This window comes from Mesorhizobium sp. P2_C5_2, from assembly GCF_056404535.1.
Genome location: NZ_JBFUDV010000001.1, coordinates 454510 through 1350318 on the forward strand (window position 1 = coordinate 454510; position 895809 = coordinate 1350318).

The 895809-nt window shown below is 63.3% G+C and carries 848 protein-coding genes, 8 tRNA genes, 13 pseudogenes and 1 riboswitch (2 of these 870 cut by a window edge); of the genes and pseudogenes, 491 read left to right on the top strand and 378 right to left on the bottom strand.

The genetic code is table 11. From position 1 onward, the window contains the following. The 6 genes in view from AC1D1B_RS02120 to AC1D1B_RS02145 are tightly spaced (at most 17 nt apart) and all read left to right on the top strand, a layout consistent with a single transcriptional unit that may run on beyond the window. Positions 1-502, top strand: the 3' portion of a protein-coding gene (locus AC1D1B_RS02120; RefSeq protein ID WP_477329057.1) for an FAD binding domain-containing protein. It extends 362 nt beyond the left edge of the window; the window shows 502 of its 864 coding nt (coding positions 363-864); its start codon lies beyond the left edge, outside the window; the stop codon is at positions 500-502. 17 nt (positions 503-519) lie between these two features. After that, positions 520-3324 (top strand): molybdopterin-dependent oxidoreductase, encoded by a 2805-nt coding sequence (locus AC1D1B_RS02125; RefSeq protein ID WP_477330505.1) that lies wholly within the window; start codon positions 520-522, stop codon positions 3322-3324. Further along, positions 3321-4862, top strand: a complete 1542-nt coding sequence (locus AC1D1B_RS02130; protein ID WP_477329058.1) for a 6-hydroxynicotinate reductase — start codon at positions 3321-3323, stop codon at positions 4860-4862. Before AC1D1B_RS02125 ends, AC1D1B_RS02130 begins: the two co-directional genes overlap by 4 nt. Continuing rightward, positions 4862-5746, top strand: coding sequence for a UPF0280 family protein (locus AC1D1B_RS02135; protein ID WP_477329059.1), 885 nt, complete (start codon positions 4862-4864; stop codon positions 5744-5746). Before AC1D1B_RS02130 ends, AC1D1B_RS02135 begins: the two co-directional genes overlap by 1 nt. Continuing rightward, positions 5739-6323, top strand: coding sequence for an amino acid synthesis family protein (locus tag AC1D1B_RS02140; protein ID WP_477329060.1), 585 nt, complete (start codon positions 5739-5741; stop codon positions 6321-6323). Before AC1D1B_RS02135 ends, AC1D1B_RS02140 begins: the two co-directional genes overlap by 8 nt. After that, on the top strand, positions 6320-6781 hold the full coding sequence (locus AC1D1B_RS02145) for a MarR family winged helix-turn-helix transcriptional regulator (RefSeq protein WP_477329061.1): 462 nt from the start codon (positions 6320-6322) through the stop codon (positions 6779-6781). Before AC1D1B_RS02140 ends, AC1D1B_RS02145 begins: the two co-directional genes overlap by 4 nt. A gap of 4 nt (positions 6782-6785) precedes the next feature. Here AC1D1B_RS02145 and AC1D1B_RS02150 read toward each other — a convergent pair whose 3' ends face one another. Beyond that, positions 6786-7901 carry an aminomethyl transferase family protein gene (locus AC1D1B_RS02150; RefSeq protein ID WP_477329062.1) on the bottom strand — a complete coding sequence of 372 codons (1116 nt, stop codon included), beginning with the start codon at positions 7899-7901 and terminating at the stop codon, positions 6786-6788. 71 nt (positions 7902-7972) lie between these two features. Further along, entirely contained in the window at positions 7973-8743 is a 771-nt protein-coding gene (locus AC1D1B_RS02155; protein WP_477329063.1) for an ABC transporter substrate-binding protein, read from the bottom strand. A gap of 252 nt (positions 8744-8995) precedes the next feature. On the opposite strand from AC1D1B_RS02155, the gene AC1D1B_RS02160 reads away from it, so the two are divergent. Beyond that, complete coding sequence (locus tag AC1D1B_RS02160; protein WP_477329064.1) at positions 8996-9886, top strand: SGNH/GDSL hydrolase family protein; 891 nt, start codon at positions 8996-8998, stop codon at positions 9884-9886. A gap of 39 nt (positions 9887-9925) precedes the next feature. On the opposite strand, the gene AC1D1B_RS02165 is transcribed toward AC1D1B_RS02160, so the two are convergent. Both AC1D1B_RS02165 and AC1D1B_RS02170 read right to left on the bottom strand, forming a co-directional pair. Beyond that, the gene (locus AC1D1B_RS02165; RefSeq protein WP_477329065.1) at positions 9926-11611 is read right to left on the bottom strand and encodes a hydantoinase B/oxoprolinase family protein; all 1686 of its coding nucleotides are present in this window, start codon (positions 11609-11611) and stop codon (positions 9926-9928) included. A 1-nt stretch (position 11612) separates the two neighbouring features. Beyond that, positions 11613-13697, bottom strand: a complete 2085-nt coding sequence (locus tag AC1D1B_RS02170) for a hydantoinase/oxoprolinase family protein (RefSeq protein ID WP_477329066.1) — start codon at positions 13695-13697, stop codon at positions 11613-11615. Between the two features lie 222 nt (positions 13698-13919). Here AC1D1B_RS02170 and AC1D1B_RS02175 point away from each other — a divergent pair, with 222 nt between their 5' ends. From AC1D1B_RS02175 to AC1D1B_RS02195, 5 genes are all read left to right on the top strand, one after another. Further along, a complete protein-coding gene (locus AC1D1B_RS02175; RefSeq protein WP_477329067.1) occupies positions 13920-14747 on the top strand; it encodes a ferredoxin--NADP reductase in 828 nt (275 codons plus the stop codon). Positions 14748-14967: 220 nt separating this feature from the next. Beyond that, positions 14968-16017: a deoxyribose-phosphate aldolase gene (deoC, locus tag AC1D1B_RS02180; protein ID WP_477329068.1), complete on the top strand. Its 1050-nt coding sequence runs from the start codon at positions 14968-14970 to the stop codon at positions 16015-16017. A gap of 91 nt (positions 16018-16108) precedes the next feature. Then, positions 16109-18481, top strand: a complete 2373-nt coding sequence (locus AC1D1B_RS02185) for an aldehyde dehydrogenase family protein (RefSeq protein WP_477329069.1) — start codon at positions 16109-16111, stop codon at positions 18479-18481. 286 nt (positions 18482-18767) lie between these two features. Continuing rightward, positions 18768-19499 (top strand): SDR family oxidoreductase, encoded by a 732-nt coding sequence (locus tag AC1D1B_RS02190; protein WP_477329070.1) that lies wholly within the window; start codon positions 18768-18770, stop codon positions 19497-19499. Positions 19500-19645: 146 nt separating this feature from the next. Beyond that, the gene (locus tag AC1D1B_RS02195) at positions 19646-20491 is read left to right on the top strand and encodes a fumarylacetoacetate hydrolase family protein (protein WP_477329071.1); all 846 of its coding nucleotides are present in this window, start codon (positions 19646-19648) and stop codon (positions 20489-20491) included. Positions 20492-20537: 46 nt separating this feature from the next. On the opposite strand, the gene AC1D1B_RS02200 is transcribed toward AC1D1B_RS02195, so the two are convergent. Together AC1D1B_RS02200 and AC1D1B_RS02205 are read right to left on the bottom strand one after the other, a co-directional pair. Next, positions 20538-21557, bottom strand: coding sequence for an LLM class flavin-dependent oxidoreductase (locus tag AC1D1B_RS02200; protein WP_477329072.1), 1020 nt, complete (start codon positions 21555-21557; stop codon positions 20538-20540). A gap of 80 nt (positions 21558-21637) precedes the next feature. Then, on the bottom strand, positions 21638-21901 hold the full coding sequence (locus AC1D1B_RS02205; RefSeq protein WP_477329073.1) for a hypothetical protein: 264 nt from the start codon (positions 21899-21901) through the stop codon (positions 21638-21640). Between the two features lie 58 nt (positions 21902-21959). Between AC1D1B_RS02205 and msuE the strand changes: the two genes are divergently transcribed. Genes msuE through AC1D1B_RS02230 form a run of 5 tightly spaced genes read left to right on the top strand, consistent with a single transcriptional unit; the run spans position 21960 to position 26654 of the window. Next, a complete protein-coding gene (gene msuE / locus AC1D1B_RS02210; protein ID WP_477329074.1) occupies positions 21960-22517 on the top strand; it encodes an FMN reductase in 558 nt (185 codons plus the stop codon). 52 nt (positions 22518-22569) lie between these two features. Next, entirely contained in the window at positions 22570-23946 is a 1377-nt protein-coding gene (locus tag AC1D1B_RS02215; RefSeq protein WP_477329075.1) for an LLM class flavin-dependent oxidoreductase, read from the top strand. A gap of 26 nt (positions 23947-23972) precedes the next feature. After that, complete coding sequence (locus AC1D1B_RS02220; protein ID WP_477329076.1) at positions 23973-24815, top strand: ABC transporter permease; 843 nt, start codon at positions 23973-23975, stop codon at positions 24813-24815. Between the two features lie 51 nt (positions 24816-24866). Next, positions 24867-25865 (top strand): ABC transporter substrate-binding protein, encoded by a 999-nt coding sequence (locus AC1D1B_RS02225; protein ID WP_477329077.1) that lies wholly within the window; start codon positions 24867-24869, stop codon positions 25863-25865. A gap of 24 nt (positions 25866-25889) precedes the next feature. Continuing rightward, positions 25890-26654 (top strand): ABC transporter ATP-binding protein, encoded by a 765-nt coding sequence (locus AC1D1B_RS02230; protein ID WP_477329078.1) that lies wholly within the window; start codon positions 25890-25892, stop codon positions 26652-26654. Between the two features lie 56 nt (positions 26655-26710). On the opposite strand, the gene AC1D1B_RS02235 is transcribed toward AC1D1B_RS02230, so the two are convergent. The 3 genes from AC1D1B_RS02235 to AC1D1B_RS02245 form a co-directional block, all read right to left on the bottom strand. After that, entirely contained in the window at positions 26711-27100 is a 390-nt protein-coding gene (locus AC1D1B_RS02235; RefSeq protein WP_477259505.1) for a hypothetical protein, read from the bottom strand. A gap of 102 nt (positions 27101-27202) precedes the next feature. Further along, positions 27203-27278, bottom strand: a tRNA-Ala gene (locus AC1D1B_RS02240). A 265-nt stretch (positions 27279-27543) separates the two neighbouring features. Beyond that, positions 27544-27936: a TIGR02300 family protein gene (locus AC1D1B_RS02245; RefSeq protein WP_112563694.1), complete on the bottom strand. Its 393-nt coding sequence runs from the start codon at positions 27934-27936 to the stop codon at positions 27544-27546. A 206-nt stretch (positions 27937-28142) separates the two neighbouring features. Here AC1D1B_RS02245 and aroA point away from each other — a divergent pair, with 206 nt between their 5' ends. From aroA to AC1D1B_RS02270, 5 genes are all read left to right on the top strand, one after another. Continuing rightward, a complete protein-coding gene (gene aroA / locus AC1D1B_RS02250; RefSeq protein ID WP_477329079.1) occupies positions 28143-29501 on the top strand; it encodes a 3-phosphoshikimate 1-carboxyvinyltransferase in 1359 nt (452 codons plus the stop codon). Between the two features lie 237 nt (positions 29502-29738). After that, on the top strand, positions 29739-30389 hold the full coding sequence (cmk, locus tag AC1D1B_RS02255; RefSeq protein ID WP_477330507.1) for a (d)CMP kinase: 651 nt from the start codon (positions 29739-29741) through the stop codon (positions 30387-30389). A gap of 205 nt (positions 30390-30594) precedes the next feature. Continuing rightward, complete coding sequence (gene rpsA / locus AC1D1B_RS02260) at positions 30595-32292, top strand: 30S ribosomal protein S1 (protein WP_112563700.1); 1698 nt, start codon at positions 30595-30597, stop codon at positions 32290-32292. Positions 32293-32522: 230 nt separating this feature from the next. Then, positions 32523-33344, top strand: coding sequence for an MOSC domain-containing protein (locus AC1D1B_RS02265; protein WP_477329080.1), 822 nt, complete (start codon positions 32523-32525; stop codon positions 33342-33344). Positions 33345-33438: 94 nt separating this feature from the next. Then, the gene (locus AC1D1B_RS02270) at positions 33439-33741 is read left to right on the top strand and encodes a hypothetical protein (protein ID WP_477329081.1); all 303 of its coding nucleotides are present in this window, start codon (positions 33439-33441) and stop codon (positions 33739-33741) included. Positions 33742-33765: 24 nt separating this feature from the next. Here the strand turns inward: AC1D1B_RS02270 and AC1D1B_RS02275 are convergent, their stop codons facing one another. From AC1D1B_RS02275 to AC1D1B_RS02290, 4 genes are all read right to left on the bottom strand, one after another. Continuing rightward, positions 33766-34473 (bottom strand): SDR family NAD(P)-dependent oxidoreductase, encoded by a 708-nt coding sequence (locus AC1D1B_RS02275; protein ID WP_477329082.1) that lies wholly within the window; start codon positions 34471-34473, stop codon positions 33766-33768. Positions 34474-34658: 185 nt separating this feature from the next. Continuing rightward, entirely contained in the window at positions 34659-36239 is a 1581-nt protein-coding gene (locus AC1D1B_RS02280; RefSeq protein WP_477329083.1) for a 5-guanidino-2-oxopentanoate decarboxylase, read from the bottom strand. After that, positions 36236-36904 carry a TetR family transcriptional regulator C-terminal domain-containing protein gene (locus tag AC1D1B_RS02285; protein WP_477329084.1) on the bottom strand — a complete coding sequence of 223 codons (669 nt, stop codon included), beginning with the start codon at positions 36902-36904 and terminating at the stop codon, positions 36236-36238. Before AC1D1B_RS02285 ends, AC1D1B_RS02280 begins: the two co-directional genes overlap by 4 nt. Next, on the bottom strand, positions 36874-37746 hold the full coding sequence (locus AC1D1B_RS02290) for a dimethylarginine dimethylaminohydrolase family protein (protein ID WP_477329085.1): 873 nt from the start codon (positions 37744-37746) through the stop codon (positions 36874-36876). The genes AC1D1B_RS02285 and AC1D1B_RS02290 overlap by 31 nt, the downstream gene beginning before the upstream one ends. A 214-nt stretch (positions 37747-37960) precedes the next feature. On the opposite strand from AC1D1B_RS02290, the gene AC1D1B_RS02295 reads away from it, so the two are divergent. From AC1D1B_RS02295 to AC1D1B_RS02325, 7 genes are all read left to right on the top strand, one after another. Further along, positions 37961-38776 carry an ABC transporter ATP-binding protein gene (locus AC1D1B_RS02295; protein WP_477329086.1) on the top strand — a complete coding sequence of 272 codons (816 nt, stop codon included), beginning with the start codon at positions 37961-37963 and terminating at the stop codon, positions 38774-38776. 54 nt (positions 38777-38830) lie between these two features. Continuing rightward, entirely contained in the window at positions 38831-39631 is an 801-nt protein-coding gene (locus tag AC1D1B_RS02300; protein ID WP_477329087.1) for a transporter substrate-binding domain-containing protein, read from the top strand. A gap of 157 nt (positions 39632-39788) precedes the next feature. Then, a complete protein-coding gene (locus AC1D1B_RS02305) occupies positions 39789-40502 on the top strand; it encodes an ABC transporter permease (protein WP_312887792.1) in 714 nt (237 codons plus the stop codon). After that, positions 40502-41311 (top strand): ABC transporter permease, encoded by an 810-nt coding sequence (locus AC1D1B_RS02310; protein WP_477329088.1) that lies wholly within the window; start codon positions 40502-40504, stop codon positions 41309-41311. Before AC1D1B_RS02305 ends, AC1D1B_RS02310 begins: the two co-directional genes overlap by 1 nt. A gap of 147 nt (positions 41312-41458) precedes the next feature. Then, on the top strand, positions 41459-42460 hold the full coding sequence (locus AC1D1B_RS02315; RefSeq protein WP_477329089.1) for an Ldh family oxidoreductase: 1002 nt from the start codon (positions 41459-41461) through the stop codon (positions 42458-42460). 324 nt (positions 42461-42784) lie between these two features. Next, the gene (locus AC1D1B_RS02320) at positions 42785-43237 is read left to right on the top strand and encodes a DoxX family protein (RefSeq protein WP_477329090.1); all 453 of its coding nucleotides are present in this window, start codon (positions 42785-42787) and stop codon (positions 43235-43237) included. Positions 43238-43399: 162 nt separating this feature from the next. After that, positions 43400-44383, top strand: coding sequence for a complex I NDUFA9 subunit family protein (locus tag AC1D1B_RS02325; protein ID WP_477329091.1), 984 nt, complete (start codon positions 43400-43402; stop codon positions 44381-44383). 9 nt (positions 44384-44392) lie between these two features. Here the strand turns inward: AC1D1B_RS02325 and AC1D1B_RS02330 are convergent, their stop codons facing one another. Continuing rightward, the gene (locus AC1D1B_RS02330) at positions 44393-45763 is read right to left on the bottom strand and encodes a cytochrome P450 (protein WP_477329092.1); all 1371 of its coding nucleotides are present in this window, start codon (positions 45761-45763) and stop codon (positions 44393-44395) included. Between the two features lie 208 nt (positions 45764-45971). Here AC1D1B_RS02330 and AC1D1B_RS02335 point away from each other — a divergent pair, with 208 nt between their 5' ends. From AC1D1B_RS02335 to gyrB, 5 genes are all read left to right on the top strand, one after another. Beyond that, the gene (locus AC1D1B_RS02335; protein ID WP_477329093.1) at positions 45972-46541 is read left to right on the top strand and encodes an NADPH-dependent FMN reductase; all 570 of its coding nucleotides are present in this window, start codon (positions 45972-45974) and stop codon (positions 46539-46541) included. A gap of 131 nt (positions 46542-46672) precedes the next feature. Then, the gene (locus AC1D1B_RS02340; RefSeq protein ID WP_477329094.1) at positions 46673-47818 is read left to right on the top strand and encodes a trypsin-like serine peptidase; all 1146 of its coding nucleotides are present in this window, start codon (positions 46673-46675) and stop codon (positions 47816-47818) included. A gap of 14 nt (positions 47819-47832) precedes the next feature. Beyond that, positions 47833-49941, top strand: coding sequence for a caspase family protein (locus AC1D1B_RS02345; RefSeq protein ID WP_477329095.1), 2109 nt, complete (start codon positions 47833-47835; stop codon positions 49939-49941). A gap of 180 nt (positions 49942-50121) precedes the next feature. Then, positions 50122-52752, top strand: coding sequence for a caspase family protein (locus tag AC1D1B_RS02350; RefSeq protein WP_477329096.1), 2631 nt, complete (start codon positions 50122-50124; stop codon positions 52750-52752). Positions 52753-52897: 145 nt separating this feature from the next. Further along, entirely contained in the window at positions 52898-55369 is a 2472-nt protein-coding gene (gene gyrB, locus AC1D1B_RS02355; RefSeq protein WP_477329097.1) for a DNA topoisomerase (ATP-hydrolyzing) subunit B, read from the top strand. 79 nt (positions 55370-55448) lie between these two features. Here gyrB and AC1D1B_RS02360 read toward each other — a convergent pair whose 3' ends face one another. From AC1D1B_RS02360 to AC1D1B_RS02410, 11 genes are all read right to left on the bottom strand, one after another. Continuing rightward, a complete protein-coding gene (locus AC1D1B_RS02360) occupies positions 55449-56885 on the bottom strand; it encodes a hypothetical protein (protein ID WP_477329098.1) in 1437 nt (478 codons plus the stop codon). A 131-nt stretch (positions 56886-57016) separates the two neighbouring features. After that, entirely contained in the window at positions 57017-58414 is a 1398-nt protein-coding gene (locus tag AC1D1B_RS02365) for an NAD(P)(+) transhydrogenase (Re/Si-specific) subunit beta (protein ID WP_477329099.1), read from the bottom strand. 6 nt (positions 58415-58420) lie between these two features. After that, complete coding sequence (locus AC1D1B_RS02370; protein WP_477329100.1) at positions 58421-58846, bottom strand: proton-translocating transhydrogenase family protein; 426 nt, start codon at positions 58844-58846, stop codon at positions 58421-58423. Further along, positions 58846-60123, bottom strand: a complete 1278-nt coding sequence (locus AC1D1B_RS02375) for a Re/Si-specific NAD(P)(+) transhydrogenase subunit alpha (protein ID WP_477329101.1) — start codon at positions 60121-60123, stop codon at positions 58846-58848. Before AC1D1B_RS02375 ends, AC1D1B_RS02370 begins: the two co-directional genes overlap by 1 nt. A gap of 81 nt (positions 60124-60204) precedes the next feature. Next, complete coding sequence (locus tag AC1D1B_RS02380) at positions 60205-60429, bottom strand: aa3-type cytochrome c oxidase subunit IV (protein WP_477329102.1); 225 nt, start codon at positions 60427-60429, stop codon at positions 60205-60207. 166 nt (positions 60430-60595) lie between these two features. Continuing rightward, positions 60596-60745 (bottom strand): DUF3096 domain-containing protein, encoded by a 150-nt coding sequence (locus AC1D1B_RS02385; protein ID WP_477259552.1) that lies wholly within the window; start codon positions 60743-60745, stop codon positions 60596-60598. A gap of 106 nt (positions 60746-60851) precedes the next feature. Then, positions 60852-61619: an N-acyl amino acid synthase FeeM domain-containing protein gene (locus AC1D1B_RS02390; RefSeq protein ID WP_181056656.1), complete on the bottom strand. Its 768-nt coding sequence runs from the start codon at positions 61617-61619 to the stop codon at positions 60852-60854. 171 nt (positions 61620-61790) lie between these two features. After that, on the bottom strand, positions 61791-64103 hold the full coding sequence (locus tag AC1D1B_RS02395; protein WP_477330509.1) for a putative bifunctional diguanylate cyclase/phosphodiesterase: 2313 nt from the start codon (positions 64101-64103) through the stop codon (positions 61791-61793). 136 nt (positions 64104-64239) lie between these two features. Next, positions 64240-67710, bottom strand: coding sequence for an indolepyruvate ferredoxin oxidoreductase family protein (locus AC1D1B_RS02400; RefSeq protein WP_477329103.1), 3471 nt, complete (start codon positions 67708-67710; stop codon positions 64240-64242). 219 nt (positions 67711-67929) lie between these two features. Further along, entirely contained in the window at positions 67930-68460 is a 531-nt protein-coding gene (locus AC1D1B_RS02405) for a hypothetical protein (protein WP_477329104.1), read from the bottom strand. Then, entirely contained in the window at positions 68453-69064 is a 612-nt protein-coding gene (locus AC1D1B_RS02410) for a CGNR zinc finger domain-containing protein (protein ID WP_477329105.1), read from the bottom strand. Before AC1D1B_RS02410 ends, AC1D1B_RS02405 begins: the two co-directional genes overlap by 8 nt. Positions 69065-69159: 95 nt before the next feature. Here AC1D1B_RS02410 and AC1D1B_RS02415 point away from each other — a divergent pair, with 95 nt between their 5' ends. The 4 genes from AC1D1B_RS02415 to AC1D1B_RS02430 all read left to right on the top strand — a co-directional run bounded on the left by AC1D1B_RS02415 (position 69160) and on the right by AC1D1B_RS02430 (position 73701). After that, positions 69160-70065, top strand: coding sequence for a branched-chain amino acid ABC transporter permease (locus tag AC1D1B_RS02415; RefSeq protein WP_477329106.1), 906 nt, complete (start codon positions 69160-69162; stop codon positions 70063-70065). A 198-nt stretch (positions 70066-70263) separates the two neighbouring features. Continuing rightward, on the top strand, positions 70264-70869 hold the full coding sequence (locus tag AC1D1B_RS02420; RefSeq protein ID WP_477329107.1) for a TRAP transporter small permease subunit: 606 nt from the start codon (positions 70264-70266) through the stop codon (positions 70867-70869). Next, the gene (locus AC1D1B_RS02425) at positions 70866-72647 is read left to right on the top strand and encodes a TRAP transporter large permease (protein ID WP_477329108.1); all 1782 of its coding nucleotides are present in this window, start codon (positions 70866-70868) and stop codon (positions 72645-72647) included. The genes AC1D1B_RS02420 and AC1D1B_RS02425 overlap by 4 nt, the downstream gene beginning before the upstream one ends. A gap of 25 nt (positions 72648-72672) precedes the next feature. Next, positions 72673-73701: a zinc-dependent alcohol dehydrogenase family protein gene (locus AC1D1B_RS02430; RefSeq protein WP_477329109.1), complete on the top strand. Its 1029-nt coding sequence runs from the start codon at positions 72673-72675 to the stop codon at positions 73699-73701. Positions 73702-73773: 72 nt separating this feature from the next. Here the strand turns inward: AC1D1B_RS02430 and AC1D1B_RS02435 are convergent, their stop codons facing one another. Continuing rightward, the gene (locus AC1D1B_RS02435) at positions 73774-74883 is read right to left on the bottom strand and encodes a TRAP transporter substrate-binding protein (RefSeq protein ID WP_477329110.1); all 1110 of its coding nucleotides are present in this window, start codon (positions 74881-74883) and stop codon (positions 73774-73776) included. Positions 74884-75179: 296 nt separating this feature from the next. Between AC1D1B_RS02435 and AC1D1B_RS02440 the strand changes: the two genes are divergently transcribed. Continuing rightward, entirely contained in the window at positions 75180-75953 is a 774-nt protein-coding gene (locus AC1D1B_RS02440; protein WP_477329111.1) for a gamma-glutamyl-gamma-aminobutyrate hydrolase family protein, read from the top strand. A 10-nt stretch (positions 75954-75963) separates the two neighbouring features. Here AC1D1B_RS02440 and AC1D1B_RS02445 read toward each other — a convergent pair whose 3' ends face one another. The 5 genes from AC1D1B_RS02445 to AC1D1B_RS02465 form a co-directional block, all read right to left on the bottom strand. Further along, a complete protein-coding gene (locus AC1D1B_RS02445) occupies positions 75964-76374 on the bottom strand; it encodes a hypothetical protein (protein WP_477329112.1) in 411 nt (136 codons plus the stop codon). A 91-nt stretch (positions 76375-76465) separates the two neighbouring features. Then, positions 76466-77449 (bottom strand): 2-hydroxyacid dehydrogenase, encoded by a 984-nt coding sequence (locus AC1D1B_RS02450; RefSeq protein WP_477329113.1) that lies wholly within the window; start codon positions 77447-77449, stop codon positions 76466-76468. Beyond that, positions 77446-78468 carry a LacI family DNA-binding transcriptional regulator gene (locus AC1D1B_RS02455; protein ID WP_181056868.1) on the bottom strand — a complete coding sequence of 341 codons (1023 nt, stop codon included), beginning with the start codon at positions 78466-78468 and terminating at the stop codon, positions 77446-77448. Before AC1D1B_RS02455 ends, AC1D1B_RS02450 begins: the two co-directional genes overlap by 4 nt. 65 nt (positions 78469-78533) lie before the next feature. Further along, entirely contained in the window at positions 78534-79418 is an 885-nt protein-coding gene (locus AC1D1B_RS02460; RefSeq protein WP_477329114.1) for a DMT family transporter, read from the bottom strand. Positions 79419-79603: 185 nt separating this feature from the next. Continuing rightward, a complete protein-coding gene (locus tag AC1D1B_RS02465) occupies positions 79604-80011 on the bottom strand; it encodes a DUF2000 family protein (RefSeq protein WP_477329115.1) in 408 nt (135 codons plus the stop codon). A 46-nt stretch (positions 80012-80057) separates the two neighbouring features. Here AC1D1B_RS02465 and AC1D1B_RS02470 point away from each other — a divergent pair, with 46 nt between their 5' ends. Further along, a complete protein-coding gene (locus tag AC1D1B_RS02470) occupies positions 80058-80933 on the top strand; it encodes an AraC family transcriptional regulator (RefSeq protein WP_477329116.1) in 876 nt (291 codons plus the stop codon). A gap of 15 nt (positions 80934-80948) precedes the next feature. Here AC1D1B_RS02470 and AC1D1B_RS02475 read toward each other — a convergent pair whose 3' ends face one another. Next, positions 80949-81419, bottom strand: coding sequence for a MarR family winged helix-turn-helix transcriptional regulator (locus AC1D1B_RS02475; RefSeq protein WP_477329117.1), 471 nt, complete (start codon positions 81417-81419; stop codon positions 80949-80951). A 422-nt stretch (positions 81420-81841) separates the two neighbouring features. On the opposite strand from AC1D1B_RS02475, the gene AC1D1B_RS02480 reads away from it, so the two are divergent. Both AC1D1B_RS02480 and AC1D1B_RS02485 read left to right on the top strand, forming a co-directional pair. Continuing rightward, on the top strand, positions 81842-82897 hold the full coding sequence (locus AC1D1B_RS02480) for a CobW family GTP-binding protein (protein ID WP_477329118.1): 1056 nt from the start codon (positions 81842-81844) through the stop codon (positions 82895-82897). A 250-nt stretch (positions 82898-83147) separates the two neighbouring features. Beyond that, positions 83148-84122: a WD40 repeat domain-containing protein gene (locus AC1D1B_RS02485; RefSeq protein WP_477329119.1), complete on the top strand. Its 975-nt coding sequence runs from the start codon at positions 83148-83150 to the stop codon at positions 84120-84122. A gap of 1 nt (position 84123) precedes the next feature. Here the strand turns inward: AC1D1B_RS02485 and AC1D1B_RS02490 are convergent, their stop codons facing one another. Next, complete coding sequence (locus AC1D1B_RS02490; RefSeq protein WP_477329120.1) at positions 84124-84576, bottom strand: hypothetical protein; 453 nt, start codon at positions 84574-84576, stop codon at positions 84124-84126. A 157-nt stretch (positions 84577-84733) separates the two neighbouring features. Here AC1D1B_RS02490 and AC1D1B_RS02495 point away from each other — a divergent pair, with 157 nt between their 5' ends. Continuing rightward, positions 84734-86116: an aspartate aminotransferase family protein gene (locus AC1D1B_RS02495; protein ID WP_477329121.1), complete on the top strand. Its 1383-nt coding sequence runs from the start codon at positions 84734-84736 to the stop codon at positions 86114-86116. 77 nt (positions 86117-86193) lie between these two features. Further along, the gene (locus AC1D1B_RS02500) at positions 86194-87579 is read left to right on the top strand and encodes a glutamine synthetase family protein (RefSeq protein WP_477329122.1); all 1386 of its coding nucleotides are present in this window, start codon (positions 86194-86196) and stop codon (positions 87577-87579) included. Positions 87580-87595: 16 nt separating this feature from the next. On the opposite strand, the gene AC1D1B_RS02505 is transcribed toward AC1D1B_RS02500, so the two are convergent. From AC1D1B_RS02505 to AC1D1B_RS02520, 4 genes are all read right to left on the bottom strand, one after another. Further along, positions 87596-88855 carry a glycerate kinase type-2 family protein gene (locus AC1D1B_RS02505; RefSeq protein ID WP_477329123.1) on the bottom strand — a complete coding sequence of 420 codons (1260 nt, stop codon included), beginning with the start codon at positions 88853-88855 and terminating at the stop codon, positions 87596-87598. Beyond that, the gene (locus tag AC1D1B_RS02510) at positions 88852-89355 is read right to left on the bottom strand and encodes a heme-degrading domain-containing protein (RefSeq protein WP_477329124.1); all 504 of its coding nucleotides are present in this window, start codon (positions 89353-89355) and stop codon (positions 88852-88854) included. Before AC1D1B_RS02510 ends, AC1D1B_RS02505 begins: the two co-directional genes overlap by 4 nt. Before the next feature lie 76 nt (positions 89356-89431). Beyond that, positions 89432-90745: a guanine deaminase gene (gene guaD / locus AC1D1B_RS02515; RefSeq protein WP_477329125.1), complete on the bottom strand. Its 1314-nt coding sequence runs from the start codon at positions 90743-90745 to the stop codon at positions 89432-89434. Positions 90746-90747: 2 nt separating this feature from the next. After that, a complete protein-coding gene (locus tag AC1D1B_RS02520) occupies positions 90748-91965 on the bottom strand; it encodes a urate hydroxylase PuuD (RefSeq protein ID WP_477329126.1) in 1218 nt (405 codons plus the stop codon). A 139-nt stretch (positions 91966-92104) separates the two neighbouring features. Between AC1D1B_RS02520 and AC1D1B_RS02525 the strand changes: the two genes are divergently transcribed. The 3 genes from AC1D1B_RS02525 (at position 92105) to AC1D1B_RS02535 (ending at position 95306) form a co-directional block, all read left to right on the top strand. Next, on the top strand, positions 92105-93025 hold the full coding sequence (locus tag AC1D1B_RS02525) for a LysR family transcriptional regulator (protein WP_477329127.1): 921 nt from the start codon (positions 92105-92107) through the stop codon (positions 93023-93025). A 101-nt stretch (positions 93026-93126) separates the two neighbouring features. Further along, positions 93127-94059, top strand: coding sequence for an LLM class flavin-dependent oxidoreductase (locus AC1D1B_RS02530; protein ID WP_477329128.1), 933 nt, complete (start codon positions 93127-93129; stop codon positions 94057-94059). Beyond that, entirely contained in the window at positions 94056-95306 is a 1251-nt protein-coding gene (locus AC1D1B_RS02535) for an LLM class flavin-dependent oxidoreductase (protein WP_477329129.1), read from the top strand. The genes AC1D1B_RS02530 and AC1D1B_RS02535 overlap by 4 nt, the downstream gene beginning before the upstream one ends. Before the next feature lie 12 nt (positions 95307-95318). Here AC1D1B_RS02535 and xdhC read toward each other — a convergent pair whose 3' ends face one another. The 4 genes from xdhC to uraH all read right to left on the bottom strand — a co-directional run bounded on the left by xdhC (position 95319) and on the right by uraH (position 100596). After that, positions 95319-96329 (bottom strand): xanthine dehydrogenase accessory protein XdhC, encoded by a 1011-nt coding sequence (gene xdhC, locus AC1D1B_RS02540; protein WP_477329130.1) that lies wholly within the window; start codon positions 96327-96329, stop codon positions 95319-95321. A gap of 62 nt (positions 96330-96391) precedes the next feature. Further along, positions 96392-98737: a xanthine dehydrogenase molybdopterin binding subunit gene (gene xdhB, locus AC1D1B_RS02545; RefSeq protein WP_477330511.1), complete on the bottom strand. Its 2346-nt coding sequence runs from the start codon at positions 98735-98737 to the stop codon at positions 96392-96394. After that, complete coding sequence (gene xdhA, locus AC1D1B_RS02550; protein WP_477329131.1) at positions 98737-100218, bottom strand: xanthine dehydrogenase small subunit; 1482 nt, start codon at positions 100216-100218, stop codon at positions 98737-98739. Before xdhA ends, xdhB begins: the two co-directional genes overlap by 1 nt. Positions 100219-100221: 3 nt before the next feature. Beyond that, on the bottom strand, positions 100222-100596 hold the full coding sequence (uraH, locus tag AC1D1B_RS02555; protein ID WP_477329132.1) for a hydroxyisourate hydrolase: 375 nt from the start codon (positions 100594-100596) through the stop codon (positions 100222-100224). A gap of 182 nt (positions 100597-100778) precedes the next feature. On the opposite strand from uraH, the gene puuE reads away from it, so the two are divergent. The 14 genes from puuE to AC1D1B_RS02625 all read left to right on the top strand — a co-directional run bounded on the left by puuE (position 100779) and on the right by AC1D1B_RS02625 (position 117032). Continuing rightward, entirely contained in the window at positions 100779-102197 is a 1419-nt protein-coding gene (gene puuE / locus AC1D1B_RS02560; protein WP_477329133.1) for an allantoinase PuuE, read from the top strand. Between the two features lie 27 nt (positions 102198-102224). Next, positions 102225-103082 carry a bifunctional allantoicase/(S)-ureidoglycine aminohydrolase gene (locus AC1D1B_RS02565; protein ID WP_477329134.1) on the top strand — a complete coding sequence of 286 codons (858 nt, stop codon included), beginning with the start codon at positions 102225-102227 and terminating at the stop codon, positions 103080-103082. After that, positions 103079-103582: an ureidoglycolate lyase gene (locus AC1D1B_RS02570; RefSeq protein ID WP_477329135.1), complete on the top strand. Its 504-nt coding sequence runs from the start codon at positions 103079-103081 to the stop codon at positions 103580-103582. Before AC1D1B_RS02565 ends, AC1D1B_RS02570 begins: the two co-directional genes overlap by 4 nt. Continuing rightward, positions 103582-104175: a nucleoside deaminase gene (locus AC1D1B_RS02575; RefSeq protein WP_477329136.1), complete on the top strand. Its 594-nt coding sequence runs from the start codon at positions 103582-103584 to the stop codon at positions 104173-104175. The genes AC1D1B_RS02570 and AC1D1B_RS02575 overlap by 1 nt, the downstream gene beginning before the upstream one ends. Before the next feature lie 96 nt (positions 104176-104271). After that, positions 104272-106257 (top strand): CocE/NonD family hydrolase, encoded by a 1986-nt coding sequence (locus AC1D1B_RS02580; protein ID WP_477329137.1) that lies wholly within the window; start codon positions 104272-104274, stop codon positions 106255-106257. Between the two features lie 155 nt (positions 106258-106412). After that, positions 106413-107999, top strand: a complete 1587-nt coding sequence (locus AC1D1B_RS02585) for an ABC transporter substrate-binding protein (protein ID WP_477329138.1) — start codon at positions 106413-106415, stop codon at positions 107997-107999. A gap of 16 nt (positions 108000-108015) precedes the next feature. Next, on the top strand, positions 108016-108975 hold the full coding sequence (locus tag AC1D1B_RS02590) for an ABC transporter permease (protein WP_477329139.1): 960 nt from the start codon (positions 108016-108018) through the stop codon (positions 108973-108975). A gap of 10 nt (positions 108976-108985) precedes the next feature. Then, positions 108986-109810 carry an ABC transporter permease gene (locus tag AC1D1B_RS02595; RefSeq protein ID WP_477329140.1) on the top strand — a complete coding sequence of 275 codons (825 nt, stop codon included), beginning with the start codon at positions 108986-108988 and terminating at the stop codon, positions 109808-109810. Next, positions 109810-111465: an ABC transporter ATP-binding protein gene (locus tag AC1D1B_RS02600; protein ID WP_477329141.1), complete on the top strand. Its 1656-nt coding sequence runs from the start codon at positions 109810-109812 to the stop codon at positions 111463-111465. The genes AC1D1B_RS02595 and AC1D1B_RS02600 overlap by 1 nt, the downstream gene beginning before the upstream one ends. A 114-nt stretch (positions 111466-111579) precedes the next feature. After that, positions 111580-113169: an ABC transporter substrate-binding protein gene (locus tag AC1D1B_RS02605; protein WP_477329142.1), complete on the top strand. Its 1590-nt coding sequence runs from the start codon at positions 111580-111582 to the stop codon at positions 113167-113169. Between the two features lie 94 nt (positions 113170-113263). Beyond that, the gene (locus tag AC1D1B_RS02610; RefSeq protein ID WP_477329143.1) at positions 113264-114103 is read left to right on the top strand and encodes an alkaline phosphatase family protein; all 840 of its coding nucleotides are present in this window, start codon (positions 113264-113266) and stop codon (positions 114101-114103) included. A 277-nt stretch (positions 114104-114380) separates the two neighbouring features. Next, the gene (locus AC1D1B_RS02615; RefSeq protein WP_181056698.1) at positions 114381-114947 is read left to right on the top strand and encodes a sigma-70 family RNA polymerase sigma factor; all 567 of its coding nucleotides are present in this window, start codon (positions 114381-114383) and stop codon (positions 114945-114947) included. After that, the gene (locus tag AC1D1B_RS02620) at positions 114944-115612 is read left to right on the top strand and encodes an anti-sigma factor (RefSeq protein WP_477329144.1); all 669 of its coding nucleotides are present in this window, start codon (positions 114944-114946) and stop codon (positions 115610-115612) included. Before AC1D1B_RS02615 ends, AC1D1B_RS02620 begins: the two co-directional genes overlap by 4 nt. Beyond that, positions 115602-117032 (top strand): S8 family serine peptidase, encoded by a 1431-nt coding sequence (locus AC1D1B_RS02625; protein ID WP_477329145.1) that lies wholly within the window; start codon positions 115602-115604, stop codon positions 117030-117032. Before AC1D1B_RS02620 ends, AC1D1B_RS02625 begins: the two co-directional genes overlap by 11 nt. 10 nt (positions 117033-117042) lie before the next feature. On the opposite strand, the gene AC1D1B_RS02630 is transcribed toward AC1D1B_RS02625, so the two are convergent. Together AC1D1B_RS02630 and AC1D1B_RS02635 are read right to left on the bottom strand one after the other, a co-directional pair. Then, positions 117043-117537 carry a hypothetical protein gene (locus AC1D1B_RS02630; protein WP_477329146.1) on the bottom strand — a complete coding sequence of 165 codons (495 nt, stop codon included), beginning with the start codon at positions 117535-117537 and terminating at the stop codon, positions 117043-117045. A 23-nt stretch (positions 117538-117560) separates the two neighbouring features. Next, positions 117561-118379, bottom strand: coding sequence for a class I SAM-dependent methyltransferase (locus tag AC1D1B_RS02635; RefSeq protein ID WP_477329147.1), 819 nt, complete (start codon positions 118377-118379; stop codon positions 117561-117563). Between the two features lie 106 nt (positions 118380-118485). On the opposite strand from AC1D1B_RS02635, the gene AC1D1B_RS02640 reads away from it, so the two are divergent. Both AC1D1B_RS02640 and AC1D1B_RS02645 read left to right on the top strand, forming a co-directional pair. Further along, the gene (locus tag AC1D1B_RS02640) at positions 118486-119394 is read left to right on the top strand and encodes a LysR family transcriptional regulator (RefSeq protein ID WP_477329148.1); all 909 of its coding nucleotides are present in this window, start codon (positions 118486-118488) and stop codon (positions 119392-119394) included. A 212-nt stretch (positions 119395-119606) separates the two neighbouring features. Next, positions 119607-119747 (top strand): annotated as a pseudogene (locus AC1D1B_RS02645) (S8 family serine peptidase); the annotation flags it as partial. 19 nt (positions 119748-119766) lie between these two features. On the opposite strand, the gene AC1D1B_RS02650 reads toward AC1D1B_RS02645, so the two are convergent. The 4 genes from AC1D1B_RS02650 to AC1D1B_RS02665 form a co-directional block, all read right to left on the bottom strand. Further along, on the bottom strand, positions 119767-121059 hold the full coding sequence (locus AC1D1B_RS02650; RefSeq protein ID WP_477329149.1) for an NAD(P)-binding domain-containing protein: 1293 nt from the start codon (positions 121057-121059) through the stop codon (positions 119767-119769). Then, positions 121059-121625 carry an OsmC family protein gene (locus tag AC1D1B_RS02655; protein ID WP_477237956.1) on the bottom strand — a complete coding sequence of 189 codons (567 nt, stop codon included), beginning with the start codon at positions 121623-121625 and terminating at the stop codon, positions 121059-121061. Before AC1D1B_RS02655 ends, AC1D1B_RS02650 begins: the two co-directional genes overlap by 1 nt. 108 nt (positions 121626-121733) lie before the next feature. Further along, entirely contained in the window at positions 121734-121910 is a 177-nt protein-coding gene (locus tag AC1D1B_RS02660) for a hypothetical protein (RefSeq protein ID WP_192255001.1), read from the bottom strand. Between the two features lie 344 nt (positions 121911-122254). Then, positions 122255-123601, bottom strand: a complete 1347-nt coding sequence (locus AC1D1B_RS02665; RefSeq protein ID WP_477330513.1) for an NAD(P)/FAD-dependent oxidoreductase — start codon at positions 123599-123601, stop codon at positions 122255-122257. Between the two features lie 178 nt (positions 123602-123779). Here AC1D1B_RS02665 and AC1D1B_RS02670 point away from each other — a divergent pair, with 178 nt between their 5' ends. After that, positions 123780-125207: a flavin-containing monooxygenase gene (locus tag AC1D1B_RS02670; RefSeq protein WP_477329150.1), complete on the top strand. Its 1428-nt coding sequence runs from the start codon at positions 123780-123782 to the stop codon at positions 125205-125207. Positions 125208-125290: 83 nt separating this feature from the next. On the opposite strand, the pseudogene AC1D1B_RS02675 reads toward AC1D1B_RS02670, so the two are convergent. From AC1D1B_RS02675 to AC1D1B_RS02685, 3 genes and pseudogenes are all read right to left on the bottom strand, one after another. Beyond that, positions 125291-125575: pseudogene (locus tag AC1D1B_RS02675) on the bottom strand (substrate-binding domain-containing protein); the annotation flags it as partial. 43 nt (positions 125576-125618) lie between these two features. Then, positions 125619-126644 carry a hydroxyacid dehydrogenase gene (locus AC1D1B_RS02680; protein WP_477329151.1) on the bottom strand — a complete coding sequence of 342 codons (1026 nt, stop codon included), beginning with the start codon at positions 126642-126644 and terminating at the stop codon, positions 125619-125621. Between the two features lie 485 nt (positions 126645-127129). After that, the gene (locus AC1D1B_RS02685) at positions 127130-128152 is read right to left on the bottom strand and encodes a substrate-binding domain-containing protein (protein WP_477329152.1); all 1023 of its coding nucleotides are present in this window, start codon (positions 128150-128152) and stop codon (positions 127130-127132) included. Positions 128153-128516: 364 nt separating this feature from the next. Here AC1D1B_RS02685 and AC1D1B_RS02690 point away from each other — a divergent pair, with 364 nt between their 5' ends. The 5 genes from AC1D1B_RS02690 to AC1D1B_RS02710 all read left to right on the top strand — a co-directional run bounded on the left by AC1D1B_RS02690 (position 128517) and on the right by AC1D1B_RS02710 (position 135109). Then, positions 128517-129872, top strand: coding sequence for an ABC transporter substrate-binding protein (locus tag AC1D1B_RS02690; RefSeq protein ID WP_477329153.1), 1356 nt, complete (start codon positions 128517-128519; stop codon positions 129870-129872). A 220-nt stretch (positions 129873-130092) separates the two neighbouring features. Further along, positions 130093-131106: a carbohydrate ABC transporter permease gene (locus AC1D1B_RS02695; RefSeq protein ID WP_023668891.1), complete on the top strand. Its 1014-nt coding sequence runs from the start codon at positions 130093-130095 to the stop codon at positions 131104-131106. Position 131107: 1 nt separating this feature from the next. Beyond that, positions 131108-132262 (top strand): carbohydrate ABC transporter permease, encoded by a 1155-nt coding sequence (locus tag AC1D1B_RS02700; RefSeq protein ID WP_477259662.1) that lies wholly within the window; start codon positions 131108-131110, stop codon positions 132260-132262. 5 nt (positions 132263-132267) lie between these two features. Next, positions 132268-133932 carry a beta-galactosidase BglA gene (gene bglA, locus AC1D1B_RS02705; protein WP_477329154.1) on the top strand — a complete coding sequence of 555 codons (1665 nt, stop codon included), beginning with the start codon at positions 132268-132270 and terminating at the stop codon, positions 133930-133932. A 64-nt stretch (positions 133933-133996) separates the two neighbouring features. After that, positions 133997-135109, top strand: a complete 1113-nt coding sequence (locus tag AC1D1B_RS02710; protein WP_477329155.1) for an ABC transporter ATP-binding protein — start codon at positions 133997-133999, stop codon at positions 135107-135109. 75 nt (positions 135110-135184) lie between these two features. On the opposite strand, the gene AC1D1B_RS02715 is transcribed toward AC1D1B_RS02710, so the two are convergent. Next, a complete protein-coding gene (locus AC1D1B_RS02715; protein ID WP_477328315.1) occupies positions 135185-135424 on the bottom strand; it encodes a DUF680 domain-containing protein in 240 nt (79 codons plus the stop codon). Between the two features lie 123 nt (positions 135425-135547). After that, positions 135548-135757, bottom strand: a complete 210-nt coding sequence (locus tag AC1D1B_RS02720) for a DUF680 domain-containing protein (protein ID WP_477329156.1) — start codon at positions 135755-135757, stop codon at positions 135548-135550. Between the two features lie 501 nt (positions 135758-136258). Further along, positions 136259-136460: riboswitch (cobalamin riboswitch) on the top strand. 117 nt (positions 136461-136577) lie between these two features. Here AC1D1B_RS02720 and AC1D1B_RS02725 point away from each other — a divergent pair. The 4 genes from AC1D1B_RS02725 (at position 136578) to AC1D1B_RS02740 (ending at position 140750) form a co-directional block, all read left to right on the top strand. Beyond that, positions 136578-137825 (top strand): aromatic ring-hydroxylating oxygenase subunit alpha, encoded by a 1248-nt coding sequence (locus AC1D1B_RS02725; protein WP_477329157.1) that lies wholly within the window; start codon positions 136578-136580, stop codon positions 137823-137825. 37 nt (positions 137826-137862) lie between these two features. Continuing rightward, positions 137863-138963, top strand: a complete 1101-nt coding sequence (locus AC1D1B_RS02730; RefSeq protein WP_477329158.1) for an FAD-binding oxidoreductase — start codon at positions 137863-137865, stop codon at positions 138961-138963. Positions 138964-139128: 165 nt separating this feature from the next. Beyond that, positions 139129-139281: a hypothetical protein gene (locus AC1D1B_RS02735; RefSeq protein WP_477329159.1), complete on the top strand. Its 153-nt coding sequence runs from the start codon at positions 139129-139131 to the stop codon at positions 139279-139281. Further along, a complete protein-coding gene (locus AC1D1B_RS02740; RefSeq protein WP_477329160.1) occupies positions 139281-140750 on the top strand; it encodes a nucleotidyltransferase family protein in 1470 nt (489 codons plus the stop codon). Before AC1D1B_RS02735 ends, AC1D1B_RS02740 begins: the two co-directional genes overlap by 1 nt. Before the next feature lie 90 nt (positions 140751-140840). Here the strand turns inward: AC1D1B_RS02740 and AC1D1B_RS02745 are convergent, their stop codons facing one another. The 6 genes from AC1D1B_RS02745 to AC1D1B_RS02770 form a co-directional block, all read right to left on the bottom strand. Further along, complete coding sequence (locus tag AC1D1B_RS02745; RefSeq protein WP_477329161.1) at positions 140841-141581, bottom strand: FAD-binding oxidoreductase; 741 nt, start codon at positions 141579-141581, stop codon at positions 140841-140843. Beyond that, complete coding sequence (locus tag AC1D1B_RS02750; protein ID WP_477329162.1) at positions 141578-142189, bottom strand: molybdopterin-dependent oxidoreductase; 612 nt, start codon at positions 142187-142189, stop codon at positions 141578-141580. Before AC1D1B_RS02750 ends, AC1D1B_RS02745 begins: the two co-directional genes overlap by 4 nt. A gap of 132 nt (positions 142190-142321) precedes the next feature. Beyond that, entirely contained in the window at positions 142322-143851 is a 1530-nt protein-coding gene (locus AC1D1B_RS02755) for a DegQ family serine endoprotease (RefSeq protein ID WP_477329163.1), read from the bottom strand. A 305-nt stretch (positions 143852-144156) separates the two neighbouring features. Beyond that, entirely contained in the window at positions 144157-144891 is a 735-nt protein-coding gene (locus AC1D1B_RS02760; RefSeq protein ID WP_477329164.1) for an MBL fold metallo-hydrolase, read from the bottom strand. A gap of 29 nt (positions 144892-144920) precedes the next feature. After that, positions 144921-146087 carry a diphosphate--fructose-6-phosphate 1-phosphotransferase gene (locus AC1D1B_RS02765; RefSeq protein ID WP_112565578.1) on the bottom strand — a complete coding sequence of 389 codons (1167 nt, stop codon included), beginning with the start codon at positions 146085-146087 and terminating at the stop codon, positions 144921-144923. Between the two features lie 163 nt (positions 146088-146250). Beyond that, positions 146251-147018 carry a L,D-transpeptidase gene (locus AC1D1B_RS02770; RefSeq protein ID WP_477329165.1) on the bottom strand — a complete coding sequence of 256 codons (768 nt, stop codon included), beginning with the start codon at positions 147016-147018 and terminating at the stop codon, positions 146251-146253. A gap of 228 nt (positions 147019-147246) precedes the next feature. Between AC1D1B_RS02770 and AC1D1B_RS02775 the strand changes: the two genes are divergently transcribed. Then, entirely contained in the window at positions 147247-147870 is a 624-nt protein-coding gene (locus tag AC1D1B_RS02775; RefSeq protein ID WP_477329167.1) for a LysE family translocator, read from the top strand. 33 nt (positions 147871-147903) lie between these two features. On the opposite strand, the gene AC1D1B_RS02780 is transcribed toward AC1D1B_RS02775, so the two are convergent. After that, positions 147904-150690 carry an autotransporter family protein gene (locus tag AC1D1B_RS02780; protein ID WP_477329169.1) on the bottom strand — a complete coding sequence of 929 codons (2787 nt, stop codon included), beginning with the start codon at positions 150688-150690 and terminating at the stop codon, positions 147904-147906. Between the two features lie 227 nt (positions 150691-150917). On the opposite strand from AC1D1B_RS02780, the gene AC1D1B_RS02785 reads away from it, so the two are divergent. Both AC1D1B_RS02785 and xylB read left to right on the top strand, forming a co-directional pair. Then, entirely contained in the window at positions 150918-152240 is a 1323-nt protein-coding gene (locus tag AC1D1B_RS02785; protein ID WP_477329171.1) for a tetratricopeptide repeat protein, read from the top strand. 82 nt (positions 152241-152322) lie between these two features. Then, complete coding sequence (gene xylB / locus AC1D1B_RS02790; RefSeq protein WP_477329173.1) at positions 152323-153777, top strand: xylulokinase; 1455 nt, start codon at positions 152323-152325, stop codon at positions 153775-153777. 197 nt (positions 153778-153974) lie between these two features. On the opposite strand, the gene AC1D1B_RS02795 is transcribed toward xylB, so the two are convergent. After that, entirely contained in the window at positions 153975-154337 is a 363-nt protein-coding gene (locus AC1D1B_RS02795; RefSeq protein WP_477329174.1) for a nuclear transport factor 2 family protein, read from the bottom strand. A gap of 115 nt (positions 154338-154452) precedes the next feature. Between AC1D1B_RS02795 and xylA the strand changes: the two genes are divergently transcribed. Next, on the top strand, positions 154453-155778 hold the full coding sequence (gene xylA, locus AC1D1B_RS02800) for a xylose isomerase (RefSeq protein WP_477329176.1): 1326 nt from the start codon (positions 154453-154455) through the stop codon (positions 155776-155778). A gap of 208 nt (positions 155779-155986) precedes the next feature. After that, positions 155987-156190, top strand: coding sequence for a hypothetical protein (locus AC1D1B_RS02805; protein ID WP_454587559.1), 204 nt, complete (start codon positions 155987-155989; stop codon positions 156188-156190). Between the two features lie 61 nt (positions 156191-156251). Here the strand turns inward: AC1D1B_RS02805 and AC1D1B_RS02810 are convergent, their stop codons facing one another. Next, the gene (locus tag AC1D1B_RS02810) at positions 156252-157232 is read right to left on the bottom strand and encodes a GlxA family transcriptional regulator (RefSeq protein ID WP_477329178.1); all 981 of its coding nucleotides are present in this window, start codon (positions 157230-157232) and stop codon (positions 156252-156254) included. Positions 157233-157309: 77 nt separating this feature from the next. Here AC1D1B_RS02810 and bcoG point away from each other — a divergent pair, with 77 nt between their 5' ends. The 7 genes from bcoG (at position 157310) to AC1D1B_RS02845 (ending at position 165209) form a co-directional block, all read left to right on the top strand. Continuing rightward, positions 157310-158233, top strand: coding sequence for a 3-dehydrocarnitine:acetyl-CoA trimethylamine transferase BcoG (gene bcoG, locus AC1D1B_RS02815; RefSeq protein WP_477329180.1), 924 nt, complete (start codon positions 157310-157312; stop codon positions 158231-158233). Between the two features lie 14 nt (positions 158234-158247). Beyond that, the gene (locus AC1D1B_RS02820) at positions 158248-158871 is read left to right on the top strand and encodes an HD domain-containing protein (RefSeq protein WP_477329182.1); all 624 of its coding nucleotides are present in this window, start codon (positions 158248-158250) and stop codon (positions 158869-158871) included. A gap of 2 nt (positions 158872-158873) precedes the next feature. Then, complete coding sequence (locus AC1D1B_RS02825) at positions 158874-159968, top strand: carnitine 3-dehydrogenase (RefSeq protein ID WP_477329184.1); 1095 nt, start codon at positions 158874-158876, stop codon at positions 159966-159968. Between the two features lie 4 nt (positions 159969-159972). Next, complete coding sequence (locus AC1D1B_RS02830; RefSeq protein ID WP_477329185.1) at positions 159973-161136, top strand: acyl-CoA dehydrogenase family protein; 1164 nt, start codon at positions 159973-159975, stop codon at positions 161134-161136. 66 nt (positions 161137-161202) lie between these two features. After that, positions 161203-163281: an acetate--CoA ligase family protein gene (locus AC1D1B_RS02835; protein WP_477329187.1), complete on the top strand. Its 2079-nt coding sequence runs from the start codon at positions 161203-161205 to the stop codon at positions 163279-163281. Then, positions 163274-164056 (top strand): carnitinyl-CoA dehydratase, encoded by a 783-nt coding sequence (locus AC1D1B_RS02840; protein ID WP_477329189.1) that lies wholly within the window; start codon positions 163274-163276, stop codon positions 164054-164056. Before AC1D1B_RS02835 ends, AC1D1B_RS02840 begins: the two co-directional genes overlap by 8 nt. Before the next feature lie 217 nt (positions 164057-164273). After that, a complete protein-coding gene (locus tag AC1D1B_RS02845; protein ID WP_477329190.1) occupies positions 164274-165209 on the top strand; it encodes an alpha/beta hydrolase in 936 nt (311 codons plus the stop codon). 5 nt (positions 165210-165214) lie between these two features. On the opposite strand, the gene AC1D1B_RS02850 is transcribed toward AC1D1B_RS02845, so the two are convergent. Both AC1D1B_RS02850 and AC1D1B_RS02855 read right to left on the bottom strand, forming a co-directional pair. Continuing rightward, a complete protein-coding gene (locus AC1D1B_RS02850; RefSeq protein ID WP_477329192.1) occupies positions 165215-166078 on the bottom strand; it encodes a hypothetical protein in 864 nt (287 codons plus the stop codon). A gap of 6 nt (positions 166079-166084) precedes the next feature. Further along, the gene (locus tag AC1D1B_RS02855; protein ID WP_477329194.1) at positions 166085-167677 is read right to left on the bottom strand and encodes an ABC transporter substrate-binding protein; all 1593 of its coding nucleotides are present in this window, start codon (positions 167675-167677) and stop codon (positions 166085-166087) included. Positions 167678-168185: 508 nt separating this feature from the next. On the opposite strand from AC1D1B_RS02855, the gene AC1D1B_RS02860 reads away from it, so the two are divergent. After that, the gene (locus AC1D1B_RS02860) at positions 168186-170120 is read left to right on the top strand and encodes a hypothetical protein (RefSeq protein ID WP_477329196.1); all 1935 of its coding nucleotides are present in this window, start codon (positions 168186-168188) and stop codon (positions 170118-170120) included. 10 nt (positions 170121-170130) lie between these two features. Further along, entirely contained in the window at positions 170131-173982 is a 3852-nt protein-coding gene (locus tag AC1D1B_RS02865; RefSeq protein WP_477329198.1) for a DUF7929 domain-containing protein, read from the top strand. A gap of 103 nt (positions 173983-174085) precedes the next feature. Here AC1D1B_RS02865 and AC1D1B_RS02870 read toward each other — a convergent pair whose 3' ends face one another. Then, positions 174086-174640 (bottom strand): dihydrofolate reductase family protein, encoded by a 555-nt coding sequence (locus AC1D1B_RS02870; RefSeq protein ID WP_477329200.1) that lies wholly within the window; start codon positions 174638-174640, stop codon positions 174086-174088. A 167-nt stretch (positions 174641-174807) separates the two neighbouring features. Here AC1D1B_RS02870 and AC1D1B_RS02875 point away from each other — a divergent pair, with 167 nt between their 5' ends. After that, on the top strand, positions 174808-175716 hold the full coding sequence (locus tag AC1D1B_RS02875; protein WP_477329202.1) for a DUF1003 domain-containing protein: 909 nt from the start codon (positions 174808-174810) through the stop codon (positions 175714-175716). Between the two features lie 45 nt (positions 175717-175761). Here AC1D1B_RS02875 and AC1D1B_RS02880 read toward each other — a convergent pair whose 3' ends face one another. Next, the gene (locus AC1D1B_RS02880; protein ID WP_477329204.1) at positions 175762-176295 is read right to left on the bottom strand and encodes a restriction endonuclease subunit S; all 534 of its coding nucleotides are present in this window, start codon (positions 176293-176295) and stop codon (positions 175762-175764) included. Further along, positions 176249-177412 (bottom strand): annotated as a pseudogene (gene hsdR / locus AC1D1B_RS02885) (EcoAI/FtnUII family type I restriction enzme subunit R); the annotation flags it as partial. The gene AC1D1B_RS02880 and the pseudogene hsdR, both read right to left, overlap by 47 nt. A 261-nt stretch (positions 177413-177673) precedes the next feature. On the opposite strand from hsdR, the gene AC1D1B_RS02890 reads away from it, so the two are divergent. From AC1D1B_RS02890 to AC1D1B_RS02900, 3 genes and pseudogenes are all read left to right on the top strand, one after another. Continuing rightward, positions 177674-177750: transfer RNA gene (locus AC1D1B_RS02890), tRNA-Arg, on the top strand. A 591-nt stretch (positions 177751-178341) separates the two neighbouring features. Beyond that, positions 178342-180060: an adenylate/guanylate cyclase domain-containing protein gene (locus AC1D1B_RS02895; RefSeq protein ID WP_477329206.1), complete on the top strand. Its 1719-nt coding sequence runs from the start codon at positions 178342-178344 to the stop codon at positions 180058-180060. Between the two features lie 246 nt (positions 180061-180306). Beyond that, a pseudogene (locus AC1D1B_RS02900) lies at positions 180307-180687 on the top strand (LysR substrate-binding domain-containing protein); the annotation flags it as partial. Positions 180688-180786: 99 nt separating this feature from the next. Here AC1D1B_RS02900 and AC1D1B_RS02905 read toward each other — a convergent pair. Further along, positions 180787-181995: a YcaO-like family protein gene (locus AC1D1B_RS02905; protein WP_477329208.1), complete on the bottom strand. Its 1209-nt coding sequence runs from the start codon at positions 181993-181995 to the stop codon at positions 180787-180789. A 179-nt stretch (positions 181996-182174) separates the two neighbouring features. Here AC1D1B_RS02905 and AC1D1B_RS02910 point away from each other — a divergent pair, with 179 nt between their 5' ends. Then, on the top strand, positions 182175-183908 hold the full coding sequence (locus tag AC1D1B_RS02910) for an adenylate/guanylate cyclase domain-containing protein (RefSeq protein ID WP_477329210.1): 1734 nt from the start codon (positions 182175-182177) through the stop codon (positions 183906-183908). Positions 183909-183920: 12 nt separating this feature from the next. On the opposite strand, the gene AC1D1B_RS02915 is transcribed toward AC1D1B_RS02910, so the two are convergent. Then, a complete protein-coding gene (locus AC1D1B_RS02915; RefSeq protein ID WP_477329211.1) occupies positions 183921-184499 on the bottom strand; it encodes a hypothetical protein in 579 nt (192 codons plus the stop codon). Between the two features lie 163 nt (positions 184500-184662). On the opposite strand from AC1D1B_RS02915, the gene AC1D1B_RS02920 reads away from it, so the two are divergent. Then, entirely contained in the window at positions 184663-186021 is a 1359-nt protein-coding gene (locus AC1D1B_RS02920; RefSeq protein WP_477329213.1) for a S8 family serine peptidase, read from the top strand. Then, on the top strand, positions 186009-187130 hold the full coding sequence (locus AC1D1B_RS02925; protein WP_477329215.1) for a DUF1501 domain-containing protein: 1122 nt from the start codon (positions 186009-186011) through the stop codon (positions 187128-187130). Before AC1D1B_RS02920 ends, AC1D1B_RS02925 begins: the two co-directional genes overlap by 13 nt. Positions 187131-187749: 619 nt before the next feature. On the opposite strand, the gene AC1D1B_RS02930 is transcribed toward AC1D1B_RS02925, so the two are convergent. Next, complete coding sequence (locus AC1D1B_RS02930; protein ID WP_477329217.1) at positions 187750-188862, bottom strand: LacI family DNA-binding transcriptional regulator; 1113 nt, start codon at positions 188860-188862, stop codon at positions 187750-187752. Between the two features lie 584 nt (positions 188863-189446). On the opposite strand from AC1D1B_RS02930, the gene AC1D1B_RS02935 reads away from it, so the two are divergent. The 3 genes from AC1D1B_RS02935 to AC1D1B_RS02945 all read left to right on the top strand — a co-directional run bounded on the left by AC1D1B_RS02935 (position 189447) and on the right by AC1D1B_RS02945 (position 193078). Next, positions 189447-190409 carry a sugar-binding protein gene (locus tag AC1D1B_RS02935; protein WP_477329219.1) on the top strand — a complete coding sequence of 321 codons (963 nt, stop codon included), beginning with the start codon at positions 189447-189449 and terminating at the stop codon, positions 190407-190409. A gap of 123 nt (positions 190410-190532) precedes the next feature. Further along, positions 190533-192071, top strand: a complete 1539-nt coding sequence (locus AC1D1B_RS02940; protein WP_477330515.1) for a sugar ABC transporter ATP-binding protein — start codon at positions 190533-190535, stop codon at positions 192069-192071. Between the two features lie 20 nt (positions 192072-192091). Beyond that, positions 192092-193078, top strand: a complete 987-nt coding sequence (locus AC1D1B_RS02945; protein WP_477329221.1) for an ABC transporter permease — start codon at positions 192092-192094, stop codon at positions 193076-193078. 162 nt (positions 193079-193240) lie between these two features. Here the strand turns inward: AC1D1B_RS02945 and phnN are convergent, their stop codons facing one another. From phnN to AC1D1B_RS02990, 9 genes are all read right to left on the bottom strand, one after another. After that, on the bottom strand, positions 193241-193870 hold the full coding sequence (gene phnN / locus AC1D1B_RS02950; RefSeq protein WP_477330517.1) for a phosphonate metabolism protein/1,5-bisphosphokinase (PRPP-forming) PhnN: 630 nt from the start codon (positions 193868-193870) through the stop codon (positions 193241-193243). Beyond that, positions 193867-195006, bottom strand: coding sequence for an alpha-D-ribose 1-methylphosphonate 5-triphosphate diphosphatase (locus AC1D1B_RS02955; protein ID WP_477329223.1), 1140 nt, complete (start codon positions 195004-195006; stop codon positions 193867-193869). The genes phnN and AC1D1B_RS02955 overlap by 4 nt, the downstream gene beginning before the upstream one ends. 32 nt (positions 195007-195038) lie before the next feature. Next, the gene (locus AC1D1B_RS02960; protein ID WP_477329225.1) at positions 195039-195746 is read right to left on the bottom strand and encodes a DUF1045 domain-containing protein; all 708 of its coding nucleotides are present in this window, start codon (positions 195744-195746) and stop codon (positions 195039-195041) included. A gap of 138 nt (positions 195747-195884) precedes the next feature. Next, positions 195885-196697, bottom strand: coding sequence for a 5-deoxy-glucuronate isomerase (gene iolB, locus AC1D1B_RS02965; RefSeq protein WP_477329227.1), 813 nt, complete (start codon positions 196695-196697; stop codon positions 195885-195887). A 5-nt stretch (positions 196698-196702) separates the two neighbouring features. Continuing rightward, complete coding sequence (locus AC1D1B_RS02970) at positions 196703-196936, bottom strand: DUF3329 domain-containing protein (protein WP_477329229.1); 234 nt, start codon at positions 196934-196936, stop codon at positions 196703-196705. 9 nt (positions 196937-196945) lie between these two features. Continuing rightward, positions 196946-197863: a myo-inosose-2 dehydratase gene (gene iolE / locus AC1D1B_RS02975; protein ID WP_477329231.1), complete on the bottom strand. Its 918-nt coding sequence runs from the start codon at positions 197861-197863 to the stop codon at positions 196946-196948. 115 nt (positions 197864-197978) lie between these two features. Continuing rightward, a complete protein-coding gene (gene iolD / locus AC1D1B_RS02980) occupies positions 197979-199829 on the bottom strand; it encodes a 3D-(3,5/4)-trihydroxycyclohexane-1,2-dione acylhydrolase (decyclizing) (protein WP_477329233.1) in 1851 nt (616 codons plus the stop codon). Between the two features lie 28 nt (positions 199830-199857). Beyond that, positions 199858-201792, bottom strand: a complete 1935-nt coding sequence (locus tag AC1D1B_RS02985; RefSeq protein WP_477329235.1) for a bifunctional 5-dehydro-2-deoxygluconokinase/5-dehydro-2-deoxyphosphogluconate aldolase — start codon at positions 201790-201792, stop codon at positions 199858-199860. Between the two features lie 182 nt (positions 201793-201974). Beyond that, positions 201975-202703, bottom strand: a complete 729-nt coding sequence (locus AC1D1B_RS02990) for an SDR family oxidoreductase (RefSeq protein ID WP_477329237.1) — start codon at positions 202701-202703, stop codon at positions 201975-201977. Between the two features lie 139 nt (positions 202704-202842). On the opposite strand from AC1D1B_RS02990, the gene AC1D1B_RS02995 reads away from it, so the two are divergent. Beyond that, entirely contained in the window at positions 202843-203733 is an 891-nt protein-coding gene (locus AC1D1B_RS02995; RefSeq protein ID WP_477329238.1) for an AraC family transcriptional regulator, read from the top strand. Positions 203734-203796: 63 nt separating this feature from the next. On the opposite strand, the gene AC1D1B_RS03000 is transcribed toward AC1D1B_RS02995, so the two are convergent. Then, positions 203797-204657, bottom strand: coding sequence for a MurR/RpiR family transcriptional regulator (locus AC1D1B_RS03000; protein WP_477329240.1), 861 nt, complete (start codon positions 204655-204657; stop codon positions 203797-203799). 152 nt (positions 204658-204809) lie between these two features. Here AC1D1B_RS03000 and AC1D1B_RS03005 point away from each other — a divergent pair, with 152 nt between their 5' ends. Further along, positions 204810-205919: a Gfo/Idh/MocA family protein gene (locus AC1D1B_RS03005; RefSeq protein WP_477330519.1), complete on the top strand. Its 1110-nt coding sequence runs from the start codon at positions 204810-204812 to the stop codon at positions 205917-205919. A gap of 8 nt (positions 205920-205927) precedes the next feature. Here the strand turns inward: AC1D1B_RS03005 and AC1D1B_RS03010 are convergent. Next, positions 205928-206630, bottom strand: a pseudogene (locus AC1D1B_RS03010) (helix-turn-helix transcriptional regulator). 127 nt (positions 206631-206757) lie between these two features. On the opposite strand from AC1D1B_RS03010, the gene AC1D1B_RS03015 reads away from it, so the two are divergent. Next, complete coding sequence (locus AC1D1B_RS03015) at positions 206758-207393, top strand: LysE family translocator (protein ID WP_477329242.1); 636 nt, start codon at positions 206758-206760, stop codon at positions 207391-207393. Between the two features lie 39 nt (positions 207394-207432). Here the strand turns inward: AC1D1B_RS03015 and AC1D1B_RS03020 are convergent, their stop codons facing one another. From AC1D1B_RS03020 to AC1D1B_RS03050, 7 genes are all read right to left on the bottom strand, one after another. Beyond that, positions 207433-208524, bottom strand: coding sequence for a 3-deoxy-7-phosphoheptulonate synthase (locus AC1D1B_RS03020; RefSeq protein WP_477329244.1), 1092 nt, complete (start codon positions 208522-208524; stop codon positions 207433-207435). 437 nt (positions 208525-208961) lie between these two features. Further along, positions 208962-209756, bottom strand: coding sequence for an SDR family oxidoreductase (locus AC1D1B_RS03025; RefSeq protein WP_477329246.1), 795 nt, complete (start codon positions 209754-209756; stop codon positions 208962-208964). Between the two features lie 173 nt (positions 209757-209929). Further along, complete coding sequence (gene iolG / locus AC1D1B_RS03030) at positions 209930-210922, bottom strand: inositol 2-dehydrogenase (protein ID WP_477329248.1); 993 nt, start codon at positions 210920-210922, stop codon at positions 209930-209932. Positions 210923-211050: 128 nt separating this feature from the next. Then, positions 211051-211818, bottom strand: a complete 768-nt coding sequence (locus AC1D1B_RS03035; protein ID WP_112559919.1) for an ATP-binding cassette domain-containing protein — start codon at positions 211816-211818, stop codon at positions 211051-211053. A 2-nt stretch (positions 211819-211820) separates the two neighbouring features. After that, positions 211821-212897, bottom strand: a complete 1077-nt coding sequence (locus AC1D1B_RS03040; protein ID WP_477329250.1) for an ABC transporter permease — start codon at positions 212895-212897, stop codon at positions 211821-211823. Positions 212898-213003: 106 nt separating this feature from the next. Continuing rightward, complete coding sequence (locus AC1D1B_RS03045) at positions 213004-213945, bottom strand: sugar ABC transporter substrate-binding protein (RefSeq protein WP_181056779.1); 942 nt, start codon at positions 213943-213945, stop codon at positions 213004-213006. Between the two features lie 328 nt (positions 213946-214273). After that, positions 214274-215305: a LacI family DNA-binding transcriptional regulator gene (locus AC1D1B_RS03050; RefSeq protein WP_477329252.1), complete on the bottom strand. Its 1032-nt coding sequence runs from the start codon at positions 215303-215305 to the stop codon at positions 214274-214276. 162 nt (positions 215306-215467) lie between these two features. On the opposite strand from AC1D1B_RS03050, the gene AC1D1B_RS03055 reads away from it, so the two are divergent. Genes AC1D1B_RS03055 through AC1D1B_RS03065 form a run of 3 tightly spaced genes read left to right on the top strand, consistent with a single transcriptional unit; the run spans position 215468 to position 218134 of the window. Next, positions 215468-216559: a fatty acid desaturase family protein gene (locus AC1D1B_RS03055; RefSeq protein ID WP_477329254.1), complete on the top strand. Its 1092-nt coding sequence runs from the start codon at positions 215468-215470 to the stop codon at positions 216557-216559. 25 nt (positions 216560-216584) lie between these two features. Beyond that, positions 216585-216899, top strand: a complete 315-nt coding sequence (locus AC1D1B_RS03060; RefSeq protein ID WP_023744927.1) for a MocE family 2Fe-2S type ferredoxin — start codon at positions 216585-216587, stop codon at positions 216897-216899. Next, positions 216899-218134, top strand: coding sequence for an NAD(P)/FAD-dependent oxidoreductase (locus AC1D1B_RS03065; protein ID WP_477329256.1), 1236 nt, complete (start codon positions 216899-216901; stop codon positions 218132-218134). Before AC1D1B_RS03060 ends, AC1D1B_RS03065 begins: the two co-directional genes overlap by 1 nt. A 52-nt stretch (positions 218135-218186) precedes the next feature. Here the strand turns inward: AC1D1B_RS03065 and AC1D1B_RS03070 are convergent, their stop codons facing one another. The 5 genes from AC1D1B_RS03070 to hslV form a co-directional block, all read right to left on the bottom strand. Beyond that, entirely contained in the window at positions 218187-219143 is a 957-nt protein-coding gene (locus AC1D1B_RS03070) for a DUF1402 family protein (protein ID WP_477329258.1), read from the bottom strand. 174 nt (positions 219144-219317) lie between these two features. Then, complete coding sequence (gene hslU, locus AC1D1B_RS03075) at positions 219318-220631, bottom strand: ATP-dependent protease ATPase subunit HslU (RefSeq protein ID WP_477329260.1); 1314 nt, start codon at positions 220629-220631, stop codon at positions 219318-219320. 4 nt (positions 220632-220635) lie between these two features. Further along, on the bottom strand, positions 220636-221235 hold the full coding sequence (locus AC1D1B_RS03080; protein WP_477329262.1) for a DUF2585 domain-containing protein: 600 nt from the start codon (positions 221233-221235) through the stop codon (positions 220636-220638). 4 nt (positions 221236-221239) lie between these two features. Then, positions 221240-221764: a GNAT family N-acetyltransferase gene (locus AC1D1B_RS03085; RefSeq protein WP_181056787.1), complete on the bottom strand. Its 525-nt coding sequence runs from the start codon at positions 221762-221764 to the stop codon at positions 221240-221242. Continuing rightward, positions 221754-222305 (bottom strand): ATP-dependent protease subunit HslV, encoded by a 552-nt coding sequence (hslV, locus tag AC1D1B_RS03090; RefSeq protein WP_112559910.1) that lies wholly within the window; start codon positions 222303-222305, stop codon positions 221754-221756. Before hslV ends, AC1D1B_RS03085 begins: the two co-directional genes overlap by 11 nt. 241 nt (positions 222306-222546) lie before the next feature. On the opposite strand from hslV, the gene hisB reads away from it, so the two are divergent. The 12 genes from hisB (at position 222547) to AC1D1B_RS03150 (ending at position 231424) form a co-directional block, all read left to right on the top strand. Beyond that, positions 222547-223146, top strand: a complete 600-nt coding sequence (hisB, locus tag AC1D1B_RS03095) for an imidazoleglycerol-phosphate dehydratase HisB (RefSeq protein ID WP_477329264.1) — start codon at positions 222547-222549, stop codon at positions 223144-223146. A gap of 4 nt (positions 223147-223150) precedes the next feature. Further along, the gene (locus AC1D1B_RS03100; RefSeq protein WP_477329266.1) at positions 223151-223627 is read left to right on the top strand and encodes a DUF2628 domain-containing protein; all 477 of its coding nucleotides are present in this window, start codon (positions 223151-223153) and stop codon (positions 223625-223627) included. A 1-nt stretch (position 223628) separates the two neighbouring features. Then, the gene (gene hisH, locus AC1D1B_RS03105) at positions 223629-224279 is read left to right on the top strand and encodes an imidazole glycerol phosphate synthase subunit HisH (RefSeq protein ID WP_477329268.1); all 651 of its coding nucleotides are present in this window, start codon (positions 223629-223631) and stop codon (positions 224277-224279) included. Between the two features lie 5 nt (positions 224280-224284). Further along, complete coding sequence (locus AC1D1B_RS03110; RefSeq protein WP_477329270.1) at positions 224285-224575, top strand: DUF1330 domain-containing protein; 291 nt, start codon at positions 224285-224287, stop codon at positions 224573-224575. A gap of 2 nt (positions 224576-224577) precedes the next feature. Then, positions 224578-225324: a 1-(5-phosphoribosyl)-5-[(5-phosphoribosylamino)methylideneamino]imidazole-4-carboxamide isomerase gene (gene hisA, locus AC1D1B_RS03115; RefSeq protein WP_477329271.1), complete on the top strand. Its 747-nt coding sequence runs from the start codon at positions 224578-224580 to the stop codon at positions 225322-225324. Next, complete coding sequence (locus tag AC1D1B_RS03120) at positions 225321-226157, top strand: arginase family protein (protein ID WP_477329273.1); 837 nt, start codon at positions 225321-225323, stop codon at positions 226155-226157. Before hisA ends, AC1D1B_RS03120 begins: the two co-directional genes overlap by 4 nt. Beyond that, a complete protein-coding gene (hisF, locus tag AC1D1B_RS03125) occupies positions 226154-226948 on the top strand; it encodes an imidazole glycerol phosphate synthase subunit HisF (protein WP_477330521.1) in 795 nt (264 codons plus the stop codon). Before AC1D1B_RS03120 ends, hisF begins: the two co-directional genes overlap by 4 nt. Before the next feature lie 30 nt (positions 226949-226978). Next, complete coding sequence (locus tag AC1D1B_RS03130) at positions 226979-227302, top strand: phosphoribosyl-ATP diphosphatase (RefSeq protein ID WP_477329275.1); 324 nt, start codon at positions 226979-226981, stop codon at positions 227300-227302. A gap of 23 nt (positions 227303-227325) precedes the next feature. Then, positions 227326-228285: a type I pantothenate kinase gene (coaA, locus tag AC1D1B_RS03135; RefSeq protein ID WP_142868700.1), complete on the top strand. Its 960-nt coding sequence runs from the start codon at positions 227326-227328 to the stop codon at positions 228283-228285. Between the two features lie 72 nt (positions 228286-228357). Beyond that, positions 228358-229395: a glycosyltransferase family 2 protein gene (locus tag AC1D1B_RS03140; RefSeq protein WP_477329278.1), complete on the top strand. Its 1038-nt coding sequence runs from the start codon at positions 228358-228360 to the stop codon at positions 229393-229395. A 2-nt stretch (positions 229396-229397) separates the two neighbouring features. Then, on the top strand, positions 229398-229847 hold the full coding sequence (locus AC1D1B_RS03145) for a GtrA family protein (RefSeq protein WP_477330523.1): 450 nt from the start codon (positions 229398-229400) through the stop codon (positions 229845-229847). A 38-nt stretch (positions 229848-229885) separates the two neighbouring features. Continuing rightward, positions 229886-231424, top strand: coding sequence for a hypothetical protein (locus AC1D1B_RS03150; RefSeq protein WP_477329280.1), 1539 nt, complete (start codon positions 229886-229888; stop codon positions 231422-231424). On the opposite strand, the gene AC1D1B_RS03155 is transcribed toward AC1D1B_RS03150, so the two are convergent. The 3 genes from AC1D1B_RS03155 to AC1D1B_RS03165 form a co-directional block, all read right to left on the bottom strand. After that, positions 231387-232004, bottom strand: a complete 618-nt coding sequence (locus tag AC1D1B_RS03155; RefSeq protein WP_477329282.1) for an alpha-ketoglutarate-dependent dioxygenase AlkB family protein — start codon at positions 232002-232004, stop codon at positions 231387-231389. The genes AC1D1B_RS03150 and AC1D1B_RS03155 overlap by 38 nt on opposite strands. Before the next feature lie 133 nt (positions 232005-232137). Next, positions 232138-232572 carry an alternative ribosome rescue aminoacyl-tRNA hydrolase ArfB gene (gene arfB, locus AC1D1B_RS03160; RefSeq protein ID WP_477259827.1) on the bottom strand — a complete coding sequence of 145 codons (435 nt, stop codon included), beginning with the start codon at positions 232570-232572 and terminating at the stop codon, positions 232138-232140. Positions 232573-232659: 87 nt separating this feature from the next. Next, positions 232660-234270, bottom strand: a complete 1611-nt coding sequence (locus tag AC1D1B_RS03165; RefSeq protein ID WP_477329284.1) for a phosphoenolpyruvate carboxykinase — start codon at positions 234268-234270, stop codon at positions 232660-232662. A gap of 346 nt (positions 234271-234616) precedes the next feature. Between AC1D1B_RS03165 and AC1D1B_RS03170 the strand changes: the two genes are divergently transcribed. From AC1D1B_RS03170 to AC1D1B_RS03230, 13 genes are all read left to right on the top strand, one after another. After that, positions 234617-235318 (top strand): response regulator transcription factor, encoded by a 702-nt coding sequence (locus AC1D1B_RS03170; protein WP_010912942.1) that lies wholly within the window; start codon positions 234617-234619, stop codon positions 235316-235318. Between the two features lie 84 nt (positions 235319-235402). Beyond that, entirely contained in the window at positions 235403-237187 is a 1785-nt protein-coding gene (locus tag AC1D1B_RS03175) for a stimulus-sensing domain-containing protein (RefSeq protein ID WP_477329286.1), read from the top strand. A gap of 43 nt (positions 237188-237230) precedes the next feature. Continuing rightward, on the top strand, positions 237231-237692 hold the full coding sequence (locus tag AC1D1B_RS03180; protein WP_477329288.1) for an HPr kinase/phosphorylase: 462 nt from the start codon (positions 237231-237233) through the stop codon (positions 237690-237692). Positions 237693-237856: 164 nt separating this feature from the next. Beyond that, on the top strand, positions 237857-238258 hold the full coding sequence (locus tag AC1D1B_RS03185) for a PTS sugar transporter subunit IIA (protein ID WP_142868692.1): 402 nt from the start codon (positions 237857-237859) through the stop codon (positions 238256-238258). Next, positions 238255-238545, top strand: a complete 291-nt coding sequence (locus AC1D1B_RS03190; RefSeq protein WP_181056806.1) for an HPr family phosphocarrier protein — start codon at positions 238255-238257, stop codon at positions 238543-238545. The genes AC1D1B_RS03185 and AC1D1B_RS03190 overlap by 4 nt, the downstream gene beginning before the upstream one ends. Before the next feature lie 252 nt (positions 238546-238797). Next, complete coding sequence (gene ahcY, locus AC1D1B_RS03195) at positions 238798-240198, top strand: adenosylhomocysteinase (RefSeq protein WP_477329289.1); 1401 nt, start codon at positions 238798-238800, stop codon at positions 240196-240198. Positions 240199-240385: 187 nt separating this feature from the next. Further along, the gene (locus AC1D1B_RS03200) at positions 240386-242950 is read left to right on the top strand and encodes a sensor histidine kinase (RefSeq protein WP_477329291.1); all 2565 of its coding nucleotides are present in this window, start codon (positions 240386-240388) and stop codon (positions 242948-242950) included. 8 nt (positions 242951-242958) lie between these two features. Next, positions 242959-244470: a tRNA (adenosine(37)-N6)-threonylcarbamoyltransferase complex ATPase subunit type 1 TsaE gene (gene tsaE / locus AC1D1B_RS03205; protein ID WP_477329293.1), complete on the top strand. Its 1512-nt coding sequence runs from the start codon at positions 242959-242961 to the stop codon at positions 244468-244470. Positions 244471-244484: 14 nt separating this feature from the next. Beyond that, positions 244485-245183: a nucleotidyltransferase family protein gene (locus tag AC1D1B_RS03210; RefSeq protein WP_477330525.1), complete on the top strand. Its 699-nt coding sequence runs from the start codon at positions 244485-244487 to the stop codon at positions 245181-245183. After that, positions 245180-248311 carry a double-strand break repair protein AddB gene (addB, locus tag AC1D1B_RS03215; protein WP_477329295.1) on the top strand — a complete coding sequence of 1044 codons (3132 nt, stop codon included), beginning with the start codon at positions 245180-245182 and terminating at the stop codon, positions 248309-248311. Before AC1D1B_RS03210 ends, addB begins: the two co-directional genes overlap by 4 nt. Beyond that, on the top strand, positions 248308-251826 hold the full coding sequence (addA, locus tag AC1D1B_RS03220; RefSeq protein WP_477329297.1) for a double-strand break repair helicase AddA: 3519 nt from the start codon (positions 248308-248310) through the stop codon (positions 251824-251826). Before addB ends, addA begins: the two co-directional genes overlap by 4 nt. 73 nt (positions 251827-251899) lie before the next feature. Beyond that, positions 251900-252223: a thioredoxin gene (gene trxA, locus AC1D1B_RS03225; protein WP_023672297.1), complete on the top strand. Its 324-nt coding sequence runs from the start codon at positions 251900-251902 to the stop codon at positions 252221-252223. Between the two features lie 132 nt (positions 252224-252355). Beyond that, positions 252356-252637 carry a cupin domain-containing protein gene (locus AC1D1B_RS03230; protein WP_023681396.1) on the top strand — a complete coding sequence of 94 codons (282 nt, stop codon included), beginning with the start codon at positions 252356-252358 and terminating at the stop codon, positions 252635-252637. A 10-nt stretch (positions 252638-252647) separates the two neighbouring features. On the opposite strand, the gene AC1D1B_RS03235 is transcribed toward AC1D1B_RS03230, so the two are convergent. The 6 genes from AC1D1B_RS03235 to AC1D1B_RS03260 all read right to left on the bottom strand — a co-directional run bounded on the left by AC1D1B_RS03235 (position 252648) and on the right by AC1D1B_RS03260 (position 258260). After that, positions 252648-253067, bottom strand: a complete 420-nt coding sequence (locus tag AC1D1B_RS03235) for a VOC family protein (RefSeq protein WP_477329299.1) — start codon at positions 253065-253067, stop codon at positions 252648-252650. A 26-nt stretch (positions 253068-253093) separates the two neighbouring features. Continuing rightward, the gene (locus AC1D1B_RS03240; protein WP_477329301.1) at positions 253094-254419 is read right to left on the bottom strand and encodes a bifunctional folylpolyglutamate synthase/dihydrofolate synthase; all 1326 of its coding nucleotides are present in this window, start codon (positions 254417-254419) and stop codon (positions 253094-253096) included. 118 nt (positions 254420-254537) lie between these two features. Next, positions 254538-255461 carry an acetyl-CoA carboxylase, carboxyltransferase subunit beta gene (gene accD, locus AC1D1B_RS03245; protein WP_477329303.1) on the bottom strand — a complete coding sequence of 308 codons (924 nt, stop codon included), beginning with the start codon at positions 255459-255461 and terminating at the stop codon, positions 254538-254540. Between the two features lie 48 nt (positions 255462-255509). Continuing rightward, positions 255510-256349, bottom strand: coding sequence for a tryptophan synthase subunit alpha (gene trpA, locus AC1D1B_RS03250; RefSeq protein ID WP_181056819.1), 840 nt, complete (start codon positions 256347-256349; stop codon positions 255510-255512). Between the two features lie 2 nt (positions 256350-256351). Beyond that, entirely contained in the window at positions 256352-257572 is a 1221-nt protein-coding gene (gene trpB, locus AC1D1B_RS03255; RefSeq protein ID WP_477329305.1) for a tryptophan synthase subunit beta, read from the bottom strand. A 28-nt stretch (positions 257573-257600) separates the two neighbouring features. After that, complete coding sequence (locus AC1D1B_RS03260) at positions 257601-258260, bottom strand: phosphoribosylanthranilate isomerase (RefSeq protein WP_477329307.1); 660 nt, start codon at positions 258258-258260, stop codon at positions 257601-257603. Positions 258261-258371: 111 nt separating this feature from the next. Here AC1D1B_RS03260 and AC1D1B_RS03265 point away from each other — a divergent pair, with 111 nt between their 5' ends. Further along, positions 258372-258590, top strand: coding sequence for a hypothetical protein (locus tag AC1D1B_RS03265; RefSeq protein WP_477329309.1), 219 nt, complete (start codon positions 258372-258374; stop codon positions 258588-258590). A gap of 24 nt (positions 258591-258614) precedes the next feature. On the opposite strand, the gene AC1D1B_RS03270 is transcribed toward AC1D1B_RS03265, so the two are convergent. The 4 genes from AC1D1B_RS03270 to AC1D1B_RS03285 all read right to left on the bottom strand — a co-directional run bounded on the left by AC1D1B_RS03270 (position 258615) and on the right by AC1D1B_RS03285 (position 262012). After that, positions 258615-259373, bottom strand: a complete 759-nt coding sequence (locus AC1D1B_RS03270; RefSeq protein WP_477329311.1) for a M48 family metallopeptidase — start codon at positions 259371-259373, stop codon at positions 258615-258617. 119 nt (positions 259374-259492) lie between these two features. Further along, positions 259493-259978, bottom strand: coding sequence for a DUF2852 domain-containing protein (locus tag AC1D1B_RS03275; RefSeq protein ID WP_477329313.1), 486 nt, complete (start codon positions 259976-259978; stop codon positions 259493-259495). A 117-nt stretch (positions 259979-260095) separates the two neighbouring features. Then, positions 260096-261238 carry a benzoate/H(+) symporter BenE family transporter gene (locus AC1D1B_RS03280; protein WP_477329315.1) on the bottom strand — a complete coding sequence of 381 codons (1143 nt, stop codon included), beginning with the start codon at positions 261236-261238 and terminating at the stop codon, positions 260096-260098. 3 nt (positions 261239-261241) lie between these two features. Beyond that, positions 261242-262012, bottom strand: coding sequence for an alpha/beta hydrolase (locus AC1D1B_RS03285; protein ID WP_477329317.1), 771 nt, complete (start codon positions 262010-262012; stop codon positions 261242-261244). Positions 262013-262246: 234 nt separating this feature from the next. On the opposite strand from AC1D1B_RS03285, the gene infC reads away from it, so the two are divergent. The 8 genes from infC (at position 262247) to AC1D1B_RS03325 (ending at position 269357) form a co-directional block, all read left to right on the top strand. Beyond that, on the top strand, positions 262247-262783 hold the full coding sequence (gene infC / locus AC1D1B_RS03290) for a translation initiation factor IF-3 (protein ID WP_181056876.1): 537 nt from the start codon (positions 262247-262249) through the stop codon (positions 262781-262783). A gap of 144 nt (positions 262784-262927) precedes the next feature. Continuing rightward, positions 262928-263566 (top strand): methyltransferase family protein, encoded by a 639-nt coding sequence (locus tag AC1D1B_RS03295; protein ID WP_477329319.1) that lies wholly within the window; start codon positions 262928-262930, stop codon positions 263564-263566. A 348-nt stretch (positions 263567-263914) separates the two neighbouring features. Then, positions 263915-264118 (top strand): 50S ribosomal protein L35, encoded by a 204-nt coding sequence (gene rpmI / locus AC1D1B_RS03300; protein WP_006201248.1) that lies wholly within the window; start codon positions 263915-263917, stop codon positions 264116-264118. A gap of 93 nt (positions 264119-264211) precedes the next feature. Beyond that, positions 264212-264613, top strand: a complete 402-nt coding sequence (gene rplT / locus AC1D1B_RS03305) for a 50S ribosomal protein L20 (protein WP_006201247.1) — start codon at positions 264212-264214, stop codon at positions 264611-264613. 125 nt (positions 264614-264738) lie between these two features. Next, a complete protein-coding gene (gene pheS, locus AC1D1B_RS03310; RefSeq protein WP_477329320.1) occupies positions 264739-265842 on the top strand; it encodes a phenylalanine--tRNA ligase subunit alpha in 1104 nt (367 codons plus the stop codon). Beyond that, complete coding sequence (locus AC1D1B_RS03315) at positions 265839-266273, top strand: GFA family protein (protein ID WP_477329322.1); 435 nt, start codon at positions 265839-265841, stop codon at positions 266271-266273. The genes pheS and AC1D1B_RS03315 overlap by 4 nt, the downstream gene beginning before the upstream one ends. Further along, positions 266273-268681, top strand: coding sequence for a phenylalanine--tRNA ligase subunit beta (gene pheT, locus AC1D1B_RS03320; RefSeq protein ID WP_477329324.1), 2409 nt, complete (start codon positions 266273-266275; stop codon positions 268679-268681). Before AC1D1B_RS03315 ends, pheT begins: the two co-directional genes overlap by 1 nt. 73 nt (positions 268682-268754) lie before the next feature. Then, on the top strand, positions 268755-269357 hold the full coding sequence (locus AC1D1B_RS03325; protein ID WP_477329326.1) for a nucleotidyltransferase family protein: 603 nt from the start codon (positions 268755-268757) through the stop codon (positions 269355-269357). A gap of 235 nt (positions 269358-269592) precedes the next feature. Here AC1D1B_RS03325 and AC1D1B_RS03330 read toward each other — a convergent pair whose 3' ends face one another. Further along, complete coding sequence (locus AC1D1B_RS03330) at positions 269593-270588, bottom strand: aldo/keto reductase (protein ID WP_477329328.1); 996 nt, start codon at positions 270586-270588, stop codon at positions 269593-269595. Between the two features lie 96 nt (positions 270589-270684). Between AC1D1B_RS03330 and AC1D1B_RS03335 the strand changes: the two genes are divergently transcribed. The 4 genes from AC1D1B_RS03335 to AC1D1B_RS03350 all read left to right on the top strand — a co-directional run bounded on the left by AC1D1B_RS03335 (position 270685) and on the right by AC1D1B_RS03350 (position 274168). After that, on the top strand, positions 270685-271575 hold the full coding sequence (locus tag AC1D1B_RS03335; protein ID WP_477329330.1) for a LysR family transcriptional regulator: 891 nt from the start codon (positions 270685-270687) through the stop codon (positions 271573-271575). Between the two features lie 309 nt (positions 271576-271884). Further along, positions 271885-272463 carry a cytochrome b gene (locus AC1D1B_RS03340; protein ID WP_477329332.1) on the top strand — a complete coding sequence of 193 codons (579 nt, stop codon included), beginning with the start codon at positions 271885-271887 and terminating at the stop codon, positions 272461-272463. A 67-nt stretch (positions 272464-272530) separates the two neighbouring features. After that, a complete protein-coding gene (locus AC1D1B_RS03345; protein ID WP_477329334.1) occupies positions 272531-273106 on the top strand; it encodes a YceI family protein in 576 nt (191 codons plus the stop codon). 75 nt (positions 273107-273181) lie between these two features. Further along, the gene (locus AC1D1B_RS03350) at positions 273182-274168 is read left to right on the top strand and encodes a Gfo/Idh/MocA family protein (RefSeq protein ID WP_477329336.1); all 987 of its coding nucleotides are present in this window, start codon (positions 273182-273184) and stop codon (positions 274166-274168) included. 84 nt (positions 274169-274252) lie between these two features. On the opposite strand, the gene AC1D1B_RS03355 is transcribed toward AC1D1B_RS03350, so the two are convergent. Then, on the bottom strand, positions 274253-275059 hold the full coding sequence (locus AC1D1B_RS03355; protein WP_477329338.1) for an alpha/beta fold hydrolase: 807 nt from the start codon (positions 275057-275059) through the stop codon (positions 274253-274255). A gap of 99 nt (positions 275060-275158) precedes the next feature. Further along, positions 275159-275524 carry a VOC family protein gene (locus tag AC1D1B_RS03360; protein ID WP_477329340.1) on the bottom strand — a complete coding sequence of 122 codons (366 nt, stop codon included), beginning with the start codon at positions 275522-275524 and terminating at the stop codon, positions 275159-275161. A 152-nt stretch (positions 275525-275676) separates the two neighbouring features. Here AC1D1B_RS03360 and AC1D1B_RS03365 point away from each other — a divergent pair, with 152 nt between their 5' ends. After that, entirely contained in the window at positions 275677-275991 is a 315-nt protein-coding gene (locus AC1D1B_RS03365; protein WP_477329342.1) for a hypothetical protein, read from the top strand. Positions 275992-276050: 59 nt separating this feature from the next. Beyond that, positions 276051-276941 (top strand): sigma-70 family RNA polymerase sigma factor, encoded by an 891-nt coding sequence (locus AC1D1B_RS03370; RefSeq protein ID WP_477329344.1) that lies wholly within the window; start codon positions 276051-276053, stop codon positions 276939-276941. Between the two features lie 21 nt (positions 276942-276962). On the opposite strand, the gene AC1D1B_RS03375 is transcribed toward AC1D1B_RS03370, so the two are convergent. After that, entirely contained in the window at positions 276963-277679 is a 717-nt protein-coding gene (locus AC1D1B_RS03375) for a GntR family transcriptional regulator (RefSeq protein ID WP_477329346.1), read from the bottom strand. 104 nt (positions 277680-277783) lie between these two features. On the opposite strand from AC1D1B_RS03375, the gene AC1D1B_RS03380 reads away from it, so the two are divergent. Continuing rightward, positions 277784-278335 (top strand): autotransporter, encoded by a 552-nt coding sequence (locus AC1D1B_RS03380; RefSeq protein WP_477329348.1) that lies wholly within the window; start codon positions 277784-277786, stop codon positions 278333-278335. A 39-nt stretch (positions 278336-278374) separates the two neighbouring features. Here the strand turns inward: AC1D1B_RS03380 and AC1D1B_RS03385 are convergent, their stop codons facing one another. Next, positions 278375-278884, bottom strand: a complete 510-nt coding sequence (locus tag AC1D1B_RS03385) for an alpha/beta fold hydrolase (protein WP_477329350.1) — start codon at positions 278882-278884, stop codon at positions 278375-278377. 319 nt (positions 278885-279203) lie between these two features. Continuing rightward, positions 279204-279911: a winged helix-turn-helix transcriptional regulator gene (locus AC1D1B_RS03390; protein WP_477329352.1), complete on the bottom strand. Its 708-nt coding sequence runs from the start codon at positions 279909-279911 to the stop codon at positions 279204-279206. Positions 279912-280208: 297 nt separating this feature from the next. On the opposite strand from AC1D1B_RS03390, the gene AC1D1B_RS03395 reads away from it, so the two are divergent. Continuing rightward, positions 280209-280511 (top strand): YdhR family protein, encoded by a 303-nt coding sequence (locus AC1D1B_RS03395; RefSeq protein WP_477329354.1) that lies wholly within the window; start codon positions 280209-280211, stop codon positions 280509-280511. Positions 280512-280589: 78 nt separating this feature from the next. On the opposite strand, the gene AC1D1B_RS03400 is transcribed toward AC1D1B_RS03395, so the two are convergent. The 4 genes from AC1D1B_RS03400 to AC1D1B_RS03415 all read right to left on the bottom strand — a co-directional run bounded on the left by AC1D1B_RS03400 (position 280590) and on the right by AC1D1B_RS03415 (position 283486). Next, positions 280590-280667: transfer RNA gene (locus tag AC1D1B_RS03400), tRNA-Arg, on the bottom strand. A 62-nt stretch (positions 280668-280729) separates the two neighbouring features. Then, positions 280730-281488: an SDR family NAD(P)-dependent oxidoreductase gene (locus AC1D1B_RS03405; RefSeq protein ID WP_477329356.1), complete on the bottom strand. Its 759-nt coding sequence runs from the start codon at positions 281486-281488 to the stop codon at positions 280730-280732. Positions 281489-281608: 120 nt separating this feature from the next. Next, positions 281609-281685, bottom strand: a tRNA-Arg gene (locus AC1D1B_RS03410). Between the two features lie 283 nt (positions 281686-281968). Beyond that, on the bottom strand, positions 281969-283486 hold the full coding sequence (locus tag AC1D1B_RS03415; RefSeq protein ID WP_477329358.1) for an ATP-binding protein: 1518 nt from the start codon (positions 283484-283486) through the stop codon (positions 281969-281971). A gap of 344 nt (positions 283487-283830) precedes the next feature. Between AC1D1B_RS03415 and rpmH the strand changes: the two genes are divergently transcribed. From rpmH to AC1D1B_RS03435, 4 genes are all read left to right on the top strand, one after another. After that, complete coding sequence (rpmH, locus tag AC1D1B_RS03420; RefSeq protein ID WP_008833937.1) at positions 283831-283965, top strand: 50S ribosomal protein L34; 135 nt, start codon at positions 283831-283833, stop codon at positions 283963-283965. A gap of 16 nt (positions 283966-283981) precedes the next feature. Beyond that, complete coding sequence (rnpA, locus tag AC1D1B_RS03425) at positions 283982-284335, top strand: ribonuclease P protein component (RefSeq protein WP_477329360.1); 354 nt, start codon at positions 283982-283984, stop codon at positions 284333-284335. A 14-nt stretch (positions 284336-284349) separates the two neighbouring features. After that, on the top strand, positions 284350-286179 hold the full coding sequence (gene yidC / locus AC1D1B_RS03430) for a membrane protein insertase YidC (RefSeq protein ID WP_477329362.1): 1830 nt from the start codon (positions 284350-284352) through the stop codon (positions 286177-286179). A gap of 350 nt (positions 286180-286529) precedes the next feature. Continuing rightward, a complete protein-coding gene (locus AC1D1B_RS03435; RefSeq protein WP_477329364.1) occupies positions 286530-287096 on the top strand; it encodes a fasciclin domain-containing protein in 567 nt (188 codons plus the stop codon). Between the two features lie 166 nt (positions 287097-287262). On the opposite strand, the gene AC1D1B_RS03440 is transcribed toward AC1D1B_RS03435, so the two are convergent. Genes AC1D1B_RS03440 through AC1D1B_RS03450 form a run of 3 tightly spaced genes read right to left on the bottom strand, consistent with a single transcriptional unit; the run spans position 287263 to position 290277 of the window. Then, positions 287263-288810 carry a DHA2 family efflux MFS transporter permease subunit gene (locus AC1D1B_RS03440; protein WP_477329366.1) on the bottom strand — a complete coding sequence of 516 codons (1548 nt, stop codon included), beginning with the start codon at positions 288808-288810 and terminating at the stop codon, positions 287263-287265. Beyond that, positions 288807-290096, bottom strand: a complete 1290-nt coding sequence (locus AC1D1B_RS03445; protein ID WP_477329368.1) for an HlyD family secretion protein — start codon at positions 290094-290096, stop codon at positions 288807-288809. The genes AC1D1B_RS03440 and AC1D1B_RS03445 overlap by 4 nt, the downstream gene beginning before the upstream one ends. Continuing rightward, positions 290089-290277: a hypothetical protein gene (locus AC1D1B_RS03450; RefSeq protein ID WP_477329370.1), complete on the bottom strand. Its 189-nt coding sequence runs from the start codon at positions 290275-290277 to the stop codon at positions 290089-290091. Before AC1D1B_RS03450 ends, AC1D1B_RS03445 begins: the two co-directional genes overlap by 8 nt. 259 nt (positions 290278-290536) lie before the next feature. Between AC1D1B_RS03450 and AC1D1B_RS03455 the strand changes: the two genes are divergently transcribed. The 3 genes from AC1D1B_RS03455 to yihA all read left to right on the top strand — a co-directional run bounded on the left by AC1D1B_RS03455 (position 290537) and on the right by yihA (position 292176). Beyond that, a complete protein-coding gene (locus AC1D1B_RS03455) occupies positions 290537-290758 on the top strand; it encodes a hypothetical protein (RefSeq protein ID WP_477329371.1) in 222 nt (73 codons plus the stop codon). 123 nt (positions 290759-290881) lie between these two features. Beyond that, positions 290882-291520, top strand: coding sequence for a CatB-related O-acetyltransferase (locus AC1D1B_RS03460; protein WP_477329373.1), 639 nt, complete (start codon positions 290882-290884; stop codon positions 291518-291520). Then, positions 291517-292176 carry a ribosome biogenesis GTP-binding protein YihA/YsxC gene (gene yihA / locus AC1D1B_RS03465; protein ID WP_477329375.1) on the top strand — a complete coding sequence of 220 codons (660 nt, stop codon included), beginning with the start codon at positions 291517-291519 and terminating at the stop codon, positions 292174-292176. The genes AC1D1B_RS03460 and yihA overlap by 4 nt, the downstream gene beginning before the upstream one ends. Before the next feature lie 65 nt (positions 292177-292241). On the opposite strand, the gene AC1D1B_RS03470 is transcribed toward yihA, so the two are convergent. Continuing rightward, positions 292242-292985: a TetR/AcrR family transcriptional regulator gene (locus AC1D1B_RS03470; RefSeq protein WP_477329377.1), complete on the bottom strand. Its 744-nt coding sequence runs from the start codon at positions 292983-292985 to the stop codon at positions 292242-292244. Between the two features lie 146 nt (positions 292986-293131). On the opposite strand from AC1D1B_RS03470, the gene AC1D1B_RS03475 reads away from it, so the two are divergent. After that, positions 293132-294316 (top strand): HlyD family secretion protein, encoded by a 1185-nt coding sequence (locus tag AC1D1B_RS03475; protein ID WP_181059820.1) that lies wholly within the window; start codon positions 293132-293134, stop codon positions 294314-294316. 22 nt (positions 294317-294338) lie between these two features. Continuing rightward, positions 294339-295940: a DHA2 family efflux MFS transporter permease subunit gene (locus AC1D1B_RS03480; RefSeq protein WP_477329379.1), complete on the top strand. Its 1602-nt coding sequence runs from the start codon at positions 294339-294341 to the stop codon at positions 295938-295940. A 105-nt stretch (positions 295941-296045) separates the two neighbouring features. On the opposite strand, the gene AC1D1B_RS03485 is transcribed toward AC1D1B_RS03480, so the two are convergent. From AC1D1B_RS03485 to AC1D1B_RS03505, 5 genes are all read right to left on the bottom strand, one after another. Continuing rightward, on the bottom strand, positions 296046-297581 hold the full coding sequence (locus AC1D1B_RS03485; protein ID WP_477329381.1) for an FAD-dependent monooxygenase: 1536 nt from the start codon (positions 297579-297581) through the stop codon (positions 296046-296048). 155 nt (positions 297582-297736) lie between these two features. After that, positions 297737-298231 carry a peptide-methionine (R)-S-oxide reductase MsrB gene (gene msrB / locus AC1D1B_RS03490; RefSeq protein WP_477329383.1) on the bottom strand — a complete coding sequence of 165 codons (495 nt, stop codon included), beginning with the start codon at positions 298229-298231 and terminating at the stop codon, positions 297737-297739. Positions 298232-298445: 214 nt separating this feature from the next. Beyond that, a complete protein-coding gene (locus AC1D1B_RS03495) occupies positions 298446-299003 on the bottom strand; it encodes a fasciclin domain-containing protein (RefSeq protein ID WP_477329384.1) in 558 nt (185 codons plus the stop codon). A 224-nt stretch (positions 299004-299227) separates the two neighbouring features. After that, positions 299228-299953 (bottom strand): anti-sigma factor, encoded by a 726-nt coding sequence (locus AC1D1B_RS03500; RefSeq protein ID WP_477329386.1) that lies wholly within the window; start codon positions 299951-299953, stop codon positions 299228-299230. Further along, a complete protein-coding gene (locus AC1D1B_RS03505; RefSeq protein ID WP_477329388.1) occupies positions 299950-300489 on the bottom strand; it encodes a sigma-70 family RNA polymerase sigma factor in 540 nt (179 codons plus the stop codon). The genes AC1D1B_RS03500 and AC1D1B_RS03505 overlap by 4 nt, the downstream gene beginning before the upstream one ends. Positions 300490-300635: 146 nt before the next feature. On the opposite strand from AC1D1B_RS03505, the gene AC1D1B_RS03510 reads away from it, so the two are divergent. Both AC1D1B_RS03510 and argB read left to right on the top strand, forming a co-directional pair. Continuing rightward, a complete protein-coding gene (locus tag AC1D1B_RS03510) occupies positions 300636-302132 on the top strand; it encodes an amidase (protein WP_477329389.1) in 1497 nt (498 codons plus the stop codon). A 111-nt stretch (positions 302133-302243) separates the two neighbouring features. Further along, a complete protein-coding gene (gene argB, locus AC1D1B_RS03515; protein ID WP_031209616.1) occupies positions 302244-303137 on the top strand; it encodes an acetylglutamate kinase in 894 nt (297 codons plus the stop codon). A gap of 15 nt (positions 303138-303152) precedes the next feature. On the opposite strand, the gene bchE is transcribed toward argB, so the two are convergent. Together bchE and AC1D1B_RS03525 are read right to left on the bottom strand one after the other, a co-directional pair. Further along, positions 303153-304703: a magnesium-protoporphyrin IX monomethyl ester anaerobic oxidative cyclase gene (bchE, locus tag AC1D1B_RS03520; RefSeq protein WP_477329391.1), complete on the bottom strand. Its 1551-nt coding sequence runs from the start codon at positions 304701-304703 to the stop codon at positions 303153-303155. A 112-nt stretch (positions 304704-304815) separates the two neighbouring features. Then, on the bottom strand, positions 304816-305292 hold the full coding sequence (locus AC1D1B_RS03525; RefSeq protein ID WP_477329393.1) for an Lrp/AsnC family transcriptional regulator: 477 nt from the start codon (positions 305290-305292) through the stop codon (positions 304816-304818). A 139-nt stretch (positions 305293-305431) separates the two neighbouring features. Here AC1D1B_RS03525 and phhA point away from each other — a divergent pair, with 139 nt between their 5' ends. After that, positions 305432-306268, top strand: a complete 837-nt coding sequence (phhA, locus tag AC1D1B_RS03530; protein ID WP_477329395.1) for a phenylalanine 4-monooxygenase — start codon at positions 305432-305434, stop codon at positions 306266-306268. 73 nt (positions 306269-306341) lie between these two features. On the opposite strand, the gene AC1D1B_RS03535 is transcribed toward phhA, so the two are convergent. Beyond that, entirely contained in the window at positions 306342-306746 is a 405-nt protein-coding gene (locus AC1D1B_RS03535) for a VOC family protein (protein ID WP_477329397.1), read from the bottom strand. A 102-nt stretch (positions 306747-306848) separates the two neighbouring features. Between AC1D1B_RS03535 and AC1D1B_RS03540 the strand changes: the two genes are divergently transcribed. Next, the gene (locus AC1D1B_RS03540; protein ID WP_477329398.1) at positions 306849-307481 is read left to right on the top strand and encodes a TetR/AcrR family transcriptional regulator; all 633 of its coding nucleotides are present in this window, start codon (positions 306849-306851) and stop codon (positions 307479-307481) included. A 49-nt stretch (positions 307482-307530) separates the two neighbouring features. Here AC1D1B_RS03540 and AC1D1B_RS03545 read toward each other — a convergent pair whose 3' ends face one another. Beyond that, positions 307531-308028: a MarR family winged helix-turn-helix transcriptional regulator gene (locus AC1D1B_RS03545; RefSeq protein ID WP_477329400.1), complete on the bottom strand. Its 498-nt coding sequence runs from the start codon at positions 308026-308028 to the stop codon at positions 307531-307533. 95 nt (positions 308029-308123) lie between these two features. Here AC1D1B_RS03545 and AC1D1B_RS03550 point away from each other — a divergent pair, with 95 nt between their 5' ends. After that, a complete protein-coding gene (locus tag AC1D1B_RS03550) occupies positions 308124-308291 on the top strand; it encodes a hypothetical protein (protein ID WP_181059834.1) in 168 nt (55 codons plus the stop codon). A 222-nt stretch (positions 308292-308513) separates the two neighbouring features. On the opposite strand, the gene AC1D1B_RS03555 is transcribed toward AC1D1B_RS03550, so the two are convergent. The 3 genes from AC1D1B_RS03555 to AC1D1B_RS03565 all read right to left on the bottom strand — a co-directional run bounded on the left by AC1D1B_RS03555 (position 308514) and on the right by AC1D1B_RS03565 (position 311060). Then, positions 308514-309953, bottom strand: coding sequence for a GMC oxidoreductase (locus AC1D1B_RS03555; RefSeq protein ID WP_477329402.1), 1440 nt, complete (start codon positions 309951-309953; stop codon positions 308514-308516). Further along, entirely contained in the window at positions 309950-310120 is a 171-nt protein-coding gene (locus AC1D1B_RS03560) for a hypothetical protein (protein ID WP_477329404.1), read from the bottom strand. Before AC1D1B_RS03560 ends, AC1D1B_RS03555 begins: the two co-directional genes overlap by 4 nt. 178 nt (positions 310121-310298) lie before the next feature. Further along, positions 310299-311060, bottom strand: coding sequence for a GGDEF domain-containing protein (locus tag AC1D1B_RS03565; protein ID WP_477329406.1), 762 nt, complete (start codon positions 311058-311060; stop codon positions 310299-310301). Between the two features lie 175 nt (positions 311061-311235). Between AC1D1B_RS03565 and AC1D1B_RS03570 the strand changes: the two genes are divergently transcribed. Next, positions 311236-311940: a pyrimidine 5'-nucleotidase gene (locus AC1D1B_RS03570; protein WP_477329408.1), complete on the top strand. Its 705-nt coding sequence runs from the start codon at positions 311236-311238 to the stop codon at positions 311938-311940. A 69-nt stretch (positions 311941-312009) separates the two neighbouring features. Here the strand turns inward: AC1D1B_RS03570 and AC1D1B_RS03575 are convergent, their stop codons facing one another. Next, positions 312010-312855: an LOG family protein gene (locus tag AC1D1B_RS03575; protein WP_181059839.1), complete on the bottom strand. Its 846-nt coding sequence runs from the start codon at positions 312853-312855 to the stop codon at positions 312010-312012. Between the two features lie 145 nt (positions 312856-313000). On the opposite strand from AC1D1B_RS03575, the gene dapD reads away from it, so the two are divergent. The 4 genes from dapD (at position 313001) to AC1D1B_RS03595 (ending at position 315437) form a co-directional block, all read left to right on the top strand. Beyond that, complete coding sequence (dapD, locus tag AC1D1B_RS03580) at positions 313001-313855, top strand: 2,3,4,5-tetrahydropyridine-2,6-dicarboxylate N-succinyltransferase (protein WP_477329411.1); 855 nt, start codon at positions 313001-313003, stop codon at positions 313853-313855. Between the two features lie 72 nt (positions 313856-313927). Next, positions 313928-314281 (top strand): DUF805 domain-containing protein, encoded by a 354-nt coding sequence (locus AC1D1B_RS03585; RefSeq protein ID WP_477329413.1) that lies wholly within the window; start codon positions 313928-313930, stop codon positions 314279-314281. Beyond that, positions 314259-314645, top strand: coding sequence for a DUF805 domain-containing protein (locus AC1D1B_RS03590; protein ID WP_477329415.1), 387 nt, complete (start codon positions 314259-314261; stop codon positions 314643-314645). Before AC1D1B_RS03585 ends, AC1D1B_RS03590 begins: the two co-directional genes overlap by 23 nt. Positions 314646-314666: 21 nt before the next feature. Continuing rightward, a complete protein-coding gene (locus AC1D1B_RS03595; protein ID WP_477329416.1) occupies positions 314667-315437 on the top strand; it encodes a hypothetical protein in 771 nt (256 codons plus the stop codon). 73 nt (positions 315438-315510) lie between these two features. Here the strand turns inward: AC1D1B_RS03595 and AC1D1B_RS03600 are convergent, their stop codons facing one another. Further along, positions 315511-316530, bottom strand: a complete 1020-nt coding sequence (locus AC1D1B_RS03600) for a 2-dehydropantoate 2-reductase (protein WP_477329418.1) — start codon at positions 316528-316530, stop codon at positions 315511-315513. A gap of 115 nt (positions 316531-316645) precedes the next feature. Here AC1D1B_RS03600 and dapE point away from each other — a divergent pair, with 115 nt between their 5' ends. Both dapE and AC1D1B_RS03610 read left to right on the top strand, forming a co-directional pair. Further along, entirely contained in the window at positions 316646-317839 is a 1194-nt protein-coding gene (gene dapE, locus AC1D1B_RS03605) for a succinyl-diaminopimelate desuccinylase (protein WP_477329420.1), read from the top strand. A gap of 2 nt (positions 317840-317841) precedes the next feature. Then, complete coding sequence (locus tag AC1D1B_RS03610) at positions 317842-318447, top strand: transporter (RefSeq protein ID WP_477329422.1); 606 nt, start codon at positions 317842-317844, stop codon at positions 318445-318447. On the opposite strand, the gene truA is transcribed toward AC1D1B_RS03610, so the two are convergent. From truA to def, 4 genes are all read right to left on the bottom strand, one after another. Beyond that, entirely contained in the window at positions 318444-319199 is a 756-nt protein-coding gene (truA, locus tag AC1D1B_RS03615; protein ID WP_477329424.1) for a tRNA pseudouridine(38-40) synthase TruA, read from the bottom strand. The two genes, AC1D1B_RS03610 and truA, sit on opposite strands and share 4 nt — an antisense overlap. A gap of 130 nt (positions 319200-319329) precedes the next feature. Then, on the bottom strand, positions 319330-319836 hold the full coding sequence (locus AC1D1B_RS03620) for a GNAT family N-acetyltransferase (RefSeq protein ID WP_477329426.1): 507 nt from the start codon (positions 319834-319836) through the stop codon (positions 319330-319332). Next, the gene (gene fmt / locus AC1D1B_RS03625) at positions 319833-320783 is read right to left on the bottom strand and encodes a methionyl-tRNA formyltransferase (protein WP_477329428.1); all 951 of its coding nucleotides are present in this window, start codon (positions 320781-320783) and stop codon (positions 319833-319835) included. The genes AC1D1B_RS03620 and fmt overlap by 4 nt, the downstream gene beginning before the upstream one ends. Before the next feature lie 4 nt (positions 320784-320787). After that, a complete protein-coding gene (gene def / locus AC1D1B_RS03630) occupies positions 320788-321318 on the bottom strand; it encodes a peptide deformylase (RefSeq protein ID WP_477329430.1) in 531 nt (176 codons plus the stop codon). A gap of 103 nt (positions 321319-321421) precedes the next feature. Between def and AC1D1B_RS03635 the strand changes: the two genes are divergently transcribed. Beyond that, positions 321422-322675 carry a DNA recombination protein RmuC gene (locus AC1D1B_RS03635; RefSeq protein ID WP_477329432.1) on the top strand — a complete coding sequence of 418 codons (1254 nt, stop codon included), beginning with the start codon at positions 321422-321424 and terminating at the stop codon, positions 322673-322675. On the opposite strand, the gene AC1D1B_RS03640 is transcribed toward AC1D1B_RS03635, so the two are convergent. The 4 genes from AC1D1B_RS03640 to AC1D1B_RS03655 form a co-directional block, all read right to left on the bottom strand. Continuing rightward, the gene (locus tag AC1D1B_RS03640) at positions 322672-323478 is read right to left on the bottom strand and encodes a class I SAM-dependent methyltransferase (RefSeq protein WP_477329433.1); all 807 of its coding nucleotides are present in this window, start codon (positions 323476-323478) and stop codon (positions 322672-322674) included. The two genes, AC1D1B_RS03635 and AC1D1B_RS03640, sit on opposite strands and share 4 nt — an antisense overlap. Before the next feature lie 81 nt (positions 323479-323559). Next, entirely contained in the window at positions 323560-323964 is a 405-nt protein-coding gene (locus AC1D1B_RS03645) for a GFA family protein (protein WP_477329435.1), read from the bottom strand. Positions 323965-324041: 77 nt separating this feature from the next. Further along, positions 324042-324995, bottom strand: a complete 954-nt coding sequence (locus tag AC1D1B_RS03650) for a cation diffusion facilitator family transporter (RefSeq protein ID WP_477329437.1) — start codon at positions 324993-324995, stop codon at positions 324042-324044. 224 nt (positions 324996-325219) lie between these two features. Further along, on the bottom strand, positions 325220-326029 hold the full coding sequence (locus AC1D1B_RS03655; RefSeq protein WP_477329439.1) for a transglutaminase-like domain-containing protein: 810 nt from the start codon (positions 326027-326029) through the stop codon (positions 325220-325222). 213 nt (positions 326030-326242) lie between these two features. Between AC1D1B_RS03655 and AC1D1B_RS03660 the strand changes: the two genes are divergently transcribed. Next, positions 326243-326368 (top strand): hypothetical protein, encoded by a 126-nt coding sequence (locus tag AC1D1B_RS03660; protein ID WP_477267350.1) that lies wholly within the window; start codon positions 326243-326245, stop codon positions 326366-326368. Between the two features lie 199 nt (positions 326369-326567). Continuing rightward, complete coding sequence (gene sugE, locus AC1D1B_RS03665; protein WP_477329441.1) at positions 326568-326882, top strand: quaternary ammonium compound efflux SMR transporter SugE; 315 nt, start codon at positions 326568-326570, stop codon at positions 326880-326882. Between the two features lie 86 nt (positions 326883-326968). On the opposite strand, the gene AC1D1B_RS03670 is transcribed toward sugE, so the two are convergent. Next, positions 326969-327397 carry a DUF6481 family protein gene (locus AC1D1B_RS03670; RefSeq protein WP_181059857.1) on the bottom strand — a complete coding sequence of 143 codons (429 nt, stop codon included), beginning with the start codon at positions 327395-327397 and terminating at the stop codon, positions 326969-326971. Between the two features lie 244 nt (positions 327398-327641). Here AC1D1B_RS03670 and AC1D1B_RS03675 point away from each other — a divergent pair, with 244 nt between their 5' ends. The 7 genes from AC1D1B_RS03675 (at position 327642) to AC1D1B_RS03705 (ending at position 335453) form a co-directional block, all read left to right on the top strand. Then, positions 327642-328703: an LLM class flavin-dependent oxidoreductase gene (locus tag AC1D1B_RS03675; RefSeq protein ID WP_477329443.1), complete on the top strand. Its 1062-nt coding sequence runs from the start codon at positions 327642-327644 to the stop codon at positions 328701-328703. A gap of 113 nt (positions 328704-328816) precedes the next feature. Beyond that, positions 328817-329986, top strand: coding sequence for an AI-2E family transporter (locus AC1D1B_RS03680; protein ID WP_477329445.1), 1170 nt, complete (start codon positions 328817-328819; stop codon positions 329984-329986). Between the two features lie 81 nt (positions 329987-330067). Beyond that, a complete protein-coding gene (locus AC1D1B_RS03685) occupies positions 330068-330895 on the top strand; it encodes an arylamine N-acetyltransferase family protein (protein ID WP_477329447.1) in 828 nt (275 codons plus the stop codon). A 5-nt stretch (positions 330896-330900) separates the two neighbouring features. After that, positions 330901-331899: an LLM class flavin-dependent oxidoreductase gene (locus tag AC1D1B_RS03690; RefSeq protein ID WP_477329449.1), complete on the top strand. Its 999-nt coding sequence runs from the start codon at positions 330901-330903 to the stop codon at positions 331897-331899. Between the two features lie 102 nt (positions 331900-332001). Next, entirely contained in the window at positions 332002-332820 is an 819-nt protein-coding gene (locus tag AC1D1B_RS03695) for an inositol monophosphatase family protein (RefSeq protein WP_477329451.1), read from the top strand. Between the two features lie 101 nt (positions 332821-332921). Next, positions 332922-333980 (top strand): thioesterase domain-containing protein, encoded by a 1059-nt coding sequence (locus tag AC1D1B_RS03700; protein ID WP_477329452.1) that lies wholly within the window; start codon positions 332922-332924, stop codon positions 333978-333980. Next, entirely contained in the window at positions 333981-335453 is a 1473-nt protein-coding gene (locus tag AC1D1B_RS03705; protein WP_477329454.1) for a class I adenylate-forming enzyme family protein, read from the top strand. It begins immediately after the preceding gene. A gap of 4 nt (positions 335454-335457) precedes the next feature. On the opposite strand, the gene AC1D1B_RS03710 is transcribed toward AC1D1B_RS03705, so the two are convergent. From AC1D1B_RS03710 to AC1D1B_RS03720, 3 genes are all read right to left on the bottom strand, one after another. Beyond that, positions 335458-336462: a Bug family tripartite tricarboxylate transporter substrate binding protein gene (locus AC1D1B_RS03710; protein ID WP_477329456.1), complete on the bottom strand. Its 1005-nt coding sequence runs from the start codon at positions 336460-336462 to the stop codon at positions 335458-335460. Positions 336463-336565: 103 nt separating this feature from the next. Beyond that, positions 336566-338533, bottom strand: coding sequence for a tripartite tricarboxylate transporter permease (locus AC1D1B_RS03715; protein WP_477329458.1), 1968 nt, complete (start codon positions 338531-338533; stop codon positions 336566-336568). A gap of 7 nt (positions 338534-338540) precedes the next feature. Further along, a complete protein-coding gene (locus tag AC1D1B_RS03720) occupies positions 338541-339530 on the bottom strand; it encodes a Bug family tripartite tricarboxylate transporter substrate binding protein (RefSeq protein WP_477329460.1) in 990 nt (329 codons plus the stop codon). Between the two features lie 304 nt (positions 339531-339834). Here AC1D1B_RS03720 and dnaK point away from each other — a divergent pair, with 304 nt between their 5' ends. The 6 genes from dnaK (at position 339835) to AC1D1B_RS03750 (ending at position 345544) form a co-directional block, all read left to right on the top strand. Beyond that, on the top strand, positions 339835-341751 hold the full coding sequence (gene dnaK, locus AC1D1B_RS03725) for a molecular chaperone DnaK (RefSeq protein ID WP_477267360.1): 1917 nt from the start codon (positions 339835-339837) through the stop codon (positions 341749-341751). 221 nt (positions 341752-341972) lie between these two features. Next, on the top strand, positions 341973-343103 hold the full coding sequence (gene dnaJ, locus AC1D1B_RS03730; RefSeq protein WP_477329462.1) for a molecular chaperone DnaJ: 1131 nt from the start codon (positions 341973-341975) through the stop codon (positions 343101-343103). A gap of 140 nt (positions 343104-343243) precedes the next feature. Next, positions 343244-343846 (top strand): phospholipid N-methyltransferase PmtA, encoded by a 603-nt coding sequence (pmtA, locus tag AC1D1B_RS03735; protein ID WP_477329464.1) that lies wholly within the window; start codon positions 343244-343246, stop codon positions 343844-343846. A gap of 81 nt (positions 343847-343927) precedes the next feature. Then, positions 343928-344518 (top strand): NADPH-dependent FMN reductase, encoded by a 591-nt coding sequence (locus tag AC1D1B_RS03740; protein WP_477329466.1) that lies wholly within the window; start codon positions 343928-343930, stop codon positions 344516-344518. A gap of 14 nt (positions 344519-344532) precedes the next feature. Continuing rightward, the gene (pyrF, locus tag AC1D1B_RS03745; protein WP_477330527.1) at positions 344533-345231 is read left to right on the top strand and encodes an orotidine-5'-phosphate decarboxylase; all 699 of its coding nucleotides are present in this window, start codon (positions 344533-344535) and stop codon (positions 345229-345231) included. A 25-nt stretch (positions 345232-345256) separates the two neighbouring features. After that, positions 345257-345544 (top strand): DUF1330 domain-containing protein, encoded by a 288-nt coding sequence (locus tag AC1D1B_RS03750; RefSeq protein WP_477329468.1) that lies wholly within the window; start codon positions 345257-345259, stop codon positions 345542-345544. 13 nt (positions 345545-345557) lie between these two features. On the opposite strand, the gene AC1D1B_RS03755 is transcribed toward AC1D1B_RS03750, so the two are convergent. The 8 genes from AC1D1B_RS03755 to AC1D1B_RS03790 form a co-directional block, all read right to left on the bottom strand. Beyond that, positions 345558-346802: a low temperature requirement protein A gene (locus AC1D1B_RS03755; protein ID WP_477329470.1), complete on the bottom strand. Its 1245-nt coding sequence runs from the start codon at positions 346800-346802 to the stop codon at positions 345558-345560. 83 nt (positions 346803-346885) lie between these two features. Further along, complete coding sequence (locus tag AC1D1B_RS03760; RefSeq protein ID WP_477329472.1) at positions 346886-347953, bottom strand: D-alanine--D-alanine ligase family protein; 1068 nt, start codon at positions 347951-347953, stop codon at positions 346886-346888. A 123-nt stretch (positions 347954-348076) separates the two neighbouring features. Continuing rightward, positions 348077-348952, bottom strand: coding sequence for an SMP-30/gluconolactonase/LRE family protein (locus AC1D1B_RS03765; RefSeq protein WP_477329473.1), 876 nt, complete (start codon positions 348950-348952; stop codon positions 348077-348079). Continuing rightward, entirely contained in the window at positions 348952-349593 is a 642-nt protein-coding gene (locus tag AC1D1B_RS03770) for a 2-dehydro-3-deoxy-6-phosphogalactonate aldolase (protein WP_477329476.1), read from the bottom strand. Before AC1D1B_RS03770 ends, AC1D1B_RS03765 begins: the two co-directional genes overlap by 1 nt. A gap of 46 nt (positions 349594-349639) precedes the next feature. Beyond that, entirely contained in the window at positions 349640-350587 is a 948-nt protein-coding gene (locus AC1D1B_RS03775) for a 2-dehydro-3-deoxygalactonokinase (protein WP_477329478.1), read from the bottom strand. After that, positions 350584-351351, bottom strand: coding sequence for an SDR family NAD(P)-dependent oxidoreductase (locus AC1D1B_RS03780; protein WP_477329480.1), 768 nt, complete (start codon positions 351349-351351; stop codon positions 350584-350586). Before AC1D1B_RS03780 ends, AC1D1B_RS03775 begins: the two co-directional genes overlap by 4 nt. A gap of 171 nt (positions 351352-351522) precedes the next feature. After that, on the bottom strand, positions 351523-352872 hold the full coding sequence (locus tag AC1D1B_RS03785; RefSeq protein ID WP_181059875.1) for a putative bifunctional diguanylate cyclase/phosphodiesterase: 1350 nt from the start codon (positions 352870-352872) through the stop codon (positions 351523-351525). Positions 352873-352972: 100 nt separating this feature from the next. Beyond that, complete coding sequence (locus AC1D1B_RS03790) at positions 352973-354772, bottom strand: GtrA family protein (protein WP_477329482.1); 1800 nt, start codon at positions 354770-354772, stop codon at positions 352973-352975. 124 nt (positions 354773-354896) lie between these two features. On the opposite strand from AC1D1B_RS03790, the gene AC1D1B_RS03795 reads away from it, so the two are divergent. Further along, complete coding sequence (locus AC1D1B_RS03795; RefSeq protein ID WP_477329484.1) at positions 354897-355901, top strand: glycosyltransferase; 1005 nt, start codon at positions 354897-354899, stop codon at positions 355899-355901. 4 nt (positions 355902-355905) lie between these two features. Then, on the top strand, positions 355906-356280 hold the full coding sequence (locus AC1D1B_RS03800) for a GtrA family protein (protein WP_477329486.1): 375 nt from the start codon (positions 355906-355908) through the stop codon (positions 356278-356280). A 58-nt stretch (positions 356281-356338) separates the two neighbouring features. Here the strand turns inward: AC1D1B_RS03800 and AC1D1B_RS03805 are convergent, their stop codons facing one another. After that, a complete protein-coding gene (locus AC1D1B_RS03805) occupies positions 356339-357049 on the bottom strand; it encodes a GNAT family N-acetyltransferase (RefSeq protein ID WP_477329488.1) in 711 nt (236 codons plus the stop codon). 84 nt (positions 357050-357133) lie between these two features. Further along, positions 357134-357724, bottom strand: coding sequence for an NAD(P)H-dependent oxidoreductase (locus tag AC1D1B_RS03810; RefSeq protein WP_477232258.1), 591 nt, complete (start codon positions 357722-357724; stop codon positions 357134-357136). A 256-nt stretch (positions 357725-357980) separates the two neighbouring features. Here AC1D1B_RS03810 and gshB point away from each other — a divergent pair, with 256 nt between their 5' ends. Further along, entirely contained in the window at positions 357981-358922 is a 942-nt protein-coding gene (gshB, locus tag AC1D1B_RS03815) for a glutathione synthase (RefSeq protein WP_477329490.1), read from the top strand. A gap of 125 nt (positions 358923-359047) precedes the next feature. Continuing rightward, positions 359048-359695: pseudogene (locus AC1D1B_RS03820) on the top strand (magnesium chelatase domain-containing protein); the annotation flags it as partial. Between the two features lie 172 nt (positions 359696-359867). On the opposite strand, the gene AC1D1B_RS03825 reads toward AC1D1B_RS03820, so the two are convergent. Both AC1D1B_RS03825 and AC1D1B_RS03830 read right to left on the bottom strand, forming a co-directional pair. Continuing rightward, a complete protein-coding gene (locus AC1D1B_RS03825; RefSeq protein ID WP_477329491.1) occupies positions 359868-360167 on the bottom strand; it encodes a hypothetical protein in 300 nt (99 codons plus the stop codon). Between the two features lie 166 nt (positions 360168-360333). Then, on the bottom strand, positions 360334-360897 hold the full coding sequence (locus tag AC1D1B_RS03830; RefSeq protein WP_477329493.1) for a hypothetical protein: 564 nt from the start codon (positions 360895-360897) through the stop codon (positions 360334-360336). A 175-nt stretch (positions 360898-361072) separates the two neighbouring features. Between AC1D1B_RS03830 and AC1D1B_RS03835 the strand changes: the two genes are divergently transcribed. Beyond that, positions 361073-363229, top strand: coding sequence for a hypothetical protein (locus tag AC1D1B_RS03835; protein ID WP_477329495.1), 2157 nt, complete (start codon positions 361073-361075; stop codon positions 363227-363229). An 894-nt stretch (positions 363230-364123) separates the two neighbouring features. Here AC1D1B_RS03835 and AC1D1B_RS03840 read toward each other — a convergent pair. Then, positions 364124-365434, bottom strand: a complete 1311-nt coding sequence (locus AC1D1B_RS03840; protein ID WP_477329497.1) for a hypothetical protein — start codon at positions 365432-365434, stop codon at positions 364124-364126. Between the two features lie 316 nt (positions 365435-365750). On the opposite strand from AC1D1B_RS03840, the gene AC1D1B_RS03845 reads away from it, so the two are divergent. Then, entirely contained in the window at positions 365751-366560 is an 810-nt protein-coding gene (locus tag AC1D1B_RS03845; RefSeq protein ID WP_477329499.1) for a thermonuclease family protein, read from the top strand. Positions 366561-366572: 12 nt separating this feature from the next. Here the strand turns inward: AC1D1B_RS03845 and AC1D1B_RS03850 are convergent, their stop codons facing one another. Next, the gene (locus AC1D1B_RS03850) at positions 366573-367205 is read right to left on the bottom strand and encodes a recombinase family protein (RefSeq protein ID WP_477329501.1); all 633 of its coding nucleotides are present in this window, start codon (positions 367203-367205) and stop codon (positions 366573-366575) included. A gap of 411 nt (positions 367206-367616) precedes the next feature. Between AC1D1B_RS03850 and AC1D1B_RS03855 the strand changes: the two genes are divergently transcribed. Both AC1D1B_RS03855 and AC1D1B_RS03860 read left to right on the top strand, forming a co-directional pair. After that, positions 367617-368231 (top strand): hypothetical protein, encoded by a 615-nt coding sequence (locus AC1D1B_RS03855; protein WP_477329503.1) that lies wholly within the window; start codon positions 367617-367619, stop codon positions 368229-368231. 303 nt (positions 368232-368534) lie between these two features. Continuing rightward, a complete protein-coding gene (locus tag AC1D1B_RS03860; RefSeq protein ID WP_477329505.1) occupies positions 368535-368789 on the top strand; it encodes a DUF982 domain-containing protein in 255 nt (84 codons plus the stop codon). A gap of 4 nt (positions 368790-368793) precedes the next feature. On the opposite strand, the gene AC1D1B_RS03865 is transcribed toward AC1D1B_RS03860, so the two are convergent. Then, positions 368794-369057 (bottom strand): hypothetical protein, encoded by a 264-nt coding sequence (locus AC1D1B_RS03865; protein WP_477330529.1) that lies wholly within the window; start codon positions 369055-369057, stop codon positions 368794-368796. Positions 369058-369276: 219 nt separating this feature from the next. On the opposite strand from AC1D1B_RS03865, the gene AC1D1B_RS03870 reads away from it, so the two are divergent. After that, a complete protein-coding gene (locus tag AC1D1B_RS03870; RefSeq protein WP_477329507.1) occupies positions 369277-369564 on the top strand; it encodes a hypothetical protein in 288 nt (95 codons plus the stop codon). Between the two features lie 345 nt (positions 369565-369909). On the opposite strand, the gene AC1D1B_RS03875 is transcribed toward AC1D1B_RS03870, so the two are convergent. Together AC1D1B_RS03875 and AC1D1B_RS03880 are read right to left on the bottom strand one after the other, a co-directional pair. Continuing rightward, positions 369910-370620 (bottom strand): hypothetical protein, encoded by a 711-nt coding sequence (locus AC1D1B_RS03875; protein ID WP_477329509.1) that lies wholly within the window; start codon positions 370618-370620, stop codon positions 369910-369912. An 87-nt stretch (positions 370621-370707) separates the two neighbouring features. Continuing rightward, positions 370708-372291: a recombinase family protein gene (locus AC1D1B_RS03880; RefSeq protein ID WP_477329511.1), complete on the bottom strand. Its 1584-nt coding sequence runs from the start codon at positions 372289-372291 to the stop codon at positions 370708-370710. 34 nt (positions 372292-372325) lie between these two features. Between AC1D1B_RS03880 and AC1D1B_RS03885 the strand changes: the two are divergent. After that, positions 372326-373228, top strand: a pseudogene (locus tag AC1D1B_RS03885) (YifB family Mg chelatase-like AAA ATPase); the annotation flags it as partial. Between the two features lie 200 nt (positions 373229-373428). Here the strand turns inward: AC1D1B_RS03885 and AC1D1B_RS03890 are convergent. Together AC1D1B_RS03890 and AC1D1B_RS03895 are read right to left on the bottom strand one after the other, a co-directional pair. Then, positions 373429-375594: a malate synthase G gene (locus AC1D1B_RS03890; protein WP_477329513.1), complete on the bottom strand. Its 2166-nt coding sequence runs from the start codon at positions 375592-375594 to the stop codon at positions 373429-373431. A 277-nt stretch (positions 375595-375871) separates the two neighbouring features. Continuing rightward, complete coding sequence (locus AC1D1B_RS03895) at positions 375872-377893, bottom strand: hydantoinase/oxoprolinase N-terminal domain-containing protein (protein ID WP_477329515.1); 2022 nt, start codon at positions 377891-377893, stop codon at positions 375872-375874. Positions 377894-378091: 198 nt separating this feature from the next. On the opposite strand from AC1D1B_RS03895, the gene AC1D1B_RS03900 reads away from it, so the two are divergent. From AC1D1B_RS03900 to AC1D1B_RS03910, 3 genes are read left to right on the top strand one after another with little or no spacing between them, the layout of a single operon-like run. Then, positions 378092-379069 carry a threonine/serine dehydratase gene (locus tag AC1D1B_RS03900; protein ID WP_477329517.1) on the top strand — a complete coding sequence of 326 codons (978 nt, stop codon included), beginning with the start codon at positions 378092-378094 and terminating at the stop codon, positions 379067-379069. An 8-nt stretch (positions 379070-379077) separates the two neighbouring features. Then, positions 379078-379458: a nuclear transport factor 2 family protein gene (locus AC1D1B_RS03905; RefSeq protein WP_477329519.1), complete on the top strand. Its 381-nt coding sequence runs from the start codon at positions 379078-379080 to the stop codon at positions 379456-379458. Positions 379459-379476: 18 nt separating this feature from the next. Continuing rightward, the gene (locus AC1D1B_RS03910) at positions 379477-380076 is read left to right on the top strand and encodes a DNA-3-methyladenine glycosylase (protein WP_477329521.1); all 600 of its coding nucleotides are present in this window, start codon (positions 379477-379479) and stop codon (positions 380074-380076) included. A 3-nt stretch (positions 380077-380079) separates the two neighbouring features. Here AC1D1B_RS03910 and AC1D1B_RS03915 read toward each other — a convergent pair whose 3' ends face one another. The 4 genes from AC1D1B_RS03915 to AC1D1B_RS03930 are packed head-to-tail and all read right to left on the bottom strand — an operon-like array spanning position 380080 to position 383778. Further along, positions 380080-381216 carry an ABC transporter permease gene (locus AC1D1B_RS03915; RefSeq protein ID WP_477329523.1) on the bottom strand — a complete coding sequence of 379 codons (1137 nt, stop codon included), beginning with the start codon at positions 381214-381216 and terminating at the stop codon, positions 380080-380082. Beyond that, positions 381213-382133 carry an ABC transporter ATP-binding protein gene (locus AC1D1B_RS03920; RefSeq protein WP_477329525.1) on the bottom strand — a complete coding sequence of 307 codons (921 nt, stop codon included), beginning with the start codon at positions 382131-382133 and terminating at the stop codon, positions 381213-381215. Before AC1D1B_RS03920 ends, AC1D1B_RS03915 begins: the two co-directional genes overlap by 4 nt. Continuing rightward, entirely contained in the window at positions 382130-383083 is a 954-nt protein-coding gene (locus AC1D1B_RS03925; RefSeq protein ID WP_477329527.1) for an HlyD family secretion protein, read from the bottom strand. Before AC1D1B_RS03925 ends, AC1D1B_RS03920 begins: the two co-directional genes overlap by 4 nt. Further along, complete coding sequence (locus AC1D1B_RS03930; RefSeq protein WP_477329529.1) at positions 383080-383778, bottom strand: CerR family C-terminal domain-containing protein; 699 nt, start codon at positions 383776-383778, stop codon at positions 383080-383082. The genes AC1D1B_RS03925 and AC1D1B_RS03930 overlap by 4 nt, the downstream gene beginning before the upstream one ends. Before the next feature lie 91 nt (positions 383779-383869). On the opposite strand from AC1D1B_RS03930, the gene AC1D1B_RS03935 reads away from it, so the two are divergent. The 3 genes from AC1D1B_RS03935 (at position 383870) to AC1D1B_RS03945 (ending at position 386253) form a co-directional block, all read left to right on the top strand. Further along, entirely contained in the window at positions 383870-384343 is a 474-nt protein-coding gene (locus AC1D1B_RS03935; RefSeq protein ID WP_477329530.1) for a CYTH domain-containing protein, read from the top strand. After that, positions 384340-385278, top strand: a complete 939-nt coding sequence (locus tag AC1D1B_RS03940) for a CHAD domain-containing protein (protein WP_477329532.1) — start codon at positions 384340-384342, stop codon at positions 385276-385278. The genes AC1D1B_RS03935 and AC1D1B_RS03940 overlap by 4 nt, the downstream gene beginning before the upstream one ends. A gap of 147 nt (positions 385279-385425) precedes the next feature. After that, a complete protein-coding gene (locus tag AC1D1B_RS03945; protein ID WP_477329534.1) occupies positions 385426-386253 on the top strand; it encodes a C40 family peptidase in 828 nt (275 codons plus the stop codon). Between the two features lie 30 nt (positions 386254-386283). Here AC1D1B_RS03945 and AC1D1B_RS03950 read toward each other — a convergent pair whose 3' ends face one another. Continuing rightward, a complete protein-coding gene (locus AC1D1B_RS03950; protein WP_477329536.1) occupies positions 386284-387663 on the bottom strand; it encodes an adenylate/guanylate cyclase domain-containing protein in 1380 nt (459 codons plus the stop codon). A 261-nt stretch (positions 387664-387924) separates the two neighbouring features. Continuing rightward, positions 387925-388725, bottom strand: a complete 801-nt coding sequence (locus AC1D1B_RS03955; RefSeq protein WP_477329538.1) for a helix-turn-helix domain-containing protein — start codon at positions 388723-388725, stop codon at positions 387925-387927. Between the two features lie 115 nt (positions 388726-388840). Between AC1D1B_RS03955 and AC1D1B_RS03960 the strand changes: the two genes are divergently transcribed. Further along, complete coding sequence (locus tag AC1D1B_RS03960; protein ID WP_477329540.1) at positions 388841-389701, top strand: SMP-30/gluconolactonase/LRE family protein; 861 nt, start codon at positions 388841-388843, stop codon at positions 389699-389701. A gap of 18 nt (positions 389702-389719) precedes the next feature. Here AC1D1B_RS03960 and AC1D1B_RS03965 read toward each other — a convergent pair. From AC1D1B_RS03965 to AC1D1B_RS03975, 3 genes and pseudogenes are all read right to left on the bottom strand, one after another. Further along, positions 389720-390436, bottom strand: a pseudogene (locus AC1D1B_RS03965) (SulP family inorganic anion transporter); the annotation flags it as partial. Positions 390437-390701: 265 nt separating this feature from the next. Further along, positions 390702-391418, bottom strand: coding sequence for a phosphatase PAP2 family protein (locus AC1D1B_RS03970; protein ID WP_477329542.1), 717 nt, complete (start codon positions 391416-391418; stop codon positions 390702-390704). Positions 391419-391425: 7 nt separating this feature from the next. After that, positions 391426-391767: a hypothetical protein gene (locus AC1D1B_RS03975; protein WP_181059899.1), complete on the bottom strand. Its 342-nt coding sequence runs from the start codon at positions 391765-391767 to the stop codon at positions 391426-391428. Positions 391768-392002: 235 nt separating this feature from the next. Here AC1D1B_RS03975 and AC1D1B_RS03980 point away from each other — a divergent pair, with 235 nt between their 5' ends. Then, complete coding sequence (locus AC1D1B_RS03980) at positions 392003-392227, top strand: hypothetical protein (protein WP_477329544.1); 225 nt, start codon at positions 392003-392005, stop codon at positions 392225-392227. Positions 392228-392240: 13 nt separating this feature from the next. Here the strand turns inward: AC1D1B_RS03980 and AC1D1B_RS03985 are convergent, their stop codons facing one another. The 3 genes from AC1D1B_RS03985 to AC1D1B_RS03995 all read right to left on the bottom strand — a co-directional run bounded on the left by AC1D1B_RS03985 (position 392241) and on the right by AC1D1B_RS03995 (position 394794). Further along, positions 392241-392921: a GNAT family N-acetyltransferase gene (locus AC1D1B_RS03985; RefSeq protein WP_477329546.1), complete on the bottom strand. Its 681-nt coding sequence runs from the start codon at positions 392919-392921 to the stop codon at positions 392241-392243. After that, a complete protein-coding gene (locus AC1D1B_RS03990) occupies positions 392918-393403 on the bottom strand; it encodes a MarR family winged helix-turn-helix transcriptional regulator (RefSeq protein ID WP_181059903.1) in 486 nt (161 codons plus the stop codon). Before AC1D1B_RS03990 ends, AC1D1B_RS03985 begins: the two co-directional genes overlap by 4 nt. A gap of 188 nt (positions 393404-393591) precedes the next feature. Then, positions 393592-394794 carry a flavin-containing monooxygenase gene (locus AC1D1B_RS03995; RefSeq protein WP_477329548.1) on the bottom strand — a complete coding sequence of 401 codons (1203 nt, stop codon included), beginning with the start codon at positions 394792-394794 and terminating at the stop codon, positions 393592-393594. 118 nt (positions 394795-394912) lie between these two features. On the opposite strand from AC1D1B_RS03995, the gene AC1D1B_RS04000 reads away from it, so the two are divergent. Then, on the top strand, positions 394913-395944 hold the full coding sequence (locus AC1D1B_RS04000) for a phosphatidylglycerol lysyltransferase domain-containing protein (protein ID WP_477329550.1): 1032 nt from the start codon (positions 394913-394915) through the stop codon (positions 395942-395944). A gap of 191 nt (positions 395945-396135) precedes the next feature. On the opposite strand, the gene AC1D1B_RS04005 is transcribed toward AC1D1B_RS04000, so the two are convergent. Both AC1D1B_RS04005 and AC1D1B_RS04010 read right to left on the bottom strand, forming a co-directional pair. Then, positions 396136-396897 (bottom strand): ABC transporter permease, encoded by a 762-nt coding sequence (locus AC1D1B_RS04005; RefSeq protein ID WP_477329552.1) that lies wholly within the window; start codon positions 396895-396897, stop codon positions 396136-396138. Next, entirely contained in the window at positions 396894-397820 is a 927-nt protein-coding gene (locus AC1D1B_RS04010) for an ABC transporter ATP-binding protein (protein WP_477329554.1), read from the bottom strand. The genes AC1D1B_RS04005 and AC1D1B_RS04010 overlap by 4 nt, the downstream gene beginning before the upstream one ends. 251 nt (positions 397821-398071) lie before the next feature. Here AC1D1B_RS04010 and AC1D1B_RS04015 point away from each other — a divergent pair, with 251 nt between their 5' ends. Next, positions 398072-399433, top strand: a complete 1362-nt coding sequence (locus AC1D1B_RS04015; protein ID WP_477329556.1) for a cytochrome ubiquinol oxidase subunit I — start codon at positions 398072-398074, stop codon at positions 399431-399433. Between the two features lie 4 nt (positions 399434-399437). Next, on the top strand, positions 399438-400442 hold the full coding sequence (locus tag AC1D1B_RS04020; protein ID WP_477329558.1) for a cytochrome d ubiquinol oxidase subunit II: 1005 nt from the start codon (positions 399438-399440) through the stop codon (positions 400440-400442). A 183-nt stretch (positions 400443-400625) separates the two neighbouring features. Here the strand turns inward: AC1D1B_RS04020 and msrA are convergent, their stop codons facing one another. The 3 genes from msrA to AC1D1B_RS04035 form a co-directional block, all read right to left on the bottom strand. Continuing rightward, positions 400626-401357, bottom strand: a complete 732-nt coding sequence (gene msrA / locus AC1D1B_RS04025) for a peptide-methionine (S)-S-oxide reductase MsrA (RefSeq protein WP_477329560.1) — start codon at positions 401355-401357, stop codon at positions 400626-400628. A gap of 111 nt (positions 401358-401468) precedes the next feature. Beyond that, positions 401469-401765, bottom strand: coding sequence for a hypothetical protein (locus tag AC1D1B_RS04030; RefSeq protein ID WP_477329562.1), 297 nt, complete (start codon positions 401763-401765; stop codon positions 401469-401471). Positions 401766-401846: 81 nt separating this feature from the next. Continuing rightward, positions 401847-402548 carry a DUF1223 domain-containing protein gene (locus AC1D1B_RS04035; RefSeq protein WP_477329564.1) on the bottom strand — a complete coding sequence of 234 codons (702 nt, stop codon included), beginning with the start codon at positions 402546-402548 and terminating at the stop codon, positions 401847-401849. A 362-nt stretch (positions 402549-402910) separates the two neighbouring features. On the opposite strand from AC1D1B_RS04035, the gene lepA reads away from it, so the two are divergent. Together lepA and AC1D1B_RS04045 are read left to right on the top strand one after the other, a co-directional pair. Then, positions 402911-404716: a translation elongation factor 4 gene (gene lepA / locus AC1D1B_RS04040; protein WP_477267223.1), complete on the top strand. Its 1806-nt coding sequence runs from the start codon at positions 402911-402913 to the stop codon at positions 404714-404716. Positions 404717-405398: 682 nt separating this feature from the next. Further along, positions 405399-405542 carry a hypothetical protein gene (locus AC1D1B_RS04045; RefSeq protein ID WP_477329565.1) on the top strand — a complete coding sequence of 48 codons (144 nt, stop codon included), beginning with the start codon at positions 405399-405401 and terminating at the stop codon, positions 405540-405542. A 25-nt stretch (positions 405543-405567) separates the two neighbouring features. Here AC1D1B_RS04045 and AC1D1B_RS04050 read toward each other — a convergent pair whose 3' ends face one another. The 3 genes from AC1D1B_RS04050 to AC1D1B_RS04060 all read right to left on the bottom strand — a co-directional run bounded on the left by AC1D1B_RS04050 (position 405568) and on the right by AC1D1B_RS04060 (position 407674). Further along, entirely contained in the window at positions 405568-406164 is a 597-nt protein-coding gene (locus AC1D1B_RS04050; RefSeq protein WP_477329567.1) for a hypothetical protein, read from the bottom strand. 383 nt (positions 406165-406547) lie between these two features. Next, the gene (locus AC1D1B_RS04055; protein ID WP_477329569.1) at positions 406548-406763 is read right to left on the bottom strand and encodes a hypothetical protein; all 216 of its coding nucleotides are present in this window, start codon (positions 406761-406763) and stop codon (positions 406548-406550) included. Then, positions 406760-407674 (bottom strand): IS1595 family transposase, encoded by a 915-nt coding sequence (locus AC1D1B_RS04060; protein ID WP_477329571.1) that lies wholly within the window; start codon positions 407672-407674, stop codon positions 406760-406762. Before AC1D1B_RS04060 ends, AC1D1B_RS04055 begins: the two co-directional genes overlap by 4 nt. Positions 407675-407832: 158 nt before the next feature. On the opposite strand from AC1D1B_RS04060, the gene AC1D1B_RS04065 reads away from it, so the two are divergent. The 6 genes from AC1D1B_RS04065 (at position 407833) to AC1D1B_RS04090 (ending at position 413295) form a co-directional block, all read left to right on the top strand. Then, positions 407833-409677, top strand: coding sequence for a hypothetical protein (locus tag AC1D1B_RS04065; protein ID WP_477329573.1), 1845 nt, complete (start codon positions 407833-407835; stop codon positions 409675-409677). 85 nt (positions 409678-409762) lie between these two features. Then, positions 409763-410278 (top strand): hypothetical protein, encoded by a 516-nt coding sequence (locus AC1D1B_RS04070; RefSeq protein ID WP_477329575.1) that lies wholly within the window; start codon positions 409763-409765, stop codon positions 410276-410278. A gap of 42 nt (positions 410279-410320) precedes the next feature. Beyond that, complete coding sequence (locus AC1D1B_RS04075) at positions 410321-411067, top strand: hypothetical protein (RefSeq protein WP_477329577.1); 747 nt, start codon at positions 410321-410323, stop codon at positions 411065-411067. 220 nt (positions 411068-411287) lie between these two features. Then, positions 411288-411635 carry a hypothetical protein gene (locus AC1D1B_RS04080; protein ID WP_477329578.1) on the top strand — a complete coding sequence of 116 codons (348 nt, stop codon included), beginning with the start codon at positions 411288-411290 and terminating at the stop codon, positions 411633-411635. Between the two features lie 273 nt (positions 411636-411908). Beyond that, the gene (locus AC1D1B_RS04085; RefSeq protein WP_477329580.1) at positions 411909-412538 is read left to right on the top strand and encodes a CDGSH iron-sulfur domain-containing protein; all 630 of its coding nucleotides are present in this window, start codon (positions 411909-411911) and stop codon (positions 412536-412538) included. 385 nt (positions 412539-412923) lie between these two features. Continuing rightward, positions 412924-413295, top strand: coding sequence for a hypothetical protein (locus AC1D1B_RS04090; protein ID WP_477329582.1), 372 nt, complete (start codon positions 412924-412926; stop codon positions 413293-413295). A 232-nt stretch (positions 413296-413527) separates the two neighbouring features. Here AC1D1B_RS04090 and AC1D1B_RS04095 read toward each other — a convergent pair whose 3' ends face one another. Continuing rightward, complete coding sequence (locus AC1D1B_RS04095) at positions 413528-413848, bottom strand: hypothetical protein (protein WP_477330531.1); 321 nt, start codon at positions 413846-413848, stop codon at positions 413528-413530. A 165-nt stretch (positions 413849-414013) separates the two neighbouring features. On the opposite strand from AC1D1B_RS04095, the gene mbfA reads away from it, so the two are divergent. Then, the gene (mbfA, locus tag AC1D1B_RS04100; protein ID WP_477329584.1) at positions 414014-414997 is read left to right on the top strand and encodes an iron exporter MbfA; all 984 of its coding nucleotides are present in this window, start codon (positions 414014-414016) and stop codon (positions 414995-414997) included. A gap of 231 nt (positions 414998-415228) precedes the next feature. Here mbfA and AC1D1B_RS04105 read toward each other — a convergent pair whose 3' ends face one another. The 3 genes from AC1D1B_RS04105 to AC1D1B_RS04115 all read right to left on the bottom strand — a co-directional run bounded on the left by AC1D1B_RS04105 (position 415229) and on the right by AC1D1B_RS04115 (position 416217). Further along, positions 415229-415573: an antibiotic biosynthesis monooxygenase family protein gene (locus tag AC1D1B_RS04105; RefSeq protein ID WP_477329586.1), complete on the bottom strand. Its 345-nt coding sequence runs from the start codon at positions 415571-415573 to the stop codon at positions 415229-415231. Further along, positions 415570-415926 (bottom strand): NIPSNAP family protein, encoded by a 357-nt coding sequence (locus AC1D1B_RS04110; protein ID WP_477329588.1) that lies wholly within the window; start codon positions 415924-415926, stop codon positions 415570-415572. Before AC1D1B_RS04110 ends, AC1D1B_RS04105 begins: the two co-directional genes overlap by 4 nt. 87 nt (positions 415927-416013) lie before the next feature. Then, positions 416014-416217: a DUF1127 domain-containing protein gene (locus tag AC1D1B_RS04115; protein WP_477329590.1), complete on the bottom strand. Its 204-nt coding sequence runs from the start codon at positions 416215-416217 to the stop codon at positions 416014-416016. 69 nt (positions 416218-416286) lie between these two features. Between AC1D1B_RS04115 and AC1D1B_RS04120 the strand changes: the two genes are divergently transcribed. Next, positions 416287-416961, top strand: a complete 675-nt coding sequence (locus AC1D1B_RS04120) for an ArsR/SmtB family transcription factor (RefSeq protein WP_477329592.1) — start codon at positions 416287-416289, stop codon at positions 416959-416961. A 209-nt stretch (positions 416962-417170) separates the two neighbouring features. On the opposite strand, the gene ligD is transcribed toward AC1D1B_RS04120, so the two are convergent. After that, entirely contained in the window at positions 417171-419669 is a 2499-nt protein-coding gene (ligD, locus tag AC1D1B_RS04125; RefSeq protein ID WP_477329594.1) for a DNA ligase D, read from the bottom strand. Between the two features lie 11 nt (positions 419670-419680). Further along, positions 419681-420547 (bottom strand): non-homologous end joining protein Ku, encoded by an 867-nt coding sequence (gene ku, locus AC1D1B_RS04130; protein WP_477329596.1) that lies wholly within the window; start codon positions 420545-420547, stop codon positions 419681-419683. A 355-nt stretch (positions 420548-420902) separates the two neighbouring features. Between ku and AC1D1B_RS04135 the strand changes: the two genes are divergently transcribed. The 6 genes from AC1D1B_RS04135 to AC1D1B_RS04160 all read left to right on the top strand — a co-directional run bounded on the left by AC1D1B_RS04135 (position 420903) and on the right by AC1D1B_RS04160 (position 426333). Beyond that, entirely contained in the window at positions 420903-421043 is a 141-nt protein-coding gene (locus AC1D1B_RS04135; RefSeq protein ID WP_023672040.1) for a hypothetical protein, read from the top strand. Positions 421044-421222: 179 nt separating this feature from the next. Continuing rightward, on the top strand, positions 421223-421648 hold the full coding sequence (locus AC1D1B_RS04140; protein WP_477329598.1) for a thiol-disulfide oxidoreductase DCC family protein: 426 nt from the start codon (positions 421223-421225) through the stop codon (positions 421646-421648). Positions 421649-421690: 42 nt separating this feature from the next. Then, the gene (locus AC1D1B_RS04145) at positions 421691-423427 is read left to right on the top strand and encodes a DUF4166 domain-containing protein (protein WP_477329599.1); all 1737 of its coding nucleotides are present in this window, start codon (positions 421691-421693) and stop codon (positions 423425-423427) included. A gap of 139 nt (positions 423428-423566) precedes the next feature. Continuing rightward, positions 423567-423941 (top strand): YciI family protein, encoded by a 375-nt coding sequence (locus AC1D1B_RS04150; RefSeq protein ID WP_477329601.1) that lies wholly within the window; start codon positions 423567-423569, stop codon positions 423939-423941. Then, positions 423938-425185: an RNA polymerase sigma factor gene (locus tag AC1D1B_RS04155; protein WP_477329603.1), complete on the top strand. Its 1248-nt coding sequence runs from the start codon at positions 423938-423940 to the stop codon at positions 425183-425185. Before AC1D1B_RS04150 ends, AC1D1B_RS04155 begins: the two co-directional genes overlap by 4 nt. A gap of 197 nt (positions 425186-425382) precedes the next feature. Then, positions 425383-426333, top strand: a complete 951-nt coding sequence (locus AC1D1B_RS04160; protein ID WP_477329605.1) for an NAD(P)-dependent oxidoreductase — start codon at positions 425383-425385, stop codon at positions 426331-426333. A gap of 204 nt (positions 426334-426537) precedes the next feature. Here the strand turns inward: AC1D1B_RS04160 and cysK are convergent, their stop codons facing one another. Then, entirely contained in the window at positions 426538-427518 is a 981-nt protein-coding gene (cysK, locus tag AC1D1B_RS04165) for a cysteine synthase A (RefSeq protein WP_181059933.1), read from the bottom strand. Positions 427519-427704: 186 nt separating this feature from the next. Next, the gene (locus tag AC1D1B_RS04170; RefSeq protein ID WP_477329608.1) at positions 427705-428322 is read right to left on the bottom strand and encodes a LysE family translocator; all 618 of its coding nucleotides are present in this window, start codon (positions 428320-428322) and stop codon (positions 427705-427707) included. A 222-nt stretch (positions 428323-428544) separates the two neighbouring features. Between AC1D1B_RS04170 and AC1D1B_RS04175 the strand changes: the two genes are divergently transcribed. Further along, positions 428545-429441: a hypothetical protein gene (locus AC1D1B_RS04175; protein ID WP_477329610.1), complete on the top strand. Its 897-nt coding sequence runs from the start codon at positions 428545-428547 to the stop codon at positions 429439-429441. 24 nt (positions 429442-429465) lie between these two features. Here the strand turns inward: AC1D1B_RS04175 and AC1D1B_RS04180 are convergent, their stop codons facing one another. The 3 genes from AC1D1B_RS04180 to hrcA all read right to left on the bottom strand — a co-directional run bounded on the left by AC1D1B_RS04180 (position 429466) and on the right by hrcA (position 432244). Then, positions 429466-430815: a PQQ-dependent sugar dehydrogenase gene (locus AC1D1B_RS04180; RefSeq protein ID WP_477329612.1), complete on the bottom strand. Its 1350-nt coding sequence runs from the start codon at positions 430813-430815 to the stop codon at positions 429466-429468. A gap of 106 nt (positions 430816-430921) precedes the next feature. Further along, positions 430922-431122, bottom strand: a complete 201-nt coding sequence (locus AC1D1B_RS04185) for a hypothetical protein (protein WP_477329614.1) — start codon at positions 431120-431122, stop codon at positions 430922-430924. A 36-nt stretch (positions 431123-431158) separates the two neighbouring features. Continuing rightward, positions 431159-432244, bottom strand: coding sequence for a heat-inducible transcriptional repressor HrcA (gene hrcA, locus AC1D1B_RS04190; protein WP_023681233.1), 1086 nt, complete (start codon positions 432242-432244; stop codon positions 431159-431161). Between the two features lie 191 nt (positions 432245-432435). Between hrcA and rph the strand changes: the two genes are divergently transcribed. The 5 genes from rph (at position 432436) to AC1D1B_RS04215 (ending at position 435890) form a co-directional block, all read left to right on the top strand. Then, positions 432436-433152 carry a ribonuclease PH gene (gene rph, locus AC1D1B_RS04195; protein WP_477329616.1) on the top strand — a complete coding sequence of 239 codons (717 nt, stop codon included), beginning with the start codon at positions 432436-432438 and terminating at the stop codon, positions 433150-433152. A 189-nt stretch (positions 433153-433341) separates the two neighbouring features. Next, a complete protein-coding gene (locus AC1D1B_RS04200; RefSeq protein WP_477329618.1) occupies positions 433342-433752 on the top strand; it encodes a VOC family protein in 411 nt (136 codons plus the stop codon). Beyond that, positions 433752-434399: an RdgB/HAM1 family non-canonical purine NTP pyrophosphatase gene (gene rdgB, locus AC1D1B_RS04205; RefSeq protein WP_477329620.1), complete on the top strand. Its 648-nt coding sequence runs from the start codon at positions 433752-433754 to the stop codon at positions 434397-434399. Before AC1D1B_RS04200 ends, rdgB begins: the two co-directional genes overlap by 1 nt. A 1-nt stretch (position 434400) precedes the next feature. After that, complete coding sequence (hemW, locus tag AC1D1B_RS04210) at positions 434401-435558, top strand: radical SAM family heme chaperone HemW (protein WP_477329622.1); 1158 nt, start codon at positions 434401-434403, stop codon at positions 435556-435558. 8 nt (positions 435559-435566) lie between these two features. Next, positions 435567-435890 (top strand): low molecular weight protein tyrosine phosphatase family protein, encoded by a 324-nt coding sequence (locus AC1D1B_RS04215; protein ID WP_477329624.1) that lies wholly within the window; start codon positions 435567-435569, stop codon positions 435888-435890. 229 nt (positions 435891-436119) lie between these two features. Here the strand turns inward: AC1D1B_RS04215 and AC1D1B_RS04220 are convergent, their stop codons facing one another. After that, positions 436120-436308, bottom strand: coding sequence for a hypothetical protein (locus tag AC1D1B_RS04220; RefSeq protein WP_477267196.1), 189 nt, complete (start codon positions 436306-436308; stop codon positions 436120-436122). 7 nt (positions 436309-436315) lie between these two features. Then, complete coding sequence (locus tag AC1D1B_RS04225; RefSeq protein ID WP_477329626.1) at positions 436316-436549, bottom strand: hypothetical protein; 234 nt, start codon at positions 436547-436549, stop codon at positions 436316-436318. A 159-nt stretch (positions 436550-436708) separates the two neighbouring features. On the opposite strand from AC1D1B_RS04225, the gene rsmI reads away from it, so the two are divergent. Together rsmI and AC1D1B_RS04235 are read left to right on the top strand one after the other, a co-directional pair. Then, complete coding sequence (rsmI, locus tag AC1D1B_RS04230; RefSeq protein WP_477329628.1) at positions 436709-437617, top strand: 16S rRNA (cytidine(1402)-2'-O)-methyltransferase; 909 nt, start codon at positions 436709-436711, stop codon at positions 437615-437617. Next, positions 437610-437987, top strand: a complete 378-nt coding sequence (locus AC1D1B_RS04235; RefSeq protein WP_477329630.1) for a YraN family protein — start codon at positions 437610-437612, stop codon at positions 437985-437987. The genes rsmI and AC1D1B_RS04235 overlap by 8 nt, the downstream gene beginning before the upstream one ends. A 226-nt stretch (positions 437988-438213) precedes the next feature. Here the strand turns inward: AC1D1B_RS04235 and AC1D1B_RS04240 are convergent, their stop codons facing one another. Next, positions 438214-439020: an undecaprenyl-diphosphate phosphatase gene (locus tag AC1D1B_RS04240; protein ID WP_477329632.1), complete on the bottom strand. Its 807-nt coding sequence runs from the start codon at positions 439018-439020 to the stop codon at positions 438214-438216. Between the two features lie 168 nt (positions 439021-439188). On the opposite strand from AC1D1B_RS04240, the gene AC1D1B_RS04245 reads away from it, so the two are divergent. The 9 genes from AC1D1B_RS04245 (at position 439189) to AC1D1B_RS04285 (ending at position 447902) form a co-directional block, all read left to right on the top strand. After that, on the top strand, positions 439189-439881 hold the full coding sequence (locus AC1D1B_RS04245; protein ID WP_477329634.1) for a glutathione S-transferase family protein: 693 nt from the start codon (positions 439189-439191) through the stop codon (positions 439879-439881). Further along, the gene (gene queG / locus AC1D1B_RS04250) at positions 439862-441031 is read left to right on the top strand and encodes a tRNA epoxyqueuosine(34) reductase QueG (protein WP_477329636.1); all 1170 of its coding nucleotides are present in this window, start codon (positions 439862-439864) and stop codon (positions 441029-441031) included. The genes AC1D1B_RS04245 and queG overlap by 20 nt, the downstream gene beginning before the upstream one ends. After that, complete coding sequence (locus tag AC1D1B_RS04255; protein ID WP_477329638.1) at positions 441028-441930, top strand: SDR family oxidoreductase; 903 nt, start codon at positions 441028-441030, stop codon at positions 441928-441930. The genes queG and AC1D1B_RS04255 overlap by 4 nt, the downstream gene beginning before the upstream one ends. A gap of 64 nt (positions 441931-441994) precedes the next feature. Then, positions 441995-443092 carry a penicillin-insensitive murein endopeptidase gene (gene mepA, locus AC1D1B_RS04260; RefSeq protein ID WP_477329641.1) on the top strand — a complete coding sequence of 366 codons (1098 nt, stop codon included), beginning with the start codon at positions 441995-441997 and terminating at the stop codon, positions 443090-443092. A gap of 90 nt (positions 443093-443182) precedes the next feature. Next, positions 443183-444202 carry a glucokinase gene (locus tag AC1D1B_RS04265; protein ID WP_477329643.1) on the top strand — a complete coding sequence of 340 codons (1020 nt, stop codon included), beginning with the start codon at positions 443183-443185 and terminating at the stop codon, positions 444200-444202. 157 nt (positions 444203-444359) lie between these two features. Next, positions 444360-446219, top strand: coding sequence for an ABC transporter ATP-binding protein (locus tag AC1D1B_RS04270; protein ID WP_477329645.1), 1860 nt, complete (start codon positions 444360-444362; stop codon positions 446217-446219). Beyond that, positions 446216-447037, top strand: a complete 822-nt coding sequence (dapB, locus tag AC1D1B_RS04275) for a 4-hydroxy-tetrahydrodipicolinate reductase (protein WP_477329647.1) — start codon at positions 446216-446218, stop codon at positions 447035-447037. The genes AC1D1B_RS04270 and dapB overlap by 4 nt, the downstream gene beginning before the upstream one ends. A 27-nt stretch (positions 447038-447064) precedes the next feature. Then, on the top strand, positions 447065-447685 hold the full coding sequence (locus tag AC1D1B_RS04280; protein WP_477329649.1) for a 2,3-bisphosphoglycerate-dependent phosphoglycerate mutase: 621 nt from the start codon (positions 447065-447067) through the stop codon (positions 447683-447685). A gap of 132 nt (positions 447686-447817) precedes the next feature. After that, positions 447818-447902 (top strand) — tRNA-Leu (locus AC1D1B_RS04285). 132 nt (positions 447903-448034) lie between these two features. On the opposite strand, the gene AC1D1B_RS04290 is transcribed toward AC1D1B_RS04285, so the two are convergent. Then, a complete protein-coding gene (locus AC1D1B_RS04290) occupies positions 448035-448778 on the bottom strand; it encodes a cation efflux transmembrane domain-containing protein (protein WP_477329651.1) in 744 nt (247 codons plus the stop codon). Positions 448779-448842: 64 nt separating this feature from the next. Between AC1D1B_RS04290 and AC1D1B_RS04295 the strand changes: the two genes are divergently transcribed. The 7 genes from AC1D1B_RS04295 (at position 448843) to AC1D1B_RS04325 (ending at position 453350) form a co-directional block, all read left to right on the top strand. Further along, positions 448843-449268 carry a MerR family transcriptional regulator gene (locus tag AC1D1B_RS04295; RefSeq protein WP_477329653.1) on the top strand — a complete coding sequence of 142 codons (426 nt, stop codon included), beginning with the start codon at positions 448843-448845 and terminating at the stop codon, positions 449266-449268. Between the two features lie 303 nt (positions 449269-449571). Further along, positions 449572-449904 (top strand): ArsR/SmtB family transcription factor, encoded by a 333-nt coding sequence (locus tag AC1D1B_RS04300; protein ID WP_477329655.1) that lies wholly within the window; start codon positions 449572-449574, stop codon positions 449902-449904. Between the two features lie 24 nt (positions 449905-449928). Further along, positions 449929-450438, top strand: a complete 510-nt coding sequence (locus AC1D1B_RS04305) for an arsenate reductase ArsC (RefSeq protein WP_477329657.1) — start codon at positions 449929-449931, stop codon at positions 450436-450438. Between the two features lie 4 nt (positions 450439-450442). Continuing rightward, positions 450443-451132 carry an aquaporin gene (locus AC1D1B_RS04310; protein WP_477329659.1) on the top strand — a complete coding sequence of 230 codons (690 nt, stop codon included), beginning with the start codon at positions 450443-450445 and terminating at the stop codon, positions 451130-451132. Then, complete coding sequence (gene arsC / locus AC1D1B_RS04315) at positions 451129-451551, top strand: arsenate reductase (glutaredoxin) (RefSeq protein ID WP_477329661.1); 423 nt, start codon at positions 451129-451131, stop codon at positions 451549-451551. Before AC1D1B_RS04310 ends, arsC begins: the two co-directional genes overlap by 4 nt. Positions 451552-451631: 80 nt before the next feature. Then, positions 451632-451952, top strand: coding sequence for an ArsR/SmtB family transcription factor (locus AC1D1B_RS04320; protein WP_477329662.1), 321 nt, complete (start codon positions 451632-451634; stop codon positions 451950-451952). A gap of 48 nt (positions 451953-452000) precedes the next feature. After that, a complete protein-coding gene (locus AC1D1B_RS04325) occupies positions 452001-453350 on the top strand; it encodes an NAD(P)-binding protein (RefSeq protein WP_477329664.1) in 1350 nt (449 codons plus the stop codon). Between the two features lie 86 nt (positions 453351-453436). Here AC1D1B_RS04325 and AC1D1B_RS04330 read toward each other — a convergent pair whose 3' ends face one another. Beyond that, complete coding sequence (locus AC1D1B_RS04330; protein WP_477329666.1) at positions 453437-453955, bottom strand: N-acetyltransferase family protein; 519 nt, start codon at positions 453953-453955, stop codon at positions 453437-453439. Between the two features lie 161 nt (positions 453956-454116). Here AC1D1B_RS04330 and AC1D1B_RS04335 point away from each other — a divergent pair, with 161 nt between their 5' ends. The 5 genes from AC1D1B_RS04335 (at position 454117) to AC1D1B_RS04355 (ending at position 459044) form a co-directional block, all read left to right on the top strand. Beyond that, entirely contained in the window at positions 454117-455256 is a 1140-nt protein-coding gene (locus tag AC1D1B_RS04335) for an MFS transporter (protein ID WP_477330533.1), read from the top strand. A gap of 507 nt (positions 455257-455763) precedes the next feature. Further along, the gene (locus tag AC1D1B_RS04340) at positions 455764-456024 is read left to right on the top strand and encodes a hypothetical protein (protein WP_477329668.1); all 261 of its coding nucleotides are present in this window, start codon (positions 455764-455766) and stop codon (positions 456022-456024) included. A gap of 54 nt (positions 456025-456078) precedes the next feature. Beyond that, positions 456079-456864, top strand: coding sequence for an abortive infection family protein (locus tag AC1D1B_RS04345; protein ID WP_477329670.1), 786 nt, complete (start codon positions 456079-456081; stop codon positions 456862-456864). Between the two features lie 207 nt (positions 456865-457071). Beyond that, the gene (locus AC1D1B_RS04350) at positions 457072-458739 is read left to right on the top strand and encodes an FAD-dependent oxidoreductase (protein WP_477329672.1); all 1668 of its coding nucleotides are present in this window, start codon (positions 457072-457074) and stop codon (positions 458737-458739) included. After that, complete coding sequence (locus AC1D1B_RS04355; protein WP_477329674.1) at positions 458736-459044, top strand: UBP-type zinc finger domain-containing protein; 309 nt, start codon at positions 458736-458738, stop codon at positions 459042-459044. The genes AC1D1B_RS04350 and AC1D1B_RS04355 overlap by 4 nt, the downstream gene beginning before the upstream one ends. A 31-nt stretch (positions 459045-459075) precedes the next feature. On the opposite strand, the gene AC1D1B_RS04360 is transcribed toward AC1D1B_RS04355, so the two are convergent. From AC1D1B_RS04360 to AC1D1B_RS04370, 3 genes are all read right to left on the bottom strand, one after another. After that, positions 459076-459258, bottom strand: a complete 183-nt coding sequence (locus AC1D1B_RS04360) for a hypothetical protein (RefSeq protein ID WP_477330560.1) — start codon at positions 459256-459258, stop codon at positions 459076-459078. 319 nt (positions 459259-459577) lie between these two features. Continuing rightward, complete coding sequence (locus AC1D1B_RS04365) at positions 459578-460756, bottom strand: trans-sulfuration enzyme family protein (RefSeq protein WP_477329676.1); 1179 nt, start codon at positions 460754-460756, stop codon at positions 459578-459580. Beyond that, on the bottom strand, positions 460753-462186 hold the full coding sequence (locus tag AC1D1B_RS04370) for a pyridoxal-phosphate dependent enzyme (RefSeq protein ID WP_477329678.1): 1434 nt from the start codon (positions 462184-462186) through the stop codon (positions 460753-460755). The genes AC1D1B_RS04365 and AC1D1B_RS04370 overlap by 4 nt, the downstream gene beginning before the upstream one ends. 401 nt (positions 462187-462587) lie before the next feature. Between AC1D1B_RS04370 and AC1D1B_RS04375 the strand changes: the two genes are divergently transcribed. Next, positions 462588-462920: a hypothetical protein gene (locus AC1D1B_RS04375; RefSeq protein WP_181059977.1), complete on the top strand. Its 333-nt coding sequence runs from the start codon at positions 462588-462590 to the stop codon at positions 462918-462920. Beyond that, a complete protein-coding gene (locus AC1D1B_RS04380) occupies positions 462917-463561 on the top strand; it encodes a cysteine hydrolase family protein (protein WP_477329680.1) in 645 nt (214 codons plus the stop codon). Before AC1D1B_RS04375 ends, AC1D1B_RS04380 begins: the two co-directional genes overlap by 4 nt. A 7-nt stretch (positions 463562-463568) precedes the next feature. Here AC1D1B_RS04380 and AC1D1B_RS04385 read toward each other — a convergent pair whose 3' ends face one another. After that, the gene (locus tag AC1D1B_RS04385; RefSeq protein WP_477329682.1) at positions 463569-463922 is read right to left on the bottom strand and encodes a winged helix-turn-helix transcriptional regulator; all 354 of its coding nucleotides are present in this window, start codon (positions 463920-463922) and stop codon (positions 463569-463571) included. A gap of 112 nt (positions 463923-464034) precedes the next feature. Here AC1D1B_RS04385 and AC1D1B_RS04390 point away from each other — a divergent pair, with 112 nt between their 5' ends. Further along, positions 464035-464805 carry a type 1 glutamine amidotransferase domain-containing protein gene (locus AC1D1B_RS04390; RefSeq protein ID WP_477329684.1) on the top strand — a complete coding sequence of 257 codons (771 nt, stop codon included), beginning with the start codon at positions 464035-464037 and terminating at the stop codon, positions 464803-464805. 338 nt (positions 464806-465143) lie between these two features. Here the strand turns inward: AC1D1B_RS04390 and AC1D1B_RS04395 are convergent, their stop codons facing one another. From AC1D1B_RS04395 to AC1D1B_RS04405, 3 genes are all read right to left on the bottom strand, one after another. Next, complete coding sequence (locus AC1D1B_RS04395; RefSeq protein WP_477329686.1) at positions 465144-466496, bottom strand: FAD/NAD(P)-binding protein; 1353 nt, start codon at positions 466494-466496, stop codon at positions 465144-465146. A gap of 16 nt (positions 466497-466512) precedes the next feature. After that, positions 466513-466962 carry an RrF2 family transcriptional regulator gene (locus tag AC1D1B_RS04400; RefSeq protein ID WP_477329688.1) on the bottom strand — a complete coding sequence of 150 codons (450 nt, stop codon included), beginning with the start codon at positions 466960-466962 and terminating at the stop codon, positions 466513-466515. Between the two features lie 417 nt (positions 466963-467379). Then, entirely contained in the window at positions 467380-467991 is a 612-nt protein-coding gene (locus AC1D1B_RS04405) for a histidine phosphatase family protein (protein WP_477329690.1), read from the bottom strand. Between the two features lie 332 nt (positions 467992-468323). On the opposite strand from AC1D1B_RS04405, the gene tauA reads away from it, so the two are divergent. From tauA to AC1D1B_RS04445, 8 genes are all read left to right on the top strand, one after another. Then, positions 468324-469337, top strand: a complete 1014-nt coding sequence (gene tauA / locus AC1D1B_RS04410) for a taurine ABC transporter substrate-binding protein (protein WP_477329692.1) — start codon at positions 468324-468326, stop codon at positions 469335-469337. Between the two features lie 108 nt (positions 469338-469445). Next, complete coding sequence (locus AC1D1B_RS04415) at positions 469446-470219, top strand: taurine ABC transporter ATP-binding protein (RefSeq protein ID WP_477329694.1); 774 nt, start codon at positions 469446-469448, stop codon at positions 470217-470219. After that, positions 470216-471076 (top strand): ABC transporter permease subunit, encoded by an 861-nt coding sequence (locus AC1D1B_RS04420; protein WP_477329696.1) that lies wholly within the window; start codon positions 470216-470218, stop codon positions 471074-471076. Before AC1D1B_RS04415 ends, AC1D1B_RS04420 begins: the two co-directional genes overlap by 4 nt. A gap of 59 nt (positions 471077-471135) precedes the next feature. After that, the gene (locus AC1D1B_RS04425) at positions 471136-471318 is read left to right on the top strand and encodes a hypothetical protein (RefSeq protein ID WP_477267149.1); all 183 of its coding nucleotides are present in this window, start codon (positions 471136-471138) and stop codon (positions 471316-471318) included. Positions 471319-471635: 317 nt separating this feature from the next. Continuing rightward, the gene (locus AC1D1B_RS04430) at positions 471636-472589 is read left to right on the top strand and encodes a sulfonate ABC transporter substrate-binding protein (protein ID WP_477329698.1); all 954 of its coding nucleotides are present in this window, start codon (positions 471636-471638) and stop codon (positions 472587-472589) included. Positions 472590-472656: 67 nt separating this feature from the next. Beyond that, positions 472657-473826: an FMNH2-dependent alkanesulfonate monooxygenase gene (gene ssuD, locus AC1D1B_RS04435; RefSeq protein ID WP_477329700.1), complete on the top strand. Its 1170-nt coding sequence runs from the start codon at positions 472657-472659 to the stop codon at positions 473824-473826. Then, positions 473823-474599 (top strand): ABC transporter permease subunit, encoded by a 777-nt coding sequence (locus AC1D1B_RS04440; protein ID WP_477329702.1) that lies wholly within the window; start codon positions 473823-473825, stop codon positions 474597-474599. Before ssuD ends, AC1D1B_RS04440 begins: the two co-directional genes overlap by 4 nt. A 7-nt stretch (positions 474600-474606) precedes the next feature. Then, a complete protein-coding gene (locus AC1D1B_RS04445; protein WP_477329704.1) occupies positions 474607-475416 on the top strand; it encodes an ATP-binding cassette domain-containing protein in 810 nt (269 codons plus the stop codon). Positions 475417-475448: 32 nt separating this feature from the next. Here the strand turns inward: AC1D1B_RS04445 and AC1D1B_RS04450 are convergent, their stop codons facing one another. Next, entirely contained in the window at positions 475449-475634 is a 186-nt protein-coding gene (locus AC1D1B_RS04450) for a hypothetical protein (RefSeq protein WP_477329706.1), read from the bottom strand. A 302-nt stretch (positions 475635-475936) separates the two neighbouring features. Here AC1D1B_RS04450 and AC1D1B_RS04455 point away from each other — a divergent pair, with 302 nt between their 5' ends. The 4 genes from AC1D1B_RS04455 (at position 475937) to AC1D1B_RS04470 (ending at position 479242) form a co-directional block, all read left to right on the top strand. Continuing rightward, a complete protein-coding gene (locus AC1D1B_RS04455; protein WP_477267143.1) occupies positions 475937-476296 on the top strand; it encodes a septal ring lytic transglycosylase RlpA family protein in 360 nt (119 codons plus the stop codon). Positions 476297-476547: 251 nt separating this feature from the next. Next, complete coding sequence (locus AC1D1B_RS04460) at positions 476548-477825, top strand: polyhydroxyalkanoate depolymerase (RefSeq protein WP_477329708.1); 1278 nt, start codon at positions 476548-476550, stop codon at positions 477823-477825. A gap of 192 nt (positions 477826-478017) precedes the next feature. After that, positions 478018-478635, top strand: coding sequence for a transglutaminase-like cysteine peptidase (locus AC1D1B_RS04465; protein WP_477329710.1), 618 nt, complete (start codon positions 478018-478020; stop codon positions 478633-478635). Between the two features lie 382 nt (positions 478636-479017). Then, positions 479018-479242: a hypothetical protein gene (locus tag AC1D1B_RS04470; protein WP_477265674.1), complete on the top strand. Its 225-nt coding sequence runs from the start codon at positions 479018-479020 to the stop codon at positions 479240-479242. 65 nt (positions 479243-479307) lie between these two features. On the opposite strand, the gene AC1D1B_RS04475 is transcribed toward AC1D1B_RS04470, so the two are convergent. From AC1D1B_RS04475 to AC1D1B_RS04490, 4 genes are read right to left on the bottom strand one after another with little or no spacing between them, the layout of a single operon-like run. Then, positions 479308-479676, bottom strand: coding sequence for a helix-turn-helix domain-containing protein (locus AC1D1B_RS04475; RefSeq protein WP_477329712.1), 369 nt, complete (start codon positions 479674-479676; stop codon positions 479308-479310). Continuing rightward, entirely contained in the window at positions 479676-480194 is a 519-nt protein-coding gene (locus AC1D1B_RS04480; protein WP_477329713.1) for a Smr/MutS family protein, read from the bottom strand. The genes AC1D1B_RS04475 and AC1D1B_RS04480 overlap by 1 nt, the downstream gene beginning before the upstream one ends. After that, on the bottom strand, positions 480191-481291 hold the full coding sequence (gene mltA, locus AC1D1B_RS04485; RefSeq protein ID WP_477329715.1) for a murein transglycosylase A: 1101 nt from the start codon (positions 481289-481291) through the stop codon (positions 480191-480193). The genes AC1D1B_RS04480 and mltA overlap by 4 nt, the downstream gene beginning before the upstream one ends. Before the next feature lie 24 nt (positions 481292-481315). Next, positions 481316-482020: a Tim44/TimA family putative adaptor protein gene (locus AC1D1B_RS04490; RefSeq protein WP_181060535.1), complete on the bottom strand. Its 705-nt coding sequence runs from the start codon at positions 482018-482020 to the stop codon at positions 481316-481318. Positions 482021-482218: 198 nt separating this feature from the next. Between AC1D1B_RS04490 and AC1D1B_RS04495 the strand changes: the two genes are divergently transcribed. From AC1D1B_RS04495 to AC1D1B_RS04505, 3 genes are all read left to right on the top strand, one after another. Then, positions 482219-482716: an FxsA family protein gene (locus tag AC1D1B_RS04495; protein ID WP_477330535.1), complete on the top strand. Its 498-nt coding sequence runs from the start codon at positions 482219-482221 to the stop codon at positions 482714-482716. A gap of 164 nt (positions 482717-482880) precedes the next feature. Then, positions 482881-483381: a protein-export chaperone SecB gene (gene secB, locus AC1D1B_RS04500; protein WP_477329717.1), complete on the top strand. Its 501-nt coding sequence runs from the start codon at positions 482881-482883 to the stop codon at positions 483379-483381. Positions 483382-483612: 231 nt separating this feature from the next. Beyond that, positions 483613-483900 carry a GIY-YIG nuclease family protein gene (locus tag AC1D1B_RS04505; RefSeq protein ID WP_477329719.1) on the top strand — a complete coding sequence of 96 codons (288 nt, stop codon included), beginning with the start codon at positions 483613-483615 and terminating at the stop codon, positions 483898-483900. Positions 483901-484054: 154 nt separating this feature from the next. Here the strand turns inward: AC1D1B_RS04505 and dnaQ are convergent, their stop codons facing one another. The 5 genes from dnaQ to AC1D1B_RS04530 all read right to left on the bottom strand — a co-directional run bounded on the left by dnaQ (position 484055) and on the right by AC1D1B_RS04530 (position 487983). Further along, positions 484055-484759, bottom strand: a complete 705-nt coding sequence (gene dnaQ / locus AC1D1B_RS04510; protein WP_477329721.1) for a DNA polymerase III subunit epsilon — start codon at positions 484757-484759, stop codon at positions 484055-484057. A gap of 98 nt (positions 484760-484857) precedes the next feature. Beyond that, positions 484858-485457 (bottom strand): dephospho-CoA kinase, encoded by a 600-nt coding sequence (gene coaE, locus AC1D1B_RS04515; RefSeq protein ID WP_477330537.1) that lies wholly within the window; start codon positions 485455-485457, stop codon positions 484858-484860. Positions 485458-485486: 29 nt separating this feature from the next. Beyond that, on the bottom strand, positions 485487-486314 hold the full coding sequence (locus AC1D1B_RS04520) for a shikimate dehydrogenase (protein WP_477329723.1): 828 nt from the start codon (positions 486312-486314) through the stop codon (positions 485487-485489). Next, on the bottom strand, positions 486307-486906 hold the full coding sequence (locus tag AC1D1B_RS04525) for a Maf-like protein (RefSeq protein ID WP_477329725.1): 600 nt from the start codon (positions 486904-486906) through the stop codon (positions 486307-486309). The genes AC1D1B_RS04520 and AC1D1B_RS04525 overlap by 8 nt, the downstream gene beginning before the upstream one ends. A 255-nt stretch (positions 486907-487161) precedes the next feature. After that, on the bottom strand, positions 487162-487983 hold the full coding sequence (locus AC1D1B_RS04530) for a pyruvate, water dikinase regulatory protein (protein WP_181060541.1): 822 nt from the start codon (positions 487981-487983) through the stop codon (positions 487162-487164). Positions 487984-488385: 402 nt separating this feature from the next. On the opposite strand from AC1D1B_RS04530, the gene hemE reads away from it, so the two are divergent. From hemE to yddG, 4 genes are all read left to right on the top strand, one after another. Next, the gene (gene hemE, locus AC1D1B_RS04535) at positions 488386-489417 is read left to right on the top strand and encodes a uroporphyrinogen decarboxylase (RefSeq protein ID WP_477329727.1); all 1032 of its coding nucleotides are present in this window, start codon (positions 488386-488388) and stop codon (positions 489415-489417) included. Continuing rightward, positions 489417-489965 (top strand): protoporphyrinogen oxidase HemJ, encoded by a 549-nt coding sequence (gene hemJ, locus AC1D1B_RS04540; RefSeq protein ID WP_477329728.1) that lies wholly within the window; start codon positions 489417-489419, stop codon positions 489963-489965. The genes hemE and hemJ overlap by 1 nt, the downstream gene beginning before the upstream one ends. Positions 489966-490183: 218 nt before the next feature. After that, positions 490184-491449 carry a transcription termination factor Rho gene (gene rho, locus AC1D1B_RS04545; protein ID WP_477329730.1) on the top strand — a complete coding sequence of 422 codons (1266 nt, stop codon included), beginning with the start codon at positions 490184-490186 and terminating at the stop codon, positions 491447-491449. A 167-nt stretch (positions 491450-491616) separates the two neighbouring features. Continuing rightward, a complete protein-coding gene (gene yddG / locus AC1D1B_RS04550) occupies positions 491617-492543 on the top strand; it encodes an aromatic amino acid exporter YddG (RefSeq protein WP_477329732.1) in 927 nt (308 codons plus the stop codon). A gap of 1 nt (position 492544) precedes the next feature. Here yddG and AC1D1B_RS04555 read toward each other — a convergent pair whose 3' ends face one another. After that, positions 492545-494563, bottom strand: a complete 2019-nt coding sequence (locus AC1D1B_RS04555) for a thioredoxin domain-containing protein (RefSeq protein ID WP_477329734.1) — start codon at positions 494561-494563, stop codon at positions 492545-492547. A gap of 72 nt (positions 494564-494635) precedes the next feature. On the opposite strand from AC1D1B_RS04555, the gene mnmE reads away from it, so the two are divergent. From mnmE to AC1D1B_RS04580, 5 genes are all read left to right on the top strand, one after another. Continuing rightward, a complete protein-coding gene (gene mnmE / locus AC1D1B_RS04560; protein WP_477329736.1) occupies positions 494636-495958 on the top strand; it encodes a tRNA uridine-5-carboxymethylaminomethyl(34) synthesis GTPase MnmE in 1323 nt (440 codons plus the stop codon). Between the two features lie 449 nt (positions 495959-496407). Next, positions 496408-498282 carry a tRNA uridine-5-carboxymethylaminomethyl(34) synthesis enzyme MnmG gene (gene mnmG / locus AC1D1B_RS04565; RefSeq protein ID WP_477329738.1) on the top strand — a complete coding sequence of 625 codons (1875 nt, stop codon included), beginning with the start codon at positions 496408-496410 and terminating at the stop codon, positions 498280-498282. Next, on the top strand, positions 498279-498911 hold the full coding sequence (gene rsmG, locus AC1D1B_RS04570; RefSeq protein WP_477329740.1) for a 16S rRNA (guanine(527)-N(7))-methyltransferase RsmG: 633 nt from the start codon (positions 498279-498281) through the stop codon (positions 498909-498911). Before mnmG ends, rsmG begins: the two co-directional genes overlap by 4 nt. A gap of 64 nt (positions 498912-498975) precedes the next feature. Continuing rightward, positions 498976-499773 (top strand): ParA family protein, encoded by a 798-nt coding sequence (locus AC1D1B_RS04575; protein ID WP_477329742.1) that lies wholly within the window; start codon positions 498976-498978, stop codon positions 499771-499773. Positions 499774-499837: 64 nt separating this feature from the next. Continuing rightward, positions 499838-500725, top strand: coding sequence for a ParB/RepB/Spo0J family partition protein (locus AC1D1B_RS04580; RefSeq protein ID WP_477329744.1), 888 nt, complete (start codon positions 499838-499840; stop codon positions 500723-500725). Positions 500726-500939: 214 nt separating this feature from the next. Here AC1D1B_RS04580 and holA read toward each other — a convergent pair whose 3' ends face one another. Then, entirely contained in the window at positions 500940-501983 is a 1044-nt protein-coding gene (holA, locus tag AC1D1B_RS04585; RefSeq protein ID WP_477329746.1) for a DNA polymerase III subunit delta, read from the bottom strand. 453 nt (positions 501984-502436) lie between these two features. Here holA and AC1D1B_RS04590 point away from each other — a divergent pair, with 453 nt between their 5' ends. The 5 genes from AC1D1B_RS04590 to AC1D1B_RS04610 all read left to right on the top strand — a co-directional run bounded on the left by AC1D1B_RS04590 (position 502437) and on the right by AC1D1B_RS04610 (position 508790). Continuing rightward, positions 502437-503669: a thiamine pyrophosphate-dependent enzyme gene (locus AC1D1B_RS04590; RefSeq protein ID WP_477329748.1), complete on the top strand. Its 1233-nt coding sequence runs from the start codon at positions 502437-502439 to the stop codon at positions 503667-503669. A gap of 2 nt (positions 503670-503671) precedes the next feature. Continuing rightward, positions 503672-504685 carry an alpha-ketoacid dehydrogenase subunit beta gene (locus AC1D1B_RS04595; protein ID WP_477311083.1) on the top strand — a complete coding sequence of 338 codons (1014 nt, stop codon included), beginning with the start codon at positions 503672-503674 and terminating at the stop codon, positions 504683-504685. Between the two features lies 1 nt (position 504686). Then, positions 504687-506003 (top strand): dihydrolipoamide acetyltransferase family protein, encoded by a 1317-nt coding sequence (locus AC1D1B_RS04600; RefSeq protein ID WP_477329750.1) that lies wholly within the window; start codon positions 504687-504689, stop codon positions 506001-506003. A 235-nt stretch (positions 506004-506238) separates the two neighbouring features. After that, entirely contained in the window at positions 506239-507630 is a 1392-nt protein-coding gene (gene lpdA / locus AC1D1B_RS04605) for a dihydrolipoyl dehydrogenase (RefSeq protein ID WP_477329752.1), read from the top strand. Between the two features lie 299 nt (positions 507631-507929). Continuing rightward, positions 507930-508790 carry a glycosyltransferase gene (locus AC1D1B_RS04610; RefSeq protein ID WP_477329754.1) on the top strand — a complete coding sequence of 287 codons (861 nt, stop codon included), beginning with the start codon at positions 507930-507932 and terminating at the stop codon, positions 508788-508790. A 184-nt stretch (positions 508791-508974) separates the two neighbouring features. Here AC1D1B_RS04610 and AC1D1B_RS04615 read toward each other — a convergent pair whose 3' ends face one another. Then, a complete protein-coding gene (locus AC1D1B_RS04615; RefSeq protein ID WP_477329756.1) occupies positions 508975-510078 on the bottom strand; it encodes a saccharopine dehydrogenase family protein in 1104 nt (367 codons plus the stop codon). A 148-nt stretch (positions 510079-510226) separates the two neighbouring features. Between AC1D1B_RS04615 and AC1D1B_RS04620 the strand changes: the two genes are divergently transcribed. Further along, positions 510227-510655, top strand: coding sequence for an Lrp/AsnC family transcriptional regulator (locus tag AC1D1B_RS04620; RefSeq protein ID WP_477330539.1), 429 nt, complete (start codon positions 510227-510229; stop codon positions 510653-510655). A gap of 231 nt (positions 510656-510886) precedes the next feature. Here AC1D1B_RS04620 and AC1D1B_RS04625 read toward each other — a convergent pair whose 3' ends face one another. The 6 genes and pseudogenes from AC1D1B_RS04625 to AC1D1B_RS04650 form a co-directional block, all read right to left on the bottom strand. Next, positions 510887-511960 (bottom strand): aldo/keto reductase, encoded by a 1074-nt coding sequence (locus AC1D1B_RS04625; protein WP_477330541.1) that lies wholly within the window; start codon positions 511958-511960, stop codon positions 510887-510889. A 174-nt stretch (positions 511961-512134) separates the two neighbouring features. Further along, positions 512135-512923 (bottom strand): annotated as a pseudogene (locus AC1D1B_RS04630) (Gfo/Idh/MocA family protein); the annotation flags it as partial. Between the two features lie 23 nt (positions 512924-512946). Continuing rightward, complete coding sequence (locus tag AC1D1B_RS04635) at positions 512947-514026, bottom strand: ABC transporter ATP-binding protein (RefSeq protein WP_477329758.1); 1080 nt, start codon at positions 514024-514026, stop codon at positions 512947-512949. Between the two features lie 8 nt (positions 514027-514034). Further along, positions 514035-514871, bottom strand: coding sequence for a carbohydrate ABC transporter permease (locus tag AC1D1B_RS04640; protein WP_477329760.1), 837 nt, complete (start codon positions 514869-514871; stop codon positions 514035-514037). Between the two features lie 13 nt (positions 514872-514884). After that, positions 514885-515745 (bottom strand): carbohydrate ABC transporter permease, encoded by an 861-nt coding sequence (locus tag AC1D1B_RS04645; protein WP_477329762.1) that lies wholly within the window; start codon positions 515743-515745, stop codon positions 514885-514887. A 111-nt stretch (positions 515746-515856) separates the two neighbouring features. Continuing rightward, positions 515857-517125: an extracellular solute-binding protein gene (locus AC1D1B_RS04650; protein ID WP_477329764.1), complete on the bottom strand. Its 1269-nt coding sequence runs from the start codon at positions 517123-517125 to the stop codon at positions 515857-515859. A gap of 106 nt (positions 517126-517231) precedes the next feature. Here AC1D1B_RS04650 and AC1D1B_RS04655 point away from each other — a divergent pair, with 106 nt between their 5' ends. Then, positions 517232-518104, top strand: a complete 873-nt coding sequence (locus AC1D1B_RS04655) for a helix-turn-helix domain-containing protein (RefSeq protein ID WP_477329766.1) — start codon at positions 517232-517234, stop codon at positions 518102-518104. 16 nt (positions 518105-518120) lie between these two features. On the opposite strand, the gene AC1D1B_RS04660 is transcribed toward AC1D1B_RS04655, so the two are convergent. After that, positions 518121-519023 (bottom strand): LysR family transcriptional regulator, encoded by a 903-nt coding sequence (locus tag AC1D1B_RS04660; protein WP_477329768.1) that lies wholly within the window; start codon positions 519021-519023, stop codon positions 518121-518123. Positions 519024-519196: 173 nt separating this feature from the next. On the opposite strand from AC1D1B_RS04660, the gene AC1D1B_RS04665 reads away from it, so the two are divergent. Both AC1D1B_RS04665 and AC1D1B_RS04670 read left to right on the top strand, forming a co-directional pair. Further along, the gene (locus tag AC1D1B_RS04665) at positions 519197-520477 is read left to right on the top strand and encodes a serine hydrolase domain-containing protein (protein WP_477329770.1); all 1281 of its coding nucleotides are present in this window, start codon (positions 519197-519199) and stop codon (positions 520475-520477) included. 37 nt (positions 520478-520514) lie between these two features. Then, positions 520515-521390, top strand: a complete 876-nt coding sequence (locus tag AC1D1B_RS04670) for an NmrA family NAD(P)-binding protein (protein ID WP_477329772.1) — start codon at positions 520515-520517, stop codon at positions 521388-521390. Positions 521391-521461: 71 nt separating this feature from the next. Here the strand turns inward: AC1D1B_RS04670 and AC1D1B_RS04675 are convergent, their stop codons facing one another. The 6 genes from AC1D1B_RS04675 to AC1D1B_RS04700 form a co-directional block, all read right to left on the bottom strand. Next, complete coding sequence (locus tag AC1D1B_RS04675) at positions 521462-522841, bottom strand: HAMP domain-containing sensor histidine kinase (protein WP_477329774.1); 1380 nt, start codon at positions 522839-522841, stop codon at positions 521462-521464. 118 nt (positions 522842-522959) lie between these two features. Beyond that, complete coding sequence (locus tag AC1D1B_RS04680) at positions 522960-523340, bottom strand: YkvA family protein (protein ID WP_477329776.1); 381 nt, start codon at positions 523338-523340, stop codon at positions 522960-522962. Between the two features lie 57 nt (positions 523341-523397). Beyond that, on the bottom strand, positions 523398-524075 hold the full coding sequence (locus tag AC1D1B_RS04685) for a winged helix-turn-helix domain-containing protein (RefSeq protein ID WP_477329778.1): 678 nt from the start codon (positions 524073-524075) through the stop codon (positions 523398-523400). Positions 524076-524208: 133 nt separating this feature from the next. Then, a complete protein-coding gene (locus AC1D1B_RS04690; protein WP_477329780.1) occupies positions 524209-524793 on the bottom strand; it encodes a phosphatase domain-containing protein in 585 nt (194 codons plus the stop codon). 85 nt (positions 524794-524878) lie between these two features. Further along, complete coding sequence (locus AC1D1B_RS04695; RefSeq protein WP_477329782.1) at positions 524879-525628, bottom strand: COG4705 family protein; 750 nt, start codon at positions 525626-525628, stop codon at positions 524879-524881. Positions 525629-525684: 56 nt separating this feature from the next. Continuing rightward, positions 525685-525816 (bottom strand): hypothetical protein, encoded by a 132-nt coding sequence (locus AC1D1B_RS04700; protein ID WP_477329784.1) that lies wholly within the window; start codon positions 525814-525816, stop codon positions 525685-525687. Between the two features lie 355 nt (positions 525817-526171). On the opposite strand from AC1D1B_RS04700, the gene AC1D1B_RS04705 reads away from it, so the two are divergent. Next, positions 526172-526804: a methyltransferase family protein gene (locus AC1D1B_RS04705; protein WP_477329786.1), complete on the top strand. Its 633-nt coding sequence runs from the start codon at positions 526172-526174 to the stop codon at positions 526802-526804. Here AC1D1B_RS04705 and AC1D1B_RS04710 read toward each other — a convergent pair. Further along, complete coding sequence (locus AC1D1B_RS04710; RefSeq protein ID WP_477329788.1) at positions 526798-527013, bottom strand: hypothetical protein; 216 nt, start codon at positions 527011-527013, stop codon at positions 526798-526800. The genes AC1D1B_RS04705 and AC1D1B_RS04710 overlap by 7 nt on opposite strands. Beyond that, complete coding sequence (locus AC1D1B_RS04715; RefSeq protein WP_477329789.1) at positions 527010-527765, bottom strand: COG4280 domain-containing protein; 756 nt, start codon at positions 527763-527765, stop codon at positions 527010-527012. Before AC1D1B_RS04715 ends, AC1D1B_RS04710 begins: the two co-directional genes overlap by 4 nt. Before the next feature lie 214 nt (positions 527766-527979). Between AC1D1B_RS04715 and AC1D1B_RS04720 the strand changes: the two are divergent. Both AC1D1B_RS04720 and AC1D1B_RS04725 read left to right on the top strand, forming a co-directional pair. Continuing rightward, positions 527980-528150: pseudogene (locus tag AC1D1B_RS04720) on the top strand (ABC transporter permease); the annotation flags it as partial. Between the two features lie 92 nt (positions 528151-528242). Further along, complete coding sequence (locus AC1D1B_RS04725) at positions 528243-529244, top strand: LacI family DNA-binding transcriptional regulator (RefSeq protein ID WP_477329791.1); 1002 nt, start codon at positions 528243-528245, stop codon at positions 529242-529244. A 258-nt stretch (positions 529245-529502) separates the two neighbouring features. Here the strand turns inward: AC1D1B_RS04725 and AC1D1B_RS04730 are convergent, their stop codons facing one another. Both AC1D1B_RS04730 and rocF read right to left on the bottom strand, forming a co-directional pair. After that, on the bottom strand, positions 529503-530561 hold the full coding sequence (locus AC1D1B_RS04730; RefSeq protein ID WP_477329793.1) for an ornithine cyclodeaminase: 1059 nt from the start codon (positions 530559-530561) through the stop codon (positions 529503-529505). Next, complete coding sequence (gene rocF / locus AC1D1B_RS04735) at positions 530558-531493, bottom strand: arginase (protein WP_477329795.1); 936 nt, start codon at positions 531491-531493, stop codon at positions 530558-530560. Before rocF ends, AC1D1B_RS04730 begins: the two co-directional genes overlap by 4 nt. A gap of 146 nt (positions 531494-531639) precedes the next feature. On the opposite strand from rocF, the gene AC1D1B_RS04740 reads away from it, so the two are divergent. After that, positions 531640-532080 (top strand): Lrp/AsnC family transcriptional regulator, encoded by a 441-nt coding sequence (locus AC1D1B_RS04740; protein WP_477329797.1) that lies wholly within the window; start codon positions 531640-531642, stop codon positions 532078-532080. Positions 532081-532094: 14 nt separating this feature from the next. On the opposite strand, the gene AC1D1B_RS04745 is transcribed toward AC1D1B_RS04740, so the two are convergent. Then, positions 532095-532292 (bottom strand): hypothetical protein, encoded by a 198-nt coding sequence (locus AC1D1B_RS04745; protein WP_477329799.1) that lies wholly within the window; start codon positions 532290-532292, stop codon positions 532095-532097. An 84-nt stretch (positions 532293-532376) separates the two neighbouring features. Continuing rightward, positions 532377-533663: a M15 family metallopeptidase gene (locus AC1D1B_RS04750; protein WP_477329801.1), complete on the bottom strand. Its 1287-nt coding sequence runs from the start codon at positions 533661-533663 to the stop codon at positions 532377-532379. A gap of 801 nt (positions 533664-534464) precedes the next feature. Here AC1D1B_RS04750 and AC1D1B_RS04755 point away from each other — a divergent pair. The 3 genes from AC1D1B_RS04755 to AC1D1B_RS04765 are packed head-to-tail and all read left to right on the top strand — an operon-like array spanning position 534465 to position 538073. Further along, entirely contained in the window at positions 534465-535679 is a 1215-nt protein-coding gene (locus AC1D1B_RS04755; protein WP_477329803.1) for a glycosyltransferase family protein, read from the top strand. 1 nt (position 535680) lies between these two features. After that, entirely contained in the window at positions 535681-536925 is a 1245-nt protein-coding gene (locus AC1D1B_RS04760) for a glycosyltransferase family 4 protein (protein WP_477329804.1), read from the top strand. Next, positions 536922-538073 carry a glycosyltransferase family protein gene (locus AC1D1B_RS04765; protein ID WP_477329806.1) on the top strand — a complete coding sequence of 384 codons (1152 nt, stop codon included), beginning with the start codon at positions 536922-536924 and terminating at the stop codon, positions 538071-538073. Before AC1D1B_RS04760 ends, AC1D1B_RS04765 begins: the two co-directional genes overlap by 4 nt. Before the next feature lie 40 nt (positions 538074-538113). On the opposite strand, the gene AC1D1B_RS04770 is transcribed toward AC1D1B_RS04765, so the two are convergent. After that, a complete protein-coding gene (locus tag AC1D1B_RS04770) occupies positions 538114-538800 on the bottom strand; it encodes a class I SAM-dependent methyltransferase (protein WP_477330543.1) in 687 nt (228 codons plus the stop codon). Between the two features lie 264 nt (positions 538801-539064). Here AC1D1B_RS04770 and AC1D1B_RS04775 point away from each other — a divergent pair, with 264 nt between their 5' ends. From AC1D1B_RS04775 to AC1D1B_RS04785, 3 genes are read left to right on the top strand one after another with little or no spacing between them, the layout of a single operon-like run. Next, entirely contained in the window at positions 539065-541779 is a 2715-nt protein-coding gene (locus AC1D1B_RS04775; protein WP_477329808.1) for an ABC transporter transmembrane domain-containing protein, read from the top strand. Positions 541780-541812: 33 nt separating this feature from the next. Continuing rightward, positions 541813-542259 carry a cyclic nucleotide-binding domain-containing protein gene (locus AC1D1B_RS04780; protein WP_181060586.1) on the top strand — a complete coding sequence of 149 codons (447 nt, stop codon included), beginning with the start codon at positions 541813-541815 and terminating at the stop codon, positions 542257-542259. 23 nt (positions 542260-542282) lie between these two features. After that, positions 542283-543137 carry an MBL fold metallo-hydrolase gene (locus AC1D1B_RS04785; protein WP_477329810.1) on the top strand — a complete coding sequence of 285 codons (855 nt, stop codon included), beginning with the start codon at positions 542283-542285 and terminating at the stop codon, positions 543135-543137. Between the two features lies 1 nt (position 543138). Here AC1D1B_RS04785 and AC1D1B_RS04790 read toward each other — a convergent pair whose 3' ends face one another. Beyond that, a complete protein-coding gene (locus AC1D1B_RS04790) occupies positions 543139-543897 on the bottom strand; it encodes a polysaccharide deacetylase family protein (protein WP_477329812.1) in 759 nt (252 codons plus the stop codon). After that, on the bottom strand, positions 543894-544982 hold the full coding sequence (locus AC1D1B_RS04795; protein WP_477329814.1) for a glycosyltransferase family 4 protein: 1089 nt from the start codon (positions 544980-544982) through the stop codon (positions 543894-543896). Before AC1D1B_RS04795 ends, AC1D1B_RS04790 begins: the two co-directional genes overlap by 4 nt. 74 nt (positions 544983-545056) lie before the next feature. Here AC1D1B_RS04795 and AC1D1B_RS04800 point away from each other — a divergent pair, with 74 nt between their 5' ends. The 8 genes from AC1D1B_RS04800 to AC1D1B_RS04835 all read left to right on the top strand — a co-directional run bounded on the left by AC1D1B_RS04800 (position 545057) and on the right by AC1D1B_RS04835 (position 556144). Beyond that, on the top strand, positions 545057-546238 hold the full coding sequence (locus tag AC1D1B_RS04800; RefSeq protein ID WP_477329816.1) for a DUF3095 domain-containing protein: 1182 nt from the start codon (positions 545057-545059) through the stop codon (positions 546236-546238). 112 nt (positions 546239-546350) lie between these two features. After that, complete coding sequence (locus AC1D1B_RS04805; protein WP_477329818.1) at positions 546351-547694, top strand: nucleotide sugar dehydrogenase; 1344 nt, start codon at positions 546351-546353, stop codon at positions 547692-547694. A 234-nt stretch (positions 547695-547928) separates the two neighbouring features. Further along, positions 547929-549269: an adenylate/guanylate cyclase domain-containing protein gene (locus AC1D1B_RS04810; RefSeq protein WP_477329820.1), complete on the top strand. Its 1341-nt coding sequence runs from the start codon at positions 547929-547931 to the stop codon at positions 549267-549269. A 154-nt stretch (positions 549270-549423) separates the two neighbouring features. Next, positions 549424-551319, top strand: coding sequence for an ABC transporter ATP-binding protein (locus AC1D1B_RS04815; RefSeq protein ID WP_477329822.1), 1896 nt, complete (start codon positions 549424-549426; stop codon positions 551317-551319). Between the two features lie 26 nt (positions 551320-551345). Continuing rightward, positions 551346-553214, top strand: a complete 1869-nt coding sequence (locus tag AC1D1B_RS04820; protein ID WP_477329824.1) for an ABC transporter substrate-binding protein — start codon at positions 551346-551348, stop codon at positions 553212-553214. A gap of 2 nt (positions 553215-553216) precedes the next feature. Next, positions 553217-554215 (top strand): ABC transporter permease, encoded by a 999-nt coding sequence (locus tag AC1D1B_RS04825; protein ID WP_477329826.1) that lies wholly within the window; start codon positions 553217-553219, stop codon positions 554213-554215. After that, positions 554212-555393 (top strand): ABC transporter permease, encoded by a 1182-nt coding sequence (locus tag AC1D1B_RS04830; RefSeq protein ID WP_477329828.1) that lies wholly within the window; start codon positions 554212-554214, stop codon positions 555391-555393. The genes AC1D1B_RS04825 and AC1D1B_RS04830 overlap by 4 nt, the downstream gene beginning before the upstream one ends. A 271-nt stretch (positions 555394-555664) precedes the next feature. Continuing rightward, entirely contained in the window at positions 555665-556144 is a 480-nt protein-coding gene (locus AC1D1B_RS04835) for a class I SAM-dependent methyltransferase (RefSeq protein WP_477329829.1), read from the top strand. Between the two features lie 15 nt (positions 556145-556159). On the opposite strand, the gene AC1D1B_RS04840 is transcribed toward AC1D1B_RS04835, so the two are convergent. Then, a complete protein-coding gene (locus AC1D1B_RS04840) occupies positions 556160-557575 on the bottom strand; it encodes a DUF5939 domain-containing protein (protein ID WP_477329831.1) in 1416 nt (471 codons plus the stop codon). Between AC1D1B_RS04840 and AC1D1B_RS04845 the strand changes: the two genes are divergently transcribed. From AC1D1B_RS04845 to AC1D1B_RS04855, 3 genes are all read left to right on the top strand, one after another. Beyond that, positions 557537-558604, top strand: a complete 1068-nt coding sequence (locus AC1D1B_RS04845) for a hypothetical protein (protein ID WP_477329833.1) — start codon at positions 557537-557539, stop codon at positions 558602-558604. The genes AC1D1B_RS04840 and AC1D1B_RS04845 overlap by 39 nt on opposite strands. 138 nt (positions 558605-558742) lie before the next feature. Next, entirely contained in the window at positions 558743-559261 is a 519-nt protein-coding gene (locus AC1D1B_RS04850; RefSeq protein ID WP_477329835.1) for a GNAT family N-acetyltransferase, read from the top strand. Continuing rightward, positions 559261-560640, top strand: a complete 1380-nt coding sequence (locus AC1D1B_RS04855; protein ID WP_477329837.1) for a hypothetical protein — start codon at positions 559261-559263, stop codon at positions 560638-560640. The genes AC1D1B_RS04850 and AC1D1B_RS04855 overlap by 1 nt, the downstream gene beginning before the upstream one ends. 8 nt (positions 560641-560648) lie before the next feature. On the opposite strand, the gene AC1D1B_RS04860 is transcribed toward AC1D1B_RS04855, so the two are convergent. Then, positions 560649-562418, bottom strand: a complete 1770-nt coding sequence (locus AC1D1B_RS04860) for an adenylate/guanylate cyclase domain-containing protein (RefSeq protein ID WP_477329839.1) — start codon at positions 562416-562418, stop codon at positions 560649-560651. A 288-nt stretch (positions 562419-562706) separates the two neighbouring features. Between AC1D1B_RS04860 and AC1D1B_RS04865 the strand changes: the two genes are divergently transcribed. Both AC1D1B_RS04865 and AC1D1B_RS04870 read left to right on the top strand, forming a co-directional pair. Beyond that, positions 562707-565982, top strand: a complete 3276-nt coding sequence (locus AC1D1B_RS04865; protein WP_477329841.1) for an adenylate/guanylate cyclase domain-containing protein — start codon at positions 562707-562709, stop codon at positions 565980-565982. A gap of 19 nt (positions 565983-566001) precedes the next feature. Next, entirely contained in the window at positions 566002-566682 is a 681-nt protein-coding gene (locus AC1D1B_RS04870; RefSeq protein WP_477330545.1) for a redoxin domain-containing protein, read from the top strand. A gap of 158 nt (positions 566683-566840) precedes the next feature. Here the strand turns inward: AC1D1B_RS04870 and AC1D1B_RS04875 are convergent, their stop codons facing one another. After that, a complete protein-coding gene (locus AC1D1B_RS04875) occupies positions 566841-568286 on the bottom strand; it encodes a DUF5939 domain-containing protein (RefSeq protein ID WP_477329843.1) in 1446 nt (481 codons plus the stop codon). 171 nt (positions 568287-568457) lie between these two features. Further along, on the bottom strand, positions 568458-570074 hold the full coding sequence (locus tag AC1D1B_RS04880; RefSeq protein ID WP_477329845.1) for an SAM-dependent methyltransferase: 1617 nt from the start codon (positions 570072-570074) through the stop codon (positions 568458-568460). Positions 570075-570098: 24 nt separating this feature from the next. Here AC1D1B_RS04880 and AC1D1B_RS04885 point away from each other — a divergent pair, with 24 nt between their 5' ends. Next, positions 570099-570533 carry a hypothetical protein gene (locus AC1D1B_RS04885; protein ID WP_477329847.1) on the top strand — a complete coding sequence of 145 codons (435 nt, stop codon included), beginning with the start codon at positions 570099-570101 and terminating at the stop codon, positions 570531-570533. A 227-nt stretch (positions 570534-570760) separates the two neighbouring features. Here the strand turns inward: AC1D1B_RS04885 and AC1D1B_RS04890 are convergent. Then, positions 570761-570835, bottom strand: a tRNA-Gly gene (locus tag AC1D1B_RS04890). A gap of 226 nt (positions 570836-571061) precedes the next feature. Between AC1D1B_RS04890 and AC1D1B_RS04895 the strand changes: the two genes are divergently transcribed. From AC1D1B_RS04895 to AC1D1B_RS04910, 4 genes are all read left to right on the top strand, one after another. Next, positions 571062-571559, top strand: coding sequence for a prolyl-tRNA synthetase associated domain-containing protein (locus AC1D1B_RS04895; RefSeq protein ID WP_477329849.1), 498 nt, complete (start codon positions 571062-571064; stop codon positions 571557-571559). A gap of 86 nt (positions 571560-571645) precedes the next feature. Beyond that, positions 571646-572641: a thioredoxin gene (gene trxA, locus AC1D1B_RS04900; protein WP_477329851.1), complete on the top strand. Its 996-nt coding sequence runs from the start codon at positions 571646-571648 to the stop codon at positions 572639-572641. 121 nt (positions 572642-572762) lie between these two features. Further along, on the top strand, positions 572763-573434 hold the full coding sequence (locus tag AC1D1B_RS04905) for an LON peptidase substrate-binding domain-containing protein (RefSeq protein ID WP_477329853.1): 672 nt from the start codon (positions 572763-572765) through the stop codon (positions 573432-573434). A gap of 27 nt (positions 573435-573461) precedes the next feature. Beyond that, positions 573462-573704: a Trm112 family protein gene (locus AC1D1B_RS04910; protein ID WP_477329855.1), complete on the top strand. Its 243-nt coding sequence runs from the start codon at positions 573462-573464 to the stop codon at positions 573702-573704. Between the two features lie 270 nt (positions 573705-573974). Here AC1D1B_RS04910 and AC1D1B_RS04915 read toward each other — a convergent pair whose 3' ends face one another. Genes AC1D1B_RS04915 through AC1D1B_RS04925 form a run of 3 tightly spaced genes read right to left on the bottom strand, consistent with a single transcriptional unit; the run spans position 573975 to position 579707 of the window. After that, on the bottom strand, positions 573975-577253 hold the full coding sequence (locus tag AC1D1B_RS04915; protein WP_477329857.1) for an error-prone DNA polymerase: 3279 nt from the start codon (positions 577251-577253) through the stop codon (positions 573975-573977). Further along, entirely contained in the window at positions 577250-578752 is a 1503-nt protein-coding gene (locus AC1D1B_RS04920; RefSeq protein ID WP_477329859.1) for a DUF6504 family protein, read from the bottom strand. Before AC1D1B_RS04920 ends, AC1D1B_RS04915 begins: the two co-directional genes overlap by 4 nt. Continuing rightward, positions 578670-579707, bottom strand: coding sequence for an ImuA family protein (locus AC1D1B_RS04925; protein ID WP_477329861.1), 1038 nt, complete (start codon positions 579705-579707; stop codon positions 578670-578672). Before AC1D1B_RS04925 ends, AC1D1B_RS04920 begins: the two co-directional genes overlap by 83 nt. 183 nt (positions 579708-579890) lie before the next feature. Here AC1D1B_RS04925 and AC1D1B_RS04930 point away from each other — a divergent pair, with 183 nt between their 5' ends. Continuing rightward, positions 579891-580313, top strand: coding sequence for a metallopeptidase family protein (locus AC1D1B_RS04930; protein ID WP_181060613.1), 423 nt, complete (start codon positions 579891-579893; stop codon positions 580311-580313). A gap of 226 nt (positions 580314-580539) precedes the next feature. Here the strand turns inward: AC1D1B_RS04930 and AC1D1B_RS04935 are convergent, their stop codons facing one another. Beyond that, entirely contained in the window at positions 580540-580746 is a 207-nt protein-coding gene (locus AC1D1B_RS04935; protein WP_477329863.1) for a DUF1737 domain-containing protein, read from the bottom strand. Positions 580747-580789: 43 nt separating this feature from the next. Next, positions 580790-581686 carry an HpcH/HpaI aldolase/citrate lyase family protein gene (locus AC1D1B_RS04940; protein ID WP_477329865.1) on the bottom strand — a complete coding sequence of 299 codons (897 nt, stop codon included), beginning with the start codon at positions 581684-581686 and terminating at the stop codon, positions 580790-580792. A gap of 377 nt (positions 581687-582063) precedes the next feature. Between AC1D1B_RS04940 and AC1D1B_RS04945 the strand changes: the two genes are divergently transcribed. From AC1D1B_RS04945 to AC1D1B_RS04960, 4 genes are all read left to right on the top strand, one after another. Continuing rightward, positions 582064-583611, top strand: a complete 1548-nt coding sequence (locus tag AC1D1B_RS04945; protein WP_477329867.1) for a DUF4153 domain-containing protein — start codon at positions 582064-582066, stop codon at positions 583609-583611. A gap of 4 nt (positions 583612-583615) precedes the next feature. Then, a complete protein-coding gene (locus tag AC1D1B_RS04950) occupies positions 583616-584308 on the top strand; it encodes a response regulator (RefSeq protein WP_477329869.1) in 693 nt (230 codons plus the stop codon). After that, entirely contained in the window at positions 584296-585891 is a 1596-nt protein-coding gene (locus tag AC1D1B_RS04955; protein WP_477329871.1) for a sensor histidine kinase, read from the top strand. The genes AC1D1B_RS04950 and AC1D1B_RS04955 overlap by 13 nt, the downstream gene beginning before the upstream one ends. 86 nt (positions 585892-585977) lie before the next feature. Continuing rightward, a complete protein-coding gene (locus AC1D1B_RS04960) occupies positions 585978-587144 on the top strand; it encodes an NAD(P)/FAD-dependent oxidoreductase (protein WP_477329873.1) in 1167 nt (388 codons plus the stop codon). A gap of 52 nt (positions 587145-587196) precedes the next feature. On the opposite strand, the gene AC1D1B_RS04965 is transcribed toward AC1D1B_RS04960, so the two are convergent. The 4 genes from AC1D1B_RS04965 to AC1D1B_RS04980 form a co-directional block, all read right to left on the bottom strand. After that, positions 587197-587691 (bottom strand): SRPBCC family protein, encoded by a 495-nt coding sequence (locus AC1D1B_RS04965; RefSeq protein WP_477329875.1) that lies wholly within the window; start codon positions 587689-587691, stop codon positions 587197-587199. Positions 587692-587728: 37 nt separating this feature from the next. After that, the gene (locus AC1D1B_RS04970; protein WP_477329877.1) at positions 587729-588178 is read right to left on the bottom strand and encodes an SRPBCC domain-containing protein; all 450 of its coding nucleotides are present in this window, start codon (positions 588176-588178) and stop codon (positions 587729-587731) included. Further along, complete coding sequence (locus AC1D1B_RS04975) at positions 588175-588489, bottom strand: ArsR/SmtB family transcription factor (protein ID WP_203280387.1); 315 nt, start codon at positions 588487-588489, stop codon at positions 588175-588177. Before AC1D1B_RS04975 ends, AC1D1B_RS04970 begins: the two co-directional genes overlap by 4 nt. A gap of 367 nt (positions 588490-588856) precedes the next feature. After that, the gene (locus tag AC1D1B_RS04980) at positions 588857-589282 is read right to left on the bottom strand and encodes a GNAT family N-acetyltransferase (protein ID WP_477329879.1); all 426 of its coding nucleotides are present in this window, start codon (positions 589280-589282) and stop codon (positions 588857-588859) included. Positions 589283-589451: 169 nt separating this feature from the next. Between AC1D1B_RS04980 and leuD the strand changes: the two genes are divergently transcribed. The 6 genes from leuD to AC1D1B_RS05010 all read left to right on the top strand — a co-directional run bounded on the left by leuD (position 589452) and on the right by AC1D1B_RS05010 (position 593752). Further along, positions 589452-590057 (top strand): 3-isopropylmalate dehydratase small subunit, encoded by a 606-nt coding sequence (leuD, locus tag AC1D1B_RS04985; RefSeq protein ID WP_181060621.1) that lies wholly within the window; start codon positions 589452-589454, stop codon positions 590055-590057. A gap of 70 nt (positions 590058-590127) precedes the next feature. Next, positions 590128-591048 (top strand): hypothetical protein, encoded by a 921-nt coding sequence (locus AC1D1B_RS04990; RefSeq protein WP_477329881.1) that lies wholly within the window; start codon positions 590128-590130, stop codon positions 591046-591048. A gap of 285 nt (positions 591049-591333) precedes the next feature. Next, positions 591334-591717, top strand: a complete 384-nt coding sequence (locus AC1D1B_RS04995) for a RidA family protein (protein WP_477329882.1) — start codon at positions 591334-591336, stop codon at positions 591715-591717. A 10-nt stretch (positions 591718-591727) separates the two neighbouring features. After that, positions 591728-592078, top strand: coding sequence for a VOC family protein (locus tag AC1D1B_RS05000; RefSeq protein WP_477329884.1), 351 nt, complete (start codon positions 591728-591730; stop codon positions 592076-592078). Positions 592079-592164: 86 nt separating this feature from the next. Beyond that, entirely contained in the window at positions 592165-593268 is a 1104-nt protein-coding gene (leuB, locus tag AC1D1B_RS05005; protein ID WP_477329886.1) for a 3-isopropylmalate dehydrogenase, read from the top strand. Beyond that, a complete protein-coding gene (locus AC1D1B_RS05010) occupies positions 593261-593752 on the top strand; it encodes an N-acetyltransferase family protein (protein WP_477329888.1) in 492 nt (163 codons plus the stop codon). The genes leuB and AC1D1B_RS05010 overlap by 8 nt, the downstream gene beginning before the upstream one ends. Before the next feature lie 55 nt (positions 593753-593807). Here the strand turns inward: AC1D1B_RS05010 and AC1D1B_RS05015 are convergent, their stop codons facing one another. Both AC1D1B_RS05015 and AC1D1B_RS05020 read right to left on the bottom strand, forming a co-directional pair. Then, entirely contained in the window at positions 593808-594455 is a 648-nt protein-coding gene (locus AC1D1B_RS05015) for a DUF805 domain-containing protein (RefSeq protein WP_477329890.1), read from the bottom strand. 305 nt (positions 594456-594760) lie between these two features. After that, positions 594761-596596, bottom strand: a complete 1836-nt coding sequence (locus AC1D1B_RS05020) for a DEAD/DEAH box helicase (RefSeq protein WP_477329892.1) — start codon at positions 596594-596596, stop codon at positions 594761-594763. A gap of 422 nt (positions 596597-597018) precedes the next feature. Here AC1D1B_RS05020 and AC1D1B_RS05025 point away from each other — a divergent pair, with 422 nt between their 5' ends. Both AC1D1B_RS05025 and AC1D1B_RS05030 read left to right on the top strand, forming a co-directional pair. Then, positions 597019-598053, top strand: a complete 1035-nt coding sequence (locus AC1D1B_RS05025) for an aspartate-semialdehyde dehydrogenase (protein WP_477265866.1) — start codon at positions 597019-597021, stop codon at positions 598051-598053. Positions 598054-598240: 187 nt separating this feature from the next. Further along, complete coding sequence (locus AC1D1B_RS05030; RefSeq protein ID WP_477329894.1) at positions 598241-598693, top strand: N-acetyltransferase family protein; 453 nt, start codon at positions 598241-598243, stop codon at positions 598691-598693. A gap of 3 nt (positions 598694-598696) precedes the next feature. Here the strand turns inward: AC1D1B_RS05030 and AC1D1B_RS05035 are convergent, their stop codons facing one another. After that, positions 598697-599104 carry an ACT domain-containing protein gene (locus AC1D1B_RS05035; RefSeq protein ID WP_477329896.1) on the bottom strand — a complete coding sequence of 136 codons (408 nt, stop codon included), beginning with the start codon at positions 599102-599104 and terminating at the stop codon, positions 598697-598699. Between the two features lie 169 nt (positions 599105-599273). On the opposite strand from AC1D1B_RS05035, the gene AC1D1B_RS05040 reads away from it, so the two are divergent. From AC1D1B_RS05040 to AC1D1B_RS05055, 4 genes are all read left to right on the top strand, one after another. Beyond that, on the top strand, positions 599274-600179 hold the full coding sequence (locus tag AC1D1B_RS05040) for a bestrophin family protein (RefSeq protein ID WP_477329897.1): 906 nt from the start codon (positions 599274-599276) through the stop codon (positions 600177-600179). Positions 600180-600306: 127 nt separating this feature from the next. Further along, complete coding sequence (locus AC1D1B_RS05045; RefSeq protein ID WP_477329899.1) at positions 600307-600717, top strand: DoxX family protein; 411 nt, start codon at positions 600307-600309, stop codon at positions 600715-600717. A 78-nt stretch (positions 600718-600795) separates the two neighbouring features. Beyond that, complete coding sequence (locus AC1D1B_RS05050) at positions 600796-601323, top strand: SRPBCC family protein (RefSeq protein ID WP_477329901.1); 528 nt, start codon at positions 600796-600798, stop codon at positions 601321-601323. A 155-nt stretch (positions 601324-601478) separates the two neighbouring features. Next, on the top strand, positions 601479-601742 hold the full coding sequence (locus AC1D1B_RS05055) for a YMGG-like glycine zipper-containing protein (RefSeq protein ID WP_477329903.1): 264 nt from the start codon (positions 601479-601481) through the stop codon (positions 601740-601742). A gap of 70 nt (positions 601743-601812) precedes the next feature. On the opposite strand, the gene rpsP is transcribed toward AC1D1B_RS05055, so the two are convergent. The 5 genes from rpsP to AC1D1B_RS05080 form a co-directional block, all read right to left on the bottom strand. Next, on the bottom strand, positions 601813-602214 hold the full coding sequence (gene rpsP, locus AC1D1B_RS05060) for a 30S ribosomal protein S16 (protein WP_112560130.1): 402 nt from the start codon (positions 602212-602214) through the stop codon (positions 601813-601815). A 49-nt stretch (positions 602215-602263) separates the two neighbouring features. After that, the gene (locus tag AC1D1B_RS05065) at positions 602264-602590 is read right to left on the bottom strand and encodes a chorismate mutase (protein WP_112393828.1); all 327 of its coding nucleotides are present in this window, start codon (positions 602588-602590) and stop codon (positions 602264-602266) included. A 10-nt stretch (positions 602591-602600) separates the two neighbouring features. Continuing rightward, positions 602601-604220, bottom strand: coding sequence for a signal recognition particle protein (gene ffh, locus AC1D1B_RS05070; RefSeq protein WP_477329905.1), 1620 nt, complete (start codon positions 604218-604220; stop codon positions 602601-602603). A 307-nt stretch (positions 604221-604527) separates the two neighbouring features. Further along, on the bottom strand, positions 604528-605487 hold the full coding sequence (locus tag AC1D1B_RS05075; RefSeq protein ID WP_477329907.1) for a lysostaphin resistance A-like protein: 960 nt from the start codon (positions 605485-605487) through the stop codon (positions 604528-604530). A gap of 245 nt (positions 605488-605732) precedes the next feature. Further along, on the bottom strand, positions 605733-606191 hold the full coding sequence (locus tag AC1D1B_RS05080; protein WP_477329909.1) for a hypothetical protein: 459 nt from the start codon (positions 606189-606191) through the stop codon (positions 605733-605735). Positions 606192-606445: 254 nt separating this feature from the next. Here AC1D1B_RS05080 and AC1D1B_RS05085 point away from each other — a divergent pair, with 254 nt between their 5' ends. Further along, a complete protein-coding gene (locus AC1D1B_RS05085; RefSeq protein ID WP_477329911.1) occupies positions 606446-606817 on the top strand; it encodes a hypothetical protein in 372 nt (123 codons plus the stop codon). Here the strand turns inward: AC1D1B_RS05085 and AC1D1B_RS05090 are convergent. The 9 genes from AC1D1B_RS05090 to rplS all read right to left on the bottom strand — a co-directional run bounded on the left by AC1D1B_RS05090 (position 606801) and on the right by rplS (position 615701). Further along, positions 606801-608024: a GGDEF domain-containing protein gene (locus AC1D1B_RS05090; RefSeq protein ID WP_477329913.1), complete on the bottom strand. Its 1224-nt coding sequence runs from the start codon at positions 608022-608024 to the stop codon at positions 606801-606803. The two genes, AC1D1B_RS05085 and AC1D1B_RS05090, sit on opposite strands and share 17 nt — an antisense overlap. A 65-nt stretch (positions 608025-608089) precedes the next feature. Then, positions 608090-609286, bottom strand: coding sequence for a GGDEF domain-containing protein (locus AC1D1B_RS05095; RefSeq protein WP_477329915.1), 1197 nt, complete (start codon positions 609284-609286; stop codon positions 608090-608092). Positions 609287-609450: 164 nt separating this feature from the next. Continuing rightward, positions 609451-610860, bottom strand: a complete 1410-nt coding sequence (gene leuC, locus AC1D1B_RS05100) for a 3-isopropylmalate dehydratase large subunit (RefSeq protein ID WP_477329917.1) — start codon at positions 610858-610860, stop codon at positions 609451-609453. 500 nt (positions 610861-611360) lie between these two features. Further along, complete coding sequence (locus AC1D1B_RS05105) at positions 611361-611996, bottom strand: class I SAM-dependent DNA methyltransferase (RefSeq protein WP_477329919.1); 636 nt, start codon at positions 611994-611996, stop codon at positions 611361-611363. Positions 611997-612053: 57 nt separating this feature from the next. Beyond that, on the bottom strand, positions 612054-612869 hold the full coding sequence (locus AC1D1B_RS05110; protein ID WP_477329921.1) for an amino acid ABC transporter permease: 816 nt from the start codon (positions 612867-612869) through the stop codon (positions 612054-612056). 163 nt (positions 612870-613032) lie between these two features. Further along, on the bottom strand, positions 613033-613833 hold the full coding sequence (locus AC1D1B_RS05115) for a transporter substrate-binding domain-containing protein (protein ID WP_477329923.1): 801 nt from the start codon (positions 613831-613833) through the stop codon (positions 613033-613035). Between the two features lie 237 nt (positions 613834-614070). Then, on the bottom strand, positions 614071-614568 hold the full coding sequence (locus tag AC1D1B_RS05120) for a MarR family winged helix-turn-helix transcriptional regulator (RefSeq protein WP_477329925.1): 498 nt from the start codon (positions 614566-614568) through the stop codon (positions 614071-614073). After that, complete coding sequence (locus AC1D1B_RS05125; RefSeq protein ID WP_477329927.1) at positions 614565-614993, bottom strand: organic hydroperoxide resistance protein; 429 nt, start codon at positions 614991-614993, stop codon at positions 614565-614567. The genes AC1D1B_RS05120 and AC1D1B_RS05125 overlap by 4 nt, the downstream gene beginning before the upstream one ends. Before the next feature lie 156 nt (positions 614994-615149). Continuing rightward, entirely contained in the window at positions 615150-615701 is a 552-nt protein-coding gene (gene rplS, locus AC1D1B_RS05130; RefSeq protein WP_142867183.1) for a 50S ribosomal protein L19, read from the bottom strand. Positions 615702-616042: 341 nt separating this feature from the next. Between rplS and AC1D1B_RS05135 the strand changes: the two genes are divergently transcribed. Beyond that, a complete protein-coding gene (locus AC1D1B_RS05135; protein ID WP_477330547.1) occupies positions 616043-616795 on the top strand; it encodes a sulfite exporter TauE/SafE family protein in 753 nt (250 codons plus the stop codon). Here the strand turns inward: AC1D1B_RS05135 and trmD are convergent. Further along, complete coding sequence (gene trmD / locus AC1D1B_RS05140; protein ID WP_477329929.1) at positions 616777-617475, bottom strand: tRNA (guanosine(37)-N1)-methyltransferase TrmD; 699 nt, start codon at positions 617473-617475, stop codon at positions 616777-616779. The genes AC1D1B_RS05135 and trmD overlap by 19 nt on opposite strands. Next, positions 617472-618071, bottom strand: coding sequence for a ribosome maturation factor RimM (gene rimM, locus AC1D1B_RS05145; RefSeq protein ID WP_477329932.1), 600 nt, complete (start codon positions 618069-618071; stop codon positions 617472-617474). Before rimM ends, trmD begins: the two co-directional genes overlap by 4 nt. Positions 618072-618189: 118 nt before the next feature. On the opposite strand from rimM, the gene AC1D1B_RS05150 reads away from it, so the two are divergent. Continuing rightward, positions 618190-619128 (top strand): tyrosine recombinase XerC, encoded by a 939-nt coding sequence (locus AC1D1B_RS05150; RefSeq protein ID WP_477329934.1) that lies wholly within the window; start codon positions 618190-618192, stop codon positions 619126-619128. A 61-nt stretch (positions 619129-619189) separates the two neighbouring features. Beyond that, positions 619190-620257, top strand: a complete 1068-nt coding sequence (locus AC1D1B_RS05155) for a TraB/GumN family protein (RefSeq protein WP_477329936.1) — start codon at positions 619190-619192, stop codon at positions 620255-620257. Between the two features lie 900 nt (positions 620258-621157). On the opposite strand, the gene lpdA (AC1D1B_RS05160) is transcribed toward AC1D1B_RS05155, so the two are convergent. The 14 genes from lpdA (AC1D1B_RS05160) to AC1D1B_RS05225 form a co-directional block, all read right to left on the bottom strand. Continuing rightward, a complete protein-coding gene (gene lpdA / locus AC1D1B_RS05160) occupies positions 621158-622564 on the bottom strand; it encodes a dihydrolipoyl dehydrogenase (protein ID WP_477329938.1) in 1407 nt (468 codons plus the stop codon). Positions 622565-622589: 25 nt separating this feature from the next. Continuing rightward, complete coding sequence (locus AC1D1B_RS05165) at positions 622590-623345, bottom strand: SDR family oxidoreductase (RefSeq protein ID WP_477329940.1); 756 nt, start codon at positions 623343-623345, stop codon at positions 622590-622592. Beyond that, positions 623342-623848, bottom strand: coding sequence for a hypothetical protein (locus AC1D1B_RS05170; RefSeq protein ID WP_477329942.1), 507 nt, complete (start codon positions 623846-623848; stop codon positions 623342-623344). The genes AC1D1B_RS05165 and AC1D1B_RS05170 overlap by 4 nt, the downstream gene beginning before the upstream one ends. Further along, positions 623848-624570 (bottom strand): DUF4241 domain-containing protein, encoded by a 723-nt coding sequence (locus tag AC1D1B_RS05175; RefSeq protein WP_477329944.1) that lies wholly within the window; start codon positions 624568-624570, stop codon positions 623848-623850. The genes AC1D1B_RS05170 and AC1D1B_RS05175 overlap by 1 nt, the downstream gene beginning before the upstream one ends. Before the next feature lie 16 nt (positions 624571-624586). Next, positions 624587-625873, bottom strand: a complete 1287-nt coding sequence (gene odhB / locus AC1D1B_RS05180; protein WP_477329946.1) for a 2-oxoglutarate dehydrogenase complex dihydrolipoyllysine-residue succinyltransferase — start codon at positions 625871-625873, stop codon at positions 624587-624589. A gap of 65 nt (positions 625874-625938) precedes the next feature. Next, the gene (locus AC1D1B_RS05185) at positions 625939-628926 is read right to left on the bottom strand and encodes a 2-oxoglutarate dehydrogenase E1 component (RefSeq protein WP_477329948.1); all 2988 of its coding nucleotides are present in this window, start codon (positions 628924-628926) and stop codon (positions 625939-625941) included. 128 nt (positions 628927-629054) lie between these two features. Next, entirely contained in the window at positions 629055-629960 is a 906-nt protein-coding gene (sucD, locus tag AC1D1B_RS05190; RefSeq protein WP_477329949.1) for a succinate--CoA ligase subunit alpha, read from the bottom strand. 12 nt (positions 629961-629972) lie between these two features. Continuing rightward, positions 629973-630461, bottom strand: coding sequence for a DUF1579 family protein (locus tag AC1D1B_RS05195; RefSeq protein ID WP_477329951.1), 489 nt, complete (start codon positions 630459-630461; stop codon positions 629973-629975). Between the two features lie 2 nt (positions 630462-630463). Beyond that, positions 630464-630835 (bottom strand): cupin domain-containing protein, encoded by a 372-nt coding sequence (locus AC1D1B_RS05200; protein WP_477329953.1) that lies wholly within the window; start codon positions 630833-630835, stop codon positions 630464-630466. A 4-nt stretch (positions 630836-630839) separates the two neighbouring features. Then, positions 630840-632033, bottom strand: a complete 1194-nt coding sequence (gene sucC / locus AC1D1B_RS05205; protein ID WP_477329955.1) for an ADP-forming succinate--CoA ligase subunit beta — start codon at positions 632031-632033, stop codon at positions 630840-630842. Positions 632034-632051: 18 nt separating this feature from the next. Further along, the gene (gene mdh, locus AC1D1B_RS05210) at positions 632052-633020 is read right to left on the bottom strand and encodes a malate dehydrogenase (protein WP_023670541.1); all 969 of its coding nucleotides are present in this window, start codon (positions 633018-633020) and stop codon (positions 632052-632054) included. A gap of 578 nt (positions 633021-633598) precedes the next feature. Continuing rightward, complete coding sequence (zapE, locus tag AC1D1B_RS05215) at positions 633599-634792, bottom strand: cell division protein ZapE (protein WP_477329957.1); 1194 nt, start codon at positions 634790-634792, stop codon at positions 633599-633601. 119 nt (positions 634793-634911) lie between these two features. Next, positions 634912-635451, bottom strand: coding sequence for an AprI/Inh family metalloprotease inhibitor (locus AC1D1B_RS05220; RefSeq protein WP_181062186.1), 540 nt, complete (start codon positions 635449-635451; stop codon positions 634912-634914). Between the two features lie 169 nt (positions 635452-635620). Beyond that, positions 635621-637054, bottom strand: a complete 1434-nt coding sequence (locus AC1D1B_RS05225; protein ID WP_477329959.1) for a hypothetical protein — start codon at positions 637052-637054, stop codon at positions 635621-635623. Positions 637055-637214: 160 nt separating this feature from the next. Between AC1D1B_RS05225 and AC1D1B_RS05230 the strand changes: the two genes are divergently transcribed. From AC1D1B_RS05230 to AC1D1B_RS05265, 8 genes are all read left to right on the top strand, one after another. Then, entirely contained in the window at positions 637215-638225 is a 1011-nt protein-coding gene (locus AC1D1B_RS05230; RefSeq protein WP_477329961.1) for an MBL fold metallo-hydrolase, read from the top strand. Between the two features lie 63 nt (positions 638226-638288). Further along, the gene (locus AC1D1B_RS05235) at positions 638289-638450 is read left to right on the top strand and encodes a DUF1328 family protein (RefSeq protein WP_023683859.1); all 162 of its coding nucleotides are present in this window, start codon (positions 638289-638291) and stop codon (positions 638448-638450) included. Between the two features lie 73 nt (positions 638451-638523). Then, positions 638524-639408, top strand: coding sequence for a diaminopimelate epimerase (gene dapF / locus AC1D1B_RS05240; protein WP_477329963.1), 885 nt, complete (start codon positions 638524-638526; stop codon positions 639406-639408). Then, on the top strand, positions 639408-640712 hold the full coding sequence (gene mtaB, locus AC1D1B_RS05245) for a tRNA (N(6)-L-threonylcarbamoyladenosine(37)-C(2))-methylthiotransferase MtaB (RefSeq protein ID WP_477329965.1): 1305 nt from the start codon (positions 639408-639410) through the stop codon (positions 640710-640712). Before dapF ends, mtaB begins: the two co-directional genes overlap by 1 nt. 12 nt (positions 640713-640724) lie before the next feature. Further along, a complete protein-coding gene (gene ftsY, locus AC1D1B_RS05250; protein ID WP_477329967.1) occupies positions 640725-642467 on the top strand; it encodes a signal recognition particle-docking protein FtsY in 1743 nt (580 codons plus the stop codon). 4 nt (positions 642468-642471) lie between these two features. Further along, positions 642472-643143 (top strand): septation protein A, encoded by a 672-nt coding sequence (locus AC1D1B_RS05255; protein ID WP_477329969.1) that lies wholly within the window; start codon positions 642472-642474, stop codon positions 643141-643143. Positions 643144-643233: 90 nt separating this feature from the next. Beyond that, positions 643234-643854 (top strand): pyridoxamine 5'-phosphate oxidase family protein, encoded by a 621-nt coding sequence (locus tag AC1D1B_RS05260; RefSeq protein ID WP_477329971.1) that lies wholly within the window; start codon positions 643234-643236, stop codon positions 643852-643854. A gap of 49 nt (positions 643855-643903) precedes the next feature. After that, positions 643904-644437 carry an NADPH-dependent FMN reductase gene (locus AC1D1B_RS05265; RefSeq protein ID WP_477329973.1) on the top strand — a complete coding sequence of 178 codons (534 nt, stop codon included), beginning with the start codon at positions 643904-643906 and terminating at the stop codon, positions 644435-644437. A 7-nt stretch (positions 644438-644444) separates the two neighbouring features. On the opposite strand, the gene AC1D1B_RS05270 is transcribed toward AC1D1B_RS05265, so the two are convergent. Next, positions 644445-644651 (bottom strand): tautomerase family protein, encoded by a 207-nt coding sequence (locus tag AC1D1B_RS05270; RefSeq protein WP_013892236.1) that lies wholly within the window; start codon positions 644649-644651, stop codon positions 644445-644447. A 180-nt stretch (positions 644652-644831) separates the two neighbouring features. After that, positions 644832-645752 (bottom strand): SMP-30/gluconolactonase/LRE family protein, encoded by a 921-nt coding sequence (locus AC1D1B_RS05275; RefSeq protein WP_477329975.1) that lies wholly within the window; start codon positions 645750-645752, stop codon positions 644832-644834. Between the two features lie 287 nt (positions 645753-646039). Here AC1D1B_RS05275 and AC1D1B_RS05280 point away from each other — a divergent pair, with 287 nt between their 5' ends. Then, positions 646040-646207, top strand: coding sequence for a hypothetical protein (locus AC1D1B_RS05280; protein WP_023742107.1), 168 nt, complete (start codon positions 646040-646042; stop codon positions 646205-646207). A gap of 75 nt (positions 646208-646282) precedes the next feature. Here AC1D1B_RS05280 and AC1D1B_RS05285 read toward each other — a convergent pair whose 3' ends face one another. The 4 genes from AC1D1B_RS05285 to ccmA all read right to left on the bottom strand — a co-directional run bounded on the left by AC1D1B_RS05285 (position 646283) and on the right by ccmA (position 648619). Beyond that, positions 646283-646864 (bottom strand): DsbE family thiol:disulfide interchange protein, encoded by a 582-nt coding sequence (locus AC1D1B_RS05285; protein ID WP_477329977.1) that lies wholly within the window; start codon positions 646862-646864, stop codon positions 646283-646285. Beyond that, positions 646861-647028, bottom strand: coding sequence for a heme exporter protein CcmD (ccmD, locus tag AC1D1B_RS05290; protein WP_477329979.1), 168 nt, complete (start codon positions 647026-647028; stop codon positions 646861-646863). Before ccmD ends, AC1D1B_RS05285 begins: the two co-directional genes overlap by 4 nt. 105 nt (positions 647029-647133) lie before the next feature. Further along, the gene (ccmB, locus tag AC1D1B_RS05295) at positions 647134-647799 is read right to left on the bottom strand and encodes a heme exporter protein CcmB (RefSeq protein WP_477329981.1); all 666 of its coding nucleotides are present in this window, start codon (positions 647797-647799) and stop codon (positions 647134-647136) included. A 211-nt stretch (positions 647800-648010) separates the two neighbouring features. Then, a complete protein-coding gene (gene ccmA / locus AC1D1B_RS05300) occupies positions 648011-648619 on the bottom strand; it encodes a heme ABC exporter ATP-binding protein CcmA (protein ID WP_477329983.1) in 609 nt (202 codons plus the stop codon). 285 nt (positions 648620-648904) lie between these two features. Between ccmA and acnA the strand changes: the two genes are divergently transcribed. The 3 genes from acnA to AC1D1B_RS05315 all read left to right on the top strand — a co-directional run bounded on the left by acnA (position 648905) and on the right by AC1D1B_RS05315 (position 653736). Continuing rightward, on the top strand, positions 648905-651595 hold the full coding sequence (acnA, locus tag AC1D1B_RS05305; protein WP_477329984.1) for an aconitate hydratase AcnA: 2691 nt from the start codon (positions 648905-648907) through the stop codon (positions 651593-651595). 316 nt (positions 651596-651911) lie between these two features. Then, positions 651912-652691: a DUF1223 domain-containing protein gene (locus AC1D1B_RS05310; protein ID WP_477329986.1), complete on the top strand. Its 780-nt coding sequence runs from the start codon at positions 651912-651914 to the stop codon at positions 652689-652691. Between the two features lie 655 nt (positions 652692-653346). Further along, positions 653347-653736 carry a DUF2794 domain-containing protein gene (locus AC1D1B_RS05315; protein ID WP_477329988.1) on the top strand — a complete coding sequence of 130 codons (390 nt, stop codon included), beginning with the start codon at positions 653347-653349 and terminating at the stop codon, positions 653734-653736. On the opposite strand, the gene AC1D1B_RS05320 is transcribed toward AC1D1B_RS05315, so the two are convergent. The 4 genes from AC1D1B_RS05320 to AC1D1B_RS05335 all read right to left on the bottom strand — a co-directional run bounded on the left by AC1D1B_RS05320 (position 653733) and on the right by AC1D1B_RS05335 (position 658655). Beyond that, complete coding sequence (locus AC1D1B_RS05320; protein WP_477329990.1) at positions 653733-654305, bottom strand: N-acetyltransferase family protein; 573 nt, start codon at positions 654303-654305, stop codon at positions 653733-653735. The two genes, AC1D1B_RS05315 and AC1D1B_RS05320, sit on opposite strands and share 4 nt — an antisense overlap. 118 nt (positions 654306-654423) lie before the next feature. Beyond that, positions 654424-655164, bottom strand: coding sequence for a Bax inhibitor-1/YccA family protein (locus AC1D1B_RS05325; protein ID WP_477329992.1), 741 nt, complete (start codon positions 655162-655164; stop codon positions 654424-654426). Positions 655165-655404: 240 nt separating this feature from the next. After that, positions 655405-657954 (bottom strand): ABC transporter permease, encoded by a 2550-nt coding sequence (locus AC1D1B_RS05330; RefSeq protein ID WP_477329994.1) that lies wholly within the window; start codon positions 657952-657954, stop codon positions 655405-655407. Beyond that, positions 657954-658655: an ABC transporter ATP-binding protein gene (locus AC1D1B_RS05335; protein WP_454588927.1), complete on the bottom strand. Its 702-nt coding sequence runs from the start codon at positions 658653-658655 to the stop codon at positions 657954-657956. The genes AC1D1B_RS05330 and AC1D1B_RS05335 overlap by 1 nt, the downstream gene beginning before the upstream one ends. A gap of 85 nt (positions 658656-658740) precedes the next feature. Between AC1D1B_RS05335 and AC1D1B_RS05340 the strand changes: the two genes are divergently transcribed. Next, the gene (locus AC1D1B_RS05340; protein WP_477329996.1) at positions 658741-659385 is read left to right on the top strand and encodes an arylesterase; all 645 of its coding nucleotides are present in this window, start codon (positions 658741-658743) and stop codon (positions 659383-659385) included. Positions 659386-659522: 137 nt separating this feature from the next. After that, entirely contained in the window at positions 659523-660119 is a 597-nt protein-coding gene (gene thpR, locus AC1D1B_RS05345; protein WP_477329998.1) for an RNA 2',3'-cyclic phosphodiesterase, read from the top strand. On the opposite strand, the gene AC1D1B_RS05350 is transcribed toward thpR, so the two are convergent. Further along, entirely contained in the window at positions 660023-660535 is a 513-nt protein-coding gene (locus AC1D1B_RS05350; protein WP_477330000.1) for a low molecular weight protein-tyrosine-phosphatase, read from the bottom strand. The genes thpR and AC1D1B_RS05350 overlap by 97 nt on opposite strands. A 105-nt stretch (positions 660536-660640) precedes the next feature. Here AC1D1B_RS05350 and AC1D1B_RS05355 point away from each other — a divergent pair, with 105 nt between their 5' ends. The 3 genes from AC1D1B_RS05355 to AC1D1B_RS05365 all read left to right on the top strand — a co-directional run bounded on the left by AC1D1B_RS05355 (position 660641) and on the right by AC1D1B_RS05365 (position 662250). Then, positions 660641-660937 (top strand): 4a-hydroxytetrahydrobiopterin dehydratase, encoded by a 297-nt coding sequence (locus tag AC1D1B_RS05355; RefSeq protein WP_477330002.1) that lies wholly within the window; start codon positions 660641-660643, stop codon positions 660935-660937. Positions 660938-661069: 132 nt separating this feature from the next. Beyond that, positions 661070-661432 carry a YkvA family protein gene (locus tag AC1D1B_RS05360; protein WP_477330004.1) on the top strand — a complete coding sequence of 121 codons (363 nt, stop codon included), beginning with the start codon at positions 661070-661072 and terminating at the stop codon, positions 661430-661432. A 314-nt stretch (positions 661433-661746) separates the two neighbouring features. Further along, the gene (locus tag AC1D1B_RS05365) at positions 661747-662250 is read left to right on the top strand and encodes an invasion associated locus B family protein (protein ID WP_477330006.1); all 504 of its coding nucleotides are present in this window, start codon (positions 661747-661749) and stop codon (positions 662248-662250) included. Positions 662251-662456: 206 nt separating this feature from the next. Here the strand turns inward: AC1D1B_RS05365 and AC1D1B_RS05370 are convergent, their stop codons facing one another. Then, complete coding sequence (locus tag AC1D1B_RS05370; RefSeq protein WP_477330007.1) at positions 662457-662936, bottom strand: hypothetical protein; 480 nt, start codon at positions 662934-662936, stop codon at positions 662457-662459. Between the two features lie 89 nt (positions 662937-663025). Between AC1D1B_RS05370 and rlmN the strand changes: the two genes are divergently transcribed. Together rlmN and AC1D1B_RS05380 are read left to right on the top strand one after the other, a co-directional pair. Next, entirely contained in the window at positions 663026-664261 is a 1236-nt protein-coding gene (gene rlmN, locus AC1D1B_RS05375; protein ID WP_477330009.1) for a dual-specificity RNA methyltransferase RlmN, read from the top strand. Then, on the top strand, positions 664258-664725 hold the full coding sequence (locus tag AC1D1B_RS05380) for a hypothetical protein (RefSeq protein WP_477330011.1): 468 nt from the start codon (positions 664258-664260) through the stop codon (positions 664723-664725). The genes rlmN and AC1D1B_RS05380 overlap by 4 nt, the downstream gene beginning before the upstream one ends. On the opposite strand, the gene AC1D1B_RS05385 is transcribed toward AC1D1B_RS05380, so the two are convergent. Next, positions 664697-665338, bottom strand: a complete 642-nt coding sequence (locus tag AC1D1B_RS05385; RefSeq protein ID WP_477330013.1) for a LysE family translocator — start codon at positions 665336-665338, stop codon at positions 664697-664699. The genes AC1D1B_RS05380 and AC1D1B_RS05385 overlap by 29 nt on opposite strands. Before the next feature lie 227 nt (positions 665339-665565). Here AC1D1B_RS05385 and AC1D1B_RS05390 point away from each other — a divergent pair, with 227 nt between their 5' ends. Continuing rightward, positions 665566-666789: an argininosuccinate synthase gene (locus tag AC1D1B_RS05390; protein WP_477330015.1), complete on the top strand. Its 1224-nt coding sequence runs from the start codon at positions 665566-665568 to the stop codon at positions 666787-666789. A 150-nt stretch (positions 666790-666939) separates the two neighbouring features. Then, entirely contained in the window at positions 666940-667527 is a 588-nt protein-coding gene (locus AC1D1B_RS05395) for a hypothetical protein (protein ID WP_477330017.1), read from the top strand. A 90-nt stretch (positions 667528-667617) separates the two neighbouring features. Here AC1D1B_RS05395 and AC1D1B_RS05400 read toward each other — a convergent pair whose 3' ends face one another. Next, the gene (locus AC1D1B_RS05400) at positions 667618-668415 is read right to left on the bottom strand and encodes a lytic murein transglycosylase (RefSeq protein WP_477330019.1); all 798 of its coding nucleotides are present in this window, start codon (positions 668413-668415) and stop codon (positions 667618-667620) included. Positions 668416-668718: 303 nt separating this feature from the next. Between AC1D1B_RS05400 and AC1D1B_RS05405 the strand changes: the two genes are divergently transcribed. The 8 genes from AC1D1B_RS05405 to AC1D1B_RS05440 all read left to right on the top strand — a co-directional run bounded on the left by AC1D1B_RS05405 (position 668719) and on the right by AC1D1B_RS05440 (position 675606). Next, complete coding sequence (locus AC1D1B_RS05405) at positions 668719-669816, top strand: zinc-binding metallopeptidase family protein (RefSeq protein WP_477330021.1); 1098 nt, start codon at positions 668719-668721, stop codon at positions 669814-669816. A gap of 63 nt (positions 669817-669879) precedes the next feature. After that, complete coding sequence (locus AC1D1B_RS05410; protein WP_477330023.1) at positions 669880-670479, top strand: DUF1236 domain-containing protein; 600 nt, start codon at positions 669880-669882, stop codon at positions 670477-670479. 385 nt (positions 670480-670864) lie between these two features. Continuing rightward, positions 670865-671284, top strand: coding sequence for a succinate dehydrogenase, cytochrome b556 subunit (gene sdhC, locus AC1D1B_RS05415; protein WP_477330025.1), 420 nt, complete (start codon positions 670865-670867; stop codon positions 671282-671284). Beyond that, a complete protein-coding gene (gene sdhD / locus AC1D1B_RS05420; RefSeq protein ID WP_477330027.1) occupies positions 671284-671682 on the top strand; it encodes a succinate dehydrogenase, hydrophobic membrane anchor protein in 399 nt (132 codons plus the stop codon). The genes sdhC and sdhD overlap by 1 nt, the downstream gene beginning before the upstream one ends. Before the next feature lie 2 nt (positions 671683-671684). Then, positions 671685-673517 (top strand): succinate dehydrogenase flavoprotein subunit, encoded by a 1833-nt coding sequence (sdhA, locus tag AC1D1B_RS05425; protein WP_477330029.1) that lies wholly within the window; start codon positions 671685-671687, stop codon positions 673515-673517. A 2-nt stretch (positions 673518-673519) separates the two neighbouring features. Further along, positions 673520-673957: a DUF3052 family protein gene (locus AC1D1B_RS05430; protein ID WP_477330030.1), complete on the top strand. Its 438-nt coding sequence runs from the start codon at positions 673520-673522 to the stop codon at positions 673955-673957. After that, on the top strand, positions 673957-674736 hold the full coding sequence (locus AC1D1B_RS05435) for a succinate dehydrogenase iron-sulfur subunit (protein WP_181060908.1): 780 nt from the start codon (positions 673957-673959) through the stop codon (positions 674734-674736). The genes AC1D1B_RS05430 and AC1D1B_RS05435 overlap by 1 nt, the downstream gene beginning before the upstream one ends. Before the next feature lie 237 nt (positions 674737-674973). Then, positions 674974-675606, top strand: a complete 633-nt coding sequence (locus tag AC1D1B_RS05440) for a YceH family protein (protein WP_477330032.1) — start codon at positions 674974-674976, stop codon at positions 675604-675606. Between the two features lie 258 nt (positions 675607-675864). Here the strand turns inward: AC1D1B_RS05440 and AC1D1B_RS05445 are convergent, their stop codons facing one another. Continuing rightward, positions 675865-676290: an OsmC family protein gene (locus AC1D1B_RS05445; protein ID WP_477330034.1), complete on the bottom strand. Its 426-nt coding sequence runs from the start codon at positions 676288-676290 to the stop codon at positions 675865-675867. A gap of 213 nt (positions 676291-676503) precedes the next feature. On the opposite strand from AC1D1B_RS05445, the gene AC1D1B_RS05450 reads away from it, so the two are divergent. Together AC1D1B_RS05450 and AC1D1B_RS05455 are read left to right on the top strand one after the other, a co-directional pair. Next, complete coding sequence (locus AC1D1B_RS05450) at positions 676504-676719, top strand: hypothetical protein (protein WP_477330036.1); 216 nt, start codon at positions 676504-676506, stop codon at positions 676717-676719. After that, complete coding sequence (locus tag AC1D1B_RS05455; RefSeq protein WP_477268579.1) at positions 676716-677072, top strand: YciI family protein; 357 nt, start codon at positions 676716-676718, stop codon at positions 677070-677072. The genes AC1D1B_RS05450 and AC1D1B_RS05455 overlap by 4 nt, the downstream gene beginning before the upstream one ends. A gap of 17 nt (positions 677073-677089) precedes the next feature. Here the strand turns inward: AC1D1B_RS05455 and AC1D1B_RS05460 are convergent, their stop codons facing one another. Next, on the bottom strand, positions 677090-678697 hold the full coding sequence (locus tag AC1D1B_RS05460; protein WP_477330038.1) for a GMC family oxidoreductase: 1608 nt from the start codon (positions 678695-678697) through the stop codon (positions 677090-677092). A gap of 214 nt (positions 678698-678911) precedes the next feature. On the opposite strand from AC1D1B_RS05460, the gene AC1D1B_RS05465 reads away from it, so the two are divergent. Beyond that, positions 678912-679442 (top strand): hypothetical protein, encoded by a 531-nt coding sequence (locus AC1D1B_RS05465; protein ID WP_477330040.1) that lies wholly within the window; start codon positions 678912-678914, stop codon positions 679440-679442. Between the two features lie 276 nt (positions 679443-679718). Here AC1D1B_RS05465 and AC1D1B_RS05470 read toward each other — a convergent pair whose 3' ends face one another. Beyond that, entirely contained in the window at positions 679719-680975 is a 1257-nt protein-coding gene (locus tag AC1D1B_RS05470) for a ubiquinone biosynthesis hydroxylase (protein ID WP_477330042.1), read from the bottom strand. A 113-nt stretch (positions 680976-681088) separates the two neighbouring features. Between AC1D1B_RS05470 and tesB the strand changes: the two genes are divergently transcribed. The 7 genes from tesB (at position 681089) to AC1D1B_RS05505 (ending at position 689553) form a co-directional block, all read left to right on the top strand. Continuing rightward, positions 681089-681964: an acyl-CoA thioesterase II gene (gene tesB, locus AC1D1B_RS05475; RefSeq protein WP_477330044.1), complete on the top strand. Its 876-nt coding sequence runs from the start codon at positions 681089-681091 to the stop codon at positions 681962-681964. 218 nt (positions 681965-682182) lie between these two features. Further along, positions 682183-682521, top strand: coding sequence for a P-II family nitrogen regulator (locus AC1D1B_RS05480; RefSeq protein WP_023670499.1), 339 nt, complete (start codon positions 682183-682185; stop codon positions 682519-682521). 31 nt (positions 682522-682552) lie between these two features. Then, a complete protein-coding gene (locus AC1D1B_RS05485; RefSeq protein WP_477330046.1) occupies positions 682553-683911 on the top strand; it encodes an ammonium transporter in 1359 nt (452 codons plus the stop codon). A gap of 495 nt (positions 683912-684406) precedes the next feature. Then, positions 684407-687073, top strand: a complete 2667-nt coding sequence (locus AC1D1B_RS05490; protein ID WP_477330048.1) for a DNA translocase FtsK — start codon at positions 684407-684409, stop codon at positions 687071-687073. Positions 687074-687211: 138 nt separating this feature from the next. Further along, complete coding sequence (locus tag AC1D1B_RS05495; protein ID WP_477330050.1) at positions 687212-687892, top strand: outer-membrane lipoprotein carrier protein LolA; 681 nt, start codon at positions 687212-687214, stop codon at positions 687890-687892. Between the two features lie 212 nt (positions 687893-688104). Next, a complete protein-coding gene (locus tag AC1D1B_RS05500) occupies positions 688105-688911 on the top strand; it encodes an exodeoxyribonuclease III (protein WP_477330052.1) in 807 nt (268 codons plus the stop codon). A gap of 24 nt (positions 688912-688935) precedes the next feature. Further along, complete coding sequence (locus AC1D1B_RS05505; RefSeq protein WP_477330054.1) at positions 688936-689553, top strand: GNAT family N-acetyltransferase; 618 nt, start codon at positions 688936-688938, stop codon at positions 689551-689553. Between the two features lie 2 nt (positions 689554-689555). Here AC1D1B_RS05505 and AC1D1B_RS05510 read toward each other — a convergent pair whose 3' ends face one another. Further along, positions 689556-690011: a cyclic nucleotide-binding domain-containing protein gene (locus tag AC1D1B_RS05510; RefSeq protein ID WP_454575531.1), complete on the bottom strand. Its 456-nt coding sequence runs from the start codon at positions 690009-690011 to the stop codon at positions 689556-689558. Positions 690012-690231: 220 nt separating this feature from the next. Beyond that, on the bottom strand, positions 690232-690915 hold the full coding sequence (locus AC1D1B_RS05515; RefSeq protein WP_112561232.1) for a response regulator transcription factor: 684 nt from the start codon (positions 690913-690915) through the stop codon (positions 690232-690234). 145 nt (positions 690916-691060) lie between these two features. On the opposite strand from AC1D1B_RS05515, the gene AC1D1B_RS05520 reads away from it, so the two are divergent. Beyond that, positions 691061-691597, top strand: a complete 537-nt coding sequence (locus AC1D1B_RS05520) for a L,D-transpeptidase family protein (protein ID WP_477330549.1) — start codon at positions 691061-691063, stop codon at positions 691595-691597. Positions 691598-691736: 139 nt separating this feature from the next. Here AC1D1B_RS05520 and AC1D1B_RS05525 read toward each other — a convergent pair whose 3' ends face one another. Beyond that, positions 691737-691991 (bottom strand): hypothetical protein, encoded by a 255-nt coding sequence (locus tag AC1D1B_RS05525; RefSeq protein ID WP_477330056.1) that lies wholly within the window; start codon positions 691989-691991, stop codon positions 691737-691739. 130 nt (positions 691992-692121) lie between these two features. Between AC1D1B_RS05525 and gcvA the strand changes: the two genes are divergently transcribed. Continuing rightward, positions 692122-693072, top strand: a complete 951-nt coding sequence (gene gcvA, locus AC1D1B_RS05530; RefSeq protein WP_477330058.1) for a transcriptional regulator GcvA — start codon at positions 692122-692124, stop codon at positions 693070-693072. A gap of 1 nt (position 693073) precedes the next feature. Here the strand turns inward: gcvA and AC1D1B_RS05535 are convergent, their stop codons facing one another. From AC1D1B_RS05535 to AC1D1B_RS05550, 4 genes are all read right to left on the bottom strand, one after another. Then, on the bottom strand, positions 693074-693496 hold the full coding sequence (locus AC1D1B_RS05535; RefSeq protein WP_477330060.1) for a DUF1761 domain-containing protein: 423 nt from the start codon (positions 693494-693496) through the stop codon (positions 693074-693076). A 106-nt stretch (positions 693497-693602) separates the two neighbouring features. Beyond that, positions 693603-694301, bottom strand: coding sequence for a class I SAM-dependent methyltransferase (locus tag AC1D1B_RS05540; protein ID WP_477330062.1), 699 nt, complete (start codon positions 694299-694301; stop codon positions 693603-693605). After that, positions 694256-694681 (bottom strand): EVE domain-containing protein, encoded by a 426-nt coding sequence (locus AC1D1B_RS05545; RefSeq protein ID WP_477330064.1) that lies wholly within the window; start codon positions 694679-694681, stop codon positions 694256-694258. The genes AC1D1B_RS05540 and AC1D1B_RS05545 overlap by 46 nt, the downstream gene beginning before the upstream one ends. A 29-nt stretch (positions 694682-694710) precedes the next feature. Beyond that, entirely contained in the window at positions 694711-695007 is a 297-nt protein-coding gene (locus AC1D1B_RS05550) for a YciI-like protein (RefSeq protein WP_477330066.1), read from the bottom strand. A gap of 382 nt (positions 695008-695389) precedes the next feature. Here AC1D1B_RS05550 and AC1D1B_RS05555 point away from each other — a divergent pair, with 382 nt between their 5' ends. From AC1D1B_RS05555 to AC1D1B_RS05580, 6 genes are read left to right on the top strand one after another with little or no spacing between them, the layout of a single operon-like run. Further along, a complete protein-coding gene (locus tag AC1D1B_RS05555; protein WP_477330068.1) occupies positions 695390-696625 on the top strand; it encodes a glycosyltransferase family 2 protein in 1236 nt (411 codons plus the stop codon). A gap of 60 nt (positions 696626-696685) precedes the next feature. Further along, positions 696686-697324, top strand: coding sequence for a class I SAM-dependent methyltransferase (locus tag AC1D1B_RS05560; RefSeq protein ID WP_477330070.1), 639 nt, complete (start codon positions 696686-696688; stop codon positions 697322-697324). Positions 697325-697326: 2 nt separating this feature from the next. Next, positions 697327-697713, top strand: coding sequence for a GtrA family protein (locus AC1D1B_RS05565; protein ID WP_477330072.1), 387 nt, complete (start codon positions 697327-697329; stop codon positions 697711-697713). Beyond that, entirely contained in the window at positions 697710-698378 is a 669-nt protein-coding gene (locus AC1D1B_RS05570; RefSeq protein WP_477330073.1) for a class I SAM-dependent methyltransferase, read from the top strand. The genes AC1D1B_RS05565 and AC1D1B_RS05570 overlap by 4 nt, the downstream gene beginning before the upstream one ends. Beyond that, positions 698375-699541, top strand: a complete 1167-nt coding sequence (locus AC1D1B_RS05575) for a glycosyltransferase family 4 protein (protein WP_477330075.1) — start codon at positions 698375-698377, stop codon at positions 699539-699541. The genes AC1D1B_RS05570 and AC1D1B_RS05575 overlap by 4 nt, the downstream gene beginning before the upstream one ends. Further along, positions 699534-701243, top strand: coding sequence for a DUF7056 domain-containing protein (locus AC1D1B_RS05580; protein ID WP_477330077.1), 1710 nt, complete (start codon positions 699534-699536; stop codon positions 701241-701243). Before AC1D1B_RS05575 ends, AC1D1B_RS05580 begins: the two co-directional genes overlap by 8 nt. Here AC1D1B_RS05580 and AC1D1B_RS05585 read toward each other — a convergent pair. Together AC1D1B_RS05585 and tsaD are read right to left on the bottom strand one after the other, a co-directional pair. After that, positions 701240-702256, bottom strand: a complete 1017-nt coding sequence (locus tag AC1D1B_RS05585) for an NAD(P)H-dependent glycerol-3-phosphate dehydrogenase (RefSeq protein ID WP_477330079.1) — start codon at positions 702254-702256, stop codon at positions 701240-701242. The genes AC1D1B_RS05580 and AC1D1B_RS05585 overlap by 4 nt on opposite strands. Then, positions 702253-703338 carry a tRNA (adenosine(37)-N6)-threonylcarbamoyltransferase complex transferase subunit TsaD gene (gene tsaD, locus AC1D1B_RS05590; RefSeq protein WP_477330551.1) on the bottom strand — a complete coding sequence of 362 codons (1086 nt, stop codon included), beginning with the start codon at positions 703336-703338 and terminating at the stop codon, positions 702253-702255. The genes AC1D1B_RS05585 and tsaD overlap by 4 nt, the downstream gene beginning before the upstream one ends. Positions 703339-703439: 101 nt before the next feature. On the opposite strand from tsaD, the gene hemC reads away from it, so the two are divergent. The 6 genes from hemC to AC1D1B_RS05620 all read left to right on the top strand — a co-directional run bounded on the left by hemC (position 703440) and on the right by AC1D1B_RS05620 (position 709505). Further along, positions 703440-704363, top strand: a complete 924-nt coding sequence (gene hemC / locus AC1D1B_RS05595; protein WP_477268111.1) for a hydroxymethylbilane synthase — start codon at positions 703440-703442, stop codon at positions 704361-704363. A gap of 1 nt (position 704364) precedes the next feature. Continuing rightward, positions 704365-705078: a uroporphyrinogen-III synthase gene (locus AC1D1B_RS05600; protein WP_477268113.1), complete on the top strand. Its 714-nt coding sequence runs from the start codon at positions 704365-704367 to the stop codon at positions 705076-705078. Positions 705079-705190: 112 nt separating this feature from the next. Next, complete coding sequence (locus tag AC1D1B_RS05605; RefSeq protein ID WP_477268115.1) at positions 705191-706654, top strand: COG4223 family protein; 1464 nt, start codon at positions 705191-705193, stop codon at positions 706652-706654. A 10-nt stretch (positions 706655-706664) separates the two neighbouring features. Next, positions 706665-708272 (top strand): heme biosynthesis HemY N-terminal domain-containing protein, encoded by a 1608-nt coding sequence (locus AC1D1B_RS05610; RefSeq protein ID WP_477330081.1) that lies wholly within the window; start codon positions 706665-706667, stop codon positions 708270-708272. A gap of 22 nt (positions 708273-708294) precedes the next feature. Further along, positions 708295-708774, top strand: a complete 480-nt coding sequence (locus AC1D1B_RS05615; protein ID WP_477330083.1) for a tellurite resistance TerB family protein — start codon at positions 708295-708297, stop codon at positions 708772-708774. A 14-nt stretch (positions 708775-708788) separates the two neighbouring features. Beyond that, entirely contained in the window at positions 708789-709505 is a 717-nt protein-coding gene (locus tag AC1D1B_RS05620) for a glutamine amidotransferase (RefSeq protein ID WP_477330085.1), read from the top strand. A gap of 39 nt (positions 709506-709544) precedes the next feature. On the opposite strand, the gene AC1D1B_RS05625 is transcribed toward AC1D1B_RS05620, so the two are convergent. The 9 genes from AC1D1B_RS05625 to AC1D1B_RS05665 all read right to left on the bottom strand — a co-directional run bounded on the left by AC1D1B_RS05625 (position 709545) and on the right by AC1D1B_RS05665 (position 723213). Then, positions 709545-712748, bottom strand: a complete 3204-nt coding sequence (locus tag AC1D1B_RS05625; protein ID WP_477330086.1) for an efflux RND transporter permease subunit — start codon at positions 712746-712748, stop codon at positions 709545-709547. Next, complete coding sequence (locus AC1D1B_RS05630) at positions 712745-713851, bottom strand: efflux RND transporter periplasmic adaptor subunit (RefSeq protein ID WP_477330553.1); 1107 nt, start codon at positions 713849-713851, stop codon at positions 712745-712747. Before AC1D1B_RS05630 ends, AC1D1B_RS05625 begins: the two co-directional genes overlap by 4 nt. 363 nt (positions 713852-714214) lie before the next feature. After that, complete coding sequence (locus tag AC1D1B_RS05635) at positions 714215-715456, bottom strand: MFS transporter (RefSeq protein WP_477330088.1); 1242 nt, start codon at positions 715454-715456, stop codon at positions 714215-714217. Positions 715457-715713: 257 nt separating this feature from the next. Further along, a complete protein-coding gene (locus tag AC1D1B_RS05640) occupies positions 715714-716814 on the bottom strand; it encodes an aminotransferase class I/II-fold pyridoxal phosphate-dependent enzyme (protein ID WP_477330090.1) in 1101 nt (366 codons plus the stop codon). A gap of 143 nt (positions 716815-716957) precedes the next feature. Then, positions 716958-717422, bottom strand: a complete 465-nt coding sequence (locus tag AC1D1B_RS05645) for a Ros/MucR family transcriptional regulator (RefSeq protein WP_477330092.1) — start codon at positions 717420-717422, stop codon at positions 716958-716960. Positions 717423-717636: 214 nt separating this feature from the next. Further along, the gene (locus AC1D1B_RS05650) at positions 717637-718341 is read right to left on the bottom strand and encodes an ROK family protein (RefSeq protein ID WP_477330094.1); all 705 of its coding nucleotides are present in this window, start codon (positions 718339-718341) and stop codon (positions 717637-717639) included. A gap of 14 nt (positions 718342-718355) precedes the next feature. Continuing rightward, positions 718356-719732 carry a glucose-6-phosphate dehydrogenase gene (gene zwf, locus AC1D1B_RS05655; protein WP_477330096.1) on the bottom strand — a complete coding sequence of 459 codons (1377 nt, stop codon included), beginning with the start codon at positions 719730-719732 and terminating at the stop codon, positions 718356-718358. A gap of 23 nt (positions 719733-719755) precedes the next feature. Continuing rightward, positions 719756-720769: a phosphogluconate dehydrogenase (NAD(+)-dependent, decarboxylating) gene (gene gnd / locus AC1D1B_RS05660; protein WP_477330098.1), complete on the bottom strand. Its 1014-nt coding sequence runs from the start codon at positions 720767-720769 to the stop codon at positions 719756-719758. After that, entirely contained in the window at positions 720754-723213 is a 2460-nt protein-coding gene (locus AC1D1B_RS05665; protein WP_477330100.1) for a glucan 1,4-alpha-glucosidase, read from the bottom strand. The genes gnd and AC1D1B_RS05665 overlap by 16 nt, the downstream gene beginning before the upstream one ends. Positions 723214-723417: 204 nt before the next feature. On the opposite strand from AC1D1B_RS05665, the gene AC1D1B_RS05670 reads away from it, so the two are divergent. The 8 genes from AC1D1B_RS05670 to AC1D1B_RS05705 all read left to right on the top strand — a co-directional run bounded on the left by AC1D1B_RS05670 (position 723418) and on the right by AC1D1B_RS05705 (position 732762). Beyond that, complete coding sequence (locus AC1D1B_RS05670; protein WP_477330102.1) at positions 723418-724431, top strand: substrate-binding domain-containing protein; 1014 nt, start codon at positions 723418-723420, stop codon at positions 724429-724431. A 48-nt stretch (positions 724432-724479) separates the two neighbouring features. After that, complete coding sequence (locus AC1D1B_RS05675) at positions 724480-725949, top strand: ATP-binding cassette domain-containing protein (RefSeq protein WP_477330104.1); 1470 nt, start codon at positions 724480-724482, stop codon at positions 725947-725949. Between the two features lies 1 nt (position 725950). Then, the gene (locus AC1D1B_RS05680) at positions 725951-726928 is read left to right on the top strand and encodes an ABC transporter permease (protein WP_477330106.1); all 978 of its coding nucleotides are present in this window, start codon (positions 725951-725953) and stop codon (positions 726926-726928) included. A gap of 2 nt (positions 726929-726930) precedes the next feature. Beyond that, on the top strand, positions 726931-727878 hold the full coding sequence (locus tag AC1D1B_RS05685) for an ABC transporter permease (protein ID WP_477330108.1): 948 nt from the start codon (positions 726931-726933) through the stop codon (positions 727876-727878). Positions 727879-727986: 108 nt separating this feature from the next. Then, entirely contained in the window at positions 727987-729012 is a 1026-nt protein-coding gene (locus tag AC1D1B_RS05690; protein ID WP_477330110.1) for a BMP family protein, read from the top strand. A gap of 242 nt (positions 729013-729254) precedes the next feature. Then, on the top strand, positions 729255-730766 hold the full coding sequence (locus tag AC1D1B_RS05695) for an ABC transporter ATP-binding protein (RefSeq protein WP_477330112.1): 1512 nt from the start codon (positions 729255-729257) through the stop codon (positions 730764-730766). Continuing rightward, complete coding sequence (locus AC1D1B_RS05700; RefSeq protein WP_477330114.1) at positions 730766-731821, top strand: ABC transporter permease; 1056 nt, start codon at positions 730766-730768, stop codon at positions 731819-731821. The genes AC1D1B_RS05695 and AC1D1B_RS05700 overlap by 1 nt, the downstream gene beginning before the upstream one ends. Further along, positions 731818-732762, top strand: a complete 945-nt coding sequence (locus AC1D1B_RS05705) for an ABC transporter permease (RefSeq protein ID WP_477330115.1) — start codon at positions 731818-731820, stop codon at positions 732760-732762. Before AC1D1B_RS05700 ends, AC1D1B_RS05705 begins: the two co-directional genes overlap by 4 nt. A 169-nt stretch (positions 732763-732931) precedes the next feature. Here AC1D1B_RS05705 and AC1D1B_RS05710 read toward each other — a convergent pair whose 3' ends face one another. After that, a complete protein-coding gene (locus tag AC1D1B_RS05710; RefSeq protein WP_477330117.1) occupies positions 732932-733699 on the bottom strand; it encodes an SDR family NAD(P)-dependent oxidoreductase in 768 nt (255 codons plus the stop codon). A 234-nt stretch (positions 733700-733933) separates the two neighbouring features. On the opposite strand from AC1D1B_RS05710, the gene AC1D1B_RS05715 reads away from it, so the two are divergent. Together AC1D1B_RS05715 and AC1D1B_RS05720 are read left to right on the top strand one after the other, a co-directional pair. Then, a complete protein-coding gene (locus AC1D1B_RS05715; protein ID WP_477330119.1) occupies positions 733934-734089 on the top strand; it encodes a hypothetical protein in 156 nt (51 codons plus the stop codon). 169 nt (positions 734090-734258) lie between these two features. Continuing rightward, on the top strand, positions 734259-735218 hold the full coding sequence (locus AC1D1B_RS05720) for an LLM class flavin-dependent oxidoreductase (RefSeq protein WP_477330121.1): 960 nt from the start codon (positions 734259-734261) through the stop codon (positions 735216-735218). Between the two features lie 208 nt (positions 735219-735426). On the opposite strand, the gene AC1D1B_RS05725 is transcribed toward AC1D1B_RS05720, so the two are convergent. Continuing rightward, positions 735427-736101 (bottom strand): cysteine hydrolase family protein, encoded by a 675-nt coding sequence (locus tag AC1D1B_RS05725; protein ID WP_477330122.1) that lies wholly within the window; start codon positions 736099-736101, stop codon positions 735427-735429. 341 nt (positions 736102-736442) lie between these two features. On the opposite strand from AC1D1B_RS05725, the gene exbB reads away from it, so the two are divergent. The 12 genes from exbB (at position 736443) to AC1D1B_RS05785 (ending at position 749372) form a co-directional block, all read left to right on the top strand. Beyond that, complete coding sequence (gene exbB / locus AC1D1B_RS05730; RefSeq protein ID WP_477330124.1) at positions 736443-737372, top strand: tonB-system energizer ExbB; 930 nt, start codon at positions 736443-736445, stop codon at positions 737370-737372. Between the two features lie 6 nt (positions 737373-737378). Next, complete coding sequence (gene exbD, locus AC1D1B_RS05735) at positions 737379-737837, top strand: TonB system transport protein ExbD (RefSeq protein ID WP_477330126.1); 459 nt, start codon at positions 737379-737381, stop codon at positions 737835-737837. Continuing rightward, a complete protein-coding gene (locus AC1D1B_RS05740) occupies positions 737834-738772 on the top strand; it encodes an energy transducer TonB family protein (protein ID WP_477330128.1) in 939 nt (312 codons plus the stop codon). The genes exbD and AC1D1B_RS05740 overlap by 4 nt, the downstream gene beginning before the upstream one ends. A 178-nt stretch (positions 738773-738950) precedes the next feature. Beyond that, positions 738951-740045, top strand: coding sequence for a transporter substrate-binding protein (locus AC1D1B_RS05745; protein WP_477330130.1), 1095 nt, complete (start codon positions 738951-738953; stop codon positions 740043-740045). Next, positions 740042-740659, top strand: a complete 618-nt coding sequence (locus tag AC1D1B_RS05750; protein WP_477330132.1) for an ANTAR domain-containing response regulator — start codon at positions 740042-740044, stop codon at positions 740657-740659. The genes AC1D1B_RS05745 and AC1D1B_RS05750 overlap by 4 nt, the downstream gene beginning before the upstream one ends. Next, complete coding sequence (locus AC1D1B_RS05755; RefSeq protein ID WP_477330134.1) at positions 740637-741539, top strand: ABC transporter permease; 903 nt, start codon at positions 740637-740639, stop codon at positions 741537-741539. The genes AC1D1B_RS05750 and AC1D1B_RS05755 overlap by 23 nt, the downstream gene beginning before the upstream one ends. After that, positions 741536-742456 carry an ABC transporter permease gene (locus tag AC1D1B_RS05760; protein WP_023815305.1) on the top strand — a complete coding sequence of 307 codons (921 nt, stop codon included), beginning with the start codon at positions 741536-741538 and terminating at the stop codon, positions 742454-742456. Before AC1D1B_RS05755 ends, AC1D1B_RS05760 begins: the two co-directional genes overlap by 4 nt. Positions 742457-742507: 51 nt before the next feature. Continuing rightward, positions 742508-744151 carry an ABC transporter substrate-binding protein gene (locus tag AC1D1B_RS05765; protein WP_477330136.1) on the top strand — a complete coding sequence of 548 codons (1644 nt, stop codon included), beginning with the start codon at positions 742508-742510 and terminating at the stop codon, positions 744149-744151. Further along, positions 744141-745085: an acetamidase/formamidase family protein gene (locus tag AC1D1B_RS05770; RefSeq protein ID WP_477330137.1), complete on the top strand. Its 945-nt coding sequence runs from the start codon at positions 744141-744143 to the stop codon at positions 745083-745085. Before AC1D1B_RS05765 ends, AC1D1B_RS05770 begins: the two co-directional genes overlap by 11 nt. Positions 745086-745233: 148 nt before the next feature. After that, entirely contained in the window at positions 745234-747030 is a 1797-nt protein-coding gene (locus AC1D1B_RS05775) for an ABC transporter ATP-binding protein (protein ID WP_477330139.1), read from the top strand. 134 nt (positions 747031-747164) lie between these two features. Next, a complete protein-coding gene (locus AC1D1B_RS05780) occupies positions 747165-748115 on the top strand; it encodes a hypothetical protein (protein ID WP_477330141.1) in 951 nt (316 codons plus the stop codon). Between the two features lie 45 nt (positions 748116-748160). Further along, positions 748161-749372, top strand: coding sequence for a hypothetical protein (locus AC1D1B_RS05785; RefSeq protein ID WP_477330143.1), 1212 nt, complete (start codon positions 748161-748163; stop codon positions 749370-749372). Between the two features lie 48 nt (positions 749373-749420). Here the strand turns inward: AC1D1B_RS05785 and AC1D1B_RS05790 are convergent, their stop codons facing one another. The 3 genes from AC1D1B_RS05790 to AC1D1B_RS05800 form a co-directional block, all read right to left on the bottom strand. Further along, positions 749421-752846 (bottom strand): acyl-[ACP]--phospholipid O-acyltransferase, encoded by a 3426-nt coding sequence (locus tag AC1D1B_RS05790; RefSeq protein WP_477330145.1) that lies wholly within the window; start codon positions 752844-752846, stop codon positions 749421-749423. Between the two features lie 93 nt (positions 752847-752939). Further along, entirely contained in the window at positions 752940-753227 is a 288-nt protein-coding gene (locus tag AC1D1B_RS05795; protein ID WP_477268182.1) for a YiaA/YiaB family inner membrane protein, read from the bottom strand. Between the two features lie 65 nt (positions 753228-753292). Next, positions 753293-753979: a PspA/IM30 family protein gene (locus AC1D1B_RS05800; RefSeq protein ID WP_477330147.1), complete on the bottom strand. Its 687-nt coding sequence runs from the start codon at positions 753977-753979 to the stop codon at positions 753293-753295. Positions 753980-754087: 108 nt separating this feature from the next. Between AC1D1B_RS05800 and AC1D1B_RS05805 the strand changes: the two genes are divergently transcribed. Together AC1D1B_RS05805 and AC1D1B_RS05810 are read left to right on the top strand one after the other, a co-directional pair. Next, the gene (locus AC1D1B_RS05805; protein ID WP_477330149.1) at positions 754088-754696 is read left to right on the top strand and encodes a TetR/AcrR family transcriptional regulator; all 609 of its coding nucleotides are present in this window, start codon (positions 754088-754090) and stop codon (positions 754694-754696) included. A 109-nt stretch (positions 754697-754805) separates the two neighbouring features. Further along, complete coding sequence (locus tag AC1D1B_RS05810; protein ID WP_477330151.1) at positions 754806-756767, top strand: acyltransferase family protein; 1962 nt, start codon at positions 754806-754808, stop codon at positions 756765-756767. A 49-nt stretch (positions 756768-756816) separates the two neighbouring features. On the opposite strand, the gene AC1D1B_RS05815 is transcribed toward AC1D1B_RS05810, so the two are convergent. Then, positions 756817-756892, bottom strand: a tRNA-Ala gene (locus AC1D1B_RS05815). Positions 756893-757056: 164 nt separating this feature from the next. Here AC1D1B_RS05815 and AC1D1B_RS05820 point away from each other — a divergent pair. Next, positions 757057-757347 (top strand): YggT family protein, encoded by a 291-nt coding sequence (locus tag AC1D1B_RS05820; protein ID WP_477330153.1) that lies wholly within the window; start codon positions 757057-757059, stop codon positions 757345-757347. Continuing rightward, positions 757343-757672, top strand: a complete 330-nt coding sequence (locus tag AC1D1B_RS05825) for a DUF167 family protein (protein WP_477330555.1) — start codon at positions 757343-757345, stop codon at positions 757670-757672. Before AC1D1B_RS05820 ends, AC1D1B_RS05825 begins: the two co-directional genes overlap by 5 nt. A gap of 3 nt (positions 757673-757675) precedes the next feature. On the opposite strand, the gene AC1D1B_RS05830 is transcribed toward AC1D1B_RS05825, so the two are convergent. The 3 genes from AC1D1B_RS05830 to AC1D1B_RS05840 are packed head-to-tail and all read right to left on the bottom strand — an operon-like array spanning position 757676 to position 760448. After that, on the bottom strand, positions 757676-758557 hold the full coding sequence (locus AC1D1B_RS05830) for a MurR/RpiR family transcriptional regulator (protein WP_477330154.1): 882 nt from the start codon (positions 758555-758557) through the stop codon (positions 757676-757678). Positions 758558-758607: 50 nt separating this feature from the next. Next, on the bottom strand, positions 758608-759675 hold the full coding sequence (locus AC1D1B_RS05835; protein WP_477330156.1) for an ABC transporter ATP-binding protein: 1068 nt from the start codon (positions 759673-759675) through the stop codon (positions 758608-758610). Positions 759676-759677: 2 nt separating this feature from the next. Then, positions 759678-760448 carry an SDR family NAD(P)-dependent oxidoreductase gene (locus AC1D1B_RS05840; RefSeq protein WP_477330158.1) on the bottom strand — a complete coding sequence of 257 codons (771 nt, stop codon included), beginning with the start codon at positions 760446-760448 and terminating at the stop codon, positions 759678-759680. Between the two features lie 179 nt (positions 760449-760627). On the opposite strand from AC1D1B_RS05840, the gene AC1D1B_RS05845 reads away from it, so the two are divergent. From AC1D1B_RS05845 to AC1D1B_RS05860, 4 genes are all read left to right on the top strand, one after another. Continuing rightward, positions 760628-761860, top strand: a complete 1233-nt coding sequence (locus AC1D1B_RS05845; protein ID WP_477330160.1) for an ABC transporter substrate-binding protein — start codon at positions 760628-760630, stop codon at positions 761858-761860. A gap of 91 nt (positions 761861-761951) precedes the next feature. Continuing rightward, complete coding sequence (locus tag AC1D1B_RS05850; RefSeq protein WP_477330162.1) at positions 761952-762821, top strand: carbohydrate ABC transporter permease; 870 nt, start codon at positions 761952-761954, stop codon at positions 762819-762821. Further along, positions 762818-763642, top strand: coding sequence for a carbohydrate ABC transporter permease (locus tag AC1D1B_RS05855; protein WP_023668609.1), 825 nt, complete (start codon positions 762818-762820; stop codon positions 763640-763642). Before AC1D1B_RS05850 ends, AC1D1B_RS05855 begins: the two co-directional genes overlap by 4 nt. Positions 763643-763664: 22 nt before the next feature. Then, positions 763665-765137, top strand: a complete 1473-nt coding sequence (locus AC1D1B_RS05860; RefSeq protein ID WP_477330164.1) for a M81 family metallopeptidase — start codon at positions 763665-763667, stop codon at positions 765135-765137. 163 nt (positions 765138-765300) lie between these two features. Here the strand turns inward: AC1D1B_RS05860 and AC1D1B_RS05865 are convergent, their stop codons facing one another. The 6 genes from AC1D1B_RS05865 to AC1D1B_RS05890 all read right to left on the bottom strand — a co-directional run bounded on the left by AC1D1B_RS05865 (position 765301) and on the right by AC1D1B_RS05890 (position 770702). Then, positions 765301-767355: a M3 family metallopeptidase gene (locus AC1D1B_RS05865; protein ID WP_477330166.1), complete on the bottom strand. Its 2055-nt coding sequence runs from the start codon at positions 767353-767355 to the stop codon at positions 765301-765303. A gap of 95 nt (positions 767356-767450) precedes the next feature. Continuing rightward, positions 767451-767864, bottom strand: coding sequence for a nuclear transport factor 2 family protein (locus tag AC1D1B_RS05870; protein ID WP_477330168.1), 414 nt, complete (start codon positions 767862-767864; stop codon positions 767451-767453). Positions 767865-767874: 10 nt separating this feature from the next. Continuing rightward, positions 767875-768519, bottom strand: coding sequence for a carbonic anhydrase (locus AC1D1B_RS05875; RefSeq protein WP_477330170.1), 645 nt, complete (start codon positions 768517-768519; stop codon positions 767875-767877). A 284-nt stretch (positions 768520-768803) separates the two neighbouring features. Then, on the bottom strand, positions 768804-769562 hold the full coding sequence (locus AC1D1B_RS05880) for a DUF429 domain-containing protein (RefSeq protein ID WP_477330172.1): 759 nt from the start codon (positions 769560-769562) through the stop codon (positions 768804-768806). Beyond that, positions 769559-770443 (bottom strand): pyridoxal kinase PdxY, encoded by an 885-nt coding sequence (gene pdxY / locus AC1D1B_RS05885; protein WP_477330174.1) that lies wholly within the window; start codon positions 770441-770443, stop codon positions 769559-769561. The genes AC1D1B_RS05880 and pdxY overlap by 4 nt, the downstream gene beginning before the upstream one ends. A 7-nt stretch (positions 770444-770450) precedes the next feature. Next, positions 770451-770702: a hypothetical protein gene (locus tag AC1D1B_RS05890; protein WP_477330176.1), complete on the bottom strand. Its 252-nt coding sequence runs from the start codon at positions 770700-770702 to the stop codon at positions 770451-770453. A gap of 212 nt (positions 770703-770914) precedes the next feature. Between AC1D1B_RS05890 and AC1D1B_RS05895 the strand changes: the two genes are divergently transcribed. The 7 genes and pseudogenes from AC1D1B_RS05895 (at position 770915) to ppa (ending at position 775999) form a co-directional block, all read left to right on the top strand. Then, entirely contained in the window at positions 770915-771553 is a 639-nt protein-coding gene (locus AC1D1B_RS05895; RefSeq protein ID WP_477330178.1) for a LemA family protein, read from the top strand. A gap of 201 nt (positions 771554-771754) precedes the next feature. Continuing rightward, positions 771755-772564, top strand: a complete 810-nt coding sequence (locus AC1D1B_RS05900) for a TPM domain-containing protein (protein ID WP_477330180.1) — start codon at positions 771755-771757, stop codon at positions 772562-772564. Positions 772565-772613: 49 nt separating this feature from the next. Continuing rightward, positions 772614-773081: pseudogene (locus AC1D1B_RS05905) on the top strand (TPM domain-containing protein); the annotation flags it as partial. Between the two features lie 51 nt (positions 773082-773132). Then, on the top strand, positions 773133-774023 hold the full coding sequence (locus AC1D1B_RS05910; RefSeq protein ID WP_477330182.1) for a TPM domain-containing protein: 891 nt from the start codon (positions 773133-773135) through the stop codon (positions 774021-774023). A 6-nt stretch (positions 774024-774029) separates the two neighbouring features. Next, complete coding sequence (locus tag AC1D1B_RS05915; protein WP_477330184.1) at positions 774030-774668, top strand: TPM domain-containing protein; 639 nt, start codon at positions 774030-774032, stop codon at positions 774666-774668. A gap of 167 nt (positions 774669-774835) precedes the next feature. Then, entirely contained in the window at positions 774836-775342 is a 507-nt protein-coding gene (locus AC1D1B_RS05920; protein ID WP_142869081.1) for a GNAT family N-acetyltransferase, read from the top strand. 123 nt (positions 775343-775465) lie between these two features. Then, positions 775466-775999 (top strand): inorganic diphosphatase, encoded by a 534-nt coding sequence (gene ppa, locus AC1D1B_RS05925; RefSeq protein ID WP_454577626.1) that lies wholly within the window; start codon positions 775466-775468, stop codon positions 775997-775999. Positions 776000-776003: 4 nt separating this feature from the next. Here the strand turns inward: ppa and AC1D1B_RS05930 are convergent, their stop codons facing one another. Together AC1D1B_RS05930 and AC1D1B_RS05935 are read right to left on the bottom strand one after the other, a co-directional pair. Continuing rightward, positions 776004-776600: a hypothetical protein gene (locus tag AC1D1B_RS05930; protein ID WP_477330186.1), complete on the bottom strand. Its 597-nt coding sequence runs from the start codon at positions 776598-776600 to the stop codon at positions 776004-776006. A gap of 264 nt (positions 776601-776864) precedes the next feature. Next, on the bottom strand, positions 776865-777482 hold the full coding sequence (locus AC1D1B_RS05935; RefSeq protein WP_477330188.1) for a TetR/AcrR family transcriptional regulator: 618 nt from the start codon (positions 777480-777482) through the stop codon (positions 776865-776867). A gap of 73 nt (positions 777483-777555) precedes the next feature. On the opposite strand from AC1D1B_RS05935, the gene AC1D1B_RS05940 reads away from it, so the two are divergent. Together AC1D1B_RS05940 and AC1D1B_RS05945 are read left to right on the top strand one after the other, a co-directional pair. Further along, entirely contained in the window at positions 777556-778839 is a 1284-nt protein-coding gene (locus AC1D1B_RS05940) for an MFS transporter (protein ID WP_477330190.1), read from the top strand. Between the two features lie 267 nt (positions 778840-779106). Continuing rightward, positions 779107-780681, top strand: a complete 1575-nt coding sequence (locus AC1D1B_RS05945; RefSeq protein WP_477330192.1) for an alkaline phosphatase D family protein — start codon at positions 779107-779109, stop codon at positions 780679-780681. Between the two features lie 213 nt (positions 780682-780894). On the opposite strand, the gene AC1D1B_RS05950 is transcribed toward AC1D1B_RS05945, so the two are convergent. Continuing rightward, entirely contained in the window at positions 780895-781173 is a 279-nt protein-coding gene (locus AC1D1B_RS05950; RefSeq protein WP_477330194.1) for a hypothetical protein, read from the bottom strand. A 197-nt stretch (positions 781174-781370) separates the two neighbouring features. Here AC1D1B_RS05950 and typA point away from each other — a divergent pair, with 197 nt between their 5' ends. Then, the gene (gene typA / locus AC1D1B_RS05955) at positions 781371-783200 is read left to right on the top strand and encodes a translational GTPase TypA (RefSeq protein ID WP_477330196.1); all 1830 of its coding nucleotides are present in this window, start codon (positions 781371-781373) and stop codon (positions 783198-783200) included. A gap of 57 nt (positions 783201-783257) precedes the next feature. Here the strand turns inward: typA and AC1D1B_RS05960 are convergent, their stop codons facing one another. Then, positions 783258-783884, bottom strand: coding sequence for a DUF1062 domain-containing protein (locus AC1D1B_RS05960; protein WP_477330557.1), 627 nt, complete (start codon positions 783882-783884; stop codon positions 783258-783260). Positions 783885-784220: 336 nt separating this feature from the next. Then, positions 784221-785255 (bottom strand): L-idonate 5-dehydrogenase, encoded by a 1035-nt coding sequence (locus tag AC1D1B_RS05965; RefSeq protein WP_477330198.1) that lies wholly within the window; start codon positions 785253-785255, stop codon positions 784221-784223. Positions 785256-785397: 142 nt separating this feature from the next. Here AC1D1B_RS05965 and AC1D1B_RS05970 point away from each other — a divergent pair, with 142 nt between their 5' ends. Next, positions 785398-786012, top strand: coding sequence for a LysE family translocator (locus tag AC1D1B_RS05970; protein WP_477330200.1), 615 nt, complete (start codon positions 785398-785400; stop codon positions 786010-786012). Positions 786013-786090: 78 nt separating this feature from the next. Here the strand turns inward: AC1D1B_RS05970 and AC1D1B_RS05975 are convergent, their stop codons facing one another. Beyond that, positions 786091-786414 (bottom strand): hypothetical protein, encoded by a 324-nt coding sequence (locus tag AC1D1B_RS05975; RefSeq protein ID WP_477330202.1) that lies wholly within the window; start codon positions 786412-786414, stop codon positions 786091-786093. A gap of 123 nt (positions 786415-786537) precedes the next feature. Continuing rightward, positions 786538-787101, bottom strand: coding sequence for a peroxidase-related enzyme (locus AC1D1B_RS05980; protein WP_477330204.1), 564 nt, complete (start codon positions 787099-787101; stop codon positions 786538-786540). A gap of 133 nt (positions 787102-787234) precedes the next feature. On the opposite strand from AC1D1B_RS05980, the gene AC1D1B_RS05985 reads away from it, so the two are divergent. Next, a complete protein-coding gene (locus AC1D1B_RS05985) occupies positions 787235-792025 on the top strand; it encodes an NAD-glutamate dehydrogenase (protein WP_477330206.1) in 4791 nt (1596 codons plus the stop codon). Positions 792026-792175: 150 nt separating this feature from the next. Then, positions 792176-793552, top strand: a complete 1377-nt coding sequence (locus AC1D1B_RS05990) for an MFS transporter (protein WP_477330208.1) — start codon at positions 792176-792178, stop codon at positions 793550-793552. 37 nt (positions 793553-793589) lie between these two features. On the opposite strand, the gene purH is transcribed toward AC1D1B_RS05990, so the two are convergent. From purH to AC1D1B_RS06005, 3 genes are all read right to left on the bottom strand, one after another. Beyond that, positions 793590-795206: a bifunctional phosphoribosylaminoimidazolecarboxamide formyltransferase/IMP cyclohydrolase gene (gene purH / locus AC1D1B_RS05995; RefSeq protein ID WP_477330210.1), complete on the bottom strand. Its 1617-nt coding sequence runs from the start codon at positions 795204-795206 to the stop codon at positions 793590-793592. A gap of 106 nt (positions 795207-795312) precedes the next feature. Continuing rightward, positions 795313-797037, bottom strand: a complete 1725-nt coding sequence (locus AC1D1B_RS06000; RefSeq protein ID WP_477330212.1) for a heparinase II/III family protein — start codon at positions 797035-797037, stop codon at positions 795313-795315. A 217-nt stretch (positions 797038-797254) separates the two neighbouring features. Continuing rightward, positions 797255-798091, bottom strand: a complete 837-nt coding sequence (locus tag AC1D1B_RS06005) for a helix-turn-helix transcriptional regulator (protein ID WP_477330214.1) — start codon at positions 798089-798091, stop codon at positions 797255-797257. Between the two features lie 92 nt (positions 798092-798183). On the opposite strand from AC1D1B_RS06005, the gene AC1D1B_RS06010 reads away from it, so the two are divergent. After that, a complete protein-coding gene (locus tag AC1D1B_RS06010) occupies positions 798184-799119 on the top strand; it encodes a phytanoyl-CoA dioxygenase family protein (protein ID WP_477330216.1) in 936 nt (311 codons plus the stop codon). 147 nt (positions 799120-799266) lie between these two features. Here AC1D1B_RS06010 and AC1D1B_RS06015 read toward each other — a convergent pair whose 3' ends face one another. Beyond that, positions 799267-800649 carry an RsmB/NOP family class I SAM-dependent RNA methyltransferase gene (locus AC1D1B_RS06015; RefSeq protein WP_477330219.1) on the bottom strand — a complete coding sequence of 461 codons (1383 nt, stop codon included), beginning with the start codon at positions 800647-800649 and terminating at the stop codon, positions 799267-799269. Next, positions 800640-801671: a zinc metalloprotease HtpX gene (gene htpX, locus AC1D1B_RS06020; protein ID WP_477330221.1), complete on the bottom strand. Its 1032-nt coding sequence runs from the start codon at positions 801669-801671 to the stop codon at positions 800640-800642. The genes AC1D1B_RS06015 and htpX overlap by 10 nt, the downstream gene beginning before the upstream one ends. A 104-nt stretch (positions 801672-801775) precedes the next feature. On the opposite strand from htpX, the gene AC1D1B_RS06025 reads away from it, so the two are divergent. Then, positions 801776-801997, top strand: a complete 222-nt coding sequence (locus tag AC1D1B_RS06025; protein ID WP_477330223.1) for a DUF1674 domain-containing protein — start codon at positions 801776-801778, stop codon at positions 801995-801997. A gap of 7 nt (positions 801998-802004) precedes the next feature. On the opposite strand, the gene AC1D1B_RS06030 is transcribed toward AC1D1B_RS06025, so the two are convergent. Then, positions 802005-802670 carry an HAD-IA family hydrolase gene (locus AC1D1B_RS06030; RefSeq protein ID WP_477330225.1) on the bottom strand — a complete coding sequence of 222 codons (666 nt, stop codon included), beginning with the start codon at positions 802668-802670 and terminating at the stop codon, positions 802005-802007. A gap of 171 nt (positions 802671-802841) precedes the next feature. On the opposite strand from AC1D1B_RS06030, the gene AC1D1B_RS06035 reads away from it, so the two are divergent. From AC1D1B_RS06035 to AC1D1B_RS06045, 3 genes are all read left to right on the top strand, one after another. After that, positions 802842-803711, top strand: a complete 870-nt coding sequence (locus AC1D1B_RS06035; RefSeq protein WP_477330227.1) for a transglutaminase-like domain-containing protein — start codon at positions 802842-802844, stop codon at positions 803709-803711. Between the two features lie 294 nt (positions 803712-804005). Next, a complete protein-coding gene (locus AC1D1B_RS06040) occupies positions 804006-805367 on the top strand; it encodes a pilus assembly protein TadG-related protein (protein WP_477330229.1) in 1362 nt (453 codons plus the stop codon). Between the two features lie 369 nt (positions 805368-805736). Continuing rightward, complete coding sequence (locus AC1D1B_RS06045) at positions 805737-807005, top strand: class I SAM-dependent methyltransferase (protein WP_477330231.1); 1269 nt, start codon at positions 805737-805739, stop codon at positions 807003-807005. A gap of 3 nt (positions 807006-807008) precedes the next feature. Here AC1D1B_RS06045 and AC1D1B_RS06050 read toward each other — a convergent pair whose 3' ends face one another. Together AC1D1B_RS06050 and acs are read right to left on the bottom strand one after the other, a co-directional pair. Further along, a complete protein-coding gene (locus tag AC1D1B_RS06050) occupies positions 807009-807746 on the bottom strand; it encodes an MOSC domain-containing protein (RefSeq protein WP_477330233.1) in 738 nt (245 codons plus the stop codon). A 33-nt stretch (positions 807747-807779) separates the two neighbouring features. Further along, on the bottom strand, positions 807780-809735 hold the full coding sequence (acs, locus tag AC1D1B_RS06055; protein WP_477330235.1) for an acetate--CoA ligase: 1956 nt from the start codon (positions 809733-809735) through the stop codon (positions 807780-807782). A gap of 315 nt (positions 809736-810050) precedes the next feature. Here acs and AC1D1B_RS06060 point away from each other — a divergent pair, with 315 nt between their 5' ends. Continuing rightward, the gene (locus tag AC1D1B_RS06060; RefSeq protein ID WP_477330237.1) at positions 810051-810323 is read left to right on the top strand and encodes an usg protein; all 273 of its coding nucleotides are present in this window, start codon (positions 810051-810053) and stop codon (positions 810321-810323) included. Positions 810324-810556: 233 nt separating this feature from the next. Here the strand turns inward: AC1D1B_RS06060 and AC1D1B_RS06065 are convergent. From AC1D1B_RS06065 to AC1D1B_RS06075, 3 genes and pseudogenes are all read right to left on the bottom strand, one after another. Further along, positions 810557-811592 (bottom strand): annotated as a pseudogene (locus AC1D1B_RS06065) (aldo/keto reductase). Between the two features lie 43 nt (positions 811593-811635). Then, complete coding sequence (locus AC1D1B_RS06070; RefSeq protein ID WP_477330238.1) at positions 811636-812925, bottom strand: SGNH/GDSL hydrolase family protein; 1290 nt, start codon at positions 812923-812925, stop codon at positions 811636-811638. A gap of 64 nt (positions 812926-812989) precedes the next feature. Then, positions 812990-814183, bottom strand: coding sequence for an MFS transporter (locus AC1D1B_RS06075; protein WP_477330240.1), 1194 nt, complete (start codon positions 814181-814183; stop codon positions 812990-812992). A 126-nt stretch (positions 814184-814309) separates the two neighbouring features. On the opposite strand from AC1D1B_RS06075, the gene AC1D1B_RS06080 reads away from it, so the two are divergent. After that, on the top strand, positions 814310-815218 hold the full coding sequence (locus tag AC1D1B_RS06080) for a LysR family transcriptional regulator (protein WP_477330242.1): 909 nt from the start codon (positions 814310-814312) through the stop codon (positions 815216-815218). Positions 815219-815270: 52 nt separating this feature from the next. Here the strand turns inward: AC1D1B_RS06080 and AC1D1B_RS06085 are convergent, their stop codons facing one another. Continuing rightward, on the bottom strand, positions 815271-816320 hold the full coding sequence (locus AC1D1B_RS06085) for an aldo/keto reductase (protein WP_477330244.1): 1050 nt from the start codon (positions 816318-816320) through the stop codon (positions 815271-815273). Between the two features lie 110 nt (positions 816321-816430). Further along, a complete protein-coding gene (locus tag AC1D1B_RS06090) occupies positions 816431-817093 on the bottom strand; it encodes a YggS family pyridoxal phosphate-dependent enzyme (protein ID WP_477330245.1) in 663 nt (220 codons plus the stop codon). 147 nt (positions 817094-817240) lie between these two features. Between AC1D1B_RS06090 and leuS the strand changes: the two genes are divergently transcribed. Continuing rightward, positions 817241-819883 carry a leucine--tRNA ligase gene (leuS, locus tag AC1D1B_RS06095; protein WP_477330247.1) on the top strand — a complete coding sequence of 881 codons (2643 nt, stop codon included), beginning with the start codon at positions 817241-817243 and terminating at the stop codon, positions 819881-819883. Continuing rightward, positions 819870-820445 carry an LPS assembly lipoprotein LptE gene (lptE, locus tag AC1D1B_RS06100; protein WP_477330249.1) on the top strand — a complete coding sequence of 192 codons (576 nt, stop codon included), beginning with the start codon at positions 819870-819872 and terminating at the stop codon, positions 820443-820445. Before leuS ends, lptE begins: the two co-directional genes overlap by 14 nt. Before the next feature lie 219 nt (positions 820446-820664). On the opposite strand, the gene fsa is transcribed toward lptE, so the two are convergent. Then, positions 820665-821321 (bottom strand): fructose-6-phosphate aldolase, encoded by a 657-nt coding sequence (gene fsa / locus AC1D1B_RS06105; RefSeq protein WP_477330251.1) that lies wholly within the window; start codon positions 821319-821321, stop codon positions 820665-820667. Positions 821322-821411: 90 nt separating this feature from the next. Between fsa and AC1D1B_RS06110 the strand changes: the two genes are divergently transcribed. From AC1D1B_RS06110 to AC1D1B_RS06145, 8 genes are all read left to right on the top strand, one after another. Further along, complete coding sequence (locus AC1D1B_RS06110; RefSeq protein WP_477330253.1) at positions 821412-823595, top strand: primosomal protein N'; 2184 nt, start codon at positions 821412-821414, stop codon at positions 823593-823595. 37 nt (positions 823596-823632) lie between these two features. Beyond that, positions 823633-824328, top strand: coding sequence for an aspartate/glutamate racemase family protein (locus AC1D1B_RS06115; RefSeq protein WP_477330255.1), 696 nt, complete (start codon positions 823633-823635; stop codon positions 824326-824328). A gap of 153 nt (positions 824329-824481) precedes the next feature. Continuing rightward, on the top strand, positions 824482-824877 hold the full coding sequence (locus tag AC1D1B_RS06120) for an AGROH133_08824 family phage infection protein (protein WP_454572865.1): 396 nt from the start codon (positions 824482-824484) through the stop codon (positions 824875-824877). A 235-nt stretch (positions 824878-825112) separates the two neighbouring features. Continuing rightward, positions 825113-825673, top strand: coding sequence for a F0F1 ATP synthase subunit delta (locus AC1D1B_RS06125; RefSeq protein WP_477330257.1), 561 nt, complete (start codon positions 825113-825115; stop codon positions 825671-825673). Continuing rightward, positions 825673-827202: a F0F1 ATP synthase subunit alpha gene (gene atpA / locus AC1D1B_RS06130; protein ID WP_477330259.1), complete on the top strand. Its 1530-nt coding sequence runs from the start codon at positions 825673-825675 to the stop codon at positions 827200-827202. The genes AC1D1B_RS06125 and atpA overlap by 1 nt, the downstream gene beginning before the upstream one ends. A gap of 33 nt (positions 827203-827235) precedes the next feature. Beyond that, a complete protein-coding gene (locus tag AC1D1B_RS06135) occupies positions 827236-828120 on the top strand; it encodes a F0F1 ATP synthase subunit gamma (RefSeq protein WP_181061476.1) in 885 nt (294 codons plus the stop codon). A gap of 70 nt (positions 828121-828190) precedes the next feature. Continuing rightward, positions 828191-829771, top strand: a complete 1581-nt coding sequence (atpD, locus tag AC1D1B_RS06140) for a F0F1 ATP synthase subunit beta (RefSeq protein ID WP_477330261.1) — start codon at positions 828191-828193, stop codon at positions 829769-829771. Positions 829772-829883: 112 nt separating this feature from the next. Beyond that, positions 829884-830291, top strand: a complete 408-nt coding sequence (locus tag AC1D1B_RS06145) for a F0F1 ATP synthase subunit epsilon (protein ID WP_454572870.1) — start codon at positions 829884-829886, stop codon at positions 830289-830291. Between the two features lie 109 nt (positions 830292-830400). On the opposite strand, the gene AC1D1B_RS06150 is transcribed toward AC1D1B_RS06145, so the two are convergent. After that, on the bottom strand, positions 830401-831909 hold the full coding sequence (locus AC1D1B_RS06150) for a mannitol dehydrogenase family protein (protein WP_477330263.1): 1509 nt from the start codon (positions 831907-831909) through the stop codon (positions 830401-830403). A 184-nt stretch (positions 831910-832093) separates the two neighbouring features. Between AC1D1B_RS06150 and uxaC the strand changes: the two genes are divergently transcribed. From uxaC to AC1D1B_RS06190, 8 genes are all read left to right on the top strand, one after another. Beyond that, positions 832094-833503: a glucuronate isomerase gene (uxaC, locus tag AC1D1B_RS06155; RefSeq protein ID WP_477330265.1), complete on the top strand. Its 1410-nt coding sequence runs from the start codon at positions 832094-832096 to the stop codon at positions 833501-833503. A 39-nt stretch (positions 833504-833542) separates the two neighbouring features. Next, positions 833543-834520 (top strand): TRAP transporter substrate-binding protein, encoded by a 978-nt coding sequence (locus AC1D1B_RS06160; protein WP_477330267.1) that lies wholly within the window; start codon positions 833543-833545, stop codon positions 834518-834520. Positions 834521-834585: 65 nt separating this feature from the next. Then, positions 834586-835149: a TRAP transporter small permease gene (locus AC1D1B_RS06165; protein ID WP_477330269.1), complete on the top strand. Its 564-nt coding sequence runs from the start codon at positions 834586-834588 to the stop codon at positions 835147-835149. Next, on the top strand, positions 835150-836430 hold the full coding sequence (locus tag AC1D1B_RS06170; RefSeq protein ID WP_477330271.1) for a TRAP transporter large permease: 1281 nt from the start codon (positions 835150-835152) through the stop codon (positions 836428-836430). A gap of 40 nt (positions 836431-836470) precedes the next feature. Continuing rightward, positions 836471-837247, top strand: a complete 777-nt coding sequence (locus AC1D1B_RS06175) for a FadR/GntR family transcriptional regulator (RefSeq protein WP_477330273.1) — start codon at positions 836471-836473, stop codon at positions 837245-837247. Between the two features lie 19 nt (positions 837248-837266). Then, a complete protein-coding gene (kduI, locus tag AC1D1B_RS06180; RefSeq protein WP_477330275.1) occupies positions 837267-838124 on the top strand; it encodes a 5-dehydro-4-deoxy-D-glucuronate isomerase in 858 nt (285 codons plus the stop codon). Further along, complete coding sequence (gene kduD / locus AC1D1B_RS06185) at positions 838121-838888, top strand: 2-dehydro-3-deoxy-D-gluconate 5-dehydrogenase KduD (RefSeq protein ID WP_477330277.1); 768 nt, start codon at positions 838121-838123, stop codon at positions 838886-838888. The genes kduI and kduD overlap by 4 nt, the downstream gene beginning before the upstream one ends. A 10-nt stretch (positions 838889-838898) precedes the next feature. Next, on the top strand, positions 838899-839237 hold the full coding sequence (locus AC1D1B_RS06190) for a cupin domain-containing protein (RefSeq protein ID WP_477330279.1): 339 nt from the start codon (positions 838899-838901) through the stop codon (positions 839235-839237). 231 nt (positions 839238-839468) lie between these two features. On the opposite strand, the gene AC1D1B_RS06195 is transcribed toward AC1D1B_RS06190, so the two are convergent. Next, on the bottom strand, positions 839469-840095 hold the full coding sequence (locus AC1D1B_RS06195; RefSeq protein WP_477330281.1) for a LysE family translocator: 627 nt from the start codon (positions 840093-840095) through the stop codon (positions 839469-839471). Positions 840096-840360: 265 nt separating this feature from the next. Between AC1D1B_RS06195 and recQ the strand changes: the two genes are divergently transcribed. After that, positions 840361-842199, top strand: coding sequence for a DNA helicase RecQ (gene recQ / locus AC1D1B_RS06200; RefSeq protein ID WP_477330282.1), 1839 nt, complete (start codon positions 840361-840363; stop codon positions 842197-842199). Between the two features lie 36 nt (positions 842200-842235). Here the strand turns inward: recQ and AC1D1B_RS06205 are convergent, their stop codons facing one another. From AC1D1B_RS06205 to AC1D1B_RS06215, 3 genes are all read right to left on the bottom strand, one after another. Continuing rightward, entirely contained in the window at positions 842236-843573 is a 1338-nt protein-coding gene (locus tag AC1D1B_RS06205; RefSeq protein WP_477330284.1) for an ATP-binding protein, read from the bottom strand. Between the two features lie 5 nt (positions 843574-843578). Next, positions 843579-844316, bottom strand: coding sequence for a response regulator (locus AC1D1B_RS06210; protein ID WP_477267245.1), 738 nt, complete (start codon positions 844314-844316; stop codon positions 843579-843581). 133 nt (positions 844317-844449) lie between these two features. Next, on the bottom strand, positions 844450-844863 hold the full coding sequence (locus AC1D1B_RS06215) for an organic hydroperoxide resistance protein (protein ID WP_477330286.1): 414 nt from the start codon (positions 844861-844863) through the stop codon (positions 844450-844452). A gap of 236 nt (positions 844864-845099) precedes the next feature. Between AC1D1B_RS06215 and AC1D1B_RS06220 the strand changes: the two genes are divergently transcribed. The 7 genes from AC1D1B_RS06220 (at position 845100) to AC1D1B_RS06250 (ending at position 854375) form a co-directional block, all read left to right on the top strand. Continuing rightward, positions 845100-846146 (top strand): alpha/beta fold hydrolase, encoded by a 1047-nt coding sequence (locus tag AC1D1B_RS06220; RefSeq protein WP_477330288.1) that lies wholly within the window; start codon positions 845100-845102, stop codon positions 846144-846146. A gap of 278 nt (positions 846147-846424) precedes the next feature. Next, positions 846425-847063, top strand: coding sequence for a glycoside hydrolase family 25 protein (locus AC1D1B_RS06225; RefSeq protein WP_477330290.1), 639 nt, complete (start codon positions 846425-846427; stop codon positions 847061-847063). A 55-nt stretch (positions 847064-847118) separates the two neighbouring features. Further along, complete coding sequence (locus AC1D1B_RS06230; protein ID WP_477330292.1) at positions 847119-847916, top strand: hypothetical protein; 798 nt, start codon at positions 847119-847121, stop codon at positions 847914-847916. A 24-nt stretch (positions 847917-847940) separates the two neighbouring features. Continuing rightward, positions 847941-848633, top strand: a complete 693-nt coding sequence (locus tag AC1D1B_RS06235) for a hypothetical protein (protein WP_477330294.1) — start codon at positions 847941-847943, stop codon at positions 848631-848633. Positions 848634-848639: 6 nt separating this feature from the next. Continuing rightward, on the top strand, positions 848640-851237 hold the full coding sequence (locus AC1D1B_RS06240) for a caspase family protein (RefSeq protein ID WP_477330296.1): 2598 nt from the start codon (positions 848640-848642) through the stop codon (positions 851235-851237). Between the two features lie 10 nt (positions 851238-851247). Beyond that, the gene (locus AC1D1B_RS06245) at positions 851248-852330 is read left to right on the top strand and encodes a ComEC/Rec2 family competence protein (RefSeq protein WP_477330298.1); all 1083 of its coding nucleotides are present in this window, start codon (positions 851248-851250) and stop codon (positions 852328-852330) included. A 14-nt stretch (positions 852331-852344) separates the two neighbouring features. After that, on the top strand, positions 852345-854375 hold the full coding sequence (locus AC1D1B_RS06250) for a caspase family protein (protein WP_477330300.1): 2031 nt from the start codon (positions 852345-852347) through the stop codon (positions 854373-854375). Positions 854376-854399: 24 nt separating this feature from the next. Here the strand turns inward: AC1D1B_RS06250 and AC1D1B_RS06255 are convergent, their stop codons facing one another. After that, the gene (locus AC1D1B_RS06255) at positions 854400-855338 is read right to left on the bottom strand and encodes an AraC family transcriptional regulator (RefSeq protein ID WP_477330302.1); all 939 of its coding nucleotides are present in this window, start codon (positions 855336-855338) and stop codon (positions 854400-854402) included. Positions 855339-855465: 127 nt separating this feature from the next. Between AC1D1B_RS06255 and AC1D1B_RS06260 the strand changes: the two genes are divergently transcribed. Further along, positions 855466-856359: an SDR family oxidoreductase gene (locus AC1D1B_RS06260; protein WP_477330304.1), complete on the top strand. Its 894-nt coding sequence runs from the start codon at positions 855466-855468 to the stop codon at positions 856357-856359. 6 nt (positions 856360-856365) lie between these two features. Here AC1D1B_RS06260 and AC1D1B_RS06265 read toward each other — a convergent pair whose 3' ends face one another. Then, complete coding sequence (locus AC1D1B_RS06265) at positions 856366-856740, bottom strand: hypothetical protein (protein ID WP_477330306.1); 375 nt, start codon at positions 856738-856740, stop codon at positions 856366-856368. Positions 856741-856888: 148 nt separating this feature from the next. Beyond that, positions 856889-857935, bottom strand: a complete 1047-nt coding sequence (locus AC1D1B_RS06270; RefSeq protein ID WP_477330308.1) for a class I SAM-dependent methyltransferase — start codon at positions 857933-857935, stop codon at positions 856889-856891. A gap of 266 nt (positions 857936-858201) precedes the next feature. Between AC1D1B_RS06270 and AC1D1B_RS06275 the strand changes: the two genes are divergently transcribed. Further along, positions 858202-860181, top strand: a complete 1980-nt coding sequence (locus AC1D1B_RS06275; protein ID WP_477330309.1) for a putative bifunctional diguanylate cyclase/phosphodiesterase — start codon at positions 858202-858204, stop codon at positions 860179-860181. A 178-nt stretch (positions 860182-860359) separates the two neighbouring features. Here the strand turns inward: AC1D1B_RS06275 and AC1D1B_RS06280 are convergent. Next, positions 860360-860449: transfer RNA gene (locus AC1D1B_RS06280), tRNA-Ser, on the bottom strand. Between the two features lie 347 nt (positions 860450-860796). Between AC1D1B_RS06280 and AC1D1B_RS06285 the strand changes: the two genes are divergently transcribed. The 3 genes from AC1D1B_RS06285 to AC1D1B_RS06295 all read left to right on the top strand — a co-directional run bounded on the left by AC1D1B_RS06285 (position 860797) and on the right by AC1D1B_RS06295 (position 862586). Then, the gene (locus AC1D1B_RS06285) at positions 860797-861495 is read left to right on the top strand and encodes a 50S ribosomal protein L21 (protein WP_477330311.1); all 699 of its coding nucleotides are present in this window, start codon (positions 860797-860799) and stop codon (positions 861493-861495) included. 101 nt (positions 861496-861596) lie between these two features. Then, on the top strand, positions 861597-861866 hold the full coding sequence (gene rpmA / locus AC1D1B_RS06290) for a 50S ribosomal protein L27 (RefSeq protein WP_015315190.1): 270 nt from the start codon (positions 861597-861599) through the stop codon (positions 861864-861866). A 132-nt stretch (positions 861867-861998) separates the two neighbouring features. Then, positions 861999-862586 (top strand): GNAT family N-acetyltransferase, encoded by a 588-nt coding sequence (locus tag AC1D1B_RS06295; RefSeq protein WP_181061448.1) that lies wholly within the window; start codon positions 861999-862001, stop codon positions 862584-862586. A gap of 175 nt (positions 862587-862761) precedes the next feature. Here AC1D1B_RS06295 and AC1D1B_RS06300 read toward each other — a convergent pair whose 3' ends face one another. Continuing rightward, the gene (locus AC1D1B_RS06300) at positions 862762-863625 is read right to left on the bottom strand and encodes an endonuclease/exonuclease/phosphatase family protein (RefSeq protein ID WP_477330312.1); all 864 of its coding nucleotides are present in this window, start codon (positions 863623-863625) and stop codon (positions 862762-862764) included. Positions 863626-863796: 171 nt separating this feature from the next. Between AC1D1B_RS06300 and obgE the strand changes: the two genes are divergently transcribed. Both obgE and proB read left to right on the top strand, forming a co-directional pair. Next, complete coding sequence (gene obgE, locus AC1D1B_RS06305; RefSeq protein ID WP_477330314.1) at positions 863797-864828, top strand: GTPase ObgE; 1032 nt, start codon at positions 863797-863799, stop codon at positions 864826-864828. A 2-nt stretch (positions 864829-864830) separates the two neighbouring features. Continuing rightward, on the top strand, positions 864831-865958 hold the full coding sequence (gene proB / locus AC1D1B_RS06310; protein WP_477330316.1) for a glutamate 5-kinase: 1128 nt from the start codon (positions 864831-864833) through the stop codon (positions 865956-865958). Between the two features lie 45 nt (positions 865959-866003). Here proB and AC1D1B_RS06315 read toward each other — a convergent pair whose 3' ends face one another. After that, complete coding sequence (locus AC1D1B_RS06315) at positions 866004-866468, bottom strand: hypothetical protein (protein WP_477330318.1); 465 nt, start codon at positions 866466-866468, stop codon at positions 866004-866006. Between the two features lie 77 nt (positions 866469-866545). Between AC1D1B_RS06315 and AC1D1B_RS06320 the strand changes: the two genes are divergently transcribed. From AC1D1B_RS06320 to AC1D1B_RS06330, 3 genes are all read left to right on the top strand, one after another. Continuing rightward, entirely contained in the window at positions 866546-867826 is a 1281-nt protein-coding gene (locus AC1D1B_RS06320) for a glutamate-5-semialdehyde dehydrogenase (RefSeq protein ID WP_477330320.1), read from the top strand. Positions 867827-868031: 205 nt separating this feature from the next. Then, complete coding sequence (locus AC1D1B_RS06325) at positions 868032-868664, top strand: nicotinate-nucleotide adenylyltransferase (RefSeq protein WP_477330322.1); 633 nt, start codon at positions 868032-868034, stop codon at positions 868662-868664. Between the two features lie 265 nt (positions 868665-868929). After that, positions 868930-870210: an MFS transporter gene (locus tag AC1D1B_RS06330; protein ID WP_477330324.1), complete on the top strand. Its 1281-nt coding sequence runs from the start codon at positions 868930-868932 to the stop codon at positions 870208-870210. 94 nt (positions 870211-870304) lie between these two features. Here AC1D1B_RS06330 and AC1D1B_RS06335 read toward each other — a convergent pair whose 3' ends face one another. After that, on the bottom strand, positions 870305-871159 hold the full coding sequence (locus AC1D1B_RS06335; RefSeq protein ID WP_477330326.1) for a mechanosensitive ion channel family protein: 855 nt from the start codon (positions 871157-871159) through the stop codon (positions 870305-870307). Positions 871160-871400: 241 nt separating this feature from the next. Between AC1D1B_RS06335 and rsfS the strand changes: the two genes are divergently transcribed. From rsfS to AC1D1B_RS06375, 8 genes are all read left to right on the top strand, one after another. After that, positions 871401-871778, top strand: a complete 378-nt coding sequence (gene rsfS / locus AC1D1B_RS06340; protein ID WP_477330328.1) for a ribosome silencing factor — start codon at positions 871401-871403, stop codon at positions 871776-871778. 59 nt (positions 871779-871837) lie between these two features. Next, positions 871838-872320, top strand: coding sequence for a 23S rRNA (pseudouridine(1915)-N(3))-methyltransferase RlmH (rlmH, locus tag AC1D1B_RS06345; protein ID WP_477330330.1), 483 nt, complete (start codon positions 871838-871840; stop codon positions 872318-872320). 209 nt (positions 872321-872529) lie between these two features. Further along, a complete protein-coding gene (locus AC1D1B_RS06350; protein ID WP_477330332.1) occupies positions 872530-873876 on the top strand; it encodes a murein hydrolase activator EnvC family protein in 1347 nt (448 codons plus the stop codon). Between the two features lies 1 nt (position 873877). Next, positions 873878-875203: a S41 family peptidase gene (locus AC1D1B_RS06355; protein WP_192252503.1), complete on the top strand. Its 1326-nt coding sequence runs from the start codon at positions 873878-873880 to the stop codon at positions 875201-875203. 188 nt (positions 875204-875391) lie between these two features. After that, positions 875392-876570, top strand: a complete 1179-nt coding sequence (locus AC1D1B_RS06360) for a divergent polysaccharide deacetylase family protein (RefSeq protein WP_477330334.1) — start codon at positions 875392-875394, stop codon at positions 876568-876570. A gap of 49 nt (positions 876571-876619) precedes the next feature. Next, positions 876620-877132 (top strand): RNA pyrophosphohydrolase, encoded by a 513-nt coding sequence (locus AC1D1B_RS06365; protein WP_477330336.1) that lies wholly within the window; start codon positions 876620-876622, stop codon positions 877130-877132. An 82-nt stretch (positions 877133-877214) separates the two neighbouring features. Then, complete coding sequence (gene alr, locus AC1D1B_RS06370; protein ID WP_477330338.1) at positions 877215-878360, top strand: alanine racemase; 1146 nt, start codon at positions 877215-877217, stop codon at positions 878358-878360. Between the two features lie 91 nt (positions 878361-878451). Continuing rightward, on the top strand, positions 878452-879705 hold the full coding sequence (locus AC1D1B_RS06375) for a D-amino acid dehydrogenase (protein ID WP_477330340.1): 1254 nt from the start codon (positions 878452-878454) through the stop codon (positions 879703-879705). Between the two features lie 77 nt (positions 879706-879782). On the opposite strand, the gene AC1D1B_RS06380 is transcribed toward AC1D1B_RS06375, so the two are convergent. The 3 genes from AC1D1B_RS06380 to AC1D1B_RS06390 form a co-directional block, all read right to left on the bottom strand. Further along, complete coding sequence (locus tag AC1D1B_RS06380; RefSeq protein WP_477330342.1) at positions 879783-881942, bottom strand: phospholipase D-like domain-containing protein; 2160 nt, start codon at positions 881940-881942, stop codon at positions 879783-879785. Continuing rightward, positions 881939-882379, bottom strand: a complete 441-nt coding sequence (locus tag AC1D1B_RS06385; protein ID WP_477330344.1) for a hypothetical protein — start codon at positions 882377-882379, stop codon at positions 881939-881941. The genes AC1D1B_RS06380 and AC1D1B_RS06385 overlap by 4 nt, the downstream gene beginning before the upstream one ends. A 137-nt stretch (positions 882380-882516) precedes the next feature. Further along, entirely contained in the window at positions 882517-883398 is an 882-nt protein-coding gene (locus tag AC1D1B_RS06390; protein ID WP_142869811.1) for a LysR family transcriptional regulator, read from the bottom strand. 376 nt (positions 883399-883774) lie between these two features. Between AC1D1B_RS06390 and AC1D1B_RS06395 the strand changes: the two genes are divergently transcribed. Then, a complete protein-coding gene (locus tag AC1D1B_RS06395; RefSeq protein WP_477330347.1) occupies positions 883775-885271 on the top strand; it encodes a CoA-acylating methylmalonate-semialdehyde dehydrogenase in 1497 nt (498 codons plus the stop codon). A gap of 55 nt (positions 885272-885326) precedes the next feature. Here AC1D1B_RS06395 and AC1D1B_RS06400 read toward each other — a convergent pair whose 3' ends face one another. Beyond that, positions 885327-885656 carry a nuclear transport factor 2 family protein gene (locus AC1D1B_RS06400; RefSeq protein WP_477330349.1) on the bottom strand — a complete coding sequence of 110 codons (330 nt, stop codon included), beginning with the start codon at positions 885654-885656 and terminating at the stop codon, positions 885327-885329. Between the two features lie 86 nt (positions 885657-885742). Between AC1D1B_RS06400 and AC1D1B_RS06405 the strand changes: the two genes are divergently transcribed. Both AC1D1B_RS06405 and AC1D1B_RS06410 read left to right on the top strand, forming a co-directional pair. After that, on the top strand, positions 885743-886156 hold the full coding sequence (locus AC1D1B_RS06405) for a winged helix-turn-helix transcriptional regulator (protein ID WP_477330351.1): 414 nt from the start codon (positions 885743-885745) through the stop codon (positions 886154-886156). A gap of 227 nt (positions 886157-886383) precedes the next feature. Further along, positions 886384-886701, top strand: a complete 318-nt coding sequence (locus tag AC1D1B_RS06410; RefSeq protein WP_477330352.1) for a hypothetical protein — start codon at positions 886384-886386, stop codon at positions 886699-886701. A 9-nt stretch (positions 886702-886710) separates the two neighbouring features. Here AC1D1B_RS06410 and AC1D1B_RS06415 read toward each other — a convergent pair whose 3' ends face one another. Continuing rightward, positions 886711-887403 (bottom strand): GntR family transcriptional regulator, encoded by a 693-nt coding sequence (locus AC1D1B_RS06415; protein WP_477330354.1) that lies wholly within the window; start codon positions 887401-887403, stop codon positions 886711-886713. 69 nt (positions 887404-887472) lie between these two features. Here AC1D1B_RS06415 and AC1D1B_RS06420 point away from each other — a divergent pair, with 69 nt between their 5' ends. The 4 genes from AC1D1B_RS06420 (at position 887473) to AC1D1B_RS06435 (ending at position 891079) form a co-directional block, all read left to right on the top strand. Then, positions 887473-888366, top strand: a complete 894-nt coding sequence (locus AC1D1B_RS06420) for a dihydrodipicolinate synthase family protein (RefSeq protein WP_477330356.1) — start codon at positions 887473-887475, stop codon at positions 888364-888366. A 100-nt stretch (positions 888367-888466) separates the two neighbouring features. Beyond that, positions 888467-888820 (top strand): GNAT family N-acetyltransferase, encoded by a 354-nt coding sequence (locus AC1D1B_RS06425; RefSeq protein ID WP_477330358.1) that lies wholly within the window; start codon positions 888467-888469, stop codon positions 888818-888820. Further along, positions 888817-890064 carry an NAD(P)/FAD-dependent oxidoreductase gene (locus tag AC1D1B_RS06430; protein ID WP_477330360.1) on the top strand — a complete coding sequence of 416 codons (1248 nt, stop codon included), beginning with the start codon at positions 888817-888819 and terminating at the stop codon, positions 890062-890064. Before AC1D1B_RS06425 ends, AC1D1B_RS06430 begins: the two co-directional genes overlap by 4 nt. 13 nt (positions 890065-890077) lie before the next feature. Then, the gene (locus tag AC1D1B_RS06435) at positions 890078-891079 is read left to right on the top strand and encodes a 4-hydroxyproline epimerase (RefSeq protein ID WP_477330362.1); all 1002 of its coding nucleotides are present in this window, start codon (positions 890078-890080) and stop codon (positions 891077-891079) included. Here the strand turns inward: AC1D1B_RS06435 and AC1D1B_RS06440 are convergent. Next, a complete protein-coding gene (locus AC1D1B_RS06440) occupies positions 891072-891971 on the bottom strand; it encodes a LysR substrate-binding domain-containing protein (RefSeq protein ID WP_477330364.1) in 900 nt (299 codons plus the stop codon). The two genes, AC1D1B_RS06435 and AC1D1B_RS06440, sit on opposite strands and share 8 nt — an antisense overlap. Positions 891972-892104: 133 nt before the next feature. Here AC1D1B_RS06440 and AC1D1B_RS06445 point away from each other — a divergent pair, with 133 nt between their 5' ends. From AC1D1B_RS06445 to AC1D1B_RS06460, 4 genes and pseudogenes are all read left to right on the top strand, one after another. Continuing rightward, positions 892105-892491, top strand: coding sequence for an ectoine synthase (locus AC1D1B_RS06445; RefSeq protein ID WP_477286527.1), 387 nt, complete (start codon positions 892105-892107; stop codon positions 892489-892491). A 446-nt stretch (positions 892492-892937) separates the two neighbouring features. Next, positions 892938-893840, top strand: a complete 903-nt coding sequence (locus tag AC1D1B_RS06450) for a branched-chain amino acid ABC transporter permease (RefSeq protein ID WP_181057722.1) — start codon at positions 892938-892940, stop codon at positions 893838-893840. A gap of 4 nt (positions 893841-893844) precedes the next feature. Next, a complete protein-coding gene (gene livM / locus AC1D1B_RS06455) occupies positions 893845-895440 on the top strand; it encodes a high-affinity branched-chain amino acid ABC transporter permease LivM (protein ID WP_477330366.1) in 1596 nt (531 codons plus the stop codon). Then, positions 895440-895809: pseudogene (locus tag AC1D1B_RS06460) on the top strand (ABC transporter ATP-binding protein); its annotated part runs 710 nt beyond the window's last position; the annotation flags it as partial. The gene livM and the pseudogene AC1D1B_RS06460, both read left to right, overlap by 1 nt.

The window sequence follows — 895809 nt, forward strand, 5'->3', positions numbered from 1 at the left end:
GCTGGTGCTGGACGCCGATGTCGAACTTCGCTCAGTGGCCGCGACGCGCTATCTGCCCTTGCCGGATTTCATTCTCGGCAACCGCCGCACGGCTTTGCTGCCCGGTGAGATGGTCACCGCCATCCGCGTCCCCAAGCGTGCGGCAGCCGGCACCTCGGCCTTCGTCAAGCTTGGTGCGCGGCGCTATCTCGTCATTTCCATCGCCATGGTGGCGGCGCGCCTCGTCATCGACAAGGGAATAGTCACGGAAGCGGCCGTCTCGGTCGGCTCCTGTTCGGCGGTCGCAAGGCGGCTCACCGATGTCGAAGCTGTGCTGCGCGGCAAGCCTGCCCTCCAGACACTCGCCGACGCGGTCCTGTCCGCGCCGATGGCCGAGCTGTCGCCGATCGCCGATGTGCGCGGCAGCGCCGAATACCGGCTCGATGCGGCGCGCGAGCTTGTCGCCCGCGCCGTGCTGGGAGCCTGCGGATTGACGAACGACAACAGCATGGTGGCGGCATGAGCCAGGTTCGTCCCGAGATGATTGAAGCTCTGCCCGACCTCGTGCCGGGCTACGGCCTCGAGCGCGCGGAGATCGCTTTCACGGTCAACGGCGCTGCCGTCTCGGTCAACGTGCCGCCGCTGCGCCGGCTGTCGCAGGTGTTGCGCGATGAATTGCAACTGACCGGCACCAAGGTCGGCTGCGACGCCGGCGATTGCGGCGCCTGCACGGTGCTGGTCGACGGCGACGCCGTCTGCGCCTGCCTGATGCCGACGGCCTCCGCAGCCGGGACATCGGTGACGACGGTCGAGGGCCTGGCCAATGGCCTTCTGTCGGCGCTGCAGGCGTCCTTCCTGGCGCATGGCGCGGCGCAATGCGGTATCTGCACGCCGGCGCTGCTGGTCGCGGGAACGGCCCTGCTGGAAAGCACACCGAATCCGACGGAGGTCGAGGTACAGGATGCGCTGGGCGGAATCCTCTGCCGCTGCACCGGCTACCGCAAGATCATTGCGGCGGTGATGGATGCTTCCTCGCAGGCGGCCAGCCTCGATTTCCGCATGCCGCAGTCGGGTCATGCGATCGGCTCGTCGCCGGTTCGGCTCGACGGCGTGCCAAAAGTCACCGGCGGCGAGAAGTTCGGCGGCGATTCTTTCCCCGCCGATGCGCTGGCCGTGCTGGTGGTTCGTTCGCCGCATTATCATGCCAGCTTCGCCTTCGGCGATCTCGGCGGCTGGGCGAAGAAGCACCCCGGCATCGCCGGTGTCTTCACCGCCGCCGACATTCCGGGAGAAAACTGTTTCGGCGTCATCGGTCCGTTCGCCGACCAGCCGGCGCTGGCCGAAGGCTTTGCGCGCCTGCGCGGCGAGGCCGTGGCGCTGGTCGCCGGCGAGCGTGAGGCGATGCTCGATCTCGACCTCCAGGATTTCCCGGTCCGCTGGACCGAGCTGCCGCATGTTCTGCTGCCCGGCGACGCGCAGGCCGACGGTGCGGCGCTGATCCACGCGAACCGCCCGGACAATTTGTTGACCAAGGGCTTTGTCGAGCGCGGCAACCCCGAGGCGGCTCTTGCCGGCGCTGCCTTTACCGCGACCGGTGCCATCGACACCTCCTATGTCGAGCACGCCTATATCGAGCCGGAAGCCGGCCATGCCTATATGGATGGCGACACGCTGGTCATCGTCGCCTGCACCCAGGCGCCTTACATGGACCGCGACGACACGGCCAAAGTGCTTGGCCTTGCCGTCGACAAGGTCCGCATCGTGCCGACCGCGACCGGCGGCGGCTTCGGCTCCAAGCTGGACGTTTCGCTGCAGCCTCTCATCGGCCTCGTGGCGCTGAAGACTGGCCGGCCGGCAGCGCTTGCCTACACCCGCAACGAATCCATGATGTCGACCACCAAGCGCCATCCCTCCGAGATGAAGGCGACGATTGGCGCCGATGCCGAGGGTCGCGTCACCGGCATGGTCTTCACAGGCGATTTCAACACCGGCGCCTATGCCAGCTGGGGTCCGACCGTCGCCAACCGTGTGCCTGTGCATGCGTCCGGCCCCTATGCGACGCCGAACTACCGCGCGGAAGGCCGCGCCATCCACACCCACGGGCCGATCTCCGGCGCCTTCCGCGGCTTCGGCGTGCCGCAGGCGACGATCATGCAGGAGACGCTCTATGATGAGCTCGCCGGCAAACTGGGCATGGATCGGCTCGATTTCCGCTTGAAAAACTGCCTTCGGAACGGGTCCGAAACGGTTACCGGGCAGAGGCTGGAGTCAGGCGTCGGTATTTTCGAATGCCTCGACTCCTTGCGGCCGCATTGGGCTCGCGCGACGGCTGACGCAGATACATTCAATTCTTCCAATACGAGCAAAAAGCGCGGCGTCGGCATCGCGTCCTGCTGGTATGGCTGCGGCAACACTTCGCTGCCCAATCCGTCGACCATAAGGGTCGGCATTGCGCCAGCGGGCGAGGTCATCCTGCATCAGGGCGCAGTCGATATCGGCCAGGGCTCCAACACCGTCATCACCCAGATCTGCGCCGACGCGCTTGGCCTGCCGCTGGAACGATTCCGGCTGAAGAGCGCCGACACCGCGATCAGCCCCGACGCCGGCAAAACATCGGCCTCGCGCCAGACTTTTGTGACCGGCAAGGCGGCGGAAAAGGCCGGCCGTGCCTTGCGCGAAAAGATCCTGCGCTTTGCCAATGTCTCGGAGAACGCGGCCCTGCAATTGGATGGCCCGGCGATCGTCATCCGCGAGGGGGAAGCCACCCGCCGCATCGATCTCGCCGCCCTCGACGTCGATGCGGACGGCTTTGTCTTTCGCGCCGAGGAGACCTACGATCCACCGACGCTGCCGCTCGACGCCAAGGGCCAGGGCAAGCCTTACGCCGTCTATGGCTACGGCGCGCAGATCGCCGAACTCGAAGTGGATCTCAAACTTGGCACGGTCAAACTTTTGAAAATCACCGCGGCGCACGATGTCGGCAAGGCGATCAACCCGCTGCTGGTCGAAGGGCAGATCGAAGGCGGCATCGCGCAAGGCATCGGCATGGCGCTGATGGAGGAGTACATCCCCGGCCGCACCGAGAATTTGCACGACTATCTCATCCCGACCATCGGCGACGTACCGCCGATCGAGCACATATTGATCGAGGTTCCCGATCCGGAAGGGCCGTTCGGCGCCAAGGGCCTGGGTGAGCATGTTCTGATCCCTACCGCACCCGCGATCCTCAACGCCATCCGCCACGCCACCGGCGTTCTCATCACCAAGGTTCCGGCGACGCCGACGCGCATCCGCGCTGGCATCCGCGACAAAGATGGCATCCACGACAAGGAGGCACGCGCATGAGCGAGCTTGCCGAACGCTTCGAAACTCATGATCCCGGCGAGAAGCTAGTGGCGGAGAAGATCCGCTGCGATGCCTGTCCGGTCATGTGCTACATCGCCGATGGCCGCACCGGCGCCTGCGATCGCTACGGCAATGTCGGCGGCAGCATCGTGCGCATGGACCCGCTGACCATTCTCGACCACGCGGCCGAGAGCGGCGGTGCCGTCGTGCCCTTCACCGCCGAAGGCGAGCAATGGGATGGCGAACTGGTCAACACCGGCCGCCGCTTTGTCACGGCAATAGGCGCCGGCACCACCTATCCCGACTACAAGCCGGCGCCGTTTATCGTCAGCCAGGAGGTCGAAGGCGTCGATCTGGTGACGGTGGTCACCGAGGGCATCTTCTCCTACTGCGGCGTCAAGGTGAAGATCGACACCGACCGCCATCTCGGTCCGGAGACGGCAATCGTGCGCTCGCAAGGCGAGGCGATCGGCCACGTCACCACAGGCGAATATGGCTCGCAGATGCTGTCGCTGGGCGGCGTGCATCATCTGACCGGCGGCTCCAAGGCGGAGGGGCGCGCGACTTGCGACGCGATGCTCAATCTGTGCAACCGCAAGCCGGTCGAACTCAGCATCGACGGCGGCGCCACCATCATCGTCGAAGCCGGCAAACCACCTGTCATCGACGGCAAGCAGGAATACCGCATGCGCGTCGGCTGCGGCTCGGCCACCATCGGCATGTTCGCCACGCAGTGGCGCGGCCTGGTCGACGAGGTGGTGGTGGTCGACGACCACATCACCGGCGTTGTCTCCGAGCATCAGGCCGGCAAGGTGCTGGGCTGGCAGGACACAGGCATCAAGATCATCGGCCGCCGCTCGACGCCTGGCCGCTATTTCAAGGTCTCCGAGCCCGGCCTCGGCTGGGGTGGCACGTCGATTTCCGACCCGCTGTCGATCCTCGGCGAATGGAACGCCAAGAAGGGCGCGCGGCCCGGCCTGTCGCTGCTGATGGTTTCGACCACCGGCGAACAGTTCGCCTATTATGAACTGGATGACGATCTGAAGCCGGTCGAAAAACCGTTCCCGGACAGGCTGCAAAAATCGGTCGGCCTGATCGAGGACAATTGCGAGCCGGCTTTGTGCACCGTGATGTTCATCGGCGGCGCCGGTGGGTCCCTGCGCGCCGGCGTTACCGAAAACCCGGTCAACCTCACCCGCTCGGTGCAAGGCCTGAAGACCTATGTGACCGTCGGCGGCGCGCCGGTCTATGTCTGGCCGGGCGGCGGCATCACGCTGATGGTCGACGTCACCCGCGTGCCGGAAGGCGCTTTCGGCTATGTGCCGACCCCGGCATTGGTGGCGCCAATCGAATTCACCTTGCGCCGCGACGACTATGTCAGGCTGGGCGGCTATGAGGCCGAGATACGCAGCGTCGAGGACATCGTCGCCAAGGGTGGTGAGTACCTCAATCCACGCCGAGGCTCTGGGGCTGCCTCTCAAAATCCCTGGCCGCCGCTGGCGCAGTTGCGCCGCGCCGGTTCTAACGGGGCCGCCTGATGCAAGGTCCGCAAGTAAGCTGGCTGCAGGACGGCAAGCGGCTGCATCTCAACCACGGGCCGATCGACCTGATCGTCGAGGCCTTCGGCGAGACGGATGAGTGCCGTGCCGCCTATGACCAGGCTGTCGCGCGCTTCCAGACGATTCTGATCGAGTTGGTCGAGGAGCTTCCCGAATTGCGGCTCCCGGCATTTTTCCTGGCGCCACGCAGCTTTGACGGCCCGACGGCGCGCCGTATGGAAGCGGCCGTCATGCCACTCGCGGAATGCTTCATCACACCGATGGCAGCTGTTGCAGGATCGGTAGCCGACGAAATGCTCGCCGCATTGCTTGCCGGCCGCAAGCTCGATCGTGCCTATGTCAACAATGGCGGCGACAGCGCGCTTCATATCGGCAAGGGCCAGTCGATGAACCTGGCGATCGCCGGCACCGGCAACGGCATGGCCGACCGCATCGCCATTCGCTCCGAAGACGGTGTGCGCGGCGTCGCCACCAGTGGCTGGCGCGGCCGCTCGTTTTCGCTTGGCATTGCCGACGCCGTCACCGTGCTCGCGCGCAGCGGCGCCGCGGCCGATGCGGCGGCGACGCTCATCGCCAACGCAGTCGACCTGCCCGGCAATCCCGCCATCAATCGCATTCCCGCACACGAGCTGTCGCCCGACAGCGATCTCGGCGCCCGGTTGGTGACACAAGCCGTCGGCACGCTCGCACGTGGCGAAGTCGAGCGGGCGCTGGACAATGGCCTTGCTGTCGCCGAAGATTTTCGCCGGCGCGGCCTGATTGCCGCATCGGCGCTTTTTCTTGGCGGTGAGACCCGCATCAGTGGTTCCATGGCGCTTGCCGCGCCCAACAAAAGTCCAGGGAAGGAAGTTGCCCATGCCTGAGTTTCCGATCCGCAAGATCGCGGTTCTGACCGAAGAGATCTTTCACGATGGCGGGCCGGTCGCAGCCGCGCCACGCCGCCGCGCCGCCGCCGTGGCGCTGGTGAAAAATCCATTCGCCGGCCGCTATGTGGAAGAGCTGCAGAGCGCCATGGACGATCTGAAGCCGCTCGGCCTGCTGCTTACGGACAAGCTCATTGCCGCATTGGGCGGTGACATCAAGCAGATCGACGCCTACGGCAAGGGCACCATCGTCGGCTCGTCAGGTGAGCTCGAACATGGCGCTCTGTGGCACGTGCCGGGCGGCTACGCCATGCGCGAGCGGCTCGGCGACGCCAAGGCGATCGTACCGTCGGCAACCAAGGTCGGCGCCTTCGGCTCGCGGCTCGACGTGCCGCTCGGCCACACCAACGCCGCCTATGTCCGCAGCCATTTCGACGCCATGGAGGTCGGCATCAGCGACGGGCCGCGTCCCGACGAAATCCTGTTTTGCCTCGCCATGAGCTGCGGTCCGCGCGTGCATGACCGCATGGGTGGCCTGGCCGTCGGCGACATCAAGGCCTGGGACGGCTTGCGATGAGCGGCGGCGACAATCTTCTGAAACTGATCGAGGCCGAAGAGCCTGACGATAATGATTACCGCTTGCAGGAGCAGGTCGGCTTCATCCTGCGCAAGGCGCATCAGCGCCATGTCTCGATTTTTGCGTCGCAGATCGGCGATCTGACGCCGCCGCAATTTGCAGCGCTCGCCAAGCTGCACGATGTCGGCGAAACCTCGCAGAACCAACTCGGCACGCTGATCGCCATGGATGCGGCGACGGTCAAGGGCGTCATCGATCGGCTGAAGGCACGTGGCCTGGTCGACCTGACCAAGCATGAGGTCGACAAAAGACGGCTGCTGGTCAATCTGACGCCGGAAGGCCGCGAGGCGATCGAGCGGCTGATCCCGTTGGCGCGCGCCATCACTCAGGAAACGCTGGCGCCGCTGACCGCCAAGGAGGCCGCTACGTTCATGCGGCTGCTGGCGAAGTTGGCCTGATATCTCAGGCGCGCAGCCTTGCGCCTTCTGGATCGAAGAACGGCATCGGCGCCACCACCGCGCGGGTCGGCTTGCGGTCAATGTCGATGCTCAGCTCCGTTCCGATGGCGGTGAACGGCAGCCGCAGATGCGCGGTCGCCAGCACCTTGCCGAGCGAATAGCCGTGGTCGCTGTAGGTGACGATGCCGACATCCTCGCCATCGGCGAAAACCCTGGCATCGGTCGCGGCCGGCCTGTCGCCGTCGAGGATCAGCCCGGTCCAGCGCTCGTCGAGTCCTTTGTCCCGAATTTTGAGCAGCGCTTCGCGGCCGATGAAATCGCCCTTGTCGAACTTGATCCAGCGATCGAGGCCGACATGGAACGGCGTGCGGGTCTCGTCCATGTCGATGCCATGCGCCGGATAGGCCTTTTCCAGCCCGAGCGTGAACATCGCCAGCACGCCGTATGGCTTCAGGCCGAAATCGCGGCCGGTCCGCATCAGCGCGTCCCAGACAGAGGCAGCCTCGTCGGCCGGCACGAACAGTTCGAAGCCGAGCTCGCCGGTCACCCCGGTGCGTGAGATCAGCACCTTGGTCTCGCCGACGCGCCCCGAAGTGAACGCCCAGCGCTTCAACCCATTGAGATCGGCATCCGAAACCAGCGCCTTCAGAAGCTCGCGCGAGCGCGGCCCCTGTATGGTCGGAAAGGCCACGGCCGCGGTGATGTCCGTGACGTAGGCCTTTCGCGCTTCGGCATGATGCTGCAGCCAGGGCAGCATTTTCAGCCGGTTGACCGAGCCCGTCACCAGCATGAAATGCTCTGATCCCAGCCGGAACACGGTGAGGTCGTCCACGATGCCGCCATCGTCGCGGCAGACGGTGGAATAGCGCACCTGGCCGGGCTTCATGGCGGCGGCATCGTTGACGATGACATGGTTGACCAGCGCCTCGGCTTCCGGCCCCTTGATGTCCATCTTGCCCATGGTGCTGAGATCCTGCACGCCGACATTCTTGCGCGTGTTCAGGTGCTCGTCGGCGATGCCGGAGTAGTATTTGGCCGAGACGAACTCGCCGCCGACCCGGCCCATTGTGGCGCCCAGGCCGACAATGCTGTTGTAAAAGGGGGAGCGGCGCTCAACCAAGAAAGTTCTCCGTCATTCATGAAAAACGGCAGCGCTTGGTAGCGCTGCCGAGGTCGGATCGGCGAAGGGGATTAACTCCCGTAGACGTCGAACGAGAAATATTTATCGTTGATTTCCTTGTACTTGCCGTTGGCGCGCAGTGCGTCGATCGCCGCATTGAACTTGTCGGTCAGTTCCTTGTTGCCCTTCTGCAGAGCGATGCCGACCCCAGGTCCATGAATCGCCGGGTCGGCCGTCAGCGTGCCGAGCAATTTGCAGCAGGCGCCGTCGGGCTTCTTCAACCACTCGGTCAGGATGATCGAGCCGTCCATCATTGCGTCGAGCCGGCCATTGGCCATGTCGGTGCGGGCGTCGTCGCCGGTTGGGTAGGCCTTCACGGTCGAGCCGGAGTATTTCTGCTCGGCGAAATTCTGGTGGATGGTGGCGCTCTGCACGCCGAGCACCTTGCCCTTCAGATCGTCGGGCGATGTGCCGGCAACGGTCGAATCCTTCGGCACGGCGATGGCTGGCGGCGTCTGGTAGTATTTGTGGGTGAACTCGACCTTTTCAGCCCGTTCCGGCGTGATGGTGATGTTGATGATGGCGTCGAACTTGCCGGCCTGCAGCGCGGGAATGGATCCATCGAAATCCTGCACGGAGAACTCGCACTCGGCCTTCAGCTCGGCGCACAGCGCCTTGCCGAGGTCGATGTCGAAACCGCCCAGCGTGCCGTCCGAATTGGCATAGTTGAAGGGCGGATAGGCGCCCTCGGTGCCGATCCTGAGTTTCTCGGCAGAGGCAGCACCGGTGGCAAGCAGCAGAGCGGTAGAAACGGCAAGCACGAAACGACTGAAAAGACGCATGTTCTGGTTCCCCGTTGACCAAAGCAATTCCAGGGAAAGTGTTGGCGGTTTCCCGTCCGGAATTGCGCAAAAACAAGATAGAAGTCTACGGTCTTTGCGATGCGCGGCGGAGACGGAAACGACATGCTCTGCGGCGATCACGGCGCGGCAGCCGCCTGACTGTGATCTAAATTACATATTGCTGATGTGCGCAGGCAGATGCTGACTGGAGACAGGCAGTTCAGCCCTTGTGGCGGTCATGGGAGGACCTCGATGGACCAGCAGGAATTCGTGCAGGAAGCCGCGCAACGGCGCATCGATGAGGACATCGCCAAGCGCATCCGCGTTCACCAGGCCAACATCGAGCGGCTTGAAACCGCAAGGGAAAGCGCCGGCAATCTCGAGGCGGCCGTCGCCAACCGCCCGCTGGTCATGCTGGCGCAGGGCGACTCCTGGTTCGATTATCCGCTGACCGGCAACGGATTTCCCTTCGTCGACACCGATGTGATCGCGCAGCTGCGTCGGATTGGCCCGATGCCGCCGACAATCCTCAACCTTGCCCATCATGGCGATGCGGCAACCGACGAGATGTCGCTGCCCAAGCAGCAACGGATGATTTCAGCCTTGCGCAACAAGGCGAACTGGCTGGACGGCAAGCCCGACGCCATCCTGTTCTCGGCCGGCGGCAACGACATTGCCGGCGACCAGTTCTGCATCTTCCTCGACTTCAATGACGGCCATGCCGCCGGGCTGAACAAGGACCGTTTCACCAAGGCGCTGGGTATGGTCGAGGCCTGCTATCTCGATCTGTTTGCGCTACGCGACCGCGTCGCGCCCGGCGTTCCCATCTTCGGCCATTGCTACGACTTCCCGATCCCGAACGGCGCGCATCCGTCCTGTGTCGGTCCGTGGCTGAAGCCGTCGCTCGACTTCTGCAACTGGTCGGTGGCCAAAGGCACGGTCATCGTTCACGACACGCTGGCGGCGTTCCGCGATGTGGTGAAGCGCCTGGCCGACGAGCCGCGCAACAATTTCCATCTGGTCGACACGCAAGGAACGCTGAAGGTGGCCGACTGGGCCAACGAGCTCCATCCCGATCCCGCCGGCTTCAAGAAGATCGCGCAGAAATTCGCCGATGCACTCAAGGCAAAGCTGCAGACTTGATAATTGGATGGCCTCTCGACGGCGCCAGCTCCGTCGAGCTCATTTGGCTCCGAACAGGTCCCTGGCTTGCTCTGCCGTATAATAGCCAAGCCGGACATCCTCGGCGACCAGTTTTGGATCACGCTGGGAGGGATCGCCATAGCCGCCGCCGCCCGGCGTGCCGACGCGCACGCGGTCGCCGGCCTTGAGCGCGATGTCCTGTTCCTTGGACAAATGCGGCGGCACATGTTCCTCGCCGCCGCGGAAGACGGTCACTGTGTTGGGGGCGCCGTCCTTGCCGCCGAGCGCGCCCTGCGGACCGAAGCGACCATGGTCCATGACGAAGGACGCGCGGGCTTCGCCGCGCAGGATCTCGACTTCATAGGCGAGCCCGAAACCGCCGCGCTGTTTGCCGGCGCCGCCCGATCCTTCGCGCAAGGCGTAGTGGCGGTAGAGCACCGGAAACGCCTGCTCCATGATCTCGACCGGCGGCGATTTCGAAATGCCGATGGTCGAGCAGCCATTGGTCAGCCCGTCATGGCCTGAATTGCCGCCATAACCGCCGCCGGAAATCTGATACATGACATAGTCGCGGCCGCGCGCCGGGTCGTTGCCGCCCAGCGCGAAATTGCCGCTGGAGCCGGCGGGCGCCGCCGTTACCTTGTCCGGCAGCGCCTGCACCATCGCCGCGAACACCGCCTCGGCAATGCGTTGCGAGACTTCCGCCGCGCAGCCGGAAACCGGCCGGGGGTACTTTGCATCGAGGAAAGTGCCCTCCGGCCGCTTGACGATCAGCGGCTCGAAAGCGCCGGCGCTAATCGGCACATCCGGGAAAATATGGCGCATGGCGAGATAGACCGAGGAGAGGGTCGTCGCCAGCACGCTGTTCATCGGCCCGGCGCAGGGCTTTGACGAACCTGTGAAATCGAAGGTCAGCGTGTCGCCCTGTTTCTCGACGGCGAGCGCGATGGTCAGCGGCTCGTTGACCACGCCGTCCGAGTCGACAAAGGCCTTCGAGCTATAAGTGCCGTCGGGGATGGCTGCAATGTTGGCGCGCATCTGCTCGGCGGCGCGACGGCGCAGTTCGGCGATCGCCTCGACGACAGTTTCGTCACCGTAACGATCCAGGATTCCATTGAGCCGGTCCTGGCCGATCAGCAGTGCAGCGGCCTGCGCCCGGATATCGCCGATGCGCTGATCGGCGACGCGAATGTTGGAGCAGATGATGGCGTAGATTTCCGTGTCGAGCACACCCTTCTTGAACAGCTTGACCGGCGGCAGCCGCAGGCCTTCCTGTTCGACGGCGGTGGCGGAAGCGGAGAAGCCGCCAGGCACCGAGCCACCGATGTCGGGCCAGTGGCCGGTGTTCGATAGCCAGCAAAATATCTTGCCGTCGCGATAGACCGGCATGGCGAAGCGCACATCCATCAGATGCGTGCCGCCGAGATAGGGATCGTTGACGATGTAGATGTCGCCGGGCTCCGGCGCCAGGCAGCGGCCGTCGGCGATCATCTCGATCACCGTTTTCGTCGAATACTGCATGACACCGACGAACACCGGCAGACCCTGGCTGCCTTGCGCGACCAGCGATCCGTCGACGGCGGAGTAGATGCCGTCGGAGCGGTCATTGGCCTCGGCGATGACAGGCGAGAAGGCCGCGCGCGAAAAGGTGAGGTCCATTTCGTCGCAGACTTGCTGGAGGGCAGCCTGCAGGACCGAAAGCGTGATGGCGTCGAGCTTTTGCATCTCAGGCCTCGCCGATGTCGATGATGATGTTGCCGTCGGCGTCCGAATGCGCGCGGTCGCCGGGTTCGAGCACGGTGGTGGCGTCCATCTGTTCGAGAATCGCCGGCCCTTCGATGACGGCATCGAGCGGCAGCTTTTCACGCGCATATACCGGCGTATCGTGCCAACTTCCGGCATACCAGACCGGCCTTGTCTCGCGCAGCGCCTCGTGGAGCGTCCTGGCGCGCCCGGCCGGGTCGATCAGCCGCGACAGGTCGATCGCCGGCCGCACGCCGGTCACCGAAGTGTTGAGGTTGACCAGATTGGCGCGGATCTCCGGCAGCTCGACCTTGAAGCGAGCGAAATAGGCCTTTTCGAACAGCGCCTGCAGCTCTTGCCGTGTCACGGACGAAGACGGCAGCGGCACATTGATGATGTGGGTCTGGCCGACGAACTGCATATCGGCGGAATGGGTGACGCGGATCGTCTCCGGCTTTACAGCTTCCTTGCCGATAAGCTCTTCGCCTTCGTTTCGGTGCCGTTCCAATACCGAGTGGAGTTGGGATTCATCGAGCACAGCCACCGGCTGGTTGATCGTGTTGACGAAATCATGGCGCAGATCGGCGACGACGCAGCCGAGCGCATTGGTGATGCCGGGTCGTGCCGGCACCAGCACGCGGGGCAAGCCGAGCTCACGCGCCAGTGCGGATGCGTGCAACGGCCCGGCACCGCCAAAGGCGAACAGCGCGAAATCGCGCGGATCGTGGCCACGCGACACCGAGACCATGCGGATGGCGCCGGCCATTTTCATGTTGCCGAGGCGCAGGATTGCGCCCGCAGCCTCGACGCCGGACAGACCAGTGGCCTTGCCGATCTTGTCCTCGAAAATGCCGGTGACGCGGTCGACGGTGACCGGATTTTCGACGGCCAGCAGCTTCTTCGGCGCCAACCGTCCCAGCACCAGATTGGCGTCGGTGATGGTCGGCTCCAGCCCGCCGCGGCCATAGCAGATCGGGCCGGGATTGGCGCCGGCACTTTCCGGGCCGATCTGGATCAGCCCGGCCGCATCGACGCGCGCGATCGAGCCGCCGCCGGCGCCGACCGTGTGCACCGCTACCATCGGCACGTGGATCGGCATCGCATATTCGATCTCGATCTCGTTCGAGACAGCGGGCTCCGCATTGCGGATCAGCGCCACGTCCGTCGAGGTGCCGCCCATATCGTAGGTGACGAGGTTTTCGAAGCCGGCACGCTTGCCCGTATAGGCGGCGGCAATGACCCCGGAGGCCGGACCGGACATGACGGTCTTTGCCGATTCGCGGGTGACGAAGCGGGCCGAGATCATGCCGCCATTGCCGTTCATGATCAGGAAGTCGCGGGCGTAGCCCTTCGCTGCCAGTTCCTTGCGCAGCCGTTCGACATAGCGCTCGAGGATCGGCTGCACCGAGGCGTTGACCGCGGCGGTCACCCCGCGCTCGAATTCGCGCGCTTCCGACAGCAGCGCATGGCCGGTGGTGATGTAGCTGTTCGGCCAGAGTTCGGCGGCGATCTCGGCGGCGCGCCGCTCATGTGTCGGGTTGGCGTAGGAATGCAGGAAGTGGATGACCAGCGATTCGCAACCGGCCGCGACCAGCGCCTTCACGGCATCGCGCATTTCGGCTTCGTCGAGCGGAATGCGCACCGCACCCGATGCTTCGACGCGCTCCGAGACTTCGAGCCGGAGATCGCGCGGGATGATGGGAACGAACGTACCGGTCATGCCATAGGGCTGCGGCCGCGTCCGCCGGCCAAGCTCGATCACGTCGCGAAAACCGCGTGTGGTGATCATGCCGGTTTTCGCCAGCCGGCGTTCCAGCACCGCATTGGTGGTGGTCGTCGTGCCATGCACGATGAGGTCGATGCCGTCTATGGCAAAGCCGGTGGAGCCCAGCGCTGAAACCACACCGAAAGCCTGGTTGTCGACTGTGGTCGGCGTCTTGGCGATATGCACCCTACCGCCGTCCTTGCCGTCGATCAAAATGAGGTCGGTGAAAGTTCCGCCGACATCGATGCCGGCAACGACGTTACCCAGGGATTCCGGCTGTTGCACCGAAAAATTCTCTTTCATTGTCGAAACCCGAAATGCCAGGACTACGAATATGCCGCAGTTTGGAAAGCTGTTTTAACGAGGTATCTTGACGCAAATATCGTTTGTATACTAATAAATTCCGGACACAAGAGCTTACCGCTTTGGAGTGTGTGAACGGCACGCTGGGACCTGAACGGTCCGGGCGCGCAGGAAATGGTTTGGCGCCCGCATAGTTGAGTGGGCAAGACAGAGTTGGATTTGATGAACACCACATCCGCATTCAACACAGCCGGCGCCCGTCCGCTGCAGTTCCCGATTCCGGCCAATGTCTATGCCGAAACCGTCGTGTCGGTGAAGCACTACACCGACCGCCTGTTCTCGTTCCGCATCACCCGTCCGCAGTCGCTGCGCTTCCGCTCCGGCGAGTTCGTCATGATCGGCCTGCCCAATGCCGAAAAGCCGGTCTACCGCGCCTATTCGGTAGCCAGCCCGGCCTGGGACGAAGAGCTTGAATTCTTCTCGATCAAGGTGCCGGATGGCCCGCTGACCTCCGAACTGCAGAAGATCCAGGTCGGCGACACCGTCATCATGCGCCAGAAGTCGACCGGCACACTGGTTGTCGATGCGCTGACCCCGGCAAAGCGCCTGTTCATGATCTCGACCGGCACCGGCATCGCGCCTTTCGCCAGCCTGCTGCGTGATCCCGACACCTACGAAAAGTTCGAGCAGGTCATCCTGACCCACACCTGCCGCGACAATGCCGAACTGGTCTATGGCCAGGAGCTGGTGGCGGGGCTCGAGACCGACCCGCTGATCGGCGAACTGACCGGCGGCCGCGTCACCCTCTATAACTCGACGACCCGCGAGGAATCGGCGCGCATGGGCCGCATCACCGCGCTGATCGGCTCCGGCAAGTTCTACGCCGACCTCGGCATCGAGAAGCTCAATCCGGATACGGACCGCATCATGATCTGCGGCTCGATGCACATGCTGAAGGACGTCAAGGAACTGGCCGAAAGCCTCGGCTTCCATGAGGGTTCGCTCAGCCATCCCTCGAGCTTCGTCGTCGAGCGCGCTTTCGTCGGCTGACATCAGCCGACGTTTCGGCGCCAGCGCTCTCGGATTCACGTTTTGACCATACGGTCAAAATTCAGCTGCTTTCGCCGCCTTTTTCCGCTATGACCGCTTGAAGGACTCGTGAAGCATCGATTCACGGGCTATCTTCGGTGTGTGTCGCCCAAAATCGCTATGCGGTCCGGGACCAACGACACGCACCACGACGTAAAATCGTCGAGCGAAAGGGCAGGAGATGAGCAGCACAATCCGCGAAGCCGACCTCGGCGCGTCCAAGATCACGCCGCTACCGGCGCGTGCCGCCGCCAACACGCCCGTGCCGCAAACCCATGGTATTGCCCGCAACACCGGCATGCGGCTCGATCTCGGCTTCATGGAATCGGTGCGCTCCGTCAACCGCTCGGCCCTGGAGCGCCGCGTCGCCAGCCTGACCAAAAGGCGCTCGATCAAGGCCGACAACCAGGCCGCCTGGCTGCTGCGCGCCGTCTCCTGCATGGATCTGACGACGCTGAACTCCAACGACACCGAAGAGCGCGTGCGCCGGCTCTGCGCCAAGGCGATCAACCCGTTCCGCCGCGACATCGTCGAGGGCCTTGGCATCGAAGGCGCAAAAATCCGCCCGGCGGCGGTCTGCGTCTATCATCCCTTCGTCGCCACGGCTGTTGACGCCGTGCGTGGCACCGGCATCCATGTCGCCGCCGTTTCAACCGCCTTCCCGCATGGCCTTGCGCCGCTGTCGACGCGCCTGCAGGAGATCGAGGCATCGGTGCGCGACGGCGCCGGCGAGATCGACGTCGTCATCCCGCGCGGTCTGGTCTTCGGCGCCAAATGGCAGGAGCTCTACAACGAGATCGTCTCGATGCGCGAAGCCTGCGGCGATGCGCATCTCAAGGTCATCCTCGGCACCGGCGACCTCGCGACGCTGCGCAATGTCATGCTGGCCTCGATGGTGGCCATGATGGCGGGCGCCGACTTCATCAAGACCTCGACCGGCAAGGAAAGCGTCAACGCCACGCTGCCCGTCGGCCTCGCCATGGTGCGCGCCATCAGGGCCTATTTCGAAGAAACCGGCTTTCTCATCGGCTTCAAGCCGGCCGGCGGCATTTCCACCGCCAAGGCCTCGCTCGACTGGCTGGTGCTGATGAAGGAAGAGCTCGGACGGCCATGGCTGGAACCAGACCTGTTCCGCTTCGGCGCCTCGAGCCTGCTGACCGACATCGAGCGCCAGCTTGAGCATCATCTGACCGGGCACTATTCGGCCAATCACCGCCACGCGATGGCGTGAAGGCCAATCTCCCCCCTCGTGGGGGAGATGTCCGGCAGGACAGAGGGGGGCGTGAAGGAATGCCTTCCGAGACAATTATCTGGAGCGCGTCATGAACATCCTCGAACGCTATCACGCCATGGAGTACGGGCCGGCGCCGGAAGCCCGCAACGAGGCCGATGCGTGGCTCGCCGCGCGCGACTTCGGCAAGGCGTTGTTCATCGATGGTGGCTGGAAGGCCGCTGCCAGCGGCAAGACTTTTGATACCAGCGAGCCGTCATCCGGCAAGCTGCTGGCCAAGGTATCGGATGCTGGCGCCGCCGACATCGACACCGCGGTTGCCGCAGCCACCAAGGCGCTGCCGAAATGGTCGGCATCTTCAGGCTACCAGCGGGCGAAAGTGCTCTACGCCATCGGCCGGGCCATGCAGCGCCATCAGCGCCTGTTCGCGGTGCTTGAGACAATCGACAACGGCAAGCCGATCCGCGAAAGCCGCGACATCGACGTGCCGCTCGCCATCCGCCATTTCATCCACCATGCCGGCTGGGCGCAGGCGCTGGACAAGGATTTCCCCGGCCACAAGGGCGTCGGCGTCGTCGGCCAGATCATCCCGTGGAATTTCCCGCTACTGATGCTGGCCTGGAAGATTGCTCCCGCCCTTGCCGCCGGCTGCACGGTGGTGCTGAAGCCGGCCGAGTTCACGCCGCTGACGGCCATCCTGTTCGCCGAGATCTGCGAACGTGCCGGCGTGCCCAAGGGCGTCGTCAACATCGTCCAGGGCGGACCCGAAGCGGGCGTGGCGATCGTCAACCATCCCGGCGTCCAGAAGATCGCTTTCACAGGCTCGTCCGAAGTCGGCAAGATCATCAGGAAAGCCACGGCGGGGTCAGGAAAAAAACTATCGTTGGAGCTCGGCGGCAAATCGGCCTTCATCGTCTTCGAGGACGCCGATCTCGACAGCGCGGTCGAGGGTCTGGTCGACGGCATCTGGTTCAACCAGGGCCAGGTCTGCTGCGCCGGATCGCGTCTTCTGGTGCAGGAAGGCATTGCCGAAGCCCTGATCGCCAAGGTCAAGGTCAGGATGAGCCGGCTGCGCGTCGGCAGCCCGCTCGACAAGAACACCGATATCGGCCCGCTGGTCGACGCAACACAGCTCGACCGGGTCAAAGGCCTGGTCGCCGAGGGCGCAAAGCAAGGCGCCGTCTGCTGGCAGCCGGACGCAGCGTTGCCGTCTTCCGGCTACTACCATCTGCCGACGCTCGCCACCGGAGTTTCGCCGGCTAATATATTGGCGCAGGAAGAGGTGTTCGGCCCGGTTCTGGCCACCATGACCTTCCGCAACACCGAGGAAGCGATCGAGCTCGCCAACAACACCCGCTATGGGCTGGCCGCCTCGGTGTGGAGCGAAAACATCAACCTCGCGCTGCACGTCGCGCCGCAGCTGAAGGCCGGTGTCGTCTGGGTCAACGGCACCAACATGTTCGACGCCGCCTGCGGCTTCGGCGGCTACCGCGAAAGCGGCTTCGGCCGAGAAGGCGGCCGCGAGGGCATGTTCGAATACCTCTCGGTCAAACTGCCGCTTGGCCCGGTAATCAAGCCTGCGGCGTCTTCGGCGCAACCGGTCGAGCAATCGGACGGCGGCGCCATCGACCGCACGGCAAAGCTTTTCATCGGCGGCAAGCAGGTTCGGCCCGACGGCAATTATTCGCTCGCCGTCGCCACCGCCAAGGGCAAGCTCGCCGGCGAAGTCGGCCTTGGCAGCCGCAAGGATATCCGCGACGCCGTGACGGCGGCCCGCGCCTGTAAAGCCTGGCCGGAAGCGACCGCCTACAACCGTTCCCAGGTGCTCTATTACCTCGCCGAAAATCTCTCCGGCCGCGCAAGCGAGTTCGCCGCCCGTCTTACTGAACTGACCGGCGCCAACGCCAAGGCCGCGCGGGAAGAAGTAGAACAGTCCATAGAGCGCCTCTTCCTCTATGCCGGCCTCGCCGATAAGTTCGAAGGCAGGGTGCATCAGCCACCGGCCCGCGCCGTCACGCTTGCACTGCATGAGCCGGTCGGCGTCGTCGGCATCGTCGCCCCCGACGGTGCGCCGCTACTCGGCCTGATCTCGCTGGTGGCGCCCGCTCTTGCGATGGGCAACACCGTGGTCGCCGTGCCGTCGGAAAAATACCAGCTGCTCGCCACCGATCTCTACCAGGTGATCGAATATTCCGACGTTCCCGCCGGCGCCATCAACATCGTCACCGGTCGCACGGCGGAACTTGCCGGTGTGCTGGCCAAGCATGACGATGTCGACGGGCTTTGGGTGTTCGCTGATGCCGACACGTGCGCCAAGGTGGAGGCGGATTCCATCGGCAATCTCAAGCGCGTCTGGACCGGCAACGGCCGCAGCCTCGACTGGGCGTCCGATGAAGCCGCCGGCGATGCCCTGCTGCGCCGCGCCGTCGAGGTCAAGAACGTTTGGGTGCCTTACGGCGACTGAATGTCGCTAAGGCGCTTCGTGCTTGAGCGAACCGAGGCAGCGTGACTCGTTGTCCTGTTGTCATACATGTCGTTGCATCAGAGCAAGCGATGTGCATTACATCGGCTGTCACGAAGGTGATCACGTTCGGGCTTGACGCTCGGACATGTGTTCTTTAACGAGAAAAAACATATATTATTCGTGGACTGATGGATTGTGCAGGCCGCATAGTCGCGCCTGTCTGGTACAGGACGCCTTGGTCAACCGTCAGTAAATCGGACTGAGCCAACAGGGCGAGGAGAAAAGCATGGCGGATCTGGCAGGCAAGGTCGTTGTCGTCACGGCGGCGGCGCAAGGCATCGGCAGAGCGAGCGCGCTGGCCTTCGCCAAGGCAGGTGCTGTCGTCCACGCCACCGACATCAACGAAGCGCTGCTGGCCGAACTCGCCAAGACATCCGGGATCAAGACCCGCAAGCTCGATGTTCTCAATGACGATGCGGTGACATCGGGCTTCGCCGAAATCGGCCGCGTCGACGTGCTGTTCAACTGCGCCGGCTTCGTCCATTCCGGCTCGATCATCGAGATGAAGGATGCCGATCTCGATTTCGCCTTCAACCTCAATGTCCGCGCCATGATCCGCACCATTCGCGCCGTGCTGCCCGGCATGCTCGAGCGCGGCGACGGCTCGATCATCAACATGTCCTCCGTTGCCGGCGCCGGCAAGGGCGTGCCGAACCGCTTCGCCTATGGCGTCACCAAGGCTGCGGTGATCGGTCTTACCAAGGCGGTCGCCGCCGACTATGTCGCCAAGGGCATTCGCTGCAACGCCATCTGCCCCGGCACCGTCGAAAGCCCGTCGCTGCAGGATCGCATGCATGCGCAGGGCGACTATGACGCGGCCCGCGCCGCCTTCATCGCCCGCCAGCCGATGGGCCGTCTCGGCACGCCCGAGGAAATCGCCGACCTTGCCGTCTATCTCGCCGGCGCCACCTACACGTCGGGGCAGGCCTACAATATCGACGGCGGCTGGTCGATCTGAGCAATATTCTCGATCCGGAGGTCCGGGATCGAACAGTCCTAAAGTCCGGCTTGCCCTAGGTCGGATCCGATAGCCAGAGTCCGCCCCTCGTCGCTTTGGCAGAGAGAGTTTGAAAACGGCCCTTGGGCCGCAATTTGGAGAGCAAGATGAAACTGCTGCGCTATGGCGAGATAGGGAACGAGCGCCCCGGCCTGCTCGATACGGATGGAACGATCCGCGATCTTTCAGGTCATGTCTCCGACATTGCCGGCAAGGCGCTCGATCCGGCGTCGCTTGAGGCCCTGTCGAAGCTCGATCCGAAGTCGCTGCCTGTCGTTTCCGGCAAGCCCCGTCTCGGCGCCTGCGTCGCCGGCACGGGAAAATTCATCTGCATCGGCCTGAACTATTCCGACCATGCCGCCGAAACCGGCGCCACCGTGCCGCCTGAGCCGATCATCTTCATGAAGGCTAGCTCGGCCATTGTCGGCCCGGACGACGACGTGCTGATCCCGCGCGGCTCGGAAAAGACCGACTGGGAGGTCGAGCTTGCCGTGGTCATCGGCAAGACAGCAAAGTATGTCAGCGAGGCCGGCGCGCTGGACTATGTCGCCGGCTATGCCGTCGCTCACGACGTGTCCGAGCGCGCCTTCCAGGCCGAGCGTCAGGGCCAGTGGACCAAGGGCAAGAGCTGCGACACGTTCGGCCCGACCGGCCCGTGGCTGGTCACCAAGGACGAGGTCAAGGACCCGCAGAACCTCAAAATGTGGCTGACCGTCAACGGCAAGACCATGCAGAACGGCTCCACCAAGACCATGGTCTACGGCGTTTCCTATCTCGTTTCCTATCTCAGCCAGTTCATGTCGCTGCACCCCGGCGATATCATCTCCACCGGCACCCCGCCCGGCGTCGGCCTCGGCATGAAGCCGCCGGTGTTCTTGAAGGCCGGCGACGTCGTGGAGCTCGGCATCGAGGGGCTCGGCCAGCAGAAGCAGACCTTCAAGGCGGATGTTTAGCCGCCTCTTCTCTTAGGTCTGCTTGCCCGCCGGATGACGCATCTTGTCAGCGCCAGCCGAGAGCTGGCGCGACGTGCTTCAGGATCGCCTCGATGACATGGGCGTTGTACTCGACGCCGAGCTGGTTGGGGACGGTTAGAAGCAGCGTGTCGGCCTCGGCGATCGCTTCGTCTTCTTTCAGCTGGTCGATCAGCACATCGGGCTCGGCTGCGTAGGTGCGTCCGAAGACGGCGCGCTTCTCGGGCTCGATGTAACCGAAATGGTCCTCGCTGTCGTTGCCGCCGAAATAGGCGCGGTCGCGGTCGTCGACCAGCGCGAAGATGCTGCGGCTGACAGAGACGCGCGGCTCGCGCGCGTGCCCGGCTTCCTTCCACGCCGCGCGGAAGGCGCGGATCTGTTCGGCCTGCTGGATATGCAGCGGCTGCCCGCTCTCGTCGAACTTCAGCGTCGAGCTTTGCAGGTTCATGCCGAGCTTGGCCGCCCATACGGCAGTGGCGTTGGTGGCAGCGCCCCACCAGATGCGGTCACGCAGGCCGGCCGAAAACGGCTCGAGGCGCAGCATTCCGGGCGGGTTGGGAAACATCGGCCGTGGATTGGGTTGCGCGAAACCTTCACCACGCAGCACGTTCAGGAACACCTCTGCATGGCTGCGCGCCATGTCGGCGTCGCTCTGGCCTTCCTGCGGCACGTAGCCGAAGTAGCGCCAGCCGTCGATCACCTGTTCGGGTGAGCCACGGCTGATGCCGAGCTGCAGCCGGCCGCCAGCGATCAGGTCGGCAGCACCGGCATCCTCGGCCATGTACAGCGGATTCTCGTAGCGCATATCGATGACGGCGGTGCCGATCTCGATGCGGCTGGTGCGTGCGCCGACCGCGGCCAGAAGCGGATAGGGCGAAGCAAGCTGGCGGGCAAAATGATGTACACGGAAATACGCGCCGTCCGCACCCAGCTCCTCGGCGGCGACGGCGAGGTCAATCGACTGCAAAAGCGCATCGGCGGCGGAGCGCGTTTGCGACTGCGACGAGGGCGACCAATGGCCGAAGGAAAGAAAGCCGATCTTTTTCATGCGCACGCATCCTGTTCTTTGCAGGTCCCTACTTCGTCGCCCGTGCGATTGCGTTCAATCGACTCTCACGCAACGCAGTGTCAATGGCGCCAGCCCTTGACGGTTTCGCGACGATACCCATCAGCACGCAAAGCGCCAGGATTGTTGTCTGAGCCAGTCGGCATGGAGTTGGCGACGACTTGAACACCATTCAAGCACGTCTCCGAACTGGCCGTGGCTCCACTCTTTGGAGCCCAGGCCAACATCTGCCGCGTCGCCTCTTTTGGCGCAAATGAACCAATCAAACGCGCTCTGCCGCAAACTCCATTCGCTTCATCGGCCGGTTTTGAAATCTTCTCGCTCATTTAATTCTACAAAATCGGTAGGCTTAATGCGGATAGCGTTTTCGAGAAGGAGCCTCGGATGTCAAAGAAACTGGTGGTGGGGTTGTCTGGCAACCTGACCCGTCCGTCCAAGACCAAGGCATTCGTCAGCCACATCGCCGGTGAAGTAGCGAGCCGTGCCGGCGCGGCTTTGAGCGTCTTCGACATCGAGGATCTCGGGCCGTCCTTTCCACCGGCACGGCAGCTTGCCGATCTCGATCTGACGGCCCGCGCCATTGTCGACCAGGTGCTCGGCGCCGATGTCCTGGTGGTCGGCTCGCCGACCTTCAAGGGCAGCTATACCGGGCTGTTCAAGCATTTCTTCGACCTGCTCGACCCGTCATCGCTGCGCGGCAAGCCGGTCATCCTTGCGGCAACCGGCGGCGGCGAGCGTCATTCATTGATCGTCGAGCACCAGTTGCGGCCGCTGTTCGGCTTCTTCGAGGCGCTGACCTTGCCGACCGCGATCTACGCCTCGGACAAGGATTTCGCCAATGGCGTGCTGGTGTCCGAAGCCGTCCTGGCGCGGGCCCGGCAGGCGGTCGCGGAGGCATGCCGGGTGGCCGGCGTGCCGTACCGGGTCGGCCTGGCCGCCTGAAAAGATCATCAACGCAACATCCCTTCCCGCACAGACCAGAAGGACGCCTGCAATGACCAGAGCCAGCAAATCTCAAAGCAAGCCGCGGCAGATCAAGCTCGGCGCCTTCCTGCCCGGCGGCGGACAGCATATCGCCGCCTGGCGTCATCCCGATGCGCCGGCCGACGGCGCCACCAATTTCGAGTTTCACAAGCAGCTGGCGCTGACCGCGGAGCGCGGCCTGTTCGACGCCTATTTCCTGGCCGACAATCTGACCGTTGGCCTCGGCGCCCGCGAAGGCGGCAATGCCAAGATCGCCGGCTTCGAGCCGGTGACGTTGTTTGCGGCGCTGGCACCATTGACCACACATCTCGGCTTCATCGCCACGGCTTCCACCACCTACGAAGAGCCCTATACGCTGGCGCGCAAATTCGCTTCGCTCGATCTGTTGTCGAACGGCCGCGCCGGCTGGAACGTGGTGACTTCGGCGGGCGACGAAACCGCGCGCAATTTCAACCGCGACGTCCAGCCTAACCATGCCGAACGCTATGCCAGGGCGCATGAGCATGTCGAGACAGTCAAGGCGCTGTGGGACAGCTGGGAGGATGACGCCTTCATCCGCGACAAGCAGTCGGGGCGCTTCTACGACAAGGACAAGCTGCACGACATCGACCACAAGGGGGAGCATTTCAGCGTCAAGGGCCCGCTCAACGTGCCGCGCCCGGTGCAGGGCCATCCGGTTGTCGTACAAGCCGGACAGTCCGAAGACGGACGCGGGCTTGCTGCACACTCGGCCGAGGTCATCTTCACCGCCCATCAGAAGCTGGAGACGGCGCAGGAATTCTACCGCGACATCAAGGCGCGCGTGGCGGAAGCCGGCCGCAATCCCGACCAGGTGCTGATCATGCCGGGCGTTGCGCCCTTCGTCGGCCGCACCGAGGAAGAAGCCCGCGCCAAATACCAGCAGCTCAACGACCTCATCCTGCCCGAGGACGGTGTCGCGCTGCTCAACGGGCTTGCCGGCCAGACGCTCGACATCAGGGGCTATCCGCTCGACGGCCCGCTGCCGCCGAGCAAGGAAACCGAAGGCATGAAGAGCCGCCAGGCGCTGATCCGGCAGATCGCCGACGAGCACAACTTCACCATCCGCCAGCTCTATCAATGGGTGGCGACGGCGCGTGGCCACTACACCATCGTCGGCAGCGTCACGCAGGTCGCCGACCAGCTGGAGGAATGGTTCACCAGCGAGGCGGCCGACGGCTTCAACATCCTGCCGCCGTGGCTGCCCGGCGCGCTCGACGACTTTGTCGACCTAGTCATTCCCGAACTGCAGCGGCGCGGCCTGTTCCGCACGGCTTACGAAGGCCGCACACTGCGCGAGAATCTCGGCCTCAGGCGGCCGGAAAATCCATGGACCGTCGCCCGCTCAACCGTCCTCGCCGCCGAATGATCCTCGTAGCCGAAGGGTAAAAAACGATGACATTGCAGCACATCGATCGGCAGATCACGGTTCGCCGCGGCGAAACCGGTCTCGGCGCCGACTTCCTACAGCTCGGCAGCCGAGCGGCTCTCCGCTTCCTGTCGCGTTATGGCGTGCTTATCGGCTTCCTGGCGCTCTGGCAGGTGGCGAGCAGCGTCGGATGGGTCAACGCGGCGGTGCTGCCGCCGATCGACATGATCATAGCTGCGCTGTGGAAAGGGCTTGCCGGCGGCAGCCTGCTCGGCGACATCGCCATCAGCCTGCAGCGCGCCGGCATTGCCTTTGCGGCGGCCGTCGCAGTCGCCATCCCGCTCGGCCTGTTCATGGGCCAGGTGCGACCGGTCGAAACCGCGCTCGATCCGATTCTGCAGGTGTTCCGGCAGACGTCGGCGCTAGCGCTCTACCCGGTGTTCATCCTGCTCTTGGGGCTTGGCGAAACCTCGAAGATTTTCGTCATCTTCTGGGCGACGCTGTTTCCGCTGCTGCTCAACACCACCAGCGGCGTCAAGGAAGTCGATCCCAAGCTGCTCGAAATGGCCCGCGTCTACGGAGCGAGCCGGCTCACCGTGTTTCGCCGCGTTGTGCTGCCGGGCGCCGTGCCGTCGATCTTCGTCGGCTTGCGGCTGAGCGCCACCACGGCGCTGCTGCTCCTGATCGCGTCCGAGATGATCGGCGCCAACAAGGGCATCGGCTTCCAGGTGATGAACGCGCAGTACAATTTCCAGATCCCGCTGATGTTTGCGGCAATCGTCATCCTCGCTGGCCTTGGCCTGATCGCCAACCAGGCGCTGGTCGCCCTGCAGCGGCGGCTCTGCCGCTGGAGCAATCCAACCAACTGAGCAGCCCACAACTCAACCCAGGCCTCCCTCAAACCCAGGAAAGACCGGACCATGAAAATCACCCGCCGTTCCCTGCTTGCCGGCGCACCGCTTGCCGCCGGCCTCATCGCCGCTGGCCTGCCACGCTTGGCCTTTGCCGAAACCGCACCGGTAAAATTTCGCTATCTCGCCAGCCGGGGCAGCATCTCGCCGCATGAACTGGCCGACGAGCTCGGCTATTACAAGGGGCTCGGGGTCGAACTGGAGAACGTCGGCTATGCCTCTGGCGGGCCGGAATCGCTATTTGCGCTGTCCTCCGGCAGCGTCGACATCGGCTCGGCCGCCACCGCGGCGGTGATCAACTCGATCTCGGGCGGCAACGACTTCGTCGCCGCCTATCCGAGCAACGGCATCAACAAGGATGTGAAGAGCGTCTTCTACGTGCTGGAAGACAGCCCGATCAAATCGATAGCCGACATCGCCGGCAAGACCATCTCGGTCAACACACTCGGCGCCCATCTCGACTATACGGTGCGCGAGGCCCTGCACAGCGTCGGCCTGCCGCCGACCGCCGCCAACCTCATTGTCGTGCCCGGCCCGCAGCTGGAACAGACCCTGCGCTCGCGCCAGGTCGACATTGCCGGGCTCGGCTACTGGCAGGCGACGTTTGCCGGCGCGCTGGTTGCCAATGGCGGCGTGCGCGGCGTGTTCGACGACACCCAGGTGCTCGGCGAACTCGCCGGCGGCTTCGTCGTGCTCCGGCGCGACTTCATTGCCGCCAATCCGGATGCCGCGCGCAACTTCGTCGAACAGTCGGCGCGCGCTTCAGACTGGTCGCGCCAGAACCCCGACGAAGCCCGCAAGGTGCTGGCTAATATCCTCAACAAGCGCGGCGAAAACGGCGATCTCGCCCGCTACTGGACCGGCTTCGGCTTGCGCGAAGGTGCACAAGCGAACGATCGTGACATCGATTTCTGGGTCGCCGTGCTGGAACGCGACGGCCGCCTGGCCAAGGGCAAGTTGAAAGCCGCCGACATTCTGTACCGGCCCGGCGAAACCAAGACCAACTGAGCCCTGATATAGCTGAGAGATGAGATGACCGGTTCCAATCGCGGCGGAGAGGTCTCGATCCGCGACCTCTCCAAATCCTTCAGCCTCGGCGGGCGCCGGCTTGCCGTGCTGCGGACGCTCAACCTCGACATCCGTTCGGGGGAATGCCTTGTCATCGTCGGCGCCAGCGGCTCCGGCAAGACCACGTTGCTGCGCATTCTTGCGGGACTGGAGGCTGCCGACAGCGGCGCCGTCGCCATCGACGGCCAGCCGGTGCATGGCGTCGGCGCCGAGCGCGCCGTGATTTTCCAAGAGCCGCGCCTGCTGCCTTGGCTCAGCGTGCTCGGCAATGTCGCCTTCGGCCTTGAAGTGCGCGGCGTGCCCAAGAGCCAAGCCCTGGAACGCGCCCGTTTCTACGTTGCGCTGGTCGGGCTTGCCGAATTCGCCGATGCCTTTCCGAGCCAGCTTTCCGGCGGTATGGCGCAGCGCGTCGGCATCGCCCGCGCACTCACCGTCCAGCCCGAAATTCTTCTGCTCGACGAGCCGCTGGGAGCGCTGGACGCCATGACCAAGATCGGCATGCAGGAGGAACTGGCGCGCATCTGGAGTGAGGAGAACGTCACCATGGTGATGGTCACCCACGATCTGGAAGAGGCGATCTATCTTGCCGACCGGGTGCTGATCCTGCCCAAGGAGAAAGGTGGCGCGGCAAGGCTGATCGACATCGACCTGCCACGCCCGCGCGAGCGCAGCGAAAGCCGCTTCGTGCGCTATCGTGAGGAATTGTTGCGCGAATTCGGCCTGCACTGATCGAGGCCAAGGCCTCAACCCAGCCACGGCTGACCGCCAGAGATTCGCCCTCTCGGCTATTGCTTGGTGAACGTGCCCGTATAGGTGCGGTCGGCAAGCCCATAGGTGACGGCCAGCGTTCCGTCCGCCTGCATGACCGCGCTGACGTCCCCGCCATTGGGAAGCCGCCGCAGTTTCAACGTGTTGCCAAAAATCTTGCCTTCGCCGTCGGCCACGCCCGGTTTGTTGTCGGCGATATCGCCCCAGGCGTAGGTGGCGGTGACATTGCCGCCGCGCGAAATCGTCAGCACGGCGAGCTTGCCGTCATACATCCCATCCAGCTGTCCGCCCCAAATGCCGGAAAATGCGACATATTTGGCCGGGATGCCCTCGCCTGGGGGCATGACCCTGACAGACGGATCGAGAACCGCCGCACCGTCCGGGGCAGAGATCGCGGCAGGCGCCATGGGCTGAGGTGCGGGCGCTGGCGGCGGGGATGATGGTTCAGGCGCCGACTGGCAGGCGACAAGCATGAATGCCGCGAAACCGAGCGTCGGAAAGAGACTGTTTGGTGGAGCCAATCGGAATCGAACCGACGACCTCTTGAATGCCATTCAAGCGCTCTCCCAACTGAGCTATGGCCCCACTCCGGCAGTCAGCCGGCGCCGTTACCGGCGTAGAGGTCCGGCGCGGGTTTCAACACCGCGCCGTTTAGTGCAGGCGGCTTCTAACCCCGCCTTCCCTGAATATCAAGCCTGCAAGAACCGCTTTTTCGAAACAGCGCAAGAAAGCCTGCGGGCACTAGAGCAATTCCAGGAAAAGTGTGAGCGGTTTTCCGTCCGGAATTGCGTCAAAACAATAAGATAGAGCGGTTCGCGGTTTCCGTGAAACGCTCTAGGCCCGCGGCCGATCAGACCTCGTCGTCGTCGTCACCGACGCCGATCATATCGGCGACGTCGTCGTCTTCTTCTTCTTCGTCGGCGAGGAAGGTATCGTCCTCGTCGTCGCCGAGGTCCACCTCGTCCTCGTCGTCGCCCAGATCGGGAAGGTCGTCGCCGGCCTTGACGTCTTCGTCGGCCTCTTCAAGCGAGACGACTTCAACGCCTTCTTCTTCCTCGGCGTCCACTTCCTTCTCGGCCACTTCCTCTTCCTCTTCGATGGCGGCAATCTTGCCTTCCTCGAAATAGGAACGCGGATATGTCTTGCCCGTATAGGGCGAGACGATCGGGTCCTTGTTCAGGTCGTAGAATTTTCGGCCCGTCTCAGGGTCGACACGCTTTGTGCCAAGTTCGTTTTTTGCCACGGCAAGCCTCGTCAGTAAAAGAGTGGTCCCCTTAACCACAGTTTACCGCGCTGTCAAAGCGAAAAGCCGGCGTCACAAAACCAAGTACTGAAAGGCCTCGCGCCAAGTGACAACCATGGGGATGACCATTTGTGCCCGCCGTGATACGAGACCGCCGCAACAAATGAAAAGCGCCGGTGCGCCGGCATTCCGTCCAGGGAAATTCCATGTCTCACGCCGCCGCTGCCAAGCCGGCCACCGCCCGCAAATCATCTGCCCTTTCCGGCACTGCCCGCGTGCCGGGCGACAAGTCGATCTCGCACCGTTCCATGATGTTCGGCGGCCTGGCCTCCGGCGAAACCCGCGTCACCGGCCTGCTGGAAGGCGAGGACGTGATGCGCACGGCTGCTGCCATGAAGGCGATGGGCGCGCATATAGAGAAACGCGGCGCCGAATGGGTGATCCGCGGCACCGGCAATGGCGCGCTGCTGCAGCCCGAAGGCCCGCTCGATTTCGGCAATGCCGGCACCGGCTCGCGCCTCACCATGGGCCTCGTCGGCACCTATGACATGGAAACGACCTTCATCGGCGACGCTTCGCTGTCGGGACGGCCGATGGGCCGCGTGCTCGAACCTTTGCGCCAGATGGGCGTGCAGGTGCTGAAGGCGACACCCGGCGACCGCATGCCGATCACGCTGCATGGACCGAAACACGCCGCACCCATCACCTACCGCGTGCCGATGGCCTCTGCGCAGGTGAAGTCGGCCGTGCTGCTCGCCGGGCTGAACACGCCGGGCATCACCACCGTGATCGAACCGGTGATGACGCGCGACCACACCGAAAAGATGCTCAAAGGCTTTGGAGCCAATCTGTCGGTCGAGACCGACGAGCGCGGCGTGCGCCATATCTTCATCGAAGGCCAGGGCAAGCTGACGGGACAGATCATCGCCGTGCCCGGCGACCCGTCCTCGGCCGGCTTCCCGCTGGTGGCGGCGCTGATCGTGCCGGGTTCCGACATTGTCATCGAGAACGTACTGATGAACCCGACCCGCACCGGCCTGCTTTTGACGCTGCAGGAGATGGGCGGCCAGATCGACATCTTGAACCCGCGCAATGCCGGCGGCGAGGATGTCGCCGACCTGCGCGTGCGTTATTCCGACCTCAAGGGCGTCACCGTGCCGCCCGAGCGGGCGCCGTCGATGATCGACGAATATCCGGTGCTGGCTGTTGCTGCCAGCTTCGCCGAAGGCGAGACGCTGATGCAGGGGCTGGAAGAATTGCGGGTGAAGGAATCCGACCGGCTGGCGGCGGTCGCCAACGGGTTGAAGCTGAACGGCGTCGACTGCACGGAGGGCGAGGCAAGCCTCGCCGTGCGCGGCAAGCCCGGCGGCAAGGGGCTGGGCGGCCATCCCAATGGCCAGGACACGACCGTGCAGACCCATCTCGACCACCGTATCGCCATGAGCTTTCTGGTGATGGGCCTGGCGACGGAAAAGCCTGTCACCATTGATGACGCCGCCATGATCGCGACGAGTTTTCCGGAGTTCATGGGATTGATGACGGGGCTGGGCGCGGAGATTGGGTAAAAGGTTGATGGCAAGCGCAAAGCAAGCAGAGATGTCGGCGGGACAGCGCCCCCCTCTGTCCTGCCGGACATCTCCCCCACACGGGGGGAGATCAGCTGTCACTGCGGCTTTCGCCAGCCGCCAACGTTGCAGAATTGAGCGGAGCGCCAGAACTGCCAATCTCCCCCCTTGTGGGGGAGATGTCCGGCAGGACAGAGGGGGGCGCGAAGGATCGCGGCGCCCGCTCCTTTCGTTGGCCTGCCAATGACCTTCACCATCGCCATCGACGGACCCGCCGGCGCCGGCAAGGGCACCCTCGCCCGCCGGCTCGCCGACCACTACCGCCTCAACCTGCTCGACACCGGCCTTACCTACCGAGCCGTCGCCTATGCGCTGCTCCAGCACGCGCTGCCGCTCGACAATGTCTCGGCGGCCGAAACCGCCGCCCGCCAGGTCGATCTGGCGAAGCTCGACCGGGCGGTGCTGTCGGCGCATGCGGTCGGCGAGGCGGCCTCGAAGGTTGCAGTTTACCCGACGGTACGGCGCATCCTGGTCGAGAAGCAGCGCGACTTCGCCAAAACACCGCCGGGCGCGGTGCTCGACGGGCGCGACATCGGCACGGTGGTGTGCCCCGATGCCGACATCAAACTCTATGTGACAGCAAGCGCGGAGGTACGGGCGCAGCGCCGGCTGGCCGAGATCGAGAGCATCGGCGGCACCGCCAATTTCGCCGAAATCCTCGCCGATATCGTGCGCCGCGACGAGCGCGACATGGGCCGTGCCGACTCGCCGCTGAAGCCGGCCGCCGACGCGCACTTGCTTGATACCTCCGAAATGGCTATAGAGGCCGCGTTTCTGGCGGCCAAAGCGATCATCGACGACGCCTTGGCCAAGAGAGATAAAGCCTGATTGAAGGTTTTCCCGCTGCCGCCGATTGCCGGAAGCGAAGAAAATACCCATATCGGGCACGAACCAGCCTGCCAGCATTCTTCATGCGCCGGAATTGCCGCTTAGGCGGCCCAGGGCTTTTGTAGCCCGGAACGCCGGCAGGCTAACGCAACGCTAACCCACGGCGCCCGTCCCGCAAGAGATGCGGGGCACCCCAGGAGAAAATATGTCAGCTGCAAATCCCACTCGCGACGATTTCGCGAGCCTGCTCGAAGAATCATTTACCACCGGTCACTCCGGCGAAGGCCAGGTCGTCAAGGGCACGATCCTGGCGATTGAAAAAGACATGGCCATCATCGATGTCGGCCTCAAGGTCGAAGGCCGCGTGCCGCTGAAGGAATTCGGCGTCAAGGGCAAGGACTCGACGCTCAAGGTCGGCGACACGGTCGAGGTCATGGTCGAGCGCATCGAGAACGCGCTGGGCGAAGCCGTCCTGTCGCGCGACAAGGCCCGCCGCGAAGAGAGCTGGGTCAAGCTCGAAGAGAAGTTCACCAAGGGTGAGCGCGTCGAAGGCGTCATCTTCAACCAGGTCAAGGGCGGCTTCACTGTCGACCTCGACGGCGCCGTGGCCTTCCTGCCGCGCAGCCAGGTTGATATCCGCCCGATCCGCGACGTCTCCCCGCTGATGCACAACCCGCAGCCCTTCGAGATCCTCAAGATGGATCGCCGCCGCGGCAACATCGTGGTGTCGCGCCGCACCGTGCTCGAGGAAAGCCGCGCCGAACAGCGTTCGGAAATCGTGCAGAACCTCGAAGAAGGCCAGGTTGTCGAAGGCGTCGTCAAGAACATCACCGACTACGGTGCGTTCGTCGACCTCGGCGGCATTGACGGCCTGCTGCATGTCACCGACATGGCATGGCGCCGCGTCAACCATCCGACCGAAATCCTCAACATCGGTCAGACGGTCAAGGTGCAGATCATCCGCATCAACCAGGAAACCCACCGCATCTCGCTCGGCATGAAGCAGCTCGAGAGCGATCCGTGGTCCGAGATCGGCACCAAGTTCCCGATCGGCAAGAAGATCAAGGGTACCGTGACCAACATCACCGACTACGGCGCGTTCGTCGAGCTGGAGCCGGGCATCGAAGGCCTCATCCACGTTTCGGAAATGTCGTGGACCAAGAAGAACGTGCACCCCGGCAAGATCCTGTCGACGACCCAGGAAGTCGACGTTGTGGTGCTCGAAGTCGATCCGGCCAAGCGCCGTATCTCGCTCGGCCTCAAGCAGACGCTCGAGAATCCGTGGCAGGCTTTCGCCTCCAGCCATCCGGTCGGCAGCCAGGTCGAGGGCGAGGTCAAGAACAAGACCGAGTTCGGCCTGTTCATCGGCCTCGAAGGCGACGTGGACGGCATGGTGCACCTGTCCGACCTCGACTGGACCCGTCCGGGCGAGCAGGTCATCGAAGAGTACAATCGCGGCGACATGGTCAAGGCGCAGGTGCTCGACGTCGACATCGACAAGGAGCGCATCTCGCTCGGCATCAAGCAGCTGGCCAAGGATACGGTCGGCGAAGCGGCGACTTCAGGCGAACTGCGCAAGAACGCGGTCGTCACCTGCGAAGTCATCGGCGTCAAGGATGGCGGTCTGGAAGTGCGGCTGGTCGACAGCGGCATCGAGACCTTCATCAAGCGCTCCGACCTCAGCCGTGATCGCGACGAGCAGCGCCCCGAGCGCTTCACCGTCGGCCAGAAGGTTGACGCCCGCGTCATCGCCTTCGACAAGAAGACCCGCAAGCTGCAGGTCTCGATCAAGGCGCTGGAAATCGCTGAAGAGAAGGAAGCAGTCGCACAGTACGGCTCGACCGACTCCGGCGCTTCGCTGGGCGACATCCTGGGCGCCGCGCTGAAGAAGCAGGGCAGCTAAGCCGCTTCGCGCACCGCGTAAGCCTCGGCTCCGCCGCGCCTTGCGCGCGGCCTGAACAAGAAACCCGCGGGCCGCAAGGCTCGCGGGTTTTTCATGTGCGGCCGGGTGGCACAAGACAAAGACCGTGCAACCCCTTCACCTCCGCACTTGCGGCTGTAGGGTCGGGCGTACGTCACCGTGGGCGATGACACGGGAACTTATGGCCTTCGGGCAACGGAGAAGCATTGCGCATGAAGGTCGTCGAACTCCATCGCTATCCGGTCAAGAGCCTGCGCGGCCATGCCGTGCAGAGCGCTGATGTCGAGACCATGGGCATGGCCGGGGACCGCCGCTGGATGGTCGTCGACAAGGACGGACAGTTCCTCACCATTCGCCAGATACCGGCAATGACGACGATCGACGTTGAGCATCGCGGCGCCGGCATCCTGTTGAAGCATGACAGGCATGGCTCGTACGCCGTTGACGCTCCAGGCCCAGGTGCCGCGCTGCGTCAGGTCAAGATCTGGAAGGATATGGTTGTCGCGCGGTCGGGCGATCCGGCCGCCGGCGCTTATCTGTCCACGATTCTTGGCCGGCCCGTCGATCTCGTCTATTTCGACGATCCGCGAAACCGCCCGGTCGATCCGGAATTCGGCCAGCCCGGCGACTACGTCGGCTTTGCCGACGGTTTTCCGTTGCTGGTCGCCACGACGGGTTCGCTGGACCATCTGAACAACCATCTAGCCAAGCCCATCGAGATGGCGCGGTTTCGGCCAAACATCGTCCTCGACGCGGAAGGCGCATGGCCAGAAGACAGCTGGAAGACGATCCGTATCGGCGCTGTCGAGTTGCGCATCGCAAAGCCCTGCGCGCGCTGTGTCATCACCACCCGCGATCCGCGCAGCGGTGAGCAGCCGGACCCGCGCGAGCCGTTGCAGACGCTTGGCAAACTCCACCGCTCCGCCACGGGCGGCATCATCTTCGGTCAGAATGCGATTCCGAACAACGCCGGCACGATCGCCATCGGTGACGCAGTCGAGGTCGTGGAGGCGGGCGTCTCGAACCTGACATAGTCGCGGGTTCTTCTAATGCCGTAGAGCGTCGGCGGCCGCCATGCTCGCCAGGTTGGCAAAGGCCGCTAGTGGAAGCCAGACGATCGGAGGCCCTATGACCCGCATCGGTTTTGTCGCAGCATTCCTGTTAGTCGGCACAGTGGTAGCGTCGGCGGCGTTGCCGCCCTACTGGCAGCGCAAGGCCGAGATCGACGCCATCACCGACAGCGGCGATGTTGCGCGCAGGCTGGAAGATCACGGCCCCATCGACGCGATCGAGCATGTCGGAAACGACCACTACCAGGTGCGGGCCGGCTCCTGCGCGCTCGATGTGTTTATCGTCGACGACGCGAGCGCGGAACCGATGCCAGGGCCGCGCAAGTTCAAGCTGCAGATAGGCAAGCTTGTCTGCAAATGAGTCGCCCCGCGCGGCGCCGCCTCCTCAGGCGCGGCCGTAAAGCGGCACCAGCGTTCCGCTCATTGCCAGATTGGCTGGTGATGCCAGATAGGCGATAGCTTCGGCGGCGGCTTCGAGACTGACCCATTTGGTGGCATCGGCATCCGGCATGTCGGCACGGTTGGCGGGCGTATCGAGCGTCGAGGGCGCGACCGCGTTGACCAGTATGCCTTTGTGCTTCAGCTCCTCCGCCATCGCCACAGTCATGGCTGCGACCGCGGCCTTGCTGGCGGTATAGGCGACCATGCCGGCACCGCGGCGCGGGTCGAGCCCGGCGCGCGCCGTGACATTGACGATGCGGCCCGCAGTAGCCGAGCCAAGCATGGAGCGTACCGCCGCGCGGCAGCACAGGAAGGCAGTGCGGGCGTTGGTGTCCATCATTTCGGCAAAGGATGCGGATTCGATCTTCTCCACCGGCGCTGCGGCAAAGCCGCCGGCCAGATGGATGGAGGCCCACAATTCGGGAACACTGGAGTAGAAGGCATCGACCTTGGCCGGGTCGGCGAGATCGACATTATGCGCCAGCCGGACGCGATCGTCGGTCACAAAGGGAAAATGCGAGGGGGCCGACGCGTGCGCATTGGGCACATGACAGATCGCGCCGTCTGCCAGCAGTTTGCCGACGACCGCTGCACCGAGTGCGCCAGTGCCGCCGGTCACCACGATATGCTTTCCCTGAACTGTTTCCGTCATCCTGGACGCTCCTGTCGTTTTTTATGATTATGTCTGTCGTTATGCCGCGCCCGACGCAGAGCGTCGCGCCTTTTGCACGATCACTCAACCGCCATCTCGACATGGCAGTGTTGCGTCTTTGCATCGCTCGCAGCCGCCGGCCGCCCACTTTGCCGGCGCATGGACGTACGGCGGATGGCAAAGCGTCAATCGATGGTGATTTCGATGACGTGAGGCAGCCCAGTTGCGCGTGCGCGCTTGAGCGCATCGGCGAGATCAGCAGTACCGGCAAGCCGTTCGGCGGCAATGCCGTAGGCCTCGGCCAGCTTGCAGAAATCCGGCGGCGCCGGCGACACGCCGACCGGCTCGACGCCGACATCGAGCATCGAGGTCTCGATCTCGCGATAGCCCCTGTTGTTCCAGACGACGAAGATGACCGGCGCCGGTGCATCGAGCGCCGCACCAAGTTCCGGCAGGGTGAACTGGAAACCGCCGTCGCCGGTGAGGCAGACCACAGGCACGCCGGGCATGGCGAGTGCTGCGCCGATCGCCGCCGGCGGCCCATAGCCGAGTGCGCCGAAGCCGGTGGCGGCGTTGAACCAGCCGCCCGGCCGATCATGGTCGTAATAGAGATTGGCGGCGTAGATCGGCTGCGTGGAATCACCGACGATGATGGCGCCCGGCAAGGCATCACGAATGGTTTCCACCGCATGCACCTGTGCCGCATAGGCGGGGCTAAGCTCGGCAAAGGCCGCCTTTCGCGACGCGGCGGCGCGCGCCTCGCTCTGCTCAGCTGCTACGTGGGCTGGGCCAATCGCACTGAGCAAAGCTTCGATCGCCTCCGCGCAATCGGCCTGGATGGCGACGCTCACCGGGCGGCGGGCGAGCTGGTCGGCGCCGATATCGATGCGGATCAGATTTGTCGGCAGCACAAAGCCACCGTCGCTGTAACCATCATAGTCGGTCGGGCCGAACTCGGTTCCCGCGGCAATGACCAGATCGGCGTCGGCCATCAGCGCACGCACCGCTTTCAGGCTGGGGCTGGCGGGCACGCAAAGTGGATGCGCGTGCAGCAGGCCGCGCGCATTGGCGGTCTGGACGACAGGCGCGCCGAGCCGCTCGGCCAGGCGCTGTAACGGCTCATCGGCGCGCTTGGCACCGCCGCCGGCCAGGATCAGCGGCCGACGCGCGGCGGCGATGAGCCTGGCGGCTTCGGCGATGGCCGCGCCATCCGGCGTCGGTGGCGCCGCATTGGTGAGCGAAGCAGAGATCCCATCGGCCGGCTTGACCATGACATCGGTCGGGATCTCGATATGCACGGGGCCCGGCCGCGAGGACGAGAACAGCGCGAAGGCCTGCGCCAAAGCGCCGGGCAATTCGCTGGCCTCGGTGACGCGCTGCGAAAACAGCGCCACCTTTTCCATCATGCCGCGCTGGTCCGGCAGTTCGTGCAGGAAGCCCAGCCCCTTGCCCAGCGTCGGCATCGCGTTGACGCCCGAAATCACCAGCATCGGCACGGAATCGGCGCGCGCCTGGCCCATGGCGGTGATGGTGTTGGTCAGCCCCGGCCCGGTGATGACGAAGGCGACGCCCGGCTTGCCGCTGGCGCGCGCATAGCCGTCGGCCATGAAGCCGGCGCCCTGCTCGTGGCGCGGCGTGACATGGCGTATCTTCGAGCGCGCCAGCCCGCGATAGAGCTCGACCGTATGGACGCCCGGAATGCCGAAGACGGTGTCGACGCCATGCGCTTCGAGCAGGGTGATCAGGGCTTCGCCGATGGTCTTCACTTGTCTTCTCCCTTTTCCGGCGCGAGGCCGAGCTCAGCCTCTATGGCTTTGACGCCAATCGTCGCCAATTCGCCAGGCGAGAACATCTCGCCAGCCAGGCAGCCTTCTACCCAGAGCCCGTCGAGGATCGCGTTGATCGCAATTGCATGATGGCGCAGCTCATTTGCGTCCGGCCTGCGTTGTTCGGCGCCGAGCACTTCGGCCACGACCGCTTCCACCTCGTTGCGAAAGCCGAGATAGCCTTCGCGGTGGGCGCGAGCCAGCGTCGGATCCGCGCCGGCGCGGCCGATGAAGGTTGCCCAGAGCGAAAACACCCGCGCATCGATGATCGGGGCGTTGAGGTTGGCGGTGACGAAGGCCGCAAGGCGCTGGCGCGGCGAGGCGTTTTCCATGACCAATGCCGCCTTCGCTTGCTCGGTCATGCGGCCCATCAGCGTCGCGTAGGCTTCCTGCAGCAATTCTTCCTTGCCTGGGAAATAGTGCCGGATCAGCCCGGCGGTGACGCCAGCGCGCAATGCGATGGTGCGCAGGCTGGCGCCCTCCAGGCCATGTTCGGCCACGCTGTCCAGGGTCGCGTCGATCAAATCGTGCCGCCGCCGCTCCTCGCCCTCGCGGCGGAACTTGCGGCGCTCATTCATTGGCGCAGGATGGGCCGTGTCAGGCATGTCGGCCCGCCTTCGCAGGCGATGCAGAGCGCATCCGCCTCGAAGATTTCAACCGTGCAGCCGGCTGCTTCCATTGCGGCCTTGGTCTTGGGAAAGCCTGCGACGGCAATGACCTTGTGCGGGCTGGTTGGCAGCACGTTCAGGCTGAGGCCATTTGACGCGGCAAACTCTTCGGCGTCGCCTTCCACCAGCCGGATGCCGCGCGCCTTCAGCAACTGATAGAACGCAGCCGGCAAAAGCGGCGAATAGACCAGCGCGAGGTCGTCGGCCAGCGGGCTGATCACCGACATCAGATGAAGGCACGCCTCCTCGCCGTGCCACAGCGGCAGATCGAAGCCGTAGACGGAAATGCCCAGCGGCGTCAGCAGGTTGGACACCTGCTGGATGCCTTCCTGGTTGGAGCGCACACCGCGCCCGATCACCAGCGTGCGGGCATCCAGCCATACGCAATCACCGCCTTCGACCTGGCCGGGAGCCTGGACACGGCCGAGGATAGGAATACCCAGGCGTGTGTAGGTTTCCTCATGCAGCGATGGCTCGCTGGCGCGCAATGGCTTGCCCATGGACAGGATCAGCGCGCCGCGGTCGGTCATCAGCGACGGGTCGTGGGTGAATACCGAATCCGACAGCCCGTCGGCCTTGTCATCGATCCATTCGATTTCGGCGCCGGAAGCCGTCACCAGTTCAGCGAGGGCCGCGTGCTGCGACGCCGCTTTCGCCGGGTCGAAACCTGGGCCATAGTGCCAGGTAGCCCTGTCGGCGCCACGCATGGCATTGGCCGCCGACCGCATCAGCACACGCCGCAACGGCGCCGCCATGGACTGTGATCCGAAAGCGCTCATCAGTGCCCTTTTCCAGGTGAAAAAAATGGGAAAAATTTCATCGACAGCTATTTATACACTTGCACAATAAGGCCGCAAGTGCCGTAATGAGCGGGATTGACGGGCTCGCGCTGTTGGGTCCATGCTGAAGTCTGGAGTGGGCATTACAGCGTATGTTGATTAGCCGGATAGACGTTCGACGATCTGCGGTCGACCCTGTGGTAGAGGTTGCCCGGTGAGCGCGGTGGGAGCCGCCGCAGTCCGATCCGGCGAGGCGCAGAACAGCGCCGCCGAAGCCATCCATGTCGAGAACCTGCACAAGAAATTCGGCCAGCTGCATGTGCTGAAGGGCGTTTCGCTGTCGGCGCGCGACGGCGAGGTGATCGCCATCATCGGCGGCTCGGGCTCCGGCAAATCGACGCTGCTGCGCTGCATCAACTGCCTGGAAAATCCGACCAGCGGCATCATCCGCGTCAATGGCGAAGAGATCAAACTCAAGGCCGACAGCCACGGCCACACCGTGCCCGCCGATCGCCGGCAGATCGAACGCATCCGCTCCAAGCTCGGCATGGTGTTCCAGAACTTCAACCTGTGGAGCCACATGACGCTGATCGAGAACGTCATCGAGGTTCCAGTGCATGTGCTGGGCGTCAAGCGCGACGTGGCGATCAGGGAAGCCGAAAAGCTGCTGGCACGCGTCGGTCTCGCCGAAAAGCGCGACGTCTATCCAGCCTATCTCTCAGGCGGTCAGCAGCAGCGCGCGGCAATCGCCCGCGCCTTGGCCATCAACCCGCGTGTCATGCTGTTCGACGAGCCGACATCGGCGCTCGACCCGGAACTGGTCGGCGAGGTGCTGAAGGTGATCGGCGACCTGGCGCGCGAGGGCCGCACCATGGTGCTGGTCACGCACGAAATGAAGTTCGCCCGCGAGGTCGCGACCCATGTCGTCTACCTCTACAACGGGCTGGTCGAGGAAGAGGGGCCGCCGGAGCAGATCTTCGGCGCACCGAAATCCGAAAGGCTGAAGCAGTTCATCCGCAACATCGGCTAGGAAAGCCGGGACGGAAGAAAACCGGGAACCAACAACAAACTGGGAGTCGTGAAAATGAAGACTGTTCTGAAAACATTCGCCGCAGCGCTGCTGCTCGGCGTCGCCGCCATGGGCGTGGCCAAGGCCGATCCGGTCAAGATCGGCGTTGCCGCCGAGCCCTATCCGCCCTTCACCTCGCCGGACGCTTCCGGCAAATGGGTCGGCTGGGAGATCGAGTTCATCGACGCCGTCTGCGCTGAAGAAAAGCTCGACTGCGTCATCACGCCGGTTGCCTGGGACGGCATCATCCCGGCGCTGACGACGAAGAAGATCGACCTCATCGTCTCCTCGATGTCGATCACCGCCGAACGTGAGAAAACCATCGACTTCTCGGACAAGTACTACAACACACCGACCGCCATCATCGGCCCGAAGGACCAGAAATTCGGCGCCACGCCGGACGACCTCAAGGGCAAGGTGGTCGGCGTTCAGGTCTCGACCGTACATGCCGTCTACGCCAAGAAGCATTTCGGCGCGACGGCTTCCGAGATCAAGGAATACCAGACCCAGGACGAAGCCAACAACGATCTTGCCGCCGGCCGTCTCGACGCGGTGCAGGCCGACTCCATCGCGCTTGGCGAATTCCTCAAGTCGGACCAGGGCAAGGCCTGCTGCGACCTGAAGGGCATGGTTGCTCCCGACGATGAAGTGCTCGGACCGGGCGTGGGCGCCGGCGTGCGCAAGGAAGACACCGAGCTGAAGGGCAAGATCAACGCCGGCATCAAGGCGATCCGCTCGAACGGCAAATATGACGAGATCTCGAAGAAATACTTCGATTTCGACATTTACGGCGGTGGCGGCGCGCAGTCGAACTGACGATCCTCGCATGAGCTAGGAGGCATGGCGCCAGCGCCATGCCTCCCTGCCCGACCCTTCCCAGACATGCTTGCCGCCGGCGCTGCCGTCGGCGGTTAGAGCCAGCAATCCGGGGGCGACGCTGATCGACGCACTTCTTTCGGCCTCGGCGGCCGGCATCATCGAACTTCTTTCGCCCTATCCGCCGGGCTGGGGCGGCACGCTGTTGCTTGGACTGCTCCATTCGATCGAGATCGCGCTGGGCGCCACGGTCCTCGGTCTCCTGATCGGCACCGGCGGCGCCTTTGGCAAGCTCTATGGCGGCCCGGTCGTGCGCGACCTGCTCGCCGTCTACACGACCGTGGTGCGCGCCGTACCCGAACTGGTGCTGATCCTGCTGCTCTATTATGCCGGGACGGACCTGATCAACCAGGCGCTGACCGCAATGGGCTACCAGCGCGTCGACATCAGCGGCCTTGCCGCCGGCATCGCCGTGCTTGGCTTTGTCCAGGGCGCCTATTCGACCGAGGTGATACGCGGCGCGATCCTGGCGATACCGCAGGGCCAGATCGAAGCTGCCCGCGCCTATGGCATGTCACCCGGCCTGATGCTGCGGCGCATAACGCTGCCGGCAATGCTGCCCTTCGCCATACCGGGCCTCGCCAATCTCTGGCTCATCGCCACCAAGGACACCGCCCTTCTGGCGGTCGTCGGCTTCTACGAACTGGCGCTGGCGACACGGCAGGCGGCGGGCGTCACCAAAGCCTATTTCACCTTCTTTTTCGCCGCGGGCGTGCTTTATCTCATTCTGTCGCTGGTCTCCAACCTGCTCATCGGCCGCGTCGAGGCCTGGTCGCGGCGCGGCATGCCATCGCTCAAGGATGCGCGCTGATGGCCGGTGAGGCGACCCTCATCAACGCCGCCGCGCGGACGTCGCTGTGGCTGCAGCCGCACCGCATCGTGCTGATTCTGATCGCGCTCGCGCTGGTTCTCGGTGCGGCCTTCTTCATGCGCTGGGACTGGCTGCCGCAATATTATGAAATGGGACTGCTCGGCATCTGGCGCTCGCTGTGGATCCTGGCCGTCACCTGCTTTCTCGGCTTCCTGCTCGCCGTGCCGCTCGGCCTGGCGCAGGCCGCCGGCTCGTTCTGGTTTTCCGCCCCCGCCAGGACATTCTGCACCGTCATCCGGGGCACGCCGCTGCTGATCCAGCTGTGGCTGCTCTATTACGGGCTGGGCTCGCTGTTTCCGCAATATCCGTGGATTCGCGAATCCTGGATGTGGCCATATCTGCGCCAGGCCTGGCCCTATGGCGTTCTGGCGCTGACCTTGTCCTTCGCCGGTTACGAGGGCGAAGTGATGCGCGGCGCCTTTGCCGGCGTGCCCAAGGGGCAGCTCGAGGCAGCCCGCGCTTTCGGCATGAGCCGCTGGAAGATTTTCCGCCGCATCTGGCTGCCACAGGCCATCTATCGGGCGCTGCCGACGCTGACCGGTGAAACCGTGCTGCAGCTGAAATCGACACCTTTGGTGGCGACGATCAGCGTCATCGACATCTTCGCCGTCTCGTCCAAGGTGCGGCAGGACACCTATCTCACCTACGAACCCTTGCTGCTGCTGGCGCTGATCTACATGATCATTACCGGCATACTGGTGTTCGCCTTCAGCAAGATCGAGGCGCGGATTCCGAACAAGATCGGTTAGAGGCGCCACGCTGATCGGCGGACCGTAAGCGCGGAGATATCGGCCGCTTTTCTTGCAGTTGCGGACGATTTTCAACACCAACTCCGCTGCGTGTGCTGCTAGACCATCTGACGCAAATTCAGATTCCGCAATCGCAGGACCGCTATGATGCAACTCAGTCTCGACCAGGCAACAGGGCTTTGCCGGATGGCAGCACTTGGCGCCGGCGCCAATGAAGAGGCGGCGCAGTCGCTCACCGCCTCGATCATAGCTGCCGAGGCGGAAGGGTTGTCGACCGTCGGGCTGACCCACTTCATCGATTACCTCGAAGCGCTGGAAGCCGGCCGCATCGACGGCAATGCCGACCCGGTGATCACCCGGCCGGCACTCGCCGTCTACCTCTCCGATGCGCGCGGCGGGCTGGCGCATACCGGCTTCGACCGTACCATCGACGACCTGGCCAAGGCGGCAAAGCTGTTCGGCGTCGCCATCTTCTCGCAGAAGAACGCCTATACGTGCGGCGCGCTCGGCTATTTCACCGGGCGTCTGGCGCAGCTGGGACTGGTCTCCTTCGCCGCCACCAACGGGCCGGCGGTGCTTGCCGGCTCCGGCTCGGTCAAGCCGGTCTATTGCACCAACCCGATGTCGTTTGCCGCACCCGCCGCCGATGGCGCGCCGCTGGTCATCGACCAGTCGTCGAGCGCCACCGCCTACGTCAACATCCGCAAGGCGGCCGAGGACGGCAAGAAGATCCCCGAAGGCTGGGCGCTGGACGTCAGCGGCAACCCGACCACCGATCCGGCGGCGGCCATGAAAGGCGCCATGCTGGCCTTCGGCGGCCAGCGCGGTGCCAACATCGCACTGATGGTCGAAGTGCTCGCGGCCGGCCTGTCGGGCGCCAACTGGTCGCTCGACGCGCCATGGTTCACCGGCGGACCGGACAGCCCGGGAACCGGCCTGTTCGTGCTCGCCGTCGAGCCAAAACTGCTCGATCCGGATTTCGAGCAGCGCATGAAGGATCAGCTCGACCGGCTGCGTCGGCGCTTTGGCGTGCATGTGCCAGGACGCGCCCGCGCCGAGGCAGCGGAAAAGGCGCAGGCCCGCGGCATCAACGCCCCCAAAGCGGTGGTGCAGCGCATTTCCGAATTCGCCGAGCGCTATTCGGCCTGAGCAGTTCTGCTCGAAACAGATTTTTCCGCGCCGTGGCTGAACCTTTCTGCCGATCGCAGCGACCAATAACTGCCGGGTCGGGTTTGCCCGGTCGGTGTCTTCTGTCGGATGCGTTTAGGGCCGGGCGGGCGTATGCCGTCTCAGGTCAGCCGCCTCGAGCCCTGTCTCGACCGTTGCGTCACCCGGAAAGCCCCGCTTCGGCGGGGTTTTCTGCGTTTCGTGCTCCGTGCGCTAAACATGATGGTGAAAGTTAACTTTTGTTAACTTGACTTGATGTGGACCATCGGGCGTTTGCGAGGGGTCATCACAACAACAGGAGCTACGATGTCCGTAACCACCGACGCTTCCCGCGGCAGACTGATCATCCCGGTGTTTGGCCGCCTGTATTCGTCGTTGCATGACGGCGTGGAAACCCTGCTTCGCGTCGTCGCCGGAGGGTTCCTCACCATCCACGGCTCGCAGAAGATCACCAACCCGTTCGGCGCCGCCGAGATGGTCGAGGGCCTCGGTTTCTATCCCGGCGCGTTCTGGTCGCTGCTTTTATCCTGCACCGAATTCTTCGGCGGCATTTTGATCGCCATCGGTCTGTTGACCCGGCCGGCCGCCTTCGCTGGAATGGTCGTGCTTCTGGTCACCGTCTGGTTCCACTGGATCACTGTCGGCCAGGGCTTTTCGGGTGCTGAAAAGTCCTTGCTGTGGGCGGCGATCCTGCTGTTCTTCGTCATCCGCGGCGGCAACCGCCAGTCGGTCGACGCGCGCCTCGGCAAGGCGTTCTGACAAGGCATTGTCCTGACGCAATTCCGGACGGAAAACCGCTTCACACTTTTCCTGGAATTGCTCTGAAAGGAGGGCGACAGCGACGACGCGTCGCCCTTTGCCTTTGCTCCAAAACGGACTATGAAACGGCTTCAGCCAAGCTTTCGAGCGCCGGAGCCAGCCATGACCGAAATCCTGCAAATCCCCAAGCTCGTGGTCGTCTTCGGCGGCTCTGGCTTTGTCGGCCGCCACATCGTGCGGGCGCTGGCCAAGCGCGGCTACCGCATCAGGGTGCCGGTGCGCCGGCCCGATCTCGCGGGCCATCTGCAGCCGCTCGGCAATGTCGGCCAGATCCAGCCGGTGCAGGCCAATGTGCGCGTGCGCTGGTCAGTCGACCGCGCCGTGCAGGGCGCCGACCACGTCATCAACCTGGTCGCTATCCTGCATGAGAGCGGCCGGCAGAAATTCAACACCGTGCACGAGTTCGGCGCCCGCGCCGTCGCTGAAGCCGCGCGCTCGGTCGGCGCCGGCCTCACCCATATTTCAGCGCTGGGCGCCGACCTCAACGCCGAGTCCAACTATGCCCGCACCAAGGCGCTCGGCGAAAAGGCAGTGCTGGAAACCATCCCCGACGCCGTGATCTTCCGTCCCTCAATCAACTTCGGCCCGGAGGACAGCTTCTTCAACCGCTTCGCCGACATGGCGCGCTATTCGCCGGTGCTGCCGCTGATCGGCGGCGGCCACACCAAGTTCCAGCCGGTCTATGTCGGCGATGTCGCCGAGGCGGTGGCGCGTTCGGTCGAGGGCAAGATCAAGGGCGGCCAAATCTATGAGCTCGGCGGGCCGCAGGTGCTCACCTTCAAGGAATGCATGGAAGAGCTGCTGACCGTCATCGAGCGCAAGCGGCTGCTGGTGCCGGTGCCGTGGTGGGTTGCCAATCTGCAGGCCTCGGTCCTCGGCCTGTTGCCCAATCCGCTGCTGACCAAGGACCAGGTGCTGCAGCTGCGCGAGCACAACATCGTCTCGGAGGAGGCCAACAACGCCAACCGGACGCTTGCCGGCCTCGACATCCAGCCGCAGTCGATCGGCACCATCCTGCCCAGCTATCTCTGGCGCTTCCGCGCCGCCGGTCAGTTCCAGCGCAAGCCCGCAGGTATCGCTAACTAAGGCGTCGCGTCAAACGCGCCGGGTCACCTGCATCGGCAGGCCGCCCTGCGGCTGCGTCGTCAGCTTCTGCACCGGCCACGGCTTCGTTTCCGCCGTCGCATCGAAGCGGAAGCGCGACAGCATGATGGCCAGCGCAATGATCGCTTCCTGCATGGCGAAGCTGGCGCCGATGCAGATGCGCGGACCGGCGCCGAACGGCAGATACTGGAAGCGATCAATCTTCTCGCGGTTTCCCGGATGGAAGCGCTCCGGCATGAAGGCGTCGGGCCTGTCCCACAGTTTTCTGTGGCGGTGCACGACCCAGGGCATCACCAGCACGGCTGCGCGCTTGGGGAGCACCAGATCGTTCCACGTCTCCGTCTCGATCGGCTCGCGGTTGATCGACGGCGCCGGCGGATAGAGCCGCAGCGCTTCCTCGAAGGCGGCGCGCGTGAACGGCATGGCGTCCAGCCATTTCGTCGGGTCGGGCTCGCGCGCCAGCACGGCATCGATCTCGCGCTCGACCCTTTCGCGCTCCCATGGCGCCTCGGCGAGGCAGTAGAGCGTCCAGCCGAGGGCCCGCGCCGTCGTCTCGTGGCCGGCACCGATGAAGGTGATGATGTTGTCCTCGACCTCGGCCCGCGTCAGCCCGTCCGGGCCTTCGGCCCGCAGCAGAAGCGTCAGGAAGTCCTGTGGCGCGGTGTCGGGGTCGCGCTTCAGCCGCTCTTCGCGCATCTTGACCGTGTCGGTGACGATCTTGCGGAAATACGCCATGGTCTTGCGGCCGCGGATGCGGGTCAGCCGCGGCAGCCATTCGGGCGCGCGCAAAAGATCCAGCGGGTCGACGCGGCCCATGGTCTCGAACAGGCGGTCGATCTCCTGCGCGAAACTGCCGGGCTCGCCCGAAATCTCGCCGGAAAACAGCGTTTCGGCCAGGATATCGTAGGTGAGCAGCGTCATGTCGTGGGCAATATCGGACATGCCGCCACTTTCGTAGCGGGTGACGAACTGCATCGTTCGGCGCAGCATCGGCTCGGCGAAGCCGAAGATATGGCGCGGCGTGAATACCGGCGCCATCGCCTTGCGCGAGCGCTTCCACACCTCGCCCTCGGCGGTCAGCAGACCGTCGCGCAGGATCGGTCGCAGGATCATCTGGCGCACCGTCGCCATCTTGTAGTTCTTGGCGTTGTCGATCAGCACATGGCGGATAAGGCCGGGATCGTTGGCGACGATCAGATGCCCGCCGACGCCATTCGCCGATATCCAGGGTTCGTTGTAGGTGTGCTCGCCCCACAGTTCGAGCGGATTGCGGTAGACGATCCGCATCATCTCCAGCGTCGAAGGCGGCGTCGTGCGCGGCTTGGGCGCCGGCGGCACGAAGGGGACGGGCTGCGTGTCCATGAGGTACTCCGCTGATGCCTCAATGTAGTGGCTGGCAATCGGGGCGTCCATGTGACCGAAGGGCAGACCCACACGCGGCTGCCAATGAACTGTAAGGACAGTCTGTTCATCCTATCGTGACCGCGCGTGAAAGTTTTGCGCCTTGTCCATCCGCGCAATTCTGCCGTAGTGACCAACAGATACTGCCAATCGCCCAGGAGAGCCCGCCTTGAAGCACCAGCTGAACATCATCATCGGCAGCACGCGGCCGGGCCGCGCCGGGCCGGTCTTCGCCCACTGGCTGGAGGGTTTTGCCCGTGAGCACGGCAAATTCGAGCCGGTGCTGACCGACATTGCCGCGTTCCAGCTGCCGGTTCTGGACGAACCGCACCACCCCAGGCTCGGCAATTACCAGAACGACCACACCAAAGCCTGGTCGAAGGCCATCGATGCCGCCGACGCCTTTGTGTTCGTGGCGCCTGAGTACAATTATTTCGCAGCGCCGGCGATCGTCAACGCGATCGATTACCTGTTGCGGGAATGGAAATACAAGCCCGCGGCCATCCTCAGCTATGGCGGCGTCTCCGGCGGCCTGCGCGCCGCGCAGGCGGTCAAGCCACTGCTGACCTCGGTCGGCATCATGCCGATCCCCGAAGGTGTCGCGCTGCCGCTGTATCAGAAGCTGCTGGAGAGCGACGGCTCCTTCCAGGCCAGCGAGCAGGTCCAGGGTGGAACCAAGACCATGCTGGACGAGCTGTCGCGCTGGAGCGAGGCACTAAAGCCGATGCGGGTGGCGTAAAGTGTTGGCAGGTGGCACGACATCGCAGTTCTTGAGATATTCGATAATAAACCCCAAGATCCCGTAGCACTCGTGGCTACATATTGTATTTTCCCCTCAACTCATTAAGCTCGATGTTGCTGGGGGGCAAAATGACTGGTCGGGCTGCCGAAAGGTTTCTACGTATTCTCGGTGCTGGCAACAATGCTGCCGACACATTCACCGAGCGGTCGATACGCGCACCGCAAGACCGGTCGGATGTGAAGGCACTGGACCAGGGACGCGCCGACGAGATCGCTGGACTGGCAACCGAGGCCCTTTCCATTGCCGTCGAGTCTTCCGGCATGGAAAGCCTGCCCCAGAACGAAGGCATGACCAAAGTTCTGGCCGACGGCAAAAGGGGCCTCGGCAAACTAAGACAAGACGGCGACGCAGCCATCCTGACCACGGACGAGACCGTCGGGCTGGAGGCGATCGTCATCGCCACCGGTCAACGCCCTTCGCTCGCGCTGACCGATTGCGGCCTGGATTTCGCCGACGCCCGGCTCGGTATCTGGCGTGATGCCACCACCGCCTTTGCCGGTGCGATCTCGAAAGTCTGCAGTTCCGTTGGCCGGATCAACCTTGGAGGAAACCATGTCGGAACTGGGTTCGCCATCGGCCCCGGCCTGGTGCTGACCAACCGGCATGTACTGCAGGACATCGCCGTTGCGGACGAGAACGGCAAATGGCGTCTGCAGGAACAGGCAGGCATCGACTTTGGCGGCGAGAACGCCGCGGTGCCGGTAAAACCATTCGCTCTGGCCGAGCTGGTTCTGACGACCGCAGCCACAATCGACCCTGCCAAAATCGACTTTGGAAAGATCGATCTGGCCGTTCTGCGCTGCGAGGTCGGCGACCGCGCTTTTCCAGAACGGCTCAGCCTGGAAAGCCAACAGAGCGATGTAATCGAGGGCCGCGACACCTACGCGATCGGCTTTCCGGGAAAACCGCGTCCGGGCGCGGAACCCTTCAGCCTGTTGAAAGCCATGTTCGACTTCAAGTTCGGCGTCAAACGCTATTCGCCAGGGCAAATCGAGCACGCGCATCTGGACGCCGATCCCAAACAAACGGTGTTCAGCCATGACTGCACCACGCTCGGCGGCAGCTCGGGCTCGGCCATTGTCGATCTCGGGGAAGACGGGCTGCGGGTCATCGGCCTGCATTTCGGCGGCAATCCAAAGATCGGCAATTATGCGCATTCGGTGGCGGCGATCCGCAATATACTCTCGGACGTTGCCTCATATCTGGAAAGCTGAGGAAGCGCGGACGCATGAGCCAGAGCGCAAAAGCAGACGACGCGCGCGCCAGCCGCAAAGCGCTGCTGGTCGGCAACAGTGCTTATGTCGATCCGGCCATCACGCCGCTCCTGGCTCCCAGGACTGATATCGAGAAACTTGGCGCGCTGCTGTCCAACCCCGCGATCGGCGGGTTCGATGTCGCCCCGCCGCAACTCGACATCAGCGCCGACGATTTCAGGCTGGCGATCAGCAATCTTTTCGCCGACGCCAAAAAGAACGATCTGCTGCTGCTCTATTTTGCCGGGCATGGCGTGCGGGACAATAACGGCAGGCTCTACCTGGCGGTCAGAAAGACCCAGATCAAGCGGCTGAACGCCACCGCTCTGCCGGCTCAGTTCATCCTCGATGAAATGTCCAAATCGGCGTCCCGGCGCAAAGTGCTGATCCTCGATTGCTGTCATGCCGGTGCCGTTTTCGAAGACGGAACCTTGCGCGCGCGCAGCGCTGCCTATGACGCTGGTCTGGTACGCGACAGTTTTCTGCCGGTGGGCACCGGCACCTACATACTGGCGGCGTCACAATCGGGGCAAAGCGCGTTCGAGGAGATCGATCCGGAAACCAAGGCCGCGAAGTCGATCTACACCGGCCTGATCGTCGATGCGATTTCCACGGGGAATGCAGCTCCCGACAGCAAGGACATCACGGTCTCTGACATCCACGACTACATTCGCGAACACCGAAATCGCGGCGGTGTGGAAACGACCCCTGAGCTGACCGTATTCAACCAGAGCGACACTCTGGTTCTGTGCAGCAATCCGAATGTGCGCAAGCCGCTGGATCAGCGTCTGCTCGACCAGTTGGTCAGCCAGAACCTCACCGAGCGCAACTTCGCCATCGATCAGCTGACAAAGGTTCTTTGCGGAAAGGATGCCTATCAGGCCGGACTTGTTCAGACTGCCTTCGACGGTCGTCTCAATGCGGACGACCCGCAAGGCAAGGAACGGGATTTTGAACTCAGGGAGAAATTGAAGGCTGCCCTAGACGCCGGTCAAGCGCGGAGCCAGCAGGCCGTGCCGCCGACCGAGGAGCCCAAAGCTAGCGTCGGTGACGATGCGGACGCAGCAAAGGACGCGAGCGGAGCTTCCCAGCAGGGGCGGATCACGAATGTCGGGGAGCGGGCGGGCGAGGAAACTGCCCCCAAAGCCGTGACGGAAAAAGGTGCGGTTGCGGTTGACCCGCCGCCACATCGTCCGTGGAGAAAGCGGCTCGGGGTCGTGATGCTGACGTTGGCGCTTCTCCTGTATTTAGGCCTGGTCGTTACCAACATCGCCAACCAGCGCGACGACTACGATCTGACGTTTGGAAACATAGTCCGCTTGGCCTTATTCGCCGCTCCCGAATTCAGACCGAAGAGGGTTGCACCACCGCCGCAGACGCCAGAGCCACCATACGTGGAGAGACCGAAAATAGCCGGCCCAGTTGAAGATCTTACACTCGGGAAGTGGCGAGTGTTGCTTTTTGCGGAACCCGACTGCGGCACTGCGCAGCAATATGCGAGAGACATACGCGCAATGACGGGCAGGCGGGTCGATCTAACCAGGTTTTATAAAAATGACCCGTTCAACTTGGTTTTCGATACCGGCGACGATGAGAATCTCGCTCAGGAATTGGCCCCTGGAATACGAATAGGTTTTGCTAATAATCCTATTTTGTACAACAAACTAATGAACGTTAAAGCAGCCGAGGATACTGGCGAGTTCGCCGACGGGATCTGTTTGTCAGATGACCAATCGACCGAAATTAGCCTGCAAGACCTCATATTGGATTTTGCCACCGGAAACAAAATTGATAGCAGCAATAAAATTGTTGATCTTTATGCAAAAACTTTTAGTAATTCTGCAAGAATGAAAATTTCTATGGAGCTAATAGGTACCATTGCCACAGCAAATGAGGGGAGATATGGGGGCGACAAAGTCGCTATTGCTACATATGCAGCAAGAACATTATATTTTCTAAAACCGTGTTTTGAATATACGTATACTAGAATTCCTTTTGAGCAGATTGCGCCAGACATGAGTGATGATAAACTTAGATCGTTTCTTAATTTAGCTAAGGAGAACATATGTAGTGCAAAAAAATGATATATCGGCGGAATGATATCTGATCTTTAATTCCCTATGCCGCATGAAATCGAGATTGTTTCGGCTGTCTGGATAAAATGCAGGGCGCATGCGTGCGAGAGCACCCGCTTGTACTCAGACTTGCCCTTGCCACAAACCGGTGAAATGGTCGGCAAACGATTGAGCCGGGGGCGGTTCGACTTGCGTTTTTTGGTTGCCTTGCTGCTGATGCTTGCGACGACAGCTATCGCTGCGGCGGAGCGGCGCGTGGCGTTGGTCATCGCCGAGGACGACTACCGTCTGGTGCGACCGCTCTCCAATCCGGTCAATGATGGCGAAGCGATGGAAACGGCGCTGAAGAAGCTTGGCTTCGAGGTGGTTCTCGAAACCAACAGGGATCTCAGGCGCATGCGCCGCGCGCTTGACGATTTTCGCGAGGATGCCAAGGGCGCCGATGTGGCGCTGGTGTATTTTTCTGGCCATGGCGTCGAGATCTCCGGCGACAACCGGCTGTTGCCGGTCGATGCCGACGCCTCCTCGCTCGACCAGTTGGAGAAGACCAGCCTGCCGCTGGAGGAAGTGCGCGACGCGGTTGCCGACACGGCAAAGGTCGGGCTGATCGTGCTCGACGCCTGCCGCAGCGATCCGTTCACGGGCGGCGGCGGCGAAGGACGCGGCGCGACATCGCTGATCAAGGATCTGGTGGATCAGGTCAAGCCGGGCCTCGGACGCGTCGGCAAGGCGGAAAACATTCTGTTCGCCTTTTCGGCGGCACCGGGTGAGACCGCGGCCGACGGAACCGGCGCGAATTCGCCTTTTACCGCAGCGCTGACCAAATATCTCGGCACCGACGGGCTCGAAATCCGCTCGGTGCTGACGCTGGTGCAGCAGGAGGTCTACGACCTCAGCCGTGGCAAGCAATTGCCCTATGTCGAGAACGGCTTACCGAAGCTGTTCTTCGCCTCGGCGGCCAAGGAGCAATTGCCGGAGCGCGAGCGGCTGTTGCTCGCCATGGCCGATGTGACGCCCGAGATGCGCGGCGCGGTCGAGCGGGTCGCCAGCGACGCCGACATGCCGCTGGCGCCGCTTTATGGCGCGCTGATCAGCACCGACACCAGCCACCTCTCTGGGGCAAGCCTGGACGCCAAATTGCGCGAGGCTGCTGACGCCTTCGTCAAGGTGCGCAACGATATGAAGACCTTGGCCGCCGACGATCCGGCGGTGACGGAGCTGCGCCGACAGGCCGAAGAGCAGTTGTCGCTCGGCGCCTTCGATGGCGCACGCGCGATCCTTGCCAAGGCCGCCGACATCGACAACGTCTCGCGCAACACATTGAAGTCCAAATTCGTCAGCCGCACCCTTTCCGAGGCCGCGACGCGGTTTCTGTCAGGCGGCGCGGCGCGCGCCGGGCTCGACTATGCTACCGCCATCAAGGACTATGAAACGGTGCTGTCGCTCTACGGCGAGGCCGGGCAGACCTCGTTCAGCCTGGAGCAGGCGGACCGCCAGAGCCGCACGCTGGAGGAACTCGGCATCCTCTACACGACGGTCGGAAATGTCGAAGCAGCTGGTCGCGCCTTTGCGGCACTGCTGGCCAATCTCGAGCAGCGGTCGCGTCAGGAAACCGATCCAAGCGTCAAACGCGATCTCGCCATCGGCCATATCAAGTTTGCCAACATCAAGATGGCGCAAGGCGACCTGCCGGCCTCCCTGCAAAACTATGAGGCGGCCAGGGATATGCTGCAGGATCTGACCGCAGGGGTTCCGGACAAAAAAGACTGGCTCGGCGATCTGGCCATGGCGAACGACAAGATCGGCAATGTGCTGGCGACGCAAGGCGACGTGGGTGCGGCGGCCCAAGCCTATCAGCAAAGCCTGTCGATCAAGCAGCAATTGGCCGACGCGGAGCCGAACAGCGTCTATCTCCTGCGCGACCTGACCATTACCTATGACGAAATCGGCGACCTTGCCCGCACCGCCGGCCAGCTGGATGGCGCCCAGACGGCATTCGAAGAGAGCCTGAGAATTCGGCTGGCGCTGGCGCAGAACAACCCTGATGAACCAAAGCACCAGCGCGCCGTCTCCGTCAGCTACACCAGGATCGGCGACGTTCTGCGCGAGCGTGGCGACGCTGCCGGCGCGCTCGACGCCTACAACAAGAGCCAGGAGATCGCCGAAGCGCTGGTGCACCACGACCCAAACGACACCGATTTGAAGCGCGACCTGTCGGTTGGTTACGCCAAGATCGGCAAAGCTTACAGCGACCAGAAGGATTGGCCGCCCGCGCTGGAGTCCTTCCAGCAGGCGCTGGCCACGGCGCGCGACCTTACCGCCATCGACCCCGGCAACACGGACTGGCAGCGCGACCTGTCGGTGTGTCTCGAACAGGTCGCCGAGGTGCTTAGAGAGCAGGGCGATGCCAACGCTGCTCTGCAAAACTATCACGACAGTCTTGCTATAGCCGACCGGCTGGCCAAGCTCGATCCCGCCAATTCGAACTGGCAACGCGATATGTCAATCACGCTGCAGAAGATCGGCTATCTCGAAACCGACCGGCGTCATTTTGAGGGTTCCAAGGCGGCCTTCGAGGCCAGCCTCGCCATTGCCCAGAAATTGGCCCAGTCCGATCCGGACAATGCGGTCTGGCAAATCGATCTGGCGCGCGCCTACGTCGCCTATGCCTATGTGGCGAGCGATCCGAAGGCGGCGCTGACCAAGGCGCTGAAGCTGACGCAGGACCTTGACCGTACGGGACGGCTGGCGCCCGGAGACAAATTCATGATCAAGTATCTGCGCAACCTTCTGGCTCATTCCAACGCCCGGAAAAAATAGCCGGCTGCCAGCTGGGGATTCGGTCCCGAAATCCCCGCAAACCTTGGAAAAACCGCCTTTAGCGCCTATATCTAAGCCATATTAGAGGCGCGATTCGGGGCCGATTTTTCGCGCTGTACAAACGGCATCCAGACGATAGGTTTTCATGAGCGACCAGACCGAGAACACCAACGGCGTCGAAGCCGAATACGGCGCCGATTCCATCAAGGTTTTGAAGGGGTTGGACGCTGTCCGCAAACGGCCGGGCATGTATATCGGCGACACCGATGACGGCTCGGGCCTGCATCACATGGTCTATGAGGTGGTCGACAACGCCATCGACGAGGCGCTGGCCGGCCACGCCGACCTGGTGACGGTGACGCTCAATCCCGACGGTTCAGTCACCGTTATCGACAATGGCCGCGGCATTCCGACCGATATCCACACCGGCGAAGGCATTTCAGCTGCCGAAGTGATCATGACGCAGCTGCATGCCGGCGGCAAATTCGACCAGAATTCCTACAAGGTGTCGGGCGGCCTGCACGGCGTCGGTGTGTCGGTGGTCAATGCGCTGTCGGCCTGGCTGAAGCTGAAAATCCGCCGCAACGGCCAGATTTTCGAAATGAGCTTCACGCATGGCAATTCCGATGCGCCGCTGAAAGCCACTGGCAGCTACGAGCAGGACAAGCAACCCGGCACCTATGAAGGGCGCAGCGGCTCCGAGATCACCTTCTTTCCGTCGTCCGAGACCTTCACCATGGTCGAGTTCGATTTCGGCACGCTGGAGCACCGGCTGCGCGAACTCGCCTTCCTGAATTCGGGTGTGCGCATCGTTTTGACCGATGCCCGCCATGCTGACGTCGTGCGCCACGAGTTGCACTATGATGGCGGCCTGGAGGAGTTCGTCAAATATCTCGACCGCGTCAAGAAACCGCTGATCGACAAGCCGATCGCCATCAAGGCAGAGCGCGACGGCATCACCGTCGAAGTGGCGATGTGGTGGAACGACAGCTACCACGAGAACGTGCTGGCCTTCACCAACAACATCCCGCAGCGCGATGGCGGCACCCATCTGGCCGGTTTCCGCGGCGCGCTGACGCGCCAGATCACCGGCTATGGCGAGTCGTCGGGTCTGACCAAGAAGGAAAAGGTGGCGCTGATCGGCGACGATTGCCGCGAAGGCCTGACGGCGGTGCTTTCGGTCAAGGTTCCCGACCCAAAATTCTCCTCGCAGACCAAGGACAAGCTCGTTTCCTCAGAAGTCCGACCTGTGGTCGAAGGCCTGGTCAACGAGGCGCTCGGCACCTGGCTGGAAGAACACCCTAGCGAAGGCAAGGTGGTCATCGACAAGGTGATCCAGGCGGCCGCGGCGCGCGAGGCCGCGCGCAAGGCGCGCGACATCACCCGCAAAAGCTCGCTCGGCGTCACCTCGCTGCCCGGCAAGCTGGCCGACTGCCAGGAGCGCGACCCGGCGAAATCCGAAATCTTCATCGTCGAGGGTGACTCGGCCGGCGGCTCGGCCAAGGGCGGCCGTTCGCGGCAGAACCAGGCGATCCTGCCTTTGCGCGGCAAGATCCTCAATGTCGAGCGCGCCCGCTTCGACCGCATGCTCGGCTCCGAGATGATCGGCACGCTGATCACCGCGCTCGGCACCTCGATCGGCAAGGACGAGTTCAACGCCGACAAACTGCGCTACCACAAGATCATCCTGATGACCGACGCCGACGTCGACGGCGCCCATATCAGGACCTTGCTGCTCACCTTCTTCTTCCGGCAGATGCCGGAGCTGATCGAGCGAGGCCATCTCTACATCGCCCAGCCGCCGCTCTACAAAGTGACGCGCGGAAAAAGCTCGCAGTACATCAAAGACGAAAGCGCCTTCGAGGAGTTCCTGATCGGCTCCGGACTGGAAGAGGCGTCACTGACGCTCGCGTCGGGCGAGGCGCGGGCCGGACAGGATCTGCGCGGCTCCATCGACGATGCGCTGGCGGTGCGCCAACTCATCAACGGGCTGCACACGCGCTACAACAGGGGCGTGGTCGAGCAGGCGGCGATCGCCGGCGCGCTCAACGCCGACGTGCTGAACGACCTCGGCCGCGCCAACGCCATGGCCGAACGCGTCGCCCAGCGCCTCGACATCATCGCCGAGGACACCGAGCGCGGCTGGACGGGCCGCCTGTCGACCTCCAATGAAGGTGTCGGCGGCTATGTGTTCGAGCGCACGGTGCGCAGCGTCAAGGAATTCGCGCAGATCGATGCCGGGCTGGTCAATTCGGCCGATGCGCGCCAGCTCGACCGCTATGCTCCGCGCCTCACAGAGGTCTATGGCGAGCCGCCGGTGCTGCGCCGCAAGGATGTCGCCGAAACCATTTCGGGGCCGCTGGCGCTGCTCAACGCGGTGTTTGCGACCGGCCGCAAAGGCCTGACCATGCAGCGCTACAAGGGCCTTGGCGAGATGAACGCCGAGCAGCTGTGGGAAACCACGCTCGACCCGAATGTGCGCTCGCTGCTGCAGGTCAAGGTCAACGACGCCACCGACGCGGACTCGCTGTTCTCGCGGCTGATGGGCGACGAGGTCGAACCGCGGCGCGAATTCATCCAGGACAACGCATTGTCGGTGGCCAATCTGGACATTTGAGGACGGGCGCCCATCGCTTCGTGGGTGAGGCTCCGGCCAATCTTCAGCGCCTGCGGTGAACCGTTCTCGACACCGCCGCTCAACTCGGCTCCAACTTGCGGCCGAGATCGACAGCGTCGCGCAGCACTTGCAGGTGCGAGCGCGGCGCGGTGCCCGCCGACGGGGCGACCTCGTCGCCGGTTGCCGTCAATGACCAATAGAGCGTGTGGGTGAAGACGCGGCCGAGCGCGCTGCGCAGCTCGACCTGGATGTTCTCGACGCCGGGGCCGAAATTTTCCGTCATCGGTCCCGAAATCGGATCGCCTGTCGCCCAGCCATTGCCGCGATCGAAGACGTTGGTCCAGCGCGTTGCCGCGAACACCGCGCCATGATGCACAGCGCGCTGCGCTTTGCCTGCGGGGCTGTGCCCTTCCTGATAAAGCACGGTGCCGCCGGCATCCCCGCCGTCGGCAATCGGCGGACAGGCCGAGAACAGCCGCTCGGCAAGGCCGCGCCGGAATTCGGCGAGATTGTACGTCACCAGGAATTCGCTGTGGGACAGCGGACTGCCAAGCGTGACGAAATCGCTGATCTTCCACGGCAGTGGATGGTCGGCGTCTTTGGTTCGGAGCTGCCGATAGAACTCCCACTGCCCGCGTCGAAATCCAGCAAGGTCGTTGATATTCGCTGGCCACGCTGAGCCATCGGAACCGAGCGTTGCTTTGTCGATAGCCTCGACCGCCTCCAGTTTGGCCTTGTCGCGGACCGCTTCCAGCCTTCGCGGCCGGAACTCGGCCCACAAGATCTGCAGTAGATCATAGGCGATGATTGATCCCAGGCTATGCGAGACCAGCACGATCCGGTCATAGCTGTTGTCCATCATCAGGCGCCTAAGCAGCGTCAGGCCACGGCTGCGGATCAGCGCGCGCTTCTCGACCGTAGCCGCTTCGGCGCGCACATAGGCGGCGACGTCGCCGAAATAGGGAAGGGCGAACTGGTCCACTGCCCAGATGACAAAAGAGGCGAGAGCGGTGACCACCAGGCTGGTGGTCAAGGAGGCCGACAGCGCCAGCACCAGCGCTGCGCCGAGAATGAGGATGACGATCAAAAGCGTCACAAGATAGAGCTTGCGAGCGTCGGGCGGGATGTCGGCGGGCTTGCGCCACAACAGGTTCGTCACCCAAGCAGCCAGCCGCCCGCGCGTCGTGCCTTGCGTGATGTCGGCCCAATAGAGTTCGTAGAAATCGGTGCGGCGGCCATCGACATCGTAAGGCGTGGTGATACGGCGCAGCTCATGCGACTTGGTCCGGCTGTCGGGCGTGATCCAGCTCTGGTTGATCGTAGCGCTGGGATTGTCGGGATCAGGGATCTGGGCATAAGGCGGAGCGCGGGTCGGGTCGCCGCTCCAGACCGCCTGAACAAAGCCCCGCAGCGTATCCATCGGCCGCTGCTCGCCCATGCCATGCACGACCACCACCGCCTGGCTGGGCTTGTGCGAGGCTTGTTTGGAAGCCGGCGATGCGACAGCTTTGGGCACCAACGTCTCCGTTGACGGTAATCCCGCCGACAGGACGGGAAGGCATCATCGTAACGCTGAAACCGCCGTCTGGCCAAGAAAAAGCCCGACATGGAGCCGGGCGTTTCCTGTGGGTTGCGGCGCTCGCCGGATCAGTGATCCATCGCCTTGACGATCTCTTCGGTCATCTTCTTGGCGTCGCCGAGCAGCATCATGGTGCCGTCCTTGTAGAACAGCGTGTTGTCGATGCCGGCATAGCCGGAGCCGAGCGAGCGCTTCACGAACAGGCAGGTGCGGGCCTTGTCGACGTCGAGGATCGGCATGCCGTAGATTGGCGACGACTTGTCGTCACGGGCCGAAGGGTTGGTGACGTCATTGGCGCCGATGACATAGGCGACATCGGCCTGAGCGAACTCGGAATTGATGTCCTCAAGCTCGAACACTTCGTCATAGGGCACGTTGGCCTCGGCGAGCAGCACGTTCATGTGGCCGGGCATGCGGCCGGCGACCGGGTGGATGGCGTATTTCACATCGACGCCATTGGCCTTCAGCTTGTCGGCCATTTCGCGTAGCGCATGCTGCGCCTGGGCGACCGCCATGCCGTAGCCCGGCACGATGATGACCTTCTGTGCGTTCATCATGAGGTAGGCGGCATCGTCGGCCGAGCCCTGTTTGACCGTGCGCTCGATGCCGTCATCGGCGGCTGCCGCGGTCTCGCCGCCAAAGCCGCCGAGGATGACCGAGATGAAGCTTCGGTTCATGCCCTTGCACATGATGTAGGACAGGATCGCGCCGGACGAGCCGACCAGTGCGCCGGTGATGATCAGCGCCAGATTGCCGAGCGTGAAGCCGAGCGCGGCCGCGGCCCAGCCGGAATAGGAGTTCAGCATCGAGACGACCACCGGCATGTCGGCGCCGCCGATCGGGATGATGAGCAGCACGCCGAGCAACAGCGATGCCGCGACGATCAGCCAGAACACCAGCTTGGCCTCGGTGGTGACGAGCAGCACGATCAGCACGATCAGCGCGATGCCGAGTGCGGCGTTGATGAAGTGGCGGCCGCCGATCATGATCGGCTTGCCGGACATGCGGCCGTCGAGCTTGAGGAAGGCGATGACCGAGCCGGTGAAGGTGATGGCGCCGATGGCAACGCCAAGGCTCATCTCGATCAGCGCCTGGGCGTGGATGTCGCCGTTGGTGCCGATGCCAAAACTTTCCGGCGCGTAGATAGCGGCAGCCGCCACCATCACGGCTGCGAGGCCGACCAGCGAATGGAAGGCGGCGACCAACTGCGGCATCGAAGTCATGGCAATGCGGCGCGCGGTGACGGCGCCAACGCCGCCACCAATGGCCAGGCCAAGCACGATCAGGCCGAAGCCGCCGGCCGAAGGAACGGCCAGCGCCAGCGTGGTGGCGATGGCGATACCCATGCCGATCATGCCGTAGAGATTGCCCTGGCGGCTGGTGGTCGGATGCGACAGGCCACGCAACGCCATGATGAACAGGACGCCGGAGACCAGATAAAGGAAGGACGCAAAGTTGGCGTTCATGGCGCTCTACTTGTCCTTCTTCTTGTACATCGCCAGCATGCGCTGGGTGACGAGAAAGCCGCCGAAGATGTTGACCGAAACCAGCATCAGCGCGACGAAGCCGAAGCCGGTGGCAATGCCCGAGGCCGAGATGCCGACGGCCAGCAGCGCACCGACCACGATGACCGAGGAGATGGCGTTGGTGACCGCCATCAGCGGCGTGTGAAGGGCTGGTGTCACCGACCAGACGACGTAATAGCCGACGAAGATCGCCAGGATGAAGATGGCGAAGCGGAAGACGAAGGGATCGATGGCGCCGCCGGACAGCGCATGCGCGGCATCACCCGCCGCATCGGCACCACCGGGCGCGGTCGCCATGTTGTGCACCGCGAGCCGGACGGCGGCGGAGGCCTGATCGAGTTGATCGAGGGCTTTCTGCAAGCTCTGGTCCATCACGCAGTCCCCTTCGGCTTGGCGGCGGACTTGCCGGCAGTGGCTTTGTCGGACGCCTTTTTCGGTGCAGCCTTCTTCGGCGCGGCATCAGCGACCATGGTCGTGGCCGGGATGGCCGCCGGTTCGACACGGGGCTGTTCCGCCGCCTTGGCGAAGGCCGGATGCACAATCTTGCCGCCGTCGGTCAGCATCGTCGCCTTGACCAGATCGTCGTCGCGGTTGATGGCGAGCGTCTTGGTCGTCTTGTCGACCAGTGTTTCCACGAAAGCGAACAGGTTGCGGGCGTAAAGCAGCGAGGCCGACGCAGCGACGCGGCCGGGCACATTGAGGTGTCCGACGATCTTCACATTGTTGGCCGTGGTGACCACCTGCCCTGGCACGGCACCTTCGACATTGCCGCCGCGCTCGACGGCAAGGTCGACGAGCACCGAACCCGGCTTCATCGAGGCGACCATCGCCGCCGACACCAGCTTCGGCGCCGGACGGCCGGGGATCAGCGCCGTGGTGATAACGATGTCCTGCTTGGCGATATGCTCAGCGGTGAGCGCAGCCTGCTTGGCCTGATATTCCTTCGACATTTCCTTGGCGTAGCCGCCGGCAGTCTCGGCCGCCTTGAACTCCTCGTCCTCGACGGCGAGGAACTTTGCGCCGAGCGAGGCGACCTGTTCCTTGGCGGCGGGACGAACGTCGGTAGCGGTGACGACCGCTCCGAGGCGGCGCGCGGTGGCGATCGCCTGCAGGCCGGCAACGCCGACACCCATGATAAAGATCTTGGCTGCCGGCACCGTGCCGGCGGCCGTCATCATCATCGGCAGCGCCCGGTCATATTCCGATGCGCCGTCGATCACTGCCTGGTAGCCGGCGAGATTGGCTTGCGAGGACAGAACGTCCATCGACTGGGCGCGGGTGATGCGCGGCATGAATTCCATCGAGAAGGCGGTGACGCCGGCCTTGGCAAGGGCCGCGACCGCAGCATCGTTGCCGTAGGGATCCATGATGGCGATGACCGCCGCACCCGATTTGTAGCCCTTCAGCTCGGCATCCGTCGGTCGCCGCACCTTCAGCACCACATCTGCCTTGCCGGCATCCGCAGCCTTGCCGATCGCAGCACCTGCCTTGGCAAATTCCTCGTCGGGAATGCGCGACCTGGTCCCGGCGCCGGTCTCGACGGTAACGTCGAGGCCCAACGCTGCCAGCCGCTTCACCGTATCGGGCGAAGCGGCAACGCGCGGCTCGTTGGCGTCGAGCTCACGAGGGATAAAAACCGTCTGTCCCACCGCATGATCCTTTCGGCTGGAACCTGTTCGCGCAAGTCACCGGCCGGATGTCCAGCGGCGTCGGACGAAGGGTCTGAAAGTCTATCGGAGAATGAAGGCGCCGGCGGCCAGGATCAGCACGAACAGGATGGTCGCCGAGAAGAAGCCGCCTGCAAAGAAGCCGAAAGCCATGGCCAGGAGCAGGGCGCCGCAGAACAGCGAGCCGTATTTGGCCAGTGCCAGAAAGCCGTGATAGGTGCGATCGTGCTCCGCATAGTCCATCTTCGCGCCCAGTTCGACAGGACCGGTCGGCGTGTGATCAGCCATAGGAATACCCCTTCGAAGACATCTTTGAGGCACATAGCGAAAAGCCGGGCCAAGAGCAATGGCGCTATTGCCGCACAGCCAGCGACAACAGCCTCAAAGGAATGTTGAAAGCCGGCGACCTGGGCCTGTCGCCGGCCTGTCGTCGAAGGTTGAGGATTTCGTGGTTTCAGCCGGCCAGATGCGGGAACAGTCCGAGCAGTCCGACGACGATCAGATAGAGGGCGACGATGTAGTTGAGGAGCCGCGGCATCACCAGGATCAGCACGCCGGCGATCAGCGAGATCAGCGGGGTGAGCGCAAGCGTGGAAATGTGCATGTCGGTTTCCTTTCGATGGACGCGTCAGGCGCCGCGTCATCCAGAACGCCGAAGCGGCCGGAAAGCTCCAGAACCAACGCGCTAAATTTCGTGGGGCTTGCCGGCGTTATGCTGCTTCGCGGAAATATTTGGCGGTCGGCAGGATGGTCAGCGGCGCCAGCTCGCCGGCCGGCGCCTTGGCAAACAGCATGCGCCGCTCCAGCGCCGTCGACTGGAAGAAGGGGAAGCGCTGCAGCGTCGGCGCCATGTTCTGCTCGCAGATCGATTCATAGAAGAAGATCGGCATGGTGAAAGGCGGATAGAGGCGCGGCTCGCCAACCTGCACCGAACCGAAGATGCGATGGTAGAACGCCGTGTGCTCTTCGCGGATCATCGAAATGCAGCTGGTGGCGTTGAAGAAGGTGTTGGCGATGACCGCGAGCCGCAGCGTGACATAAGGCAGGGCCCTATTGGCCGACGACATTTGCGGATCGATCGCCAGTCGGCTCGGATCGATGAAGGTTTCGCCCCGCGCCAGCCGCAGCAGCAGCCGGTCGCCGAAGACCGTCATGATCGGCGCTTCGGGGGTCTCGCGGGTCAAATGGTGGAGCCTGACGGTGCTGACCAACTCGCCATCCATGAAGACGCCGAAACAGTAGCAATTGCGCGCTTCATCAAGGTGATCGGCGAGCTTCTGTTCGACGATGGTGTCAAGCAGCCCGTGCGTGTGAAAAGCCTTGTAGCGCAGCCGGTAGACCGCTTCGAGATCCTCGCCGCTTTCGCAGCGCCGGTATTCGATGCGCTCCAGGACGTCGAGCACATTGCGGGCGAACAAGGAAATCGACTCGGATTTGACTGCCGCACCCGAAGGCAGGCCTGACTGATGCGTGTCCATTACTTCCCCTCGTACCGCCGCAGGAGAACAATACCGGACGACCGCAGGAACAAGAAGATGAAACTTAAATCGTCTGCGTTTACTGAACGTTAACCTTAACAAATGGTTAACGCCTAGACAATACAACGCCTTTTAAACGGGCTTTTCAAGCGCAAATTGATCACGGTAAAGTCAGGGTGTGGCGAGTTTTGCCACCGGCCGCAGCTCCGCGGCGAAAGGCCAGGTCACATTAGACATGGTTTCGATGCCCGAGGCGCTGAGTGCCGCGCCAAACAGGAAGCCCTGGACAAGATCCGGCTTCACCGAATGCACCAGGACCTTCAGCTGCTCGAAGGTTTCCACCCCCTCGATGGTGACGGACAGCCCGAGCACGCGGGTCAGGTCGACAATGCCTTTCAACAGGTCGAGCGAGCGCTTGTTCTGGGTCACGTCCATCAGGAACGAACGATCGATCTTGATCTTGTCGAGCGGCAGCTTGTGGAGATAGCTCAGGCTTGAATAGCCGGTGCCGAAATCGTCGAGCGCGATGCGCACGCCAAGCTGCTTCATCTCCTCGATATACTGGCGTGTCAGCGACTTGTCGTCGAGCAGGGCGGTTTCGGTGACTTCGATCTCCAGGCGGCCGGCGGCGAGCCCCGATTTAGCAAGCGCATCGGCAACCTTCTGGACGACGTCGCGGTTGCGGAAATCCTTGGCCGAAAGATTGACCGAGACGCTGGTCTGGCCGGGCCACTTGGCGCATTCGACGCAGGCCGCCTCGAGCACGAAAGTGCTGATCTCGGAAATGATGCCCATTTCCTCGGCCAGCGGAATGAAGACGCTGGGGGAAACCGGCCCGAGATCGGGATGATCCCAGCGGCACAGCGCCTCGCAGCTGGCGATGCGCATGGTGCTCATCGCCACGATCGGCTGATAGACCACCCGCAGCGCCTTGCCTTCAACGGCCGTGCGCAGGTCCGCCTTCATCAGCTGGCGGTTGCGGAACGCCGCATCCATCGCAGCCTCGAACAGCCGCCAGTTGTTCTTGCCGAGTTCCTTGGCCTTGTAGAGCGCCAGGTCGGCCTTGACGATCATTGCGTCGACATCGGTGTCCTCGACCCTGGACAGCACAGCACCGGCGCTTGCCTGGATGCGCAGGCCATGGCCGGCGACATCGACCTCGCCCTGTAGATCGGCGAAGATCTGGTCGAGCAGGCCGGTCAGATGGCTTTCATCCTCGACGCGGTCGAAGAAGATCATGAACTCGTCGCCGCCGAAGCGGCTGACATTGACACCTTGTCCGGCGACGGCCGCCAGGCGTTCGGCAACGGCGTAGATCAGCCCATCGCCGACGGGATGGCCGAGCGTGTCGTTGACGCTCTTGAAATCGTCGAGATCAATCACCGCCAGCGCGCACAGGCGGTCGCGGCTGCCCGACGCCATCGCTTCGCCGACCAGCTCATGGAAATAGGCACGGTTCGGCAGGCCGGTAAGGCTGTCATAGCGCGCCATGAAGCGGATCTTTTCTTCGGCCTCGACGCGGGCGGTGACGTCCTCGAAGGTGATGACGCCGAGGTCCTGATTGCCCTCGCGGGCCGAGAACTCGAAGTACTGGCCATTGGAGAAGGACACCAGCACCTTGCGGTCACGGCCTTCACGCAGCGCACGCGTCAGCTGCGCCTCGACATAGCGGCAGTCCTTGGGCGCCAGCATGCCGCCGGCAACGCCGCGTAGCAGCAGGGAATGGATCGACCGGCCCAGCAGCTGGTCCGGCGAACGCAGCGACATCAGATGCGCAGCTTCGGCATTGCCGACCAAGACCTTGCCGTCGGGGCCGAGCATGACCAGGCCATGCGACATGGTGTTGAGCGCGCGGTTGAAGCGCTCGGCGAGCCTGGCCGCCGTCTTGCGCTCCGAAATGGCGTCGAACAGCACCGTGCGAACGTGGCTGGCCATGCGGGTGATGATGAAGATGAACGGTACGATGTAGAGGCCGAGGATGAAATCGCCGACATGGCCCTTGAGCATCAGCCCGACGGCGATCGGCAGTACGACGGTGAAGGCCTGCACCGCAACCATGGTCTTGGAGCCGTAATTGCGGCCGACAATGGTCACCGTCGAGCCCATTATGACGGCAATGGCAGCGCTTTCCCCGAACACGTCGGGAACGAGATAGATTGAGGTAAAGCAGAAAAACCCCATGAAGAAAGCCTGGATGGTGCCGCCAACCAGGTAGTAGCGCTCCCACCTCTTGGCTTGTTCATAGGTCTCGAAACTGCCGACGCGCAGGCCCTTGCGGATGCCGTAGTAACGGTAAAGGCCGGCCGCAAGCATAAGCGCGGCCAGTGCAAGATAGGCTGGATGCCCTGAGGTAAAATAAACGAGAACACCGATGAGGCCGTGGCAAAACGCGCCAATCAGCAGGATCCCGGGATCGTTAAACAACGATCGCACGAACCCAGCATAGACGTCCTCACCTATCTCTGCGGCTTTGTTTTCTTGCATGGCCTGCGGTGTCGCACGAACCGCAGTCATGGCACATTCGCCTTAAGAAAGGTTTAGAGATGCCGTTTCGGCGTCTGTCGTCAAGTCGGCTACCCCGGCGTAAGCCGGGGAAATTCTTGTTCAGGTAAACAAGGCGTCACTCTGCGGCCTGAAGTTCAGGCCGCGCCGGCGTGTTGGTCAGCCGCTCGACAAGCCTTTTGCGCTCGCCATCGGCCTTTTCGGCGCTGGCCTGCCTGACATGGCCATAGCCGCGAATGAGCGCCGGCACCGAGGCTAGCGCGACTGCGGCCTCGATCGTGCCCGGTGCAAGTGCTGTCGCGACAAGCGCCAGATCGGCCTCATAGCGGGCCAGAAGTTGCCTCTCCATGCGCCGCTCGGCGCTATAGCCGAACAGGTCGAAAGCCGTGCCGCGCAAGCCTTTCAGCGCCGCCAGCAGGCGAAAACCCTTCATCATCCAAGGGCCGAAGCTCGATTTCCTCGGCTTGCCGTCATTGCCGCGCCTGCCCATGATGGGTGGCGCCAGATGAAATTCGAGTTTGTCGTAGCTCTGGAACTGCTTTGACAGTTCCGTTGCGAAGGAGCCGTCGGTGTAGAGCCGCGCCACCTCATATTCGTCCTTGATCGCCATCAGCTTGAACAGGTTTTTGGCAGCCGCTTCGGTGACCGCGGTCGACCCAGGCACGGCCTTTGCCTCAGCGGCACGTAAAACAGCCAGCTTTTCGGCATAGCGCTTGCCATAGGCGGCGTTCTGATAGGCGGTGAGGAAAGCGACGCGGCGGGTGATCACGTCGTCCAGCGTCTCGGCGATCGGCGCGGCCTTGCCCGGCTGCGCGATGAGGCCACGCACGAACTCCGGCTGATGCGCGGCGCGCCGGCCCCAGCGGAACGCGGCGATGTTCATCGCCACCGCTTCGCCGTTCAATTCGATAGCCTTTTCAACGGCTTCGGCCGAGAGCGGCAGCCCGCCATGCTGGAAGGCGAAGCCGAGCATGAACATGTTGGCGCCGAGTGAATTGCCGAACAACTGCGTGGCGGTTCGCGTCGCGTCGAAGAAATGCGCCTTGTCGTCGCCGGCAGCCGCACGGATCGCCTTCTTCAGCCGTTCGATCGGCAGCGAGAAATCGGCCGAGCGGGCGAATTCGCCGGGCATGATCTCGGCGGTGTTGGCGAGGAAGATGGTATGGCCTTCGCGCACCGCGCCAAGTACCTTCTTGGCGCCGGACACGACGAGGTCACAGCCCAGCACCAGGTCGGCTTTGCCCGCCGAAACGCGGATGGCATGGATGTCGTCCGGGGTGCGGGCGATGCGGACATGAGTGAACACCGAACCGCCCTTCTGGGCGAGGCCGGCCATGTCGATCATGCCGCAGCCCTTGTCCTCGAGATGGGCGGCCATGCCGAGCACCGCGCCGATGGTGACGACGCCGGTGCCGCCGACGCCATCGATGATCGCCGCCCAGCCCTCGTTGCCGAGTGGGAATTCAGCCGGAACCGGCACGCCATCGAGCGGATCGGTCCGCCCGGCAATGCCTTCAGCCTTGCGGATCTTGGCGCCGTGCACGGTGACGAAGGACGGGCAGAAGCCGTTGACGCAGGAGAAATCCTTGTTGCAGCTCGACTGGTCGATCTTGCGCTTGCGGCCGAACTCGGTCTCGACCGGCTGGATCGAGACGCAGTTTGACTGCACGCCGCAATCGCCGCAGCCCTCGCAGACCAGTTCGTTGATGAACACCCGCTTGTCGGGATCCGGGAAGGTGCCGCGCTTGCGGCGGCGGCGCTTTTCGGCCGCGCAGGTCTGGTCGTAAAGCAGCACCGAGACGCCCTTGACGTCGCGCAGCTCGCGCTGGACGAGATCGAGGTCGTCGCGATGATGGATGGTGGCACTGGCCGGAAACTCGACCTTCCCGGCATATTTGTCCGGCTCGTCGGTGACAATGGCGATGCGGTCGACGCCTTCGGCGCGCACTTGCCTGGCGATCATGTCAACCGTCAGCCCGCCCTCATGCGGCTGGCCGCCGGTCATGGCGACGGCGTCGTTGTAGAGGATCTTGTAGGTGATGTTGGCATCGGTCGACAGCGCGAAGCGGATCGCCAGCGTGCCAGAGTGATTGTAGGTGCCGTCGCCGAGATTCTGGAAAATGTGCTCGCGCTTGGAGAACGGCGCCTGGCCAACCCATTGCGCGCCTTCGCCGCCCATGGCGGTGAAGCCGACCGTGTTGCGATCCATCCACAGGGCCATGAAGTGGCAGCCGATGCCGGCGGCGGCGATCGAGCCGTCTGGCACCTTGGTCGAGGAATTGTGCGGGCAGCCGGAGCAGAAGAACGGCGTGCGCGAACCGATATCGCTGGTGTCGGCGAGCATTGCCTGGAACTGGCGCAGCTTCGCCACCTTGGCAGCGATCTCTTCCGAGGGGCCGATGGTGCGCAGAATCCGCTCGCCCAGCGCAATCGCGATCTCGTTGGGATCGAGCGCGCCCTTGGCCGGAAACAGCCAGTCGCCGCGCTCGTCCTTCTTGCCGACAATGGTCGGCTGGGTGGCAGTGCCGTAGAGGTTTTCGCGCAGTTGCACCTCGATCAGCGAGCGCTTCTCCTCGACGACGACGATGGTGTCGAGGCCACGAGCGAATTCGGCGATATGCTGCAGGTCGAGCGGCCACGGGCAGCCGACCTTGAACAGGCGGATGCCGATGCGGTTGGCGGCGGCTTCGTCGACGCCGATGTCTTCCAGCGCCTGGCGGACATCGAGATAGCTCTTGCCCAGCGTGATGATGCCGAGCTTCGGGCTGCGGCCGCCGGAATAGATGATGCGGTTCAGTCCGTTGGCGTGGATAAAGGCGGACGCGGCGGCGCGCTTGTGCTCATGCAGGCGCTCCTCCTGGCCGAGCATGTCGATCTCATGGCGGATGTTGAGGCCGCCGGGCGGCATGTCGAACTCCGGCACGACGATGTTCAGCCGCTCGAGCGCGGCATCGACGGAGGCCGTCGATTCGATGTTGTCCTTGACGCATTTGATCGCCGCCCATGTGCCGGCGAAACGCGACATGGCAAAGCCGTAGAGACCGTAGTCGATGATCTCCTGGACACCGGCCGGGTTGAGGATCGGCACCATGGTGTCGATGAACAGGAATTCGGTGGCGTGCGCGTTGGTCGAGGATTCGGCCATGTGGTCGTCGCCCATCAGTGCAAGCACGCCGCCATGCTTGGACGATCCGGCGAGGTTGGCGTGGCGGAAGACATCGCCCGAACGGTCGACGCCCGGTCCCTTGCCGTACCAGACCGAAAACACCCCATCATGCGTGCCCTCGCCCAGCAATTCCGTTTGCTGCGAGCCCCAGCAGGTGGTGGCGGCAAGCTCCTCGTTGAGGCCGGGCTGGAAGACGATGTCGGCCTGCGCCAGCTGCTTCTTCGCCCGCCATAGCTGCATGTCGAGGCCACCGAGCGGCGAGCCGCGGTAGCCGGAAACGAAGCCGGCCGTGTTGAGGCCCGCGCGGCGGTCGCGCTCGCGCTGCATCAACAGCATGCGGATGACCGCCTGCGCGCCGGACAGGAAGATGCGCTCCTTACCAAGATCGAACTTGTCGTCGAGCGCGACGTCGTGCAGCGTCATCAGGCATTTCCTCTGCGGAGGCGGCGGCGGGGGCGCAGCCAACGTAGGAGTGAGATGGCGCAGTCTTTCTCTGCTTGCAAGGCAGGTCAAACGAAATCGAAAGTGCCAGGCAAAGCGCAACGAACGATCCGTTGCGATCTCCAATCTGTCACGAATCCTATCTGCGGCGGTTGTCCGGCGACCGAAAATTTCCACGCAATCGCGCCGGGCAACGACACGTCAGCCTTTCGAACAATCCGGCTTCGGTTCACCGGGCAGCTTGCCGTCGGGATGGCCGGCGAGGTCAGGATTGGCCGTATAGAGCTGGTCGACCACCAGCGGCCGGTCGGGCAGGATCGACTGATCCTCCGTCGAGATCAGCGTGGTGTCGATCTTCTGCAGGATCGCGCCGTCAGCCCCTTTGATGTTGATGGCAATCGCATAGGGCTTGTCCTTGACGATACAGGTCAGCGCCGGGCTCTCCAGGCTGACCTTGTCGAGTTTCGGCCAGACCTTCTGCTCGACCACCAGGGGAGGACCGCCGGCAGGATTTTGAAAGCTGGCGACGGCGACCTGGCCTTCGCCCATCGGCTGCAGGGGCCGCAGCGTCACGACATAGGTCGCCCGGGCGAGACGGTAGTTGAAGACGACGACCTTGCCGGAAACCTCGAATAGCTTGCCATCGCCGCCGGTGTCGCGGCAGGCGCCGAGCGCAACGACGGCAGTGAGTGCTGCGCCGACAAGGATCGAACGGAAAAAACCCCTAGGCATTGTTGACCTCATGAGCCGCCGTGCGGCGGCGGCGATAGTGACGGCTTGCTTTCTGGCGGTTGCCGCACACCGCCATGTCGCACCAGAGGCGGCTGGAATTGCGGCTTCTGTCGACGAACAGCCAGCTGCAATTGGGACAGATTCTGAGCCTCGCGACCGTGTCGTCGCGCAACAGCGACAAGGCTGAAACCGCGAGCGCCGCCTCAAACGCGATCGGTGTCGCCGGATCGCCGAACGGCCTGCCCGGGGCGCCGATTTCGGCCGGGCTCTGATCGAGGCCGTTGGCGCAGGCTTTTAGAAAAGAGGCGAGATCGCCTCCGGCAAGCGCACCTTTCGACACCGCGCCGCGAAACAGGCGGTCGGTGGTCTCGCGTATCGACAGCACCACCGGCGCGATCCTGTCCGGCGAGCCCGCCTCCAGCCGCCTGCCGCCAAGCTCGGCACTTCGAAAACCGCTGGCGGCTTCAGCGAAGCGCGCGATCTCGGCCGGATGGGCGAAGCGGTCGAAGGTTTTTTCCGGATCGTTGCGCAGCACCACGGTGTTGGCCGTGTCGAGCGCAAGCATGCCGCCAGTGAAGCGATGCGGGGTCCAGGATACTGTCATATTGGAAATCTAACCGATAAATCGCGTTTGACAAGTTAGATTCCACGATGCAAACCTTGGTCCGGGCGCGGCCACCGCCGCCCGGAAGGCTGTCCATGCTCTATTTCTTCCAGCAGGTGCTGAACGGGCTGCATTCGGGCGCGCTCTATGCGCTGCTTGCCTTCGGCTACGTCCTGACCAACGGCATCCTGCACCGGACCAATCTCGCCTATGGCGCGCTGTTCGCCTTTTGCGGCCAGACGATGATCCTGACCGTAGCCTTCGGCTATCAGGTGTTGTGGCTGACCTTGCTGGCGGCGGTGGTGCTCGGCGTCGTCACGGCTTTCCTCTATGCCGGGCTGATCAGCCATGTGCTGTCGCGCAGCGTCTTCGAACCGTTGGCCGACCGGACGCCCAATGCGATCGTGGTGACGACGCTCGGCATCCTGCTGGTGCTGTCGGAAGCGAGCCGCATTGCCGCCGACACACATGACTGGTGGCTGCCGCCGATGCTGGCGCAGCCCATCGTTTTCGCTCAGGACGCCAGTTTCAAGGCAACGCTGACGCTGATCCAGCTCATCGACTGCGCTATTGTTCTGGCGGCAATCATCCTCGCCGCATGGGCGTTTGCCCGCTCGGGCTTCGGCCGCCGCTGGCGTGCCGTCTCCGACGATCCCCACGCGGCAGCCTTGTGCGGTGTCGATGTGCGCAAGGTGTTCCGGCATGCGGTGCTGTTCGGCGGTTTCTGCGCCGCGCTGGCCGGCGTCATGGCCGGCCTTTACTATGGCAATGTCAGCTTCGGCTCCGGCCTCGTCTACGGGCTGAAAATCCTGTTCGTGACGGCAGTGGGCGGCTATCTCTCGCCACCGCGGGCCGCGCTCGGTGCGGCCGCATTCGGCATGGCGGAGTCGTTATGGGCCGGCTATTTCCCGATCGAATGGCGCGATGGCTGGATGTATCTGTTCCTGGTCGCAGCACTTGTGCTGATCGGTCCCGGCCGCGACCAGCAGAAGATCGCCTGATCGCCGCATCCGGTGTCAGACTTTGGTTGCATGACGTAGCAGCCGGTCGGCACTTTATCGCCTGCCTCCCGTCACAACGGCGTTGATCGCGCCTATGCCATGTTGACCCGCCGAACCACGCGCGGCATACCGTTGGGCCACAGCGGCGCGACGGAAAATAAGGGGAGCCGGCGCGCCTTCGACATCAGGGAGGAATGCATGGCAGGGCTACTCGCTCTATCCAGAACGATTGACCGTATGAACGAGTTCATCGGCAGATGGATATCGTGGCTGATCCTGCTGGCAATCCTGGTCAGCGCCGCCAATGCCATCATCCGCAAGGTCTTCGACGTCTCGTCGAACGCCTGGCTGGAATTGCAGTGGTACCTGTTCGGCGCCGCCTTCATGCTCGCCGCCGCCTATACGCTGAAGCAGAACGACCATATCCGTATCGACATCGTCTACGGCATGTTCTCGCGCCGCGTGCAGCACTGGATCGACCTGCTCGGCCATCTGTTCTTCCTGATGCCGTTCGTGACACTGATGGTGATCTATTTCGTGCCTTACGTGTCGCTGTCGTTCCGTAGCGGCGAAATGTCGAACAATTCCGGCGGCCTGATCATCTGGCCCGCCAAGGCGATCCTGCTGGTCGGCTTCTTCCTGCTGGCGCTGCAAGGCATCTCCGAGATCATCAAGAAGATTGCCATCATGCGGGGCGACATGGATGATCCCAACCCGTTCATCTCGGCGCATGAACAGGCGGAGCTCGAGGCGAAAGCCCTGGCCGATGAAGCCAAGGCGCTCGCCCAGGAGGCGCGCCCATGATCGAGTTCATCGCCCAGAACATGGCGCCGATCATGTTCGCCTCGCTGATCATCTTCCTGTTGATCGGCTACCCCGTCGCCTTCTCGCTCGCCGCCAACGGCCTGATGTTCTTCTTCATTGGCGTCGTGCTGTCGCCCTATTCGGGCGGCTCGATCAATCTCGCCTGGCCGCTGCTGCACGCCCTGCCCGACAATTTCTACGGCAGCCGGGTGATGTCGAACGACACGCTGCTGGCGATCCCGTTCTTCACCTTCATGGGAATCGTGCTCGAACGATCCGGCATGGCGGAAGACCTGCTCGACACGATCGGCCAGCTGTTCGGGCCGATCCGCGGCGGTCTCGCTTATGCGGTGATCTTCGTCGGCGCGCTACTGGCCGCCACCACCGGCGTGGTGGCCGCGTCGGTCATTGCCATGGGGCTGATCTCGCTGCCGATCATGCTGCGCTATGGCTATGACCGCAGACTGGCATCGGGCGTCATCGCGGCATCCGGCACGCTGGCGCAGATCATCCCGCCCTCACTGGTGCTGATCGTGCTGGCCGACCAGCTCGGCCGCTCGGTCGGCGACATGTATGCCGGCGCCCTGATCCCCGGCCTGGTTTTGACAGGCCTCTATGCCCTCTACATCCTGATCATGTCGATCGTCCGGCCGAAGTCGATGCCGGCCTTGCCGCTGGAGGCACGCACCCTCGGCCACGGCATCCTCTCGCTGCTGGCGGCGCTGCTGGTGACAATAGCGGTCTCCTATGCCGCCTACCGCTATCTCGCACCGGCGCATGGCGACAATGCCGACATCCTCGGCGCCAGCGTCGGCGTGCTGTTCATCTACATCGTGGCGATTGCCGACAAGCGCCTGAACTTCAACATGATGTCCCGGCTGGCGCAGCAGGTGATCATTGTGCTGATCCCACCGCTGGCGCTGATCTTCCTGGTGCTTGGCACCATCTTCCTCGGCATCGCCACGCCGACCGAGGGCGGCGCCATGGGCAGCGTCGGCGCATTGGCCATGGCGGCGGCAAAGGGGCGACTGTCGCTCGACGTCATCAAGCAGGCGCTGACTTCGACGACCAGGCTGTCGTCCTTCGTGCTGTTCATCCTGATCGGCGCTCGCGTATTCTCGCTCACCTTCTACGGCGTCAACGGCCACATCTGGGTCGAGCATCTGTTGACGTCGCTGCCGGGCGGCGAGGTCGGCTTCCTGATCGGCGTCAACCTGCTGGTCTTCTTTCTTGCCTTCTTCCTCGATTTCTTCGAGCTCGCCTTCATCATCGTGCCGCTGCTGGCGCCGGCCGCCGACAAGCTTGGCATCGACCTGATCTGGTTTGGCGTGCTGTTGGGCGTCAATATGCAGACGAGCTTCATGCATCCGCCCTTCGGCTTCGCGCTGTTTTACCTGCGTTCGGTCGCGGCCCGCGTGCCCTATCTCGACCGCCTCACCGGCAAGCAGATCGCGCCGGTGACCACCGGCCAGATCTATTGGGGCGCCGTGCCCTTCGTCTGCATCCAGGTGATCATGATCGGGCTGACCATCGCCTTCCCGCAAATGGTCATGCACTACAAGGGCACGACCGTCGATCCCGGCACCATCGACTATACGGTGCCGCAGGCGCCGGGCCTGTCGCCGCTCGACACACCGCCGGCGGCCGGCACGCCACCTGCCAATAGCGGCGCAGCCCCGGGCACCGATCTGTCCCAACCGCCGAACTTCGGCGAGACGCCGCCCGCCAAGCCGGCGGTGCCGGCAACCGACCTGTCGCAGCCGCCGAACTTCAACTGATGGCTAGTACTGATGTGAGGACGTCATGAGAGCCGTGCGCCTGGAAGCCGCGGGCAGCATCGCGCTGCGGGAAGTCGACAAGCCCGTTGCGGGGCCGCAGGACGTTCTCGTGCGCATCGAAGCCTGCGGCGTTTGCGGCACCGACCGTCACCTCTTCCACGGCGAATTCCCTTCGAGCCCGCCGGTGACACTTGGCCACGAATTCTGCGGCATCGTCGAGGCTGTCGGAGACGCAGTTTCCGGTATCGCCGTGGGCGACCGCGTCACCGGCGATCCCAACATCTTCTGCGGGCGCTGCAGCCATTGCCGGGCCGGCCGCGTCAATTTGTGCAGCAATCTCAGGGCCATCGGCATCCATCGCGACGGCGGCTTCGCCGACTATGTCGTGATGCCGCAGAGCCAGGCTTTCCTTCTGCCTGCGAACCTCAAACCAACGCATGGCGCCTTCTGCGAGCCGCTGGCGTGCTGCCTGCACGCTGTCGACCTCGCCGGCATCAGGCCTGGTGCTTCCGTGGTGGTGCTCGGCGGCGGCGTCATCGGCCTGCTTACCGTGCAATTGGTCAGGCTCGCAGGAGCGGCGACAATCATCCTCTCGACGCGGCAAGCCTCCCGCCGTGCGCTCGCCGAAGAGCTCGGTGCAACGGCGACGGTCGACCCAAGTACCGCTGACCCGATCGAGGCGATCGCCGGGCCGGCCGGCCTTGTGCCCGGCGGGGTCGACGTGGTGCTTGAATGCGCTGGTGTCTCCGACACTGTCGAGCAATCGATGCGGCTGGCGAAGTCGGGCGGCACGGTCGTGATCGTCGGCGTGATGCCGCAAGGCGTGAAGGTACCCTTCGAACCGTTCGATGTGCTGTTTCGCGAACTGAAGGTCCTTGGCTCGTTCATCAACCCCTTTACCCACAGACGGGCGGCGGACCTTGTCGCGGCCGGCGCAATCGAGATTGACAAGCTCATCTCCAGACAGGTCGGCCTGGAGGAAGCCCCCACGGTGATCGCCAATCCGGCAGCGCCCGGTGAGGTCAAGGTGCTGGTGGTGCCGGGCAAGGGCTGAGACACTCGGCATCAGGCAAAGAAAAACCCCGGGTGGAGCCGCCCGGGGTTTCTTTGAATGTCGCCAGTGCGCCTACAGCTTGCCGTTGCGCTGCTGGACCATCATGAAGGTGTCGTAATTGTATTCTGCCACCTGGGCCCAGAGATAGTGCTCCTTGCGGAAACCCTTGATCGAGTCCCAGATCTTCTTGAACGGCGCGTTGGTGGCTTCCATTTCGGCGTAGACTTCGTTGGCCTTCTCGAAGCAGGCAGCCATGATGTCCTGGCTGAACGGGCGCAATTTTGCGCCGCCAGCCACCAGCCGCTTCACCGCCGCAGGATTGAGATAGTCGTATTTCTGCAGCATGTTGGCGTCGGCCGCCTGCGCGGCGGTGTGCACCAGCGACTTGTAGGCCGGCGAAAGCTCTTCGTATTTCGCCTTGTTGAACAACAGGTGGACGGTCGGACCGCCTTCCCACCAGCCGGGATAGTAGTAGTAGGGCGCAACCTTGTAGAAGCCGAGTTTCTCGTCGTCATAGGGGCCGACCCATTCGGCGGCGTCGATCGTGCCTTTTTCCAGCGCCGGATAGATGTCGCCACCGGCGATCTGCTGCGGCACGACGCCGAGCTTCGAGACAACTTTGCCGGCAAAGCCACCGATGCGCATCTTGAGGCCGGAAAGGTCGGCGACGGTGTTGATCTCCTTGCGGAACCAGCCGCCCATCTGCACGCCGGTGTTGCCGCCGGGCAGGCCGAAAAGACCCTGCGTGGAGAGAAACTCGTTGAACAGGTCGATGCCGCCGCCATGGTAGTGCCAGGCGTTCATGCCGCGTGCATTGAGCGAGAACGGCACGGCCGCACCCAGCGCCCATGTCGGGTCCTTGCCCCAATAATAGTATGACACCGTGTGGCAGGCCTCGACAGTGCCGGCAGTGGTGGCGTCGGCGGCCTGCAGGCCAGGCACGAGTTCGCCGGAGGCGAAGACCTGGACCTGGAAATTGCCATCGGTCGCCTCCGACAGCATCTTGGAGAAGACTTCCGCGCCGCCATAGATCGTATCGAGCGACTTGGGAAAGGATGACGCCAACCGCCATGTCACTTTCGGATTGGACTGGGCGATTGCCGGCGCGGCAAGCGTGGCGGCAGCCGCCGCGGCGCCCACGCCGGTAACCCCGGCCTTGCGGATGAATGAACGACGATCCATGCAGTTCCTCCCTATTGGACCAACAAACCGATATCAGGGACATCTCCTCACGCCCGGTATCGGTTTGCCCCAAACAATACACGGGCAAGGGGTCGAGTCCAGCATGGCAGCGGGATTTGACGGCGGCGCTAGTGACAAATCCGCAGGCTTGGCGCCCGGCCTGCAACTATAGTCTAACGTTTATTGCGTGGCCCATGCGAGACAACGAAACTTGCCATGGAAAAGCGCCTTCGGATCGCCTATTTTACAGGCACAATAGCTATTCGCTTCGCACCAAAAGGGAATTCGGACCCAAAATGCACCAGCCGCTCGTCGCCATATCGACCGACGTCCGTCAGTTCGACAACTACACCTGGCATGCCGCCCCGCAGCAATATATCGAGGCAGCACTTTCCGGCGCCGGCGTGTTCCCGCTGCTGGTGCCGTCCTTCGGCGACCGGCTCGATTTCGACGAACTGCTGTCGTCGGTCGACGGCGTCATGGTCACCGGCTCCAAGTCCAACGTCCATCCCTCGCTCTATGGCGGCGACGCCAGCGAGGCCAACGGCCCCTACGATCCGGCGCGCGATTCCACCACGCTGCCGCTGATCCGCAAGGCGATCGAGCGCGGCGTGCCGCTGCTTGCCATCTGCCGCGGCATCCAGGAGTTGAACGTGGCGCTGGGCGGCACGCTGGGCACCGAGATCCAGGAGCGCGAAGGCTCGCTCGACCACCGCGCAGCGGTGAGCGACAACCAGGACGAGCGCTTCGCCATTCACCAGACCATTTCGATCAAGCCCGGCAGCTGCCTCGCCGGCGTGTTCGGCCCCGGCGACATCAAGGTCAACTCGCTGCATCGCCAGGGGATCGACCGGCTCGGCTCGAAGCTGCAGGTCGAGGCCGTTGCCGGCGACGGCACGGTCGAGGCGGTTTCGGTGAAGGATGCCCGCGCCTTCGCCGTCGGCGTGCAGTGGCACCCCGAATACTGGGTCAAGTCGGACAGCAACTCGGCCAAGATTTTCGGCGCTTTCGGTGACGCGGTGCGCCTGCATGCGGCGGCGAAAGCCGGCGCGCGGGCGGCAGCCGAGTAAATCCCGACGATCAATTGCCGGCGGATTGATCTCGATCGTCGGTTGTCGCCAGCGACAGCAGCGGCGTGGCCGGCGCGTAGGATTCGTAACCGTCGCCATCGGCTACCGAGAAGGTGACGATCGGGTCGATGCCGTCGGCGCTGAAGGCGACCGTGCCGTCCTGCTCTTCACGCCAGAACTTCGCCCGCTCGATGCCGGGCAGCAGCCGGCGGCAATTCGGCGCCACCGTCAGCAGCGACAGGCCATCGTTGATCGCGGCGCCGCGGGTCACCGCGCAGTCGCCTTCATCGCCATTGGCGACCAGCCGGAAGCTGGTGGACGGCGTGACCTCGTCGGCGGCGCTTTGGCCAGCGCCACCGTGAAACAGCTGCACGCCGCCTAACAGCGCCGCGGCGGCGATCAATGCGGAAAGTGTTTTCATTCTGGTATTCATCCACGCATACGCCCCGGATGAATAATCATTTCGAAGGGTTAAGCTGACGTTAATAAATGTGGCCCGTCGTGCCCCGGCGTTAACCGGCCGCCTTCACATTCACCGTCTCGGGCACCGGGGTCAGCGGCCGGCGCTCGCTGAACCACGAGACCAGATTGTCGACGCAAAGATCCGCCATGGCGCGGCGCGTATGGTGCGAGGCCGAACCGACATGCGGCAACAGCGAGGTGTTGGGCGCTTCGAGCAACGCCTTGGGCACATTCGGTTCGTCGGCAAAGACATCGAGCCCGGCGGCGGCGATGGTGCCATTGGCAAGCGCTGCCGCGAGAGCCGGCTCATCGACCGTGCTGCCGCGGCCGATGTTTACGAACACGCCATTGGCGCCAAGCGCGGTCAGGATTTCGGCATTGACCGCCTTTTCGGTGGAAGCGCCGCCTGGCACCACGGAAATCAGCGTGTCGACCGCTTCGGCAAGGCCTTTCAGCGTCGGGTGGTATTGGTAGGCGAGGCCTTCGACTTTGCGCCGGTTGTGGTAGGCGACCGTCAGGCCGAACGCTTCCAGCCTTCTCGCAATGGCCAGGCCGATGCGGCCCATGCCGAAAATGCCGACATGACGGCCGCGCAAGGTCAGCCGGCTCAGCGGATAGTTGCCCTTCTTCACCCAGCTGCCGTCGCGCAGCCATTTCTCGGCGGTGTACAGTTCACGCACGGTGTTGAGCAAAAGGCCGATCGTGGTGTCGGCGACCTCCTCGGTCAGCACGTCAGGCGTGTTGGTGACCATGATGTTTTTCTTGGCCGCATGGACGGCATCGACGGAATCATAGCCGACACCGAACGAGGCGATGAGTTCGAGATTGGGCAGCGCATCCATCAATGCCGCGTTGACGCCGGCGAAGGAGGCGATGGCGCGCACGTCACGGCGCATTTCGTCGGTGACCAGCGCCGGATCGGCGCGTTCGATCTTGACCCTTCTGAAGGTGCGGTCGATGCGCTCGACCGCATGGTCGTTGAAATGCCCCGGCACCAGAACGGCGACGGCGTGCAACGCGTCAGGCTTGGTCATGCACGCTCCACCGGCTTGCCGGTAGACTGGCGCACATGCAGTTCCGGCTTGATCAGTTCCTGCGACGGCCGTACCGCCTGTCCGTTCAACTTGTCGAGCAGAGCGCTGGCGGCACGGCGGCCAACCTCGCGCTGGCCATTCCAGACTGTGGTGAGCGCCGGTGTTGCGATTGCCGCCTCCTCGAGATCGTCATAGCCGGTGACCGAGATGTCGGCGCCCGGCACCAGGCCGGCGCGGGCAATGCCGTTCATCAGCCCTATGGCGACGAGATCATTCCAGCAGCAGGCGGCGGTTGGCTTGTCTTTCAGCGCCAAAAACTGTCCAGCCGCCTCGAATCCGCCCTGCTTGGTGCGCGGCCCGGGAATGCGCCAGGACGGCCTGACCTCAAGCCCGGCGGCCTCCATGGCGTTGAGATAGCCCTGGTAGCGGTCGCGCCCGGTCGAAGTCTGGTCGGTGCCGCCGATCATGGCGATGCGCTTGTGGCCAAGCGAGATCAAATGATTGGTGGCAAGCGCGGTGCCATAGGCATCGTCGCCGCGAAACACCGGCACGTCGGCGCCTTCGACGGTGCGCGCGATCAGCACCGCCGGCAGACCGTTTTCCTCGGCCATGACGATGTCGGAAGCCGGCGTGCCGATGGCCGGAGACATGATGACGCCGTCGGCGCCGAGTTGCAGCAGCGTGTCGATGAAGGTGCGCTGCTTTTCCAGCTGGTCGTAGTGGTTGGACAGGATGAAGGTCTGCCGGCTGCGGTCGAGCTCGCTTTCGATCGAGCGCAGGATCTCGGCAAAGAACGGGTTCATGATGTCGTGGACAACGACGCCGACAATGCCCGAACGCGAGGTGCGCAACGAGGCGGCGCGGCGGTTGTAGATATAGCCGATGGCGCGGGCGTGTTCCTTGATGCGGTCGCGCGTGGCGCCGGCGACCAGCGGGCTGTCGCGCAAGGCAAGGGAGACCGTGGCCGTGGACACGCCAAGCGCATCCGCGATCGTCGAAAGCTTGATCTTTTGTGCCAGCCCTTCGCTCCCCGAGTTTTTTAAATTTTTTAAATGCGGCGTTATGCCATCGGATTCGGAGCAAATCAAAGTTTTTTCGCCAACGCCTCCGCCTCGACGTCGACAGTCGTTCGATTGCGCAGCCGCAAACGGTGCTCGCGATGGATGATGTAGAGGCCGCTGGCGACGATGATGGCAGCACCCACCAGCGTCCAGCGGTCGGGGAATTGGTGGAAGATGATCCAGCCGGACAGGATCATCCAGACCATTTGCGAATACGGATACGGCGCCAGCGCCGTGGTGGTCGCCAGGCGGTAGGCCTGCACCAGCAGCCAGTGGCCGCCGGCGCCGAACACGCCCAGCATCACCAGGATGAACCAGTGCCAGCCATCCTGCGGTAGCTGATGTGAGAATGGCAGCATCGGCAAAAGCAGCACGGCCGGCGCCAGCGCCGAAAACAGGATCAGGCTCTCCGAGCTTTCGCTGGCCGACATGCGCCGCGTCATGATGACGTAAAAGGAGTTCGACAGCATCGAACCGAGCGCAAAGAGATGGCCGACGCCGAAAACGCCGACGCCCGGCCTTGTGATGACCAGCACGCCGACAAAGCCCGACAGGATCGCCAGCCAGCGCCGCCAGCCGGCCCATTCGCCAAGCAGCGGACCAGCAAGGGCTGTGATCACCATCGGACCGAAGAAGTAGATCGAGGTGGTCTCGGCCAGTTGTAGCGTTTTGAGCGCCATGACGTTGCACATGGTCGAGCCGAACAGCAGTCCGCCGCGCAGGATGTGGGCCGGCAGATTGTTGGCGCGGAAGCGCGACGGCTCGCGCCAGCCACGCAGAAAGACGCCGACCAGCAGCACATGCACGATGAAGCGGGCCCAGGCGACGATCAGCGCGGAGACGCCGGCCAGCACCAGATATTTGCTCGAGGTGTCGAGAAAGGTGAAAAAGACATAGGTGGACAGCATGAACAGCATCGCCGCGGGCGGCGTTGCGCTTTCGTCTGATTTTGCGGGAACGTTCAAGGTCAGGCCGGCAGGGAGGATCGACGCTTAACCTTTGCGGTAATCGCCTGCGCCCGGCAAGCCAAAAGCGACTGGCATAACAGGCGCCGCGCACAGGCTCAGCGCACTGAAACCGAACTGCCTACGAATTAGGCATGCATGCGGGCGCCCTTGGTGATCTTGTCGACAAGTTTCTTGTCGGCACGCAGCGCGATGCCGACGATCTTAGCGTCTTCAGGCGCGAACTCGGCGAAGACGGTGCGGTTGGCCGCATCAAAGCCGGTGGCAAACATCTCCTCGACATAGGCCGATGTCGTCACCCCGCGCTCCAGCGCCCGGCGGTGGATGGCATTGAGCGTCGGTCCATCGGCCGAAAGCACGATGACCGGCTGGATCGACAGCGGATTGTAGAGGTTGCCGGCGCGGTCGCGATAGGGCTCGCCGATAATGTCGGGGAATTGCGCGACGATGCCGCTGGTCAGGAACGCGGTGACGTTCAGCTTCTGCCAGACGGGGAGATCGTCCCGCAGCACGATTGCAAATTTTGTATCGAACACCAAGATTAGGACTCCAGGAGTTGGCCCGCAAAGGGCAGGATATGCGATGGCGCACGGTCTAGACGGTGAGGCGGTACAGGGTCTTGAACGTTCGTGCGCGGATTCAGTCACTTCTGGGGACCGCATCGTGTCGGCGCCTGTTACCACTGGTATCGAGCGGATCGAGGCGCATTTCCACGGCAATGCCTTCGACCTGCACCGCCACGACACCTTTGCCATCGGCGTGACGCTGTCCGGCGTGCAACGTTTCCACTATCGAGGCGCGATCCAGCACAGCCTGCCTGGCCAGGTCATCGTGCTGCATCCCGACGAAGTGCATGATGGCGGTGCCGGCACCGAGGACGGCTTACGCTACCGGATCCTCTATCTGGAGCCATCGCTGCTGCTCGATTGCCTCGATGGCGCGCCGCTGCCTTTCGTCAGGGATGCGGTCGTCAACGATCCTGCCCTGCGCGGCACGCTGCTTTCGGCCTTGGCGCCGCTCGACGAAGAACTGGACGGGTTGTTCGTCGCCGATTTCGTTGCAGAGCTGGCGCAGCATCTCGGGCGCCATGCCGGACAAAAGGCAAAGCCGATGGGAAAGACCGCCTGGCGCGCGGCGGCGCTGGCGCGAGACTATCTCGAGGAGAATGCCGAGCGGCCAGTCCGTTCCGATGAGCTGGAGGCGATCACCGGGCTCGACCGCTATGCACTGTCACGGCATTTCCGCGCGACCTATTCCACCAGCCCGCATCGTTTCCTGCTGATGCGCCGGCTTCAAAAGGCGAGGCGGATGATCGAGGTGGGCGAGCCGCTGGCCGAGATCGCTGTTGGCGCCGGCTTTAGCGACCAGAGCCATTTCAACAGACATTTCAAGAAAACATTCGGCCTGACGCCCGGACGCTGGTCGGCGCTGGTGCGCGGACCTTCCGTGGCGGCCTAGCTCAAAACGCGCCGATCAATCGTCGATGTCGGCATCGTCGTCGACAAGCACCAGTTCTTCGTTCGACAGATTGGCTTCGATGCGGGCGAGCAGCTTGAACAGCGTCTTCTGTTCTTTCTTGTCGAGGCCCTTCAACGCCTGCTTCTCGGTCTTCTTCACCGATTTCTCGATCGCATGGATGATTTCGCGGCCGGTGTCGGTGAGGAAGATATGCGCCTGACGGGCATCCGCCGAGGAGGCGCGCTTTTCCAGAAAACCCTGCGCCTGCAGCCGGTTGATGGTCTTGGTGATGGTCGGCGGGCGCACGCCGAGGCGGCCGGCGAGATTGCCCGGCGTCTGGCCGTCCTCGCGGTCGAGCGTCAGCATGATCTGGTCCTGGCCGGCATAGAAGCCGTGCGTCAGAAGCCTTGCCGCCAGCGCGGTCCTTGCCAGCCTTGCCGCCGAATGCAGCCGGCTCATTGTTGCAGTCTTGTCCGCCTTGGCCATGGTGATCCCTCTTCGGCCGTACCGGTGCGTGCAGCATAGACGCAGCCGGCCGGTTGGCAATCGACGATCAAAAAGATTCCGGCTTTCGAAACAGCTTTGCCGGCAAGCATTTGTGGTGCCGACCGTGGTGATGCCAGATGTTTATTTCAGTTAGATGACAAACGAGTTTCCGCCAAGGCGATTGCAACGGTTTGACGCGGCACGGCTCCGCACAACTCAACGAAGAGGTGTTTCAGGCGACGCGGTGGACGGTCCGCATCCCTCGCACGGGTGATATTTCGGTCCACCCATCCGCTTGTCACGCCTGGGTCAAACGCCCAGGCGGTTTGCCTCGTGCAAAAGGCCGGCACACATCCTATATCAGGCCAACAATCCCTTCTTGCGGCCCGGAATTTCGCGGCCCAGCCATTTTGAGGCAAGACATGAGCGATGCACAGACGACGCAGATCCCCGTGACCGTTCTCACCGGCTATCTCGGCGCCGGCAAGACGACCCTGCTCAACCGCATCCTGTCGGAAAACCACGGCAAGCGTTATGCCGTCATCGTCAATGAATTCGGCGAGATCGGTATCGATAACGAACTCATCGTGGAATCCGACGAGGAAATCTACGAAATGAACAATGGCTGCGTCTGCTGCACCGTGCGCGGCGATCTGATCCGCGTCGTCGAAGGCCTGATGCGCCGCCCCGGTCGTTTCGACGCCATCGTCGTCGAGACCACGGGCCTCGCCGACCCTGTTCCGGTGGCGCAGACCTTCTTCATGGACGACGACGTCCGCTCCAAGACCAAGCTCGACGCTGTCGTGGCGCTGGTCGACGCCAAGCATCTGCCGCTCAGGCTCAAGGATTCCAGGGAAGCAGAAGACCAGATCGCCTTCGCCGATGTCGTGGTGCTGAACAAGACCGATCTCGTCACACCGGAAGAACTCGCCAAGGTCGAAGCGACCATCCGCGCCATCAACCCGGCGGCCAGGATCCACCGCACCACCCGCGCCGGCGTGGCGCTGTCGGAAGTGCTCGACCGCGGTGCCTTCGACCTGTCGCGCGCGCTGGAAAACGACCCGCATTTCCTCGAAGCGCATGATCACGACCACCATGACCACGACCATGATCACCACGATCATGATGGCCACGATCATCATCATCACCACGATCACGCGCATCCCTCCGACATCCATGATGTGACGGTGCAGTCAGTGTCGCTGCGCGGCGGCGAGATGGATTCGAAGAAATTCTTCCCCTGGATCGAAAAGATCACCCAGATGGAAGGCCCCAACATCCTGAGGCTGAAGGGCATCATCGCGCTCAAGGGTGATGACGAGCGCTATGTTATCCAGGGCGTGCACATGATCATCGAAGGCGACCACCAGCGCGCCTGGAAGGACGGCGAGAAGCATGAGAGCCGGCTGGTCTTCATCGGCCGCGAGCTCGATGCCGAACGGCTGAAGAAGAGCTTCGAGGCCTGCCAGGCGGCTTGATTTCCGGACTTTATAGCGATAGCGCTGCCCGCTCTTCCTTCTCCCCTTGTGGGAGAAGGTGGCCGAGCGAAGCTCGGTCGGATGAGGGGTGTTCCAGCTTGGCAAGGATGGCGATCCGTCCAATACCCCTCATCCGTCTCGGCGCTGCGCGCCGATCCACCTTCTCCCACAAGGGGAGAAGGTTGGCGCCATACCTGGCCGCGCTGGCGACTTTTCGGGGGTGGCGACAAATCTCATTGGAATGGTTCCCATGCCCACAGTTGCCCCCCTCGACCTCGACGGCCATTGTCTCGCCGCCGTCTTCCTCGACAACGTGCCGCATTTTGCGCTGGCTGATGGCGCTGTGCATCGGCTCGACAATGGCCACAAGACAATTCAAGCCAATGACGGCCTGCTCTCCACCTTCCATGACGCCGCCAACGACCGGCTGATCACCGGCGGCGAGGACGGCAAGATTTTTGCCGTCAACGCAGGTGGCAATGTCAGCGAGTTGGCAAGCGCCGGCAAGAAATGGATCACCAGCGTCGCCGCCGGGCCGCAGGGCGCGATTGCCTATGCCACGGGCAAGACCGCCTTCGTGCGCTTCGCCGGCGGCAAGACCAAAGAATTTACCCATCCGCGTTCGGTCGAGGGGCTGGCCTTCTCGCCCAAGGGCATGCGCTTCGGCGTCGCCCGCTACAATGGCGCGACGCTGCATTTCCCGGCCGCCGAGGGCAAGCCGGTGGAGCTCGAATGGGCCGGCGCCCATACCGGCATCACCTTCTCGCCGGACGGCGCTTTCCTGGTCACCACCATGCAGGAGAACGCGCTGCATGGCTGGAAGCTCGCTGACGGCAAGCACATGCGCATGACTGGCTATCCCGGCAAGGTCAAAAGCCTGTCGTGGAGCGTGAAGGGCAAGTGGCTGGCGAGTTCCGGCGCGCCGGCGGCGATCGTCTGGCCGTTTTCGGGCAAGGACGGCCCGATGGGCAAGGCGCCGCTGGAACTCGGCACGCGCGGCAACGCCATGGTGACTTCGGTTGCCTGCCATCCGAGCCAGGATGTCGTCGCCGTCGGCTATGATGACGGCATGATCATGGCGGTGCGCTTTGCCGATGCCAAGGAGGTGCTGCTGCGCCGCCCGGGCAAGGGCGCGATCACCGCGATGATGTGGGACAAGGAAGAGCGCCGGGTCGCCTTCGGCAGCGCTGCCGGCGATTGCGGCGTCATCGACATCTCCGCCTGACCTATTCGGCCCCGCACGACACCTTGCCGGTCGATTCCTTCGGCTTGCCGTCCTGTTCCGTATCGGCAGCATTGTCGTAGACGGCAAGCGTGTACTGGCCGTCATAGACGCCCTCGTCGCTCGTCTTGGTCAGGATCGTCAGTTCGACAGAGTTGAATTTATCTCCGAGCTGATGCTCGTGGTAGATGTTCAGCCGCAACTCCTTGTCGTCGAGCCAGTACTGGGTCAGGTCGGAATCCTCGAAGACGGTCTTGCGCAGGCTGTCGCCTTCCGGCCGGCCGAGTATCTCGAGATCGCCGCGAAAATTGAAGGTCGGGCCGCCCATGCCTCTGGTGACGCCGGCGCCGACATCGAATTTCACCATCGCATCATCGACGTCGCACCAGATACCGCCGGATGCCGAAGCCGCACCGGCCGACAAGAGTAGCGCAATAGCGCAGATGATCGTCCGCATTTTCTCCCCCCAAAACCACAAACCCGACCGCATTGGCGCCTGACTGCGCCGCAAGGTCAAGCCTGTCGAACTCGCCGCTGAGCCAATGCAGGGCATCGACCCGGCCAATTGCGGTTGCCGACGCCAATTGGCTAGTGTGCCTGCTGAGAGGGATTTCATGCACAGTACTGACAGTTCAAAGGCGTCCATCGGCGGCATCAGCGCCACCCGCATCGCCCAGTTGCGCGAGAGTGAGGCTGAAGCCTTCCGCAAGGCGCGGCCGAAATCGGCGGCCAAGGTTGGCAACGGCCTGCCCGGTTTCTTCGGCGGCGTGCCGATGCACTGGATGAACGACTGGCCGACGCCGTTCCCGATCCTGGTCGACAGCGCCAAGGGCGCCACCATCACCGACATTGACGGCAACAGGCTCGACGATTTCTGCCTTGGCGACACCGGCTCGATGTTCGGCCATTCGCCGCCACCGGTGGCGCGCGCCATCCGCCGCCAGGCCGGGCGCGGCCTGACCTACATGCTGCCTTCGGAAGATGCGTTGGTGATCGGGTCGCTTCTCGCACAGCGCTTCGGCCTGCCGTTCTGGCAGATCGCGACCACCGCCACCGACGCCAACCGCTTTGCACTGCGCGTTGCTCGGGCCGTGACGGGGCGCGAAAAAATCCTGGTCTTCAACGGCTGCTATCACGGCTCGGTCGACGAGACGATGGTGCGGCTGGTCGACGGTATCCCGGTCAACCGGCCGGGGCTGGCGGGCGAATTCCGCGACCTGACCAAGACGGCGAAGGTCATCGAGTTCAACGATATTGCCGCGCTGGAAGCGTCGCTCAAGGACAGGGACGTGGCCTGCGTCATCGCAGAGCCGGTGCTGACCAACTCCTGCATGGTGCTGCCCGATCCGGGTTTCCACGATGCCTTGCGCAAACTGACGCGCGCGGCCGGCACGCTGCTTCTCATCGACGAGACCCACACCATCTCCACCGGTCCCGGCGGCTACACTAGGAAATATGGGCTGGATCCCGACCTGTTCGTTCTGGGCAAGCCGATCGCCGGCGGCGTGCCGGCGAGCGTGTGGGGCATGAGTGATGGAGTCGCCAACCGCTACGCCGACTACAACAGAACCAAGCAACCCGGTTATTCCGGCATGGGCACGACGCTATCGGCCAACCCGCTGCAATTCGCGGCCATGCGCGCCACGCTCGAAGAGGTGATGACGCAAGAGAATTACGCCCATATGGACCGTCTGGCGCTGCGGCTCGACGCCGGGCTGACCGGGGTCATCGACCGCTACCGCCTGCCCTGGCATGTCGCCCGCGTCGGCGCCCGCATCGAGTTCATCTCCGCGCCCGGCCCGTTGCGCAATGGCGCCGAGGCGGAAGCGGCACACGCGCCGGAGCTCGAAGCCGCTGTCCATGTCGCATTGGTCAACCAGGGCGTGCTGATCGCGCCTTTCCACAACATGATGCTGATCTCGCCGGCCACCACCGGCGCCCAGGTCAACCGGCTGATCACCGCCTTCGCCACAGTTGCGGCAAGGCTGACGGCATGAGACAAGCGACTGAACGGGCGGCGACTGAACGGGCGGCTGCCGAACGGACCGCCAAGGAAACCTTGAGTACAGTAATCATGACTTCACCTTCGGGCTCGACGCCCGCCGAGGCGCAAGCCTTTCTCGACGCCCACCCTGAAATCGAAGCTTTTGACATCGTCTTGACCGACGCCAACGGCGTCGGCCGCGGCAAGATCGTGCGCCGGCATGAGCTGAAAAGCATCTATGAGGGCGGCCGCCACATGCCGATCTCGATCCTCGGCCTCGATATCACCGGCGAGGATGTGCACGAGACCGGGCTGATCTGGACGACCGGCGACGGCGACCTCAGGGCATGGCCGATCCCCGGCACGCTGGTGCCGCTCTATGGCACCAGCCCGCCGCGCGGCCAGTTGCTGATGGCGATGTACCATCTCGACGGACAGCCAATGTCGTCGGACCCCAGGCTGGCACTGGCCAGGCAGGTCGACATATTGGCGGCCAAGGGCCTCTACCCCGCCGGCGCTTTCGAGCTCGAATTTTTCCTGCTGGCCAATGAGCGCGACGCCGACGGCAAGGTGAAGCCGGCGGACGCCGTGCTCGACGGCCGCCGCTCGGCCAAGACCGAGGTCTATTCGGTCGACCATCTGCATGGCATGGAGCCGCTGTTTTCCGACATCTATGCCGCGGCCAAGGCGCAAGGCATCCCGGCCGAGACCGTGATTTCCGAGTATGCGCCCGGCCAATACGAACTGACGCTGAACTACCGCAAGGATGTGATGCGGGCGGCTGACGACCTCGTCATGCTGAAGCGGCTGGTACGGGCGCAGGCGCGCCGACATGGCGTCACCGCCTGCTTCATGGCCAAGCCGATCGAGAAATACGCCGGATCCGGCATGCATTTCCATGTTTCGCTGCAGGACAAGGCCGGCCGAAACGTGTTTGCCGAGGCCGGCGGCGAGAGCTGGTCGCTGCCGCTGCTGCAAGGGCTCGGCGGCCTGATCCAGACCATGGCCGAATCGATGCTGGTGTTTGCGCCGCACGCCAATTCCTGGCGGCGTTTCGTCTCGCAATCCTATGCGCCGGTGGCGCCGACCTGGGGCGTCAACAACCGTTCGGTGGCACTGCGCGTGCCGGCTGGCGACGCCAAGAACCGGCGCATCGAACACCGGCCGTCGGGCGTCGATGCCAACCCCTACCTGATCGCGGCAACGGTGCTGGCAGGCATCATTAAGGGACTGGACGAAGGCCTCGACCCCGGCCCGGAGACGACTGGCAATGGCTATGAAGCAGCTGTCACGCGCACGACCATGCCGGTCGACTGGCGCGCCGCGATCGAGGCGGCGCGGGCCTCGAGCTTCCTGAAAGAGGCGCTGGGCGAAGATCTGCACCGCACCTTCGTGGCGATCAAGCAGTCCGAATATTTGCGCGTCGCCCGCACCGTCAGCGAGCTGGATTACCACCTCTATTTGCACGAAGTTTGATGGCCCGCTCCGCGACTCAGCGGATCAGAATCGCCCTCAAATCATTCACATTCGTGCCTGTAGGCCCAGGCACGAACAGGTCGCCGACGGCATTGAACGCCGTCCAAGCATTGTTCCCCGCCAGCATCGCCTTGGCATCGACGCCAGATGCACGCATGCGCGCCACGGTCGAGCCGTCGGCGAAGGCGCCGGCATTGTCTTCCGAACCGTCGATGCCGTCCGTGTCGGCGGCGAGTGCATGGATATTGTCCGCGCCGCCGATGGCGATGGCGAAGGCGAGCAGGAATTCCGAGTTGCGGCCGCCCTTGCCCTTGGCACGCAAGGTCACCGTTGTTTCGCCGCCCGACAGGATCAGCACCGGCTTCTGGAACGGCCGGTTGCGCGTCGCCACTTCGCGCGCAATCGCGGCATGCACGCCGCCGACCTCGCGCGCCTCGCCCTCGATGGAATCGGAAAGGATGACGGCTTCGATGCCTTGCCGTTTTGCCTCGGCGGCTGCCGCTTCCAGCGACACGCCAGCCGAAGCGATCAGGTGCACTTCATTGCCGGCAAAGCGCGGATCATCGGGGCGCGGCGCATCGGCGGTCGGCGAATTGATATGCGCCATGACGGCGTCGGGCAGTTTCATGCCATAGGCCACTATCGAGGCCAGCGCATCGGCGCGGCTGCCGGTGTCGGGGACGGTCGGGCCGGAGGCCACCAGGGCCGGATTGTCGCCGGGAATGTCGGAGACCACCAGCGACACCACTTTGGCCGGCCAGGCGGCTGCGGCCAGCCGGCCGCCCTTGATGGTCGAGACATGCTTGCGAATGGTGTTCATGGCCGCGATCGGCGCACCGGAAGCGAGCAGCGCCTCGTTGACGGCGATCTCGTCGGCCAGCGTCAGACCGGCGGCAGGCGATGGCAACAGCGCCGAGCCGCCGCCGGAGATCAGTGCCACGACCAGATCGTCAGCCGTCAGCCCCTGCACCTTCTCGAGCAGGCGCCGCGAGGCCTCAAGCCCGGCTGCGTCCGGCACCGGATGCGCCGCTTCGATGATCTCGATGCGCTCGCATTTGGCGCCATAGCCATAGCGGGTGACGACCAGCCCTTCGATCGGGCCATCCCACGCCTTCTCGAAAGCTGCCGCCATCTGTGCCGAACCCTTTCCGGCGCCGATGACGATGGTGCGGCCCTTGGGCCTGGCCGGTAGATGATCCCTGATCGTCCGCTCCGGATCGGCGGCAGCGAGAGCGGCATTGAAGATCGAAATGAGGAAAGGCTTGGGGTCGGTCATTTTGTTTCCGGCGGCAGAGCCAGTTTGTGCGCGTCGACGCCCAGATGCTTGCAGATCGCCTCGACGACGACGCCGTGGTCGTCACGCTCCGGCAGGCCCGAGACCGTAATCGCGCCGATGACGCCGGCGCCCTTGACCGTCACCGGGAAGCCGCCGCCGGCCAACACGTAGTCCGCTATATCCAAACCCTCGCCGACCTTGAAGGTGCGGTCGGGGCGCTGCTGTTCCAGCACCAGGCGATAGGTGCTTTTGAGGTAACGCTTGACCACGTTGATCTTGCGCCGCGCCCAATCCGGATTGGAGGCGTTCGAACCGGGCATCGCGGCATAGAACAGCGGCCGATCCCACAACCTGATGTCGACGATGATGGGCATGGCTTCGGCCAGCGCCCGCTCACGGATCGCCGCGCCGATCTTGAAGGCGACGGCCTCGTCGAAGGCCGGGAAGACCAGCGTCTCTTCCTGTTTCTGGATCAGAGCGATGTCGTCCGCAGCGGTCATGTCGTTCCCCTGTCAATGTCGCCGCACGGTTTGACCGATGGCCGCCGCCGGGTCAAGCAAGGACGGCATGGGAAGCCTAGCTGGCCATGTCGCTCTTGGCCGGCCGCCCGGCGACATAGACTTCGCGCACCGCGCGGTCGTCGCCCAGCGTCTGCAGCAGGAACAGCTCTTCGGCCAGCGTCTCCACAGTTTCCATCCGTAGCCGCATCGCCGGGGTGGCGCGGGCGTCGAGCACGGTGATGTCCGCGTCGGTGCCTTCATCGAGCGTGCCGACCTTCTCCGCCACCGACAACGCCTCGGCATTGCCGCGCGTCAGCTGCCAAAAGGACTGGAACGGGTTCAGCTTCTCGCCGTTCAGCGCGATCACCTTGTAGCCTTCGTCCATGGTACGCAGCATCGAATAATTGGTGCCGCCGCCGACATCGGTAGCGGCGGCAATGCGCAGCGGCTTGTCGCGGCGGCGAAAGCGCTGGTAGTCGAACAGGCCGGAACCGAGAAACAGGTTCGAGGTCGGGCAGAACACCGCCACCGAGCCTGAGTCGGATAGCGCATCCGCTTCGCGCTCCGACAGATGGATGCAGTGGCCGAACAGGCTCTTTGGCCCCAACAACCCGTACTGCTCGTAGACGTCGGTATAGTCGCGCGCCTGCGGATAGAGCTGTTGGGTGAACGCGATTTCGGCGTGGTTTTCCGACAAATGTGTCTGCATGTGCAGGTCAGGATGCTCGCGGCAGAGCGCGCCGGCCATTTCCAGCTGCTCCGGCGAAGAGGTGATGGCGAAGCGCGGCGTGATCGCATAGTGCTGGCGCCCCTTGCCATGCCATTCCGCAATCAGCGCCTTGGTGTCGTCATAGCCGGATTGCGGCGTGTCGAGCACGCCTGCCGGCGCATTGCGATCCATCATCACCTTGCCGGCGATGTTGAGCATGTTGCGGTCATGCGACTCGGCGAAGAAGGCTTCGGCCGAGGCCTTGTGAACGGAACAATAGGCGGCGACCGTCGTCGTGCCGTGGCGCACCATTTCGTCGAGGAACAGCCGGGCGATGCGGCGGCCGTGCTGGGCATTGGCGAATTTGGTCTCTTCGGGAAAGGTGTAGGTGTTCAACCAGTCGAGCAGCTCGGCGCCATAAGAGGCGATGATCTGCATCTGCGGGAAATGCACATGCGCGTCGATGAAGCCCGGCAGCAGCAGATGCGGCCGATGGTCGATTTTCTTTACGCCCTCGCCGGCCTGTTTCTCGACTTGCGCATAGGCGCCGGCCGCTATGATCCGGCCGTCGCGGATCAGCAGGCCGCCATCCTCCTCGTAGCGCCAGGCGGCATGGTCGTCGATTGCTTCGGGCCAGCGCAAAAAGCTCAGCGTGCGGCCGCGCAGAAGTGTGGAGGTCATGCTTATTTCCCTGCGCCTTCGAACCAAGCGACCAGCAGCGCCCGCTCCTTGTCGCTGATCTGGGTGATGTTGGCCGGCGGCATGGCGTGGCTGCGCCCGGCCTGCAGGTAGATCTCGCGCGCATGCTCGGCGATGCCGGCATCGGTGTCGAGCATCACACCTTTCGGCGCATGATAGATGCCTTCATAGACCGGCTCGGCCGCGTGGCACATCGAGCAGCGGCCGAGCACGGTGTCGCGCACCGCCGGGAAATGCGAAGACGCAATGTAGACCTCGGCTGCGGCGGACGCCTTGGGTTCGCCAGTCAGTATCTTCGGCGCCGTCGACAGCCAGATGATGATAACGAACAGCACCGTAGCCGCCATCCAGGTCCAGTGCGGGTTGCCGGCACGCTTGTGCACGGTGTTGAAATAGTGCCGGATCAAGACGCCGATGATGAACACCAGCGAGGCGATGACCCAGTTGAACTCTGTGCCGAACGCCAGCGGATAGTGGTTCGACAGCATCAGGAACAGCACGGGTAGGGTCAGGTAATTGTTGTGCAGCGAGCGCTGCTTGGCGATCTTGCCGTATTTCGGATCGGGCTTGCGGCCGGCGATGAGGTCGGCAACGACGATCTTTTGGTTTGGAATGATCACCATGAAGACATTGGCCGACATGATCGTGGCGGTGATGGCGCCGAGATGCAGGAAGGCGGCGCGGCCGGTGAACAGATGCGTCAGCCCCCAGGCGATGAACACCAGCACGCCATAGAGCACCAGCATCAGCCCGGTGTCGCTTTTGCCGAGCGGCGAGCGGCACAGCAGATCATAGACCACCCAGCCGACGCCGATCGTGGCCATCGACAGCAGGATGCCGACGGGCACCGACATGGGCAGCACGTTGGGATCGATCAGGAACAGGTCGGCGCCGGCATAGTAGACCACGCACAACATGGCGAAGCCGGACAGCCAGGTGGCGTAGGATTCCCATTTGAACCAGGTCAGGTGCTCGGGCATTTCAGCCGGCGCCACCAGATATTTCTGGATGTGGTAGAAGCCACCGCCATGCACTTGCCATTCCTCGCCAAAGGCGCCGACCGGCATGCCGGGACGCTGGCGCAGGCCGAGATCGAGCGCGACGAAGTAGAAGGACGAGCCGATCCAGGCAATGCCGGTGACGACGTGCAGCCAGCGCACGGCAAAACTCAGCCAGTCCCAGAAAATCGCGAAATCCATCATTTGAAATCGTCCCTGCCGATTGGCTGACTTTACGGTGTGGCGCGCAAACGAAAAGAGGCGAGGTGTACGATGACTTTCAAAAAAAAATGGAAAATAGTAGGTTGATCCCACGCAGCCGTTTGAGAGCCACGAAAATCTTATGGCCTATCTCGACAACATCGCCGTCTTCGTCCGTGTCGTCGAGCTTGGCAATCTGTCGGCGGCGGGCCGCGACATGCGAATCTCACCTGCGGTCGCTTCCAACCGCATCAAGGAGCTGGAAAAACACCTTGGCGTGCGGCTGTTCAATCGCACGACGCGGCAATTGATGCCGACCGAACATGGCAATGTCTTTTATTCCGGCGCCAAACAGGTGCTGGAAGCGATCACCGAGGCGGAAGCCGCGGTCTCGGCGCTCTCCGGCCAGCCGCGCGGCACCATCCGGGTGACGGCGCCGCTCGGTCTCGGCCGCCGGCTGGTGGCCTCGGGTATTCCGGATTTTCACGACAAATACCCCGATATCGAGGTGCGGCTCAGGCTCTCGGACCACAACATCGATATCATGAAGGAAGGCATCGACGTCGCCTTCAAGCTCGGCATCATCGAGGATTCCAGCTTGCGAATGCGCGGCATCATGGAATGCGAGCGCGTGCTGGTCGCGGCGCCGAAATATCTGGAGGCGCGCGGCGAACCCCTGGAGCCGCAGGAGCTGATCGGCAAGAAGCATGACTGCCTGATGCTGCGCTATTCCGGCGCGCGCGAATATGTCTGGACGCTGCAAACGCCGTCCGGCCCGCAGAAATTCGAGGTGCACGGCCCCTATGACACCGACGATGGCGACGTGCTGACCGGCTGGGCGCTGTCGGGGCGCGGCATCATCAACAAGCCGCGCTTCGAGGTTGAGCCGTTCATCCGCGACCGCCGACTGCAGGTCATCCTGGCCAGCACGCCGCCGACGCCGGTGCAGTTCGCTGCCGTCTATCCGCACAAGAAGCTGCAGGATCCGAAGGTGCGGCTGCTGCTCGACTTCATGGCCGAGCGCTGCCAGCGGCTGATCAAGGATTTGCTGGCCGGCAAGTGATGGGCCGTTGGCCCAGTCGCAAGGGTTGCCTTACACGCAGGCGACCTTAGGCTTGCATGCTCCGCCTCGATGGCCCCGCGCCGACTGACAAGCAAACCACAATGCATCTCGCCGTTTCGCTCAACATTGCTTCCGGGCAGCCGCTCGCGTTCGGCGACCTCGCCGATTTTGCCAACCAGGCGGAAGCGGCCGGGCTGGACATGATTGTCCTCGACGACTCCGCGCCGGACAGCGCCGGATCGAAGAGCCCTTTCGAGGCGACGACCCTGCTGGCGGCGCTGGCAGCGGTGACGAACAGGATCGGCCTCGTTGCCTCCGCATCGACCGTCGCCCATCAGCCCTACAATCTGGCGCGCCGTTTTGCTTCGCTCGACATCATCAGCCATGGCCGCGCAGGCTGGCACGCGACCATGGCGCAGGCGCCACGCGACGCCGCCAATTTCAGTCGGCCGGATGGTTTTTCCGAAGCCGATTTCCGCCGTCGTACCGAAGAATATATCGGCATCGTTCAAGGCCTATGGCAGGGTTGGGATGCGGATGCGCTGCTGTTCGACAAGACCGGCGGCCGCTTCCACGATCCCGGCAGGATGCATCTCCTCGACCACAAGGGCGAGTTCTTCTCGGTGCGCGGTCCGCTGAACGTTGCGCGCTCGCCGCAGGATAGCCCGGTGCTGGTGCTGTCCGAGGCCGATCTGGATATTGCGGCCCGGACCGCCGATGTCATCCTGCTCGACGAGGTTAAGGACGCCAAGGCGCGCTACGACGACCTGAAGCGGCGCGTTGCAGCCTGCGGACGCGATCCGGATGCGGTCAAGTTGCTGCTGACTGTTGGTGCCGATGTCGCAGCCGACAGCCTCGAGGCGTCGTTCCGGTCGCAAAGCTGCGACGGGTTCAACATCGCGATGTCGCCCTCCGCGCTCGAGGGCTTCTTCGGCCGCGTGCTGCCGGTTCTGCAGCGGCGCGATCTGGTTCGGGCGGAATATCCCGGCACGACATTGCGCTCGCATCTCGGACTTGCCGGAGGTGCGCAATGACCCGCCAGATGAAGCTCGGCGCCTTCCTGTGGGCGACGGGGCACCACATCGCCGCCTGGCGCCATCCCAAGGCGCATGTGACAGCGGGCATCGACATTGACCATTACATCCGGCTGGCGCGCACGGCGGAAGCGGCGAAGTTCGACATGGTGTTCTGCGAGGACGCCGCCGGCCTGCGCGAAGCCAATGTCGGCATCGCCAGCCAGACCTCGCGCTCGATCGGCTTCGAGCCGATCAGCCTGTTGTCGGCGCTCGCCGTGCAGACCAGCCGCATCGGCCTCGTCTCGACGGCCTCGACCAGCTACAACGAGCCCTACGGCCTGGCGCGCACCTTCCTGTCGCTCGACCAGCTGAGCGGCGGCCGCGCCGGCTGGAATCTGGTGACATCAGCGAGCCCCATCGAAGCCGCCAATTTCGGTGCGACCGGTCTCAAGCCTCATGCCGACCGCTATGAGCGGGCGCGTGAGTTCGCCGAGGTGGTATCAGGACTTTGGCAAGGCGGCGGCTTTCACGGCCATGACGGCCAGAGCTTTTCGGTGCGCGATCCGCTCGACCTGCCGCGCTCGCCGCAGGGCGCGCCGGTGATGGTCCAGGCCGGCGCCTCGGATGTCGGCCGCGACCTTGCTGCCCGCACCGCCGATGTGGTGTTCACTGCAGCGCAGACTTTCGAGGAAGCGAAAGCCTTTTATGACGATCTCAAAGGCCGCATGGCGACCTATGGGCGCGAGCCCGACGACATCAAGATCATGCCTGGTGTGTCGCCCGTGGTGGCGGAAACCGAGGCAGAAGCGCGGGAGAAACACGAGGAATTGCAGGCGCTGATTCCCGACGATGTCGGCGTCGCGCTGCTGTCCAGCTATCTCAGCATCTCCGACCTCGGGCGCTATCCGATCGACGGGCCGATGCCGGAATTGCCGGAGACAGAGGGGATGAAGAGTCGGCAGGCGCTGGTCGTCGAACAGTCGCGCCGCGACGGCCTTTCGATCCGCGAGCTTGCCCGTCACTTCGCCGGCGCACGCGGCCATTGGCGTATCGTCGGGACAGCCGCCCAGGTCGCCGATGAGCTGCAAGCACGGTTCGAAGGCGGCGGCGCCGACGGCTTCAACGTCATGCCGTCCTGGTTCCCCGGCGAACTCGATGCCTTTTGCGACCTCGTGGTGCCGGAACTGCAGCGACGCGGGTTGTTCCGCCGGGAGTACCAGGGCAGCACCTTGCGCGAGCATCTGGGTTTGAAGCGGCCGGCCTAGCTGCGGCGAAGCTTAGCCGGCCATCGCCTTGTCCTGTGAGACCTGCTGTTCGGCATTCGAGACAGCGTTGTGAACGACCAGCGCCGTCATGACCTCGGCAGCAGCAAGCGCCGCAATGACGGGCGGGCGCTTGTCTTTGACCGCATCGCCACCGATTGGCGAGACGAGGCGGGCGAACTCTGTTTTGGAGCCATCCGCCGATTTCAGGAACCAGTGCTTGAACGTCGCCTTTTTGGTCTTCGAGCCGATCATGCCGACATAGGCCGCGTCGTCGCGCTTCAACGCTTCGGCAACGATCAGGAAATCCAGCGCGTGATCATGGGTGAGGATGGCGAAGGCGGTGCCGGCGGGGGCGTTGCGCACCTCGGCTTCGGGCATTGGTGTCAGCCGCGTTTCGACGGTTTCCGGCATGCCTTCCAGCGCCTCGGCCCGCGTCTCGATGACGACGCCGTGAACCGGCAGCAGCGCGATGGTCGAGGCCAGCGCTTGGCCGACATGGCCGCCGCCGAAGATGTAGACATGCGGCAGATGTGCTTCCTCGGCTTCCGCCGCCGTAACCAGTTCGGCTGCAAGCGCGGTATCGACGAGCCGGATCAAGACTTCGACGCGCCCACCGCAACATTGGCCGATTTCGGGGCCTAGCGGCACATCGAGCGTGGCGCAGACTTCATCGACCTCGATACGGGTTCCCCTCCCCCTCGAGGGGAGGGTGGCGGCGGAGCCGCCGGGTGGGGTCGTTGCGGCAGTGCGCGACGCCCTTGCGGTGCCCTCTGAGAGGACCCCCTCTGGCCGCTTCGCGGCCATCTCCCCCTCGAGGGGGGAGAAAAGCATCTGCCTGGCTTTGTCGATCGCCATATACTCGAGCTGGCCGCCGCCGATCGTGCCGAAAATCGCTGATGCCGAGACGAGCATAAACGCGCCCTTCTCGCGTGGCGTCGAGCCTTTGGTGCCCGCCACTTCGGCCAAAGCAAGCCGGCCGGCGCTGCCGAGAAAAGCTTTCAGGCTTTGCACTTTCGAGTTCATGTTCCAGCTTCCCGGATGGGAAATATAGCGGTTTCAAGCGTGATTTGCACGTTCTGGCTCGCTCACGCCGGGTTTCCGGCTCTCAACCGCTCGATCGCCATCAGCACGCGTTCCGGCGTCGCCGGCGCGTCGAGGCGTGGACAGACCTTGTGGTCGGCAACGCTGGCCACCGCATCGGACAGTGCATGCAGCACCGACATGCCGAGCGGGAAGGGCGGCTCGCCAACCGCCTTGGAACGGTGCACCGTCGGCTCGTTGGCCTCCGGCCAGTCGGCCAGCGTGACGTTGAAGATCTTCGGCCGGTCGGACGCGAGCGGGATTTTGTAGGTCGACGGCGCGTGGGTGCGCAGCCGGCCCTTGTCGTCCCACCATAGTTCTTCCGTGGTCAGCCAGCCCATGCCCTGGATGAAGCCGCCCTCGATCTGGCCAAGGTCGATGGCGCGGTTCAGCGAGCGGCCGGTGTCATGCAAGATGTCGGTGCGCTCGACCACATATTCGCCGGTCAGCGTGTCGACCGAGACTTCCGAGCACGAGGCGCCATAGGCGAAATAATAGAACGGACGGCCCTCGCCCTTGTCGCGGTTCCAGTGGATTTTCGGCGTCTTGTAAAAACCCGCCGCCGACAGCTGGATGCGCGCCATATAGGCCTGCTTGATCAGGTCGGCGAAAGCGATCTCCTGATTGCCGATGCGCACCCGGTTGGGAAGGAACAGCACCTGGTCGCGCGGCACCTGGTATTTTTCAGCGGCGAAATCGGTCAGCCGGTCCTTGATCTGGCGGGCGCCGTTCTGCGCTGCCATACCGTTGAGGTCGGTGCCGGACGAGGCCGCGGTGGCCGAAGTGTTCGGCACCTTGCCGGTGGTCGTCGCGGTGATCTTGACCTGGTCGAGGTCGATCTGGAACTCTTCCGCCACCACCTGCGCCACCTTGACGTAAAGGCCTTGCCCCATCTCGGTGCCGCCATGGTTCAGATGCACCGAACCGTCGGTGTAGACATGCACCAGCGCGCCGGCCTGATTGTAGTGGGTGGCGGTGAACGAGATGCCGAATTTCACCGGCGTCAGCGCCAGGCCACGCTTGATGAAGCGGCTGTTGGCGTTGAAAGCCTGGATGATGCGGCGGCGGCTTGCATAGTCGGCACTCGCCTCCAGCTCGGCGACGATGCGGTGGATGATGTTGTCCTCGACCGTCTGGTGGTAGGGCGTGACGTTGCGATCGCTGGTGCCGTAAAAGTTCTGCTTGCGGATCTCGAGCGGATCCTTGCCGACGGCAAAGGCGACCTCGTCGATGACGCGTTCGGCGCCGACCATGCCTTGCGGACCGCCGAAGCCGCGAAACGCCGTGTTCGACACGGTGTTGGTGTAGAGCGGCGCCGACTGCGCATGCACCGCAGGCCAGAAATAGGTGTTGTCGCAGTGGAACAGCGCGCGGTCGGTGACCGGGCCTGAGAGGTCCGACGAGAAGCCGCAGCGCGCTGCGAACATGAAGTCGACGCCAAGAATGTTACCGTCGTCGTCGAAGCCGACCTCGTAGTCGACGAGGAAGTCGTGGCGCTTGCCGGTGGCAATCATGTCGTCGTCACGGTCGGGCCGGATCTTTACGGCGCGATGGTGTTTCTTCGCGGCAATCGCCGCCAGGGCGGCAAACTGGTTGCCTTGCGTCTCCTTGCCGCCAAAGCCGCCGCCCATGCGGCGGATTTCCACCGTGATAGCGTTGCTCGGCACGCCCAGCGCATGGCTGACCATATGCTGCACTTCGCTCGGATGCTGGGTCGAGGAATAGATGGTGACGTCCTGGTCCTCACCGGGAATGGCCATGGCGATATGGCCTTCGAGATAAAAATGCTCCTGGCCGCCGATGCGTATCTTGCCCTTCAGCCGGCGCGGCGCCGCCTTGATCGCGGCAGCGGCATCGCCGCGCTTCAAGGTCAGCGGCGGCGTGACCAGTCTGTCCTTGCGCGGGTCGAGGTCGCCAATATCGGTGACGAACGGCAATTGACTGTATTCGACCTTGGCCAGTCGCGTGGCGCGGCGTGCCTCCTCGCGCGTCCTGGCAATGACGCAGAAGATCGGCTGGCCGTAAAACTGCACCTTGTCGTCGGCCAGCACCGGCTCGTCGTGGCGGCCGGTCGGTGAGATGTCATTCTCGCCCGGAACATCCTTGGCCGTCAGCACGTCAACGACGCCCGGCGCGGCGCGCACCGCCGACAGGTCCATTTTGGTGATCGTCGCATGCGTCGCCGTGGACAGGCCGAGGCAGCCATGCAGCATGCCTGCCGGTTCCGGCAGATCGTCGATGTAAACGGCGGTGCCGCTGACATGCTTGTGCGCGGAATCATGGCGCTGGTCGGTGGCAACGCCGCCTGAGATTTTTTGCGCCTTGAGGTTGGGGGAAGCGTGCTTGTTCATCATGCCGCCTCGTTTCGTGACACCTGGAACGGCGCCTTGCTGCCGCTGGTCTCGGCAAAGAAGCGCAGCAAAAGGTTCTTGGCCGCCAGTGCTCGGTATTCGGCCGAAGCTCGCATATCGGTCAGCGGGGTGAAATCGCCGGCATATTCGGCCATCGCCGCTTCCACCGTCGCCTCCGTCCACGGCTTGCCGAGCAGCGCCTTTTCGACGCCGAAAGCCCGCTTCGGTGTCGCTGCCATGCCGCCATAGGCGATGCATATGTCAGCCACAGTGCCATCCTTGGCCAGATCGAGGAAAAAGGCGCCGAGGGCTGCGGTGATGTCCTCGTCGCGGCGCTTGGTGATCTTGTAGACGGCAAACTTTGTGCCCTTAGTCGGCACAGGAACATGCACAGCCTCGACGAATTCGCCCGGCTGCCGGTCCTGTTTGCCATAGGCGATAAAGAAGTTCTCCAGCGGGATGGTGCGCCGCTTCTTGCCCCGGCGCATTGTCAGCTGCGCGCCGAGCGCGATCAGGGGCGGCGGCGTATCGCCGATCGGCGAGCCATTGGCGATGTTGCCGCCGATGGTGCCCATATTGCGCACCTGTTCGCCGCCGATGCGGTCGAACAACGGACCGAGCGCCGGGATACGCTTCGCCAGCGTCGCGAAGGCGTCCGTGTAGGTGACGCCGGCGCCGATGGTGATGACGTCATTGTCTTCGGAAATCGCGCACAGCCCGTCGAGATTGCCGATGAAGACCACCGGTGAAATGTCACGCATATGCTTGGTGACCCACAGGCCAACATCGGTCGAGCCGGCGACAACCGTGGCGCCGGGCTCCTTGTCCAGCACGGCGGCAAAATCGTCGACGTTGGCCGGCACGACCAGTCGCTGCTTGCCCGTGCCGATTTCGACACGCGAGCCGTCATGCATGGCCTGGAGTCTTGCCGTGATCGCCTTGCGCTCGGCCGCCAGCGGATCCTTTGCCGCCTTGCCGTAGCTGGAGATGGCGCGCGCGGCGCGTATGATCGCCTCGTAGCCGGTGCAGCGGCAGAGATTGCCTTGCAGCGCCTTTTCGATCGCTGCATTCGACGGGTCGGGCGACTTCATCCACAGGCCGTAAAGCGACATGACAAAGCCCGGCGTGCAGAAGCCGCATTGCGAACCGTGGAAATCGACCATCGCCTGCTGCACTGGATGCAACTGGTCGGGCGCGCCGCGCAGATGCTCGACGGTCACGACATGGGTGCCGTCGAGCGAGCCGAGGAAACGGATGCAGGCATTGACGCTTTCATAGACCAGCTTGCCGGCCGAGAGTTTGCCGACCAGCACGGTGCAGGCGCCGCAATCGCCCTCGGCGCAGCCTTCCTTGGTGCCGCGCAGCGAGCGGTCGAGCCGCAGCCAATCGAGCAAGGTCGCGTCTGGCGCCATTGATGGCAGCGCAACATCCCTGCCATTGAGGATGAAACGGATCTCGTTGCGGATGGTGACTTTGGCCATGCGTCAGCTCCCCCTGTAAGTCGAGTAGCCATAAGGAGAGATAAGCAATGGCACGTGATAATGCACTGTCGCAGCCATGCCGAAGCGGATTGGCACGGTATCGAGGAAGGCCGGTTTCGGCAGGTTTGTTCCCTGGCCGCGCAGATAGTCGCCGGCCGCGAAGATCAGTTCGTACTCGCCGGTGCGAAACTCCGCCCCTGCCAGCAGCGGCGCATCGCAGCGGCCGTCGGCATTTGTGACAACGGTCTTCAGATGTGTCCGCTCGTCGCCCTCAAGATGATAGAGCGCGATCGACAGGCCCGCCGCCGGCTTGCCGGTCGCGGTGTCGAGCACATGCGTCGTCAGACGTCCGCCATCGGCTTTCGACGTTTCTGCCACCCGCGCCTCCCATCTCGGTACAATCGAACAAAGCAATGAATTGTGCGCCAATTAAAGGCGATGCATAAGTCCCGGTCGAGCGGAGCGGCACAAAAACACTTTCAAAAATTTCGGGGGAATGCGCAGGCAGTCCTTTCGACTATCCTGATGACAACTTCCGGCAGCGTCCGGCAGGAGGGGCAATGCGTTACTCTAGAGACATGCGCGGCTACGGAGCCAATCCGCCGGATCCGAAATGGCCCGGCGGCGCGCATGTAGCCGTGCAATTCGTCGTCAACTACGAGGAAGGTGGCGAGAACTGCGTGCTGCACGGTGACAAGGCATCGGAAGCCTTCCTGTCGGAAATCGTCGGCGCGGCGCCCTGGATAGGCCAGCGCCACTGGAACATGGAATCGATCTACGAATATGGCGCACGCGCCGGCTTCTGGCGGCTGCTGCGCCTGTTCAGCGAGGCTGACGTGCCTGTGACCTGCTACGGCGTCGCCACCGCCCTTGCCCGCTCGCCCGACCAGGTGGCGGCGATGCAGGAGGCCGGCTGGGAGATGGCCTCGCACGGGCTGAAATGGATCGACTACCGCGATCACAGTGCCGAGGATGAGCGCCGCGACCTCGAAGCGGCGATCAAGCTGCACTATGAGGTGACCGGGCAGCGCCCGACCGGCTGGTACACCGGCCGCACGTCGGTCAACACGGTGCGGCTGGTCGCAGAAGAAGGCGGTTTCGACTATGTGTCGGACACTTATGACGACGAACTGCCCTACTGGTTCGAGCACAGTGGCGGCACGCAGCTCGTCATCCCCTACACGCTCGACGCCAACGACATGCGCTTCGCCACGCCGCAAGGGTTCAATTCGGGCGATCAGTTCTTTGCCTATTTGAAAGACAGTTTCGACACGCTTTACGCCGAAGGTAAAGCGGGCCGGCCGCGCATGATGAATATCGGCCTGCATTGCCGCCTCGTCGGACGTCCAGGCCGGGTGGCGGCACTGAAGCGCTTCGTCGATTATGTCAAATCGCACGACAAGGTCTGGCTGGCGCGGCGCATCGATATCGCCCGGCACTGGCAGGAGACCCATCCCTACAAGCCGGCGGCGCTCAAGCCGTCGAAGATGGAGTTCGAGACCTTCGTCCACACGTTCGGCGGCGTGTTCGAGCATTCGCCGTGGATTGCCGAACGCGCCTACGAACTGGAGCTTGGACCGGCGCATGACAGTGCCGGCGGCCTGCACAATGCGCTGTGCCGCGTCTTCCGTGCCGCCAGCGAGACCGAACGGCTCGGCGTGCTCAACGCCCATCCCGACCTCGCCGGCAAGCTGGCCAAGGCGAGACGCCTGACGGCGGAATCGACCCGCGAGCAGGCTTCCGCCGGCCTCGACGCCTTGACCGACAAGGAGCGCGAGCTGTTCTCCAAGCTCAACGCCGCTTACGTCACCACCTTCGGCTTCCCTTTCATCATCGCGGTGCGGGGCAAGACCAAGGAGGAAATCCTCGCCGAGTTCGAGGCGCGCATCGGCAACAGTCGTGGCGTCGAACTCGATACCGCCTGCAAACAGGTCGAGCGCATCGCGCTGCTCCGCCTGAAAGACATGCTCCCGCTCTAATGACTGAGGGGTCAGGACCCAATGGATATGATCAAGACTGACCAGAAAACCTACTATGCGCCGCATGGCGGCCATCCCGGCCAAAATGAGCTTTTGACCGGCCGCGCCGTCTTCACCGAGGCCTATGCCGTCATCCCGAAGGGGGTGATGCAGGACATCGTCACCAGCCCCCTGCCGTTCTGGGACAAGACCAGAGCCTGGATCATCGCCAGGCCGCTGTCGGGTTTCGCGGAGACATTTTCGCAATATATCGTCGAGGTTTTGCCCGGCGGCGGCAGCGAACGGCCGGAGCCGGACGCCGGCGCCGAGGGCGTGCTGTTCGTGGTCGAGGGCGCGTTGACTGTTTCGCTCGCCGGCAAGAAGCACGTGCTTCAAGCCGGCGGCTTTGCCTTCCTGCCGCCCGCCAGCGGCTGGACGGTGCACAACGAAGGTCGCGATGCAGTGCGCTTCCACTGGATCAGGAAGGCCTATGAGGTCGTCGATGGCATCGACGCGCCGGAAGCCCTGTTCAGCAGTGACCAGCAAGTGGAGCCGGCGCCCATGGCCGGCACCGAGGGCCGCTGGGCGACGACGCGCTTCGTCGATCCGGCCGACATGCGCCATGACATGCATGTCACCATCGTCACGCTCGAGCCCGGCGCCGTCATTCCGTTCGCCGAGACGCATGTGATGGAACACGGGCTCTATGTGCTGGAGGGCAAGGCGGTCTACCGCCTCAACCAGGACTGGGTCGAGGTCGAGGCCGGCGACTTCATGTGGCTTCGCGCCTTCTGCCCGCAGGCGTGCTACGCCGGCGGCCCCGGCAAATTCCGCTATCTGCTCTACAAGGACGTCAACCGACACGCCAAGCTCGGCGGGGCGGGCATTGGCGGTCGCGCGCGGTGAGCCGCATCGTTGCGCGGCCGCTGACCCGTGAAAGCTTTGCCGGCTTCGGCGACGTCATCGACATGGGCGGCGACAATCACTACCCGATCAATGGCGGCAAGACCGAGCGCTACCACGATCTTGCCACGGCTGACGCCGCAGGTCCGAATGCCCGCGTACTGATCTCGATGGCGCGCGGCATGCCTTACGAACTGCCGCTGAAACTGACCATGGTCGAGCGCCACCCGTTCGGCAGCCAGGCCTTCATTCCGCTGTCGCCGCGGCCGTTCCTGGTCGTCGTCTGCCATGACGGCAAGGATGGTCCGGGCGAGCCGCATGCGTTCATCACCGCGACCGGCCAAGGCATCAACTATCCGCGCAATCTCTGGCATGGCGTGCTGACGCCGCTCGGCGATGCCCAGGATTTCGTCATTGTCGACCGTGGCGGCGATGGCTCCAACCTCGAAGAATTCCATTTTTCGCACCCCTACGAAATCCATCTCCCCGACGAGAACCATTAATGACCGAAATATCGCTGATCGACCGCCTGCTCGATGTCATCGAGCAAGACATCGTGCCGAAGACAGAAGAAGGCGTGGCCCATGGCAACAAGCTGTTCGGCGCCGCGATCCTGCGCAAGGGCGACCATTCCCTGGTACTGGCCGAAACCAACAATGAGATGGAAAACCCGCTCTGGCATGGCGAAGTGCACTGCCTGAAGCGTTTTTATGAAATGCCCAAGGCCGAGCGTGTCGACACCAAGGATGCCATCTTCATCGCCACGCACGAGCCTTGCTCGCTCTGCCTGTCGGCGATCACCTGGACCGGCTTCGACAATTTCTACTACCTCTTCAGCCACGAGGATTCGCGCGACAGTTTCGCCATCCCGCATGATCTGAAAATCCTGAAAGAGGTCTTCACCCTCGACCCCGGCGGCTACAATGCCGAGAACGCCTATTGGAAGAGTTTTTCCATACGCAGGCTGGTGCGGGCTTTGCCCGAGGCCGAGCGCGGCCGGTTGGAGGCGCGCATCGGTAAGATCTCGGCGCGCTACGATGAACTGTCCGGCGCTTATCAGGACAGCAAGGCCGAGAACGATATCCCTCTGAACTGAGGTCGTGAGGTAGGCGCTGGCCAGGTCGCATTTTTCGCTGCTCCAGTCGCGAATGGCGATTGAAAGTCGCGGGCTGGCGGGGCGTTATGCCAGCCCATGAAAACCGTCACCGAATTTCCCCGCCAGGTCGTCGAATTCCCCGACATGGGCATCGTCATGCCGGATGGCTGCCGGCTGTCGGCGCGGGTGTGGATGCCGGAGGATGCGGGCGATGATCCGGTGCCGGCGATCCTCGAGCATCTGCCCTACCGCAAGCGCGACGGCACCATCTTTCGCGATCAGCTGACGCATCCCTATTTCGCCGGCCATGGCTACGCCTCGATCCGCGTCGACATGCGCGGCAATGGCGATTCCGAAGGGCTGATGGACGACGAATATTCCGAGCAGGAATTGCAGGATGCCTGCGATGTCATCGCCTGGGCGGCAAGCCAGCCTTGGTGCAACGGCAGCGTCGGCATGATGGGCATCTCCTGGGGCGGCTTCAACTGCCTGCAGGTGGCGGCCAAACAGCCGCCGGCGCTGAAGGCTGTCATCAGCCTGTGTTCGACCGTCGACCGCTATGCCGACGACATCCATTACAAGGGCGGCTGCCTGCTGACCGAGAATTTCGGCTGGGCTTCGACCATGCTGTCCTACTCGTCGCGGCCACCGGATCCGCTGATTGCCGGCGACAACCGCTGGCGCGATCTGTGGCTGACACGGCTGGAGAACCAGTCTTTCCTTTTGCCGCTCTGGCTCAGCCATCAGCATCGCGACGCCTACTGGAAACGCGGTTCGATCTGCGAGGATTTTTCCGCTGTCAAAGCGGCAGTGCTGTCGATCGGCGGCTGGCATGACGGCTACCGCAACACGATCTCGCACCTGGTCACCAACATCCAGGCGCCGGTGAAGGGCATTGTCGGGCCGTGGATCCACAAATACCCGCACTATGCCGGACCAAAACCCGCCATCGGCTTCCTGCAGGAAGCGCTGCGCTGGTGGGACCGCTGGCTGAAGGGCGTAGACACCGGCGTCGAGGCCGACCCGGACTACCGCGCCTATGTGATGGACAGTGTGCGGCCGTCGCGCTGGCACCCCGCGCGGCCGGGCCGCTGGGTCGCCGAACAGGAATGGCCGTCACCCAACATCAAGGTCGAGGCGATCGAACTCATCGCTGCCGGCGCCCAGCCCGCGATCGTCGCTTCGCCGCAAAGCTGCGGGCTCGCCGGCGGCGAATATTTTCCCTTCACCTTTGGTCCGGAACTGCCGGGCGACCAGCGCCCCGACGACGCACTGTCGGTCTGTTTCGACCAGCCACCGCTCGCTGAAGCCATCGACATCGTCGGCGCGCCGGAGCTTCTCATCCGGGTATCGTCGGATCGGCCACAGGCAAACATTGCGGTACGGCTGTGCGACGTGCATCCCGACGGCGCCTCGGAGCTGATCTCCTACGGCGTGCTCAACCTGACGCATCGCAACTCGCACGAATCCCCGGAAGCATTAGTGCCCGACAAGACCGTTTCGGCGCGCGTTATCCTCGACCAATGCGCCTACCGCGTTCCGGCCGGACACCGCCTGCGCATCGCAGTGTCCAACGCCTACTGGCCGATGATCTGGCCGTCGCCCGAGCCGGTGCGGCTCGACCTTTCGGCGGCGACGCTGAGGCTGCCGTTGCGCCCATTGGCAAAAGGCAGCGAGGTCTCATTCCAGGCCCCTGAAGGCGCTACGCCCTGGGCAACCGGGACTGTCCGGGCGGCGAATTCCGAGCGCCATGTCGGTCGCGACGAGAAGACCGGCATCGTCACGCTGTCGATCACGGACGATTTCGGCGCGGTGCGCGATCTCGCGCATGGGCTGGCCAATGGCAGCATCGCCCGCGAGACATGGTCGATCCATCCCGACGACCCGCTGTCGGCCTCGGGTCGCACGCACTGGACGCAGACCCTGTCGCGAAATGGATGGTCGGTGCGCACCGAGACATCGGCCGAAATGCGCTGCGATGCGCAAAACTTCATCGTCAACGCCAGAATCGAAGCCTATGACGGCGAAGCGCTGGTTTTCGAACGCGATTTCCAAGAGACGATCCCGCGCGACCTGCTCTGAGCGCAGATCCGACTGGTCCAGTTGCGACGTGCGATTTACGCCACGGCATGTCGCATTCCGTCTTGCTTACGGCTTTGCCTTCCGGTCAATATCCCTTTGGTAACAACAAACAAAAAAACGACCACAAGGTCGAACCAACAGAGTGAGGAACTCAAATGTCTAACGAACTCGAATATCTGAGCCGGCGCGTTGCATCCGGCAAGCTGAGCCGTCGTGATTTTCTCGGCCGTGCGGCCGCGCTCGGCGTCACCGCACCCTTCGCCAATATGCTGCTTTCCAGTGCGGCTCGCGCGGAAGGCCCGGTCAAGGGCGGCACGCTGAAGGCCGGCCTGGTCGGCGGTGAATCCACCAACAGCCTCGATCCGGCGCTGATGATGACGCAGGTGCCGTTCGCCTTCGGCAAGTGCTGGGGCGAAATGATCGTCGAGCTGTCGCCCGAGGGCAAGCTCGAGAACCGCATCGCCGAGGAGATCGGCTCGTCCGACGACGCCAAGGTGTGGACGCTGAAAATCCGCGACGGCGTCGAGTTCCACAACGGCAAGACCGTGACCGCCGAGGACGTCGCCGCCACGCTCGAGCGCCATTCGGACGAAAAGTCGAAGTCCGGCGCACTCGGCTACATGAAGGGCATCGAGACCATCAAGGCCAGCGGCAAGGAAGTGGTGCTGACGCTGAAGGAGGCCAACGCCGACCTTCCCTATCTGCTCAGCGACTATCACCTGATCGTCCAGCCCAACGGCGGCAAGGACAAGCCCGATGCCGGCATCTCGGCCGGCCCATACGTGGTCAAGACCAACGAACCCGGTGTGCGCCATGTCGGCGAGCGCTTCGCCAATTACTGGCAGGGCGACAAGATGGGCCATGCCGACCAGATCGAAGTCGTCGTTATCAACGATGCGACGGCGCGCACGGCGGCCCTGCAGGGCGGCCAGGTCAATATGATCAACCGCGTCGAGCCGAAGATCGTCGACCTGATCAAGCGCCTTCCGGGCGTTACCATCCGCAACCATGCCGGCCCCGGCCACTACGTCTTCATCATGCATTGCGACACGGCGCCCTTCGACAACGCCGATTTGCGCATGGCGTTGAAGCTGGCGATCGACCGCGAAGAGATGCTGGACAAGATCCTGCGCGGCTACGGCTCGCTCGGCAACGACTTCCCCATCAATGCTTCCTACCCGCTGTTCACCGAGATCGAACAGCGCAAATACGATCCAGACAAGGCCAAGTTCCACTTCAAGAAGTCGGGCCATGACGGCTCCGTGCTGCTGCGCACATCGGATGTCGCCTTCCCCGGCGCCGTCGATGCCGCACAGCTCTACCAGCAGAGCGCGGCCAAGGCCGGCATCACGCTCGAGATCAAGCGCGAGCCCGGCGACGGCTACTGGAACGAAGTCTGGAACAAGCAGCCCTTCTGCGCCTCCTACTGGGGCGGCCGCTCGACCCAGGACCAGATGTACTCGACCGCCTATCTGTCGACCGCCGACTGGAACGACACCCGTTTCAAGCGTCCGGACTTCGACAAGATGGTGCTGGCCGCGCGCGCCGAACTGGACGAGGCCAAGCGCAAGGCGATGTACCACGACATGGCTGTCATGGTCCGCGACGAAGGCGGCCTGATCCTGCCGATGTTCAACCAGTTCATCGACGCGACGGGCGCCAAGGTTGGCGGCTGGGTCGACGATCCGCATCAGGAACTGATGAACGGCTACGCGCTGGCGAAGTGCTGGCTCGAAGCCTGAGCCCGGCTTTGCGGATATGTCCTCACCCATCGTGAAACTAATTGCCCAGCGCATTGCGCTGGGCATCGTCCTCCTGCTGGCCGTTTCGGTCCTGATCTTCGCCGGTACCCAAATCCTGCCCGGCGACGTCGCACAAGCCATCCTCGGACAATCGGCGACGCCGGAGTCGCTCGCCAATCTGCGCGAGCAGCTCGGCCTCAATCAGCCGGCTTACATCAGGTATTTCCACTGGCTCGGCGGTGTGCTCACCGGCGATCTCGGCACCGCCATGTCGAGCGGCCAGGATATCGCGACCTCGATCAAAGGGCGGCTGTGGAACACGCTGTTCCTCGCCTTCTGGGCGGCGGTCGTGGCTGTGCCGCTGGCCATCATCCTCGGCCTGATCGCGGTGCGCTACCGCAATGGCTGGGTCGACAAGCTGATCTCCGGCCTGGCGCTTGCCTCGACCTCCTTCCCGGAATTCTTCATCGGCTATGTGCTCGTCTATTTCTTTGCCGTGAAGTACCAATGGTTTCCCGCCATCTCCACGGTCTATGACGGCATGCCGTTCGGCGAGCGCATGCAGGCGATCGCGCTGCCGGCGACGGCCCTGACATTGGTTGTTCTTGCCCACATGATGCGCATGACGCGCGCGGCCATCCTCAACGTCATGCAGTCGGCCTATGTCGAGACGGCGGAACTGAAAGGCCTGTCGGCCTTCAACGTCATCCGCAAGCATGCTTTCCCCAATGCCATCGCGCCGGTCATCAACGTCGTCATGCTCAACCTCGCCTACCTCATCGTCGGCGTCGTCGTGGTCGAGGTGATCTTCGTCTATCCCGGCATGGGGCAATATCTGGTCGATCACGTCACCAAGCGCGACGTGCCGGTGGTGCAGGCGGTCGGCCTGGTCTTCGCCGCCGTCTATATCAGCCTGAACATCATTGCGGACATCGGGGCGATCGTCGCCAATCCGCGCCTCAGACATCCGAAATAGGGGGGCGGGCATGCTCGATATCAAACGCATCCCCATCCCCGCGCTGATCGGCATCGTGCTGACGGCGATGTTTGTGCTGGCAGCGGTCTTCGCGCCTTTGATCGCACCGTACGGCAATGCCGAGATCGTCGGCGACGTCTGGGAACCGATGACGGCGGCACATTTGCTGGGCACCGACAATCTCGGCCGCGATCTGCTGTCGCGCATGATCTATGGCGCCCGCATTACACTGTTCATCGCGGTGCTGGCCACCGCGCTATCGTTCTCGCTCGGCGCCATACTCGGCTTTTCGGCGGCGGTGTTCGGCGGCTGGTTCGACACGCTGTTGTCGCGCCTCGTCGATCTGCTGATGTCGATCCCGACGCTGATCATGGCGCTCGTCGTGCTCTCGGTGCTGCCGACCAATCTGGTGACGCTGATCCTGGTGATGGGCGTTCTCGACTCGACCCGCGTCTACCGCCTGTCGCGCGCTGTCGCCGTCGACATCAACGTCATGGACTATGTCGAAGCCGCCAAATTGCGCGGCGAAGGCAGCGGCTGGATCATCTTCCGTGAGATTCTGCCCAACGCGTTGTCGCCGCTGGTCTCCGAACTCGGCCTGCGCTTCATCTATGCCGTGTTGTTCCTGTCGACGCTGTCCTTCCTCGGCCTTGGCGTGCAACCGCCGGATGCCGACTGGGGCGGCATGGTCAAGGAAAACAAGGACGGCATCGTCTTCGGTATCGGGGCGGCACTTATTCCCGCCGGGGCGATCGCCGCACTGGCAATCTCGGTCAACCTTGTCGCCGACTGGATCCTCAATCGCACGACAAGCCTGAAGGGAGGACGCGGGTGATGGCCGACACAAAAGCAAAACCCGGCCTGCTGCTCGATATCCGCAACCTGCGCATCGAAGCGACAGTGTTTCCGCCCGGCGAGGCGCCGAAGAACATCGTGCTGGTGCACGATGTTTCGCTGACGCTGGAAAAGGGCAAGGTGCTCGGCCTGATCGGCGAGTCCGGCGCCGGCAAGTCGACCATCGGCCTGTCGTCGATGGGTTATGGCCGCGGCGGCGTGCGCATCACCGGCGGCGAGGTGCTGCTCAACGGCCGTGACATCCTCAAGGGCGGCAAGGAAGGTTTCCGCAAATTGCGCGGCCGCGAGGTCTGCTATGTCGCGCAATCGGCGGCCGCCGCCTTCAACCCGGCGCACAAGCTGATGGATCAGGTGGTGGAAGCCACGCTGTTGCACGGCACGGCGACACGGGCTGAGGCCGAGAAACGCGCCGTGGCGCTGTTCAAGAAGCTCAGCCTGCCGAACCCCGAAACCATCGGCGAACGCTTTCCGCACCAGGTCTCCGGCGGCCAGTTGCAGCGGGTGATGACGGCGATGGCGCTGTGTTCGGAACCCGACCTGATCGTCTTCGACGAGCCGACCACGGCGCTCGACGTCACGACGCAGATCGATGTGCTGGCGGCAATCAAGGACGCCATCCGCGACACCCATGTCGCGGCGCTCTACATCACCCACGACCTAGCCGTCGTCGCCCAGGTCTCGGACGAGATCATGGTGCTGCGCCATGGCCGGCTGGTCGAATGGGGCGGCACCCGCCAGATCATCAAGGAGCCGCGCCAAGAATACACCAATGCGCTGGTCTCGGTGCATGAGATCGAGCACGCCGAGCAGAAGCCTGGCGCGACGCCGTTCCTGTCGGTGAAGAACGTCACCGCCGCCTATAGCGGCGGCAACGTCAAGGTGCTGAAGAACGTCTCGGTCGACATCTATCCGGGCCAGACGCTGGCTGTCGTCGGTGAATCCGGCTCCGGCAAGTCGACGCTGGCGCGCGCCATCACCGGGCTTCTGCCGCCCGAGGAAGGCACCGTCACCTTCGACGGCAGGCCGCTGGCCAACCGGCTTGCCGACCGGCCGAAGGAGGATCTGCGGCAATTGCAGATGATCTACCAGATGGCCGACGTGGCGATGAACCCGCGCCAGACCGTTGGCACCATCATCGGCCGGCCGCTCGAGTTCTATTTCGGCATACGCGGCCGCGAGCGCGACAAGCGCGTTGCCGAACTGCTCGACGAGATCGAGATGGGCAAAGGCTTTCTCGACCGCTACCCGGCCGAGCTGTCCGGTGGACAGAAGCAGCGCGTCTGTATCGCCCGCTCGCTTGCCGCCAAGCCGAAGCTGATCATCTGCGACGAGGTGACCTCGGCGCTCGACCCGCTGGTGGCCAACGGCATCCTCAAGCTGCTGCTCAACCTGCAGCAGCATGAGAAGGTCGCCTACCTCTTCATCACTCACGATCTGGCAACGGTGAAGTCGATCGCCGATTCGATCGCGGTGATGTATCGCGGCGAGGTGGTGCGCTATGGCGCCAAGAGCAAGGTGCTGACGCCACCCTTCGACGCCTATACCGACCTGCTCCTGTCCTCCGTCCCAGAGATGGAGATCGGCTGGCTGGAGAAGGCGATCAAGGGACGGCGCATGGCCAGCGCGGGCAACTAGCCCTGGGATAAACACTGCCGCCGTCATCCGGCTGCAATGCTGAACGGAAAAGATCGGCGCGAGCGGACACGGCTCGCGCCGAATTTGTTTTCACGGAATAAGGGGTAGGAAAAAATGAAGAACGAACTCGATCATCTCGCTGAACTCGCCGGCAAGGGCCGGATCTCTCGACGCGATTTCCTCGGCCGCGCCGCCGCGCTCGGCGTGTCGGCGGCCATGCTGCCGGCACTGGCCGGCAAGGCGTTTGCGCAGACGCCGGTCAAGGGTGGCATCATCAAGGCCGGCCTGCAGGGCGGCGAATCCACCAATAGCCTCGACCCGGCGCTGAACCTCAGCCAGGTCACCTACAATTTCGGCAAGCAATGGGGCGAATTCCTCGTGCGACTGACGCCCGAAGGCGGCGTCGAGAATTTGATCGCCGAAGAGATCGGCGCTTCGGCCGACGCCAAGACCTGGACCATCAAGGTGCGCGACGGCATCGAGTTCCATAACGGCAAGACCGTCACCGCAGAGGATATCGCGGCCACGCTCGAACGCCATGCCGACGAGAAGTCGAAATCGGGCGCGCTTGGCGTCCTGAAGAACATCAAGGCAATCAAGCCGAGCGGCAAGGAAGTGGTCGTCACCCTCGGCGACGCCGATGCCGACTTCCCCTATCTGATGGCCGACTACCACCTCGTCATCCAGCCGAATGGCGGCAAGGACAACCCGAATGCCGGCATCAGCGCCGGTCCTTACAAGGTGACCGTCAACCAGCCCGGCGTGCGCCATGGCGGTGAACGCTTCGCCAATTACTGGCAGGGCGACACGCTTGGCCATGCCGACCAGATCGAGATCGTCGTCATCAACGACGCAACGGCCAGGCTGGCCGCACTTCAGGGCGGGCAGGTGCATCTGATCAACCGCGTCGAGCCGAAAGTAGTAGACCTGGTCAAGCGCATCCCCGGCGTCACCATCGAGAACGTGTCGGGCCGTGGCTATTACCCGTTCAACATGTTCTGCGACACCGCGCCCTTCGACAACAGTGACCTCAGGATGGCGCTGAAGCTCGCCATGGACCGTGACGAATTGCTGGAGAAGATCCTGCGCGGCTATGGCTCGGTCGGCAACGATTTCCCGATCAACGAGGCCTATCCGCTGTTTTCGACCGATATCGAACAGCGCAAGTTCGATCCGGAAAAGGCGGCCGCGGCCTACAAGAAATCGGGCCATAGCGGGTCGATCCTGCTGCGCACCTCGGATGTAGCTTTCCCGGGCGCGGTCGATGCCGCCCAGCTCTACCAGCAGTCTTGCGCCAAGGCCGGCATCAAGATCGAGATCAAGCGCGAGCCGGGCGACGGCTACTGGTCGGAAGTGTGGAACAAGCAGCCCTTCTCGCTATCCTACTGGGGCGGGCGGCCGACCCAGGACCAGATGTATTCGACCGGCTATGTCTCGACCGCCGACTGGAATGACACCCGCTTCAAGCGGCCGGAATTCGACAAGATGCTGTTCACCGCCCGCGCGGAACTCGACCAGGCCAAGCGCAAGGCGATCTACCATGACATGGCGGTGCTGATGCGCGACGAAGGCGGGCTGATCGTGCCGTTCTTCAACCAGTTCATCGACGCGGCCGCCACCAGCAAGATCGCCGGCTGGGTCAAGAACCCGAACGGCGAGATGATGGACGGTTATGCGCTCGGCGCCTGCTGGCTGACGGCGTAGCCAAATCCTGCTTGTTGTTTCATAACAGAAAGCGCCGTGCGCCCCAGTGGTGCACGGCGCTTTGATGTCACGGCTTAACCCAAGCGGAACTCCCATGGCGCTCAAGACCAAGCTTCTCCTCATCGTCCTCGATGGCGTGCCCTATCGGAACTGGCGCCGGCTGATGGGCAATCTCGAGGGCTGGGTGCAGTCGGGCGAGGCGCAGGTATGGAAGATGCGCTCGGTGCTGCCGTCGACCTCGGCCTGCTGCTACGCCTCGATCCACACCGGAGTTACGCCGCAGGAGCACGGCATCCTGTCCAACGAGAACCGTTTTCTCGTCAACAAGCCGGACATTTTCTCCGAGGTCAGCAAGGCCGGCGGCAAGACCGGCGCGGTGACGCATTCCTATTGGTCGGAATTCTTCCGCTCCTATCCGTTCGACCTGGTCGAAGACATGGAGTTCGATGAGCCGGACGGGCCGATCACGCATGGCCGCTTCCACACCATGACCGGCTACAATTTGCGCAACCAGATGACACCGAGCGATGTCGACCTGTTTGCGACGCTGACCATGCTGACCAGGCGCCACGGCATCGATTACGGCATCCTGCACACCTGCACGCTGGATTCGATGGGCCACCGTTTCGGCCACGACTGCCACGAGATGGACCATGCCGTCTACGCGATGGACGGGATGCTGGCCGCCTTCCTGCCAGTCTGGCGGCAAGCCGGCTATGAGGTGATCGTTACCGCAGATCACGGCCAGACCGACCGCGGCCATCATGGCGGCCATGACGACGAAATGCAGGATTTCGCGCTGTATTATTTCGGGTCGGGCAAGGGGCCGCAAGCCGACACGCTGCTCGACCAGCTGCAGCTGGCGCCGACGGTGCTGAAGCGGCTGGGTGTGGCGGTGCCGGAGACGATGAAGGCGAAGCCGTTTCTGGGGTGATGTGAGTGCGACGCTGGCGCCCCCCTCTCCCCGTCTCTATACGGGGAGAGGGTAAGGGTGAGAGGCAGGGCTAACATCTTGATATAACAGGCAATGCCGGTTCCGCCCCTCATACGCCTGCCGGCACCTTCTCCCCGTATAGTGACGGGGAGAAGGGAGACGCTCTGGCAACACTCCTTCTCTTCGGTTAGCTTCCGGAAAATTCCTTGGCGGAAGGATGAACCTTTTTGGACCGATCGGCGACAGAGCAGACAGGAGCCAGGCGGCTCGACCGGCCATGACGGCAGCGACAGAGACTGATCGCGCGCTTGTCGACCGGGTCGCGAAGGGCGACCGTGCCGCTGTTCGGCTGCTGTTCATGCGTCACCACGCGCGGGTCTACCGCTTTGTGGTGCGCCAGACGGGATCGGAAATGATGGCCGACGATATCGCAAACGAGGTCTTTCTTGAGCTGTGGCGCCAGGCGCCCGGCTTCGAAGGGCGCTCGGAAGTCTCGACCTGGCTGCTCGGCATCGCCCGTTTCAAGGCGCTGTCGATGCTGCGCAAGAAAAAGGAAGACTGGATCGACGACGACGATGCGGCGCAGGTTCCCGACAGCGCCGACACGCCGGAAGTCGCCACCATGAAGGAAGACAAGGGCGCCGCGTTGCGCCGCTTCGTCGATGCCTTGCCGGAAGAACACCGCTCGGTGATCGACCTTGCCTATTACCACGGTCAGTCGGTGACGGAGATCGGCGAGGTGCTCAACATCCCGGTCGCCACCGTCAAGACCCGAATGTTCTACGCCCGCAAGAAACTCGGCGAAGCCTTGAAGGCCGCCGGTTACGACAGGGGGTGGCCATGAGTGCCGCTGAAAAGATGTCGCGCCGCGACGAAATGGAAACGCTGCTGCCGTTCTACCTGAACGGCTCGCTGGAAGGCTCCGACCTCGAAGCCGTCGAGGAATGGCTGGCGTCCGATCCGGCGGCAATGGCAGCGCTTGGCGAGGCCGAGGCCGAATTCTCCGGCACCACTGCCGCCAACGAGGCGATCCGGCCGCCGGCCGATGCGCTCAGCCGCTTTGCCAAGGCGCTCGACGCAGAAGCCGGGCCGGTGCGCGCGCCGGCGGGCCGTTCCTGGCTGGCGCAGGCGCTTGGCCGTTTCACGGCGATGCCGGCCACTGTTGGCTGGGCGGCAGCCGCGGTGTTGCTGGCGCTGGTGGTGGTGCAGTCCTACGTGCACACCGGTGGCAAGGGCAATGACTTCGAGATTGCCGGCGCAGAGGACGATCTGGCGAAACTGCCCTTCGCACTGGTCAAGTTCAAGCCGGACGCGAAGATGTCCGACATCGCCGTCTTCCTTGACCAGAACGGATTGAAGATCGCCGGCGGGCCGACCGCCTCGGGCGTCTTCCGCATTGCCATCCCGGCCAAGACCGGAGCAGACTACACCAAGCTCGTCGGCCTTATTGCCGCCCAGCCTTTCGCGGAGACTGTCATCGAGGGAAGGAAACCGGTTGATGGCGGCTGAAGCAGCCCTTCGATTTGCGGCATTCCTTGCGGCGGCGATGACAATCGCCGCCGCGCCCGCGTCTGCCCAGACCAACGACCCCAATACCGGCCGCACAAAAGTGGACTGCACAGACGCAGCCGGTGCGGCGGCTGCCGACTGCCCCAAGGACGACAAGGATGCAAACGGCGGAGCGGGCGGCGGCCAGGGCGCGGTTGTCCTTCCGGCCCTAATCGTCGACCTGTTTCCCAATCCGCCTGCGTCCGCAGCGCCGGTACCGACGCCACGGCCGTCAGCGCCGCCTGCCGATACGCAGGCCGGGCCTCCGGCCGGCGGTCCGATCGTTTCGCCGACCGATCTTGTCGCGACCGCACCACGCCGCGCTGTCGTCGGCGAGTTCGTGCCCGACGAGGTGCTGGTAACCGTCGATGGCGATGCCGGCGCTGTCCAGCAGATCGCCGCCTCTTTCGGCCTTGAAGTACGCTCGCAGCGCCAGTCGCGGCTGCTCGGCACCACTTTGGTGCGCTTCGGCATTCCCGACGGCCGCCCGGTCGGTACCGTGCTGGCGCAACTGGCCGCCGACGGCCGCACCCAGCGCCGTGAGCCCAACCATATCTATTCGCTGCAGCAGGCGGCCGGCATCGTCAACTATGCGTTCGAGCGCATCCAGCTCGACAACAAGCAAGCCAGCGGCGAAAACGTGCGCATCGCGGTCATCGACACCGGCATTGACGACACCAATCCGGCGCTGGCCGGCGTCATTGCCGACCAGTTCGACGCCATGCCCAACGTGCCGATCGAAAAGCGCGACCACGGCACTTCGGTCGACGGGCTGATCGCCGGCGTCGGCGCGCTCGAAGGCATGGCGCCCGGCGCCCGGATCTATCACGCCCGCGCCTTCGAGGACGGCAAGTCGACCATGGACGTCATCCTGTCTGCGCTCGACTGGGCGGCGGACCAGAATGTCAGCATCATCAATATGAGCTTTGTCGGCCCCAAGAACGATTTGCTCGCCACCGCCTGCCGCAATGCACGCGGACTGGGCATCATTCTGGTTGCGGCGGCCGGCAATAACGGGCCGAAAGCGCCCTATGGCTACCCCGCCGCCTATGACGGCGTCATCGCGGTCACCGCCACCGACGCCAAGGACGGGCTGATGCAGCAGGCCAATCGCGGCGCCTATGTCTTCATCTCCGCGCCCGGCGTCGAGATGGTGGCGCCGAGCGGCGCCGGCTCGGATGTCGTCACCGGAACCTCGTTTGCCGCCGCGATCGTCAGCGGCGCCATCGCCAACCTGATCCACGCCGCGCCCGAACGCTCGGCCGACGACATCGAGAAGGCGCTGGCCGCCACCGCGAGGGATCTCGGCCCGAAGGGGCGGGACAACGATTTCGGCTACGGCCTGCTGGATACGAAAGCGGCGGAAGCGGCGAAGGAGTAGCCGCGCTGGCTCAAGTCTCGGTTTGTCGAGGACGTACCAGAAAATAGATTGCCACGATGTGCGTGATCATCAGCAGCGGTACATAAATGACCGGGATCGCGTAGGTGCCGCCCAGCCACTCCGCGTGCGCGGGAAGGTCGACCTGTATGGCATGGTAATAGTCGACGACGATGTCGACAGTTCCCACGAGATTGAAGGCGACGACGAACAGCCAGAACAGCGAACGTATCCTCACCGTGAGCAGCGCCAGCATGGCCAGCACGCCTGTTGCGAAGTCGCCATAGGCGGCAAAGGTGGCGAAGCTGGAAGGTAGATCGGGGCTGACGACGCCCGGAAGGATGAAGACCAGCCCGAAGAAGCGGAAGCTGTGGAGGGTAGCGATGGCGCGTTGCGCCGCGCCCCCTTCCATCGCGCTTAACCACGGCCAGATATAAGCGCCAAAGCAAAGCAGCCACGCGACATAGCCTAGAACGAGATGGATTTGGAACAGGACTTCCGTCGACATTTGGCCTCCCATCAACAGTTGGTTCACACGGCCTCGAACACCGCGGTCAGGACGCCGAGCCGGCCTTGCATGAGATTTCGTCCCAGGTTGGTCGAAAGCTCAGCGAAGTCCGGTCCCATCACCACGCCGAGATTTGGTGAAGGCGGCGGCCCGAATGCGCGCAGTTGCGCGAACCAGGCCTTGGCGGTCTCGGTGTCGTCTTGCCATGCCAGCACGCGGAAGCCGGCCGATTCGATCGTCTCGCCCGTCGCTTCGGCTGTGAGGAGGAGGCTCGTCGCCGGCGTTCGCGCCCAAGGCAGCGGATAGTGCGGCTCGCCAATGACCGAGACGACGTCGAAGGTGGCAAACCTGCCGCCAGGCTTCAGCACGCGCCGGATCTCGCTGTAGAGCCGCGCCCGGTCGGAAATGTTCATCGCCACATGCTGCAGCAGCACGACGTCGAAACGGCCATCATCGAATGGTAGCTCCAGCGCGCTGGCAATCTGGAATGACAGCTGCCCGCTCTGTCCCGTCCGCTTGGTCAGATAGCGCGCGGCATCCACGAAAGGCTCGCTGAGGTCGACGCCGGTAACCAAGCAGCCATAGGTCGCGGCCAGAAAGCGCGCCGGCCCGCCGACGCCCGAGCCGACGTCCAGAACCGACATGCCGGCCGCAATCCCCGCCAATTGGGCAAGCTCGGCGGTGGCAGCAAGCCCACGGGTGTGAAACTGGTCGACGGCACCCAATTGCTGGGGCGTGAGAAGCTGATCCTCCGGGCCGAGGGCAGCCAGTACCGTCTTCAGCCGCTCGGTCAGGCCAGTCGCGCGATAATGGTCGCGCACGCCATCAAGTTCATCGGTCATGCAATATATCTCCTGGGCAAGATATCTCTGGGCAAGGTGTCTGACTTGCAGCTCTTACCTAAGCCCGCTTCCATAATTCGACCATTCGCTGTAATCAGAACAACCTATGAAGCAGAACTACACAATCCGGTACGGTGCGCTGGAGGGCGTGGAGGTGTTCCTGGCTGTCGCCAGGCACCGCAACTTCCGCCGCGCCGCCGCCGATCTCGGTGTGACGCCGTCCGCGGTGAGCCAGGCGGTGCGCATGCTGGAAGCCCGCATGGGTGCGGCGCTGTTCGCCCGCACGACGCGGAGCGTCGGTCTGACCGAGGCCGGCCAGCGCTTCCTCGACCGCGCCGGCCCTGCCTTCGAGGAGATCGTTGCGGCCGGCGAGGCCGCGCGCGACGTCGGCCAACGGCCGACGGGGCTGCTGCGCCTATCGGTGCCCCGTTCCGTCGTACCATTGATCCTGGAGCCGATGATCGCGTCGTTCTGCCGGGCCTACCCGGAGATCGAACTGGAGATTGCCGCGAGCGACGAGATGGTCGATCTGGCGACCGGCGGCTTCGATGCCGGCATTCGCTTGGGCCAGTTCATCGCGTCCGACATGGTCGCGGTGCGACTTACGCCATCGTTCTCGTTTGTAGTTGTCGGCAGCCCCGACTATCTCGACCGCCACGGCTGTCCCGAGCGTGTCGACGACTTGCGCCACCACGCCTGCCTGCGCTTGCGCCGCTCGAACGGCGCCATTGCGCCCTGGTCTTTCGCCGACGGCAACGAGGCGGTCGAGGCGATGGTCACAGGCCCGCTGATCGCGCACGACTATCCGACGTTGCTGGGGGCTGCGATGCAGGGCGTCGGGCTGGCGCAGACGCCTCGACCCGTCGCTGAAGGTCCGATCGCCCAGGGAAAACTCAAGCCGGTGCTGGAGGGTTTGGCCGCCGCGACGCCAGGCGTCTTCCTCTATCATCCCGGCAAGCGCCAAGTCCTGCCGAAACTGCGCGCTTTCATCGATCACCTCAAATCTGCGGCTTGAGGCAATGAATGGGTAGCGCGAACATGATGGTCGTTACCGAAGAAATCGTCCACGGGAATCGGCCGGTCGCGAAATGACGAGGTAGTCCCTATCCGAGCCTGCGAGGTTGAGAACCAAGCTGAACAACGCCTTCATCGATCGAGATCGTTTCGGCAACGCTCTCACCCTTATATGTGCTGCGTACCGCGCATCAGCGTTGATTCCGGGACCACCACGCCGCGCCCGAACGCTCGGCCGACGACATCGAAAAGGCACTGGTGGAGACGGCCAGGGATCTCGGCCCGAAAGGTCGCGACAATGATTTCGGCTATGGGTTGCTGGACACCAAGGCGGCGGAAGCGGCGAAGCAGTGAGTTTTGCGGCGCGGTCCCTTCAAGTGGCAACTGCGCGCAGTGGCATCTCACGCTTGATCGTCCTGTCGAGGTAGTCGGTCAGATGCGCGGTGAGTTCTCGCGCGTCGTCTTCGGCGCCGTGAATGAAGCTCGATTTCCGGCGACGTAGATATGGCAGGCCCACCACATAGACCCCGGGAACGTCAGCAACGCCCCGATCGTGCTTGAGGTCGCCCTTGCGATCGAAGATCGGCAGGTCCAGCCAGGAAAAGTCCGGCCGAAAACCGGTTGCCCACAGCACCGTGCGAATGTCTTCGCCGAGTCTAAGATTCAGTTGCGGCGCCCCGTCGATTGCAGTGGGGGCAAAGCGCTCGATGGGACCAACGCCGGACGGTGCATTCGCCTCTGCCCATTCGTCGATTGAAGCGAGCAACCGGTTCATCTTCAGGTCAGCGAGCGCGCAGACGTTGCGAAGCGTTCCGGAAAACTGGGCTGTTGCGTCGCGAATGCCCATCAGGCGTCCGACGATTTTAACGCCTTGCCCCTGCAGGACATTGAGGTCGAGCGTGGCGCGGTCTGATGCGCCCGCAAGCTGCGGCGATGGTACTCTTCGGGCGCGATCGGGGTCGTCAACGTCTTCGATGCGCTGGTCGAGCACGCCCGTCGCAAGCATCCACCATTGGATATCGCGACCTCGATAGACGCGCGGCAGCCGGACGTGTTCGCCCACCGCGAGCGTGACGGGCCGGCCACTGAGCTGGATCTCCTGCGCCAATTGCAGGCCTGTCGCCGATGCCCCAACCACCAGCACGCCGCCAGGGGCAAGTTGCCCCGGATTGCGATAGGAGCGAGCCGATAGTTGTTCGAGGGTCGCGGGCATGGCCTCGGCCAGCCGAGGTATGACCGGTTTGTTGAAGGCGCCAGTCGCGAGCACTATGGCACGGCACAGCCAGTCCCCATTTTGGGTTTCCACCCGAAAGCCGTGGCTGCTCTGCGCAACTCTGTTGACTGCGGTGCGCGTCAGAACCGGTGCTGATGTGTACGTGGCGTAATCGGAAATGAAATCGGCGACCTGCCCGACGCTCATGTAACCGTCCGGGTCATCGCCCTGGTATGGGTAGTCGGGGAGCCGCGCCATCCAATTGGGTGTGAGCAAGTGCAGTGAATCCCAGCGCTCAGTGCGCCAGCTATTCGCAACCTCGCCCCGCTCGAGAACCACGTGCCTGAGCGAGTGCTGGCCCAGCAGATAGCTCATCGCCAGGCCCGAGTGACCGGCACCGATGACGACGACGTCAACGGTGCCGGCGATCCCGCGCGATGGGCTTTCGCTCATCAGGACTTGCTCGAGGTGACCGTGACATCAGTTGGGTTGGTGATCACGTCGAAGACCGCCGAGCGCTTTTGCGACTGCGCGACAAGAGCGGCTATGTCTTCTGCGCTGGCGTCCGCGTCGATGTCGTAGTGCACCTTGATGCCGTCGAAGCCGTTGCGGACGTCCGGATCGATGCCGAGGATGCCCTGGATATTCATGCCGGCTTCGAGCGTCGCCTTGACCGAGTGGAGCTGGATGTTGCGGTTTTGTGCGACTGCCGCGATGCCCGCGGTCAGGCAGCCGGCCAGGCCGACCAGCACAAACTCGACGGGTGTCGCACCCTTATCCTCGGACGCAAAGATTTCCGGGTGATCGGACTCGAACTTGTAGGTCTGGCGATGCTGCTGTTCTGCGCCCAGGCCGAAGAATCCGTCGACTGTAGCTCGGTTGTGGGTCCCCTTGACCCATTCACTCGTGGCGCGCCACTTGAAGCGGGCGGCCTCGGGGGCATCCTTCAGCGCCTCGCGGGCGCCAAGCAAGGCGGCTACGTTGACACCATTTGTGGCAGTTTCCGTGTGTTTGGTCATATGTCGTACTCCTGTTGACAGGTGAGGTTCCGCTTGCAGCGGACGGTGCTGGCGTAACTGCGGCAAAGCCGAACTCCAGGGATCGCCGAGGTTGGGGTGGTGCCTCGTTCAGAGGATCCTGCCCCAGCTGTTGGAAGAGAGCCTTTTCTGGCGCGGTGTAACCGGCCAGCCAATGTCCTTTTGAATTTCCAACGGCAGGCTGTTCAGAACGCGTTCGGACTTTCGTGCTTCACGGGCGTTTTTGATAGCCGCCCCATAGCGCGCGACCGTTTCAAACATTGACATCTTTATCTCCTGTAGAGCTTTGGGCGCCTCGGGTTATGCTCACGCAACCGCGCAACGGTCTGTTAAATGCTCCACATTTGTATCTGCAAGGTTGCACCAAAACAGACGGTCGGTAACAAAATCCCATATGGCCGACGCAAGGGATCGTTTGCCGCAGCGAAATATTCGCGCGATTGCCAGCCTGATCCATGCCGTGCCCGAACGCTCTGCCGACAACGTCGAAGAGGCACTGGCCGCCACCGCCAGGGAGCGCGGTCCCAAGGGCCGCGACAATGATTTCGGCTATGTTTGCTGGATACGAAGGCGGCGGAAGTGGCGCTGGGCGGATTTCGCGCCCGACCGATTCAGAGTGCCGGACCTAACCGGACAGGGCTTCCATCATGGAAGCGCGACAGTCGAAAGCGGCTGAGGTCGTGCCCGGTCCCGTTTCCCTGGATCATGTCGGCAACGACGCGACCTATGCCAGGCCCGATGCCGAAGCCGTGACCACTCATTCCCGTGGCGACGAACAGACCGCCGATTGCCTCCGCCCGATCCACGACAGGGACGACGTCGGGCATGGCGTCGATCATGCCGCCCCAGCCGGCCTTCAGGCGAACGGTTTCGAACTGTGGAAAAAGGCGTTTGAAATTGCGTTCTATCGATCGCAATTTGGCGGGTTCCGGGGCCGGGTTGAGCACCCGCTTTCTCTCGAAAGGGCTCTGCGAATCCGGCGCCCAATCGCGCGGGGTCGACCAGCTATCGGGGTAGCCTGATGGCGCGAACGGCAAGTAGCGTGTTCCCAGCGGACTGTCCCTGAGGGCGGGCAGATATTTGGTGGCGTGGCGGAATGCATCAGGCCCCAGGTAAAGCAAATGGCTGCTCCCCGGGGCGAGCGTGTAGCCGCCATCCTGCCGGCGCCTGAAAGCGATGTGTTCGTCAGCCGCCGCGCCCGGATAGATCTCAGGCAAGGGCTCCGTTGCGGCTGCGGTCACCCTGACGCTGAGCTGGGGGATGGACACGCCGTGTCTTCGCAAAAGCAGGGATGACCAGGCGCCGCCCGCAACCAGTACGCTGGAGGCCTCGATATACCCCGCCTCGGTCCACACCCCTGTGACCCTGCCGGCCGAGATTTCGAGGGTTCGCGCTGCGCAATTCTCGATGATTTTGACGCCTTTTCGGACGGCAAGCCGGGCAAGCGCCGGCACCGCCAACCAAGGCTCCGCACGCATGTCGGAGGGCGTCGTCATCGCGCCCTTGAACTTGCGCGACGTGCCTTTGATGAGTTTCGCCGTTTCGTTGCCGTCCAGGAGGCGCGTGTCGAGCGCATGGATCGCTGCGATCTTCATGAATGCTTCGAAGCCGGCCATGTCCTTGTTGGAGTTCGCCAGGTAGGTCACGCCTGTCTGGGTCAGCCCGATGTCTTCGCGGCACTCTTCAGCCAGTTGCCGCCACAGGTGAATAGCCTCGATGACAATGGGCAACTCGTCGGCGTCTCGTCCCTGCTTTCGAATCCAGCCCCAGTTTCGGGATGACTGTTCGGCCGCAATGCGTCCTTTCTCCAGCAGCGTGACCGGAATGTTCCTCTGCGCCAGGAAAAGCGCCGTCGTTACGCCGATAACACCGCCGCCAACGATCACCACCTCCGAACTCTTCGGAGCCGGGCCAGGATGCTGGATTGGATCCGCTTCGGAGAACGGGAATGTAGGCAAGTGGCGCACCCTGTGGGCTGGTCGATGGCTCTGGCTTACTGGTTGCCACCCCCTAGAAGTCAAAGCAAGGACAGGGCCAGGCAGACCGTTGTCCCACGACAGCAAAGCTTTGAACCTTCATTGAGCCTATGCGGAGTTTATCGGCAGGGCCATTGCCGGTGCCGGCGAGATTTTGATCGTGGCCGACAGCGGTGTTATCTTGCTCTCGTATCTGGGGGGAGACCATGCGGGTCGTGGTGATCGGTTCAGGCGGCATCGACCGCTGTCTCGGTGGTTGGGCGCTGGCGAAGGCGTTACGTTTTTCGTGCACCGTGTCCGCCTCGAAGCGCTGCAACGGCCCTGGCACCAGGGCCTGTGGCAAATGACGAGTAACGCCAATGTCCTTGATGCGGTGGTAATCGGGGCCGGCTGGGCCGGTCTGGGCGTCAGCCATTCGCTGGCACGGCGAGGTCTGCGCCACAGCATACTGGAGAGAGGCCGCATTGGTGAGACCTGGCGGACACAGCGGTGGGATTCTTTCCAGATGAATACCCCCAACGTCCAGACCGTAATGCCAAGCGACTCCTATGATGGCGCAGATCCGTTCGGTGCCCTGCCATGCAGCGAGTTCGTCGCCCTCCTTGAGGACTTCGCCAGGCGCAACGGGCTCCCGGTCGAACCGGATACTGCGGTGACCGAGCTCGCCCGCGAGCACGAGAATGGCGCGTATCGGCTCACCACCTCGCGTGGCACAGTTTTGGCACGGAACGTGGTGATCGCAAGCGGTCACTTGAATTGTCCGGTGCGCCCGATTTGGGCCGCTTCGTTGACGCCCGGTCTCCGCCAGATCGACGCTTCCGATTATCGCAGCGCCGCCGATCTTCCTGATGGCGCTGCGCTGGTTGTCGGAAGCGGCCAGTCGGGTGCCCAGATCGCGGAGGACTTGGCAACAGCAGGCCGAACAGTCTTCCTTGCCACCGGCCGGGTCGGAAGGCTCTCACGCCGCTACCGAGGTCGCGACATCATGATGTGGCTCGTCGAAAGCGGATTTCTCGACGTGCGTCGAGAGGAAATCATCCGTCTTGCAGGACGCATTCCGCCTCGTGGTGTGCTTGGGGCAGAATACACGATAAGCCTGCAGGCGCTCAGCGCCCGAGGTATCGTGCTGCTTGGGCGGTTCGCAGGCGTCGAGGAAGGCGGCCGTCTCTCATTCGCCGACGATCTCGAAGCGCATGTTCGCTTTGCGGATGAAGCCTCCACCAACGTCAAACGTTATATCGGCGAGTATATCAGCCGCTCCGGGATCGATGCCCCCGTTTCGGAACCCGACCCAGCGGAGACTGTCGCGGCGCATCTGCCGAAACCGACTGTCCGTTCTCTCGATGTTGCCGAGTCCAGCATCACGAGTGTGGTGTGGTGCACTGGCTTCCGGGGCGATTTCAGCTGGGTGAGTCTCCCTGGTGTCATCGACTCAGGGGGACAGCCCATTCATGAGGATGGCGTGGCCGCGCTTCCGGGTATCTACTTCGCCGGGTTGGATTTTGCCTCCACGCGCAAATCGGGCACAATATTGGCGATTGCCGAGGAGGCACATCGCCTTGTCGAACACATTGTGGGGCGCTCGTGACGGGCTGGACACAGTCGATCGGGTTTTGATTGCTAGAGCGTTTTCCCGGAAACGGCGAACCGCCCTATCTCTTGGAATTGCTGTTAGCCCGGCGCGCCCGCGACCGAGCCCCTGACCACCAGGTCGACCGGCCAGACCTCGCCTCGCGCCCCTTCCTCCAGACCGGAAATGCGCGCCGCCAACCGCTCGGCGACGCGCGCGCCGGCGAGACGGATCGACGAGCGTGTCGTCGACAAGCGCACGGAAAAATTCTCCGGCTTCAGCCATGGGAAGACGTCGTCATGGGCAATCAGCGACAGGTCGCCTGGAATGGTCAGGCCGAGATCGCGCACCGCGCGCCCGACGCCGAGCGCCATGATCAGACTGGATGAGCAAGGGCATCAAGGGGCGGCTTGGTGCAGCCTTCTGAAATCACACGTCGCTGAGCGAGGCCGCAGTCCTACGCTGCTTGGCTTGCGGGTTGACGATATCGGCTTGTCCTTCGCCGCTCATCATGGCCCACAGGTTCTTGGCCGCATGCCAGCCGATGGCCTGAGTTCCTTCTGTCGTCCAGGCCGCGACATGTGGGGTGCACAAGACGTTGGGTAGCGAAAACAACGGATCGTCGGTCTTCGGCGGCTCCTGGTCGAACACGTCGAGCGCCGCACCCGCGATTTGGCCATTGGCCAGCGCTGCTCGCAGGGCTGTGTAGTCGATCAGCGATCCGCGCCCGGTGTTGACGACGATGGCTGACGGTTTCATCTTCGCGAACGCGGCGGCGTTCAGGATGTGATGGTTATCCGGGCTCGGCGTTGCGTGTAGCGTCAGGAAGTCGGATTGCGCCACCAGGGTGAAGAAGTCGACGAGTTCGATGCCTGGAGGCGCTTCCTTCAGGAAGGGATCGTAGGCAAGGATGCGGGTCTCCCAGCCCGACAGCCGTTGCGCCACGCCACGGCCGATGCGACCGAGGCCGAGGATGCCGACGGTGGCGCCGCGCAGCGTCGCGCCATGGGTCAGGCCGCGCCACCCGCCACGCCGCATGAATTCGGGCGTCCACGTGCCAAGTTGTTTGGCAACCGCCAGCATCAGGGCGACCGCGTGCTCGCTGACCGTGAAGATCTGAAAATCGTTCGGCGTACTCGAAACCAGAATGCCGTGCTCGGTGGCGGCGTCGATGTCGATGCTGTCGACGCCAATGCCATATTTTGAGATGTAGCGCAGATCCGGAAGCGCCTGCATCACGCGCCTGGTGATGCGGGTGCCGCTTGCCCCCATCAAGGCGACACAGCCATGTGCCTTGGCAATCAGCTCATCCTCGGTGAAGCGCTTGAACGGCATTTCCCAGAGCGCATTGCCGAAAATGACGTTGACCCCACGCTCGCGCAGCCAGTCCAGCGAGGCGTCAGTCGGGTCGTAGCGTTCAAATGCGAGAACGCTGGGCAAGCCTTGAGCGCTCATGATGGTGGCGATCTCCTCAAATACCTTCGAATTCTCCCGACGGAACAGTTCTTGCCGATTTCAATCCGCTTCGAAGCGCCGTCCGGGCTGGTTGGTACGTCGGTCGCGGAAGATGCGCTGGCAGGTGTTGGACAGATGCGTGCGCATTCCCCGCGTTGCCGGGCAGCGGCTTGAGTGCTCAACCGCAATCGCTGCCGGAGGGGGCGCAACGCATCTTAAGCATGCTTCTTTCCTAGGGCATATCGGACCCACGGCCTGAGCCTCTCACACGACCGTCCAAAAAAATAGCGCAGCAGAGGTCCTGCATTCATTTTCCTGGCTATAGCGGGAATATCTCCGCCTCAGTTGGCGGCGTTGGTCGAGGCGCGAACGCATGTATGTCTGCTCAACGGCTGATGTTGGGCGCGTAGGGGCCATTCGCGTCGTGGAAGACGGACGTAGGCTTTGGGTCCAGCTCGATCGCTACAGGTGATTGAGTTCTGACCCTAAACCGGCGCGCCCGCCACCGAGCCCCTGACCACCAGGTCGACCGGCCAGACCTCGCCTCGCGCCCCTTCCTCCAGGCCGGAAATGCGCGCCGCCAGCCGCTCGGCGACGCGGGCGCCGGCGAGGCGGATGGACGAGCGCGTCGTCGACAAGGGCACAGAAAAATTCTCCGGCTTCAGCCATGGGAAGACGTCGTCATGAGCAATCAGCGACAGGTCGCCGGGAATGGTCAGGCCGAGATCACGCACCGCGCGCACGACGCCGAGCGACATGATCAGGCTGGAGCAGGCGATCGCGGTTGGCGGTTCGCTCTGTTCCAGCAGGCGGCGGGCGGCGCGATAGCCGTTCTCCTCGGTCATCGTCACCGAGCAGACATGGCGCTCCCCGAGCGTCAGGCCGCTGGCGGCCAGCGCTCGGCGCATGCCGCGTTCGCGGTGGATGGCGAAGGTCTCGCGGTCGTCGCCATTGATCAGCGCGAGGCGCCGGTGGCCGAGCTGGACCAGCAGCCGGGCCGCCTCGTGGAAGGCGCCCTCATTGTCGATGTCAGTGAACGGGTAGTCGAAATCGAAGCCGTCGCTGCGGCCATGGACGATGAAGGGAATGCCCAGCGCGTTGACCAGCGCCACCCGCCGGTCGGCCGGCCGCGGCGAGGAGATGTAGACCGCGTCGACCTGTCGGTTGGCGACGATGCGGCGATAGGTGGTCTCCTGGTCGTCGGCATCTGCCGGCGACAGAACGAGGTCGAGTTCGTGCGAGCGGGCATAATCGCCCAGACCGGAGAGGAATTCGACGAAATGCGGATCGATGTCGACCGACGCGCCGGTCGGCAGGACATAGCCGATCATGCCGGTCTTGCCGGTCGCCAGCCGGCGCGCGCTCGGGTTGGGCCGGTAGCCGTGGCGCTTGGCGGCATCCACCACGCGCCGGCGGGTTTCCTCGTTGACCTCCGGATAGCCGTTGAGCGCACGGCTTACCGTTGTCTGCGACAGAGCCAGCATATGGGAGAGCTGCTTCAGGTTCACTGGGAGGCCTCCAAGCCTCAAAGCGCTTTTAATTTTGAATCCACGCGGCCGCCACGACGGGCGCCGCCGAGCCCATCGACCATACGCACTGGTCTGGCCAGTTTGAAGCATAATATGCTGCTGCACCGCCAAAAAACCATGCTGCAGTGCACTTTATCAAGTGTTGCAGCACGAACTTAAATCGATTAGCCTACTACCCTCTTGACTTCCGTTGGATTCAATGGCGAGATCAAAAGGACCAAAGCGCTTTGGAAGACTCTTTCGAAAGGTTGCGGTTCCTTTCCGAGTGAGTCACAGTCCTGCGGCGTCGGCGGACGGAATGGAGGTTCCGTCCGGGTGTATGTGACCACTGGGAGGAATACCGATGAAGAAGATGCTTCTGCTTGGCGCAGCGTTTACCACGCTGGCCTTGACCCTGCCGGCGCAAGCCGAACTGAAGTTCAAGCCGGGCGAGGACCCGCGCTTCAACTGGGCCAATTACGAAGAGCTGAAAAAGGTCGATCTCAAGGGCGAGACGCTGACCATCTTCGGGCCATGGCGCGGCGAGGACGAAGGCCTCATCCGCACGGTTCTCGAATATTTCCAGGAAGCCACCGGCGCCGAGATCAAGTACTCCTCGTCGGAGAATTACGAACAGCAGATCGTCATCGACACCCAGGCCGGCAGCCCGCCCAACATCGCCGTTCTGCCGCAGCCGGGCCTGATCCAGGACCTGGCCTCCAAGGGCCTGCTGACGCCGCTGGGCGACGACACCGCCAAATGGGTCAAGGACAATTACGGCGCCGGCCAGTCATGGGTCGACCTCGGCACCTTCAAGGACAAGGACGGCAAGCCGGGCTTCTTCGCCTTCCCCTACAAGGCCGACGTGAAATCGCTGGTCTGGTATTCGCCGGACAATTTCGAGGAAGCCGGCTACAAGGTTCCCAAGACCCAGGAAGAACTCGACGATCTCGAGAAGAAGATCATCGCCGACGGCGGCACGCCGTGGTGCATCGGCCTCGGTTCGGGCGGCGCCACCGGCTGGCCGGCGACCGACTGGGTCGAAGACATCATGCTGCGCACCCAGGCGCCTGACGTCTACGACAAGTGGGTGAAGAACGAGATTCCGTTCAACGACCCGGCGGTCGTCAACGCCATCGACATCTTCGGCAAGATCGCCACCGACGACAAGATGGTCGACGGCGGCGCCAAGGCGGTTGCCGCGACCGATTTCCGCGACAGCCCGAAGGGCCTATTCTCGGTGCCGCCGAAATGCTATTTGCACCATCAGGCCTCGTTCATCCCGACCTTCTTCCCGGAAGGCACCAAGGTGGGGCAGGACGCCGACTTCTTCTACTTCCCGCCCTATGCCTCGAAGCCCGAGCTCGGCACGCCTGTGCTTGGCGCTGGTACGCTGGCCATGATCACCAAGGACTCGAAGGGCGCGCGTGCTTTCATCGAATTCCTGAAGATGCCGCTGGCGCATGAGATCTGGATGGCCCAGGGCGGCTTCGTGACGCCGTTCAAGTCGGTCAACAAGGACGCCTATGCCAGCGACGCGCTGCGCAAGCAGGGCGATATCCTGGCCAACGCTTCGACCTTCCGCTTCGACGGCTCGGACCTGATGCCGGGCAAGATTGGCGCCGGCGCCTTCTGGACCGGCATGATCGATCTGGTCGGCGGCAAGTCGGCGCAGGATGTCGCAACCGACATCCAGAAGAGCTGGGACGCGATCAAGTAATCAGCGGCCAAGTAAATCAGCGGCAAGTCGGCAGCCGCTCAGGCTGCAGTTTTTAGGACGTCCTCCACAGACTGGATCCGGGCCTTGTTGGCCCGGATCCGACCGGCACAGTGTGCCGGACCGATTTGCGTTCGTTCGTTCCGAATAACTTAAATCGGCGCATCGCCACATCGCCAGGGCTGTTCAAGGTCCGGCCGATCATGCGCAGGGAGAGGGACCCATGGCTGCTCAGATTCTATCGGCCATTTTTGTCATCATCATCGGCGTCGGCGGCTGCGTCGCCTATTTCTGGGGCGCCAACAAGCTGGTCGACCTGATTTTCCCGTCGCGCGGCGTCGCTGGGGCTGCGGCCATCGACAATCTGCGCCGGCAAGGACTGGTGCGTCCGTGGCTGTTCGTCGGCCCGGCGATGATCATCCTCACCGTCTATCTGATCTACCCGGTGGTGGCGACGCTCTGGCTGTCCTTCCTCGATCGCGGCGGCCAGCACTTTGTCGGCTTCGCCAACTACGAATGGGCGTTCGGCGACCGCGAATTCCGCAACTCGATCCTCAACAACATCATCTGGCTGGCGGTGGTGCCGGCGGCGTGTACCTTCCTCGGGCTGATCATCGCCGTGCTCACCGACAAGATCTGGTGGGGCACAATCGCCAAGAGCCTGATTTTCCTGCCGCTGGCGATATCCTTCGTCGGCGCCAGCGTGATCTGGAAATTCATCTACGAATATCGCGGCGAGGGCCAGACGCAGATCGGCCTGCTCAACGCCATCATCCAGTATTTTGGTGGCCAGCCGCAGGTGTGGATATCGCTGCCGTTCTGGAACAATTTCTTCCTGATGATCATCCTGATCTGGATCCAGACCGGCTTTGCCATGGTCATCCTGTCTTCGGCGCTGCGCGGTATCCCTGAGGAGACACTCGAAGCCGCCGTCATCGACGGCGCCAATCCGTTCCAGATCTTCTGGAAGATCATGGTGCCGCAGATTTGGGGCACGATTGCCGTGGTGTGGACGACGATCACCATCCTGGTGCTGAAAGTGTTCGACATCGTGCTGACCATGACCAACGGCCAATGGAACAGCCAGGTGCTGGCCAATCTGATGTTTGACTGGATGTTCCGCGGCGGCGGTGATTTCGGCCGCGGCGCCACCATCGCCATCATCATCATGATCGCGGTCATCCCGATCATGGTCTGGAACATCCGCCAGGCGAACAAAGAGACGGGAGGACACTGAGATGGCCGTCGCAACCGGAAAATCCTTTGCCAGCCGTTTCGGCGTCCACATCGCCGTGCTCATCTTCGTCGCCATCTGGACCGTGCCGACACTCGGCATCCTGGTCTCGTCGCTGCGCGACAAGGACCAGATCATCGCCTCGGGCTGGTGGAACTCGTTCTCCAGCTCTACCCAGACCGAAGCCGGGCGGTTGCCGCCGGCCTCGGCGCAGGTCGAGAAGGACGGCAAGTTCGTGCTTGCCGGCAACATCTTTGGCGACGCTGCCGCCCGCAACATCAGCGCCTTCGGCGTCAAGTCGGCGGCACCGACGCAATATCCGGCCGGCACGACTGCCGATCTCGGCGACGGCGTCACCTTGCAGCTCAATGCCGACGGAACTTTCGTCATGTCGTCGCCGAAAGCCTTTGAGGGCGACCGTGGCCAGCGCGTCTATTATGCCTCGTCGGCGCCGCCGAAATTCACCACCGACAATTACAACACGGTGCTGTTTTCGGAAGGCATCGGCCGCTCGTTCATGAACTCGCTGACCGTTACCATTCCGGCGACCGTCATCCCGATCCTGATCGCGGCTTTCGCCGCCTATGCACTGGCCTGGATGCGCTTTCCCGGCCGCGCGCTGCTGATCGCCGTCATCATCGGCCTGCTGGTCGTGCCGCTGCAGATGTCACTGATCCCGTTGCTCAAACTCTACAACGGCGTCGGCACTTTCTTCGGAGTTCCGTCGAAAACCTATCTCGGCATCTGGCTGGCGCATACCGGGTTCGGCCTGCCCTTCGCCATCTATCTCTTGCGCAGCTACATTGCCGGCCTGCCGCGAGAGATCATGGAATCGGCACGCATCGACGGCGCCAGCGATTTCGAGATTTTCGTCAAGATCGTGCTGCCGCTGTCGTTCCCGGTGCTGGCCTCCTTCGCCATCTTCCAGTTCCTGTGGGTGTGGAACGATTTGTTGGTGGCGATGGTTTTCCTCGGTACCGAGGGCGATCAGATCGTGCTGACCGCCAAGCTCAATGCGCTGCTCGGCTCGCGCGGCGGCGACTGGGAGATACTGACGACATCGGCCTTTGTGACCATCATCGTGCCGCTGATCGTGTTCTTCTCGCTGCAGCGCTATTTCGTCCGCGGGCTACTGGCCGGCTCGGTCAAAGGAGGTTGAGACTTATGCAATCCGCTTTGAAGGCGACCTCGAAGCCCGATCTCGCCGTCGATCGCGACTGGTGGCGGGGCGCGGTGATCTACCAGATCTATCCGCGCTCCTACCAGGACTCCAATGGCGACGGCATAGGCGACCTCAAGGGCATCATCCGCAGGCTGCCCTACATCGCTTCGCTGGGCGTCGACGCCATCTGGATTTCGCCCTTCTTCAAGTCGCCGATGAAGGATTTCGGCTACGACGTGTCGGACTATTGCGACGTCGACCCGATGTTCGGCACGCTCGCCGATTTCGACGCGCTGGTTGCCGAGGCTCATCATCTTGGCCTCAAGGTGATGATCGATGAGGTGCTGTCGCACACCGCCGACATCCATCCATGGTTCAAGGAGAGCCGCGCCAACCGCGGCAATCCGAAGGCCGACTGGTATGTCTGGGCCGATGCCAGACCCGACGGCACGCCGCCCAACAACTGGCTGTCGATCTTCGGCGGCTCGGCCTGGCAGTGGGACACCAGCCGCCAGCAGTATTATCTGCATAATTTCCTGTCCGAACAGCCGGACCTCAACTTCCACAATCTGGAAGTCCAGGACGCGCTGCTCGACGTCACCCGCTTCTGGCTGGAGCGCGGCGTCGACGGCTTCCGCCTCGACACCATCAATTTCTACTTCCACAGCCAAGGGCTGGAGAACAATCCGCCGCTGCCGCCGGAAGAACGCAACGACCAGACGGCACCTGCGGTCAACCCCTACAACTACCAGGACCATATCTACGACAAGAGCCGGCCGGAAAACCTTGCCTTCCTCGAACGGTTCCGGGCGCTGCTCGACGAATATCCGGCGACCGCCGCCGTCGGCGAAGTCGGCGATTCGCAGCGCGGGTTGGAAGTGGTCGCCGCCTACACGGCCGGCGGCAAGCGCGTCCACATGTGCTATTCCTTCGATTTCCTGGCGCCGGAAAAGATCAGCGCCGCCAAGGTGCGCCAGGTGCTGGAAGCCTTCGGCAAGGTCGCCAGCGACGGCTGGTCATGCTGGGCCTTCTCCAATCATGACGTGATGCGTCCAGCCTCGCGTTGGGCCGCAGATGAGGCCGATCCGACCGCCTATCTCAAGGTGATCTCGGCGCTGCTGATGTCTCTGCGCGGCTCGGTCTGCCTCTATCAGGGCGAGGAGCTTGGGTTGGGCGAAGCCGAGCTTAAGTTCGAGGATCTGCAGGACCCCTACGGCATCCGCTTCTGGCCGGAATTCAAGGGTCGCGACGGCTGCCGCACGCCGATGGTGTGGGATGCAACCGCCGCCAATGCCGGCTTTTCGACGGCCAAGCCCTGGCTGCCGGTGCCCGGCAAGCATTTGTCGCAAGCGGTCAATGTTCAGCAGGGCGACGCCGCCTCGCTACTCGAGCACTATCGGCGCTTTCTCGGCTTCCGCCGCCAGCATCCGTCGCTGGCCAAAGGCGACATCGAGTTCATCGAAAGCGAGGGCGACACTGTCGCCTTCACTCGCCGCGAGGGCAACGAGCAGATCGTCTGCGTCTTCAATCTGGGCAACAAGCCGGCCACGGTCGATCTCGGCGGCCAGGCGCTGCAGCCCTTGGCCGGGCATGGTTTTTCGGGACAATCCGGCACAGGCTCCATCCGCCTCGGCGGCTACGGCGCCTGGTTCGGGCGTATCGACTGAGTTTTGACGAAACGAATTTCTTGAGGAAATCTGGGTTCTCTAGGGAAATCACTGGGAGGAAATCATGGCCGATGTCACGCTGAGACAAGTGAAGAAATCATACGGCAATCTGCACATTCTCCATGGCATCGACCTCGACATAAAGTCGGGCGAGTTCATCGTCTTCGTCGGCCCGTCGGGCTGCGGCAAGTCGACCTTGCTGCGGTCCATCGCCGGGCTTGAGGAGATCACCTCCGGCGAGCTGAAGATCGCTGGCGAGGTAGTCAACGACGTGCCGCCTTCGAAGCGCGGCATCGCCATGGTATTCCAGTCCTACGCGCTCTACCCGCACATGACCGTCTACGACAACATGGCGTTCTCGATGAAGATCGGCAAGGAAAGCAAGGCCGAGATCGACAAAAGGGTGCGGCAGGCAGCGGAGATCCTGCAGCTGACCAAATATCTCGACCGTCTGCCCAAGGCGATGTCGGGCGGCCAGCGTCAGCGCGTCGCCATCGGCCGCGCCATCGTGCGCAACCCGAAAGTGTTCCTGTTCGACGAGCCGCTGTCGAACCTTGACGCCGCGCTGCGCGTCGCCACCCGCATCGAGATCGCCAAGCTCAAGGAATCGATGCCCAACACGACGATGATCTATGTCACCCACGACCAGGTCGAGGCGATGACGCTGGCCGACCGCATCGTTGTGCTGAAGGACGGCCATATCGAGCAAGTCGGCACGCCGATGGACCTCTACAAGAAGCCCGGCAATCTGTTCGTTGCCCAGTTCATCGGCTCGCCGGCCATGAACATCCTGCCAGCGACCATCGATAAAACGGGTGACCCGACCATCGTCAGCCATGTCGGCGGCCGCAAGGCGACGGTGCCGATCGCGACGCCGGCGTCCGCCAAGGGTGCGGCGGTCAGCTTCGGCGTTCGGCCGGAGGATCTGTCGGTCGCCACCGGCGCGGAATATCTGTTCGAGGGGGTGGTGGACTATGTCGAGCAGCTCGGCGAGGTCCAGCTGGTCTATGTCGACATCGGCCGCGCCGACCTGCCTCTGGTGACCAAGCTGCCCGGCAATGTCGAGGTCAAGCGCGGGGCAAAGCTGCGGCTGACCGCGGATGCCGGCGACCTGCACATCTTCGACGCCGACGGACACTCCTTCTCGCTCAAGCCCCTGGAAGTGAAGGCGGCCTGAGAGTCGGCTCGTCGTATCGGCATGAAAAAAGAGCGGCGGGCCAGGCCCGCCGCTCTTTTTTGGAAACGTCGGCTGTTAGCGGTTGCCGAACAGATCCCGGTTGCTGCCTTGCGGGGCGGGCTTCTGCACGTCGCCCGACGAGTTCAACAGCTTGTAGACCGGCGAACCGGTGTTCGGTACCGACGACGTGCGGGTGTTGTCGACGTTGACAGTCGCCTGGTTGTCGACGGCGCTTGAGCCGACATTGTCGTTGCGGGCATAAGCACTGCCGGCGGCAATCAAAAGCGCAGCGGCAGCAAGAGCAATCTTCTTCATTTCAAGTCTCCTGAGTTTCATCATGCGGCAGAGCGGCTGGGCAATCCCGCCGCTCTGCGTCTTGTTCGATATCGGCCTGGATCGTTTTCCGAAAAACTCGGGGATCAGACGCTGAATCGCCTGTTAGCGATTGCCGAAGAGGTTACGGTCGGAACCCGGGGCCGGCGCCTGAGCAGCCGACGAATCCGACTTCACGATCGCGGCAGTATGGCCGCTGTCGGTCGACGTAACCGCAGGCTGGTTCGAACCATTGGAACTGTAATTGTCGCTACCAGCGAAGGCGCTGCCGGTGATGGCCAAAACGGCGGCGGCAGTAAGGATGATCTTTTTCATTTTTAGCACTCCAGTTTGTCTGTCCGTCTAGCGGCGTGTCCTGGGAGGATTTCGCGTCGTTCGGACAGCCCCGATGTGGGAAAGCCATAGGCTGGTTTCCAATCACGAAGTTGTTCCGTGTGGACCACGACTCTGCACCTTGAAATTGTGCCAGAGAGTTCCTTCATGGTGCTTTATTATATTGTTTTCAGGCAGTTACGTCGAACCGGGCGGTTCGCTCCGGTGTCGGCTTTCGGACCGTCGTTCACACCGTCCTGCACGCATTGTCAACAGAAACGAACCGTTCGGTTCGATTTTAGAGATCGCTAATAGTAACTTTTCGATACCTTTAACCTATTTTGCAGGCGCAGGGGGCTGGATTCGAAGCGATTCGAAACGGCGAGGATCGCTTCCCAAGACAGGATTTCAGCCGTTCAGTCGTTGGCCGAAGCGCATGCCGCGCGTGTCGCGCCGCATGGATACGATGTCGCTTTCATGCCGATGTCGCGATCGCTGCCGTGGTTAGATGATCGCATCTCAGGTGCCGCTTCGTGACGACGCAGCGGAGAATTGGGAAGCCGGTCAGAATCCGGCGCTGCCCCCGCAACGGTGGTGGAGTTCAAGTCGCAACGGGAGACCACTGGGCAACAGCCTGGGAAGGTGTCGCGATGGTCCGCAAGGACAACTCCAGAGCCCGGAAACCAGCCCGAGATGCTTGAACTCGACTGATCGCGGTGGGCGGTCAAGAGGTGGGTAGCGCATGTCCGGCGGCTTGCCGGCCTGCGGCCGATCCTTCCTCCATCACCACCAAGTTCAGTCCTTAAACCACGAGGACAGAACTATGGATGCGCGCAACGACATGCTGAGGCTCTTGAACGGCCGCAAGCAAGGCTTTTCGCTGGAACAGCCCTTCTACACCGACCCGGACTATTTCAAGCTCGACATGGAGCTGATCTGGTATCGCGACTGGCTGTTCATCGGCCATGATTGCGAGCTGCCGAAGCCCGGCAGCTATATCACCGTTCAGATCGGCGACTATCCGGTGGTTCTGGTCCGCGACCAGAAGGGCAACATCAACGCCTTTCACAATTCCTGCCGCCATCGCGGCAGCCGCGTCTGCAACACCGAGAAAGGCACGGCGGCAAAGCTCGTCTGCCCCTATCACCAGTGGACCTACGAGCTGGATGGCCGACTGCTGTTTGCCCGCCAGATGGCCGAGGGTTTCGACAAGAGCCAGTTCGGCCTGAAGCCGGTCGCCTGCGAAAGTGTGGCCGGTTACATCTTCATCTGCCTGGCGAAAGAGCCCGCCGACTTCGCACCGATGCGGGCCATGATCGAGCCCTACCTCAAGCCGCATCGGCTGAGCGAAGCCAAGATCGCTTTCGAATCGACCATCGTCGAGAAAGGCAACTGGAAGCTGGTCTGGGAAAACAACCGCGAGTGCTATCACTGCGCCGGCAACCATCCCGAGCTCTGCAAGACATTCCCTGAAGCGCCGACGGTGACCGGCGTGCAGGGCGCCGACAGCGATCCGGAGATGCTGGCGCACTGGGCGAAATGCGAGGCGGCGGGCCTGCCGAGCAAATTCCGCATCGACCCGGCCGGACAGTACCGCGCCACCCGCGCGCCGCTGCTGCGCGATGCCGTCAGTTATACGATGACGGGAAAGCGCGCCGTGACCAAGAACCTCTCCAACACTGTTGCCGCCGACCGCATCGGCACCTTGATGCACTACCACTATCCGACGACCTGGAATCACATCCTGATCGACCATGCGGTGACCTTCCGGGTGCTGCCGATCAGCGCCACCGAAACCGCGGTGACGACCAAGTGGCTGGTGCACAAGGATGCCGTCGAGGGTGTCGACTACACCATCGACGAACTCACGCATGTCTGGACCGAGACCAACGACCAGGACCGCCGCATCGTCGAGGAAAATGCCTTCGGCATCCTGTCGCCGGCCTATGAGCCGGGCCCTTACTCAGAGCTGCATGAGGGCGGCGTGATCCAGTTCGTCGAATGGTACGCAGCCTTCATCGGTCCGCGCCTCGCCGAAGGCGGCCGGCCGGCGCTGCGCAGCGTGGCGTGAGCTCAGGCAGGCGAAGAAGGACCAGAGGATGAATGCGATGACAGATCTTGGCCTCTATCGCCATCTCGACCAGATGGCGCCGTGGAACGACAGGCTTCAGGTGCTGGAAGTGATCGGCGTCAGCGACGAGGCGCCTGACGTCAAGACTTTCACCTTCCGCTCCGACAACCAGACCTGGTTCCGCTACAAGCCGGGCCAGTTCTTGACGCTGGAACTGCCGACCCCGGACGGGCCGCTGATGCGCACCTACACGCTGTCGTCGTCGCCGTCGCGACCGTTTTCGATCGCGGTGACGGTGAAAGCGCAGGCCGGCAGCATAGGCACGCGCTGGATGTTCGACCATCTGGTGCCCGGCTCGCACGTCAAGGCCTATGGGCCGGCCGGCGATTTTTCGCTGCATAGCCATCCGGCGGCCAAATATCTGTTCATTTCGGCCGGCTCCGGCGTGACGCCGATGATGTCGATGCTGCGCTGGCTGAACGACTGCGCGCCATGGACAGATGTCGGCTTCGTCAATTGCGCGCGGCGTGCGGAAGAGATCATCTTCCGCAAGGAGCTCGAACTGCTCGGCGGCCATATGCCGGGCCTGTCGCTCGGCTTCATGATCGAGGAGCGGTCGAGCCGCGAGGGCTGGTACGGCCATATGGGCCGTATCGACGCGATCCGGCTGCCGCTGCTGGCGCCGGACTTCCGCGAACGCGAGATCTTCTGCTGCGGCCCTGATCCGTTCATGCGCGCCGTGCGCGGCATGCTGGATGCCGCCGGCTTCGATATGACGAAATACCATCAGGAGAGCTTTGCCGCGCCTGCAGTGGAGGAAATCCCGGCGCCGTTTGCCTCACCCGCTGAGGACGGCATCACTTCTCCCGTCGAAGCCGTGACGCCGATCCGCTTCTCGCTTTCGGAGGTCGACGCCGGCTGCGTCGCCGGCCAGACCGTGCTGCAGACGGCGCGCAGCTCGGGCGTGCGGATACCGGCCGCCTGCGAATTCGGCCTGTGCGGCACCTGCAAGGTGAAGAAGGTCTCCGGCGCTGTCGAGATGAGCCACAATGGCGGCATCCTCGACCACGAGATCGATGACGGCTTCATCCTTGCCTGCTGCTCGAAACCGCTGTCGGCGCTCGAAATCGAGGCTTGAGCGGCGCCACATGGCGGCAACTGGTCATGCGGCGCAGGCATGGCGCTCGCGGGTCTTTGTCTTGCCAAGCAAGGGCCAACTGATCTAGACGCACCTTTGGAAGGGCCTGCCAGACCGTAAACCGGGGCGATCCCCTTCAGGGGCGTCCGCGACGGGGATAGAGCGATGCAGCAGCGGGTCTACGCGATCGTCGCTGTCGCCCGGGCGCGCGAGGCGGGCATTGTACTGACCATGCTCGACGAGGTCCTGGCCTTGCGCCGCTATCTCGACGTCGTAAGGCCGGCCATGCAAAGGCGGGCAGGGAAGAAGCCCTGGTGATGGTCAACGCTCTTCGCCGTATCGGCCGCCGGTTTCCGGATTATGGCTGGTCGTGGCCCACCGGCGGCCTCGACCAGCTTTTGAAGGCAGCGCTGCTGCCCGATGAGGAGGCGGCCGCCCGACACGCTGCGCGTTGGCTCGATGAAAACGTCATCGACGATGTCTCCTTCCGCGAACATCGGCTGCTGGCGGCGATCTCCGACAGGTTCGGCCGCAAACTCGCCGGCCACCCGGCGCATCCACGCCTTGTCGGCCTGCAAAAGATGCTTTGGACCAAATCGCGGCTGGCGATGCGCGAGGCCGAGCCTGCCCTTCAGGCTATGGTCGATGCCGGCAGCGCGGTCATGCTGATCAAGGGCGCCAGCCGTATCGCGGTGAACGCATCGGCGCAGCGCGGCAGGGTGGCGCACGACATCGACATATTGGTGCGCCCGCAAGACATGCTCGCCGCTTTCGACGTGCTGACGCAGCGCGACTGGCAGATCGCCACCGGCGTCAGCCCGCAGTTCCTGCGCACGAGGCTGGCGTCCTTGCGGTCGATGAATTTCTTCAAGGGCAATTTCGGCGATATCGACCTGCACCAGCAGGCCTATGACGGATCGCAGCAAAGCGCGGAAGATGATTTGGCGATCTGGCAGCGGGCGCGTTTTGCCGAGTTCAACGGCGTCCGCCTGCTCGTCCCATCACCTGCCGACCGCATGACGCTCGCCATCGCGCATGGCGGCCTCGATGCCCATACCCACAGCGACTGGCTGGTCGACTGCGCCGTCGCCATCCAGGGCGGCGAGGTCGACTGGGACGTATTTGCCGACATCGTCGCCAGGCGCCATTTGGCCGTTGCTGCAGCGGTGGCGCTGTCCTATCTCAGTCTGGAGATCGGCATAGCGGTGCCACTGGGCGAACTCCTGCGAACGGTGGCGAGCGCCGATCGCGCCGGCCTGTCGCGCTGGTCCTCGGTTTTGCAAGCCAAGCCACGCACCGATTTCGGTAGCCTCGTCTGGCTGTCGCGCGGCTTTGCCAAGCAACTGCGCCTGAAACGCAAGAAAGGCCGCCTGCAGCAGCCGGCAGCTACCGTCTGGCGCGGCAAGCCGGTCTTGCGCAGGGCAAAGCCGGCGCCGGCGCCCTTTGCACTTTCGCAGGCTCTGCCGCCTCCGGACAGGGCTGGGGAGATGACGCTGGACGTCACCGTCAGGATCGTCGTTCCGCCGGTGCGCCGCCGCATCGAGATGGAGATCAATGCCGGCGGCCTGCATGTCGCCCGCCTGCGCTCATTGGTGATCAGCCGTGCCGGTGGGGAAAAGGTGCTGCATTTTCGTGGTCGGGTTAGCCTGGGGGAGTCCGGCCGGGCGCTGGTGCTCGAAGCCCGGCCGTCGCGCCAGTTCCGCACCTGGGACAATGAGGCCGAAATCGCCGCCTATGGCGCATTGCCGTTCCAATTGCTGTCGGCGCGGTTTTCGCCAACCCGCTAAAGCAATTCCAGGAAAAGTGTGGGCGGTTTTCCCGGGAAAAGCGCGGAGCGCTTTCCCTTGGGAATTGCGTAAAAACAAAGACATATCTGTTCAGACGCCGTAGCGCTCGGTGCGGATGATTTCCGCTGATATGCCGGCGTCGATCAGCGCCTGGGCGGCCGCCGAGACGAAGGCGTTCGAGCCGCAGACGAAGGCGAGCGTCGGCGGTTGCGGCAGCCGCGTGAGCGCCTGCATGACCATTGCCGTGTCGATACGCCTCGAATAGTCGGACGGACGCTGTGCCGCCTCGCGCGTCAGCGTCAGCACCAGCTCGAACCCGTCGCGGTGGTCGTCGAGACCGATCAACTCGTCACGGAAGATCACCTCATCCCAGACCCGCGCCGAAAACATCAGCGCGACCGGCTCCGCCGATTTGCGCAAGGTCCGGTGACGCACCATCGCCATCAGCGGTACGACGCCGGAACCGCCGCCGACCAGAAGCAGCGGCCCGCCATCGCTGTCGGACCAGACGAAATGCCCGCCAAGCGGCCCGCGCAGCTCGATCTCGTCGCCGACCGCAGCCACCTCGTGGAAGAAGGGCGAGACCTCGCCATCGTCGAGTTTCTCGATCGCCAGCTCGATCGTGGCGCCACTCTCCGGCGCCGAGGCGATGGAATAGGAGCGGCGAGCCTGATAGCCGTCAGGCGCCGTCAGCCGGACGTCAACATGCTGTCCGGCGCGATAGGCAAAAGGTCGCGACAGCGCGAAGAAGAAACTGGTGACGCGCGGCGTGCGCTTCTCGATCCGGGTGATTTTCGCCGTCTGCCAGGGAGATTGCGGCACTTCGCTCATGGATCGCTGCTGTAGCGCTGTTCGCGCCACGGATCGCCATAGATGTGATAGCCGCGCAATTCCCAGAAGCCCGGCTCGTCACGCTCGGTGAACTGCAGCCCGTTCAGCCATTTGGCCGACTTCCAGAAATAGAGATGCGGCACCAAAAGCCGCGCCGGGCCGCCATGGTCCGGCGTGATCGGCTTGCCTTCGTAGAGCAGCGCCACCATCGCCTTGCCGGTGGTGAGATCCTTGGCCGGCACGTTGGTGGTGTAGCCATCATAGCCATGCGCCAGCAGGAAGCCGGTCGGCGCTTCGATGGCGGCATCGGCGAGAACGTCGTCGACCAGCACGCCTTGCCAGGCGGTGTCGAACTTGGTCCAGGCGGTGACGCAATGGATGTCGCGCATCATCTTGGTCAAGGGCAGCGCGTTGAACTCGGCCCAGTTCCATTTCTTGATCGGGCGCGGCCCATGCTTGAGCGTGAACGACCAATCCTCGGTGCGCACGCGCGGCGTCGGCCCCGCCGACAGCACCGGAAAACCCTGTTCCAGATATTGCCCGGGCGGAATGCGCGCGTCCGTCTCTGTCGGAGGCTTTCGACCGGAGAAAAAACCGCGAGTGGCCATCGGGACTTGTCCGTTTGCTGCGAGCCGAGCTGCCGCAGTGTTCTCGAAGATATCCCGGCGGGCAACAGGAATTTTGGCTGCGCGGTACGGCAGGCCTGCCGGTGATCCCGGCGAGCCTGCCGTATCATGTGCTCAGCCGGCGGCGAAAGGCACAGCGAAGAATATCTGCGCGTCGCCGCGGTCGACCAGAAGCAGCACCGACTTCCGGCCCGACTTGCCGGCCTCGGCGATCGCCTGGTTGGCCTGCCTTGCGTTGCGCACCGGAGACTGGTCGACGGCGACGATGACATCGCCCGGCTGCAGGCCGGCATTGGACGCCGCCTTGTCCGGATTGACCCGCTCGACCACGGCGCCGCGCTGGTTGGCCGCCAGGTTCAGCTCCTCGCGTATATCGGGCGTGAGGTCGGTCAGACCAAGGCCGAGCGAGGGCACGCGAAGCGCCTGGCCGGCCGAGGGCTTTTGATTGTCGCCCTCAGTCGAGGCGGTCTTCACATCGTCATTGTTGCGGCCGACATCAGCGGAGATCTGCACCGTCTTGCCGCCGCGCCAGACATCGAGCGTTTCCTTCGCGCCGGGCGCGACATCGGCGACGGCGCGCGACAGGTCCTTGGGATCCTTGATCGGCTCTCCGGCAAAGCTGGTGATGACGTCCCCGGTCTTGATCCCGGCCTTTGCCGCCGGCGATCCTTCGGTGACCTCGGAAACCAGCGCGCCGCCGGGATGGTCGAGGCCGACGGCGCCAGCCACATCCGGCGTCACCGGCTGGATCTGGACGCCGAGATAGCCGTACTGGATGTTGCCGCCCTTCATCAGCTTGGCGACGACCTTCTGCGCCTGGTCCGACGGGATGGCGAAGCCGACGCCGACACTGCCACCGTTGGGCGAATAGATCGCCGTGTTGATGCCGACGACATTGCCCGCGACATCGACCAGCGGACCGCCGGAATTGCCGTGGTTGATCGGCGCGTCGATCTGGATGAAGTCGTCGAAGGGACCGCTGTTGAGGTCGCGGCCGCGCGCCGAGACGATGCCGGCGGTGACAGTCGTGCCAATGCCGAACGGATTGCCGATGGCGAGTACCTGATCGCCAGGCATGAGCTTGTCGGAATCGCCCCATTTGACAGTCGGCAGCGGCTTGTCCGCCTTGATCTTGAGCACGGCAAGGTCGTTCTTGGCGTCGTGGCCGACAAGCTTCGCGGGAAGCTCGGTGCCGTCGTCCAGCGTCACCTTGATCGATGTGGCGCCGTCGACGACATGGTTGTTGGTGACGATTGTGCCGTCGGCATCGACGATGAAGCCGGAACCAAGTGCCTCGGCGCGCTGTGCCTGCTGTTGCGGCGGGGTCTTGGGCATCGGTATGCCCTGGTCGCCGAAGAACTGGCGGAAATAGTCGTCGAAGGGCGAATTGCCGCCGAAGGATTGCTCCTCGCTCATATCTTGCGGCTGCGCCTTCATGACGGTGGTGACGGTCACCACTGCCGGCTTGTCGACGGCCACGATCGGGGCGAAGGAGCCGTTGGGCGCCGTAATTCCAGCGACGGGGGTCTGAGTCGTGGCGACGGTGGTGTTTGCACTTTGCGCGAAAGACGCGATGAAAGGGCTTACGATCAGCGCAGCGCCCAGCAAGGCCGCGACGCGATGTCTGCGAAGTATGTCTGACATGGTCGTTTGTCCGGGCGAGAAATGATCCGGCACCGTGGCCTGGGGAAGGTCATCAGCGTGTCGACGGTCGCGGTTGCCCGTCTCGCCTGGCATGGCAGCCGGCCGGATCGACAGCCCTGCATCTAGGGCACGGATCGGCCCGATTTAGGGTTTTTGCCCTATCTTACGAAGATTTAATATCCGCTCACATTTTCGTTAGAGCGGCTCACCGTTTCGCGGAAACGGCGAAACGTTCTAACTTTCCTTTTTGTCTTGACGCAATTCCGGACGGAAAACCGCTTCACACTTTTCCTGGAATTGCTTTGTCAGCGGCCTTCGGTGCGTCTGAGATAGGCGGTGGCGATCTCGCGCATCCGATTGCCGTCGAAGCTCGGCCCATGGCCGCCATGGCCGAGGCGGACAGGCAGGTCGAGCAGCCTCTGCATGGTGCGGCGATAATCGGGTTTGGAGGAGTCCGGCAGGTCGTCGATCAGCATGGAATCGTAGATGGCGTCGCCAGCAAAGAACAGGCCGTCGGCCTCGTCGAACAAAGCGATCGAATCGGGAGAATGCCCCGGCAGATGCAGCACGCGGAACTGCCTGTCGCCGAGGTCGACGACGTCGCCCTCATCCAGCGTGCGCGTCAACGGCGCCGGCGGGATCTTGTAATCGGCCGCCGTCCAGCCCGGCGCCGGCAATTTCGAGACGGCGCCGTCGAGATTGTTGAACATGTAGGCGTAGGTCACCTGCTCGTTCATGGTCTCGAAATGTTCGGCACTGTGCCGCGGCCCGGCGCGCAGCGGAAACTCGTGCAGCGAGCCGACGTGGTCGAGATGGATGTGGGTGGCCACAGCGATCAGCGGCTTGCCCGCAGGCGTATCGATCTGCGGCGCCAGCGGGCAAATGCCCATGCCGGTGTCGACCAGCAGGTCGGCGTCGCGGCCTTTGAAATGCCAGATGTTGGCGCGCACGAAATCGTGCACGAACGGTTCGGTCAGCATCGTCGTCCGGTCGTCGATGATGGTCTTGCCGAACCAGTCGCCGACAACACGTTCGCCCATGAAACTGCCGCCCACCGGACAGCCGCCTTTCAGACGAAGGGCTTTCCGACCTTGTATTTTTCCGGCACCAGCCGCTTCAAATAGGCCATGCCGGCTTCTGATAGCTGGTTGACGTCGGGCTTCATGAAATCGTCGGGCATATGACGCGTCTTGCCGGCGACGTTCTTCAACGGCACCTTCTTCAGCACGGTCTTCGTGCCGTCATATTGCAGCGCCACCGAACCGCCGCCTTCTCCGGCAACGGCGACCGCGAAGGCGCCGGCATCGAAGGCCTCCTGGGCGTCGACGGCGCTGATCGCGCCGATATAGCCGCGCGGCATGTAGCCAAGCGCATCGACACGCGCGCGCTTGCCCGGCAGGCCTTCGGCCAGTGCCCGCTCGAGGGCAGCCGGCAGGTCACTGCCCGACAGCTTGACGTTGCCATGCGCGTCGCGCTCGAGCTTATCCGGCGGCACCAGGCTTTCGACCAGCGCCTTGCCGTCTGCGGTGCTGACGCCTTCCGAGACGGCGACGATGCAGCGCTTGTGGCGGTCGAGCGAGGCGCGCACGTCGTCGATGAAGCCGGCGGCCGAGAACGGTCGCTCCGGCACGTAGACCAGATGCGGGCCGCTGTCGGGATCGAGCTGCCAGGCGGCAGCAGCCGCGGTGAGGAAGCCGGCATGGCGGCCCATGACGATGCCGACATAGATGCCGGGCAGCGCGCGGAAATCGAGATCGACGGACAGGAAGGCGCCAGCAACGAATTCGGCCGCCGAGATGAAGCCCGGCGTGTGGTCGTTTTCCTCGAGATCATTGTCGATGGTTTTTGGCGCATGCACGAAAGCAATGCTGCCGCCGGCGGCGTCTGTCAGGATCTGCTGCGTGCCCGACGTGTCGTTGCCGCCGATGTAGATGAAGGCATCGGCGCCGGCCTTCTTCAGGCCGTTGAGGATGACCTCGCAATAGGCGGCGTCCGGCTTGTCGCGTGTCGAGCCAAGAGCGGCACTCGGCGTGCCGGCGATCAGCCGCAGACGATCTTCGGGGATGGCGGAGAGGTCGACATAATTGCCGTCACGGATGCCGCGCACGCCGTGGATCGAGCCCAGCACCTTGGCGCCGGGATGGCGCTTGCGGATTTCCAGCGTGGCGCCGACGACCGTCTGGTTGATGACGGCGGTCGGGCCGCCGCCCTGTGCGATGACAAACGTTCCAGCCATGCTTGATGTCTCCCGGCGCTGTGGTTTTCAAGGCACCTTGGCCTGTCTTGCCGCATCGCGCAACGGGAGGATAGGAGCATGATCCCGAAAAGTGGAAACCGGTTTTCGGATAAGATCATGCTCTAACAAGAAGATCGAGCGGCGCCAAACCGCCGCGGAAGGATCAGACGACGACGACCGGGTTCTTCTTGGAAACGCGGCTGTAGAGGTCGATGATGTCCTGGTTGATCAGGCGGACGCAGCCCGACGACATCGCCTGGCCGATGCTCGCCCATTCGGGCGAACCGTGGATGCGGTAGCCGGTGTCCTTGCCGTCTTGGTAGATGTAGAGCGCACGCGCACCGAGCGGATTGGTGAGGCCGCCGGGCTGGCCGTTTTGCCACTTCACCAGTTCCGGCTTGCGCTGGATCATTTCCGGCGGCGGCGTCCAGACCGGCCATTCCTTGCCGTACTGGATGTTGGCGCGGCCGGACCAGCGGAAACCGTCCTTGCCGATGCCGACGCCGTAGCGGATGGCGTCGCCGCCCTCCTGCACGAGATAGAGCTTACGCTCCTGCAAATGGACGACGATTGTGCCGGGCGCTTCGCCGGTCTCGTTGACGACGATCTGGCGGCGGAACTCCGGCTTGACCTTCTGATAGGGCACTGCCGGCACTTCGAAACCGCCATCGGTGAGCGCGGCGTACATGACGTCGGGGCCGGTGACGTTCTTGTCGACGCTGATCGCCGGGCGGATCGGCCGTACCGAGCCGGTGACCGTGTCATCCAGCTGCAACTGCGGCAGTTCGAGCGTCGAGGTGCTGCAGCCGGCCATACCGAGCAGCGCCATGGCGCCGGCTCCTGACAACACGAAGCGGCGGGAATAGAGATTTTCGGTTTCGATTGCGTCGCCATTTCCAGGCGGCGTCAGATTCTGCGGCAACTCACGCATGCACCCAAACCCTACACTGTCGGCGGGAAACACGGTCCGGCCGGATAGCAGGCAGTTTCGCCAAACATGGTTGAAAAAGGGTGAAGGCCTCACGATCGGTCTTAACCCTGTGCCGCCATTAGCCGCGACGGCCACGCGAAATGGCACCCCGCGCATTTTTTCAGATGGCTCTTTACATTCCCGCGGACCCGAGGATTTATCCTTTTCTTTGCGCTCAAGGAGACAAAGATGTCGTTCGAAAACTGGGCCGCCTTCGCCGCCGCCTCCACCGTCCTGCTGATCATTCCCGGCCCGACCATTCTTCTGGTCGTGTCCTATGCGCTGGGCCAGGGCTGGCGCACCGCCTTGCCGATGGCGGTCGGCGTGGCTCTGGGCGACTTCACCGCCATGACATTGTCGATGCTTGGCATCGGCGCGCTGCTGGCGGCTTCGGCAACCGTATTCACCATCTTGAAGCTGATCGGCGCCTGCTATCTGATCTATCTCGGCATTAAACTGTTTCGTGCCGGCGGCGCGCTGAAAGCCGAGCCGCGCACCGACGCCGTCTCGGCCGCCAAGATGATGGCGCATGCCTGGCTGGTCACCGCGCTCAACCCGAAAAGCATCACCTTCTTCGTCGCCTTCCTGCCGCAGTTCCTCAACCGGGAAGCCGAATTTTGGCCGCAGATGCTGATCTTCGAGACGACCTTCCTCGCGCTCGCCTTCGCCAATGCCTTCGGCTACGCGCTGATCGCGGCGCGCGCCCGCAATGTCGTGCGCAACCCCAAGGCGATCCGCATCTTCAACCGCACCGGCGGCACGCTGCTGGTCGGCGCCGGCATCGCTACAGTGGCAATACGTTCGGGGAATTGACGTCTTTGCCGATGCGGGTGAGGCCGACAGGCCTCACCACTTCACGCTAAAGCCCAGGTTGCCCTCAAGAATGCGCCGTTTGTCGCCGCCAAGATTGGTGGTGTAGTCGCCGGTGGCGAAGAGGCTGACCTTGTCGGTCACCTTGGCGACCACGCCGCCGCCGAATTCCAGCGATGTCGACTTGCCTTCGGTCGAGATGTCGGTGGCGCCGAAATTGACGTGGTCGGTGCCGCCGAAATCATGCCAGAGATTGGCCTTCAGGTAAGGCTGCAGCGCGATACCGTTCAGCACCGTCTCGCCCTGCAGCCGCAACCCCAGCCTGCCGCTCACCTGATCGTCGAGATCGAACGAGACCGACGAAAAGCGGTCCTTGGCATCGTCGAGCGACAGATGCTGCCAGACCAGCTGCGCCTGTGGCTCCAGCGTCCAACCTTGCGCCAGCGCGATGAGGTAGCCGCCCTCCAGCGAAGCCGTGATGCCGGTTCCGTCGATGTCGATGCCGATGTCGCGCGAAGAGGTTGCCGAGCCACTGAAGAAGGTGGCCATGAGCACGCCGTCGAGATACCAGCCGCCCTGGCCGATGCGCGTCCAGTAGCTGCCGATGCTGGTGCCGCCGAGATCGATGCCGCCGACGGCGAGACCGTCCTGCCCCAACGCCTGGCCGCGCACATCGCCATTCATGCTGCCATAGCCGATGAACAGGCCGGCGCGATCGACGCTGCCTGATGCGGTCTCGCGCCCGAACAGATCGAATCCCGCCTGCAGGCCGAACAGCGTGCCGTCGAAGGACGGCGACACCGTTCCCGACCAGGCCATTTTGGTGTCCTGGCCGAAAATGCGGCCCCAGACCGGCGACAGTTCGGTGTTCGACAGCAGGCTCTGTTCGCCACGCCGTTCATGGAAGGTGCCGAGCGTCGCCATCGTAAGATGCTGCGCCACTGGCGGCACGGCCGAATAGACGGGAACCTCGATGCGGTAAAGCAGGATTTCCTCACCTGCAGCCGGGATCGGCAGATCCGGTGCATCCGTTGGCACTTCCGGTGGCGGTGGCGGAGGATCCGCCTCCGCCGCAGGTGGCGGCGGTGGCGGCGGCTCGGGCTCCGGATCACCGGCCTGGACCGGCGGCGTCGGATCGACCGGCGGATTGTTGACGTCACCTTCGGTCGGCGGCGGTACTGGCGGCAGTTCCGATGGCGGCGGTGGCGGCTCGGTCTCCGGCGCTTCCGGCTCCGGCGCCGGAGTGGGTTCGAGCGCTGGCGGCGCCGCGGCCGGCGTCGTCGGTGTTATCAGCGTCGAGCGCAGATACCAGTTCTCTTCGCTGCCGGCGGTGACCCCGCCCTTGAACAGATAATATTCGAAGGCGCCGGCGGCGACCGGTGCGTCGAGCGCAAAAGCGCCGGCAGCCGTTGTCGCGCCGTTCATCGCCTGGACGACCATGATGCCGTCCGCAGTGGTCTCCGCACCGGCACCGCCGACATTGACGACCGTGATGCCGGTCGAGCCGGAGGCCGTGCCGCCGGACAGGACAAGCTTGTCGGAGTCGGAGCTATCGTCGCCGAGCTCCGTCTGGATGAGCAACAGGCCGCCGAGGCCGGTATAATTGCCTGATATCGTCAGGCGGTCGGTCACGCTCGCGCCGCCGTTGGTCAGGTCGATGCGGCCGGCATTCATCACTTCGGCCATTTGGCCGGCGGTAAAGGCCTGGATCGAGGCAATGAAGCCGCCGCCATAGAGCGTGCTTGCCTGATCTACGTTCAACGACCCGGTGCCCGAACCGCTGTCGCCGAGCACAAGATTGCCGTCCAGCGTCAATTCGGTGTCGTTGGTGGCGTTGATCGTCTCCCAGTTCTGAACCCGGCTGATCCCGTCCAGCGAGACATTGTCGAAGGTCAGCGTATCGGCGCCAGCGCCACCATTCAACGCGTCGGTGCCACCGAGATTGGCGTTGGTGAGATTGCTGAGCTTGGCGGTGTCGTTGTCGCCGCCGAGATCGAGCATGCCATAGATGATGCCACCGCCATTCCAGACGAAGCTGTCGGCGCCGAAACTCATCAGCACATCGCCGCCGACGGTACCGCCGGTAACCGTTACGCTGTCGGCGCCGCCGCTGACGCTGATGTTGCCGCCAATGGTGCCGCCTGAGAGAAGGATCGTGTCGTTGCCGAAACCGGTGACGAGGTTGCGGTCGATGGTGCCGCCGGACATGTTGAAGTAATTGTCGTCGAGCTTCATGTTGACGCGGCCGATGCGGCCTCCGGTCATCACCGCATGGTCGCCGTCGTCGAAGAAATCGACAATGCGCCCACCGCTCATGAAGAAGGTGTCGAGGGCGTCGCCCTGGTTGAGCGAACCGATCTGGCCGCCGCTCATGTTGAAATCGTCGATACCGGCGCCTTGCTGGACATTGCCGGCGACAGTGCCGCCGCCGATGGTGAAGAAATCCGTGCCGCCGCCCTGGTCGACGCCGCCGGTGATGGTGCCGGACTGCATGTCGATGCGGTCGATGCCGGTGCCGAAGGTGACGTTGCCGCTGATCTGTCCGGTGCCGGCAGTGGGGAAGGTCAGCGTGTTGTCGCCGCTGGTGTCGGTGAGGCCGCCGCCCGAATCGCCGCTGTCGCAGATGTAGGCGGTATTCCCGGCCGGTGGGACCAGCGCGCAGGCGGCGAAGGCCGTAGAATTGGGCAGCAACGCCAGTGCCGTAGTTGAGAGAACGCTAATTAACCACGGATGTGGCTGACGCAGCTTTCGCCGCGATGAAGCAACTGTTCCCTCCACATCCCGCAAACAACTGTCCGCAGGCCTGTTCTTCAGGTGCCGCATCGCGTCCCTCTCGATTCGCGATTTCAAAGTCCCCGCCCAGCGCCGCAATGAAGACACAATCCGCCAGATTTTACAAAGCCTATTCTGCACCTCATGGTTGATGAACTACGAAACTAGTTGAACTGGGCTCCGGTACTGATTGGTCCAGACTTCGCTTGGCGCGCCCGCCGCCGATGCTCTAGGATCGGCCGCGCAGCTGGAATTTTGTGATCACCGGAGGACCGGGCATGGCAATCAGGGACGCATTCGGCCTGACCTTATCAGGCGCGACGGAGGCCGGCTTCACGCCCTACAGCCAGGCTGTCCGTGAATTGCAATGCTTCATCGGCGACCCCGTCGCTTCCGTCGATCGCGCCATTGCGGCCGACCCGGGCTTCGTCATGGCGCACGTGTTCAAGGGCTATCTCTTCGGCCTTGCCACCGAACGCGAGGCAACAGCGGTGGCCAAGGCATGCCACGAAGCTGCGCTGCCGCTTGCCGCGACAGCGCGCGAGCAGGCGCATGTCGCGGCCCTTGGCGATCTCGCCGCCGGCCGCTGGCACGAGGCCTCACGCTTGCTCGAAGATATCGCCATCGACTTCCCGCTAGACGCGGTGGCGCTGCAGACCGGGCACCAGGTCGACTTCTTCACCGGCAATGCCCGCATGCTGCGCGACCGCATCGGCCGCGCCCTGCCGTCATGGCAAAAAGACATGCCTGGATACCACGCCATCCTCGGCATGCAGGCGTTCGGGCTGGAAGAGATGGGCGACTATGCACAGGCCGAGAAGTTTGGTCGCACTGCGGTCGCCATCGAGCCGCGCGACGGCTGGGGCCAACATGCCGTCGCTCACGTCATGGAAATGCAAAGCCGGCAAAGGGATGGCATCGCCTGGATGCGCGCCAATCCCGAGGCGTGGACGAAAGACAGCTTCCTGCAGGTGCACAATTGGTGGCATTTGGCGCTGTTCCACTACGATCTCGGCGAGACCGGCGAAGTGCTTGATCTCTATGACGGGCCGATCTACGGCACCCCGTCGGCGATGGCGCTCAATATGGTCGATGCCTCGGCAATCCTGTGGCGGCTTCATCTCGGCGGCGTCGATGTCGGCGACCGCTGGATAGCGCTCGCCGCCAACTGGCCCAAGGTCGGTGCCGGCAATTACGCCTTCAACGACGCCCATGCGATGATGGCCTTCGTCGGAGCAGGGCTCGAAGCGCCAGCCAAGACCTTGCTCGAGGCGCAGCAAGAGGCGATGCGCGGCAGTGACGACAACGCTGCCTTCACTAGGGATGTCGGCCATCCGTTGACGCTGGCGATCAAGGCGTTTGGCGAAGGCAATTACGCCGAGGCGGTGCGCCTGATCCGTCCCATTCGTGCCATCGCTTATCGCTTCGGCGGCAGCCATGCCCAGCGCGATGTGATCGACCTGACGCTGATCGAAGCGGCATTGCGCGCCGGCGGCACGGCGCTTGCCCGGGCCTTGACGGCCGAGCGCCAACTGGCCCGGCCGGACAGTCCGCTGTCGGCGCTGTTTTCGCGGCGCGCAGCAGATTTGTCAGAGAATTGACCCGCAACGGATCTTGTTTTAAAAACTGGCCAAGCCAGATTTTTTCGAGACCCGAAAAAATTAATGGTAATGGGAGGACTGCATGTATCTCGGCCTCGATCTCGGCACGTCGGGCGTCAAGGCGCTGTTGATCGATGCCGGGCAAACCGTCATCGGTTCCGGCCATGCTTCGCTTGACGTATCGCGGCCGCATCCCGGCTGGTCCGAGCAGAACCCCGCCGACTGGGTCCGCGCCTGCGAGACCGCGATTGCCGAGCTGAAATCAGCGCATCCGAAAGAGCTTGCCGCGGTCAAAGGCATCGGCCTGTCCGGCCATATGCATGGCGCCACCTTGCTCGATGCCGCCGACCAAGTGCTGCGCCCCTGCATATTGTGGAACGATACGCGCAGCCATGCCGAGGCGGCAGCACTCGACGCCGATCCGCGCTTCCGCAAGCTGACCGGCAACATCGTCTTCCCCGGCTTCACCGCACCGAAACTCGCCTGGGTGAAGAACAACGAGCCCGCTGTCTTCGCCAAGGTGGCGAAGGTGCTGTTGCCGAAGGATTTCCTGCGATTCTGGCTGACCGGCGAGCATATGTCGGAAATGTCCGACTCGGCCGGCACGTCCTGGCTCGATGTCGGCAAGCGGCGTTGGTCGGCGGAATTGCTAGCTGCGACATCGCTCGACGAGACGCAGATGCCGTCGCTCGTCGAAGGCACGGAAAAGGCCGGCGCCTTGCGCGCCGAACTCGCCTCCAAATGGGGCATTTCGGCTGGCATCCCGGTTGCCGGCGGCGCCGGCGACAATGCGGCTTCCGCCTGCGGCATGGGCACGGTCGGCGCCGGCCACGCTTTTGTGTCGCTGGGTACATCCGGCGTACTGTTTGCCGCCAACGCGTCCTATCTGCCCAACCCGGCCAGTGCGGTCCACACTTTCTGTCACGCGCTGCCCAACACCTGGCACCAGATGGGCGTCATCCTGTCGGCAACGGATTCGTTGAACTGGCTGTCGGAAATATCGGGGAAAAAGGCCGGCGAACTGACCGCCGAACTCGGCGAGGCGCTGAAGGCGCCGAGCGGCGTGTCGTTCCTGCCCTACCTCTCGGGCGAGCGGACGCCGCACAATGATTCCGCCATTCGCGGGTCCTTCACCGGGTTGGCGCATGAATCCAGCCGCGCAGTGCTGACGCAAGCCGTGCTTGAGGGCGTCGCCTTCGCCTTCCGCGACAGTCTCGAAGCCTTGAAGACAGCCGGCACTACCTTGACGCGGGTGACGGCGATCGGCGGCGGCTCGCGCTCTCGCTACTGGCTGAAGGCGATCGCCACCGCGCTGCAAGTGCCGGTGGATATTCCCGCAGATGGCGATTTCGGCGCCGCCTTCGGTGCGGCGCGGCTCGGGCTGATTGCTGCGACGGGGGCGGACCCGCTCAGCGTGTGCACGGCGCCGAGGACGGATGCGACGATCGAGCCGGATGCCGTGCTTGGTGGGGCGTATGCGGATGCCTATCAGCGCTACCGGGCGCTGTATCCGGCGATCAAGGCGGCAACCGCGTGAGCAAGCGCGAGGCACCCCCCTCTGCCCTGCCGGGCATCTCCCCCTCAAGGGGGGAGATTGGCAGCCTCGGCGCCCCGCTCATTCCTGCAACGCTGGAGACTGGCGAAAGCCGGCGTGATAGCCAATCTCCCCCCTTGAGGGGGAGATGGCCGGCAGGCCAGAGGGGGGTGCCTGGCGCCCACCCCGGCAGTAAAGCCTCACTGCGCTGGAACCTTGTCCAGAAACCCGGTGACGCTCTTGAGCCGCCCATTCTCGATAACGCCGATATCAGTGCCTTCTATGACGGAGGGCACACCTTCCGGTCCGAGATTCCACGAGAAGCGGATCGTGTCGGCAAAGCCGTCCGGCTTGCCCTTCAGCGAGAACCGGAAGCTGGCAAAGCGCTGCTGCACGCCATCGATGAGCGCGGCGACACCCGCATGGCCGTCGCCCTGCATCAGCGGATCGCGATAGCTGACGTCTTCGGTGAAAGTCGCTTTGAGCAGCTCTGCGCGGCGATCCGCATCGGCCTCGTTCCAGGCGGTGATGTAGTTTTGGGCGATCGTGTTGAGGTCGGTCATGGTCTGTCTCCTTCGTTGAGCGGCTTTGACACGAGCCTTTTCACCCCATGGCAAGAACGAAACCAATTACGCCTGAGGTAATCAGGGCGAACTATTCGAGAGAGGACAGAGAATCATGAGCAGCGGATTTTTCGGCGACATCCAGAAGATCAAATATGAAGGACCGGATTCGACCAATCCGCTGGCCTACCGGTTCTACAACCCGGATGAGGTCGTCGCCGGCAAGCGGCTGGAAGACCATCTGCGCTTTGCCGTCGCCTACTGGCATTCCTTCGCCTGGCCGGGCGGCGACCCCTTCGGCGGCCAGACCTTCGACCGTCCCTGGTTCCCCAAGGCTGGCGGAGTCGACACGATGGAACTGGCCAAGCTCAAGGCCGACGTCGCCTTCGAAATGTTCTCGCTGCTCGGCGCGCCCTATTTCTGCTTCCACGATGCCGATGTGCGGCCCGAGGGCAAGGATTTCTCCGAAAGTGCTGCGCGGCTCGACGAGATCGCCGACTATTTCGCCGGCAAGATGAAGAAGACCGGCGTCAAGCTGCTCTGGGGTACGGCAAACCTGTTCTCCAACCGCCGCTTCATGTCGGGCGCCGCCACCAATCCCGATCCGGATGTCTTTGCCTATGCGGCGGCAACGGTGAAAAGCTGCATCGACGTCACCAAGCGGCTGAAGGGCGAGAACTATGTGCTGTGGGGCGGGCGCGAGGGCTATGAGACGCTGCTCAACACCGACCTTGCGCGCGAGCAGGAACAGGCCGGCCGCTTCCTCAGCCTCGTCGTCGACTACAAGCACAAGATCGGCTTCAAGGGCACGATCCTGATCGAGCCGAAGCCGCAGGAGCCGACCAAGCACCAGTACGACTACGATGTCGCGACCGTCTACGGCTTCCTCAAGCGCTTCGGACTGGAAAAGGAGGTCAAGCTCAACATCGAGCAGGGCCACGCCATCCTGGCCGGCCATTCCTTCGAGCACGAACTGGCGCTGGCCAATGCGCTCGGCGTCTTCGGCTCGATCGACATGAACCGCAACGACTACCAGTCGGGCTGGGACACCGACCAGTTCCCCAACAATGTGCCGGAAATGGCGCTGGCCTATTATCAGGTCTTGCAGGCCGGTGGCTTCAAGACCGGCGGCACCAATTTCGACGCCAAGCTGCGCCGCCAGTCGCTCGATCCGCAGGATCTGCTGATCGGCCATATCGGTGGCATGGATTCCTGCGCACGCGGTCTCAAGGCGGCGGCCCGCATGGTCGAGGACAAGGCGCTGTCGGGTCCGCTGGCCGAGCGCTATGCCGGCTGGAACACCGCCGAGGCCAAAGCGATGCTGTCGGGCAAGCGCTCGCTGGAGGATATCGCCGAGCGCGTGGTGAAGAAGAAGATCGAGCCGCAACCGCGCTCCGGCCGTCAGGAACTGCTGGAAAACATCGTCAACCGCTACGTCTGAAGGCGGAAAGCCGATTCGCACTGCGTAAGGGGCGGCAGGATGAACACCCCTGCCGCCTTGGAACGCTTTGTGCGGCAGCCCTCTTCCGGCGACATGGTTTTGCCCCTCGTCGCCCCTCAATGACCTCGCTCTTGCCTTCAAACTGCCGTCACGTATCTCGTATAAGAGTGCCGTCGTGGCGGGTGAAAAGGAAGGAGGCGAACCGATAATGCAACACGAACGCGAAATCGACGCCCTACTCTCATCCGGTGAGACCGGATCGATCATCGATCGGCTGATGGCGCTGCCGCGGCCGACCGACAATGTGAAAAACGAATGGGATCGCGCTGTCAGCAGCCGTTTCGAAGTCCGACTGGCGAGGCAGATGCGCTCGCAGATGGACGCCGGCGGCGATCGACAGAACGCCGCCTGATCTCTCTTTGTCTGTGCATGTCGCTATCCCAAAACCGCGACACACTTTTGGGCGACATGCATCAACCTCGGCGGAGCCGCACCGGCGCTTCGCCGAACGCTCTTGAAAACGCTCTGGAAAATGCCGCGGCGGACGAGAACCCCGTCCGCCCGGCAATATCCGCCATGGCGATTCGCGTGTCGACAACCAGGCGGCGCGCTGCTCCCAGCCGCAACCTGAGATAGTAGGCGCCGGGCGTCTCGCCGATCGACTTGCGGAAAATGCTCTCCAATGTCCGCGCCGTCACCCCGGCGCGTTTTGCCACCGCATCGATGGTCAGCGGCTGGTCGACATGCGATTCCATCAGCCGGATGGCTTGCGCCAGGCGCGGGTCATAGCCGTCGAGCCGGCCGAGCGAGACCAGCGGCTGCGCATCGGTGGCGGCGCGGGCCTGGTCGTAGATGAAGACGCTGGCGACATCGAGCGCGACAGCCATGCCGAGGCGGGTGCGGATCAGATGCAGCATCAGGTCGAAGGTCGGCGACGCCCCGCCCGAGGTGAACACCGGCCCGTCGATGACATAGCGGTCTGGGCGGACATCGACGCCGGGAAAGGCCGAGGAGAAATCCTCCATGTCTTCCCAGTGGGTGGTGGCGCTGCGCCCTTCGAGCAGACCGGCGCGCGCCACCAGCCAGGTGCCGGCCTCGACGCCGCCGCAGGCGCGGACCGCTCGGGCCGCTCGCCGCAAGCCGGAAAGCAGCGCCGACGTCGCGTAATTCTGGGTGCCGAAGCCGGCGACGACGACAAGCACATCGGTCGCCTCGGCCGCATCGAAACGGCCGCTGACCGCCACGGGCAGGCCGCATGTGGTGACCGGAGCTTCTCCAGTGACCGAGACCAGTTTGAAATCGAACAGCGTCTCGCCGGAAATGCGGTTGGCGGCGCGCAGCGGATCGACGGCCGATGCGACGCACATGATGGACGAGCCGGAAAACACCAGCAGCGTCACCTTGAGCGGTGAGCGTTCCGAGCGAAAGATGGTCGGTTTTTCGCTTTTGATCATGGAAGCTTCGTAAAACGCAAAACAGTTTGCTGCAAGTCGGATCATTGTTAGGCTTCTGATGATGGGAGGAGATTGCAATGCCGCTCGCGATGAACCGTGAGGTCTTCATTACCTGTGCCGTCACCGGCTCCGGCGGCACGCAGGATCGGTCGCCGCATGTGCCGCGCTCGCCCAAGCAGATCGCCGATTCGGCCATCGACGCGGCCAAAGCCGGTGCTGCCATCGTCCACTGCCATGTCCGCGACCCCGAAACCGGCAAGCCCCGCCGCGATGTCCATCTCTACCGCGAAGTGACCGAGCGCATCCGCGATGCCAATGTCGATGTGGTGCTCAACCTCACCGCCGGCATGGGCGGTGACATGGTGTTCGGTTCGCCCGAAGCGCCATTGCCGCTCAATGAAAAAGGCACCGACATGGGCGGCGCCACCAACCGCATGGAACATGTGCGCCAGTGCCTGCCGGAAATCTGCACGCTGGATTGCGGCACCATGAATTTCGCCGAAGCCGATTATGTCATGACCAACACGCCCGGCATGCTGCGCGCCATGGGCGGCATGATGACGGCGCTCGGCGTCAAGCCGGAGATCGAAGCCTTCGACACCGGTCATCTCTGGTTCGCCAAGCAGCTGGTCGAGGAAAAGGTGCTGAACCCCGATGCGCTGGTGCAGCTCTGCATGGGCGTGCCGTGGGGTGCGCCGGACGACCTCAACACATTCATGGCGATGGTCAACAATGTGCCGTCGACCTGGAATTGGTCGGCCTTCGCCATCGGCCGCAACCAGATGGCCTATGCCGCCGCGGCAGTGCTTGCCGGCGGCAATGTCCGCGTCGGCCTGGAAGATAATCTGTGGCTCGACAAAGGCGTGCTGGCCACCAATGCGCAGTTGGTCGAGCGCGCCGCCAGTGTCGTCACCAATCTCGGCGCCAGGATTCTGGGGCCGGAGGAAGTGCGCAAGAAGCTGAACCTGACCAAGCGGGCGCCGATCGCAGCCGCGGCATAAAGCGGAGGCTGACCATGGCTACCGTCAAATTCACCGCGATGAAGGATGGCGACAAGGACGATTACGAGTTCCTGACCGCCCATGAAATCGACTATGCCGCCAAGACCGGCGAGCGGTTGCTCGACGCCCTGGTGCAGCTCGACGAAGGCCTGTCCGGCTACAAGATCACCCGCCTCGGCCATTCGCTGCAGGCGGCGACGCGCGCCTGGCGCGACGGCGCCGACACCGACTGGATCGCCTGCGCGCTGTTGCACGACATCGGCGACATCTACGCGCCCTACAATCACGACGAATACGCCGCGTCGATCCTGAAGCCCTTTGTGCGCGAGCAATGCACCTGGGTGGTGGAAAAGCATGGCGACTTCCAGCGGCTCTATTACGCCCACCATCTCGGCGGCAACCGCCACGCCCGCGACCGCTTCGCCGGCCATATGTATTTCGACGATTGCGACCAGTTCTGCGAGCGCTGGGACCAGTCGAGCTTCGACCCCGACTACGAGACGCTGCCGATCGAATTCTTCCGGCCCTTCGTGCTCGAAGTCTTCGCCCGCAAGGCCTACGACGCATCGGTGATCCGCGCTGGCGAGCGCGTGCCTCTCATCGACCCTCAGACAGTCAAGACAAGAACCGGAGCCTGACCATGAGCATCATCAACAAGGCGGCCGCCATTGGCGGCGGTGTCATCGGCGCCGGCTGGGTGGCGCGGCTGCTGCTCAACGGCATCGATGTGTCGATCTTCGATCCGGACCCGGAAGCGTCGCGCAAGGTCTCGGAAGTGATGAAGGGCGCCCGCCGCGCCTACAAGCAGATGGTTCCCGGCGGCCTGCCCAAGGAAGGCAAGCTGACCTTCGCCAAGACCATCGCCGAAGCGGTGGCCGATGCCGACTTCATCCAGGAGAGCGTCCCGGAACGGCTCGACCTGAAACACCGCGTGCTGGCCGAGATCGATCTCTATGCGCCGGCCAACGCCATCGTCGGTTCCTCGACCTCCGGCATCAAGCCGACCGACATGCAGGTGGCGATGAAGAAGCACCCGGAGCGGCTGGTTGTCGGACATCCCTTCAACCCGGTCTATCTCTTGCCGCTGGTCGAGATCGTCGGCGGCGAGCAGACGTTTCCCGAGGCGATCGAAGTCGCCAAGGAGATTTATACCTCGATCGGCATGAAGCCGGTGGTCATCCGCAAGGAGATCGAGGCCTTCGTCGGCGACCGCCTGCTGGAAGCCGCCTGGCGCGAGGCGCTGTGGCTGATCAAGGACGGTATCTGCACAGTCGAGGAACTCGACGACATCATGCGCTACGGCTTTGGCCTGCGCTGGGCGCAGATGGGCATGTTCCAAGTCTATCGCGTCGCCGGCGGCGAGGCCGGCATGCGCCACTTCATGGCGCAGTTCGGGCCTTGCCTCAAATGGCCGTGGACCAAGCTGATGGACGTGCCGGAGTTCAACGACGAGCTGGTCGATCTGATCGCCACCCAGTCGGACGACCAGGCGCACGGCCTGTCGATCCGCGAACTGGAAAAGATCCGCGACGACAATCTGGTCGCGATCATGGATGCTTTGTCGAAGCAGAACAAAGGCAAGGGCTGGGGCGCCGGCGCCTTGCACAAGGACTATACCAAGCAGCTGGCCAAGCTGGCGGCGAAGAAGCTGGCCGCTTCCAAGGCCGCCGAAAAGGCCAAGGCGTCGAAGCTGGTGAAGAAAGCTGAGAAGCCAAAGAAAAAGAAGAAAGGCTGAAGCCATGGATTTCGGGCTATCGGAGGAACAGAAGCTCATTGTCGAGACGACGCGTGCGTTCGTCGAGAATGAGCTTTATCCGCACGAACGCGAGGTCGAGCGCACCGGCGTGCTGCGCCGCGAGTTGATCGAAGAGATCAAGGTCAAGGCGATCGAAGCCGGGCTCTACGCCGCCAACATGCCGGCCGATGTCGGTGGCGCCGGCCTCGATACGGTGACCTGGCTGCTCTACGAAAAGGAACTCGGTCGCGCCAACTACGCGCTGCACTGGACCTGCGTGGCGCGTCCCTCCAACATCCTGCTCGCCGGCACGCCGGAGCAGCGCGAGAAATACCTGTTCCCGTGCATCCGCGGCGAGAAATGGGACTGCCTGGCGATGACCGAGCCGGGCGCCGGCTCCGATTTGCGCGGCATGAAGGCGACCGCCGTGCAGGACGGTGACGACTGGGTGCTCAACGGCACCAAGCATTTTATCAGCCACGCCGATCTCGCCGATTTCGCGATTTGTTTCATGGCTTCGGGTGAGGAAGAAACGCCGCGCGGCAAACGCAAGAAGATCACCGCCTTCTTCGTCGACAAGGGCACCAAGGGTTTCACGGTGCGCGACGGCTACCGCAACGTCTCGCATCGCGGCTACACCAACGCCATCCTCGAATTCGACGATTGCCGGCTGCCGGCGAGCCAGGTTCTGGGCGAAGTGCACAAGGGTTTCGAGGTCGCCAATTCTTGGCTCGGCGCCACCCGCCTGCAGGTCGGCGCCACTTGTCTCGGCCGCGCCGAGCGGGCGCTCGGCCATGCCATCGAATATTCAGCACAGCGCCAGCAGTTCGGCCAGCAGATCGGCAAGTTCCAGGGCGTGTCGTTCAAGCTGGCCGACATGGCGACGGAACTGAAGGCGGCGGACCTGATGGTGTTCGAGGCCGGCTGGAAGTACGATCAGGGCACCGTCACTGACCAGGACATGGCGATGGCCAAGCTGAAGGCGACCGAGATGCTGGCTTACGTTGCCGACGAGGCGATCCAGATCCATGGCGGCATGGGGCTGATGGATGACCTGCCGCTGGAGCGCATCTGGCGCGACGCCCGCGTCGAGCGCATCTGGGAAGGCACTTCGGAGATTCAGCGACATATTATTTCGCGGGCGCTGCTGCGTCCGTTCGGAGCTTAGAGCATGATGGACCCCAAACCGGGTCCGGTTTTGGGGAGAAGATCATGCTCAAACGAAAAGATGGCCATGCATAAACTCGAACGTCTCCTGCGCCCGAAGTCGATTGCCGTGTTCGGCGGGGCGCAGGCCGCTGCCGTCGTCGCGCAATCGATCAAGATGGGCTTTGCCGGCGAAATCTGGCCGGTGCATCCGACCAAGGACGAGGTGGCCGGCCGCAAGGCCTATCGTTCTGTTGCAGACCTTCCCGGCGCGCCCGACGCCGCCTTTGTCGGCGTCAACCGGCATCTGACCATCGAGGTGGTCAAGGCGCTGACCGAGCGTGGCGCCGGCGGCGCCGTCTGCTTTGCCGCAGGCTTTCTCGAGACCGAGGCCTATGACGACGACGGCGAGCGGCTGCAGGCCGAATTGGTGGCGGCTGCCGGCCAGATGCCGATCATCGGCCCGAATTGCTACGGCCTGATCAACTACGCCGACGGCGCGCTGCTGTGGCCCGACCAGCATGGCGGTATCAGGCTGCCCGAAGGCGCCAAGGGCGTCGCCATCATCACCCAGTCCTCCAACATCGCCATCAACATGACGATGCAAAAGCGCGGCCTGCCGATCGCCTTCCTGATGACGGCCGGCAATCAGGCGCAGACCGGCCTGTCAGAAATGGCGCTCGGCCTGATCGAGGATGAGCGCGTCACCTCGCTTGGTCTGCACATCGAGGCCTTCGATTCGGTAGCCGGCTTCGAGCGCTTGGCGGCGCGGGCGCGCGAATTGAAGAAACCGATCATCGCCATGAAGGTCGGCCGCTCGGAACAGGCACGGCAGGCGACCGTCTCGCACACCGCATCGCTTGCCGGCTCGGACGCGGCATCAGGCGCCTTCCTCAGGCGTCTCGGCATTGCGCGCGTCGATTCCATCCCCGCCTTCATCGAAGCGCTCAAGCTGCTGCATGTCACCGGGCCGCTGCCCGGCTATCGTCTGTCGTCGATGAGCTGTTCGGGCGGCGAAGCCTCGGTCATGGCCGACAGCGCCGAGGGGCGCTGGGTCAACTTCCCGGAGCTCACCAGCAAGCACCGCGCCCATGTCAAATCGACGCTCGGACCGCTGGTCGCGGTCGCCAACCCGTTGGACTACCACACCTTCATCTGGAACAACGAGCCGGCGATGACCGCCACCTTCACCGCCATGGTGTCGGGCGGGTTCGACCTCAACATGCTGGTGCTCGATTTTCCGCGCCCGGACCGCTGCTCGGTCACCGACTGGTGGGCGACGCTGCGCGCCTTCGAATCGGCGCTGAAGACCAACAAGGCGCATGGCGCCATCGTCTCCTCGCTGCCGGAGAACCTGCCGGAGGAATACACCGCCGAGCTGATGGCGCGCGGCATGGTGCCGTTGTTCGGCATCTCCGAGGCCATGGACGCCGCAGGCGCCGCAGCCTTCATCGGCTGGGCCTGGGCTGAGCCTCAGGCGCAGTCGATCGACACGACGGCAGCCGGTGCTGCCCGAGGCGACCATGTCACCCCAGACGAGGCCGAAGCCAAGGAGCGGCTGATCAAGGCCGGCTTGCCGGTGCCCAAGGGCGAACGCGCCGCCAATGCGGTCGAGGCGGTGATTTCGTCGATGGCGCTCGGCTTCCCGGTCGCGCTGAAAGCACTCGGCGTCACCCACAAGTCGGAAGTCGGCGCTGTCAGGCTGAGCCTCAAGGATGCCGAATCCGTCAGCACAGCGGCGCATGATCTGTTGCCGCTCGGCACCGGCCTCTATGTCGAGCGCATGGTGCGCGACGGCGTCGCCGAGCTGATCGTCGGCTTCACCCGCGACCCGATGTTCGGCGCCGTGATGACACTGGGCACCGGCGGCGTGCTGGTCGAGCTGTTGCGCGACAGCGTCACCCTGATGCTGCCGGCGACGCGCGACGATATCGAGGCGGCGTTGCGGCGCCTGAAACTGTTCCCGCTGCTCGAAGGCTACCGCGGCCGGCCCAAGTCCGATGTCGCTGCTGCCATCGAGGCCATCGCCGGCATTGCCGACTTCGTCCAGAAGAACGCCGGCGACATCGAGGAACTCGACATCAACCCGCTGATCGTCTGCGCCGAGGGCAAGGGCGCCTGGATCGCCGACGCGCTGCTGGTGCTGGGAGACAAGAAGAATGTCTGACGTCATTTCGACCCGCCGCGAGGGCACCATCCTCGAGGTCACGCTCGACCGGCCGAAGGCCAACGCCATCGACCTCAAGACCTCGCGGCTGATGGGCGAGACCTTCAAGGCGTTCCGCGACGATCCGGAGCTGCGGGTCGCCATCGTCAAGACCGCCGGCGACAAGTTCTTCTGCGCTGGCTGGGATCTGAAGGCCGCTGCCGGTGGCGATGCGGTCGATGGCGACTATGGCGTTGGCGGTTTTGCCGGCCTGCAAGAGCTGCGCGACATGAACAAGCCGGTCATCGCCTGCGTCAACGGCATGGCGGTGGGCGGCGGCTTCGAGCTGGCGCTGTCCTGCGACCTCATTTTCGCCTCCGACCACTCCTCCTTCGCGCTGCCCGAGATCCGCGCCGGCACGCTGGCTGATGCCGCGACGATCAAGCTGCCGAAGCGCATTCCCTATCATGTCGCCATGGACCTTTTGCTCACCGGCCGCTGGATGGATGTCGCCGAGGCGCATCGCTGGGGTCTGGTCAACGAAGTGCTGCCCAAGGAAAAGCTCGAGGACCGCGTCTGGGAGATCGCAAGGCTGCTGGCCAGCGGCCCGCCGCTGGTGTTTGCCGCGATCAAGGAGACGGCCCGCGTGGCCGAGGCGCTGACCTTCCAGGATGCGATGAACCGCGTGACCCGCCGCCAACTGGCGACCGTCGATGCGCTTTATGGCTCGGAAGACAATATGGAAGGGTTTCGCGCGTTTGCGGAGAAGCGCGATCCGGTGTGGAAGGGCAGGTAGCCTCGCAGACGATGGCGTTCCTTCACACCCCCCTCTGCCCTGCCGGGCATCTCCCCCGCAAGGGGGGAGATCAGATGTCACTTCCGCTTTCGCCAATCACCTGCGTTGCAAGAAAAGCGCCGCGACCGATGCTGCCAATCTCCCTCCTTGCGGGGGAGATGGCCGGCAGGCCAGAGGGGGGTGGCTGGGCTCGGCCTTTGCATCTGGCGCGGCCAGCATGACCGACTACAAAACCCTCATCGACGCCGAGACCTGGGCCTTCATCGAGCGGACGAATTCCTATTATCCGCCCGACACGATCGACTACACCATTGCCCAGCAGCGCGCGATCTATGACCGGATGTGCCGCGAGTTCTTTGCCGGCTATCCCGACGGCGTGACCGCGGAAACAAACGTCATTGCGGCGCATGACATTCCGATCCGCATCTATCGCAGCGCTACCCCGAACAAGGCGGCGATGGTGCTCTACGTCCACGGCGGCGGCTTCATCCTCGGTGGGCTCGACAGCCACGACGATGTCTGCGCCGATTTGTGCACCCGCACTGGCTACGAGGTGGTCTCGGTCGACTACCGCCTGGCGCCGGAGCATCTGCACCCGGCCGCCTTCGAGGATGCGCTGCATGCCTTCGAATGGGCAACCTCGACGTACGACCGTCCCGTTGTGCTTTGCGGCGACAGCGCCGGCGGCAATCTGTGCGCCGCCGTCGCCCACGCGACGCGCGGTCACGCCAAAAAGCCGATCGGTCAGGTGCTGATCTATGCCGGGCTTTTCGGCGACCGGTCGAAGGGCTCCTATGTGACGCATGCCGAGGCGCCGATGCTGACCGTGCGCGATATAGAGTTCTACAAAGATATCCGTACCGGCGGTGTTGATCGAACCGGCGACGTCAGTTTGTCGCCGCTGGCCGACGCCGATTTCACCGACCTGCCGCCGACAGTGCTGATCACCGCCGAGTGTGACCCGCTGTCATCCGACGGCGAGGCCTATCGCGACCGCATCCGTGCCGCAGGCGGGCATGCGACATGGTTCGAAGAGCCAGGACTGGTGCACGGCTATCTCCGGGCCAGGCACACAGTCGGCCGTGCCCGTGCCTCCTTCAGCCGCATCATCGAGGCGGTCTCGGTGCTTGGCAAGGGCGACTGGATCTGGTGAACGGCTCAGCCGCGAACAAAGGCGATCAGCGCCTCGGCCATGCGATCGTTGAACTCCTGGCGAAAGCGGTTCTTCTTCAGCCATTCCGGATTTGAGCCGACGGTCTTGTTGGCGTCGACGACAATGCCTTTGCCGTCGACGATGAAATAGTCGATGGCGCCGAAATCCAGATTGAGCCTTTGCCGCACCGCCAGCACCTCCGGCGGGACGGCGCCGCCCACCTCGTTGCTCAGTATTTTTGAGCCGGCGCACAGGACGTCGTCATAGACCTGCCGCATGTTGACCTCGGCGCCGAGCAGGAACATGTAGCGATGCTTGACGATGGGCAGGTCGAGCGTATCGAAAGCGAATTTCTCGACCATCAGGCGATCGTTGCGCCATACATCCGGCGGAACCTCCGCGATCGTCTGGTAGACTTGATAAGGTGGGCACAGGCGGTCCTTGTAGCCGGGTTCGAAGAGCTTGCGGATGGCATGAGCGCTCCGGGTCAGGCCGTTGCGATGCTGCCACCAGCGCTGCTCTGGCCGGCCCCTGGAGTTGAGGACGGTCTTGACGATAACCGGCCCATTGTGGCTGTCGCCGGCCTCCAGCTTCAGCGTCGAATAAAGGTACCTGTGGATGGACAGCGCATGGCCATTGATCGTGCGCTCGTAGCCTTGGCCGATGTCGCGGTAGGGTGGCGGGACCACGGTCAGGTCGATGTGCAGCAGGGCCGCCGGCGCCCTATTCTGGCGGGCCGGCCGGTCGAGCAGGCGGACTTTCAATCCGGCCTGTTCCAGGTAGGGCAGCAACTGCGCTATGGAGTAGCCCCGCACTAGGCGGAAATTGCGCAGGCTCTCCACATAGACATCGAGATCCGCTGCCGCCACGAGCCGCTATTCCTTGATGTCGACGCCCGAGAAATCATGGTGATCAAACGGGTCCATGACATAGCCGGTCACCCGTTCGCGCATCGGTATCGAGACCACGGAGTGGGCGATGACGATCCACGGCATCTGCTCCCTGAAGATCGTTTGCGCCTGGGCATAGAGTTTCGCACGGGCAGCGGGATCGACGATCCCGGCCGCCTGCTTGAGCAGATCGTCGAAGGCCGGGAAACACCAGTTGGCGCGATTGGTGGTGCCGACGCCGGCGCAGCCGAGCGGCACCGACAGGAAATTGTCGGGGTCGCCATTGTCGCCGGTGAAGCCGAACAGCATGGCACCGTCGCGGTCTCGTGCCTTTGAGCGGGCAAGGTATTCCGTCCACTCATAGGTGACGATGTCGACGCTGACACCGATCTTTGCCAGGTCCGACTGGATCATCTCAGCCATGCGCTGCGCATTCGGGTTGTACGGACGCTGCACCGGCATGGCCCAGATCTTCATGTGCAGGTCCTTGACGCCGGCACCGGCGAGCGCCTGCCTCGCGGCAGCGGGGTCGAAGACGTGATCGGGACTTGTCTTGTCATACGCCCAGGAGGTCGGCGGCAGCGGATTGCGTGCGACTTCCCCGGTGCCGCGGAACACGACATCGACCAGCGCCTGGGTGTCGATGGCCATGGCGATCGCCTTTCGCACCCTTGGATCGTCGAAGGGCTTCTGCAACGTGTTGAAGGCGAGGTATCCGGTGTTGAGGCCCTGCTGCCGCATGATTTTGATGCCGGGCGTCGCCTCGATAGTCCCGAGGTCGGCCGGATTTGGATAGGGCATGAGATCGCACTCGCCGGCGCGCAGTCTTTCCATGCGAATGCTGGCATCGGCGGTAATGGCAAAGACGAGATCGTCGATCTTCGGTTTGCCGCGCCAGTAGTCCGGATTGGCCTTGTAGCGGATGACCGCATCCTGCTGATAGTCGACAAGCTGGAACGGACCCGTCCCGACCGGCTTCAGCGCCAGATCGAGCAGCCGTTTCTCGGCGACGAGCTTGTCGGCATATTCCTTGGAGACGACCGAAGCAAAATCCAACGCCAGGTCGGCAAGCATCGGCGAATGCGGCGCCTTCAGCGTCAACACGACGGTGTAGTCGTCAAGCTTGTGCCAGCCGGCGACGAGACCCGGCATGCCAATGCCGTCGAAGTAGATGTACTGGCGTTTGGCATAATTGTTGAACGGGTTCTGCGCATTGCCCTGCCGGTCGAAGGTGAACAGCACATCGTCGGCGTTGAAGTCGCGGCTAGGCGTAAAGCCATCGACGCTGTGAAATTTCACGCCATGCCGCAGGTGGAATGTGTAGGTGAGGCCGTCGTCGGAAATCTCCCAGCTTTCGGCAAGGCCGGGGCGCACCTTGGTGGTGCCGGGCTCGAACTCGACGATGCGGTTGTAGAGCGCGGTGGCCGAGGCGTCGCGGGCGCCAGAGGCGAGCGCTGGATCGAACGTGTCCGGACTGACCTCGGTGCAGTAGACCAAGGTCTTGGCTACGGACTGATGAACCGGCAACGCACATAGAAAAAGCGCGGCCAGCAACAGAATGAAGTGCCTGCTTGTCATGGTACCCCCCCAGGGTTGGGAAGACGCTAGCAGAAGGCGGCACTGACGGTAAGTAAGCCGGCCGGCCTTTCGCACCAAGCTGTTTTCCAGCCTGCGTTGCCTGACACAAAGAACGAGTCGCCACTTCTGTGAAATGGCAAACAGACCCAGCCTCCGTTTTGCATGAACCTTTCCGCTCCAGCCTGCGACTGACGACTAGGCGCCGCATGGTGCGGGGCCGGAAAGGATGCCCCCAATGACCAGGACCCTAGAGGCTCCACGGTCTCCGGGACCAACGCAAGCTCAGCGCGACCACCGCCTTCGGGATGGAGTCGATGCGCTGGGCTTTCGGCTGATTCCGTTGACCCTGCGTAGGAGCAGGCGTATCGTGAGGATGAGGAAAGCAGACAATTCGATCAGGGATGAACGTGCCGGAACGCCGCGCCTTGCCCTGACTCGCGCGGCGGGACCGGATGTTCCTCCCGAAAACTTCGGGGGGAGTTTTATGTCCTGCGATCGCGGCACGTCCATGCCATCTCCAAGCGGTTTTCGCCGTTCGCTCCAACTGGCCGGCGGTTTGCTTGCCTTGGCGCTGAGCGCCACGCTCTGGTTGGGCACAGCTGCCCGGGCGCAGGAAACCCAGATCATCTATCCCGGCTCGATGGCCGTGACCGGATTTTCCGGCACTGTCATTCCCAATTTCGACGAAGGGCTGCCGCCCGGCGTCGACCCGGTCGACGAAACCTTCATCGACACGACGCGCGCCACCTTGCGCGTTTTCGACGTTTCGGCGCTGGGCGGACCGGCCTCCGGCCAGCTCGTCTACACGCCCCCGCCTTTCGAGGTGACGGCCGAACAGATCGGCCAGGTGTTCGCCATCACCTATGATGACGGCGTGCGTGATGGCGTCCCATCCGGCATCCCCAACCTCTATGCCGGCGCCACCTCGCTGCACGGCATCCGCATCGTCACCCCCGACGAAGACGCCGATGGCCGCCCCGAGCGGCAACGCCGCGGTACGGCGGGCGCCGCCTTCATGGACGGCCAGTTCGGCACCGAAAACGGTGGCGGTCCCGGCACGATCTGGAAGATCGACGGCATCACCGGCGCCGTCTCCAAATTCGCCGACATCGACACCAACAGCGGTCCCGGCGTCGGCGACGTCACGTTCGACAGCAATCACCGCGAGTTCTTCGCCAGCGACCTCGACACAGGCCTCATCCACCGCATCGACGCCAACGGCACGCTGATCGATACGTTCGACCATGGCGTTGCCGGGCGGCCGGCGCATGGGCTGGCGCCCGTTGCCGACGACGGCGCGGTGATGGACATACAGGGCGCGGCCTTCGATTCGGAAGACCCCGACACCTGGGGCTACACGCAGGACGAGCGCCGCGTCTGGGCGGTCGCCTATCATGGCGGTCGGGTTTACTATTCGGTCGGCGAAAAGGCCGAGATCTGGTCGGTGGGCATTGCCCGCGACGGCAGCTTTGCCGGCGATCCGCGCTGGGAGCTGACGGTCAAGGCCGACAAGGACTACGCCGTCACCGACATCGCCTTCGACAACCAGGGCTTCATGTACCTGGCGCAGCGTGGCCCGGTGGAAAATCGCTACGATTACAGCCAGTTCGCCGATTCCGGAAAAGGCGAGGTGATCCGCTACTGGCGCGAAAACCCCGACGATCCGGCGACGGAATCAGAGTGGGTGGAAGAGCCGCAGGAATATGCGGTCGGCTTCCCGCAAGGCAACCGGCAGTCGGCCGGCGGGCTGGACCTGCAATATGGCTATGACGCCGACGGCAATCTCGACACGGGTGTGTGCACCGACACGCTGGTCAACACCGGCGACAAGCTGCGCGACAACCCGACACTTGCCGACCAGCTCGCCGCCGGCGGACCGCTTGCCGTGCACGGCGTGCAGATCACGCCGACACCAATGGTCAAGCCGGCCAACGTGCCGCCCTTCGGCTCGTGGTTCGTCGATTTCGACGGCTATTTCGAAGATCCCGAAGTAGAAGGCCATGTCGGCGACGTCGAGGTCTGGCACCCCTGCGAAGGCCGTGCCGGTTACTATGAAGAGATCCCCGGCGGTTATCTGCCGCCCTTCTATCCGCCGGACTTCCCACCGCCCGGCGACCTGCCTCCGTGCATCGATGTCGAGGATGTTCAGTTCTACTGCACGCCTCGCGGCCTCCAGGCCGACCTCTATCTCCATGACCATGCCGGCTTCGGCGGCGATTCGATCAAGGCTCAGTCCAGGACGCCAGGCGTCGGGGTGACGTCACCCCAGTCGCATGCGCCCGGCAAGCCTTACACGGTCGACATCACCGGCCATTCTCCGGGCGACAGAGTCGATGTCGGGCTTTGCTTCTACAGGCAATCCGACAAGGACAAGGGTGGCTACTACCCTTGCTGCAAGATGACTTTGCCGCTCAGAACCCCAGCCGTCAGCTGCGAACGTTGAGGAGGGGAAGATGAACACTTCAGCACTCTCCCCGACCGCAACGCGCAACCAGAAAACCGTCATGGAGACCATCATGAGACCCCTGTCATACGCCAGGCGCGGCGCGCGCTGGCTGATGGCGGCCGGTATCGCGGTCGCCATGTACACCCCTGTGGCAAGCCACGCGGAAGACGCCGTCCCGATCACGCCGGAACTGCGGCTCGACCTCGATAATTCGAAAATCATCAATCCGAGGCCGGAACGGGTCGTGCCGTTCTTCACCAAGAAAGGCACCCAGCGGAGCTGCGACTATGTCGTCTACTCCCTGAGCTTCGGCCTGCGCGGCGATGCGCAAAGCTTTGCCGACCCGGGCATGATTGCCCTGTTGAAGAAGCTCAAGATCGAGTTCAAGGACCAGCTTCCGCACGGCCTGTCGATCGTCAGCGCGCATGTGTCGGGCGACGGCACGGACGCTGCGGGCGGCCCGTTGCCCGGCGTTTCGATCAGCACTTCGGCCGATCCGAACGATACGGCAATTGTGTCCGACTTCCGGCTGTCCGCCGCCGATCTCGACGGCGCGGGCGCTGCCAACGAACGCGTCATCAACTTCCAGATCACCGCCAAGATCGACCACGCGACGTTTCCCTCGCCGACGGTCATCGACAACCAGGGCCTGATCAAGATTACTAACGGAGCCGGCACCGGGACCATCATCCCGTCGCAGGATCCGGGCAAGCCCGACGATGGCGACTACAAGACCGGGGTGAAGACCTCGATCAAAATCGACCTCACCAACTGTGACAAGCGGCCTCCGCCTCCCGACCGGGAGTGCTTCAAGGTGGAGCGCGGCACCGTCGATTGCGTGCCCGGCGGCGGCGCCTTCATCTACCACATGCCTGTCGGCCCGGAGATGGGCGGCAAGTGGGTTCAGGTGTCGACGACCACCCCCGGCATCACCATCATCCCCGACACGCAATTGGTGCCGGCGGGCGGCGGTGTGCTCAACTGGAAGATCGTCGGCGCATCGCCTGGCGACGTTATCCACCTCATCGTCACCGGCATCGAGACCTACGCCGGCCCGAAGGAGGGTTGGGGCCTGTGCTGCACGCAGACGATCGACATCGTCATCCCGCGTGACCTCAGATGTCCGCCCAAGGATAAGGAGCCGGACCTCAAGGTCGAGAAACGCGCCGATGTGACGCGTTGCACGATGGGCGGCGGCTGCGACTTCACCATCAGGGTCACCAATGTCGGCGACGGGCCGTATCACGGCAAGATCGTGCTCGACGAGGTGACGCTGCCGGCCGGCTCGACGCTGGATTCAGGGCCCAATCCGCCCTGGGTCTGCGTGCCCGGCGTGACGCCGATGACGTGCACCTATCCGGTGACCACGCTCAATCCCGGTGCCTCCGTCAACCTCAAGCTCGGCTTCAAGCCGGCGGGCGGCTGGCAAGGCAGCGCGCTGCGCAACTGCGCCACCTACAATTATGGCGCCAGCGGCAAGCCGCTGTTCGGCAGCCAGCAGAACGATCGCGGCTGCGCCTCGATCCCGATCTGCCGGCGTGGCGACCGCGACCGCGATTGCCGGCCGCCGGTCGACAAGAAAGTCGACCTGATCCTGAAGAAGCGTGCCCGCATCCCGGTCTGCACGCCCGACGGCATCTGCTACTTCGTGATCGACATCATCAACAATGGCAGCGTCCCCTATAATGGGCCGCTGACGGTCATCGACAACTATCCAGGCGGTGCGCCGGCCTCTTCGACCTTCGGCCCGTCTCCGCCCTGGACATGCGGACCGAACGGCCCCGGCCAGTTCCGCTGCGACAATGCCGGCATCGTGCTGATGCCGGGCGCCTCGACGCCGATCGTCGTCAAGGCGGTGATGCCGGCCGGCTACCAGTCGGACTCGGTGGAAAACTGCGCGGCGCTGAAGCCTGTCCCCGGTGAGGTCGACCTCACCAACAACAAGGCCTGCGCCAAGGAACGCTTCCGTCATCCCAATGGCGGCAAGCCAACCTTGCGCATAACCAAGGTGTGCAACGGCTCGCTGGCCGGTGCAGCGGTGGTTTCTTGCCGCATCACGGTCATCAGCCTTGGCACCGCTGCCCCCACCGGTCCGGTGCGGGTCAACGATGCCGCCACGCTGATCTCGGGCGGCGCGCCGGTCCAGATCCAGACCGTCACCCCCGACGGCGCGGAATGGGCCTGCGGAGCGGTCCCGGCCAATGCGCTGTCGTGCCAGATTCCCGGCGCCGTGATGACGCCTGGAACCTCCAGGCACTTCGACGTGACGGTCTCGGCCAATGGCGCGTTCGAAAACTGCGCACGCGGCTCATATGGCCCGGCTCCGGGAGACGACATCGTCTACCCGATCGGCCAGGCCTGCGCCAAGGGCGGTGGCACGTCCACGATCAGCGTCAAGAAGACCGGCGATGCCGAGTGCCAGCCGGGACAACCCTGCTCGTTCGAGATCACCATCACCAATGACGGCCAGACCCCATTCTCGGGTCCGGTCCGCATCGGCGATGCGATCGGTGTGGACGGGCTCGGCCGGCTGGAAGGCGTCGAGATCACCTCGATCTCGCCGCCCTTCGGTTGCTCGCCGGAACCGACGACACTGCCTCTGTCCTGTATTGCCAACCTGACGCTCGGCGCTGGGGAAAGCCACGTGCACAATGTCACCGTGGTCCTTCCCGACGACGGCCGCCTGGCCAAGCTGCAGGGCAACGTCACCGGCCGGAACTGCGTCGGTGTCTTGTCTCCGGATACAAGGGTGCAAGGCGGCGACGTGCTGTCCGGCGATCAGACCAACATCCAGGGCGATCGCGGCAAGGCCTATGCGTGCCATCCCTTCACCATCAAGCGTGAGGTGAAGAAAGAGTGCTCGCCGGGCTTCGTCATGAACGATGCCGGCCGGTGCGTGTGTCCGGAAGGCACCACCTTCCGCAACGGCCAGTGCTCGCCGGACGGTGGCGTCATCATCGAGCCAAAGCCGAGGCCGTGCGTGCTGCTCAAGGGCCAGATCCGCACCGAGGATGGACGCTGTGTCTGTCCGCGTGGAACGGAGCTCGAGAACGGCGCCTGCGTCAAGACCGACAAGCCGGGCTGCACCATCCCCGGTTCGGTCCCGACGTCGGACGGCAATGGCTGCTACTGCCCCGACGGCACGCATCTCGACCGACAGGCGAATGCCTGCGTGCGAGACAAGCAGAAGCCCGAGCAGTGCACCATCCGCGGCCAGGTCCACGATGCTGACGGCGACTGCGTCTGCCCGCGTGGGACCGAGGTGCGCGATAGAGCCTGCCGGCCGATCCAGCCAAAGCCTGAACAGTGCTCGATCCGTGGTCAGGTTCATGACGCTGACGGCGATTGTGTCTGCCCGCGTGGCACCGAGGTGCGCAATGGAGCCTGCCGGCCGATCCGGCCGAAGCCCGAGCAATGCACCATCCGCGGTCAGGTTCATGACGCCAATGGCAATTGCGTCTGCCCACGGGGTACCGAGGTGCAGGGCAATGCCTGCCGCAAGAAGAGGCCTGTGCAGGAACAGTGCGACATACGCGGCCAGGTCCACAACGGTGACGGCGATTGCGTGTGCCCGCGCGGCACCAAGGTGATCGACGGCGCATGCCGCAAGCCGAGGCCGCAGGTGGAATGCGCACCGGGCTCGCAGATGGTCGGTGGCCAGTGCGTGCCGATCATCAAGCGGCGCTGCCCGGAAGGCACGGTTGGACGGTATCCGAATTGCAGGGCTATCCGGCAACAGCCGGGGCTGGATCCGAGCCTGTTGCTCAATCCGGGTATCCTTCAGCAGTTGATACCGAAGCGCACGCCGCAGCAGGACACGCAGCCGCAAAGGGATCCGGCGGCCAACTTCAAGCCGTAGGTTCTGGATGCGAGCCAAAATCAGAACCCCGCCGGAGCGATCCGGCGGGGTTCTTCTTTCAGGCCGCAGTATCGTCGATCCTCATACTGTTCCAGGCCGAATCTCAGCTGGCGGGCGCGTAGCGCAGCAGCGTCACGCCCTGGGCAAGGCTTTGCGTGCCGAGCGGCTGCAAGGTCAGCGACAGGCCGGACTGGAAGTACGGCTTGCCGCCGCCCAGCACGACCGGCTGCATGTAGAGCCGGTATTCGTCGATCAAGCCCGCTTGCGCGAAGTGAGCGGCAAGATCGGCGCCGCCGACGGAGATTTCACCCTCCGTCTGCGATTTGAGCTGGTTTGCAACGGTTTCGACATCGCCACTCACCAGCCGGGCATTGGGTCCGACGTCGCGAAGCGTCGTCGAAAACACGATCTTCGGTGTCTTCTGCCAAGCCAGGGCAAAATCCCGCTCGACTTCTCCCCCGGCCTCGCGCTCCGGACTGTCCCAGAAGCGCATCGCCTCATACATCCGGCGTCCGCAGAGCGCGATCGCGGTCCGCCGCATCTCTTCGTTGAAATGCCGGTGCAATTCTTCCTCGGGCACCGGCAAGCCGATGTCGCCCGACGGTCCCTCGATAAAGCCGTCCAGCGACGTCAGCATGGAATAGACGATCCTGGCCATCTGACCTCTCCGTTTTTGTCCACACTGAATGAGGCATAACCGCTTGCGAACTGCAAGCAGTTTGTCGCAAGAAGAATTGAAATCCGGACATGCGCGAAATGGGCCGCAACAGTGGCTATGCCGCGCCGGCTTGGCGTATCGTGGGCGCGACAGCAGGAGCCGGCATCATGAGCACCGTCCCAAAACCTTCCGAACAGGCCGCCAATGAAAATGACAGCGGCGGCGAGTATTTCGAGGCGCCGACGATTGGCGACCACGAAGCCGAGCTGGTTGCCGATGAGGCGCTCGAAGCGCCCGATGTGCCGGATTCCGAACCCGCCAGTCATGGCCGCCTGAAGCCAAAGCGGAAACCATCGGCGATATCGGGCCGCAAATTCCGCAAGCGCGATCTGGTGCGCATCGACGACCTCAGGCCGAGCCTGGCCGACCGCATCCGCTCCGACCATCCGGACCTGCCGCGCGGCGCCCGCATCAGCCGCGAGGAGCTCGGCCGCTACCGCATGCGCTACATGGAGGAGTTGCTGCAGCAGGAGCATGGCGAATTCTCCGAGCTCGACCGCCAGGTGGTCGAATCGATCGCCCGGCAGGACACGATTTCGGAGAACTCGGAAGAGGAGTTCGAGGAGCACAGGTCGTTCGCCGACCGCGTCTCCGACAATATGGCGGCCTTCGGCGGCAGCTGGTGGTTCCTGATCTCGTTCGGCAGCGTGCTTGCCGTCTGGATCGGCATCAACCTGATCGCGGGCATGAGCAGCGCCTTCGACCCCTACCCCTTCATCCTGCTCAACCTGCTGCTCTCCTGCATCGCCGCCATCCAGGCGCCGATCATCATGATGAGCCAGAGACGGACGGAGGCCAAGGACCGCCTGCGCTCCTTCAACGACTACCGGGTGAACCTGAAAGCCGAGCTGGAAGTGCGCCACCTGCACGAAAAGCTCGACTATCTGATCTCGCGCCAATGGACGCGGCTGGCCGAAATGCAGCAGATGCAGCTGGACGCGATGCACGAGCTGACGGGTGCGAAGAAGGCGAAGCGGGCGGGGGTGAGGAGGCGGGTGGCGAAGGCGGGGCCGTGAGGGTGAGGGCTTCGAAGGTGCGGATGAAGCCTTCGGTTGGGCTGCTCATTCCGCAGCCTCCATTTGCCGCGCACCTACCGGCGTCAGCGCTTCTGCGAGCAGGGCGTCGAGCAGGCGGCGACGCGTGGTGGCTGTGACGTTGAGGCTCGCCTCCAGCCGATCGCACAGCGCCATCAGCGCATCGACTTTGGCAACGATCCGGTGCTGTTCGACTAGCGGTGGGAGGGGAATGAGCATGTTCTTAAGCGCCGTGCCATTCACGTTCGCCTGCCCAGTCTGCTTCTTGATGAGCGGGAGTATCTGTGTTTCGCGAAACTCGGGCGTATTCATCGCCATGTTCAAGAACCGGGGATTGCTGGATAGAAGCGAAGGCCGAAGCCGGATTAGATACGATGCAAATGTTCTGGCGCCATCGTCGCCAAGATAAATCCCTGTCTTCCCAACAAGCTCAGCACTGTTTGTGCGATTGTAGAGCAGGTCGAATTTTCGAAGATACAGCGCGGGCAAATCCTCGGAGGATTCGGGGATTCGCTTCCACGTCGCGATCGATGTGGACCTTGATGACCTTGTAGGGCGCAAGAAAGCCGTCGCTAATGCCCTGGCGCAATGAATAGGTGAAAACCGGTTCGCCGAAGTAATCGGCGTTGGAAACGTATTCCGTTTCCTTCGGCGTGGCGGTTAGGCCGATCTGGGTCGCGGCGGAAAAGTGCGTGAGGATTTCGCGCCATGCTGAATCATCGGCGGCGCTGCCACGATGGCATTCGTCGATGACTATCAGATCGAAAAAGCCGGGCGAGAACTCCTTATAGAGTTTCTGGCGCTCTTCTGGTCCGGTAATGGCCTGATAGAGGCCGAGATAGATCTCGAAGGCCGTGTCGATCCGCCGCCTTCTGTCGAGCGCCAGTGTCAGATCAACCGTGGTGCCGTCCTGCCGTTCGATGGTCTTCGCATTGGTCGAAAGCTTTGCCATTGCCGCACCGAACGGCCGGAAATCGTTCACCATCGTTTGGTCGATCAGCACGTTCCGGTCGGCGAGGAAAAGTATGCGCTTCTTGCGGCCCGCCTTCCACAGACGCCAGATGATCTGAAACGCCGTGTAGGTTTTGCCCGTGCCGGTGGCCATGACGAGCAGCACGCGATCGCGACCCTTGGCAATGGCCTCGATTGCGGCGTTGACGGCGTTTACCTGGTAGTAGCGCGGGGCTTTGCCGCTGCCGTCGTCGAAATAGTCTTGAAGAACGATCTGTTCTGCTTCTGGATCGAGGCCTTTCCAAGCGCGGTACCGCGCCCACAGATCGGCGGGTGATGGAAAAGCATCGAGACCAAGGTTCGCTTCCTTGGTGTTGCTCAAGCCTGTGCGGTCGTGAAAGAGAAAACCGTCGCCATTCGAGGAGAACACGAAAGGGATGTCTAGCGTCGCGGCATAGTCGAGGCCCTGCTGGATGCCATCGCCGACGCTGTGATTATTGTCCTTCGCCTCTATCAGAGCGATCGGGATATTCGGTTTGTAGTAGAGTACGAAATCGGCCTTCTTCGCCTTGCCACGCGTGACCAGCTTCCCGCGTACGATGATCCGGCCTTTGGTGAAATAGACTTCCTCGCGGACCTGAAGCATCTCGTCCCATCCGGCGCTCTTGACGGCGGGCAAGATGAACTTGGTGCAGATGTCGCGTTCGGTGAGGCTTCGTTTGTCCATTGGTTGGCATTCCCCCACACACGCTCTATGGGGTAAGCTCACACTGATCAATAGTGCAGTTCAACCCACTGATACTATTGAGTCGCTTGAACTCACTTTCTGGACCAGATCCACGAGCGACTGGGATCGACCCCCTAAGACCCGATCTTCCGATTTCGCGCAACCTGCACTTGCCCGTTGAAGCCCGCGCCGGCTTCCGCTAAGAAGCCGTGACTTGCCGGTTCGCCGGCTGGTTCGTTTTTAGGAATACCGATCCTGAAAGCACCCGTAGCTCAGCTGGATAGAGCGCTGCCCTCCGAAGGCAGAGGTCACAGGTTCGAATCCTGTCGGGTGCGCCAGATTTATCCTTTGATTACAATGGCTTGAAGGGTGGTTTAGCCGGACTGCAACTCCTCGGGGCGAACTCCGCGTAAGCGGCAGATCTCGGTTTCCGTTGACACCAGTCCATGCTTTCTCGTGTGACGGGCGTGATTAACTGCCGCTGCATCGTGCGAGTCTACTAATTAGGGATTGTGCTAAAATGATACACTCCGTGCTGGCCAAAGCCGCAGGGGCGCTACATCTCATTGGAGCCGATTCACCTTCAGAGAGATTGGTCCAGCGACGGGCCTCCAGATGTAAGGACAACACCAGCTCCCTCCAGCGCTTGTCGTATGCGGGTGAGTGTGCCCGGATTCGGAATTCTGCGGCCGATCTCAAAATCGTGGATCGTTGCTTCGCTGAGATTGGACTTGGCGCCAAGCCGTACACGGGACTCTTGCCTAACAATACCAGAACGGCTCGATGCGACCCTTGTCGGACCTTCAGTCGCGCCATAGGGCTCGCATTTCGTTCTTCACAGGCACATAATGAATGCCGTCGACCACCAAGAAAGCGCGCTTAGTGAGGTCATTCTGTCTCACTGGAGGCCGGTCGCCCACAAGGTCGCAATGGCCGAAGAACGCATCCGTCGCCGGCTCGCGGCGATCATGGTCGCCGACGTCGTAGGCTATGCGCGCCTGATGGAGGCGGACGAGGCCGGCACGCTCGCGGCGCTGAAGGACCGCCGCAGGAACGTGCTCGAGCCCATCGTGCGATCTCATGGCGGACGCATCGTCAAATTCATGGGCGACGGTGCCCTGGTCGAGTTCGGCAGCGCAGTTGATGCCGTCGGCAGTGCACTCGAACTGCAGGCCAGGATGGCCGATGCCAACGACGACGTGGCCGATGAGCGCCGGATCATGCTCCGGATCGGCATCAATCTGGGCGACGTGATCGGCGAGGGCACGGATGTCTATGGAGAGGGCGTCAACATTGCCGCGCGACTCGAGTCCCTGGCCGAGCCCGGCAGCATCTGCATGTCGCAAAACGTGTACGAACAGGTGGCCAAAAAGGTGGATGGCACATTCGAGCCCCTGGGTGACCGTCAGCTCAAGAACATCGAAGCGCCTGTGCGCGCCTACCTGGTCCGTCCCGCTGTTGTCGCGCCGAGCAAGCCAGCGGTCACGTCGGACAAACCGTCAATTGCCGTGTTGCCCTTCGACAACATCAGCGGCGATCCTGCGCAGGACTATTTCTCAGACGGGATCACGGAGGACATCATCACCGAGCTGAGCCGATTCAGGGAGATCATGGTGATCGCACGGAATTCTTCCTTTGCGCTCCGAGGCAAGGCGCTCGACGCCAAGGAAGTTGGCCATAGGCTCGGCGCGGATTTCATCGTCGAGGGCAGTGCGCGCAGGGTGGGCAATCGCGTGCGGGTCACAGCCCAGTTGATCGACGTGTCCAGCGGAAAGCATCGCTGGGCCGAGCGCTATGACCGCAATGTCGAAGATATCTTTGCGGTGCAGGACGAAGTCGTATCCATGATCGTCGGCACCCTGGTCGGGAGAGTCGCCTCCACCCGTGCCGAGCAGTCAGGCCGCAAGCCACCGCAGCTTTGGGCGGCCCACGATCACTTTCTGCAAGGGCGGGAGCGTTCGATACGGTTCGATTCGGAAGCCGCGGCTCAGTTCCTGCGCCGCGCAATCGAGCTCGACCCGGCACACGCCCAAGCCCATGCGTGGCTGGCGGGTGTCGCCTATGTCCTCCATTCGGACCACGGGCGGCGCGAGGATCTGGAGGAAGGCCTTCGTGCCGCACAAACGGCGGTACGGCTCGATCCGTTGGATTCTAACGGTCACCGGCAACTCGGCCTCATCTATTCTAAGATGAGGCAGTATGAGCTGGGAGGGATACACCTCGACCGAGCGGTCGCGCTCAATCCGAACGACGTGTATGCCTCGACGTTCAGAGGGCTGTGGCTGGCCTTTACGGGACGCGGAGAGGAAGCGCTGCGCAGCCTGGAGGCAGATCTTCGCTGCGATCCCTTTCCGCCAGCTTGGTACTGGGGGTGCCGCGGAGTGGCCTTTCTGCAGTTGAGGCGCCACGCCGAGGCCCTCGAAGCGTTTCAGCATATCGACCACCTCTGGCACTGGTGGCTACCCTGCTACATTGCTTCTTGTCAGGCTCGTCTGGGCAAGATCGATCAGGCGAAACAGTCGGCCGCAGATGTGCTGCGCCTCAAGCCTGATTTTGCCATAGCGGACTTCGAACGGTCTGAATGGTGGCGAGACCCCGCCGATCTTGAACACATAACGCATGGCATGCGCATGGCGGGACTAAAGTAACCGGTCGTGGGGAGCTCCCAAGCGCGTCCAATGTGAGCGCCTGACTGATTCTGGCACGAGTTGCCCCTTCCGATCGCAGAACGTACGCAGAAAACGAACCTTTCGCGACGTTGCTACCGTGCAGCGGCAAAGTCCGCTCAGGGTCAGGTGAGGACAGAGCCTGCGCCGAGCTCAATGTCCGCTCACTTACACCTCACACTGGAAGCCGCCTGCCAGCTTGCGCCCCCGTCCGGTGAGCTCGACGCCGACCCGATGCCGCTGGCCATGTTTCCGCAAGGCTGCATCTACCGGCAAAGGGCGACGCGCGCCATCGAGGCGGCGGGGCGGATGTGGCGCATCGCCTATACCAGCCAGGGGCTGATCGGCGTGCAGGCGGCGGTGGCGTCGGGGCTGGGCATCAGCCTGCTGCCGGTGGATGCGGTGCTTCCCGAGCACCGCCTGCTGAGCGCCGCCGACGGGTTTGCCGACCAACCGCCATCCGAGCTGGCGTTGATCGCGCCCTCACAACGGCTGGACGCGCCGGCGCGCGAGCTGGCCGCGTTTCTGGTCGCAAACATCGGCAGCATTCTGCATGGTTCTGTTGTCCAGCCGAAGGAAGCACGGCGCCCGGTTGCGGCCCTGCGCTAACCGCAGCCTGTGCGGTACGGCCGCTTGATGGAAGCTGAAGCGCATGCTCCCCGGTGTTCGGTCCCAAACTAGAACTTTGCAGCAGCCTTGGTTTCGGCGCTAAAACGGGAAAGGGTCTCGGCATATGGAGCCCGCAGGCCTGAGGCCAAGAGTGCCTGGAACAGAATAGAGCCTGCCCGGACCAAACCTTGGTTTGGTCGAACGTAAGCCCGGAGCGAAAATGCGGACAAGGGACCGCTGCTCATCCTGCATCAGGATGACGGCGAATACCCCCAGGTTTCGTTCGTGGCAGAGTTTGACGCATGAGGCGTAGTCAAGTGTCGATTCATCCGTGCAGGCAGGGCCGCTATTCCCACCCTGCAAATATGGACACAGCCCAAGATCCGTCTCTTGATGCCAGCGATAAAGTTGCCGCGCCCCGGGTGTAAAGCGGGTCGTTCCCTGTTGCTGCGCCTGTTGGGAGAGCAGAGCAAGGTTCGCTTCGCATTGAGCAAGCTCGCCAAGCGCCCTTGCGGCAGCCGCTGACCACGATGCGCCTGCCGCAAACCCCATCGCCGGACACCGGCCGGAACTGTCGCTGGAGATTGCCGCAACGATTGGCACCGCCAAATCCAGCGTGAGTCGCAGAAGCCGCAATTCGCGACCTCGGTGCCGAAGCCAATCTTCATAAGAAGATACGGCGTCGCTTGCCAACGACTTCGGATCGATGCGAGGCAGAACAAGCCGATTGTACCACCAGATGGAGGTCGCATCCCGCTCTATCAGCTCGAGAAGGGCGCTCATCGCAGCGTCCTCAGGGTTGATGCCCAGCGCAAGTCCGTTCGAGTCGGCAGCCGGCAGAGATGATTCCTCGCCACCGGGATCATATCCGAGGAAACACAACCCCGCGGGCACCCAGGCTTGCTCCGTACCGAGCTTGTCGTCACTCAGGATCCAGTCTTCAGGCGCGGATCTATCCCAGCGGGCCGGAACCATATTGCGGGGCTTTCGGTTCCCGGCCTTTCGCCGGTCATATTGCTCTTCGCTGAAAAGAAGGATGCCGGGCGGCTCGACGACCCGCCCATGAATCGCATCGGCACACGACCGGAGAAGTCGCGTCTCGGGAATGATCTGGGCGAAGTAGGTCTCGTCCGCCTCATAAAGGCAGCCTTGCAGCGCCTGCTCGACCGTCGTGCCCCAACCAGACACGAAGTAAGTGCCCTCATCGCCATCCCTGGCGGCGCGAACGCGGCCGGCCGCCACGGTGAGAGGACAGCCGAGCAATGGGTCCGAGATCACCACCGGGCCATAAAGAAGACTCGACCCCACGCAGACCTCGAAGTGAGAATCTTTGGCATTGCGAGCGCTTCTGAACGGACTTCACCCTGTCGTACGTCCGAAGCTCTCGTGTGGCAGTTTACACGCTGCCATGCGCGATAGCATCATGCAAATGTGCTAAAGTACGTTCGGACTCCGACCCGAGGTATGGATTGACCCCAAAGCCTGGATTGACCGCAAACAACGGCACCCTGAAGCGGCGCCTGACTGCGATCGTGGTCGCCGACGTGGTCGGCTATTCGCAACAAATGGCGGAAGACGAGGAAGGCACGTTTACCCGCGTCCGAGCACTGATGCACGACGAGGTCCCAGGCTACGTTCATCGGCATGACGGCCGCGTTGTAAAGAACACCGGCGACGGTGTCGTCGCGGAATTCCCCAGCGCCGTCGAAGCGGTCCGGTGTAGCGTCGCTATTCAGGCCTATCTCGCAAGCCCCGAGCGATCGTCGCCCGGTCTGTTGCTTCGAATGGGCATAAATTTCGGCGATATTATCGTCGACGGCGACGGAGACGTGTTCGGCGACGGTGTGAACGTGGCTGCACGCCTTGAACAGATCGCAGCCCCCGGAGGCATTTGCCTTTCGGCAAAAGTGCATGAGGAGGTCCGCGGAGGGCTGCAATTGCCCTTCGAATATTGCGGTGAGTTTCAGCTCAAGAACATTCCCCGACCCGTGGCAGTCTACTCGCTTATTCACCGACCCGACGGCCCGGCTCCGAGGATCGGTGCCGAGACTTCGGGCTCGAACACGCCATCGATCCTGGTCCGCCCATTTGTCAGCACCGGCGGCGTGGAACCCTATTTCAGCGAAGGGTTCACAGAAGACGTCATCACCGAGCTGACACGGTTCACCCAGCTCTCCGTCGCGTCATATCATACCTCGTTGCGGCTCAAGGATGTGGAACTGCCGAAGCTGGTCTCGGATATCGGGCTCGATTTCGAGCTTTCGGGGCGAATCCGGAGGATGGGGAAGCGTATCCGCCTTTCGTGCGAACTGGTTGACGCCACGTCCGGCGGCGACGTTTGGGCCGAGCATTATGACAGCGACGATCAGGACATATTCGAAGTGCAGGACGAACTGGTCCGCAAGATCGTGGGCACAGTTATCGGGCGCCTCAAGGCAGCGGGTGCTGAGAAGGCGCGACGCAAGCCGCCGGCCAACCTGGCGGCCTATGAGTGCGTGCTGCGCGGCAATGCCCTGCCGCTGGGCGACCTCGCCTCCGAAGCGGAAGCCAGGCAATGGTATCAGCGCGCCATCGACCTCGATCCGACCTATGGGCGCGCCTATGCCAAGCTGGCTCACTACAAGCAGCTGGAATGGTTTCGCGACATGGGATATTCCGATGCCCTGCTCGACGAGGCGCATGCAATTGCCAAGAAGGCAGTGGCGCTCTCCGCCAACGATCCGGTTTGCCTCAACATTCTCGGCTGGGTGCTGCTGCACTTGCGAGACTTCGACGTCGCCGCGCAACTCTACGCACGGGCGCTCTACCTCAATCCGAACGATCCCGAGCAGGTTTCTTATCTCGGAACCCTCTACACATTTGGCGGCGAGCCGGATCGCGCCATGCAATGGTTCGAGCGGGCGCAGGTGCTCGATCCACTCTACGAACCATCCTGGTATTGGCCGTTTCGCGGCATCGCCCACTTCATTGCGGGCCGGCCCGAGTCGGCATTGGTCGCGTTGACCCGTTCGTCGACAATGCCGACATGGGTTACCGCCTACATGGCCGCTTCGAACTCGGCGCTTGGCCGGGACAGCGACGCCAAGTTGTATGCGGCTCGCGTGTTGGCGGCTACGCCCAGCTTTTCTTGCGGTCGATTTGTGGCCAAGGAGCCCTATCGCCTGGAGGAGGATCGGGCCACGCTGCTCAAAGGGCTGCTCGCCGCAGGACTGCCGAACTGAAATTGAAGTTTGCTATCGGCAGCCGAAAAGGACCGCGGACGCAAGCTCGTCATGATAGTGCCGACCCTGTGCGTTGTTGTGGTACGTCCCGAGGTAATCTATCAGGTCCTCTCGTGTGACAACGCCTTCCGGCAGGGCTGGCAGGACCACAGTCAGCTCCGTTGGGGCGTCGCACACCAGTTTCACTTTCGCGTCGACGATCTGCTCCAGCACAATCTTAAGTTCGCTACGAAGAGTCGCGTCATTCAGGTCTTTTACTTTCGACACTACGCCATTCAGTAAACTTTTGCCTTTGTAATCGATATCGAGACCACCAAGATCAACAACACGTAAGGTTTTTCCCGTAGTGCCTGTGACCTGCCCTACCTTCACACTTCGAAGTCCGCCATTTTTATCTTGAGTGCGCAGAGCTATGACGTCATTAAGCGTGAATGCGTTCGGTATGTCGACGGTTATACGCAAGGGATTGGTCGAAACTACTGCTGATACAGTCGCCGTGAACGCGGGCGGCAAAGCCTTCAGCCAAGCCCCCACGAGCGCCGCGCCAATCTCCTGAGCCTGTCGGCCCTGCTTGAGTTTCACTTTGGGCACAAGCGTTGCTCCCCCGCTTTGAGGCGTGCGAGAACAACCTAGGCTGCTTTTTCTTCGGCTGCAAGAAGAGCCTCAAACGGTTTGCCTCCAATGCTTTGCCGTGGACAGACAGCGGTATTGGGAGCATGCTGCCCGTCGGTCGACCAGCAGACGGTAGGGATCCATGAGGCTCACCTGGCTTGTGACTTTTCTTGCCACCACACTTTCCGCGGCCACGATCGTGCACGCGGACGAAGACCCGGACGGGCCGCAAGTAACGCAACACACATTCATTGCGCCACTTGCGGACAAGGACAAACTTACATCGTTTATCGCCAACCTGAACAAGATCAATGCGTCGGGGGAAGCTCTGCAGGCTGTCGACATGCCGGACCTGGGATTTAGCCTGGTCACGGGAAGCTTTACGGAGGAGGAAGCGAACCAGCTTCTGTCGGAAGGGTATCAGGAACCGGACTCGCTGGAAGTGAGCCTGTTCGCGGATGGCGGTTGCGAAGCACGCCGTCCGCTAGAGCCTGTGGCGGATGACAAGCTCGTGCCGCCGAACGTTTGCAGAGTCGTCAAGTCGCCCAGTCCCGTGACCAACGGGTCCGCGGTCTGGATCATCGATAGCGGCGTCGATGAAGACATCGTCGCAAAAGGGCTTCTCAATATTTCGGAACGGATCAACTGTACGGTCACTCCATGCAGCACGACCATGGGCGTGGCAGACGCTCAAGGTCACGGCACGATGGTCGCAGGCATCATTGGCGGAATGCGTGTGCAAGTTGCGACAACAACTGGAACTAAATACCTTGGCATCGTTGGGGTCAGCCCCGGGGTGCCGCTCAAGATTGTCAAGGCATTTGAAGGCGAGAAGTCGAAGATCGTCGGGCCGCCGCTCGTCGCCCTGCAATATGTTCATGACAATGCGTCAGCCGGCCAAATCCTGAACATCAGCTGGGGCGCGCAGTTCATGGAGACCGCGAGAAAGGGTGGCCAATTAGACCTGCTTGGTAAGATGGACAAGCTGCTGTTTGAGATCGCAAACAAGCAGGTCCGCATTGTGATCGCGGCGGGCAACGCGCGGAAAGACGACGAGGCGTCGTGGGTACAGTCCTTTTTCCCGGCCAATGCGTCGGAATATTTTTCTGCAGACCCCACGCAAGGCTTCATCCAAAGTGTCTCGGCATCCGACAGCACTTATATCACCGGCACCGGCACCGGCGCGTGCAGCACCGTGTCAGGCAATTGGTGTGATCTGCTTTGGGATGGCGGCGCTTTTGGCGCGGCCATGTCCGAGCCCGGCGTTGACGTCCCGGTGCTTTGGCGGAGTACAAACATCACCCACAAGCTAAGACAGAATATCTGTTCGGGGACGTCCCTTGCCGCTCCAGTCCTGGCGGGACTGCTGGCGCGGCCCACTCCGAATGTGCAGGAGGTTCCGATCAAAAAAGGCGTGATCCCAAACGCCGATCAGCTTGGATTTTCGACGCCCGGAACGCCGGACGTCACCGATCCGGATTATCCAAAATGCAGCAATTGACGCGCCGCACGGCCCTCCAGGGTTTGGGTCTTACCTCGCTGTTTGCGACCAGCGCAGGGTTTGCCTCGGCGGTTTTTGCCGGCGACAGCCAACCGCGGCTGCTGGTCGTTCATCTTCGGGGCGGACTTGATGCACTGGCCGCGCTGCCGCCCCATGGTGATCCGGATTTCCGGCGGGTGCGAGGCAGGGCGAGAGAACTTGGCGGCTCCGACGACGCATTCGGCGTGAAGCTTGATCCGCTGTTTGCGCTTCATCCGGCGCTGGAACCACTTGCTCGGTTCTATTCGGCCGGCGAATTGCTGATCCTGCCCGCGACGGGCATCCCGGATATCGGGAAATCGCATGGCGCCGCGCAGAGGGTCCTGTTCGACGGCGATGTCGACGGCGGCGATTTTGGCTGGCCAGGAAGAACCGCTTCGGTGCTGTCGCAGGGAAGCCAACCAATCTGGCGCGCAGCGCCGACCGACCTCTCGAATGATGTGCTTTCCGATCTCGTGTTGGCCAATCCGGGACTTGATATCGCTCGCCTTTGCCTCGGTGAGGCGTCCGGTTCAGCCGGAGACGCGGTGCAGACGTTGCTCGCACGGCGACATGCGCTGAGTGCTGCCAGCTTTGCCGCAGCGGCGACCTCCGCGGCGCAGGCGCTGTCCAGGCCCGACGGTCCGCGCGTGGCCCTGCTGCAGTTGGACGGCATCGATACCCACGTTGCTCAGGGAGAGCGTCTTTCGGCGACCCTTGGGACATTGGCGCGTGGTGTCGTCGCGTTCTCGGAAGCGGCAACCGCGATCTGGCGTCAAACCGTTGTGCTCGGCATTACGGAATTCGGGCGCTCCATCCACTTCAACGAGCAAGGCGGCACCGACCACGGCAGTGCCAGCGTAGCGTTCTTGATCGGTGGTGCGATAGCCGGTGGGCGGATCGCAGGTCACTGGCCCGGATTGGCGGCAGATCAGCTCCACGCGGGGACCGACCTGGCGGTCACCACCGATGTCCGCTCGATCGTGAGCGCGGTGTTGCAAGACCATCTTGGACTCTCAAGCCAGGCAATGGCGATGGTTGCTCCAAACGCATCGGGCCTTCAAGCAATTAAAGGGTTGTTTCAGACTTGATGCACCCTTCGCAGAACGTCTAGCAGCGCCAACGTCCGCTTGTGGGCGACCACACGCCGGGATCGACGCAATCGCGGCGCGCCTAAAACCCGAACAATTCCTTGCGCAGGGCGCCCTTGGAGTGGCCAGAAGCTGCCCCTCTGGCCTTTTGTGTCAGCCGCTCTATCTGGCTAATGTTAGCCTTATCCTCTGATGGAGGTTTTGATGGATCGGCGATCATTCTTGACAGCATTGTTCGGCGTTGCGGGGGCCGCGGCGCTTGCTACGACGGTTCGGCCTCTCGAGGCCGTGGCCGGGGTTCCCAATGTCGGTAACGGCATTCTCGATGAGCTCGACAAGCAGGATGCCAATTCTTTCGATGAGGGTGAAGGCCCGGGCGATGTCGAGCAGATCTCGCATCGGCGGAGACACTGGCGCCGCCATCACAGGCGGCGCGTCTGGAGACGGCACTGCCGTACATTCTGGCGGTATGGCCGGTGGCACCGGCGCTGCTATCGCAGGCGCTCCTTTGTCATACTGCGGTTCTAGCCGCACAGCTTGACCCGGGGTTCGGATAGTGCTGCCCTGAGGCGCAAATACTAAAAATAGACCCATCCCGATTTGCTTCGGGATGGGTCTGTCATGTTTGCCCAGCCACCGCCGCCACGGAGTCCCGCTCGACCAGCGGGCATTCCAGCTTGGTGATGGGATAGCGGCCGCGGCCGGGAGGCGGCGGCACTTCGAGCTGCTCGATCGCCCATTGGCCCATGGCCATGTGCGGCAGGATCGATGTCGTCAGCGGCGGGAACAGATGGCGAGCGATCTCCTCGTCGTCATAGCCGACGACCGAAATATCCTGCGGTATGTGCAGGCCCGCCTCCTTCAGCGCTTCGTAACAGCCGATGGCCGTGCGGTCGTTCTGGCAGAAGATGGCGGTCGGGCGGTCTTTCAGCGCCAAAAGCTTGACGGTCGCGGCATAGCCCGCACTTGCCGACCAGTCACCTTCGACCACCAGCTCCGGATCGAACGGGATGTCGGCGGTTGCGAGCGCCCTGCGGTAGCCTTTCAGCCGGTCCTGCGCCGCCTGCATCCACGGCTCGCCGGTGATGGTGGCGATGCGGCGGTGGCCGTGGCCGATCAGATGCCGGGTCGAGCTCTGGCCGCCGGCGATCTCGGAAGGCACTACCGCGGGGAAGGCATAGTCGGAGGTGTAGCAGTTAAGCAGGATGACCGGGATGTCGAGGCCGTAAAGAAAGTCCGGCGCCGTGATCTCGCGGGTGAAGATGGTCATGTAGATCAGCGCCGAGATGCCGCGCTTGGTGAGTGCCGCAATGGCGCGAGGCTCCATCACGGCGTCGCCCATGGTCTGCGCCACAAGCAACACATTGCCGGCGTTCCACGATGCCTGGCGCGCGCCCTCGATGGCGACGACGGCTTCCGGACTGGTCGCCAGCTGGTCGACGGCGAAGCCGATAACGCCATCCAGCCCCTCGAAGGCGGGAACCGGCTTGCGCAGCGCCGAGAAGGCGGGCGCGGTGTAGCCGAGCGAACGTGCGGCGTCGATCACCCGCTCGCGCGTCTGCTGCGACAGCCTGATCCCCGGTGAATTGTTGAGCACGAAGGAGACGGTCGCCTGCGAGCAGCCGGCCGCCCTGGCGATATCGGTCATGGTGACACGGCCGCCCTTGGCGGTTCTCACCGGCGCCTTGCGCCGCTTCGCCGTGTCGCTGGCCGGATCCCTCGTCTCGCTCATGGCATTCGTGTCCCCAATCCCCAGCCTGTCTAGCGGCAGCCTGTCAGGCCGACAAGATGGCGTGGCGCCGTCGACTAATGGAAGTGGTCGAAGGCGTTTATGTTTATTAGCAGTTTTGAAGTTCCTCCGCCACGCCGCTCCGCACCGGTGAAACTCAAAGGCTGCAAGGCATCCACCTGGGTGCGGCCGATCCGACACGCGTTCGGCAAACTAGCCCCAAGGCCGCCGCCGAGCCGTCGCTCGAGGCCTTTTACTAATACTGTTTACTAATACAAAGATGCGCTGTAACGTCAATCCGCCGCGCCCAGCTCGTTTGCGGCTGGCGCGGCGGAAAGTGCAGTGGACAGCCTGATGGTGAGCGGGGATTGCCTCCGCAAACTCTGTCTCGGACATGTGATATGTCAGACAAATCAGACTATTTACGAGCATGGGATGAGTCTCTAAAGTCCGTGATCGCGACTGGAACGACGCCATTCTTTCAGTGCCGGGAATCCTGAGGAGGAGGGCGTCCAAATCGCAAGCGGCAAACCAGTGAATGCAAGATCGGTTCAGTCCGACGACTGGACCAAAACGGGAGGTTGAACATGAAATCCTTGATACGACATGCATCCGTAGCCACCGCAGCCCTGCTGCTGGGCCTCACGGCGACAGCGATTGCGCGCGCCGACGACAAGCCGACGCTGGCCTTCGTCGTCAACGGCGCTTCCGATTTCTGGAAGGCCGCCGAAGCCGGCGTCAAGAAGGCGCAAGGCGAGTTGCCCGACTACAATCTCGAACTCAAATATCCCGAGCAGTCCTCGGTCGCCATCCAGCAGCGGCTGATGGACGATCTGGTGACCGCCGGCGTCAAGGGCATCATGGTCTCGGCCGTCGATCCCAAGACCTCGACCGACGGCCTGAACAAGATCGCCTCGGAAACGGCGCTGTTCACCACCGACTCTGACGCACCGCAGACCAAGCGCGTCGCCTATATCGGCTCGTCCAATATCGATGCCGGCAAGCAGGCGGCCGAGATCGCCAAGAAGGCGATGCCGGACGGCGGCAAGTGCCTCGGCTTCGTCGGCCTGCTCGGCGCCGACAATGCCAAGGAACGCATCCAGGGCATGAAGGACGGCCTCGCCGGCAGCAAGATCGAACTGGTCGACGTGCGCGGCGACGATATCGACCAGGCGCGCGCCAAGAAGAATGTTGAGGACGCGCTGGTCGCCAGCCCCGACATCACCTGCATGGTCGGCTTCTACTCCTACAACACGCCGCGCATCTATGAAGCGCTGCGCGACGCCGGCAAGCTCGGCTCGATCACCGTCGTCGGCTTCGATGACGATCCGATCACGCTGGGCGGCGTCAAGGAAGGCACCGTTGCCGCCACCGTCGTGCAGCAGCCCTTCGAATGGGCCTATCAGGGCATGAAGCTGATGGCCGCCTATCTCAAGGGCGACAAGTCCGGCATTCCGGAAGGCGGCCTGATCATCATCCCGACCAAGATCATCGGCAAGGACGATGTCGACGCCTATGCGGCCAATCTGAAGGCGATGTCCGGAAACTGAGACTGCGAGCAGTTACGCCGGCTCAGGGGTTCGCCTTGAGCCGGCGATCGTATTGACGGGCCCGGTCAGGCCCGTCAGTCTGCTGAAGGGGCTGTTTTGGCCCAGCGGCTGCTGTCAGGCTTGATGAACTATTCCGACACATCCATTGCAGCGACTACCCCGTTCCTCGGCCTCGAGAACGTGCGCAAGACCTATCCCGGCGTTGTCGCGCTGGACGGGTTTTCCATGGAGGTCCGACCGGGCGAGGTAATCGGCCTGGTCGGCGAAAACGGCGCCGGCAAATCGACCTTGATGAAGATCCTCGGCGGCGTCACCAGGCCGGACAGCGGCACCATCACCGTCGACGGCGTTGCACATGACGGGCTCACCGTCGAAGGCAGCCTGGGGTCGGGCATCGCCTTTGTCCACCAGGAACTCAACCTGTTCGAAAACCTCGACGTCGCCGCCAACATCTTCTTCGGCCGCGAGCCGTTGCGTGGCGGGCCGCTGAGACTGGTCGACCGTGCCAGGCTGCGCGAAATGGTAGCGCCATTGTTGAAACGTGTCGGTGCCAATTTCTCCGCCGATACGCCGGTCTCGGCGCTGTCGCTGGCCCAGCAGCAGATGGTCGAGATCGCCAAGGCGCTGTCGATCAAGGCGCGTCTGGTCATCCTCGACGAGCCGACATCGAGCCTGCCGATCGCCGAAACCGACAAGCTGCTCGACGTCATCAAGGGGCTGAAGGCCGACGGCATCAGTGTGATCTTCATTTCGCACCGCCTGCATGAGGTCGAGCGCGTTGCCGACCGCGTCGTGGTGCTGCGCGACGGCATGCTGGCCGGCACCTTGCCGAAGAGTTCGATCAACCACGACCAGATGGTCAAGCTGATGATCGGCCGCATGCTGAAGGAGCGCGAGAAAGCCTCTGAGGCCGCACGGGCACCGGGCGCTACGGCGCTATCGGCCAAAGCCGTTCGCACCCCCGCCTACCCTGCCCGGCCAGTCGATCTCGACGTCAGGCGCGGCGAAATCCTCGGCCTTGCCGGCCTTGTCGGCTCCGGCCGCACCGAACTGGCGCGGGTGTTCTTCGGCATCGACAGCACGCTTGGCGGCGCGCTCGAACTCGATGGCAAACCGCTTGTCCTGGGCTCGGCCGCCGATGCCGTCGCACACGGCATTTTTCTCGTCCCGGAAGATCGGAAGCTGACCGGCATCCTGCTCGATTTGTCGATCGCGCAGAACATTTCGCTGCCCAATTTGCCGGCACATGCGAAGCGCCACCTGGTGTCGGCAAGCGCGGAGACCGTCACCGCCGAGAAGCAGAAGAGCAATCTCGGCATCAAGGCGCCGTCGGTGCAGACCCGCACCGGCTCGCTGTCGGGCGGCAACCAGCAGAAGGTGGTGCTGGGCAAGTGGCTGGCCATGAACCCGAAGGTGATGATCCTCGACGAGCCGACACGCGGCATCGACATCGGCGCCAAGGCCGAGATCTATGGGCTGATGCGGGCGCTGGCCGATGCCGGCGTCGCCGTGCTGATGATTTCCAGCGACATGGAAGAGGTGATCGGCGTGTCCGACCGCATCGCCGTCATGCATGAGGGCCAGATCTCGGGCATTCTCGACAAGGACGATTTCAGCCAGGAAAACGTGCTACTGCTGGCTGTCGGCAAGAAGCCGAATTAGCGGGTATTGGGGAGACGACGATGAGCAAGAAAGATCTCGGCCTGCTGATCCTGATCCTGGTGGTGGGAACCGTCGTGGCGATCATCAACCCGCGCTTCCTGCTGCCGATCAACCTTGCCAACACCTCGAACCTGATCGGGCTGTTCGGCATTCTGTCGATCGGCCAGGCCTTCGTCATCATCACCGGCGGCATCGAATTGTCGGTCGGCTCGGTGGTTGCGCTGCTCGGTACGCTGTTCATCGACTTCATCGCCGTGCGCGGTTTGGGATGGCCGATTGCGCTGCCGCTGATCCTGGTGCTCGGCGGCATCATCGGCCTGGCGCATGGCTGGCTGATCACGCGGCTGAAATTGCAGCCCTTCGTGGTGACGCTGTGCGGGCTGCTGATCTATCGCGGCGTGGCGCGCTTCTACACCGGCGACGGCACCGCTGGCTTCGCCTTCGGCCAGAATTTTCCCGAGCTCGAATTCCTCACCGCCGGCCGTAGCTATGGCGTGCCGAACAGCTTCATCGCGCTGATCGTCATTTCCATCGTGATGTGGGTGGTGCTGCACCGCTCGGTGTTCGGCCGCTATCTCTATGCCATCGGCAAGAACGAGGAAGCCGCCAAATATTCCGGCATCCGAACGGGGCGCGTCGTCATGGCCGCCTATGTCATCTGCGGCGTGCTGACGGCGCTGTCGGCGATCTATTTCGCCATGTATACGCGCTCGATCTCGCCGGCCAGCCATGGCCAGTTCTACGAGCTTTACGCCATTGCGGCGGCCGTGCTCGGCGGTTTCTCGCTGCGCGGCGGCGAAGGCTCGCTGATCGGCGTCATCCTCGGCACGGTGCTGCTGCAGGAGCTGCAGAACCTGGTCAATCTGCTCGGCATCCCTTCCTCGCTCAACTTCGCGGTGATGGGCGGCGTGATCCTGATCGGCGTGCTGGTCGACCAGCAATGGGGCGTGTTCCGCGCAAGACGACTGATGCTGGATGCAAGCCGGAAGACTGTGGCGGCGGAGTAGTTACTTTCAAGCTCCAGCCCAGGATGGTCTGAGATTCAGGTCAGGCCGCGCCGAAAATGGCTGATATCGAGAACCGGAGCGGAGCGTACTTCAAGTACGTGAGCACCGGAAGCGCAGGTATCAGCCGTTTGCAGGCCGGCCTCACCTGAATATCAGGCCATCCTAAATCACGCCGGACATATCCGAGAACGCCATCGCCTTGCGCAGCACTTCGGCGAAGCGCTCGCCGGCGGCTTCGCGCGGGCCGCCATTGTCGATCGAGGTCACGCCGGGGCCGGACAGAGCGACGTTGGCGCTGCGGGCGAGGCGAGCCAGCACTTCGCCGCGCGACTCGCGGCCGCGCTGGGCGAGCCGCTCGGCGAGGATTTCCGGCGAAGCGGTGATCTCGACCACAGCGAGATTGGCGTAGCGCTCGCGCAGCACCGGGATGACCGCGCGCGAGACATTTGCGACGGCGACATGGCCATTGGCGATCGACCAGTCGACATCGGCCGGGATGCCATAGCGCAGGCCATGCGCCTCCCAGGAAATGGCGAAGGCGCCGTCGGCTTCGGCCTCGACAAAGGCGACGTCGGCCAGCGTGTCGTGGTCCTCGCTTGCCGCGTCGCTCGGCCTGGTGATGACCCGGCGCACGAACTCCAGCCTTGTCTCATCGGCAAACAGCGACTTGGCATAGCCGATCACCGTATCCTTGCCGGCGCCGCTTGGGCCGACGACGGCGACAAAGACGCCGTTGCGGACCGGAAAGGCCTCGGCGGTGAGTTCGCGTTCGATTGACGCCGAAACCATCAGGCGACCCGGCGGCCCTGGCGCCAGACCGTGCGCACGACCGGCACATGATCGTCGACGCGCACGCGCACCAGGTCGGCGCGGCGGCCTTGCTCGATGACGCCGCGGTCGCTGAGGCCGATGGCCTCGGCCGGGTTCTTCGACACCATGGCAACCGCCTGCGGTAGGGAAATGCCTTCTACGACATCACCGAGGAAGAAGGCCGACTGGATCAGGCTGAACGGAATGTAGTCGGACGACAAGATGTCGAGCAGACCATCGCCGGCCAGTGTGCGGGCCGAGACGTTGCCGGAGTGCGAGGCGCCGCGCATGACGTTGGGCGCGCCCATCAGCACGCCGAGCCCGGCATCCTTGGAGGCTTTGGCGGCTTCCAGCGTTGTCGGGAATTCGGCGACCCGCACGCCTTGTTCGATCGCCTCGTCGACATGGCCTGATGTGGCGTCGTCATGACTTGCCAGCACAATGCCGCGCTCGTTGCAGGCGGCTGATATCGCCACCCGGTTGGGTCCCGAATTCCGCGCCGACTCACTCATTCGCTTTTCGCAGAACAGCTTGAAGTCGCGGTCGGTCAGCTTCAGCTTGCGCTGGTAGTAATAGGCGTAGGTCTCGAGGTTGACGAACTGGCGCTGTCCCGGCGCATGGTCCATCAGCGAGGCCAGCTTGACCCGTTCGTCGCCGTCGAAATTGGCGAAGGCGGCGAGGCAATCCGGCGCCGAGACCTCGCAGCGCAGATGCAGGAAGTGATCGGCCCGTAGGCGATCCTGCTGGACACTGTCCTCTATGGCGTCGGCGAGCTTGCGGATGTCGTCGGAGGTGAGGTCGGCGTCCTCGTCCATGCCAACGCGCAAGGCATCGAGCACGGTGGTGATACCGGCGGTGGCGACCTGCGCGTCATGCGCGAGCACGGCGGCGATCGGGTTCCAGCGCACTTTCGGCCGCGGCGCGTAATGGCCTTCGAGATGGTCGGTGTGGAGTTCGACCAGGCCGGGGATGATGTAGTCGCCGCCCATGTCCTCGCCGCTTCGCCCGGTGCCGGCGTCGATGCCGGCGATAAGGCCGTCGCGCAGCAGCAGCGACCCTTCGACGATTTCGTCGGCAAGCACGATGCGGGCGTTGGTCAGAACGGTCTCGGCGGTCATCTCAGGCAGTCCTTAGGTTTCAGGCGATGTGGTCAGGCGGTTTTTCGGGCAGTGCGGCGCCCGAGCGCATGGTGCGAGAGCACCATGAACGGCGCGCCCGGCTCGGTTTCGACAAACAGCGTCAGCGCATCCACCAGCACCGGCTGCTGCAGCACCTCGGCGAACAGGCTGTCGATTGCTGCGCGCAGACGTTGGCTTTCCTGTGGCCCGGCCCGGCCGGACAGCGTCATGTGGAAACGAAATGTCTCGAAGACATAGGGGTAGCCCCACTGGCAGAGATTGCGGAACTCGGCCGGCTTCAGCGAATCCGGGCTGCGCCGCTCGATCTCGGCCTCGGTCAGCGGGGCGCGGAAACGGTCGAAGCCCAGCACGACATCATCGGCGAAACGGTTGAGCGGCGGCAGCGGCCCCTCAGGCACCAGGGCGAAGAAACCGTCGATCTGGCTGACGATCAGGCGCGGGATGGTGACAGTCGGCGTCGCTTCGGCAAAGGCGTCCAGCGCCGCGCGCAGCGAGGCTTCCGTCTCGTTGGCGGCCAGCCGGAAGGGCGCCTTCAGCGTCGCGTGAAAACCGTAGCGGCGGGCCGATGCGGTGTGGAAGGCGACTTCCGCCGCCGACAGGTCCGCCACCGCCTCGACCGGCCTTGTGGCGGCGCCGAAAGGGTCGCGGCCCAGCCAATTGGCGGCGAGCCGCGCCAGCGGTTCGTCCTGCCTCGGGGTGAAGTAGATGGCATAACGCATGAGAAATCCTCGTCAGCCCGCTGCCATAGGTGATTTCCATGACGGATTGACGAAGCTTCTGCGGGTTTTCGATGGCAAATCGACCAGACAAGTCCTTAGCCGACGATTTTTTCCAGCTGGACCAATAGCTTGCGCTGTTCAGGCCTTCATCAGCCATTCGTGCTCGGGCGCATTGTGGAATTTCCACGTCCGCTTCGGCCCGGCCATGACGTTGAGATAATAGAGATCGTAGCCATGGCAGGCGGCGCAGGGGTGGTAGCCCTTGGGCACCAGCACGACATCGCCATCCTCGATCGCCATCGCCTCGTCCAGTTCGCGGGCGCCGGTCTTGTCAGCGTCGGTGTAGACGCGCTGGAAGGCAAAACCCTGCGGCGGGTTGAGGCGGTGATAGTAGGTTTCCTCGAGATAGGATTCGGTAGGCAGATTGTCCCGGTCGTGCTTGTGTGGCGGATAGCTCGACGTGTGGCCACCAGGCGTGATGACCTCGACCACCAGCAGCGAGTCCGCCGGCTTGCCTTCGGGCAATATGTTGGTGACGTAGCGCGTGTTGGTGCCCTTGCCGCGAACCTCCTGGCCGAGATCGTTGGGCGCGATGACCCGCACCGGCAGGCCGCCGCCAAGGCCCGGTGCCGAGCAGACAGCGAGTTCGAGGTCGGTGTCGGCGGTGACCGACCAGTCCGACCCCTCAGGGATATAGACCGACCACGGCTTGCCCTCGAAGGGCGACATGCGCTCGCCGAGCAGGCCGAGTTCCTGACCGCCGGCCTTTGCTGTGCCCTTGCCGGTAACGAAGACAAGGCAGACTTCGCGGTCACCCGTCTTTCCCGAAGCGTTTTCGCCCGGCTTCAGCCGATGCAGGTCGAAGCCGACATAGGTCCAGCCTGCGCTTTCGGGCGTGACATGAGCGACGCGGCCGTGGCCCTTGTCGGCTTTGACGAGCAGTTTCGACATTGCGGTCATTCCTTCGGTTCGGCGCCAGCCTTCGGTTCATCGGGCGTTGCCGCCTTCTCGGTGACCGGCTTGTAGAGGTAAAAAAACTGCCAGACGGCGTAGGCGGCGAAGCCGAGCGCGATGACGCCCCAGAACGGTGTGCCGGAGGCAAATTCAATTCCCGCCCAGATCACGCAGACGGCGACGACGGCAACGCGCCGCCACAGCGGGCGGAAGAACGGGTGCTCGTAATCCTTCATCGGATCGCCTCAGGCATTGGGAAAGCCTTGAGTCTCGACGGTGTAGCCTGCAGCCGTCATCACCCGCATCAGTTCCTTGTGGCCGACCTGCGCCATCTTCAGCGGCGGGTTCTTCTTCGGATCCTGCTCGGCCTCGACGACGAACCAGCCTTCATAGCCATGATCGGCGAAGCGCTGCACGATGACGCCGAAATCCAGCGAGCCGTCGCCCGGCACGGTGAAGGCGCCGAGCGCCACGGCGTCGAGGAAGGACTGTTTCGTGCGGTCGAGCCCGTCGATCACGGCCATGCGCACATCCTTCACATGAACATGGCTGATGCGCTTGTGGTGGTTGTCGATGGCGCGCAGAACGTCGCCGCCGGCAAAGGCGAGATGGCCGGCATCGAGCAGCAGCGGAATGCCGTCGCCGGAATGGCGCATGAAGGCATCGAGCTCCGGCTCGGTCTCGACCACCGCCGCCATATGGTGGTGATAGGACAGCGGCATGCCTTGCTCGGCGCACCATTCGCCGAATTCGGTCAGCCGCCTTGCATAGGCCTTCATCTCGTCGCCAGACAATTTCGGCTTGGTGGCGAGCGGCTTGGAGCGGTCGCCCTGGATCGAGCGGCCGACCTCGCCATAGACGATGCAAGGCGCGTTGACCGCCTTGAACAGGTCGATCATCGGCTGGATGCGATCCTTGTTCTTGCCCATGTCCTCATCGACCAGCGTGCCGGAGAACCAGCCGCCGCACAGCGTCACGTCGGCCTTCTTCAGGATCGGCAGCATGACATTGGGATCATTGGGAAAACGGCGGCCCATTTCCATGCCGGTGAAGCCGGCCGAGCGCGACTGGCGCAGGCACTCTTCCAGCGAGACGTCGTCGCTGAGTTCGGCAAGATCGTCGTTCCACCACGCAATGGGGGACATGCCCAGTTTGGCTTTCAAGTTTTGGCTCCGGATTTGAACTGCTTATTACCTGTTGGTCGGCGCTGCCCCTCATTCGCCTGCCGGCACCTTCTCCCCGTGAAACGGGGAGAAGGGAGGAACTCCAGCACCTACATCAATCGCCGATGGTCTGCATCTGTCGCTTTTCGTCATAGGCCTTGCGCGCTGCGTTGACCTGGCTGCGCGCCGACACCTCAGGCACCGCCACATCCCACCACGTGCCGCCGGCGTCAGTCGAAACCAAGGGGTCAGTGTCGATGACGAGAACGGTGGTACGGTCGTTAGCTTTCGATTTCTGCAGCGCGTTTTCCAATCCTGCGATCGACGGCACCTTTTCTGATATCGCGCCCATGCTTGCGGCATGCGCGGCGAAGTCGATGTCTGGCAGGATTTCGTGGCGCGAGTCCTTGAGCAGGTTGTTGAAGTTGGCGCCGCCGGTGGCCATCTGCAGCCGGTTGATGCAGCCATAGCCCCTGTTGTCGAGCAGCACGATGGTGAGCTTGAGGCCGAGCATCACCGAAGTGGCGATTTCGGAATTCAGCATCAAATAGGAGCCGTCGCCGATCATGACGACGACCTCTTCGTCGGGCTTGGCCATCTTGGCGCCGAGGCCGCCGGCAATTTCGTAGCCCATGGTCGAGAAACCGTATTCGGCATGGTAAGAGCCGGGCGCACCGGCCTGCCAAAGCTTGTGCAATTCGCCCGGCAAACCGCCGGCCGCATGCAGCAAGGTCACGCCTGAACCCAAAGCGCGCTGCACGGCGCCGATCACCTGCGCATCCGAAGGGAAGGCTGTGTTGGTCGAGGCCGTCACCTTGCCGGCGTCAACCTGCCAGGCCTTCTTGCCGGTGGCGGAATTATCCGTCCAGGTGGACGGCGCTTTCCAGCCTTTCAGCGCAGCACCGAGCTCGGCCAGCCCTTCGGCCGCGTCGGCGACCAGCGGCAGCGCACGATGCTTGCCGGCGTCGAAAGGCTGGACGTTGAGCCCAATGATGGTCTTGCCGGAATTCTTGAACAGCGCCCACGAGCCGGTGGTGAAATCTTGCAGGCGCGTGCCGATGGCCAGCACCACATCTGCTTCTTCGGCCAGCCGGTTGGCCGCGGACGTGCCGGTGACGCCGACCGCCGCCATGTTGAGCGGATGATTGTCCGGCAACGAGGATTTGCCGCCCTGCGTCTCGCAGACCGGAATACCGGCGCCTTCGGCGAATTTCGCCAGTTCGTCCGAGGCCTGCGAATACAGCACGCCGCCGCCGGCAATGATCAGCGGCTTTTTTGCGCCCTTCAACGCTGCGACTGCGGCCGCCAATTCATGGCGGTCCGGACGCGGCCGGCGCTGGTGCCAGACGCGCTCGGCAAAGAAGCTCTCGGGATAGTCATAGGCTTCGGCCTGCACGTCCTGGCAGAGCGACAGCGTCACCGGGCCGCAATCGGCCGGATCGGTCAGCACCTGCATGGTGCGGGCCAGCGCCGGGATGATCTGCTCGGGCCGGGTGATGCGGTCGAAATAACGCGACACCGGACGGAAGCAGTCATTGACCGTCGCCGTACCGTCGGAAAAGTCCTCGGCCTGCTGCAGCACCGGATCAGGAATGCGGTTGGCGAAGACGTCGCCCGGCAAAAACAGGACGGGCAACCTGTTTACATGCGCAAGCGCTGCCGCCGTCACCATGTTGAGCGCACCGGGACCGATCGAAGACGTGGCGGCCATGAAGCGGCGGCGGAAATTGGCCTTGCCATAGGCGATCGCCGCATGCGCCATCGCCTGTTCGTTATGGGCGCGGAAGGTCGGCAGTTCGTCACGAACCTGGTAGAGCGCCTCGCCGATGCCGGCGACATTGCCGTGGCCGAAGATCGCCCAGACGCCGCCGAAGATCGGCACTTTTGTGCCGTCGATCTCGGTCATCTGCTTGCTCAGAAAGCGGGTCAGCGCCTGCGCCATCGTCAGGCGGATTGTCTTGCTCATGGTGTTTCCTCCGCGGCGTCGCGTCTTCTTATGCTGCTTTACGGCCACGCGCGGCAAGCCACGCTTCGGTCAACTGTTCGAAGCGCGAGGCCATGTCGGCGACGGCCTCGTCATCGGACATCTTGCCGGCCAGCCATTGTTCGGCCGCGTGGACGAAGATGGTGCGGCCAACGGCAAAGCCCTTGACGATCGGCGCCTTGGCGGTGGCGGCGAAGGCAGCCTCCAGTTCGTCCTGCGGGGCTTCGAGACCCAACAGCACGACGCCGCGGCACCACGGATCGTGCTTCAGGATGACGGCCTCGATCTTGGCCCAGGCGCCGGCCGATGCTTGCGGTTCAAGTTTCCACCAGTCCGGCTTGATGCCGAGCGCATAGAGTTCTTCCAGCGCGCGCGGGATTGTCGTGTCGTCGAGCTTGCCATGCTTGCCGGCGATGATCTCGACCAGCAATTCGCGGCCGACCTTTCGGGCCGCCTCGAACAGCGAGCGCAGCTTCTGCTGCTGCTCTTCCTTGAGTTCCGCCGGATCGTCGGGGTGATAGAAGCACAGGCATTTGATGCAGTGGTCGACCGGCCATTCCACCAGCTGCGAGCCGATGTCCTGCGAGAATTCGAAGCGCAGCGGCCGCGAACCCGGCAGTTCTACGGGGCGGCCGAGCCAGGCAAAGGGGTGGCGGGCGAATTCGAACATCGCCTCGCGGCCATGCTTCTCGTCGATCAGCATGCCATAGCCGTCGCGGCCGGCGGCGACTTTCGCCGCAGCCTTGACCGCCAACACCTTGAAATCGCGAATGCGCGCCGGATCGGCGCCGGTCTTGGCGGCGACGTCCTCAAGCTGCACACGATGGTCGCAGGCGAGCGCCATCATCGAGGGGATGTCGCGGCGGCGGGTCGTCGCCCAATGGATGTGGTTGATCGCCTCGTCCTTGCGCAAGGCCAGATGCTTGCTGCCGTTCTTGAGGAAGAACTGCAGCTCCTCGAAGGTCGGATATTCCGGCGCGCAGAGCAGCCGTGACACGGCAAAGGCGCCACAGGCATTGGCCCAGGTCGCCGCCGTCGCATGGTCTTCGCCGCCCAGCCAGCCGCGCAGGAAGCCGGACATGAAGGCATCGCCGGCGCCGAGCACATTGTAGATCTCGATCGGGAAGCCCTTGCCGACGATGCCGTCTTCGAGGTCGTCGCTGATCGGCCCGTCATAAACGATGCAGCCCATGGCGCCGCGCTTCAGTACGATGGTCGCCTTGGACAGCGCGCGGATGGTCTTCAGCGCGCTCAGGCAGTCGTCGGCGCCCGATGCGATCATGATTTCTTCCTCGGTGCCGACGATGAGATCGCAATCGGGCAGCACCGTCTTCAGCTGAGAGGAGACGCGGTCTGATTTGACGTAGCGCTCAAAGCCTTCGGCGTGGCCGGCAAGGCCCCAGAGGTTGGGGCGATAGTCGATGTCGAACACCACCTTGCCGCCCTTGGCCTTGATGATGCGGATTGCCTTGCGCTGGGCGGCATCGCTGTTGGGACGGGAAAAATGCGTGCCGGTGACGACGATGGAACGGGCCGAGGCGATGAAGGCCTCATCGATATCCTCTTCGGCCAGCGCCATGTCGGCACAGTCCGAGCGATAAAAGATCATCGGTGAAACGCCTTCGCTCTCGACCGAAAGCAGCACCAGCGCCGTCAGCCGCTCCTTGTCGGTCTTCAGCCCGTCGACATTGACACCTTCGCGCCGCAGCTGTTCGCGGATGAAACGGCCCATCTGCTCGTCACCGACGCGAGTGAGCAGCGCCGAGCGCAGGCCGAGCCTGGCCGTGCCGACCGAGATGTTGGCCGGGCAGCCGCCGACCGACTTGGCGAAAGAGGTGATGTCCTCCAGCCGCGAGCCGATCTGTTGGCCGTAAAGGTCGACGGAAGCGCGACCGATGGTGATGACATCGAGCGGAGCGTATTTCGCGTCCACGGCTTCGCTCATTGGAACCTCCCGTCGGTCTTGTTGTCTTGAGCAACGTAGTTGGGGGACACGCGCGAGCGGCAGCGTGACGCCGGGAATATGAAATAATAATTCCAATCCATAGTCAATATGGAATGAGCATTCCTTATCTTAAAAGTGGCGCCGATGATAGCTGTGGGAGGACTTTCGCGGTCCGGCTCCTTTCACCAGGGAAGCGGACCGTCATCGTTGAAATACCCGGCGTTCGGACCGTCGGCATCCAGGGTCGCCAGGTGTATGATGACCTCAGCCGCCTGCTGCACGGTACGATGGCCTTTATAGCCATTCAGGTCGGTGGCGGTATAGCCGGGCGCCGCTGCATTGATTTTGATGCCTCGCGGCGCGAACTCGCGGGCGAACGCTACAGTGACGGCGTTGAGGGCCGTCTTGGAGCTGCCATAACCCATCAGGTTGACCGCCTGGTTCGGCGTGCCGGAATCGAGCGCGCGGCCGATGGACCCGGTCGAACTGCTCACCATGACGATGCGCGCGGCCGGCGCTGCAAGCAACAGCGGCAGGAAGGCCTGGGTGACGCGGATCGGTCCAAAGACATTGACCTCATAGGTGGCCCTGATATCGGCAAGATGCTGCTCGCTCGGCGGCAGCTCATAGTTGATGGCGATGCCGGCATTGTTCACCAAAACGTCTAGACGGGGGCTTTCAGCGCCGACCGTTTTGGCGGCGGCCGCCACGCTATCGTCCTGCGTGACATCAAGCGCAAGCCATTGAACATCCAGACCTTCGGCGCGCAGGTCTCGTTCTGCTGCCGCGCCGCGTTCTGCATCCCGGGCGCCGAGCCAGACCTTGAAGCCCATCGTCGCCAGCCGTCGGGCAACTTCGCGGCCGATGCCCTTGTTTGCGCCGGTCACCACGGCGGTTTTCGTTGTCGTCATTTCGATATCTCCATCTCTCCATATTGGAGACACAGAGATGGCGCTTCACTGGCGATGCCGCGCGCCGGAACCTCTCTTCCTCTTGCCTAATCCTCTCACCCGCCTTGCGCGGTGCATCTGGATGCGCGATGCTGGCGCCATGAGCGAGGCACTGCGGGAACTGATCGATATTGCCGGCCGCCATGCGCAGGGGCGACGGGCGAGAACGGCGATCCCCCGCGTTTCGATCGGCCGCAGCGAAGCGACCACTACGCCCGTGCCGGGCGTGTGGGGTTCCGGGATCCTGTTCGTGCTGCAAGGCGCGAAGACGGTTCTGATCGGCGACCGCGCGCTTCGTTACGACCCTGCCAGCTATTTCGTCTACACCGTCGACACACCCACCATCAGCCAGATCGTCGGGGCGACTGCAACGCGTCCATATCTCGCCATCGGCTTCACCCTTGACCTGCAGGCCGTCGCCTCCCTGCTTGTCGAGCACGAACCGGCGTTCGGCGGCGACAGTTTCGCCACCTCGCCCGTCAATGACGATTTGCTCGACGCATTGCGTCGCATAATGCGGCTGCTCGACCGGCCGGCGGAGATTCCCGTGCTGGCCAGCACGCTCGAACGCGAGATGCTGTTTCGGCTGCTGCAAGGACCCCAGGGCGGGAAGCTTCGCCAGCTGGCGCGCGTCGATGGCCATCTGTCCCGCATCGGCCAGGCCATCGCCTGGATCCGGACGCATAGCCATCAGCCGATCCGGGTCAGCGACCTCGCCCAAATCGCCCATATGAGTGAAGCTGCCTTTTACCGTCACTTCAAGGCGGCGACGGCGATGAGCCCGATCCAGTATCAAAAACAGATAAGGCTGCTGGAAGCCCGCCATCTGCTGCTTGCCCAGCCAGGCAATGTTGCCAGCGTCGCTTTTGCCGTCGGCTATGAGAGCGCTTCCCAGTTCAGCCGGGAATACGCCCGACAGTTCGGAGCGCCGCCGGCGCGTGACGCAGCGCGGCTTTCCGCGGCAGGCGGGGCGGCCGTAGAGGTGATCTAGGGCTCTTTGTTTTTACGCAATTCCCAAGGGAAAGCGCTACGCGCTTTTCCCGGGAAAACCGTTTCACACTTTTCCTGGAATTGCTCTAGGCTTCTTGCCCGTACTGCGCCGCTTCTCGCCGACGCCGACGGTCAGCGCCATGGCCAGCGCCATGGTTGCCGACAGCGAGCGGAAGCCGGCGAAATCGGCCTCGGCGACTTCGAACCAGACCTTGGCGAACTGGGCGAGCGGCGAAAACGAGCTGTCGGTGATGGCGACGATCGGCACGCCCTGTTCGGCAATGGTGCGGGCTTCCTCGATGGTGGCCGGCGCATAGGGCGAGAAGCTGATGGCGATGACGGCATCCGCCGGCGTGGCGAAGGCGACCATTTCGGCGTTGAGGCCGGCGGCGGATTCGATCAGCTGGTTGCGGATCTTCAATTTGCCCAGCGCATAGGCGATGTAGCTTGCCACCGGATAGGAGCGGCGCTTGGCCAGGACATAGATGGTCTCGGCCCTGGCCAACAGCGATATCGCGTCTTCGAGATGCGCTTCGTCCAGGGTGCGCGAAATATCATTGAGCGAGGTGCTGGCGGCGGCGACGAAGCCGTCGAAGATGGCGCGGTGGCCGGCTCCGGCATCGGCCTTGGCGCGCAGCGCCTGCAGGCGTTCGTCATAGGAGGAGTTGCGCTCGCGCAGCCGCTCGCGAAACACCTGCTGCAGGCTGGTGAAACCGTCAAAGCCAAGCTGCTGGGCAAAGCGGATCAAGGTCGACGGCTGCACGCCGGCCGAAGCGGCGATGCTGGCGGCGGTGCCGAAGGCGATGTCGTCGGGATTGTCGAGCGCATAGGCGGCGATCTGGGCGATGCGCTTGGGCAAGGTTTCGCGGCGATCGAGGATCGTGGCGCGCAGCGTCTCGAAGTCGCGAGGTACCCGTTCGTCCATCGTCGGCCCGTCCAAGCTCATCGGTGAAACGCTCTCTCTGCCCCATCATAGCGAGCTTGCGCAAGAACGCCATAAAAAATGAGGCAGACATTCCATTTCAGAACAAAATGGACTAATTCATCCACCGAGGATTTCATCCAGTGGAGACGAAGATGGTCGGCGTCGGTCTTATCGGCACGGGTTTCATGGGCAAGTGCCACGCCATTGCGTGGAGCGCCGTCGGCGCCGTCTTTCCCGATGTCGCCAAGCCAAAGCTCGTCCATCTCGGCGAGGTCAATGAGGAGCTGGCCAAACGCAAGGCAGGCGAGTTCGGTTTCGCCAAGGCATCGGGCGACTGGCGCGCCGTCGTCAACGATCCGGAAGTCGATATCGTCTCACTGACCACGCCCAACCAGTTCCATCCGGAGATGGCCATAGCCATCCTCGAAGCCGGCAAGCATTTGTGGTGCGAAAAGCCGATGGCGCCGAGCTTTGCAGAAGCCGAAGCCATGGCTGCCGCGGCGAAGAAATCGGGCAAGGTAGCAGCGCTAGGCTACAACTACATTCAGAGCCCGGCCATCCGCCACATCGGCGCGCTGCTCGACGAAAAAATCATCGGCGAGGTCAACCATCTGCGCATCGAGATGGACGAGGATTTCATGGCCGATCCGGAAGCGCTGTTCTTCTGGAAGCATGAGGCCGCGTCCGGCTATGGCGCGCTCGACGATTTCGCCGTGCATCCGCTGTCGCTGGTCTCGGCGCTGTTCGGCCGCGTGGCAAAAGTCATCTGCGACATGGCCAAGCCCTATGCCGACCGCAAGGTAGCGAGCGGCGGGCGCCGCGCGGTCGAGACCTACGACATTGCCAGCGTGCTGATGCATCTGGAAAACGGCATTGCCGGCACGCTGCTGGTCAACCGCTCGGCCTGGGGCCGCAAGGGCCGCATCGCCATCCAGATCTTCGGCTCCAAGGGGTCGATCTTGTTCGACCAGGAGAGGATGAACGAAATCCAACTCTACGTCACCGCCGACCGCCCGACCGAGCAGGGCTACCGCACCATATTGGTGGCGCCGCACCACAAGCCCTACGACGCCTTCCTGCCGGCACCCGGCCACGGCCTCGGCTTCAACGATCTCAAGATCATCGAATGCCACGAATTGCTGACCCGGCTCGCCGGCAAGCCGGCGCGCGTCATCGAATTCGCCGAAGGGCTGGAGATCGAGCGCACCGTGCACGCAATGGCAAGGTCGTTCGAGGATAAGCGCTGGGTGGATGTGCGGTAATATCCGCTTCAGACGACGGCAGCCGGGGCGTTCGTCTCCCAGCCGTCGACCCGCACTTGCCGCAGGCGATCACCTTCGCCCTTGAAGCGTAGCCCGGTCGGCTGGCAATCCTCGATGCAGTCGCTGCGGAAATTGCGGATCGCTTGGCGGAGTTCGCACCAGGCCACGAGGTTGGCGGTCTCGGCGTAGTAGATCAGTGCGATGGGGCGGATCAGGCGCTCGGAGGGCGCGGCCCATTTCGTCGCGATAGGAGAGGTCGAGTTTCTCCTCGTCGCGGATGGCACGGCGCACAAGCGCCAGATCGATCGTGCCGAAAGCAGGTGCGGCAAAACCCGAGACATGCAGCGCATTGGCGTCGAAGGCCTGACGCAAGGGCGGCGGCACAGCGCCGGCGATCTTGGCGCTGACGCGCTTTGCCGCCTGCTTGAGCTCGCTGTCGCCGGTGCGCTCAAGCAGCGCCAGCGACAACACGATGGCTTCCATCTCTTCTATCGAGAACATCAGCGGCGGCAGGTCGAAGCCGGGGCGCAAGATGTAGCCGATGCCGCGCCCGCCTTCGATCGGCACGCGCATCGCCTGCAGGGCGGCGATGTCGCGATAGATCGAGCGCACCGTTACTTCCAGCTGCGCGGCAATCATGGCCGCCGTCACCGGCTGCCTTGCCAGCCGCAGGATCTGGATGATCTCGAACAGGCGCGAGGCCTTGCGCATTTCCGCTCCCGGATGAAACGCTACTGACACATCCCCGTCAGTTTGGATGATCTATTGGACTGCCTATCGGCTTGAAAATCAACAAATTACTCAACGGCGCTCCAGCAGGAAGCGACAGGCAACTGACATGAGTTATGCAGAAAATCTCTGGCTTTTCTTTATCCTGCTGTTCGGCATCATCATCGTGCCCGGTATGGATATGCTCTTCGTGCTCGCCAATGCGCTGACCGGTGGGCGTGACAGGGGCCTGGCCGCCACCGGCGGCATTATGGTCGGCGGCGTGGTGCACACGCTGAACGGCGCAATCGGCGTCGGCCTGCTGATGCATTTCGTGCCGATCCTGTTCAAGCCGCTGCTGCTTGCGGGCGCCGCCTACATGGCCTTTATCGGCATCACGTTGATGCGCAGTTCCATCACCGTCGGCCATGACGGACCCGCCGGCAGTCGCTCGGCCTGGAAGGCATTCCGCCAGGGTCTCATGACCTGCCTGATCAATCCCAAGGCCTATCTTTTCATCCTCGCCGTCTATCCGCAGTTCCTGAAGCCGGATTACGGTCCGATCTGGATGCAGGCGACAATCATGGGCCTACTGACCGTGCTGACGCAGGCCGCGATCTATGGCGGGCTCGCCATAACCGCCGGCCGCAGCCGCAATCTTCTGGTCGCCAATCCGCGGGCAACGGCTATTGCCGGCAGGGCGGCTGGGCTGCTGTTGTTTGCGGTTTCGGTGTTCACCGCGTGGGAGGGGCTGAGGGCGGCGTGATCTCTGCAAGCACCGCCCTCTCCGTATATGGCATCCGAATCAAGCAGCGCCCTGCCGATTCTCCAGCATGGCGCGGCGGGCTGAGCGGCGCCATTCGACGGCGCCGGCGAGGCCGTGCAGCACCGTCTCGGTGGTTGCCCAGTCGATGCAGCCATCGGTGATGCTCTGGCCGTAGACCAGCGGCTTGCCGGGCACCACATCCTGGCGGCCGGCGACGAGATTGCTCTCGATCATAACACCGATGATGCGCTCGTCGCCCGCCGCCACCTGGCCGGCGACATCGACCGCCACCTTGGGCTGGTTCTCCGGCTTTTTGCTCGAGTTGGCGTGGCTGACATCGATCATCAGACGCGGTGCGACGCCGATGCGGGCGAGTTCGACCGAGGCCGCCTCGACGCTCGCCGCATCGTAGTTCGGCTGAACGCCGCCGCGCAGGATGACGTGGCAGTCCTCATTGCCGGTGGTGGTCGCAATGCCGCTGCGCCCGCCCTTGGTCACCGCCATGAAATGATGCGGCTGGGCGGCGGATTTCACCGCCTCGGCGGCGATCCTGAGATTGCCGTCGGTGCCATTCTTGAAGCCGACCGGACAAGACAGGCCGGATGCCAGTTCGCGGTGGATCTGGCTCTCGGTGGTGCGCGCGCCGATAGCGCCCCAGGCGACGAGGTCGGCAATGTATTGCGGCGTGGTCATGTCGAGGAATTCGGTCGCCGCCGGAAGGCCGAGATTGTTGACGGCCGACAGCACGTTGCGCGCCATCCGCAGCCCCTTGTCGATGTTGAAGCTGCCGTCGAGGTCGGGATCGTTGATCAGGCCCTTCCAGCCGACGGTCGTGCGCGGCTTTTCGAAATAGACCCGCATGACGATCTCGAGCCGGTCGGACAGGGTCTCGCGCAGCGCCGCCAGACGGCTGGCATAGTCAACGGCCGCGACCGGATCGTGGATCGAACAGGGGCCTACGATGACCAGCAGCCGGTCGTCGGTCCCGTTCAAAATGGCATGGATGGCGTTACGCGAGGCGCTGACGGTGCGCGTTGCCGTCAGCGTGCGCGGGATCTCCCGCATCACCTGGTCCGGCGTGCTCAGTTCTCGGATTTCCATGACCCGAAGGTCGTCGGTGGTGGTCAACACGGCTTTCTGCTCCTGGTTGGGAGACCCGCCGGCTGAAACAAAAAAGCCGCCAGGTCTGGCGGCTGTTCGGACTTGTTGCTGCAATCTTCAGATCGAGCGCAATCCTCCCGCCGCCAGCGAGCTCCTAAAGTACCAATACGTGGCGGTCAGGTTGATCATGAGGCTCATATAGTCGATGCGAAGGCGCTTGTCACGTGCCGTAAATAAGTTGGCGAAATCGCTGGCGAGAGCGCCCCTCTCCCCGTCACTATACGGGGAGAGGATGCCGGCAGGCAGGTGAGGGGCAGCGCTTGCTTCGGAGGATAGGACAGCGGCGAAAAGCGCTGACTTCAATCGAGACCCTGTAACTGTCAAAGTCGGTGCTGCCCCTCATTGCCCTGCCGGGCATTTCTCCCCGTATAGTGACGGGGAGAAAGGGGCCGGCCGCGGCGCTGGCGCTACTCCGGCGAAGCCCCGGCGATGCTCTGGTCGTAGTCGACCAATGACCCGGTCATGACGCCGGATTGCGGGCTGGCCATATAGCTGATCAGCCGTGCCAACTGGTCCGGCTTTACCAGCTGGCCCATCGGCTGGCCGGCCTCGGCCTTCTCAAGCCAGTCGTCGGACGCGCCGTGCCACTTCTTCTGCACGATGTCCTCGCCTTCGGTGTCCATCCAGCCGGGCAGCACTGCGTTGCAGCGGATGCGGTTGAAGCGGTAGGCGTTGGCGACGTTCTTGGTCAGCGTCGCCAGCGCGCCCTTGCTGGAGGAATAGGACGCCAGGAAGGACTGGCCGCAATGCGCCGACATGGACAGCACATTGACGATCGAGCCGGGCGCCTTCTTCTCCAGCAGATGCGCCACGACGCCCTGCATCAGGAAGAAGGGGCCGCGCACATTGGTCTGGAAAATCTGGTCGAAAACCTCTTCCGAGGTTTCGACCAGCGAACCGCGCGCCGAGGTGGCGGCGGCGTTGACCAGCGCGTTGATGGTGCCAAAATGCGAGATGGCGGTGGCGACCGCGCGCTTGCAGTCGGCCACTTTCGAAACGTCGGCGCTGATGAAGATCGCATCGACGCCGGCCTTCTTGAAATGGGCGACCGCCTTGTCGCCCTTTTCCTGTGAGCGGCCGATGAGCGCCAGAGCGCGGCATCCTTCGTCGACCAACGCCTCGGCCACGGCAAAGCCGATGCCTTGCGCACCACCGGTGACGATGGCGCGTGTGTTCGAATTGCGATCGGCTGATGTGCTCATCGCTCTGCTCCTGTTTTCGTTTCCAAATAGCCCAAGGTGTGTTCAGATTCAGGTCAGGCCGAGCCGAAAATGATGGGTTCCGAGAACCGGAGCGGAGCGTACTTAAGTACGTGAGCACGGGAAGCGCAGGAAGCGGTCATTTACAGGCCGGCCTCACCTGAATATCAACACACCTAGTCGAGACGGACGGTCTTGCCGGTCGTTGCCGATTTCAGCGCCGCATCGGCCAGCTTCAGAGCAACGAGGCCGTCAGCGCCGCTCGGCGATGCCTTCTTGCCCGAGGTTGCGGCGGCGATGAAGGCGGCGATCTCAATGGCGTAGGCGTCGAGATAGCGGGTCATGAAGAAGTCGTGCAGCGGCGGGCGTGTATAGCCCTTCTCATTGGCGACCTCGATCGACACCGGCCGCTGGTTTTCGGCCGCGACCATGCCCTTGGAGCCATGCACCTCGATGCGCTGGTCGTAGCCATAGGTGGCGCGGCGCGAGTTGGAGATGACGGCCTGCTTGCCGGACGCGGTTTCGAGGATGACGCTGACGCTATCGAAATCGCCGGCCTCGCCGATCTTCTTGTCGACCAGCACCGAAGCATGGGCGCTGACCGCTACCACCTCTTCGCCGAGCAGGAAGCGCGCCATGTCGAAATCATGGATGGTCATGTCGCGAAAAATACCACCCGAGCGCTTGATGTAGTCGATCGGCGGGGCGCCTGGATCGCGCGAGGTGATGGTGACCATCTCGACGGTGCCGATGGCGCCATCGTCGATCGCCTTGCGCACGGCGGCGAAATGCGGGTCGAAGCGGCGGTTGAAGCCGACCATCAGCGTTGCCTTGGCCTTCTCGACCACGGCAAGGCACTTCTCGACGCGGTTGACGTTGAGGTCGATCGGCTTCTCGCAGAAGATCGCCTTGCCGGCCTTGGCGAAGCGCTCGATCAGATCGGCATGGGTGTCGGTCGGCGTGCAGATGACGACGGCGTCGATGTCCTTGGACTTTTCAATCGCGTCGATGGTGCGCACTTCGGCGCCATAGGCTGACGCCAGCTCGGTCGCTGCTTTCTCGAAGGCATCGGCGACGGCCACCAGCCTGGCCTGCGGGTTGGAGCCGACGGCGCGGGCATGGACCTTGCCGATGCGGCCGGCACCGAGGAGAGCGAAACGAACAGTCATTGGTATTTCCTCTAGGGGGATGGGTTCGAGAGAGAGTTCTGTCCGCACCTTCCCGTCTGGGACAGGTGGCAGGGGTATTTTTCCAGCGCGGCAGATCCTCCCGGAAGTCGGGTGACCACCACCCTAGCCTAGGCCGCGAGTTCCGCCTCCCCGGTCTTGGCGCCGGTGATGTAGGAGACGATATCGTTGCCGTCGGTGTTTTCCTTGCGCAGATTGGCGACGATGCGGCCGCGCCGGAACACCACGATGCGGTCGCACAGGTCGAACACCTGGCGCATATTGTGGCTGATCAGGATCAGCGGCTCGCCATTGTCCTTCAGCGTGCGGATGATGTTTTCGACCTGAGCCGTCTCCTGCACGCCGAGTGCTGCCGTCGGCTCGTCCATGATGATCAGCTTGGAGGCGAAGGTCGCGGTACGGGCGATCGCCACGCATTGGCGCTGGCCGCCCGACATGTGGCGGATGGTGTTGGAGAGGTTGGGGATCTTCACCGCCGTGCGGATCAGCGCCGCCTCGGTCGCCTTGCGCATGTATTTGCGGTCGAGGATCGAGAACGGGCCGAGGTTGAACAGCACCTTTTCGCGGCCGAGGAACAGGTTCGATGGCACGTCGAGATCGTCGGCCAGCGCCAGGTTCTGGAACACGGTCTCGATGCCCGCCGTGCGGGCCTCGATCGGCCCGGCAAAGTTCACTTCCTTGCCGTCAAACCAGATTTGGCCGCTGGTGCGTTGCTCGACGGCGGTGATCTGGCGCACGAAAGTCGACTTGCCGGCGCCGTTGTCGCCCATGATGGCGACATGTTCGCCTTTGCGCAGCTCGAAATTGGCGCCTTCCAGCGCATGTACGCCGCCATAGCGCTTGGTGAGGTTTTCGGTCTTCAGGACGATGTCTGACATGGTCAAGCCCTCAATGCCCGCATGCGTTGACGCCACTGGTCGAGAACGACCGCACCGACGATGATCACGCCCTTCACCATCTCCTGATAGTAGGCGTCGAGGCGCAGGAAGGTGAAGCCGGAAATGATGACGCCGAAGATCAGCGCGCCGATCACCGTGCCGATGATCGAGCCGCGACCGCCCGACAGCGAGACGCCGCCGATAACCGCCATGGCGATGGCGTCGAGTTCATACATCACACCCATGCCGGACTGGGCGGTCAGGTTCTTGGAGCACAGCACGACCGCGGCGAGCGAGGCAAGAATGCCGGCGATCGTGTAAACGAGGATCTTGTGATTGGGGATCTTGATGCCGGACATGCGCGCGGCATCCTCATTGGATCCGATGGCATAACAATGCTTGCCGTAGCGCGTATAGGTCAGGATCAGCTGAAACAGCACCGCCAGCGCCAGGAAGATGATGACCGGCCTCGAACCGGTGCTGATGGCGGCAAAACTGTCGGTGGGAAACGAGATCGGCTGGCCTTTGGACCACCATTTGGCGATTCCGCGCGCGGTGATCATCATGCCGAGCGTCGCGATGAAAGGCGGGATGCGCGTGTAGGCAATCAGGCTGCCGTTGATCAGGCCGGCGATCGTGCCGCAGCCGATCGCCACCAGCACCGGCACGATGACCGGCAGGTCGGTCCAGCCTTGCGCCAGGAACATCGCCTTGGGGTTGGGGTTGCCGTTGACAGTCGCCACCTGGGCAAAACTCATGGCGATCATGGCGGTGGCGCCGACGATCGAGCCCGAGGACAGGTCGATGCCGCCGCAAATGATCACCTGCGTGACGCCGATGGCGATGATGCCGACGATCGACACCTGCAGGATGATGATCTGCAGGCGGGCCTCATTGAAGATGCCGGCGACGTTGTCGCGGGTGTTGAACAGGAAGGAGTCGCCGAGAAAGATGCGGCCGATCAGTTCGAAGACGATTACGAGGATGACCAGCGCCAGGAAGACGTTGAATTCGGCCGGCCATGTGCGCCTCTTCGCGTCATAGCTGACGCCGCCGACGCCATGAGATGTCTGTGACATGTCTTGTCCTCCGTGAGGCCGCAACTGCCCTCCCGCCCGTTAAGGGCGGTGAGGGAAACAGGAGCGGCGCGGTAGCGCCGCTCCGTTGGTCGAACGGGTCGCCGGCTCAGTTCTTCTTCAGGAACTTGTCGATGTTGGCAGGTGTCACGAGCTGGAAGGGCACGTAGACCTTGTGCTCGACCTTCTCACCCTTGGCGAGCTTCAGCGCCGCATCGAGAGCGCCCGCGCCTTGACCGGCCGCGTCCTGAAACACGGTTGCGTCGAGGTCGCCGGCCTGCATGGCGGCCAGCGCGTCCTGGGTGGCGTCGACGCCGCCGACAACGACCGTCTTCATGTCGACATTGGCGGCCTTCATCGCCTGGATGGCGCCGATGGCGCTTTCGTCATTGTTGGCGATGACGCCGTCGAACGGCTTGCCGGTCGAGAGCCAGTTGGTCATCAGGTTCTGCGCTTCGTCGCGGTTCCAGTTCGACGTCTGCTTGTCGATGATCTTGATGAAGCTGCAATCCGGCGTGGCGATCACCTCTTCGATGTCCTTGGTGCGCTGCACGGCGGCCTGGTTGGAAAGCTCGCCCATGATGACATAGACATTAGCTTCCTTCTTGCCGGCTTCCGTGAACAGGCGGCAGACTTCCTTGGTCTCGAGCGTGCCGGAATCGGCCTCGTTCGAAGCGACGAAAGCCTGGTTGTCGGGCAGCGTGTCGACATTGACCGGCTCGCGGTTGACATAGACCAGCGGGATCTTGGCGGCGGCAGCGGCATCCGACATCGCCTGCGTGGCCGAGGTATCGACCGGGTTGACGATGATGGCGTCGACGCCCGACGCGGCGAAGTTCTTGATCTGGTCGAGCTGCTTGGCGACGTCGTTCTGCGCGTCTTCGACCTGCAGCTCAACGCCGCTCATGCCCTTGGCCTGCTCGATCATGCCGTTGCGCAGCACGGTCAGGAAGTTGTCGTCGAACTTGGCCATCGACACGCCGACCTTGGCGGCAAAAGCGGACGAACTCATCAGCGCCGCGAAGGCGACGCCCAAAATCAGTTTCTTCATTGTGTTTCTCCTCCACATTGGTGTCCGGCTGCACCGATCTACCCGGAATCCCCGATCGCCCGAGGAATCTCTCCCGAATGCCTTTCTTCCGGATGGCGCTTCCCCGACGATTGGAACGCCAGGCTCCCTGTTTGAAACAGATGTTCCGGAACGAAAGAACCAAAATACCTAGTTGGTGAAATATTTATTCCATTTTTCCGCGGGACGTCAAGAGACATTCCAAAAGCGGATGGAGGATTTTCGGATAATGAGCGCTATCGCCGCTCGCCAACGCCGGAAGCTGGCCGAGGCGTTGGACGCCTCGGCCGGGTCGTCGGTGTCGCCCGCCCTAAATATTCTCGGGCAGATAAATGTCGAACGGCAAAAACGTCTGGCCCGGCGCGTTGGCGGCGCCCGTCTCGATGGCATGCGCCATCAGGTCGACCAGCTCACGGCTGAGTGCCGCCAGCGGTGTCGAGATCACCATGGTCAGGATGCCGTCGGCCAAAGCTGCGCGCGACACCGCCGTGATCTCGTTGCAGATGACGGCCGGCATTTCGGCGGGCTTGGCCTGCCTCAGCGCCGCGACTGCGCCCTCCATCCCGCCGCCGGCGACATAGCAGCCGACGAGATCGGGGTGGCTGCGGAGAAGATTGACCAGCGTGTCCTGGGTGATCTCATTGGCTTCGAGATTGACCAGCGTTTCCAGCACAGTGAACTCCGGCGCCTGCTCGCGGAAGAAGGAGCGAAAGCCGATCTCGCGCAATTCGTGGCCGTGGAAGCGGTGGCTGCCGACGAACAGCGCCACCTTGCCCGGGCGCTTCGCGGCCTTCGAGATCATCCAGGCCGCGGTGCGGCCGACCTTGCGGTTGTCGAGGCCGACATAGCCCTCGCGAATGCCGGCGGCGAAGTCGGACAGCAGCGAAAACACCGGCAAGCCTTTGGCCTTCATCTCCTCGACGGCGACCGTCACTGTCGGGTGATCGGGCCCGACCAAAGCGACGGCCCGGCATTTGGAAGCCAGCTTGCGCGCGCGCTCGACGATCTCGTCGGGGGCCAATGAGTCGGCAAAGTCGACCATGGCGACGCCACGAAAGCGCGGCGATTGCGATACGGCCAGCTCAAGCTGGCGCGCGAATTCGCTGTAGAAGACGTAATTGCCCCTGAGCAGCAGGAAGCCGAGCCGATATTCCGGCAGTTCATGACGCAGGCGCTGCTTGATCAGGCCGGCGGCATGATAGCCGATCTCGGTCGCCGCCTCGTAGACGCGGCGCGCCGTTTCCTCGCGCACCGGCAGGCGGCTGTTGAGCACGCGGTCGACCGTGGCAACGCTGACGCCGGAAATGCGCGCCAGATCGGTGATGGTCGGCCGTTTCGCCATGCTCGCCTCGTCGGGTTTGTCCGAAGCATGCTACATCATCATGATAGGAAATGATAGAAACTATCTTTGTGATGTTGAGTCTATCATGGGTCGGCGTTATTTTCACGCTCGAAGCCAGGCTGGCATTCGCGAGAGCGAGCGCCGTTGCCGTGGGAGGCAATCATGACTGCTACACCGTCCCAGCGCGACTACAGCCTGATCGGCCGCGACGCCAAGCTCGCCGTCGAGACCGGCCTGTCGGCGGCCGAGTGGTATCACACAGATATTCCGCGCAAGCAGATGAAGGAGCTGATGCAGCGCTCCGACGGGCCGGCAATCCGCGATACCGCGATCTGGCTCGCCGCGCTGATCCTGAGTGCAGCCGGTGGCGCCTGGTTCTGGGGCACGTGGTGGTGCGTGCCGTTCTTCTTCGTCTATGGCGTGCTCTACGGCTCGTCGACCGATTCACGCTGGCACGAATGCGGCCACGGCACCGCCTTCCGCACGCAATGGATGAACGATGCGGTCTATCAGATCGCCTGCTTCATGATCATGCGCAATCCGGTTACCTGGCGCTGGAGCCACACCCGCCATCACACCGACACCATCATCGTTGGCCGCGACCCCGAAATCTCCGTCATGCGGCCGCCGGACCTGCTGCGTGTCGTGCTGGCGTTCGTCGGTGTGCTCGACGCGTGGCATGCGATGTCAGACATGCTGCGCAACGCCGCCGGCAACATCAGCCCGGCGGAAAAGACTTTCATCCCCGAACAGGAACAGCCCAGGGCGATCCGCATCGCCCGCATCTGGACCGCGATCTATGCCGTCACCATCGCGCTGGCACTCTATTTCGGCTCATGGCTGCCGCTGATGCTGGTCGGCCTGCCCAGGCTCTACGGCGCCTGGCATCACGTCATGGTCGGCCTGCTGCAGCATGGCGGGCTGGCCGACAATGTCGTCGACCATCGGCTGAACAGCCGCACCGTCTACATGAACCCGGTCAGCCGCTTCATCTACTGGAACATGAATTATCACGTCGAGCATCACATGTTCCCGATGGTGCCCTATCACGCGCTGCCCAGGTTGCATGAATTGATCAAGCACGATCTGCCGGCGCCGACGCCGTCGATCCTGGCCGGTTACCGCGAGATGATCCCGGCCTTCCTGCGCCAGCTGCGCAACGAGGATTATTTCCTCAAGCGCGAGCTGCCGCCGACCGCCAGGCCATACCGCGAGGAATTTCACAACGACGCCGTCGCCGCCGCCGCGGAATGACAATTCGATTTTTGGGGAGGAATACATGAGCGACTGGGTCGAGGCCTGCGCGGCCGGCGATATCGACGAAGAAGATGTCATGCGCTTCGATCATGGCGGCCGCACTTTCGCCATCTATCGCAGCCCGGACGACGATTATTTCGCCACCGATGGGCTTTGCACGCATGAGAAGGTGCATCTGGCCGACGGACTGGTGATGGATGACATCATCGAATGCCCAAAACACAATGGCCGCTTCAATTATAAAACGGGCGCCGCGCGCGGCGCGCCGGTCTGCGTCAATCTCGCGACCTATCCGGTCAAGGTCGAGGCCGGCAAAGTGCTGATCCAGATCGGATAATGGCGATGCACGCGGGGATGGTCATCATTGGCGCCGGCGAATGTGGCGGGCGGGCAGCCCTTGCGTTACGCGAGCTCGGCTATGACGGGCCAGTGACGCTGGTCGGCGACGAGCCGCATCTGCCCTATGAACGTCCGCCTCTGTCCAAGGATGCGATGATTAGCGATGCGCCTGAAATCAAGGCGATCGCCAGTGACGAGATGCTGACCGAGAAATCGATCCGGCATATCCATTCCGTCCAGGCCGTGGCGATCGATCGTGCGGCGCATACGGTGCGGCTCTCGGACGGTTCTGTCCTGCCCTACGACAAACTGCTGCTGGCGACCGGCTCGACACCGCGCAGGCTGCCAATGCCCGGGTTGGGCGTGCGCTGCGTCTACCTCCGTACCTTTGCCGACGCACTCGCCATTCGCGCCCACCTCAGCCCCGCCAACCGTATCGCCATCATTGGTGGCGGCTTTATCGGGCTGGAACTGGCGGCAGCGGCGCGCAAGCTCGGGGCCACCGTTACCGTTATCGAAGCGCAGCCGCGCATCCTGATGCGTGGTGTGCCGGCGGAGATCGCTGAAATCATCCATCAGGCGCATGAAAGCGAAGGCGTGACCGTGCTTACTGGCGTGGGGATCGCTGATATCGCCGACGATGGCGCCAAGGTCCGCATCACGCTCGCCGACGGACAGGAAATCGTCTCCGATCTCGCCATCATCGGCATCGGCGCCGTGCCTGTGACCGGGCTCGCCGCCGAAGCGGGCCTGACCATCGACAATGGCATTGCGGTCGACGCCATGCTGCGCACTGGTGACCCGGACATCTTTGCCGCCGGCGACTGCTGTTCGTTTCCGCTCGCTGTCTATGCTGGCCGCCGGGTGCGGCTGGAGGCGTGGCGCAACGCCCAGGAACAGGGCGCACTGGCCGCAAGGAATATGCTTGGCGCCGGCGAGGCGCATGCGGCGGTGCCATGGTTCTGGTCGGATCAGTATGGGCTGTCGCTGCAAATCGCCGGGCTCTCCGACGAAGGCAAAAGCACGGTGCGCCGCGACCTTGGAGACGGCGCCTTCATCCTGTTCCATCTGGCTGAGGACGGCAGACTGGTGGCGGCCAGCGGCATCGGACCCGGCAATGCGGTGGCGCGCGACGTCAGGCTGGCCGAGATGCTGATCGCCAGGCAGGCAAAGCCGTCGCCGGAGGCACTTGGATCGCAGGATGTGAAGCTGAAGTCGTTGCTGGCGGCGTGAGTGAGCTGGCCCACCCTTGTGGGGAGGTAGGCGCCCCGAGCTTCGCGCGCCCCTAAAACAGCGCCTTCAACTCGTCCAGCTTGTCGTTGACCAGCCAGCCGTAATAATTCTCTTCCGGCAGCTTTTCCGGTTCGCCCGCGGCGCGGCGCTTGTCGTTCTCGGCTTTCAGCGCATAGGCGCGCTGCTCGGGATTGCCGACATTGTAGAGCGTGGCGGTCAGCCCTGGATTGCCCGAAATGTCGAAGCCGGCAATGCTCTTATAGGCGTCTATCGATTTCTTGATCGTCGCCGCGACGTAAGGCAGCGTCAGGTCGGGATCCATGATCGTCTTGTAGACCCCATTCGGATCGCCGACATCGAGTTCCGGCAGTCCCGAAACCTTGTGGACGAGATCGCTCATCTGCAGCGCGGTCAGCGGGTTGAGCTGGCCGAGGCCAAAGGTCTGGCCAGCATAATAAGGCTGGAAGAAGGTGGCGCCGAAGCGGTCGTTGGGAAAGCTTGTCCCGCCGACGGTCTTGCCGCGGAAGGAGTGGTTCCACACCTGCTCGCGGCATTCCCACAGATCGTAACTGTCGGACATTGTGCATTTCTTGAATTCAGGCCGCTGCACGAAATCCGTGATGTCCTCGCCGTCATAGGCGAAGGACAGCTTGCTGGAGAGGTAGGAGATCGCCTTGACGTAATAGGTCTGCAGCCGGTCGTAGGCGTCGACATTGTAGGTGTGCTCGCCGACGATGGCGCCGACAATGTGCAAGGGATTGATGCCGTAAGCGGCGGCCGCCTTCTTGATCTTGGCACGCAGTTCGGCGTCGCTCTGCAGCAGCGCGTAGACCTTGCGGTATTTGGCCTGGAAGGTGGTGTTGGTGGCCTGGGTGCGACGGCTGGAGGCGCCGGGTATGTCGGGTTGCACGGCATTCCGGTTGCCCGCCGGCACCAATGTTGCCGCATCGGCGGCGAACAGCGTCGCCGCCAGCGTCAAGCCGAGAATGATCAGGATCAGTTTTTTCATGCGCCGCCGCCTAAAGAATTGCCGCGCAAACTAGGGAGTGCTCCTGGTTGAGTCGAGAGCGCCCCTGCAGCCGGCAAGACGAAAGGTGGCCCGATGATACCATCCGGCCACACATCATGCTGTTTGCCGGAAATTATTGCCTGAACCGGCGCCGGACTGATCCGGCGCCCCCGTTTAAAGGATGAATCGCGACAAATCTGTGTTTCTGGAGAGGTCGCCGACATGCTTTTCCACATAGGCGGCGTCGATGGTGACGCTGGTGCCGTTGCGGTCCGGCGCGTCATACGAGATCTCGTCCAGCACGCGCTCCATCACCGTCTGCAGGCGTCGGGCGCCGATGTTCTCGACACTGGCGTTGAGGTCGACGGCGATGCCGGCGAGCGAATCGATGGCGTCGTCGGTGAAGGTGAGGTCGACGCCTTCGGTCTTCATCAGCGCGATATACTGTTTGATCAGGCTGGCCTCGGTCTCGGTCAGGATGCGGACGAAATCGTCCTTCTCCAACGCCCGCAGCTCGACTCGTATCGGCAGGCGGCCCTGCAATTCCGGCAACAGGTCGGACGGCTTCGAGACATGGAACGCACCCGAGGCGATGAACAATATATGGTCGGTCTTCAACGGCCCGTATTTGGTCGCCACCGTCGTGCCCTCGATCAGCGGCAGCAGGTCGCGCTGCACGCCTTCGCGTGAAACGCCGGCGCCCATGCCGCCTTCGCGCGAGGCGATCTTGTCGATCTCGTCGAGGAAGACGATGCCGTCATTTTCCGTCGCATCGAGTGCCCGGCGCACGACCTCGTCCTGATCGAGCAGCTTGTCGGACTCGTCGTTGACCAGCAGCGCGTAGGACTCCTTCACCGTCGTCTTGCGCGCCTTGGTCTTCTTGCCGCCCATCGCCTTCGACAGCATGTCGTTGATGTTGAGCACGCCGATATTGGCGCCTGGCATGCCGGGAATCTCGAAGCCGGGCATGCCGCCAGTGCCGGTATCGGCGACCTCGATCTCGATTTCCCTGTCGTCGAGCTCGCCGTCGCGCAGCTTCTTGCGGAAGGAATCGCGGGTGGCCGGGCTCGCCGTCTTGCCGACCAGGGCCTCCAGCACGCGCTCCTCGGCGTTGAGGTGGGCGCGCGCCTTGACGTCCTCGCGCATCTTGTCGCGCACCAGGCCGATGGCGATCTCGACGAGGTCGCGGATGATCTGCTCGACATCGCGGCCGACATAGCCGACCTCGGTGAACTTGGTCGCTTCGACCTTGACGAAGGGCGCGCCGGCAAGCCGGGCCAGGCGGCGCGAGATCTCGGTCTTGCCGACGCCGGTCGGGCCGATCATCAGGATGTTCTTCGGCATCACCTCTTCGCGCATCTGGCCTTCCAGCTGCTGGCGGCGCCAACGGTTGCGCAAGGCGATGGCCACGGCGCGCTTGGCGTCCTTCTGGCCGATGATGAAGCGGTCGAGTTCCGAAACGATTTCGCGGGGAGAGAAGGTGGTCATATCACTACATTCCACTTTGCCACTGCTTGATGGACTCAAACGGATGCAGCAGCATGATCACGTTGAGCGTCAGATTGTCCCGGATGAGGTAGCCGACACCCAGTTCGAAGATAATGGCGAGGTCGACGACGACTGATATAGGTAGCTTTCTGGCCATCACAAATCCCAGCACCATGGCCAGTGTGTCGGACACTGAATTGATGATCGAGTCGCCGTAGTAATCCAGCGAAATGGTGCCGGCGCGGTAGCGCTCGATGATGAACGGGCTGTTCTCCAGGAGCTCCCAGCCGCCTTCGATGACGACGGCGAACGCCAGGCGCAGACCAATCGGCGAGCGCGGAAACAGGAACCAGGCCAAGGCGTAGAACAGGAAGCCGTGGATGATGTGCGAGAAAGTGTACCAGTCGGAAATGTGCTGGGAATTCTCCGAACTGTTCACCACGCCGTGCCAGAGTTTGACGTAGCCGCAGGTGCAGATCGGCGTGCGGCCCATGCCGTAGAGCGCGCCGGCCTGGAAGATGAGCAGAGCGAGCACGAGCAGAAGCCCCATCCGCCAGCTGTCTTCATAGGCCGAGTAATTCTTGTCGGCGCCCGGTGTCGTCATCACCTCATTCCCCCTCTTGCGCGTCGCCTTCGGCATCGACGGCCATCAAAACGACGTCCCCATATTCCGAATGCCTGCGATCGATAGCCCTGAAGCCCGCCTTTTCATAGGCGCGGATGGCGCGGCCATTGTCGGGATGCGGATCGATGATGACGCGCGGCGCGCCTTCCTCGAACAGTTGTTCGACGAACTGCCGCACGATCGCCGAGCCATGACCTTTGCCGACCAGGTCCGGCACGCCGATCGACAGGTCGATACCGAGCGTGCCGAACGGCTGGTCGGCATAGGGATGGCCGTCCTCCAAATGCGGATCGTAGCTCTGCAGATAGGCGATCGGCCTGCCGTCGAGTTCGACGATCAGCGGCTCGACGGAAATCGAGTCGATGTTCTCCCGAATCCCTGCAATTTCGGTCTCCGGATCGTCCCACCATTGCGCGACATGCGGCTCGCCCAGCCAGCCGGCAATCATCGGCAGGTCTCTTTCGGTCACCGGCCGAAAATCATAGAGCACCGCCGACTCAGGCGGCATCGAGCGTTTCGATGACGAAATTGTTGTTGGTGTAGACGCAGATGTCGGAGGCGATCTGCATCGCCTTGCGGGCGATTTCCTCGGCATCCTTGTCGGTGTCCATCAGCGCGCGCGCCGCGGCCAGGGCGTAATTGCCGCCGGAGCCGATGGCCATGACGCCAAATTCAGGCTCCAGCACGTCACCGGTGCCGGTCAGCGCCAGCGACACCGACTTGTCGGCGACCAGCATCATGGCTTCTAGCCGGCGCAGATAGCGGTCGGTGCGCCAGTCCTTGGCGAGCTCGACGCAGGCGCGCGTCAGCTGGTCGGGATATTGTTCGAGCTTGGCTTCCAGCCGCTCCAGCAGGGTGAAGGCGTCCGCCGTGGCACCGGCGAAACCGGCAATGACGTTGCCGCCCTTGCCGATGCGACGCACCTTTTTGGCGTTGCCTTTCATGATGGTCTGGCCAAGGCTGACCTGGCCGTCGCCGGCGATCACCACCTTGTTGCCCTTGCGCACCGTCACGATGGTCGTGGCGTGCATGGTCAGTTCATTCGACATTTGTAGCTCCGATTCGCGCGATCCCGATAAGGCGATTGGCGCGGGATTTCGATCGGCCATATGTATGCACGGGGCGGGTGATTGCAAACCGCCTCCGCTACCAGCGATAGCGATCCGCATCGCAACTGGCCATCGCCGGATCATGCTGCTAGAAGGCTTTCGTTTTCAAGCAAATGAGCGCTTGGAGGCATTGTCTTTACGTTTCGCCCCCAGTCGTATGCCCAAAGACAAGGACAAGGTCATGGCGTCCCGTTCCGCCGAAGTCAGCCGCAAGACCAAGGAAACCGACATCACTGTTTCGGTCCATGTCGACGGCACCGGTATCTCCGACATGTCGACGGGCGTCGGCTTCTTCGACCATATGCTGGACCAGCTGTCGCGGCACTCGCTGATCGACATCACGGTCAAGGCCAAGGGCGACCTGCACATTGACGACCACCACACGGTCGAGGATACCGGCATTGCCATCGGCCAGGCGCTGGCCAAGGCGCTGGGCGAACGGCGCGGCATCATGCGCTATGCCTCGATCGATCTCGCCATGGACGAGACGCTGACACGCGCGGCGATCGACGTGTCCGGCCGGCCGTTCCTGGTCTGGAACGTCGCCTTCTCGTCGCCGAAGATCGGCACGTTCGACACCGAGCTGGTGCGTGAGTTCTTCCAGGCGCTAGCGCAGAATGCCGGTATCACGCTGCATGTCACCAATCACTATGGCGCCAACAATCACCATATTGCCGAGACCTGCTTCAAGGCGGTGGCGCGTGCATTGCGTGCGGCACTGGAGCGCGACCCGCGCCAGCCGGATGCGGTTCCCTCCACCAAGGGATCTCTGAAAGGGTAGGCTGATGGCCATCTATGTCGTGATGGAACCGCCAGGCCGCACCGAGGCGGCCGACGCAACCATTTTTGTCCGCGACGGCTTTTCCTGGCTGGCTTTCCTGCTGGCGCCGCTATGGCTCGCCTGGCACCGGCTGTGGGTCGAGGCCGCGCTCGCCTTTGTCGCCATGGGCCTCATCTCGCTGCTCGGCCAAAGGCTGGGGCTGGATTGGGCGAGCTCGGCGCTGTCGCTGCTGGTCTCGCTCTATATCGGGCTGGAAGGCCAGGGGTTGCGCATCGCAGCACTTCGCCGCCGCGGCTGGCATGAATGGGGCGTCATCCAAGCCGACAATCAGGACGATGCCGATATCCGCCAGACGCTGGATGCCGAGGCGCTCGCCGATGAACCGGCGCCGATGCCGCGCATCGTGCCCGACGCCAGCCTTGCCCGGCCGGCGCAGACCGGGCTGACGCTGGGGCTGACCCACACGCCGGGAAAAGTCTGAGATGCGGGTTGCGATCATCGATTACGGGTCGGGCAATCTGCGCTCGGCCACCAAGGCTTTCGAGCGCGCCGCGCATGAGGCCGGCATCGCCGCTGCAATCGAGCTGACCGCCGATGCCGAACGGGTGCGCAGCGCCGACCGTATCGTGTTGCCCGGCGTCGGCGCCTATGCCGATTGCGCGGCGGGCCTGCGCGGCGTCGCCGGCATGTGGGAAGCGGTGGAGGAGGTTGCGATCGCCAAGGCGCGGCCATTCCTCGGCATCTGCGTCGGCATGCAGTTGATGTCGGAACGTGGCCTGGAAAAGACCGTGACCAAGGGCTTTGGCTGGATTGCCGGCGACGTCAAGGAGATCACGCCGGCCGATGCGGCGCTGAAGATCCCGCAGATCGGCTGGAACACGGTCGATCTCAACCGCAAGCATCCGCTGTTTTCTGGCATTGCGACGGGAGCCAAGGGCTTGCACGCCTACTTCGTCCATTCCTACCACCTCGATGCGACAAAGCCCGACGAGGTGCTGGCCGTCGCCGACTATGGCGGCCCAGTGACGGCCGCGGTTGCGCGCGGCAACCTCGCTGGCACGCAATTCCATCCCGAAAAAAGCCAGGCGCTCGGCCTGGCGCTGATCACCAATTTCCTGCGCTGGAGGCCCTGAGAACCATGAGCAAGAAGGGCTATTGGATGGCGATGGTCGATGTTCGCGACCCCGAGGTCTACAAGCAGTATATCGCGGCGAATGCCGTGGCTTTTGCCAAATACGGGGCGAAATTCGTGGTCCGGTCCGGGCGCTATGCCAACCCGGAGCAACCGACAGGCAATCGCCATGTGCTGGTGGAGTTCGAGTCGTACGAAACAGCACTTGCCTGCTACGAATCGCCTGAATATCAGGCGGCATCAAAATTCCGGTTTGCCGCTTCGACCGGCCATTTCGTCATTGTTGAGGGCGCCTGACCGTGATTCTGTTTCCCGCCATCGATCTCAAGGACGGCAAATGCGTGCGACTGAAGCACGGCGATATGGCGACCGCGACGATCTACAATGACGACCCGGCCGCGCAGGCCAAGGCCTTCGAGGACCAGGGCTTTGAGTGGCTGCACGTCGTCGACCTCAACGGCGCCTTCAAGGGCCAGAGCGTCAATAGCGCGGCGGTCGGAGCCATCCTCAAGGCCACGAAAAACCCGGTGCAGCTCGGCGGCGGCATTCGCACGCTGGCGCAGATCGAGGATTGGCTCGACCGCGGCCTGGCGCGCGTCATTCTCGGCACGGTAGCGGTGCGCGATCCAGAACTGGTGAAGCAAGCCTGCAAGGAATTCCCCAGCAAGATCGCCGTCGGCATCGACGCCAAGGGCGGCAAGGTGGCGGTCGAAGGCTGGGCCGAGGCGTCCAGCCTCGGCGTCATCGAACTGGCACAAAAATTCGAGGGCGCCGGCGTTGCCGCCATCATCTACACTGATATCGACCGCGACGGCGTTCTGACCGGCATCAACTGGGATGCCACGATCGACCTTGCCGACGCAGTGTCGATCCCGGTCATCGCTTCGGGCGGGCTCGCCTCGATCGCCGACATCGTGCGCATGACCATGCCCGACGCCAAAAAGCTCGAAGGCGCGATCTCCGGCCGCGCGCTTTACGACGGGCGCATCGACCCGGCCGAAGCGCTGGCGGTGCTGCAGGGCAAGGCAATGGAGACCCGATCTTGAAAATCTCCATTATCCTCGCCTCCTATGACAGCGGCCACTATCACGGCGGCATGGGCCAGGGCCCGGATGCGCTGATATCGGGCGGTCTCGTCGATGCGCTGACATTGGCCGGGCATGACGTCGTCGTTACCGATATCGGCAGGGTGGGCGAGGAGCAGGAACGTGAGATCGCGACCGGCTTTGCGGTCTGCAATGCTGTCTCCGGCGAAGTCCGCATCGCCATCGACCGCGGCCGGTTTCCCATCGTTCTGGCAGGCAATTGCCTGACATCAGCCGGCGCTGTCGCCGGCGAGGATGCCGACGCGATCATCTGGGCCGATCAGCATGGCGACCTAAACACGCCCGAGACCTCCATTTACGGGTTTCTCGACGGCATGGCGCTGGCGACGGTTCTGGGGCTGTGCTGGAAGCCGATGGCCTCGGCCATTCCCGGCTTCAAGGCGATCGACCCGTCGCGCTGCGTGCTGGTCAATGCGCGCGACCTCGACCCCGCCGAAACGGAGCTGTTGAAGACGCTGCCGGTGATCCGCACCGAATGCCCCAACTGGGCCATGGCCTGCGGCAGATTGAAGGCGCCGGACGCAAAGCGGGTGCACCTGCATCTCGATCTTGATGTGCACGACCCCGAGGCGTTGCAGGCCAACCGCTACACCACGCCGGGCGGCCCGGAGCCCAAACAGCTGCGCCAGGCGGTCTGCGGCATGGCCGGTCTGTTGCCGATTTCCGGCATCACCATCTCGGCCTACGATCCGGCCTTCGACGCGCAGGCCGAGGTTCCGCCGCTGGTCGGCGAACTGCTCAGCGAGCTGCTGGCAACGATGGAGAAGGGCTGATGCTGAAGGCCCGCGTCATTCCTTGCCTCGACGTCAAGAACGGCCGCGTCGTCAAGGGCGTCAATTTCGTCGACCTGGTCGATGCCGGTGACCCGGTCGAGGCGGCAAAAGCCTATGACGCGGCCGGCGCCGACGAGCTCTGCTTTCTCGACATCACCGCGTCGTCCGACAACCGGGAAACCATCTTCGACGTTGTCGCTCGCACCGCCGAGCAATGTTTCATGCCGCTGACCGTCGGCGGCGGCGTGCGCCAGGTCGCCGATATCCGCAAACTGCTTTTGGCCGGCGCCGACAAGGTGTCGATCAACACCGCGGCGGTGAAGAACCCGGATTTCGTGGCGGAAGCCGCCGACAAGTTCGGCAACCAGTGCATCGTCGTCGCCATCGACGCCAAGAAGGTCTCTGCTGCCAATGAGGCCAACCGTTGGGAAATCTTCACCCATGGCGGTCGCGAAAAGACCGGCATCGATGCGATCGAATTCGCGCGAAAAATGGTCGATCGCGGCGCCGGCGAGATCCTGTTGACCTCGATGGACCGTGACGGCACCAAGGCCGGTTACGACATTGCGCTGACCCGCGCGATTGCGGATGCAGTGCGCGCGCCGGTCATCGCGTCGGGCGGCGTCGGCACGCTCGATCATCTGGTCGAGGGCATTCGCGACGGCCATGCCGGAGCCGTGCTGGCGGCATCGATCTTCCATTTCGGCACGTACACGATTGCCGAAGCCAAGGCGCATATGGCCAAGGCTGGGCTGCCGATGCGGCTGGACTCATCGGTCGATCGGCCCTAGAGCGTTTCCGGCTAAGAAAGCGACCGCGCCATGGCTGAATTCTCGCTCTCCGACCTGGAGACAATCATTGGGGAACGCGCCCGGTCCGGCGATCCGGACTCGTGGACGGCGAAACTGTTTGCCAAGGGCATGGACAAGGCGGCGCAGAAGCTCGGCGAGGAAGCGGTCGAGACCGTCATTGCCGCCGTCAAAGGTGACAAGAAAGCCCTCGTTTCCGAAAGTGCCGATCTTATATATCATTGGCTCGTCGTGCTTGGCATCGCCGGCGTTCCGCTGGACGAGGTGCTGAAGGAACTTGAGCATCGCACCGGCCGTTCGGGCGTCGCCGAAAAGGCATCCCGGCCGAAGGGCTGACCGCGAGGAGGGCAGGAAACTCGATGGACCAGCTCGCTCCGACCGAGAAATATTCCCCCTATCGTTTCTTCTCGGCCGAGCAATGGTCGAACTTCCGCGCCGACACGCCTATGACGCTGAGCGAGGACGAGATCAACCGTCTGCGCTCGCTCAACGACCCGGTCGACCTCGAAGAGGTCAAGCGCATCTATCTATCGTTGTCGCGGCTGCTGTCGGCGCATGTCGAGGCCAGCCAGCTGCTGTTTCGGCAGCGCCAGGCCTTCTTCAATGCGCTTGATGTGGTCAAGACGCCGTTCATCATCGGCATTGCCGGTTCGGTGGCGGTCGGCAAGTCAACCACGGCACGCGTGCTCAAGGAGCTTCTGGCGCGCTGGCCGTCGAGCCCCAAGGTCGACCTCATCACCACCGACGGTTTTCTTCTGCCCAATGAGGTGTTGCGGCGCGATAATTTGATGGAACGCAAGGGTTTTCCCGACAGCTACGACGTCGGCGCGCTGCTGCGTTTCCTCTCTGGCATCAAGTCGGCGCAGCGCAATGTCCGCGCGCCGGTCTATTCGCATTTGACTTATGACGTCATTCCCGGCGAGTTCGTCACCATCGACCGGCCCGACATTCTGATTTTCGAAGGCATCAACGTGCTGCAGCCGGGCAAATTGCCCAAGGACGGCAAGATCGTGCCGTTCCTGTCGGATTTCTTCGACTTTGCCATCTACATCGACGCCGACGAAAAACTGATCCACCACTGGTACATCGCCCGCTTCATGCGGCTGCGCGAGACGGCCTTTCGCAATCCGGACTCCTTCTTCCACCGCTATTCGCAGCTTTCCGAAGACGCCGCGCGCGCCATCGCCGAAGGGCTGTGGGCCAACATCAACCTGAAGAACTTGCGCGAGAACATCGTGCCGACACGGGCGCGCGCCGACCTCATCCTGCGCAAGGGCGCCAATCACCTGGTCGAGGAAGTGGCGCTCAGGAAACTGTGACGACTGGATTAACGGCACCTTAGGCAATCCCGGCTAGTTTTTGGCGCAATTCCAGCGGGTCGGGAGCAAGCGGTGATCAATGCGAGCGATGCCGTGGGCCGCCAGGCCCCGGTCTATTCCCTGGTCATTCCGATCTTCAACGAGGAAGCGGTGCTGCCGTTACTGGTGCGGCGGATCGGAATGCTGATGGACGCCCTGGATGCGCGCGCCGAGGCAATTTTCGTCGACGACGGCAGCCGCGACACCAGTGTCATCTTCCTGCGCGGCATGGCTGCCGAGGACCACCGCTTCAGGCTGATCGAACTGTCGCGCAATTTCGGCCACCAGATCGCCATTACAGCCGGCATGGATGCGGCCGGCGGCGAGGCTGTCATCGTCATGGATGCCGACCTGCAGGACCCGCCGGAGGTGGTGCTCGATCTCGTCGCCAAGTGGAAAGAAGGCTACGAGATCGTCTATGCGCGGCGCATCCGGCGCGAGGGCGAAACCTGGTTCAAGCGAGTCAGCGCCAATCTGTTCTATCGTGTGCTCGAGCAGATGACGTGCGTCAGCATTCCGCGCGATGTCGGCGATTTCCGCCTTGTCGGCCGCAAGGCGCTGGAGACCTTCAAACGCATGCCCGAGCGTGATCGCTTCGTGCGCGGCATGTTCGGCTGGATGGGTTTCAAGCAGACCGCCGTGCTGTTTGAGAGACCGATGCGGGCGGCGGGCGAAACCAAATATCCGTTCTGGAAGATGGTGCGGCTGGCCGTGCACGGCATCATCAGCTTTTCCGACAAGCCGCTGCGGCTGGCGCTGTGGGCGGGTCTGGCCATTTCCGGCCTCGCCGCGCTGCTCGGCCTCTATGCGGTGTTTTCCTGGCTGTTTGTCAGCGGCGTCGTCCATGGCTGGACATCGACCGTCGTGATCATTTCCTTCCTCTCAGGCATCAATCTGCTGATGACCGGCGTTATCGGCCTTTATGTCGGCGGCATTCATGCCGAGGTGAAACGGCGACCGCTTTACGTCGTCGACCGGCTGACCGGCTTCGAGGAAGCGATCGCCGCGATGAGCAATTCCCAGGTGTCGAAAAAGACGCCGCCCGCGACGCACGAACGCCGGTTCGGTTGACCGTGCGCCAGGCCGTCAACGATCCTTTGCCCGGCTACCGGTTCTGGTCATGGGCCATGGGCCGTTCGGAGCCGGCGCGAATCCTGCGATTTGCTGCGATCGGCGGCGTATCGACCCTGATCTACGCCGTGTTGACCCTGGCACTTTCGGCCCGGCATGGCTTCGGCATGCCGGCGACAATCGCCTCGATCGCCGGCTATGGCGCCGGCGCGGTGTTCTCCTATTGCGGGCATCGCTTCGTAACGTTCATGTCGGATGGCGCGGTTGGCTTCGAGATCGTCCGCTTCGCCTGCGCCACGGCGATCGGATTTCTGCTCTCGGTCGGGCTGGCCGTGATCCTTACCGACGTGGCCGGACTGGCGCCATTGGTGCCGGTGGCAATCGCTTCCGTCCTGGTTCCGGTCCTGAACTTCATCATCCTGCGCAAATTCGTCTTCGTGGCGGCCAGATGAATACGGAGACCCGCGCTTCGCTCATCGAGAGGTCCGCCATGGCTTCGGCCCAGGGCAGCTCGCGCACGCTGCCGCGGACCCTGGTCTTCTGCCTGCTCGTGCTGGCGGCGGCCGTGCCCTGGCAGATGCGCTGGGGTGTCATACCCGACACCAGTTGGGCAATCACCATGTCTGAGAAGGTGCTTGCCGGCTCACGGCTCTATGTCGATCTCTTCGAGGTCAATCCGCCGTTCACGCCGTGGATGTTCATGCCGGCCGTGGCACTGGCGCATGCTCTCGGCATTTCGCCGGAAGTCGTCATTCATCTCTATGCCTATGCGATCTGCCTGCTGGGTCTCGGCTTTGCCGCGCGGATCGCCAGATTGGCCGGCTTTGCTGAGAACCGTGTGCTGTTCTCGATGTTGCCGCTGTTCCTGGCACTGCTGATCATTCTTCCCGGCAATGCTTTCAGCGAGCGGGAGCATCTGGGCGTTGCCCTGTTTCTGCCGTTGCTGGTGTTGATGGCCTGGCGCGCCGCGCCGACGGAGGGGCGCACGCCGAGCTTGCTTATAGCGGTACTGGCCAGCCTTTGCGGCAGCGTACTGGTGCTTGTGAAACCCTATTATGCGCTGATGGTGCTGGTTCCGGCGCTTTACGTGGCCTGGCGGCGCCGGTCGATCTGGTCGCTCTTCTGCATCGAATACTGGGTAATCGGCTTGGTCTGCGTCGCCTATCTCGTCGCCGTGCTGTACTTTTATCCAGAGTTCCTCAACACCATCTACCCGGTGCTGGCCGACACCTATATGCGGCTGCGGGTCGTGCAAGCGCTGTTGGTCAAGTACGCGCCGGCCTATCTCGTCGCACTCTACCTGTTACGCTTGCTTCGGCCGGGCCTCGCCTTGTCGCCGCTGATCACGGTGGTCGTCCTGGCGTCATTGGCCGCCACCGTGCCTCTCGTCTATCAGGCCAAGGGCTGGCCCTATCATGCATTCCCGGCGATCAGCCTGATGGCGGCGGCGTTGCTGCTCAGAGCCGTCCAGGTCGACCCCGCGAGGCAATCGCCATCAGGCACGGGCATGGGGCCGGCGCGCATGCTTTTGCTTGCCACCACCATTCTGGCCAATGCTGCCCCCTTCTGGCCTAGCCAGAAACCCGGCGCCGATTTCGTCGCCACGATAAATGCCGCGGTGGACCATCCAACGGTCGCACTCATAGGTTCGGACATTGCCGCGGGCCATCCACTGACGCGGATGGTCGGCGGGAGCTGGATCTCGATCTACTGCAGCGATTGGCTTGGGGGATTCGCCACGCATTTCGCGCAGGTCGAGGCGCAAAGCGGCAACCAGGCGGCGGCCGAACACTACAGGCAGATCACCGATCGCTACGTCGACGCCAAGCTTGCCCAACTCGAAACCAAGCGGCCATCGCTGGTGATTGTGCAGAAAGCGGACATGCTGTGGTTAGCCGAGCTTTCAGGCCGGCAGGATTTCGTCCGCTTCATGCAAGGCTATCGGCAAATCGCCGAGGACGATACGTTGAGGGTCCTTCTTCGCGACGACGCTAGCCGGCCTTCGTCACCCGCCGCAGCGTCAGATTGATCCTGCCGCCATTCTTCAGCAGCGCCGAGGTCGACGGATAAATCCGGTCGACGCCGTGGAAGCATAGCCGACCTTCGCCGCCGAGCACGACGACATCGCCGCTTTTCAGCCTGAACGATTTTGTACCGCCGTCGCGCGTCGTCTGGCCGACCCGGAACAGGCAGTCGTCGCCAAGCGATACCGAGACCACCGGCGCCGAGAAATCGGCCTCGTCGCGGTCCTGGTGCAGGCCCATCTTGGCGTCCTGCGTATAGAAATTGACCAGGCAAGCCTCCGGCGGATGCGGATAGGCGGAGACCTGCTGCCACAATTGCATCAGCACGTCCGGGATCGGCGGCCATGGCCCTCCGGTCAGCGGATGCGTCGGCTGATAGCGATAGCCCATCTCCTTGTCGGTGACCCAGCCGAGCGAGCCGCAATTGGTCATGCGCACGCTCATTTCCTTGCCGGTGCGCGGCATGGCCGGAACGAACAGCGGCGCCTGCTGCACGATGGTCCTGACCGCTTCGATCAGCGCTTCCTGCGCCGCGCGTGTGAGGTAACCAGGCATATGGCGGACGCCTTTGGGCAGAATGAGCATGGCTTGGCCATTTCCTCCGGTTGATACTCGAACCATGCCACCGCCAAACAAAAACGGCGACCCGAAAGCCGCCGTTTGTCGATCAGGACCGGTTTCGGTCAGGCGTCGGGGGCGGACTACATCCGGCCGGCGTTTAATCGTTCTCTACCCGGCCGCGCAGCTTCTTGATGGTGCCGCGCCCGGCCTTGCTTTTCAGCCGCCGCTCCACCGCACCCTTCGACGGCCGCGTCTTCTTGCGCGGCGGCGGTGGCGGTTCGGCGGCCTTGGCGACCAGCGCGGTCAGCCTTGCGCGCGCATCCGCCCGGTTCTGCTCCTGGGTGCGGAAGCGGCCGGCTTCGATGACGATGACGCCGTCCTTGGTGGCGCGCTGGCCGGCAAGCTTGATCGTGCGCGCGCGCACGCGTTCCGACAGCCCGGCCGCATTGGCCGCGTCGAAGCGCAATTGGACGGCAGTGGCCACCTTGTTGACGTTCTGGCCGCCGGGGCCGGACGAGCGGATGAAATCCTCGTGCAGGTCGCCCGGATGGATTACGGCTTCGTCGGCAATGATGATGTCGTCGATCGGCATGCCGCAGTCATGGCGCGACGAGCCGAAAAAGAAAAGGCCCGATCGAGACCGGGGCCTTTCAATGACAGGCTGAGCCGATGGCGCGATTTATTCTGCGGCTTCCTGCAGGCGGGGCGCGGCGCCGAGCACGACGGCATCGACATGGCTTTCGAATTTCTCGAAGTTGACGGCGAACATGCCGACCAGCCTTGCCGCCTGGCGGTCATAGGCAGCCTTGTCGGCCCAGGTCGAGCGCGGGTCGAGAATGGCGCTGTCGACACCAGGCACGGCCACCGGCACCTCGAAGCCGAAATTGGCGTCGGTGCGGAAGCCGGCCGCCTTCAGCGACCCGTCGAGCGCGGCGGCCAGCAAGGCGCGTGTCGCCTTGATCGGCATGCGCTTGCCGGTGCCGTAAGCGCCGCCGGTCCAGCCGGTGTTGACCAGCCAGCAATCGGCGCCATGGCGGGCGATCAACTCGCGCAGCAGATTGCCGTATTCCTTGGGGTGGCGTGGCATGAACGGGGCGCCGAAACAGGTCGAGAAGGTTGCTTCCGGCTCGGTCACGCCTTTTTCGGTGCCGGCCACCTTGGCGGTGTAGCCGGAGAGGAAGTGATACATCGCCTGTGCCGGGGTCAGCCGGGCGATCGGCGGCATGACGCCGAAGGCATCGGCGGTCAGCATGATGATGTTTTTGGGATGGCTGGCGCGTCCGGTCTTCGAGGCATTGGGGATGAAGTCGAGCGGATAGGCGCAGCGCGTGTTTTCGGTGAGCCTGCCGTCGTTGAAGTCCGGCACGCGGTCGGCATCGAGCACGACATTTTCCAGCACCGTGCCGAAACGCTGCGTGGTGGCGAAGATTTCCGGCTCGGCTTCGGCCGACAGCCTGATCGTCTTGGCGTAGCAGCCGCCTTCGAAATTGAAGATGCCGTGCGGGCCCCAGCCGTGCTCGTCGTCGCCGATGAGCGTGCGCGACGGGTCGGCCGACAGCGTCGTCTTGCCGGTGCCCGACAGGCCGAAGAAGATCGCAGCGTCGCCGGCCGGCCCTTCATTGGCCGAGCAGTGCATCGGCATGACGCCCTTTTCCGGCAGCAGATAGTTCAGCATGGTGAACACCGACTTCTTCATCTCGCCGGCATAAGAGGTGCCGCCGATCAGCACGATCTTGCGGGTCAGATCGACCGCGATCACCGTTTCGGTGCGGCTGCCGTGGCGGGCCGGATCGGCGCGGAAGGACGGCAGGTCGATGATCGTCATCTCCGGCACGAAATCCTCAAGCTCGGAGGCCTGCGGGCGGATCAAAAGGTTGCGGATGAACAGCGAGTGCCAGGCGAATTCGGTGATGACCCGCGTCGGCAGCTTCAGATCGGCATCGGCGCCGCCGATGAGGTCCTGCACATAGAGGTCCTTGTCCGCGGCGTGGACAAGGAAATCGGCCAACAGCGTTTCGAACTGGGCCGGCGAAATCGCCTTGTTGTTGTCCCACCAGACATGGGGCTCGGTGGCGCTGTCGCGGACGACAAACTTGTCCTTGGGCGAGCGGCCGGTGTGCTGGCCGGTCTCGGCAAGCAGCGCGCCACCGGCGGTCAACCTGGCCTCGCCACGGCGGATCGCATCCTCGTAAAGGGCGGCCGCACCAAAATTATAATGCACCGTGCCGGTGGTTTTCAGGCCGACACGATCGATCGCGCAGGCAGAATTGCGTTTGCCGACTTCCGACATCAAGGGTCCCTTCTTCTGGATTCGCCGCACTTTGCCGGCGCATTTCCGGCATGCCCGCGATGGGGGCTGAGACGGTCAGAACCAGAAAACCCGAATGATATCAAATCATTAATCGATTTAAAAATTTTGAAAGTTGTTTAAATCGTTTATATGTGCAAAAAATCACAGTGGTTGCCCAAAGGATTGGCACACAGTGTTCGTCCAATCCGTGTAGAGGTGCGATTGGGGCCGACGGCAAGCCGTCCGCGACAGCGGATGGAGCCTGTGCCACATTTTGTACCTAATTTGTCCTGCAAAAGCCCCTTCTCTAAGACAGAAGGGACAGCTCATGAGGGAGCCGCTTGAAATGGCAACAATCGCGCTTGTCGATGACGATCGCAACATTCTGACGTCGGTCTCGATCGCCCTCGAATCCGAGGGGTATCGCGTCGAGACCTACACGGATGGGGCGTCGGCGCTGGAAGGCCTGGCGGCGCGTCCGCCGAATCTCGCCATCCTCGACATCAAGATGCCGCGCATGGACGGCATGGAGCTGCTGCGCCGGATGCGCCAGAAGTCCGACCTGCCGGTGATCTTCCTGACCTCGAAAGACGACGAGATCGATGAGCTTTTCGGCCTCAAGATGGGCGCCGACGATTTCATCCGCAAACCGTTCTCGCAGCGCCTGCTGGTCGAGCGGGTGCGCGCCGTGCTGCGCCGTGCCAGCGCCCGCGAGGCTGCGGCAAAGGCGCCCAGCCAGCAGGCCCGTTCGCTCGAGCGCGGCCAGCTGGTCATGGACCAGGAACGCCACACCTGCACCTGGAAGGGCGAGCCGGTGACGCTGACGGTCACCGAATTTCTCATCCTGCACTCGTTGGCGCAGCGCCCCGGCGTGGTAAAAAGCCGTGATGCGCTGATGGATTCGGCCTATGATGAGCAGGTCTATGTCGACGACCGCACCATCGACAGCCACATCAAGCGGCTGCGCAAGAAGTTCAAGGCCGTCGACGATGACTTCGAAATGATCGAAACGCTTTACGGAGTCGGGTACCGGTTCCGCGAAGCTTAAGTTAGTGCATGTCGCCCAAAAGTGGTCCCGGTTTTGGGACAACGACATGCATCAAACCAAAGACTAGCCGGGAGCTGCTATTCGATGGCAGTGGACGTAGAGCGAGGCAGACGGGCGGGCGCCGGCCGGCGGCCGTCCAGGATTCTGCCCGCATTCCTGTCGAGGATCACGGTGCCGATGCGCCGCTTCCTCGGTCATCACATCTTTTCCAGCCTGACCCGGCGCATCCTTTTTCTCAACCTGGCCGGCCTCGCCGTGCTGGTCACCGGCATCCTCTATCTCAACACCTTCCGCGACGGGCTGATCGACGCCCGCGTCGAAAGCCTGATGACACAAGGCGAGATCATCGCCGGCGCGATCGCGGCGTCGGCGACGGTGGAAACCGATTCGATCAGCATCGATCCGGAAAAACTGCTCGAACTGCAGGCCGGTGAAAGCCTGGGGCCGGGCTCCGACCAGCTCGACAATCTCGATTTCCCGATCAATCCCGAGCGCGTCGCGCCGGTGCTGCGGCGGCTGATTTCGCCGACGCGCACGCGCGCCCGCATCTACGACCGCGACGCCAACCTGCTGCTCGATTCGCGCCATCTCTATTCGCGCGGCCAGATTCTGCGCTACGACCTGCCGCCGGTCGAGGACGAGCAGCCGGACATGCTGGAGCGGGTGCAGAAATTCGTCTTCGATTTCTTCCGCAACAAGGACCTGCCCGTCTACCACGAGCAGCCCGGCGGCAATGGTGCGGCCTTCCCCGAAGTGGTCAAGGCGCTGACCGGCAGCCCGTCGACGATCGTGCGGGTGAGCGAACAGGGCGAGCAGATCGTCTCGGTGGCGGTGCCGATCCAGCGCTTCCGCGCCGTGCTCGGCGTGTTGATGCTGTCGACGGAAGGTGGCGACATCGACAAGATCGTCGCCGCCGAGCGCAAGGCGATTTTGCGCGTCTTCGGCATCGCGGCACTGGTTACCGCCATCCTGTCGATGCTGCTGGCCTCCACCATCGCCAACCCGCTGCGGCGGCTGTCGGCGGCGGCGGTGCGGGTGCGGCGCGGCGTCAAGAACCGTGAGGAAATCCCCGACTTTTCCGACCGCCAGGACGAAATCGGCAATCTGTCGATCGCGGTGCGCGACATGACCAATGCGCTCTATGCCCGCATCGAGGCTATCGAAAGCTTCGCCGCCGATGTCTCGCACGAGTTGAAGAACCCGCTGACCTCGCTGCGCAGCGCGGTGGAGACGCTGCCTTTGGCGAAGAATGATAACTCACGCGCGCGTCTGATGGAGATCATCCAGCACGATGTCAGGCGGCTGGACCGGTTGATCACCGACATTTCGGATGCCTCGCGGCTCGACGCCGAGTTGGCGCGTGAGGACGCGGCGTTCGTCGATTTGAAGAAATTCATTACCGATCTCGTCGCCGTGTCGCGCGAGGCGACGCGCAACAAGAAGGCCGTCGAGATCGAGTTCAAGGCCGCCAAGTTGCCGCAAGGCGTCAAAGGCTATTTCGTCACCGGCCACGATCTGAGGATCGGCCAGGTCATCACCAATCTGATCGAGAATGCCCGCTCCTTCGTGCCGGAGGACCACGGTCATATCGCCATTTCGCTGGCGCGCGCCGGCAAGGTCAACATCGTCACCGTCGACGATAACGGCCCTGGCATCCGTGCCGACACCATCGACCGCATCTTCGAGCGCTTCTACACCGACCGCCCGGCCGGCGAGGCGTTCGGCCAGAATTCCGGCCTTGGCCTGTCGATATCCAGGCAGATCGTCGAAGCCCATGGCGGCACGCTGACCGCCGAGAACATTCCGGGCACCAAGCCCGGCGACATCAAGGGCGCGCGCTTCGTGGTGACGCTGCCGGCCGAAGGCTGAAGCATGATCCCGAAAAGTGGGAACCGGTTTTTCGGACAAGATCATGCTTGAGCCAATCCCGAAAGCGGAAAACATTCACGGAACGGCGCTGCTCATCGGCGAACGCGGTGTGCTTATCACCGGACCGTCCGGCGCCGGCAAGACGACACTGGCGCTGGTGCTCATCGACCATTGCCGGGCGCGCGGCCTGTTTTCGCGGCTGATCGGGGACGACAGGCTGCTTGCGGCCACTCACGCCGGGCGTCTGATCTGCCACGTACCCGCCACCATTGCCGGCCTCGCAGAAGTGCCAGGATTCATGCCACGGCCGCTGTCGTTCGAGCCGAGCGGGGTGATCGACCTCCATATCCGGCTGGTACCGAAGCATGCGAGGGACCGCTTTCAGGAAGATTTCAGCGAGCCGATCGCGGGCTGTCCGGTACCGCGGATCGATCTCATTGAGCGCAACGTTGCGACGGCCTTGCCGGCCGTAATGGCGCGGCTGTCGATCGCGGCTTTCGCATGATCCGGTTTCGATTTATTGCTGCAATGCGTCAAAATGGCGTAGGTCGGCGCAATTTTGGGCTTGTCAACGCGCCGCGCGTCGACAAGATAGCGCTCCCGCCGCCTGGGATGGCCGGCGAGCATAAAAAGCGCCTGTGAAGCGGCGATGACGGGAGCCACCATAGAATGATCGGACTCGTGCTTGTAACGCACGGTCAACTGGCCGCCGAGTTCCGCCATGCCGTGGAACATGTCGTGGGGCCACAAGACAATTTCGAAACCGTGGCGATCGGCGCCGATGACGATATGGAGCAGCGTAGACGCGATATCGTCGACGCCGTCGGCCGCGTCGACACCGGGACCGGCGTCATCGTTCTGACCGACATGTTCGGCGGCACGCCCTCCAACCTCGCCATTTCGGTGATGGAATCCGGCCGCACGGAGGTCATCGCCGGCATGAACCTGCCGATGCTGATCAAGCTGTCGTCGATCCGCAAGGGTGACAACATGGCGGCCGCGCTCGATGAGGCGCAGGCCGCCGGGCGCAAATACATCAACGTCGCCAGCCAGCTCCTGAGCAGCAAATGAACGCGCTGTCGCCGGTTGAGATCGTGCGCGAGTTCCCGATCGTCAACCAGCGCGGCCTGCATGCGCGCGCCTCGGCCAAGTTCGTCCAGGTCGCCAGCGGCTTCGACGCCACCGTCCATGTCGAAAAAGACGGCCTCAAGGTCGGCGGCACCTCGATCATGGGCCTGATGATGCTGGCGGCTAGTCCCGGCTATTCGATCCGCGTCACCGCCAGCGGCACGGAGGCCGTGGCGGCGATGGACGCACTGGAGCAGCTGGTCGCTTCACGCTTCGGCGAAGAGTGCTGAAGCTCTTTTTTGTTTGAGCATGATCTCCGGACAAAACGTTTCCCGTTTTGTCCGAGAAAACCGGCTTCCACTTTTCGCTGACGCGGTTCTGCGGTTCGGGATCATGCTCCGCAAACACATACGCGCATAAAGATTTCTTTATATCCCATTGTCGTCTTGGCGGCGATCTGCTAGTCAGGCCGGCATTCCGCGCCCTTCGACGCGCCGTGTGGCGCAGGCGCATCTGAAGACAAATCACACCGGAGCACTGCCATGACAGGTAGCAAGGACTATGTGGTCGCCGACATTTCGCTTGCCGGCTGGGGCCGCAAGGAACTCGACATCGCCGAAACCGAAATGCCGGGCCTGATGGCTTGCCGCGAGGAATTCGGCGACAAGAAGCCGCTGAAGGGCGCGCGCATCACCGGCTCGCTGCACATGACCATCCAGACGGCCGTGCTGATCGAGACGTTGAAGACGCTCGGCGCTGATATCCGCTGGGCTTCGTGCAACATCTTCTCGACCCAGGACCATGCCGCGGCGGCCATCGCCGAAGCCGGCATCCCGGTGTTCGCCGTCAAGGGCGAGTCGCTCGAGGAGTACTGGGACTACACCGACAAGATCTTCCAGTGGGCCGATGGCGGCCTCTCCAACATGATCCTCGACGATGGCGGCGACGCCACCATGTACATTCTGATCGGCGCCCGCGCCGAAGCCGGCGAGGACGTGCTGTCCAACCCGCAGAGCGAGGAAGAGGAATACTTCTACGCCCAGGTGAAGAAGCGCCTGAAGGCGTCGCCCGGCTTCTTCACCAAGCAGAAGGAGGCCATCCGCGGCGTCACCGAAGAGACGACGACGGGCGTCAACCGCCTCTACCAGCTGCAGAAGAAGGGCCTGCTGCCCTTCCCGGCGATCAACGTCAATGACTCGGTCACCAAGTCGAAGTTCGACAACAAGTATGGCTGCAAGGAATCGCTGGTCGACGGCATTCGCCGCGGCACCGACACCATGATGGCCGGCAAGGTCGCGGTCGTCTGTGGCTATGGCGACGTCGGCAAGGGTTCGTCGGCCTCGCTCAAGGGCGCCGGCGCCCGCGTCAAGGTCACCGAGGTCGATCCGATCTGCGCGCTGCAGGCGGCGATGGACGGCTTTGAAGTCGTCACGCTGGAAGATGCGGCTCCGACCGCCGACATCGTCATCACCACCACCGGCAACAAGGATGTCGTCACTCTCGACCACATGCGCTCGATGAAGGACATGGTGATCGTCGGCAACATCGGCCACTTCGACAATGAGATCCAGGTGGCGTCGCTGCGCAACCTGAAATGGACCAACGTCAAGCCGCAGGTCGACATGATCACCTTCCCGGACGGCAAGCGGATGATCCTGCTGTCCGAGGGCCGCCTGCTCAACCTCGGCAACGCCACCGGCCATCCGAGCTTCGTGATGTCGGCCTCGTTCACCAACCAGGTTCTGGCGCAGATCGAGCTCTACACCAAGCCGGGCCAGTACCAGAACCAGGTCTATGTGCTGCCCAAGCATCTCGACGAGAAGGTGGCACGCCTGCATCTCGACAAGCTCGGCGCCCGCCTGACCGAACTGTCCGGCGAACAGGCCGCCTATATCGGCGTGACTCCGCAGGGTCCGTTCAAGCCGGAACACTACCGCTATTAAGCATAGCGCAAGTTACCACTAGATATTGAAGCCGGGCGATTGACATTTCGCCCGGCTTCTTTTTTGCGCTGAATGATTCTTCACGCCGATTCCAGCACGCGCTATTGTGGTGATTCGCGGGCCGGGGACGAGGGCCGGCGCACGCAGCTGGGCGGTCTTGCATTCAGGCGGCGAAGAGGACCAAGACATGCCGGGGGAAAACCCGCCTCGCGCGGGATGGGCCGTTTCCGGCGGCCATGACGATTCCGAGATCACTGGCTCCGCCACGGCAGGCGGTGGCCTGAAGAGGTGCGTCGGCGCCCGCGTCGCGGGCTTTCTCGCCACGTCCGCTCTTGCCGGTCCGCTGCTTTCCTTCGCCGCGCATGCCGAGCCAGCCATTGCGCAGAACGCCGGGCTGTCGGTCAGCGCGGTCGAGGTCATCCAACTCGCCATGTTCGTCGGCGTCATGGGCGCCGCACTGGTCTCGGCCATCTTCCTGATCCGTGAAAGAGCCCGCACCTCGGCGCAGAATGTCGAGCTCAGGGCCCGCATCGCCGACGTCAACGCGGCGCTACAGCGTTCGGAAGCGCTGCTCAATCTGCGCGACCAGCGCATCATCGTCTGGGCTTCGGAAAACAAGAAGCCGGAGCTGATCGGAACCTTGCCGCTCGAAAGCGGTGCACCGGAAGACCGTGCAGCGTTCCTCGCCTTCGGCCGCTGGCTGATGCCGCGCTCGGCGGCCGCGCTCGAAAATGCCGTCGCGGGACTGCGCGAGAAAGCGAAACCGTTCGACCTCGTCATCGAATCGCAGGCCGGGGCGCCGCTCGAAGTGCACGGCCGCAAGAGTGCCGCGCATGTGCTGGTGCGCTTCGTCTCGCTTTCCGAAACGCAGCGAAGCCAGGCCAGGCTGAAGATCGAGAACCAGCGGCTGGCCGCCGATTACGACACCATGATCGGCCTGTTCGACGCCTTGCCGATGCCGGCATGGCTGCGCGCCGCCGACGGACGGCTGAAATGGGTCAACCGCGCCTATGCCGGAGCGGTCGAAGCCTCGAGCGCCGAAACCGCAGTGCGCGAAGCCAAGGAATTCCTCGGCGGCCAGGCGCGCGAACAGATCGCCGCGCAGCACAGAACGCGCCCGGTCTTCGAACAGACGCTGTCGACGGTGATAGAGGGCGACCGCCGGGTCTTTGCCGTCACCGATTTCGCCGGCGCCGACGGCTCGGCCGGCCTTGCCTCCGATACCAGCGCCACCGAAACCATCCGCGGCGAATATGAGCGCACGGTGCGCAGCCATGCCGACACGCTCGACCAGCTCAACACGGCGGTGGCGATCTTCGATACCGACGAGAAGCTGCGCTTCTTCAACCAGGCATTCCAGAAACTGTGGGGACTGGACTCCGGCTTCCTGCACAGCGCGCCCGACAATGCGCTTTTGCTCGACCGGCTGCGCAGCGAAGGCAAGATCGCCGAACAGCCGGAATGGCGGCGCTGGAAGGAAGGCCTTCTTAACGCCTACCGCGCGGTGGAATCGCAGGAGCACTGGTGGCATCTGCCTGATGGCAAGACCATCCGCGTGGTCGCCAACCCGCAGCCTAAGGGCGGCGTGACCTGGGTGTTCGAGAACCTGACCGAGAAGATGGACCTCGAAAGCCGTTACCAGACCGCGGTGCGGGTCCAGGGGGAGACGCTCGACAATCTGGCCGAAGGCGTCGCGGTGTTCGGCCCCGATGGGCGGCTGCGCCTGTCCAACCCGGCCTTTGTCGCCCTGTGGGGGCTGAGCCAGGATGTGGTCAAACCCAATGTCCATGTCCAGGCGATCCGCGATCTCAGCGACCAGCGCGCCGTCGACAGCCCGTGGGGCGGCTTCGTCGCCGCCATCACCGGTTTCGACGACGAGCGCCGCGAGCGCCACGGACAGACCGAACTGAACAACGGCACCGTGCTCAGCTACGCCGTCATCCCGCTGCCCAACGGGCAGGTGATGATGACCTTCGTCGACGTCACCGACAGCGTCAATGTCGAGCGTGCGCTGAAGGACAAGAACGAGGCGCTGCAGAAATCCGACCAGCTGAAGAACGAGTTCGTGCAGCATGTCTCCTATGAGCTGCGCTCGCCGCTGACCAACATTATCGGCTTCACCGAGTTGTTGTCGCTGCCGGCGACTGGGCCGCTCAGCCCCAAGCAGCGCGAATATGTCGAGCATGTCGGCTCGTCATCTTCGGTGCTGCTGACCATCGTCAACGACATACTCGACCTCGCCACCGTCGACGCCGGCATCATGCAGCTCGACATTTCGGAGGTGAGCGTAGAGCGCACCATCCAGGCGGCCGCAGAACTGGTCGCCGACCGGCTGGAAGAGCATGCGATCAAGCTCAAGATAGACGCCGAGGCAGCGCCGAAGAGTTTTCATGGCGACGAGACCCGGGTCCGCCAGATCCTCTACAATCTGCTCAGCAACGCCGCCAATTATGCGCCGGAGGCGAGCACGATCACGCTGGCCTGCCGCCAGCTGGAGCAAGGCGTGGAGTTCTCCGTCCATGATGACGGCCCCGGCATGCCGCCGGACCTGCTCGATTCGGTGTTCCGCCGCTTCGAGCCGCGCACCAATGGCGGACGCCGGCGTGGCGCGGGCTTAGGCCTGTCGATCGTCAAGAGCTTTGTCGAGCTGCATGGCGGCAACGTCCGCATCGAGACCGGCAAGGACCAGGGCACCACCGTTATCTGCACCTTCCCCGATGCACCGTCGGGCATCCGCGCCGCGGCCGAGTAGCGCGCTCGATGACTGTTGCTGTGCTGGAGCGTTTTCTCGCCGACGAAGCTGCTACCTCAAGGATGGGCGAAGATCTGGCCATGGCGCTGCGGCCGGGCGATGTGCTGGCGCTCAAGGGCGATCTCGGCGCCGGCAAATCGACGCTGGCGCGTGCCTTGATCAGGGCGCTGGCCGACGATGCCAGCCTCGACGTACCGAGCCCAACCTTCACTTTGGTGCAGAGCTACGACACGCGCATTCCCGCCCATCATTTCGATCTCTACCGGCTGTCCTCAGCCGGCGAGATCGACGAACTGGGTTTTGACGAAGCGCTGCTGCAGGGCGCTGCCCTGGTTGAGTGGCCGGAGCGGGCCGAAGCCGCCCTGCCCAGGACGTCGATCTGGATCGAACTCGTCCATCAAGGCGAAGGCCGCATGGCTCGGCTGTCGGGCGAAGGTGCCGCCTTCGACCGAGTCGCTCGCTCGCTGGCGATGCGCGATTTCCTTGAAACGGCCGGCTGGGGCGAGGCCGCGCGGCGCCATTTCGTCGGCGACGCTTCGGCGCGTTCCTATGAGATCGTCTCGCTCGCCAGCTTTGCGCCGCGCGTGCTGATGAACTCGCCGCGGCTGGTGCTCGGGCCGCCAGTGCGCGACGGCAAACCCTACGCGGTGATCGCCCACACCGCGCAATCGGTCACCGCCTTTGTCGCCATCGACAAGGCGCTGCTGGCGCAAGGCGTCAGCGTTCCCCTCATCCACGCCGAAGATCTCGAGCAAGGGTTTCTGCTGCTGGAGCATCTGGGCTCGGAAGGCTTTCTCGACGGCCACGGCGAACCGGTGGCCGAGCGCTGCGCGGCGGCGGCCGAATTGTTGGCGATGATGCATGGCCAGGTGTGGCCGCAACGCATGGAGGCCGTCCCGGGCGTTTTCCACGAGGTGCCGCCTTTCGATCGCGATGCGATGCTGATCGAAGCTGATCTGCTGGTCGACTGGTATGTGCCGATGGTCACGGGCGAACCGGCAAGCGAGGCTTTGCGCGCCGGCTATCACAGGGAATGGAACGCGGCTCTCGACCGGTTGGACACCAGCGCGTACACGCTGATGCTGCGCGACTTCCACTCGCCCAACATCATCTGGCGCGGCGAGCGCACCGGTCATGACCGTCTCGGTATCGTCGATGTCCAGGACGCGCTGATCGGCCCTGCCGCCTATGACGTCGCATCGCTCGCCATGGATGCCCGCGTTACCGTTTCGCCTGAGATCGAGCAGCGGACCGTCGACGCCTATGTTGCCGCGCGCCATGCCGCCGGCGGCTTCGACGAGGCGGGTTTCCGCGAGGCGTACGCAATCATGGCGGCACAGCGCAATTCGAAGATCCTCGGCATTTTCGTGCGGCTCGAAAAGCGCGACGGCAAGCCCTATTATCTGAAGCACCTGCCGCGTATCCGCGACTATCTCAGGCGGGCGCTGGCGCATCCGGCGCTGGCCGGGCTGAAGGAGTTTTACATGGTGCATGGCCTGCTGGAGGAACGCGCGCCGTGACCCTGACCACCGCGATGGTGCTGGCGGCGGGTCTCGGCAAGCGCATGCGGCCGATCACCGACACGATGCCGAAGCCGCTGGTGAAGATCGCCGGCAAGACCTTGCTCGATTGGGGGCTGGACAGCCTGGAAGCAGCCGGCGTCGAGAAAGCTGTCGTCAACGTGCATTATCTGCCGGACCAGATCGTCGCCCATGTCGCCCACAGGCAGGCGCCGAAAATCATTATTTCCGACGAGGGCGACGCGCTGCTGAACTCGGCCGGCGGCATCGTCAAGGCATTGCCGCTGCTGGGTGCCGAACCCTTCTACATCATCAATGCCGACACGTTCTGGATCGATAGCGGCCAGCCCAGCCTTGAGCGCCTTTCCCTTGCATGGGACGGCGCGAAAATGGATATTCTGCTGATGCTTACCGATCTCGACTCGGCGACCGGACACTGCGTCGGCACGGATTTCCTGATAGCGCCGGATGGCGGCCTGAGGCGCTCGAAAGGCGATCCGGTCGGGCTGATTTATGCCGGAGCGGCGATCATCAATCCCGGCATCTTTGAGGGTGCGCCGACAGGGGCACATTCGCTCAACGCCTATTTCGACCAGGCGATATTAGCGGGCCGCCTGTTCGGCATGCAGATGCGCGGCCGCTGGATCACCGTCGGCACGCCCGATGCCGTTCCGCAGGCGGAAGCGGCGGTCGCCCTCGCAAGGGCCGTATGAGCGGCTCGCGCCGCGTTCTCTCCATTCCGCCCGGAGCGCCGTTCCTGCCGACTCTGGCCGAGGCCTTGCTGGCCGGACGGCTGGCGCCGGGTTTCCGCTTCGACGGCGATCCGCTGGCGCTGGCCGACGTCACCATCTATGTGCCGACACGGCGTGCGGCCCGCGCTCTCCGTGGCGCCTTCGTCGACGCGCTTTCCGGACCTGGAGCAAGCGGCCGTTCAGCGATCCTGCCGGTCATCCGCCCGCTCGGCGAGTTCGACGAGGACGACTTTGACGCCGGCACGCCGACCGAGCTTGAAATGGCGCCGCCGATCGCAGCCATCGAACGCCTGCTGCTGCTGGCGCCACTGGTCCGCGCCTGGAAGCGCACCTTGCCGGCGCATGTGCGGGCGATGTTCAACGAGGAGATCGTCGTGCCGGCCTCCGCCGCCGATGCGATCTGGCTGGCGCGCGACCTTGCCCGGCTGATGGACGAGATCGAAACCGAAGGCACCGACTGGACCAGGCTTGCCGATCTGGTGACCGGCAATCTTGCCGGCTGGTGGCTGGTAACGCTCGATTTCCTTCGCATCGTCACCGACGCCTGGCCTAAATTGCTTGAGGAGCGCGACCGCTCCAACCCGGCCGCGCACCGCAACGCGCTGATCCGGCGTGAGGCTAAGCGGCTTGAACGCAATCCGCCGAGAGGCCCGGTGATTGCCGCCGGCTCGACGGGCTCTATTCCCGCCACGGCCGAACTGCTCGCAGCGGTCGCCGGCCTGCCCAACGGCGCCGTGGTGTTGCCCGGTCTCGATGGGATGCTGGATGAGCCGTCCTTTGCCGCGATTGCAGCGCCCGGCGCACGGCCGGCACTGCTCGGCCACCCGCAATACGGCATGGCCAAGCTGATCGGCAAGATCGGTGTGCTGCGCGGCGATGTCGAGGAGGTGGTAGCAGCAGAGCCGGCACTGGCGCTTCGTGCCGCGCTTGTCGGCGAGGCGCTGCGGCCGGCCGAGACCACAGAATTGTGGGCCGAGACACGCATCCGCTTCAATGCCGGCGACATCGCCGAGGCCTTCGCCGATGTGACGCTGGTGGAAGCCGCCAGCGAGCGTGACGAGGCGGTGGCGATCGCCATCGCGCTGAAGACTGCTGTCGAACAGCCGGGACAAAGGGCAGCGCTCGTTACCGGCGACCGCGGGCTGGCGCGGCGCGTCTCGGCCGAGCTTCTGCGCTTCGGCGTCGTCGCTGACGATTCCGGCGGCACGCCGCTCGCCAATACACCGGCGGCCAGCCTGCTGCGGCTGACGCTGCAGGCCGTGTTCCGGCCCGGCGATCCGGTTGGCCTGCTGTCGCTGCTCAAGCATCCGCTGCTCGGGCTCGGACTGGAGCGCACCGGCGTGCGCCATGCCGCCGAGCTCATCGAACTGGTGGCGCTGCGCGGCGGCACCGGACGCCCCGACATCGCCTCTTTGCCGGCGCTGTTCGACGACCGTCTTGCCGGCCTGAGTGGCGACAAGCGCCAGCCCTTCTGGTTTTCGCGCCTGACCGTGCGCGGCATCGAGGATGCTCGCGACCTGCTGAACCGGCTTGTGACGGCACTGGCGCCGCTGGCTGCCTTTCGTGGCGAAGAGAACGCCGATCTCGTCGCGCTGACCAGAGCGAGCGTTGCCGCGCTGGAAAATCTCGGCCGCACGGCCGACGGCAGTCTCGTCGAACTTTATGCCGGCGATGCCGGCGAAAAACTTGCCGAGCTGCTGCGCGGCGTGGTCGCGGCCTCGGCGTCATTCGACTTCGCCGCCGACGAATGGCCTGATGTGATGGACGCGCTGGTCGCACCGGAGACGGTCAAGCCAGGGCAAGGCACCGACCGCAACATCGCCATCTGGGGGGCGCTGGAAGCGCGGCTGCAGAATGTCGACACGCTGGTCATTGGCGGGCTGAATGAAGGTGTGTGGCCGCGCAAGCCGGAGAGCGACCGCTTCATGTCGCGGCTGATGAAGACCGGTATCGACCTCGAACCGCCCGAACGGCGCATCGGCCTTGCCGCCCACGATTTCCAGATGGCGATGGGTGCGAAGAAGGTGGTGCTGACGCGCTCCGCCCGCGCTGGCGACGCACCGGCGGTGCCGTCGCGCTGGCTGCAGCGCATCCTCACCTTCATCGGCAAGGATTCTGCGACCGCGCTGCGCGGGCGCGGCGACGAGTTGCTGGCGTGGGCGCGCGCGCTCGATGCCGGCGAGCGGCAGCATTTCGCGCCAAGGCCCCAGCCAAAACCGCCGCTTTCTGTCCGGCCGCAGCATTTCTCGGTCACAGAGATCGAGACGCTGCGCCGCGACCCCTATGCGGTCTATGCCAGGCGCATTCTCGGCCTGCTGCCGCTCGAGCCAGTGATCCGCGATCCCGGTGCCGCCGAGCGCGGCACGCTGTTTCATGACATCCTGCATCAGTTCTCGACAGAGGTGCTGGATCCGCGCGCGCCGGAAGCTCTGGAGCGCCTTATCGCCGCCGGACGGAGCTGCTTTGCCGAGGCCGCCCTTCCCGCCGATGTCGAGGCCGTGTGGTGGCCGCGCTTCGAAAAGCTCGCCGCCAACATCATCGAATGGGCGCGTGGCCGGGCTCCCGCCGTCGCCCGGCGGCATGCCGAGGAGCGCGCCGAAAAAACCGCTGTCGGCCGCACCGGCGTGACGCTGTCCGGCTATGCCGACCGTGTCGACCTGTTGGCCGGCGGCATGGCCGACATTCTGGATTACAAGACAGGCTCCTCACCCTCCAAGGCACAGGCGCACACGCTGCTGGCGCCGCAGCTGGCGCTCGAAGGCGCGCTGCTTCGGCGCGGCGCCTTCAGAACCCTTGGCGCCCGCGAACCCTCGCAGCTTGCCTTCGTGCGGCTGAAGCCGAATGGTGAAGTGTTCGAGGAATCCATCCTCGACTACAACCGCCAGCCCAGGACCGCCGAAGACCTTGCCGAAGAGGCCTGGGCGCGGCTGGAAAAGCTGCTGGTCCACTATGCCGATCCGACGACCGGCTATCTGTCGCGGGCGCTGCCGTTTCGCGAGGGTGAGAGCGATGGCGATTACGACCATCTTGCCCGCGTGCTCGAATGGTCGGCCGGCGGCGACAACGACGACGAGGCGGGGGAGGCATGAAGAAGGCCTATCCCATCCCCAGCGAAACGGCCGCCAGCCAGGCGCGCGCTTCCGACCCGAAGAACTCGGCCTGGGTGTCGGCCAATGCCGGCTCAGGCAAGACGCATGTGCTTGCCCAGCGCGTCATCCGGCTGCTGCTCAACGGCACCGATCCGTCGAAGATCCTGTGCCTCACCTATACGCGGGCAGCGGCCGCCAACATGTCGAACCGCGTGTTCTCGACGCTGTCGGAATGGACGGCGCTGGGCGACGCAGACCTGGCGGCACGCATCGCCGCGCTGGACGATCGCCGGCCCGACCGCGACACGATGCGCCGGGCGCGACGGCTGTTTGCCGAGGCGCTGGAGACGCCGGGCGGGCTGAAGATCCAGACCATCCACGCCTTCTGCGAATCGGTGCTGCACCAGTTCCCGCTGGAGGCCAACATCCCGGCGCATTTCGAATTGCTTGATCCGCAAATGGAGGCCTCGCTGTTCGCGGCCGCGCGCCGCGACATGATTTCGGGTACGTCAGCCGGGGACGCCGGACTGGCCGAGGCTTTCGCCACCGTGCTGGAACGCGGCGGCGAACACGGGCTCGATGCCCTGCTCACCGAAATCGTGCGCAAGCGCGACGGGTTGCGGGGCTTTATCGATGCGGTGAGGCGCCAGGGCGTAGGCTTTCAGGCCCTGTTCGAGGAATTCCATTTCCGCCCCGGCCAGAGCGCCGAAGACATAGCGGCATCGGTCTGGCCGCTGCCGGGCTTCCTGCCTGATTTCTTTGCCGTGTTCGCCAACGCCGCCGAGGTCGCCGACGCCCGCACCGTGCTCAACAATCTCTTGCCCTATGCCCGCTTGGCCTTTGCCGAGACCGATCCGATCCGTCGGCTGCAGATGCTGGGCAAGGCTTTCCTCAAGGCCGACGGCGACCCGTACGATCCGACAAAGGCGTTCAAGAAGGCGCTGCTCGACCGGCTGCCCGATCTTCCCGATCGCTATCTGGCGGCGGTCAAGGCGATCGTCGAGGTCTCCGACCGGCTGGCGCTGTTCAGGATGCTGGAAGGAACGGTTGCGGCGCTGACCATCGCCGACTGGCTGATCGTGCGTTACGAGCGCCTGAAGCGCGGCCGCAGCTTCCTCGACTTCAACGACCTCATCACCCGCACGGTCAATCTTCTCGCGCGGCCCGATGCCGGACCCTGGGTGCAATACAAGCTCGACCAGGGCATCGACCACATCCTGCTCGACGAGGCGCAGGACACCAGCCCGGACCAGTGGGAGGTGGTGAAGCGGCTGGCGGAAGAGTTCTTTGCCGGCCACGGCCAGCGGGGCGCCGGCAATCGTACGGTGTTTGCCGTCGGCGACGAAAAGCAGTCGATCTATTCGTTCCAGGGGGCAGCACCCGATTCCTTTGCCGACAGCCGGCTTTTGTTTGCCGGGCGCGTGCGCGACGCCGAAGCCTCGTTTGCCGACCTCAAGCTGACCTGGTCGTTCCGTTCGACCGACGACGTGCTGGCCGCTGTCGACCGCGTCTTTGCCGATCCAGTCGTGCGGCGCGGCATCAGCCATGACCCCGATCCGCTTGACCACAAGGCAATCCGCAACGACGCGCCTGGCTATGTCGAGGTCTGGCCGTCGCTCGGCGCTGACGCCGTCGAGGAGCCCGACGACTGGACGCTGCCGGTCAACCACGCCAGCGCGCCGGCGGTGCGGGTGGCCGAACATGTGGCGGCGACCATCCAGGCCTGGCTCAAGGATCGCGAGATCATCGAAGGCAAGGGCCGCAGGCTGAGGGCCGGCGACATTCTCGTGCTGGTGCGCAAGCGCGACCGCTTCGTGCATGCGCTGTCGCGAGCGCTGAAAGACCGCGATATCCCGGTCGCCGGCGCCGACCGGCTGAGCCTGCCCGGCCACATCGCTGTGAAGGACCTGATCGCGCTCGGCCATTTCCTCATCCAGCCGCAGGACGATCTGTCGCTCGCCGCCGTGCTGCGCAGCCCGATCTTCGACGTGTCGGAAGAGACGCTGTTTGCGCTTGGCGCGGGAAGGCCGGCCGCGACATCGCTGATCGCGTCGCTTCGGCATCATGCCGGCGACAATGCCACGCTGGCCGCTATCGTCACCCGGCTCGACGGCTGGGCCAATGAGGCGGCGTTCGGGCCGGTGTTCGAATTCTATGCCGGTGTGCTGGCGCGCGACGGCCTGCGCAAGAAGATGATCGCCCGGCTCGGCCCGGAGGCCGGCGACATTCTCGACGAATTCCTGAGCTTTTGCCTGGCCGAGGAACGTACCGGCCTGCCTGGGCTGGAGGCCTTCCTGGCGACGCTCGAAAACACCGGCCCGGAGATCAAGCGCGAGATGGACCAGACGCGCGACGAGGTTCGCGTCATGACCGTACACGCCGCCAAGGGCCTGGAAGCCCCTGTCGTCTTCCTGGTCGATGGCGGCTCGGCGCCGTTCAGCGACCAGCATTTGCCGCGGCTGATGCCGTTCCAAGGGTCGGGCCGCAATTTTGACGGCAAGGGCTATCTCTGGCGCTCGGCCGCCGACGTCGCCAACGGCTTTTCCAAGACGGCTTCCGCCCGGGCGCGGGAACTTGCCGATGACGAATATCGCCGGCTGCTCTATGTAGGCATGACGCGCGCCGAGGACCGGCTGATCGTCTGCGGCTATCACGGCAAACGCGCGCCCAGCACTGGCACCTGGCATTCGATCGTCAGCCGCGCGCTGACCGGCGCACCGGAAAGCACGGAGCGCCGCCACCCCGCCAGCGGCGAGCCGGTGCACCGCTTTGTCATGACCAAGCTGCCGCCAGTGGCGCAGGCGGCGGCAGACGAGACGCGACTGCCGCCGCAGGTCATGCCGCTGCCGGAAAGCCTCTACCGGGCCTTGCCGCCTTATGAGGAACTGCCGCGCCCGCTGTCGCCCTCCGGCGCCTCGGCCCTGATCGACGAGGGTAAGGAGGCTGTCGTCGATACGCGCTCGCCGGTACTCGACAGCGAGGCGGAGCCCGGTTTTGCGGTGATGCGCGGCCTGACGATGCACAAGCTGCTGCAGATGCTGCCCGGTTTCCCCGAGGGCGAACGGCAAGGCGCGGCGGGGCAGTATCTAAGCCGTGCCGGCGCCGATTGGACTGAAGCCGAACGCAGCAAGGCGCTGGCCTCGGTGATGGCGATCCTCGGGGATTCGCGTTTTGCCGAGCTGTTCTCGCCCTCGTCCCGCGCCGAAGTCGCGGTCATGGGCAGCCTCGAGGTCAAGGGCAGATTGCGCTCGATCTCCGGCAAGATCGATCGGCTGGCGGTGACGCCCGAGCGCGTTTCGATCGTCGACTACAAGACCAACCGGCCGGCGCCGGCCACACTCGCTCAGGTACCACCGGCCTATATCCTGCAGCTGGCGCTCTACCGCGCGCTGCTGAAGCCGCTTTATCCGGGCCGAGCGGTAACGGCGGCGCTGCTGTTTACCGAGGCGCCGAGGCTGATCGAGCTGCCGGCGCAGGCCATGGACGATGCCCTTGCCCGACTCACGGGAGCGTGACACAAGTTCTGCTTGAAGAACGCCGCCCTAACCACCACATTTGGTGCGAGATAAATTTCGAAAGGATTTTCGCATGGCCACCGTCAAGGTCGACAAGAGCAATTTCCAGGCCGATGTGCTCAACGCCTCGCAGCCCGTCGTCGTGGATTTCTGGGCGGAATGGTGCGGCCCATGCAAGATGATCGGTCCATCGCTGGAAGAGATCGCCAATGAGCTCGGCGACAAGATCAAGATCGCCAAGCTGAACATCGATGAGAACCCCGAGCTTGCCGCGCAGTTCGGCGTGCGCTCGATCCCGACGCTGATGATCTTCAAGGGCGGCGAAGTGGCCGACATGAAGGTCGGCGCCGCGCCGAAGACCGCGCTGTCGCACTGGATCAATGGCAGCCTCGCCTGATCTCATAGCAATTTCCGACACCGAAGCCCGGCCCTCGCGCCGGGCTTTTTCTTTGGCGTCATCGTCCGACCGCCTCTGGCCCTCGCATCGGCGCACTCCATGTCATCTGCTTGGGGATGACAGGAGAGACCTATGACCGGATCCGCCAAGGCTACCGTCTTCATCGACAATGAGCGCGTCATCGTCACCGAATACCGCTTCCAGCCGGGCGACAACACCGGCTGGCACCGGCACGGCCACGACTATGTCGTGGTGCCGCTAATGGACGGCAAGGTGAAGCTGGTGACCAAGGACGGAGAAAGCTTCGCCGAGATGAAGAAGGGTGCGCCCTATTTCCGCAAGGAGGGCGTCGAGCACGACGTCATCAGCGCCAATGACGGCGAATACGCCTTCATCGAGATCGAGCTGAAATAGGCCGACGCAATTACCAGTCGGCGATGCGGTCGCCGCCGGTGAATTGGGCGCTTTTTGCTGTGTATTCGAACAGCTCGATCTTCACGCCGTTGGGGTCGCGGATCCAGGCCTGAAACGTGTCGTCGCAGGCGTGTTTTTTGGCCGTGACATCGATGCCCTTCGCGCTGATATGGGCGATCGCCGCGTCGATATCTTCCACCTCAAGGCAGAAATGGTTGATCTGGTTCTGCTCGCTATATGCAGTGCCGCCCTTCTGGAAGACCTCGACATGGCTGCGGCCGCCACAATTGAGGTAGAAGCCGAAAATCTTGCCGTCGCGCAGGAAATTGAACTGCGTGTCGAGGCCGAGCACGTCGCGGTAGAAGCTTCGCGTCGCTTCGAGGTCATGCGCAAAAATGCAGACATGGGCGAGCTGCTTCACCTTGATCATGACGGGCTCCTCGCGAAAGTCTGGCCTCAGGTCGGCGGCGTGCCATTCTCGGCCAGCACCGCGCCGGCGAGATACAAGGAACCACCGATCAGGATGCGCGGCGCCGGCCCGTCCCAGGTGTCGCGCAGCAGCATCAGCGCGCTGGCAACTGAGCTGACCGGCTCGGCGGTGAGACCGGCTTCCGTTGCGCGGACCGCCAGCTCGTCATTCGGCACGCCGGCGTCGCTGAGGCTAACCGGCACCGTGTAGACGTGACGGACCAGACCCTTGAAAGCGTGGAAATAGCCACTCTGGTCCTTGGTGCTGATCATGCCGGAGATCAGGAACAGCGGTCGCGGGTTCTTTTCCTCCTGTTCAGCCAAAGCTTCGGCAATGACCACACCGGCGCCCGGATTGTGGCCGCCGTCGAGCCAGATGTCGGCGCCTTTGGGCGCCAGCTCCGCCAGCTTGCCCTGCGCCAACTTCTGCATGCGGCCCGGCCAGGCGACGGTGGCCATCGCCTTCTCCGTGGCGCGGTGGCTGATCTCGAAGCCGGCGGCCTTGACTGCGGCAATCGCTGCCGCGGCGTTGGCGAACTGGTGGCGTCCGGGCAGGCGCGGCGGCGGCAGGTCCATCAGCCCGTCCTCGTCCTGGTAGACCATGCGGCCGTTTTCCTCGAAGGCGAGGAAATCCTGGCCATAGACGAAAGTCGGGCAATCGAGCCGCTCGGCGGTCTCGATCAGCACCTGCAGCGCCGTCTCGCTCTCCTGCGCGCCGATGACCACCGGGCAGCCGCGCTTCATGATGCCGGCCTTTTCGGCGGCGATCAGCTCGACCCGGTCGCCGAGATAGGCTTCGTGGTCCATCGACACCGGCATGATGACCGACACCGCCGGCCTGGCGACGACATTGGTGGCGTCGAAGCGGCCGCCAAGGCCGACCTCGATGATGGCGGCAGCGGCCGGATGTTCGGAAAACAGCACGAAGGTGACGGCGGTGAGGATTTCGAAGACGGTGATCTTCTGGCCGGCATTGGCCCCGGCGACGCGGGCGATGGCCTCGGCGAAAGTCTCGTCGTCGACCAGTTTTCCGCCACCCTCGGCCGCCAGCCGGTAGCGCTCGGCCCAGTTCACCAGATGCGGCGAGGTGTGGACATGGACAAGGTGTCCGCCGGCTTCGAGCAGCGCGCGCGAAAAGGCCGCGCATGAGCCCTTGCCGTTGGTGCCGGCGATGTGGATGACCGGCGGCAGCCGGTCCTGCGGATTGCCGAGGCGTTCGAGCAGCCGTGTGATGCGGTCGAGCGAAAGGTCGAAGCCTTTCGGATGCAGCGCCATCAAGGCGTCGATTTCGCGGTCTGCGGCAAGTGTGGTCATAAGAGAATCCTAGCGCATGACCCCGAAAACCGGAATCGGTTTTCGGAAAGGATCATGCGCAACAAAATACTGCGCGAAACATCGCGCGCAATCGCTGATAGCGGCCAGGAATGTCGCGTCAGGCCTGCGGCCGGGCTTCCGAAGGGATCACCGCCGGCGGCAGGATTTCCGGCTCCAGCGGCTTCTGCTCGGGAACCTTCAGCAGCATTTTCAGGAGCCGCGCAATCGTTCCGCGCAGTTCCAGCCGCGACACCACCATGTCGACCATGCCGTGCTCCATCAGATATTCGGAGCGCTGAAAACCGTCCGGCAGCTTTTCCCGGATGGTCTGCTCGATGACGCGCGGGCCGGCAAAGCCGATCAGCGCGCCGGGTTCGGCGATGTGGACATCGCCCAGCATGGCGTAGGAGGCGGTGACGCCGCCGGTGGTCGGATTGGTCAAGACGACGATGTAGGGCAGGCCGGCTTCCTTCAGCCGGTCGAGGCCGACCGTGGTGCGCGGCAACTGCATCAGCGACAGAATGCCTTCCTGCATGCGGGCGCCACCGGAGGCGGCGAACAGGATCAGCGGCCGTTTGCGCTGCAGGGCGACCTCGAAGGCGTGCACGATGGCGTCACCCGCAGCCATGCCGAGCGAGCCGCCCATGAAGGCGAAGTCCTGCACCGTCACCACCACCGGCAGGCCTTCGACCGTGCCCAGCGCATTGACGATGGCGTCTTCCAGGCCAGTCTTGGCCTTGGCGTCCTTCAGCCGGTCGGTGTAGCGCTTCTCGTCGCGGAACTTGAGCGGGTCCTGCATGACCTTCGGGTTCTCAAGCTGCTCGTATTTGCCGTCGTCGAGGAAGAATTTCAGCCGCTCCTTGGCCGAGATCTTCATGTGATGGCCCGAGGACGGGATGACGTACTGGTTGGATTCCAGGTCCTTGTGGAACACCATCTCGCCGGTCTCGGGATCCTTGATCCAGAGATTCTCGGGCATGTCGGTGCGCCGGCCGAGCATCGAATTGATCCTCGGGCGAACGTAGTTGGTGATCCAGTTCATCGCTTCGGCTCCTGTCCTGACGAAGAGTTGGCTAAAAAGGTAAGAAGACTATTCGGCAGCAGCAAGGCGAGCCGAACGCACGCCTTGCGACAGGCCGCTGACCAAAGTGGCGACGGCTTCTGCCGGATCGGCGGTCTTTTCGCCCTTCGGCCCCAGCACATTGGCCACCGCATTGACGATGGCGGTACCGACGACGACGCCGTCGGCATTGGCGCCGATGATGCGCGCCTGCTCGGCGGTCTTGACGCCGAAGCCGACGCAGACCGGCAGGTCGGTGTGACCCTTGATGCGCTTGACCGCCGCGGCAACCTTGCCGGTGTCGGCCAAGGCCGAGCCGGTGATGCCGGTCATCGACACGTAATAGACGAAGCCCGACGTGTTCTGCAGCACCTTGGGCAGGCGCTTGTCATCGGTGGTCGGCGTCGCCAGGCGGATGAAGTTGATACCGGCCTTCAGCGCCGGAATGCAGAGTTCCTCGTCCATTTCCGGCGGCAGGTCGACGACGATCAGCCCGTCAATGCCGCTGGCGATCGCGTCCTTTAGGAAACGGTCGACGCCGTAGATGTAGATCGGGTTGTAGTAGCCCATCAGCACGATCGGCGTCTCGTTATCGCCAGCGCGGAAGTCCGCCGCCATCTGCAGCGTCTTGACCAGCGTCTGGCCGCCTTTCAACGCCCGCAGGCCGGCTGCCTGGATCGCGGGACCATCGGCCATAGGATCGGAAAACGGCATGCCCATTTCGATGATGTCGGCGCCCGCCTTTGGCAGCGCCTTCATGATCGACAAAGCGGTGTCATAATCCGGGTCGCCGCTCATGAAATAGGTAACAAGCGCCGGGCGACCCTCGGCTTTCAGTTTTGCCATGCGGCGGTCGATGCGGGTCACCATAATCAGATCTCCATGCCCAGCATCGAGGCCACTGTGTGCACGTCCTTGTCGCCACGCCCCGACAGGTTGACGATGACGATCTGGTCCTTGTCCATGGCAGGCACGATCTTCACCGCATGGGCGATGGCGTGCGCGGATTCCAGCGCCGGGATGATGCCTTCGACGCGCGTCGTCAGCTTGAAGGCTTCCAGCGCCTCGTCGTCGAGGACTGGCAGATATTCGACGCGGCCGCTATCGCGCAGCCAGGAATGTTCGGGGCCGACGCCGGGATAGTCGAGGCCGGCCGAGATCGAATGGCCGTCCATGATCTGGCCATCGGCATTTTGCAGCAGATAGGTGCGGTTGCCGTGCAGCACGCCGGGCGCACCGGCATTCATCGAGGCGCAATGCTCAATGCCGTCGAGGCCACGGCCGCCAGCTTCGATGCCGATGATGCGGACCTCCTTGTCGTCAAGGAAGGGATGAAACAGCCCGATGGCGTTCGAACCGCCGCCGACGGCGGCGATGATGGTGTCGGGCAGCCGGCCTTCCTGTTCGAGGATCTGGGCGCGCGCCTCGATGCCGATCACCGACTGGAAGTCGCGCACCAGCTCCGGATAGGGGTGCGGGCCAGCGGCGGTGCCGATCAGATAATAGGTGTCCTCGACGTTGGTCACCCAGTCGCGCAGAGCCTCGTTCATGGCGTCCTTCAGCGTGCCGTGGCCGGCGGTGACAGGCCGCACTTCGGCCCCGAGCAGCTTCATGCGGAAGACGTTGGGGCTTTGGCGGGCGACGTCGGTGGCGCCCATATAGACGACGCAGGGAAAGCCGAAGCGCGCCGCGACGGTGGCGGCGGCCACACCGTGCTGGCCGGCGCCGGTCTCGGCGATGATGCGCTTCTTGCCCATGCGCTTGGCCAAAAGGATCTGGCCGAGGCAGTTGTTGATCTTGTGCGAACCGGTGTGGTTCAGGTCCTCACGCTTGAAATAAACCTTGGCGCCGCCGAGATGTTTTGTAAGCCCTTCGGCGAAATACAGCTTTGACGGCCGCCCGGCATAGTGGGTCGACAGATTGGTCAGTTCGGCCTTGAAGTCCGGATCGTTCTTGACCTCGTTCCAGTGCCGCTCCAGGTCGAGGATCAGCGGCATCAGCGTCTCGGCGACAAAGCGGCCACCGAAGATGCCGAACATGCCCTGCTCGTCGGGTCCGGTGCGGAAGGAATTGGGTGTCGCCGGCTGGTCCATCGCCGATCTCCTGGTTCGAAAGAATTATTCAGGCGGCGCGGTCGTCGCGCGCGGCCCTGACGGCCCGGAAAAACTGCTCGATCAGCGCCGGATCCTTGACGCCCGGAGCGCTTTCCACGCCCGACGAAATGTCTATTGCGGGCGGATTGGCTGATCTCAGTGCGTCGCCGATATTGGCGGCGTTGAGCCCACCGGAAAGCATGTAATCGAGCCCGGCGTCAAGGCCGGCCAGAATCCGCCAGTCGAAGGCGACGCCATTGCCGCCCGGCAGTTGCGAGCCTTTCGGCGGCTTGGCGTCGAACATGAAACGGTCGGCAATGCCGACGTACGGCTTTATCCTGTCGAGATCGGCGGCCTCGCTGACGGAGAACACCTTCATCACCGGCAGGCCGTAGCGGGCTTTCACCGCGGCCACCCTCTCGGGCGTCTCAGTGCCGTGAAGCTGCAGCATGTCGGGGCGCATCTTTTCGACAATCTGGTCCAGGAATGCGTCATCGGCATCGACCGTCACGGCGACCGCCTTGGCCTTGCCGATCGCCGCCTGGCGCAGGCGGCCGGCTTCCGCAGGCTCGACATAGCGCGGGCTTTTGGCGAAGAAGATGAAACCGACATGGCTGGCGCCGCCGGCCAATGCCGCAGCCATTGCCTCATCGGTCTTCAACCCGCAGATCTTGATATCGAGCGCCATGGCGCGGGGATTGGCACGAAAAGCGTCGAGAGTCGAGAAAAAGCATGCTGTTTGCCGCCCGGGCGGAACGCGCTACCTTCTTATGAAGACATAGCAGGCGGGAGCATGATCATGGCAGACGAAACCGTCGCCCAACTCAGGCAGAAGATGGCGCAGGCGCGTGAAGTGATCGCCCTTCTGATGGACAAGGCCGCCTTCAACGGCGCCGAGGCGCATCGGGCGCTGGATTATTTCGGCAGCGATGAATTCGAGCAGAATTTCCTGCCCTGGCCGCGCCATGATGACGAGGGGTTGCGGCCGGACCAGCTCAACGCGGCGAACGATGACTAAGCGGAGTGGCGGCGAAGGCTCTCGCTAATCGAACACGATCGCCTGTAGAGCGCCGCCGTTGCGCTTCAGCCAGTCCTTGCAGCGGTCGGTGTCGGGGCAGAGCTGCTCGCACAATTTCCAGAATTTCGGGCCGTGGTTCATCTCCTTGAGATGCGCCACCTCATGCGCGACGAGGTAATTTATCACCGGCGTCGGCGCCATCATGATGCGCCAGGAGAAGGACAGGTTGCCGTCGGAGGTGCAGGAGCCCCAGCGGCTCGACGTGTCCTTGAAGCGGATCGCCTTGGCGCGCTTGCCGAGCGCCTCGGTGTGTCTGATGACCAGCTTCTCGATCTCCTTCTTGGCCTCGCGCTTGAGGAAATCGGCGATGCGGCGCGGCAAATGGATGCGCTCGCCATGCACGATCAGCAGCGGGCCGCGTTCGTCACGCGAGACGGTGACGGTGCCGCGCTTCGACGGTTCGTGGATAATGCGATGGGCAACGCCACGTATCGGGATTTTGATGCCGGGGCGAACCTGCGGCCGTGTCGGCACCTTGGCCAGCCGCTGCTCCAGCCAGTCCTGGTGGCGATGCAGGAACTTTTCCACCTCGCCGCGGCGCAGGCCCGGCGGCACGGTGATACGCAGGCCCTGGCCGCCGGAATCAATGCGCAGCGTCAGCCGCCGCGCCCGGCCGCTCTCGACGATCTTGAGCGGCAGCGTGCGGCCGGCAACGACATGCTCTCGCTCTTCGACGGGCGAGGGCTTGGGTTTGGTCAGGTTGCGAAAGAAGCCGAAGGACATGGCTGAACGATACGCGATTCGAGGAAAACGACCAGTGGAGCGAACGCGAAAAGAGAACAAAAAAGAAACGGCGCCGCTCGCGCGACGCCGTCTGTCATGCCGAGACCTGTCGCAGGATCTCAGTCGTCAAGCAGGTTCGGACCCTTGCGCTTCGGGGTCGCGGGCTTGGCCGTTTCAGTCGAGCCCGTCGTTGTCGGGGCGGTCGACTTGTGGCGGTTGGCCATGAAGCGGTCGAACTCGTCCTGGTCCTTGGCGCGGCGCAATTCGCGGGCGTAGTCGTCGAACTCGCTCAGCATCTCGTCGAGCTTGCGGCGCTCTTCGGCGAGGCGTTCGAGTTCCTTCTCGCGCCAGTCGTCGAAAGCGACGTTGCCGGTGCGGGCAGAACCATGGCCCCAGCGCGCGGCCTTGTCGGAGCCGCGGCGGCAGCCGGCGAAGATGCCGTCGGTGGCTCGGTTGACGTCGCGCTTGAAGCCGTCAAGCCGGTCGCCCCAGATGATGTAGGCGAGCATGGCGAAGCCAAGCGGCCAGAACACCATGAAGCCGATCACCATCAGCGCGATGGTCGCCGGCGTCCAGGCCGGGCGGATCAATGCGGATGTGTTCATTTTCTCCCATTCCTTCGGTTGGAGACAGCCAAACCCGGCTGCGTGGAATCGAAATGGGAAGACAAAAACGGCGATTCAAGACAATGCCGGCCAAAACCGGACAAGGGTCTGAAATGATTACCGCTTTTTGAGCGCTTCGAGGAAAAGCACGACCAGCCCGGCGACCAGGCCCCAGAAGGCGGCGCCGACGCCGAACAGGGTCAACCCCGAAGCGGTGACGACGAAGGTGACCGTGGCGGCCATGCGTTGGTCCTCGTCCTTGAGCGCGATCGACAGCGCGTTGGCGAGCGAGCCCATCAGCGCCAGACCCGCCACCAGTACGATCAGGCTCTGCGGCAGCACGGCAAAGATCGCCACCAGCGAGGCGCCGAAAATCGCGAAGACGAGATAGGCCAGCGCGTAGAACGGGCCGGTCTTCCAGCGCTCGGCGGGGTCGGGATGGACATCCGGGCCGGTGCAGATCGCCGCCGAGATCGCCGCCAGATTGGTGGTCGAGCCACCAAATGGCGCCGACAGCAGCGAGAACAGGCCGGTGACGCCGATCAGCGGGCCGGGTTCCGGGTGATAGCCGGCGGCGCGCAAGACGGCGAGGCCCGACAGGTTCTGCGAGGCCATGGTGACGAGGTAGAGCGGCAGCGCCAGGCCGATGATGGCGGCGGCGCTGAAATGCGGCGCAATCAGCGTCAGCGTTGACAGTTCCGGCGCAGGCAGGCCGCCGACGCGGCCGGTGAGGAAGGCGGCAATGCCGCCGCCGATCAGCACCGCCAGCACCGACAGCGCCGGGTTGAACAGGCGGATGACGAAGAAGGCGGCGATCAGCGGCAGGATCAGCCAGGGGTCGACGGGAATGGTCTTGACGGCGTTGAGCGCGAAGGTGACGACGATGCCGGCCAGCATGCCTGAGGCGACCGAGGCCGGTATCCTTGCTATCAGCTGGGTCAGCGGCTTGAACAGGCCGGTGGCGATCAACAGGATGCCGGTGACGATGAAGGCACCGACAGCATCGGCCATGGTAAAGCCGCTCGATGCCGCCATCAGCGCCAGGCCCGGGGTCGACCAGGCGGTGATGATTGGCATTTTCGTGCGCCAGGACAGCCACAGGCACTCCATCGCCATCGCCAGGCACAGCGCCGTCACCCAGCTCGCCGTCTCGGCCTGGGTGGCGCCAACCGCCTTGGCGGCGGCAATGACGACGGCCAGCGTGCCGCCAAAGCCGACGATTGCCGCGACAAAGGCGGATATCGGGATGGAAATGCGCATGTCCTACCCTGCCCGCTGCACCATCTCGCCAACTGCCCTGAGCAGCATGTCGAGGTCCTGCGGCCGCGACAGACGGTGGTCGCCGTCGGGGATGAGCGACAAAGTGACGTCGTCGGCCGGCAGCAGGGAGACCAGCTTCAGCGCATGGCTTGCCGGCACATCGGCATCGGCCAGGCCCTGCAGGATATGGACAGGGCAATGGGTGTCGATCGGTCCGGTCATGACCCGGTTGTTGCGGCCGTCCTCGATCAGCGCGCGCGTGTAGATGTAAGGTTCGGCGGAATAGTCCGACGGCTCTTCGAAGAAGCCCTTCTTCTTGAGGTCGCGCTTCTGCGCCTCGGTCAGCGTCGGCTCGACCAGCTCGGTGGTGAAATCCGGCGCCGGCGCGAGCAGCACCAGGCCGACGACATTGCTGTCGCCCGCCTTGCGCAGTTCCTGCACCATGCGCAGCGCGATCCAGGCGCCCATCGATGAGCCGACCAGGATTTGCTTGCCCTTGGTGAAACGCCGGAAGACGGCGAGGCTCTCGCCAAGCCATTTCGAGATGGTGCCGTCGGCAAAGACGCCGCCGGATTCGCCGTGGCCGGAATAGTCATGGCGCAAGAAGGCGCGGCCTTCCCGTGCCGCCCAGTCCGACAGCGTCTCGGCTTTGGTGCCCAGCATGTCGGATTTGTAGCCGCCGAGCCAGACAATGCCGGGCGTCGCGCCCGAGGAATGGCGCACCGCGATGCTGATTCCCTGGACATCCAGAAGGGTTGGGGTGGTCGCGGTCATGGCGATCTGTCAGTCCTGGTTGTAGGGGCCCGATTTTCCTCGCCGGTCTTTTGGCACAGGCAAAGGCGAGCCGGAAAGTGCCCGCTATATCCTTTGTTTGGTGCAGGCCTGCGTTCAGGGTGATTTTCCGTTAGCGCTGTGCTATTGACTCCGCCCGCGCGCTCACCACATTGGCGCGTCCTGAATATTTCTAGATTTGAACCCCTGAACGAAACGGCCAAGGAGACCACGACCATTCGCAGACCTTTCAAAGCAGCGGCGCCTACCAAGGATGGCCCGCGCTCCAACCGTGATATCCGGGTTCCCCGGGTCCAGCTCATCGACGCCGAAGGCCAGAACCGAGGCGATGTCTCCATCAACGACGCATTGCTGCTCGCCGAAGAGGCCGGGCTCGATCTGGTCGAGATATCGCCCAATGCGGTGCCGCCCGTCGTAAAAATCCTCGATCTCGGCAAGTTGAAGTACGCCAACCAGAAGAAGGCGGCCGAAGCGCGCAAGAACCAGAAGGTCATCGAGATCAAGGAGATCAAGATGCGCCCGAACATCGACAGCCATGACTATGACACCAAGATGAAGGCCGTGCGGCGCTTCTTCGAGGAAGGCGACAAGGTCAAGCTGACGCTGCGCTTCCGCGGCCGCGAGATGGCGCATATGGAACTCGGCATGCAGCTCCTGAACAAGGTGCGCGAGGAAACGGCGACCATCGCCAAGGTGGAGGCCGAGCCGAAGCTCGAAGGCCGCCAGATGATGATGGTGCTGGCCCCACGCTAGATCACGATAGGTTCAGGCGAGCCAATAGCGCTCTAAATCCGCCTGAATCCTGCTACATGGCGTCCCTGCGATCGGCGGGACGCCTGTTTTCTTGTCCAGACGCTGCGATCGCCGGCAAAGCTTTTCCACGATCGGATTCCCGACATGGCCAATGAAATCAAGCCTGCGCCCGTCAAGGAGCTGGGCGGCTACCAGCATATGCGCCGCATGGTGCTTGCGGTCCTGGTGGTGGTGCTGTTTGCCGCCCTGCTGTTCGGCCAGTCGACCTTTCCACCGGAGACCCCGGTGCACGAAACGATCGAGATGTTCGGCGTGCTGTTGATCTTCCTTGGCGTCGTCGGGCGCTTGTGGTCGACACTTTATATTGGCGGGCGCAAATCCTCCGAAGTCGTCACCGGCGGACCTTATTCGATCACCCGCAACCCGCTCTATGTGTTCTCGACAATTGCCGCCGCCGGCGTCGGGGCGCAGATCGGCTCGTTCTCCGGCGTCATCCTGTTTGCGCTTCTCTGCGCCGGCGCCTTCCACATCGTCATCCTGCGCGAAGAAAAGTATCTCAAAGGATTGCTGGGCGCGCCTTACGAAGCCTATCTGGCGCGGGTGCCGCGCTTCTTTCCCAAACTATCGCTCTACCAGGAGGGCGATACCGGCAGCTTCAAGCCGCGGCTGTTGCTGACAACCTTGCTCGACGGGCTGGTGTTCCTGGTGGCGTTGCCGGTGTTCGAGACCATCGACGGCGCCCAGCAGTCGGGGATACTGCCGGTGCTGTTCCGGCTGCCCTAGGTAGGCTGATATTCAGGTGAGGCCGGCCTGCAAACGGCTGACACCTGCGCTTCCGGTGCTCACGTACTTGAGTACGCTCCGCTCCGGTTCTCGGAACCCACCGTTTTCGGCTCGGCTTGACCTGAATCTCAACCCACCTATCCGACCCCAGCCTTGCACTGTGGATTAAGACAGAGCGTCGCAGCCCTTCGGGTGTTGCGCGCGCGCCTGCTTTGACGTATAGGACCGCCGTTCCAAGAAAACCGCCCGGCAGGGCATGCCGTGGCGGTTTCATTTGCTTTTCGGGCTTTTGGTCCGCCCGAAGCGAACAAGAAGCGCGATTGTGCGCCACCAATACGGAGTAGCAAAATGCCCAAGATGAAGACCAAGTCGGCCGCCAAGAAGCGGTTCAAGATCACAGGTACGGGTAAAGTCCTGTCGGCTGCGGCCGGCAAGCGTCACGGCATGATCAAGCGTTCCAACAAGTTCATTCGAAATGCCCGCGGCACGATGGTTCTGGCTGAACCGGATGGCAAGAAGGTCATCAAGAATTTTCTGCCGAACGGCCTCTAAGGCATTCGGTCCGGACACGCATTAGTTTTACGCAATTCCGAACGGAAAACCGCAAGGCACTTTTCCTGGAATTGCTTTTAAGGAGATCATGACATGGCACGCGTAAAAAGAGGCGTCACCTCGCACGCCAAGCACAAGAAGGTCCTGAAAGCCGCGAAAGGCTTCTACGGCCGTCGCAAGAACACCATCCGCATCGCCAAGCAGGCGGTGGAAAAGTCGCTGCAGTACGCTTACCGCGACCGCAAGAACCGCAAGCGCTCGTTCCGCGCGCTGTGGATCCAGCGCATCAATGCCGCGACCCACGAGCATGGCCTGACCTATGGCCGCTTCATCGACGGCCTCAATAAGGCCGGCATCGAGATCGATCGCAAGATCCTGTCCGACATGGCTATCCATGAGCCGCAGGCTTTCGCCGCGCTCGTGGCCAAGGCCAAGGTCGCGCTCGAATATCTGAAGAACACCACGCCGAATGCATTTGAAAGCGCTGTCGCCTAAGACCAGCGCTTCCCAAGCATTCGCAATTCTGATCTGGGGAACCCGCGCTGGCACGGCTGGCGCGGGTTTTTCTTATGGTCCGCGACGTAAGTCACTGTTTACTTATCTTTCAATTGGTATCCGCGATGAACATCACATTGAACGACCGCACTATCGACGCTCTCGAAGGAACGTTGATGGCCGATATCGCGGCCTCCGGTGACGAAGCGGCGATCGAAGCCGTTCGCGTAGCCGCGTTGGGCAAAAAGGGTTCCGTCTCTGAATTGTTGAAGTCTCTAGGAGGGATGTCGCAAGAACAGCGCCAAATTTTTGGACCGGAGATCAACGGCCTGAAGAACCGCGTCACTGAGGCGCTGTCACAGCGCAAGGCTGAGTTGAAGGACGTCGCGGTCACAGCGCGCCTCGCCGCCGAGACGGTCGACGTGACGCTGCCGGTGCGGCAGTCGCCAGCCGAGCGCGGCCGCATTCATCCGATCAGCCAGGTCATCGACGAGATCGCGGCGATCTTCGGCGATCTCGGCTTCGCCATCGCCGAAGGGCCCGATGTCGAGAGCGACTATTACAATTTCACCGCGCTGAATTTCCCCGAAGGGCATCCGGCGCGGGAGATGCATGACACCTTCTTCTTCCAGCCGGACGAGAAGGGCGAGCGCAAGCTGTTGCGCACGCACACCTCGCCCGTGCAGATCCGCACCATGGAGAAGCAGAAGCCGCCGATCCGCATCGTCATCCCCGGCAAGACATACCGGCAGGATTCGGACGCCACCCACTCGCCGATGTTCCATCAGGTCGAGGGGCTGGTGATCGACAAGACCGCCAATGTCGCCAACATGAAGTGGGTGCTGGAGGAGTTCTGCAAGGCCTTCTTCGAGGTGCCACAGGTGAAGATGCGCTTCCGGCCGTCCTTCTTCCCGTTCACCGAGCCGAGCCTCGAGGTCGACATCCAGTGCGACCGCTCGCGGCCGGGCGAAGTGCGCTTCGGCGAAGGCTCCGACTGGATGGAGATCCTCGGCTGCGGCATGGTGCATCCCAATGTGCTGCGCGCCGGCGGGCTCGATCCCGATGAATATCAGGGCTTTGCCTGGGGCATGGGCATCGACCGCATCGCCATGCTGAAATACGGCATGCCGGATTTGCGCGCCTTCTTCGACGCCGATGTGCGCTGGCTGTCGCATTACGGCTTCCGGCCGCTCGACATGCCGACACTGTTCGGAGGTCTCTCCGCATGACGGCGCCGCATGCTGGCGGCTGCCGCTGCGGCGCGGTGCGGTTCGAGGCTTCGGCCGAACCGCACCATGTCAGCTATTGCCATTGCAGCGATTGCCGGCGGGCCAGCGGCGCGCCGGTGTCGGCCTTTGTCGGCTTCCTGACCGAGCAGGTGGCTTTCACCGGCAAGGCGCTGAAAATGTACGAGAACGGGCCGGTGACGCGCTCGTTCTGCGGCATTTGCGGTTCGCCGATCGCCTATGTCGATGAGCGACTGGAAGACCACATCTACTTCATGCTCGGCGCCATGGACATGCCGGCTTATTTTCGGCCGACCCACCACGCCTATGTGCGCGAGCAACTGCCTTTCCTGCATATGCCCGACGACCTGCCGCGCCATTTGAAGACAAGCGCGCCCCGACCGGACGGGCACAGACAAAACGGAACACAGTGATGAAACTCACCCTCTCCTGGCTCAAGGATCATCTGGAGACCGACGCCACGCTCAACGAGATTGTCGAGCGGCTGACCTCGATCGGCCTCGAAGTCGAGCATGTCGACGACAAGGCCAGCCTGAAGCCGTTCGTCATCGCCAAGGTGCTGACGGCCGTGCAGCATCCCGACGCCGACCGGCTGCGGGTGCTGACTGTCGACACCGGCAATGGCGCGGCGCCCATCCAGGTGGTGTGCGGCGCGCCGAATGCACGCGCCGGCCTGATCGGTGCCTTCGCCGCGCCCGGCACCTATGTGCCCGGCATCGATGTGACGTTGACCGTCGGCAAGATCCGCGGCGTCGAAAGCCACGGCATGATGTGCTCCGAGCGCGAGCTGGAGCTGTCGGACGAGCATAGTGGCATCATCGACCTGCCGGCCGACGCGCCGGTCGGCACCAGCTTCGCCGCCTATGCGCATCTCGACGATCCGGTGATCGAGATCAATCTGACGCCGAACCGGCCGGATGCGACAAGTGTGTACGGCATCGCCCGCGATCTCGCGGCAAGCGGGCTTGGCCGCCTTGTCGGCGGCGCGATCATGCCGCATGTCGGCAACGGCTTGTGCCCGGTCAAGGTGAAGATCGAGGCGCCAGAGCTTTGCCCAGGCTTCGCGCTCCGGCTGGTCAAGGGCGTGAAGAACGGCCCGTCGCCGAAATGGCTGCAGCAGCGGCTGATCGCCATTGGGCTGAGGCCGATCAGCGCGCTGGTCGACATCACCAACTACGTCACCTTCGACCGCGGCCGGCCGCTGCATGTGTTCGACGCGACGAAGGTCGCCGGCAATCTCGTCGTGCGCCGCGCGCGCGACGGCGAGAAGGTGATGGCGCTGGATGGCCGCGAATACACGCTGACGCCTGACATGTGCGCCATCGCCGACGACAATGGCGTCGAATCGATCGCCGGCGTCATGGGCGGCGAGCATTCGGGCTGCGACGAGAACACCACCGACGTCCTGATCGAATCGGCACTTTGGGACCCGATTACCACGGCCCGCACCGGCCGCACGCTCGGCATCATCACCGATGCGCGCTACCGCTTCGAGCGCGGCGTCGATCCTGAGTTCATGGTTCCAGGGATCGAACTGGCGACCAAGCTGATGCTCGAATTCTGTGGCGGCGAGCCGACGGAAACCGAGGTGGTCGGCTATGCCGGTCACAAGCCCAAGATCGTCTCCTTCCCGCTGTCGGAAGTGAAGCGGCTGACCGGCATCGAGGTGCCGAAGGCCGAAAGCCTCGACATCCTTTCGCGCCTCGGCTTCGAGTCGCAGGGTTCGGGCGATATTGTCGACGTCAAGGTGCCATCCTGGCGTCCGGATGTCGACGGCAAGGCCGACCTTGTCGAGGAAGTCATGCGTATCCACGGCGTCGACAACATCGCGCCGCAGCCGCTCGGCGCGCATGATGCGGTCAATTCCAAGATCCTGACGACGCTGCAGGTGCGCACGCGCACCGCCAAGCGCTCGCTCGCCGTGCGGGGCATGATGGAGGCCGTCACCTGGTCATTCATCCCGGCCAAACACGCCGAACTGTTCGGCGGCGGCCAGACCGCGCTGAAGCTCGCCAACCCGATCGCCGCGGATATGTCCGACATGCGACCCTCGCTGCTGCCCGGGCTGATCGTCGCCGCGCAGCGCAATGCCGACAAGGGTATTGGCGACGTGGCGCTGTTCGAGGTGTCCGGCACCTATGAAGGCGATGGCCCCGACCAGCAGCGGCGCGTTGCCGCCGGCGTGCGGCGTGGCACCGCCAAGCTCGACGGCTCCGGTCGCAGCTGGGCCGGCAATTCCGGCCCGGTCGGCGTGTTCGACGCCAAGGCCGATGCGATTGCCGCACTCGAAGCCTGCGGCGCGCCGGTCGACCGGCTGCAGATCGAGCCCGGCGGCGCGGCCTGGTATCATCCCGGCCGCTCCGGCACGATCAAGCTCGGGCCGAAGACGGTGCTCGGCACGTTCGGCGAATTCCACCCGAAGACGCTGGAGACGCTCGACGTTTCCGGGCCGATCTGCGGCTTCGAAGTCTATATCGACGCCGTGCCGGAGCCGAAGGCCAAACCGACGAAAACCAAGCCGAAGCTGGAGCTGTCCGCCTTCCAGGCGGTGAAGCGCGATTTTGCCTTCGTCGTCGACAAGACGGTGGAAGCCGGCACGCTGGTGCGCGCGGCACTCGCCGCCGACAAGAAGCTGGTCACCGGCGTCTCGGTGTTCGACGTCTTCGAAGGTGCGTCGCTCGGTGCCGCCAAGAAGTCGATCGCCATCGAAGTCTCCATCCAGCCGGTCGAAAAGACGCTGACCGACGAGGATTTCGAGGCGCTGGCCAAGCGCATCGTCGACAATGTCGGCAAGCAGACGGGCGGCGTGCTGAGGACGTAGAGCGGCTAACGCCGCTTTACGCATTTGCCTTTTGAGGATTGCCGAGCGATGACGAATCGCCCTCCAAAGGACGATGGACCATCTGCGCTATTCCGGGCTCTCGTTCGAAGCACAACGCGATGCGTTCCTCGCCATCGTGTCGGCTGACCCGCTGGTCGGCGACGCGTTGGCGCGGGCTCGCGCGCTCAACCTGCAGGACTGGCTGGTGGTGTCCGGCGCCCTCTACAACAGCGTCTGGAACCATCTGACCGGCAAGCCGTCGGGTTACGGCATCAGGGATGTCGACCTCTTCTACTTCGATGACAGCGACCTGTCCTACGAGGCCGAGGATGCGGTGATCCGCCGGGCGGCGCGGCATTTCGAGGGGCTGGCGCTGCCGGTCGAGGTGCGCAACCAGGCGCGGGTGCATCTGTGGTATCCGAAGAAGTTCGGGCAGCCGTGCCCGCGCTATACGAGTTCCAGCGAACCCATCAGCCATTTTGCCTCGAAGACACATGCGGTCGGGGTTCGGTACGATGCTGATGGGCAGCTGGAGCTGGTGGCGCCGTTCGGGCTGGATGATATGTTTTCATTTCGCATCACGCCGAACCGGGTGACGGATAACCAGCGCACGCATGAGGCGAAGGGGGCGCGGGCGAAGGAGTGCTGGCCGGAGATTACGGTTGTGCCGTGGTGAAGAATGTCGGCGCGAGGCACCCCCTCTGCCCTGCCGGGCATCTCCCCCTCAAGGGGGGAGATTGGCAGTTGGAGCGTCGGCACTCCTCCTTGCAATGTTGGCGATAAGCGAAAGCGCCGATGCCATCTAATCTCCCCCCTTGAGGGGGAGATGTCCGGCAGGACAGAGGGGGGTGCCGCGCGCCGACATGTCAAAACAAAGGGGCGCCGAAGCGCCCCTCTCAGCATGTTGTGGCCTACCCATTCACCAGCGCCAGCAGTTCCTCCGTGTAGCGCTTGCCGACCACCTTGTCGGGCGACAGCGCGTCACCAATCGCCGCCACTTCGGCCGCGCTCAGCTCGATCCCAGCCGCCGCCGTGTTCTGCTCGAGATGGCGGATTTTTCGCGCGCCGGGGATCGGCACGATGAAGTCGCCTTGGTGCAGCACCCAGGCCAGCGCCAGCTGCGCCGAGGTGACGCCTTTTTCCACCGCCAGCTTTTCCAGCGTGGCGATGACCTTGGCATTGGCCGCCATGGCGTCGGCCTGGAAGCGCGGCAAGGTGCGGCGCCAGTCGTCGTCGCCTAGGGCATCCGGCTTGGCGATGGTGCCGGTGAGCAGGCCGCGGCCGAGCGGGCTGTAAGGGACGAAGCCGATGCCGAGTTCGCGGCAGACATCGAACACCTCGTCTTCGGGATCGCGGCTCCACAGCGAATATTCGCTCTGCACGGCAGCGATCGGATGCACGGCGTGCGCGCGGCGGATGGTGGCGGCACTGACCTCCGACAGGCCCAGCGCCCGCACCTTGCCCTCGCGCACCAGTTCGGCCATGGCGCCGACCGTGTCCTCGATCGGCACGTTGGGGTCGACGCGGTGCTGATAGTAGAGGTCGATGACATCGGTATCGAGCCGCTTCAGCGAGGCTTCCGCCACCGCCTTGACGTGCTCAGGGCGGCTGTCGACGCCGACCATGCGCTCGATGCCTGAGCCTTCCTCGGAAATCTTGAAGCCGAATTTTGTGGCGATCGTCACCTTGTCGCGCACCGGCTTCAACGCCTTGCCGAGAAGGATCTCGTTCTCAAAGGGGCCGTAGACTTCGGCCGTGTCGAAAAACGTCACGCCGATCTCGACAGCGCGGCGCAAGGTGGCAATCGCTTCGGCTTCCGGCTGGCCGCCATAGACGAAGCTCATGCCCATGCAGCCGAGGCCGACGGGGAAGACTTCGAGTTCAGTACCAAGTTTGCGGGTTTTCATGGCGCATCTCCTTGTTGCGATGAGGGAGAGATAGCGCCTTGCCTTATTTTCGATAATTGGATGTCATTCGCACGGGCTGTTCTATAAAATAGATCAATGAACCGAGCCCATCTTTCTCAACTGGCCGTACTGGCAACAGTCGCCCAATGCGGCAGTTTTCGCGGCGCGGCGCGGGAACTGGCCATCGCGCCTTCGGCGGTGAGCCACGCGGTGTCCAGCCTGGAGGCGCGGCTTGGCGTGCGGCTCCTGGCGCGCAGCACGCGCAGCGTCGCGCCGACCGAGGCAGGCGCTCAGCTGCTCGAGCGCCTGCGGCCGGCGCTGTCGGAGATCGACCTGGCGCTGGAGACGGCGGTCGAGGCGCGTGATCGGCCGGCCGGGAATCTGCGGCTGACCGTACCGCGCACCGCGGCCCACCTGGCATTGACGCCCAGGCTCGGCGCCTTTGCATCGGCCTATCCCGATATCGTGCTGGAAATCATCATCGAGGATCGCTTCACCGATGTCGTCGAAGGCGGCTTCGATGCCGGCGTGCGGCTCGGTGAGAGCCTGCAGCGCGACATGATCGCGATGCGCATAGGACCAGACCTTCGCGGCGCCGTGGTCGGCGCGCCGTCCTATTTCGCGACCATGCCTAGACCGCAGCATCCGCGCGATCTTGCCGATCACCGCTGCATCCGCTTCCGCTTTTCCAGCGGCATTCTCTACCGCTGGGAATTCGAAAAGGATGGCGAAGAGATCGAATTCGCCGCTCAAGGGCCGCTGATCCTCGACGAGGACCATTTGATCGCCCAGGCAGCGGTCGACGGCGCTGGGCTCGCCTTTGTTTTCGACGATTATGTGCGGGCGCCACTCGCCGACGGCCGGCTGATCCGCGTGCTGGAAGACTGGTGCCCGCCCTTCGACGGCTTCTTCGTCTACTATCCCAGCCGCCGCCAGATGCGCCCGGCGCTGCGGGCGTTTGTGGATTTTTTCAGGGTGGGTGGGTGAGAACGAGCAGGAGCGAAAATGGTCGCTTCGGCTTGAACTCACACAGCCGACGTCAGCGCTGCCCCTCACCTGCCTGCCGGCATCCTCTCCCCGTAAACGGGGCGAGGGACGCTCTCCTCGATGATTTCGCCAATCACCGGCGTTGCAGAAAGAGCGGTGCCGGGGCAGCTCCGCTTCTTTCTCCCCGTTTACGGGGAGAAATGCCCGGCAGGGCAATGAGGGGCAGCGCCAGCATCGGAAATTGTCTCGCCTCATAGGCGGTCGCCGCCTCACACGGAAGAAAGGCCACCTGCCATTCGTTTATTTGCCATGCAGGCATCGATCACAAACAGCTCAACCCGCTACGGCTGGGCGGCCATCATCCTTCACTGGCTGATCGGAATCATCTTCATTGGCCAGTTCGCGCTCGGCTTCGTCATGGTGCGATTGACCAGCCAGCGCACCGCGTTCGAGCTCATCCAGCTGCACAAATCCTTCGGCTTCCTGCTGCTCGGTCTCATCATCCTGCGCATTGCCTGGCGGCTCGGCAATGCGGCGCCGGCACTGCCGGCCTCGGTCGGAGGCCTGGAGCGCCGCACCGCGCCGCTGGCGCATCTGGCGCTCTATGCCTTCCAGCTCGCGCTGCCGCTGTCCGGCTGGGCACTGGTTTCGGTGTCGATGCTGGAGATCCCCAGCATGCCGTTCAACCTGTTCGTGATGCCCAATCTGCCGCTCGTCGAATCTGATGCCGCGGAAAGCTTCTGGGCAGCCGCGCACTGGTATCTCGCCTATGCCGGCATTGCGCTGGTCGCGCTGCATGCGCTGGCGGCGCTGCGCCACCATTTCTGGCTGCGCGACAGCGTGCTCACGCGTATGATCACGCCTTCGTCAGATGACGATGTGGAATAGGGCACGCCGCGTATTCGTTCATGGAGGAAAGACGCAGGACTTTGCCTGCCCCAGAAGGACAAAACCCATGTATGCGCGCATCTTCGGATTGGCGGCTGTCGCCGCTTGCCTTGCCATGCCCGTCCTGGCCGCGGTCGACCTTAACGACGCCGCCGGCAGCTACACGGTCAACCCGGCCAGCTCCAGCATCCGCTTTTCCATCGGCAAGGTCGGCGGCGGGGGCCTCGATGGCGCCTTCGGCCGCTTCAAGGGCTCGATCCGCATCGACAACAGCGATGTCGGACGCTCCCAGGTCAATTTCACCATCTATCCCGAAAGCGTCGGCACCGGCCAGGGCCGAATCGATGCCTTCCTGCGCTCGGACGCGGTGTTCGACGCCGCCAACAGTCCGGAAATCCAGTTCCGCTCGACCAGCGTCACCCGCACCAGCGACACCACGGCGCTGGTCAGCGGCCGGCTGACGGCGCGCGGCAAGACGTTTGCCGAAAAGTTTACCGCCGAACTCGGTGGTCTGAAGGGCGGTGTCATAAAATTCCACGTCACCGGCAAGGTGCTGCGCTCTCGCTATGGCATGGATGTCGGCACGCCGATCTATTCGAATATCGTCGACTTCGACATGACGCTGACGGGGAAAAAGGGCTAGCGCGCCTGTCGCTAATTGGCTTTTCCCCCAAATTCGGGCAAACCTCCTCGCCTGTAAATCGATAGGAGAAGCCTGATGTTCCGATGGGGTGTTTTGTCGACGGCCAAGATCGGCCGCGAACAATTGTTGCCGGCAATCGTCGAGGCCGAGAATGGCGTGCTGTCGGCGATCGCCAGCCGCGACCTGTCGAAGGCCAAGGCCTTGGGCGATCGTTTCGGCGCCCGCCACGCCTTCGGCTCCTATGAGGAACTGCTGGCGTCGAAAGACGTCGATGGCGTCTACATCCCGCTGCCGACCTCGCAGCATGTCGAATGGACGGCCAAGGCGATCGAAGCCGGCAAGCATGTGCTGGTGGAAAAGCCGCTGGCGCTCGACGCCAAGGATATCGCGCCGCTGATCAAGCTGCGCGATCAGAAGAAGGTGCTGGTGTGCGAAGCCTTCATGGTCATCTACCACCCGCAATGGATCAAGGTGCGCGACCTCATCGCCGACGGCGCCATCGGCCGGCTGCGCCATGTGCAGGGCGCCTTCTCCTATTACAATGTCGACCCCACCAATATGCGCAACCAACTCGACCTCGGCGGCGGCGCGCTGCCCGATATCGGCGTCTACCCGACGGTGTCGACGCGGTTTTCGACCGGCAAGGAGCCGCTGCGCGTGCAGGCGACGATTGAGCGCGACAAGAAATTCGGCACCGACATCTATTCCTCGATCCGCGCCGATTTCGGCGACTTCGAACTGTCGTTCTACCTGTCGACGCAGATGGCGGCGCGGCAGGTCATGGTGTTCCACGGCGAGAAGGGTTTCATCGAAGTGTTCTCGCCGTTCAATGCAGGGCTTTACGACCATCACCGCATCGAACTGCACAACCAGAACCACACTGAGGCACAGGTGTTCCGCTTTCCCGGCACGCAGCAATACCGGCGCGAAGTCGAGACTTTTGCGAGGGCAGCGGCGGGCGGCAAGGAACGCGTCTTCACGCTGGAGGAGTCCGTGCTCAACCAGAAGGTCATCGACGCCATCTTCCGCGCCGGCGGCAAGGAAGGCTGGGAGGCGGTCTGATCCCGTAGTAATTAGCCGGGTAAGTTAATGGAAGAAGGGCGCCCGCATCAGCATGCGGACGCCCTTTCTACTGAACTGACGATCTCACGCGCCGCTGAGCGCCAGGTGCAAGGTCTCGGCGAAGCGGTCGGGATAGGGGGCAAAACCCATATGGTCGCCGGGAAAGGCGGCGCGCTTGCTGCCGAGCCTGTCGGCCAGCGCCTTGCCCATGCCGTCGATCGGCTGGCCGATGGACTCTTCTCCGATGCCGACGACGACGGGGCGGCCGCGCAGCGCCTCGACATCGGGACGATAGAGCGATAGCGGCATGACGCCATGCGCCAGCCAGTATTCGAAATTACCGCTGACCCTGGCAAAGGTCTCGGCCTCTTCGGGTGACGGTTCGAACGAAGGCGGCCCGTCCTGTGGCTCGTGCGGTCCGGCTTCATCATGGTCCAGTCCTTCCGACAGGCCATTCTCGCTGAAGAACTTCTGCATTGCCGCCTCGACGCCGTGGCTGCGATAGGTGTCGTGCAGGTCGCGCATGCCGGCCAGAGCCGGCGCCGGGTCGTCGAGCAGCATCATGCTGGGCGGTTCGTGCGCCACCAGCGTACGCACCCGGCCGGGATGACGGGCGGCGAGGTTGAGCCCGATCTGGGCGCCGCCACTGGTGCCGAACACATAGGCCGGCCCGGCGCCCAGCGCCTCGATCAGCCGCGCGGCATCGTCGCCATGGACATCGAGGTCCTGCTCCTCAGGCGGCCCGTCAAAGATGCTGCGCGAATTGCCGCGCGGATCATAGGCGACGACCGTATAGCGGTCGGCGAGGTGGTGCGCGACATCGGCGAAGACGCCGGCGTCCTGCGGTCCGCCGGGGATGATCAGCAGCACGGGGCCGGAACCGCGCATCATAGAGGCTGGCGCCCGGTACTTTCAGCGTCGACGATTGAGGGGTCATGTCCATCTCTCCTGTTGCTGTCATGTCAAAGTTCAGCTTTGCGTCGGTCCCGCTCATTTGCTGGCGACAACCATGCGGTTGCCCTCGCTGTCGCGGAACTCGGCGATAATTCGGCCCGGCTGCCAGGGCGCTTCCTGCGGCTCGGTGATGATTTCGACGCCGCGCGCCTTCAGCGCGGCGACCATCGCCTCAACATTGTCGTCGACCAGAACCATCACGGGTTCGGCGCTCGGCGCTTCATCGGTCCGCCTGATGAAATGCAAATTGGTGACGGCGAAGGGGAACGCCAGTTCGACCCAGCGCCAGCCGCTGTTGCCCATCGGCTGATCGGCTATCACCTGGCAGGCAAGGTGATCGGTGTAGAAAGCCTTGGCGCGATCCTGGTCGATGACAGGCAATTCGGCAAACTGGATATGCATGATGGGTCTCTCCCTGCTTCTCGATTGGCTGCCGCGCAGCCGTCCACGGGGAAAGACGATCCGGACGATCAAAAAGATTCGGCCGGGGCGGAGAATCTTTTCGAGGCCGCGAAACGTCTTCTCCGTGCAGACTGGAAAAACAGGAGACGACAATGGGCTACAATCTCATCCGCTACGGCGTGAAGGATGAAAGCATCGCGCAGAACCGTATGCTGGTGGCAAAGGTGTTCGAGGCGCTCGACGAAACCAAGCCGCAATCCGTGCGCTACCTCGTCTTGGAACTGGAGAATGGCGAATTCGTCCATCTTGTCAGCCAGGACGGCGACGGCCTGACCGGGCTCGCCGCCTTCAAGGCCTTCAGCGCCGATCATGCCGGGCGACGCTCGACGCCGCTCGCCAGATCGCCGGCAAAGATCGTCGGCAATTATCGTATGCTGGCAGGTGCCGATGCGGCCGTGCCAGCCTGATTGCAACGACTGGCACGGCGTTGGCGCCGTGCCAGAGCGCCATACTGGGAACGGACAGGATGAACACAGCAAAACTCGACCGCGTGGCCCTGGAGGCGATGCTTGGCTCCTTGCGGCCGAAGCTGCACCGCTACTGCGCCCGCATGGCCGGCTCGGTGATCGATGGCGAGGACATCGTCCAGGAGACCCTGATCAAGGCGCTCCAGGCCATTGACGGCGACGCCTCTGTCGAGCGGCCCGAGCAATGGCTGTTCCGCATCGCCCACAATGCCGCGCAGGATCATCTGCGCCGGCGCCAGCGGGAGCAGGCGCGCATGAGCGAGACCGACATGACGACGATCGAAGACCCCTCCGCAAATGCCGATGCCAGGCTCGCCACCGCCGCCAGCCTGCGCAGCTTCATGCAGCTGGCGACGGCGCAGCGCAGCGCCGTGATCCTGGTCGACGTGCTTGGCCTCAGCCTGCACGAAACCTGCGAAGTGTCAGGCGCGACGCTGGCCGCAACGAAGGCGGCGCTGCATCGCGGGCGGGCGCAGCTGCGGCTGCTGGCCCTGCAGGATGAACAGGCGCCCGTCCCAAAGCTCGATGCCGACGATGAGCGGCGCCTGCGCCGCTATGTCGACCTGTTCAACGCGCGCGACTTCGACGCCGTGCGCGCGCTGATCGCCGAGGACATCCAGCTTGAAGTCGTCAACCGCACCCGCATGCGCGGCAAGGCGCAGGTTTCCAACTATTTCGGCAATTACGACCGCGTCAGCGACTGGGCGCTGTCGCTCGGCCTTGTTGATGGCAGACCGGCGATCCTGATCCGCAATCCGCAGGCTGAGGACGACGCCGTGCGCGGCTTCATGCTGGTCGACTGGCAGGACGGAAAGGTCAGCCACATCAGAGATTTCCGCTATGCACCCTATTGCCTCGCCGACGCGGAGATCCGCTTCATCGAAGAATGAGTGCAGACGGCCTTCGCCGCCTCAGGCGAAGCTTTGCAAATTGGCGTCCTGCAGTTTGGAGCCGGCGAGCAGGGCCTCGAGCACCTGCTTCTTGAGCGACAGGCATTGCGAACGGGCAAGCTTTGCCATGGCGGAGACCTCGGCCACCTCGCAGGCAAGCACCAGCTCCTTCTGCTGGCCGATGATCGTTTGCGTGAAGTCGCGCGATTTGAAGCCGAGATGGAGAACGCGCTCCGACTGGTCGAGGATCTGGTCGAGCAGCCGCGCCAGCCGCAGATTTCCCGAAAGCTCGGCCAACGCCAGGCGAAAGGCGCGATCGGCGGCGAGGAAGGCGACATGGCTGCGCAACGTCTCCGGCTTCAGCACCTTTTGTGCTGCCAGCCTGATGTCGTCGAGCCCGCGTTCCGTGAGGTTTGCCGCGGCCACCCGGAACACTTCCGGCTCGATCAGGCTGCGGACATCGAAAATCTCGTTGACGTCGCGCAGGCTGAGCGGTGCGATGACATAGCCGCGGCGCGGCTCGCTCTTGATCAGCCCTTCCTGCGTCAGCCGGGCAAGTGCCGAGCGGATCGTCGCCTTCCTGATCTGGTAGCGGTCGCCGATCTGCTTTTCGGTCAGGTTTTCGCCGGGGCGCAGCACGCAGGCGACGATGTCACTCTTCAGCTGCTCATAGGCTTCCTCGCTGCGCAATATGTCGGCGGTCGACGGGGACGCGGCTGCGGATTTCGGGGCGATCATGTCAGCTCTTCCGTTCGGGCGATCCAGTTGACGCTGGTTCCGGCATTCGCTAGCCTGAGCATCTCAGTTATAAGTATTAAGCTTCTTAAGAGGGATAACTGACAATGTCTTTGGCCGCCGACTCGCCTCTCTACGCCGTAACCGCCGATATCGTCAACGCAGCTAAAGGTCCTGATGCCTTCGATCGGGTGAAGGCAGTGTTGCGCGAGCACACTGATCGCTTCCACGCATCGGGCGTGCTCGCCCATGAAGAAGAAGACGATGAAGTGCTTCTGCATGCGAGCCCCGACTTGACGATCTATCACATCACGCTGTCGCCCGGCCTGCAGTATCCGGCGCACAATCATCTGATGGATGCGCTGATCGGCATCTACAAGGGCAGCGAGACCAACTTCATCTATCCCGTCGACGGCAGCGAGATCGATACACCGGAACGCCAGGACATCGCAGCGCCCGCCGTGGTGCACATGACGCCGGATACGGTGCATGCGGTCGCCAACACCGGCAGCGCACGCTCCGGCGCACTGCATGTCTATCTCGGCAATCTGACGGAGATCGACCGCCACATGTGGAGCCCGGACAGCACCCAGGCGGAGCCCTTCGACAATGAGCGGTATCTGGCTGGGGCAAGGCCAATTGGGCGATCCGGTTCCTAGTGCGGGAAGGGGCGACGAGGGCGCGGCGGCCTTGATGAACTACGCGGCACTACGCTCTTCGGTTGGAAACGGAATCTCGGCGTTCAGGAAACGCGTCACGTCGGCGACAAACAACGCCGGATATTGGAACAGAGAGCCGTGTGCGGAATCGGGATAGATGATCAGCTGGGCATTGGGCAGGTTCTGCTGCAGGATGTAGGAGTTGATCGTATAGATGATGACGTCGTTGCTGCCGTTGATGACCAGGGCAGGCTGTTTGATGTCCTTCAAGTAATCCCAGGCGTTTTTGCGTTTGGCGCCCCATTTGCCGATAGCGGCGCGCTGCGCCAGCACAGCCATGTCGGTTACCGGAGGATCGCGATCTTCGGTGCGAAGCTGGGAGCGCTTGAGAAGCCGGCGCCCGGCAGCCTGGCTCGCTTGCGAAGGCGTAAAGTGAACACGAAGCCAAAGGTCGTCAGGATTCTCATAGGTCGCACCGAAGATCTGGGCGCCTTCGGGCGTACCGGTATCCATGCTTTCGCCGCTTCGTGGTCCAGTGCCGACCAGCACCAGTCGGCGAACGATATCCAGGGCCGACCCTGAAGCTATTCCTGTCAAGAGTGGACGATCTGATCGCCCACGGTCGAAGAAGCTAGGTGACATCTGTCGGATCGCGCGCATCGCGCCGGTGCTGGGTTCGCTATGGACGCTGGACGCACTGGCCACCTAGCGGCTGGAGCTGACCGGGCGTCGAGCTGATCCGCACTGTTCAGGCGGGTGGCCGTTGTTGGCTATTCCTTGTCAACACGCTGCAGGATCGCGCGGTAGCGGCTGCACACGGCGGGGCCGCCCCGGACAGGTAGAATAAGCTGCAACCCCAGTATGGCTTTCAAGAAAGCTGGACGATTCCCTCGAGCGCCGCCCAGCCCGAGGTTCGCAGCCAACGGTCTATGCTGCGGGCAAGGCCGGGGTCACCGCTCAGGAAAAGGCCGCCCCTTTCTTTCTCGCGCTCAATGCTAGAGCGTCCCTCGATGATGGCCCCTAGCGAAACAACGCCGGTCTCGACGTAAAGGTCGACGTCCCGGCCTGGGTCGAGCGAGCATAGCTCCGGCAAGTCTGCGCCTGGCTCGACCACAAACCAGTAATGGGGGTACTTCGGTGGGGGATCGTCGCGGAAATGGAAGCGGATGACGGCGCGCCGCCGCGGCAGTGCAGCGAGGTCGATCTTTCGCCGCACGGCCCACATGATGGTCGAAGCATCCGCACCGCTGAGCGCGATCTCCGCCTCGATGTTGCATTGCGCCCATTCAGCCAGCGCGTTCATCGCCGGTTCGAGCTTGATCGACTTCTCGGTGCGGAAATAGTCGACGGTGCCCGCCGCCTTGTCCTCGATGCGCTCGACGAGGCCCAACGCTTTCATCTCCTTGAGCCGCCTCGACAGGATGGCGGACGAGATGTTGCCCACCCCCTTGCGAATGTCGTTGAAGCGGGTCGAGCCGTTCCAGAGCTCGGTCAGGATTTGGATCGTCCAGCGCGGTTCCAATATCTCGCAGGCGAGCGAGATCGGGCAGACCAGTCCGTAAGGCCGTCGCGTCATGGCCGACCACTCCTGCACCGCAAGTTAGCCCGCGCGGAGGTCCAAGGCCAGTTCACAATCTGAAGCGGAACACTTCCGAAGCTGCCCTAGCGCCGGCCCGCCTTCTGCCGTCATGGTGATCGTCATTCGAGCGACCCCAACCATCGGGGGTTATCATGACCATGCATACAACCAGGCCGGACCGCACTGCGCGTGTTGGGCACCTTTCTTGATCGTCCGCTCAAACGTAACAGCGGACGCATGGAGGGTCGCTTGTGGCCGTGCAAAGTTTACTACAGAGAATGAGGGACGAAAGACATGTCGGCCAAAATCCTGCAAATCAACTACAAGCTCGACGGGCCGAGGGCCGAGTACGAGAGAGAAAACCTGCCCTATGCTCAACCAATCGCGGAGATACCTGGCCTGCGCTGGAAGGTCTGGATCATAAACGAGGCCCAAAGCGAAGCTGGCGGGATCTACCTATTCGACGATGACGCCGCAGTGCAAGCCTTCTTGGACGGGCCAATTGTTGCGGAGATGAAAGGTGACCCGACGTTGACCATCAAGGCGTTTGACGTGATCGAAGAACTCACGACCATCACACGTGGCCCGGTGAAGTAGTATTCTCGGAGGTTCGGAGGCCGCATGTTCAGCCAAAATCCGGGCGGCCCCAGTGTCTAAGCCTTTGTTTCAGAAATATGGCGCGCCCCGAAGAGATTCGAACTCCTGACCCCCAGATTCGTAGTCTGGTGCTCTATGCAGCTGAGCTACTGGCGCGCAACAGGCCGTGCTTGGCATAGGCCCGCGAACCCATCGTGAACGACCCGTCGTTTTCGCATTCAGCCCTTGCGCTCCTGAAGGATGTTGCCGCCGTCGACCACCAGCAGGGCGCCGTTGACGTAGCTGGCGCCTTCCGATGCCAGGAACACGACCGCTGCGGCCACCTCGTCGGGCCGCCCGGCCCGCGCCGGCGGCGTGTGCAGGGCAGCTTGCCGCTCAATCTCGCTCGACGACCCCGTTTCGATCCAGCCGGGGGCCACGGCGTTGGCCGTGATGCCGCTTTTCGCCACTTCGAGCGCCAGCGTGCGCGTCAGGCCGACCATACCGGCCTTGGCGGCGGAATAGGCGGCGGTGCCTTCGAAGGACACCAGAGGTCCGGTGACCGACGCCACATTGACGATGCGGCCATAGCCCGCATCGACCATCGCCGGCAGAAACGCGCGGGTGACCAGAAACGCGGTCTTCAGGCTGACGTCGATCCCTTTGTCCCAGTCGGCCTCGGTCATGGCGAGAAACGCCTTGTCTGCCGAGGGCGATGCCAGCGAGCCCATGCCGGCATTGTTGACCAGGATGTCGACAGCGCCGACATCATCCCGCAGCCGCGCGACTTCGGCTGCGATGGTGAGATCGGCGACCGCGGCTTTGGCATTGATGCCTTCGGCGCAAAGCTCGGCGGCGCGATCTAGTACACGCGCGCTGGCACCGTTCAGGAAAACGGCGTGACCGGCAAGGCCGAGCTGCCGTGCAATGGCAAAGCCGATGCCGTCGGCGGCACCCGCCCCGGTGATCAGCGCACGCTTGGTGGTAGAAGAAGGCATGGTCAAATCAGACTCCGCTGGGTCCGCCGTCGCAGTCTTACCACGCACATTGGGCGACGGTGCTGCGGGGATTTGCATCGGAAGAACGGCGCGTTCCGGCACCAATGGCGTATTCTGAAATGGCGCGCCCGAAGAGATTCGAACTCCTGACCCCCAGATTCGTAGTCTGGTGCTCTATCCAGCTGAGCTACGGGCGCGCAACAGGCCATGACTTGCATAGCCCCGCGATCCGGTCCTGGCGACCGGCCGCGACGAGACGTGTTCCCTAACGACTGAATTTCCGAAAAGCAAGCCGATCCGGCAAAAGTTTTGTCGCAGGCGCTTTTGCCAGCACAGATCGAGGTGGGTTGAGATTCAGCTCAGGCCGAGTCGAAAATGGTTGATGCCGAGAACCGGAGCGGAGCGTACTTTTCGTACGTGACACCGGAAGCGTAGGTATCCGCCATTTGCAGGCCGGCCTCAGCTGAATATCGACATACCTCAGGCCGGGCGGCGCAGGCCGTTGCGGGCCTGGTCGAGGCGGACCGGCTGGTCGGGGATGGTGACGGCGAAGGTGGTGCGGCCGCCGATCGATTCGACCAGCTCCACCGTGCCGCCATGGGCCCGGATCAGTTCGTGGGCGATGGCCAGGCCAAGGCCGGTGCCGCCGCTGCGGGCCGAACCGCGAAATGCCGCGAACAGGTTTTCGCGCGCCTTGGGCGGCAGGCCGGGGCCGGTATCGGTGACGACGATGCGGCTGACGCTGCCCATGCGTTCGGCCGAGACGGCGAGCCGGCGCACCAGCGCGCTCTCGGCATCGGCCGCCATCGCCTGCACCGCGTTGCGGCACAGATTGGTGAGCACGCGAAACAACTGGTCGGAATCGGCGTCGACCTCGAAGGCGAGCTCGACGGCGTTGACGAATTCGATGCCGTCCTCGATGTCGAGCAGGCCGTGGACGTCGTCGACCAGCTGGCGCAGCCGCAAGCGGCGGCGCGAGGGCGCTGGCTCCTGGGTGCGGCCATAGGCCAGCACGCCTTCCGAATAGGACACGGCGCGGTCGAGCGCGCGCAACAGCTTCGGCGCGAAAGCCTGCACGGTCGGGTCCTTGACCAGGCGCAGGCGGTCCGACATCAGTTGCGCCGAGGCCAGGATGTTGCGCATGTCGTGGTTGATCTTGGAGACGGCGAGGCCAAGATCGGCAAGGTGCTTCTGCTCGGCCAGCATCTTTTGCAGCCGTTCCTGCATTTGCGACAGTTCGCGTTCGGCAACGCCGATCTCGTCGGCGCGGGCAGCCGGATGGATGATGCGCCCAGGGTCGTCGGGCGCCTCGGAGAAGGACAGCATCGAACGCGTCATGGTGCGGATCGGGCCGATCATGATCAGGTCGATCGCGGCATAGACCAGCATGGCGGTGAACAGCGAGATCAGCAGCGAGACGAAGGCGACGTTGCGCGAATAGCGCAGCATGGCGTTGCGCAGGGAATAATCGGGCATGATCAGCTCGAATTCCTTGTCGCTGTCGCCGACCGGGCCGAAAACCCTGAGCATGCGCTTGCCGCCGAAGAACAGCGTGTCGAGCGCCCCGGTCATGCCCTTGATCATGCCGACATTGGCGATGTCGATATGCTCGTCGACCTGCGGCGGCATTTCGGCCACCACCAGCAGCCGCGACACGCCGCCATCGCGCACGGCGATCGCCTTGGCGCCGATTGCCATCAGCACGTCGTTCTGGGCGGTGCGGGATAAAGAATTGGGCTCGCCCTGCACCAATACGATCGACACCGCGGCCGCGGTGCTCAGCCTCTCCTTCAGCCAGGCCAGGCGGTAGCTGGCGATCCAGGGCAGGAAAATGAGGACTTCGGCCAGGAGCACGAAGACGATGGTGAGCAGGAGCAGCTTGGTCGACAGGCCCCGCGCCAAGGATACCGAGCGGCTTGGAACCGGGCGAATGGTCTCCGGGCTGGCGTCGGCTTTCGCCGGGCCGGTCCCTTCATCCGCTGAGGCAAGTTCGCTCATTAAGACCTGTCTTCACAAACGCTTGATCGGTTGAGATTAGGCGATTGCGGCTTTTTTGCCAATTTCATCCTTCGTTGAACGATGGTACCAGCAATAAACCGCCTCGAACTGCTTGTTCGCACCGCGACGAACTGGCGGCTCGCACCGCGACGAACTGATAGTTCGCGCCGCGACGAACTGGTGTTCGCGCTGGATTGACTCCCAAAGACCTTCTTTCTATAAGCCCGCTCACGCTCGGGCCATTCGTCCCGGCGCGGTTTCGATCGCGCCAATGCCGGCCCGGCAAAGCTCCTGTTACACAGTGACAGAATCAAGAAGGGCCGCACCCCGCGGTATTAAAACAAATGAAGCGTACCTACCAACCGTCCAAACTCGTCCGCAAGCGCCGGCACGGTTTCCGTGCTCGCATGGCCACCAAGGGTGGTCGCGGCGTCGTCGCAGCTCGCCGCAACCGCGGCCGCAAGCGGCTCAGCGCCTGAACGGAAGACGAGATCGTTGCCCGCAACCGGTAAGCCAGTGGGACCAAACCCCAAGCGGCTGCTGAAACGTGCGGAATTCCTGGCCGTCCGCCGCGGTGAAAAGCGGCGCGGGCGGCTTTTTCTCGTTGAAGTTCTCGACCGCAATGACGGCCTGTCGCCACGCGTCGGCTTCACCGTCACCAAGAAAGTCGGCAATGCAGTCGTGCGCAACCGCATCAGGCGGCGGCTGAAAGAAGCCGTGCGCACCCATGCCGCAAGTGACATGGCGCCCGGCAATGACTATGTCATCGTCGGGCGTGAAGACGTGCTTACCATTCCGTTCGGCCAGTTGAAGGCCGAGCTCTCCCGCCGTATCAGCGGAACACGATAGGCCAAGGGCTTTCGATGGAAAACAACCGGAACTTCTACATCACCATCGTCTTGTCGGTGCTGATCCTCGGGCTGTGGCAATATTTCTACGTGCTGCCGCGCAGCGAGCGGCAAGCCGAAGCCACGCGCATCGAAGAGCAGCGGGCGGCCGAGCAGAAGAAGGCGGCCGAGGCCGCAAATCCCGGTGGCACGACGGCGCCCGCGGCGCCTGGCGCTATTCCGAACGCGCCCGGCGGCGTGGTAACGGCGGCCAGCCGCGAACAGGCCCTTGCGGCGACAGCCCGCGTCAAGATCGACACGCCGAGCCTGTCGGGCTCGATCAACCTGACCGGCGCGCGTCTCGATGACCTCAAGCTCAAGCACTATACCGAGACCGTCGACAAGGACTCGCCCGAGATCAGCCTGCTCAATCCGGCGGCCTTGCCCAACGGCTACTTTGCCGAAATCGGCTACAGCGCCGCCAATGTCGATCAGACCGGCACCGTGCCGGGAGCGGACACCGTTTGGGCCGCGACGGGCAATCCGACGCTGACACCGGCAAACCCGGTGACGCTGACCTATGTCAACGACAAGGGCCTGACCTTCGAGCGCACCTTCTCGGTCGACAATGACTACCTGTTCACCGTCTCCGATACGGTGAAGAATTCCGGGGCGGCAGCCGTTTCCCTCTACAATTATGGCCGTGTCACCCGCTTCGACAAGCCGGCCGTTGCCAGCACCTATGTGCTGCATGAGGGCCTGATCGGCTTCACCGGCACCGAGGGCCTGCAGGAACATAAATACGCGGCGATCGAGAAGGACAGGCAGGTCAAGCCAGGCAAGTCGACCGACGGTTGGCTTGGCATCACTGACAAATACTGGGCGGTGACCCTCGTCCCGACCGAAAAGCAGCCATTCCAGCCCAACTACTCCTATTTTGAATTCCCTACCGGGCCTCATGCGCACAGCTATCAGGCGGATTTCCTGTCCGATGCGATCACCGTTGCACCCGGACAATCGACGACGGTGGAGTCGGAAATCTTCGCCGGCGCCAAGGAAGTCGGCAAGATCAACGCCTATGCCGAGGATCGCCATATCAAGCGGTTCGACCTCCTGATCGACTGGGGCTGGTTCCATTTCATCACCAAGCCGATGTTCTGGCTGATCGACACGCTCTACAAATTCTTCGGCAATTTCGGCCTGGCCATCCTGGCCACCACCGTCGTGGTCAAGGCCATCTTCTTCCCGCTCGCCAACAAATCCTATTCGTCGATGGCGAATATGAAGAAGGTGCAGCCCAAGATGCTTGAGATCCGCGAGAAATACGCGGACGACAAGATGAAGCAGCAACAGGCGATGATGGAGCTGTACAAGACCGAGAAGATCAATCCGCTCGCCGGCTGTTGGCCGGTGGCGCTGCAGATCCCGGTGTTCTTCTCGCTCTACAAGGTGCTCTACATCACCATCGAGATGCGGCACGCGCCGTTCTTCGGCTGGATCCAGGATCTGGCCGCGCCCGATCCGACGTCGATCTTCAACCTGTTCGGCCTGCTGCCGTTCGCGCCGCCGGCCTTCCTGCCGCATATGGGCGCCTGGGCGGTGGTCATGGGCATCACCATGTTCCTGCAGATGCGCATGAACCCGACGCCGCCGGATCCGACGCAGGCGCAGATCTTCACCTGGATGCCGGTGATCTTCACCTTCATGATGGGCAGCTTCCCAGCCGGCCTCGTCATCTACTGGGCCTGGAACAACACGCTGTCGATCCTGCAGCAGGGCGTGATCATGAAGCGCCAGGGCGCCAAGATCGAATTGTGGGACAATCTGGCGGCACTGTTCCGCAAGAAACCATCGCCGGCGGAATAGCCGGCACCCCCATAGAATCCAAAAAGCCCCGGCTCGTCCGGGGCTTTTTGTTGCGCGCCACGCGCATCACGTTCCCGTGAAGCGCGAAACTTGCGCCGCGCAATCGGCGTGGCTGCTCCTGTACCACCGAGACGATCAAGACCGATCCCCTTCAGCCGAAGAACCCGCTTCGCTTGAAGCGATACCTCGTGACCTTGTCGCGGGGTTCTTGGTCGTGGAACACGGTGACCCGGCATAAGTATTTGTTTTGATTATATTTTTCTTTCCGGACCTCGAAACTATCCGAGGCAAAGCCGCGTAACTCTTCCCGGCAATCGAATAAACAATTGTCGCAACAGAAGGGTTCTCCAATGGCACAGTCCATCCTCAAAGCTCTCTGCATCTCGGCCGTCCTAGCGGCTTCCGGCCTTACCGCCACGACCGTCTACACATTCGCCAACCCCGCCGTCGGTGGCGCCGCGATGCTGACCTCGAAGAACATTGTCGAGAATGCTGTCAACTCGCCGGTCCACAAGACGCTGGTTGCAGCCGTCAAGGCCGCCGGCCTGGTCGATACGCTGGAAAGCGCCGGCCCATTCACCGTGTTCGCGCCGACCGATTCCGCCTTCAAGAAGCTGCCCGCCGGCACCGTCGCCACGCTGGTGAAGCCCGAGAACAAGGACAAGCTGACCAAGATCCTGACCGCGCATGTCGTCGCCGGCAAGATTTCGGCCAAGGAGATGATGACCAAGGCCAAGGCGATGGGCGGCAAGTATGAGATGAAGACCGTTTCCGGCGACACGCTGACCGCCGAGGTAAAGGGCGGCTCGCTCTACATTGTCGACGAATCCGGTGGCGCCGCCAAGGTGACGATCGCCGACGTCAACCAGTCAAACGGCGTCATCCACGTCGTCAACAAAGTGCTGTTGCCGAAGTAACGGCTTCCGGAAAAGGGGATGACGGCAAGTCCGTGACGGCTTTCTCGGCTTGCCATCCCGCCTCGTAACGAGGTGCCATGTGTTGCGGAAGCCGCCTTCGACACGACCGGGGTCCTGCCTGTCCTTCGCAGGGCCCCGGTTTCGTTTTCACTCCCCGTCTTCGTTTTCACTCCACGACGGCGCTGTGGTCGACCTTGGCCGGGGTCGCGGGCTTGCGCAGCAAGAGAACGAGCGGGATGGCGGCGAGCGACAGGATCATCATCAGCTTGAAGTCGTTCATGTAGCTGATGATCGTTGCCTGCAGCGTCACGACGCCGTCGAGCGCGGCGCGACCTGCAGCGCTGTAGGGGTTCATCGCCTGGAATATCGCCGGATTGTTGAACGCCTGGTTGTAGGGCGTGACATAGGTGGCGATGTTGGCATGGTTGATCTGCACATTCTGCGTCAACAGCGCGGTGACGACCGAGATGCCGACGCTGGAGCCGATGTTGCGCGATAGATTGTAGAGGCCGGTGCCTTCGGCGCGCCGCTCCGGCGCCAGCGTGGCGAAGGTGATGGTTGTGAGCGGCACGAACAGGAAGCCGAGACCCGCGCCCTGGATGAAGCCGGTGCTGATGATCGTCCATTGCGAGACATCGGGGGTCCAGCCGGTCATGTCGTACATCGCCCAGGCGGTGATCGCCAGGCCGATGAACAGCAGCCAGCGCGTGTCGACCTTGCCTACCAGCCTGCCGACCAGGAACATGCAGGCCATGGTGCCGAGACCGCGCGGACCCATGACGATACCGGCGGTCACCACGGGATAACCCATAAGCGTCTGCAGATAGGGCGTCATCAGCGCCAGCGAGGCGAGGTAGGTGATGCCTATGATGAAGATGAAGACCATGCCGACGGCAAAGTTGCGGTCGAGGAACAGCCTTGGGTTCACGAAGCTGTTGCGGGCGGTGAAGGTGTGGACGAGGAAGATGTAGAAGGCCGAGGCGCAGATCAGCGCCTCGACGATGATCTCGGATGAGGAGAACCAGTTGAGCTGCTCGCCGCGATCGAGGAACATCTGCAGCGCGGCAATGGTGATGCTAAGCGCCCCGAAGCCCAGCCAGTCGAGCCTGGCCTTGAGGTCCATCTTGGTTTCCATGACGAACATCGACACGCCGGCAAAGGCCAGCGCGCCGATCGGCACGTTGATGTAGAACACCCAGCGCCAGCTGACATTCTCGGTCAGCCAGCCGCCGATGACGGGGCCGAGCACCGGCCCGACCATGACCGAAACGCCGAACAGCGCCATCGCCGAGCCGCGCTCCTCGACGCTGTAGATGTCGAGCAGGATGCTTTGCGACAGCGGCACCAGAGCGGCGCCGAACAGGCCTTGCAGCAGCCGGAAGCCGACGATCTGCGGCAGCGACTGCGCGAAGCCGCACAGCACGGACGCGACGACGAAGCCGGTGATCGAGGTCAGCAGGATGCGCTTGCGGCCGAAACGGTTGGCGAGATAGCCCGAAGGCGGCGTCATGACGGCGGCAGCGACGATGTAGGAGGTCAGCACCCAGTTGATCTGGTCGGCGCTGGCCGAGACGCTGCCCTGGATGTAGGGCAGCGCTACATTGGCGATGGTGGTGTCCAGCGCCTGCATGATGACAGCCAGGATCACGCAAGCGGTGATGGCGCCGCGATTGGCGACCACCGGCGTGGCACCTGTCGCGGACGCGCTGGTCATGACTTCTGCTCGAACCGGTTGATGAGGTTGGTGACGAAGTCGGGCAGGCCGCGGGCATGGCCGGTGTCGACGTCGACGACAACGCTCATGCCGCCGCGCAGCGGCGGCTTGCCGGCGAGATCGTCGACCGTCACCCGCATCGGGATGCGCTGCACAACCTTGACCCAGTTGCCGGTGGTGTTCTGCGCCGGCAGCAGCGAGAAGCTCGACGACGAGGCCGGGCTGATCGAGGCGACCGTGCCGTGCCACACGGCGCCCGGATAGGTGTCGACGCTGATCGTCGCCGTCTGCCCCGGCCTGACATAAGTCAGTTCGGTTTCCTTCGGCTCTGCCTCGATCCACAGATCGGTCGCCGAGATCAGGCTGAAGGCCGGCTGCGACGCTGGCAAATACTTGCCGACCTGCAGCGCGTCGACATTGGTGACGATGCCGTCGAACGGCGCCTTGACGGTTGCATCGGCGAGGTTGCGCTCGGCATCGTCGACGGCCGACTGCGCCTGCAGGTAGAAGGGGTTCTTCTCCACCGGCTGGTTGGCGTCGCCGCCGAGCTGGGCAAGGGTTGCCTGCGCCGTCGCCTTGGCGACCGACACTTTCTGGCGAGCAGTGACGAGGTCGTGCTGGGCGCTGTCGAAGCTCGCCTTGGAGGCGGTCGAGGTCTTGAGCAGGTCCTGCTGGCGCTGGAAGGCGGCCTCGTAGTAGGGGATGTCGGCCTCAGCCTGATCGATCTGCGACAGCGACTGCTGGTAGCTCGCCTGCAAGGTCAGCACCTGGTTGCGCACGGTGCCGAGCTGCGCCTGGGCGGCGGCAAGCGCGGTCTCGAAAGAGGCCGGCCGCAGGCGGAAGAGCACGTCGCCCTTCTTCACCGCTTCGTTCTCGTGCACGCCGATCTCCTGCACGGTGCCGGAGACGTCGGTGGAGACGCCGAGCGACTGCGCCTGGATGTAGGCATTGTCGGTGGTCATGACCTGGCCGCCGATGACGTAATAGTAACCGCCGACGATCAGCGCGATCGGCAGCAAGGCAAACAGGACCGGCCGCGTCAGGCTGCGCTTCGGCTTGGCCGGCGCCGGCGGCGCGACAATGACCGGGGCCGGCTGCGGCAGCGGCTCCTTGGTTGGCGCCTCGAGCGCTGCCGGCTCAAGCGCAACCGGCGTTTCCAGCTCGCCATCGTCGATGACCGTGCCGGCGCGCCGCTGTTCGCGTTCGCTGTCCAGCCGGATGATCTGGTCGCGCGGCCGATCCGTGGCGTCTTCCGCCGGCTTCTTGGGTGATGTCGATTCAGCCATGGGTTTTCTCCCGGTCGACGGCTGGCTGGGTACAAGCCTCGAGCAGATTGGATGTGATCAGGGTCAGGGTTTGCAGCCGGAGCTGCCCGATATTGGCCGCGCGCGAATGCGGCTCAGGCCCCCTGCGAAACAGGCGCGCGACATCGTGCAGCACGAAGCTGATGTTGGGTGAGGAGGACATGGGAGGAGATCAGAGTCTGCGGGCAACTTTTCGTGAGCATGCTTATTATCATCATGCACATAATCCTGCTGGACGCCGTGCGCAAGATGGATTAGGCCGCCTGGAGCAAATGTCCCATCGGCGTGGCGCAACAGAAGGACCGGCACGAGCCGGTGAAACAATGACGATGAATTGGCTCCGGATCGCTGCTGTGGCTGTCCTGTCGGGATGCGCATTTCCAGCCGCCGCCAAGGACGCCGTCAGCTGTGGCGGAGCCGCCATGCTGGGCGGCGCGCAACTGAACTGCAGCCATGTCGAACCCAAGGCGCCGCCGCAATTCTGCAGCTTCAGCTGGGCTTTGCACATGGCGAGCGGTGACCAGAAGATCGTCGAAGGCAGCTTCCTGCTGCCGCCAGGCGCCGCGAATGTCCAGGTCTATCAAGGCGGTGGTTTCGACCGCGCGATGTCCGATCCGATCGTGATCTGCCGCAGCACGAAGTGATTGTCGAAGCCCTGCAGGGCTCGCTCATCGGACGATTGGTGCTATAGGGCGGATCACGCTATTTTGAACGGCGCCTGCCCGATATCGCCTGCGCCCGGCTGCCACTCTTCGACGGACCTCGCCATGGACGGACCCAACCCTGACATCAAGCACCCGATCCCGATGCACAGCCGGGTCGGCTTCCTGAAGCCGCTGGTCACCGCACCCAACATCGAGATCGGCGACTTCACCTATTATGACGATCCGGACGGACCGGACAAATTCGCCGAGCGGTGCGTGCTGCATCATTATCCGTTCATCGGCGACAAGCTCATCATCGGCAAGTTCTGCGCCATCGCCGAGGGCGCACGTTTCATCATGAACGGCGCCAACCATGCGATGTCCGGCTTCTCGACCTATCCGTTCAACATTTTCGGCCATGGCTGGGAACACGGCTTCGATCCGAAAACGTGGTCGCAGGAAGTGCGCGGCGACACGGTGGTCGGCAATGATGTATGGGTCGGCATGGATGCGGTGATCATGCCAGGCGTGTCGATCGGCCATGGCGCTATCGTGGCGGCGAAATCGGTGGTGACGCATGACGTGCCGGCCTATGCGATCGTGGCCGGCAATGCGGCAAAGGTGGTGAAGATGCGATTCGACGACAGGACGGTGCGGCGGCTGCTTTCGGTGGCGTGGTGGAATTGGCCAGTGGACAAGATCGGCCGCAACCTCAATGCCATCAGGGGCGCCGATATTTCCAGGCTGGAGGCAGCGGTTTGAACGCTTTGGGCAACACTGTTATCGGCGTCGAGCTGTTCACCAAGGGTTGGATCTTCATCCGCGGTGTGCCGGCGATGAAATTCCTGCCGCCGGAAGGGCCGCCGGAAATCGCCTTCGCCGGCCGCTCCAATGTGGGCAAGTCATCGCTGATCAATGCACTGGTCGGCCATAACGGGCTGGCACGCACCTCCAACACGCCGGGGCGCACGCAGGAGCTCAACTATTTCGTGCCGGGCGGGTTTTCCGGTGAAGGCACCGACCTGCCGCCAATGGCGCTGGTCGACATGCCGGGCTACGGCTATGCCAGCGCGCCGAAGGAAAAGGTCGACGACTGGACGAAGCTGGTCTTCGACTATCTCAAGGGCCGCGTGACGCTGAAGCGGGTCTATGTGCTGATCGATGCCCGCCACGGCATCAAGGCCAAGGACGACGAGGTACTGTCGCTGCTCGACAAGGCGGCGGTGTCCTACCAGATCGTGCTTACCAAGACCGACAAGATCAAGGCGGCGGGCGTGCCGCGGCTGATCGAAGAGACGCTGCTGAAGATCAAGAAGCGGCCGGCGGCGTTCCCGTTCGTGCTCGCCACATCGTCGGAAAAGGGCGAGGGTCTGGACGAGCTACGCGCGGCGATCGTGCTGGCCGCCAATGGCGGCTAAAAGCAACTCCAGGAAAAGTGTGAAGCGGTTTTCCGTCCGGAGTTGCGAAAAAAACCTTTGGCCGACTAGGCCTTTACCTTGGCCTTCGCCTCCAGGGCGATCATCTGGTGGCTTTCTTCCTCGGCAAGCTGATCGGTGCCGTAGTATTTCAGAAACACGTCGACGCCCGACCGCACGATGTGGTCGACTTCATCCTGGCTCGGCGCCTTGGTGCGGTAGGCGAAGATGCACTGGCGAAACAGGCCGGCCAGGCACAGTTCGGTGAACTGATAGGCGGCAAGATCGACATCGTCGATCTTGAGCAGGCCGCGGTCAACGGCGGCATTGAAGAACTGCGCCACCTTGTCGTGACCGCGCTTGGGCCCGCGCTCGTAAAAGCGCGCGCCCATGTCGGGTATCCTGTCGGAAGCGCCGATCACCGTGCGTTGTGCCTGGATGACCTTGGCCGACGTGATCTTCATCGACAGCACCTTGCCGAACTTCACCAGCGTCTGGCGCAGATCGTCGGCGCAGTCGAGCATGTCGTACATGTTCTTGAAGATGGTGCCGCGCTCTTCCTCGATCAGCGCCTCGAACAGCTCTTCCTTGTTGGCGAAGTAGACATAGATCGTGCCCTTCGAGACGCCGGCCTCGCGGGTGATGTCGTTCATCGACGCCGCTTCGAAGCCCTTGTCGATGAAGACGCGGCGGGCGCCCTCGATGATCTGGCTGCGCTTTACCGGATCCTGGCCCGCCGCCGGGCGGCCGCGACGCGCACTATCCAGCACATCGCACGGATCAGTTTCAGCGTCGGCTAACGTGTCGGCCATAAAAGTCACACCTCGCAAATAATTCGAACCGACCGGTTCGATTGCCCCTTGATATGGGCCCACTTTGACGCTATGTCAACGTCCACATCGAACCGAACGGTTCAGTATAACACGAATTCCTTATATAGCGACAGTAGCGAGATATCATGTCCTCGAACACCCCAACCACGACCGCCGAAGTTCGGCCCTTTCCCACCGCCAAGGTCTCGCCGGTCATCGAAGCTCCGGAAGCGCCTCCCAAGCCTGCCGCCGAAGTTCTGGCCGAGACGCCGGCCAAGAAGAAGCGGTCGGCGCGCTCGCTGATGCTGCCGATCATCGGCCTGGCCCTGCTCAGCGCCGGCGCCTGGTATGGCTATAACTACTGGACCGACGGCCGGTTCCTGATCTCGACCGACGATGCCTATGTCCAGGCCGACATGTCTTTCGTGTCGCCGAAGATTTCCGGCTATGTCGACCAGGTCAAGGTCTCGGAGAACCAGCAGGTCAAGGCCGGCGATCCACTGCTGACGATCGATGACGGCGACTACAAGATTGCCGTTGCCCAGGCCGAAGCGCAGATCGCCACGCTGGCCAAGACGCTCGACCGCATCGACGCGCAGACCAAGGCCGCGCAGGCCTCGTTGCAACAGGCGCAAGCACAGAAGGTTGCCGATCAGGCCGCCGCCGACAATGCGGCACGTGCCCAGCAGCGCGCCGCGCAGCTGGTCAAGACCCATGTCGGCACACAGGCGCAGCTCGACGACGCCCAGACCGCACTCGACCAGGCCAATGCGGCTCTTGTCGGCGCCGACGCGCAGATCGCCGCCGCACAGGCCAATATCGGCGTGTTCGAGGCGCAGCGCGCAGAGTCGGCCAGCACGCTGGCCTCGCTGCAGCTGAACCGCGACAAGGCCGCGCGCGATCTTTCCTTCACCGTGCTCAAGGCGCCCTATGACGGCGTCGTCGGCAACCGCTCGGTCGAGCAGGGCGATCTCGTCAGCCCCGGCCAGAAGCTCGCCGTCGTGGTGCCGATGGACAAGCTCTACATCGTCGCCAACTTCAAGGAGACACAGCTGGCCAAGCTGGTGCCCGGCGAGAAGGTCCGGGTCTCGGTCGACGCCACGGACGGCCATGATTTCGAAGGCACGGTGTCGTCGCTGGCGCCGGCGTCGGGTGCGGTGTTCTCGCTGCTGCCGCCGGAAAACGCCACCGGCAACTTCACCAAGGTGGTGCAGCGCGTCCCGGTTCGCATCGAGGTACCCGCCGATGTCTTGAAGGCAGGCAGGCTGCGTGCCGGCCTGAGCGTCATCGTCGCCGTCGACAGCCGCACGGCTCCGGCCGCGGCGAACTGAGCGGCCGCAAGGGGATAACGCCATGGCAACCGCAACCATAACAGCAGGAGCGGCGCCGGCGCCTGCCATGCCGGCGGTGCCGACCACCATCTCGACCCGCCGCCTCATCGCCTTCCTGGCGATGGTGTTCGGCATGTTCATGGCGATCCTCGACATCCAGATCGTCTCGGCCTCGCTGGCCGAGATCCAGGCCGGCTTGAGCGCCAGTTCCGATGAAATCCCGTGGGTGCAGACCGCCTATCTGATCGCCGAGGTGGTGATGATCCCGCTGTCCGGCTTCCTCAGCCGGATGCTGTCGACGCGCGTGCTGTTTGCAGGTGCCGCGGCGGGCTTCACGGCGGCAAGCGCGCTGGCCGCGACTGCCACCAACATCGACCAGATGATCGTCTACCGCGCCATCCAGGGCTTTATCGGCGGCGGCATGATCCCGAGCGTCTTCGCGGCTGCCTTCACCATCTTCCCACCGTCGCGCCGCGCCATGGTGTCGCCGATGATCGGCCTGGTGGCGACGCTGGCGCCGACCATCGGCCCGACGGTCGGTGGCTATATCAGCCACGCCCTCTCCTGGCACTGGCTGTTCCTGATCAATGTCGTGCCCGGCATTCTGGTAACGGCTGCGACTTGGTCGCTGATCGATTTCGACAAGCCCAATCTCGGCCTGTTCAGCAAGTTCGACTGGTGGGGCCTCGCCGGCATGGCGGCTTTCCTCGGCTGCATGGAATATGTGCTTGAGGAAGGCCCGAACCATGACTGGCTGCAGGAACAGGCAGTGTTCATCTGTGCGATCATCATGGTTGTCGGTGCGGTGCTGTTCTTCTGGCGCGCTTTTACCGCCGAGGAGCCGATCGTCGATCTCAGGGCCTTCACCAATGTTAATTTCGCCTTCGGTTCGCTGTTCTCCTTCGTCATCGGCATCGGCCTCTACGGCCTGACCTATCTCTATCCCGTGTTCCTCGGGCGCATCCGCGGCTACGATTCCTTGATGATCGGCGAGGCGCTGTTCGTCAGCGGCCTGGCGATGTTCGTCACCGCGCCGATTTCCGGCATCCTGTCGAGCAAGATGGATTTGCGCATCATGATGATGATCGGGCTGCTCGGCTTTGCCGCCGGCACCTGGTGGATGACGCATCTGACGGCCGACTGGGATTTCTATGAGCTGCTCATCCCGCAGATCCTGCGCGGCTGCTCGATGATGCTGTGCATGGTGCCGATCAACAACATCGCGCTCGGCACCTTGCCGCCGGACCGGCTAAAGAACGCGTCGGGCCTGTTCAACCTGACCCGCAACCTCGGCGGCGCGGTCGGCCTTGCGGTCATCAACACCGTGCTGATCGATCGCAACGCCTTCCACTATGCAAGGCTGGCCGAGCATGTCGAATGGGGCAGTGCGGCGGCGCAGCAGAAGCTGCAGAACATGACGCTCGACTTCCAGCAGACACCCGGCCTCGACGCCACCAAGGCGGCGATCTCGAAGCTGTCGGGCATGGTCCAGCAGCAGGCGTCGCTGCTGTCGTTCATGGATGTGTTCACCATGCTGACCGTGCTGTTCGCGACCATGGCTCTGTTCACCCTCGTCATCGCCAAGCCGGCGCCGCCGGCGGGCAGCGGCGGCGGAGGCCATTGAGCGCGCTAGACCCCCCGCCTGGCGCCCTCATGCATGACCCCGGAAATCACCCCCGATTTCCGGGGTCATGCTTAAGCATCAAACGCTATCAACGCTTTGAATGCGCTATGCGGCAGCCGGCGGCCCGAACCATTTGGTCAACGCGACTGTCAGCCCCGCCGATGTCGGCCCACCAACCCAGGCCACATAGCCATCAGGCCGGACCAGTACCGCGCCGGGAGCTTTGACCTCGCCCAGGACCGGAAGCTCCCATGGGCCATCGTAGCTGGCGTCGACCAACCGAACCCGGTCCGCCCATGGGCCGATATCGAAAGCGCGGGGTTTTCCAAAATTGAGCAGCAGCGGCCGGGCGTCGTGCAGCAGCGCAAAGACCCGTTGCGGGCCGTCGGCGGTGACGAGGTCGAGATCCGGCATGCGACGTCCCAGCAGCTGATGCCCCTCGCCGAGGTCGTAGTGTATGTCCAGGCCGGACATCATTCCCGCAAAACGTTTGCGCGGCTCTTCCATGGCGAGAAGCCCGGACACCATGTCTCGCAGCGCCTTTATGCGCTCGTCTTCGCGGCGCAGCACGACCGCCGACATGGTGTTTCGCAACACCTTGGCGGCAACCGGATGACGCTCTGCCTGGTAGGTATCGAGCAGGCTTTCCGGCGCCGTTTTCCTGGCCACCTGGGCGAGCTTCCATCCCAGGTTGACCGCGTCCTGCACGCCAAGCTGCATGCCCTGTCCGCCGTCTGGCGGATGCACGTGCGCGGCGTCGCCCGCCAGCAGCACCCGCCCCTTGCGGTATGACGCGGCCTGCCGGACCATATCGGTGAACCGGGAAAGCGATGCCGGATTGTGGACGCCATAATCGGTGCCGAAGACAGCAATGAGCGCGTCGCTCAGATCGCGCAGCGTGGGCGGCGCGACAGCCCCGACCTCGCATTCGGTCACCATCACCCGCACGGTCCCGTCGTCCAGCTTGCTGAGACCATGAATTCCCGTTGCATCGCGATGGATGCCCCAGTTCGGCTCCTCTGTTACCTCGACCTCGCCGATCAAATTGCTGGTCGTCGGATCCGAACCCGGGAATTCGATGCCCGATGCCTTGCGCACGAGACTTCTGCCGCCGTCGCAGCCGACGAGGTAGTCGGCACGAAGCGAGCGGCCATCGCTCAGCGCAACGTCGACGCCGCTGTCATCCTGGAGAAAGCCAGTGACTTCGCGGGTACGGTAAATCGTGACGCCAAGCTCCTCCACCCAGTCGGTAAGGATGCGCTCTATATGCTTCTGCCACAAAGCGAGCCCGTAATTGTGGCGGGTGGGAAAGTCGCTGATGTCAAGGGAAACGCCGGCAAAGCCCGCGACCTGGGCGGTGCGCCCTTGCGCCAGAAAACGGTCTGCAATGCCGCGCTGGTCGAAGATTTCGATGGTGCGTGCGTGCAAGCCGCCTGAGCGCAGCCCGTCGAGCTCTTGTCCAACGCGCCGCTCGACGATGGCGGCATCGATGCCCGCCAAGGAAAGCTCGCCGGCCAGCATCAGCCCGGTCGGCCCGCCTCCGACGATCACCACAGGATGGGAGATTTGCGACCGGTCGGCACCAGCACGACCGGTCGATTTGCGCTCGCCCTGGCGAGCCTGTTCTTGCACTCGTTGCATAGGTTCTGGCCCTCTCATTAAGGGCTGCGGAATCTACGCATAAAAAGCCGTCTGCCAATTCTTGAAATTAAGTGTTTTCGCCCCATTTCAAGAGGTAGGAGGCAGTTGTAACGCCGCCTCCCAAATTCCCGACATCGCCAAGAGACACTGGACGGTCAGGCAGTCGCCGGCTTGAAGGTCAGCGCGACGCCGTTGATGCAGTGGCGCAGGCCGGTCGGCGCCGGGCCGTCATCGAAGACATGGCCGAGATGGCCGCCGCAGCGGCGGCAATGGACCTCGGTGCGGGTCATGCCCAGCGAGCGGTCCTCGGTCTTGCCGACGGCGTTGGCAATCTCCTGCCAGAAGCTCGGCCAGCCGGTGCCGGAATCGAACTTGGTCTCGGAGGAATAGACCGGCAGGTCGCAGCCGGCGCAGGCGAAGATACCCTTGCGGTGTTCGTTGAGCAGCGGGCTGGTGCCGGGATATTCGGTGCCTTCCTTGCGCAGCACGTTGAAGCCTTCGTCGGACAGGATGGCGTGCCATTCGGCGTCGGTCTTGGTGACCTCGAAGGTTTCGGCAGCTCTGGCCGGCCCGCCCATACGCAGCGTTGCCACGGCGCCGGCGACGGCCGCAAAGGCGACGCCGCTGAGAAGTAAATCGCGACGGTTCATGACAGAATCCTCCTGCAGTTTATTTTGCCAAATTTTGCCGCCACAGCAAAATCAAAAGCCGGTGACGGTTGCCCTGCAAACGAACGCTCCACACCGGTTCCACGCTTGTCGCGGACGGGATGGAGCGCTCGGTCGTTTGCGCGGCCCACGGGGGCGCGAGCCGCGCAATCTACAGGGAGCCTTGACCAACTGTTCGTCGGCGGCAGGCGCTTTGTTACATCTTCGGCAGCAGAACCTTGTCGATGACGTGGATGACGCCATTGGACTGCTCGACATCGGCGATCGTTACATTGGCGACATTGCCGTTTTCGTCGGTGACGGTGACCTTGCCGCCATCGGCCTTGAGCGACAACTCGCAACCGCCGACCGTCTTGACCTTGTGGGTGCCTCCGTCGTCCATCGCCATCTTCATCACATCGGCCGCCATCGCCTTGGCGCCGATGACATGGCAGGTCAGGATCTTGGTGAGCTTGTCCTTGTTCTCGGGCTTGAGCAGCGTCTCAACCGTGCCGGCCGGAAGTGCGGCAAAGGCTTCATTGGTCGGTGCGAAGACGGTGAACGGGCCGGCGCCCTGCAGCGTTTCGACCAGGCCCGCAGCCTTGACGGCGGCGACCAGCGTGGTGTGATCCTTCGAATTGACGGCGTTCTCGACGATGTTCTTGTCGGCGAACATGGCGGCGCCGCCAACCATCGGATTTTCGGCATAAGCGACGCTAGCGAGTGCGGAGACGGCAATCGTACCGGCGAGCAAAAGGGTGGCGAGTTTACGCATAGTGTTCGGACTCCTCGGGTTATTGTTCCTCTTTCGGGAACATGAGGAGATACGAGATAGAGCCGCTCGAGTTTCCGCGCGTCGGGAAAAATTATTCTTTATTTGGTTGGCGCATTAAATTTTCGGAGATCGATCCAATAACTTCCATCAGCGCGGACAAAACGAAAACAGCGGAAGATAAACTTCCGCTGTTCTTCATGATCAGGTCATGACCTTGAGATCTATCAGATGCCCTTCAGATCGCCCGCGGCAACGACCGGTCCGGTCGGTTGTCCGGTCGGCGAACCGCCCGTCGGCTCGACGCTGACGGCGAGCACGGCGCCTTGCGCCAGCTTCTGCTGCACGGCCGGTGTCACGGCGATGTGCGTGGTCTGGCCGGTGGGAATGACACCCATCGAGACCGGCGCATTCTTGCCTTCGATCATCCACAACTCGAAGTCCTTGCCGGCGGCGCGTTCGCCCGAAACCAGCGAGAGGCCGACATCGCGGCGTCCGGCGTCGTAGACGACGAGGTATTTGACGTCGCTGCCATCGGCAGCCAGCGAAGCGACCAGACGCTCCTGCGGCACGACGACCGGCGGCCTGACGTAAGGCACGGCGATGTAGAGGACCAGGGCGGCGAGAGCCGCTGCGGTGAGGCCGCGCCAGAAGGCAAGGCTCGCCCATAGGCTGCCGCTCGGCGCCGCAGTAGTCGAGGCTGCGGTGGAGGAGAACAGCCGGCGATCGATAGCCGGCTTGACCGTGGCCGGCGGCTCCACTTCCGCATAAGCGGCGGCCATCGGCGAAAGGTGAACCTCCCAGGAATCGACGAGACGGGCAAAGACGGTCTCCGCGTCGATGCGTCCGGAGGCTATCTGGCGTTCGTCTGCCGGCAGGACGCCGAGAACGTATTCGGCTGCGAGCAGGTCGTCGCCTCCACGTTCCGGTCCATTTTCTTCTGCCAGGGTCATCTTTCCAGACATTCTCTAAGTTTCAATAGGCTGCGGCGCAGCCATGTTCGCATCGTGTTCAGCGGAACCTTGTGACGTTCCGCCAGGTCGGCGTAACTTTCGCCGTTCAAATAGGCACCGCGGACGGCCTGCGCCCGGTCTTGTTCCAACTCTTCGAGGCACTGGTAGATGCGCTCGGATTCACCGCCCGCAACAACCATGGCCTCAGGCCCCGGACCGGGGTCAGCCACGTCAAGCGCGACATCGATATCGGCGGCAGGCTTGCGTCGCGATCGGATGCGATCAATCGCATGATTGCGCGCTATGGCTACCAGCCAGGAGATTGGGCTGAGATCAGAAACCGCGAAACGATCCGCCTTCGTCCACACTTTGACGAAGACCTCTTGCAGCGCTTCTTCCGCATCTCCCCGGTCCCTCAATACACGAAGGCACACGCCGAAAAGTTTCGCGCTGGTCTGCCGGTAGAGCAGATCGAACGCAGCCCGATCCTTCATCGAAGTCCGGACAATCAGGGTGGAGATGTCCTGCGGCGTCATGTCGATAGGCTAGGCGATTGCGATTTATTTGCAAAGGCGGAAATGTTGATCTCCACGCAACGTCCTCCGAGCCGAATCGCCAGTAATTGTCGGTCAGTTGCCAAGGAAATCCGCTGTCGTTAGCCTCTCGCCAAAAGGGGAAAGCAATGTCGGCCGAACGGATGCTTTGGGACAACGATGCAACCGGCCTGGCGGAGCTGGTACATAGCGACGAAATCTCGCCGCAAGACCTTGTCGATGCGGCCATCGCGCGCGCCGAGGCTACCCGCCCTGAAATCAACGCCATTGCCGAGCCGCTTTATGATTTCGCCCGGACGCGGGCGAAATCCGTCGACCGCACCCTGCCGCTGGCCGGCGTGCCATTTGCGCTGAAGGATCTTGGCATCGCCATCAACGGCGTGCCGACGCATACCGGTAGCCGTATTCCGGCTTTCACCGCCGACTTCAACTCGGTGATGACCGAGCGCTATCTCGCTGCCGGGCTCATTCCGATCGCCACCAGCACCTCGCCCGAACAAGGGCTGAGGCTTATGACCGAATCGGCCGCCTTCGGCATCACCCGCAATCCGTGGAACACGGGCCATACTAGCGGCGGTTCCTCTGGCGGCGCGGCGGCTTTGGTCGCGGCCGGCGTGGTGCCGGCGGCGCATGCCTCGGATGGCGGCGGCTCGATCCGGGTGCCATCGGCCTGCACCGGTCTGGTCGGCTTGAAGCCGTCGCGCGGCCGCGTGCCGCAGACGCCGCTGATCAGCGAAGCCTGGTACGGCATGGTCGTCGATCATGCGGTCAGCCGCTCGGTCCGCGATTGCGCGCTGCTGCTCGACCTGACGCATGGGCCCGACCCGCTGGCGCCCTACGCCGCGCCGGCGCCGAAAGGGACCTTTGCCGCCGCTGCGGCGCGCGATCCGGGCAAGCTCAAACTCGCCGTCTATCGACAGTCACCACTCGGCCTGCCGATATCGGCCGAGACGCTCGCTGCGCTGGATAGTGCAGTGGCGCTGGCGCGCGATGGCGGCCACACGGTGGAGGAGATCGACCTGCCCTATATCGATCGCGATTTCATGGCCGATTTCGCCAAGACAGTGGCCTCGGCGGTGGCCGGCACGATGCGTGGGGAGGCCTTGCGCGTCGGCCGCCCGGTTCTGGGCGGCATCGAGCGCGCCACGCGCGTCATTGCGCGCTTCGGCGAGATCGTCTCGGCCGGCGAGATCTATGCCGGCCTGCAGCGGCTCAACGCCGTTTCGCGCCGGCTGATCACCGAGACCGTGCAATATGACGCCGTGTTGATGCCGATCATCGCGCATCCGCCGCTCGCCTGCGGCGCCATGGACCCGAAGGGCGCCGACGAACTCATCGAAAACCTGCTCGACAAACTGCATCTCACTCGGCTGCTGAAACTCAAGCCGCTGCTCGGGCAATTGATGGACAAGAGCCTGTGGTTCACCCATTGGCCGGCGATCCAGAACGTCAGCGGCCAGCCGTCGATCGCGCTGCCTGTCCATGTCACCGATGCCGGCCTGCCGCTCGGTATCCAGGCCGTCGGCCGCCCGGGCGACGAGGAGACGCTTCTGTCGCTGGCCGCGCAGATGGAAAAGAATTCGGGCTGGCTGACGCGGCGGGCGCCGCTGAACGTGCCGGGCTAGAGTCTCGCACCCTCTCGTGATTTTATGATTGTGACAGCAAAGCTGTTTGCGGCCTGCGCCAATTCCCGCTAAGACGCCGCCGTCCTTACCCACATCCAGGGAACCATGCCGATGACGGAGATAACCGCCACCGCCGAAATGCAGGCCGCCCTGCTTTCGCGGGCCCTGCCCTATATGCAGCGCTACGAGCACAAGACGGTGGTGGTGAAATATGGCGGCCATGCCATGGGCGATATCGAGCTCGGCAAGGCCTTCGCCCGCGACATCGCGCTCTTGAAACAATCCGGCGTCAACCCGATCGTCGTCCATGGCGGCGGCCCGCAGATCGGCGCCATGCTGGCCAAGATGGGCATCGAATCGAAGTTCGAAGGCGGCCTGCGCGTCACCGACCAGAAGACGGTCGAGATCGTCGAGATGGTGCTGGCCGGCTCGATCAACAAGGAGATCGTGGCGCTGATCAATGCCGAGGGCGAATGGGCGATCGGCCTGTGCGGCAAGGACGGCAACATGGTGTTCGCCGAAAAGGCGCGCAAGACCATGATCGATCCGGACTCCAACATCGAGCGGGTGCTCGATCTCGGCTTCGTCGGCGAACCGGTCGAGGTCGACCGCACGCTGCTCGACCTTTTGGCGCGCTCCGAAATGATCCCGGTGCTGGCTCCGGTGGCGCCCGGCCGTGACGGCCACACCTACAACATCAATGCCGACACCTTTGCCGGCGCCATCGCCGGCGCCTGCCAGGCGACGCGGCTTCTGTTCCTGACCGACGTGCCCGGCGTGCTCGACAAGAACAAGAAGCTGATCGACGAGCTGACGGTGGCCGAGGCCAGGGCGCTGATCAAGGACGGCACGGTGTCGGGCGGCATGATCCCCAAGGTCGAGACCTGCATCGAGGCGATCGAGCGCGGCGTCGAAGGCGTCGTCATCCTCAACGGCAAGACGCCGCATGCGGTGCTCTTGGAACTGTTCACCGAACACGGCGCCGGCACGCTGATCGTGCCCTGAGCCGCAGCTGACGCCTCAGCTTCGGGCGGCAGGCGTGACGATCGCCGCTTCGGCCGGCTTGCGCGGCGGGCGTATGACGACCATCGATTCTTCTTCGGCATCCTGCGGCGCGCCCCAGAATTCAGCCAGTGTCGGGCCATCCTTGAGGCGGCGGTCCCGGGCCAGAAAGCCCCAGACCTCGCGGAACCAGACACGGCGGCCCATCTGCGTGTACCAGCGCATTGAGTGGCGCTGTTCGGGATCGGGATGGAACAGAATGCGGGCCAATGCCTTCGGCCGCGACTGCACCGCCACTTCGATCAGCTTGACCGAGAAGAACAGCATCCAGGGTTTGAGCCGGGTCATCTGCAGCACCTGGTGCTTGTAGTCCCACAGCCTTGCATCCGTCTGGATCACCTTGCGGTCGCGAGCGATGCGGAAGAACGGCGTCCAGCGATGCGGGGTGACATAGAGCGCCTGGATCTGGTCGGGGTCATAGGCAAGCAGCTGGCGGAAGCCGCGCCACAAATCGCGAAAGGTCTCGTCCTCGAAACCGGCCACCCAGGTCGCCATCGACAGGATGCCGTTGAGGCGCAGCAGCCGGATTGCCTCGCGGTCGGACGAGGTGCTGCCGCCCTTGCGGATCAGCTGCAGCGTCTGCTCGTCGGTGTTTTCCATGCCGAGCAGCCAGCGGATGACGCCGGCCTTGCGGTAGAGATGCAGGATGTCGGCGTCGCGCACGATGTCGTCGGCGCGGGTCGAGCCGACGATCAGCACTGGCACGTTTTCGACGATCAAGGCGTCGAGAAAAGCGCGCCACGCTTTCTTCGACACTGTCGGGTTCTCGTCGGCGAGGTTGATCAATTCGACGCCGTGCTCGCGATGCAGCCAGGCGATCTCCTGCGCGAATTTTTTGGGATCACGGTGCCGCCAGCGGGTCCAGAAACCGCGCTGGCCGCAATAATTGCACAGATGCGGACAGCCGCGCGAAAACTGCATGACCACGGCACGCTTGCCGCCCCAATAACTGTACCGGGCATGATCGATCAGCTCCCAGCCGACGCGGTAGTCGTCGAGATTGGCAATGGTGCCGGCTGGCCGCGTCGCGAACGGACGGCCGAGACCGTCGCGATAGGTGATGCCGGCGACTTCGGCCAATGGCCGGCGGTTGTCCAGCGCCTCGATGAGTGCTGCGATGGTCGCCTCGCCCTCGCCGCGCACGATGAAGTCGAAAACATCGCTCGCCGCCAGTATGTCGCGCCAATGGTAGGTCGGGAACACACCGCCATAGATCACCAGCGTCGCCGGCTCGAGCGCCTTGACCATGCCGGCGATGGCAAGCGCCGTCGGATGCGCCGAGGTCGAGCCGGAATGGCCGATCAGGATGCAGTCGGGCTGACCGCGCAGGGCATCGCGCACCAGTGTGGCCAGCGGCATCGGTCCGAATTCGGCATCGACCAGCCGCACTTTGTGGCCGGCGTCGATGAGCGGGCCGCCGAGTGCCAGCAGACCAAGCGGCGGCAGATGGTCGTCGGGCACGCGGCTGCCTATGGCGGTGTGCGGCGGATTGATCAGCACGATGTTCATGGCGGACCCCAGAGCAGTGGTCCGCATGGCGTAGCCGGTGTTTCAGATCGGCAATTGGGCTCCGTTCAGCAGTTTGCGTGCAGCTTTTCCGTAGAAATGGCGATGCCGAGCCTTACCGCCTCAGATGGGCGAGCGGCACGTGGCCAGGGCCCTTGATGTTCTGCAGCACCAGCTGCGTGTGGACGTCGCGCACGCCGGCAAGCCGCATCAGCCGGTGCATGACGAAGGCATTGAGCTCGTCGACCGAGGGCACCATGACATGCAGCAGGAAATCGTGATCGCCGGTCATCGTCCAGCACGACGAGACCTCGTCCATGCGCTGCACGGCGGCGATGAAGCTCTCGGGCGAGCCGTCGCTGTGGCTGACCAGCCGCACCTCGATGAACACCTCGACCATCAGGCCGACGGCGCGGCGGCTGAGCACGGCGGCGAACCCCTTGATGATGCCGGCCTCCTGCAGCGCCTCGAAGCGGCGCGCGCACGGCGTCGTCGACAGGCCGATCTCCTGCGCCAGTTCGGAGACGGGCTTGCGCCCATCGCGCTGCAGCACATCCAGCATCTTGATTTCGAAATCGTCGAATTGAGGCATTTTCACTCCCCTGAGATAGTTATTGAGGGAATATTACCTCGAATGGCCGGCCTGAGCCATCATCAAAACCGATTTGCCTCGACAAACCGGGCTAGCCTTTAGGCACGTCAGCCGTTGATGATTTGCAGGGAGAAGACCCATGACGACGATGAGCGTTGCCGAGTATGCCCGCGACTGCGCGGCGCAAGGGTTGCGCGGCGACTATTCGGTCTGCCGTTCCGATTTCACCGTGGGGCAAGGCTACGACTACAGCGCCGAGGAACAGGCGGTGTGGCGCACGCTGTGCGACCGCCAGACCAAGCTGACGCAGAAGTTGGCCCACCATTCCTATCTCGATGGCGTCGCCACGCTCGGCCTGCTCGACAAGATCCCGGATTTCGGGGCGGTCAGCGACAAGTTGCGCAAGCTCACCGGCTGGGAAATCGTCGCCGTGCCCGGTCTCATTCCGGCAGCGCCCTTTTTCGACCATCTCGCCAACCGGCGCTTTCCGGTGACCAACTGGCTGCGCACCAATGAAGAACTCGACTACATCGTCGAACCCGACATGTTCCACGACTTCTTCGGCCATGTGCCCATCCTGACGCAGCCGGTGTTTGCCGATTTCATGCAGATGTATGGCGAGAAGGCCGAGAGCGTGATTGCGCTGGGCGGCGACGAGATGATTACCCGGCTCTACTGGTACACGGCCGAATACGGACTGATGCAGGAGAAGGGCCAGCCGCTGAAAGCTTTCGGCGCCGGGCTGATGTCGTCCTTCACTGAATTGCAGTTCGCCGTCGACAGCAAGGCCGCGCACCACGTGCCCTTCGACCTCGAAACGGTGATGCGCACCGGCTACGAGATCGACAAGTTCCAGCGCGCCTATTTCGTGCTGCCGTCCTTCGACGTGTTGCGCGATGCGTTCCGGACCGCTGATTTCAAGGCGATCGTCGCCCGCCGCAAGGGCCAGCCGGCGCTCGACCCGGCAACGGTCTAGTAAATCCGGCACCAGTGTTTAAGGCGCGTCGCATGTCGACGCGACGCGCTTTAGACGCTTTGATCCCGCCAGGCTATTGCATGGCAGACGGGTTCATCCACAGGAACTCCCAGACGTTTCCGTCTGGGTCTTCGATGTGACGGTTGAACATGAAACCGAGATCCTGCGCTGGATTGGGATCCGCGCGGCCGCCTGCCGCCACGCCCTTCTCGATTACGGCATTGATCTCGTCCTTGCTATCGGTGGTGAGCGCGATCAGCATCTGGCTGTCACGCTTGGGGTCGCCGATCTGCCGCGCTGTGAACTGGCTGTAATGCTGGTGCGTGAGCAACATGACTCCAATGGAGTCCGAGAACATGATCGAGCTGGCCTGGTCGCTCGAGAACTGCGGATTCAGCGTGCCCCCGATCGCGAGATAAAAGTTGGTCGCTGCCTGCAGATCGCGCACCGGCAGATTTATAAAGATCATCTTGGTCATCGTTCTAAGCCTTGCCTTCGTTGACAGGTACTAGTCAGTCCAGTACCGTTTCATGGCTACCATGCAGGAACGGTACCGTCTAGTACTTGTTGAGGAGGTGCCATGGGAAACGACGGTGAGACCAGATCAGCACGCAAGGATCGTGAAATCATCCAAGCGGCCACGGCGGCGTTCATCGGCAAAGGCTATGATGGAACCAGCATGGAAGAAATCGCTACCAGGGCGGGAGCTTCCAAGCAGACCGTCTACAAGCATTTCACCGACAAGGAGACGCTGTTCGGCGAAGTCGTTCTGTCGACCGCTACACAAGCCAACGACATCATCGAGTCCGTGACGACGCTGCTTTCCGAGGCGAAGTTCATGGAGGGTGGCCTGCAGCAGCTTGCTCGACGTTTGATAGCGGTTCTCATGGATGAAGAGTTGTTGAAGCTGCGGCGCCTAATTATCGCCAACGCGGACCGAATGCCGCAGCTTGGCCGCAGCTGGTACGAAAAGGGCTTCGAGCGCATGCTTGGCTCAATGGCGTCCTGCTTTCAAAGGCTCACCAGTCGAGGACTGATACAAACCGGTGATCCCCATCTGGCAGCCAGCCATTTTTTTGGAATGCTTCTTTGGATCCCCATGAACGAAGCCATGTTCACGGGAAGCAACCGGCGTTCCAAGGCCGAACTTGAACGACACGCGGATGCCTCGGTGGAGGCGTTTCTTGCCGCTTATGGGGTCCAGCCGAAATAGTCTCGTCCCTGCCGACATATGCAGTGACACCGCAAACACACAGGCATCCCTATCGCCCGGGGGTGTCCGTCCCCTCGGCCTTCAGCCGCGCCAGCTGGTCGCGTTGCAGGTCGAGTGCGGCGTGGACGAAGCGCGATATGGTGGCCAGTTGCGCGTCGCTGAAGGTGGCGACGACTTTCTCGCCTTCCCGCGCGATGGCGCCGTAGTAGCGCGCCGACAGCTCTCGCGTCGCCTCGGTCGCCTCGATCACCACCTTGCGCCGGTCCTCGAGACTGCGCGTGCGGGTCAGGTAGCCGCGCGCCTCCAGCCGATCGATCAGCGCGGTCACCGCCGCCGGCGTCAGGCCGGTTGCTACGGCAATGGCGCCGGCCGATTGCGGGCCGCCATAGAGCAGCCCGATGCAATGGCGTTCGGCCATGTTCAGCCCAAGCCGTACCCCAACCGCTTCGTCATAGGCCTGTGTAGCGTCCTGCCATTGCATGATGGCCAGGCCGATGGCCGTCGTCATTTCCTCGCGATTCAGGGTTGACGAATTTATTTTGATCATCTAACTATCAATCTGTCTAATATTTAGGCCATTGCATCAATATGCGGCTCTGGTTCCGACATAGCAAGAGCCTGCCGCCAGAGAAGGAGTGAAAAATGAGCTTGATTCAACAGCGTGCGCCGCTCTCCCATGAGGAAGAGTACAAATACGCCGAGATGGCGATGAAATGGTACGGCTGGGGCTCGCCCATCGGCCTCGGCATCCTGCTGGTGGCGCTGGCCGCCGCGGCTGTGCTGGTGCGCATCGCCGTCTACGGTCTTTAGAGGCTGTTCCATCCCGATGGGTTCGGGATGGCTTTGTCTTCCGCTTGAGCGTGATCCTTCTGAAACCGGTTTTCAGGGGTCACGCTTCCGGCCAGATCAGAATCCACCCAAAGGCGCGCCAGGGCGGCGGCAGCAATCCTGTCGGCGCCGTCCGCTTTTTGGCGGTCAGACGGTGATGACTTGGTCACACCGTGATGACTTGGTCACACCATGATGACTTCGTCACACCGTGATGACTTTGCTCAGATGGTCGCCAAGCCGGCAGGCCAGCGCGGTGATGGTCGTCGTCGGGTTGCATTCGCCCGAGGTGCAGAACACCGAGGAGCCGCCGACATAGAGATTGTCCATGCCGTGCACCTTGCAGTTGGCGTCGACCACGCTTTTGGTCACATCCGCGCCCATGCGGGTGCCACCCATATGATGGTGGCCGGCCAGTTCCTCATCAGTCGGATAGTCCTGGCCATTGGCAAGCCAGTCCATGATGCGGACGCGGCCGAGGTCCTTCTCGATCAGTGTCGTGCCGAACAGTTTGAGCCCCTCCAGGATGGTGCGGCGCTCCAGCGGCGACTTTTTCCAGTGCAGCTCGATGCGCGGCACGCCGGCATGGTCGACATCGGTCTTCGACAATTCGATGTGGTTCGAGGCCAGTGGCGCCTGTTCCCAGGCGACGTAGAGCTGGGCCGCGCAGCGCAGGTTCTGGCTGAGCTGATACGCCACCCATTCGGCAGCGTCGGGCGCGGTGCAAGCGAGGTCGGCAATCAGGCTCTTGACCCCGGCGTAGGGGGTCTCGATCAGGCGGATGCCGAAATTCATAATCTGCAGCCGCTCCATGGCGGCAAGCGTCGGCGAGAAGAAGGCCTCGTTGACGGCATCGACCTCGAACTCGCTGTAGTCGGCCAGGATGGCATTGCCGCCCTCGAAGGTCGGGTGCTCCATCCAGTAACCGCCAAGCGCCGTGGCGTTCGGCACCACGCCACCATTCGAGCGCTGGTTCGACCACAGAAGCAGCCGCGAATTCTCCAGCCCGCCGGTGCAGACGATGAAATAATCGGCGCTGAAGGCGCCGGCATCCTGGCCGTTCGACCACAACCTGGCGCCGGTAACCTTCTTGCCGTCGCCGGCGAGTTCGGTGGCATAGGTGTTGAGCACGAGCGCGACGGTCTTGCTCTTGTCGAGCTCGTCGGCGAATTTCTCGCCAAAGCGCACGGCCGGGCTTTTGATCAGCTGCACCCAGCGTATGTCGTCCGAAATCGGCACATCGGGCCGGAAGTCGGGAAGCTCGAGAATGTCGTGCACCTCGGGCAGAAAGGGCTCGATGTCGGCGCGGCTGATCGGCCAGCCGGTGTCCGGCGCCCAGGTCTTGGGCTCAAAGTCCTGCTTGTCGAGCACCCGGCACCAGCCGGCCCAGTGGTTCGACGACCCGCCCATGAAGCGCAGCCGGGTGATGTCGAGATCGAAATAGGGATCGCCGACCGTGGTGCCGCGGTAGAAATCCTGCGATTCGTCACTGAACTCGCGTGAGCCGGCCTCCAGCACCACTACCGGAATGCCGGCGGCGCCGAGCTTCCTGGCGATGGTGGTGCCGGCGGGCCCGGAGCCGAGGATGCAGACCTTGGGTTTGAAATCCGTGGCCCGAAACGCCTCGTAGCTGTCGAAGATCATGCCAGGTCGCTCCGCTTCAGGACCCAGCCATTGACCACGACGATCTCGTCGGGGTCGGCATCGGGGCGGTCGCTGTCAGGCAGCTTGCGAAACAGCTGTAACGCCGGCATCGCAACCAGCGCCTGCATGATGGCGCGGCGCGATATTTTCTTGATGAAGAAACTCATGAAACGTCTCTCGATGGGGGCTTCGATCCACGCATGGCGTTCCCTGAACGGCACACGTGCCCGCCAGACAGGCCATTTCCGTGCCAGTCCTAGCCGGTAAACGGCTTACAACCGGGTAAACGGCGTGGTTGCGTGAAAAACAATGTTAGCAAATCCTTAGCAAGCATAGGCGGGAGCCTCAGGCGGCTTCGGAAATGTCCCGGTCGAGGATCGACAAATTGCGGCCACGGTGCTTGGCCTCGTAAAGCCGGAGGTCGGCAGCGCGCATCAGCTCCGAAACATTGGCGTCCTCACCGCAAGTGATGCCGCCAATGCTGACGGTCAGCGGCACCGTGCGCTCGTCGACCGGGCGGAAGCGGATCAGCTCGACTTCGCGGCGGATGCGCTCGGCGACGCGCCTCGCCTCCCCGCCAGTGGCGCCGACCAAGAAGGCGCCGAACTCCTCGCCGCCGATGCGGCCGAGCACGTCGCCGCTGCGCACGCCGCGCTCGATGGCGCTGGCGATCAGCAGCAGCGCGTCATCGCCGGTCAGATGGCCAAAACTGTCGTTGATCGCCTTGAAATGGTCGGCGTCGATGATCAGCAGCGCGCCGCGATCGGATTTGCGCCGAGAGCCGTCGAGCGCGGCAAAGAAGCTCTCGCGGTTGAGCATGCCGGTCATGTCGTCGCGGCTTGCCTTCTCCGACAGACGCCGGTGCGCGGCGGCGAGCTGGGCATGCGCGCGGGCGAGGTCGCGATGCGCGCTTTTCAACCTGTCGCTCTGCCAGAAGGTGCTGGCGCAGGCGATCCAGGCGAGCGCCAGCGGGCACACAGTCGATGTCAGCCAGATGGTGCGAGTGACCGGAAAACCCATGGCGGGGACGATAATCAGCGTCAGCAAAAGCGAGACGGCTACCGAGCCGAACGCGACGGCGGCGGACTTTAAAAGTATGCGACTCATCGCTGGCTCCCACTGAACCGTCTCTGTGCCAGCAAGCCCTGAAGGCCACCTTTCGGGGATGGCTAAAATTTGAATGGAGAGGCCATTTTTACAACTCTAGATGCGTATAGGTTGTGGATAAGTCCAGCCGCAGAAAGGGGTTCGAACGGCAGATATTTCGTGCCATAAGGACGCCATGACCACGTCGCCCGATCCCGCCCGCTTTGCCCATGTCACCGACTGGGTGTTCGACCTCGACAACACGCTCTATCCGCACCATTCGAATCTGTTTTCGCAGATCGACGTCAAGATGACGGCCTATGTCGGAGAACTGCTGACGCTGCCGCGTGACGAGGCCCGCAAGCTGCAGAAGGAACTCTATCTGGAATATGGCACGACGCTGAACGGGCTGATGACGCGCCACGGCATCGACCCCGACGACTTCCTCGAAAAGGTGCACGACATCGACTATTCGTGGCTGGTGCCCGATCCGGTGCTGGGCACCGCCATCCGCCAGCTTCCCGGGCGCAAGTTCATCTTCACCAATGGCGACCGCAGGCATGCCGAGCGGACCGCGCGCCAGCTCGGCATCCTCGACCATTTCGATGACATTTTCGACATCGTCGCCGCCGGGCTGAATCCCAAGCCGGCGCGCCAGACCTATGAGAAGTTTGCCGAACTGCACGCCGTCACCGGCCACAATGCGGTGATGTTCGAGGATCTCGCCCGCAATCTGGCGGTGCCGAAATCGCTCGGCATGACCACGGTGCTGGTGGTGCCGCGCAATTTCGAGCCGACCTTTGCCGAGATTTGGGAACGCGACCCGGCCAATGAGGACGACGTCGATTTCGTCACCGACGACCTTGCGGAATTTCTGACTGGAATAGTGAGTAGGCAGTAGGGATTGGGCAGTAGGGGAAAAGGCATTGTGGGACTGCTTTCCTACTGCCTACTGCCTACTGCCTAATCCCTACTCCCCTAACTTGTAGAAGCGGCTGATGATGCCCCAGGCCTCGTCGGCGGTGTCGACGAAGTCGATGATGTCCTGGTCGCCGGGCGTGATGGTGCCTTGTTCGGCGAGGAAATCGAGATCGATCGCCCTTTTCCAGAACGCCTTGCCGAACAGGATCACCGGCACGCGCTCCATGCGCCCGGTCTGGATCAAGGTCAGCGTCTCGAAGAATTCGTCCATGGTGCCAAAGCCACCCGGAAACACCGCGACGGCCTTGGCGCGCATGACGAAATGCATCTTGCGGATGGCGAAGTAGTGGAAGTTGAAGCACAGCTCCGGCGTCACATAGGCGTTCGGCGCCTGCTCGTGCGGCAGGACGATGTTGAGGCCGATCGACGGCGCACCGACATCGTCGGCGCCACGATTGCCCGCTTCCATGACGCCTGGCCCACCACCGGTGACGACGACGAATTCACGGTAATAGGACGTGGCTGACTGCTGCGAGCAGAGGCGGGCGAATTTGCGCGCCTCCTCGTAATATTTGCTGTTGTGCTCGAGGTTCTTCTTCTGCGTCTCGTTCTTGGCCGCCCAGGCCTCGCCACCGGGTTCGGGAATACGCGCGCCGCCGAACAGGATCACCGTCGAGCGGATGCCGCGTTCGGCCAGGATCATTTCCGGCTTCAAGAGTTCAAGCTGCAAGCGCACCGCGCGCAATTCCCGACGCGTCATGAAGTCGGGATCGTTCCACGCCAGACGGTAGGTATCGGCGCGCGTCTGCGGCGTATCGGGCACGCTTTTCGAGCGCTCCAGATCCTCGTCCGAATGCGGCAGCGGCGTCCATCCCGCCTTTTCCATAGGAGTCATATGCTTTACCCGTCCCAACAGTTCACTTGCGCCGTCCCATGGCGCACGCGCGATTGACCCCCAATACGCCTTAACATAGGGTCCGCGCGATTTTCAAAACAGGTTAAGGCGATGGCCCTTAACAGCGCGGTAACGGAGCGAATTCATGTCGAAGCCTGATCTGGCGAGCCTCGAAAAGACCATCGAGAAGGCCTTCGAGGAGCGCGACACGATTTCGACCGCGACCCGCGGCGAAACGCGCGACGCAATTCAGACTTCGCTCGACCTGCTCGACCGTGGCACGGTGCGCGTCGCCGAGCGCCAGGCCGACGGCAAATGGCACGTCAACCAGTGGCTGAAGAAGGCGGTGCTGCTCTCCTTCCGGCTCTATCCGATGGAGATCATCAAGGGCGGTCCCGGCCAGGCGGTGTGGTGGGACAAGGTGGCGTCGAAATTCGACGGCTGGAGCGCGGTCGATTTCGAGAAGGCCGGCTTCCGCGCCGTGCCGTCGTCGATCGTGCGCCGCTCGGCCTATGTCGCGCCCGGCGCGGTGCTGATGCCGTCCTTCGTCAATGTCGGCGCCTATGTCGATAGCGGCACCATGGTCGACACCTGGGCCTCGGTCGGCTCCTGCGCCCAGATCGGCAAGAACGTGCACCTGTCGGGCGGCGTCGGCATTGGCGGCGTGCTGGAGCCGATGCAAGCCGGCCCGACCATCATCGAGGACAATTGCTTCATCGGCGCACGCTCGGAAGTGGTCGAGGGCTGCATCGTGCGCGAAGGTTCGGTGCTCGGCATGGGCGTGTTCATCGGCCAGTCGACCAAGATCGTCGACCGCGCCACCGGCGAGGTGTTTTATGGCGAAGTTCCGCCGAATTCCGTCGTCGTCGCCGGCTCGATGCCGGGCAAGGCTTTTCCGAACAACGAGCCCGGCCCGGGCCTCTACTGCGCCGTCATCGTCAAGCGGGTCGACGCCAAGACCCGCTCCAAGACGTCGATCAACGAATTGCTGCGCGATTGATCTTTTTTGCAAACGGACGCACCTTCCGCCGGCGCGACATTCCGTCGCGCTGATTCAGCATGGAGGGGTGACATGGACTGGAAGTATCTTCTGACGAGCTATGAAGGCCGTATTAACCGTGCCAAGTTCTGGGCTTGCGTTGGTGTGATATTCGTCGGCGCCATCATCGCCATCATCATCGACAACATCATCGGCACCAATTTCAACGGCATGCCCTACGGTTTCGTCTACCTGATCTATGTAATCGCCACGCTCTATCTGGTCTTCGCCGTCTACGCCAAGCGCTGGCATGACCGCAACAAGTCGGGGTGGTGGACCCTGATCCTGTTTGTGCCTTTTATTGGTGCGATCTGGTTCATCGTGGAATGCGGCATTCTCGAAGGCACTCGAGGCGCCAATCAATATGGACCGGACCCGCTTGCCTGAAAAAACAGACCTCATTTGGCTTTTCTTCAAAACCTCAGGCCGCGTCAGCCCCAGTGCGTATGCGCTGGCCGGCCTGCTTTTGCTGCTTGCCCAGTTTTTCCCGCTCTACCAGTTTGCCAGGCTGGAGCCCGGCACCGCAAATAGCCAAGTCTGGGCCGTTGTGGTCTGGACTGCGTTGCTGATTACGACCTGGTCGAGCTTCGCGGTTACCGCAAAGCGCTTCCATGATTTCGGCAAGCCGACTTACTACGCGTTGATCTCTCTCATCATCGGCCCGATTCTTCTTCTCATTCTAGCCTGCTTCAGAAGTGATCCCGGGCCTAATCGCTACGGCCGGCACACCAATGCTCCTGCACAACCCTGAGGGCTGACCGGATATCTCGCCATGCGCTACCGCACGCTTGATCCGAAACTGATCATCGACACGGCCGAGCGGCTGGAGGAGCGCGTCGCCGAGCGTTTTCCCGAGGCCGGCCTGCGCGGCGTCGCCGCCGAACTGGTGTCGCTGTCGCGTGACCTGGCCAAGGCGGCGCAAGCGCTCGAAACGCCGATCTGGTGGCTGCGCGGCGCCATCGTCGCCGCCGTTGCCGCCGGCGCACTGATCTTCCTGTTCGTCGGCACCATCCTGCCGCTCATCCACATCTCGCAGGCCGACGATGCGGTGCAGTCGGTGCAAGGCATCGAGGCCACGATCAACATGATCATCCTTGCCGTGCTAGGCCTGCTGGCGCTGATCCGCACCGAGGAACGCATCAAGCGCAAGCGGGTCTTTCGCCAGCTGCATGGGCTGAGGTCGCTGATCCATGTCATCGACATGCACCAGCTGACCAAGGATCCGGCCGCATTGTCTGCAAACTTCAGGCCGACCGCGCATTCGCCGGCGCGTATCACCAATGCCGCGGACCTGGCGCGCTACCTCGATTATTGCTCGGAAATGCTGTCGATCACCGGCAAGATCGCGGCGCTGTTCGCGCAGTCGGTCAATGACGATGTGGTCATCGACGGCGTCAACGACATCGAGAACCTGGCATCCAACCTGTCGCGCAAGATCTGGCAGAAGATCACGCTGATCGAAAACCATCCGGCGGCGCAGCCGCTGCCGGCGCCAGGCCCGGCGAGCAAAGCGCCGGCTCCGAGGCGGGCACCAAAGCTGTGACGCAGCGGTGCCGGCGTGCCTGCTTTTTCCGGGCTCATGTGCGGGCCAAGGCCTGACGCTCGCGGCGAATAGCCTATCTAGCGACGGCTTCCGGCGTCAGCCCGGGTGACCCGCGCTTTTCCCGCTCGGCCTGCCGCACCAGCGCGGTGACGCGCTTCAGCAAAGGCGCCGGCGTGCCAACCTTTTCAGCGAGGCTCAGCACCGCTCCCTGCAGGTCGCCGATTTCGGTTGGCCGGCCGCGCTGGAGATCGTCCCACATGGAAGAGCGCGCCTGCGGGTCGATGGCGAGCATGCGGCGCGCCACCAGCCGGAACAGCCAATCCGGCAGCCGGAGCAGTTTCGGCAGCAGGCCGGGACGCAATCCGCCGATCCGCGCCGGCGCAATGTGTGACGCCTTCATCGCCGCCAGCGCCTCATCGATCTGACCGGCAAGGATCCGCCGCCAGCGGCGGTCGGCAAGTTCGCGCGCCAGCGGCAGACCGGACAGAGCGACAAGCGCATTGTTGAGATTGATCAGCAGCTTGCCCCACTGCACCGCCTTCATGTCGGCATGGGTCTCGACGGCAAGGCCTTCGACATCGAGGAGGCCGGCAAGGCCGGCCATACCGTCTTCGATCATCACTTTGCCCTCGCTGGCGCGATGCACGTGAAGCGGCAACTTGCCTTCGGCCGACTGGACGACATTGAACGGCACCATGCCGGCGAGCACCAGTCGAGAGCCCAGCCCGGTGCGTAGCCGGTCGGCATTGCCGACACCGTTCTGCAGACTGACCACCACGACATCGCCACGAGCGTGTGTGGCAATAAGCGCCGCCATCTCTTCAGTGGCGCCGTTCTTGACTGTCACCAGCACCACGTCGGCATTGGCCAGGGCGGCGGCCGGATCGGCGGTCACGGAAAGGGCGCCCGGCTTGATGGATCGGTCGCGGCCGTCGAGGTCGGTGACGCGCAGCCCACCGCCCAGCACGGCCTCCGCGATGCGCGGCCGCGCCAGAAACACCACCTTGCGTCCTGCCAGTGCCAGGCAGCCGCCCACATAGCAGCCGATGCTGCCGGCGCCGGCGATGACGATGGTCTTATCGGCGTTGGCCATGCGATAATCTCGTGTTGGCCTGCACTATACGACATGAAAACCATAATGTCGGCGGCAGGACCGGTCATCATCTCTGACCGTGACAGGCCTTTCGCTTTCGACTATCGCTTTGCCCATGAAACTGCCGACCGATCCCGCCGCAAACCTCGCGACCCTCATACGCTGCGCCTCCGTAACGCCCGCCGAGGGCGGCGCGTTGAGCGCGCTGGAAGACATGCTGAAGCCGCTCGGCTTTTCGGTCGAACGCCCGGTGTTTTCCGAAGACGGCACGCCCGACATCGAGAACCTTTACGCGCGCCGCTCCGGCAATGGGCCGCATCTGATGTTTGCCGGCCATACCGACGTGGTGCCGGTGGGCGACGAGGCGTCGTGGACGCATCCGCCCTTTGCCGCCGAGATCGCCAAGGGCGAGATGTACGGCCGCGGCGCCGTAGACATGAAGGGCGGCATCGCCTGTTTCATCGCCGCCGTGGCGCGCCATGTCGAGACAAAGGGCGGCCCGAAGGGCTCGGTCTCGCTGCTGATCACCGGTGACGAAGAGGGCCCGGCCATCAACGGCACGACAAAACTGCTCGACTGGGCTGCGGCCAAGGGCGAGAAATGGGATGCCTCGATCGTCGGCGAGCCGACCAACCCGGACGCGCTCGGCGACATGATCAAGATCGGCCGGCGCGGCTCGATGTCCGGCAGCGTCACCGTTAACGGCAGGCAAGGCCATGTCGCCTATCCCTTGCTGGCCGACAATCCGGTGCGCGGCCTGATGAGCCTGGTCGAGGCCTTGCTCCACCCCGTTTTCGACAAGGGTACGAAGGATTTCCAGCCGACCAACCTCGAAGTGACCTCGATCGATGTCGGCAACCCGGCGACCAATGTCATTCCGGCCAGAGCGACAGCCACCTTCAACATCCGCTTCAACGACAGCTGGGCGGCCGAGACCGTGCAGGCCGAGATCCACAACCGCCTCGACCAGGCGGCCAAGCGCAAGAAATACCGAACCGGCAAGAAGACGCCGGTCGACTACGAGCTGGTCTGGCGCGACCGGCCGAGCCATGTCTTCCTGACGCGCGACGACAAGCTGATCGAAACGCTGCGCGGCTCGATTAGGGCGGCGGTCGGCAAGGAGCCGGCGCTGTCCACCTCCGGCGGCACCTCGGACGCCCGTTTCATCAAGGATTATTGCCCGGTGGTCGAGTTCGGACTGGTCGGCAAGACCATGCATATGGTCGATGAACGCGTCGCACTGGCCGACCTCGAGACGCTGACCCAGATCTATCAGCGCTTCATCGAAGACTGGTTCGAGCAGGGCTGATCATGCTTTCGGCTGACGAGACCTCTTCATCGCTTACCGGCGCCTGGCGGCTGATGCTCGGCAAGGCCGACGGCTTGCGGCTGCTCGACCTGTCGGCAGACGGCTTCTGGAATTCCTTCTTCGCCATCGTCGTCGCCGCGCCGGCGATGATCGTCGGCTGGGTCGGCACGGCCAACGAGATCGGCGACCCCAATGCGTTCGCCGGGCGGCTGGGCATGTTGATCCGCCTGGCAACCGTCGACCTCGGCTCGTGGCTGCTGCCGTTGGTTGTGCTTGCCCTGGTCGCGTCGCGCGCCGGCATCGGCGACCGCTTCGTCCACTACGTCGTCGCCAGCAACTGGGCGTCGGCAATCACCGCCTGGATGCTGCTACCATCGGCGTTGATCCGGCTTTTCCTGCCGTCCGGCAACCCAGTTGCCGAATTGGTGTGGCTGGTTCTGGTGGTGCTGTCGCTGGTACTCACCTGGCGGATGACCAACGCCGCGATCGGCAAGGGCGCGGCTGTCGGCAGCGCCGTGTTCGCAGGCATGTTGGTGGTGTCCCTGGCCGTCCTGTTCGGCCTGGTGGCGCTGCTCGGCATCACTGTGCCGACCGCCGCTCCGGCTTAGAATTTTTCCGGGTAATCGACACCGACGAGGAAAAGCCCGTCGGGCGGCGCCACCTGACCGCAGGCGGCGCGGTCTTGCGCATCGAGCGCGGCCTTGAGATCGGCAGCCGTCCAGCCGCCGTCGCCGACGCGCTTCAGCGACCCGACCATGGAGCGCACCTGGTTGTGCAGGAAGGAGCGCGCCGAGGCCCTGATATCGATCAGGTCGCCCTGGCGGCTCACATCGAGCCGCTCCAGCGTCCGCACCGGACTGTTGGCCTGGCACTGCGTCGAGCGGAAGGTGGTAAAGTCATGTCGGCCGAGCAGGACTTTCGCCGCTTCGTGCATGGCGTCCGCATCGAGCCGTTTCGGCACCCACCAGACCCGGCCCTTTTCCATCGCAGCGGGCGCGCGCCGGTTGAGGATGCGGTAGAGATAGTGCCGCCCGGTAGCCGAGAAACGGGCATCGAAATCGTCGGGGACAACCGTCGCCTGCAGGATGGCGACATGCGCGCCCGCCGCCTGCAGATGCGCGTTGATGGCGTCGCGCACCTTGTCGTTTGGCCACGCCTTGGTGAGGTCGACATGCGCCACCTGGGCGGTCGCATGCACGCCGGCGTCGGTGCGGCCAGCGGCGCGCAACCGCACCGCCTCGCCGCTGAATTTCTCGATCGCCTGCTCTATCGCCTGCTGCACCGAAGGCTGATCCGCCTGGTGTTGCCAGCCGGCGAAGAGGCTGCCGTCATATTCGATATCGAGACGAAAACGCGGCATGAGCGATCTGCACCCGCCTAGAGCCGGAAGATTTCAGGTCGTTTCGACCTGAAATCTGAATCGGGCTCTAGATCGAAGAGATAGAGCATGATGTCATCCGAAAACCGCTTCACACTTTTCGGCATCATGCTCAGGCGGCGAGTGCGGTAAAGGCCTGGGCGTAGACCAGTCTGCCTTTTTCGGGTGCGTCACCCCAGGCCAGCGCCTGCAGCGCTTCGCCCTGGTATTCGCTCTCGAAGTTTTCGGCGCGCGCATGGTTGTAGCCGAAGCGGCCGTAATAGGCAGGATCGCCCAACACAACGGCGAGCACCTCGCCGGCATCCCTGAGGCGGATATGCGCCTCGCGGATCAACGCGCCGCCAATGCCCGAGCCGTGGAAAGACGGCTCGACGGCCAACGGCGCCAGCGCCACGGCTGCAAACTGCTTGCCGCCATTCTGGACGAACAGGCGGGAAAACAGGATATGGCCGACCACCTGGCCGTCTTCTTCCGCCACCAGCTCGACAACGGAGTCGCCGCCGGTGACCAGCGCGTCGACCAGCCCGGCCTCCGCCTGCTGACCGAATGCGTGTTCCTCGACGAGGCGTATAGCCTCGCGGTCCCGCAGCGTCGCGCCGCGTATCGACATCATGCTCATGAGAATTTCATTCCTTTTTCGATTTTGGCCCCGCGCAGAAACTCCTGCGCGGCAGCGGGCCTTCCGCCCGCCCGTTGAACTTCGACCAGCCTGACCGCGCCTGCCCCGCAGGCGACCGTCAGTCGGTCATCGAGAATTCCTCCCGACTCGCCCATGCCTTCCGAAAGCGTACCTTCAGAAAGCGTCGAGCGAAGCAGTTTCAGCCGTTCTGTGCGGCCGCCAATTTCGGCCTCGCACCAGGCGCCAGGGAATGGCGACAGGCCGCGAATGTGATTGTGGACCTCGCCAGCCGGCCGCGTCCAGTCAATACGCGTCTCCGATTTGTCGATTTTTCTGGCGTAGGTCACCCCGTCAGTCGCCTGCAAGGCTGATGCCAGCGTATTTGTCTCCAATCGGGACAATGCTTCCACAATCAGCGTGGCAGCAATGTTCATCAAGCGATCGTGCAGATCGCCGGCCGTCATATCGGGTCCGATGGCGCACTTTTCAACCAGTGCCACCGGGCCGGTGTCCAGGCCCTCTTCCATGCGCATCACCATCATGCCGGTCTCGGTGTCGCCGGCCATGATGGCGCGCTGGATGGGAGCTGCACCACGCCAGCGTGGCAAAAGCGAGGCGTGGCCGTTGACACAGCCGAGCTGCGGAGCCTCCAGAATAGGCTTCGGCAACAGCAGGCCATAGGCGACAACGACGGCGATATCGGCCTGCAACGCGCGGAAAGCGGCCTGCTCCGTCTCGCCTTTCAGCGAAGTTGGCGTGCGTACAGCGATCCCCAGCCGCTCGGCTTCGCGCTGCACCGGCGACGGTGTCAGCTCCAGCCCGCGGCGGCCCGCGGCGCGCGGCGGCTGGGTGTAAACGGCTGGTATCTCGTGCCCGGCCTCAGCAATCGCGCGCAGCACCGGCACCGAAAACTCCGGCGTGCCCATGAAGATGACGCGAAGCGGCATCTTCCTATCCCACCAGCTTGCCCGGCGCCTTGTCCTTGGCGAGCTTCTTGAACTTCTTGACCACCATATCGCGCTTCAGCTTCGAGATGTGGTCGATGAACAGGACGCCGTTGAGGTGGTCGATCTCGTGCTGCAGGCAGGTCGACATCAGGCCCTCGGCCTCGATCTCCTGCAGCTTGCCGTCGCGATCGAGATATTTTACCCGCACCGAAGCCGGTCGCTCGACCTCGGCGTAATAGTCGGGGATCGACAGGCAGCCTTCCTCGTAGACCGAGCGGGCGTCGGCGCTTTCGAGGACTTCGGGATTGATGAAGACATGCGGCGCCGGCGCCTCGTCTTCCTTGGCGAGATCGATGACCAGCATGCGCAGCGGCTCGCCGATCTGGATTGCGGCGAGACCGATGCCCGGCGCGTCATACATGGTCGCCAGCATGTCGTCAGCCAGTTTGCGCACGGACGCGTCGACGCGTTCGACCGGTTTGGAAACCTGGCGCAGGATCGGATCGGGAAGGATGATGAGCGGCTTGATCGACATGGCGTCTCACCTAAAACGTCGCAGGAAAAGCGTCAACCGGTGCGGTTGGCGCCCGTTCACGTTTTGATCTGTGCCAGGGCGGCGAATCGGCTATGCTTGGGGGATGAACGATCTGAGCACCATCCTTTCCGAACCCGTCGCCCGGCTCGGGGCCACGACCATCACGCTCGGCCATGCGCTGGTGTTCGGCGCGATCGTGTTTCTCGGCCTGTTCCTGGCGCTTGTCGTCGCTCTGTGGCGGTCGGCCAAGGCGCGCACCATCGCAGCCGCTGAGGCCGCCGACCACGCCCGCGACGCCGAGGCGCGGATGGCCGGCATATTGCAAAGCCAGGCCGAGATGCAGGGCCGCATGGGCGCCATCGCCGACGTGTTCGGCGCAAGGCAGGCCGAACTCAACCAGTCGATCGGCCAGCGGCTCGACGCCATGACCGGCCGCCTCGGCCAGACCATGACCGAGCAGACCAAGTCCACGCATGAAAGCCTGGCGAAATTGCAGGAACGGCTGGCGGTCATCGATACCGCCCAAGGCAACATCCAGTCGCTGGCCGGCCAGGTCGTGCAGTTGCAGGCGATCCTGTCCAACAAGCAGACGCGCGGCGCCTTCGGCCAGTCGCGCATGGAGGCGATCGTCGCCGACGGCCTGCCGATGGGCGCTTACGAATTCCAGGCCACGCTGTCGAATGGCAGCCGGCCCGACTGCCTGGTGCGGATGCCGAACGGCGCGCCGCAGCTTGCCATCGACGCCAAATTTCCGCTGGAAGCCTGGAATGCCATCCGCGCCGCCGACGGTGCGGAACTGCAGAAGGTCGCGGCCCAGGCTTTCCGCCGCGACATCGAAATCCATGTCCGCGATATCTCGGAAAAATACCTGATCCAGGGCGAGACGCAGGACACCGCCTTCATGTTCGTGCCGTCGGAATCGGTGTTTGCCGAAATCCACGAGAATTTCGACGCTCTCATCCAGAAGGCGCACCGCGCCCGTGTCATCATCGTCTCGCCGTCGCTGTTGATGCTGTCGATCCAGGTCATCCAGGCGATCCTCAAGGACGCCCGCATGCGCGAACAGGCGCATCTGATCCAGGGCGAGGTCATCCGGCTGATGGAGGATGTCGATCGCGTCGACGAGCGGGTGCGCCGGCTGCAGACGCATTTTGGCCAGTCGGCCAAGGACATCGAGGAGATACTGGTGTCGACCTCGAAAGTGACCAGGCGCGGCAAGAAGATCGAGGCGCTGGAGTTCGGCGAAAGCGAAGCCGAAGCGCGTGGCGGCGGACCGGCCAAGGCTGAACCCGGGGTACGAGTGGCGGATTCCAAGACGGGCCAACTCAGGCTCCGTGTCGTCGAAGGTGACGATTAGACCGTAGCCACGATTACGTGTGCCTGAATTTTGGCCGCAACCTCGCCGCTGCCATGTCTGGCCGTCATCGCGGCTGCGACATGATCGGTAGCGGTTTCCAGTTTTCCTCTGGCCTCGATTTCGTTGCGAAGCGGAGTTCCCTGGCAATAAGCAACGGCCGGAAGGCGCGGCGAGGAGGCACGGCTTTGTTCGGCTTTCGTCTCGATCGCCACACGGGAGAAACCTGCATCTTCCAGTTCGCCGCGGATCAGCGCCGTGTCATGGTAGCCGTGCGGCGTGCGGGCTAGAAAGCGCGGCGGATCGTCCGGAAAAATCTCCGCAAGAGCGTTCGTCACATCATCGGCGAATACATTCTCTTCGATGCGATCCCATACGTTGAACAGGAAATGGCCTCCGGGCTTCAGGACCCGCTTTGCTTCGCGATAGCCGGCGGTGCGGTCGGGAAAGAACATTGCGCCGAACTGGCAACAAACGAGATCGAATGCCGCATCTTCGAACGGCAGCGCCAGAGCATCCGCCTGACGCCATTGGATGCGACTGTCGGGAGCTTGCCGCGAGGCCGCGTAGTCGAGCATCGGCTGGTTGAGATCGGTCACGACATAGCTTGCGCCAGGAGACAGTTTTGGCGCCAGTGCGCGGGTGACAACCCCGGTGCCCGCGGCGATCTCCAAAACGGCGCTGGGTGACAGGGACGCTGCCCGTCGTGCAATATCCGCGGCGAATGGCTCGAAAATCAACGGCACCATGTAACGGTCGTAGTTTTCCGGAACCGAGCCGGCAAACACCTTGTCCGTTTCCGACATTGCTATCCCCCGCCATCCGTTTGATGGCGACCCTAGCACATCATCGTCTGGTTTGGGCCGCGTTTAACCGGGAGGCAGGTGCTACTGCGCCTCCACGATGCTTACGCCCTCGAATTCCGGAAGCCAGTGCAGGGCTGATCGGTGCCATTTCTGTTGGGTTGGAACCAGATCCTCGCGTTGCCGCGCGGTCCCTGCCCTGATCCCATAGATCTTCGGGCCGTCGCCGGCCGACGTGGCGTAAAGATGCGAACCGCAGTCGCCGCAAAAGGCCTGGGCGCGCTTGGCGCCGCTCGATCCTGTCTTGATATAGAGCTTCGGCGTGCCTTTGGTGATCCGGTAGTGATCCTCAGGCGCGGGAACGGTGACACGAAAGGCGGTGCCGGTTAGCTGCTGGCAATCCGTGCAATGACAGATAGAGGTCTTTTCCGGGTCGACCTCTGCTTCATAAGTTATGGCGCCGCAATGACACCCACCATCGATTTTCATGGTTGCTCCTCCGAAATCCGTCGAGTGATCTTAGCGGGACAAGGCGATGGGGCCAACGGTGGACTTCTGGTCCAGGACTAGTTCGATGCCGCCTCGACCTGTTTGCGCCGGTGTTCCCAGGTTCCCGTCGTTTGCGGCTTGACGAACAGCCTGGTGATCTCAGGCACCTCCTTCTTCAGCAGCGCCTCCAGGCGCTCGACGCAGGCTTCGATCTCGGGCGCCGTCAGATGGTCCTCGAATTCGATGCTGAGGCCGGCGACGATCTGTTGTGGTCCGAGGTGGACGGTGAGGACGCCATTGGCCCGCTGCACCGCCGGATCCTGCTGGGCGATGGCCAGCACCTTGGCTTGCACCTCGGGCGAGGCCGTCTCGCCGATGAGCAAGCCCTTGCTTTCTCGTGCCAGGAAGATCGCCGTGGCGCCGAGGATGATCGCGATGCCGATCGAGGCGGCGCCGTCGAGCTCGGGCATGTCAAGGAGATCTGCCGCCAATATGCCGGCGAAGGCGACGACGAGGCCGAGAAGAGCGGCGCTGTCCTCGAACAGGATCGTGTAAACACTCGGATCCTTGCTCGATTGCACGGCCTGCAGCCAGCCCTGCTTGCCCTTTTGCTGGCGGAACTCCTTCAGCGCCACATACCAGGAGCTGCCCTCGAACAGCATTGAGAGGCCAAGCACGATGTAGTTGATTTTGGGATTGGCGACCGGCTCGGGCGCCATGATGTGGACGACGCCCTCGTAGAAGGACACGCCGGCGCCAAGCGCAAAAACCAGCAGGGCGACAATAAAGCTCCAGAAATACAGCTCTCGGCCATGGCCGAGCGGATGCGTTCGGTCCGGCGGGCGGGCGGCGCGGTGCATGCCGTAGAGCAGCAGGCCGCCATTGCCGGTGTCGACCAGCGAGTGCACACCTTCCGACAGCATGGCCGAACTGCCGGTGAAGAAGGCGGCGACGAATTTGGTCAGCGCAATGGCGAGATTGCCGGCGAGCGCCGCGTAGATGACCATCTTTGATCCGCCATGCGCAGCCATGCCGTCTTGTCCCTCCAAGCCACCCAATGTAACGGCCCTGCCGCCGAAGCTCCACAGGCATCACAACGCACCAATCGCCCGGTCGTTCAGGCCCTTGAAGGCTCGCTAGAGCGTTTCACCGTTTCACGGAAACGGCGAGCCGCTCTATCTCTTTGTTTTTGCGCAATTCCGGACGGAAAACCGCTCACACTTTTCCTGGAATTGCTCCAGCGGAAAAGGCGCCCCTATTCGATGATCTCGTCCGTCCACACCTTGAAGCCGGCCAGCGTGCCGGGCCCAAAGATATGGGTCAACGGCACGTCGGCGGCGTCGCGGCCGGAGGCGATCAGGATGCGGCCGATGCGCGGCGAATTGTTACGCGGATCGAAGACATGCCAGCGACCGCCGAGATAGACCTCCATCCAGGCTGCGAAATCCATGCTCGCCCAGGGTTTGGCCAGGCCGATGTCGCTGATGTAGCCGGTGCAGTAGCGGGTCGGGATGTTGAGCGCGCGGCAGAAGGTGACGGCGAGATGGGCAAAGTCGCGGCAGACGCCGCTTTGCTCGCGATAGGCTTCCGCCGCGGTGCGCGTCGGCCGCGCATTGCCGTAGCTGAAGACGATGTGGTTGTGGACGAAGTCGCAGACCGCTTGTACGCGGGCAATGCCGAGCGGGGTGTTGCCGAACAACCGCCAGGCTTCGCTGGCCAGGAGATCGCTCTCGCAAAAGCGGCTGGGCAACAGAAACAGCAGTGTATCTGACGGCAGGTCGCGCACCTCGTGCTGCCAGGCCATCAGGTCGCCCATCTCGAATGTGCCGGGGTCGCGGATCACCGAATCGGTGCCGAAGGTAAAGCGGCCGGGTGGGGCGACGAAGCGGTTGCACCAGTTGCCGAAACTGTCGCGGTAGCTCTGGATCGGCACCGGCGGGTTGGAGGTGAGGAAATCCGGGCGCTCGAGATCGGATGCCCTGGAGTAGTGGACGTTGAGCATCGCGATCAGCGGCGTTTCCTGCGGAAAATCGAAACTCATCTCGCTGCCGATGCGGATTCGCATTGTCGTCCTGACCGGACTGCCTGATCATCGCCGGGCGAAGGCATGGCCGATGCTGCAGTGCGAAGACAACCATGGCACGGACCGGCATGGTTTACGAGCAAATTAGAAACCGGTTGAAAGCGGCCGGCTGGCGCTGGCGACAAGCACTCGCCCTCTTGCAGTCCGGCGTTTCTCTTGTTTCACTTAGGCTCCCAGCAACTGGAGGACCGAATCATGGCTAAAGGTGCGATGAAGGCGGGCAAGGAAGCCCGTAAGCCGAAGAAGGACGCCAAAAAGCCCGCCGCGGTTCCGGCGCTCAAGGCGCCGCCCGTCAAGGCGATGAGGCTCAAGGAAAAGTAATCTCACCCGGGGACCGTTGAAGTCCGGGCAAACCGTTTCGGCGCAGATTTTGACACCGGCGGCATGAACAATGCTGCCGGTGTTTTTGTTGATCGGGAAGGCGAAGCCGCCTATGTCGAGGCGGCGAGGACGACCTCGCGCCTTCCCCGAAAAACCGGCCGGGACGACCCGCCATCCTCATGGAATGGAGCGCATCCCGATGTCGTGGATTTTTCTGTTTTTCGCCGGCCTGTTTGAGATCGGCTGGGCGATCGGCCTCAAATACACCGATGGCTTCTCCAGACCGCTGCCGACGGTGCTCACCGTCGCCTCGATGATCGTCAGCCTGGGCTTGCTCGGTCTGGCGCTGAAGACGCTGCCCGTCGGTACCGCCTATGCGGTGTGGACCGGCATCGGCACGGTCGGGACAGCGCTGCTCGGCATCTGGCTGCTGGGCGAGCCGGCAACCGCGATCCGGCTCGGCTGCATCGCGCTCATCGTCTGCGGCATTATGGGGCTGAAGCTCGCAGCCTAAGCCATAGCAAACAAGGAAATCGGCGCACAAATACGTTCAGGGCCGCTGGAGGGCGACCCTGATTCCGATCGTGTCGATCGAAGCGATTAGCGGGCGGAGAAGCCCGGAGGCGTCCTGCCGGTGCGCTGCTTGCGCGCCGCATAGCGTGCGTCGCGCTTGGCCTTGCGTTCGGCTTCGTCGGCCAGCAAACGGGCAATACGCTCGTTCTCTTCGGCTTCCTTGATCTTCGCTTCAGCCTGCGCTGCCTCTTCGGCCGCAATACGCGCCGCTTCGGCCGCTGCCTCGCGCTCGGCCTTCTCGACCGCCTCGCGTGCCAGCTTTTCCTGCTTCAGCCTGGCCTTTTCGGCCTCGCGTATTTCGCGAGCCGCCAGAATCGCCTTGCGTTCGGCCTGTTTGGCCAGAACCGCAGGATCATCAGCCGCCGGCTTTGACTTGAAGCGCTCCAGAAGCGCCTTCTTTGCCTCGTTCGCGGCATTGCGCCGCTCGAAAATGTCTTTTTCCCTGTAGATAGCCAAGTCCACTTCCCTGAAGTCAATTCGCGACGCTTACATACGCGTGAAAACCGAGAGTTCAAGCGCCAAAACGGAATGCCAGCCATGAAATTCTACGCTGTTGCAGTCAGGAGACGCGCTTTCCTGGAACGGACGCCGACAGAAGCTGGCTGAAACCGACATGCACTGTTCACCATCCGCCCCTCTGGCGGCGGGGCGGCTCGGTCGCTACCTCTAGCCGCAAAACCCAACCATTGGATGACAGATCATGGAACTCGGTCTCTACACTTTTGCCGATGTCAGCCCGGAGCCTGGCCCCGGCGCAATCGGCCCGCATGAGCGGCTGCGCAACCTGATCGAAGAGATCGAACTGGCCGACCAGGTCGGCCTCGATGTCTTTGGTCTGGGCGAACATCACCGCCCCGACTATGCCGCTTCCGCGCCGGTGGTGGCGCTTGCCGCCGCCGCCGAACGCACCAAGCGCATCAAGCTGACCAGCGCGGTCACTGTGCTGTCCTCCGACGATCCGGTGCGCGTCTTCCAGCAGTTTGCGACGCTCGACCTTCTGTCTGGCGGCCGGGCCGAGATCATGGCCGGACGTGGGTCGTTCATCGAATCCTTCCCGCTGTTCGGCTATAATCTCGAAGACTATGACGAGCTGTTCGCCGAAAAGCTCGACCTGCTCTTGGCCATCCGCGACAATGTGAAAGTCAGCTGGTCCGGCAATCTGCGGCCGCCGATCAACGACCGCGGCGTCTACCCGCGCCCGCTGCAGGACAAATTGCCGATCTGGATCGCCATAGGCGGCACGCCGCAGTCTGCCGCCCGTGCGGGCGTGCTCGGCCTGCCGCTGGCGCTGGCCATCATCGGCGGCGAGCCGGCGCGGTTCGCGCCGCTGTTCGACATTTATCGCGAGGCCGCCAAGCGGGCAGGCACCGACCCAACGGGGCTTGCCACCAGCATCAATGTGCACGGTTTCATCGCCGAAACGACGGAGCAGGCGGCCGACGATTTCTACGGCCCGCAGGCCGAAGTGATGAATCGCATCGGCCGCGAGCGCGGCTGGGGGCCGACGTCGCGGGCGCATTTCGACCAGTCGCGCGGCCCGAACGGCGCGCTGTTTGTCGGCAATCCCGAGCAGGTGGCGGAAAAGATCGTCGCCCAGCACAACATCTTCAACAACGACCGCTTCCTGCTGCAGATGGCGATCGGCACCATGCCGCACCCCAGGATCATGAAGGCGATCGAACTCTACGGCACCAAGGTGGCGCCTGTCGTGCGCACGGAAACGGCGAAGACCGCGGCGGCGGTGACGGCCCCGGCCGCCTGAGCCAACGGCAGGCACGCATCTGGCGGCCTGCCGGCTAACGGAACCTTGAAGCCGACTGGACGTTTCCGTCGACGGGCAGCGCCAATTGCGGTGCTGCCCGCGAGGGGAGCATGATGAAGGCCGAACCCGCCGCTTCGGGCGCAGGTGCCGCCGAAAGCCCGGATCCGCGCGTTGCTGCCCGCGCGGATACGCATCTGATGCGGTCGCTGCTTGTCGGCATCTTCCTGTTCATGGCAATCTACGCGCTGTATTTCGCCCGCGCTTTCTTCATGCCGGTCATCCTCGCCTTCCTGTTGACGCTGACGCTGACGCCGATCGTGCGCTTCCTGCGCAAGCACGGCGTGCCCGAAGTGGTGTCGGCGACATTGCTGGTGGTGCTGTCGGTCTGCATCTTTGCCACCGCCGGCTATCTGCTTAGCAGTCCGGTCATCGACCTCATCAACAACACTTCGGCGATCGGCCAGCAGTTGAGCGAGCGGCTGGCGCAGTTCCGCCGCCCGTTCGAGAGGATCATGCAGATCGCGCATGAGCTGGAAGGGCTGGCCGAGACCTCGCAGGAACCTGACGTCCAGAAGGTTGCGGTGGCGCAGTCCGGCATCCTGTCGTCGGCTGCCGGCAACATCCTGTCGGCCGGCACCTCGATCACGATCATCTTCGTTTTGTCGCTGTTCCTGCTGGCGTCCGGCACGATGTTTTATGAAAAGATCATCCAGTCCTTCGCCAGGCTCAGCGAAAAGAAGCGGGCGCTGCGCGTCGTCTACGACGTAGAGCGCGAAATCTCGAACTATCTGCTCACCGTCGCCGTCATCAATGCCGGCCTCGGTACGGTGATCGGCCTCGGCCTGTGGGGGCTCGGCATGCCCAACCCGCTGGTCTGGGGAACGATGGCGGCGCTACTCAATTTCCTGCCCTATGTCGGCGCGCTCATCACCATCGTGCTGGTCAGCGTCATTGCGCTGATCAGTTTCGACAGCATCTCCTACGCGCTGCTGGCGCCTGCCTTCGTTTTGTTGTGCGATGTCGTCGAGGGCCAGTTCGTGACGCCGATGGTGGTCGGCCGGCGGCTGGAGATCAATGCGGTGGCGATCTTCATCGCCATCGCCTTCTGGTCCTGGCTGTGGGGATTTGTCGGCGCGCTGATGGCGGTGCCGCTGCTGGTCGTCATCAAGGTGTTCTGCGACCATTTCGACGGCCTCAGCCATGTCGGTAACTTCCTCGCCGCCCAGCAGACGGTGGTGGTGGAAGAGGACGCTGTCGAGGAGACCGGCAAGGCCAAGGCCTAGAGGCGGGTATTTGCTTGTCGTCTCTTGTTTGTCGTCTTCCGATGGAGTGCCTATATCGAGCCGGTCAAGCCGGACCCTGCCATGAACGACGCTTCCTTCGACCTCGACGCCTATTTCGCCCGCATTGGTTATCGCGGTCCGATCGATGCGTCGCTGGCCACACTGACGACCCTGCACCGGCAGCACCCGCAGGCGATCCCGTTCGAGAACATGGATCCGTTGCTGGGCATCGCGGTGAAGCTCGATCTCGCTTCGCTGCAGGACAAGATTTTCGCGCGCCGCCGTGGCGGCTACTGCTTCGAGCACAATCTGATTTTCATGCATGCGCTGAAGGCGCTGGGCTTCGAGGTCAGCGGCCTCGCGGCGCGGGTTCTGCGGGGCTTGCCCGAAGATGCCATTACCCCGCGCAGCCATATGCTGCTGCGAATCGAGCTCGACGGCCGCACCTACATCGCCGATGTCGGGTTTGGCGGGCTGACGATGACGGCGCCGCTGTTGCTGGAGCCCGGCCCCGAACAACAGACCCCGCACGAAACATTCCGCATCATCGAAACATCAGGCAATTTCCGGGTGCAGGCCAATGTCGGCGGCGACTGGCACACGCTCTACCGCTTCGACATGCAGCCGGCCTACGAGGTCGACTATGCAGTCGCCAATTACTATTTGTCGACCAACCCGAGCTCGCACTTCCTGTCCTCCGTCGTTGCGGCACGCGCCTTGCCCGACCGGCGCTACGCGCTGCGCAACGCCAGGCTTTCGACGCACCATCTCGGCGGCCGAACCGAGCAGCGCGAGATCGAGACGGTGGCTGATCTCGCCGACGTGCTGGAAAGCCAGCTCGATATTGCCATCCCCGACCGCGCCGCCTTCGAAACCAAGGCCCGGCAGCTGAACATCGTAAAGGCTTGAGGCCCATGACCGCTCTTTCCGTACTCGACCTGTCGCCGATCGTCGAAGGCAGCGACGCCTCGCAATCGCTGGCCAATTCGCTCGACCTTGCCCGCCATGCCGAGCGTCTCGGCTACAAGCGCTACTGGCTGGCCGAGCACCACAACATGCCGGGCATCGCCAGTGCGGCGACCGCTGTCGTCATCGCCCATGTCGCCGGCGGCACCAAAACCATCCGCGTCGGCGCCGGCGGCATCATGCTGCCCAACCATGCGCCGCTGGTGATTGCCGAGCAGTTCGGCACGCTGGCCGCACTGCACCCCGGCCGCATCGATCTCGGCCTCGGCCGCGCGCCCGGTACCGACATGGGCACGGCGCGTGCGCTGCGCCGCAACCTCGAGGCGTCAGACAATTTCCCCCAGGATGTCGTCGAGCTGATGGGCTATTTCCAGCCGGCCGAGGAAGGCCAGCGCATCCGCGCCGTGCCCGGCGAAGGCCAGAAAGTGCCGGTCTGGATTCTCGGCTCCAGCCTCTACGGCGCGCAGCTCGCCGCCATGCTTGGTCTGCCCTATGCTTTTGCCTCGCATTTCGCGCCGGCCGAGCTCGACCATGCGCTGGAGATCTACCGCTCGCGCTTCCAGCCCTCGGAACAGCTCGACAAGCCCTATGTCATGCTCGGCCTCAACGTTTTCGCCGCACCGACCGACGCAGAGGCAAAACTGCTGTTCACCTCGCTGCAGCAGGCCTTCGTCAACCTGCGCACCGGGCGGCCGGGCCGCTTGCCGCCGCCGGTCGAAGGCTATGACCAGACCTTGGAGCCGATGGCCAAAACCATGCTTTCGCAGGCGCTGTCCTGCGCCGTCGTCGGTTCGCCCGAAACCGTTCGGCAAGGCATCGACGCCTTCGTGCGCCGCACCGGCGCCGACGAGCTGATGGTGACGGCGCAGATTTTCGACCACGCGGCCCGGGTGCGCTCGTTCGAGATCCTGGCCGAGGCGCATAAATCGCTGTCGCAAGCCGCGTAACGCTTTTGCCTGACATGTGCGTCTGCTAAGGGCAGGCGCCCTCCTCAGCCAAGAGTCGCCTTTCTCAGCCAAGAGTCGCCTTCCTCAGCCAAGAGCCTTGCCGTGACCCATGATCTCGACCAGCGCATGCATTTTGCCATCGATCTGGCGCGCCGCGCCGGCGAACTCGGCCTGAAATACTTTCGCGACCTCGAAAACCTGACCATCGAGAGCAAAGGCCATCAGGACCTGGTTTCGGATGGCGACCGCGAGGTGGAACTGTTCATCCGCGCGGCAATCGCCGCCGCCTATCCGCAAGACGGCATCGTCGGCGAGGAGCATGACGCGGTTGCCGGATCGACGGGCCATGTCTGGGTCATCGATCCGATCGACGGCACGGCGAATTTCGTGCGCGGCATCCCGGCCTGGTGCGTTGTCATCGCTTGCGCCAAAGACAGCGAGGCCGTCGTCGGCGTCATCCACGAGCCGTCGACCGGCGAGACCTTCCACGGCCGTCGCGGCGGCGGCGCCTTCGTCAACGGCCGGCCGATCAAGGCCAGCACCGCCGGCCTCGGGGAAGGCTCGGTCGGGACAGGGCTGTCGAACCGTGCGGAGACCAGCCATGTCGCCGTGCTCGTCGACCTGATCATGGCGGAAGGCGGTGTCTTCTTTCGCAACGCATCGGGCGCACTGATGCTGGCCTATGCGGCGTCCGGCCGGCTGCTCGGCTATGTCGAGGAACACATGAATGCGTGGGACTGCCTGGCCGGCATGCTTTTGGTGGAAGAGGCCGGCGGCACCGTCTTGAAGCCGGACCCCAAGACCGTGCTTGCCGAGGGAACACAGGTGATTGCCGGCGGTAGCCATGTCTTTCCAAAACTGCAGGCGCTGTGCGCGCAGGCCTTCGGACCCGCGCCTGCCGGTACTACTGCGCAGGGATAGGCCACTGTTCAACGCATAGGCTGTGGGTTAAAAGCGGACAGGCATTCAGGGGGATGCCCTGTTGCCGGCAGCGGCAATTCCATCGGTCCAAGGGCTTGCCGATGAACATGCATAACACCCTCCGGCCTGGCCGGATCGCGTCGGGCAGCGGGCCCGCACAGGCTATTGCCGGCATCTTTGCGCAAGAGCTGCAGCTGGCCTCGGTCGGCATCGACGACAATTTCTTCGATCTTGGCGGCGATTCGCTGGCCGCTGAAACGGTTGTCCTTGGCGTGCAGAACCGCTTCGGCGTAAAGCTGCAGACCTCGGTGCTGCTCGAAGCGCCGACGCCGCGCGAATTCGGCAGGCTGATCGCGTTGCAATTGCCGGAGCATCCGGCGCGGCGGCTGGCGGTGCAGGTTTCCGGCAGCAACGGCCAGGAGCCGATCGCCATGATCCATGGCATTTCCGGTTCGGCACTGTTTGCGAACCGCTTCGGCAAGGCTCTGAAGCAGCGCTATTCCATCATCGCCGTGCGCGGCATGGGGCTTGAGCCCGGCGAGACGCCGTATGACAGCGTCGAGGAGATCAGCGCCAATTATTTCGACGGGCTGGGTTCGGCCACCGGCCAGCATCCGCGTGTCATCGGCGGAATCTGCCTCGGCGGGCTGCTGGCGATAGAGGTCGGGCGACTGACGCATGAGGCGACCGGCGAGCGGCCGGCCTTGCTGCTGATCGATCCGCCGCCGCTGGGTTCGGCCTGGCTGAAACCGGTGGCGGACAACCGCATGACCGCGCAAAGGCGGCGTCAGATCACCCGCAAGGTCGTCTACTGGCGGCTCCTACGCGACAGCCTCGCGGCCGTCGGGCTTGGGCAGTCCAGGCTCGGGCGCCACACCAGGCAGAAAGCCTTCAAGAGCATGCTGGTGCGGGCGGCCGCGGGCTTTTCACCGTCATCCTACCCATGCGACATGCTCGTCATCGCAAGCTCGGAATGGAGCGCCGCCACGGTCGAGCAATACAAGGACTGGGCGAGCGGGAACACGCGGGTGGAAACGGTTGTCATGCCGGGCACGCACGACAAGTTCCGCGCCGCCAACATGGACGCGATCGACGCCGCCATCATCGCTTTCCTCGACGCCAGGCGCGCCGCTGCGCCGGCTGGAATGCCGGTCCGCTAGATGGGTTTTGGCCGCGACGTGCTGGCTGCCTTCGCCGGCCATGGCGACCGCGTCGCGATGGTCAGCGGTCGCGACCAGATCACCTACGCGCAGGCGCTGACTCAGATCGACCATCTCACCGCCAATTTCAACGCACTCGGTATTCGCTCCGGCGATCGCGTCGGCCTGGCCATGGTCGACAACATCGATGTCGTGCTGTCGATCCTGGCCTGCTGGAAGCTCGGCGCCACACTGTCGATCCTCGACTTTCGCGCGCCGCGCAGCCAGCGGGCGCAGTTTGCGCGCGACTTCGTCCTGAGGCTTATCGTCGAAAGCCGCAGCCCGCCCGGTGACGATGTCTATCCGGGCGTCCCTTTCCAGCAGGATTGGAAGCACACCTCGCCCGCGCCCTATTCCGGCGCCCTTGGCGACGACAGCAACCCGGCCTTCCTGATGTTCTCGTCCGGCACGACCGGCGACCCAAAAGGCTATCTGCAATCGCATGAGGCGCTTGCCGGGCGCGTGACGGGGCACCGGCGCGGACTGACCGGCACGGTCATGCGCCTGCTGACCCCGATGGTGATGTCCTATTCGGCAACGCGCCATCAGGTGTTCAGCTATTTGCGCCATGGCGGGACGATCAACTTCTTTCCACCGCTGTTCACGCCGTCCGAACTGATCGAGGGTCTGCTGTCGTTCCAGGCCAGCGGATCGGCGTTGCCGCCGCCGGTGATTACGCGGCTGGTGCGCGAAGTGGGCGAACGTTCGACCCGGCTGCTGCCGGACCTTGCGGTGCTGTTCAGCATCGGCGGGCCGGCGACGGTCGAAGACAAGCTGGCGGCCTACCGCAACCTTTCGCCGGGATATCGCATCAATTATGCGTCGAGCCTGACCGGCGGCATCACGACGCTGTCCGGCGCCGACGTGCTGGCCAAGCCCAGCACTGCCGGGCGTCCGTTTGCCGATGTGCGTGTCGAAATTCTCGATGCGGACGGGCAATTGCTCGGCAAGGGCGAGAGCGGACTGATCAAGGCGTGGACGTCGACGATGGTTTCAGCGGTGGTGTCGGCCGGCAACAAGCCTTTCGTCGATCCCAAGGTGATGGGCGACGGCTGGGGCATTCCCGGCGACATCGGCTTTGTCGACGAGGACGGCTTCCTGACCATCGTCGACCGCGAGGCCGACATGATCGTGCGCGGCGGCGTCAATGTCGCACCGCAAGAGCTGGAGAAGCTGATCCGCACCCATCCCAAGGTCAGGGATGTCGCGGTGGCCGGCTTTCCCGACGCAACGATGGGCCAGGAGATCGCCGCCTTCATCGTCTCGGAACAGGGCAGCGTGGCCGAGTTCGAAGCCTTCCTGCGCGCCAACATCTCGCCCGACCGGCGGCCACGCGAGGTCAGGCTGGTGGCGTCGCTGCCCTACAGCGACAATGGCAAATTGCTGCGCCGCCGCCTTGTCGAAACGCTGTCGCCGGCTGCCGCCAAACAATAGCGTTTTACTTCAAAAGGTTTCTGGCTGCCTCGAACACCGCCGGCTCCGCCTTGAGCTCCTGCGCTACCTGCGCGGCTATCTCCTCGCCCGGCGTGATGTCTACAGTGATGCCGCCCATTTTGGCGGCATCGGCCAGGAAATCCGGATCCTTGCTCATGTCGATATAGGCCTTGCGCAGTGCGTCGAGCGTGTGGCGCGGAATGGCCGGCGGCGCGATCAAAGGCAAATAGAAACCACGCGAGAATTCGATGAACTCAGCCGCCTGGCGCGTCAGCGGGTCCTTGATCTGCTCGGAAAAACGCGGAAGCGTCGGCACTGCTGTGACGGTGCCCGGGCCGATCGTGCCGAGGATGTTGAACTGGTCGAGCTTGTCGGCGATGCCGTAATAGGGCAGCGCACAGAGGCCGGCGACTTCACCGCGCTGGGCGGCGACGAGGACATCTGCCGATCCCTCGAAACCGGTGACGATGCCGAATTTGCCGTGCAGGCCGTTCTTCACCATGGCGGCGGCAATGTAGCTCAGGCTGTTCTTGCCCGACGCGCCGATGAGGAACTCCTGCGTCAGGAATTTTTCCACCGTGTCGATGCCGGATGCCTTGGTGGTCACGCACAGGCAAGGCTCCGACGACAGCGCGCCGATCCATTGCATGGTGAGCGGATCGTAATTGGCGTTGGCCGGATCGAATGTCGGCGCAAACGGCATGGCTTCGCTGACCGAGGCGATGACGCTGCCATCGGCGGGCTCGCTGCCCAGCATCATCTTGGTCAGCTTGAGACTGCCGCCGCCGGGCACGTTCTGGACGATGATATCGGGGTGACCAGGCAGGAAGCGGCCGAGATGCCTAGCGATAAGACGCGACGACAGATCGTAGTTACCGCCCGCGCCATAGCCGACCTTGATGGTAATCGTCTTGAACTCGGCAGCTTGCGCTGCCGTCAAGGCGGCGAGCATCCAGATAAAGCCAAGAAGAAAAACGCGCGGCAGCCGCGCAACCGTCGGACGGTTCATGTCGTACCCCCAAAAACCCGCCAATATCATAGCGGCGGCGAAAACGATGGGAAGCACCGCTGCGAAATATGGCTCGGCGCAGCGTTGCCTGCGCGCTGCCGTTTCAGAAAGCTTTGAAAAGCCCGGCCAGCCACGGCGTCGGCCAGGGCTGCGACGCCAGCAGATCAAACACGGCGTAGATGCAGAGCGTTGCGCCCGCGGCGACAGCCACCACCATTTTCAGTGATCGCGATCCCAGCATCCAGATGCCGCCGGCAACAAAGACGAAGGTGGCGGCGAGATGGCCCGCCAGCAGGATCAGAAAGGCGAGCGCCAGGCACAGGCCAAGCACGGTGAGATTGCCCTTCAGAGCCGGCCCGTCGGAAGGCTGCCATTCGCTGGCCGGCGTCATATCGGCTCCGGGGGAGACCGGCTTTCGCCAGCGCAGCACGGTCTGGACGGTCGTCAGCAGGGAAAACAGCGCCAGAAGGCCGGCTGTAATGGCCGGGAAGATGGCGGCTTCGAACGGAAAATCGAGCAGCGCCGTGATCACGGCCGCCAGGCCCAGTAGAGTCAGCGCGCTGCTGGCGGCGATATCGGGCAGCACCGGCGGCAGGGCGCCGGCATTGCCGCGCGCCTTGATCCAGGACACGGTCTGCCTGACCACGCCGGCAATGGCGAGGCCGAGCAGGATCAGAACCAAAGGCTGTTTCAGCCAGGCCCAGCCGGAAATCTGGTAGGCGAGGAAGAAATAGTTTTCGAGGCTGGGACCGAGCACGAAGCCGAGCGAAAAGGCCGAGCGCGGCCAGTTGAGCTCCTTCATTCCCATGCCGACCGCACCGACCAGCATCACCAGCAGGAAGTCGAAGGCGCTCATATTGGTCTGGTAGGCGCCGACGACGATAAAGGTGACCACCAGCGGCACCAGAATGGCTGCCGACACCTGCGCGATACGCGCCAGCTGCCTGGTCAACAACAGGCAGGTGACGGCGCCGACGATGTTGGCGACAGCGATGGAGAGCACCATTGAAATGGTGAGCGCGGCGTTCTTGCCGAGCATATCGGGGCCGGGAACAAGGCCGTGGATGACAAAGGCGCCGAGAAGAATGCTCATCGAAGCCGATCCCGGCACGCCGAAGGCGATGGTCGGGATGAGCGAGCCGCCTTCCTTGGCGTTGTTGGCGCTTTCCGGTGCAATGACGCCGCGCACATTGCCCTGGCCGAATTTCGGCCCCGGTCCCGGCCGGCGCGAAGCGTGGCCGTAGGCGATCCAGTCGAGCACGGCGATGCCGATGCCGGGTACGGCGCCGAGCAGCGAGCCGATGGCGCTGCAACGCAGCACCAGCGGCCATTCGCGCAGCGTATCCCTGATGCCTTGCCACATGCCGGCATAGGTCGGCCGCTCGGCGTTGCCCTGGATGGAACCGCGCAGCAGCAGCGAGGCGAGTTCCGGCAGGCCGAACAGACCGAGGAAGACCAGCGAGATCGGCAAGCCGTCCCAAAGGTAGATCTGGCCGAAACTCCAGCGCTCGATGCCGGCAATGCTGTCTATGCCGATGAAGGAGGCGAGCATGCCGAGCATCGCCGCCGCCAGACCCTTCAAAGGCTGGCTGCCGGCGAGGATGGCGACGATGGAAAGGCCGAAGGCGCAGATGGCGAAGAAATCCGGCGTCTTGAGATAAAGCACCAGTGGGCGCATGACGGGAATTGCCGCCGCCAGCACCAGCGCGCCGAACACGCCGCCGATCATCGAGGCCGAATAGGAAGCGCCGAAGGCGCGCGCCGCCTCGCCCTTCTTGGCCATGGCATGGCCGTCGAGCACGGTTGCCGCGGCGCCGACGGAACCGGGGACGCCGAACAGGATCGCCGGAATGGTGTCCGACGTCGTGGTGACCGAGCCCATGCCGAGCAGCAGCGCGAAGGCAGCGTAGGGGTCCATATTGTAGGTCATCGGGATCAGCAGGGCCATGGCGAACAGGCCGCCAATGCCCGGCACGACACCGACGACGAGACCCGCGAACACGCCGGTGACCAGCATGAGCATACGAAATGGCTGCGCCATCTCCGCGATGGCGGTTAGGATCAGATCCACATCAGGCCTATTTCACGAGTTCCCGGGCAGCGGCGAAGACCGCAGGTGTGGCTTTCAGCTGTTGCGCGACCAGCTGGCTGATCGCTTCGCCGGATGTCGGGTTGAGGGTGAGGTCGCCAAGCTTTGTGGCATCGGCGAGAAAATCGGCGTCCACAACCATGGCGGAATAGGCCTTGCGCAGTGCGTCGACGGTCTCTTTCGGCGTTCCCGGCGGTGCGACGAGCGGATGGTGGATGTGCAGCGCCGATTCGATGAGATCGGCCGCCTGATGTGCCGTCGGATCGGCGATGGTTGCCGAAATGCTCGGCGTCGCGCCGGAACCGCCCTGCCCGAACGTGCCGATAATGTTGATCGCGGCGCGATCGTTCCTCAGCAGCGAGCTGGAGACCCCGCACATGCCTGCAATTTCACCGCGCTGCATGGCCAGTTCGATGTCGGCGGTGCCGTCGAAGCCGGTGACGATCTTGTACCTGGCCTTCATGCCATTCTTGGCCAGGGCGGCGAAGATGTAGGTCGTGCTGTTCTTGCCCGTCGCTCCGATCAGGAAATCCGACTGCAGGAACTTTTCCATCGTGTCGATGCCGGATTGCTTGCTGGTCAGGCAATAGGCCGGGTCGTTGACCAGCGAACCGATCCACTGCAGGGCGAGCGGATCGAAATTGGCATTTTCAGGATCGAGGATCGGGGCGTAGAACATCGCCTCGCTGACCGATGCGATGACGCTGCCATCGGCCGGTTCGCTGCCCACGACCATCTTGGTGAGCTTCAGGCTGCCGCCGCCTGGCACATTCTGGACAATGATGTTGGGATTTCCGGGCAGAAACCGGCCGAGATGACGGGCAATCAGCCTGGATGTCTGATCATAGCCACCGCCTGCGCCATAACCGACCTTGATGGTGATTGTCTGGAATTCGACTGCCTGGGCCGGCAGGCACGTGACCCATGTTGGGCTGGCAACGGCAAAAAGGGCGAGCAATCGCCCAAAAATCCAACGCATTATCCAGTCCCCAAGCGATATGGCACTATAGCTGCGGCAAAAACGATGAGAAGCGGCCTTTTCGTCCATAATGCTGCCCGCTCGGCCGCTTCCACCCCGACGGAGGGTCGATTTTGGCGCCAGGAGACGCATAGTGGACGCCATGCGCAGAATGCTTGCGCCCGATGCCGCCTGTTCTTATATACGCGCCAAGCCGCTCAGTGCCGGAATGCCGGTTGCCGGAGCGGAATTTCTTGTGAACAGGGGCTTTCGTCGGAACGCCTTCACGGGTCCTGAGAGCCTGCTTAGCGGAGAGACTAGAAAAATGGCAAAAGTAATCGGTATCGATCTCGGCACCACCAACTCCTGTATCGCCATCATGGATGGCAAGGAACCCAAGGTGATCGAGAATGCGGAAGGCGCGCGCACGACGCCTTCCATCGTCGCCATCAGTGGCGACGGCGAACGTCTCGTCGGCCAGCCGGCCAAGCGCCAGGCGGTCACCAATCCTGAAAACACCATCTTCGCGGTCAAGCGCCTGATCGGCCGCCGCTATGACGATCCGGTGACGGAGAAGGACAAGAAGCTTGTCCCCTACAAGATCGTCAAGGGCGACAATGGCGATGCCTGGGTCGAGGCCGGCGGCAAGAAGCAGTCGCCCTCGCAGATCTCGGCCATGATCCTGCAGAAGATGAAGGAAACGGCGGAAGCCTATCTCGGCGAGAAGGTCGAGAAGGCGGTCATCACCGTTCCGGCCTATTTCAACGACGCCCAGCGCCAGGCAACCAAGGACGCCGGCAAGATCGCCGGCCTCGAAGTGCTGCGCATCATCAACGAGCCAACGGCTGCAGCACTTGCCTACGGCCTCGACAAGAAGGATGGCAAGACCATTGCCGTCTATGACCTTGGCGGCGGCACGTTCGACATTTCGGTGCTCGAAATTGGCGACGGCGTGTTCGAGGTGAAGTCGACCAATGGCGACACCTTCCTCGGCGGCGAGGATTTCGACATGCGCCTCGTCGAATACCTGGCGGCCGAGTTCAAGAAGGAACAGGGCATCGACCTGAAGAACGACAAGCTTGCCTTGCAGCGCCTCAAGGAGGCGGCCGAAAAGGCCAAGATCGAGCTGTCGTCGACGACGCAGACCGAAATCAACCTGCCCTTCATCACCGCCGACGCGACCGGCCCGAAGCACCTGACGCTGAAGCTGACCCGCGCCAAGTTCGAGCAGCTGGTCGACGACCTCGTTCAGCGCACCATCGAGCCGTGCAAGGCAGCGCTCAAGGATGCCGGCCTGAAGGCTGGCGAGATCGACGAAGTAGTCCTGGTCGGCGGCATGACCCGCATGCCCAAGATCCAGGAGATCGTGAAGCAGTTCTTCGGCAAGGAGCCGCACAAGGGCGTCAACCCGGATGAGGTCGTCGCGCTCGGCGCCGCCATCCAGGCCGGCGTGCTGCAGGGCGACGTCAAGGACGTGCTGCTGCTCGACGTGACCCCGCTGTCGCTCGGCATCGAGACGCTGGGTGGCGTATTCACCCGCCTGATCGAACGCAACACAACGATCCCGACCAAGAAGAGCCAGGTGTTCTCGACCGCTGAAGACAGTCAGTCGGCCGTGACCATCCGCGTCTTCCAGGGCGAGCGTGAAATGGCCGCCGACAACAAGGCGCTCGGCCAGTTCGACCTGGTCGGCATCCCGCCGGCGCCGCGCGGCGTGCCGCAGATCGAGGTCACCTTCGACATCGATGCCAACGGCATTGTCAACGTCTCGGCCAAGGACAAGGGCACAGGCAAGGAGCACCAGATCCGCATCCAGGCCTCGGGTGGTCTTTCGGACGCCGACATCGAAAAGATGGTCAAGGACGCCGAAGCCAATGCCGAGACCGACAAGCAGCGGCGTGCGCTGGTCGAGGCCCGCAACCAGGCCGAGGCGCTGGTGCATTCGTCCGAGAAGTCGCTGAAGGAATATGGCGACAAGGTTTCGGAAACCGAGCGCACGGCGATATCGGATGCGATCACGGCGCTGAAGGCCGCTGCCGAAGGCGACGACGCGGCCGACATCGAGGCCAAGTCGCAGACGCTTGCCGAAGCTTCGATGAAGCTTGGCCAGGCGATGTACGAGGCCTCGCAGAAGGAAGCCGCGGAAGCCGACGCCAAGGCGGACGCCGCCAAGGATAGCGACGTGGTCGACGCCGATTTCGAAGAAATCGACGAAGACGACGACAAGAAGAAGTCGGCCTGAACCGGTTGACGGCAAGATAAAGCTGAAAGCCCGGCGCAAAGCCGGGCTTTTTTGCAACCCTCGCTGAAAAAGTGCGGGGCCTGCCGAAAAAGTCGCCGAAAAACACGAACAAGTCCGCGCCGGCCCTAGCATCCGGGCAGCACCGCTCCTAAATCGAGACAACGTGCCGGCAAACGACGCAACATGCATCAAGATGTTGAGCATCCGGACTGCGGGAAAAGATGAAAGCTGATTTCTACGAGACGCTGGGCGTGCAAAAGGGCGCCGACGAGAAGGAGCTCAAGAGCGCTTTCCGCAAGCTCGCCATGCAGTTCCATCCCGACCGCAATCCCGGCGATCATTCCTGCGAGCACAAGTTCAAGGAAATCAACGAAGCCTACGAGACGCTGAAGGACCCGCAAAAGCGCGCGGCCTATGACCGTTTCGGCCACGCCGCCTTCGAGCAGGGGGGCATGAATGGCGGCGCGCAAGGCTTTGGCGCCGGCGGCTTCGCCGACATTTTCGAGGATATTTTCGGCGACATGATGGGCGGGCGCCAGCGCCGCTCGTCGGGCGGCCGCGAGCGCGGCGCCGATCTGCGGTACAATATGGAAATCACGCTGGAAGAGGCCTTCGCGGGCAAGACGGCGCAGATCCGCGTGCCGGCCTCGATCTCATGCACGGAATGCTCCGGGACCGGCGCCAAGCCGGGCACCCAGCCGGTGATGTGCTCGATGTGCCATGGCCATGGCAAGGTCCGCGCCACGCAAGGCTTCTTCTCGATCGAGCGCACCTGCCCGCAGTGCCAGGGCCGCGGTCAGACGATCAAGGACCCGTGCCCGAAATGCGCCGGCCAGGGCCGCGTCACCGAGGAACGCTCGCTGTCGGTCAACATCCCGGCCGGCATCGAGGACGGCACCCGCATCCGGCTTGCCAATGAGGGCGAAGCCGGATTGCGCGGTGGCCCATCGGGCGATCTCTATATTTTCCTGGCGGTGAAGCCGCACGAGTTCTTCCAGCGCGACGGCGCCGACCTCTACTGCAAGGTGCCGATCTCGATGACGACGGCTGCCCTTGGCGGCTCGTTCGAGGTGACGACACTGGATGGCAGCCAGACCAAGGTGAAGGTGACCGAAGGCACACAGAACGGCCGCCAGTTCCGCCTCAAGGGCAAGGGCATGCCGGTGCTGCGCCAGCCCAATGTCGGCGACCTCTACATCCAGACCGCGGTCGAGACACCGCAAAACCTGTCGCGCCGCCAGCGCGAGCTCTTGGAAGAGTTCGAGCAGCTGTCGTCAAAGGACAATTCGCCCCAGTCGAGCGGCTTTTTCGCCCGCATGAAGGACTTTTTCGAATCCTTCGGCGAGCGCTGATTTCCAAGCAATAGAGTTGCAGACGACTGCTGCGCCCGGCACGCTTCCCGAACGTCATCAACATCTTATGCCAGATCGCGCCTTGCCTTGTCCCACCTAGCTGCTAAGTAGCGTTCGGGGGGTGGCTGAGGAGAACTTGCATGGCACGTGGTCCCGGATTGCGGAAAGCACTGGCTGAAAAGTTCGACGACGAGTTGAAATTCTTCAAAGGCTGGATCGACAAGCCGAAGTCCGTCGGCTCGATCGTGCCGACAAGCTCCATCACCGCCCGCAAGATGGCCTCGATCGTCAATCCGAAGTCCGGCCTGCCGGTGCTCGAGGTTGGCCCAGGCACAGGCGTCATCACCCGCCAAATTCTTGCCTTGGGCGTGAAGCCCGAAAACCTCTACGCGGTCGAATATTCCACCGATTTCGTGCGCCATCTGCGCCAGCTCTATCCCGGCGTCAACGTCATCGAGGGCGACGCCTTCAATCTCAACGCCACGCTGGGCGACAAGCGTGACATGGTGTTCGATTCCGTTGTCTCCGGCGTGCCGCTGCTCAACTTCCCGGTCGCGCAGCGCATCGCCTATATCGAAAGCCTGCTCGACCGCATCCCCGTGGGACGGCCGATCGTGCAGCTGACCTACGGGCCGCTGTCGCCGATCCCGCCCGGCCGCGGCGACTACACGGTCAAGCATTTCGACTTCATCTTCCGCAACATCCCGCCGACGCAGCTGTGGATCTATCGAAGGGAGGGATAAGGGAGTAGGCAGTAGGGAATAGGCAGGAAATCGCTAATCCCCTACTGCCTACTCCCTACTGCCCATTCCCTTTGCGAAGCAATGCCAGTGATCCCGAAAATCCTCGTCTTCGCCGGCTCGATGCGCAGCGGCGCCTTCAGCGGCAGGACCGCCGATGTGGCGCAAAAGGAGCTGGCCATGCAGGGCGCCGAGGTGACGCGCATTTCGCTGGCCGACTATCCGCTGCCGATCCTGGACGAAGATCTCGAAAAGGAAAAAGGCATTCCCGACAATGCGGTGAAGCTTGGCCGGCTGATCGCCGCCCATGACGGGCTGCTGATCGCGACGCCCGAGTACAATGGCTCGATCCCGCCGCTGCTCAAGAACACGATCGACTGGGTGAGCCGGGTACGCACGGAAAACGGCCGCGCGTTCAGGCCGTTTGTTGGCAAGGTCGCCGGCCTGTGCTCGTCTTCCAACGGACATTTCGCAGGGATACGCTGCATCAACCATCTGCGCGCCGTGCTGGTGCGCTGCCGGCTGGAAGTGGTGACGCCGGAATGCTCGGTGCCCGATGGCGGCAGTGCCTTCGACGCCGACGGCAATTTCAGGGATGAGAGACTGAACAAATCGATGGAGCACCTATGCCGCACGCTGATCGAAACCTCGCATATGCTGTCGACCCGGGCATGATCCAGGCGACGACCATGCATGCCCAGACCATGAGAGACCGGCTGATCGTCGGGCTCGATGTGCCGACGGTGAAGGAGGCCGAAGAGGCGGTGCGCGCGCTCGACGGCGTCGTCTCCTTCTACAAGATCGGCTATCAGCTGGCCTTTGCCGGCGGGCTCGACTTCGCCAGGGAACTGGCCAGCGGCGGCACCAAGATCTTCCTCGACATGAAGCTGCTCGACATCGACCACACGGTGGTCAAGGGGGTTGAGAACATCGTGCGCATGGGCATGACGATGCTCACCATCCACGCCTATCCCAAGGCGATGAAGGCAGCCGTGGAAGCCGCCAAGGGCAGCGATCTCTGCCTGCTGGCGGTCAGCGTGCTGACCTCGATGGACGAGCAGGACGTGATCGACGCCGGCTATGAATACGACCCGCATACGCTGGTGCTGCGGCGCGCCGAACAGGCGCTGCATGCCGGAATGGGCGGCGTCGTCTGCTCGGCCGAAGAGGCGGAAGCGGTGCGCCGCATTGTCGGACCGGACCTGGCGGTGGTGACGCCTGGGATACGGCCCAAAGGCAGCGACCATGGCGACCAGAAGCGCGTGGTGACGCCGGCACAGGCGATCCGCAACGGCTCCAGCCATCTCGTCGTCGGCAGGCCGATCGTCGCGGCAAGCGACAGGCGTGCGGCGGCCGAAGCCATATTGGAAGAGATGCGTTCCGCCTGACATTTTTCGAACCAGGAGAAGAACAATGCCAAAGGGATACTGGATCGCACGCGTCGATGTGCGCGATGCCGAAGGCTACAAGGACTATGTCGCGGCGTCGAAGCTCGCCTTCGAGCGCTTCGACGCGAAATTCCTGGCGCGCGGCGGCGAGCACGAAAAGGCCGAAGGCCAAGGCCGCGCCCGCAACGTCATCATCGAATTCGAATCGCTGGCGGTGGCGCATGACTGCTACCACTCGCCGGAATATCAGCGCGCGGTCGCCATCCGCCAGAAAGTGGCCGACGGCGAGATCGTGCTGGTCGAGGGTATCTGAAGCCCGAAGCCCGCTAGTGTGGCGTTGCAAGCACCTCAGCCTGATGGCGGTGCCCCAGTATCTCATAACCGATTACGCTGACGGCCGGCGCCAACGTCAGGATGATGAGGCAGACCGCCATATCAACGCCGGCAAGAGCGGCGATGACGGCGAGCGCCACGACAGCAGCCGTCCCCGCCAGCAGCCAGATATGGAACGGATCGAAGCGCCGGACCAGATAATAGTAGAGCGCATAGATCGCTCCCAGGAACACGCCTAGCGGAATGGCGACCGAGAGCAGCGTTGCCACCGGGCCGATATGGGCCTTGTGCTCGATGAAATAGGCCGCGACATGCAGCCCGGCGCCGGTGGCGACAATGGCAGCGACGATCAGCATTTGGCCATAGCCCCAGACAAACGAACGATTGCGGTGTTGGTGCAGCACTGTCCCCGAAGGCAGCATGTAGTAGACCCACCACATGCCGAAGGTGAGGCCCATTCCGGCAACGCCGATCAAGGCCGCATCGAGGTTCCAGCCCTGCTCCTCGACCACGGCCGACAGCGTCGCCAGCGTGCCGACCACCCCTTCGCCGAGCGCAATGATGGCGAACAGGCTGTAGCGCTCGGCCACATGGTGCGCGTGCCAGGGCGTGCCACCATCCCGGCGTTCGGCGATCACCGGTCCGGCAAGCTCGATGAGAAGCAGGATCGCGCCGAAAGCCAGGCTTGTCTCCAGCGAGAAATCGACCAGGATCTGCACCACCCAGCCGACCTGGGCGATTGCGATGGCTATGGCGTAGGTAAGACAGGAACGCCGCCGCACGGGGTCCTGCCGCGCCGCGCGCAGCCATTGGAAGATCATGGCGACGCGCATGATGACGTAGCCCAGCACCATCACCGAATTGTTGAGGTGTTCGCCATGTTCGATGGAGGCAAACATGCGCGGCAGGCCTATCGCCAACACCAGCACGCCGATCATCTGCACCATGGTGACAAGGCGGAAAATCCAGTCGTCAGTGTCGTAGGCCGAGGAGAACCAGGAGAAGTTGATCCAGGCCCAGCAGATGGCGAAGCTGGCAAAACCGAAGCCGAGCAACGCCGCCGCATAGTGGCCCTCGGCCAGGGCATGCGCCAGTTGCGACGAGGCAAGGCTGAACGCGGTGACGAAGGTCAGGTCGAACAGCAGTTCGAGCGGGGTGGCGACGCGATGGACCTCATGCGGGTCACGCCCGGCCATGCGCCTGATGTGGTGATGGAGGGTGCTGGCTGGCGTGTTCATCGCGCGACCTTCGCTGAGGACTGTTGCGCGAGACTAAAGGTGGAGCAGAGGCCGTCAAGGCGCAGCTGATTTGCGCGACCTGTTCAGATGGACCGGCGGCTCAGCCGGTTCGCCGCCGTCTGCGCCATCGCGTCGGCAAGCGTCAGGCCCCATTGCGTGCGACAATAGGCGCGGAAATCGAAGCAGGGCAGGCCGGGGCAGACCTCGAACTCTATGAGGTGGACATGATCATCGGCCTCGACCCTGAAATCGATGGAAAACACGTCGCGCAGGCCAAGTCCGCTCACCAGCCGCTCGGCGATGCGGCGTATGGTTGCCGCGGCTGCCGGCTGAGTATCGGTCACCGCCTCCAGCACCGGCTCGCTGTAGAGCCCGGTCGCCTTGGCGGCTTCGCCAGTGTCGCCGTAAAGCGCCATCGAGTCAGCCATGGTCTGAAAATCGCCACCAGAGTCAACGAAAACGATGCCGAGCGCTTCCGCGCCGGTGTCCGGCTCAATGCCGAGAAAACTGGCGCGTACGTTGCGGCCGGCGACATAGGGCTGGACGACGACATCGTCGCGATAGGCGGCATAGACACGCCGGCTAAGTTCCAGCGCGTGCTGCAGCTCGTGGCAGCGCGAATCCGGCCAGATGCCGACCTTGGAGCCGAGCCGGTTCGGCTTGACGAACCAGCCGGCTTCCGACGGCGTCGGCTCGACCAGCCAGTGGCCATCGCGGGCGAGGCCGGCCTGCGGCACCGGCAGGCCGAGCGCGCCGAGCACGGCGCCGGAGCGGAACTTGTCCTGGCAGAGCGCAAACAGCGCATCGTCGGCGCCGACGGTTTTGAGCCCGTTCAGCCGGGCAAGCGCGGGCGCCGCCGCACCTCGGAAATAGGCAATGCCGTCGGTCAGCGTCCACACAATGGTCGTCTGCGGATCGGCTTTCGCCAGCGCTGCTGCCGCATCGTCGAGCTCAACGGGCATGAAGGTGAGCCCGCTCCGCGCGCAAGCAGCGGCAAGTTCATCGAATTCGGGGGCGAGGTCGGTCGACTGTGCCAGATAGGACGAGATTTCGAGCGCACGTTCGGCGGCAAACCCATCGGCGACCAGCCGGTCGAGACAGGCCTTTTCCGGCTCGTGGACGAGAATCAGGGTTGGGCTGTTCTGCGGCATCGAATGGACGGCTCCCGGCGATAGAAGCGGTTACCATCGCATGGCCGGCGCAATCGGCTTTCAGGAAACCGACCGGGCCGGGCGGTTGCGTGACAACCGGACAACGAAGCGCCGGCGCGCCTGTCAGGCGATCAGCACGCGCGGCTCGAAGCGGCCGTTGACCGGGATGTCGAGCAGAAAGGTCATGCCGGCCTGCGGGTCGAGCTTGCGCTGCTTGTCGTCCTTGCCTTTCCAGGCCGAAGTCACCGCCAGGCGGTCGGCCTTGGCGCCGACAAAGGCCGGACAGGAGGACTGCGCCGCCGGCATCGGGATTTCGCGCAGCAGCACGCCTTCGGGCGAATACGCCTTGACCGCCTTGCCGCCCCAGACGGCGTTCCACAGCACGCCATCACGGTCGACCACGGAGCCGTCGACGTAACCCTTGGACGAGCGGTGGTCGACGAACACTTTAGACTCGCCGACCGGTAGCCCGGTCGCCGGATCGCAGGCGACGCGCATCAGCAGGCCGGTCGCGGTGTCGGTGTAGTAGGCGATTGTCCCGTCTTCAGAAAAGCAGATCGAGTTCGATACGGTGATGCCGGTGTAAAGCGTGCGCAGCTCGCCCTTGAAAAACCAGTAGATGGCGCCGGCGCCCTTGCCCTCGTTCTTGGCCATGGTGCCAACCCAGAAGGCGCCGCAAGGGTGGACGCGCGAATCGTTGGAGCGCGTCAGCGCGTTGTCGGCCTCGATGGCCGTATGCAATGTCAGCTTGCCGGTCGAGACATCGCGGACGTGCAGGCCGGTCTCCGTGGCGATCAGCTGGCGCTTGTCGTCGATGATGGCGATGGCGCTGGCCATCTGGCCGAGTTCATGGACCTTCAGCGCACCGGAGGCGACGCCCTGCTCCAGCAGAAGCCCGTTGACGATGTCGAACCAGTAGAGCGTATCGGTGGCCGGATCGTAGCTCGGCCCCTCGCCGAGTTCGCAGACATGGTTGGAGAAAACCGAAACGTTTTCCATCATGCCTCTCCGCCGAAGGCTGCATCCCAGGCCGTCACCGCCGCCCGGGCGCGCGTGGCCACCTCGTCAACGCTCATGCCCGGCTTGAACAGGCTGGAGCCGAGACCGAAAGCGGTCACCCCAGCGGCCTTGTAGCCGGTAAAGTCTTTCTCAGAAACGCCGCCGACGGCACCGACCACGGTATCGGCCGGCAGCACGGCGCGCATCGCCGAAATGCCCGCGGCGCCGAGCACGCTTGCCGGGAAGAACTTCAGCGCCGAGGCGCCAAGCCGGATCGCCAGAAAGGCCTCGGTGGGGGTGAACACGCCGGGCATCGTCACCATGCCATGGTGCATGGCACGAGCCATCACCTCGGCATCGATGTTGGGGCTGACCAGCAGTCTGCCGCCAGCCTTGTGCAGCGCGTCGACATCGGCCGCCGTCAGCACCGTGCCGGCGCCGACCAGCGCCGTTTTGGGCAATGCTGCAACGATGCTGGCGATCGATACAAACGGCTCCGGCGAATTGAGCGGCACCTCGATGGCTTCAATGCCGGCGTCAAACAGCGCCTGGCCGATGGCGACAGCCTCGCCGGGCTTCAGCCCGCGCAGAATGGCGACAAGACCACGCTTGAGCTTCGGGAAAGGTGCGGTCTGGGTCACGCGGTCACTCCACTCTTGCCAGTCGTGTTCTCTTGGTGGGTCATGTTCATTTGGCGATCATGCCATTTTCGCGCGCCGCTTCGATCAGGCCGGCACGAACCGCCTCGTCGGCGTCAACCGTCCTGACGGCAAGTCCGGCGAGGTCGAGCGCCTGCCGATAAAGGGCCGCAAGCGAGCCGGAGGCGACCAGCACGATTGCGGTCGCGCTTTCGCCATAGCGGCGGCCTGCCGAGGCGATCTCGCCGCCGATCAGCAGGCCGGACAGGCAAGCGGCGGCATCGTCGGCCTGGAGGTCCTGCAGCAGGCCGGCGGCGCGGATCGAGAACAGCCGCGAGGTGACATCGCCACCTTCGGCCAAAGCCTTGCGGCACCAGTCCTGAAAGAACGGATTGTCCGGGGTGACCGGCTTCGGGTTCTCGCCCAGCGAATGGCGCAGGATCGAATGCTGGGCCAGAACTGAGAACAACTCGCCGGTCGGCCAGGTGCAGAAACCATCGACCGCGCCGTCTTCGACCAGAACCCATTTCGAGTGGGTGCCGGGCATGCAGACGAGGTGGCGGCCCTTAGCCGGCAAACTGGCCCCGGCAAGCTGCGTTTCCTCGCCGCGCATCACATCCGGAGCATCGGCCAGGCGCTGCGCCAGGCCAGGCACGATGCGGATATCGCGGCTCTGGCGGGGAATGCGGGCAGCGCCCGCGAGAATGGCGCCTATCGGAGCCGGCACCGTGACGTAAGGCGCCTCCAGCCAGCCCTGGCGAGAGCCGGCCATGCCACAGATAATAACGGGCAACGTCGCTGGTGCGCCGAGCGCCGCCAGATGGCCTTCGAGGATGGTCGAAAAACCCTTCTGCTGCGCGGTGATCAGCCCATCATCGCCGCGGCGTTCGGCCAGCACCCCACCCGCCTCGTCGATCAGCCAGACCCGCATGCGGGTCGTGCCCCAGTCGACGGCGGCGACGGCCGGCGCCTTGTTTGCCTGGTTTGCCGGGCTCACAGAAAACCTCCGTCGACGATGAGCATTTGCGCCGTCAGCATACGCGAGGCGTCGGAGGCCAGGAACAACACGGTACCGACGATATCGTCGGGCTGCATGACCTGCTTGATGCATTGTTTGGCGACATGGGCGGCAAGCCCCTGTTCGGTGACCCAGAGTTCTTTCTGGCGTTCGGTGATCACCCAGCCCGGGGCAATCGCGTTGACGCGGATGCCGTCGACGCCAAGCTTGCCGGCAAGGCCCTTGGTCAAGCCCAGTATGCCCGCCTTGGCGGCGGTGTAGGCCGGCATATCCGGATGGTTGATGAGATAGGAGGTCGAGGTGAAGTTGATGATCGAGCCGCCACCGGCCCGCTTCATGCCCGGCGCCACCGCCTGCGCGGTGAAGAAGTGCGGACGCAGATTGACGGCGAGGTTGTTGTCCCAGAACTCGACGCTGACGTCAGCGACTTCGTGGCGTTCGTCCCACGCGGCATTGTTGACCAGCACGGTGACGTCGCCATGCGCCTGCGCTGCCTTGGCCGCAGAGGCGCGCAGCGCCTCGACATCGCGCAAATCGGTCTTGAGGTAGAGCGGCCGCCGGCCGAGTTCCTTTTCGACGCGGTCGGCAAGCATCATGCTTGGGCCATCGGCGATGTCGATGAAGGCGACATTGGCGCCCTGGCGAACAAAACCCTCGGTCAGTGCCGCACCAATTCCCGAGCCGCCACCGGTGATCAACACCGAGGCTCCCCTGAGGTCGGCAAAATCCGCCGATGGCATCATATTTTCCTACTCCCGAACCGGTCGGCGCGCATCCTATCCAGCCAAGTTCGGGGAGCAAGGGCGAAAACGGTGATTTCTTCGGCTTATGTCAGACAAAAGGACGCAAGATGACGGGCGAGGCCCTGCCCGGCCTGAAACCGCTGACCTGCTCGGCGCACGGCAGACCGCTGGTCAGATCGCCTTGGCGTAGAGGGCACCGCGATAGGAATCGCGGAGATAGCCGAGCGTGGCGTCGGCATCGACCGGCTTGCCAAACAGATAGCCTTGCCCGCCGGCGCAGCCGAACTGGACGAGGCGGTCGGCCTGCGCCTCCTCCTCTATGCCTTCGGCGACGACATCCATGCCGAGCCCCTCGCACATGGCGAGAATGGCGCGGATGATGTGTTCCGACGGACGGTCGTCGAGGATCGAGGAGACGAAGGCGCGGTCGATCTTGAGCTTGTCGAAATGGAACTCGCGCAGGCGGCCGAGCGAGGACTGGCCGGTGCCGAAATCGTCGAGCGAGACGCGGATGCCGACGCGGCGCAGATCCTCGACGATCTTCTCCGCCGAGGCCGGATCGTTCATCAGGCCGGTTTCGGTGATCTCGATCTCCAGCCGGCGCGGATCGAAGCCGGTGCGATCGAGGATCGACAGTATGTGCAGGCCGGTGTTCTGGTCGACGAGCTGCGAGGGCGACAGGTTGAAGGACAGGAACAGGTCCTTCGGCCAGCTGCGCGCCGCCTCGGTCGCCTTGCGCAGCACCAGCTGCGACAGCGGACCAATGATGCCGCGCTCCTCGGCGATGGGAATGAACACGGTCGGCGGGACGACGCCGAGGTCGCGATCGGTCCAGCGCGCCAGCGTCTCGAAGCCGATGGTGCGGCGGGTGTTGAGATCAACGATGGGCTGGAAATGCGGTTCCACTTCGCCGGCCGAGACGGCGCGGCGCAGCGCCTGCTCGATGCGGGTGACGCGCTTGGCCGCCTCTTCCATCTCGCGTGTGTAGACGACGACGCGGCCACGGCCCGAACGCTTGGCGTGGTAGAGCGCCGTTTCGGCCTTGTTGACGAGGATTTCCGTGGTTTCGTCGCCGGAATAAAACAGCGAGCAGCCGACCGAGGCCGAAAGCCTGGCGGTGCGTTCGCCGACATCGTAAGGCGCCGACAGGATTTCGATCATCATGCGCGACTTCTCGGCCGCGGCTTCCTCCGAGAACACCATCGGGTAGAGGAAGGCGAATTCGTCGGCGCCAATGCGGCAGACGGTGGAATGGCTGTCCATCGAGGCGCGCAGCCGCATCGCCACCTGGATCAATATGTCGTCGCCGGCCTTGTGGCCGAACAGATCGTTGATCGGCTTGAAGCCGTCGAGGTCGAGAATACCGACGGTGAAGGGCGCGGGATCGTCGGCGCGGTCGCTGATCAGGCGGTCGACCTTGTCGAAAAAGCGGCGATGGTTGCCAAGCCCGGTCAGCGTATCGGTGAACGCCAGATCGGTGTTTTCCCTGCTTGCCTGCCCGGTGCCAAACGTCGTTTGCATCGGTATCCCTGTTTTTGACTTCCGAAATTTGCGCCGAGACTGGCAGCAAAGCGTTTAGGAACCGTATCGCGAAATCGATTTTTCGCTGGCGAATGATGGTTTAGCGGACGCGGTAGAGCTCGACCGGGTTTTCGTGCGTCTCGGCCACCGGTTCGAGCCAATCGGGGACGCTCCCCTGCATCAACTGGGCCAGGAAGCCTTGCGGCGCCTTGGCGGCGAGCACCTTGCTTTCGGCGCTGCCGCGGCAGAGCGCCACCAGGCCGACGTGATGATCCGCCGCGATCGCCCTCGCCTGGTCCGCCGATCCGAGGAAGGCATCGAAGGCAAGCAGGTCGCCGGCGATGTTGCGATGATAGGGGCCGGCAAAGACCCGGTGCCCGGAATAGGCCAGGATCGGCGAGCCGAGATTGGAAATGGCCAGCACCGTGGTGTCCGGCAGCCGGGCCAGCGTCGCGAAGGAGGCCTTGCGAGTACAGCTCGGATCACTTTCGGCATCCTTTGCCTCGACGGCGACCTTGTCGGCCTCAAATGCCCTCGTGGTCGCGGCGGCAGCGCCGGCCCAGACGGCATTCACGGAGACCAGCCAGACTGCCACCATGCGCAGCGACACGCTGCGCGAAGGGCTGATCCTCGCCCGCTCGCGCCAGCTTGCGACCCAGGCCGACAGCGGGATGACGGCAAAGGCGATCGAGAATGTCGAGCCGCGGACCTGCCAGGCGCTGACGATGAAGGCGACGACCAGCAAGGCGACGACGAGGCTGTCCTGGCGGCGCCATGGTCCGCGCAGGCGAAGCGCCATCAGCGCGATCGCCACCAGCGGCGTGACATAGCGCGCCGCCACCGAGGCCGGTTCGTTGACAACGATGTAGAACAGCGACTGTGCCTCATCGATGTGGTCGAGCCACAATTCCTTGAGGCGCGGATCGAGGTTTGCGTAGGGGGCAGCAAGGCATTGCGGGAACAGCGCCACGACAACGGCGCCGAGCACAAGCGCGAGCAGGCCGAGCGAGATCAGGCGGCGGCTGGCCATGCCATTGGACGCCTTCAGCGACGTCACGACGGCAAGGCCCAGTCCGGCGATTGCAGCCACCACGAATTGCACGGAAGAAAAGGCATCGCACTGGGCCTGGCCCCAGGCCGATGGCGGAATGGTGGTGACGAAGACGAGTGCCGAAACCCCGGCAAAGCCGAGACCGAAGTCCCTTGCGATCCGATGCTCGCCGGCGGGATCGACGACAAACAGCAAGGCGATGCAGGCGCCGATGGTGGCGACATAGGGCGCGGTTTCCATGCCGACGGCCAGCGTCAGCGCCGCGCACAGGCCCGAAATCAGCGCCGCCCAGCGGCGCGTGGGCGCCTCGAGCAGCAGGCTGAGGCTGGCCATGGTCAGCGTCAGCTGGACATTGTGATGATCGAGCGCACCCGGCAAGAAGATGCCGATGAAATGCAGCGCAGCCGCGCCGATGACGATTGCCGGCAGTACGGCGCCGGCACCGGCGAAGCTGCGCGCGGCGCGGGCGAGGAAGAACACCGCCAGGCAAAACAGCAGCGCCGGCCACAGCACCTGCGCGATCGCCTCGGCCGTGGCCATGCTGCCGGTCAGCGCCGAAGCGGCGAGGATGATGGCGGCGAGCGGTGCATCGACCAGCCGCGACCAGTGCATGACGAAGCCGCCTTCCGGCCCCATCCTGTACTGATGCAGGTCGAACCAGCCCTGGCCGGCCAGCATGTCGCGGACTTCGACCAGCCGCAGCAGGCTGTCATTGTCGCCGCCGGCATTGCTGAGTTCACGAAAGCCGGTGGCGGCATTGACGGCCAGGGCCACCAGCATGGCAAGCAGCGCCAGCATCATATCGGACTTCCAGGAGGAAGCACCCGCCTTGGCTGCGTTCATCATCATGGCCTTTGTCGGAAAGATGTTCAGCTTAAACCTAGCCTTAACAGCTTCAATAAATAGTAAAGTCGCCTGAGCGAGGCCGCATTTGAGCGCGGCCGGAGGCTCCGCCGGGCATCGGGAGACGGAAATGCCGCACGAAGTCCGCCACGAGCCGGCCATTGCCGTGCTCCTGCCCTGCTACAATGAGGAACTGACCATCGCCGAGGTGGTGCGGCGGTTTCGAGAGACGCTGCCGTCGGCCGCGATCTATGTCTATGACAACAATTCCAGGGATCTGACCGCGCTCAAGGCGCGCGCGGCCGGCGCCATCGTCATCCGCGAGCCGCGCCAGGGCAAGGGCAATGTCGTGCGGCGCATGTTCGCCGACATCGATGCCGATATCTATCTGATGGCCGACGGCGACGGCACCTATGCGCCGGAAGATGCGCCGCAACTGATCAATATCCTGCAGACCGAGCGCTGCGACATGGTGGTGGGCACCAGGCGCGGCGTCACCGACGATGCGGGCCGTTCCGGCCATGCCTTCGGCAACCGCATCTTCAACAGCCTCTACAAGCGGCTGTTCGGCACCGACTTCACCGACATCTTCTCCGGCTACCGCGTCTTCTCCAGGCGTTTCGTCAAGAGCTTCCCCGCCGTTTCCGGCGGCTTCGAGATCGAGACCGAAATGTCGGTGCATGCCTCGCAGCTCAAGCTGCCGGTCAACGAGATCGCGCTCGACTATGGCCGCCGCCCGGAAGGCTCGTCGTCGAAGCTGTCGACCTATCGCGACGGCGTCAGGATCCTGTGGATGTTCGCCATGCTGATGAAGGAGACGCAGCCGCTGCGCTTCTTCGGCGCCTTCGCCATTTTCTTCCTGGTATCGAGCCTTACCCTGATGACGCCGGTGCTGATCGAATTCGCCCAGACCGGCCTGGTGCCGCGCATGCCGACATGGGTGCTGTCGGTCGGCCTGCTGCTGCTTTCGATGCTTGCGATGATGACCGGACTGATCCTCGATTCGGTATCGCGCGGGCGCGCCGAGCAGAAGCGCATTTTCTATCTCTCGGTCCCGTCGGGCCGGGTCGAACGGCGCGAGCGCACGAACGAAACCCCGAAGGCCGAACCGGGCAAGACGCCCCGGGCCGCCTGAGGCCGTGGGCAGGCTCGCCCGCTTCGTCTTTGCCGGCGCCGTCGGCTTCGTCGCCGATGCCGCAGCTCTCTGGTTGCTTTTGACTGTCACGCCGCTCGGCCCCTTCGTCGCGCGCGTGCTGTCGATCGGCTTTGCGCTGTGCGTCACCTGGCAGATCAACCGGCACCTGACGTTTTCGCCGTCGAGCCGCGGCGTGACCCAGGAGGGCGCGCGCTATGGCGGCGTCGGCATCGCCACCAGCATCGTCAACTATCTCGTCTATTGCGCCATCCTGTTCACGCTGCCGGCAATGCCGCCGCTGGCGGCACTTGCCATCGCCTCGCTGGTGGCCATGGCGCTGTCCTTCCTCGGATATTCCCGGCTGGTCTTCGACCGCTGAAGCGCTGGTCCGTGAAAGGTTAACCCGAGAGGCGCATAGGCCCGCGCGCCACATGAGCCTATGCTGGCGCAAAGCCCGAAGAGGCCGCCGCTCTTACGTCCTGCAAGGATCGGATCTGACGACCATTGACGAAATTGTCCGAAGACAGCCAGGTGTCGAATGCCGCGCCGGCGACCGACCATTCGCGTGCCAGCATCGAATACATGCAGATATCGCGTGCGTGGCCTTTCAGCACCAATCCGTCGCGCAATATGCCCTCAAAGACAAAGCCTAACCTGTCGGCCGCACGCCTCGATTTCGCATTGTCCGTGGTGCACGTCCACTCCAACCGCCGATAGCCGAGGTCGTCGAAGATGTGGCGCATGATCAGGAAGAGAGATTCGCTGGCCGCGATCGTCCGCTGCAGCGCTGGCGAGAAGAGCACATAGCCCAGCTCAATCACCCTGTGCGCCGGTCTGGCCTCCATCAGACAAAGCCAGCCGACCGGCCCCGCCGCTTTGGTACGCAGCGTCAGGAATGTGCGCGATTGGTCGTTGAGCATGCCGCCGACATAAGCCCGGAAAGACTCGATCCCGTCGAATGGTCCAACCTTCATTTCAGCCCAGATCTCGTCACGTTCGCGGGCGTGGGTGAGTCGGAAGATATCGTCGGCATCTTCAAGGCAGAGTGGGGCGAGGTTGACGTGGTTTCCGGTCAGCGTTGTCGCCGAAGGCAAGGTAGCGCCGCCTGGCGAATTCGCTATTGCATTCCAACTTTCCTGCGTGGCCATCTCCCCTCCTTTTCAGAGTTGCGTCTGCCCCTGTCGAAGCACCAGAGCGGACAAGCTCGGTTACGCTGGCATGGGCTTGGTTGGTCAAAATTTCTCGAACCGCCGCTCCACCTTGCGCGCGAACACTTCCCTCTTTTCGTTGGATATGCCCTCGACGGAATATCTCGTCATGTACAGATGTTTCACGTTGCCTCCACACATGGTCTTCAGGCCGCGCAGCAGCACCTTCCTTCCAGGATTTTGCATATACATTTCCGTATACCACCAGGGCGATCCGCACGTCGTCACCACCCCCATTCGGCGGATGTTCAGAAGTGCCGGTCTGATGACGCCGCCATCCGCCGGCACGTGATAGGCGACGCCGGGTCGCCAAACGCGATCGAAATAGCCCTTCAGCATGGCGGGCATGCCTGACCACCATGTTGGAAAGCAGAACACGCACGCCTCGGCCCATTGCAAAGCGTCGATATAGACCCGCAAATCCTCCGGTGTTTTGGAAGGATCAAAGTGGCCACGCCGCTCTTCTGGTTGCATCACCGGATTGAACTTCATTTCGTAGAGGTCGAAGTCGATGACCTCGTCGCCCCTGGCTTTGAGTGTCTGCACGACACGTTTGTGAAGCGATGCCTGGTAGCTGTCGGCGAGTGGGTGTGCGTAGACGACATTGACTTTCATTCACGGCTCCCCCGGCGCAAGCATATATTAGCCAATACTCAAGCAAAGGAAATTGGCCAGGAGCCGAACGGCGCTGCCTGCCGAGTCCGAATGTCACCGACGACCTCGCCTCGATCGGCAACGCCGCCCGGGCCGCAGATGACACGCATTAAGCCTGAGCCAAGCAAGCGTGATTGGCAGACGGCGCCGAGTTCCGTATATCGCTCTCGTCGACGCATCGACCCGAACGTCGCTCCAATCGCGCCGGAGACCCGCCATGAAGCTGAAAATCGCCGTCCAGATGGACCATGTCTCCACTGTCTCGATCGCCGGCGACTCGTCGTTTGCGCTGTCGCTGGAAGCACAGCGGCGCGGCCACCAATTGTTCCATTACACGCCCGAGCGGCTGTCGATGCTGGGTGGCAAGGTGTTCGCCCGCATCGAGGAGATGAAGCTCCGCGACGAGAAGGGCAATCACTACACGCTGGGCGACAAGGTGCGCACCGACCTGTCGGAGATGGACGTGATCCTGCTGCGCCAGGACCCGCCCTTCGACATGAACTACATCACCACGACGCATATTCTGGAGCGCATCCACCCGAAGACATTGGTCGTCAACGACCCGGCCTGGGTGCGCAACAGCCCGGAAAAGATCTTCGTCACCGAATTTCCAGACCTGATGCCGGAAACGCTGATCACCAAGGATCCGCAGGAGGTCGCCGCCTTCCGCAAGGAATTCGGCGACATCATCGTCAAGCCGCTCTACGGCAATGGTGGCGCCGGTATCTTCCATCTCAAGGAGGATGACCGCAATCTCGCCTCGCTGCTCGAAATGTTCGGCCAGCTGTCGCGCGAGCCCTATATCGTCCAGCGCTATCTCAAGGACGTGCGCAAGGGCGACAAGCGTATCATCCTGATCGATGGCGAGGCGGTGGGCGCCATCAACCGTGTGCCGGCCGACCACGATTCACGTTCCAACATGCATGTCGGCGGCCGCGCCGAAAAGACAGAGTTGACGGAACGCGAGCGCGAGATCTGCGCCCGCATCGGACCATCGCTGAGGGAACGCGGCTTCATCCTGGTCGGCATCGACGTCATCGGCGACTACATGACCGAGATCAACGTGACCTCACCGACCGGCGTGCGCGAAGTGGAGCGTTTCGGCGGCGCCGACATTGCGAGCCTGTTCTGGGATGCGGTGGAGGCAAAGCGGAAGTAGGCGCGGGGCGGGATGTTCCTGTAATGTTCTTGCCTTGGCTTGAAATCTGTGGTTGTCTTGTCCTGACGTCGCTCGCGGCCTGAACCACAAGGCCGAGGCGAGCCTGTATCCGGGGGCAGAGCAAAATGGTGGCGCGGGTTCGCACGGTTGCTTTCCAGGGCATCGAGGCCGTGCCGGTCGATGTCCAGGTGATGATCGCGCCGGGCAAGGTCGGCATGCAGATCGTCGGTCTGGCCGACAAGGCGGTGACCGAGAGCCGCGAACGGGTGCAGGCCGCACTCCATGCCTCAGGCCTGTCGATGCCGTCGAAGAAGGTGACCGTCAACCTGGCGCCTGCCGACCTGCCCAAGGAAGGCAGCCATTACGACTTGCCGATCGCGCTCGGCCTGATGGCCGCACTCGGCGCCATTCCGGGCGACATGCTGGCCAGCTATGTCGTGCTCGGAGAATTGTCGCTCGACGGCACCATTGCCGCTGTCGCCGGAGCGCTGCCCGCCGCGATCGGCGCTAATTCCGAGGGAAAGGGCCTGATCTGCCCGTTCGGCTGTGGGCCGGAAGCGGCATGGGCGGGCAAGGATTTCGACATATTGGCGCCGCGCAGCCTGATTGCCATCGCCAATCATTTTCGCGGCACGCAGGTGCTGTCGCGGCCCGAGCCCGGCATTCATGTCTCGGCGCGCGACCTGCCCGACCTCGCCGACATCAAGGGCCAGGAGAGCGCCAAGCGGGCGCTGGAAGTGGCCGCGGCCGGCGGCCATAATCTGCTCATGATGTGTACGAAAGACCCCATTCTAAGGGCCTGGCTCTGCGCTTGATTAAATGGACCGCGCGAAATCGCGCTCGACGACCATGCTTGCAGGCCGCGTACGTAGCGCTCAGTTGGTTAGCCCAGCCCTCCCCCTACCTGGGAGATTATTAAGATCACAAACGAGACGGCGAGAAAGATCAAACTCCACAAGGAAACCTGACCCGAGGTCCTTTAACCTCAATGTTCAGAAGCTTGAATTGAAGGTCTCCGCTTGGAGAGCGAAATAAGAAAACAACCAGTGTTGCGACAAGTGCTGCAAAACCGGCAACGGCTATGGGGGAGAGTGCTCTTAGCTGAGTTTCCAGTTCCCCAAAACGGCCAAATGATGGGTTGTAGAAATCGTTGAGGAATGCAAGAACGAAGGCAAATAGGCAGATCGCGAACGCGAGGGCAAACCACCACTCGATGAGCTTCCTCGGCGACACGAGCTTCTCCATCCGCAAGCCTGTTAATCGATGACGGATCAAATTGGTAGGATCATCAAGTATATAATGTATCCACCAAATTCTCAATGAACCTTGACATGAGCCAGAACCTCAACCCGAACGGTCAAACGTCACGGAGGCCCGCGCGAGTTCATGATGTGGTGCGGCCTAATCCAGCCTACTTAGAAAGCACCCTTTGAACGATAAATGGCATATCGATTGAATTTGAGACACCTTGCTCGCACGTCAGAAATATCTTATTGGAATATAGATCGGGATAGTATTTTTGGTTGACGTAATCATCCGGCGATATTCTATCACTTGTGGCGTATTCCACAAATCTAATCGCAACCCTGGCGCTATCAACACCTGACCGTATCTCAATTTTATTGCTATAGCTGCCATCACTTTTCCATTTTATGTATTCCTGATTTGATAGCTTTACCTCGCAATCGGTTAGCTCAACGTCAAATTTCTTTAGTACTGTCATCTCCAGACGCATCGTTAAAAAATTGGGCTCGCTATAACTCTTCACTTGAATAGTCGCCCTTACATCATCTATATGAATGCCCGCCGCTACGCTGCCAAACCATGCCCTATAATGCAAGACTATTGCATCAATATTTCCGGTCAGCCCGGCAATGGCCGCGACTGCAGCGACTGCCACGGCCCAATATTTCTTAAGAAGACCCCGCATTGGTCCTTTGCCTGGCTTATTGGGAGTAGCTTTCTTGATCGGCATGAAGAAATGGTACTATGGCGGGCAGAAAAAGGAAAAGGTTTGATCGCTGGTTCATGCCCGGAAGGCGAGCGAAGATGTCCCGAGTGACCACCGACTTGATGCAAGGCTATAAACCCCTGGCTAATGCTCCGAAAAATAGCGTAATTGACGATCTCCATTCAATTGAGTTGCCTTTATGACTGAAGTCACCAAGCATGCCCTTAGGGTCTATTCATCAGTCTCTGCCTTGAAGGGCAAGCACGGTGACGTCCTCGATGCGGTGATCCCGTTCTTTGACCCTATCCTTCGGCTCTTAGACGGCAAGATATTCGATCCCAAGTTGATCGTGGCGGGCGTTCACAAGATGTACCATTGGCGGATGACGCGAGAGGTCGTGGAACAATTCATTCCGCGACTGCTGGCACTGAAGCTTCTTGAGAGGCACGGGGTTGGCGCCCGTATGATGTACGTAGTGACCTATCACACTTCGGCAGTGCCAGATGATAGTAGCGACATTACGCAAACCTTCGAAGCAATCATTGATGAGTTTGCCAAGTTTCCGCCGATCATCACGGACCTGTTGAATTACACACGCACGCGCGACCAACTCGCCGACATTCTCATTCGTTTTCTCGTCAGTTCCAACGTCCTGTTCCAACCAAGCGGCGCGCTGCCGAACGTCGTAACGGGCAGTCTCGGAGAACTTGACAAGCTGCCTGAAGGCGGCCGCCCGTTGCCAGAGTACGATAGGTACATGGCCGCTCGGTTTGTCCAGCATCTGCTGAAGGAACGGGCCGACCTTGTGCCCTATCTTTCGACGTTCGCGTCAATCGGCCTACTCACTGAGGTGGTCGACGACTTCGTCCGACCTACTGAGCACGCTGTGCAGACTGACCTAACTGTTGTTGTGGATGGGCCACTGGCTCTGGACTACCTGGGGCTATCCGGAAAGGACATCCAGACCGACATTCGAACCGTGCTGGATGGCCTGCGTGCCATAGGCTGCAAGATCGTTGTCTTTCCCGTTACCTGCGGTGAGATGTCCCGGAATTTGAAGGCCATGTTGGGCAACTCGCTCCCTGATCGGTACGGTTACACGCACAGCGCTATGGTCGCCGGCGAGGTGCTTTCGGACTATGTCCTGTCTGTCGCCAACAACCCTGAGGGGGCGTTGGAGATGAGTGGCATTTTGGTCAAAGATGCTAACCTTACTCACTACCCCAATTCTCACAAATACTTCACGGGTGAGATGCATGACGACTTCATGTCAAAGATCGCGTGGGGTCTGGACATACGATCTCGGGAGCATGACGCCGACTGTTTGACGCTTCTAATGCGGTTGCGCGACGGGAAACATTCGCGTGACGTATTCAATTGCAGGTATGTCTTTGTTACCCGCAACGTGGCCTTTGCCCGGCAATCTCGCGAATACTGTTTGGCTGCGAGGCAGCTCTACTCCTCCCAAGAAGGCCCCGTTGTTCACCAACGTGACCTTGCCACGATTGCGTGGCTGCGGACTGGGTTGGGTGCCACGGAAGCGATCCCACGAAATGTCCTCATCGCTCACTGCAACAGAGTTCTTCAGGTTCGTCCGGAACTGGTGCAGACCGTTAAGGACAAGCTCCGCGCGTTCTCGCCTGAGAAGCTGGAGCAATATCAAGCGTTGCTACTGGATCAGCGGAGCATTCGAAAGCTTGCTGATGCGACGCTCAACGATGAGAAGGTGGTGACGGGAGAAAACGCGGCCGAGCTTCTGGAACTGATGCGCAACGCTACAGCCGAGGAAGTGAAATCGGCGTACGAAGCGAAGCTGGCGGATGCAAAGAACAGGCATTCTCAAGCGCAGCGAGCGGCAAACGCTAAACACATCGGCGATTTGTCCGAGCGCGAGGAAGAGGTCCGATCGCTTCGTGAGAGCCTTGACCGTGTGGAACGAGAGAGATCGCAACTCGACGATCAAAGGCGCCAAGCGGTAAGCACGATGCTGGTCGCCGTAAATCGAAACAGCAGGCTTGTGCGGACTGGTGCAAACCTTTCATTGATCGCCTTGGGCGTCGCCTTTGTCGCAGACATTTTGATAGGCATTTTCCCCGCTACAAACATAGCCTGGAGTTGGGCTCTCCGGGGTATGGGTGCCGTAGGTATCTATCAAACGATAGCCGGATTATTGCACTGGCCGCAGTGGGGGCTGACAAATCTTCTGGATTGGAATGCCCGCCGCAAGCTCCGAAATGAGATCGTGGAGCGCGGTTTGAGTTGGGTGACCTCGGCCGACTTTCGCATTAAGGACGGTAACGTAGTTGATAGGCCACTCGTTATCGAGCATGATCGTAGTGAGGGCGGCGAGCATTAGGTCCAAAGCAGCTTCTAGCACCGCCGAAGCCGAGCTCAACCGGCAACCTCATTATAGGCCCACGGGTTCGCGCTCGGAAGCAAGCCGGCGGTTAATAGCTCAACCGCGCTTTCGATGTCTGCGCCAAGGTGGCGTATCATTCGCCCTCGTGGTCGTGGATAGACGTGCAGGCCCTTTCCCGTAGGCCCTTCGCCCCATCGCTTGTGCGAGCCAGAAGCCATGCGATGGACGAGCTTCGCCGCCTGCACGCTCTTATACTCTGCTTTCGTCTCCGGCTGCGGGTCGGCACGAATGGCAAGCTCGATTGTCACCCACGCTGCGATTACTCGATGGGGGTCTACCTTTGCCTTTCTCAGCCTCGCCCAAGCGGCTCGGGCGCGATCCTGAGGTGACAGACCGCGAAGCCTGAACGCCTCCACATGAGGCCCTGAGCAACGGTAGAGCGTCTCGACGCGGTCAATGGCATTGCGGACCCACTTGTCGTTTGCGTTCGCCTCCAGCCAGGCCTCTGCAGCAGCGCGATGCCTGGCTAACTGGGCGGCAGTGTATGAGGGCTTATACGGACTGCCGTGTCGTGAGTAATGATCTGAGTGTGAGCGACAGAAACGGGTGTCCAGACCGTCCTCTGTGCCCGCACGGGCAGGCTTGCCGCACCCCACGACACGGCAGTGTGTGAACATATGGCTTGGGTTTGCTGCTCGGGCTTTGACCTCATTCTTGCGCTCTCGCTTCTTCGACCAATTCGTCAATCTCGGGTCCCTCTTAGGTGTTCCTTGGGTCTCCCCTTAAGGGAACCAAACAGTGGGGTGAACGGCTACCTGAGCAGGAGCAGAGGTGGCCTTAGGATGCAGATGAAGGTTGATAGGATCTGATACAGAGACAAAGTCTCCCCCCTCAGTCTTCAACCGTGACAGTGCCTTCAACACCGGCGTGAGCCTTGAACACAGTTAGCATGGTCTCCTTGGTCACCGACACCTTGGAGGATGGAACCATCACCGCATCATGGATCGGTAGAGCGACAATGCCCTTCGCTCGAAGATCAAGGAGAACGTCGACAAGGATGCTGCTCTCAATGAACTGAGCGTCATGACCAAGACCCTTGTGGAAATGATCTTTGATTAATGGGTGCTTGGCTTCGATGGCGTCGACCACCTCGCCGATCCTGTCGGCCTTGCGGAACAGCTTGCGAGTGTCCTTGGGGAACCTGTCGAGCCGTCGCTCGGCAAATATCATGGCGCTCATCACCTTCTTGATGCCATCTCGCTCATGGTTGTACCTGGGCATCGAATAGAGGTCGCCGGCGGCTGGGAGGTGGCCTGCCATGCCGTAGAGGATGCGTGCGCCCACTTGACCGTAGTCCAGCTCCACGGCCTTCTCTGCCCCGATCTTGAGGCCCTGTCGTCGCTCGTGCTTCCGCAGTTGCTGCCAGAAGCCTCCGAACATCCTGCCGCCACTGGTGAACCTCGCTTGGGTGAATACGCGACGTAGGCGCCTGTCGTCGATGTCGAACGATGTGTGCGGCCAAGGAATACCCAAGGCATCATACCGGAGATCGGCCGACGCCAACCACTGGTTGATCGCATTAAGCTCGCGGCGGTAACGCTCTGTGATGGGGGTGTCCGCATACTGCTCCAGTCCCCCTTCATCCCAATAATCTTTAGCGTCCTTCACCCGCTTGAGAATGATGGTCTCGCCGTGAGGATGTTCGTCGAGGTCGCCAGTCTCGATGTCGCCGTCATCCATTCGCGACAGTAGGGTCGGACCCGGTCGGATAACCGTCGATTTGGAAGCGCCAGGTATCGGAGGGGCCGTGTTCTGACGCACATAACCCAGCTCGGGCTTGGCGAGGAGGTCCAAGATGCGCGGAAATACCTTGCTATAAGCTCGTGGCCTATACCGGCTCTTCGTCCCTAAGCGCCTGTTGGAGCGGGTGACGTAAATTCCCTCGGGATAGTCCACGAGGTGATGATGCATGAGGTCGGAAAGGATCGCGTCTACAGTCAGGTCGAAGGTTTCTTGGTCTGCCACCCGGCGCTTGTTCCTCGTCAGCCCTGAACGATGCTCGTAGTTCAGGAGCGACCTGATGGCTTCCGCCACGATGCCCTTAGCGTTGTCCGATGAAGCAAACCGATAGGCATTGAGAGCACGATCGCGTTCGTCATCTTCGTCATCTGATGTCGCGATAAGCGAGGCGATCTGATCCAACTGCAGCCTTCCAATTCTTCAAAATGACCACCCCGCTCCCACGGGCACACAGAGGGCCACGGGCGGTCATGAGGTCGGGTAGGGGGAAAGGGGCCTCGGCAGCGCCTCGCGGGTCTCAGCGCGCGCCTACGGCGACCTGCCACCGGTTGCCGTTGGCCAGTGGGATACCGCAAGTCAGGCGGCTTGGCCATCCGAGGGACAGAGGCAAAAGCGCACGGGCTGTGCCTCACCCCGGTGTAGTGATAGGCTGGGCTTCGACCCCATTTGCCGGACGCAACGCTGCGGGGTCTGCCTGTGAGGCCGGGGGGCATTCACAATGGAACCCGAGGACCTGAAGTCCCGTATCGAGACTGCGTTGGGTCGCGGTCATCTCAGCCATTGGCAAAGACAATTCCTGGTCGACATTCACGCCCGTCTGGCGAAGTACGGCCCCAACACGAGGCTGACTGACAAGCAGCGCGCCAAGCTCATTGAGGCTATCGGCTACGCCCCACCAGTCAGCCAGGCACCGCCGCAGCCACGCCCTATCGGCCCTCATTCGACCCGGTGGAGGCTGCGCCGCCGACGGAACCCACTTGCGCGCGAGGCTCGTTATCTGGCCGGTCGATTTGCCAGAGCCTTTGGGTTCGCAGCGGCATTGATTGTCGGGTCCCTGATCTACTCCTACGTTACAGGACACCTCCACATTCCTTCTTCAAGCGGTTGGGCCTTCGGGTCGCCAGAGGCCGACACCACCACCGCCATGCCATTGACGAGGAGCCAGTTCACGATCACGGACGGGGACACCATCAGGCTTATCGGTGCCGCGAAAGGGACCCGGCTGGTCGGCTTCAATGCGCCCGAAAGCATCGAGCCAAGGTGCGACGCTGAGGCAGACCTTGGGCGTCGAGCGAAGGCACGCCTCAAAGAGTTGGTTGCCAACGCGCAGCTGGAGCTGAAGATGGTGCCCTGTTCTTGCCCGGCAGGCACTGAGGGCACCGGCAAGTGCAACTACGGGCGAAGTTGCGGCTCACTCTTTGCCGATGGCCAAGATGTGGGCGACGTATTGGTGTCGGAGGGGCTGGCCGTCCCGTTCGCCTGCGGCTCTACAAGCTGTCCGCCAACGCCCCGCCCTTGGTGCGGATAGGACGCCTTCACCTCACCCTCCGGCGGTGTCGGCTCCTTCGAGGCGCTTCGCCAGCTTTGCGAGCGTCGAGCGCGAACAGTTGGTGGCTCGCACAACGGTGTTCCAGCTCTGGCCCTTCCGCAGCATGGCCATGATGGCCTCGTTACGCTCGGCGTCCTCGGGCCGGCCCTTCATGCGCCCTTCAGCCTTTGCCTTGGCGATCCCCTGAGCCTGCCTGCGACGTCGGTCGTCATAGTCCTTGCGGGCGATGGCGGCGAGCATGTCGAGAAGCATCCCGTTGATGGCGTCGAACATGCGCCCGGTGAAGGCGTCCTCGGTCTTCAGCATCATGTGCGAGGTCGGCAAGTCCAGCGCTACGACCTTGACCTCTCGATCCTTAATCTCGCGCTTGAGCTGGTCCCAGTCCTTGTCCGACAGGCGGCTCAGGCGGTCGACCTGTTCGGTCAGCAGGATATCGCCGGGCTTGCTGTCCCTGAGCAGCCGGAACAGCTCTGGCCTGTGCAGCGACGCCCCGCTCTCGTTCTCCTCGTAAGTGGCGGCGATGGTCAGCCCTCGGTCGCGGCAGAACGCCTCAAGGTCCTCCCGCGCACGCCCTGCGTCCTGCTCCTTGGTCGACGCCCTGAGGTAGGCTCGGATGAATGCCATGGTGTGCGCTCCAGTTCGGTTTGACTGGTTCGCTAATAGGTGGTTCGGTTTGACTGGTCAAGGGCTATTTATCGAACCACCTTCGACCCGGTTCGGAAAGGGCACACCCAATCAGACCGGGGCGGCTGGTCCCCCTACAACCCCCAAGAGGACGTTGAGCACAGTTGATTACGTTGAGAACTGGATCACCGGAGTACCGCTTGGCAGCCGTAAGCCCATGATAACTCTTCTCTATTTTTGCAAAAGTGCGCGATATGGCGCAATTCATTGCTCCTAATAGACACTCTATCCTGTATTTTCCAATCGTGTTATCTTCAATTGGCCGCATTAGATGCAGCCAGATCATGCGCCTAACCGCATGTCGCGGACAGTTGGCGGATATGGCAGGTTGAAGCATCAAAGGAGCATACGATGGCTAACGCAAAACAGGCTGCCGCGAAGAAATTGAATATGGCTGAGAGAGCCCAGCAGCAAATGGACGTGCATTTCCCTAACTACCCGCCAGCTTTGATTTGGCGCCGCAAGACCAACGACGGCTTCACCACGGTACCTCGCACGCTCCCAATTGCCATGCAGGCAATCGACATGCAGTCGAAGGGGACACCAGCCGGCCACACGCTGTTTTGTCTTTGGGCTCGCGCTCCCGATCATCCTTTCATGACGGTTGAGAACCCCGCCACGTTCGCTGCTGAGGCCGGCTTCTTCGGAGAACGAGCCGTTGACACTTGGCGCAAGCGCATGAAGCGGCTCCGAGAACTCAATTTCATTGCCACCAAATCCGGTGCATCCGGCGAGTTCCACTATGTCTTGTTGACGAACCCAAACGCTGCCGTCGAGTGGATGAGGACGCAGGGTCAGGTCCAAGACGTGATCTACTCAAGGTTCTTAGACCGGTTGAACGACGTCGGCGGGGGCAACGACATCAAGGCCTACTATGCCTATTGGCATCAAGTCCAAGCAGCGAATGCTGCCCAGCCTAAGGAAGGCGAAGGCAATGAGCCGGCAGCACAAACCCCCGTCGTCTAACATCTCCAGTTGGTTGAGATCGGGATTAGGGCGATTGTCCATCGGCACCTCGATTACACCGTTGGCGATCGTTCTAATGTTGATTGTTGCGGCGACGGCACACTACCGTCTGGAAATCACGTCGATAGGCCTCCGCTTTGAACCGCAGAGCCTCGCCGGGGAGCCGGGCAGTCGGTGACCCGACCTCATCGCCCCGCCTGAAGGAAACGAAGGGGGTACGGGGGTACGCTGCCTGAGCTACTTGTCCGATCCCCCGCTCAGAAATCTCTACCAAATATTCCGGCCCCACATTAGTAATCCCTCATGCCTCTCCATTGGTTCAATCCTCCGGTGCCTGTCAGGGGCGAACGTGCCGGCATGACCTACAACGTCAGCAACGTTGAGGCAGCCTCCGAGCATCTCCTGAAGTGGACCAAACGTGGCCCCAAATGGAACCTCGCGGTGCGCGTCTGCATGGCCGCCCTGGCTGATCAAGCGACAGCTCAGGAGGTCCGTAAGGCATTCCGAGCTGCGGCCAAGGAGGAGGGTATGTTGATGAGTGAGGCTGCGGAGCTATGACCCATCATTCCATATCGGGCACGTCGCCACCCACAAAGAGTGTGGTCGGTTCACCGTATTCTCCCAACGTCGGGTTGGCCTCGCGTGACCACGCAATGACCCCGGCATGCTTCCCTGACAAGGCCTTTGCAGTCCTTATCGCCCGGTCCTCGGTCTGCTGCTCGGCTGGCCCGTAGACGGGCTGGAGGTCGCCGCTCTCATCGCGGTCGAAGGCGGTGACGACGATCAGCTTGGATGCCTTCTGCTGAGGAAGGATGTTATCTGACATGGTGATGCTTTCCATTGGCCGTTAGTCGTTCCCGCTGCGCTTCCGTCTGTGCCACCCCCGGCTGAACCCATAGCTCACCGCAGGAGCCCATAGCGCCACCTCACGCTCCAATGTGGCATTGGCGACAAGAAGCGCCTTCACAGCCTCTCGGGCATCCCCGCCGCATGTTGCAATGACCTCATCGGCCGCAAGCTCCCAGTCCATCGCGGGAGGGTCGACTTGCTGTTGTTCGGCTGGCATTGCTCTGCCTCACAGGTATGTCTCGCCATCGCCGCGATGCTCAAAGCAGAACCAATGCGGTGCCTGCTTTGGCTTCGCGAAACCCCACCCGCCATCCTTGCCGCAGCCAGGGCGCTCGCACCAATGGTGCTGGATGCCGGGTGCCGTGATGTGCTCTGGCCTTGGGAGGCTGATTTCGTCACCCACGATTTGGTCCACGCCGGTCACTCCAAACGCTGGATGTCTTCAGTGAACAAAAAAGGAACAAAACTGTCAAGGATGAATTGACTGAGAGAGGAAAGAGTTCCTAAGTGGTGGCATGCCCGACACCGGCGGAAGACGAAAGCGCGGGGGCGCATGGAACCTCAGCAATGCCCATGAGGTCGGGCAGTTGGTGCTTGTTCGCTGTGGGCTATGCAACGTCAAACGCTGGTATCAGCCGAGTGACCTGAGGGAAATCTTCGGGAACATTGAGGCTGAGTTGGTGGGGACCAAGATGAGCTGCGAACGATGCGGCAAGAACGATTGCATGCATGCGGAGACACAAAACCCAACGGCTCGAGAACGGCAGGCCATTCGGGTTAGGCGGCTTGCCGAAATCAGGACAATGCGGCGGGTCGTTTGGAGGGACGATTAGCCCCTTGTGATACGATGCCTCACCCGAGAAGGGGGGCGAACACTTACCGAAACGCCAGATCGTATCTTAAGGGTTCGAAGCATCTCACCTAAGGCACGATCAAAAGCGGGCTCATCATCAAATGCGGTGTACGCGCCCGCCAAAATGGGAAGTCCAATGTCGGGGTCTCCCTTGCTACATTCAAGCACCGCCCCGATTTGATCGTATACCGTGTCACTTCCGATCTTGATCCTGGAGTATTTCTTCATGTTCAGGACCTCTTGGGTCGTTGACACCCCTACACCTTCCGCATCATAGACCCAAACATAAGATCCAATCTTAGATATTCTCTCCATCTTCCGACATTGCTTAATAAGATCAGCAGATCGAACAATTCTCTTGCGTCCTGGAGGAACGATTTTGGACTGAACAATGATACCTTTTGACTTCGGATGATCCTCAATAGTTTGAATGCCGATATACATATCGGAACCGTACTCTTCCTCCAGAGCGCCAGGGCCTCGATCGGACAAATCTTGTGCCGCTACACGGAGCCGGTAGCCACCAAACGTCTTTTGGTCCAAGGCGGCCTCAATCGCCGACCCAATCTTGGATGTAATTTGCGCCTCTTGTGCTATGCCCCTTCTGACTTGTTGCTGGACAGTCCGATCAACGGCTGTGCGTATAGCTTCGGCGATCGCGTTCCGCGCTACCTCATCATCTATCAACCGCCCCTCCCTTAGTTGATATGTTGAGCGTATTTATTCGGCTGTTTGTACAACTAAAGCAATGGCAGTTGGCCCTTTTGCCTCCCCTCAGCCATCGTCCTTCGGCCACGCATACATGATGCTCGACACTTCGCCAGGCGAATGCTTCCAGTGGAACAACAGGAACCCAGTCGACCAATCCACTTCGACCTTGGTGAACAACTGCCGCAGGGTGGCATTTATCGCCGCTACGTCTCGCGTGCCCTCCCCCTCAGCGGCATCCACAAGCTCACTGATCGTCACTTGCACGCGGTTTGTCAGCGTGTCCGCTATTCGCCGCTCAAGGTCAGCTTTGTTGCGCCTTATGTCTTCCCGCGCTGCCTCGTTCTGCCTCAGTCGGTCGAGTAGTGCCGGAGAATGTCCTCCCCGCTCGATGGCCTCAATCACGTTCTCGATCTCGTCGCTCACTGCCATGTCGGCAGTCGTCGCCCGATCCCATTCCGCTTGCAACGCTTCGTCGGTCGAGGGGAGAAGCTCGTACAGGATCGCCGCCTTCTCCAAGATTGCCCCCTCGACATCGTTTAGACGGACCTGCCGATACTCACAGCCAGTCCCACCAGCCCGCAGCGCCTTCGCTTTCGCCACGGTGCAGACCAGATAGGGCCGGCCTCCCTTGGGTCCGCTCCCTTTGTTAACTCGGGTCATCGTTGCCCCACACTTCGGGCACTTGGCGAGCCCTGCAAGGATGTTTGCCATCCCCGCCTTGCTGCCTCCCCTGACGGCCCTCCCGTTGGTCATGGCGTTGACCCTGTCGAACGTCTCGCGGTCGATGACGGCTGGGAAATACCCCTCGACAGTGCCCGTCGGAATGCGCCGCTTCCTGCCGTCCATCACTTCGATCCGATGCGGGGTGAACGACCCAACTACGGACGGGTCCATCAGCATCTTCGCGATGTAGGTGCGATGCCAATGGCTGCCCCGGCCAAACACCGGAACCCCTTCCCGATTGAACGTTTCGGCAATGGTGTGTTGCCCCTTCCCCGCCAACGTCATGTCAAACACGCGGCTCACCACAGCGGATCGCTCGGATATCTCGTCGAACCCCGTTCGGTCGTCCCTGAGGCGTAGCCAGCCAGGGCACAACGCCGACAGTGGTTTCGCTGCCGCGTTCTTGCGCTTGTTCCCCCATGCTTCCCGCAGTCGCCGTGCCTTTGTGGCGCTCTCCTCGTTCGCCCGCGCGAAGTACATGATCGAGGCAAACAGCATCATCGTATCTTGGTTGAGGGTTTCCTTCGTGTACGTCCTGTTGTCGGTGAGCGTTACGACGTTGATCCCCGCGTCCACGATGTCTTCCAACGTCCGCAGCGCCTTGCGGGGCGTCTCCCGAGACACGCGGTCGAGGTTCTCAACAAGAAGGTACGACCCTTGCTCTACATCCCCGGATTTGACGTACGAGAGAAACTCGCCAAGCATGCCATCTGCCATGTTGCCACCCCGGAAGGCCGACTTTCCAAGGTCGTGGAACGTGAACTTGGTGTCCATCTCCAAGCCGTGCAGCGCCGCGTATTTCTCAGCTGCGTCGGTCTGTCGTCGGAAGCTGTCGCCCTTGGCTTGCTCTGGCGTGGAGAAGCGAACATAGGAGTACGCTTTTGCCCGGTTGGTGGGCGCGGCGCGTGGGGTGTGTTTCGTCATTGGCTGGGCCTTACAAGAGTGAGGGTCTTCTGTCCATAACATGCTGATGGTCGGGCCTCCAGGTTCCGGCAAGTCGATGCTGGCGCAAAGGCTGCCGTCGATCCTGCCGCCGCTGGCGCCCAAGGAACTGCTCGAAGTCTCGATGATCGCCTCGGTGGCGGGCGAGCTCGGCGAAGGCAAGCTCACCGACCGGCGGCCGTTCCGCGCCCCGCATCATTCGGCCTCGATGGCGGCAATGGTCGGCGGCGGCTTGCGGGTGCGGCCGGGCGAGGTCTCGCTCGCCCATCACGGCGTGCTGTTCCTCGACGAGTTTCCCGAATTTTCGCCGCAGACGCTGGATGCGCTGCGCCAGCCGCTGGAGACCGGCGACTGCATGATCGCGCGCGCCAACCACCGTGTCACCTATCCGGCGCGCATCCAGCTGGTGGCGGCGATGAACCCGTGCCGCTGCGGCATGGCCGGCGAACCCGGCTATCGCTGCCTGCGCGGCGAGCGCTGTCGCACCGACTATCAGGCGCGCATTTCCGGCCCGCTGCTCGACCGTATCGATCTCAGGATCGAGGTGCCCGCCGTCTCGGCCGCCGACCTGATCCGGCCCGACCGGGCGGAAAAGAGCGCCGCTGTAGCCCAGCGGGTGGCGCGTGCCCGCACCATCCAGCGTGAACGCTTCGAGCGGCTGGGCGCTACCTTCGCCACCACCAACGCGCATTGCTCGCCTTCGATCATCGAAGACATCGCCGTGCCGGACGCCGCTGGACTGTCGTTGCTGAAAGACGCCAGCGAAAAACTCGGCTTTTCCGCACGCGCCTATCACCGCGTGCTGAAAGTCGCGCGCACGCTGGCCGATCTCGACGCCAGCGAGACCGTCGGCCGCATCCATCTGGCGGAGGCGATCTCCTACCGCATGATGTCGGAGCGGATGGCGCAGGCGGCGTAGATCCCTCCCCCTTGAGGGGAGGGTGGCCGCGAAGCGGCCGGGTGGGGTCGCCGAAGAATGCTCGACCTTATGAAACTGAGCGAGGACGAGGCTCAGCGATGATATTGCTTCGCGTGTCGTCCAAGTGGGAGTCGGCGCGCTTCACGCAGGACCCCTCCCGGCCCTTCGGGCCACCCTCCCCTCAAGGAGGAGGGGGACGCTCAGGCCTTCGCCTTCAGCTCCAGCCTCCTGGCATGCAGCACCGGCTCGGTGTAGCCATTCGGCTGTTCGCGGCCCTTGAACACCAGGTCGCAGGCGGCCTGGAAGGCGATGGAACTGTCGAAGTCGGCGGCCATTGGGCGGTAGAGTGGGTCGCCGACATTCTGCAGGTCGACGGTAGCCGCCATGCGGCGCAGCGAATCCATCACCTGAATCTGCGAGCAGACCTTGTGGTGCAGCCAGTTGGCGATGTGCTGCGAGGAAATGCGCAGCGTGGCGCGGTCTTCCATCAGGCCGACATCGTTGATGTCAGGCACTTTCGAGCAGCCGACGCCCTGGTCGATCCAGCGCACGACATAACCCAGAATGCCTTGCGAATTGTTGTCGAGCTCGCGCTGGATCTCGTCCGGCGTCCAGTTCGGCCGCACCGCGACCGGCACCGACAATATGTCGTCGAGCTTTGCCTTCGGCCGGCTCTTCAGCGCTGCCTGGACGGCGTGGACATCGACCTTGTGATAGTGGGTGGCGTGCAGCGTCGCCGCGGTCGGCGACGGCACCCAGGCGGTGTTGGCTCCGGCCTTCGGATGAGCGATCTTCTGTTCCAGCATCGCCGCCATCAAATCCGGCATTGCCCACATGCCCTTGCCGATCTGGGCATGGCCGGCCAACCCGCATTCCAAGCCCGTGTCGACATTCCACGCCTCATAGGCGGAAATCCAGGCGGCCTGCTTCATGTCACCCTTGCGGATCATCGGCCCGGCTTCCATCGAGGTGTGGATCTCGTCGCCGGTGCGGTCGAGGAAGCCGGTGTTGATGAACACCACGCGCTCCTTCGCCACGCGGATCGCCTCCTTGAGGTTGACCGTGGTGCGCCGCTCCTCGTCCATGATGCCCATCTTGATGGTGTTTGCGGTCATGCCGAGCAGCGCTTCGACGCGGTCGAAAATCTCGACGGCGAAGGCGACCTCTTCCGGTCCGTGCATCTTCGGCTTCACCACATACATCGAGCCGGCGCGGGAATTCATCCGCCGCCCGCTCGGCCCAACGTCATGCAGCGCGATCAGCGCCGTCATTGCCGCATCCATAATGCCTTCCGGCACCTCATTGCCGTCGTGGTCGAGGATGGCGGGATTGGTCATGAGGTGGCCGACGTTTCTCACCAGCATCAGCGAGCGGCCGGGCAGGCTGAGCGCGCTGCCATTGGGCGTCGTCCAGGCGCGGTCCGGGTTGAGCTTGCGGACAAAAGACTTGCCACCCTTGCTGATTTCCTCGGCCAGATCGCCCTTCATCAGGCCGAGCCAGTTGCGGTAGACCACGACCTTGTCTTCGGCATCCACCGCCGCGACCGAATCCTCGCAGTCCTGGATGGTCGTCAGCGCCGATTCCAGGATGACATCGGCAATGCCGGCCGGATCGGTGCGGCCGATCTGGTTGGCACGGTCGATTGATATTTCGATGTGCAGGCCGTTCCGGATCAGCAGGATGGCTTCAGGGTTGGCGGCGTCGCCACGATAGCCGGCAAACTGTTTCGGGTTGGCCAGCGTGGTGCCGCCGGCGCCGGCGCTGAGCCGCAACGTGCTGCCAGAAACCGTCAGCCCGTTGACGCCTGCCCATTTGCCCGAAGTGAGCGGCACGGAGTCGTCTAGAAAACTCTTCGCCCAGGCAACCACCTTGGCGCCGCGCACGGGGTTGAAGCTCTTGCCCTTTTCGGCGCCGCCGGTCTCGGCGATGGCGTCGGTGCCGTAGAGCGCGTCATAGAGTGAACCCCAGCGCGCATTGGCGGCGTTGAGCGCATAGCGCGCATTCATCACCGGCACCACCAGTTGCGGCCCGGCGACGATGGCGATTTCCGGGTCGACATTGTCGGTCGAGACAGAGAAGGCCGGGCCTTCCGGCACGAGATAGCCGATCTCACGCAAGAAGGTCTTGTAGGCCTCCATGTCGATGGGCGCGCCATTGGCGCGGTACCAGGCGTCGAGCTGCTCCTGCATGGCGTCGCGCTTGGCCAGCAGCGCCCGGTTCTTCGGCGCCAGGTCGTGGACGATGGAAGAGAAGCCGTTCCAGAAGGCGTCGGCCGCAATGCCGGTGCCCGGCAGCGCGTCGCCGGCGACAAAGTCATTGAGTTCGCGGGCAATCCGCAATCCGGCGATCTCGACGCGATCGGTCATCAGGGCTTCTCCAGATGAAAGGCTTTGCGGCCTTTGGCATGTCAGGGGTGAAGGGTCAATTCAGCTTAGGGTGAAGGTGGGGATTTTGGCGGGTTGGCGAAGGCGGTGATGGGAGCGTCCTTCTCCCCGTTTACGGGGAGAAGATGGCGGCAGCCAGATGAGGGGCGGCGCCGGTCTACGTGAGGTGGCGGTACAGTGAAGCCGCGTTCGTTGGCGCTGCCCCTCATCCGCCCTTCGGGCACCTTCTCCCCGTGAAACGGGGAGAAGGAAGAGGCGCTCAAACCGCAATCCTCGGCCTTCCCGACGCCACCGCAACCACATGCGCCTCGATGAACATGCGCTGAGCCTCCACCGTGGAAACGCGGAATTCGGTGGCGACTTCAATTTCGGCGTTGTCGGTGCCGGCATCTTTCGCGCGTTCGGCGACAATCGCCCGCACATCGGCCTCCGCCGCCGCGATCGCCTTCGCTTCGTCGGTGAAGTCGCGCACCGTTTGCCCCGAGGCGAGGCGGAACAAACCTTCCTTGGGCTGGCTTACGCGGGCTTCGGCCGAGACGCGGACCTGGCCGACGACGGCGCCGAGTGCGTTGGCGACGTCGGTATCTTCCGGCACCACGCACTCATTGCCGACCAGCTCGGCCAAGCCGGCATAGTGCAGCGGCGCCGAGGCGCCGAGGCCGATGACCGGGCGGTCGAGCGCAACGCTTAAGCGCGCGATGCCGGGATGGGCATCGACGGCGCGCTGCACCAGCGCATGCGCGACGGTGGCGGCGCCATCCAGCCCGTCCTCGGCAAAGGCGGTTTCCAGAATGTATTCGGCCGACCAGCGCGTCAGCGTCAGCAGCACGCGTTCTGAAATCACCTCGGGAGAGGCGGCGATGTTTTGGCCGCGGCCGTCGCGCTTGCGGGCGAAGAGTTCGGCGCCGAGCCGGGCGGACGCCTGATCCCAGTTGGCCTGCTTGCCCAGCACATGGGCGGCGTCCGAGGGCGTAAAGCCCGAAATATGCACCAGCCCGCGCGACACCAGCCGGTTCAGCGTGGCGTTCTGGGCGTTCGAGATCAGCAATTTGTCGATGGCGAGCGGCACGGCGCCGATCAGCTCGTAGAGTTTGGCCTCAGGCGCGGTCAGCCCGGCGGCGAGCCTGTCCGGCACGCCGGTGCGCAGCGCAAAGCGCCCATCCATCCGGCCGGGATTGGGCGCGCGCAGCTGGCGTTCGAGCTCCGATGTCACGGCAACACCATGCATCATGCCGGCCAGCGCCAGCGGCACCAGCCGGCGCGGCCCGAGCAGGATTTTTGGGTTGAGCGCGCCGTCTTCCAGCGCCACTTCGGAATCGCCGCCGAGGCCGAAAGTGCGCATGGCGACCGCCTCGACCATGGTGCGGAAGCCGCCGACGGTGGCGCCTTCGGGATCGAGCCTGGGCCGACCGCCATCGAGCACGGCGACGTCAGTGGTGGTGCCGCCAATGTCCGAGACCATGGCGTTGTCCAGGCCCGTCATGTGGCGGGCGCCGACCAGGCTGGCGGCCGGGCCGGACAGGATGGTTTCGATCGGCCGCTGGCGGGCAAAGGCGGCCGAGACCAGTGCGCCGTCGCCGCGCACCACCATCAGGGGCGCTACGATCTTGCGCGCTTCCAAAAATCCTTCGGTCGCCGCCACCAGCCGGTCGATCATCGAGATCAGCCGGGCATTGAGCAAGGTGGTGAGTGCCCGGCGCGGACCGCCGAGCTTGGCCGACAATTCGTGGCTGGCGGTGACCGGCAGGCCGGTCCTTTCGCGGATGAGGTCGCGCGCGGCGAGTTCGTGCGCGGGGTTGCGGGTGGCGAAATAGGCGCAGACGGCAAAGCCCGACACCGAGGCGCCGAGTTCGGGCAGCGCTGCCTCCAAGCCTGAGAGGTCGAGCTTGGCCGCGTTGCCGTGCACGTCATGGCCGCCAGGACAAAACACTACCGGGTCGGTGCCGAGCGCGGTCTTCAGCCCGTCGCGGGCAAGGTCGCCTTCGGAAAAGCCGATCATGATCAGTGCCACGCGGCCGCCCTGGCCCTCGACCAGCGCGTTGGTGGCTAGCGTCGTCGACATCGACACGAGTTTGATCGAAGCAGGGTCGGTGGCGGATTTTTCCAGCACCGCATCGACGGCGCCGGAAATGCCGACGGCAAGATCGTGCCGTGTGGTCAGCGCCTTGGCCTTGGCCAGCACCTTGCCTTTTGGCCCGCCTTGCTCAGACCACAGCACGGCATCGGTATAGGTGCCGCCGGTGTCGATACCGAGGAACAGGGGTTTTGGTTTGGCGGTCATTTCTGGCGGTCCGGAATTCTGCTTCCCCGCCCTTAGCCGATACGGCCCCGCGGATAAAGGCGGGAGAGGTGGGCCAGTTTGACCCGCCTCCTCGCGAGTCATGCCCGCCAAACTTTGTAACGGTCACATTTTTTCATTGGTGCGCGGCCTGCCTTTGCGTGCACCATGCCGCGATCTCATCCCTCTCAGGACTTCGCCATGACCACGCTTCCCGGCATCGCCGACATCCACGCCGCCGCCGCGCGGCTCTCCGGCCTGATCGTTGAGACGCCCTTGATCGAATCGCTGGAACTCAACAAGCGCTTCGGCGGCCGCATTCTGTTCAAGCCAGAGACGCTGCAGCGCACCGGCTCGTTCAAGTTCCGCGGCGCCTACAACAAATTGTCGACGCTGAGCGAGGAAGAGCGCGGCCGTGGCGTCGTCGCCTTCTCCTCCGGAAACCATGCGCAAGGCGTTGCCGCATCCGCCGCCATGTTCGGCATCAAGGCGGTCATCGCCATGCCGGCCGACGCGCCGGCGATGAAGATCGCCAATGTCCGCAAAATGGGCGCCGAAGTGGTGCCGTTCGACCGTTTTCGCGACGACCGCATGACTGTGGTCCGCCCCTATATCGACAAAGGCATGGTGCTGGTGCCGCCCTACGACGATCCGGCCATCATCTCAGGCCAGGGCACGATCGGGCTCGAACTGATGCGCCAGGCGAAAGCGCTCGGCGTCAGCCTCGACGCGGTGGTCATTCCGTGTGGCGGCGGCGGCCTGTCGAGCGGCATTTCGATCGCCGTCAAGGATGCCTCACCGACCACCGCAGTGTGGGCTGTCGAGCCTGAGCATTTCGACGACACCCGCCGTTCTCTGATCGAGGGAAAAAGGGTTTCCAACGAACCGGGCCACTCGTCGATCTGCGATGCGATCCTGGTTGCCGAGCCCGGAGCGATCACCTTCGAGATCAATCGCAAAAACCTCGCCGGCGCCATCGCCGTCTCCGACAAGGCGGCAGCACAAGCGATGCGCGACGCCATGGCCCACCTCAAGCTGGTGGTCGAGCCCGGCGGCTGCGTCGCGCTGGCGGCACTTTCGTCGGGCGAGATCGAGCTGTCGGGCAAATGCGTGGCCGTGGTGCTGTCGGGCGGCAATGTCGATTTCAGCACCTATGCCGAGATCATGGCCGCAGCCTGAGAACCGATATGGCAGACGCTGACATAAGAGCGGCGCTGGATCGCCATTGGGCGGCGTCCGATGCCAATGATTTCGAGGCCGAGCATCAGATCTATCGCGAGGACGCGGTGCTCGACTATCCGCAGTCGGGCGAGCGCATTCGAGGTCGGCGCAACATCCAGTCGTCGCGCGCCGCGCAGCCGAACCAAAAGCACTTTACGGTGCGGCGGATCACCGGCTCGGGCGAACTCTGGATCACCGAATATGTCCTGACCTATGACGGGATTCCGTCTTATACGGTGAGCATCATGGAGTTCGTCGATGGCAAGGTGGCCCGTGAGACCCAGTATTTCGGCGATCCTTTCGAGCCGGGCCCTTCGCGCGCGCAATGGGTCGAGCGGATACCCTGAAGCCGGGCGGTGATGGGCATGGCCGGCCACCACCCGCTCGACCGCGCGGACCTGCCGGATGATACGGCCGCTCTCGCCCGCTATCTCATCGGCAGACTGGTGGTGCGGGAACTGCCGGAAGGCATCGTCAGCGGCCGCATCGTCGAGACCGAAGCCTATGTCGTCGGCGACGCCGCCGGCCATGGCTATCGCGGGATGACGCCGCGCAATCGTTCGCTGTTTCTCGGACCCGGGCACGCCTATGTCTATCTCGCCTATGGCGTCTCCTGGATGCTCAATGTTTCGAGCGAGGGACCGGGGACCGGCACCGGCGTACTGATCCGGGCGCTCGAACCGCTCGAAGGCATTGCCATCATGCGGCTGAACCGGGGCGTCGAACGCCTGCGCGACCTGGCGCGCGGGCCGGGGCGGCTCGCCCAGGCATTGCGGATCGATCGTTCGCTCGACGGCCTCGATCTGTGCCGGCAAGGCCCGCTATGGCTGGCTGTCGACGAGCATCAAGGCGGCGACATCGGGCAAGGCATCCGGATCGGCATTACCAAGGATGCGGACCGCCCGCTGCGGTTTTATGTCCGGGGCAGCCCTTTCGTCAGTGGTCCGAGATCGCTCAACCCGTGAGAGCTAGTCGAGCGTGCGCCTGAATCGCACCAGCGCAACACCGGCAAACAGAGCCACGAACGCAACCAGCCAGGCGATCTCGCCTGCCACCGCCGGCAGCTCGGCGCCCTTCAGCATCACCGCGCGGGTGATGCGCAGGAAATGCGTCAGCGGGAAAATCTCGCCGAAGGTCTGCGCCCAGCCCGGCATGCCGCGATAGGGGAACATGAAGCCGGACAGCAGGATCGACGGCAGGAAGAAGAAGAAGGTCAGCTGCAGCGCCTGCATCTGCGTGCGGGCGATGGTCGAGATGGTGTAGCCGAGCAGCACCAGCGCCAGCACGAACACCAGCACGGCGGTAAGCAGCAGCGATATCGAGCCAGCGAAGGGGATGGCGAACAGAAGCTTCGACGCCGCCAGCACCACCACCACCTGGACGCCGCCGACCACCAGATAGGGCAGCACCTTGCCCAGCATGATCTCGAATGGGCTGGACGGCATGGCCAGCAGATTCTCCATCGTGCCGCGCTCGGTCTCGCGCGTCAGCGCGATCGAGGTCATCATCACCAGGGTCATCTGCAGGATGACGCCGAGCAGGCCGGGCACGATGTTGTATTGCGAGATGCCTTCCGGATTGTAGCGCTGGTGCACGACCACATCGAGCTGGCCCCTGGCGTTTTCGGCCGCCGCCTCTTGCATGCCTTGCGCCCGAAGCAGCGCCTGGCTGGCCACTTTGCTTAGCGTCGAGATGGCGCCGCTGGCGGCGGCCGGGTCGGTGGCGTCAGCCTCGATCAGGATTTGCGGGTTGTCGCCGCGCTCCACCCGGCGGCCGAAATCGGCCGGGATGGTGACGACGAAGGCAACATCCCCGCGCGCCATCAGGAATTCAGCTTCCTCGGCACTTTGCGCGACATGGTCGAAGCGGTAGTAGCCGGTCGTCTGCAGGGCCGCGACAATGGCGCGGGTATAGGGGTCGTTGCTGGTCGCCACGAGCGCGGCGGGCAGGCTTTTGGGATCGTTGTTGATGGCGTAGCCGAACAGCACCAGCTGTAAAAGCGGCACGCCCAGCATCATGGCGAAGGTGATGCGGTCGCGCCGCATCTGGATGAATTCCTTGATCAGCAGCGCACCGAGCCTGGCGAAGGAGAAGACGCTGTTCATGCCATATTGTCCTTCGAGCCGGACATGAACTGGATGAACACATCCTCGAGGCTGGTCTCGCCAGGTTTTACGGTCACGCCCTTGTGCTGCTTTTCGACATCGGCAAGCGCCTTCTCCAGCGCCGCCTTGTCGGAGCCGACGACATGCAGCGTCGCGCCGAACGGCGCCACCTGGTCGACGCCCGGCCGATCCTTGAGCGCGTCGGCGACCTGGTCGAGGCGCGGCCCCTGCAGCACGAAGGTGGTCAGCCCGGCATTCTTCACCACCTCGTCCACGGTGCCGGTCGCCAGCATCTTGCCATAGGAGATATAGCCGATGCGGTGGCAGCGCTCGGCCTCGTCCATGTAATGGGTGGACACCAGCACCGTCAGCCCGCCGCTGGCGAGGCGATGTATCTCGTCCCAGAACTCGCGGCGCGCCTTGGGATCGACGCCGGCGGTCGGCTCGTCGAGCAGCAGCAGCTTCGGCTTGTGCATGATGCAGGCTGCCAATGCCAGGCGCTGCTTCCAGCCGCCCGACAGCGTGCCGGCGAGCTGGTTACGGCGCGACGTCAGACCGAGCTCCTCCAGCGTCTTCGCCACATGCTCCTCGACCGGCTTCAGCCGATAGAGCCGCGCAACGAATTCAAGATTCTCGCCGATCGTCAGATCCTCGTAGAACGAGAATTTCTGCGTCATGTAGCCGACTTCGCGCTTGATGCGGAGCGACTCGGTGCGGATGTTGAAGCCCAGCACCGTGCCTTCACCCTCGTCGGGCGTCAGGAGGCCGCACATGATGCGGATGGTCGTCGTCTTGCCTGAGCCGTTGGGGCCGAGGAAGCCGACGATCTCGCCTTCGGCCACCGTCATCGTCACATGGTCGACGACGGTCTTGTCGCCGAAGCGCTTGACCAGGCCATGAACGTCGATGGCGTTCATTTTGCCGCGGCCGCCAGTTCGACATCGACGATCTGGCCCGGCTGCAGCGCGCCGGCATTGCCCTCCGGCCGTGCCTCGACGAGGTAGACCAGCTTCTGCCGGTTCTCGAGCGAATAGATCACCGGCGGGGTGAATTCCGGATCCGGCGAGACATAGCTGACGCGCGCCTTTAGGCCCTCGCCGCAGCCGTCGCAATGGACCGAAAGCAGCGTGCCAACCTTGATCGAGGAGAAGGCGCTTTCCGGGATATAGACGCTGAGTTTCACGGCGCCGTCCGGCAGCATCGAGATGACGGGCGCGGTCGGCCCGGCCGTGTCGCCGGGGTTGCGGATGACATCGTTGACGCGGCCGGGCGAAGGTGCCGCCAGCACCCGCTTCGACAGCCGCCATTGCGCCTGTTCCAGTGCCGCCTGCGCCTGTTTGACCTGGTTGTCCGCCGCCTTGATGGTTTCGGGCCGCGCCGGCAGGCCGCCGACGGCGAGATTTGCCTCCGCCTGGCCAACCTGCGCATTGGCCGTCTCCAGCGTCGCCGACGCCGTGTCGTAGTCGGCCTGCGTGCCGGTGCCGCGCTTGAACAGGTCGCTGGCGCGGTCATATCGGCGCCTGGCGTCGGTGGCTTGCGCGCGGGCCATGTCGACCTCGGCCTTCAGCACGGCGATCTCTTCCGGTCTTTTGCCGACCTGCAGATCGGCAAGCTGCGCCTGCGCCTGGGCGAGTGCGGCCTCGGCTTGGGCGACGGCGATTTTTGCGTCGGCGCTTTCCAGCGTCACCACCGGCGTGTTGGGCTCGACACGGTCACCGCGCTTGACCGTGACGGTCTCGACCTGCGCCACCTCGATCGGCGCCAGCAAGACATAGTCGCCCTCGACATAGCCGACGGCCAGCGGTGCCGCCGGCGCGCAGGCGCCGAACAGCTGGGCCGCAAGCGGCAGGGAACAGAGAAAACTCATCGCTTGCCCTCCTTGCGGGCGGCGGCCTTGCGCGCGCCCAGCATGGCCTCGAGGTTGTTGGTGGCGACCGCCACCACCTTGGCGGCTTCCGCGGCGCCGATCTCGCGCCAGCCCATCCTGCGCAGCACGGCCTCGCGGCCGATGCGGAAATAGATCACCTGGCCGATCATGGTGAAAACGGTGAGCTTGGTGGCTTCGCTCTCGGCCGGCTCGCCGGTCGCCTGTTCCCAGACCTGGCACAGCCGTCGATGCGTCGGCTCGAACACGCCGGCATAGATGCGGTCGAGCGCCGCCGTGGGATGCGATAGCTCGCGAAGTACGAATTGTACGATCTCGCCGGCTTCGGGACTCGCGACGATGAACCCCACCATGCGCTCCAGCGCCGCGAACAGCTGCGCCCTGGCAACCTCGGGCGTGGATGGAGCCGGCGCAGTTCCGATCGCTTGTCCGGCAATTGTCTGGATGGTCTCGACGATGTGGTCGGCGGCGGCCGCGCGCAGCCCTTCCTTGCCGCCGAAGTGATAGGCGATGGAACCGATATTGGCCTTGGCCTCCGCCGCGATCTCGCGCGTCGAGGTGCCGTCGAAGCCCTGCCGCCCGAACAGTTTGAGCGCGGCCAGCACCAGCGCCGCGCGCGTCTGCTCAGCGGGCGATGTCTCCTGGCGGGGCATTTTGTCTGGTGTTGGTTTGATCATGCCAGTGATTTAATCAATCGATTGATTAAAGTCAAATTGATTCTCTGTGCTGGCTTGCCATGTCGAGCCGCAGACGCTTTAGTGCGCGGCCATGGGCAAGGAAGTCGAACGCAAGTTCCTGGTCTCCAGCGCCGAGTGGCGTAATCTGGCCGAGGCGGATATCCGCATTCGCCAGTTCTACCTTGCCGCAGCTCCCGGCCGCACCGTGCGCGTGCGCATCAGCGACGGCACCGCGGCGAAACTGACGCTCAAATTCGGCAGCCGCGCCCGCGAGCGCGACGAATATGAATATCCGATCCCGCTGGCCGACGCCGAGGAGATGCTGGCCTTCGCCATCGGACATGTCATCGAGAAGACACGCCACCATGTTAGGCATCGCGGCTATCTCTACGAAGTCGATGTTTTCGGCGGGATTCTTGCTGGCCTGGTGGTGGCCGAGCTCGAGACGCCGGAGGATGTACCTGACGAAATGCTGCCTGATTGGCTCGGCCGCGAAGTGACCGGCGAGCAGAGGTTTTACAACGCGTCGCTCGCCCTCGGGGGGATTCCGGAGATCGCCGCATGAGTTTTCGCATCGACCCGCGCCTGCCGCTGACCGGCGAGGTCAGGCGCATCCTTGGCGAGGAGATCGGCAAGGCGCTTGCGCATCTGGCCGTCGCGCACGACCGGCCGGAGCAGGCATTGCACAAATGCCGCAAGCGGCTGAAGAGCGCGCGCGCCTTGCTGCGCCTCGTCCATTCCGGAAACGAAACGTTTTGCCAGACTGAAAACCAGTGCTACCGCCAGGTGGCGGCCCTGCTTGCCGGTCCGCGCGAGGCGACCGCGCTGGTCGAGACCATCGACCGGCTGGCGGCCGCCTTTCCCGAGCAGGTGGCCGGCGGCGGCCTCGACAGCGTGCGCGACCGGCTCATTTCCCGCCAGCACGAAATCCATGCCGGCGCCGGCCTCGACGCCGCCATAGGCGCGGCGACCGCCGCCTGCGAGGAAGGTCTGGTCCGGATAGAGCGGCTGCTGCTCCCCGATTTGCCCGAACATGCCGCCGATGTGCTTGCCGACGGCGCCCGCAAGACCTTGCGCCGCGCCAGGAAGGCGCTGGACAGAGCTGGATCGCGCGGCTCGCCTGAGGATTTCCACGATCTGCGCAAGGCGGCAAAGACCCACTCGATGCATCTGTCGCTGCTCGGCCGGCTGTGGCCGACGCCGATCAAGGTGCGGCGCAAGGCGGTCGACGAGCTGGGCGAAAAGCTCGGCGAACTGCACGATGTCTTCGTCATGCGCGCACTGCTTGAAGCCGACGGTGAGCCGCTCGGCGATGCGCAGGAAACAAAGCTTTTGGGCAAGCTGTTGAAGCGCTCGGAAAAGAGCCTGAAGAAGAGCTGTCTCACCGGTGCCGCCGAACTGTTCGGCGACAGCCCCAAGCGCTCGACAAAGAAACTCGCCCGCAATGTGCGCGACGACCTCGCCGGCCCAGCGGAAGACGCGAACGCGACGGTCGGCTGACGACCGCTGGCCCTCGCCCATCGGCCCGTGCTAGAGCATGATCCCGAAAAGTGGCATCCGGTTTTCGGAAAAGATCATGCTCAAACAAAAGGCTAGAGCCCCATCCCGATTCCATCGGAATGGAACAGGCTCTGGTCACACTCTACCATGACCGCGCCTCGCGACAGGCTTCTCGACCGGCTTGGCCGCTGGCTTGCCGGCCGGCTGCAGGATGAGTCTTCGGGCTATGAACCGTACACGCCATCCGACGCAGAGACGCTGCGGCGCACGCTTGAGCCCGGCGATATCCTGCTCGTCGAAGGCAACCAGAAGATCTCGGCGGTGATCAAGTACCTGACCCAGTCGACGTGGTCGCACGCCGCTTTCTATGTCGGCGATGCCTTGCCTGAACCGGCGGACGGATCGGAACGTCCCCGCCTGATCGAGGTGACGCTCGGCGAAGGCTGTGTCGCCGTGCCTTTGTCGCGCTACCGCACCTACAACACCCGCATCTGCCGGGCGAGCGGGCTGGCGCCGGAGGACCGCCACCATGTCGTCGCCTTCATGATCGGCAAGCTTGGCCTGAAATACGATCTCAAGAACATTTTCGACATGCTGCGCTTTTTCCTGCCGACGCTGCCGGTGCCGGTGCGCTGGCGCCGCCGCATGCTGGCTTTCGGCTCGGGCGATCCGACGCGCGCCATTTGCTCGACGCTGATCGCCGAGGCCTATGGCGAGATCCGCTATCCGATCCTGCCCGAGATCACCCGCGCACCCGGCCGCGCCTCGGCGCAGTCGAACTATTCGCGCCGGGAAATCCTGCACATCCGCCACCACTCGCTCTACACGCCGCGCGACTTCGACCTGTCGCCCTTCTTCCGCATCGTCAAACCGACGCTGGAATATGGTTTCGACTACCGGGCGGTGACCTGGGAGGACAAGGCAAGCACAGACGCCGCAGCCGCGAAGGCTGGAGCAATCACCTCAGGCACGTGATGGCTTTCGGCCTGGGTCAGGCGGCCTATATCACGCCGAAACCGCAACAGCGGCCTGGTTTTCGGCTCTGTGTTCGACCCAGACATGGACCGGTTCGTCCCGGCCGCGGATGCTCACCGGTCCATGATCGCGCGCATTCAGCTGTGTCGTGGGCGATTCCGCCTTCGCGGCCTCAATCAGCCGTGACCCAAAGCAAATATTCGCCTGAAGCTCACGGCAGAGCGCCTGCAAACGGCTGGCGACGTTGACGGTGTCGCCGACCACCGCGAAGGACAGATTGCGCTCGCTGCCCACCGCGCCGATGACGACTGCGCCATATTGTGCACCGATCCGAACGTCCAGCGACGGGTATCCCCTGGACACCCGCTGCACATTCCAGTCTTCGAGAGCGGCGATCATCGCTTCAGCGCACTGGATGGCCCGAGTCGCATCGTCGTGGCTGGCTTGCGGAACCCCGAATGTCGCCATGATGCAATCGCCGATATAGTTATCGACGGTGCCATGGTGGTCGAAAACGACCTGCTCCATGCGACGGTGGAACTGACGCAGAAGTTCGAACACGGCTTCGGCCGGATGATCCTCGGAATAGTGTGTGAAGCCGACGATGTCGGCGAACAGCACAGCAATATCCTGCCGGCGGACCGGGCCGAAGGGTTCGTCATCCGCGGCGAGCTGGTCGACGACATTGGGCGAAAAATGCCGGGCGAGATTGGCGCGGGCGCGCTCTGCCTTGACATAGTCATCCGACAGATGTCGGGAACGAGAGACGACCAGCGCCATGATTGCGCCGATAATCAGCACAATCAACACGTTGGTCGCCTGCGCGAATGTATCGACGAAATTGGGGTTGAGATAGAGGTTCAGTCGCTCTGTCACCGGCATCGAATAGAGGTTCGTCGCCGGAATGACGGTTCCCGGACGAAAAATGACCCATCCCACGCCGATCGTCCAGGTCAAGGCCGCGAGCGCGCCGAGATAGAGCGCCAATCGTGTCGAAAGGGTCAGCGCGCCAAGGCATACGAAAATCAGCAGGAATTTGAAGCTGCCCTCGCGCAGTTGCATCGCGGCCGGCGCGACCTCCAGGGAAAACGGGTTGGGCGTTACCAGCAGAACGGTCAACAGAATGATGTCCAGCGTGCCGACGAGGTACCCGATCCACCATCGCGCCGTGGCGCGACGCCGCGCAAAGAGAAACTGGATCAGGCCGACGAGCTGGAACAGCACAAGGCCCGCCAGCACGAAGAGCAGCGAGGCATCCCAGCGGCTGATCAATGAGAAGAAGCAGGAGATCACAGCAAGCGATGCCGTACGCGCCCAGAACTGCAATGCAGCACCTTGGCGTTCTGCGCGCTCCCGCAAATTTTTCAAGCGCGAATAGCGGCGAAGTTCAAGTGTTGGTGCGGTCGGCATAGAATCACTTCGATTTCGCGGGGACATGTCAAGCATTCGGCAAACCCGCCTCTGCTGGCAAATCAGTGCGCGAACTCTATCATGAATGCGGTTTCATGTTTGAAACGCGGCTGCAACGAGCAAAAATGTCCGGACAAAGATCATGGTGAAAACCGGAGCAGGACAGGCGGAGGCTTCCCTGTTCAGGTCACCAAAAAACCGCAGCGCCCGGCGTCACTCTCTACATGGATGCGTTCGGCCCGCGGCCGGCGCTGGGCCGTGTCAGGCCGGCAACGGACGGCGTCCCTTTGCAGGAGCGGCGGGCCGGTCGGGCGCCCCGGCATCCCTAGGATGCGGGCCGATCGGCATGATTGCGGGAAACGGCGTTGCGCCGAAGGCAAACGTCCATTTGTAGCCGGTCAGCCCGTCTTCCGGCGTCGTGTGCTGGTCATGATGGGCGAGCAGTTTGGCGCGCTCGGCCAGTTCCTCCGCCTCGCGCTTGACCATCTCCGCCGTCTCCGGCCGCATCCGCCTGGAGAAAGAGACGAAGGTCGCTTCCCGCTCCAGATGGGTGATCGCCCAGCCGATGAAATTCTTGTTGGTCATCTCGAACAATGGCCTGAGCGGCCCTTCGAAATTCCACTGGATGGGCGTGTCGACCAGCAGCCTCGCCGACAGCCCGCTGCCGAGCGCAATCAGGCCGAGCGCTTCGAGATCGCGCAGATAGAGGAACATCGAGGCTTCGCTCAGGCCTTGCGAGCGCATGACGCCTTCGGGCGTGAACTTCTCCGACAGCATGACGAAGATGAACAGCAGCGCCGGCCGTCCGGCGAGCTTGCGCTCGATCTCCGGCGCGATGCGGTTGACCGGTCCCGGTCCCCTGTTCATCGAACCCAGCACGTTTTCCAGCTCGACGCCGGCGGCGGCGCAGATTTCGACCAGCCGGTCGAGCTTGCAGTTGCGCTCATGAAAGATGCGCTTCACCGTCGGCTCGGAAACACCCATGCGCTCGGCAAGGTCGCGATAGGTGACGCCCTTGGCCTTCAGCGTCCGCTTCAGCGCCTCGAAGATCAGGCCGTTCATGGGATGCACCTCTTTTGCACTATTTGGTATCGGGTTCCGATACTAGCGGCAATCGCTCTTCCAGAAAAGTATCGAAATCTCTAGCTCTCCGCTTGTCATCACAGGAGACCTGGCCATGAAAACCTTCATCACCTCGATTTGTGTCGCCGCCTTAGGCATCGCGCTCGCATCAACGGCCCAGGCCGGCGAGACTTGGCTCGCTTCCGGCTTCCAGCAGCCGGAATCCGCGCTGTTCGACACCGCCAACAACCGCATCATCGTCTCCAACATCGTCGGCAATCCCGGCGAGGCCGACGGCAACGGTTATCTCTCGCTGCTGTCGCTGGACGGCAAGATCGTCACCCAACACTGGACCGATGGCATGGATGCACCGAAAGGCTCGGCAGTCTCCGGCGGCAAGCTCTACGTCGCCGATATCACCAAGGTACGCGTCGTCGATCTCGCCAGCGGCAAGCTCGTCTCGACCATCGATGTGCCTGGCGCCGTCTTCCTCAACGACGTGGCGTCGGACAGTTCGGGCAAAATCTATGTTACCGACATGCTGGCCGATGCGATCTACCGCATCGACGGCGACCAGCCTGAACTGTTCGTCAAGGACGCGATGCTGGCCTCACCCAATGGCGTCTTCGCCGATGGCGGCCGGCTGATCGTGGCGTCGTGGGGCAAGGGCATCAAGGCCGACTTCAGCACCGCCGAGCCCGGCGGCCTGCTGTCAGTCGATCTCGCGACGAAAACCGTGACGCCGCTGGCCGGCGCGCAAAACTTCGCCGACCTCGACGGCGTCGTCGCCATCGGCGACAGCGTCTACGCCACCGCCTACATGACCGGCACGCTCTATCGCTACAAGGTTGGCGGCACGCCGGAGGCAGTAGCGCAGTTCAAGCCAGGCAGCGCCGACATCGGCACAGACGGCAAGTCGACGATCTATGTGCCGCTGATGAACGAAGGTGAGATCGCAGCGATGAGCCTGGACTGACAGGGTGCACTTGCCGGCTCAGCCAGCGGGTGCGGCTTTAAGCTGCGCCCGCGCGTCCGGGATCGAAGCGGCAAAGGTCACCAGCGGCCGCTTGACGCCGTGGTTGATCAGCATGCGCCGCGTCTGCGGCGAAGCGCCGGCGATGATGAAGCGCACCCCTGCGCGCTTCGCCTTGTGGGCCGCGCCCCCGATGACATTGGCCGCGGTGGAATCGAAGAACGGCACCGCCGAGCAATCGAGGATGAAGTTCTTGCGCTGGTCGGCAATGCGGTCCAGCACCGTGCCGACGGTCGAGGCGGCGCCGAAGAAGAAGGCGCCGGAGATGCGATAGACGACGGTGTCGGCATCGCTCGCCTCGCTGGCATCGTAGGCGCGGCCGCTGCTGTCGGCGACATCGTCCTGCACCAGCGGCAGGTCGGCCTCCACGGCGATCGACTTGGCCATGCGGTCGATGAGCAGGATCGAGCCCAGCGCGAAGCCGACGACGATGCCTTCGGTGAGGTCACGAAAGACGACGATCAGGAATGTCGCCAACAGCACCAGCGCGTCGCCGCGCGAAGCGCGCAGCAGCGTGGCGAAGCCCTGCTTCTCGAACATGTTCCAGCACACCACCGCCAGCACCCCGGCAAGGGCGGCAAGCGGGATGTAGCTGGCCAGGGGTGCGGCCACCAGCATGAAGACCAGCAGGAACAGCGAATGCAGCATGCCGGAAACCGGTCCATGCGCGCCGGTCTGAGTCTGCGGCTTCTACGTATAATACAATCATTATAAGGTTTCAATCATCATGATGCATATATGAAACATGATCCGTCGGTGAGAACCGGATGGTGGCGAACAGGATGCCCGTGCTACGCTCCCCACCTTCTCATTGGCGGGGGATATCAGTTGAACATTTTCAAGACCTTGACGACATCGGCAGCCTTGCTGTCGGCGGTTTTTCTGCTGGCAGGCTGCGGACACGGGCTGATCAACCGGCTGATCTGATTGTCGCTACGGACCGTCAGTCTTCAAGCTCACTGTCACTATCGGCCACCGCATGCCGCCGCTGCAGCAGCCGCGCTGCCAGCCAGCACAGCATCGCCCAGGCGAAGCCCGCGCACCAGCCGGCCAGCACGTCGGAAGGCCAGTGGACGCCGAGATAGACGCGACTGACGCCGACCAGCAGCGTTGTCAGCACCGCCAGGCAGAGCACGAAGATTTTGGTCGTCCGTCCCGGCAGGAAGCGCGCCGCCAGCGAGCCGAGCGTCAGATAGGTCACCGCCGAGACCATGGCGTGGCCGCTCGGAAACGACAGCGATGTCTCGTTGACGAGGTGCGAGACGAGGTCTGGGCGCGGCCGGTCGATGCCGGCTTTGAGCAAGGTCGACAGCAGCTGTCCGCCGGCCACCGCCGCCAGGACGAACAGCGCCGTTCCCGCCTTGCGAATGAGCAGGAGGTAGACGATCACCGCCGTTACGATCAGCGTCAGCACTGCGGAACTGCCGAGGCTGGTGATGTCACGCATCGCCCCTTCCAGCCAGAGCGGGCCAATCGGGATATCGGGGTGGCCGGGCTGGCGGAAGGCGAGCAGGATCTCGGTATCGAAAGCATGCGGCGTGGTAGCGCGCGCCACTTCCATCAATTCCTCAAACCCCCAAAGCCCGGCGGCGATCACCAAACCGGCCAGCAGCACCGGAAATTCAAACCAATTGGTGAGCGTGCTCGAGGAGATCTTCATCGGGGCCCTACAGTCGCCCTTGCAGATAGGGCCCGAGCGTGATCAGCGCCACGGCAGCAATGGCCAGCACGATGCCGGTCGCCTGCAAGGCGTTGACGCGTTCGCCGAAGAACACCAGCGCCACGACATTGACCGACACCAGCTGGATTACCGCCGATAGGCTGAACGACACCGACATGCCGAACTCGCGGACCAGCCGCAGCATGATCAGATTGCCCAGCGTGTAGAGCGCCAGCGTCACTACGATCTTGCCGAGGCTCGGCGCCAGCCCCCATTGCTTGGCCGCGGTTGCCGCCAGCAGGAAGATCACCGTCGAAATAACGAGCTGCGCCAGTCCCCAGAAGCTCACTTTGTCCCTCGCTGTCGTTTGTGGCAGCTCTTGTTTCGCAAGCGCGCCAGCGCGTCAAGCAGACTGCGGCGGCACAAGCCCGACCGGTGACGAGAGGTAGCCGGGCGGCAAGATCGCGGTCTGATTGCCAACGCTCGGGCTGGATTCACCCAAACCCGGGCGGCTGCTTCACTCAAGCCTTGGGAAAGATTGGACATTTAAACGTGGCGCCCTAGGTCTTCTGGAGGAGGCTGCCATGCCAAAGTCTGTTTATGATCGTGGCCTGCTCAGGCCCGCCGACATCGCCAGGCTGCAACGTGTGTTCGACGAGGCCTGCAGCAGGCGAGACGTGCATCCCGATTCGGCCGAGGCGCGGGAGATCGCGCTGAACCTGCTGGCTTTGCACAATGCCGGGATGGTCGACGAAGATATGCTTATGGAAACCGTCGGTTTCCGCCGGTTGGAGCCGAAATCGGCGTGATTGCGGTGTTCGCCTAGCCGGCGCGCTGCACGACGGCCACGTTCATCTCCGACCTCAGCTTGAAGCCGATGGATTCGTACAAACCGATCGCGTTGGCATTGTTGGCATAGGCGTGCAGGTAGGGCACCTCGCCGCGCGCCATGATCCGGTTCGACACGAACACCGACAGCAGCCTGCCGAGGCCGCCGCCGCGAAAGTCCGGATGCGAGCACACGCCGCTGAGTTCGCTGTAGCCGGGCTGCTTCATGCGCTCGCCGGCCATAGCCGCCAGTCTGCCGCCGATCTTCACCCCCCAGAACTCGCCCAGGCTCAACGCCTTGAGCGTGAACGGACCGGGCTTGGTCAGCGACGCCAGAGCGAGCATCTCGGCCGCATCGTCCAGCGTCAGCTGCTGCACGCGCTCATCCGACATGGGAGGCAACGGCGCCTCGGAAACCATCTGAACGCCGAAGGCGGTCACGGTCGCGGTCAGTTCCGGCGGCAGGGCAATGGGGTCCGCCTGAAGCATGAACACGCTTTCACCTGCGGGAACGAGTCTTGCGAGCGCCTGCAGGCTCTCAGCGTCATCTGCGCTGGAAGCCGCAAAGGGGACGATCGAGGAGGGATAGCGCCTGGCGCGCTTGTCACCTTGCGCGAAGGCCTGCTGACGCGTGGTTAGCGCGCTCCAGACGGGACGATCGAGGACATGGCTCATCGCACGGCATCCTGTTTCACACGACGATCGAGCGGGGCCGCCTCCAGCCCGTCCTCTATTGCCGAGAGTTGTTCGAGAAGCGGCCCTGTTAGGCCTTTGCACAGGTCGGCGACGGCATTCTCGATGCGAGGCCATACGTCCCGCTTCGCCTTGTCGACCAGACGCTGACCATTCCCTGTCAGTGAGACCATTCTGCGGCGCTGATCGCCGTCCGACTGGATAACCTCGACCAGGCCCAGTTCAGCCAGCAGCGCCACGCTGCGCGTCACGCCCGGCTGGGTGATGCCGAGCGACTGCGCCAGCTCGCCGACAGGCAGTGGTCCCAGCCTGTCGAGCGCGGCGAGCAGAGGATACTGGCTCGACTGCACCGGCACCTCAAGGCCATCGAGCATGCGCTGCGTATCGGCCTGTAGCTGCTCGCCGATGCGTTTCAGCCTGCTGCCGAGCGTGAGGTAGCCGAGAGATCGAATGATGTCTTCCATGGGTGAGTCCGCTAGTTATTCATTACATGTTATATAATAAGGCAAGAAAAGAGATCAAGAGCGTGCTTTGGAGATTGGCCGCAAGCATCTCAACGTCGTCATCCTTGGGCGAAGCAGGAGCGAAGCTCCGTCGCGGAGACCCAGGGATGACGAAGGGACGGGGTTGCCTCGGCCAATCGCCAAGGCCGCTACGACCCTCTGACGATCCGCCTGGCAATCGCTTCGGCCTGCAGGCCGGCGCTGTGGAAATAGCTGGTCAGGCTCGGTCGCATGCCGATGAACCACAGGCCGGGCTGGCCGCTCGGCGTGCCGCCATTGGCCTTGGGCACACCCTTGGCGTCGAGCACGCCGAGATCGCCCAGCATGGTTTCCAACCCGGTGCGATAGCCGGTCGCCGCGATCACCACATCCGGCGAGATCACAGTGCCGTCGTTTAAGCGCACGCCGCCGCCCTCGAAGGTCGCCACCGGCGCCACCACCGAAATCCGCCCGGCCTTCAGCGCGGCGACGGCGCCGTCGTCGACGGCAATGGCGATCTGCTCGACGCCGAGCCGGCTGGCGCCGCCTTTCGGCGCCGGCGGCAGGCCGAAACGGGTGAGGTCGCCGAACACCAGCCGTTGCATCGCGGCGATCATGGCGTCGGCAACCCGCGTCGGCAGTATCGCCATGAAGCCGCCGAAGCGCGCCACGGCAACCTTGCCGATCCGTTTGGGCATCAGCGATGGACCTTGCCTGGCCGACAGCCACACGGTTTTGGTGTCGGCGCGGGCGAGATGGTTGAGCACGTCGAAGCCGGAATTCCCGGCGCCGACCACCAGCACTTTTTTGCCCGCATAGTCCTCCGCTGTGCCGAAGTCGGCGGCGTGGATCAGTTTGCCCGAAAAGGAGGCCGTGCCCGGCCAGTCCGGCGTCCATGGCAAGCGGTCGCGGCCGGTGGCAACGATGACATTGGGGGCGCTGAGCGCTCCCTTACTGGTGTGGACAATCCAGCCGTCGCCGTTGCGCTCGATCCGCTCGACGGCGGTGCCGAATTCGACCCTTATGCCGCGGGCGCGGGCAAAATCCGAGAGATAGCCGACGATGACATCCTTGTTCGGAAAGGCAGCGGTGCGCGGCGGATAGGCAAGGCCGGGCAGCGCCGACAGCGCGCGATGCGTATTGAGGGTCAGCCTCTCGTGCCGCCGCCGCCACGGTTCGGCGATCCGCTGTTCCTTCTCCAGTACGACCGCCCGCAGGCCGTGCCTGCCAAGCGCGTCGGCGGCGGCCAGCCCGGCCGCTCCGGCGCCGATGACGATCACCGTCTCGCCAGGTCCTTTCGGCCCCGAGACGATAGAAATCGTTTCGCTTGTCGTTGCCGCCATTCGGTCGAGATTCCCTTTTAGGTGCGCCATGGGGACCGTCCTATATGGCACAGCGGCGATATGATCGATAATGAGGTCGCGTCAATGCGACTGATTCGAGGCCTTGGGGGCAGGCCTCTGTTTATCATCGGCACGCGGAAGCTCGACCATGCCCTCCTTGCGTATCTATTTCGACAGACTGCTGGAGGGCGCCGCAGCCAAGGTGCCGCGCCAGGATTTGACGCATGTCGAGCGGCTGGCGCTGGTCCGCCAGCACGGCGACTTCTCGCTCGCCTATTCGACCGCTGTGCAGCAAAAACTGTCCTATTTCGGCGACGCCGACGGCTACATCGCCTTCGGCACCAAGATGAAGCACCATTTCGCGCTCGGCGACCCGGTGGCCCATCCACCCGATCGGCCCGACTATATCAGGCGCTTTGTCGAAGCCGCCGACAGCCCGTGGTTCGTACAGATCGGCGAACCCACGGCGCGCGTGTTGTCCGGGCTCGGCTACAAGGTCAACCGTCTCGGCATCGACACGCGGCTGGAGCTTCCCGCGCACGACTTTTCCGGCAAGCGCAACGAAACCGTGCGCTATTCCGAACGCTGGCTGCTGAAGAAAGGCTTCTCCTTTGGCGAGGGAGCGGTCTATCTCGACGAGGTCCAGCGGCTGTCGCAGAACTGGCGGGCCGACCGCATCGTCAAGCGCTGGGAGATGGCCTTCCTCAACCGCCCCTTTGCCGATCATCTCGGCATCGATATGCGCCGCTTCGTGCTCTACAGCCCGGAAGGCGAGCTCATCGCCTTGCTCGATTTCGATCCGCTGTTCAGGGACGGCAAGGTGATCGGCTACACCACCTCGTTCAAGCGCAAGCACATCGATGCCTCGCCGCATGCCGAAATCGGCCTGACCAAATTCGCCGTCGACCGCTTTCGCAATGAAGGCATTTCCGTCGTCACGCTCGGCCTGTCGCCGATGCTCGACGTCGGGGCCAATGAGTTTGCCGAATCGAGCTTCTGGCGTAGCGCCTTCGAGCGCGCCTATGAATCGCCCTGGGTCAACCGCAGCAAATTCAACCTCAAGGGCCAAGCGGCGTTCAAGCGCCGCTTCCATGGCGTCGAGGAGCCGACCTACATCGCCTTCCGCAAGGGCACGCTGATCGAGATGCTGGGACTGCTGCGCCTGATCAAGGCGATCTAGCAAGATCCGTGGCGGCCAACGCGGCCGATCTGCCCTCAGCAAAACTGTAGATTTTGACCGACGGCGCCAAGCGACGCCGCCGGGCCAGCTATCATCGCTGGCACCCGACGATGAAGCGTTCGCAGGTAAGAGGCAGCGGCCGCATTACGAATGTGCCGTAGCTGTCCGCGTCGAGCTTTGCCGGCTACCGTTCAGTTGCGCAGCCGGTAGCCGGTCCGGAAGATCCAGCCGACGATGCAGATGCAGATGGCGAGGAACACCAGCGTCATGCCGAGGCTGACGGCGACCGAGACGTCGGACTTGCCATAAAAGCTCCAGCGGAAGCCGCTGATGAGGTAAACGACCGGATTGAACAGCGTCACCGTGCGCCAGGCCTCGGGCAGCATGTTGATCGAATAGAAGCTACCGCCGAGGAAGGTCAGCGGCGTGATGATCAACAGCGGCACCAGCTGCAACTGCTCGAAGCTTTTTGCCCAGATGCCGATGATGAAGCCGAACAGGCTGAAGGTCACCGCCGTCAGCACCAGGAAGGCGAGCATCCAGAACGGATGCTGGATGTGCAGCGGCACGAACAGCGAGGCCGTCGCCAGGATGATCAGGCCGAGGATGATCGACTTGGTTGCCGCGCCGCCGACATAGGCGATGACGATCTCCAGATAGGACACCGGCGCCGACAGAAGCTCGTAGATCGAGCCGACGAATTTCGGGAAATAGATGGCGAAGGAGGCGTTGGAGATCGACTGCGTCAACAGCGACAGCATGATCAGGCCGGGCACGATGAAGGCGCCGTAGCTGATGCCGTCGATCTCGGTGATGCGCGAGCCGATGGCCGAGCCGAAGACGACGAAATAGAGCGATGTCGAGATCACCGGCGAGACGATGCTCTGCAGCACGGTGCGGAACGCACGCGCCATCTCGACCCGGTAGATCGCCCAGACTGCGCGCCAGTTCATGGTTCTTGCCTCAGCAGATTGACGAAGATCTCCTCGAGCGAGCTGTTTTGCGTGTCCATGTCGCGGAACTGGATGCCGGCCGCCTCGAGCTCGCGCAGCAGTGAGGCGACGCCGGGGCGTTCGCTCTGATTGTCATAGGTGTAGGTCAGCTGTCCGCCATCGGGCGACAGCTCCAGCGCATAGTGCGAGAAAGCGTCGGGAATGGCCATCAGCGGCGTGCGCAACTCCACGATCAGCCGCTTGCGGCCGAGCTTGTGCATCAGCTCGGCCTTGCCCTCGACCAGGATGATCTCACCGCGGTTGATGACGCCGACACGATCGGCCATCGCCTCGGCCTCTTCAATGTAGTGCGTGGTAAGGATGATGGTGACGCCGTCGTCGCGCAAGCGGCGCACCATCGCCCACATGTCCTGGCGCAGCTCGACATCGACGCCGGCGGTCGGCTCGTCGAGGAACAGCACGCGCGGCTCGTGCGACAGCGCCTTGGCGATCATCAGCCGGCGCTTCATGCCGCCCGACAGCGTGATCGCCTTGGCGTCCTTCTTGTCCCACAGCGAGAGGTCGCGCAGCACTTTTTCGACGAAGCCCGGGTTGGGCGGCTTGCCGAACAGGCCGCGGCTGTAATTGACGGTCGTCCAGACCGTCTCGAAAGCATCGATGGTCAGTTCCTGCGGCACCAGCCCGATCAGGCTGCGCGCGGCACGATAGTCCCGGTTGATGTCATGGCCGTCGACCGTCACCGTTCCAGACGAACGGTTGACGATGCCGCAGACGATCGAGATCAGCGTCGTCTTGCCGGCGCCGTTCGGCCCCAGCAGCGCGAAGATCTCGCCGCGTTCGATGTCGAGATTGATTTCCTTCAGCGCCTTGAAGCCGGTGGCGTAGGTCTTGGTGACGCCGGAAATCGAAATGATGGAGGGCATGGGGCGGGAAACGACTGCCTGAAAGGGATTTTTATTGCGCTGAATGTCGGTGCGCACGGCCGGAAGTCAATGCCGCTGCTGACAAATGTGGACAAACGTTCCCTTTTCGCCGTTTCGCCAGGGCGTTGCCGGGGGCGCTGACGGTTTGGCCCAATCTGCTGCGACAACGCGCCCCGCGTGGCGCCACGCCGCTTTGACCGCGCCGCGTCCGCGGCCTATTCTTCGGCCAACAACAGCAGCCGGAGCCCGCCATGGACCCGCTCATCCTGTCGCGTATGCAGTTCGGGGCGAATATATCGTTCCACATCCTGTTTCCGACGATCACGATCGCGCTTGGCTGGGTGCTGCTGTTCTTCAAGCTCCGCTACAACGCCACCAATGATTCCGCCTGGATGCGCGCCTATTTCACCTGGGTGAAGGTGTTCGCGCTGTCCTTCGCCATGGGCGTGGTGTCGGGCGTCACCATGAGCTTCCAGTTCGGCACCAACTGGCCGGGCTACATGGAAAAGGTCGGCAACATTGCCGGGCCGCTGCTCGCCTACGAGATCCTCACCGCCTTCTTCCTCGAAGCGGCCTTCCTCGGCATCATGCTGTTCGGCTTCCGCCGCGTCTCCAACCGCGTCCACACGTTGGCCACGGTGCTGGTCGCCGGCGGCACCACGCTGTCCGCCTTCTGGATCATCGCGCTCAATTCCTGGATGCAGACGCCGGCCGGCTTCGAGATAATCGACGGCAAGGCGCATCCCGTCGACTGGTGGGCGATCGTCTTCAATCCGTCCATGCCTTACCGCCTCGTGCATATGCTGCTCGCCTCGGGGCTGACGGTGTCGTTCCTGATCGCCGGCCTGTCGGCACTGCGCTATCTCACTGGCGACCGTTCGGAATCGATGTGGAAGGCGCTGCGCACCGGCGTCTTCACCGCCGCCATCCTGATCCCGATCCAGATCCTTGCCGGCGACCAGCACGGGCTGAACACGCTGGAGCACCAGCCGCAGAAGATCGCCGCCATGGAGGCCAACTGGAACACCGGGCCCAACGTGCCGCTGGTGCTGTTTGCCTGGCCGGATGAGGCGGCGAAGGAAAACAAATTCGAGATCGCCATCCCCGACGGGGCCAGCCTGGTGCTCCGACACTCGACCAGCGGCATCGTGCCGGGGCTGAACGACTATCCCGGCCTCCATCCGCCGGTCCTTCCGTTGTTCTGGGGCTTTCGCATCATGGTCGGCACCGGCATTTTGATGCTCATCGTCTCATGGTCGGCCACCTTCTTCCTCAAGCGCCGCCACAGCCTGCCGAGGCCGCTGGCCATGCTGATGGTGCCGATGTCGCTATCCGGCTGGCTGGCCACACTTGCCGGCTGGTACACCACCGAGATCGGCCGCCAGCCCTGGCTGGTCACCGGCGTGTTGAAAACCGCGGACGCCGTCGGCCCGGTCGCCGGCAGCCATGTCGCGCTGACGCTGGCGATCTATCTCATCCTCTATGTGCTGTTGCTGATCGCCTATCTCGGCGTGTTGGTGCACCTGGCGCTGAAGGCGGCCAAGGACGGCGACACCTCGCCGCTGCCAGGCGTGATGAAGACGGCCATGTCGCAACCGGCTGCTGGGGAGTGAGACAATGACATTCGACTGGCCAACCGCGCTCCCCCTCATTTTCGCCGGCCTGATGGGCCTCGCCATCCTGATCTACGTCATCCTCGACGGTTTCGATCTCGGCATCGGCATCCTGTTCTCGGTCGCCGAAGATGCCGAGCAGGACACCATGATTGCGGCCATCGGGCCGTTCTGGGACGCTAACGAGACCTGGCTGGTGCTAGCCGTCGGCCTGCTGCTCGTCGCCTTCCCGATGGCGCATGGAGTCATCCTGACCGCGCTCTATCTGCCGGTCTTCGTGCTGCTCGTCGGCCTCATCCTGCGCGGCGTCGCCTTCGATTTCCGCGCCAAGGTGCCGGCCGGCAAGAAGCACCGCTGGAACCGCATTTTCTTCCTCGGTTCCATCATCGCCTCGCTGGCGCAAGGCTATATGCTCGGCGTCTATGTGCTCGGCCTCGATGTCGGCCTTGGCGGCATAGCCTTCGGTGCGCTGGTGGCGCTTTGCCTGTCGGCGGCCTATGCCGCGATGGGCGCCGCCTGGGTGATCTACAAGACCGAAGGGGAATTGCAGAAGAAGGCGGTGGCCTGGCTGCGCACGGCACTGGTGTTGACCGCGCTCGGCATGGCCGCGGTGTCGCTGGCCACGCCCTTCGCCAGCCCGCGCATCTTCGCCAAATGGTTCGTCTGGCCCGAAATGCTCTACCTGTCGCCGCTGCCGATCCTGTCGGCGCTGCTGTTCCTGTGGCTGTGGCGGCAGACCTTCCATCTGCCCAAGCCCGACGACCGCCATGCGCTGCGGCCGTTCCTGACGCTGGCCGCCATCTTCGCGCTCGGCTTTGCCGGGCTTGCGTGGTCGTTCTACCCGTTCGTGGTGCCCGACAAGCTGACCATCTGGCAGGCGGCGTCGGCGACGGAAAGCCTCGCCATCATCCTTGCCGGCACGGTGGTCGTGCTGCCGGTGATTATTTTCTATTCGTTCTATGCGTATCGCGTGTTTGGCGGGAAGGCGACGGATTTGACGTATGATTGAGGGTGAGGGCGTCTTTCTCCCCGTTTACGGGGAGAAATGCCCGGCAGGGCAATGAGGGGCAGCGCTACCCTATCAAGCAGAAACGTGTGGCCCGACGCCTCTCGATGCCGGCGCCGCCCCTCATCCGCCTGCCGGCACCTTCTCCCCGTATAGTGACGGGGAGAAGGCCCAGAACCGCGAGGCTCAGCTCTTGCTTGCCGTCAACACCAGCACCGGCTTGTCGCTATAAAGCGCCGGGAACAGCGACTTCAAATTCGCCACCTTGGGCAGGTCGTTGTAGACGATGTAGGGGTAGGTCGGGTTCAGCGTCAGGAAGTCCTGGTGATACTCTTCGGCAGGATAGAAGGTTTTCCCCGTCTCCAGCGTGGTGACGATAGGCTTGGCAAACACCTTGGCCTGATCGAGCTGGGCGATGTAGCTCTGGGCGATCTTCTGCTGCTCGCCATTTTCGGCAAAGATCGTCGAGCGGTACTGGGTGCCTGAGTCCGGGCCCTGGTAGTTCAGCTGCGTCGGGTTGTGGGCGACCGAGAAATAGACCTGCAGCAGCTGGCCGTAGGTCACCTTGGACGGATCGTAGGTGATCTCGACCGACTCGGCGTGACCGGTGCGGCCGCTGCCCACCGTTTCGTAGACGGCGTCATCCTTGGCGCCACCGGTGTAACCGGAGACGGCCTTGGTCACGCCCTTGACGTGCTGGAAGACGCCCTGCACGCCCCAGAAGCAGCCGCCGGCGAAGATCGCCTTTTCGCTGCCGCTGGCCGCTTTCTCGTCCATTGCGGGCGGCGGGATCACCACCGCGTCCTCGGCCGAACGTGCCGGGCTCTGCCAGAAGATGGCCGCGGCGGCGGTCAGCGCCAACGCCACAAGCGCGGTCTTTGTGAAGATCGGCGATCTCATCTTTGCAATGCCGGTCATGTCTGATCTCCTTGATGGTGGCGACGACTATACGACAGATCGTCCCGTCTGGTTTCTCAAATTGCCGTGCGCTGGCCCGGCCGCCGTACGGCCAGGCCATGGGCTCAAGCCTTATTGGGCCGGCGCCATCGCGTCCGCCGGCTTCATCGCATCCGTTGCGGGTTTCATCGCATCGGCCGGCTTCATGGCGTCGGTGGCGGGCTTCATCGCAGTCGTCGCCATCGGGTCGACGGGCTTCATGGCATCGGTCGCCGGCTTCATGGCGTCCGCAGGCTTCATAGCGTCCGCCGGCTTCATCGCCTCGGTGGCCATCGGATCGGCCGGCTTCATGGCGTCTTCGGCGCGGGCGCCGGCGGCGAAGGCGGTCATCGAAAGCGCAAAGGCGAGCGCGCTCAGGGTCTTGGTCATGGTGGTATTTCCTCTTGAAGAGGGCGCGCGGATGCGAGCCCGGTTATGCCGCTGTTTGCGGCGTTGGGTGAAAAAGAAAAGTCAGTTGGCAGCCGCGGCCAAGATCGGCCCGCCGCCGGGTGACTGCACCAGCACCGCGGTGCTGAGGCCGCCGGAGGCTGCCGGCAGTGGCAGCGAGGTGGCGTCGCCGCTCCAGCTGCCGAGTTTCTCCAGCGAGTGCACGACATTGGCATGCGGCAGCGTGCGCCCGGTGTTCTCGCCGCGCGCCACCGGCACCTCGATGACGCCCTTGTTGTAGCGAACCAGCCAGACATCGGCCTTGCCGCCCGGCGCGGAACCGGCGCCGATGCTGATCTTGCCGCCATCGAGCGACAGCGACGGACCTAATGCGTGGCCGCTCGAGGAGATCAGCTGCTCGATCTCGCCGGGTGCGGCGCCGACCGCATCGGCACCGCCATTGACCACGACCTGCGGCGTGAACGGGCCGGAACGGCCGAGCGACGGCTCATAGCGCACCTGGCGCTGCGTGAATTCCTCGCGGCCGAACGTGTCCTTCCAGCCGAGATAGTCCCAGTAGGTAACGTTGAACGACAGCGCCAGAACGTTGGGCTGGTCCTTGACCTTGATCAGATTGGCATTGGCCGGCGGGCAGGACGAGCAGCCCTGGCTGGTGAACAATTCGACCACGGTCAGCGGCTGGGCGAAGGCGGTGCCGCCAAGCATCATCAGCGCCGCACCTGCGGCTGCCAGCATCGCGCTGCGTTTTGGGTTAAATCCAGTCATCGGGGGTCTCCGTTGCGGCGGCCGTCGCCGGCCATATCCCCACTTCGCCCGGCTAAGCGGCTTCGTTACAGCGCTCACCGGTTTGTGATTGAGGGAAGGCAGGCGGGACAGCGCCCCCCTCTGTCCTGCCGGACATCTCCCCCTCCAGGGGGGAGATTGGCAGTTTCCTCGACGGCGCTTTTCCTGCGGCATAGAAGATTGGCGAAAGCGACTGAGCGATTGATCTCCCCACTTGAGGGGGAGATGGCCGGCAGGCCAGAGGGGGGTGTGCAGGATCGCGGCGTATGAGTTCCACGCGACCGCGTGGCAGCGCCCACCACCCCCGCTTGCCCCTGCTTACAGCCCCTGCTAAAGCGCGCGCCATGAGCACGCCTCTCGACCACATCCGCAATTTCTCCATCGTCGCCCATATCGACCATGGCAAATCCACGCTTGCCGACCGGCTGATCCAGTCCACCGGTGGGCTGGAGCTGCGCGACATGAAGGAGCAGGTGCTGGACTCGATGGACATCGAGCGCGAGCGCGGCATCACCATCAAGGCGCAGACGGTGCGGCTGAAATACCGCGCCAACAATGGCGAGGACTATATCCTCAACCTCATCGACACGCCCGGACACGTCGACTTCGCCTATGAAGTGTCGCGTTCGCTCGCCGCCTGCGAAGGCTCGCTGCTGGTCGTCGATGCCTCGCAGGGTGTCGAGGCGCAGACGCTGGCCAATGTCTACCAGGCCATCGACAACAACCACGAGATCGTCGTGGTGCTGAACAAGGTCGACCTGCCGGCCGCCGAGCCCGAGCGCATCCGCGAGCAGGTCGAGGAGGTGATCGGCATCGACGCCTCTAACGCCGTGCTGATCTCGGCCAAGACCGGGCTTGGCATTCCCGATGTGCTGGAAGCCATCGTCCACCAATTGCCGCCGCCGCGCGAAGGCGACGCCACCGCCCCGCTCAAAGCCATGCTGGTCGACAGCTGGTACGACGCCTATCTCGGCGTCATCGTGCTGGTGCGTATCATCGACGGCGTGCTGAAAAAGGGCCAGACCATCCGCATGATGGGCACCGGCGCCAAATACCTGGTCGAGCGCACCGGTGTCTTCACGCCCGCCCGCATCAATGTCGACGAGCTCGGCCCCGGCGAGTTCGGCTTCTTCACCGGCTCGATCAAGGAAGTGGCCGACACACGCGTCGGCGACACCATCACCGAGGACAAGCGTGCCACCAAGCAGGCGCTGCCCGGCTTCAAGCCGGCGCAGCCGGTGGTGTTCTGCGGCCTGTTCCCGGTCGACGCCGCCGATTTCGAGGATCTGCGCGCCGCGGTCGGCAGGTTGCGCCTCAACGACGCCTCGTTCTCCTATGAAATGGAAAGCAGTGCCGCGCTCGGCTTCGGCTATCGCTGCGGATTCCTTGGCTTGCTTCATCTGGAAATCATCCAGGAGCGGCTGGAGCGCGAGTTCAACCTCGACCTGATCGCCACGGCGCCGAGCGTCGTCTACCGGCTGCTGCTCAACGATGGCTCGATGAAGGAACTGCACAACCCGGCCGACATGCCCGACGTGGTCAAGATCTCGGCCATCGAGGAGCCATGGATCCGCGCCACCATCCTGACCCCCGACGACTATCTCGGCGGCATTCTAAAACTCTGCCAGGACCGGCGCGGCATCCAGGCCGACCTGTCCTATGTCGGCAAGCGCGCCATGCTGACCTACGACCTGCCGCTCAACGAGGTCGTCTTCGATTTCTATGACCGGCTGAAGTCGATCTCCAAGGGCTACGCATCCTTCGACTATCATCTGACCGACTATCGCGAGGGCGACCTGGTAAAAATGTCGATCCTGGTCAACGAGGAGCCTGTCGACGCGCTATCGATGCTGGTCCACCGCACGGCGGCGGAAAAGCGCGGCCGGCAGATGGTCGAGAAGCTGAAAGAGCTGATCCCGCACCACCTGTTCAAGATCCCGGTCCAGGCCGCGATCGGCGGCAAGGTCATCGCCCGCGAAACCATCTCGGCGCTGCGCAAGGACGTGACCGCCAAGTGTTACGGCGGCGACGTCTCGCGCAAGCGCAAGCTGCTGGACAAGCAGAAAGAGGGCAAAAAGCGGATGCGGCAGTTTGGGAAGGTGGATATTCCGCAGGAGGCGTTTATCCAAGCCTTGAAGATGGGGGATTGAGAAGCGCTGCCGCGAGATGCATAGTTCCCGCGTAAGTCATTTCCAGCTTGCGTGAAGAAGCAAAATTCGACCAGCTCTCCACTAGCAAAAACGGAAAAAACGAATACGTCACAGATAAACTGGAGTGGTGGAAGGATGAGTGATGATCGGGATGCCTTGGCTGCGCTCACCGAAGGCCTATCATCTTCCTTTCCCCTCCTGTTTGTTGGTTCGGGTTTCTCAGCAAACGCGCTAGACAAAAACAAAGATCCACTGCCAACGGGACGAGCCTTGGTAAGGCTGCTTCATGAGCGGCTAAAAATGCCTATCAAGTACGAACTGGATACAATATCTAGAGAGTATATACATCAGATTGGCGAGCTAGATCTATTCGACCTTCTAAATGCGAAGTTAACTCCTGACTATATACCGGCCTATATCGAGGATATAGCGGCTTTTCGTTGGAAACGAATATACACGACAAACTACGATAGCGTAGTCGAAATTTCGAGGTTGAGACGAAAGGTAGCTTCGCACCCGATAGACTGCACCGCATCTCGATATCTGCCAGAAAAAAACAACACAACGTCGGTTGTGCATATCAACGGTATTTTGGACGGCGTAGATTTTCCCGATTTCGCTTGGGACCTATATACGTGTCTGACCCATTGACGATTTTCGGTCAGTCCGGTAGCTTCCAGACATGGGCGACAAGTTCATCAACATCGTTTTCTTTGTCGTGATGGTCGTCGGGATCGCGCTGTTCTTAGGCACGCGCCCATCTGGCCACAGTTCGCAAAGTGGCGATTGCGAATGGAATGCGCGCACCGGCACCAGCGGATGTTAGAACGACTGGGAAAGCGCAGTTGCGCCTAGATCAGGTCTTGGACTGCTTTCCGCTCCTTGTCATCATCATCGTCACGGTGGCTGTCGATAAGCATTCTCGCCAACTCAGGCTGCCGCTGCGCTGCCTCCGCAAGAGCGCCCATCAAGTGGTTCGGGTTGTAGCCTTCCGGTTCATACGGGACCTCGCATAGCCAATACCCGCCAGTCTTGAGGCGCGCAACGCGGTCCCTCATCCGCCACAACATAGTGGACAGGACCATTTCCGGGTCAGTCCCTTCGATGGTGAAACCCCGCTCAATAAGTGTCTTGAATAGGTCTGACCGGCCAACCGGAGTGCCGCGTTCGGAAATGATGCGTCGGGTTTCTTCCGCGACATCTTCCTTTTTGGAATTGCGAATCGCTTTTTTCTTTACCGGTGATGGTGCCGGTTTGTTCTGCTCAACAGGCGCGCTTTCCACAGGAATCACAGGCTCGCCCGAGGCGAACGCGTTCCACTGGTCAATGAATTGGTCGGCCATGGCTCTGCGGTCATGCCAGCCGCGCAATTCGGCTTCGAGCCGTGTAATCTCTGAAAGGGCCTTTGCTTTCAGCGCCTTAGCGTTTTCGAGTGCTGCGTCTGACATGCTAAATCTCCCGTGAGTGGCAACATTACGCCGGGGAGAAGCCCATTTCAAGCCACATTCACGGGGGCTGTACAGCCGCGAGGATTCAGATTAATGATTTCTTGCGCTACCCGGTAACGCAAACGACCCAGGTGTATCAGACCTGGGTCGCGGAGTTGCCGGCATCTCTCGGGCTTCGGATAGTGCTACCCCGAGAGCGAAGGCAATTGGTGATTGTTTTGCCAGTATTTCGTACACTGATTTGCCGGAGAGCGCAACTGGCACGCCCCAGTAAGGGAGGTCCCAATGACCTTCTTCGCGAAAGCTTGCCACTGGGTCAACGCGTATACGCGCCTCCGTTTCGGACGGCTCGAACACGTGTCTGGCCATTGGCGCTGCTGCGGCTAAGAGCCGTTTGTGGTCCCTGTCCTGCTTGACGGCGTAGCCTTCCGGCGGGTCTTGGTCGTCGGGGCGTCTTGCCCCGGCGGCTTCTTAGCCTTCGACCTCTCGACGCTCTCTGCAACCTCGCCGGGCTTGGTCCCCACGAACCGCTTAAGCGCTTCGCCGAAATCCATATCCAGTTTCAGCGGCGGTTCGAGCTTGCGCTTGTCGTCCGTCACGAAATCAATTCCTTGTAGCGAAGCCGACCCTCAACGCACGTGAACATGTCGTTCATGCGCGGGCCTACGGTCATGTCGCGGCGGTTATACCGCCATGTCATTTCATCCACGTACTTGTTCAAGTGCTTCGGCGAAACCCAGTGGTGAATGCCGACGATCTGGCGCTTCAACAGGGCCCACACCGCTTCGATGGAATTGGTATGGATGGTTTGGTGGCGGACGTATTCGCCTTGCGAGTGGTTGACAGTGTGGTGGAAGTAGGCGCCGGACAGGCCGATGAATGCCCGATCTTCGTCCGTCATGACCGCTGACCCCGGCGCGACATTTCCGCGGACTTCGCTCTGAATTACGCGCGCCGTGCTGTTCGGCACGTGCTTGGTCCGAAGCTCGCCATCGCGCTCGATGATGCCGAGCACGATTTCCTTGCCAGCGCCGCCCTGTGTGCCGCCCTTGCGGTCGGCGGCATGCTTGTTCTTCTCTTTGCCGCCCACGTAGGTGGTGTCGCTTTCGATAGTGCCTTTGAGCGGCGCGTTGAACGAATTGGTGCGCGCGGCGTGCCGCAGGCGATGAAGGACGAACCAAGCCGTTTTCTGCGTGATTTTCAGATCCTTGGCCAGCGTGGTGCTGGCAACGCCTTTCGGATGGTTGGTGATCAGCCAGATGGCCATGAACCACTTGCGCAGCGGCAGTTTCGTGTCCTCGAAGATGGTGCCGACCTTGATGGAAAACCGCTTGCGGCAGGAGCCGCACTTGAACGTCTTGCGGTCGCTGAAATGATAGATACGACCGTCGCCGCAAAGGGGGCAAAACTCGCCATCCTGCCAGCGGATCGCCTTGAGCTGTTCGATGCATGTCTGTTCGTCGGGGAACGTGGACATCAAGTCAAAGAGGCTGTCGATATGGGCGATCACGGCGCGAACTCCGGTTGCCCTTTCTATATAGGCCGCTTTTCAGTTTGGGTCAAGCACGTATATAGGTCCCTTTCGCTTCGCGCATTAAACTTACCAAGGCCAGTTATTTAACAAACACATTTATCGAATCGCCATGGTACTGGAAGTTCAAAACCGATTTGTCGATCGCCGGTTGCGCCGTAATAATAGGTTACAGCGTATACGACATTGATATTGCACGAATATTGTATTCTGATCCCGTTTTGAAATCGAGACTATTCTTTATTGAGGTCGACGACATCGACCCTGTACTGAAGCGAGAACTCGAGCAATACGGAACAGTGTTAAGTATCGGAGTTGAGCAGTTTGCCGAGATTGTCCTGCGGGCTAAGCATACGGATCGGACTGCAAAAGAATTAATTTCCTTCACATTGGAATCGATACCGACCGAATCTCGCCGGCCGACCAGTGATGACGTTCTAAAATTGCTTTTGTACGGCGGCATAGATGACATTGCTCTATTGGGGCAAGGAGTCCAGGGGACTCCCTATGTGGTGCGTCGAGAGGTTGAGGAAGCGATATTGGACCGACTCTCGAATGGTCCCTCACGGATTTTGCTTCACTCAGATTTAGGTAACGGCAAGTCAGTGCTATCAGAATCGCTCAAAATGCGACTCCTCCAGGCGGGTCGCACGGTTCTTCATGTAAACGCCTCTGATGAGACACTTGGCCAAGATTTGGCGATTGTGTCGCGTCGTTTCGTTGATCCGATTTTCTTTGTCGATGACGTTTTCCGGTTTTCCGAAACTGTCAAAGTGATCCTGTCTGAGATTCCCAACGCTTCCATTGTCGCCATGACGCGCTCATCGATATATGAGTTGAGATCATACAGAGTGGCGGAGATTCTTGGCGAGAGTTACACAGAGTATGACGTTAACAAGTTATCCAGACGTGACATATCTGCTTTTGTCAAAGTTATTGATGACAACGGTCTTTGGGCAGAGTTTTCAAACAAAAACCAAGGAGATAAGGAGAACTACGTATATAGTGAATGCAAGGCGGAAATTAGGAATTTGCTTGTTTCTCTCTTCCAGTCGCCGTCCATACGCGACAAGATCATCAGGGCGTTTAACGCGCAACCAAGTAGCGAGGCTCTCCGGATAGTTTGTATAACGCTTTTCCTGGATATTGCAGGGTTCCGCCCGGATATAATGCTCGTAGGGCAACTGTCGGGGATCGATGTTTTCACGAAAAGAGAGCTGATTAACAATCAATTTTCGATGGAGGTAATAGAGCGGCGCCATGGTAATATTAGGCTAAAGTCATCAATTTTTGGTGAGTATGTGCTGCAGCACGTGGTGGATGTCGATTATGTGGTCGATTTGATAATAGACGTTGTGAAGAAGTGTGAAACCGCCGGTAAGAATAGGCTATTTTTCGACCTTCAAAAGGAACTTATCAGATTTAGTTTTATTGATAGGATTTTTGCTCGTAGAAAAATGGGAGACAAGTATAAGGTTATATATGATCGCCTGAAAGAGCTTCCGTCGATGGCAAGAAACCCATTGTTCTGGTTGCAATTTGCTATTTCTAGACTTGAGGACGGTAACTATCCTGCCTGTGAGATTCATTTCAGAACTGCCTATAGTCACGCGAATAGGAAGGCATATTTTGACACATTTCAAATCGACAATCACTACGCCCGTTTTCTTTTGGAAAGCAGGACTAAGGATATGTCTTATCGTGACGACTTTAAGGTTTTCCTAGATGCGCACGCTCTTCTCATAAAGCAGGCGGTAAAAGAGGAGGACGCGTACTATCCATTCAGGGTCGCATCCGGGTACCTGCCATTTTACATAGCACGAGGAACCAATTATGACGCAAACCAGAAAAACGTCATAAGAAAAAGCGCTGAGGAAGTGATATCTCGGGCAAAACTTATACCACGAAGTACCAAGAAACATCATCACGTGGAACAATGTCTTGCCAATTTCGGTGAGTTGCTAAGGATGTTGGGGCAGTAAGACGGGGACGGGCCTCCTTTCGGGGTCGCTATTGAACAACGTCCCCACTGAAGTGTCCCTGTGTCGGCTTCGGGGGGAGATATCGATGCGTTCCAGTCCTTCAGACACCGCCGCCGCGATTGGCCTCGCCATCGGCGGCGCCTTCGGCCTGGCCGGCACCTTTGTTTCCAGCGCTCCACTCCGCGAAACGCTGTGGGCGATCGACGGCGTGGCGCTCGTGGTGGCCACCGCGCTGCTGACCATGAAATACCAGCGGCTGGGCAATGATAGCGTGGCCGCGGGCTTCCTCACCTTCCTCGCCGGCGAGAGCCTGCTTCTGGCCGGCAATGCGGCGGGGCTGGAGGCCAGCGTGCCCTCCTATGTCGGCGGCATCTCGCTGTGGGCGGCAGGGCTCGTCCTGATCGGCGCGGCGAACACCTTTGCGCTGTGGATGCGGCTCACCGGCCTCATCGCCGCCATCTTGTTTGTCGTGACGGTGGCCATGGTGCTGTGGGGAGCGCCCTTGCTGCCGACCTCGGCGCCGTTGCCCGCCGCCGGCTATCCGTTCCTGGTGCTGACTTTCGTCGGCTGGATCTGGACACTTGTCTGGCCCCGGCAGTAAGCAGGGGGGGCATGCAGAAATGACAGGGCGGGGGATCTCGATTTGCGCAAATATGTCTTGCCGTTCCTCAGCTTCTGCCTCGACTACGCCTGGGTGAACGCGGCGGTCGTTCTGGCCGACCGGTTGCTTCCCGATGTTGGCGAGGCCGTTCTCGGTCAGCCGATGTCATGGTCGGTCCGTCAGCTCGTTTCGCTGGCTTTGGTCGCTCTTGTGCGGCTGGCGCACGCCTCGGTAGGCGAATGGCTGCTGTCCTACCCGCTCAACGAGCAACCGGAGGGCCAGCGGCAATGGGCCAATGTGCTGCTCGGCACGCTCGGTGTGCTCTCCGGCATCTGGTATGCGCTGCACCTGACCGAAGGCGATGACGGCATGCCGTTCCTGTTCATGGTCGAGCAGACGCCGCTGAAGATTGCGGCGGTCGCGCTCTACAGCGCCGTCTGCAGCTGGTGTGGCGCCATGCTGCTGCGGTTCACGCCAAGGGCGAAGTTTTACAACGCCCTGCTGTTCATCTCGTTCATCCCATTGACGTTGATAAACCAGATGTTCTCGCATGACGCGCTGATCGCCTCGATGGTGGCCCGCGCCGCCAGGGAGGGCCGCACCTTCCCGCTGGAAAAGGCGGAGGCCTATGCCCGCCTGGGGGTCTACTACGCCGTCGTGCTGGTCGCCGTGATGCTGACGGTGCTGTATTTCTGCCGCGAGCGGCCGGCTGACGAAGGCGCGCCGGATCGCAGGTTGACGCACTCGACCTCATGCTGCGATCCGGCGGCTGGGAAGGTAGGGCACTAATCTCCCCCCTCGAGGGGGAGATGTCGCCGCAGGCGACAGAGGGGGTCGCCGCGCGTCAAGCGCTAGCCTTCATCTGCCGCAACAGGGTTGAGCCCGGTCGGACCGACCCCCTCTGGCCTGCCGGCCATCTCCCCCTCGAGGGGGGAGATTAACGCTCCGCCGCCTCGCGTCGCTTCTCCGCTCATGCTCTAGTCCCCTCTCCGATTCGGAAACCACCGCCATGCTCCGCCTCACCCTTGCCGCCCTTCTCATCGCCACCCCGGCGCATGCCGCCGATATGGCGTTCTTCGTCAAGAACCTGCGCAGCCAGGCGGTGGCGGTGGAGCTGTTCAGCCGTGACCGCAAGATGTCGTGGCCGGGCGGCGATCAGGTGTTTTTGATCGAACCCAACTCGCAGAAATCGGTGCCGATCTCGTGCTCCCTGGGTGAAAACATCTGCTATGGCGCCTGGGTGAACGGCAATGACGCGATTTCGGCCGGGGTGGGTCCGGACAATGACCAGCCTTGCGATACGTGCTGCTTCATCTGCGTGGAGAAGACGACGGAGACGATCGATCTGGTGGAGTAGCGGGGCGCCGAAGCTGCTGATCTCCCCCCTCGTGGGGGAGATGCCTGGCAAGGCAGAGGGGGGCGCTGTCCCGCCGGCTTCTCATCCTGCAGCTCAAGTCATTTCGATTTCAGGCTTTGTTGATCCGATACGCTGGCGATCCTTCGCGCCCCCCTCTGGCCTGCCGGCCATCTCCCCCACGAGGGGGGAGATCACCTCTCCMCCCTCCCTGCCAGCTTGACGCCCTTGCCGCCACCGCCCTAGCCTCTTGTCACCCACCACGAGGAGAGCTCCATGGCAGGCACGGTCGAAGGCGAGAAGATCGACGTTTCTTTCAACGGCAAGCGCTGCATCCATTCGCGCAATTGCGTGCTCGGCAACCCGCATGTCTTCGTGCCCAATGCGCCCGGCGAATGGATCCACCCCGGGGCGGCGAGCGTCGAGCAAGTGGTGACGCTGGCCGAAAACTGTCCGTCCGGCGCCATCGGCTATCTGAGGAAGGATGGCGGGCCGCAGGAGAAGCCGCCGGTGGTCAACACCGTGCGGCTGCGCGAGAACGGGCCGCTGGCTGTCCATGCCGAGATCGTGCTCGGCGGCGAGACCTTCTTTCGCGCCACGCTCTGCCGCTGCGGCGCCTCGCAGAACAAGCCGTTCTGCGACAACAGCCACATCAAGGCCGGCTTCAAAGCCACCGGCGAGCCGCCGCTGAAGGACGCGCCGGCGACGCTGGACGCGCGCAACGGCCCGCTGATCATAACGCCCACCACCAACGGGCCATTGAAGGTCGAAGGCAATGCCGAGATCGTCACCGGCACCGGCCACACGATCGACCGCACCACCCGCGCCTTTCTCTGCCGCTGCGGCCACTCCGCCAACAAGCCGTTTTGCGACGGCAGCCACAAGAGAGTGGGGTTTGTGGGGTAGACGAGTGAGGCGCCGAAGCTGCTGATCTCCCCCCTCGTGGGGGTTGAGGAGTGGTCCGCGCAGCGGACGGGAAGCCAATTGCTTGGCTTTCCGAGCGACGAACGCCTGGCAAGGCAGAGGGGGCGCTGTCCCGCCAACCCTCAATCCTGCAGCCCAAGCCTTTTCGATTTCAGGCTTTGTTGATCCGACACGCCGGCGATCCTTCGCGCCCCCCTCTGCCTTGCCGGACATCTCCCCCACGAGGGGGGAGATCAGCAGCTCCGCTGCCGGCCCACCTCCGCCAATCCCCCCAAATTCAGTCAGGCGTTACCCTTCAATGTCACCCCGCATCATGCCATGCTCGCCCTCTCGGCCGAGGGGGCCGATTCTCAATCCGGGGAACGTCATGTCTTTCACCATCACCCGCCGCATCGTCGTTGCATTCTCGCTTGCCGCGCTGTTCGCGCCATCGGCCTATGCCGCCGACATCACCTTCGCCGTCAAGAACAGTCATCCCAACGCCATGCGCCTCGAGCTCTACAGCCAGGACCGCGACTATGTCTGGCCGGGCAATGACAAGGACTTCTATCTCGACGATGGCGAGACCAAGCAGATCCCGATCTCGTGCAACGAAGGCGAGTCCATCTGCTACGGCGCCTGGGTCGACGGCGACGAAGAGACGTATTGGGGCGTCGGGCCCAACAACAAGGAAAAATGCGAAGACTGCTGCTACACCTGCGAAGGCGGCGAGACCGAGGAAATTGAACTGGTGCCGTAGGTGATGCAGCCAATCTCCCCCCGTGTGGGGGTTGAGGAGTGGTCCGCGCAGCGGACGGAAAGCCAACTGCTTGGCTTTCCGAGCGACGAACGTCCGGCAGAACAGAGGGGCTGTTCCGCCTACATCTCATAACCGCCCGGCCGGGGGCCCGTTGCCTGCGGCAACTCCCCGGCGTTCGAGCCCTTTCATCGTGCCACCGGCACGATGAATTCACCTTCGGCGAACCGGGCTCTCATCCCAGCAGCGCTCTTTGCCGCCTCGACCCACCCGCCTTGCGCCAGGAATTAAACCTGTGCGTGGCGGCGGCGAAGGAGATCTTCATCTGCTGGGCGACCGAATAGCGCGACTTGCCTTCGTCGAACATGCGGTAGCAGCACTCGACGCCCTCCTCGGTGAGCTTGCCGTCAGGGGCCTTGTTGTGCGGATTGGCGGGGTCGAATTTTTCGACCTGCTGTTCGACCAGGCCTTTCAGCCGCTGCAGGTCGGCCTCGATGCTGGCGATGAGATCGAGGACGGGTTTGGGATCGAAGTGGTCGTGCGGCTTTGCCGTCATCTTGCTCATACCTTTCGCTTTGCGTGTTGCCATTCATATAGGCGAACATTCGCTGATAATGAAGAGTGCACCGCAGCCCGGCACTTCAACACTTGTTGACCGGCGATTGACCGGCGAGCCGCCAGCGCCTAGTTTAGAACTATTCTAAACTAGGGTGAATTTATCATGCTTTCCCGCGTCTTCGGTTTCGGCCGCCGTCCCTTCGAAACGCTGTCGGAACAGGAGATCCTGGCGTTGGCAATTTCGTCGGAAGAGGATGACGGGCGCATCTACCGCGCCTATGCCGAGGGGCTGGCGGACACCTTTCCGCAATCGGCGAAAGTGTTCGAGGCGATGGCCGAGGAGGAAGACGGCCATCGCGATTCCCTGATCGAGCTCTACCGCAAGCGTTTCGGCGAGCGCATTCCGCTGCTGCGCCGCGAGCACGTGAAAGGCTATTATGAGCGAAAGCCCGATTGGCTGGTGCGGCCGCTGGGCATCGAGCATGTGCGGAGCCAAGCCGAAGCCATGGAGCAACAGGCCTATCGCTTCTATGTCGAAGCGGCCAAGCGCACCAGCGACGCCTCGACCAGAAAACTGCTCAACGACCTCGCAGCGGCGGAGCAAAGCCATGAGAATTCGGCGCATCGGCTGGAGCAGAAACTTGTGCCGGGCGAGGTGAAGGACGAAGAGGCAAGCGCCGAGCAGCGCCAGTTCATCCTGACCTATGTGCAGCCGGGGCTGGCCGGGTTGATGGACGGCTCGGTGTCGACGCTGGCGCCGATCTTTGCCGCCGCGTTCGCCACGCATGACACCTGGCAGACGCTGCTGGTCGGCCTAGCCGCCTCAATCGGTGCCGGCATCTCGATGGGCTTCACCGAAGTCGCCTCCGACGACGGCAAACTGTCGGGCCGCGGCTCGCCGATCAAGCGCGGGCTCACCGTCGGCATCATGACGACGCTCGGTGGGTTGGGCCACGCGCTGCCCTACATCATCCCGCAGTTCTGGACGGCGACGGCGGTGGCCGCCGTGGTGGTGTTCTTCGAATTGTGGGCGATCGCCTTCGTCCAGAACCGCTACATGCAGACGCCTTTCCTGCGCGCGGCGTTTCAGGTGGTGCTGGGTGGGGCGCTGGTGTTTGCGGCTGGGGTGCTGATCGGGAATGCTTAGGCAACGCAAAGTCGGCGCTGCCCCTCATCTGCCTGCCGGCATCTTCTCCCCGTGAACGGGGAGAAGGGGGCTGGCCGCAACCGCGACGCCCATTCTGCAACGCTGACAATTGGCGAAGCCATCGGCAGCAGCGTCTTTCTCCCCGTCACTATACGGGGAGAAATGTCCGGCAGGACAATGAGGGGCGGCGCGGTGGTCGACGGCTATGAATGCCGCTGAACATCGTCAGCTTCACCCATTCACCGCCCGACTATCCGCCGGCGCCTCATCCCTTTCCGTCAGCCCATAATCGCGCACCACATGTGCGATCCGCAGACGATAGCCGGCAAAGATTCCGCCGCGGCCGGCTTGCTGCGCCTGCCGGTGCTCCTCGGTGTTGCGCCAGGCCTTCACCGCTTCCTCGTCGCGCCAGAAGGACAGCGACAGGACGCGGTTCGGGTCGACCAGGCTCTGAAAACGCTCGATCGAGATGAAGCCGTCTATGCCGTCGAGCAGCGGCCTCAGTTCCGCGGCGATGCCGAGATAAGCATCGCGCTTGCCCGGCGCCGGTTGCACCTCGAAGATGACAGCGATCATGCTTCCTCCTTGACCGCGCTCTGGAACAGCTGTCGCGGTCCATGCGGTCCGGAGACCAGCTTCAGGAAGATACGGTCTTCTTTCAAGATGAACTTTTCGCGGCGGGCAAATTCGTAATTGGCCTTGCCGGCGGGATCCGCCGCAAGCCTGGCGCGGTACGCTTCGTAGGCGGCCAGGCTGTCGATGTTGTAGGCGGCATATGCGGTGGTGGCCGAGCCCTCATGCGGGGCGTAGTAGCCGATCAGATCGGCGCCGCAGCGCGGGATCGCCTGGCCCCAGGCCTTGGCATATTGCTCGAAAGCCGGCTTGCCGAACGGGTCGATCTCATAGCGGATGAAGCAGGTGATGGTCATCGTGATCTCCTTGGGTTTTCTGCGTGGATAGTTCGAGCGGCGTCGAAACGTTGTGCCGCCGGGTCTGCTAAGCAAAAGTGCTGGCGGTCAGGCCTGCCAGAAGGATTTCGCGCATTCGCGCCGCACATCCTCCCGGCTCAGGCCAAGGTCGCGCAGCAAATGGTCGTCGATCTCTGAGAGGTCGAGCCGCTGCAGATGGCGGTCATACCAGCGGGCGAGCAGCCGCCGGTGCAGCCAGGTGACGAACGGGAACGGCTGGCGGCTGGCGAGTGGGGCAGAAGCGGTTGGCATCGGCGTTCTCCTTGATCTCGCCCGACAATAATGATTATCTGACGAGAATGCTTCGATGGAGACCTAACTATGCGTGAAGGACCAGACATTGCCCGCATCGCCAGCCTGGTCGGCGATCCGGCGCGGGCAAACATGCTGAATGCGCTGATGGGCGGCACGGCTTTGACGGCCAGCGAACTGGCGCTGGAGGCCGGCGTGTCACTGCCGACCGCGTCCTCGCATCTGTCCAAATTGATGGAGGGCGGGCTGCTGACCTTGGCCAGCCAGGGCCGGCATCGCTATTACGGCCTCGCCGGGCCGCAAGTGGCCGGCATGATCGAAGCTATCACCGGGGTGGCCGAAGCCGTTGGCCCCAAGCGTGTTCGGCCGGGTCCGCGCGACGGCGCGATGCGCGTGGCGCGCGTCTGCTACGACCATCTCGCCGGCGAGCAGGCGGTGGCGATGCTGGACCGCCTCGTCGCGCGCGACATTCTTTTGCGCGACGAGAAGGAGATCCGGCTCGGCCCGTCGGCCCCATCGCATTTTTCGGCCATCGGCATCGATGTCGACGCCAAGCCACGCCGCCCGGTCTGCCGCGCCTGCCTCGACTGGAGCGTGCGCCGCTCGCACCTCGCCGGCACGCTGGGGGCGGCAATCCTCGACAAGATCCTGGCGGAGAAATGGGCACGGCGCGAGAAGGACAGCCGCGCGGTGGTGTTTTCACCGCCGGGGAAACAGGCTTTTGAGAAGGTGTTTTTGGGTTGAGGGGTTGGCGCTGATTTCGCAATGCCGGCGGGACAGCGCCCCCCTCTGTCCTGCCGGACATCTCCCCCACTTGGGGGGAGATCGGACGTCACTCGGGCTTTCGCCAATCTTCAGGGTTGCAGGAATGAGCGGGGCGCCCAAACCGCCAATCTCCCCCCTCGTGGGGGAGATGGCCGGCAGGCCAGAGGGGGGCGTGAAGGATCGCTACCCTACCCCCGCTTCAGCACCTTCGCCTGCTTGAAGAAATCCACCCACGGATCGGCCTTCGCCAACTCCTTCAGCGTCGTCTTGTCGCCGATTGGAAATGCATTCGGTGCGAGCCCCGCTTCCACCTCGGCCCACGTCACCGGCACCGACACCGTCGCTCCCTTCTTGGCGCGCGAGGAATAGGGCGCGACCGTCGTCGAGCCCCTGCCGTTGCGTAGATAGTCGACGAAGATTCTCCCAGTGCGCGCTTTTTTCGACAGCGTCGCCGTGTAGCGGTCGGGCGCAGCTTGCTCCAGCGCCTTGGCGAAATCATGGGAGAAGGTTTTGACCGCTTCCCAATCCGCCGACGGTTTCAGCGGCACCAGCACGTGGTAGCCCTTGCCGCCCGACGGCTTGACGAAGTTCGGCAGCGACAAATCGTCGAGCTTGCCTCTGATGTCGAGTGCCGCGTCGCGCACCGCCTTGACGTCGACGCCCTCGTCGGGATCGAGATCGAAGATGATCTGGTCCGGCTTTTCCAGCGCGTCGATTTTGCAGCCCCAGATGTGGACCTCGACCACGCCGTACTGGACCAGAGCGGCGAGGCCGTCGAAATCCCGGATGAACAGGATTTCCTCGCCATCGGTCGAATCCTTCATCCGGGCGATCTTGTCGCTCATGCCGGCCGAGGCATGCTTTTGGAAAAAGCGCGGGCCGCCAATGCCGTCCGGCGCCCGCACCAGGCTGAGCGGCCGGTTGACGACGAACTGCTCCATGCGCGGCCAGACCAGCGCGTAGTGCTCAAGCAAAGCCTGCTTCGATATCTTTTCGTCGGGCCACAGCAGCTTTTCGGGATGGGAGAGTTTTACGCTGGTGGTTATCGCCCCAGCTTTGGATCCGGCCTTACTGGCACTGCTTGCCGCCGGCTTGCTTGCCGCCTTCGATGGCTTTTCCTGCACGACTTCCTCCGCCGGCTTGTCCTCGCGCAGTCCCTGGAACGACGCGTGGCGTATTATACGGTCGGAGGTCCAGCTGCGGAACTCCACTTCGCCGACAAGTTCCGGCTCGACCCAGACCAGGCCCTTGCCCTTCGGCACGGCGGCTGAAAACGGCGATGATTTTGCCTTCAACGCATCGAGCTTCTTCTTCAGCTCGGTGGCGCCCTTGGCCGAGAAGCCCGTGCCGACACGGCCGGCATATTGGAGTTTGCCGCCCTCGAAGTAGCCGACCAGCAGCGAGCGCAGGCCGCGGCCGGTCTTCTCCGATGGCAGATAGCCGCCGATGACGAATTCCTGGCGCGACGTGCATTTCGACTTCACCCAGCTCGGACCGCGGCCGCTGCGGTAGGGCGCGTCGGCGCGCTTGGAGACGATACCTTCGAGCCCCATGCGGCAGGCGTGCTGCAGCATGATCTTGCCGGGTTCGGCGAAATGGTCGCTGAACCGAACGGCGGCATTTTCGGCCGTCCCGCCAAGAAGCTCCTGCAGAGCCTGCTTGCGCTCGACCAGCGGCTCGGCGCGCAAATCCTTGCCGTCGAGCCGCATCAGGTCGAAGACGTAGTAGGTAAAGCGGCTGGTGCGATTGGCCGACAGATCCTGCTGCAGCAACGCGAAGGACGAAACGCCGCTGTCGGCCAGCACGACGATCTCGCCATCGATGATGGCGTCGCTGCATTTCAGCTGGGCCAGCTCGGCAACGATCTCAGCACCGAATTTCTCCGTCCAGTCGAGACCGGTGCGGGTCAGCAGCCGCACCTCGGTGCCGGCGATTTGCGCCTGCATGCGGTAGCCATCGAATTTGACTTCGTGCAGCCAATCCTTTCCCGGCGGCGCATCGCGTTCCAGCGTCGCCAGTTGCGGCTCGATGAAATCGAGACGCTTGCCGGCCTTCGCCTTGCTGGAGGCGCTGGGCTTGTTGGAGTGCCAGACTTTCGGCTTCTTGCCGTCAACGGTCTTGCCTTCCGCAACCTGCTCGATGGTCAGGCCCGACTTCACCGATTTCGGCGCGTCCTTCAGAATGTCCTCGCCGGGACGGGCGGCGGCATCGTCGGATTTGATCAGCAGCCAGTTGTCGCGTCTTTCGCCGGCGCGGGGTTTCAGCCGCACCAGATGCCACAGGCCATTCAGCTTGCGGCCTTTGAGCTCGAAGGAGATGTGGCCCTTCTTCATCGCCTTGGCGGGGTCGATCTCGGGCGTCCACGTGCCTTCGTCCCAGACGATGACCGTGCCGCCGCCATATTCGCCCTTGGGAATGGTGCCCTCGAACGACGCATAGTCGATCGGGTGGTCCTCGACATGCACGGCCAGCCGCTTTTCGTGCGGATCGAGGCTCGGGCCGCGCGTCACTGCCCAGCTCCACAAGACGCCGTCATGCTCAAGGCGGAAATCGTAATGCAGCCTGGTCGCATCGTGTTTCTGGATGACGAAGATGCCGCCGGCCTGCTTGCCAGGCGTGACTTTGCCGGCAGGCTCGGCGGTCTTCTTGAAATCGCGCTTGGACTGGTACTGTTCGAGGCTGGCCATGGAGCTGGCCCTCAAGCCGACTTGCGCTTGGGTGCTGCGGCTTTCGCCTTGCCGCTTTTGGCCGCCGGTTTAGCCTTCTTCGCCGAAGTCTTCGCCGCGCCGCCATCCGACAGGCTCTTCTTCAGCGCGTCGAACAGATTGACGACATTGGACGGTTTGGGCGCCGCCTCTGCCTTCGGCGCCTTCTTGCCGGCCTTCTTGGCACGGATCAGTTCGAGCAGCGCATCCTCATATTTGTCCTCGAATTTTGACGGATCGAACTTGGCCTTCTTCTTGTCGATGATGAGCTCGGCCAGATCGGTCATCTCCTGGTCGGTCTTCACCGCTTTGATGTCGCCGAAGACGCTGTCCGGCTGCCGCACCGTGTTGTCGTAGCGCAAGGTGGTCAGCACCATACCCTTGCCGAGCGGCTCGATGACCACGGGCCGTTCTCTGGCGTAGAGCACGATGCGCGCCAGCCCGGCCATCTTCTTGCCGGCCATGGCATCGCGGATGACGGCAAAGGCCTCCTCCGACACCTTGTCGGCCGGCGCGACATAGTAGGGCGTGTCGAGATAGATCTGCTGGATCGAGGCTTTGTCGATGAAGCCGTCCAGCGCCATGGTATGCGAGGACTCGATCTGCACCGCCGCGATCTCGTCTTCCTCGATATGGACGAAGTCGCCGTCGTCGAGTTCGTAGCCCTTGATCTCGTTGCCTTCGTCCAGCGGCTTGCCGGTTTCGGCATCGACATAGATGCGCTTGACCGTGTTGCCGGTCTTGCGGTTCAGCACCCGGAACGAGACTTTTTCGGTGTGGGTGACGACGTTGGTCAGTTCGACGGCGCAGGTGACCAGCGACAGTTTCAGATAGCCCTTCCAGGCGGGGCGAGGTGCCATGGCGAAACTCCTGCGCGATGCGGTTCAACCGAGAACGGGTAAGGCCCGTTCCGGTTCCGGGCGCTGCCAAAGGAGCTTGCCGGCCGTGCGCACGGAAATTTCGCTGGGGCTTTCGAAATTGAAACAGAACCGCGCCCAAGCGACATCCAGACGAAACATATGTGATGCAAAAGTCACAATGCCGGAAATGGCGACGAACCACACCGAAAGACCCCGACAAAGCCGCATTCCGGCCACGAAGCATGGGGTTTTCGACCAAAGATTAACATCGTGTTCACCGACTATTCACGCCTCGACGCTATGATCCCCGCAATCGGACGGGACATCCGAAAATCGGGACAGGGACTTAAGTAAAATGAAATTCTGGGGCCACATCGCCGGCTACGCCGCCGCCATCCGCGAGTTCATCGCGCCGACCTATCGGCCGGAGCGCTATTACATGCGCGGCCCGGGCCCGGCCTGCGCCCGTCGTGGCAGCTCGCTCGGCGCGCACTGATCATGACGTTCGAAACGCGTCACGACAGCCGGATCTGCAGACCGGGCGCTGACCACCGCGCAACCACTTATCGCGCCGAGCGCCCCGCGCTGGCCGCGAGAAGCCGTGCGACAACGCCGCGGCTTTGATCCCGTAGCCGGCAGGCTTAGTGTCGCCTGACATGAGCTGCCGGATGTCCCGTGACTTCTTCTCCTGAACCCTTCGATGCCAGCCTGCCTTTGATCGTTTTCGATGGCGTCTGTGTGCTGTGCTCGGGCTTCGTGCGAACCGTGGTCAGGCTCGACCGCAAAAACCGCTTCCGCTTTGCCACTGCGCAGTCGCCCTCCGGCGAGGCGCTGTTCCACAAATACGGACTGCGCACTGACAGTTACGAGACCAATCTGGTCCTCATCGGCGGCGCTCCTTTCATGCGGCTGGACAGTTTCATTGCCGTGATGGCCGAACTCGGCTGGCCATGGCGGGCGGCGAAAGCCCTGCTGCTTTTGCCGCGCCCTTTGCGCGACTGGCTCTACGAACGCATCGCCAAAAACCGCTACGCCATCTTCGGCCGCAAGGACAGTTGCGAGATTCCGTCCGCGACGATGCGTGCGCGGATGATCGGCTAACCCCATGTCGCCCAAATGTGACCTCGGTTTTGGGGAAACGACATGCAGGGAGGCAACCGCGCCATGAAGCTTCTGGTTGTCGGCGGCTATGGCATTTTCGGCGGCCGCATCGTCCAATTGCTGGAGAGCGAGCCGCGCCTGACGCTGATCGTCGCCGGGCGTTCGCTGGCCCGGGCCGAAGCCTGGTGCAAAACCCGCACCGGCGCGGCGGCGGAGCTGGTGCCGGCTGCGTTCGATCGCGACGGCAACCTCGCGGCACAGCTCTGCGCACTCAAGCCCGATTGCGTCGTCGATGCCAGCGGCCCGTTCCAAGCCTATGGCGCGGGTCGCTACCGGCTGATCGAGGCCTGCATTGCGCAAGGCGTCAATTATCTCGACCTCGCCGATGGGTCGGACTTTGTCGCCGGCGTCGGTGATTTCGATACGGCGGCCAAGCAGGCGAGCCTATTCGTGCTGTCGGGCGTGTCGAGTTTCCCGGTACTGACCGCGGCGGTCGTGCGTCGTCTCTCCGCCGGCATGGCACGGGTCGACACGATCCGCGGCGGCATCGCGCCGTCGCCCTATGCCGGCGTCGGCGAGAACGTCATCCGCGCCATTGCCGGCTACGCCGGCCAGCCGGTCGAACTGAAGCGCGACGGCGTCAAGGTGCAGGGCCATCCGCTGACCGAGCAGATGCGCTACACCATCGCGCCGCCGGGCAAGGTGCCGCTGAAGAGCACGCTGTTTTCGCTGGTCGACGTGCCGGATTTGCGCGCGCTGGCGGAACTGTGGCCGCAAGCCAAAACCATCTGGATGGGCGCCGGGCCGGTTCCCGAAATCCTGCACCGCGCCCTGATCGGCCTTGCCTGGCTGGTGCGAATAGGACTGGGGCGGTCGCTGTTACCGCTGGCGCCGCTGATGCACTGGGCGTCGAACCGGCTGCGCTGGGGCGAACATCGCGGCGGCATGTTCGTCGCGGTGGAAGGGACCGGCAAGGCCGGCGAACCGGTCAAACGCTCCTGGCATCTGCTGGCCGAAGGCGATGACGGGCCGCTGATCCCGGCCATGGCGGTCGAGGCGCTGGTGCGCAAGACGCTGGACGGACAGGCGCCGGCTCCAGGCGCGCGGGCGGCGGTGCGCGACCTCGAACTGAGCGACTACGAGGCGCTATTTGCCAGTAAGGCGATCTATGCCGGCTTCAGGGACGACACCTCCGACGTCGAAAGGCCGCTTTATCCTGAAGTGGTCGGCGACGCCTGGCAGGACCTGCCCGAAGAAATCCGCGCCATGCATGAGCGCGCGGGAACGGCTGAGGGACGCGGCAGCGTTGAACGTGGCGCCGGTATTCTAGGCCGGCTATCCGGCTGGCTGGTCGGATTTCCTCCCGCCAGTGCCGACGTACCGGTCCATGTCCGCTTCGATACCGGCAAGGATGGTGAGACCTGGACGCGAACGTTCGGCGCGCGCACTTTCGCCAGCGACCAGTTCACCGGCCGAGGCCGGTCGCAGCGGTTGCTGTGCGAGCGCTTCGGCCCACTGAGCTTCGCCATGGCGCTGGTGGCGTCGCAGGAAAGATTGTCGCTGGTGCTGCGCCGCTGGAGCTTTCTCGGCGTCCCGTTGCCGATGTGGCTCTGCCCGCGCTCGGCATCCTATGAGCGCGTCGAGGACGGGCGCTTCCGCTTCCATGTCGAGATTTCGCACCCGCTCACCGGGCTGATCGTGCGTTATCGCGGCTGGCTCGTGCCAGCCGACTCGCAAGGCTCCAGACAACCCCAGGAGTCTGTCGCGCTGGGCAATTAACGCCATCGGCAAGCCAGCGTCCTTGCGCAATACGCCGCCAGGGACGAAGATTTTTCCAGCGCCTGTCGAAATCGGGCGAGGCCGCGCGACATACGTTCGGCCCGCAACGATGCGGCCCAGAAAAACACGGGAGATGACCATGCAGTACCTGCTTCTCATTTATGGAAACGAAGCCGTAATGGCCGCCGCACCGAAGGAGGCGGCCATCCAGATGAGCGCCGCCTATGGCGCCTATACCGAAGCGATGAAGAAGGCCGGCGTGTTCTTGGCCGGGGAGCGGTTGAAGCCGACGAAGATAGCGACCACCGTGCGGGTGGCCGGCGGCAAGACCAATGTGATTGACGGCCCCTATGCCGACACCAAGGAGCAGCTCGGTGGCTACTATTTGATCGAGGCGCCTGACATGGACTCGGCGATCTCGTGGGCGGCGCGCTGTCCCGGTGCCGGCACCGGCACGATGGAAGTGCGGCCGATCTGGCCGATGGCAGAATACATGCCAGCATACACTGCGTGACAGCCGGTAGACCAGACACTGCACGGGCGGCGGCGGAAGCTGCTGCTCGGCAGAGCTACGGCAAGCTGGTTGCCTATCTCGCCGCGCGCACGCGCGACGTGGCTGGCGCCGAAGACGCGCTGGCCGATGCCTTTGCCGCAGCCCTTGAACGCTGGCCGCAAACCGGCGTGCCCGAAAAGCCGGAAGCCTGGTTGCTGGCGGTGGCGCGGCGGCGCAGCGTCGACGCGGTCAGACGCCGGCTCACCAGCGAGGCGGGCCGCGACCACCTCAAGCTGATCGCCGAGGAGATGGAGGCGCGCATGACCGATGAAGACCTGCCTGACGAGCGGCTGCGGCTGATGTTTGCCTGCGCCCATCCGGCGATCGAGGCCGGCGTGCGGGCACCGCTGATCCTGCAAACCGTTCTGGGCTTCGACGCGGCAACGATCGCTTCTGCCTTCCTGGTGTCGCCGGCGACGATGAGCCAGCGCCTGGTGCGCGCTAAGTCGCGCATCCGCGAAACCGGCATCCCCTTCCGGGTGCCGGAACGGGCCGAACTCGGCGAGCGGCTGGACACGGTGCTGGAGGCGATCTACGCCGCCTTTGCCGAAGGCTGGTCGGACCCCGCCGGCACCGAGACGCGAGGGCGTAACCTGGCCACCGAAGGCATCTGGCTCGGCCGGCTGGTCGCCTCGCTGATGCCCGACGAACCGGAGGCGCTGGGGCTGCTGGCGCTGATGCTGTTTGCCGAAGCGCGGCGCGCGGCGCGGCGCAACGCCGCCGGGGACTATGTGCCGCTGGCCGAGCAGGATCTTGCGCTGTGGGATGATGCCCTGATCGACGAAGCAGAGGCCCTGCTCAGGCACGCCGCCTGCAAAGGCGTCATCGGCCGCTACCAGCTCGAGGCGGCCGTGCAATCAGCCCACACGACACGGCGGCTGACCGGCCGGACCGACTGGGTGGCGATCCGGGAGCTTTACGATGCATTGTCGGTGATTGCCGGTTCGCCCGTGGTGGCGATCAACCGCGCGGTGGCGATTGCCGAGGCCGAAGGTGCTGCGGCGGGCTTGGCGGCGCTTTACGTGCTGGGTGACGACAAGCGGCTTGACGACTACCAGCCCTATTGGGCGGCCCGCGCCGGTCTGCTGGCCAGGCTCGGCAACATACCGCAGGCCAGCGAGGCCTATGACCGGGCGATCGGCCTCGAGCGCGACCCGGCTGTGCGCCGCTTCCTGCAAGGAAAGCGCGCGGCGCTGAAGAATTGAGCGGCGGGAGGCGGCGCTTCGCTGTCGGCAATCCGTTCAGGCCGAGTGCGGCCTCCGCAACGAAGCCGCCACCCGGACACGTATAAACGCCATTCTGCCGGGGTCCGGTCTTGCAACTGGTACCAGTTTGCGCAAACCTCAGCATCAACAGAGCGGTCATCCGATGGATGCCTGATACCTGAATCTGGGAGGGCGAAGTGACCGGTGAGCCCATTACCGTTCTGATGGTCAATGAGTATCCTGACTACATTGATGCACGAGTATGGGCTGCTGAGCTGAAAACCCGTGTGCCGCAGCTGGAGTTCAGGCTTTGGCCAGACGCCGGGAACAAAAGTGACATAGATATTGTGCTGATCGACAAGGGCGCCAGTCCTGGCTTTTTTGACGCCATGGCGGGGCTAAGCGCCGTCGTCTATTTGGGGGCCGGTGTCGAAGGTATTGATCTTCAGAGCTTTCCCAAGGGTGTTCCGCTCATCAGGCTCGCAACGCGTGAGCAGGCTTCGGAAGTGGTGCAGTACATCGTCCTTCGCGTTCTCTGCCAGCAACGGCATGTTGCGGACTACATGAGTCTGCAAGCCCGCAAGTCCTGGACTCCTCTCGCGCCGCGGAAGATTTCCGAGACAAAGATTGTTGTGCTGGGTGCGGGCCGGATCGGTGGTTGGGCCGCAAAGCTGTTTGCGGACCTGGGTTACGACACGGCAGTCTGGTCTCGCCATCAAAAGACGCTTCCAAGCATACACAGTTACTTTGGTGGTGCCCAGCTTGCGGACGCACTCACAAGTCGGGACTACGTTATCTGTTCACTTCCCCTGACTGGTGACACTCGTGGGATACTGAACTCCAGTGCCTTTGGAAAAATGAAGCGAGGTGCCTACCTTGTGAATGTCGGCAGGGGCGCGCATGTCAACGAAGCCGACCTGATCCGCGCTCTCGACGAAGGCCAGCTTTCTGGTGCTTGTCTTGACGTGTTTGAGGGTGAACCGCTGGAGGCTTCGTCGCCGTTGTGGACTCATCCCAAGGTGACCATCACACCTCATGTCGCGAGCTTCTGGGTGGATTCTGGGATCGACCAAGCCGCCGATCTCTGCGGTCAAGTCGCAAGAGGAGAGCCTCTGTCCAACAAGATCGACCTCGAACGGGGTTATTGAATCGAACTAGGCTCCGATCTTCATGAAGCGCGGACATCAGCGCGTGCTTCCCCCGGCTAATGCATCGGGTCCGAATCTCTCGAGCCTCTGGCCGCCGAAGGTCGACGTCCCTCCACCTTCGGCAGCGTTAACGCACCGGAAGCAGCGGGCTCGCTCAAGCAGGCCACCGCCGCCACGGACGCTTTTTCAGCAGTTCAGCCGGAACTAGGCGCCAAGTCCGTCGAACAGGATGGTCGAGAGATAGCGTTCGGCGAAGGACGGGATGATCACCACCAGGTTCTTGCCCTTGTTCTCCGGCCGCGAGCCGACGACGATGGCCGCCTGCAGGGCGGCGCCCGACGAGATGCCGACCGGCACGCCTTCGAGGCGGGCGACGAGGCGGGCATTGGCGACCGAATCCTCGTTGGAGACCTTGACGATCTCGTCATAGATCGAGGTGTCGAGGATCTTTGGCGCGAAACCGGCGCCGATGCCCTGGATCTTGTGCGGGCCGGGCTGGCCGCCCGACAGCACCGGCGAGGCCTCCGGCTCGACGGCGACGACATGCACCGAAGGCTTGCGCTGCTTCAGCACCTGCCCGACGCCGGTTATGGTGCCGCCGGTACCGATGCCGGCGACGAAGATGTCGACGCCGCCATCGGTGTCGTTCCAGATCTCCTCGGCCGTGGTGCGGCGGTGGATCTCCGGATTGGCCGGGTTTTCGAACTGCTGCGGAATGACGGCGTCAGGCAAGGTGGCGGCCAGTTCGTCGGCCTTGGCGATGGCGCCCTTCATGCCTTTGGGACCTTCGGTCAGCACCAGTTCGGCGCCGAGCAGCGCCAGCATCTTGCGGCGCTCCACCGACATGGTCTCGGGCATGGTCAGGATCAGCTTGTAGCCCTTGGCGGCGGCGGCGAAGGCGAGCGCGATGCCGGTATTGCCGGAGGTCGGCTCGATCAGCGTCGTCTTGCCGGGCTTGATGCGGCCCGACGCTTCCAGCGCCTCTATCATCGAAACGCCGATGCGGTCCTTGACCGAAGCGATCGGGTTGAAGAATTCGAGCTTGGCCATCAGGTTGGCAACGACGCCTTTCTCCTTGGCGAATTTGTCGAGCCGCACCAGCGGCGTGTCGCCGATCGTCTCGGTGATCGAATTGTAGACGCGGCCGCGGCCGGGTACGCGCGGCGAAGAGACGGGCTTGTTCATTGGTTTCGCTCCCAAGTCAGGCAATTGGTCAGGCAATTGGCATCGGCGGACAGAATAGGGCTTTCGACCGCGCAAGATAGGCTGCCAGCCGAAAATATCGAGTGGGGCGCTTGCTGAAAACGGTTCTGTCCCGGAAACGCATTTCCCGGATTGCCCGATTGGCGGAATGGATTGGCTGAAACCGATCTATTGGCGAGCGGCAATCGCCGCCGCTGCCCCAACCATGAAGCCGGCGGCGGTGCGGTTCAGCGCCTTCAGCGCGCGTGGCGATTTCAGGAACCAGCGCGCCTTGGCGGCCAGCGCCAGATAGGGCACCAGCACCACAAACAGCACGATGACGGTGAGCGCGACCAGGATGCCGTAGTCGGCGAGCGTGATGGTCTTCAGGTCGACGATGGTCGGTGTGATGGCGAGGTAGAAGATCATCGTCTTCGGGTTGCCCAGCGTGACGGTGAGGCCGGCAAGGAAGCTCGATGCCAGACCACCCTTGCCTTTCCGGGCCTCGACAGTCTCGGGCGTGATGCCGGCGGTCCAGAAACGCCAGCCGAGGAAGGCGAGATAGGCGACGCCCAGCCATTTGATGGCGAGGAAGACCATGCCGAAGGTCTGCGCGACAAAGGCAAGGCCGAGCACCACGGCGGTGAGATAAATGAGGTCGCCGAGCATCAGGCCGAACGACATCGCCAGCGATGAGCGGAAGCCGGAGCCCAGCGCCCGCGCGACAAGCGCGGTGACGCCGGGGCCGGGAATGGCGGCGGCGATGCCAAGGGCGGCGCTGTAAGCGAGAAAGCCGGTGAGTGTCATGACGGTTGCACCCCGTGAACGGCCCCTGATGCCATGAAAGCCGCCGGGGGCAAAACGGATTCGATTGCGCCAGCAGTGTCCGACGGTCGTCGGGGCACGGCCGAAAACGAGAGATGGTTCACTTACGCAGCGGCGAAGAGCGGCTATCCCCCAGCCGCCCCACCGCACGTTGCAATCCCTCATGGCTGCGCGCTTGCGCGGCTACACCGGCAGGAACCAACCATGCTAGCGAAACGACTTCACATCCAGCTCATGCAATGGATGCCCAACAACTGTTCCGAAGCGCGCGGTCACGTCCACGAGCTGGAATGGTATCTGTGGTTCGAGGGGCGGCAGGCTTTCAGCCTGTTCGACAAGGGCGCCAGCGATATTGTCCCGGCGCCCGGGTACTTTACCGACAGCCGGAACCCCGGTGCCCATCCCATTCGTCCGATGATCTATCCGCTGGTCGTCAACAACCGCTTCAAGGTGCGGCTGGTCGCGTTGGAGCGCGATTCCCCGGACCCTGACGACACTGCCAAGGGCGAATTCTACATCGACCTCGACACCAAATATCCGCCGGTTTCCGACTGGCGCATCATTGCTGCCGATCCGCGCAATACCGACCTCAACGTGGAAGCGTCGTTCCAGCTGCAATGGCTGGACTATGTCGACACCAACGATATCCCCGACGACGGCCCGCCACGCATCATCGACAAGTCCAATTATCCCTATCCGTGGGGCGCCAATGTGATGGTGTTCGAGCACTGGCTCGGGCTTGGCCGCAAGGCGCCGCTCAAACTCATCGACCCGAACCGCGCATCGCGCCGCGAGTACTGGATGATCAACGGCAATGCGGCCCGGCGCATGGTGCAGGACGTCTATCGCTTCAACGTCAACCAGCTGGGCGTCGCCAACGACACGATCAGCAGTGTTTACGTGCCGAAGCTCAATGCCGGCCACGTCACGGTGACGCTTTACGAACACGATTTCAGCGACAGCCGCTTCGCGCAAGGGGCGAAGAAGTCCTTCGGCTCGGTTGGCCTCTTCAATCTCAGAGACACCGGTTTCGATGACCGCGTCTCATCGGCCGAGGTGATCCATACCTATCCCAAGGTGATACATCGAGACGTGCCTTAGAGCCGAATTGCGCTGTTCGCCGGCTCAGGACGGCCCGTCGACATGGGTGATCCGCCAGATGGTGCCGTTGGCGTCCTCGGTGAGGATCAGCGCGCCGTCTTTGGCCACCGCAACACCCACCGGCCGGCCCCAGACGGCATCGTCGGAGAGAACGAAGCCGGTGGCGAAATCCTGGTATTCACCGGTCGGCTTGCCGTCGCTGAATCTCAACCTCACCACCTTGTAGCCGGTGCGTACACCGCGATTCCAGGAGCCGTGCAGGGCGACGAAGGCATCGCCCTTGTACTCGGCGGGGAAATTGCCGCCGTCGTAGAAGGCGATGTTGAGCGGCGCCGAATGCGCCTGCATCAGCACGTCCGGCACGGTGACCGAGTCGGCGAGGTCAGGCCGCGCGCCCTTGTGGCGCGGGTCTTCGTTGGCGCCGATATAGTACCAGGGCCAGCCGTAGAAGGCGCCGTCCTTGACAGAGGTGGCATATTCGAACGGCACATTGTCACCCAGCCCATCGCGCTCGTTGACGACGCACCAGAGCGCGCCGGTTGCCGGCTGCACGGTCATGCCCGAACAATTGCGCAGGCCGGTGGCGACGATACGGCCGTTCTTGCCAGCGGGGTCGAAAGCCAGCACGTCGGCACGGCCGTCCTCCTCACCCCAGGCAGCGCCTGAAGGCATGGACTTGGCCCACGCGTCGAGGCCGCCATCCGGCTCCTTCTCCATGCCCTCGGCGACATTCGATCCGGAACCGACCGAGAGATACAGCGTCTTGCCATCGGGCGAGAAGGCGATGTCGCGGGTCCAATGGCCACCCGAGGGGATGTTGGAGACGACCGTCTCCGGTTTGCCGGAGACTTTCAGGTCGCCGTCGCGATAGGCGAAGCGGACGACGCTGTCATTGTTGGCGACATAGACCCATTGCGGCTTGTCGCCCGGCGGGTAGAAGGCGATGCCATAGGGCTGGTTGAGATCGCCGGCGAAAATGCTGTCCTCGGCGGGCTTCGCGCTGTCCTTTGCGAGTCGATAGGCGCGGATTTGGTTGGCATCGCTGTCGGCGACGAACAAATCGCCATTCGGCGCCACGCGCACGACGCGCGGATTGGCGATGCCGGAAGCGATCATTTCGGCCGAGAAGCCGGGCGGCAGGATAGGCTTGGCGCCTTCGGGCCGGTCGCCGAGGCCGGCACCGTTGGAGGCGGATTCGGTGAGATAGGGCTTTTGCAGATCATCCGGCTTGATCAGCCGGCGCACGCCCGGTTTGTCGGCCTTCCAATCGCCGAAAGCGTCCTTGCCGGTCAGAAGCGGTTGATCGGCCTGCTGGGCGAAGGCACTGGTGGCCAGAAGCAGGGCAAGGCCCGCCAAGCCGGCAATCCGGATCATGCTGTTCTCCTCGAATTCACGCCGGTCGGCGCGTCATGCCTCAAGGAGATATTGTGCGTGTGCCGCAAAAGAGAAGCGTGCAGGCACAGATTCAAGGCAGAACCGCTCAACCTTCCTCTTCGACGTCCAGGTCGTCATCGAGACGCTTTTCCAGCTTCACGAGATCGTCCGGCAGCGGCAGGCCCATGGCGCGCATTTCGCGCAGTTTTTCGCGCAGCTGCTCCTGGATTTCGTGCTCGTCCTCGGGCTGGTTGACCATTTCCTCGAGCAACATACTGATCTGGGCCTTGAACGATTCAAGCGCCATTCTGCGCCCTCCTTTGCGGTGATCCCGGCTTTGGACTTATCTCAACATCCGGGTGATCAATTGAGCAGTGTAGTCGACCATGGGCACGATGCGGGCATAATTCAGCCTGGTCGGGCCGATGACGCCGAGCGCGCCGACGACGCGGGCGTCCTTGTCGCGGTAGGGCGCCACCACCAGCGACGAGCCGGACAGCGAAAACAGCTTGTTTTCCGAGCCGATGAAAATACGCACGCCGGGGCCGTCCTCGGCGAGGTCGAGCAGCTGGATCAGCCCGTCCTGCGTCTCCAGATCCTCGAACAGATGCCGCAGCAACTCGATGTCGGCCTGGGCGGTGACGTTTTCCAAGAGATTGGCGCGGCCGCGCACGATAAGGCGCGCCGGCAGGCCGCTGTCGGCGCCCGCCCACACCGCCAGACCCTTCTCGACCAGGTCCTGCGACAGCGTGTCGAGGGCTGCCCTGGTCTCGTCCTTGATGCGGGCGATCTCGATGCGCGCCTCGGCGAGCGTCCGACCCCTGATATGGGCGTTGAGGAAGTTGGAGGCTTCGTGCAGCTGCGAGACGGTGATGCCGGCCGGCAGGTCGACGACGCGGTTTTCGACATCGCCGTTCTGCGACACCATCACGGCCAGCGCCTTGGTCGGCTCGAGCTGGATGAACTCGATGTGCTTCAGCGCCACCTCGTTCTTGGTGGCAAGCACTAGGCCGGCGCCGCGCGACATGCCCGACAGCATCTGGCTGGCCTCGGTCAGCATGTGTTCCAGCGTCGCGCCCGAGCCGGAGGCGCGCACCTGCGCCTCGATGACGCGACGTTCCTCGTCGGAGAGATCTCCGAGTTCCATGAAGGCGTCGACGAAGAAGCGCAGGCCGGTCTGCGTCGGCAGGCGCCCCGCCGAGATGTGCGGGGCATAGATCAGGCCGAGATGTTCGAGGTCGCTCATCACATTGCGGATGGTGGCCGGCGACAGTGACGAGGGCAGGATGCGCGACAGGCTGCGCGATCCGACAGGCTCGCCGTCCTTCAGATAGGACTCGACGATGCGCCGAAAGATGTCGCGCGAGCGCATGTCGAGCGACTGCAGCGCGGGCGCCAGCAGACTGGGTTCGGTGACTGCCTTGGTCATTCGAGCCAAAAACCTCCGGCTAAAGGATATAGACTTCCCTTGCCGGCGCGCAACCCGGTGTCGCTCTTACGATCGCCCGTACCGCACTTGCGGTCACGGCGCAACGGTTGCGGCCATTTTCCTTTGCGCCATGGCCTGCATGCGTCTACAAGCCGCCGACGCAACCGCAAAAAGAACAGAAAGAGGCCTCGATGCGCCCCTCCAAACGCCAAGTCGACGAAATGCGCGCCATCTCCTTCGAGCGCGGCGTGTCCAAACACGCCGAGGGGTCGTGCCTGGTGAAATTCGGCGACACGCATGTCCTGTGCACGGCGAGCCTGGAGGAAAAGGTGCCGGGCTGGATGCGCAATTCCGGCAAGGGCTGGGTGACGGCCGAATACGGCATGCTGCCGCGCTCGACCGGGGAGCGCATGCGCCGCGAAGCCTCGGCCGGCAAGCAAGGCGGCCGCACGCTGGAGATCCAGCGGCTGATCGGCCGTTCGTTGCGCGCCGTTGTCGATTTGCAGGCGCTGGGCGAACAGCAGATCACGGTCGACTGCGATGTCATCCAGGCCGATGGCGGCACCCGCACGGCCTCGATCACCGGCGGCTGGGTGGCGCTCTACGACTGCCTGCGCTGGATGGAAGCACGGCAGATGGCCAGCGTTGCCAAGGTGCTGAAAGACCATGTCGCGGCGATTTCCTGCGGCATCCATGACGGCCAGCCGGTCATCGACCTCGACTATATCGAGGATTCGTCGGCCGGCACCGACGCCAATTTCGTCATGACCGGCAAGGGCGGTATCGTCGAGATCCAGGGCACCGCCGAGGGCGAGCCGTTTTCGGAAGGGCAGTTCGCGGAGTTGATGGGCCTGGCCAAGAAGGGCATCCAGCGGCTGGTGAGTTTGCAGCAGATGGCTGTGGCCTGATTGAATTACTTCGATGACGTTGGCGATCCTTCACACCCCCCTCTGGCCTGCCGGCCATCTCCCCCGCAAGGGGGGAGATCAGAGGTCGCTACCGTTTTCGCCAACCATCAACGTTGAGACGCTGCCAGCGAAACTGCCAATCTCCCCCCTTGCGGGGGAGATGCCCGGCAGGGCAGAGGGGGGTGCCTGATGCAACCCTCTGCTATTCTTGAGTCAGCGCTCTACGTCACAGACCTCCCGACCGCCGAAGCCTTCTACCGGGACGTCCTCGGCCTCGACCTCCTCGGCAAGGTCGACGGCCGCCATCTCTTCTTCCGCTGCGGGGATGGCGTGCTGCTGATCTTCAACGCCGAGGCGACCAAAGTGCCGCCGGCGCCGGATGCGCGGTTGAAAGTGCCACCGCATGGCACGGTCGGCGAGGGCCATCTCTGCTTTGCCGCAAGCGCGGACGAACTCGCGCGCTGGAAAGCGCAGCTTGAGGCGAAAAACATCGCCATCGAAAGCGAATTCGAATGGCCGCAGGGCGGGCGTTCGATCTACATACGCGACCCCTCGGGCAATTCGATCGAATTCGCCGAGCCACGAATCTGGGGCCTTTGATGCATTCTCTCGACGGAAAGAAGATCGTCGTTGCCAGCCACAATGCGGGCAAGCTACGCGAATTCGCCGATTTGATGGGTCCGTTCGGCTTCGAGGCGAAGTCGGCCAAGGACTACGGCCTGCCGGAACCGGACGAGACCGGCACCACTTTCGAGGAAAACGCCTACATCAAGGCCTTGGCCGCGGCTGAAGCCACCGGCCTGCCGGCGCTGTCGGACGATTCCGGCCTGTGCGTCGACGCGCTTGACGGCGCGCCCGGCGTCTACACCGCCAACTGGGCCGAAACTCCGGAAGGCACTCGCGATTTCGGCATGGCCATGCAGCGCACCGAAGTGGCCCTGCAGGAGGTCGGCGCCGCCGAACCTCAGCAGCGCAAGGGCCGTTTCGTCGCCGTCATCTGCCTCGCCTTCCCCGATGGCGAGGCCGAGTATTATCGCGGCGAGGCCGAGGGAATGCTGGTCTGGCCGCCGCGCGGCGAGCTCGGCTTCGGCTACGACCCGGTGTTTTTGCCCGACGGTTTCGACAAGACTTTTGGCGAGATGAGTGCCGAGGAAAAGCACGGCTGGAAGCCCGGCCAGCCGACGGCGCTGTCGCACCGCGCCCGCGCCTTCCAGAAATTCGCCCGCGCACGGCTTGGTTCGGCCTGAGATGCCGCTGGACCGCAGCCCGGGCTTCGGCGTCTATATCCATTGGCCGTTCTGCGCGGCCAAATGCCCGTATTGCGACTTCAACAGCCATGTCCGCCACCAGCCGGTCGACCAGGAGCGCTTTGCCCGCGCCTTCGAGACCGAACTCGCGACAATGCGCGAGCGCACCGGGCCACGCGAAGTGACCAGCATCTTTCTCGGCGGCGGCACGCCGTCGCTGATGCAGCCGCAAACGGTGGCGGCGGTGCTCGACGCCGTGGCAAAGAACTGGACGGTGCCCGATGGCATCGAAGTGACGCTGGAAGCCAACCCATCCTCGGTCGAGGCCGAACGTTTTCGAGGCTACCGCGCCGCCGGCGTCAACCGCGTATCGCTCGGTGTGCAGGCGCTGAACGACAAGGATTTGCGCTTCCTCGGCCGGCTGCACAATGTCGACGAAGCGCTGCATGCGATTGGCCTAGCGCGCGAGATTTTTCCGCGCCTTTCCTTCGACCTGATCTACGCCCGTCCCGGCCAGACGCTGGACGCATGGCAGGCGGAGCTCGAACAGGCGATCGGCCATGCCGCCGACCATCTGTCGCTCTACCAACTGACAATCGAGGAAGGCACGCCGTTCTATCAGCTGCACGCGGCGCACAAATTCACCATTCCCGACAATGACCAGGCGGCCGATCTCTATGCGCTGACGCAGGAGGTCACGGCGGCGCATGGTCTGCCGGCTTACGAAATTTCCAATCACGCCAGGCCGGGCGCCGAGAGCCGGCACAATCTGACCTACTGGCGCTATGGCGAATATGTCGGCGTCGGCCCCGGCGCGCATGGCCGCTTCATCGAGAACGGCCACCGCACGGTCACCATCGCCGAGCGGATGCCGGAGACATGGGCCAATCTGGTCGAAGCCAAGGGCCATGGCGTCACCGGCGGCGAGGTTTTGACGCGCTCGGAAGAGGCCGACGAGTTTCTGCTGATGGGGCTGAGGCTGGCCGAGGGCATCGACCTCTCCCGCTACGAGGCGTTTTCCGGACGCGGCCTGTCGAGCGCCCGGCTGACCGTGCTGCAAGATGAGGGGCTGGTGGCGCCGATCGGCAATGCAAGGCTGCGCGCCACGCCGGCCGGCATGATCGTGCTCGATGCCGTGGTCGCCGACCTGGCGAGATAAGCTCAACGATGAAGAACGTGCTCTTCGTCTGCAGCCAGAATCGCTTGCGCAGCCCGACCGCCGAACAGGTGTTTTCAAAACGCTGGGATATCGAAGTCACGTCGGCCGGCACCAACCACGATGCCGATACGCCGCTGACGCATGAGCTGGTGGCCTGGGCCGACATCATCTTCGTCATGGAAAAGGCGCACCGCACCAAGCTGCAGCAGAAATTCAAGACGAGCCTGAAGAAGGCCCGTGTCATCTGCCTCGACATCCCGGATAATTATGAATTCATGGACCTGGAGCTGATTAGCCTTCTAAAGGCGCGCGTTTCGCGGTATCTCGGTTGAATAAGTGCGGGGCGTTTGCACCCGCGCCTTCGTCATCCTCGGGCTTGACCCGAGGATCCATGCCGCGAGCTTAAGGCGTTGCAACGGTTCAGAATTCTGGGCCGCCGCATCCTTCGGCAGAAGTCACGGCATGGATCCTATGGTCTGCGCCGCGTCGCTACGCTCCTTGCTTCGCCATAGGATGACGAAGTAACAATCGTCTCGACCCGACCGCAGAAGGTCTGCGAGATCAAGCGTCGTGCTTGAAGCGGCGCTTGCCGCGGTCTTTCTCGGCATGCGCCTCTCCGGTCCGGGCCGGCTTGGCATCGGCCTTGTCGCGGCGGACGCTGTGCTGGTCGTTCATCGGATTTGGCGGAGCGCCTTCGCGGGCGCTTTTGGTTTCAAGACGGGTGATGAAGATATCGAAGCGGTTGGGCATCGTCCGGTCAGTGCTCCGTCGTGCTTTCGGTGTCGATCTCGATTTCGGTGCGGGCCTCGGCGAGCACACGGCGCAGAAGCCGCTTTCCAGCTTCCCTGCGGATAGCCTCGTCCCGGGCTTCAGCGGATTGGCTTTTGTCGCGCGGCGCGGCAAAGCGCTTGCGGCCGGCATAATAGGGCTCGAAAACGTCCTGCAGTTTCAGGCTTTCCATCCTGTCCTCCTCCTCAAGAGACTCAGGCATTCAATCCGCCGGCCACGGTTTCGTTCCCTACTATGGCAAAGACATGGCGGCCAGATTACATCCGCGTGAGATTTGGGGACGTGAGGTTCGGGCCCGGACGCCAGGCGTTTTGCAACCGCGCCTGCGCCGTGCCAAACAGGGCTGAATGGAGATGCAGCGGTGACCGGCGAAAAACGCAGCTATGTGATCGGCCAGACCGAGATGCCGGCACGGCCGCTCGAGGCGGCGCTGTATCTGGTGGCGACGCCGATCGGCAATCTCTCCGACATCACGCTGCGCGCGCTGGAAACGCTGGCCGCAGCCGACATCGTCGCCTGCGAGGACACCCGCGTCTCGCGCGTACTGCTCGACCGCTACGGCATCCGCCGCCGCACCACCGCCTATCACGAACACAATGCCGGCGAGGCCGGACCGAAGCTGATCGCAGCGCTCGAGGCCGGGCAGAGTGTGGCGCTGATTTCCGACGCCGGCACGCCGCTGATTTCCGATCCCGGCTACCGGCTGGTCGGCGAGGCGCTGGAGCGCGGCCTGCGTGTCGTGCCCATCCCCGGACCATCGGCGCCGCTGGCGGCGCTGACGGCGTCGGGCCTGCCGTCCGATGCTTTCCTGTTCGCCGGGTTCCTGCCGGTGAAATCAGGGCAGCGGCTGACCAAGCTGGAGACGTTCAGGGCGGTTCCGGCGACGCTGATCTTCTTCGAATCGCCGCGTCGAATGGCCGAGACATTGGTCGCCATGGTCGAGGCGCTGGGTGGTGAGCGCAAGGCGGCGATCGGCCGTGAGTTGACCAAGACATTTGAGGAAATGCGCACCGGCACGCTGCAGGCGCTGGCTGATCACTATGCGGCGGCCGACACGCCGAAGGGCGAAATTGTCATTTGCGTCGGTCCCACTGAGGCCAAAGCCGACCAACCCGCCGACATCGACCGGCTGTTGCTGTCGCTGGCCGCTGAAATGCCGGCCTCGAAGGCAGCGGCGGAAGCGGCGAAGATGACCGGCGGGCAGAAACAGGCGCTGTACCGGCGACTGCTCGAACTCAGGGATGCCGTTGGAGAAGGCGAAGGTGGCTGAGCGCCCAAGCGCCAGCCGCCAAAAGGCCTATCGGCGCGGCCATCGCGGCGAATGGCTGGCGGCAGCGGCGCTGATGCTGAAGGGCTACCGCATTCTCGCCCGCCGTCATCGCACGCGTTTCGGCGAAATCGACCTGATCGCCAGGCGCGGTGACCTGGTGCTGTTCGTCGAGGTCAAGGCGCGGCGCACGCTGATGGAAGCGATGGAGGCGATCGGCCATGAATCGGAGCGCCGCATCGAGGGCGCCGCCGACCTCTGGCTGTCGCGGCAGCCGGATTATGGAAAGCTGTCGATGCGTTTCGACATGGTGGCGGTGCTGCCCTGGCGCTGGCCGGTGCATGTCGAGAATGCGTTTTATGGGCGGAGTTGAGGGATATCGCTGAGCGATCCCGGTGAGACGTTAGCGGGACAGCGCCCCCCTCTGGCCTGCCGGCCATCTTCCCCCACTTGGGGGGAGATCAGCCGTCGTGTCGGCTTTCGCCAATCACCGCCTTTGCAGGCACCGCCAGCGGGGCTGCTAATCTCCCCCCAAGTGGGGGAGATGTCCGGCAGGACAGAGGGGGGCGCGAAGGAACTCTACGAACCGAGTAAGGGGCTCAACCCCAGATGAACAGCGCCGCCAAACCCACAATCCCCACCACCAGGCGCCACCAACCGAACAGCGAGTAGCCGTTGCGCGAGACGTAATCGAGCAGGTAGCGCACGACGACGAGCGCAGTGACGAAGGCGGCGACGAAGCCGATGGCGATGATCGGCAGGTCGGCGCTGCTCAGCACATTGCGGTTCTTGAACAGGTCGAAGGCGAAGGCGCCGACCATGGTCGGGATGGCGAGGAAGAACGAAAATTCCGCCGCCGCCCGCTTGTCGACGCCCAGCAGCAGCGCGCCGACAATGGTCGAGCCGGAACGCGACGTCCCGGGGATCAGCGACAGGCACTGGAACAGGCCGATCTGCAGATAGAGCCGGGTCGGGAAGCGCTCGACGTCGTGGTAGACAGGCTGCAGCTTCATGCGGTCGACGACCAGCAGCACGACACCGCCGATGATCAGCATGATGCAGATCAGCCTTGGCGATTCGAACAGCACCGTCTTGATGAAATCATGCGCCAGCGCGCCGATGACGGCCGCCGGCAGGAAGGCGATCAGGATGCCGAGGACGAAATGCCGCGTCAGCCGGTCATGCGGCAGGTCGAGCAGCATCTGCCACAGCCTGCGGAAATAGACGCTGAGGATCGCCAGGATGGCGCCGAGCTGGATCAGGATCTCGAAGGCCTTGCCGGTGGAATGGAAGCCGAGAAAATGGCCTGCAAGCAGGATATGGCCGGTCGAGGAGACCGGAATGAACTCGGTCAGCCCCTCGAGCAGGCCGAGCAGCAGGGCTTCGACGATGGTGTGGCTATCCATGGCAACCTCGGCATTCAAGTGACGGAAGGAAGCGGCTTGCAAATGGCTTGCTTGTCACGGCGTGGAAGTCCCCCTATAGGTCGCAACACCGTGACGGCCGCATGACGGGCCGCCAAGACTTACCGGTGCGGACGGCGATTCGCCAGTGCGCCTTATTATCGCGGAACCATGTTGACGCTTTTCCATCACCCGATGTTCGCCACTTGCCGCTTCGTGCGCCTCGCCTTTGGCGAGTATGGCGAGGAGCTGGCGCTGATCGAGGAAAAGCCGTGGGCGCGGCGCAAGGAGTTTTTGGCGCTGAACCCGGCCGGCACCTTGCCGATCCTGCTTGCCGAAGGCGACGTGCCGATCGTTGGCGCGATGGTAATCGCCGAATATCTCGACGAGACGCGTGGTGTCCTGAAGCGCGACAAGCGGCTGTTTGCCGAAGACCCGATGCAGCGCGCCGAAATCCGCCGACTGACCGACTGGTATCTCAACAAGGCCGAAGGCGAGGTGACCCGGCATCTGGTGCGCGAACGCGTGCTGAAGCCGGTGATGCCGGAAACGGCGGGCGGCGGTTCGCCCGATTCGGCGGCGATCCGTGCCGCACGCGCCAACATCCGCCAGCATATGAAATACACCAATTGGCTGGCCGGCACCCGCCACTGGCTGGCCGGCAGCAAGGTGACCTATGCCGACTTGGCAGCGGCGGCGACGCTGTCGGTGCTGGATTATCTCGGCGAGATCGACTGGCGCGAGCATGCCGCGGCGCGCGAATGGTACACGCGGGTGAAATCGCGGCCCTCATTCCGGCCGCTGCTCTCCGACCGGGTGCGCGGCCTGTCGCCGGTGTCGCATTATGCGGACCTCGACTTCTAAAAGCCAAACCCTGCGCGCGCTGATCGACGCCGAGGCGCGGCGCGCCGGCTTCGATGCCGTCGCCGTCACCACCCCCAATGCGATCCCGCTGGCGCCAGCCAGATTGGCCGAATTCGTCGCCGACGGTTTTCACGGTTCGATGGCGTGGATTGCCGAAACGCTCGAGCGCCGCAGCGAACCTTCGACGCTGTGGCCCGACGTGCGTTCGATCATCGTGCTGGCGATGAATTACGGCCCGGACCACGATCCGCGTGCGCTGCAGGCAAGGCGCGACCGCGGCGCGATTTCGGTCTATGCGCAAAACCGCGACTATCATGAGGTGATGAAGGGAAGGCTGAAGGAGATCGCCGGCAAGATCGTGGCGCGGGCCGGCGGCGACGTGAAGGTTTTTGTCGATACGGCGCCGGTGATGGAAAAGCCGCTGGCTGAGGCTGCCGGGCTCGGCTGGCAAGGCAAGCACACCAATCTGGTCAGCCGCGAGCACGGCTCCTGGCTGTTTCTCGGCACCATCTTCACCACCGCCGAACTGGCGCCGGACAAAGCGGATGAGGACCATTGCGGCTCGTGCCGGGCCTGCCTCGATGCCTGCCCGACCGATGCCTTTCCGGCGCCCTACCGGCTCGATGCCAGACGCTGCATCTCCTACCTGACCATCGAGAACAAGGGGCCGATCCCGCACGAATTCCGCGAAAAGATCGGCAACCGCATCTATGGCTGCGACGATTGCCTCGCCGCCTGCCCGTGGAACAAGTTCGCCCGCGCCGCTTCGGAAGCCAAGCTTGCCGCCCGAGCGGATTTGCGCGAGCCGCCGCTGGCGGAGCTGTTGCGGCTGGACGATGCGGCGTTCCGGTCTTTCTTCTCGGGCTCGCCGATCAAGCGTATCGGCCGCGACCGCTTTGTCCGCAACGTGCTGACCGCTGCCGGCAATTCCGGCGATTTGTCGCTGGCTGGCCCGGTGCGCGACCTGCTTGGCGATGCCTCACCGCTGGTGCGCGGGGCGGCCGTCTGGGCGCTGGCGCGGCTGGTGCCAGACGCCGAATTCAGGGAAAAGGCGGCTAGCGGTTTGAAAGCGGAGCAGGACGAAGCCGTGCGGAATGAATGGCAGCAGGCGCTGCCACAGCAAAAAAATTCAATTGAGGCGCATGCATGACAGGCAAGAAAATTCTGATATTCGGCGCCGGCTACTCTGCCATTGCGTTCGCACGCGCCAACAGGGATCCGGCCACGAAGATCCTTGGAACCACGAGGTCTCCGGAGAAGTTCGAAAGGCTGCAGCAGGCGGGCATCAAGCCAATCGCATTCAATAGCACCGCTGACATTTGCGACGAAATAAGTCATGTGACCCACCTCATCGTCTCCATTCCACCCGACGAGACCGGTCGTGACCCAGGGCTGCACTATAGCGAGCCGATCGAGCAATGGACGGAAAAGCTCGAATGGATCGGTTATCTCTCCACCGTTGGAGTCTATGGCGACCACGGTGGTGCGTGGGTCGATGAGACAGCTGAATGCCGCCCAGTATCAAAGCGCTCTGTCATGCGCGTCGCCGCCGAAAAGGAGTGGCTTGAGCTCGGCCGGAAAGTTCATGTACCGACTGCCATCCTGCGGCTTTCCGGCATTTACGGGCCGGGCCGCAACGCGCTGGTCAATCTGGAAAACGGCACCGCAAGGCGGCTGGTCAAACCCGACCAGGTGTTCAACCGCATCCATTGCGACGACATCGCCGGTGTGCTCTGGCAACTCATTGGCGGCAATATATCAGGCATATTCAACGTCACCGATGACGAACCGGCGCCGCCGCAGGATGTCGTCACCTATGCCGCGTCGCTGATGGGAATTGAGCCGCCGCCCGAAATTCCTTTCGAGACCGCCCAACTTTCGCCCATGGCGCGGTCCTTCTATGGCGAGAACAAGCGCGTCGCCAACAAGGCGATCAAGGCGGCCGGCTACCGGTTTCGCTTTCCGGACTACCGCCAGGCATTCGACCGGATGTGGGCTGACGGCACCTGGCGCGACGGCGAACCGCGCAGCCCGATGAAGGGTGGATAATCGAAACGCGGCGCCAAGCGTGGTATGATTCGGTTGGACTAGCGACCTGTTGCAGAGGGGGCTCATGACGATTTCGGTGCGATCCTTGCCCGGCAGACGACCGTTCCTGACGGCGGCGCTGGCGATCGTGGCGCTGGCCGGGCTGGCGGCGGGCGCAATCACGGCCGAGCCGCGCGCAAAAGACCTTTTCGGCGCCAAGAAGCTGCCGGCGGTGGCGGCGGCGCAATCCTTCGGCTTCTATTCCAAGGGCTGCTTCACCGGCGGTGTCGCCCTGCCCATGGATGGCATGAACTGGGAAGTGATGCGGCCGTCGCGCAACCGCCGCTGGGGCCACCCGACGATGATCGCGCTGATCGAGAAACTGTCACGCGACTCGGCTGCTGACGGCTGGCCGGGGCTTTTGATCGGCGACATCTCGCAGCCGCGCGGCGGCCCGATGCTGACCGGGCACGCCTCGCACCAGATTGGCCTCGACGCCGACATCTGGCTGACGCCGATGCCCGACCGCAAACTCACGACCCAGGAGCGCGAGAACATCAGCGCCACGCTGATGGTCGACGACAAGACGCATCTGGTGAAGGACCGGCTGTGGAAGCCGATGCACACGCAGCTGTTGAAGCGTGCGGCGAGCTACCCGGAAGTCGAGCGCATCCTGGTCAATCCCGGCATCAAGAAGAAGCTGTGCGACACCGTCACCGGCGACCGTTCCTGGCTGCGCAAGATCCGGCCGTTCTGGGGTCATGATTATCATTTCCACATCCGCATCGGCTGCCAGCCGGGCTCGCCCAACTGCAAGGGACAGGAAATGACGCCCGACGATGACGGCTGCGGCAAGCCGCTGGCCTGGTGGTTCACCGAGGAGCCGTGGCGGCCCAACAAGAACCCGGATGCGCCAAAGGCGCGCGACCTGATGACGATGGCCAACCTGCCGAAACAATGCCGGTTCGTGCTCGATCAGCCCGATGCCGACTCGGCCGAAGCCGTCACCTATCGCGGCGGCGGCGTGCCGATCGCTGCCAGGGCGCCGGAATCCGACGCGCCTGCGCCGCCCATCACTGGCAACGCAGCAGGACTGCCAAATGCAGTCAACGCCTTCACCGCCACGCCGGAGATCGGCATTCCCCTGCCGAGGCGACGGCCGCCGGCAAACGTCGGACAGTAATGGCGAACTGACGCTTCCCCTTTCCTGGGTCATGCGCTAGTCAATCGATTGAAACGGGCGCAACGTCGCCACAAAGGGGACGACCAAGGCATGTCAGGCGACGACGACGCAGCGTTGCGGTTTCCAGTGTTGATCGGCGACATCGGCGGCACCAATGCGCGCTTTTCGATCGTGCTCGACGCGAATTCGGAAGCCGGCGAGCCGCATATCGTGCAGACGGCCAATTTCAACACCATCGACGAGGCAATCCAGGCGGCGGTGCTCGACCGCTCGTCCATCCGGCCGAATTCGGCGGTGCTGGCGATCGCCGGCCCGGTCGATGGCGACGAGATCCCGCTCACCAACTGTCCCTGGGTGGTTAAGCCGAAGCAGATGTTTTCCAATCTGGGCCTGAGCGACATCGTCGTGCTCAACGATTTCGAGGCGCAGGCGCTGGCCGTCGTGGCGCTTGGCGAAGAGCATATGGAAAAGATCGGCGGCGGCACGCCGGAGCCCAATGCCGGACGCGTCGTGCTCGGCCCCGGAACCGGGCTCGGCGTTGCCGGCCTGGTGCATGCCCTCAACCATTGGATACCGGTGCCCGGCGAAGGCGGTCATATGGATATCGGTCCGCGCACGCCGCGCGATTTCGAGGTGTTCCCGCATATCGAGAAGCTCGAAGGCCGCATTTCGGGCGAACAGATCCTGTGCGGGCGCGGCCTGGTCAATGTCTACCGGGCGGTGGCCAAAGCCGACGGCAAGCCGGCGCCGTTCACCACGCCGGCCGAGGTCACCGGGGCGGCGCTGGCCAAGACCGATGCAGTCGCCGAGGAAGCGCTGGCGCTGTTTGTCACCTGTCTCGGCCGCACCGCAGGCGATCTCGCGCTGGTGTTCATGAGCCGCGGCGGCGTGTTTTTGACCGGCGGCATCGCGCAAAAGATCGTGCCGGCGCTGAAGGAAGGCAATTTCCGCGCTGCCTTCGAGGACAAGGCGCCGCACAGCGCGCTGATGGCCTCGATGCCGGTCTACGTCATCACCCACCCGCTGGCCGCCCTTTCCGGCCTTGCCGCCTATGCCCGCAACCCGTCGCTGTTCGGCGTCCAGACCGCGGGTCGGCGCTGGCGGGCGTGATCCGCACCCGCAAAAACTGGCGATCAACTCTAAATCGTGAACCGGGCCGCGACGAAGTTTCGCCGCCTTGGCCATAGGCAAGCCACGGCCGGGGCGCTAAGAGGGGGGCCGAATTCCAGCCCGCTTACGATGCGGAAACCGACGAAGCGCAGCAGATTTGACACTTCAAAGCCCAAGCAGAGCGAAGGTGAGGCCGGCCGAGGTCACGGCCGTGCTGCGCCGCATTCTGACTGAAAACAGTCATGACTATCGCCGGTACTATGCCGTCGCCATCGCCTGCTCGCTGCTGGTTTCGGGCACGACCGCCTTCAGCGCCTGGATCATGGCGCCAATGGTCAACCAGATATTCTACGAACGGCAGGGCGGCGCCGTCTTGTGGATCTGTGCCGGCTTCATGGGCGCCTTCATGATCCGCGGCTTCGCCGGTTACGGCCAGGCGGTGGCCCTGGCCACCATCGGCAACAATCTGGTCGCCCGCTACCAGAGACGCATCTTCGATCATCTGATGAAGCTCGGCGTCGACTTCTTCAACGACACGCGTTCGGGCCGGCTGGCGGCGCAGGTCAACGAGAATGTCGGCGGCATTCGCGACCTGTTGTCGTTGACCCTGGTCTCGATCACCCGCGACGCGGTGACGCTGGTCGGCCTTGTCGGCGTCATGATCTACCAGGATCCGGTGCTGTCGCTGAGTTCGCTGCTGATCGGACCACCACTGATCTGGGCCGTCGTCTACATCACGCGCCGGGTGCGCAAGATCAACCGGGAATCGGTGCTGATCAATTCCCGGCTGATCGGGGCCGTGCAAGAGGCCACCCAAGGCATCGCCATCGTCAAGGCCTTCACCATGGAGGAGGAGCTGTCGCGCCGCATCGGCGACCTCGCCGCCAGCGCCGAACAGCGCAGCAACAAGATCGCCCGCGTCTCGGAACGGCTGTCGCCGATCTCCGACATGCTGGCCGGCCTCGCGGTGACCGCGGTCATCGGTTATTCCGGCTATCGGGCGCTGGTGCTCGGCCAGCCGCCGGGCGCGGTGTTTTCGTTCATCACCGCACTGATCCTGGCCTATGACCCGGCCCGGCGGCTGGCGCGCATGCAGGTTGGCATGGAGCGGGCGCTGGTCAATGCGCGCATGATCTACGAGTTGCTCGACCGTGAACCGAAGCAAGGCGACGCGCCAGGTGCCGCCGAGGCGCATTTCACCACCGGCGCCGTGCGGTTCAACAACGTGTCCTTCCGCTATGTCGAGGAAGTGCCGGTGCTGCAGGATCTGAGCTTTACCGCCGTCGCCGGCAAGATGACGGCCATCGTCGGTGCCTCGGGCGCCGGCAAGACGACGCTGGTGGCGCTGCTGCAGCGCTTCTACGATGTCGATGCAGGCACGATCGAAATCGACGGCCAGGACATTTCCAAGGTCACCAAACACTCGCTGCGAAGCTCGATCGCCTATGTCTCGCAGTCGCCCTATCTGTTCGAAGGCACCATCCGCGACAACATCCGCTACGGCCGGCTTTCGGCCACCGACGCCGAGATCGAACAGGCGGCGATCCAGGCCGCTGCCGACGACTTCATCCGCCAGCAGCCGCAGGGCTACGACACGCCGGTCGGCGAAAGCGGCGCGACGCTGTCGGGCGGCCAGCGCCAGCGCGTCTCGATCGCTCGCGCAATCGTGCGCAATGCGCCGATCCTGTTGCTCGACGAGGCGACCTCGGCGCTCGACAACGAGGCCGAAGCCCGGGTCCAGGAAGCGCTCACCCAAATCATGGCAGGGCGCACCACCATCGTGATCGCGCACCGTCTGTCGACCGTGGTCAATGCCGACCACATCATCGTCATGGAGCAGGGCCGGCTGGTCGAGGAAGGCACGCATGCGTCGCTGATGGCCGATCCGCACAGCGTCTATGCCCGCTTCCACCGCGTGCAGGGCAAGAAGGGGCTGGGGCTTGTCGACGACGCCAAGCCAATCCAAACTCCGCTGCCGCGTTCGCGTGGAAAGAAGGTGGTTGGGAGGACCGTATGAGCGAATCCGGCGATATGGGCCTGGTGGTGGTGGGGGCGGCCGGCCGCATGGGCCAGACGCTGATCCGCGCCATCCATTCGATCCCAGGCGCGCGCGTCGTCGGCGCGGTCGAGCGGACCGGATCGCCCTATCTCGGCAAGGATGCGGGCGAACTTGCCGGCATCGGCATCATCAATGTGACGATCGGCGACGACCCGCTGCCGGTGTTCGCCAAGGCCGACGGCGTGCTTGATTTCACCATGCCGGCTGCCACCGTCGAATTCGCCGGCTATGCCGCGCAGGCGCGCATTGCCCATATCATCGGCACCACCGGCTGCTCGGCGGAAGACAACGCCAGGATCGAAGCGGCGGCGCGCCATGCGACGATCGTCAAATCCGGCAATATGAGCCTCGGCGTCAATCTGCTGGCGGTGCTGGTGGAACAGGCGGCGCGGGCGCTCGACGCCGAGGATTTCGACATCGAGATCCTCGAAATGCACCACAAGCACAAGGTCGACGCGCCGTCGGGCACCGCACTTCTGCTCGGCGAAGCGGCGGCGGCGGGACGCGGTATTTCCCTTGCCGGCAACGATGTGCGGTCACGCGACGGCCATACCGGCGTGCGCAAGCCTGGAACGATCGGCTTTGCCTCGCTGCGCGGCGGCTCGGTGGTCGGCGACCACAGCGTGATCCTGGCCGGCACGGGCGAGCGCATCACGCTGTCCCACCACGCCGAGGACCGCGCGATCTTCGCCCGCGGCGCCGTCAAGGCCGCACTCTGGGCGCGCGGCAAGAAGCCTGGACTGTATTCGATGCGGGACGTGCTGGGCTTAGCCTGAGATATCCATAATTTTGAAGGAGCAAACATGTCGGGAACTCTCGTGCTCGTGCGCCACGGCCAGAGCGAATGGAACCTGAAGAACCTGTTCACCGGCTGGCGCGATGTCGACCTGACCGAGCAGGGCCACAAGGAAGCCAAGGAAGCCGGCCAGAAACTCAAGGCCCGGGGCCTGAAATTCGACATCGCCTTCACCTCGGCGCTGATCCGGGCGCAAAAGACCTGCCAGCACATTCTCGACGCGGTCGGCCAGAGCGACCTCAAGACGATCCGCGACCAGGCGTTGAACGAGCGCGACTATGGCGACCTCTCCGGCCTCAACAAGGATGACGCGCGCAAGAAGTGGGGCGAAGACCAGGTGCACATCTGGCGCCGCTCCTACGACGTGCCGCCGCCCGGCGGCGAAAGCCTGAAAGACACCGGCGCCCGCGTCTGGCCCTACTATCTCCACGACATGCAGTCGCATGTGCTGAAGGGCGGCACGGTGCTGGTCGCCGCGCACGGCAATTCGCTGCGCGCGCTGATCATGGCGCTGGACGGCAAGAGCGGCGAGGAGATCGTCAAGCTCGAACTCGGCACCGGTGTGCCGGTGATCTACAAACTCAACGCCGATTCCACCGTGGCGTCGAAGGACGTGCTGGAAAACTGAGCCGGCGCGTGCCGGGCGGGTGTTTCTTGATTGACATGATCTTTTCCGAAAACCGGTTCCCACTTTTCGGGATCATGGTCTGAAAAAGCGCGTTGACACCCGTCGCTTGCCCGCTTACATGAGCCCGCACCAGCCCAGATGGCGGAATTGGTAGACGCGCACGGTTCAGGTCCGTGTTCCGCAAGGAGTGGAGGTTCGAGTCCTCTTCTGGGCACCACCCTTCGCTCTTCGAGCTTCGGGTGGCAGGCCACCCGAAGTCGTTAGACGAAGGAGTGTCCTCCGAAGCCTTGGCGAAGGAGGACTGGTGATGGTTTCTCAGAAAAAAGCCCGGTTCGTCCGGGCTTTTTTGTCATTCCGCGGCAGCAAGCTGTCGGCCCTGGCTGTACTCGACCCAGGCCTGTCTCAGGATCTGAACGGAGGAGGTCAGAAATATTCCCGCCATCAGCGCGGCGACGACGAGATCCGGCCAGGCGGTGGCTGTGCCCCAAACGCCTATGGCGGCAGCCATCACCACCACATTGCCAATGGCGTCGTTGCGCGAGCAAAGCCAGACCGAGCGGACGTTCGCGTCGCCGTCCTTATAGGGGCGCAGCAGCAGCACGGAGCCGAGGTTCGCAGCCAGCGCCATAGAGCCGATGACCCCCATGACTTCCGCGCTCGGAACGCCGAGGATCAAGGTCTGGTAGATCGTCGAGCCGAACACCCACAGCGCCATGACGAACAGCGACAGCCCCTTGAACAAGGCCGCGGTCGCGCGTGTTTGCAGGGTTGCACCGATCACGGCGAGGCTCAGGCCATAGGTGACGGTGTCGGCGAGGAAGTCCAGGGCATCGGCCTTGAGGGCTTGCGATCCGGCGAGCTGTCCGGCGACCATCTCGGTAAGGAACATCGCCCCGTTGATCGCAATGACGGCCCAAAGCACCCGTTTGTAGCTGATGTCCATGCCATCGAAGACGGCCACGCCGCCAGAGCAGCACGAGGCATTCGGCGCGCCATGACTTGCCGTCTCCGCCTTGTCGATCCTGGCCGGCAGCACCAAAGGCGGCGGGCCAGCGCAAGCCGTTGTTTCGTGGGCGCAGCAATCGTCGGCCATTGAAAATCTCCATGTTTGCGATCACCTTAGTTCCTCTAGCCACTAGAGGTTCAAGAGGTTTTTCATGGATTTCTCAATCGGCGAACTTTCGCGGCGAACGGCGGTGAAAGTCCCCACCATCCGCTACTATGAGCAGATCGGGCTGCTGCCGGCGCCGCCGCGTACCGAAGGACAGCAGAGACGCTACGCGAAGGGCGCCGTTTCGAGACTGGCCTTCATCAGGCACTCCCGCGAGCTGGGCTTCGAGGTCGACGCCATCCGGGCGCTGCTGTCGCTTCAAGACAACCCGGACCAATCCTGTGCGACAGCTGATGCGATCGCCAAGGCCCGGCTGGCGGAAGTAGAGAGCAGGATCGCGAGCCTGAACGCCCTGCGACTGGAGCTGATGCGCATGGTCGATGAGTGCGCTTGCGGCAGAGTGGCGGAATGCCGGGTCATCGAGACTTTGGCGGACAGGAGCCATGAGCATGGCCGTTTGGCTCTGGGATGAGCGGTCCAACACGCTTGGCTCCGCTTCGCGGCCTGCCGTATGCTAGTCGCAGCACGGCTCTTCTGGGCACCAAATTGCCGTTTCGAGCCGCTTAGCGTGGTTGAGACGCCTGACAAAAAAACCCGGTTCGTCCGGGCTTTTTTGTTGCTTTGGTGATCCAGCTTGCAGGCGCATCTCTTGCCGTCGCAGATGTAGTCTGTCCTCGCCAAGCGCTGTCCAGCCAGCCATCGACCCGGTTTCCTGAATGTCATCTAAACGTCATACGCCTTGGCTATACGACGATAAATCTGGATTTATGGATACGTGGACAAAGAGACTGCCCTTCTCGCGCTTGCAGCGCTTGGCCAGGATACAAGGCTGGAGGTTTTCCGGCTGCTGGTTCGGGCCGGCGCTGAAGGCGTGCCCGCCGGCGAAGTCGCATCGCGCTTAAGCATCGTCCAGAACACCATGTCGGCGCATCTGAAAATACTCGGCCATGCCGGGCTGGTCCGCGCGGAGCGCGAGGGGCGCACCATTCGCTATGTCGCCGACATGACCGGATTTCGCGACTTGCTTGCTTACCTCATGGAGGATTGCTGCAACGGTGCACCGGAGGTTTGCCAGCCGGTAATCCAGGCGGTGACTTGCAAGTGTTAAGTCGGTAAATGCCAGGGGGAAGCAATGAGCGATCAGATATACAATGTGTTGTTTCTGTGTACCGGTAATTCGGCGCGGTCGATCCTCGCGGAGGCGATCCTGAACCGTGTCGGCGCCGGCAGGTTCAAGGCCTTTTCTGCCGGTTCCCATCCGAAGGGTGCGGTCCATCCCTATACGCTGCAGCTTCTAAAGACTCTCAACCACGACACCTCCTTTGCCAGTTCGAAGGACTGGGAGGAATTTGCAGTGCCGGGCGCACCTGAGATGAATTTCGTTTTCACTGTCTGCGACAACGCAGCCAATGAATCCTGTCCCGTATGGCCCGGTCAGCCGATGACGGCGCATTGGGGGGTGCCCGATCCCGCAGCCGTCGAGGGCACGGATGCTGAAAAACACCTGGCATTCGCCGATGCCTACCGCATGCTCAATAACAGGATCTCGATCTTTGTCAGCCTGCCGATAGATATGGTCGACAGGCTCGCCTTGCAGAAGCGACTGGACGAGATCGGCCGCAATCTTCCAAAGGCCGGCTAGCAGCATGGCCGCTGATCTGTCCCGACGCGTTGTCGCCGAAGCGCTCGGCACCGCCATGCTGGTTACCGCCGTTGTCGGTTCGGGCATCATGGCCGATCGATTGACCGACGACGTGGCACTTTCGCTCCTCGGCAACACGATCCCGACCGGCGCTATGCTGGTGGTGCTGATCACCATTCTTGGGCCGATTTCCGGGGCGCATTTCAATCCAGCGGTGACGCTGGTCTTTGCCTTGCGGCGGGAAATCCAGACAAATGCGGCTACTGCCTACGTCATCGCCCAAATCACGGGCGGCATCGCAGGTACTTTCCTGGCGCACGCGATGTTCGAACTGCCGATCCTGCAGGTCTCCGAAACCGTACGAACCGGAAGCGGCCAATGGATCGCAGAGTTGGTGGCCGCCTTCGGCCTGGTGTTCACCATCCTTGCCGGCTTGCGCTTTCGCAGTGACGCAATTCCCTGGCTGGTCGGGCTCTACATCACTGGCGCTTACTGGTTCACAGCCTCGACTTCGTTTGCCAATCCGGCCGTCGCCATTGCGCGCGCGTTTTCCAACACGTTCGCCGGGATCCGGCCGCTCGATGTCCCGGCCTTCATCGTCGCCGAACTGCTGGGCGCGCTGCTCGCCATGGCGCTAGCCGGCTGGCTGCTTTCCGAATCGAAACCCGTGCCAGAGATGAAAGCTGCCGAATGACCATCACCATCTATCACAACCCCGATTGCGGTACCTCGCGCAACACGCTGGCCATCATCCGCCAATCCGGCGAGGAGCCGGAGGTGATCGAGTATCTGAAGATGCCTCCGTCGCGCGAAAAGCTGATCGAACTGATCGCGGCAATGGGAATGAGGCCGCGCGACTTGTTGCGCGAAAAGGGCACGCCATATGCCGAACTTAATCTCGGCGATCCCAAATGGAGCGACGACGAGATCCTCGATTTCATGCTGGCGCATCCGATCCTGATCAACCGACCAATAGTGGTGACGCCACTCGGCGTGCTTTTGGCGCGGCCGTCGGAAGCGGTGCTCGACATCTTGCCCAATCCCGATATCGGCCCCTTCACCAAGGAAGACGGTGAAGTTGTCATCGACGCGGGCGGCAAGCGCGTTGCGTGATCAGAACTGCGGTGTCGGGTAATTCGACATTATTCGAAATAGAATTGACACCACGAAGCCTTGGGTCTAATGGTATTTCCATGAAACTCGAACAAGCAGCAAAGCAGCTCGAAGCCCTCGGCAATCCGACGCGGCTGAATCTCTATCGCACGCTGGTCCGGGCCGGCGCTGCGGGGAGGCCGGTTGGCTATCTGCAGGAAAGTCTCGGCATCGCCGCCTCGACGCTGTCGCATCATCTGCACCGGCTGATCCTGACCGGCCTGGTGACTCAGGAACGGCAGGCGACGACGCTGATCTGCCGCGCCAACTATCCTATCATGCAGGATTTGATCGGTTTCCTCGCCGACGAATGCTGTGCCGATGCCGCCTGCAATCCGGCCGAAGGCGAGGCAGCGGCATAATTTTTTGCTTGGTATTTCGATAATCCCGGAATGATGGAAGGTACGGAAATGACCACTCATAGCGATCTACCCATTGCCGTCATCGGCGCCGGTCCGGTTGGGTTGGCGGCAGCGGTCCATCTGTTGGAACAGGGCCTGCCGGTGAAGGTCTATGAGTCCGGCAGCAGCGTTGCGTCCAACCTGCGGGATTGGGGCCATGTCAGGGTGTTCACGCCCTGGCGGTATTGCATCGACCAGGCAGCGAGAAAATTGCTCGAAGCCCATGATTGGCGCATGCCGGAGCCAGAGGCATTCCCCACCGCCGGCGAGCTTGTCGAGCATTACCTGGAACCGCTTGCCAGGCTGCCGGAACTGGCGCCGGCGATCGAAACCGGCGCCCGCGTCGTTGGCATATCGCGCTGGGGCGCCGACAAGGTGCTGAGCAAGGCACGCGGGACGCGGCCCTTCATGCTGGTGGTTGAAACGGCCAATGGCACAAGGCGAGACAGCGCCCGCGCCGTCATCGATGCATCCGGCACCTGGCAGATGCCAAATCCGCTCGGCGCTGGCGGAATCGCGGCCGAGGGTGAGGCAGAGAATGCCGGCCGTGTCGCCTATGGAATCCCCGATATTCTCGGCCGTGACCGCGCTCTTTATTCCGGTCGCACGACGCTGGTTGCCGGTTCGGGCCACTCGGCCGCCAATGCCTTGCTCGACCTTGCCAGGCTGGCCGATATCGAACCGAACACGGCGTTCATCTGGGTAACGCGCGGCACCGACCTCGTGCGCATCTATGGCGGCGGCGATGCCGATGCTTTGCCGGCGCGCGGCGAGCTTGGCGCCGATATTCGCGAACTGGCGGAAAGCGGCCGCGTCTCGCTGGTGACAGGATTTGCGACCGTCGCCATCCGTGCGCAAGGAAATCGCCTGATCGTCGAAGGCGAGACCGCAGACGGCTTGCGCCAGGTCGGCCCTGTCGACCGTATCATCGCCGCAACCGGGCAGCGGCCCGACCTCTCGCTGACCAGGGAGCTTCGCCTCGACCTCGATCCGTGGCTTGAAGGCGTCAAGGCGCTGGGGCCGCTCATCGATCCCAACGAGCATTCCTGCGGTGATGTGCCGCCGCATGGCCACCGCGAGCTCAGCCATCCCGAGCCCGATTTCTATACGGTCGGCATCAAGAGCTATGGCAGGGCGCCGACCTTCCTGCTGCTAACGGGTTATGAGCAGGTCCGCTCCGTCGCCGCCGCTCTTGCCGGCGACATGGTTTCCGCCGATGCAGTGCAACTCGTGCTGCCGGAAACCGGCGTCTGTACGGTGCCGTCTTCTGCACTTGGCGCCTCCAAAGGCTGCTGCGTCGCCGATGTCGAGGCAAAAGCCGTCGGTAGGAGTGGATGCGGTTGCGGCGTTGCCGCGTGAGCTCGCTGCCCGAAGCCGTGCTGCCTCTCCTCGACCAGCCTGTTCGAGACTTCGTGAAGAAGACGGCGAGAAGGTCGCCTACCGGCCTAGAGCGACAGATGCTTCATGAAATAGACAGAGACTTTCGGCTGGCCATGCGGGTCGACAAAGTGATGCGGGACGGAGCCGACCTCATGCCAGTTGAGCCGCCTGTAGAGTCGCTCGCTGGCCCCACCCTCGACTGTATCGAGGAGGAGCAAAGACCGTTTTCTAGCCATGGCCTCACGCTCGACAGACTGCATCAGAGCGAGACCGATGCCTTGCCGCTGGAAGTCGCGATGAACGAGGAGTTTGTAGACTTCGGCCCGGTGCGGCGCGTTCGGCTCCGGCGACAGATAGAGTTGAACCGTGCCGACGACACGGCCGTCGATATCGGCGCAGATGAGGAGCCGTTCGCCTTCCCTCACCGAACGGAAAACATCCTCCCAGTGTGTCAGCGCCTGAGGCTCATCGAAAGGGAGCACGAAGCCAACGAGCGCGCCGTCCTCGACGCTCTGGGTCAGCAGCTCGGCAAGGGCTCGCACATGAAGCCTTGCCTCATTCTCATCAAACACCGCGATGCGCATCAGGTCTTTCCTTTTGAGGGATCAGAAATAGCGGGCTTTGATGGGCTCGTGAAGGCACCGACGATGACCGCCCCACTCACTTTCGGGAGCATGCCTGAGTGGAAACGCCTGTGATCCCAAGTCGAGGTGTTATCGTTTCGGCGCTCGGCCTCACACAGATCATGGCGTGGGGCTCCTCCTACTATCTGCCCGCGGTCATCGCGCCTGCGGTGTCGGCTCAGACCGGCTGGCCATTTCCCTGGGTGATCGGCAGCCTGTCGCTCGGGCTTTTGGTCGCGGGCCTGATATCGCCGCATGTCGGTGCGGCGATCGAGCGCCACGGTGGCCGCATGACGCTCGCCTTCAGCGCCGTTTGCCTCGGCATCGGCCAGGCGGTGGTGGCCGCGTCGCCGACCCTTTCCGTCTTCGTCGCCGGCTGGCTGATCATGGGCTTCGGCATGGGCGCCGGCCTTTATGATGCCGCCTTCGGCACGCTCGGACGCCTGTATGGGCGCAGCGCCCGCTCGACCATCACCAGCCTCACTTTGTTCGGCGGTTTCGCCAGCACGGTGTGTTGGCCGATTTCGGCGTTTCTGCTCGACGCGTTCGGCTGGCGTGGTGTGTGCCTGGTCTACGCGGCAATCCAGCTCCTGGTGGCATTGCCCGTCTATCTGCTTGTCCTGCCGCGCGGCGTTCCCGCCGAAGCGTCTGCCCAGACGGCTGCCGCGCCGGAAACCGGCCTGGCGCCGCGCAGCCTGCCCCTGATGGCCACGCTGGCGGCAAGCATCACGCTGTCGGCCGTCATATCGTCGACCTTGTCGGTGCATCTGCTGACCGTGCTGCAGTCGACTGGACTGGCGCTCGGCGCGGCGGTCGGCCTTGGCGCACTGGTCGGTCCTTCCCAGGTCGGCGCCCGCGCCATCGAGATGGCTATCGCGCGCTATCACCATCCGATCTGGACCAAACTCGCCTCGGTCACGTTCGTGGTCATAGGTGTGGCGACGCTCTGGACCGGCCTGCCTGTTCTGCCGGTCGCTCTGATTTTCTACGGCGCCGGCATCGGCCTGGAATCGATCGCGCGCGGCACTTTGCCTTTGGCGCTGTTTGGTGCCTCTGGCTACGCAAAACTGATGGGCCGGCTCGCCATGCCGAGCTTGATCGCCCAAGCCGCGGCGCCGTCCGTCGGCGCGCTGCTCTTGCAACATACCGGTGAGCGCGGATTGCTGACCGTACTGCTCGGGCTCGCCCTGATAAACATCGCGCTGGTCGGCGCACTGTTTGCCCTTCAGCGCGGGGCCATACGACCGGTCCGCACCAGCTAGCACTGTATGTGGCCTCCACTATATGTCCGACCGCCAACGGAATTCAGCAGGACAAGTCTCACATGTCGGCGCGCTCGCGTGTCAGCGCCAGACGACATCCGTTTAATTCACGGCAACCGTGAATCTCGGGCAAACCCAGGCATATTCCTGTTTTGTTCCAAAGCTAACGCGCGTAGTATTCGAGCGACTCGATTCTTTTAGAGGTTCGCCCGCATGAAGAAACGACATGCTGAATGGTTGAAGTTGATAGCCGGCAACGCACCTGCTCATTCACCTCCAGCGACGCTGTTAAGAGTTTTGGACTTGCCCGGATTCGAAGCGATCGAACGAAAGCTTCTGCTCTACACGTCCGTGCGTAGCGAACTGTCGCCTGCGTTGGAGTTCGACGTCAACGATCTTTCTGAAAAGACTTTTGGAATAATCCGAGACGACACCCTGTTCCCGCTACCCCGCCACTAAAATGACTTGCACGAAGCTTCTCCAGAGCGATGGGAGATCGATGACGAATTGGACGAGCACGAAGAGAACTACGAAACGGGCGAGGCCACGGACGACGAAGCCGTAGTTGTTCTGGCGCGGCTCGGTCTTGATTTCAACGATAGTCGAGGATTTCCTCTCCGGTGCACCAAGCTCTTTTGTCGCCAAGCCGAGGCCGCCGCAAAAGGGCTCATGGGTAAGATGCCAGACCGGGCCGCTGTTTATTTGGAAGCGTGGGGAAGCGCTTTGGAGCAAGCCGCGCGGCTCCACATGAACAAGAAGCGATCATGATTGATCGTCTGATGGAATGTTGGCTGCGCCGAGTCCAAGCGTCTGGAGTTGCAAATGACGATAGATGAGACCGAACTGCCTTCGATCGTGACGGAGCGAGCCGCCATGTTCGAGGGCATTTTGATCGACTGCGCTACGGGCGGGTCTTCGCAAAATGACATTTACGAACATCTGCGGCGGGAATTCGTGCAGAACGAGGAGCTCAAGCCGTTGCTGCCTCCATTCGTTCGAACTCATCGGAACCTGACGTCATTCTGGGGGTGGATAAAGCAGCAAGCCGGAACCTATGCCGAACGCCGACAGATAATCGCGACCGGGTTCACGCCGCTTATGGATTATTTGGAAGGCAAGGGGTCCGCTCCCGGCGACAAATTGGTTTCCGAGGCACTGGAAACGTTCGATGCCGAGGGAGTTCATGGCGTCTGGAACAAGGCTCTGGCCAGACGATCATCCGACCCAGAAGGTGCCATTACAGTCGCTCGCACGCTGCTGGAAACTGTCTGCAAGCGTATCCTTGATGAGTGTTCGATTTCTTATACGGACAAGGAGGATTTGCCAAAGCTTTATGCGATGGCTGCGAAGGCTCTCAACCTCGCTCCAGACCAGCATACCGAGGAGCCGATTAGAGCGATTCTAGGAGGAGCAATGAACCTTGTGAATGGCATAGGAACCCTTCGCAATCGCCTCTCGGATTCTCATGGGCGGGGTGGACGCCTACCGGTCAAACCGTCTGTGCGTCATGCGAGCCTTGCCGTTAATACGGCTGGAGCGGTGGCGACGTTTTTGGTCGAGACGTATGTCGAGAAACATATGCCCGCCAAGGCAGCGGTCGCGGCATAAGTCGGCTTGTGGCGGAACCTTGGATCCACATCCATGAGCGTGGCGGCGGTCGCGGTTCTGCTCCGTTGCATTCTTCGGCTGATGTCGCGGCATGGATCCTCGGGTCAAGCCCGAGGATGACGAAGTGGTAGGGGCCAACCTGCCCTTCCGGCCAGTCCCCCAACAAACCGCTTCAAACCCGGCGGCCGTGGCGTTACGCTCGCACCCATGGCCCCATCCGCCCAGCCGATCACCGTCACCCGCCGCGACCAGATGTTTCCCATCCTGGGCGACGCCGATATCGAGCGCATGCGCCGGTTCGGCGAGGCGAGTTCCTATGAAGCGGGCGAGCACATCGTCACCGCCGGCTCTGTGGCGCCGGGGCTGATCGTCATCCTGTCGGGCACGGTCGACATCACCCAGGATGTCGGGCCCGGCCGGCGCGAGACCATCGTCACCCATGGTCCCGGCAATTTCATCGGCGAACTGGCGCAGCTTTCGAGCCGGCCGTCGCTGGTCAATGCCGAAGCGATCGAGCCGGTCGAGGCCTTCGTCATTCCCTCGCAGCGGCTGCGCGACCTGATGGTGCAGGAGGCCAGTCTCGGCGAGCGGATCATGCGGGCGCTGATCCTGCGCCGCGTCGGGCTTCTGGAAAGCGGCAGCAGCGGGCCGATCGTCATCGGCCCGGCCGGCAATGGCGACACGCTGCGGCTGCAAGGGTTTCTCCGCCGCAGCGGCCAGCCGCACCGGGCGCTCGATTCCGACAGCGATCCGTGCGCGAAAACATTGATCGAGCATTTTCATGTCGACCCGCATCATCTGCCGATCGTACTGTGTCCCAACGGCAAGCTGATGCACAATCCCGGCGAAACCGAACTCGCCCGCTGCATCGGCCTGTTGCGGCCGATCGACAGCGAGATCGTTTATGACGTCGCCATTGTCGGCGCCGGGCCGGCGGGGCTGGCGGCGGCGGTCTATGCGGCATCGGAGGGGCTGTCGACCATCGTGCTCGATTGCCGCGCTTTCGGCGGCCAGGCCGGCGCCTCCTCGCGCATCGAAAACTATCTCGGTTTCCCCACAGGCATCACCGGCATGGCGCTGATGGCGCGCGCCTACAACCAGGCGCAGAAATTCGGCGTCGAAATGGTGATCCCCGACGAGGCAAAGCTGCTCGGCGCAGCGAGCGAGGGCTACACGCTGGCGGTCGGCGACGGCGAAAGCCTGCGCTCGCGCACGGTGGTGATCGCCAGTGGCGCCCGCTACCGCCGCCTCGACATCGCCAATCTTGCCGAATTCGAGGGCACCTCGGTGCATTATTGGGCCTCGCCGATCGAGGCGCGGCTGTGCGCGGGCCAAGAGGTGGCGCTGGTCGGCGCCGGCAATTCGGCGGGACAGGCGGCGGTCTATCTCGCCAGCCAGGTGCGCAAGGTGACGATGCTGGCGCGCCGCGGCGACCTCAGGGAAACCATGTCGCGCTATCTGGTCGAGCGCATCGAGGCGCAGCCCAACATCGAGGTGCTGGCCGAGACCGAGATCGAGGCGCTGGAAGGCGAAGGCGGCAATCTCGCCCGGTTGCGCTGGCGCAACCGCGACGGCGTCGAGACGCGGCCGATCCAGCATCTCTTCCTGTTCATCGGCGCCGACCCCAACACCGACTGGCTGGCTGAGTGCAATGTCGCGCTCGACGCCAAGGGGTTCGTGCGCACCGGCGCCGACGTCGCAGCAGGGCTGATGGAAACCAGCCGCAGCGGCGTGTTCGCCATCGGCGATGTGCGCTCCGGCTCGGTCAAACGGGTCGCCGCTGCCGTCGGCGAGGGCGCCCAGGTGGTGGCGGCCTTGCATGCCTATCTCGCGCGAACCAACGCAACGGCACCCGAACTGGCCAGGAGAGCATGATGGATGAATGCAAACACACGCGCGACATCAAAAAGGTGACGCCGAGCGCGCTCGGTTGCGAGGAGTGCCTGAAGAGCGGCTCGATGTGGGTGCATCTGAGGCTCTGCCGCACTTGCGGCCATGTCGGCTGCTGCGACGACTCGCCCAACCGTCACGCCACCAAGCATTTCCACGCCACCAAGCACCCTATCATCGAAGGCTACGACCCGCCGGAAGGCTGGGCCTGGTGCTTTGTCGACGAGGCGTTCATCGACCTCGAAGGCGATGTGACGCCGCAGAACGGCCCGATCCCGAAGTTTTTCTGAGGCAGCGCCGGCCGTCAGGCAAAGGCTGCGCCTATTTCACCGAGCCGGTGACGGTGCGGTCGATGGCATCGGGATGGCGGTCGTTGCCGGCAAGCGTGGCTATGACCAGAAGGCTGACGACGACCGGGACAAACAGGATGGCCACGCGGGCCTGCACATAAAAAATGGCGCGCCATTCGCTGCGCTTTTCCGGGCTGTTGTCCATCGCACTCACTCTGTCACGCCTCCCCGGGCGGGACATAGCGGCGAAGGGTTAAGCAAAGGCTTCCGATTGTGTTAACGCGCAGCAGTTTTGCGATCTACAATTTAATCTCGACTGTCAGCGCCGCCCCTCATTGTCCTGCCGGACATTTCTCCCCGTATAGTGACGGGGAGAAAGAAGCCGTCATCGCCGCTTTCGCCAATTGTCAGCGTTGCAGGAAGCGGGCCAGCGTCGCGGCCAGCCCCTTTCGCCCCGTTTACGGGGAGAAATGTCCGGCAGGACAATGAGGGGCAGCGCCGACGTCAGACAACGGTGCGCATCCGGTCCCGTCTCACCCCCGCAACGCCTGCTCCAGATCGGCGATCAGATCATCGCCGTCCTCGATCCCCGCCGACAGCCGCACCAGCGAATCCGATATGCCGATCTCCCCGCGCTTTTCCGCAGGAATGGAGCCGTGTGTCATCAGCGCAGGGTGCTCGATCAGGCTTTCGACGCCGCCGAGGCTTTCGGCGAGCGTGAACAGCTGGGTGCGTTCAAGGAAGCGCTTGGTGCCGGCGAGGTCACGGTCGAGGTCGACCGAGATCATGCCGCCGTACGCGTGCATCTGCTTTTTGGCGATCGCATGCTGCGGATGGCTGGGCAGGCCGGGATAGATGACGCGGCGGACATCCTTGCGTGCTTGCAGCCATGTAGCGATCTTCAGGCCGTTGGCGGAATGGCGCTCCATCCGCAGCGCCAGCGTCTTTATGCCGCGCAGGGCCAGAAAGCTGTCGAACGGGCCCGAGATAGCGCCGATGGCGTTCTGCAGGAATTTCAGCTGGGCGGCGAGATCCTTGTTGTCGCCGACAATGGCGACGCCGCCGACCATGTCGGAGTGGCCGTTGAGATATTTGGTCGTCGAATGGACGACGATGTCGATGCCGAGCTCCAGCGGCCGCTGGATGTACGGGCTGCAAAAAGTGTTATCGGCGACCGTCAAAACGCCCTTGCGTTTGGCCAGGGCTGCAACGCCTTCGAGGTCGACGATGCGCAGCAGCGGGTTGGTCGGCGTCTCGACCCAGAGCAGTTTTGTCTCCGGTCGGATCGCGGCTTCGACGGCGGCGAGATTCGTAAAATCGACGAAACTCACCTGCAGATTGGCGGAGCGCTTGCGCACCCGCTCCATCAGCCTGAACGAGCCGCCATAGATGTCGTCGGTGGCGACGATATGGGCGCCGGAATCGAGTAGTTCGAGCACCGTCGAGATCGCCGCCAGGCCGGAGGCGAAAGCAAAAGCATTGCTGCCGCTTTCGAGATCGGCCACGGCGCGCTCGAAGGCAAAGCGCGTCGGGTTTTGGCTGCGGGCATATTCAAAACCCTTGTGCACGCCGGGCGACTGCTGGCCATAGGTCGACGTCGCGTAGATCGGCACCATGACCGCGCCGGTCAGCGGGTCGTGGCTCTGGCCGCCATGGATGGTGCGGGTGGAAAAGGCCAGGCGGTTTTTGCCCGTCGGGCTGTGTGCGGTCATCGTGCGCGCCTCAAATGGTTGATCAGGTCGATACGGGTTATCAGGCCGACGAACTCGTCGCCATCGAAGATGATGGCGACCTCGTTGCGGTCGAACACCGGCAGCAGGGCGTCCAACGTCTGACTGGCCTGCAGCGTGTGCAGATTGGAGGTCATGGCGGTGCGCACCGGGCCGTTGAAACGGTCCCAGCGGCCGTCATAGGGGCCGTCGACCTTGGCCAGGATGTCGCTTTCGTCGACGATGCCGACCAGCTTGCCATCGTCCAGTACCGGCAGTTGCGAGACATCGGAGCGGCGCATGCGGCCATAGGCGTTGAGCAGGCTTTCGTCCGGGCCGACGTAGACGGTGTCGCCGGTGCGGTGCGAGCGCATGACGAGGTCGCGCAGATCGCCATGCTGCTCCTGCTCGGCGAGACCCTGTTCGGCCAGCCAGAAATCGTCGAACACTTTCGACAGGTATTTGTTGCCGCTGTCGCAAACGAAGGTGACGACGCGTTTTGCCGTCGTCTGTTCACGGCAATAGCGCAGCGCCGCCGACAGCAGCGTGCCCGAGGAGGAGCCGGCGAGAATGCCTTCCTTGGATAGCAGATCGCGCACGGCCAGCATGCTTTGCTTGTCGGGGATGGAATAGGCCTTCTTGACCAGCGACAGATCGGCATTGGGCGGCACGAAATCCTCGCCAATGCCTTCGACGGTCCAGCTGCCGGCCTCTTCCATCTTGCCGGTCTTGATCAGCGGCGCCAGCACCGAGCCCACAGGATCGGCCAACACCATCTCGGTCTTCGGCGACACTTTTGCGAAGTAGCGGCCAAGCCCGGTCAGCGTGCCGCCGGAGCCGACGCCGACGACCACGGCATCAAGATTGCCATCGAGTTGCGAAAAGATTTCCGGCCCGGTGGTGGTCTCATGCGCGAGTGGATTGGCCGGGTTGGCGAACTGGTTGGCGTAAAAGGCGCCGGGCGTTTCCGCAGCGATCTTCTCGGCCATGTCCTGATAATATTCGGGATGACCCTTGCCGACGTCGGAACGCGTCATGCGCACTTCGGCGCCGAGCGCGCGCAGATGCTGGATCTTTTCGCGCGACATCTTGTCGGGCACGACAAGGATGATGCGATAGCCCTTGGGGATGCCGACCTGGGCGAGCCCGAGACCGGTATTGCCCGCGGTCGCCTCGACAATGGTGCCGCCACGCTTCAGCTTGCCCTCTCTCTCGGCCGCCGCGATCATCGACAAAGCGATGCGGTCCTTGATCGAGCCGCCGGGGTTCTGGCTTTCAAGCTTGATGAACAGCCGGCATTTGCCGGTGTCGAACTTGGTCAGCTCGACCACGGGCGTTTGCCCAATGAGGTCGAGTACCGAGGCGTAGGGCGGACGCAGGCGCGATAACGCCCCGTCCGAACTGCCTGGCGCAGCTTTTCTGTGCTCGCTCATGTCGATGTGCTCCCTTGATCAAGCGACCGCTTCGGGGGCAGAGCGGCAGCGTAGCTTCTTTTCCAGCCGTTTGCAGGCGGAAAGAAGGTAGATCGTGCCAATCAACTGGCCATAAGGGGAATGGAATTCCAGGCGGCTGATCTCCCCCCTCGAGGGGGAGATGTCGCCGAAGGCGACAGAGGGGGTCGCCGCGCGTGAAGCGCCAACCTCCTTCTGCAGCAGGTAGGCCGAGTCCGGTCGAACCGACCCCCTTTGCCTGCCGGCCATCTCCCCCTCGAGGGGGGAGATTACGCCTCAATCGCGGCCTGGGCCTCGCTTTCAACGCACCATCTCGTTCGTTGCCGCCGCCGATTCCGGCATGCTAGCCGAACGGATGCGGGGCCAATGCAAGGACATGTTCGATGAAGATCATCGCCTATGACAATTTCAAGCCCGGCGTTACCCTGGACGATCTAAAGCCCTATCTGCGCGACGAGGTGTCGAATGTCTGGCGGCTGTGGAAGGCCGGCATCGTGCGCGAGAATTATGCCCGCGCCGATGTCGGCGGCGTCATCATCGTCTTCGAGCTCGACAGCGTCGAGGAAGCCCGCCGCTACACCGACGATTTTCCGCTGTCCAAGGCCGGGCTGCTGGAATGGGTTTTCCTGGCCTTTGACTCCGCGCCGTTGCCGCTCGAATATCTGTTTGATCCGACAGTCGACGTGACGCAACCCTGGGACCGGACGGCCGCATGATTCGCTCAAACGAAGGCATCGAGATCCCCACCAGCCTGGCGGAGTGGTGCGATCCCAGCCGCATGGCGCTGGTGGTCTACGACATGCAAGTCGGCATCTGCCGCCAGCTCGCCGGCGCGACCGACATCGTCGAGCGCACCGGCATCGTGCTTGAGGCAGCCCGCTCGGCCGGCATGCGGGTGGCATTCACCCGCCATTTGTCGCTGCCGCTGAAATGGATGGGGGCGACGCAGCTACGCACTGCCATGGCCTGGCAGCGGCGCGACAGTCCCGACGCCGTCGAGCCGTGGTTTCTACGCGATGCCGAAGCGACGCAGATCGTTCCTGAACTCGCGCCCCGGGCCGACGAGGCGGTGTTCGACAAGCTGACCATGTCGGCTTTCGATTCGACCGCGCTCGGCTTTGCGCTCAACGATTGCGGCGTGCGCGCCGTGGCGCTTGCCGGCATCGCCATGGAGATCGGCATCGAGCCGACGGTGCGCCAAGCGACCGACAATGGTTTTGCAGCTGTTGTGATCGAGGATGCCTGCGGCTTCGGCAACAAGGAAGCGCGCGACCGCTCGATGGCGACGCTGCGTTTCCTCGGCGAAGCCGTCATCACCGATGTCGCAGGCTTTTGCGGCGCGCTCGGCGGGAAATAGGCTGATGTCAGGCGGCGGCGTCAATGTCGGTGCGGAAGCGCACGCCCTCGGCGCGGCCATCCACGCTGCCCCAGTCATAGAGCGCCTGCAGGGCTCCAGCGAGATCGTGGCCGCGTCCGGTCAAGGCGTAGCGCGCCTTGCCGTCGGACGACGTCTCGAGCACGACGAAGCCGATCTCGACCAGATCGGCCAGGCGCTGCGTCAGCATCTTGTCGGACAGCGACGGGATCATCCGGCGCAGTTCGGAATAGCGCAGCGGCCCTTGCTTGATGCGCGCGATGATCACCGTTTTCCACTTACCGCCAAGCGCGTCGAGCGCGAACTCGACAGGGCAGCCATAGAGTCTTCCGCGTTGGGTCATGCGCCGATTTTAGGCAAGGCGCTGCCGAGACGGAAGCGGAAATTGCCCGGCCAGATGGCTGGGTTGCGGCCTGCCGTCTTGTCGGTAACGATTTCATGGAAGGAGCAACGAAATGAGCGTTCGTGACCCCAATCCGGTCAATGCCAAAGGCCCGAAACGCGTGGCGATCGTTATCGCCAGTCCGGCGGTGTCGACCACGACCGGCTGGCCGGTCGGCTTCTGGTGGAGCGAGCTCACCCATCCCTGGTTCGCGTTCACCGAACGCGGCTATGGCGTCGAGATCTTTTCGCCCGATGGCGGCAAATGCGAAGCCGATTCGCTGAGCGACCCGCGCGACGCTTCAGGCTATTCCGAAACCGATCTCATTTCGCTCGGTTTCATTGCCAGCCCGAAGCTCGCCGCGCTGGTCGAGACCACGCGGCCGGTGGCGGAGATCGATGTCGACAGTTTCGACGCCATCGTCGTCGCCGGCGGCCAGGCGCCGATGTTCAGCTATGACCGCGCAACGACGCTGCAGCAGATTTTCGTCGCCTTCCACGAAGCCGGCAAAGTCGCGGCAGCGCTTTGCCACGGCACCGCACTGTTGCGCTATGCCAGGCGCGCCGACGGAACGCTGCTTGCCGCCGGCAAGACGGTGACCGGCTTTGCCAATGCCGAGGAGGATTTTGCCGACGAGGCGACCTGGGCGATAGGCGCGCTCGAACGCGGCAAGCATCTGATGCCGTGGCGGGTCGAGGACGAACTCAGGGCAATCGGCGCCAATTATGTCCAGGCCGGACTGTGGCGCGGTTTCGCTATACGCGACGGCAATCTGATCACCGGCCAGCAGAATTTTTCCGGCGCCGAAACCGCGCGCCTGGTGTGCGAGGCATTGGGCGGCTGAGCGCTCTCTCTTTGGGTCCCCTGGGTAAACGCTACGCGCTTTTCCCGGGGAAGCGCTTCACACCTTTTCCCGGATTGGTGTCCAGGCGTTCCCCGACGGTAGGGACTTCAGTCCTAATTGAGCTATGGCTAATATGTATGTAACTTGGCCTGTAGCGGGGGGACGATCCCAAATCCAAGCCTAATCCCGCGATGGCCGGTGCGGTGCGCTTCCAACCCAAGCATCCCCCGCACCGGCCATTCTTTTGTCTGCCGCCGGGTAGCCATGGTGCGATCGCGGAAGGCGCTCTCGGGTCGAGCCGAATACGTCTGTCAGATTTATGGTCTTCCGGAATTGCCCTAGCCCAGCAATTGCTTGCTCAGCCGCGCGCATTGGACGCGAATATCCGGGATGGCGTCGATCTCGAAGAAGGTGCCGCGGGTCAACGGGCCGACGGCGAGGATTTTGGCCGAAGCGGTGCCGTCACCGGCGATGATCTCGCATTTGGCCGAGACATCGAGACCGAGCCGCAGCGGGTCCGGCCGCGCCAGGCCGCGGTCGACCAGCGAGCGCACGACGCTGTTCGACGTCGTCGAGATGTCCCGGGCGATGCCGGTGCAATCGTAGATGCGCGCGACCTCCAGCGTCTCCAGCGCCTGGGTGTGGCGGGACTGGATGTCGACGGCAAAGCCGTCGCCTGCCGCGATGCCGACGACGCGGCCGGCGACCGGGCGGATGCGGCCGGACTGCACCGCTTCGGTGACACGGGCATGCACCTCGGGCGCCAGGCGATGGCGGTGGATGTCCCACCAGGCCTTGGTGTGCTCGACGAAACGGCGCTTGGCCGAGGACGGCCAGTTCTGCCAGATTTTCTGGTTGAAGGGCCGCAAGCCGTCGACGACGTCGCGCCAGTCGATGCCGGCTCTCTGGTTTTCGCGGATCAGGTCGCGGAACCAGCCGACGAAATAGGACAATTGGGTGCCGAGCGGGATGTCGGCGACGTCGAGCTTGATCGGATTGCCCTTGCGGTGCGGCGAGGGCAGCAGGCCGCGCCTGGACACCGCGACGATCTCGCCCTTGTGGCCGCGCTGTTCGAGCGACAGGAAGGCGTCGACCATGCTCAGCCCGGTGCCCAGCACCAGCACGCGGACTTCGGGGTCGAGCGAGGTGTCGGCCTCGGTGCCCATGCGGATGGCGTGGCCCTGGCCGGCGCCGGGCTGTTCGTCATGGCCGGTGGCAAGCACGGCCAGATGCGCGACGACGCTGGTGCCGTTGGCCAGCACCACCTCGACGCCGGAGGAGGTCGGCGAGATCGACAGGCTTTCCTCGCGGATCAGCCTGAGACGGCCGGTCTCCTTTTCGCGGGCTTCTAGCTCGTCCAGCAGTTCCTTCAGATAGCGGGCATAGACGCTGCGTGGCGCATAAAATGGTGTCTGCGGCGTCTGCTCCTGGCCCACCATGCCGCCGGCCTGCAGCCAGCGCCAGAAATTGCCGGGATCGTCGGCATAGGCGCTCATGCCGGCAGCGCTGACATTCAGCACGTGCGCCGACAGCAGCGTCGAATAGGCGATGCCCTGGCCGAAATGCGGACGCTTTTCAATCAGCGTGACGCGCAGGTCCGGATTTGCTGACTTCAACAGATGCGCGGCAAGCACGACGCCGCTGGCGCCACCGCCGACGATGATGATCGAATTGGTGCGCGCGACACTCATGCGAGCACGCTTAGGGTCAGGCGAGGACCTTCTGCGCCGGCGCCAAATCTTCGATGGCGATGTCGCGCATCTCGGCCAGCGAGCGCTGGTCGAGCACCTCGGCGATGGCCTGCCGGACCTCGAGCATCAGATGTCGGACTTGGCATGTCGCCTCATTGCAGTCTTCACAGCGCTGATACTGGGTGCGGCTGGCGCATGGGATAGGCGCGAGCGGTCCGTCAAGCACGCGCACAACATGGCCGACCTTGATCTCGTCGGCCGCGCGCGCCAGGCGGTAGCCGCCTTCCTTGCCCTTGCGGCTCTGGACGAAACCGGCATTGCGCAATTCACCCAGAATGGCGTCGAGGAACTTTTTTGGAATGTTGTTGCCGCTGGCGATGTCGCCGACGAAGGCGAGCTGGCCGACCGGCAGTTGCGCCAGATGGACCAGCGCCTTGAGGCCGTACTTGCCTTTTTTGGTGAGCATAGAGCGAACGTTTCCCTGTCAGGCGATGGTTCAGAACCATCGGTTGCGAAACGCCTGACGTGCCTCCCCGCCGCGTGCAAGCTGCCTTGACACATAAATTCTAGTGACATGATGTACAAGCCGAGAAACCTTGATTTTGCTTCGTTTTCACGCTGCGGAGGCCACTTTAGCGAGGCTTTGTGCCGTTAAGGTCACAGCCAGCAGCAAGCGATTGTCGCGACCGTTGGCTGCTCCAGTTCCTAATGTCGATAAGATTACTATACTTACCTCTGAACACGCGGAACGCGTTTTCAAATCACCTGCCATTTGCAGTATGGATTTGCGGCATTCGGGGGTTTGCCGGGAATTTTCGGTCGCAGTCGCTGGATCAGCGGAAACGCCGGCTGCTAACGACCGGGCTCTTCGCCCTTCGGTCCACTAGCAGGGCTTCGCCTCGTCGCTTTGTAGTCCGGCGGCCTTGGCGGGTTTGGCCGCCGGCACGCCGCTCGAGCGCAACATCCAGCGGCTTCCGTCGCTGCGGAAATCGGTGAGGCTCAGCGGCTCGACATCGATCCTGCGGCAGGCCGCAAGCGGTGCGCCGAGGACGTGGACGATTGCCGCGCGGATGACGCTGGCATGCGTCACCGCGATGGTGTGGCCGCTCATCCGGATCAGGCCATCCATGAGGCGCGCGGTGCGCCGCGCCACATCGGCCAGCGACTCGCCGCCATGCGGGGCGACATCGGCATCACCGAGCCAGGCGGTGATGCCTTCGGGATCAAGCGCCTGCACTTCCTCGAAACCCTTGCCCGCCCAGCTGCCAAAGTCCTGCTCGGCCAGCAGCGGCTCGACCGACGGCTGCAATGCCATCGCGTCGGCGGTCTGGCGAGCGCGCAGCGCAGGGCTCGTCCAGACCCGGTCGGCACGGCGAAGGGCCATCGTTGCCGCAAGCGCCAAGGATCGCGGCTCTAGCGCCTCGTCAAGAGGGAACGACCCCTTGCGCATGGCGGGCGTCGCCCCGCTGCAGATCATGGTCAGGCGTACGAGCATGAAAAGGCTGCCTCTTGGCGGCCGGCCGAAACGACCGGCTTTGTGGTTTGGCCGCATCTAAACGATCGCGCGTGGAGAATCACAATGCGTTGGCGGCTGTCGGTCCGCAACATCACGCTGCGGAACGATACCGATTGGAAGCCGGTGAAAATCCGGCCTGTCCCGCCATCGCTCAACGTGGCCTGCCGACCATCAATGTCTCCCTGCCCGCATCAGCCGCTGGCTTTTTTCTAACAAGCCCGCCTTGCTTGGAAGGATTTAACTCTACAAGCCCGATAGAATTAGCTGACTATGAACAGGCATCCGGTTTTTCTCTTTTTATGGAGCCTTTCATGTCCAGCATTTCTCGACGCATTATTCTGCTGTCGTCTGCAGCCTTGGCGGGTGCGGCCTTCCTTGGCCCGGCCCAGGCGCAGGACCTCAACATCACCATCGGCTACCAGACGGTGGTCGAACCTTCAAAAGTAGCGCAAGCCGACGGCGCCTATGAAAAGGCGACCAAGGCCACGATCGACTGGCGCAAATTCGATTCCGGCGCCGATGTCATCGCCGCCGTCGCTTCAGGTTCCGTCGACATCGGCTATGTCGGCTCGAGCCCGCTGGCGGCAGCCGCCAGCCGCGAACTGCCGATCCAGACCATCTTCGTCGTCGGCCTGATTGGCGAATCCGAAGCGCTGGTTGCCCGCAACGGCTCCGGCATCGAAAAGATCGCCGACCTCGCCGGCAAGAAGGTGGCGGTGCCGTTCGTGTCGACCACGCATTACAGCCTGCTTGCCGCGCTGAAGCACGAAAACGTCGATCCGAAGTCGGTCGAGATCCTCAATCTGCGGCCGCCGGAGATCGCCGCCGCCTTCGCCCGCGGCGACATCGACGCAGCCTATGTCTGGGATCCGGCGCTCGGCCAGATCAAGACAACGGGCAAGGTGGTGCTGGACTCTTCGCAGGTCGCCGCCTGGGGCGCGCCGACCTTCGACGCCTGGATCGTGCGCACCGACTTTGCCGAGAAGAACCCGGAAGCGGTGCGCGACTTCGTCAAGGTGACGGGCGAGTCCTATGCCCAATTCCTGGCCAAGCCGGACACCTGGTCGGTGTCGTCGCCGCAGGCTGCCAAGATCGCCAAGATCACCGGCGCCAAGCTGGAGGAAGTGCCGCAGCTGCTCAAGGGCTACGTCTTCCCGACGCTGGAAGAGCAGGCCTCCGACAAATTCCTCGGCGGCGGCACGGTCAAGGCGATCGAGGCGGCTTCGGCCTTCCTCAAGGAGCAGGGCAAGATCGACGCCGTACTCCCCGACTACTCGAAATACGTGTCGTCGAAATACGTCACCGAGGCGCTGGCCTCGAACTGACCCAAACACGCGCGGTTTCTTCTTCCCTGACGCCGCGTGTGCCTGTCCCGGAATCGCCAAACGAGGAGCGGTTTCGGGGCAGGCGGATTTTCTTCCGGAGCCCATGTCATGTCCCATCTCCTCCTGAACAAGGTCTCTGTTCACTATGACGGGCAGGCCGCGCCAGCCGTCGAGAACGTTACGATCGATGTCGCCAAGGGTGATTTCGTCGTGCTGGTCGGCCGCTCCGGCTGTGGCAAGACCTCGCTGCTCAATGTCGCCGCCGGCCTAGTCGAGCCGGCGCGCGGCAGCGCTCGCATCGGCGGCACACCGATCACTGGCCCGGGCCCGGATCGCGCCGTGGTGTTCCAGAACGATGCTTTGTTTCCCTGGCTGACGGCGCGCGAGAACGTCGCCTTTGCGCTTCGGCTGCGTGGCGTGCCGCAAGCGCAGCGAGGGCGCCGCGCCGACGAATTGCTGGCGCTGGTGAAACTCGACGGCGCCGGCGACAAGCGCATCTGGGAACTGTCCGGCGGCATGCGCCAGCGCGTTGGCCTCGCCCGCGCGCTCGCAGCCGAACCGGAATTTTTGCTGCTCGACGAACCGCTCGGCGCGCTCGATGCGCTGACGCGCGAGCGTATGCAGACGACGCTGCTCGATTTGTGGACGGCAGCCCGGGTCGGCGTGCTGATGGTCACGCACGGCATCGAGGAGGCGTTGGTGCTGGCCACACGCATCGTCGTGCTGGCGCCGGGGCCGGGCCGCGTGGTGCGGACGTTCGAGACCGGCTTCAGCCGACGCTATGCCGCGGGCGAGCCGATCAGAGGCATCAAGGCCGATCCTGCCTTTGCCGCTGCCCGCGCGGACCTGACCGACGCGATCTTCGAGGGAGAGGCGGCATGAGCGTCACCTCCTACAGTGAGCGCCAGACCAACGGGACCGGTGAGACCGATGCCATCTCGGTACCGTGGTCGCGGCCGGCGCGGAAGCGGCGCGCGGTTTCATCGCGCGTGATCAGCGCCTTTACCATTCTGGTCGTGCTGGCGGCATGGGCGCTGTCCGCCCGCCTGCAGCTGGTGTCGCCGGTGTTCCTGCCGTCGCCCGCCGCCGTGTGGGCGAAGTTCATTGTCGTTGCCCGTGACGGCTTCGTCGACGCCACACTGCTTCAGCACATCATCGCCAGCCTTGGCCGTGTGTTCGCGGCGCTGCTCGCGGCCATCGTCATCGGCGTCCCGGTCGGGCTGGCCATCGGCATCTCGACGATCGGTCGCGGCATCTTCGACCCGCTGCTCGAATTCCTGCGGCCGATCCCGCCGCTCGCCTATCTGCCGCTGGTCATCATCTGGTTCGGCATCGGCGAGCCGTCAAAAATCCTGGTGATCGCCATCGCCATGCTGGCGCCGGTGGCGCTGTCGACGGCTTCGGGCGTGCGCGGCGTCTCAAAGGAGCGCATCAATGCGGCGCGCTCGCTCGGCGCGACGTGGGCGCAGCTGGTGCGCCACGTCATCCTGCCCAGCGCATTGCCGTCGATCCTGACCGGTCTGCGCATCGCGCTCGGCGCCGGCTGGTCGACGCTGGTTGCGGCCGAGCTGGTGGCGGCGACACGCGGCCTCGGCTTCATGATCCAGTCGGCGGCGCAGTTCCTGGTCACCGATGTCGTGGTGATGGGCATTCTGGTGATCGCGACAATAGCCTTCGTGCTGGAATTCATCATCCGTCGGATCGAGCGTCAGCTGGTTCCGTGGGCGGGACGCGAATGACAACTAGGCCCGCCAGTTTGACTGCCGCTTTCGCTTCGCAGGACAGAAGGAGTGATGTCATGACCCAATCCACCGCCGTGCTGTTCGCCCATCTCGGCAACTGGCTGCTTGCCTGGAGGGAGAACCCTCGGCTTGAGCCGCAGCCGAAATCACCGGCGCCAGTGCCGCTCGACGCCGAGCGCGACCGCCTGCCGCCGCGCGACGAAGGGTTTTACTGGGCCTGGCAGTACTGGTCGCAGTGAGCGCTCCTCGCCCCGTTTACGGGGAGAGGATGCCGGCAGGCAGGTGAGGGGCAGCGCTGGCCTAGGGTAATGGTTTCGCCGGAGGCGCGGATCACCAATGTCAGCGCCGCCCCTCATTGCCCTGCCGGGCATTTCTCCCCGTGAACGGGGAGAAAGAGGCTTGCACCAGCTGTCTCCGCTTAGTCGTAGAAAACAATTTCGCCTCTCTAACTCATCTCGCAAAATCGTTTCTCTACTAAATTTATAGATCTACCTAGCCTAACCCTCAATCAACCGGCCGCGCGGGTTTTCCCGGCGCCTATTCGCAGCGAGGGATCATGTTCAGCCTGACCAGACGCGCTTTCGGCCTCGGCCTTTTGGCGGCGAGCGCCACCTTGTCGTTTAGCGCCTCGGCGCAGGAGCTGAAGCAGCTCAACATCGGCTACCAGAAGACCGGCCTGCCGGTCATCGCCCGGCAGCAGCAGGTGATCGAGGAGGCGCTGAGCGACAAGGGTGTCGCGGTGAAGTGGGTCGAATTCACCGCCGGCCCGCCGCTGGTCGAAGCGCTCAATGTCGGCGCCATCGATGTCGGCTGGACCGGGGACGCGCCGCCGATCTTCGGCCAGTCGGCCGGCGCCAACATCGTCTATGCCGCCGCACTTCCGGCAAATGGTGACGGCGAAGCGATCTTCGTCAAGCCGGCATCGCCGATCCAGTCGCTCGCCGAGCTCAAGGGCAAGCGGATCGGCGTCGGCAAGGGTACCAGCGCCCACAATCTGCTGGTCGCAGCGCTCGAAAAGGCAAGCATCCCCTTCGACCAGATTACGCCGGTCTACCTCAGCCCGGCCGATGCTGCGGCAGCCTTCGCCAGCGACCAGATCGATGCCTGGGCTGTCTGGGATCCGTTCTTCGCCATCGCCGAGACGCGCTACCAGCCGCGCGTGCTGGCGCGCTCTAGCGAGGTGCTCAAGGTGAACACCTATTTCCTCGCCAACAAGGATTTTGCCAAGGCGCATCCGGAGGCCATCACCACGACGATCGCGGCGCTCGGCGTCGCGGCGAAATGGGCGGACGCGAACCGCGACAAGGTGGCCGCCGCCTTGCATGAAGTGACCGGCGTGCCGCTCGACGCGCAGACCATCGCCGCCAACCGCACCAAATTCGGCATCTTCCCGATCACCGACGAGATCATCGCCGGCCAGCAGGCGACCGCTGACCGCTTCTACAAGCTCAAGCTGATCCCGAACGCAGTCCGCATCTCCGACGCCGTGTGGACCGCACCGGGCAATTGATCTTTCTCGCGCGGCGCCGGGCGGAAACGTCCGGCGCCTTTGCCGTTTCCGCTTCAAGGATTTCGCCATGACCGCTCCAGCCAATCCGCAAGCCGGGCCACTCGATTTCTTCTGGTTCATTCCGACGCATGGCGACGGCTCCTACCTCGGTTCCGAACAGCAACAGCGGCCGCCGGAGTTCGCCTATTTCAAGGAGATCGCGCAAGCGGTCGACCGGCTCGGCTTTCCCGGCGTGCTGCTGCCGACCGGACAGAATTGCGAGGATTCCTGGATCACCGCCTCTGGCCTTGCGGCGCTGACGGAAAAGCTCAAATTCCTGGTGGCGCTGCGGCCCGGCGTGACGCTGCCGACCTTCGCGGCGCGCCAGACGGCGGCGCTCGACCGGCTGAGCAATGGCCGGCTGCTGCTCAATGTCGTGGTCGGCGGCAATCCGACCGAACTCGCCGGCGACGGCGTCTTCCTGCCGCATGACGAGCGCTATGCCCAGGCGCAGGAGTTCCTGACCATCTGGCGCGCGCTGGTGTCGGGCCAAAGCGTCAATTTCAACGGCAAATACTACCGCGTCGACAATGGCCGCCTCGACCTGTTGCCGAGCCAGGAGCGGCCGCCGCTCTATTTCGGCGGCTCGTCGGATGCAGGCCAGGAGCTCGCCGCCGACCTGGTCGACATGTATCTGACCTGGGGCGAGCCGCCGACGCAGGTGGCCGAAAAGCTCAGCGCCGCGCGCAAGAAGGCCGAACGGCGCGGCCGAAAACTGCGTTTTGGCATCAGGCTGCATTTCATTGTGCGCGAGACCGAGGAAGAGGCCTGGCGCGCTGCCGACCGGCTGATCAGCCACGTCACCGATGCGCAAATCGAAAACGCCCAGGCCCGCTTCACCAAGGAGATGGATTCGGTCGGCCAGCGGCGCATGGCCGAACTGCATGGCGGCCGCCGCGACAGGCTGGTGGTTTCGCCCAATCTGTGGGCCGGCGTCGGCCTGGTGCGCGGCGGCGCCGGCACCGCTTTGGTCGGCTCGCCGGAGCAGATCGTCGAGCGCATCCGCGAGTACCAGGCGATCGGTATCGACACCATCATCGGCTCCGGCTACCCGCATCTCGAGGAGGCCTACCGCGTCGCCGAGCTTTTGTTCCCGCGGCTTGGGCTCGGCACCAAACGGGCGCGGGCGCATGAGAACATCGCCAACGAGTTCGCGGTCGGCTTCCACGGCGCCAACCGCCTGCAGGCTTCGTCATGAGTTTTGCTGAGCGCATCCGCAAAAACGGTATCGGCTGGGTGCTGCCAGCGCTGGTGATTGTTGGCTGGGAAGCCGCCAGCCGCGTGGGCGTCATGCCGGCCAATGTGCTGCCGGCGCCGAGTGCGGTGGCCGAGGCCTTCTGGCGGCTGACGCTGTCGGGCGAGCTGATCGAAAACATCGGCGTCAGCACGCTGCGCGCGCTGGCCGGCTTTGCCGTCGGCGGCTCGATCGGCTTTGCGCTCGGCCTGGCCAACGGTTTGTCGGCGCTGAGCCGCGGCCTGACCGACACGACGCTGCAGATGATCCGCAACATCCCGCATCTGGCGCTGATCCCGCTGGTCATCCTGTGGTTCGGCATCGACGAGAAAGCCAAACTGTTCCTGGTGGCACTCGGCGTGTTCTTCCCGATCTATGTCAACACGCTACTCGGCATCCAGAGCGTCGACCCGCAGCTGGTCGAGATGGGTCGGGTCTACGGCATGGACCGGCGCGCCCTTTTCCTGCGCGTCATCCTGCCCGGCGCGTTGCCGGCGATCTTCGTCGGCCTGCGCTATGCCCTGGGCATCATGTGGTTGACGCTGATCGTGGCGGAAACCATCTCGGCCAGCTCCGGCCTTGGCTACATGGCCATGCAAGCACGCGAATTCCTGCTCATCGATGTCGTCGTGCTGTCGATCCTGATCTATGCGCTGCTCGGCAAGCTCGCCGACAGCCTCGCCCGTCTGCTCGAGCGGCTGTCGCTCGGCTGGCATCCCGCCTTCCAGAACGCCTGAGGTATCGATGCCCGCCGCCAGCCTCGCCGCCGTCCGCTCCTTCGTCACCACCCCGATACCGACACGGCCGGCGGTGTCAGTCGAAAGCCCGCGCGCCTTCGCCTTCAAGGGCGTGGAGAAGCGTTTTGGCGACAAGATCGTGCTCGACGGCATCGATCTCGACGTGCCGGTCGGACAGTTTGTCGCCGTCATCGGCAAGAGCGGCTGCGGCAAGAGCACGCTTTTGCGGCTGCTGGCCGGACTCGACCGGCCGACCGCCGGATCATTGATATTCGGGCCGGAAGCAAAGGCCGGCGCCGGGGAAGAGGGCCGCACGCGCTTCATGTTCCAGGAGCCGCGGCTCCTGCCTTGGGCCAGCGTGGTCAAAAATGTCGAGGTCGGGCTGACCGGCATCGCGGCCGGCGCGGAAGCCAGGCGGCGCGCGCTCGCTATTTTAGGGCAGGTCGGGCTTGCCGATCGCGCCGACGAATGGCCCTCGGTGCTGTCCGGCGGGCAGAAGCAGCGCGTGGCGCTGGCGCGCGCGCTGATTGGCCAACCACAGATCCTGGCGCTCGACGAGCCGCTCGGCGCGCTCGACGCGCTGACCCGGATCGAAATGCAGCAGCTTCTGGAGCGCATCTGGCTCGAGCAGAAATTCACCGCCGTGCTGGTCACGCATGATGTCGCCGAGGCGGTTGCGCTTGCCGACCGGGTGGTGGTGATCGACGAGGGTCGGATCGCGCTCGACCTCGAGGTGCCGGTGGCGCGGCCGCGCCGGCGCGGTTCCGTCGAGCTCGCCCGCCTGGAAGGCAGGATTTTGGATCAGCTGTTCGGCTAGTTCCTTGACCAGGATCGGCCGGCGGCTGCTCGTCAGCCGCGAGACCGGCTCGCCCACGCCAGGCCCAGCAGGCCGAGCAGCATGGTGACGATGCCGATATAAAGCCATTGCGACTGGCCGGTCATGAAGCTGCCGCCGACCACGCCGATGCCCTGCAGCGACCACAGCGCGCCGATGGCCAACACAATCAGGGCCAGCAGATATCTGAACAGTCTCATCGCCGAGATTCCTTTCCCAAGTCGATCGTCAACTGCGCCATGGCCGTGATGAAAGAGCGAAAGGAAGAGGTCCAGTCGCGCGTGTTTTTACTTGTATAATAACGCCTTATCTTGCTGAAGGTATCTGCAAGATCGCCGCGAAAGCCGCCCGAAATACCCCAGCGCATCGCGAAAAACCCATGACAAACTGTTTCCCAGTGACTCCAAACGTGTGCCAGTGCCACGGAACCGCCAGATACCTGCCGCATTTCCTGCCTTATTCAGCACTTACCGGCTGGGGTCTGTAAAAGGAGCCTCCCTAAATGAACAAGAAGAACCAAACTGCGCTTGTCGCGGTAACGATCGCGGCTGGCCTGATGGTCGGCGCATCCGCCTCCTCCGCCGCCGCCCAATGCGGCCGCGCCTCCTGGTACGCGCTGCACTCCCGGACCGCCAATGGCGAGCGCATGAACCCGTCGGCAATGACCGCCGCGCACCGCAGCCTGCCCTTCGGCACCAGGCTGAAGGTAACCAACCAGAACAATGGCCGCAGCGTCATCGTGCGCATCAACGACCGCGGCCCGTTCATCAAGGGACGCGTGCTCGACCTGTCGAAGGGCGCCGCCGGCCAGCTCGGCTTCATCGGCTCGGGCCATACCTCCGTGTGCATGGCGCGCGTCTAATCTGTCCAAGTCCGGCTCATTCGGGCCGGACGCATCCTGCCCGTATGTCCAACAGCCGCGCTTTCGCAGCTGCACAGTGAGCCGGCTGGCCCCGTTCAAAGCGGATTCTCAAGGCCTTGGACCAAAGAATTGCATATGTCACGCCACGTGACGTATTGCGTCGCAGCAATATCTTGTTAACCTCCGCGCGAGACATTCAAGGATCGGCGCTGCTCGTCGTCCCTTCGGTCACGGCAGCTGCGGAGTACCTGATGTTCTACCAGCTCTACGAAATGAACCATGCCGCCCTGCAGCCCGCGCGGCTTTATGCCGATGCGGTGCGCCTGTTCTACACCAATCCGCTCAACCCTTTTTCGCACACGCCCTGGGGCCGCTCGGTCGCTGCGACCGCCGAACTGTTCGAGCGCACGACGCGCCGCTACAGCAAGCCGCATTTCGACCTGACCAAGACCGTGGTCGACTGGAAGAGCGTCGAGGTCAACGAAAAGACCGTGTGGTCGAAGCCGTTCTGCAACCTCACCCGCTTCGAGCGCGGCATTCCCGCCGGCCGCAAGGCCGACCCCAAGCTTCTGATCGTGGCGCCGATGTCGGGCCACTATGCGACGCTGCTGCGCGGCACGGTCGAGGCGATGCTGCCCTATGCCGACGTGCACATCACCGACTGGGTCGATGCCCGCATGGTGCCGGTGACCGACGGCCATTTCGACCTCGACGACTATATCGACTACATCATCAGCATGCTGCATGCGCTGGGGCCGGACACCCATGTGATGGCGGTGTGCCAGCCTTCGGTGCCGGTGCTGGCGGCGGTGGCGCTGATGGAAAAGCGCGGCGATCCGTTCGTGCCCTCGACCATGACGTTGATGGGCGGGCCGATCGACACCCGCCGCAATCCGACCGCGGTCAACCTTCTGGCCAAGGAAAAGGGCATAGACTGGTTCCGCGACAACGTCATCATGAACGCGCCGTGGCCGGTGCCGGGCTTCGGCCGCGAGGTCTATCCGGGCTTCCTGCAGCTGTCGGGCTTCATGAGCATGAACCTCGACCGCCACATCATCGCCCACAAGGACTTCTTCATGCACCTGGTCAAGCATGACGGCGACAATGCCGAGAAGCACCGCGATTTCTACGACGAGTATCTGGCGGTGATGGACCTGACGGCGGAGTTCTATCTGCAGACCGTCGACACGGTGTTCGTGCGCCATGCTCTGCCCAAGGGCGAGATGATGCATCGCGGCGAGGTGGTCGACACCAAGGCGATCCGCAACGTTGCGCTGTTCACCGTCGAAGGCGAGAACGACGACATTTCCGGCCTCGGCCAGACCCAGGCCGCGCACGACCTCTGCCCCAACATCCCGGCCGACCGGCACGCCCATTACATGCAGCCGGCTGTCGGCCATTACGGCGTCTTCAATGGTTCGCGCTTCCGCTCGGAGATCGTGCCGCGCATCGTCGATTTCATCACCAGCTATGGCCGCCAGAACCGCGTTGCGGTCAAACCGAGGCTGGTTCGCTCCGCCAAGGGCTGAGGCTCGATACAGCTGTGGCGTGCATTGCCTGCAACAGCGGGGCGACTTTGCACGCCAGAGGCGTTCTGTTGCACAATAGACGCTGTTGGGCGGGCGCGGGTAACCATGCCGATAAATCTCGCTCCCCCCATAATTGACACGGACTGTAAATCCCCTTTAACCTTTCGTTAACAACAAGGGCGAACGGGGACAATGACTTCCTCAGCGATGGCACGGACGCTGCGCTTGTGTGCGGCAACAGGGCTTGCGGTTTTGGGATGCTGGGGGGCGCCGGCATCGGCGGGCGGCGCCATGGCGACCGGCGGCATGACCTCGCAGCCGATCGGCCATTATGATTTCTGCAAGTCGCATCCGGGCGAATGCTCGATCCGGCCAAGCAATCTCAACCCGGCCGAGATGACCGACGCGTTCATGCGCAAGCTGATCAACGTGACATCAAGGGTCAACGCCGCCGTCAAGCCGATGAGCGACTACGACATTTACGGCAAGGACGAAGTCTGGGCCTATCCCGACAAGGGCGTCGGCGACTGCGAAGACTATGTGCTGGAAAAGCGCCGCCAGCTCTTCCGCTCGGGCGTGTCGCTGGCTGATCTCCTGATCACCGTCGTGCGCAAGCCGGACGGCGAAGGCCATGCGGTGCTGACGGTGCGCACCGACAAGGGCGACTACGTCCTCGACAACCTGACCGACAAGGTGAAGATCTGGGACGCGACCGGCTACCGCTTCCTCAAGCGGCAGGCGATCGACAACACCGGCCGCTGGGTCTCGATCCGCGGTGGCCAACAGGTCCTGGTGGGCGCGGTCCAGTAGGTTTTAAGCACGCCCATTCAGGCATGCTGCGTTGACGCGGCTTCTTATGGTGCGCTTTAGCTGTTTTCACGTCATAGGCCAGCGCCGCCCCTCATTGCCCTGCCGGGCATTTCTCCCCGTATAGTGACGGGGAGAAAGAACGCCGTCACCGATGATTTCGCTAACGTCGCAGGAACCAGCGCGACGCGGCGACCAGTCTCCTTCTCCCCGTCACTATACGGGGAGAAGGTGCCGGCAGGCGGATGAGGGGCAGCGCTGCCCTCGATAAGGCTTGCTGCTCGCACCCGAACCGCCTCCCCAAATTTTTTGCAGTCCCCGTGAACCAAACCGTCTCCTGCGGCGACACATGGCCGTAACCAGAACCCAACCATGGAGACTTCCAATGACTTCTTTCCTGCGTACTGCATTCCTTGCCGCCGTCGCGGTGTCGTCCCTGGCCGGATCGGCCTTGGCCGATCAGACCGTCACCTGCTCCGACACCAAGACCAACGACTGGTGGGCTGGCCGTTGTTGCAGCGCCGGCGCTTCGGATTGCCTTGGTCACGAGGGCCATGGTCGCGACCATCACGACAATGGCGGCCGGGGTAGCACTGCCGGCAAGAACTGATGCAACGCCTCGCCGGCGATCGCCTCTGCAATTGAGGCGAACGCCGGCAAGCGCCTCATGCCATCCTATCCAGTGCGTCCAAGCGCGGCCCGGATCGACGCGGTGATGCGGCGAAGCTCGGCTTCGTCCAGCTTCTCGATGTTTTCGGCCAGCAGATTGGCAAGTTCGGTGGCGGCGGGACTTAGCCCGGACGTATCGAGCTTTACCCGCGGGTGCGAGGCCTCGGCCAGCCGCGCCAGCTCTTCGGCATCGTCCCAGATAACGTTGAAATAGCCGATGATTTTCTGGATGAGCGTCCAGGTCGGAGCGCCGCGGCGGCCATGTTCCAACGCCGACAGATAGGCGGCGCTGACGCCGATCGCCTCGGCCATGTCCTTCTGGCGGACACCGCGCTCGATTCTCAGCGCGCGAATCTTTTCCCCGAACGGCGTCATCAGCGTACTCGCCTGAGCCGGACGTACAGTGCGCCCGAGCCGCCATGGTTGCGGGCGGCATGGTCGTGGCTGGAAACCAGCGGCCGAAAGGCCGGCGTCGACAGCCAGGCCGGCACCGCGCGCCGCAAGACGCCATCGCCGCCTGACGACGAACCTTTTCCGGTAATGATCAGGACATAGCGGATGCCGCCGGCATGCGCCCGATGCAGGAACGAGAACAACAGCGAATAGGCCTCATCCTGCGTCATGCCGTGCAGATCGACACGACCTTCGATCGGCAACCGGCCTTTTTTCAGCTTGTCCAGCGTCGGCGCGTCGAGCGCATGCGAAACCTGCTGCGCCTTCGGCTTGGCGGCAACGACCGCGCTGACAGCGACCGGCGCCTGCACCGGCTTGGGGTCGACGACGATATCGGGAATGTCGACCGCCATCCTGCCCTTCAATGGCCGCGCCGTGCGCGCCACCAGGTTCCAAAGCACCCGGTCGTCTTCGCTGAGCTTGTCGGGGCGCCTGCTCATCGAGCCCTCCCCAAAACGAGACCACGCGGCACCAGTGCATAGAAATCGGCTTCATTGCGCACGACGCCGGCGATCTCGCCGGCGGCATCGCCCGAACCGGCGAAGAGATCGCCCCGCGCCGGTCCGGTGATGGCCGAGCCCGTATCCTGCGCGATCATCAGCCGCCGGAACGGTTTTTGCGCGAAGGCGGTCAACGACGGCGCATCGATGTAGAACGGCGTGCCGAACGTGTGCAGCAGCCGGTCGATGGCGAGCGAACGGCCCGGCGTCAGCGGCACTTTGGCGGCGGCGATCGGGCCGAGCGTGGCATCATCGACACCGGCTTCGCGAAAGAAGATGTAGGAGCGGTTCTGCCACAGGATTTCGTCGATGCGATCCGGATGTGCCCTGAACCAGGCGCGGATCGACTGCATCGTCACTTTTTCCAGCGGGATCTCGCCGAGGTCGGCGAGAATCTTGCCAGGCCCGGTGAAACGCTGGCCGGATTTGGCGGCATAGGTGACGCGGCACAGCCGGCCGTCGGTCATCTTCAGCCTTGCGGCGCCTTGCACATGGATGAAGAACGCATCGACTTTTTCTGCAAGCCAGGCGATTTCCAGGCCTTTCCCGGCCAGCGCGCCCCGCTCGATCTGGCCACGGTCGAAATATTCCACCGGCCCCTGCGGCGTGTCGCGGGCGAAGGCCAGGTAGTCATCCATGCCTTCGGGACGGTTGGCGCCGTCGATGTCGACGAGATCGGCCGGTCGCGCCAGCAGCGGCACGGTGAATTGATCCGTGCGCACCGGCGAGGCCTCGACCTCCGGCTCGTAGAAGCCGGTGACCAGACCGGCATTCTCGGCCTGAACCTGGGCCGGAACGAAATGGCGCTCGAAAAAAGCACGAGCGCCCTTCCGATTCGGTAGCGAAACGGAGCGCGCCTCGTCATAGGCGCCGGCAAAAGCCTCGAACCGCACGCCGAGCGCGCCGCTGCGATAGGGCTTCTTCAGGACATGAAAGGCCGAACGGCGGAAGGCTTCATACGCCGGCAGATGATCGTCCGCTTCCCAGCCGGGAAGCTCATCAAAGGATTTCTCGACGAAAAGGGACGATAGCGACACCGCGGCCCCGCCAATGTCCGGGATTCAGTCTTCTTCCTCGGTGGCGACCAGCTTCCAGTTCGGATCGCGCGAGCGCGTGTCGCGGGCGAAGGTCCAGACATCCTTGACCTCGGCCACCGTCTCGGGATCGCCGTCGATGACAGCACCTGCCTTGTCGCGGGTCGCCGAAATCAACTCGCTGACGATGCGCAGCGTGATGTGGGCCTCGCCACCCTTCATCTCGGCCGAGACGATGTCGGCCTTGTCGATGCCGACGAAAGAGGACTGGATCTTTTCGGCCTTCGCCTCGCGGTCGCCGATTGCGGCGACGAAACCGTCAAAAACCTCGCGCGACAACAGGTTCTTCAGCGTTTTGCGGTCGCCATCGGCATAGGCCATGACGATCATCTCATAGGCCATCTTGGCGCCGTCGACGAAACCCTTGGGCTCGAAGGACGGATCATTGTCCTTGATCGTGCGCAGGCCTTTGTTGAGGTCGGTGTCGGGCTTGGCGAAGGCGTCGATGGCTGCATAGGTTTCGGCAGCCGTTTCGCCCGGCAGGCGCTTGCGCGGCAGTGAAACCACATTTTCGGGTTTCTGGGTCGCGTCCTTCTCGGTGCGGCTGGCCGTATAGGGATCGAAAGGCGGGCGTTCGCTGCCCGTGCGGCGGCCGAGCACGTTGCGCAGCTGGAAGAAGATCACCACCGCGGCAATCAGAAAGAAAATGGTGCCGAAGTCGAAGAATCCCATATCTTTCGCCAATCAATCCCTGACCTAGCCGGGACCGCCGGCCAATCCGGGCCGCGGTCGCATAGCGTTCAACATGCAAAGCATATAGAACGCATGGCGCAATCATTCAAATCAAAGGCAGGCATACCTATCTAACGGCCTCAGTGCCAGCGGCGATTATGCGCCGCCCGGCAAAACATGGAAACGATCGGTCAAGACTTGCGCATTTCCTTCCTCCCTTTGTTCCTGCTTGCGTTGCCGCTGCTGGAAATCGCCGGTTTCGTCATTGTCGGCCGCGAGGTCGGGGCGCTGGCCACGGTCGGCCTGGTGCTGGCTTCCAGCATTGCCGGCGTGCTTTTGCTCCGGCACCAGGGTTTCGGTGTCATGACGCGGGTGCGCGCCGAGATGGCCGACGGCGGCGACCCCAGCCGCCAGCTCGCGCACGGCGCCATGATCGTGGTTGCCGCGATCCTTTTGATCATTCCCGGCTTCATCACCGACATTATCGGCCTGCTGCTGTTCCTGCCGCCGGTGCGCGACCTTGCCTGGCGCAGGCTCAAGGGCCGCATCGTCGTCGCCACCGATTTCACCGGCGGTTTTCGCGGCAGGTCGCGCGACAAGGTTATCGATCTCGACGACGGCGATTATTCGCGCGAGGATGATTTCAAACGCGGCCCCGACCACAATTCGCCGTGGCGGCGGCTAAAGGACGATTGAGACTACATTGATGGTCAGGCGATACCGGCCTGACCTGAATCTCAACCAGTCTTGGTCCCTTCCGCCTGAAGGCGGCAAACCTTGTCTTGTCATGCCGACCATGCTAGCCAACGCCCGATTTCAATTCGGTCAGCGCTGCTGCCCAGGCAAAAGGATCAAGGCTCATGGCCAGCAAAGATGACGCGCCGGTCGGCGCCGCAAACGGCAACGGCGAAACGGCGCAGCCTTCGCTCAACGTGCTCGCCCAATATGTGAAGGACCTGTCCTTCGAAAGCCCCGGCGCGCCGAACTCTCTGCGTGGCCGCGACAAGGCCCCCGGCATCGCCATCAACGTCAATGTCAACGCCAATCCGCTGTCCGACAAGCAGTTCGACGTCAATTTGTCGTTGAACGCCAAGGCGTCCTTCGACCAGGAAGTGCTGTTCAATGTCGAGCTGGTCTATGGCGGCGTCTTTTCCATCGCCGGCTTCCCGCAGGAACATATGCTGCCGATCCTGTTCATCGAATGCCCGCGGCTGCTGTTCCCGTTCGCCCGCCAGATCATCGCCGAAGCGACCCGCAATGGCGGCTTCCCGCCGCTGATGCTCGACCCGATCGATTTCGCGCAGATGTTCCAGCAGAAGCTGGCTGAGGACCAGGCCGCATCGAAGGTCAAGGTGAGCTGAGGCTTGCCACTATGGATTGAAAAGCCCGGCCTTGTGCCGGGCTTTTTTGTTTGAGGTGAGCATAAGCCCTTAAGATTTGGCGGAGACCTTCGCGACTTCGTCATCCTAGGGCGAAGCAAGGAGCGCAGCGACGCGGCGCAGACCCTAGGATCCATGCCGTGACATTGGTCGTAGAATACAACGGATCAGAATGGCACTTGTGCGCGCACCGACGCCCTCTACCCTGAACCCATGACCGGCTATGTATATATGACTGCAAGTCAGAAGCGCGGCACGATCTATATCGGCGTCACCAACGATCTCGGCCGCCGTATGCCAGAGCACAAGGCCGGACAGGGCGCAGGGTTCACCAACCGCTACGGCGTGCAGCGGCTGGTCTGGTACCAGGAGTTTTTCGACATTGCCGATGCCATCCAACGCGAGAAGTCGCTGAAGCGCTGGCCGCGGCAATGGAAGATCGAGCTGATCGAAAAGGCCAATCCCGAGTGGTTCGAGCTCTTTCGTGGGACCGGTTGGTAGGCGTTCGATTTCTTCCACCGCCGGAGCACTGCACAAGTGTCGCGGCATGGATCCTAGGGTCTGCGCTGCGTCGCTTCGCTCCTTGCTTCGCCCTAGGATGACGAATGCGCGAGGGTTTCAGCAAACCTCAAAAGTTCGAGCAGGTTCGTCAAGATCACCCCGCCGCCACCTTCAGCCACAGCGCCTTTTCGCCGAGCGTCGCGACCAGCCCGGCATGCGCCGCACGCTCGCCCTCGGTCAGCCTTGACGGCAGGGCGATCGGCCTGGCGGCGATCGAGATGTCGATGTCGGCGACGTCACCATTGCCATTGACCTGCACCGCCACCGTTTCGAGGATGAGCGCGGCCTGCTTGCCGCCGATGAGCTCGATATAGACTTCGGCCAGTAGCTCCGAATCGAGCAGCGCGCCGTGCTTGGTGCGATGGCCGTTGTCGATGCCGTAGCGGCGGCAGAGTGCATCGAGCGAATTGGGACCCATCGGGTGCTTGCGCCGCGCCAGCGCCAGCGTGTCGACGACACGCCCGGTGTCGATGACCGACTGGCCGAGCCGGCCGAATTCCGTGTTGAGGAAGCCGATATCGAAATTGGCGTTGTGGGCGACGAGTTTGGCGCCGTCGGTGAAGGACAGCCATTCCTCGGCAATTTCGGCAAAGGTCGGCTTGCCGACCAGGTCGGCGGCGCTGATGCCGTGCACGGCCTGCGCCTCGACATGGACGGCGCGCCCTTGCGGATTGATGAATTTGTGGAAGGTGCGGCCGGTCGGGAAGCGGTTGACCAGTTCGACGCCGCCAAGCTCGATGATGCGGTCGTCGCGCATGTCGAGGCCGGTGGTTTCGGTATCGAAGATGATCTCACGCATAGAATCAGCTCACTCCTGAGCAAGCAGAATCATACGAGGGAATAAAATGGCAATGGGCAATGCCGACAGCTTGGTGTCAGGAGGCTGGCTCGACGGACTTATCCCCCGCGAGTTCCCTCAGCCGTCACTTTAGCAATGATAGCATCGACCGCGGTGCGGGCTGTGTCCATGCCTTCACCGGTGTCTATGACGAAATCGGCCTGCCGGCGTTTTTCGGCGTCGGGGACCTGCTTGGCCAGGATCGCCGCCAGCTTGTCCTCACTCATGCCCGGACGCGCCAGCACGCGGGCGCGCTGGATGTCGGCCGGCGCGGTGACGACGACGACCTTGTCGACGCGGTTGCGGCCGCCGGTTTCAAACAGCAGCGGAATGTCGAGCACAACAAGCGGCGCGCCGGCGGCACGGTGTTTGGCCAGGAAGGCATCGGCGTCGGCCCGCACCAGCGGGTGGACGATTGTCTCCAATGTCTTCAGCGCGGCGGCATCGCCGAGCACCCGGGCGCCCAGTTTGGTGCGGTCGACCACGCCGGACATGGTGGTGCCGGGAAAGGCCGCTTCGACCAGAGGTGCTGCCTTGCCTGAGTAAAGCCGATGCACGGTCTCGTCGGAATCATGCACCGGCACGCCGGCCTCAGTGAACATCCTGGCCATCGTCGACTTGCCCATGCCGATCGATCCGGTGAGGCCGAGCACGATCATCATTTGGCGCCCATCATTTGGCGACCCCGTCATTTGGAAACAATGTCGGCGACGATCATGTTGCGCAACTCCGGTGTGACCTCAGGTCTCTTGCCGAACCAGCGTTCGAAACCGGGCACGGCCTGGTGCAGCAGCATGCCGAGCCCGTCGACCGTCTTCAGATTTCTCGCGCGCGCGGCGGCAAGTAGCGGCGTCTCCAGCGGTACATAGACAATGTCGGATACGATGGCATGGCCGGGCAGCCCGGTCGGATCGGCGGCGAGCGTGGCATCGCCATGCATGCCGAGCGCCGTGGTGTTGATCAGCAGGCCGGCATCGGCAAGCAAGTCGCCGACCGCGCCATGCGCAGAGACGCCGGCGCCGAAGCGGTCCGCCAGTTCCTGCGCCCGCGCCAGCGTGCGGTTGACGATGCGGATATCCCTGACGCCGCGCACTTTCAGCGCGTGGATGACCGCGCGCGAGGCGCCGCCGGCGCCGAGCACCACGGCCGGACCGTTGCTGTCCCAGCCCGGCGCATGCTCGTCTAGATTGCCGGCAAAGCCGATCCAGTCCGAATTGCCGCCCCACAGCACGCCGTCGTCCAGCCACAGCATATTGACAGCGCCGATCATCTCCGCCGCTTCGTCGCGGCGCTCGACCCGGGCAAAGGCAACCTCCTTGTGCGGGATGGTGACGTTGCCGCCCTGATAGCCATTGGCCTGCAGCGATGTGAGGAATTCGGGAAAATCGGCCGGCGCGACATCGATCGCCCGATAGCTGCCCTCGATGCCGTATGTCTTCAGCCAATAGCCATGAATCCTGGGCGAGCGCGAATGCGCGATCGGGTGGCCGGTGACAAAAGCTTTCTTCTCAACCATCGATGGCTCCGAGCGCACGCAATTCCTTCAGCACCGGCAAAAGCGGCAGGCCGACAATGGTGAAATAGTCGCCTTCGATCTTGTCGAACAGCTGGATGCCTTCGCCCTCGATCTGGTAAGCGCCGACGCTGGCCAGCGCCTTGGCGCCGACGCGGGCCAGATGACGGCCGATGAAAGCAGGGTCGAGCTTGCGCATGGTGAGGCTGGCGATGCCGACATGGCGCCACAACACCTTGCCGTCGCGGCACAGCACGGCGGCGCTGTTCAGCTGATGCGTCCTGCCCGAAAGCGCCAGCAGATGGCGGCGCGCGCCCTCCATGTCGGCCGGCTTGTGAAACACCTCGTCGCCGAGCGACAGCGTCTGGTCGCAGCCGAGCACCAGCGCGTCCGGCTTGCGCTCGCTGACCTCGGTCGCCTTGGCCTCGGCGAGTATCGAAGCGACGTCCTCCGGCGAAACGCCGCTGTCCTGCAACGGCGCCTCGAGCGCGCGCTCATCGACATCGGCCGGGACGGCTTCGATGTCGAGGCCGGCATTGACAAGCATCGCCTTGCGGAACGGGCTGCCCGAGGCAAGGATGATTTTTTCGGTCATTTTAGCACTCGGGCGCAGAGGCGGTTGGATTTCAGTCTGCAACGTCTACGCCGCCCCTCATTGTCCTGCCGGACATTTCTCCCCGTATAGAGACGGGGAGAAAGGACCGCCTTCTTGCGACGCCGGTGATTAGCGAAACCAGCGATGACAGCGCCCCTCTCCCCGTCTCTATACGGGGAGAGGATGCCGGCAGGCAGGTGAGGGGCAGCGCCTAACTTTCGCTGGGAAAGCGAGGTAAACTCCCACTTCGCTCATCTATCTATTCTTCCCCCGCAGGGCAACAATGGCCGCGGCCGTCTCCTCGATCGAGCGGCGGCTGACGTCGATCATTGGCCAGTTGTGGCGGGTGCAGATCTGGCGGGCATAGGCGAGCTCTTCGGTAATCGAGGCGCGATCGACATAATCGGTCGCTTCGTAAGTGCTGCTGTTGCCGAGAATGCGGTTCTGCCGGACATGCGAGATGCGTTCTGCGGTGGCGATCAGCCCGACGATCAGCGGCTTGCTGGCGGCGACCAGGCTTTCGGGTACCGGCACGCCGAGCACGATCGGGATGTTGGCGGTCTTGATGCCACGGTTGGCGAGATAGATGCTGGTCGGCGTCTTCGATGTCCTGGAAATGCCGATCAGCACGATGTCGGCATCGTCCATATTGAGCGGCAGCTGGCCGTCATCATGCTCCATGGTGAAGTTCAACGCATCGATGCGACGGAAATAGTCGGCGTCGAGCACATGCTGGGCGCCGACCCGGCGGCCGGCCGGCGTGCCGAGATAGGACTGGAAGACGGTGAGCACCGGCTCCAGCACCGAAACGCAAGGCAGGCCCATGGCGGCACAACGCTCATCAATGCCGCGCGCCAGCTTCTGGTCGACGACGGTATAAAGAATGATGCCTGGCTCCTCCTCGATGTCCTCGAACACTTTCGCCACCTGCTTTTCGGTGCGGATGAGCGGGTAGATGTGCTCGATGGCGCGCGCATCCTTGTATTGCGCCGACGCCGCACGGCCGGCCGCCAGCAGCGTTTCGCCGGTGGCGTCGGAAATCAGGTGCAGGTGGAAGAAGCTCTGGGGTTTGTTCACAGGGGGTGGCCTCAGGCTGTGGGCTTGTGTGGATAAACAGGGACCGGGAAAGCGGCCGGCTGGAGGCGACTGTATCAGATGGCCAGTTGTCCACAATTCGGTGCGCTGTCGGCTTCGTCGGGCGGCTGGGGACAATTTTGGGGACAGGCGATTTTGCCGGCGCTTCGTCCACAGAGGCCGTTTTTAAGGGCTGGCGTCAAGTCCTTGACTCCAGTGATGGAATCCTGGTCATCCACACTCTCCGCCAATCCCGTAAGAGAAGCGCGCGACAATATGCTGGCTGGCCTTTTCCAGGGCAAAGCGGGACAGGTGACAACCACCACAACCAACAGACTCTTAGAATCAGAAGATTCTAGAAATAGACTATTTAATTATAGAGAAGGCAGGGGAAGAGAGCGCTCAATGCCCGAGAACCGCATCATGCTGGACGTGCTGAGAGGCGAGGCAGCGTTTCCGCCGCCACTCTGGATGATGCGTCAGGCCGGGCGCTATCTGCCGGAATACCGCGAAACCAGGAAGCGCGCCGGGTCCTTTCTTGATCTCTGCTACAATCCGGACCTTGCCGTCGAAGTGACGCTGCAGCCGATTGAGCGCTTCGGCTTCGATGCCTCGATCCTGTTCTCCGACATCCTTGTCGTGCCGCATGCGCTGGGCCGCGATGTCCGCTTCGAAGAGGGTCGCGGGCCGCTGCTGACGCCGATCACCGCGGCGGAGATTTCAGCTCTCAACAGCGAAACGTTTCACGTGAATCTCGAACCGGTCTACGAGACGGTTCGCCGGCTGCGGGCAAAACTGCCTGACGAGACGACATTGATTGGCTTCTGCGGCGCGCCGTGGACGGTGGCGACCTACATGATTGCCGGCCACGGCACACCCGACCAGGCGCCGGCGAGGCTGTTTGCCTATCGCGAGCCGGCCGCGTTTCTGCAGCTTCTGAAAGTGCTAGCTGATCATTCGGCGGCCTATCTGATCCGACAGATCGAGGCCGGCGCCGATGTGGTGCAGATTTTCGATTCCTGGTCTGGCGTGCTCGACGATGCTTCTTTCGAAGCATTCTGTGTTGCGCCGGTGGCCGAGATCGTCAGGCAGGTTCGGGCCGCTCATCCTGATGCCCCAATCGTCGGCTTTCCCAAGGGAGCCGGCGCCCGCTACCAGACCTATCGCGAGAAGACCGGTGTGACGGGGCTGGGGATCGACTGGACCGTGCCCCTGGCAGCGGCGAAGGCATTGCAGGCCAGTGGCGCCGTGCAGGGCAATCTCGATCCCTTGCGGCTCGTGGCTGGCGGCAAGGCCCTGTCCGACGGCGTCGATGCGATCCTGAAGGCGTTGGGCGACGGACCGCTGATTTTCAATCTCGGTCATGGCATCACGCCGGAGACGCCGGTGGCGCATGTCGAAGCAATGGTGAAGCAGGTGCGGAGCGCGACACGCTGATGGCTCATTCAAACAACACGGGCAACGCTGCCAGCAGCACCGGTCAGGCAATGATGCGCATGACCATTGGCATTGTTGTTCTGGCGGTTCTGACCGCACTTCTGTTTTTTGTCGCCCCTGACGGTTTCTATCCCTGGGCGAAGGCGATCCATATCCTCGCCGTCATCTCCTGGATGGCGGGCATGCTCTATCTGCCGCGGCTGCTGGTCTATCACGCCGATGCCGAGAAGGGGTCGGTCCAGTCGGAGACCTTCAAGGTGATGGAGCGGCGCCTGCTGCGCGGCATCATCAATCCGGCGATGATCGTCACCTGGGTGTTCGGGTTGTGGATGGCCTGGAAGGTCTTTGGTTTTCACGGCGGCTGGCTGCACGCCAAGATCGGCTTGGTGCTTCTGTTGTCCGGTGTGCATGGGTATTTGGCGGGCGCTGTCCGCAAATTTGCCGAGGATCGCAACGAAAAACCGGCCAGGCACTGGCGGATCGTCAACGAGATCCCCACATTGCTGATGATCGCCATTGTGATCCTGGTTGTCGTCAAGCCGTTTTAGGCGCTTGTTTGACGCAATTCCGGACGGAAAACCGCCAACACTTTTCCTGGAATTGCTTTTATCGGCGCCACAAAACGCAGCTTGCTCTTTCAAACGACCGACGATACAAGACGGGTCTTCCTTCCCGTCATGCGCCGCCCATTTCGCTTTTCGGCCGCGCCCGGCATTTGTCGCATCCAGCCGATATTTCCCTCCAAAAGCCTACTCAGAGTCCGTCTATGCAAGAAATGAAACTCGCAGAGTTCAAGAACAAGAAACCGCCAGAGCTGATCGCTTATGCCGAATCGCTCGAGGTGGAAAACGCCAGCGTCATGCGCAAGCAGGAGCTGATGTTTTCCATCCTGAAGAAACTGGCCGCCCAGGAGATCGAGATCATTGGCGACGGCGTGGTCGAGGTGCTGCAGGACGGTTTCGGCTTCCTGCGCTCCGCCAATGCCAACTATCTGCCAGGTCCCGACGATATCTACATCTCGCCCTCGCAGATCCGCCGCTTTTCGCTAAAGACCGGCGATACGGTCGAAGGGCCGATCCGCAGCCCGAAAGAGGGCGAGCGCTATTTCGCCCTGCTCAAGGTCAATACGATCAATTTCGACGATCCCGAAAAGATTCGTCACAAGATCCATTTCGACAATCTGACACCGCTCTATCCGACCAAGCGGCTGAAGATGGAGATCGACAATCCGACGAGCAAGGACATCTCGTCGCGCGTCATCGACCTGGTGGCGCCAATCGGCAAGGGCCAGCGTGCGTTGATCAACGCGCAGCCGCGTACCGGTAAAACCGTGCTGATGCAGAACATCGCGCACTCGATCACCGCCAACCATCCGGAATGCTATTTGATCGTGCTTCTGATCGACGAACGGCCGGAAGAAGTGACCGACATGCAGCGCTCGGTGAAGGGCGAGGTGATCTCCTCGACCTTCGACGAGCCGGCGGTTCGCCACGTTCAGGTCGCCGAAATGGTCATCGAAAAGGCCAAGCGCCTGGTCGAACATGGCCGCGACGTCGTCATCCTGCTCGATTCGATCACCCGCCTCGGCCGCGCCTACAACACCGTCGTGCCGTCATCAGGCAAGGTGCTGACCGGCGGTGTCGACGCCAACGCGCTGCAGCGGCCGAAGCGCTTCTTCGGTGCCGCCCGCAACATCGAGGAAGGCGGCTCGCTGACCATCATCGCCACCGCGCTGATCGACACCGGCAGCCGAATGGACGAAGTCATCTTCGAAGAGTTCAAAGGCACCGGCAACTGCGAAATCCAGCTCGACCGCAAGGTGGCGGACAAGCGCATCTACCCGGCCATGGACATTCTGAAGTCCGGCACCCGTAAGGAAGACCTGCTGGTCTCCAAGCAGGACCTGCAGAAGATCTTCGTGCTGCGCCGCATTCTGGCGCCGATGGGAACCACCGACGCGATCGAGTTCCTCATCGACAAGCTGAAGCAGACCAAAACGAATGCGGACTTCTTCGATTCTATGAATACGTAAGCAGTTCACCGGATCAATCGGTCGATGCGTTGAAGCCCCATTCCGGGAAACCAGGATGGGGCTTTTTGCTGGACGGGTCGCTTTCTCGATATCGGGTGACCGTTCGCGGCAGCGCGCAGCACACCCTTTGTGCGAACACTCGGCCCTTCGAGGCTGGAACGAGCGACGTGAAGAAGACCATCCCCACTCTGATCGGCTTTTCGGCCATTTTGACCTGGTCCTTTCTGGCGCTGCTTTCGACCGCGGCCGGCCCAATCCCACCCTTCCAACTCGCGGCGATGACGTTCCTGCTCGGCGGGCTGGTCGGTGCGTCGAGTTGGCTTGTGCGCCCAGCCGCGATCCGGTCGCTGCGCCAGCCATGGCAGGTCTGGGCGCTGGGTACGGCGGGGCTGTGCATCTACCACTGCGCCTATTTCTTCGCCATCCAGTCGGCGCCGCCGGTCGAGGTCAGCCTGATCGCCTATCTCTGGCCGCTGCTGATCGTCGTCTTTGCCGCGTTACTGCCCGGAGAGAAGCTGAGGGCCCATCACATCGCCGGCGTCGTGCTTGGGCTTGTCGGCGCTATCGTGGTGATCACCAAGGGCGGCACGATCGGGCTGGCCAATGGCGTGATGAAGGGCCATGTCATCGCGCTGTTCTGCGCTTTCATCTGGGCCGGCTATTCGGTGTTGTCACGCCGCTTTGGCCAGGTGCCGACCGATGTCGTGGCCGGCTATTGCTTCATCACGGCGGCGGTTGCCCTGGTCCTGCATCTGACGCTCGAGACCACCGTCTGGCCACAGACGGCAACGCAGTGGAGCGCCATCGTCATCCTGGGCGCCATACCGCTCGGCGCCGGCTTTTACGCCTGGGATTATGGCTGCAAGCACGGGGACATCATGATTCTCGGCGCCCTCTCCTATGCCGCACCGCTGTTTTCGGTGATCGTGCTTCTGCTGGCAGGCTTTGGCGTGTTCCATTGGTCAGTCGCCGTGGCCTGCATTCTGATCACGGTCGGAGCGGTGATCGCAGCCAAGGATTTGCTGCTCAAGCCCCGCTCGACCGCCATTGACGGAACACCGCTGCCTTCAGCATTGGACGGAAAGACTGGCTGAGCTACTGGCGTCGCAGCAGCAGTTCGAGTTCTTGCGGATCGGTGACCGCTGGTAGGCACACCTGCCCGGTGCACAGCCAGGCGCCCGGTTGGTGCGTTGGCGGCAGGATGCCACCCGGCAAAGTCGGTCGATTCGCTTCCGTTCCGATCGTCACGACGATATCGATCCGGCGTGGATCAGGATTCCGATTCGTAACCGGAACGAAGCTTGGACTCTCTGGTGAATCGACCAACACCAGCTTTAATGGTTCCAGCGCCAGGGCACAGGCGTTGACGATGCCGGCCTGGCCATAGGACTGATGCCCTGCTCGCCCCATGGCATGTTCAGCAACCCGCCAGGCTTTGTCCTGCAGCCCGAGATCGCCAGTGACGGAGGCCAGTCGCACCAGCGCTTCGACAATCTGGCTGGTGGCCGAAGAGATCGCTTCGTCGACATCGCCGCGGATGCGGATCGGCACATCGGTGCTGTCCGAAGCCGTCAAATAATAGCCGGTCTGGTCGTCATCCTGATGCCAGCGATCCAGCTGGTCGACGAATTGCCTCGCCTGATCGACATAGCGCGAATCGCCTGATGCTTCGAACAGCGCGATCGCCGCATTGGTCATCGCCGCATAGTCGCTGGACAGGGCCGGAAACAGTTTCTTGGCGCCGAGCATGGAGTGCGGCAATCGGCCGTCATGGCCGGCTCCAGCAATATGAGCAAAGGCCTTTGCCGCCGCGTCGATCCAGTCGCGTCGGTTCAGCGAGCGGCCGGCCTCGGCGAGGGCCGCAATCATCAGGCCGTTCCAGTCGGTCAGTGCCTTGCCATCCCTACCCGGACGGACGCGTTGCTCCCTTGCCGCAAGAAGCTTTGCCACGAGCGGAGCCAATACCTCCCGGTCAGCCACGCTTTGGTTTTGTTGCGCATCGGTCTGATGGATGATCGGCTTGCCTTCCCAGCCATGCGGCGCGGAAAGCGTGAAGTGTTTGAAAAACAAGGTTGAATCGGCCCCGAGAACGGCCTCGATCTCGTCCTCGCTCCAGGTGTAGAAGAGCCCCTCCTCGCCGTCGCTGTCGGCATCGAGGCTGGCAGCGAAAGCGCCGCCATCGACGCGCATTTCGCGCAGCAGCCAGGCGACCGTGTCTTCGATTCGCATCCGGAACAAACCATTTCCGGTCGCGGCAAAGGCCCAGTTGCACAGCCGGATCAGCTGGGCGTTGTCGTAGAGCATCTTTTCGAAATGCGGCACCAGCCACTCGGCGTCGGTGGAATAGCGGCTGAGCCCGCCGCCGACATGGTCGTAAATGCCGCCGGCCAGCATCTTTTCAAGGCTGATGAGAACGGCATCACGGTGCGCTGGGACGCCGTCGCGCAGCCAGGAGAGCCAGAGCGTATGCATGAACGGGGCGTTGGGAAACTTCGGCGCGCCGCGCAGGCCGCCGAGATCCCGGTCGATCATGCCGTCGATGCGGCCGGCGAGATTGCTCAGCGTCTCTTTGTCGAGCGCGGCCTTGGCGTGGACGCCGGCCAGCCGCGCCTCGACATGATTGGTCAGGCCGTCGGCACTCTGGTCGAGGCTTTCGCGCTTCTCGCGCCAGGCCTTGTCGACCGCTTCCATCACCTGGATGAAGCCGGGACGGCCATAACGCGCCTCGCGTGGGAAATAGGTGCCGCCCCAGAACGGCTTGCCGTCCGGGTTGAGGAACATGGTCAGCGGCCAGCCGCCCTGCTCGCCCATCGACGACAACGCCGCCATATAGATCTGGTCGATGTCGGGCCGCTCCTCGCGATCGACCTTGATATTGACGAACAGCCGGTTCATGACGGCGGCGACCGCGTCGTTCTCGAAACTTTCATGCGCCATGACATGGCACCAGTGGCAGGCGGCGTAGCCGATCGAGAGCAGGATCGGCCGCTGCAACGTCTTGGCTTCGGCCAGTGCCGCCGGCGACCAGGCCCGCCAATGCACGGGATTGCCGCTGTGCTGCTGCAAATAGGGGCTGGCTTCTTCGGCAAGCAGGTTTTGCGCGGGCAAGGTCACGGGCGGGCAAGCTCGGTTTGGCAGTGTCGGGATTGTTGACCGGAAGCTAGGGCGGTTCGGAAGAGCGGGCAAATGATTTCAGGCGATTCGATTGTAGCGCTGTCCAGCGGCCGCCTTCCCGCAGGCATCGCCGTCATCCGTATCTCCGGGCCGCAGACTCGATTCGTTGTCGAAACGATTGCTGGAGGCATGGTTAAGGACCGGGTTGCGGCCTTGCGCAAGCTCCGGACGGCGGACGGATCGCTGATCGACCACGGCCTGGTGTTGTTTTTTCCGGGGCCGAACAGTTTTACCGGCGAAGATGTCGCCGAATTCCACGTCCATGGCGGCCGCGCCGTCGCCGGCAAGATGCTGGAGACCATTGCCGGTTTTGATGGCGTCCGCCATGCTGTATCAGGCGAATTCACGCGGCGCGCCTTTCTCAACGGCAAGCTCGATCTGGTCGAGACCGAGGCGCTGGCCGATCTGGTCAACGCCGAAACCGAGGCGCAGCGCCGCTTTGCCGTGCAGAACGCCGAGGGGACACAGAGTGCGCTCTATCTCGGTTGGCGCCGACGGCTGATCCATGCGCGGGCCATGATCGAGGCAGAAATCGACTTTGCAGACGAAGACGATGTGCCGGGCTCCGTTTCGGATACGGTCTGGTCGGATGTCAAAGTGATGATTGGTGAGATCGGCCAGCATATCGATGGATTTCGCGCCGCCGAGATCATCCGCGACGGTTTCGAGGTCGTCATCCTCGGCGCGCCGAATGCCGGCAAGTCCAGTCTGTTCAATGCACTGGCCCGGCGCGAGGCGGCGATTGTTACCGACGAGCCGGGCACGACGCGGGATTTGCTGGAGGTGGTGCTGGACCTCAATGGCGTGCGGGTCAGGGTGACTGACACGGCCGGATTGCGCGAGGCGCCCGGCAAGGTCGAGGCAATCGGCATCGAGAAGGCGCGCGCCAAGGCGCATAGCGCGGATCTTGTTCTGCTGCTGGAGGATCTGGCGGACCCAATCGCGATCGGCGACATACCAGCCGATATCCCCACTTTGAGGATCGGCACCAAGGTCGATCTACTGAAGGGCGAGCGGCCCTCCGCGGGCTATGATGCATCGATATCTACGGTCGAAGGCGCCGGGTTAGCTGAATTGCTGGCCGAGATCGGCGCGCGCGCCGCCGCCGCGATTGGTGATGCCGGCGATATCCTGCCGTCGCGGCTGCGGCATGTGGAGTTGCTGAACGAGACGAAGCGGTTTCTGGTCTCGGCGCTGTCGGGACAGGATCGCGGCCAGGAGCTGCGGGCGGAGGAGTTGCGCCTTGCCGCGGATCGGCTTGGTCGGATCGTCGGGGCTGTCGATGTCGAGGACTTGCTCGACGTGATCTTCTCTCAGTTTTGCATTGGGAAGTGACTCACGTGAAACATCTCGTGGCCGACCGTGACTCACGTGAAACATTGGGGCGGCGTCGTTGTTTCACGTGAAACGGACCGCTGCGCTAAAAGAATCTCAACTTCGTCGGAGGTCAGCGCTGCCCCTCATTGTCTTGCCGGACATTTCTCCCCGTATAGTGGCGGGGAGAAAGAAGGCCTGCGCGGAAGGGTTTCGCCAACCTCCAGCGCTGCAAGGAGTGTGCCGGCGCTGCGGACGGCCATCTTCTCCCCGTTCACGGGGAGAAGATGCCGGTAGGCAGATGAGGGGCGGCGTAGATCGGCGTGATTACACTCACCGCCCATGACTCACGTGAAACACCGCAGCCCGGCCTCGTCGACCGTTGTCAACCATAACGAATCACCCTCCATCCTTGACAGCGCCGTCTCTCGGGGACATGTGTCGGGCAATCTCTGAATCTGGAACGGAAAATGATCGATCACTATGATGTGGTTGTGGTGGGCGGCGGCCATGCCGGGTGCGAGGCGGCCAGCGCTGCCGCGCGTGCCGGCGCCAGCACGGCGCTGGTCACGCTGCGCTTCGACACGATCGGCGTCATGTCCTGCAACCCCGCGATCGGCGGGCTCGGCAAGGGCCATCTGGTGCGCGAGATCGACGCCTTGGACGGGCTGATGGGCCGCGTCGCTGATGCCGCCGGCATCCAGTTTCGCCTGCTCAACCGCCGCAAAGGCCCCGCGGTGCGCGGACCGCGGACGCAGGCGGACAGGAAGCTGTACCGGCTGGCCATGCAGGAAGCGATTCGGCAGCAGAACGATCTCGATGTCGTCGAAGGCGAAGTCCTGGACCTCGAGATCGACAATGGACGGATCGCTGCCGTGCTGCTGGCCGACGGGCGGCGGCTGGCCTGCGGCGCCGTGGTCCTAACTACCGGCACCTTCCTGCGCGGCCTCATCCATATCGGCGAGAAGAAGATAGTCGCCGGTCGCATGAACGAGCAGGCGAGCTTGGGGCTGTCGGCAACGATGAGCCGCGCCGGCTTTGCGCTCGGGCGGCTGAAGACCGGCACGCCGCCACGGCTGGACGGCCGCACCATCGACTGGGCGTCGCTGGAAAGCCAGGCGGCGGATGAACATCCCTCGCCGTTCTCGCTGATGACCGACGCTATCAAGAATCCACAGATCCATTGCGGGATCACCCGTACGACGCTGGCGACGCATGAGCTGATCCGCGCCAATCTCGGCCGTTCGGCCATGTATTCCGGCTCGATCGAAGGTGTCGGGCCGCGCTATTGTCCGTCGATCGAGGACAAGATCGTCAAGTTCGGCGATCGCGAAGGTCATCAGATTTTCCTGGAGCCGGAAGGCCTCGACGACGACACCGTCTACCCCAATGGCATTTCGACCTCCCTGCCCGAGGAAGTCCAGCTCGACATCCTGAAGACGATCCCTGGTCTGGAGCGCGCGACCATGCTGCAGCCCGGTTACGCCATCGAGTACGACCATGTCGACCCGCGCGAGCTCGAACCGACGCTGGAGACCAAGCGGATCGCTGGCCTGTTCCTTGCTGGGCAGATCAACGGCACCACCGGTTATGAAGAAGCCGGAGCACAAGGCCTGCTCGCCGGGCTGAACGCTGCGCGCAAAGCGTCGGCCGGCGACCAGATCGTACTCAGCCGCACAGAAGCTTATATCGGCGTGATGGTCGATGACCTCACCAGCCGCGGCATTGCCGAACCCTACCGCATGTTCACCTCGCGGGCGGAGTTTCGGTTGTCCTTGCGCGCCGACAATGCCGATGAGCGGTTGACGCCACTGGCTATGCGGCTTGGAATCGCGTCGCAGGAGCGGACGCAGCGGTTCAATCAAGTCACGCAGGATCTTGATGAGGCGCGCGAATTGGCGCGGGCCACGACAATGACGCCGAATGAAGCGGCCCGGCACGGGCTGGAAGTCAACAGAGACGGCGTGCGCCGGTCGGCCTATGAACTGCTGGCCTATCCCGGCGTCGATATTGCCTGGCTGACCCGTGTCGCGCCGGCATTCGGCGCCATCGACGCCAAGACCGCCGAGCGGCTCGAAACGGAAGCGAAATATTCGGTCTACCTTGATCGGCAGCAAGCCGATGTGGCGCAGATCCGGCATGAGGAAAGCCGTCTGATCCCGGCCTCGGTCGATTTCGCAGATGTCCCTGGTCTCTCCAATGAGCTGAAGCAGAAGATGCGGACGCGCCAGCCGCGGTCGATTGCCGACGCGCAGCGCATGGAGGGCATGACGCCGGCTGCGCTGGCAATCATCGTCGCGCATGTCCGCAACGCCGAGTCGGCTGCGCAAAGGGCTGTTGCGTGAGCGCTGCCTCATGGACGAGCCTGCAAGAGGCCGCGGGACCGGTTTCACGTGAAACATTCGAGCGCCTGGTGGCGTTCGAACAGCTGTTTCTAAAATGGAACCGCAGCATCAACCTGGCCGCGCCCTCAACACTCGACGATGTCTGGGGCCGGCATATTCTCGACAGCGCACAGCTAGCGCGAATCGCTCCGCAGGCAAAACGCTGGGTCGACCTCGGTTCGGGCGGCGGTTTTCCAGGTCTGGTGCTGGCTTTCCTGCTGGTCGAGCGTGGCGGGGCGTCGATCGATCTGGTCGAGAGCAACCGCAAGAAAGCGTCGTTCCTGCAGGCGGTGATCGGCCAGTTCGGTTTGCCGGCTCGGGTCGTCGCCCGGCGCATTGACGACAGCTATGCGCTTGTTTCCGCGCCGGAAATCGTCACGGCACGAGCACTGGCCGCGCTGCCGGCGCTGCTCGATCTGTCGGCGCCATGGCTGACCAAGGGGTCGCGCGCGCTGTTCCACAAAGGCCGGGATTACCGCGTGGAAGTGGAAGAAAGCACTCACCGCTGGGCCTTCGATCTGGTAGAACATCCGAGCATGACCGACGCCCATGGCGTCATCCTCGAATTGGCCGATCTGCGGACTGCGTAACCCTCCCTTCGCGACCCGCCGGCGACCCTTTGGCGACCCGCAAATGAATATTTGGCATAGACCCATGAAAACCGGACCCCGCATCATCACCGTCGCCAACCAGAAGGGCGGCGTCGGCAAGACCACCACCGCCATCAATCTGGCCACGGCGCTGGCCGCGATCGGCGAAAAGGTGCTGATCGTCGATCTCGACCCGCAAGGCAATGCCTCGACGGGCCTCGGCATCGACCGCAAGGATCGTACCGTCTCGTCCTATGACGTGTTGACCGGCGAACTCGATCTGGAAGCCGCGGCGATCCCGACCGCGGTCCCCGGCCTGTCGATCGTGCCGTCGACACTCGACCTGCTCGGCATCGAGATGGAAATCGCTTCCGCGCCCGACCGGGTTCTCAAGCTGCGCAACGCGTTGCGCGCCGCTGCTGAACGCGGTGCGCCCTTCGGCTATGTGCTGATCGACTGCCCGCCCTCGCTCAACCTTTTGACGTTGAATTCCATGGCGGCAGCCGATTCTGTTCTTGTGCCGCTGCAATGCGAATTCTTCGCTCTGGAGGGCCTGAGCCAGCTACTCGAGACGGTCGAGCAGGTACGCCGCACGATCAATCCCGACCTGATCATCCAGGGCATCGTGCTGACCATGTATGACGGCCGCAACAACCTCGCCAACCAGGTTGTGCAGGATGTGCGGGCGCATATGGGCGACAAGGTTTACGAGACCATCATTCCGCGCAATGTGCGGGTGTCCGAGGCGCCGTCCTACGGCAAGCCGGCGATCCTTTACGACCTGAAGTGCTCGGGCAGCCAGGCCTATCTGCAGCTGGCCTCCGAAGTGATCCGCCGCGAGCGTAAATTGCGCGCCGCTTGATTAGGCTCGGTTGATAAAGCAAGCCGATTCGATACCGAAACGATTCAGAAAACCTGGAATAAAGATGAGCGAAGACCTTTCAAGAAAAAGACTGGGGCGCGGACTGGCGGCGCTGATTGGCGAGATCGATCGTCCGGCAGCGGCCGAAAAGCCGGGCCTGAATGCCGACGGCAAGGTGCCGATCGAGTTCCTGAGCCCAAACCCGAAAAACCCGCGCCGGCATTTTGGCGACGCCGACCTGACCGACCTCGCCCAGTCGATCCGCGAACATGGCGTGGTGCAGCCGGTGGTGGCGCGACCGTCGCCGACCCAGGCCGGCCGCTACGAGATCATCGCCGGCGAGCGGCGCTGGCGCGCGGCGCAGCGCGCCGGGCTGACCGAAATCCCGATCATCGTGCGCGACGTCAATGACCGCACGGCACTTGAGCTGGCGATCATCGAGAACGTCCAGCGCACCGACCTCAATCCGGTCGAGGAAGCGATGGGCTACCAGCAGCTGATCGACGATCACGGCTACACGCAAGCTGACCTGGGCAATGTCATCGGCAAAAGCCGCAGCCATGTCGCCAACACGCTGCGGCTGTTGAAGCTGCCCGACGTTATCAGAGACATGCTGGTCGACGGCGCGTTGTCGGCCGGCCATGCCCGCACGCTGGTGACGGCGCAGGATCCGGCCGGGCTCGCCAAGCAGATCGTCGAGGAAGGACTTTCGGTGCGCCAGGCGGAAGCGCTGGCGCAGATGCCGGCTGGCGGCACGCCGCCCAAGGCAAAGCCGGCGCAAAATGGGTCGGACAAGGATGCCGACACGCTGGCGCTGGAAAAGCTGATGACCGACACGATCGGCATGATCGTGACCATCGAGCACAAGGGCAAGGGCGGCGCGATTCGCGTCAATTACCGCAGCCTTGAGCAACTGGATGAGCTGTGCCGGCGGTTGAAGGACGAGCGCTAGACGGTTGAGGCGCCACGGTATTTAGCCGGCAAATGAAGTTATGGCTTAAGGTTAGGTTTTCACGCTGATATATCCGTGATAAACATAAAGTCGGCACCGCCGAAGGGTGTTCCAGCGGAGTGAGGCGTTGGCGTTCCCTGGAACACCCCTCATCCGTCTCGGCGCTGGGCGCCGATCCACCTTCTCCCACAAGGGGAGAAGGAAAGAACTGCTCCTAGCGCTGCCCCAGTCTCGCACTCTCAACCGCAATGCCAAGCAGCGCCTGGCGCGCGAGCGCTTCCGACAGGTCCGGCCGTCGCCGCGTCTGCAGCACGGCCGTCTGCAGGCGGTTCAGCGCGCGGCTGAGCGCTTCGACGTTCCAGCGCTCGAGCGCTTTTTCCACCAGTTTGCGCCGCGTGAAAAAAACCGGTGGCCGGGCGCCGGCGACGGCCGAGGCGGCGTTGCGGCCGGCTGAGTCCATCTGGCCGCGCATGACCTGAAGCTGCTGCAACTGCCGCATGGCCGAAGACAGCACCAGGAAGGGATGGCCGCCGGACAGGCAGTGGCGGGTGAAAGCGGTGTCGAAGTCGCTGACTTTACCTTCCAGCACCGCATCGACAGCGTCGTCGAAGGAGGCGCCGGAGACGTCGCCCGACATCGCCCTGACGTCGTCGAGGCCGATTTCCCTTTGGCCGTGGGCGTAGAGCACCAGCTTTTCGATCTCGCCGCGCGAGGCCAGCCGGTCGCCGCCGAGATTACGGCGCAGCGCCTGGCGCGCATCGAGGGCCATCGACATGCCGGCCTTGCGCAACTCATCGTCGATGACGCTGTCGATGTCGCGGGCCTCGTCGGCATAGCAGGGCAGCGCCATGGCGGTGTCCGCCGCCTCGACGATGGCGCGCAGGCCGACGCCCTTTTTGAGGTCGCCGGCCTCGATCAGGATGATCGCGTCGCGCGCGGGCTCGGCCGTTAGCGCCTTGACGTCCTCGGCCAGTGGCTTCTGGCCGCTGGCGTTGCGCACCCATAGAAGTCGCCGGTCGGAAAACATCGGCACGGTGCGGGCTTCATCGAGCAGCCGGCCCTGGTCACGATCGACCTCTGCGCCATCGAGCCGGACCACGGAGAATGGGTCGTCGAGCGGCAGGCCGGTCTTTTCGGCAAAGGCCTTTGCGCGCTCGGCGACGAGGCCGCGGTCGGGACCGTAAAGCAGGACGATCGAGATCCGCGTGTCCGGCTTCGCCAGCCACGAATCGACCTCGTATCCCTTTTTCTGCGCCATGGTGGGTGGTTAGCATGGGGAGAGGGCGGAGTGAACGGGATAGCTCGATCTCCCCCCATGTGGGGGAGATGTCCGGCAGGACAGAGGGGGGCGCTGTCCTGCCAGCGTTTCTATCGATTGCCATTGCGCGCCGGGTGCGTTCTTGGATTGTCTCAGTTGACCAACGTAGTGTTCCTTCACGCCCCCCTCTGCCCTGCCGGGCATCTCCTCCACGAGGGGGGAGATTAGCTACTTCGGCCGCCGCGCTCGTATCTGGCGGCAATCGCCTCGCAATCTTGCGCCAAATTGCGCCCCGCGGCGAAACATCGACAAGAAATTTCGCCGACATATCTGCATCTTGCGGTCGCTTGCCGGCCGAGATGGCGGGTCGGGTGCGGGGCCTGATGAATTGGCGCTGTGCCGGGCGCGCGGATGTGCAAATATCGGCGCCAAGCAAATGGGAGGACCATGGTCATGACCGATGCTGGGATGTTGCGGTTTCATGTGCCGGAGCCGGAGGTGCGGCCGGGCGGAACGCCCGACTTCTCCAATGTGCCGATCCCCCATGCGGGCTCGGTGCCTCGCCCCGAGATCGATGTCGATCCGCGCACCATCCGCGACATGGCATTTTCGATCATCCGCGTCCTGAACCGCGACGGCGAGGCGGTCGGGCCATGGGCTGGACTGCTTTCCGATGAAGAGCTGCTCGAGGGCCTGCGCCACATGATGACGCTGCGCAGCTTCGACGCCCGCATGCAGATGGCGCAGCGCCAGGGCAAGACCTCGTTCTACATGCAGCATCTGGGCGAAGAGGCGGTGAGCTGCGCCTTCCGCAAGGCGCTCGCGCCCGGCGACATGAATTTTCCGACCTATCGGCAAGCCGGCCTGCTCATCGCCGACGGCTACCCGATGGTCACGATGATGAACCAGATCTATTCCAATGAGGCCGATCCGCTGAAGGGCCGGCAACTGCCGATCATGTATTCGTCAAAGGAGCATGGCTTCTTCTCGATCTCCGGCAATCTGGCGACGCAGTACATCCAGGCGGTCGGCTGGGCGATGGCCTCGGCAATCTCCAACGATTCGAAAATCGCGGCGGCGTGGATCGGCGACGGCTCGACCGCCGAATCCGATTTCCATTCCGCACTTGTGTTCGCCTCGACGTACAAGGCGCCGGTCATCCTCAACGTCGTCAACAACCAGTGGGCGATCTCGACCTTTCAAGGCATTGCGCGCGGCGGTTCTGGAACCTTTGCCGCGCGCGGCCTTGGCTTCGGCATTCCGGCGCTGCGCGTGGACGGCAATGACTATCTCGCCGTGCATGCTGTGGCCAAATGGGCGGCGGAGCGGGCACGCAAGAATCTCGGGCCGACGCTGATCGAATATGTCACCTACCGCGCCGGCGCGCATTCGAGCTCCGACGATCCGTCGGCCTACCGGCCGAAGACCGAATCCGATGCCTGGCCGCTCGGCGATCCGGTCATGCGGCTGAAGAACCATCTGATCCAGCGCGGCGTCTGGTCGGACGAGCGCCATGCCCAGGCGGAGGCGGAAATCCTCGAAACGGTGATCGCGGCGCAGAAGGAAGCGGAGAGCAACGGCACGCTGCATGCCGGCGGCAAGCCGTCGACGCGCGAAATGTTCGAAGGCGTGTTCGCCGAGATGCCGCCGCATCTCAGACGCCAGCGCCAGCAGGCGGGAGTCTGACCATGCCGAGACGAACCATGATCGAGGCCATCCGCGACGCCATGGACGTGGCGATGGCTCGCGACGAACGCGTCATCGTCTATGGTGAGGATGTCGGCTTTTTCGGCGGCGTTTTTCGCGTCACCCACGGCCTGCAGGCCAAATACGGCAAGAGCCGCTGCTTCGATGCGCCGATCAACGAATCCGGCATTGTCGGCTCGGCCATCGGCATGGCCGCCTATGGGCTGAAGCCATGCGTGGAAATTCAGTTTGCCGACTACATGTACCCCGCCTATGACCAGCTGACGCAGGAAGCGGCAAGGCTGCGCTACCGCTCGAATGGCGACTTCACCTGCCCGATTGTGGTGCGCATGCCGACCGGCGGCGGCATCTTTGGCGGCCAGACGCACAGCCAGAGCCCGGAAGCGCTGTTCACCCATGTGTCCGGGCTGAAGACGGTGGTGCCGTCCAATCCGCATGATGCCAAGGGGTTGCTGATCGCGGCGATCGAGGACCCGGACCCGGTGATCTTCCTCGAGCCGAAGCGGCTCTATAACGGCCCGTTCGACGGCCATCACGACCGGCCGGTGACGCCGTGGTCGAAGCATGAGCTGGGCGAGGTTGCCGATGGCCATTACACGGTGCCGCTCGGCAAGGCGGCGATACGCAGGGCGGGCTCGGCCGTCACGGTGCTGGCTTACGGCACCATGGTCTATGTCGCGCAGGCCGCGGTCGAGGAGACCGGCATCGATGCCGAGATCATCGATTTGAGAACCCTGCTGCCGCTCGACCTCGACACCATCGTCGCTTCGGTGAAGAAGACCGGGCGCTGCGTCGTCGTGCACGAGGCGACGCTGACCTCGGGCTTCGGTGCCGAGCTTTCGGCACTGGTGCAGGAGAATTGCTTCTACCACCTGGAAGCGCCGGTGGCGCGCGTCACCGGCTGGGACACGCCCTATCCGCATGCGCAGGAATGGGAATACTTCCCGGGGCCGGCCCGTGTTGGCCGCGCGCTTCTCGAAACCATGGGAGCTTAGGATGGGCGAACACATCATCAAGCTGCCCGATGTCGGCGAAGGTGTCGCCGAGGCCGAACTGGTCGAATGGCACGTCAAGGTTGGCGATCTTGTGCGCGAGGATTCGGTGCTTGCCGCGGTGATGACCGACAAGGCGACGGTGGAGATTCCGTCGCCGGTCGATGGCGAGATTCTTTGGCTGGGCGCCGAGATCGGCGACACGGTGGCGATCGGCTCGCCGATCGTGCGGCTGAAGGTTGCGGGTGAGGGCAACGTGAAGGCGGATGCCGCCGGGCAGACGGCGAAGGCCGAAGCACCGGCGAAACCGGCCGAGAAGAAGCCGGCTGAGACCAAGGCCGGGGCGCCCCCGGCAGCAAAGCCGAAGCCGGCAGAGCCGGCGGCCAAAGCCACGCCTGGGCCAGCCGCCGCGGTGAAAAGCAATTCCGGCGCGCCGCGTCCGGAGGGCGAAAAGCCGCTGGCGTCCCCCGCCATCCGGCTCAGGGCCAAAGAGGCCGGCATCGATCTGCGCCAGGTGTCCGGAACTGGCCCGGCCGGCCGAATCAGCCACGAAGACCTCAAGGCCTTCCTGGCGCGCGGGCCGCAGGTGGCGAAGACGTCGGGCCTTGCCCGCAACGACAGTGTCGAGGACATCAAGGTCATTGGTCTCAGGCGCAAGATCGCCGAAAAGATGTCACTGGCCAAATCGCGCATCCCGCACATCACCTATGTCGAGGAGATCGACGTCACCGCGCTCGAGGAGTTGCGCGCCGCGCTCAACAAGGAAAAGCGTAAGGGTGTCGAAAGGCCGAAACTGACGCTGCTGCCGTTCCTGATGCGGGCGATAGTCAAAGCGATCGCCGATCAGCCCAACATCAACGCGCTGTTCGACGACGAGGCCGGCATTATCCACCAGCATGGCGGCGTCCATATCGGCATTGCCGCGCAGACGCCGTCGGGGCTGGTGGTGCCGGTGGTCAAGCATGCCGAGGCGCGCGACCTCTGGGATTGCGCCGTCGAACTCAACCGCCTGGCCGAAGCGGCGAAGTCGGGCACGGCGAGCCGCGACGAGCTGTCGGGATCGACCATCACCATCACCTCGCTCGGCGCCATGGGCGGCGTGGCGACGACGCCGGTGATCAATCATCCGGAAGTGGCGATCGTCGGCGTCAACAAGATGATGGTGCGGCCGGTCTGGGACGGCACCCAGTTCATCCCGCGCAAGATGATGAACCTGTCGTCGAGCTTCGACCACCGCGTCGTCGACGGCTGGGACGCGGCGGTGTTCATCCAGCGGATCAAGGCGCTGCTTGAGACGCCGGCACTGATTTTTGTGGATTGAGGGGCGGAACGACCGAGATGACGGCGGGACAGCGCCCCCCTCTGCCTTACCAGGCATCTCCCCCACAAGGGGGGAGATTGGACGTCACGCCGGGTTTCGCCAACCTTCATTGGTTGAAGAGCGGGCGAAGCGACGAAACTGCTAATCTCCCCCCTCGTGGGGGAGATGTCCGGCAGGACAGAGGGGGGCGCGAAGGATCGCGACGGAACATTCCCTCGCATCGAAGGGTCACGCCATGAAAGAAATCTCCTGCAAGCTGCTCGTCATTGGCGCTGGACCCGGCGGCTATGTCTGTGCCATTCGCGCCGGACAGCTTGGCATCGACACGGTGATTGTCGAAGCCGGCAAACCGGGCGGCACCTGCCTCAATGTCGGCTGCATCCCGTCCAAGGCGATAATCCATGCGGCGGAAGAGTTCGAGGCGGTGTCGCACATGGCCGGCGGCACCAGTCCGCTCGGCATTTCGGTCGCGGCACCGGTGCTCGATCTCGGCAAGACGGTCGCCTGGAAGGACGGCATTGTTAGCCGGCTTACCAGCGGGGTCGCCGGACTGCTGAAGAAGGCCAAGGTCAAGACGGTGTATGGCTGGGCGACGTTCCGCGACGGCAAGACTGTCGCGGTCGAGACCGAGACCGGCACACAGATCATCCGCGCTGAGACAGTGGTGATCGCCACCGGCTCGGCGTCGGTCGAGCTGCCGTTCCTGCCGTTCGGCGGGCCTGTGATTTCATCCACAGAAGCGCTGGCTCTCAGCGAAGTGCCAAAGAAACTCGCCGTGGTCGGCGGCGGCTATATCGGGCTCGAGCTCGGCATGGCCTTTGCCAAGATGGGCGCCGCGGTGACCGTGGTCGAGGCGTTGCCGCGCGTTCTGGCGCAATATGACGCAGAACTAACCCGGCCGGTGGTGAAACGGCTGGGGCAACTCGGCGTCGAAGTGATGCTGGGCGCCAAGGCCAAAGGGGTCAAGGGCGACGCATTGCTGGTCGAGACCGCGGATGGCAAGAGCGCGAAAATTGCCGCTGACAAGATTCTGGTGACGGTCGGCCGCAAGCCGGTGACCGAGGGCTGGGGCCTCGACCAGATCGACCTCGACATGACCGGCAAGTTCATCAAGATCGACGACCAGTGCCGCACCTCGATGCGCGGCGTCTACGCCATCGGCGACGTCACCGGCGAGCCGATGCTGGCGCACCGGGCGATGGCGCAAGGCGAAATGGTGGCTGAGATCGTCGCCGGCCACAAGCGCAGCTGGGACAAGCGCTCTATCCCCGCTGTCTGCTTCACCGATCCGGAGCTGGTGACGGCCGGGTTGTCGCCGGAGGAGGCGAAGGCGCTTGGCGGCGAGATCAAGATCGGTCAGTTTCCGTTTGCCGCCAATGGCCGGGCGATGACGAAGCTCGGCGAGGACGGGTTCGTCCGCGTCGTGGCGCGGGCGGACAATCATCTGGTGCTGGGCATCCAGGCGGTCGGGCAAGGTGTGTCCGAACTGGCGGCGGCGTTCGGGCTGGCGCTGGAAATGGGCGCGCGGCTTGAGGACATCGCCGGCACCATCCATGCGCATCCGACGCAAGGTGAAGGGTTCCAGGAGGCGGCGCTGAAGGCGCTGGGCCACGCGCTGCATATCTGAGGGGGCTTGTTCCCCCAGGCTCCTTTCCTCTCCTTCCGGAGGGGGGAGAGGTGGCGCTGCGAAGCAGCGACGGAGTGGGGGAAGCCGGTCCTCAAATGCGCCGCCGCTGACAACTCACCACCCGGTCTCGAGGCATCGCTCAGATTTAGATAGCAACGCCGGAGCCGGGTCGCCCCCCACTCCGTCGAGCTTCGCTCGACACCTCTCCCCCGGTCGACGGGGGAGAGGAAAGGCGTGACCCAAGCGCCCGCTCCGAGCCGTCGGTGTCGCCAATTGCCGAAATGTATTAGTGCTTATCCATGGGCACTACACTGAAGAAATACATCGCGATTCGCTACAATACCGCCACTGGCTTCAACCCGAGCCAATGGAACGGACAAGGGCGGGCAAATCTCGATCCGGTCTGGCTTGTCGAGCGGTTGGGGCTGTTCGACACCTATTGCGCGGCTTCGCTTGAAAGCCAGACCCTGAAAGATTTCAGCGTGCTCATCGCCTTCGATGCCGATACGCATGAGAACTACATCCGCACCGTCTGCGATTGCGTGAAGGGCGTTGCGGTCAAGCCGGTCCTCGTTGACGCAGGCGCGAACTACAATGCTCGCTTCAACGCGTTCGTCCAGGACGATACGGATGCCGAATTCGTCGCGCTGACGCGGCTGGATAGCGACGATGCCCTGGCACCGGACTACATGGAGCGCGTCGACTTCTATGCGCGCCGGGAGATCGAAAAGGGAATGGTGGAGCCGCTGTACATCGCTTTTCCCCATGGCCAGAATTTCGACACCGCGACCAGGCGCTACACCCGGCATGAATATGCGGCGTCGGCCTTTGGTACCCTGGTCGAAAGGAGAGCGCCCGACATGAAGGGCGTTTACAGTGAAGGCCATACCAAGATCGCGACCCTCTACAACACCGTGGTGGCGGGATCAAAGAGCGCGCAATGGTGCATCGTCATCCACGACAACAATGCCGCCAATGTCCTGAGGGGCAAACCGGTCGCGGAGCCGTCTTTCACCGTCGGCCGGCCGGGCGCCGAAACCGAGGTGCCCGCGCGAAGGGAAAGCGCACCGCGACAGGCGGCGCAGGCCAGCATGGCGCCGCGAACAGCGGGCAATTTCATCCGGTTTCTGCAAGGGCGACCGATGCTGCTGCGGAAGTAGGTAGGATGTGGCGGCGAGCCGGTTGAGGGATGCCCACCCTCCCCCTTGTGGGGAGGGTCGATCCGCGAAGCGGAGCGGGGTGGGGTCCTCGCCGGCCGTCGGCGCTCACCCCCACCCCGTCTAGGCGGCTTCGCATTGCGAAGCCGCCTCGCCGACCCTCCCCACAAGGGGAGGGTGAAAAGGCTCAGCTCGCCAGCCGGCTCACCATCTCGTGCTGTGCATAGGCGCGGCCGAAGCGGTTGGCCAGGAATGCGTCGAGCGCGATGTCTTCCTGCTTGACGAAACCGGTGGCCGGCAAGGTGCCGTCGGCCAGCATGTCGAGCACGGCGCAGATGCCGGACGCGGTGGTGATCTGGATGGCGCTGCGGACCTGGTTGCCGACGCGCTGCGAATAGATCTTGTTGGCGTAGGTTTCCTGCAGCAGGCGGCCGTTGCGGCGGCCCGAGACGGTGACGAAGACGATGACCACGTCCTGCAGCGTTGACGGCAGGGCGCTCTCGAAAATGTCCTTCAGCACGTCGCGGCGATGGCGCAGACCAAGGTCGTTGAGCAGCGCCTTCATGATGGCGGCGTGGCCGGGATAGCGGATGGTGCGGTAGTTCAGTGTGCGCACCTTGCCCTTCAGTGTCTCGGCCAAAGTGCCGAGCCCGCCGGAGGTGTTGAAGGCCTCGTAGGTGACGCCGTCGAGCGAAAACTCCTCGCGTTCTTCCAGCGGAGGCACTTCGATCAGCTCGCCCTCAACGATCGCCTCGCAGGGCTCGCAATATTCGTTGATGACGCCGTCGGTGCTCCAGGTCAGATTGTAATTGAGCGCGTTGGACGGGTATTGCGGCAGCGCCCCGACGCGCATGCGCACGCTTTCCAGCGAGTCGAAACGGCTGGCGAGATCGTTGGCGACGATCGAGATGAAGCCCGGCGCCAGGCCGCATTGCGGGATGAAGGCGCTCTTGCCCGACTTGGCCAGTTCCTTGACGCGGCGGGTGGAGACGACGTCTTCGGTCAGATCGAGATAGTGGACGCCGGTGGTGGCGGCCGCTTCGGCGATGCGGGTGGTCAAATGGAAGGGGGCGGCGCTCAGCACGGCAAAGGCGCCGGCAAGGGCGGCCTCAAGCGCGCCCGGCGCTGCGATGTCGAGCTCCAGCGCCTCGACGCCGGCGGGGAGTTCGGCCGCGGCCAGCTGTGCCGCGGCGCGGTCGACGACGGTGACATGGTAGTCTCCGGTATCGGCAAGCATGCCTGCAATGGTCGAGCCGATCTTGCCGGCGCCGACGACGATGATTTTCTTCATGACCTGGTCCCTCGTGGAAGCTTTTTGTCCCGGCCGATGTGGGCGGGCGACATGGTCCCAAGAATCGCAGCTTGCCTGTCGAAAGGAAGCGTGGAATTGTTCGAAACGAACCCTCTGACTGAACGATATGCCGACAAGGTTCGTCGAAATGCTCAGCGATGCCGAACAAAGACTGCTTTCCCTGCTGCGCGCCAATGCACGGGCGTCGACCGCCGAACTGGCGCGCCAGCTCGGGGTATCACGCACCACCGTGCAGAGCCGGATCGAGCGGCTGGAACAGCGCGGCATCATTGTCGGCTATGGCGTGCGGCTGGCGCCGGACTATGAGCAGGGTCTGGTGCGGGCGCATGTGCTGCTCACGGTCACGCCGAAACTCGCCGACAAGGTGGTGCGCGCGCTGCAAGCGCTGCCGCCGGTGAGGACGCTGCATTCGGTCAGCGGCAATTTCGACATGATCGTCATCGTCGACGCGCCGTCGATCCGGGATCTGGATGCGCTGCTGGACGAGATCGGGGCGATGGACGGGGTCGAGCGGACGTCGTCGTCGATAATTTTGTCGACAAGGATTGATCGGTGATTGCACGCTCGGAGGTTGAGACGTCGGCGGGACAGCGCCCCCCTCTGCCTTGCCAGGCATCTCCCCCACGAGGGGGGAGATTGGCAGCTTCGCCGATCGCGCCTTCTTTCAACGTCGAAGATTGGCGAAAGCCGAGGTGACGTCTGATCTCCCCACAAGTGGGGGAGATGGCCGGCAGGCCAGAGGGGGGCGCGAAGGAATGAGACGTCTGTTGCCTCGCCTGATTGCTTACTAAGCCCTCCGCCTTTCCGGCCCATTATCCAGCCACGCCACATCCTCCGGCGACAGCTTGATATCCAGCGCCTTCAGACTGTCCTCCAGCTCATCCAGCGTGCGCGGACCGATCAGGGGCACGGACGGGAAGGGCTGCGCCAGCACGTAGGCGAGCGCGATGTGGATCGGGCTTTTACCCAGTCGCCCTGCCAGTTCGATGGCGCGGTCGCGGCGCCCAAAATTTTTCTCGGAGTACCAGACCCGCACCAGCTCCTCATTGTCCTGCTTGTCGCGGCCGGCGCGGTCGGTGAAGAAGCCGCGGCCCTGGCTCGACCAGGCGAAGTTGGGCATCTGCCTTTTCGTCAGCCAGGCTTTCCACTCGTCGGTGGACGAGGTGATGCAGCCGGCCCAGATCGGCTCCAGCATTTCGGCCAGCGAGAAATTGTTGGAGAGCGCGCCTGGCTTCTGCTTGCCGTTCTTTTCGGCATAGGTGATCGCCTCGTCCATGCGCGCCATCGTCCAGTTCGAGCCGCCGAACGGGCCTCTGATACGGCCAGCCTTGGCCTCGGCATCCATGGCATCGACGAACTCGCCGACCGGCACGTCGGGGTTGTCGCGGTGCATGAAATAGATGTCGACATGGTCGGTCTGCAGCCGGTCCAGCGACTGGGCAAGCTGCTTGCCGATGACATCGGGATAGCAGAGCGGCGAGTGCGCGCCCTTGGCGATGATCACCGACTGTTCGCGCACGCCACGGTTTTTCAGCCACTGGCCGAGCAGCGCCTCGGTGTAGCCGGCGCCGTAGACATAGCCGGTGTCGAACAGATTGCCGCCGGCCTCGAAGAAGGCATCGAGCAGGATCGAGCCCGAGGAGAAGGTGCGGAAATCCTCGAAACCGAGCGCCACCACGGAGGCGGGCTTCGACAGCCCCGGAATCCTTCGCTTGCCGATGGCGGTGCCGTCGGTCCGCAGCGGCCGGCCTGAGATGGTGTTGGTTCGCTTAGCCGGCTTTTCGATCTCGTATTCGAGCCCGACGGCAGCGCGCCATCGGTCCAGCACGCGCAGCGTGCCGAGACTGTCGGCCCAGGACATGCCCGGCCATGCGAACTCCTGCTTGCCGGCCAGGATCGCGTCGCCGGCGGCGTCGACCTCGAAGGAATAGAGGTGGCGGGTCTCGTTGACGCTGATGGTTTCGCGCGTGCCGTCCGAACGGATCACGTCGATCTTGCCGAGGCCCACATCGCGGTTGCCGCCGGCGAACCAGAAATCCGGCACTTCGATGCGGCCCTTGGTGCCGAGGATCGAGAGCACATTCTCCTGGTTGAGCGAGATGCTGCAGGACACGTTGGCGACGATGCCACCGGGGAAATGCAGCAGTGCCGAGGCCCATTCGTCGACGCCAGACTCGCCGAGATGGGCGGTACCGGCGACCCTGTCGGGGTCGGCGAAGGGTCTTCCGACAGCCGCCCCGGCGATCAGCCGCGCCATCGAGACGGGATAGCCGCCGACATCGAGAATACCGCCGCCGGCCAAATCGTTGGCGTAGAGCCGGTGCTCCGGCATGAAGCCCGGCATGGCAAAGCCGAAGCTCGACTTGATCATCCTGACTTCACCGATGGCGCCGGACTTGATCAGATCGACCAGCTTCAGTGTCTGCGGGTGCAGCCGGTACATGAAGGCTTCGCCGAGGAAAGTGCCGGCCTTGCGCGCGGCATGGATCATGGCGTCGGCCTCGAAAGCGGTCAGCGCCAGCGGCTTTTCGCACAGAACATGCTTGCCGGCTTCCGCCGCTTTGATCGCCCATTCGGCGTGTCCGGGATGCGGGATCGCGATGTAGACGGCGTCGATATCAGGGTCGTCGAGCAGCGCTTGATAGCCGTTAAGGATACGAGCGCCGGGAAATGTCTCGGCGAGGCCTTCCTTGCCGGGATTGCGGGCACCGAGCGCTGCCAGCGTGCCGGTGCGCGAGCCTGCCACGCCGCCGGCAAAGGCTTTGGCGATGCTGCCCGGCCCGAGGATTCCCCAGCGGATGGGCGCGGTTGAAGTCATGGTCATTCTCCTTGGGAGGCTGGAAGGGGTCAGCGCAGCCGCTGGCCGTTTTCGTCGAACAGATAGGATTTGCGGATGGACACGGTGATCTCCGAGGTGTCGGGAACCTTCGCCGCGTCGCGCTGGATCACCAGGTCTTCGCCATGGGCGGTCCTGGCATAGATGAAGCTGGTGCCGCCGAGATGCTCGACCACGTCGATGCCGACAGTGAGGTCGGCGTCGCCTTCGCCGCCATTGCCGAAATGTTCGGGCCGCACGCCGACGATGACCTTGGCTCCGGTTTCCGGTACAGGGCCGGTCAGCGGTTGCATGATGCGGGTCTTTTCCTCGCCCACCAGCTCGACGGTGACGCTCCTCGTATCGCGCGCGACGACGCGGCCCTTGATGAAGTTCATCTTCGGCGAGCCGACAAAGCCGGCGACGAACTGGTTGTCGGGATTGTCGTAGAGATCAAGCGGCCGGCCGATCTGTTCGACATGGCCACCGCGTAGCACCACGATCCGGTCGGCCAAGGTCATCGCTTCGGTCTGGTCATGAGTGACGTAGATCATCGTCGTGCCGAGTTCCTTGTGCAGGCGCGAGATTTCGACCCGCATCTGGACCCTGAGCTCGGCGTCGAGATTGCTCAGCGGCTCGTCGAACAGAAACACCGAGGGCTCGCGCACGATGGCGCGGCCGATGGCGACGCGCTGGCGCTGGCCGCCCGACAATTGTTTCGGACGCCGCGCCATCAACTCGCTGATGCGCAGGATTTCGGAGGCCCGTTTCACCCGCCGCTCGGTGTCCTCCTTGGGGTTGCCGGTCATCCTCAGGCCAAAGCTCAGATTCTGCTCCACGCTCATATGCGGGTAGAGCGCGTAGGACTGGAACACCATGGCGATGCCACGCTCGGCCGGCTCGACATCGTTCATCACCTTGCCGCCAATGGCGATCTCGCCGCCGCTGATGTCCTCCAGCCCGGCGATCATCCTGAGCAACGTCGACTTGCCGCAGCCGGAGGGGCCGACGAAGACGACGAACTCGCCGTCGGCGATGTCGATGTTGGCGCCATGGATGATCTCGTAAGAGCCGAAGCGCTTGATGACATTGGTGAGGGTGACTGCCGCCATGCTCTCCCCTATTTGACCGCGCCGGCGGCGATGCCGGCGATGAAATGACGTTGCAGCAGCACGAAGACGACGAGCATCGGCACGGTCAGCATGACGGCGCCGGCCATGATGCCGCCCCAGGACACCTTGGTCAGGCCGATCAGCGTGCCGAGCGCCACCGGTGCGGTCATCGCGCCGGGCTGGCTGTTGATCAAAAGCGGCCAGAGGTAATTGTTCCACGAGGCGAGGAACAGGATGATGGCGAGTGCCGCCAGCATCGGCCGCGCCAAAGGCAGGGCGACGAACAGGAAGATACGCCACTCCTTGACGCCCTCGACACGTGCGGCGTCGAACAGATCGGCCGGCATCATCGAAAAGGCCTGGCGCATGAACAAAACGCCGAGCGAATTGAACAAAGGCGGCACGATCAGCGCCACCCAGGTGTTGGCGAGCTGGAAGTCGCGCGCCACCATGATGAATTGCGGGATCAGCACCACCGCATAGGGCAGCGTGATGGTGCCGAGGATAATCGCCACCACCGCGCCCTTGCCGACAAACTGGTAGCGGGCGAGCGCCCAGCCGGCCATCGAGGTCAGCAGCACCGAGAAGAAAGTGTAGGTCACCGCCACCGCCACCGAGATGCCGATGGCGCCGACGAAATTGGTGTCGCGCTGCAGATTGTTGAAATTGTCGACGAAATTGCCGTGCGGCAGAAGCTCGATGCCGGGGCTGAAGATGCCGTTGTCGGGCATGGTCGAAAACACCACCATCATCCACAGCGGAAACAGCCAGATCACCGCCAGCGGCGTCAGGAACAGATGCAGCAGGACGCGGCGGCCGAGCCGGCGTTGCGAGAGCGAACTCATTTCGGCTCCCCTCTCATTTCGGTTCTCTCGTCAGCCACAGCTGCACCAGCGTGATGGCGATGGCGAGCCCCGCCATGGTGTAGGCGACGGCCGAGGCATAGCCGAAATTCAGCGAGCGGAACCCCTGGCGGTAAAGCAGCAGGCCGAGCGTCTCGGTGCCGCCGCCGGGACCGCCGCGCTCGGTGATCAGGAACGGCTCGGTGAACAATTGCATCGTGCCGATGATCGAGAGCACGGCGCAAAAGACGATGACGGGCTTGAGCAGCGGCAGGGTGATGTAGAAGAATTGCTTGACCTTGCTGACGCGGTCGAGCGTCGCCGCCTCATACACGTCCTCGGGGATCGACTGCAGGCCGGCGAGCAGGATGATGGCGTTGTAGCCGGCCCAGCGCCAGGTCACCGCGATCATGATCAGCGCCATGGCTGGAGTGACGTTGGAGAACCAGTCGATCTTGGCCAGGCCGACGCTGGCGAGGAGCTTGTTGATGATGCCAAAATCGAGATTGAACATCAGCCGGAACACCGCGGAATAGGCAACTTCGCCGACCACCACCGGAGCAAAGAAGGCAAAGCGGTAGAGGCCACGCGCCTTCAGCAGCGGCGAATTCAGCAGCACTGCCATGACGATGGCCAGCGAGATCATCACCGGCACCTGGATGACGAGGATGAGCAGCGTGTTCTTCAGCGCATTGAAGAAAGCGGGGTCGCCGATCAGCCGGCCCCAGTTGAAGGTGGGGGCCCAGCGCCACGGCACGGTGCGCGTCGCCTGGAAGGAGATCATGAACGAGGAGATGATCGGCCACACCCAGAAGACGGCGAAGATCAGCAAATAGGGCGTGAGGAAGCGATACGCCGTGGCGTTCTGGTAGCGCATGGTTCCTCCTCCCTTTGTTCTGAGCCGCTATTTGTGAAGGCTAGCGCTGCCCCTCATCCGCCTGCCGGCACCTTCTCTCCGTATAGTGACGGGGAGAAGGGAAAGCGGCGCTTACTTCACCGGCAAGCCAGTCGCCGAGGCGATCTGGCTGGCGGCGTCGTCGAGGGCGGCCTTGGCATCAGGATAACCGCCGCCGAGATATTTGGTCTGCACCGCGCGCATGATGATTTCGGCATCGCTCTGGAACTGGGTGCCGCGGCTCGGCACCACTTTGGGCAGGGTGGCGAGGATGTCCTTCCACACCGCCTGGTCGCCCCAATAGGGCAAGCCTTGCGAGACATAGGGATCGTCGAGCGCCGAGATCAGCGACGGCACCAGGCCGAAATCCTTCAGCATGGTGATCTGGCCTTCGTTGGTCTCCAGCGTGTATTTCAGATAGGCGTAGGCGGCTTCCTTGTTCTTCGAGGCCGAGGTGATGGCCAGCGACGAACCGCCGAGATTGGCGGCGCGCGGGCCGTCGGCGGTGAGCGAAGGCATCAGATAGACGCCCCATTTGCCGTTTTCGCCGGCCGATTCGGTGCGGATGGTGCCCTCATACCAGCCGCCATAGATCTGGGTGGCGACGGTACCAGCGGTGTTGTTGGTGATCTTGGTGCCCCAGTCGGCCGACGAGATGATGCCGGCGTCCTTCATGTCCTTTATCTTGGCCAGCGTATCGACGCATTTCGGCTGGTTGACGGTGATCGACTGCCCGTCCTCGGCGAAATAGCCGCAGCCCTGCTCGTTGGAGATCATGCGGAAGAATTCGGTGTCGCCGTTGAAATCGGCATTGGTCATGGTGACGCCGGGATTGGCGGCCTGGATCTTCTTGCCGGCGGCAATGAAATCATCCCAGGTCTTGATCGAGGCCGGATCGACGCCGGCCTTCTCGTAGAAGTCGCGGCGGTAGAAGGCGGCGACCGGGCCGGAATCCCACGGCATGGCATAGGCCTTGTCGCCGACTTCCAGCTCGGTGCGCTTGAAATCGGGGAATTTTTTCGCGTCGTCGGCGGTATAGCCCAACGTGTGCAGGTCGACGAAGCAGTCGGGGAACTGGGTCCAATAGTTCTCGGCCTCGCCGTTTTCGACGGAGACGATGTCCGGCAGGCCGACGCCGCCGGCGGCACAGCCGGCGATCGACTTGTCATAGGTCGGCTGGTTGCCGAGGTCTTGAACGGTGACCTTGACGTTGGGGTATTGCTTGTTGAAGCCGGCGACCGTCGCTTTCAGCGACGAAGCGGCGATGTTCCAGCTCCAGATCGTGATTTCGCCAGACTGCGCCAGGGCCGGGCCTGAGCCCAAAGCAAGCGCCAGCGCGGCACAGGTCAGTGTCGTGCGCATTGAAATCCTCCCATTTCATTTGCTCTCTCTTCGCGAGCATGGCTAGACTAGGCAGCGCGGAAGGCTTGTCCCTGACAACGGGAATAAAAGATGGGCGGAAAGTAAGATGCCTGAACGGCCGTTTTACCAGCCTGGCGCCAGCAGCGTCGAAGGCCTGCCGATGGCCTTGCAGATGTTTCACAACCATCCGCTGGTGATGCTCAAGCCGCACTGGCATGCCCAGGTCGAGGTCAATTTCATCGTCCGTGGCAGCGTGCACTACCGCATGAACGAGCATGAGATTTCGCTGACCGCCGGCGACATGTGCCTGTTCTGGGGCGGGCTGCCGCACCAGATGGACGATCTCTCCGACGATGCCATTTATGCCGGCGCGCATCTGCCGCTGGTACATTTCTTCCGCCTGCATCTGCCGACGGACATCCGCCATCGGCTGATGACGGGCGCCACGCTGGTGACATCGGCCACCGACCCGGCGGACCATCACAATTTCGAGCGTTGGAACCGCTATTTTCGCTCCGGCGATCCGGCGATAACCGAGCACGCGGTGAATGAGCTCTTGCTGCGGCTGGAGCGGGTGCGGTTCGAGCCCTACCGGCTGGTGCCGGAAACCGCCATCGGCCAGGAAACCGGCGGCCCGTTCGACCAGCAATCGCTGCGCAATGTCGGGCGCATGTGCGACTTCATCGCCGAGAATTTCCTCTACGAGATAGACTGCGTCGACATCGCCGCGGCCGCCGACATCCATCCGAAATACGCCATGAGCATCTTCAAGAAGTCGACCGGCATGACGCTCAACGAGTATATGAACCTGTTGCGGCTGAGCTATGCGCAGGCGCTGCTGATGCATGAAGACGCCAACGTGTTGCGCGTCGCCATGGATTCAGGCTTCGGCTCGCTCAGCGCCTTCAACAAATCCTTCCGCAAGCTCGCCGGTATGTCGCCTTCGGATTTTCGCCGCGGCGCGGTGGGTGTCAGGTAGCGGAACTATCCCGCAATCATGCCAGGGCTGCAATCTCCTGGATAAAATCCAGAAGCGCCCGGACCTTGGCCGGCGGCAGGTGGCGCGAGGGATGATAGGCATAAAGCGGATAGCGCTCCTCCGACCATTCCGGCAGAATCTGAACGAGCTCGCCTCGCGACAGCAAGGGCGCCAGGCCGATCGCAAGGCTCTGGAAGATGCCTTGACCGGCCAGGCAGGCGGCCATCGCCGCCGATGGGTCATCCATGACCAGGCGGCTGGCGACCTTGACTTCGCTGACCTCTGTGCCGCGCTGGAACTCCCAGGCAAACGGCAGGCCGGTCTGCGGATCCCGGAAGAGGATCGTTTCGTGGTGAACGAGGTCGTACGGCGATCGCGGTTCGCCGTGCCTTTCGAGATAGGCCGGCGCGGCAACGGTCAGGACACGAGTCTCCAGCAGCTTGCGCACGATGAGGGATGACGCGTCGGGCGGGCCGAAGCGCACCGCCACATCCATGCCAGCCATCATCTCCTCACGGTAGTTGCTGGTGGAGAAATCGACCGACAGCGAGGGGTAGCGGGCCAGGAACTGCTGCAGCTTCGGTGCCAGCACCATGCGCGCGAACCACGGGTCCACCGAGACGCGCAGCCGGCCGCGCACGACCGCCGCGGCGCCCGCGGCCTCGGCGGCCGCCTCATCCAGGCCGGCAAGAAGCGGCATCACCTGTGCGTGGAAGCGGCGTCCTTCCTCGGTGAGGCTGACCCCGCGTGGATTGCGGTCGAACAGCCGCACACCGACACGCGCCTCCAAACGCGCGACGGCCCGGCTGACCGCCGACGGCGTCAGGCCGAGCATCTCCGCGGCGCGGGCGAAATTCCCGGCCTCGGTCACCGCTGCCAGGACGCCGACGCCGGTTAGCAGCCGCGTGTCGAAAGCCATTAGATCTCCCTTCGCCCCAGCGGCTGCCCCCAGCACCTCATCCAGAGGAGCAGTGAGTTCGAGTCACTATAGCACTGACTTTAATGCGCGTGAATCACGCCTGGGTGCGGCTTACAACGCCGGCATCACCGCGGCGGCCGAGCAAGCCGCTTCGATCCGGAAAGGAGCCAGCCATGAATGACCTCACACGCAGAACCATGCTTAAGCGCGGCGGAATGCTGGGAGCCATCCTGGCTCTCGATGCGGTCAGCCCTGCCTTGGCCAAGACAATTTCAGCCGGCCCGTCGGCGCGATTCAAGGCGATCGATGCCGCCTTGCGCGAAGGCGTTGCACGAAATGACGTGGCCGGTGTCATCGCCGTCGCGGCGACGCCGAAAGGCGTGGTCTATGAAGGCGCATTCGGCAAGGCCAACGTCGCGACGGGAACGCCGATGACGCTGGACACGGTGTTCTGGCTGCTGTCGATGACCAAGGCCTTCACCGCTACGGCCTGCATGCAGCTTATCGAGCAGGGTCGCCTGCACCTGGACGACGACGCGGCGAAATACCTGCCTGAATTGGCCAGCCCACAGGTCTTCGAAGGCTTCGCCGAGGATGGAACGCCGCGTTTGCGGCCGGCCAAGCGGGCGATCAAGGTTCGCCATCTGCTGACGCACACCTCCGGCTACACCTACTCGATCTGGAGCGAGGCGCTGACCCGCTACGAGAAGGTGACGGGAATGCCCGACATCGCGACCTGCAAGAACGCCGCCTTTACGGCGCCGCTCGAGTTCGAGCCCGGCGAGCGATGGGAATACGGCATCAGCATGGACTGGGTCGGCAAGCTGGTCGAGGCGGTGTCGGACCAGTCGCTCGAGATCTATTTCCGCGAGAACATCTTCGCCCCGCTCGGCATGAAGGATTCAGGCTTTCTGATCGGCAGCGGGCAGAAGCGGCGCGTCGCCACCTTCCACAACCGCCGTGCCGATGGCGGGCTCGAGCCGGCACCTTTCGAGATGCCGCAACGGCCGGAGTTCTTCATGGGCGGTGGCGGCGCCTTCTCGACGCAGCGCGACTACATGGCCTTCCTGCAGGCGCTGCTCAACGGCGGCGCGCTGCACGGCGTCCGCATCCTGCGGCCGGAGACGGTCGCCATGATGATGCAGAACCAGATCGGCGATCTGAACGTCCAGGAGATGCACTCGGCGCAGTCCGCCTATTCCCGCAGCTTCGACCAGTTCCCGGGACAGGAGCACAAATGGGGCCTGTCCTTCGACATCAACATGCAGCCCGGACCGAACGGGCGCTCTGCCGGCAGCATCTCCTGGGCCGGCCTGCTCAACTGCTACTTCTGGCTCGACCCGGTGAGCCAAGTCACCGGCGCGCTCTTCACCCAGGTCCTGCCCTTTTACGACGAGCGGGTCGTCGCGCTCTACGGCGAATTCGAGCGCGGCCTCTATGCCGGGCTCGCCTGAGCCCAGACGACAAACACAAACCTTCTGGAGACCCATCATGTATGCAATCACCGGTATAACCGGCAAGGTCGGCGGCGTGCTTGCGCGCAGCCTGCTCGCCAAGGGATTGCCCGTCCGCGCCGTTCTGCGCGACGCGGCCAAGGCGGATGAGTGGCGAGACCGGGGCTGCGACATCGCACTCGCCGAGATGGACGATGCGGCAAGCCTGACGTCGGCCTTCAGCGGTGCCGCGGGCGTCTTCATCCTGCCGCCCTCCGAGTTCGACCCGGAGCCCGGCTTTCCCGAGGCCAGGCGTGTCATCGCGACCGTGACGGCGGCTCTGGCCAAGGCCCGCCCCGGCAAGATCGTTTGCCTGTCGACCATCGGCGCGGATGCGCCGCACGAAAACCTGCTGACCCAGCGCACGCTGCTGGAACAGTCGCTGCGGGAGATCGGACTTCCGGTCACCTTGCTGAGGCCCGCCTGGTTCATGGAGAACGCGCTCTGGGACGTTGCCTCGGCGCGCGACGAAGGCGTGTTGTACAGCTTCCTGCAGCCGGCGGACAAACCGGTCGCGATGGTGGCGACGCAGGATGTCGGGCGATTGGCGGCCACGCTTCTCCACGAGGAGTGGAGCGGGACGCGGGTCGTCGAGCTGGAGGGGCCCGCGCGCGTGTCGCCAAACGATATCGCCCGCGCCTTTGCCGCCGCGCTGGAGCGCACGGTCCGGGTCGAGACCGTGCCCCGCGAGAGCTGGGAGCAGATTTTTCGCACCCAGGGAACGCGAAATCCATTGCCCCGGATGCGCATGCTCGACGGCTTCAACGAGGGATGGATCGAGTTCAGCGAGCACGGTCGGTCGGCGGTCAAAGGGATGACGACGCTCGACGGTGTCATCGCCGAACTGGCAAGCAGGGGCAAAGCAGCCGCCTGACATGATCACGGCTGCCGTCGACGACTCTCCGCACTGCCATGGGTAAGTTCTGCCCGGTACCCAAATCGGCCTCAGGCCGGCGAAGCCTTTGCTGCAGGGAAACCGACGATGACCGCCAGGCCGGGATGGCGGTCCTCGAGCGCGATCGTTGCGCCATGCAGGTCGGCGATGGCCCGCACCAGGCTGAGGCCCAGCCCGCTGCCGGGCGTGGTGCGGCTGGAGTCGAGCCGGTAGAGCCTCTGGAACACTTTTTCGCGCTCCTGCACCGGGATGCCAGGGCCATTGTCGGCAATCTCGGCGACAATGCGGTCGCCTTGCCGGGTTACCGAGAGCTTGATGATTGTACCGCGCGGGCAATGGCGCAGCGCGTTCTCGACCAGATTGGCGAGCATCTGGGTCAGCAGGTCGCGATCGCCATGAACCAGGCATGGCGCGCTCTGGACAATCTCTGCCGACAGCGACTTGCCGTCGTCCTCGGCAACGCCGGCATAGATCTCGGCAATGGCTTCGACGACGTCGTTGAGGTCGAGATCGACGAAGCGCGCCTTGCGGGCGCCGGCCTCGATCTGGGCAATGCGCAACAGCGCATCGAAGGTCTCGTTGATCTGCAGGCTTTCCGTGCGCGCCTCCGTCAACTCGTCGGATACGGCCTCGCCCCGCGCGGTCTTGTCGGCGGCCGCCTCCAGAATCATTTGCAGCCGGTTCAGCGGCGTCTTCAGATCATGCGCGATGTCGGCGCTGACCTGGCGCATGCCGTCGACCAGCGCTGCCAGCCGTTCGAGTGCGGCGTTGACCTGCGCCGACACGCCATCAATGTCGTCGCCATTGCCAAGCAGCGGAATGCGGGCGTCGAGCCTGCCGCTGGAGACATCGTCCATGGTGGCGGCAATGCCGTCGAGGCGGCGCTGCACGCGCGCCGCCAGCAAGGCGCCGCCGGCCACTGCGAGCCCCGAGATGATCAGGGTTGCCCAGCCGAAGCTCATCAAAACGATGCTCTCCAGCTCCTCGATCTCGGACAGCGAGAAGGCGACGGTCAGGCTGTCGGCGCCGACCGAGCCGGACCAGGCACGATACATGGTGCCGGGCGGCACGCCCGGCAGGGAAACTGCAAAATCCGAAAAGCCGTCGGGCAAATCGGCGGCGGTGAAATTCCCGGCCAGATGGTTGCCGGCGGCATCGGTCAGCGAGAACAGCTGTTCCTTGCCCGGGCTGAGCGCGGCATGGCTGTCGATCGCCGAGACGAGATCCTCCTGGTCGTTCTCGGCATAGGTCACCGCGACGACCGAATAGGTTTCCCTGACCGACTGGTCCAGCTGCTCGGCAAGATCGGCGCTCATCAGCTGGTAGACGATGGCGCCTGACAGGATGAAGGCGAGCACGAACAGCAGGGCGAAGGTGAGAGCCAGCCGGAACGGCGTGCTGCGCAGCAGGCTGGCGCTTGTTTCCTTCATCGCTCTAGAGCACGATGCCGAAAAGTGTGACGCGGTTTTCGGGCGACATCATGCTCTATCCCTTTGATTTAGAGCCGGATTCAGATTTCAGGTCAATACGACCTGAAATCATCCGGCTCTAGGCGGACTTCGGCCAGAACAGCCATAGCAGCGCCAGCGTCGCCAATATCCAGACAGCAATCATGAAGACCAGTCCGGCCTTGCCAACCGGCTTGGCGCGGCGCGTGGCCGCATCACGGAATTCCTGCATGAGATCGGCTGGAACCAGCTTGACCGCAAGCATGATGCCGAGCGGGACGATGAGCAGATCATCCAGATAGCCGATGACAGGGATAAAATCAGGAATGAGGTCGATAGGGCTGAGAGCATAGGCTGCAACCGCTCCGGCAGCGGCCTTTGCATACCAAGGCACACGGGGATCGCGGGCGGCAAGCCACAATGCCACCGTGTCGCGCTTGATGCCGCGCGCCCATCGCTTTGCAGAATCCAGCATCGACATTTCACTTATATACGGACAGCCAGTCGGACGTGCGAGATGCGATCGAGCATGGTCCATTCAACTGGGCGCATGCAAGCTGTAGCCGGTGTTGCGCACGGTGTGGATCAGCGGCGTTTCGAACGGCCTGTCGATCTTGGCCCGCAGCCGGCTGATATGGGTTTCGACGACACTGGTCTTGGGGTCGAAATGGAAATCCCAGACCCGCTCCAGAAGCATGGTGCGGGTGATGACACGGCCTTCGCCGCGCATCAGCACTTCGAGCAGGCTGAATTCGCGGGGCTGCAGGTCGATGGCCTGGCCCTGTCTGGTCACTCGACGCTGGATCAGGTCCATTTCAAGATCGCCGATGCGCAGCGTCGTTTTCTGCTCCTGCGCCGCCGGTCTGCGGCCGAGCGCATTGATGCGGGCGAGCAGTTCGGAAAAGGCGAAAGGTTTTACAAGATAATCGTCGCCACCGGCCTCGAGTCCTTCGACGCGGTCGTCGACACCGCCGACCGAGGTCAAAAAGATCGCCGGCGTGCGCACGCCCGCCGCTCGCACCGCCTTGATCATCGACAGACCGTCGAGGCCAGGCAGCATGCGGTCGGCGACGATCACGTCATAGGCATCGCGGGTTGCGGCAAACAGCCCGTCGCGGCCATCGCGCAACAGGTCGCACACGTGGCCTGCCTCGCTCAGGGCCTTGACGACATAGTCGGCGGTCCGGGGGTCATCCTCGACAAGCAGAAGGCGCATCGTTGTTCCGATCGCTGGTTGACCGCCCCGGCGATCCTCTAACGCCCTGTTTTGGCGCAATTCCGGCCGAAAAGCGGTTTCACACTTTTTCCTGGAATAGTCGTTCCGCCTTGCGGTGCCAGATCGTCAGGCGTCACGAGCCGAAAAAGCCCAGCAGCGGCTCCATGGCCTCGAAGCTCCGATCCATCTCATAAGGTCCGATGACCGGAATGCCGATATGGCCGTAGCGGATCGACAGCTGCGCCTCCGACACCGGCTCGTTCGCTCCGGCCAAAGCTGCGAGGTAGAGCGCCGAGGCAAGGCCGGTCCTGTCCGATCCCTCCTTGCAATGGATCAGCACCGGCTTGGGCGCCGATTGCAGCACGGCGATCAGCGCCAGCGATTGTTGCTGCGTCAATTCGGTACGGGCGTTCATGGGAAAGTCGATATGGCGGATGCCGAGCTCGTTGGCAGCCTTCACTTCCTCGTCGTACCAGGCATGACCCGGACCCGCGCCACGCAGATTGACGATCGTGGCAATGTGATATTTGTCGCGGTAGGCGCGGATCTCATCGGCGGTCGGCTGGGCCGAGCGATAGGCCTCGCCCGCGACAATGGTGTGGAAATTGTTGTTGAGGTGGGTTGCCGCGAGTGCGCCGCCGGCGACCGCAACGACAGCGACCAGCGACGCCAGCCAGATCCGCATCGACCTGCGTCGTGGTGTGTTCAAATCCGGCATGGTCTCGCTTCCGGTCGTGCGGCTCTCAAAGCTTACTCCGATTCAATCAGGATGCGATCGTCATCGTCGCCGTTCTTCTTCAGCGTCATATAGAGGCAAGAGCGGCAATGCAGCCGAGAAAGATCAAACTGGTGAAGGTGGTGCCGAAGCCGAACCCGCCATACTCTCCCGGTTGTGACAGCAAATCGCCGAACGAAGCGCCAAGCGGCCGGGTCAGGATGTAGGCCAGCCAGAAAGCGAGGATGGCGTTAAGGCCGAAGGCGAAATAGCCGATGGCGATGAGCGCGATGACCGCGCCGAACAATAGGCCGGTGGTGAGGTAGCCCATGTCGAATGTCTCGGCGACCAGGTCGCCGGCCGCGGTGCCCAGCGAGAACGTGAACAGGATCGCCAGCCAGTAGAAGATCTCGCGTCTGGTGGTGACGATCGTATGGATCGAAAGCGTCCTTTCGCTGGCATACCAGACCGCGAATGTCGCAGAGAGCACCACCGTGAAGGCGATCGTGGCGGTTTCCAGGCGCACGCCGAAATTGTCGACCAGATTGTCGGTAACCAGCGTGCCGACGACGCTGATCAGCACCACCGCCAGCCAGTAGGCCCATGGCACATAGCGTTTCTGCGCGAACTGCAAAGCCAGCGCGACGACCAGAATGCCGGTCATGATCAGCGACGTCAGCGGCAGGCCAAGGCCGAGATTGACTGAGAGATAGTCGGCTGCCGTCTCGCCCATGGTTACCGCCAAAAGCTTGATCAGCCAGAATTCGACGGTGACATCGGGGACCCTGTTGGGTGGCGCCAAAGCGGATGCGGTGCTTCCAGCGGTTGAGGAGAGCATGATGGTATCCTTGTCGTTTCGACGGGGGATGTGCCTATCGCCCGGTATGTTTGGCCTCATTTGCCCATGATCTTCATGGCCTGGGCGAAGAAGTCGTCGGCGCGCTTGTCGTCATCGGCATTGCAGCGCTCGACGCCTTTGGCCTCGAGATCGGACACTTTGGTCTTGTCCGTGGCACTCAGCGCCACTGATGCTTCCGCCGCGCGCAGGGCCTTGAGGGCGTCTTCGCAAGGCGCAGGAGCGGCAGCGGCTGAAAAGACCGGGTTGGCGGTGCAATTGCACCGAGCGCGAAAGCGAGGGCCAGCTTTTTCATGTTGAGTTTTCCTGTATTGCGCCGGTGTCCCGGCGATAGAGAAACGATCTCCGGCATGTCGGCCGGTACAGGGACCATAGGCAGGCGACCTCGCCGCCATCTGTCCGCCCGCTTACAAATTCGTAAGAATGGCCGAAATCCCCGCCGTTCGCCTCGCAATCGCCGCACGGAACCGCTAGTGGATGGTGAGACACCGGCGCGATGGGCCCTGCCGGAGAGCAGGATCTATGATGAGCTACGCTCCCCCCAAGCCGGCGGCGAAGGTGTTCGACCAGCACAAGCGGCTGATTGTCGTTCAGGTTGCCGCGGTCCTCGCCATTGTGCCGCTGCTGTTCACCAAGCCCTTTCTCGTCGAAGGTTCGGACGGGCACGAATACATCGAAGCGCTGGGCATCGGCTTCGTGCTGGTCTGCTTCCTTGGCCGGCTGTGGAGCATTCTCTATGTCGGCGGCAGGAAGAACGCCGAACTGGTCACCATCGGCCCGTTCTCGATGACCCGGAACCCGCTCTATTTCTTTTCCACGGTCGGCGCCGCGGGCGCCGGGTTGATGTATGGCTCGGTGCTGGTGGCGGCGGCACTGGCTCTGATGAGCTACCTTGTGTTTCGGGTGACGGCGCGCAAGGAAGCCGAGTTCCTGTCTGGAAAGTTCGGCATCGCCTACAGCGCCTATGCCGAGCGCACGCCGGCTTTCTGGCCGAACCCGCTGCTGTTTCACGACCAGGCTGAACGCCAATTCTCGACAAGAACGTTGCGGCGGACATTCGTGGACGGGCTCTATTTCCTGGCGCTGTTCCCGGTCATCGAGGCGATCGAGCAGTTGCGGATCAGTGGCGTGCTACCGGTGTTTTTCACCCTCTACTGACCGGAGCGCCGTGCCGCGCGGCGCACGCTGTGCAGCAGGATGGCGAGGCAGCCGACCAGAAGCAGGAAGCCGCCGGCAAGCGGCGGCAGCGCCAGCAGCTTCACCGCCGCGGTGATCGCCACGATCAGTAGCAGCGCCAGCGTCGCCAAACTGCCGTCGTCGATGAACATGCCGACGAGTTCCTTCAGGATGAGGCGGATGACGTTCATCGGGCAGCTCCCTGTGCAGCCTTGGGGTGGCTGGCGCGCAACCAGCGCACGATGGCGAAGGACGCGACGGCAATGATGGCGAAGATCGCCAGCAGCGCCAGATCGGCGCCCGGCCAGTCGGCGCCAAGGCCTTCGCCGGTCCAGAAAATGCCGAAGCTGGTCAACATCAGGCCGACGGCGAATTTGAGCGCATTTTCCGGTACCCGCGCCAGCGGCCTGTGCACCGCAAGGCCGATAATCGTCACCACGATGAAGGCCGCCAGCGCGCCAAGACCGGCATAGAAGGTCTGCGCATGCGCGGCACCCACGGCAATGACGATGAACACCACTTCGACACCTTCGAGCAGCACCGCCTTGAAAGCGGCGAGCCCGGCGAGATAATCGGCGCGGCGGTCATTGGCCTGTTGCTGCAAGGTGGCGGTCTCCTTGGAAAAGGCGGCGTCCTCGTCATGCAGGGCGATGACGCCGACACTGCGCAAAATGGCTTTTCTCAGCCAGCGCATACCAAACAGGATCAGGAGCACGCCGACGACGAACTGCAACACCGTGATGGGAACCAGCGCCAGCAGCGGTCCGAAGGCCAGCACCAAAGCCGCCAGCAGCGCCAGCGCAAGGGCGGCGCCAGTCAGCGCCGGCCGCCAGCTGCGGGTGACGCCGACCGCCAGAACGATGGTGAAGGCCTCGACCACTTCGACGAACGAGGCGAGGAACGAGGCGGTCACGGTGGAAAGTATGGGCGTCAGATCGTACATGAGGCTATCGGGTCCGGCGGAACGGCTCGTCGTCAATAGACGCAGGCGCTGGATGCCGTCCAGTCTCCAGCTTGTTCAGGCCGCGCTCCCGACATTGCCGACATCGATATTGACACTTGGCGAAGCCGCACAATAATCTGCGGCGTAATCGGTTACGCAACCGATTACGGTAGATCACAGTAGAGGAAATCGCGAGCAAGAAAACAACGCCATTGGGGCACCGGCCGGCACGCTGGTCGGGGCCTGCATCCTGCAGGTGCTGAGCACCGGGCTGCAGCTGCTCGGCGTCGGCGACAATTTCAAGCCGATCGTGATAGGCCTTGTCATCGTGCTTGCCGTCATCCTAGACGCCTACAGGGAAAAGCTGTTGCGGGTGATCCGTTAAAGCGCGCGGTGCTTTATCTTTTTTGTTTTATGCATGTCGTTTTCCCAAAACCGCTGCACACTTTTGGGCGACATGCATCAGAGGGACAGACGATGACGACGATTGCCGATGTCGCGCGCCATGCCGGAGTGTCGGTCGCAACCGTCTCGCATGTGATGAACCGCACGCGCCATGTCGAGCCGGAGACGGCCGAGCGCGTGCATTCTGCCATCGCCGCCTTGCGCTACAGCCCGAACACGCTGGCGCGCAGCCTCAGACGCGGCGAGACCAAGACCATCGGCCTGCTGCTGCCGGACAATTCCAACCCGTTCTTCGCCAGCGTGGCGCGCCAGATCGAGGATGCCGGCTTCCTTGCCGGCTATACGGTGATCCTGTGCAATTCCGACGGCAGCGCCGAGAAGGAGGAGCGCTATCTCCAGGTGCTGATGGCCAAGCAGATCGACGGGCTGATCTTCGCCGGCTCGTCCGACCATGCGCGGGTGTTCGCCAGCGTTCTGCCCGGCGTGCCGGCGGTGCTGCTCGACCGGGAGATCCATTCGGTCAATGTCGATTCCGTGCTGGTCGATCACGATCATGGCGGCTATCTCGCCGGCCGCTATCTGGTCGGGCTCGGCCACCAGAAGATCGGCGTCATCGGCGGCCCGCGCGATTCCAGCTCCAGCCCGGCCCGTCTGCGCGGCTTCGCCAGGGCGCTGCAGGAAGCCGGCCTCGACCTGCCGGCGAACGCGGTGGTCGATTCCGACTATCACTTCGCCGGCGGCCGCACCGCGATGGAGCGGCTGATGGCGCAGGCGCCCGGCATCACGGCGCTGTTTGCCTGCAACGATCTGATGGCCATGGGAGCGCTGACGGTGCTGCGGGCGCGGGGCCTGCGGGTTCCGGACGACATGTCGATGATCGGCTTCGACGACATCCCCTATGCCGTCACCACCTGGCCGCCGCTGACGACGATCGCACAACCGGTCGAGAAGATCGGTACGCGCGCGGTGAGCCTGCTGCTCGCTCGCGTTGCCGAGCCGGCGGCGCATTCGCGCCGCGAAGTGCTCACGCCCGTGCTCGTCGAAAGGGAGAGCTGCGCGCCGCTTCGGCAGTAGAGCCAGCCTTCTAGTCTAGGCGTCTGCGCTGCCCCTCACCTGCCTGCCGGCATCCTCTCCCCGTATAGTGACGGGGAGAGGGGCGCTCTCATCGATGGTTTCGCCAATCGGCGGCGTTGCAAGACATAGTGCCGAAGGTGAGGTCAGCCACTTTCTCCCCGTCACTATACGGGGAGAAATGCCCGGCAGGGCAATGAGGGGCAGCGCTGCCATGGCAAGCAGAGTTTCGATCGGCTTTGACTACTCGAGCAAATTTCTTCACGCTGCCGGCTGCAGGGCTGCCCGGAGCAGCATGCCGAAGAGGTCGCGCGGCTCGTCGGGGTCGGCGAGCAGGTCGAGCTCTTCATAGAGGCCGGTCGCCTGGAGCTGGTCGCGGACATAGCGAAGTGCTGAAAAATCCTCGGTGGCGAAGCCGACGGAATCGAACAGCGTGATCTGTTCCGCCGTCTTGCGGCCTTCTGCCTGGCCGGTCATCACCTGCCACAGCTCAGTCACCGGATGGTCGGCGTCGAGCTGCTGGATCTCGCCCTCGATACGCGTCTGCGGCGGGAATTCGACGAAGATGTCGGAGCGCAACAGGATGTCGCGGTGCAGCTCGGTCTTGCCGGGGCAGTCGCCGCCGACCGCGTTGATGTGCACGCCGGAGCCGACCATGTTGTCAGTCAGGATGGTGGCGTACTGTTTGTCGGCGGTCACCGTGGTGATGATGTCGACGCCTTCCACCGCATCCTGTCCGGTCGTGCAGATGGTGATGTCAAAACCTTTGCCGGCGAGGTTGCGGGCGCATTTTTCCGAGGCTGAGCGGTCGATGTCATAGAGCCGCAGCCGGTCGACGCCGAGCAGCGCCTTGAAGGCGACGGCCTGGAATTCGGACTGGGCGCCATTGCCGATGATGGCCATCGAGCGCGAACCCTTGGGCGCCAGATATTTGGCCGCGACAGCGGAGGTGGCCGCGGTGCGTAGCGCCGTCAGGATCGTCATTTCGGTGAGCAGCATCGGATAGCCTGAGCCGACATCGGCGAGCACACCGAAGGCGGTGACTGTCTGGCGGCCCTCGCGCATGTTCTTCGGGTGGCCGTTGACATATTTGAAGCCGTAGAGGCGGCCGTCGCTGGTCGGCATCAACTCGATGACGCCGTCATGGCTGTGCGAGGCGATGCGCGGCGTCTTGTCGAACAGCTCCCAGCGGCGGAAATCCTCTTCGATATAGGCGGCGAGTTCGGTCAGGAACCGCTCGACGCCGATGGTCAGCACCAGCTTCATCATGCGGTCGACGCTGACGAAGGGGACGATGGCAAGGCGGGAAGGCTGGGTCATGCAATGCTTCCGGAATGGCTGCGGGTCGGGCGGTCCATGATGCGGCGGCCCATCAGGCTGGCGGCGAGGTCGACCATCAGGGTCGCGGTGCGGCCGCGCTCGTCGAGGAACGGGTTGAGCTCGACCAGGTCGAGGCTGGAGACCAGGCCGCTGTCGGACAGCATCTCCATCACCAGATGCGCCTCGCGGAAAGTGGCGCCGCCGGGCACGGTGGTGCCGACGGCCGGCGCGATGGAGGGATCGAGGAAATCGACGTCGAGGCTGACATGCAGCAGGCCGTTGGCCTCTTCGACGAGGGCCAGGAAAGCGCGCAGCAAAGGCGCGACGCCGTGCTCGTCGATGGTGCGCATGTCATGCACGGTCACGCCGGCTTCGCTCAGCGCCCGGCGCTCGGCCGGATCGACGCTGCGCAGGCCCATGACGCAGATGCGGGCGGGATCGACGGCGACGGGCAGGTCCGGGAAATAGCCGTTGAAGCCTGGCCGGCCGCTGGCATAGGCGAGCGGCACGCCGTGCAGATTGCCGCTGACGGTGGTGTCGAGCGTGTGGAAATCGGGATGCGCGTCGAGCCACAGCACGAAGAGCGGCCGGCCGCGCTCGGCCGCCCGACGGGCTATGCCCGACACCGTGCCGGCTGATATCGCGTGGTCGCCGCCAAGGAAGATCGGCATCGCGTCCTTCGAAGCCGCGTAAGCGGTTTCGGCGATCGCCGCCGTCCAGGCGGAAATCTCCGGCAGAGCCTTCAGCGCAAGGTTGCCATGGACGATGGCGCGCGCCGCAGCCGGTTGCACCGCGCCCCAGTCCTCGACCTCATGGCCGAGTTCGGAGAGAACCGAGACAAGCCCTGCCGTGCGCAAAGCGCTCGGCCCCATCTCGCATCCCATCCTGCCCGCGCCGTCCTGCACCGGCGCGCCAACGATCCTGCAGCGCATGATTCTTTTTGTCCTTGCAATTAATTGGGCGATTGATGCGTTGGAATGAACCATCTTGGCCCGGCAGTTTGAACAGGCGAAATTGGCATTTCGAAAAGATTGATTTATCATTCCGATAAGTCATCTTGATCAAAGTGGATAGATTCATGGACGCGCTCGATGAAAGGCTGGTCACGCTGCTGCGGCACGACGCCCGGCGCAGCATCTCCGATTTCGCGGTCGATCTCGGCGTCTCGCGCGCCACGGTCAGGGCGCGCATGGAGCGGCTGGAAAAGTCGGGTGAGATCATCGGCTACACCGTGGTGCTGCGCGCCGACGCCGTCGACCAGCGGATACGCGGCGTGATGATGATCGAGATCGAAGGCCATGCCGCCGACCGCGTGGTCCGGGCGCTTGGCGGTCTGGCCGAGGTTTCGACCATTCACACCACCAATGGCCGCTGGGACCTGGTGGTCGAACTCGGCACGGCGTCGCTTACCGATTTCGACGCGGTGCTGCGCCGCATCCGGCTGATCCCCGGCATAACGGGCAGCGAGACCAGCCTGCTGCTGGCGACGCCGAGAACGACAAGGGCGAGGCTGGCCTAGTCAGGCTGACGTGCTTACACAAAGCTGGGGTGCGGAACAGGCGGACGGGTCGGCTGCCTGATGAAGCTTGTATTGGCCTGTTCGGCAATCTGCTCAGCTTCGCTGCGCGTCAGCCCCATCAGCAGTCGGCCTCCTATCTCCGCCGGCAGGGCTGAAATCAAATCGTAGACAAGCCAGCGGTCACATGGGTCTTGAATGGCTGCGAATCTCATTGGCGCTCCTCTTGTCAGCGCACTTAAATTTTTGACGAGGGCGGATCGTTCCGGCTTTAATCGAAACTGCGGATGCGGCGTTGATCAGAACAGCTTTGGCTGATTGGCTGCGGCAAGCTCGAAATGCATGTAGTCCTTGGTGCCGGTGGCGCCGCCCAGCCAGCGCAGGCCGCCGCCGTCGCTGGCGGCCAATCCGGCTGCCGCCTGCGGGGCCAGGTTGAAGAAGCCGAAGCGGGCAACCGAAGCGTCGGTGCCGATGATCTTGGGGGAGCCGACCTTGGCGGCCCGGCGGGAGAGGTCGGCGGCATCGGCCAGCAGCTTCGCGGTCGACCTGGCCTTGGCCGGTGTGGCGCCGGCGCCTTGCAACAGCGTGGCGAGATCGGTCTGCTTGGCGGGAACGGCGGTTGCCAGCTGATGTGCCGTGGTGAGCTTCGCCGCCGGCAGTGTCACGCCGCTGAGCCGTTTTATGGCGTTGCCCATGGCGGCCTTGAGGCCATCGGCATTGGCGAATGCGGCAACGACAGCGGCGTTGGCCTTCGACAGCACAATAGCCGCCGGCAGCAGCGTGTCATAAGGGCCGCCGGCGCGCAGCGTGGCGCTCTCGGCGCCGTATAGGTCGACACCGGTAAAGGCGGCGATGATGGTCAGCGGCAAAATGGTCTTCTTGACGTTGGGGTTGATCGCCGGATCGATGTCCACCGCCCAGCCGAAGGAATGATTGCTGAGCTGCGTGGGCGAGTTGACATTGGGCCTTATGTTGAAGCCGCCGACACTCTTGATCGGGTCCAGTGCTGCCAGCGCCCTCTTGGCGGTAAGCAGCGCGACGGTGTTCGCCAGCCTGGCCTTGAGTACGGGATGCACCGGCGACTTGAAGCTCGCCTTGGGGAAGCCGGCCCCCAGCATCTGGTTGTAATAGGCGTTGACCCGGTCGATCGCCTTGGCCGGATCGCTGGGCGCGCCGAACTTGGCATAGAGCCGGGTGCGAATGTTCTGAAATCCGGCAAAGCCATCGCTGATGTTGTTTCTGACGAAGGCCGAGAGCTTGTTCCATTCCGCCAGTATGTCGGCAGCACTTGCGGACGAGGCGGCCTCGAGAGGGTTGATCCGGTCCAGCGCCGTCAGCAGCGCCAACCTTAGCGTGGCGGCCAGTTCGCGCCGGTTGAGCGCCTGTGGCAACGCCGTCACGGCCGGCGCCTCGAGCCCGGGAAACAATGTCGTCTGCAGATGGCCATCATAGGCCATCAGCTGCTTTTCGAGCTGCGGCCACAGCCAGATCAGCGCTTCGCGGTCCGTGATCCGCGCCGTGATCGCCGCAACGATCGCCTCGACCCCGTACTTGGCAATCTGATCGACGTTGGCATCGGCTGTCATGGCAAATCCCCCAAGATACGGCGCGACTCCGTCAGAAAGACCGCAGAATCGCGCGCCTCCTGCTTTGCCGGCCAGCGCCTGAAAAAAGACGAATCCACTGCACCCCTCGGTCAAGCAGTCGCAAACATCTGATACGATACTACCGCATCCCGGTTTTCTTTCAACGGCGACCTGATGCTTTTGTCTCAGAACTATGACTTGCTCTCAGCAGGCGTCAAAGTCACGAACAACTTGGGCTGTAAGAGGTTGCAATCTTGTGGCGATCCGCGTCACCGAAATCTGTATTGACCGATTTGGCAGATCATCCGCGGCCAACTGTTGGCCTTGGCCCAGGTGCGGCGGGCGCTATCCGGAAATCCTCCACGTGACGGAGGCTTGCTACCGGCCGTGGGTGATGGCAGGATAAAAGGCCGCAACGAGCGGCCTCTGGCGGTCGTTGCGTTCCAATGGATTATGAAGCATTTTCCCAAGGTGCGGGTTCTCCTCACAATGTGCGGCAGCCTCGTTTCGCCTTGGTCGCCCTTAACTTTTCGCAATGTGCGCTCTGCCTGCCTCAGGCCGCAGGGCATGTAATTCCACGGGGTCAAGCCTCATGACAGAGATTTGTGCTCGGGTCGTATGCCGTCGGCGAAGACAAGGCATCGCGTCACAATCAGCGCCCCCTGGCATTCGTGCCCAGGTGAAGAATGCCGTTGCGCACCTCACGCCCTCATGTCTCAAAACAGGTCGGTAGACCCGCGGATGATTTCGAAGTTTGCGGGGTTGCCCACGGTCCGGCGAGAATTCTAAAAGACATTCATAATGACACAGCACGCAAAAGACGCTCGAATTCTGATGTACAGCCACGACACGTTCGGGCTCGGCCATTTGCAGCGCTGTCGAACGATCGCGCATTCGCTGGTCGGGGATTTCCGCGGACTTCAGGTGCTTATCATTTCGGGCGCGACCATCGCCGGCGCCTTCGACTACCGCGCTCGTGTCGACTTCGTGAAGATCCCCAGCGTCATCAAGCTGCGCAACGGCGAATACACCTCGCTGGAAAAGGATATCGATCTGCATGAGACGCTAAGAATGCGGCAGTCGATCATCCGCCATACGGCCGAGAGCTTTCGGCCGGATATCTTCATCGTCGACAAGGAACCGCTCGGCCTGCGCGGTGAGATCGAGGATACGCTTTCCTACCTCAAGACGCGGGGCACCACGCTGGTGCTTGGCCTGCGCGAGGTGATGGACGCGCCGCATCTGCTCGAAGCGGAGTGGGCGCGCAGGGATGTGATGCGCAAGATCGGCCTGTTCTACGACAAGGTCTGGGTCTATGGCCCGCCGGATTTCTACGATCCGTTGACCGGCCTGGATGTGCCGCCGGCGGTCAGGGCAAAGATGAAGTTTGTCGGTTTCCTGCAACGGAGCCTGCAGCAGAACCAGTTGCCCGGTCACCGGCCCGAGGGCGACTATATTCTGGTAACCACCGGTGGCGGCGGCGACGGTGCCGAACTGATCCACAACGTCATTGATGCCTATCAGCAGGATCCGCGATTGCAGCACAGGGCGCTGATCGTGCTTGGGCCTTACATGCCGGCGCGCAAGCGCAACAAGCTGGTCAGGAAGGGGGCCAAGATCCCCTATGTGAAGATCATCGAGTTCGACAACCGCATGGAAGAGCTGATTGCCGGCGCCAAGGCGGTGGTGGCGATGGGCGGTTACAACACCTATTGCGAGATATTGTCTTTCGACAAGCCTGCGCTGATCGTGCCGCGCATCACGCCGCGCGAGGAACAACTGATCCGGGCACGGCGTGCAGCCGAACTCGGCCTCATCGATATGCTTTTGCCGGAAGAAGCCGAGGATTCCCAGCGGTTTGCCGATGCACTGGAGATGTTGCCGAACCGGCCCCGCCCATCGCAGAGCAATGCGCACATGACGCTGGAAGGACTGCCTCATATCTCCGAAATCGTCGCGGAACTGCTCGACCGCCGGGCCGGCCATTACCTTTCGGTCATTGAAGGCATGAACTGAGTTGCAAAACCGCAAGATCGTCGTGGTTCTGAAGGGCTATCCGCGGCTCTCGGAAACCTTCATTGCGCAGGAATTGCTCGGCCTGGAGCGTGCGGGCTTCGACCTGATACTCTTCGCGCTCAGGCGGCCGACCGACGCACAGCGTCACCCCGTGCATGACGAGATCAAGGCGCCCGTCCATTATCTGCCGGAATATCTGCACAGGGAGCCGTTGCGCGTGCTTCGCTCGCTGTTTACCGCTCTGCCGCGGCCGGGCTTCTGGCGCGCGCTCAAATCGCTGGCTGCCGATATCCCCCGCGACTTTACGCGCAATCGCGTGCGCCGCTTCGGGCAAGCGCTGGTGCTGGCGGCCGAGTGGCCGCAAGACGCGGGCTGGCTGCATGCCCATTTCGTGCATACTCCGGCATCGGTGACGCGCTATGCCAGCCAGCTTCGTGGCCAGCCCTGGAGCTGCTCGGCTCATGCCAAGGACATCTGGACTTCGGCGGATTGGGATCTGGCCGGCAAGCTTTCCTCGGCACGCTGGACGGTCACCTGCACGCAGACTGGCTTCGACCGTCTGAAAAAACTCGCCAATGGCAGCTCGTCCGTGCATCTGAGCTATCACGGGCTCGACCTTGATCGCTTTGGCAGTTTCGACGCGGCGCGAAAACAACATGACGGCTCGACGCAGGACGAACCGGTCCTCATCCTGAGCGTCGGGCGCGCCGTTGCAAAGAAAGGTTACGACACGTTGCTGGAGGCTCTCGCCCTCCTGCCTGGCGATCTGGCGTGGCGTTTCGAGCATATCGGCGGCGGCGAGGAACTGGAACGGCTCAAGGCGCTGGCGCGAAAGCTCGGACTGGATGGTCGCGTCACCTGGAAAGGTGCGCTGGCGCAGAAGGAAGTACTCGAGCACTACCGCAGCGCCGACATCTTCGCCCTGGCCTGCAGGATCACCGCAGATGGCGACCGGGACGGTCTGCCAAATGTTCTGGTGGAGGCGGCCAGCCAGCGGCTTGCCTGCGTGTCGACCGATATTTCCGGCGTGCCGGAGCTTCTGTCGTCGGATGAAACAGGGTTGCTGGTGCCGACGGAAAACCCGACTGCCCTGGCACAGGCGCTGGAGCGCCTGATCCGCGATCCCGTGCTGCGCGCTCGCCTCGGCGACGCCGCAGAACGGCGCGTGCGCGGCAATTTCGATCATATGGCAAGCATCGGACAGCTCAAGGACCTGTTCGAGCGGGAGTGGCGGGCCGCCGAATGAAGCGGCTGCGCGCTTTGTTCTATGTCCAGCACCTGCTCGGCATCGGCCATCTCGCGCGCGCCAGCCGCATTGCGGCGGCTCTGGCCGATGACGGGTTTGACGTAACCGTCGTGACCGGCGGAGCGCCGATCGCGGGCTTTCCGGGACCGGGCGTAAAATCTGTAACCCTGCCGCCTTTGACCTCCGGCGATGAAGGATTTTCCGGACTTGTCGACCTGCAGGGCAAACCCATCGACGATGATTTCAAGACACGGCGTTGCGAGATGCTGCTGCAGGCATTCCGCGATTGCAGGCCTGACATCGTCATTGTCGAGGCGTTTCCCTTTGGACGCCGGCAGATGCGTTTCGAACTCTTGCCGCTGATCGAGGCCATCGACGCGATGTCGCCCAGACCGCTTTTGGCGACGTCCGTGCGCGATATCCTTCAGGAGCGCGTCAAGCCGGGCCGAAACGAGGAAACGATCGATCTCGTCAACAGGCATTTCGACCTTGTCATGGTCCATGGCGATCCGGCTTTCGCAACCATCGACAAGACATTTCCACTGGCTGGCGCAATCAGGGCCGAGGTCGCCTACACAGGGCTCGTTGCCGCGCCGCCGGCGCCCACGGCCTCCGAGCGTTTCGACGTTCTGGTCTCGGTTGGCGGCGGGGCCGCCGGAAAGAGCCTTGTCAGATCCACCGTCGCAGCGGCGCGGAATGCCGACAACGCCTGGAAATGGTGTTTGATCACCGGCCCAAACCTGCCGAAGGACGAGTTCGACGCGATCTCAGGCGATGCCGTGCCGGGCCTGTCCATCTTCCGGTTCCGTGAGGATTTCGCCAGCCTGCTGAACGGCGCCCGGCTGTCAGTCTCGCAGGCGGGTTACAACACGGTCTGCGATGTCCTGCGCGCGGGGTGTCGCTCCCTGCTCGTTCCCTTTGCAGCCGGCGGGGAAACCGAACAGACGGTTCGCGCCCTGATGCTCGAAGAGCTCGGTCTTGCAACGGTGCTGACGGAAAAGGACCTGACGCCTGAAGGTCTGGCGCAAGCGATCGAACAGGCGCTTGCGGGGCCGGCGCCAGCCGCGCATCGTCTCGATCTGGACGGCGCGCGTCGCTCAGCGCAAATCCTGCGCGAGCGGTATCGAACCTGGTCCCTGAAAACCTAGCTAATGCGGTCGCATCTCGGTTGGATTCGCGCAACGCGCTTCAAACAGTTCCAATCAGCATGAAGCGCGTATATTTTTTTGTCGGCAGTTCGCCGGCGAACCTGATCTCCCGCAGCCTCGCCATTGCCTCGAAGGCTGCAAGTGAAGCCACGCAGTTGATGTGCGTCGGCTCGCTGAAATAATCGTTCGATTGCAGCAGCACATTCGTGCCTCGTGGAAGCAGGGCAAGCCAGGCGCTGAGATCGGCTATGTGTTCGCAGCTCGTGTTGACCACCAGGTCGGGCCGCCCGGCCGCATAGTCGAGTGCGTACATGTCTGCCGTCAGCGCCCGAAAGCGGTCGCCGGCTTCCCGGTTGAGGGTCCGGGCGACCGGCCCGACTTCAGGATCGATGTCGATGCTGTCGATCGCCGCGATGTCGAAACGGGCGTCGTTGAAAAGCATTGCCGGCAATACGCCGTACCATCCACCCAGAACCCATATGCGACCGAAGCGGCCGCCGCGGCTTTCAAACAGCTTGTCGAGCGCCCACATCTTGCAGGCGACCTGCTTGTGGTTGAAGGCGTTGGCGATATCCGCCTGCGGATGCTTGGCGATGACGCGCGCCAGTCCGGCCACGAGAGGGTGGTTGACATAGGCAGCAATTCCCCGTGTGAGGTCCAGGGCTTGCTCGTGCCCTTCCAGGCTGGCATTGGCCAAGCCGGCATTGCGTGGTTGCGTGACATCCATCATATTCGTCTTGTAGGGTGGGATTTCGGGCGACACAACGCAATCTTGCCCCTGCAAGGCTGTTTGATCCGCGGACATGATTATGCTGCTAGCCGCTTCGCCATTGCCCGGAGAGAACCGGTTGCATCTGTCCGGACCGTCGGCGTCCTGCATGCATTGCGGCTTCGAGTTTGTCGTTGGCGACGAAGACATTGCCGATACGCCCTTCGCCGGCAGGTGCTTTTGCATCCTGCATCCTTCCAACTGAAGGGCCCACAGTCGCATATGGAACCCAGCCTAGCCCGCTATATCTGGAAGCACACCAGGAAGCAGCAGATCTGGATATTGGCGATCGTCTTGCTTTCGATGATCACGTATTTCATGTCCTTCGACCTGCCGAAGCTGATCGTCAACGGCCCGATCCAAGGCAAGGGGTTCGAGCAACCGGGCGCGACCCTGCCATTCATGAGGCTGCACTATAACCTTCCGTTCATTGGCGAGGTCCAGTTCTTCTCCGGTTTTCAACTCGACCGCACGGCGACGCTGCTTGCCCTGAGCCTTGTGTTCCTCTTGCTGGTCGTCATCAACGGCCTGTTCAAACTCTACATCAACACCTACAAGGGCCGCCTCGGCGAACGCATGTTGCGGCGTATCCGCTTCGATCTGATCGATCGTGTGCTGCGGTTTCCGCCGATTTACTTCAAGCGGGTGAAATCGGCCGAAGTGGCGACCATGGTGAAGGACGAGGTGGAGCCGCTGGGCGGCTTCATCGGCGATGCCTTCCTGCAGCCGGTGCTGCTCGGTGGCCAGGCGCTGACAGCCATGTTGTTCATCATGGTCCAGAACGTCTGGCTCGGAACGATAGCGATGGTGATCGTGGCGATCCAGATCGTGCTTATTCCGCGAATGCGGCGGCGGCTGATCGTGCTCGGGCGCCAACGGCAATTGACGGCGCGCGCGCTTTCGGGCCGGGTTGGCGAAATCGTCGACGGCATCGGCGCGGTTCACGTCCACGACACGTCAAACTACGAGCGCGCCGACATAGCTGCCCGGCTCGGGCTCATCTTCAAGATCCGCTTCGATCTTTACCAATGGAAATTCATGGTAAAGTTCCTCAACAATTTTCTCGCGCAGCTCACGCCCTTTCTGTTCTACATGATCGGCGGGTATCTGGTCATCGGGGGTCGGCTGGACGTCGGCCAGCTCGTGGCCGTGATCGGCGCCTACAAGGACCTGCCCGGACCGATGAAGGAACTGATCGACTGGGATCAGGATCGGCAGGATGTCCAGGTCAAATATCAGCAGGTCGTTGAACAGTTCACCGTCGAGGATATCATTGCGCCGGGAATCGGAGCACTGACGATCGACGATCCTGGTCCGATGACAAACCCGCTGTCGGCGGTCGGTCTGTCCATAGCAGACGATGGCGGTGCGATGCTCCTCAACCGTATCTCCATGCAGGTCAAGCCGGCTGAGACGGTGGCGCTGGTCAGCACCCCAACAGGTGGAGCGGAGGCGCTGGCAGAAGCCTTCGCGCGGCTGAACTGGCCGGAAAGCGGAAAGGTCGCTTCGGGCGCCGATGACCTGCTTGAACTCCCCGAAGCAGTGACCGGTCGGCGCATGTCCTACGCCTCGTCGGATGTTTTCCTGTTCCAGGCAAGCCTGCGCGATAACCTGCTCTACGGGTTGAAGCATGCGCCGCTCACATCGGTGACTTATGACGGCGCCGCGGCAGACCAGCAGCGCTGGAACATCGACGAGGCGCGCCGGTCGGGCAATCCGGATTTCGATACCCACAGCGACTGGATCGACTATGCTTCCGCCGGTGCTACCGGCCCGCACGACCTCTTTGAGGCCGTGCGCCGGGTGCTCGACGCGGTTCTTCTGTCGCGCGACATTCTGGATCTTGGCTTGCGCTCTTCGGCCGACCTCACGCGTCACACGAAGCTTGCCGGGCGGATCGTCGAACTGCGTGCGGCGCTGCGAACCCGGCTGGAACAGGAAGGGCTGCGCGAGCTGGTGGTTCCTTTCGAGCCGGGCGCTTACAACACGGAAGCGACGATCGGCCAGAACCTGCTCTTCGGCGCTGCCGCCGGCCCCGAACTGGCCGACAAGGCACTGGCCGCCAATCCCTATTTTGCGTCCGTGCTGAAGCAAGCCGGCCTCGACCGCACGCTCTACGAAATGGGCATGGAGATCGCCGAACAGGCGATCGAGCTGTTTGCCGACCTGCCGCCCGATCACCAGTTCTTCCAGCAGCTCGCCTTCATGAGCGCCGAGGAGATACCTGCCTACGAGACCTTGCTGCAGCGGCTCAAGAACCGTCCTTACGAGGCGGTTTCGGAGGCCGACCGGGCTATGATCATCACCCTGAGCTTTGCCTATATCGAGCCCCGGCACCGCTTCGGTCTGCTGACCGACGAGCTGATGAGCAAGATCGTCGCCGCACGCAACCAGTTTTATGAAAACCTGCCGTCCGAGTTGCAAAACGCGATCGAACGGTATGATCCTGGCAAATACATTGCCGCGGCCACCGTCATGGACAATGTCCTGTTCGGGCGTGTGGGCAACAACCATCCCGACGCGCCGGATCGCATACGCTCCATCGTCTACGACATTCTTGACGAGCTGGGGCTTTACGCCGAGCTTCTGGATGTCGGCCTGGACTTCAACGTCGGCGCCGGCGGCAGGCGGCTGACCGGTGGACAGCGACAGAAGCTCGATGTTGCCCGGGCCCTGCTCAAGCGTCCCGATTTTCTCATTCTCAACCGGCCGCTGTCGGCGCTCGACCAGCGCGTGCAGGACAAAGTTCTGCGAAACGTGCTCGAGGAAGCCAGACGCGACGACCATGCACCGGCAATTGTGTGGGTGGTGACGAGTCCGGCAATGGCGATGATGTTCGATCGCGTTATCGTCTTTGACTCAGGCCAATTGGTGGAAGACGGTACACACGAGACACTTTTGGCAGACAACGGTATCTTCAAGGAACTTCTGTCATAGTCTGGCAGACGCGAATTAGGAAGGTTTGCGACAATGCTGCTCAAGGATGAAGTTGGAATGCTGCAACGCGTTCCCTTGTTCTCTGGCATCGAGCCGGCAAAGCTCAAGCTGCTCGCGTTCACATCCGATCGCGTGAACTACAGCGCCGGCCAGATCCTTTTCCGGCAGGGCGACGAGGCAGACGCCGCCTATGTCATCCTTTCGGGCAGGGCGGATATTCTGGTCGATTCCGACAGCGGGCCGATAAAAGTTGCCGAGCTGCTGCCAAATTCGATCGTCGGCGAGATCGCCATATTGTGCAACAGCTCCCGCACTGCCACCGTCAGAGCGGCAAGTGATCTGGAGGCCTTGAGAATCCGCAAGGATCATTTCCTGAGGCTTATGAAGGAGTTCCCGGAAATGACCATCGAGATATTGCGGGTTCTTGCCGATCGGCTAAGCCATACGACCGCGGATCTGATCGACGCACGAACCGCCTAGAGCTACGATGGGCGAAAGCTAGCATGGACGACGATTTTTTCCAGGTCAGATTTTGGGGCGTGCGCGGCAGCATTGCGGTATCCGGGCCAGAATTCGTTCGCTATGGCGGCAACACAAACTGCATCGAGATGCGATGCGGCAAGCATACGCTTCTGTTCGACGCTGGCTCCGGCCTGCGGCCTGCCGGCAGGGCGTTTCAGGCGGCGGATGTGACCGATTTCGACCTGTTTTTCACCCATTGCCACTACGATCACATCATCGGGCTGCCGGCTTTTGCGCCGATCTTTGACCCGAGCGTCAAGCTTACGGTTTGGTCCGGGCATCTTGCAGGACGCATGACGACCCGGCAGATGATCGATGAGTTCATACGGCCGCCGTGGTTTCCGGTGAAAATGGACGTCTGCAAGGCAAAGCTCGACTGCCGCGATTTCGTGTCCGGAGACGTGCTTCGGCCGCGCGAAGGGGTGGTGGTTCGGACCGGCAGTCTTACCCATCCGGGCGGCTGCATAGGCTACCGGGTCGAATGGGGCGGCCGCGTCGTGGCGGTGATCACAGACACCGAGCACGAGCCGGACAAACTCGATCAGTCGGTGCTCGGCCTGATCAAAGATGCCGACCTCGTCATTTACGATTGCACCTACACCGAGAAGGAAATGGAACGCCGCCGCGGTAACGGCCACTCGACATGGCAACAGGGCGTCAAGCTCTGTGAAGCCGCCGGTGCGCAGGGGCTCGCGCTGTTTCACCACGATCCGACACGCACCGACGAGCAACTGGACGGGATGGAGAAACTGGCCAAGGACAGGTTTGCCGGCGCTTTTGCGGCGCGGGATGGCCTTACGCTCCAATTCCCGGTCTCATTGCCCAAAAAGCGCTGAGCTATTTTCCGGCGCTGCGTTCAATCAATGTCCTGATCGGAAGCCATGCGCAGGCTTCTGCCCGTGCGGTGACCGTGAACAGCCGTTCGAGGAAAAGCCAGGCCGATTCATCATGGACGAGATGGTGGGTGAGCAGGCCGACCGGTTCGCCGCCGTCGAATGCATGCTGCAATTGCGCGACGATGGCCTGGACCAACAGGCCATGGTCGCGGCAACCGCGCGTGCCATGCCAATCCATGATGTCGACATTGCTGTTGATGACCGCCAAAGGAGCCGGCTTCGGCGGGCCAAAGACCGACAATGCCGCAAATCCTATCGATCCAAGGTCGGACACCAGGCCGGCGTCGATCCTGTTCCAGGGCGGCACCAGCATCGGAACGGCACGTGCGCCGTGCAGGCCAGTTACGCGCGACAGCCCGCGAGCCAGATCATCGAGCCCCGCCTCGCGTGGCCGATGCGCGCCGAGCTCCTGCTTCTTCTGGTCCTCGGGGGCATGATTTCGATGCGCCCAGCCATGGATGGCGACGGTGGCATGCGGCGCCTTGTCAAGCCGGACGACAAGCTTCCCGTCGGTCTGCGCCGGAATGACGGCCAGAGTGACCGGGACAGCGAATTCACCGGTGAGGTCGAGCAGCCGATCAAGTGCCGGCGTCGGATCCACGGCGTCATCGTCGCGCAGCCAGAACTCCGCCTTGCGGCCCGCCCGTTGCAGGCGCGCCAGCTCTTCCACCAAGGGCTGCCAGATCGGATCGGTTGTCATGAGACCGGGATCTTCTTGAGAAGTTCGGCCAGATGCGCCGCTGCGCCACCGAGGGAACGTTCTTCGAGGACGAAACGTCTGGCTTCTGCGGCCATGACGGTTCTTTCGTCGTTGCTGGCCAGAAGCCTTGCAATGGCGGAAGCGAACGCCGCGACATCGCCCGGCAGGGTGAGAAAGCCGGTCTGGCCATCCCGCACGACCTCCGGGACGCCGGCAATGTCGTGAGCCACCACCGGAAGGCCGGCGGCCTGTGCTTCAAGATAGGCAACGCCATAGGCCTCGCCATAACCCGGCCAGACGTAGATTCCCCCGCTGTAAAGGACATCCGGCACGGCGGCCGGCTCGATTGCGCCAAGCCATTCGATACGGTCGGCGGGCAAGCCGGCGAATTGCGCTTCGACCTCGTCGCGGGCAGGCCCGTCGCCGACCACCGACATGGTCCAGGGCAGGTGGCCGATCGAACCGAGCGCTTGCGCCAGCATGCGATAGCTCAAGACTTTGTCGCCCGGGCGCATCATGGCGACGGTAACGAGGCGCGTCGGACAACCCCGTGATGGCATTTCGCGGAATGCCGATGTGTCGATGAAGGGCGAAAGCATGCCGAAAGCGGCGTCGGGGATCGCATCTGCCAGCCCCTGGCGATCCCTTTGGGTGAGGCAGATATTCAGCACCGCCTGTTCGATGGCTCGCGCCACCAACGCCTGGCTATCGGCCCACAAGCCGGCGTTGCGCCGCCTGGAATAGGAGGCTTCCGCCGTGACATAGGGGACAGCAAAGGCCGACGCCAGCTCGGGCCCGATCAAGTCGGGCGCCTTGTAGTAGGGATGGTAGGTGAACCAGAGATCGGGCTTGCCGTCACGATGCCAAAGCTTGGTCAGCCGCGCCGCTTCGTCCGCGGCCTCGATCTTGAGCGCATCGAAACTTTTCGGCTCCGGCTGGCGTAGATAGAAGCGCAACTCGGATGCCAGTTCGACGCTATGCCCTGCGTGCTCCAGCGCCTTGACCAGCATCCGTGCCATCTGGCGGTCGCCGGAGACGACGGGATGATTGGGTGACTTCAGCGGCGCGTAGAAGGCAATTCGCATCGCGCGACCCTATCATCGGAAAGCCTGCGCAAGTCAATTTCGAAGCATGATCGACTTCACCTTCAAGAGCTGGAATGTGCTATCTAATGCTCATGGAAACAGCTGTCGCGTCCGACCCGTTCGTCGCTTCTTTGCCGGTCTTCGCAAAGTTCGAAAGCGTGGCCGATATCGACAATTATCGGTCTCTGCCCGATGGCTGGGCGCTGGCCACCGCCGACATTGTCGGCTCGACCAAGGCGATCAAGGCGGGGCGCTATAAAACCGTCAATATGGCAGGCGCCAGCGTTATTTCGGCGCTGCTCAATGCGCTGGGCCGGCAAGATCTTCCCTATGTCTTCGGCGGCGACGGCGCACTCGTGGCGTTTCCCGGCTCGGCGCTTGAGATCGCCCGCAACGCGCTGGCTTCTGTCCAGAGATGGGTGGCGGACGAACTGGACCTGACCTTGCGTGCGGCAATCGTGCCGATAAAGGACATAAGAGCGCAAGGCTTCGATGTTCGCGTGGCGAGGTTCCAGGCCTCCGAAGCGGCCTTCTATGCCATGTTCGCCGGCGGTGGCGGCAGTTGGGCGGAAGCCGAGATGAAAGCCGGGCGATACCGCATCGACCCTGCGCCGGCCGGTTCGCGGCCGGATCTGACCGGCCTCTCCTGCCGCTGGAACCCGATCGAAGCCCGGCACGGCGAAATCGTCTCGATCATAGCCATACCGGGGGCTTCGCGAGACCTGCGCGGGTTTCAGTTTCTGGCTTCCGACATCATCGCCCTTGCCGGCAGGCAGGAGCGCGATGGCCACCCGGTGCCGGTGGAGGGGCCTGGCTACAGTCTGCTGCCCGCCGGCCTCGACGTCGAGGCGCGGGCGACGGCGCCGCCAGGGCGGCGGTGGCGGGTGAAGCTGTGGGTGATGTTCCTGATGACGCTTACGGCTGTCACCGATAGATTTGGCTGGACGATCGGCCGTTTCGATCCGAAGGTCTACAAACGCGAAGTGGCCAGCAATTCGGATTTCCGGAAGTTCGACGACGGCTTGAAGATGACCATCGATGTTGACGCGGATGTCTTGCAACGGATCGAGGACCGGCTGAAACAGGCGGAAGAGGCTGGCATTTGCAGCTATGGCCTGCACCGCCAGAAGTCGGCCTTGATGACCTGCCTCGTCATCTCACCGCTGCAGCCCGATCATGTTCATTTCATCGATGGCGCCGACGGCGGCTATGCGATGGCTGCTGCAAGCCTGAAGGCGAAGGCGCCGGTCCAATGACGGCTTGCGGAAATCGATTTTCGGCAATATGCCTCGGCCATGGTTCTTTGGGACCCGGTGAGCCTCGCCATAGGCGCGGGTAGTCTGTCCGAATTGACGGGAAAGCAGATTTTTGGACGCCTCACGATCGACATATGACAGTCTGTTGAACCGGATTTCGACGCGCGCCGCGCAAGTCGGCGTGATCGGACTGGGCTATGTCGGGTTGCCGCTGTCGGTTGCGATCGCACGCGCCGGCTTTCCGGTTTCCGGATTCGACATCGAAATCCAGAAGGTCGAGAGCCTGAACAACGGCCAATCCTACATCGAGGCGGTGACGTCGACGGCCCTTGCCGGCCATGTGGCGAGCGGACGGTTTCGCGCCACCGCGGATTTTGCCGAACTGGCCGTCTGCGATGTCATCATCATCTGCGTTCCAACGCCGTTGACCAAACACCGTGAGCCGGACCTCTCCTTTGTCAGGAACACGGCAGCCACCATCGCCAGGCATCTGCGTCTCGGCCAGCTGATCGTGCTGGAATCGACTACCTACCCCGGCACCACCGACGATGTGATCAAGCCCATACTGGAAGAAACCGGCTTGCGGTCGACGACGGACTTCTTCCTCGGCTTCTCGCCCGAACGCGAGGATCCTGGCAACCGCAGCTTTGAAGTCGCGACGATCCCCAAGGTCGTGGCAGGCGACGGCATTGAAGCAGCGACGCTGGTGCAGGCTTTCTACCAAAGCGTGGTCAAGACCGTCGTTCCGGTTTCCAGCACAGCGACCGCCGAGGCGGTCAAGCTGACGGAAAACATCTTTCGCTCGGTCAACATAGCGCTCGTCAACGAGTTGAAGGTCGTGCTCGGTGCCATGGGCATCGACATCTGGGAGGTGATCGAGGCGGCAAAGAGCAAGCCCTTCGGCTACATGCCTTTCTATCCCGGCCCCGGACTTGGCGGCCACTGCGTTCCGATCGATCCCTTCTACCTGACGTGGAAGGCGCGCGAATACGAGCTGCCGACCCGCTTCATCGAGTTGGCGGCTGAGATCAACACGGCCATGCCGCGTCATGTGGTCGATGAACTGGCCAAGGCGCTGGACCGGCGCTGCGGCAAGGCGCTCAGCCGCTCGCGCATTCTCATCATCGGGCTCGCCTATAAGAAGAATGTGCCCGACATCCGCGAAAGCCCCTCATTGCGGCTCATTGAACTCATCGAGGAATGGGGCGGCAAGGCGGAATTCCACGATCCGTATGTTACCGAGATTCCGGCCACACGGGAGCATATGGCGATCAAGGGGCGTCGCTCGGTCGAACTGACCGAGGCGGCCTTGAAGGAGTTCGATGCGGTCGTCATTGCTACCGACCATGACGCGATCGACTATCAGGCGATCGCCGATCACGCTCTTTTGATCGTCGACACACGCAATGTCTTTGGCCGCCTCGGGCTGGTCCGAGAGACGGTGGTGAAGGCCTGACGGCGGCTGAGCCGGCGAATTTCTTGCCCGATGTCAGGATCGGGATTGCACTCCGCCGGCAGCCTCGCCACATAATGTTCCGCGAGTTGAATGCGGTTACGCCTGTTTGCTTCCTGCAAGGACAGTCATTCGGGACATTCTTCGCCGGCTTTTGCCCCCGAAGCCGGCTTCATTGACTTAGAGGATTTCGCAGATCAAAGGAGATGGCTCGTCTTTGACGGGTTTCGAGATAGCATGAGCACAACGCAAGCAGAAATTTCCAGCATTCTCATGGACAAGGTCGCCGATTGGCTGACCCAGTCGGCGCTGGCGGGCGACGACCTGGAGACATTGGTAAAGGGCTTTTGTGAACGGCTGGCTGCTGCCGGCCTGCCGTTGAGGCGGGTGCATTTGAGCTTTTCGATGCTTCATCCGCTTTATGACGCGCTTGGTTTCACCTGGCTTCGCGGCCAGGGCCTGGAAGTGGAAGGCTTTCGCAGTGAGAACGGCGTTCATTCCGACAGATTCCTGACCAGCCCATACTACCATCTGCTCAGCAACAAGCTCGACCATCTGCGGCGTCGGCTCGACCCGTCGGTGCGGTCGGAGTTTCCTGTTTTCGATGAACTCAGGCTTATGGGCGTCACCGATTACATGGCTTTCGTCCATCCCTTCAACGGGGATACCAGTCAGGGCATGATGGGGTCCTGGTCCACCGACGGTGCTTCAGGCTTCAGCGACAGCATGATTTCGGCGCTGCTGCGCATCCAGAACCATCTCGCTATCGCAACCAAGATGGCGGTGCTCACCAAGCTCGCCGACAACATGATGACCACTTATCTCGGCGGCGACGCCGGCAGGCGCGTGCTGGACGGCCAGATCAAGCGCGGCGAGGGCGACACAATCCGGGCTGCATTGGTCATGGGCGATATGCGCGGGTCGACAAAGCTTGCCGAAACCTCCGGCCGCGAAATCTATATCGATACGCTGAACCAGTTTTTCGATGCCATTGCTGCACCTTTCAATCGCAAAGGCGGGCAGATCATGAGCTTCCTGGGGGATGGCTTCATTGCCGTCTACCCCTGCGAAAGGCACCGCGCGCAGTCCGAGATCGCCTGCCAGGCTGCTCTTGCGGCAGCGCACAAGGCCAGCGCGCGCATGATGGAGCTCAATCTGCGCAGAAAGGAGAAGGGGTTGGACGACATAAAATTTGGCATCGGCCTGCATGTCGGCAATGTGATGTTCGGCAATGTCGGGCTTACCGACCGGCTCACATTCTCTGTCTTCGGCTCGGCTGTAAATGAGGTCCAGCGCCTCCAGACCCTGACCAAGAAATATCCGCACAGCGTTCTCGCCAGCAAGGACTTCGCCGGCTATTGCGGCGCCAACAGCTGGCTGACACTCGGCAAGGAGGAACTGGCTGGTATCAAGCAGAAGCTGACGGTCCTTTCACCCGATCTGTCGGGTGCTCTCGCACTCGATGAAGACGCTGCGCTGCAGCCGTTTCACGACCGGATATCGGATGCCGAGCAGGTCATGCTGCTTCATCGCGATGCCGCGCGGCTGTTGGCGGGCGACCGGAGGAAGCTCCAGTAGCCGCCACGATCTGACCAGAACGCCTGGGTCGGCGGCCCGGTCGCAGGGTCCGTCGGGGAACTCGTTCGAATCCAAGTTGCTCTAGGCTGCCAATACGCTAGTCTCGCTTTGTTGGGGGCGGCCGGCAGGCCGATAGAGTGGGGCTGGTGTGAGGATGAGTTCGGGCGTGGATTTGCTGCGGATCGAGGACGTTGGCATTTCTTTTGCTATTGTGGGGGGACCTTTGCATGCCGTCAGGCGCGCAAATCTTCGCGTCCTGCCCGGCAAGGTTACCGCGCTTGTGGGTGAGTCCGGTTCCGGGAAATCGGTTCTCAGCCAGGCCGTAATGGGGATTTTGCCGAACACGGCCCATGCTCGCGGCCGTATCCTGTTTTCCGATCCTGAAAAGCCCGGCACGACGCAGGATATCCTGAAGATGCCGCGTGACGGACCCGAAATCCGGGCGTTGAGAGGCAGCCGCATCGGCAAGATCTTTCAGGAGCCGATGACTTCGCTGTCGCCGCTGCACACGATCGGCAATCAGGTCAGCGAATCCCTGCAGATTCATACGCCCATGGCTCGAGCGGAGCGCAAGGCGCGGACCGAGGAAATGCTCAGCCTTGTCGGGTTTCCCAATCCCAAGCGCGCCTATGACATGTATCCGTTTGAACTTTCGGGAGGATTGCGGCAACGTGCCATGATCGCCATGGCGCTTATCTGCCGGCCCGCTCTGTTGATCGCCGACGAGCCGACGACGGCGTTGGATGTCACCATCCAGGCGCAAATCCTGCAATTGCTGCGCGGGCTTCAGACCAAGCTGAACATGGCGATGCTGCTGATCACACACGACCTCGGCGTTGTCGCCAATGTCGCCGACGAGGTGGTGGTCATGTACCATGGCGAGATCATGGAAGCGGGACCTGTGGAGGCGATATTCCGCCGGCCGGGTCACCCTTACCTGAAGGGTCTGATGGCAGCCGTTCCGCATTTCGACCTGAAGCCTGGCGAAAGGCTAAAGGCGCTCCGCGAGGTGCCGGTGAATGTCGAGAACCTGCTGGGCAAGCAGACGGCGCCGGAATCGACGGGGCCGAACGACATCCTGCTGTCGGTCAGGGATCTGAAAAAGGTCTACACCACCCGCAAGTCCGGATGGTTCGGCGGGAGCCATCAAACCTCCGTTCGCGCCGTGGACGGCGTGAGCTTCGACATCAGGCGGGGTGAGTGCCTGGGTCTGGTCGGCGAAAGCGGCTGCGGCAAAACCACCGTCAGCAAGATCCTCATGCGGGCTGTCACCCCTAGCGGCGGCTCTGTGGTTTTCAACGGCCGCGAAGGGCCGATCGACGTACTGGAAGCCGAGGGAGACGCCCTGCGCTTGCTGCGCGCGAAAATCCAGATGGTCTTCCAGGATCCGGTATCGTCGCTCTCCCCCCGCATGACGGTGGAGAACATCTTGAGCGAGCCGCTGGAAATCCATCAACGTGGCAATGCCGCCTCCCGACTCGCCACGGTCAAGAGCCTGATGCAGGCAATCGGGCTCGATCCGCGCTTCATCAAGCGCTATCCGCACAGTTTCTCCGGCGGGCAACGTCAGCGCATCGGCATCGCTCGCGCGTTGGCGCTGGGCCCTGAACTCCTGATCTGCGACGAGCCGGTTTCGGCGCTCGATGTCTCTGTCCAGGCGCAGATCCTGAACCTTCTGAAGGACCTGCAGAAGGAACTGGGCCTGACCTACCTGTTCATATCCCACAATCTGGCGGTGGTGGACTACATGGCGGACCGCATCGCGGTGATGTGCGGTGGACGTATTGTCGAGCTTGCGCCGCGCGAAATTCTGCTCAGGAAACCGATCCACCCCTATACGCGCTCACTGCTGGCCGCAGTCCCTTTCCCCGATCTCGACCGGCCGATGGATTTCAAGACGCTGAAGCTCGGCGGCGCTTCCGACACCAGCGCATGGGGACCGCAATTCCGCGACGAGGGCGAAGAGGATATGCTGTCGCCGCTCGATCTTGGCGGCGGCCACCTCGTGCTGGCCCGACGTTCGGCCGATATCAGCGAGTTACGCCATTGATCAGCCGTCGCACCGTCCTTGGATTGATGGCTTCGGCACTTCTGCCGGGCACGTCGCGCGCTGGCGACCTGGAGCCGGATTTTCTTCAGCAGCAGCTGACGGCCAAGGCGCTGCCGGCGCTCGCTGAGCGCTTGCCCAAGAGCCCGCGCGCGTTGAATCTCGCTGCGATGGGCCGGCAGCCCGGCCAATATGGCGGCACGCTGCGGACGATCATCGGCAGCCAGAAAGATATCCGGATGATGACGATCTACGGGTATTCCCGGCTGGTCGGCTATGACGAAAAGCTTAACTTGCAGGCCGACATTCTCGAAAGTTTCGACGTAGCGGATGATCGCATCTTCACGTTCAAGATACGGGAAGGACATAAATGGTCCGACGGCAGCCTGCTGACGCCGGAGGATTTTCGCTATTGCTGGGAAGATGTCTGGCTGAACGATGAGCTTTCGCAAGGCGGGCTCGCCCCGACCCTGCTGGCGGACGGCAAGCCGCCACGCTTCGAGATCGTCGATCCGCTGACGGTGCGCTACAGTTGGGATGCGCCCAATCCCGACTTCCTGCCCAAGCTCGCTGCTGCCGCGCCGCTATCGCTTGTTCTGCCAGCCGCCTATCTCAAGCAGTTCCACAAGAAATATCAGGATCCATTCCGGCTCGCCGGCCTGATGAAGGAGAACCGGGCCAAGAAATGGACGCTCCTGCATATCCGCATGTCGCGGCAGTATCGCCCGGAGAATCCGGATCTGCCGACGCTCGATCCCTGGCAGAACCGGACCAAGCCGCCGGCCGAGCAGTTCATCTTCGAGCGCAACCCGTTCTTTCATCGAATAGACGAGAATGGCCGGCAACTGCCCTATGTCGACCGGATCATCATGAATGTCAGCTCGTCGGCGATCATCTCGGCCAAGACCGGTGCGGGGGAGAGCGACTGGCAATCCATGGGAATTGACTTCAGCGATTACTCCTTCCTGAAGGACGCGGAGAAGCGCTACCCGGTGAAGATGCATCTGTGGAAACGCACACAGGGTTCGCGGCTGGCGCTGCTGCCCAATCTGAATTGTGCCGACCAGGTGTGGCGTGGCCTTTTGCGTGACGTGCGCGTGCGCCGCGCACTTTCGCTCGCGGTAGACAGGCGCGAGATCAATATGGCCGTGTTCTACGGATTGGCGCAGGAAAGTGCCGATACGGTCTTGCCGGAGAGCCCGCTCTACCGGCCGGAGTTCGCGAAAGCCTGGATCGCCCATGATCCCGACCAGGCCAATGCCCTGCTAGACGAGGTCGGGCTGCAGGCACGTGACGATGACGGCGTGCGGATGCTTCCCGACGGACGCTCCGCGAAGATCATCGTGGAAACGGCCGGCGAAAGCACGCTGGAAACCGACGCGCTCGAACTCATCACCGATCACTGGCGCCAGATCGGCATTGCTTTGTTCATCCGGACTTCGCAGCGCGACATTTTCCGCAGCCGCGCGCTTGGCGGCCAGATCATGATGTCGATGTGGTCGGGCATCGACAATGGCGTGCCGACCGCTGACATGAACCCGTACCAGCTGGCCCCCACCATCGACGACCAGCTGCAATGGCCGCTCTGGGGTGCGCACTATCTGTCCCATGGCAAGATGGGTGAGGCGCCCGATCTTCCTGAGGTGGTCGAGCTGATGGCTTTGCTCAAACGCTGGAATGGATCGACCGAAGCCACGGAGCGCGCCGAAATCTGGAATTCGATGCTGTCGATCTACACCGATCAGGTGTTTTCGATCGGCACGGTGAACGGAACGCATCAGCCGATTCTGGTATCCTCACGGCTGCGCAATCTGCCTGACAAGGCGCTCTACGGCTATGACCCGACCGCGTATTTCGGTGTCTACATGCCGGATACATTCTGGCTTGGAGGCTCCTGAGCGTGCTTCGATATCTTGTCTGGCGTATCGCCGTGATGGTTCCAACGCTGCTGGTCATATCGGCGCTGGTGTTCACCATCATCGAACTTCCACCGGGCGATTATTTCGACAGCTATGTCGCCGAGCTTCGGGCCCAAGGCGAAGCGGTGGATTCCGATCGCATCGAGATGATGCGCAAGGAATATGGTTTCGACCAGCCACCGGTCATTCGCTACTTCTACTGGGTCGGCGGAATGCTGCACGGCGATTTCGGCTATTCCTTCGAATACGAGCTGCCGGTTCGCGACGTCGTCGGAGACCGAATGTGGCTGACCGTGCTGGTTTCCTTCGTCACGATCATCTTCACCTGGCTCATCGCCTTTCCGATCGGCATGTACTCCGCCACGCATCAATACAGCTGGGGCGACTACGGCCTGACTTTCTTAGGCCTTCTTGGCCTTGCCATTCCGAATTTCATGCTGGCGCTGATCCTGATGTATTTCGCGAATATCTGGTTCGGCACGTCCATCGGCCATCTCATGGACCAGCAATATCTCGGCGAGGCGATGAGCTGGGCCAAGGCGAAGTCGATCCTCGCCCATCTCTGGATCCCGGTCTTGATCATCGGCACCGGGGGCACGGCAAGCATGATCCGGCGGCTGCGTGCCAATCTGCTCGATGAGCTGCACAAGCAATATGTCGTAACCGCGCGCGCCAAAGGCCTTCATCCGTTCAAGGCACTGGTCAAATATCCGATGCGCATGGCGCTCAATTTCTTCATTTCCGACATCGGCTCCATCCTGCCGGCCATCATCTCCGGCGCTGAAATCACGGCGATCGTGCTGTCTTTGGAAACGACCGGGCCGATGCTGATCAAGGCGCTGCAAAGCCAGGATATGTATCTGGCAGGGTCGTTCCTGATGTTCCTCGCCTTCCTGACGGTCATCGGTGTCCTGATTTCCGACCTGGCGCTGGCGCTGCTTGATCCACGAATTCGTTTGCAGGGTGGCAGCACCAAATGAAGCAGGATTCGCCGCTGCCCGCTCCGGGTGCTCCACTGCAACACTACATCTCCAGCGCGCCCTTCGACCTGCAGTCGGTCGAGGCGATGACGCCGGAGCAGTCGAAGGTCTTTCAGGCGTCGCAGTTGCGGCTGATGTGGTGGAAATTCCGCAAGCACCGGCTCGCGCTTATATCCGGCATATTCCTGGCAGTGCTTTATTTCGGGATACTGATCAGCGAGTTCCTGGCGCCCTACAATCTGCACACGCGCAACATGGACTACATCTATTCGCCGCCGCAGCAGGTGCACCTGTTCCGCAATGGCGAATTCGTCGGGCCGTTCGTCTATGGCCGCCAGATGAAGCTGGATATGGATACGCTCAAGCGGAACTACATCGAGAACCAGGACGATGTTCAGCGGCTCCGCTTCTTCTGCAAGGGCGACAGTTACCAGTTCTGGGGCCTGATCGAAGGTGACAGGCATTTTGTCTGCCCTGCCGAAAACGGCCAGCTCTTTCTGGCCGGCACCGACAGGCTGGGGCGTGACGTGCTCTCGCGCATGATCTATGGCGCACGCATTTCACTAACAATCGGCCTCGTCGGCATCAGTTTCAGCTTCCTGCTCGGCATCTTCATCGGCGGACTGGCCGGCTATCACGGCGGTATCTTCGACCTGATCGTTCAACGAATAATCGAAGTTCTGCAATCGATTCCCAGCATTCCGCTGTGGTTGGCCCTGGCGGCGATCATGCCGATAACCTGGAGTCCGATCCTGATCTATTTCGGCATCACCGTCATCCTCGGGCTGCTCGACTGGACCGGGCTGGCGCGGGCCGTGCGTTCAAAGCTTCTGGCCTTGCGCGAGGAGGATTACGTTCTGGCCGCGCAGTTGATGGGCGCCGGGAGCAGCCGCATCATCAGGCGGCATCTCATTCCCGGCTTCATGTCGCATCTGATCGCGACGGCGACGCTCTCCATACCTGGCATGATCCTGGGCGAGACGGCACTGAGCTTCCTTGGGCTCGGCCTGAGGGCGCCGATAACCAGTTGGGGCATCCTGCTCACCGAGGCGCGCAGCGTCAGCGTGATCGCGTTCTATCCATGGCTGCTTTTGCCGATGCTCCCCGTCATCCTCGTCATCATGGCGTTCAACTTCCTCGGCGACGGCTTGCGGGACGCCGCGGACCCCTACAAGTGAGATCGCTGTTCCACCGCGCGGCTTGCCGACGACTCCGCCCGGTATGACGTTTGTCGGCGGCCGGTTCGGTTGTTGCAGGGTTCGTCGTTCGCCTCTAGAGCGTTTCACCGTTTAACCGAAACGGCGAAACACTCTATCTCTTTGTTTTGACGCAATTCCCAAGGGAAAGTGCTACGCGCTTTTCCCGGGAAAACCGCTCACACTTTTCCTGGAATTGCTCTATATGCGGCAAGCCCGATCGGGGCTGCTGGTTCAGGACATACAATCGCATATGAGTCGCCTCGATAATTTCATCAGCAGGATGACCGCACAGCGCGACATTCTCAATCAAATCTGCCCCGAGGTGGCGAAGATGGAGGGGCTTGTGCTCGAGCTCGGCCTCGGCAATGGCCGGACGTTCCACCATCTGCGCGAGCGGCTGCCCGGGCGCCGGATCGTGGTATTCGACCGCGAAGTTGGCGCACACACCAGCTCAATTCCCGACGCTGAAAACCTCGTGCTCGGCGAAATACGCGAGACGGGCCGCAAGTTCATTGGCATCGAAGCCGCCCTTGTTCATGCCGACATCGGCACCGGCTATGACGATCGCGATGCAGTGACCGCTACCTGGCTTCCCGACCTGATTGCGAGCCTGCTTCGCGTCGGCGGCTTCGCGGTCAGTGGCACGCCGCTCGATCACCCACTGCTGCAACGCCTCCCGGCGCCGACATCGGAGCCCGCCGATCGTTATTTCCTCTGCAAGCGCGTGTGACCGGCCGAGAAATCCTCAGGGGATTGTATACACCGCTATCTCTCGCTCAATGCCGCGCAGCGAGACCTCGTGAGCCACGGGCGTCAGCGCGTTCCTGTGCAACAGATCGGCGGTGAGATTGTCGTCGACCACCGCACGCGTGGCGAAGATCGCCTGTGCGTTGGCAAGGTTCTGGACCCGCGAAGCAATGTTGACCGTCTGGCCGAAATAGTCCTGCCGCTCGTTCATGGACACGGCGATGCACGGGCCGGCATGGACGCCGATCTTGAGCAGAAGATCCTCGCGCCCGCTTTTTTCATTGAGCGCACGCATGGCATCGCGCATTCTGAGGGCCGCGGCAATCGCACGATCCGGCGTCGCGAAGGTCGCCATCACCGCATCACCGATCGTCTTTACCACTGCGCCCGCCTCCGCCGCGACGATCTCGTGCAGAACCTGGAAATGCTCGCGCACGAGATCGAAGGCTGAAAGGTCACCCACCCGCTCGTAAAGCTCGGTCGATCCGCGCAGGTCGGTGAACAGGAAGGTCAGGCTGGTGATCTTCAGGCGCTGGTTGATGTCGAGCGTATCCGTGCGATAGAGATCGCGGAACGTCTGGTTGGTCAGCAGGCGCTTGGCGGTCACGAAGGGCCGGCGCTTCCCGATGAAATCATGCAATACCGGGCAGGCGATAAAGACGGTCGGCAGCACGCGGGTGTCGGTCCTGTTTTCCAGCGAAATGCGCAACGGGCCGGGTTGCATCTCCAGCGTCTGGTTCTGGACATGGTCGCGGTCGAACACCAAAGAGAGGCTTCGGCGCTCTGTTGCCGGTTCGCCCTTCACGTCGATGAACTGCGCCGAATGGGTGACCGGCTCGAAGACGATGATGAATTGGGACGGAAGCTGTATGTGCAGAACCGCCTTTTCACCGGGCGCAAGCTCCATCTCCTCCAACGAGAACTCTTCCATCTGTTTCGCCAAATCCTCGTCCGGAAGATCGGCGCCGGACGCCCAATAGATCTGGCGGTAATATTCCACCAACGGCAGTTCGTGTGGATTGTGGGCGGCAATCCTGCGCACGCGGGGACTGACGGTGAATGTCACCTCGACCATCTCGTCGAGGGTCGGCGAATAGCCCTGGGAGCACAGCGCGCAGGTGTATTCGTCCTTCTGCATGGTTTTCAGCGTGGCGTTGGTGTCGAGCACGCCGCCGCAGCCGGGGCACAGAACATTCCAGGAAATGTCGAAGATGCCCACCCGCGCCGCATGGAGAAAGGCACTGATGGCGCGTTCCTCGTCGAGGCCATGCTTGCTGGCGAAGGCCAGCGCGTTGATGCGACAAAGTTCGCGGTCCTTGCCCTCGGCGATGGTTTGCCGGATCGCGTCGATTGCCTGCGGATCGACATCGGTCGATTGCCGCAGAAGCGTGAACAGATCCTGAGCTTCGGTCATCGTGCAGGCTCCGGAAAATGCGCCCCGAGGCGGGTTGGCTGGACCGGTCTTCGGCCCTGCGCTCCATCTTACGTCGAAACGAGCCGAACGGCCATTCGAATGAACAAGCCTGGTGACAGCTCAATTTCCATTCGGCGGATTTTCACCGACCACAAGCGGCACTATAGTGGGTCCATGGGGCATTCATCTTTGGGGCTTTCTCCCGTTCCGACACCCGACAACCCGCCATTTCCCGCGGCCTTGCGGCTTTTCTCGGCAGGGGTCATCATCGTCCTGATCGTCGGCGCCGGCCTGTTTTTCGCACCCGCGCTGGTCAAGCCGCGCTGGCCCTGGCCCGTCACGCCATTCAGTGCTCGCTTCCTCGGCGGCTTCTACACCGCCGAAATGGCGGTGATGGCGGCGCTCTTGTTCTGGAATCGCTGGTCACCCGGCAGGCTGGTGCTGGTCATGGCTTTCATCTTCACCGTCATCGTGTCGGCGGTTTCGTTGATCAATCTCGGCTATTTCAACTTAGAGCGAAAAGCGACCTGGCTGTGGTTCCTGGTCTATCTTGCCTCGGCTGCGGTATCCGGGCTGTTCCTGTGGCGGGCCAGGGCCCGTCCTTCAGCAAAAGGCGTGACCCTGAACCGCGCGTGGCGCGGCTACATGTTGGCGGAAACGGCGATCCTCGGGCTCTATGGCGTCGGCATGTTGCTGTTTCCCCGAATGGTCAGCAGCACCTGGCCATGGCCGGTCGATCCCTTCCACGCCCAGGTCTACAGCGCCATCTTCCTCGCCGGCGCTGGCGGCACCTATCTCGTCTGGAAAAGCGCGCCGCGCGAAGAATTGCTGGTGCTAGGCCTGGCGCAGTTTCTGGTCGGCCTGCTTTCCATCCTTGGGCTCGTTATCACCGACGCCGCGGTGCACCGGATCGACTGGACGGCCGCCGCTACATTGTGCTGGCTCGCCCTTTTCGGCTGGATCGGCATCAGCGGCGCCTTCAAACTCTACGCCGCCTCCCGGTATTTTGGTTCGCAGCCGGCATCATAGGGTGCAGAGACGGGCTGGATTTTCAGGTGACGTCCGGTGCATCGTGCCGAGCCGATTGGCTCTATCACTTTGTTCTGACGCAATTCCGGGCGGAAAACCGCTCACACTTTTCCTAGAATTGCTGTAGCCGGAAAAGCCATGACCAGTACGCCATCCTCCGAAAAGATCCAGCCGCAGCTCCGGGCCGTCCGGCCAAGCGATGCGGAGGCGCTTTGCGCTATCTTCAACATGCCGGGCTTCCGTTGGGGCACGCTCAGGATGCCTTTCGAGATGGTGGAGCAGGTGGAGCGGCGCATCGCCAAGTCCGGCCAGGAAACCACCTGGATCGTCGCCGAGTTGGACGGCAAGGTGGTCGGCCATGGCAGCCTGGTCGTGCAAAGTTCGCCGCGCCGCTCGCATATAGGCGAGATCAATATCGGCCTGGACGATGGCCTTGTCGGCAAGGGTATCGGCTCTGCCATACTTGGCGCGCTGCTTGACGTGGCCGACAATTGGCGCGCCCTGAAGCGGGTCGAATTGAGCGTCTATGCCGACAACGAACCGGCCATCCGCCTCTACACCAGCAACGGCTTCGAGGTCGAAGGCCGGCATGTGAAGGCCGGTTTTACCGACGGGCAGTATCACGACCTCCTGACCATGGCGCGGCTGCGGTTCTGATGACCGCCGTCTTTACCCCACCCCCAGCGCCTCCGGTGGACATTCTGGCTGTGCTGTCGCTGCTCTGCCCGGAAGTCGTGCGTGACATCGAGCAGCACTGGAATGCCCCGGTTTCCGATTATGCCCGCCATTTGTGGCGGCCGGTGGCAAGGCCTGCATCGGGCCCGGCGATCGCTGCTCGCTCGATCCTGCGCGACGTCCTGCATCAGCGCCTTGGTTTGATCATGCAGCCTGAAGAAATCGGCAAGGCCCTCGACGAATTCGAGCACAGACCGGTGATCCAGTCTGGCCTGCACTGCCTGCTTTTGATGGACCGTATCACCTTCGATGCTCTCCTGCTTGCCTGGCTCGGCGCGGTCGAAAACGGGCTGTCGGCCTTCTTCGGCTTCATGGGAACGACGATGACCATGGAGACTGTCGGCCGGGAGGGGCCGGGATGGCTCGATGTCGGCGACGACAAGGTCAATTTGTTTGGCATGGGGCGCCATAAACTGTGCCGCAAAAGCGCTTGCGCGGCCGGTCCCGTCACCCTCAACGCGCGCGCGCTCGAAGCGGTGGGCAATGAGACGGACGCCAGCCGTTGGCTGGGCGCACTGCTGGCCCGCCAGGACAAGGTGTTTGGGACCGCCGCCGATGCGCTGACGGAACTCAACGAGGACCTGGTCGCCGACTGGGACAGTTCCGGCATGGCCCGGCCGGTTTTCATCGATGACCGGCTCGCCGCTTCTGCCGTAGCGCGGCATCTGGACCATGACGGCAGCCTTCTTTCCAGGCTGCTCCTTGAGCCTGCAAGGCGCCAGCGTCTCGACCATGCCTTGCAAGAGGCCGCATCGGGCCCATTTGGCAGATTCCTGCCCAACGCCACCGCCTATTTCTGGGGCATTCGCGAGCAGCGCGTGCGCAAGCTCGTCCTCGAGAACGGGCATCTGATCGAGCCTGACAGGCCGCATGGTCTTTCCATCCCGTTCGAGCGGCTGCATCTCAAGCAGGCGCTGCTGGATGGCGTGCTGTTGCCGGACTTGTTCCTGGCGTTCCTCGTCCTTGCCATATTGCCGCGCGTGCGGATTGTGGGCGGGCTGAGACAGATTGGCTATGTCGCGCTTTTCCACTCTATCCTGCTGGCTGCGCTGGACGAAAACGTGCCGGAAGAGCGCGATCTGGCTGCGGAGCTGCAGGTTCGGGAAAATGCCTGGGGCATGCGGGTCATCGATGACAAGATTTCGGTCCGCGACCAGCTTGCCGGCCTGCCGGAAGGGGGGCTGTTCCCGGATTTGCTCCGGCAATATCGGTTGCGGACATTTGCCGAGACGACCGACGACCTGAAACTGGTTCGCGAAAACGCCCGATGGCGCAAGATCGGCCGCGCCTTCGGCCTCTGATCACCCGGTCACTGCACTATACCGGCCTTGCGGAGCCCGTCGACCATGGGTTCGAAATCGGCAGGGTTCTTGTAAGGCAAGACTTTGCGACGGTATTCCAGCGAATAGTCGGGATTGACGCGAAGCACCTCCTGCCATGCCGCGCGGGCCTCCTCCAAACGACCCAGATGGCCGTAGCTGGCGGCCAGAAGCGCGCGCGAGACGTCGGTGACAGCGTTGCGAGCCAGCCGTTGCAGCAAGAGGTCAACGGCCTCGTCGTACCTTCGCAGTTGAAACGACGCCAAAGCCTGGAAGTGCAGAAGCACATCCGGAAAGTATGGGTTCAAGGTCTGTCCCCGGGCGAAACTCTCGAGGGCTTCCTCGGATCTGCCCGAATAGTACAGCGCCTCGCCGAGGCTGAAGTGCCCTTCGGCGAAGTTCGGATTGAGGACTATCGCGCGCTCGGCCTCGTCGATGGCCCCGTCGTGCCGTCGTGTATACAGCTTGGCCATAGCCAGCGCCCAGTGCGCCCAGGGATCGCTGTCATCCAGAGTCACCGCTCGCGTTGCGACCTCTTCCGCTTGTGCCATCGATTCCGGCGGCGACGCACTCCACCTGTTCAGGTAATCGAGTCCGTGCGTGAGGGCGAGGAAAGCGTGGGCAGCGGCAAAGTTCGGGTCCAGTTCGATGGCACGTTGCAAGAGGTCGCGGGCCGCGACGTTCGTCTCCTTCGTCAGCCTGTGCCACAGCTCCCGGCCGCGCAGGAAACAGTCATACGCTTCCGCGTTGCGCGGGCGCTCGGGCGCCAGCCGCTGACGGTCGCCATCAGTCAGATTGAGCGCCAGCGCACCGACGATCTGCTGCGTCACGTCGTCCTGCACGGCGAATATGTCGGTCAGGTCGCGATCGAACCGCTCCGCCCAAAGATGGCCGCCCGACATTGCATCGATGAGCTGTGCGGTGATGCGCACCCTGTTGCCCGACTTGCGTACGCTGCCCTCAAGCACATGGCGTACGCCGAGCTTCGTGCCCACCTCCTGAACATTAACGTTCTGGCCCTTGAAGGTGAACGACGAATTGCGGGCGATGACGAAGAGCTGCGACAGTTTGGACAGCGCCGTGATGATGTCTTCAGAGATGCCGTCGGCGAAGTAGTCCTGTTCGGCGTCACCGCTCATATTGGCAAACGGCAGCACGGCAATCGACAGCTTCGGCGGCGCTGCCGCGGCCGGCCGGCTCGTCGCGGTTTGCGAGGTCGCGGCCGCCTTGGCCCCGGCGCCGACTTGCAGCGAATAGACCCGGATCGGCTCGGCGATGTTCTTGAGCTGTGTGCTGCCGAGATCGCTGACCGAGAGGTCGAGCCTCGCCTTGACCTGGCGATAGGCATCCTCGGACAGGCAGATGGCGCCGGGCGCCGCGACGCCCTCGAGACGCGAGGCGATGTTGACGCCGTCGCCCATCAGGTCGCCGTCGCTTTCTTCGACCACATCCCCCAGATGGATGCCGATCCTGAACTCGATGCGGCGGTCCTGCGGCACGCCGGCATTGCGCTCAACCATGCCGTTCTGGATCTCAACCGCGCAGCGCACGGCATCCACCACACTGCGGAACTCAACCAGCACCCCGTCGCCGGTGCGCTTGATCACCCGCCCGTTGTGTACTGCGATGATCGGATCGATCAGGTCGCTGCGCAGTGCCCGCAACCTCGCCAAGGTACGATCTTCGTCCGCGCTCGCGAGGCGGCTGTACCCGACGACATCTGCAGCCAGGATTGCGGCCAGCTTGCGGTTCTCACTCATGCGTCGGTCTCCTCATCTCCACGATAGCAGGAAGACGGCGGGTGGAGGCAACTTTCGCAAGCGACGGCCGCACAGCCGCCTGTCTTGGCAGCGCTCTGCCGCCGAACCCATACGGTTGCCCCATTTGCGCTGCCGCTTGCCGGTTGACGGCTATCGGTTCATCCTTGGGCATACCCTGGCCGTGAAGAGCGTGGCGAGATCACGCCATCACAGCCCCAGGTCAACGAAGTATGATGTCGTCCGAAAACCGCGTCACACGTTTCGGCATCATGCTCTGGAGAGGTGTCCATGGACTGCTCGGGCTGCGGTTTCGAGATCGAGGGCGGTTACGCCTTCTGTCCGAAGTGTGGCCGGCGCCAGCCCGTGTCATGCGCCAGTTGCGGCTACGCCTGCGCACCTGATTTCGAGTTCTGTCCGAAATGCGGGGCAAGCGTCGGTGCGTCCGCAAAAGCCGTCGAACGGCCTGCTCCGAGCCGAACCATTGTGGCGCCTTCTCGAACTCCGTCGAACATCGAAAGCGACGAAGGGTCGCCTCCCGCCTCTGACGCCGATCGACGGACGGTAACGGTCCTGTTCGCCGACCTCTGCGGCTTCACGACGCTCAGCGAGCAGCTCGACCCCGAGGTCATGCAGGCGCTGCAGAACGAACTGTTCAAGGAATTGACGGCGGCCGTGCAAAGCTTTGGTGGTTTCGTCGACAAATTCATCGGCGACGCTCTGCTTGCCTTGTTCGGTGCGCCGGTCGCGCATGAGGACGATCCGGAACGTGCGCTTCGCGCCGCTCTCGACATGATCGCCCGGACGGCGCGGCTCGGTGAAAGCGCCGCCCACTCCGGCACGCCTCTGTTGCTCCACATCGGCATAAACACGGGTCCGGTCGTTACTGGTGGATTGGGCATCGGCACCGCCAAATCCTATTCGGTAACCGGCGACACCGTGAATACGGCGCAACGCCTGCAATCGCTGGCGGTACCGGGTGAGGTGCTGGTAGGCGAGCTCACGCACAGACTGACCCGGCATGCCTTCTCCTACGAGTCGCTGGGTGATGTCGCGCTTCGCGGCAAGGCTGGCAGTGTGCTTGTCCATCGACTGAATGCACCGCTTGCGGCGCCACGGGCAGCGCGTGGGCTCGAGGCGCTCGGCCTCAGTGCGCCGATAATAGGCCGTGATGCGGAGCTCAACAGAATGTTGGCGAGCCTTGACCAGGCGTGCGGCGGCTCGGCCCAGCTTGTCCGCCTCGTCGGCGAAGCCGGTATCGGGAAATCGCGGCTGGTGAAGGAGTTCGTCGCCCGCGTCGGCGACGAGGATCGTTTTCGCAATGTCGCCGTGCGGCAGGCCACGTGTTCGCCGCTGGGCGAACAATCATTCGGCGCCCTGGGCGCAGTGGTGCGCAGCGCTGCCGGGATGATGCAAAACGACAGTGGCGACGAAATGCGGGGGAAGCTCGCAGCCTTGCTTACCGACCTCGGCCTGCAGGGCGAGGAGGCGAAGCGGCTGATGCCTTTGCTCTACCATGTGCTTGGCCTTGGCGACCCCGATGCCACCTTGCAGCATGTCGAGCCCGAGCAGCTGCGGCGGCAAATCCTCTACGCGGTCCGCACAATCATCGAGAGGCGGCTTGCGCTGTCGCCGCTGTTGATTGTCGTCGAAGACCTGCACTGGGCCGACGCCGTCTCGCTCGAGGCACTGCGTTTCGTCATGGACAGGCTTGAGCGCACGCGGTTGATGTTGCTGGTCACGCATCGTCCAGCGCCGGACAATGACCAGCTCGACTCGAGTCGGGTCAGTCATACAGCGCTCAGGCTTTCGCCGCTCAACAGCCAAGATGGGCGCAGCCTGGTGGCGGCGCTTTTCGGCGAGAGCTGGGTAAACTCCGCAGGAGGGCTTCTCGACCAGATTCTCGAGCGCGCGGGCGGCAACCCGCTTTTTATCGAGGAGATCGTTCGCGGCCTGATCGATCGCGGTGCGCTGATACGCGACGGCCAGCAATGGCGGACCGTGGCAGGCGAAGTCGCAACCGGCATTCCCGCCACCATCCAGGCAATGTTGCTTGCGCGCGTCGACCGGCTGCCGCAAGAGGTGCGGCGGTTGGCCCAGGAGGCCGCGGTGATCGGCCCGCGCTTCGATGCCACACTGCTGAAGACCGTGGCGGCCGATCCAGGCCGGCTGGAAGCCGGCTGCGAACTGCTTTGCGATGCGGAAATCATCGAGGAAGTTGCCGGATCAGGCTCGGTCTCGTCGCAAAGCTACCGCTTCACGCAAACATTGCTGCAGGACGTGATCTACCAGAATCTGCTCCTGCAACGCCGGACCGACATCCACGGTCGGGTCGGTGCCGCCCTGGAGCAACTGTGCGGCGACAAGCCGGAACGGTTCGAGGATTTGGCCGTGCTCGGTCATCATTTCGCACAGAGCGCCCAGCGGGAGAGGGGCGCGCATTACCTGCAGGCGGCGGGAGATCGCGCCCGCATGATATACGCCAATGACGACGCCCTTCGTTTCTACGAGCGAGCACTGACCGCGTTGGGCGCGACCGGGCAAACACCGCTCAAACTGGCACTTGCAGAGCGCATTGCCGATCTGAGCGGCCCGGCAGGCCGCCGCGAGATCGCGCACCGCCACTACGAGGCGGTGTTGCAGGCCTATCGCGAGTCAGCCGATCGTGTCGCGTCGGCGCGCGTTCTGCGCAAGATCGGGCGGCTGCTCTGGGACGTGGGCAAGCGGGACAACGCTGAATCCCGCTATGCTGAAGCGGCAGCGCTCCTCGATGGAGCGGATGCCCCGATCGAGCAGGCGCATCTGTGGCAAGAACGTGGCCGACAGGCGTTCCGCAGCGGAGATCACGCTCTCGCGGCAAAATGGGCGGACGCGGCGCTGGATTGCGTGCGCAGTCTGACAACGGAACATGTCTCCGATGATGCCACCCTCGTGACCGCCGAGGCACTTAATACCAAGGCTGTTGCGCTGGCTCGCCTTGGGCGAAACCATGAAGCCGTGCGTGAGGTTGAGCACAGCATCGAATTGGCCGAAGCCGCCGGCCTGCTGGGTGCAGCCTGCCGCGGCTACACCAATCTCGGCGTGCTTTACACGACCATCGATCCGGCCAAGGCGATGGAGGTCTGTCGGCGCGGTCTGGAAGTGGCGCGCCGTATCGGTGATCTGGGTTTCCAGGCGCGCCTCCTCGCCAATCTGGCGGTGGCTTGTTGTACTTTCACGGATCGCTGTCCAACGGAGGGCGTGCCTGCCGCCGAGAAGGCCATCGAGATCGACCGGGCGCTCGACCAGCGCGAGCACCTGCCGGTGCCGTTGATCGTGCTTGGGCAGATCCACCAATGCAACGGGCGTCCGGAACTGGCGGTCGGCTTGTTCCACGAAGCACTGGACGTAGCCCGCGAAACGGGTGAGCCCCAATTGCTGTTTCCGTGCTATGATGGTCTCGCAACGCTTAATCTCGACCTCGACAATCTGGCCGAGGCCGAACGCTACTTTTCCCTGGCGCAGGGTATATGCGCCCAGCACGGGCTCGACCCGGAAGGGCTTGTGGTGCTGCCGTTTCTCGACTAGCCGGGGTTGGAGGTTGGACATGTCCGTGCATAGTGACTTGTTGCCGCTTCAACCGGGCGACCGTGCGCCGAACGTGATCCTCGACGCCATTACCCAGGAAGGCAAGATCGCGCTTGACGACTTTCGCGGCCAAAAGCCGGTGCTGGTCGGCCTGTTTCGAGGTCTGCATTGTGCGTTTTGCCGGCGCCACATCGCCGCCCAGGCGCGGCTCGATCCGGAGCTGCGCGAAAGGGGCGTGGAGAGCCTGACGGTGGTCAACACGCCGATCGAACGGGCGCGCCTCTATTTCCGTTACCACCCGATGCCGAACCTGCTTGCGGCCTCAGACCCGGAACGCGCTTCACATCGTGCTTTTGGGCTGCCCAATCTCGAATTCACCGAGAACGAGACGAACTGGCCATACAAGGTCGCGATGGCAGCGGCACAGGATATGCGGGTCGACATACCTGGCGAATTGCCCGGTCCCATGGATCCTATGACGGCCGCCGCAATCCTCGACAAGAAGGACCACTACGAACTGACCGAAGCCGACGAGCAGATGATGGCAACGGGACACGGACAACTGATCGGCCAGTTCCTGCTGGACCGGCAGGGGATCGTCCGCTGGAGCTTCACGGAGGTTCCGGAGGGTGGGCGATACATGTTTGGGGCGCCAAACCCGAAGGAGCTGATGTCAGCCGTGTCCCAGGTCGCCCAATAGAGCGTTTCACGGAAACGGCGAACCGCTCTATCTCTTTGTTTTGACGCAATTCCGGACGGAAAACCGATCACACTTTTCCTGGAATTGCTCCAGACTTGCGAACGAGGCAAACAGGCGGGTCACTGGCGCCGAGGCAATGGTTGCGGCCCGCGGCCGCGCTATCCTCGCATAATGCGATAGACAGTTGCATCGCCCTCTACACCTCGAAGAGGCGCATCAAACGCGACGACGCTTCGGCCCGCGAGCAGGTCACTCACGCCGGGCGCGCAATAGAGCGCCTCGGAGATGCAGACCTGTCCGGCTTCCGCCAGCGACTGTACGCGTGCGGCGACATTCACGGTCTGGCCGAAGTAGTCGAGGTTGTCGTTGAGTGTGACGGCAATCGATGGACCGCAATGGGCACCCATCTTCAGAATAATCCCCGGCCTGACACTATCGCCGTTGAAGCGATCGATTTCTTCAAAAATGTGCAGGGCGGCCGAAATTGCATCCGATGGCCGCGAGAATACTGCCATCACCGCATCGCCGATCGTCTTCACGACAGCGCCGGAATGCTGGTGGACCGCCGCATTGAGAAGCGCGAAATGCTCGCGGACCAGTGCATAGGCGTTGAGGTCGCCAAGGCGCTCATACATGGCTGTGGACCCCTTGAGGTCCGTGAACAGGAAGGTGATCTGCCGGATGCCGAGCCCCTCCTTCTCGTCGACACGCTCGGAACGGAAGAGGTGGCGGAAGGTTTGCCGCGCAAGCAGCGCCCCGCCGGAAATATATGGGTCGAAATCGAGCGTCGGTTTGGTCGTCAACGCGACAAGCTCGGGCGGCCAGTTGATGAGAAGCAACGCGCCACGACCGGGTCCGGTGTTCGCAACCTCAATGACAACCGGACCGGGTGGAACGACCGGCAATGACGGCAAGAAACGCTTGCCGTCATAGTTGATCTTGAGAAATGTCGGCTCCAACACCGGATCCCCTGAAATGGGTACAGCGAATGCCGCCTGTGTCTGCACGTTGACGCCCGACAGGGCGCCGGGACCGAGATCAGCGCGCAGCATTGTTGTGGTGCCCGGCGGCAGGAACGTCATGCCCCGCACGAAGCCTCGCAGAACGTCCAGAAAGCGTATGTCCTGCCCGGGCAGCCGCCCGTCATTGCCGAAGCGCAGCTTCCAGTGAAAATCCTCGACAGAGAGCGTCTGGGGCTCGTGGAACGGAAGGCGCCGCAGATGGGGCGAGACAGAGAAAGAGACCTCGATAAAGTCGTCAAGGTCGGTATCGCCCGATACGTCGCACAGGCCACAGACGTAATGCGTCTGCAGCGTGCGCAGGGCGCCGAAACTGTCGAGCACCATCCCGGACTGGGGACAGAGCACGTCCCAGCTCATATCGAACAGGCCGCAGCGGGCCGCGTAAAGGAAGAGGTCGATTGCTTCAGGCTCGGCGATTGCGCGGTCGCGGGCGAAGGCCAGCGGATTGACACGATAGAGCGCCTGGTCGTCGCCGCTCCTGATGAGCGTTTCGAATTTTGAGATGACGCGCGGGCTCCATGCTCGCGCTTGCTCGATCTCGGTCATCTTGCCTTCGAGAAGGCGATCGTTGACCACCATCACGCCGAAATCCCCAATTTGCCTTGCGGCAACCTACTAGAAAATCCTGCCCGATGCGAATGGATGGAAATCCTTCGCGTGTCTCAGGATTTGGGGCGGCACGCGCTACACCGGTGCAGACGCTGTGAATGTCGACGTCGGGTGGTCATTAGCCGACTTTTGCAGGCGCTAAGTTCACCGTTGTTCGAGTACGGCCTCGACAGTGGCAACAAAGTCATCGAGCGAGCGGTCTCCGCGAATCTCGATGCGTGGCAGGTCGATGGGGTCGCAATCGAGGTCCGCCGGCCCGTGTTTGCGGCCGAAGCCTACCCGATAGCCGCACTCCCTGGCCAGTCGGCCAAGCCGTTGGTCGGTGACAGAGAAAGGTGCCGCGAACGCCGTGGTTGGCCGACCGGTCCAGCGTTCGATGAACAGACGGGAGCGCAGGAGCTCGGCGGCCAGGTCAGAGCTCGACAGACCATCGATAGCGCGATGCGTCGCCATATGGCTTCCGAAGAACGCACCTTCGGCGGAGAGGCGTCGCACCGTTCCGGCGTCCATAAGCGGCGTCGGCGGACCGATGTCGGCGTCCCATTGTGCAGTTTCACCCACCAGGTCCGTCACCAGGAACACGTCCGCGGTCAGGTCGCTGGCGCGCAAGATCGGCCAGGCATGGTCGGCGAAGTTCTGGAAGCCGTCATCGAAAGTGATGACCACCGGGCGGCCAGCGAAAGGCTGGCGGTTGGCGATCGACGCTTCCAGCTGCTCGGACCCAATGGCGTGAAAGCCATTGGCGCGCAGCCATGCCATCTGGCTGGCGAAGGCGGCGGGTGTGAGCCGAAAACGGGCGAGCGCGGCCGGACCGTCATCGGCGACGCTGTGATACATGAGGACAGGGATGCGCTGGCGTCGCTCGCTGCGCGCGACGTCGCGGCGCAAGGCCCGTGCCCCGCCCCAGACTATGTTTCGCGCCACGCCGATTTCGATGGGCGCGCGGATCGGCGCATGATCAATCCTTGGTTCCGTCGCCACCTCGCCGGGTGACAGGCGGCGGAAGCGGTCTATGCGGTAGAGCTCGGTCTGGATCGATTGCTCCAGCACGAGGCCTTCGGTCGCCGCCAGCGTCTCGGAGATCGCCTGTGCACCGAATGTATTCCAGTCGAAGCCCGTCTTTTCGACATTGTCACGCAGCACGAATGCGTGTGCGCTGATGAAACTGCCTCCGGGCGCCAACGCCTCGGCGAATTTTTTGGCGATGCGCCGCAACTCGGCGAGGTCATCGAGGTAGTAGAGCACTTCCGAACAGAAGATCAGATCCATCCCACCGGGCAGCGTGTCGGCAGCGAAATCGAGTACGCCGAACTCAATGTTCGGCTGGTCGCTGCATCGCGCACAGGCCCGTTCGACGGCTATGGCGGAGATGTCGGTTGCAGTCAGATGGCCCACACGCGGCGCCAGCTGCCGTGTGAAATGGCCCTCCGCGCAGGCCAGCTCAAGCGCCCGTCCGATGGGACCGGCAGGCAGAATTTCGAGCTGCCGCTGATATTTTTCCTGCTCATAGGACGAACCGTAATTCCACGGATCCTCGGTCGCGAAATAGCCATTCCAGAACGCCGTGCGATCCTTGTCGTGCCTGACCCGTGCGCGGCGCGGCGGCGCGACAGGCTCTGTCGGTTCGGCGCTCGAGCGAACCAGCTCCCGCGCTTGCGCGGCCAATTGCGCGAGTTTGCCGAAATGGCTGTCCGGATCGGGCTCGCGCTCCGCTGAGGTCGACAATGCCTCGGCTGCAAGGCTAAGCCGCTCGGCGGGCACGACATTCTGGATCAATTCAATCCAATGATCCCTTGTCACTGGCCCGAGGACGCCGAACTGCACGATGGCTTCGATCTGGCCATCGATCATCAGATGGGCATAAATCTGATCGATTCCTTCCGGAAGTTCGGTTGCGGTCGGATTTCGGGCGTTGATGCGAAGTCCAAGTGTCCGTGCCAGCCTGCGCGGCGCGGCAAGATCGTCGGCATCGAGAAGCATTTGCTCAAGCTGATACTGGATGCGGCGAGCCGCGCCGGGATTGTCCCAGAGCTTGCCGAGTTCGGTGATCAATTCGGTGATGGCGCCGCCGAACCTGTCCCACCGGGAAGCCAGTTGCGCCGGTGCCGACAGGCTTCCGGCCATAAGGCCCTCGACGACCACCCTGGCGATCTCATGCGCCCACTTGCGTCCCGCCGGGAGCGCCCGCAGGGGCTGCGGGTCGATCGAGCGCAAGCCTGAGCCGCAATCCGACGCGGCGTTCCGCAACGCGAGCCACGCGCGTGCTTCGGCAGCGGTGCCGCCGTTCGCCGAATTGGAAACCAAGGGATTATGCGCCACGCCGTCTTACCCGCGCCTGGTTACAAGGTAGAACGAGAGTCCCGCAACGCGCTTACATCGCCGGTTTGGAAAAAGCAAAAGGCGCCCCGAAAGGCGCCTCTTAATCGCTTGATTCCCTCTGAGGAAACTGGAGCGGGTGAAGCGATTCGAACGCTCGACCCCAACCTTGGCAAGGTTGTGCTCTACCCCTGAGCTACACCCGCTCACACGGCCGTTGGGCCGCAAGCCGGGCCTATATGGCTGAAGAGCGCGGCGATTGCAACAGGGAAATGACGGGCTTTTTGGTCGCGCCAAATCGCCGGGCCGAACCTCGTTGGCCAGGCTGGTGGTTCATTGACTTCCCGCATGACGGTCTTGTCTCGGCGGCATCATTGGCCGTAAACGGCTTTGCGCGTGGCCAGACTTGCACCAGATAGGGAAAGACCATCGATGCCGAAGACAGAAGCCGAGCTTTTCGCCTTTCTTGCCGATCTCGGCATATCAGTGTCGACCGAGCGCCATCCGCCGCTCTATACGGTGGCCGATTCGCAGTCGCTGCGCGGCGAGATACCGGGTGGGCACACGAAAAACCTGTTCCTCAAGGACAAGAAGGACAATTTCTTCCTGGTCAGTGTCAGCGAGGACGCGGTCGTCGACCTGAAGCAGATCCACACGATCATCGGCGCTGCCAGCCGGGTGTCGTTCGGCAAGCCGGAGATGCTGATGGAACTGCTCGGCGTCATTCCGGGCGCGGTCACGGTGTTTGGCCTGATCAATGACGCTGAAAGACGGGTCAAGGTGGTGCTCGACCAGGATTTGATGGCGCATGCGGTGGTCAATGCGCATCCGCTGACCAATGAGGCGACGACCTCGATCGCTTCCACCGACCTCATCAGATTCGTCAAGGCAACCGGACATGATGCTGCTATCTTGAAAGTCTCGGCTTGATCGCCACATGGATGGCGAAAACTGACCTCTAGCATGGATGTCGCGCCTGCTCCGCTGGCGAGGGGCGCGACCGGAAGGGCGACGACATGAGCGACAACAACAATCCATTTGGCGGCCAATTCGGCGGCAATTCCGGCCAGTACACCACCTCCGTGCAGTATGGCGGCGCAGAGCCGGCCAAGGCCGCAGCCGGCGCCCCGCCGGCCGGTGGCGACCTGATCAAGGACACCACGACGGCCGCCTTTGCCGCCGACGTCATCCAGGAATCGCGGAAACAGCCGGTGCTGGTCGATTTCTGGGCGCCGTGGTGCGGGCCCTGCAAGCAGCTCACGCCGCTTCTGGAAAAGGCGGTCAAGGCCGCCGGCGGCAAGGTCAAGCTGGTCAAGATGAACATCGACGACCACCCCTCGATCGCCGGCCAGCTCGGCATCCAGTCGATCCCGGCGGTCATCGCCTTCAAGGACGGCCAGCCGGTCGACGGCTTCATGGGCGCCATCCCCGAGAGCCAGATTGGCGAGTTCATCACCAAGGTCGGCGGCAAGGGCAATGGCGCGCCGCCGGTCGCCGAAGCGCTGGCTGCTGCGGCCGAGGCGCATGCGGCGGGCGATGCGCAGACCGCGGCCGATATCTATGACGCCATACTGGCGCAAGCGCCGGAGACGATCGAGGCGATTGCCGGCCTGGGCGAGCTTCTGTTCGAGGCCGGCGACGCGCAAGGCGCCGAGGCGCTGCTGGCAACGGCGCCGGAGGCCAAGAAGGATGCGCCCACGCTTGCCGCGCTGCGCGCCAAGATGACGCTGGCCGCGGAAGCCGCCGCACTCGGCAATCCGGCCGAGTTCGAGCAGCGCCTGGCCGCCAATCCCGGCGACCACCAGGCGCGTTTCGACCTCGCCATGGTCCAGAATGCGCGAGGCGATCGCCATGCGGCGGCGGATAATCTGCTGGCCATCATCAAGGCGGACCGCACCTGGAACGAGGACGGCGCCAGGGCGCAGCTGCTGAAACTGTTCGAGGCTTGGGGGATGGCCGACGAGGCGACGCTGGCGGCACGGCGCAAATTGTCGTCGCTGCTGTTTTCCTGAGCCGTTCGCCAGCGAAATTGTCGGCAGAGTGGCTGTCGGGCCTTGCGGTCGGTGGCCGCCGCGCCAGATTAGGCCGATACTATCGTCGTCATGGGCAGGCGAAGCCATCGGAGGAGTGAAGGTGCAGGTCGGAAACGCATTTTACCGGGTCGGCAAGGATCTGCCGCCGACCATCCCGGTGTTTCCGCTTGCCGGCGCGCTGCTTTTGCCGGGCGGCCGTATGCCGCTCAACATTTTCGAGCTGCGCTATCTGCAGATGGTGGATGAGGCGATCGCCGGTTCACGGCTGATCGGCATCATCCAGCCGAGCCTCGACGGCGCGCTGCGCGCCGATGGCGAACCAGAACTGTGCAATGTCGGCTGCGCCGGGCGCATCATCTCGATGGCCGAGAGCGGCGACGGCCGCTATCTGATCTCGCTGCAGGGCGTATGCCGGTTCCGCGTCGCGCATGAATTGCCGGTGAAGACGCCGTTTCGGCAATGCAAGCTGGCACCGTTCCTCACCGATCTTAGGGAAGACCAGGCGGCAAACGAGGTCGACCGGCCGGCGCTGCTCAAGGCATTTCGCGCCTATCTGCAGGCCAATGAACTCGAAGCCGACTGGGAAAGCGTCAGCCGCGCCGAGAACGCCATGCTGGTCAATGCGCTGTCGATGATGGCGCCTTACGGCCCGGCCGAAAAACAGGCGCTGCTTGAGGCGGCGGATTTGAGGGCGCGAGCCGAGACGCTGATCGCCATCACCGAAATGGCGCTGGCGCGCGAGAATGAGGACTTTGGTTCCAGTCTTCAATAGGGGCCGAACCGGTTGAAAGGGGTTCCGATGGTTGCGGATGGGCGTGACGGCAAGACGGCCAATGTCGACCCGAAACTGCTGGAGTTGCTGGCCTGCCCGCTGACCAAGGGGCCGCTGGCGTGGGATCCTGAACGCGGCGAATTGATCTCGCGGGTCGCCAAGCTCGCCTATCCGGTGCGCGACGGCATCCCGATCATGCTGCCTTCGGAGGCGCGGAGCATTTCGGCGGAGGATGTGCTGTCGCCGCCGCGGCTGGGTGGGCCGGCTTAAACGGCGGGTGTCGTTCAAGGTGCCGGCGATATAGAAAATCGCTCTGCGGTGATCCTTCACCGCCCCCTCTGCCCTACCGGGCATCTCCCCCATTTGGGGGGAGATCGGCAGCTTCGTCGCCCAGCCCGTCTTTAACGTTGGAGATTGGCGAAGGCGGAGATGACGGCCAATCTCCCTCCTTGTGGGGGAGATGTCCGGCAGGACAGAGGGGGGCGCGAAGGATCACCGTCGCTTCGCATTCGTTCCTGTGGGACGATGAATGAGCTGTGATTACTGAAAATTGCGGCCCTTGGGCATGACCCTCTCGGCCTTGTCCGAGAGCGCCGCGATATCCGGCAAGGCCGGCACAGCCGGCGCCATCTCTTCCAACAGCACCGTCAGCCAGGGCGTCAGATCCTCGATCTTCTCGGCGACGATGTGGATGACATCGGATTCCGACTGTAGCTTGCCGGTGACCTTGACGAAGCGTGCGCCCATGACGATCGGCCGGAATCGGGTAAAAGTCCTCTCCCAAAAAATGACGTTGGCGACGGCCTTGTCGTCCTCCAGCGTCAGGAAGATCGCATTGCCCTTGCCGGGCCGCTGCCGCACCAGCACCAGCCCGGCGACGGAAACCCGCCTGCCGTCGCGAACCGAGCCAAGGTTGGCATTGGGGATGACGCCGGCGCGGTCGAGGCGCTCGCGCAGGAAGGCGACCGGATGCGCCTTCAGCGACAGGCCGAGCGCGCGATAATCGTGGATGACGTGTTCGCCGAGCGGCATTGTCGGCAGTTTGGTTTCGGGCTCGAGCTCGCGCAGCCGGATCGCCGGCTGGTCGAACAGCGGCAGTTTTTCGGCCGCACTCTTGCCGTCCAGCGCGCGCACCGCCCACAAGGCTTCACGACGGTCGAGGCGGAGCGAGCGGAAGGCGTCGGCCTGCGCCAGCCTTTCGATGTCGTCGACATCGAGGCCGGAGCGCAACCAGACATCCCGAACGGATTCGTAGCCTGAGCCGCGCCGCTCGGCGAAAGCCTCCATGCGCTCCTTGGACAGGCCCTTGATCTGCCTGAAGCCGAGCCGAACCGCATGCTTTGTCTTGATGACACTGCGCATCTGGGCATGGCGTGGGAGGATGCGGCCGGGATCGAAGGCGTCTTCCTCCAGTGTGCAGTCCCAGTCGGAAAAATTGACGTCAACGTCGCGGACGGCAACGCCATGGTCGCGTGCGTCGCGCACCAGCTGTGCCGGCTGGTAAAACCCCATCGGTTGCGAATTCAGGATCGCGGCACAGAACACGTCGGGATAGAAGGTCTTGAACCAGCAGGAGGCATAGACGAGCAGCGCGAAGGAGGCGGCGTGGCTTTCGGGAAAGCCGTATTCGCCGAAGCCCTCGATCTGCTTGAAGCAGCGCTCAGCGAAGTCTTTTTCGTAGCCCCTATCAGTCATGCCTTTGATCATGCGCTGGCGATAATTGCCGATGGTGCCAGTGCGTTTGAAGGTGGCCATGGCGCGGCGTAGTTCGTCGGCCTCGCCCGGCTTGAAGCCGCCGGCGACGATGGCAATCTTCATCGCCTGCTCCTGGAACAGCGGCACGCCCAGCGTCTTGCCTAGGATTTCTTTCAGTTCCGGCTTGGGGTACTCAGGCATTTCCTTTTTCTGCCGACGGCGCAGATAGGGGTGAACCATATCGCCCTGGATTGGACCGGGCCGCACGATCGCCACCTCGATGACGAGGTCGTAGAATTCGCGGGGCCGGAGACGCGGCAGCATCGACATCTGGGCACGCGATTCGATCTGGAAAACGCCGAGCGTGTCAGCGCGGCAGATCATGTCGTAGACGTCGTCGTCTTCCGGCGGCAGGGTGGCCAGCACATAGGGTCGGCCGTAATCATCCCGAGCCCTCGGATAATGGTCGGTGAGCAAGGTGAAGGCGCGCTTCAGGCAGGTCAGCATGCCGAGCGCCAGCACATCCACCTTCAGGATTTTCACCGAGTCGAGATCGTCCTTATCCCACTCGACCATCTTGCGCTGGTCCATTGCCGTCTTGACGATGGGCACGATCTCATCGAGCCGATCCTTGGTGATAACGAAGCCTCCGACATGCTGCGTCAGATGGCGGGGAAAACCCATGATCCCATTGGCGAGCTCGATCACATGCCTGGTCGAGGTCTCATTGCGGTCGAGGCCGCCGGCATGGGCCTCCTTCTCCCCGAGCTCGGATGTCGACCAGCCCCAGATCGAACTGGAGAGAGCCGCCCTGACGTCCTCCGACAGACCCATGGCCTTCGACACCTCCCGCAGCGCGGATCGGCCTCGATAGCTGATCACGGCGGCCCCTAGTGCCGTGTGTTTGGCGCTGTATTTCTCGTAAATGTACTGCATGACGGTTTCGCGCTTTTCATGCTCGAAATCGACATCGATGTCTGGCGGTTCGTTTCTCTCCTCGGAAATGAAGCGCTCGAAAAGCGAATTGATTTTTTCCGGCCCCACCTCGGTGATGCCGATGCAGAAGCAGACGACCGAGTTGGCGGCCGAGCCGCGGCCCTGGCAGAGAATATCCTGGCTGCGAGCGAACTTGACGATGTCGTGGACGGTCAGGAAGTAGCGAGCGTAGTTGAGGCGTTCGATCAGAGCGAGTTCTTCCTCGATGCGCTTGGTCACGGATTCAGGTACACCGGCCGGATAGCGGTTGACCGCTCCCTCCCGCGCCAGTCTTTCCAACTCGGCCTGCGGGGCGAGGCCAGATTCCGTCGGCTCGTCTGGATAATTGTACTGGAGATCACCAAGCGAGAAGCTGAGCTCGCCGGCAAAGCGCAGCGTCTCGGCCAGAGCATGCGGATGGCGCCGGAAAAGCCTGGCCATTTCCAGCGGCGGCTTCAGGTGGCGTTCGGCGTTGACTGCCAGCTGCAGCCCCACCTCGGCAACGGGCGTGTTGAGGCGGATCGCGGTGAGCACATCTTGCAACGGACGCCGCTCGGCGCTGTGATAGAGCACATCGTTGGTCGCCATCAGCGCTACGCCGGCGGCGTCGGCCATGGCGGCCGCCTGCTCGATGCGAAAGCGGTCATTGCCGCGATAGTCCGGCGCAACGCCTAGTCGCAGATTCCTGCCGAAGCGATCCTTTAGCTGGTGCAGCAGGGCCAGCCCGTCGCTAGCGCCCGCCGTCAGATCAGGCAGGATCGCCAGCGACATCAGATCTCCCCATTCGAGCAGGTCGCTGCGTTGGAGAAGAGTGGCGCCCTTTTCGGTTTCGTCGCGCAGATTGGCTTGGGTGAGCATGCGGCAGAGATGCCCCCAGCCCTTGCGGTCCTGCGGATAGGCGAGGATGTCAGGCGTGCCGTCTTCGAACACCAGCCGGCAGCCGGGGTGATAAGAGAAAGTTTCCGCCTTGGCCTGCTGCCAAGCGCGTACGACGCCGGCCACGGTGTTGCGATCGGCAAGGCCAATCGCGGAGAATCCCATGAGCTTGGCCGCCACGACCAACTCCTCCGGTTTGGAGGCGCCGCGCAGGAAGGAGAAGTTCGACTGGATGCCGAACTCGGCATAGGGGATGACGGTCAATGCGTTCATGCGAAGACCCCATGCATGAACCAGCGTGGCGGCACCTGCGGGTTGCCGTAAAGGCCTTGCCGGTAGAGCCAGTAGCGGCGGCCGTCGGCATCCTCGATGCGGAAATAGTCACGAGTCGATGTGACAGGGTCGCTCACGGCTTCATGCCACCATTCGGCGGCGATACGTTCGGGTCCCTCCACACGCGTGACCCGGTAGAGCGCGCGCCGCCAGCGGAAGTGCAGCGGCGGCCCCTCCGGCATTTCGGTCGCCGGCACTTCGATCGGCTCGGGCGAACGGAACAGCCGGATCGGCCGCTCCGGCGGGAAGATGGTTGCGGGCGGCGCGTCTTTCCGGTCCGGCTTTTTCGGTGGCGTGGTCCGTTGCGGCGCTTCCGAGAAGGGGATGGTGGCGACGGCGCGCTCCGGCAGATGGCTTTCGACGGCGACCGCTTTCAGCACAGCATTGTCGCCGAGCCGGGCGCGGATGCGGTCGGCAAACAGCGCAATGTCGGCGCCGTCATCCTCGGTCTCGCCGGTCAGATCGGCCTGCTGCATGTCGAAGGCGGCGGCCGCCAGAACGGAAAGCCGCACCAGATCGAAACCGTAGCCGGCATCGATGTCCTGTTCGAGCGCGGTAAGTCGCTCGTGGAACAGGCGCTGGATCAGCTTCGGTTCGCGCAGGGGCCGCGAGGTGCCGACAGCGATGCGGCTGACGGCGCCGTCGACGCGAAACAACAGCAGCGCCAGCATCCGGGCGCCTTCGCCGCGGCGTTCGAGATCGACCTTCAAGGTCACCGCCAGCATTTCCACCAGCCGCTCGATCTCGGCGGTGAGCACGACCGGCTCGGCGAGGTGGCGTTCGACCGAAAGCGGCGCTACAGGCAGACGCGGCGAAACCGCCTCGTCGAGGCGGCCGAGCGCCTGGTCGAGGCGCAACAGCAAGCTGGCGCCGAAGCGGCGGGCGAGCGGGGCACGCGGCGCGGCCATGACGGCGCCCGCGGTGCGCAGGCCGACGCTTTCCAGGCTGGCGCGGATATCAGGCTCGATGCGCAGTGCTGCCAGCGGCAAGGGGGAGAGCAGCGCTTCCTCCTCGCCGGAGGGAACGATGCGGTCGCCGCAGAAGCGCGCCGCCGCCCAGGCGGCGCCCGGCGTCGCGGCAAGCCCGGCGCGGACATCGAAACCCTGCTGGAAAAAGCGCGCAAGAATGTCGTCCAGCATGGCGCGTTCGCCGCCGAACAGATGCGTGCAGCCGGTGACGTCGAGATAAAGCCCGTCGGCGCCGTCGAGCGCCACCAGCGGCGTGTAGCGATCGCACCAGTCGGCGAGGCCTTCGAGCAGCCGGCGATCGGCTTCCGGATCGGCCTCGACAATGTCGATCGAGGGATGCATGGCGCGCGCGTCGGCAATGCCCATGCCGCGCTTCAGGTGCAGCGCCTCAGCCCGCTCGTCGAGGGCTGATATGCGCTGGGCGTTGCGGTCGCGATGGCTGATTACCAGCGGTGGGTGAGATGGCGGCAAATGACCCGACGGCCGGGAACGCCACGACCGTCCCAGGCGCTGGCGCAGGATCCGCTCCGCCCCGAGATGCGGGAACCACAGCGACAGAATTCTCTGGCCTTCTCTCTTCGAAACGGTGCTCATCGGGGTTCCATTCCAGTGTGAATTGTCCGGGCAGAGCCGTGCGGCTCTTGCCGATGCTGACGGTGAAGGCAGGGCGGCCGATCGAGCCGGCGAGCGGCCCGGCGATGGTCCGGCGCGATGTTGCGGGTGCGCCCGACACGATGAGACGCACCGGGGCGGCGGTCGGTTCGGCCTCGCCGGCCTGGCGCAGCAGGAACACCGGCCGGCCGGCGCTTTGGGCGCGGGCGTGCAGCCGGCGCGTTGCGGTGAGGTCGAGCCGCTGCGGGCTGCCGCGTATCTCGAGGATGATTGCGGCGAGCGCCGTCATCTTCGCGGCCTCCTCGGCCACCCACAGCGCATCGGTGAGTTTCGGCGCCTCGGAAAACAGCAATTGCTCCGGCGCGATGCCGAACAGGCCCTGCAATCCCCTGGCATAGGGGAAGCCGGCCTCGCGAAAAATCTCCGACGTGCCGATCCACAGAACGGGGAGATTCTGCCCCTTGAGGATCAGGCTGACCAGTGACAGCACGAAGCCGGCGACGGCCCCGGCATTGCGGGTCTCGAGGCCATGGATTTCGCTCAGTGCGGCTTTCGGCAGGCCGCCGCTCAGCGCGGCATCGAGGCGCTCGACGCCGGTGGGCAGGAAAGCATCCGGCGAAGCCACGGCAAGGCCGCGCCGGATAATGGTGACATCGGTATCGCGTTCCGGAGCAGCACCGACATTGCCGTCAGCACGCGCGCGGGCCCGCTCGCCAGCCGGCGCGGCCAAGCGCTCGGGCAGCGTTCCCTCGATCTTCGCGATCTGGCGGCGCAGGGCAAAAACAGTCTCCCGCGCCACGGCTGATGTCGCCATGACGGTCAGTTTCTCTCACAATTGTTCCTGTTATGTTCCTATAGATTCCAGAGGGTGCCGGAAGAGTCAAGCGGAGTCATGCGGAATTTATTCCTGTCCGCGAATCGAGAAGACGGACGACAGCCGCGCTCATTTGCCGATTCCCGAGGGAAAGCCTATATGCCGGGATCAAAGGACTAAAGCATGGCCCGCATCTACAAGACCCGCACTTGGCACGACGAACTCTCGCCCTCGATCGAGGAAATGGAGTTCCTGGCGCTGGAGGCGTATGCGCATCTGCCGGACGACTTTCGCAAGCTGACCGGCGAGATCGTCATCCAGATCGCCGAGTTCCCGACCGACGAGATCATGGACGATCTGTCGCTGGAGACGCCGTTCGACCTGCTCGGCCTGTTCGAGGGCCGCGGCATCGCCGAGCGCTGGAACCCGCAGACCGGCGAAGGCCCCAATCGCATCACCCTCTACCGCCGCGCCATCCTCGACTACTGGGCCGAGAACGAAGAGACGCTGGGCGACATCGTCACCCATGTGCTGATCCACGAGATCGGCCACCACTTCGGCCTGTCGGACGATGATATGGAGAAGCTCGAAGAGGCGGCCGAGTAAGGCTGCGTCGATACTCAGGCGAGGCTGGCCTGCGAACGGCAGATACCTGCGCTTCCGGCCTTCGCCGGCCGAAGCCTGCATGAGTGGTTGCGGCAGTTAAGGCTATGGCCGGCGTAGGCCGGTGCTCACGTACTTCAAGTACGCTCCGCTCCGGTTCTCGGTATCAGCCATTCTCGGCTCGGCCTGACCTGAATCTCGACACAGCCTGCGTCGGCGCCGGCAAAGCCTACCAGTCGCTCAGCTTGGTATCCGGCCCGTATTCGTGGCCGTCGATATCCTTCACCACCGCCTGGCCGCAGCGCATCGACTTGGTTTTCTTGTCGTAGGCGTAGGTCGGCGAGCCGAACAAATGCCAGCCCTTGTTCAGCGCCGCCGTCACCTTGTGACTGAAGGTGGAATCGTCGGGAGCGGACAGAAAGCGGTAGAGTTTCATGGTTTTAGTCCTGTCGTGAGTTCTTGCTAGCCGGCTTAGGCAATCATGCGCCGATGGCGGCGGCTTTCGCCAGCAGTTTTTCGGCCTGCGCCAGATGCAGCCGCTCGACCATCCTGCCGTTCAGCGCAATCACGCCCTTGCCGGCATTTTCCGGCAAGGCGAAAGCATCGCTCACCGCGCGCGCCTCGGCCAGGGCTTCGGGCGCGGGCGCAAAGGCATGGTTGGCGGCGTCGACCTGGGCCGGGTGGATCAGCGTCTTGCCGTCGAAGCCCATGGCGGCGGCTTCCGTGCATTCGCGCGCAAACGCGTCAGGATCGCGAAAATCGTTGGAGACACCGTCGAGCATGTCGATGCTGCCGGCGCGCGCCGCCAGCACCATCTGCATCAACCAGGGCACGAGATAGCGCCGGTCGGGCGTCGCCAGAATGCCGGTCTCCTTGATCAGATCGTTCGTTCCGGCAACGAAACAATTGAGACGCGAGGCCGGGTCGCGGCCGAGCTCGGCGATGGCGCCGATGTTGAGCATGGCCTTTGGCGTCTCGATCATCGCCCAGAGTTTGACGCTGTCGGGAGCAAAATTGTCGTCGAGCACATCACCGACTTCCAGAATGTCGCGCGGTGTGGCGACCTTGGACAACAGGATGCCGTCGGGCTCGAATTTTGCCGCGGCCAGCAGATCATCGTTGCCCCATTCGCTGGACAGCGCGTTGACGCGCACGATCATCTCGCAACGCCGCCCATAGTGGTTGGCAACTGGCCGGCTGGCGAAAATGCCAGCCAATTTTTCGCGCGCCGCGACCTTGTCGGCGGGCGCGACGGCGTCTTCGAGATCGATGATGACGGCATCGCAGGCCAGCTCTGCGATCTTGGCCAGCGCCTTGTCGTTGGAGGCCGGGACGTAAAGCACCGAGCGGCGCGGGCGATAGGGTTCGCTTGTCATGGCCGATCTATGCCGCGTGAGGGCGGGTGAGGCAAGGGTGCAGCTGGTGATCGCCGACGTCGGCGCTGCCCCTCATCCCCCTGCCGGGACCTTCTCCCCGTGAACGGGGAGAAGGAGGCTGGTTCCTGCACGAAAACTGCACATCTCTGCGGAAAACCTCCTCCGCTCCGCCCCGGCGCCTCCATGCGGGCCCGCGACAACAGCGGCATGCAACAGCGAAACACCCACCGTTGGTCCCTGCCCTATCGTCTCAGCAGCGAAAGCTGGTGGCTGGTCGACCCGCCGCGGCCGGAAGCCCGCCCTTGCCCGGAGGCAAGCCTGCTCCCTTTTATCCGCCCGCCCGCCGGCCGGATCCAGCCCATCAGGAAAGTCCGAGCATGACATCGACCTTCACGCCGACCTTTTGCCGCCGCTTCGGCATCGCCGTCCTGCTCGCCGCGCTGGCGGATTTTTTCTTCTATGGCCAGCCCGCCGGGATCACTGTCCTTTTGTTTGCCATCGTGATTGCCGGTGCGGTCGTCGCTGTTCATCCTGCCGCCCTGAATTCCACCCGGCCCTGGCTCAAGCCTGCCGTCCTGTTCGTCGCGCTGCTGCCGCTGGCCGAGAATGTCAGCCCGCTGTCGGTCGCGGTCGCGCTTGTGGCGCTGGTCGTGTTTGCGCTGTCCCTGGCAGGACGGCTGCAGCACCGCATCGCCCGCATTGCCGGCCAGATCGCGCTGTTCCTGGTCGCAGCGCCGCTGCGCCTTATCAGCGACTTCTTCCGCTGGCGCCGCACGGTGCGCCGGCTTGGCGGCCGCCGCATCCGCCTGGCGTCTGTCATCGTCTGGGTCATGCCGGTGACGCTTGGCGCGGTGTTCCTGCTCTTGTTCGGCGCCGCCAATCCGGTCATCGATTACTGGCTGTCGCTGATCGACCTGATGAAGCTGCTCGATCTCATCCAGCTGGCGCGGATCGTCTTCTGGCTGTGCGTGCTCGCCGGTGTCTGGGCTTTGCTGCGGCCACGCCTGCCGCGCTTCCTGCGACGCCTTCCACGCCTGGCGCCGCCCGCAGCCTTGGCCGCGCCGGCCGCGACACGATCGGCCACAACGATCGAGGACATCGTCTTCGGCAAGGCGGCGATCTTGCGCGCTCTGATCGTCTTCAACGCTTTGTTTGCGCTGCAGACGGCGCTCGACGCCGCCTATCTCTGGGGTGGGGTCGCCCTGCCGGACGGCATGAGCTACGCCGCCTATGCGCATCGCGGCGCCTATCCGCTGATCGCCACCGCGCTGCTGGCTGCCGGCTTCGTGCTGGCGGCGCTGCGGCCGGGCAGTGAGACCTCAGGCGATCCGCTGATCCGCCGGCTGGTCTACGCCTGGGTGGCGCAGAACATCGTGCTGGTCATCTCGTCGATCCTGCGGCTCGATCTCTATATCGGCGTCTACGCGCTGACTTATTGGCGCATCGCCGCTTTCGTCTGGATGGGGCTAGTGGCGGCCGGACTTGCGCTGATCATCGCCCGCATCGCGCTCAGAAAATCCAACGAATGGCTGTTCTCGGCCAATCTTCTGACGCTATCGGCGACGCTCTATGCCTGCTGCTTCATCAACTTCGCGGCGCTGATCGCCAACTACAATGTCGACCACTCCTACGAAATGACCGGCCGTGGTATCCCACTCGACGCTTGGTATGTGCACTCGCTCGGCCCGGCCGCCTTGTCGGCCCTCGACCGCTTCATCGAGCAAAAAAGCAGGACGATTGCACCAGACGATCGCTCCTATAGCGCGCTCGTCGAATTCCATAAGTGGGACAAAATCTGGTACCGCACCGCTCGGAAAAACTGGCGCGCCTGGAGCTTTCGCGGCTGGCGGCTGGCCAGGGTTCTCGACAACGGAGGCCCGCTCGTGCTTCCTCCACCTTCGCAACCTTCCATGCCGGACCGCTAGATTCATGCCACATCAGATCCTGGTCGCCGACGACGATCCGCATATCCGCGAGGTCATCTGCTTTGCGCTGGAGAAGGCCGGCATGAAAACGCAAGCGGTGGCCGACGGCGCCGCCGCTCTGATGGCCATCGAACGCCGCGAGCCCGACCTCGTTGTGCTCGACATCGGCATGCCGGAGATGGACGGGCTGGAGGTCTGCCGGCGGCTGAGGCAACGCTCCGACGTGCCGGTGCTGTTCCTGTCGGCGCGAGACGAAGAGATCGACCGCATCCTCGGGCTCGAAATGGGCGGCGACGACTATGTGACGAAGCCGTTCAGCCCGCGCGAACTGGTGGCGCGCGTCAATGTCATCCTGCGCCGCGCCCGCGCCGTGCCGGACCCGGCCGACGCGAGAGCCTTTGCGCATGGCAAGCTCAGCCTGACACCGGCAAGCCACGGCGCCAGTTTCGACGGCAAGGCATTGGCGCTGACGGCGATCGAATTCTCGATCCTGAAAGGGTTTCTGGCGCGGCCGGCGCATGTGCTGGGCCGCGATCTGGTGGTGGCCAGCGCCTATGCCGCCAACATCCATGTCGCCGATCGGACTGTCGACAGCCATATCCGCAACATCCGCGCCAAGCTGGCGGCGGCGGGCTGTCTCGATGCCATCGAGACCGTGCATGGCGTCGGTTTCCGGCTCGGCCGATGCGGCGCCTGAGCGACGCCAAATGGATCGGCACCAAATGGCGGCCAAGGCTGGCCACGGTGGTTCTTGCCATCCTCATCATGGTGCTGGCGCTGCCGCTGGTCGGGCTGTTTTTCTTCCGGCTTTATGAAAACCAGCTGATCCGCCAGACCGAGGGCGAGCTGATCGCGCAGGGCGCCGTCATCGCCGCGATTTATGCGCAGGATGTCCGCGACGCCGGCCTTTCCCAGGACAAGTTCGGCGCACCGGTTGACGCAGAGAACGACGATGCCAGCCGCAGCGACGACTCGCCTTACCAACCGATCGAGCCGAGCCTCGATCTCGCCTCCGATTATCTGCTGCCGACCCGGCCTGCCGGCATCGCTACCGCCACCGATCCGGCCTTTGCGGCGATAGGCGCGCGGTTGTCGGGCATTCTCGACACGACGCAAAAGACCACGCTGGCCGGCTTCCGGTTGCTCGATCCCAACGGCGTCGTCATTGCCGGGCGCGACGAGGTCGGACTGTCGCTCGGCGGTGTCGACGAGGTGCGAACAGCATTGTCCGGCCACTACGCCAGCGTGTTGAGACAAAGAATTCCCGACCAGCCGCCACCGCCGCTCTATTCGGTCAGCCGCGGCACCAAGGTCCGTGTCTTTGTCGCCATGCCGATCGCAGTCGATGGCCGGGTGGCCGGCGTGATCTATCTGTCGCGGACGCCGAACAACATCGTCAAACATCTCTATGGTGAGCGCGGCAAGGTGACGCTGGCGGCCATCGCCACGCTGTTAGGCACGCTGCTGATCGCGCTGGTCTTCCTGCGTACGGTCAGCAGGCCGATCTACGCGCTGATGGAGCGCACCAGGCGTATTGCCGCCGGCGACCGCGACGCGATCCGGCCGCTCGACCATCACGGCACGCGCGAAATGGCAGAGCTGTCCGCGGCCTTCCTCGACATGGCTGAAAAACTGCAGGCGCGCTCCGACAGCATCCAGACTTTCGCCACCCATGTCTCGCACGAGCTCAAATCGCCGCTGACGGCGATCCAGGGCGCGGCCGAGCTGTTGCGCGATTCCAGCGAGGCGATGGATGCGGCCGAACGCAAGCGGTTTTCCGGCAACATCGTCAACGACGCCGGCCGGCTCAATCTGCTGGTGCGGCGCCTGCTCGATCTGGCGCGGGCCGAGAACCTGGCGCCGAGCGGCGAAAGCACATCGCTTGATGCAGCACTGGAACTGCTGCCGGTGGACGGCAGGCTGGCGGTCACTATCGAGGCTGGCGGTGCGATCGCCTTGCGCATCTCGGCCGAGAATGCAGCGATCGTGCTTGCCAATCTGATCGACAATTCGGCCAGGCACGGCGCGACGCAGGTTTTGCTGTCGGCCACAGCCGCTGGGGACAAGGTGATCGTTACCGTCAGTGACGACGGCCCCGGCATTTCGCCCAGCAATCGGAGCAGGATTTTCGAGCCGTTCTTCACCACGCGCCGTGAGTCCGGCGGCACCGGCATGGGCCTCGGCATCGTGCTGGCCCTCCTGAAAGCGCATGATGGCACGATCGCGCTGGTTGACTCCGGGCGCGGCACGCGCTTCGAGATTTCCTTGCCCGCCGCGTGAAGGATGTGGGCGAAATAAATAGAGCATGATGTCGTCCGAAAACCGCTTCACACTTTTCGGCATCATGCTCAAATCGGAGAACAAGAGTGCGCTACGACATCGTCATCATCGGCGGAGCCATCGTCGGTTCCTCGGTCGCCTACTATCTGCGCGAGGAAGGCTTTTCCGGTTCCATCGCGCTGATCGAGCGCGATCCGCAATTCGCCCACGCGGCAACGACGCTGTCCATGGCCTCGATCCGTCAGCAATTCTCGATCCCGGAAAACATCCGGCTGTCGCAGTTCACGCTAAACCTGTTTCGGCGGCTGAAGGAAACCTTCGGCACCGATGCCGATATCGGCTTTCGCGAGGGCGGCTATCTGATCCTGGCCGGCGACGCCGGACTGCCGATCCTGAAAGCCAACCACGAAGCGCAGGTCGCCGAGGGCGCCGACATTCTGCTCGAGGATGCCGACCAGCTGGCAAAGCGCTTTTCCTGGCTGTCGACGGAAGGCATCAGCGCCGGCGCCTTCGGCCGCACCGGCGAGGGCTGGTTCGACGCGCATGCCATGCTGACGCTGTTCCGCAAGGCATTGCGTGACAAGAAGGTCGATTTCATCGCCGCCGATGTGACCGCTATCGAGTGCCAGGGCAACCGCGTCACCGGCGTGAGCCTCGACAATGGCGAAAAGCTCGAAGCCGGCATCGTCGTCAACGCCGCCGGGCCGAATGCCGGCAAGGTCGCCGCTCTTGCCGGGTTAGCGCTGCCGGTAGAACCCCGCAAGCGCAACGTCTTCGTCTTCGAGGCGCGCGAGAAATACGCCGACATGCCGCTCCTGGTGGACCCTTCGGGCATCTATGTCAGGCCAGAAGGCTCAGTCTATCTCACCGGCGGCGCCGAGCCCGAAGAGGGCGATGGTCCCGCTGATCCAGCCGATTTCGATGTCGACTGGCCGTTGTTCGAAGACGTGATCTGGCCAACACTGGCGACCCGCATTCCTGCCTTCGAGGCGATCAAGGCGACACGCGCCTGGGCCGGCCATTACGACTACAACACGCTCGACCAGAACGCCGTCATCGGACCGCATCCCGAGGTCGGCAATTTCATCTTCGCCAATGGTTTTTCGGGCCACGGCCTGCAGCAGGCGCCGGCAGTCGGAAAGGCGCTGGCGGAGTTGTTGGTGCATGGCGGCTACCGGACGGTGGATTGCTCGGCGTTTGGGTACGAACGGGTGGCCGAGGGCAGGGCGTTTCGGGAATTGAACGTGATTTGAAGGTGTAGCTCCCCTTTCCTTCTCCCACGGCGGAGAAGGGAAGAACCCGCCTCTATGCCGCCGCCAGCTTTCCAGCCTCGACATACGCCTGCAGCCATCCCAGCACCCGTCCCCAATCTTCGGCATGTTCGGCCGCCGCCTCGCCCAGCCCGCCAAAGCCGCCATGGCAGATGGTAAGGCGTGTGCCGTTGGCGGTCGGCTCCAGCAGGTAGGCCACCGTCGTTTGCCGCCGGCTAAGTGTCGGATGGTCCCAGTCATAGGCCCGCGTCTGCACGATCCGGCGCGGCGCCAGGATATCGAGGAACTCGCCGCCGGCGGGATGGTCCTCGCCAGCAATGGTCCTGGCGACGACTTGCCACCGGCCACCGACGCACAAGTCGGCCGTCCAATCGACCATCCGATAGCTTTCGGAAGAGCCCCACCAGCGTTCGACTTCATCCGTAATCAGCGCGTTGAAGACGCGCTCCGGTGGCGCGACGATCTCGGCGCTCGCCATGATGGTCTCGCCATTGGTCATGCTTTGCGCCACCACTGGATCGTGCATCATGGCAACCTCCTAGCGATTGTTTCGTTATCGAAACGAGTTAAGCCGCCTTTGATGCCGGGCGCGACAAGCCCTTGCCGGTTTCGAGCAGGCTCTTCAGGCTGGACAGGATGAGCGGCCAGCCCCTGGCGACATGCTCCAGCAGCTTGTGCGGACCGTCGGCCCCATGGGTGACGGCAAGCTTCATCATCTCGCCTTCCTGTTCGATGGCGAAGGTGCAAGTGGTGTAGCCGTCGGCCTTCACCTCGGGCATCCACTCGCTGCGCCATTTGATCACCAGGCGCTTGGGCGGGTCGATATCGAGGATCGCGCCGCTGTCGGCAATGCTGCCATCGGGGAAGACGATCTTCCAGTCCGAGCCTTTCTTCCAGCCGCTCAGCATCTGGGCGCCGAGGAAATATTGCTGCTGGAATTCCGGTTCGGTCAGCGCCTCCCAGAGCTGCTCGGGCGTGGTGCGGATATAGGTCACATAGACGAAGGCACTGCTCATGGCTCTTCCCTTTCAAGGCGCTTCTTCAAGTCGCTGAGGGCGGTCAGCCGTCCTCGTTCGAATTTGCCGATCCAGCGTTCGGCGATCTCGTTGATGGGAACGGGATTGAGGTAATGCTCCTTTTCCCGTCCGTTGCGGACGGTGGTGATGAGGTTCGCCTCTTCCAGGATCGCCAGATGCTTGGTCACAGCCTGGCGTGTCATATCCGTCCGTTCGCACAGCGCGTTCAGCGTCTGCCCGTTCCTGTGATGGAGGCTATCCAGCAATTGCCGGCGTGTCGGGTCGGCGAGGGCGCGAAAGACGGCATCCATGCTCATCTATTTAATATGCAACCAAATGGTTGCATGTCAAGAGGCGATGTCACAGCGAAGCGACCGCCTCATCAGGGCGTTGTTCCGCCCGGTCCTAAACACCGTTCCGCATTGCCCAAGAACCTCGCCTGCCTTGCCGGTATAGCCATCGGTCAAGTCGAGGGAAGTTCAAAGCGCATTCGACGGCGGCCGTCCTGTGGTTTCCTGGTCACCAAAACGGCAGGTCGGCTACCCCTGGAGAATGCGCCGGACGACCTTTCCGGGACGGATCGGGCGCACCCCCAAGCGGCACTCTGTCCATCTATGGCACGACCGGCGGCACTGACCCTGCCCGCCGGTCGTGGACTTGCGCTTTGTTTGGCTGGCGTCAGCCCTTGCGGCCGAACCAGAAGGCGTCCGGCATGCGCTTCATGCCGATGCGCTCGTAGAAGCCGACGGCGTCTGGCATCGAAATCAGGCTGATGGCGACCGGCGGCCCAAGCTGCCGGCGCGCCTCGTCCATCAGGCCTTTGCCAATACCAAGCCCTTGCGCCGATTGGGATACGGCGAGCTCTGAAATGTAGCACACCCAGGAAAAGTCAGTGATGGCCCTGATAACGCCAATCAGTGGTCGGCCTTCGATATTGAGCCGCGCGGTCAGCACCAGGTTTGCGCCGGAAAGCATCGCCTGCAGCCGGGCATCGTCTTCGACAGGACGCGTGTCGCCGAGTCCGGATTCCATCAGCACGCGGCGGAACTCGGCGACGTCGAGCTCCGGCTCGCTGGCATAGATTATCTGCGAGGGTGTGGTCATGAGCGCAAGGTGCACCAGCAACGGCCGGTTTTGAAGATGGTGCCGCGCCGATCCTTCGATCCAGGCACGCACGAACAGTTGCCTTTTATTTGCCCGCAGCTTTGTGTAAACGGTGCGTCAGCAATCTCCCGCAACGAAAATGCAAGCGATTTAAGAACGGGCAAAAGCCATGGACAAGTTCACCAAGCTCACCGGCGTCGCCGCCCCCATGCCGATCGTCAATGTCGACACCGACATGATCATCCCCAAGGATTATCTCAAGACGATCAAGCGCACCGGGCTCGGCAGCGGCCTGTTCGCCGAAATGCGCTACTTGGATGACGGTTCGGAAAACCCGGATTTCGTGCTCAACAAGCCGGCCTACCGCAAGGCGCAGATCCTGGTCGCCGGCGATAATTTCGGCTGCGGTTCGAGCCGTGAACACGCGCCGTGGGCGCTGCTCGATTTCGGCATTCGCTGCGTCATTTCGACCTCGTTCGCCGACATTTTCTACAACAACTGCTTCAAGAACGGCATCTTGCCGATCACCGTCAGCCCGGAAGACCTTGAGAAACTGATGGACGACGCCTCGCGCGGCTCCAACGCGACGGTGTCGGTCGACCTCGAGGCCAAGGAAATCCGCGGCCCGGATGGCGGCGTGGTCACCTTCGACCTCGACGACTTCAAGCGCCACTGCCTCCTGAACGGCCTCGACGATATCGGCCTGACCATGGAAAAGGCCGGCGCCATCGCCTCGTTCGAGAAGAAGAACGCCGCTGAGCGCCCCTGGGCCTGACAGTACGATCTAAAACGATAACCCGGCCGCCACAGGCCGGGTTCGTGGCGGCTGAACGGGAGGGACAGTCATGACACGTTCGCTTCTTGCCGGCGCCTGCGCGCTGGCGTGGGCGCTGATGCCGGTGGCGGGCGCGCATGCACAGACCGACACGGTGCTCGTGCCGGCTGAAGATCCGTCCGACGGGGCCGCCGACCAGGGCAATGCGGCCCTGGCCGACGATGACAACCAGGGACCGATCCCGTTCGAGGGCGGGCAGCTGACCATCACCCAGCCGGAGCAGGACGGCGAAAAGGTGCTGGCCTATGACGGCAAGCAGCTGGCCAGCAATTACGACGTGTTCTTTGACAAGGTCGTCAAGGTCGGCGGCGTCAACGTGGCGCTGGTCGATGTCGGCGACGGCGGCAACCAGTGCGGCCCGGCCAAGGTGATCATCTGGAAGCCGGAAGGCGGCGAGATCCAGAGCCTTACGGTCGAGCAGGACGAATGCGGCGCGCCGCCGGCGGCGGTCGCCGACAACGCCATCTATTTCGTGCCCTATCTCTTGCCGGGCGCTTCGCAGCAGGCGCTGCAATGGTCGCCAACCGAAGGGCTGACGATTTCAGGCGATCTGACCTACGCGCCGGAGCCAGGCACCGACTGGAAAGATGTCGACCCGGCCAAGTACCAGAACATCATCGACGCCTTTCACAATGAGGCCGTCTACAAGGCGGCGCAGACGCTGCTCGGCGACACCATGCCCGACATGGCGACCAGCCTGTTGGTCGGCGGCGGCACCGAAAAGACCGCGTCCGGCGCCTTCTATGCCAGCGGCTGCGTGCCGCATGATTGCGGCGGCAATGACGGCTTCATGGCGGTCGACCCGGCCAAGCACACGCTCTACTTCGCCCGCCGCGGCGACGATGGCCAGCCGCAGGCGTGGCCTGACGTGAAGACCTGGCCGGCGGATGTGAAGGAAGCAATGGACAAGGCGCAGGGTTCGGCGAATTAGGGTTTCGTACGCTGCGGGAAGGAACTGTTCCGCCGCGATCCTTCCCACCCCCCTCTGCCCTGCCGGGCATCTCCCCCGCAAGGGGGGAGATTGGCAGCTTCGGTATCCCGCCTGCCTTGCGACGGTGGTGATTGGCGAAAGCCGATGTGACGTCCGATCTCCCTCCTTGCGGGGGAGATGGCCGGCAGGCCAGAGGGGGGTGCTGTCCCGTCAGCATCAAGCAGTTTGGCCCATGGTCAGTCCTGCCCTTTCCCTGCAAGATGCTCCTCAACACAGCGAGGCCCCATGCGCAAACTCATCTCCACCGGTTCGCCGTTCGAAAAGACTGCCGGCTATTCGCGTGCGGTGGTGCAAGACGACTGGTGCTTCGTGTCGGGAACGACCGGCTACGACTATGCGACGATGACCATGCCGGAGACGGTCGAGGCGCAGACGCGCAATTGCCTGGCGACCATCGCCAAGGCGCTCCAGGACGGCGGCTTCGAGATGGCCGATGTGGTGCGGGCGCATTACTACATCACCGACCAGGCCTTCGTGGATATCGTCTTCCCGATCCTCGGCGAAACCTTCGGCGACATCCGTCCGGCGGCGACGATGATCGTCTGCCAGCTCAACAAGCCGGAGATGAAGATCGAGATCGAAGTCACGGCGCTGCGGCGCACCGCGTGAGGTCAAAGCCATGACGGTCCGCCGCATCGTCGCCAATATCGGGACACCGGACGCGGCGGCGGCGAAGCGCTTCTACCAGGACGTACTCGGCCTCGGCGTGCTGATGGATCAGGGCTGGATCGTCACCTACGGGTCCGACGAACGGATGCAGGTGCAGATCAGCTTCATGGCCCAAGGCTGCTCCGGCACGCCGGTGCCGGACCTCTCCATCGAGGTCGACGATGTCGATGCGGCGCTGCAAGGCATGAAGGCTGCCGGCTTCACTATCGAATACGGCCCGGCCGACGAGCCCTGGGGCGTGCGGCGCTTCTATGTGCGTGATCCGTTCGGCAGATTGGTCAACATTCTCTCGCATCGGTGATTGCGCTTCCCAACCGCAGGCTTGCGCACAGCCCGCTTGGCGTTTAGCAAGGCCGCGGTTTCTCCAAACAGCATTGGACGGTTCTGATGGCTTCGAAAAATCTTCTCCTGCTCGCCGGCGACGGCATCGGCCCCGAGGCGATGGCCGAGGTGAAGAAACTGATTAAGGCCATGAATGCCAAGCTTGGCAGCGATTTTACCACCGATGAAGGCCTGGTCGGCGGCTGCGCCTACGATGCACATGGCGCGGCGATTTCCGATGCCGACATGGCAAAGGCGATGGCGGCGGATGCGGTGCTGTTCGGCGCCGTCGGCGGGCCGAAATGGGACAAGGTGCCTTACGAGGTGCGTCCCGAGGCCGGCCTGCTGCGCCTGCGCAAGGACATGGAGCTGTTCGCCAATCTGCGCCCCGCCATCTGCTATCCGGCGCTCGCCGCATCCTCTTCGCTCAAGCAGGAAGTGGTCGAAGGCCTGGACATCCTGATCGTGCGCGAGCTCACCGGCGGCGTCTATTTCGGCGAGCCGAAGCAGATCATCGATCTCGGCAATGGCCAGAAGCGCGGCATCGACACGCAGGTCTACGATACATTCGAGATCGAGCGCATTTCCGGCGTCGCCTTCGAGTTGGCGCGCACGCGCAAGAACCATGTGACGTCGATGGAAAAGCGCAATGTGATGAAATCGGGCGTGCTGTGGAACGAGGTTGTCACCCAGACCCAGAAGGCGCGCTATGCCGACGTCAAGCTCGACCATATGCTGGCCGATGCCGGCGGCATGCAGCTGGTGCGCTGGCCGAAACAGTTCGACGTCATCGTCACCGACAATCTGTTCGGCGACATGCTGTCCGACATCGCCGCCATGCTGACCGGATCGATCGGCATGCTGCCGTCGGCCTCGCTCGGCGCGCCTGACGTGAAGACCAAGAAGCGCAAGGCGCTGTACGAGCCGGTGCATGGCTCGGCGCCCGACATTGCCGGCCAGGGCATCGCCAATCCGATCGCCATGATCGCCTCCTTCGCCATGTGCCTGCGCTATTCCTTCGGCATGGTCGACGAAGCCGACAAGCTCGAAGGCGCAATCGCCGCCGTGCTCGATGACGGGTTGCGCACCAAGGACATCCTGTCCGAGGGCATGACCGAAGTCGGCACGGTCGAGATGGGCGATGCGATTATCGCCAAGTTCCTTGGCTGATTCGCTGGCGGTCGACGTCCGCTGGGCGACGACCGACGACGCCGAAGCGCTTGCCACTGTGCTCTGCGAGATGGCGGCGCACTATCGGCAGGCGCCGCTCGATCATGGTCGGGCGACGACCACGGCACGAAAATGGCTTGGCGACGAAAGCCCAGCCTATCCGCATTTTGCGCTGGCCTTCGCCGACGGCAAGGTTGCGGGCCTCGCCTCGGTGGCGATCGCGCATCCCGGCATCGATCTCGAACGGCTGATGTTCCTGAAGGACCTGTTCGTGCGCGAGAATGCCCGCAACGCCGGCGCCGGGCGGGCCTTGCTCGGCTTTCTCGCCGGGCATTGCCTCAGGGAAGGCATCGGCCGCATCGATCTCACCACCGAGGACTGGAACGAAGGCGCGTTGCGTTTCTACGACCGGCTTGGCGCCGAACGGCACGGGCAGAAGGTGTTTCTCAGACTCTCAGGCGAAGCGCTGAAAAGAACGCGTTAAACCTTGACGCCCAGAGGCACGGGCCCCCACTGGTTTTCGTGGCCCTGGGTCGGGATCAGTCCGAACACGATGATGGCCAGCGTGCGAAGGTCGGCACGAGAATCAGCAGGACGAGCCAGCCGGTCAGGCCGATATCGTGCAGCCGGCGCACGATGAGCCCGAGCCATGGCAGGAACGTCGCCAGCACAAACAGGCCCCATACGCCGATGGTCACGATTGGCCCGTTGCCGTCGTTGAAATTGCCGATCGTCTGGTCGGCGAGGGCGCCGACAAGACCGACCAGGATGAAGCTGACGGTCCAGAACAGGCAATAGCTCCAGAATTCCTTGCGGCGGGCGCGTTCGGCGAAGTTGATGTAGTTGCGCGTCACGCCCCGCCAGAAATAACCCGGCAGTCCGCTATCGTGAACCGCGCCGTCTTCTGCCAGGCGGCCGAAATGCTGTGGCGCGGCTGAAGCGGCAGCGGCTTTGGGCGGCGCGGCGCTTGCCGCTGGAGCAGCGGTGGCCGGACCGGCGGCCTGCGCGCGGATCGAGAAGACGTCGCGCGCCTGGCCGCTTGCCGGCAGGAACTCGACCACGGCGCCGTTGGCAATCACGGTGTCGCGGCGCAGATTCTCGCGCGCGAAGGTGTAGCGGTTGCCGTCCGCCCCGGTGATGAAACCGAAGCCCTGGGCCTCGTCATAGTGCAGAACTTCGCCGCGCATTTAGCCTCACCCCCGTGTTGGCACAGACTGTTCAAAGTTGCGGCGGATCGCAAGGGGGTGGCTTCGCCTGTCCAATGTCGGCGCCGCCCCCTCACCTGCCTGCCGGCATCCTCTCCCCGTAAACGGGGCGAGGGGCGCCCTCATCTGCGGTTTCGCCAAGAGCCCGCGTTGCAAGGAGGGCGCCGAGGTAGCGGCCAGCTCCTTCTCCCCGTCACTATACGGGGAGAAGTGCCCGGCAGGGCGATGAGGGGCGGCGCGGACCTCGGCGATTGGCACCAGCCCGAGTGCCTCTGGTTTCGTTGAGGCTACTCCGGCCGCTTGTTCGGTTTCTTGTTCTTCGGCGGTCCAGCCTTGTCGAATTTCGGTTTACCGGCCCACGGCTTTGCGTCGCCGGCGGGGCGCTTCTCGAATTTCGGCTTGTGCAAGCTTTGCGGGGCTTCGAACGGCCGCTTGCCGCGATGCGGCTTCTTGTCGGGCTTGGGCGGCTGGTAGCCGGCGCGCGACAGGTCGGGCGTGCCGTCCAGGCGCTTCACTGCGATGTTGCCTTGCAGCTTCTTGTCGGGCCCGATAGCGGCCAGGAAACGGTCGGCCCAGTCGGCCGCGATCTGCACGACGGTCTCCTCCTGCTGCATCTTGATGGCGCCGATCTCGCGCTTGGAGATGTTGCCGGTGCGGCACAGCATCGGGATCAGCCAGCGCGGCTCGGCACTCTGCCGGCGTCCGATCGACAGCGAGAACCAGACGCTGTCGCCGAAATCGTCGCGGCGGCTGGGCGCCTCATCGCGGCGTTCGAACTTTTCGCCTGCCGGTCTTTCACGCGAAGGCGTGAACGGTGCGACATCCGTGAGTTCCTCGGGCGCCGAGCGGCTGGCGCGGCACTGCCGCACGAAGGCGGCGGCCACCTGTTCGGCGCCATGTTTGGCCAGAAGCGCATCGATGAAGCCGCGCTCGTCGTCGACCACCGGCTCGTCGAAGGCCGGGTCGGCAAGGATGCGCTCATCGTCGCGCTTGATCACGTCGTCGGCCGAGGGCGGGCTTGCCCATGTTGCCTTCAGCCCGGCATTCTGCAGCAAGCGCTCGGTGCGCTTGCGGGCGCCGTTGGGCACGATCAGCGCGCTGACGCCCTTGCGTCCGGCGCGGCCGGTGCGGCCGCTGCGGTGCAGCAGCGTTTCCGGATTGGTCGGCAGATCGGCATGGATGACCAGTTCGAGATTGGGCAGGTCGATGCCGCGCGCCGCGACGTCCGTGGCGATGCAGACTTTGGCGCGGCCATCGCGCATTGCCTGCAGCGCGTGGGTGCGTTCGTTCTGGCTGAGCTCGCCCGACAGCGCCACGACGGAAAAATTGCGGTTGTTGAAGCGTGCCGTCAGATGATTGACGGCGGCGCGGGTGTTGCAGAACACCAGCGCGTTCTTCGCCTCATAGAAACGCAGCACATTGATGATGGCGTTCTCGCGGTCGGGGTAGGCGACATTCAGCGCCCGGTATTCGATGTCGAGATGCTGCTTTTCCTCGCCGCCGGCCGAGATGCGCACGGCGTCGCGCTGATAGCCCTGGGCCAGCGTGGCGATCGAGCGCGGCACGGTGGCCGAAAACATCAGCGTGCGGCGCCGGGCGGGTGCGGCGTCGAGGATGAATTCGAGGTCTTCGCGAAAGCCGAGATCGAGCATCTCGTCGGCCTCGTCCAACACCACAGCCCTCAGCGCCGACATGTCGAGCGAATTACGCGTGATGTGGTCGCGCAAACGGCCGGGTGTGCCGACGACGATATGCGCCCCGCGCTCCAGCACGCGCCGCTCGCTGCGCATGTCCATGCCACCGACGCAGGAGGCGACGGTCGCGCCGGTCGGCGCGTAGAGCCACTGCAGCTCGCGCATCACCTGCAAGGCGAGTTCGCGCGTCGGCGCCACGGCCAGCGCCAGAGGTGCGCCAGCCCGATCAAAACGCTCGGCCCCTGCAAGAAGGGTTGGCGCCAACGCCAGGCCGAAGGCGACGGTCTTGCCGGAGCCGGTCTGGGCCGACACCAGCGCGTCGGCCTCGCCAAGCTCCAGCACCGCCTTCTGCACCGGCGTCAGCTCGACATAGCCACGTTTTTCCAGCGCCTCTGCCAGCGCAGGAACGATACCTCTAAAATTGGACATCTTCTTCTTTCGGAATTCGAGGCCTGGGCTCATCATGGAGCACACGCCGGGGCTGACGCCACGCCAGCCAAACAGTATTTTGGCGTTCGTACTTCTTGCGGCCCCTATTGTACAGAGCAAGCGGCGCCTCGCCGCAATTGACTCCTGATGCAAACCGCGTAAAAGCCGGCATCGAACGGGATCATTTTCGATGCGCGGCCTTCTGATGGCGCTTCTTGCATTCGACTTCCCCGGCCACGTCAGTGGGGCCGGTCGCGTTCGCGCGTCTTACCGTTCAACCAAAACTATGGCCAAAACCACCACCAAAACGGTGTGATTCCCTTGGCCTAACCACCCTCTCCCGGGTCCGGCCCGGGGGACGAAACCCGCATTGGCCGGCGGGTTTTCTCCAAAAACCAAGCGGAGAGGGACAGGAGATCTTTATGAGTTTCAAAGTTGCGGTAGTCGGCGCCACGGGCAATGTGGGCCGCGAAATGCTCAACATACTGGAAGAGCGCGGTTTTCCAGTGAGTGAAGTCGTGGCGCTAGCCTCGCGGCGCAGCCAGGGCACCGAAGTGTCGTTCGGCGATCGTACGCTGAAGGTCAAGACGCTCGACCAGTATGATTTTTCCGACACCGACATCTGCATCATGTCGGCCGGCGGCAATGTCTCCAAGGAATGGTCGCCGAAGATCGGCAAGCAGGGCTGCGTCGTCATCGATAATTCGTCGGCGTTCCGCTACGACCAGGACGTGCCGCTGATCGTGCCGGAAGTGAACCCGGACGCGATCTCGCTGTTTACGCGCAAGAACATCATCGCCAACCCGAACTGCTCGACGGCACAGTTGGTCGTGGCGCTGAAGCCGCTACATGACTTCGCCACCATCAAGCGCGTCGTCGTCGCCACCTATCAGTCGGTGTCGGGCGCCGGCAAGGAAGGTATGGACGAGCTGTTCACGCAGACCCGCGCCGTGTTTGTCGCCGACCAGGTCGACGTCAAGAAGTTCACCAAGCGCATCGCCTTCAACGTCATCCCGCATATCGACGTCTTCCTCGACGATGGTTTCACCAAGGAAGAGTGGAAGATGGTCGCCGAGACCAAGAAGATGCTCGACCCCAAGATCAAGCTGACGGCGACCTGCGTACGCGTGCCGGTGTTCATCGGCCATTCGGAAGCGGTCAACATCGAGTTCGAAAAGCCGATCACCGCTGACGAGGCGCGCGACATCCTGCGCGAGGCGCCGGGCTGCCAGGTCTTGGACAAGCGCGAGGACGGCGGCTACATCACGCCGCTCGAATCGGCCGGCGAAGACGCCACCTTCATCTCGCGCATCCGCGAGGACTCGACCATCGACAACGGCCTGTCGATGTGGATCGTGTCGGACAATCTGCGCAAGGGCGCGGCGCTCAACGCGGTGCAGATCGCCGAGCTTTTGGTCGAGCGCGGCCTGATCCAGCCCAAGAAGAAGGCGGCGTAGGTTTATCGCTCACGGGCCGTATCGCCGCTGCCGCGGCGGGCCCTCCGCGGGGGCGCCGGAAAGCCGGCGGCCCGCAGTCGCGGGCTCGGCCTTCGGCCGGAAGCATTCCTTCTCCCCGTCACTATACGGGGAGAAGGTCCCGGCAGGGGGATGAGGGGCAGCACTGGCCTTTGTTGAGAAACGTCTTTTGAACGACCCCGCCAAGATCTTCCTGCGTCCCGCCATCGGTCCGGACGCAGCTGCCATCGCCAGGCTCATGCGAGCAGCCCTTGGTTCGTTCGACTGGATGCCGGTCGTCCACACGCCAGACGAGGACCTTGCGTTCATCCGCGACATGGTGTTGCCCCAGCAGCAGGTGACGGTGGCCGAGGCCGGCAACTGCATCGTCGGCTTCATCGCCGTCAGCGGTGATTGGGTGGAACAGCTCTATCTCGACCCCGCCTGGACTGGACAAGGCATCGGCAGCCGGCTGCTGATGCAAACGACCGCCGCGCAACGGATCGTGAAACTGCGTTGCTTCCAGGCCAACACCGACGCCCGGCGCTTCTATGAGCGCCACGGATTCGTTGCCGAGAGTTTCGGCGACGGCACCACCAATGAGGAAGGCCTGCCGGACATTCTGTATTTCCGTCGAGTGTAAAGCTCAGTCGGCGCTGTCCCTGGCCAACTCGCGCAGCAAACCCATCGCGTCCTCCGCCCGCTCAGCGGGCACGAACAGATGGTCATGATAAAAGGCCGAGACCGGATTGACGCCCATGCCGGCGGCGGCCAGCCGGGTGGTGATGGCGGCGAGGAAGCCGACGGCTTCCAGCGACGAATGGACGTTCAGCGTGATCATGCTGCAGCGGAACGAAGCGGTCAGCTCCGCGGACCGCGCTGCGTCCTCGGTCACAATCAGCGTCACACCCTCACGCTCGCGAAAGACCATGACGGGATCGAGGCCTTCCGGCTGGCTGGTTCCAGGCGTGAGCGTGGCGAAAACGTAGACGTCCGGCAGCAAGTCCGGCGTCATCGTCGCCAGCAGTTTTTTCAGATCGGTCTCGCCGTTCATTGCTTTCCTCGCCGGATGGTAACAGGCAGAGTCCTTCAATATCCGCGGCCGGTCGATACCGATAGCCGCGCCGACGACATGGCAATGTCGCTGGCGGCTGAGCCATTCGAGGCTGCCGCATCGCACAATCGGCGAGCTGAGACCCGTGCGGTCCGTGAAAGGCCTTTCGATGATCGTTCGCCCGCGCCCGACATTCCTGCAGCTCTTCTTCGTCATGCGCGGTTCTGTGGTGCCCCGCATCCTGCCGCAGATTCTCGGCTTCGCGTTTTATTCCGCGGTCATCCTTGTGGTGGCGCGCGAGTTTCATCTCGATCTCGGCGTCTTCAACATCACGCCTTTCGGTCTGGTGGGCGTGACCTTGTCGATCTACCTCTCGTTCCGCAACAACGCCGCCTATGACCGCTGGTGGGAGGCGCGCAAGCTGTGGGGCGGGCTGGTGTTCGAAATCCGCAACCTGGCGCGCGCCACGACCAGCCTGGTCGCGGAGCGAGCCGAGCAGCGCGCCTTGCTGATGGAGGCGCTTGCCTTCTGTCATTTCCTGCGTGGGCAATTGCGCAAGATCGATAGCACCAAGGATGCCCGCGCCTTCATCGAAGCCGAGGCGGATGCAGTTGCCACCTTCTCCAACCCGGCGGACGAGATGGTCCGGCGCATGGGCCGGCGCGCTAATGCACAGCGCCTTGCCGGCGAGGTCGATCCGATCGGCTTTCGTATTCTCGATGAAAGGCTGGCATCGATCACCGCCATCCAGGCCGGTTGCGAACGGATCGCCGGCACGCCGTTGCCCTTTGCCTATACGCTGCTGGTGCACCGCACCGCCTACATAGTCTGCCTGCTCCTGCCCATCGGACTGATATCGACCACCGGTTGGGCGACGCCGCTGTTCACGGCGCTGATCGCCTACACCTTCTTCGGCCTCGACGCGCTGTCGGAAGAGCTCGAGGATCCGTTCGGCACCGAGGCCAACGATCTCGCGCTCGACGGCCTCTGCCGCGTCTGCGAGATCTCGGTGTTCGAGGCACTGGGTGAGACGCCGCCGAAAATGATTCCGGCCGAGAAGTTTTACTTTTCGTAGGCCTCGACACACGGGTGGCCGACGCCACGGTGGGTCAAAAAGAATCCGACCTTGTAGGATCGCCGCCTCATGCCGCGTCCTTGGTTCGAAGCTGGCAAACGGCTCCAACCATCAAGGAGGGAACACTATGAGTATTTCTCAAACCACGCCTGTCTCGTCGGGCGCCCTGTGGACCGGCCGCGTGCTCAGCGGCCTCATCATCCTGTTCATGATCTTCGACGGCGCCATCAAGCTGCCGCCGCTCGATGTCGTCACCCAGACCATGGTACCGCTCGGCTGGCCGGCCGATGTCAATGTCGCGCGCCTGCTCGGCATCATCGGGCTGATCTCGACGGCGCTCTATGCGCTGCCGCGCACCTCGGTGCTCGGCGCCATCCTGCTCACCGGCTATCTCGGCGGCGCCATCGCCACCAATATGCGCGTCGGCAGCCCGCTGTTCTCGCACACGCTGTTCGGCGTCTATCTCGGCATCATCCTGTGGGGCGGCCTGTATCTGCGCGACCCAAGGGTGCGCGCCCTGATCCCGTTCAGCCGCTAAGCGTTTCACCGTTTCGACGCAATTCCGGACGGAAAACCGCTTCACACTTTTCCTGGAATTGCTTTTAGGAGAAAAAAGATGTTCATCACCATCCTCATCATCCTGGTCGTCATCATCGCCGCCGTCCTTGCCTATGCCGCGACGCGGCCGAATGATTTCGTCACCGCCCGCACGGCCAGCATCAAGGCCGCGCCGGAAGTGATCTTTCCGCTGATCAACGATTTCAGGAGTTGGCCCGAGTGGTCGCCCTACGAAAAGCTCGACCCGGAGATGAAGCGCACGCTGTCCGGCACTGATGCCGGCAAGGGCGCTGCCTATGCCTGGGAAGGCAATGCCAAGGCCGGCAAGGGGCGCATGGAGATCGTCAATTCGGTGCCATCGTCGCTGGTGTCGCTGAAGCTCGACTTCGAAAAGCCGTTCAGGGCCAACAACAGCGTCGACTTCACCCTGAAGCCGGCCGGTGACACCACCAATGTTACCTGGGCGATGCGCGGCAGCCGGCCTTTCATTGCCAAGCTGATGGGCCTGTTCATGAATTTCGACACGCTTATCGGCAAGGATTTCGAGGCGGGCCTCGCCAACCTGAAGAAGGCGACCGAACGGTAAAAACGTCTGGAATTTCAACAGGCTCTGCGGCGATCGACACGAATGTGACCGGCGCGGACACCGCGATCTCCCACGTCTTCGGGATCAAATTAGCCGTCTGAGAGTTAGAACCATGACGGCGAGTACGTTGATCGGCGTGAGAGAGAGGAACGACAATGAAAAAAGCGATTATCATTCTGGTTCTGGCGACCGCGCTCGGCGCGTGCTCGCAAACCGAAAAGGGGGCCGCGGTCGGCGGCCTCGGCGGCGCGGCGGTTGGCGCAGCGGTGGCAAATGATCCGGTTCAGGGCGCCGTCATCGGCGGTGCCGTCGGCGCCGTAGCCGGCGCACTGATCGGCCATGCCAGCGAAAGCGGCCAGTGCCGTTATCGCGACCGTTATGGGCGCACCTACATCGACCGTTGCCCGCAAGGCTACTGAGCGGAAGCTGATCCAATAGCAAAACGGCGGGCACAGGCCCGCCGTTTTGTCGATGTGATGAAGCGAATGCTTACTCCGCGGTAGCGGCTTCCGCCTCGGCCGGGGCTGCTGCAGCGGCGGCAACGGCGGCGGCTGCGTCTTCCTGGGCCTTCTTCAGCAGGGCGGCGCGTTCCTGCGCCTTTTTGCCCGGCTCGGCCTTCTTCGGGTTGGAGCGGGCTTCACGCTTGAGGAGGCCGGCCTCGTCGAGGAAGCGCAGCACGCGGTCGGTCGGCTGGGCGCCATGCGACAGCCAATGCTTGACGCGGTCGGCGTCGACCTTGACGCGCTCGCCGTCCTTCGGCAGCAGCGGGTTCCACGAGCCGATCGACTCGATGAACCGGCCGTCGCGCGGCGAACGGGCGTCGGCGATGACGACGTGGTAGTAAGGACGCTTCTTCGAGCCCGCACGGGCCAGTCTGATCTTCAGTGCCATTTCATTTCTCCTAAAAGCTCTGATTTCATTGATAGGGTGTGGCTAATACTTAGCCGGCTTTGCTTGCGCCGTTGGACGCGGCGATCTGCTCGTGATGGCGGATCACTTCGCGGACGACGAAGTTGAGGAATTTTTCCGCGAAATCGGGGTCGAGATGGGCATCCTTCGCCAGCTGGCGAAGGCGGGTGATCTGCTCCTGCTCGCGCGCCGGGTCGGCTGGCGGCAGGCCATGTTCGGCCTTCAGCACGCCGACCGCCTTGGTGCAGCGGAAGCGCTCGGCCAGCATGTGGATGAGGGCAGCGTCGATGTTGTCGATCGAAGCGCGGTAGCCGGCCAGGATGGTGCGGGCGTCGGCCATGTCTTTTTCTTCGTTCATCCGCGTGTCCTCACTTCTTCTTGCCAAGGCCGGGCAGCCCGCCGCCGCCACCCAGGCCGGGAAGCCCCGGAAGTTTCATGCCGCCAGGCAGGCCCGGCAGGCCACCGCCACCGGGAAGGCCACCGGGCATGCCCTTCATGCCGCCGAGGCCGGCAGCCTGCGCCTGCTTCTGCAAGGCTTCGAGCTGCTTGGGATCCATCTTCGACAGGTCGGGCATGCCGCCGCCCATCATGCCCCCTGGGCCACCCATTCCGCCCGGCATCATGCCGCCGAGGCCCATCTTGGAGGCCAGGCCGCCCATCATGCCGCGCATCAGGCCGCCGCCTTTGCCCTTGCCGCCCATCGCCTTCATCATGTCGGCCATGCCGCGATGCATCTTGAGGAGTTTGTTGATCTCAGCCGCGTCGGTACCGGAGCCGGCGGCGATGCGCTTCTTGCGCGAATGTTTCAGCATGTCGGGGTTGGCGCGCTCGGCCTTGGTCATCGACGAGATGATGGCGAGCTGGCGGCCGAACATCTTGTCGTCGAGGCCGGCGGCGGCCATCTGGTCCTTCATCTTGCCCATGCCGGGCATCATGCCCATGATGCCGCCCATGCCGCCCATTTTCGACATCTGCTGAAGCTGGCCGGCAAGGTCGTTCAAATCGAACTTGCCCGACTGCATCTTCTTGGCCATCGCCGCCGCCTGCTCGGCGTCGATGTTCTCGGCGGCTTTTTCGACCAGCGAGACGATATCGCCCATGCCGAGAATGCGGTCGGCGATGCGCTTGGGGTGGAACTCCTCCAGCCCGTCCATCTTTTCGCCGGTGCCGATCAGCTTGATCGGCTTGCCGGTGACGGCGCGCATCGAAAGCGCTGCGCCGCCACGGCCGTCGCCGTCCATGCGGGTGAGCACCAGGCCGGTGATGCCGACGCGTTCGTCGAAGCTTTTCGCCAGATTGACGGCGTCCTGGCCGGTCAGCGAATCCGCGACCAGCAGGATCTCGTGCGGGCTCGACACCTTCTTGATGTCGGCCATCTCGACCATCAGCGGCTCGTCGATATGGGTGCGGCCGGCAGTGTCGAGGATAACGATGTCATGGCCGCCGAGCTTGGCCGCCTGCACGGCACGCCTGGCGATCTCGACCGGGTTCTGGCCAGCGATGACCGGCAGCGTCGCCACCTTGACCTGCTCGCCGAGCTGGCGGAGTTGCTCCTGCGCGGCGGGACGCCGCGTGTCGAGCGAGGCCATCAGGACCTTCTTGTTCTGGCGCTCGGTCAGCCGCTTGGCGATCTTGGCCGAGGTCGTCGTCTTGCCGGAGCCCTGCAGGCCGACCATCATGATGACGACCGGGGCCGGCGCATTGAGGTCAATGGCGACGCCTTCGGCGCCCAGCATGTCGACCAGCTCGTCATGGACGATCTTGACGACCATCTGTCCGGGCTTGATCGACTTGACGACGGCGGCGCCGACGGCTTTCTCGCGCACCTTGTCGGTGAAGGAGCGCACCACTTCCAGCGCCACGTCCGCCTCGAGCAGCGCACGGCGCACCTCGCGCAGCGCCGCCGAGACATCAGCCTCCGACAGCGCGCCGCGGCCGGTCAGGCCGTTCAGGATAGAGCCAAGGCGCTCCTGCAGCGATTCAAACATTCTGTTTCCTTTTCTCAGGCACCCGGATGGTGCCCGAGAGGTAATGCGTTCGCGCCAAGTGTCCAAACAAAAGAGCTTGTCCAAACAAAGCCCGGGCAAGCGCAAAGCCAAAAAGCACCCGGGGGCGCTCAGCGCTGCCGGGTGTTGGCCTCCAGGATCTGTTTAAAGCACCCACCTCAAAGAGGTTTTGGCGTCCTGGTCGGCTTGCTCGGAGGGATACTCGTCGCGGAATTGCGGGCTGTAGACAGGAAATCCAGCGAAGAGTCAAGACAAAGGCGGCTTACCGGGTCTCTGCGCCGATCCTGGCTCAGTTCACCGGGGCTGCATCCCGAAGGTTCGCCGTGACCTTCAGCGGCGAGCGTGGGTGCAGGAGCAGCAAGATCGTCAGCAAGGTGCAGACGATGCCGATGGCGGCGATAATGATCGCATCCGTCGTCGTCCAGTCGGGGCCTTCCAGCGGCTTGGCGTTGAACAGGGCGAAGGAATTGTAGTTCTCCTGATGCGAGATCAGCAGGAAGCCGGTGAGATTATTGCCGAGATGGGCGCCGAGGCCAGCGCCGAGATTGCCGGTGACATAGACCACCAGCGTCAACAGCAGAGCGAAGGCGGCGATCGAGGCCAGCACGCAGGCGTTGATGGCGAGGCTCGAATCCGGGCTCCAATGCAGGGAGGTGAACAGCAAAGCGGGCAGCAGCGCCCAGACGTACGGGCTCTCGAAGCGCTTGGCCAGGCCGCGCAGCAGATAGCCGCGAAACAGCATCTCCTCCGACGAGGTCTGCAGCAGCGCCAGCGCCATGATCGGGACCAGGAACAGCAGCCAGGTCGACAGGCTGATCGTGCCGCGCGCAATCTCGGGCTGCAGGCAATAGAGCAGGACTTCGGAAAGCGCCGATGTGATCAGCACCGCGATCAGGCCCTTGAAGAAGCCCGGCCAGGAGACGCGGCGGCTGGCGCCAAAGAGCGCGGTCAGCGGCTCGCCATGGACGAAACGCATGGCAAGCCACAGGCCGAGCCAGATACCGGCGAACGAGGTGAGCGCGGTGAGTATCCCGATCGGTGAGGCCAGAAAGCCCTGTAGCGGCCCGCGCGGATCGCCCGGCAATAGATGCCAGATGATGGCGAGATAGGTGCCGCCAAGTACCACCACTAAAGTGATCGCCACCCAAAACAGGACGACGATCGCCGTCCCGATTGCCAGGCGCGGCAGATTCGTCTTTTCGGTGGCCGTGTTCCGATAGCGCTCGAAGGCGGTTGTATCTGATATCACGCGAATTCCTCTGCCGAACGCACCGGGTCGCATGATCTAGGAGATTGGCGTCGTGCGCGCAATTGCCCCTCACCCTAGCGAAATCCTGCGCGAAGAGTATCTCGCGCCGCTTGGGCTGAAGCCGTACACACTTCAGGTCAGGCCGAGCTGAGAATGAGAGCGGAGCGTACTCTTCGTACGTGAACACCGGCAGCGCAGGACGCTGCTATTCGCAGGCCAGCCCACCTGAATATCAATACACCCAACTAGCGCTTGCAGGTCTGTGGCGTCGAGCCCCTCTTCATCACCAGCGCCTCGCGCCCGTCGATCACGATTGCGTCATGCGACGCCGCTTCCTGGTAGCGGCTGGACTGGTTGGCGGGTGATGCCGCAAACTCCTCGGTCGTGCCATCTGGCCTCACCACGCGCAGCGCCGTGCCGAGGTTCTGGATGGTGATCATGCCGCCATTGCCGCATCTGTAAGTCGCCGTGCCGACAGCAGACCGCGGCGCGGTAAGGTCGGTGACGATCTTGGCAGGAGGTGCGGTAGGCGCTGCCGGAGCCGAGGGCGCCACGGGCGCGGTGGACTGCTGAGCCGGAGCGGGCGCGACAGTGGGTGATACAGTATTCACCGCCTTGGGCGGGGTGGTCTGCGGCACGCAGGCTGCGGCAACCAGCAAGGGGACCGACAAAAGCGTCACCCGAAACGTCCGGCGTAACGCCATATGGTCTCCTCCTGCGCGGCAAACTAGCCGCGACGTTCCGCCAAGATCAAGCTCACCCGGCGTCAGTGCAGTTGCGTGCGTCGCCGGCCGATGGTGCGGGCAAGCATGGCCGAAAGATGACGTCGGGGTTTTCCATCCCGTCGGATATTAACCATGTTTGACGAGAGATCGCCGCTGGATGCACCTACCCTCTTAACAAAGGTTAATAAAAGGTTAATTTCCGATTCGAACGGGTCCAGAGCAGAGAGGACACCATGCTTTCGAATTCAGGAAGAGCACGCCTTGCGGCGCTTGTGCTGGCGGCAGCCAGTCTCGGCTTCGCCGCCCCGGCAATGGCCTGGTCGCGCCATCATGACCGCGTCTATGCCGATTCCTTCGGCAATCTCGTCATCGACAGCGCCGCCGGCTACAAGCGCATCATCGTCGGCGAAGGCAAACTGGCCAAGAAATTGTCCGACTACACCAGCGCCGGCCAGCCGGAAGCAGAACCGGAAGTCCTGTATGAAGATGAGGCAGACCACGTCTCCAGACGTGGCTGCTATCAGCCGCCGGTGTTCGTGAAGGGCCGCTCCTATATGTACGGCCTCTCCGACGGCGAGATGCCCAACCTCAGCCCTTGCCGCTAGACCAATCGGTATGGCCGGCCTTTGTCGCCGGCTGCCGCACGACGGTTAGCCCGGTCGAGACGCGCACGCAGTTGCGGCCTGAGCCCTTGGCCAGATAGAGCGCGTCGTCGGCGCGCCGCAAAAGGTCGGAGAAATATTCCCCCGCATGAAGCTCGGCGACGCCGAAGCTGGCGCTGCAGCGGTGGTCCGCCGGCAGGCTCTCGATCGGCAAGGCGCCGAAGGCGCTGCGCGTGCCCTCGGCAAACAGCCTTGCAGCGGCAAGGTTGGTGCCCGGCAGGATGATGGCGAACTCCTCGCCGCCGATGCGGCCGGCGACATGATGGTCGGCAGCAGCGTCGCGCAGGAAACCGGCGAAGGTCTCGATGACGCGATCGCCGGAGGCATGGCCGAAACTGTCGTTGATGCCCTTGAAATGATCGAGATCGGCAATGACCAGCGCCACCGGCACACCCTGGCGCGTGGCGTCGCGCAGCGCCAGCTTGGCATGGCGCTCGAAGCCGCCGCGGTTGAGCAGCTGTGACAGCATGTCGGTTTCCGACCTTGACGTCGCCTCGGCCAGCACATCGCTAACCAGCACGGCCAATATCAAGAGCGCCAGCGCCAGCGCGAAGACGGTGCCCAGCGACTGCGATACCAGGGCGTAGCTGCTCTGCAGATAGGACTGCGGGTTGGCGCCCCAGCCGCCCAGAGCGCCGGCAATGAACGGCTTTGAGGCGAACTGCACCGCACTGGCGGCCAGAACCGCCATCAGAGTGGTGTCCAGCCACCCACGTCTTTGCCTGGACGACCACACGATGGCCAGCCCGACAAATTGCATGGCGGCATAGGGAAGCTGGTAGGCCATCATGCGCACAAGCGATTGCCGCGGCAGGTCCTGCACGAAATAGACGGCGACGGTGGCGAAGACCAGGAAGACCAGCATCGGCGTCCAGGGCGGCGTCACACCGTATTTGCGGGCGAGCCCGCCATTGAAGGCGATGGTGGCGGCGAGGAAAACAGCAAAGGCGGCGACAACTGGGGGCCGCGCATTGGCGAAGGCCGGGATGCTGAACTCGATGACGCAATAGGCTATGCCCAGGACATAGCCGAACGCCAGCCAGCGCGCCGCCGCACGGCCGACGCCATGAACGGCGATCGTCATGAAGGCCGCGGCCAGCAAGGCTGCGACGCACATGTTGATGACCAGAATGAAGTCTGCGCTGCTCATGGCCTCTTTCGCGCTCTGGCCAACAGCAAATCACCGACGGGCGAAAAAGACGTTAACGCCGCACCTTAGCTGGCGCTTCTGGAATCCGAAATGAACACCGTTTCGGCCCGCTCATAGGACAGCCGCACGCTGTCGCGGCCGTTCTTCTTGGCCTTGTAGAGCGCCTCGTCGGCGCGCCGCATCAACGGCTCCAGTCCTTCGTCGCCGGTGCGCGCCGCGACGCCGAAGCTCGCGGTCACCCTGGTGCCCGGCGGAAGGCCGTTGACTGCGCCGGCCGAATAGTAGGTACGGATCGCTTCGGCGAAAAGCCGCGCCGAAGCCAGGTCGCTCAACGGCAACAGCACGGCGAATTCCTCGCCGCCGATGCGGCCGGCGGCACCGCGCGTGCCGGTCGCGAAGCGCAGCTTGGCTGCGAAATCGGCGATGACCTTGTCGCCGGCGGCATGGCCGTGCAGATCGTTGAGCGCCTTGAAGTGATCGAGGTCGGCCAGCACCATGGCGACCGGGAGCCTCGCCCTGGAACACTGGTCGAGCAGCATGACCGCCCTTTCCTCAAACCCGCGCCGGTTGAGAAGACCCGACAGTGGGTCGGTGTAGGTCTCGGCCTTGAGCGCCTTCATCACGTCGAGCGCGGCGGCTGAGAACAGGCACAGCGCGATCAGCAGCGACAGCAACGCATGGGTAAGCAGCGCCGTCGTCCAGTAGGACGAGCCATAGAACCCGTCATAGCTGGTGAAAGGCCCGTGCGAGATGACGACGAGCAGCGTCCGACCGATGAAGTTCAGCCCCGACAACAGCGACAGCACAAACAGGATCTTTTCGGTCGGGCCGTTGTCGCGCACGACGCGCAGCTCGGCGGCGACCAGCAGACTAAGCCCGCCAAAACCGAAATTGATGGCCAGGATGCGCCAGGTGAGGTCCGGCTGGACGAACAGGTACCAGCAGAACGCGGCTAGCCCGCCGCCGGCCAGAATGCCGATCGCGATATAGGGCACTCGCCTGCCATAGCGCGAGATGATCGCGCCGACGAGGCAGCAGGCGGCGAAGGTGAAGCAGAGGTTGGAGACCAGCTTGGTCAGCACCATACCGCCGGGCAAGGTAAAATACTGCAGCAGGAAGCCGGGCGCGGACATGCAGTAGCTAACGCCAAGCACCGCCAGATAGGGCCGGTGACGCTGATAGAACCAAAGCACGAGGAACGCCGCGCCGAGCGCCAGCGCGATCGTCGGATTGAGCAGCGCTATGAACAGACCGGTGTCCAAAGGACGGTGACTTCCCCGCTTGACGTCGGGGAAGACCTTAGAGCGCAAGCCCCAACAAGCGGTTAAGCCAGAGCGAATATGCGGGCAAAAGTTGATGAAAAAAAGGGCCCCGGACGGCGATGCGATCCGGGGCCCGGTATGAACTATGAGCTGCGTGCCGGAAACTATTTCCAGTCGCGGATGTCGACGAAATGGCCGGCGATCGCCGCCGCCGCCGCCATTGCCGGCGACACCAGATGGGTGCGGCCCTTGAAGCCTTGCCGGCCCTCGAAATTGCGGTTCGAGGTCGAGGCGCAGCGCTCATGCGGCTTCAGCCGGTCGTCGTTCATGGCCAGGCACATCGAGCAGCCCGGCTCGCGCCAGTCGAAACCGGCGGCGATGAAGATCTTGTCGAGACCCTCGGCTTCCGCCTGTTCCTTGACCAGACCGGAGCCCGGCACAATCATCGCGTCGACATGCGCACTCACGGTCTTGCCTTCGACCACCTTGGCCACCGCGCGCAGATCCTCGATGCGGCCATTGGTGCAGGAGCCGATGAAGACGCGATCGAGCGTGATGTCGGTGATCTTGGTGCCCGGTGTCAGCCCCATATAGTCGAGCGCGCGGATCTTCGAGGTGCGCTTGTTCTCGTCCGTGATCTCTTCGGGATTGGGAACGACTCCCTGCACCGAAACCACGTCCTCGGGCGAGGAACCCCAGGAGACGATCGGCGGCAGCTTGGCCGCGTCGAGCACGATCACCTTGTCGAAATGCGCGCCCTCGTCGGACTGCAGCGTCTTCCAGTATTCGAGCGCGGCGTCCCACGACGCGCCCTTCGGCGCGCGCGGCTTGTCCTTGACATAGGCGAAGGTGGTTTCGTCGGCCGCAATCAAGCCGGCGCGGGCGCCGCCCTCGATCGACATGTTGCAGATCGTCATGCGGCCTTCCATCGACAGCGCGCGGATCGCCTCGCCGGCATATTCGATGACATAGCCGGTGCCGCCGGCGGTGCCGATCTCGCCGATGATGGCCAGAATGATGTCCTTGGCGGTGACGCCTTCCGGCAACTTGCCGTCGACGCGCACCAGCATGTTCTTGGCCTTGCGCTGGATCAGCGTCTGCGTCGCCAGCACATGCTCGACTTCCGACGTACCGATGCCGTGCGCCAGCGCGCCGAAAGCGCCATGCGTGGAGGTGTGGCTATCGCCGCAAACGATGGTCATGCCCGGCAGCGTAAAGCCCTGCTCCGGCCCGATGATGTGGACGATGCCCTGGCGGATATCGTTTTCGGAATAGTACTCGACACCGAAATCCTTGGCGTTCTTGGCCAGCGCCTCGACCTGGATGCGGCTTTCCTCGTTCTTGATGCCGAACTTGCGCTCGGGCGAGGTCGAGACGTTGTGGTCGACCACGGCCAGCGTCTTTTCCGGGTGGCGGACTTTGCGGCCGCTCATGCGCAGGCCTTCGAAGGCCTGCGGGCTGGTCACTTCATGGACGAGGTGGCGGTCGATGTAGAGCAGGCAGGTGCCGTCGTCCTGGCGGTCGACGATATGGTCGTCGAATATCTTGTCGTAGAGGGTGCGCGGTGCGCTCATGTGCGTAAATCCGTCGATTTGACAAAGGGGAAGGGCAGACGCGCCGGAGGCCTTCGGCCCGGCGAAAGCGGCCTAGCTAAGTCGGCTGGTAAGCGCGCCCGAAACGCGCGCGGAGAAGCGCGACGGCAGGCGTTTTCTGTCCTGCAGCACGAAACCCTTATAGGCCGGATCGCCAAAAAGCTCTTCCATGGCGTGGCTCATACCAATGTTTTGGCTTTTCGGCAATTGGCGCGTGGCTGGGCGTGGCTTCCCCTTCTCCCCTTGTGGGGTGAGAAGCGGTTCGCGTAGCGGACGAAAAGCCAATTGCTTGGCTTTTCGAGCTTCGAACGCCCTGAGCCTGCGAAGGGCCGGGGTGGTGGCCGATCCACCCTGCCGGGTCCCCGCTGCTTCGCAGCGTCCCGGCGTTCGCCGGCCTTCCATCGTGCCACTGGCACGATGAATTCGCCTGCGGCGAACCGGCTGCTCACCCCACAAGGGGAGAAGGGGAAGGGCGTCAGCGTTCACATTACCTCGAACACAAACGTCTTCACCAGCGCGTCCGGCTCGGCGATGGCGTAGCAGCGGAACCATCGGCTTTGCTCGACCGGCCGCCACTTCCCGGATTGCTCCAACTCGTCGAACACGGCCTGAAAACCGCCGCTTTCAAAGACCTGATCGCGCACGGTGAAGATGGCGTGGCCGCCTTTTCTGGTGATGCGGACAAGTTCGTGCAGGCCGGAGGCAGGCGCATGGCTGATGGTGAAGACGCCGGTCGAGAAGAAAGCGCGGAAATGCCCGTCTGGCCAGGGCAGTGGGCCGCCGAGCATGGCCTGTTTCAGATCGCCATAGGCATTGCGGCTGCCGGCGATCTTCAGCATGTCGTCCGACAGGTCGAGGCCGGCAATGTCGTGATAGCCCAGCGCCTTCAGCGACGGGCCGGACAGGCCGGTGCCGCAGCCGGCGTCGAGCAGCGGGCCTTCGCCCGCCGGCACATGGCGCGCCACCCAGGCGGTGATCAGGAACGGCAGCAAGTAACCGAGCGAAGCGGTCTCGCTGTCATAGGTCGCCGCCCAGTCTGCATAGGCCTTGGCCAAACCCTCCGGCGTGTCGGCCGTGTAGACGGACTCCAGCGCCGCATTGGCCTTGTCGACATTCATCGCTTGCATCCTCCGGCACGATCCGGTCTCGATCGTAGCCGTGTCCGCGCCGGACTTCTATTCCTCCTGCGCCCGCCGCAGTCGCTGCTCCAGCGCGCGCAACGCCAGCGACAGGCCGACGGTCAGGATGAGATAGATATAGGCTACGATCGAATAGGTCTCGAAGAAGCGGAACGAACCGGCGGCGTAGATCTTGCCCATCTGGGTGATGTCGGCGACGCCGAGCACCGAGACCAGCGAGGAATCCTTGACCATGGCGACGAAGTCGTTGCCGAGCGGCGGCAATATGGTGCGGATCGCCTGCGGGAAGACGATCAGCCGGAAGCGCTGCGTGCGCGAAAGCCCCAGCGCCTTGGCCGCCTCGATCTGGCCCTTCTCGACCGACTGGATGCCGGCGCGAAAGACCTCGGAGATGAAGGCGGAATAGCCGATGGTTAGCGCCATGATGGCGCGCCAGAGCAGCGATACGTCGCGCACCAAAAGCTCGCCCATCAGGCCGGCGTTTTGCAGCGGCGCGGTCAGCGCGTTCCATGCCGCGACGAAGGCTGGCGCGCCTGCAAAGGCGATCCAGAACAACAGCACCAGGATCGGCACGCCGCGGATGATCTCGACATAGAAGCGGGCGATTTGCCGGAGCCAGCGCGACCCCGACAGCCCCATCAGCGCAATGCCTAGGCCGATGGCAGACGCCAGTGCAAAGGCAACCACGGTGACGAAGATGGTGATGCCGATGCCCTTGGCGACGGTGGCAAACACCTGGGCGTAGAGATCGCTGGCGGCAATATAGAGCGCGGCGATCACCGCAAGAACAATCGCGGCGGCAAGCCACCAGGGGAAGTCGGATTTTTGGGTGGAGGCGGGGGGCGTGGCCATCAGGGTGCTTCACCCTCCCCCTTGCGGGGAGGGTCGGCGAACAAGCTTTGCATCGCAAAGCTGGTGAGCCGGGGTGGGGGTGGTGACAGGGCGCCGGCGCCCCCACCCCGCTTTGCTTCGCGGATCGACCCTCCCCACAAGGGAGAGGGTAAGGCATCGGGCATCACTGCCCCATCTTGTAGTCAAGAAACCACTTCTTGTTCAGCGCTTCCAGCGTGCCGTCGGCCTTGAGCGCGGCGATCGCGGCGTTGACCGGTTTCACCAGATCCGAGCCTTTCGGGAAGATGAAGCCGAAATCCTCGGTGCCGAGCGGGCCGCCGATCAGCTTGAGCTTGCCTTCGGAGGCGTCGACATAGCCCTTGCCAGCGGTGCCGTCGGTCAGGACGACATCGACATCGCCGGACTTCAGCGCCTGCACCGAGGCGCCGAACGTCTCGAACTGCTTGATGCGCGGGTTCTGCTCATTGCCGTCGAGCACGCTGTAGACGGCGGTGTAGAAAGGCGTGGTGCCGGCCTGCGCGCCGATCAGCCCGTCCTTGAAGTCGGCGAACGTCTTGGCGTCGGTGAATCGGCTTTCATCGCCGCGCACCAGCATGAACTGCTCCGAACGCATATAGGGGTCGGAGAAATCGACCTTCTCCTTGCGGTCGTCCTTGATGGTGATGCCGGTCATGCCAATGTTGTACTGGTTGTCTGAAACCGCCTGGATCATCGCATCCCAGGAGGTGTTCTGGTACTCGACCTTGAAGTTCAGCCGCTTGGCGATCTCGTCCATCGCGTCATATTCCCAGCCGATCTGCTTGCCGGTCTTGGGATCGATGAACTGCAGCGGCGGATAGGCGTTTTCCGTCACCACCACCACCTTCTTGCCGCCGAGATCGGGCAGCGCATCGGCCGCCCATGCAGCGACGGGCGCGAGGAAACAGGCCGCGAGGGCGGCCAGCAGCAGCTTCGATTTGGTCATGACACACTCCAGGATGAGAAGCCCGCTTGCAGCCGGGCTCGCATAAAAATCCAGGCGCGACTTTAGCCGTCCGCAGGCGGCTTGCAAGCCGGTCCGGTGCTCAGCGCCCGGTGAAAGCGGATTCCAATGCCTTCAACCGGCGCGGCTTTAGAACGCCTCGCGGTCGGCATCTATTCCGTGATCCGCGACGGCTAGCTAGTCCGCTTCCAAACTCAAGGGAAACCGTCAAATGACGGATCAGGAAGTTGACGTGGCGTCACGCAACTTGGCGACAAATCCGGTCAAGGTCCGGTGCAGCGATTTCAGCTCCTCGACCTCGAGCGGCATCCCACAGGCAAGGCCTGCGGACACATCCTTGATGCGAGCGCGCAGCGCCTGGCCTTGTGCCGTCGGTTCGACCATTACGCGGCGCTCGTCGGCCGGATCCCGCCGCCGGGTGACCAGGCCGCCTGCTTCAAGCCGCTTGAGCAGCGGCGTCAGCGTCGCAGAATCCAGCCCCAGCGCCTCGCCGAGTTCGCCGACCGTGCTCGGCGCGTGCTGCCACAGCGCCAGCATCGCCAGATATTGCGGATAGGTGAGGCCGAGCGGGTCGAGCAGCGGCCGGTAGAGCTTGGTCATCAGCCCGCTTGCCGAATAGAGCGCGAAGCAGAGCTGCTGGTCGAGGCGCGGAACGGCGGTCATCCCGGCGGTGTCCGCCGGGACTTCTGGGACTCTCGTTTCGGTCTTGGTCGTCATGCTGCCTTTGCCGGAAGCGCCACAGTCGAAAGCGCCACCTCGATATTGCCTTTGATCGCATTGGAATAGGGGCAAATCTGATGCGCAGCCGATACAAGCGCTTCCGCCGCCGCCTGATCAAGGCCTTTCGTCTCCGCGGCGAGCGCGACACCGAGTTTGAAGCCTTCGCCATTGGGAAGCAGGCTGACGGTGGAGGTCACCGACGCATCGGTCAGCGGCAGCTTCTGCTTGCGCGCGACGAAGCGGATGGCGCTTTCGAAGCAGGCGGCATAGCCGACCGCGAACAGCTGCTCGGGATTGGTGGCGCCACCCTGCCCGCCGAGTTCCTTCGGCAGAGCGAGGTCGACCTTTAGCAGGCCGTCGCTGGTCTCGCCATGGCCGGCGCGGCCGCCGGTGACGCGAGCCTGTGTGGTGTAGAGTGCCATGTCAGTTCTCCAATTTGTTTGTGCACGATTATTTAGTACACAAGATAATATGCGGTCAACAGCCGCGGCCGAATTTCCCGGCCGGCAATCGTTCACAGTCTGGTGAAACGAAAAAAGGCGGCCGAAGCCGCCCTTTCAAAATCCTTGGTCGAGATCTTACTCGGCCGGGGTCGCTTCCGCGGCGGCCTTGGCTGCTGCTTCAGCTTCGTCGGCGGCCTTCTTCTCGGCGGCTTCCTTGGCGGCCGTCTCGGCTGCCAGCGCCTGGGCGGCAGCGACCTTCTCGGCCTCGATGCGGGCCTTCTCGGCGTTCAGCGCGTCGCGCTCCTCATCGTTCAGCTTGCGGGCGCGCACGCCGGTGTTTTCCGAAATACGGGCCGACTTGCCGCGACGATCGCGCAAATAATACAGCTTGGCGCGACGCACCTTGCCGCGGCGCACGATCTCGACGCCCTCGACCATCGGCGAGAAGACCGGGAAAACGCGCTCGACGCCTTCGCCATAGGAGATCTTGCGGACGGTGAAATTTTCCTGGAAGCCGGCGCCGGAGCGGGCGATGACGACGCCCTCATAGGCCTGGACGCGGGTACGGGTGCCTTCGGTCACGCGGACCTGGACGCGCACGGTGTCGCCGGGCTGGAATTCGGGAAGCTTGCGCTTGGCTTCGATCTTGGCGGCCTGTTCGGCCTCGAGCTGACGGATGATATCCATCTTGAGTATCCACTTCTTGTTCTTCCGACAGTCAGAGCGTCCGACACTCGCCTTGCAGTTCTATTGACCGCTCGGCTATGCCCTTTGTCCCCCGAGACATCTTGTCTTCAGGACATTGGGCAGGGGCGACTACACCGTCATTGTTGACGGGTCCGGTAGATTTTTCTTCCGGTTCGGGCGGGCACATACAGCTATTTCACTGGTTTGTCACGCCTTGGCCCTGTCTTTTTTGGTCGCATGCCACCACGCAATCGTCCAGTACAGGGTTGCGCCTGCCCCGCAAGCTTCCTAAGCCGGACGAAGCATTGTTGTCCGGCGCCACTCTCATGACGATTTTCGACATCTCCGTTCTCGACGCAGCCCTTCTGTTTGCGGCAGGCTTTCTGTCTGGCGCATGCAATGCGGTCGCCGGCGGCGGCACCTTCATTACCTTTGGCGCCATGTCGCTGGTCGGCGTGCCGCCGATCGTCGCCAACGCCACCTCGTCGGTGACGCAGTTTCCGGGCTACATCACCTCGACGCTCGCCTACTGGACCGACATCAAGCATTTCTGGCGCGGCGCGCTGTTGCTCTGCCTGATCTCGGCGGCCGGCGCTCTGGCCGGCGCCTTTATTCTTCTGGCGCTGTCCAACCCGTCCTTCCGTGTCATGGTGCCGTGGTTGCTGCTGGCCGCCACCGCACTGTTCGCCGCCGGACCTTGGCTGAAACCGGCGCCGAAGCCCGGGCACGAGGCTGCGGTCGGCTCGCTCGCCGGTTCGCTGGCGCAGTTTCTCACCGCCGTCTATGGCGGCTTCTTCGGGGCCGGCATGGGCGTGATGATGCTGGCGACGCTCGGCCTGACCCAGGCCGGCGACTACCACCGGCTGAATGCGCTGAAGAACATGCTGGCCGTGGTCATCGCGGCGGTGGCGATCATCGTCTTCGTCTCCGGCGGCGTCGTCGCCTGGCCGCAGGCAATCGTCATGATCCCCGGCGGCGCACTCGGCGGCTATGCCGGTGTATGGCTTGCCAAGCGCGTGCCGCAAAACGTGGTGCGCGGCTTCGTCATCGCCGTCGGCCTGTTTCTGGCGTTTTATTACTTCACCAAGGGCTGAGCGGCGAGCAGGTCAGGCCGCCGTTCCTTCGTCAGCTTCTCGGACTCCGCGCGCCGCCAGGCGGCGATCTTCTTGTGGTTGCCGGACACCAGCACGTCGGGGATCGGCCTCCCCTCGAACTCCTGCGGCCGCGTGTAATGCGGATGCTCGAGCAGACCGTTCTCAAAGCTCTCCTCTTCGCCCGATACCGCATTGCCCATGACGCCGGGCAACAGCCGCACCACGGCGTCGAGCAGCACCAGCGCCGCCGGCTCGCCGCCGGAGAGAATGAAATCGCCGATGGAGACTTCTTCCAGTCCACGCGCCTCGATCAGTCGCTGGTCGACGCCTTCGAAGCGGCCGCAGACGATGACCGCGCCCGGCCCGGCGGCAAGCTCACGCACACGCGCCTGCGTCAGCGGTTTGCCACGCGGGCTCATTAGCAGTTTTGGCCGCGGATCGCCTGCCGGCGAGGTATGGTCGATCGCCTTGGCCAGCACATCGGCGCGCATCACCATGCCGGCGCCGCCGCCGGCCGGTGTGTCGTCGACCGTGTGGTGGCGATCCTCGGCGAAGTCGCGGATCTGGACCGCTTCCAGCGACCATGTACCTGCCTCGAGCGCCCGCCCGGCCAGCGACACGCCAAGCCCGCCCGGGAACATCTCGGGATAGAGCGTCAGCACCGATGCCTCGAACGTCACCGGTTACCCCCGGCGTCCTTCGGTCCGCGCGGCCGGCCCTTTGCGTCGAAGCCTTCTTCTCGCGGCGCCTCGCCATCCTCGTCGTCGACCAACCCGGCCGCTGCCGGGTCGACGCGGACAAAGCCTTCGGCAACCGCCACCTGCGGCACGGCGGCCTGGGTGAACGGGATCAGCACGCCTTTGCGCCCGCCGAGCGTGACGTCGAGAATGTCACCGCCGCCGAAATTATGTACGGCGACCACCTTGCCGATGACCGCGTCCTTGTCGTCGCGGACCTCGAGCCCGACGAGATCGGCATGGTAGAACTCGTCCTCCTCGCCATCGTCCGGCAGCATCGAGCGATCGACAAACAGCTCGGTTCCGGCCAGCGCCTCGGCGGCGTTGCGGTCGGCAACGCCCTTGAAGCGCACCACGACGACGGTGTTGGCCGGCCTTATATCGATGATCTGGAAGGCACGGCCATCCTTGGCATAGAGCGGTCCATAATCGGCCAGCGCCAGCGGCTCGCCGGTAAAGGTCTTTACCCGCAATTCGCCCTTGATGCCGTGGGCGGCGCCTATCACGGCCATCTGGACGGGGTTTTGGGGCTTGCTCATGGCTGATGTCCTTTGCCCTGCTCTAACGCCCTCCCGGCGTCATTTCAATGATCGCCCGTGGCCATTTCAATGACAGGTTCTTCACCGCTTCCTAACCCGGCTGTCTGACAATGGCCGTATGCAGGAATTTCTCATCCCGGCAAAACCCGACCTCCAGGCGGCGCGCGAGAGCTGGCTGAAGATGCTGGCGCGCGAGCGCCGGCTGGCACCGGCGACGGTCGAGGCCTATGAGCGCGACACGCGCCAGTTCCTGCAGTTCCTGACCGGACATTGCGGCGGCTCGCCCGGCATTTCCGACATCGCCACTTTACGCCCGGCCGATCTGCGCGGCTTTCTCGCCGCGCGGCGCAACGCAGGCGCGGGCGCCCGGACGCTCGGACGTGGTCTTGCCGGCATTCGCTCGCTGCTGCGCTTCCTCGAACGGCGCGGCCTTGCCAACGCCGCCGGAGCCGCAGCCTTGCGCGCGCCGCGCCAGCCGAAATCGCTGCCCAAGCCACTGACCGCCAGCGACGCAAAACACGTCGTCTCGGTGGAAGGCCAATTGGCGGAGGAGCCCTGGATCGCCGCCCGCAATGCCGCCGTGCTGACGCTGCTCTATGGTTCGGGCCTGCGCATTTCCGAGGCGCTTGGCCTCAGCGCCGCCGATCTGGCATCGGAGGCCGACACCGTGCTGCGCGTCACCGGCAAGGGCGGCAAGACGCGGCTGGTGCCGGTGCTGCCGGTGGCGCTGCGCGCTATCGCCGAGTACCGGAAACTCTGTCCCTATTATCTCGACCCGAAGGGCCTGCTGTTTCGCGGCGCCCGTGGCGGACCGCTCAACCCGGCCATAGTCCAGCGCGACATGGCCAAGCTGCGCTCGGCGCTAAACCTGCCGGATACCGCCACGCCACATGCCTTGCGCCATTCCTTCGCCACCCATCTGCTTGGCCGCGGCGGCGACTTGCGCACCATCCAGGAGCTTCTCGGTCACGCCAGCCTGTCGACGACGCAAGTCTATACCGGCGTCGACACCGCAAGGCTGCTCGAAATCTACGAGTCCGCCCATCCAAGGGCGTGAACTCTCCAATTTCGACATGCGAGTTAACCGTTTTGCCGCTTTTCGGTCCTAGAAAGCGATCATGAAACGCGTCATCGCCATCGCCGACCGCGCGGCCCTTGTGTCGCTGAAGCTGCTCGTCGCGCTCAACGCGCTGTTTTTCCTGTCTTTCCTCATCGTGCTGCTGCTCGCCATGGGCAAGGCGCATGCCAAAGCCCCGGTCTGTGCCGGCTCCGATTTGCTGTCGGCCCTGCAGAAGGACGACCCCGCCACCTATGCCAAGATCGAGACGCAAGCGGCGGCGACGCTGAACGGCAAAGGCCTGTTGTGGAAGCTGGAGAAGGCCGGCGAAAAGCCATCCTTCCTGTTTGGCACCATGCACATGACCGACCCGCGCGTGACCGCCCTGCCGCCGGCCGCCAAGAAGGCCTATGACGCTGCCGGCACCATCATCATCGAAACCACCGACGTGCTCGACAAGCAGAAGATGATGGAGGCCATGCTCAAGGAGCCCGAGCTGATGATGTTCACCGACAGCACGACGCTGTCGTCACTGCTGTCGCCGGAGGATGCGGCGGTGGTGAACAAGGGGCTCGATGCGCGCGGCATTCCGCCGGCGAGCGTCTCCAAGATGAAGCCTTGGTTGCTGTCGGCCATGGTCGCGCTGCCGGTGTGCGAGGTCGCCCGCCAGGCAGGCGGCGCGCCGGTTCTCGACGTCAAGCTGGCTGAGGACGCCAAGGCCTTGGGCAAGCCGGTGGAAGGCTTGGAAACCGCTGCCGGACAGCTCCGCGCCATGGCTTCGCTGCCGATCGCCTTTCACATCAAGGGGCTGGTTGAAACCTTGAAGCTCGGCGACAAGATAAACGACATCAACGAGACCATGATCGTGCTCTACCAGCACGGCGACACCGGCACATTCTGGCCGCTCCTGCGTTCAATGTCCCCGGGCGAAGAGGACGACGCTGCGGGGTACGCCGCCTTCGACCAGGCCATGATCACCGACCGCAACAAGGTGATGGTCGACCATGCCCAGCCGATCCTGGCAAAGGGCAACGTCTTTATGGCGGTCGGCGCCCTGCATCTTCCCGGCCCCGAAGGCCTGGTCGAGGATTTTCGCAAAGCCGGCTATACTGTCACCGCTGTCGACTGATCTGCGCGTCTCCTTGCCTGCCGAATCACGCAAGGCTCGGGTCTGTCTGAATCCGCAGCTGATTCGCGGTCCGAAGACCGGTTGGCCCTATTTTTGGCGAAAAAGCACAGGTAAGCTCCTTTTCGCTCACTCGCGATTGATTTTGCGGGGGAAATACAGGCCACCGAACGATTGCGAATCAGAATTTTCCTGCGTTCGGCAATTTCCAGGCCTAGTATGAAACCCGTTCAACGGTTGCGCGTTGATGGGTGTTGTTTGATGCTTTTCATCCATGGAGGACACTTTTATGTCGAACCCTAACGACCCAGGCTCAGCGCCCAAATCGGGCGGTGGCAGCGGCTGGCTGATTGCGCTGGTCGTCGTCATCCTTGCGATTGTCGCGTACTATGTTTTTGGAAGAAGCGGCGAGCATCCTGCACCCGCCGAGCCGCCGGCAGCCAGCACACCGGCACCTGCGCCTGCACCGGCCGAGCCGATGAAGCCCGCCGAACCGGCTCCCGCACCAGCCCCTGCGCCTGAGCCCGCTCCGGCTCCGGCACCAGCCCCGGCTCCCGCGCCTGCTCCGGCCCCGGCGCCCGCACCGGCCAACTGATCTGGCCCCTGAATTCATGACGAACGGCCCGCTGCAAAGCGGGCCGTTTTGTTTTGGGGCGGTACGCTCTCTAGCGTGGTTGACTAGCGGTACGGCACTCACGCCTTCGTCATCCTCGGGCTTGACCCGAGGATCCATGCCGCGACACCAGCCGGGGAATGCGACGGAAGAGAATTCCTGCACCGGCGCGACGCTCTGAGGTCGCGGCATGGATCCTATGGTCTGCGCCGCGTCGCTTCGCTCCTTGCTTCGCCATAGGATGACGAACGCAGGGCTCGGCCCGCCATCTCTGGTCGGTCCGTCGCCTTTCAAATATGGATCGGCTTGAAGAAGGTCGCCAGCGCCGCTTCCTTGACCGCTTCCGACATTGTCGGATGCGCGTGGCAGGTGCGGGCGAGGTCCTCGGACGAGCCGCCGAACTCCATCAGCACCGCCGCTTCGTGGATCATCTCGCCGGCGCCGAAGCCGACAATGTGGACGCCGAGCACGCGGTCGCTGGCTTTGTCGGCAAGGATTTTCACGAAGCCATCCGTGTGCAGCATGGCGCGCGCCCGGCCATTGGCGGTGAAGGGAAATTTGCCGATCTTGTAGTCGATACCGGCCTTCTTCAGCTCCTCCTCGGTCTTGCCGACCGAAGCGATTTCCGGGCTGGTGTAGACGACGCTCGGGATGACGTCGTAGTTCACATGGCCGGCCTGGCCGGCAATGGTCTCGGCCACCGCCACGCCTTCATCCTCGGCCTTATGCGCCAGCATCGGTCCGGCGATGACGTCGCCGATGGCGTAGATGCCAGCGACGTTGGTCCTGAGGTGGCCGTCGGTCTTGACCCGGCCGCGCTCGTCGACCTCGACGCCGGCTTCCTTCAGCCCGAGACTGTCGGAATAGGCGCGGCGTCCGGTCGAGATCAGCACCGCGTCGGCCTCGATGGTTTCGGCTGCACCGCCTTTGACCGGCTCGAAGGTGACGGTGGCGCCCTTCTTGGCTTTGGCCACGCCTGTCACCTTGGCGCCGAGCTTGAACTCGAAACCCTGCTTTGAAAGCAGGCGCTGGAACTGTTTTGACACCTCGCCGTCCATGCCGCCCAGGATGGTGTCGAGGAATTCGACCACGGTGACCTTGGCGCCGAGCCGTGCCCAGACCGAGCCGAGCTCCAGCCCGATGACACCGCCTCCGACCACCACCAGATGGCCCGGCACTTTCTCCAGCGACAACGCGCCAGTCGACGACAGGATCACCTTCTCGTCGATGTCGACCTTGACGCCGGGAATGCCGGCGACGTCCGAACCAGTGGCAATAACGATGTTCTTGGTCTCGATCTCCTCGACCTTGCCGTCCTCGCCTGACACCGACACCTTGCCGGCGGCGATCACCTTGCCGGTGCCGCGGAACGAGTCGATCTTGTTCTTCTTGAACAGGAAGGCGACGCCATTGACGTTCGCCGAAACGGTCGCGTCCTTGTGCGCCATCATCTTCTTCAGATTGAGTTTCGGTGCCGGTATCTCGACGCCCAACGTATCGAAGGAATGGCCGGCCTCGGCAAACATTTCCGAGGCATAAAGCAGCGCCTTGGACGGGATGCAGCCAATGTTGAGGCAGGTGCCGCCGAAGGTGGCGTTCTTCTCGATCACCGCGACCTTCAGCCCGAGCTGCGCCGCCTTGATGGCGCAGACATAGCCGCCCGGTCCCGATCCGATGATAACGACGTCATAAGCCATGATGGTGTCCTTTTTTATCTGGCCTTCAGCGGCCGCCGCTTACATTCAGGATCGCGCCCGTCGTATAGGACGCTTCATCCGACAAAAGATAGAGAACGGCATGCGCGACTTCATCCGCCGTGCCGGCTCGTTTCATCGGTAGCATTTCCCTGATCTGCGCCACCCGGTCCGGCAGCCCGCCGGACGCGTGGATTTCGGTTTCGATGATGCCCGGGCGCACCGCATTGACCCGCACGCCTTCTTCGACCACTTCGCGGGCAAGTCCGACGGTTAAGGTATCGATCGCACCCTTGGAAGCGGCGTAGTCGACATAGAAGCCCGGCGCGCCCAGCACTGCTGCTGCCGACGAGATGTTGACGATGGCGCCACCTGTGCCGCCGCGAAGCGTCGACATGCGTCGCACGGCCTCGCGTGCGCAGAGGATGGAGCCGATGACATTGATGCGCATCATGCGCTCCAGCCGCGCCGCGCTCATCTCGTCGACGCGAGCCTTGACGTCGACGATGCCTGCATTGTTGACGAGGCCATCGATCCTGCCGAAGCGGCGGTCGACGGCTTCGAACATTCCGAGCACATCAGCCTCGACGCCGACATCGCCTTTGACGGCGAATGCCTCGACGCCTGCAGCCTCGATTTCCGCAACCAGTGCGTCGGCCGCGTTCCGGTTGGAGACGTAGTTGACCGCGATACGGTAGCCGGCTTTCGCCGCGAGACGGCAAACGGCGGCGCCGATTCCGCGGCTGCCGCCGGTGACCAGAAGCACCTTTTGCACCACGCTCATTCCTGACAGCCTTTCAAAATAAACACATCCCAGGGCAGTTTCGAAAATCCATTGGCGCCGAAGGCCGACGACATCTGCAGCGACGGGCCGAGATCGGGGAAGATCAGACTCTGCGGCGCGTCGGTACCTTCCGCCGCCAACAGCGCGATGTTGCCCTTGTCATCGGCGCTGTAGACGACGCCCTGCCAGACCGTGCAGGCGGCAAGCTCGTCACCGGTGACATCGCCGGTCGGGCATTTGTACATCAGCGATCCCTGCGGCCGCGACACACCTGATGTCCACATGACGATGCCGTCGAGCACCACGCCCTTGTCGAGCACCATCTTGAAGGAATTGGTGACGGTGACCGCATCGGTCGTCGGCCGGAAATCGATGCCGGCATCGCTCTCGGCATCGCCATAGACAGCGAGCGCCAGCGGACAGGCAGCATGGCCCTCATGACCCGCTGCTAGAACAGCCAGCCCGGCCATACATCCGATCATTGGCGAAGCGATGTTTATCATCAATTGCTCTGGTTGCTCTCGCGGCCGTCGGCGTTTTCGAGCACCTCGAAATCGGTCATCAAGACCAGCGGCTCGTCGGCCGCGTCCAGTCCCCAGAAGGAATAATAGTTCCCATCACCCCAGCCAGTGTCGAACATCGCTATATTAAGCGGATTTCCATCAACCGGATTATCCATGCGGAACCTGTCGAACGAGCATGCAACGTCAGCAAGGTAGTCGTCGAGTTCTTCAGGGTCGGACATCAGCGCCAGAATCGACTTGTCCATGAACGAGGCAACATTGTCATCGACAATAAATCCAGACTTCCAGGACGACGTGCCGACGTCGCGGACGAAGGCAGCCAACTCCCACCGAACCGGCAAGCCAGGCCCAAACCGCAACACCGCTGCGGCAACACGGCCTTGCGCCTCAAGCAACGTGACGGGATAGCATCCCGGCCTGACCTTACGGCTAAACACAGGCCGTTCCAGCCCGGTAATCAGTGGATCGCAAGCGATGATTTCGCCGGTCGGAAGCTCAAGTTCACCGATCGCGGTGACGATGATCTTCCGTTCCGCCATCTCGGCTTCGCTGAGAACGAAGACACCGAGATTGCTGTTTTCCGACGGCGGACCCCATTCAATTGATTTCTCCGGCGAAGGGGCAGCGACCGAGTCTGTTGGCCGAAAAATCCGAAGCCCGCGACCCAGCGCGAACCCGAACCGTTCCAGCCAACCGCTCACGGCGAGACCAGCCCGATCACAAATCAAGCACCAGCCGTTCCGGATCTTCCAGGCTGTCCTTGACGCGGACCAGGAAGGTCACCGCTTCCTTGCCGTCGACGATGCGGTGATCGTAGCTCAGCGCCAGGTACATCATCGGCCGGATGACGATCTGGCCGCCGACCACGACGGGCCGGTCCTGGATCTTGTGCATGCCCAGAATGCCCGACTGCGGCGCGTTGAGGATCGGCGTCGACATCAGCGAGCCGTAAACGCCGCCGTTGGAGATCGTAAACGTACCGCCCTGCATGTCGGCGACCGAAAGCTTGCCGTCACGCGCGGCAATGCCCAGCCGGCCGATATCCTTTTCGATCTCGGCAATCGACATCTGATCGGCATCGCGCACCACCGGCACGACGAGGCCTTTTTCGGTGCCGACGGCAACGCCGATATGGGCATAGTTCTTGAAGATGATGTCGGTGCCGTCGATCTCGGCATTGACCGAGGGAATCTCCTTCAAGGCGTGGGTGACGGCCTTGGTGAAGAAGCCCATGAAGCCGAGCTTCACGCCGTGCTTCTTCTCGAAGATGTCCTTGTACTTGGTCCGCAGCGCCATCACCGCTGACATGTCGACCTCGTTGAAGGTGGTCAGCATGGCGGCGGTCGACTGCGCTTCCTTCAACCGGCGCGCGATGGTCTGGCGCAATTTGGTCATGCGCACGCGCTCCTCGCGCGACGCATCGTCGCCCGACGACGGCGCCCGCACCGCGACCGGCGCCGGTGCGGCCTTCGGCATCTCGGCCGGCTGCGACGGCGCGCCCTTGGAAATGGCGTCGAGCACATCGCCCTTCAGCACCTGGCCACGCTTGCCCGAGCCGGGCACCTGATCGACCGACAGATTGTGCTCGGCGATCAGCTTTGCGGCAGCCGGCGCCGGCGGCATGGTGCGCGGCTCGACCGCTCCGGCGTCGCCGGCGATCTTGGCCGTCTCGGCAGCGGCCTGCTTGGTGGTGTGTGCGGCGTCCGGGCTCGAAGCCTGCGCCACCGCCTTGGTCTCCTGCTTGCTCGCCGGAGCAGCGGCTGCGCCGCCTGCCGAGATCGATCCGAGCAGCGCTCCGACGCCGACGGTCTCACCCTCCTTGGCGACGATTTCACCGAGCGTGCCGGCGGCGGCGGCAGGCACCTCCACCGTCACCTTGTCGGTTTCGAGCTCGACCAGCGGCTCGTCGACGGCAATGGCATCGCCGACCTTCTTGAACCACTTGCCGATGGTCGCCTCGGTGACGGATTCGCCGAGAGTGGGAACGCGGATTTCGGTAGCCATTGTGCCTGTCCGTTTCTTCTCTGTCTGTTCTACGGGCCGAGTTCTGTCATTCGCCCAATTCTGCTTTACTCGCCGAGCGCGTCTTCGAGCAGGGCGGCGAGCTGCGCCAAATGCTTCGACATCAAGCCGGTCGCCGGCGATGCCGCCGCCGGCCGTCCGGTGTAGCGCACCCGCTGATGCTTGGCGTCGATATGCGCCAGCACCCATTCCAGATACGGATCGATGAACGACCAGGCGCCCATGTTCTTGGGCTCTTCCTGACACCACACCATCTCGGCGTTACGGAAACGCGACAGCTCGGTGATCAGCGCCTTGGCCGGGAACGGGTAGAGCTGCTCGACGCGCAACAGATAGATGTCGTTGATGCCGCGCTTCTCGCGCTCCTCGTAGAGGTCGTAATAGACCTTGCCCGAGCACAGCACGACGCGGCGGATCTTGGAATCCTTGACCAGCTTGATCGCCTGGTTCTGCAACAGCTGGGCATCGTCCCAAAGCAGCCGGTGGAACGAGCTTTCGCCCGAAATCTCCGGCAGCGTCGACACGGCCCGCTTGTGGCGCAGCAGCGACTTCGGCGTCATCAGGATCAGCGGCTTGCGGAAGTCTCGCTTCAGCTGCCGGCGCAAGATGTGGAAGTAGTTGGCAGGCGTGGTGCAGTTGGCGACTTGCATATTGTCTTCGGCGCAGAGCTGCAGGAAGCGCTCGAGCCGGGCCGAGGAATGTTCTGGACCCTGGCCTTCATAGCCATGCGGCAACAGGCAGACCAGGCCCGACATGCGCAGCCACTTGCGTTCACCGCTGGAGATGAACTGGTCGAACACCACCTGGGCGCCGTTGGCGAAATCGCCGAACTGCGCTTCCCACAAGGTCAGCGCCTTCGGCTCGGCCAGGCTGTAGCCATATTCGAAGCCGAGCACCGCCTCTTCCGACAGCATCGAGTTGATGACTTCGTAGCCGGCCTGCGCCGCCGACAGATTGTTGAGCGGGATGTAGCGGGTCTCGTCGCGCTGGTCGTAAAGCACCGAATGGCGCTGCGAGAAGGTGCCGCGTTCGGAATCCTGACCGGAGAGCCGGATCGGATTGCCGTCGAGCAGGATGGCGCCGAAAGCCAGCGCCTCGGCCGTCGACCAGTCGATGCCTTCGCCCGATTCGATCGCCTGGCGGCGGTTCTCGAGGAAGCGGATGATGGTCTTGTGCGCCTCGAAACCCTTCGGCACCTCGGTCAGCTTCTTGCCGATGTCCTTCAGCACCTTGACCGGCACGGCGGTCTTGCCGCGGCGCTGTTCGTCCTGGTTGTCGGCGGTGCGCAGGCCAGACCAGGCGCCGTCCAGCCAGTCGGCCTTGTTGGGTTTGTAGTGCTGGCCGACTTCCCATTCCGATTCCAGATGCGCGCGCCAGTCGGCCTTCATCTTGTCGAGCTCGGCCTGGGTGATGTGGCCCTCGGCGATCAGCCGGTCGGCATAGATCTGCACCGTCGTCTTATGATTGCGGATGTTGGCGTACATGATCGGCTGGGTGAAAGCCGGCTCGTCGCCCTCATTGTGGCCGAAGCGGCGATAGCAGAACATGTCCACGACCACCGGCTTGTGGAACTTCATACGGAATTCGATCGCCACCTTGGTGGCATGGACGACGGCTTCCGGGTCGTCGCCATTGACGTGGAAGATCGGCGCCTCGATCATCTTGGCGACGTCGGACGGGTAGGGCGACGAGCGCGAGAAACGCGGATTGGTGGTGAAGCCGATCTGGTTGTTGATGATGAAGTGCAGCGTGCCGGCGACGCGGTGGCCGCGCAGGCCCGACAGGCCGAGGATTTCGGCGATCACGCCCTGGCCGGCGAAGGCAGCGTCGCCATGCAAGAGCAGCGGCAGCACCTTGGCCCGCTCTTCCAGCGGCACGATCTCCTCGCGGCTGCGGCCAAACAGATAATCCTGCTTGGCGCGCGCCTTGCCCATCACCACCGGATCGACGATTTCCAGATGCGAGGGGTTGGCGGTCAGCGACAGATGCACCTTGTTGCCGTCGAACTCGCGGTCCGACGAAGCGCCGAGATGGTACTTGACGTCGCCCGACCCTTCGACCTCGTCGGGGGCGGCCGAGCCGCCCTTGAACTCGTGGAAGATGGCGCGGTGCGGCTTGGCCATCACCTGCGACAGCACGTTGAGCCGGCCGCGATGCGCCATGCCGAGAACGATCTCCTTCATGCCGAGCTGGCCGCCGCGCTTGATGATCTGCTCCAGCGCCGGGATCAGCCCTTCGCTGCCATCGAGGCCGAAGCGCTTGGTGCCCTTGTACTTGACGTCGATGAACTGCTCGAAGCCTTCGGCCTCGACCAGCTTCTGCAGGATCGCCTTCTTGCCGGTGGCGGTGAAGGAAATCTCCTTGTCGGTGCCTTCGATGCGGGCCTGGATCCAGGCCTTCTCCTCGGGATCGGAGATGTGCATGAACTCGACGCCGAGCGTCGAGCAATAGGTGCGGGTGAGGATCTCCAGCATCTGCCGGATGGTGCCGAATTCGAGGCCCAGCACATTGTCGAGGAAGATCGGCCGGTCGTAATCCGCAGTGGTAAAACCGTAATTCTCCGGCGACAGCTCGTTATAGTCCTCGAGCGGCTTGGCGATGCCGAGCGGGTCGAGATTGGCGTGCAGATGGCCGCGCATGCGGTAGGCGCGGATCATCATGATGGCGCGCACGGAATCGCGCGTTGCCTGGTGCACATCGGCATCCGACAGCACGACGCCGTTGGTGACCGCTTTGTCCTTGACCTTCTTTTCGACCGTCCTCTCGACCAAGCCCCAATTGCCGTCGAGCGCCGACACCAGTTCGCCATTGGCCTGCAGCGGCCAGGAGGGCTTCGCCCAGGAAGCGCCCTTGGCGTTCTTGCGCACATCGCCGGCATCGTCCTTCAGCGCCGCGAAGAAGTCCTGCCATTCGGGGTTTACCGACTCCGGATCATCCTCATAGGACGCGTACAGCGCGTCGATGTAGTCGGCATTGCCGCCATAGAGGAAAGAGGTGAGCGAAAACTGGTCGTTGGCCTGATCTTGTCTTGCCATTTTTGTCTGCGGAGCCTGGCTCCGTCTCCTTTTCAAAAGCGAATAATGAGTAGCGAATAGCGAGTAGGGATTTTTCCCAAGTCGCGCCGTTACTCTCTTTTCCCTATTCGCTATTCACTACTCGCTACTCACTTAGCCTTGATCGCCTCGACCAGGGTCGTTCCCAGCCGTGCCGGCGACGGCGAAACCTTGATGCCGGCCGATTCCATCGCCGCGATCTTGTCTTCCGCGCCGCCCTTGCCGCCGGAGATGACAGCGCCCGCATGGCCCATGGTGCGGCCGGCCGGCGCGGTGCGCCCGGCGATGAAACCGGCCATCGGTTTCTTGCGGCCGCGCTTGGCCTCGTCCTTGAGGAACTGCGCGGCGTCTTCCTCGGCCGAACCGCCGATCTCGCCGATCATGATGATCGACTTGGTCTCGTCGTCGGCGAGGAACATCTCGAGCATATCGATGAACTCGGTGCCTTTGACGGGGTCGCCGCCAATGCCGACGGCGGTGGTCTGGCCGAGGCCGACATTGGTGGTCTGGAAGACTGCCTCATAGGTAAGCGTTCCCGAGCGCGAAACAACGCCGACCGAGCCCTTGCGGAAGATGTTTCCAGGCATGATGCCGATCTTGCATTCGTCGGGGGTAAGCACGCCCGGGCAGTTCGGCCCGATCAGCCGCGAGGTCGAGCGGTCGAGCCGAGCCTTGACCCTGACCATGTCCATCACCGGAATGCCTTCGGTGATGCAGACGATCAGCGGGATCTCAGCCTCGATCGCTTCCAGGATCGCTTCGGCAGCACCCGCCGGCGGCACATAGACGACCGAGGCGTTGGCGCCGGTCTTTTCCTTACCTTCGGCGACGGAGGCGAAGATCGGAAGCGTTTCGCCCTTGGCCCCGGTCCAGGTCTCGCCACCCTTCTTGGGATGGATGCCACCCACCATCTTGGTGCCGTGATAGGCAAGAGCCTGTTCGGTGTGGAACGTGCCGGTCTTGCCGGTCAGGCCCTGAACCAGCACCTTGGTGTTCTTGTCGATGAGAATGGACATCGGAGCCCTTTTCTAAACGTTGATCGAGGAAGGCGAGACGCGCCGGTAGACGCCGCTCACCATGTCTTGCCAGCTGCTGCCGGCAGGTTTGAAATGCAGTCGCATGCGGTAGGCATCGGCAGTGTCGAAACTATACGTCACGCGCGCTGCACCGCGGGGAGACGACCGCTCCAGAACCAGCTCCGTGGCGTTCCATGTGCCTGTGGCCGGCGACGGCACAAGCCCCATCGAATCGAACTGGTGCATGGTGACGAGGCTGTTTGGCTGGTCAAAACCGAAGACGCTGTGCGAGCCGAACGAGATGGTGCCGTCGCGGCGCTGGCGATAGCGCTGCACCACGAACAGCCCGCCGAATTGTGCCTCTGCCAGCACGTCCGACGTCGCTGTGCCGCCATCGGCCCATTGCGTCTCCGCCACCTCCTCCTCGCCGTGCCACGCGCCGACCAGCGCCTGTAGACGCTGGTGATCGGCCGAGAGAGAGGAGAAGGCGGCTGCGTTCATGGTCAGAGCCGCTTCAAATCGGTGACGGTGAGGTCGCTCTTGGCATTGCCGGTGTTGAGCGTCGTTGCCGGCTCGAACATCAGCACGACGGGCTCCGCGGTCAGCGACCGCGGCCGGTGCTCGACACCCTTCGGCACGACGATGAAGTCGCCCTCGCCGAGTTCGACCGGACCGTCGCGGAAATCGATGGCGATGCGCCCACGCAGCACCAGGAAAGCCTCGTCCTCATGGTCATGCGCGTGCCAGTCGAAGGTTTCACCGAACTTGGCGACCTTGGCCTGGCTGTCATTGACGTCGCCGGCGATGTGCGGATCGAAGACCTTCTTGATCTTCGCATCCGCCGCCTCGACGAGGTTTATCTTGCGCGGAGGCATCCGCTCAGCCCTTCACCGCCGTCACGATCTTCTTGGCTGCGTCGTCGAGATCGTCCGCCGACACCACGTTCAGGCCGCTGTCGTTGATGATCTTCTTGCCGAGCTCGGCATTGGTGCCTTCGAGACGCACCACCAGCGGCACTTCCAATCCGACTTCCTTGACCGCGGCAATCACGCCCTCGGCGATGATGTCGCACTTCATGATGCCGCCGAAGATGTTGATCAAAATGCCTTTGACGGCCGGGTCCTTGGTGATGATCTTGAACGCCGCCGTTACCTTCTCCTTCGACGCGCCACCGCCGACATCGAGGAAGTTGGCGGGTTCGGCGCCATAGAGCTTGATGATGTCCATCGTCGCCATGGCAAGGCCGGCGCCGTTGACCATGCAGCCGATATTTCCGTCGAGCGCGACATAGGCGAGGTCGTATTTCGACGCCTCGATCTCCTTCTCGTCCTCTTCGGTGGTGTCGCGCAGTTCCATCAGCTCGGGGTGGCGAAACAGCGCGTTGTTGTCGAACGACACTTTGGCGTCGAGCACGCGCAGGCGGCCGTTCTTCATCACGATCAGCGGGTTGACCTCGAGCAGGCTCATGTCCTTTTCGACAAAGGCCTTGTAGAGGATCGGGAATAGCGTGCCGCCATCCTTGGCGGCGTCGCCGTCAAGTTTCAGCGCGGTATTGAGCGCCTTTACATCGGCTGGCGTCACGCCCTTTTCCGGATCGATGGCGACGGTGATGATCTTCTCCGGCGTGTCGTGGGCAACGCCCTCGATATCCATGCCGCCCTCGGTCGAGACGACGAAGGCGATGCGGCCGACCGAGCGGTCGACCAGGATCGACAGATAAAGCTCGCGCTCGATGTCGGCGCCGTCCTCGATATAGAGGCGGTTGACCTGCTTGCCGGCCGGGCCGGTCTGCTTGGTGACCAGCGTGTGGCCGAGCATCTCATTGGCGTTGGCGACGACATCGGCCACCGACTTGGCCAGCCGCACGCCACCCTTGGCGTCCGGGCCAAGCTCCTTGAACTTGCCCTTGCCGCGGCCGCCGGCATGGATCTGGCTCTTCACCACATAGAGCGGGCCGGGAAGCGCTTGTGCCGCGGCTTCCGCCTCGCTCGCCTTGAACACCGGCACGCCTTCGGCCACCGGCGCGCCAAAGCTCTTCAGCAGCGCCTTGCCTTGATATTCATGGATGTTCATCTGGATGGTCTCCGGGGATCACTTCGAGGCGAGATGCGGGGCGATCTTGACGCAGGCCTCGGTCAGGCCCTGCACCGTCGCCACCGAAGCGTCGAACATCTTCTGCTCGGCCTTGTTGAGGTCGATCTCGATGATGCGCTCGACGCCGCCGGCGCCGATGACAACGGGAACGCCGACATAGGTGCCCTTGACGCCATACTGGCCCGAGAGATGCGCCGCGCAAGGCAGCACGCGCTTCTTGTCCTTGAGGTAGGATTCAGCCATCGAGATGGCCGAGGCGGCCGGGGCATAGAAGGCCGAGCCGGTCTTCAAGAGGCCGACGATCTCGGCGCCGCCGTCACGGGTGCGTTGCACGATCTGGTCGAGCTTTTCCTTCGAGGTCCAGCCCATCTTGATGAGGTCCGGCAGCGGAATGCCCGACACCGTCGAATAGCGGATCATCGGCACCATGGAATCGCCGTGGCCGCCGAGCACGAAGGCGGTGACGTCTTCGACCGAAACCTTGAATTCCTCGGCCAGGAAATAGCGGAAGCGCGCGCTGTCGAGCACGCCGGCCATGCCGACGACATGGGTCTTGGGCAGGCCGGAAAACTTCTGCAGCGCCCACACCATGGCGTCGAGCGGGTTGGTGATGCAGATGACGAAAGCCTTCGGCGCGTACTTCTTCAGTCCGGCGCCGACCTGTTCCATGACCTTGAGGTTGATGCCGAGCAGATCGTCGCGGCTCATGCCCGGCTTGCGCGGCACGCCGGCGGTGACGATGCAGACGTCGGCGCCCTCGATGCCGGCATAATCGTTGACGCCGGTCAGCCTGGAATCGAAGCCGTCGACCGGCGAAGATTGCGCGATATCGAGCCCCTTGCCTTGCGGAATGCCCTCGGCAATATCGAACAGCACCACGTCGCCGAGGTCCTTGAGGCCGATCATGTGAGCGAGCGTGCCGCCGATCATGCCGGAGCCGATGAGCGCTATCTTGTTGCGTGCCATGTGAGGAAATTTTCCCTTTGTCTGTGACGACGCCCAAATCTCTGGCGATCTGGTTGACGGCGTCGAGGAAGAGGCCGGAATGCTGCGGGTATCCGCGAGATTTCGCCGCATCCAGTAGCCCCGGCGGAAAATATATTCAATCGATTATTTTCGAGTGAATAATTTCAATCGGTTAGAAACAATGGGAATTACGTAAACGTCAAAGTTTGTAAGCCGACTTGAGAGGTTTTACACAATGAACGTGGAAATCAGAAGACTATATGCCGGCGATGACGCCCTTGTGAAGCGCATTGCCTAGCGCCAAATCTCCCCCTCTTGAGGGGGAGATGTCGCCAAGGCGACAGAGGGGGTCCTCGCGCGTGAAGCGCCGGCGCCATTTGCGCCGCATCCAGTCGACCGACCCCCTCTGGCCTGCCAGCCATCTCCCCCTCAAGGAGGGAGATCCGACGTCACGCCGGTTTTCGCAAATCCCAGCATTGTAAGAAACAAGCGCGGCGCCGAAACTGCCAATCTCTCCCTCGTGGGCAGGGGACGGCGCGAAGGATCGCTGCAGTACGGCGTCGGTACCTACCCTACCCCTACGCCTCAACCTGCTGCGCTTCCGCCTTGTCCTTCTGCCGTTCCGCCCAATCTTCCAGCCAGTCGCGGCTTTGCATCTCAATGAGCCGCGAGGCCGTGCGCTCAAATTCGAACACCTCGTTGCCGCGCTTGGCCGTGTAAAGCTCATGCGGTGGGGCCTCGGCGCTCGCCACCAGCCGCGTGTGATGATCGTAGAGCGTGTCGATCAACAAGATGAAGCGCTTGGCTTCGTTGCGCTTGCCTTCGCCGAGCACCGGGATGTGATCGATGAAGACGGTCGAGAAGCGGCCGGCAATGGCCAGGAAATCGCGCGCGCCGAGCGGCTTTTCGCAGAGATCGGCAAAGGAAAACCGCGCCGCATCGCCCGCGGCTGCCGGCACCACCACCTGCCGGCCCTTCACCGCCACGGTCGTCGAGGCGACCGGCACCCCCCGTGTCATCGCCTGCCAGGCCTCGTCCAGCATGCGGTCGGCTTCGGCATCCGTCGGTGTGACATAGACCGGCGTGCGGGCGAGTTTTTCCAGCCGGTAGTCCTTGTCGGCGTCCAGCGCCAGCACATGGGTCTGCCGTTCGAGAATGCCGATGAAGGGCAGGAACAGCTGGCGGTTCAGCCCGTCGCGATAGAGATCCTGCGGTGCGACATTGGAGGTGGCGACCAGCACCACGCCATTGGCAAACAGCGCCGAGAACAGCCGGGACAGGATCATTGCGTCGGCAATGTCGGTGACCGAAAACTCGTCGAAGCACAGCACCCAGGCCTGCTCCGCCAGCGCGCGCGCCACAGGCGGGATCGGATCGTCCTCCTTGACGTCGCCGTTCTTGCGCGCGGCCCGATGCTTCTGGATGCGGTCCTGCACATCGGCCATGAAGTCGTTGAAATGAACGCGGCGCTTGCGGCGGACCGGCAAGAGCTCGAAGAACATGTCCATCAGCATGGTCTTGCCGCGGCCGACGCCGCCATGGATGTAGAGGCCTTTGACGACTTCGCGCGTCTCGCGCTTGCGGGCAAACAGCCAGCCGAGCGCACTCGACTTCTGCGCCAGCCGCTTGGCCGAAATCTCGTCGGTCAGCCGGTCGAGTGCGGCGGCGATCCGCTCCTGCGCCGGATCGCGTTCGATGGCGCCGGTGTCGACCAGATGGTCGTAGCGCTGCCTGACGGTCGCATGGGTCTGGAGGCCGTCACGCAGATGCATCGGTCACGTCGCTGTGGAAGCGATTCCAGGAAAGCGGTTTTCCGTCCGGAATGGCACAAAACAAGATAGCTGGAGTGGTTCGGCGATCTATCGAACGCTGAACCGCTCCAAATGGTGACCTATCTTGTAAGCGAGATCGGCAGGCCAGTGGAAGTCTGCCCGTCGAATTTCGAACCGCCCGATGAATAGAGCCGCGCCAGGGTGCCGCCATTTTCGTCATAGAGCGTCAGCTGCTTGCCGGCGACGTTCCACGACTTGATGCCGTCGATCGGTGCCGGGCAATGCAACGGTCCGGCGCGATAGCCGGCGCCGAATTTGGTCTGCGGCGTTGCCACCTTGCAGCTTTGGCCCGAAACGCTGGCGTTCCAGACACCGGCGACGCTGGCCGCGGTGAGGTCAGCGGCGCCGGCCGGCGCCGATCCGTCCGGCGGCAGCGAGGCGACCTGGGCGCCCGCAGGCGCCGTCGGGAACTGCGACGGGTCGGTGGTGCCCGGCGCTGCCGGCGGCGGCAGCTGGCTTCCGCTCACCGTGCCGGCGGGCGCGGGCTGCAGCGGCGCCGGCTGCTGGTCATCCATCGATGAAAAACGCGAGGTCGAACAGCCGCTTGCAAACAGCGCTGCCAGCGATACGGCCACCAGGCCGCTTCTCGAAAATGTCATGTCAACCTCCGTCGGATCCGGCTGGGGGGAAGCCGTCCGCACACTCTCACCCTCACCAAGATGGAGAAGGTGGCGAAATTTCAACCCGATATGGTTAAAATAGGGTTTGCAGCAAGAATTGTTGCAAATTTATCGCAAAATGGCTGGCGGACGAAGGCGTACCTTCGCTCTAACGCGGCTCGAACCGGTAGAGCGGCTGCGAAACCGGCATTGGCGGCCGCAGCAGGTCGGCGCATCGGCGGTCCAGCCTAAGCGCCAGCTCATGAGAGCGCCGCACTGCCGTCTTCCAATCGCCGGCCGTTTTCAGCAAGGCCAACGCATCCGCAGGACGGTCGGCTGCGATCATGAGATCGGCCGCAGCGATTCGATCTTCCGGCGCGATGGCTTCGCCGGTCTTCAGCTTGCCGGCCAATCCGACCCACTGTTCCCAGGGGAAGGTTGCTGTGAGCAGATCCGGGCGACGTGGCGGTTCGGCCCCATTGTCTAGCATGAAGGAGGCCAACATCACCCGGGCTAACGCCCTGTCCATGAACGACTCCGCCGTTTCGCCCTGCATTTCGGAGATTAGAACGTCGCGCAAATTATGCTCCCGGTCGCGGCGGCCAAGAACGTAGTCGATCCCGTCGAGCATGGTTGCCGTGACCGTATCGGGATTGTTGATCGGGTCGAGATGTTTTGCGGCAATCTGCGCGTTGATCGCCCCTGCCACCGCCGTGCCGAGGCTCAGGTTGCCGGTCTGGTTCACGAGGGGCAGCAAGATCGCAGTTTGAGGAACATAGGCAATCAGCTGCCCGATCGACCGGATGGCTGAGCCCAAATCGTTTTGACCGTCGAGCGCCTGCACCTCCGCTGGCTGTTTGGCCATATCGAAGGAAGGGCGAAGATTGGCCAGGTTCAGGGCTTTGCGGATAAACCCTGTGCGGCCACCCTTGTCGGGACGTACCGCAGGTGGAAGCCTGTCGAGGTAAGCGACGTAATCGGAGAGGTCGTCTTTGACTGCCCGCATCTCCAGAGCCATGGGCCAGATGCCCGCATCTTCCGCCCTTTTGGCAAGGCGCGACTTGGCATCATCATCAAGGTCCGCCAGCACCTGGGCAAGCCCCACGGAAATCCTCGACGCGTCGAACTGGTCGGCGTCAGCCGCACGCCAGCGCGCCAGTTCGCCCAGCAGCCAGTCGCCGCCGTCCTCAGTGACGAGCGCGCGCAAGGCAGATTGGCCAAGCTGAGGTACAACCGACTTCGCGTTGGGCAGCGGCTGCATGCCGGCAATCATCGCCGCCCGGTCCGGTGTCTTTGCATAGGCAAGCCTGAGTTCGGCGATGCGCAGCGGCGGATGACTGCGTTTTTCCAGCCCTGCAATAAGCGCTGTGCCCTCGGCGTAGGGGAGGCCGCCATAGCGTATTTTCAGATAGGCCGCGTCGTCGCCAAAACGGTCGCGCCAGAAATTCGGGAATGTTGCCGGTTCGGCAAGCAGGAAATCGCCCGCATCCAGGATGGTTGGCGTGTGGGTGCAGGCGCTGGGCTGTGTTTGCGCGGCGGCGGCCGGCGATATCGGCGCGATCCCCAGGATCGCCGCAGTGATTGCAAGAACTTGCCAACGCATGGGCGGCCCTCCGTTCTGCTGCGAGATCGTATACCGGAAATCATCGCCCGCACCAGCGCCCGGCTTTTTTAGCCGAGACAGGCATCGGCCCCGGCAAATGCTTGCGCCAAAGGGCCACATCCCTATCTAGCAAGGACAGAAACCTGCCGGAGCCGAAACCTTGGTCGCGAGAAAAAGAGCCGCCAACCGCTATTACAGCGGCCCGCCCAGCGACCATTTCGACGGCACTCTGTTCTTCAATCCCGACGGCCAGATGCCCGGCCGCTTCACCGATCTGCTCAAATGGCAACTGAGCGGCGAGCGTTCGAAATGGCCGGCGGCCAATCCAAGCCCGTTTGAACCGACAGAGCCGGCGGCGCGCATCGACGGCGGCAGGCTGCGGCTGACCATGGTCGGCCATTCGACGCTGCTGATCCAGACCGCCGGCCTCAACATCCTCACCGACCCTGTGTGGTCGCCGCGCGTCTCGCCGCTCTCCTTTGCCGGGCCCAGGCGCGTCAATCCTCCGGGCATCGCGTTTTCCCAACTGCCGCCGATCGACCTGGTGCTGGTCAGCCACAATCATTACGACCATCTCGACCTTGCCACGCTCAAGCGGCTGAAGGCGAAGTACGATCCGCAGGTGCTGACGCCTCTTGGCAACGACGCCATCATCGACGCCACCGTGCCGGGCATGCGAATGACGGCGCATGATTGGGGCGAGCGCATCGACATCGGTGACGATGTCGCCATCCATGTCGAGCCGGTTCACCACTGGTCGGCGCGCGGCGCGCGCGACCGCCGCATGGCGCTGTGGGCCGGCTTCGTCGTCGAAACTCCAGCCGGAAAAATCTATTTCGCCGGCGACACCGGTTTCCACGGCGGCGCCAATTACCGGCTGATGGCTGAGAAGCATGGCGGCTTCCGCCTCGCCATCCTGCCGATCGGCGCCTATGAGCCGCGCTGGTTCATGGCCCCACAGCATCAGAATCCGGAAGAGGCGGTGCAAGGCATGAAATTGTGCAACGCCGCCTATGCCGCCGGCTGCCACTGGGGAACGTTCCGGCTTACCGACGAACCGGTCGATGAACCGGCGCAGAAACTGACTGAAGCGCTGGAGGCGCAGGGCGTCCCCGGCGATCGTTTTCGCGCCTTGCGGCCGGGCGAAATCTGGGACGTGCCGGACGCCTAGGGAAGGAACCCAAAAGGCCAAAACGCGTTGTTTGCCCAACGCAATTTGGCCGGGAGCCTCTCCATGATCAAATGGATCATCATTCTTCTGATCGTCGCCGCCGCCGCGAGCCTGCTCGGCATGCCGGCGCTGGCGGGCGCCGCCGCCACCGGCGCGCGCGTGCTCATCGGCATCGTTCTCGTCATCTTCCTGCTGATCGTGCTCGGCGTCTTTGCGGTAACCTAGACGTTAGCCACACTGGTAATTCCCGCCCGTTTCCGCCATATACCGGCAAAACGGACAGGAACTACTGGAAGCCATGGCAGGCACGGCCCCCTTCGCCAAGATGAACGGCATCGGCAACGAGATCATCGTTGCCGACATGCGCGGCCGCGCCGACCGGGTCACGCCAGCGTCTGCGGTGGCGCTGAACGCCGATGCGGCGACCAAGTTCGACCAGATCATGGCGATCCATGACGCCCGCACGCCCGGCACCGCCTACTACATCGACATCCTGAATTCCGACGGCTCGGGCGCGCAGGCCTGCGGCAACGGCATGCGCTGCGTCGTCCAGGCGCTGGCCGCCGAGACCGGCCAGAAGACTTTCACCTTCGAGACCCGCGCCGGCATCCTCAACGCCGTCGAACATGCCGACGGCACGATCTCGGTCGACATGGGCATGCCGCACTTTGGCTGGCAAGACATTCCGCTGGCCGAGGAATTCCGCGACACCCGCATGATCGAGTTGCAGATCGGCCCGATCGACGCGCCGGTGCTGCATTCGCCTTCGGCTCTCTCGATGGGCAATCCGCACGCCATCTTTTGGGTCGATCGCGACGTCTGGTCTTACGAGCTGGAGCGTTTCGGCCCGCTGCTCGAAAATCACCCGATCTTCCCCGAGCGCGCCAACATCACGCTGGCTCAGGTGACATCGCCGGACAGCATGATCATCCGCACATGGGAACGGGGCGCCGGCCTGACCAAGGCCTGCGGCTCGGCCGCCTGCGCATCGGTGGTTGCCGCTGCCCGCACCAGGCGCACCGGCCGCAGCGTCAACCTGTTGACCCCCGGCGGCGGCTCGCTGCATGTCGAATGGCGCGATGACGACCACGTCATCCTGACCGGCGCGGCCGAATGGGAATTTTCCGGCAGTTTCGATCCGTCGACCGGCAGCTGGGCTCGCGACACCGAAAGCGCGGCCTGATGTCGGGTCTTGCCAACTTGAAAGGCATCGACGTCGTCACCTTCGGCTGCCGTCTCAACACCTATGAGTCCGAGGTGATGCGGCGCGAAGCCGAAAGCGCCGGCCTCGGCGCGCTCAAAGGCGGCGCCATCATCTTCAACACCTGCGCGGTCACCTCGGAAGCGGTGCGCCAGGCCAAACAGTCGATCCGCAAAGCCCGTCGCGAAAACCCGCAGGCGCGCATTATCGTCACCGGCTGCGCGGCGCAGACCGAACCGCAGAATTTCGTTGCCATGGACGAGGTCGACCTCGTGCTTGGCAATGAGGAGAAGCTGAAGGCGAACTCCTATCGCGCGCTGCCGGATTTCGGCGTCAACGACACCGAAAAGGCGCGCGTCAACGACATTTTTTCGGTGCGCGAGACCGCCGGCCATATGGTCGATGCCATCGAGGGCCGCGCGCGGGCCTTCGTGCAGGTGCAGAATGGCTGCGACCACCGCTGCACCTTCTGCATCATCCCCTATGGCCGCGGCAATTCGCGCTCGGTGCCGATGGGCGCCGTGGTCGAACAGGTCAAAAGGCTCTCCGGCAACGGCTATGCCGAAATCGTGCTGACCGGCGTCGACATGACGTCTTTCGGCGCCGATCTGCCGGGCGCGCCGAAACTCGGGAAGCTGGTGAAGACCATCCTGAAGCAAGTTCCTGATGTGAAGCGGCTGCGGTTGTCCTCCATCGATTCGATCGAGGCCGATGACGATCTGCTCGACGCCATCGCCACCGAGCCCAGGCTGATGCCGCATCTGCATCTGTCGCTGCAGTCCGGCGACGACATGATTTTGAAGCGTATGAAGCGAAGGCATTTGCGCGACCAGTCGATCCGCTTCTGCGAGGATGTGCGCAAATTGCGCCCTGGCATCGTCTTCGGCGCCGACATCATCGTCGGCTTCCCGACCGAGACCGATGACATGTTCGAGAATTCGATAAAAATCGTCGAGGAGTGCGGGCTGACGCATCTGCACGTCTTCCCGTTCTCACCGCGCGAAGGCACGCCGGCCGCCCGCATGCCGCAAGTCCGCCGTGAACTGGTCAAGCAGCGCGCCGCAAGGCTGCGCGCCGCCGGCGAAGCCGCGTATCGCCGCCATCTCGCATCGCTTCCTGGTACGCGCCAGTCGATCCTGGTCGAGCGCGACGGCCTCGGCCGCACCGAAGGATTTACGCTGGCCGCCATCGCCGCCGGTGCGCCGGGCGAGATCGTCGAGGCCACTGTTACCGGCCATGACGGCGCGCGCCTGACCGCAGCGCCGCTCACTGCCCGCGCCGCCTGAGACGGTTGAAGCATGGCCGGTTTTTTCAAGAAGATATTTTCGTTCGGCAAGAAGGAAGTCGTCGAGGAGCGCATCGACGAAACCGCGCCGCTACCGCCGATCAAATGGGATGCGCTTGAAGCGCTGAAGCCGGCGGCCGAGCAAGTCGTTCCGGAGTTTTTGAAGCGCGAGGAGGCGCCGGTCGAGGCGGAAGCCGTGCCGCCACCGGCGACCGAGTCGGAGGTGCCACTGGCGCCGGTCGAGGCATTGGCACCGATCGTCCCGGTCGAACCCGAAATCCAGCCTGAGCCTGCCCCGCCAGAGCCCGCTCCTATCGAGGAGCCACAACCGCCGGAGCCGGTCGTCCCCTCCGAGCCGGAACCGTTGCCGGAGCCCGCGCCGGTAGAAGAGCCGCAGCCTGAGCCGGAGCCACCCGAGCCGCCGGCGCCCGAGGAAATTCCCGCGCCGCCTGCCGCCCCGGAGCCTGAGCCGCAGCCGCAAGAGGTCCCGCCTCCTGCACCGGTCGAGCCGGAGATCGTTCCGCCACCTCCAGAGAAGCAGCCCGAACCTGCCACGGTGGAAATTCCGACGCCTGCCGAGGTTCCGGCAGAACCGGTCGCCCCGATCGAAGTGCCGGCCGCGCCGTCTGCGCCACCCGCGGAAATTCCCGCGCCCATTCGTCAGCCATCGCCGGTTGAATCACAGCCTGTCATTGCCGAGATAGCGCCAGAGCTGCAACCCGTCGCACCACCAGTCCCGCAACCTTCGCCAGAGCCCAAACCCGCTCCCGGCAAAGTCACTGTCACCAAGAAGGTCGAGCAGAAGCCTGAACCGGTCAAAGCGCCGGAGCCGGCGCCGCGGCGTTCCTGGTTCCAGCGTATGCGCGACGGGCTGGCCCGCTCCTCGAAAGAACTCACCGGCAACATCGCCGGCGTCTTCACCAAGCGCAAGCTGGATGAGGACACGCTGCAGGACCTTGAAGATGTGCTGATCCGCGCCGATCTCGGCCTGGAGACCGCGCTCCGCGTCACCGATGCGCTGGCCTCCAGCCGTTACGGCAAGGATGTTTCCGACGCCGAAGTGCGCGCCGTGATGGCCGCCGAGGTGGAAAAGGTGCTGACCCATGTCGCCATGCCGCTGGAACTCGATCTCTCACACAAGCCGCATGTCATCCTGGTCGTCGGGGTCAACGGCACCGGCAAGACCACGACCATTGGCAAGCTCGCAGCCAAGCTGACTGATGGCGGCCTGTCGGTGATGCTGGCCGCCGGCGACACGTTTCGTGCTGCAGCCATCGAGCAGCTGAAGATCTGGGGCGAGCGGACGAAATCGCCGGTCATCGCCTCCAAGATCGGCGCCGATGCCGCCGGCCTCGCCTACGACGCTTTCGAGCGGGCCAAAGAGGCCGGCACCGATGTGCTGATCATCGACACCGCCGGCCGCCTGCAGAACAAGACCGAACTGATGGCGGAGCTGGAGAAGATCGTGCGCGTGCTGGGCAAGCTCGATCCGGAAGCGCCACACACCGTGCTGCAGACGGTCGACGCCACCACCGGCCAGAATGCGCTCAACCAGGTCGAGATCTTCCGCAATGTCGCCGGCGTCAACGGCCTGGTGATGACCAAGCTGGACGGCACGGCGCGCGGCGGTATTCTGGTGGCGATCGCGGCAAAGCACAAACTGCCGGTCTATTTCATCGGCGTCGGCGAACAGGTCGACGACCTCGAACCATTTTCAGCCAGCGAATTCGCCAGGGCGATCGCGGGAGTGGCTTAAACCAATGAACCCACCCATTCTCGAACGCGACCCGTCCGATCCGCAGAAGAAGAAAGAAGGCGTCAATCCGCTGCTCAAGCTGGTGCTCGAGCTTGGGCCGCTGATGGTTTTCTTCTTCGCCAATGCGCGCGGCGCATGGCTGGTGCAGAAATTCCCGGTCCTGGCCGAATTCGGCGGGCCGATCTTCGTCGCCACCGGCCTGTTCATGGCAGCGACAGCGATCGCGCTGGTCGCTTCCTGGCTGCTGCTGCGCACCTTGCCGATCATGCCGATGGTCTCGGGCGTCGTCGTCTTCATCTTCGGCGCTTTGACGCTCTATCTGCAGGACGACGTGTTCATCAAGATGAAGCCGACCATCGTCAACACGCTGTTCGGCGGGGTGCTGCTTGGCGGCCTGTATTTCGGCCGCTCGCTGCTCGGCTATGTCTTCGATTCGGCCTTTCGCCTCGACGCCGAAGGCTGGCGCAAGCTGACCTTCCGCTGGGGCCTGTTCTTCCTGTTCCTGGCTCTTGCCAATGAAGTCGTGTGGCGGAATTTTTCGACCGACTTCTGGGTTACCTTCAAGGTCTGGGGCATCATGCCGATCACGCTTTTGTTCACCTTCAGCCAGATGCCGCTGATCCTGCGCCATTCGCTGGATGACAAGACCGAGAATGCGGAGAAAGCTGGCAAATAGAGCAGTTCCAGGAAAAGTGTGAAACGGTTTTCCCGGGAAAAGCGCGGAGCGCTTCCCTTGGGAATTGCGTCAGAATAAACGGAGACGGCCATGGAATTCGTCACCACAAGCGACGAGCTGAGGACGATCTACAAGACGCCACGGCCGACCGACGCCTCGATGCGCAAGGAACTCAGGGCTCTCGACGGCCACTGCCGCTCCTTCATCGGCAAGAGCCCTTTCGTGCTGATCGGTTCGGCCGACAACGCCGGCAATGCCGACGTGACGCCGAAAGGCGACAAACCCGGCTTCGCCCTTGTCCTCGACGACAAGACCATCGCCATCCCCGACCGGCCTGGCAACAACCGGCTGGACACGCTGGAAAACATCCTGGTCAACCCTTCGGTCGGGCTGCTGTTCCTCATCCCCGGCATGAACGAGACGCTGCGCATTAATGGCGACGCCCGCATCACCATCGATGCGGGTTTGCGCGAGCGTCTCGCCGTCGACGGCAAGCAACCGCAAAGCGTCGTCGTGGTGAGCGTCAAGGCCGCCTACATGCATTGCGCCAAGGCCTTCATGCGCTCCGAATTGTGGAAACCGGACAGCTGGTACGACCGCGCGACATTGCCGACGCTCGGCCAGATCCTGTCCGACCAGATGGCGCATGCCGAAACGGTCAGCGACTTCGACCGCTCGCTGGACGAGGCTTACAGCAAGACCCTGTGGTAGATTTCGGGAACGATTCGCTCATTCCGGTTCCCTTTGCCCGGTTTTCCCTTTGATTAAGATCCTCGCCATCTCCGGCAGCCTGCGCGCTGCCTCGACCAATTCGGCCTTGCTCGCCTCTGTCGCGCGCAACGCGCCGCCCGGATGCCGCGTCACGATCTATGACGGGCTTGGCCTCCTGCCGATCTTCAATCCCGACGACGAAGGCGAGCGCACGCCAGCCGAAGCCACGCGGCTGATCGAGGCCGTCACCAGCGCCGACGGCGTCATCGTCTCCTGCCCTGAATATGCGCATGGCGTGCCCGGCGGCATGAAGAACGCACTCGACTGGCTGGTCTCGCGCGACGCCGCCGTCGGCAAGCCCGCCATGCTGGTCCACGCCTCTGCGCGATCGCTCTATGCTCGCGCCGCGTTGGCCGAAATCATGCGGACGATGTCGTTTGCGATGTATGAGGACGCACTGCTGGAGATTGCGCTGCTTGGCAAGAAACCACCGGAGATAGAGAATATTCTGGCGGAGCCAACGAATGTGCTGGCAATGCGCAGCGCGGTTTCAGCCTTCGCCGACTTTATCCGCGGTCGGTGAGGGAGCCCTACCCCTTCCGCAACGTCTCGACATCGGTCTTGCCGACATACCAGTCGCGCGCGTTGACCTCTTCAAACACCACCCAGACGTCGTCATTGCCGAGCCCGGTGGCGTCCATGATGGCTGCTGTGACCTTTTTGGCGATGTCAGCCTTCTTGCCCGCCGGATCAGCGGCGATCACTTCCTTGACGATGCGGATGTTGACGAATGGCATGACGTCCTCCCCTTCATTTTCCAATGACAGCGCGGAGAGACTGTTTCGAAATTCGCTATGGTGAGTCATATGATGGTGGTTTCGAGAACCGGAGCGCAGCGGACATGTGGTCCGTGAGCCCCGGAAGCGCAGAAAACGCCATCAGATGGCCACCAGAGTAGAATTTCCAAACAGTCTCACTCAATAGGTCTTGGCCCCGTTCACCATCAGCCGCACCATGTAGAGCGACGTCGTGCCGGCGATGTAGAGGCAGTTCAGCTTGTTGCCGCCGAACACGCAATTGGCGGTCACTTCCGGCACCTTGACCTTGCCGATCAGCGTGCCGTCGGGATCGTAGCAATGGATGCCGTCGGCGGCACTTGTCCAGATGCGGCCGGCCTCGTCGAGCCGGAAGCCGTCGAACAGCCCGGCCGTGCAGTCGGCGAAGACCTTGCCGCCCGAGACCTTCTTGCCATGCTTGCCGACGGTGAAGACCCGCATATGCGCCGGGTTCTGTGCGCCATGCGTGCGGCCGGTATCGACGACATAGAGCTGGCTTTCATCGAGCGAGAAGGCGAGGCCGTTCGGCCGGACCATGTCGGTGATGACGGCCTCGACCTCGCCTGTATCAGGATCGACCCGGTAGACATAGCAGGCGCCGATCTCGCTCTCGGCCTTGTCGCCCTCATAGTCGGTGTCGATGCCGTAGCTCGGATCGGTGAACCAGATCGAGCCGTCCGAGCGCACGACAACGTCATTGGGCGAGTTCAGCCGCTTGCCTTTCCATTTGGCTGCTATGGTGGTGACGGAGCCGTCATGCTCAATGCGGCTGACGCGGCGGCCGGAATGTTCGCACGTCACCAGCCGTCCCTGCCGGTCGACGGTGTTGCCGTTGGAATTGCCGGAGGGCTGGCGGAACACGCTGACATTGCCGTCGGTCTCGTCATAGCGCAGCATGCGGTTGTTGGGGATGTCGGACCAGACGACATAGCGGCCGGCGGCGAACCAGGCCGGCCCTTCCGCCCACTGACACCCGGTGAACAGCTTTTCCACCTGCGCGTTGCCGTTGAACAGGCGCGCGAAACGCGGATCGAGAATTTCGTAATAATCTGCGGTCGCCATGCATTTCCTCCCGGCATCACGTGACGCGCGGATCAAGCCAGCCTGCGAGCGAGATGGCAAGATGGCGCAGGCGCAATTTGTAAGACAAAAGGCATACGGCCAGCATTGGCTCGCCAGCCTGTCAGACCGGGCATGGTGCTGTTAGCGCTGCATTAACCCGCTATGCGCCCTGTGCAATGGTGCATTGCAACATCTTCTTTTTGCAACGCACCATTCCTATGTCATGCTGCGTACAGTCAAGGGAGGAACAAATTCGCCGCAACATGCGGCACGAAAGGACCCTTGCTATGGCTTTTGACAACCTCTTCTCCCGCGCGCGCACCTCGATGGCCAAGCGCCGCCACTACAACCGCCTCGTCGCCGAAATCGAAAACCTGACGAGCCGCGATCTGGCCGATCTGCGCGCCGACCGCTCGGAAATGCTCTACCAGGTCCACAAGCAGATCTACGGCTGAGCTTGCTTCCCTCTTCTCCCCTCGGGGGAGAAGGTGGCTGCATAGCGGCCGGATGAGGGGGCATGGCGCCGTCGCCTAATCCGGCGCCGCCAGTGCTTTCTCGATTTCCGGCAGCAGCAGATCTCTCGCTGACTCCCCCGTCAGCGGCCCGACATGCTTGTAGGCAATCTTGCCGTCCTTGCCGATGACGAAGGTTTCCGGCACGCCGTAGACGCCCCAGTCGATCGCGGCGCGGCCGGCTTCGTCGACGCCGATCGCCTGGAACGGATTGCCGAGATCGCCGAGGAACCGGCGAGCGTTTTCCGGCTGGTCCTTGTAGTTCAGCGCCGCAAGCGTGAAGCGCTTGTCCTGCGACAGCGCCAGCAGCACCGGATGTTCTTCCCGACACGGCGCGCACCACGACGCAAAGACGTTGACCAGCGTCACCTTGCCGGCGAACGCCTTCGAATCCAGCCCGGGCAGGTTTGACCCTTCCAGCGCCGGCAGATTGGTCTGCGGCGCCGGCAGGCCGATCAGCGCCGACGGCACTTCCGCCTCGTCACGTCCCGACAAAAGCTGCAAAAGGAACAGCCCGGCAAGGCCGAGGAAAACCAGCAGCGGCAACAGCACGATCAGGCGGCGGCGCGGTGGCGCTGGCGTTTCGCTTTCCGTACTCATGGTTTGCTGGCCTTATCGGAACGACGCCGCACGCCGGCGGCTTCGAGTTCCGCCAGTTCGCGCTTGCGGGCGCGCTCGTCGAGCAGGATCCAGCCAATCAGCCCGGCCAGCACGATCGCAGTGATGCCATAGGCGGCGGTGACATAAAGGGCGTGTGCACTCATGCAGCCCGCTTCCCTTCCGCTGTCTCTTCGCCGTGCTCGATCATGGCCTTCCCATAGCTTTGCAGCTTCGGCTTCGCAATTGGCCGCGGCGCCGCAGCCGCCACATCAATCCGTCCCGTGCCGCAGCGCCAGCGCCGCCGCCACTGGGCCGAGCACGGCAAGAAACAGCGTCAGCGCGGCAAGAATGAGGAAGGGCTGCAGGAACGGATCGGGATCGGCCACCGCGCCGTAGCTCGCCGACACGCCGAAGATCAGCACCGGGATAGTCAGCGGCAGCACCAGCACCGAAATCAACAGCCCGCCGCGCGGCAGTGCCACCGCCACCGCGGCGCCCACCGCGCCGATGAAAGTGATGGCCGGGGTGCCGACCAGCAGCGTCAACGCGGTGGCGCCGATGCTGAGCGGCTCCATGTTCATGAACAGGCCGAGCAGAGGGGCAGCTACCACCAGCGGCAAGACGCTGCCAGCCCAATGCGCCAGGCACTTCACCAGCACCGTCAGAGCCAGCATGTGGCGGTCATTGCCCAACACCAACAGATCAAGCGAGCCGTCCTCGCCGTCGGCCTGGAACAGCCGGTCGAGGCCGAGCAGGCAGGCGAGCAGAGCGCCAATCCAAAGGATCGCCGGTCCGATACGGGCGAGCAGCTTCAGGTCCGGCCCGACGCCGAAGGGGATGGTGGCGATGACGGCAAGGAAGAAGATGACGCCGGTCAGCGCCCCGCCGCCGGCGCGGATGGAGAGGCGGATGTCGCGGAGGAAGAGGGACCACATTACGATGTGGTCCCCTGTTGAGGAAGGCGTTCCTTCGCGCCCCCCTCTGTCCTGCCGGACATCTCCCCCACAAGGGGGGAGATTGGCAGCTTCGTTGAACGCGCCTGTTCTTTAACGTTGGTGATTGGCGAAAGCCGACATGACGGCTGATCTCCCTCCCTGCGGGGGAGATGCCCGGCAGGGCAGAGGGGGGTGCGAAGGAACGCCGTCATCACCGGACTTCCCCCATCACCAGCCCCTTCGCCTCCTCGATCCCCAGTGGCAGATGCGTCGCCGCAACGATAATCCCGCCCTCCGCGCAGTGCCTTGCCATCAACCCCGCGAACTTCCCCTCCGAAGCCTTGTCCAGCCCCGCCGTCGGTTCATCCAGCAGCCAGAGCGGCTTATCGCTGACCAGCAGCTTTGCAATCGCCGCGCGTCGCCTCTGCCCGGTCGACAAATACCCGAAAGGCAGATGGCCGATGCCGCTTAAGCCAACCGTTTCCAGCGCCTCTTCAACACCCAACGGGCCGTCGCCGTTGAAATCGCGCCAGAAGCGCAAATTCTCCGTCACGCTCAGCGCCGTCTTCATTGCGTTGAGGTGGCCGAGATAATGGCAGGCCGAGGCGATCGTCGGAAACGTCTCGCCGCCGCCTTCGATTCGCACATCGCCTTCGGCTTTCGGCAGCAGCCCGGCGATGACCCTGAGCAGCGTCGATTTGCCTGATCCGTTCGGTCCGGTGACGACCAGCGCCTGGCCCTTCTCGATCGCAAAGCCGATGCCGGAAAAGACCGTCTCGCCGCCGCGTTCGCCGCCCAGATTTTCGGCAATCAGCCGCATGCCTGCCCGTCCCGAAAACTTTACCGCACGATAGCTGCCGCATCGCACAAAATTGCCTGTCGCCTGTCTAGAACTATTCCAGAAAATTCTCTATATCCGGGTCATCGGTGCCAGCGGTCGGCACGGGAACAGAATTTGCGCCGAACCAGCGCACGCGCCGCCTTGAACGGCTCGGGTTGCTTGGGAGCGGACAGCGGAAATGGCCGTACCCGCACCTTTGCGCGTGATTGCATGCCCATCGGCGTCCGTTCCCTTTCAGGCTGAACAGACAAGGACGGACCGCACGTGTCAAAATCCCTCGACAGTTTCAAATGCCGCCGCACCCTCACCGTGGGTGGCACCGACTATGTCTATTACAATCTGGTCGAGGCCGAGAAGAACGGCCTCACTGGCATTGCCCAGTTGCCCTATTCGATGAAGGTGCTGCTGGAGAACCTTTTGCGCAACGAAGACGGCCGCTCCGTCACCAAGGAATCGATCCAGGCGGTTGCCGGCTGGCTGACAGACAAGGGCACCGCCGGCGTCGAGATCGCCTATCGCCCGGCCCGCGTCCTGATGCAGGATTTCACCGGCGTTCCGGCGGTGGTCGATCTGGCGGCGATGCGTGACGGCCTCAAGGCGCTCGGCGGCGACCCGCAGAAGATCAATCCGCTGGTGCCGGTCGACCTCGTCATCGACCATTCCGTCATCGTCGACGAATTCGGCACGCCGATGGCCTTTGCACGCAATGTCGAGCTCGAATATGAGCGCAACGAAGAGCGCTACAAGTTCCTGAAATGGGGCCAGCAGGCATTCCGCAACTTCCGCGTCGTGCCGCCCGGCACCGGCATCTGCCACCAGGTCAACCTCGAATATCTCGGACAGGTCGTCTGGACCAACAGCGAGGACGGCGAAACCACCGCCTATCCCGACACCTGCGTCGGCACCGATTCGCACACCACCATGATCAACGGCCTTGGCGTGCTGGGCTGGGGCGTCGGCGGCATCGAGGCCGAGGCGGCCATGCTCGGCCAGCCGGTCTCCATGCTGTTGCCGGAAGTCATCGGCTTCCGCCTCACCGGCAAGTTGAAAGAGGGCGTCACCGCCACCGACCTCGTGCTCACCGTCACCCAGATGCTGCGCAAGAAGGGCGTCGTCGGCAAGTTCGTCGAGTTCTTCGGCCCCGGCCTCTCCAACATGACGCTGGCCGACCGCGCCACGATCGGCAACATGGCACCCGAATATGGCGCCACCTGCGGCTTCTTCCCGGTCGACGGCGAGACCATCCGCTACCTCACAATGTCCGGCCGCGAGGAAAGCCGCATCGCTCTGGTCGAGGCCTATGCCAAGGCACAAGGCATGTGGCGCGACACCGGCTCCGCCGATCCGGTCTTCACCGACCTGCTTGAGCTCGAACTCGACAGCGTCGTGCCGTCGATGGCCGGCCCCAAGCGCCCTGAGGGCCGCGTTGCGCTCGAAGGCATTCCGGCCGGCTTCGCCAAGGCGATGGAGACCGAGTACAAGAAAGCAGCCGAAATCCACAAGCGCTATGCCGTCGAAGGCACCGACCATGATCTCGGCCATGGCGACGTCGTCATCGCCGCCATCACCTCCTGCACCAACACCTCCAACCCGAGCGTGCTGATCGGCGCCGGCCTTTTGGCGCGTAACGCCAACCGGCTCGGCCTCAAGCAAAAGCCCTGGGTGAAGACCTCGCTTGCCCCCGGCAGCCAGGTGGTCGCCGAATATCTCGAAAAATCCGGCCTGCAAAAGGAGCTCGACCAGATCGGCTTCAACCTGGTCGGCTTCGGCTGCACCACCTGCATCGGCAATTCCGGCCCGCTGCCGGCACCGATCTCCAAGACTATCAACGACAAAGGTTTGATCGCTGCCGCGGTGCTTTCTGGCAACCGCAATTTTGAAGGCCGTGTCTCGCCCGACGTGCAAGCGAACTACCTGGCCTCGCCGCCGCTGGTCGTTGCGCATGCGCTGGCCGGCACGGTCACCAAGGACCTCACCACCGAACCGCTCGGCGAAGGCAGCGACGGCAAGCCGGTCTACCTCAAGGATATCTGGCCAAGCTCGGCCGAGATCCAGGAGTTCATCGAGAAGAACGTCACCCGCGAGCTGTTCGCCCGCAAATACGCCGACGTCTTCAAGGGCGATGAGTACTGGCAGAACGTCAAGGCGCCGGAAGGCCAGACCTATGCCTGGGACGACAACTCGACCTATGTGCAGAACCCGCCCTATTTCGCCGGCATGACCGCCGGTTTCGGCAAGATCGGCGACATCAAGGGCGCGCGCGTGCTCGGCCTGTTCGGCGACAAGATCACCACCGACCACATCTCGCCGGCGGGTTCGATCAAGGCCGCTTCACCAGCCGGCAAATACCTAACCGACCATGGCGTCGGCGTTGCCGACTTCAATCAGTACGGGACGCGGCGCGGCAATCACGAGGTGATGATGCGCGGCACCTTCGCCAACATCCGCATCCGCAACCATATGCTGGGCGAGAACGGCCGCGAGGGCGGCTACACCATCCACTACCCGTCGAAGGAAGAGGAATCGATCTACGACGCGGCGATGGAGTACAAGAAGGAAGGCGTGCCGCTGGTGATCTTCGCCGGTGTCGAATACGGCAACGGCTCGTCGCGCGACTGGGCGGCCAAGGGCACCAATCTGCTCGGTGTCCGCGCCGTCATCGCCCAATCCTTCGAGCGCATCCATCGCTCGAACCTGGTCGGCATGGGCGTCATCCCCTTCGTCTTCGAGGAAGGCACGTCGTGGGCCTCGCTCAACCTCAAGGGTGACGAGATGGTCGAGATCGACGGACTGAGCGCCATCAAGCCGCGCCAGACGATGATCGCCAAGGTCACCTATGGCGACGGCACGGTGAAGAACGTGCCGATCATCTGCCGTATCGATACGCTGGACGAACTCGACTACTTCAAGAACGGCGGCATCCTGCAATACGTGCTGCGCGATCTGGCTGCGTAGGGAATAGGGCGTAGGCAGTAGGGCCTCCCTACTGCCTACTTCTCGGTGTTGCCAAAGCATTGACTGGCCAGCACCAAAGTTCCGCCGTGTCTGCCCGCAGTAAAAATCGGCGTGGCTCAGCAAAGTTTCCCAAAAGCTCTTGATGCCGTTCTGCGGATCGAACCGGGCGCTGAAGTGCTCCGCCCAATTGCGGCCGCGCACGCGGTTGCAGCGGCAAAAATTTCACCGCAACGTGACTTCCCGTTGACTGTCGCTTCTGCCACAAATCTGGGCAACCAGAACAAGGCCGGCGTCACCGGCGGGAATCGGAACGACCATGGCACCTCGACAACCTCTGCGGCTTGCGGCTTTTGCGCTGGCCTTCTCGGCGCTTGCCGGGACCGGGTTTGCCGAGGAGTCCGGCACCACTCAGGCCGACAAGCCGCAGAGCGACAAGCCCCTGGGCGTGGTCGAGCTGTTCACCAGCCAGGGCTGTAATTCCTGTCCGCCGGCCGATGCTCTCTTTGCCGAGCTCGCGGCCAAGGACAACGTCGTCGCGCTCGCTTACCACGTCAATTACTGGGACTATCTCGGCTGGCAGGACACGCTGAGCAGCAAGGACAACACTGACCGGCAATATGACTATATGCGCGCCTTCGGCACCCGCTCCGTCTACACGCCGCAAGCCGTCATCAATGGCCGCAGCCATGTCAACGGCGCCAGCCGCAAGGAAGTCGACGGCGCGCTTGCTCGCATGGAGAAATCCGGCGAAGGCATGCGGGTCAGCGTCAAGGTCAGCCGCACCAGCGACCGCGTCATGATCGATGCCGGCGACGCCGGCAGCGGCCCGACCGACGCCCATGTCGTCATCGTCTATTTCGAGCCGCCGCAGACAGTCACCATCGCCAAGGGCGAGAACACCGGCCGCAGCATGACCTACTGGAACGCCGTCTCCGGCATCCAGACCGCCGGCATGTGGCACGGCAAGGCGCAGCGCTACGAATTGCCGATGACCGAGATCGCCAAGAAGGGCGGTTGCGCCGTGCTGCTGCAATCCGTCGGCAAGGACGGCCTGCCCGGCCCGATTTTGGGCGCCGCGTTCATTCACAAGCCGTAAGGCAATTTGCGCCCTGAGAGATGACGGTGCCTCCCAGGCTGCAAATGCCGGCGGGACAGCACCCCCCTCTGTCCTGCCGGACATCTCCCCCTCAAGGGGGGAGATTGGCAGCTTCGACCTCACACCACCTGTCTTGCAGCGTTGGAGATTAACGAAGGTATTCGTGATATCCGATCTCCCCCCTTGAGGGGGAGATGCCCGGCAGGGCAGAGGGGGGCGCGAAGGATCGCAGCTTGGATGATTGGCCGGACTTTCACCGGCCACCGGCCAAAAAACAAAAAAAACCGACGTCAGCTTGCTTCTGACGTCGGTCATTTAGGTTTTGGGATCGTCGCACCCGGTCTCTCCCTAAGGAAAGTCCGAGGTTGGTTCGATCCGACGCAGACCCGTGGGCGGGGGGCTTGGGGTTTACGAGCCGGTGCCGGACCGAACCGTCTCAGGCAACGCCGGTAAATTCGTCGGACATTGGGGCATGAGCGCGGATAAAATAAGGCAGGAATGTGGCGAAGCATCACCAATTCAAACACCGCGTTTTATAAAAGTGACTGGACGTTGCGAAAACAGCGCAGCCCCGGGATGGTTAGCCGGGTCTTGCAATTCCACCGCGAACACGCCAACTTCTGCAAGCGAGATTCATTTTTAAAGGGATCGCGGCATGACCGATCGCAGTGGTGGGACGGAGGATGGGGACGCATCCGCAATATTGATCCCGCTGCACGAGGCGCGACGCGAACGCCTCGACCAGCCCGTTCGCTTCGACCGGCGTGAACTCGATGAGATCCTGAGACTCTACGGACGCATGGTAGCCGCCAATGAATGGCGCGACTACGCCATCGATCATCTCGCTGATCGGGCTGTGTTTTCGGTCTTCCGCCGGGCCAGCGAAGTGCCGCTGTTCCAGATCGTCAAAGACCCGAAACTGGCGCGCCGGCAAGGTGCTTTCGCCGTCATCGCCGCCGGCGGCCGCATCCTCAAGCGCGGCCAGGAACTTGGCCGCGTGCTCGGCGTCTTCGACGGCAAGCTAAAGTTGGTTCAGGCTAACTAGTTATTTTGCTTGCGAAATTTCCGCTCCGGCAGCGAATCAGCGTCGGGCGGAACCGACGCGCCGCCATTCAGCGACAGCTGCATGAACACCGTGTCCAGCCAGCGGCCATGCTTGTAGCCTGAGCCTTCCAGGCGGCCGGAATGGCGAAAGCCGAGCTTTTCATGCAGCCGCACCGAGGCGCTGTCGGCATGGCCGTCGCCGATCACAGCTATGATCTGGCGAAAGCCCGCGACCCGGCAGGCCTCGATCAACGCTTGCATCAACATCAGCCCGACACCCTGGCCCTTGGCATCAGGCGCGACATAGACCGAATCCTCGACGATGAAGCGATAGGCCGGGCGCGGTCGAAACGCGCCGGCATAGGCATAGCCAAGAAGCGCGCCATCCTTTTCCGCCACCAGATAGGGAAAGCCGCCTCCCGTCAGACTGTCGAAGCGCGCGCCCATCTCGGCACGGCCAGGCGGCTCCAGCTCGTAGCTCGCAGTGCCATGCGTCACCGCATCGGCGTAGATCTCGGTGATTCGGTCGAGGTCGCCCTCCAGGGCCGCGCGTATGGAAATAGTGCTCATAATTTGTGCAAACGATTCATCTGCCTGCCATCACAGCAAAGGCCGGCACAAAAGAAAAGGGCGGCCGTTGGGCCGCCCTTTCGATATCAGCTGGTCCAGTTGCCTGGATGGAGACCGCTTAGCGGCGGTCGCCCATGAACTGCAGCAGGAACATGAACAGGTTGATGAAGTCGAGATAGAGCCTCAACGCGCCCATGATCGCCTTGCGGCCGGCAACGTCGGCCTGGTCGCCTTCGAAGTACATTTCCTTGATGGTTTGCGTGTCATAGGCGGTGAGGCCGGCGAAGATCAGCACGCCAATCGCCGAGATGGCGAAGCCGAGCGCCGACGACTGCAGGAAGATGTTGATCAGCATGGCGATCACCAACCCGACCACGCCCATGACCAGGAACGAGCCGAACGCCGAAAGGTCGCGCTTGGTCGTGTAGCCATAGAGCGACAGCCCGCCGAAGGCGGCCGCCGTGGCGAAGAAGGTCTGGGTGATCGAGGCGCCGGTGTAGACCAGGAAGATGGTCGACAGCGACAGGCCGACCAGCCCCGAATAGACCCAGAAGGTCGTCTGCGCCGCAGCCACGCTCATCGACTGGATCCTGAACGACAGGAAGAACACCGCGGCGAGCGGAGCCAGGATGACCACCCAGCGGAAGGCGCTGGCGTAGATCAGCGTGCCGAAAGCGGTCAGCTGTCCGTCGCCAGTGACGGCGAGCTGGAAAGCGCCCCAGGCGGCGATGCCGGTGATGAGGAGGCCAAGCCCCATCAGATTGTAGACCTTCAGCATGTAGCTGCGCAGGCCCTGGTCGATGTCGGCGCGTGCGCCGGGTACGGCCGAAGTCTGGTAATTGCGAATGGGCTCAGCCATTGGAATCCTCTGTTGCTTCTGCCCCGTACGGTGTCAGGTCCTTCAGGACCTGGGCGCCGCTGGCGGGGCTCCAGCATGCCTGTGGCGAAATATGATGGTTCTTGACGTCAAGAACAAGACCGTAACGGCCTGCAACGCTTGGTGAATCGCCGGAAGCCGGTTTTCCAGGCTTTCGCGACCGCTGCATTACCAAGATTTAATCGGAAACGGCCGGATTCGGCCGGCTTTGCCGCTTGAGACCTAGAGGTCGCGCAGCACCGGCGCCGCCTTGTGGCCGAGCACCCGCCATGTCCCGGCAAGGCCGATGCCGACGGTGATCACCAGCGCAAACACCAAGGTCGCCACCGCCACCTCCGGCATGAAATGCGACGGCAGCGTCATGATGCGGGCAACGATGTACCAGGCGGCGACGCCGCCGGCGGCAAGCGCGAACACCGCGGTGGCGAGCCCAATCAGCATATATTCGAGGGAAAACGCCGTGATCAGCGTCCGCCTCGTTGCGCCCAGCGTCTTCAGCACCACGGCATCGTGGATGCGGGCGCGATTTCCCGCGGCGAGCGCACCGGCCAGCACCAGCACCGAAGCGATCAGCGCCACGCCGGCCACAGCCCGGATCGCCGTGCCGAGCTGGCCAACCAGCCGGTTGACGACATCGAGCGCGTCCTTGACCCGGACCGTCGTCACCGCCGGGAAGGCGCGGGTAACGGCGTTGAGCAGGCGGGCATCATCTGCTGCCGTGGCATCCTTCTCGGTCAGCGTCGCCAGCCAGCCATGCGGGGCGCCGGCGAATGTGTTTGGCGAGAACACCATGACGAAATTGATGCCCATCGTCTCCCATTGCACCTCTCGGAAATTGGCGATTTTTGCCGTCACATTGCGGCCCAGTACATTGACGGTGACGGTGTCGCCGAGTTTTAGCCCGAGCGCTTTGCCCTCATCGTTTGAGAACGAAACCAGCGGCTCGCCGGCATAGCTGTCCGACCACCAGCTGCCTTCGGTCAGCGTCGCGTTCGCCGGCTGTTTGGCATCATAAGTCAGGCCACGATCGCCGCGCAGTACCCAAGCGCCTTCAGGCGGCACGTTGGCCTTGTCGACATCGACGCCGTTCAGCGCCATCACCCGGCCGCGCAGCATCGGCACCTTGACCAACGTTCCCTTCGGCGCCTCCCTGCCGATCAATGTCGAGAAGGCGTCGACATCGCCATTCTGGATGTCGACGAAGAAGAAATTCGGCGCCTGTTCCGGCAGGCTGCCGGAGATCTGCTGCCTGAGATTCCCGTCGATCAGCGCCAGCGTCACCAAAAGCGTCAGCCCGAGCCCGAGCGACAGCACGACGGATGGCGTCAGCGCACCGGGACGGTGGATGTTGCCGATGGCGAGACGGAGCGCGACCGAGCGTACGCGCGGACTTTTGCGCGCCACCCACTGCACCAGCGCGCCGACGAGGCGCAGCACTAAAAAGGCAAAGATCGTCGCGCCGACGAAGATCGAAGCGATGCGCTGGTCGCCGGAAAACAGGATGGCCAGCGCGGCCAAAGCGAGCGCAATACCGACCGCCGTGGCGAGATAGGGCAGGCGGGGAAAACCGCGGCCTTCAAATCCCATTTCGCGAAACAGCGCCGTTGCCGGCACGTCGCGGGCGCGGCCGAGCGGCAGCAGCGCGAAAGCCAGCGTCACCAGCAGCCCAAACAGCGCGGCAAGAGCCAGCGCGCCGGGATAGAAACCGCCTTCCGCCGGCACCGGAATGACCGACTGGAGCGCGGCACTCGCCGCGAACGGCATGGCGGCACCGAGAATGAGACCGAGCACAATGCCGAGGCCGGCGATCATCAGGATCTGCACGAGGTAGACGGTGAAGACAAACCTGCCCGATGCGCCGAGGCTCTTGAAGGTAGCGATGACGCCGCGCTTGCCGTCGAGATAGGCGCGCACCGCATTGGCGACGCCGACGCCGCCGACCACCAGCGCCGTCAGTCCGACCAGCGTCAGGAACTGCGAGAAGCGTTCGATGTTAGAAGACAGCGCCGGTGCGGCGTTGGAGCGTGTGCGGATCGACCAGCCGGCTTCGGGGAAATCATTGGCCGCCTGACCCTGGATGGCCTTGAGATCGGCCTCGCTCGCGCTGGCGGGCAACCGCACCTTGTAGGCGTTCTCGACCAGGCTGCCCGGCTGGATCAGCCCGGAGGCGGCAAGCCCTGCGGTCGAGACCATCAGCCGCGGCGCGAAGCCGAAACCGTCCGACACCGCATCCGGTTCGCTCACCAGCCTGGCGCGCAGCTCGAAGCTCGCGCTGCCGAGCTTCAGCCGGTCACCGATCTTCACATTCAGCCGGTCGAACAACAGGTCGGGCGCCGCGGCGCCGAAGATTCCGGATTTCTCGCCGAACAGATCCTGTCTGCCAAGCTGCGGCTCGGTGTCCAGGACGCCATAGAGCGGGTAGGCGTCGTCGACTGCCTTGGCCTCGACCAGTGCCTGGTCGGAGCCGTCTTCCAGCCGCGCCATCGAGCGCATGTTGGCGCTGTGCGACACAGCCCCCAGGCGATCGAGGAAGGTGCTTTCGGCGGGCGTCGTATCTCGCTGGTTGATCTGGAAACGCAGATCGCCGCCAAGCAGCGTCTGGCCCTGATCGGCGACCCCGGCGGTGATCGCCTGCGCCACCGAATTGACGCCGCCGATCGCAGCCACGCCGAGCGCGATGCAGGCAAGGAAGATCAGGAAGCCTGACAGCCCGCCGCGCATTTCGCGCAACGAGAAACGGAACGCCAGCTTCAGCGTCTGCGACAGCGGCATCAGGCCGGCACCTTGAGCGGCGCAACCGGCGCATCCTCGATGCGGCCGGAGCGCATCGACACTTGGCGCGAGCAGCGCGCCGCAAGGGCGGGATCATGCGTGACCAGCACTAGCGTCATGCCGCGCTCGGCCGCCTTGGCGAACAGAAGGTCGGCGACCTGCCGCCCCGTCGCCTGGTCGAGATTGCCGGTCGGTTCGTCGGCAATGAGAATGCGCGGCGCCGGCGCCAGTGCGCGAGCGATCGCCACGCGCTGCTGTTCGCCGCCGGACAGTTCGCCGGGATAATGAGTGACGCGGTCGCTCAAGCCGACGGCTGCCAGTTCACGCGCGGCCACGCCGAACGGATCTGCATGGCCGGCCAGCTCCAGCGGCACCGCGACATTTTCGAGCGCTGTCATGTTGGGAATGAGATGGAACGACTGGAAGACGATGCCGATGTTTCGGCCCCGAAACGACGCAATCTGGTCTTCACTTTTGCCGTTGAGCGACTCGCCGGCGATCCGCACCGTGCCCGAATCGACCCGTTCCAGCCCGGCCAGCACCATCAGCAAAGTCGACTTGCCGGAGCCCGAAGGACCGACAATGCCGGTCGCCTCGCCGCGCGTCACGTCGAGGCTGACGCCTTTCAGCACATGCACCGATGAAGCGCCTTGGCCGAGGGTCAGGGATATGTCTTTCAGCTCGATGACGGCTTCTGTCACAATTAAAGCGTCCTATATCAGGATGAAGGCTCTGCTTGCCGGAAGCCGTCGCCGGAAGAATTCTTGGTCATATGGGGCCTGCCGCATGTCTTTCAAACGCTTGATTGCCGCAGGGCTGATCCTTTTCTCCGCGATTTGCGGCGCCATTTCGTCGGCGCGGGCCGAGACCTTCACAATCGTCGGCTTCGGCGACAGCCTGATGGCGGGGTTCGGCCTCGGTCCCGGCGAAGGCTTTACCGACAAATTGCAGGCTACCCTTCGCGCCAAGGGCCATGACGTCACCGTCGCCAATGCCGGCGTCTCTGGCGACACGACGAGCGGCGGCTTGGCGCGGCTCGACTGGTCGGTGCCGGACGGCACAAAGCTCGTCATCCTCGAGCTCGGCGCCAACGACATGCTGCGCGGCGTCTCGCCCAATATTGCGGAAAAGAACCTGGACGAGATGTTGGCGAAGCTGAAGGCGCGCAAGATCGCCGTGCTTTTGGCCGGCATGCGCGCCGCGCCCAATCTCGGCGCCGACTACCAGACCGCCTTCGATGCGATCTATCCGAAGCTGGCCGCGAAATACGATGTGCCGCTCTATCCGTTCTTTCTCGACGGCGTTGCCGGACAGTCCGGCCTACAGCTGGAAGACGGCTTGCATCCCAACCCGAAGGGCGTCGATGCGATGGTGGAGCGCATCCTGCCGACCGTGGAAAAGGCAATTGCAGCGGTCGAGGGCGGTGCCTGAGGCTGGCTATTCACTCCTGGCGCAGCCTTCCGTAAGGGAAACATTAGGGAAAGCCTGCGACCAACAAACCACTTGCCCCGATTTAATATCGATGATTCGCTAGGGGCATAGTTCGATTCGAGGAAGGGAGGCTCACCATGCCGCGTCTTTTCACCGCCCTCGAAATACCGCGTGACGCCGCTCTTTCGCTGTCCCTGCTCAGGGGTGGCCTGCCCGGGGCGCGCTGGATCGATGTCGAAAACTACCATATGACGCTGCGCTTCATCGGCGATGTCGAAGGCCATGTCGCCGACGAGATCGCCAACGCGCTCGACCGGGTTCACCGCCCGTCCTTCTCGCTCACCCTGTCCGGCGTCGGCGCTTTCGGCCAGAAAAAGCCGCATGCCGTCTGGGCCGGCGTCTTCGCCTCGCCCGACCTGTCGGCGCTGCAAGGCGAAATCGACCGCATCTGCCAACGGCTCGGCCTGCCTGCCGACCCGCGCAAATTCACACCGCATGTGACGTTGGCGCGCCTGCGCAATTCGAGCCCGCTCGACGTCGCGCAATATCTGTCGGCGCGCGGCAATTTCTCGACGCTGCCGTTCCGCGTCGGCCGCTTCGTGCTGATGTCGTCACGCGATTCGGTCGGCGGCGGCCCCTACATCGTCGAGGAGGCCTGGGCGCTGTCCGGCGCCGATGCACGCGCCTCGAGCAGCTTTGCCAGCGCCTCCGACGCTTCGCGGATCATGCGATAGACCGAAGCGAAGGCTTCCTGTCCGTCGTAGTAGGGATCCGGCACGTCGCGGGCTTGTCCCTGCGCGAACTCCGCCAGCAGATGGATGCGTTCGCCGGCATTGGCCGACGCCATCGCCCTGAGGTCGCGGACATTCTGCCGGTCCATGCCGAGGATCAGGTCGAAGCGGGCAAAATCCTCCGGCCTGACCTTGCGTGCCCGCTGCCCGGAAATGTCTATGCCGTGGCGGGCCGCAATTGCGATCGAGCGCGGGTCGGGGGCTTCGCCGAGATTCCAGCCGCCGGTCGCCGCAGAATCCAGCTCCATGTCGCGGCCGCGTTCCGCCAGCACGGCGCGAAACACGCCTTCGGCCAGGGGCGAGCGGCAGATGTTGCCGAGACAGACGAAGAGTATGGAATTTATCGGCCTTACGCTCATTCGATATGCGCCGTTTGTGCATTTGGACGCCCAAAACCGCAAAGCACTTTCGGGCGACTTGCATTATGGTGAGGGTCAAAATCTGGGATAGCACGGGAAATCATCATGACGAGAGAAAAACTGGGCGAGGACGCCATCGCCGCTGCCCTGACCGAACTGGGCGGTTGGTCATTGGCTACCGACGGCGCTTCGATTAAGCGCAGCTTCGTCTTCAAGAATTTTTCCGAAGCCTTCGCCTTCATGACCCGCGTCGCGCTGGCCGCCGAGAAGATGGACCATCACCCCGACTGGTCGAACGTCTACAAGACGGTCGACGTGACGCTGAACACCCACGATGCCGGTGGCGTCACCGCGCTTGACGTGGCGTTGGCGAAGAAGATGAACGGGTATTTCGGCGGCTGACCGTCCGGCGTTGCAACGCGCCGGCGCCGGCAAATCGGCGCCGTCCTCTTGCAGCGGACCTGCACTTTCACCACATTTTCCGCTGGCGGCCGTGCACAAAACCATGCGCGACGGTCTGCAAAGGAGACATTGATGGCGCAGCAACCCGGTTTTGATTTCTTCGGCTTCGGCAGCAAGCTGGGCGATGAAAGCGAAGTGCGCGCCAAATTCTGGCGCACGGCCAAGAGGGCCGCCCGGCAGATTCCGTTCATGGAAGAGGTTGTCGCCGCGTATTACTGCGCGCTCGACAAGAAGACGCCTTTGCGCGCCAAGGGCGTATTGCTCGCCGCGCTCGGCTATTTCGTGCTGCCGGTCGACGTCATCCCCGACTTCGTCTTCGGTCTTGGCTTCACCGACGACATCGCTGTACTGACGGCCGCGATCACTGCCGTAAGCGCCCATATCACCCCTGCACACCGCAAAGCCGCCAAGGAGGCGATTGCCGACAAGAGCTGAATCGGCCATCGCATTGGCAACTGGTTCAGAAGAAATCCGGCGCTCAAACAGGGCGATAGCGGCCCGGCTTCGAGTTCCGCTGCGGCCGTTGAAAAAGTCAAACTCTTGCCGCTTTCGTGGCCTCCAAGTCGCCGAAGGGACATTGCGAAAGCCGTTTTTCAAGAAACGGCGCGGAAATGGCGGTGGTTTCCATGGATGAATGTCCTTTTCCAAGGGAAATTCACCGTTTGGTAACCCAGATTAAATCAAAATGAAGCGACGGGCAGGACGCCAAGCCGGCCTGCCCCCGCACCATTTGGAATACGGGAAAAACGATGCGTGGATTGATTGCACTAGTCTCGAGCCTGGTCCTGGTGGCCTCTGCAGCGCCGGCGCTGGCGCAGCAGGCGACCAAGATCGGCCAGCACAACGCCTGGGGCACCTACAGCTATCAGGCGCAGGGCGGCAAGGTCTGCTACGTCTTGACCGTGCCGACCGACAAGCAGCCGCCGACGCTCGACCATGGCGACATGTTCTTCTTCGTCAGCCAGCGGCCGGGCCAGCAAGTGTCCTACGAGCCGCAATTCATCGCCGGCTACACCTTCCAGGAAGGCTCCAAGGCCACTGTCACTATCGACAAGAAGACCTTTTCGATGTTCACCCGCGGCAAGTCGGCCTGGGTCGAGAACGCTGCGGAAGAGCCGGTGCTGATCGCCGCCATGAAGACTGGTACCGATATGAAAGTGTCGGCGAAGTCGGGCCGTGGCAACCCAACGAGCTATGTGTTTTCGCTGAAGGGCATCTCGGCCGCGCTGTCGTCGATCGCCAAGTGCAAGTAGGCCAATTGGCCTGACGGAATTTGAATGAAGGCCGGGCCGCAAGGTTCCGGCCTTTGCTTTAGGCCGGCCATGCCGAGCAGCGCCGCAACGCCGGCGCTGGCGCCGAACAAGACTGCGAGGTCAAGGCCACTGTCGCGCAGGCATTCGAGATTGGCCCGCCGACGCCTGCGCCGGCGGGAATGCGCGAAGCGAGGCCGGTTCGAACCTCACATGGCCATTTTTTCACATTCGGCCTGGGCCTTCTTGGTCGACGTGTCGATCATGTAGGCTTTGCCCTTGGCGTCGGTCATCATCATCATGCAGTGCTTGATCGGCTTTGCCATCTTCATCATCTCGGCGCCCATCTTCGCATCCGGCATCATGGTGCCCATGTGCCCGTCCGGCATGATTGCCGTCACCTGCCCGCCCTTCATCATGGTCATGGTGCCCATCGCATCCTCGGCAAACGCCGGCGCGGCGGATAGGCCGATGAGACCGGCAATAACAACAAGCTTGATTGAATGCATTCCGCGTACTCCCATTTTTGCAGGGGCATAGTCGCCCCCTTTCAGATTTCGCGATGCGCTGCGAACTGTTACGCCAACACGAACATGTGATCGGTTTTTCGGGATGGGATGGCGGTGCGCCGCCCACGACGGGTCAGCCGGACGATGGATCGGCAGGCCGCAACATTCGCCGCCCCGCATGACTCTCGCCGCAAGCTGTGCTATGCGCCGCGCTTCATTTCCGGCACGATGCATGAAATCGGCCGCAAATCGCTTATATCAGAGCAGCCATGACCCTTTCTTTCGATCTCACCACTGAGGGTGCCCGCGATGCGTTGCGCGCCCGCACGGCTTCGGCCGAGAAGCCGTCGCTGATCGGCCTGACCCGGGCCGAGCTCGGTGAAGCCCTTGTCGGTGCCGGCATCGTGCCCGAGCGCCAGGCAAAAATGCGCGCCCAGCAGCTGTGGCACTGGATGTATGTGCGCGGCGTCTCCGACTTCGCCGGCATGTTCAACATCTCCAAGGATCTGCGCGCCGAGCTCGACAAGCATTTCACCATTGCTCGGCCCGAAATCGTCGAGGAGCAGATTTCCGCCGACGGCACCCGCAAGTGGCTGTTCCGCTTTCCACCGCGCGGCGCCGGCCGTCCGGTCGAGATCGAAACCGTCTATATCCCCGAGGAAGGCCGCGGCACGCTGTGCATCTCCTCGCAGGTCGGCTGCACGCTGACCTGTTCGTTCTGCCACACCGGCACGCAGAAGCTGGTGCGCAATTTGACGGCGGAAGAGATCCTGGCCCAATTGCTCACCGCCCGCGACCGGCTCGGCGATTTCCCCGACCGCGACACGCCAGACGGCGCCATTGTGCCGGCCGAGGGCCGCAAAGTCTCCAACATCGTCATGATGGGCATGGGCGAGCCGCTCTACAATTTCGAGGCGGTGAAGAAGGCGCTGCTGATCGCCTCCGACGGCGACGGGCTGTCACTGTCCAAGCGCCGCATCACGCTGTCGACCTCCGGCGTGGTGCCCGAGATCTTCCGCACCGGCGAGGAGATCGGCGTCATGCTGGCGATCTCGCTGCACGCGACCAATGACGATCTGCGCGACTTGCTGGTGCCGATCAACAAGAAGTATCCGCTGAGCGAACTGATCGCCGCCTGCCGCGCCTATCCCGGCCTGTCCAACGCCAAGCGCATCACCTTCGAATATGTGATGCTGAAGGACGTCAACGATTCCATCGAGGACGCCAAGGGGCTGATCAAGCTGCTGAAGGGCATTCCGGCCAAGATCAATTTGATCCCGTTCAACCCGTGGCCGGGTACCAACTACCAGTGCTCGGACTGGGAGACGATCGAGAAGTTTGCCGACTACATCAACAATGCCGGCTACGCCTCGCCGATCCGCACCCCGCGCGGCCGCGACATTCTCGCCGCCTGCGGCCAGCTGAAGTCGGACTCCGAGCGCATGCGCAAAGTCGACCGCCTGGCGCTGGAAGCCATGATGATTGCGGGGCACGGCGAGGCGTGAGCCGCCTCATCGCCTATATCGTCCGCTTCGCCGTCATCCTGTTCGGCTATGTCGTCGCCTCGCTGGCCGCGAGCGCCTTTCTGAACATCCTGTTCCTGGCTTCCGTCGGTTTCATACGGGATGATGCGCACCCGATGGCGGCGACGGCGCTTTATTTCTCGATTCCCTTCGTGGCGCTGTTTGTCGCCTATTTCGCTTTCATACCGGCGGTGGTCGTCATCCTGATCTCGGAGATACTCAGCCGCCGCGACTGGCTGTTCTATGCGCTGGCGGGCGGCGTCGTGGCCGCCGCCTTCCTCGGCTTCGTCCACCAGAACGCGGATTTCGATGTCACCGAACCGCGCGCCATCGCCGCCGTGATCGGCTGCGGCATGGTTGGCGGCATCTTTTACTGGCTAAGCGCCGGCCGCTGGGCCGGAAGCTGGTGGCAGGCCGCTACTTCGCCTGAGCGGTCAGAATCTTGAGCGCGAAAGCCGAAAACACGCCGGCAAAGAGATAGTCGACCACCCGCGTCACCCGCGGGCTGGCCTTCATCGCCGCCGAGAACTTTTCCGCGGCAAACACCATCGGCGCCGTCACCGGAATCGACAGCACGATGAACATGACGCCGAGGAAGAACAATTGTCCCGGCGCGTTCGGATCATGCGCGGAGACGAACTGCGGCAGAAACGTCATGAAGAACAGGATGATCTTCGGGTTGAGCAAATTGACGCCGAGCCCGGCGGCCCAGCTGCGAAACAGCGAAATCTCAGGCCCGCTCTTCATCTGCGGCGAAAACGCCGAGCCCTTGGTGAGCGCCTGCCAGGCGAGAAAGACGAGATAGGCGGCGCCAAAAATCTTCAGCACGAGGAAGGCCATCGGCGAGGCGACGATCAGCGCCGAGATGCCGACCGCCACCAAAGTGGTGTGGATCAGCGTGCCGCACAGCGCTCCGGCCAGCGAGGCAAGGCCGGCGGCGCGGCCCTGGCTTAGCGTGCGCGAGACGAAAAGGGTCATGTCCGGGCCGGGTGTGATTGCCAGGATCATGGTGGCGATGGCGAACTGGATTAGCGTCGTGGTATCGGGAATGAAGGACATTGGCGGCCCCTGGCAGAGCATCGGACCCAAAAGTGGAAGCCGGTTTTGGGAGAATCCGATGCTTAAACAAAGTGGATGCGCAGCCCTATAGCGCAGGCGCCAGGCCCCTTCCAGCCGCTGACGGCCGCAGCATCTGGTCCAGCCTTGATCGACGTTCGTCCCTTGCGCTGGCCGGAAAGCCCGTGATACCTCGCCCGCGAAGAACCCTTGTCGCGGAACCGCCAACAATGTCGAAGACCAAAGACGTCAAGAAGGTCGTGCTCGCCTATTCCGGCGGCCTCGACACCTCCATCATCCTGAAATGGCTGCAGACCGAGCTCGGCGCCGAAGTCGTCACCTTCACCGCCGATCTCGGCCAGGGCGGCGAGCTGGAGCCGGCGCGCAAGAAGGCCGAGATGATGGGCATCAAGGATATCCGCGTCGTCGATGTCCGCGAGGAATTCGTGTCGGACTTCGTCTTCCCGATGTTTCGCGCCAACGCTGTCTATGAAGGCACCTATCTGCTCGGCACCTCGATCGCCAGGCCGCTGATCTCGAAACATCTGGTCGAGATTGCCAGGGAAACCGGCGCCGACGCGATTGCCCATGGCGCCACCGGCAAGGGCAACGACCAGGTCCGTTTCGAGCTTTCGGCCTATGCGCTGAACCCCGACATCAAGGTGATCGCGCCATGGCGCGACTGGTCGTTCAAGTCGCGCACCGACCTGATCAACTTCGCCGAGCAGCACCAGATCCCGGTGGCGAAGGACAAAAGGGGCGATGCGCCCTTTTCGGTCGACGCCAACCTGCTGCACTCCTCTTCCGAGGGCAAGGTGCTGGAAGATCCGTGGAGCGAGCCGCCGGAATTCGTCCACCAGCGCACCGTCTCGCCGATGGACGCGCCGGACAAGGTCACCGAGATCGAAATCGAGTTCCTGAAGGGCGATCCGATCGCGCTCAACGGCAAGAAGCTGTCACCGGCTGAGATGCTGACCGCCCTCAACGATCTCGGCCGCGACAATGGCATCGGCCGGCTCGACCTGGTCGAGAACCGCTTCGTCGGCATGAAGTCGCGCGGCGTCTACGAAACGCCCGGCGGCACGATCCTGATCGTGGCCCACCGCGCCATCGAATCGATCACGCTCGACAGGGGTGCCGGCCACCTCAAGGATGAGTTCATGCCGCGCTATGCGGAACTGATCTACAACGGCTTCTGGTTCTCGCCCGAGCGGCTGATGCTGCAGGCGATGATCGACAAGAGCCAGGAAGACGTCGAAGGCACGGTGCGCCTGAAACTCTACAAGGGCAATGTCATGGTCACCGGCCGCAAGTCGAAGAAGACGCTCTATTCCGACGCGCTGGTCACCTTCGAGGATGATCGCGGCGCCTACGACCAGAAGGACGCCGCCGGCTTCATCCGCCTCAACGCGCTGCGGCTCAGGACTCTTGCGGCGCGCAATCGCAAGGGTTGAGCCCAAATACTATTCCAGGAAAACCCGGCGGAGACGTCGGGTTTTTATTTGATATCTCTAATATAAGAGGCCAAGCTGGTTGAGATGGTTTCTGTTTGACCTTTTAAAAGCTTCATCTAAATTCCCTCGCGGGACGGAGGGATTCTGATAGTGAAAAACGCCATTTTTCTCCTGCTTGCGGCGGCAATGGTCTTTACCGGATGCCAGTCCTCGCAGGCGGCAGCGAAACGCGAGCAGAATCCAGACGGGTGCATCTCCGCTGTCCACCTATGGAGCATCACGTTCAAGCACGAAATCGCCTCTTTCATGGGCGTCTCGCAGGAGCGCATGCCGGCCCTGTTCTGCCAGCGCCTTGGCGAAGGGATACGCAGCGGGCGGATCACCTACTCCGACTTGAACCGGTTGCAGCTCGACCAATCGACCGAAATCTGGCTGGTCATCAAGGGCAAGTCAAAAGCGGCTGCTAGGGCCACCCCGGCGTCGCGGAACCTCAAATTCCGTACCTGCTCGAATGTTATCACCGGCTCCTTCGAGGTTGCCTCTTCCGAGAAATGCCCCTTGGGCGGTAGCTACTCGCAAGCTGCCGGAGTCCCGACGGTGATCGAGGGCAGGCCAAAGGCGGCTCCTCCAGCGCCGCGGAACTCCAAGTTCCGTACCTGCTCGAATCTTTACGGCGGCTCCTTCGAGGTTCCCGCTTCCAAGAAATGCCCCTTGGGCGGCGGTTACGTGAACAATTGAGAGCCTAGGCGCTCGCCGCTCTTGGCATGCCACACGCACCGACAAAAAAGCCCGGCGCATGGCCGGGCTTTTGTCGAGTAGACGGTCCTATCAGCCGCCGTCGATCGCGTCGGCGATCTGGGCGATGGCCTGCTGGTAGACGCTCGCGGAATTCCAGCCGGCTATTGCGCCCATATTCGAACTTGCACTAGCACCCGCCCGCCAGCCATGAGCCTTGAGGAAGTTGGCGGTGGAGGCCAGCGCGGTCGCCTTGTCGCGCAGATTTCCGTTGCCGACGCCATACTTCAGGACATTGCCCGGCAGGAACTGCGTATGGCCGATCTCGCCATGCGCGGCACCCACCGACGATGCGCTCAGCGCGCCGCGATCGACCAGTTTCAGCGCTGCAATGGCATGTGGGTAGAAGAACCCCGGGCGGCGGCAATCATAGGCAAGCGTCAGAATGGCAGAGACCGTATTCTGGCTGCCCATGGCGGAACCGAAGCCGGTCTCCATGCCCCAGATGGCGAGCAACACGCCCGGCGACACGCCGTAATTGCTCTCGATCCTGTCGAAAAGTGCTGCGTTCTGCTTCTTCAGCGAACGGCCCCTGGAAATGATCGAGGCCCCGCCACGACGCTTCATGAAAGCATCCACCGAGCCGCTGAACGCCTTGTGGATGGCGCGGTCGACGGAGATCGTCTTTGTCGCGTAGCTGGCGCCGGCCAGAGCTGAAAGGCCCCTGGGGCCAACGCCTTCAGACTTGGCCTCTGCGGCGAACTCCGGCTTCCACGCCTCGAAACCGGCACCGGTCTTGCCGCAGCTGGCCGCCGCCTGCGCGCCCGTCGCCAGCGCAAGCACCGCCACCACCGTGGCAGCAAAAATCTTTCCCTTGGCAAACAATGCCATGCTTCTCTCCTGATTGCCTGAATCACGTCCCGGTTGCGAATTTGCCAGTGAAACGCGCCATTGTCACCGTACCCCCGGCGCCACGCTGGCCAATGCAGCGGAATTTGCCTACGATCAAGTGCATATTGTGGCGGGAACGCGACGCTGAGCGGGACAATCCGCCCATCAAACAGAAAGTCGTAGTACGGACATGGAACGCCCGCCGATGGCCGGCGTTTGGGCGAGGGGCCGCTCCGCACCATATCTGATGTCCATAGCCTGGCGTCCAAATACCGACGCCCATACTGACGCGTTGAGGCCGAGATGAAACTGTTCGACTGTCCGCATTGCGGCCACCGGCTCTATTTCGAGAACGCGCAGTGCCTGAGCTGCTCGAGCCTCGTGCTCTACGATCCCGAGCATGCGCGCTTCGCTTTGTCTGATATCGACGGCATTTTCCACTGCACCAACGCCGACGAATGCGCCTGCAACTGGATGGCCGAGCCGGGCCACACCTTCTGCCGCGCCTGCGTACTGAACCAGTTGATCCCGGATCTCTCCGTCGACGGCAACCGCCGCCGCTGGATCCGCGTCGAGGCGGCCAAGAAGCGGGCTATCTATTCGCTGCTCGCCTTCGGCCTGCCGGTGGCGCCCAAGCAGAACCCCGGCGACGAGATCGGCCTTGCCTTCGACTTCCTCGCGGACCCGATCGGCGGCGGCCCCGGTGGCGAACGCATCCTCACCGGCCACGATAACGGCCTGATCACCCTCAACGTCGCCGAGGCGGACTCGGCCGAGCGCGAGCGGCGGCGTGTCGAGATGGGCGAGAACTATCGCACGCTGCTCGGCCATTTCCGCCATGAACTCGGCCACTACTATTGGGACCGGCTGATCCGCGACGACCCGCAAAGGCTCGATGCCTTTCGCGCGCTGTTCGGCGACGAGCGCGCCGACTATGAGCAGGCGCTGCAGACCTACTACGCCAATGGCGCGGCGCCCGACTGGCAGCAGAGCCACATCTCGGCCTATGCGACATCGCATCCATGGGAGGATTGGGCCGAGACCTGGGCGCACCATCTGCACATCACCGACACGCTGGAGATGGTGCACGCGCTGAATTTTCCGCTCGGCCAGCTGGAGACTATGGAGGCCAATGTGCTGCCGCAGGGCGACACCGGCGGCCGCCTGCAGCCCGCACCCGCCGAACCTGACGCGGTGCCCGAGCCTTTCGAAAAGGTCCTCGCCCGCTGGCTGGTGCTGTCGGAAGCCTCCAACTCGATCAACCGCTGCATGGGTCTGCCCGACCTCTATCCCTTCGTCATTTCTGACGTGACGGCGCAGAAACTCGCTTTCGTGCACCAGCTTTTGACGGCTTTGCCGAAAGAAACCGGAACAAATCGTGAGCCAGTAGAGGCATTTTAGCCGGAACGCATGCGCTCTGTTTTCGTTTGGGGTCGCGAGGGACCATGAAAACGGAGAGAAACCATGAGACGCATACTGTTTCCGGCCGTCGCCGGGGCGCTTGTCGCCATGTCGGGTGCGGCACTCGCCGATACTGCCGTCTCGGCCGTCACCGATCTTAACGTGCGCGCCGGCCCCGGCCCGCAATATCCGGTGATCGGCGTGCTCGCCGCCGGCCAGTCGGCGACGCTCAATGGCTGCATCGAAAACAGCAAATGGTGCACCATTGCCGAAGCCGGCGGCCAGGGCTGGGTCTATTCCGACTATGTGACGGCCGATTTCGGTGGCAGCCGGGTCGTTCTGACGCGCCGCCCCGCCGACGCCGCCATTACCGTTGTTACACCGCCGCAGGATGATTATCCCGACACCTATACCGGCGCCATCCTTTCCGATGACGGCCCCATCGACGCCATCGACAGGCCGCCGGCGGAAGTCGGCACCTATGTCAGCACGCACCGGGTCGACCCCGTCTATCTCGACGGCGAGGTGGTGACGGGTGCTACCTTGCCCGACACCGTCGAACTGCGCGAAATCCCCGACTACCGCTACCGCTATGTCTATGTGAATGGCCAGCCGGCGCTGGTCGACCCGCAGACGCGGCGCATCATGTACGTCGTGCGCTGATCGAGCTCCCGAAGGCGGCCCCATCCGGCGGCCGCCTTCTTCTCGGTGTCAGCCTGGCCGCTTGAAGCTGCTCTATCGCGTCGTTCTCGGCCTTCCTGGCCCTGCTCTCGACAGCGAGGTCACAGTTCGCCCGCATATTCATCCAGAACCGCGGTTGCGGAACGAGTATTCCGCACTGCAGCGAACGTTGCGCCGGCTTCGGGCCGGCTCCTAATCGATTGAAGCAATCGCCAGCCTTTTTGTCAGACTAAATGACGTTTCCAAAACGATTTTCTGGCTTTGACGCGGTGCAAAAAGAGCATTAGAAACCGGCTGTCTGAAGTCATACAGGAAGGCGGCAAACGCCGCATTCCATCGCGGCTCCGGACTTCGAACTGGGGCAGCCATGAGCAAATCACCAGCCACCCGAACCGCCAGACGTGAACGGCCGCTCTCGCCGCATCTGACGATCTACCGTCCGCCGATCACCATGACGATGTCGATCATTCATCGTATCACCGGCGGCGCGCTGTATTTCGGCACGCTCCTGGTCGCTGCGTGGCTGATGGCGGCGGCGAGCTCGCAAGCGACCTTCGATGGGGTCGACTGGGCCTTCGGCACCTGGCTCGGCCGCCTCATCCTGTTCGGCTACACCTGGGCCTTGATGCACCACATGCTGGGCGGCGTGCGCCACCTCGTCTGGGACACCGGCGCCGGGCTCGAGAAACACACGGCATCGAAGATCGCCTGGACGACGCTCGCCGGCTCGGTTGCGCTCACGCTGCTGATCTGGGTCGCCGGCTATATGGCGCGGGGAGCCCTGTGATGAGCGGCAACAAAAGCAACGATATGCGCACGCCGCTGGCCAAGGTCCGCGGCCTCGGCTCGTCCCACGAGGGCACGCAGCATTTTTGGCGCCAGCGGCTGACGGCGCTCGCCAACATCCCGCTGACGCTGTTCTTCGTAGGCTTCCTGATCGCCCTCAACGGCGCCGGCTATGCAGAAGTGCGAGCAGCGCTCGCCAATCCATTCGTGGCGCTGGTGATGATCCTTTTCCTGATCTCCGGGCTCTACCATATGCGGCTCGGCATGCAGGTGATCATCGAGGACTACGTGATCAACGAAGGCCTTAAGCTGCTGACGATTGCGCTCAGCACATTTTTCACCATAGCGATCGGCGTTGCCTCGATCTTCGCCCTGCTCAAACTGGCATTCGGAGGCTGATTTTGGCCAAGGACGCGAAATCAGCCAACAGGGCTTACACTTACGTCGACCATAAGTTCGACGTTGTGGTCGTCGGCGCCGGCGGCGCCGGGCTGCGCGCCACGCTCGGCATGGCCGAACAGGGCCTGCGCACCGCTTGCATCACCAAGGTGTTTCCGACCCGCTCGCATACGGTGGCCGCGCAAGGCGGCATTGCCGCGTCGCTTGCCAATATGGGTCCCGACAATTGGCAGTGGCATCTCTTCGATACCGTCAAGGGTTCGGACTGGCTGGGCGACATCGACGCGCAGGAATACATGGTCCAGCAGGCGCCCGCCGCCGTCTACGAGCTCGAACATTACGGCGTGCCGTTCTCGCGCACTGAAGAGGGCAAGATCTATCAGCGGCCGTTCGGCGGCATGATGATGAATTTCGGCGAGGGCCCGCCGGTGCAGCGCACATGCGCCGCCGCCGACCGTACCGGCCACGCCATGCTGCACACGCTCTACGGCCAGTCGCTCAAGAACAACGCGCAGTTCTTCATCGAGTATTTCGCGCTCGACCTGATCATGGAGCCGGACGGCACCTGCACCGGCGTCGTCGCCTGGAACCTCGACGACGGCACCATCCACCGCTTCTCGGCCAAGATGGTGGTGCTGGCGACCGGCGGCTATGGTCGCGCCTATTTCTCGGCGACCTCGGCGCATACCTGCACCGGTGACGGTGGCGGCATGGCCGCACGGGCAGGGTTCCCCCTTCAAGACATGGAATTCGTGCAGTTCCATCCGACCGGTATCTATGGCGCCGGCTGCCTGATCACCGAGGGCGCGCGCGGCGAGGGCGGCTATCTCGTCAATTCCGAGGGCGAGCGCTTCATGGAGCGCTATGCGCCGTCGGCCAAGGACCTTGCCTCGCGCGATGTGGTGTCGCGCTGCATGACGCTGGAGATCCGCGAAGGCCGCGGCGTCGGTCCGAAGAAGGACCACATCTTCCTGCATCTCGACCACCTCGACCCGGCCGTCCTGCACGAACGGCTGCCCGGCATCTCGGAGTCGGCGAAAATCTTCGCTGGCGTCGACCTGACCAAGGAGCCGATCCCGGTGCTGCCGACGGTGCACTACAATATGGGTGGCGTGCCGACCAACTACTGGGGCGAAGTGCTCAATCCTACCGCCAAAAGCCCGGACCAGGTGTCGCCCGGACTGATGGCGGTCGGCGAAGCCGGCTGCGCCTCGGTGCACGGCGCCAACCGGCTGGGCTCCAACTCGCTGATCGACCTGGTGGTGTTCGGTCGCGCGGCGGCGATCAGGGCCGGCCAGGTGATCGACCGCAATTCGGCGATCCCTTCGCCCAATGAAGCCTCGGTCGAAAAGATCATGGACCGCTTCGACCGGCTGCGTCACGCCAACGGCTCGACGCCGACCGCCGTGCTGCGCGAAAAGATGCAGAAGGCCATGCAGGAAGACGCGGCGGTGTTCCGTACGCAGGAATCGCTCGATAATGGCTGCAAGCGCATTTCGCAGATCTGGACCGAACTCAAGGACATCAAGGTGTTCGACCGTTCGATGATCTGGAATTCGGATCTGGTCGAGACGCTGGAACTGGAAAACCTGATGGCCAACGCCATCACCACCGTTTATGGCGCCGCGGCGCGCAAGGAGAGCCGTGGTGCGCATGCGAGGGAAGATTTTTCCGCCCGGGACGACAAGGTCTGGCGCAAGCACACGCTGGCGCGGGTGAGTGAAGACGGCAAGGTGACGCTCAGCTATCGGCCGGTGCACACCGAACTGCGGCTCAAGGAAGCCGACGGCGGTATCAACCCGGCCAAGATCGCGCCGAAGGCCAGGGTGTATTGACGATGGCGCTGGTGGCAGCGGGATATTCCGGCACGCCCCTTCCGGCCAAGCTCGGCCTGAAGGACGGCATGACCGCCGCCTTCATCGCTCTGCCGGCGGAACTCGATGCATTGGCCGGCGCCGTCGATTTCGCCGAGGTCGACCGGCTTGCCGAATGGTCCGATATTTCGGGCAGCCATCAAAGATACGACGCCGTCCATGCCTTCACCTGGCAGCGCGCCGAGATCGAGGATCGCCTTGGCGATGTCGAAGCCGCGATCAAGCGCGACGGCATGGTCTGGGTGTCCTGGCCGAAGAAGGCATCGAAAGTGCCGACCGATGTCACCGAAGGCGTCGTTCGCGCTGAAGCGCTGAAGCGCGACCTGGTCGACGTCAAGGTCGCTGCCGTCAATGAAATCTGGTCCGGGCTGAAGCTCGTCATCCGAAAGGACCTGCGGTAATGGTCGAACTCACGCTTCCCAAGAACTCGAAGGTGCAGCCGGGCAAGACCTGGCCGAAGCCGGAGGGCGCCACCAATCTGCGGGAATACCGCATCTACCGCTGGTCGCCGGACGATGACGAGAACCCGCGCATCGACACCTATTTCGTCGACATGGACGATTGCGGGCCGATGGTGCTCGACGCGCTGTTGTGGATCAAGAACAAGATCGACCCGACGCTGACCTTGCGCCGCTCCTGCCGCGAAGGCATTTGCGGTTCCTGCGCCATGAACATCGACGGCTCCAACACGCTGGCCTGCACCAAGGGCTGCGATGACATTTCCGGCGCCGTCAAAGTCTATCCGCTGCCGCATATGCAGGTGGTCAAGGACCTGGTGCCCGACCTCACCAATTTCTACGCCCAGCACGCCTCGATCCAGCCATGGCTGAAGACGGTGTCGCCGGAACCGGCCAAGGAATGGCTGCAGAGCCATGAGGACCGCGAGAAGCTCGACGGGCTCTACGAATGCATCCTGTGCGCCTGCTGCTCGACCTCGTGTCCGAGCTACTGGTGGAACGGCGACCGCTATCTCGGCCCGGCAACGCTGCTGCAGGCCTATCGCTGGCTGATCGACAGCCGCGACGAGGCCAAGGGCGAGCGGCTCGACAATCTCGAAGACCCGTTCCGGCTCTATCGCTGCCACACCATCATGAACTGCGCCCAGACTTGTCCCAAGGGGCTGAACCCGGCCAAGGCGATTGCGGAAATCAAGAAGATGATGGTGGAGAGAAGGGTTTAGGCGGAGGTGCCTGCAACGAAATTCGTCTGTAGCGATCCGTCACACCCCCCTCTGTCCTGCCGGACATCTCCCCCGCAAGGGGGGAGATTGGCTGTAGTGACGGCTTTCGCTAATCTCCAAGGTAGCAAGAATGGACGGACTGCGCTGAAGCTGCTGATCTCCCCCCCTTGCGGGGGAGATGTCCGGCAGGACAGAGGGGGGTGCTGTCCCTCCAGCCTCAAAAGGATAGCCAACCCAATGACCGACTCCGACCTTCCCATCCTTAATCCCGTCGAAGCCCGCATTCTCGGCTGCCTGATCGAGAAGAAGGAGCTGACGCCGGACGTCTATCCGCTGACACTGAATGCGGCACTTGCCGCCGCCAATCAGAAGACGGCGCGCGAGCCTGTCATGTCGCTGGAGCAGACGGAGGTGCACCGGACTCTGAAGCTGCTCGAGCAGAAGGGGCTGGTGCGGCAGATGTTCGGCTCGCGCGTCGAACGCTACGAACATCAGATGGCGCAGCGCTTCTCGCTGACCACGCCGCAGACCGCCTTGCTTGGGCTGCTTCTGTTGCGGGGTCCGCAGACGGCGCATGAGCTTTTGGCCCGCAGCGAGCGGATGGCGCGGTTTTCGTCGATTGAGGACCTGCGCGCCGAGCTCGATATGTTGATTGGCCGCCGGCCGCCGCTCGTCCAGGAAATCCCGCGCGGACCGGGTCAGCGTGAGGACCGTTTCGTGCATCTGCTCGCCGGCCCGGTGGACGTTGCTGCCCTGTCTGCACAACGGAGTTCGCCGACCATGCCTGCCTCCGACCTGGAAGCAAGGATTGAATCGCTGGAGCAGGAAGTCGCCGGTCTGCGCGCCCGGCTTGACGCGCTGGGCGGCTAATAGTCATCCGAGACGTCGGCGGGACAGCGCCCCCCTCTGTCCTGCCGGACATCTCCCCCACACGGGGGGAGATTGGATGTCACCTCGGCCTTCGCCAAATCTCCAGCATAAAAAGGGCCCTGGACGGCGACGCTGCCGATCTCCCCCCTCGTGGGGGAGATGCCCGGAAGGGCAGAGGGGGACGCGAAGGATCGCTGACCCTCTGAAAATGGAAACGCCGGCTCAAGGCCGGCGCTTCGCAATTCGAATTTGCTGCGCTCACCCCAACTTGGCGTCGAGCGACACTTTGATGGCGCCGAGCGCTTGCGATACCGGGCATCCGGCCTTGGCCTTTTCGGCCAATTCCTGGAATTTCGCCGCATCGATGCCAGGCACCTTGCCAACCACGGTGAGGGCGCTGCCGGTGATGCCGGTGCCGGGCACCAGCGTCACCACAGCCTTGGCGTTGAGTTCGGTGGCGGGCGTGCCGTTCTCGGCCAGGAAATGCGAGAACTGCATGGCAAAGCAGCCGGCATGCGCTGCGGCGATCAACTCTTCGGGATTGGTGCCGGACTTGCCGCTTTCGTCCTCGAAGCGCGCCTTGAAGGAGTAGGGCGTGCCCTTCAGGGTTCCGCTCTGGCTGTCGAGCGTGCCTTTGCCCTCTTTCAGATTGCCTTTCCAGATGGCGTTTGCGGTGCGGTCCATGAAGTCCTCCTTGATTGCAAGCGATAGCGCCGGCCAGGCGGCGTTCTCTTCAACTATAGCGCGGCGGCAGGGGAAGACCACCGCGCTGTTTCGGGATCGGGCACCGCCTCGCCTAATTTTTCCAAAAAAAATCTGCGTGCAAAAATGTCGACTTCTGTCGGCCCCGGCCGTCCTGCGGGCGGCCACGGATTCTCGTGGCGGATGGAGGTTCACATGAACAATCTGTTTTCTGCCCATTGGAATGGCCCCAGCGGAAGGGCCAGTCCGCGAAACATCGACTGCTCGCGACCCTCCGGCTTCGGCCGGCTGCTTACTGCGGTTGCCATCATCGGCATTGCGGTCAGCCTTCTCGACCATGTCGCTGCGGGGAAGGATGCCGCCGACACCGTGATCGCCTATGGTTCGTCTGAGCAAGGGAGCTGGAAATGAAATATGTCTGTCTGGTCTACGGCGAGGAAAAAGACCTCCATGCCATGACTTCAGCGCGAATGGCCAAGCTCGACGCCGATTCGATGGCCTATGACCGATCATTGGACCAGCAAGGCAAGCTGATCATCGCGCAGGCGCTGCAATCGGTGAAGACGTCGAAGACGGTGCGGCGGCGCCAGGGCAAGCGGCTGATCACCGACGGCCCCTTCGCCGAAACCAAAGAGCAATTGCTTGGGTTCGTCATGATCGAGGCGGCCACTCTCGATGAGGTGCTGGAGATCGCCGGCGAGATTCCGCTGGCCGAAATCGGCACCGTCGAGGTCAGGGCGATCTACGACGTACCGGGGTCCTAACCCGTTCGCCCGCAGATTTATACAGGTCGGCGGATCATGTCCGCCGCCTTCTCGGCGATCATCACCACCGGCGAAGCGGTGTTGCCGGAAACGATGCGCGGCATGATCGAGGCGTCGATGATGCGCAGCCCTTCGACACCGGTCACGCGCAGGTCTGGGCTGACCACGGCCTGGTCGTCGACGCCCATCCGGCAGGTGCCGACGGGATGGAAGATTGTCGTCGCGATCGAGCCGATCTGGTGCAGCAGGTCGTCATCGGACTGGTGCGCGAGACCGGGCAGGATTTCTTCCGGCTGGAACTCAGCAAGCGCCTTGGCGGTCATGATGCTGCGCGCTTGGCGCACCGAGCGCAGCGCGATGTCGCGATCGCGGACGGTGGACAGATAGTTCAGCCGTATCTCGGGCTGCACGGCCAGTTCGCGCGTCGTGGCATGCACGGAGCCGACGCTGTCAGGCCGCAGATTGCAGACCGACATGGTGATCGCCGGGAACGGGTGCAGCGGGTCGCCAAGTCGATCCGTCGACAGAGGCTGGACATGGTATTCCAGGTCCGGCGTCGCCATCGACGGATCGGATTTGCTGAACATGCCGAACTGGCTCGGCGCCATCGACATCGGCCCCGACCGGGCAAAAGCATATTGCAGCGCGATCCGCGCCTTGCCGGTCAGGCTGTTGGCAAGCGTGTTGAGCGTCAGCGCCGACGACACTTTGTAGACGGTGCGGATCTGCAGATGGTCCTGCAGGTTCTCGCCGACATCGTGGCTGGCGTGGACGACCTCTACGCCGAGTGCGGCAAGGCGACCCGGTTGTCCGACGCCGGAAAGCTCCAGCAGCTTCGGCGTGTTGATCGAACCTGCCGTCAGCAGCACCTCGCTCCTGGCCTTTGCCTCGATGGTTTCGCCGCCGGCTCGATAACGGACGCCCATCGCTCGCTTGCCTTCGAACAGCACCGTCTCGACATGGGCGTTGATGACCAGCCTAAGGTTGGGCCGCCGCAGTGCCGGGCGCAGGAATGCCTTGGCCGTGTTCCAGCGCACGCCCTTGCTCTGGTTCACCTCGAAGAAGCCGGAACCCTCATTGTCGCCGTCATTGAAATCCTCGCGCGGCATGATGCCGAATTCCTTTGCCGCCTCCTGCACCGTGTTCAGGATCGGCCAAGACAGACGCTGCCGTACCACTTTCCACTCGCCGCCGGCGCCATGCAGCTCCGTCTTGCCGCCATGATGGTCCTCGGATTTGAGGAAATAGGGCAGCACATCGTCCCAGCCCCAGCCGACATTGCCCATCTGCCGCCAGCCATCATAGTCCGCCGCCTGTCCGCGCATGTAGATCATGCCGTTGACCGAGGTGCAGCCGCCCAGCACCTTGCCCCGGGGATAGACCAGCGAGCGGCCATTGAGGCCGGCTTCCGGGGCGGTCTTCATCATCCAGTCGGTGCGCGGATTGCCGATGCAATAGAGATAGCCGACGGGGATATGCACCCAGTGGTAATTGTCGCTGCCGCCGGCCTCGAGCAGCAGCACGCGCGTCGCCGGATCCTCGCTCAGGCGGTTGGCCAGCACACAGCCGGCGGTGCCTGCGCCGACGATGATGTAGTCATAGTCGCCATCGAGCCGTTGGGTCATTGCGGTGTTCTACTCGGTCCTGCGGCCTGTTTGGCCCAGAACGATCGCAGCGTATCGGCAAGGCCGCAATAGGCGCGACGTGCGTTCGTAATGTTTCCTGCATTGCTGAGGGACATGCGGCCAGGTCCGTATTTCTTAACCGACCTCAACTCTTGCGTGTTGAAGCAACGTCGGAGTTCTCTTATCGTCGCCGCAATTTCCGGGGGAATTCGATATGCCTTTCCTGATTGCTATTCTCGGCGTGCTGGGAGCGGCGGCGTTCTGGTGGTACCGCATGAAGGCCATGAACGACGCCGCGCGCGAGGTCGCCGATGTCGTTGGGCGTGTCCAAGGCAACATCCGCCGAAAGAAGCTGCGCAAGCAGGCGGCGCTGTCGCCGCTGACGGCGATCGACGATCCTGTCGTGGCGGCGGCAACGCTGATCACCGCCATGGCGGCGGAGCATGGCCCGATCCTGCCGAAGCGCGAAACCGTCATCCGCGAGGTGATCTCGCAGATTGCCGAGAACCAGAAGAAGACCGACGAGGCCGTCGTCTACGCCAAATGGGCCTCCGCGCAGATCGACGACACGACGATCGTCATCGACAAGCTGGCGCCCTTCCTGCGCGAACGCCTCGATCCGCACGAGCGGGAAGATCTGCTGCAGATGCTGAACCGCGTCGCGCAAGGTGGCGAGCAGAGTTTTCGGATCGCCGACCAGAGGATGCTGCGGCTGCGGCAGAAGCTGGGTTTCGAGGTGAATTGAAACCTGTGCCTGATATTTAGGGCAGTTGCTTGGGATTCAATCCACTTGCAATCGTTGGCGCTGCCCCTCACCTGCCTGCCGGCATCCTCTCCCCGTATAGTGACGAGGAGAGGGGTCGCTCTCATCGCTGGCTTTGCCAATCGCCAGCGTTGCAAGAATGGCGCCGAGGCTGCGGCCAGCCCTTTCTCCCCGTCGCTATACGGGGAGAAATGCCCGGCAGGGCAATGAGGGGCGGCGCTGACTTTCGATAACTTGTCACTCAAACGCGGCAGGCGGTCAGATCGCCTCGCCTTTCAGCAGCCGCGGCGTGTCGCCGGACAGGCCGGACGCCTGACGGATGAAGAACTCTTTCAGCCTGGGCATGCGTTCGACGAGGCCGAGGCCGATGTCGCGGATTTGGCGCAGCGGGCCGATGTCGTTGGAAAACAGTCGGTTCAGCACATCGGTGGTGATACCCATCTGCACGGTGTCGAAGCGGCGCCATTGCTGGTAGCGCTCGAGCACGTCGAGCGCGCCGATGTCCTGTCCGAGGCGATCGGCCTCGACAATCACTTCGGCAAGCGCCGCCACATCCTTGAAGCCGAGATTGAGGCCCTGGCCGGCGATCGGATGGATGCCGTGGGCGGCGTCGCCGGCAAGGGCGATGCGCGGCGCGACGAAGGCGCGCGCGATGGTCAGACCGAGCGGCCAGGCGCGCGGCTTGTCGGTGACGCGGATTTCGCCGAGCTTGAGGCCGAAGCGCAGTTCCAGCTCGTGCTCGAAAACGAGGTCGTCGCCCGAAACCAATTTCTCCGCATCCTCCGAGCGCTCGACCCAGACAAGCGACGAACGGTTGGTGCCATCCTCGGTGGGCTTAAGCGGCAGCGTGGCAAATGGGCCGGCGGGCAAAAAATGCTCCTCGGCGCGGCCATTGTGCGGGCGCTCATGCGCCACCGTGCAGACGATGCCGGATTGGCCATATTCCCATTTCACCGTCTTGATGCCGGCCATGTCGCGCAATTTCGAATTGACGCCGTCGGCGGCGACCAGCAGTCGCGCCTTCAGCGTCGCGCCATCGGCCAGATGCACGGTGACGCCGGCGCCATTGCTGTCGAAAGATGCGACCGCGACACCTTCGATGATATCGATGCCGAGCTTTTGCGCGCGGCGGCGCAAGGCGCCGTTCATATCCTTGTTGGCGACCATGTGGGCGAACGGTTCGCCCGGCGCGACTTCGCCGTCGAAGGTGAGAAACACCGGGCGCACCGGGTCGGCGGTGCGCGAATCGGTGACGATCATTTCGGTGATGGCCTGCGATTGACCGACGATTTCCTGCCAGACGCCGAGCTGGTCGAGCATGCGGCAGGCGGCAGCGGCGATCGCCGAGGCGCGGCCGTCTTTCTGCCAGACGCCGGCGGGGGCTGCATCGACGACGGCGACCGCTAGGCCCGGCCGCGCCTGTTTCAGCGACACCGCGGCGGCGAGGCCGACATAGCCGGCGCCGGCGACCAGCACGTCGAGCGGGGTTCTTGCGTCGGTCTTGCGGTCTGCCATGTCAATTCCTTTCGAAGTCTCGACCATCCTCGCCCCACTGGGGCATTCCGGCCTTGACTGCCCGCCATTCCTGTCGGAAACCGCCATAGCATCTTACGGCGAGGTCACGAAACATGACGGCGGCCATGGACGAGCTTCTCAGCATTCTCGACCTCGAGCAGCTGGAACACAATCTGTACCGTGGTCGCAGCCCCAAGCTCGACTGGCAGCGCGTCTTCGGCGGCCAGACCATCGCGCAGGCGCTGGTCGCCGCGCAGCGCACCGTCGAGCCCGAGCGCCACGTGCATTCGCTGCATGGCTATTTCATGCGGCCGGGCGACACCAAGGTGCCGATCGTCTACGAGGTCGACCGCATCCGCGATGGCGGCTCCTTCACCACGCGGCGCGTGGTGGCGATCCAGCACGGCCAGGCGATCTTTTCGCTGGAAGCCTCGTTCCAGCAGGACGAGGTCGGTCTCGAGCACCAGCTGCCGATGCCGCGCGACGTGCCGGCGCCCGACAGCCTGTTGTCGCAGCGCGAATTGCTGGGCAAGTTCGGCGAGGCGGTGCCGGACGGCATCAAGCGCTACTGGGAGCGCGACCGGCCAATCGAGATGAAGCCGGTGATGCTGAAGCATTACACCAGCCGCGAAAAGCTGGAGCCGCAGCAGAACATCTGGATCCGCACCACCGGCCCGGTGCCGGCCGACCGCGGCATCCAGGCGGCGGTGCTGGCCTACCTCTCCGACATGACGTTGCTCGACACCTCGACCTTCGCCCATGGCCGCGCCATTTTCGACCGCGACATCCAGGCGGCCAGCCTCGACCACGCCATGTGGTTCCACCGCAGCCATCCGCTCGACGACTGGATCCTGTACACCCAGGACAGCCCGTCGACGCAGGGGTCGCGGGGCTTCACCCGCGGCTCGTTGTTTGCCCGCGACGGCACGCTGATCGCCTCGGTTGCCCAGGAAGGCCTCATCCGCCTGAAGCGCCCGCCTGCCGAATAGGCATTTTCCAAAAATTGCCTATTTTTTAATCAGTGACTGTCCTGTGACGATGTGCACTTTGCTGCTGCGCCCTCGGCAATCTGTTTGTTTACAATGAGTTAACACCCTGCTTCGGCAACTGGCACGGAGCTTGAATCCTGTCGGGCACTCTCCGGGCTCTTTGGGATCGGTGAAGGTGTGCAAACGCGGGGGACCGCAACAGCAAAGGGTGAAACCTTATGAAAATCGTGATGGCAATCATCAAGCCGTTCAAGCTCGACGAGGTGCGCGAAGCGCTCACCGCCGTCGGCATCCAGGGCCTGACCGTCACCGAAGTCAAAGGCTACGGGCGTCAGAAGGGACATACGGAAATCTATCGCGGAGCGGAATACGCGGTCAGTTTCCTGCCGAAAATCAAGATCGAAGTCGCGGTCAGCACCGACCTGGTCGACAAGGCCGTGGAAGCCATCACGGCGGCGGCCAAGACCGGCCAGATCGGCGACGGCAAGATCTTCGTCTTCGGCATCGATCAGGCGGTGCGCATCCGTACCGGCGAAACAGACACCGACGCGCTCTGAGCGGCGAACACGTATTCCAATGGAGAGTTCAATGAATATTCCTTCCACCTTGAAGACGACGGGACGCGCGGCCGCACTCGGCTCGCTCGCTCTCGCAGCATTGGGCAGCGTCGCCGCCTTCGCGCAGGAAGCAGCCCCCGCGGCCGCGGCTGCCGCCCCGGCAGCGCCGACGCCCGTGCTCGACACCGGCAATACCGCCTGGATGCTGACTTCGACAGCGCTGGTGCTGATGATGACCATTCCGGGCCTGGCGCTGTTTTACGGCGGCATGGTGCGCAAGAAGAACGTGCTCGCCACCATCATGCAGAGCTTCGCCATCACCTGCCTGGTGACGGTGCTGTGGTTCATGTTTGGCTATTCGCTGGCCTTTTCCACCAATGATTCCGCCAGCATGAACAGCTTTATCGGCGGCGCCTCGAAATTCTTCCACCATGGCATCACCACCTCGTCGCTGTGGTTGCCCGGCGTGGCGAACATTCCCGAGTTCGTCTTCTCGATGTTCCAGATGACGTTTGCCATCATCACGCCCGCACTGATCGCCGGCGCCTTCGCCGAACGCATGAAGTTCTCGGCGCTGCTGATCTTCATGGCGCTGTGGCTGCTGGTCGTCTACGTGCCCGTCGCGCATTGGGTCTGGGGTGGCGGCTTCCTCGGTACGGCCGGCGTTCTCGACTTCGCCGGCGGCACGGTCGTCCACATCAACGCCGGTGTCGCGGGTCTGGTCTGCGCGCTGGTTCTCGGCAAGCGCGAAGGCTACGGCACCGTCAACATGGCGCCGCACAACCTGGTCTATTCGGTGATCGGCGCTTCGCTGCTGTGGGTCGGCTGGTTCGGCTTCAACGCCGGTTCGGAACTGGCGGCCGACGGCCTTGCCGGTGCCGCCATGCTCAACACCCAGGTTGCCACCGCCGCGGCGGCTCTGGCCTGGATGTTTGCAGAATGGATCGTCGCCAAGAAACCCTCCGTGCTCGGCATCATCTCGGGTGCGGTTGCCGGCCTCGTCGCGGTGACGCCGGCTTCCGGCTTCGTCAACCCGACCGGCGCCTTCATCGTCGGCATAGTCGCCGGCGTGCTCTGCTACATCTCGGCGGTCAAGGTGAAGCACATGTTCGGCTATGACGACTCGCTCGACGCCTTCGGCGTGCATGGCGTCGGCGGCATCATCGGTGCGCTGCTCACCGGCGTGCTTGCCGATCCGGCGATCAACAGCCTGTCGTCGGGCGCCTCGCTCGGCAAGCAGGTCTACGGCGTTGCCGTCACCATCATATGGACGGCGATTGCCACCCTCGTGATCCTCTACATCGTCAAGGCGCTGGTCGGCCTGCGGCCCAGCACCCAGGAAGAGGTCGAGGGTCTCGACATCAGCCAACATGGCGAGGTGGTTCCGTAAGGCCACTTGCCAACGGGACCGGCGGAACCCTCCTCCCGCCGGTCCCCCAATTTGCTTCAGAGATCCCGTCGTGACGCTCCCGAAAAGGGCTCACGCTTTGAGGCCCGGGTCATTCCGGGCCTCTTTTTTTTGCAAAAACGTTCCGGCTGGGCAGGGCTCGCCATTGCCGTCCGCATCCCCCGCGCGGGGGATGAAAGTGCCCGACCGGTGTGGCATCCGGGTTCGCCACTTTGTTCGAACAGGAAGCCACGCATGAAAAAAATTTACGAAAAGCCGACGCTGACAAGTCGCGAAAAACTATCTTGCGTCACCGCTGGCATCCCTTTGTCGCAGCAGGCATGAGTTTCGTCGAAACGGCCGTGGCGCTCTGCGCAAGATCGTCGCCCACGGCCGTATAGTTAATGCGGCCTTAACCTTCCCCCCGATAGTCTGACATCCGAATCTGCCGGAGTGCGTCATGCGCCCGGCCAGTCCATGACAGACGGGGAACGAAGCATGCGTTCAGGGGCTTCAGCACCGCTCGCGCTGACCGATACGGGGCACGGCATCCAGGCATTCGCGCGGCGCCAGGTCGGGCGGCTGGTCGGCGCCGGCCTGTTTGCGCTGGTCGCTTTTGGGGTCGCGGCGCTGGCCACCTGGAACGTCGCCGATCCGAGCTTCTCGCACGCCACCGACAACATCGTCACCAACGCCATGGGCTATGCCGGCGCGGTATTCTCCGACCTCGCCATGCAGTTCTTCGGCCTTGCCGCGGTCGCCGCCTTGGTGCCGGCGGTGATCTGGGGCTTTCTCCTGTTTTCGGCGCGTGGCGTCGACAGGCTGCCGAAGCGCGGCGTTGCCTGGTTCGGCTTCGCGCTGCTTGCCGCGGCGATGGCCGGCTGCGTGGTGCCGCCCAAGACGTGGCCGTTGCCGACCGGCCTCGGCGGCGTGTTCGGCGACATGGTGCTTAACATCCCGGGCCTGGTCATTGGCGGCTACCCGACCGGCATCATTGCCAGCATCATTGCCATGATGCTCATTGCGCCGGCGCTGTGGCTGTTTGCCTATGGCTCGGCGTTGATTGCGCGCAAGAACGGCTTTGCCGTCATGGAGCGCAGTGCGGAGCCCGATCCCCGGGAGGACGATCTGCTCTTCGACGAAGACGAGGACGAGGGCGACGAGGGCATATTGGCGCTCGGCGCCATCACCCATTGGTGGCTGTCGTTGCGCGCCTGGATGCATCGCCGGGCTGTGCGCCGCCAGCAGGAGCGCGACGAGTACGAACCGGAGATGGAGCAGCGCTCCACGGCATGGCGTCGCGCCGCCGAACGGGTCGAATCGGCGGAATTTGCCGAATCGCGGATGAGCCCGGATGGCCGCGCCCGCGTCGAGCCGGAATTCTTCGCCGCCATGGTCAATGACCGCAGCGTCTCGGTCGATCCGGACGATGACGACGTCCTCGACGCCGGTTTCGACAATGGCGACGAAGACGTCGAGTTCGACGACGAGCCGGTCCAGCGCCGTGCCGCGCCAAACGCCAAGGTGCAGAACTTCCGCTCCGATGCGGCGACCCGTGTCGCAGCACCTGGGCCGCGTCCTGCTCCGGGCGCCCGCGTCCAGCGCGAGGCGCAGACGTCGCTGATCGGCTCGGAAACATTCGAAATGCCGTCGCTGCATTTCCTGTCCGAGCCGAAGAATGTGGTGCGCGACGCCAGCCTGTCGAAAGATGCGCTGGAGCAGAATGCACGCCTGCTCGAAGGTGTGCTGGAGGATTTCGGCGTCAAGGGCGAGATCATCGCGGTGCGCCCCGGCCCGGTAGTCACGCTCTATGAGCTGGAACCGGCGCCCGGCATCAAATCGTCGCGAGTCATCGGTCTGTCCGACGACATCGCCCGCTCGATGAGCGCCATTGCCTGCCGTGTCGCCGTTGTGCCCGGCCGCAACGCTATCGGCATCGAACTGCCGAATGCCAAACGCGAGACCGTCTATCTCAGAGAGATATTGGCCAGCCGCGATTTCGAAACCACCAAGTCCAAACTGGCACTGGCGCTGGGCAAGACCATCAATGGCGAAGCGGTCATCGTCGACATCGCCAAGATGCCGCACGTGCTGGTCGCCGGCACCACCGGCTCCGGCAAATCCGTCGCCATCAACACCATGATCCTGTCGCTGCTCTACAAGCTGACGCCGCAGGACTGCCGCCTGATCATGATCGATCCGAAAATGCTGGAACTTTCCGTCTATGACGGTATCCCGCATCTTTTGACCCCGGTGGTCACCGACCCGAAGAAGGCGGTGGTGGCACTGAAATGGACCGTGCGCGAGATGGAAGACCGCTACCGCAAGATGTCCAAGGTCGGCGTGCGCAACATCGACGGCTTCAACGCCCGCGTGCAATTGGCCGAGAAGAAGGGCGAAAAAATCTCGCGCACCGTGCAGACGGGCTTCGACCGCCAGACCGGCGAGGCGATCTACGAAACGGAGAATCTCGACCTCGAGCCGATGCCTTACATCGTCGTCATCATCGACGAGATGGCCGATTTGATGATGGTCGCGGGCAAGGACATCGAAGGTGCTGTCCAGCGCCTGGCGCAGATGGCGCGCGCCGCCGGCATCCATGTCATCATGGCGACCCAGCGTCCGTCCGTCGACGTCATCACCGGCACCATCAAGGCCAATTTCCCGACCCGCATCTCCTTCCAGGTGACGTCGAAGATCGACAGCCGCACCATTTTGGGCGAGCAGGGCGCCGAGCAGCTGCTGGGCATGGGCGACATGCTCTATATGGCAGGCGGCGGCCGCATCCAGCGCGTGCACGGCCCGTTCGTCTCCGACGACGAGGTCGAGAGGATCGTCGCGCATCTGAAGCTGCAGGGCGTGCCCGAATATCTCGACGCCATCACCGAGGATGATGGCGACGACGACGATGATGAGCCGTCCGGCAAGGGCGGTTCCGGCGGCAGCGGCAATTTCGAGGATTCCGACGACCCCTACGACCAGGCGGTGGCCGTGGTGCTGCGCGACGGCAAAGCCTCGACCAGCTACATCCAGCGCCGGCTCGGCATCGGCTACAACCGCGCCGCGTCGATCATCGAAAAGATGGAGAAGGAAGGTATTGTCGGCCCGGCCAACCATGCCGGCAAACGCGAAATTCTGGTGCCGACCGAGGACGACAAATTCTGATCAGCTGATACGACCCGGCGGCAACCTTGAACCTTTCGGGACGTTACAGCGACTGAGCGCTGTCCGGTCCGCCAAACTTAAGTCTAACTGGGGGTCCACGGACTGCAACGAGACACACACCACACGAGAGTGACCGGCATGAAAAACGATCCTTCCGCGATCAGCGATTTCGCTCCAAACCGTCGCCAGCTGCTCGGCCTTGGCCTGGTTCTTGCCGGCGCCGCGGCCGTCAATGTCATGCCGGGGTTCCAGCTTCTGGCCTCGGCGCAGGCGGCCGTACCGCCGGCGGCGCAAAAAATCGCCGACCATTTCTCCTCGGTCAAATCGATGAGCGGCGAGTTCGTCCAGTTCGGCCCCAACAACCAGCAGACCGGCGGCAAGTTCTTCCTGGAGCGGCCGGGCAAAATCCGCTTCAACTATGACGGCAAGTCCAATTTCCGGGTGATTTCCGATGGCAAGTCGGTGGTCATCCTCAACCAGCGGTTGAAAACGTCCGATCTCTATCCGCTGTCGAAGACGCCGCTGAAGCTGTTGCTCGACACCAAGATCGATCTCTCCGGCGGGCGCGTGAAATCGATCAAGGAAGAGAGCGACCTCACCACCATCCAGCTCGCCGACAAATCGGTGTTCGGCAATTCGAAGATCACGATGATGTTCGATCCGAAATCCTATGATTTGCGCCAGTGGACCATCACCGACGCGCAGGGCAAGGACACCACGGTGATGATCTACAACACCAAGGAAGGCGTCAGTTTCCCTGCGGATACCTTTGCCATCGATTATACGGCCAACCGCGAGCTGAACACCAAGACGCGCTAGATTCAGGTGAGGCCGGCCTGCAAATGGCGGTCTCCTCCGCTTCCGGTGCTCACGTACTTTAAGTACGCTCCGCTCCGGTTCTCGGAGACCACCATTTTCGACTCGGCCTGACCTGAATCAAAGGCCGCCGCTGGGGAAGCATCTCGCAAAGGCTGGCTTGTGTTTGTGGCGCTCGGCTGGCAGTAGATCGGCGACCTTGTTCGGACCGCCGCATGCCTTTCACAGTTGCCACCTGGAACATCAACTCCGTGCGCTTGCGCATGCCTATCGTCGAACGGCTGCTGGAGGAGCAGGCGCCGGACGTGCTTTGCCTGCAGGAGACGAAGGTTCCCGACGAGCTATTTCCGGAAAAGGCGTTCCGCAAGGCGGGCTACGAGCACATCGCCTTCCATGGCCAGAAGGGCTACCACGGCGTGGCGACGGTGGCGCGGCGGCCGATCGAGATCGTCGAGAAGCGGCGCTTCTGCGAGATCGACGACAGCCGGCATCTGTCGGTGAAGGTACAGGCCGGCGGCAAGGCGATCCTGATCCACAATTTCTATGTGCCGGCCGGTGGCGACGAACCCGATCCCGAGATCAACCGCAAGTTCCGCCACAAGCTGGATTTCGTCGCCGAGATGAATGCCATCCGCGCCGCGCATGACGAGGCGTCAGCCTCGATCCTGGTCGGCGATCTCAACATCGCGCCGCTGGAGCATGATGTCTGGTCACACAAGCAATTGCTCAATGTCGTCAGCCACACGCCGGTCGAGACGGAAAATTTCGAGGCGATGCGGATCGCCGGCGACTGGGTCGACCTGATGCGGCTCAACGTGCCGCTTGAGCAAAAACTCTACACCTGGTGGAGTTACCGCGCCCAGGATTGGGAAGCGTCGAACCGCGGCCGACGGCTCGACCATGTCTGGTCGTCACCGAATCTGGTGCCAAGTTTTGCCGGTTACGAAATCCTGCGCGCCGCACGCGGCTGGGATCGGCCGTCGGACCATGTGCCGGTGATTGCGCGGTTCGATCTGGATTAGGCCGCAGGCCAAAGGGGTCGTTGAATGGAGGTAGTGGCAGCACGAGAGCCGGACGTGACATCGGCTGCCGACTGTCTGGCGGCTGCCTTTGCCGATGATCCGCAGATGGCTTTTTTCTTCTCGGGCGATCCTGCGCAGCGTCAGGACCTGGTGACGGAGTTCTTCTCGATCCTGATGGCGGCGCGCCTGGCGCTTGGAATGCCTGTGCTGCTGCTAAAGAGCGAGGGTCGCGTCCTTGGTGCGGTGATGGGCTATGATACGCAGCGGCCTGAATGGCTTCCCGCTCACCAGGAGAGATGGGCTCTGCTTCAGCAAAGGCAGGCATCGATGGCTTCGCGCTTCGAGAGGGCAGACGCCATCAGTGAGAAATACAAGCCGCAGGAACCGCATTTCTACCTTGGGGTCTTGGGCGTTCACCCCTCAATGCAGGGAAAGGGGGCTGGCGTCGCGCTCATCGAGGCTTATTGCGATCTTGCCGAAGGAGATCCTGTCTCGGCAGGGACGTTTCTCGAAACCGCACAACGCAAGAATTTGGCTTTCTATGAGCGTTGCGGGTTTCAACTCCTCGGCCAAGGTGAGCTTGCGCCCGGGAAGCCATTCTGGTGCCTGTTCAGGCCAAAACCCGTTCGAGACGGTAATTAGATTTACCCGCCAAACCGCGGCGCCAGCTTCTCGATGCGGGCGATCATGGCCTGGAAATCCTCGAGGATGCGCTGGTGCAGTTTCACCGCCACGTCGGGATACTCCTCGAGAATGCGGCGGAACATCTTGCGGCTGAGGCGGATCACTTCCGAATCGGTCTCGGCCGATGCGCTGGTCAGTCGCCTTGAGTCGGCGATCAGCGCCAGTTCGCTGAGGATGGTGCCGGGACCGGCGGTGCCGATCGGGATGCGGTCGCCATCCTGCTCGCGGTAGAGCACGATCTTCCCACTGACCACGATATAGGCTGAATCGGCTTCGTCGTCTTCGCGGTACAGCTTGCGGTCGGCCTGCAGGTGCGTGGCTTCGGCGCCGAAGGCGAGCAGGCGCAGCTGTTCCTGCGTGAAACCCTCAAAGAGCTTCACGGCGGACAGGATGCGGATGTCGTCATCCAGCGCCATCTCTAGCTGCGTCCCCGAACGGTCAGTCCAATCCCTCCCTTAGAGCGCCGCGCGTCCTCCTGGTCACGCAAAGGACACTCCAACATTTTTCAATCTGCGCAGCGTTCTTCCCCAAAACCGAATCGATTTTGGGCCGATGCGCGGGGTCGATCCAGGCTCCCCCAGCCGGATCGTACCCGAAAACAGTCCTGCCCCGACCGCCTATTGGATAATGAAATGTTTAAGGAACCAGCTTGTAGCCGCCGCTTTCTGTCACAAGAATTTCAGCATTGGAAGGATCGCGCTCGATCTTCTGGCGAAGCCGGTAGACGTGGGTTTCCAGCGTGTGCGTGGTGACGCCGGAATTGTAGCCCCACACTTCCTCGAGCAAGACGTCGCGCGTCACTACCTTCTGGTCGGCGCGATAGAGATATTTGATGATCGACGCCTCCTTCTCCGTCAGCCGAACCTTGGCGCCGCGTTGGTCGATCAGAAGCTTCTGGCTGGGCTTGAAGGTGTAGGGACCGACCGAGAAGGTGGCGTCCTCGCTCTGCTCGTGCTGGCGCAGTTGCGCGCGGATGCGGGCAAGCAGCACGGCGAAGCGGAACGGCTTGGTGACATAGTCGTTGGCGCCGGCCTCAAGGCCGAGAATCGTGTCGGAATCGGTGTCGTGTCCGGTCAGCATGATGATCGGCGCCTTGTAGCCGCCTTTGCGCAGGATCTTCACCGCCTCGCGGCCATCCATGTCGGGCAGGCCGACATCCATGATGAGCAGGTCGATGAGCCCGCCGCGCGCAGCAGCAACGCCTTTGGCGGCGGTCGCTTCCTGCAGGACGTCGAATTCTTCGTAAAGGGCCAGTTGCTCGACGAGGGTTCCGCGCAGGTCGTCATCGTCGTCAACGATAAGAATGGTACGTGATGTCATGGATCAATCCGTTGTTTTGAAAAGAATTTTCAGTTGACCGACCCCCATTTATGCGGAAGCTGACCGGCACAACAGTCCGATCACAGTGATTTGTTCCGTGACACGATCATACAAGAAAAAACGCGTTCGCAATGCAGCCGGCGCAATTTTGCCTAAAGGGCTGCGCGTGCTGGTGGTGCGGGCGAGGCCCGGCAACCCCAGCCAGGGGATTTTGCAGGCCGGCAGCAAGGTGTTTGCCTGCGCCCTGGGGCGCGGTGGCATCTCGGCCAACAAGCGCGAGGGCGACGGCGCGACGCCGCTTGGCGAGATGCGGATTCTGTCGGGATATTTTCGCGGGGATCATTTCTCGGCGGCGCGTAGAACGCGGCTGGCGATGGCGCCGATCGGCCCCGATCTCGGCTGGTGCGAGGTGCCGGACGACCGCAACTACAACCGGCCGGTGAAAATCCCCTACGGCGCCAGCCATGAGCGGATGCGGCGCGATGATCGCCTCTATGACGCCTGCCTGGTGCTCGACTGGAACATGGCGCCGCGCCGGCGCGGCCGCGGCAGCGCCATCTTCTTCCACCTGGCGCGTCCGGGCTTCACGCCGACGCAAGGCTGCGTTGCGGTAACCGCGCGCACCATGGCGCGGCTGTTGCCGCTGATGTCGGATAAGACGGTGGTGAGGGTGGTCGGATAGGCAGTAGGCAGTAGGCAGTAGGCAGTAGGCAGTAGGCAGTAGGCAGTAGGCAGTAGGCAGTAGGCAGTAGGCAGTAGGCAGTAGGCAGTAGGGCCGGGTTTCGGCGCCGTCTCATTCTTCCCTACTGCCTAAGGCCTATTCACCACTGCCTAGTCCTCTGCCAGCCGATATCCAGCAGTCCCAGCCGGCCCAGCTCCCGGTCCATGGCGCGGGCGACATCCTTGCGTTCGCCGCCGATGTCGCGCAGCTCGCGGTCGGAGAGATCCTCGACGTCCTGGTGGGCGATATTTTGCTGGGTGAGGTGGACCGCGACCCGGGCGTGACGAAGCCAGTCGAGCACGGCGCGCAGCCAGGCCGGCCTAGCAATCGGTGCGTTGAAAGCGATGGTGGACATGGTGTGATCCGTTCCTCCGGATATCAAATCCGGTTTGATGGTGTTTCGATTGCACCCATCATGCCGGATTGAAAGACAAAGGAGAAACGAGTAGTTTTCTCCATATCATCAAGTTTTATTTGGAGATCGATTGGCCCGCCTGCTGCCTGGAACCCGTGCCTTGAGGACGCTGGAGGCGGCGGCCCGGCACCTCAATTTCACCCGTGCCGCGGACGAGCTTGGGCTGACGCCGGCGGCGGTCAGCCATCAGATCAAGGAAATCGAGGATCAGCTCGGCATCGTGCTGTTTACCCGTACCAGCCGCACCATCCGGTTGACCGAGGCAGGCACGGTGATGTTCGAGGCCTCGCTCGATGCGCTCGACCTGCTCAACCGGGCGGTGTCGCGGGCACAAAAGATGACGCGCGGCATGGCGCTCCTGAAAATTACGCTCGACCCGCAGTTTGCGACCAAATGGCTGATGCGGCGTGTCGACGATTTCCGCAAGCATCAGCCCGGGATCGAACTTCGCTTCGACATCACCTATGAGGTGCGCGATTTCGATCGCGACGACGTCGATATCGGCATTCGCTTCGGCACCGGGAAATATCCGGGCATTGTCAGCCACCGGCTGTTCGACAACATCATCATTCCGGTGTGCAGTCCGGCTTTGCTGACCTCCGGTCCCCCGCTTCGGGAGCCGCGCGATCTGTTTCGGCACACACTTGCCCATATCGTATGGGCGCGCCAAGGCGTGACCTGGCCGAACTGGCGCATGTGGATGGCGGCGGCAGGCATCGACGATTTTGATGACAGCCGCACCATCGTTTTCGGCTCTTCGTCAGATGCGGTGCAGGCGGCGCTCGACGGCAATGCCGTGGCGCTCGCCGATTTCGCCATGGTGGCCAACGACCTGTCGGAGGGACGGCTGGTGCGGCCGTTCGAACTCGGCCTCAAGGTCGCGGCCGAATTCGCCTATTTCCTGGTCTATCCGGCAGGGTCGGCAAACGACGCCCGGATCATCGCGTTCAAGGACTGGATCCTGGGCGAAGTCCACAACCCGCAACCGGATCCGACGCGGCGGACCTGGGACGAGTTGTAGGTCAGCCAGGGACGACAGGCGCGCCGAACCAGCCGATCACCGCGCCGATGATCAAAAGCACGCCGAGCCAGTGGCCGCCATCGATCAGGGTCAGGTCCCAGCCGAAATTCTCATAACGGTGGTTGGCCGTCAGCGTCGTGGCGACGAAGCCCAGCCAGAGGACGAAGCCGAAAACCAGGCCGGCGGTAAGGGCCGGCTCGCCGCCGGTCATCGCGCCGACCACCAGGGCCACGACCAGCGCCATGATCAGTTCGGCGATGAAGGAGATGACGAAGGGCAGTTTCGATTTGCTCATCGTTGCCGGATCGAGCTTGGCCGCCTTCAGCCACGGCTTGCTCAAGCCCATGTACCAGACGGCGCCGAACAGCCACGCCACCACGGCCGCGACAACGACCGCCAGCCAGTTCACTGCCGAAAAATCCATAAAGTCCTCCCCTCGAGCATGTCGCCCAAAAGCGTGAGCGGTTTGGGACAACGACATGCATATTCTTCAAATCAATGCGCGATGGAACGCCTGTTCGGCAGCGCCGTCAAGCGAAGCGCCAGACCGTGGTGCGCTTGACCAGCGCATCCTCCAGCGCCCGCGTCACCGCCACTTCGTAGACGGCCAAAGGCTCCAGTCCGGCCTTCGGCATGTAGGAGCGGCCGGGATCGCCGACGAGGATGTCTGCGCCGCGCGCCTTCAGCGTCGAAAACCACGGCATCAGCGTGTCGGCGAAGGATTTGTCGTAGAAGACGTCGCCGGCCAGGACCACGTCCCAGCCGACATCGGTGCCGATGCAGTCCGTGCCGCAAAACTCGATGGCAACGCCGTTGGCCTCGGCATTGAGGCGGATCGCCGTCTCGCAGAACGGGTCGATGTCGGCGGCGATCACTTGCGCAGCACCAGCCTTGGCGGCGGCGATGGCGACAAGCCCGGAGCCGGAGGCGAAGTCGAGTACGCGTTTGCTGCGCACTGCCGCAGGGTTGTCGAGGACATAGCGGGCAAGGCCCTGGCCGCCGGCCCAGGCAAAGGCCCAGAAGGGTGGCGGCAGGCCGATTTCGGTCAGTTCGTCCTCAGTCCGCTGCCAGAGGTCATGCGCCTCGTCGGCAAGGCGCAGAAGAATTTCCGGCACATGCGGCGGCGCCATCAGCGCCGTGTTGTCGAGAATGAACTTTTTCGCGCTGTTCGGCGTGAGGACCGTCACGGAGCCGGCGTCAGGCCGCCCATGTGGCAGACTTCCTTCCATTCGGCCGGAGTCACCGGCTGTACGGAAAGCCGCCCGAGCCGCACCAGCGCCATCTCGGCGAGCTTGGGATTGGCTTTGACCTGTTCCAGCGTCGGCGGGTTCGGCACGTCCTTGAAGGCGCGGATGTCGACGCATTCCCAGCGCGGATCGTCGGTGGTGCTGTCGGGATGGGCCAGCGCGCAGACTTCGGCAATGCCGACGACGGTCAGCCCCTCATTGGAGTGGTAGAAGAAGCCGAGATCGCCGATCTGCATCGCCTTCATGTTGTTGCGCGCCGCATAGTTGCGCACGCCGTCCCATTGCGTGCCGGCCTTGCCCTTGGCCTTCAGCGCCTCGAAGGAAAAGACCGAAGGTTCGGATTTGAACAGCCAGTAGTTCATGTCTTTGCTCCTCCTTGGCGTGGCCGGAATTAACTAGCCGCCGGCTTGTTGAAGGTCCAGTTCCACTGGCGGATTTCGACTGTTTCAAACAGCCCTGCCTTAGCATAGGGGTCGGCGGCCGACAGCGCCTGCGCAGCGGCCAGATCCGGCGCCTCCACCACGACGAGGCTACCGTTCGGCTTGCCGTCGGCATCGAGGAATGGGCCGGCGAAGGCCAGTTTCTTGTCGGCGTTCAGGCCTTCGAGAAAGGCGACGTGGACGGGCCGCGTGTCGACGCGTACCTGCAGGCTGCCGGGCTTGTCCTTGCAAATCAACGCAAACAGCATGTTTTCAAAACTCCGGTTTGGGATTACCACTACAGTCCGCCTTGAACTGCCGAAACCGCGTTTTTGCTTATATGGTGCCTTCGGGTCAATGCTAAATGACGATCTATCGTGTTGGATCTCCGCCACCGCTCAAGGCCAAGGCATTGAAATGATTGGCCCACTTGAGTTGACGAAAGTCACAGACGATATCGCTTCATCCGAAAGAGTAAACTCAGGCAACAGGGCTGCATTGCGAAAAAATATAGCGCCAAGCCTTCGCGATTACTGCTTGTGAAGACTCGACTGAATATTTCGTAAAGTCAAAAATAATCAATTTTCGATACACTCCCAGCGGGTTGTGAGAATGGGCTGGTTCTTCCAGGACGCCTGAACAGAGGACGCAATGGAGAACATCGCGGGTGACATGACAGTCAGCATCGACAACGCCACGCCTGCTTTCACGGCCAGCATGGAGACCGAGTGTGTCCTCGTCTCTGCAATCATTCCTTGCCTGAACGAGGAATTGACGATTGGCATCTGCATTCGCAAAGCCTTCGATGCCTTCTCGAGGCGCGGCATCAAGGGGGAAGTCGTCGTCGGCGACAATGGCTCCACGGATAGGTCGGTGGAGATTGCACAACAGTTGGGAGCGCGGGTCGTCCATCAGCCGGTAAAGGGCTATGGCGCGGCAATCAGCGCCGCGGCTCAAGCAGCCGAAGGCAAATATCTCATCATGGCCGATGCCGATGATTCCTACGACTGGAGCCAACTCGGCGATTTCATCGATGCGTTGGAACTGGGTGCGGAATTTGTCATGGGCAATCGGTTCGCCGGCGGTATTGAGCCGGGGGCCATGCCGCTATTGCATCGCTACCTGGGCAATCCCGTCCTGTCCACCATCGCTCGCTGGCTGCACAAATCTCCGATCCGCGACTTCCATTGCGGCATGCGCGGTTTCACTCGAGAGGCATTTCAGAAAATCGGCGCACGCTCGCCGGGAATGGAATTCGCCTCGGAAATGATCATCAATGCGCATCGCGCTGGGCTCGCCATTCGTGAAGTGCCGATCAAGCTCTACCCCGACAAGCGCAACCGCCCGCCGCATCTGCGTTCCTTCCGCGACGGTTGGCGCCATTTGCGGCTCATTATTGCTCACGCGCCGGACACGCTCTACCTGGTACCTGGCCTAACCCTGCTGGTGACGGGCATTGTCGGCCTGGCTTTGCTTTCGTCCGGCCCGATTCAGGTTAACGGGCATTATTTCGGCATCCACTTTGTCGCACTTGCGTCCATGGCAACGCTCATTGGACTGTCCGCAACACTGCTGGGCATGTTGGCTAAAGTGGCCATCGCCATCTATCACCCGGTTCAGAAGGGACGCGTCGTCCCCTGGCTTAAACGAGGACGCCCTTTGGAATGGCTGGTTGGCGGAGGTGTCTTGATCTTTGCCGGAGGGTTCGCGGTAAACCTGCTCCTCGCTCTCCAATGGTTGCTTGTCGACGAACCGATGGAGCAGTCCGTGCACCTCATATTCACCAGCAGCACTGCGTGCGTGGCTGGCGTGTTGATGACTCTGTCCGGTTTCGTGCTGAAGCTGCTGCTTGATAGTCTTGGCGATCCCGCTTCTTTCCGAAAGTAAGCTCGCAACATGAAAGCAAGCAGGGCTTCTCCGCGTATCTGGGACACTGACTGGCTGATATTGCGCGCGCTCGCCAGGCTGCTCAAAGAGCAGGCACGCGCCCATGTCAGACCGGAAACACTGATGGTCGATCTGGGTTGCGGCGACATGCCCTATGCCGGGATGATGCGGGAGATGCGGATCGACTATCGTGGTGCGGATATCGACGATGGCGGATCGCTGCGGATCGACGAGAACGGCCGGGTGCCGCTTGCCGACGGCGCCGCGGGCGCTGTCCTCTCCGTCCAGGTCCTGGAACATGTACGCGACCTCGACGCTTATTGCGCCGAAATCAGCCGGCTGCTGCGCGATGACGGTGTTCTGTTGTTATCCACGCATGGCACCTGGCTGTATCATCCCCACCCGGAAGATCATCGCCGCTGGACACGAACAGGCCTGATTGCCGATCTCGGGGATCGCGGCCTGGTTGTCGAGGACGTCAAGGCGATCGCCGGTCCGCTGGCCACGACCACGCTGATCCGTCTGACCGGCTTTGCCTTCTTCCTGCGCCGCATCCCGCTTGTTGGCGGCGCTTTCGCGTCGCTGCTGGCCGTGCTCATGAACCTGCGCGCGCTGCTGGAAGACACCATCACGCCAGCGTCGATACGCGACGACAATGGATGTGTGTTTCTCGTTCGGGCACATAAGGCGATCGTATGAACATGCGTGCGCCTTCCACTTACGTCGTTGTGGCGGCGCTGTGTCTGGCGCTCCACAACGCCGTGATGATACTTTCGGATCGTGCTGGATCGCCTTTGTGGCTGGCGGTCCTGTTGTCCTTCGGGATTGTAGCGGCAACCGGCTACGCCCTGCATGGCGTCTTCACGTTCCGCCAGCCTTTGGCCATGCCCGGCTTTGCGAGATATGTGCTGGCGATGTCGGCCAATGTTCCGCTGGCGTTCATCTTCACCTGGTTCTGGCGCGACTGGACAGGCCTGGCGATGCCTGTCGCGTCGCCGCTTGCGTCGATCTGCATGCTGGCGATCAACTTTGCACTCAGCCGCTGGGCGATCGGCGCGCCAAAATCCACGTCAGTCAGAAACCCATGAATTCCCAGATGACGATGCCCTCCATCGATCCGCACCTCCTGCAGCGTATCATGTCGCGCCATCTCGCCATGTACCGGAGCAAAGTGCCGTTCTACCAGGCCACGATGCTCGACAGCTTGCGGCAAGTGTGGGCTGGCGATCATCGCAGGCTGCTGGATGTCGGTGGAGGCACAGGCGTGATTGCGCAAGCCATGTCTGAGCTGTTTCCGCTGGAAGAAGTACAAACGGTGGATCTTGTCGACCGTTTCTGCCCTTCGTTAAGTGTGTCCACGCGCCAGTATGACGGCAAGACGTTGCCCTTCAGGGACGATGCGTTCGACGCGGCAACGCTCAACAACGTCATGCATCACGTGCCGCTTGCGGCGCGAGCAGCGCTTCTCAGGGAGATCCGGCGGGTGGTGGATGGACCGCTCTATATCAAGGACCATGAAAGCCGCCATGTGATGGATCGTCTACGCCTCATGGCAATGGACGCCATTGGAAACATCCCGTTCGGCGGAATGGTCTGGGCGCGCTATCTTGATCGTGCCGAATGGGAGAGGCTCGTCGCCGACAGCGGCTATCGAATTGCCGCACGCGCGGCGCCGTTGCGATATCGTAAAGGCCTGTACGGATGGCTGTTTCCGAACCGCCTTGAAGTGACGCTCCGTCTGGAGCGGGTTTGACGGGCAAGCCCTTGCGGATTTTGACGGTAAGCCATTTCTTCGAGGCGCATGGCGGCGGCATAGAACGCGTCGCCGGGCATCTTTGCCGCCGGTTCGCGGAAAACGGCATCGAAGCGTCCTGGGCTGCAAGCGATGCCGATGCACCGCCCGAGGGAAAAGTGCATGCGGTGCCGATTGCCTGCCTCCAGGTGATGGAAAAACGCAACGGCCTGCCGATGCCCATACCTCGTATGCGAGGAATAGCGGAATTGGCGCGCGCAGTGCGCGGCAGCGACTCAGTGGTGATGCATGATGCGCTCTACGCCACGTCGATCCTGGCAATGGTGGCGGCCAAAATTTACCGCAAGCGAACAGTGCTTGTTCAACACATCGCCAGCGTTCCGTTCTCTTCGCGCATCCTGCGCTTCGCGATGGCGCTCGCAAACCGTCTGGTGACGCGGCCTATGCTAAGGGCGGCGGATGCCCGCGTCTTTATCAGTGACACGGTGCGCCATGAGTTGCTCGGAACGCCCGCGCGGAACTCTTACAGGCTGCTTTTCAACGGCGTTGACCACAGCATTTTCCATCCATCGCGGGACTCGACCGGCGATGGGGGCTCTCCGGCGCGAGGACGTCGCGTTCTTTTCGTTGGCCGTTACGTCGAGAAAAAGGGACTGTCGGTGATCCGCGCGCTAGCGACCTTGCGGCCCGATCTCGAATTCTCGCTGGCGGGCGCCGGCTCGATCAGGCCCGGCGCCTGGCGACTTGCCAATGTTCGTGACCTCGGCACCCGGACGCCCGTGGAGTTGGCGGACCTCTATCGCACGGCAGATCTCTTGCTGCTGCCAAGCGTCGGTGAAGGGTATCCGCTTGTCATACAAGAGGCGATGGCCTGCGGCCTCCCGGTGATCTGCGGCGCTCCGGTCCACCTTGCCGACCCCGATGCAGCGGTCTGGCTGCGTGGCGTGAACATCGACCTCAGAGATCCCCTGGGGTCAGCGCGTCGTTGCGCCGACGCGATCGACGGCCTTGCCCTGACTGCCGCCGAGCGTGATGCGATGGCTGCCCATGCCCTGGCGCACTACGATTGGGAAAAGATGGCCCGCAGCGTCATCGCCTTGGCGTGCAATGGCCAAGCGGCGGCACCGACCGAGAACCGGCAAGGGAACGTTGCCGATGAATGACCGGGCCATCGTGAAAACCGACACCAGAAACGGTGATTTTTTCGGTATTGCCGAACGCCCGGCCATCATCGGCCTGAGCGTTCTGATTGCACTGAAAATCATCCTTCTTTTCGCGCTGGCCTATCGCAGCCGGTTCGTCATGGATGAGTTCGGCCAAGTCGGTTACGCGAAGTATCTCGGGAACGGCCTGTTTGACACTGTCCAACCGGCCAAGGCGGTAGGTTTCACGATTTTTTGCAAGCTGGCCATTCTCATTGGATGGGATGCGACGTCCATCATGTTCGTGGGGCGCTTCCAGATGGCGCTGCTCGCCTGCGCGACCATCGCGATGATTTACGCATGCGCACGCGCGCTCGGTCAGGACAGGCCGCGCGCGTTGGCGATTGTCCTGATCCTGCTGTGTTTTTCCAACGTCATGGAACGAATTTTCCGCACGATCTCGGAACCGCTGGCGCTGTTCTTCGCGGTAGCGGCGCTGTTGGTGGTCATCAGCGGGAATTCGGCAAGCGCGAGACGGATTGTCTTCGCTGGCATCCTTAGCGGCCTCGCCTTCCTGACGACCCAGAAATCCATCTACTTCAATGTCGCGCTAGGCATGGGATTGCTCGTCAACGCTTTTATTGCACGACAATACGGAGCGGGGATCAAGCGTAGCGCAGCCCTGGTGCTGGGCTGGATTGTGCCCATCGCCGCGTATTGCGTCATATTTGGCGGCGCCGACCCGCTCCCGATCGCCCGAGGCCTGATATTCGGCCCAGTTGAAGTCGCGAGCCGCGGCGGCGTCGAATATGGCGGCTTGCGACGTTTTGTGCTCCAGACGCTCGTTCACAACGCAGTCCTCTATGCATTCTGCTTTGGCGGAATCGTTCTTGGGTTGGTGCGTATCGGAGCGTTGGAAGAGAGACAGCGGATCGCGCTGACGTTCACCGCCGTCATCACGGCCCTGGTTTTCGTTCATGATCAGCCTTGGCCTTATGTCTTCATCATGGCCCTGCCATTCATGGCGCTGTGGTCGCTTGGAGTGCTCGATCGCAACGCGGCTGATGCATTGCCCGTGCGTTTGGCGGGGGCGTTGCTCGCGATTGCCGGAACGTTCAGCTACATCAGCAACGTCCTGTATCTGCGCATTGACAACCAGGCGCAGCTTGCGCTGATCGCCCGCGCCGAAGCGCTGGTCAAACCTGACGAGTTCTATTTCGACGGCATCGGAATGCTGCCCAATCGACAGGAGCCCTCCACCCTGTGGCTCGACAAGTACTATATTTTGAAAACATTGCGGGAAGGCAGCGAATCGGAAGCGTACAAAATCCTCTCGAACGCTCCGCCAAAGGTGATCATCTGGTCATATCGTATGGATTGGATCGATCCTGTGATTGCCCCCTTTATCCGCGACAGCTACGTCCAGATCGCTCCCAACATCAGAATGGCCGGCCGCCGCCTTCAGTCCGGTCGTCTGGACGTTTTCAAAGTGCCTGTCGCAGGACGATACAACCTGTATACGACGAACGGGCAGCTTGCAGATGGCGAGGTCGAGATTAATGGCGCCCCGCGGTCCTTGCCTTTGTCCTTGCAGGCCGGTGTCAGCGACGTTGTTCTGCGCAGCGGTCCGGCCGAGGCATTGCTGCTTCCGGAAGGTAATTACGAAAACCTAATCGTCGCCGGCGAGGACAATGCCGAGCTGTTCACGGGAGTTTACAATTAAATATCGGTTTCGGTCTTCAGCGGCCGGGTCATCAATGCCGTCACAGCCTGCCGAATGGTGATCGTGCCATCCAGTATCGCCGACACGGCAGCGATGATCGGCGCGTCGATGCCGCGCTCGATGGCGATGCGGGCAGCAATCCCAGCTGTCGGGACGCCTTCGGCCAGCGGCAGGCCGGCCAAGGGTTTGCCTTGTCCCAAGGCCAAGCCGTAGGCGAAATTGCGCGATTGGGCGGAAGAACAGGTGAGCAAAAGGTCACCAAGGCCGGAAAGCCCCATCAGCGTCTCCGGTTTTGCGCCGAAGGACGCACCGATGCGGCGCAGTTCGACGAAGCCGCGCGTCACCATGGCGGCCTGTGCGCTGGCGCCGAGCCCGGCGCCGGTGACCGCACCGGCGGCGATGGCAAAGACATTCTTCAAGGCGCCGCCGATTTCGACGCCGATCAAATCGTCGCTGGAATAGCAGCGCAGGTTTTGCGCCGAAAAGCGGCCGGCAAGCTCGGCCGCCAAGGCATCGTCGCGGGCGGCGACCACGACAGCGGTCGGCAGACCCCTGGCGACATCGGTGGCAAAGCTCGGACCGGACAGGGCCGCGACCGAAGCGCCCGGCAGGATGTCCGCGACGATTGCCGACAGCAGCGCGCCGGTGTCGCGTTCGATACCCTTGGCGCAGAGAACCAGCGGGACGCCTTGCGGCATATGGGGCTTTGCCGTCGTCAGCATGGCGCGCAGCGCTTGCGCCGGCGCTACCGCCAGCACGCAATCGGCGTCGTCAAGGGCCGCGCCGATATCGCTGGTCGCCGCGATGCCGGGCTCGATGGCGATGCCGGGGAGATATCGCGGATTCTCGCCGCGGCGGATCGCGGAAACCGTTTCTTCATCGCGGGCATAGAGTCGGACATCATGGCCGGCGCGCAGCATGGCCAGCGCCAGCGCGGTGCCCCAGGCGCCGCCGCCGAGCACGGCGACGCGCCAACCGGTCTTGTCCCTGTCGCTTGTCTTGCTGGCGCTCATGCTTTCGCTCCGCGCCGGCCGGAGCCGACCATCGGCGCCGAAATGCCGTCCAGCGGCCAGCGCGAGCGCGGCACGAAATCGAAGCCGTTTTCCTCGGCCATGCCCGCCCGCAATCGCTCGATGCCTGCCCAGGCGATCATCGCTGCATTGTCGGTGCATAGTTTCAGCGGCGGCGCGACAAAGGCGAAGCCGGCCTCGGCGCACTGCTTCTGCAGCGTCGCCTTGATCGTGCTGTTGGCGGCGACGCCGCCGGCAACGACCAATGAGGGCGTGGCCTTATCCGGAAACTCCTGGCGGAAGCGGGCAAGCGCGCGTGAAACGCGGTCGCCCAGCGCATCGGCCACCGCCGCCTGGAACGAGGCGCAGATGTCGGCGACGTCCTGCTCGCTCAGCGGCTGGATGGCTGTTGCGGCCTGGCGTACGGCGGTCTTGAGGCCGGAGAAGGAGAAATCAGGCTGCGCCGAGCCTTTCATCGGCCGTGGAAAGGCAAAGCGCGTCGCATCGCCCGTGGCCGCAGCTTTCTCGACATTCGGACCGCCGGGATAGGGCAGGCCAAGCATTTTCGCCGTCTTGTCGAAAGCTTCGCCGAGCGCATCGTCGATGGTGGTCGCCCAGCGCTGGTAGTCGCCGACGCCGCGCACGGCGACGATCTGGGTGTGACCACCGGAGACCAGTAGCAGCAGATACGGAAAGTCGAGCCCGTCGGTCAGCCTTGCGGTCAGCGCGTGGCCTTCGAGATGGTTGATGGCGATCAGCGGCTTGCCGGCCGCCGCGGCAATCGCCTTGGCCGTCATCAGGCCGACGATTAGCCCGCCGACAAGGCCGGGGCCGGCGGTGGCGGCAATGGCGTCAATGTCGGCAAGCGTTGTGCCCGAATCGGCAAGAGCCGCCTCGACAATGCCGTCCAGCGCCTCGACATGGGCGCGCGCCGCAATCTCCGGCACGACGCCGCCAAAGGCGGCATGCTCCTCGATCTGGCTGAGCACGATGTTGGACGAAATCACCGGCGCGGAAGCGCCGTCCAGCGTCACCACGCTGGCGGCGGTCTCGTCACAACTCGTCTCAATGCCCAGAACGCGGATCAATTCGTCGCTGTCTCCAGAGATTGTGTCGCCGGACGTTCCTCGTTAGAGGGAGTGCCGGAAACGCAAAGCCAGCCGGGGGTTATCACGGACCGCGCGCCATGCAAACTTTGAAAATCGGAACACGCGGCAGCCCGCTGGCCCTGGCGCAGGCGCATGAAACGCAAGCGCGGCTGATGGAAGCGCACGGCATGCCGGCGGAAGCGTTCGAGGTCGTCGTCATCTCGACCAGCGGCGACCGCATCCAGGACCGGCCGCTGTCGGAAGCCGGCGGCAAGGGGCTGTTCACCAAGGAGATTGAAGAGGCGCTGCTGGCCGGCACGATCGACATCGCCGTCCATTCCTCCAAGGACATGCCGACGGTGCTGCCGGATGGGCTTGAGCTTTCCGCCTTCCTGCCGCGTGAGGATGCGCGCGATGCCTTTATCGGCAAGGCGGCGAAAAGGATCATCGACCTGCCGCAGGGCGCCAAGGTCGGCTCGTCATCGCTGCGGCGCCAGGCGCTGATCCGGCGCATGCGGCCGGACCTCGATGTCGTGATGTTCCGCGGCAATGTGCAGACCAGGCTGCGTAAACTGGAAGAAGGCGTCGCCGAAGGCACTATCCTCGCCCATGCCGGGCTGAAACGGCTCGGGCTCGGCCACGTCATTACCGATCTGATGCCGCTCGATGCCTTTCCGCCGGCGCCGGGGCAAGGCGCGATCGGCATCGAGACCCGCATTGGCGACAGCAAGGTCGAAAAGATGCTGGTGGCCATCCACGACGTGCCAACGGGCCAGGCGCTGGCCTGCGAGCGCGCCTTCCTGGCGGCGCTCGACGGCTCTTGCCGCACGCCGATCGCCGGCTATGCGACCGTAGCGGGCGGAAAATTGGTTTTCGCCGGGCTGATCATTTCGCCCGATGGCACGCAATCGCATGAGGTCAAGGCCGAAGGCCTGGCGCTGGATGCCGCTGACATCGGCACGGACGCTGCCAGGATGGTACGGGTCAAGGCCGGCGAAACCTTCTTCGACGGCTGGGTCTGACATGCGTGTCCTGGTGACGCGGCCACAACCCGGGGCATCGCGTACCATGCGACGGCTGCAGGAGCTGGGATTTGAGCCGATTCTTTTGCCATTGACCGAAACGGTGGCGCTGCCAGTCGCTGCAAACGCCGAAGGCGACAACGTCGCGGCTGTTGCAATCACCAGCGCCAATGCCGTTCGCCATGCGCCGAAAGAGCTCATCGCCGCGCTTGCTGCCTTGCCTTGCCACGCCGTCGGCCACAGGACGGCTGAAGCGGCGCGTGCGGCAGGGTTTTTGTCGGTCAGTGAGGGGCCGGGCGACGCCGATAAGCTTGCGGAAGCGATTGGCGCCGGCCTTTCCGGCAAGGCGATCGTCTATCTCTGCGGGCTTGTGCGGTTTCCGGCCTTCGAGACGCGGCTGCGGGAGGCCGGGGTCGAGGTCCGCCCCATCGAGACCTATGATACGATTTCGCTCGACTATTCCGACGATGAAATCCGTACGCGCCTGTCCGATCAGGCGGTCAATGCGGTGCTGCTCTATTCAGCCAAGGCGGCGGCGGCGTTGCACGCCTTGGCCAACCGTGCGGAACTGCGCGATCTCTTTGAAACCACGCGAATTTTTGCCCTGTCCGAGCGCATCGCATCGTCGCTTGGCGGTGGCGCCGGCAAAAAAATTCAGGTTGCGCGGGAACCGCGGGAGGAGGCGCTGCTTGAGCTGTTGCGTGACGGCGACTGAGCCCCGTGTCATCACGCCGCCCCTTTTCACCTGATGATGATGTGCTAGACCACTTTTCAAACCATCACGCGCCATCGGGCGCCCAGACGAAGCAGGATTGCGGAGCCCAGGCATGGTCAAGACGCCGAAGATGCGACATTCGAAAAATCGCCGCGAGCCGGTGACCATCGAACTCGAGCCCGGCGCCGTCTCGCGCATTGTCGACGCGGATGCCGCCAATGCGGATGAAGTCGAGGCCCCGGCCGATTCGGTTACGGCCGAGGAAGCGGCTACCATGGCCGATGCGCAGGCGGAGACGCCTGACGAGCCCGTTCATGCCGACCAGGCCGATCTCGAGCCGTGGGAGCATTCCGACGCTGCCGCGCCGGAGAGCGATGCCAAAGCGTCCGCCCAAGCCGAGCAGCCTTATCCCGCCGCCTCGGACGCGCCACCGCGCGCCAGGACCTCCGATTACAGTTTCGAGGATGCCTCGCCCAAGCCGAGTGCACCTAAGGAAACGCCAAAGACAGCCGGGAACCAGCCCATGGCAGCGCAGCCGAAGCGCACGAGCGGTATTGCTGCCGGCATCATTGGCGGTGTCATTGCGCTGGCCGCCGCCGGCGGGCTACAGTTTGCCGGCGTACTCGGCACTCCGGGGTCGGGCGGTGGCGCGGTCTCGCTCGACGGCGTCAATGGCGAGATCGCCTCGCTGAAGAGCGAAATCGCCGACCTCAGGGAAGCCGGCGGCAATGGCAATGCGGCGGCCAAGGTCGACGGGCTGTCGTCGGCGCTGGATCAGGTGAAAGCCGATGTCGCATCGCTGAAATCGGCGGTCGAAAAAGGCGGCGCCGGCGACAATGCCGGGCTTGCCGCGCTTGGCGACAAGGTCAAGCAGATAGAGACGGCCGTCGCCGCCCTCGGCCAGGCTGGCAGCACGGCGCCGGTCGATCTCGCGCCGCTCAACGAAAAGCTTTCGAGTCTCGATGCGCTGGTGAAATCGGCCGACGAGGCGGCCAAGGCGCAGGAAGGCAAGATCGCTGCACTTGAACAGTCGGTGACGCAGCTCTCCGGCAAGGTCGATGCGCAGGCCTCGCAGCCGAAGATCGCAATGGCCATCGCCGCTTCGGCCCTGAAGGCGGCGCTCGACCGCGGCGCGCCGTTCGCCGCCGAGTTGGAGACGTTCGCGGCGATCTCGCCCGATGCGCCGCAGATTGCAGCGCTGCGTCCCTATGCCGAAAAGGGCGTACCGACCCGCACCGAAATCGCCGGCGAGGCCGATGCTGCCGCCAATGCGATGGTCGCTGCCGCGACGCCGGTCGACGAAAATGCCGGCTTCTTCCAGAACCTTTTGTCGAGCGCCGAATCGCTGGTCAAGGTGCGGCCGATCGGCGCCGTCGAAGGCGCCGGCGCGCCCGAAACCGTGGCGCGCATGGAGGTGGCGGTCAATCAGGGCGATTACGCCAAGGCGCTCAGCGAATATGCGACGCTTCCGGATGCGGTCAAGGCGGCGGGCGTCGACTTTGCCGGCAAACTGAAGGCACGCATCGAGGTCGAGACGCAGGTCGACGCGCTGATTGCGGGCGCGATGAAGGCATGAGGACGACACGATGATCCGCATTCTCATCTTCCTAGCCGCCGTCTTCGCGCTCGGCCTCGGCTTTGCCTGGCTGGCCGACCGGCCCGGCGAGATGGTCGTCACCTTCAACGGCTACCTGTATCAGGTCAGCCTGATGGTGGCGGCGGTGGCCATCGTTGCCGTCGTCGCCGCGGTGATGATCGTCTGGTGGTTGATCAAGTCGCTGTGGAACAGCCCCTACACGATCTCGCGCTATTTTCGCGTGCGCCGCCGCGACCGCGGCTACCAGGCGCTGTCGACCGGCATGATCGCCGCCGGCGCCGGCGATGGCGCACTGGCGCGCAAGAAGACCAAGGAAGCGGCCAAGCTGATCCGCTCCGACCAGGAACCGCTGATCCATCTGCTCGAAGCGCAGGCCTCGCTGCTCGAAGGCGACCATGAGGGCGCGCGCGAAAAGTTCGAGGCCATGCTCGACGATCCCGAAATGCGGCTGCTCGGCCTGCGCGGGCTCTATCTCGAAGCCGAACGGCTGGGCGACCGCAACGCGGCGCGCCACTATGCCGGCCGCGCCGCTGCCGTGGCGCCGCAACTGGCCTGGGCCGCCGAATCGACGCTGGAAGATTTGACCGGGCGCGGTGACTGGGACGGCGCGCTGAAGCTGGTCGAGGCGCAGAAATCGACGCGGCAAATCGAACGCGACGCCGCCAACCGTCGCCGCGCCGTGCTTTTGACCGCCAAGGCGCAGGCGCTGACCGACAGCGATCCCAATGCGGCGCGGACAGCGGCAGTCGAGGCCAACAAACTCGCGCCCGATTTCGCCCCGGCCGCGGTTGCCGCGGCCAATCTTCTGTTCAAGCAGAACGATATCCGCAAGGGCTCTAAAATCCTCGAAGCCGCCTGGAAGGCGGAGCCGCATCCGGAAATCGCCGAGCTCTACACCCATGCAAGGCCGGGCGATGCGGTGGTCGACCGCCTCAACCGGGCGAAGAAGCTGCAGGAGCTGAAGCGCAACAACGCCGAATCGTCGATGACGGTGGCGCGCGCCGCGCTCGACGCGCACGATTTTTCCACCGCCCGCCGCGAGGCGGAAGCGGCGATCCGCATGGATCGCCGGGAAGGCGCTTACCTGCTGCTGGCCGATATCGAGGAGGCCGAGACCGGCGACCAGGGCAAGATCAGGCAATTGCTGTCCAAGGCGGTCAGGGCGCCGCGCGATCCGGCCTGGGTCGCCGACGGCGTCGTTTCCGAACGCTGGGCGCCTGTGTCGCCGGTCAGCGGCAAGCTCGACGCCTTCGCCTGGCGCGCGCCGATGGAGCGGCTCGGCCAGCTCATCGACAGCCATGAGGAAACGCCGGCGGCCAATGTGCCGGTGCTTGAGGCCCCCGCCAAGCCGGCAAAGGAAGCCGAGGTGATCGACCATCCGGCCCTAGCCAAGACGATCAGCGAGGCGCCGACCGAGCCGAAGTCTGCCGTGGGCGACGACCATGTCACGCCGATCACCGCCGCTGCATTCGCCGCGGTGCCGACGGATGCCGAGCCCGTCGAGCCTGCCGAAGAACTGACACGACTGCCGGATGATCCCGGCGTCGACCCTGAAGACGAAGCAGAGAAATCACCGCGCCGGTTCCGCCTGTTCTAATCCCTGACCTGATGTGAGCACCATGTTCGAACGCGTTCTGGCCTTCCTGAAAGACCTGCCCTCCGGGGCCGGGGCTCGCGCCAATGCGGACGATCCACGCGTCGCCGCGTCAGCTTTGCTCTATCATGTGATGAATGCCGATGGCGTGCGCCAGGATGTCGAATGGGAGCGGTTCAAGCAGGTGCTGGCTGAGAGCTATTCGATCAGCGGCGACGAGCTCGATGCGCTGGCTGCCGCCGGCGAGCGCGCCGACAATGAGGCGATCGACCTCTATGCCTTTACCAGCGTGTTGAAGCGCCATCTCGACGCCGACGCGCGAAAGGCTTTTATCGGCCTGATGTGGGAGATCGTCTATGCCGACGGCGAACTGCATGAGCTGGAGGACAATACCGTCTGGCGCGTCGCCGAATTGATCGGCGTGGAGCGCCACGACCGCGTCGAGGCTCGCCGCAAAGCGGCGGCCGCCGCGCCCGGCGCCAGCGGAACGTCGAGCGACGAATAGGATCCTGCCCTTCCATGCCGCCCAGACCGAGCTCGAAACCGAAAATCCTGATCGTGCTGCATCAGGAGACTTCGAGCCCCGGCCGGGTCGGCCACATGCTGCTCGAGGAAGGTTTCGATCTCGACATCCGCCGGCCGCCGCTCGGCGACAGCCTGCCGGAGACGCTCGAGGGGCATGCCGGCGCCGTTGTGTTCGGCGGGCCGATGAGCGCCAATGACGAGGATGAGTTCGTCCGCCGCGAGACCAACTGGCTGAACGTACCGCTGCGTGAGAACCGGCCCTTCCTTGGCATCTGCCTTGGCGCGCAGATGCTGGCCAACCATCTCGGCGGCAAGGTCGAGGGTCATGGCGAGGGGCTGGTCGAGATCGGCTGGTATCCGCTGAAGCCGACCGAGGCCGGCAAAAAGCTGATGCACTGGCCCGACATGGTCTACCAGTTTCACCGCGAAGGCTTCTCCCTGCCCAGGGATGCGACCCTTCTGGCGACCGCCGAAACCTACCCCAACCAGGCCTTTCGCTATGGCGACAATGCCTGGGGCATCCAGTTCCATGGTGAGCTGACAAGGTTGATGATGCAGCGCTGGGTGGTGCGCGGCGCACACCGCTTCGAACTGCCAGGCGCGCAGCCCGGCCGCGACCATCTCGGCGGACGACTGATCTGGGACATGCATCTCAAGCGCTGGCTCAGCGAATTCCTGGGCCTGATCTTCGGCAAGCCGGCTGCGGGATAGAATAAGATCCCATTACCCCGACGCCGCGAATTCGTGACCCTACTCGGCGGCCGTCTCCGGTGGCGCCTCTGCCGGCGCCGAAGGCTCGGCCTCTGCACGGGGCTTGCGCCGTGAAACCAGCGACCTGAGCGTGACGTAGAACACCGGCGTCAGGAACAGGCCGACGAAGGTGACGCCGAGCATGCCGGAGAACACCGCGGTGCCGAGCGACTGGCGCATTTCCGCGCCCGGGCCGGTTGCGATCATCAGCGGCACGACGCCGAGGATGAACGCGAAGGCGGTCATCAGGATCGGCCGCAGCCTGAGCCGGCAGGCTTCGACGGCAGCCTCGGCGACCGACAGGCCGCGTTCTTGCGCCTGCCGCGCGAATTCGACGATCAGGATCGCGTTCTTGGCGGCAAGCCCGATCAGCACGATGAGGCCGATCTGCACGAGGATGTTGTTGTCCAGCCCTCGCAAAGACACGCCGAGCAACGCCGCGAGCACGCCGAGCGGCACCACCAGCACAATGGCGAACGGCAGCACCCAGCTTTCATATTGCGCCGCCAGCGCCAGGAACACGAACAGCACCGACAGTCCGAAGATATAGACAGCGGCATTGCCGGTGTTGCGTTCCTGATAGGCGAGCTCGGTCCATTCATAGGAGGTACCGGCCGGCAGTGTCTTTGCCGTGATCCCTTCCATCAATGCCAGCGCGTCGCCCGTGGAAACGCCGGGCGCGGCGTTGCCCTGCAGCGGCACCGAGACATACATGTTGTAGCGCTGGACCAGCGCCGGGCCGGTGACATCGCGGATCTCGATCAACGTGCCGAGCGGAACCAGCGCGCCGGTCGCCGAGCGCACCTTCAGTTTCAAGATGTCGGCGCGATCGAGGCGGAACGCCTGGTCGGCCTGCGCCCGCACCTGGTAGACGCGCCCGAAAGCGTTGAAGTCGTTGACGTAGGCGGTGCCCAGATTGATCGACAGCGTCTCGAAGATGTTGGGGATCGGCACGTTCAGGATGCGCGCCTTGTCGCGATCGATCGCCAGGAAGAATTGCGGGCTCGACGCGGAGAAGGTGGTGAACACGCCTGTCAGCCCCGGCGTCTTGTTGGCCTTGCCGGCGATTTCGTAGGCAAGCGCCAGGATCTGCCGCATGTCGGCGCTGTTGCGCTCTTGGATCTGCAGCTTGAAGCCGCCGGCATTGCCGACGCCGCGGATCGGCGGCGGCGGCAGTGCGATAATGAAGGCTTCCTTGATGCTTTGCAGGCTGCCGAACAGATTGCCGATGACCTGGGTCGCCGACTGGCCGGCTTTCAGCCGCTCGTCAAACGGCTTGAACCTGGCGAAGATCACGCCCGCGTTGCTGGCGTTGGTGAAGGTCGCGCCGGAGAAGCCGGCGAAGGCGACTGCGTAGTCGACGCCTGGCGTTTTCTGGATGATCTGCGACGCCTGCTGGATGACCGCATCGGTCCTCGACAGCGAGGCGCCGTCCGGCAACTGGATGACGACGATCGCATAGCCCTGGTCGAGCGACGGAATGAAACCGCGCGGCACCGTTTGCACCATGTAGACCGTGGCGCAGATGAGGGCTACGAAAACGGCCAGCATGGCGGCGATCGTTATCCGCGAGCCGACCAGCACGCGGATGATGCTCGAATACCAATGAGCGAGCCTGTCGAAGCCGCGATTGAAGCCGTCGGCGAGCGCTCGTCCGAACCGCGCCAGGAAAAAGCGCGGCGGCGCCGCCGCGGCGTGGTGCGGCTTGAACAGCAATGCGGCCAGCGCCGGCGAAAGCGTCAGCGAATTGAATGCCGAGATCGCCGTCGACACCGCGATGGTGATCGCAAACTGCAGGTAGAACTGCCCGGAAATGCCGGGGATGAAGGCCGTCGGTACGAACACGGCTATCAGCACCAGCGAGATCGCGATGACGGCCGTTCCGACTTCGTCCATGGTCAGGTGCGACGCCGGATTGGGCGCCAGCCCTGTGGCGATATTGCGCTCGACGTTTTCGACCACGACGATCGCATCGTCGACGACGATGCCGATCGCCAGAACGAGGCCGAACAGCGTCAGCATGTTGAGCGAGAAGCCGGCGGCGTAAAGCACCGCCAGCGTGCCGATCAGCGACACGGGGATCGCCACGATCGGCACGATCGCCATGCGCCACGATTGCAGGAAGACGATGATGACGATGATGACCAGCACCATCGCCTCGAGGATCGTCTTGTAGACCTCCTGGATCGACTCGGCGACGAACTCGGTCGGATTGTAGACGATGTCGTAGCTCAACCCCTTCGGGAAGTCGCCGGAAAGCTCCTTCATCTTGTCCTGGATCTCTGCGGCTGCGGCGAGCGCATTGGTGCCCGGCCGCTGGAAGATGGCGAGCGCCACCGCCGGTTTGCCGTTGAGATAGGAGTTGGTGACGTAATCCTTGGCGCCGAGCTCGATGCGCGCCACGTCCTGAAGCTGGATCAGGCGGCCGTCCTCGGTCGATTTGACGATCACGTATCGGAAGTCGCGTGCGTCGTTGAAGCGGCCTTGCGTGGTGACTGTGTACTGGAACGCCGTGCCGGTGTTGGTCGGCGGCGCGCCGATCGAGCCGCCAGACACCTGGACGTTCTGGTCGCGCAGCGCCTGCACCACATCGCCCGAGGTCATCCCCAGGGCGGACAGTTTTTCCGGATCGAGCCAGATGCGCAGCGAATATTCGCGTTCGCCGAAGATGATGAGGTCGCCGACGCCATCTAACCTGAGCAGTATGTCGCGCACCCGCGAGCGGGCGTAGTTCGAGACGTAGAGCTGGTCGTAGGTATTGTCGGGCGACAGCATGTGCACGACCATCATCAGGTCGGGCGAGCTCTTGATGGTGGTGATGCCGAGGCGACGGACTTCTTCGGGCAGGCGCGGCTCGGCGACCGACACGCGGTTCTGCACCAGCACCTGCGCCTGGTCGAGATCGGTGCCCAGCTTGAAGGTGATGGTCAGCGCCATCGCCCCGTCGCCCGACGAATAGGACGACATGTAGAGCATGCCCTCGACGCCGTTGATCTCCTGCTCGATCGGCGTTGCCACTGTCGCTGCGATCGTCTCGGCGTCGGCGCCCGGATACTGGGCGCGAACGACGATGGTCGGCGGCGCGATCTCGGGATATTGCGCGACCGGCAGCTGGGTATAGGCAATCCCGCCGAGGATCAGCAGGACGATCGAAACGACCGATGCGAAGATCGGACGGTCGACGAAGAAATGGGCGAACCTCATTGCGGCAACCCGGCGGTTTCGACCTTGGGCGGCAACGTCACCATCTCGACCTTCACCTTGGTGCCGGGCCTGGCGTGCATCAGCCCGTTGACGATGATCGTCTCGTTGCCGGTCAGGCCCGAGCGGATCACCCGGTAGCCGTCGAGAAGCGGGCCGGTGCGCACGGGCTTCGCCGACACCATCCCGGCCTCATCCACCAGCAACACGATGCGGCGATCCTGATCGGCGCCGATCGCCTCGTCGGGCACCAGCACGCCGCTATGCGGCAGCGACCCCGGCACGTTGATGCGCCCGAACATGCCTGGCTGGAGAACGCCGTCGGCGTTGGGAAAACTTGCACGCACCCGCATGGTGCCGGTCGCGTTGTCGATCCGGTTCTCGGCAAAGTCGAGCTTGCCTTTGAATACCGCCTCCGCGCGGTCGGCGACGCGCACCACCACCTCGAGCCCGCCGGCGCCTTCCTGCATGCTACCGCCGCGCTCCTTCGCGTCGCGGGCATAGCTGAAATACAGGCGCTCATCGACGTCGAAATAGAAGTCGATCGGATCGCGCGTAACGATGGTCGTCAGCAAGGTGGAATCCGGCTGCACGAGGTTGCCGACCGACACCAGCCGGCGGTCGATGCGGCCGGACAAGGGCGCCTTGATCTCGGTGAATTCCATGTTCAGGCTGGCCGTCGTCAGCGCAGCCGTCGCGCCCTGCATCTGCGCCTGCGCCGAAAGGTATTCCCGCCGGCGGTCGTCGACCGTCGCGGTTGAGATATTGCCGGTCTTGGCGAGTTCGTCGGCGCGATCCAGCTGCATCTTGGAGAATTCGAGCAGTGACTTGGCGACGTCCACTTGCGACTTGGCGGCATCATAAGCCGCCTGGTACGGACGCTGGTCGATGGTGAAGAGCAGGTCGCCCTTGTTGACCAGTGCGCCGTCCTGGAAGCTGACCTTGTCCAGATAGCCGCTGACGCGCGAACGGATGGCGACCTGGTCGACGGCTTCGAAGCGCCCGACGAACTCGTCGTCTTCGACGATTTCACGGACCACCGGCTTGGCCGCCGTCACCACGGGTAGCTGCTGGTCCTGCGCAAACGCAGTGCTGCTGAAAGCCATGCCGAGCAGAAATGCCGCCGACACGGCGGCGCGGGCAAGCCAGCCGGCCGATCGACAGGGTCGCCCGCCCGCGTCGCGATGCAATTGCCCATTCCCTGGGGTGTCCATTTGCGTCCTCGCTCGCTGGACCCGGAGGTCGGTTGATCCGCTTCTACGCTTAAGGCTTCTCGTCGAGATCAGAGCACTGCAGTGTTGTGCATGGCAACATGATCATTTTCCATGTGGGCTGAAATGTCCACCCTGTGGCTGCCCCGCCACCTGGCTAGTCCGTCCCAGAACCGGACCGTCCGCTTCCGGCCCATCTCAGCCGTTGTCGGCGCAAAACTGATTTGGACCGAGCGCCGGATCCAGCGGCTTACTCAATCAGTTGCGGCTGTTGAGATGTCGCACCCGGCGTAGCTGCGGAAACAGCACTGCCCATAGACCAGCGACGGCGATGGCGCCGACGCCGCCGATCACCACCGCCGGCACGGTGCCGATCAGTGCTGCCATGGTGCCGGCGCGGAATTCACCGACTTCGTTGGAGGCGCCGACGAAGACCTGGTTGACAGCGTTGACGCGACCGCGCACCTCGTCGGGTGTCCACAGCTGGATCAGCGTTTCCCTGATATAGACGCTGAACATGTCGGTGGCGCCGAGCCCGGCAAGGGCCAGGATCGACAGCCAGGTGATGGTGGAAACGCCGAACAGCACGGTGAAGGCGCCAAACCCAGCGACGAAGCCGAGCATGATCTTGCCGGCATTGTCGCGCAGCGGATGCCCGGCGAGCCAGACCGCGACGCAGATGGCGCCGATGCCGGGCGCCGAGCGCAGCAGGCCAAGGCCCCAGGGGCCGAGCTCGAGAATATCGCGGGCATAGACCGGCAGCAGCGCCGAGGCGCCGGACAAAAGCACGGCGAATAAGTCGAGCGAGATGGCGCCAAGCACGATCTTCTCGCTCCAGATATAGCGGAAGCCGGCAAACAAGGTTTCCATCGTCGGCTTGTCGGTGGCGCTCTGCTGGGCGGGTTTGGGAATGGTGAAGATCAGCAGACCAGCCGCCAACATCAGCACGGAGGCAGTGGCGTACGCGGCTTCGGCCGAGACGCCGTAGAGCAGGCCGCCGGCGACCGGGCCGACAATGGTTGCCGTCTGCCAGGCGGATGAGTTCCAGGCAATCGCGTTGCCGAAATCCTCCGGCGGCACCAGATTAGCGAACAGCGACGACGAGGCCGGGCCGTAAAAGGCGCGCGCCATGCCGAACAGCGCCAGCACGATGAAGATCGGCAGCGGACTGACGAGACCATGCAGCGTGAAATACAAGAGAACAAGCGCACAGCCTGCCTCGATTACCGTCGCCAGCGCCATGATCAGGCGGCGGCCGAAGCGGTCGGCGACGACGCCGGTGACCAGCACCAGCAGCAGCGACGGCAGGAACTGGACGATGCCGACAATGCCGAGATCGAAGGGATCGCGCGTCAGATCATAGATTTGCCAGCCGACGGCGACCGACACGATCATGGTGGCGAAGGTGGTGAGGAAACGCGCCGCCCAGTAGCTCAGGAAGGAGCGGTGGCGGAAAGCGGCGTAGCGCTGCTCTGGCGGCGTATGGGAATGGGATGTCATGGAATATGGCCCCGTTGCGATGGCACTGGAGCGACGTGCGTCCACTTGGACGCACAAAGTACGCTCCAGAACTTTTTGATTTCGCATCGGCCCGAAAATCGAAACCGATTTTCGGGCCGATGCGATGCCGGCGGGGCACTTCCCGAATGGGCGCTGTTCCGGCCAATGAGACTTGATCAAAGTTCGAGGCGCGTATGCGTTATAATCGGGCCTGGATCAAGAGTTTTTCGTCCAACCCGCCTGACCGCACGCGGACGTTACTGCCTCAGCGCGGCGGAAATGGCGTCGAGGCCACCTTGCAACTCGGCCTCTTTCGGCCAGCCAAAGCCAACGCGGAAAAAGCGCTTCGGCATGTCGAACCAGTGGCCCGGGCCGACATAGGTGCCATGGCTTTCCAGCAGCTTGATGTAGAAGCGGTCGAGGTCGAAGCCGGCATCGACATTCAGCCTGGGAAAGCCGACAACGCCGCCCTGCGGCCGCACCCAGTCGACCAGGGGCTCGCGGTCGATCCAGGCCTGCACGATGTCGCGGCGCTTTGCCATATCCGGCAGCAGTGCGGCTAGGAAGGCGCCGCGGCGCTCCAGCATGCCGCGCGCAATGCCTTCGTCGATGACGCTGCCGCAGATGCCGATCTGCTCCTTGGCCGCGAGGAAGCGTTCCTGTAATTCGGCATCCCTGGTGATCAGCCAGCCGATGCGAATGCCGGGAATGCCGAAGGCTTTCGACAGTGACGAGACACTGATCGCCTTGGGGCTGAGCGAAGCCGCCGCCGGCAAGCGCTTTCCGTAGGAGAGGTCGCGATAGGTCTCGTCGACCAGCAGATGGCAGTTGTGGCTCTCGGCGAGCGCAATCAACGCATCGAGGTCGGCTCTGGCCATCATGGTGCCTGTCGGGTTGTGCGGGCAGGTGACGCTGATCAGCTTCGTGTTTGGTTGCAGCTGCGCCGCGACGCGGCCGACATCGATGGCGAAGCCTGCATCGAAGTCGAGGTCGACATAGGAGATGGCGCAGCCGATCGCCTTCGGCGTCTCGATGTTGGTGGCATAGTTCGGCCTGACCACGACGAGATGGTCGCGCTCGGACAAAAGCGAGGTCGAGATGATGAACAGGGCGCCCGCCGCCCCCGCCGTGACCAGCACATCGTCAGGCGAAATGCCTTTATCCTGCGCCGCGATCAGCGCCCGCAGCTCCTTGTCGCCGCGATGCTCGCCGTAGAACAGCGTGAGATCCGGCAGCGACAGGCCGATGTCGGAGAGTTTCTGGTCGGCGATCGAGCTTTCCGAGAGGTTGTAGCGGATGCGGTCGTAGCCGTATTCCTCCGGTGCCTCTTTCTCGATCACCATTCTGGCGTAGTTCATGGCTGCTCCCCCTGGCTTGCGCTGATATCCAAGCCACAAAAGCATGAAGCCTGCCAAGGCTCATTCGTCGGCAGGCTTCTGTTCCAGTCGTCCAAACTGTTGGCTCAGCGCCGAGTGCCTTCAGGCGTCCGAGCTGCTGCTGATCAAGCCGGGACCTTGGCCTTGCGGCCCTTGGCCTTGGCTGGCGTGGCTGCGGCGGCCTTGCGGCCGAGGCCGATCGACTTGGCCAGTTCGGAGCGCGACGCTGCATAGTTGGGGGCAACCATCGGATAGTCGGCCGGCAAGCCCCATTTGGTGCGGTAGGCCTCGGGCGTCAGGTTAAAATGGACGCCGAGATGGCGCTTCAGCGATTTGAACTTCTTGCCGTCCTCGAGGCAGATGATGTAGTCCGCCGTCACCGACCGCTTGGGATTGACGGCTGGGACCTGCGGCGGCGCCACCGGAGCCGGCGGCTGGCTGAGCCCGCCGATCGACGCCGCGACGCTGGCGATGAGATCGCTCAGGCCGGCAACGGGCAAGCGGTTCTTCTCGACGTAAGCGGACACGATATGGGCGGTTAGTTCGAGCAGGTCGATGTCCTTGTCAGAGTCGTTGCTGTCGTCGGCCAATTTATCTCTCCGTCGCTAGGGGGGTGGCGGAAACTTCCAGAGCTGTCCCGGCGGAGCCAGAAATCCGCTCTAGTCATTTGTCTTGCTGCATTTGTACGGTTGCGCCAGATGATTCCATCCGGTGCAACCGCTCTAATCGCCAAACCTGCGTAACGCAATGACTTCGTGTCGCGTCACACGTCATTTTGAACAACTATACTGAATCTTAATACTATCAGACGATGAGCGCCCTGTCGCGCCATAGTCGAAAGCCGCCTTCGAAAGCGCGCGTATTGTCGCCGCGCCTGGATTTGGCGGGCAATTCATCCAGTCTGTCGACATTGCCGCCGCCGATGACGATATAGTCCGGCTGCAGGGCCGCACGCAGCCGCTCGACGACGTCGAAAACGTATTTGCGCCATTTCTTCTTCCCGTATTTCTCCAGGCCGCGCTCGCCGACATAGTCCTCGAAACTGCGGCCCTTGCGGTAAGGCAGATGCGCCAACTCCATCGGCTGGCCGACATTGTCGAGGATCATCGCCGCGCCCAGGCCGGTACCGAGGCCGAGGAACAGCATGCGTCCGCGATCATAGCTGCCGATCGCCTGCAGCAGCGCATCGTTGACGACCTTGACCGGCTTGCCGAAGGCGGCTGCGAAGTCATAGCCGTCCCAGCCCTTGCCGAGATTGGCCGGATCGAGCGACGGCTTGTTGTTCCTGACAGGGCCGGGATAGCCCATCGAGATCACATCATAGGCCAGCCCCTCGGCAAGCGTCTTTACCGTGGCGACCATCTGCGGCGGCGTCAGGTCCGGTCCGGAATCGGCGCGCCGCTCCTCGCCGCCGGCGCTGGTGAGGATTTTTACATGCGAGCCGCCGACATCGATCGTCAGCACGATGGGTTCGGCCTCGGCCGTCGCGGGCTTGGTTGCCTTGGCCATGTCGTTTCCTCCGCTCACTTGGTCGGATTGATCCAGCCGTTGGGCGGGCCGAAATTGGCCATGGCGTCGGCGGGGCCCCAGGTCTTCGGCTCATAGATGTGCGGCGGCGTGGTGTCGCCAAGCACCGGGCCGACGATGCGCCAGGCGAGTTCGCTGGCGTCCTGGCGGGTAAACAGCTGGCCATTACCGTTCATGGCGTCACCGATCAGCCGCTCATAGGGCGGCATGTCGCCCTTTGAGTCGTCCAGGGCAGTGAGTTCGACCTGCTCGCCGACCATGTCGTCGCCGGGAGCCTTGCGCTGGGCGCCGATCGAGATCGCCACCTGCGGGTCGATGCGGAAGCGAACGTAATTGGCATCGCCCGGCTTGATCGGGTCGAAGACGTCGAGCGGCGGCCGCTTCAGCCGCACGATCACCTCGGTCACATGCACCGGCATGTTCTTGCCGGTGCGGATGAAGAACGGCACGTCCTGCCAGCGCCAGGTGTCGACCATGAAGCGCACGGCGGCAAAGGTCTCGACCGGCGAATTCGGCTTCACGCCGGGTTCAGCGAGGTAGCCGGTGAACTGGCCGCGCACGACATCGTCCTTGGTCAGCGTGCGGATGGCGCGCAGCACCTGCACCTTCTCGTCGATCAGATCGTCGGCGGAGCGGCCGACCGGCGGCTCCATGGCGAGCAGCAAAAGGATGTTGAGCAGATGGTTCTCGATCACGTCGCGGATGGCGCCGACATCGTCATAGAATTTGCCACGGCCCTCGACGCCGAAATCCTCGGCCATGGTGATCTGCACGCTCTCAACGAAGTTGCGGTTCCAGATCGGCTCGAGGAAGGCATTGGCGAAGCGGAAATAGAGCAGGTTCTGGATCGCTTCCTTGCCGAGATAGTGGTCGATGCGGAAGATCGACTGTTCGTCGAACACCAGATGCAGGACCCGGTTCAGCCAGCGCGCCGATTGCAGATCGTGGCCGAACGGCTTTTCCACCATCAGCCGCGCGCCATGCGCGGTGCCGGACTGTTCCAGCCCCTGGACCACGGTCTCGAACATGGTCGGCGGCACCGCCATATAGTGCAGCGGCCGCTGCGCCGAGCCGAGCGCGCTCTTCAGCTTTTCGAAGGTGGCGCCGTCGCGGTAGTCGCCGCTGACATAGCGCAGCAAATTGGCGAATTTGGCGAAAACCTTTTCGTCGATCTTGCCGACGGCGTTGACGATGCCGTCGCGGGCGCGCGCCTGCAATTGCTTGATGTCCCAGGCGTCGAAGGCGACGCCGATCACCGGTTCGGTCAGCGTCCCTTTGGCGACCATCTGGTAGAGGGCGGGAAATATCTTCTTGTGGGCGAGGTCGCCGGTGGCTCCGAAGAGCACCAGCGTGTCGGACCGTTCCGGGCTCATTTTGCGCGTCTCCCCTGTCGCCTTCACTTGCCGGCCTTCGGCTTTTCGACATGGCCGCCGAAGGCATAGCGCATGGCCGACAGCAGCTTGTCGGAGAATTCGGATTCGCCTTGCGAGGAGAAGCGGTCGAACAGCGCCGAAGACAGCACCGGCGCCGGCACGCCGGTGTCGATCGCCGCCTTCAGCGTCCAGCGGCCTTCGCCGGAATCGGAGACGCGGCCGCCGAACTGGGCAAGCCCGGGATCGCTCTTCAGCGCGCCGGCGGTGAGGTCGAGCAGCCAGGAACCGATGACGCTGCCATGGCGCCAGACCTCGGCCACCTGCGGCAGGTCGATGTCGAACTGGTAATATTGCGGGTTTTCCAGCGGGCTGGTCTCGGCGTCCGCCGTGCGCTGCCTTTTGCCGGCATTGGCCGATTTCAGGATGTTCATGCCTTCGGCGTATGCGGCCATGACGCCATATTCGATGCCGTTGTGGATCATCTTGACGAAGTGACCGGCACCGCTCGGTCCGCAATGCAGATAGCCGAAGGGTGCGGTTCCGCCCGCCTTGTCGGGCGTGGCGCCGGCATCGGCGCCGGGCGCCAGCGTGGCGAAGATCGGGTCGAGGTGTTTGACCGCCGTGTCGGGGCCGCCGATCATCAGGCAATAGCCGCGCTCGAGGCCCCAGACACCGCCGCTGGTGCCGACATCGACATAATGCAGGCCCTTGGCCGCGAGTTCGGCGGCCTGGTCGACGGCGTCGTGATAGTAGGAATTGCCGCCGTCGATGATGATGTCGCCGGGTTCCATAAATGCTGCCACCTGGTCGGCGATCTTGCCGGTGATCGCCGCCGGCAGCATCAGCCAGGCGCTGCGCGGCTTGGACAGCTTGCCGACGAACTCCTCCATCGAGGCGGCACCGATGGCGCCGTCCGCGACCAGAGCGGCAACGCTTGCCGGGTTGATGTCATAGACGACGCATTCATGGCCGTCGCGCATCAGGCGGCGCACCATGTTGGCGCCCATCCTGCCCAGTCCCATCATCCCGATCTGCATGGTTTTGTCCTAGTCGCTGGAGGAAAGAGGATTACGTGCGAGTTGGCATCTTCGATGCCCACGGTGAAGTCGACATTCTCCCAACGGTCGCCGTCGGGCCAGAAAAAAGTGAAGACGATCGTATTACCTGGCGGAATATCGGCCACGGGCAAGTCCGCCAGATGAACACCTAGAGCGTTTTCGGCTGTCTGGATTTCGTGGCTGGTCTGCCAATGGTCGCTGCTCCAGCGGACCAGCGCCGGCTGCAGCAATTCGATGCGCAGTTTCTTGCCGGCATCCATGCTGCGCGGTCTGTTGTTGAAGCGCCATATCCTCAGCGGCGAGCCGGTCTTGTCTCTGATGTAGCGCTTGACGCCTTGCGGCGGCATGTCGAAGACGGCGCCGTCGCGCAGCGAGCGCAACAGCTTGATATGCTCCGAATGCGCCCAGACCAATGGCATGGCGCTGCCCGAGGGCTTGCCCAGCCACAATTCGCGCTCCGGTATGTCGGCGCCGTCCCACACCTGTTCCGGCAGCAGGCCGCCTTGCCCGGCGGAAGCCTCGAACGTCTTCAGCAGGCTTGCCGCCTTGTCCTTGTTGCCGGCAGCCAATTCGTAGTGGGCGCGTTCACCGGCGAGCAATGGCCAGGGCCGACCCTGGCCGGTGCCGTCGAAAGGCGCGCCGTCAGCGTGTTCGCCATAGCCGTCGCTGGTGTAGCGGTACCAGAGAGGTCCTTGCGGCAGGTCGCAGCGCAGTTGGGCGTCGATGATCTTGACCGTGTCAACGATGCGCGGATCGTCCGCGGCCCTCAGGCCGAAACGGACCAGCGCCAGCGCGTCCGGGCTGACGATCGCCTCGGCGGGCTTGTCGGTATCGCCCGGCGGCCGGTTCTTGATCGGCACGAAGCCATCCTTTGGTGAAGCTGCGCCGGCATCGTCGGCCGGCGCGATGCGGACGTAGTAGCCGTCGACGCCGGCTTGCTGGCACTCCGGTGTGCCGCTGACATAGGTCCAGCGCTCGATCTGGTCGTTCCAGCAGTCGGCAATCTCGCGCAAATAGTTAGCCGGCTCTGGTCTGCCGGAAACGTCGAACAGATCGGCGGCACCGAGCAGTGCCGAAATCTCGACGGCAAGGGTGAACGGGCTGTATCCCGCGTCCTCCTCCCAGCGGTCCTGGCCAGTCACTGGGCCGTTGCGCACGACATAGGAGGCAGCCTTCTCGATCATCGGCATGAAAGCGGCGAGTTTGGCGCGCGGCAGGTGGCCCGCGCGGTGCAGCGCATCGGCCAGCAGCAGCGGAAAGGCGCATTCGTCCATCTGGATGCCCGGCCAATAGGGCGAGCCATCGAGCCACACATTCTGCGGCCAGTGACCGTCCGGCTGCTGGATGGAACGGAGATAGGTGAGGATTTCCAGCGCCTGCGCAGCGTCACCGGCGGCGAGGAAGCCGCCCGCGGTTTCGACGAGATCGCGCGGCCAGACAAGGTGATAGCCGCCAAGGTCGTCGTCGCCCTTGCTGAACCCCCACGGGATCGACAGGCTGGCGACGGCCGCACCGGGTCTGGCCAGCGACAGGTGCGTCGCCAGCACCGCGGTGCTGACGCGGTAGCTGTTGAGGCCGGATGCATCATGGTGGTCGAGCGGCAGCAGCCCAGCCTGCCATTTCCGCCATTTCGCGACATAGGTATCTGCGGCAGGCTCAAAACCGCGCTTCAGGCTGGCGGCGGCGTTTTCGGCCGCTTCGTCGGGCGTTGCCCCGAAACCTAGCGCCAGCAAGGCTTTGTTCTTGCCTGCGGAAAAACCGATCTCGCCGGTCAGCGCGACATTGCCGTCCTCGGCCCGTTGGCATGCCGGATCGAGGCGGCCGTCGCGACTGAGCTGCTGCCAGCCGTCGGAAAAGCCGGCATAGCCGGCCGAGCATTCGCCCCAGGGCAGCGACGAGGAGAGCGCCAGGCAGGTGCCGCGCCCGGAGGCGAACAGCATACGCCTGCCCTTGTGCTCGCCGACCCAAGCGGTGTTGCCCATGCCGGCATTGACCAGATGCGGCGCCAAAAGCGCGTAGACCCGGTAGTCAGCGGCATTACCTTCGAGCGCCGTAAAACTGGTTTCCTGTAAAAGAGCCGGGCGCGCCGGATCGGCTAGGACGCGCTTTTCGATCCGGTAGCGGGCGGTGGTGTTGATCAGCCGGTAAGCGGGCACGCCGTCCTCGAACGGCTCGATGACGTGGGTGGCGTCGCGCTTCTCCTCGGAGAACCAGCCGCCGGGGCCGGTGACCAGCAGCCCCATGTCGCGCGTGCAGGCGCTGTCGAGGCCGGGATAATAGACTTCGTTGACGATGCCATGGCTGAGCGTGAACCAGACGCGGCTCGCCGGCGAAAGCGCCGCACCAGCGCCGCTCTTGGCGCTCGACGTCCAGCGCGCCGGAATTCCGGGCGCACCTTCGGCTAGGGTCGGCGTCGCTGCCATGCATGGTCTCCTGGATCCTTCCCTAGACCAGCACACGAAGGCTTTTCAATCATCGCACCTGAAGTTGATCGCCAAAGCGTGACCGATCGCAGTTGACAAGCGGCCGCATCTGCATTTGTCTGACAATAGATAAAAAACAGGCAATCGACGCCAAAACCATCAGCAACAGTCGGCGGGGCCGACAATCCACGGGAGGATTATGACATGAAGAAACTGCTCGTTCTGAGCGCGCTTGCGGCAATGCTCGCCTCGGGCACGGCGCTTGCCGACACCAGCGGCAAGAAGATCGCCTTCTCCAACAATTATGCCGGCAATTCGTGGCGCCAGGCGATGCTCGACAGCTACGGCATCGTCACCAAGAAGGCGGTCGACGACAAGGTGGTCGGCGCCGCCGACATCTTCACCACCGCCGACAAGGAAGTGCCGACCCAGGCAGCCCAGGTGCAGAACCTGATCCTGCAGGGCTATGACGCCATCGTCATCAACGCCGCCTCACCGGATGCGCTCAACGGCGCCATCAAGCAGGCCTGCGATGCCGGCATCGTCGTCGTCTCCTTCGATGGCACCGTGACCGAACCCTGCGCTTACCGCGTCGTCGTCGACTTCAAGGACATGGGCAAGCAGGAAGTGGAGCAGATGGCCAAGTTCCAGCCCAAGGGCGGCAATCTGCTGGAAATCCGCGGCCTGGCCGGCACCTCTATCGACGATGCCATTCATGCCGGCATCCTCGAAGGGGTCGCCGCCCATCCCGAGTTCAAGATCGTCGGCTCGGTCACCGGCGACTGGGACCAGACGACGGCGCAGAAGGCGGTCGCAACCATCCTGCCGTCGCTGCCCGACATCGTCGGCATCGTCGACCAGGGTGGTGATGGCTATGGCGCCGCACAGGCCTTCGCCGCCGCTGGCAAGCCGCGCCCGACCATCATCATGGGCAACCGCCAGGACGAGCTGAAATGGTGGAAGGAACAGAAGGAAAAGGACGGCTACCAGACCTGGTCGGCATCGATCGCGCCCGGCGTCTCGTCGCTGGCCTTCTGGGTGGCGCAGCAGGTGCTTGATGGCCGCAAGGACATTCCGCACGACCTTTTGGTGCCGTATCTGGCCTTCACCCAGGACGATTTCGAGGCAGCCCTGCCGAAGATCAAGGAAGGCGGCGTCGCCACGCACGAATACACACAGGAAGACGCCCTCGCGGCGATCAAAGCCAACATCAAGTAATGGTTTGCATTCATTGCCAGCGGCATGACCGACCGGATATCGTTGAGCATGCCTGAGGCAGATGTCGACATCATCAGACTGAACGGCGCCGAAAAACATTTCGGCGCCGTTCGCGCCCTTAACGGGGTCGACTTTTATGTCGGCGCCGGCGAATGCGTCGGGCTGGTTGGCCATAACGGCGCCGGCAAGTCGACGCTGATGCATATGGTGGCCGGCACGCTGCGGCCCGATGGCGGCCAGATCGCAGTGCGCGGCAAAGCGGAAACCGACTACTCGGTGGCGCGGGCGCTGACGCTCGGCATACGCTGCGTGTTCCAGGAACTGTCGCTTTGTCCGAACCTCAGCATCGCCGAGAACACCCGCATCAATCATCCGGCGCTGACCGGCTTCGGCTGGCGGCGCAAGGCAGCCGCTCTCATCGCTGCCAAACTCGACGAAATCTTTCCGGATCACGGCATTTCGGCGGACGATATTGCCGGCGACCTGTCCATCGGCCGGCGGCAGATGGTCGAGGTGGCGCGCGCCTTCACGGTGACGGGCGATCCGCTCGAACTGGTCATTCTCGACGAGCCGACCTCTTCGCTCGACGCACACACGGCCAGCCAACTGCTAGCCTTCGTGCGCCGTTTCGTCGCCGGCGGTGGCAGCTGCATCCTGATCTCGCATGTCTTGGGCGAGGTGCTGCAGAACGCCGACCGCATCGTGGTGATGCGCGACGGCAAGGTGGTCGCCGCCGACGCCGCGAAGGCCTTCGATCGCGACAGGCTGGTGGCGACAATGGGAGGCGCGGAAGCGCGCGAGAAGATTGCGGCGAAGATCGCCGCCACGAGGCCCGCCGCCGGCCCACTTAGGGTAAGGGCACGGCCAGAGCGGCAGCAAGACGGCAAGGAGCTCGTCGCGCATGCCGGGGAGATCATCGGCCTTGCCGGGCTTGCCGGCCATGGCCAGACGGATTTGTTGCTGGCGATCTTCAAGGCCGCCCAGCGCGCCAGGACCGGCATAGAGGTGACCGCGCCGGTGGCGCTGGTGGCCGGCGATCGCCAGTCGGACGGCATCTTTCCGCAATGGTCGATCGCGGAAAATATCGGCATCCGTTCGCTGGCGCGGTTGCGAAAAGGGCTGCTGATCTCGCCGCAGCGCGAGGCCGAGCTTGCCGAGTTCTGGAAGCAGAAGATCGGCATCCGCACGCCTGACATGGCCAACAACATTTTTTCGCTGTCGGGCGGCAACCAGCAGAAGGCGCTGTTTGCCCGCGCGCTCGGCTCGGATGCCGAGATCGTGCTGATGGACGATCCGATGCGCGGCGTCGACATCGGCACCAAGCTCGAGGTCTACGACCTTGTGCGCGAGGAAGCGGCCAAGGGCAGGACCTTCCTCTGGTACACCACCGAGACCGAAGAGCTCGACAATTGCGACCACATCCATGTCTTCAAAAACGGCCGCATCGTTGCCAACCTCACGCGCGACGAGCTGACGGAGGAAAAGATCATCCAGTCCTCATTCGGCGATGCGGCCTGAGATGACGGCAATCGCTCCCGGCACGACCCCAAGTTCCTCGCCGCGCAGCAGTGCTGCCCGTGCCCGCCTGCTGCGCAGCCTGTTGCCGGCGCTGTCGCTGGCACTGGTGCTGCTCGCCATTGCCTGGCTCAACCCGCGCGCCATCAGCTATTTCGGCTTCAGCCTGATGCTCAACCTGGCGATCCCGATCGCGTTGGCGACGATCGCGCAGATGTTCGTCATCGCGGGCAATGAGCTCGACCTGTCGATCGGCACCTTTGTCGGCTTCGTCGGCTGCGTCACCGCAACCTGGCTGAAGGACGCGCCGCTGCTTGGCGTGGTTGTCCTCTTAGGCGCTATCGGCGTCTATGCGCTGCTTGGTGCGCTGATCCATCTGCGCAATTTGCCGTCGATCGTGGTGACGCTGGGCATGAGCTTCGTCTGGCAAGGGCTGGCCATTCTGGTGTTGCCGAAACCTGGCGGCAAGGCGCCGGACTGGCTACTCGGATTGATGGCGTTCAAGCCGCCCTTCATCCCGTTTCCGATCATCGCCGCGCTGGTGATCGCGGCGGTCGTGCATTTCGGCCTGATGCGCACCTCCTATGGCGTGATCCTGCGCGGCTCGGGCGGCAATCCGGCGGCGCTGCGGCGCGCCGGCTGGTCGCTGCTCAGGACCAAGATCGTGCTGTTCGCGCTGACCGGCCTGTTCGGCGTGCTCTCCGGCATGGCGCTGATCGGCATCACCACGTCGGCCGACGCCAATATCGGCAATGGCTACACGCTGCTGGCGATCGCCGGCGTCATTCTCGGCGGTGGCGAATTTGTCGGCGGCCGGGTATCGCCGATCGGCGCCGTGCTCGGCGCGCTGACGCTGGCGCTGGCGGCGTCACCGCTGCTCACCTTCATGCACATCCCGCCGGATTGGCAGGTGGCCGCCAACGGCGCCATTTTGATCATCGTGCTGGCGGCTCGGGTGCTGATCAGCCGCAGGGAGAGGTAGCGATGACGCTGGTTAAATCGCTTATCGCCAAACCCTGGATCTGGTCCTTCATCGGCGCGCTGCTGGTCTGGCTGGCGACCATCGCCTTCACTGGCGGCTATGGTGCCGGCGGCATGGTTACGGCCGCCCTTTCGCTGGCCGTCTTCACCGTCATCGTCGGCGTTGGCCAGATGTTCGTCATCACGCTCGGCCCCGGCAATGTCGACCTGTCGCTGCCGGCCAATATCGGGCTCGCCAGCGCCGTCGCCATGAAGGTGATGGGTGGCAGCGATTCCATGATTGTGGTCGGTCTGCTGGCAGCGCTCGCCTGCGGCGCGGCGATCGGCGCCGTCAACTATCTGCTGATCTGGGCGCTGCGCATTCCGCCGATCATCGCCACGCTGTCGGCCAGCTTTATCATCCAGTCGATCGACATCAGCTATGGGCGTGGCTTGCAGATCAAGCCGCCGCCGGGCTTTGCCGATTTCGCCAACTGGCAAATCCTGGGCATTCCGGTGCTGGCGATCCTCACCGTGCTGTTCACCATTGCTGCTGCCATCGCGCTGCAGCGCATGATCTATGGCCGCTCGGTGCTGGCGATCGGCCAGAATATCCGCGCCGCGTGGCTGGCCGGCGTCAATGTCGGCCGCACCCGCTTCCTCACCTACACGCTGTCGGGCGCGCTCGGTGGCATCGACGGCGCCCTGCTCGCCGGCTATTTCCGCGGCGCCAATGTCGATATCGGCAATGAGTACCTGCTCGCCTCCATCGCCGTCGTCGTCATCGGCGGCACCTCGGTTGCCGGCGGCAAGGCCAATGTTCCCGGCGTCTGGGGCGCGGCGCTGTTCCTGGTGCTGCTGTTGACCATGCTCAACACATTCGGCGTCAGCGCCGGCGTCCGGCTGTTGCTGACCGGGCTGATCATCGTCGGCGTCATCACCGTGGCCGGTGGCGAGAAGGCCTTGCGATAGATCGCGCCAAATTTGACCATGTGGACAAAAGTCCGCACCCGTTCCATAGTTCTGCGTCTGATTTCAGAACAGCCGGCTCGACACGGCTGTCAAACAGAGGGGCACTAGATGGAAAACCGGAAAAACAAATCGCAATCGACAGGCCTGTCACGTCGCAACGTGCTGGAGCTTGGCGCACTCGGCCTGGCTGCCGCCATGCTGCCAGGTGCAGCCTTCGCCAAGGACAAGAAGCTGAAGGTGGCGGCGATCTTCGCCACGCCGATCGAGGAGCCGTGGGACAACCAGATCCACGTCGCCTTGCAGAAGGCCGAGAAGGAACTCGGCATCGAATACAAATGGTCGGAAAAAGTGCAGACCGCCGATTTCAGCCGCGTCATGCGCGAATATGCGCAAGGCGGCTACCAGCTGGTGCTGGGCGACGCCTTCGCCGCCGAGCGTGAATCGCGCAAGACGGCCAAGCAGTTCCCGAAAACGGCCTTCCTGTTCGGCTCGGGCGCGGGGCCGGCGGAACCGAATTTCGGCGTCTTCGACAACTGGATCCACGAACCGGCCTATCTCTCCGGCATGATCGCCGGCAAGATGTCGAAATCGGGCACGATCGGCGCGGTTGCGGCGATGGGCATTCCGGAAGTGAACCGGCTGGTCAACGCCTTCTTTGCCGGCGCCAAGGAGGTCAATCCGAACATCAAGAAGAAGGTTGCCTTCATCGGTTCGTTCTTCGACCCGCCCAAGGCCAAGGAAGCGGCGGTCGCGCAAATCGATGCCGGCGTCGACGTCATCTACGCCGAGCGCTTCGGCGTCATCGAGGCGGCGGTGGACAAGAAGATCCTCGCCATCTCCAACATGTCCGACCAGTCGAGCCTTGGCCCCGACACGGTCATCACCGGCCCGGTCTGGGACATGTATCCGACGGTCGAGCAGGCGATCAAACTGGTCAAGGCCGGCGTCTTCACCGCGCAGGACTATGGCGATTTCTCGCGCATGGCCAAGGGCGGTTCCTTCCTGGCGCCCTACCACAAATTCGACAAGACTCTGCCGGCTGAGGTGAAGGACCTGGTCGAGAAGAAGAAGGCCGAGATCCTGGAAGGCAATTTCCGGGTCGATGTCGACGAGAACACGCCGGTTTCGGATTAGGCTTGGTTGCTCGGGGTTGGCGCCTAGCCACCCCCCTCTGCCCTGCCGGGCATCTCCCCCTCAAGGGGGGAGATTGGCAGCTTAGCCGGAGGCGCTTTTATTTCCGGCGGAGATTGGCGAAAGCCGACGTGACATCCAATCTCCCCCCTTGAGGGGGAGATGGCCGGCAGGCCAGAGGGGGGTGTGACGGGCACGCCCTCGCAGGTCAAAGCTGAGCCAAGCCCAACCCTTCAGGAGCATCCTTGTCTGCCCCTCTCATCGAAATGCGCGGCATCACCAAGAGCTTCGGCGCCGTCAAGGCGAATGAGGGCGTCGACCTCAGCGTCGCGCCGGGCGAGATCCTCGGGTTGCTGGGTGAAAACGGCGCTGGCAAGACGACGCTGATGAATGTGCTGTTCGGCGCCTATGCGCCGGATGCCGGCGAAATCCTCATCCAGGGCAAGCCGGTGCGGATCACCAGCTCGGCCGATGCGCTCGCCGCCGGCATCGGCATGGTGCACCAGCATTTTCATCTGGCGCCGCGGCTGACGGTTTTGGAGAACCTGCTCATCGGCATTCCAGGCAAATCCGGCCGCATCGATCGCGCCGGCGGGCTTGCCCGGTTGTCCGACATCAGCCGCCAGCATGGGCTGACGCTGGACCCTAACCTGCCGGTCTCGGCTCTGTCGGTCGGCGAGCAGCAGCGGCTCGAAATCGTCAAGGCGCTGTTTCGCGGAGCGAAACTGTTGATCCTCGATGAGCCGACCGCGGTGCTGGCGCCGAGCGAGGTCGACGGGCTGTTTTCGGCGCTGCGCTCGATGGCGGCGCAAGGCCTCGGCATCATCTTCATCTCGCACAAGTTGAACGAGGTGCGGGCGCTCACCCATCGCTGCACGGTGCTGCGGCATGGCCGCGTTGCCGGCCGGGTCGACGATCCCGCCAACACGACATCGGCTGCAATGGCTGAGCTGATGTGCGGCCATGAGATCGTGCCGCCGGCGAGAGGTCCGTCGACGCCGGGTGCGGAAGTGCTGACGTTCGACGGTATTTCCACCTCACGGCATTCGGGCACGCCGTTGCGCGATGTATCGCTGTCGGTGCGGGCCGGCGAAATCCTCGGCATTGCCGGCGTCTCCGGCAATGGCCAGCGGGCGCTGGCCGAGGTGATTTCCGGCACACGGGTGCCTGACACCGGCGAGATGACGATAGCCGGCAAACCGGTGAGGCGGTTCTCACCACGCGAGGTGCAGGCGCTCGGCCTCGGCCGCATTCCGGAAGACCGCATGACGACCGGGCTGGTGACCAATCTGCCGCTTGCCGATTCCATGGTGCTGCCGCGCATCGGTACGGCGGCGTTCAGCAGCAGAGGCCTGCTCAAGCCGGATGCGATCCGCGCCTTCGCGGAAGAACAGATCAAGGCCTATGATATCAGGTGCCCCGGGCCGATGACCCGCGCCGGCGCGCTGTCCGGCGGCAATCTGCAGAAGGCGCTGCTGGCGCGTGAGCTCGCGTTCGATCCGAAGGTGCTGATCGTGTCGCAGCCGACGCGCGGCCTCGACATCGGAGCGGCCCGCTTCATCCACGAAAAATTCCTCGACATGCGCGCCAAGGGTTGCGGCATCGTCGTCATCGGCGAGGATCTCGAAGAATTGCTCGTGCTCTGCGACCGCATCGCGGTGATGTATGAGGGCCGCATCGCCGGCACGCTGGACAGCGCGGATGCCACAATCGCGCGGCTTGGGCTGTTGATGACCGGGGCGGAGGGCCACAGCTGATGTTCCGCCTCGAAGCCCGCAGCTCGACACCTGCCTGGTTCAATCTGGCGCTGCCGCTTTTGGCCATCGGCGCGACGCTTGTGCTGTGCAGCGGCCTGATCGCATTGGCCGGTGCCGGGGTGCTCGAGGCCTATGGCGTGATGCTGTCAGCCTCGTTCGGCGACAGTTACGCCATCACCGAAACGCTGGTGCGGGCGGCACCGATGATCTTCACCGGGCTGGCGGTCGCCGTCGCCTTCCGGGCGAAGTTCTGGAACATAGGCGCCGAAGGCCAATTGCTGGCCGGCGCGGTTGCCAGCTGCTTCGTCGGCGCCATTCCGATGCCGGGCGCGCTCGCCATCCTGTTGATGGCGCTGGCGGGTGCTGCAGCCGGTGCTGCGGTGGCGCTGGTGCCGGCGACGCTGCGGGTCAAATTCAAGGTGGATGACGTCGTCAGTTCGCTGCTGCTCAACTCGGTCATCTACTATGCGCTGATGGCGCTGATCGAAGGCCCTTGGAAGGACAGCTTCAGCGGCTATCCGATCTCTCCGCCGATCGAGGATTCGGCGAACTTCCCGGTGCTGCTCGAAGGCACAAGGCTGCATCTAGGCGTCGTCGCCGCGCTGATCGCTGCCCCCTTGATCTGGTTCCTCATCGTGCGCACCACGCTCGGTTTCCGCATCAGGGTCACCGGCGAAAGCCCGGAAGCCGCACGCTATGGCGGTATCCATGTCGAGCGGGTGCTGATCTCGACGGCGCTGCTGTCGGGCGCGCTGGCCGGGCTTGCCGGCGTCGGCGAAGTCGGTGGCGTGCATTTCCAGGTGATGAGCGACATCTCGCCGGGCTACGGCTATTCCGGCATCGTCGTCGCCATGCTGGCCAGGCTCAATCCGCTCGGCGTGGTGCCGGCTGCGATCTTCCTGGCCGCCGTGATGACCGGGGCCGAGGCCATGTCGCGGGCGACCGGCGTGCCGGCCTTCCTCAGCGATGTCATCCAAGGCACCGCGCTGCTGGCCATGCTGGTGGCGCTGCTGTTCACCGCCTATCGCATCCGCCGCGTCGGAGCAGCCTCATGAGCGCGGTGTTCGAACAGATTTTTCAGGTCGGCTTTCTCGCCGCCATCATCCGCATCGCCACGCCGCTCGCATTCGCGACCCTCGGCGAAATGTTCTCCGAGCGGGCCGGTGTGCTCAATCTCGGCATCGAAGGCATCATGTTGCTCTCGGCAATGACCGGCTTCACCGCCGCCAGCCTCAGCGGCAGCCTGTGGCTCGGCATATTGGCGGCAGTACTGACCGGCATGCTGATGGGCGCGCTGCATGCACTGTTCACCGTGGCGCTCGGCCTCAGCCAGCATGTCTGCGGAATCGGCGTGACTTTGTTCTCGTCCGGCCTTGCCTATTTCCTCTACCGGCTGATCTTCGGCCAGCAATCGGTGCCGCCCAGCATCAAGGGATTCGCAACGCTGCCGATCCCGTTCCTGTCCGACATTCCGGTACTCGGCCCCGCCGTGTTCAACCAGTTTGCGCTGGTCTACATGGTGATCATTGCCATCCCGCTCGCCGCTTTCATACTCTACCGCACGCCCTGGGGCCTGTCGGTGCGCATGGTCGGCGAGAATCCGCGCGCCGCCGATTCCGCCGGCGTCAGCGTCATTGTCACGCGCTTCCAGGCGGTCATCCTCGGTGGCGCGCTGATGGGACTGGCCGGTGCCTTCCTGTCGATGGCGCAATTCAACGCCTTCACCTTCGGTGTCGTCTCCGGACGCGGCTGGGTGGCGATCGCGCTGGTCGTGTTCGGCCGCTGGGACCCGTGGCGCTCGGCAGGCGCGGCGCTGCTGTTCGCCTTCGTCGACGCCCTGCAGCTGCGCATGCAGGCAAGCGGGCTCGGGCACATCCCCTACGAGGCGTTTCTGATGCTGCCGTTCATCTTCACCATCGTGGCGATGGCGGTGATGTCACGCAATGCGGTGGCGCCGTCAGCGCTGCTGAAGCCGTTTCGACGAGAAGAGCGTTGATATGGCTTGGGTTCCTCGCCCCCGCAAAGCGGGGGAGAGGGGCCCGCGACGCTGGTGAAATTGTCTCCAAAATCATTTGAGGGCGGAGCCATTCCCCCTCTCCGTCTCGGCTTCGCCGAGCCACCTCTCCCCCACTCCGTGGGGGCGAGGAACCCGAGCCTGGAAAGGCTCACATCGCCGTAAAGCCGTTGTCCACGAACAGATGCGTGCCGTTGACGAAGCTGGACTCGTCGCTGGCGAGGTATAGCGCTGCCTTCGCCACTTCTTCCGGTTCGCCGATGCGGCCCTGCTGCGCGGCCAATGCGGCGTCGGAAACGTCGACGCCGAGTTTGCCGAGGTCGGCGACCTCGCGCAGCCCGTGCGGCGTCCTGATAAAGCCGGGGCAGACGGCGTTGCAGCGGATGTTGCGGTCGCGGAACTCGACGGCGATCGCCCGCGCAAACATGTGGCAGGCGCCCTTGGTGGTGTCGTAGAGCACCTCCATCGGCGTGGCCGCCACCGCCGAGATCGACGAGGTGCAGACGATCGAGCCGCCGCCGGCGGCAATCATGCCGGGCAGTACGGCGCGCGTCATCAGGAACATGGAGCGGACATTGACAGCGTGCAGCCAGTCCCATTCCTGCACCGTCGTCTCCAGGAACGGTTTTATGACGATGGTGCCAGCATGGTTGAACAGCACGGTGGCCGGGCCTAACTTGGCCGTCGCCGCCTTCACCGCCGCCTCGACCTGCGCTTCATCGGAGACATCGGCGACGAAATGCTCGGCTGTATGCCCGTGCGCGCGAATCTCTGCCGCCGTTGCGGCAGCCGCCTCGCCATTGCGGTCGATGATCGCCACTTTGGCGCCTTCGGCCGCAAACAATTCCGACGCCGCCCCGCCCATTCCCGTCGCGCCGCCCGAGATGATGGCGACCTTGCCAGCCAGTCTTCCACCCATATTTCTGCTCCCTACCCCGCTTCAATGGCCCAGCTTTTTACGCCGGAATGGTGATGCTATCTCCGATGCACGGGCCGGCCAAGCCAACCCGGCGATTGCTGCCGATGAGGGCCTCATAGCAAAGTGGGCCTAATTTTATGCGCCGCCTGAGAAAATAGTTCTACATATCGCCAAAAAATAGCACTCGACAAAGTCTACTGATTTTATAGATTAACCGCCGAGACGGAGGTCGATATGTCCTATATCCAGAACGCCGAGACGGATCGCAGCAGCCAGAGGCTGGCAAATGCCCAGGGTTTCCGCCCGGCCTATGCAGGCGCTTTCGCCTATCTCGTCTTTGCCCTTGCGTTTGTGTTCACCGGGGCAGTCGTGCTTGGCCTTATTCCCTGAGCGATCAGGCCGAAAGGGTGGCGACCTAGCGCTTTCAGTGAGTGACCGGAGTTGTTGAACCGAACGCGGATGCGCTTGGCCGCGGACCGCTTTGTTTTGCGCATGTCGTTGCCCCAAAACCGGGGCCACTTTTGGGCGACATGCATCCAACGTGATGGAGGAGATGGCAATGCCGATCGAGTTCACGCATGTTCCCGGTAAAACGCAGGCCGCCGACGCCGGTTCGGCCGTTCCTTTCTTCTATGATTTCGTCGAGACGGCGACAAAGCTGTCGCTGATCGAGGATTCCGGCTTCCAGAAGATTGTCGTCGACGACCAGGCTGGGCTGTTGACCAATATGGACATTGCCGCCCAGGCGCTCGACCGCACCTCGTCGCTGGAAGTGGTGCTGACGCATTGGGCCGGCGTGATCGCGCCCGCGGTCGCGGCACGGCAGCTGGCGGCGCTCGACGCCAAGAGCGGCGGCCGGCTGTCGCTCAGGATGCTGAGCGAGCCGCTGGATGACGACGATGCCGAGACGCGTCCGGTCGGGCACACCGTGGTCTGGCAGCGCATCGACGAATATCTGGTGCTGCTGAAGCGGCTTTGGTCGAACGACCGGCCGTTCGATCATGAAGGCGCCTTCTACAGCATCAAGGGCGGCTATGTGCCGCGCAAGGGTCCGCATGGCGTCGACGTGACGATCCGCATGGGTGGCCAGTCCGGCACGGCGCTGAAGGTCGCCGGCCGCCATGCCGACGTCTTCGAGCTGGCGGCTGGTTCGCTCGACGACATCCGCCAGCTGATGGAACGGGCGCGCAGCGCCGCCGCCGAACATGGCCGCGCTGGCAAGCTGCGTTTTGCGCTTCCAGTCCGCATTCGTGCCGAAGGCGGAGTCTCCACCGGCGCCCACAAGGCGGTCGAGCTTTCCGGACCGCCGGCGCACATCGCTTTGTCGCTGCTGCCCTATGCGGCGCTCGGCATCAGTGAATTCATGATCGTCGGCGTAGACAGGCCGCGTGAGATCGCGAGCATCGGCCGCGAGACGATCGCGCTCTTGCGCAACTCGTTGGCACGCCGCGAGGCCGAGGCGCCGCAGCCAGGCGCGTTTGCGTCGCGAGGCGGGTCGGACATTCACGCGGCGCGGTGACTCGCGGTGGAGTGAAAGCTGTTTCGTAGCGATCCTTCACACCCCCCTCTGTCCTGCCGGACATCTCCCCCGCAAGGGGGGAGATTGGCAGCTTCGAGGTGCCGCTTCTCTAGACAGTCGAGGTTGGCGAAAGCGTCTGAGCGCTTGATCTCCCCCCTTGCGGGGGAGATGGCCGGCAGGCCAGAGGGGGGTGCTGTCCCTCTAGCGTTTAGTCAGCTCTCCCACTCAATCGTGACAAGGCGTCGATAACAGCGACCGATTCCGCCAGCGCGCCGAAAACGCCGTCCTCCACCGTCACCATATGCAGCGCCGCCTCATGCGCTCGTTGGTCGCCGCTGGCGCAGGCGTCGGCGATGGTCAGGCACTGGAAATTGCGGTCGCAGGCCTCGCGCAGCGTGGTGTGCACGCAGACATCGGTGGTGCAGCCGGAAAACATCAGATGCGTGATGCCTCGTGCGCGCAACACCAGCTCGAAATCGGTATAGGTGAAGGCGCTGTTGCAGGTCTTGTCGACGATGATGTCGTCGGGCGCGACCTCGATGTCGGCTACGATCTGAAAGCCAGGGCCGGAGCGCAGCAGCACGTCGGTGCCTTCGAGGCCCGCCCGCTTGCGCCGCCATCTCTCGTAAGGCGTCATATCGGCCATGTCGCCGCGGTAGCCTTGTCTGGTGTGGATGATGGTGAGGCCGGCCGAGCGTGCGGCCGCGATCAATCGGTTGACCGTCGGCAGGATGGCGCGCAGCAGTGCCGGGTCATACCCCTTCCGGGCGAAATAGCCCGATGTCGAGAGAAAGTCCTCCTGCAGGTCGATGACGACGAGCGCGGTGTTTGTCGGCACCAGCCGGCCGTCATAGGGGAAATCGAACGGTGTCGCCTTGATCATCGGCTGCCTCGCCTGCTGCCACGTCATCGTGGCCCAGGACTCGCGTCGCCGTCCACCCCTCAGTGTGACGACACCAGGTAGACCGACACCAAGACGATGCACTGGTTGACACATCGCGCCAAGACTGTTGGCCAAAGCCATCTTGTTTGTTGACTAGTAAACTCATGTTTTATAGTCAAGGCAGGGGCACGGCTGCCTGAATTGGTTTCCAGCGGCTGTGCCGCGTTTGAGAGAAAGCCAGAATTCTGTGGCTGGACTTACGGGGTCGAGACGGGGGTGTTTGCGCATCCCGTCACCGGCCAGCCCATTGGCTACGTGCAATAACGAAGCGAGGACGAAGCGTGTCCAGAAATGTTTTGTTGGCGGCGCTGGCCGCGGTCATGCTGTCGACGGGCAGCGTCGCGGCGCAGGAGCAGCCGGCTGTTCAGCATCCGGTGACGGCGCAGGCTGCGCCTCCAGAACAGGCAGCGCCCGCGGCGGTTGGGCAGGCAACGCCTACCGCACCATTACCGGCCACTCAGCCCGGTGCACCCGCGCAGGCCGAGCCATCGGCGATATCGCTGACCCTGCCGCATGATCTGTCGCCGTGGGGCATGTTCATGGCCGCCGACATCATCGTCAAGGCGGTGATGATCGGGCTCGCCTTCGCCTCCCTCGTCACCTGGACGGTGTGGCTGGCAAAGTCGCTTGAAATCCTCTTCGGCAAGCTCAGCGCCCGGCGCGCCGCGCGTGCCATCGGTAATGCCGCCACGCTACGGCAAGCCAGCCGTGCGCTTGGCAACAGTGGCGGCCCCGGTGCGCTCTTGGTGCAGGCGGCCGAGGAAGAGGCAGCGCTTTCGGCCGGCGCGCTCGACCACGTCACCGGCGACGGGCTGAAGGAACGCGTCACGTCGCGCCTGTCGCGCATCGAGGCGGCGGCGGCGCGGCGCATGTCGCGTGGTACCGGCGTGCTGGCGACGATCGGCTCGACGGCGCCCTTCGTCGGCCTGTTCGGCACCGTCTGGGGCATCATGAACGCCTTCATCGGCATCTCGCAGGCGCAGACCACCAACCTCGCCGTCGTCGCGCCCGGCATCGCCGAGGCGCTGCTGGCCACCGCGATGGGGCTGGTCGCGGCTATTCCCGCAGTGGTCATCTACAACGTCTTCGCGCGCTCGATATCCGGCTACCGGCAGATTCTCGCCGATGCCTCGGCCGGCGTCGAGCGGCTGGTCAGCCGCGACCTCGATTTCCGTATGGTGCCGCAAGCGCCCGCGCTGGCGGCGGAGTGATGGGCTATGGCGGCTAGAATTCGCGAGACTATCGACGGCGATCTCGAGGAGAACCACGAGATCAACGTCACACCGTTCATCGATGTTATCCTGGTGCTGCTGATCATCTTCATGGTCGCCGCACCCTTGGCGACGGTCGACGTCAATGTCGACCTGCCGGGCTCGACCGCAACGCCGGCCCCGCGGCCAGAAACGCCGCTGTTCCTGACGCTGAGGGACGATCTGACGCTGGCGATCGGCAACGACAGCGTTCCGCGCCAGGCTTTCGCCTCCGTGCTCGACGGCAAGACCAACGGCGACAAGCAGACCCGCATCTTCCTGCGCGCCGACAAGGCGGTCGGCTATGGCGAGCTGATGGAGGTGATGAACCTGCTGCGCGGCGCCGGCTATCTGAAGATCGCACTGGTCGGGCTGGAGACGGTGCCGACGGACGCATCGGCTCCCCAACCAGGCGCCGCCCCATGACGCATCTGGCCGCCGCCGTTCCCATGGCCGATCTGCCGCGCACTGGCGCGCGAGAGATCGGCCTGTGGACGGCTGCGGCCATTCTCATCGTCGGCGCGCATGTCGCGATCGCCTATGCCGTGCAGAGCTTCAGCCTGGCCAACGAGATGGATGGTGGTCCGCCGCCCGCGGTGGCGATCGAGCTGTCGCCGATGATGGTCACGCCGGCGGTGCCGGAGGACACGATGGCCGATGTGGTGACGCCGGAGCCGACGAACCAGGTCGAGGAGACTGTCGCCGACGCTAAACCTGTCGTGGAGCCCGAGGTCGACAAGCTGGAGCCGGTTGCCGAGGAGCCGGAAGCGGTTCAACCCGACGAGACCGCACCGACCGAGACGGCGGCGGCCGACCAGCCGCCGCTCGACGAGGTTGTGCCCGACATTGTCCCTGCCGTGGCGCCGGACGTGGTCATTCCGCTGCCGCAGGCCAAGCCGGTGGAGGACAAGCCGGTCGAGAAGGCGACGAAGGCGGTCGAAAAGCCCAAGCCGCGCCCGAAGAAAGAGAAGAAGGAAAAGGCTGCGCCGGCGAAAGCCGTGGTGACCGCCAGCGTCGATGCGAAGGCGGGGGCAAAGGCGTCGGCACCGAAAGCGTCTCAATCCAGCGCGCGGTCCGGCAATTCCAACAGATGGAAGTCCCAGCTGGGCGCGTGGATCAAGCGGCGTACGCACTATCCAAGCGCGGCAAGGCCGAGGCGGGCTATCGGGACCGCCAGAGTGGCTTTCGTCCTCAACGCCTCCGGAAAGGTGACATCCGCGCGACTGGCGGGATCTTCGGGCGATGCCGATCTCGACCGCGCCGCGCTCGGCGCGCTGCAAGGTGCAACGGCGCCCACGCCGCCTGCTGACCAGGTCGGCACCAGCATCGTGGCGCCTCTGGTGTTCACCCTGCGGGACTGAAGACGTTGCCTCGTGTGCGGTCCGTTCGCGGCGGCGCCCACTTTTCCCGCTTGACTGACCGGCCGGAGCGAATACGCTAGCGCAAAATACCGGCTCTGATCGCCGGGCGGCAAATATGCCTCGTATGCCTCGCCCCTGCGGTGCCGGCTGCGGGGCATTGTCATTTCTGGGGTTCTGTTTGAAACGGCGTATCGAGATCGGCATCCTGTATTCCCGCTCGGGCAGCTATCAGCTGGTGTCCGATGCCTGCCGGATGGGCGCCATGCGTGCCATCGCCGACATCAATGCCGACCGCAGCTCAGGCATCGAGCTGGTGCCGGTGGAGCGCGATCCGCAAAGCAATGCGGATCGCTACGCGACGCTGTGCGAAGACATTTTCAGGACCAGCAGCGCCCGCCACGTCGTCGGCTGCGTCACCTCGTGGAGCCGCAAGGAGACGATCCCCGTGCTCGAAAAGGCCGGCGGCATGCTCTGGTATGCCTGCCCCTATGAAGGCTTCGAGGCCAACGAGCATGTCGTCTACATGCACGCCTGCCCCAACCAGCATCTGGTGCCGCTGATGGCGCATGTCGTGCCGCGCTTCGGCGCCAACGGTTTTCTGCTCGGCTCGAACTACATCTGGGGCTGGGAGATGAACCGCGTGGCGCGCGACCTGATCGCGGATGCAGGCGGCAAGGTGCTGGGCGAGCGCTATCTGCGCATCGGCGAGACCGACGTGTCGCGGCTGATCGCCGAAATCCGGGCGACGCGGCCGAATTTCATCCTCAACAATCTGATCGGCACCTCGTCCTACGCCTTCCTCGCCGCCTATCGCGATCTGGGCGACGAGGATGCCGCCTTCCGGCCGGAAAACTGCCCCGTCATTTCCTGCAACCTCACCGAGGGCGAACTGCCGGCGATCGGCGAGACGGGCAAGGGCCATTTGTCGGTCGGGCCGTATTTCGCGCCACGGCCGGCCGCCTTCGCGTCGTCTTTCGAGGCCTCCGCCTATGCCTCGGTGCAAGTGATGGCCGATGTGCTGTCGCGCGATGCCGATGCCGGCCCTGCGGAATTCTCGAAAGCTTTCGCCGAGCGGCGCTTCTCGACCCGGCTCGGGCCGATCGCCATCGATGCGCACTCCCAGCATGCGACGCTGCCGGTGATCATCGGCCGCATCGCCGACGGCTTCTTCGAGGTCGTCAGCCGTGAGGACGAGGTGGCGCCGGACCCCTATCTATCGCGCTACGACCCTGCCAAAACATTCGGCCGCCCGCGCTTGAGGGTAGTGTCGTGACGAGAATCCCGCGCATTCCCAATCTCGGCGGCGCCAGGGCCTTCATCCTGCATCGCCCGCATCCGACGGTGCAGGCGATCACCAGGCAATTGTCGGCCATCGGCCTGATCACAGTCGATTGCTGGCCGGAACTGCCGCCCGAAGCGCTGGCCGCCGACTTTGTTTTCTTCGATGCCGATCTTGGTTTCGACGAGCAATTCCCGTGGAAAGCCGGAGAAGCACCAATGCCGCTGGTGGCACTGATCGGCTCCGAGGCGCCGGGCCGCATCGAGTGGGCGTTGTCGCATAAGGCTGACGCGCAGCTTTTGAAGCCGGTCGGCAATGCCGGTGTCTACAGTGCGCTACTGATCGCAAGGCAGAGCTTCGAGGCGCGAAAACACCTAGCCGGCGAGATTGCGTCGCTGCGCCAGCGCGTCGCCGAGCGCCAGACCATCGTGCGTGCGGTGACGGCATTGTCGAAAGGCAGCGATGACGAGCGCGCCTATGCGCAGCTACGCTCGCTGGCGATGAGCTGGCAGATCAGCGTCGAGGATGCGGCGCGCCGGATCGTGGCGATGACGGAAGAGGACGTATCGGGCGAGGAAGGCGGCGATGACCAGTCCCATCGCGCCTGATTTGCCTGTGCGTATGCCGGCCAAGCCACGCGCCGGCGTCTGGCGCCGGCTGGTCAAGCGCCGCCTGGCGCTGCTCGGCCTGGTCATTGTCGTCATCGTCGTCGCCGGCGCCGCGCTGGCGCCGTGGCTGACCGGCTACGATCCCAACGAACAGATGTTCGACGGCCTGACCATCGAAGGCTCGCCTCTGCCGCCGAGCGCCCAATACTGGCTCGGCACCGACCTGCTCGGCCGCGACCTGTTGACCCGCATCCTCTATGGCGCCCGCACCTCGCTGATCATCGGCATCGTTGCCAATGGGGTAGCGCTGTTGATCGGCACGCTGGTCGGCGTCACCGCCGGCTATTTCCGCGGCTGGATCGGCAGCGCGCTGATGCGCTTCACCGATCTGATGATGGCCTTCCCGGCGCTGCTGCTCGCCATCTGCCTGGCGGCGGTGTTCCAGCCCAGCCTGTGGATCGTCGCCATGGTCATCGCGCTGGTCAACTGGGTGCAGACCGCGCGCGTCATCTACACCGAGACATCTTCGCTGGCCGAACGCGAGTTCATCGATGCCGAGCGCACCATCGGCGCCAGTGCGCCGCGTATCCTGTTCCGGCACATCCTGCCGCATCTCCTGCCGACCATCATCGTCTGGGGCACGCTCGGCATCTCGACCACGGTTCTGCTGGAAGCAACACTCTCCTTCCTCGGCATCGGCGTGCAGCCGCCGACGGCGTCGTGGGGCAACATCATCTTCGAGAACCAGACCTATTTCCAGGCCGCGCCCTGGCTGGTGTTCTTCCCCGGTGCGGCGATCCTGGCGCTGGCGCTGGCCTTCAACCTGATCGGCGATGCGCTGCGCGACATTCTCGATCCGACGCAAAGGGGGCGGGCATGATCGCCTATCTCGGCCGCCGGCTGATCCAGTCGCTGCTCATCCTGCTCGGCGTCTCGCTGATCACCTTCGCGCTGCTTTACCTCCTGCCGGCCGACCCGGTGCGGCAGATCGCCGGCCGCAGCGCCACGCCGCAGACGGTGGAAAACATCCGCCAGCAGCTCGGCCTCGACCAGCCCTTCGTCGTCCAGTACTGGCATTACCTGACGAAGCTCGTCAGCGGCGATCTCGGCCGCTCCTACATCCAGCGCTCCGAGGTCACCGAGCTCATCGTCTCGCGGCTGCCGGCGAGCCTGCTGCTGATGGTCGGCGCCATCCTGTGCGAGCTGCTGATCGGGCTCTCCATGGGCCTGATCGCCGCCGTCAAGCGCGGCACCGCCACCGACCAGACCTTGATGGTCGCCTCCTTTGTCGGCGTCTCGGCGCCGCAATTCGTCGTCGGCCTGCTGCTGCTCTACGTCTTTGCGGTGCGGCTCAGCTGGTTCCCGATCGGCGGCTACGGCACCTGGCGCCACCTGGTGCTGCCGTCGCTGACCATGGGCATACTCGGCGCCGGCTGGTATGCGCGCATGATGCGCTCGTCGATGATCGACGTGCTGCGCCAGGACTATGTCCGCACCGCGCGTGCGAAGGGCCTGGCGCGCAGCGCCATCATTTTCCGCCATGCCTTGCCCAACGCCATCCTACCGGTCATCGCCATGATCGGCATCGACATCGGCATCTTCATGGGCGGCATCGTCGTGGTCGAAAGCGTCTTCGGCTGGCCCGGCATCGGCCAACTGGCGTGGCAAGCGATCCAGCGCGTCGACATTCCGATCATCATGGGTGTCACGCTGGTCTCGGCCTTTGCCATCGTGCTCGGCAATCTCTTGGCCGACATCATCGCGCCCTTCATCGACCCCCGAATTAAACTCAGATGACCATCAAGCTCAGATGAAAATGAAAAACAAACAGAGAAAGGGAACATAACAATGAAAAAGTTTCTCGCATCCACCGTCGCGGCATCGGCGCTGGCGCTCATGCTCGGCATGGCCAGCGCCCGCGCCGAAGACGCTGTCGACCCGAACGCCAAGCAGGGCGGCGCCATCACCATCACCTACAAGGACGATGTCGCGACCCTCGATCCGGCGATCGGCTATGACTGGCAGAACTGGTCGATGATCAAGAGCCTGTTCGACGGGCTGATGGATTACGAGCCGGGCACCACCAACCTCAAGCCCGACCTCGCCGAAAGCTACGAGATCGCGCCGGACGGCAAGACCTTCACCTTCAAGCTGCGCCACGGCGTGAAATTCCACAATGGCCGTGAGATGACGGCCGACGACGTGAAATACTCGCTCGACCGCGTCACCAACCCGAAGACGCAGAGCCCCGGCGCCGGCTTCTTCGGCTCGATCAAGGGCTATGACGATGTCGCCGCCGGCAAGGCCGAAGGCCTGTCGGGCGTTACCGTCGTCGATCCCTACACGGTCAAGTTCGAGCTGACCCGCCCCGACGCCACCTTCCTGCATGTCATGGCCATCAACTTCGCTCATGTGGTGCCGAAGGAAGAGGTCGAAAAATACGGCGCCGATTTCGGCAAGCATCCGGTCGGCACCGGCGCCTTCAAGCTGTCTGAATGGACGCTGGGCCAGCGCATCGTCTTTGAGCGCAATGCGGATTATTGGCACAAGGGCCTGCCGCATCTGGACAAGATCACCTTCGAGATCGGCCAGGAGCCGATCGTGGCGCTGCTGCGTCTGCAGAAGGGCGAGATCGACGTGCCCGGCGACGGCATTCCGCCGGCAAAATTCCAGGAGGTGATGGCCGATCCCGAGCAGAAGGCGCGCGTCGTCGAGGGCGGCCAGCTGCACACCGGCTACGTCACCATGAACACCACCATGGCGCCGTTCGACAATGTGAAGGTGCGCCAGGCCGTCAACATGGCGCTCAACAAGGCGCGCATCATCCAGATCATCAACGGCCGCGCCGTGCCGGCCAATCAGCCGCTGCCGCCGTCGATGCCGGGCTACGACAAGGAATACAAGGGCTACGCCTATGACGTCGCCAAGGCCAAGGCGCTGCTCGCCGAGGCCGGCCATCCCGACGGCTTCGACACGCAATTGTTCGCCATGAACACCGACCCCAACCCGCGCATCGCCCAGGCGATCCAGCAGGATCTGGCGGCGATCGGCATCAAGGCCAGCATCCAGTCGCTGGCGCAGGCCAACGTCATTGCCGCTGGCGGCGACAAGGCCGGCGCGCCGATGATCTGGTCGGGCGGCATGGCCTGGATCGCCGACTTCCCGGATCCGTCGAATTTCTACGGCCCGATCCTCGGCTGCGCCGGTGCCGTGCCGGGCGGCTGGAACTGGTCGTGGTATTGCAACAAGGATCTCGACGCCAAGGCGGCCGAGGCGGATTCGGTGGTCGATCCGGCCAAGGCCGGCGAGCGCGACAAGATGTGGAGCGCCATCTACGACAAGGTGATGGAAGACGCGCCGTGGGCGCCGGTGTTCAACGAACAGCGCTTCACCATGAAGTCAGCGCGCATGGGCGGCGCCGACAACCTCTATGTCGACCCGGTTCATATCCCGATCAACTACGACAATGTGTACGTAAAAGATGTGCAATAACTGCAACTACACCATCCACGGGCGCCATCACCATTTCGGCTGGGACAATTCCTTTGCCCCGACCGAGCGGGTGGCGCCCGGCTCGACCATCGAGTTCCAGTGCCTCGATGCCGCCGGCGGCCAGCTGAAGGCCGACAGCACGGTCGCCGACGTCGCCAAGCTCGACTTCGCCAGGGTCAACCCGGTGACGGGGCCGATCTTCGTCGAAGGTGCGGAGCCGGGTGACGCGCTGAAGGTGACGATCGAGATGTTCAAACCGTCCGGCTTCGGCTGGACGGCGAACATTCCGGGGTTCGGCCTGCTCGCCGACGACTTCCCGGAGCCGGCGCTGAATATCTGGAAATACGATGCCGCCTCGCTCGAGCCAGCGCTGTTCGGCAAGAACGCGCGGGTGCCGCTGAAACCGTTTGCCGGCACCATCGGCAATGCGCCGGCTGAGATGGGGCTTCACTCGGTGGTGCCGCCTCGGCGCGTCGGCGGCAATCTCGACATCCGCGACCTCGCTGCCGGCACCACGCTCTATCTGCCGGTGGAAGTGGCCGGTGCGCTGTTTTCGGTCGGTGATACGCATGCCGCGCAAGGCGACGGCGAGGTCTGCGGCACGGCGATCGAAAGCCCGATGGACGTCGTGCTCAAGCTCGATCTGGTCAAGGACGCCAGGCCGAAAACGCCGCGCTTCACCACTGCAGGTCCGGTGACACGCCATCTCGACGCCAAGGGCTATGAGGTGACGACTGGCATCGGGCCAAACCTGATGACGGGGGCAAAGGAAGCGGTCGCCCAGATGGTCGATCTGCTTGCTGGGCGCTACAAGATCGATCCGGTCGAGGCCTATATGCTGGCTTCGGTCTGTGGCGATCTCCGCATCAGTGAGATCGTCGACATGCCGAACTGGGTGGTGTCGTTCTATTTTCCGCGCTGCGTGTTTGAATGACGCTGGGTTGGCGCTGCACCCCCCTCTGTCCTGCCGGACATCTCCCCCTCAAGGGGGGAGATCGGCAGCTGCATCGTCTCGCCTTTCTTCAAACATTGGCGGGTGGCGAAGGCCGGAGTGAAATCCAATCTCCCCCCTTGAGGGGGAGATGGCCGGCAGGCCAGAGGGGGGTGCGGCGCTGACCGACAAAACAACCCCCATCCTCTCCATCGCCAACCTCTCCGTCAGCGTGCGCGGCGAGGATGGTGAGCGCGAGGTTGTCTCCAACCTGTCGCTGACGCTGGCTCGTGGCGAGACACTCTGCATTGCCGGCGAATCCGGCTCCGGGAAGTCGATGACCGCGCTGGCGATCATGCAGCTTCTGCCGCAGCCGGCCGCACGCATATCGTCAGGCTCCATCCGTCTCGGCGACACCGATCTGGCAACCCTCGACGAGCGCCAGATGCGCCGCATACGCGGCGATCGCATTGCCATGATCTTCCAGGAGCCGATGACGTCGCTCAATCCGGTGCTGTCGATCGGCCGGCAGCTGACCGAATCCATTGAGGCGCATACCAGCCTGTCGCAAAGCGAGGCTCGCCAGCGCGCGATCGAGGCGTTGAAGGCGGTGCGGATTTCGGAGGCCGAAAGCCGGCTAAGGCAGTTTCCGCACGAGCTGTCCGGCGGCATGCGCCAGCGGGTGATGATCGCCATGGCGCTGGCTCTCGAGCCCGATGTGCTGATCGCCGACGAACCGACGACTGCGCTCGACGTCACCGTGCAGGGCGAGGTGCTGGAGCTGCTACGCGACCTGCAGCGCCAGCATGGCACCAGCGTCATCCTGATCACCCACGATATGGGTGTGGTCGCCGAAATGGCCGATCGCGTCATCATCATGCGCCATGGCCGCATGGTCGAAGAGGGTACGACATCAAATATCTTTGCCCGACCGCAGGCGGACTATACGCGCGAGCTGCTGGCCGCCGTGCCACGCATCGGCAGCGGCGTCGGCCGCCAGAAATCCAGGGATGCGGCCGAAGCTCCGAAACCGGCGAGTGTCGCTGATGTCAACGACCTGCATGTCCGCTTCGACCTGCGCGGCGGCATCTTTGGCCAGGTCACTCGCCGCGTCCACGCCGTCGAGGGCATCAGCTTCTCGATCGCGCCGGATGAGACGCTGGCGCTGGTCGGCGAGTCCGGTTGCGGCAAGTCTACCACGGCCAAGGCGCTGGCCGGGCTGGTGCCGTATAGCGGCGACATCGTCATCGGCGGGCGCAACCTCTCGGGACTTGGTCGCGACGAGCGCAAGGCCGTTCGCCGCGACGTGCAGATGATTTTCCAGGATCCCTTCGCCTCGCTCGACCCACGCATGCGTGTCGGCGACCTCGTCGCCGAGCCGCTGGTCATCCACGGCATTGCCTCGAAGGAAGAGCGCCGTGACCGGGTGGCGGCGCTGTTCGAGCGCGTTGGCCTGTCGGCCGACCAGATGGAGCTTTATCCGCATGAATTCTCCGGCGGCCAACGCCAGCGCGTCTGCATCGCCCGGGCGCTGGCGCTGCGGCCAAAACTGATCATCGCCGATGAAAGCGTGTCGGCGCTCGACGTCTCGGTGCAGGCGCGTGTGCTCGATTTGTTGAAGGAATTGCAGCGCGAATTCGGCGTCGCCTATCTCTTCATCTCGCATGACATGGCGGTGGTCGAAAACATCTCCGATCGCGTCGCCGTCATGTATCTTGGTCAGATCGTCGAAATGGGTACGCGCGACCAGGTGTTTTCCAACCCGCGCCACCCCTACACCAGGCGGCTGATCGAAGCCGTGCCGGTGCCCGACCCGGCGCAACGCAGAACGCGTTTCGCCCGCCTCGACCAGGAGATCCCGAGCGCCACCCGCAACATCGGCGAGGCGCCGCTGAAGCTGGCGCTCAATGACGTTGGCAACGGCCATCTGGTCGCTGCCGAAAGCTGAGCCCGCACTGGCTGGCGATTGCAGCTGTTCTTTTACCTTGTTAAGCACAACCAAGACTTGTCGTCTCGGATTTACCGCGTCTTAGGTGGGCGACGACCACTATACGGTCGGCGTTCTTGCCCTGGGGGGAAATAGTGCTCAAGGCGGTTCTGCAGCTGCTGCCGGGTCGGTTTATGGATGTGCGCATGCGCGTGTCCGCCGGCTACGAGACGCGCGTCGTCGAGCGGCCCGGGCGCTGGATGAAGGCGGCCGAACTGGAGCAGCTGAGCAGCGATCTGCGGCTGGTGGCGTCGAAGACGCTGAAGGCCGGCAGCCTGACCTATGGCGTATTTTCCGGCGATCGCAGCCGGCTGGAACATTCCATCATCACCATCGTCTATAGGCGTAGCGACAGGCGGCCGATCGCCTTCAATGCGCTGGCGCTGATGGAGATTTCGCTGGCCGGCAAGCCCTATGAGGTGCTGCACCTCGGTCTGGTTATGATCGATCCGGACGAGCGCAGCCGCGGCCTGAGCTGGATCCTCTACGGCCTGACCTGTTTCCTGATGTTCCTGCGCAACCAGTTCAGGCCGATCTGGATCTCCAACGTCACGCAGGTCCCCGCCGTCGTCGGCATGGTAGCGGAGGCCTTCAGCAACGTGTTTCCCGATCCCCATTCCGGCGCGCGGCGCTCGCTGACCCATGTCCTTTTGGCGCGGCAGATCATGGCGCGTCACCGGCATGTCTTTGGTGTCGGCCCCGAAGCGGGCTTCGACGAAGAGCGCTTTGTCGTCACCAATGCCTATACCGGCGGATCGGACGATCTGAAAAAGTCGTTCGACGACGCGGCCAAGCATCGGGCCGAAACCTACAACGACTTCTGCCGGAACCAGCTCGATTACGAGCGCGGCGACGATGTGCTGCAGATCGGGCAGATGAATTTTCAGGCCGCGCGCATCTATCTCGCCGATGCCGTTCCGCGTGGCTCACTTGCTGCCCTGGCGGTTGCGGGCACAGCGGCCACCTTGCAGCGACTCATCCTGCCGGTGGTTCACTGGGCCGACTCTGGCCGGCAATGGGACGTGTTGCGACCATGGACACGCTAGCTATTTTGTTCCCGTGCGCCGATTCAAGCTGATGGACAAGAGTGCATGACTTTTGACAACACGCTTGTCGCCGACACCATCACCTCGCTGGCGGCGCTGGCCGGGTTGCTGATCGTCATAGCGGTCGTCGGCGGGCGCGACACCGGCGATCCGCTGTCGCGGCGTTTTCTGTTCGGCTTGCGGGTGCTGGCCGTGCTGCTTGCCTGCCGTATCCTCGACTGGGTCAGCGGCTTTGGCATCTTCCGGCTCGTCACAATCGTGGCCGCAGGGCTGTTGCCGCTGGCGGCGCTGCTGCTGACCGAGGGCCTGCTGCGCCGGCACGCTCCCTTCTTCCTCAAGTTTCTCGCCGCTGGCGGCGCCGCCGCGTTCCTGCTGCTGGCAATGATCCCGGAACGCTTCGCCGAGCCGTGGCGAATGGCGGCACTTCTGCTTTTCCAGTTTGGTGGCTTTCTTGCCATTGGCTGGCTGGTGGTGATGCGCGACCGGACCAGCCTGTCGGCTGCCGAAAACCGCACGGTCGAGCGCATGGCGCTTTCGCTGCTGCTTATCATTCCGTTCATGATCACCGACTATCGGCCCGGCCTGTTCGAGGTGCCGGTGCGGCTTGGCGGCATCGCCATCCTGTTCCTGTGCTGGCTGACGATCGGCCTTGGCCGGCCGAGCCCTAGCCATCGAGACACGATCGGCGCCTTCGCCGTCATCGCGCTGAGTTCGGTCTTTGCCGGTCTGGCGTTGGGCGGCATCGATCATATCGGCTGGCGGGGAAGCGTGCAGGGCGTGGTGATCGTGCTGTCCGCCACGCTGCTAGCGGTCATCTACAATGACAGCGTCAGCCTTGCCGCCGAAAAACGTCGCGACTCGCTGCTGCGGCACATGGCCGAGGGCGATTTGACGGATTCGGCGCACTTCCTGCGCGGCCTGCAGAACCATATCCTTGTCGACGGCGCCTTGATCCTGCCGGCGGCCGAGCTTGGCGATTTCGACCTGAACGTTTTGACCCGGGCCCTCGAACGGGCCCCCGTGCGCTCCATCGCCGATGTGCAGCCACAATCGCTTGTCGACCACGACATCCGTGAACAGCTGGCATGGCTGTTTGAGAAGTATGAGGCGACCCATGTGCTGCTGGCGACGCTCAATCCGTTGACCGTGGTCGCGCTCAACATGCCGGCACTGGCGTCATCGCCGGGTGTGGAAATGGAACTGCGCGCCGTCCAGCGCATGGCCATGTTGATCGCGCAACGGGAAGCGATGACTTAAGGAGAAGGCGGGCCGGCGTTTTGCGCCAGCCCGTTCGTCATTTCCAGATCAGGCGGCCTTGGTCTTCAGGGCCTCTTCGTCGCGCACCGTTTTGGTCACAGCGGCGAAGTCGAGCTTACCGGAGCCGAGCACGGGCACCTTTGAGACCACCCGCACTTCGGCCGGCACCATCAGATCCATGGCGCCATTGGCCTTGGCGAAGGCCAGGAATTCCGCGCGGGTCGCGCCGGGTGCCTCGGTGATGAGGATCAGCTTTTCACCCTTGCGTGCATCCGGCACGGTGGCGACCGCCGACAATGCGCCCTTCCACAATTCGCCGGCCAGCGCCTCGACGGCGGCCAGGGAGATCATCTCGCCGCCGATCTTGGCAAAACGCTTGGCGCGGCCGCGAATGGTGATGAAGCCGCCCTCGTCGATGGCGACGACGTCGCCCGTATCATGCCAGCCGTCTTCCAGCGGTTCGAGCACGCCGGGTTTCTCGGCCCGGAGATAGCCGGCCATGACATTGGGTCCGCGCACGAACAGACGTCCGCCATCGTCGACGCCGGGCACCGGGTCGAGGCGGTATTCCATGCCGGGCATGATCTTGCCGACGGTTCCGGAGCGATTGTACATCGGCGTGTTGATGGAGATCACCGGTGCTGTCTCGGTGACGCCATAACCCTCGAGGATGCGCACGCCGAACTTTTCCATATAGGTCATGCGCGTCGCTGCCTTGACCGGTTCTGCGCCGGCAAAACAATAGCGTATCGAACGGAAGTCGTAAGGATGCGCAGTGCGCGCATAGCCCGAGAGGAACGTATCGGTACCGAAGATGATCGTCGCGTTGGAAGCGTAGATCAGTTCCGGCACGATGCGGTAGTGCAGCGGCGAGGGATAGAAATAGACCGGCACGCCCGAAATTAGCGGCAGCACCGTGCCCGCCGTCATGCCGAAGGAATGGAAGATCGGCAGCACGTTGAACACCTTGTCGCCCGAATGGAAGTCGATGCGCGACGCCGCCTGGGCGGCGTTGGCCAGGATGTTGCGGTGGGTCAGCACGACACCTTTCGGCGTGCCTTCCGAACCCGAGGTGAACAGGATCACCGCCGGATCGTCGGGCAAGCGTTGCGCGCGCGGCGTCGACTTGCGCAGCAGGCCGAGCAGCTTGTCCTTGAGACCAATGGTCTTTCTGAGATCGTCGAGCCAGACGATCTCGACCGAGCGGCCGAGTTCCTCGACGACAGCGCCGAGCTTTGCCTGTTCGACGAAGGCGCGGGAGGTGAGGACTGTCCGGACTTCAGCCGCTTTGCAGGCCGAGAGTATGTTGGCCGCACCTGCGGTGAAGTTCATCATCGCCGGGACCTTGCCGGCCGACATGACGCCGAGGAACGCGGCGCAGGCGCCGTTGGCGTTGGGCAGCATGACGCCAAGCGTCTGCTGGTCGGCATACATGTTCTGGAACTTCTCGCCGAGCACGGCAACGGCCGTCAAAAGCTTGCCGTAGGTGAGCGAACCGGTGACCGGATCCTCGACAGCGATTTTTTTCATGCCGCGTTCGTTGGCCGTCTCGATGATCTTTTCCAGCACGGTCTTGTCGATGTCCTGGGTGCGGAAGACGAGATCCGACATCACCTGGTAGAGGGCGGAGCCCGCCGCGGCGCGGCGCTTGCGGCCCTTCAGCTCCTGCGGCACCTCGAGCTTGACCGGCTCCAGAATGGTCACCTTGACCTTCGGGAACAGCCGGCGGCGCACATGCTGCGAGCTCAGCCGCGAGAAGTAGGTCTTCTCCAGCCCGTCGATGCGCACCGGCACCACCATCGAGCCGGTCTTGTCGGCGACCATGGCGGCGCCGTCATAGACCTTCATCAGGCCGCCGGTGACGGTGATGCGGCCCTCCGGGAAGATGACCAGCGGGTCGCCACCCTGCACAATCTTAATCAGCGTGCGGGTCGACATCGGCTTGGCCGGGTTGAGCGGCAGCGCACGGGCGAGCTTCATGAACGGCTTCATCCACCAGGCCTGGGCAATGGTGTAGTCGATGGCGAAGACCGGCTCCTCATCGGTCAGCGTCAGCGCCAGCGGACCGTCGAGGAAGCTGACATGGTTGAGTGCCAGGATCGGCGCCTTGCCGGCCGCCTTTAGATTGTCCATGCCCTCGACCTCCAGGCGCAGGAAGGCGCGGAACAGGATGGAGACGAAATCGCGGAAGGGATTGGTCGGCAGGAATTTCAACATCAGCCAGGCTGCAATCGCATTGGCTCCGGCGAGGCCGAACAGAATGCCACCGGTGGAGACTTTCGTCTGGATCAAGGCGACAATAATACCACCGACGGTCATGAAACCAGCATTGACGATGCTGACGGCAGCAACGACGCGGGCGCGGCGCGCCTCGGGCGACCAGGCTTGCACGGCAGCGAAGGTCGGCACCACCAGGAAGGCGGCTGCAATGGCCATGCCGGCGAGGTCGATGGCGACCCGGATCGTGTTCGGGCCAGCGAAGAATGCGCCAAGGGTTGCTGCCTGGGGCGAAGGCTGCATGCTCCAGATCGTCCAGGCGAGATGCAGGCCGAACAGCGCCAGCAGCGCCGTGCCGACCGGTGCGGGCAGAAGCACGATGCGGCCCTGCGACATCCAGGCGGCGATGGCCGAGCCGATGGCGATCGAGACGGCGAACACGGCGAGATAGACGGTGACCGCCATCTCGTTGCCGCCGAGCGAATCCTTGATCAAGGTGGGCAGGATCGAGAGCACGATGGCGCCGATCAGCCAGAACCAGGACGTCATCAGGCCGGCGCGCCAGATGCGCATGTCGGTGCGCAATTCCGAGACCTGGCGCCAGGTCGAGCGGAAGATGTTCTTGTCGATGACGAGGTCGGGCGCCGCCGAACCGGTGGATGGGATGTGGCGGCTGACGAGCCAGCAGCCGACGGCCAAGGCCATCATGATCGGTCCGAAGACCGTAACGCCGATGCCGTCGGCGGAAACGACGCCGCCGGCGATGGTGCCGCCAAGGATTGCGGCAAACGTCGCCGACTCGATCCAGGCATTGGCCTTGGGCAGTTCCTTGCGCTCGAGGTGATCCGGCAGGATGCCGTATTTGATCGGCCCGAACAGGGCCGAGATGATGCCGAACATCAGCAGCGCCACCATCAGCACAGGAATGGACGACAGCGCGATGCCGACGACGGAGACACCCGCGGCGGCGATCTCAGCGAATTTCAGACGCTTGGCGATGAGGGCCTTGTCGAAGCGGTCGGCGATCTCGCCACCAAGGGCAGACAAGAGCAGGAAGGGGGCCATGAACACAGCCCCCGCCAGGGTGACCAAGGACGCTGCCTGATCCGCCGCCAGCGTGAACAGAATAAGGAACACCAGCGTGTTCTTCAGGAAATTGTCGTTGAAGGCGGACAGGAACTGCGTCCAGAACAAAGGCGCAAAGCGCCGGGACGTCATCAGATGAGCTGTGGGACGATTGATCGAAGCGATTTCCATAGCGGCGGCTTCCATTGGGCAAGACCGTTGAAAATCCTGGCTGGATTGATCAGCGGTCTTGCGCGGTTTGATCCTTGTTTAGCGGGAACCCGATTACACTTCGTTACTGCGGCTAACTTCCATCAGCAACTTCTCGGTCTTGGCGTCTTCCAGCCGGTTGATGAAACGGCTTGCTTCTTCCGAGTCGCGTAGCGTCTTGGTGATGGTGATCGAGGTGTGCACGAGCATGATGGCGGCCATGGCGTAGAACCCCTTGGCGGCGAAGCTTGCCTCCATGAAGTAGATACCACCGGCCATCATCGCTGCGGCAACGACGAAACTGGCCATGGTGAAGGTCTTCCAGGCGCTTGAGTCCTTGGGTGAATAGGCGTTCGGGGTCATCGATATGGTCCTTTCGTTTCAGGGTTAGGTTGGTTGGGCGTGGGTCTGTTTCAGGCTGGATACAATCAGGCCGGCTTGGTCATCGTCTTCGTGAGCCTTTCGAGCACGGCGTCGGCACTGCTTCGCAGCGGCGCGCCGCAGCCGGCGGCCGCAAGCTTCTCGCTGACCGCGGCCGGATCGCCCGACTGCTCCATCTCGGCCATGGCGGCAGCGGTGGCGTCGATCTGCTTTTGCCGTGTGCGCAAGCGCAGCAGCGTCTCCTCGGCGTCCTTGAGCGCAGACAGGCTGGAGCCGGGTGCGCTTTCGCGCAGGCGCTGCGTCGAGTCGACCGCGGCAACGATGCGCTGGCCGCGCTGCAATTCGCGCAGGCGCATTTCGGAGACGCGAATGATCCGCTTCAGCCGCTCGATCTCGGTGCTGAAGCTCTTTTGCGCCTCGCTGGAGGCATCGCGTTCGGCTTCCAGCATGGCGATCGTTTCGGCGGCTTCGCGGGCCAGTTCATCCTGCCCCTGCTCGATCGCGGCGATCGTGCGCTTCTCCAAATCGTCGATGCGGACGACCAGCTTCTTGAACTGCGAGACTTCCTGTTCGTTCTGGGCGATGGCAATGGCGACCGCCCGGCGGGCAGCCGCGATGGCGTCGGCGCAATCGCGGATCTGCTGGCGCAGGATCACCAGCGCGTTGCGGTCGACGACCGTCTCGGCGGCTTCGTAGCTTCGGCCGCGGACGAGAGCAAAAAACTGTTTCAACATTTCTGTTTCTCCTCTATGAACGTTGTTCACAAACGCAACGTAACACATCGGGAACGGCGTTCAAGAGAAAAATGAACGATGTTCATAAATTTCACATAAGGAAGGTTAATGACGGCAAAACGGGACGCCAAACGCGAGGGTCTCAAAGGCAGGCTGATCGAGGCCGCGCAGGCGCGCATTCGAGCCTCGGGGCTCGCCGGCATGCGCGCACGCGACATCACGGCCGATGCCGGCTGCGCGCTCGGCGCGCTCTACACCGCCTTCGCCGACCTGGACGAGCTCATCCTGCACGTCAATTCGATCACTCTGGCGCGGCTGGGAGCAGCCTTGGAACAGGAGGCGATCGGCGCCGCCGAGCCAAGGGCGAAGCTGAAGGCGCTGGCCAAAGCCTATCTCGGCTTCGCGCGCGACAACCGCATGGCGTGGAAGGCGCTGTTCGAACACCGAATGGCGCCAGGCGTGGCGGTGCCCGAATGGCACCTGGCCGAACATGCGGTGCTGATCCAGCATCTGGTCGAGCCGCTTGCCCGGCTGCTCCCCGCGCGGGACACGCCCGATCTTCTGGCGCGCGCCCGCACGCTGTTCTCCGCCGTCCACGGCATCGTCGCCATCTCACTCGAAGACCGCTTCATCGGCCTCGCGTCCACCGACCTCGAGAGCGAGCTGCTGGGTTTCGTCGACACGATGGTGAGCGGGCTGGAGACGGAAAGAGAATGAACTCTGCAGGCACGATCGGCTCTTTGCCTCGCCGATTTCTGCCTTTATGAAGATCGCGGCCAGAAATGCCCTGTTGATTCAGGCCGGCTGAAACAATTAGGGATTTTCCGTGACAATCGATCAGGAACGTCGGTTTCGGCCCGAAATACAAGGGTTGCGCGGACTGGCGGTCGCTCTGGTCGTCATCTATCACCTGTGGCCCAGTGTGCTTCCCGGAGGCTATGTCGGTGTCGATGTTTTTTTCGTCATTTCGGGCTATCTGATCACCGGCCTGCTGGCGCAGATGGCGCTGCGCGACGGCCGCGTCTCGCTGATCGAGTTCTACTCGCGACGGGTACGCCGGCTTCTGCCGGCAGCAACCCTGGTGCTGCTGGTGGCATTCCTCGGCACGCTGCTTTTCATCTCAAAGGCGCGCTGGGAGGAAATAGGCAACCAGATCCTGGCGAGCGCTCTCTATGTCGAGAACTGGCGGCTGGCCGCGGTCGCCGTCAGCTATCTCGAGGCTGACACTTTGCCGAGCCCGGTGCAGCACTACTGGTCGCTCTCCATCGAAGAGCAGTTCTACATCGTCTGGCCGCTGGTCATGATCGGCGTGACCTGGCTGTCGCGTCGCAGTGACCTTCCGCTGAGGCCCTGCCTGATCGGCGCGCTATCGCTCATTTTCGCCGCATCGCTGATTGCCTCCATCGTCTTGACGGCGACTGACCCCGCCCAGGCCTATTTCGTCAGCCATACCCGCCTGTGGGAATTGGCGCTGGGTGGTCTGCTGGTGCTCACCGAACACCAGTTTCGACTGGGGGCATTCGCTAGACGCTTCCTGGCGATTCTCGGAATAGCTGGGATCCTCGCAGCGGCGATGCTGTTTTCCGCGACGACACCCTTTCCAGGCGCCAGCGCACTGCTGCCGACTGTGGCCACAGCACTGATCATTCTGGCTGGCGAGGTTGAAATCGGCCGGTTTCGTGGGCTCGATTCGTGGCCACTTCGTTTCATCGGCGATCGCTCCTACTCGATCTATCTCTGGCATTGGCCGCTGATCACGATCTTCCTGGCGCAGGGTTATTCGCTGACGCTTGCCAGCGGTTTCGGCCTGATTGCGGCGACTCTGGTTCTATCGGATCTGTCCTATCGATATGTCGAGCAACGCTATCGGCAAGCCCGAACCACTGTGTGGTGGAAGCCGTTGGGATACGGCACCGCGGCGGTTCTCGCATGCGTGGTCGCATCGGGCAGCCTGCTGCTCTTTCTGAAGACAGAACGCATCGACACCGCGCTGATCGGCACGCCTTCCTACCCCGGGCCTGCCGCTCTCGTCTCCGGCGCCGCGGTTCCGGACGGTGTGGACCTTCTGCCGCCGCTGGCCCGGCTGAGAAGGGACGTACCGGTCGTGTATGCAACGAAGTGCCACCAGGAGGAAAGCTCGGAGCCAAAACGGTGCTCTCTCGGCGATCCCACGGGTGCGAAAACCATTGTCCTGGTGGGAGATTCTCATGCAGCCCAGTGGGTGCCGGCTCTGGATAAGATCGCCAAGGACCACAACTTCAAACTGGTTACCTTTACAAAATCCGCCTGCCCATTCAGCCGCGTGGCCATCATGGCGGATGGCAAACCCAATGTCTTGTGCGCGCAATGGCAGGACAAGGTGCTCGCCGAGATCCTCAAGCTGAAGCCATACCTGATAGTCACCAGCCAATCCAATTATGGATCGGTGCCGCAAGACCAGATGATCGAGGGGCTTCGAAGTGTGTGGAGCAAACTGACGGAAGCGGGTTCGCAAGTCGTCGCCATTCGCAACACGCCTTATATGAAATTCGATCCGGGCGATTGCCTGAGCGCAACACCAACGGAATGCGTCACCAAGCTGAGCGACGTTGAGCGAAGCGACGCGTTGGTGTTGGCCGCAGAGGGACAGAAGAATGTGCGCGCGATCGACATGGTCGACACCATCTGCGGGCCGCACCTATGTCCCGCAGTTGTCGGCAACATCATCGTCTGGCGTGACAATCATCACCTGACAGCTAGCTATTCGCTTGCCCTGGCACCGTATCTCGCAGCCAAGGCCGGGCTTTGACGGAGCGTCTCCGGAAGTCAGATGTGGCAGCGGCCAGGAAAAATTCCGCTGGTGGAGCTGAGGAGGATCGAACTCCTGACCTCGTCATTGCGAACGACGCGCTCTCCCAGCTGAGCTACAGCCCCGTCCAGCGGATGGCGCATTTATCGAAGGCTGCGCTTTCCTGTCAAGGCGCGGTTTTGCCGAAATGCCGTGGTGGCGGCCGTCGCTTGCCGGCATGCGACAGAAGGCGGGCCTTGCCGGTTCGGCGTGCAATGGCTACATGTCGCGCAATTCAACGGAGCCTCGAATGAACGCGCTTATCGATACGCTGATCTACGCGCTGAGCATTTATGGATGGATCGTCATCCTGTCGGCGATCTTTTCCTGGCTGTATGCCTTCAATGTCGTCAACACGCGCAACCAGTTCGTCGGCAGCGTCGGCAACATGCTGTACCGGCTGACCGAGCCAGTCTACCGGCCGATCCGCCGCTACATGCCCAATCTTGGTGGCGTCGACATTTCGCCGATCGTCGTGCTGGTGATCCTGTTCTTCCTGGAGCGGTTCCTCGACAGCACGGTCAGGTCGTTGTTCAATTAAACGTCCCGGTACGAGCGGCGCGCCGTTCCGTCTGCGTGACGATGGCATCGACCTGTTCGTCCGGCTGACGCCCAAGGCGGCGCTGGACAGGATTGAAGGCGCGGAGATGGCGGCCGACGGGCGCTGCCATCTCAAAGCCCGCGTGCGCGCCGTTCCGGAGAACGGTGCGGCCAATCAAGCGTTGCAAAGACTTGTCGCCAAGGCGCTGGGCGTTCCGGCATCGGCGGTGTCGGTTGTTTCGGGCGCTACCGCTCGCTTGAAGACGCTACGCGTGAATGGCGACCCGGCGGCACTGGTGACCAGCATCAAAGCGCTCGGCGGCTAGTCCTCAATCGCCCAGCGGCAATTTGGGATCGTCAACTTTCAGCGTGTTCACGCTTTGCTTGATGCGGCGCAGGTTTTCCAGAACCCTGGGTCCGCGCGTCTCGGCAACCGAGGTGACGATCATGTCGACGATCGACAGCAGCGCATAGCGCGACGAGGTCGGTTTGTAGATGTTGCCGTCTTCCAGCGACTGGAACTGGATGACCGTGTTGGCGGCCTTGGCGAGTGCCGACTCCGGCGGGGTGATGGCGATTGTGGTGGCGCCATATTGCTGGGCAACCTGCACGGCATCGATGACCGAGCGCGCATAGCCGGAGACGGAAAAGGCGATCAGCGTGGTCTCTGACGTGGCGACCGCGGCATACATGCGCTGCAATTGCCCGTCGACCTGCGCCAGCACCGGCACGCCCAGCCGGAACAGCCGGTTCTGCATCTCGGTCGCCATCATCGAGGAAATGCCACCGGAACCGATGCACAGCACATTGCCCGAATTGACGATGCGCGCGGCCACGCCGACCAGCGTCTTCATGTCGAGGTTTTCGCTGGCGCGCTGTATGGCGGCGATTGCCGCTTCGGTGATGGCGGATGCGATGCGCTGTTCGCGCGCGTCACGGCTCAGCGGTTCGGGCGACAGATACTGGCCGCCAATGGCGATGGCCTGCGCCAGATAGAATTTGAAATCGCGAAGGCCTTCGCAGCCGAGATTGCGGCAGAAGCGGGTGACCGTCGGTTCACTGACGCCGACGCGCGCGGCAATTTCGGAGATCGCCGCCTTGGAGGCGAAATCGAGATCGGTCAGTACGAGGCCGGCCAGCCGCCGGTCCGATTTGGTGCCGTCCTGCGACATCAATTGCAGACGCGTGATGATGTCGGCCGGCGTTTTCATTTCTGGGTTGTCGTCTTCATCTCAGGGTTTTCGTTTTCATGGCGCTGCCTTCATAGCGGCAGGCCTGTCGCCTTGTCGAACAGATGGATGTTTGCCGGCGCGACCGAGACCGGCAGCATTTCACCCGGCTTGACCTGTATCCGGTCGCGGAACACGGCGCGCACCGTATCAGTGCCGATGGCGCCATAGACATGGGTTTCCGATCCGGTCGGCTCGACGACATCGACCTTGATCGCCATCGCGTCGGTGGCCTCGCCTATGATGAAGTGCTCGGGCCTTATGCCGGCCTCGACAGTGCTGCCCGCCGGCACTGTCTTGCCGGCGAGAGCAAGCCGCCCACCGCCGGCCGATTCGAACCAGCTTTTCTCGGGCGTGGTCTTCAGGGCGCCGGACACAAAGCTCATCGACGGCGAGCCGATGAACGAGGCGACGAATTTGTTCGCGGGCCGGTCGTAGAGTTCCAGCGGCGCGCCGACCTGCTGGATCTTGCCGCGGTCCATCACCACGATGCGGTCGGCCATGGTCATGGCCTCGATCTGGTCGTGGGTGACGTAGACGATGGTCGATTTCAGCCGCTGGTGCAGTGCCTTGATCTCGGTGCGCATCTGTACGCGCAATTGCGCGTCGAGATTGCTGAGCGGCTCATCGAACAGGAATACCGAGGGCTCCCGCACGATGGCGCGGCCCATGGCGACGCGCTGGCGCTGGCCGCCGGACAACTCCCGGGGATAGCGGTCGAGATAGGAGAACAGGTTGAGGACGCCGGAGGCCTTCTTCACCTTGTCGTCGATGGCCGTGCGGCTCTCGCCGCGGATCTTCGGGCCGAAGCCGATATTGTCGGCCGCTTTCAGGTGCGGAAACAGCGCATAGGATTGGAAGACCATCGCGATGTTGCGCTGCTGCGGCGGCAAATCGTTGGCGCGCACGCCGCCGATCAGGAGGTCGCCCGAGCTGATCGGCTCCAACCCGGCCAGCATGCGCAGCAAGGTCGACTTGCCGCAGCCGGACGGGCCGACCAGCACGACGAACTCGCCGCTTTTGATGTCGAGGCTGATGTTTTCGAGGATCTTGTGGCGTCCGAAGGATTTCGACAGGTCGCGGAACTCGACGTCGGTCATGGTCAGGCTCCCAATATATCGTCGATGAAGGGCAAGAAGCCGGCGGTCAGTCCGGCGTCCACCGGCACCACCGCGCCTGTTATCCCCGATGCTCGCTCCGAGGCAAGGAACGCTACCGCTTCGGCCACTTCCGTGGCGTCGACGATGCGGCCGAGCGGGTAGAGCCGCTGCAGCTTGCCCAGAATGTCGGGGTCCTTGGCCAGGCGATGGTCCCAGGCGGCGGTGCGGATCGAACCGGGGCAGACGACATTGGCGCGCAGGCCGCTGCGGCCAAGTTCCACCGCGACCGATTTGGCATAGGCGTTGATGCCGGCCTTGGCCGCGGCATAGGCCGGGTTGCCGAAATGCGCGATGGCGTTGACCGAGGAGATGAAGACCACGTTGCCGGAACCGCGCGCGGCCATCGCCTTGATCAGCGGATCGGCGAACAGCATCACCCCTGTCAGATTGAGGTCGAGCTCGTGTTCTATTCTGTCGGCGTTCAGCGAGGCAAGCGTCTCGGCGCGCGTCCAGCCGGCATTGTTGATCAGGATGTCGGGGACGCCGTCCTTGTCGAGGATCGCCGTGATCGCGGCCTCGGTGGAGGTCCGATCAAGGAGGTCGAAAACGTGACGCGACGCCAGGTGCGGACTTCGCAACGCTTCTTCCGACTGGTCACAGCCGACGACGCGCGCGCCGCGTTCGGCCAGCAGCGCTACGATGGCCGAGCCGAGGCCGCCGCCAGCGCCAGTTACCAGCGCAGTCTTGCCTGCAAATTCGGCCTTTGAAACCACCCTGCGCGTCTCCCTGGGATCTACGATAGTCGGAAAACGCTATTTTAAGAAATGTAATTAAGCAACAGGATAATCCGCTTGCACAGTGCGAAATGATGGATAATGTAGGAAAGTCACATAAAGCCGAGGCCGCCTGAAAGCCGCAAGAGCGCAGGCGCCAATCAAATGGGAGAGATCGTATGACGCTTGCAAAATGGACCATAGGCCTGATGGCCGGAATGAGCATACTGGCGCTGACGGCGCCGGCAGATGCCGGCGAAGTGCGCGTCACCGTCGCCGAATACAGCGCCAAGACCGGGCCGTATTTCGATGCGGTGAAGAAGGAATTCGAAGCCGCCAACCCAGGCATCACCGTCAAGTTCGAAGTGGTGCCGTGGGACGTGCTGCTGCAGAAGCTGACCACCGACATCACCGCCGGCACCAATGCGGATCTGTCGATCATCGGCACGCGCTGGCTGATCGATTTTGTCCAGCAGGACGTCGCCGAGCCGCTCGACGGCTACATCAAGCCTGACTTCAAGGACCGCTTCATCGACACCTTCCTGTCGCCCTCGATCATGGACGGCAAGACGTACGGCCTGCCGATCGCGGCATCGGCGCGGGCCATGTACTACAACAAGGAATTGTTCGAGAAGGCCGGCATCGCCAACCCGCCGGCAACCTGGACCGAGCTGCAGGAAGACGCGCGCAAGATCAAGGCGCTTGGCACCGGCACGTTCGGCTTCGGCCTGCAAGGCAAGGAGATCGAGACCGACGTCTATTACTACTACGCGATGTGGTCGCAAGGCACCGAGATCCTCAACAAGGACGGCACGTCGGGCCTCGGCACGCCGGGCGCGCTCGAAGCCGCCAAGCTTTACAAGTCGATGATCGACGAGGGGCTAACCGAACCGGGCGTCACCTCCAACAACCGCGAGGACGTGCAGAACCTGTTCAAGCAGGGCAAGGTCGGCATGATGATCACCGCACCGTTCCTGTCCAACCAGATCAAGGACGAGGCGCCGAAACTGAAATATGGCGTGGCCGCGATTCCAGCCGGTCCGACCGGCGCGCGCGGCACTTATGGCGTCACCGATTCCATCATCATGTTCAAGAACTCCAAGAACAAGGATGAAGCCTGGAAGCTGCTCGACTTCCTGTTCACCACCGAACAGCGCGCCAAGTTCACGCAAGGGGAAGGCTTCCTGCCGGTGAACAAGGAAGAGGCCAAGATGGATTACTACGTCAACAATGCCGACCTAGCCGCGTTCACCGCCTTGTTGCCTGACGCCCGCTTCGCGCCGGTTATCCCGGGCTGGGAAGAAGTCGCCCAGATCACCTCGGATGCCATGCAGAAGATCTATCTTGGCGGCGACCCGGAGGCAGGCCTGAAGGAAGCGGCTGACAAGGCCAACGCGGTGATCAAGAAATAGGGCGTATCTCCCTGCGCCCGGCGCGCCCCTAGAGATCGGGGCGCGCCAAATCCCCCTCACGCTTCACACTGTCGAGCGCACCCGTCAGCCGATGCAAAATCGCTTCCTGCCCTATCTGCTGACCTTGCCCAGCCTGCTGCTGGCGGCGGTCGTCATTTTCTGGCCGGTCTGGGACCTGATCCAGATCTCGACGCATGATGTCAGCCGCTTCGGCCAGTTGCGCGACTTCAACAATTTCGCCAATTACGCCGCCTTCCTCGCCGATCCGGATTTCCTGGCAGCGCTCTGGCGCACCGGCCTGTGGACCGTGCTGGTGGTCGGCGGCGCGCTGCTTCTGTCGGTTCCGGTGGCGATGATCCTCAATACCGATTTCTACGGCCGTGGCATTGCCCGCGTCATCATCATGCTGCCCTGGGCGGTGTCGCTGACGATGACGGCGGTGGTCTGGCGTTGGGCGCTCAGCGGCGAAAGCGGCATGCTGAACTCGGCGCTGATCGGGCTGGGCCTCATTCATGAAAACATTCAATGGCTGGCGCGCGCCGAGACCGCATTCCCGATGCAGGTGCTGATCGGCGTATTGGTGACGGTGCCGTTCACGACGACGATTTTCCTTGGCGGCCTGTCGTCGATCCCCGACGATCTCTACGAGGCCGCGGCGCTGGAAGGGGCGACGCCGCTGCAGCAGTTCCGCGAGATCACCTTTCCGTTGCTAAAACCGTTCATCAACATCGCCATCGTGCTCAACACCATCTACGTCTTCAATTCGTTCCCGATCATCTGGGTGATGACACAGGGCGGGCCGGCCAACTCGACCGACATATTGGTCACGCATCTCTACAAACTGGCCTTCCGCGTCGGCAAGCTGGGCGAAGCGTCGGCGGTGTCGCTGCTGATGTTCGCCATCCTGCTGATCTTCACCATGATCTATGTTCGCCTCGCCATGCGGGAGCAACGCGCATGACGCCCAAGCTGAAGCGCACGATCATCGCCTGGCTACTGCTGTCGCCGCTGCTGGTGGTGACGATCTTTCCCTTCGCGGTGATGTTTTTGACCGCGGTCAAGCCACGGCAGGAAGTGCTGTCGCCGACCTGGTGGCCGAGCGAATTCCACTGGTCGAATTTTGCCGACATGTGGGTGGCAACCGGCTTCGGCCAGGCGCTGGCCAACTCGCTCTATGTCTCGGTCATCGCCACGGTCGGCGCCATCCTGATCTCGGTGCCGGCTGCCTATGCCATGTCGCGGTTTCGCTTTGCCGGCTACGGCGCCTTCCGCCAGTTCCTGCTGATCTCGCAGATGATCTCGCCGATCGTGCTGGTGCTCGGCCTGTTCCGGCTGATGGCGGCCTGGGGGCTGATCGAATCGACCACCGCGCTCGGCGTCATCTACATGGCCTTCAACGTCGCCTTCACCGTGTGGATGCTGCAGAGCTATTTCGACACCATCCCGCGCGATCTCGAGGAAGCCGCCTGGATGGAAGGTGCCGGCCGCTGGCTGACCTTGCGCAAAGTGTTCCTGCCGCTCTGCCTGCCGGCGATCGCGGTCACCGCCATCTTCACCTTCATCAATGCCTGGAACGAGTTCGTCGTCGCGCTGACCATGCTGCGCAGCCAGGAAAGCTACACGCTGCCGATCCAGGTGTTTTCCCTGGTCGCTGGCCGCTACACGATCGAATGGCACCATGTGATGGCGGCGACGCTGCTGGCGACGCTGCCGGTAGCGATCCTGTTCATCTGGCTGCAGCGCTATCTCGTCCGGGGGCTGGCGCTCGGAGCGGTCAAATAGTGTAGCTGTCTACGGAGTTTTCATGCGCATCTTCACCGCCTCGCTGGCGACGGAAACCAACACTTTCTCGCCGGTGCCGACCGACCGCGCCTCATTCGAGATGGCCTTCTATGCCGGACCGGGCAAGCATCCGGACACGCCGACCCTGTGCTCCTCGCCGATGGTCGCCCTGCGCCGGCGTGCAGCGGCCGACGGGCTGACTGTCATCGAAGGCACCGCCACCTGGGCGGAACCCGGTGGCCTGGTGCAGCGCCAGACTTACGAGGCGCTGCGCGACGAGATCCTCGGCCAGTTGCGGGCAGCCTTGCCGGTCGATGCCGTCATCCTCGGCCTGCACGGCGCCATGGTGGCGCAGGGCTATGACGATTGCGAAGGCGACCTGCTCGAGCGGGTTCGCACAATGGTCGGGCCGGATGTGGTGGTCGCGGTGGAGCTTGATCCGCACAGCCATCTGACGCCGAAGCGCGTCGCGGCCTCCAACATCATGGCCTATTTCCTCGAATTTCCACACACCGACTTCTACGAGCGCGGCGAACATGTCGTCGAGCTTGGGCTGGCGGCTGCGCGCGGCGAGATCAAGCCTGTCATCTCGACCTTCGACTGCCGCATGATCCAGGTACTGCCGACCAGCCGCGAGCCGATGCGCTCCTTCGTCGACCGCATCAAGGCGCTGCACGGCAAGGACGGCGTGCTGTCGGTGTCCGTGATCCACGGCTTCATGGCTGCCGATGTGCCGGAAATGGGCACCCGCGTCCTGGTCGTCACCGACAATGACAAGGCCAAGGGCGATGCGCTGGCGGAAAAGCTTGGGCGCGAGCTCTACGCCATGCGCGAGAAGACCGCGATGACGATGCTGAACATCGAGGATGGCATTGCGCGGGCGCTGGCCGTGCGCAGGGAAAATCCGAATAAGCCCGCTGTCATCGCCGACATCTGGGACAATCCCGGCGGTGGCGTTGCCGGCGACGGCACCGTCGTGCTGTGCGCCATGCTGGAACAGGGCATCGACAATATCGGCGTGGCGACGATTTGGGATCCGATCGCCGTGACCTTTTGCCACGCGGCCGGCGAGGGCGCCATCATCGACCTGCGTTTTGGCGGCAAGGCTGGTCCCTTGGCCGGCGAACCGATCGACGCCAAGGTGCGGGTGCTGAAGGCGGTTCCTGAGGGCTGGCAGAGCTTTGGGCCGAGCCGGGTGACGCTCGGACCGACGGCGCTGGTGCGCATCGAAGGCACCGAAATCGACATCATCCTCAACACCAACCGCACGCAGACTTTTGAGCCGGACGTTTTTTCCAACATCGGCGTCGATCCGATGAGCAAGGACATTTTGCTGATCAAATCGACCAACCATTTCTACGCCGGCTTCGCGCCGATCGCCGCGGAGATCATTTATCTCTCGGCGCCGAGTTCGTATCCGAGCAATCCGGCGGTGACGGATTACAAGAAGCTGACGCGGCCGGTTTGGCCACGGGTGGCGGATCCTTGGCGCTGATAATCTCCCCCCTTGAGGGGGAGATGTCGCCAAAGGCGACAGAGGGGGTTGCCTCGCGTGGAGCGCCAATCTTCATCTGCCGCAGGAGGTCGAGCCCGGTCGGGCCGACCCCCTCTGGCCGCTCTGCGGCCATCTCCCCCTCGATGGGGGAGATTAGCTGGCGCTACACCAACCCGCGCTTCACCATCATCGCCTCGGGCGAGGGCATCTTTCCCCGGAACGCGGTGTACAGCTCCTCCGGGTCCTTCGATCCGCCGGCAGCATAGATGTTCTTGCGCAGCCGTTCGGCCAGGGCCGGGTTGAAGGGATCGCCGGTTTCCTCGAAGGCGGCGAAGGCGTCGGCGTCGAGCACTTCGGACCACATATAGGAATAGTAGCCGGCTGAATAACCGTCGCCGGAGAAGACATGGCCGAAATGCGGGGTGCGGTGGCGCATCGCGATGGTGTCGGGCATGTCAAGCTTTTCGAGCGTTTCCGCCTCGAAGCGGAGCGGTTCCGCCGGTGCATCTGAGCGCGCGTGGTAGGCCATGTCGATGAGCGCCGATGCGGTGAATTCGACCGTGGCGAAGCCCGCGCCAAAAGTGCGGGCGGCCAGCATCTTGTCGAGCAGCGCCTTCGGCATCGGCTTGCCGGTCTTCACATGCAGCGCATGCTTTTCCAGCACCGCCGGCACGGTCAGCCAATGCTCGTAGAGCTGCGAGGGCAGTTCGACGAAATCGCGGCTGACCGAAGTGCCCGCCACGGAAGGCCAGGTGACGTCGGTCAGCATGCCATGCAGCGCGTGGCCGAACTCGTGGAACAGGGTCTTGGCTTCGTCGACTGACAGAAGGGCTGCTTCGCCGGACGGCGGCTTGGCGAAGTTCATGATGTTGTAGATGACCGGCTTCGAGCCATCGCCAAGCTTGTAGCCGGACTTCAGCGCGCTCATCCAGGCGCCGGAGCGCTTCGACGACCGGGCGAAATAATCGGCCAGGAACAGGCCGCGCTCGCTGCCATCGGCGTTCTTCACCGCGAACACCCGCGCGTCGGGATGCCAGGCGGCGATGCCCTTCTTCTCCTCGAAGGTGATGCCGAACAGTTTTGTAGCAACGTCGAAACAGGCGTCGATGACGCGGTCGAGCTGCAAATACGGCTTCAGCTCCGCCTCGTCGAAAGCGAACTTTTCGGCGCGCAATTTCTCCTGATAGAAGCGCCAGTCCCAGGCTGCGAAGGTCTCGTTGCTGCCGGCCGCGGTCGCCAGCCGCTCCAGCTCCTTCTGGTCGGCCGCTGCCTTCTCCAGCGCCTTCTCCCACACCGGGTCGAGCAGGTCGTGTACCGCTTTCGGCGTCTTGGCCATGGTGTCGTCGAGTTTCAGCGCGGCGAAAGAGCCGTAGCCGAGCAGCTTGGCTTTTTCGGCGCGCAGCTTCAGCATGTCGCGCACCACTGACGTGTTGTCGCTGGCGCCGCCATTCTGGCCGCGCATGGTGAAGGCGCGAAAGGCTGTTTCGCGCAGGTCGCGGCGTTCGGAAAAGGTGGTGAACGGTTCATAGATCGAGCGCGACAGGGTGACGGCGTAGCGGCTTTTCTGGCCGCGTGTCTCGGCCGCCTCGGCCATCGAGCTCTTCACGAAGTCCGGCAGGCCGGCAAGGTCGGCCTCGTCGAGGAACAGCGCCCAATCGCGCTCATCGGCAAGCACGTTCTGGCCGAAAGTGGTGCCGAGCGAGGACAATTCTTCGCTGATGTTGGCCAGCCGCTTCTTGCCGTCCGCGTCGAGTTTGGCGCCAGAACGGACAAAGCCTTTCCAGGTCTTTTCCAGCACCCGTAGCGTTTCGGCGGCGAGCTTCAGCGTATCGCGGCGCTGGTAGAGATCGTCGATGCGGGCAAACAGCTTCTCGTTCATTGAGATCGCCGAGAAATGCCTCGACATCTTTGGCGAAATCTCGCGCTCCAGCGCCTGGATCGCATCGTTGGTGTGGGCGCCGGCCCGGCACCAGAAGATTGACGAGACATGGTCGAGCGGCTCGCCGGCTAGTTCCAGGGCGGCCAGCGTGTTCTCGATGGTCGGCGCATCCTTGTTGCCGGCGATCGCGTCGATCTCGGCCTCATGCGCCTTCAACGCTGCGTCGAACACCGGGGAAAAGTCGCCGTCGCCGATGCTGGTGAAGTCCGGAAGGCCGAGTGGTCCTTGCCATTTGGTCAGCGGATGGGCGGCGAGATCGACGGTTTTCGTGGACGACATGGATTGCTCTTTCGATGATTGGCTGGCGAGGCGGGGCTGACCCGATGTAGGGCGATGCCTGGCGCGGCGCAACAGCGCGGCCGTTCAAGCCGGCGTCAGAAGCCGTCGCAATTTTCCGCGAGCGCCGCTTGCGAACTGGCGGTGATACGGTTGCCGGTGACAGCGAACGTTTCCTGCATCAGCATGTCATTGTTGGGAAAATCGTAGCAGGCGATGACCGTGGTAACGCCGGCCTCGCTCTTTTCGACGCGATGGCGGATCGCGGCGCCGGCAACCGCGCCTTTCCACTCGTCGATCGAGGCGATGAATTCCTGCTTCGACTGCACGACGCCGAGATCGTCGAGCTTGATGCGGACATCGTCGGCGAGCAGGTCCGACAATTCGGTGCGGTCGGCGACCAGCAGTGCGGAATACCAGCGGTCGATGATGGCGCCGTCATCAGCACGGGCAGGGGTGAGTGTAATCGTCAGCGCCGCCATGGCGAAAGCAATTGCACGCCAAACCCGCATTTGCCGCCTCCTAACCCAAATCCGGCCGCTCGAAATCGCCGGTGTCCTTGTTCATCACCCACAGTTCGCCGGTCGAAATGTCGAACCAGGCGCCGTGCAGCGCCAGCCGCCCCTTGCCTTCGAGGATCGAGACGCAAGGGAAGGTTCTGAGATTGGCAATCGAATAGCGGATGGAGATGCGCTCCAGCGCCGTCTGCCGTTCCGTCGCCGTCATGAAGGTGCTGGACGACACGGTTTCGGCAGCCGGCGCGATCAGGCTCATCCACTTGCCGATGAAGTCGCCGGGCGACAGCGGCGCCGAATTGGGGTCAAGCGCGGCGCGGATGCCGCCGCAGCGGCCGTGGCCCATCACCACGATGTTCTTGACCTTCAGGCTCTGCACGGCGAATTCGAGCGCAGCGGAGGTCGAGTGGAACTCGCCATCCGGCGCGTAGGGCGGCACCAGATTGCCGACATTGCGCAGCACGAAGAGTTCGCCGGGGCCGGCGTCGAAGATCGCTTCCGGAGCGGCGCGGGAATCGCAGCAGGCCACAATCATGGTCTCGGGTGACTGCCCTTCGCGGGCGAGCTCGCGATAGCGCCCGCTCTCGCTGAGATAGCGGCCGTTCATGAAGTTGCGGTAGCCGGCGAGGAGGTGTTCGGGAAGGTGGGGCATCGGCGGCGTCTAGACCCTTTCCGGGTTGGATGCGGCACGGTCTGTTGATATTCAGGTGAGGCCGGTCTGCGAATGGCCGATGCCTGCGCTTCCGGTGCTCACGTACTGAAGTACGCTCCGCTCCGGTTCTCGGCATCAGCCATTCTCGACTCGGCCTGACCTGAATCTCGACAGACCTAACTCTGAAAAAAGGCTCTAACGGCAAAAGTGTGTTGCGGGCAATGCCGAATTGCGGATGGCTCCGTCGCAAATGGCCATGCGGCACGCATGGCTCGCGGCTTGCCTCACGCCCAGATGGCGACAGGAATGCCGAAACGATCGGCAAGCGGCGGATCCGGAAACGGCTTTGCCACGCCGCTGGCGATGCGTGCGGCGATCAGCATCATCGCGGCTGCATCGAGAAAATCGTCGGCGGCAGCCCCTTTCGGCGGCGTCTGGTCGAGAAACACCTTTTCGTAGCCATGGCGGCGCAGCAGCGCCTTGCGCTCTTCCATCCCGGCAGGATTGACGGCGCCCTTGATCTTCTTCGGCAAAGCCATCGGCTTTTCGCCGTTCAGCCGGCGGAAGGCCACTTCCGGGTGCGATTCGAAGACGCGACCGCGCAGTTCGGGGCGTGCGATCAGAGCTGAGTCGATTTCGCGAATCTTGGCAAAGATGCCGAAGGCCTGGATCGAGACCCCGCGCGGCGGATCGGAGGTCGCCTTGGCTACGTCGCTGGCGCGGCGATGCGCTGCATACCAGGCCTCGAGCGTGGTGAAGTCGTTGGTGTCGGCGTAAAGAGCGGCGCGCGAGGGAATGGCAAAGACGCTGGATTGCCTCGCCCCGAGCAGCGGCCGCACCAGCGCCTCCGGTCCGCGCCCGCCTCTTTGTGAAAAATCCGGCAGGCCGATGGGCATGTCGACGGCCACGACCGCATCGTCCGGCAAGGCGTCTAGCAAAGCTGCAAAGCTGGCAAAAACGCAGACCGATGGCGTTGCGCCCGGATCGCGGCGGACGGCGATCCAGCCGGCCTTGCAGCCGTCGACGCCGACGGCCGAGGTCACGCCCGGCGGTCCCGCCCCGGATGTGTGAGATGGCGCAGCTGTACCATCGCCATCGGGTGCGACAGGCTTTGGGCATCGGTCTCCAGCTGCAATTCGTCGCCGCCGCGTTTGGCGGTTCGCGCCAGGATCTCGTAGACCGCGGCCGTGGTCGACTGCAGCGCCTTGATCGGCGGCTGTCCTGACAGGATGCGGGCGAGGTAGACGGCGGCCGTCAGGTCACCCAGCCCATTCGGCGGCTTGTCGATCAGGCGGTGTTCGGCCAGCAGCGCCTGGTTGGCGTCGAGCAGCAGATTGCCGGTGCCGCCGGTCATCATCGACGGCGCCGACGTCACCAGCATGGTTCTTGGGCCGGCATGGAGGGCAGCTGCAATGACCGATTTCAGATCGGGCAAGGGCGCGCCCGCCATCCACTCCAGCTCGAAGCGGTTGGGTGTGGCAATGTCGGCGATCGGCATCAGCCGGTCGCGCATGGCGGCGGCCGTCGGCTCGGGCACGTAGAGCCCGCCGGAATCGCCCATCACCGGGTCGCATATATAGACCGCGTCCGGCGTCTTCGCCTTGACCGCGGCAACCAGCGAGGCGACGGCCTCGGCCTGGCCGGCCTCGCCGAGATAACCCGACAGCACGGCGCCGACCTCACCCAGCCAGGGCGCGCGCTCGAGATCGGCCATCAGCGCCTTGAACTGGTCAAGCGGCGGCACGATGCGCGTCGCCCGGCCATGGCCCGGATGCCAGGGCAGGATGACCGTCGGCACCGCCCATACAGGGAAGCCCAGCGTCTCCAGCGCAAAGACGGCGGCGCGGTTGCCGACCGAGCCGCGGGCGACATGGCTGGAAATGACGATGACCGCGCGCGGCGCGTCGGCTTTTTCGCTGTTCATGGAATTCCTAGCTGCCCCGGGAGACGTAGTACACGAGCCAGATCAAAAGGCCGAGGGCGACGATGAGCCCAAGCGTGCGGCCAATGCGGGTGCCCCAGACCTCGATCGGATCGGAGCGGTCTGCCTCAGCGGCGGTGACGTGATCGCGCGCGCCTTTCGCTGCCCGCGACACCAACGACGTACCGCCGAGGCCACCCTCGTTCGCCACGCGCTCGATAATGCGGCGCGATTCGCTGTCTTCGTCGCGGCGTTCCGCCATGATCCTGTCCTGTTTCACGGCGACCATACCGTGTTCGCGCGGTCAATCACAGGGCCTCGCGGGCGCATGAGTGCGCGCCAGCCGCAGACATTTTCTTGAGCGCGGATTGTGCTAGATCAGGGTGGAGCATGATCTTTTTCCGAAAACCGGTTCCCACTTTTCGGGATCATGCTCTAATGCTTCGCATGCAACTTCTGTCGAGGGACCACACCATGTTTGCCCAGCGCCTTGCCTCACCGTTCCCTTTCCGCAGCCTGCCGGCCGTGTTGATGATGGCCTTCGTGCTGCCGCTGCTTGCCGGCTGCGGCTACAACACCATCCCGACGGCAGAGGAAAATGCCAAGGCGGCGTGGAGCGAGGTGCTGAACCAGTATCAGCGCCGCTCGGACCTGATCCCCAACCTGGTCGAGACGGTAAAGGGCTATGCGGCGCATGAGAAGGACACGCTCGATGCAGTGGTCGAGGCGCGCGCCAAGGCGACGCAGATCACGGTGACGCCGGAAACGCTGAAGGATCCCGAAGCCCTCAAGAAGTTCCAGGATGCCCAGGCAGGGCTGACCAGCGCGCTGTCGCGGCTGATCGCGGTGTCGGAGGCCTATCCCGACCTCAAGGCCAACCAGAATTTCCTGGCGTTGCAGGCGCAGCTCGAAGGCACCGAGAACCGGATCGCGGTGGCGCGGCGCGACTACATCCTGGCGGTCAAGGACTACAATCTGACGCTGAGGACCTTCCCGTCCGTACTGTGGGCAACCTTCTGGTTCCGCAGCAACGAGCCCTTCGCCAACTTCACTGTCGATGAAGACAAGATGCAGCCGCCGAAGGTCGATTTCGGCACGAAGCAGGGCGGCTGAGAGAACGGTTGGTAGGCCTGGTCCTTGCCAGCCTTGTGCTCCTTCACACCCCCCTCTGTCCTGCCGGACATCTCCCCCGCAAGGGGGGAGATCAGCCGTCATTTGCGCTTTCGCCAATCACGGACGTTTGAAGGGGTGGGCCAACGAGGAAATTGTCAATCTCCCCCCTTGCGGGGGAGATGGCCGGCAGGGCAGAGGGGGGTGGGACGGAGCGCCAGCCTTAGTGTTCTTCTCGCCTTTCTGACCGTTTTCCTACCCCTCACCGCCTTTGCCGCCGATCTCCCGGCGCTGACCGGCCGCGTCGTCGATAATGCCGGCATCATCGATGCGGGAACCAAAGCTGCGCTCACCCAAAAGCTCGCCGACTTCGAGACAAAAGGTTCCGACCAGATCGTCGTCGCGACCATCCCCAGCCTCGGCGGCGAGGAGATCGAGCCTTATGCCAACCGGCTGTTCCGGTTCTGGAAACTCGGCCAGGCCAAGGAAAACAACGGCGTGCTGCTTCTGGTGGCGCCAAATGACCGCAAGATGCGCATTGAGGTCGGCTATGGGCTGGAAGGCACGCTCACTGACCTGCACACCAGGCTGATCATCGAAAACGACATGGTGCCGGCGTTCCGCGCCGGCGATTTCTCCGGCGGCATTTTCAAAGCCGTCGACGATATGGTCATGGTGCTGGAAGGCAATCCGGAGGAACTGGTGGCTCGTGGCGAGCGCAACCAGAAGCCGCCAATCGACACGGACGATCTGTTCTTCACCGTCTTCATCACCATCTGGGCGATCATCTTCTTCGGCAGCATGGCGGCCTCCATCCTGCCGCCGATCTTCGGCAAGAAACTCGGCCCCGGCCGCTACCGCTGGCTGGGCATGACTTTCGAGCCGCACAAGCGGTCATCCAGCGGCGGCTGGTCTTCGGGCGGCGGCGGCTGGTCGTCGGGTTCAAGCGGTGGTGGCGGCTTTTCAGGAGGCGGCGGTTCGTCCGGCGGCGGCGGCTCGTCGGGAAGCTGGTGACGAGATGACCGCACGCATCATCAACTCCTGGCACCGCCGTCTCGGCACAATGACCGGCGCTGTCCTGCTGGGCTTGGCGATGTTGCTCGTCGGCTATGCGGCGCTGGCGGCGGAATTACCCGCACTCACCGGGCGGGTGGTCGACAATGCCGGGATCATCGATGCCGCGACCGAGGTGGCACTCACTCAGAAGCTGGCCGACTTCGAGACCAAAGGCTCCGACCAGATTGTCGTCGCCACGGTTCCCAGCCTCGACGGCGAGGAGATCGAACCTTACGCCAACCGGCTGTTCAACTTCTGGCAGCTCGGCCAGGCCGGCAAGAACAACGGCGTGCTTCTGCTGGTGGCGAGGAACGACCGCAAGATGCGCATCGAGGTTGGCAATGGGCTGGAAGGCGCGCTGACCAATCTGCATGCCACACGGATCATTGAAGATGACATGGTGCCGGCTTTCCGCGCCGGTGATTTCTCCGGCGGCATTTCCAAGGCCGTCGACGACATGATCAAGGTGCTTGAGGACAGCCATGGCGCTTGAGGGCAATCCGGAAGCGTTGGGGGCGGTGACGATATGATGACGCCAATCATCAGCCCCTCCCGGCGTTTCGCCGCCGGTGCGTTGGTTGCCCTGGCGGTGTTGGTCTTCGGCTTCGCCGCGCTGGCGGCGGAATTGCCCGCGCTCACCGGTCGCGTCGTCGACGATGCCGGCATCATCGACCCGGCGACCAAGGCGGCGCTGACGCAGAAGCTAGCGGAGTTCGAGACAAAAGGCTCCGACCAGATCGTCGTCGCGACCATCCCCAGCCTCGGCGGCGAGGAGATCGAACCCTATGCCAACCGGCTGTTCCGCTTCTGGAAGCTCGGCCAGGCCGGCGAGAACAATGGCGTGCTTTTGCTGGTGGCCAAGAACGACCGCAAGATGCGCATCGAGGTCGGCTATGGGCTGGAAGGCACGCTTACCGACCTGCACACCAAGCTGATCATTGAAAATGACATGGTGCCGGCCTTTCGCTCCGGCGATTTCTCCGGTGGCATTTCCAAAGCCGTCGATGACATGGTCATGGTGCTGGAAGGCAATCCGGAAGAGCTGGAAGCACGCGGCAAGCGCAACCCGGCCGACAACAGCACACCCATCGATCCCATCGTCGCGATCTTCCTGATCCTGTGGGCGACGATGTTCATCGGCGGCATGGCGATGGCCTTCCTGCCGCCGATCTTCGGCACCAAGCTGTCGCCGGGCGTGTATAAATGGCTGGGCATGACCTTTCGCTACGGCCAGGGTCCGAGCGGATCGTCTTCGGGCAGCAGCTGGACAACGAGTTCGTCGTCGGGCTGGTCGTCTGGCAGTGGCTGGTCATCAGGAAGTTCAGGCAGCAGCTGGTCTTCGGGCTCGAGCAGCGGCGGCGGGTTTTCAGGTGGCGGCGGTTCGTCCGGCGGTGGCGGGTCTTCAGGGAGCTGGTGAGACAAGATGGCAACACGACCGATCAGCCCGCAGGACCATGAGCGCATCGCCACCGCGATCCGCGCCGCCGAATCGAAAACCGACGGCGAGATCTACTGCGTCGTCGCGCATGCCAGCGACGGCTATTTCTTTACCGCCGCCTTCATGGCGATGCTTGGCATGCTGATCGTCAGCCTCGCCGTCGGCTACGGGCTGGAAGCCTGGTGGTTGTCGATACGGCTGCCGCATTTCGTCCTCGCCCAGCTTTTGGCGATGGCGTCAGTGCTCATTCTGTTGTGGGCGCTACCTGGCTTGCGCATCCATCTGGTGCCGCGCCGGCAGCGCTATCAGGCGGCACACGACAATGCGCTCAGGCAATTCCTCGCCCGCAATGTCCACCGCACCACGGCGCGCACCGGCGTGCTGGTCTTCGTGTCGATCGCCGAACGCTATGCCGAAGTGGTCGCCGACTCGGGCATCAACAGCAAGGTCGGCCAGCATGTCTGGGACGGCGTTATCCGCGACCTGACGCAGCATGCCGGCGACGACCGTCTCGCCGACGGCTTCGTCAAGGCGATCGGGCAGGTCGGCGCGGTGCTGGCCGAACATTTCCCAGTGACGTCGGGCGATGCCAATGAACTCGACGATCATCTCGTAGAGATCTGAAAGCTAGCAAACGCACCTCAGCCGGACACCTGACCGCCTCGGCTGAGTGCGTTTTCGAGCAGGCCTTGCCCGATGTCAGCAGGTGTCGTGATCGGCTGTGAGAAAGCGGTTGGCGGGCAAGCCTCGACTCTTGCAAATGGCCGATGCGGGTTTATGGTTAACAAATCATGAATACGCTGAGCATCGACATCAGGAAGGCAGAACCACGCGACGCCGGCGCCATCGCCGACGTGCATCAGCAGGCCTGGGAAGGCGCCTATTCCGGCATCATCCCGCATCGCTCGCTGACCTCGATGATCAACCGCCGCGGCGCCGACTGGTGGGCGAACGCCATCCGCCGTGCGGCCACCGTGCTTGTGGTCGAGATTGGCGGTACCATCGCCGGCTACGCCACGATCGGCAAGAATCGCGCCCGCGAGCTCCGGCAGCAGGGCGAAATCTACGAGCTTTACCTGCGTCCGGAATATCAGGGCATCGGGCTCGGCAGCCGGCTGTTCAAGGCGGCGCGGGCAAGGCTTGCCGACCACGGGTTGAAAGGCATGGTGGTGTGGGCGCTGGAAGACAACCAGAACGCGCTGGCCTTCTATGCCGGCGCCGGTGGCCGCGACGTTGCCGAGGGCGTCGAGATTTTCGAGCAGAGGGCGCTGAAGAAGGTCGCCTTCGTCTGGGAATGACGGGCCTCGGTTACAAATCATCACAAACTGTGCGCTTCCATTAGCATTCCGTACCAATCGCCGCATTGCGCCATTGCGCTTCCCCCGCTATCGATCTGGAAAATCGAGAGAGGGATTTGAGCCATGCGCATTGAGGCCATTGCCAGCGGAAAGAACCCGCCTGAGGACGTCAACGTCATCATCGAGGTGCCGATTGGCGGCGAGCCGATCAAATACGAGATGGACAAGGAGGCCGGCACGCTGTTCGTCGACCGCTTCCTGCACACCTCGATGCGCTATCCCGGCAATTACGGTTTCGTGCCGCACACGCTGTCGGGCGACGGCGACCCGATCGACGTTCTGGTCTGCAACACGCGCGCCCTGGTTCCGGGCTGCGTCATCAATGTGCGGCCGATCGGCGTGCTGATCATGGAAGACAATGCCGGCCAGGACGAGAAGATCATCGCCGTGCCGTCGCCGAAGCTGACGCTGCGCTACGAAAACGTCACCGAGTACACCCAACTGCCCGAGATCACCCGCGACCAGGTCCAGCACTTCTTCGAGCACTACAAGGATCTCGAACCCGGCAAATGGGTCAAGATCGAAGGCTGGCACGATTCCAAATACGCCAAGAAGATGATCGTCGACGCGATTGCGCGGGCGAAGGCGGCGAAGTAACCGCTCAGTTATCCACCCTGCCAAAGGCCGGCACGTTACCGATGACAGTGTGCTTGTCCTTGCCGCAGGCGAAACTCTTTGCCTTTTCGTCGGCCAGTTTGCGCGCCTGGTCGTTGGCTTGCGGGTTGCCGGTGGCGAGCACGAGGCCGATTGTGCAGCCGTCACGGGCATCCATCTGCGCGACTTTGGCGACCAGCAGCACTTCGGTCGGCTTGTTCTCATCCTCGGGATTGCTGATCGAGCGGCGGTGGATCACCGCGAAGGGAACGGCGACGTCCCCCTTGCTCTCGATGCGCCACTCGACTTTGGCGCCGGACGAGTTGAGGCCGGAAAAGCTCTCCCAGACCGACGCCATGTCGCCGCCGGGGGGAAACCCGTAGAACAGCGATTCACGCGCATCGTCATAGGCGATCAGCACGGGATAGCCGCGATAGCCGGAGCAGGCGAGTTCGGCCCAGTCGCCGTCGCCTTCCTCGGCCTGCGCATAGGTCACGCAGTTTTTTTGCGAGTCGAGGTCGGTGTAGACGCTGGATATGCCATCGGCATGGGCGACCTGGCAGAGGGCGGCGAGGGCGAGCGGGACAAGCAACAGGGTTCGCATGCGGACGTCTCCCATGGAGTTCGTCCAAGAGTATCGCCAAATTTGCGGCCGGCCTAGCGCCCCAATCTCAGCGCTGGCGCCGCCCCTCATTGCCCTGCCGGGCATTTCTCCCCGTAAACGGGGAGAAAGAGGCCGGCCGCGCCGCTGGCGACCCTCTTGCAACGCTGATGATTGGCGAAATCGGCGGTGGGAGCGTCCCTCGCCCCGTTTACGGGGAGAGGATGCCGGCAGGCAGGTGAGGGGCGGCGCCAACGTTCGAAAATGTTATTTCTTCAAGCTGGCCTCAATTAACAAATCGGCGTTGCGGGCGACCGATGCGGCAGGTCCGCCAAGGCCAAACAACTGGCCGCTGATATAGGCGCCTTCGATCAGCAGCAGCAGGCCGTCGCCGAGCGTGTCGGCATCTTCGGCGCCCATCGCCACTGCCATAGCGCGCAGGCGGCGGCGCAGTTCCTGCTTGTTGGCTTCGCTGACGACGCGCGCCGGATGGCCGTGTTCGGGGTATTCCACCGCTGCGTTGGTCATGCCGCAGCCGCGATAGTCCGGTCTTTGCGTGCGCTTGCCGACGCGTGTCAGGAAAGCACTCAGCTGCGCGCGCGGATCGCCGGGATGGGCGGCCACGGCTTCGTCGAAACGCTCCCAATATTCTCGGTCGTATTGCCGGAGATAGGAGGCGGCCAACTCATCCTTGGAGGGAAAGCTGCGGTAGAGGCTGGGCTTGGTGACGCCGGCGCGCTTGACGATCTCGTCGACGCCGATCGCCCTGATGCCGCGCCGGTAGAACAGGTCATACGCCACGTCGAGGATCTTCTTGGCGGCCTTGGGCGGCGACGCTACATGACTGTCGCTGATGATCAGTTCAATATTTTTGTCCGTTGGCATGGTATGACTCGATTGACGTGTTACCGATCGGTACGTATACATCTCCTCACCCTGCAACGTACCGGTCAGTAACATGATAGCTCAATCCCGTCCCTTTGGCCAGCGCTACGCTTTCGTCGTGGTCGGTGTGATCTTCCTTTGCCTGCTGATCGCAGCCGGGCTTCGTTCTGCACCCTCCGTGATGATGCTGCCGTTGGATAAGAGCTTCGGCTGGGGGCGCGATACCGTTTCGATTGCCGCCGCAATCGGCATCTTCCTCTACGGCCTGACCGGGCCGTTCGCCGCCGCACTGATGGAGCGGATCGGTCTGCGCCGCACGCTGCTTGCCTCGCTCGTGATCATGTCGGCGTCGACCGCGCTCAGCCTGCTGATGACCGAGCCCTGGCACCTGTTCCTCACCTGGGGCGTGTTTTCCGGCATCGGCTCCGGCGCGGTCGCTACCGTGCTCGGCGCCACCATCGTTAATCGCTGGTTCAAGACCAATCGCGGTCTTGTCATGGGACTGATGTCGGCCTCCAGCGCCACCGGCCTGCTGGTGTTCCTGCCGTTGCTCGCCTCGCTCGCCCAGTCCGGCGGCTGGCAGCCGGTTGCCATTGCCGTCTCTGTCGCCACCGCCTGTCTGCTGCCGCTGGTCTGGCTGCTGGTGCCGGAGCGTCCGGCATCGATCGGCATGGTGCGCTATGGCGCCGAGGCCGATGACGTGCCGCCGGTGTCGCCGGCCTCGCAAGGCAATTTCCTGGCGCATACGCTGAACACGCTGCGCCGCGCCGCCGGCACTCGCGTCTTCTGGTATCTGTTCGCCACCTTCTTCATCTGCGGCTTCACCACCAACGGGCTGGTCGGCACGCATCTGATCTCCTTCTGCGGCGATATGGGTATCGGCGAGGTGCAGGCCGCCGGCCTGCTGTCGCTGATGGGCATTTTCGACCTTATCGGCACGACGCTGTCGGGCTGGCTCACCGACCGTTTCGACCCGCGCAAGCTGCTCGGCGTCTATTACGGCATTCGCGGCCTGTCGCTGATCTACCTGCCTTATTCCGGCTTCTCGGCGACCAGCCTGATCATCTTCGCCGTGCTCTACGGTCTCGACTGGATCGCCACCGTGCCGCCGACACTGCGGCTTGCCAACGAAGCCTTCGGCGACCGCAGTGGTCCGATCGTCTTCGGCTGGATCGTCGCCGGCCATCAGGTCGGCGCCGCCACCGCCGCCGCCTTCGGCGGCACCATGCGCGAGTTGCAAGGCAATTACGAACTGGCCTTCCTGATTGCCGGCATGACGGCGATTGTGGCTGCTTGTCTGTCGTTGCTGATCAATACGAGCAAGCCGGCGTTCGATCCGGAGCCGCAGGCGGCTTAAGGGCGCGGCGCTTATCTCCCCCCTCGATGGGGAGATGGCCGCGAAGCGGCCAGAGGGGGTCGGTTCGACCGGGCTCGACCCCTTCATCGTAGGCGCAAGAGGTTGGCGCTCCACGCGCAGCGACCCCTCTGTCGCCTTCGGCGACATCTCCCCCTCAAGGGGGGAGATCACCTGTTCACTGTTATCAAAACTTCATCTTTCCGAGATGCGGCTGAAACATTGAGGCTGGAGCTTGGTGGCGGACGTTCAAGCCATCAGGAGACAGCCATGAACAAGCTTTCGTTGACCCGCCGCGCTTTCGTCACATCAGCGAGTGCGGCCGGGCTGCTCGGCGCATCGGGGCTCGCTTTGCCCTATTATTCGCGCGCCAGCCAGCGCCCGGCCTTCACCCATGGCGTCCAGTCCGGCGATGTCGATGCCTCGAGCGGCATGGTGTGGACGCGCACCGATCGTCCCTCGCGCGTCATGTTCGAAGTGTCGTCGACGGAGAATTTCGCCAACGCCACCCGGCTGGCGCCGCTCGATACATCGCCGGCCAGCGATTTTACGGTCAAGCGCCTGCTTACCGACCTCGCTTCCGACCAGGACATCTTCTACCGCATGACGGCCGCCGACCTCGCCGACATCAATGTCGTCTCCGAGCCGATCGTCGGCCGCTTCCGCACAGCACCCGCCTCGAAGCGCGACATCAAATTCGCCTGGTCTGGCGACACGGCCGGCCAGGGCTGGGGCATCGACGAGACCGGCATGAAGACCTATGCCACCATCGCCAGGCACACGCCCGACTTCTTCCTGCATTCCGGCGACACGATCTATGCCGATGGCGCCATGAAGGATGAAGTTGACCTGCCCGGCGGTGGCAAGTGGAAGAACGTCGTCCTCATCGACGGCAAGCGCAAGGTTGCCGAGACGCTGGACGAGTACCGCGACCAGTGGAAGTACAACATGATGGACAGACACGTTCTCGCCCTGAGCGCCATCTGCCCGACCTTCTACCAGTGGGACGACCACGAAGTGCTGAACAACTGGTCGGATTCGAAGAATCTGAGCGCCGACAGCCGCTACACCGAAAAATCCATCCATGTGCTGGCGGCGCGTGCGGCGCGCGCCTTCCATGAGATGACGACGATCCGCTACGAGCCGTCGGAGCCCGGCCGCGTCTACCGCAAGATATCCCACGGGCCGCTGCTCGACGTGTTCTTCCTCGACATGCGCTCCTATCGCGGCCCGAACGGCCCGGACATGCAGGACACGATGACGCCGGAATCGCGCATTCTCGGCGAACAGCAGACGAAATGGCTGAAGCGCGAGCTGGCCAATTCCAAGGCGACCTGGAAGATCATCGCCGCAGACATGCCGCTCGGCCTCGTCGTCTGGGACGACGGCACCAAGAAGGTGGGTGCGGAAGCGGTCAGCAATGGCGACAATGGCCTGCCCAAGGGTCGTGAGCTCGAGATCGCCGACCTGTTGCGCTACATCAAGAACGCCGGCATCACCAACACGGTGTGGCTGACCGCCGACGTGCATTACACGGCGGCGCATTACTACAACCCCGACAAGGCGCAGTTCCAGGATTTCAATCCGTTCTGGGAATTCGTCTCCGGCCCGATCCATGCCGGCACGTTCGGCCCCAACGATTTCGACATGACCTTCGGCCCGGAGCTGAAGTTCATCAAGGCGCCGACCGCCGAACAGGGCCAGAACCTGCCGCCATCGGCCGGGCTGCAGTTCTTCGGGCTGGTGGATATTTCAGGCGCCAGCGAGCAGCTGACGGTGCGGCTGATGGACCGCGATGACAACCAGCTTTACAAGGTGACGTTGGATCCGGTGCGCTCGGCGTAGACTGGATAGGCCGGCGGGACGGCGCCCCCCTCTGTCCTGCCGGACATCTCCCCCTCAAGGGGGGAGATTGGGAGCCTCGACCTTGCCGCTCGTTCTGCAACGTTGGAAATTGGCGAAAGCCGATGCGCAATCCGATCTCCCCCCTTGAGGGGGAGATGCCCGGCAGGGCAGAGGGGGGCGTGAAGGATCGCTGCGCTTGGAGTAGAGCGCCCCTCAGTCCGGGTAGCAAACCGTCGGAATCTTCGGCCAAACCGCACTGTCGCAGCCGGCAACCTGCTGCCGCTGCTTGAAAGAGGCGCTGACCGGGCCTGTGACCACGGGGTCGACGCCATCGGGGGCGTCGGCAAACATCTGCTCGGCCGTCTGGTCGGACGACGAAGCGGGATTGGCTTCCTTCAGCGTCGCGGCCGACTGGGCGGCATTGGCCGCCAGTACGGCAGCGAATGCCACCGAAGCGATGAGTGGCCAAAATCGGTTGAGTTTGTCGGTCATGAATTTCGAACTGCCCGGGCCCCGAAAGGTTCCCGCCTTGGTTAACAAAACCATCTCACACCGAGATGCTTAAGATTTGATGAGTATTTGGTGATGCGCCTCCTCTTTCGCAATTGCGAAAAACCCTGTATGAGCCGCGCAACCGAAAGAGGCGGCGCCTTTTGGCCTGCTGCCTGCAACGCTCCCGAGACCACAACATGAAAATTCGTAATATCGCGATCATCGCGCACGTCGACCATGGAAAAACCACCCTCGTTGACCAATTGCTGCGGCAATCCGGCTCCTTCCGCGACAATCAGCGCGTCGCCGAGCGCGCCATGGATTCCAACGACCTCGAAAAGGAACGCGGCATCACCATCCTGGCCAAGGCGACCTCGGTCGACTGGAAGGACACCCGCATCAACATCGTCGACACTCCCGGCCATGCCGATTTCGGCGGTGAGGTCGAGCGCATCCTGTCGATGGTGGATTCGGCCATCGTGCTGGTCGACGCCGCCGAAGGCCCGATGCCGCAGACCAAGTTCGTCGTCGGCAAAGCGCTTAAGGTCGGCCTGAAGCCGATCGTCGTCATCAACAAAATCGACCGCCCGGATGCCCGCCACGTCGAGGTGGTCAACGAGGTGTTCGACCTGTTTGCCGCCCTCGACGCCACTGACGAGCAGCTCGACTTCCCGATCCTCTATGGTTCGGGCCGCGATGGCTGGGTCTCGGAAAACCCCGAAGGCCCGAAGGATCAACAGCTTGCGCCGCTGTTCGACCTCGTCATCAAGCATGTGCCGGAGCCGACCGTTCATCCCGGCCCGTTCCGCATGATCGGCACCATCCTGGAAGCCAACCCCTTCCTCGGCCGCATCATCACCGGCCGCATCGAATCCGGCACGCTGAAGTCCAACCAGGCGGTCAAGGTGCTGCACCATGACGGCACCCAGATCGAAACCGGCCGTATCTCAAAGATCCTCGCTTTCCGCGGCCTTGAGCGCCAGCCGATCGAAGAGGCGCAGGCGGGTGACATCGTCGCCATTGCCGGCCTGTCGAAGGGCACCGTCGCCGACACGTTCTGCGATCTGGCGGTGACCGAGGCGTTGCATGCGCAACCGATCGATCCGCCGACCGTCACCATGTCTTTCCTGGTCAACGATTCACCGCTGGCCGGCACCGAAGGCGACAAGGTGACCAGCCGCGTCATCCGCGACCGTCTGTTGCGCGAAGCCGAAGGCAATGTCGCGCTCAAGATCGAGGAATCGCCTGACAAGGATTCGTTCTTCGTCTCCGGCCGCGGCGAATTGCAGCTGGCGGTGCTGATCGAGACGATGCGCCGCGAAGGCTTTGAAATTGCCGTGTCGCGTCCCCGCGTCGTCATGCAGAACGGCGAAAACGGCGAATTGCTGGAACCGGTCGAGGAAGTCGTCATCGACGTCGACGAGGAGCATGCCGGTATCGTCGTACAGAAAATGTCGGAGCGTAAGGCCGAGATGGTCGAGCTGCGGCCCTCCGGCGGCAACCGCCAGCGCATCGTCTTCCACGCGCCGACGCGCGGCCTGATCGGCTACCAGTCGGAACTCTTGACCGATACGCGCGGCACCGCCGTGATGAACCGGCTGTTCCATGCCTATCAGCCCTACAAGGGCGAACTGCCCGGCCGCACCAATGGCGTGTTGATCTCCAACGAACAGGGCGAAGCCGTCGCCTACGCCATGTGGAACCTGGAAGACCGCGGCCCGATGGTCATCGATCCGGGCGTCAAGGTCTATCAGGGCATGATCATCGGCATCCATAGCCGTGACAACGACCTCGAAGTGAACGTGCTGAAGGGCAAGAAGCTGACCAACATCCGCGCCGCCGGCAAGGATGAGGCGGTCAAGCTCACGCCGCCGATCCGCATGACGCTGGAGCGCGCGCTGGCCTGGATCCAGGACGACGAGCTGGTCGAAGTGACGCCGAAGACCATTCGGCTGCGCAAGCTCTATCTCGACCCGAACGAGCGCAAGCGTTTCGAGAAGTCGGCCAAAGTGGTCGGCGCGGCATAATCATCTGATTTTGATGGATTTGAGGGGCGGAGCACAGCGGTGCTTCGCCCCTTTTTATTACCCACCGGCCGCAGAGATGATGGCATCCCTGTCGGGCTCGCCGCTCAGGTCGATGCGGATCGTCGTTCCCTCACGGGCTGGCTTGCGCAAGGCCCTGGCTCCGTCCGGATCAACCACCAGCCGCCGCTTCCCCTCCAGCGCCTGAAGCCGCGCCCGTGAGATGGCGAGTTCGCCGGCGAGCAACCGGTCGAGCCGCAGCGATGTCGGCAATTCCAGCCCAAGCCTGAGTTCCAGCGTGGTCGCGCTTTCGCTGTTGTCGCAGAGCCTTTGTTTGTGAACGACGACGTCGGAAAATTCTTCGACGCGGCCGACCCGGCTGCGCAATGCGACGACATCGAAGGCATGACGCCGGGCCAGCGCCGGATCGTTGCTTTCAAGGGCTGCGAGCAGCGCCGGTTCGATGTCGCGGCGGTTGCAGCGTTCGAAAATGCCGAAATTCCACGAATTGTCGCAGTCGATGCAGCGGTAGATCAGCCAGACATCGATGCGCTTGCCATTGGCGTTGACGCGGAATTTGTCGCTGCAGCGGTACGCTTTCACAGCGCCGCAGCGGTTGCAGTTGATCAGGGGTCGAGGTGCGATTTCAGGCGCGATCGCCCAGTGGATGCGCAGAGACATGCCGATAAGCCCTTCCCGTCGGGAAGTTCTTCAGGCCGGGAGTGTCGAGATGCCCATGCGGGCACGGCGTGGCGGGAGGCTGCGGTTTTCTGGAAATCAGGTGTCACGGGCGCAAGGCCACGCGACAGCGGTTCAGCAGTGCCAAACCGGTCTCGAACCGCCGCCTGAGGAACATGTGAAATGAAGCAGGCTCCGCTGATGGCGGCGCCCTGCCAAGTGTGATCAGGGGAGTTGGCGAGACCGGCGGTTACTGAGGCAAAATGAAGCTCGAAATGGATGTCGGGACGGCTTGTCTAGCCGCGAAGTGGCATGCACGCAAGCTCTCACGCGGTTCCGCTATGCTCAGCTGAATGCGATCTGCACCTTCATCGATTGGGTGCGGTCGCCGGCGATCTCGAACGCCGCAACCGCCTCGTCCATCGGATAGATGCCGGTCAGCAGCGGTTTGACGTCGACACGGCGGTTGTTGATCAGATCGACGGCGAGCGCGAATTCGTCGTGGAAGCGGAAGGAGCCGCGCATCTCGATTTCCTTGGCGACGATGAGATTCTGCGGCAGCGACATATCGCCGCCAAGGCCGAGCTGGACCAGCACGCCGCGGGGCTTCAACACGTCGAGCCCCGCCCGCACCGCGCGTTCGTTGCCGGAGCATTCGAACATCACGTCGAAACTGCCCTTTTCGATGTTGTAGGCGGCGAGGCTGGCGCTGTCGGTGGCGACATTGATGGTGCGGTCGGCGCCGATCTCGCTGGCCTTGGCCAGCACGGCGTCCATGACATCGGTGGCGACAATCTCGCGCGCGCCGTGGACGCGTGCGGCCAAGATGCAGAGCGCGCCGATCGGCCCGCTGCCGGTGACCAGAACCCGCTTGCCGAGCAGCGAGCCGGCGCGGTTCACGGCATGCAGCGTCACCGCGAAGGGTTCGGCGAAGGCGGCCTCGTTGATGGAGACATGGTCGGAGATTTTGTGGCACTGCCAGGCCTCTGCGACGAGGCGCTGGCGAAAGGCGCCCTGGATGTGCGGCATCGGCATGGCGCTGCCGTAGAAGCGCATGTTGAGGCACTGGTTCTGCATGCCTTGCAGGCAATAGCGACAGGCATTGCAGGGCCGGCTGGGCGAAATCGCGACGCGGTCGCCGACGGCGAGGGTCGATACGCCGGTGCCAAGCGCCTTCACCGTTCCGGCGACCTCATGGCCCAGGATCATCGGCTCGCGCAGGCGGACCACGCCGAAGCCGCCATCATTGTAGTAGTGCAGGTCCGAGCCGCAGATGCCGCCAGCTTCGACCGATATCTCGACCTGTCCGGCGCCCAGTACGCCCGGATCGGTCTCTTCGATGCGAAGGTCCTTTGCCGCGTGGATGACGATTGATTTCATGGCCGCGATCCTTTCTCAAACCACCGGTGCGGGCAAGGCGCGAGCGCTCAAATATCTCGCAAGCTCTGGCCCATCAGCCCGCAGGGTTCCAAATTGCGGCTGATCGGCTATCCTTCGCACTCCAACGCTCGAAGGCTCCGCCATGCACTTCACCTCGCTTCTGATCTTCGCCGCCGCTTTGTTCGTCGCCGCCGGTTCGCCCGGCCCATCGATCGCCGCACTGGTTGCGCGCGTCATCTCGAAAGGGTTTCGCGATGTCTTCCCGTTCCTGCTCGCCATGTGGATCGGCGAGGGCATCTGGCTGTCGCTGGCGGTGTTCGGGTTGGCCGTCGTGGCGCAGACTTTTCATTTTGCCTTCGTTGTCGTGAAATGGGTGGGCGTCGCTTATCTCGCTTACCTCGCCTGGAAGATGTGGACCGCGCCCGTCGACGCGAAAGAAGGCGAGATGCCACGCGAAGATTCGGCGACAAAGCTGTTCTTTGCCGGCATGGCGGTAACGCTCGGCAACCCAAAGATCATGATGTTCTATCTGGCGCTGCTGCCGACCATCATCGACCTCGCTTCGGTCAGTGTCATCGGCTGGGTCGAGCTGACGGCGACGATGGCGGTGGTTCTGATCGCCGTCAATCTTGCGTGGGTGGTCGTGGCGTCGCAGGCGCGCAAGCTGCTGCGAAGCAAGCGCGCCATGAAGATCGCCAACCGCGTCAGCGCCACCACGATGGCCGGTGCTGCAGCGGCCATCGCGGCGCGGTCATAGGGCATGACCCCAAACCGAAGGATCGCATCAGCGGAAGGCGGGATCGTTTTTTGCTTCGATGACCTTCGGTAGATCGCGTCACATCATTTCGATGATCGGCGCGATCTCGACACTGAACGCCGGGTCCATCAGGATCGGGCAACCCTTCGCCTTGGCGACGGCATCGTCGATGTCCTTCGCTTCGACGATCGTGTAACCGGCGGTCGGACTGCTGCCACCATTGTTCTCGACCTTGCCGCCGGGCAGCACCATCTTCGACTTGCCGACCGGATTGCCGCCGTCGACGACGTCCGAGCCAAGCTTGCCGTACCAGCCGGTCCAGGCATCCATCGAGGCTTTCCGCTCGGCCTCGTCGGTCGGCATCTTGCCGGAGCCATGATAGACGTAGAGAAATTTCGCCATGTTCTCCTCCCTTGGTGAGCGGCTTGAACCGGCACGCGGTCATGCCGCCTGCCGATCATCGGACCAAACGGGCAAACAAGCAACGAGAATGAGGGATAGCTGATATAAGGCGGCGGCGGCGCCTCACCTCGCCATGGCGTGGTATTCGTCGTTCGGCCGCATGTCGATCGCCGCCGCCACGCGGTTGGACATGTTGAAGAAAGCGGCCGTCGAGGCGATGTCCCAGATGTCGCGGTTGCTGAAGCCGGCGTTGCGAAGCGCTGCCCGGTCCGCTTCGACGATCTTTGCCGGTTCCTCGGTCAGCTTGACGGCGAATTCGAGCATCGCAGTCTGCTTCGGTGACAGATTGGCGGCGCGGAAATTCATCACCATCATCTCACCGAATGCCGGGTCGCCGGAGAGCTGCCGCACCGCCGCGCCATGCGCGGTCAGGCAGTAATAGCAATGGTTGATCGAGGAGACGACGACCGCGATCATCTCGCGCTCCAGCTTGGACAGGCCGGATTCGCCGAGCATCAGATCGTTGTAGGTGTCGGTGAAGGCGCGCAGTTTCTTCTCGTCGAAGGCGTAGGCAAGAAGGACATTGGGAACCAGGCCGAGCTTTTCTTCGCATTTGGCGAAATAGGCTTTTGTCGCCTCGCTCAGCTCTGCAATACCGAGGTCAAGTGCGCTGATATTGCCGGGCATGGGGGGTCTTCCTCCTCGTTCGCTGCCGCCTGACCGCCGAATTCCGATAATTCTTAGCGAGCCGTCAAACCTTTGTCGCCAAACGGCGGTCATCTGCTACCATAGTCGTAAAAGCATGTGACGGGAGGACATCATGGCGAGCGTGAAATCCGCAGCTAAGTCGAAGAAAAAAGCCACTGCGGCGGCGAAATCCGACGAGAAGTCGGCCGGTCTCGCCGATTATCTGCTGGCACGCGCGCCGGCGGAAGACATTGCCGCCTATGACGGCGCCGACCTTCAGCGCGCCGCTGATCTGGCCGGACGGGCGGTCGCCGTCCATAAGAAGGGCGAGAGCGTCGTCGCCGTCGATGCCGAGTCGGGTGTCTCCCGCGAGGGCCGCCCGATGACGATCATCACCGTCGTCAACGACAACATGCCGTTCCTGTTCGATTCGATCCTTGGCGAGATCACCGAGACCGCCGGCGAGCCGACTTTGGTCACCCATCCGGTCATCGCCGTGCGCCATGGCAAGGCCGGTGTCGACGAGATCCTCGGCGACGGCAGCGTCATCAAGGACGACAGCACCCACGACCGGCTGAGCGTCGTCCATGTCCACATCCCGCGCCTGACGGCGGAGCAGGCGAACGCGCTGGCCAATCGCTTGCGCAAGATGCTCAACCAGGTCCGCGCCGCGGTCAGCGACTGGAAGCCGATGCTCGCCCGCCTCGACCAGGCGATCTCTGAGTTTCGCTATTCCCCCGTGCCGCTCGACAAGAAGAGCGTTGCCGAGGCGATAGCCTTCCTGGAATGGCTGCGCGACGACAATTTCACCTTCCTCGGTATGCGCGAGTTCAAATACACCGGCGGCGCGGAGAGCGGCAATCTGGAGCGCGCCGACAAGCCCGGTCTCGGCATCCTCTCCGACCCCGATGTCCTGGTGCTCAGGCGCGGCACCGAAGCGGTGACGACGACGCCCGAAATTCGCGCCTTCCTGCACGGGCCGGAACCGCTGATCGTCACCAAGGCCAACGCCAAATCGCTGGTGCACCGCCGCATCTATCTCGACTATATCGGCGTCAAGACCTACACCGCCAAGGGCGCGCTGTCGGGCGAGCTGCGCATGGTCGGCCTGTTCACCTCGACCGCCTACACGCGCTCGGTGATGAAAATCCCGTATCTGAGGTCGAAGGCTGAGACCATCATCGCCAAGTCTGGCTTCGACCGGCACGACCACTCCGGCAAGGCGCTCATCAACGTTCTGGAGAGCTATCCGCGCGACGAACTGTTCCAGGTGCCGGTGCCGATCCTGAAGAAGCACGCCGTCGCCATACTCGGCCTGATCGAACGGCCGCGGGTGCGGGCGCTGGTGCGCGTCGACCAGTTCGACCGCTTCGTCTCCATCCTCGTCTTCGTGCCGCGCGACCGCTATGACAGCGCGGTGCGCGAGAAGGTCGGCACCTATCTCAAGACCGTATTCGAAGGCCGTTTGTCGGCTTACTATCCGGCCTTCCCGGAAGGCGGGCTGACGCGCGTCCACTTCATTATCGGCCGTTCCGGCGGCAAGACGCCGAAGGTCGAGCAGGCGGCTATCGAGGCGGCGATCCGCGACATCGTGCGGACCTGGGACGACGCACTGGCCGATGCGGCGGAAGCCGGCGGCAGCGATCAGGCGTTGAAGGCCATCGCGGCACGGTTCCCGGAGAGCTATCGCGACTCCTTCAACGCAAGCGTTGCTTTGACCGATGCCGGGCGCATCGCCAGCATCAGCGCCGCCAACCCGATCGCCATCGACTATTACCGGCACGCCGAGCAGAAGCCGCACCAGGCGGCGCTGAAGATCTATCATCACGGCAGCCCGGTGGCGCTGTCACGGCGGGTGCCGGTGCTGGAAAATATCGGCTTCCGCGTCATCAGCGAGCGGACTTTCGAAGTCGGCGAGGAGGGCGGCGACACGGTCTTTGTCCACGACATGGAACTGGAGAACAGCTACGGCAAGCCGATCAACCTCACCGATGGCGGTGCGCTGTTCGAAGACGCTTTCCTGTCGGTCTGGCGCGGCGATGTCGACAATGACAGCTACAATGGCCTTGCCCAGACCGCCGGCCTATGGTCCGGCGAAGTCACCATCCTGCGCGCCTATGGCCGCTACCTCCAGCAGGCCGGTATTCCGCAGAGCCAGGATTTTATTGCCGCCGCGCTCAACCGCTATCCCGACATCGCGCGCGGCCTGCATGCGCTGTTCGTCGCCCGCCTCGGCCCGACGGCCGCGACGGAAGGCGTCGTCGCCGCCAAGCATCTCAAGGCCAAGATCAAGGACGCCTTGGAAGAGGTGCCCAACATCGATGACGACACCATCATCCGCCGCTATCTCAATTTGATCCAATCATCGCTGCGCACCAATCATTTCGTTGCCGAAACGAAGGCCAGGGGCCAGTCGCTCGCGATCAAGTTGGACTCGCATGCCGTCGAAGGTCTGCCGGCGCCGCGGCCGTGGCGTGAGATCTTCGTTTACGGTTCCGAGGTCGAGGGCGTGCATCTGCGCTTCGGTCCGGTGGCACGCGGCGGCCTGCGCTGGTCGGATCGCGCCCAGGACTACCGGACCGAAGTGCTCGGCCTGGTCAAGGCGCAGCAGGTCAAGAATGCCGTTATCGTGCCGGTCGGCGCCAAGGGCGGCTTCTTCCCCAAGCGCCTGCCCGCAGGCGGCAGCCGTGACGCCATCTTCGAGGCCGGCACGTCGGCCTACAAGAACTTCGTCTCCAGCCTGTTGTCGATCACCGATAATATCGGCCTCGATGGCGTCATCCCGCCGGCCGGCGTTGTCAGGCGCGATCCGGACGATCCCTATTTCGTCGTCGCCGCCGACAAGGGCACGGCAACCTTCTCCGACACCGCCAACGCCATTTCGGAGAAGCACGGTTTCTGGCTCGACGATGCCTTCGCCAGCGGCGGCTCGGCCGGCTACGACCACAAGAAGATGGGCATCACCGCCAAGGGCGCCTGGGAAGCGGTGAAGCGGCATTTCCGCGAGATGAACCGCGACATCCAGACCTCGCCGTTCACCGTCGTCGGCGTCGGCGACATGTCGGGCGACGTGTTCGGCAACGGCATGCTGTTGTCGCCGCAGACCAGGCTGATCGCCGCCTTCGACCATCGCGACATCTTCATCGATCCCGATCCGGACAGGGTGGCCTCGATGGCCGAGCGCGAGCGCATGTTCGCGCTGCCGCGCTCGAGCTGGCAGGACTACGACAAGACCAAACTGTCGGAGGGCGGCGTCATCGTCTCGCGCAGCCAGAAGTCGATCACACTGCCCGCGGCAGCGGCAGCAGCGATCGGCCTCACCAAGACCACCGCGACACCGGTCGAGATCATGACCGCCATCCTCAAGGCGAATGTCGACCTTCTGTGGTTCGGCGGCATCGGTACGTATCTCAGGGCCTCGGGCGAAACCAACGCCGATGTTGGCGACCGCGCCAATGACGCCATCCGCATCACCGCGCTCGATGTCCGGGCGAAGGTGATCGGCGAGGGCGCCAATCTCGGTGTCACGCAACGCGCCCGCATCGAGTTCGGCATGAATGGCGGTCGCTGCAATTCCGACGCCATCGACAATTCGGGCGGCGTCAACTGCTCCGACGTCGAGGTCAACATCAAGATCGCGCTGGCGTCGGCCATGCGCAAGGGATCGCTGACCCGGCCGGCGCGCAACAAACTTCTGGCCGAGATGACCGACGAGGTCAGCGGGCTGGTTCTGTCCAACAACTACGAGCAGACGCTGGCGCTTTCGATCGCCCGCAAGCGCGGTCTTGCCGACATTGCGCATCAGAGCCGTTTCATGACGGCGCTGGAGGCGCGCGGCCTGCTCGACCGCGCGGTCGAGACGCTGCCGTCGCCGGCTGCCCTTGCCGAGCGCGAGGCGCGCGGCGAGCCGCTGACCCGGGCCGAGCTCGGCGTGCTGCTCGCCTATGCCAAGATCGTGCTGTTTTCCGACATCGTCGCCAGCGACGTGCCGGACGATGCGCATTTCGACCGCGACCTGATGGGCTATTTCCCAGACCGGATGGCGAAGAAATACGCGGCCGAAATCAACGGCCACCGGCTGCGCCGCGAAATCATCGCCCGCGTCGTTGCCAATGATCTGGTCAATCGCGGCGGCCCGTCGTTCGTCAACCGGCTGCAGGAAGCCACGGGGCGCAGTGCGGCCGACGTGGTGCGCACCTTCGCCGTGGTGCGCGACGGCTTTGGACTGCCGGCGCTCTACCGCGAGATCGACGCGCTGGACAGCCAGATCGATGGCCAGGCACAGCTTGACCTCTACCAATCCGTCAGCCGGCTTATCTTCGTGACCAGCGGCTGGTATCTGAAGAACGATGCCGGCACGGCAGCACTCGGCCAGCGCATCGCCGAACTGCAAGAGGCGCGCAAGGCGCTGGAGCCGAAGCTGGTCTCGCTGCTGCCGACCTTCTCGCGCGAGCGGGTCGAGGAACGGCGGCACGGCCTGTTCAAGGCCGGCGCGCCGGAAAAGCTCGCCGAAAAGCTGGCGTTGGCCGATCTGGCCGAACTGATCCCCGATATCGCACTGACGGCACGCATGGCCAATGCCGACATCATCGCCGCGGCCAAGGCGTTCTTTGCCGTCAGCGATGCCTTCCGTATTCCGCGCGTCGAAGAGGCGGCGCGCTCGATCACGCCGTCGGACTATTACGACCAGCTGGCGCTGTCGCGCGCCACCGACACGATCGGCGCGGCCCGCCGTGGCATCGCGGTGGCGGCTCTCACCGGCCATGCCGGGACGGCGGATCCTGTGGCGGCCTGGCTGGAAGCCGGTGGCGAGCGCGTTGCCCGCATCCGCGAGCGGCTGCAGGCGCTGACCGAAGGCGGAGACATCACCGTGTCGCGGCTGTCGGTCGCCTCGGGGCTGATGAGCGACCTGACGGGGATGTGAGCCTCGAAAGCCTGGGTTCCCCGCCCCCGCTCATAGGCGTGGAGAGGAACCCAAGGCAGTGAACGGCTGCGCCACGCTTGTTAATTGCATGAGCATTCGAAACATGCAGACATGGCGCCCGACGCGGGCGGAGTGGATGTCGGGGGAATCATGACGGTAGAAACAGTGCAGCGGGCATCCGGGCGCGGCATCTGGGGATGGATGCTCTTCGACTGGGCGGCGCAGCCGTTTTTCACTGTCGTCACCACCTTCATCTTTGGGCCCTACTTCGTCTCGCGCATGGCCAGCGATCCAGATACGGGCCTGGCTGTATGGGGCTATGGTATCGCTGCCGCCGGGTTGGTCATCGCCGTTTTGTCGCCGATCCTCGGCTCGATTGCCGACCAGACCGGTCCGAGAAAGCCATGGATCGCGTTTTTCGCGGCGATCAAGATCACCAGTCTTTGTCTGCTCTGGTTCGCCGCGCCCGGATCAAACCTCTTCGTGATCGTGGCATTGTTTTCGCTGGCCTCGGTCGCGGCTGAATTCTCGACCGTCTTCAACGATTCGATGATGCCGCGCCTAGTGCCGAAGAGCGAGATCGGAAGAATCTCTAACATCGCCTGGGGGCTTGGCTATCTCGGCGGCATGATCGCGCTGATCTTTGTCGTCACCTGTCTGGCGGGTTCGGCGGAGACCGGCAAGACGATCATCGGCATCGACCCGCTGTTCGGGCTCGACCCGAAACTCGGTGAGGACGCACGCGCCACCGGACCGCTCTCGGCCGGCTGGTATTTCCTCTTCATCCTGCCGATGTTCTTCTTTACGCCGGACGCCATCAAAGGCATTCCGATTGGGCCGGCGGTGCGCGAGGGCCTGTCGGAGCTGAAGTCGACGCTGGCTGAAGTGCGCCAGCGCCGCGGCATCTTCCGCTTTCTGATCGCCCGCATGGTCTATCAGGACGGTGTAAATGCGCTTCTGGCGCTGGGCGCCGCCTTCGCCGCCAAGATGTTCGGCTGGTCAATCACCGAGGTCGGGGTGTTCGGGATCATCCTCAATGTCGTCGCCATATTTGGCTGCTGGGGCGCAGCCTTTCTGGATACGCGGCTCGGCTCGAAGGCCATAGTGATGATCTCGCTTGTGCTACTCAGCATCGCCACCATCGGCATCGTCTCGACCGGGCCCGGTTTCACGCTGCTCGGCATCGTGCAGCTTTCCACCACCGATTCAGGCGGTCTGTTCGGCACGGCGGCGGAAAAGGCCTACATTTTCTATGGACTGCTGATCGGGGTTGCCTTCGGACCTGTGCAGGCCTCGTCGCGTTCCTATATGGCGCGCAGCGTCACCGCCGCTGAATCAGGCCGCTATTTCGGCATCTATGCGCTGGCCGGACGGGCGACCAGCTTTGCCGCACCCTTCATGGTAGCGACTGTCGGCCTAGTCAGCGGGTCGGATCGGCTCGGCATGGCGACAATCGTGCTGTTCCTCGGCATCGGCATGGCGATATTGATCAAGACGCCCTATCCGGCGGATCAGCCGGTGGAGTGAGGCTTACCCTCCCCATCATGGGGAGGGTAAAAAGGCGCTAATGCCTAAAATGCCTCACGCCGGTAAACACCATGGCGATGCCATGCGCATCTGCGGCGGCGATGACGTCTTCGTCGCGCATTGAGCCACCGGGCTGGATGACGGCGGTGGCGCCGGCTTCGATCGCCGATATAAGCCCGTCGGCGAAGGGGAAGAAGGCGTCGGAGGCAACCACCGAGCCCTTGGTCAGCGGCTCCGCCAGGCCTGCAGCCTCGGCGGCGTCGAGCGCCTTGCGGGCGGCGATGCGCGAGGAATCGACGCGGCTCATCTGGCCTGCGCCGATGCCGACCGTGGCGCCGTCCCTGGCGTAGACGATGGCGTTCGACTTGACGTGCTTGGCGATGCGGAAGGCGAATTTGAGGTCAGCCATCTCAGCCGCAGTCGGCGCGCGCTTCGTCACCACCTTGAGCTCAAGATCGTCGATCACTGCATTGTCGCGACCCTGGACGAGCATGCCGCCGGCGACCGATTTCACCGTGGTGCCGGCAGAACGCGGATCGGGCAGGCCGCCGGTGACCAGCAGGCGCAAATTCTTCTTGGCGGCAACGATGCGGACCGCGTCTTCCGATGCGTTCGGCGCGATGATCACCTCAGTGAAGGTTTTGACGATCTCCTCGGCCGCTTCGGCGTCGAGGATGCGGTTCATGGCGATGATGCCGCCAAAGGCCGAGACCGGATCGCAGGCCAGCGCCCTGGCATAGGCCTCTGTCAGCGAAGCGCCTTCGGCGACGCCGCACGGATTGGCGTGCTTGATGATGGCCACCGCTGCGCAGCGGTTGGGATCGAATTCGCCGACCAGCTCGAAGGCGGCGTCGGTGTCGTTGATGTTGTTGTAGGACAGCTGCTTGCCCTGCAGCTGCCGCGCCGTGGCGACGCCCGAACGCTTGTCGCCATTGACGTAGAAGCCGGCGGTCTGATGCGGGTTCTCGCCGTAGCGCATGACGCTTTCCAGCTTGCCGCCAAAGGCGCGCCAGGTCGGATGTTCGATCTCCAGCGTCTCGGCGAACCAGCCGGAGATCGCCGCATCGTAGCTGGCGGTGCGGGCAAAGGCCTTGGCCGCCAGCTTCTTGCGGAAGTCCAGCGACAGCGAGCCGATGTTCATTTCCAGTGCGTTGAGCACCGAGGCATAGTCGCCGGGATCGGTGACGATGGCGACATAGGCATGGTTCTTGGCCGAAGCGCGGATCATCGCCGGGCCGCCAATGTCGATGTTCTCAACGATCGCGGCATAGTCGGCGCCGGAACGGCGGACCTCTTCGAACGGGTAGAGGTTGGAGACGAGAAGGTCGATCGGCTCGATACGGTGATCGTGCATCGCCTTGGCGTGCTCAGGATCATCTCGCACACCGAGCAGCGCGCCGTGCACCGACGGATGCAGCGTCTTGACGCGGCCGTCCATGATTTCGGGAAAGCCGGTCAGTTCGGAGACGTCGCGCACGGCCAGGCCGGCTTCGGCAATCGCCTTTGCCGTGCCGCCGGTCGAGACCAGCTCGACGCCGGCCGCGGCCAGGCCCTTGGCGAAGTCGATCAGGCCGGTCTTGTCGAAAACGGAAAGCAGTGCGCGGCGGACCGGAACGAGGTCGGGTGCCGGAATGTTCTTGGCGGCGACGGCCATGGGCTGGCGGCCTTTCAGGGCTGATTGGAGAGCGTTGCCGGGCCGTAGCACATGAGGTCAGGAAATCAAGCCGGAAGCTCGATCAAGCCGGTGCCGGCAACGACGCTCAGTTGTTGTCGGGGTAGCCGGCGATGCCGGTGCGCGTCAGCTGCCAATGGACCTCGGCAATTTCCGAGGCCTTGAAGGCGAGCACGATCTGGCGGCTGCGGCGCGGGCCGCCAAGGCCGGCGAAATAGATCGATTCCTCGACCTCCGGCATCACCTCTGAGCAGGTGAACACCCAGGTGTCGGCCTGGTCGCCGGCCAGAACCAGGCGGTCATGCTCGTCCTGGAGCAGATTGATGTCGGGGTGGATGTGGAAGCGCACCATGACGAAGTCGCGGCCATTGTTGCGGATTGCCGCACCGCCGGGGCGCAGAAAGCGGTCCCGGCCGGCGAGCACATTGCCCTCGCTCGACAGCTTCATCTCGCGCTCGTGCAGGAAGCCGAAGCGCTGGATATAGCCGTCATGGCGGGCAATGAAGCCTTGCGTGCCCTTCTGGTCGATGCGCTTGCACGGCACCTGCTGCGGGCCGCCGAGCAATGGCGTGCCGAGCACGTCGTTGACGCGCAGCGAATGAGAAAAACGCGCCGACGACGTGTCGTTGAGTGTGGCGGTCGAATGCGCCGCCGTGGCGCGGGCCAGCGGCCGGAATTCTGCGGCGCCGTAGGTGTCGATGCCGGCATTGACGACATAGTGCTGACGGCCGGAGGAGAGCTCGAAGGCGAGGCACCCGGCATGCGCGGCGTTGGACACGTCGACGGGTGGCGATGCGCCTGTATCGGCAATGACCGTCACGCCGCCCATCGACAGCCGCTCATAGCCGGAATGCGGCGCGTGCAGCAGCGGCGCGCCGGCGGTGTCGTCGTGGCGCAATATAGTGGCGATGCGGTCATGGATGGTTGCGCCCATGCCGTTAAAGCGGGCGAGGCTGCCGTCCTGGTGGCGGAAGAAACGCAGCGCCGGCAGCATGCGATCAATGGCGCCCATCAAAGCGGACGGCGGCGTCTCGGCCTGGTTGGCATAGGTCTGGCGCAGCGGCAGAAGATCTGCAAGCAGTTCGAGCACCGCCATCGGGTTGCGCGAAATATGGCCACCGTCTGGAAGGATCTGGCGGTCGAGTTCCTCGGCGAGGTGGCGGGTGGCGCCGCGCAGTGCCGAGGCCGGCGCCGGCAGCGACAAAGCGGCAAAGGCCAGCGCAATGCGGGCGCGCAGCCTGTCCTTGCCATCCGGCATTTCGCGCGCCATCGAGCGCAGATATCGGATCTGCACGGCAAGCGATTTCAGGAAGGCGCGGTAGAACGGAAATTCAGCCCCTTGTAGGACAACCGAGGAATGCTGCAGCCAGGCGATGACCCGCTTGGCCGTGGTGCCCGGTTCCCAGGCGATGCCGGAAATCTGGTTGCCATGCATGGCGATCCAGTCGGAAACCAGCGCGCGGGCATTGGCGGCGGCCAGCTCGGTGCCGGCGGCGCGCATGTGGCGCAGCCAGCGGAAGCCGTGCAGCGTCTTCACCCAGCCGCGATTGGCGACTTCAATCTGGAACGGCGATTTACCGCCGGTCTCGACCAGGTGGCCCGATAGCGGATAGCGGCCATAATAGATTTCGAGCGCGATCTGCGGATCGGCGAGCCTGAGGTCCGGCGGTGCAATCAGGACGCGTTCCGGCGTGCGTCCGGAATAGCGCCAGCGATAGACTGGCCCTGCCCGCAGGCGCCGGCGCGTCTTGCGCCAAAACTCCTTAGCGACAAGCGTCCACAGACGTGTCGTGCTGCCGGCAGCCAGTGCCAAAACCCCTCCTCGTCACCTAGTGATAGAGCATGATGTTGTCCGAAAACCGCGTCACCCTTTTCGGCATCATGCTCCTGTACCCCAGCACAAGCTTATATGGTTCAAGAACTTATGCGAAGTCGAATTCCGCTGACGTGAAGGGCTTCACGCTGCCGGCGGCCGACCCATCCCGAAAAAAGTCAAACGATTTCCGAGGGTAAGCCCGACAATCCGGCACTCACTTGCGGTTGTGACGCGATCGGAACTCGCTCGGCGAACAGTTTTCGCGATCGCGAAACAGGCGGGAGAAATAGAAGGCGTCGTGGATGCCGACGGCAGCGGCGATGGATTCAATCGACGAATCGGAAGCGGCCAGCATCTGCTTGGCGCGGTCGAGCCGAATGCGCAATTGAAAGGCCTTGGGCGACATGCCGGTGGCCAGCGCGAACCTGCGGCGCAAAGTTGCCGGCGACATCCCGAATTTCGCGGCGAAGGCGTCGAGGTCGACCGCATCGCAGGCGCAGCGGCGCAATTCGTCGATGATGGGCTGAAAGTCGGGGATGCGCTGAAGGTCGGAATCCCGTTTATCCCGGTCGCCCGCCTGCCGGGCGGCCCGCACGACAATGCGATGCATCGTGGCGGCGGCTTCCGCCTGGCTCAGCACCGTGTCGAGCGAAAGCTCGCTGTGTAGCCTGTCAAACAGACGCTGCATCTCGCTGAGATCGTTCAGCCAGACGACAGGGGCGGCCTCGGCGATCAGCCGCAGCCGGGTGAAATCGCGCGTCAGGGCACCGTCGAACAGCGCCCAGCGTTCGAGCCATCCCGAGGCGTTCGGCCCGTAGGAGTGAGTCTTGCCGGGAAACAGCCAGAACAGGGCCGGTGCCTCAATCGCCTGCCCGCCGCCGGCTTTGGTTTCCAGCCAGCCTTGCCCATCCTCGACCAGTACCACGGCGAAATCCGGCAGTTTGCGCGCTGTGATTGCCTGCGTGACGCGATGTCGGCCAATCCCGGTTACCGACAGGCCGCCAGCGGCTGCCGGCGCTGATCTGTAGAGCGCGAAATGGCGATCGGGCATGAGCGAAAAGTCCAGTCGTTCGTTCTATCCATGGCCGGAGCGATGACAGACATGGCACTGTTTGCTGAGATGACAAATCATGGGTGACTGAAATGTCAAGATCGGCAAGCGGTGCGCAGTTAGAGAACACTGTTCCTCCGATCACTTTGATCGCCAATGGCAAGACATTGTCGACGGCGCGGAACCGGCTGGGCTATCTCTCACCGACCGACCCCAAGGTCGGCATCGAGACGATCCGCAAGCTCTTTGCCGAGCAGGGCTATGTCTGGCTGAAAGGCATGCTGCCGCGCGGCGACGTCATCGGTTTTCGTGGCTGGGTGTTTTCGCATCTGGCCGACACCGGGCTGCTGAAGTCTGGGTCCGATCCTGCGCTTGGGTTGGCGGCGGCCAGCGCGTTCGACCGTCAGCTCGCTGATCGCCGGCTGATGGCGCTGGTTCGTTCCACCGCCTATGAAGGCTTTTGCGCGCAGCCGCTGCTATCGCGGCTGATGGATGCGTTTGTCGGCGGGCTGTCCTACCTGCACAAGCGCAAGCTCATGCGCTTCACCCAGCCCGGCACGACTGTGGCGACACCGGCGCATTACGATCTCGTCTATCTGCGCGGCGGCACCAGCCGTATCGTCACCGCCTGGATCCCGATCGGCGACGTTTCCGTCGACATGGGCGGCCTGGTCTATCTCGAGGGATCACACGCAATCGGCGTCGACATGGAAGCGCGCTTCGCCAGGGACAATGCCGGGCTCAGCCCCGAGGAACGCATCAGCGCCTTCAACAGAAACATGAGCGAAGGCGGCTGGGTGTCGAAAGATCTGCCCGACATGGCGAAGCGGTTCGACACGCGCTGGCTGATCGCGGATTTCGAGGCCGGCGATGTCGTTCTGCACTCGCCCTACATGATCCATGCCTCGACCACCAACCAGAGCGCGGAGGGTCGTATCCGGCTGTCCACCGATATCCGCTACCAGAATGTCGACGATGAAATTGATGCGCGGTGGGCTAACCACTGGAGTCTGGACGACATGCTCTAAAGGTGGGCCGATATTCAGGTGAGGCCGGCCTGCAAATGACGGCTACCTGCGCTTCCGGTGCTCACGTACTTGAGTACGCTCCGCTCCGGTTCTCGGTAGCCACCATTTTCGGCGCAGCCTGACCTGAATCTCAGCCCGCCTTCGGCGCTAGACACGTCGCATGCGGGCGGCGAAGAAGCCGTCGAGGCCGGAAATCCCGGGTGAGCCGAGATCGAGGTCGGCGGGTGTGGTGCGCAGCGTGCCCTGACTGGTCAGGAAGGCATCGAGGCCGGCGATCTCGCCCGGCTGCAACGGATCGTCGGCGATGGCTTTGTTGCCGGCCAGAAAGGCGCGGTACAGGTCTTCGCCTTCGATAGGGTCGAGCGAGCAGTTGGAAAAAACAATCCGACCGCCCGGTTTGACCAAAGTGACGGCGCGGGCGAGCAGCCTTGCCTGAAGGTCGGCAAGCTTTTCGACGTCGGCCATCGTCTTCGTCCACGGCACGTCGGGATGGCGTCGCACCGTGCCGGTGGAAGAGCAGGGTGCGTCGAGCAGGATCGCGTCGAACAGCCCTGTTGGCTGGTATTTCAGCAAATCGGCTTGCACGATCTCGGCGGCGAGCCCAAGCCGCTCGAGGTTCTGCGTCAGCCGCGCGAGTCGGTTCTTCGAGGTGTCGACGGCGGTGACTTTTGCGCCGGCAAGGATCAGCTGGGCGGTCTTGCCGCCCGGGGCGGCGCAGAGGTCGGCGACGCGCAAGCCGCTGACATCGCCGAACAGCCGCGCCGGAAAACTGGCGGCAGCGTCCTGGACCCACCAGGCGCCTTCGCCGAAGCCGGGCAGTTCGGTGACGGAGGCGCTTAGCTTTTCGACCCGGATCGTGCCGGTCGGCAGCACGATGCCGCCGAGCTTTTCGGCCCAGAGTTCGGGGTCGGCCTTGACCGTGAAGTCGACCGGCGCCTCGGTGCGGTGGGCAGCCAGGATACGTCCGGTCAGTTCAGCCCCATAGGCGGCCTTCAGCCGGTCGGTGAACCACTTTGGCGCTTCATCGGTGGCGGCAAGCGCAGCAGGCAATTCCGTGTCCTTGGCGCGTGCCAAAGTGCGTAGCACGCCGTTGACGAGGCCGGAAAAGCGCTGCGTGCGCGGGTCGGACTTGGCGTGGGTCACAGCCAAATCGACGGCGGCGCTGTCGGGGATGTCGAGGAACAGGATCTGCGCCGCCGCCACATGCAGTATGTGCGACAGAGCCGTGGCGTTGGGCGGCAGGGGCTTTTCCAGGCGGCGGGCGAGGAGCTCGGCAATGGTCATGCGGTAGCGCAGCGCGGTCACCAGAATGGCGCGCACCAGGCCGCGGTCGCGCAGGTCGAGCGCCTTGTATTGCGGATGGCCGTTCTCGTGGTCGGTCAGCCCGTCGAGCGGCGTCCTGGCATCGATGACGGCGGCCAGCAGCCGCGCCGCCGCCTTGCGCGCGGCCAGGCCGGCGACGGATTCGTCCGAGCTGTTTTCGCGATTGCCTGAGTGTGCGGGCCGGCCTCTGGCTTCGCTCACGACCACGGACCTTTGGGTCCGGTCGGGTTGCGGCCCCACGGGTTGGGCTTTGGCTGTTCCGGCTCAGCCGGCGGTTCGGGCTGCGCCGGCTTGCCCCATGGGCCTTCCGGGCCATCGGCTTGCAATTCCTCGGTGGGCGTCGGCGTCGGCGACTGGCGCGGCGTTGGCTGGCTGGTACGGCCCTCCATCTCGCGCGCCATCGCCTGCAGCGCGGCGATGCGGTTGTCGGTGTTCGGGTGGGTCGAAAACAGGCTGTCCATGCGCTCGCCGTGAAGGGGATTGATGATGAAGAGATGCGCGGTCGCGGGGTTGCGTTCGGCATCCGGGTTGCGGATGCGTTCGGCGCCGCGGGCGATCTTGTCAAGCGCCGATGCCAGCCAAAGCGGATTTCCAGCGATTTCGGCGCCGCGCCGGTCAGCCTCGTATTCGCGTGTGCGGCTGACCGCCATCTGCACGATCATGGCGGCAAACGGCGCCACCAGCATCGCCACCAGCACGCCGACAAAGCCGAACGGGTTGTTGTTGTTGCGGCTGCCGCCGAAGAAGAAGGCGAAATTGCCGAGCATGGAGATCGCGCCGGCGAGCGTCGCGACGATGGTCATGGTCAGCGTGTCGCGGTGCTGGATATGGGCGAGCTCATGCGCCATGACGGCCGCCACTTCCTCATGCGAAAGGCGCTCCAGCAACCCGGTCGAGGCCGCCACGGCGGCATTCTCCGGATTGCGGCCTGTGGCGAAGGCGTTGGGTTGCGGATTGTCGATCAGATAGGTCTTCGGCATCGGCAGGCCGGCCTGCTTGGCCAGCGCCTCAACGATAGCATGGAATTCGGGCGCGTTCCTGGCGTCGACCTCGACGGCGTTGTTCATCGACAGCACCATCTTGTCGGCGTTCCAGTAGCTGAACAGATTGGTGCCGGCGGCGAACAGGAAGGCGATCATCATGCCGCCGGTGCCGCCGATCAGAAAGCCGACGCCCATGAACAACGCCGTCATCGCGGCCAGAAGCATGGCGGTGCGTAGCGTGCTCATCGTCTGCTCCGTTTGCGGCCGTGGCAAAAAGGGATCGATCCGGGTGTCATCATCGCTATATGATGGGAAACGCTTGTTCCCGTTTCAATCCGCGGAAATATCGCATGATCGACGAACCCAGTAAAACGCCAGCCGGAGCGGATGACGACGCGCCGCCAAAAGAGCTGACACCGGCCGCCCGCCGCGCGCTGGCCGAGGCTAAGGCGCGCCGTGATGAGTATCGCCAAAAGGAAGCGGCGCTGCCGAAAGAGCTCGGCGGCCGTGGCGGAAAGGAACCCGGCCGCTACGGCGACTGGGAGGTCAAGGGCCTGGCAACCGACTTCTAAGGCTAACCTAAGCCGCGCTGCGCCGCGCCTCCAGCGTCATCCAGCCGCTGTCATCGATAGCGATGGAGACGGCGTCGTAGCCGGCAATCGCGGCATGCTGCGTCTTCATTGGATGCTGGTGGGTGGCGCTTATCACCATCACCGACGCTCCTGCTGCCTCCGCCGCCGCGATGCCGGCCGGCGCATCCTCGAAGACCAGGCAGTCGGCTATATCGACGCCAAGCCGTTTTGCCGCGAGCAGGAAACAGTCCGGCGCCGGCTTGCCGTGGGACACGTCCTCGCCCGCAACCATTAGGGCCGGAACCGGGATGCCGGCCGCCTGCATGCGCAGCAGCGCCAGCGGACGCGGCGCCGAGGTGACGATCGCCCAGCGCTCGGGCGGCAGCGCGTTGAGGAACGGCACGGCGCCGGCAATCGGCAGCACGCCTTCGACATCGTCCGATTCGGCCTGCAGCAGCACCAGCGCCTCATGCACCGGGTCGACGCCGGGAAGCGCCAGTTTGGTGATGGTCTCGACCGCCCGCACGCCATGGATCGTCGGCAGGAAGGCTTCGACGTCGAGCCCGTGCTTGCGCGCCCACGCCGCCCAGACCCGTTCGGCCGAAGCGATCGAATTGAGCACCGTGCCATCCATATCGAACAGGAAGGCGGCGAATTTTCTGCCAGCAAACATCAAATTTTCCGGATTGTTTTCGGGAGGGTCAAAGCATGTCGCTTGACCGTAACGCCATGGCATCTGCCTGGGAAGCCGCGGGAGAACCTTTTCGATAGTTCCAGGGAACCATGGTCCCGCTTCTGGCGTTGAGCTAACTGTTTTCCACGATCACCGAAGGGGGGAACCGCGATGCTGATCAGGCTCGGCTACGAAATCGCCATTGAGTGCACGGATGCCACGCCGGTCATCTCGCTGCTCGAAATCCACAGGGATCGCCAGGCCGACATCAAGCGGCAGACGCGCGTGCTGACCTCGCCTTCGGTGCCGAGCAAGGTCTATCACGACCTGTTCGGCAATGCCTGCCGCCGCTTTGTCGCTCCCGCCGGCAATTTCCGCATCCTCTACGACGCCGCCGTCAAGGACAGTGGCGAGCCCGATGAGGTCAACACGTTGGCCAGGGAAGTGCCGGTAGCGGAACTGCCGGACGATGTGCTCGGCTATCTCCTTGGCAGCCGCTATTGCGAAACCGATCATCTCGGCGGCCTGGCCTGGCAGCTTTTCGGCCATGTTCCCTCGGGCTGGGCGCGGGCGCAGGCGATCGTCGACTATGTCCACAACCGGCTGTCCTTCGGCTATGGCTATGCCCGGCCGACGCGGACCGCCGCACAGGCTCATGAGGAGCGCGTCGGTGTGTGCCGCGACTTTGCCCATCTGGCGATCACGCTCTGCCGCTGCATGAACATCCCGGCCCGCTATGTGAACGGCTATCTCGGCGACATCGGCGTGCCGGTCGATCCGGCGCCGATGGATTTCTCCGCCTGGTTGGAAGTGTTCCTCGACGGCAAATGGTACACGTTCGACCCCCGCCACAACCGACCGAGGATCGGCCGCGTCGTTATCGCGCGCGGTCGCGACGCGACGGATGTGCCGCTGCTGCACAGTTTCGGCCCACATCGGCTCAGCCTGTTCAAGGTCTGGACCCATGAGCAGGAAGGCAAGCTGTTCAACCCGCCCTATCACGGCGTCGACAAGACCATCAGCGCGCGGATGCTGGGGTAACCCCGGTCGCCGCCGGGATTCTGATCCGCTTCGACACACTGCATCTTTTCGACATCTGTGCCGGATCGGGACCGGGATTCCGCATGCGGTGGATCATGGTAAGCGCTTCGTAAACAAAGTTTCTTCGGTGAATTTCTGTTTACCGGACGTTCACCTTGTGGCGATGCCGAGCTCAGCAAAAACAACAACTTGAACGATGGCGGGCGGCTTTCGCGAAAGCGTCTGCGCGATCCGGCCGGAATCCTGCATTGGCCTTCCTGCGGCGACGAGGCCGGGGCGAGCGGAGGCTGAAGGATGCGGAATTACGGGGGTCTTGTTCACGCGGCTGGCGTTTTCACCAGGGATCGCAGTGGAAGTTTCGCGGTGCTGTTCGGCCTTGCCGCCTCGGTCCTGGCGCTCGGCGTCGGCTTTTCCGTCAACATCTCCCAGATCTATAACGCCAAATCGAGCCTGCAGGGCGTGGTCGATGCCGCTGTCACCTCGACCGCGCGCGACCTGACCACCGGGGTAATCAGGGAAGCCGATGCCAACAAGTCGGTGCAGGCCTTTCTCGACGCTAACAGCATGGCTGGCATACTGCAGGCCAACCAGATCGTTCTCGACAAGCTCACCGTCGACAAGACCGCCAATACGGTCAAGGCCGATGCCCATGTCGATGTCGGGCTCTACTTTCCGCTGTTCAGCGTCGGCGACATGCAGCGCGTCGGCGCCTCGACCACGGCGCTCTATTCCGACAAGACCATCGAGGTTTCGATGATGCTCGACGTTACCGGCTCGATGGCCGGCCAGAAGATCAAGGATTTGAAGACGGCGGCAAGCAATGCCGTCGATGCCTTCCTGACCGGTCAGGACTTGTCCAAGCCGCGGGTGCGCGTCGCCATCGTGCCCTACGCCAACTCGGTCAATGCCGGCGCGCTTGCCGCCAGCAGCGTGTTTGTCGAAACCAAGTCCAGCCAGCGCAAGCAGGCGCCCGGCAATGACGATCCGCAATCCGTCTCGTCATCGACGCGTCCGGACAATTGCGCCACCGAGCGCAAGGGCGCCAATCAATACACGGATGCGGGTCCCGATGTCGGCATGGTCAACCGCGACTATTTCCTGTCGGGCTTCGCGCACAACACCAACACGGCGGCCTGCCCGGCCGCAGCGCTGATGCCGCTGACGGCCGACGCCAACGCGCTCAAGACCGTGATCAAGAATTTTGCCGCTTCGGGCGGCACCGCCGGCCATATCGGCGTGCAGTGGGCCTGGTACATGCTGTCGGAAAACTGGGGCAGTGTAATGAAGGCCTCGCAGCGGCCGGCCAAAATGGACCCGAAGAAGGTCGCCAAATTTGCGATCCTGATGACCGACGGCGAGTTCAACCTGTCCTATTTCGACGCCAGCAGCGTCGACCAGGTCTATAACGACGCCGGCAAGGAACCGACCCGTACGGCAGCCAAGACCTTGTGCGGCGCCATGCGCAACAAGGGCATCGAGATCTTCACCATCGGCTTCGATCTCACCGAGAAGAACGCCAAGGCCACCTTGCTGGATTGCGCCAGCCCGGACACCGGCAGAATCAAGCATTTCTACCAGGTTGCCAGCGGCACAGAACTCAACGATGCCTTCCAGACCATTGCCCGCAACATCGAGAATTTGGCGCTGACCAACTAGCCGTCTCTCAGGCTCAAAAGGAAAAGGCCGCCGCTTCTTGACGAAGCCGGCGGCCTTCCGTGTTTCCGTCCATGGCGCGGCCGATGGTGGCGACCGAAGTCACCCACCGCGCTTCTCGCGCCTTAACGGGAAGACTGCTTCCCGAAAGTGCAATCCGCTGAGGCCACGTTCTGGAAAACGAAATCACTCGACATCGGATCACCTCCTTTCGATTTGTTGAACACATCCTCATGATGGGGTGCGTTGCAGCAAAAGACAAGGTGTCTGTCTGAAATAGGACGGGCAGCCCGGCTTCCACGCGCGGCGGGTTGCGGTCGGCCGGCCGGGCGGGCAAACTCCTGCCGGGGGACCAGCATTCGGAGAAATGGTATGGAAGCAGCGGAGAAGGCTGCGCGCATCGTGCGAACGGTGATCGAAACGCTGAAGCCGGGTTTTGCCGTCAGGCTGTGGACCGGCGAGCGGATCGGTCCCGCCACCGGTCCCGTGCTCACCATCAACGACCAGGACATCGTCTGGCAGGTGGTGAAGCGGCCGTCACTGTCGACGCTGATCGAGATGTGGATTTCCAAGACGATCGACATCGAAGACGGGACGATTTTCGATTTCTACGCTTTGCCGTCGCAAGGCAAGCTCAGGACCAAGATCAAGTCGCTGCCGAAGCTGGCGATCCTGCGTGACCTGCCTGCCGTGCTTTTGTCACGCAAGCAGATGAGCGCGCGCACCGATCTGTCGGGGCGCAATCCCTATGTCAGCGGTTCGAGCCAGGAAGCGATCCAGCATCACTATGACATTTCGAATGCCTTCTACCGGCTCTTCCTCGACGAGCGCATGGTCTACAGCTGCGGCTATTTCAAGGATTTCGCCAACGGCATCGACCAGGCGCAGGCCGACAAACTCGACCATATCTGCCGCAAGCTCCGGCTGAAGCCGGGCGAAAAGCTGCTCGACATAGGCTGCGGCTGGGGCGCCATGCTGATCCATGCGGCGAAGAATTACGGCGTGATCGGCCACGGCGTGTCGCTGTCGCAGGCCCAGACCGATCTCGCCCGCGAGCGCATTCGCGCCGAGGGGCTGGAAGACCGCATCACCATCGAGATCAAATCCTATGCCGATCTCACCGGCTCCTTCGACAAGATATCGTCGATCGGCATGTTCGAGCATCTCGGCCTCGCCAACCATGCGACCTATTTCAAGACCGTCCATCGCCTGCTGAAACCGGGCGGCATCTACCTGCACCACGCCATCACAAGGCGCAGCAAGGGCGATTTGAAGAAAACCCTGCGCAAGGGGCCGGAGTTCAAGGCGCTGCTCAAATACATTTTCCCGGGCGGCGAACTCGACACGATCGGCATGACGCTCGGCAATTTCGAGGCGCATGGCTTCCTTGTCTACGATGTGGAGAATTTGCGCGAGCACTATGCGCGCACCTGCCGGCTGTGGGCCGAGCGGCTGCAGGCCCGATTCGACGAGGCGGTCGCCGAAGTCGGCGAGGCCAAGGCGCGGCTCTGGCTGCTCTATCTCACCGGCTGTTCGATCACCTTCGAGCGCGCCTCGGCGCAGATTTTTCAGACCGTCGTCACCAAACGCGCGCGTGGGCCAAGCGGCCTGCCGCCGACACGGGCGGATTTGTATCGGTAATCCTCAGAGAAACCGCATCGTCGCGCCGATCTCGACGCGGGCGGGTTGGTCGACCGTGCAGTAGACACCGAGATTGTGCGCGTTGTGGCGGACCAGATTGCGCAGGATGCCGGGATCGTTATCGAAGCCGTCCTGGCTGATGATGGTGAAGCCGCAGCGGCGGCATGGCGCGGAAATGGTCAGCATGAGATCGCCGATGGCGAGCTTGTGGCCGATCCATTCGGTCTCGGGGAATGAGCCTGCGACCGCCGCCATGTCGACGACGATGTTGGGTCGGAAGCGGCGCGGATCGGGGACACCTTCGGGGTGCAGTGCCTTCAGCCGCGCCAGCGATGCGGTGGTCAAGAGATGGATCGGCGCCTTGCGGTAGCGCTCGGTGGTCAGCGGGCCGGTGTAGCCGGGCGCGTTGTCCTGGCTGAACGGCCGGATCGAGGCGGCGAAGCCGAGATAGGCCGAGACGGCGCGGTCGCATTCGGCGCCAGGTGCTGCCAGCCAGTCGCCGTCGGGGACGGCGATCTCCAGCTTCCGGTCGTTGCTCAGCCTTGTGCGGATGCGCGGCACCTTGTGCCATTTCGCATCGCGGTCGGGCCGCGCGATCTCATTGTCCGAGACATCGACGAGACCGAACAGTCGGTCGCCGTCGATGGTCTCCAGACCGACCGAGATCGCGTCCTGGCGTTCGCCGGCGAGCGAGCTCGCGGGATAGCGCCAGAGTTCGATGACGGAGCCGACCTCAGCCATTTTGCGTCCTGACAATCCTGGACCGAATGACCGTCAGCTCTTCTTGTTTTGCCGGTTGGCGATCAGATCGTCGACCACGGCCGGATCGGCCAGGGTCGAGGTATCGCCGAGCGCGGAAAAATCGTCCTCGGCGACCTTGCGCAGGATGCGGCGCATGATCTTGCCGGAGCGCGTCTTCGGCAGGCCGGGCGCGAACTGGATCTTGTCGGGCGTGGCGATGGCGCCGATCTCCTTGCGGACATGGGCGACGAGCTCCTTGCGCAACTCCTCGGTCGGCTCGACGCCTTTCATCAAGGTGACGTAGCTATAGATGCCCTGGCCCTTGATGTCGTGGGGATAACCGACCACGGCGGCCTCCGAGACCTTGTCATGGCTGACGAGTGCGGATTCGACTTCCGCCGTGCCCATGCGGTGGCCGGAGACGTTGATGACGTCGTCGACGCGGCCGGTGATCCAATAGTAGCCGTCGGCGTCGCGGCGGCAGCCGTCGCCGGTAAAATATTTGCCCTTGTAGGTGGAGAAATAGGTCTGCACGAAGCGGTCATGGTCGCCATAGACGGTGCGCATCTGGCCGGGCCAGGAATCGGTGATGCAGAGATTGCCGTCGGCCGCCCCTTCCAGCACCTTGCCCTCACCGTCGACCAGCTGCGGCTTGACGCCGAAGAAAGGCCGCGTCGCCGAGCCGGCCTTGAGGTCGGTGGCGCCGGGCAGCGGCGTGATCAGGATGCCGCCGGTCTCGGTCTGCCACCAGGTGTCGACGATCGGCACCTTGCCGTTGCCGACGACGTTGAAATACCACTGCCAGGCTTCCGGGTTGATCGGCTCGCCGACCGAGCCCAGCACGCGCAGCGATTTGCGCGATGTCTTCTTAACCGGCTCGTCGCCGGCACCCATCAGCGCGCGCAGCGCCGTCGGTGCGGTGTAGAAGATGTTGACCTTGTGCTTGTCGATGACTTCCCAGAAGCGCGACTGCGAGGGGTAGTTCGGCACGCCCTCGAACATCAGCGTGGTGGCGCCGTTGGCGAGCGGGCCATAGACGATGTAGCTGTGGCCGGTGACCCAGCCGACATCGGCGGTGCACCAGTAGATATCGCCGTCATGGTAGTCGAAGACATACTGGTGGGTCATCGAGGCATAGACGAGATAGCCGGCGGTGGTGTGCAGCACGCCCTTCGGCTTGCCGGTTGAGCCTGAGGTGTAGAGGATGAACAGCGGATCCTCGGCCTTCATCTTCTCCGGCTTGCAGTCGCCCTTCACGGTCGCGGTCTCGTCATGGTACCAGACGTCGCGCCCGGCCACCCAGCCGATCTTGCCGCCGGTGCGGCGCACGACCACCACCTTTTCGACCTTGGTGCCGGCCTTGGCCGCGATCTCGATCGCCTTGTCGGTGTTTTCCTTCAGCGGGATCGGCTTGCCGCCGCGCAGGCCCTCATCGGCGGTGATGACGAAAGTCGACTTGCAGTCGTCGATGCGGCCGGCCAGCGCGTCCGGCGAGAAGCCGCCGAAGACGATCGAATGGATGGCGCCTAGCCTAGTACAGGCCAGCATTGCATAGGCCGCTTCCGGGATCATCGGCATGTAGATGGTGACGCGGTCGCCCTTCTTGACGCCGTGTTTCTTCATCACATTGGCCAGCCGGCAGACGTGCTCGTAAAGCTCGTTGTAGGTGACCTTCTTGTCGTCGTAGGGGTTGTCGCCTTCCCAGATGATGGCGGTCTGGTTGCCGCGCTTCTTCAGATGGCGGTCGATGCAGTTGTAGGAGACGTTGGTCTCGCCGTCCTCGAACCATTTGATCGAGACCTTACCGTCGAAGGAGGTGTTCTTGACCTTGCTGAACGGCTTGAACCAGTCGATGCGTTTGCCGTGCTTGCCCCAGAACTTGTCCGGATTTTTCACGCTGTCGGCATACCATTTCAGGTAGGTATCGTTGTCGATCAGCGCGTTCTTCTTCCACGCCGGCTGGACGCGGTGGACATGAACCTCGGACATTTCTTAGCATTCCTCCCGAACCGTTCCGTCGGCTTGGCACCAACGGTTTCACGGCGACGCAGCCGCGAATTCGGCGGCATTATTAACAGTTCCGCGCCGACGGCAACATTAGACGTTGGATTCGCGTGGCGGGATGCCGCAGTTCCTGTTTCTGGTTGTGTCAGCACTCGGACGCGGTCGCTGCTAACTGCATGTTTTCGCGCGGAAAACCCGTTCAGGATCAGGAAAAATCAATAGACAGTTAAGGAACGGCGCGCACAATTGGGTGTTGGGAGGAATGGAGAATCAACCGGGGGACCGCCCAAGGGGACTGCCATGCGCGACCATTCCGAAATGGACCTGATGCTCAAGGGGTATGGCCTGACCACGGCCAAGATTCTGTATCACTTTCCCGACCACCCGCATCTGCTGCAGAGCTTCATCTGGCAGGATTACGATCTGGCACCGACGTTTCCGGTGCTGATCAAATTCATCGAGTTCTGGCAGGCCAAGCTGGACGGGCCGCTGCATTCGGTCAGCTATACGCATCAGAAGCTGATCGCGCCGAATGAGTGGCGGAAGGTGGATGGGGAGTTCGTGCTGCACTAGGGCTGCGGCTTCGGAGCCGTTGAGGTCGGCGATCTACGGCGCCCCCTCTGTCCTGCCGGACATCTCCCCCACGAGGGGGAGATCGGCAGTTCCGCCGATAGCGCTATCCTTTTTGCGTTGGAGATTGGCGAAAGCCGAAGTGACATCCAATCTCCCCCCTCGTGGGGGAGATGTCCGGCAGGACAGAGGGGGGCGCTGTCCCGCTAACCTTTGGCTTCAATAGTCCGACGCCCTCACACCGCCGACGGATTCAGCCGGGCAAAGCCTTCCTGGCGGCGATAGGGGAAGTACGGGTAGGGCGCGGTGACTTCGCTTGCGGCGTCGAGCTTTTTGATCTGCTCCGGCGTCAACGCCCAGCCGACGGCGCCGAGGTTCTGGCGCAGCTGCTCTTCGTTGCGGGCGCCGATGATGACGGAGGATACGGTCGGGCGCTGCAGCAGCCAGTTGATGGCGATCTGCGGCACGGTCTTGCCGGTCTCTTGCGCCACCGCATCGAGCGCATCCATGACCCGGTAGAGATGCTCGTCCGCGACCGGCGGGCCGAAATCGGCCGTGTCGTGCAGCCGGCTCTTTTCCGGCAGCGGCTGGCCACGGCGGATCTTGCCGGTCAGGCGGCCCCAACCAAGCGGGCTCCACACCAGCGCGCCGACGCCCTGGTCGAGGCCGAGCGGCATCAGTTCCCATTCATAGTCGCGGCCGACCAGTGAATAGTAGACCTGATGGGCGGCATAGCGGGGGTAACCGTGCTTGTCGGCCTCGGCCAGCGACTTCATCACTTGCCAGCCGGAGAAGTTGGAAACACCGACATAGCGCAGCTTGCCCGAACGCACGAGGTCGTCCAGCGTGCGACAGCACCTCCTCAACCGGTGTGCCGGCATCGAAGGCGTGCAGCTGCAACAGGTCGATGTAGTCGGTGCCGAGGCGCTGCAGTGCCGTGTCCACAGCCTTGATCAAGCGCGAGCGCGACGAGCCGTAGTCGGCCGGGCCGTCGCCCATCGGCAGCGACGTCTTGGTCGAGATCAGCACGGCATCGCGGCGGCCTTTGATAGCCTCGCCGAGCACCTCTTCCGAAGCGCCGTTCGAATAGACATCGGCCGTGTCGAACAGATTGACGCCGGCTTCGAGGCAGATGTCGATCAGCCGCCGCGCCTCGCTGGCGTCACTGCTGCCCCAAGCGCCGAACAGCGGGCCGGAGCCGCCGAAAGTGCCGGCACCGAAGGAGAGTGCCGGGACCTTGAGGCCCGATGCGCCAAGACGTCGATAGTCCATTTTGTGTCCTTTCAAGTGCGAGCTGAAGCATTGGATGCGTCGCTCAGTTTTTGACCAGTGTGGCAAGGTCGATGGCGTCGGCCATAGCCTGGTTTCCCTTGGCGCCCGGATGCAGATGGTCACCGGAATCGAATTCGGGCAGCAAGCGTGTCGGATGCGCCGGATCGCGCAGCAGCAGGTCGAAATCGACCACGGCGTCGAAGGCGCCGCTGGTCCGGATCCAGTTGTTGACCTTCTGGCGCAGTGCGTCCTTTTCCGGCGTGTAGTAGGCATCGAGCGGCGTCCCGCTCAACGCGCCTTCGAAGGGCGTCAACGTGGCGCCGACAATGCTGAGATTATGGGCATGGGCCTGGGCGGCGAGTTGCAGGTAGCCGCTTATCAAGGTTTCGAAGGCGGGCAGGGATTTTTCGCTCACGAAGGGCGTGCCTGGCCAGCTGATGTCGTTGATGCCGATAAGCAGGATCACCGCCTTGGCGCCGGGCTGGGCCACGACATCGCGATCGAAGCGAGCGGATGCCTTCACGCCCATGGCGTCGTCCAGCAGCCTCGCACCGGATATGCCGGCGTTGAGCACAGCCATCTGTTTCGGGGCGAGGCGAGCGGCCAGGAAGTCGGGCCAGCGGTTGTCCGCATCCAAAGTGGCGCCGGCGCCGTCGGTGATCGAATCGCCGATGGCGATGACGGCGCCGTCATTTGCCGGGGCGTCGACCAGGATTTCGCTGAGCAGGATACGTGCGTCAGTTGTCTGCGTGGCCGCGAATGCATCTGAAGCCGTCTGATTGCCGTCGCCGACATAGGCAGTCTGCTTGCCGTCCCAATGAAAGGTGGCGAGACGCGTTTCCTGCGGCAGATAGACTGAGACAGAAAGCCGGCTCAAGGCATCGAGGGGCATGTCCACCGGGTCGCTGATCAAAGATGTGCCCGGCGCGATTGCGGCCTTGGCCTGTCCGCCAAAGGTCAGCGCGCGATCGGTGCCGGGGACGATTTTCGACCCCTCACCGGCGACTGCCACACGGGCCTCACCGATCTGGACCGGCGTGGCGGCATACTCGTTCGACAGGACGACACGGAATTTCTCGCCACCAAGGCTGATCCGGACCGTCTGGCGAATGGTCTGGTTCTCAAGCTGCGGCGGTATCTTCACCGGCAAGGCAAAATCGGCGCCCCATGTCGATTGCGGACTGGCCAGCCAGGTGCCGACCCACGCCTGCTTTTCGCCGGCTATCGCCGGATCGAACATCAGCGACGCCGCCAGGGCGAGCGCAACGAGCTTCAAATGCCTGACCGCATTGGCAATGATGGCGTAGCGAACCGGATCTCTGCTGTTGGTCACAACGGTCTCTCCTGTTGGGTTCGTGTCTAGGCTTCTGTCGGGCAGGGATGTTTCGGAGTCGCGGTCACTCCGCGGCGCTTGGGCAGACGGCGACCGGCGCCAATCGCCCGCCGTTTCTGTCGAGACGCAGCGCCAGGGCGGCGACGCCGAGGGCCGCGACCGGCAGCAAGGCGGCGACCCAGGTCAGCGAGCCGAGGCCAAGGCCATGGGCGATGACTGCGCCGCCAAGCCAGGCGCCGGCGGCATTGCCGAGGTTGAAGGCGGCGATGTTGAAGGACGAGGCGAGGCTCTGGCCCGCACCTTGTGCCTTTTCCAGCACCCACATCTGCAGCGGCGCCACGGTGGCGAAGGCAGCGGCGCCGAGCAGGCCGACATAGATGACGGCCAGGACCTGGCTGTGGACGGCAAAGGTCATGGTGGCCAGCACCAGCGCCAGCACGACGAGACTGCCGAGCACGGCCGGCACCAGCCAGCGGTCGGCGACCTTGCCGCCAAGCAGATTGCCGACGATGAGACCACCACCGAAGACGAGCAGGATCGGCGACACGGCGGCTTCCCTAAAACCGCTGATTTCGGTGAGCACCGGGGCGATGTAGGTGAAGACGGCGAAGACGCCGGCATAGCCGAGCACGGTGGTGGCAAGGCCGAGCAGCACCGGCGTGCGGCGCAGCACGGCGAGGTCGGCGCGCAAATTGGTCTTTTCGGGTGAGGCCTCACTACGCGGCACCAGAAGCAGGATCACTGCGAAGGCGGCGAGGCCGACCAGGGTTACCGCCCAGAAGGTGGCGCGCCAGCCGGAGGCCTGGCCGAGCCAGGTGCCGAAGGGCACGCCGAGAATGTTGGCAATGGTCAGCCCGGTGAACATCAGCGCGATCGCCGAGGCCTTCTTGTTGGGCGCGACGAGGCCGGTGGCGACCACCGAGCCGACGCCGAAGAAGGTGCCATGGGCAAAGGCGGTGATGATGCGGGCGCCCATCAGCGTCCAATAATCGGGCGCCAAAGCACAGGCGAGGTTGCCAAGCGTGAAGATCGCCATCAGCGCCAAGAGCACGGTCTTGCGCGGCCAGTTGCCGGTGGCGATGGTCAAAAGCGGCGCGCCGATGACGACGCCGAGCGCATAGCCGGAAATGAGCTGGCCGGCGGCCGAGATCGAGACGCCGAGATCTTTGCTGACATCGAGCAGCAGACCCATGATGACGAATTCGGTGACACCGATGCCGAAGGCACCAGCGGCGAGGGCATAAAGAGCGAGAGGCATGGCGTTTTCCAGTTCGACAATGACGAGCGCCCTGTCCAAACCCGCGCCCCGACCCGAAAGATCGTGCTCCCACGCCTTGTGAACCAGACTTGCCTTAGGCATATTTCCTGTGAAATAGATTCACAGATGGCCAGACCCGACATCAACCGCTCCGGCGAGATCGAAGTGTTCGTGCGCGTCGTCGAGGCGGGCAGCTTTTCGGCCGCGGCGCGGGCGTTGCGCATGACACCGTCGGCAGTGAGCAAATTGATCGCGCGGCTGGAAGCGCGACTGGGTGCGCGACTGGTCAGCCGCTCGACACGCAAGCTGCAACTGACGCCGGAAGGCACGGCCTTCTATGACAGCGGGCTGCGCATCCTGGCCGACATGGCGGCGGCCGAGCGCGAGGCCGCGGTGGGTGCGGCGCCGCGCGGACGGCTTCGGGTCAACAGCTACGTGCCGTTCGGGGTGCATAGGCTGATCCCGCTGCTGCCGCGCTTCCTCGAACGCTATCCCGAAATTTCGGTCGATATGGTGCTGACCGACAGCGTCATCGACCTGATGCAGGAGCGTGCCGACGTCGCCATCCGCGCCGGACCGCTCGGTGAGTCGCGGCTGGTGGCGCGCAAGCTCGGACAAAGCCGGATGGCGGTCGTTGCAGCGCCTTCCTACCTCAGGACGCATGGCACGCCGCTGACACCAGCCGATCTCGACAAGCACAATCGCATGGCTTTCGGCTTTGTCCGGCATGTCGATGGCTGGCAGTTTGTCGATGCAGCCGGCAACGCGATCATGGTTCCCATCGTGGGAAACACAGTGGTCAGCGATGGCGAGTCGATGCGGCTGATGGCGGTTGGCGGCGCCGGCATCGCCAGGCTGGCGCATTGGCATGTGGCCGATGACATTGCGGCGGGCCGGCTGACGGCGCTGCTGGAGGATTTCAATCCCGGCGACGAGGAGCCCACCCACGCCGTCTATGTCGGACAGGGCCGGCATTTGCCGGCACGGGTGCGGGCCTTTCTCGACTTTCTGGTCGAGAGCGTGCGGATGGCCTGAAAACATTCGGGAGCCAGTTGGCTCCCGAAGCATCAGACTAGGTGAGACAGATTTACTTCTTCGGTACGAACGGCGCCGGGCGGCGGCCGGCGCCCTGACGCTCCAGCATCCAGCCGGGATATTCGGCCGGCAGCGCGCTGACCTCATCCAGTTTGGCAAGATCGTCGGCGTCGAGTTTTACCTCGGCAGCGGCAAGGTTCTGTTCGAGCTGCTCCATGCGGCTGGCGCCGATGATGACGCTCATCACGAAGGGCTTGGCCAGGACATAGCCGAGCGCCACGGTGGCGACGCTAACGCCGTGTTTCTGGGCAATCCCGCGCATGACGGCGACGGCTGCCCAGGCGCGGTCCTCGTTGACCGGCGGGAAGTTGAAGGCGGCACGGCGGCCTTCGCCATTGCCGGGCGCGCCGGGGCCGTATTTGCCGGACAGCAGGCCGCCGGCCATCGGCGACCACACCATCAGGCCGAGCTTCTCCTCGTTGATGAGCGGCACGATCTCGCGCTCGAGGTCGCGACCGGCGATCGAATAATAGGACTGGATGGTCTCGAAACGGGAAAAGCCCTTACGCTCGGCAATGCCCAGCGCCTTGGCGATACGCCAGGCCTGCCAGTTGGAAACGCCGACATAACGCACCTTGCCGCTGGCGACGAGATCGTCGAGCGCCCGCAGCGTCTCGTCGATCGGCGTCGCCGTGTCGGTGCCATGCAGCTGGTAGAGATCGATATGGTCGAGCTGCAGCCGCTCGAGGCTGCCCTCGACCGAATCCATGATGTGGCCGCGCGACGAGCCGCGTTCGTTCGGGCCCTGGCCCATGGCGCCATGCACCTTGGTGGCGATGATGACGTCCGAGCGCTTGACGCCGAGATCCCGGAGCGACTGGCCGAGCAGGCGTTCGGAGTCGCCGAACGAATAGACGTCGGCGGTGTCAAAGAAATTGACGCCGGCGGCGAGGGAGCGGGCAACGATGTCGTTGACGCCCTTCTGGTCGAGGCTGGCGATCAGGCCCCATTGGGCATTCTCGCCGGCGGCGCCGAAGGTCATGGTGCCGAGGCAGAGTTCGGAGACGAACATCCCCGTATTTCCGAGTTGATTGTAGCGCATGGTGGCGGCTCCAGCAGAATTGTGATGACGCCAAGCATATAGGAACGGACCGTTTCGTTTCTAGTGGTGGCGCAGCGACCTTGCCAAGCTGGCCTAAAGCTTGCGGCCTGTCAGCGGCTGCCGAAGATCGCCGAACCGACGCGGACGCTGGTGGCGCCGAAGGCGATGGCCGTTTCGTAGTCGCCGGACATGCCCATCGACAGTTTGGCGACACCGGCCTCCTTGCTGAGCTTTTCCAACAGCGCGAAATGCGGGCCGGGGTTTTCGTCCGCCGGTGGGATGCACATCAGGCCTTCGATGGCCAGCCCATGGACATCGCGGCAGCGGGCGACGAAGGCGACGGCGTCGCGCGGCTCGATGCCGGCCTTTTGCGGCTCCGAGCCGGTGTTGACCTGGACATAGAGCTTTGGCGCGCGGCCCTGGCGCACGATCTCTTTGGCGAGCTCGGCGGCGATCTTCTCGCGGTCGACCGTCTCGATGACGTCAGCCAAAGCGACGGCTTCCTTCGCCTTGTTCGACTGCAGTGGGCCGATCAGATGCAGCTCGATGTCGGGGAATTCCTGTTTCAACGCCGGCCATTTGGCCTGCGCCTCCTGCACGCGGTTTTCGCCGAAGACGCGCTGGCCGGCTTCGATGACCGGGCGGACGGCCTCGGCTTCGAAGGTCTTCGACACGGCAACCAGCGTCACGTAACCGGCGTCGCGGCCGGCCTCGCGCTCGGCGGTGGCGATCCTCGTCTTGACGGCGAAAAACTGTTCGACGGCGCTGGCCATGCCTATATCCTGCCTGTCTTAATCGTCTTGGCCGGCTCGCCGCAGTTGACGGGTCCGGCAATCCATGGTGAACACCGCGACGACATTTACCTCGGCCACCGGGCCTTGTCCGGCGGTCTGCGCCTGCTTTTAAGTGAAAATCATCCGATGGCAACCGAACGATACAATCCGCGCGCGTCAGAGCCCAAATGGCAGAAAGCCTGGGCTGAAAAGAAGCTGTTCGAGGCGCATAACAACGACCCGAAGCCGAAATACTACGTGCTGGAGATGTTCCCCTATCCGTCGGGGAAGATTCATATCGGCCACACCCGCAACTACACGATGGGCGACGTGGTGGCGCGCTACAAGCGGGCCAAGGGTTTCAACGTGCTGCACCCGATGGGCTGGGACGCTTTCGGCATGCCGGCCGAAAATGCCGCGATGCAGAACAAGGTCCATCCCAAGGAATGGACCTACGCCAACATCGCCGCCATGCGCGAGCAGCTCAAGATGATGGGCCTGTCGCTGGACTGGGCGCGTGAGTTCGCCACCTGCGACGTCGACTATTACCACCGCCAGCAGATGCTGTTCCTCGATTTCGTCGCGAAAGGGCTGGTGACGCGCAAATCCTCCAAGGTCAATTGGGACCCCGAGGACATGACGGTGCTCGCCAACGAGCAGGTCATCGACGGCCGCGGCTGGCGTTCGGGCGCGCTGGTCGAGCAGCGTGAGCTGACGCAGTGGTTCTTCAAGATCACCGACTACGCGCAGGACCTGCTGGATTCGCTCAACGGTCTCGGCGAGTGGCCGGAAAAGGTCAAGCTGATGCAGCAGAACTGGATTGGCCGCTCGGAAGGGCTGCTGATCCGTTGGCCGCTGGCCGCCCCAAGTTCTAGCAAGATTGGTGGCGACACGAACGAGCTGGAAGTCTACACGACCCGGCCCGACACCATCTTTGGCGCCTCCTTCATGGCGATCGCCGCCGACCATCCGTTGGCCAGGAAGGCCGCCGAAAACAATGTCGAGCTGGCCAAGTTCATCGACGAGGTCCGTCATATGGGCACCTCGGTGGCCGCACTGGAGACGGCCGAGAAGAAAGGCTTCGACACCGGCATCCGCGTCGTCCACCCGTTCGACGACTCCTGGACGCTGCCGGTCTATGTCGCCAATTTCGTGCTGATGGAATATGGCACCGGCGCCATTTTCGGCTGCCCGTCGGGTGACCAGCGCGACCTCGACTTCGCCAACAAATATGGCCTGCCGGTCATCCCGGTGGTGATGCCGGAAGATGCCGACGCCAAGACCTTCCAGGTCACGGAAGAGGCCTATGTCGATGATGGCGTGATGATCAATTCACGCTTCCTCGACGGCATGAAGCCAGATCAGGCATTCGACGAAGTCGCAAAACTGCTGGAGCAGAAGACGATCGGCGGCCGGCCGATGGCCGAGCGCAAGGTGAACTTCCGCCTGCGCGACTGGGGCATTTCGCGCCAGCGCTACTGGGGCTGCCCGATCCCGATGATCCATTGCGAGGATTGCGGCGTGGTGCCGGTGCCGAAGGCCGACCTGCCGGTCAAGCTGCCCGACGACATCGAGTTCGACCGGCCCGGCAACCCGCTCGACCGTCATCCGACCTGGCGTCACGTCAAATGCCCGCAATGCGGCAAGGATGCGCGGCGCGAGACCGACACGATGGATACGTTCGTCGATTCGTCCTGGTATTTCGCGCGCTTCACCGCGCCCTGGGCCAATGAGCCGACCGAGCCCAAGGCTGCCGATGATTGGCTGGCGGTCGACCAGTATATTGGCGGCATCGAGCACGCGATCCTGCATCTGCTCTACTCGCGCTTCTTCACCCGCGCCATGCGCGAGACCGGGCATCTCGACCTCGCCGAGCCGTTCAAGGGCCTGTTCACGCAAGGCATGGTGGTGCACGAGACCTACCGTGTCGGTGGCGCCTCGAACAATGGGCGCTGGCTGTCGCCGGCTGAGGTCAGGATCGAAGACGTTGGCGGCAAGCGCCGCGCCATCGAGATCGCCACCGGCGAAGAGGCGGCGATCGGCTCGCTCGAAAAGATGTCGAAGTCGAAGAAGAACACGGTGAGCCCGGAAGACATCACCGACGGCTACGGCGCCGACACCGCGCGCTGGTTCATGCTGTCGGATTCGCCGCCCGAGCGCGACGTCGAATGGACCGACGATGGCGCCGCCGGCGCGCATCGCTTCATCCAGCGCGTCTGGCGCCTGGTGTCGATCGCCGCCGAAACGCTCGACGGCGTCAGGCCGCAGGCGGCGAAGGATGGCGAGGCCGGGGCTGTTTCCAAGGCCGCGCACAAAATCCTGAAGGCCATTGGCGAGGACATCGAGAAGCTCGGCTTCAATCGCGCCATCGCCCGCATCTACGAACTGGCCAATGCGCTGACCACGCCGCTCAACGACGTTGCCGAGGGCAAGGCCGATGCGGCGCTGAAAGGCGCCTGCCGCCAGGCGGTGGAGATCTTGGTGCATGTGGTCGCGCCGGTCATGCCGCATCTGGCGGAGGAGTGCTGGCACACGCTGGGCGGTACCGATCTGGTCGCCGAACGGCCGTGGCCGGTCTACGATCCGGCGCTGGTCGTCGACAATGAGATCGTGCTGCCGGTCCAGGTCAACGGCAAGAAGCGCGGCGATTTGACAATTGCCCGCGACGCGGACCAAGGTGCGGTCGAAAAAGCGGTGCTGGCTCTCGACTTCGTGCAGAAAGCGCTGGAAGGTAAGGCGCCCCGCAAGGTGATCATCGTGCCGCAGAGGATCGTCAATGTCGTTGCCTGATCTGAAAGAGACGACGCGTTTGCTGCGCCGTGCAGCGCTGTACGGCATGGTCGCCTCGCTGGCGCTGGTTTCGGCCTGCACGGTCAGGCCGCTCTATTCGAGCGCGCCGCTGACGGCCGGCTCCACGGTCAGCGCTTCCGCCGAAATGGCGTCAATTGCCGTCAAGCCGGTCAAGACCCGCTACGCCCAGCAGGTCCGCAACAATCTGATCTTTGCCTTTGGTCAAGGCGCCGGCGAGCCGCCGTCGCCGGTCTACATGCTTGATCTCGGCGTCACCGAACTGGTCGAATCGGCAGCGCAAGTGCAGATCCAGACCGACGAGGACGAGCCGACCGCAGGCACGGTGACGTTGACCGCGAACTATGTGCTGACCGATGCCAAGACCGGCGCGGTCATTGCCACCGGCAAACGCTCGATCCCGTCATCCTTCGACAAGCCGACGCAGGAGTTCGCCTCCTACCGGGCGCAGCTCGACGCAGAGAACCGCGCCGCGCGCGAACTGGCTGAAATGGTGAGCCTGTCGGTCGCCCAGGATCTTGTCAGGCACGGCAAGAAAGCCTGAGAGACCGTTTGGAAATTCTACTCCGGCGGCCATCTGATGGCGTTTTCTGCGCTTCCGGTGCTCACGGACGCAAATGTCCGCTCCGCTCCGGTTCTCGAAACCACCACCATATGACTCGCCATAGCGAATTTCGAAACGGTCTCTGAGCGCATCCCGCTTTGCTGATCACAACAAAAAGGCCGGTTTCCCGGCCTTTTTCGTTGATACCGAAGCCTGATCTCAGCCGATCTTCTGGCCGGTCTTGGCCCAGTCGGCGAGGAACTGTTCGAGGCCCTTGTCAGTCAGCGGGTGCTTGACCAACGCCTTTAGCGTCGCTGGCGGAGCGGTGATGACATGGGCGCCGATCAGCGCGGCCTGCTTGACGTGGTTCACCGTGCGCACCGACGCGGTCAGGATCTCGGTCGGATAGTCGTAATTGTCATAGATTTGCTTGATCTCGGCGATCAGTTCCATGCCGTCCGAGCCGGTGTCGTCGATGCGGCCGACGAAGGGCGAGATGAACGAGGCGCCGGCCTTGGCGGCGAGCAGCGCCTGGTTGGCCGAGAAGCACAGCGTCACATTGACCAAGCGGTTCATCTCGGTGCGGATCGTCCTGCAGGCGCGCAGGCCGTCCAGCGTCAGCGGCACCTTGATGCAGATATTGTCGGCGATCTTGGCCAGGATCTTGGCCTCGGCCATCATGTCCTTGTATTCGGTGGCGACGACCTCGGCCGAAACCGGGCCCTTGACGATGTCGCAGATCTGCTTGGTGACTTCGGCGATCTTGCCGCCGGATTTCAGGATCAGCGACGGATTGGTGGTGACGCCGTCGAGCAGCCCCAGGTCGTTCAGTTCCTTGATGTCCTTGATGTCAGCGGTGTCGACAAAAAATTTCATGGGGGTCTCCTGAAGATTTCCATGTGCATGCCAATGCACATTCGGGGTTGCGCTTTGATCTAGACCAAAGTCGGGGCAAGGTCACGCCCGATGATCGAAGATTCGCCCTTTGTCGCAGCCGCGCCGGTGCTGGTGCCGATGCCGGCCGAACGGCCCTATACCTATGCGGTGCCCGCCGGCATGCGCGTGGTGCCGGGCTCGATCGTGCGCGTGCCGCTCGGTCCGCGCCAGGTTGCCGGCATCGTCTGGGACGGCGTGACCGAACAGGTCGACGCCAGGAAATTGCGGCCGATCGAACAGGTTTTCGACTGTCCACCGATCGACCACGGCATGCGCCGCTTCGTCGACTGGATCGCGCAGTATACGCTGTCGCCGCCCGGCATGGTGGCGCGCATGCTGCTGCGCGCGCCGGAGGCGTTCGATCCCGAACCGTGGATCGAGGGGCTGCAGCGGACCCTTGTCATGCCCGACCGGATGACGGATGCCAGGACACGTGTGCTGGAGACAGCCGAAGGCGGTCTCGCCTGGACCCGCTCCGGGCTGGCGCATGCGGCAGGCGTGTCGTCGACGGTGATCGAGGGGCTCAAGGCGCAAGGCGTGTTCGAGACGGTGATGATCCCGCCGCGACCGGTGGTCGCAGCGCCCGATCCCTCCTACGCCCTGCCGGAGCTGATGCCGGACCAGGCCGATGCCGCCGCTATGCTGCGCGCCAATGTGGGGGCCGGCGCCTTCGGCGTCACGTTGCTCGATGGCGTTACCGGCTCGGGCAAGACGGAAGTTTATTTCGAAGCGGTGGCGGCGGCGCTCGATCAGGGCAAACAGGTGCTGATCCTGCTGCCGGAAATCGCGCTGACGCATGCCTTCCTCGAGCGCTTCCAGCAGCGCTTCGGCGCCAAGCCAGCCGAATGGCATTCCGACCTGCCGCCCAGGATGCGCGAAAAGGTCTGGCGGCAAGTGGCGGAAGGCGGCGTGCGCGTCGTCGCCGGCGCGCGCTCGGCGCTGTTCCTGCCGTTTCGGGAGCTCGGCCTGATCGTCGTCGACGAGGAGCATGACCCCGCCTACAAGCAGGAGGACCGCGTCTTCTACAATGCCCGCGACATGGCGGTGGTGCGCGGCCATATCAGCAGCTTTCCGGTGGTGCTGGCGTCGGCGACGCCATCGGTCGAAAGCCGGGTCAACGCGCAGCAGGGCCGCTACAGCAGAGCGGTGCTTTCGGCGCGCTTTGCCGAGGCCGCCCTTCCCGACCTGAAGACGATCGACATGCGGCGCGCGCCGCCGGCGCGCGGCGGCTTCCTGTCGCCGCTGCTGATCGAGCAGATGCAGCGCACGCTGGAGAAGAAGGAGCAGTCGCTGCTGTTCCTCAACCGGCGCGGCTACGCGCCGCTGACGCTGTGCCGGGTCTGCGGCCACCGCTTCGGCTGTCCGGTCTGCTCGGCCTGGCTGGTCGAGCACCGCTTTCGCGGCCAGCTCGTCTGCCATCATTGCGGGCACAATGAAAAGCGCCCGGAGGCCTGTCCGGAATGCGGCACGCTCGACCATCTCGTCGCCTGCGGGCCGGGCGTCGAGCGCATCGCCGAAGAGGTCGTGGCGCATTTCCCCGACGCGCGCACCATCGTCTTGTCGTCCGACCTGATGGGCGGGGTGCGGAGGCTGCGGCTGGAGCTGGAGGCCATCGCCAATGGCGAGGCCGACATCGTCATCGGCACGCAGCTGGTCGCCAAAGGGCATAACTTCCCCAACATGACGCTGGTCGGTGTCGTTGATGCCGATCTGGGTCTCGCCAATGGCGATCCGCGAGCCGCCGAGCGCACCTTCCAATTGCTCAGCCAGGTGACCGGGCGCGCTGGCCGCACCGGCAAGAAGAGCCTCGGCCTGCTGCAGACGTTTCAGCCGGACCATCCGGTGATGCGGGCGATCGTTTCGGGCGACGCCGAGGCTTTTTACGAGCGCGAGATCACCGAGCGCGAACGGGCGGCCCTGCCACCCTTCGGCAGGCTCGCCGGCGTCATTGTCAGCGCGGTGACGCGGGCGGAGGCCGAGGGACATGCGCGCGGCTTGCGGCGTGCAGCGCCGCAAGCCAGCGATCTGTTCGTGCTAGGCCCGGCCGAGGCGCCGCTGTCGCTGCTTGGTGGCCGCCACCGTTTTCGCCTGCTGATCCAGGGTGAAAAGCGGGCCGATATGCAAGGCTTCATCCGCACCATGCTGGCCGAAGGGCCAAAGCAACGCGGCTCGGTCCGAGTGCAGATCGACATCGATCCGCAGAGCTTCTTGTGAAATTGATCGTGCAAATTTTTAGCGGAGCGATGACGTTATGAAAACCCTTGGCCTGCTCGGCGGCATGAGCTGGGAATCGACCGCCATCTATTATCGCCTGCTCAACGAGATCGTGCGTGAGCGGTTGGGCGGGCTGCATTCGGCAAAGCTGTTGCTCCATTCCTTCGATTTCGCCGAGATCGCCGAGCGGCAGCATCACGGTGACTGGGATGGGGCTGGCGTGCTTCTGGCGGATGCCGCGCGCAAGCTGGAGGCGGGCGGCGCCGAGGGACTGCTGATCTGCACCAACACAATGCACAAGCTCGCCGACCAGGTGCAGGCGGCGGTGTCCATCCCGCTGATCCACATTGCCGACGCCACGGCGGTTGTAGTCAAAGGCGCCGGCGTCAGGCGGCCGGCGCTGCTGGCGACGCGTTTCACCATGGAGCAGGATTTCTACAAAGGCCGGCTGGTGGAGAAATATGGGCTGCAGCCTGTGGTACCGGACCAGGCCGGCCGCGACATGGTGCACAGCGTGATCTATGACGAGCTCTGCCAGGGCATCGTCAGCGCGCCGTCGAAGGCGGCCTATATTGATGAAGTCGCCCGCCTGCGGCGCGATGAAAAGATCGACGGCGTCATCATGGGCTGCACCGAGATCACCATGCTGATCGGCCAAGGCGATTTCGATATGCCGGTTTTCGACACCACGCGCATCCATGCCGAGGCGGCGGTCAATTTCGCGCTCTCTTGATGCGCGTCTTTTTCGGAGCATGATCTTTTTCCGAAAACCGGAAACCACTTTTCGGGATCATGCTCCCTAAACTGCCCATCGCCATCTGGCGCTCGGTCTTTCCTTCGCTAGAATGGCCGCGATTTTCAAACAGCCATTTATCGAGGGGATAAGATGGAATTTGCGTTTCCGTGGCCAACCAGCCAGGGCGAATGGCTGGCGTGGTCGAGCGCCGTCGTCACCTTGGCGCTCGGTCTGCTGTTTTTCCTCGCGCCAGGGCTGGCCTTCCGGATTCTGCGGCTTCAGGTCAGGCCGGAAAAGGCAGCGGCGATCGCCGAAGGGCGCGGCCGCATGTCGGGCTTCTATCTCGGCGTCAGCCTGTGCTGCATTCTTTTAGCGCAGCCGTGGCTCTATATGGCGCTCGGCTTCTCCTGGCTGTTCACGGCTTTCGGCCGTTTGCTGTCGATGATGTCGGATGGCGCCAACACGCCTTTCAACTGGGCGTCGATCATTGTCGAGCTGGTGCTGGCCGCACTGCCGCTCGCCTTCGTCTTCGGCTTTCTGCCCTGAATCCAAAGGCTTCGGTTGAACTCTGCCGCCGGATGCGACAATAGTGCCTGAAAAGCATGCGGAACGACGCATTGCGGTCTTAAAATGCCTGTGCTAGACGGCAATCGACTTTCGGCCGGGGATAGCGGAAGCCGCGTCTTCGTGCTTGGAAAAACTTAGTAAGGTCAAAGATTTAGCCAGAGTTTTTGCTCGCGCCAACAATCTGCGGCCTGTCAGACAAGAGAAAAGACGGTCCGTGGCTCAATCGTCATCGCCAATCTCAGGTGTCGCAGAACGCTACGCGGGTTCGCTGTTCGAACTCGCGCTGCAGTCCAATTCGGTGGTCAAGGTCGAGGCCGACCTCAACAGTTTCGCAGCGATGCTGGATGGCAGCGCCGACCTGACCCGCCTCATCAACAGCCCGGTGTTCTCCAGCGAGGACCAGGCCAAGGCCATCGCGGCGATCGCCGACAAGGCCGGCATCACCGGCCTGACCGGCAATTTCCTGCGCGTCGTCGCTCGCAACCGTCGCCTCTTTGCCGTGCCCGGCATGATCAAGGCGTTCCGCCAGATCGCCGCCGAACATCGTGGCGAGACCGCCGCCGAGGTCACCTCGGCGCATGAACTGACGGCGGCCCAACAGACCGAACTCAAGGCCGCGCTGAAAAGTGTCGCCGGCAAGGATGTGGCCATCTCCGTCACCGTCGATCCGTCGCTGCTCGGCGGGCTGGTGGTCAAGATGGGCTCGCGCCAGATCGATACGTCGCTCAAAACCAAACTCAATTCGCTCAAGCTTGCACTGAAAGAGGTCGGCTGATGGACATCCGCGCCGCGGAAATTTCCGCAATTCTGAAAGACCAGATCAAGAATTTCGGCAAGGAGGCCGAGGTCTCCGAAGTTGGACAGGTGCTGTCCGTCGGTGACGGTATCGCCCGCGTCTATGGCCTCGACAATGTCCAGGCCGGCGAGATGGTCGAATTCCCCGGCGGCATCCGCGGCATGGCGCTCAACCTCGAAGCCGACAATGTCGGCGTCGTCATCTTCGGCGCCGACCGCGACATCAAGGAAGGCGACACCGTCAAGAGGACCGGCGCCATCGTCGATGCGCCTGTCGGCATAGGCCTGCTCGGCCGCGTCGTCGACGCGCTCGGCAACCCGATCGACGGCAAGGGCCCGATCAAGGCGACCGAACGCAAGCGCGTCGACGTCAAGGCGCCCGGCATCATCCCGCGCAAGTCGGTGAACGAGCCGATGTCGACCGGCCTCAAGGCCATCGATGCGTTGATCCCGGTCGGCCGCGGCCAGCGCGAGCTGGTCATCGGTGACCGTCAGACCGGCAAGACCGCCATCATTCTCGACACGATGCTGAACCAGAAGGCCGTGCACGACAACGGACCGGAAAAGGAAAAGCTCTACTGCGTCTACGTCGCCATCGGCCAGAAGCGTTCGACCGTCGCGCAGTTCGTGAAAGTTCTCGAAGAGCGCGGCGCGCTTGAATATTCGATCATCGTCGCCGCCACCGCTTCCGATCCGGCGCCGATGCAGTTCCTGGCGCCGTTCACCGGCGCCACCATGGGCGAATATTTCCGCGACAACGGCATGCACGCGCTGATCAGCTATGACGATCTGTCGAAGCAGGCCGTCGCCTATCGCCAGATGTCGCTCTTGCTGCGCCGCCCGCCGGGCCGCGAAGCCTATCCGGGCGACGTGTTCTATCTGCATTCGCGCCTGCTCGAACGCGCCGCCAAGCTCAATGACGATCTGGGCGGCGGTTCGCTAACCGCGCTGCCGATCATCGAGACGCAGGCCAACGACGTGTCGGCCTACATCCCGACCAACGTGATCTCGATCACCGACGGCCAGATCTTCCTGGAAACCAACCTGTTCTTCCAGGGCATCCGTCCGGCGGTCAACGTCGGCCTGTCGGTGTCGCGCGTCGGTTCGTCGGCGCAGATCAAGGCGATGAAGCAGGTTGCAGGCTCGATCAAGGGCGAGCTCGCGCAGTACCGCGAAATGGCGGCATTCGCGCAGTTCGGCTCCGACCTCGACGCCGCCACGCAGCGCCTGCTCAATCGCGGCTCGCGGCTGACCGAACTTCTCAAGCAGCCGCAGTTCTCGCCGCTCAAGGTCGAAGAGCAGGTTTCGGTGATCTTCGCCGGCGTCAACGGCTACCTCGACAAGCTGGCGATCAATCAGGTCGGCAAGTTCGAGCATGGTCTGCTCAACCACATGCGCTCGGCCGGCAAGGACGTGCTGGACGGCATCCGCAAGGAGAAGGCGCTGTCGGACGATCTGCGCGCCAAGCTGAAGGCCGAGATCGACGCCTTCGCCAAGACCTTTGCTTGAGAAAAGCCGGACGCACGGGATCAGGTTTGAAGCATGCCTTCGTTAAAAGACCTTCGTAACCGTATCGCCTCGGTCAAGGCGACGCAGAAGATCACCAAGGCGATGCAGATGGTCGCCGCGGCGAAGCTGCGCCGCGCGCAGGAAGCCGCGGAAGCCGCGCGCCCCTATTCGGAGCGCATGGGGTCCGTGCTCGCCAACATCACCCAGGCGATCGGCGGCGGTGGCGATGCCCCGGCGCTGATGACCGGCACCGGCAAGGACGACGTGCATCTGCTCGTCGTCTGCACCGCCGAGCGCGGCCTGTGCGGCGGCTTCAATTCGCAGATCGCGCGCCTCGCCCGCGACCATATCCGCCGGCTTTTGGCCGACGGCAAGCAGGTCAAGATCATCTGCGTCGGCAAGAAGGGTTTCGACATCCTGCGCCGCGACTATGCCTCGATGATCCTCGAACGCGTCGATCTGCGCGAGGTCAAGACGCTCGGCTTCGTCAATGCCGACGCCATTGCCCGCAAGGTCATTCACCTCTTCAACGAGGGCGGTTTCGACATCTGCACGCTGTTTTATTCGCAGTTCAAGTCAGTGATCAGCCAGATCCCGACGGCACAGCAGATCATTCCGGCCGGCATCGCTTCCGCCCCGGCCGAGGCGACCGCCGGCGGCAACGCCGTCTACGAATACGAGCCGGAGCCGGGCGAAATCCTGACCGACCTTATTCCACGCAACATCTCGGTCCAGGTCTTCCGCGCGCTGCTCGAAAACGCAGCCGGGGAGATGGGCGCCAAGATGAGCGCGATGGACAATGCGACGCGCAATGCCGGCGACATGATCAACAAACTGTCGATCACCTACAACCGCCAGCGGCAGGCGCAGATCACCAAGGAACTGATCGAAATCATTTCGGGCGCCGAGGCGCTCTAGGCGCGGCCGCCAGAGGGTTATCGACCTTCTGGTGGAGCGTGAGAAACAAAGGACGAAAAGGGTAAAGACGATGGCGAAAGCAGCGACCCCGAAGGCGGCAGCCCCCAAGGCGGCGGCAAAGGCTCCAGCAGCAGCGGCGAAGGCCGCTCCGGCCAAGGCGGCTGCGCCCGCCAAGGCAGCGGCCCCGGCCAAGGCCTCGGCGGCCAAGACGACGGCCGCCGTCGTCAAGAAGACCGGCGTTGTCGGCAAGGTCCGCCAGGTCATCGGCGCCGTCGTCGACGTCCAGTTCGGTGATCACCTGCCGGCCATTCTGAACGCGATCGAGACGACCAATGTCGGCAATCGCCTGGTGCTCGAAGTTGCCCAGCACCTCGGTGAAAACACCGTGCGCTGCATCGCCATGGACTCGACCGAAGGCCTGGTTCGCGGCCAGGACGTCTATGACACCGGCGCGCCGATCACCGTGCCGGTCGGCCCGGGCATGCTCGGCCGCATTATCAACGTCATCGGCGAGCCGGTCGACGAGGAAGGCCCGGTCGACGGCATCGAAATGCGCGCCATCCACCAGCCGGCTCCGTCCTATGTCGAGCAGTCGACGGAAGCGCAGATCCTGATCACCGGCATCAAGGTTCTCGACCTTCTGGCGCCCTATGCCCGCGGCGGCAAGATCGGCCTGTTCGGCGGCGCCGGCGTCGGCAAGACCGTGCTGATCCAGGAGCTGATCAACAACGTCGCCAAGGCTCACGGCGGCTTCTCGGTGTTCGCCGGCGTCGGCGAGCGCACCCGCGAAGGCAACGATCTCTATCACGAGTTCATCGAGTCCGGCGTCAACAAGAAGGGCGGCGGCGAAGGCTCCAAGGCGGCACTGGTCTATGGCCAGATGAACGAACCGCCGGGCGCACGTGCCCGCGTCGGCCTGACCGGCCTGACGGTCGCCGAATATTTCCGCGACCAGGGCCAGGACGTGCTGTTCTTCGTCGACAACATCTTCCGCTTCACGCAGGCGGGCTCGGAAGTGTCGGCGCTGCTCGGCCGTATCCCGTCGGCCGTGGGCTACCAGCCGACGCTCGCCACCGACATGGGCGCGCTGCAGGAGCGCATCACGACGACCACCAAGGGCTCGATCACTTCGGTGCAGGCGATCTACGTTCCCGCCGACGATTTGACCGACCCGGCGCCGGCGACCTCGTTCGCCCACCTGGACGCGACGACCGTGCTCAACCGCGCGATCTCGGAAAAGGGCATCTACCCGGCCGTCGATCCGCTGGATTCGACCTCGCGCATGCTCGACCCGCTGGTCGTCGGCGAAGAACACTATGGCGTCGCCCGCCAGGTGCAGTCGATCCTCCAGCGCTACAAGTCGCTGCAGGACATCATCGCCATCCTGGGCATGGACGAGCTGTCGGAAGAAGATAAGCAGACGGTGGCACGCGCCCGCAAGATCGAGCGCTTCCTGTCGCAGCCGTTCTTCGTCGCCGAAGTGTTCACGGGTTCGCCGGGCAAGCTGGTCGACCTCGCCGACACCATCAAAGGCTTCAAGGGCCTCTGCAACGGCGACTACGATCACCTGCCGGAAGCAGCCTTCTACATGGTCGGCGGCATCGACGAGGCGGTCGAGAAGGCACAGCGCCTGGCGGCTGAAGCGGCATAATCAAGGCAATAGGGAGTAGTCAGTAGTCAGTAGTGAATAGCAGCCGGGTGATCGGGACATTTGTTCCTCTCTCCCTACTTCCTACTCACTATTCCCTACTCACTAAATTGACATGGCTGAAGCTTTCCAATTCGAACTGGTCTCGCCGGAGCGTCTGCTGGTTTCCGAGCAGGTCGAAGCCGTCGTCATTCCGGGCGCCGAAGGTGAGATGACCGTGATGGCGCATCACGCGCCGGTCATGACCACGATCAAGCCGGGCGTCGTTACGGTGAAGACCGCCGGCGGCAAGGAAGAGCGCTACGTGGTGTTCGGCGGCTTTGCCGACATCGTTCCAGCCGGCTGCACGCTGCTGGCCGAATCGGCGGTTGCCGTCGGTGACATCGACCGCGCCGACCTCGCCCGCCGCATCCAGGACGCCAAGGAAGACGCCGCCGATGCCAAGGACGACCAGTCCCGCAGCAAGGCCGAGCAGTTCCTCGCCCAGCTCACCACGCTCGAAAGCGCGCTGCTGGCAGCTTAAGTCTGAGCGAAACAAAGACGAAACAGGCCGGGTTCAACCCGGCCTTTTTTGTGCCCACAGATATGGTGGAAGAACTTCATCAGTCAGACGGAGTGGCGCTTGCCGGCCGTTAGGCCTGTCTCGTCGGTCCCGGTATGCCGAGCGCGGCGAGCGCAAGCGCGACCCCGCCTTGCCCGATATGGACGCGATGGGCGGCGACCAGTTCGATCAGCGTTTGACGCTCGGACTTGCCGCTGGCGAAGCCGGCGAGGTCGAACACCGCCGCTACGCGTTCCTGCGTCCGCCGTTCGCCGAGCGCAGCCAGTGCGGCGTCGAGGGGATCGGTGAAGTGGGCTTCCGGCAAGCTTTTGCCGCGCGCCTCGCAGGCCGCGATCCAGGCGGCGATGACCAGCGTCAGATGCTCCGGGACCAGCCCGGCCTGGATGCGCTCGATGGCGGAAGCGACAATGCGCTGCGGCAGTTTCTGGCTGCCATCATTGGCGATCTGCGCCGTGCGGTGGGCGAGCGCGGTGTTGGAGAAACGCTCCGTAAGTTCTGCCGTATAGGCTGATGTGTCGAGCCCGGCATCCCCAGGCAAGGTCGGAATGGCCTCGGCCCAGAGCCGGTCGACGAATTCGCGGATCGCCGGGTCGGCGAAGGCGCGGTCCACGGTGACGTGGCCGGAGAGCAGGCCGAGATAGGCGATGCCCGAATGGGCGCCATTGAGCAGCCGAAGCTTCATGTCCTCGAACGGCCTGACATCCTCGACCATGGTGACGCCGAATTTTTCCCAGGCCGGGCGGCCGGCCGGGAAGCGGTCTTCGATCACCCATTGCCGGAACGGCTCGGTCATCACCGGCCAGGCGTCCTCGACGCCGAGTTCGCCAGTGATGCGCGCCCGGTCGGCATCGGTGGTTGCCGGCACGATGCGGTCGACCATGCTCGAGGGGAACGCCACGTCGTCGGCGATATGGCCAGCGAGGGAGGCATCACTAGAGGCGGCGGGGCGGGCATCGCGCAATTTCGCAAATGCGACCATCAGCCGGTGCAGCGTGGCGCCATTGGCCGGCAGGTTGTCGCAGCAGAGCACGGTGAAGGGCGGCGTGCCGGCGGCGCGGCGTCGCGCCAGCGACTCGGCCAGGAAGCCATGTGCTGTCTTCGGCGAACCGGGATTGGCGAGATCGTGGACGATATCGGGATGGGCCGCGTCGAGGCTGCCGTCGGCTGCTCTCAAATAGGCTTTCTCGGTGATGGTCAGGGTGACGATGCGGGTGCGCGGATCGGTCAGCACGGCCAGCACCGCGCCGGGGTCTTCCGGCGCCACCAGCATCGACTGGATCGAGCCGATGACGTGCAGGCTCTCACCATCGCTGCCGCGCACCGCCAGCGTGTAGAGCCCGTCCTGCGGCGTCAGCGCATCGCGCATATCGGGACTGCGCAAGGAGACGCCGATGATGCCCCAGCCGGTCTCGCCGGCCGCCAGACAGTCATCGACATAGGCTGCCTGATGGGCGCGGTGGAAGGCGCCGACGCCGAGATGGACGATGCCTGGAGCGATCGCGGCGCGGTCATAGGCCGGGACCGCAACCGAGGCCGGCAAGGATTGCACCGTGTCGTTGGAAAGGCGTCTGCTGGTCATGATTGGCTTTGTCGGGCTTGGCTTGTTGGGCTCGGCTTCGGTCCGCAGCTTAGCGGCGTACCATCCGCTCTCCCATCGCACAATGACCCGGTGTCGGCTAAAATTCATCATACAACAATCCAATTTTTGTATGTTGACATTACTTCTTTCCAATCCTACCGATAGCGCCCTTGGGAGGATAGACGTGGCAGGATTGACCGATCCGGATCTGCTTTTTGCCGCCGAGGGGCGCGCGCTTTCGATCGCGCGCGATCTCTATGCGGGGGTCAAGGAATTGCCCATCGTCAGCCCGCACGGTCACACCGATCCGCGCTGGTATGCGCTCAACGAGCCGTTCCCCGACCCGGCGCAATTGCTGGTCGTGCCCGACCACTATATTTTCCGCATGCTGTTCAGCCAGGGCGTGCGGCTGGAGGATCTCGGCGTGTCGGCTCTCGACGGCTCGCCGGTCGAGACCGATCCCAGAGCGATCTGGCGGCGCTTTGCCGAGCATTACTATCTCTTCCGTGGCACGCCGACGCTGCTGTGGCTCGACCATGTGCTCGAGCATCTATTCGGCATCGCCGAGCCGCTGACCGCCGCCACCGCCGACCGTCATTACGACACCATCGCCGAGCTGCTGCAGCGTGACGACTATCGCCCGCGCGCGCTGTTCGAGCGCTTCAACATCGAAGTCATCGCCACGACCGAGGGCGCGATCGACGATCTCCAGTGGCACAAGATGATCCGTGACAGCGGCTGGCAGGGCCGCGTCGTCACCGCCTACAGGCCGGATGCCGTGGTCGATCCCGACTTCGAGGGATTCTTGGGCAATCTCGACCGTCTCGGCGAGATCAGCGGCTGCGACACCGGCACATGGTCCGGCTATCTCGACGCGCACCGTCAGCGCCGCGCTTTCTTCAAAAGCTTCGGCGCCACCTCGTCGGACCACGGCCATCCGACGGCCGAGACCGCCAATCTTTCGGATGCGGCGGCTGAAGAGCTGTTCAACCGCATCCGCCGCGGCTCCGACGACGAGCGTGAGCGCAAACTGTTTCGCGCCCAGATGCTGACCGAAATGGCCAAGATGAGCCGCGACGACGGGCTGGTGATGCAGATCCATCCCGGCTCGTGGCGCAATCATTCGCCTGGAATTTTCCAGAAGTTCGGCCGCGACAAGGGCTTCGATATCCCGACCCGCACCGACTATGCGGCGGCGCTCAAACCCTTGCTCGACTGTGTCGGGCTGGAGCGCGACCTCACCGTCATCCTGTTCACCCTCGACGAGACCAGTTATGCGCGCGAACTCGCGCCGCTCGCCGGCGTCTATCCGGCGCTGAAGCTCGGGCCGGCCTGGTGGTTCCACGACAGCCCGGAAGGCATGCGCCGCTTCCGCGAGATGACCACCGAAACCGCCGGCTTCTACAACACGGTCGGCTTCAACGACGACACCCGCGCCTTTCCATCGATCCCTGCCCGCCACGATGTGGCGCGGCGGGTCGACTGCGCCTTTCTCGCCCGCCTCGTCGCCGAGCACCGGCTACGCGAGGACGAGGCGCACGAGCTCGCGCGGGAGCTTGCCTACACGCTTGCCAAGAAGGCGTACCGGCTCTGAGCCGGGCGCCTTGATTTTTACAAAGGGAGGAAGACAGTCATGTTGCATTTTTCAAAACTGACGGCGGCCACATTCGCCTTCGGCTCGCTGATGATCGGCGCGGCAAACGCCCAGACCGTGCTGCGCTCGGCCGACACCCATCCCGACGGGTATCCGACCGTCGAGGCGGTGAAATATATGGGGGAGCTGATCAAGGAACGCACCGCCGGCCGCTATTCGGTCGAGGTCTATCATTCGGCGCAGCTCGGTGAGGAGAAGGACACGATCGAACAGACGCAGACCGGCGTCATCGATCTGAACCGCGTCTCGATGGGCCCGTTCAACGGCATCGTACCGGAAACCGCTGTGCCGTCGCTGCCCTACATGTTCCGCTCGGTCGACCAGATGCGTCACGTCATGGACGGGCCGATCGGCGACGAGATCCTGAAGGCCTTCGAGACGCATGATCTGGTCGGCCTTGCCTTCTACGATTCCGGCGCGCGCTCCTTCTACAACACCAAGAAGGACATCACCTCGATCGCCGATCTCAAGGGCATGAAGTTCCGCGTCATCCAGTCCGACGTGTTTGTCGACATGGTCAATGCGCTCGGCGCCAACGCCACGCCGATGGCCTATGGCGAAGTCTATTCGGCGCTCGAAACCGGCGTCATCGACGGCGCCGAAAACAACTGGCCGAGCTTCGAATCCGCCAAGCACTATGAGGTCGCCAAGCACTACACCGTCGACCAGCATCAGATCGTGCCGGAAGTGCTGGTGATGGCCAAGCCGAGCTGGGACAAGCTGTCGCCGGAAGACCAGGCGATCGTCAAGCAGGCGGCCAAGGACAGCGTCGTCAAGATGCGCGAGCTGTGGGACGCACAGGAGAAGAAGTCGCGCGACATCGTCGAGAAGGCCGGCGTCAAGGTCAGCGAGATCGACAAGCAGCCGCTGATCGACGCGATGAAGCCGGTCTACGACAAGTATCTGTCGACGCCGGAACTCAAGGACCTCGCCGCGCGCATCCAGGCGACCAAGTAATTCCTTGGCGGGGCGGCGCAGCGCCGCCCCGCCAATAGTTCAGGATAGAAGACCGGGAGGACGGGATGACAGCGGGAACGGCAAGGAGCGGAGCGCCGCCGCGCTTCAGCGTGGTGCTCTCGAAGATTTGCGACAGCGCGCTTTATCTCGCCTGCATCGGGATGGTCGTCATGACCGCATTCGTCGCTTATCAGGTGTTTTCCCGCTTCGTGCTCAACTCGTCGCCGAGCTGGACCGAAGTCACTGCCATCATGCTGATGAACTGGTTCATCTTCCTCGGCGCCGCCGTCGGTGTGCGCGAGAACTATCATATGGGCTTCGATGTGCTGCTCTACATCCTGCCGAAAGGCAGCAAATGGGCACTGCGCACATTGTCCGACCTGATCGCGCTCGGCTTCGGCTTTGGCATGGTCTGGTACGGCTGCAAGCTGGTCGGGCTGACCTGGCACACCGTCATTCCGGCGCTCGAGCTGCCCGGCGGTTTCGACTATCTGCCGCTGGTCGCCGGCGGCGTTCTGATCTGCCTGTTCTCGGCCGAACGCATCGTGCTGCGCTGGTCGGGCGTCGACATCGACAAGGATATCAATCTCGAAGAGGTGCCGGAAATGCCGGCCGTGCAGGAGGCCTAGATGGAACTCTGGATCCTGTTCGGCGTCTTCACGCTGCTGATGTTTGCCGGCACGCCGATCGCGTTTTGCCTGGGTGCCGCATCTTTCGCCACCGTCCTCTATCTCGGCCTGCCGCCGCTGGTGGTGTTCCAGCAATTGAAGTCGGGCATGTCGGCCTTCTCGCTGATGGCGATCCCGTTCTTCATCTTCGCCGGCGATCTGATGGTGCGCGGCGGCATCGCGCAACGCATCGTTTCTTTTGCCGGCTCACTGGTCGGCCATGTCCGGGGTGGGCTCGGTCAGGTCAACATCATCGCCGCGACGCTGTTCGGCGGTATTTCCGGTTCGGCGGTGGCTGAAGCCGCTGCTGTCGGCGGGCTGATGATCCCGCAGATGAAAGCGCGCGGCTACGGCGCCGATTACGCCGTCAACGTCACCTCAATGGCGGCGCTGATCGCGCTGCTTTTGCCGCCGTCGCAGAACATGATCATCTATTCGATCGCCGGCGGCGGCAAGATTTCGATCGCCGACCTGTTCACCGCCGGCATCCTGCCGGGGCTGCTGTTCGCAGCGTCGCTGATGGTCACCGCCTATTTCGTCGCCCGCAGCCGCGGCTATCCGGTTGAGGCCTTCCCCGGCTTCTCTCGGGTCGGCCAGCTGGCGGTGATCGCCGTTCCCGGACTGCTGCTCATCGGCATCATCTTCGGCGGCGTTCGTTCGGGCATTTTCACGGCGACGGAAAGCTCCTGCATCGCCATCATCTACGCCTTGCTGGTCACTGTCTTCGTTTACCGGTCGATGGCGTGGAGCGATTTCGTCCACGCCACCAGGGGCGCGGTGCGCACGACCTCGATGGTGCTGCTGATCATCGGCACGGCGGCCTCGTTCAGCTGGCTGATGGCCTATCTCAAAGTGCCGGTGCTCCTGATCGCGGGCATGAACGCCATCTCCACCGACCCGCTGGTGGTGTTGCTTTTGCTCAACGTCCTGATGCTGCTGCTCGGCACCTTCATGGACATGGGGCCGATGATCATCATCTGCACGCCGATCTTCCTGCCGCTGGTGACGCATTACGGCGTCGACCCCGTGCATTTCGGCGTCATCACCATCCTCAATCTCGGCATTGGCCTCAACACGCCGCCGGTCGGCACGGTGCAGTTCGTCGCCTGCGCGGTCGGCAAGATCACAGTGTGGGAAGCGATGCGCTCGATCTGGCCGTTCTATGGCGCGGGCATCGTGGTTCTCGGCCTGGTAACGTATATTCCGGCGATCTCGCTCTGGCTGCCCAGTGTCTTCAAATAGGGGCGTCTTCAAATAGGGCGTCTTCAAACAGGGGTGCGACATGGCATCGGATAGCGCTGTTGATCTCAGGGTCGAGAGAAAACCCAAACTGTCGGAGACCGTGGTCGCGGCCATTCGCAAGCAGTTGCAGGCAGGCGACATCCTGCCCGGGCACAAATTGCCGACCGAGGGCCAGTTGACCGAGACCTTCGGCGTCAGCCGCACCGTCATCCGCGAGGCGCTGGCCAAGCTTGCCGCCGACGGCCTGGTCGAGGCGCGCCAAGGCGCCGGCGTCTTCGTCACCGAACACATCTCGACCATGTTCGGGGCGCTCGCCGCCGACATGGGCAGCAAGGATTCGATCGCGCTCAACGTGCTCGAAGTGCGCCTGGCGGTCGAAATCGAATCGGCCGGGCTCGCCGCCATCCGCCGCAATGCCGCCCAGGAGGCGGCGATCCAGGAAGCCTTCTTCGAGTTCGAACGGCTGCTTTTGAACAGCGAGCCGACCGGCCCGGCCGATCTCGCCTTCCACCGGGCGATCGCCAGCGCTACCAACAACCCGTTCTATGTCGAGATGCTCGATGTGCTCGGGCGCCGCGCCATTCCCTGCGACGTCACCTCGCCCTGGTCGACCGAACTGGTGCAGTCCGACAGCTACCAGCGCGGGCTGCAGCGCGAGCATCTGGTGATCCTGAATGCGATCACGTCAGGTGACGCGGAAGCCGCGCGCGAGGCGATGCGCGCTCACCTCACCGCCAGCCAGCAGCGCTACCGCGAGCGCCTGCACGCCCGGCAGGTGTTTTATGCCGACTCGGTCAAGGCGGCGGAAACCGAATAACCATTCAGCTGGAGCAGTAATGTCTCAAAGTCACCCGCATACCGATTTTACCTCGCGTTTCGCCATCGATCCCGTCGCCGCGGCGTCCATGGGCACCGACGAACTGCGGCACAATTTCCATATTGACGACCTGTTCCAGCCGGGACGCGTCAGCCTGACCTACACCCATTACGACCGCATGATCGTCGGCGGCGCCGCGCCGGTGGCGGAAGCGCTGCCGCTGGAAGCGATCAAACCGACGGGGACCAAGAATTTCCTCGATCGCCGCGAGCTGATCATCGTCAACATCGGCGGCAACGGCTTGGTGACGGCAAATGGCGAGACCCACCCATTGCAGGCGCGCGACATGCTCTATCTCGGCATGGGCAGCACCGATGTGTCGTTCGCGTCTGCCGACGCAAGCGCGCCGGCCAAATTCTATCTACTCAGCGCGCCGGCGCATCACACCTATCCGAACCGGCTTATCCACATCGGTGACGCCAAGCGTCTCGACCTCGGCAGCAAGGAGACCTGCAACGAACGCTCGATCTTCCAGTTCATCCATGCCGATGGCGTCAAGACCTGCCAGCTGGTGGTCGGCATGACGCAGCTGGCGCCGGGCTCGGTGTGGAACACCATCCCTTGCCATGTGCATGACCGCCGCATGGAGGCCTATCTCTATTTCGACCTGCCGGAGACGGCGCGCGTCTTCCATTTCATGGGCGAGCCGGACGAGACCCGGCATCTTGTCATGGCCAATGAAGAGGCGGTGCTATCGCCGGGCTGGTCGATCCATTCGGGCGCCGGCACCTCCAACTACGCCTTCATCTGGGCGATGGCCGGCGACAATGTCGACTACACCGATGTCGACCCGGTGCCGCTGGGCGAACTGCGGTGAGCGGCCTGTCCGCTTTCAGCCTGGCCGGCAGGCGCATCCTGGTCACCGGCGCCAACACCGGCATCGGCCAGGGCATCGCCATCTCGATCGCGCGCGCGGGCGGCACTGTCATCGGCGTGGGTCGCTCGGCGATGGATGACACGCAACAGAAGGTCTTGGAGGCCGGCGGCCAGTTCGAGGCTGTACGGTGCGATCTCGCCGATCACGCCGCCGCCAAGGCGATGCTCGACCATGTCTGGGAACAGACCGGACCGCTCGACGGGCTGGTCAACAATGCCGGCATCATCCGGCGTGCGGATGCGGTCGATTTCACAGAAGCCGACTGGGACGACGTCATCGACGTCAATCTCAAGACGCTGTTCTTCCTCAGCCAGAGCTTCGCCAGGCGCGTGCTGGCCGATGCGGGACGGCGCGGCAAGATCGTCAACATCGCCTCGGTGCTGAGTTTCCAGGGCGGCATTCGTGTCGCCTCCTACACCGCGTCGAAGCATGGCGCGCTCGGCGTCACCCGGCTGCTCGCCTGCGAATGGGCGGCAAAGGGCATCAACGTCAACGCCATTGCGCCCGGCTATATCGAGACCAACAACACCGAAGCGCTGCGCGCCGACCCCGACCGCAGTGCGGCCATACTGGCACGCATCCCGGCGGGACGTTGGGGCGGGCCGGAGGATATTGGCGACGCCGCCGTGTTCCTGCTGGCGCCGGCGTCCGACTATATGCACGGCGCGGTGGTTCCGGTCGACGGCGGCTGGCTGGCGCGATGAGGAGACGGTCATGACGGAAGCCAAGATTTTCGCTCAAGCCGGCGAGGGCGCATGGACGCCGACGCCGGACGGCAACAGGCGGCGCGTTCTCCTCCACACCGATGAGCTGATGATGGTCGAGTTCGGCTTCGACAAGGGTGGCGTCGGCGCCCTGCATTCGCACCCGCATGTCCAGGCAAGCTATGTCGCCGAAGGTCGCTTCGAGGTGACGATAGACGGCCGGACCGAAACCATCGAGGCCGGCGGCAGCTTCATCGTGCCGTCCAATCTGGTGCACGGCGTCAAGGCGCTGGAGGCCGGCCGCCTGGTCGACAGCTTTACCCCGCACCGGGCAGACTTCCTAGCCTGATTGCCTATCTTGTATTGACGCAATTCCTCAGGGAAAGCGCTACGCGCTTTTCCTGGAATTGCTTTTGCCTGTTCCAGAAGCGGAAAACCCGCGCCTCCTCGGAGGCGCGGGTTTGTTGCCTGTGCGCTCATGGCGCAGCGGTACTCGAAACATCGCCGCAGGGTTTGGACGGTGCCGCAACATGGTGAAGATAGGTTTAACGGTGGCTGGCTACCGCAAGCCGGCGGAAGTTTACCGCTGCTGTAGCGCAAGCCGCACGCCAAGCGCGCAGTAGATGCCGCCGACCACCTTACCCTGCCATTTCAGCACCGCCGGATTGCGACGCAGGAATGAGCCCAGGCCACCCGCGCTGACGGCGAAGACGACGGTGCTGAACAGGCCGAGCAGGACAAAGATGATGCCCAGGATCATCATCTGCAGCGATACAAAACCGTTTTGCGGGTGCACGAATTGCGGCAGGAAGGCGAGGAAGAACAGCGCGGTCTTCGGGTTCAGCACTTCGGCGAAAATGGCTTGGCGAAAGGCTTTGCCGGCCATGATGGGCAGTGAACGGCCCACCAGTTCGGTTGGCGTTTTTTCGAGAATGGCGCGGATGCCGAGATAAACGAGATAGGCCGCGCCGATATATTTGATGATGCTGAACAGCACGGCCGAGGCGGCGATGACGGCCGAGATGCCGACAATCGCCATGATCGTGTGGACGACGTCGCCCGCTGCCACGCCAGCGCCGGTGGCGATACCGACTTTCGTGCCCGAGCTCGTTGCGCGCGCAACCGTGAGCAGCGTCGCCGGTCCCGGGATGAAGACGAAACCGAACACCACTGCGATGTAGGTGATGAGCGTGGCGGGGTCGATCATGCGAAGGTTCCTCTGCGTTGGCAGTCGCCCGGCAGCGGGCTGGTCGGAATCATAGCATCGGGAGACAAGCCGAAGGAAATCCGCATTCGGTGGATTGGTTGATCCAGCTTCACTGATAAGAATTGCTCAAGCCCGTCTGTTGCCGCAAGGCGTTGTCGCGACATCACGGCTGCGCTACTCCAGGGCCTCACCCGGAGAGTCGCTTGACCATTTTCCATATCCCTTCCACTCCGCGAGCAATCGCTTCCGACGCGATGGCCGACTGATGTCGGCGCAAGCAGCGAGCATGCGGCCCGAGGATCCCAAACGGCGTGTCCTCAAGGACGTGTTCGGTTTCGACGATTTTCGTCCGGGGCAAGCCTCGGTGATGGAGGCGCTGCTTGGCGGCCGTCATGTGCTGGCCGTCATGCCGACGGGTGCGGGCAAGTCGCTGTGCTACCAGGTCCCGGCGCTGGTCAAGGGCGGGCTCACCATCGTCGTGTCGCCGCTGGTGGCGCTGATGCAGGATCAAGTCGCGGCACTGCGCCTTGCCGGCGTTGCCGCCGACACGATCAATTCCTCGATCGACCGCGACGCCAATATCGCTGCATGGCGCCGTGTCGCGTCGGGCCAGACGCGGCTTCTCTATCTGGCGCCGGAACGGCTGATGACCGAGCGCATGCTGGACGCGTTGGCCAGGCTCGATGTCAGCCTGATCGCCGTCGACGAGGCGCATTGTATCTCGCAATGGGGGCCGGCGTTCCGGCGCGAATATGAAGATCTGTCGCAGTTGCGTGGCATCTTTCCAGACGTGCCGATCATTGCGGTGACGGCGACGGCGGACGAGACAACGCGGGCAGACATCGAGACGCGGCTGTTTGGCGGGCGCGTGGAAACGCAGGTGCTTGGCTTCGACAGGCCCAACATCAAGCTTGCCATCGAGCCCAAACAGGACAGCAAGCGGCAGCTGCTCAATTTCATCGAGCGCCATCAGGGCCGCAGCGGCATCGTCTACTGCCTGTCGCGCAAGAAGACAGAAGAGATGGCGGCCTTCCTCGAGAAGAACGGCGTCACCGCGCTCGCCTATCACGCCGGGATGAGCAAGGAGGCGCGAGACGCCAACCAGAACGCTTTCATGACGCTGTCGGGCGTCGTCATGGTGGCGACCATCGCCTTCGGCATGGGCATCGACAAGCCCGACGTCGCCTATGTCTTCCACACCGACCTGCCGGGCAGCCTCGAGGCCTATTACCAGGAAATCGGCCGCGCCGGCCGCGACGGCCGGGCGGCGGAGGCGCATATGCTTTACGGCCTTGGCGATATCCGCATGCGCCGCATGTTCATCGACGACGAGGACGCTGCTGTCGAACACAAGCGCCGTTCGCATGGCCGGCTCGACACGCTGATCGGCTATTGCGAGACAGCCGAGTGCCGCCGCCAGGTGCTGCTTGGCTATTTTGGCGAAGAGGCAGCCCCTTGCGGCAATTGCGACAATTGCCTGGAGCAGGCGCCGCGCGCCGACGGCACCGCAGAGGCCGGCATTATCTTGGCGGCGGTGGCGCAGAGCGGCGAGCGTTTTGGCGCGGGCCATGTCATCGACATCCTGATTGGCCATGAGACCGAAAAGGTGACGGCCAGGGGCCATCACAGGCTTGCCGGTTTCGGCAGCGGCGCCGCGCACAAGAAGGACTTTTGGCAGTCCCTGATCCGTCAGCTGGTCGCGAACGGCTTCCTGATGCCGGACCCGGCCGGCCATGGCGGCTTGGCCATCGCCGACAAGGGCCACGCACTCGGGCGCGGCGAAGTTGCCTTCCAGTATCGTGTCGAGACGCGCACGCGCGCCGCGCGCCGCGCGGCTCGTGCCGGTCAGAGTCCCCAGGGCGAAAATGTCGATGCGTCGCTGCTTGCCGCGCTCAAGACGCTGCGACTGCGTCTGGCCAAGGAGCGCCAGGTGCCGGCCTATGTGGTGTTTTCCGACCGCACGCTGATCGACATGGCCGAGCGCCGCCCGCAAGACCTCGACGATTTCGCCGAGGTCAACGGTGTCGGCGCCGCCAAGCTCAAGGAGTTCGGCAAGGTGTTCCTGAGCGCGATCGCCGCGCATCAAGCCGATGGATCAGTGTGAGGACCGAGAGACTGGTCACCCCAGCCGGTTTTTAGACTACGGGGTGCGGCTCGCTTGCATCCGATCGGGCAAGTGTATCTCGGCGATCAATCCGCCGCCGGGCCGGTTTTTCAGCTCGAGCCTGCCCTCGATCGCAAGCGACAATTGGTAGGCGATTGCCAGGCCAAGGCCGGCGCCGCCACTGCCGCGGTTTCGCGATTGCTCAAGGCGGAAAAACGGCTGCAGGACGGCCTCGAGCTGGTCGTGCGGAATGCCGGGGCCGCGATCCAGCACCTTTATGACGACGTGGTCGCCAGTCCCTTTTTCCGCCGAGACTTCCGCCTCGCCGGCAAACTTCAGCGCATTGTCGACGAGGTTGGTGAGGATGCGCCGCAACGCCTGGGGGCGCGTCACCACGGCGGCATCGATTTCCGCACCTGATGAGACGGCCTTGCCGGTGTCCTGGTAGTCATAGACCAGGCTTTCGACGAAGGAGCCGAGGTCGATTCGCGATGGCTTTTCGAGGCTGCCGCGGGCGCTGCGGGCATAGGCCACGCCCTCATGCACGAGGTTCTCGATCTCGGCCAGATCGTGCATCAGCTTTTCCTTACCGGGCGTCTCGTCCGACAGTTCGGCGCGCAGCTTCATGCGGGTGATCGGCGTCTGCAGATCGTGGGAGATGGCGGCAAGGATCTGCATGCGCTCTTCGAGATGCTCGGCAATGCGCTCGCGCATCGAATTGAAGGCGGTTGCGGCATGCGCGACTTCCAGAGGTCCCGATTCGCTCAAACGCGGCGTTGGCTTGCCCGGATCGAGCTTGTCGGCGGCGTTGGCCAGATTGACCAGCGGACGGATCACCAGCCGGACGGCGAACCAACTGCACAACACAAGCAAAAGCAGCTGTGCCACCAGCACATAAGGCAGCCAGCGTGCCAGCGGCATCAGCGAAGGGTGGACATCGATGGTCAGCGGCGCCCCGTCACTCAGCGTCAAATGCGCCTGAAGGCGCTCTCCGTCGGCGGGAATGGCTTCGACCCTCACCGGGAAACGCGGGCCGGCTGCTGCGCTTATGGTCGTGGCGATCAAGGGGCCGGGGCCGGTCAGTTCGGGCACGCCCGGCAACCCTGGCCCCAACACATAGCGATAGGTGTTCCGGTCGAGCAGCGGCAGCCATTGCACCCGTTCCGCCGCGGGAACGCGATCGAGGATGGCGATCGCCGACCTCACGTCCCTGTCCAGCGTATCGGACATGATCGTCTGCGCCGAGGCGAAGCGCTCGGCGATCAAGAGCACAAAGGACAGACCCTGCGCCACGATCAGGCCGGCCAGCAGAAGCAGGAACAGCCGCGAGCGTAAGGTGCGCGGCCAGGGCAGGAAGCGCCGGGATGTTGCCATCAGGCTCAACCCGGCTCGCTGATTTCGACAGGCATGGACAGCACGTAGCCTTCGCTGCGTACCGTCTTGATGTAGGCGGGCTCGCGGGCGTCGTCGCGCAGGCGCTGGCGCAGGCGGCTGACAAGCAGGTCGATGGAGCGGTCGAAGATCTCGGCTTCTCGCCCTTGCGTCAGGTTCAGCAACTGGTCGCGGTTCAGGACACGCTGCGGATGGTCGACGAAGACGCACAGCAGCCGGTATTCGGCGCCGCTGAGTGCAATCGCGGTGCCATCCTCGTCAAGAAGATGGCGCGCAACCGTGTCGAGTCGCCACGTCCCGAATTTCAGCAGGCGGCCGGTCTCGGTCACCTGGAGATTCGGCGGCAGCATGCGGGTGCGCCTCAGCACGGCGTTGATGCGGGCCAGAAGCTCGCGCGCGGCGAAGGGTTTCACCAGATAGTCGTCCGCGCCCAGCTCCAGACCGATGATCCGATCGGTTTCGTCGTTGCGGGCGGTCAGCATCAGGATCGGCGTTGCCTTGTGCTTGCCGGCGCGCAGTTGCCGGCACAGAACGAGGCCGTCGTCGCCGGGCATCATCACATCGAGGATGATGAGATCGACTGAATCCGTATCAAGGAAGGCGCGCATCTGCCGGCCGTCCGGCACCGCCGTGGCGCGCAGGCCGTTCTTCTTGAGATAGCCGGAGACCAGCTCGCGGATTTCGTGATCGTCGTCGACGATCAGGATGTGATCGACATGATCCATCGTGGATGCTTCCTGTCTTTCCTTGCCTGACGCCACCAGTACATTTTCCCCGGGGAAAGCGCATCTGGCGCCGCCGGTCAACGCATCGCGAAACGAAATGCGCTGCCAGCGGTTATGTTGCTCTTCCAGCCGCCTACACCAGCTCGATCGTGACGCCGATGTTACCACGCGTCGCCTTGGAGTAGGGGCAGGTCTGATGCGCGGCGTCGACCACGGCGCGGGCAGCTTCCCGATCCACACCGGGAAGGCTGACATTGAGACGGGCCTGCAGCAGATAGCCGCCCTCTCCCGTAGCCAGGTCGACTTCGGCATCGACGGCGACATCGGACGGCAGAGCGACATTCATCTTGCGTGCTGCCAGGCCCATGGCGCCGATGAAGCAGGCCGACCAGCCGGCGGCGAACAGCTGCTCCGGATTGGTGCCGGCGCCGGTACCGGGCGGTGAAAGCGTGATGTCGAGATGGCTGTCCGAGCTGCGGGATGCGCCGTCGCGGCCGCCCGTGGTGTGGGTCTTGCCGGTGTAGAGGACTTTTTCGATCGTCGTCATGGGGACAATTTCCTTGAGCGGAGGATAGCGTTGAGCCGCAATGACCCGGAGGCCAGCGACATCCGCATAAGAGGCACGCGACGTATCCCGAATGTGTGCTGATCGGCCGGAAATGTATCTCAGTGTGTCCGGGTGCCGCCTTGCTACATCCGCTTTCAATTTCGGCGGATGGGGACACATGGGAGATACACCGGGGCTATCTTTTCCAGCAGGTGTCAAATCAGTAGGAGAAACCCATGACCGACGAAATCAACCACGACCGTCGCCGCTTCTTTGGTGCGGCCGCCTTGACCCTCGCTGCCGCCGGCCTGGTCGGCTCGACTGGCGCGATGGCCGGCACGGCAAAGGCGGCGACCCTGCCTACGGTCAAGCCGGGCGCCAACACGTCCTTCGCCGCGCTGAAGCAGGTCAAGGCAGGCCTTCTCGACATCGGCTATGCCGAGGCCGGTCCGGCCGATGGCCCGCCGGTCATTCTCCTGCATGGCTGGCCTTACGATATCCACGCCTTTGTCGATGTCGCGCCGCTGCTCGCGTCGGCGGGCTACCGGGTGATCGTGCCCTATCTTCGCGGCTATGGCACGACGCGCTTCCTGTCCGCCGAGACGATGCGGAACGGTCAGCAATCGGTGGTCGCCCAGGACATCGTCGCGCTGATGGATGCGCTCAACATCCCGAAGGCTATCCTTGCCGGTTTCGACTGGGGTGCGCGCTGCGCCTGCATCATCTCGGCGCTGTGGCCGGAGCGCGCAAAGGCGCTGGTCTCGGTGAGCGGCTATCTCGTCAGCAACATCAAGACCGGCAAGGTGCCGCTGCCGCCGAGCGCCGAGCATGACTGGTGGTACCAGTTCTATTTCGCCACCGAGCGCGGTGCGGCCGGCTACGACAAATACCGGCATGATTTCGCGAAACTGATCTGGCAGACGGCGTCGCCGAAATGGAATTTTGACGACGCCACTTTCGATCGCAGCGCCACTGCCTTCGACAATCCGGACCACGTCGCCATCGTCATTCACAATTATCGCTGGCGCGGCGGGTTGGCGGCGGGCGATCCGCAATATGACGATCTGGAAAACCGGCTAGCCGCCGGCCCGGTGATCGGCCTGCCGACAATCACGCTCGAGGGCGACGCCAATGGCGCGCCGCATCTCAACCCGACTGCCTATCGCAACAAGTTCTCGGGCAAATACGAGCATCGGACGATCGAGGGCGGCATCGGCCACAATCTGCCGCAGGAAGCGCCGCAGGCTTTCGCCCAGGCCGTCATCGACGTCGACGGATATTGATCCTGGAAAATGAAACGGGCGGCCATTGGCCGTCCGTTTGTACAAAGGACGCAAAGCCCGAAGCCGTTCGGATCGTCAGCTTCCTCCAAGTCAGCTCTGTGTGAAGGGGTTCACAGAGGCGGCCTTAGATAGGGCTAATATGCCTGAACTCAGCGAAGGCAAGAGTTCTCCAGTCCGCATCTGTGTTCGCTGAGCTTAGGGGCGTTTCTTACAGCTTGCATGATGACCAACAGGGCGCGCCGAATTTTTCGGCGCCCGTCTGGCTATGGGAGCAGGGCATGCCGACGCGCGAGGGGATCGACGTTTCACACTATCAGAACGAGGCCGGGGGCGGCGGGGCCAGCGCCATCAAATGGGTGCGGGTGCGCAACGCCGGGGCCAAATTCGCGTTCGTAAAAATATCCGACAAGACCGGCAAGGATGCTTTCGCGGTCCGCAATGTCACCGATGCCAAGGCGGCGGGATTGCTGGTGGGCGGCTACCATTTCCTGCGCAACACCGCTTCAGGTGCGGACCAGGCGCATGCCTTCCTCAACACCGTGTCGTTCGGCAGCGGCGATCTCATTCCCTCGCTCGACATCGAACTCATTCCCGCAACGCCGGCGGCGCGGGCCGCCTATGTCCAGAAGGCGAAGGACTGGGTCGCAGCGGTGCGGTCCGCCCATGGCGGCCGCTGGCCGTTCATCTACACCCGCGCCAACATCTGGCGGGCGCTGGGCAACCCAAGCGGCTTCGGCAATTGTCCGCTCTGGCTCGCCCGTTACAGCTCGAGCCCGCCGCCGATACCGTCGGGCTTCACCAACTATGCGATCTGGCAATTCAGCGACTCGGGCAGTGTCGACGGGATCACCGGCAAGGTGGACGAGAACCACCTGGCGATGTCGTTCGCCGAGTTTCGCTCGCGTTACAGCCTGTAAGGGACGGCGATCCGGCGGGATCACTGGGGGACGTCAACTGTCGGGGGCCGTGGCTATGTTTCGTATCTTTGGTTTTGCGCTTGCCTTCGCTGCAACCGCCGGACCGGCTTTTGCCGAAGACGCCGCCGTTCCCAATGTCGGTCAATTGGGCACCGAGCTTGCCGCGCTCGCCGTGATCGTGCTGGTGGTGGAAAGCGCGCTCGCCACCATCTTTCAATGGCGGCTGTACCGGATGCTGTTCAACAACCGCGCCGTGAAGACCCTGGTGATGGTCGCGGTGGGACTGACCGTCGTGCTCGGCTTCCACTACGACATCTTCGCTCGGCTGGTCGCACTGGTCACGTCCGGCAGCACGCCGGCCACCTGGAGCGGCAAGGTCTCGACCGGCCTGTCGGCGCTCATCATCGCCGGCGGCAGTGCCGGTGTGAACACGTTGCTGCAGCGGCTCGGCATACGCAGCCCCGTGCAGGCCGAACCCGAGCGGCCCGTGCTCAACAAGGATCAGGCCTGGATCTCCATCCGGGTAACGCGGAACACGGCGGTCGGACCGGTACAGATCGCCGTGCGCGAACTGGCCGATGACGCCAAGGCGCCGGCGACGCCCGCGCTGGCCGGCACCCTCGTTGAACGGACTTTCTGGGAAACGGTGCGGGAGGCGTTCATGGCCGATGCGATGCGGTTCCCGAGCTATGGCGGGCGCACGGTCAAATCAGGGAAAACCTATGAGATCCTCGCCGTGGGGACGCGGCTGGTGCCGGTCAACGGTGTCAGTCAGAAAGAGGATTTCTCCGTCCCCGTTTACACCGGCAGCTTTGCCTCGCAGGCCATCGTCGACTTCAGCGTCACCGTTTAACGCCACTCATTTGGGGAGACAGCCATGACCAGCGCCATGCAGGATGCGATGATCTGGATGAACAAGAATTTCGGTGCGGATATCGACGCCGCGGTCGCCGGCACGCCGATCACCAAGAATTTGCTGATCTCGATCGGTATCCAGGAAACCTTCTACATCTGGGCGAAGATGTACAAGACGGCGAAGCCGGAAGAGGTGCTGGCGGTGTGCGTCGGCGACACGATCGATTTTCCCAAGCGCGCGTCCGCCTGGCCAAAAAACCGGGCAGACCTCGAAAGCCACGCCAGGGGCAAGGAGATGTTCAAGGTGGCGCGTGCCGCTTTGGTGCGGATTGCCGCGATCAATTCGGGCTACAAGACGGCCGTGAAGAAGGCAGACAAATTCTGCCACGGCTTCGGCATGTTCCAGTACGACATCCAGTTCTTCGACGGGGACAAGGACTACTTCATCAATGAGAAGTGGGCGACCTGGAAAGGCACGCTCAGCCGCGGCATGTCGGAATTGTCGGCGCAGACCAAGGCGCTCTATGGCGCCGGCAAGAAAAGCCTGACGCATGACGAAAGCGTCTATGTCGCCATCGCCTATAATCAGGGCGCGAAGAAAACCAAAAACAACATGGCTACCAGGAAATTCAAGCAAGGCTACAAGGACGATCAGGGCGTCTTCTATGGCGAGCACATCGACAGCAATTTGAAGGCCACGAAGGGGCTTTGGTGAAGCCTGATGCTGCTTACCGCCGGCGATCCGCTCCGCAAAAATGGCCTTGTCTATCTCGACGTCGCGAAGGCGGCGGGTCCGGCTGCCCATGTGCTGATCATCGGTGTCGGCGCCTATCAGTCGCCGAAGTTCAAGGCGCCGTTGACCAGCACCACGACCTCCGCCCGAGCCATTGCCGACTGGTTTGTCGACGGCGCCGAGGCCGGGTTCAGAAACGAGACCTATCCGCTCGGAAGCGTTGCGCTGCTTCTGTCGGAGCCAGTCGTTGCTGGCGCCGGCAATTTCTCATCCTATGCCGGCGGCGAGGTTCCGAGAGCGACGCTCAAGGATGTTATCGAAGCGGTCGAGGCATGGGTGGGTCGCATCAATACCAACAAGGACAATCTCGCCATTCTCTACGTGGCCAGCCATGGCGAGAGCCTTTGGAACCAGACGGCATTCATGCTGGAAGATTGTCGACTAAACGACATGCACGTAACTGCCGCCATGCCAAAGATCGAGCAACTAGCCGGCGCCCTGGAAAACGCTAAACCCATAGCACAGCTTCTGCTGTTCGACTGTTGCCGCGTTCCCACCGAACTAAAATTGCCGCCGACCGCAAATTTCGGCACCGAACTCATTTCCCTGACCCGGGCCGATGACGATCATGGCGAACCGAGGAAGCAGTGGACGATCGCTGCGACGTCGCTTGGCGAGGTGGCCATAGGGCGCACCAACAAGACCACGCTATTCGCCGATGCCTTGATCAATGCACTCAATGGCGTGGCGAGCGATCCAACCGAGGATGGCTGGCCAGTCCGGCCCGGAACGCTTGTCGACAAGATCGACAGCCTGCTCGCCCTGCACCGGTTGCCGAGCGAGCGGGCACAGACGCCCGGCGGCAAAATGGCCGGGTCGTTCGACATCACCTTTCCCGGCGAAAGGCCGGAGGTGCCGGTCTTCGTCTCCTTCAGCGATCCGGCCGAGTGGCCGGACAGCGTAATCACCGTTACCGCCAATCCCGGAAAAGGCGCCACCATCGAAGGCGCGGAGAATGAAGCGCCGTACCGGATGATGGCGGTGCCGATGCTGGCGGACGTTCAGGCAACTGCGGTCAGGGACGGCCAGCCTGTCGGGAGCGCCAAGAAGAAAGCCTATGCGCCGGCTATATTTCTTGAGCTGAAGAACGCACCGCAGGCAGCCGGCACCGTCGTCGGCCAGCTGGACACCGGGCGCGGCATGATGGGCCGGGGAAAGCTCGTCATCGCGCTGGACAGCGCGGTGACGATCGGAGCCGGGGCCGTCGCCGATATCATTTGGCGAGGCGAAACAAAGAAGCCGATCAAGAAGCTCATCGTCCCGATGGGTGGGGAAGCCTCGCTGGAAGTTCAGGACGGAGACTATACGATCGTGCTGCGCACGCCGGATGGCCGCGCGCAGACGAAGGATGTAACGCTGGCCAAGGACGACGTCCTCAGGGTCGCGTTTTCAACGCAGAACTCGCCGCACGAATGGCTGGCGACTGCCGCAGTCACTGGGTCAATAGGTGACGCGGCCCCGCCTCCGCCTACTACTGAGATAACCGAAGTGCCACCGCCGCCACCACCGTCGATGCATCCCTCGCCACCGCGCAGGCGGGCTCGGAACGGCTTGTTCAAGGGCGTCAAGGACTTGTTCGGCTATGTGCTTGGCAAGGCAATCTTCCGGGAAACCCTGGATCGCGACATAGATGTTAAGGTTGATCTTCCAGTTCGAACTGCCCCGTCAACAGAGCAGGATCTTGGCTCCGTCACGGTGAAAATCGTCGGTTACATCGAGATCAGCCTCCGCCAGCGACCGGTGCAGAACCCGCAGCTGGAAATGGCCACTGACGGCGATGATGGGCGGTTGATGCGACTCGGCATCCGCGATCATGCCCAAGTGCGGTTCAGGCCCGACGCAAGCGGGCCTGAAGGTCGTCCGCTGTTTGCGCAGATCGAGGTCTCAGAGCGCAAGGAGCTTGTGGTGCTGCCGAGCCTGGGGTCAGAAGGATTTGACGGCGCCGATCCCGACGGTGGCTGGAGGCCTTACGTGCTCGTGGACAGGGCGGCGCCGTCAGAGGCGATGCTGAGCACGGTCATCGTCGAGGATCGTATCTGGACCGGTCTGCTCGGCTTCATTGCCTCGCGTGACATGATCACCGCCGACAAACTGCTCGACAGCGGACTGACCGACAAGGCAGTGGCGGCGATGTCGGACAAGCGACAGAACCCACTGGCGGCACTGGCAGGCGGGCTGGTAGCGGTGGCGGCCTCCAGTTCGGACATCGAGAAGCGCTGGGATCCGTGGTTGAGGAATCTGGCCAACTGGTTCCCGGGCATTCCGGATGGCCCGATCATCCTTGGCCGCCGACTGCTGATGCGCGCGAGGAACGCTAACGAGATCGCCGAGGCAAGGAAATGGCTGTTCGAGGGTTTTGACCGGGGTGTGCCGGTCTATTCGCTTTCGGTCGACTGGCTGGCGCGTGGGCTCGAAAGCTTGCCCGGCAAGGATGCAAAACTTGTCGAGGGGCGGCTCGCCGCCCGCCAACTTGCCAATCGCGTCGACCCAACGCGCGCCTTCACGGTAATCCGTCTTGACGATTGAGGAGAAGACCATGCCGACGTTCAAGCTCGCCATGCATCCGGCCTCCGAAGGCGATGCGCTAATACTGACATGGGGCGGTGATACTTTGCATCACGCGCTGGTCGATCTCGGGCGTACCGGCGACTACCGGGCGCTCAAGCGGCTACTTGAGGACATCAGCAGTTTCGACCTCTTCACGATCAGCCACATCGATGCCGACCACATCGAGGGTGTGGTGCCTCTGTTCAAGGAAGGCACGCTGCCCATCAAGGCCAGCAATGTCTGGTTCAACGCACATGCGCAGTTGGTCGATGCCAAGGTCCGAATCGCACCGCAGAACCGCGAAGCTCTGGGCGCCGCCCAGGCAGAGAAAGTGACGGCTGGTATCGTGAAAAGCAAATGGCCGTGGAACGTGCAGTTCAAAAGCGGCATTGTTTCGCTCGACAGTCCTGAAGCGCGTGCCCCGTTGGCGTTCGCCGGCAGTCTTAAGCTGACCTTATTGTCGCCATCCGATCTGAAGTTGTCGCAACTGCTGCCGGTCTGGGACGACGAACTAAAAAAAGCCGGCCTGCGAACCGTCGATCCGGACGAGGTCGCCGCCGAGCTGGCTGAGGGGCGCGAACAGCTTGGCGGTCTCAATGTCGATACACTCGCGGCCCTGCCATTCGCTATCGACAGCACGAAGCCGAACGGCAGCAGCATCACCTTCATCGCAGAGTTTGGCGGCAAGCGCGTGCTGATGGGGGCAGATTCCCATCCCGACATCGTCGAAGCCTCGCTACGAAAACTCGGCGCCAGCGAAACGGACCGTTACAAGCTCGACTGCCTTAAGGTCTCCCATCATGGCAGCAGGGCCAACACCTCGCCGTCGCTCCTGAAGATCATCGACTGCACGCGGTTCGCCTTTTCCACGGATGGTTCGCGGCATGGTCATCCGCACGCCGAGACCATTGCCCGCATCCTGACGACCGACCCCAAACGCAAGAAGACGCTGATCTTCAATTTCCGGCAAAACAGCACGAACCAGTGGGATGACGCCGACCTGAAGAAGCGCTGGAACTATGAGTGCCTGTTCCCCGAGGCAGGGAAAACTGGCATAGAATTCGACATCTGAGGGGGCGAACGCGGGTGCCCATCCAGGAAGCAGGGAGAGCCAAGGCTGGCGCACCGGGAGAGCGGCGCGTCGCGCTGGTGATCGGCAACGGCGTCTACCAGAATGCTTCCACGCTGACCAACCCGCCCAAAGATGCGCGCGCCATTGTCGAGGTACTGACCGACCTGCACTTCGAGGTGATCGAAGGGCTGGATCTGACCGTCAGCGGCATGGACGAGAAGATCAGCGTCTTCGCGGAGCGGATCAAAGACGCGGATGCAGCACTTCTCTTCTACGCCGGCCATGGGCTGCAGGTGAACGGCGAGAACTATCTGGTGCCGGTGGACGCGGAGCTGGACAATGAGGGTCAGCTCAACCGGCAGACGATCAAGCTCCAGGACCAGCTCGACATGATGGACCAACGGGCGAAGATCAGCATTCTTCTGCTCGATTGCTGCCGGGACAATCCGTTCGTACGGTCGCTCTACCGGGGTCAGGCCGGCAAGACAAAGAGTCTCGGCGTTACCCGCGGCCTTGCCAGGATGGAAATCACGCAAGGGTCTTTCATTGCCTTCGCGACCGCACCCGGCACCGTCGCACTCGACGGTGAGGGCGGGCACAGCCCCTTCACGGCAGCACTTCTCGATCACATCGGTTCGCCCGGAATGTCGATCAGCGACGTTATGACCGACGTCACATCAGCGGTTTTGGCGGCGACGGATAACCAGCAGGTTCCGTGGTACAATTCATCGCTAAGCAGAAGGTTCAGTTTCAATCCTTCCGCGACCAATCCGCCTCTCGAGACGCCGCCGGCGCCTGATCCGCAAGATTCCACAGCATGGGCTACGGGGGATGCCGCAGAAATGATTGAACCGGAACCTCCGGCGCTGGTTGATCATCCGACCAGGGCGTGGGGCGCGAAGCGCATCGGTACCGTGCTGTGGGCGACCTGGGCGGTCGTGGTCGTGGCGTCCGTGCTCGCGTTCGGATTCCCTGTTCAGTTGGGGGCGCTGTTGTCCAAACTGCATCTGGCGCCGCCACCGCCAAATTATGCCGAGCTTTCGCAAGGTATTGTCGCACGTATCGATGCGCCGGACGGTTGGGACCGCGGTCTGCAAAATGACGTTGGACAGTTCCTTGTCGGCGCAGCACCAGATGGTCTCAAGCGCAATGTCATTCACACGCTGGTGGCGATGGCGCAGTTTCATATCTTGAAGAGCAATCTCTACGATCCTGTGCCAGACAATTGTCGCGCACCAACTCCGCAGCGCCCCAGCGATACTGGGCGGACGTTCGTCTGCGCCAGCCTCGAAGTAAGCAGCGAGGAACGGCTTGTATCCATACTGGCAGTGTTGCCAGCTATGCTCTGGACGAACCCGGCGTTTGCCGAGGAAGTAAAAACGGTTCGTTTGGCCGTGGCCGACCTCGACGTCGAATTCGCTGAAAAGCATATCGCGGATCGTCAGGCTCTTGACTTGCTCAAGCGCAATCTGGGGCTTGGATCACGGCCGGCCAACCCCGTAACGCTTCAGTTCGGCGGGAATTTCCAAGGCGGCAATGCGCAAATAATTATGGACAGGCTAGTGTCATTCGGCTGGCAACTCAGCGGTGTGGACTATGAGTCTGCTGCGGGACTCAACGAAGTTCGCTATGGGAAGCACGCTAATACGGCCTCGGATGCGGCGGCGTTGTCGGCAGATCTTATTGCGCAGGGCCTTCTCGACGTCACGCCAGAGCGCAATACCTCGATAGGCGACAACCAGCTCGACATCTATATCTCGACGCCGCTGGCTCTTTGGGGCGATCAGAGGCCGCAATTTGCCTGGTGCTATCAGGAATATGACCCCTCGAAGAGCGCCGACACACGCTATCTCGTGGCCTGCCACCCGTCGCAGCCGGCTTGCGCCGCTGCACGCGGCAATCCAACGACAAAACGCCAGTCACCGTGCCGGTTTCGCGAAGATCTGGGAGCGGGCGGCTCGGTGCTGAAAGCAGGCGGCTGGGCAAACTCGTGGTTCGCCGAAGCGGCTGCAGAACTCGGATCGCCTTTTCCGGCGCTGCCGTAACAATAGTAAAACCTACATATGGCCTCAGGCGGCTTCGCGTTCGCTCGCTTCAGGGTCCGTCTCTGGGCGCCGGCTATATTGGCGCGGCGAGCAGCCCATGACGCGCTTGAACGCGGTGCTGAAGGCGCTTTCGGATTCATAGCCGAGCGCCAGCGCAATGACTGACACCGGATCGCCGGAATGCATCAGCCTGTCGCCGGCCAGCATCATGCGCCAGCGCGTCAGATAATCCAGGGGTGAGGCCCCGACCGTCTGCTTGAACTTCAGCGCGAAGGTCGATCGCGACATGCCGGCGCGTTCGGCCAGCTTCTGCAGCGTCCAGCCATGCGCCGGATCCTCGTGCATGGCGCTGATCGCCGCGCCGATCTGCCTGTCGGTCAGCGCGAACAGCCAGCCGACGTTGTCCCGAGTTCCCATATGCAGGCGCAAGGCCTCGATCAGGATCATGTGGGCGAGATGCTCGACGATGAGGAAGCCGCCCGGCCGCCGCTGGCGCAACTCCTGCATCATCCGTTCCACCGGCCAACGCAGCGCCGAATGGTCGCTCTCCGCGCGAATGTGAACGACGGGCGGCAGCATCCGCAACAGGATGCCGGCGTGATCGCCGGACAGCGCGAAGCGGCTGCTGACCAGGAGGAAATCGCCGCCGCCATTGTAAGTGGTGATGCCGCCGGTGCGCGCCGGTGAAAAGATCGTTCTGGCATCGACCGTCGGCAGGCCGAGATCGCTGGCAAGACGGAAAGGCCGGCCGCGCGGCAGCAGGAAGCAGTCGCCGGCGTCCAGCCGCACCGCGTCGGTGACGCCTTCGACCGACAGCCAGCACTGGCCGGACACCACGGCGCCGCATTTGATGGCGGCCTGCTGGTCGGGAAACTGGATCGCCCAGTCGCCACCGGCTTCCAGCCCGGCCGACAGGTAATTGCGCGGCTTCAGCAGCGACAGCACGTCTGACAGCGGATCCATGAGGCTTCCCGGACGATTGCGAAGATATCTCGGATTTTACAGCATAGATCGTATGATCTCAACCGTCTATCTCCTTCAGCAACAGGACCGCCTCGCGCGGCTTGGCAAAAACCAAGGAGACATCATCATGCGTGTGTTCGTGACCGGCGCCACCGGTTTTGTCGGTTCGGCGGTTGTGCAGGAGTTGCTTGGGGCGGGCCATCAGGTGCTCGGTCTCGCGCGCTCGGAAGCGGGTGCTAAGTCGATCATCGCCGTGGGCGCCGAGGCGCATCGCGGCGATATCGAGGATCTGGACAGCCTGCGTAGCGCCGCCGCCCAGGCGGACGGCGTCATCCATACCGGCTTCAACCACGACTTCTCGAAATTCGCCGCCAGTTGCGCGGCGGACCAGCGCGCCATCGAAGCGCTCGGCGCGGCGCTCGAAGGTTCGGAGCGGCCGCTGCTTGTCACCTCCGGACTGGCCGGGTTCGCGCTGGGAAGGGTAGCGACCGAATACGACAAACCCGCGTCACCATCCGCCGCCATGCCGCGTGCTTCGGAAGCGGCGGCCATGGCGCTCGCCGCATGCGGGGTGCGCGCATCGACGGTGCGGCTGGCGCCGACCGTTCATGGCGACGGCGACCACGGTTTCGTGCCGATGCTGATTGCCATTGCGCGTGAAAAAGGTGTCTCGGCCTATATCGGCGCCGGCATGAATCGCTGGCCGGCGGTGCACCGGTTCGACGCCGCCACGCTGTACAGGCTGGCGCTCGAGAAGGGGACCGGCGGCGTCAGCTATCACGCGGTTGCCGAACAGGGCGTGGCGACCAGGGAGATTGCCGAAATCATCGGCCGCCGCCTCAACCTGCCGGTCGTCTCCAAAAGCCCTGAGGCTGCGGCCGCGCACTTCGGCTTCCTCGGCCATTTCATCGGCAGGGACTTGTCTGCTTCCAGCGAGCAGACCCGCAGTGCGCTGGGATGGCTGCCGACCGGGCCGGGGCTCATCGCCGATCTCGACCGTCCCCGCTATTTCGAGAGCTGAATGGGGTCAGGGCCAGCTGCGTTGCATGGCATTGAGCGAAAGCCAGGCGATCAGCGGCAGGGCGAGGAGAAGGGCTGTCCGCAACGCCGCTGATCGCGCTCCGTCCATGTCGCCTCGCCGCAGCCGCAGCCAGGCCTGCACGGCTGCGGCAAGAACAAACAATGCGTAGAGGCCGCCGAACGCCCAGACGAGTTGCTCGCCCGTCACTGGAATACCTGCCCTGTGCAGCGCATCGCCGATGGCGGCTCCTGGCATCGCGATGAAGAAGGCGACCGTGATGCCGAACAGGAAGCCGATCATCGCGCCGGGAAACGACGCCGCCGACAGCGCGACGACCACCGCCAGCAGGATGAGCAGGATGATGAATGCGCGCTGCGACACTGCCGGGAAAACTCCGCCCACTGACGACCGACTAGCAGCAAAGGCTTAGAAATCTGTTCGCGCCGATCAGGCCGGATTGCGCTGCCTTTGTGCAAATCATGCCCGCCGGGTGCGATGTGAGAAAGTCCTTCGGAGCGCGCTTAGGCTCTTAGAGGTCGCCCTTCCTGACTTTGCCGTAAACGATATTTCGGTTCGAGCCATAATATACGTGCGCTTTGAATGAACTCCCGCCGAGGGCGGCATTGATGATGTCCCACATGTCGTCAGCCGAACGTAGGATGAGCGGCCAATCCATAAAGGTCTCCATGTAACCATCCGTCGTGATCTCGTCGCTGAAATTGGCGAACAGGAATTCGCCACCAGGCTTGACGAGTTCCATGGCCCTTTGCATCAGGCGGACGCCGATGGCACGCGGCAGGTAATCGTAAAGCCCTGATGCGTAGACGAGATCGAATGTGCCGAGAGCGTAGGCGCGGCGAAGAATGCCGCGTACGGAGCCGTGGATTGCTTCGACTGCCGTACCGGAAAAGTCGCGGTTCACCGTGGCAACGCTGACAGGGTCCTGGTCCAGGCCGACCCAACGCTGCAATTTGCGCTTGGCCAACGCGTCGGAGCGTTCGGCTTCCCTGAGGTGGCCGCAGGCAATCGCCAGCACCTCCGCCTTTTCCGCCCTCCTGGCCGTCTCGTCCACCGTCCTGGCCAGAATGTCCCGCCGTTCGCGCCCCGCCACCGAACTGGCGGCTTCACTGGTGTACGCGTAAATTTGCCGACCAAGTAAGGTCGACGAAGCCACGATATCGTCGGCAGTGGGATGCTTGTAGTAAATGTCCAGCAGGCCTGCATCCCCAGAATACCCGCGCGGTTTTTCGACCGACCAACGTGTGAACGGGTCCTGGATCAAGTATTCCGCGACACGGTGCTGCTGAGCCAAAGGGACGAGCTTCTGCCAGACCGCGGGAGCCACCTGCCGGCGGAGCTTATGGAGTCTGCCTGCCAGGCGGTCGACGGTGAGGGCGGCCGGTTTGTGCCGCGCGAAGGCTTGATAGGCAAGATCCAGTATCAGGGCGAGCTGGACCGCGCTGTTCCTCAACTCGTCGGAGTCGGCCGTCTCTTCAGAGGTAGCGGCATGTTTTTTCATCAGTCTGGTGGTGACGAGGCTGTATTCGTCGAGCTGCAATTTTGGGTCGATAGGCATGCCGTTTCTCCGGTTTACCCCGCCCGGTCCACGGCAAACAGCATAGGTGTGTCGCTGCATGATGCGAACTATTTTAGTAAAATTTTAATAAAACTTTAGCCAATTGGGCGGTCATCCAGCCTCCTGAACCGGCTAAATCCGAACCGCCTGTTTACCGTCGGTTAGCGACATCCGACTTTTCCTGCGGACAGTGGTGCCTTCATTCTCCGACGGCAGGCGACCTCGGCTATTGCATTCGCTACTGCAGATCGCGGAGGAGCGGTGCAATGCAACTGAGCGAGGATGTTGCCCAGAAGGTGGCGGTTGCGATTGGACGCCCGCGGTGGCATTCGGCCGATCCGGAACTCCTGGCACTGTTCCTGCAGAAAGATGCCGATGAAAATCGCAGTCTCGTGCGATGGGGTATTGCGGCTGCTGTAGTCAGCTATGTGGCCTATGGCCTGTTCGATTGGTTTCTTTTTCCGGACATCGCCGATCGGCTTGTTTTGACCCGCGTTACGCTAGGGATCACTTCCCTGGTGCTTGTCGAATTTGTCGCCCGACGGGGTTTCGCCCTTCCCACCTTGCACCTTGTAGCAGCGCTGGCGATTGTATCCGGTGCCCTTGGATGGCTTGTCTCCGCTCTTGGAACAGAGCATCAGGATGCCCTCTCCCATTTCATGGTTTTTGGCACCGTATTTATCCTGGGTGCGAATTTGTTCTTCAACTTCCGGTTTTGGCTTTCGGCCATGGCCTCCGCGACGGTCGCCGCAGGCTTTGTGTGCGCCGCGATGTTCTCCCTTCAGGCCGACATCGCGGGCCGGGTCGTGCTGTCGGCCTATTTCGTGAACTGCCTGGTGTTATCGCTTTATCTTTCCTGGCGACTGAGCCTGGAGCGCTACCAGACGTTCCTGCACGCACTTCGGGCACAGATTCAGGAGCAGGCTGCTATCAGGAAGGGGCAGAAGCTAACCGAAATCGCGGATACCGATCCGCTCACGGGAATGAAAAACCGGAGGGCGATCATTCGAGAATTCTCGGAGCTGCGCGAAGACTGGGCCGCGGACGACGATGAGATCGGCCTCATTCTGATCGACGTCGACTACTTCAAAAGGTTCAATGACGGACTTGGTCATCAGGCCGGCGACGATTGTCTGATCAAACTCGCCCACGTCCTTTCCGAGATGGCGGCTTCGAACAACGCCGTTGCGGCACGCTATGGCGGAGAAGAATTCGTCATTCTCTGCAAGGTCACCGGGCGGGCTCACCTTCATGAAATAACGCAGCAATTTTGTCGCGCTGTGGAGGACTTGGACATTTATCACCCTGATCGGGGTGACAAGCTCAACATTGTCACGATCAGTGCCGGAGCCTCGTTGACGCGCGCCGATCAGAGCATAGAACTTAGAAACCTGCTGCAGGAAGCTGACCGCGCACTCTATGCGTCTAAGTTTGCTGGTCGGGCTACGTTCACAATTTACGACCCGCACGCCACCGGCCGGGATCGCTCCAGCGAAAATCTTTCAGAACTGCTGAAGCTGGCAATTTCCAACCAACTCGTTTCTGTCGCTTACCAGCCAATTTTCGACCTGGCGTCTGGACGAGTGCTGGGCCACGAGACTCTGATGCGGCTATGCGACTTCGACGGCACCATGATCGGTCCGTCCGTATTCATACCCGTTGCAGAGCAAACTGGAGCGATAGTGGAACTGGGTACGTGGCTGGTCGATCGAGCCTGCGGTGACATGGCTGAATACGGATTGGGCTCGGTCGTAACAGTGAACGTATCTGTTTTTCAGCTCAAGGCTCCTAACTTTTCACTGCGGATCACCGAAATCCTTGGTCGGCACGGCCTCGCGCCACAGAAACTGGCCATCGAAATCACCGAAGGGAGTGACATCTTTCTGGAGGCGCAAGCGGTAAGGAACGTGGAGCGGTTGCGAAAATTGGGCGTTCAGATCTGGCTGGACGACTTCGGAACGGGATTTGCCGGCCTTACATGGCTCCGCCGTTTCAAATTCGACGTGGTCAAGATCGACCGCAGCTTCCTCCACGATTGCCAGACGTCTCGTGGCCTTAGCCTGTTGCGGGATATGGTCGGACTGCTTCGCAATCTCGGCCATGTCGTGCTCGCCGAGGGCGTTGAAACCGAAGAGCAGTACGTATTGCTGCAGCGCCTGGGGGTAGATTTGATGCAGGGCTTCCTCACCGGGCATCCGGTCCCGATCGAAGAAGTAAACCAAATCAGACAAGGCCTCGTCGCCTAGAGCGTTTCACCGTTTCACGGAAACGGCGAAATGCTATCTCTTTGATTTGACGCAATCTCGGATGGCGGGGACAACGGGAGAAATTCGAAGCCGCCCTCCTACGCTGAAGCTTCGGAGGGCATCCCGCTTCGCCCCGCTGACTGCACCGATCCTGCGAAGCTCGGAGAGCGAAGCAGGATGGCGGAGAGGGAGGGATTCGAACCCCCGATGGGCTTGCACCCATGCCGCATTTCGAGTGCGGTGCATTCGACCACTCTGCCACCTCTCCGCGGTCATGGTCGGCCGTTGCCGGCGCGGCGCACTAGATAACGGCTGGGCGGGCAGGTTACAAGGCCAAATCCGCGGGGAAATTCAGCTTCCTGTGCGGGCCTTGCCTGATCGAGCATTGGCGGCATCGACAGGCGGCGTCGGCCCGCGTTCTGGAGCAAGGACCGAAACAGCAGGGAAACGGGCCGTTTGCCTTGACTTCACCCGAACCTTCGGTTAGGGGAAGCGCGCAATCGGCGTGGAGGGTTCTTCCACGCCGCTTGTTTTTTGAACCCGCAGACTGACAAAAAGACGGCCGAACCGTGTGACGCGGTTCATCAAGGCCGACCGAACAGCGAAAGGCAAAAAATGTTCGCAGTCATTAAAACGGGCGGTAAGCAGTATCGCGTCGCCGCCAACGATCTCCTGAAGATCGAAAAACTCGAAGCCAATGTCGGCGATATCGTCGAAATCGGCAGCGTTCTCGCCCATGGCGAGGGCGAAAATGTCACCTTCGGCGCACCGTTCGTCGATGGTGCTCTGGTCACGGCGGAAGTCGTCGAGCAGGGCAAGAACCGCACCGTCATCGCTTTCAAGAAGCGCCGCCGGCAGAATTCGCGCCGCAAGATCGGCCACCGCCAGCTTCTGACCACCGTGCGGATCGCCGAGATCCTGCTGGGTGGCGCCAAGCCTTCCAAGAAGGCCGCCGCCAAGGTGGAAGCCAAGGCTGACGTAGCGCCCGAGGCGAAGGCCGAGGCCGCGCCGAAGGAAGCCAAGGCCAAGAAGGAAGCCAAGGCTGAAGCTGCCCCGAAGGCAGACGCCAAGGAAGAGACCGCCGTCGCCGCGCCGCTGTTCAAGGCGCCGAAGGGCGAGCCGGACGATTTGACCGTGATCAAGGGCATCGGCCCGGTCGCTGCCAAGGATCTGGCCGAGCAGGGCATCATCACCTTCGCGCAGCTGGCCAAGCTGACCGACAAGGATGTCGCCAAGATCGACGAGCACATGCCCTTCAGCGCCGACCAGATCAAGGACTGGCGCGAGCAGGCCAAGGAACTGGCGAAGAAGTAAAAACGAACCGGCGACACGGTCGCCGGATCGGACTTGAAACGGAACGCGAACGCGTTCATAAGACCATTCAAGCGCCCCCAGGGCGCATCGGAGTTAGTTAGATGGCACACAAGAAAGCTGGCGGCTCGTCGCGCAACGGTCGCGACTCGCATTCCAAGCGTCTGGGCGTGAAGAAGTTCGGCGGCGAAGCCGTCATCCCGGGCAACATCATCATCCGTCAACGCGGCACCACCTGGCATCCCGGCGTCAATGTCGGCATGGGCACGGACCACACCCTTTTTGCGCTCGAGACCGGCGCAGTCACCTTCAACAAAAAAGCCAACGGCCGAACCTACGTATCGGTCAATCCGATTACCAAAGCCGCGGAGTAGCCGGTTCCGCACTACAAAACCGGCGCCCATCTCGGGAACCGGTGTCTGGCCAAACCAGTGAATGGAGCCAGGAAAAGGATCAGGGGAGATGGGTTTTCCATCTCCCCTTTTTTCTTGCCTGGAGGACGTCAAATGGTTGCCGAAGCGGAAGACACCGAAGACGAAAGTTACGCCATAGACTGCCCGGTACTGGCCACCGAGCGGCTGGTGATGCGCGCTCCCTGCGAAGCCGACATCGCGCAACTGGTCGAGCTTGCCGACAACCGTCATGTCGCCGAAATGCTGGCCCGCATGCCGCACCCCTACGGCGAGGCCGAGGCGCGCGCCTTCCTGGCCATGACCCGGTCGCGCCGGGCAGGTATTGCCTATGCGCTGACGCTCGCCGGTACCGACATTTTCGTCGGCTGCGCCGGCCTCAACATGACCGATCGCGGGCTGGAACTCGGCTACTGGATCGGCGAGCCCTACTGGAAGCGCGGCTATGCGACGGAGGCCGCGCATGCGCTGGTCGACCTCGCCTTCCAGAGGACCTCGACGCAGGTGCTGCAGGCCTCGACCAGGGTCATCAATCCTGCCTCGCGCCGGGTCATCCACAAGTGCGGCTTCCAGTATGCCGGCCAGGGCATGCTGAACTCTATCGTTGCCGGCCAGGTGCCGGTCGAGCGGTATAGGCTGGATCGCAAGACTTGGATAAGCCTGCGAAACTGGGTGCACTTCTAGGTGTATTGATATTCAGGTGAGGCCGGCCTGCGAATGGCGGCTTCCTGCGCTTCCGGTGCTCACGTACTTGAGTACGCCCCGCTCCGGTTCTCGGAAGCCACTATTCTCGACTCGGCCTGACCTGAAACTCAACACACCTCGGCGCGTGGCCAAAGATTGGGAACCAGACTCTAGCTCAGCCCATCTCGACCCAGACCGGAAGGTGATCCGAGCCGACGGCTTTCTCGTCGACCCACAGGCGCTTCAGCGATCCGGCGAGCGAGGCCGAGGTGAAGATGTAGTCGATGCGTTTGTGGCGGCTTGTGTCTTCGGGCCGGTTGGGGTCGACCCAGGTGACGAGATCCGATGCATCGAGGCGCTGGGCGACATCGACAGCGAGATCGGCGGTCAGCGGCATGCCGAATTCGTGGTCCGGGCGGCCGACGAGTTCGACATACTCCGAGGAGCCGGACAGCATGTTGAAGTCGCCCATGACGATGAAGGCTTCGGGATAGGGCAGGTCAGGCAGGCCGATTTCGGGAATGCCGGAGAGACCGCCGCCCTCCAAGGCATAGTTCAACAGGCGCTGGCGCAGAAAACGGATCTGGCTGGCGCGTTCAACCGGACTGCGATGGTCGAGATGGGTGGAATAGAAGCGCACGAAGCCGAGCGGGGTCTCGATCAGCGCCTCGAGCGCGCCACGCTGGAAATTCATCGCCTCCAGGCTGCGGCTGCGCGGCAAAAGCAAATTACGCGACAGATGGATGGGCGTCTTCGACAGCACCATGTTGCCGAGCTGGAAGGTGGTGTTGATGGCGCGGCCGGCCTCCAGGCGCGAGCCGACATTGACCTCGAAATTGCTGCCGTAGGCGGCAAAATACTCGGGCAGCGCCTCGCCAATCTCGGCCACCATGTCGCGGTTGCCGTTCCTCGGATTGTTGCGGGTCACTTCCTGCAGGGCGATCACGTCGGCGCCGCGCACCGCATCTGTGATGCGGCCGAGATCGTAGCGGCCATCGAGACCAATGCCGTACTGGATATTATAGGTGACAATTTTCATTCCCACGCCCCCCACGCTCGCGTCCCGCGAACACTGCTACCGCTTCCCCGGCAAAAGGGCATCCGGCGCTTTAGTCGCAAATCGGCCTCGCCCTTCGCCGCGCCTTGGTTTAGAGCAAGGCGCAAAGTTAGAGCAAAGCCGCAAGGCCAACAGTAGAAACTGCGTAATCCAATGAAATTTCTCGATCAGGCCAAGGTCTATATCCGCTCCGGCGACGGCGGCGCCGGTTCGGTGTCGTTCCGGCGCGAAAAATTCATCGAGTTCGGCGGCCCGGATGGCGGCGATGGCGGCCGTGGCGGCGATGTCTGGCTGGAAGCTGTCAACGGTCTCAACACGCTGATCGACTATCGCTACCAACAGCATTTCAAGGCCAAGACCGGCGTCCACGGCATGGGCCGCAACATGACCGGGGCCAAGGGCGCCGACGTGACGCTGAAGGTGCCGGCCGGAACCCAGGTGTTTGCCGAGGACAATGAGACGCTGATCTGCGACCTGACCGTGGTCGGCCAGCGCTTCTTGCTAGCCAAGGGCGGCAATGGCGGCTTCGGCAACCAACATTTCAAGACCTCGACCAACCAGGCGCCGCGCCGCGCCAATCCCGGCCTGCCCGGCGAAGAGATGAACGTCTGGCTGCGGCTGAAGCTGATTGCCGATGCCGGCCTGGTCGGGCTGCCCAATGCCGGCAAGTCGACCTTCCTGGCCGCGGTGACCGCAGCCAAGCCGAAGATCGCCGACTATCCTTTCACCACACTGCATCCCGGCCTCGGCGTCGCTCGCATCGACGCGCGCGAATTCGTCATTGCCGATATTCCGGGCCTCATCGAAGGCGCGCATGAGGGTGTCGGCATCGGTGACCGTTTTCTCGGCCATGTCGAGCGCACGCGAGTGCTTTTGCATCTGGTCTCGGCGCAGGAGGAAAATCCGGGCAAAGCCTACAAGACGGTGCGCACCGAGCTCGATGCCTATGGCAACGGGCTGACCGACAAGGTCGAGATCGTGGCGCTCAGCCAGGTCGACATCCTCGACGCCGATGAGCGCAAGAAGAAGGCCGCGTCGCTGAAACGCGCCGCCGGCCGCGCGCCCATGCTGTTGTCGGCGGTCACCGGCGAAGGCGTCGAGGCGGTGCTGCGTGCGCTAATGGCGGTGGTGGGCGAAGCTCGCGACAGGGCTACGGCTCCCATCGAGACCCGCTGGAATCAATAGCGATGACGGCACAATCGCTGAAAAAATACCGGCGCATTACGGTCAAGATCGGCTCGGCCTTGCTGGTCGACCGCACCAGCGGCCTGAAGCGCGACTGGCTGGCCTCGCTGGCCGACGACATTGCGGTGCTGGCCAATGGCGGAGCAGAGATCCTGGTCGTGTCGTCCGGCGCCATTGCGCTCGGCCGCACCATTCTGGGCCTTGGCAAGAGGGCGCTGAAGCTCGAGGAGAGCCAGGCGGCGGCCGCCGTCGGACAGATCGCGCTGGCCGGCGCGTGGTCGGATGCGCTCGGCAAGGGCGCGCTGAAATCGGGCCAGATCCTGCTGACGCTCGGCGACACAGAGGAGCGCCGCCGCTACCTCAATGCCCGCGCCACGATCTCGACGCTGCTCAAGATGAAGGCGGTGCCGGTCATCAACGAGAACGACACGGTTGCGACCTCCGAAATCCGCTATGGCGACAATGACCGGCTGGCCGCGCGCGTCGCCACGATGATGGGCGCCGACCTGCTGGTGCTGCTCTCCGATATTGACGGGCTCTACACCGCGCCGCCGGCGCGCGACCCGCAGGCGAAGTTCATCCCAGTGGTCGACCGCATCACGCCGGATATCGAGGCGATGGCGGGTGCTGCCGCGTCCGAACTGTCGCGCGGCGGCATGCGCACCAAACTCGACGCCGGCAAGATCGCCACCGCCGCCGGCACCGCCATGATCATCACCTCGGGCACCAGGCTGTCGCCGCTGATGGCGATCGAACGCGGCGAGCGCGCTACTTTCTTCCGGCCGAGCGCCAATCCGGTCAAAGGCTACAAGACCTGGATCGCCGGCCAGCTCGAACCGGCCGGGCGGCTCACCGTCGACGCCGGCGCCATCGGCGCGCTGCTGTCGGGCAAGTCGCTGCTGCCGGCGGGCGTCCGGCTGGTCAGCGGCAATTTCTCGCGCGGCGACACGGTGGCGATCCTGTCGCCCGAGGGCCGCGAGATCGCGCGTGGGCTGGTTGCCTACGATGCCGCCGATGCCGTCAGGATCGCCGGCCTGAAGACCGCCGAGATCGAAACCGTGCTCGGCTACGAGGCGCGCTCGGCGATGGTTCACCGCGATGATCTGGTGGTGAGTGGCGCGGCCGACTGAGACGCGGTCTCGCGCCCATAGGCGCTAGTCCTTGTGTTCAGGCGGTCATTTGGGTGGGTTGCGGTAGCGATCCTCAAGGTCCTGCTGCACCTTTAGAAGTTCGCCACAACCTCCAAACCGCCCGTCAATGACAGCTTTGACACGCTTATCCAGTTCGGCTTTGGGGAGGTTCGTACCATCTGCGATAAGCTCGTGTATGGCGGAGTCGGCCATCATTGCGTCTGTCGCTTTCTCCTCTTCCATCCTTTTCTTGAGTTCTGCTTCAAGCCTTGAACGCGGCCCACATCCGTAAACCTCCTCAACGACGATGTAGACTTGGGAAAGCGGCGTGGATGGCGCGTCGCAATAGCGCTCGGCGAGTACGACGGACATCATCGAACTTACCATGGCCATGGCCTTCGCATCGATGCTTTCGCCGGGTTCGATCTTGTCGTCGCAATAATCGGCAGCGCGAAGGCCGGTGGGCGCCAGCATCGTGGCGAAGGCAAAGAGAACTGCGGCGGTCTTCATGCTGTCTCCCAAATTCGCGGCCATTGCCGCGAGAGCCGGCCACGTGTAAATCCACCAGGCCTAACCGGAACGGTCAGATGTTGAACAAACACCAAGGCGAAGATGTAGCCAGTTTGATGGCACGGACAGGCCGTAAGGCCCGCGCCGCCGCCCGACCGCTGGCCATCGCCACCACCGCCGCCAAGAATGCCGCGCTCGTTGCCATGGCCGACGCAATCGTTTCCCGTGAGCAGGAGATTCTCGACGCCAACGCCATCGATGTCTCGAACGGACACGAATCGGGCTTGTCCGGCTCCTTCATGGATCGGTTGAAGCTCGATCCGGCGCGCATCCGCGCCATGGCCGACGGTATCAGGGAAATCGCCGAACTCCGGGACCCGGTCGGCGACGTCATCGCCGCCTGGGAGCGGCCCAACGGCCTGCACATCGAGCGCGTGCGCACGCCGCTGGGCGTTGTCGGCGTCATCTATGAGAGCCGGCCGAATGTGACAGCGGATGCCGGCGCGCTCTGCCTCAAGGCCGGCAATCCGGTGATCCTGCGCGGCGGTTCGGACTCGCTCAATTCATCCGCCGCCATTCATGCCTGCCTGGTGGAGGGCCTGAAGGCTGCCGGCCTGCCGGAAGACGCCATCCAGCTGGTGCCGACCACCGACCGCGCCGCTGTCGGCGAGATGCTGAAGGGGCTTTCCGGCAATCTCGACGTGATCATTCCGCGCGGCGGCAAAAGCCTGGTCGGGCGGGTGCAGAGCGAGGCGCGAGTGCCCGTCTTTGCCCATCTCGAAGGCATCTGCCACCTCTACATCGACCGCTCGGCCGATCTCGACATGGCGGTCAGGATCGCGGTCAACGCCAAGATGCGCCGCACCGGCGTCTGCGGCGCTGCAGAGACTTTGCTGGTCGACCGTGCGGTAGCATCTACCCATCTGGTGCCGATCCTCGACGCGCTGCGCGCGGCAGGCTGCGAGATCCATGCCGATCTCGAAGTGATGAAGTTGTTCTTCGATGCCAAGCCGGCGACCGACGCCGACTGGGTGACCGAATATCTCGACGCCATCATTGCGGTAAAACTGGTCGACGGCATTGCCGGCGCCATCGAGCATATCGAGACGTTTTCGTCGCACCATACCGAGGCGATCATCGCCGAGGACGCAAAGGCGGTGGAGCGCTTCTTCAACGAGATCGATTCTGCGATCCTGCTGCACAATGCCTCGACCCAGTTCGCCGATGGCGGCGAGTTCGGCATGGGCGCCGAGATCGGCATCGCCACCGGCAAGATGCACGCGCGCGGCCCGGTCGGCGTCGAACAGCTGACCTCGTTCAAATACCGCGTGCGCGGGTCGGGACAGGTGAGGCCTTGAATTTTTTTGCCATTAGAGCGTGAGCCGTTGCGCCAAGGCACCCCCCTCTGTCCTGCCGGACATCTCCCCCTCAAGGGGGGAGATTGGCTGGAATTTCTGGTTTCGCTAGTCACCAGCGCTGCAAGATTTGCTCCTACGGTCGAACTGCCAATCTCCCCCCTTGAGGGGGAGATGCCCGGCAGGGCAGAGGGGGGTGCCTAGCACCATGCTTTCGTCCCTTCAGCCCGCCATCCCCTCGCGCTACCTCCGCATGCCGCATGCCGAAAAAGGCTTGGCCGTTGGCCTGTTCGGCGGATCGTTCAACCCGCCGCATGCCGGCCATGCGCTGGTCGCTGAAATTGCATTGCGGCGGCTAGCGCTCGACCAGCTGTGGTGGATGGTAACCCCCGGCAATCCGCTGAAGAGCACTCGGGAATTGGCGCCGCTCAGCGACCGGCTGCTTCAGTCGGAGCAGATCGCCAAGAACCCGAAGATCAAGGTCACCGCCTTCGAGGCGGCGCACCATATCCGCTTCACCGCCGACACGCTGGCGCTGGTCAAGGCGCGCAATCCCGGCGTCGATTTCGTCTGGATCATGGGCGCCGACTCACTTCGTGATTTCCACCGCTGGCAGCGCTGGCGCCAGATCGTCATGACTTTCCCGATCGCCGTCATCGACCGCCCGGGCGCGACGCTGTCCTTCCTGTCTTCGGTCGTCGCCAAGACCTTCGACTATGCCCGCGTCGACGAAGGCGATGCGCCCAGGCTCGCCCGCATGAAGGCGCCGGCCTGGACCTTCATCCACGGCCCGCGCTCCTCGCTGTCGTCGAGCGCTATTCGCAGCGCTGCGAAGGGGTAGGGCGCAGACTTCCCCTTCTCCCCTTGTGGGAGAAGGTAGCCGAGCGAAGCTCGGTCGGATGAGGGGTGTTGGAAGGATCGCCACGTTGACGAATTAAGCACTTAGAATCCCTCGATCTTTCCCCGTCTCACTCCGCTGGAGCACCCCTCATCCGTCTCGGCGCTACGCGCCGATCCACCTTCTCCCACAGGGGGAGAAGGGAAGACCTGCACATGTCGCTTTTGCAGCGGCCTTTCGCAGGCGGGTAGGCGATGCTCTCCGGAATATGGCCACTCTCGCTAATACCAAGACCGACTCTGACGATCATGGCGCCCCGCCGGCGCCGGTGATCGCCATTGCCAGCGTCGTCGTTTCGATGGCGCTGATTGCGGTCGGCAATGGGTTGATGTTTGCCTATATCCCGGTCCGGCTCGGGGTTGAGAAGTTCGATCCGACATGGGCCGGGCTGATCATCACAGGGCTTTCGGCCGGCGGCCTTGCCGGCTGCATCCTAACCGGACCTCTCGTCAGAAGGGTCGGGCACGCCCGCGCGTTCATGGTGCTGTCGGCGCTGATTGCACTGTCCAACGCCGCCATCGGCGCAGGCACTTATCCGTTGCTGTGGATCGCGGCGCGGGCGCTGTACGGCTTTGCCATATGCGGCCTGTTCATCGTTGCCCAGAGCTGGCTCAACGACGCCGTCGCCAATGCTATCAGAGGCCGGGTGATGGCGGTGTTCTATGTCGCCTATGTCGCCGGCCTCGGCGTCGGCTATGCGCTGTTGGCGGCGGTCGACATTGCGACAGCTGAAGCGCCGCTGATCGGCATCGCCTTTACCGCAGTGTCGATCCTGCCCGTCGGGATGACGCGGCTCGCCCAACCGCCACCGCCCCGCGCGGCTTCGGTGGCGCTCCGCCGCGCCTGGCGGATCTCACCGGTGGGTGTGGCCGGCATGCTGGCCGTCGGTGGCCTGTCGATGGCGATCGCCGGCTTTGCGCCAATCCATGCCACGGCCAAGGGCTACAGCCAGGCCGACGTGGCGCTGCTGCTCTCAGCCATGCCGGTCGGCACGCTGATCCTGCAGATCCCACTCGGCTGGATTTCGGACCGCACCGACCGCCGCTACGTGCTGGCAGGTGCCGCGGCACTCGCCACCGTCGCCGGCCTGCTCGCCATCGGCTTCGATGGCGGCGCGCTGATGGCTCTGGTGGTGATCTATGTGATCTGGGACGGCGCCTCGGAATCGATCTATTCGCTGGCGAGCGCGCATGCGGCCGATCGGGCGGGGAAGGACGACATGGTGGCGTTGTCGAGTTCGCTGCTGTTTGCCTGGTCGCTGTCGGGTTTCATCGTGCCGGGCATCGTGACGGCCCTGTCGGCTGTCTATGGAACGCAGGCTTTCATCTATGTGGCCATCGTCATCGCCACCGTCTTCTGCCTGTTCGTGCTGTGGCGGGTGGCGACGACGCGCGCCGTCCCTGCCACGGAGACCGGCAGTTTCGCGCCGATGTCGGCGCAGGCGCCGTTGCCGGTAGAGCTCGCTTACGCCCCGGAAGAGCAGCGCTAAAGCAATTCCAGGAAAAGTGTGAAGCGGTTTTCCCGGGAAAAGCGCGTAGCGCTTTCCCTTGGGAATTGCTGAAACAAAGGAGCATTCCACAGACCTATTGCCTGGTAGCGGAAGCCTGCTGCCGGGCTTCCGGCGGTGGCGCCGGAACCGAGATGGCCTCGGCGTCGAAGGCCTGCTTGACGCGCTTGGTGAGATCAATCTGGGTGGCGAAGAAATCCGCCGCTGACGTCCAGTAGCGCAAGGTGATGGCGACACTGGCATCGCCGACAGTGGCGACAAAGGCGATCGGCGCCGGCTCGCGTTTGATGCGGCGCTCGCCACCGGCGACGCCCAGCATGGTCTTCTGCGCCAGGTCGATGTCGTTCCACGAGCCGATGGTCAGCGTGATGTCGCAGCGGCGCACGCCGTTGCGGGTGAAATTGCGAACCGGCTGGTTCCACAGCGTTGAATTGGGCGCCAGCACGTAGACGCCGTCTGTCGTCCGAAGCTTGGTGGCGAACAGGCCGATCTCCTCGATGGTGCCGGCAATGGCGCCGACCTCGACATATTCGCCGATGCGGAATGGCCTGAGCGCCAGAAGCATGATGCCGGCGGCGATGTTCTGCAGCGTGCCTTGCAGCGCCAGGCCGATGGCGAGGCCGATGGCGCCGATGGCGGCGATGATCGAGGCCGTCTGCACGCCGAACTGGCCGAGCACCATGATGACGACCAGGATCAGGATGGCGTAGCGCACGATCTTCGAGAAGAAATGCCGCAGCGTCGCGTCGAAGCCATGGATATGGCCGAGGCCGGCCGAGATCGAGCGTTCAGCGAGCCCGGCCACGATATAGCCGACGACCAGCAGGATGATGGCGCCGATGGCAGAGAAGGAATAGGAGACGATCAGCGTGCTGAGTTGCGCAAGCCCTGCCTGCACGGTGAGGAGCGTGTTTTGAGGGTCGATAGGCATCAGGAAAATCCGGTTGGGGGATGTGTCGATAACCCCTGCGGACGCAATGGGTTCCGATTTTTTTGCAGGCTGGCGGAACCGCAAGGTGGGTGTTGCGTTCGCGCTGGCAGGGCCTGCGTCTTGAAACTGCAACGGAACTCTGCCTATCTATGGGGTGTCACCTGATTTCATGGGTGATTTGGTTGTTCTTGCTGCGAAAGGAAATACACTGAGAACAGCACTGCGGAAGAAGGCCGACATCGTGCCTTCGCCGGCCGGGATTAGCGTAAACGACGCCGTGTCCCGCGCCATCAGGACAGTCCTTGCCAGTCTGGAAGACTCCAAGGCCGAAAACATTGTCTCAATCGACATTCAGCGGAAATCGAGCCTCGGCGACTATATGGTCATCGCGTCGGGCCGATCGCACCGTCATGTCTCGGCTGTCGCCGACCATCTCCTCAAGGCGCTCAAGGATGCCGGTCTCGGCACGGCGCGCGTCGAGGGATTGTCCGGTGCCGACTGGGTCCTGATCGATTCGGGCGACATTATCGTCCATGTCTTCCGCCCCGAAGTCCGCGAATTCTACAATCTTGAAAAGATGTGGCAGGCGCCGGACCTCGAGGAAGAGACCTTGCACTGAGCTCCGTCTCATGTCGTAACCGTCGTCGGTGCGACATGTGAAAGCTCGGCGAGGCAGGGATGAAGATATCAGTTCATGCCGTGGGCCGGATGAAGACCGGCCCCGAGAGAGAGTTGGCCGACCGCTATTTCGAGCGTTTCGCCAAAAGTGGCCCGGCGATCGGGCTCGAATTCTCCGGTGTCGCCGAGATTCCCGAAGGCCGCGCCCAAAACGCCAATGAGCGCCGCCGCGAGGAAGGCCAGAAGCTGCAGGCGCAGCTACAGCCGGGCACGGCGCTGTTCCTGCTCGACGAACGCGGCAAAAACCTGACCTCGGACGATTTTGCCACCCGCATCGGCCAGCTGCGCGACGGCGGCCGCAAGGCGCTGGTCATCGCCATTGGCGGCGCCGACGGGCATGACCAACCGCTGCGCGACCAGGCCGATCTGGTGCTGTCGTTCGGCGCGGCGACCTGGCCGCACCAACTGGTGCGCGTCATGCTGGGCGAACAGCTATACCGGGCGGCGACGATTCTCTCAGGCCATCCCTATCATCGTTCTTAAAGCAGTGGGTTGAGGTCAATCGTACGGATTTCCGCCCCAATGCACGGCTGTTTTATGCTAAAGCGCGTCATGCGACGCGCTTTAGGTCTTTTGGTTTTATGCATGTCGTTTTCCCAAAGCCGGGTCACTTTTGGGCGACATGCATTCGGCTTCGTTTTCGATCATGGTTGATGGTTCGTTAACGAAGCCACGCATAGAGTCGGGCTTCAATGGCTGACAACGGGAAATCAGGAACGGGCTTCCGGCGCGCACGCTGCGGCATCGCTGCAGCAGTGGTTTTGCTGTCGCTCGGGCTTGCGCGGGCCGAAAACACGCTCGACGTGGCGCCCGACCCGGACCAGAGCCGCGCTGAATATGAGAAAGTTTCGGCCGAGATCACGCTGTCGTCCGAACGGCTGGCCAAGCTTGCCGCAGATATAGCGGCGGTCAAGAAGGACCATGCCTCGATCACCGCGGCGTTGATCCAGTCGGCGATGACCGAGCAGAAGCTCGGCCAGGACATCGAGGATATCGGCGCCAGGCTCGAAGGGCTGAAGGGCGAGGAACAGAAGATCCGCGTCTCGCTAGCGGCGCGGCGCGACGTGCTGGCCGAAGTGCTGGGCGCGTTGCAGCGCATGGGGCTCAATCCACCGCCGGCGATCCTGGTCAAGCCGGAAGATGCGCTGTCATCGGTGCGCAGCGCCATCCTGCTCGGCGCCGTGGTGCCGGAACTGCGCCAACAGACCGAAAAATTGCTGGCCGACCTTAGGGAACAGTCGCGGGTAACGGCCTCGATCGAGGCCGAGCGAACCCGGCTGACGGCGGCGGTCGGCGAGCAGACGGCGGAAAAGAAACGCCTCTCTATGCTGCTCGAAGCCAAGCAGAAGCTCGAGGCGGACACCTGGACCGCGATGGTGGCGGAAAAGCAACGATCCCAGGCCCTTGCGGCCAAGGCCGGCAGCCTGAAGGAGCTGATCGCCTCGCTGGAGGCCGACAAGAGCCGCAAGGCGGCGGATACTGCGAAGGCCGGCGAGCAGAAGGCGGTCGACGCAGACAAAACCGACGCCGATACGACGACCGCGTCGACGGAACTGGCGTCATTGCCGGTGCCGGAAGGCAACCGCCTCACCGCCTCGGCGCCGTTTTCGGCGCTTCAGGGCCAGGTCGCGCTGCCGGTCACCGGCAAGATCAAGCGCCGTTTCGGGGCCGATGACGGTAACGGCGCGGTGATGCTTGGCGACATGGTTGCGACACAATCGGGAGCCATCGTCACCGCACCGGCGGACGGAAATGTGCTTTATGCGGGGCCTTTTCGCTCTTATGGTCAACTCTTGATCCTCAATGCGGGAGACGGCTATCATGTCGTCCTGGCGGGGATGAGCAGAATCAGCGTCGCGTCTGGCCAGTCGGTGCTCGCAGGAGAGCCGGTCGGCGCGATGGGAGAGGCCCGGGTGGCAAGCACCTCGGCCTCGAAGAATGGAAATGCCACGCCGGAACTCTACGTCGAGTTCCGCAAGGATGGAAAACCCGTCGATCCGACCCCATGGTGGGCGGACCGCTTCTCTGGAAGGACGTGAAATGATGCGGAAACTGTCGCTTCTTATTGCCGGTGCGCTGATGGGCGCGTCAGCGATGAGCCTGGTCTATGGCGCGCCCGGCTCGACGGCGAACGCTGCAGGCTCCGAGACCTACAAGCAACTGGCGATCTTCGGCGACATTTTCGAGCGCGTGCGGGCGCAGTATGTGACGCCGCCGGACGACAAGTCGCTGGTCGAAAACGCCATCAACGGCATGCTTGCCTCGCTCGATCCGCACTCGTCCTACATGAATGCCGAGCAGGCGCAGGACATGCGCGTGCAGACCAAGGGTGAATTCGGCGGCCTCGGCATCGAGGTCACCATGGAGAACGACCTGGTCAAGGTGATCACGCCGATCGACGACACCCCGGCCGCCAAGGCAGGCGTGCTGGCCGGCGACTATATCGCCAAGATCGACGGCGAAGAGGTTCGCGGCCTGACGCTCAACGACGCGGTCGAGAAGATGCGCGGCCTGGTCAACACGCCGATCAAGCTCACCATCCTGCGCCAGGGCGCCGACAAGCCGATCGAGCTGACGGTGGTGCGCGACATCATCAAGGTCAAGGCGGTCAAGTTCCGGGTCGAGAACGACATCGGCTACATGAAGATCACGTCCTTCACCGAAAAGACCTATGACGACCTCGAGAACGCGATCGACACCATCAAGAAGCAGGTGCCGAACGACAAGCTCAAGGGCTATGTGCTCGACCTGCGCCTCAACCCGGGCGGCCTGCTCGACCAGGCGGTGAGCGTGTCCGACGCCTTCCTCGACCGTGGCGAGATCGTCTCGACCCGCGGCCGCGATCCGAAGGACGTCACCCGCTTCGACGCCAAGGCGGGCGACGACATCGGCGCCAAGCCGCTGATCGTGCTGGTCAATGGCGGTTCGGCCAGCGCCTCGGAGATCGTCGCCGGCGCGCTGCAGGACCTGCGCCGCGCCACCGTGGTCGGCACGCAGTCCTTCGGCAAGGGCTCGGTGCAGACCATCATCCCGCTTGGCGAGAACGGCGCGCTGCGCCTGACGACGGCGCTCTATTACACGCCGTCCGGCAAGTCGATCCAGGGCAAGGGCATCACGCCCGACATCAAGGTCGACCAGCCGCTGCCGCCCGAACTGCAGGGCAGGGACCTGACGCGCGGCGAATCGGACCTCAAGGGCCACATCAAGGGCGCCGACGAGAGCGATACCGGTTCGGGCTCGGCTGCCTATGTGCCGCCGGATCCGAAGGACGATCTGCAGCTCATCTATGCCGAACAGCTGCTGCGCGGCCAGAAGACGGATCCGGCGTTCCCGCCGAATCCGGAGAAGGCCGTGCTCAACCAGTAAGTCGACCGGCGGCTCTGGCCGCTCGATAGAAGCGATGCAATGCTGCCGGGACCGTGAGGTTCCGGCAGTTTGATTCGGGGGAAGCTGCGGGCTGAACGCCTCGTCTCCTTGGAGGCGCAAGGGACACGCCACTTTTTGACTTTGCGCTTTCCGAAAGCCTTTCGGAATCATGCGCCCGGGGATGCGGCTTGGCTGACATCGGCAAAGACATAGAACGCCCGCTCGGACAGACCGCCCGGCCGCGCGCTGCGTCGCGCGGGTTGAGCGCCCGTGCTGTCGCGACGACGCTGGTCGTGCTTGCGGCTGTCGGCATCTCCGGCGCGATCGCGCTTCGCGAAAAGCCGTTCCGCAAGCCCGAACAGGCGGTGGTCTCGACGCCGAAGGTGACGGCGGCGGCGGAACCGGCCGCGGCGGCACCAACTGCCGCGCCTGCTGCGCCGAAGGCGGAAACGCCACCCAAAGCAGGCGGGCCGCAGATCATCCATGTGCAGACCCAGGAGGGCGATGGTCCGCCCAATGCAGCCATCGTCATCCATGACCCGTCGACGATCGGTCAGAATCTGAAGATCGCGCATATCCCCGACAAGGCGCTGATCGAGGCCAGCGACACCGGCCCACTGCCGGTCCGCGCCGCCGACGGCAGGCGGCCGTTCGATGTTTATGCCAGGCCATGGTCGGGCTCGCGCGGCGCGCGGGTGGCGATCGTCATCGGTGGGCTTGCGGTGTCGCAGACCGGAACGCAGGCGGCGATCGCCAAGCTGCCAGCGGAAGTGACTTTGGCCTTTGCGCCGCAAGGCAACAGCATCGGCCGCTGGATGCAGGCGGCGCGGCAGGGCGGGCATGAGGTGGTCATGCAGGTGCCGCTCGAACCGTTCGACTATCCCAACGTCAATCCCGGCCGCAACACGCTGACGGTGGCGGCGAGCCCGGACGACAACCTGAAGAACCTGCGCTGGGCGCTGTCGCGAACGACCAACTATACCGGTGTCATGAACTATATGGGGGCGCGGTTTTCGGCCGACGCGACGGCGATGGAACCGTTCATGGCCGAGCTCGGCAAGCGTGGCCTTGCTTATATCGATGACGGCTCGTCCGCGCGAAGCCTGGCGCCCGACCTCGCCTTGAAGGACGGCGTGCCGTTCGTCGCCGGCGACACGGCAATCGACGCCGTGCAGGACCGCGGTGCCATCCTGAAAAAGCTCGACGCGCTGGAAGCGACCGCGCGCGCCAAAGGCTCCGCCGTCGGCATCGGCTCGGCCTTCGATCTCACCGTCGACACTGTCACCTCCTGGATCGTGGAGGCGAAGAAGCGCGGCATCGAAATTGTGCCGATCTCGGCGGTGGCCATCGACCCGCAAAAGAATTAGCGCTATCTGCCGGACCGACGTGAACTCTCGAAACGGCTGGACCTGACAGATGGCTAGAAAGATCGATCGCGAGACGTTGCCGTACCGCCCCTGCGTCGGATTGATGATCCTCAATGGCGACGGGCTGGTCTGGGTCGGGCATCGTATCGCCGAGCCGGATAGCGAATTCGCCGGCACCGCGCAGCTCTGGCAGATGCCGCAAGGCGGCATCGACAAGGGCGAGGAGCCGCTGCAGGCGGCCGGGCGCGAGCTATACGAAGAGACCGGCATGCGCTCGGTCACGCTCCTGGCCGAAGCGCCGCACTGGATCAACTACGATCTGCCGGCCGATCTGGTCGGCATCGCCTTTAAGGGGCGTTATCGCGGCCAGACGCAGAAATGGTTCGCCTACCGCTTTCACGGCGAGACCAGCGAAATCCAGATCAATCCGCCGCCCGGCGGCCATACCGCCGAATTCGATGAATGGGCCTGGCGGCCGATGCAGGACCTGCCTGATCTGATCGTGCCGTTCAAACGCAAGGTCTATGAGGATGTGGTGGCGGTGTTCCGGCATCTGGCGTAGCGGGCTGAAGGCTCGGCTGTTGCGACGTCCATGATCTGTCCTTACTGATAGGGTTTGTTTGGTGCTCTGGTCAGGAGCCGGGATGAGCAGCGCCTCGGGAAAGTCATCGCATTCAGCGCCGGAAGTCGGCTTGCAGCCGATCAGCGAAGCGGCAGCCGGTGCGATCCTGACCATCGATCTCGGCGCTGTCAGAGAGAATTATCGACGGCTCAAGGCGAAGCTCGGCGGCGTGCGCTGCGCCGGCGTCGTCAAGGCCGACGGCTACGGGCTCGGCGCGGCGCAAGTCGCGGCGGCCTTGGCTGCCGAAGGCTGCGATATCTTCTTTGTCGCGCATCTCACTGAGGGTGTCGCGCTACGCGACGCAATTGGGCCGCTACCGGAGATCCATGTGCTGAACGGCCTGCCGCCGGGCTCCGAGCTGGAAGCGGTTGCGGCGGATCTTGCGCCCGTCATCAACAGCGCCGGGCAACTGAAGGCGTGGAGCGAGGCGGGCCAAACGGCAGGCCGCAAGCTCAAGGCGGCCATCCAGGTCGATAGCGGCATGTCGCGGCTGGGCATGGCTCCTGCCGAGGTCGAAGCCCTTGCGGCCGATGCTTTCTCCGGCGTCGATGTCGTCCTTGTCATGAGCCACCTGGCGCGTGCCGACGAACCGGGCAATCCAGCCAATGCCGCACAGCTCAGCGAATTCGAACGGCTGCGCACTATGCTGCCCAAGGCGCCGGCGTCGCTCGACAATTCCTCCGGCATCTTTCTGGGTTTGCCCTATCGTTTCGACCTCGCCCGCCCAGGCGCTGCGCTCTACGGCATCAATCCGACGCCTGATGAGGCGAACCCGATGCTGCCGGTGGTGCGGCTCGAGGCAAAGATCATCCAGACGCGCAGCATCGAAAAGGGCGCTGGCGTCGGCTACGGCCATGCGTTTCTGGCCAGCGGTCCGTTGCGCGCAGCGACGATCTCGCTCGGCTATGCTGATGGCTGGCATCGACGTGCCGCGTCGGCTGCCTGGTTCGACGGCGTGCGGCTGCCCTTTGTCGGGCGGGTGTCGATGGATTCGATCATCCTCGACATATCGTCGCTGCCCGCCGGGCGGCTGCGCGAAGGCGACCTTGTCGAACTGCTGGGTCCCTCGCAGAGCGTCGATGACGCCGCCGGCCATGCCGGCACCATCGGCTATGAAATCCTGACCAGCCTCGGCCCCCGCTTCCACCGCCGCTATGTGAACGCATAGGACGAGACGCGCCCCCTTGGCGGACGCCGCAAAATCCGGCAGACAGGAGGCGGCGGCCTTCTGACGGAAGTCGTTCGTGGAGAGTGATGCGATGAAGATCTTCGTGTTGGGCGGCGGCGTTATCGGGGTTACCACTGCCTATTATCTCGCCGAGGCCGGCCACGAGGTCACCGTGTTCGACCGCCAGAAAGGGCCGGCGCTGGAAACCAGCTTCGCCAATGCCGGCGAGGTCTCCCCGGGCTATGCCTCGCCCTGGGCCGGTCCCGGCATTCCGCTGAAGGCAATCAAATGGCTGCTGATGAAGCATGGTCCGCTGGTCGTGCGCCCGGCCTTCGATCCGCATATGTGGACGTGGCTTCTCAAGATGCTGCGCAATTGCACAGCCGATCGCTACGCCATCAACAAGGCGCGCATGGTGCCGCTCGCCGAATACAGCCGCGATACGCTGAAGGCGCTGCGCGAGGCGACCGGCATCGCCTATGACGAGCGGACCAAAGGCACGCTACAGCTGTTTCGCACGCAAAAGCAGCTCGACGGCACCGGCGGCGATGTCGAGGTGCTGAAGAAATATGGCGTGCCTTACGAGCTGCTCGATCCCGATGGCTGCATCGGGGCCGAGCCGGCTTTGGCCGGCGTGCGGGAAAAATTTGTCGGTGGGCTCAGGTTGCCCGGCGACGAAACCGGTGATTGCAAGATGTTCACCGACAGATTGGCCGAGCTCTGCGTGGCGCGTGGCGTCACGTTCGAATACGGCACGCAGATCAGGCGCTTCACCAAGAACCGCAATCGTATCGTCAGCTTCGGTACCGACCAGCGCTCGCGCGCGGCCGACGCCTATGTGCTGGCGCTGGGCAGCTATTCGGCGCGTTTCATGCGGCTGCTCAGGCGTCCGATCCCCGTCTATCCGGTCAAGGGTTATTCGATCACCGTGCCGATCAAGGATGCGGCGGCAGCACCGGAATCGACGGTGATGGACGAAACCTACAAGGTGGCGATCACCCGGCTCGGCGACCGCATCCGCGTCGGCGGCACGGCGGAGATTTCCGGTTTCGATCTCAGGCTGCACGAATCGCGGCGACGCACGCTCGAACATTCGGTCGGCGATCTGTTCCCGGATGGCGGCGACCTCAAGGCAGCGTCGTTCTGGTGCGGGCTGCGGCCGATGACGCCCGACGGGCCACCGCTGATCGGCCGCACCGAGTTCTCCAACCTCTATCTCAACACCGGCCACGGCACACTGGGCTGGACCATGGCCTGCGGCTCGGCCAAGGTGCTGTCCGATATCATCTCCAGCAAAGTGCCTGATATCGATGTGAGGGAGCTGGGGCCGGAGCGGTATCTCTGAGGGGGCGCGCACTTTTTAAAGCTATAGAGGGGGCGTAAAGGAGCACAGCAATTTTTTCTATTACGCGCTGCAATGCCTCAGAACGCCTCCTTCACCCAGCCCTTCGAGAACAGCCACCGGTAGGCCCAGGGTATCGTCACCTTGGTCGAGACCGGGTTCGAATGGGCGACATAGTCGTCATAGACGGGCTGCATCCTGGCGTAGAAGGCAGGGTCGAGCACCATCATGCCGTTCTCCAGGTCGTGGAAGAAGCTGCGGTTGTTGAGGTTGACCGACGAGATCGTCACCAGCCTTTCGTCGATCATCATGATCTTGGAATGCAGCACGATATCGGGCGCCTTGAATTCGCGGATGTTGATGCGGTCGCCATATTTCTCGACGAACAGCTTGTTGAGCGCGGTCAGCAACCTGCCGCCAATGTCGCCCCTGAGGTCGATGCGGCCGACAATGTCGATCCTGACGCCGCGCGCCAGCGCCCGCTCGATGGCCAGGCTGAGCTTCGGCGGCAGATTGAGGTAGGGATTGACGATCTCGATATGATGCTCGGCGGTGTCGATCAGCTCGACGAAATAGGTCTCCAACGCGTGGTTGTCCTCGTAGGGCACGGAGATGAAATGGCGCACCGAGCCTGGCGGGCGCCGGCCATCGGTGAGCACCGGAATGGAGAAGGGCCTGATAATGTTGGTGTCGGCGTCGCGCAGCCACAATGTCGAGAGATGCGCGGCCAGCATCTCGACGGTTGCCGGGTCGGCGAACTCGATGTCGAAATCGCTCCAGTTCGAATAGTAGTTCAGCGAGAAGCCGTCGGTCTTGCCGTATTGCTCCAGATCGGGATAGCGCGACAGGTCGATCGGCTTGTGGAACAGGAAGCCGTCATGGATGTTGCGGCCGCCGATGATGACGCGCGAGCGCGCGGGGTCCTCAGCCAGCGTCGCCAACATCTTGACGTGATGGGTCTTGTGCAGCTGCGACAGCTGTTCGTCGATCGGCGCGCCCTGGTCGGCCCGCCAGCGATATTCCTGTACCTCGACATTGGGGTATTCGGCCGCCAGCCGGTGCAGCAGCGCGTCGTCCTTGTCGCGCTCCAGCACGTCGGTGACCATGATGCGCACCTTGGTGCCGAGGGCTGCGTGATGGCGGATCAGCCGCTCGATGACGCGGCCGGAAAAGTCGGCCTTGAACTCCAGCGAGGACAGATAGATCAGCTTGAGTTTCGGCGCGTGCGAGAAGTCGAGCGGCAGTTCGGGATCGGCCTTGTCGAAAGCGCTGTCGGGCAGCGGCGCGCCGAGCAGCGCCTCGACCTTGGCGTTGAAGCCGTCACGCGACTTGCGCAGCAGGCGTGGTTGGCCGAGCGGCAGCGAGCAGGTCTGCGACAGCCAGCGGCCGGCGTAGAAGACGCGGTCAAGCTCTTCCAACCCGGATGGATCGGGCACCGGACAGCGCTCGTAGCGGCTGTCGAGCGCGGCAATCGCAGGGTATGCAACCTCTTCGCGCAGGATGGTGAGCGGCGTCCCCGCTGGGGCTAGGCTGGAGCTGAGCTTGAGATCGCAGCGGTTCAGACTGTCACCTGGAAACAGGCTAGCGGTGGCGGCTTCTTCCCCCGACAGGTGAAAGCGAAATGGCGCGCCAGCGGTGATGGTACGCGAGCTGCTACCGGCGTGGATCGCCAGCGTGCCGTCGCAGGCGCCCGACAGGTCGACCGGCTGCTTTCCCGACTGGCGCAGCACGATCTCGACCGAGCGCGCCTGCAGGCCGGAAAAGCTGAACGTCTTTGGCACGGAGGGGCGAGCGGCGGCGTCGATATAGAGTGTCTGCCGCGACACCCGCCAGCGGCCGTTGAAATGGCCTTCGCCGGCCTTGCCTCTCGCCGCCGGCATCTGTTCGGCCGTAACCGGCCTCGCCAGTTGTTCCAGCGTCCGGTAGGTCGCCTGGAAATCGCGGTTGGCGATGGCATGGCGGTCATGGCCAAACGGACCGGTGCCGTTTGCCCTGTCCATGGCGCCGATCTGGTTGTGGGCAAGCAGTGCCAGAAACTGCCTTTCGTAGTCGCCGGTGCCGGCATCGCCGAAAAACGCGGCGGCCGCGGTCCGCGGCCCGGGTGTGGCGGCCGATAGCGACGGTCGCTCGCAATCCGTCGCACTAGGGAAAAAATCGCAGCTGTGTCTGAGCGGACCGGCGCAAGCGGCAAGGGCTGCGAGCGCCAGCCCGGCAAGGGCCAGGCAGCAGGCACGGTTCATCCCGTCGCCCCGTTCATCGTCTTCAGCTCAGCCGGATCGCGCGGTGGCAGGAAGCCTTGCGGAAAGACCTTGCAGACGGGAAGCGCGAAGGTGGCGATCAAAAGATCGGCCTCGCCGCGCATCTTTTTCGGCGCCGTCCTGTCATCACGTATCGCCTTTGCCGAGGCGACGAGCGCGCCGTCGCAGTCGCAATGATTGCGGCGTGCGATGTAGCAGGCGTCATGGGTCTGGCAGGCGCTGTCGAGGCGATTGACAGGGCGGGCCGAAAGGTTGCCGGTGCGGGTGCCGGGACCGCAATAATTGCCGAAGACGAAAGGCGAGGGGCGGGCCATCGCGGTGCGGACCGGCTTGGGCAACTCGGCTTCCGGAACGTCGGTCCATGGATTGGCGCAGGCCGAAAGCCAGGCCAGCAGGAGGATGGCAAGAACGGCTCGCATTGTTATCCGCGCCAGCTTTCCGAAAAATGTGCCACCCTGGCGCTCCACCGTATCAGCGGCAAAATCCTGCGCCTGATGCCACACTCATTGATTCCGTGGCAAGGGAAGGGGATTTTATGGCAGGGGAAAGGCGGCACTTACACGAACAGCCCGCGTTCGCGTTCCACCGCCCTGGTGATGAAGTTGGCGACGATCTGCACGCGGCGCAGCGGGCGGACCGATTCGTGATAGACCAACCAATAGGCGCGGCGGATCGGCGCGACGATGTCGACGGGGATCAGCTCCGGCATCGAGCGGGCGACGAAGGTATGCAGGATGCCGATGCCGGCGCCCGAACGCACCGCTTCGGCCTGGCCGAGGGCTGAGGAAATGGCAAAACTGGTGCGCCAGTCCGGGCTGAACTCGGCGGCGTAGTCGAGTGACGGGCTGACGATGAGGTCCGGCACATAGCCGATCAATGTATGCTGGCTAAGTTCCGCTGATGTCCGCGGCAGGCCATGCGCCTCGACATAGCCGCGCGAGGCAAACAGGCCGAGCGTGTAGTCGACCAGCTTTCCCGCCACCAGCCTGCCTTCGCTCGGCCGCTCGACGGTGATGGCGATGTCGGCCTCGCGCCGCGACAGCGAGAAGGAGCGTGGCACCGGTACCAGCTGGATGGTCAGTTCGCGGTGCAGCGCCGTCAGCGCGCCGAGGCGCGTGGCCAGGAATGCGACGCCGAACCCGTCGGGCGCGCCGATGCGCACCGTGCCGGAAATATCGTCGCCTTCGCCCGACACGGTCGAGCGCGCGGCAATCATGTCGCCCTCCATGCGCTCGGCAATGTCGAGGAAGCGCTCGCCGGCCGGCGTCAGCTCGCTGCCGGTGGTAAGCCGGCGAAACAGTTTTGTGCGCAGTGCATCCTCAAGCGCCGCGATGCGGCGCGAGACGGTGGCGTGGTTGAGCTCGAGGCGCTTGGCGGCACCGAGGATCTGGCCAGCGCGGGCGACAGCGAGGAAGATGCGGACGTCATCCCAGTTCATGGGGGTGGTCCGATCTAATGGCGAGCGCTGCGTTTCCGCCCGCCCCCCTCTGGCCTGCAGGCCATCTCCCCCGCAAGGGGGGAGATTGGATATCACTCCGGCTTTCGCCAATCTTGACCGCTGAAAGAAAGGCACCGTCGCTGACGCTGCTGATCTCCCCCCTTGTGGGGGAGATGTCCGGCAGGACAGAGGGGGGCGCGAAGGAACTCAACCGGTTGTCCTCAAGCAGATATCTTGTGACATCGCTATTTGCGGCAATTAATGCACACTCGCTCGCCGTTGTCTATTTCCTGCACAACGGTTGCGTTCTCCCTCGCGTTGCTTTCGCCCCCGCAAAGGCGTTCACTGCAGCATCACAAACTCAGGGAGAGAAACCATGATCGAATACGGTCATTTCATCGGCGGCAAGCATGTCGCCGGGACCAGCGGGCGCAAGCAGGACGTCATGCAGCCGATGGACGGCACGGTGCGCGGCACGGTGGCGCTGGCTTCGCCGGCGGAACTGCGCGCGGCTGTTCTCAACGCCAAGGAAGCACAGCTCAAATGGGCTGCGACCAACCCGCAGCGCCGCGTGCGCGTCTTGATGAAATTCCTTGAACTGGTCGCTCGCGACTATGACGAACTGGCCGACATTCTGGCGCGCGAACATGGCAAGACCATCGCCGACGCCAAGGGCGACATCCAGCGCGGCCTCGAAGTGGTCGAAGTCTGTATCGGTGCGCCGCACATGATGAAAGGCGAATTCACCGACGGCGCCGGCCCCGGCATCGACGTCTATTCGATGCGCCAGCCGCTCGGCGTCGTTGCCGGCATCACCCCATTCAATTTCCCGGCGATGATCCCGCTGTGGAAGATCGCGCCGGCAATCGCCTGCGGCAACGCGTTCATCCTCAAGCCCTCGGAGCGTGACCCGGGCCTGCCGATGCGCATCGCCGAACTGTTCATCGAGGCCGGCCTGCCTGCCGGCATCCTCAACGTCGTCAATGGCGACAAGGATGTCGTCGACGCCATCCTCGACGATGCCGACATCAAGGCCATCGGCTTTGTCGGCTCGACGCCGATCGCGCATTACATCTATTCGCGCGGCACGGCGGCCGGCAAGCGGGTGCAGTGCTTCGGCGGCGCCAAGAACCACATGATCATCATGCCCGACGCCGACATGGACCAGACGGTCGATGCGCTGATTGGCGCCGGCTACGGCTCGGCCGGCGAACGCTGCATGGCAATTTCGGTGGCGGTGCCCGTCGGCAACGACACCGCCAACCGGCTGATGGAAAAGCTGATCCCGCGTGTCGAAAGCCTCAAAGTCGGCCCGTCGACGGATTCGTCCGCCGATTTCGGCCCGCTGGTAACGGCGCAGGCCCTGGAGCGGGTCAAGGGCTATGTCGACATTGGCGTCAAGGAAGGCGCCAAGCTGGTCGTCGACGGCCGCGGCTTCAAGATGCAGGGCTACGAAGACGGCTACTATATGGGCGGCTGTCTGTTCGACAACGTCACCGCCGACATGCGCATCTACAAGGAGGAGATCTTTGGCCCGGTGCTCTCGGTGGTGCGCGCGCCGACCTATGAGAACGCCATCAAGTTCGCCAATGACCACGAAATGGGCAATGGCGTCGCCATCTTCACCCGCGATGGCGATGCAGCGCGCGACTTCGCAAGCCGAGTTCAGGTCGGCATGGTCGGCATCAACGTGCCGATCCCGGTTCCGATCGCCTACTACACCTTCGGCGGTTGGAAGGCGTCGTCGTTCGGCGACCTCAACCAGCATGGCCCGGACGCGTTCCGCTTCTACACCAAGACCAAGACGGTGACCTCGCGCTGGCCGTCCGGTATCAAGGACGGCGCGGAGTTCGTGATCCCGACGATGAACTGATCTCGACAGAAAACTTCAGAAAAAAGGGCGCGGCTTTTGTCGCGCCCTTTTTGCGTCATGCACCGATGTCCAGCCGTTTAATCCGCTCGCTGGCCAGGGTGAAATTGTAGTGGAGCGTCGCGGGACTGCCCGGAAAGTTCCCCGAGACGATGCCGGCGATCCGCCACGCATCGCCATCGACCTTCGCGCCGGCGACCTCTACCGTAACCCTGTATTTGCGTGTCGTTGCGTCCATCCAGTCGCGGATGGCGGCCGACCCCTGATGGATTTCGCCTTCGTCGCGAACCGTCGCGTCCGGTGCGAAGGGGGTGAGCATTGCGTCGATGTCGTGCCGGTTCTTGGCAGCAAAATAATCCGCCAGCGGCTGGGGAAGTTTTACGGTCATGGTCTCGTCTCCGGTTCCGGTTGTCGCCCGCCGGCTTGACGTCGGCGGTGCTTTGTTCGGTCCCTAAAGTGAGGTATGCTGCGGAAATGACAAGAACCGACGAAAAGGTACGGTACTTACCTGAAAGTAAGGCCGAGCCCGAACGCAAGATTGGGGCTGAAAGCAAAGTCGCGCCGCTGACGCCCTCATCCGCGGCGAGCGGCGTCGAAAACGTCCTGCGCATCCTCGAAGGCCGCTGGAAGCTGGTGATCCTGTTTCATCTGTTCGGCGGCAAAGTGCTGCGCTTTTCCGACCTCGAACGGGCGATCCCGGCGGTCTCGCAGAAGATGTTGATCCAACAGCTGCGGCAGATGGAGGCCGACGGCATCGTGAGCCGTATCGTGCATCACCAGGTGCCGCCGAAGGTCGAGTATTGCCTGACCGACTGGGGTCAGTCGCTGTGCCCGGCCCTCGACGCCTTGCTGAAATGGGCAGCACTTCGCGAACCTGCGGAAGTCTGACGCCGACCGTGCCTGCAACGCGCCGCAAGGCCTGCAAAGGTGCTTGTTTTCAGATCGGGGCCGCACCATATCGAATCCAGGGAATGTGATAAAATTCCCAGACGACAGACCGGAAACCAGAAGGAGTGACGTGATGAAGACGTCGGACCCGGCCTGGAACGCTCCGGCACATTGAGGCTGCCTATGTGCCTCCCTTTGCCGGAACGTGAAGGCGAAGGAGGTGCCAAATGGCACACAAATTTTCGTTTCGATGGATCAGGGTAGCTGCGATCGGCGCTGCGCTGGCGCTGTCGACGCTGCCCGTACAGGCGCAACTCGTCTGCGGCGACCACAGTGATGTTATCGCCGGACTGGCGCAGGCCTTTCAACAAAGGCAGATCGGCTACGGAGTTGTCGGGCAAGCTGCCATTGTCGAAATCTATGTCTCGGCAAGTGGGACATGGACCTTGCTGATAACCGACGTAAACAGCCAAAGCTGCATCCTCGCGATCGGTGAGGGATGGGAGGATACCCTCACCGTGACCGCGATGGCGCACGGGAACTGAGTTGCCTGATCAGCGGGTGGCGGCTGCCTCGGCATGGCCGCGCAGCAGCGCCATCAGGCGTTTGGCGTCCTTGGCGGCGGCTTCCTCGTCGCCGGCCAGGATCGAGCGGACCAGCGCGACATGGTGCTCGGCGGATTCGGCAAGGCCGGTGTCGGCTTTGTAGCGGAACCAGAAGCGGCGGCTGTGGGTCTGCAAGGGTGCGGCAAGGCGCGCTGCGAACGGGTTGTCGGCGGCCAGCGCCAGGGCCTCGTCCAGCGCCTTGTCGGCCTGGATGAAGGCCAGCACATTGCCGGAGATGACCGCCTTCTGCATGGACAAAGCTGCGTCGTGAAACATGTCGGCGGCCTCGCGGGTGACGAAGCGGGCGGCCGAGCGGGCCAGCACAACCTCGACGCCGCGCCTTGCATCGATCACCCGCAGCCAGTCGCCCGGATGCAGTGGCGCAATGGCGATGCCGGCCCGCGGCCTGACATCCAGAAGTCCTTCCCAGGCCAGGCGCTGGATCGCCTCGCGTACCGGCGTGCGGCCAAGGCCGAGCCTTTCGATCAGGGCGCCCTCAGTGACAAAACTCGACGGCGCCAATTCCAATGTCACGATCATGTGCTCGAGCACGCGGTACGCCTTGGCGGCAGCCGGTTCGGATGTCGTGCCTGGTTCGATGGACATCAAAGGCGGTCTCCTGATATATTTTGGATATATCATAACAGATTCCGCATTGACAGCGGGTTTTCTACCAGATATACGGCTGATATATCAGATGGAGAGATGACCATGTGGACCGGAGTTTTCCCCGCCGTCACGACCAAATTCACTGCCGACGACCGCCTCGACCATGCCGAGATGGAGCGCTGCTTTGCCTTGCAGATGGAGGCCGGCTGCGACGGCATCATCGTGTGCGGTTCGCTCGGCGAAGGCCCGATGCTGTCGCATGACGAGAAGATCGAGGTGCTGAAGACGGCGCAGAAAGTCGCCGGGAAGAAGCCGGTGCTGCTGACGGTCAACGAGGCCGGCACCCGCGAGGCGGCGAGCATTGCCAAGCGCGCCGCCAGGGAAGGTGCCCACGGCCTGATGGTGGTGCCGAGCCCGATCTACCACACCAATCCGGAAGAGACGGTTGCCGCCTTGCGCGCCGTCGCCGCGGCCGGCGACCTGCCGGTGATGATCTACTCCAACCGGCTCGCCTACCGCGTCGACGTCACCGTCGACCAGATGGAGGAGCTGGCCGCCGACAAGCGCTTCGTCGCCATCAAGGAATCGTCCGACGATATCCGCCGCTCGACCGAGATCATCAACCGCTTCGGCGACCGCTACGACCTGTTCACCGGCGTCGACAATCTCGCCTTCGAGGCGCTGTCGGTCGGCGCCATCGGCTGGGTGGCAGGTCTGGTTGTCGCCTTCCCGCGCGAGACGGTTGCCATTTATCAGCTGATGAAGCAGGGCCGCCGCGAAGAGGCGCTTTCGATCTACCGCTGGTTTCGGCCGCTGCTCGATCTCGATGTCTCGACCTATCTGGTACAAAACATCAAGCTTGCCGAAGTGTTCGCGATCAACACAAATGATCGCGTGCGCATGCCGCGCCAGCCGCTGTCGGGCGAGCGCCGCAAGGCGGTCGAGAAGATCGTTAGGGATGCGCTGGCGGTACGGCCGAAGCTGCCGACGTTCTGAGGAAGGTTACATGCCGTCCCGTCTCAAGCGCGTCGAAAGCGATGGAGACTGGGCGGCATATCACAGCATACGCAGGCGGGTTCTTTGGGAGGATCGGGGCTTGGGCAGCTACGACGAACGGCATCCCGATGACCGCCTAGTCGGCAATCATCCGCTGCTCCTCATGCATGAAGGCGCGCCGGTGGGGACTGCCAGGCTGGATGTTGTCGGGCAGCGCCTCGGCATTGTCAGGCTTGTTGCGATCGAATCCGGGCTGCAACGGCGTGGCCTTGGTCGCACTCTTATGACGCAGGTCGAGAACCATGCCCGTGGCCTCGGTCTCGTTCGGCTGGAAGTCAATGCCGCCAAAGATGCCGAAGGGTTCTATCAAAGGCTCGGCTGGGAGACTGTGCATTCTGACCGGAAGAACCCGCTGATGACGAAAGCCCTGAAAGCTGGAGGCATTCCATCGTGACTGCGCCAATTTTGGACGTCGCCATTGTCGGTGGCGGCATTGTCGGCATCTGCGCGGCAGCCATGCTGGCTGAGGCCGGGCGCAGCGTCACAGTCTTCGACCGCACCGGCATTTGCGAGGAAACCAGCTCCGGCAATGCCGCCGCCTTCGCCTTCTCTGACGTGCTGCCGATGGCGCATAAGGGGATGATGCGGCAGTTGCCGAAATGGCTTGCCGACCCGCTCGGACCGCTCAGCATCCCACCGGCCTACCTGCCAAAACTCCTGCCATGGCTGTTCCGATTTTGGCGCGCCGGCGCGCCGAGGCATTACGAGGCGAGCCTTGCCGCGCAGGCCGGCATGATGAAGCTCGCCGAGGCAGAATGGATGGGACTGCTCGATCGTTCCGGCGCGCGGCCGATGCTGCACGAGGACGGCTCGCTGGAACTCTACGAAAGCGAGGCCGAGTTTCAGAGCGGGCTCCCCGGCTGGGCGGCGCGCGCGCGTTTCGGCATCGGCTTTCGCCATGTCGAAGGCGACGAACTGGCGCGGCTGCAGCCGGGCCTGTCGCCGCGCTTCATCAAGGGCACGTTCGTGCCGGGATGGAAGACTGTCGCCGACCCGAAACTGCTCGGCAAAGCGGTCTGGGCCTATGCCGAAAGGCTCGGCGCGCGTTTCGAGAAAGCACGCGTCGAGCGCGTCGCGGCCGATCATGCTGGTGCAACACTGACGCTGGCTGACGGCACGACCAGGCAGGCAAGGAACCTCGTCGTCGCGGCCGGCGCATGGTCGCATCTGCTGGCCAAGAACCTCGGCGACATTATCCCGCTTGAGACCGAGCGCGGCTACAACACGACCTTGCCGAAGACCGCCTTCGATGTGCGGAGGATGCTGATCTTCTCCGGCCACGGCTTCGTCATCACGCCGCTCGACACTGGACTGCGCGTCGGCGGCGCCGTCGAGTTGGGCGGACTCGACCGGCCGCCGAATTTTGCGCGCTCGAAGGCCATGCTGGAAAAAGCTGGACAATTCCTTCCGGGGCTGGACTCATCAGGTGGCCGCGAGTGGATGGGCTATCGCCCGTCGCTGCCGGATTCGCTGCCGGTTATCGGCGCCTCGCGCGCGTCGCCCAATGTTGTCTACGCCTTTGGCCATGGCCATCTCGGCCTGACCCAGGCGGCGGCCAGCGGCCGCTTGATCCGCGATCTCGTTCTCGGGCACACTTCGCCGATCGATCTTGCTCCCTTCAGCCCGCAACGATTTTGAGTTCGAGGAAATCATGGCCAAAAAATCCTTCTTCTGCATCGATGGCCATACCTGCGGCAATCCGGTGCGGCTGGTCGCCGGCGGCGGCCCGTTGCTCGAGGGGTCGACGATGATGGAGCGGCGGGCGCATTTCCTTGCGGAATATGACTGGATCCGTACCGGGCTGATGTTCGAGCCGCGCGGCCATGACGTGATGTCGGGCTCGATCCTCTATCCGCCGACGCGAGACGATTGCGACATTGCCATCCTGTTCATCGAAACCTCGGGCTGCCTGCCGATGTGCGGCCACGGCACCATCGGCACGGTGACGATGGCCATCGAGCATGGGCTGATCAAGCCAAAGACGCCGGGTGTGCTCAGGCTCGACACGCCGGCCGGGCTGGTCATCGCCGAGTACAAACAGGTGGGCGACTATGTCGAGGAGGTGCGCATCACCAATGTGCCGTCCTTCCTCTATGCCGAAGGGCTGACGGTCGACTGCCCGCAGCTTGGCGAAATCACCGTCGATGTCGCCTATGGCGGCAATTTCTACGCCATCGTTGAGCCGCAGCCGAACTACCGCGACATGGCCGATTATTCCGCCGGCGACTTCATCGCCTGGAGCCCGGTGGTGCGGCAGCGGCTCAACGAGAAGTATTCGTTCGTGCATCCGGAAAACCCCGGCATCAACCGGCTGTCGCACATGCTGTGGACAGGCAAGCCAACGGTCGAAGGTGCGGATGCGCGCAACGCTGTCTTCTATGGCGACAAGGCGATCGACCGCTCACCTTGCGGCACAGGCACTTCGGCGCGCATGGCGCAGCTCCATGCCAAGGGCAAGCTCAAGGCGGGCGACAGCTTTGTCCATGAATCGATCATCGGTTCGCTGTTCAGGGGCAAGGTCGAAAAGGACGTCACCGTCGCCGGCAAGCCGGCCATCATTCCCTCGATCGGCGGCTGGGCGCGGATGACCGGCCTGAACACCATCTTCATCGACGACCGCGATCCGTTCGCGCATGGGTTCGTCGTCAAGTAGTGGGCTGGTTGCCGCCGGCATCGACCGAGACTTCCCGACGGAACCAGTCGGCAAAGGTGAGTGCGGCGGGTGAGGCATTCGCCGACATGGTCAGGAAGTAGGCCTTGTCGCGGTTGGTCGAGATGTCCGACAGGACCACGAGGTCGCCGTGTTTCAACTCGTCGCGAAAGACATCGACCGGACAAAGCGCCACGCCGTGGCCGGCAATGACCGCAGTCGCCAGAATGTTGAAGTCGGCAAAGACCGGCCCGTTGCCGACATCGACCTTGGCCAGTCCGGCCTCGGCAAACCACTCGTCCCAGCCCTGACGGTTCTCGTCATGCAGCAGGTCGGCGCCGGCTATCCCGGCAGGGGTTCGCAGATGCTCCCTGCCGGCCAGGTAATAGGGGCTGCACACCGGCCGGTTGAGGCGCGAAAACAGCTTCAGGCTGGTGACGCCGGGCGTCGGATCGGCGCCGAGCGTGATCAGCACGTCATTGTCGCCATCGCCAAGCCTGTCCTCCGCCTTGGCATAGGCGACGCGCATGCCGATGTCGGGATGGCTGGCGGTGAAGGCGGGCAGGCGGGGCACCAGCCAGCGGCTGGCGATGGACGGAATGCAGCCGACGGAAATGGTCGCCGCAGCGGCATTGCGCCGGATGCGCCGGCAGGTGGCGCCGAGTTCGGCAAGGGCAGCACTCGCCGACGCTTGCAGGATCACGCCGGCGTCGGTCAGCCGCACCTTGCGTGCGTCGCGGTGGAAGAGCGGCACGCCCAGCCACTCCTCCAGGCGCCTTATCTGGTGGCTGATCGCCGGATGGGTCACATGCAGCTCCTCGGCGGCAGCGGAAAAGCTCAGGCGGCGGGAGGCAGCCTCAAAGGCCCGGATGGCATTCAGCGGGATGTAGTCCATCTGTAAGATTTACTAACATGATGGGTGAGAAGCAATCATTTGAAAGTCCGTCTGGCATGCGGCATCTCTGCCGTGCACCACCAATCCACCCATAACTTTCCGGCCAACGGCCGGTATCCGCAGGGAAATCGTCATGTTCACCAGACAATTGGCTGATGTAGAAAAATCTGACTTCTTCGTGAATTGGGGCAATGGCACCAGCCACCGGCTGCTGACCCAGCAGGACGGCATGGGCTTCACCGTCTGCCACACTGTCGTGCGCGCCGGCAGCGAATCGCGCCTCCATTATCGGCGGCATTTCGAGGCCTGCTATTGCATCGCCGGCGCTGGCGAGGTCGAGGACATGTCCGGTGCGGTGCACCGCATCGAGCCGGGCACGATCTATGTGCTCAATGAGCATGACGAGCACTATCTGCGGGCCGACGCCGCGGGCGATATGATCCTGGTCAGCGTCTTCAATCCGCCCTTGAAAGGTACGGAGCGGCATGCGTTGAGCGAGGACGGTGGGTCCGCCTACTGATCACAGACGGGCAGCCGCTTCCAGTCCGGCGGCCGGGCCTGGACGCTCGGATACACATAGTCTTTTATCGACCATCGCGGGCCACTCGCTCGAGGCTTTGTGGCGAAGTAGCAAGAATCTTGCCCCCGAGGAAAGGAATGTGGCTAAAAAACGAAGCCTGTCAGCAACGCAACGATTCGTCTCATCACCTAATTTTGACGGTGATTTCTTCGAAATGGGGTGCATTGTCCGGCTGAATCGTCAGAGACATTGCGTTATGCCAATGATAGGGTCCGCGATAGTCCAGGGGTCGGGAGCAAAAAAACGGGCAATCGGAAGGCGTGCCGGCAAAACACGCACGACGTTTGAAAAATCACGTTGCAATCCGGGCTCGAAACTTTACGACTAGGGGAAATACGAAAAGGAATGCGTCTGCATGGGCGACATTCCAGGGGAGCCATGTACACATGCAGTATTTTGTCCAGCAGCTTATCAATGGGCTGACGCTGGGATCGATCTATGGGCTGATCGCAATCGGCTACACGATGGTCTACGGCATCATCGGCATGATCAACTTCGCCCATGGCGACATTTTCATGGTTGGGGCCTTCGCCGCCCTCGTCGTCTTCCTCATCCTCGGCTCCTTGTTCTATTCGGTGCCGGTCGTCCTGGCGCTGCTGATCATGATGATCGTGGCGATGCTGCTCACCAGCCTCTACAACTGGACGATCGAGAAGGTGGCCTACCGGCCGCTGCGCGGTTCGTTCCGGCTGGCGCCGCTGATCACCGCCATCGGCATGTCGATCGCGCTGTCGAACTTCATCCAGGTGACGCAGGGTCCGCGCAACAAGCCGATCCCGCCAATGGTCAGCAAAGTCTACGACATCTACGGCATCAGCGTGTCGCTGAAGCAGATCATCATCGTCATCGTCACGGCGCTGCTGCTGGCGCTGTTCTGGTACCTGGTCAACAGGACTTCGCTCGGCCGAGCGCAAAGGGCCTGCGAGCAGGACCGCAAGATGGCGGCACTGCTGGGCGTCGATGTCGATCGTACGATCTCGATCACCTTCATCATGGGCGCGGCCCTGGCGGCTGTCGCCGGCACGCTGTTCCTGATGTACTACGGCGTCATCGCCTTCTCCGACGGCTTCGTGCCGGGGGTCAAGGCCTTCACGGCTGCCGTTCTCGGCGGCATCGGGTCTCTGCCGGGCGCGGTGCTTGGCGGGCTTTTGATCGGCTTCATCGAGAGCATGTGGTCGGCATATTTCTCGATCGACTACAAGGACGTCGCAGCGTTCTCCATCCTGGCGATCGTGCTGATCTTCCTGCCTTCCGGCATTTTGGGCCGGCCAGAAGTCGAAAAGGTCTGAGACAATGGCGGTTTCCGTATCCTCGGAGCGCGACACCGTCGCCTCCCCCGTGCAGCGCGCATTGCGTGAAGCGCTCTATGCCGGCGCCATCTCGCTGGGGCTGTTCATTCTCTTCATCGGCCTGAAGACCGACCAGAACATCAGCAACCAGCTGATCCTGCTACAGCGCTGGGGGCTGCTCATCACCGTGGTCGTGCTGACCATGCTTGGGCGCTTTCTCTATATTGCCTATGGCCAGCCGTTCATGGCCAATCAGAAGATCACCAATGTCGCAACCGGCCTGTTGCCGGCAAGCGTGGCGTCGCGCTTCTTCCTGCTTCCGGCCTTCATTGTGGCGGTCGTGCTAGCGGTTATCCTGGTTGCGTTCAGCAGCGCCCTGCCGGCGTTGGTGGGACCCGATCTGGCCGGCTATCTCCAGTTCCTGCGCGCGCTGGCCGTCATCTATGCGCTCGCCTGCGTGATCTTTTATTTCCGCGCATTCATCCACGCCAATTTCACCAAGCTCGGCATTGCGGCGCTGGTGCTATACCCGATCCTTGTCGTCGTAGTGCTGTCGGTCTATGCGTGGTCGATCATGGGCGGCCTGCAGGGGTCGTTGAAATGGGTCGACAATTACGGCATCCAGATCCTGATCTATGTGATGCTGGCCTGGGGGCTGAACATCGTCGTCGGCCTCGCCGGTCTGCTCGACCTTGGCTACGTCGCCTTCTATGCGGTCGGCGCCTATGCCTATGCGCTGCTCGGCTCCCATTATGGCCTGTCGTTCTGGATCCTGCTGCCGGCAGCCGGCGCCATGGCCGCCTTCTGGGGCGTGCTGCTCGGCTTTCCGGTGCTCAGGCTGCGTGGCGACTATCTCGCGATCGTCACGCTGGCCTTCGGTGAGATCATCCGGCTGGTGCTGATCAACTGGCGCGACGTGACCAACGGCTCGGCCGGCGTCTCCGGCATCCCGAAGGTCACCTTCTTCGGCCTGATGACATTCAATTCATCGGATCCGAACTATATCGGCAAGGTGCTGGATATCGCCCAGTCGAGCGCCTACTACAAGATCTTCCTCTATTACCTGATCCTGGCGCTGGCGTTGCTCACCGCCTTCGTCACCACTCGGTTGAGGCGCATGCCTGTCGGCCGCGCCTGGGAAGCACTGCGCGAGGACGAGATCGCCTGCCGCTCGCTCGGCATCAACACCACCACCACCAAGCTCACCGCCTTTGCCACCGGCGCCATGTTCGGCGGTTTTGCCGGCGCATTCTTCGCCGCGCGGCAAGGTTTCGTCAGCCCTGAATCCTTCGTCTTCCTGGAATCGGCCATCATCCTTGCCATCGTCGTGCTTGGCGGCATGGGCTCGCTGGTCGGTATCGCGGTCGCCGCGCTGGTGATGATCGGCGGCACCGAGGCGTTGCGCGAACTCGATTTCCTGAAGAGCATCTTCGGCAAGGACTTCACACCGGAGCTCTACCGCATGCTTCTGTTCGGCATGGCCATGGTCATCGTCATGCTGTGGAAGCCGCGCGGCTTCGTCGGCAGTCGTGAACCGACAGCCTTCCTCAGAGAACGAAAAGCCGTCTCCGGTTCCTTCACCAAGGAAGGGCACGGCTGATGAGTGCGAATTCGATGAAAGACGCCATTCTCCAGGTCGAGCATCTGTCGATGAAGTTCGGCGGCCTGGTCGCTATCGGCGACCTGTCCTTCCAGGCCAAGCGCGGCGAGATCACCGCGCTGATCGGACCCAACGGCGCCGGCAAGACCACCGTCTTCAACTGCATCACCGGCTTCTACAAACCGTCGGAAGGCATGATCACGCTCAACGGTGCCGACGGCTCGAGCTTCCTGCTCGAACGGCTGCCCAATCATGAGATCCCGGCGCGCGCCAAGGTGGCGCGTACCTTCCAGAACATCCGGCTGTTCTCCGGCATGACGCTGTTGGAGAACCTGCTGGTTGCCCAGCACAACAAGTTGATGAAGGCAT

What these genes read in the sequence shown, in the direction of transcription:
- pmtA (WP_477329464.1), top strand. Translation starts at nt 343,244, where the DNA reads ATGGCACGTGGTCCCGGATTGCGGAAAGCACTGGCTGAAAAGTTCGAC.
- ccmA (WP_477329983.1), bottom strand. Translation starts at nt 648,619, where the DNA reads ATGCGGCTGATTGCCGAAAATCTGGGCGGCGAACGCGGCGGCGAGACG.
- AC1D1B_RS03780 (WP_477329480.1), bottom strand. Translation starts at nt 351,351, where the DNA reads ATGATGCCATCGGCGGATTTTGCCGACCTCAGGGGAGCCTCGGTGTTG.
- AC1D1B_RS04430 (WP_477329698.1), top strand. Translation starts at nt 471,636, where the DNA reads ATGTTCAGCCTGACCAGACGCGCTTTCGGCCTCGGCCTTTTGGCGGCG.
- AC1D1B_RS06410 (WP_477330352.1), top strand. Translation starts at nt 886,384, where the DNA reads ATGGCACACAAATTTTCGTTTCGATGGATCAGGGTAGCTGCGATCGGC.
- AC1D1B_RS05105 (WP_477329919.1), bottom strand. Translation starts at nt 611,996, where the DNA reads ATGAATGTCGACAAGGCCAATGCGGCGCTGGAGTCCGTCTACACGGCC.
- argB (WP_031209616.1), top strand. Translation starts at nt 302,244, where the DNA reads ATGACGGAGATAACCGCCACCGCCGAAATGCAGGCCGCCCTGCTTTCG.
- AC1D1B_RS05890 (WP_477330176.1), bottom strand. Translation starts at nt 770,702, where the DNA reads ATGGCGGAACGCCGCGACGAAGACAGCGAATCGCGCCGCATTATCGAG.
- AC1D1B_RS04580 (WP_477329744.1), top strand. Translation starts at nt 499,838, where the DNA reads ATGAGCGAAGACCTTTCAAGAAAAAGACTGGGGCGCGGACTGGCGGCG.
- AC1D1B_RS04035 (WP_477329564.1), bottom strand. Translation starts at nt 402,548, where the DNA reads ATGACTGGATTTAACCCAAAACGCAGCGCGATGCTGGCAGCCGCAGGT.
- AC1D1B_RS06420 (WP_477330356.1), top strand. Translation starts at nt 887,473, where the DNA reads ATGTGGACCGGAGTTTTCCCCGCCGTCACGACCAAATTCACTGCCGAC.
- AC1D1B_RS05410 (WP_477330023.1), top strand. Translation starts at nt 669,880, where the DNA reads ATGAGACGCATACTGTTTCCGGCCGTCGCCGGGGCGCTTGTCGCCATG.
- AC1D1B_RS03845 (WP_477329499.1), top strand. Translation starts at nt 365,751, where the DNA reads ATGGAACCCGAGGACCTGAAGTCCCGTATCGAGACTGCGTTGGGTCGC.
- AC1D1B_RS05550 (WP_477330066.1), bottom strand. Translation starts at nt 695,007, where the DNA reads ATGCTGTTTGCGTTGATTTGCAAGGACAAGCCCGGCAGCCTGCAGGTA.
- AC1D1B_RS03100 (WP_477329266.1), top strand. Translation starts at nt 223,151, where the DNA reads ATGGCCATCTATGTCGTGATGGAACCGCCAGGCCGCACCGAGGCGGCC.
- AC1D1B_RS03545 (WP_477329400.1), bottom strand. Translation starts at nt 308,028, where the DNA reads ATGATCAAAATAAATTCGTCAACCCTGAATCGCGAGGAAATGACGACG.
- ku (WP_477329596.1), bottom strand. Translation starts at nt 420,547, where the DNA reads ATGGCACCTCGCCCCGCCTGGAAGGGCTATCTGAAACTGTCGCTGGTC.
- AC1D1B_RS04200 (WP_477329618.1), top strand. Translation starts at nt 433,342, where the DNA reads ATGCAACCCTCTGCTATTCTTGAGTCAGCGCTCTACGTCACAGACCTC.
- AC1D1B_RS03955 (WP_477329538.1), bottom strand. Translation starts at nt 388,725, where the DNA reads ATGAACGGCCTGATCTTCGAGGCGCTGAAGCGGACGCTGAAGGCCAAG.
- AC1D1B_RS06375 (WP_477330340.1), top strand. Translation starts at nt 878,452, where the DNA reads ATGAAGATCTTCGTGTTGGGCGGCGGCGTTATCGGGGTTACCACTGCC.
- AC1D1B_RS02970 (WP_477329229.1), bottom strand. Translation starts at nt 196,936, where the DNA reads ATGAAGGATTACGAGCACCCGTTCTTCCGCCCGCTGTGGCGGCGCGTT.
- proB (WP_477330316.1), top strand. Translation starts at nt 864,831, where the DNA reads ATGACGGCACAATCGCTGAAAAAATACCGGCGCATTACGGTCAAGATC.
- acs (WP_477330235.1), bottom strand. Translation starts at nt 809,735, where the DNA reads ATGTCCGAGGTTCATGTCCACCGCGTCCAGCCGGCGTGGAAGAAGAAC.
- AC1D1B_RS02195 (WP_477329071.1), top strand. Translation starts at nt 19,646, where the DNA reads ATGAAACTGCTGCGCTATGGCGAGATAGGGAACGAGCGCCCCGGCCTG.
- secB (WP_477329717.1), top strand. Translation starts at nt 482,881, where the DNA reads ATGGCCAGCAAAGATGACGCGCCGGTCGGCGCCGCAAACGGCAACGGC.
- AC1D1B_RS02775 (WP_477329167.1), top strand. Translation starts at nt 147,247, where the DNA reads ATGTCGTTCGAAAACTGGGCCGCCTTCGCCGCCGCCTCCACCGTCCTG.
- AC1D1B_RS03495 (WP_477329384.1), bottom strand. Translation starts at nt 299,003, where the DNA reads ATGCGTAAACTCGCCACCCTTTTGCTCGCCGGTACGATTGCCGTCTCC.
- AC1D1B_RS05985 (WP_477330206.1), top strand. Translation starts at nt 787,235, where the DNA reads ATGGCGAGCGTGAAATCCGCAGCTAAGTCGAAGAAAAAAGCCACTGCG.
- atpD (WP_477330261.1), top strand. Translation starts at nt 828,191, where the DNA reads ATGGCGAAAGCAGCGACCCCGAAGGCGGCAGCCCCCAAGGCGGCGGCA.
- AC1D1B_RS03230 (WP_023681396.1), top strand. Translation starts at nt 252,356, where the DNA reads ATGACCGGATCCGCCAAGGCTACCGTCTTCATCGACAATGAGCGCGTC.
- AC1D1B_RS03025 (WP_477329246.1), bottom strand. Translation starts at nt 209,756, where the DNA reads ATGAGCACATCAGCCGATCGCAATTCGAACACACGCGCCATCGTCACC.
- AC1D1B_RS02680 (WP_477329151.1), bottom strand. Translation starts at nt 126,644, where the DNA reads ATGAGCGCTCAAGGCTTGCCCAGCGTTCTCGCATTTGAACGCTACGAC.
- AC1D1B_RS04975 (WP_203280387.1), bottom strand. Translation starts at nt 588,489, where the DNA reads ATGGATGCCGTCTTTCGCGCCCTCGCCGACCCGACACGCCGGCAATTG.
- fsa (WP_477330251.1), bottom strand. Translation starts at nt 821,321, where the DNA reads ATGAAATTTTTTGTCGACACCGCTGACATCAAGGACATCAAGGAACTG.
- AC1D1B_RS05035 (WP_477329896.1), bottom strand. Translation starts at nt 599,104, where the DNA reads ATGAACGGCGAGACCGATCTGAAAAAACTGCTGGCGACGATGACGCCG.
- AC1D1B_RS02450 (WP_477329113.1), bottom strand. Translation starts at nt 77,449, where the DNA reads ATGACCAAGCCTGACGCGTTGCACGCCGTCGCCGTTCTGGTGCCGGGG.
- AC1D1B_RS02940 (WP_477330515.1), top strand. Translation starts at nt 190,533, where the DNA reads ATGAACTATTCCGACACATCCATTGCAGCGACTACCCCGTTCCTCGGC.
- AC1D1B_RS05270 (WP_013892236.1), bottom strand. Translation starts at nt 644,651, where the DNA reads ATGCCATTCGTCAACATCCGCATCGTCAAGGAAGTGATCGCCGCTGAT.
- AC1D1B_RS04955 (WP_477329871.1), top strand. Translation starts at nt 584,296, where the DNA reads ATGCGGCGCCTGAGCGACGCCAAATGGATCGGCACCAAATGGCGGCCA.
- AC1D1B_RS04730 (WP_477329793.1), bottom strand. Translation starts at nt 530,561, where the DNA reads ATGACCCAGCCTTCCCGCCTTGCCATCGTCCCCTTCGTCAGCGTCGAC.
- AC1D1B_RS04750 (WP_477329801.1), bottom strand. Translation starts at nt 533,663, where the DNA reads ATGACAGCCGATGCCAACGTCGATCAGATTGCCAAGTACGGGGTCGAG.
- AC1D1B_RS03375 (WP_477329346.1), bottom strand. Translation starts at nt 277,679, where the DNA reads ATGATCGCCCCGAAATCCGCAGCCGCGTCCCCGTCGACCGCCGACATA.
- AC1D1B_RS02770 (WP_477329165.1), bottom strand. Translation starts at nt 147,018, where the DNA reads ATGCGTGAGTTGCCGCAGAATCTGACGCCGCCTGGAAATGGCGACGCA.
- AC1D1B_RS03595 (WP_477329416.1), top strand. Translation starts at nt 314,667, where the DNA reads ATGCGCTACCGCACGCTTGATCCGAAACTGATCATCGACACGGCCGAG.
- AC1D1B_RS05715 (WP_477330119.1), top strand. Translation starts at nt 733,934, where the DNA reads ATGTCCTATATCCAGAACGCCGAGACGGATCGCAGCAGCCAGAGGCTG.
- AC1D1B_RS05790 (WP_477330145.1), bottom strand. Translation starts at nt 752,846, where the DNA reads ATGGAAATCGCTTCGATCAATCGTCCCACAGCTCATCTGATGACGTCC.
- AC1D1B_RS02855 (WP_477329194.1), bottom strand. Translation starts at nt 167,677, where the DNA reads ATGACAAGCAGGCACTTCATTCTGTTGCTGGCCGCGCTTTTTCTATGT.
- alr (WP_477330338.1), top strand. Translation starts at nt 877,215, where the DNA reads ATGAGCAGCGCCTCGGGAAAGTCATCGCATTCAGCGCCGGAAGTCGGC.
- AC1D1B_RS06445 (WP_477286527.1), top strand. Translation starts at nt 892,105, where the DNA reads ATGTTCACCAGACAATTGGCTGATGTAGAAAAATCTGACTTCTTCGTG.
- AC1D1B_RS03445 (WP_477329368.1), bottom strand. Translation starts at nt 290,096, where the DNA reads ATGGCTGAATCGACATCACCCAAGAAGCCGGCGGAAGACGCCACGGAT.
- AC1D1B_RS04690 (WP_477329780.1), bottom strand. Translation starts at nt 524,793, where the DNA reads ATGCCGGATTTGAACACACCACGACGCAGGTCGATGCGGATCTGGCTG.
- AC1D1B_RS03350 (WP_477329336.1), top strand. Translation starts at nt 273,182, where the DNA reads ATGTTCCGATGGGGTGTTTTGTCGACGGCCAAGATCGGCCGCGAACAA.
- AC1D1B_RS02405 (WP_477329104.1), bottom strand. Translation starts at nt 68,460, where the DNA reads ATGCCTAGGGGTTTTTTCCGTTCGATCCTTGTCGGCGCAGCACTCACT.
- AC1D1B_RS05800 (WP_477330147.1), bottom strand. Translation starts at nt 753,979, where the DNA reads ATGTTGAAACAGTTTTTTGCTCTCGTCCGCGGCCGAAGCTACGAAGCC.
- AC1D1B_RS05685 (WP_477330108.1), top strand. Translation starts at nt 726,931, where the DNA reads ATGACGCTGGTTAAATCGCTTATCGCCAAACCCTGGATCTGGTCCTTC.
- AC1D1B_RS05945 (WP_477330192.1), top strand. Translation starts at nt 779,107, where the DNA reads ATGAACAAGCTTTCGTTGACCCGCCGCGCTTTCGTCACATCAGCGAGT.
- AC1D1B_RS03210 (WP_477330525.1), top strand. Translation starts at nt 244,485, where the DNA reads ATGGTGCTGGCGGCGGGTCTCGGCAAGCGCATGCGGCCGATCACCGAC.
- AC1D1B_RS03480 (WP_477329379.1), top strand. Translation starts at nt 294,339, where the DNA reads ATGGCAACCGCAACCATAACAGCAGGAGCGGCGCCGGCGCCTGCCATG.
- addA (WP_477329297.1), top strand. Translation starts at nt 248,308, where the DNA reads ATGAAGAAGGCCTATCCCATCCCCAGCGAAACGGCCGCCAGCCAGGCG.
- AC1D1B_RS05845 (WP_477330160.1), top strand. Translation starts at nt 760,628, where the DNA reads ATGACGCTTGCAAAATGGACCATAGGCCTGATGGCCGGAATGAGCATA.
- AC1D1B_RS04355 (WP_477329674.1), top strand. Translation starts at nt 458,736, where the DNA reads ATGATGGATGAATGCAAACACACGCGCGACATCAAAAAGGTGACGCCG.
- AC1D1B_RS05365 (WP_477330006.1), top strand. Translation starts at nt 661,747, where the DNA reads ATGCGTGGATTGATTGCACTAGTCTCGAGCCTGGTCCTGGTGGCCTCT.
- AC1D1B_RS04740 (WP_477329797.1), top strand. Translation starts at nt 531,640, where the DNA reads ATGGACGCGCTCGATGAAAGGCTGGTCACGCTGCTGCGGCACGACGCC.
- AC1D1B_RS04350 (WP_477329672.1), top strand. Translation starts at nt 457,072, where the DNA reads ATGGCCCCATCCGCCCAGCCGATCACCGTCACCCGCCGCGACCAGATG.
- AC1D1B_RS05350 (WP_477330000.1), bottom strand. Translation starts at nt 660,535, where the DNA reads ATGAGCGTAAGGCCGATAAATTCCATACTCTTCGTCTGTCTCGGCAAC.
- AC1D1B_RS02695 (WP_023668891.1), top strand. Translation starts at nt 130,093, where the DNA reads ATGGCTGCTCAGATTCTATCGGCCATTTTTGTCATCATCATCGGCGTC.
- AC1D1B_RS03590 (WP_477329415.1), top strand. Translation starts at nt 314,259, where the DNA reads ATGGACCGGACCCGCTTGCCTGAAAAAACAGACCTCATTTGGCTTTTC.
- AC1D1B_RS03575 (WP_181059839.1), bottom strand. Translation starts at nt 312,855, where the DNA reads ATGACTCCTATGGAAAAGGCGGGATGGACGCCGCTGCCGCATTCGGAC.
- AC1D1B_RS04085 (WP_477329580.1), top strand. Translation starts at nt 411,909, where the DNA reads ATGGCAGGCACGGTCGAAGGCGAGAAGATCGACGTTTCTTTCAACGGC.
- AC1D1B_RS06035 (WP_477330227.1), top strand. Translation starts at nt 802,842, where the DNA reads ATGCTGATCAGGCTCGGCTACGAAATCGCCATTGAGTGCACGGATGCC.
- rpsP (WP_112560130.1), bottom strand. Translation starts at nt 602,214, where the DNA reads ATGGCACTGAAGATCAGACTGGCCCGTGCGGGCTCGAAGAAGCGTCCT.
- AC1D1B_RS04295 (WP_477329653.1), top strand. Translation starts at nt 448,843, where the DNA reads ATGGATTTCTCAATCGGCGAACTTTCGCGGCGAACGGCGGTGAAAGTC.
- AC1D1B_RS06045 (WP_477330231.1), top strand. Translation starts at nt 805,737, where the DNA reads ATGGAAGCAGCGGAGAAGGCTGCGCGCATCGTGCGAACGGTGATCGAA.
- AC1D1B_RS02860 (WP_477329196.1), top strand. Translation starts at nt 168,186, where the DNA reads ATGCCATCTCCAAGCGGTTTTCGCCGTTCGCTCCAACTGGCCGGCGGT.
- AC1D1B_RS06275 (WP_477330309.1), top strand. Translation starts at nt 858,202, where the DNA reads ATGCAACTGAGCGAGGATGTTGCCCAGAAGGTGGCGGTTGCGATTGGA.
- AC1D1B_RS03155 (WP_477329282.1), bottom strand. Translation starts at nt 232,004, where the DNA reads ATGCTCATTCTGCCCAAAGGCGTCCGCCATATGCCTGGTTACCTCACA.
- AC1D1B_RS06285 (WP_477330311.1), top strand. Translation starts at nt 860,797, where the DNA reads ATGTTCGCAGTCATTAAAACGGGCGGTAAGCAGTATCGCGTCGCCGCC.
- AC1D1B_RS05485 (WP_477330046.1), top strand. Translation starts at nt 682,553, where the DNA reads ATGAATATTCCTTCCACCTTGAAGACGACGGGACGCGCGGCCGCACTC.
- AC1D1B_RS04475 (WP_477329712.1), bottom strand. Translation starts at nt 479,676, where the DNA reads ATGACGCCGTTCGGGGAAAAGATTCGCGCGCTGAGAATCGAGCGCGGT.
- AC1D1B_RS03900 (WP_477329517.1), top strand. Translation starts at nt 378,092, where the DNA reads ATGACCACGCTTCCCGGCATCGCCGACATCCACGCCGCCGCCGCGCGG.
- AC1D1B_RS02720 (WP_477329156.1), bottom strand. Translation starts at nt 135,757, where the DNA reads ATGAAAAAGATCATCCTTACTGCCGCCGCCGTTTTGGCCATCACCGGC.
- leuS (WP_477330247.1), top strand. Translation starts at nt 817,241, where the DNA reads ATGGCAACCGAACGATACAATCCGCGCGCGTCAGAGCCCAAATGGCAG.
- AC1D1B_RS02130 (WP_477329058.1), top strand. Translation starts at nt 3,321, where the DNA reads ATGAGCGAGCTTGCCGAACGCTTCGAAACTCATGATCCCGGCGAGAAG.
- AC1D1B_RS04470 (WP_477265674.1), top strand. Translation starts at nt 479,018, where the DNA reads ATGACTTCTTTCCTGCGTACTGCATTCCTTGCCGCCGTCGCGGTGTCG.
- AC1D1B_RS03940 (WP_477329532.1), top strand. Translation starts at nt 384,340, where the DNA reads ATGAGTTTTCGCATCGACCCGCGCCTGCCGCTGACCGGCGAGGTCAGG.
- AC1D1B_RS05775 (WP_477330139.1), top strand. Translation starts at nt 745,234, where the DNA reads ATGGCCGGCAGGCCAGAGGGGGGTGCGGCGCTGACCGACAAAACAACC.
- AC1D1B_RS06380 (WP_477330342.1), bottom strand. Translation starts at nt 881,942, where the DNA reads ATGAACCGTGCCTGCTGCCTGGCCCTTGCCGGGCTGGCGCTCGCAGCC.
- gyrB (WP_477329097.1), top strand. Translation starts at nt 52,898, where the DNA reads ATGAGCGACCAGACCGAGAACACCAACGGCGTCGAAGCCGAATACGGC.
- AC1D1B_RS04645 (WP_477329762.1), bottom strand. Translation starts at nt 515,745, where the DNA reads ATGCGCTACCAGAACGCCACGGCGTATCGCTTCCTCACGCCCTATTTG.
- AC1D1B_RS04170 (WP_477329608.1), bottom strand. Translation starts at nt 428,322, where the DNA reads ATGACACTCACCGGCTTTCTCGCTTACAGCGCCGCCCTTGGCATCGCC.
- AC1D1B_RS03340 (WP_477329332.1), top strand. Translation starts at nt 271,885, where the DNA reads ATGCAGGCATCGATCACAAACAGCTCAACCCGCTACGGCTGGGCGGCC.
- AC1D1B_RS04180 (WP_477329612.1), bottom strand. Translation starts at nt 430,815, where the DNA reads ATGATCCGGATTGCCGGCTTGGCGGGCCTTGCCCTGCTTCTGGCCACC.
- AC1D1B_RS03435 (WP_477329364.1), top strand. Translation starts at nt 286,530, where the DNA reads ATGGCACAGTCCATCCTCAAAGCTCTCTGCATCTCGGCCGTCCTAGCG.
- AC1D1B_RS02700 (WP_477259662.1), top strand. Translation starts at nt 131,108, where the DNA reads ATGGCCGTCGCAACCGGAAAATCCTTTGCCAGCCGTTTCGGCGTCCAC.
- AC1D1B_RS04755 (WP_477329803.1), top strand. Translation starts at nt 534,465, where the DNA reads ATGACACAGCACGCAAAAGACGCTCGAATTCTGATGTACAGCCACGAC.
- AC1D1B_RS04505 (WP_477329719.1), top strand. Translation starts at nt 483,613, where the DNA reads ATGACCGGCTATGTATATATGACTGCAAGTCAGAAGCGCGGCACGATC.
- AC1D1B_RS04150 (WP_477329601.1), top strand. Translation starts at nt 423,567, where the DNA reads ATGCAGTACCTGCTTCTCATTTATGGAAACGAAGCCGTAATGGCCGCC.
- AC1D1B_RS03150 (WP_477329280.1), top strand. Translation starts at nt 229,886, where the DNA reads ATGGCTTCGGCCCAGGGCAGCTCGCGCACGCTGCCGCGGACCCTGGTC.
- AC1D1B_RS05910 (WP_477330182.1), top strand. Translation starts at nt 773,133, where the DNA reads ATGATGACGCCAATCATCAGCCCCTCCCGGCGTTTCGCCGCCGGTGCG.
- AC1D1B_RS03345 (WP_477329334.1), top strand. Translation starts at nt 272,531, where the DNA reads ATGTATGCGCGCATCTTCGGATTGGCGGCTGTCGCCGCTTGCCTTGCC.
- AC1D1B_RS02895 (WP_477329206.1), top strand. Translation starts at nt 178,342, where the DNA reads ATGGCCGAAGAACGCATCCGTCGCCGGCTCGCGGCGATCATGGTCGCC.
- AC1D1B_RS04490 (WP_181060535.1), bottom strand. Translation starts at nt 482,020, where the DNA reads ATGGGATTCTTCGACTTCGGCACCATTTTCTTTCTGATTGCCGCGGTG.
- AC1D1B_RS04325 (WP_477329664.1), top strand. Translation starts at nt 452,001, where the DNA reads ATGACCACTCATAGCGATCTACCCATTGCCGTCATCGGCGCCGGTCCG.
- AC1D1B_RS05615 (WP_477330083.1), top strand. Translation starts at nt 708,295, where the DNA reads ATGTTCGAACGCGTTCTGGCCTTCCTGAAAGACCTGCCCTCCGGGGCC.
- AC1D1B_RS02225 (WP_477329077.1), top strand. Translation starts at nt 24,867, where the DNA reads ATGAAAATCACCCGCCGTTCCCTGCTTGCCGGCGCACCGCTTGCCGCC.
- AC1D1B_RS04095 (WP_477330531.1), bottom strand. Translation starts at nt 413,848, where the DNA reads ATGACGGCAAAGCCGCACGACCACTTCGATCCCAAACCCGTCCTCGAT.
- AC1D1B_RS05000 (WP_477329884.1), top strand. Translation starts at nt 591,728, where the DNA reads ATGACGGTCCGCCGCATCGTCGCCAATATCGGGACACCGGACGCGGCG.
- AC1D1B_RS02435 (WP_477329110.1), bottom strand. Translation starts at nt 74,883, where the DNA reads ATGGATCGTCGTTCATTCATCCGCAAGGCCGGGGTTACCGGCGTGGGC.
- mdh (WP_023670541.1), bottom strand. Translation starts at nt 633,020, where the DNA reads ATGGCACGCAACAAGATAGCGCTCATCGGCTCCGGCATGATCGGCGGC.
- lepA (WP_477267223.1), top strand. Translation starts at nt 402,911, where the DNA reads ATGAGCACGCCTCTCGACCACATCCGCAATTTCTCCATCGTCGCCCAT.
- AC1D1B_RS03165 (WP_477329284.1), bottom strand. Translation starts at nt 234,270, where the DNA reads ATGTCGGAAGTCGGCAAACGCAATTCTGCCTGCGCGATCGATCGTGTC.
- rdgB (WP_477329620.1), top strand. Translation starts at nt 433,752, where the DNA reads ATGCATTCTCTCGACGGAAAGAAGATCGTCGTTGCCAGCCACAATGCG.
- AC1D1B_RS03995 (WP_477329548.1), bottom strand. Translation starts at nt 394,794, where the DNA reads ATGGCGCACCTAAAAGGGAATCTCGACCGAATGGCGGCAACGACAAGC.
- AC1D1B_RS05195 (WP_477329951.1), bottom strand. Translation starts at nt 630,461, where the DNA reads ATGAACGCAGCCGCCTTCTCCTCTCTCTCGGCCGATCACCAGCGTCTA.
- AC1D1B_RS02370 (WP_477329100.1), bottom strand. Translation starts at nt 58,846, where the DNA reads ATGGACCAGAGCTTGCAGAAAGCCCTCGATCAACTCGATCAGGCCTCC.
- AC1D1B_RS03280 (WP_477329315.1), bottom strand. Translation starts at nt 261,238, where the DNA reads ATGCGCATTTCCATCCCGATATCCGCCTTTGTCGCGGCAATCGTCGGC.
- AC1D1B_RS03905 (WP_477329519.1), top strand. Translation starts at nt 379,078, where the DNA reads ATGGCAGACGCTGACATAAGAGCGGCGCTGGATCGCCATTGGGCGGCG.
- AC1D1B_RS05600 (WP_477268113.1), top strand. Translation starts at nt 704,365, where the DNA reads ATGCGTGTCCTGGTGACGCGGCCACAACCCGGGGCATCGCGTACCATG.
- deoC (WP_477329068.1), top strand. Translation starts at nt 14,968, where the DNA reads ATGAGCAGCACAATCCGCGAAGCCGACCTCGGCGCGTCCAAGATCACG.
- AC1D1B_RS04995 (WP_477329882.1), top strand. Translation starts at nt 591,334, where the DNA reads ATGCGCAAACTCATCTCCACCGGTTCGCCGTTCGAAAAGACTGCCGGC.
- AC1D1B_RS02125 (WP_477330505.1), top strand. Translation starts at nt 520, where the DNA reads ATGATTGAAGCTCTGCCCGACCTCGTGCCGGGCTACGGCCTCGAGCGC.
- AC1D1B_RS05650 (WP_477330094.1), bottom strand. Translation starts at nt 718,341, where the DNA reads ATGGCCAAGGCAACCAAGCCCGCGACGGCCGAGGCCGAACCCATCGTG.
- AC1D1B_RS04715 (WP_477329789.1), bottom strand. Translation starts at nt 527,765, where the DNA reads ATGTACGATCTGACGCCCATACTTTCCACCGTGACCGCCTCGTTCCTC.
- AC1D1B_RS02725 (WP_477329157.1), top strand. Translation starts at nt 136,578, where the DNA reads ATGGATGCGCGCAACGACATGCTGAGGCTCTTGAACGGCCGCAAGCAA.
- AC1D1B_RS02445 (WP_477329112.1), bottom strand. Translation starts at nt 76,374, where the DNA reads ATGAAAACACTTTCCGCATTGATCGCCGCCGCGGCGCTGTTAGGCGGC.
- AC1D1B_RS04265 (WP_477329643.1), top strand. Translation starts at nt 443,183, where the DNA reads ATGTCAGGCGACGACGACGCAGCGTTGCGGTTTCCAGTGTTGATCGGC.
- AC1D1B_RS06385 (WP_477330344.1), bottom strand. Translation starts at nt 882,379, where the DNA reads ATGCGAGCCGTTCTTGCCATCCTCCTGCTGGCCTGGCTTTCGGCCTGC.
- rph (WP_477329616.1), top strand. Translation starts at nt 432,436, where the DNA reads ATGCGCCCCTCCAAACGCCAAGTCGACGAAATGCGCGCCATCTCCTTC.
- AC1D1B_RS06405 (WP_477330351.1), top strand. Translation starts at nt 885,743, where the DNA reads ATGACAAGAACCGACGAAAAGGTACGGTACTTACCTGAAAGTAAGGCC.
- AC1D1B_RS05445 (WP_477330034.1), bottom strand. Translation starts at nt 676,290, where the DNA reads ATGGACCGCACCGCAAACGCCATCTGGAAAGGCAATCTGAAAGAGGGC.
- AC1D1B_RS02745 (WP_477329161.1), bottom strand. Translation starts at nt 141,581, where the DNA reads ATGAGCGAAGTGCCGCAATCTCCCTGGCAGACGGCGAAAATCACCCGG.
- AC1D1B_RS04675 (WP_477329774.1), bottom strand. Translation starts at nt 522,841, where the DNA reads ATGAAGGAAACAAGCGCCAGCCTGCTGCGCAGCACGCCGTTCCGGCTG.
- AC1D1B_RS04280 (WP_477329649.1), top strand. Translation starts at nt 447,065, where the DNA reads ATGTCGGGAACTCTCGTGCTCGTGCGCCACGGCCAGAGCGAATGGAAC.
- AC1D1B_RS02590 (WP_477329139.1), top strand. Translation starts at nt 108,016, where the DNA reads ATGTCCTCACCCATCGTGAAACTAATTGCCCAGCGCATTGCGCTGGGC.
- AC1D1B_RS02270 (WP_477329081.1), top strand. Translation starts at nt 33,439, where the DNA reads ATGACCCGCATCGGTTTTGTCGCAGCATTCCTGTTAGTCGGCACAGTG.
- AC1D1B_RS05675 (WP_477330104.1), top strand. Translation starts at nt 724,480, where the DNA reads ATGCCTGAGGCAGATGTCGACATCATCAGACTGAACGGCGCCGAAAAA.
- AC1D1B_RS03620 (WP_477329426.1), bottom strand. Translation starts at nt 319,836, where the DNA reads ATGAGCATGATGTCGATACGCGGCGCGACGCTGCGGGACCGCGAGGCT.
- AC1D1B_RS03015 (WP_477329242.1), top strand. Translation starts at nt 206,758, where the DNA reads ATGAGTTATGCAGAAAATCTCTGGCTTTTCTTTATCCTGCTGTTCGGC.
- AC1D1B_RS02220 (WP_477329076.1), top strand. Translation starts at nt 23,973, where the DNA reads ATGACATTGCAGCACATCGATCGGCAGATCACGGTTCGCCGCGGCGAA.
- AC1D1B_RS03915 (WP_477329523.1), bottom strand. Translation starts at nt 381,216, where the DNA reads ATGAACAGCGTCTTCTCCTTCGCCAGGCTCGGTGCGCTGCTGATCAAG.
- msrA (WP_477329560.1), bottom strand. Translation starts at nt 401,357, where the DNA reads ATGACCGGCATTGCAAAGATGAGATCGCCGATCTTCACAAAGACCGCG.
- holA (WP_477329746.1), bottom strand. Translation starts at nt 501,983, where the DNA reads ATGGCGCAGAAAAAGGGATACGAGGTCGATTCGTGGCTGGCGAAGCCG.
- AC1D1B_RS05310 (WP_477329986.1), top strand. Translation starts at nt 651,912, where the DNA reads ATGGCACCTCGACAACCTCTGCGGCTTGCGGCTTTTGCGCTGGCCTTC.
- AC1D1B_RS03660 (WP_477267350.1), top strand. Translation starts at nt 326,243, where the DNA reads ATGGCTAAAGGTGCGATGAAGGCGGGCAAGGAAGCCCGTAAGCCGAAG.
- AC1D1B_RS05680 (WP_477330106.1), top strand. Translation starts at nt 725,951, where the DNA reads ATGACGGCAATCGCTCCCGGCACGACCCCAAGTTCCTCGCCGCGCAGC.
- AC1D1B_RS02395 (WP_477330509.1), bottom strand. Translation starts at nt 64,103, where the DNA reads ATGCAAGAAAACAAAGCCGCAGAGATAGGTGAGGACGTCTATGCTGGG.
- AC1D1B_RS04345 (WP_477329670.1), top strand. Translation starts at nt 456,079, where the DNA reads ATGACGATAGATGAGACCGAACTGCCTTCGATCGTGACGGAGCGAGCC.
- AC1D1B_RS04045 (WP_477329565.1), top strand. Translation starts at nt 405,399, where the DNA reads ATGGGCGACAAGTTCATCAACATCGTTTTCTTTGTCGTGATGGTCGTC.
- AC1D1B_RS02310 (WP_477329088.1), top strand. Translation starts at nt 40,502, where the DNA reads ATGGCCGGTGAGGCGACCCTCATCAACGCCGCCGCGCGGACGTCGCTG.
- AC1D1B_RS06010 (WP_477330216.1), top strand. Translation starts at nt 798,184, where the DNA reads ATGTCAAGATCGGCAAGCGGTGCGCAGTTAGAGAACACTGTTCCTCCG.
- coaE (WP_477330537.1), bottom strand. Translation starts at nt 485,457, where the DNA reads ATGATCGTGCTCGGCCTCACCGGATCGATCGGCATGGGCAAGTCGACG.
- AC1D1B_RS06320 (WP_477330320.1), top strand. Translation starts at nt 866,546, where the DNA reads ATGTTGAACAAACACCAAGGCGAAGATGTAGCCAGTTTGATGGCACGG.
- AC1D1B_RS06245 (WP_477330298.1), top strand. Translation starts at nt 851,248, where the DNA reads ATGCCGACGTTCAAGCTCGCCATGCATCCGGCCTCCGAAGGCGATGCG.
- AC1D1B_RS04390 (WP_477329684.1), top strand. Translation starts at nt 464,035, where the DNA reads ATGAGCGTTCGTGACCCCAATCCGGTCAATGCCAAAGGCCCGAAACGC.
- AC1D1B_RS04815 (WP_477329822.1), top strand. Translation starts at nt 549,424, where the DNA reads ATGAGTTCGGGCGTGGATTTGCTGCGGATCGAGGACGTTGGCATTTCT.
- AC1D1B_RS02485 (WP_477329119.1), top strand. Translation starts at nt 83,148, where the DNA reads ATGCCCACAGTTGCCCCCCTCGACCTCGACGGCCATTGTCTCGCCGCC.
- AC1D1B_RS05125 (WP_477329927.1), bottom strand. Translation starts at nt 614,993, where the DNA reads ATGGCACTCTACACCACACAGGCTCGCGTCACCGGCGGCCGCGCCGGC.
- AC1D1B_RS04215 (WP_477329624.1), top strand. Translation starts at nt 435,567, where the DNA reads ATGAAGAACGTGCTCTTCGTCTGCAGCCAGAATCGCTTGCGCAGCCCG.
- AC1D1B_RS02795 (WP_477329174.1), bottom strand. Translation starts at nt 154,337, where the DNA reads ATGACCGACCTCAACACGATCGCCCAAAACTACATCACCGCCTGGAAC.
- AC1D1B_RS05915 (WP_477330184.1), top strand. Translation starts at nt 774,030, where the DNA reads ATGGCAACACGACCGATCAGCCCGCAGGACCATGAGCGCATCGCCACC.
- AC1D1B_RS05275 (WP_477329975.1), bottom strand. Translation starts at nt 645,752, where the DNA reads ATGGCGACCGCAGATTATTACGAAATTCTCGATCCGCGTTTCGCGCGC.
- AC1D1B_RS05505 (WP_477330054.1), top strand. Translation starts at nt 688,936, where the DNA reads ATGGAGGTAGTGGCAGCACGAGAGCCGGACGTGACATCGGCTGCCGAC.
- AC1D1B_RS02730 (WP_477329158.1), top strand. Translation starts at nt 137,863, where the DNA reads ATGACAGATCTTGGCCTCTATCGCCATCTCGACCAGATGGCGCCGTGG.
- AC1D1B_RS04440 (WP_477329702.1), top strand. Translation starts at nt 473,823, where the DNA reads ATGAGTTTTGCTGAGCGCATCCGCAAAAACGGTATCGGCTGGGTGCTG.
- AC1D1B_RS04745 (WP_477329799.1), bottom strand. Translation starts at nt 532,292, where the DNA reads ATGAGATTCGCAGCCATTCAAGACCCATGTGACCGCTGGCTTGTCTAC.
- AC1D1B_RS04840 (WP_477329831.1), bottom strand. Translation starts at nt 557,575, where the DNA reads ATGACCGAAGCTCAGGATCTGTTCACGCTTCTGCGGCAATCGACCGAT.
- xylB (WP_477329173.1), top strand. Translation starts at nt 152,323, where the DNA reads ATGTATCTCGGCCTCGATCTCGGCACGTCGGGCGTCAAGGCGCTGTTG.
- AC1D1B_RS02585 (WP_477329138.1), top strand. Translation starts at nt 106,413, where the DNA reads ATGTCTAACGAACTCGAATATCTGAGCCGGCGCGTTGCATCCGGCAAG.
- AC1D1B_RS06325 (WP_477330322.1), top strand. Translation starts at nt 868,032, where the DNA reads ATGCTTTCGTCCCTTCAGCCCGCCATCCCCTCGCGCTACCTCCGCATG.
- rlmH (WP_477330330.1), top strand. Translation starts at nt 871,838, where the DNA reads ATGAAGATATCAGTTCATGCCGTGGGCCGGATGAAGACCGGCCCCGAG.
- AC1D1B_RS03970 (WP_477329542.1), bottom strand. Translation starts at nt 391,418, where the DNA reads ATGAAGATCTCCTCGAGCACGCTCACCAATTGGTTTGAATTTCCGGTG.
- AC1D1B_RS02925 (WP_477329215.1), top strand. Translation starts at nt 186,009, where the DNA reads ATGCAGCAATTGACGCGCCGCACGGCCCTCCAGGGTTTGGGTCTTACC.
- AC1D1B_RS03325 (WP_477329326.1), top strand. Translation starts at nt 268,755, where the DNA reads ATGGACCATCTGCGCTATTCCGGGCTCTCGTTCGAAGCACAACGCGAT.
- sdhD (WP_477330027.1), top strand. Translation starts at nt 671,284, where the DNA reads ATGAGCGGCAACAAAAGCAACGATATGCGCACGCCGCTGGCCAAGGTC.
- AC1D1B_RS03365 (WP_477329342.1), top strand. Translation starts at nt 275,677, where the DNA reads ATGGGCTACAATCTCATCCGCTACGGCGTGAAGGATGAAAGCATCGCG.
- AC1D1B_RS05050 (WP_477329901.1), top strand. Translation starts at nt 600,796, where the DNA reads ATGTTCATCACCATCCTCATCATCCTGGTCGTCATCATCGCCGCCGTC.
- cysK (WP_181059933.1), bottom strand. Translation starts at nt 427,518, where the DNA reads ATGAACAAGCCCGTCTCTTCGCCGCGCGTACCCGGCCGCGGCCGCGTC.
- AC1D1B_RS04450 (WP_477329706.1), bottom strand. Translation starts at nt 475,634, where the DNA reads ATGAGACTGTTCAGATATCTGCTGGCCCTGATTGTGTTGGCCATCGGC.
- AC1D1B_RS05525 (WP_477330056.1), bottom strand. Translation starts at nt 691,991, where the DNA reads ATGTCCACCATCGCTTTCAACGCACCGATTGCTAGGCCGGCCTGGCTG.
- zwf (WP_477330096.1), bottom strand. Translation starts at nt 719,732, where the DNA reads ATGAGCCCGGAACGGTCCGACACGCTGGTGCTCTTCGGAGCCACCGGC.
- AC1D1B_RS06175 (WP_477330273.1), top strand. Translation starts at nt 836,471, where the DNA reads ATGGCATCGGATAGCGCTGTTGATCTCAGGGTCGAGAGAAAACCCAAA.
- AC1D1B_RS06025 (WP_477330223.1), top strand. Translation starts at nt 801,776, where the DNA reads ATGATCGACGAACCCAGTAAAACGCCAGCCGGAGCGGATGACGACGCG.
- AC1D1B_RS05435 (WP_181060908.1), top strand. Translation starts at nt 673,957, where the DNA reads ATGGTCGAACTCACGCTTCCCAAGAACTCGAAGGTGCAGCCGGGCAAG.
- AC1D1B_RS04640 (WP_477329760.1), bottom strand. Translation starts at nt 514,871, where the DNA reads ATGAGTTCGCTCTCGCAACGCCGGCTCGGCCGCCGCGTCCTGCTGCAT.
- AC1D1B_RS05630 (WP_477330553.1), bottom strand. Translation starts at nt 713,851, where the DNA reads ATGGCTTTCAGCAGCACTGCGTTTGCGCAGGACCAGCAGCTACCCGTG.
- AC1D1B_RS05700 (WP_477330114.1), top strand. Translation starts at nt 730,766, where the DNA reads ATGTTCCGCCTCGAAGCCCGCAGCTCGACACCTGCCTGGTTCAATCTG.
- AC1D1B_RS04950 (WP_477329869.1), top strand. Translation starts at nt 583,616, where the DNA reads ATGCCACATCAGATCCTGGTCGCCGACGACGATCCGCATATCCGCGAG.
- AC1D1B_RS02920 (WP_477329213.1), top strand. Translation starts at nt 184,663, where the DNA reads ATGAGGCTCACCTGGCTTGTGACTTTTCTTGCCACCACACTTTCCGCG.
- AC1D1B_RS05740 (WP_477330128.1), top strand. Translation starts at nt 737,834, where the DNA reads ATGACGCATCTGGCCGCCGCCGTTCCCATGGCCGATCTGCCGCGCACT.
- AC1D1B_RS04400 (WP_477329688.1), bottom strand. Translation starts at nt 466,962, where the DNA reads ATGCTCACCAAAAAAGGCAAGTACGGCCTCAAGGCGCTGGTCCATCTG.
- AC1D1B_RS03935 (WP_477329530.1), top strand. Translation starts at nt 383,870, where the DNA reads ATGGGCAAGGAAGTCGAACGCAAGTTCCTGGTCTCCAGCGCCGAGTGG.
- AC1D1B_RS02140 (WP_477329060.1), top strand. Translation starts at nt 5,739, where the DNA reads ATGCCTGAGTTTCCGATCCGCAAGATCGCGGTTCTGACCGAAGAGATC.
- AC1D1B_RS02390 (WP_181056656.1), bottom strand. Translation starts at nt 61,619, where the DNA reads ATGGACACGCATCAGTCAGGCCTGCCTTCGGGTGCGGCAGTCAAATCC.
- AC1D1B_RS03035 (WP_112559919.1), bottom strand. Translation starts at nt 211,818, where the DNA reads ATGTCAGACATCGTCCTGAAGACCGAAAACCTCACCAAGCGCTATGGC.
- AC1D1B_RS02230 (WP_477329078.1), top strand. Translation starts at nt 25,890, where the DNA reads ATGACCGGTTCCAATCGCGGCGGAGAGGTCTCGATCCGCGACCTCTCC.
- AC1D1B_RS03455 (WP_477329371.1), top strand. Translation starts at nt 290,537, where the DNA reads ATGCTGGGCGGCGCGCAACTGAACTGCAGCCATGTCGAACCCAAGGCG.
- AC1D1B_RS03565 (WP_477329406.1), bottom strand. Translation starts at nt 311,060, where the DNA reads ATGAGTCGCATACTTTTAAAGTCCGCCGCCGTCGCGTTCGGCTCGGTA.
- AC1D1B_RS04305 (WP_477329657.1), top strand. Translation starts at nt 449,929, where the DNA reads ATGAGCGATCAGATATACAATGTGTTGTTTCTGTGTACCGGTAATTCG.
- AC1D1B_RS03295 (WP_477329319.1), top strand. Translation starts at nt 262,928, where the DNA reads ATGGCCAATGAAATCAAGCCTGCGCCCGTCAAGGAGCTGGGCGGCTAC.
- AC1D1B_RS02290 (WP_477329085.1), bottom strand. Translation starts at nt 37,746, where the DNA reads ATGAGCGCTTTCGGATCACAGTCCATGGCGGCGCCGTTGCGGCGTGTG.
- hslU (WP_477329260.1), bottom strand. Translation starts at nt 220,631, where the DNA reads ATGACCACCTTCTCTCCCCGCGAAATCGTTTCGGAACTCGACCGCTTC.
- AC1D1B_RS05540 (WP_477330062.1), bottom strand. Translation starts at nt 694,301, where the DNA reads ATGGAAGGAAGTCTGCCACATGGGCGGCCTGACGCCGGCTCCGTGACG.
- AC1D1B_RS02655 (WP_477237956.1), bottom strand. Translation starts at nt 121,625, where the DNA reads ATGACCAAACACACGGAAACTGCCACAAATGGTGTCAACGTAGCCGCC.
- AC1D1B_RS02865 (WP_477329198.1), top strand. Translation starts at nt 170,131, where the DNA reads ATGAACACTTCAGCACTCTCCCCGACCGCAACGCGCAACCAGAAAACC.
- AC1D1B_RS04870 (WP_477330545.1), top strand. Translation starts at nt 566,002, where the DNA reads ATGTCCGTGCATAGTGACTTGTTGCCGCTTCAACCGGGCGACCGTGCG.
- AC1D1B_RS04185 (WP_477329614.1), bottom strand. Translation starts at nt 431,122, where the DNA reads ATGGCGCTTGAATCGTTCAAGGCCCAGATCAGTATGTTGCTCGAGGAA.
- AC1D1B_RS06400 (WP_477330349.1), bottom strand. Translation starts at nt 885,656, where the DNA reads ATGACCGTAAAACTTCCCCAGCCGCTGGCGGATTATTTTGCTGCCAAG.
- AC1D1B_RS05570 (WP_477330073.1), top strand. Translation starts at nt 697,710, where the DNA reads ATGAATTCCCAGATGACGATGCCCTCCATCGATCCGCACCTCCTGCAG.
- AC1D1B_RS06030 (WP_477330225.1), bottom strand. Translation starts at nt 802,670, where the DNA reads ATGTTTGCTGGCAGAAAATTCGCCGCCTTCCTGTTCGATATGGATGGC.
- AC1D1B_RS05690 (WP_477330110.1), top strand. Translation starts at nt 727,987, where the DNA reads ATGGAAAACCGGAAAAACAAATCGCAATCGACAGGCCTGTCACGTCGC.
- AC1D1B_RS04685 (WP_477329778.1), bottom strand. Translation starts at nt 524,075, where the DNA reads ATGCGCCTTCTGCTTGTCGAGGATGACCCCCGGACCGCCGACTATGTC.
- AC1D1B_RS05090 (WP_477329913.1), bottom strand. Translation starts at nt 608,024, where the DNA reads ATGAGCAGCGCAGACTTCATTCTGGTCATCAACATGTGCGTCGCAGCC.
- AC1D1B_RS04460 (WP_477329708.1), top strand. Translation starts at nt 476,548, where the DNA reads ATGTTCTACCAGCTCTACGAAATGAACCATGCCGCCCTGCAGCCCGCG.
- ftsY (WP_477329967.1), top strand. Translation starts at nt 640,725, where the DNA reads ATGGCCGGTTTTTTCAAGAAGATATTTTCGTTCGGCAAGAAGGAAGTC.
- AC1D1B_RS05950 (WP_477330194.1), bottom strand. Translation starts at nt 781,173, where the DNA reads ATGACCGACAAACTCAACCGATTTTGGCCACTCATCGCTTCGGTGGCA.
- AC1D1B_RS02285 (WP_477329084.1), bottom strand. Translation starts at nt 36,904, where the DNA reads ATGCCTGACACGGCCCATCCTGCGCCAATGAATGAGCGCCGCAAGTTC.
- AC1D1B_RS03085 (WP_181056787.1), bottom strand. Translation starts at nt 221,764, where the DNA reads ATGCCGCCTGAGTCGGCGGTGCTCTATGATTTTCGGCCGGTGACCGAA.
- AC1D1B_RS04625 (WP_477330541.1), bottom strand. Translation starts at nt 511,960, where the DNA reads ATGTCCTGGGCCGACAGTCTCGGCACGCTGCGCGTGCTGGACCGATGG.
- AC1D1B_RS03175 (WP_477329286.1), top strand. Translation starts at nt 235,403, where the DNA reads ATGGCAGTGGACGTAGAGCGAGGCAGACGGGCGGGCGCCGGCCGGCGG.
- AC1D1B_RS04765 (WP_477329806.1), top strand. Translation starts at nt 536,922, where the DNA reads ATGAAGCGGCTGCGCGCTTTGTTCTATGTCCAGCACCTGCTCGGCATC.
- AC1D1B_RS04385 (WP_477329682.1), bottom strand. Translation starts at nt 463,922, where the DNA reads ATGACCCAACGCGGAAGACTCTATGGCTGCCCTGTCGAGTTCGCGCTC.
- AC1D1B_RS06190 (WP_477330279.1), top strand. Translation starts at nt 838,899, where the DNA reads ATGACGGAAGCCAAGATTTTCGCTCAAGCCGGCGAGGGCGCATGGACG.
- AC1D1B_RS02835 (WP_477329187.1), top strand. Translation starts at nt 161,203, where the DNA reads ATGCATAAACTCGAACGTCTCCTGCGCCCGAAGTCGATTGCCGTGTTC.
- AC1D1B_RS05340 (WP_477329996.1), top strand. Translation starts at nt 658,741, where the DNA reads ATGTCTTTCAAACGCTTGATTGCCGCAGGGCTGATCCTTTTCTCCGCG.
- AC1D1B_RS02930 (WP_477329217.1), bottom strand. Translation starts at nt 188,862, where the DNA reads ATGAGCGAGACGAGGGATCCGGCCAGCGACACGGCGAAGCGGCGCAAG.
- AC1D1B_RS04480 (WP_477329713.1), bottom strand. Translation starts at nt 480,194, where the DNA reads ATGAGCAGGCGCCCCGACAAGCTCAGCGAAGACGACCGGGTGCTTTGG.
- AC1D1B_RS06220 (WP_477330288.1), top strand. Translation starts at nt 845,100, where the DNA reads ATGACCGACGAAATCAACCACGACCGTCGCCGCTTCTTTGGTGCGGCC.
- AC1D1B_RS02990 (WP_477329237.1), bottom strand. Translation starts at nt 202,703, where the DNA reads ATGACGACAACGAAAACCGCCGTGGTGACCGGCGCAAACAAGGGCATC.
- leuB (WP_477329886.1), top strand. Translation starts at nt 592,165, where the DNA reads ATGGCTTCGAAAAATCTTCTCCTGCTCGCCGGCGACGGCATCGGCCCC.
- AC1D1B_RS04855 (WP_477329837.1), top strand. Translation starts at nt 559,261, where the DNA reads ATGACCGCCGTCTTTACCCCACCCCCAGCGCCTCCGGTGGACATTCTG.
- lpdA (WP_477329752.1), top strand. Translation starts at nt 506,239, where the DNA reads ATGAAAGAAATCTCCTGCAAGCTGCTCGTCATTGGCGCTGGACCCGGC.
- AC1D1B_RS04135 (WP_023672040.1), top strand. Translation starts at nt 420,903, where the DNA reads ATGAAATTCTGGGGCCACATCGCCGGCTACGCCGCCGCCATCCGCGAG.
- AC1D1B_RS02275 (WP_477329082.1), bottom strand. Translation starts at nt 34,473, where the DNA reads ATGACGGAAACAGTTCAGGGAAAGCATATCGTGGTGACCGGCGGCACT.
- AC1D1B_RS02845 (WP_477329190.1), top strand. Translation starts at nt 164,274, where the DNA reads ATGACCGACTACAAAACCCTCATCGACGCCGAGACCTGGGCCTTCATC.
- AC1D1B_RS03485 (WP_477329381.1), bottom strand. Translation starts at nt 297,581, where the DNA reads ATGCAACGAGTGCAAGAACAGGCTCGCCAGGGCGAGCGCAAATCGACC.
- AC1D1B_RS05330 (WP_477329994.1), bottom strand. Translation starts at nt 657,954, where the DNA reads ATGCCGCTGTCGCAGACGCTGAAGCTGGCGTTCCGTTTCTCGTTGCGC.
- AC1D1B_RS06005 (WP_477330214.1), bottom strand. Translation starts at nt 798,091, where the DNA reads ATGCCCGATCGCCATTTCGCGCTCTACAGATCAGCGCCGGCAGCCGCT.
- thpR (WP_477329998.1), top strand. Translation starts at nt 659,523, where the DNA reads ATGCCGCGTCTTTTCACCGCCCTCGAAATACCGCGTGACGCCGCTCTT.
- AC1D1B_RS02365 (WP_477329099.1), bottom strand. Translation starts at nt 58,414, where the DNA reads ATGAACGCCAACTTTGCGTCCTTCCTTTATCTGGTCTCCGGCGTCCTG.
- AC1D1B_RS05835 (WP_477330156.1), bottom strand. Translation starts at nt 759,675, where the DNA reads ATGACCGACGTCGAGTTCCGCGACCTGTCGAAATCCTTCGGACGCCAC.
- AC1D1B_RS02505 (WP_477329123.1), bottom strand. Translation starts at nt 88,855, where the DNA reads ATGACCGACCCCAAGCCTTTCCTCATTTCGATCTTCAATGCCGCTCTC.
- AC1D1B_RS05585 (WP_477330079.1), bottom strand. Translation starts at nt 702,256, where the DNA reads ATGAGCGCCAGCAAGACAAGCGACAGGGACAAGACCGGTTGGCGCGTC.
- AC1D1B_RS03925 (WP_477329527.1), bottom strand. Translation starts at nt 383,083, where the DNA reads ATGAGTTTTCTCTGTTCCCTGCCGCTTGCGGCCCAGCTGTTCGGCGCC.
- AC1D1B_RS02265 (WP_477329080.1), top strand. Translation starts at nt 32,523, where the DNA reads ATGAAGGTCGTCGAACTCCATCGCTATCCGGTCAAGAGCCTGCGCGGC.
- AC1D1B_RS02535 (WP_477329129.1), top strand. Translation starts at nt 94,056, where the DNA reads ATGACCCGCCAGATGAAGCTCGGCGCCTTCCTGTGGGCGACGGGGCAC.
- AC1D1B_RS06390 (WP_142869811.1), bottom strand. Translation starts at nt 883,398, where the DNA reads ATGAACTGGGATGACGTCCGCATCTTCCTCGCTGTCGCCCGCGCTGGC.
- AC1D1B_RS03765 (WP_477329473.1), bottom strand. Translation starts at nt 348,952, where the DNA reads ATGGAAAACGTTTCGGTTTTCTCCAACCATGTCTGCGAACTCGGCGAG.
- AC1D1B_RS05725 (WP_477330122.1), bottom strand. Translation starts at nt 736,101, where the DNA reads ATGATCAAGGCGACACCGTTCGATTTCCCCTATGACGGCCGGCTGGTG.
- AC1D1B_RS02525 (WP_477329127.1), top strand. Translation starts at nt 92,105, where the DNA reads ATGGCCTATCTCGACAACATCGCCGTCTTCGTCCGTGTCGTCGAGCTT.
- AC1D1B_RS02830 (WP_477329185.1), top strand. Translation starts at nt 159,973, where the DNA reads ATGGATTTCGGGCTATCGGAGGAACAGAAGCTCATTGTCGAGACGACG.
- AC1D1B_RS05805 (WP_477330149.1), top strand. Translation starts at nt 754,088, where the DNA reads ATGACGGCAAAACGGGACGCCAAACGCGAGGGTCTCAAAGGCAGGCTG.
- AC1D1B_RS02345 (WP_477329095.1), top strand. Translation starts at nt 47,833, where the DNA reads ATGAGCCAGAGCGCAAAAGCAGACGACGCGCGCGCCAGCCGCAAAGCG.
- AC1D1B_RS02840 (WP_477329189.1), top strand. Translation starts at nt 163,274, where the DNA reads ATGTCTGACGTCATTTCGACCCGCCGCGAGGGCACCATCCTCGAGGTC.
- AC1D1B_RS06240 (WP_477330296.1), top strand. Translation starts at nt 848,640, where the DNA reads ATGCTGCTTACCGCCGGCGATCCGCTCCGCAAAAATGGCCTTGTCTAT.
- AC1D1B_RS03785 (WP_181059875.1), bottom strand. Translation starts at nt 352,872, where the DNA reads ATGCAAACGACGTTTGGCACCGGGCAGGCAAGCAGGGAAAACACCGAT.
- ligD (WP_477329594.1), bottom strand. Translation starts at nt 419,669, where the DNA reads ATGGCCAGCCTCGAACAGTACCAGTCCAAGCGCGATTTCAAGAAGACC.
- AC1D1B_RS04790 (WP_477329812.1), bottom strand. Translation starts at nt 543,897, where the DNA reads ATGACAACCGATCCGATCTGGCAGCCCTTGGTGGAAGAGCTGGCGCGC.
- coaA (WP_142868700.1), top strand. Translation starts at nt 227,326, where the DNA reads ATGGACCAGCTCGCTCCGACCGAGAAATATTCCCCCTATCGTTTCTTC.
- AC1D1B_RS05055 (WP_477329903.1), top strand. Translation starts at nt 601,479, where the DNA reads ATGAAAAAAGCGATTATCATTCTGGTTCTGGCGACCGCGCTCGGCGCG.
- AC1D1B_RS02735 (WP_477329159.1), top strand. Translation starts at nt 139,129, where the DNA reads ATGCAGCAGCGGGTCTACGCGATCGTCGCTGTCGCCCGGGCGCGCGAG.
- AC1D1B_RS04050 (WP_477329567.1), bottom strand. Translation starts at nt 406,164, where the DNA reads ATGTCAGACGCAGCACTCGAAAACGCTAAGGCGCTGAAAGCAAAGGCC.
- AC1D1B_RS04090 (WP_477329582.1), top strand. Translation starts at nt 412,924, where the DNA reads ATGTCTTTCACCATCACCCGCCGCATCGTCGTTGCATTCTCGCTTGCC.
- AC1D1B_RS04680 (WP_477329776.1), bottom strand. Translation starts at nt 523,340, where the DNA reads ATGTCGATGCTGGATTCTGCAAAGCGATGGGCGCGCGGCATCAAGCGC.
- AC1D1B_RS06330 (WP_477330324.1), top strand. Translation starts at nt 868,930, where the DNA reads ATGGCCACTCTCGCTAATACCAAGACCGACTCTGACGATCATGGCGCC.
- AC1D1B_RS05150 (WP_477329934.1), top strand. Translation starts at nt 618,190, where the DNA reads ATGCAGGAATTTCTCATCCCGGCAAAACCCGACCTCCAGGCGGCGCGC.
- AC1D1B_RS02320 (WP_477329090.1), top strand. Translation starts at nt 42,785, where the DNA reads ATGTCCGTAACCACCGACGCTTCCCGCGGCAGACTGATCATCCCGGTG.
- AC1D1B_RS03795 (WP_477329484.1), top strand. Translation starts at nt 354,897, where the DNA reads ATGCCGCACGAAGTCCGCCACGAGCCGGCCATTGCCGTGCTCCTGCCC.
- AC1D1B_RS03540 (WP_477329398.1), top strand. Translation starts at nt 306,849, where the DNA reads ATGGGAAACGACGGTGAGACCAGATCAGCACGCAAGGATCGTGAAATC.
- AC1D1B_RS03635 (WP_477329432.1), top strand. Translation starts at nt 321,422, where the DNA reads ATGAACGATCTGAGCACCATCCTTTCCGAACCCGTCGCCCGGCTCGGG.
- AC1D1B_RS05770 (WP_477330137.1), top strand. Translation starts at nt 744,141, where the DNA reads ATGTGCAATAACTGCAACTACACCATCCACGGGCGCCATCACCATTTC.
- AC1D1B_RS06075 (WP_477330240.1), bottom strand. Translation starts at nt 814,183, where the DNA reads ATGCCTCTCGCTCTTTATGCCCTCGCCGCTGGTGCCTTCGGCATCGGT.
- AC1D1B_RS05820 (WP_477330153.1), top strand. Translation starts at nt 757,057, where the DNA reads ATGAACGCGCTTATCGATACGCTGATCTACGCGCTGAGCATTTATGGA.
- AC1D1B_RS03825 (WP_477329491.1), bottom strand. Translation starts at nt 360,167, where the DNA reads ATGGAGAAGCTCGTGTCGCCGAGGAAGCTCATCGAGTGGTGGTTTGCC.
- rimM (WP_477329932.1), bottom strand. Translation starts at nt 618,071, where the DNA reads ATGAGCAAGCCCCAAAACCCCGTCCAGATGGCCGTGATAGGCGCCGCC.
- phhA (WP_477329395.1), top strand. Translation starts at nt 305,432, where the DNA reads ATGACGACGATGAGCGTTGCCGAGTATGCCCGCGACTGCGCGGCGCAA.
- AC1D1B_RS05200 (WP_477329953.1), bottom strand. Translation starts at nt 630,835, where the DNA reads ATGCCTCCGCGCAAGATAAACCTCGTCGAGGCGGCGGATGCGAAGATC.
- AC1D1B_RS04860 (WP_477329839.1), bottom strand. Translation starts at nt 562,418, where the DNA reads ATGAGTGAGAACCGCAAGCTGGCCGCAATCCTGGCTGCAGATGTCGTC.
- queG (WP_477329636.1), top strand. Translation starts at nt 439,862, where the DNA reads ATGCGGACCTCGACTTCTAAAAGCCAAACCCTGCGCGCGCTGATCGAC.
- AC1D1B_RS05670 (WP_477330102.1), top strand. Translation starts at nt 723,418, where the DNA reads ATGAAGAAACTGCTCGTTCTGAGCGCGCTTGCGGCAATGCTCGCCTCG.
- AC1D1B_RS05620 (WP_477330085.1), top strand. Translation starts at nt 708,789, where the DNA reads ATGCCGCCCAGACCGAGCTCGAAACCGAAAATCCTGATCGTGCTGCAT.
- hemC (WP_477268111.1), top strand. Translation starts at nt 703,440, where the DNA reads ATGCAAACTTTGAAAATCGGAACACGCGGCAGCCCGCTGGCCCTGGCG.
- AC1D1B_RS02200 (WP_477329072.1), bottom strand. Translation starts at nt 21,557, where the DNA reads ATGAAAAAGATCGGCTTTCTTTCCTTCGGCCATTGGTCGCCCTCGTCG.
- iolG (WP_477329248.1), bottom strand. Translation starts at nt 210,922, where the DNA reads ATGACTGTTCGTTTCGCTCTCCTCGGTGCCGGCCGCATCGGCAAGGTC.
- AC1D1B_RS05870 (WP_477330168.1), bottom strand. Translation starts at nt 767,864, where the DNA reads ATGCGGGTTTGGCGTGCAATTGCTTTCGCCATGGCGGCGCTGACGATT.
- AC1D1B_RS04980 (WP_477329879.1), bottom strand. Translation starts at nt 589,282, where the DNA reads ATGACCACACCCTCGCAGATAATCTATGCCAGCGAGCCGGAGCTCGAC.
- AC1D1B_RS04635 (WP_477329758.1), bottom strand. Translation starts at nt 514,026, where the DNA reads ATGGCGGCAGTCACCCTCACCAATGTCATCAAGCGCTTCGGCTCTTAC.
- AC1D1B_RS02565 (WP_477329134.1), top strand. Translation starts at nt 102,225, where the DNA reads ATGATCAAGACTGACCAGAAAACCTACTATGCGCCGCATGGCGGCCAT.
- AC1D1B_RS03945 (WP_477329534.1), top strand. Translation starts at nt 385,426, where the DNA reads ATGACCGCGCCTCGCGACAGGCTTCTCGACCGGCTTGGCCGCTGGCTT.
- AC1D1B_RS03110 (WP_477329270.1), top strand. Translation starts at nt 224,285, where the DNA reads ATGAGCAAGAAGGGCTATTGGATGGCGATGGTCGATGTTCGCGACCCC.
- AC1D1B_RS03755 (WP_477329470.1), bottom strand. Translation starts at nt 346,802, where the DNA reads ATGAACACGCCAGCCAGCACCCTCCATCACCACATCAGGCGCATGGCC.
- AC1D1B_RS04725 (WP_477329791.1), top strand. Translation starts at nt 528,243, where the DNA reads ATGACGACGATTGCCGATGTCGCGCGCCATGCCGGAGTGTCGGTCGCA.
- AC1D1B_RS03920 (WP_477329525.1), bottom strand. Translation starts at nt 382,133, where the DNA reads ATGAACGCCATCGACGTTCATGGCCTGGTCAAGCGCTTCGGCGACAAG.
- rplT (WP_006201247.1), top strand. Translation starts at nt 264,212, where the DNA reads ATGGCACGCGTAAAAAGAGGCGTCACCTCGCACGCCAAGCACAAGAAG.
- AC1D1B_RS05220 (WP_181062186.1), bottom strand. Translation starts at nt 635,451, where the DNA reads ATGACATTTTCGAGAAGCGGCCTGGTGGCCGTATCGCTGGCAGCGCTG.
- AC1D1B_RS03470 (WP_477329377.1), bottom strand. Translation starts at nt 292,985, where the DNA reads ATGGCCGACACGTTAGCCGACGCTGAAACTGATCCGTGCGATGTGCTG.
- AC1D1B_RS03190 (WP_181056806.1), top strand. Translation starts at nt 238,255, where the DNA reads ATGAACGCGCTGTCGCCGGTTGAGATCGTGCGCGAGTTCCCGATCGTC.
- AC1D1B_RS03640 (WP_477329433.1), bottom strand. Translation starts at nt 323,478, where the DNA reads ATGTCGGAAACGGACAAGGTGTTTGCCGGCTCGGTTCCGGAAAACTAC.
- AC1D1B_RS05980 (WP_477330204.1), bottom strand. Translation starts at nt 787,101, where the DNA reads ATGCCCGGCAATATCAGCGCACTTGACCTCGGTATTGCAGAGCTGAGC.
- AC1D1B_RS02415 (WP_477329106.1), top strand. Translation starts at nt 69,160, where the DNA reads ATGCTCTATTTCTTCCAGCAGGTGCTGAACGGGCTGCATTCGGGCGCG.
- pdxY (WP_477330174.1), bottom strand. Translation starts at nt 770,443, where the DNA reads ATGAACAGCGAAAAAGCCGACGCGCCGCGCGCGGTCATCGTCATTTCC.
- AC1D1B_RS04655 (WP_477329766.1), top strand. Translation starts at nt 517,232, where the DNA reads ATGCCTGAACGGCCGTTTTACCAGCCTGGCGCCAGCAGCGTCGAAGGC.
- AC1D1B_RS05040 (WP_477329897.1), top strand. Translation starts at nt 599,274, where the DNA reads ATGATCGTTCGCCCGCGCCCGACATTCCTGCAGCTCTTCTTCGTCATG.
- AC1D1B_RS04330 (WP_477329666.1), bottom strand. Translation starts at nt 453,955, where the DNA reads ATGCGCATCGCGGTGTTTGATGAGAATGAGGCAAGGCTTCATGTGCGA.
- AC1D1B_RS05185 (WP_477329948.1), bottom strand. Translation starts at nt 628,926, where the DNA reads ATGGCAAGACAAGATCAGGCCAACGACCAGTTTTCGCTCACCTCTTTC.
- AC1D1B_RS04145 (WP_477329599.1), top strand. Translation starts at nt 421,691, where the DNA reads ATGCAGGGAGGCAACCGCGCCATGAAGCTTCTGGTTGTCGGCGGCTAT.
- dnaJ (WP_477329462.1), top strand. Translation starts at nt 341,973, where the DNA reads ATGAAAGCTGATTTCTACGAGACGCTGGGCGTGCAAAAGGGCGCCGAC.
- AC1D1B_RS04820 (WP_477329824.1), top strand. Translation starts at nt 551,346, where the DNA reads ATGGCTTCGGCACTTCTGCCGGGCACGTCGCGCGCTGGCGACCTGGAG.
- htpX (WP_477330221.1), bottom strand. Translation starts at nt 801,671, where the DNA reads ATGAGCACGCTACGCACCGCCATGCTTCTGGCCGCGATGACGGCGTTG.
- AC1D1B_RS03650 (WP_477329437.1), bottom strand. Translation starts at nt 324,995, where the DNA reads ATGGCTGCGCATGGCGGATCAAAGATGGTCATCTACGCGGCGCTCGCC.
- AC1D1B_RS04465 (WP_477329710.1), top strand. Translation starts at nt 478,018, where the DNA reads ATGACTTCCTCAGCGATGGCACGGACGCTGCGCTTGTGTGCGGCAACA.
- hemJ (WP_477329728.1), top strand. Translation starts at nt 489,417, where the DNA reads ATGGCTCATTCAAACAACACGGGCAACGCTGCCAGCAGCACCGGTCAG.
- xdhA (WP_477329131.1), bottom strand. Translation starts at nt 100,218, where the DNA reads ATGGCCAAAGTCACCATCCGCAACGAGATCCGTTTCATCCTCAATGGC.
- AC1D1B_RS02340 (WP_477329094.1), top strand. Translation starts at nt 46,673, where the DNA reads ATGACTGGTCGGGCTGCCGAAAGGTTTCTACGTATTCTCGGTGCTGGC.
- AC1D1B_RS05225 (WP_477329959.1), bottom strand. Translation starts at nt 637,054, where the DNA reads ATGCGTTGGCAAGTTCTTGCAATCACTGCGGCGATCCTGGGGATCGCG.
- AC1D1B_RS05830 (WP_477330154.1), bottom strand. Translation starts at nt 758,557, where the DNA reads ATGAAAACGCCGGCCGACATCATCACGCGTCTGCAATTGATGTCGCAG.
- AC1D1B_RS03790 (WP_477329482.1), bottom strand. Translation starts at nt 354,772, where the DNA reads ATGATGATGAACGCAGCCAAGGCGGGTGCTTCCTCCTGGAAGTCCGAT.
- AC1D1B_RS05080 (WP_477329909.1), bottom strand. Translation starts at nt 606,191, where the DNA reads ATGGCGTTACGCCGGACGTTTCGGGTGACGCTTTTGTCGGTCCCCTTG.
- AC1D1B_RS05710 (WP_477330117.1), bottom strand. Translation starts at nt 733,699, where the DNA reads ATGGGTGGAAGACTGGCTGGCAAGGTCGCCATCATCTCGGGCGGCGCG.
- AC1D1B_RS03570 (WP_477329408.1), top strand. Translation starts at nt 311,236, where the DNA reads ATGACCACGTCGCCCGATCCCGCCCGCTTTGCCCATGTCACCGACTGG.
- gshB (WP_477329490.1), top strand. Translation starts at nt 357,981, where the DNA reads ATGAAGCTGAAAATCGCCGTCCAGATGGACCATGTCTCCACTGTCTCG.
- typA (WP_477330196.1), top strand. Translation starts at nt 781,371, where the DNA reads ATGAAAATTCGTAATATCGCGATCATCGCGCACGTCGACCATGGAAAA.
- AC1D1B_RS02490 (WP_477329120.1), bottom strand. Translation starts at nt 84,576, where the DNA reads ATGCGGACGATCATCTGCGCTATTGCGCTACTCTTGTCGGCCGGTGCG.
- exbD (WP_477330126.1), top strand. Translation starts at nt 737,379, where the DNA reads ATGGCGGCTAGAATTCGCGAGACTATCGACGGCGATCTCGAGGAGAAC.
- AC1D1B_RS03810 (WP_477232258.1), bottom strand. Translation starts at nt 357,724, where the DNA reads ATGAAAGTCAATGTCGTCTACGCACACCCACTCGCCGACAGCTACCAG.
- AC1D1B_RS05480 (WP_023670499.1), top strand. Translation starts at nt 682,183, where the DNA reads ATGAAAATCGTGATGGCAATCATCAAGCCGTTCAAGCTCGACGAGGTG.
- AC1D1B_RS02500 (WP_477329122.1), top strand. Translation starts at nt 86,194, where the DNA reads ATGACTTCACCTTCGGGCTCGACGCCCGCCGAGGCGCAAGCCTTTCTC.
- AC1D1B_RS03505 (WP_477329388.1), bottom strand. Translation starts at nt 300,489, where the DNA reads ATGACGCCGCAGGACATCTCCACCCTGATTGTCCGGACTTCGATGAAG.
- recQ (WP_477330282.1), top strand. Translation starts at nt 840,361, where the DNA reads ATGTCGGCGCAAGCAGCGAGCATGCGGCCCGAGGATCCCAAACGGCGT.
- kduI (WP_477330275.1), top strand. Translation starts at nt 837,267, where the DNA reads ATGTCTCAAAGTCACCCGCATACCGATTTTACCTCGCGTTTCGCCATC.
- AC1D1B_RS04365 (WP_477329676.1), bottom strand. Translation starts at nt 460,756, where the DNA reads ATGACCGCACACAGCCCGACGGGCAAAAACCGCCTGGCCTTTTCCACC.
- puuE (WP_477329133.1), top strand. Translation starts at nt 100,779, where the DNA reads ATGCGTTACTCTAGAGACATGCGCGGCTACGGAGCCAATCCGCCGGAT.
- AC1D1B_RS05580 (WP_477330077.1), top strand. Translation starts at nt 699,534, where the DNA reads ATGAATGACCGGGCCATCGTGAAAACCGACACCAGAAACGGTGATTTT.
- dapF (WP_477329963.1), top strand. Translation starts at nt 638,524, where the DNA reads ATGGCAGGCACGGCCCCCTTCGCCAAGATGAACGGCATCGGCAACGAG.
- AC1D1B_RS06355 (WP_192252503.1), top strand. Translation starts at nt 873,878, where the DNA reads ATGATGCGGAAACTGTCGCTTCTTATTGCCGGTGCGCTGATGGGCGCG.
- AC1D1B_RS03830 (WP_477329493.1), bottom strand. Translation starts at nt 360,897, where the DNA reads ATGCCGATCAAGAAAGCTACTCCCAATAAGCCAGGCAAAGGACCAATG.
- AC1D1B_RS04800 (WP_477329816.1), top strand. Translation starts at nt 545,057, where the DNA reads ATGTGCTATCTAATGCTCATGGAAACAGCTGTCGCGTCCGACCCGTTC.
- AC1D1B_RS05360 (WP_477330004.1), top strand. Translation starts at nt 661,070, where the DNA reads ATGGCGCAGCAACCCGGTTTTGATTTCTTCGGCTTCGGCAGCAAGCTG.
- mepA (WP_477329641.1), top strand. Translation starts at nt 441,995, where the DNA reads ATGACGATTTCGGTGCGATCCTTGCCCGGCAGACGACCGTTCCTGACG.
- def (WP_477329430.1), bottom strand. Translation starts at nt 321,318, where the DNA reads ATGTCGATCAAGCCGCTCATCATCCTTCCCGATCCGATCCTGCGCCAG.
- AC1D1B_RS02955 (WP_477329223.1), bottom strand. Translation starts at nt 195,006, where the DNA reads ATGACCGCCGAGACCGTTCTGACCAACGCCCGCATCGTGCTTGCCGAC.
- AC1D1B_RS03170 (WP_010912942.1), top strand. Translation starts at nt 234,617, where the DNA reads ATGGCAACAATCGCGCTTGTCGATGACGATCGCAACATTCTGACGTCG.
- ssuD (WP_477329700.1), top strand. Translation starts at nt 472,657, where the DNA reads ATGACCGCTCCAGCCAATCCGCAAGCCGGGCCACTCGATTTCTTCTGG.
- AC1D1B_RS04665 (WP_477329770.1), top strand. Translation starts at nt 519,197, where the DNA reads ATGAATGACCTCACACGCAGAACCATGCTTAAGCGCGGCGGAATGCTG.
- AC1D1B_RS04865 (WP_477329841.1), top strand. Translation starts at nt 562,707, where the DNA reads ATGGACTGCTCGGGCTGCGGTTTCGAGATCGAGGGCGGTTACGCCTTC.
- AC1D1B_RS04610 (WP_477329754.1), top strand. Translation starts at nt 507,930, where the DNA reads ATGGGCACTACACTGAAGAAATACATCGCGATTCGCTACAATACCGCC.
- tesB (WP_477330044.1), top strand. Translation starts at nt 681,089, where the DNA reads ATGACGGCGGCCATGGACGAGCTTCTCAGCATTCTCGACCTCGAGCAG.
- AC1D1B_RS05315 (WP_477329988.1), top strand. Translation starts at nt 653,347, where the DNA reads ATGACCGATCGCAGTGGTGGGACGGAGGATGGGGACGCATCCGCAATA.
- AC1D1B_RS02625 (WP_477329145.1), top strand. Translation starts at nt 115,602, where the DNA reads ATGGCGGCTGAAGCAGCCCTTCGATTTGCGGCATTCCTTGCGGCGGCG.
- AC1D1B_RS02605 (WP_477329142.1), top strand. Translation starts at nt 111,580, where the DNA reads ATGAAGAACGAACTCGATCATCTCGCTGAACTCGCCGGCAAGGGCCGG.
- AC1D1B_RS06270 (WP_477330308.1), bottom strand. Translation starts at nt 857,935, where the DNA reads ATGCCTATCGACCCAAAATTGCAGCTCGACGAATACAGCCTCGTCACC.
- AC1D1B_RS04080 (WP_477329578.1), top strand. Translation starts at nt 411,288, where the DNA reads ATGCTCCGCCTCACCCTTGCCGCCCTTCTCATCGCCACCCCGGCGCAT.
- tauA (WP_477329692.1), top strand. Translation starts at nt 468,324, where the DNA reads ATGTCCAGCATTTCTCGACGCATTATTCTGCTGTCGTCTGCAGCCTTG.
- AC1D1B_RS04255 (WP_477329638.1), top strand. Translation starts at nt 441,028, where the DNA reads ATGACAGGCAAGAAAATTCTGATATTCGGCGCCGGCTACTCTGCCATT.
- AC1D1B_RS06235 (WP_477330294.1), top strand. Translation starts at nt 847,941, where the DNA reads ATGACCAGCGCCATGCAGGATGCGATGATCTGGATGAACAAGAATTTC.
- AC1D1B_RS06050 (WP_477330233.1), bottom strand. Translation starts at nt 807,746, where the DNA reads ATGGCTGAGGTCGGCTCCGTCATCGAACTCTGGCGCTATCCCGCGAGC.
- AC1D1B_RS03070 (WP_477329258.1), bottom strand. Translation starts at nt 219,143, where the DNA reads ATGAAAAAACTGATCCTGATCATTCTCGGCTTGACGCTGGCGGCGACG.
- AC1D1B_RS03335 (WP_477329330.1), top strand. Translation starts at nt 270,685, where the DNA reads ATGAACCGAGCCCATCTTTCTCAACTGGCCGTACTGGCAACAGTCGCC.
- AC1D1B_RS03680 (WP_477329445.1), top strand. Translation starts at nt 328,817, where the DNA reads ATGAAGGCCGAACCCGCCGCTTCGGGCGCAGGTGCCGCCGAAAGCCCG.
- pheT (WP_477329324.1), top strand. Translation starts at nt 266,273, where the DNA reads ATGAAACTCACCCTCTCCTGGCTCAAGGATCATCTGGAGACCGACGCC.
- odhB (WP_477329946.1), bottom strand. Translation starts at nt 625,873, where the DNA reads ATGGCTACCGAAATCCGCGTTCCCACTCTCGGCGAATCCGTCACCGAG.
- hisH (WP_477329268.1), top strand. Translation starts at nt 223,629, where the DNA reads ATGCGGGTTGCGATCATCGATTACGGGTCGGGCAATCTGCGCTCGGCC.
- AC1D1B_RS06395 (WP_477330347.1), top strand. Translation starts at nt 883,775, where the DNA reads ATGATCGAATACGGTCATTTCATCGGCGGCAAGCATGTCGCCGGGACC.
- AC1D1B_RS04595 (WP_477311083.1), top strand. Translation starts at nt 503,672, where the DNA reads ATGCCGAGACGAACCATGATCGAGGCCATCCGCGACGCCATGGACGTG.
- AC1D1B_RS03645 (WP_477329435.1), bottom strand. Translation starts at nt 323,964, where the DNA reads ATGAAAATCGATGGTGGGTGTCATTGCGGCGCCATAACTTATGAAGCA.
- AC1D1B_RS02630 (WP_477329146.1), bottom strand. Translation starts at nt 117,537, where the DNA reads ATGTCGACGGAAGTCCTGTTCCAAATCCATCTCGTTCTAGGCTATGTC.
- AC1D1B_RS04990 (WP_477329881.1), top strand. Translation starts at nt 590,128, where the DNA reads ATGACACGTTCGCTTCTTGCCGGCGCCTGCGCGCTGGCGTGGGCGCTG.
- AC1D1B_RS02805 (WP_454587559.1), top strand. Translation starts at nt 155,987, where the DNA reads ATGCAACACGAACGCGAAATCGACGCCCTACTCTCATCCGGTGAGACC.
- iolB (WP_477329227.1), bottom strand. Translation starts at nt 196,697, where the DNA reads ATGTCGAAACTGCTCGTCAAAGCCGACAAGGGCCACGGCCGCGTCGCT.
- AC1D1B_RS02945 (WP_477329221.1), top strand. Translation starts at nt 192,092, where the DNA reads ATGAGCAAGAAAGATCTCGGCCTGCTGATCCTGATCCTGGTGGTGGGA.
- AC1D1B_RS03805 (WP_477329488.1), bottom strand. Translation starts at nt 357,049, where the DNA reads ATGGCCACGCAGGAAAGTTGGAATGCAATAGCGAATTCGCCAGGCGGC.
- AC1D1B_RS03910 (WP_477329521.1), top strand. Translation starts at nt 379,477, where the DNA reads ATGGCCGGCCACCACCCGCTCGACCGCGCGGACCTGCCGGATGATACG.
- AC1D1B_RS04775 (WP_477329808.1), top strand. Translation starts at nt 539,065, where the DNA reads ATGGAACCCAGCCTAGCCCGCTATATCTGGAAGCACACCAGGAAGCAG.
- AC1D1B_RS04395 (WP_477329686.1), bottom strand. Translation starts at nt 466,496, where the DNA reads ATGAGTGTCGCGCGCACCAATTCGATCATCATCGTCGGCGGTGGCGCC.
- AC1D1B_RS03045 (WP_181056779.1), bottom strand. Translation starts at nt 213,945, where the DNA reads ATGAAGAAACTGATTTTGGGCGTCGCCTTCGCGGCGCTGATGAGTTCG.
- rho (WP_477329730.1), top strand. Translation starts at nt 490,184, where the DNA reads ATGCAAGAAATGAAACTCGCAGAGTTCAAGAACAAGAAACCGCCAGAG.
- AC1D1B_RS05450 (WP_477330036.1), top strand. Translation starts at nt 676,504, where the DNA reads ATGAACAATCTGTTTTCTGCCCATTGGAATGGCCCCAGCGGAAGGGCC.
- AC1D1B_RS03850 (WP_477329501.1), bottom strand. Translation starts at nt 367,205, where the DNA reads ATGGCATTCATCCGAGCCTACCTCAGGGCGTCGACCAAGGAGCAGGAC.
- AC1D1B_RS02620 (WP_477329144.1), top strand. Translation starts at nt 114,944, where the DNA reads ATGAGTGCCGCTGAAAAGATGTCGCGCCGCGACGAAATGGAAACGCTG.
- AC1D1B_RS05640 (WP_477330090.1), bottom strand. Translation starts at nt 716,814, where the DNA reads ATGAACTACGCCAGAATGGTGATCGAGAAAGAGGCACCGGAGGAATAC.
- AC1D1B_RS03705 (WP_477329454.1), top strand. Translation starts at nt 333,981, where the DNA reads ATGGGTTTTGGCCGCGACGTGCTGGCTGCCTTCGCCGGCCATGGCGAC.
- hisB (WP_477329264.1), top strand. Translation starts at nt 222,547, where the DNA reads ATGGCGTCCCGTTCCGCCGAAGTCAGCCGCAAGACCAAGGAAACCGAC.
- lpdA (WP_477329938.1), bottom strand. Translation starts at nt 622,564, where the DNA reads ATGGCTTATGACGTCGTTATCATCGGATCGGGACCGGGCGGCTATGTC.
- accD (WP_477329303.1), bottom strand. Translation starts at nt 255,461, where the DNA reads ATGAACTGGATCACCAACTACGTTCGCCCGAGGATCAATTCGATGCTC.
- AC1D1B_RS04590 (WP_477329748.1), top strand. Translation starts at nt 502,437, where the DNA reads ATGACCGATGCTGGGATGTTGCGGTTTCATGTGCCGGAGCCGGAGGTG.
- AC1D1B_RS04615 (WP_477329756.1), bottom strand. Translation starts at nt 510,078, where the DNA reads ATGAAGAAAATCATCGTCGTCGGCGCCGGCAAGATCGGCTCGACCATT.
- rocF (WP_477329795.1), bottom strand. Translation starts at nt 531,493, where the DNA reads ATGCGCTGCAGGATCGTTGGCGCGCCGGTGCAGGACGGCGCGGGCAGG.
- AC1D1B_RS03000 (WP_477329240.1), bottom strand. Translation starts at nt 204,657, where the DNA reads ATGGACGAACGGGTACCTCGCGACTTCGAGACGCTGCGCGCCACGATC.
- AC1D1B_RS06350 (WP_477330332.1), top strand. Translation starts at nt 872,530, where the DNA reads ATGGCTGACAACGGGAAATCAGGAACGGGCTTCCGGCGCGCACGCTGC.
- AC1D1B_RS04245 (WP_477329634.1), top strand. Translation starts at nt 439,189, where the DNA reads ATGTTGACGCTTTTCCATCACCCGATGTTCGCCACTTGCCGCTTCGTG.
- bchE (WP_477329391.1), bottom strand. Translation starts at nt 304,703, where the DNA reads ATGAACATCGTGCTGATCAATCCGCCGCACACCGCCATAGGCAGCCGC.
- AC1D1B_RS02690 (WP_477329153.1), top strand. Translation starts at nt 128,517, where the DNA reads ATGAAGAAGATGCTTCTGCTTGGCGCAGCGTTTACCACGCTGGCCTTG.
- tsaE (WP_477329293.1), top strand. Translation starts at nt 242,959, where the DNA reads ATGACTGTTGCTGTGCTGGAGCGTTTTCTCGCCGACGAAGCTGCTACC.
- xylA (WP_477329176.1), top strand. Translation starts at nt 154,453, where the DNA reads ATGAGCAGCGGATTTTTCGGCGACATCCAGAAGATCAAATATGAAGGA.
- AC1D1B_RS06215 (WP_477330286.1), bottom strand. Translation starts at nt 844,863, where the DNA reads ATGACGACGATCGAAAAAGTCCTCTACACCGGCAAGACCCACACCACG.
- AC1D1B_RS06195 (WP_477330281.1), bottom strand. Translation starts at nt 840,095, where the DNA reads ATGATCGACCCCGCCACGCTCATCACCTACATCGCAGTGGTGTTCGGT.
- AC1D1B_RS06205 (WP_477330284.1), bottom strand. Translation starts at nt 843,573, where the DNA reads ATGGCAACATCCCGGCGCTTCCTGCCCTGGCCGCGCACCTTACGCTCG.
- AC1D1B_RS02175 (WP_477329067.1), top strand. Translation starts at nt 13,920, where the DNA reads ATGAACACCACATCCGCATTCAACACAGCCGGCGCCCGTCCGCTGCAG.
- AC1D1B_RS05500 (WP_477330052.1), top strand. Translation starts at nt 688,105, where the DNA reads ATGCCTTTCACAGTTGCCACCTGGAACATCAACTCCGTGCGCTTGCGC.
- AC1D1B_RS03720 (WP_477329460.1), bottom strand. Translation starts at nt 339,530, where the DNA reads ATGCGTTGGATTTTTGGGCGATTGCTCGCCCTTTTTGCCGTTGCCAGC.
- AC1D1B_RS02495 (WP_477329121.1), top strand. Translation starts at nt 84,734, where the DNA reads ATGCACAGTACTGACAGTTCAAAGGCGTCCATCGGCGGCATCAGCGCC.
- rpmI (WP_006201248.1), top strand. Translation starts at nt 263,915, where the DNA reads ATGCCCAAGATGAAGACCAAGTCGGCCGCCAAGAAGCGGTTCAAGATC.
- AC1D1B_RS03380 (WP_477329348.1), top strand. Translation starts at nt 277,784, where the DNA reads ATGTCTTTGGCCGCCGACTCGCCTCTCTACGCCGTAACCGCCGATATC.
- AC1D1B_RS04115 (WP_477329590.1), bottom strand. Translation starts at nt 416,217, where the DNA reads ATGCCAACCGCTTCTGCCCCACTCGCCAGCCGCCAGCCGTTCCCGTTC.
- AC1D1B_RS02145 (WP_477329061.1), top strand. Translation starts at nt 6,320, where the DNA reads ATGAGCGGCGGCGACAATCTTCTGAAACTGATCGAGGCCGAAGAGCCT.
- AC1D1B_RS05495 (WP_477330050.1), top strand. Translation starts at nt 687,212, where the DNA reads ATGAAAAACGATCCTTCCGCGATCAGCGATTTCGCTCCAAACCGTCGC.
- AC1D1B_RS05795 (WP_477268182.1), bottom strand. Translation starts at nt 753,227, where the DNA reads ATGACCCCGAACGCCTATTCACCCAAGGACTCAAGCGCCTGGAAGACC.
- AC1D1B_RS05405 (WP_477330021.1), top strand. Translation starts at nt 668,719, where the DNA reads ATGAAACTGTTCGACTGTCCGCATTGCGGCCACCGGCTCTATTTCGAG.
- AC1D1B_RS03270 (WP_477329311.1), bottom strand. Translation starts at nt 259,373, where the DNA reads ATGTCCTTCGGCTTCTTTCGCAACCTGACCAAACCCAAGCCCTCGCCC.
- addB (WP_477329295.1), top strand. Translation starts at nt 245,180, where the DNA reads ATGAGCGGCTCGCGCCGCGTTCTCTCCATTCCGCCCGGAGCGCCGTTC.
- AC1D1B_RS05465 (WP_477330040.1), top strand. Translation starts at nt 678,912, where the DNA reads ATGCCTTTCCTGATTGCTATTCTCGGCGTGCTGGGAGCGGCGGCGTTC.
- AC1D1B_RS06150 (WP_477330263.1), bottom strand. Translation starts at nt 831,909, where the DNA reads ATGACCAGCAGACGCCTTTCCAACGACACGGTGCAATCCTTGCCGGCC.
- dapE (WP_477329420.1), top strand. Translation starts at nt 316,646, where the DNA reads ATGAAACTGCCGACCGATCCCGCCGCAAACCTCGCGACCCTCATACGC.
- AC1D1B_RS02635 (WP_477329147.1), bottom strand. Translation starts at nt 118,379, where the DNA reads ATGACCGATGAACTTGATGGCGTGCGCGACCATTATCGCGCGACTGGC.
- mbfA (WP_477329584.1), top strand. Translation starts at nt 414,014, where the DNA reads ATGCTTTCCCGCGTCTTCGGTTTCGGCCGCCGTCCCTTCGAAACGCTG.
- AC1D1B_RS03855 (WP_477329503.1), top strand. Translation starts at nt 367,617, where the DNA reads ATGGCTAACGCAAAACAGGCTGCCGCGAAGAAATTGAATATGGCTGAG.
- AC1D1B_RS03930 (WP_477329529.1), bottom strand. Translation starts at nt 383,778, where the DNA reads ATGATCAAACCAACACCAGACAAAATGCCCCGCCAGGAGACATCGCCC.
- AC1D1B_RS05285 (WP_477329977.1), bottom strand. Translation starts at nt 646,864, where the DNA reads ATGAGTACGGAAAGCGAAACGCCAGCGCCACCGCGCCGCCGCCTGATC.
- AC1D1B_RS05015 (WP_477329890.1), bottom strand. Translation starts at nt 594,455, where the DNA reads ATGCGCGGCGAAGTTCTGCACTATGACGAGGCCCAGGGCTTCGGTTTC.
- AC1D1B_RS02165 (WP_477329065.1), bottom strand. Translation starts at nt 11,611, where the DNA reads ATGCAAAAGCTCGACGCCATCACGCTTTCGGTCCTGCAGGCTGCCCTC.
- hemW (WP_477329622.1), top strand. Translation starts at nt 434,401, where the DNA reads ATGCCGCTGGACCGCAGCCCGGGCTTCGGCGTCTATATCCATTGGCCG.
- AC1D1B_RS02740 (WP_477329160.1), top strand. Translation starts at nt 139,281, where the DNA reads ATGGTCAACGCTCTTCGCCGTATCGGCCGCCGGTTTCCGGATTATGGC.
- AC1D1B_RS06090 (WP_477330245.1), bottom strand. Translation starts at nt 817,093, where the DNA reads ATGGCCAGCGCCGTCGAACAGTTTTTCGCCGTCAAGACGAGGATCGCC.
- AC1D1B_RS05965 (WP_477330198.1), bottom strand. Translation starts at nt 785,255, where the DNA reads ATGAAATCAATCGTCATCCACGCGGCAAAGGACCTTCGCATCGAAGAG.
- AC1D1B_RS03395 (WP_477329354.1), top strand. Translation starts at nt 280,209, where the DNA reads ATGTCGGCCAAAATCCTGCAAATCAACTACAAGCTCGACGGGCCGAGG.
- AC1D1B_RS05610 (WP_477330081.1), top strand. Translation starts at nt 706,665, where the DNA reads ATGATCCGCATTCTCATCTTCCTAGCCGCCGTCTTCGCGCTCGGCCTC.
- AC1D1B_RS02185 (WP_477329069.1), top strand. Translation starts at nt 16,109, where the DNA reads ATGAACATCCTCGAACGCTATCACGCCATGGAGTACGGGCCGGCGCCG.
- AC1D1B_RS04945 (WP_477329867.1), top strand. Translation starts at nt 582,064, where the DNA reads ATGACATCGACCTTCACGCCGACCTTTTGCCGCCGCTTCGGCATCGCC.
- AC1D1B_RS05605 (WP_477268115.1), top strand. Translation starts at nt 705,191, where the DNA reads ATGGTCAAGACGCCGAAGATGCGACATTCGAAAAATCGCCGCGAGCCG.
- arsC (WP_477329661.1), top strand. Translation starts at nt 451,129, where the DNA reads ATGACCATCACCATCTATCACAACCCCGATTGCGGTACCTCGCGCAAC.
- AC1D1B_RS03990 (WP_181059903.1), bottom strand. Translation starts at nt 393,403, where the DNA reads ATGGAAGACATCATTCGATCTCTCGGCTACCTCACGCTCGGCAGCAGG.
- AC1D1B_RS05065 (WP_112393828.1), bottom strand. Translation starts at nt 602,590, where the DNA reads ATGAACGAAGAAAAAGACATGGCCGACGCCCGCACCATCCTGGCCGGC.
- AC1D1B_RS04445 (WP_477329704.1), top strand. Translation starts at nt 474,607, where the DNA reads ATGCCCGCCGCCAGCCTCGCCGCCGTCCGCTCCTTCGTCACCACCCCG.
- rpmA (WP_015315190.1), top strand. Translation starts at nt 861,597, where the DNA reads ATGGCACACAAGAAAGCTGGCGGCTCGTCGCGCAACGGTCGCGACTCG.
- AC1D1B_RS05025 (WP_477265866.1), top strand. Translation starts at nt 597,019, where the DNA reads ATGAGTTTCAAAGTTGCGGTAGTCGGCGCCACGGGCAATGTGGGCCGC.
- AC1D1B_RS03980 (WP_477329544.1), top strand. Translation starts at nt 392,003, where the DNA reads ATGCCAAAGTCTGTTTATGATCGTGGCCTGCTCAGGCCCGCCGACATC.
- AC1D1B_RS04925 (WP_477329861.1), bottom strand. Translation starts at nt 579,707, where the DNA reads ATGGCGACATCAGCCGTGGCGCGGGAGACTGTTTTTGCCCTGCGCCGC.
- AC1D1B_RS02960 (WP_477329225.1), bottom strand. Translation starts at nt 195,746, where the DNA reads ATGCGTTATGCCATCTACTTCACCCCGAGGCAGGACGAACCGCTGGCG.
- AC1D1B_RS04885 (WP_477329847.1), top strand. Translation starts at nt 570,099, where the DNA reads ATGATCCCTTGTCACTGGCCCGAGGACGCCGAACTGCACGATGGCTTC.
- AC1D1B_RS04070 (WP_477329575.1), top strand. Translation starts at nt 409,763, where the DNA reads ATGCGTTCCAGTCCTTCAGACACCGCCGCCGCGATTGGCCTCGCCATC.
- AC1D1B_RS03890 (WP_477329513.1), bottom strand. Translation starts at nt 375,594, where the DNA reads ATGACCGATCGCGTCGAGATCGCCGGATTGCGGATTGCCCGCGAACTC.
- AC1D1B_RS02160 (WP_477329064.1), top strand. Translation starts at nt 8,996, where the DNA reads ATGGACCAGCAGGAATTCGTGCAGGAAGCCGCGCAACGGCGCATCGAT.
- AC1D1B_RS03700 (WP_477329452.1), top strand. Translation starts at nt 332,922, where the DNA reads ATGAACATGCATAACACCCTCCGGCCTGGCCGGATCGCGTCGGGCAGC.
- AC1D1B_RS03550 (WP_181059834.1), top strand. Translation starts at nt 308,124, where the DNA reads ATGAGCTTGATTCAACAGCGTGCGCCGCTCTCCCATGAGGAAGAGTAC.
- mnmG (WP_477329738.1), top strand. Translation starts at nt 496,408, where the DNA reads ATGATCGATCACTATGATGTGGTTGTGGTGGGCGGCGGCCATGCCGGG.
- purH (WP_477330210.1), bottom strand. Translation starts at nt 795,206, where the DNA reads ATGGCCGTCGCCGCCAAGAACATTCCGGCACCCGACCTCGTTCCGGTC.
- AC1D1B_RS03740 (WP_477329466.1), top strand. Translation starts at nt 343,928, where the DNA reads ATGCCAGTGATCCCGAAAATCCTCGTCTTCGCCGGCTCGATGCGCAGC.
- AC1D1B_RS06225 (WP_477330290.1), top strand. Translation starts at nt 846,425, where the DNA reads ATGCCGACGCGCGAGGGGATCGACGTTTCACACTATCAGAACGAGGCC.
- AC1D1B_RS02155 (WP_477329063.1), bottom strand. Translation starts at nt 8,743, where the DNA reads ATGCGTCTTTTCAGTCGTTTCGTGCTTGCCGTTTCTACCGCTCTGCTG.
- AC1D1B_RS04780 (WP_181060586.1), top strand. Translation starts at nt 541,813, where the DNA reads ATGCTGCTCAAGGATGAAGTTGGAATGCTGCAACGCGTTCCCTTGTTC.
- AC1D1B_RS02595 (WP_477329140.1), top strand. Translation starts at nt 108,986, where the DNA reads ATGCTCGATATCAAACGCATCCCCATCCCCGCGCTGATCGGCATCGTG.
- AC1D1B_RS03235 (WP_477329299.1), bottom strand. Translation starts at nt 253,067, where the DNA reads ATGATCAAGGTGAAGCAGCTCGCCCATGTCTGCATTTTTGCGCATGAC.
- AC1D1B_RS05235 (WP_023683859.1), top strand. Translation starts at nt 638,289, where the DNA reads ATGATCAAATGGATCATCATTCTTCTGATCGTCGCCGCCGCCGCGAGC.
- AC1D1B_RS02520 (WP_477329126.1), bottom strand. Translation starts at nt 91,965, where the DNA reads ATGATGGATTTCGCGATTTTCTGGGACTGGCTGAGTTTTGCCGTGCGC.
- AC1D1B_RS06315 (WP_477330318.1), bottom strand. Translation starts at nt 866,468, where the DNA reads ATGAAGACCGCCGCAGTTCTCTTTGCCTTCGCCACGATGCTGGCGCCC.
- AC1D1B_RS05085 (WP_477329911.1), top strand. Translation starts at nt 606,446, where the DNA reads ATGCTTTCGAATTCAGGAAGAGCACGCCTTGCGGCGCTTGTGCTGGCG.
- trxA (WP_477329851.1), top strand. Translation starts at nt 571,646, where the DNA reads ATGAGCGACAACAACAATCCATTTGGCGGCCAATTCGGCGGCAATTCC.
- AC1D1B_RS03655 (WP_477329439.1), bottom strand. Translation starts at nt 326,029, where the DNA reads ATGCGAATCCGCATCGGCAGCGAGATGAGTTTCGATTTTCCGCAGGAA.
- AC1D1B_RS03685 (WP_477329447.1), top strand. Translation starts at nt 330,068, where the DNA reads ATGAACGACGCTTCCTTCGACCTCGACGCCTATTTCGCCCGCATTGGT.
- AC1D1B_RS04010 (WP_477329554.1), bottom strand. Translation starts at nt 397,820, where the DNA reads ATGCCCTCCATCATTTCGATTTCCGGCGTCACCAAGACCTACGCCACC.
- AC1D1B_RS04705 (WP_477329786.1), top strand. Translation starts at nt 526,172, where the DNA reads ATGAGCTACGCTCCCCCCAAGCCGGCGGCGAAGGTGTTCGACCAGCAC.
- AC1D1B_RS03285 (WP_477329317.1), bottom strand. Translation starts at nt 262,012, where the DNA reads ATGACCGCGACCACCCCAACCCTTCTGGATGTCCAGGGAATCAGCATC.
- guaD (WP_477329125.1), bottom strand. Translation starts at nt 90,745, where the DNA reads ATGACCTCCACACTTCTGCGCGGCCGCACGCTGAGCTTTTTGCGCTGG.
- AC1D1B_RS03080 (WP_477329262.1), bottom strand. Translation starts at nt 221,235, where the DNA reads ATGACGACACCGGGCGCCGACAAGAATTACTCGGCCTATGAAGACAGC.
- rplS (WP_142867183.1), bottom strand. Translation starts at nt 615,701, where the DNA reads ATGGATATCATCCGTCAGCTCGAGGCCGAACAGGCCGCCAAGATCGAA.
- AC1D1B_RS02135 (WP_477329059.1), top strand. Translation starts at nt 4,862, where the DNA reads ATGCAAGGTCCGCAAGTAAGCTGGCTGCAGGACGGCAAGCGGCTGCAT.
- AC1D1B_RS02300 (WP_477329087.1), top strand. Translation starts at nt 38,831, where the DNA reads ATGAAGACTGTTCTGAAAACATTCGCCGCAGCGCTGCTGCTCGGCGTC.
- AC1D1B_RS03185 (WP_142868692.1), top strand. Translation starts at nt 237,857, where the DNA reads ATGATCGGACTCGTGCTTGTAACGCACGGTCAACTGGCCGCCGAGTTC.
- AC1D1B_RS06210 (WP_477267245.1), bottom strand. Translation starts at nt 844,316, where the DNA reads ATGGATCATGTCGATCACATCCTGATCGTCGACGACGATCACGAAATC.
- AC1D1B_RS03240 (WP_477329301.1), bottom strand. Translation starts at nt 254,419, where the DNA reads ATGACCACACTTGCCGCAGACCGCGAAATCGACGCCTTGATGGCGCTG.
- AC1D1B_RS02475 (WP_477329117.1), bottom strand. Translation starts at nt 81,419, where the DNA reads ATGGCCAAGGCGGACAAGACTGCAACAATGAGCCGGCTGCATTCGGCG.
- AC1D1B_RS02580 (WP_477329137.1), top strand. Translation starts at nt 104,272, where the DNA reads ATGAAAACCGTCACCGAATTTCCCCGCCAGGTCGTCGAATTCCCCGAC.
- AC1D1B_RS05255 (WP_477329969.1), top strand. Translation starts at nt 642,472, where the DNA reads ATGAACCCACCCATTCTCGAACGCGACCCGTCCGATCCGCAGAAGAAG.
- AC1D1B_RS03760 (WP_477329472.1), bottom strand. Translation starts at nt 347,953, where the DNA reads ATGCCGCAGAACAGCCCAACCCTGATTCTCGTCCACGAGCCGGAAAAG.
- AC1D1B_RS03750 (WP_477329468.1), top strand. Translation starts at nt 345,257, where the DNA reads ATGCCAAAGGGATACTGGATCGCACGCGTCGATGTGCGCGATGCCGAA.
- AC1D1B_RS05545 (WP_477330064.1), bottom strand. Translation starts at nt 694,681, where the DNA reads ATGAACTACTGGCTGTTCAAATCCGAACCTTCGGTCTTTTCCTTCGAG.
- AC1D1B_RS05970 (WP_477330200.1), top strand. Translation starts at nt 785,398, where the DNA reads ATGCACTTCACCTCGCTTCTGATCTTCGCCGCCGCTTTGTTCGTCGCC.
- obgE (WP_477330314.1), top strand. Translation starts at nt 863,797, where the DNA reads ATGAAATTTCTCGATCAGGCCAAGGTCTATATCCGCTCCGGCGACGGC.
- AC1D1B_RS04710 (WP_477329788.1), bottom strand. Translation starts at nt 527,013, where the DNA reads ATGAACGTCATCCGCCTCATCCTGAAGGAACTCGTCGGCATGTTCATC.
- AC1D1B_RS03895 (WP_477329515.1), bottom strand. Translation starts at nt 377,893, where the DNA reads ATGACCGCCAAACCAAAACCCCTGTTCCTCGGTATCGACACCGGCGGC.
- AC1D1B_RS05535 (WP_477330060.1), bottom strand. Translation starts at nt 693,496, where the DNA reads ATGGATTTTTCGGCAGTGAACTGGCTGGCGGTCGTTGTCGCGGCCGTG.
- atpA (WP_477330259.1), top strand. Translation starts at nt 825,673, where the DNA reads ATGGACATCCGCGCCGCGGAAATTTCCGCAATTCTGAAAGACCAGATC.
- hslV (WP_112559910.1), bottom strand. Translation starts at nt 222,305, where the DNA reads ATGTCGAATGAACTGACCATGCACGCCACGACCATCGTGACGGTGCGC.
- AC1D1B_RS05430 (WP_477330030.1), top strand. Translation starts at nt 673,520, where the DNA reads ATGGCGCTGGTGGCAGCGGGATATTCCGGCACGCCCCTTCCGGCCAAG.
- AC1D1B_RS05325 (WP_477329992.1), bottom strand. Translation starts at nt 655,164, where the DNA reads ATGGCTGAGCCCATTCGCAATTACCAGACTTCGGCCGTACCCGGCGCA.
- AC1D1B_RS04370 (WP_477329678.1), bottom strand. Translation starts at nt 462,186, where the DNA reads ATGAGCGAGCACAGAAAAGCTGCGCCAGGCAGTTCGGACGGGGCGTTA.
- AC1D1B_RS03460 (WP_477329373.1), top strand. Translation starts at nt 290,882, where the DNA reads ATGGACGGACCCAACCCTGACATCAAGCACCCGATCCCGATGCACAGC.
- AC1D1B_RS06160 (WP_477330267.1), top strand. Translation starts at nt 833,543, where the DNA reads ATGTTGCATTTTTCAAAACTGACGGCGGCCACATTCGCCTTCGGCTCG.
- AC1D1B_RS06335 (WP_477330326.1), bottom strand. Translation starts at nt 871,159, where the DNA reads ATGCCTATCGACCCTCAAAACACGCTCCTCACCGTGCAGGCAGGGCTT.
- AC1D1B_RS05490 (WP_477330048.1), top strand. Translation starts at nt 684,407, where the DNA reads ATGCGTTCAGGGGCTTCAGCACCGCTCGCGCTGACCGATACGGGGCAC.
- yidC (WP_477329362.1), top strand. Translation starts at nt 284,350, where the DNA reads ATGGAAAACAACCGGAACTTCTACATCACCATCGTCTTGTCGGTGCTG.
- AC1D1B_RS05115 (WP_477329923.1), bottom strand. Translation starts at nt 613,833, where the DNA reads ATGACCAAATCGAAGCTGCTGCTGGCCGCCCTCGCGGCCTGTTTCCTC.
- dapB (WP_477329647.1), top strand. Translation starts at nt 446,216, where the DNA reads ATGAGCGAATCCGGCGATATGGGCCTGGTGGTGGTGGGGGCGGCCGGC.
- AC1D1B_RS05400 (WP_477330019.1), bottom strand. Translation starts at nt 668,415, where the DNA reads ATGGCATTGTTTGCCAAGGGAAAGATTTTTGCTGCCACGGTGGTGGCG.
- xdhC (WP_477329130.1), bottom strand. Translation starts at nt 96,329, where the DNA reads ATGAACTCGAAAGTGCAAAGCCTGAAAGCTTTTCTCGGCAGCGCCGGC.
- AC1D1B_RS05625 (WP_477330086.1), bottom strand. Translation starts at nt 712,748, where the DNA reads ATGAGGTTCGCCCATTTCTTCGTCGACCGTCCGATCTTCGCATCGGTC.
- AC1D1B_RS02615 (WP_181056698.1), top strand. Translation starts at nt 114,381, where the DNA reads ATGACGGCAGCGACAGAGACTGATCGCGCGCTTGTCGACCGGGTCGCG.
- AC1D1B_RS05895 (WP_477330178.1), top strand. Translation starts at nt 770,915, where the DNA reads ATGTTTGCCCAGCGCCTTGCCTCACCGTTCCCTTTCCGCAGCCTGCCG.
- rpsA (WP_112563700.1), top strand. Translation starts at nt 30,595, where the DNA reads ATGTCAGCTGCAAATCCCACTCGCGACGATTTCGCGAGCCTGCTCGAA.
- ccmD (WP_477329979.1), bottom strand. Translation starts at nt 647,028, where the DNA reads ATGAGTGCACACGCCCTTTATGTCACCGCCGCCTATGGCATCACTGCG.
- AC1D1B_RS04940 (WP_477329865.1), bottom strand. Translation starts at nt 581,686, where the DNA reads ATGACAAGCGAACCCTATCGCCCGCGCCGCTCGGTGCTTTACGTCCCG.
- AC1D1B_RS05940 (WP_477330190.1), top strand. Translation starts at nt 777,556, where the DNA reads ATGATAGCTCAATCCCGTCCCTTTGGCCAGCGCTACGCTTTCGTCGTG.
- ppa (WP_454577626.1), top strand. Translation starts at nt 775,466, where the DNA reads ATGCGCATTGAGGCCATTGCCAGCGGAAAGAACCCGCCTGAGGACGTC.
- AC1D1B_RS06080 (WP_477330242.1), top strand. Translation starts at nt 814,310, where the DNA reads ATGGCCAGACCCGACATCAACCGCTCCGGCGAGATCGAAGTGTTCGTG.
- rlmN (WP_477330009.1), top strand. Translation starts at nt 663,026, where the DNA reads ATGACCCTTTCTTTCGATCTCACCACTGAGGGTGCCCGCGATGCGTTG.
- AC1D1B_RS05920 (WP_142869081.1), top strand. Translation starts at nt 774,836, where the DNA reads ATGAATACGCTGAGCATCGACATCAGGAAGGCAGAACCACGCGACGCC.
- AC1D1B_RS06230 (WP_477330292.1), top strand. Translation starts at nt 847,119, where the DNA reads ATGTTTCGTATCTTTGGTTTTGCGCTTGCCTTCGCTGCAACCGCCGGA.
- AC1D1B_RS02330 (WP_477329092.1), bottom strand. Translation starts at nt 45,763, where the DNA reads ATGGACACGCAGCCCGTCCCCTTCGTGCCGCCGGCGCCCAAGCCGCGC.
- ffh (WP_477329905.1), bottom strand. Translation starts at nt 604,220, where the DNA reads ATGTTTGAATCGCTGCAGGAGCGCCTTGGCTCTATCCTGAACGGCCTG.
- sugE (WP_477329441.1), top strand. Translation starts at nt 326,568, where the DNA reads ATGTCGTGGATTTTTCTGTTTTTCGCCGGCCTGTTTGAGATCGGCTGG.
- fmt (WP_477329428.1), bottom strand. Translation starts at nt 320,783, where the DNA reads ATGCCGCTTCGCGTCATCTTCATGGGCACGCCGGAGTTTTCGGTGCCG.
- AC1D1B_RS06415 (WP_477330354.1), bottom strand. Translation starts at nt 887,403, where the DNA reads ATGATATATCCAAAATATATCAGGAGACCGCCTTTGATGTCCATCGAA.
- AC1D1B_RS03585 (WP_477329413.1), top strand. Translation starts at nt 313,928, where the DNA reads ATGGACTGGAAGTATCTTCTGACGAGCTATGAAGGCCGTATTAACCGT.
- AC1D1B_RS03865 (WP_477330529.1), bottom strand. Translation starts at nt 369,057, where the DNA reads ATGTCAGATAACATCCTTCCTCAGCAGAAGGCATCCAAGCTGATCGTC.
- AC1D1B_RS02765 (WP_112565578.1), bottom strand. Translation starts at nt 146,087, where the DNA reads ATGGCTGGAACGTTTGTCATCGCACAGGGCGGCGGCCCGACCGCCGTC.
- AC1D1B_RS05875 (WP_477330170.1), bottom strand. Translation starts at nt 768,519, where the DNA reads ATGCCCCACCTTCCCGAACACCTCCTCGCCGGCTACCGCAACTTCATG.
- AC1D1B_RS05280 (WP_023742107.1), top strand. Translation starts at nt 646,040, where the DNA reads ATGGCTTTTGACAACCTCTTCTCCCGCGCGCGCACCTCGATGGCCAAG.
- AC1D1B_RS05855 (WP_023668609.1), top strand. Translation starts at nt 762,818, where the DNA reads ATGACGCCCAAGCTGAAGCGCACGATCATCGCCTGGCTACTGCTGTCG.
- ahcY (WP_477329289.1), top strand. Translation starts at nt 238,798, where the DNA reads ATGACAGGTAGCAAGGACTATGTGGTCGCCGACATTTCGCTTGCCGGC.
- dapD (WP_477329411.1), top strand. Translation starts at nt 313,001, where the DNA reads ATGTCGAAGCCTGATCTGGCGAGCCTCGAAAAGACCATCGAGAAGGCC.
- AC1D1B_RS02420 (WP_477329107.1), top strand. Translation starts at nt 70,264, where the DNA reads ATGGCAGGGCTACTCGCTCTATCCAGAACGATTGACCGTATGAACGAG.
- AC1D1B_RS06295 (WP_181061448.1), top strand. Translation starts at nt 861,999, where the DNA reads ATGGTTGCCGAAGCGGAAGACACCGAAGACGAAAGTTACGCCATAGAC.
- AC1D1B_RS04785 (WP_477329810.1), top strand. Translation starts at nt 542,283, where the DNA reads ATGGACGACGATTTTTTCCAGGTCAGATTTTGGGGCGTGCGCGGCAGC.
- AC1D1B_RS05355 (WP_477330002.1), top strand. Translation starts at nt 660,641, where the DNA reads ATGACGAGAGAAAAACTGGGCGAGGACGCCATCGCCGCTGCCCTGACC.
- leuC (WP_477329917.1), bottom strand. Translation starts at nt 610,860, where the DNA reads ATGAGCGCACCGCGCACCCTCTACGACAAGATATTCGACGACCATATC.
- AC1D1B_RS02205 (WP_477329073.1), bottom strand. Translation starts at nt 21,901, where the DNA reads ATGAGCGAGAAGATTTCAAAACCGGCCGATGAAGCGAATGGAGTTTGC.
- AC1D1B_RS02760 (WP_477329164.1), bottom strand. Translation starts at nt 144,891, where the DNA reads ATGGGCGAACGTGTTGTCGGCGACTGGTTCGGCAAGACCATCATCGAC.
- AC1D1B_RS06135 (WP_181061476.1), top strand. Translation starts at nt 827,236, where the DNA reads ATGCCTTCGTTAAAAGACCTTCGTAACCGTATCGCCTCGGTCAAGGCG.
- AC1D1B_RS04965 (WP_477329875.1), bottom strand. Translation starts at nt 587,691, where the DNA reads ATGATGCACGATCCAGTGGTGGCGCAAAGCATGACCAATGGCGAGACC.
- AC1D1B_RS03260 (WP_477329307.1), bottom strand. Translation starts at nt 258,260, where the DNA reads ATGGCGCTCGATATCAAGATCTGCGGGTTGAAGACCGATGAGGCAATG.
- AC1D1B_RS04310 (WP_477329659.1), top strand. Translation starts at nt 450,443, where the DNA reads ATGGCCGCTGATCTGTCCCGACGCGTTGTCGCCGAAGCGCTCGGCACC.
- AC1D1B_RS02820 (WP_477329182.1), top strand. Translation starts at nt 158,248, where the DNA reads ATGGCTACCGTCAAATTCACCGCGATGAAGGATGGCGACAAGGACGAT.
- mtaB (WP_477329965.1), top strand. Translation starts at nt 639,408, where the DNA reads ATGTCGGGTCTTGCCAACTTGAAAGGCATCGACGTCGTCACCTTCGGC.
- AC1D1B_RS05860 (WP_477330164.1), top strand. Translation starts at nt 763,665, where the DNA reads ATGCGCATCTTCACCGCCTCGCTGGCGACGGAAACCAACACTTTCTCG.
- AC1D1B_RS03265 (WP_477329309.1), top strand. Translation starts at nt 258,372, where the DNA reads ATGGCAGACGAAACCGTCGCCCAACTCAGGCAGAAGATGGCGCAGGCG.
- AC1D1B_RS04105 (WP_477329586.1), bottom strand. Translation starts at nt 415,573, where the DNA reads ATGATCGCTGTCATCTTCGAGGTGCAACCGGCGCCGGGCAAGCGCGAT.
- AC1D1B_RS02380 (WP_477329102.1), bottom strand. Translation starts at nt 60,429, where the DNA reads ATGGCTGATCACACGCCGACCGGTCCTGTCGAACTGGGCGCGAAGATG.
- AC1D1B_RS05370 (WP_477330007.1), bottom strand. Translation starts at nt 662,936, where the DNA reads ATGCGGGGCGGCGAATGTTGCGGCCTGCCGATCCATCGTCCGGCTGAC.
- zapE (WP_477329957.1), bottom strand. Translation starts at nt 634,792, where the DNA reads ATGCATCTGCGTGACGGCCTCCAGACCCATGCGACCGTCAGGCAGCGC.
- AC1D1B_RS04835 (WP_477329829.1), top strand. Translation starts at nt 555,665, where the DNA reads ATGAGTCGCCTCGATAATTTCATCAGCAGGATGACCGCACAGCGCGAC.
- AC1D1B_RS03475 (WP_181059820.1), top strand. Translation starts at nt 293,132, where the DNA reads ATGTCCTCGAACACCCCAACCACGACCGCCGAAGTTCGGCCCTTTCCC.
- AC1D1B_RS04335 (WP_477330533.1), top strand. Translation starts at nt 454,117, where the DNA reads ATGGCGTGGGGCTCCTCCTACTATCTGCCCGCGGTCATCGCGCCTGCG.
- AC1D1B_RS04175 (WP_477329610.1), top strand. Translation starts at nt 428,545, where the DNA reads ATGCTAGCGAAACGACTTCACATCCAGCTCATGCAATGGATGCCCAAC.
- AC1D1B_RS05470 (WP_477330042.1), bottom strand. Translation starts at nt 680,975, where the DNA reads ATGGCAGACCGCAAGACCGACGCAAGAACCCCGCTCGACGTGCTGGTC.
- AC1D1B_RS04770 (WP_477330543.1), bottom strand. Translation starts at nt 538,800, where the DNA reads ATGGATGTCACGCAACCACGCAATGCCGGCTTGGCCAATGCCAGCCTG.
- AC1D1B_RS04420 (WP_477329696.1), top strand. Translation starts at nt 470,216, where the DNA reads ATGAGCGTCACCTCCTACAGTGAGCGCCAGACCAACGGGACCGGTGAG.
- gnd (WP_477330098.1), bottom strand. Translation starts at nt 720,769, where the DNA reads ATGCAGATCGGGATGATGGGACTGGGCAGGATGGGCGCCAACATGGTG.
- AC1D1B_RS04455 (WP_477267143.1), top strand. Translation starts at nt 475,937, where the DNA reads ATGAACAAGAAGAACCAAACTGCGCTTGTCGCGGTAACGATCGCGGCT.
- AC1D1B_RS02780 (WP_477329169.1), bottom strand. Translation starts at nt 150,690, where the DNA reads ATGCGGCACCTGAAGAACAGGCCTGCGGACAGTTGTTTGCGGGATGTG.
- AC1D1B_RS03355 (WP_477329338.1), bottom strand. Translation starts at nt 275,059, where the DNA reads ATGATGCGCGGTTCCGGCCCCGTGCTGCTGATCATCCCCGGCGGACCG.
- AC1D1B_RS02810 (WP_477329178.1), bottom strand. Translation starts at nt 157,232, where the DNA reads ATGATCAAAAGCGAAAAACCGACCATCTTTCGCTCGGAACGCTCACCG.
- sucD (WP_477329949.1), bottom strand. Translation starts at nt 629,960, where the DNA reads ATGTCCATTCTCATCGACAAGAACACCAAGGTGCTGGTTCAGGGCCTG.
- AC1D1B_RS04320 (WP_477329662.1), top strand. Translation starts at nt 451,632, where the DNA reads ATGAAACTCGAACAAGCAGCAAAGCAGCTCGAAGCCCTCGGCAATCCG.
- AC1D1B_RS03950 (WP_477329536.1), bottom strand. Translation starts at nt 387,663, where the DNA reads ATGCCGACCGCACCAACACTTGAACTTCGCCGCTATTCGCGCTTGAAA.
- mnmE (WP_477329736.1), top strand. Translation starts at nt 494,636, where the DNA reads ATGATTTCAGGCGATTCGATTGTAGCGCTGTCCAGCGGCCGCCTTCCC.
- AC1D1B_RS03200 (WP_477329291.1), top strand. Translation starts at nt 240,386, where the DNA reads ATGCCGGGGGAAAACCCGCCTCGCGCGGGATGGGCCGTTTCCGGCGGC.
- AC1D1B_RS02425 (WP_477329108.1), top strand. Translation starts at nt 70,866, where the DNA reads ATGATCGAGTTCATCGCCCAGAACATGGCGCCGATCATGTTCGCCTCG.
- AC1D1B_RS02325 (WP_477329091.1), top strand. Translation starts at nt 43,400, where the DNA reads ATGACCGAAATCCTGCAAATCCCCAAGCTCGTGGTCGTCTTCGGCGGC.
- AC1D1B_RS03275 (WP_477329313.1), bottom strand. Translation starts at nt 259,978, where the DNA reads ATGAACACATCCGCATTGATCCGCCCGGCCTGGACGCCGGCGACCATC.
- AC1D1B_RS04600 (WP_477329750.1), top strand. Translation starts at nt 504,687, where the DNA reads ATGGGCGAACACATCATCAAGCTGCCCGATGTCGGCGAAGGTGTCGCC.
- AC1D1B_RS02715 (WP_477328315.1), bottom strand. Translation starts at nt 135,424, where the DNA reads ATGAAGAAGATTGCTCTTGCTGCCGCTGCGCTTTTGATTGCCGCCGGC.
- AC1D1B_RS02995 (WP_477329238.1), top strand. Translation starts at nt 202,843, where the DNA reads ATGAGCGAGGCACTGCGGGAACTGATCGATATTGCCGGCCGCCATGCG.
- dnaK (WP_477267360.1), top strand. Translation starts at nt 339,835, where the DNA reads ATGGCAAAAGTAATCGGTATCGATCTCGGCACCACCAACTCCTGTATC.
- AC1D1B_RS05865 (WP_477330166.1), bottom strand. Translation starts at nt 767,355, where the DNA reads ATGTCGTCCACGAAAACCGTCGATCTCGCCGCCCATCCGCTGACCAAA.
- AC1D1B_RS05935 (WP_477330188.1), bottom strand. Translation starts at nt 777,482, where the DNA reads ATGCCAACGGACAAAAATATTGAACTGATCATCAGCGACAGTCATGTA.
- AC1D1B_RS02510 (WP_477329124.1), bottom strand. Translation starts at nt 89,355, where the DNA reads ATGACCGCTGCGGACGACATCGCTCTGATCCAGAAACAGGAAGAGACG.
- AC1D1B_RS05565 (WP_477330072.1), top strand. Translation starts at nt 697,327, where the DNA reads ATGCGTGCGCCTTCCACTTACGTCGTTGTGGCGGCGCTGTGTCTGGCG.
- AC1D1B_RS03500 (WP_477329386.1), bottom strand. Translation starts at nt 299,953, where the DNA reads ATGACCCTGGCAGAAGAAAATGGACCGGAACGTGGAGGCGACGACCTG.
- AC1D1B_RS04120 (WP_477329592.1), top strand. Translation starts at nt 416,287, where the DNA reads ATGCGTGAAGGACCAGACATTGCCCGCATCGCCAGCCTGGTCGGCGAT.
- AC1D1B_RS06300 (WP_477330312.1), bottom strand. Translation starts at nt 863,625, where the DNA reads ATGAAAATTGTCACCTATAATATCCAGTACGGCATTGGTCTCGATGGC.
- msuE (WP_477329074.1), top strand. Translation starts at nt 21,960, where the DNA reads ATGTCAAAGAAACTGGTGGTGGGGTTGTCTGGCAACCTGACCCGTCCG.
- AC1D1B_RS03390 (WP_477329352.1), bottom strand. Translation starts at nt 279,911, where the DNA reads ATGACGCGACGGCCTTACGGACTGGTCTGCCCGATCTCGCTCGCCTGC.
- AC1D1B_RS06110 (WP_477330253.1), top strand. Translation starts at nt 821,412, where the DNA reads ATGATCGAAGATTCGCCCTTTGTCGCAGCCGCGCCGGTGCTGGTGCCG.
- AC1D1B_RS06040 (WP_477330229.1), top strand. Translation starts at nt 804,006, where the DNA reads ATGCGGAATTACGGGGGTCTTGTTCACGCGGCTGGCGTTTTCACCAGG.
- AC1D1B_RS05755 (WP_477330134.1), top strand. Translation starts at nt 740,637, where the DNA reads ATGACCAGTCCCATCGCGCCTGATTTGCCTGTGCGTATGCCGGCCAAG.
- sdhC (WP_477330025.1), top strand. Translation starts at nt 670,865, where the DNA reads ATGAGCAAATCACCAGCCACCCGAACCGCCAGACGTGAACGGCCGCTC.
- hrcA (WP_023681233.1), bottom strand. Translation starts at nt 432,244, where the DNA reads ATGACCAAGGCAGTCACCGAACCCAGTCTGCTGGCGCCCGCGCTGCAG.
- AC1D1B_RS06115 (WP_477330255.1), top strand. Translation starts at nt 823,633, where the DNA reads ATGAAAACCCTTGGCCTGCTCGGCGGCATGAGCTGGGAATCGACCGCC.
- AC1D1B_RS04850 (WP_477329835.1), top strand. Translation starts at nt 558,743, where the DNA reads ATGACCAGTACGCCATCCTCCGAAAAGATCCAGCCGCAGCTCCGGGCC.
- AC1D1B_RS03060 (WP_023744927.1), top strand. Translation starts at nt 216,585, where the DNA reads ATGAGCGACTGGGTCGAGGCCTGCGCGGCCGGCGATATCGACGAAGAA.
- AC1D1B_RS04380 (WP_477329680.1), top strand. Translation starts at nt 462,917, where the DNA reads ATGATTCGCTCAAACGAAGGCATCGAGATCCCCACCAGCCTGGCGGAG.
- AC1D1B_RS05850 (WP_477330162.1), top strand. Translation starts at nt 761,952, where the DNA reads ATGCAAAATCGCTTCCTGCCCTATCTGCTGACCTTGCCCAGCCTGCTG.
- AC1D1B_RS05785 (WP_477330143.1), top strand. Translation starts at nt 748,161, where the DNA reads ATGACTTTTGACAACACGCTTGTCGCCGACACCATCACCTCGCTGGCG.
- AC1D1B_RS02235 (WP_477259505.1), bottom strand. Translation starts at nt 27,100, where the DNA reads ATGGCGCCTGCCGCGATCTCTGCCCCGGACGGTGCGGCGGTTCTCGAT.
- AC1D1B_RS04425 (WP_477267149.1), top strand. Translation starts at nt 471,136, where the DNA reads ATGACCCAATCCACCGCCGTGCTGTTCGCCCATCTCGGCAACTGGCTG.
- AC1D1B_RS03600 (WP_477329418.1), bottom strand. Translation starts at nt 316,530, where the DNA reads ATGGCCAACGCCGATAAGACCATCGTCATCGCCGGCGCCGGCAGCATC.
- AC1D1B_RS05705 (WP_477330115.1), top strand. Translation starts at nt 731,818, where the DNA reads ATGAGCGCGGTGTTCGAACAGATTTTTCAGGTCGGCTTTCTCGCCGCC.
- AC1D1B_RS04405 (WP_477329690.1), bottom strand. Translation starts at nt 467,991, where the DNA reads ATGCTCGTACGCCTGACCATGATCTGCAGCGGGGCGACGCCCGCCATG.
- AC1D1B_RS03690 (WP_477329449.1), top strand. Translation starts at nt 330,901, where the DNA reads ATGACCGCTCTTTCCGTACTCGACCTGTCGCCGATCGTCGAAGGCAGC.
- AC1D1B_RS04930 (WP_181060613.1), top strand. Translation starts at nt 579,891, where the DNA reads ATGGCCCGCATCTACAAGACCCGCACTTGGCACGACGAACTCTCGCCC.
- AC1D1B_RS03880 (WP_477329511.1), bottom strand. Translation starts at nt 372,291, where the DNA reads ATGACGAAACACACCCCACGCGCCGCGCCCACCAACCGGGCAAAAGCG.
- AC1D1B_RS02460 (WP_477329114.1), bottom strand. Translation starts at nt 79,418, where the DNA reads ATGCTGTCCACCTATGTCTTTTTCACCTTTCTCGACACCTCGAGCAAA.
- AC1D1B_RS02430 (WP_477329109.1), top strand. Translation starts at nt 72,673, where the DNA reads ATGAGAGCCGTGCGCCTGGAAGCCGCGGGCAGCATCGCGCTGCGGGAA.
- AC1D1B_RS03415 (WP_477329358.1), bottom strand. Translation starts at nt 283,486, where the DNA reads ATGAGCGAACTTGCCTCAGCGGATGAAGGGACCGGCCCGGCGAAAGCC.
- AC1D1B_RS04415 (WP_477329694.1), top strand. Translation starts at nt 469,446, where the DNA reads ATGTCCCATCTCCTCCTGAACAAGGTCTCTGTTCACTATGACGGGCAG.
- AC1D1B_RS03960 (WP_477329540.1), top strand. Translation starts at nt 388,841, where the DNA reads ATGAAAACCTTCATCACCTCGATTTGTGTCGCCGCCTTAGGCATCGCG.
- AC1D1B_RS02385 (WP_477259552.1), bottom strand. Translation starts at nt 60,745, where the DNA reads ATGCACATTTCCACGCTTGCGCTCACCCCGCTGATCTCGCTGATCGCC.
- AC1D1B_RS03405 (WP_477329356.1), bottom strand. Translation starts at nt 281,488, where the DNA reads ATGCCTTCTTCTACCACCAAGCGTGCGCTGATCACCGGGGCGGGTGCC.
- AC1D1B_RS06440 (WP_477330364.1), bottom strand. Translation starts at nt 891,971, where the DNA reads ATGGACTACATCCCGCTGAATGCCATCCGGGCCTTTGAGGCTGCCTCC.
- AC1D1B_RS03130 (WP_477329275.1), top strand. Translation starts at nt 226,979, where the DNA reads ATGGCTGAATTCTCGCTCTCCGACCTGGAGACAATCATTGGGGAACGC.
- AC1D1B_RS04225 (WP_477329626.1), bottom strand. Translation starts at nt 436,549, where the DNA reads ATGCCTGAGTCTCTTGAGGAGGAGGACAGGATGGAAAGCCTGAAACTG.
- AC1D1B_RS02190 (WP_477329070.1), top strand. Translation starts at nt 18,768, where the DNA reads ATGGCGGATCTGGCAGGCAAGGTCGTTGTCGTCACGGCGGCGGCGCAA.
- AC1D1B_RS02470 (WP_477329116.1), top strand. Translation starts at nt 80,058, where the DNA reads ATGGCGCACGGTCTAGACGGTGAGGCGGTACAGGGTCTTGAACGTTCG.
- AC1D1B_RS02400 (WP_477329103.1), bottom strand. Translation starts at nt 67,710, where the DNA reads ATGACGCTGCACGACGTCGCGCTCGACGACAAGTTCGATCTTGGTAAG.
- AC1D1B_RS06365 (WP_477330336.1), top strand. Translation starts at nt 876,620, where the DNA reads ATGGCTAGAAAGATCGATCGCGAGACGTTGCCGTACCGCCCCTGCGTC.
- AC1D1B_RS03835 (WP_477329495.1), top strand. Translation starts at nt 361,073, where the DNA reads ATGACTGAAGTCACCAAGCATGCCCTTAGGGTCTATTCATCAGTCTCT.
- AC1D1B_RS05165 (WP_477329940.1), bottom strand. Translation starts at nt 623,345, where the DNA reads ATGAGCGTGGTGCAAAAGGTGCTTCTGGTCACCGGCGGCAGCCGCGGA.
- AC1D1B_RS06450 (WP_181057722.1), top strand. Translation starts at nt 892,938, where the DNA reads ATGCAGTATTTTGTCCAGCAGCTTATCAATGGGCTGACGCTGGGATCG.
- AC1D1B_RS06165 (WP_477330269.1), top strand. Translation starts at nt 834,586, where the DNA reads ATGACAGCGGGAACGGCAAGGAGCGGAGCGCCGCCGCGCTTCAGCGTG.
- AC1D1B_RS02575 (WP_477329136.1), top strand. Translation starts at nt 103,582, where the DNA reads ATGACCGAAATATCGCTGATCGACCGCCTGCTCGATGTCATCGAGCAA.
- AC1D1B_RS04000 (WP_477329550.1), top strand. Translation starts at nt 394,913, where the DNA reads ATGCCCTCCTTGCGTATCTATTTCGACAGACTGCTGGAGGGCGCCGCA.
- AC1D1B_RS05385 (WP_477330013.1), bottom strand. Translation starts at nt 665,338, where the DNA reads ATGTCCTTCATTCCCGATACCACGACGCTAATCCAGTTCGCCATCGCC.
- AC1D1B_RS02410 (WP_477329105.1), bottom strand. Translation starts at nt 69,064, where the DNA reads ATGACAGTATCCTGGACCCCGCATCGCTTCACTGGCGGCATGCTTGCG.
- AC1D1B_RS03710 (WP_477329456.1), bottom strand. Translation starts at nt 336,462, where the DNA reads ATGAACCGTCCGACGGTTGCGCGGCTGCCGCGCGTTTTTCTTCTTGGC.
- AC1D1B_RS06145 (WP_454572870.1), top strand. Translation starts at nt 829,884, where the DNA reads ATGGCTGAAGCTTTCCAATTCGAACTGGTCTCGCCGGAGCGTCTGCTG.
- AC1D1B_RS03860 (WP_477329505.1), top strand. Translation starts at nt 368,535, where the DNA reads ATGCCTCTCCATTGGTTCAATCCTCCGGTGCCTGTCAGGGGCGAACGT.
- AC1D1B_RS05390 (WP_477330015.1), top strand. Translation starts at nt 665,566, where the DNA reads ATGTCGAAGACCAAAGACGTCAAGAAGGTCGTGCTCGCCTATTCCGGC.
- AC1D1B_RS06120 (WP_454572865.1), top strand. Translation starts at nt 824,482, where the DNA reads ATGGAATTTGCGTTTCCGTGGCCAACCAGCCAGGGCGAATGGCTGGCG.
- AC1D1B_RS03005 (WP_477330519.1), top strand. Translation starts at nt 204,810, where the DNA reads ATGGTCGGCGTCGGTCTTATCGGCACGGGTTTCATGGGCAAGTGCCAC.
- AC1D1B_RS02985 (WP_477329235.1), bottom strand. Translation starts at nt 201,792, where the DNA reads ATGAGCGAAGCCGTGGACGCGAAATACGCTCCGCTCGATGTCATCACC.
- lptE (WP_477330249.1), top strand. Translation starts at nt 819,870, where the DNA reads ATGTCGTTGCCTGATCTGAAAGAGACGACGCGTTTGCTGCGCCGTGCA.
- AC1D1B_RS04290 (WP_477329651.1), bottom strand. Translation starts at nt 448,778, where the DNA reads ATGGCCGACGATTGCTGCGCCCACGAAACAACGGCTTGCGCTGGCCCG.
- AC1D1B_RS02785 (WP_477329171.1), top strand. Translation starts at nt 150,918, where the DNA reads ATGGCAATCAGGGACGCATTCGGCCTGACCTTATCAGGCGCGACGGAG.
- AC1D1B_RS02215 (WP_477329075.1), top strand. Translation starts at nt 22,570, where the DNA reads ATGACCAGAGCCAGCAAATCTCAAAGCAAGCCGCGGCAGATCAAGCTC.
- AC1D1B_RS02440 (WP_477329111.1), top strand. Translation starts at nt 75,180, where the DNA reads ATGCACCAGCCGCTCGTCGCCATATCGACCGACGTCCGTCAGTTCGAC.
- AC1D1B_RS03535 (WP_477329397.1), bottom strand. Translation starts at nt 306,746, where the DNA reads ATGACCAAGATGATCTTTATAAATCTGCCGGTGCGCGATCTGCAGGCA.
- AC1D1B_RS04895 (WP_477329849.1), top strand. Translation starts at nt 571,062, where the DNA reads ATGCCGAAGACAGAAGCCGAGCTTTTCGCCTTTCTTGCCGATCTCGGC.
- msrB (WP_477329383.1), bottom strand. Translation starts at nt 298,231, where the DNA reads ATGAACCGTCGCGATTTACTTCTCAGCGGCGTCGCCTTTGCGGCCGTC.
- AC1D1B_RS04525 (WP_477329725.1), bottom strand. Translation starts at nt 486,906, where the DNA reads ATGACCGAAAAAATCATCCTTGCCTCGGGCAGCCCGTTCCGCAAGGCG.
- AC1D1B_RS06060 (WP_477330237.1), top strand. Translation starts at nt 810,051, where the DNA reads ATGCGCGACCATTCCGAAATGGACCTGATGCTCAAGGGGTATGGCCTG.
- iolD (WP_477329233.1), bottom strand. Translation starts at nt 199,829, where the DNA reads ATGAGCAAGACAATCCGCCTGACGATGGCGCAGGCGCTGACCCGCTTT.
- AC1D1B_RS04695 (WP_477329782.1), bottom strand. Translation starts at nt 525,628, where the DNA reads ATGCTCTCCTCAACCGCTGGAAGCACCGCATCCGCTTTGGCGCCACCC.
- trpA (WP_181056819.1), bottom strand. Translation starts at nt 256,349, where the DNA reads ATGGTGACCCGCATCGACCGCCGCATGGCAAAACTGAAAGCCGAGGGT.
- hemE (WP_477329727.1), top strand. Translation starts at nt 488,386, where the DNA reads ATGCCCGAGAACCGCATCATGCTGGACGTGCTGAGAGGCGAGGCAGCG.
- AC1D1B_RS03065 (WP_477329256.1), top strand. Translation starts at nt 216,899, where the DNA reads ATGGCGATGCACGCGGGGATGGTCATCATTGGCGCCGGCGAATGTGGC.
- livM (WP_477330366.1), top strand. Translation starts at nt 893,845, where the DNA reads ATGGCGGTTTCCGTATCCTCGGAGCGCGACACCGTCGCCTCCCCCGTG.
- AC1D1B_RS04240 (WP_477329632.1), bottom strand. Translation starts at nt 439,020, where the DNA reads ATGGATAGCCACACCATCGTCGAAGCCCTGCTGCTCGGCCTGCTCGAG.
- AC1D1B_RS02750 (WP_477329162.1), bottom strand. Translation starts at nt 142,189, where the DNA reads ATGGCCACTCGCGGTTTTTTCTCCGGTCGAAAGCCTCCGACAGAGACG.
- AC1D1B_RS03555 (WP_477329402.1), bottom strand. Translation starts at nt 309,953, where the DNA reads ATGATCTTCGACAGCTACGAGGCGTTTCGGGCCACGGATTTCAAACCC.
- AC1D1B_RS06170 (WP_477330271.1), top strand. Translation starts at nt 835,150, where the DNA reads ATGGAACTCTGGATCCTGTTCGGCGTCTTCACGCTGCTGATGTTTGCC.
- AC1D1B_RS05120 (WP_477329925.1), bottom strand. Translation starts at nt 614,568, where the DNA reads ATGACGACCAAGACCGAAACGAGAGTCCCAGAAGTCCCGGCGGACACC.
- AC1D1B_RS05515 (WP_112561232.1), bottom strand. Translation starts at nt 690,915, where the DNA reads ATGACATCACGTACCATTCTTATCGTTGACGACGATGACGACCTGCGC.
- arfB (WP_477259827.1), bottom strand. Translation starts at nt 232,572, where the DNA reads ATGCCGATCGACGACATCATCATTGCCGACGAAGCCGTAATCCATCCG.
- AC1D1B_RS05665 (WP_477330100.1), bottom strand. Translation starts at nt 723,213, where the DNA reads ATGGCAGCGACGCCGACCCTAGCCGAAGGTGCGCCCGGAATTCCGGCG.
- AC1D1B_RS03510 (WP_477329389.1), top strand. Translation starts at nt 300,636, where the DNA reads ATGTCGGCCGAACGGATGCTTTGGGACAACGATGCAACCGGCCTGGCG.
- AC1D1B_RS03440 (WP_477329366.1), bottom strand. Translation starts at nt 288,810, where the DNA reads ATGACCAGCGCGTCCGCGACAGGTGCCACGCCGGTGGTCGCCAATCGC.
- AC1D1B_RS05930 (WP_477330186.1), bottom strand. Translation starts at nt 776,600, where the DNA reads ATGCGAACCCTGTTGCTTGTCCCGCTCGCCCTCGCCGCCCTCTGCCAG.
- AC1D1B_RS05045 (WP_477329899.1), top strand. Translation starts at nt 600,307, where the DNA reads ATGAGTATTTCTCAAACCACGCCTGTCTCGTCGGGCGCCCTGTGGACC.
- AC1D1B_RS04830 (WP_477329828.1), top strand. Translation starts at nt 554,212, where the DNA reads ATGAAGCAGGATTCGCCGCTGCCCGCTCCGGGTGCTCCACTGCAACAC.
- AC1D1B_RS04005 (WP_477329552.1), bottom strand. Translation starts at nt 396,897, where the DNA reads ATGAACTGGCGCGCAGTCTGGGCGATCTACCGGGTCGAGATGGCGCGT.
- AC1D1B_RS05975 (WP_477330202.1), bottom strand. Translation starts at nt 786,414, where the DNA reads ATGGCGAAATTTCTCTACGTCTATCATGGCTCCGGCAAGATGCCGACC.
- AC1D1B_RS02660 (WP_192255001.1), bottom strand. Translation starts at nt 121,910, where the DNA reads ATGTCAATGTTTGAAACGGTCGCGCGCTATGGGGCGGCTATCAAAAAC.
- AC1D1B_RS05510 (WP_454575531.1), bottom strand. Translation starts at nt 690,011, where the DNA reads ATGGCGCTGGATGACGACATCCGCATCCTGTCCGCCGTGAAGCTCTTT.
- pyrF (WP_477330527.1), top strand. Translation starts at nt 344,533, where the DNA reads ATGCATGCCCAGACCATGAGAGACCGGCTGATCGTCGGGCTCGATGTG.
- AC1D1B_RS03315 (WP_477329322.1), top strand. Translation starts at nt 265,839, where the DNA reads ATGACGGCGCCGCATGCTGGCGGCTGCCGCTGCGGCGCGGTGCGGTTC.
- AC1D1B_RS05760 (WP_023815305.1), top strand. Translation starts at nt 741,536, where the DNA reads ATGATCGCCTATCTCGGCCGCCGGCTGATCCAGTCGCTGCTCATCCTG.
- trpB (WP_477329305.1), bottom strand. Translation starts at nt 257,572, where the DNA reads ATGGACCAGCCGGCGACACCCAATTCCTTCCGCACCGGACCCGACGAG.
- trxA (WP_023672297.1), top strand. Translation starts at nt 251,900, where the DNA reads ATGGCCACCGTCAAGGTCGACAAGAGCAATTTCCAGGCCGATGTGCTC.
- AC1D1B_RS02935 (WP_477329219.1), top strand. Translation starts at nt 189,447, where the DNA reads ATGAAATCCTTGATACGACATGCATCCGTAGCCACCGCAGCCCTGCTG.
- AC1D1B_RS02755 (WP_477329163.1), bottom strand. Translation starts at nt 143,851, where the DNA reads ATGTCAGACATACTTCGCAGACATCGCGTCGCGGCCTTGCTGGGCGCT.
- AC1D1B_RS05020 (WP_477329892.1), bottom strand. Translation starts at nt 596,596, where the DNA reads ATGTCCAATTTTAGAGGTATCGTTCCTGCGCTGGCAGAGGCGCTGGAA.
- AC1D1B_RS04795 (WP_477329814.1), bottom strand. Translation starts at nt 544,982, where the DNA reads ATGCGAATTGCCTTCTACGCGCCGCTGAAGTCACCCAATCATCCCGTC.
- AC1D1B_RS02610 (WP_477329143.1), top strand. Translation starts at nt 113,264, where the DNA reads ATGGCGCTCAAGACCAAGCTTCTCCTCATCGTCCTCGATGGCGTGCCC.
- AC1D1B_RS04520 (WP_477329723.1), bottom strand. Translation starts at nt 486,314, where the DNA reads ATGGTTGAGAAGAAAGCTTTTGTCACCGGCCACCCGATCGCGCATTCG.
- AC1D1B_RS02600 (WP_477329141.1), top strand. Translation starts at nt 109,810, where the DNA reads ATGGCCGACACAAAAGCAAAACCCGGCCTGCTGCTCGATATCCGCAAC.
- AC1D1B_RS04910 (WP_477329855.1), top strand. Translation starts at nt 573,462, where the DNA reads ATGGTTGCGGATGGGCGTGACGGCAAGACGGCCAATGTCGACCCGAAA.
- AC1D1B_RS05320 (WP_477329990.1), bottom strand. Translation starts at nt 654,305, where the DNA reads ATGAGCACTATTTCCATACGCGCGGCCCTGGAGGGCGACCTCGACCGA.
- AC1D1B_RS03560 (WP_477329404.1), bottom strand. Translation starts at nt 310,120, where the DNA reads ATGAGTTTCTTCATCAAGAAAATATCGCGCCGCGCCATCATGCAGGCG.
- AC1D1B_RS02480 (WP_477329118.1), top strand. Translation starts at nt 81,842, where the DNA reads ATGAGCGATGCACAGACGACGCAGATCCCCGTGACCGTTCTCACCGGC.
- AC1D1B_RS05460 (WP_477330038.1), bottom strand. Translation starts at nt 678,697, where the DNA reads ATGACCCAACGGCTCGATGGCGACTATGACTACATCATCGTCGGCGCA.
- AC1D1B_RS04220 (WP_477267196.1), bottom strand. Translation starts at nt 436,308, where the DNA reads ATGCCCAACCGCTTCGATATCTTCATCACCCGTCTTGAAACCAAAAGC.
- AC1D1B_RS04575 (WP_477329742.1), top strand. Translation starts at nt 498,976, where the DNA reads ATGAAAACCGGACCCCGCATCATCACCGTCGCCAACCAGAAGGGCGGC.
- AC1D1B_RS02170 (WP_477329066.1), bottom strand. Translation starts at nt 13,697, where the DNA reads ATGAAAGAGAATTTTTCGGTGCAACAGCCGGAATCCCTGGGTAACGTC.
- sucC (WP_477329955.1), bottom strand. Translation starts at nt 632,033, where the DNA reads ATGAACATCCATGAATATCAAGGCAAGGCGCTGCTGAAGAGCTTTGGC.
- bcoG (WP_477329180.1), top strand. Translation starts at nt 157,310, where the DNA reads ATGCCGCTCGCGATGAACCGTGAGGTCTTCATTACCTGTGCCGTCACC.
- AC1D1B_RS04660 (WP_477329768.1), bottom strand. Translation starts at nt 519,023, where the DNA reads ATGGCTTTCGACACGCGGCTGCTAACCGGCGTCGGCGTCCTGGCAGCG.
- AC1D1B_RS05555 (WP_477330068.1), top strand. Translation starts at nt 695,390, where the DNA reads ATGGAGAACATCGCGGGTGACATGACAGTCAGCATCGACAACGCCACG.
- leuD (WP_181060621.1), top strand. Translation starts at nt 589,452, where the DNA reads ATGGACAAGTTCACCAAGCTCACCGGCGTCGCCGCCCCCATGCCGATC.
- AC1D1B_RS04015 (WP_477329556.1), top strand. Translation starts at nt 398,072, where the DNA reads ATGGACCCGCTCATCCTGTCGCGTATGCAGTTCGGGGCGAATATATCG.
- AC1D1B_RS02875 (WP_477329202.1), top strand. Translation starts at nt 174,808, where the DNA reads ATGAGCACCGTCCCAAAACCTTCCGAACAGGCCGCCAATGAAAATGAC.
- bglA (WP_477329154.1), top strand. Translation starts at nt 132,268, where the DNA reads ATGCAATCCGCTTTGAAGGCGACCTCGAAGCCCGATCTCGCCGTCGAT.
- AC1D1B_RS02650 (WP_477329149.1), bottom strand. Translation starts at nt 121,059, where the DNA reads ATGAGCGAAAGCCCATCGCGCGGGATCGCCGGCACCGTTGACGTCGTC.
- rpmH (WP_008833937.1), top strand. Translation starts at nt 283,831, where the DNA reads ATGAAGCGTACCTACCAACCGTCCAAACTCGTCCGCAAGCGCCGGCAC.
- AC1D1B_RS03610 (WP_477329422.1), top strand. Translation starts at nt 317,842, where the DNA reads ATGCTTTCGGCTGACGAGACCTCTTCATCGCTTACCGGCGCCTGGCGG.
- AC1D1B_RS04970 (WP_477329877.1), bottom strand. Translation starts at nt 588,178, where the DNA reads ATGAGCAGTGCCTTCGTCTATGTGACCTATATCCGCACCACGCCCGAG.
- AC1D1B_RS04375 (WP_181059977.1), top strand. Translation starts at nt 462,588, where the DNA reads ATGAAGATCATCGCCTATGACAATTTCAAGCCCGGCGTTACCCTGGAC.
- AC1D1B_RS02870 (WP_477329200.1), bottom strand. Translation starts at nt 174,640, where the DNA reads ATGGCCAGGATCGTCTATTCCATGCTGACGTCGCTGGACGGCTTTATC.
- AC1D1B_RS04020 (WP_477329558.1), top strand. Translation starts at nt 399,438, where the DNA reads ATGACATTCGACTGGCCAACCGCGCTCCCCCTCATTTTCGCCGGCCTG.
- AC1D1B_RS04110 (WP_477329588.1), bottom strand. Translation starts at nt 415,926, where the DNA reads ATGACCATCACCTGCTTCATCCGCTATGAGATCGACCCGTTCGGCAAG.
- AC1D1B_RS02530 (WP_477329128.1), top strand. Translation starts at nt 93,127, where the DNA reads ATGCATCTCGCCGTTTCGCTCAACATTGCTTCCGGGCAGCCGCTCGCG.
- xdhB (WP_477330511.1), bottom strand. Translation starts at nt 98,737, where the DNA reads ATGAACAAGCACGCTTCCCCCAACCTCAAGGCGCAAAAAATCTCAGGC.
- AC1D1B_RS05720 (WP_477330121.1), top strand. Translation starts at nt 734,259, where the DNA reads ATGCCGATCGAGTTCACGCATGTTCCCGGTAAAACGCAGGCCGCCGAC.
- AC1D1B_RS04620 (WP_477330539.1), top strand. Translation starts at nt 510,227, where the DNA reads ATGCTCAGCGATGCCGAACAAAGACTGCTTTCCCTGCTGCGCGCCAAT.
- truA (WP_477329424.1), bottom strand. Translation starts at nt 319,199, where the DNA reads ATGCCGCGTTTTCGTCTCGATATCGAATATGACGGCAGCCTCTTCGCC.
- AC1D1B_RS03050 (WP_477329252.1), bottom strand. Translation starts at nt 215,305, where the DNA reads ATGGCGAAACGGCCGACCATCACCGATCTGGCGCGCATTTCCGGCGTC.
- aroA (WP_477329079.1), top strand. Translation starts at nt 28,143, where the DNA reads ATGTCTCACGCCGCCGCTGCCAAGCCGGCCACCGCCCGCAAATCATCT.
- AC1D1B_RS05110 (WP_477329921.1), bottom strand. Translation starts at nt 612,869, where the DNA reads ATGGCCACGCCCCCCGCCTCCACCCAAAAATCCGACTTCCCCTGGTGG.
- AC1D1B_RS05765 (WP_477330136.1), top strand. Translation starts at nt 742,508, where the DNA reads ATGAAAAAGTTTCTCGCATCCACCGTCGCGGCATCGGCGCTGGCGCTC.
- AC1D1B_RS03675 (WP_477329443.1), top strand. Translation starts at nt 327,642, where the DNA reads ATGGAACTCGGTCTCTACACTTTTGCCGATGTCAGCCCGGAGCCTGGC.
- AC1D1B_RS05155 (WP_477329936.1), top strand. Translation starts at nt 619,190, where the DNA reads ATGAAACGCGTCATCGCCATCGCCGACCGCGCGGCCCTTGTGTCGCTG.
- AC1D1B_RS02710 (WP_477329155.1), top strand. Translation starts at nt 133,997, where the DNA reads ATGGCCGATGTCACGCTGAGACAAGTGAAGAAATCATACGGCAATCTG.
- AC1D1B_RS05170 (WP_477329942.1), bottom strand. Translation starts at nt 623,848, where the DNA reads ATGATAAACATCGCTTCGCCAATGATCGGATGTATGGCCGGGCTGGCT.
- AC1D1B_RS03450 (WP_477329370.1), bottom strand. Translation starts at nt 290,277, where the DNA reads ATGTCCTCCTCACCCAACATCAGCTTCGTGCTGCACGATGTCGCGCGC.
- AC1D1B_RS04915 (WP_477329857.1), bottom strand. Translation starts at nt 577,253, where the DNA reads ATGAACGCATTGACCGTCATCCCCTATGCCGAGTTCGGCATCCAGTCG.
- AC1D1B_RS05990 (WP_477330208.1), top strand. Translation starts at nt 792,176, where the DNA reads ATGACGGTAGAAACAGTGCAGCGGGCATCCGGGCGCGGCATCTGGGGA.
- AC1D1B_RS03370 (WP_477329344.1), top strand. Translation starts at nt 276,051, where the DNA reads ATGAACACAGCAAAACTCGACCGCGTGGCCCTGGAGGCGATGCTTGGC.
- AC1D1B_RS03040 (WP_477329250.1), bottom strand. Translation starts at nt 212,897, where the DNA reads ATGTCACAGACATCTCATGGCGTCGGCGGCGTCAGCTATGACGCGAAG.
- AC1D1B_RS04670 (WP_477329772.1), top strand. Translation starts at nt 520,515, where the DNA reads ATGTATGCAATCACCGGTATAACCGGCAAGGTCGGCGGCGTGCTTGCG.
- AC1D1B_RS04650 (WP_477329764.1), bottom strand. Translation starts at nt 517,125, where the DNA reads ATGCGCACGACACTGACCTGTGCCGCGCTGGCGCTTGCTTTGGGCTCA.
- AC1D1B_RS06255 (WP_477330302.1), bottom strand. Translation starts at nt 855,338, where the DNA reads ATGGATCCGCTGTCAGACGTGCTGTCGCTGCTGAAGCCGCGCAATTAC.
- AC1D1B_RS04810 (WP_477329820.1), top strand. Translation starts at nt 547,929, where the DNA reads ATGAGCACAACGCAAGCAGAAATTTCCAGCATTCTCATGGACAAGGTC.
- AC1D1B_RS03360 (WP_477329340.1), bottom strand. Translation starts at nt 275,524, where the DNA reads ATGCATATCCAGTTTGCCGAATTGCCTGTCATCGACCAGGATCGCGCC.
- AC1D1B_RS04030 (WP_477329562.1), bottom strand. Translation starts at nt 401,765, where the DNA reads ATGACCAAGACCCTGAGCGCGCTCGCCTTTGCGCTTTCGATGACCGCC.
- AC1D1B_RS03055 (WP_477329254.1), top strand. Translation starts at nt 215,468, where the DNA reads ATGACTGCTACACCGTCCCAGCGCGACTACAGCCTGATCGGCCGCGAC.
- AC1D1B_RS06435 (WP_477330362.1), top strand. Translation starts at nt 890,078, where the DNA reads ATGGCCAAAAAATCCTTCTTCTGCATCGATGGCCATACCTGCGGCAAT.
- AC1D1B_RS05455 (WP_477268579.1), top strand. Translation starts at nt 676,716, where the DNA reads ATGAAATATGTCTGTCTGGTCTACGGCGAGGAAAAAGACCTCCATGCC.
- AC1D1B_RS06085 (WP_477330244.1), bottom strand. Translation starts at nt 816,320, where the DNA reads ATGCGCTACAATCAACTCGGAAATACGGGGATGTTCGTCTCCGAACTC.
- AC1D1B_RS04935 (WP_477329863.1), bottom strand. Translation starts at nt 580,746, where the DNA reads ATGAAACTCTACCGCTTTCTGTCCGCTCCCGACGATTCCACCTTCAGT.
- AC1D1B_RS06260 (WP_477330304.1), top strand. Translation starts at nt 855,466, where the DNA reads ATGCGTGTGTTCGTGACCGGCGCCACCGGTTTTGTCGGTTCGGCGGTT.
- AC1D1B_RS03180 (WP_477329288.1), top strand. Translation starts at nt 237,231, where the DNA reads ATGCTTGAGCCAATCCCGAAAGCGGAAAACATTCACGGAACGGCGCTG.
- ccmB (WP_477329981.1), bottom strand. Translation starts at nt 647,799, where the DNA reads ATGTGGTCCCTCTTCCTCCGCGACATCCGCCTCTCCATCCGCGCCGGC.
- AC1D1B_RS03985 (WP_477329546.1), bottom strand. Translation starts at nt 392,921, where the DNA reads ATGAGCCATGTCCTCGATCGTCCCGTCTGGAGCGCGCTAACCACGCGT.
- AC1D1B_RS02315 (WP_477329089.1), top strand. Translation starts at nt 41,459, where the DNA reads ATGCAACTCAGTCTCGACCAGGCAACAGGGCTTTGCCGGATGGCAGCA.
- pheS (WP_477329320.1), top strand. Translation starts at nt 264,739, where the DNA reads ATGAACATCACATTGAACGACCGCACTATCGACGCTCTCGAAGGAACG.
- AC1D1B_RS05260 (WP_477329971.1), top strand. Translation starts at nt 643,234, where the DNA reads ATGGAATTCGTCACCACAAGCGACGAGCTGAGGACGATCTACAAGACG.
- AC1D1B_RS05635 (WP_477330088.1), bottom strand. Translation starts at nt 715,456, where the DNA reads ATGACATCCCATTCCCATACGCCGCCAGAGCAGCGCTACGCCGCTTTC.
- AC1D1B_RS03525 (WP_477329393.1), bottom strand. Translation starts at nt 305,292, where the DNA reads ATGCCTCAATTCGACGATTTCGAAATCAAGATGCTGGATGTGCTGCAG.
- AC1D1B_RS02640 (WP_477329148.1), top strand. Translation starts at nt 118,486, where the DNA reads ATGAAGCAGAACTACACAATCCGGTACGGTGCGCTGGAGGGCGTGGAG.
- AC1D1B_RS03330 (WP_477329328.1), bottom strand. Translation starts at nt 270,588, where the DNA reads ATGAAAACCCGCAAACTTGGTACTGAACTCGAAGTCTTCCCCGTCGGC.
- AC1D1B_RS02825 (WP_477329184.1), top strand. Translation starts at nt 158,874, where the DNA reads ATGAGCATCATCAACAAGGCGGCCGCCATTGGCGGCGGTGTCATCGGC.
- dnaQ (WP_477329721.1), bottom strand. Translation starts at nt 484,759, where the DNA reads ATGCGTGAGATCATCTTCGATACCGAAACCACCGGCCTCGACATGCGC.
- AC1D1B_RS05440 (WP_477330032.1), top strand. Translation starts at nt 674,974, where the DNA reads ATGACCGACTCCGACCTTCCCATCCTTAATCCCGTCGAAGCCCGCATT.